Here is a 900,751-nt window from a genome sequence, read left to right on the forward strand (position 1 = left end):
GCCGGCTCGTGTCCGTGGCCGCCCGCGTGCCCGTACACGGCGTGGGAGCCGTAGGAGGCCCGGTGCTCCACGAGCTCGCGGATCCAGCCGTCGACGAGGGTGCCCCAGTCCCGCGCCGCGGCCCCCTCGTGCGGCACGGTGAAGCGGCTCAGGGCGTCGTGGCCGTCCCCGAGCAGCCCCCCGCGCTTGTCCGCCTCCAGGACCACCTCCAGGCCGCCGGGCGCGGCCAGGAAGGTCAGCTCGATCTCGTTGGCCTGGTGGGCGTACTGCGGCGCCGGGGTGAGCTCGATCTCCTGGTAGAAGGGCAGATGCTGCCCGGTGCCGCCGATGCGGCCGTACTCCAGGTCGGCCGAGCGGAAGCCGAAGCCGAGCTGCCCGAGGGCCTCCAGGACGGCCTCCTGCGCGGGCAGCGGTGCCACGGCCAGCGGGTCCAGGTCGCCCTTGTCCCGGGCACCGGCGACCGCCAGCTCGGTCCGCACGCCGAGGACGACGCCCAGCGGCTGCCCGTACAGCTCGGTGACCGGGGTCTCCCAGGGCAGCGTCACCGAGAAGGGCACGCCGTGCCGTTCCCCGGCGTCGAGCCGGAAGCCGCCGCCGACGGTGAACCGGCCGAAGGCGACGACGCCCTCGCTCTCCCCGTCCGCGTGCTCGGCCTCGACCCGGGCCACCAGCTCCAGCGCGATGTGCTCGACGTCGAATCCGGTGGTGCCGCCGACGAGGTCGACCCGGCCCGACAGCACGCCGCCCGGCCGGGCCGCGCCCGGGTCGAGGACCGTGTCCACCGTGGGCCCGCCCACGCCGAGGGAACCGAGCAGCCGCTTGAACACCATCGAGGCGTTCACTCCTTCACGTTCGTGCGGGGAGACATGTCGTGCGGGAACAACCCGAACCGTCCCGCCGTTCTCTACAGGCGAGTAGAAGCATAGGGGTCCACGGACTCCCGATCTTTTTGCTCGTCCTTTACCATGAGAGGGAAAACCTCGGGCGGCCGCCAGGCGGCGCCCACCGACCCCGTTAAAGGAGTCCCGTTCCGTAATGGAGCCTCCCAGTACCGGCCGTGCCACGGACGGCCCGCCAGTGCCCCTGCATGTGCGTGAGGGAAGCGGGGTGGCACGGTGACCGAGGTCCTGCTGCTCCTGCTGGCCCTCCTCCTCACCCTGGCCTGCGCGCTCTTCGTCGCGGCCGAGTTCTCTCTCACCACCGTCGAGCGCGGTGACCTGGAGCGTGCCGCCGAGTCCGGCGAGCGCGGCGCCGACGGCGCCCTGAAGGCCGTGCGCGGCCTGACCCTCCAGCTCTCCGGCGCCCAGCTCGGCATCACGGTGACCTCGCTGGTCATCGGCATGCTGGCCGAGCCGTCGCTCGCGGCGCTGCTGCGCGTCCCGCTTACGGCGATCGGCCTGGGCGGCGCCGCCCCCACGGTGGCGACCATTCTCGGCGTGGCCCTCTCCACCGTCGTCCTGATGGTCGTCGGCGAGCTGGTCCCCAAGAACTGGGCGATCTCCAGCCCGCTGGCGGTCGCCAAGGTCGTCGCCGGTCCGCAGCGCGGCTTCACCGCCGCCTTCGGCCCCTTCATCCGGCACCTGAACAACACGGCGAACCACTTCGTCCGCCGCTTCGGCCTGGAACCGGCCGAGGAGCTCGCCTCCGCCCGCAGCCCCGAGGAACTGGTCGCCCTCGCCCAGCACTCGGCCGCCGAGGGCGCCCTGGAGGCGGACTCCGCCGAGCTGTTCGTGCGCACCCTGCACCTGAGCGAGCTGACCGCGGAGAACGTCATGACCCCGCGCGTGGACGTCAAGGCCCTGGAGGCCCACGCCACCGCGGCCGACGCGGCCAACCTCAGCCACGCCACCGGCCTGTCCCGCTTCCCGGTCTACCGGGCCAGCCTGGACGAGGTCGTCGGCACCGTCCACATCCGCGACGTGCTGGCCCTGGAGCCGGAGCGGCGTGCGGCCACCCCGGTCACCGAGCTGGCCACCGCGCCGCTCCTGGTGCCGGACAGCCTGCCCGCCGACCGCCTTCTGGAGCGCATGCGCAGGGCCCGCACCATGGCCGTCGTCATCGACGAGTACGGCGGCACGGCGGGCGTGGCGACCGTCGAGGACATCGTCGAAGAGGTCGTCGGCGAGGTGCGCGACGAGCACGACCCCGTCGAGGTGCCCGACCTGCTGCCCGCCCCCACCGGGGCGGACGGTCGCACGGCCTGGGAGGCGGACGGATCGCTCCGCCTGGACCGGCTCGCCGGGATCGGCTTCACCGCCCCCGACGGCCCCTACGAGACCCTGGCCGGTCTCGTCGCCACCCATCTGACGCGCATCCCCGCCGAGGGCGACGTCGTCGACCTGGGCGGCTGGCGCCTGGAGGTCCTGGACATCGACCACCACCGTGCCGACCGCCTGCGCGTCGCCGCGCCCGCTCCGGCGGAGCCGGCCGGGGAGCCGGCCGAGCCGGTGGCCGCCGGCCGGTCGTCCCTGCGGGAGCCGGAGGTCGCCCGATGACCGCCGTACAGCTCCTCATCGGCGCCCTGACGCTGCTGACCAACGCGTTCTTCGTCGGCGGCGAGTTCGCCCTGATCTCCGTGCGCCGCAGCCAGATCGAGCCGCGCGCCAACGCGGGCGACAAGCGGGCCCGGATGACCCTGTGGGGCCTGGAACACCTGTCGGCCATGATGGCGACGGCCCAGCTCGGCATCACGGTGTCCTCCCTGGTGCTCGGCGCGGTCGCGGAACCGGCCATCGCGCACCTGATGGAGCCGGTCTTCGAGGCCGTCCACATGCCGGGCGCGCTGGTCCACCCCGTGGCCTTCGCCATCGCCCTGGCCCTGGCGACCTATCTGCACATGCTCATCGGCGAGATGATCCCGAAGAACATCGCGCTGGCCGCCCCGGCCGCCACCGCGTTGATCCTCGGCCCGCCGCTGGTCGCCCTCACCCGGGCCCTGAAGCCGGTCGTCTTCGGCATCAACGCCTTCGCCAACACGCTGCTCAGGCTGCTGCGGGTGGAGCCGAAGGACGAGGTCGGGGCCGTCTTCACCGACGACCAGCTGGCCCGCATGGTCGTGGACGCCAGCGAGGCCGGGCTGCTGACCCCGGCCGACGGCGAGCGCCTGCGCGACGCGCTGGAACTGGGCACCCGCCCGGTCGGCGAGATCCTCGTGCCCACCCCCAAGATGCGCACCGCCCCGCACACCGTCACCCCGGCCGAGCTGGAACGCCTCGCCGCCGAGGCGGGCTACTCCCGCTTCCCGGTCACCGGCCCCGGCGGCACCGTGCTCGGCTACCTGCACATCAAGGACACCCTGGGCATCACCGACCGTGACCGCCCCTTCCCCCGCACCGCCCTGCACCGGGTCACGCGGGTCCGCATCGACACCCCCCTCGACGACACCCTCACCGCCCTGCGCGCCGAGGACAGCCACCTGGCCGCGGTCACCGGCGAGACGGGCACCGTCCTGGGCTTCGTGACGATGGAGGACGTCCTGACGGAGCTGGTGGGGCCGGCGCCGGTGGCGTCGTGACCCGGCCCCGCGTCCCGTCCTCCGGGAGGTGACGGGACGCGACGGCACGGGGCGGGCGGACTTCGGTCCGCCCGCCCCTTCCGCGTCCGGCGTGGGTCCGCAAGGGGCCGGATGTGTGTTCGCCGCGGCAGGTATCCGACCGGCGCGACTAGAGTTCAGGTGTGGGGGAACCGGATTCCCCACGGCGGGCCGTGTCCTCTGCGGTCCGCGGGAAGGTATGCATGCCCTCGGAGAGCGGGCTGGACGCCGAAGGTCGGGCGCAGGCCGCCGACCGGCTCGACGACGATCATTACCCGGCGTACACCATGGGCAGGGCGGCCGCGCTAATCGGTGCCACGCCCGGATTTCTCCGCACGCTCGGCGAGGCGGAACCGATCAGCCCGATGCGGTCGGAAGGCGGCCACCGCCGGTATTCACGCCGACAGCTGCGCCGTGCCGCCCGGGCCCGCGAGCTGGCCGGCCAGGGAACGCCGGTCGAGGCCGCCTGCCGCATCGTCCGCCTCGAGGACGAGCTGGAGGAGGCGCTGCGCACCCACGAGGAACTGCGCCGCACCGCCGGGCGGCCCGGCGGTGGCGGACGCGGCGGCGGGTGAAAATCTGACCCCGGCGAAACAGATATTCGCGGGTGGGCGAGAAGATAACCGCATTCCCATTCTCGCGGTGATATCCGCCGTCATTTGTTGCCCGGGCGGGCGGTGCTTTCCGTGCTAGGCTCGACATCAGTTGCAGTTGTGGTTGCCATTTGCGTTACCGGGTATCCGGGCAGGTGATCATCGCAGCGATGAGAAGACCCGCGCGGTGCGGGTCTCCAGACACTGCCTAGGAGTAAAAATGGCTTCCGGTACCGTGAAGTGGTTCAACGCCGAAAAGGGCTTCGGTTTCATCGCGCAGGACGGCGGCGGCGCCGACGTCTTCGCCCACTACTCGAACATCGCCGCCCAGGGCTTCCGTGAGCTCCAGGAGGGCCAGCGGGTGAACTTCGACGTCACGCAGGGCCAGAAGGGCCCGCAGGCGGAGAACATCGTTCCCGCGTAACAACGCGCGAACCGCACAGGAGGGCCCGCACCGTACGGTGCGGGCCCTCCTGCGTGTGACCGGCGGCCCGCTCACCAGCCGGTCGCGAGCAGGTGGTTGAGGAGCAGCGCCAGTACGGCCTGCGCCGCCAGCCAGGCACTCGGGCGGCCGAGGAGGGCGCAGGCCGGCAGCAGCCACAGGGCGAAGGGCAGCCAGATGCGTTCCGTCTCCGCCTTGCTCATGCCGGACAGGTCGGCGGCCAGCAGGGCGAGGAGCGCCGCGGCCACGAGAACGGCCGCCCGGGTGTCCTCGGCGGCCGCGGTCCCGCCGCCCCGCCGGGCCAGGAGCACGCCCCCGGCCCGCCGCAGCCCCGCCACCGTCGCCAGGCCGGTGACGAGCACCGTGCAGGCGAGATTGGCCCACACCCAGTAGCCGTAGGGGCGCACGCCGGCCGCACCCTGGTAGTACCGCTCCACCAGCAGGCGGTACGCCTCCCACCAGTCGAACCCGGCCGCGGTGAACGCCACCGGCACGACCGCCGCGCCCGCGACCAGCGGCACGAACAGCACCGGGCGCTCCCGCACCCCGCGCCGGCCGAGCCACAGCACCGCCGCGCCGATCACCGCGAACAGCGTCAGTCCGTACGACAGATAACAGGCCAGGCCGAACAGCAGCCCCGAGCCCGCCGCCCACCACGGCGAGCGTCCGGTCACCGCGAGGGCCAGCAGAGCCACGGACCACGCCGCGACCGCCGCGAAGTACCCGTCGGCCGACGTGCCCATCCACACCGCGGCCGGCGCCGTCACCAGGAAGGGCGCCGCCCGCCGGGCGAGCCGCTCGCCGGCCAGCGCCCGCACCGCCACCAGCACCGCCACGCACGCCGTGGCACCCACGGTGATGCACCAGGCCCCGGCCCAGCCCCCGCCCCGCAGCCCGGCCCGGTCCAGCAGCACGAAGGTGAGCGTGGCCGCCGGAGGGTGACCGGCGACGTGGGCGGGCCAGTTGTCGGGGGAGCCGATCAGGATGTGCCGGGTGAAGTCGCGCAGGGTCGCCGGGATGTCGTTCCAGCGGCCGACGGCCTGGAGGTACTCGAAACGGGTGGTGAGCCGGACCGCGATGCCCCGGTGCCAGCCGTCGATCAGGGCGAGGGACCAGATCCAGGCCGTCGCCGTGCCCCAGGACGCGGCGAGCACGGCGCGCCACGGCAGCCGGCCGGCGAGGGACGGGCCGTACGCCACGGTCGCCACCGCCAGCAGGACGGCCGCGGGCGTGCCGGGGCCCGGGTGCGGGTCCCAGCGGCCGGTCAGCGGCGGCCAGCCGACCAGCAGGGAGTGGTCGGTGGCCTGGATGCGGCGGCCGACCAGTACGGCCGCCACCACGAGGAGCACGGCGGACACGACGGCGTACAGGTCGCGGAGGCCGGGGCGGTGGCGGGTCACACGGGCACCGTAGGCCGGAAGATCGTCCCGCGATGGTGCACGCGGCGGACGTCGGCGTTTCGCCACGGGTCGCGGCGCCTTCCCGGGGCCGGGCCCGTCCTACGGTCGGGACATGCGCGACCTCGCCTCACGGCTTCCGACCTCCCCCGGCTTCTGGCGCAGCCCGGTGCGGGGCCGCCGGTTCACGGCGGTGCTCGGCCTCGTCCTGCTCGCCGGCATCACCGTGCTGTTCGTGACGGGCCTGCTGTCGTACGCCGCCTACAACCCCGGTCTGGACCCGGTCAACGACAAGACCCCGGACAAGGGGATCCTCGGCTTCTACCTCTTCCCGTGGCCGGCCGGGCCGGACTGGCTGTACCGCCTCAGCCAGGGCGTCCACGTTACCCTCGGCCTCACCCTGATCCCGGTGCTGCTGGCCAAGCTGTGGTCGGTCGTGCCGAGGCTGTTCACGCTGCCGCCGGTCCGCTCGCTCGCCCACGGGCTGGAGCGGATCTCGCTGCTGCTGCTGGTCGGCGGCGGGCTCTTCCAGTTCGTGACCGGTGTGCTCAACGTCCAGCTGGACTACGTGTTCCCCGGCTCCTTCTACCCGCTGCACTTCTACGGTGCCTGGGTGTTCTTCGCCGCGTTCGTCACGCACGTCGTGCTCAAGGCGCCGATGGCGCTGCGCGCGCTCAGGGGGCCGCGCGACGAGCGCGGCGACGATCTGGCCGCACCCCGGCCCGACCCGCCCACCGTCTCGCGGCGCGGGGCGCTGTGGCTGGTCGGCGGCGGATCGCTGCTGATGTTCGCCACCAACGCCGGCCGCAGCTTCGACGCACCGCTGCGGGAGACGGCCGTGCTCTCGCCGCACGGCGGGCCCGAACCCGGCAACGGCCCCAACGGTTTCCAGATCAACAAGACGGCCGCCTACCTGGGCATCGACCCGGCCGGGACGCGCGACGACGTCTGGCGGCTCGTCGTCGTCGGGCGCACGGGAACCGTCCGGCTCGGCCGGGCCGAACTGCTGGACATGGAGCAGCACAGCGCCGCACTGCCGATCGCCTGCGTCGAGGGCTGGTCCACGTCCGACCAGTGGTGGCGCGGGGTGCGGCTGCGGGACCTCGCCGCGCGCGTGGGCTTCGGGGAGGACCCGCCGGACGTGTTCGTCGAGTCCCTCCAGCGGCACGGTGCCTTCCGCAGCGGGGCACTGCGCGCCAACCAGGTGGCCGAGGGCCGCTCCCTGCTCGCGCTGTCCGTCAACGGGGAGACGCTGAGCCTGGACCACGGGTATCCGGCGCGGATCATCGTGCCCGCCGCGCCCGGCGTGCTGAACACCAAGTGGGTGACGCGGATGACGTTCGGGGACCTGGGATGAGTGCCGTGACGAAGCGGGTGCGGGACCACGAGGGCGGGCTGCGGCCCGCGATCGGTGGTCCCTTCTCCCTCCTTCTGCTTCTCTGCTCGTTCGCGCTCGCCGGTTACGCGGGCGTACGGCTGCTCGCCGGCGACTGGCTCGGCGTGGCGCTGTGGTTCGTGGGGGCGGCGTTGGCGCACGACCTCGTGCTGCTGCCCCTGTACACGGTCGCCGACCGGGCTGTGGTACGGGGGCTGGGCGCGGCCGGACGGCGTGCGTGGGTCCTGTACGTGCGGGTGCCGGCCGCGTTCTCCGGGCTGCTGCTGCTCGTGTGGTTCCCGCTGATCAGTGGCCGGGTCGACCGGCGCTACCGGTCGGTCGCCGGGCTCTCGGCTGAGGGCTTCCTGTCCCGCTGGCTGCTGATCACGGCCGCGCTCTTCGGTGTCTCGGCTCTGCTCCTGGCGCTGCGGGCGCTGCGCAGCGCGACGAAGCGGCGCGCGCCGGACACCCACTGAGCGGCGGTCCGCCGGCCCGTTCACCGAGCCGTTCATCGGTCCGCCCGCCGGGCCGTGACCGCCGGGTACGCGGCCAGGCGGGCCGCGAAGCGGCCGTGCGGGGCCAGCGCGGCGACCGCCCGCGCGTCGGCGGCGGTGTCGACGTCGCGCAGGGGCGGCAGGTCGCGCACCCGCAGGCCGGCCGCGACGAGCCGCTCGCGCTGCACCACCCCCGTCACCGGCGTCGACATGGGCACGCCCCGCAGCAGGGCGGGGTCGGGGCGGGCCAGCCCCAGGGCCCAGAAACCGCCGTCGTCGGCCGGGCCGACGTACGCGTCACAACCGGCGAAGTCCACGGTGAGCAGCTCCGGCGTCACCTGCGGCGTGTCCATCCCGATGAGCAGGGCCGGCCCGGCGCACCCCGCGAAGGCCTGCGCGAGCCGTTCGTCGAGCCCGCCCGCGCACTGCGGTACGACGTCGAAGCCGGCCGGCAGCCAGGGCCCCGGGGAACCGTCGAGCACCAGCACCCGGCGCCGCGCGGGGGTCGCGGCGACGGCGTGCAGGGTGTCGGCGAGGGCCGCTTCGGCGAGCGCCGCCGCCTGGGCCGGGGTGAACGGCGGGGTGAGGCGGGTCTTGACCCGTCCGGGCCGCGGTTCCTTGGCGATGACGAGGAGGGTGGCCGCCATGCTCACCCCGACTTCCCCTCGCGGCCCGGGTCACACGGGACGGGGCGCACCGGTTCCTCGGACAGCACCCGGCGCATGTCCCGCACCGCGTGCCAGGTGCCGCGCCAGGTCCCCGTCACCTTCGAGGCGCCGGTGCGGGGCAGGTAGGGGACGTCGTGCTCGGTGATCCGCCAGCCCGCGTCGGCGGCGCGCACCACCATCTGGAGGGGGTAGCCGCTGCGCCGGTCGGTGAGACCGAGGGCGAGCAGCGGCTCGCGGCGGGCGGCACGCAGCGGGCCGAGGTCGTGCAGGCCCAGGCCGGTGCGGCGGCGCAGCATCCGGGCGAGGGCGAGGTTGCCCGCGCGGGCGTGCGCGGGCCACGCGCCCCGGCCCTGTGGGCGCCTGCGGCCGAGCACCAGGTCGGCCGTGCCGGAGCGCACCTCGTGCACGAAGGGCGTCAGCAGGGCCGGGTCGAGGGAGGCGTCGCAGTCGCAGAAGCAGACGACCTCGGCGGTGGCGGCGCCCAGTCCGGCGTGGCAGGCGGCACCGAAGCCGCGACGCGGTTCGGCCACGACGGTCGCGCCGAGGGCGCGGGCGAGGTCCGCCGAGCCGTCGGTGGAGCCGTTGTCGACGACGAGCGCGCGCCAGCCGTCGGGGATGCGGGCCAGGACCCAGGGGAGGGCCCCGGCCTCGTTCAGGCAGGGGAGTACGACGTCGACATCCGCGGGAGGCGAGGTGGTCACGGCCTTCACCCTACGAAGCCGAATCGGACACATCGCGGCGCTCCCCGCGCAGGTCCGCCCGCGCGAACTCCCGCATTCCCTCCGCGAACCCGACTCGGGGCCGCCAGCCCAGTTCCGCCCGCAGCCGTGCGGAGTCGGCGGTGATGTGGCGTACGTCGCCGAGGCGGTACTCGCCGGTGACGACGGGCTCGGGCCCGCCGTGGGCGACGGACAGGGCGGTCGCCATCTCGCCCACCGTGTGCGGGGTACCGCTGCCGGTGTTGTAGACCGTGAGCGTCCCGGACGGCGGATCGGCCTCCAGCGCCGAGACGTTCGCCGCCGCCACGTCCCGGACGTGCACGAAGTCACGGCGCTGGCGGCCGTCCTCGAAGACGCGCGGGGCCTCGCCGCGGGCGAGCGCGGAGCGGAAGAAGGACGCGACACCCGCGTAGGGGGTGTCGCGGGGCATCCTCGGCCCGTACACGTTGTGGTAGCGCAGCGACACCGCCGTCGCGCCGGTCGTCCGGGCCCACGCGACGGCCAGGTGTTCCTGGGCCAGCTTGGTGGTGGCGTACACGTTGCGCGGGTCGGCCGGGGTGTCCTCACCGACCAGTCCGGCGGAGAGGTCCGCGCCGCAGACCGGGCACGCGGGTTCGAACCGGCCCGCGTCCAGGTCGGCGACGGCGCGCGGCCCGGGCCGCACCGCACCGTGCCGGCCGCACGCGTACCGGCCCTCCCCGTACACGACCATGGACCCGGCGAGGACCAGCCGCCGTACGCCCGCCTCCGCCATGGCCGTGAGCAGGACGGCGGTGCCCAGGTCGTTGCGCGAGACGTACTCCGCCGCGTCGGCGAATCCGTCGCCCAGTCCCACCATCGCCGCCTGGTGGCACACGGCGTCCACCCCGGCCAGCGCCCGGGCGACGGCCTCCGGGTCGCGCACGTCGGCCCGGGGGTCCTCCCGGACGTCGTAGCCGACGGGTTCGTGCCCGTGGGCCCGCAGGGCCTCCACGACGTGGGACCCGATGAACCCGGCACCGCCGGTGACCAGTACGCGCATACGGCCACGCTAGGTCCGCGAGGCCGCCGGTGCCCGGTGCCGGGCCCCGGCACGTCACGAGTCCGCAAGGCGGGTGCGGGAACGGCGTCCCGGCGACTTTGCCATCTCTTTACAACCTACTCCGCCGCCGCCTCGTCTCTCCGCTCGATCCGCGACCACGCGACCACGCGTTCCCGCCCACCGACCACGGGCGGGCGGACCGACCGCAGAGAGAGAGAGAGCGACCCGATGCGCCGCACCATCCTCAGTGCCCTGGCACTCGCGTGCACCGCCGTCCTGGCGAGCACCGCCCCCGCGTTCGCCGACGGCCCGACCGCGACCCCCAGCAATCCCCCGGCGGCCGCCACCCCGAGCCAGGTGCCGACGCCCGTGCCGTCCGTCAGTTCCCCGGCGGAGGGTTCCGAGCCGAACCAGGGGTCGACGCCGGTGCCGACGCCGTCCGTCAGTTCCCCTGCCCCGGCCGCCGAGCCGAGCAGCCCGGCGGCCGGCGGTCAGGTCTCCGCCGTGCCCGCGGGCGCGCCCGACACCGGGGTGACGGCCTCCGAGTCCGCCGGGGGCGGCGGTGCCCTCGTCGGCGCGGGCGCCGGCACGCTCCTCGCCGCGGGCGGCGCGGTCGCATTCGTCGTGCGCCGCCGCCGGGCGACCGGGGCATGACCCCGTTCTCCAGGCGCGCCCTGGCCGGCCTCGCCCTGGCCTCGCTGCTGGTGGGCTGCGGCGGCGGGCCCGGGTCCGAGGGAGCCGGGACGACCGCGCCGCCCGCGCGTACGGCGCCGCCCGCGCGGTCCGACGCCGGGCCGGCGCGGCCCCTGGAGCGGTCGGTCCCGGTCGGCCTGCGCATCCCGGCCATCGGGGTCGACACCCCGGTGATGGCCCTGGGCCTGCAACCGGACGGCACCGTGCAGGTGCCGCCCGTCACGGACCACGACCGTGCGGGCTGGTACCGGCACTCGCCCACGCCGGGACAGGTGGGGCCGTCGGTCGTCCTCGGCCACGTCACGGTCGGCACCCACGGGGACGGCGTCTTCCGCCACCTGGAGCGGCTGCGCCGGGGCGACCGGATCGAGGCGCGCCTGGAGAACGGCACGGTCGCGGTGTTCACCGTCACGTCCCTGCGGACGGTGGCGAAGGCGGAGTTCCCCACGCAGGACGTGTACGGGGACGTGGACCGGCCGGAGTTGCGGCTCATCACGTGCGGCGGCCCGCACGACGGCGAGGGCTACCGGGACAACGTCATCGCCTTCGCCGAGCTGACCGCCACCGCGCCGACGGCCTCCGCGCCGTCGTGACCACGGGAACGCGGACGTCCGCTCCGGCGTCTTCCCCCTGCCCCCCACACGACCATGGAGAGCGTTGAAACGGTCCCGTGAGAGGGCGGCGTCCGAGCTGTTCGCCGCCCTCTACCCCCGCCTGGCCGGCTGGTGCCGCCGTCTCGTCGACGACGACGGGACGGCCCACGAGATCGCCTCCGAGGCCTTCACCCGGCTGTGGGCCCGCTGGACGTCCGTGGACGAGCCCCGCGGTTTCCTCTACGTCACCGCCGCCAACCTCGTCCGGGACCACTGGCGCAGGCTGGAGCGCGAGCGCCGGGCCGTGCGCCGGGTCACCGCGGAGGTCGCCGTCCGCCCGCACGACCAGCAGGCCGATCCGTCGGTACGCCTGCTCGTGCAGTCCCTGCCGGAGCGACTGCGCGTGCCGATCCTTCTCCACTACTACGCTGACATGCCGATCCGGGAGGTGTCCGTGCTGACCGGGCGCAAGGAAGGAACCGTCAAGGCCGACCTCCACGCGGCCCGCGAACTGCTCCGCGTCCATCTGAGGAGAAGCCTTGACCACACGCTTTGAGGGCGATCCGGACGGTCCGGAGTCCGTCTACGACGATCCGCACGATCCGCTGCTGGTCGTCCTGCGCCCGGGACCGGACTTCCTGGGCCCGCCGCCGGGCCGCTACGAGGCGATCCGCCGGGCGGCGTCCCGGCGCCGCCTGCTGCGCGCCGCCGCCGGGGCCGCCGCGACCTGTGCCGCCGCTGCCGCCCTGTTCACGCTGCCCCTCCAGTGGACGCAGCCGACACCGCCGGCCCGCCCGGCCGTTCCGCTGGCCCCGCCGCCCCCGGCCGTGCCCTCGCCGTCGTCGTCCCCGTCCCCGTCCCCGACGTCCCCGTCCCCGACGTCCGCGCCCACGCCGTCCCCGTCCGCGTCCGGCGCCCCGCCCCAGGGCCAGGGCCAGGCGGTCCTCAGTACGTCCGTCCCCGCCGCGCCGTTCGCCACTCCGAGCACGTCACCGGCCGTGGGCCGGCCGGCACCGGAGACCTCCTCCCCCGTCGGGGCGACGCCGACGGCCCGCCCGAGCACCGCCGCCACGCCCTCGGAGTGAGCCGTCGCGGGCGTGTCGCTGGGACAATCGGACGATGATCTATCACGTCGTACCGCTCGCCGACTGGGACGCCGATCCCGGCCGGCCGTACGCGCCCGCGTCCCTCGCCGCGGAGGGGTTCGTCCACTGCTCCCCTGACGAGGCGACGACCCTCGCCGTCGTCGACGCCTTCTACCGCACGGCTCCCCGGCCGCTGCTCGCCCTGGTCGTGGACGAGGAGCGGCTCACCGTGCCGTGCGTGTGGGAGGCGGCGGCTCCCGCTCCGCCGCCCGGGGTGGCCGAGGGCACCCTGTTCCCGCACGTGTTCGGCCCGGTCGACCGGGACGCCGTCGCGCGGATCCTGGAGGTCAGGTGGGACGACGAGGGCCGGGCGGCCGGTCTGGCCGCCGCCGGCTGACGCCGGGGCCCTCGTCGGTTCCGCGTGCCGGTGCCGCTCAGCCGTCCTGCTCGGAGGCGCCGCCGAGCAGTGCCGACGCGGTCTCCACCGCGGTGGCGGCGGGCGCGGGCGCGGGCACGGCCGCCGGGTCGGGGTGGCAGGTGAAGCCGAGCCGGGCCATGGCCCGGGTGACCTCGCCGCCGGTGAAGTCGCGGCGGTCCTGGCGGGTGATGACCGCACCCACCTGCTTGACGGGGTAGCGGCGGCGGGCGATGGTCACGGACTCACCCGTGATGGGCTCGGGGGTGATGCCCTTCATCGAGCTGATCACCCCGTCCTTGGTCAGGTCGAACGGGTACCGGGCGATGACGCAGCGCATGAGGCCTCACAGGGGAGCGGAGGGGATTCGGGGAGGGGGTGTGGCGTTCGTGGCGGCCGTGCGGCCGGACGGGGCGGGCCCCCGGGTGGGGGGAGCGCCGCGCGGCGGGGCCCGGTGCCGGGCCCCGGTCGCGCTGCCGGACTCAGGCCGCCGAGCCGCCGGTCGACTGCCGCCGCGGCCTGCGCCGGGGAGCGTCGCCGGCGGGCCGCCCCTGGCCTGAGCCGCCCTGCACGGACCGGCCCTGCCCCGCGCGGCCCTGGCCGGTGCCGCCCCCCTGCGCGCCGCGGCCCGCACCGCCGCCGCGGCCACGGCGGCCACGGGACGAGGAGCCCCCGGACGCGGCGCGCCGGGGACGCTCCACGACCGGCGCGGCGATGACCACGGGAACGCCGGACGGCGCCTGCGCGCCGGTGATGCGGGTCAGCTCCTCCTCGCCCGACCGGACGGGGGTGATCTGCGGGGTGATCCCGGCCGACACCATCAGCCGGCTGAAGTCGCGCCGCTGGTTGGGGGTGACCAGGGTGACGACGCTGCCGGACTCGCCCGCGCGGGCGGTACGGCCGCCCCGGTGCAGGTAGTCCTTGTGGTCGCTGGGCGGGTCGACGTTGACGACCAGATCCAGGTTGTCGACGTGGATGCCGCGGGCCGCCACGTTGGTCGCCACCAGCGCGGTGACCTGTCCGTCCTTGAACTGGGAGAGGGTCCGCGTGCGCTGCGGCTGGGACTTGCCGCCGTGCAGACCCGCCGCGCGGACGCCGCTGCTCAGCAGGTGCTTCACCAGCCGGTCCACGGCGTGCTTGGTGTCGAGGAACATGATGACCCGGCCTTCGCGCGCCGCGATCTCGGTGGTCGTGCGGTGCTTGTCCGCCTCGTGCACGTGCAGCACGTGGTGCTCCATCGTGGTGACCGCGCCGGCCGACGGGTCGACGGAGTGAACCACGGGGTCCGTCAGGTAGCGCTTCACCAGCCGGTCGACGTTGCGGTCGAGGGTGGCGGAGAAGAGCAGCCGCTGCCCGTCCGGGCGCACCTGGTCGAGCAGGGCGGTGACCTGGGGCATGAAGCCCATGTCGGTCATCTGGTCGGCCTCGTCCAGGACGGTGATGGCGACGTCGTCCAGCCGGCAGTCGCCCCGGTCGATGAGGTCCTTGAGGCGTCCGGGCGTCGCGACGAGGAGCTCGGCCCCCGCCCGCAGGGCGCCGGCCTGCTTGCCGATCGACATGCCGCCGACGACGGTCGCCGACCGCAGTCCCACGGCGCGGGCGTACGGGGTGAGCGCGTCGGTGACCTGCTGGGCGAGTTCACGGGTGGGGACGAGCACGAGGGCGAGCGGCTGCCGCGGCTCGGCACGGCGTCCCGCCGTACGGGCCAGCAGGGCGAGGCCGAAGGCGAGGGTCTTGCCCGACCCGGTACGGCCGCGGCCGAGCACGTCACGGCCGGCCAGCGAGTTGGGCAGGGTCGCCGCCTGGATCGGGAACGGCTCGGTCACGCCCTCGCGGCCGAGCGCGGCCAGCAGGGCCGGCGGCATGGCGAGGTCGGCGAAGGCCTCCACGGCCGGCAGCGCCGGGGTGATCGTCTTCGGCAGCGCGAACTCGCCCTGGGGAGCGGCCGGCCGGCGCCCGGACGAGCCCTGGGAGCGGCGCGGGCCGCCGGACCGCCCGGCCCCTTCGGAGTACCGGCCGCCGCCCTTGCCGGAGGCCGGGGCCCCGTTGCGCGTGCGGGTGGATCGGGTGTTCGTGCGTGTGCGGTTCATGCGGAACCTTCCTTGATACGGCACGTATCGAGGGAGTCCCGCAGCGGTGGAGCAGCGCAGGGAATCGCAAGAACGGGCCGGCCCCGGTCGGATTCGGCGCGAGTGGGCCGTGGGACCGGGAGAATCGGGTGAATCGAAAAGAATGGAATGGTCAGGGACGGAGGAAATCGCGGGAATTCGGATTCACGCCCTGAAACGCCGCGAGCTGGGGCCCGCACCCTTCAGGTGCGGGCCCCAGCTGCGAAGTGTGTGTGAGCGTCAGGCGGGAACGATGTTCTCGGCCGTCGGGCCCTTCTGGCCCTGCGCCACGTCGAACGTCACCTTCTGGCCTTCCAGCAGCTCGCGGAAGCCCTGGGCGTTGATGTTCGAGTAGTGGGCGAACACGTCGGGGCCGCCGCCGTCCTGCTCGATGAAGCCGAAGCCCTTTTCGGCGTTGAACCACTTCACGGTACCGGAAGCCATGTGAATCTCCTTCGGAAACGGTGCTCGGAGCCCGCCCTGTGCGCGCCCCGGTCGCCGCGATGATCACCCCGTCGGAAAAACCTTCAGGCAACCACTACTGCAACTTCCATCGACAGTAGCACGCCGTGATCGGCCGGGCGCCGGGGATAATCCCGCCCCGGAGGGCCGGGAGGGGAATATTCCTGGCGCATGACGCCGAATTCTCCAGTCATGGCCGCAGATATTGCTCCGCCCCGAACGCAGGGTCCACCGGCGTCCTCGTCCCTCGCGGCGCCCTGACCTCCGCCGACGGCGTCACGGGGCACCGGTGTCCGTCCCGGCACGGGAGACGCCGCGGGCGTCGTCGCCGTCCCGTGCCGAGACGAGGAGCACACCGGCCGCGAGAGGGACCGGAGCCCGTCAGCGGCGGGCCTTGGCCCGGTCGAGGGCGGCGACACCGAGCGCCGCGAGGACGATCTGGATGAGCCACTCGACCCAGTCGACGCCGTTGGTGTCGGCGACGCCGAAGGCCGCGGCGAGGGCCGATCCGACGAGGGCGGCGACGATGCCGACCGCGATGGTCCACAGGATGCCGATGCGCTGACGTCCGGGAACGACGAGCCGGCCCAGGACGCCGATGACGATGCCGATCACGACGGCGCTGATGATGCCTGATATCTCCATGCTTGCCCCTCGGGTGGATTTATCTCGTCCTTACGGATGCCCGTTCGAAGCGCGTGCAGTCCGGCGGGGAGCGGCGCCCGCCGTCAGACGTTGACGCCGAAGTCGGCGGCGATGCCGGCCAGCCCGGAGGCGTAGCCCTGGCCGACGGCGCGGAACTTCCACTCGGTGCCGTGGCGGTAGAGCTCGCCGAAGACCATCGCGGTCTCGGTGGAGGCGTCCTCGGAGAGGTCGTAGCGGGCGATCTCCTGGTTGCCGGCCTGGTTGACGACCCGGATGAAGGCGTTGCGGACCTGGCCGAAGCTCTGGCCGCGGTTCTCCGCGTCGTGGATGGAGACCGGGAAGACGATCCGCTCGATGCCGGCCGGGACGGCGGCGAGGTCCACCTTGACGCACTCGTCGTCGCCCTCGCCCTCGCCGGTGAGGTTGTCGCCGGTGTGCTCGACCGATCCGTCCGGGCTGGTGAGATTGTTGTAGAAGACGAAGTGCCCGTCCGTGGGCACCCGGCCCGAGGCGTCCAGGAGCAGCGCGGAGGCGTCGAGGTCGTAGTCGGTGCCGGTCGTGGTGCGCACGTCCCAGCCGAGGCCGACCAGGACGGCGGTCAGGCCCGGCGCCTCCTTGCTGAGCGAGACGTTGCCACCCTTGGCCAGGGAAACTCCCACTGCGTACTCCTTCTCGGTGAGTGCGGTCGTGGTCCACGGCGCGGACACGGTCTCGAATCTACAGCAATGTAGAAGATGTCCGGCGGGCGGTCCGCCCGGCCCGGGGCGTCTATACGATGTCCGCCCGGGAAACGGGCGGCGGCGGAGAGAAGGGAGTGCGGGCGTGGCGGATGACCGGCGTCCCCGGCGGCGGGGGCAGGGCGAGCTGGAGGCGCTGGTGCTCTCGGTGCTGCGTGGGGCGGAGGGTCCGGCGACGGCCGGCTGGGTGCAGGAGCGCCTGGGCGGGGACCTGGCCTACACGACGGTGGTCACGATCCTGACCCGCCTGCTGGACAAGGGCGCGGTGAGCCGGGAGCGCGCGGGCCGGTCCTTCGCCTGGACGCCTGCCGCGGACCAGGCCGGTCTGGCCGCGCGCCGGATGCGCGGGGTGCTGGACGCGGAGAGCGACCGCGGGGCGGTGCTGGCGAGCTTCGTGACGGGCCTCGACCCGGCCGACGAACGGCTGCTGCGCGACCTGCTGGGCGACGCGCGGGCCGCGGAGGAGGACTGACGTCGCCCGTCCGCCCGGGGCCGGGCGGACGGGCGGGGCGGGAGCGCCCCCGGCGCGGGCACTTCCAGCGGCCCCCGCACCCCGGATCCGCCCCGCCGCGTCCCGCCCGAGGGCAACGCCCGCCGCGCCGGCACTACTTGCTGACGGCGAAACGCATCAGGGCGTGCTCGTCCCCCTGCTTGATCTTCCCCGTCTCGTTGATCACTTCCAGCTTCCACGAACCGCCGACCCGCACGGCCTTGGCCACGGCGCAGCCGTTGTCCTGGCTGAGCATGCTGGGCCAGATGTCGGCGACCTGCTGGGTGCTGCCGCCGGTCGCGTCGTAGACCTTGAAGCTGACGTTGCGGGCCTTCTGGAAGGAGCTGCCCTTCTTGTAGGCGGCGGCGACGAACACGATCGACGTGATCACCGCCGGGAGCCGCGCGAACTCGACGGTCACCGTCTCGTCGTCCCCGTCCCCGTGCCCCGTCTGGTTGTCGCCGCTGTGGAGCAGCGAACCGTTGCCCATCGGGTCGAGCGAGTCGATCCCGGCGAGGCGCACCGGGTCGCCGCCCTGCATGGCGATGGCGATCAGGTCCAGGTCGGTGCCGGACTTGCGGCGCAGCTTGCCGAGCACTCCGCCGCTGCTTCCGGCGGTCGGGTCCCAGGAGACGCCGATGGACAGGTGGGTCACTCCGTCCAGGTCCGCCGGGCCGTCTTCCTTGGTGAGCGTGATCATGCGCGCGTCCTCCTCCGTCAGGTAACTACTACGCAAAGTCTGCCTGGCACCCGGTGATTCCGGGACGACGGGTCGGACTCGCGCGGTTCTGCCCGCCGTCGGGCGGGCCGGGCGGTCGTCGGCCGGGAGGTTCAGCGCACCGGGAAGCCGAAGGCGCGGTCCTGCTCCCTGAGCCAGGGCAGGACGCGGCGCAGGGCCTCGACGGTCTGGGAGCGGTCGCCGCCGGCGTCGTGGAAGAGCAGCGTCGGCCCGTTGGGCAGTTCCCGCTCCACGGTGGCGACGATGGCGTCCGTGCCCGGCCGCTCGAAGTCCTTGGTGTCCACGTTCCAGCCCAGCGGGCGCATGCCGTGGGAGGCGGCCAGCTTGCGGCTGTACGGGGTGAAGGCGCCGCCCGGTGCCCGGTAGTACACCGGACGAACGCCCCCGGACGCCTCGGTGATCATGCGCTCGGCGTCGAGGATCTCCTTCGCCTGGTACGCCTCGGACTTCTTGTCCATGGAGGTGTCGTGCGAGACGGAGTGGTTGCACAGCTTGTGCCCGGCCTCGACCACGTCCTTCACGAGGTCCGGGTGGGCCTGCGCCTGGATGCCCGTCATGCAGAACGTGGCCTTCACCTCGTACTCCCGCAGCACGTCGAGCACTTGGGGTGTCCAGGCGGGGTCGGGGCCGTCGTCGATGGTGATGTTGACGCCGCTCGCCCCCGCGTCCGAGGCGTGCGCGATGGTCACGGCGACGTGCCCGGCGTCCTCGCCCGGGGTGGCCGACGCGGTCGCCTCCGGCGAGGAGGCGCCCACGGAGTCCGCCTGCGCGGTCCACACCGAGGCACCGACGGCGAGCATCGTCACCCCGAGCGCCGCCCCGACGACCTTGCCGTACCAGCCCCGCCCGCCACTGTGCCGTGCCATGTCCGCCCCGCTTCCACGCCGTTGCCCGTCTCGGTCACCTCGAGTCCACCTGGCATGACGACGAACGGCGGCCGGGGGATGCGTCCGTTACCGATCACGGACAATTCCGGGGGGATTCGTGAACAACTCGACGGGCGGGGGCGGATCGTGGCCCCGGCATCACAGGTCGAGCTGGTACTCCAGGGCCCGGTGCGTGGGGACGTAGCCCAGGGCGTCGTTGACGGCCCGCATGTGGGTGTTGCTGTCCGCCGTGTCGGTGACCAGGCCGGCGAGTGCGGGGTGGTCGGCGCGGGCGAGGCGGATCGACTCGGCCTTCATCCAGTGGCCGAGGCCGTGGCCGCGGTGCTCGGGCAGCACGCCGGTGCCGTAGTGCAGCCCGTCGCCCTTGCCGTCGCCCGGCACGACGAGTTCGGAGAAGCCGACGACCGAGCCGTCCGACTCGTCGACGGCGGCCACCGTGGTGAGCAGGTCCCCGCGGTCGGCGACGGCCCGGGCGGCGGCCAGGACCCGCTCGACGTCCCAGGCGACGACGCCGTAGTCGGTGTCGTCCATGGGCATGTCGTCCATGGCGCGGCGCGACGCGGCGAAGCTCTCGGCCAGTTCCCCGGGGACGGTGCCGCGCCACGACACGAGACGGTAGCCGGGGTGCGGCCGCCGGGCCGCCGCGTCGATCCCGCCCGCCCTGTCGCTGTCCCACCCCCGCAGCGGGAGCCGCGCGTACGTCAGCGCCAGCACCCTGCGGAAGCCGTGTGCGGCGAGGAAGTGATCGCCGGGCGTCCCCGCGTCGGCCCGGGCCAGCACCGACCTCCGGCCGGCCTCCCGCGCGGCGGCCACCGCCGCCTCGAGCAGCCGCGAACCGACCCGACGGCGCCGCTCCGCGCTGTGCACGTTCACCTGGAGCTCCGCCAGGTGTTCCTGTCCCTCCCGGGTGAACACCCGCAGGAACGCGGACCCGAGGGGCTCGCCGTCGTCCCGGGCGGCCAGCCACGCGAGGCGGTGGCCGGACGAGGTGCGTTCGGGATCGGCGAGGGCGGTGACGCGGAGGGACAAGGGGTGCTCCGAGGGGACCGGCGGAACGAGGGCGGCCCCAGTCGACCACGCGGTGGGCGAGGGCGACAGCGGATTTCGGCGGGCGGGGCGCGACGCGACTCCTTTCCTCGCCCCACCGGATCCCGGGAGCGCCGGCCCTGGGCGTCCGCACCTGTGCGACTCGCGAAAAGGCTTATAAACTGGGCCAGTTGGTGCGGGGTGTGTGCGTGACGGGTGTCGAGTGCGGAGGGCCACGTGATGCGGATCGGGGAGATGCGGCTCGGTGACGGGACCGCGGTGCGGGTCGAGGTCGACGGACAGGACGAGAGCGGTGTCGACCGGGTGGGCCGGGGGTCGGCCGTCGTCCGGGACTCGGCGCACACCCTCCAGGAGGCGCTCGCGCACATCGGGCCCGCGGTCGAGGCGGTGGCCGCCAGCGTCCGGGGCCTGGCGAACCGGCCCGACACGGTGAGCGTGGAGTTCGGCATCAAACTGTCCGCGGAAGCGGGCGTCGTGGTGGCCAGGGCGGCGAGCGAGGCCAACTTCGCCGTACACCTGGAATGGGACACCCGGGACCCCGGATAATCGGGTACATGACAGCGTTCCGGGGGGAAGCGGCGCTGGAGTCGGGCCTCGCCCGCGTACAGTGCGCCGACGGGATCGCGGGGGCGGGATTCCTCGTGGCGGCCGACGTCGTCTGCACCTGCGCCCATGTCGTCGCGGACGCGCTGGGACTGCCGCGGGACACCGCGGCCCCGCCCTCCGGGACCGTACGGGTGGAGTTCCCGCTCGCGCGGGACGCGGGGGGAAGCGTCCCCGTCCGTCACGCCCGGGTCGTCTCCTGGCAGCCGCTGCTGGGCGACGACACCGGTGACGTGGCCCTGCTGCGCCTCGACGCACCCGTCTCCGGCGCCCGCCCGGTGCCCCTGGTGGACGGGACGTCCGTGTGGGGGCACACCTTCCGCGCGTACGGGTTCCCGGGTGGTGCCGACCACGGGGTGTGGGCGGCCGGCACGCTGCGGAGCGTCCAGGGCGCGGGCTGGGTGCAGATGGACACCGGCCCCGGTGGCCCGCGGGTGACCAACGGCTACAGCGGCGCGGCGGTGTGGGACGACGTGCAGGGCGGGGTCGTCGGGCTGGCCGTGGCGGCCGGTCGCGGCGATCTGGCGGGCACCGCGTTCCTCGTCCCGTCCGCCGCGCTCGTGGACGAGGCGGTGCTGCGCCCCACGTGTCCGTTCCGCGGCCTCGACGTGTTCGAGGAGGAGGACAGCGCGTTCTTCCACGGACGCGAGGACGACGTGGAGCGGCTCCTCGCGTCGATCACCGGGCGTCCCCTCACCGTGGTCGTCGGCCCCTCGGGATGCGGCAAGTCCTCGCTGATCCGCGCCGGCCTGCTGCCGCGGCTGCGCGCGGACGGCACGGGGGTGACCGTGCTGCGCCCCGTGCCCGGCAGCCCGCCCGGGGCACTGCTGGCGCACGCGCTCGCACCCGTCCTGGAGCCGGACCGCGGGGAGATCGACCGGATCGGCGCGGCGGAGAGACTGGCGCGCATGCTGGACGGCGAGTCCGGCGAGTCCGGCGGAACCTCCGGGCCCGCGGACCGGGCCGGAGCGGACGGCGAAGGCATCCCGCCCGCCGTCGCCGCCCTGCGCGCCTCGCTCCAGGAGCGGACCGGCCGAGCCGGTCACCTCATCGTCGTCGACCAGCTCGAGGAGTACGCGGGCGCCGAACCGGCGGCCGCGCGCACCCTGCTCCGTCTCCTCCTCGCGCTGACCGAGGACCCGGGCGCGGGGCGCGGGCCGCGCGTCGTGGCCACCGCACGTCAGGAGTCCCTCGACGTCCTGCTGACCTCCCACACGTCCCGCTCCCTGAGCGACGCCGTCCTCTTCCTCGCCCCGCTCGACGCGGAGAACCTGCACCGCGCGGTCACCGGCCCCGTCGACGCCGTACCGGGGCTGTGGCTGGAGCCCGGCCTCGCCGAGCGCGTCGTCGAGGACGCCGCGGACGAGCCCGGCCGGATGCCGCTGGTGGAGTTCACCCTCACCAGGCTCTGGGAGCGGCGCGAACGCTCCATGCTCACCCACGCCGCCTACGACGAACTCGGCGGCGTCACCGGGACCCTGGTGGGCTACGCGGACGACGCCTACCGGACGCACGTGCCCGAGGCCGACGAGGGCCTGGCCCGCAGGCTGTTCGTGCAGCTGGCCCGCCCCGACGACCGGGGCGGATACATCCGCCGCGCCGTACCCGCCGCCGGGCTCGACCCGGCCGCCGCGGCGCTCGCCCGCCGTCTCGCCCGGGGGAAACTGGTCGTCCTCGGCGAGACGGCCGACGGCACGGAGATCGTCGACCTCACGCACGAGGCCCTCACCCGGCTGTGGCCCCGGCTGCGCGCCTGGCTGGACGACAGCAGGAACTTCCGGCAGTGGCAGGAGCAGCTGCGCACGGACATGGCGCGCTGGGAGGAGAAGGGCCGCGAGACGGGCGCCCTCCAGCGCGGCCGGACCCTCGCCGAGGCCGAGGAATGGCTCCAGCGGCTGCCCGAGGACGTGACCGCGGACGAGCGCGCCTACATCGAGGCGGGCCGCCGTTACGCGCGGCGGACGGTCCGCAGGCTGCTGGCGGGAGGCGCGCTGCTGACGGCACTGCTGCTGGTGGCCGGCACGCTGGGCACGGTCGCCTGGAACACCGGCAGCGAGCTCCGGACCCAGTTGCGCACCCTCGCGGCCCGCGCGCTCGCGGAGGAGTCCGGCAGCGTGCAGGCCCGGCAGCCGGGCAGGGCGGTGCAGTGGGCGCTCGCCGCCTGGCACGCCGACCGGACGGTACCGCGGGCGCGGGAGGCCCTGCTCGCGCAGTACGCCCGCACCCGGTACGTCCGCGGCCTGCACACCGGCCTGTGGCGGGGCCGCGTCCAGGACCTGGTCGCCACCCCGGACGGCGGCACCCTCGCGGTGCGCTCCAAGCCCGACGGCAAGGACCCGTACGAGGTGTCCGTCGTCACCGGCGTACTCGACGGCACACCGCGGCACCACCTGCTCGACGGCGTCCCCGCCACCCAGCCGCGCGCCGCGCTCAGCCCCGACGGGCGCCACTACGCCGCGGCCATGCCCGACGGCACGGTGTGGCTGTGGCGGCTGGACGGACAGGGCGGCAGACCGGCGAAACTCGGCGGACGGCTCACGGCCGAGGGCGACACCGTCTCCGGCGGACTGGACTTCAGCGCGGACGGCACCCGGCTGCTGCGGTGGCTCGACATCCACACGCCCGCCGACGAACGGGTGCGACCGCGGGCCCTGCTCGCCGCCTGGGACCTCGCGGACCTGAAGCCGCTCCCGGTGGCGGACACCGTGGTGTCGACCGCCGGGAACCAGACCGTGCGTTTCGGCGAGGACACCGGCACCGTCGAGGTCACGACGGCCGACTCCGAGGACGCCGGAACCCCCGACGGCACCGTGCTGCGCGACCTGCGCACGGGCCGTGAGCTGCGGAGGATCCCGGCCGCCGGTGCCCCCGGCGAGTGGGTGAGCTCCGACTCCACGGGCGCCTACGGCTTCGACACGGCGGAGAACGGCGACGCCGGTTACGCCGACCTGACCCTCGGCCGACGCGGCACGGACGACACGTACGTCACCCGGCTGCCCCTGGACGACGAGCCGGGCTACGAGGACCCGAAGCTCACCGTCGCGCGGCGGGAGGAGGGCGGGCTGACCGTGCTCTCCCCGGTCGGGGACACCCTGGTGGTGGCCCACGCGCCCGCCGTGCCCCGGCCCGACTCCGCGGAGAGCGACGAGGCGTCGGTCCTGTCGCCGGACGGCGACCGGAGCGCGCGGCTGGCGAAGGACGAGGTGCGGGTGGTGGACCTCGTGCACGGGGGATCCACGGCCGGCGCACTGCCGGCCGGCTTCGACTCGTACGGGTCGAACCTCGTCTGGACCCAGGACGGCAGATACCTCGTACTCGCCGAGGAGGACGGTTCGCGCCTGCACGTGTACGACGCCGACGCGCCGTCCCACCGCACCGACGTGCCGGCGGGCGAGGGCCCGGCGACCGAGGAGGAGCGGACGTTCACCGGCACCGTCGAGCCCCTGCCCGACGGCGACGTGGTCGCCCTGACCCGGGCTGGCACCCTGCTCCGGGTGGACCCGGAGCGCGGCGTGCGGACGGGCGAACCGCTGACGGTGGACCCCTCGCCGCGCGACCGGGGCTTCCCCCCGTACCGGAGCCGGGTCGTGAGCCGCCCGGGCCACCCGGAGCAGGTGGCCGTGGTGACGCCCGACGACGCGGACGAGGGCACGATCCAGCTCTGGGACCTGCGCACCCGGACCCGGCTGGCGCCGCTGAAGGGCGACGAGGTCGGCTGGGCCTTCGAAGGAGGTGCCGACTCCGACGACCTGGTCTTCTCCCCGGACGGCCGGTACCTGGCCGTGGCCCACAACGACGGCAGGGTGCACCGCTGGGACCTGGAGAAGAAGGACCCCCTCGGCACACCCGTCCCCGTCACCGTGGCCGACGACGTCCTGGCGGTCACGGACGACGGAATGCTGATCACGTCCGAGGCGGGCGCCGGATACGAGCTGTGGGACCTCGCCGGCGTCCGCATCGGCATGATCCCGAGCCGGCCGTACTCCACGGCGGTCTTGCGGGGCACCGAGCTGGTCGTGGAGGACGAGGGCCGGCGCACGGCCTTCGCCCTGGACCCCGGCACGTGGTTCCGCGACCTCTGTGCCCGCGCGGACCGCGCCTTCACCGCCGAGGAACGCGAGCACCTCCCGCCCGGCACCCCGTCGGAACCACCGTGCGACGGTGCTTGACGGCTTCTACTTCGCGCCGGGGGCCCGGTAGGCGACCTGCCGGCGGGCGGCCTCGTCGACCTCGTCGGGGGTGAGCAGCGGTGTGGCCCGGGTGCGCAGGCCGCCGCTCGCCTTGACCGCGAGACTGACGGCGGCCATGGAGACCGCGTCGGGGAAGTCGACGACGATCACGGTGTCGTCCTCCCCGAAGGCGAAGTACATGGCCTCGACCGTCCCGCCGAGGCCGGTGACGACCTGCTCGACGGCGGCGCGGCGGCCGCTCGCGCCGTCCTTGAGGAGGCCCTTGGCGCCCTCGGACGTGTAGGTGGCCTGGATGAGGAACTTCGGCATAGGGACGCTCCGTGCCTTCGCGTGTGCTGGGTGGGGATGCCTTCCCGCCGCCGGGCCGCCCGCCCGTCGGCGGGCGGCCGGATTCACCCGTGGGGACCCGTCTCCGGGGCGGCGGCCGAGCCTGCTCAGTGGTGGAAGCCGACGCGGGCCTCGTCGTGGGGGCGCCCCTGCTCGAGGCGCTTGATCGCCCTGCGCATGTCCTCGGCGAGGAGTTCGATCGCGTCCCGGTCGACGCCGTGCCGGATGAGCACGCGCTGGATCACGGTCTCCTGGCGGTCGGGCGGCAGCGGATAGGACGGCACCTGCCAGCCGCGCATGCGGAGCAGGTCGGACAGGTCGTACAGGCTCCAGCCGACCGAGGCCGGGTCGGTCAGGGTCCAGGAGGCGGCCGGAAGTGCGTCGGTTCCGTCGTAGAGCAGCGTGAAGGGGCCCATTTCGGCGACCTGCCGGGCGAGGTGCTGCGCCGTGTCGGCGCACGCCTGGTAGACGCGCCGGTATCCCTCGGTGCCCAGCCGCAGGAACATGTAGTACTGCGCGACGACCTGGCCGCCGGGCCGGGAGAAGTTCAGCGCGAGGGTGGGCATGTCGCCGCCGAGGTAGTCGACGTGGAAGACCAGGGCCCCCGGCAGGGCCTCCTTGTCGCGCCACAGGGCCCAGCCCACCCCGAGCGGCGCCATGCCGTACTTGTGTCCGGAGGCGTTGACCGAGGCGACCCGCGGCAGGCGGAAGTCCCACTCCAGGTCGGGGTGGAGGAAGGGGGCGATGAACCCGCCGGACGCCGCGTCGACGTGCAGGGGGACGTCGACCCCGGTCTCCGACTGGATGCGGTCGAGTTCGGCCGCGATCTCCGCCACCGGCTCGTAGGTGCAGGTGTAGGTCACCCCGAGGATCGCCACTACGCCGATGGTGTTCTCGTCGACGTACTGCCGGAGCTGGTGCGGCTGGAGACCGGTCGCCCCCGGCTCCACCGGCACCTGGCGCAGCTCCACGTCGAAGTAGCGGGCGAACTTCTCCCAGCAGACCTGCACCGGCCCGCACACCAGGTTCGGCCGGTCGGTCGGCAGGCCGGCCGCGCGCCGCCGGTCGCGCCACCGCCACTTCAGCGCGAGGCCGCAGAGCATGGCGGCCTCGCTGGAGCCGGTGGTGGAGCACCCCACGGCCGGTGCCGTCCCGCCGCCGGGCGCGTGCCACAGGTGGGCGATGATGTTGACGCACCGGGACTCGATCTCCGCGGTCTGCGGGTACTCGTCCTTGTCCACGATGTTCTTGTCGAGGCACAGGTCCATCAGCCGGCGGACCTCGTCGTCCGTCCAGGTGGTGCAGAACGTGGCCAGGTTCTGGGCGGCGTTGCCGTCCAGGAGCAGTTCGTTGCGCAGCAGCTCGTAGACGACGTGCGGGGGCGCCGGCAGCTCCGGCATCAGCCGCTTGGAGAGGGGCTTCTCGCTGATCGGTGACGTGAAGATGTCGGCGGCCGGATCGGCGGCCGTCTCCTTGGCGTCGTGCAGAGCCACGGGTGCGCCTTTCGCGTCGTCCTGCCGTGTCTCTCGGAGGCTATGGGCGGCACCGCGCGCCCGACACCGGACGTACTCCACCCGGGCGTGACGTCGGAGGACGAGTGGCGCGTCCTGCTTCACCCTCGCCGGCCTCCTGCAACACGGGGAACGCCCTTGAACGCCCTGTCATCGGCCCGGAGGCCCGTGCGCGGAGACGGCGCTCGCCGGGCGAGCGGGCCGGGGACGACGGCCGGGACCGTCACGCAGGGACGTCACGGGGGGTTCCCCGTGCCGGAAGCCCTCCGCAGCAGTCCCCTCTCCATCGCCACCACCACCGCCCTGGTCCGGTCGTTCACGTCGAGTTTGGCGAACAGGCGGAGCAGGTGGGTCTTCACCGTCGCCTCGGCGATGACGAGCCGCCGCCCGATCTCGGCGTTGGTCAGACCGTCCGCCACCGCGCGCAGGACGTCCGCCTCGCGGGCCGTGAGCGGGACCTGGGCGGGCTGCCGCATCCGGGCGACCAGCCGCTCGGCCACCCGGGGCGCCAGTACCGTCTCACCCCGGGAGGCGGTGTGGATCGCGTCGACCAGCTGCTCACGGGTGGTGTCCTTGAGCAGGTAGCCGATGGCCCCGGCCTCCACTCCGCGCTCGATGTCCGCGTCGGTGTCGTACGTCGTCAGGATCAGCACACGGGTACGGGGAAAGCGGGCCACGATCTCGGTCGTGGTGGCCACTCCGTCGAGCACCGGCATGCGCAGGTCGACCAGGGCGACGTCGGGCTCGTACCGCTCGACGAGTTCGAGGGCCTCGAGGCCGTCGCCCGCCTCGCCGACGATCTCGATGCTCGTCTCGGACGAGAGGAGAGCCACCACTCCGGCCCGCATCACGGTGTGGTCGTCCACCACGACGATGCGAATCCCTCCGCCCGTCATGCCCCGGCCCCGCTCTCTCCCGGTGCCGGGGAAGCCAGGGGTATCGACGCCAGTACGCGCGTACCGTCACCCACCGAACTCGTCACCGTCAGCCTCCCGCCCAGCTCCGCCAGCCGCTTGCGCATCCCGTCCAGACCGAAACCCGCCGACTCCCCCACCACGAAACCGGTCCCGTCGTCGGTGATCTCCAGCTCCACCCCGTACGCCTGCCGGGTCAGGACCACACCGACCGTGGAGGCCCCCGCGTGCTTGCGTACGTTGGCCAGGGACTCCTGGGTGCAGCGCAGCAGCGCGATCCGGGTCTGCTGGTCGCACTCCAGGTCCTCCAGGTCGGCGTCCACGGTGAGCCCGGTGTCCTCCGCGAAGCGGTCCACGGTCCGGCGCAGCGTCCGCGCCACCGAACCGGCCGCCACCTGGCCCGGCCCCGGTCCCCGCGCCGAACCGACCAGCTCCCGCGCCTCCGCGAGGTTCTCCCGCGCGGTCGACTCGATCGACCGCAACTGCTGCGCGCTGCGCGCGGTGCCGGAGTCCAGCCCCGCGCGGGCCGCCTCCGCGAGCACGATGATCGAGGCGAAGCCCTGCGCGAGCGTGTCGTGGATGTCCCGCGCCATCCGCTCCCGTTCGTCCGCCGCCCCCTGCCGCTGATGGGCCTCGGACAGCTGCGCCTGCGTCCGCTCCAACTCGTCGATGAGCCGCGCCCGTTCCTCGCTCTGTGCGACCACCGAATGCGCCCAGAGCCCGATCAGCACCCCCACCGCGACGACGATCAGCGTGGACACGAGCGTCTCGCTGAAGAACTCCACCGTCCAGCCGTCCTGCCGCAGGACACTCCCGATCAGGGTGCCGGCCGTGGCCAGTCCCAGAAAGGCCATCGAGGCCCTCGGCGTCCGGCCGAACATCCAGTAGTGCGGCAGGGTCACCATGAACAGCGCCGCGTAGTTGCCGCGCAGGTACGCGAGCCCTCCCAGCGCGACCACCAGCACCGAGAGGTAGACGTGGGGCCGTACGACGGGGTGGTCCGGGAACCGGTGCAGGACCGCGTAGCACAGCACCACCCCGCCCAGCAGCGCGAGCGCGGCGTACTTGCTCCCGCCGGGCCGGTCCATGGCGACGAGTCCCACGGCCATCAGGGCGAACAGCGCCCAGCACACCGCGTTCCAGCGGCGCAGCGGGGTGGCCCAGAAGACGTCGGCGGCGGGCCCGGCGAGAGTGGTCATGCCGATCAACGTACGTCGACCGCCGACCGCACCGGCTCCCTTTTCCCCACACCGGCCGCCGCACCCCGCGCTCCCCGCCCGGGCCACCAACTGGCCTCACCGAGCAGGAGCATGGCCGACGGCAGCACCAGGACCCGGACGACGACGGCGTCGATCAGCACGGCCGCCGCCAGCACGAAGCCGATCTGCTTCATCTCGATGATGTGCAGGAACACGAAGCTGGCGAAGACGGTCGTCATCACGACCGCGGCGCTGGTCACCACGCTCGCCGAGGAGCGGATCCCGTCGAGCACCGCCTGCCGCGTCGGGACGCCGGCGAGCACGGCCTCCCTGATCCGGCTCACCACGAACACCTGGTAGTCCATCGACAGCCCGAAGAGGATCACGAAGAGGAAGAGCGGCACGCGGGACCCGATCGACCCCGTGGAGTCGAAGTCCAGCAGCCCCTCGGCCCAGGTCCCCTGGAAGACCAGGACGAGCAGCCCGAGCGCCGCCGCCGCGGACAGCAGGTTCAGCGCGACGCCGATCAGGCCGAGGACGACCGACCGGAAGGCGTACACGGTCATCGCGAACGTCACCAGCAGCAACGCCCCCAGCACCAGCGGGAGTTTGCCGTTCTGGTGGGCGGGATAGTCGGCGTAGCGGGCGACGTCACCGCTCACCCCGAACTCGGCGCCGTCGATCCGGCCCACCGTGGCGGGCAGGTAGTCGTCCCGCAGCCGGTCGAGGGAGTCGTACGCCTGGTCGGAGTTGCCCAGGTACGGCACCTTCAGCTCGAGGACACTGGTCCGGTGGTCGGCCGACGTCCGTATCTGCGAGGCGCCGGTGAACAGGGCGTCGTCCCCGGCCCGCCGGGCCACCTCGCGCAGGGCCGAGGCGACCTCCGCGGCGTGCGGGGCGTCGGCGCGCACCACGACCTGGTGGGTCACCCGCTGCTCGGGGAACGCCTCGTTGAGCCGGTCGTACACCCGCATCGCGGGGATGTCGCGGGAGTGCGTGTCCCGGCTCATCTCCGTGATCCTCAGTCCGGCCAGCGGAGCGACGAGCGCGAGGAGGCCGAGGACCGAACAGCACAGGGTGGCCAGGGGATGCCGGGCCGCGGGCCGCAGCAGTGCCGCCCACACCCGGCCGTCGCCTCCCCGGCCCCGCACCCGGCGGGCGGGCTTCCCGCCCCGTGCCCGCCGCAGTTCCCTGCGCTCGGCCCGCTGCCCGAGCTTGACCAGGAGCGCGGGCAGTGCCGTCAGCGAACTGGCCACCGCGACCAGGACGACGATGATGGTGCCGGTCGCCAGCGAGGAGAAGATCACGTCGGAGGCCAGGTACAGCGTCGCCGTGGAGGCGACGACCGCGAGCCCGGAGACCACGACCGCCCGGCCCGAGGTCGCGGCCGCCAGCTCCACCAGTGCCGCGGAGCCGAGACGGCCGCCGGAGCGGGCCCGCTCCTCGCGCTCGCGCTTGAGGTAGAAGAGCGTGTAGTCGACGCCGACCGCCAGGCCGATCATGAGGATGACGTTCGTGCCGACCCCGGCGTCGGGGGAGAGGTGCGAGGCGGCCATGGAGAGCCCGATCGCCGCCGCGATCGACGACAGCGCCAGCAGCAGCGGCACCCCGGCCATGGTGACCGAACCGAACACGACCAGCAGGGTGACGAGCGTGACCGGAAGCGTGATCGCCTCCGAGAGCGCCAGGTCGTCGCCGCGCTGCTGATCGACGCCCTTGCTGATGGACGGGCTCCCGGTCTCCTGGAGGAGAAGGCCCGGGTGGTCCCTCTGCACCGCCGCGGTCTGCTCCACGAGCGCGTCGACCTTGTCCTTGGCGTCCCGCTCCTCGCCCTTCAGCGCCACCTCGACCATGAGGACCGTACGGTCGCCGGAGAGCAGCGGGGCGGCCACGCCCGCGACGTCGGGCAGCCGCTTCATCCGGGCGGTGAGATCCGCGGCGGCGGCCTCGGCCGTGCGCCGGTCGAGAGCACCGGACCTCGCGGAGATCAGCACCTGCTCGGCGGACCTGCGCTCCAGATGCCCTTCGGCGGCAAGGGCCTCGGCGCGGCCCGCCTCGCCGACCCGGTAGTCCGCCGTCTTCGCGCTGTTCGTACCGACGGCACTGCCGGCGCCCAGACAGAGCGCCACGAACACCAGCCAGCCGGCGATCGCCCGCCAGGGGTGCCGGGCGCTCCACCGCGCCATGCGCACAGAGAATGACTTCATGCCCAAAAGCGTGGCTGAACAGGGCAGTTGCCGGACAGAGGTACTCGGTTGAACCTGCCGTCCACCGGTCGGTGGACACCCACCCTGGGGAAAACCCGAGTTCCCCGGTAAGCGCTACCTCGACTGGGAGCTTCCCGACCCGGCCGGGCAAGGGGTCGAGGCGGTCCGCCCGATCCGCGACGAGATCGAGAAGCGCATCCGCGGCCTGGTCGACGAGGCCGCCCCGGCGAGCTGAGCGTGAGCACCGCCGACGCGTACCGCATCACCGCGACGGCTGCCGGGCACGCCGGCCGGATCCTGGCGATGCGCCAGCACTTCGCCGCTCCGCAGCACACCTCCTACTCCTCCGGTTCCCACGCGCGGAGCAGGTCGAACAACCCCGCGTCTCCCTCGATGCGCAGGGAGTCCGCCGGGATACGGTCGTACACGAAGAGAACCAGCTCACTGGCCGTTCCGTGAACGGAGACGCCGGCCGCGTCCGGGCCCTCGTCGGCAGCGGCGACAGGCGTCGTGCCGGGCGCGGAGATACGGGTGGAGCGCGCGCCGTCGCCGTCGACCGTGAGGCGCCAGGAGTGGCCCTCGGTGGCGTGGAAGTCGAAGGCAGTGGGCTTGTGGGGCCAGGCACCCGTCGTAGCGACGCAGGTGAACAGGAAATCCTCGACACCGTCGAGTGCCACCTCGGCCGGCAGCGGCTCCGGGGCACCCACGGTGATCTGGGCGTCGTAGGTGTGCACCGCCATCTGCTGGAGCTGGTGCCGGGCGACGGCGCCACAGGTCTGCGGCGACTGGGACGCACCCCACCACGTCCAGCAACCGCGATCCGGGCCGGCTTCCCGCAGTGCGTCCAGCAGTTGCTCCGTGGACTCCGCCAGCCAGGCCGGCAATGCCTCGCGCTCCCGAGGCGCGGCCGGGGCGTCCTCCGGTACGGACTTGGCCGGAGCAGGCCCCGCGGCGACGGTGGCGGCCCAGGCGCGGCGCCCCTCGCCGATGTGCTCCGCCAGATCGAACAGCGTCCACTCCGGACAGGTCGGCACCTGCACGTCGAGGCTGGGCGCGGAGGCGACCGCGGCACGGAAGGCGCTCGACCGTTCGTCGATCAGTCGCAACAGAAGGGGGAACGTGAGTGTCGTTGTCACACGGACTCCCTATCACCGTGTCCCGACGATCGGACGGTGATTTTCACAGCCGAGACGGTGAGCGCCCGGCGGGGGCCGGGCGCACTCGGTGACGCCGTGTCCACCTGAGGCGGTCGGGGGTCTTGGCCAAGCCGTCTCGACCGAACAGGACGAGCCGCACCGTTGGGCGCGCGCAGGAGTACGCGGAGGAGGCCTCTCCCGTCAGCGCCTGCCCGGACCGGCATGACGTATGACCGCGCCCCCGATGCGGCGGTGAACCGGGGGCACGGAGCACGGCGTCCCAGGCGTGCAGCAGGAGGCTGAGTTCCTGTGGGAGCCCGAGGGACTCGCCTGGCTCCGGCTGCGCATACAGGGCTTCGTCCAGCTCGAGCCCGGCGGTCGGACGGCGCCTGGCCGAACGTCTTCGCCGCGAGCGCCGGCGGGGACCGGGCGGCGGCGGCCGCGCTGTTCCCGTCGACACCCTTGCGTGGTGCAGGCCTACGCGCGAGCCGTGGTTCGGATCAGAGCTGCGAGCCCCCTGTGGCGTCGATGACCTGCCCCGTCACCCAACGGGCGTCGTCCGAGGCCAGGAAGGCCACGACGTCGGCCACATCACCGGGGCGGCCCACGCGGCCGAGTGCCGAGAGCTGGGCGGCGGACCGTTCGGCGGCTTCGTCGCCCCGGAGCCAGGAGGCGTTCATGTCGGTGTCGATGATGCCGGGCGCGACCGAGTTGACGGTGATGCCGCGGTTTCCGAGGGCCTTGGCGAGCGTGAGGCTGAAGGTGTCGATGGCGCCCTTGGTCATGCCGTACGCGATGATGTCGGTCAGCGCGATACGCGTGGCCCCGGACGAGATGTTGATGATCCGGCCGCCGTCCCGCAGCCGCCTGAGCCCCTGCTGGGTCAGGAAGAACGGGGCCCGCACGTTGACGGCGAACACCTCGTCGAAGGACTCGGGCGTGGTCTCTTCGATATGGCCGCGGGGCGTGATGCCGGCGTTGTTCACCAGGATGTCGAGGCCGGTACTGTCGCCGTGCTCGAGGACCTGACGGTCGAACTCGGCCCAGAGGGCCTCCACGTCACCACCGGCGCCCAGCTCGGCCCGCACGGCGAACGCTGTGCCGCCCGCCGTGCGGATCGCGCCCACCACCTCTTCGGCGGCAGCGTCGTCGCGTCCGTAGTGCACGGCCACAAGGGCGCCTTCTCTGCCGAGCCGTTCGGCGGTGGCCCGCCCGATGCCGCGGCTGCCGCCGGTCACCAGAGCCGTCCTGCCCGTGAGTGAACGCATGACCTTCCAATCTGTAGCGGTCGTTATGTAAAAACCATATACGCGATACGTAGCGATCGCTGTAAAATTCTCGGGTGACGACGACGAGGCGGGGACGACCGCGAAGTTTCGACCGCGAGGCGGCGCTCGTACAGGCCACACGGCTGTTCTGGGAGCACGGTTACGAGGGCACGTCCATCGCCGATCTGACCCGGAGCATGGGTATCTCTCCGCCCAGCCTGTACGCGGCTTTCGGCGACAAGCGCACACTCTTCACCGAGGTCGTCGACCGCTACGGCGGTACCTTCGGAGCCTTCATGGGCAGGGCGCTGGAGGAGGAGAGCGACGCCCGCGCGGGGTTCGCCAGAATGCTGCGCGAGGCGGCGACCTCGTACACCGATCCCGGCCATCCGGCGGGCTGTCTGGTCATCACGGCGGCGACCAACTACTCGGCGCAGACAGCCGATGTCGAGCGGGACCTACGCGCACGCAGGGTGGCGAACGTCCGCGACTTCGAGGAGCGACTGGCCCACGCCGAGAAAGCCGGGGCGCTGCCGGACGGCGTCGAACCACGCGCCCTGGCCGTTTACTTCGCGGCGGTGGTTCAGGGCATGTCCCAACAGGCTCGGGACGGGGCGAGCGCGGCGGAACTGGAGCGGGTGGCCGAGCTGGCCATGTCGGTGTGGCCCGCAAAGAAGGGGGGATGAGCAGATCTGCTCATCCCCCCTTCCGTACGGGGCCGTCGGGTCCCGGGCACGGGACTGACGCATGGCGCCCTGCGGGCTCCCATGTCCGCTGACCTGCGCGGATGCAGGGTGCCAACCCTGTTGCGCGGACCGGGTCGCACCGCTGGCTGACCGTGGTCGACCCGTCGTACGGGCAGGCTATGGGCATGCCGCCGACTCGAAGGTGCGGGAAGTTCTTCCGCGGAGCACCGCCGAAGCGCTGTAAGCGACCCGCTCGGTTGCGTCGTGCGGGCGATGCGCTTTCCCGGCCGGTCCTACGGGCGGATCAGCGCAGACCGGCGAAGAGATCATTCTCGGGCAGGGCCGCGCCGGTGGTGTCCTGGACACGTACGAAGGTCTCCGTGCCCATCAACTCGCCGAACCGCTCCTTGCCCATCTTGAGGAAGAAGATGTTCTCGCCCTGACTGGCGTGCGCGGCCAGCGCGTCGAACTTCTGGCTGCTGAACGCGGTGGTGTCCACCCACGTGGTGACCTCATCGTCGGGCAGGCCGATCTCGGCCATCGCGGCGGCCTCGGCAGGGTCCGGCTCCGGCATGTCCGGATGGAACTCGCGCATGATCTCGCCGAACCGCCGCATCCCCGAGCGGGGCATCGTGGTCCAGTACACCTTCGGTGTCAGCGCGGTCATCTCCAGCGCCGCCATCGTGATGCGGTGGGCCTGGATGTGGTCGGGGTGGCCGTAGAAGCCGTTCTCGTCGTAGGTGACGACCACATCAGGCCGGTAGTGCCGCATGAGTTCCGCGAGTCGGGCCGCGCCCTCCTCCACAGGGGTCTGCCAGAAGGATCCGGGGGCGTCGTTGCTCGGCCAGCCCGCCATCCCGGAGTCGGCATAGTCCAGCATCTCCAGATCGCTGACCTTCAGGACGTCACAGCTCGCTTCGAGTTCCTGACGACGCATCAAGGCGACCGCCGCCGGGTCGTGCCCGGGATCGCCCGGCTTGACACCCCCCGGCCCGTCACCGCAACCACCGTCGGTACACGTCACGAGAACCGTGCGGATGCCTTCCGCCGCGTACCGCGCCAGGACACCTCCGGTTCCGGTGGCCTCGTCGTCGGGGTGGGCGTGTACTGCCATGAGCGTCAAGGGCCGGTCAGTCATGAAACAGTCCTCCTGCGGATACAAGTCCTGGCCCGAGTACGCGGCGGGTGTGCCGCGATCCCGGATCGTGGTGGGGCGGACCTTGCGGCCTCAAGTCTCCCGCCGTCTGGTGCCGGCCCCTCGGTCGGTGCAACCGCGCCGGACGCACCGGCTGTTCCCGGCGGGGCCACGGGACCTTCCAGGCGTGAAATTCCGAGCGGTGGGCGGGCCGCTTGGGGATGCGTAGAGCGGCTGAGCGCGGTGGGGGGTCACCCGTACGGACTTCGACCTCCATGAGAAGTGGTCCGGTGCAACGGGCGGCGAGCACGGTGCGGTGCCGCAGCTCGATGTCGCGCACCCGTGGCGGGCGCGGCCAGTTCTGTCGTCTGCGCTCGCGGCATCCGATGAGCCGAAGGACGAGGTACCTGCGTGTGTCAAACCGGTACATGGACTACCCTTGGTACATGTCCATGAAGCGCACAAACGTCTACGCCGACCCCGAGGACCTGGCGATCATCAAGGAGGCCGCGAAGCGCCGGGGGATAAGCGAGGCCGAGATCATCCGCCAGGGCATCCACCTCGCGGCCATGGCGAACAGGGTCTGGGACGAGCCGCTGTTCTCGCGCACTTTCGAGGGGACAGGTCGCACGTCCTCCAGGGCGGAGGTCCGTGACGCGGTGGCCCACGCTGTCCGCCGTGAGACCGACTCGGATCCCGGAACCGCCGCGTGATCATTGTCATCGCCGACACGTCTGGACTCCTGGCGGCCCTGGACTCGGCTCATCCGGAACACCGGGCGGCGAACGAAGCGATCATGGCGGCCGGCCTCCTGGTCATGTCCCCGCTGCTGCTGGCCGAGCTGGATCACGTAGCCACGCGCGAGCTCGGCAGGGTGGCGGCCCTCGGCGCGGTCGACGACCTCCGGCGCTGGATGAGCCGGGGGCGTGTCGTCATGCCGGAGATCACGGAGGACCACCTGGGTGCCGCCCAGTCCGTCCGTGTCCGCTACCGTGCGCTGGACCTCGACCTCGACCTCGCTGACGCGGTCAACGTGGCGCTCGCTGCCGACTACGACACGGATGCGATCCTCACCCTCGACCGACGTGACTTCCGGGCCGTACGGCCCTTGGGCCACCACAAGGCGTTCCGGGTACTCCCCGACGATCTCCCGCTCTGATACGACGAGAGTCGAACTCCCGCTCTCAGCTTGGGAAGCGACGGCGCTTGGGCGGCCGTATGGCTGCTGAGCTGCACAGATTCATATTGGTGGCTGCAGGCGGGAGTGCTTGGTGGCACCGCTGTCGACCGTGGTTGTCCGCCTTTACGGGCACGCTTTGGGCACGAACGTGCCCGGCAGCCGGGTCGCGTAGAGCGCGACGCCCGCACCGACCGGACCGAGGAGTCGTCGGGCTGACCTGGGGGGCCCGTCGCCACTGTGTACACCCGGAGCGACGTGTGGACCGGCGCATGTTGGTGACGTATTCTCCTATGTACATCACCAACATTGCCTGGTAGGTGCGGTATGTCCGTGACCCAGATCGACATCGATGACGACGCCCTGGAGCGCGCCATGGCTCTGGCCCGTGTCCGGACCAAGAAGGAGGCGGTCAACCTCGCTCTGAACTTCTACGCCGAGCAGCAGGAGCGTGCGGCGCGCATCAGCCGTCACTTCGAGCGTGCTCGTGAGTGGGGCGCAGTGGAGGACGCCGAGCGTCTGCACAGGGCGGAGAAGCGAAGCCTGTGATCTACCTGCTCGACACGTCCGGCCTGGTCAGGCTGCTCCGCGATCCGAAACTGCAATCGGCCTGGTATGACGCGATCGATGCCGGAGCCATCGCATCCTGCTACGTGCAACGCACCGAGTTCCTGTACAACGCCCGGAACCGCCGCGAGTACGACGAGATCGCGGAAATGTTCTCCGACCTCTATCCCGATGCGGCGGTGCCGAAGAACGCAGGGCGTTGGATCAGCGCGGTGCAACACCGTATGGCTCAGGCCGGGGAGCACCGCAGTGCCTCGGCAGTAGACCTTGTCATCGCAGCCACTGCCGCCCACCACGGCCTGACCGTCCTCCACGACGATGCCGACTACAGCACTGTCGCCCGGCACGCATCAGACCTGACCGAGCACAACATCCACGACGTCGTCTGACGTGCCTTTGCCGCCTGACAGGTGGTGAGGGGCTGTCGTAAGGGCGAGTGAATGCGCTGGTCAGCCCGGGTTCGGCAGGAGTGGGAGCCGTTCGAGGGCGGCGGTGGAGCGGCTGGTGAAGGGCCAGTGCCGCCAGGCGGAGGATCCGCCGGCGGCGCGACCCAGCAGGACGCCAACGGTGGTCTGACCCGCTGCGCGCGATGGTCAGGATGCTCGCCGACGCGCTGAGGCCGACGTCTTCCGCAACGCCGGACACGACAGGTCGGCGACGTCTGGTCGGGGCGAACGCGTTGACTGACGCCGTCGCCGCACCGAGCAGGCCCTGATCCCGGACATGCCCAGCGCACGTCTTCCCGGCGTCTTCACCCGCCGGGTCGAGAAGCCCGCCGAGCCCCTCGGCCCGAAGAGGAGCGGCAACGGGAGGTCGCCGGCATGCTCGACCGCAGTGTGCGGAAGGCCCGTGGTGCCGTGGCACGGAAACCGGATGATCAAGCATCTGGCACGCGACGACTGAGCGAATCCGCACAGCAAAAAAGCCCGGGTCGATGACCCGGGCCTTCTTCGTGGAGCGGGTGACGAGAATCGAACTCGCGCTCTCAGCTTGGGAAGCTGATGTTCTACCATTAAACTACACCCGCGTAATCCGCCGACCGGAGTCGGTGCTGGACGCTCGCTCACTCTACCTCATCGCAGGCCCCCGGTGTTCGCGCCGTGGGGCCTGACGCGGTTTCAGGGTTGGGAAGCGGCTGCGGGGTACTGGAGTTGCGGCGTACCGTGGGGCCCGTTCCCGAGGGCGTCCGGGAGGGCGGAGTGCCGCCTGGAGAGTCGTCTCTTTGATCCCGTAATGTGGCTTTCGTCGTCAGGGTAGTCCAGCCAGACGCGGCTTTTGGGGAAGGGACTTGAAGGACTTGATGGATCGCACCGTCCTCCGCTGTGCCGACGGGCACGTGTTCACCACCGCCACGTTCCCGATGCAGAAGGCCGAGCGACTCGGCCCCGGCCGGCTCGTCCGATGTCCGCGGTGTGCACGGCTGCGGAGCGCCGTGCCGGTCGTGTCGGCGAAGCGGTAGCCGGCCTCACGGAGACACCAGTAGTACCGGGCGCGCGGCGCGGCGGCGGTTGTCGCTGCTCCGCGCGCCTTGCGTATCCTCGGTGCGTGCTTCTCTCAGACAAGGACATCCGGGCCGAGATCGACTCCGGGCGGGTGCGTATCGATCCCTTCGACGACTCCATGGTGCAGCCGTCGAGCATCGACGTGCGCCTCGACCGCTACTTCCGGGTGTTCGAGAATCACCGGTACCCGCACATCGACCCCTCCGTCGAGCAGGTGGATCTGACCCGGCTCGTGGAGCCGGAGGGGGACGAGCCGTTCATCCTGCACCCGGGCGAGTTCGTGCTGGCCAGCACGTACGAGGTCGTCTCGCTGCCCGACGACCTCGCCTCGCGGCTGGAGGGCAAGAGCTCGCTCGGCCGGCTCGGGCTGGTCACGCACTCCACCGCCGGGTTCATCGACCCCGGGTTCTCCGGGCACGTGACGCTCGAGCTCAGCAATCTCGCGACCCTGCCGATCAAGCTGTGGCCCGGGATGAAGATCGGGCAGCTCTGCATGTTCCGGCTCACCTCGCCCGCCGATCATCCGTACGGCAGCGAGCGGTACGGATCGCGGTACCAGGGGCAGCGGGGGCCGACCGCCTCCCGGTCCTTCATCAACTTCCATCGGACCCAGGTATGAGCAGGACGCGCGCATGAGTGAAGTACGGGAGAACCTGACCTACGAGCAGTTCGGCGTCGCCGTCCGCGAGCTCGCGCAGACCGTCGCCGACGACGGGTACGAGCCGGACATAGTGCTCTCCATCGCCCGCGGCGGGGTCTTCGTGGCCGGCGGGCTGGCCTACGCGCTGGACTGCAAGAACATCCACCTGGTGAACGTCGAGTTCTACACCGGCGTGGGCACCACGCTCGAGATGCCGGTCATGCTCGCGCCCGTGCCCAACGTGATCGACTTCTCCCGGAAGAAGGTCCTCATCACCGACGACGTCGCCGACACCGGCAAGACGCTCAAGCTGGTGCGGGACTTCTGCCTCGACACGGTCGCCGAGGTGCGCAGCGCGGTGATCTATGAGAAGTCCCACTCGCTCGTCAAGTGCGAGTACGTGTGGAAGCGCACCGACGACTGGATCAACTTCCCGTGGAGTGTCCTGCCTCCGGTACATAAGTCGGGAGAGGCGGCGAAGCCGAACAAGGAGGCGCTGTGAGCCCGGTCCGCTGACGGTCGATCACAGGGACCCGGCCATGCCGGCCGGTCTCCCTGCCTCGGCCAGAATGCGCGGCATGAGCATCGAGATGCAGCTGCGGGCCATGCCGGAGTCCGACATCCGAGAGGACTGGGCATGGCTTGAGGAGTTCATGGGGGACGTTGGGGACGTCGACCGCTTCCAGGCCGAGTGCCGGGACGGAATCGCCGAAGTCGTGGAGTCCCACTTCCCCGCCCTCCATGAGGTCTACCGGGCGGCGTACGCTCCGCAGGGTTCTCCGGACTGGGAGCTCGCTGTCTTCGGGGGCAGTGCCGTGTACCACGCCACTCACCGCCGGCCGCCGTTTCTGATACTCAGCCCCGTCCAGGTGCGCGAGGTGGCTTCCTTCCTGGCGGCGGTCTCCTTCGACGACATCTGGGAGGCGGCCCGGCCAAAGGTGCTGACTCCCCTCTCCGCCTTCGACGAGGCCGAGGTCAAAGGCTGGTTCCTCGGCCATCACAACGACCTGCGGGCCTTCTACAACCGGACCGGCCCCACGGGGCACGCCGTCGTCAAGGCCTTCTGGTACTGAGCCGAAGTCGCCTCCTCGGCTCACAGCTACATCAGCTCACCACTTACCCAAGCTCCCCGCCCAGCGGGTGCGCCGAGCAGGCGTGTTGCAAGGACGGGTCTGATCGTCAGTGCCAGACCGGTTCGATCAAGCTGGGATCGAACTTGCGACGCCCCCGGCCGGCCGGGTGGATGAGCACGGCCGAGAGACTGTGCAGCACGATCTCCTGTTGGCGCTCGATCGGTAGCCCGAAGAAATCTTCGACCGTCAGGTTCGTCGTCTGGCCCTTCGCCTCCGCCTGCTTCTGCTCCTTGTAGAAGCGGGCTCTCTCCAACTTCAGCTCGTCCCGCGCCCGCTCCTTCGCCGGCAGGAGCTGCAAAAGGGTGGCCACGGTGATCTGCTTGGTCCGCTCGACACGGAAAGGGCCCCCGGCGCTTGGCGTCGGGGGCCCTTTCGGGTGTTCGGGTCAGAGCGTGCCGAGCTTGACGAGCGACAGCAGGGCGACCAGCTGGATCGCGGACGCGCCGAGCGCCTTCGGCCAGGGCAGGTCGTGGGAGCGGCCGACCATCGCGGTGAGCAGGGCGCCGCCCGCGACCCACGTCGCCCAGCCCAGGATCTGCACGAAGGGCGCGTCGCCGCCGGCGAACATCGCGACGATCAGGCGGGGCGCGTCGGTGATCGACATGATCAGCATGGACAGGCCGACGGTGGGCTGCCAGGCGCCGTCGCCGCCGAGCTGGCGGGCCAGGGTGTGGGTGACGACGCCCAGCACGAAGGCGCTCAGCACCATGGCGACGGCCGTGGTCAGGACGATCGGGACCGCGTTGGACAGGGTTGCGTTGATCGCGTCCTGGCGGGCGCCGTCGAAGCCGAAGACCGCCAGCATGCCGTAGAGGAAGGTGACGACGAGGGCGGGGCCCCACATCGTGTAGTCCCGCATCTGGAGGAAGGTCTGGCTGGGGGCGGTGACGATGCCCTTGAGCAGTGCCTTCCAGTGCAGGCGCGGGCCGACCGGGCCGGGGGGCGGGGCGGCCGAGCCGGCGCGGTAGGTCTCGCCCTGGGTGTAGGGGTCCTCGCCGATCGCGAACGCCTGGGTGTGGCCGGGGTTGTTGGCCGCGTACGGGTCGTACGGGGCCTGTGCGCCCTGCGGGTGGTGGGGGCCGCCCTGGTGGCCGCCGTCGCCGAAGTACTCCGGCTCCCCGTGGCCGCCGTGGCCGCCGTGGGCCTGCGGCCACTGGCCGCCGCCGGGGCCGCCGGGCCCGTACGGCTGCTGCGGGTACGGCTGCCGCGGCGTCGCGGGAGCGCCGTACGACGGTCCCTGCGGCGCCTGCTGCCCGTACGGAGGGTGTTGCGGTCGCGCGTGAGGAGCGCCGTTGTCCCGGCCGCGTCCTCTCCTGAATCCAGCCACGCCTTCGAACGTACCTGGTCCCGGAGAGTGACGTGCGGGGGCCGGGCTTTTGGGGGGTCCTTTGCGGCCGAGCTGTGACATCCCCTACGGGAGGCCCCCGAGGCGCTCCCGGGCGTTGCTCCGTCCGGGAGCCCGACCCCTACGGGCCCAGGAACCGCGACGTCGAGAACGTGACGGCGGGCCGTTCCGTCAGCAGCCCCTCGGCGGTGCCGCGGTGGACCTCGACGGAGTCGGCGGTGTCCCCCTGGGACGTCCGGATCACCAGGTCGGCGAGGTCGTCGCCGTCGAAGTCGCCGACGGCGAGGATCTGCGTGGTGCCGCGGGCGGCGGGCGTGACGGTGACGGCGCCGCGGGTGCTGGGGCCCGTCGCGCTGCCCGGGAGGACACGGACGCCGGTGCCGCCGGTGACCAGTTCGCTGAGGCCGTCGCCGTCGAAGTCGGCGGCGTCGAGCACCGGGCCGGGGACGTCCAGGGTGCCCCGGGTGGCGGTGGGGAGGTCGTAGCGCAGGGCCGTGCCGTTCCTGGTGGCGACGGCCGCGTCCAGGGCCTTGCCCCCGCCGAAGGCGCCGAGGGCCACGCCGGTGCCGGACGGCAGGGTGGTGCCGGCGCGGGTGGGGCCGGCCGGGCCGCCGAGGACGACGGACGCGGTGCCCGTGTCGGCGGAGGCGCGGACGATCAGGTCGTCGTAGCCGTCGCCGTTCACGTCGGCGGCGGGGCCGGTGGGGGCCTCGCCCGTCGAGGCGAGCGGGGCGCCGGCCGCCTTCGGGGCGCCCGCGCGGGTGAAGGGGCCGCGCAGGTAGCTGAGGTGGCCGGCGGAGGCGTGCAGGACCAGGTCCTCGGCGCCGTCGCCGTCGAAGTCGCCGCAGACCGGCCGGTCCGGCCAGTCGTCGCCGAGGCGGGCCCGGTCGGGAACGGTCAGGACCACTCCGCGGCCGGTCAGGCCGTCGGGGGAGCCGAAGAGGAGCTGGAGGGGGACCGGAGGGCTGCCCTGGCCGTCGTAGGGCGGGTCGGTGGTGACGACCAGGTCGGTGAAGCCGTCGCCGTCGAGGTCGCAGCGGGCCTCCGCCTCGAAGACGGCCGGCAGCTGGTCCTGGGTGCGGGCGGCGTGGGTGGCCGGGGAGAGCAGTTGCCGGGCGCCGGGCACGAGTCCGCGGGCCGAGCCGTAGACGATGCCGATGCCGGCGTCGTCGGCGTGGCTCTCGGCCGTGACGAGGTTGTTCAGGACGAGATCGCGGTGGCCGTCGCCGTTGAAGTCGTCGGGGGTCCTGCTGCCCTTGCCGTGCGGGACGGGCAGGGCCGGTGCCCGGGCGGCGCGGGCGGAGGCGTCCGGGGTGGCCTCGCCGGTGGCGGGTGACGGGCCGTGGCCGCAGGCGGCGAGCAGCAGCAGCAGGGAGCCGAGTGCCACCGCACCGCCGGTCGCTCGTCGCGCGTTTCTTCGCACCCGCACCGTTCACCTCGTCCGCATCACCGATCACCGAACAACGCCCCGGTCATGATGCACGTGTTCGAGTGACGGGGACAGTCCGGAAACGGCGACGCCCCCGGGTCCTGGCGGATCCGGGGGCGTCGGCCGGCTGTCGTGGCCGTGGGGCTACTTCACCGGCTCGGGCGTCGGCTCGGTCTCGGTCTCCGCCTCGCCGGCCGGGTCGGCCGGGGTCTTGACGGACTCCAGCAGGAGCTGGGCGACGTCGACGACCTGGATCGACTCCTTGGCCTTGCCGTCGTTCTTCTTGCCGTTGACCGAGTCGGTCAGCATGACGAGGCAGAACGGGCAGGCGGTGGACACGATGTCCGGGTTGACGCTGAGGGCCTCGTCGACGCGCTCGTTGTTGATGCGCTTGCCGATCCGCTCCTCCATCCACATCCGCGCGCCGCCGGCGCCGCAGCAGAAGCCGCGCTCCTTGTGGCGGTGCATCTCCTCGTTGCGGACGCCCGGGACGGCGGCGATGATCTCGCGCGGCGGCGTGTAGATCTTGTTGTGCCGGCCCAGGTAGCACGGGTCGTGGTAGGTGATGATGCCCTCGACCGGGGTGACCGGGATCAGCTTGCCCTCGTCCACCAGGTGCTGGAGCAGCTGGGTGTGGTGGATGACCTCGTAGTCGCCGCCGAGCTGCGGGTACTCGTTGCCGAGGGTGTTCAGGCAGTGCGGGCAGGTGGCGACGATCTTCTTGGCCGACTTCGGCTTCGCCGACTCGGGCACGACCTTGCCGTCGTCGTCCATCTCCTCGCCGAAGGCGGCGTTGAGGGACATGACGTTCTCCATGCCGAGCTCCTGGAACAGGGGCTCGTTGCCGAGGCGGCGGGCGGAGTCACCGGTGCACTTCTCGTCGCCGCCCATGATGGCGAACTTGACGCCCGCCATGTGCAGCAGCTCCGCGAAGGCCTTGGTGGTCTTCTTGGCGCGGTCCTCGAGGGCGCCGGCGCAGCCGACCCAGTACAGGTACTCGACGTCGGTGAGGTCCTCGATGTCCTTGCCGACGACCGGGACCTCGAAGTCGACCTCCTTGGTCCACTCCAGGCGCTGCTTCTTGGCGAGGCCCCAGGGGTTGCCCTTCTTCTCCAGGTTCTTGAGCATCGTGCCCGCCTCGGACGGGAACGCGGACTCGATCATCACCTGGTAGCGGCGCATGTCGACGATGTGGTCGACGTGCTCGATGTCGACGGGGCACTGCTCGACGCAGGCGCCGCAGGTGGTGCAGGACCACAGGACGTCCGGGTCGATGACGCCGTTCTCTTCCGCGGTGCCGATCAGCGGGCGCTCGGCCTCCGCGAGGGCGGCGGCGGGGACGTCCTTGAGCTGCTCCTGGGACGCCTTCTCCTCGCCCTCCATGGTCTTGCCGCCGCCGGCCAGCAGGTAGGGGGCCTTGGCGTGCGCGTGGTCGCGCAGAGACATGATGAGGAGCTTCGGGGAGAGCGGCTTGCCGGTGTTCCAGGCGGGGCACTGCGACTGGCAGCGGCCGCACTCGGTGCAGGTGGAGAAGTCCAGCAGGCCCTTCCAGGAGAACTGCTCGACCTGGGAGACGCCGAAGACGTCGTCGTCGCCGGGGTCGGTGAAGTCGATCGGCTCGCCGCCCGAGGTCATGGGCTGGAGTGCGCCGAGCGCGGTGCCGCCGTCCGCCTCGCGCTTGAACCAGATGTTCGGGAAGGCGAGGAAGCGGTGCCAGGCGACGCCCATGTCGGTCTTCAGGGCGACCGTGATCATCCAGATGAAGGAGGTGGCGATCTTCAGGCCGGCGAAGAAGTAGACGAGGTTCTGGAGCGCGGAGAGGTCCAGGTCCCGGAGCGCGGAGACGACCGGGTACGAGATGAAGAACGACGCCTCGTAGCCGTCCACGTGGTGGAGGGCGCCCTCGAGCGCGTGCAGCATGAAGATGCAGACGCCGACGACGAGGATGACGGCCTCGACGAAGTACGCCTGGCCGAAGTTGGAGCCCGCGAAGCGGGACTTGCGGCCCGGCTTCCTCGGGTGGCTGAGCTGCCGGATGACGATCAGGGCCAGGATGCCGAGCACCGTCATCGTGCCGATGAACTCGACGAAGACGTTGTACGGCGCCCAGTCGCCGATGACCGGCAGGATCCAGTCGGCCTGGAACAGCTGCCCGATGGCGTTGACGATCGTCAGCAGCAGGGAGAAGAAGCCCACCGCCACGAACCAGTGGGCCACGCCGACGATGCCCCAGCGGTTCATCCGGGTGTGGCCGAGGAACTCCTTGACCACGGTGAGGGTGCGCTGCCCGGGGGCGTCGGTGCGGGTGCCCTTGGGCACGCTCTGGCCGAGCCGCATGTAGTTGACGATCTGGAGGATGGCGCGGGCGAACAGGGCCACGCCGACCACCATCAGAACCAGCGACACGACGATCGCGGCGAGTTGCATTTGGGGGCTCCTCGGGCCTGCGAGGGGTGGGGCGGGTTCTTCACCTGCCCCGACATTACTAAGCGGTAACTTATGCAGTCCGTCTGAGACTACCCGTATCTCCTGTCGCACTGTAGTCAGCACCGCGGTGATCTGCGTCGCTGAGGCAACCCTGACCGCCCGGGAAGCCGTCGCCCGTCGCCGCCACGCCGGACTGGACAGGACATTCGTCGCACATCGTGATATTCGGCTTAGTTTAGGTCCGTGCTCTACGGGATCACTGCCGCCACCGTCTCCTTTCTCCTCGCCGCCGGGCTCACCGCGCTGCTGAGGGTGGCCGCCCTGCGTCTGGCCCTGGTGGACCGGCGCCGGGTGCGACCGGTGCCGCTGCTCGGCGGCGTGGCCGTCCTCCTCGTCACGGGGCTGGTCGCGGGGGCCTGCCAGTGGGCCGGCGTCGTCCACCTCGGCCCCGGTGTGGTGCGGCTGCTCGTCGCCGGCTGCGTCGTCGGGCTGCTGGGCCTCGCCGCCGACCTGTGGCGGCTGCGGCGGCGCTGGCTGCTGGCCGGCACGGCCGTCGCGGCGGCCTGCGTGGTGCCGTACGAGGGGACCGGGGCGCTGGCCGGGGCGCTGGCGGTGGCCTGGATCGCGCTGGTCGCCACGGCCTTCCGGGGGCTCGACCACGCCGACGGGCTTGCCGGTGCGGTCGGGGTCGTGACGGCCTTCGGTGCCGGCGTGTGCGCGGCGGCGGAGCTGATGGACGGGCTCGCGGTGCTGCTGAGCGCGCTGGCCGCCGCGCTGGCCGGGTTTCTGCTGCACAACTGGCACCCGGCCCGGATCGCGCTCGGGGCGTCCGGGTCGCTCTTCGCCGGCTTCCTGCTCGCCGGGGCGGCGGTGTTCACCCGGGCGGGGCAGGCGCCCGGTGCGAGCGCGGGGGTGCTGTTCGCGCTGACCGCGACGGCGAGCGCCGACGCCGTCCTCGTTCTGCTGTCCCGCCGGCTGGCCGGGCGGCCCCCGCTGCGCGGCGGGCCCGACCACCTCGCCCACCGGCTGCGGCGGCTGGGGGTCACTCCGCAGGGTGTGGTCGTGCTGCTCGGGGTGGGCACGTTCTGCGGGGTACTCACGGGGGTGCTCGTGCACGTCGGCCGGGTGGGGGAGACGGCCGCGCTGTGGGTGGCGGGCGCCTCGGCCGTCGTGGTGCTGGGTCTGCTACGGGTGCGGGTGTACGAGCCGCGGCGGACGGGGCCGCACACCGCTGTGCGCGGGACCGGCCGGGTGCCGCCGTCCCGTCCCGGGACGCCCGGTACCGGGGTCCACGGGCCCCACCGGTCGCCCCTTCGGCGAGCGGATTTCCCGGTCCGTCAGGCCGTCGGCCCGGAGAACACGCAGGTCAGAGCGTCGTTGCGTGTAAGGAACGGATAAGAGTTGAGTCTGCCCGACTCACCTCTGTTGACCGAGCGGTGGGCGTCATGCACACTTGAGCCTGTTGCACTCAAGTCAGCTGGAGGAAATCACCATGGCACGTGCGGTCGGCATCGACCTGGGCACGACTAACTCCGTCGTCAGCGTTCTGGAGGGCGGCGAGCCCACCGTCATCACCAACGCCGAGGGCGCCAGGACCACGCCGTCCGTCGTCGCCTTCGCCAAGAACGGTGAGGTGCTCGTCGGCGAGGTCGCCAAGCGCCAGGCGGTCACGAACGTCGACAGGACCATCCGGTCGGTCAAGCGCCACATGGGCACCGACTGGAAGATCAACCTGGACGGCAAGGACTTCAACCCGCAGCAGATCAGCGCCTTCGTGCTGCAGAAGCTGAAGCGGGACGCCGAGTCCTACCTGGGTGAGAAGGTGACCGACGCGGTCATCACCGTCCCGGCGTACTTCAACGACGCCGAGCGCCAGGCCACCAAGGAGGCCGGCGAGATCGCGGGCCTGAACGTCCTGCGCATCGTCAACGAGCCGACGGCCGCCGCGCTGGCGTACGGCCTCGACAAGGACGAGCAGATCATCCTCGTCTTCGACCTCGGTGGCGGCACCTTCGACGTCTCGCTGCTGGAGATCGGCGACGGCGTCGTCGAGGTGAAGGCCACGAACGGCGACAACCACCTCGGTGGTGACGACTGGGACCAGCGCGTCGTCGACTACCTGGTCAAGCAGTTCCAGTCCGGCCACGGCGTGGACCTGTCCAAGGACAAGATGGCCCTCCAGCGCCTCCGCGAGGCCGCCGAGAAGGCCAAGATCGAGCTGTCCTCGTCCACCGAGACCTCGATCAACCTGCCCTACATCACGGCGTCCGCCGAGGGCCCGCTGCACCTGGACGAGAAGCTCACCCGCGCCCAGTTCCAGCAGCTGACCGCGGACCTGCTGGAGCGCTGCAAGACGCCGTTCCACAACGTCATCAAGGACGCCGGCATCCAGCTGTCCGAGATCGACCACGTCGTCCTCGTCGGCGGTTCCACCCGCATGCCCGCCGTCGCCGAGCTCGTCAAGGAGCTGACCGGCGGCAAGGACGCCAACAAGGGCGTCAACCCGGACGAGGTCGTCGCCATCGGCGCCGCCCTGCAGGCCGGTGTCCTCAAGGGCGAGGTCAAGGACGTCCTGCTCCTCGACGTCACCCCGCTGTCCCTCGGCATCGAGACCAAGGGCGGCATCATGACCAAGCTCATCGAGCGGAACACGACGATCCCGACCAAGCGCTCGGAGATCTTCACCACCGCCGAGGACAACCAGCCCTCCGTGCAGATCCAGGTCTACCAGGGCGAGCGCGAGATCGCGGCGTACAACAAGAAGCTCGGGATGTTCGAGCTGACCGGTCTGCCGCCGGCGCCCCGCGGCGTCCCGCAGATCGAGGTCGCCTTCGACATCGACGCCAACGGCATCATGCACGTGACCGCGAAGGACCTGGGCACGGGCAAGGAGCAGAAGATGACCGTCACCGGCGGCTCCTCGCTGCCGAAGGACGAGGTCGACCGCATGCGCCAGGAGGCCGAGCAGTACGCGGAGGAGGACCACCGCCGCCGCGAGGCCGCCGAGACCCGCAACCAGGGCGAGCAGCTCGTCTACCAGACCGAGAAGTTCCTCAAGGACAACGAGGACAAGGTCCCGGGCGAGATCAGGACGGAGGTCGAGGAGTCCGTCGCCGAGCTGAAGGAGAAGCTCAAGGGCGAGGACTCCGCCGAGATCCGCACCGCCACGGAGAAGGTCGCCGCCGTCTCCCAGAAGCTGGGCCAGGCCATGTACGCCGACGCCCAGGGCGCGCAGGCCGCCGGCGGCGAGGCCCCGGGTGCCGGTGCCGGGGCCGGTGACAAGGGTGCCGACGACGACGTCGTCGACGCCGAGATCGTGGACGACGAGCGCAAGGACGGTGCGGCGTGACGGAGGAGACCCCGGGCTTCGACGAGAAGCCCGACGTCCCCTCTGGCGCCACGCCTGACGCCGCCGAACCGAAGGCCGCCTCCGAGGAGGAGGCGGCCCCGGCCGGGGACGCGAGTGAGAACGCGGGCCTGGTGGCCCAGCTGGATCAGGCACGCACGGCGCTCGGTGAGCGCACGGCGGACCTCCAGCGCCTCCAGGCCGAGTACCAGAACTACCGCCGTCGGGTCGAGCGGGACCGCATCGCGGTCAAGGAGGTCGCCATCGCGAACCTCCTGTCCGAGCTGCTCCCCGTGCTCGACGACGTCGGCCGCGCCCGGGAGCACGGCGAACTCGTCGGCGGATTCAAGTCCGTCGCGGAGTCGCTGGAGACCGTCGTGGCCAAGATGGGCCTCCAGCAGTTCGGCAAGGAGGGCGAGCCCTTCGACCCGACGATCCACGAGGCCCTGATGCACTCCTACGCACCGGACGTCACCGAGACGACCTGCGTGGCGATCCTGCAGCCCGGGTACCGGATCGGCGAGCGCACCATCCGCCCCGCGCGGGTGGCGGTGGCCGAACCGCAGCCGGGTGCGCAGACCGTCAAGGCCGAGGAGCCGGCCGAGGCGGCCGACGACAAGGAGAACGGTGGCCCGGAGGAGGGCTGACGTCACGACGAACGCGGACGCAGGAGAGGAGGGACGTCGGGGATGAGCACCAAGGACTTCATCGAGAAGGACTACTACAAGGTCCTCGGCGTCCCCAAGGACGCCACCGAGGCCGAGATCAAGAAGGCGTACCGGAAGCTCGCCCGCGAGTTCCATCCGGACGCCAACAAGGGCAACGCCCGGGCCGAGGAGCGCTTCAAGGAGATCTCCGAGGCGAACGACGTCCTCGGTGACCCCAAGAAGCGCAAGGAGTACGACGACGCCCGCGCGCTCTTCGGCAACGGCGGCTTCCGCCCGGGGCCGGGCGCGGGCGGCGGCGGAACCTTCAACTTCGACCTGGGCGACCTCTTCGGAGGCGGCGCCCAGGGCGGCGGGGCCGGCGGCTTCGGCGGCGGTCTCGGCGACGTCTTCGGGGGCCTGTTCAACCGCACCGGCACCGGTGGTCCCGGCGCCGGCACGCGGACCCAGCCGCGGCGCGGCCAGGACATCGAGTCCGAGGTCACCCTCAGCTTCACGGAGGCCATCGAGGGCGCGACGGTCCCGCTGCGGATGTCCAGCCAGCAGCCCTGCAAGGCCTGTTCGGGCACCGGCGACAAGAACGGCACGCCGCGCGTGTGCCCGACCTGCGTCGGCACCGGGCAGGTCGCCCGGGGCTCGGGCGGCGGCTTCTCGCTGACCGACCCCTGCCCGGACTGCAAGGGCCGCGGCCTGATCGCGGAGAATCCCTGCGAGGTCTGCAAGGGCTCCGGACGCGCCAAGTCCTCCCGGACGATGCAGGTCCGCATCCCGGCCGGGGTGTCGGACGGGCAGCGCATCCGGCTGCGCGGCAAGGGCGCACCGGGCGAGCGCGGCGGCCCCGCGGGCGACCTGTACGTGGTGGTGCACGTCAAGGAACACCGCGTCTTCGGCCGCAAGGGCGACAACCTCACCGTCACCGTCCCGGTCACCTACGCCGAGGCGGCGCTCGGCGGCGAGGTCCGCGTCCCGACCCTGGGCGGACCGCCCGTCACGCTGAAGCTGCCGGCGGGCACGCCCAACGGCCGCACCATGCGGGCCCGGGGCAAGGGCGCGGTCCGCAAGGACGGCACCCGCGGCGACCTCCTGGTCACCGTCGAGGTGAGTGTCCCGAAGGATCTGACGGGGAAGGCTCGTGACGCGCTCGAGGCGTATCGCGAGGCGACCGCGGACGAGGATCCGCGGGAGGAGCTGTTCCAGGCCGCGAAGGGAGCTTGACGGGAATGGACGGTCGTCGACGCAATCCGTATGAACTGACCGAGGACACCCCGGTCTACGTCATCTCGGTGGCGGCCCAGCTCTCCGGACTCCACCCGCAGACACTGCGCCAGTACGACCGCCTCGGCCTGGTCTCCCCCGACCGCACGGCCGGGCGCGGCCGGCGCTACTCGGCCCGCGACATCGAACTGCTCCGTCAGGTGCAGCAGTTGTCGCAGGACGAGGGCATCAACCTGGCCGGAATCAAGCGCATCATCGAACTGGAGAACCAGGTCGCCGCGCTCCAGTCCCGCATAGCGGAGCTGTCGGACGCGCTGGACGGCGCGGCCACGGCGATGCGCCAGCGGGAGGCGGCGGTGCACGCCTCGTACCGCCGTGACCTGGTGCCGTACCAGGAGGTCCAGCAGACCAGTGCGCTGGTGGTGTGGCGGCCCAAGCGGCAGCAGCAGTCCCCGGACTGACGACGCGTCGGATTTCCCGGAAGGGGCCCGGAGGTTCACCCGAACCTCCGGGCCCCTTCGCGTGCGCCTCGCGTGCCGGGTACGTGAAGGGATGCGGGAGGCGATTCCGCTCCGTCTCCACAGCGGCTGCGCAGCGTGGTGTTGTCATCTCGTTAAGTGGTTCCGCTTGACGCTGGGGGCGCCGACGCGTTGGCTTTTCAGTCACCTGGGTTGCAATGCGGCCCCCGCGTCCGGAAGGCACCAGAAGTGAGCTCCTGCATCCGTCGTATCGCCATATCCGTGGCAGCGTCCACGATGACCGTTTCGCTGGCCGGCTGCGGAGTGCTGGACGCCTCGGACGGCAGCGACGACGCGAGCCCCTCCAAGGGCAACGACATCACGGTGGGCCTGCTGCTTCCGGAGACGGACAACACCCGCTACGAGCAGTTCGACCACCCCTACTTCGTGAAGAAGCTCGCCTCCCTGACCCGGGACGAGGGCAAGGTCCAGTACGCCAACGCCGGGGCGGACGAGAACAAACAGGCCACGCAGATGCAGAAGATGATCGACGACAAGGTCGACGCGATCGTCCTGGACGCCGTGAACGCGCAGGCCATCGCGCCGAGCGTGCAGAAGGCCAAGGACGCCGGCATCCCGGTCTTCGCCTACGACCGGCTGGCCGAGGGACCGATCACCGCCTACATCTCCTTCGACAACGAGCTGGTCGGCGAGGTCCAGGGACGCTCCCTCGTCGAGGCGCTCGGCGGCCGTGACAACTCGGCCAGGATCGTCATGATGAACGGCTCGCCCACCGACCCGAACGCCAAGCAGTTCAAGGCCGGTGCGATGTCCGAGCTGAACGGCAAGGTGACGATCGCCCAGTCCTACGACACCAAGGACTGGAAGCCGGCGAACGCCGAGGCGAACATGGCCGAGGCGATCGAGGCGATCGGCAAGAAGAACATCGCCGGCGTCTACTCCGCCAACGACGGCATGGCGGGCGGCATCATCAAGGCCCTGGAGTCCGCGGGCGTCACCGAGCTGCCGCCGATCACCGGTCAGGACGCGGAGCTGCCGGCGGTCCAGCGGATCGTCGGCGGCGAGCAGTACATGAGCGTCTACAAGTCCTACCCGCAGGAGGCCGAGAACGCCGCGGAGATGGTCGTGGCGCACATCCAGGGCCGGGACATCCAGTTCGACGCGCTCACCCGCGACAAGGTCGACAGCCCCAGCCACCAGGGCATTCCGGCGCAGCTCGTCCCGGTCGTCGCCCTGACGAAGAACAACATCAAGGACACCGTCGTGGCGGACGGCTTCTACAAGGTCTCCGACATCTGCACGGCGAAGTTCGCGGCGGACTGCGCGGAGATCGGGCTGAAGTAGCTGTCGCCCACCGCCCGGTCATACCGGAGCGAACCGCCGTCTTCCGCCCGTCGCCCGGCGCCGAGCCGTGTTGCGGACCCGGTCCAGGCCGCGCATAGTTGCGCTGCGTAAAGAGCCGGAACCGGGGGTGGGATGGGCGATGGCCGGGCACGGGGCTGAGGAGCATCCGCACGGCGCCGACCGGCTGTGTGCCGCCGGGGACCGGGTGTACTCCCGGGCCGTACGGCGCGGCCGGGTGCCGCGCCGGGACGCGGAGCCGGTGCCCTGCCTGCTGGAGCTGGCCCTGCTGCACCCCGACCCGGACGACATGGACTGGCTCGTGCCGACCTCTCCGCAGGAGGTCATGACCCGGCTGCTGCGCGGGGTGTACGACGAGGTGAGGTCCAGCCAGCGGCGGGTGGGGTCGGCGGTGGAGGCCTTCGAGCGGTACGCGGGTCTCGGCCGGCGCATCCAGGCGTCGGCCGCCACGGAGGGCACGGCGATCCGCGTCCTGGACGGACTGGCCCGCATCCAGGCCGCGATGGACGAGGCGACGGAGGCGTGCACGACCGAGGTGCTCACCGTCCAGCCCGGCGGCATCCGGCGCGAGGCGGAGCTGTCGGAGGGCCTGCACCGGGCGCTGGCGCTGCGCGGGCGCGGGGTGCGGATGCGGGACCTTTACACGCACGTGGCGCGGCACGGGCAGGGGCTGCTCAACTACCTGGAGCTGATGGGCGGCACGGTGGAGGCCCGCACCCTGGACGAGGTCGTCGACCGTCTCATCCTGTTCGACCGCACGGTCGCGTTCATCCCCGCCAACACCGACCGCACGATGGCCCTGGAACTGCGTCACCCGGCGCTGGTCGGCTACCTGGTGACGGTCTTCGAGCGCCTGTGGCGCCTGGCGATCCCACTCACCGCGCCGCTTCCGGAGACCGGCTTCGAGGGCGTCTCGCACCGCGAGCAGTCCATCGCGGCGCTGCTGGCGGAGGGTCACCAGGACGCGGTGATCGCGGAGCGGCTGGGCATCAGCGTGCGGACGTGCCGGGCGCACATCGCCCGTCTGTCGGAGACCCTGGGGGCGGCCAGCCGGACCCAGCTGGGGGTGCGCATCGCCCAGGCGGGCCTGGTCGGTTCGCCGTCCCTCAGCGTTCCTGGTCGAGAATCCCCGACTGTCCGATGAGGTAGCCGAGCTGGGCGCGGCTCTCGCTGCGGAGGGTGGCGGCGAGTTTGGCGATGTGGACGCGGGCGGTGCGGACGTTCATGCCGAGGCGGTCGGCGATCGCCGCGTCCGTGTGCCCTTCGACGAGGAGGGCGGCGATGGCGCGCTGGCGCGGGGAGATGCCGTTGAGGGTGGGCTGACGGACCGCCCGGGGGTGCATGGGGGTGGCCAGGTGCCAGAGGCGGTCGAAGGTGGTGACGAAGTAGGCGACCAGGGCCGGGTGGCGGACTTCCAGGGCCAGTGAACGGTCGGGGCTGGCGGGGATGAAGGCCACGGTGCGGTCCACGATGACGAGGCGTTCGGTGACCTCGTTGAGGGTCCGTGCCTCCACGTCGCCCTTCAGGCGTTCGTACCGCCCGATGATCAGGGGGGCGTGGCGGACGGTGTGCTGGTAGAGAGCGCGCACACGGCCGCCGTTGTCGAGGAACGCCTGGTCGCGCTGCATGGCGGCTTCGTGGTTGTGGTACGACGCGGTGACGAGGCCGTCGTGCGGCTGCACGGTCAGGAGCTGGTCCCGGCCCTCGGCCATGGCCTCGGCGATGGCCCGGCCCGTCCGCTCCTTGCTGGTGAGGATCCGCAGGAACGGGGTGTCCTCGCCCGCGGCCGTCGGTCCCGCGTGCCGTATCAGGGGCTCGAAGGCGTCGGCGAGCCGCTGTTCGCGGCGGCGTTCGCCGGCGATCCGCTCCTCCGAGGAGCGCAGCAGGCGTTGCAGGGCGACGGCCGGTGCGACGGGCACCAGCCGGGTCAGGTCCTCGACCGACGGATACAGCAGGCCGGTGTCGACCAGGCAGGGCGCGCCGGCCGCCTCCTCGCCGGGGAGGTGGCCCTCGCGCAGGGCGCGGGCGTAGAGGCCGAGGCCCGCCTCGCACAGCTCCTCCCCCGCGTGCCGGTGCGCCGCATCGGTCACGAGGGGCTCCCGGCCCGGTCGCCCTGTTCCTGTTCGAGGATCCCCGACTGGGCGATGAGGTAGCCGAGCTGGGCGCGGCTGCCGCTGCCCAGGGCCGTCGCCAGCTTGGCTATGTGCGCGCGGCAGGTGCGCACGTTCATGCCGAGGCGGCGGGCGATGGCCTCGTCGACGTGGCCCTCCACCAGGAGCTTGGCGATGGAGTGCTGGATGTCGGTGATGCCGTCGGGGGCCGTCTCGTAGGGTGCGCCGGCGGTGAGCGGGACCGCTCGGTTCCAGATGAACTCGAAGACCCTCATCAGGTACCGGACGAGGCCGGGGTGGCGCAGCTCCAGTGCGACCTGCCGGTCCTCGCGGACGGGGATGAACGCGACGGTCTCGTCGCAGATGATGAGACGCTCCACCAGCTCGTCGATGGTGCGGTATTCGACCTTGCCGTCGGCGAACTGGTCGGTGTAGGCGAGTCTGTCCGGGCTGAACCGGGCGGTGTGCTGGTAGAGGGTCCGGATCCGCACGCCTCGCTCGATCAGGGGCCGGTCGCGTTCGAGTCCTTCCAGCAGCCGGTTCTCCGGACGGCGGTGGCCGCTGGGCTGGACCGTCAGCATCTCGGTCTGGCACTGGGCGGTCGCCAGGTCGAGCGCCGCGTTGATCCGGTCGAGGCCCTCCAGCACCGTGATGGAGTGGGCGGGGCTCGTCTCCTGGGTGCTGATGTCCATGAACGGCTCGAAGAGTTCGGCGAGCGCGATCGACTGCCGGCGCTGCTGGGTGATCTCCCGTTCGATGGGATTGAGCCGTTGGGCGAGGGCGACCGACGGCGGGACCGGACGCAGCCACTCGGCGTCGTCGGGATCGGGGTGGAGCAGGGCCAGATCCATCAGACACGGAGCGGCCTCGGCGTCGGTCCGCGGTATGCGCCCAGCCCTGAGGGCGTGCGCGTACAGACGGCTCCCTTCGGTGCACAACTCGGTTCCCGTATGGGGATGATCCCTCTTAGTCCATTTTGCTACCAAATCTCCACCCCCCAGGGTCCTGAACGTGCAGGAACATGATGCACCGATTGTGTGGCCATGACGTGCCCGAATGAGACATCGTCTTATCCGACGGGGGAATGAGGGGACCATCAAGTGAGGACGAAGCCGACTATGCGTATGAGAATGCTTCGCTCGGTGCTTGTTACCGCCTTCTCCGCCGTCGTGGCCTTCGGTGCGTTGGCCGGCCTCGATGCGAAGAGCGGTGAGCACGAGGCGGGTGGCGTTCACTCAGTGGCGATCGCGGGCCCCGGCGGTGAGCCGGCGGCTTTCCCGGGCGACAGCGTGTGGGACTGATCGCCGTGACCACTCCACCCGACGACCGATCCTTCCGCCGTGAGATGGCCACCGCCTACCGCTCCGGCTGGCACTTCATCGACCTGGTCACCGCGATCCCCCACTCCGGTGACTCCCTGATGGTGACCGTCTTCGGTGAGCCGGTCGTCGTCACGCTGGACGATGACGGTGACGTGCGGGCTTACCGGTGTCTGCGGCGGCCTCGGGGGGCGCCGCAGCCCGTCCGGTGCGCCGTCCGCTACGGAATGATCTTTGTGAACCTGGACCAGAGGGACCACCGGCTCGCGCAGCCGGAGGTCTCCGAAGTGAGGACCATCTCGGCCACCCCCCGCAGTGCCTGACGCGATTCCCCCGTCGTAACAAATCGCTCAGGTGCTTCCCCCCGGCAGCGGCGTCACCGTGACCTGAACACGGTGACGCCGCTGTCGTATGCGGGGACATTTCCGGGTACCGGCAGATTCCCGGCCTGGCCGAAACGCGCCCGCGGCACGACCCGGCGCCGCTTCTCCCTTGAGTGGAATAGACTCAACTTTGTGCCAGTTGGACGAGTCAGCACTGGGAGACATGGCCGGACCGTCGACGGCCGACGCTAGGAGGGAAGCCAGAACGTGGACGCCGAGCTGACCAACCGGAGCCGGGACGCGATCAACGCGGCCAGCAACCGGGCCCTGACCGAGGGAAACCCCGACCTCACCCCCGCGCACCTGCTCCTGGCGCTGCTCCAGGGCCAGGACAACGAGAACATCACCGACCTGCTCGCCGCCGTCGAGGCCGACCTCGCGGCCGTGCGCTCCGGCGCCGAGCGCATCATCGCCGGGCTGCCCAGCGTCGCCGGGTCCACGGTCGCGCCGCCGCAGCCCAACCGTGAGATGCTCGCCGTGGTCGCCGACGCCCAGGCCCGCGCCAAGGAGCTCGGGGACGAGTACCTCTCCACCGAGCACCTGCTCCTCGGCATCGCCGCGAAGGGCGGCGCGGCCGGTGAGGTACTGGAGGGGCAGGGAGCCAGTGCGAAGAAGCTGCAGGAGGCCTTCCGCAAGGCGAGGGGAGGGCGCCGCGTGACCACCGCGGACCCCGAGGGCCAGTACAAGGCACTGGAGAAGTTCGGCACCGACTTCACGGCCGCCGCCCGGGACGGGAAGCTCGACCCGGTCATCGGGCGGGACCAGGAGATCCGGCGGGTCGTGCAGGTGCTCAGCCGCCGCACCAAGAACAACCCCGTCCTCATCGGTGAGCCCGGCGTCGGCAAGACCGCCGTCGTCGAGGGACTCGCCCAGCGGATCGTCAAGGGGGACGTGCCCGAGTCGCTGAAGGGCAAGCGGCTGGTCGCGCTGGACCTGGGTGCGATGGTCGCCGGGGCCAAGTACCGCGGCGAGTTCGAGGAGCGGCTGAAGACCGTCCTGGCCGAGATCAAGGACTCCGAGGGCCAGATCATCACCTTCATCGACGAGCTGCACACCGTCGTGGGGGCCGGGGCCGGCGGCGACTCCGCCATGGACGCCGGGAACATGCTCAAGCCGATGCTCGCCCGCGGTGAGCTGCGCATGGTCGGCGCGACCACGCTGGACGAGTACCGGGAACGGATCGAGAAGGACGCCGCCCTGGAGCGGCGCTTCCAGCAGGTGCTGGTCGCCGAGCCGACCGTCGAGGACTCCATCGCGATCCTGCGCGGGCTCAAGGGCCGCTACGAGGCCCACCACAAGGTGCAGATCGCCGACAGCGCCCTGGTGGCCGCCGCCACCCTCTCCGACCGGTACATCACCTCCCGCTTCCTGCCCGACAAGGCCATCGACCTGGTCGACGAGGCCGCGTCCCGGCTGCGCATGGAGATCGACTCGTCCCCCGTCGAGATCGACGAGCTCCAGCGTGCCGTCGACCGGCTGAAGATGGAGGAGCTGGCGATCGGCAAGGAGACCGACGCGGCCTCCCTGGAGCGCCTGGAGCGGCTGCGCCGCGACCTCGCCGACAAGGAGGAGGAGCTGCGCGGCCTCACCGCCCGCTGGGAGAAGGAGAAGCAGTCCCTCAACCGGGTCGGTGAGCTGAAGGAGAAGCTCGACGAACTGCGCGGGCAGGCCGAACGCGCCCAGCGCGACGGCGACTTCGACACCGCCTCCAAGCTGCTGTACGGCGAGATCCCGGACCTGGAGCGCGACCTGGAGGCCGCCTCCGAGGCCGAGGAGGAGGTCGCCCGGGACACCATGGTCAAGGAGGAGGTCGGCGCCGACGACATCGCGGACGTCGTCGCCTCCTGGACCGGCATCCCCGCCGGGCGGCTGCTGGAGGGCGAGACGCAGAAGCTGCTGCGCATGGAGGACGAGCTCGGCAAGCGGCTCATCGGGCAGACCGAGGCCGTACGGGCCGTGTCCGACGCCGTGCGGCGCAGCCGCGCCGGGATCGCCGACCCGGACCGGCCCACCGGGTCGTTCCTCTTCCTCGGCCCGACCGGTGTCGGCAAGACCGAGCTGGCCAAGGCGCTCGCCGACTTCCTCTTCGACGACGAGCGGGCCATGGTCCGCATCGACATGTCGGAGTACAGCGAGAAGCACAGCGTCGCCCGGCTGGTCGGCGCCCCGCCCGGATACGTCGGGTACGAGGAGGGCGGCCAGCTCACCGAGGCCGTGCGGCGGCGGCCGTACACCGTCGTGCTGCTGGACGAGGTGGAGAAGGCGCACCCCGAGGTCTTCGACATCCTGCTCCAGGTGCTGGACGACGGCCGCCTCACCGACGGACAGGGCCGCACGGTCGACTTCCGCAACACCATCCTGGTGCTGACCTCCAACCTGGGCAGCCAGTACCTGGTCGACCCGCTGACCGGGGAGGAGGAGAAGAAGGAGCAGGTCCTGGAGGTGGTCCGGTCGTCGTTCAAGCCGGAGTTCCTCAACCGGCTCGACGACCTCGTGGTCTTCTCGGCCCTGAGCAAGGACGAGCTGAGCCGGATCGCGCGGCTCCAGATCGACGCGCTCGCCCGGCGGCTCGCCGAGCGCCGCCTCACCCTGGAGGTCACCGACGAGGCCCTGGCCTGGCTGGCCGACGAGGGCATGGACCCGGCCTACGGCGCCCGCCCGCTGCGCCGCCTCGTCCAGACCTCGATCGGGGACCGGCTCGCCCGCGAGATCCTCGCCGGCGAGATCAAGGACGGCGACACGGTCCGCGTGGACCGCTTCGGCGGCGGCGAGGGCGACGGCCTGATCGTGGGCCCGGCCACCGGCAAGACCCTCTGACGCGCCGGTCCACCGTGTGACACGGCCACCCCGTGTCACACGGTGAACGCCGAGAACCGCACCTGCGCGGTGCCCGCGCTCTCGTAGACCACGTCGACCGTCACGGCGTTCGCGCCGACGCCGGTGGGGGCGGGTGCGCCGCGCTGTCCAGGTTCAGGCAGACGTCGCCGCCCCCACTGCACAGGCTCGTCCCCGGCCGCTCGCCGTAGGTGTGCGTCAGCCAGTCCCCGACGCCGGACCGCGGCATCCGGAAGGCGGCGTAATAGCTCGTGTGCAGCCACGTCCGCACCGTGCACTCGGTGTCGTACGCCCCCGCGGGCGGCTCCGCCCCGCCGAAGGCCGGCGCCTCGGCGCACGGCACCTCCTCCGGGCCCCCGCCCAGCGGATAGTCGCTGGTCGAGAACCGCACCACCGCCACGACCAGCCATGCCAGCAACAGGACCGGCAGGGCGGCGACCGCCGCCACCGGTCCCCACCGGATCCGTCTCCGCCCCATGCCCGTCCCCCTCCGGCCCGCGCTGCTCCCGCCCGACCGGACGGATCGTGTCAGCCCACGGCTGACAGTGCCACGGCGGGCTTGCCACCCCCCTCCCCGCATGGGGGAGGATGGTGTGATCCGTACGAAGGGAAAATCACGGTGAGCATCGACCCGTCCTCGATTCCGAACTTCGGGGGCCAGCCCGAGCCGCAGCCCCAAGGACCGGCGGGCCCCGTCGTCCCGGATCAGGATCTCGTGAAGCAGCTCCTCGAACAGATGGAGCTCAAGTACGTCGTCGACGACGAGGGTGACCTCGCGGCGCCGTGGGAGCAGTTCCGTACGTACTTCATGTTCCGCGGTGAGGGGGATCAGCAGATCTTCTCGGTGCGGACGTTCTACGACCGCCCCCACCAGATCGACGACAAGCCGCAGCTGCTGGAGTCGCTCGACGACTGGAACCGGCGCACCCTGTGGCCCAAGGTGTACTCGCACACCCACGACGACGGCACCGTCCGCCTGATCGGCGAGGCGCAGATGCTGATCGGCATGGGCGTCAGCCTGGAGCACTTCGTCTCCTCGACGGTCAGCTGGGTGCGCGCCGCCATCGAGTTCGACCGCTGGCTGGTGGAGCAGCTCGGACTGGAGCAGGAGGTCAACGAGGCGGACAAGCCCGAGGACGAGGGCGGCGAGTAGTCCGCCCCCGCCACCGGGGAGCCCGGCCGGGCACCGACCGCCGAACGGGGTCGTGTGCCGGGGCCGGGCTCTCGCCGTTTTCAGCCCCCCAGCGTCTTCAGCCGCCGGACGGCCTCCTCCAGCACGCCAGTCCGCTTGCAGAACGCGAAGCGGACGAAGGGGGCGCCCGCCTCGCGGTGGTCGTAGAAGACGGCGTTGGGGATGGCGACGACCCCCGCGCGTTCCGGCAGGCCGCGGCAGAAAGCGAAGCCGTCGCTCTCGCCGAGGGGGCGGATGTCGGTGGTGACGAAGTAGGTCCCGGCGGGCCGGAAGACGCCGAAGCCCGCCTCCGCGAGGCCGGACGCGAGGACGTCTCGCTTGGCCTCCATGTCCGCGCGGAAGCCGGCGAAGAAGGAGTCGGGCAGCGCGAGGGCCTCGGCGACGGCGTACTGGAAGGGGCCCGACGTCACGAAGGTCAGGTACTGCTTGGCCGAGCGGACCGCGGTGACCAGGGCGGGCGGGGCGGTGATCCAGCCGACCTTCCAGCCGGTGAACGACAGCGTCTTGCCGGCCGAGCTGATGGTCACGGTGCGCTCGCGCATCCCGGGGAAGGACGCCAGGGGGACGTGCTCGGCCGTGCCGAAGACCAGGTGCTCGTAGACCTCGTCCGTCACCACCAGCAGGTCCCGCTCCACGGCCAGCTCGGCGATCGCCGCGAGTTCCGCGCGGGTCAGGACGGTGCCCGTCGGGTTGTGCGGGGTGTTGAGCAGCAGCAGCCGGGTGCGGTCGGTGACCGCGTCGCGCAGCTCGTCCAGGTCGAGGCGGAACGTGCCGTCGTGCGGGCGCAGGGTCACCGGCACCCGGGTACCGCCCGCCATGGCGATGCAGGCCGCGTAGGAGTCGTAGTACGGCTCCAGCGCGACCACCTCGTCGCCGGGTTCCAGCAGGGCCAGCAGTGAGGCGGCGATGGCCTCGGTGGCGCCGGCGGTGACGAGGACCTCGGTGTCCGGGTCCCAGGACAGGCCGTAGCGCCGCTGCTGGTGCGCGGCGACGGCGGTGCGCAGCTCGGGGACGCCCGGGCCCGGCGGGTACTGGTTGCCGCGCCCGTCGCGCAGGGCGCGTACGGCCGCCTCGCGGATCTCCTCGGGGCCGTCGGTGTCGGGGAAGCCCTGGCCCAGGTTGATCGCCCCGGTCCTGGCCGCGAGGGCGGACATCTCGGCGAAGACCGTGGTCCCGAACGCGGCGAGCCGGCGGTTGAGGAAGGGGCGTGCGCTGGAGGTCATGGCGGCCATCCTGCGCCGAAGCTCTGGAGTTCCTCAACTCTGCTTTGGGGCGTGGCGGGCGAGGGCATCCCCCGTTCACGCAACGAGCACCACGGAAAGCGAGGCGCCCACGGGGGGTTGCTTCGGGGGAACTTCCGGGCGTGAGTCCGGGGGGAATCGGAAGGAGGGTGACGCCATGGTCTTCGGCATCATCCTGATCGTGATCGTCGCTCTGGTCGTCGCGAAGGCCGCATCCGGTGGACGGCGGAGTTCCGCCGCCCGGGGGCGCGGCCGGGGCTCGCGGTCGTCGGGCGGAGGCCACAACAGCGGCAACAACAGCTGGTGGGCCGGCGGGGGTGACGGCGGCTCGTCCTCGGGCGGCACCTCCTGCGGGAGCAGTTCGTCCTGCGGTGGCGGCTCGTCCTGCGGAGGCGCGTCGTCCTGCGGGGGAGGGGGCGGCGGATGCGGTGGAGGCAGCTGACACGGGGCAGCTGAGCTCCTGCCGGAGACAACCGCATCCGTTCCGAGGGGCCCGCACCTGGGCCGGGCCCCCGCGGCCCCACCCAGGGCGCCCGCCGGGATTGACACCCGGTGGGCGCTCTCGCACACCGGCGCCCGTCGGGCGGTCCGGGCGCACGCCGTGGTTGAACAGTTGAGCTGTGGAGCCCCCCGAGGGATGGAAAGCCCACGAACTTGGGTAAAAACGCTGTGTTGCCGTAGCAGTTCATGATTCCCTCTCCCTCATCCACGCAGCCCCCGGACGACCTGTTGACCCCCCTCCTGACCGGCCGAACGGGCTGACCGGGCCGCCTCCCCGACAGTGACCGGGGGGTGCAGGCCCGCACCTTCCTCTCCTGTGTGCCTGCGGAGCCGATCCATGCTCACGACCCTGAACACCGCCTACACCGACACCCGCGCCGCCGACCTGGCCTGGGCGCTGGGGCGCGAGCCGCTGCCCGCGCTGGCCAGCCTGGACATCGAACTGACGGGGGCCAGACTCGAGTTGAGGCTTCTCGGCGCCTCCCACCAAGTGCTGCTGGAGGACGAGCGGGGCGGCTGCTCGGAGACGGTGGCGTGCATCCCGGGCGGCAGCACCCCGCTTCCACTGGGGGTGGCCAAGCGGGTGGGCGACTGGGAGTACGAGTTCGCCGCCCGCGTGGAGCTGCTCACGCCGGGCTCCTTCGCGGGCCGCGCCCAGGAACTGCTGGCCCTGGTCGCCGACCACCCGCACGGTCTGGCCGGGGTCTTCCCCGGCAGCCCGCACGCCTTCACCGCGCTGCTCGCGCACCGGCACGAGGGGCAGGTGCACTGGCGCACCTGGCACGCCTATCCGCAGGACGGCCAGCTCGTGGCGACCCGGACCCGGGTCGGCGTCCGGGTGCCGGCGGCGCGGCTCAGTCCCTCCGGGGCGTGAGACGCGCAAACCTGCGAGGCTTCACGGCGCGCGGCTTTCACACCTGCGGGTGACGATGCGCAGCGGGGGTGTGACGTAACGTCACTGCGTGATCGAAGCGCAGGCTCCCGCTCCACCCGCACCGCCGTCCTGGGAGGGCGCGGGAAGACCCGGACCGGCGGCGCCCGGCACGGCGGCCCCGCTGCCCGTGCCGCCCGGCACCGGCCGGTTCCTGGTCCTCGCGGGCGTCTTCGTCTGCGCGGCCTGCGGACTCGTGTACGAACTCGAACTGGTCGCCCTCGCCTCGTACCTGATCGGCGACTCGGTCACCCAGGCGTCCGTCGTCCTGTCCGTCATGGTGTTCGCCATGGGCATCGGCTCGCTCGCCGCCAAGCGGCTGCGCCGGTTCGCGGCGGCCGGGTTCGGCGCGATCGAGGCCGTCCTCGCCCTCGTCGGCGGGACCAGCGCCATGGCGTTGTACGCCGTCTTCGCCTGGACCGGCGGCTGGAGCGGCCCCTGGTCCGACGGCCCGCGCTTCCTGCTGGTCGCGTTCTCGCTCACCATCGGCCTGCTGATCGGCGCCGAGGTGCCGCTGCTGATGGAGCTGATCCAGCGCATCCGCCGGCAGGACGCGGGCGGTGCCGTCGCGGACCTGTTCGCCGCGGACTACGTCGGCGCCCTGGTGGGCGGCCTCGCCTTCCCCTTCGTGCTGCTGCCCTTCCTCGGCCAGCTGACCGGCGCCCTGCTCACCGGCGCGGTCAACGCGGCCGTCGGCGCCGCCCTGGTCCTCGGTCTGTTCCGGCGGGACCTGACCCGCCGGGCCCGCCGGCTGCTGGTCGTCGCCAACGCCGTCGTGCTCGCCGTCCTCACCTCGGCGGCCGCCCTCTCCGGCGACTTCGAACGCGCCGCCCGGCACGCGCTCTACGGGCAGGACGTCCGCGTGGCCGTCCGGACCGACGTGCAGGAGGTGGTCCTCACCGGAGGCACCGACGGCCGGTCCCTCCGCCTCTTCCTGGACGGCCGGCTGCGGGTCGGCGCCGGCGACGGGCGCCGGTACCACGAGGCCCTGGTGCGGCCGGCCATGACCGGGCCGCGGGCGCGCGTGCTGATCCTGGGCGGCGGCGACGGCCTCGCGGCGCGGGAGGTGCTGCGCCATCCGGACGTGCGCCGTGTCGACCTCGTGGAACCCGATCCGGATCTCGCCCGGCTGGCCCGGCACGACCCCGGCCTGTCCGCGCTGAACGAGCACGCCTACGGCGACCCGCGCGTCCACGTCACCGCCGCGGACGCCTTCCGCGGCCTGCGCTCGACGCCCACCGCCGCGTACGACGTGGTGGTCTGCGACCTGCCCGACCCGGGCATCACCGCCGCCACCAAGCTGTACTCGCAGGAGTTCTACGGCCTGCTGCGACGGGTGCTCGCGCCGGACGGGCGGCTGGTCGTGCACGCCGGCCCGGTCTCCGCGCGGCCCCGCACGTTCTGGACCGTCGACGCGACGCTGCGCGCGGCCGGTCTGCGGACCGTGGCCTACCGCGTCGGCGGCCGCGCCCCCGGTTTCACCGCGGACCCCGACCGGGCGGCCGGCACCTCCCGCGCCCTTGGGGACTGGGGCTTCCTGCTCGCCGCCCGCACATCCCCCGGCCTGCGACTCGACCCGGATGCCCCCCGTCCGCACACCCTCACCCGGCAGTCCCTCACCGCGGCCGCCCGGGCGGCGGCCCGCACGCGCGTGCCCGGCCTGCCGCCGTCCACGCTGGTGCATCCGCGGTACTGAGCCCGCGGTGCCGGGCCCGCCGCAGTGCCCCGCGCCCGGTACGCGTCCCCCTCTGCGCCGCCCCGGTGCGTGGGGTCGCCCCCGTACGACCCCGCGCGGCGGCCCGTCCCTCCCCCGGACCCGGACGGGCCGCCGCGCCCCCCTGTGGATCGCTCGCACCGAGAACCTACGGCCGCCCCGCCCGCCCCGGAATCCCGCAGCGGGTGGATACCGGGGCCGACCCGGCGCGGCAGACACGCGGTTCCTGCAACTTCCGCGGTACCGCGGAAGGATGACGCCGCCGCCCGGCGGGCGGGCCTACCCTGCGGCAATGCGCCTCCACCCCCTGGCGGCCGACGGCCTGACCGCCGCGGCGCTGACGACCGTGGCCGTCCTGCTCGGCACCGAGGCCGTCGCCCAGGGGTGGCCCGCGCTCGGCCCGCTCGCCTGGACGCTCGTCGCCCTGGTGAACCTGCCGCTTGCCCTGCGCACCCGCGCCCCCGTGACCGTCTGCCTCGTCTCGCACGGCTGCTGGGCGGTCTACATCGCCCTCGGGCAGTGGCCAGTGGCCGGCTCCTTCGGCCCCATGCTCGCCGTCTACACCGTGGCCTCCCTGCGCGCCACCCGCGTCGCCGCCGCCTCCGCCGGCCTGCTCGCCGGTGTCTGGATCTGGGCCGGCCTCGTCAGCGACGCCGACGCCATGGCCTCCGTCGTCGGCCAGGCCGTGGGCTTCCCGCTCGTCCTGTGGCGGTTCGGGTACGTCGCCCGCCGGACCGGCGAACTCACCCGGGAACTCCGCGCCGAGCAGGCCGAACGGGCCCGGCGCGAGGTGGCCGAGGAGCGGGTGCGGATCGCCCGCGAGCTGCACGACGTGGTGGCCCACCACATCGCCGTCATCAACGTCCAGGCCGGCCTCGCCCGCTTCGTCTTCCACTCCGACGCCCCCACCGCCCGCGACGCCCTCGACACCATCGAGGGCGCGAGCGGCGAGGCCCTGGCCGAACTGCGCCGCATGCTGGGCCTGTTGCGCGCCGACGGCGTGCAGGGCGCGGACGGCGCCCCGGCGCCGGGGCTCGACCAGCTGGACGAGATGGCCGCCAGGGTCCGCACCGGCGGCGTCGGCGTCGACCTGCGCGTCACGGGCGCACCGCGCCCCCTGCCGCCCGGCGTGCAGCTGTGCGTGTACCGGGTGGTCCAGGAGGCCCTGACCAACGTCCTCAAGCACGCGCCCGGCGCGCACGCCGCCGTCGAACTCGCCTACCGCGCGCACGAGGTGACGGTGTCGGTGACCGACGACGGCCCCGGGGACGGCCGGCGGGAGGGGGCGGATTCGGACACAATCCCCGAGCGCGGCGGCCACGGGTTGATCGGCATGCGGGAGCGGGCCAAGCTCTACGGCGGGGCGATCGCCGTCGGCCCGCGCAGCGAGGGGGGATTCGGCGTGCGCCTGACCCTGCCGACGCCGGTACACACCGCACGCCGGGGAGACACCGTCCGCGAATGACCGACGCAGACCGTCCGGCCCACCGCCCGCCCGACCGTCCGATCAGGCTGCTCGTCGTCGACGACCAGTTCCTCGTCCGCAGCGGGCTGGCCGCGCTGCTGCGGGCCGCCCCCGGCATGGAGGTCGTCGGCGAGGCGTCCGACGGGGCGGAGGCGGTGACGCTGGCCGCGGAGACCCGGCCCGACGTCGTCCTGATGGACATCCGCATGCCCGGCATGTCCGGTATCCAGGCCACCGAGCGGATCCTCGCCGAGGCGGTGGACCCCGCGCCCCGCGTCCTCGTCCTCACCACCTTCGACCTGGACGAGTACGTGTACGGCGCCCTGCGCGCCGGAGCCTCCGGGTTCCTGCTCAAGGACGCCGGCCCCGAACGGCTGCTGGCCGCGGTCGCCGCGGTGCACGGCGGTGACGCGCTGTTCGCCCCCGCGGTCACCCGGCGCCTGGTGGAGGCGTTCACGCGGATGTCGGACACGCGGTCCGCGAAGCCCTCCGACGCCGGGCCGCCGCCCGCGCTGACGTCGCTGACCGGCAGGGAGGCGGAGGTCCTCGGACTGGTGGCCCGCGGCCTGAGCAACGCCGAGGCCGCCGACCGCCTGTTCATCAGCGAGGCCACGGTGAAGACCCACCTCAACCGCACGATGTCCAAGCTCGGCCTGACCAGCCGGGCCCAGGCGGTGGTGCTGGCGTACGAGACGGGTCTCGTGACGCCGGGGGGAGCCGCGGGCGGCGGGTGAGTTTGCGCCGACGGGGGGTGCGCGGGGCGCCCGCTGGGTAGGCTGCGCTGACATGGAGCATGAGGTGTTCGTTCCGGTTCCGTCCGAGCGGCTCAGGGACGTGCTGGCCGACCCCGTCCGGGTCGCCCGGGCGATCCCGGGGCTCCAGCAGGACGCCGGTGCCGAGCCCGTCGCGGGACGGCTGAAGGTCCGCATCGGGAGTCACTCCATCACCTACCGGGGCTCACTGCGCCTGTCCGCGCGCGACGACGGGGCGTACGTCGTCGAGGGCGACGCCACGGAGTCGCGCGGCACCGGCGCGGTCACGCTCGCGCTCGTCCTGCGGGTGCGGGACGCCGAGGACGGCGCCACCCTCGCGTTCAACGGGACGGCCACCGCGGACGGGCGGGTGACGGAGCTGCCGGAGGAGACGGTGACGTCGGCCACCGGCCGCCTGCTGACGCGGTTCGCGGAGAACCTGGGCGCGGCGGCGGCGGAGAAGGCGCCGCCCGCCGCGGAGGCGGAGCCGCGGCCCACGTCGGTCTTCGACACGGAGGTCCCCCCGTCCTCCCTCGGCCCGGACGCCGACGCGGAGGAGGGCCCGGCCGGCGCCCACGAGGGTGCCGGGGAGGCTCCGGAGGTCCCCGCCGGCCCCGAGGCCGCCGGACCGCCCGCCGAGGCCGCGCACGCCCGCCGCACGATGATCGGCCGCAGTGCCGAGGAGGTGGACCACGCCCCGCCGCGCGGCCGGTACGCCCCCGTGCCGGCGCCGCAGGCGAACGCGTCCGCCACCCCCCTGCGCTGGGCCGCCCCGGCGGCGGCGCTGGTCGTGGCCTCGGCGATCGTGGCCGGCCGGGCCCTGCGCAACAAACGCCACTGAGCCGGCCCCGGCGCCCCCTTGATCGCCCCAGTAGGGTCGTGGCGTGAGCAACGAACCCATCACGCTGACCGCGGGTGACGCGGAGGCGACCGTGCTGCCGGGCAACGGCGGCCGGATCGGCGGGCTCCGCGTCGGGGGCACCGAGCTGCTCCGCCAGGGCGAACGCTACGGCTGCTTCCCGATGGTCCCCTGGTGCGGCCGGATCCGCGAGGGCCGCTTCCGGGACGGCGCCGCCGTCCACCGGATGCCGCTGAACTCCCCGCCGCACGCCATCCACGGCACCGCCCGCGACGGCGCCTGGCGCACCGCCCGCGTCTCGGACGACGAGGCCGTCATCACGTACGACCTCGTCGACCCCTGGCCCTACTCGGGCCGCGTCACGCAGGTGATCGCGCTCGCCGAGGACGCGCTGACGCTGACCATGTCCGTGGAGACGTACGAGTCGTCCTTCCCGGCGCAGATCGGCTGGCACCCGTGGTTCAACCGGACCCTCGACGGGTCGGACGTGGAGATCGCCTTCGACCCCGCCTGGCAGGAGGAGCGCGGCGACGACCACCTGCCCACCGGCAACCGGACCGACCCGAAGCCGGGCCCCTGGGACGACTGCTTCGGCATGCCGGACGGCGTCGACGTGACCCTGACCTGGCCCGGCCGGCTGGCGCTGAGGGTGACCAGCCGAGAGCAGTGGGCCGTGGTCTACGACGAGCAGGAGGCCGCCGTCTGCGTGGAGCCGCAGACCGGGCCGCCCAACGGCCTGAACACGCTCCCGCGCCTGGTCACGCCGCTGGAGCCGCTGGAGGCCACGACGGCCTGGAGCTGGACCCGGCTCTAAGCTGGTGCGCATGACGGACGTCAACGGAGTAATGCCGCCAGGCACACGCGCGGCGCTGCTGCAGCAGATCAAGGACAAGGCCGTGGTGCACGGCAAGGTGACCCTCTCCTCGGGGCTGGAGGCCGACTACTACGTCGACCTGCGCCGCGTGACCCTGGACGGCGAGGCCGCGCCGCTGGTCGGGCAGGTGCTGCTGGACCTGACCGACGACCTGGAGTTCGACGCGGTGGGCGGGCTGACCATGGGCGCCGACCCGGTCGCCGCGAGCATGCTGCACGCCGCCGCCGCGCGCGGGAAGCGCCTGGACGCGTTCGTCGTCCGCAAGGCCGCCAAGGCGCACGGGATGCAGCGGCGCGTCGAGGGCCCGGACATCCGGGGCCGCCGCGTCCTCGTCGTCGAGGACACCTCCACCACCGGCGGCTCCCCGCTCACCGCGGTCGAGGCCGTGCGCGAGGCCGGCGCCGAGGTCGTGGCCGTCGCGACGATCGTCGACCGGGCGACCGGCGCCGCCGAGAAGATCCAGGAGGGCGCGGGGGTGCCGTACCGGTACGCCTACTCCAAGGACGAGCTGGGCCTCGACTGAGGTCCACTCGGAGTATTCCGCCCCGTCTGGAAGGATGGGGCCGACGATGACGTCGCCCCCAAGGTCTAGGTCAGGGCCGTAAGCACCTGAGACGCCCACCCGCACATACAAGGAGCGGACATGCCCATCGCAACTCCCGAGGTCTACAACGAGATGCTGGACCGGGCGAAGGCAGGAAAGTTCGCCTACCCGGCCATCAACGTGACCTCTTCCCAGACGCTGCACGCGGCCCTGCGCGGTTTCGCGGAGGCGGAGAGCGACGGCATCGTCCAGATCTCCACCGGCGGCGCCGAGTTCCTGGGCGGCCAGCACAGCAAGGACATGGTGACCGGCGCCGTCGCGCTGGCCGAGTTCGCGCACATCGTCGCCGAGAAGTACGACGTGAACATCGCGCTGCACACGGACCACTGCCCCAAGGACAAGCTCGACGGGTACGTGCGCCCGCTGCTCGCCGTGTCCGAGGAGCGCGTCAAGGCCGGCCGCAACCCGCTGTTCCAGTCGCACATGTGGGACGGCTCCGCCGAGACCCTGGCCGACAACCTGGCCATCGCCGAGGAGCTGCTGGAGCGCGCCCGCGCCGCGAAGATCATCCTCGAGGTCGAGATCACCCCGACCGGCGGCGAGGAGGACGGCGTCTCGCACGAGATCAACGACTCCCTCTACACCACGGTCGACGACGCGCTGCGCACCGTCGAGGCGCTGGGCCTGGGCGAGAAGGGCCGCTACCTGCTCGCCGCCTCCTTCGGCAACGTGCACGGCGTGTACAAGCCGGGCAACGTGGTGCTCCGTCCCGAGCTGCTGAAGGAGCTGAACGAGGGCGTCGCCGCCAAGTACGGGCAGCCCGCCGGCAGCAAGCCGTTCGACTTCGTCTTCCACGGCGGCTCCGGCTCCACCGAGCAGGAGATCGCGACCGCGCTGGACAACGGCGTGATCAAGATGAACCTCGACACGGACACCCAGTACGCCTTCACGCGTCCGGTCGCCGGCCACATGTTCGCCAACTACGACGGCGTCCTGAAGATCGACGGCGAGGTCGGCAACAAGAAGACCTACGACCCGCGCACCTGGGGCAAGCTGGCCGAGGCCGGCATGGCCGCGCGCGTCCTCGAGGCCTGCGGCCACCTGCGCTCGTCGGGCCAGAAGATCAAGTAACCCGCGCGACGCACGACCGGCCCGGCACCGCGGGACACCGCGGTGCCGGGCCCTCGCACGTCCGCCCCCGGGCATGGCGCAGACTTGTCCCCATGGCCATTCACGAGAACCTCCTCGGGGGACCGCCCCCGACCCACCTCCCCGACGATCCCGGGCCGCGCGAGCTGCTGGCGGGCGGCACCCCGGCCGCCGACGTCGCCGCGAAGTACCCGACGTCCTCGCTGGCCTGGGCCCGCCTGGCCGACGAGGCGTACGAGCGCGGCGGCGTCGTGGAGTCCTACGCCTACGCCCGTACGGGCTACCACCGCGGTCTGGACGCCCTGCGCCGCAGCGGCTGGAAGGGCCACGGGCCGGTGCCGTGGGAGCACGAGCCCAACCGCGGCTTCCTGCGCGCCCTGCACGCCCTCGCCCGCGCCGCCCAGGCGATCGGCGAGAAGGAGGAGTACGAGCGCTGCGCCCAGTTCCTGAGGGACTCCTCGCCGGCGGCGGCCGAGGTGCTGGGCTGACACCGCGTCCCGCAGGGCCCGCGACGGGCGGGCCTTGCGGTTTCCTGGGAGCATTGCGGAGGATGCCGTTGGGGACCGGGGCCCCGTGCCGGTAACGGCAGGGCGGACCGCTACCCGTAGTGCCATCAGGAGACAGCGATGTCCCACGACGCCCCGAATCTCGACTTCGCGGGCAGCACGCCGTACGAGGACTACGTCAAGGCGGACGTGCTCACCCACCTCCAGCACACCCTCTCCGACGACCCCGGAGAGATGGTCTTCCTGGTCACCACCCAGGTCATGGAGCTGTGGTTCACCGTCATCGTCCACGAGTGGGAGACCGCGGCCGGTGCCCTGCGCGAGGACCGGGTCCGGCCGGCGACCGACGCGCTGAAGCGCTCGGTGCGCGAGCTGGAGGCCCTGAACGCCTCCTGGACGCCCCTGGCGGGCCTCACACCCGCCCAGTTCAACTCCTACCGGAGCGCCCTCGGCGAGGGCTCCGGGTTCCAGTCGGCGATGTACCGCCGCCTGGAGTTCCTGCTCGGCGACAAGTCCGCCTCCATGCTCGTCCCGCACCGCGGCGCCCCGCGCGTCCACGCCGAGCTGGAGAAGGCGCTGCACGAGCCGAGCCTGTACGACGAGGTGGTCCGGCTGCTCGCCCGGCGCGGGTACGACATCCCGGAGGCCGTGCTCCGGCGGGATGTCACCCGGAAGTACGAGCCGGCGCCCGAGGTGGAGGCCGCCTGGACGGCCGTGTACTCCGGTGACCAGAACGGCGAACTGGCCCGTCTCGGCGAGGCGCTCACGGACGTCGCCGAGCTGGTGTGGCGCTGGCGCAACGACCACCTGGTCGCCACCCGCCGCGCGATGGGCTCGAAGACCGGCACCGGCGGTTCCGCCGGGGTGGCCTGGCTGGAGAAGCGGGCCCGGGGCAACGTGTTCCCCGAGCTGTGGACGGCGCGGTCGTATGTCTGAGCTGATGAGCGAGGCGGAGAGGCTGGACGCCGCCGACGGGCTGGCCGGGGTGCGCGGTCGTTTCGTCCTCGACGACGTGACGTACCTGGACGGCAACTCGCTGGGCGCCCTGCCGGCGCACGTCCCCGACCGCGTCGCGGACGTCGTGCGGCGTCAGTGGGGCGAGCTGCGCATCCGGTCCTGGGACGAGAGCGGCTGGTGGACCGCGCCCGAGCGGATCGGCGACCGGATCGCCCCGCTGGTCGGGGCGGCGGCCGGGCAGATCGTGGTCGGCGACTCCACCAGCGTGAACGTCTTCAAGGCGGTCGTCGCGGCCGTCCGCATGGCGGGGGAGGGGCGGGACGAGATCCTCGTCGACGCCACCACCTTCCCCACGGACGGGTACGTCGCCGAGTCCGCGGCCCGGATGACCGGGTGCACGCTACGGGCCGTCGCCCCGGCCGAGGTGCCCGCGGCGCTGGGCGACCGCACCGCCGCGGTGCTCCTCAACCACGTCGACTACCGCACGGGCCGGCTGCACGACCTGCCCGCGCTCACGGCCGCCGTGCACGCGGCGGGGGCGTACGCCGTCTGGGACCTGTGCCACAGCGCGGGCGCCCTGCCGGTCGGACTGGACGAGCACGGCGTCGGCCTGGCGGTCGGCTGCACCTACAAGTACCTCAACGGCGGCCCGGGTTCGCCCGCGTTCCTGTACGTGCGCCACGACCTCCAGGACCGCTTCGACTCCCCGCTGCCCGGCTGGAACTCGCACGCCGAGCCCTTCGGCATGCGGCCCGGCTACGCCCCGGCCCCCGGTGCGGTGCGCGGCCGGGTCGGCACGCCGGACATCCTGTCCATGCTCGCCCTGGAGGCGTCCCTCGACGTGTGGGACGGGGTGACCGTCGAGGCGGTGCGCGCCAAGTCCCTCGCCCTGACGGACTTCTTCCTGCGCTGCGTCGGGGAGTACGTCCCCGGCGGGCGGGTCGAGTCCGTGACGCCGGCCGCGCACGCCGAGCGGGGCAGCCAGGTGGCGCTGCGCTGCGACGACGCCGGCGAGGTCATGCGGCGCCTGATCGGACGCGGCGTGGTCGGCGACTTCCGCGCCCCCGACGTGCTGCGCTTCGGATTCACCCCGCTGTACGTCGGGTTCGCGGACGTGGAGCGGGCGGCGCGGGTGCTCGCGGAGGTCCTGGCGGCGGACCCGGCGCGGACGGACTGAGGACGGTCCGCGGGTGAGCGCGGCGCCCGGGCGGTCCCGGCCGGCCCGGGCACCGCACTCACCCAGCGTGACATCCCCGTGTCCGCGCACGTCACCGGCCTGATAACGTCCCGCCGACGGCCGATTCCCCTCCCCGGTCCGCCAACATCGTTTCCACGCTGAGAGGTTGGAGCATGCCGGACGCCGCCGCAGGACCGGGCACCGCTGCCGCGCGGAGCGCCGCGGAGGAGAGGTCGGCCTTCTCGCATCCGGCGGTCGGCCCCGACAGCACCGCCGGGTACGGCGACCACCCCGACCAGGTGATCGACTTCTACCTGCCGCGCGGCGCGGGCGGCCCCGGCACGCCCGCGCCGGTCGTGGCCGTCCTGCACGGCGGCGCGTGGCGGGCGCCGTACGGCCGGCGCCATGTCAGCCCGTTCGCCGGTTTCCTGGCCGGCCGGGGCTTCGCCGTGGCCAACGTGGAGTACCGGCACGGAACGGACGACGACGCGGTCGCGGGGCGCTGGCCCGACACCTTCGACGACGTGGCCGCCGCGCTGGACGCGCTGCCCGCCCTGGCCGAGCGCCACCTGCCGGGGGCCGACGCGCGCCGCACGGTGCTCACCGGCCACTCGGCGGGCGGCCACCTCGCCCTGTGGGCGGCGGCCCGGCACGTGCTGCCCGCCGACGCGCCGTGGCGCCTCGACCACCCGCCGTCCCTGCGCGGTGTGGTCGCGCTCGCCCCGATCGCCGACTTCGAGGTCGCCGGGAAGCTGGACGTGTGCGGCCAGGCGGCGCGGCAGCTCCTGGGCGGCGAGGAGCACTACACCGGGCGCCGGCCGTACGCCGACCCGGCCCTGCTGCTGCCCACCGGCATCGCCACCACCGTCGTGCAGGGCCGCGCCGACGTGGACGTCCCGCAGGCGGTCGCCGAGGCATACGCCGACGCGGCGGCGAGGGCCGGTGAGATGGTGGGCGTCACGCTGCTGGAGGACGTCGGCCACTTCCCGCTGATCGACCCGGCGGCGGACGCGTGCGCGGTGGTGGCGGAGGAGATCGCCCAGCTCGCGTGGTGAGCGGCGGCGGCACCCGGACGGGGCGCCCCGTCACCCCCGTAGTACCTGAGAGCTACCCCGAGGGTGAGCTCTCCGGCGGGACGCCGGTTACCCGCTCCGATCCATAACTTCCTTTCCCAGGACGCCCGATGAGCGGGCGTGCGGGAGGGGAGCGGCCATGGGGCCCGGTACGGCGGTACGTTGGCGGCGGCGCGCGGGAAGAGCACGCAGGGCCGCACTGGCGGCACTCGTCGCCGGTGCCGTGGCGTTCCCCCTCTCCGCCGCCGCGCGGCCCGGGATCCCCGCCCCGCCGCCCGCCGTGCTGGCCGCCCCGACGGCGGACACGCTGGCGGACGTCTACGCCGCCAACCGGGCCAACGCGGCCGAGGCGGCCCGGATGGCCGGCGCCCACGGCGACCGTCACCGCGCGGCGGCGGACCGCTCGCTGGCCGGCCCGGCCCGGCAGCTGCTCGCCTTCGACGGCCGGGGCGCCGGTCTGGCCACGGAGGTCCTCGGCGACCTGGCCCACGCCGACCGCGTCGCCGTCCTGGTCCCCGGCTCCGACACCGGCCTCGACACCTACGGCCGGTTCCGCGCCGCCGCCCTCGCCCTGCACCGGCAGCTCGGCGCGAAGGCGCCGGACGGCACCCGCACGGCGGTCGTGGCCTGGCTCGGCTACCGGACACCCGGCACCGTCAGCACCGCGGTCGCCACGACCGGCCGCGCCGACGAAGCCGCCCCGGAGCTGCGCGGCCTGGTCGGCGACCTGCGCGGCGTCACCGGCCCCCGCGCCCGGGTGAGCCTCGTCTGCCACTCCTACGGCTCGGTCGTCTGCGCCCGTGCCGCCGCCGGCCTGGACGTCGCCGACATCGCCCTGGTCGGCAGCCCCGGCACGGGCGCCGGCTCCGCCGCGGGACTGGGCACGAGCGCCCGGATCTGGGCGGCGCGGGGCGCCGACGACTGGGTGGAGAACGTGCCGCACGTCAGCGCCGGACTGTTCGGCACGACCGTCGGCTTCGGCACCGACCCGGTCTCCCCGGCGTTCGGCGCCCGGGTCTTCGACGCCGGCGACGGCGGCCACAGCGACTACTTCGACCCCGGTTCCCGCTCCCTTGCCAACCTGGCCCGGATCGTCCTGGGCGAGACCACGGAGGCGACCCGTGACTGACCCGAGGCGACCGGCCGGGACCGGTGTCCGCGAGGCCGTGCGGCACACCGCCGCCCGGATCGACGCGGCGACGCCCGCGAGCAGGGACCGCGCGGTCGACGCCCTGCGCGCCCTCGCCGTCCTCGGCGTCGTCCTCGGCCACTGGCTGGTGACGGCCCTGGTCTCCGACGACGGCGGCCTGCACACCGCCAGCCCCCTCCAGCACATGCCCCGGCTGGCCCCGGTGTCCTGGGCCTTCCAGACCCTCGCCGTGTTCTTCCTGGTCGGCGGGCACGTGGCCACCCGCGGCTGGGCCGCGGCCCACGACCGGGGCACACCGTACCGGCGGTGGCTGGCCGCCCGGCTGGGCCGGCTGTTCCGGCCGGTCGTGGCCGTCCTCGCCCTGTGGACGGTGACGGCGGCCCTGCTGTTCGTGACCGGCGCCGACCACGGGACGGTCCGCACGCTGGTCAAACTGGCCCTGTCCCCGCTGTGGTTCCTGCTGGTCTTCGCCGCGCTGACCGCCGCGACGCCGCTGCTGGCCCGGCTGCACCCGCTGTGGCCGCTGGTCGTCGTCCTCCACGTCGACCTGCTGCGCTTCGGCCTCGGCGGCCCGTCCTGGCTCGGCTGGATCAATCTCGCCGCGGGCTGGGCGGTGCCCTACACGCTCGGCGCCGCCTGGACCCGCGGGGAGCTGGAGCACCGCAGGGCCGGCTGGATCCTGCTCGCCGGCGGGGCGGCGGCGACCGCGGCACTCGTCGCCGGGGCGGGCTACCCGGCGTCCATGGTCGGCGTCCCGGGCGCGGCCGTCTCGAACCTGAACCCGCCGACGCTGGCCGCCGTCACCTTCGGTCTGGCCCAGTGCGGCCTCGCCCTGCTGCTGCGCGGGCGGCTGCGCCGTGCGCTGCGGCGGCCGGTGGCCTGGGCGGCGGTGGCACTGGTCAACCTCTTCGCGATGACGGTCTTCCTGTGGCACCAGACGGCCATGATGGCGACCACCGCCACCGGTCTCCTCGCGGGCCGGCTGCCCGGGCTGCACACGCCGCCCGACGGACCGGGCTGGATCGCGGCCCGGCTCGGCTGGCTGCCGGTCTTCGCACTGGCCCTGGGCGTCTGCTGGGCGGCCTTCCACGCCTTCGAGCGCGGCGACGGCCGGCGCCGCTCGCGCGTCGTCCGCACCCACCGCCCGCGGACCCGGGTGACGACGAAGGGGGCCCGTCATGTCTAGGCTGGGCGGCGTGAGATCCGGGGGGAACGGGCGTGCGGCCGGCACGCGCCGGCTGAGGGTGCTGCGCGACGACCTGTGGACCTGGCGTACGGACCCGCTGCCGCCGTCGGTGTGGCTGCGCTGGGTCCCGCACGGGATCGTCTGCCTGGCCGCGTTCGGGGTGCTGCTCGGCGACGCGGCCCAGCTCGGCGGGGGCGGCGGGACCGACCCCTCCGCCCAGTCCGGGGCGGGCGGCGGTATCGATCCCCTGCTCGCCTTCCTGATAGCCGTCGCCGAGGCCGGCGCCATGGTCCTCGCGCTGTGGCGGCCGGTCGCGGCGTGGTGGCTGTCGACGGCGGCCATGCTGGTGGGGGCCTTCGCGGTGCGGGCGGAGATGACCGCGGGCGGACCGAAGTTCACCTGGCCCTGGACGGCCGCCGGACTGATCGCGCACCTGTTCGTCCTGTTGCTGCTCGCCCTGCGGGTCCGCACCCGGGTGCCCCTGGAGGCGCTCGCCCTGAGCGTGCTGGCCACCTACGTCGTGCAGGGCGTGGTGGGGGCGCCGGACTACCAGCCGACCGGCCTGCTCGCCGTCATCCTGTTCGCGGTCGCCACGGTGCTCGGCATCGCCCTGCGCGGCCGCCGCGAGGCCCGCACGCAGCTCGCGGAGCAGACCTCGCTCACCGCCGAGGAACGCGCCCGGCGCACCCTGCTGGAGGAGCGCAGCCGCATCGCCCGGGAGCTGCACGACGTCGTCGCCCACCACATGTCCGTCATCTCCATCCAGGCCCAGGTCGCCCCCCACCTCGTCGCGGACCCGCCGGACGAGCTGAAGGAGAACCTCGCCGGCATCCGGCAGAACGCCCTGGAGGCGCTGACCGAACTGCGCCGGGTCCTCGGCGTGCTGCGCTCCGAGGACCCCGACGCCCCCGGGACGGCGCCCGACCTGAGCGGTACCGCCCCGCACGCCCCGCAGCCCACGCTCGACCGGCTCGACGCGCTGGTGGAGAACACCCGGGCCGCCGGACTGACCGTGACCGCCGGGCAGGACGGCCGACGCCGGCCGCTGCCGCCCGGCGTGGAGCTGTCGGCGTACCGGATCGTGCAGGAGGCGCTCAGCAACGTCCTGCGGCACGCGCCGGGCGCGACCGCCCGGGTCCACCTCACGCATCTGCCGGCCGGGCTGCGCGTCGACGTCTCCAACACCCCGCCCACGCGGGCCCCGGCGCCGTCGCAGGGGGCGGGGCACGGGCTGCTCGGCATGCGGGAGCGGGTGGCGATGCTCGACGGCACCCTTGAGGCGCGGCGGCTGCCGGACGGCGGCTACCGGGTGACCGCGTTCCTGCCCGCCGACGGCCAGGACCTCTCCACCGGCCCTTCCACCGACCACTCCACCGAGGACGACACCCCATGACGACCGGCAGCCACGGCCGTGTGATCCGCGTACTGATCGCCGACGACCAGCAGATGGTCCGGCAGGGCTTCACCGTGCTGCTCAACACCCAGCCCGACATCGAGGTGATAGGGCAGGCGGTGGACGGCCTGGACGCCGTGGACAAGGTCGCCGGACTCGCCCCGGACGTCGTCCTGATGGACATCCGCATGCCCGAACTGGGCGGCATCGAGGCCACCCGCCGGATCACCGCGGCGACCCCCGAGATCAGGGTGCTCGTGCTGACCACCTTCGACCTGGACGAGTACGTGTACGAGGCGCTGCGGGCCGGCGCGTCCGGGTTCCTGCTGAAGGACGCGTCCGCCGACCAGCTCGCCGAGGCGGTCCGGGTGGTGGCGGCCGGGGACGCGCTGCTCGCGCCGGGCATCACCCGGCGGCTGCTCACCGAGTTCTCCCGGCTGCGCGACCGGCCCCGGGCCCCGCTGAAGGAACGGGTCGGCGGCCTGACGGAGCGGGAGACCGAGGTGCTGTCCCTGATCGCGCAGGGCCTGTCGAACGCGGAGATCGCCACGCGGCTGGTCGTCGCCGAGCAGACGGTGAAGACGCACGTGGGCCGGATCCTGGTGAAACTGGGGCTCAGGGACCGGACACAGGCGGCGGTGTTCGCGTACGAGTCGGGTCTGGTGCGGCCCTCCGGGTACTGAGCGGCCGGGCCCGTAGTACCTGAGACGGACGCCGGAGAACCCTTCTCACTGCTGACGACCGCGGCCCAAGCCGCGCCTACCGTTTACCGGGTGACCGAGACGACCCAGACACGGACCGTCCCCTCCGGGAGTGGCGGCGCGCGCAGCCCCGAGTACCGGCTGGCCATGGACGCCCTGAGCGGACTGCGCCAGGACCTGTTCCACGACGCCTTCGCCTGCCGTCCGCTGCCGCCGATGGCGACGGACGGCCCGCTGACCCGTCGGCTCACCGGCAGGTCGCGGGGGTACGCCGCCCGCCTGCCGCACTCGGTGGTGGCGGCCGTGGCCCTGATCGCGATGTTCGGCGGGTCCGTCGCCGACGGCTCCCTGACCGGGCCGGTGGCCCTGCTGAGCGGGCTGGTGTGCGCGGCACCGGTGCTGGCCACGCTGTTCCGGCCGGTCGGCGCCTTCTGGATGTCGATGGCGGCGACGCCGCTGGTCGCGCTGCTGGACGGCAGCCTGGGCGAATGGCCGTGGCAGCCCGGCGCGTTCATCTGCCACCTGGCGGTGCTGGTGATCGTGGCGATACGCACCCGGCCCCGCACCGCCGCGTGGATGTGGGTGCTCACCGCCGCCTACGCCTTCGTCGTGCAGACCCTGGTCGGCGACGGCAGGTTCAACACCTCCGCGCTCATGCTGGTGCTCTCCGCCCTGGCGCTGCTGCTGGTCGCCGTCCGGCACGTCCGCCGCGAGGCCCGGCAGGAGGTGACCGCGCAGCGGACGGTCACCGCGCACGAGCGGTCCCGGCGCACCCTGCTGGAGGAGCGCACCACCATCGCCCGGGAGCTGCACGACGTGGTCGCCCACCACATGTCGGTGGTCGCCATCCAGGCCGAGGCCGCGCCCTACCGGGTGGAGCATCCGCCCGAGGAGCTGGAGCGGGCCTTCGCCACCATCCGGGAGAACGCGGTGGCGGCCCTGACCGAGCTGCGCCGGGTCCTCGGTGTGGTCCGCGCCGAGGACTACGAGGCGCCGGACGCCCCGCAGCCCACGCTCGCCGACCTGGACGCACTGCTCGCCAACGTGCGCGACGCGGGCCTCGCCGTCGACCGGGCGGTGACCGGCGCGGTGCGCGAACTGCCGCCCGGCGTGGAGCTGTCGGCGTACCGGATCGTGCAGGAGGCGCTCAGCAACACCCTGCGGCACGCGCCCGGCGCCACCGCCCGCGTCGAGGTCTCCTACGTCCTGGGCGGCCTGGGCCTCAGGATCGTCAACGACCCGGTGCCCGAACCGTCCCTGGTCAAGCCCTCGCCCGGCGCCGGGCACGGCATCACCGGCATGCGGGAGCGGGTGTCGATGCTGAACGGCGAGATGACGGCCGGCCCGACCGGCGACGGCGGGTACGAGGTGGCGGTGTTCCTGCCGGTCACCGCCGTGAGCGAAGGTGACGCATGACCGACCGCACGATCCGGGTCCTGATCGCCGACGACCAGATGATGGTGCGCGAGGGCTTCTCGGTCCTGCTGAACGCGATGCCCGGCATCGAGGTCGCCGGCGAGGCGGTCAACGGCCGGGACGCGGTCGAGAAGGCCCGCGAACTCTCCCCGGACGTCGTCCTGATGGACATCCGCATGCCCGAGCTGAACGGCATCGACGCCACCCGGCGGATCATCGCCGCGGACGGCGCGGCGAAGGTGCTCGTGCTGACCACCTTCGACCTGGACGAGTACGTGTACCAGGCGCTGCGCGCGGGTGCCTCCGGCTTCCTCCTCAAGGACGCCTCGGCCCGCCAACTGGCCGACGGGGTCCGGGTGGTGGCGGCCGGCGAGGCGCTGCTCGCCCCGTCGGTCACCAAGCGCCTGATCACCGAGTTCTCCAAGCTGTCCGACGGTCCCCGCGCGCTGCCGTCGGCGCACGGGGCGTACGGCGACCTCACCGACCGGGAGACGGAGGTGCTGGTGCTGATCGCGCAGGGCCTGTCGAACGGGGAGATCGCCGAGAGCCTGGTGGTCGCCGAGTCGACGATCAAGACGCACGTCAGCCGGATCCTGGTGAAGCTCGGCCTGAGGGACCGCACCCAGGCGGCCGTCTTCGCCTACGAGGCCCGCCTGGTGACCCCGGGCTGAACGGCGGCCCTGGTCAGGGACGGTCCGGCCGCGCTAGCGTCCGGCCATGGCAGCCTTCGATCCGTGGAGTGCGGACTTCGTCGCCGACCCCTGCCCCGCCTTCGCCGAGCTGCGGGCCCGGGGCCGCGTGCACTACTACGAGCCCACCGACCAGTGGCTGGTCCCGCACCACGCGGACGTCTCGGCGCTGCTGCGCGACCGCCGGCTGGGCCGCACCTACCGGCACCGTTTCACCCACGAGGACTTCGGCCGCACCGCGCCCCCGCCGGAGCACGAGCCGTTCCACACGCTCAACGACCACGGCATGCTCGACCTTGAGCCGCCGGACCACACCCGCATCCGGCGCCTGGTGTCGAAGGCGTTCACCCCGCGCACGGTGGAGCGGCTGCGGCCCTACGTGCACGCGCTGGCGGACGGCCTGGTGGCCCGGCTGGTGGCGGCGGGCGGCGGCGACCTGCTGACCGACGTGGCGGAACCGCTGCCGGTCGCGGTGATCGCCGAGATGCTGGGCATCCCGGAGTCCGATCGGGCGCCGCTGCGCCCCTGGTCGGCGGACATCTGCGGGATGTACGAGCTGAACCCGTCCGGGGAGACGGCGGCGAAGGCGGTCCGCGCGTCGCTCGACTTCTCCGACTACCTGCGCGGACTGATCGCGGCCCGCCGCGAGGAGCCGGGCGACGACCTGATCTCGGGTCTGATCGCGGCGCACGACGGGGACGACGACCGCCTCACCGAGCAGGAGATGATCTCGACCTGCGTCCTGCTCCTGAACGCGGGCCACGAGGCCACGGTCAACGCGACGGTCAACGGCTGGCTGGCCCTGTTCCGCCACCCGGACCAGCTGGCGGCGCTGCGCGCGGACCACTCGCTGATCCCCTCCGCCGTGGAGGAGCTGATGCGCTACGACACCCCGCTCCAGCTCTTCGAACGCTGGGTGCTGGACGACATCGAGATCGACGGGACGACGATCCCGCGCGGCGCGGAGATCGCGATGCTGTTCGGCTCCGCCAACCACGACCCGGCCGTCTTCACCGCCCCGGACCGCCTCGACCTCACCCGCCGCGACAACCCCCACATCTCCTTCAGCGCGGGCATCCACTACTGCATCGGCGCCCCCCTGGCCCGCCTCGAACTGGCGGCCTCGATGACCGCCCTGCTGACCCGTGCCCCGGGCCTCTCCCTGGCCGAGGAACCACAACGCAGACCGAACTTCGTGATGCGAGGCCTGAAGGCACTGCAGGTGACCACATGAAGCCCTCGTAGCCGCGGGCAGTCGTGCCGCAGGGGCGGCAACGGCGGGCGTTGCGGCACCCGGCAAGCGCGGGAACCACCTGAGCCCCCCCAGCCGCGGGCAATCGTGCCTCCCCCAGTGCCTGAAGGGCCTGGGAGGTACCCCCAGGGCGGCACGGGTGGGCGGTGGGGGAGGCACCGGCAAGCGCCGGCCCGCGCACCCACCCCGCCGCGCACCGACGGACGGTCACCCCGCGACGTCCCGGCGCCGCAGCCCCGCGAGCCCCACACCCACCAGCACCCCCGCGAGCAGCGTCAGCACCAGCACCGGCGGCCAGCTCATCGCCCCGCCCGGCACCTTCGGCAGATGCCCGAACGGCGACAGACCGAGCACCCCCCGGGGCACGTCCAGCGCCGGCCCGACCCACCCGAGCAGCAGCACCGCTCCCGCGACCCCCCACGCGGCCACCGCGCCCCGCGGCAGCACCCCGTGGAGCAGCACCGCCACCCCGCCGACCACCCACACCGCGGGCACCTGCACCAGACACGCGCCCAGGATCGCCCCGGCGTCCCTGCCGTACCCGGCGGCGAAGCCGAGCCCCGCGAGCAGCATGAGGAGGGCCGCGCCGCCGAAGGCGATCACCAGGTGCCCGGCGGCCCACCGCAGCCGGCCCACGGCCCCGGCGAGCACCGGCTCCGCCCTCCCGGACGTCTCCTCACCGCTCAGCCGCAGCACCGACGCCACCACGTACAGCGCGGCGACCAGCCCGAGCATCCCGACCATCGCCGACACGAAAGCGTCCGCCGGCCCGGCCTGCCCGCCCATCCGCTCGACGACCGCGCGGGCCCGCTCGTTGTCCCCGACCAGATCGGCCGCGCCCTCCGTCAGCCCGCCGTAGACGACCCCGGCGAGGAGGAACCCGGTGCTCCAGCCGAGCACGCCGCCCCGCTGGAGCCGCCAGGCCAGCGCGCCGGCCGTGGCCAGGCGGCCGTGCGCCGGGCCGGGCCGGGCCGGCAGGAAGCTCATGCCGAGGTCCCGGCGCCCCGCCAGCCCGTAGGCCACCGCGCCCTGTGCCACGGCCGCGCCGCCGATCAGCATCAGCACCCACCACCGCTCGGCGGCGAACGCCCGCAGGTTCTCCAGCCAGCCCAGCGGCGACAGCCACGTCAGCACCGACGAACCGTCGTGCTCGGCCGCGTCGCCCGCCGCGCGCAGGACGAAGGCGCCGCCCAGCACGGACGCGGTCAGCCCCCGGGCGAGCCGCGCGCTCTCCGTGAGCTGTGCGACGACCGCCGCCGCCGTGGCGAAGACCATCCCGACGCCCGCGATCCCGAGGCCGAGGGCCACCGCGCCGGCCGCTCCCCGCCCGGCCAGCCCGGCGGCCACCAGGACCGCCAGGACGCCGTTCGCGACCGCCGCCGCCAGCAGGGCCGCGGTCAGCGGGCCACGGCGGCCGACCGCCCCGGACGCGACCAGCTCCTGCCGGCCGCTCTCCTCCTCGTCGCGGGTGTGGCGGACGACGACCAGCAGGCTCATGACGGCCGTGAGGGCGGCGGCGTAGACGCCGACGCGCCAGGCCGTGAGCGCGCCGAGCGAGTCGTCGAAGACGGGGCCGACCATCGCGCGCAGGGAGGCGGTGGCCTCCGTCTGCCGCACCAGGCCGGCGCGCTCGGCCGGGGTGCCGTACAGGCCCTGGAGGGTGCCCGGCATGGAGAGCACCATGAGCGCGTTCACCCCGGCCCAGACGGGGATCAGCACCCGGTCGCGACGCAGGGCGAACCGCAGCAGCGTCCCGGTGCCGGTCAGGTGGCGGGAGCCGCCGGACCGGGCGGCGAAGGCCGTGGTGACGGTCGTGGTGGTCATCGCGGTGCCACCTCCCCGGCCGCCCCGGCGCGGTAGTGCCGCAGGAACAGCTCCTCCAGCGTCGGCGGTGTCGACGTCAGCGACCGCACGCCGGACTCGGTCAGGGACCTGAGCACCGCGTCCAGCCGGTCGTTGTCGACCTGGAGCCGCACCCGGCGTCCCCGGACGTCGAGGCCGTGCACGCCCGGCAGCCGGGCCAGGCCGTCCGGGGCGCCGGCGAGTTCCGCGGTCACGCTGGTCCGGGTCAGGTGGCGCAGGGCGGCGAGCGAACCGCTCTCCACGGTCCGCCCCCTGCGGATGATGCTGACCCGGTCGCACAGCTCCTCGACCTCGCTCAGCAGGTGGGAGGAGAGCAGGACCGTGCGGCCCCGGTCCCGTTCCTCGGCCACGCACCGCTGGAAGACCTCCTCCATCAGCGGGTCGAGACCGCTGGTCGGCTCGTCGAGGATCAGCAGGTCCACGTCCGAGGCGAAGGCGGCGACCAGCGCGACCTTCTGCCGGTTGCCCTTGGAGTACGTACGGCCCTTCCTGGTCGGGTCGAGTTCGAACCGCTCGACCAGTTCCGCCCGGCGCCGGGTGTCGAGGCCGCCGCGCAGCCGCCCGTAGAGGTCGATGACCTCGCCGCCGGAGAGGTTGCGCCACAGCGTCACGTCGCCGGGTACGTACGCGATCCGGCGGTGGGCCTCAACGGCGTCGGCCCACGGGTCGCGACCGAGTACCTGTGCGGCGCCCGAGTCGGCGCGCAGCAGGCCGAGCAGGATGCGGATGGTGGTGGACTTCCCGGCCCCGTTCGGGCCGAGGAAGCCGTGGACCTCGCCGGCTTCGACATCCAGGTCGAGGCCGTCCAGCGCGTGCGTCCGGCCGAACGACTTGTGCAGTCCGGAGACGCTGATTGCCTTCGTCATGATTCGGAAAGTACGCTTCGTTCAGAAGTTTGTGAAGTTAAGAAACCGTCAGGGTCGTGAGGGATGATCGGACGATGACGGAAGAAGCGGATGCGAGGGAGCCGGGGCGCGACCCCGAGGCGGTGTCGAGGTTCGTGGAGGGCTTCGCCGCGCAGCTCGTCGAGGCCGGGATGCAGCGCATGCCGGCCCGGGTGTTCGCCGCGCTGCTCGCCTCCGACTCGGGCTCCCTGACCTCCGCCGAACTGGGCGAGCAGCTCCGGGTCAGCCCCGCTGCCGTCTCGGGGGCCGTCCGTTACCTCGCCCAGCAGCACATGGTGTCGCGGGAGCGGGAACCCGGCTCCCGGCGGGAGCGGTACCGGGTGCACAGCAACCAGTGGTACGAGGCGCTGACCAGCCGCGAGGCGGTCCTCAAGCGGTGGGAGAGCGCCCTGCGCGAGGGCGTCACCAGCCTCGGCGCCGGCACTCCGGCGGGCCGCCGCATGGCCGAGACGCTCGCCTTCTTCGAGTTCGTCGACGGCGAGATCGCGGCCATGATGGAACGCTGGCGCGAGCACCGCGAGAAGACCTTCGGCCCCGGCTAGGGCACCGGGCGCTCCGGCAGGGTCAGCCCCCACGCCCCCTCCCGCGCCACCCACGTCCGCGTCCGCACCGGGCCCGAGACCACCGCGTCGGCCCGGTACCGGTAGTGCGCCCCCGAGACCGTCACCGTCCGCCCCGTCGCCGTCAGCGGTGCCGTCTCCGCGCCCGCCGACAGCGGACGCACCTCCACCTCGGCCAGCCCCCCGGACCCCGGCAGGACCGACACCGCCTCGACCGGCCGGTCCAGATCCACCAGCGTGACCCCGTCGACCTCCACCCGCAGCCGGGCCGGGCCGGCCGTGCCGGGGCCGGCGGCGACCCGGGCCGGCCGCGCGGGGGCCAGCGTCCGGACCAGGGACTGGCAGGTCCGCAGCCAGGGGCGGGCCATGGCGTGCGCGCCGGCGTCGGCCTCCGCGTCCTCGCGCCCCGGGGCCGGCGGGATGCCCACCTCGCCCAGCACCACCCCGTCGCTGTCGTCGACGAGCAGGTCGAGCCGCCGCACCGCCCCGTCCAGCACTGCCCGCGCCGCCGCCACCGCGCCCGTCGGCAGCCCGAGCGACCGGGCGAGGCCGAGCACCGGCCCCACCGGCACCACCGACAGTGCGCACCCCGCCAGCTCCCGCTGCCGGTGCAGCAGCGTGACGGCCCGTAGCAGCGCCCGGTCGTCGCCGATCACGACGGGGTGCCGGGAACCCCGCCTCCGCAACGCCCGCGCGAACTCCTCCGGGTCCTGGGGCAGGCACACCTTGGTGTGCGCCACTCCCGCGCCGAGCACGTCCTTCGCGATCCGGACGGACTCGCCGTCCGTCCGCCGGGCGACCGGATCGACGACCACCAGAAGCTGATCGGGCGTCGCGGATGATCTCGCGGAAGTCGCCACCTCGGCCATGCCTCGCTTCCTCGGGTAGCATCTTTGTGCAAGAGCCCCTTGCGCTATTGCGCCAGGGGCTTCGTCTATTCCGGGGCATCCGGTCCGACGGTTGGCGGCCAACGACGGTCGCGGTGTACGCGGCGGAGACCTCCGCGTACGCCCTCGACCATGGACATGCCCCGCCCGGAAGGGGTGTACGCGCGTGCCCGCACTTGTGCTGCTCGGTGCTCAGTGGGGTGACGAAGGCAAGGGAAAGGCGACGGACCTGCTCGGTGGTTCCGTCGACTATGTGGTGCGCTACCAGGGCGGCAACAACGCCGGCCACACGGTAGTCGTGGGCGACCAGAAGTACGCCCTTCACCTGCTCCCTTCCGGAATCCTGTCTCCCGGCTGCACGCCGGTCATCGGTAACGGCGTCGTCGTCGACCCGTCGGTCCTGTTCTCCGAGCTGAGCGGGCTGAACGAGCGAGGCGTCGACACGTCCAAGCTCCTGATCAGCGGTAACGCGCACATCATCACGCCGTACAACGTCACCGTCGACAAGGTGACGGAACGCTTCCTCGGCAAGCGCAAGATCGGCACCACCGGACGCGGCATCGGCCCGACCTACGCCGACAAGATCAACCGCGTCGGCATCCGCGTCCAGGACCTCTACGACGAGTCGATCCTCACCCAGAAGGTCGAAGCGGCGCTCGACGTCAAGAACCAGATGCTCACCAAGCTCTACAACCGGCGCGCGATCGCCGTCGACCAGGTGGTCGGAGAGCTGCTGGGCTACGCGGAGAAGCTCCGTCCGTACGTCGCCGACACGGTCCTGGTCCTCAACCAGGCCCTGGAGCAGGACAAGGTGGTCCTCTTCGAGGGCGGCCAGGGCACGCTCCTCGACATCGACCACGGCACGTACCCCTTCGTGACCTCGTCGAACCCGACCGCGGGCGGCGCCTGCACCGGCGCCGGCGTGGGCCCGACGAAGATCAGCCGGGTCATCGGCATCCTCAAGGCGTACACGACCCGCGTCGGCGCCGGCCCGTTCCCGACGGAGCTGTTCGACGAGGACGGCGAGGCGCTGCGCCGCATCGGAGGCGAGCGCGGTGTCACCACCGGCCGTGACCGCCGCTGCGGCTGGTTCGACGCGGTGATCGCCCGCTACGCCACCCGCGTGAACGGCCTGACCGACTTCTTCCTCACCAAGCTCGACGTCCTCACCGGCTGGGAGCAGATCCCGGTCTGCGTGGCGTACGAGATCGACGGCAAGCGCGTCGAGGAGCTGCCCTACTCGCAGTCCGACTTCCACCACGCGAAGCCGGTCTACGAGATGCTGCCGGGCTGGAGCGAGGACATCAGCAAGGCGAAGTCCTTCTCCGACCTGCCGAAGAACGCGCAGGCCTACGTCAAGGCGCTCGAGGAGATGTCCGGCGCCCCGATCTCCGCGATCGGCGTGGGCCCGGGCCGGACCGAGACGATCGAGATCAACTCGTTCCTGTAGGCCCACCGGGTCCTCCCGGCTGCCGTTCGGCCCTCCCGGCCGGGCGGCAGCCCCCGGCACGGTGTGGGATCGGGGACATGACCGACCGCGACCGTGCCGCTTCCTGCCAGGGCCCGTACGGCGCCGAGGGCGACCCCGGGAGCTGCGGCGACCCCGTCCGCTTCGAGGTCGCCCGGCACCGCCGGGCACCGCTGAGGGTGTGCCCCGTGCATCTGGGACCGTCGCTGCTGCTGGCCGAAGGCGTGCTCTGGCCACCGGGGATCTCCCTGGTCCGCTGACCTCCGGCGCCGTGCCGGGCCGAGGGGCACGGGCCTCCCGGCGGGCATAGGCTGGCCGTACACGTCGCGTCGGCAGGAGAAGGTGAGTGCGATGCGCGTGATGCTCAAGGCGACGCTGGACACGGAGCGGGCCAACGAGCTCGTCCGCAGCGGCAGGATGTCCGACGTGATGCGGGAGACCCTCGAGCACATCAAGCCGGAGGCGGCGTACTTCGGCGCCCTGGACGGCCGGCGGACGGCGCTGCTCTTCTTCGACATGCAGGACAGCTCCGAACTCCCCGTGCTCAACGAGCGGTTCTTCACCGAGATGAGCGCCGAGGTCGAGGTCTGCCCGATCATGAACGGCGACGACCTGGCGAAGGGGCTCTCGCAGATGCGCTGATCCGCGCCGGCCGGTCCGGCCGGTCAACTGAAGACGATCATCGACCCCTGTGCCAGGCTCCGCGTGGCCGCCGCGTGCAGCCCCAGCCACACATGGCGCTCGCGGGCGAAGGGGCTGGGATCGTACGGCGCCGCCACGGCGGGCTCCTCCAGCTCCGTCGGAGCGAGCGGCGGCTGCGGCGTGGCCGGCGGGTTGGCCGGGTCGATGCCGAGGGCCGGGGCGACGGCCTCCAGTTCCCGCAGGAGGGTGTGCGACGACCCCAACGGGCCGCCGTTCTCCAGGAGTTCGTCGCTGGACAGCGGATGCGGGAAGTCGACCGGGACGTAGGCCCCCGCGTGGTCGTAGTGCCAGACCAGGTGCGACTGCTGGGCCGTCGCCTCGAACATCTCCAGCAACTGCTCGTAGTCCCCGCCGAGTTCGTCCACCGGAGTCACCGGCAGCCCGCACACCTGGAGCAGGTACGCCCGGCGCAGGAAGTGCAGCGCGTCGTAGTCGAAGCCGGCGACCGGGGCGACCTCGCCGGACAGGCCCGGCATGTACTGGTACACCGGCACCGGCGGCAGGCCCGCCTCGGCGAGCACCTTGTCGTATTGCGCGAGTTCCTCGGCGAACGGGTTGTCCGGCGTGTGGCACAGGATGTCGACGAGCGGTACCAGCCACAGGTCACAGGCCAAAAGAGTGCTCCTCACACAGCACAGTGGTCAAGGAAGCGTAGTCGGTGCGCGGTACGTGCGGGTCCCATACCCATCTGGGGCCGCGCCACGACACGTCGGCGCCGGTCGTCCCGCCGGATTCGCCGGCCGCTCATTCCCCGGTGATCCGCTCGATGAGGGCGAGGGAGTGGGCGTTGTAGGCGTCGACGACGGCGCGGGCGGCCGGGGCGTCGCGGCGGGCGAGGGCGTCGACCAGCTCGGTGTGCCCGGACCACAGGGCACCGCGCGGGTCGCCGAGCCGGCGCAGGTGCCGCACCGTGCACACCCAGCTCTGCAGGCGCAGCCGGTGCAGGAAGTCGGAGAGGTAGGGGTTGCCGAACAGAAGCGCCAGTTCCCGCCAGTAGCGCAGGTCGTAGCCGATGAGGACGGTGAGGTCCCCGGCCACGGCGGCGCGCTGGGCCTCCTCGCCGCGGCGGCGCACCCCCGAGAGGGCGGCGACGAGCCGCTGGCCCGAGGGGAAGCGCAGGCCCTGGTGGTCCTCGTCGAGGGCGACGAACATCCCGTCGGTGACGAGGCTGCGGGCCTCGATCATGCCGCGGAAGTCGGCGACGGAGTACTCGTGCACGCGGAAGCCGCGGTGGTGGTCGGTGTCGAGGAGCCCCTGTGCGGACAGGTCGACCAGGGCCTCGCGCACGGGCGTCGCGGACACCCCGTACTGCTCGGCGATCTCCTTGACGGTGAACTCCTGCCCGGGCAGGAGCCGTCCGGCCAGCACCTCGTCGCGGAGCGCGTCGGCGATCTGGCGCCGCAGGGTGCTGCGTGTCACGGCGCCGCTGGGGCCGGGCATGGTCGAACGTCTCCTCGTAGGGTGCGGGCGGCGTGCTCGTACACCTGTCCAGCGTGTACGAGCACGTCACCTTACGCGCCCCGGGGGCCCGCGAGGCCGGCCGTACGGCGGTGCTTACTCCGTGTACTCGTCCGCCACGGACAGTGCCCTGTCCAGCGCCGCCAGGCCCTCCTTGAGCTCCGCCTCGCCGATGTTGCACGGCGGCACCACGTGGGTCCGGTTCATGTTCACGAACGGCCACACGCCGTGGGCCTTGGCGGAGGCGGAGAACGCGGCCATCGGGGTGTTGTCCTGGCCGGTCGCGTTGTACGGCACCAGCGGCTCCCGGGTCTCCCGGTTCCTGACCAGCTCCAGCGCCCAGAACATGCCGGTGCCGCGCACGTCGCCGACGCTGGGGTGGCGCTCGGCCAGGTCCCGCAGCGCGGGCCCGACGACCTCGGCGCCGAGTCGTGCCGCGTGCTCGACTACGCCCTCCTCCGCCATCACGTTGATCGTGGCGACGGCGGCGGCGCAGGCCAGCGGGTGCCCGGAGTACGTCAGCCCGCCGGGGTACGGCCGCTCGGCGAACGTCTCGGCGATCCGCGCGGAGATCGCGACGCCGCCCAGTGGGACGTAGCCCGAGTTCACGCCCTTGGCGAAGGTCATCAGGTCCGGCACGACGTCGTAGAGGTCCGCGGCGAACCAGGTGCCGGTGCGCCCGAAGCCGGCCATGACCTCGTCCAGGACGAAGACGATCCCGTACTTGTCGCAGAGCTCGCGCACCCCGGCCAGGTAGCCCGCCGGCGGCATCATGATCCCCGCCGTGCCCGGGATCGTCTCCAGGATGATCGCCGCGATCGTCGCCGGGCCCTCGAAGACGATCGTCGACTCCAGGTGCTCCAGCGCCCGCTCGCACTCCTGCTCCTCGGTCTCGGCGTAGAAGCGCGAGCGGTACAGGAACGGCGCCCAGAAGCGCACGACACCGGCCGTGCCGCTGTCCGAGGCCCAGCGGCGCGGGTCGCCGGTGATGTTGATGGCCTGCTGGGTGCCGCCGTGGTACGAGCGGTACGCCGACAGCACCTTCGGCCGCCCGGTGTGCAGCCGCGCCATGCGCACGGCGTGCTCGACGGCGTCCGCGCCGCCGTTGGTGAAGAAGATCTTGTCCAGGTCGCCCGGCGTCCGCCCGGCGATCAGCCGCGCGGCCTCCGCGCGGGCCTCGACGGCGAACGCGGGCGCGAACGTCGTCATCCGCGCGGCCTGCTCCTGGATCGCGGCGACGACCTTGGGGTGCTGGTAGCCGATGTTGGTGTAGACGAGACCGCTGGCGAGGTCGAGGTAGCGCTTGCCGTCGTAGTCCCAGAAGTACGACCCCTCGGCGCCCGCGACGGCGAGCGGGTCGATCAGCTCCTGGGCGGACCAGGAGTGGAAGACGTGCGCGCGGTCCGCGGCCTTCACGGCGGCGCCGGCCTGGGGATTGGGCTGAAGGGTCATGCGGCCGAGGGTAGATGTCCGCGATGCGGAAAAGGAATCGGCGTCCTGTCTGCGGTCGGGGGCTTTCCACGACAGGTTGTCCACGCGGCGCGGACCGGGCCGCTGTCTCGCGCGCGCTTGTTACGGAACCGTAGACACAGCGTCCGCGCCCCGCGGTGCCGCCCCGCACTATCCTCGGGATGTTGCTCACGTGCGGGGGGAAGGCGGCGCAACATGCAAGAGCTCGGGGGCGGGGACCCGCAGCACATCGGGGCCTACCGGCTGCTGGGACGGCTCGGTGCGGGCGGCATGGGTCAGGTCTACCTCGCCCGGTCGGACCGCGGACGCACCGTCGCCGTCAAGCTGGTGCGCGAGGAACTGGCCGCACAGGAGGAGTTCCGCCAGCGGTTCCGCCAGGAGGTCGAGTCCGCGCGCCGGGTCGGCGGGTACTGGACGGCGCCCGTGCTGGACGCCGACACCGAGGCCGCCGTGCCGTGGGTCGCCACCGGATACGTCGCCGGGCCCAGCCTCCAGCAGGTCGTCGGGCACGACCACGGCGCCCTCCCGGAGCGCTCGGTACGGATCCTGGCGGCCGGGCTCGCGCACGCCCTCCAGGACATCCACGCCGCCGGGATCGTGCACCGCGACCTCAAGCCGTCCAACGTGCTCGTCACCATCGACGGCCCCCGCGTCATCGACTTCGGCATCGCGCGGGCCCTGGAGACGGTGACCGACGGCGGGCTCACCCGCACCGGCGCGCTCGTCGGCTCGCCCGGCTTCATGGCGCCCGAGCAGGTGCGCGGCGACCGGATCACGCCCGCCTGCGACGTCTTCTGCCTCGGCTCGGTCCTCGCCTACGCCGCCACCGGCGTCCTGCCCTTCGGCACCGCCAACAGCGGCGTGCACGCGCTGATGTTCCGCATCGCCCAGGAGGAACCCGGTCTGGAGGGCGTGCCCGAGGGCATCGCCGACCTGGTCCGCGACTGCCTGAGGAAGGACCCGGCGGCCCGTCCCTCCCTCGCCGCGGTGCTGGAACGCACGGGCGCGCAGGACACCGTCTCGCAGGGCCGGTCCACGGACCCGTGGCTGCCCGGTGCGCTGGTGGCCCAGCTCGGCCGGCACGCGGTACGGCTGCTGGACACGGAGAACCCGGAGAACCCGTCGGACGCGGGAGCCGCGGGAGCCGCGGGAGGCGCAGGAGGCGCGGGAGGCGCGGTCCCGCCGGTACCGGCGTCGCCGCCCGCCGTGGGATCCGCCGCGGCCGGGTCCGCCGCCGGGGCCGGGTCACCGGGGCAGACACCCGCGGCCGGCCCCGGCGACCCCGCCCAGGCGCCGCCGCCCCCGCGGCAGCCGGGCAGCGGCGCGCCGGCGAACCACCTCCCCACGCTCGTGGTGGGCGGCCCGGGCACCCCGGCGCCCCCGCCCGCTGGCCCCGCGCCCGCGTCCGGCCACCCGCAACCGCACCCCTCCCCGCCGCCCGCGCACGGCTACGCCCCCGCACCGCCCTGGATCCAGCCGCCCGGGGCGCAGGGTGTGCCGCCGCACCACCCGTACGGCGGCCTCGGCTCTACCCCGCCCTACGGGCCGGCGCCCGGCGGCACCACGCCGTACGGACCGGCGCCCTACCCGCCTCCGCGGGAACCGTCCCGGAGGGGCCGCTCCACCGCGCTGCTGGGCGTCGTCGCCCTCGTCGTCGCGCTCGGGGCGGGCGGCTCGGTCTACGCGCTGATGAGCGGCGGCAAGGACGACGACGGGGCCGGCGGCGATCCGACGACCGCGTCGACCGCCCCGGAGACCCCGGGCACCGACACGGCCGGACCGGCCCCGACCGACGGCACGCCGAGCCCGGCGGACACCCCGACGTCCCCGGACGGCACGGTCCCGGCCGCGTACCTGGGCACATGGGCCACGACCATCGACAACGCCTCCGGCGTGCACACCCGCCGGCTGACCATCCAGCAGGGCGAGGCCGGCGACACGGTCATGTCCCTCGTCGCCGACGGACCCGCCGGCAACGGCACCTACCACTGCGTCTTCGAGGCCGACCTGACCACCGACCCGGGCACCGACGGCCCCCTGCGCCTGGGCCCCTCCACGGTGACGACGGGCCCGGCCTCGTCCTGCACCCCGGGAGAACCCACCGAGGTCACCGTCCAGCCGAACGGCACCCTCACCCGCACCAACACCACAACAGGAGAATCCCTGACCTACACCCCGGAGTAGAGGCCCGCCACCCCGCCCCAGCTACGGTCGGTCGTGCCGCCCCAGCTGTGTCAGTCGCGCCGTCCCAGCTGCGGGCAGTCGTGCCTCCCCCAGTGCCTGAACGGCCTGGGAGGTACCCCCAGGGGCGGCACGGGTGGGCGGTGGGGGTCCCCCCGCTCGAGCGAAGCCGAGAGTGGGGGAGGCACCCCGCAACGCCGGGCAGAGCGACCCACCCCCGCCCCGCACCAGCACAGGGCACCCCCGAACACCGGCCCACCACAGGAACCCCCAGGCCCCCGCCCCTCACCTCGGCTCGGGCGGCCGCTGCCGAGGCATGTTCGGCCGAGCCCCGTTCGGCGCCACGGAAAACCTCCCCGGCACCCCCGCCCCCGCGTCCGGCCGCCCCCCGCCGTCCCCCACCACCTGCAACCCCAACGGCGCCGCCCCGCTCCGGAAACCCACCATCCAGTCGGCCGTCTCCGCCCGCACCAGCTCCGTCACGTCCTCCGTGAACCGCCGCAGCACCCCCAGGCACCGCTCGGCCGCCTCACTCGCCGTCCCGTCCGCCGGCCCCAGCACCTCCCGGACGCTCTCCGACGCCCAGTCGAACTGCAGCGCCTGCAACCGCCGCTGCACCGCCTGCGCCGTCGCCACGTCCCGCATCCACCCGGAGGTCACCCCGAAGTACCGGTCCCCGGCCACGCACGCCGCCCCGAGCAGCAGCGCGAGATACCCCCAGGGCGCGCCCCCGCCCGCGACCCCCGTCATGTCCAGCAGCGGCAGCACCGCCCCGGCGAGCGCCCCCACCGCGGTCCCGCCCCGCAACAGCCGTGCCCCCCGCCGCTTCCACACCCGGTCCGTGAGATACCAGGCCGCCGTCTCCAGCGCACCCCGCTCCACCCACCGGTACAGCTCGTCCAGCCGCTCCGCGGGCAGCGCCCAGTCGCCGAGCGGCAGCGCCCGTCCGGCCAGGTCGTCGCCCGGTGACGCCGCGGCCGCGGCAGGGCCCTCGCCGCGCGGCCCGTCCTGCGGCGGCCCCTCGGGCTGCATCTCCGGCTGACCCACCCGGCACTCCCTACTGCTCACCGTCCGTGACGACGCCGCCGCGCTCGGGCGGCACCCGAGGCTGACGCGCCGGATCCTTCCTACCGCCCAATGGGTGGCGCGGAACCGGTTTCGGCCGCTTCTCCGCCCGGAAGAGGGCCTTGATCAGGTAGAGGACGCGCGCCACAGTCACTCGAAAGAGTGCTTGGGCGAGGGCCGCCCGGACCACGTAGGCTCGTGCCGAACGGGAAACAACCCGCCGCGGCGGCGCGGCGACAGCGGTGACAGGAGCTGAACGTGATCCCCGGTGGTGGCCAGCCCAACATGCAGCAGCTGCTCCAGCAGGCCCAGAAGATGCAGCAGGACCTCGCGAAGGCGCAGGAGGAACTGGCGCAGACGGAGGTCGACGGACAGGCGGGCGGGGGCCTGGTGCAGGCCACCGTCACGGGCTCCGGCGAGCTGCGCGGTCTCCGGATCGACCCGAAGGCGGTGGACCCGGAGGACACCGAGACCCTCGCCGACCTGATCGTCGCCGCCGTGCAGGCGGCCAACGAGAACGCGCAGAGCCTCCAGCAGCAGAAGCTGGGCCCCCTCGCCCAGGGCCTGGGCGGCAGCGGCATCCCGGGCCTGCCTTTCTAAGACGGGCCGGGGACCTCTACCGTACGTAGTGCAGGAACCTCAGGAAGGACGGCAGTCCGTTGTACGAAGGCGTGGTCCAGGACCTCATCGACGAGCTGGGGCGGCTGCCCGGCGTCGGTCCCAAGAGCGCGCAGCGGATCGCCTTCCACATCCTTCAGGCGGAACCGACCGACGTCCGGCGCCTCGCCCAGGCGCTCATGGAGGTCAAGGCCAAGGTCCGCTTCTGCGCGACCTGCGGGAACGTCGCGCAGGAGGAGCGGTGCAACATCTGCCGCGACGCGCGCCGTGACCCCTCCGTCATCTGCGTGGTCGAGGAGCCGAAGGACGTCGTCGCCATCGAGCGCACCCGCGAGTTCCGCGGCCGTTACCACGTGCTCGGCGGCGCGATCAGCCCGATCGACGGAGTGGGCCCGGACGACCTGCGGATCCGTGAGCTGCTCGCGCGCCTGGCGGACGGCACGGTCACGGAACTGATCCTGGCCACGGACCCGAATCTGGAGGGCGAGGCCACGGCCACGTATCTCGCCCGCATGATCAAGCCCATGGGCCTCAAGGTCACCCGCCTGGCCAGCGGCCTCCCTGTGGGTGGCGACCTGGAGTACGCGGACGAGGTGACCCTCGGCCGCGCCTTCGAGGGGAGACGACTCCTAGATGTCTGACGCCACGCTGCACGCCACCGACCACAACCCCGACGACTTCGCGGTCCAGATCGCCGACCAGATCGAGAGCTTCCTGGTCGCGGTCACGGAAGTGGCCAAGGGTGACGAACCGGACTCGGCCGTCCCCTTCCTCCTCCTGGAGGTCTCCCAGCTCCTGCTGGCCGGCGGGCGCCTGGGCGCCCACGAGGACATCGTCCCCGACGAGCGGTACGAGCCCGACCTGGGCCCGGAGCTGGACGTGGACGAGCTCCGCGAGAACCTCGCCCGTCTCCTCGAACCGATCGACGTCTACTCCGAGGTCTTCGACCCCTACGAGCCGCGCAGGGCCCCCGTCCCGGCCCGCATCTCCGACGACCTCACCGACGTCATCACCGACCTCCGCCACGGCATGGCCCACTACAAGGCGGGCCGCACCACGGAGGCCCTGTGGTGGTGGCAGTTCTCCTACTTCTCCAACTGGGGCTCCACGGCCTCGGCGACCCTGCGGGCGCTCCAGTCGGTGGTCGCCCACGTCCGTCTGAACCAGCCCCTCGAGGAGCTGGACGGCCTCGACACCGACCAGGACGTCGGTGACGACGCCCTGGAGCGGGAGGCCGGCCGGGTCATGGTGCAGGAGATCGCGGGCCCCCTGGGCCTCCGTCCGGTCAAGTAGGGGCACCCGCCCGAGAGGGCGAAGCAGGCGTGCGGGACGTGCCGGTCGGGGCACACCATGGCTTTTGTGAACGTGTGACACAGGGCACTTTCCCGAGTGACCCGGGTCCTCCTGGGCATGAGCCAGCCTGAGCGAGTACCCGGTCTCACCATGCGATACCGCAAGGGGGGATTTCGGACGCTCGATAGAATGAACCGACCGCAGTACAGGTACGTACGTGCGGAAACAGACGGATGAGCGAGGAGCGCACGTGGGCCTTGTCGTGCAGAAGTACGGAGGCTCCTCCGTAGCCGATGCCGAGGGCATCAAGCGCGTCGCCAAGCGGATCGTGGAAGCGAAGAAGAACGGCAACCAGGTGGTCGCCGTCGTTTCCGCGATGGGCGACACGACGGACGAGCTGATCGATCTCGCGGAGCAGGTTTCCCCGATTCCCGCCGGGCGCGAGCTCGACATGCTGCTGACCGCCGGAGAGCGTATCTCCATGGCCCTGCTGGCCATGGCGATCAAAAACCTGGGGCACGAGGCCCAGTCGTTCACCGGCAGCCAGGCAGGAGTCATCACCGACTCGGTCCACAACAAGGCCCGGATCATCGACGTCACGCCGGGCCGCATCCGCACCTCGGTGGACGAGGGCAACATCGCCATCGTGGCCGGCTTCCAGGGTGTCAGCCAGGACAGCAAGGACATCACCACGCTGGGCCGGGGCGGCTCGGACACCACGGCCGTCGCGCTCGCCGCCGCGCTCGACGCGGACGTCTGCGAGATCTACACCGACGTCGACGGCGTGTTCACCGCCGACCCGCGCGTGGTGAAGAAGGCGAAGAAGATCGACTGGATCTCCTTCGAGGACATGCTGGAACTCGCCGCCTCCGGTTCCAAGGTGCTCCTCCACCGCTGCGTGGAGTACGCCCGCCGGTACGACATCCCGATCCACGTGCGGTCCAGCTTCAGTGGACTGCAGGGCACGTGGGTCAGCAGCGAGCCGATCAAGCAAGGGGAAAAGCAGGTGGAGCAGGCCCTCATCTCCGGAGTCGCGCACGACACGTCGGAGGCCAAGATCACGGTCGTCGGCGTGCCGGACAAGCCGGGTGAGGCGGCCGCGATCTTCCGGGCGATCGCCGACGCCCAGGTCAACATCGACATGGTCGTGCAGAACGTGTCCGCCGCGTCCACGGGCCTGACGGACATCTCCTTCACCCTGCCGAAGTCCGAGGGCCGCAAGGCCATCGACGCGCTCGAGCGCAACCGCCCCGGCATCGGCTTCGACTCCCTGCGCTACGACGACCAGATCGGGAAGATCTCGCTGGTGGGCGCCGGGATGAAGACCAACCCGGGCGTCACCGCCGACTTCTTCACCGCGCTGTCCCAGGCGGGCGTGAACATCGAGCTCATCTCGACCTCCGAGATCCGCATCTCGGTCGTCACCCGCAAGGACGACGTGAACGAGGCCGTGCGCGCCGTGCACACCGCCTTCGGGCTGGACTCCGACAGCGACGAGGCCGTCGTCTACGGAGGCACCGGGCGCTGATGTCCGACATCCCGGGCGCCGGGCGCTCCGGACGGCCGACCCTGGCCGTCGTCGGAGCGACCGGCGCCGTCGGTTCGGTGATGCTCCAGATCCTGTCCCAGCATGCGGACATCTGGGGTGACATCCGTCTGATCGCCTCGCCCCGCTCGGCCGGCCGCAAGCTCGCCGTGCGCGGTGAGGAGGTCGAGGTGACGGCCCTGACCGAGGAGGCCTTCGACGGGGTCGACGTCGCCATGTTCGACGTCCCCGACGAGGTGGCCGCCCGGTGGGCGCCGGTCGCCGCCGCCAAGGGCGTGGTGGTGGTCGACAACTCGGGCGCGTTCCGGATGGACCCGGACGTGCCCCTCGTCGTGCCCGAGGTCAATCCGCACGCGGTGCGGATGCGGCCGCGCGGCATCGTCGCCAACCCCAACTGCACGACGCTGTCCATGATCGTGGCGCTGGGCGCGCTGCACGCCGAGTTCGGGCTGCGCGAGCTGGTCGTCTCCTCGTACCAGGCGGTGAGCGGGGCCGGGCGGGACGGCGTGGACACGCTGCGCCGGCAGCTGTCCCTCGTGGCCGGCACCGAGCTGGGGGTCCACCCCGGCGACGTGCGGCGGGCCGTGGGCGACGACACCGGGCCGTTCCCGGAGCCGGTCGCCCTGAACGTCGTGCCGTGGGCCGGGGCGCTGCGCGAGGACGGCTGGTCGTCGGAGGAGATGAAGGTGCGGGACGAGTCCCGCAAGATCCTCGGACTGCCGCGGCTGCCGGTGGCGGTGACGTGCGTACGGGTCCCCGTGGTCACCACGCACTCCCTGACCGTGCACGCCCGCTTCGAGGGCGAGGTCACCGTCGACCGGGCCCGCGAGATCCTGGCCACCGCGCCCGGCGTCGTCCTCTTCGACAACCCGGCCGCCGGTGAGTTCCCCACCCCCGCCGACGTGGTCGGCACCGACCCGACCTGGGTGGGCCGGGTGCGGCGGGCCCTGGACGACCCGACGGCGCTCGAGCTCTTCGTGTGCGGGGACAACCTGCGCAAGGGGGCCGCGCTGAACACCGCGCAGATCGCCGAACTGGTCGCGGCCGAGTTCGGCTGACCGGGCGGCGCGCGAAAAGCCCTGGCCGCCGTGGGGTTGCTTTGTAGGATCCATGAGCGAGATGTGATCCGGAAGTCGGTCCGGACCACTTGTACCCGGCAGCCCTGACATCAGAGGATTTCCTCCCCGCCCTCCGCAACCGTGCGAAGGGCGGGGAGCGTCTTTGCGGTCACCCATCCAGGACGCGGGGGCGCGCGACCGGCGCGGGGGCGCCGGGAGCGGGCGTGGGGACGCTCGTTCACATGGGACATAAGGGAAGAGCGGGACGATGAGGGCCTATGACGCACCGTCAGTCGGACACCTGCCCGGCGGACACGGGAACGTGACGCCCGGCACGTACAACCCTCACGGGGTCGGACGTGTCCAACTGGCGTGGCAGAGGTACTCGAATTCACCGCAGCGCGTGGTCCCGCCGTGCGGGCCCCCGTCCGGCCGGTCCGTCCCCGTGCGGCCGGCGCGGCCGGTGGCATGCCGGTGATCGCGCCGATGCCCGCTGCGCGGCCGGCCCGCATACCGAATCAGCGTGACGGCGCCGAGGACGTCGTGGCGGCGGGCACCACCGTCGACCACCTCACCGAGACCTACCGCGCCCACTACCGGTCGCTGCTCGGTCTCGCCGCCCTCCTCCTCGACGACACCGCGTCCTGCGAGGACGTCGTCCAGGAGGCCTTCATCCGCGTCCACTCGGCGCGCAAGCGCGTGCGCGACCCCGAGAAGACGCTGGCCTACCTGCGGCAGACCGTCGTCAACCTCTCGCGCTCGGCACTGCGCCGCCGCATCCTCGGCCTCAAGCTGCTCTCGAAGCCCATGCCGGACATGGCGAGCGCGGAGGAGGGCGCCTACGACCAGCTGGAGCGCGACTCCCTGATCAAGGCGATGAAGGGACTCCAGCGCCGCCAGCGCGAGGTCCTGGTCCTGCGCTACTTCGCCGACATGACCGAGGCCCAGGTCGCCGAGACGCTCGGCGTATCGCTGGGCTCGGTGAAGGCGTACGGATCGCGCGGCATCGCGGCGCTCCGGGTGGCCATGGAGGCGCCGGCATGAGCGGCGACGGCAACGAGGCACGGAGCGAGGCCCCCGAGGGCCGTGACGCCGACGACGCCCGCGAGGGCCACGACGCCCACGAACCGGCCGAGCCGGCCGGGCACGAGCCGAAGCACACGCACGCTGGGAACGGAACTGTGAACGACGGCCCCGCCGACAAGGGCCCCGGCACGGAGGGCCCCGCCGGGCTCGCCGCCGACGAGCTGGCGCTGCGCAGGATGCTGCACAGCGCCGTGCGGGACATGGAGCCGAGCGACGGCACCCTGGACCTCCTCCGCCGGGCGGTACCGGCGCGGCGGGCCCGCAAGCGCCAGGCCGTGGTCGGCATGGCCGCCGCCGCCCTGTTCATCGGCACGGCGGTCCCCGCCCTGGTCCACGTGACCAAGTCCACCGGCCCCGGTGCCGACCCGTCCGTGGCCGGCAACGCCTCGCAGGCGCAGGGCGGCACCAGCCAGGGGAAGGACCCGGCGGGCGGCGAGAGCGGCATTGCCGGCTCCTCCGGGCGCACCGAGGACAAGGAGGAGTCCGGCCCGACGCAGCGGCCGAAGGACGAGGAGACCGGCGCCGCCACGGGTTCGGCCACCGGCGCCGGCCCCTCCGCGAGCAGTCCCGCGGACCTCCCGGCGTGCCTGGCGCAGCAGCTCGGCCCGGCCGTCGCGAGCAGCGCCGACCCCGACTCCGCGGGCGCCGTCTACGGCTCCTTCCGCGTCACCAACGTCTCCCCGGACGGCTGCACCGTCACCGGTCCCGGCAGCGTGGCCGTCACCCCGCAGGGCGCGGCGGACCCGGCCAGGATCGGCACGGCCCGGCACACGGCCGGCGACGCCGCGGCGGCGCTGCCCGACCCGTCGCTGGAGTCGGCCCCGCGGACGCTGGCGTCCGGGGCCTCCTACGAGGTGCGGTTCGCCTGGGTCCCCTCGGAGACCTGTCCGACCACCGGCGGCGGCACGGGAGGCGGCTCCGGCGATCCCACGCCCGACCCGACGCCCACCGGGGACCCGACCGCCACCGCCGGCACCTCCACCGGCGGGGACACCGGCACCACGACCCAGTTGGTCACCACGGAGGGGCCGGCCGAAGGCAGCGTGACGGTGTCCTACACCCCGGAGACGGGTTCGGGACCGGCCGCGGTCACGGTGCCCCACGCGTGCGCGGGGACCGTGTACTGGACGGGAGTGCTGGCCGGTACGTGACCGGCGGGCCGGGCGGTGCCCGGCGCGTCCGTGCTCAGACGCCGGACGGGCTGGGCCGGGGCTCCCGCTCGGCGTCGGCGGCGGTCCCGTCTGCGTTCCCGGCGTTCCCGGCGTTCCCGGCGTCCGGGACGATGCCCAGTTCCGCGTCCCGGGCGAGCTCCGCCTCCCGGCGCAGCAGCCGGAACCACATGAAGACGACGAAGCCCACGAAGGCGAACCACTCGGCGGTGTAACCGAGGTTCTGGAAGGCCTTCAGGTCCAGTCCGGTGTTCTGCGGCGCGCTCACCGGCACGGCCCGCATCCCGGAGTCGCCCGTGTTGAGCGTGACCCACCCGTCGTACACGTCGTACGGCACGAGGTTCACCAGCGACGCCGCGCTGATCACGCCCGTCTGGCCCTGCGGCCACCCGGAGCGGGAGCTGACGCCGTTGTTGCCGGGCGTCTCGGACGCCTGGAGCGCGCCGGTGACGGTGACCTCGCCGGCGGGCGGGGCCGGGGCCTTCGCCGGGTCGGGTTCGCCGGGCAGCCAGCCCCGCACGACGGGCAGTGCCCGGCCGGCGTCGGTGCGCAGCAGGGTGAGGACGTAGTACCCCTGCCGGTCGTCCAGCTTCCGGTCGGGCACGAGGAGCTGTTCGCCGTACCGGCCGCTCACGGTGGCCTGCTTGCCGACCGTCGCCTGGTCGACGGGCAGCAGCTCGGCCAGCGGGCGGGCCGCCTCCCGCCGGGCCGACTCCGCCTGGGTGGTGGCGCTGTTGTGGTCCTGCACCCGGTCCTCGAACCGGCCCAGCTGCCACGACCCCATGAAGATGCAGAAGGGGATGGCGAGCACGACGAAGACGTTGATTCCCCACCATCGGGGGGTCAGCAGAAACCGGTACACGCCCCCACGGTACGGGGCGCGCGCCGGTGATCCGCCCGCGGGGCCGTGGATGAACGAGGTTGTCCACAGGCTGGGGATCCGATCCGCGCGTTGTCGCCGCGACGAGGCACTATGGGGCCATGACTGAGAGCAACGGGCCGGTCTCACCGGATCGGCAGGACGCGCGGGACGTACGGGACGGCGTGCGGGGGCAGGGCGAGGGGATGCCGGACTGGGAGAAGCGGTTCCGGGCACCGCGCGTCTCGCTGCCCGACTGGGCCGAGGACGCGCCGGACCGCTCCCTGTTCGTGTCGAACGCGACGGGGACGTACGAGCTGTACGCCTGGGACCGCTCGACGGGTGAGCAGCGGCAGGTCACGGACCGGCCCAACGGCACGACGGACGGCGTGCTCTCCCCGGACGGCGCGTGGATCTGGTGGTTCGACGACAAGGACGGCGACGAGTTCGGCGTCTGGCGCCGCCAGTCCTTCGCGGGCGGCGAGGACGAGCTCGCGGTGCCGGGCCTCGACCCCTCCTACCCGGCGGGCCTCGCCCTCGGCCGGGACGGGCGCACGGCGGTGATCGGCCGCTCGACCGACGAGGACGGCACGACGATCCACCTCGCGCACACGGGCGGCGCCCCGTCGGAGATCTACCGCCACCGCGAGTCGGCGGGCGTCGGCGACCTCTCCCACGACGGCACGCTGATCGCGATCGAGCACACCGAGCACGGCGACGCCATGCACTCGGCGCTGCGCGTCCTGCGCCCGGACGGCACGACCGTCGCCGAGCTCGACGACACCGACGGCGGCGAGAAGGAGCTGGGCCTGGAGGTCCTGGGCTTCGCTCCAGTCGACGGCGACACCCGCCTGCTCATCGGGCACCAGCGCCGTGGCCGCTGGGAGCCCCTGGTGTGGGACGTGCTGAGCGGCGAGCAGACGGACCTGGCGCTGGAGCTGCCCGGCGACGTGAGCGCCGAGTGGTACCCGGACGGCAGCGGTCTGCTGATCGTGCACGGCTTCGAGGCCCGCAGCGAGCTGTTCCGCTACGACTTCGCCGAGCGGGAGCTGGTGGAGGTCGGGACCCCCGCGGGCACCGTCTCCGGGGCGACGGCCCGTCCCGACGGCAGCGTGGAGTACCTGTGGTCCTCGGCCGCCGAGCCGTCGGCGGTGCGCTCCACGACCGGCCGGGTGGTGCTCGACCCGCCCGGCATGAAGTCGCCCGGCTCGGTGCCGGTGGAGGACGTGTGGGTGGAGGGCCCCGGCGGCCGCGTCCACGCCCTGGTGCAGAAGCCCGCGGGCGCGACCGGGCCGCTCCCGACCGTCTTCGACATCCACGGCGGGCCGACCTGGCACGACAGCGACTCCTTCGCGGCGGGCCCGGCGGCCTGGGTCGACCACGGGTACGCGGTGGTCCGCGTCAACTACCGCGGCTCCACCGGATACGGCCGGGCCTGGACCGACGCCCTCAAGCACCGGGTCGGGCTCATCGAGCTGGAGGACATCGCGGCGGTGCGCGAGTGGGCGGTCGCCTCCGGCCTCGCCGACCCGTCCCGGCTGATCCTCACCGGCGGCTCCTGGGGCGGCTACCTCACCCTCCTCGGCCTGGGCACCCAGCCCGAGGCGTGGACCCTGGGCATCGCCGCCGTCCCGGTCGCCGACTACGTCACCGCGTACCACGACGAGATGGAGGGGCTGAAGGCCCTCGACCGCACGCTGCTCGGCGGCACCCCCGAGGAGGTCCCCGACCGCTTCGAGGCGTCCTCGCCCCTGACCTACGTGGACCGGGTCAAGGCCCCGGTGTACATCTCCGCGGGGGTCAACGACCCGCGCTGCCCGATCCGCCAGATCGAGAACTACGTGGAGCGGCTCGAGGCGAGGGGCGCGGTCCACGAGGTCTACCGCTACGACGCGGGCCACGGCTCCCTGGTGGTCGAGGAGCGCATCAAGCAGGTGGCCCTGGAGCTCGACTTCGCGAAGCGGCACCTCCCGCAGGGTTAGTCCCCGGCGCCGAGGCCGACCCGGGAAAGCGGCTTTCCGGCCACCCGGATCGGCCTCGGGTGTGGCCTCCCGGCCGCCCGGGCCGGCCCGGGGCCCGGCCTCTCGGCCGACCGAGTCGGGCGGTGGGTGGGCGCAGGCCGGGGGTCCAGGGGGCGGAGTCCCCTGGCCGGGGCTGTGGGGGCCGGCGTCCCTACAGCCCCGCCCGCTGTCGGGCCCGCCGTCCCAGCAGCTCGGCCAGGCCCGTCCGGGTCGCCGCCAGGACCACCCGGTCCTCGCCCCGCAGGACGTACGTGTCGGGCAGCTCCCACACCAGCCGGGACTCCCGGCCCCTCTCCGCGCCGGCACCGGCACCCGCACCGGCACCGTCCCGCCCCTCACCGGGCACCTCCAGCGCCAGCACCCGCCACGCCCCCGCCCGGAACGCCTCCCCGACCGTCCTCCCCTCGAGCTGCGGATGCCCCGCCACCCGCACCGCCGCGAACAGCAGCACCCGCCGCTCCACGGGGATCGCCCCCAGGATCTGGCGGCCCGTCATCGCCCCGGCGAACGCGGGCGCGGCCAGGTGGGTCACGCTGCGGCTGCGGGTCAGCGCCCCCGGGTGCGCGCCGCGCAGGGTGCGGTACACGGCGGTCGCGAAGTCGTCGTCGTACAGGCGCAGCACCACGCGCAGGTCGGGCCGCACGGACCGGCCGTACAGCACCGCCTCCAGGTTGGTGGTGTCCACGCTGGTCAGCGCGAGCAGGGAGTGCGCGCGGTGGATCTTGGCCGCCTCCAGGACGCCCTCCTGGGTGACGTCGCCGAGCACCACCGGCACCCGCAGCCGCCGTGCGGTCGCCATGCCGCGCGCCTCGGGGTCGCCCTCGACGCACACCACGGGGATGTCCATCTCCCGCAGCCGCGTCAGCACCCGTGTGCCGATCTTGCCGAGGCCGAGCAGGACGACGTGGCCGCCGAGCCCGCGCGGCGGCTTGCGCAGCGAGGAGGCGCTGCGGAAGGTGCCCAGGGCCTCCAGCACCGCCGCGAGCAGCACCGGCAGGAGCAGTAGCCCGACGAAGCCCGAGAGCAGTTGGAGGACCTGCTCCCCGGAGTCCTTGTTGTGCGCGGGCTCGTTGATGGCGAACAGGTCGAGCAGCGTCACGTACGTCGCGTGCAGGGGATGGTCGCCGGTGAGCACCATGAGCGCCACGGCGAGCGCGACCACGCAGGCCGCCAGGCCGAACAGCGACCACCGCAGCCGCCGCGAGAACAGCGAGGCGAACGGCGGCACCGCGGCCCGTCCGGCGGGCAGCGGCGGCCCCGAGTAGGACACCTGCTCCAGGACGACGGTGCCGCGTCCGGTGGCGGCCTCCACCGCCGCGGCGTCGGGCAGCAGTTGCGGCCCCTGCTCGCCGCTGCCCTCCGAACCGTCGGCGCCCGCGGGGTCGTTGCTCGTCGCGGACAGCAGGGCCAGGGTGCACAGCCCGGGGTCGGCGACCTCGCCGGCGCGCGGCGGCTGCCGTTCCACCGCGCGCAGCAGCAGCCCGTCCGTCTGGACGACCTTGCTGGTGCCGACGAGCGCGGTCGCCGCGAGGGCGGGTGCCGCCGTGTCGGCGTCGGAGAGCACGGTCGTGGAGGCCTCGACGCCGTCCGGTCCGGCGGGGCGCCCGTCGCCGGCCGCGAGCGCGGCGCTCTGGTCGAGGAGGGCCTCGATGTGCTGCCCGAGCCGCCGGTTGTACAGGCGCAGGACCAGCCGCAGCCGGGGGTTGAGCCGGCGGGCGGTCAGGGCGGCGCGGATGTTGGTCTCGTCGTCGTCGTAGACGAGGGCGAGGGCGGCGGCCCGGTCGACGCCGGCCTCGGCGAGGACGTCCTCGGTGGGCTCGGCGGCCTCCAGCTCCCGCCCGAGGCCGCCCGTGTCGCCGTTGCCGGTGCGGTTGACGGCCGCGTTGAAGCGGTCCAGCAGCGCCGCCGAGGCCGCGCGGGCCCTGCCCACCACGGGCTGGCGCACCCGGCCCACGGAGGGCGGGACGACGAGCGTGACCTGCTCGCCGTAGACCCCGCGCAGTTCGGCCGCCAGCCGGTGGGCCAGCCCGTCGTCGCCGCACACCACCATGTGCGCGGACGCGTCGCCGGGCGCCCCGCCCGGCGGTACCTGGTTCGGAAGGCTCACCACACCGGAGGAGACTGCCCGAGCGGCCCGGCCGGTTCCAGAGGGCGAGGCGGCACTGAACACGCGTGAAGATTGCCGGACTGCGGCAGTGACGTACCGTCAACTGCCGTGCCACGATGCGTTCATCGAAGCTCAGCGACGGGCGGGACGGGGGACGGCACGCAGGGGCCGGCTCATCGGGCCGGGCACCACGGGGGACGTGCCGCCCGCCCTGTCGCTGATCTTTGACGTTCAGATCTCCTGGGCGGGCCAGCCCAGGAGCCGGGCCCCGATGACCGCGGTCTGCAGGGTGTAGCGGTCGGCGGGGTCGGCCGGGTCGGCCCCGGTCAGCTGGTGGATGCGGTCCAGCCGGTAGGTCAGCGCCCGCGCGCTGAGCGCGAGGCGCCGCGCGGCCTCGGCCGCGGTGCACCCGGCGTCGAAGTACACCTCCAGGGTCCGCAGCAGCGGCTCGGCACCGCCCCGGGCGCCGCGCAGCGGGCCCAGCACGCTCAGGACGAGGTCGGCCATGGCCTGCCGGTCGCGGGTGAGCACCGGGTAGACCAGCAGGTCGGCGGCGCGCACCACGGGTTCGTCGAGTTCCAGGCGGTCGGCGAGTTCGAGGGTGCTCAGCGCCTCCTCGTAGCTGTGCACCACGCCGCCCGCGCCGGTCCGGGGCCGGCCGACGGCGACGCGGCTGCCTTCCGTGGCGGCGTAGGCCTGCTTGGCGAAGAAGGCGAGGATCTCCTCCTGGTCGCCGGGCGCGATGCAGATGAGCCGGCCGTTCTTGGTGGCGATCACGATGCGCCGGTCCCCGAAGCGGGCGATGAGCGCGGTCTCGACGAGCCGGGTGACGGGCGAGGTGTCGTCGTACGCCTCGGGCCCCTGCGCCACCGCCACGGCGTGGGCCCGGGACAGCACCAGGCCGAAACGTTCCGCCCGCTCCGCGAGGCGCCCCAGGTCGCTGCGTCCGTACAGCAGGTCGTCGATGAACTCCCGCCGCGCGGCCTCCTCCTGCCGTACGGCGAGGCGCTGGGCGCGCTCGTATCCCTCGGCGAAGGCGTCGACGGCCTGGCCGACGGCGCCGAGCACGCTGTCCGCCGTGCCCGCGCTGCCCGCCTCGCCGGGCCAGTGGGCGCGGGTGGCGTCCAGGTGCCCCCGGACGAGGGCGCGCAGGCTGTGGCCCTCCTCCGCGGCCTGTTCGCCGAGCCGCCGCCGCTCCTCCAGCTCGTCACGGTTCAGCCGGCGTCCGGTGGCGGCGGCCTGCGCGAGTATCTCGGCGTACCCGGTCAGATACGCCTCTTGCCGTTCCTCCACGCCCCGCCTCCCCCTGCCGGTCACGCCCGGTGCGCGAGTCCGGCAACGAGAGGGTATGCAACGCTGCCGGGAACCGGCAACGCGGGCGGGGGCCTAGGACTGGTACGGCTGCTGCTGCGGCTCTCCGTACACGGGTCCGCCCTGTCCGACGGCCGCCTGGGCCTGGAGCTGCTCGGCCTGTTCCCTGGTCACCCGCTGCTCGGCGCCGCAGAAGGTGCACTGGAGCGCGTACTTCGTGGAGAAGGGGAACAGCGGCACGAAGAACAGGGTGAACTTGACGACGCGCTTCCTGAGCGTGTGCGCGGAGGGGGTGCCGCAGGAGCGGCAGACCAGCGTCAGTATCGCGAGCTGGTAGAGGTATCCCTTGGTGCCGAAGATGATCACGGGGCGGGTCCTTCCCGGTTGGGTGCCTGTGGGTCAGGAGATCCTCTCCCAGAGTGCGCCCGGGCCGCCCCCGGGGACCACTCGGACCGCTCCGGTCCTCCCGCGCACGGCGAGGGGCCGGTCCGGCGCCTGTGCGCCGGACCGGCCCCTCGGCCGTGGATCGGGCGTCCGCGTCAGTCCGTGCCGGACTCCATCGCGGCCCGGTCCAGCAGCTCGTCCTCGCCGGAGACCTCGCCGCGGGAGGCGATGGCCTCGGCGCCGCCCTCGGGCATGGCGCCGATCAGCCCGGTCGCCGCCGCCTGCGCGGCACCGATGGCCGGGTTGGCGGTGCCGATCAGGCCGAGGCCGGCGTACTGCTCCAGCTTGGCGCGCGAGTCGGCGATGTCGAGGTTGCGCATGGTGAGCTGGCCGATGCGGTCCACCGGGCCGAACGCGGAGTCCTCGGTGCGCTCCATCGACAGCTTGTCCGGGTGGTAGCTGAACGCCGGGCCCGTGGTGTCGAGGATCGAGTAGTCCTCACCGCGCCGCAGCCGCAGCGTGACCTCGCCGGTGACGGCCGAGCCGACCCAGCGCTGGAGCGACTCGCGGATCATCAGCGACTGCGGGTCCAGCCAGCGGCCCTCGTACATCAGCCGGCCGAGCCGCCGGCCCTCGGCGTGGTACTGGGCGAGGGTGTCCTCGTTGTGGATCGCGTTGACGAGGCGCTCGTAGGCCGCGTGCAGCAGGGCCATGCCGGGCGCCTCGTAGATGCCGCGGCTCTTGGCCTCGATGATCCGGTTCTCGATCTGGTCCGACATGCCCATGCCGTGGCGGCCGCCGATGGCGTTGGCCTCCATCACCAGGTCGACGGGGGAGGCGAACTCCTTGCCGTTGACCGACACCGGGCGGCCCTGGTCGAAGCCGATGGTGACGTCCTCGGTGGCGATCTCGACCGACGGATCCCAGAACCGCACGCCCATGATGGGCTCCACGGTCTCCACGCCGGTGTCGAGGTGCTCCAGCGTCTTGGCCTCGTGGGTGGCGCCCCAGATGTTGGCGTCGGTGGAGTACGCCTTCTCCGTGCTGTCCCGGTAGGGCAGGTCGTGGGCGACCAGCCACTCCGACATCTCCTTGCGGCCGCCCAGCTCGGTCACGAAGTCCGCGTCCAGCCAGGGCTTGTAGATCCGCAGGTGCGGGTTGGCGAGCAGGCCGTAGCGGTAGAACCGCTCGATGTCGTTGCCCTTGAACGTCGAGCCGTCGCCCCAGATCTGGACGTCGTCCTCGAGCATGGCCCGCACCAGCAGCGTGCCGGTGACCGCGCGGCCGAGGGGCGTGGTGTTGAAGTACGCGCGCCCGCCCGAGCGGATGTGGAACGCCCCGCAGGTCAGTGCGGCCAGCCCCTCCTCGACCAGTGCCGCACGGCAGTCGACCAGGCGCGCGATCTCGGCGCCGTAGGTCTTCGCACGGCCGGGCACCGAGGCGATGTCGGGCTCGTCGTACTGACCGATGTCAGCGGTGTAGGTGCACGGCACGGCGCCCTTGTCGCGCATCCACGCGACCGCGACGGAGGTGTCGAGGCCGCCGGAGAAGGCGATACCGACGCGCTCACCGGTGGGCAGGGAGGTGAGGACTTTGGACATGGAAAAAGTATGCATCACGTCGCATGGTCATGCAAGCCGTGGATCGGAGCCGGGGCGCGGGGCTGCCTGTACTACGGTGCTGGACATGCGCGGGGCCTGGGTGGGGGAGAAGCGGTGAGCGCTCGGATTCTGGTGGCGGAGGACGACGAGAAGCAGTCCCGGCTGATCCGGATCTACCTGGAGCGGGAGGGCAACGCGGTCCAGGTGGCGGCGGACGGCCGCGCGGCGCTGGAACGGGCCCGGTCGTCCGCGCCCGACCTCATCGTCCTCGACGTGATGCTGCCGCTGGTCGACGGACTCGACGTGTGCCGGATCCTGCGCGCCGAGTCGGACGTGCCGATCCTGCTGCTCACCGCCCGCACGACCGAGGAGGACATGCTCCTCGGCCTCGACCTCGGTGCCGACGACTACCTCACCAAGCCCTACAGCCCCCGCGAACTCACGGCCCGGGTACGGGCGTTGCTGCGCCGGTCCGGGAAGAGGGCCGGGGCGGCGGAGCCCGCGGTGCTGCGCGTCGGCGACGTGGAGGTGGACACCGCGCGCTTCGAGGTCCGGGTGGCGGGGCGGCCGGTGACACTGACCGCCAAGGAGTTCTCCGTCCTGGAGGCCCTGGCCAGGGAGCCCGGCCGCGTCTTCACCCGGGCGCAGATCATCGAGCGCGTCTTCGGCTTCGACCGGGACGTGCAGGAGCGGACCGTCGACGCGCACGTCATGAACCTGCGCCGGAAGCTGGCGACCGAGCCCGGCATGCCCCACCGCCTGGAGACGGTCTACGGACGCGGCTACCGCCTCGCGGACGGCACCGGCCCGGCGCGCCCCTGACCCGCCGGGCCGGGTCGCGCGGCGGCGGCCGGTTCAGCGCGCCACCAACCCGTCCCCAGCGGTCGGCACGGCGAGCGTGAACACCGTCCCCACCCCGACCTCGCTGCGCACCTCGACACTCCCGCCGTGGTCGGTGACGATCTGCCGGGCGATGGACAGCCCCAGTCCGCTGCCCCCGGTCGCCCGTCCCCGGGAGGGGTCCGCCCGCCAGAAGCGGTCGAAGAGGTGCGGCAGGTCCTCGGCCGGTATGCCCGTGCCGGTGTCCCGCACCTCCACCGCGGCCCGTCCGCCGCTCACACCCAGGGCCAGGGTCACGGTGCCCCCGGGCCCCGTGGCGCGCAGCGCGTTGCCGAGGAGGTTCCCGACGGCCTGGCGCAGCCGGTCCGGGTCGGCGGTGACCCGCACCGGGTGCGGCGCCGCCAGTTCCAGCGTGACCCGTGCCGTCTCGGCCTGGGCGAGGTGTGCGGTGCGGCAGGTGTCGAGCAGCTCGCGCAGATCGACCTCGCACGGGTGGTACGTGAGGGCGCCGGCCTCCGCGAGGGCCAGGTCCTGGAGGTCGTCCACGATCCGCTGCTGCAGCAGCGCCTCCTCGTGCAGGGAGGCCAGCAGTTCCGGGGTCGGCTCGACGACACCGTCCCGCAGGGCCTCCAGGTAGCCGCGCAGATTGGCCAGCGGGGTGCGCAGCTCGTGCGCGATGTCACCGGTGAGGCGGCGCTGCCCCTCCTCGCCGGCCTGGAGGGAGTCGGCCATGCGGTTGAAGGCGCTGCCGAGCCGCGCGATCTCGTCCCGCCCGGAGACGGGGACGCGCCGGCTGAGGTCGCCCGCGCCGAGCCCTCCGGCGGCGAGCGTCATGGCCCGTACCGGGCGCAGCACCGCGCGGCTGAGCAGCAGCGCGCCGAGGACCGTGGCGAGGGCGACGCCGGCCGCGACGGCGACGGTGGGGGCGGCGGGCAGGGTGGGCGGCGACTCGTCCCGGACGCCGACGCGGACCTCCAGGCGCGGCGGGGCGGCGGACCGGACGCGCTCGTTGAACACCCGCCGTACGCAGGCGGCGAACCGCCCGTCGGCGGTGCACGGTCCGAGCGCGTCGAGGTCCTGCCGGGTCAGCGGGTCCGTCCCGCCGTCCCCCGGCTCGCGGCACCGCGCGGGCCGGTGGCCCGTGGCGACCCGGGGCACCCCGTTCCGGTCCGGCCGGGTCGTCACCTCGGCCCCGGCCCGGGTCAGGCAGGCCGCGTACGCGGCCGTCGCCCGGTAGTCGGCCATCGCGGCGGCGGCCTGTTTCAGCACCATCCGCGGCACCTGCCCGTCCGGCACGCGCAGCACCGGGCGCGGGTCCACGAGGACCGGGGGCCGGCCGGACGGCGGCCGGGGGGTCCGGCCCGCGAGGGCGTCCGAGTCGGCGAGCAGGACGCCGGTCTCGGTGGCGACGCGGACGCGCTGCCCGGTGGCCCGGGCCAGCCCGGCCACGGTCGGGGAGAGCCCGTCCCAGGTGCCGTGCGCGAGTCCGTACGCGCGCAGCTCGCCGGTGATCCGGGCGACGTCCTGCTGCCCGGCGCTGACGGTCTCCCGCACCTGGCGGTTGGCCTGGCGCAGGGTCAGCCAGGCGGTGGCCGCGGTGGCGGTCAGGGCGACCAGCATGAGCAGCCCCAGCACCCGGACACGGAAACTCATGACCGTCCTCCCCCCGCACCGCCCGCCGGAACGCGAACGCGTGCGCTCGACGAAAACCCCCTCGGCCGGACCTGCACGGTACGGGACACCCGGGCGCCGCCCGGAGCGCCGCCGCTCCCCGCCTCGGACGTGGCCCCGGCCCGGTCGTGGCCCCGGCCCGGACGTGGCCCCGGTCCGCACGGGGACCGCGTCCCGGCCGGGACGGTCCGGCTCAGCTCCCGGCCAGGGCCTCCGTCGGGGACAGCCTGCTGGCCCGTACCGCCGGATACAGGCCCGCGATCACGCCGATGGCGAGCGTGGCGGCGACCCCGGCCGCGCTCGCCCAGACCGGCACGACCGTCGGCCAGCCGCGGCTGAGGGCGTAGCCGGCCGTGATCAGCGTCCCGGCCGCGGTCCCGCCCAGCCCGCCGATCAGCGACAGCAGCAGCGACTCCGCGACGAACTGGGTGCGGATCTGGCCCCGGGTCGCGCCGAGGGACCGGCGCAGGCCGATCTCGGGGCGGCGTTCCAGGACCGAGATGACCATCGTGTTGCCCACCCCGACCCCGCCGACCAGCAGCGCCACCCCGCCGAGGCCGAGCAGCAGGCCGGTCAGCGCCGACTCCGTGGCCTCCCGCGCGGCGAGCGCGTCGGAGGGGCGGGAGATCTGCACCTCGCCGGGTCTCTCGGGGTGCGCCGTGGCCGGCAGGACCGCCCGTACGGCCGCGACGCGGCTGTCCTGGGCGCGGACGTAGACCGTCGAGGGGTGCCCGTCGAAGCGGAGCCAGGTCCGGGCCGCCGGCCAGCCGACCAGCGCCGCGCTGTCGATCTCCGGCGCGAGCGGCACGGGATCGAGCACCCCGACCAGCGAGAACCAGCGCTTGCCGAGCCAGAGCCGGGTGCCGGGCGCGTACACGTCGAGCCGCCGGGCCGCGGTGGACCCGAGCACGACGGCCGGGTAGTCCTGCGTCGCGGAGTCCAGCCACCGCCCCCTGCGGACGTGCCCGCCGACGGCCGGCAGCAGCTCGGCATCGGCGGCGAGGACGGTGAGCGAGCCGGTGCGGCCGACGGCGATGTGATCGTTGCGGTAGACGTCGACGCCGGTGGCACCGGTCGCCGCGGCCCGCTGCACGGGCGGGATGCGGCGGATCATCGCCACGGACTCCGGGGGCAGTTCGGCCGCCGCACCGGAGGCCGTCTCGCCCGGGGCGACCCGCAGCAGGTTCGTGCCGAGGGCGTCGAGCCGGCGGTCCACCTCCGCCTGCCCGGACCCGGAGATGCCGACCACCGCCAGCATCGCGGCCACGCCGATGGCGATGCCGAGCGCGGACAGGAAGACCCGCAGGGGCCGGGTCCGCAGCCCGGTGCCGCCGAGCCGTACGACGTCCGCCGGGCCGAGCCGCGCGGCACGCAGCGGAGAGCGCCCCCGTCCGGCCGACCGCGACCGCGGGGTGCCGGGGCCGGCGTCCGTACCGCTGTCCTTGCCGCGGTCCATGCCGTCGTCCGTCACCGCGGCACCCCGATCGCCGTGCCGCGGGCCGTGTCGCCGACCAGCCGTCCGTCGCGCATCTCGACCCGGCGCGGCAGCCCCGCGGCGATCCCGCGGTCGTGGGTGATGACCACGACGGTCGTCCCGGCCGCGTTCAGTTCCCGCAGCAGGGCGAGGACGGTGGCGCCCGACGCCGTGTCGAGGTTGCCGGTCGGTTCGTCCGCGAGCAGGACCGACGGGCCGCCGATCACCGCGCGGGCGACCGCGACGCGCTGGCGTTCGCCGCCGGAGAGCTGGTGCGGGAGGTGGTGCACGCGGTGGCCGAGTCCGACCCGGTCCAGTGCGGCCGCCGCCTCGGCCCGGCGGCGCCGCTGCGGGACGCCCGCGTAGAGCAGGCCGTCCGCGACCGAGTCGAGCACGGGGACGCCGACCGCGAGGTGGAACTGCTGGAAGACGAAGCCGATCCGGGTGGCCCGCAGGGCGGACACCTCCCGGTCGGACAGCCCCGCCACGTCGTGCCCGTCGACGAGCACGCGGCCCGCGGAGGGGCGGTCGAGGCTGCCCATGAGGTGCAGCATGCTCGACTTGCCGGAGCCCGACGGGCCGACGACGGCGACGAGTTCACCGCGCTCGATGCGCAGGCTCACGTCCCGGACCGCCGCCACACCGCCTGGGTAGGTCTTGGAGACCTCCTCGAACCGCACGACCGCCGTCACTCGGGGATCCTCACCTTCATGCCCTCGCGGACCGCGGGGCCGCTGACCTCCACCTTGCCGTCCGCGAAGAGCCCGGTCCGCACGGCGACGAACCGCCCGTCCACGGTCTCCAGGCCGTGGCCGCCCTCGGCCAGGGCGACCAGGGCGGACACCGGAACGGCCAGGACGTCCTTGACCTCGCGGCCCACGTACTCGACGGTGACCGGCCCGCTCTCCAGCCGTCCCAGGGCCTTCTGGTCCCGGAGGGTGACGGTCACCGGGACCGTGGCGGGCTGTCCCGCCCCGCCCTCCCCGCCGCCATCGCCGCCTTCGCCCTCGGCCGGGGACGCCTGCCTGCCGATCGCCGCCACGGTGCCCGGCACGGACGTACCGGTGGGCAGCCGGACGGTGACGGACGCGCCGCGTACCGCCCAGGCGGCGTCGGCGGCGGAGGCGTCGACGACGACCTTCCGTGCCGTGTCGGTGTAGGTGAGGGCGTTCTCGCCGACCGCCGCGCCGGGGCGGACGCCGGCCCGGCCGATGCGCACCCTCCCCGCGGAGTAGATGACGTCGCCCACCCCGACGGTGCCGGTCTCCTCCACGCCGAGGGACCTCTGCCAGCGCCGGACGGCGTCGGCGGTGCCGGCGGTGAACGTCTCGTCCACGGTGAACCCGGTGTAGCCCAGGGCGGCGAGGTTGGCCTCGAACTGCATGACGTCCATCCCCCGCATCTCGCGCGGCTCCGGCCGCACACCGGCACCCCCGCTCTCACCTGCCGGCTGCTCACCCCCGGAGCCCCGGCCCCCCTGATCCTGGTCCCGCCCACCGGCTTCGTCCTGACCGGCGCCCCGGTCGCCCGCCTCCTCCGTCTCCTCCGTGCCCAGTCCGAGGGACCGGTACATGGGGAGCGTCCCGTACAGGAGGACCACCGGCCGGTCGTCGACCCGGAGCAACTCCTCGCCGCGTCCGACCGTCGCGCCCTGCTGGGGCAGTTGAGTGACGGTCCCGTCCGCCTTGACCGGCAGCGGCAGCTCCGTCCCGTACCCCAACTCCCCTTCCACCTGCGTGCGTTCGGTGAGCGTCGTCCGGGCCACGGCGACGAGGGAGCCCGACCGGGGCGGTGCGCCCGGGCCCTCGTCCCCGCCGCCGCCCAGCCCGAGCGCGCCGACCACCGCGACCACCGCCACCACGACGGCGGCCGAGGCGATGAGCGCCGTGCGCCGTCCGCGCGGCGGACGCGCCGCGAGCCCCGTCACGTGCGCGTCGTCCGTCTGCGCCGTCATCGTCAGCCCTTGGCCGGCGGCCGGCCGGTCGGGTCGCCGCTGATCGGCGCGCAGACCCGCGCCGCGCGCTGGGCACCGGCCGAGCTCTGGTCCCACACGGAGACGCCCGAGTTGTCGTTCTCCGGATACCCGTCCGGGCCGGGGTCGGGGTAGTCGGGGGCGCCGTTCTTCTGCATGCACGCCGCGTAGTCGCGCGCGGCCTTGATCTGCTCGGCGCTGAGCCTGGGCCGGGGGTTGATGAGCTCCTCCAGGCCCTCGGGCAGAGGCGGATCGACCGAGGCGCACTTCTCGGTGGCCGTCAGGAACTTGGGGTTCTTCTTCATGGCCCGTACGGCGTCCCCGTTGCCGTAGTCGATCTGGCCCTTGTCGTCGGGGTCGTCGAGGTCGATGCCGTTCCGGCGCATGCACGCCACCCACGCGCGCTTGCCCTCCACGTACTCGGCCAGCACGTCTTTGCCCGCCTCCGGCTTCCCGGCCGGCGCGGAGGCGCCGCCCCCACCGGCCGACGGCACCTCGGCCCCACCGCCGTCGCCCCCGCAGCCGGCCAGCCCCCACACCGCGACCGACGCCACCGCACCCAGCAGCACCCGCTTCGCCCTCATCGGTTCTCCCGCCTCCTCACCCCACCCGGCCGCGACCGCGACGGGCAGCCCGAAGGTAGGCGGCGACCGATGAAGAACCTTTGAAGAACCTGTCACCCGACGATGCGGGCCGCTGTTCGCTCAGCCCGCCGCGCGGAGGTCGGGTGCGGGGCGGCAGTCGCGGCAGTGGCCGGGGGTCTGTGCGCGGAAGGCGCGTTCGCAGCCGTCGCAGGTCTGGAAGGGCAGGACGGCCGGGTGCTCCGCCGCCCGGGGGAGCGGGCGCGGCGGCGCGGGGAGGGGCGTCTCCCTCAGGCGGAACGCGAGGATGCCCGCCGGGCGGCTCAGGAGGCGGTCGGGGAGCCGTGCGGTGAGCGAGTCGGTGATCTCGTGGGCCGTGACACCGGCCGCGAGCCACCGGGTGACGTCCGGCGCGAGCCGCACGGCCTCCCGCTCCGACAGGACGAGGCGCGGATCGACCGGGCGGAGCGCCGCCAGCACGGCGACCGCCCGCGGATCGGCGTCGGCCGGCGGACCGGCGTCGGCCGGCGCTACGGGCTCCTGCGGAGCGGGTGCGGGCGTCGCGGGGGGTACGGCTTCCTCGGTGGCCGCCCGCGCAGGGGGCCGGGCCCGCTTCGGCCGCTCGGGCGGGGCGGACGGGGCGGGGCCGCCCGGTACGTCGGAGAAGTACGTCCGGGTGCGGATCCGCCCGCCGGCCACCCGCTCACGCCGCCGTTCCAGGTACCCGGCGGCCTCCAGCTCCCGCAGCGCCCGCGAGACGAGGATCTCGCCCTCGGTGAAATGCTCGCACAGCGCGGCGATGCTGACGGGAGCGCCGTCGGGCAGGGAGAGGATGTAGACCGCCACGCCGATCGTGACCGCGCTGCCGCGCCGCTGGGCGAGGGCGTTGGAGATCACCGTGAAGTCGGCCGTGAGCCGGGTGCGGAGGTGGATCACGCCGGAGGTCGGAGCTCCGGCGTCGGCGCGCAGGCGCGCGTTAGACTGCGAGTCAGCCATCGGGAAGGCGTTCACTTCCTGATCGGTCAGGCCCTCGATCGGGATTGCCGTCCCGGCCGGGGGCCGTCGTCCATCTGCGGTTGTCGCGGCGAACGTAACCGCCCGCATCCCGCCCCCGCAAGCCGGTCACTCGGACGGGTGACGAGGCCGGGAGGGCGGGTGGGCGGGTAGTTCTTTCCCCGGTTCTTTGAGGAGGTCAGTGGCCCACCGGCCCCTCGCGAACGAGGCACCGGCGGACCCGGAGGGCAGTCGGCGACCGATGCCCGGTTGACTCAGAGGCGGGGCGAGGCGGCCTTCAACTCACCTATGAACGCCGCCCACGCATCCGCCCGGAAGGCCACGACGGGCCCTTCGGAGCGCTTGCTGTCACGGACGGGGACGAGGGAGAGAACTCCGTCGGCCACCTCCACGCAGTTGCCGCCCTCCTGATTGCTGTAGCTGCTCTTGCGCCAGGCGGCGCCGTTCAGATCGGGACGGGACATTCGCACCACGGTTGTAGCCCTCCATCACGGATCGGATCATGTCGAGCGACATGAGTGGCGGCAGGGCATCCGCCCGTAGGCGATCGTAGGTCAGCGAGAAGCGCCTGACCTCGGCCGGATCCTCGATGAGTTGGCCGTAGTGTGCGCCCTCGGTGTAGGCGACCTCCGAGCCGTCCGGCAACGTCAGAACCGTCAGAGATCCCCCCATCGCATCGTGCTCTCCCTGGTCGAACGGCAGCACCTGCACCTTGATGTGGCGCTCCGTCGCCGCCTCCACCACCCGCTCCAACTGCTCCCGCATGACAGCGCGTCCACCGATCGGTCGCTTGAGGACCGCTTCGTCGAGGACCACCCACAACTCCGGCCGGTCGGGCGAGCCGAGCCGTTGTTGCCGACCCATGCGGGCACCGATCCGTTCCTCCAACTGCTCCGCACCGTTGAGCGTGAGCCCGACACTCAGTACGGCTCGCGCGTAGTCCTCGGTCTGCAAAAGACCGGGCACGAGATGCGACGCGTACTCGCGAATGGACACGGCCCGCTCAGCGTGTCCGATAAAGGAACGCGACCAGTCGGGAAACGCCTCCCGATACACGTACGGCCACAGCTCGACGAGCAAGTCGTCCGCGCCGAGGGCGGCGTCGAGGGCCCGCGCCAGCTCCAGCGTGGGCTTCGCGCCGGACGCCCGCTCGATCTGGGTGATCCGCGTGCCCACCACATGCGTCCTCGCGCCGAGCTCCGCCTGGGTCAGTCCGGCCGCCGTACGGAGCCTGCGTACGCGCGCGCCGAAGAGCGCGGCCATGGACGCGCTCGGGTCAATTGCGTTGGCCAAGGCGTCACTTCCGTTGCTTACGAGCCGAAAGGTAAGGCTGTGTCACCTTTCGAGCGTAGGCCGACGGGACGACTCTTGAACGCGGAACGTGACGACGCGTGCGCGCTGCGCGCCGTCGTCCAGATCGACGGACAAGGACGTGCCAGCCGTGCTGACAGGAACGACCACCTCGCCGGACGACCCCGGAGCCGCCGTCACCGGCGAACCCCTGACGTTCAGGCGGCAGTTCGCCTCCACCCCGCTCGGCGCCCGGCTGGCCCGGCACCTGGCCGTACGGTGCCTGGAGGAGTGGGGCCACCCGCCGGAGTCGGACGTGTCGGGTGCGGCGGCCGGGTCCCGGGCCACGACTTCGGCCTCCGGCTCGACCTGGACCGGACGGCGGGCACGCTCCGCATCGAGGTCGCGGACGCGGCCTCCACCAAGCGGCCGCCCGCGAGTCCGCCGACGTCACCGCCGGAAGGGGAGTCGGGCCGGGGCCTGTTCCTGGTGGACATGCTCGCCACCCGCTGGGGCGCCGAGCCCCGGGACCCGGTGGGCAAGACGGTCTGGGCGGAGGTGGACATGCCGGCCGGCGACAACCGGTGAGGTGGGCGGCGGCGGTCGCCTACTGCTGCCGGCGGCCGAGGACGCAGAACTCGTTGCCCTCGGGGTCGGCCAGGACGACCCACGACTGGTCACCCTGGCCGATGTCGACGCGCTGTGCGCCGAGGGCTTCGAGGCGGGCCACCTCGGCGTCCTGGTCGTCCGGCACGAAGTCGAGGTGCAGCCGGCTCTTGGCCTTCTTGGGCTCGTCGAGCAGGACGAACTCGAGCCCCGGTGCCTGGCCCGCCTCCGGACGGATCGCGAACTCCACGTCGGAGGTGTGGACCACCACCCACCCGAGAGCCTCGGCCCACCACTGTCCCAGGGCCGCCGGGTCCGCCGAGTGGACGATCACGTTCTGCCACTTCAAGGTCATGATCCGAGCTTAGGCTTGCCGGGGCCGGCGGAGCAGGCACTTTTTTCCGTCCCGAAGCGACTTGGCTCGAGGAGACTGCGCAGTGCGTATCTACATCAGTGCGGACATGGAAGGCATCACGGGGCTCGTGGATGCCGACGACGTCCAGCCAGGCGGCCGGGACTACGAGCGTGGGCGGCTGATGATGGCGGAGGACGTCAACGCCGCGATCCGTGGCGCCGTCACGGCGGGCGCCACGGAGATCACCGTCAACGACGCGCACGGCCCGATGCGCAACATCCTGCCCGAGGCGCTGCATCCGGCGGCCCGCCTCGTGCGCGGCAAGCCCAAGCAGATGGGGATGCTCGAAGGCCTCACCCCGGAGCGCGACGCCGTGGTCTGCGTCGGCTACCACGCGCGGGCCGGCGCGCTCGGCGTGCTGAGCCACAGCTTCATGGGGCACGAGATAGAGGACATGTGGCTGGACGGCCGGCCCGTGGGCGAGATCGGCCTCGCGCACGCCACCGCGGCCGCCATCGGCGTACCGGTGGTGGCCCTCACGGGTGACGACCGCGCGTGCGCGGAGATGGACGAGTGGGACGCGTCGGTGACGACCGTGCCGGTGAAGTACGCGCGGGACCGGTTCGCGGCGGAGCTGCGGCCGGCGGAGGAGGCACGGGCGGCCATCGAGAAGGCGGTCGCCGCCCGCCTCTCCACGGTGCCGGAGACGCCGGAGGCCCCTGCGGACCCGTCCGTCCTCACGGTCCGCTGGCAGTCGGCCTCGGTGGCCTCGACGCTCCTCGGGATACCGGGAGTCACGTCGGTGGACAGCCGGACCGTCCGGGCACGGGGCGCCCTGCCCGGCCTCTACCGGCTGTTCGGCGTGTGGATGCGGGTGGCGGCCTCCCTGACCAACCAGCCGCCGTACTGCTGACGTCGGCGCCCCGCTGTTAGCGTGCGCCGGATGGAAGATCTGGAATCCACGGCCTGGCCGCCCGAGTCGATCAGGACCGAGAGGCTCGTGCTCCGCGAGTCCGAGGCCCGGGACCGCGCGGCGTTCGTCGACCTGTACGCCTCGCCCGAGGTGCACACCTACCTCGGCGGCCCCCGCCCGCGGGCCGAGCTCGAACGCGAGATGCCGGAGGTGCCAGGGCGGCGCCCGGGGCACTTCGTCGTCGACCTCGACGGGGCGATGATCGGCCAGATCCTGCTCAGGCGGGCAACGGGACACGGCCGCCCGGCTGCCGAGGGGAAGCCCGATCTCGGCTACCTGTTCCTGCCGCGGGCGTGGGGCCACGGGTACGCCACCGAGGCGTGCGCGGCGGCACTCGGCTGGCTCTCCGGTGCCCTGCCCGGCGAGCCGGTGGTGCTCACCACCCAGACCGCCAACACCGGCTCGATGCGCCTGGCGGCGAAGCTGGGCTTCACCGAGGTGGAGCGCTTCGAGGCCTGGGACGCCGAGCAGTGGCTCGGCATACGGCCCCCGGCCGCGCCGGCAGCCGCGCTCGGGTAGGGCGGCCCCGGGACCCCGCCGCCTGCGCACGACCGCGCCGTCCGCCGCCTGGCGTCGGAGGCTGCCGCGCCGGCGCTGGCGCTGGAGGGGTGCGGGTCGGGTCACACCTTCTTGACGACGATCGTGTCCGGGAGCAGCTTCTCCAGGTCGTCGACGTCTGAGGTGAAGACGGTGACCTGTCCGCTCTGCTGTCGCGCGATGACGGCGAGCACGGCGTCGATCGCGTACTTGTGGCTGTGCAACTTGGCGTCGGCCAGGAGTCGACGCGCCTTACGGGCCTCGTCCTTCCCGATGTCGACGACCTGGAGCCGGGACAGCACCCAGTCCCAGCGCTGCTCGGTCGTTCTGCCGTCGTACGCCTCGACCAGTGTCAGCGGGGACGTCACCACCTCGGCTTCACCGCGTGCCGCGAGGTCGAGCCAGGCGATCATCTTCCGGTCGCCGCGCACCGCGAGGGACAGGGCTTCACAGTCCAGTACGAAGACGCGGAGGGGCCGCTGTCCGTGCTCACCGGCTCGCTTCTTCACGCAGCCTCTCCGGCGTCGTGCTGTCCGGTGGTTCGGCGCCGCTCGTGTTCGGCGTCGAGTTCCTCCAGTTCGCCGAGGGCTGCCGCATGCTCGTCCTCGGTGACGGGTCCGTGTTCTTCCTGCAGCCAGTCGACCAGTTCCGCGAGCCGGTCCCGGTCGCGTTTGAAGCGCAGTGCTTCGGTGACATACGCCGACAGGCCCCGCTCTGCCGCGTCCGCGCGGATCTCGTCCAGGAGATCCTCGGGGATCGTCACGGTTACCTTCTTCGTCGCCATACAAGAGACCATACTTCCGGTATCGCACTCCTTACCAGCGGGTCACGTGATCGACGCTCGGCGATCAGGCGGCCGGGACGGGGCGTGGGCTGCCGTGGAAGACCTGGCTGGTGTGCCAGGAGCGGTGGGCCGCCGCGACGGGACGGGCACCCGCTTGGGGTCCGATGAGCGGGCGGCCGACGAGCGCTATGACGTGCTCGCGGGCGGCGGGGCTGTGGCCGACGAAGCGCTGCGAGACCAGAATGCGGTGACTGTCACCGATGCCGAGGACGCCCTTGTCGAAGAGCTTGTGGTGCAGCGAGCACAGGCACAGGCCGTTGTCCGTCATGGCCACCCGTGTCCTCGTGTCCTCGGCCAGGGCTACGCCTACCTGCTCACTGCACGGTCTGGGACGGCTTCCACGCGCCCCGACTGACACAGGCGCGACGTCTCGCCGGGCTCACGAAGCGTGAGGTCGCGGACGGCATTGATGTGTCGGCAGCTGCTGTAGGTCAGTACGAGGCAGGCACCAGCCGCCCTCGCCCTGAACTGATCCCTCGGCTCGCTGAAGTGTTGGACGTGCCGATTCAGTTCTTCGTCGCAGGCCGGCCGATGGGCAAGGTCGATACCTCCATGGCGCACTTCCGGGCTTTGCGTTCCGCCTCTGGGGCCCAGCGCGAGCGAGCCCTCGGCTTCGTCGAACAGGTATGGGAGCTTACTCATGCCCTCGAGAAGCGGGTGCAGCTTCCAACCGTGAACCCTTCCGGGCTTCATGGGTGGCGAGGTGTGCCCCGGGATCGACCTACCTGACGACCCCGTGGGTGCTGCGCGAGCGCTCCGGCGCCACTGGAGACTGGGTGACGGACCGGTGCGCCATCTGGCGCGCCGGATGGAGTCACACGGCCTCATCGTGGTGGCACCTGTAGAGGCTGACGAGGCGGCATCCAAGGTTGACGCCTTCTCCAGCTCCGGCCTACTGCGTCCTGTCGTCGTGCTCACGCCCAATCGCGCTGATGATGTCTACCGATATCGCTTCAGCGCGGCCCATGAGCTTGGGCACCTGGTCCTCCACGCAGGTGCCACTGGTGACAACCGTTTGGAGCGCGAGGCAGATGCTTTCGCCGCCGAGTTCCTCGCCCGTCAGAAATCGATCCCTCCTCTGCTGTCGCGGCGGGTGGACCTGGCACAGCTGGCCGGCCTGTCCCAGACCTGGGGCGTGTCGGTGAGTTCGCTTATCTACCGGTACCGGGAACTCGGGCTCGTCTCAGACGCGACGATCAGCCGCGCGTACCAGCGACTTCGGGTTAGCGGGCAGCCGGGCAAGCTCCACCCGTTCGGGTGCGGCATCAGTCATAAGGTCAAACGCTAGCCACTGGCTCCGCTTCCTACGGGGCGTTTCAGAGGATCGCGCCACCTTGTGACGGTCTGCGCCGCCCTCGGCCACTCGGTTTGCCATGTCTTGCTCACCACTCACGGTCGAGCGGAACTGGCCCCATCGACGGTAGCGGCAGGCACTGACAGGCGGGTGGGTTGATAAGGGAGCCGGATTCTGCTTTGGGATCCCAAAGAGGCCGAATCCTCGGGGTCCGGCGCGAACAGCCAGCGCTCGATCTCATCGGCGCCGATGCGGCGTCCGAGCCGCTGACTTTCCTCCTGCGACCAGCGCTGCAGCAGCGCGCAGTACCGGGCGTAGGTGCTCGTCGGCCATTCGCTGTTGCCGAGCGAGCCCCACTGGCAGGCCCTTCTGAGCGTGTCGGCGACACGGGAGTCCAAGATCAAGCACGGGTGGTCCAGGGCGCCGCCGCCGACGAAATACAGGACCTTGGTCGAGAAGGCCGGGCCCAGATGTGCGATGGCGTTGCGGCCTCCTGGGCGCAGAGCTTCGTAAGCCTGCCCCGGATCCTCGCGGGCCGCCAGTAGGGCCTGGCGAAGAGCCGCCGTAGCCGATGGCAGGCCATCCGCCACAGCTCGGATGCGCTTGCGGTTGTGGCGGAGCTTCATGCCGCTGCCCCAGGCAAGGGTCCGCCACAGGAATCGCAGCAGCTCCTCTTCCGAATCCAAATCGAGGCTGGCTGCATGCGCGAAGAGGTCGCCCCGGCTGAGATGCGTGGTGCCTGGGCCAGTTACGGGAGCGCCAGGCAGGTGAGCGGCGGCTACCTTGGAGTTCCACCAGTGGGCAGGTATGGCAATGGTGTGATCGTCGATCCGCTCTGACCTCTGCTGGGCAAGAGCCTCACGGCACGCGTGTGGCAACTGCAGGCGAGACAGGTCGGTGGGTGTCATGCAGCCATCCTGCCCGGCTATGGGCGGGCAGGATGGCGACTCTGGTACCCCGCTTGCTGCGGGCTGCTCCTGCTGAATACAGCTGCGGGAAGCTCTGCGTAAGGCACTGCCGGACTGATTCGGCTGTTGTCACCGCGATCAGGAGGCGGCTCAGCTGCACCGACTCTCTTCGCCAGCGTATGGGCGGCTATGTGCACCTCCGCCCGGCAGGGCGCTGGCGCGGGTCTGGAGCTCTTACGGGCTTCAGGGTCACTCGTCCCGGAGGCGGATAGCCAGGACTGTCCCGTCGGCTCGGACCGACACCGTATTCCAGTACTTCGACGTGCTGCGCGGCGGCCACTGTCCTCGCAGGTCGTGTACCCGGCGACGGTACTCGTTGACGTGTCCGCGGTGGAGATGCGTGTAGAGGCTTTTCTCCAGGCCGGAGAAGGCTTCTACCCGGGTGCCGTTGAGGCGGTAGATGTGATCGGTGCCGACGAAGTCGATGTCGTGAATGTGGTGCTCCGCGTCTCGCAGCCTGGCCGTGCTGGCATGGGTGTCGTGCTGGAAGTGCCGTCGCCCTTGTTCCTTGGTCAGGTACTGGGCGGTGGGTTTGCCACCGCCGGTGAAGGCGGTGAGTGTGGCTGCTTCCGTCCGGGCCAGCACGATGCTGAACCATGCGAAGGACTCGGGCTGTACCTGGAACCCGGGAATGGTTGCCCTGTCGCCGTTGGTGGGCAGTACGACATCGGGCATGAACTCTTCCTGCGTGAGTGCGAGGTCGAGGTCGATTCCCGGTTTTCCGCCGGGCGGGCGGAGCAGAGTTGTGCCCGGTGCTTCCAGAACATGCAGGGCGAGACTCTCCTTGGCTGGGATCTCGGTACCTATGAGGAGGTAGGGGACAGTGCCGTAGGGGCCGATGTGGACTGACTCCACGTGGGCACTGGCGGTGCTGAGTTGTTTGTACACCTGGTGGACGCTGCTGTGCGTCCCCTTCGAGGACATCAGGAAGATCTTGGACGGCTGTCCGGGTTGCCAGGCTTCGACGAAGAAGTGGGGGCGTCGCTGCAACGGTTCCGGGCGAGGCCCGGTGCCGGAGCTGCGCAGTGTCCAGCCGGCTTTGAGGGCGATGTCCGCCGGTATCACGGAGACCGAGTGGTCGGGGTATCGGGATCTGACTATGTGCTCGGCCAGCAGCGAGGCGAAGCCGGTGCCGATCTCTCCGGACTGCGTGGCCTTGTAGAAGCGCAGGAGGTCGCGTCCCTCGGACGACAACTGCAGGAATCGCCCCCTGTTCGCCTCGAGTGCCTGGCTGTAGCGCAAGCTGCCCCAGTGCTCGGCGAGTCCTCGGCCGGCTCCCTGACGGGCCGCGGCAGCGCCAAGGCCGATGGCGTGCAGGACTTGCCAAGGGGTGAGTGACAGGGATCGCGGCGCTTTCTGGACGGCTCTGTAGTCGGTGCGCCTGCGCAGCGGGCCCCGCCCGTCCTCCGCACGCTTCTTGTCTTCGTCTGAAGCCGCCTTGTTGACCTCGGCAGCGAGTTCGTGAGACGAGCGGACCTGAATGCTGGAGGTGATGCTCAGTTCGTCCAAGATCTCGGTGACGGTTTTGGTTCCGTCATCGTTCACCGGCGCCCCCTCTGTCGATGCCGTGTGGTGTGAGCCGTTGGACGCTAGGAAAGTGCCGGGGAGCGCAACAAGTACGCACTAGGGGCGCACGAACGGATTCGGCCACGTCCTTCGGCTCAGTGCCATGCATCACCCGCAAGGCACAGGTGCGGTCGGCGCGTGAGGCCAGCGCCTGTCCCTTATCCAGATGTCCGAGCGAACGAAATCGGTCATTAGGTGAACGGCATCCCGCTCGTAGTGCGGCGTGGATAGGGTTGATCGCGCTAGGTAATCGATAGATCCTCGGACGGATGCCGAAGTGACAGTACCCAACCCTTTCGCGCCGCCGCCGGAGAACGCGAACCGGTCGGCGTGGTCCCCGCTGGACGAGTATCTGTGGCACACGTGCGACATCCTCGCCGACCTGCTCGAAGGCCGCCTGGCTGACCGCCCCCTGGTCGCCACAACCGCAAGACTGGACCAAGGGGACCGTGCGCTTGCCGTGGGCCCCGGTCAGCGCTCGACTTGGCGAGCCCTGGGAGACGGTCGTTACCAGCACAGCAGTGTGGTCGCCGTCGGCAGTCCCGCACTTGTCATCGGGAGTCTGGTGGGCTCAGCGTTGGGCAACTCCACGCGGCGCCGGCAGGCTGCGCGTGACGCGCAGCCACGGTGGGTGGTGGACGGATCAGGTGCGGTGACGCTCACGCCACGGAGGCTGCATTTCGCGAACTCGACGTGCGAACTCGACCTCGACTGGGAGGCGCTGAGCGCAATCGAACTCGTCGCTCCGGACACCTTCCAAACGAGCTTTATCAGCACGCGCGGCCAGCAGGTGATGACGCGCGTGCACACGCCATGGGCATCGCTCGCTTTCGTCGTTGCCGCGATCACGGCGTTTCCCGCACACCCGCGCTTGCTGAGCCGCGGCTGGCTACCGTCGGACTTCGAGCAGAGATGCGCCCTCTTGGGCCGGCCCTGTCGTCCGGCGGCTCAGCTCACTGCCGAGCGACGGGCTCACTGAGGCGGGACGGGGACCAATGCGACTGGCAGATGGCGGGGGAGGTAGGGGGCCATGGACGAAGAAATGGTGGGCTGGAGTAGGCGAGTCGCGGTGGCTGAACTCGGGAATGTGCTCCCACGACGGTGGGCGCACAGCTGTGGAGTCGCAGCCAGGGCGGCCGAGGTTGGCCTGATCTTGGGCGAGGGCGCTGACCTGCTGATCTCGGCCGCCATCCTGCATGACGTGGGATATGCGCCTCGCTTGGCGACCACCGGGTTCCATCCGCTCGATGGCGCACGCTTCCTACGGGACGAGCACGGTGTCGATGAGAGGCTGGCCCGTCTGGTGGCGAACCACTCGTTCGCGCTGCTGGAGGCGGAAGAACGAGGGCTGCGGGAAGAGTTGGCGAGGGAGTTCCCGTTGTTGGACGATTCGCTGTTGGTGGACGCCCTCGTGTACTGCGACATGACGACGACGCCCGACGGCGGCCGGACGATCGCGCGGGAACGGGTCGCGGAGATCGTCAACCGTTATGGCGCGGACAGCGTGGTCGGTCGGTTCATCCGGCGGGCGGCGCCGGAGATCTTCTTTTCCGTCGAGCGGACCGAGGCCGCCCTGGCAGCTCAGCCCAAGTGAGGGTAGGTGCCGGCGAGGTAGTCGCCGATCTGCTGGCGCATGCTCGGGTGGATGTCGTACTGGTCCAGGTCTGCGGGTTGGACGAAGCGGACGCCGTCGGCCTCGTCGTTGATTGTGGGCTCGCCGCCGACAGGGCGGCCGATGTAGGTGTTCTCGTACTGCTGGCGGATCTCGCCGTCGGTGTAGGCGACGATGTGGTTCGGGTTGGTGTAGACGCCGAGGAAGCCGGTGATCTCCGCGATGATGCCGGTCTCTTCCAGGCATTCGCGGACCGCGCACTGGGCCGCGGTCTCGCCGATGTCCTGGGCTCCGCCGGGGAGTGCCCACTGTCCGGTGTCGCGGCGGCGCTGGAGGAGGATGGCACCCGTCTCGTCGGCGACGAGCAGGTTGCTGGCCGGGATGAGGGTGTTCGCCTTCGGCGCGGCCGGGTCGTTGTAGTACTCAGTCCTGCCCATGGTCGGCGGTCCTCTCCTGGTCGGGTGCCCATGGCCGTGCGGCGGTCCAGACGGCGTCGAAGCTCTGAGCGTAGTTGTCGAACCACCCCATGCCGTCGGCTCTCCTGAGGTGGAGGAGGGGGTTGGCGCTGGCTGGCTGCCCCCAGATGTGGGGATTGACGAGGAGGTCGTCGTCGTAGCGGAACATGGACGTGTAGAGCGTGGTGTCGTGCAGACGCACCGTGCACCCGGCCTCGCCCAGCAGGGGGCGGTAGTACGTCAGCGAGGCGCGGATCTTGGCGGCGAGTGTGTCGCCGATTCCCTCTTCGCGGCCCCGGACGGCGACCGCCTGTCCGTCGGGGTCACCGAAGCACAGACGAGCCCGGACGCCCTCGGCGGCGCGTTCGGAGAGCATCTTGGCGACGTGCGGGTTGGACTGTGCGAAGAACGTGCCGGAGAAGACGAGGACGCTGATCTCCTGCCGGGCCTCCCGCAGCAGCGAGAGCCATACGTCCCGCGGCACGCTGGCTCGGTTCTGGTAGGTGCCGACCAGTTCGGTGCCTAATCCGTCGCGGGGTGGACCGGGCCGCTTGGAGGGCGTCGGCCAGAGGAAGGTCTCCTCCACGCGCAGATGACCGGCCACGCGAAAGCGATGCCGCGCGTGAGGAACCCGCCCTCCCAGCCACCGGCTCACTGTCTTGGGGTCGACCTCGCAGATCTCCGCGAGCGCATCGGGTGAGACCCCTCGTTGGGCGAGCACGGTATGCAGTCGGTCGTTCACAGAAACCATGCAAGCGGTGCGACGCGTGATCGCGCAAGGACGTTGTGGGACGTTGTCGCGGAATCACAGTGTCACCGGCTGCTGCTTACGCTGGCGTCATGGAGCTCATCGTCCTGTGGGACATCGACCACACCCTCATCGAGAACGCGGGGGTGAGCAAGGAGATCTACGCCGCCGCCTTCTCGGCGCTGACGGGGCGCGAGCCTACGGAGCCAGCACGCACCGAGGGCCGTACGGATCGACTGATCATGCGCGACATGTTCGTTCGGGAGGGGCTGTCCGTGCCCGACTGGCCCGGCATCGAGGCCGCCCTCGTACAGGCAGGGAGCGAACGCCGGGACGCGCTGCGCTCGCGCGGATGGGCCTTGCCAGGAGCCCATGAAGCATTGAAGGCCGCCTCGGCACGGAGCGGCTGGGTCTCCTCAGTCCTGACCGGCAACATCGAGGCCAACGCCCGTGTGAAGCTCTCCGCGTTCGGCCTCGACTCCCTGCTGGACCTGCCGGTGGGCGCCTACGGAGCGGACGCCGATCTCCGTCCCGACCTGGTCGCGGTCGCCCGCGAGCGAGTGCAGCGGCTGCGTGGCGTCCGGACCGACACGCCCATCGTCCTGGTCGGGGACACCCCTCGCGATGTGGAGGCTGCTCTGGCCACGGGGTGCGGGATCGTCGCCGTCGCCTCCGGTCTGCACGATCGCGCGGAACTCGCAGCGGCCGGCGCCCCAGAGGTCCTTCCGGATCTGGCAGACGCCAAGCGCCTTCTAAGCGTCCTGGAGTCGCTCGCAGGTGACGAAAAACGTCCCAGGACGTCCTCGGGCCGTCCCTGAACGCGGTGACGAGGTCCCCGGGTAGACAGCCACGATCGGGTTCCCGAAAGGCAGCCAGCCGAAGGAGCCCAAGTGATCAGGGAAATCACCGGGATCAGGAAGATCCGGATGCTGTACCTGCAGCTGCTCTACCGCTGCAACTTCACGTGCCTGCACTGCTTCCACGGCAAGCGGCTTCAGTACGCGGACGCCTTCACCGTCGACGAAGCCAGTCGCCTCCTCACTCTGATGCGAGACGAGTACGGCACGGAGGAAGTCACCCTGCTCGGCGGGGAGCCCTTCCTTCACCGGGACCTTCCAGAGGTCGTCCGCCACGCCAAGGAGAAACTGGGCCAGCGCGTCGAGATCTGCACCAACGGGTACCGGATCCAGCGACGCCTGACGGAGATCGCGCCGCACCTGGACCTCCTCCGGGTGTCCCTGGAGGGCGTCGGATCGACCAACGACGGCATCCGCAGGCATGGCAGCTACCAGAGCGCCCTCAACGCACTGAGCCTCGCGCGGGGCCTCGGAGTTCCGACCGGTGCGACCATGACCGTGACCTCACGGAACATCAGTGAGGTACTCCCCCTCGCCGGCATCCTGGCCCGACTCGGGGTCCAGCAACTCAAGCTCCACCACCTGCGGCCGGTAGGCAATGCCGCCGACCACCCCGAGCTGCTGGTCACCGAGCCTGCCGCCTACGGCCGGCTCCGCGAAGAGCTCGCGGCGGCCGACCTGCCCCTGGAGGTGATCGTCGACGAGGACCTCTCCGAGCACGGCGCCCCGCAGCTCTGCGCCCCGGCGGGGGGAGCCCGCGAGATCGACCGGATTGAGGCCGACCCGCGTGGTGCCCTGACCATGTCCTGCAAGGCCGTGGGCAAGGACTCCCACGCCTTCTGGTACGAGAAGAGCGCTGGCCGCATCGTCCACCAGCCCTCGGCCACGGACGAGCTCACGCTCGCGGTGCCGGACGTGGTGTACGCCCGTGCCTGACCACCCGCGATTCGAGAGCCTGGAAGGCTTACGGGGCACCGGCAAGTCGACCATCGCCCCGATGCTCGCCGCCGCCCGCCAAGCCGTCCTCGTCCCCACCGTGCCCGCCCTGTACCAGCCCCTTAGGGCAGCCGTGGACCAGCGGACCAACGTCGACGCGCGAATGTGCCTCTACCTCTCCGCGCTGTTCACCGCGGCCGAGGAAATCCAGAGCCACCTCGACGCCGGCGTCCCCGTGGTCGTCGAGAGCTACTTCGCCCGGTGCCTCGCCACCCACCAGGCCATGGGGGCTCGGCTCGGCGTCACGCTGCCGCACCGGCTCCCGACACCCGTCACGTACTACCTCGTCTGCGGCGACGACGAACGCCGCCGTCGCCTGGCCGCCCGGGACAAGCCAACGACGCAGTGGGACGCACTGATCGAAACCGTCCCGGACCAGGTCACCGACGCTTACGCCTCGTTCCCGATGCGTCGCGTCGACACCACGGGGCGCAGCCCCGAAGAGGTCCTCCGTGTGATCACAGAAACCGACAGGCAAGGAGCGAACTCCCATGCAGACCCAGAGCCTGTGGGAGCACACCCTCACCTTCTTCCCCCAGTTCCTCGGCACACTGCGCGAGCGAGTCGCCCCTGACGCCACCGTCGCGGTCGTCGGCGCGAGCGACGGCAAGTTCGTCCTGCCGCTGGCCGCCGCCGGCTACCACGTGGTCGCCATCGAACGCGACGCGCTCGCCCTGCACGGAGGCGAGGTACGCCTTCCGGGTGACAGCGAGGCCCACGCGATGGGCCTGATCGACCGGCTGAAGCTCGAAGAACTCCATTCCCGTGTCCACGTGGTTGAGGACGACTTCCTCGAGGGCAAGCCCCTGGGCGTGCAGTGCGAGGCAATCTGGACGAGCTGCTCGTGGCACTACAGTGCCAACCACCACCGCCCGCTCGCCGAGTTCGTCGACCGTATGCAACGCCTGGTCCGTCCGGGCGGTGTGTTCGGTGCGGAGTTCATGATGCCCGTCGAAAGACGCCACCACATGACCGAGCACTACACCTCCCCCGAGCGCCTGCTCCCTCACTTCATCGGTGACTGGGAAATCCTGCTCACCCTGCGCACGAACGAGTTCACGGAACGGGCCCACGTCGGCCAGCCTGTCGACCACACCCACCGCATGGGCCTGCTCATGGCAGCCCGAACGTCCCCCTTCACCGACCACTTCTGAGAGAAGGACCCCATGGATCACGAGTACGAGGCGAAGTTCCTGGCCGTCGACGCCGCCGGCCTCCAGGCCAAGCTGACCGCCCTCGGAGCCGTCCAGGCGTTCCCCCGCACCCTCCTCACCCGCAAGATCTTCGAGAACGACTCCCTCGACGGCGGGGCCTGGGTCCGCCTTCGGGACGAAGGCACCCGGTCGACCCTCACGCTCAAGCAGGTCACCGACGCCACCACGATCGACGGCACCAAGGAGATCGAGACCGAGGTGTCCGACCTGCACGCCATGGCCGACATCCTGCGCCGGGTCGGCCTCACCGAAGTGCGCTACCAGGAGAACTACCGTGAGGAGTGGCGCCTGGGCGAGGTCGCCTTCGACTTCGACACCTGGCCCGACCTCCCCACCTTCCTGGAGATCGAGGGGCCCGACGAGGCATCTGTCCGGCAGGCCGCCGCGCTGCTGGACCTCGACTACTCCGAAGCCCGATTCGGAAGCGTCGACGAGATCTACAAGAGCGAGGCCGGCCGCGACATCCTCGCCGAGCCCACCCTCCTGTTCTCCGACGCCGAGAAGCAGGAGGACGCTTCCGCGGCGGTCCGAAGCCACTGACCAGGGAAGCGGACGCACCATGCTCACGGAAGCCGCATTGCGGCACAGAGTGATCCCCAGTATCGCCGAGTTCGCACGCGGTGGACTGCCTGCCCCAGCGGCCACGGACGACGGCAACGAGTGGGTCGACGGGCCCTGCTGGCTCTACTGCGGACAGCGGTGGACTTGCGTTCTGTGGATCGGCCCCGCCCGTGTCGCGGGCGCCCAGGCGCCGATGTACGCGTGCGGACCCTGCATCCGAGCGCTTCAGGAGAGGATCTGGCAGTCTCTCCTCAGCCGGGACGAACCGACTAGCTCTGCGAGGCTGAGCGGTGCCTCCGCAGCCGGACCACCCGCCGCCCGGCGCGCTGGCAGGCACCGGAGCCAGCGCAGATTCCCCCGCCGCGGTTAAGTCCCCGCCCTGGTCATGGAAGTGCCTGCCGTCCCCCGCGGTATGAGCCCCGTGACCAGGGTGGGTCTCTGGGTATGCCTGCCACTGCTGAAGCGGGCTGCCGTGAGATGCCACGGCCCTTGGCAAGCTTCTGAGGATGGAACCGTCAACAGTTGCGGCGCGTCCACTGCGCGGCCCGAACTGTTCCCTCTTGGATGTCCTGCCGGGGCAGTTGGAGATCGAAGGCGTCCTCCAAGGCGTGAAAGTACAGCTCGAAGTCGCTGGTGAGTTCGGGGTGGTGCAATTCGGCGCGGCGTATGGCCTGGTTGAGAAAGTCGAGCTGACCGCCTCGGAAGTAGGGGGTGCAGCCTCGGTCGTACCAGATCAGCTCCAGGACGCCCCAGTCGTCGTCGATACGGTGGCCGTCGCGTATGTAGTCGAAGGTGTAGATGGCCTTCGCGGAGGTGGCGTTCAGGTGCACCGCCTCGGTGACACCGAGTCGGGCGAGGGCCTCAAGATCGGGCCCGCAGCCGGGTGTCTCGTGGTACATCAGGAACGCCCAGTCGCCGGCCTGCCCGTAGCAGCAGGTTTCCCAGACGATGTCCCAGTAGTCGAAGGTCCCGCCGTCCATGCTGCGTAGATCCGCAAGGCGGGTCCCGGCGGCGATCTGTGCGGGGTCGGCTCCGTGGAGCAGGGCGATCTGTTCGGCGCTGGTGCTTTCGCCGCGGAAGAAGGCAAGGTGGGTGTAGGGGTCCTGCTCGCGCCAGCTGCTAGCGATCCAGGCGAGGCGCTCCAGTGGATCGCGTCCGCATGCGGCGGAGGGCTGCGAACCGTCCATGCCGCCGTTGCGGAATCGGCTGCCCCAGGCGGGGTCGATTCGGTCCAGCAGCTCGGCCTGCCCGGAGACGAGATTGGCCACTGGGCCGCGGCCCGGGGACCGTGCCGCGATGTGCTCGGCGAGCTTGCGGACCGCGTCCTCGGCGGCGAAGTACAGCACCTGATCCAGATCCTGAGTGGCGAAGACCTCCCGGTAAGGGCCGATGTGGCCGCGCACCGTGCCGTCGTCGTCCAGGACCAGGAAGAGACGACCGTGCGACTCACCCATGTGCTGCTCGTACTGGGCGGGTGAGGTACCGATGGGCGGGAGCATCGCGTCGTCGAGCACGTCAGAGTCCGCGGACACCTGGTGCCAGGCCCGCTTGAGTGTGTACGCCGAAAGCTGCATGGGCGTCAGTATGCGACTGGACGCTGACATGGCTGGTTGATCTGCAACGACTCGGCTGGATGGCCAAGAGCAGCGCCGCCTGGGGTCGGTGTCGAACGCGTCTCAGTCGGATGTCAGAGCGACCGGCTTCGTTGTCCGAGGACAGTTCGTGACAGCGAAGTTAGTCGTACACAACGTGCTGACCTGGGGCGACTGACTTGGATGTCAACTGTGGAACGACAGCGGATGTCAGAGGTGTTGACGACAGCTGTGCCAGTAGGTGCCGCTGAGGCCAGTAGAGGAGGGTTGAGCTTGGGGATCCGGGGCGCCAAAGTGGCGTCCCGGCATGTGCGCGCAGCGCGACGGGTCACTCGGGCACGCTTGTTGTGAGGCCGGAGGCGGCGAGCGAAAGCGCCGGTAGTCCGCGGCTGCTGAACGATAGCCAGGCCACCGGTACAGCGGCCCGTCCAACCTGCCGTGACCCACACGAGTCACCACGATCTGGCGGGCGCTTCACTTCTCGGTCGGTCCCAGTCAACCGCATCTCCGACCTCAAGCAGCTGCGCCAGTCAGCCGGTGGAACCGCCGGCTCGATCTCCTTGGGCTGCTCTCCCGGCAACAGACGATCAATCATGGTCTCGGGCTTGGCGTCCATGCCCAACGCCTTGATCGCCGCTGCAGTGTTGAGAGCATCCTTTTGTTTCGAGTCCACGACGCGGTCGATGAAGTTAGTCGCGACTTCGAGCTTGTGATCGATATCGATCTTCCTTTCGTTGTCCTCGGCCGCCTTGGTGAGGTTGGCCATAGTGCGCTTCGAGTGCACCGCCAACGCGCCACCGCCGGTGGTAATCAGCGCACCGGTAAGGGCTGTCACGTATGGCAGGTAGCTGAGGTCGGGGTTCCCCGCGTGAACCAGGGCCAGCACGCCGCCCGCAAGAATGATCAGCGCGCCACCGGTCATGAACCACACGCTCAGTCGGAACGTCCACTCGGCTTGCTTCAGCGTGTGGTTCAGAAAGTCGAAGTGGAACTTCTGCCGCTGCTCAGGAAGGCTTACATCGCGTCCGGCCTGGTAGACACGACCGGCGGAGTGTGAGTCTCCGCTGATGATGACGTTGCTGACGCCGCCGTATTGCACGACACCGCTGTTCGCGATGCCACCCTCCGCAGGAACCGCATCCCCCGTTTCAGGGGGTCCGCCATCGCCAGATTTGTTCGCCACCCTCGGGCCCCCGTTCGCTGCACCTGACGCAACACCAACTGCATCCAGCATAAGAGCGAGTGCCCTCTCGGGCAGCGGGGAACTCGACAAGGGGGGTGGCCACTTCGGGCACGTTGTGGAAGCTGGCCAACCGCTTCAGACCATTGCGCTCGGCCGTACAGTCGCTGGCCGTGTCGACAATCACCAGCGTCGCTGACGAACGTGCCCAATCCCTGCTCGGTTCACTATGCGCCTACAGCCAGGAGATCGTCTGTTCTTCCTCGCACGGCGTGCCTGACTCAGTCCATCGGTGCACGATCGTCCCCTGACGAGAGGTCCCCATATCGAGAGCGAGGAGGAAATCAACGAAAGATTTGGACGGGATGCGGTCGGCTGTCAGTTCGTCGAATACGTGCGGGTTGTGGCCCTCGCCGACGGGCCTCATCTCCAAGACGACGTTCTCAGCAGCGATGTCACCCAGATTCTCCACGCGCAGTCGCTCCCTCACACGCCGCATCCTGACCCGCCCTTTGCTGTCCTGCTTGGGTTCTGTGTCCCACTGGAAGCTTGAGCGGAGGAGCGCCCCCGTCTGTGGGCTTTCTGATCTGTCACTCTCTGAGGTGCCAGCCGCATACGCATCGTGCTCCAGGCATGTCCGCACCTTTGCCTTGAGATCATCCGCAGATGCGTAGCTGCCAGTGAGGCCGTACTCCTGGAGCTCCTTGCGGAACGAGTTCAGAGCAGCGAGCTGTTCCGGATCGTGGTCGCGTGGGATCGGCGCGTCGGAGAAGAAGACGTGAACGGCCGCACCGCGATCACGGGCTCTGAGGATCTCTTCGGCCGTACCGGAGACCGCGCGCTTCGTCGCCTGGCCGAGCCGGCTGTTGAACACCGCGATGACGATGTCTGCCTCGTCGGCGAACTGTGCGTTGATCACCTCCTGCGCGTCGCCCTGCCCGACCAGCGGTACTGCCCCCAGTTCCCATCGAAGAGGAAGGAGGTGGACCTTGCGCCGCATTGTGTGGTCGCTGTTCCAACTGCGGATGGAGTCCTCCACCACATCGCGATCAGGAGCGGTGTCGCCCGGGGAAGCGATGAGGACGCTCAGCGTCAGGGTCTGGATGGCCATGGCAGCAGGCTAACCACAGCCACCGACAGGCCATCCCGGACAGCGAATCTCCATGGCTTGGGGAGCCGGATCACCGAGTCGGCTCCCAAACGGCTCCCAAGACAGCCCGGGAAGCCATTCAGGGGCCTGATCCGATGTCTCGGATCAGGCCCCTGACCTGGTACTTCACTGTCGGGGTGGCGGGATTTGAACCCACGACCTCTTCGTCCCGAACGAAGCGCGCTACCAAGCTGCGCCACACCCCGATTGTCGCTGCTCGTCGCGGCGACGTCGTTTACTTTAGCCCACCCGCGCCCGGACACGAAATCGGGTTTACCAGCGGCGGCGGAGCGGATCCGGGCGGATGTGGTCCAGGGCCACGAGGAGGGTGGCGAGGGCGAGAAGGGCGAGGCCCAGGAGGAGGGCGTTGCCCAGGATGCCCCGGTAGCCGTGCTGGTCGACGTCGAGGAAGGGGTAGAGGTAGCGGTCCTCCGTGCCGGGGATGAGGAGCTCGCCGCGGGCCAGGGAGAAGCCCAGGTAGCCCAGCGGGTAGAGGAGCCACCCGGCGGTCTGGCGCAGGTGCAGGCGCCCGGTGCCGGTGAGCAGGAGCCAGTCCAGGACCGCGGCGACCGGCGCCGCCGTGCACATGATCTGGACGGCGACCGCGTGCCGGCCCGACCCCGCGGCGTCGGCCATGGCGAAGGGGCTGGACGCGTTGGCCAGCAGCAGGTGGTGCACCAGGCCGGCGACGACGGCGTAGAGCAGTGCCGCGCCCGTCACGCCGCCGGACAGGGGGTGCCGGGCGGACCAGGCGCGGCGGGCCGAGGCGAGCATGACCAACGCCAGCAGGACGCTGCTCTGCACCGTGAAGTGGCTCAGGGCCCGCAGGGGCGGTCCGAGGGTCAGTTCGAGTGCCGCGCCGGTCAGCGCCAGCAGCGCGATGAGCAGCCGGAAGACGGCGGCCGGCAGGCGCCGGACCGGGGTCAGGACCGCCCTCGCCGGGACCGGTGAGGGCAGGAGCCTGGGCGGGCGAGGGATCGCGGGCAGGTCCGGGATGTCCCTGGGTATCGGAGCTGTCATGGCCTCACGCTAGAAAGGCCGGACATTCCGGACCATATGGAGTGGTCCGAGTGGGTTACCGCCGCTGCTCGCGCCCCACCAGCGTCAGCAGCGTCGCCTCCGGCGGGCAGGCGAAGCGGACGGGGGTGTAGCGGTTGGTGCCGCAGCCCGCCGACACGTGGAGGAACGCCGTCCGGCCCTCGGCCGTGTGGGTGGACAGGCCCTTCACGCGGTCCGTGTCCAGGTCGCAGTTGGTGACCAGGGCGCCGTAGAAGGGGATGCACAGCTGGCCGCCGTGGGTGTGGCCCGCGAGGATCAGGGGATAGTCGTCCGCCGTGAAGGAGTCGAGGACGCGCAGGTAGGGCGCGTGGACCACGCCCATCGAGAAGTCCGCCGCGCCGGACGGGCCGCCCGCCACCTCCGCGTACCGGTCCCGCTTGATGTGCGGGTCGTCCAGGCCGGTCAGCTCGACCGACACCCCCTCGACCTTGAGCGTGCCGCGCGTGTTCGTCAGGTTCTGCCAGCCCGCGGCGTCGAAACCGTCCCGCAGGTCCTCCCACGGGTTGTGGACGGCGCCGACGGCGGGCGCGTTGCCGTTCAGCCCGTGCCGGCCCTGGGCCTTCTCCAGCAGGTACCGGGCGGGGTTGCGCAGCTTGGGGCCGTAGTAGTCGTTGGAGCCGAAGACGTACGCGCCCGGGAACTCCATCAGCGGGCCCAGCGCGTCCAGCGTCTCCGGGACGCCCTCCGGGTCGGACAGGTTGTCGCCCGTGTTGATCACGAAGTCGGGGCGGAGCCCGGCCAGCGAGCGCAGCCAGCGCTGCTTCTTGCGCTGGCCACCGACCATGTGGATGTCGGAGACCTGGAGCACGCGCAGGGGACGCATCCCGGACGGCAGGACGGGGACGGTCACCCGTCGCAGGCGGAAGGAACGGGCCTCGAAGCCCGCCGCGTAGGCCAGACCGGCGGCGCCGACCGCCGTGATTCCCAGGGGTACTCCGTATCGCGCGCGCATACCTCCATCGTGTCAGAAACAGTGGACGGAGCCGACCGCACGGGGGCCCGCCGGGAGGTCCCCGAAATGAACGGGCGTCCTTCCCGCCGCACCTGCGACAATCGCACCCATGACCACGCTCAAGTCGAAGCTGCACGACGACCTCAACGTTGCGATCAAGGAGCGTGACGAGCTCCGCTCCTCGACGCTCCGGCTGACGCTCGCCGCGATCACCAAGGAGGAGGTCGCGGGGAAGGAGAAGCGGGAGCTCTCCGACGACGAGGTGCAGAAGGTGATCACCCGCGAGGCGAAGAAGCGCCGCGAGGCCGCCGACGCCTTCGCCCAGGGCGGCCGCCCCGAGCAGGCCGAGCGGGAGAAGGCGGAGGGCGAGGTGCTCGCCGCGTACCTGCCCAAGCAGCTCTCCGACGACGAGCTGAACGCGATCGTCGCCCAGGCCGTCGAGGAGGCGAAGGCGGCCGGTGCCGAGGGCCCGCGCGCCATGGGCGCCGTCATGAAGATCGTGAACCCGAAGGTGGCCGGTCAGGCCGAGGGCGGCCGGGTCGCCGCCGCGGTCAAGAAGCTGCTGGCCGGCTGAGCCGGCGCGGTACACACACCGACGGCCCCCTTCCGCACGGGAAGGGGGCCGTCGCCATGAGCGGGGGGCCGGGGTCTCAGTTCCGCCGGCCGCGGCCGTTTCCGCCGTTGCCCTGGCCCTGGAAGAGGTCGCCCCACACGCCACCCGGGAAGCCGGCGTCGCCGCCGCCCTGGTCGCCGTTGTTCCCGTCGTTGCGGCCGCCGCCGTCGCCGTCGCCCTTGTCCTTCTCCTTGTCCTTGTCCTTGCCCTTGTCGGCGTCGGGGATGTCGACCAGGCTGAACTCGGGAGCGGGCTTGCCGTCCAGCGCGCCCGACATCATGTCCCGCCAGATCGGGCCGGGGACCGCGCCGCCGAAGACCTTGTCGTACGGGACGCCGCCGATGGTGATGTCGACCATCTGCCGGTCGTGCTTCGGGTCGCCGACCCACACCGCGCCGGCGAGGTTGGGCGTGTAGCCCACGAACCAGGCCGCGTACCGCTCGTCGGTCGTACCGGTCTTGCCCGCGCTGGCCCGGCTGCCGAGGCCGGCCTGCGTACCCGTACCGTCCTCGACCACGCCCTTCAGCAGCGTGTTGACGGTGTCGGCCGTGGTCTCGGACATGGCGCGCGAGCAGGTGGACTTCGGCACCTCGAGCGACTTGTCCTTGTTGCCGATCCGCTGGGTGATCGACTCGATGGCGACCGGCGTGCAGTACATGCCGCGGGAGGCGAAGGTCGCGTACGCGCTCGCCATGGTCAGCGGGGACACCTCGGTGACGCCGAGGGCGATGGACGGGGTCTGCTCGAGCTTCTTGCCGTTGGCGCGCGCGACGCCCATCTTCTCGGCCATCTGCGTGACCGGGCAGACGCCGATGTCACTGATCATCTGCACGTAGTAGGTGTTGACCGACTTGGCGGTCGCTTCCTTCATGTCGTACGGGCCGACCTCGGTCTCGTTCTCGTTGGTCAGCTCGACGCCCGGCTCGTTCCACGACTTGCCGTCGCAGGCCGCGACCGGCGCTGGGTAGTCCATCTTGTACGGCGAGGAGTACGTCTTCGTCGCCGGCATCCCGCCCTCGAGGGCCGCCGCGGCCACGATCGGCTTGAACGTCGAACCCGGCTGGAAGCCCGCGCCGCCGCCCATGACCTGGTTCACCGAGAGGTTGAGCGTCGTCTCGTGCTGCTTGACGTCGACACCGTACGGACGGGACTGGCCCATCCCGACGATCTTGCCGGTGCCGGGCTCGACGATCGTCGCGGCGGTCGCCACCTCGTCGCCCGAGTTGACGTGGTCCTTGATCGACTGCTGGACCGACTTCTGGGCCTGCGGGTCGAGCGTCGTGCGGATCGTCAGACCGCCCTGGTTCCAGACCTTGGCCCGGGCCTCCTTCGTCTTGCCGAAGACCGGGTCGCTCAGGAACACGGAGCGCACGTAGTCGCAGAAGAAGCTCGCGCCCTTCACGGCCGTGATGCAGCCGTTCTTGGGGCGGCTCACCTTCAGCCCGAGCGGCGCCTTCTGCGCCTTGTCCGCCTCGGCCCGCGAGATGTCGCCGACCTCGGCCATGCGCGTCAGCACCACGTTGCGCCGCTTGACGGCCTCGGCCTCGTCGTTCACCGGGTCGTAGCGGGTGGGCGACTGGACGACGCCGGCCAGGAGGGCGGCCTCCTGGAGGTTGAGGTCCTTGGCGCTCTTGGAGAAGTACCGCTGCGCGGCCGCCTCGACGCCGTAGGCCTGCTGCCCGAAGAACGTGATGTTGAGGTAGTTCTCCAGGATCTTCTTCTTGCCCAGCTCCTCCTCGACCTGGATCGCGAACTTCAGCTCGCGGATCTTGCGGCCGATGGTCTGCTGGGTGGCCTGGGCGACCTTCGTCGGGTCGTCACCGGCCTCCTCGACGAAGACGTTCTTCACGTACTGCTGCGTGAGCGTGGACGCGCCCTCGGAGACCCCGCCGCTGCGGGCGTTGTTGTTGAGCGCGCGCAGCACGCCCTTCAGGTCCACCGCGCCGTGCTGGTAGAAGCGCGAGTCCTCGATGGCGACGATCGCCTTCTGCATGTACGGCGAGATGTCCTTCAGGCCGACCACCGTGCGGTCGCGCGAGTAGACGGACGCGATGGTGCCGCCCTGGGAGTCGAGGATGGTGGTGCGCTGGCTGAGCGGCGGCGTCTTCAGGTTGGCCGGGAGTTCGTCGAAACTCTCCACCGAACCTTTGGCGGCCAGCCCCAGCGCGCCCACGGCCGGCAACGCGATGCCGGCCAGGACGGCTCCCGCGAGCACACTGACACCGAGGAACTTGGCGGCCTGCTGCGTTGGCGACAGACCACCGCCCGAGCGCTTCTTTGGCATGGAGGCAGCCTACGTTCTCATTCGCCGGACACGCGTAAATGCCTTGGCCTAAGCTGCACCCAACTGTCACAGCGGTGAGGCCACGTATCAATACGTCCGGCGACCCCGAATCGTTCCGGACCCGCTCGGCTTTCTTCCGAGAGGCCCCACTGGGGGGCGCGTTGGTGCGGGAGAGCGCGTGCCACGGTGCGGGGGGTGCGTGCCCGGATCCACCTCGTGTGTCACGCGGTGTCCGTTGTGGCACACCGGAGATGACCCGAATGCCAGGGTTGTCACGCATGTCACCGGCTCACTCCCCCGGGTGATCTGCCGCTTACGCATAGTCCGTTCGGGCCATTCAAGATTGGGCCCGACGGGGGTGTTGCGCTGTCCCGACCTTCCGTAACGTCCTCAACTGGCGGCGGTGAATATGCCGCTGCCGCCGTGGGGGAGCCTCGATTCGGGAGAGGACGGCGCCGGTATGGGCTGGGTAACCGACTGGAGTGCGCAGGCCGCCTGCCGCACTACCGATCCGGACGAACTGTTCGTTCAGGGAGCAGCGCAGAACAGGGCCAAGGCGGTGTGCACCGGGTGTCCGGTGCGGACCGAGTGCCTGGCCGACGCGCTCGACAACCGCGTCGAGTTCGGCGTGTGGGGAGGCATGACGGAGCGGGAGCGCCGCGCACTGCTGCGCCGGCGGCCCACCGTGACCTCCTGGCGCCGCCTGCTGGAGACGGCGCGGACGGAGTACGAGCGAGGGGCCGGCATCGTGCCCCTCGACGACGACGAGGTCTACGAGAACTTCGCGGCCGTGGGCTGAGGCGGCAGGGGGCGCCCCTCGGCGGACGCCCCGGTCGGATCAGACACCGGGCTCGGGCAGCTCGGGCCGGCCCGTCGCGAGACGGTCCCCGATGTCCCGCAGCCCCGCCAGGTCGTGCACGTCGCCGGGCAGTGCGGCCACTTCGGTGACCGCCACCTCGGGGTGTCGCGCGGTGAAGCGGTCACGCGTGCGCTGCTCGCGGGAGAGCAGATGCATGCGCTCCGCGTGGAGCCTCAGCAGGCCCGCGGTGAGCTGGTCGGCGGATCGCTCCGGCGTGTCCGAAGCGTCCTCGGCGGCGGCTCCGGCGTGGGCCTCGGTCGGGCCTCCGGCGTGGGAGGAGGCGGCGGCCTCCGTGTCGGGAGCATCTGAACTGCCGTACGTGTCGGGAGAGTTACGAACTCCAGCTTTCCCGTCGTCCTGATCCACAATGCCGGGATCCTCAAGATTTTCCGCGGCGGCGAGCGCCCGCTCGGCCGACAGCCCGTCGGCGCCGCTGCCGTGGACGCGGTTGAGCACCAGACCGGCGAGCGGCATGTCCTCGGCCGCCAGCCGCTCCACGAAGTACGCGGCCTCGCGCAGCGCGTCCCGCTCCGGGGCCGCGACCACAAGGAACGCGGTCCCCGGCGCCTGGAGCAGCTTGTACGTGGCGTCCGCGCGGGTACGGAACCCGCCGAACATGGAGTCCATCGCGGCCACGAACGTCTGGACGTCCTTCAGGAACTGCCCGCCGAGCACCTTCCCGAGGACACCGGTCATCATCGACATGCCGACGTTCAGGAACTTCATGCCGGCCCGGCCGCCGACCTTCGCGGGGGCCAGCAGGACGCGGATCAGCCGGCCGTCCAGGAAGGACCCGAGACGCTTCGGCGCGTCCAGGAAGTCCAGCGCCGAGCGGGACGGCGGCGTGTCGACGACGATGAGGTCCCACTCGTCCCGCGCCCGCAGCTGCCCCAGCTTCTCCATCGCCATGTACTCCTGCGTGCCGGCGAAGCCCGCGGAGAGCGACTGGTAGAAGGGGTTGCCCAGGATCGCCGCCGCCCGGTCGGGATCCGCGTGCGCCTCGACGATCTCGTCGAAGGTGCGCTTCATGTCGAGCATCATGGCGTGCAGCTCACCGCCCGCCGAGTCGTCGACGCCCTTCACCCGGCGCGGGGTGTTGTCGAGCGAGTCGATGCCCATGGACTGGGCGAGCCGCTTGGCCGGGTCGATGGTCAGGACGACCACCTTGCGGCCCCGCTCGGCCGCGCGCAGGCCCAGGGCCGCCGCGGTGGTCGTCTTGCCGACCCCGCCCGAGCCGCAGCACACCACGATGCGTGTCCTCGGGTCCTCCAGCAGCGGATCGACGTCCAGCACACGCGCGGCGGCGAGACGGCGCCCGCTCTCCCCCCGCCGGTCCGGGTCCGGGCTCATGCGATCCCCTGCTTCCGCAGATCGGTGGCCAGCTCGTACAGGCCCGCCAGGTCCATTCCCTCGGCGAGCAGTGGCAGTTCGTGCAGCGGCAGGTCCAGTGCGCCCAGGACCGCCCGCTGCTCCTGCTCCAGCGCGTACCGCTCCGCGTACTCGTCGGCCTGCTCCAGCAGCGGGTCCACCAGCCGTTCGGCGTGCCCGCCCCGCCGCGCCCCGCCGAGCCCGGCCCCGGACAGGGACCGCGCGATCGCCGTGCGCGGGGTGCTCCGTACGAGGTCCAGGTCGGTGGCGTCCAGCAGCGAGGGCCGGACCATGTTGACGACGACGCGTCCCACCGGCAGCCGGGCCGCCCGCAGCTCGGCGATGCCGTCCGCGGTCTCCTGGACCGGCATCTCCTCCAGCAGGGTCACCAGGTGCACGGCGGTCTCCCGCGATTTCAGCACCCGCATCACGGCCTGCGCCTGATTGTGTATCGGGCCGACCTTGGCGAGCCCGGCGACCTCGTCGTTCACGTTCAGGAAGCGCGTGATGCGCCCGGTGGGCGGCGCGTCCATGACGACGTAGTCGTACGTGAACCGTCCGCTCCTGTCCTTGCGCCGCACCGCCTCGCAGGCCTTGCCGGTCAGCAGGACGTCCCTGACCCCCGGTGCGATGGTGGTCGCGAAGTCGATCGCGCCGAGCTTCTTCAGGGCCCGTCCGGCGCTGCCCAGTTTGTAGAACATCTGGAGGTAGTCCAGAAGGGCCAGTTCGGGGTCGATGGCGAGGGCGTACACCTCCCCGCCCCCGGGAGCGACGGCGATCTTCCGCTCCTCATAAGGCAGCGCCTCCGTTTCGAAGAGCTGCGCGATGCCCTGGCGACCCTCGACCTCGACGAGAAGCGCGCGCTTCCCCTCGGTGGCCAGGGCCAGCGCTAGGGCCGCGGCCACCGTGGTCTTGCCGGTTCCGCCCTTGCCACTGACGACCTGGAGCCTGCTCACGTATTCGAGCGTAACCAGTCCGCCCCCGGAGTACGCCGGTGGCCGTGGAGAACGTGGCATCGGTCGGCCGTCTGCCGGGTCCCGGGCAACGGCTAGAGTCGGCCACATGACCAAGTGGGAATACGCAACCGTGCCGCTGCTCGTCCACGCCACGAAGCAGATCCTGGACACCTGGGGCGAGGACGGCTGGGAGCTCGTCCAGGTCGTGCCCGGGCCGAACAACCCCGAGCAGCTCGTGGCCTACCTGAAGCGGGAGAAGCAGGCGTGAGCGCCGTCGAGGAGAAGCTGGCCGAGCTCGGCCTGACGCTGCCCGAGGTCGTCCCGCCGCTGGCCGCCTACCAGCCGGCCGTGCAGTCCGGCCCGTACGTCCACACCTCCGGCCAGCTGCCGATGGTGGACGGCAGGCTGCCCATGAGCGGCAAGGTGGGCGGCGAGGTGACGCCCGAGGAGGCCAAGGACCTGGCCCGCACGTGCGCGCTGAACGCCCTCGCCGCCGTGAAGTCCGTCGCCGGTGACCTCGACCGCGTCGCGCGCGTGGTCAAGGTCACCGGCTTCGTCGCCTCCGCGCCGGACTTCACCGGCCAGCCGGCCGTCCTCAACGGCGCCAGCGAGCTCCTCGGCGCGGTCCTCGGCGACAAGGGCGTGCACGCCCGCAGCGCCGTCGGCGTCGCGGTGCTGCCGCTGGACGCGCCGGTGGAGGTCGAGATCCAGGTGGAGCTCACCCAGGCGTGACCCGCCGGGCGGACGCACGGACGGCGCCGAGTACGCGGGACGGCGGGAAGGGGCCCGGGGCCGCAGGGCCTGGGGCCCGGCGCCGCCGGTACGGGCGGCCGGCCGGGTGACCCGGGCCGTTTTGCCGGACCGGCAACAAGCCTGGCCCCTGCCCGAGCCGCCCTCGCAGGATGGTCGCCGGCGCCGTACCGACCGAACCGCCCGGAGGAGCCATGCCGCAGTCGTCCGTCCCCGTCCAGCCCCCCGTCCACCGGGTCGTGCCCTCACCGGCGGGCCGGACGCACCTCGTGGAGCAGGGCAGCGGGCCCCTGGTCCTGCTCGTCCACGGTTTCCCCGAGTCCTGGTACTCCTGGCGCCGCCAGCTCCCCGCACTGGCCGCCGCGGGCTTCCGCGCCGCCGCGATCGACGTACGCGGCTACGGCCGGTCCTCCCGGCCCGGTGCGGTGGACGCGTACCGGATGCTCGACCTGGTGGCGGACAACGTCGCCGTGGTGGAGGCGCTGGGCGAGCGCTCCGCGGTGATCGTCGGCCACGACTGGGGCGCGACGATCGCCGCGCACTCCGCGCTGCTGCGGCCCGACGTGTTCCGCGCGGTCGGCCTGCTGAGCGTGCCGTACACCCCGCCGGGCGGGCCGAGGCCCAGCGAGGCGTTCGCCGCCATGAGCGACGCCTCCGGGCCCTTCGCCGGGCAGGAGTTCTACGTCTCCTACTTCCAGGAGCCCGGCCGCGCCGAGGCGGAGATCGAGCCCGACGTACGCGGCTGGCTCGCCGGCTTCTACGCCGCCCTGTCCGCCGAGACGATGCCGGGGCCGGAGGCGCCCGACCCGCACCTCGTCGCCCCCGGCGGCAGGCTGCGCGACCGCTTCCCGGCCGGCGGGCGGCTGCCGGCCTGGCTCACCGAGGAGGACCTGGACGTCTACGCGGGGGAGTTCGAGCGCACCGGCCTGACCGGCGCCCTCAACCGCTACCGCGCCATGGACCTCGACTGGGCGGACCTGGCCGGCCACGCGGGCGCCCCGGTCACCCAGCCGTCCCTGTTCCTCGGCGGCGCCCTGGACGCCTCCACCACCTGGCTGTCCGACGCGATCGCCGCCTACCCGGCCACCCTGCCCGGCCTGACCGCCTCGCATCTCCTCGACGGCTGCGGCCACTGGCTCCAGCAGGAACGCCCCGAGGAGACGAACCGGCTGCTCACCGACTGGCTGGCCGGCCTGCCCGGCTGACGCCCGCCCGGTCCCGCGGGCCACTCGAACATCCGCCCGTCACCGGATAGCCTCCGGCCATGGCGAATGGGCAGGCGAATGGTCAGTGGTACCCCCCGGAGTGGCCGGGCCGCATCCGCGCGCTGGCGGACGGCACGCTCACCCCGGTCACGCCGAGACGCGCGGCCACCGTCATGCTCCTCAGGGACACCGGCGACGGCACCGCCGTCCACATGCTGCGCCGGCGCACCTCCATGGCCTTCGCCGGTGGGGCGTACGCCTACCCGGGCGGCGGGGTCGACCCCCGCGACGACGACCGCGCCATCGGCTGGGCGGGCCCCACGCGCGCGTGGTGGGCGGACCGGCTCGGCGTGGACGAGGCGGGCGCCCAGGCCATCGTCTGCGCGGCCGTACGGGAGACCTACGAGGAGGCCGGCGTCCTGCTCGCCGGACCCACCCCCGGCTCGGTGGTCGGCGACACGACGGGCGAGGACTGGGAGAGCGACCGCGCGGCCCTGGTCGCCCGGGACCTGTCGTTCGCGGAGTTCCTGGACCGCAGGGGCCTCGTCCTGCGCTCCGACCTGCTGGGCGCCTGGGCCCGCTGGATCACCCCGGAGTTCGAGGCCCGCCGCTACGACACCTGGTTCTTCGTGGCCGCCCTGCCCGAGGGCCAGCGCACCCGCAACGCCTCCACGGAGGCCGACCGGACGGTGTGGATCACCCCGGCCGACGCGGCGGCGGGCTACGACAAGGGCGAGCTGCTGATGATGCCGCCGACGATCGCGACCCTGCGCGCGCTGGCGGAGCACGGCACGGCGGCCGAGGCGCTCGCGTCGGCGCCGGGCCGGGACATGACGCCCGTGCTGGCCCGGGCGCGGCTGGTCGAGGGCGAGATCGAGCTCTCCTGGCCGGGGCACGACGAGTTCACCAAGCACGTGCCGGCCACGACGCCGGCCACGCCCGCCGGCCCGGCGCCTTCCGGTACGAAGCCTTCCGGCCCGAACGGGGGAGCCCCCGCATGACGGACGCAGCAGCACTGCCCGGCCGGCCGCGCGGCGGGGTCCTCTCGGGGCCCGCCACCGCTCGCGCGGTGAACGTCCTCGCGCCGAACGCCTCCGCGATGACGCTGGACGGCACGAACACCTGGATCCTCGCCGAGCCCGACTCCGACCTGGCCGTCGTGGTCGACCCGGGTCCGCTGGACGACCGCCACCTGCGGAACGTCGTCGACACCGCCGAGCGGGCGGGCAAGCGCGTCGCGCTGACGCTGCTGACGCACGGTCACCCGGACCACGCGGAGGGCGCCGCGCGCTTCGCCGCGCTGACCCGCACGGAAGTGCGGGCCCTGGACCCGGCGTTGCGCCTGGGCGACGAGGGACTGGCGGCGGGCGAGGTCATCACGGTCGGCGGCCTGGAGCTGCGGGTCGTGCCGACCCCGGGACACACGGCCGACTCCCTGAGCTTCCATCTCCCGGCCGACCGGGCGGTCCTGACGGGCGACACCGTCCTGGGCCGCGGTACGACGATGGTGGCCCACCCCGACGGCCGGCTCGGCGACTACCTGGACTCCCTGCGCAGGCTCAGGTCGCTCACGGCCGACGACGGCGTGCACACGGTGCTGCCCGGCCACGGGCCGGTCCTGGAGGACGCCCAGGGCGCCGTCGAGTTCTACCTCGCCCACCGGGCCCACCGCCTCGCCCAGGTCGAGACGGCCGTGGAGGACGGCTACCGGACACCGGGCGAGGTCGTCGCGCAGGTGTACGCGGACGTCGACCGCTCACTGTGGCCGGCGGCGGAACTGTCGGTGCGGGCGCAGCTGGAGTACCTGGGCGAGCACGGGCTCATCCAGCGGCCCGACTGAGGTACGTCAGCGGGAGCGCTTGGCCAGCCGCTCCACGTCCAGCAGGATCACCGCACGGGCCTCCAGCCGGAGCCAGCCGCGCTGGGCGAAGTCGGCGAGGGCCTTGTTGACCGTCTCGCGGGACGCGCCGACCAGCTGGGCCAGCTCCTCCTGCGTCAGGTCGTGCACGACGTGGATGCCCTCCTCGGACTGCACGCCGAAGCGGCGGGAGAGGTCCAGCAGGGCGCGGGCGACGCGGCCGGGGACGTCCGAGAAGACCAGGTCCGACATGGCGTCGTTGGTCTTGCGCAGGCGGCGTGCGACGGCGCGCAGCAGCGCCGTGGCCACCTCCGGGCGCACGTTCAGCCAGGGCTGGAGGTCGCCGTGACCGAGGGCCAGCAGCTTGACCTCGGTGAGCGCGGTGGCGGTCGCCGTGCGCGGGCCCGGGTCGAAGAGCGACAGCTCGCCGATCAGCTCGCTCGGCCCGACCACGGCCAGCATGTTCTCGCGGCCGTCGGGGGACGTGCGGTGGAGCTTGACCTTGCCCTCCGTGACCACGTACAGGCGGTCTCCGGGGTCGCCTTCGTGGAACAGCGAGTCGCCGCGGGCGAGGGTCACCTCACTCATGGAGGCGCGGAGCTCCGCGGATTGCTCGTCGTCGAGCGCCGCGAAGAGCGGGTTGCGCCGCAGAACGTCGTCCACGAGTTCTCTCCTTGTCGACCGGCTCAGAGGATCTTGTTCCCCCGGTGTACCAGGGGTCCGTGGTGCCCATTTTGCCGGACAGTCCAAACAGTGTGATCTGTCACAAGGATGCCGCACACATGTCCTGGGGTACGCGGCAGGGGTCCAATTGGACGCCGATCTTCGGGGTCCGGGGCGGATGTCCGTGCCGGGTCGTAGGCTGGCCGGGTGTCCAAATCGCCGGTGAGAGCACAGGCCTAGGGGGCTGCGCGGGTGGTTGTACGTCGCGATTCCGCTGTGGGCGAACAGGCTCCCGATGGCGGTAGGAAAACGGCGAAAACGGCAAAGAAGGCGGCGCCTGCCAAGCGAGTGACCGCGGAGAAGGGTGCCTTGAAGAAGAACGCCGAGACCGACCCGGCCACGCCCGGGAAGACGCCGGGGCCGACCGGGAAGAAGGCTCCCGCGAAGAAGGCCGCGTCGGCCGGGAAGTCGGCTCCAGCGAAGAAGACCGCTTCCGCGAAGAAGCCCGCGTCCGCGAAGAAGTCTGCGTCCGTGAAGGGGACGGCCGCCGCGGCCAAGAAGGCGGCGCCGCTTAAGAGGCAGGCGCCGGCCAGGAAGCCCGCCGTCGTGCCCGCCAAGGCCGCCGCCCCGGTCGAGGGCGTGGCCCCGGCGAAGACCATCGCCCCGCACTCCCCGCGCGACGAGTCGCGCACCGCCCTGGTCCGCCGCGCCCGCCGCATCAACCGCGAGCTCGCCGAGGTGTACCCGTACGCCCACCCCGAGCTGGACTTCGAGAACCCCTTCCAGCTCCTGGTCGCCACGGTGCTCTCCGCCCAGACCACCGACCTGCGCGTCAATCAGACGACGCCCGCCCTCTTCGCGAGGTACCCGACCCCTGAGGACCTGGCCGCCGCCAACCCCGAGGAGGTCGAGGAGATCCTCCGCCCGTGCGGGTTCTTCCGGGCCAAGACCAGGTCGGTCATGGGGCTGTCCAAGGCCCTGACGGAGGACCACGGCGGCGAGGTCCCCGGGCGCCTCGACGACCTCGTCAAGCTGCCCGGCGTCGGCCGCAAGACCGCCTTCGTCGTCCTCGGCAACGCCTTCGGCCGCCCCGGCATCACCGTGGACACGCACTTCCAGCGCCTGGTGCGCCGCTGGCAGTGGACCGCGGAGACCGACCCGGACAAGATCGAGGCCGCCGTCGGCGCGCTGTTCCCCAGGAGCGACTGGACGGACCTGTCCCACCACGTGATCTGGCACGGGCGCCGCATCTGCCACGCCCGCAAGCCCGCCTGCGGCGCCTGCCCCATCGCCCCGCTCTGCCCGGCGTACGGCGAGGGCGAGACGGACCCGGAGAAGGCGCGGAAGCTGCTGAAGTACGAGAAGGGCGGCCTCCCCGGCCAGCGGCTCAAGCCCCCGCAGGCCTACCTGGACGCGGGCGGCACCCCGGCGCCGCCCCTCGGCGCCGGATGACGGAACGATCTCGGGTGCGTCGGGCGTTGGACACGGCAGAACGGGGGTGGCGATGACACGGGCGGGCAACACTGAGGGCGTCGCGCTCAGCGAGGTGGGCCTGCCCGGCTGGCTGGAGCCGGTCGCGCGGGCCGTGCGGACGGTGCGGCCGGGGCAGCTCAGCCGCTTCCTCCCCCCGGCCGACGGCGCCGGGCGGCAGTCCGCCGTACTGATCCTGTTCGGCGAGGGCAGACCCGAGGGCGGCCGCGGTCCGGAGCTGCTGCTCATGGAGCGGGCCAGTTCCCTGCGCTCGCACGCCGGCCAGCCCTCGTTCCCCGGCGGCTCCCTCGACCCGGAGGACGGCGACCCGCAGGGGGAGGGCCCGCTGCGGGCCGCCCTGCGCGAGGCGGAGGAGGAGACCGGGCTCGACCCGGCCGGTGTGCAGCTCTTCGGTGCCCTGCCCAAGCTGTACATCCCGGTCAGCAGCTTCGTCGTCACACCGGTGCTCGGCTGGTGGCGCGAGCCCAGCCCGGTCGGTGTCGTCGATCCGAACGAGACGGCCCGGGTCTTCACCGTCCCCGTGGCGGATCTCACGGACCCGGTCAACCGGGTCACCGCCGTCCACCCCCGCGGCCACCGGGGACCGGCATTCCTGGTCGAATCGACCCTGGTGTGGGGCTTCACCGCCGGGATCATCGACCGGCTGCTGCACTTCGCGGGCTGGGAGCGGCCCTGGGACAGGGACAAGCAGGTCCCGCTGGACTGGCGGTCATGACAGGGTGACCGGTGTGAGCGTAGGACGACGAGGCGAGGGCCTGAATCAGTGAACGTGCTGGACATCCTGCTGCTGCTGGCCGCCGTCTGGTTCGCGATCGTCGGATACCGCCAGGGCTTCGTGGTCGGCATCCTGTCCGTGACCGGCTTCCTCGGCGGCGGTCTCGTCGCCGTCTATCTGCTCCCGGTCGTCTGGGACGCCCTGACGGACAACGCGGAGGTGAGCACGACCGCCGCCGTCGTCGCGGTCGTCGTCGTCATCGTCTGCGCCTCCGTCGGCCAGGCCCTGACCACGCACCTGGGCAACAAGCTGCGCCGGTACATCACTTGGTCCCCGGCCCGCGCCCTGGACGCCACCGGCGGCGCCCTGGTCAACGTTGTCGCCATGCTCCTCGTCGCCTGGCTCATCGGCTCCGCCCTCGCCGGCACCACGCTGCCGACGCTCGGCAAGGAGGTCCGCAGCTCCAAGGTGCTGCTGGGCGTCTCCCGTGCGCTGCCCGCGCAGGCCGACACCTGGTTCGCGGACTTCTCCTCCGTCCTCGCGCAGAACGGCTTCCCGCAGGTCTTCAGCCCGTTCTCCAACGAGCCGATCACCGACGTCCAGCCGCCCGACCCGGCCCTCGTCAACAGCCCCGTCGCGACCCGCGCCAAGCGATCCATCGTCAAGGTGATGGGCACGGCCACCGGTTGCGGCAAGGTCCTGGAGGGCACCGGCTTCGTCTTCGCCGAGCGCCGCGTCATGACCAACGCCCATGTGGTGGGCGGCGTCGACGAGCCCACCGTGCAGATCGGCGGCGAGGGCCGCAAGTACGACGCGACGGTCGTCCTCTACGACTGGCAGCGCGACATCGCCGTACTCGACGTACCGGAACTGCGGGCCCCGGCCCTGCGGTTCACGGACGACGACGCGAACCGGGAGGACGACGCGATCGTCGCGGGCTTCCCGGAGAACGGGGCCTACGACGTGCGCGCCGCACGCGTGCGCGGACGCATTACGGCGAGCGGCCCGGACATCTACCACCGCGACACGGTCCGCCGCGACGTCTACTCGCTCTTCGCGACCGTCCGTCAGGGCAACTCCGGCGGCCCGCTGCTGACGCCCCAGGGCGAGGTCTACGGCGTGGTGTTCGCCAAGTCCCTCGACGACCCGGACACCGGCTACGCGCTCACCACGAAGGAGATCCGCGAGGACATCAGCGAGGGCCGCGCCGCCAACCAGCAGGTGGACAGCGACAGCTGCGCGCTCTGACGGAGTCAGGCTCCCAGGGGAGTCCGGCCGGGAGTCCGGCCGCGCGGAGGCGACCCGCGGGGTGCTCAGCCGCGCGGATGGCGCAGCCGTACGGAGACCCAGCGTGCCCTGCGGCGCAGAATGCGCGGAATTCCCACCACCCGTAGATCCGCCCCCGCCAGTTGCGGGGTGCCTCCGCGTCGGTGGGTGCTCGCGCCGCTCGTGGAGCGGCCGTCGCGTGCTACGTCACTGTAGTCGTGCGTCCAGCCCATACCGGGACGTGTGCCCCCGCCCGAAGGTCGATAACCGCTCCGGAGGGCCCCAATTGGCCTATGCGCCAGGCAAGTGGCCGTTCATCGGACAAGCGCACCGATTCGGATACCGGGCGCGCTCGTTCGGTCACCGATCGGGTTCGGGATCCTTCAGCCAGTTGATCAGTTCGGTGGAGAAAGTGACCGGATCCTCTTCGTGCGGGTAGTGCCCGAGCCCGTCGAACAACCGCCAGCGGTACGGCGCTTCGACGTACTGCCCGGATCCCGCCGCGCTCCGTGTCCGCATCACGGGGTCCAGCGAGCCGTGCAGATGCAGCGTCGGCACGCGCACCGGCCGCTTCATGCGGCGGTAGAACTGGATGCCGTCGGGGCGGGCCAGCGAGCGGACCATCCAGCGGTACGGCTCGACGGAGCAGTGCGCCGTGGACGGGACGCACATGGCCCGGCGGTAGATCTCCACCGCCTCGTCGTCCGGCAGCCGCGGCCCCGACCAGTCCCGGATCAGCCGGCCGACCAGCGCGCCGTCGTCCGCGGTGAGCTGCCGCTCCGGGATCCAAGGGCGCTGGAAGCCCCAGACGTACGAGCCCGCCCGCGTCTGCCGGACGTCCCCGAGCATGGCCGAGCGCCAGCGCCGGGGGTGCGGCATCGACGACACCGCGAGCCGCCGCACGAGCTTGGGCCGCATCGCCGCGGCCGTCCAGGCCAGGTATCCGCCCAGGTCGTGGCCGACCAGCGCGGCGTCCGGCTCGCCGAGCGAGCGGATCACGCCGGTGATGTCCAGGGCGAGGCCCGCGGGGTCGTAGCCGCGCGGCGTGCGGTCGCTGCCGCCGACGCCGCGCAGGTCCATGGCGACCGCGCGGAAACCGGCGTCGGCGAGCGCCGTGAGCTGGTGCCGCCAGGTCCACCAGAACTGCGGGAAGCCGTGCAGCAGCAGCACCAGCGGCCCGTCACCGAGCTCGGCGATGTGGAAGCGCGCGCCGTTGGCGGCGACGTCCCGGTGGGTCACTTCGCGCCCGCCGGGGATGCCGGGTCGTACGACCGAGGTGGGCTGCGCCGATGGAGTGGCGGGGTCCGTCATGAGGACGAGCGTGCCACAGCCTCGATGGCCTCGGGCGACCGGTCGGCGGGCAGCTCCGGGCGCGGGTGCGGCTTGGCGTTCTGCAGGACGCCCGCCGACTGCTTCACCGAGGCGGCGACCTTCTGCGGGCCGCGGCCCTTCTTGGCCTTCTTGGCGAAGGCGACGCCGATCAGCGCGAGGAGCCCGGCGACCAGGACATTCGCCGCGAAGGACAGCAGGAAGCAGACCGCGAGGTTCCAGCCGCTCCAGGTCCGGATGCCGTAGGCCAGGGCGAAGTTCAGCATCGGCAGCGAGAACACCAGGAGCAGTCCCGCCGCCGAGAAGGCGCCGCCGCTGGTCGCGCCGCGCTTCACGTCCTGCCTCAGCTGCGCCTTGGCCAACGCGATCTCGTCGTGCACCAGCGCCGACAATTCGGTGGTCGCCGAGGCGAACAGCTGGCCGATGCTGCGTTCGGTGCCGACCGGGCTGCCGTCGGGTGCGCTCATCGCGGTCTCCCTCTTCTGCTGGCTTGCTGCGTACGGTTCCGTGCGGTCGTCGTCTTCTGTCCGACTGCGAACGGTCCCGTCTTTTGTACCGTCTCGTCAGATCATGCCGGACCGTCGCCCTCCTCGCCTGCCCCGCCCGGCACTTCGGCAAGCCGCGCCGACTTCTTCTCCTCGGCGATCCGCCGGTGCTCGGCGGCCTTCCGCTCGTGGATGGCCGCCATGCGCAGGTGGTACGCCGGGTCGTCCTGCTCGTAGACGTCCGGCACGCCGTCGAGGTCGTCGTCGCGCTCCTCGTCCTCGATCATGCGGCGGTACTTGGCGTTCCGGATCTTCAGCAGCACGGTCGCCACGGTCGCCGCGATGAGCGACCCGGTCAGGACGGCGGCCTTCACCTCGTCGGTCAGGGCCGCGTCGCCGTCGAAGGCCAGCTCGCCGATGAGCAGCGAGACGGTGAACCCGATGCCGGCCAGCGTCGCCACGGCGAACACGTCGGCCCAGGCCAGGTCGTCGCTGAGCGAGGCCCTGGTGAAACGCGCGGTGAGCCAGGTGCCGCCGAAGATGCCGAGCGTCTTGCCGACGACGAGACCGAGGACGACGCCGAGGGTCTCCGGCCTGGTGAACACGTCGGCCAGCACGCCGCCCGACAGGGACACACCCGCGCTGAACAGCGCGAACAGCGGTACGGCGAGACCGGCCGACAGCGGGCGCACGAGGTGCTCGATGTGCTCGCCGGGGGAGTGCTCCTCGCCCTCCCGGGTGTGGCAGCGCAGCATCAGGCCCATCGCGACGCCGGCGATGGTGGCGTGGACGCCGCTGTTGTACATCAGGCCCCAGACGACGAGGCCGAGCGGGACGTACACGTACCAGCCGCGCACACCCTTGCGCAGCAGCAGCCAGAAGAGGGCAAGGCCGGCGGCGGCGCCACCGAGCGCGGCGAAGTTCAGGCCGTCGGTGAAGAAGACGGCGATGATCAGGATGGCGAAGAGGTCGTCGACGACGGCGAGCGTCAGCAGGAAGGCGCGCAGGGCGCTCGGCAGGGACGTGCCGATGACGGCGAGCACGGCGAGCGCGAAGGCGATGTCGGTGGCGGTGGGCACGGCCCAGCCGGCCAGGGAACCGCCGCCCGCGGTGTTGGTGAGCGTGTAGACGACCGCCGGTACGGCCATGCCGCACAGGGCCGCCACCACGGGCAGCACGGCGGCCTTCGGGTCCTTGAGGTCGCCCGCGACCAGCTCGCGCTTGAGCTCGATCCCGGCGACGAAGAAGAAGACGGCCAGCAGCCCGTCCGCCGCCCAGTGCGCGACCGACAGGTTCAGGCCGAGCGCGGCGGGGCCGAAGTGGAAGTGGCTGACGCTCTCGTAGCTGTCGTGGAGCGCCGGGATGTTCGTCCAGATCAGGGCGGCGACCGCGGCGACGAGCAGCAGGACCCCGCCGACGGTCTCGGTGCGCAGCGCGTCCGTGAGGTACGTCCGCTCCGGGAGCGACAGCCGGCCGAAGGCCTTGCGGGGGGTGCGGGGCGACGTCACGGGGGGACCTCCGGTCGATGGGCAGCACGAAACACGTGCCGACCAGACTTCCCGGCGCACCCTGACGATCTATTTGTGACTTTGACGCTTTCCTTAGCGTACCTAACGGGTCGCTCCGGCGCGAACGGGCTGGGTGCTCGCGCCGTGGGACGCCCATGCGGAGGGGCACCCGGCGGATCGCTCGCCGGGTGCCCCTCGGGCGGCCGATTCAGTCCCGCGGAAGGGTCCCGCGGATCGGCCCCGCGGATCAGTCGTCGCTGGACGACGCCGGGAGCTTGTCCTGGATCAGCTGCATGACGCTGCTGTCGGTCAGGGTGGTCACGTCGCCCAGGGCCCGGTTCTCCGCCACGTCGCGCAGCAGGCGGCGCATGATCTTGCCCGAGCGGGTCTTGGGCAGCTCGGCCACCGGCAGGATCCGCTTGGGCTTGGCGATCGGCCCGAGGGTGGCGCCGACGTGGTTGCGCAGATCGGCGACCAGGTCCTCGGTCTCCGCCGCCGTACCGCGCAGGATCACGAACGCCACGATGGCCTGGCCGGTCGTCTCGTCCGCCGCGCCGACCACGGCCGCCTCGGCGACCGACGGGTGGGAGACGAGGGCCGACTCGACCTCGGTGGTGGAGATGTTGTGCCCGGACACGAGCATCACGTCGTCCACGCGGCCGAGCAGCCAGATGTCGCCGTCGTCGTCCTTCTTGGCGCCGTCGCCGGCGAAGTACTTGCCCTCGAACCGCGACCAGTAGGTGTCGATGAACCGCTGGTCGTCGCCCCAGATGGTGCGCAGCATCGACGGCCACGGCTCGGTGAGGACCAGGTAGCCGCCACCGCCGTTCGGCACCTCGTTGGCGTCGTCGTCGACGACGGTGGCGGAGATGCCGGGCAGCGGGCGCTGGGCGGACCCGGGCTTGGCCTCGGTGACGCCGGGCAGCGGCGAGATCATCATCGCGCCCGTCTCGGTCTGCCACCAGGTGTCGACGACGGGCGTGGCGTCCGCGCCGATGGTCTTCCGGTACCAGATCCACGCCTCGGGGTTGATCGGCTCGCCGACCGAGCCGAGGACGCGCAGCGAGGTCAGGTCGAACTTCGCGGGGATGTCGTCGCCCCACTTCATGAACGTCCGGATCGCGGTGGGCGCGGTGTAGAGGATCGTCACGCCGTACTTCTGCACGATCTCCCAGAAGCGGCCCTGGTGCGGGGTGTCCGGGGTGCCCTCGTACATCACCTGGGTCGCGCCGTTGGCGAGCGGGCCGTAGACGATGTACGAGTGACCGGTGACCCAGCCGACGTCGGCGGTGCACCAGTACACGTCGGTCTCCGGCTTGAGGTCGAAGACCGCCCAGTGCGTGTACGCCGTCTGGGTGAGGTAGCCGCCGGACGTGTGCAGGATGCCCTTGGGCTTCCCCGTCGTGCCGGACGTGTACAGGATGAACAGCGGGTTCTCGGCGTCGAACGCCTCCGGCGTGTGCTCGGCGGACTGCCGGTCGACGGTCTCGTGCCACCACTTGTCGCGGGAGTCGTCCCAGGCGACGTCCTGGCCGGTGCGGCGGACGACGAGGACGTGCTCGACGGTGCCGGCGCGCTCGACCGCCTCGTCGACGGCGGGCTTGAGCGCGGACGGCTTGCCGCGCCGGTAGCCGCCGTCGGAGGTGATGACGACGCGGGCGTCGGCGTCCTGGATGCGGGTCGCGAGCGCGTCGGAGGAGAAGCCGCCGAAGACGACCGAGTGGGCGGCGCCGATGCGGGCGCAGGCCAGCATCGCGATCGCCGTCTCCGGGATCATCGGCATGTAGACGGCGACCCGGTCGCCCTTGCGCACACCCAGCTCCAGCAGGGCGTTGGCGGCCTTGGAGACCTCGTCCTTGAGCTGCGCGTAGGTGATGGCGCGGCTGTCGCCGGGCTCGCCCTCGAAGTGGATGGCGACGCGGTCGCCGTGGCCGGCCTCCACGTGCCGGTCGACGCAGTTGTACGCGACGTTGAGCGTGCCGTCCTTGAACCACTTGGCGAACGGCGGGTTCGACCAGTCCAGGGTCTCGGTCGGCTCCTGCGCCCAGGTCAGTCGGCGGGCCTGCTCGGCCCAGAAGCCGAGCCTGTCAGCCTTGGCCTGTTCGTACGCCTCTGCCGTGACGTTGGCGTTCGCGGCCAGGTCAGCGGGCGGCGCGAAGCGTCGCTCCTCCTTCAAGAGGTTGGCCAAGCTGTCATTGCTCACGACATCTCCCTTTCTCAGGGTTGTCCGTTGTGTCCCAGGCCACACCTCATCAGACCCGGGGGGCCGATGACAAGGGTCGACGGGCAATTGGTTTAGACCTGTTGGGGGTGGCGCCGTCTTCGTGACCAGTGGTCATCCGTACCCACGGGCGCCGACGGCGCGGGGTTCAGCGTGTGTAACGCCTCTCACACTCCCGCGCGCGCCGGCTGTCGTGACGCTCAGGCGGTCAGGTCGGCCTCCCGCACCAGCTCGAACCGTCCGGCTCCTTCCCCCTCGGCGAGCAGGTACGCCTGGGCCTCGCCCACGTGGAAGTACATGCCGTGCAGCTCCAGCTCCCCGTCGCCCAGTGCCCGGGACACCGATGCGTGGTCGCGCAGGTGCTCGAGCTGCTGGACCACGTTGGCCAGGCAGAGCTGCTCGGCCGCGTCGGCGGGCCGCCGCCCCGCCAGCCGGGTGCAGGAGTCCTCGTCTCCGGACAGGCGCCGCAGGCTCGGCGCCCCGTGCCGCAGCCACCGCTCGAGCGGCGTCCGCGCCTCCCCGGTCCCGGTGCCGAGCAACGCCTGCAAGGCCCCGCACCCGGAGTGGCCGCACACCGTGATGGACCGCACCTTCAGCACGTCCACCGCGTACTCGATCGCGGCGGCGACCGAGTCGTCCCCGCTCTCCTCGCCGGGCGGCGGCACGAGGTTGCCCACGTTCCGCACGACGAAGAGGTCGCCGGGGCCACTGGAAGTGATCATCGACGTGACCAGCCGTGAGTCGGCGCAGGCGAGGAACAGCTGGGAGGGCTGCTGTCCCTCGCGCGCCAGCCGGGCCAGCTCGCCGCGCACCAGCGGGGCGGTGTTGCGATGGAACGCGTCGATCCCGCGCACCAGTTCACGTCCGCCGGACCCGCTCGGTCCGCTCGGTCCGCCCGGCTCGCCGGACCGGCCGGCTCCGCCGGGCCCGATGGATCCCGCGGGTTCCCCGGTACTGCCGGCCAGGCGGGTGCCTCCGGTCTCCCACGTCCCCTCGGTGCGGGACTTCCGGTCGCTGCCGGGCGGGTGCGCGGGCGCCGTCCGCGGGCGTTCGCACTGATGGTTGCGCCAGGGCGTCCAGGGGCGGCAGCGGCAGCCGTCCGTCTCGGCCGGCTCGGAGATGCGGAGGCCGGGGCGGCGGCCGGTGATCTCGACGGAACCGCCCTGTGCGGTGTGCGTCTTCTGCCAGTCCTGCAGCGTCTCGTACGCCGCGTGGTCCATGAACGATCCGTCCAGCTCCACGACGGTTTCGGCGCCGGGCGGCACGTGGTGCAGGACCCGGCTGAGCCGTGGCACCGCCAGGAAGGTCAACTGGCCCCGGACGTGGACATGGTGGACTCCTTCCGTCTCGACGCGCGTGATGCGGGTGCGGGTCAGCCGGTGCAGGGCGACACCGACGGCCACGGCGATGCCCAGTGCGACGCCCTCCAGGACGCCGAAGAACACCACGCCGCAGGTGGTGACCGCGTAGACCAGTACTTCACGGTGGCGGGTCACCGTGCGGATGTGGTTGAGGGACACCATCTTGAGGCCGACGGCCATGACCAGGGCGGCGAGCGAGGCGAGCGGGATGAGCTCCAGGGCCGGGACCATCAGCAGTGCGGCGATCACTACGAGAACGCCGTGCAGCATCGTGGAGTTCCGGCTGACGGCGCCGGCTTGGACGTTCGCGGAACTGCGCACGGCCACACCGGCGATGGGCAGGCCGCCGAGTGACCCGGAGACGACGTTGGCGGCGCCCTGGCCGAGCAGTTCGCGGTCCAGGTCGGACCGTCCGACGCGTCCGGTCAGGCCCGGCCGGGCGGCGACGAGCTTGTCCACCGCGACCGCGCCGAGCAGGGACTGCACGCTGCACACCAGCGTGGTGGTGAGGACGGCGGCGACGAGGCCGAGCACCGGGCCGTCGGGCAGGGTGGCCAGGGCGTGGCTGCTCCAGGAGGGCAGGTCGACCTTGGGCAGCCGGAGCCCCGCGAGGACGGCGACCGCGGTGGCACCGGCGACGGCGATCAGAGCGGCGGGCACCTTGCCCAGAAACTGACCGGCCCGGCCGGGGAGGCGGGGCCAGAGCAGCAGCAGGGTCAGGGTCAGGGTGCTCGCCGCCAGGTCGGCGGGCTGCACGTCGGCCATCTGGGCGGGCAGGGCGCGCAGGTTGTCGGGGACGGCGCTCTGCGGGGTGCCGCCGAGGACGATGTGCAGCTGCGCGACGGCGATGGTGACGCCGATGCCGGCGAGCATGCCGTGCACGATGGCGGGACTGACGGCGAGGGCGGTGCGCGCCACGCGCAGACAGCCCAGGCCAAGCTGGGCGAGTCCGGCGAGGACGGTGATGGCGCACGTCGTACGCCATCCGTAGCGCTGGATGAGGTCGGCGGTGACCACGGTCAGTCCGGCCGCGGGCCCGCTGATCTGGAGCGGACAGCCGCCGAGTCGGCCGGCGACGATCCCGCCCACCGCGGCGGCGACCAGGCCGGCCTGGAGGGGGGCGCCGGTGGCGAGGGCGATTCCCAGGGACAGGGGGAGGGCGATCAGGAAGACCGCGATCGCGGCCGAGACGTCGGCGCCCGCGACGCGGAATCGCCGGGGGCGCTTGGGTGGTGGGCTGTGGGGTGGGTGGACGTGCTCGGTCCGGGCCGAATCGGCGTGGGCGGGGACGCAGGCTGACATGTTTCCCGTCTCCTCCGGGGCTGTGCGGTCGCGGTCAGGGGGGTCCCCCGCTCGGCGGGGCGGTTTCGCGGCAGTGGGGCACGGCGTACAGCGGCGGGACGCTTGAGCGCTTTTCGATTGCACTCAGTAAACGAATAGTAATTCAGAGTAAAAGGCGGGCATAGACTTTTCGCGCAAATGGAGTAATGCCCTGCTCCGGCGAGTGAATCGGTCTTTTCATCGGCTTGTCGTATTAATTCCTTCTCGGTCTCGTGCCACCTTGACGGCGCTGACGGCACGTCCCGGAACAGCACCCGACATCGCCCTCGTCGGCGTTGGCCCGAGAGAAGGAAGAAGGTGGGCGGAACATGGCCGCCACCCACAGGTTCGCCAAACGCACCGTGATCGCCGCGATCTGCACCGCGTCGTTGGCCGGCTGCGCGATCGGCTCCAACGGCAACCAGTCCGACCACGGGACGAACGGCCCGCAGAAGGAGAAGGGAAAGGCGGCTCCTGCGCCCAAGAACGCGGTACGGCTGATCGGTGACGGCTCCACGGCCTACACCGGTGCCCAGCCGCACCTGCCGCGGCCCCAGCGCCTGAAGCCCGGGCAGAGGCCTCCGCAGTTCGTGGTGTTCTCGTGGGACGGCGCGGGCGAGGACAGCCAGAGGCTGTTCTCCCACTTCCGTGAGGTGGCCAAGGCGAACGACGCCACCATGACGTACTTCCTGAGCGGCGTGTACATGCTGCCGAAGGAGAAGCAGGACCTGTACCAGCCGCCGCAGCACTCACCGGGCCGCTCCGACATCGGCTTCAACGACGAGGAGGGCATCACCGACACCGTCTCGCAGCTGCGCCAGGCGTGGCTGGAGGGCAACGAGGTCGGCACCCACTTCAACGGTCACTTCTGCGGTGCCGGGGGCGGCGTCGGCGAGTGGTCGGTCGAGGAGTGGCAGAGCGAGATCAGCCAGGCCAAGCAGTTCGTGAAGACCTGGAAGACCAACACCGGGCTGAGGGACGCCTCACCGCTCCCCTTCGACTACGACAAGGAGCTGATCGGCGCCCGCACCCCCTGCCTGGAGGGCCAGGAGAACTTCATGCGGGCCGCGAGCCGGATGGGCTTCCGGTACGACAGCAGCGGCGTGAACAACCAGGTCTGGCCGAAGAAGAAGTACGGACTGTGGGACCTGTCGATGCAGCTCGTGCCGTTCCCCGGGCACTCCTTCGAGCAGCTCACGATGGACTACAACTTCATGGTCAACCAGTCGGGCACCACCACCCAGGGTGACCCCGCCAAGCGCGAGTTCTGGGGCGACCAGATGCGCGACAGCCTGCTGCAGGGCTTCCAGCGGGCCTACGACGGCAACCGCGCGCCGCTGATCATCGGCAACCACTTCGAGTCGTGGAACGGCGGCACCTACATGCGGGCCGTCGAGGAGGTCATCGAGGAGGTGTGCACCAAGGAGGAGGTGCGCTGTGTCTCCTTCCGGCAGCTCGTGGACTGGCTGGACGCACAGGACCCGCAGACGCTGGAGAAGCTGCGCACCCTGGACGTCGGCAGGGCCCCCGAGAAGGGCTGGGCGACCTTCCTGTCGGCCGCCCCGGCGCCGGCGCCGAAGGGCGTGCCCGGCGCGCCGGCGACCAGGCGGTAGGCAGCCCGCCGGTGACGGCCGCCGCCGCCGTGCCGCGGTGGTCGTCACGCCGGGGCGACGGCCTCCTCGCCGAGGACGAAGGCGGGGTCGACCTGCGCGGCGAGGTCGGCCCCGGTCCTCTCGTCGCCCCAGCTCCGGGCGTTCTTCAGGTGGAAGTGCACCATCTGCCGCGTGTAGCGCTCCCGGTCGCGCAGTTCGTACGTCGCGTCCGCGGCCGTGCGCAGCGCCCGCAGCGCCCGGTGGTTGGCGTCCTCCAGGAGCTCGAACCGGGGCGGCCGTCCCTTCTCCATGGAGCGCACCCAGTCCGAGTGCCCGACGGTCGTCAGCAGGTCGTCCCCGACCTCGTCGCGCAGGAAGTCGAGGTCGTCCTGCCCCTGCACCTTGTTGCCGACGACCTTCAGGGCGATGCCGAAGTCGCGGGCGTACGCCTTGTACTGGCGGTAGACGGAGACCCCCTTCCGGGTGGGCTCGGCGACGAGGAACGTCATGTCGAAGCGGGTGAACATGCCGGAGGCGAACGAGTCCGAGCCCGCCGTCATGTCGACCACGACGTATTCGTCACGGCCGTCGACCAGGTGGTTCAGGCACAGCTCCACCGCCCCGGTCTTGGAGTGGTAGCAGGCGACCCCCAGGTCGGCCTCGGTGAAGGACCCGGTGACCATCAGGCGGACCGTGTCACCGTCGAGGTCCACCGGCCGGGCGCAGGCGTCGTAGACCGGGTTCTCCTCGCACACCCGCAGCAGCCGCGAGCCCTCGCCGGGCGGCGTCGTCTTGATCATCTCGTCGGCGGAGGCGATGCGCGGGTTGGTGCCGCGCAGGTGGTCCTTGATCAGCGGCAGGTGGTCGCCCATCGCGGGCAGCCCGGCCGCCTCCGCCTCGTCGAGGCCCAGCGCGGCCCCCAGGTGCTGGTTGATGTCGGCGTCGATCGCGACGACGGGTGCCCCGGTGGCGGCGAGATGGCGGATGAACAGGGAGGACAGGGTGGTCTTGCCGCTGCCGCCCTTCCCGACGAAAGCAATTTTCATGTTCACCAAGGGTAGTGGATCGATAGCTGTACGTGGCAGGGGGAAGCGGAGGTGCGTGAAGAAGACCACTCATTCGTGGGGCGCGGCGCCGGGGTGCGTAGTGTCGTACCCATGAGTACGACAGGCGCGACCGCCGATCCGCTCGCGGCCCTGGGATCGCTGCCCGGTGTGGCCGAGTCCGTGGAGTCCGTACGCAAGGCCGTGGACCGGGTCTACGGTCACCGGATCATGCGGCGGCGCAGCAACGAGATCACGTCCGAGGCGGCGCTGCGCGGCGCCCGGGGCTCGGCGGCGTTGTCCGGCGCGGACTGGGCCCTGGAGGAGGTGCGCCGGCGGACCGACTTCAGCGGCGACGACGAGGCGCGCACGGTGGGAGCGGCCCTGCGGCTGACCGCCGAGGCGGGACAGCTGCTGTCCATCTGGCGCCAGTCCCCTCTGCGGGTGCTGGCCCGGCTGCATCTGGTGGCGGCCGCGGACAAGTCCGGTCAGGTGGGACGGCCGCGCCAGGACGGCGAGCCGGTGGACGAGCCGCTCGTCCAACTGCCGATGCCGGATGCCGCGGAGGCGCACGGCCGCCTGGACGGCCTGGCCGAGCTGGTCGCCGCGGGGGGTTCCGCCCCGGCGCTGGTGACCGCCGCCGTCGTGCACGGCGAGCTGCTGGCCCTGCGCCCCTTCACCTCGCACAACGGCCTGGTCGCGCGTGCGGCCGAGCGGATCGTCCTGGTCGGCAGCGGGCTGGATCCGAAGTCGGTCTGCGCGGCCGAGGTCGGACACGCCGAGCTGGGGCGGGCGGCCTACCTGGCGGCCCTCGACGGCTACGTCTCCGGCACTCCCGAGGGCATGGCCGCCTGGATCGCGCACTGCGGCAGAGCGGTGGAGCTGGGCGCGCGCGAGTCGACTGCGGTGTGCGAGGCGCTCCAGCGCGGAGCGGCGTAAGCGGGCGCCGGTGCGGCCCAACCAAATGCGGCGGTACGAGAATTCGTACCGCCGCTGGCATGCTCACCCAGTTACCAAGCGTCCTCGATATATGCCCATCAGGTCGGGACTTTGCCCGTCACCTGGTGCGGCTGGCCCGTAATCGACGGGTCGACGTCGCGTGGGTGCCCGGTGTTCATGCTCGGTCCGTGGGGCCAAATGCGTTCTTAAGGTGATCCTTTCGGATGTCCTTGGTCTCGCGGGCCGTTGACTCCTTTGTACTCCCGGCCGGGAACAAGTGGAAGGCCTTGCCGCACTTCTTTACTTGCACGTTCAAACACAGTGAAGGGGTTGTATCAGGCCACGTCCGTCCGCCGCCGGCTCGCGTACCAGACGAGGCCCGCGGTGGCCGCCGCGGCGCCTATCGCGGCGGCGGCCACGAGGGCCGGACGCGGCGGTACGGCGAAGCCGGGGACCCGCTGCTTGAGCCGCACGGGCCGGTGGAAGTCCAGGATCGGCCACGCGCGCGCCAGGGCTTCGCGTCGCAGGGCGCGGTCCGGGTTGACGGCGTGGGGATGGCCGACGGACTCCAGCATCGGCAGATCGGTCGCCGAGTCGCTGTACGCGTAGCAGCGGGCGAGGTCGTACCCCTCGGACGCGGCCAGGTCGCGGATCGCCTCGGCCTTGGTCGGGCCGTAGGCGTAGTACTCCACCTCCCCGGTGAAGCAGCCGTCCTCGCCCACGATCATGCGGGTCGCCACCACCCGGTCCGCTCCCAGGAGCTCGCCGATCGGTTCGACGACCTCGGCGCCCGACGTGGAGACGATGACGACGTCACGGCCCGCCGTGTGGTGCTCCTCGATCAGGGAGGCGGCCTCGTCGTAGATGATCGGGTCGATCAGGTCGTGCAGCGTCTCGGCGACGAGCTCCTTGACCAGCTGGACGTTCCAGCCGCGACAGAGCGCGGACAGGTACTTGCGCATCCGCTCCATCTGGTCGTGGTCGGCGCCACCGGCGAGGAAGACGAACTGCGCATAGGCGGTACGCAGGGCGGCCCTGCGGTTGATCAGCCCGCCTTGGTAGAACGACTTGCTGAAGGTGAGTGTGCTCGACTTCGCAATGACCGTCTTGTCCAGGTCAAAGAAGGCCGCGGTACGGGGCCAGGAGTGGTTTTCCACGACCCCGAGCATAGGCGCAGCCCATTCGGCGTAAGGTGTGGCGTGTGGGTTTGCCTGAGAAGGCTCTCGGGTACACCATGGAAGTCACGGATCGTTCGCGACCGTGCTAACCCGGTCCGACTCCTCCCCCCCCCGAGTCGGCCGTGGAGACGACCCCCGCTCTCCCCCCCGGCGGGGGTCGTCGCATGTCCGGGTGGGTTTTCCCTTCTGCCGTCGGCGTGTTTCGCGCACGTGGGCGGTGAGTGGCGAGTGGTTTGTCATGCCCATGATTAATCACTGTGTGTAGCTGTCGGACTGCTCAGCGGGAGTCGCGCGGAGCGGGAGCGGGGTGCGGCTCCGGACCCGCCGGTATGGGTGACGGCGATATCCACAACCGCGGAGTTGTCCACAGTTATCGACCAAGATCCACACAGTTTCGCGGATCGCTGCACCGTGATTCCACGCGTTCGGGCCGCGCCCACTCACAGGGCCGGTCCGCTTTGCCGGACGCATATGGCCGGCTTCCGGTTCTTCACACGCTTCGCCGTTGCGCGGGACGCAACGAAGCGGTGAAGCGACGACGCAGGACATGACGAGAACGAAGGGGGACGCAGACATGACCGGGACCGTCACACACGATCCGCCGCCCGCCGCCGGTGGGCGGCAGAGCGGCCCGTTGATCGTCACCGAGGACACGGAACTCCTGGACGACCTGCTGCGCCTGTGCGCGGCGGCGGGCGCCACGCCCGAGGTGCACCACTCGGTGCCGGGGAGGCCGGCGGCATCCGGGCAGCGCGGCAGCTGGGAGGCGGCGCCGCTCGTCCTGGTGGGTGACGACGCCGCCCGGCGCGTACGCGGGGCCACACGCAGACGAGGCGTGGTGCTGGTGGGCCGCGACCAGGACGACCCGGGAGTCTGGCAGAGGGCCGTCGAGATCGGCGCCGACCACGTCCTGATGCTGCCCGACGGCGAACAGTGGCTGGTCGACCGCATCGCCGACGTCGCGGAGGGCGTCGGCAGGCCCGCCCTCACGGTTGGTGTCATCGGCGGCCGGGGCGGTGCCGGGGCGTCCACGCTGGCCTGCGCGCTCGCCGTCACCTCCGCGCGCCAGGGGCTGCGCAGCCTGCTCGTGGACGCCGATCCGCTGGGCGGCGGCCTCGACGTCCTGCTCGGCGGTGAGACGGCCGAGGGACTCAGGTGGCCGGCGTTCGCGGCCTCGCGCGGACGGGTCGGCGGGGGTGCCCTGGAGGAGTCGCTGCCCGAGCTGCACTCGCTGCGCGTGCTCAGCTGGGACCGCGGGGACTGCGTCACCGTGCCGGCCCAGGCCGTACGGGCGGTCCTCGCCGCTGCGCGGCGCAGGGGCGGCACGGTCGTCGTCGACCTGCCCCGCCGGATCGACGACGGGGTCGCCGAGGTCCTCGCCCAGATCGACGTCGGTCTCCTCGTCGTCCCGGGCGAACTACGTGCCGTCGCGGCGGCCGGGCGGGTGGCCTCCGCGGTCGGCATGGTCCTGCGCGACCTGAGGGTCGCGGTACGGGGCCCGTACGCGCCGGGGCTCGACGACCGGGAGGTGGCCCGGCTGCTCGGGCTTCCGCTGGTCGGTGACGTGCCCGTCGAGTCCGGGCTGTTGCGGGCGACCGAGGGCAAGCGGCCACCGGGCGCCGCCGGACGGGGGCCTCTGGCGCGCTTCTGCCGGGAGTTCTGGGAGCGGGCGCTGGCGGCGGAGACGGGCGGTGCGGCATGAGGACGGCGTGGGATGACGACGACGCCGTGGGCGAGGGTACGCCGACCGGTGCGGTGGCCGTGGGGGCGGGCCCTGAGCGTTCCACCGCCCGTGGGGTGGCGTCCGGACAACCTGCCGCGGGGGCGGGTCGTCGGCGGGCGTCCGGGCGGCCCGCGTGGGCGGCCACGGGGGCGGGGCTTCAGGAGTCGTCCCCTGGACCGGCCGTCGGGTTGTGTGCGAGGGCAGGCGTCGGCACGGGAGTTGTCTCGGTGCCGTCCGCTGGTGCCCGGGGGATCACTGCGTACGCCCGTCCGGGCTCCGCAGTGCCGCCGGAGAGCCGAGCGCCCGGGAGGACGACGGGTCCGGCTGCCGCGGTGGCCGTCGAGCGAGCATCTTCGATGGTCCCGGGCCGGGCTTCCGCGGTGAACCTTGGGCAGGCGTCTGCGGGAGCCCCGGGCCGCGCATCCGTCGTGGCTCCTGGGCGAGTGTCCGCGGTGGCCCCGGGCCGGGCTGCTGGGGTGGACCTTGGGCAGGCGTCTGCGGGAGCCCCGGGCCGCGCATCCGTCGTGGCTCCTGGGCGAGTGTCCGCGGTGGCCCCGGGTCGTGCTTCCGCGGTGGCTCCGGGCCGCGGTTCCCCGGCGGTCCCAGGGGCCGGTTCCGGGATGGCCGATGCGGGGTCGGTCTCCGGGCTGCTCGACGGTGTGCGGCGCCGGCTCGCCGAGAGCGGGGCCGAGCCGACCCCCGCGCGCGTGGCTCAGGCGCTGCGGGAGCAGGGACGGGTGCTGGGGGACGCGGAGATCCTCGGTGCCGCCGAGCAGTTGCGGTCGGAGCTCGTCGGCAGCGGACCGTTGGAACCGCTGCTCGCCGATCCGTCCGTGACCGACGTACTGGTGTCCGCCCCGGACCGGGTCTGGGTGGACCGTGGCGGCGGCCTGGAGCTCACGCCGGTCGCCTTCACGGACGCCGGAGCGGTGCGGCGGCTCGCGCAGCGTCTCGCCGCCGTCGCCGGGCGCCGGCTCGACGACGCCCGGCCGTGGGTGGACGCCCGGCTGCCCGACGGCACCCGGCTGCACGCCGTGCTACCCCCGGTCAACCAACCACCTGGGTAGCTTACCGGAGTGCCCCCGTGACCTGGGCGGACGTTGCCCAACTCCGTTGCGCGCGGGGCTAGTTGACCTTCGGCAGCGGATCGGCCACGAACGTCCCCAACCCGACTTCGCCGCGCGTCCAACCTTCCTCGCGCACGTGTCGCATGGCCTTCGCTGCCGTCGCATTCACGACGCCGAACTCTTGGGCAATCTCAAGCGTGGACGGCACACGGCTACCCGGCGGATAGGTCCCGTCTTCAATCCGCCGGATGATCACTGCGGCAATCTGTCGCCACAGCGGGCGCGTGCGGTCAAGCTCCATACCTTCAGCGTGGGTGTCCATGGGTCTCTGCGCATCCGTGGATAACCGTGGATAACTACGGGTACGGTGGTGCCGGTAACAGAAACGCCCCCAGGGTGGCCGGTAGGAGGGCCGCCCCAGGGGCTAACCGAAGAATGGAGCTTCGGCTATGCGAACCCTACTGGCCGCGATCCTCGCGCTCTTCCTGCCCGCCCAGGGCAAGCGCCGCGCTAAGCCTGCCCCCGCGCCGACCACACCCGCCCCCGTACGCCGTCCGCTGCCTGCCCCCAGGTCTCCCCGTCCGCTCGACGTGATCGAAGCTGACGGGCTTCCCCTTGTGCGCCCCTTCCTGATCGCGCACGAACGGGAACGGGAACGGGCGCTTCAGCGGGAACGGCGAATCGCATCAACGCTCGCAGCAATGGGAATTGACTACCCGTACGGTCCCCAGGGGCGTGCGGCATGACTGAGCCGTCCCGCTACCCCGAAAGCCCGGTCGTGCTGCCGCTTGATGATTGGCTGTACGAAGCTCACCCGGTCGCCGGTTGCTCGACGTGCGCTGAGGCACTGGCAGCACTGGCGGCAGCGAAGAAAAGCGGAGACGCGAACGCCCGATTCGAAGCGGCGCGCATTGTCCGGCAGCACCCGCACGAAACGGGAGTGTCCGAGTGAGCGAAATTCAGGGACTCCGCCGACTGGGGCACGACGCGGCGAGCGGAAAGACGGCTTACGCGCGCACAGCGCCCGGCGAGCTTCTCGAAGGCATGGCGGACATGACGGCGTTGGAGTCGGCGACGGTTTGGCTCACCCTTGCCGAAGCGATGACGAACGGCGCTCAACTCGACGCCGACGAAGCGAACTTCGTGTTGGCGCGCGTTGTTGAAGCCTTGGGCGAAGTCATCCCGATTGCCGCCCGTGTGGTCGAGGACAACGACGCCCTTGCCCTGTACGCCGAAGCCGGACGCGATATCGGCGCGGGCATGCGCGACATGACGCCGTAAGGACCCTCAGGAACGCACAGAAGCCCCCGACAGCGCCCAGGACTTCCCGGGTGGCCGTAGGGGGCTTCGTCGTACTCTCAGCGCGTCTCAGGGGGCGTCAGCCGGTCGCGCTGTGCGTCTTCCTCGCGGCAGGCTTCGGGGTGTCGTCCCATCGTCGTCAAGGGCGCGCATAGCAATCAACGCGAATTGATCAAGGGTGTCAGTCAGCAGGCGCACCGTAGCGAGTAGTTCATTTATGACGCCCTCGTATTCTCGCTGTGCAGCCTCGTGACGGTCTTCGTCGTCTTCGTCTACGCTCAGGAATCTATGTTCCTCGGCGATGACGACTTGCATTTGTTGCACCACGTCCAATGCGATATTGCGTACCTGAGAAGCGCCTACGACCACGGATTCCGGACCCAACAGGCTGACGTCAACCCATTGCGCATTGATCGATTTCCTAAGCGACTCTTGCGTATCAAGATCAGGGTGCTCATAGAATTCCATCAGCGTAAAACGTTCTTTCAGGTCCGTGATTGTGGCTATGAACGTCTTATACGTTTCACGTCGTGGTTCGTGCCGCTCCTGAACGTACTGCGACCTTGCCGATATTCGCGCCCCTTCGCGCTGTGCCCAGCCTGAAACGACGGCGGCGCCTATTGTCGCCAGTGATCCCAGGAAGGTTCCGAGTAGTGCCGCAACGACCGCATTCATGCGCTGAGTCTGAGGTGAGCACCGCCGGGTGTCCAGACCACCCCCGGGGCACGACAGAAGCCCCGTAGGCGCCCCCAGGATCGTTCCCAGGTGCCTACGGGGCTTCATGGTGGTGCGGGGCGCTCAGAAGACGTCCGGGGCATTCGCGCAGCGATACACGTCGTGCACGTCGCCCCAGGGAGTTTCATCAACGCCCGGTTCGGCGCCCGTATCGCGAAGGAACGCGAGCCGGAACAACGGGAATTGCGGGTGCGCCGTCGGCTCCATCCCGCTGCGAACGATCCGGTTAGCCAGTTCCGACGTAACGTCAGATACAGCGAAACTCATACGGCCTTCCCTTCGTCGTCGCTCACTCGAAGCGCCTTAGCAATCAGCGCGTCGAGATCATCACTGCCGGTTTCTGCCGGGTGCATCTCATGCTTCAGAAGCTGGGCGTCGATCTGAGCGACGAAGCGAAGCGCGGGATGCGCGACCGGTACCCCAGCCGAGCCGGGCACTAGAACGCCCTGAGTGGCGATAGAAGCGACGATTTGCGCCCATAGGTCTCTCAGGTCGTCATGACGGCTTGTATCGCGCTGTGCGTCGTCCTGGGGGCGCAGTGGCACCACAGCGGCAGACGCACGCTTCAGGCGGTTAGCACGCTTTCGGCAGGCTTCACCGCAGTAGATCATTCGCCGGTCGGCGTCAGCGGGAAGCGGCTTTCCGCACGCCCCGCAAAGTCGGTCGTTCATTGGTCACTTCCTTTGTGGTGAATTCCGCTGCGTGACACCCGGCGGGCCGGTCACTCACGGACGCGATTTCCGAGCTGGGACCGGGATCGCTGAGGACACTTCGTCTGAACTTCGAAGCCGCTACCGCCCCTATCGCGAAGCGGATTGCAAAGAAGACGACCCATCATGCATTGCCTTGACCTGGGCAAACACCCTTCGCCGGCGAATGCCTGATGGGTCGTCACTTCACTAAGGCGAAGCCATCAACCTACTCACGTGAGTAGCCTGATCAGCCGCGCCGTCTTGTCGCTCCGACCTGGGCAATGTGTCCGGCCGTAGTCCTGCCCGATGTGGCATTGAAGATCAGCGCCGCATTCTCGTAATCCGACTGAGCCGTGATCACGCCAATGGGCGACGGGGACGAAGCGCGCTTAGACCGAAGCTCAATGCCCAGCGCTGCCGCACGCTCGACACATTCACCCAGGGACAGAAAGCGGGCACCCCCCTCTATGGCGCACTGCCTATCCATGAGAGACACCCCCTTATCCGTCCGCGCTGCCACTGCCCCCAGGACAGGACCAAACCGGCCGCACTCAGCGCACCTAACAGGCATGGACTCATTGAGCACAGCGAAGCGCGCACCGCGCGTGATGAGTTCCCGATCCCGCTGGGTCCGGCGACGTTCCCGCTTATCGCGCATCCGCTCACGCCACGTCATAACTCCACCTTCGATAGTTCAGCTCAGACTCACACGTCAGACAGACATAACCGTCGACTGACGGAATGCGAGGTGCATCGCTCATCACGACGTCGAGCGGCAGCGGATGAAACTTGCGCCGCAGCGTGCGAATCGTGAACGCCGACGTATGGCCGTTCTGTATCTCGCCGCCGCTGCACTTGATTGCAACATCACATTTCATATGTCCCGCCACATCTCACGCTGATGAAACCATTGGGTGCACGCGCGGCAGGCAAGTGTGCGTTGCGCTTTCTTGGCCGACGCTATTCGCACGTTGGCCCGCTGTAGAACTTCGCTCAGCTCGACCACTTCCACAAAGGAGGGCTCATAGAACGGTGTGCCGACGTCGCTGAGCCCTTCAGCCCTGTCTCGCCCCCGGCAATCACTGAGCATTGCGCAGGGCAGAAGCCCCGGGAAACCAGCCGCTTCAGCGCGTACGGCAAGGGTTTCCCGGAGCCTCGCAATCTCGTTCAGGCTCACGCGGCAGGCGCCACAATCTGAACGTGAGCGGCATTGGCAACAACGACGTCGCCGATACGGGCGCGACCGGCGAGCGCAACCTGATCCTTGTAGAAAAGCTCAGGGTGATCGGTGGCCGAAGCAACGCCCAGGTTTTCCCGCATGGCAACAGCCGTGTTCCCCAGCGCTGCCACAATCGCCGTGTCGGCAGGCACGGACGGAATGGCCACGATCTCAGGAAGCTTCGCGAGAAGAGCGCCGTCAATGGCGCCCAGGAACGCCGCCTCAGTGTCCGGGTGCATCAGGAGCGTGTCAGGAATGGCACGCGCCGTCTTGACCCGCGCAATGGCGCCCAGGACACCCGCAGCGTCCACAGCGGCAGCGGTTACGGTGCCCAGTCCCATAAGACCGGGCACGGTTACGTCGCCGTCGGTGCCGCCGTTCACAATGACGTCGTCCACCCCGGCGCCCAGCGCGGACAGAAGCGCAGCGTCAATGCTCGATTCGAGCTGCGGGTAATCCTGAAGGTTGTCATGGTCGGCCTTGACCATGGCCATAACCTTCACGGTTTCGAAGGTGCCGATAGCGCCAGTCTCGATAGTGCCCGGCTGAAGCTCATCATTCCGGCCGGTAATGCTGGCCTGAAGCTGCGGAACGACGGGAACATATCCGCGAGTCGAGTTGTGCGTGAAGGTCTGCACACGGCCGATGAGCTGAGAACCGTTCGGCGCCTCAGCGAGCATGACCGGGGCCGCATTCCAGTTGCCCGTGTCGAGTGCGTCAAGGGCGTCGGCGGAGCGCTCAACGAAGCTGAAACTCTCGTTTCGCTCCACCGGCATACCGAGAATGCGCACGTCACTGAAAGAACGCTTCGTAACGTCGTCGGGAAGGTGATCCGCACCCGCAGAAACGACCGCATTCACATAGGCCGAGCGCTCATCCGTCTTGACGGCGTCGCCGACAAGGCCACGAAGGGCGCCGTCGTGCTCCGCAATCTCAGTGAGAAGACGCTCTTCGGTGTCCTTTGCTCCGGCGGGCATGTTGGCGCCGTACCTCGCCTGAAGCGCCGTCAGCTTCGCCGTGGCAGCGTCGCGCTTCGCAATGTGGTCGGCGGCAAGAGTGGCATCAAGGGCCATGGGTGTTTTTCCTTCGGGAGTTGTGTTGGTTGGTCGCTGTGAATCCTGGGAAGGGCGCGGAGCGGCAAAGCCCCGTGCCTAACCCACAACCCACAGCGGGTTAGCTACTCACGTGAGTAGGTTGTGTGCGCCCTTGTGGCGCTCAGTCCATTGCAGCAACCGGAATTGCGTCCGGCGGAACGAGACTGTGAGTTTTCAGCGGCTTACGGTCGTTCTTTATGGTGAGTCCCAGGATCACGACGGAGCCGGTATGCGTTACGGCGAGGTGGTATCCGGCAGCGCGTAGCCACGGGGTGGCCGTATTACGGTCGATATGCGGGCGTCCACGCCGTGCCGACCATCCGCCGAAGCAGCGACAGAACGAGTCGAGCCATGCGCATGCGTCGTCGTCGTGCACCGTTTCGGATCGCAGAAATTCCCATACCTGATCACGATTAGCGCTCATCGGGCACCCGCAATCCGGCGCATAGCTTCAGCGGCATCCGGATTCGGCACTTCAGTCTTCGGCCGTGTAAGCCCGACCCCCTTCGCGACCGGCGCCCAGCCGACCATGACGATTCGCACGTTGCGACGCTTCAGGGCATCTTCGAGCGCTCCCATTTCCGGGAACGGCGCATCGTGCTTACGTGCCCAGGTGGCGCACGCGTTGCGCAGCATTTCGAGCGGCACGGAACGACTCTTTCCGTGTGCTGTGCGCGCGTTCAGGAATGCTTCGATGGTGGGGGCCATTTGTTTTCCTTCGGGAATGGTGAAGGGCGCACATCGTTTATGACGTACGCCCTTCGGAGAAACATTTGAGGCCGAAGCCGGCTTGTGGCCTAAGTCACTAATAATTTCGCTCTTCGCCCGTGAACGTATTCGTGCGCTTGAACACAATGTCGACGGCGCCCGTAGTCCACATCAGATACGCCTTATACGACGACAGAAGACGTTCCCGATTCGCGGCGCGCGTTTCCTTGTCTACGGCTTTCCAAAGCCGATCACGGAGCTTTAGCACTTCGACGGGATCAGCGCCAAACCGGCTCACGTGCTTGTCGTATTCCTTGTGACACTTTCGGCACAGAGGCATATACCCGCTGGGATCAGGCGAGTAGGCACGCCACTTCTGATCTCGGATAATCTCCGGCGACTCCCAGTCAAGTGCCCAATCATGAGCGCTCAATCCGCAGAAGTCGCACGGGTAATACCGGGCCGGTCCGTGAAGCCGCTTCACACGGGCGTGCGCATTCTCGTACGCGTAGGCGGAAGTCACTTGCTCGACTCCTTCGCCACAGCGGCAGTACGCGACTGATAGACGCGCTTCCAACACTTGTCAGTGCAGTAGCGGCGACGCTTTCCGCGCAGTACCGGGAAAGTGGCTTCCCTGCCGCACATCGGATCGGCGCAAGTGATCGAGTACTGGCGGCGTCCGTACCCGTCAACGAATTCACGGTTGGCGACCATGCGGGCTTCGTCCTGGGCGGCCTTGTGCTCGGCCTCAGCGCGACAAACCGGCGACGCCGTCTCTCGCTTCGGGTTGCAGCTCCGCTGTGCCTCAGACTCGCGCACAACGCTTTCGCCGCACTTCCGGCACGTCAGCGTGAGCGGAAGCTTCAGGTTCGTCAGCTTCGTCTGAAGGCGAGTGAGCCGGGAAGTCCGCGCCCGGCAGGCATCGGAACAGAAACGCTTGTTGGCGTATGTGGCGCGCTCACCGATTTGGGGAATCGGGTTGCTGCAACCTATGTCGGCGCAAGTGCGCATGGCGGGGCATCCTTCGCTGTGGTGGAAACGAAAAACGCCCCTTCCCAGGGAATCAACGCAGCGCCACCACACGCTTACGTCGACTCAACCCAGGAAGGGGCGAGGTGTGTGCATTGGCCTGAGCACAAGGCCACCGGCACACGGCGGGTTCATGGGGCGGGAAAGCGTGGTGGTCCCGCAGCAAGGGCGCCGTAAAGCGCCTCTATCTATATGAAGGGAGTCGGCAACCTGCCCCAGTCAGCGCCACAGCGGGAAGGCGGGGCGAGTGACGTACTAAGACGAACAGAATGCATCTACTGATTGCCCTATGAGATCTCTTTAGTGAATGTGTAGATACATAATGTTCGTCTTAGTACGTCACTCAGGAGAGAGAAAGCCCAGGTCAGACGATGTTTCGGCGCTCTTCGCTGTGTGGTGCTGAAGTTGCCAAAGTGACGCCGACCGGCCGTTCCGACAGTAAGGCGCACAGAAGCGCTAAATCTTTTGCCCCATTTGGGGGGTCGCCCAGCGCATACGCCGTGACCGGCACCACACTCGCCCCGCCATGAAGCCCCGGTAATCCGCCCAGGGGTGACGTCCTGCGGGAATCCCTTCAGCTCCGCCACACTGCCGGATGACTACTCACGTGAGTAGTCACTTTCTCGGCTTCACCGTGCTGCCGCAGCGGAGCCACTGAGCGCCCGTCTCCGCCCCGCTGAGCGCTCCGCCGTCCGCCGGTAGCTCCGCGCCCCTCACAGCGCCGTACGCGGGCATAGAGAAGCCCCCGGCTCCGTAGTGGCAACCGGGGGCGTGTGTGGCGTTCTGAGGGGCGTACGGGTGGCTAGGCGCCCAGGGCTTCAGGGTGCCCCTGCAAGGCCGCTAGAAGCGCTTCCAGCCGCTCTACTTTCTGCCGGGTCAACACGCTGCGGTCGCCCTTGTGCTGACGCCGGTACAAGACGTCGAGCCGGAAGGACGTGTAACGGATCTCCGCAGCAAGGAACTTGCGCTCTTCGTCGCTCACGCTGCCGACTCCGCCCACTCGATACGAACGCGTTCCGCACCGTTGAACCGGGCGCCCTTGTAAGGCGCCTTCGTGACGGTCACCCGCTCGACGGCGAGCCGCACAAGGTCACGCCGCGTCGACTGTTCCGCGTTGTCGTACGCCTGCCGTGCGAAGCCTTCGAGAAGGAACGTGATATCGACGCGCGGGCTTTCCAGCGCCGACAACCGTTCTTCAGCTTCCGCCTTCCGCAAGTCGAGATCAGCGGCAAGGTTCGCGAAGTGGACGCGAAGGGCGCCATTGAACATTCCGGCCTTGTAGTCGGCGGCAAGTTGCTTTGCCTCTTGCTCGACGCCCCGCAGTGCCGCTTTCGCTTCGCTGATCGCTGCCGTTTCCTGGGGCGCGTTCAGTGCCGCATACCGGTCAGCGACGATTCCGAGAAGCGCGTCTTCCGCGTCGGATGCGCCCAGGCGTGCCGACCACGCGTCGACCACATAGCTTTCGATTGCGGTAATGCTCACTGAAGCGGGCGCCGGGCAGGCAATGCCGGAACGCTGCTGATTGCACAGCAATGAGCCGCCACTACGCGCCATGTTGTACCCGCACCCGGCGCACACGCAGAGTCCGACCATGGTTGTTTCAGCACGGCCACGACGGGGCGCTTCAGGATTGGCGGCAAGCTGGAATCCGGAGATCACCCGGCGTGCGCGCGCTGCCTTGTCGGCGGGAATGGTGGCTTCGTCCTTCGCTGCGCACCGCACCCGCTTGCCGTCGTTCAGGTAGGCGACCGGCGTTGTCTTCTTCACGCTGACAGTCAACCACCCTTCGTGAACCGGGTGGTGGACGATTTGACGCACGGTCGCGCTGTGCCACTTGCCGCCGCCCGGACCGGGAATCTTGTCAGCGTTCAGCCCCTTCGCGATTACGCGCGTGCTCGACCCAGCTTCAGCTTCCGCGTAGATGCGCTCGACAATGGGCCACGTCTTCGGCTTGTTGTGAAGCTTCCGGTTCTTGTCGACGGTCCACCCGTACGGCGGACGCGCAAGCCACTTGCCCTCTGTGCGCTGCCGCTCTTTCGTGGTGCGGACGTTGTACGAAAGTCGGTCGCTGTACTCGAAGGCGTCTTCCGCGCGCTGAATGATCCAACGCCGGTCACGCTTGCGGGACGTGTCAAGGTCTTCGTAATCGAAGACGACGCGCTTTCCGGAGTCGAGAAGATCAATGACGCTGCGCGCGCCCTTACGGCTGAAGCGGTCCATTGCGAAGCACCACAGTGCGGGTACTTCGTCGCTGAGAACGGCGGCAAGCGCCTTTTCGAATTCGGGACGCTCGACGGCGCGGAAGGCGGATTCGTTTTCCCGCCACACCTTCCGGACGCCGTAGCCGTTTTGGTCTGCCCAGCGTCGGCCCCGGTCTTCCTGGGCGCGGATGCTGAGGGCGTCGGTTCCTGCGCTGACGCGCTTCGACTTGCGTACGTACAGATCGACTTGCGGCTTCATAGCGGCACCCGCTTTCACCTGGGGGTTTCGCTAGCTACCAAGGTGGTCGGCAACCCCCGGTGGCCGTCGGCTGCACATGCCTCTCGCTGCGGGTGGTGCGGCCGCGCGCCTTCACGCTCGACGAGCTGACGGCGGCGGGCACCGTGCCCCCCGGCGGGGACCGGGTGCTGCGGGCGCTCCTGCGGGCTCGGCTCTCCTTCCTCGTCAGCGGCGGCACCGGCAGCGGCAAGACAACGCTGCTGAGCGCGCTGCTCGGGCTGGTCGGCCCCGGTGAGCGGATCGTGCTCGCCGAGGACTCGGCGGAGCTGCGGCCGGACCACCCGCACGTCGTCCGCCTGGAGACCAGATCCGCCAACCAGGAGGGCGCGGGCCTGGTCAGCCTGGAGGACCTGGTGCGGCAGGCCCTGCGGATGCGGCCGGACCGGCTGGTCGTCGGCGAGGTGCGCGGACCCGAAGTGGTGCATCTGCTCGCCGCCCTGAACACCGGCCACGCGGGCGGCTGCGGGACCGTGCACGCCAACGCCGCCGCCGACGTACCCGCCCGGCTGGAGGCACTCGGCACCGCCGCCGGACTGGACCGGGCAGCCCTGCACAGCCAGTTGGCGGCGGCCCTGTCGGTCGTCCTGCACCTGGTGCGGGACCGGGCGGGACGGCGTCGCATCGCCGAAGTGCACGTGCTGGAACGGGACCCGTCGGGCCTGGTGAGGACGGTCCCGGCACTGCGGTGGGGCGCGGAGGCGTTCGTTGCCGAGCGCGGGTGGGAGCGGCTGCGGGAACTGCTGCGCGGCGAAGGACTCGGAGCGCGGCATCTGGAAGGGAGGCCAACCGATGACGGGAACAGGTGAACTGACGACGGCCGCCGCCCTGGCGTGCCTGGTCGCGGGCGCCCGGCTGACGGTCGGGTGGCACACCGGGGCACGGCGCGCGCGCCTGCTGCTCCGGGGAGGCGGGACGGCCGGGACCGGGCCGCCCACGGTGAGGCGGGTGACGGACGGGCTGCGGCAGGTACGCGGTCGGCTGCGGGGCGAGTGGTGGTCCTTGGCGGCCGGGCTGGTGCTGGCGGTACTGGGCGCCTCGGTGCTTCCGGTCGTCGCGGGAGCGGCCGGAGTGCCGGTGCTGCGGCGCGTACGGCTGGCCGGCCGGGACCGACGGGACCGGGAACACCGGCAGGACGCGGTCATCGCACTGTGCGGCGTGCTCGCGGGCGAGGTGCGGGCGGGCCGGCAGCCGGGGGAGGCACTGCTGTGCGCAGCGCACGACCCCGGAGGACTCGGTGACGCGCAGGCGGCGGTACTGGCGGCGGCCAGGTTCGGCGGGGACGTCCCGGCCGCCCTCGCGGCGACGGCACACCGACCGGGCGCCGACGGACTGCGCGGCCTCGCGGCCTGCTGGCGGGTGGCCGTCGACCAGGGCGCCGGGCTCGCGGCGGGGCTCGAGCGGCTGGAGGCCGCACTGCGCGCCGAGCGGGACCAGCGGGCCGACCTGCGCGCCCAGTTGGCGGGCGCCCGCGCCACGGCGGTGATGCTGGCCGGCCTGCCGGTGCTGGGCCTCCTGCTCGGTGTCGCCCTCGGCTCCGACCCGTTGCACGTCCTGCTGCACACCGGAGGAGGACTGGGGTGCCTGCTGGCCGGCGCGGTGCTGGAGGGCCTCGGACTGTGGTGGGTGTCCCGGATCGTGCGAGGCGCGGAGGCGGCGGCGTGAACGGGGACGTCGCCCACAGGCTGGGGACGGTGTTGGGGGTGGTGTTGCTCGCCGGGTGGCTGGTGGGCCGGGCCGGCGCCGTGCGGCGGGAGCGTGCGGTGCGCAAGCGGCTCGCGGCGCTGATGGTCCCCGAGCGGGCCCGGGCCGGCCCACGGGGCGGCGAGGTACTGGACGCCGCGCGCAGGTGGCTGCCCCTGGTGGGGACGGTGGGCGCCGGATGGGCCCTGGTGGGCGGCGTGATCGGTGTCGTGGTGGGGCTGACCGCGGCGGCAGCGCTGTGGCGTTGGAATGCGAAACGACCGGCCGCCGGATCGGCCGCGGAGGAGACCACCGCCGTGGAGGCCGCCCGCCAACTGCCCTTGGCGGCCGATCTGCTGGCGGCGTGCGTGGCGGCAGGGGCCGGCCCGGTGGTCGCGGCCCAGGCCGTCGGCGACGCCCTCGGCGGACCGGTCGGGGACGCGCTGGCGCGTGGCGCCGCGGAAGTCCGGCTCGGTGGTGAGCCGGGCGGTGCCTGGCGCGGGCTGGCCGCGTTGCCGGACGCCGCGTCCTTGGCGCGGCTGCTGGAGCGCGCCGACGTGTCCGGCATGCCCGCCGCCGGACCGGTCGCCCGGCTCGCCGCCCAGGCCCGCGCCGACCGGGCACGGGCCACGACGGTCCGGGCCCGCCGGGCGGCCGTCATGGTCACCGCGCCGGTGGGGCTGTGCTTCCTGCCCGCCTTCGTCGCGGTGGGCGTGGCGCCGGTGGTGATCGGCCTCGCGGGCGGGGTGCTGGGCGGCGGAGGAGGTGGTGGGTGACGGGAGCGGAGGGCGACGGCGTGGCGCCGGCGAGCGAGTGAACCGACGGACGAGCGAGTGAACGACGGAACCGAACCTCACGGGGGTTGTGATGAATCGATCGGTACGGCCATGGCTGCGTGCCCTGGTGTGCGCAGTACGCGCGGCGCGGCGGCAGGCCGGGCCGCGGCGGGACGCGGGAATGGTCACTTCGGAGTACGCGATGGGCATCGTCGCGGCGGTGGCGTTCGCCGTGGTGCTCTACAAGGTGGTGACGAGCGGGGCGGTCAGCGCGGAGCTCCAGGGCATCGTGAAGCGGGCGCTCGATGCGCGGATGTGAGCGGTCGGCGGGGCGGGAAGCCCGTTGGAGAGCCGACGGGGGGTTCGTGACGGCCGAGACCGCCGTGGTGCTGCCGGTGCTGGTGGCGTTCGCGATGGCGCTGGTGTGGGGTCTGCTGGTCGTGGCCGCCCAGATCCAGTGCGTGGACGCCGCCCGCACGGGAGCTCGCGCGGCGGCCCGGCAGGACCCGGCCGACGCGGTCGTCCAGGTCGCCCGGGAAGCGGCGCCGCACGGTGCGCGGGTCACCGTCGCCCGGGAGGCGGACCGGGTCCGTGTGGTGGTCGTGGCCGCACCGCCGGTACTGCACGGCCTGCCCTTCGAGGTACGGGAGGAGGCCGTCGCCTCGGTCGAGCGAGCGGCCGGCCCGGCCGTGGCCCGCACGGGTGGGACGCCGGCCGATCCGGCAGGGGGCCCGGCAGCGGACGCGGTCCCGGGCCGGACGGCGGACGCGCCGACGGGGGCCAGGCCATGAGCGGTGGCTTCTCGTCCCGCCGGGCGGCCGTCCGGCACGCCCTGGAGGGTTCCGACCGGGGATCCGCCACCGTCTGGAGTGTCGGCGCGATCGCCGTCCTGTGCCTCGTGTTCGGCATCGTGCTGGCTCTGGGGCAGGCCGTCGCGGCCCGGCACCGTGCGGCCGGCGGGGCCGACCTCGCGGCGCTGGCGGCGGCCGACCACTGGTCGCTGGGCGGCCCGGCGGCGTGTGCCCACGCGGACCGGATCGCGCGGGCCCAAAACACGCGGCTGGTGCGGTGCGTCCTGACCGGCCAGGTCTCCGACGTGACCGCGGCGTCGGGCCGAGGCCCTTTCGGGGCGGAGGTCCGGGCCCGGGCCGGCCCTGCGGAACCGGACCCGGGGACTGGGCCGAGACCGGCCCCGTGACGCCGCGGTGGAGTGGCGAGGCGCCGCGACGGCGTGGCTGGGCGCCGCGCCTGACGCGCCTACCGACCCTCCGTCCCCGGCGCCGCCTCCGTTGCTCCTCGCAGCAGCACCGTGAGCAGCCGTACGGCCCCCCGCTTGTGCAGCGGATCGTTGCCGTTGCCGCACTTCGGGGACTGGATGCAGGACGGGCAGCCCGCGTCGCACTCGCAGGAGGCGATGGCCTCCCAGGTGGCCGTGAGCCACGCCCGGGCCGTGTGGAAGGCGCGCTCCGAAAAGCCAGCACCACCCGGATGGCCGTCGTACACGAAGACCGTCGGCAGCAGTGTGTCCGGGTGCAGCGGCACCGACACGCCACCGATGTCCCAGCGGTCGCACGTGGCGAACAGGGGCAGCATGCCGATCGACGCGTGCTCGGCGGCGTGCAGGGCGCCACCGAGGATCTCCGGGTTGATCCGGGCCTCGTCCAGCTGGTCCTCGGTCACGGTCCACCACACCGCACGCGTGCGCAGCGTCCGGGGAGGGAGGTCGAGCTTCGTCTCACCCAAGACCTCGCCGGTGATCAGCCGCCGGCGCAGGAAGGAGACCACTTGGTTGGTGACCTCGACGGAGCCGAGGCACAGGCGTCCGTCGCCCCACGGGACCTCGAGGTCGGTCCGGAGGACGGAGATCGACGTCGTGTCGCGGGCGACCGTGGAGTACGACGGCGTGGCCTGCTCCACCAGGGCGACGGAGTCCTCCAGGTCCAGCGAACGCACGAGATACGTGCGGCCCTGGTGGAGGTGGACGGCGCCCTCGTGGACGGACGTGTGGGCGGCGCCGGCGTCGACCGTGCCCAGCAGCCTGCCCGTCCCGGCCTCGACGACCTGGACCGGACGTCCGCCCTCCCCGCGGATGTCGGTCAGGTCGGCGGCCCGCTCACGGCGCGTCCAGTGCCAGGCCCGGGTCCGGCGGCGCAGCAGCTTCGCCGCCTCCAGCTGGGGGAGCAGCTCCTCGCAGGCGGGGCCGAAGAGCTTCAGGTCGTCCTCCGTCAGGGGCAGCTCGGCCGCGGCGGCGCACAGGTGGGGGGCGAGGACGTAGGGGTTGTCGGGGTCGAGGACCGTGGACTCCACGGGCTGGTCGAACAGGGCCTCCGGGTGGTGGACGAGGAAGGTGTCCAGCGGGTCGTCCCGGGCGACCAGCACCGCCAGCGCCCCCTGCCCCGACCGGCCCGCGCGTCCGGCCTGCTGCCACAGCGACGCCCGGGTGCCCGGGTAGCCGGCGATGACCACGGCGTCCAGGCCGGAGATGTCGACACCGAGCTCGAGGGCGTTCGTCGCCGCGAGCCCGAGGAGTTCGCCCGAGTGCAGGGCGCGTTCCAGGGCGCGGCGCTCCTCGGGGAGGTAGCCGCCGCGGTAGGCCGCGACCCGCCGGGTCAGTGAGCGGTCGACCTCGGCCAGGCGTTCCTGGGCGATCACCGAGATCAGCTCGGCGCCGCGCCGGGAGCGTACGAAGGTGATCGAGCGCATGCCCTGCACGGTGAGGTCGGTGAGCAGGTCGGCGGCCTCGGCGGTGGCGGTGCGGCGGACCGGCGCGCCCTTCTCGCCCTCCAGTTCGGTCAGGGGCGGTTCCCAGAGGGCGAACACCAGTTCACCGCGGGGCGAGGCGTCGTCGGCGACCTCGACCACCGGCAGCCCGGTGAGCCGGCGGGCCGCCACCGAGGGCTCGGCGGCGGTGGCGGAGGCCAGCAGGAACACGGGCGACGCGCCGTAGCGGGCGCACAGCCGGCGCAGTCTGCGCAGCACCTGGGCGACGTGCGAGCCGAAGACGCCGCGGTAGGTGTGGCACTCGTCGACGACGACGTACCTCAGCGACTTCAGGAAGGAGGACCAGCGGGGGTGGGACGGCAGGATCGCGCGGTGCAGCATGTCCGGATTGGTGAGGACGTAGGTGGCGTACTGGCGGATCCACTCGCGTTCCTCGAACGGCGTGTCGCCGTCGTACACGGCGGCTCGCACAGATGTGCCCAGTGGTTGTGCGAGTTCCTTCACGGACCGGCACTGATCGGCGGCCAGCGCCTTGGTCGGAGCCAGGTAGAGGGCGGTGGCGCCCCGCCCGTTCGGGGCCTCGGAGCCGTCCAGGAGCGTCGACAGGACCGGCACGAGGTAGGCCAGGGACTTGCCGGAGGCGGTGCCGGTGGCGACGACCACCGAATCGCCGTCCAGGGCGTGTTCCGCGGCCCGTGCCTGGTGGGCCCAGGGGTGCTCGATGCCCGCGTCCCGCACCGCCGCGACGACCTCCGGGCGAATCCGGTCCGGCCAGAGGGCATGACGGCCCGCACGCGGGGGCAAGTGCTCCGTATGAGTGATGCGCGCAGCCCGGTTCGGTCCCGCGGCGAGCCGGTCCAGGAGCGTGCCCGGATCCGGCCGGGAGCCGGGCCCCGCCGGGGTTCGATCGGATCGGTGATTCGTGGCCATCGGCACCGAGTGTGTCACTGGCGTGACGGACAATGGGACCAAGGCGTCGTGCACGCCTGCCGGTAAGTGATTGAATGCCATCGCGGCTGGCGAACCGTCCTGGGAGCTTCAAGCCGAGGTGTCCCGAGGGACGACCGCTCGATAGCAAGGTGCTGGAGGATCCGTGGACCTGTCCCTGTCGACCCGTACCGTCGGCGATCGTACGGTCGTCGAGGTCGGTGGCGAAATTGACGTATACACCGCGCCCAAGCTGCGCGAGCAGCTGGTCGAGCTGGTGAACGACGGGAGTTTCCACCTCGTCGTCGATATGGAGGGCGTGGACTTCCTCGACTCCACCGGGCTCGGCGTGCTGGTCGGCGGACTGAAGCGCGTGCGCGCCCATGAGGGCTCGCTGCGCCTGGTCTGCAACCAGGAGCGCATTCTCAAGATCTTCCGTATCACCGGCCTCACCAAGGTGTTCCCCATTCACACCTCGGTCGAGGAAGCGGTGGCGGCCACCGACTGACGACCGTCCCCCGGGCCAGCGCCCGGGGCGACCGAACCAAGGAGGGGCTGGGCTGTCGACAGCCCGGCCCCTCGACAGCACGCCCGTAGTACGAGGGGGATGCATGGCCACCGTCGAACTCCGCTTCAGCGCGCTGCCCGAGCATGTCCGCACCGCCCGTCTGGTGGCGGCAGCGGTGGCACGCAGGGCCGGAGTGGACGAGGCCGTCCTCGACGAGGTCAGGCTCGCCGTCGGCGAGGCCTGCACCCGGGCCGTGGGCCTGCATCAGCACGTCGGCATCACCGCGCCGGTCCACGTGTCGCTGATCGAGGAGGAGAAGCAGTTCTCCATCGAGGTCGGCGACAAGGCGCCGCACGCGGTGCCCGGGGCCGCGGGCCGGGGCGCCGGCGACGACGTGGAGGCCGAGGAGGACGAGATGGGCCTCGCGGTCATCAGCGGCCTCGTCGACGACGTGGAGGTCTCGGCCGGCGAGGACGGCGGACTGATCCGTATGACGTGGCCGACCGCGACCGTGGTGCTGCCGCCCGTCTGACACTCGCATCACCCGAAGGGCCCTACCTCGTAGGGCCCTTCGTCATGTGCGGAAGATGCGGGCCGTGCATACAGTGGTGCCGTGCGGGAGTCAGGTGAATTCATTCACGATCAATCGCGCGAAAAAGGATCAGGTGAAAGGATCACGGCGTTAATGCCGAAGGGGCATTACTACGTCCGGGGTCCTTCCGGTTGACAGGTCAATTCCATTTGTCGTGCACTGTTTTGATCAGGTTCCGGTACCTACAATCCCGTCCACATCTTGAGCTCAGCCCAAGCGTCAAGGAGGACGAATGGCGGAGCTTTCCACCCCTCATCAGTTGGGCGATGCCTCGACCGTCGCCGCCGCCGTACTGACCGACGGAAACCGCGCCCTGGTCGCGGTCATCGCGGTCGTCGCGCTGGCCGCGCTGGTGCTCGCGGGAATCCTGGTGCGCCAGGTGCTCGCGGCAGGCGAGGGAACCGAGAGCATGAAGAAGATCGCGGCTGCCGTCCAGGAAGGCGCGAACGCCTATCTGGCCCGGCAGTTGCGCACGCTCGGCGTATTCGCCGTCGTCGTGTTCTTCCTGCTCATGCTGCTGCCCGCGGACGACTGGAGTCAGCGTGCCGGACGATCGGTCTTCTTCCTGATCGGCGCGGCATTCTCGGCGGCCACCGGCTATATCGGCATGTGGCTCGCCGTGCGCAGCAATGTGCGCGTCGCCGCGGCGGCGCGGGAAGCGACACCGGGCCCGGGTGAACCGGAAAAGGATCTCACCCTCGTCTCGCACAAAGCGATGAAGATCGCATTTCGCACGGGCGGCGTCGTCGGCATGTTCACGGTGGGACTCGGCCTCCTGGGCGCCTCCTGCGTGGTGCTGGTGTACGCGGCCGACGCGCCGAAGGTGCTGGAGGGCTTCGGCCTCGGCGCCGCGCTGATCGCGATGTTCATGCGGGTCGGCGGCGGCATCTTCACCAAGGCCGCCGACGTCGGCGCCGACCTGGTCGGCAAGGTCGAGCAGGGCATCCCGGAGGACGATCCGCGCAACGCCGCCACCATCGCCGACAACGTGGGCGACAACGTCGGCGACTGCGCGGGCATGGCGGCCGACCTCTTCGAGTCGTACGCCGTGACACTGGTGGCCGCGCTGATCCTCGGCAAGGTGGCCTTCGGCGACGCGGGGCTGGCCTTCCCGCTGCTCGTGCCGGCCATCGGCGTGCTCACCGCCATGATCGGCATCTTCGCGGTGGCGCCCCGGCGGGCCGACCGCAGCGGCATGAGCGCGATCAACCGGGGCTTCTTCGTCTCCGCGGTGATCTCGCTGGTGCTGGTGGCGGTGGCCGTCTTCGTCTACCTCCCCGGCTCGTACGCCGACCTGGACGGCGTCACCGACGCCGCCATCGCCGGCAGGGGCGGCGACCCGCGGATCCTCGCGCTCGTCGCCGTGGCGATCGGCATCGTGCTGGCCGCCCTGATCCAGCAGCTCACCGGTTACTTCACCGAGACCACCCGGCGGCCCGTCAGGGACATCGGCAAGACCTCGCTCACCGGTCCCGCCACCGTCGTCCTCGCCGGCATCTCCATCGGCCTGGAATCCGCCGTCTACACCGCCCTGCTGATCGGCCTCGGCGTCTACGGGGCCTTCCTGCTCGGCGGCACGTCGATCATGCTGGCGCTGTTCGCGGTGGCGCTGGCCGGAACCGGCCTGCTCACCACGGTCGGCGTCATCGTCGCCATGGACACCTTCGGTCCGGTTTCCGACAACGCCCAGGGCATCGCCGAGATGTCCGGCGACGTCGAGGGCGCCGGCGCCCAGGTGCTCACCAACCTGGACGCCGTCGGCAACACCACCAAGGCCATCACCAAGGGCATCGCCATCGCCACGGCCGTCCTCGCGGCCTCGGCACTGTTCGGTTCGTACCGCGACGCCATCACCACCGGTGCGCGGGACGTGGGCGAGAGACTCAGCGGCGACGGTGCGCCGATGAGCCTGATGATGGACATCTCGCAGCCCAACAACCTGGTCGGGCTGATCGCGGGCGCGGCGGTCGTCTTCCTCTTCTCGGGGCTGGCGATCAACGCGGTGTCGCGGTCGGCGGGTTCGGTGGTCTTCGAGGTGCGGCGGCAGTTCCGGGAGAAGCCCGGCATCATGAACCACACCGAGACGCCGGAGTACGGCAAGGTCGTCGACATCTGCACCAGGGACGCCCTGCGCGAACTCGCCACGCCCGGGCTCCTCGCGGTGCTGGCGCCCATCTTCATCGGGTTCACGCTCGGCGTCGGCGCGCTCGGCGCGTTCCTGGCGGGCGCGATCGGCGCGGGCACGCTGATGGCGGTGTTCCTCGCCAACTCCGGTGGCGCCTGGGACAACGCCAAGAAACTCGTCGAGGACGGTCACCACGGGGGCAAGGGCAGCGACGCCCACGAGGCCACCGTCATCGGCGACACGGTCGGCGACCCCTTCAAGGACACCGCGGGTCCCGCCATCAACCCGCTGCTGAAGGTCATGAACCTGGTGGCGCTGCTCATCGCGCCGGCGGTCATCAAGTTCTCCTACGGCGCCGACCGGAGCGTAGGCGTGCGGGTGCTGGTCGCGGTCGTCGCCTTCGTCGTCATCGCGGCGGCGGTGTACGTGTCCAAGCGGCGCGGCATCGCGGTGGGTGACGAGGACAACGCCGGGCAGGAGCCCAAGTCGCCCGATCCGGCGGTGGTTTCGTAGCCGCCGGATCCGGCGGCGGCAGGCGGTCCCGCTCAACACACAGGCGGGCGGCGCGTACTGACGCGTCGCCCGCCCGTGCGGTGCGTCCGCGCGCTCTCGCGTGAGCCTTCTCTCTCTTGGTGCAAATGGCTTCAATACGGTCTTAACGGATGCTCGTCCTGCGAACGTCCCCCGTCCGGCGTGTATGTTCCGGGGCCGAGAGCCATGGAAGGGACCAATCCGGTGAACAAGAAGCTCGCGGCCGCACTGTCCGGCGGTGCGGTACTGGTACTGGCGCTGACGGGATGCAGCAGCGACGACGGCGACGACAAGCTGGACTCCTGGGCCAAGCAGGTCTGCGACGGGGTGCAGCCGCAGGCGAAGAAGATCGAGTCCGCCAATGCCGCCATCCAGAAGGAGACCTCGGACAACAGCACTCCGGAGCAGGTCCAGAAGACCGACGCGAAGGCCTTCCAGGACATGTCCGACGCCTACAAGGCGATGGCCGCCACGGTCCAGAAGGCCGGGGCGCCGGACGTCGAGAACGGCGAGAAGAAGCAGCAGGACGCGGTCAAGGAGCTCAACGGCCTCTCCGCCTCGTACGCCTCCCTGAAGACGCAGATGGAGAAGCTCGACACCAAGGACCAGGCGAAGTTCGCCGACGGCCTCAAGGACGTCGCCACCGAGCTGAACAAGCTCAGCAAGTCCGGCAGCGACGCGCTGAAGACCCTCGAGGAGGGCGACGTCGGCAAGGCGATGGCCCAGCAGCCCAGCTGCAAGTCGGCGACCCCGTCGGTACCGGTGGCCACGAGCTGACACCGGGGCACGGCGGGGACGGCGGCCCGGGTGCACCGGCCGCCGTCCGGCGGGCGCGCGGCGGAGCGCGGGCCACAATGGGGGAGTGAGTAACGCCAGCCTCTCCCCCCTGCCCTCCGCCGACCGCCCCGACGTCACCGCGCGGCTGCGGGACGCCCTGCTCGGGGCGTCCTTCACCGCCGACGGACTGCTGGAGCTGCTCGGCGCCCCCGCCTACGCGGCACTGTCGCGCAGCGAGGTCGTGCCCGCGCTCCGGGCCACCCGCGGCGACACCCCGCTGGAACTGCTCGTCCGGCTGTTCCTCCTCCAGCAGCCGGTGCCCCACGCGCGCGTGGCGGACGTCCTGCCCGTCGACGCGTGCCTGCGCAGCGGATGGCTCGTGTCCGTCGACGGCGAGCTGGCGGCCACCGTGGACGTGCGGCCGTACGGCGGGCCCGACGGCGAGGACTGGTTCATCGTGTCCGACCTGGGCTGCGCGGTCGGCGGCGCGGGCGGCATCGGCAACCGCGCCGAGGGTGTCGTCCTCGGCGTCGGCGGCGCCTCCACGACCCTCGCCGGCCTCACCGTCCGCACGCCCGTCTCCGCCGCCCTCGACCTCGGCACCGGCTCCGGCATCCAGGCGCTGCACGCCGCCCGGCACGCCACCCGGGTGACGGCCACGGACGTCAACCCGCGCGCCCTGCACATCACCGCGCTCACGCTCGCCCTGTCCGGGGCGCCGGCCGCCGACCTGCGCGAGGGCTCGCTGTACGAGCCGGTCGAGGAGGGGGCCACCTACGACCTGATCGTGTCGAACCCGCCGTTCGTGATCTCCCCGCGGGCCAGGCTGACCTACCGGGACGGCGGGATGGGCGGGGACGATCTGTGCCGCACGCTCGTTCAGCTCACCGGGGAGCGCCTGAACGAGGGCGGGTTCGCGCACTTCCTCGCCAACTGGCAGCACGTGGAGGGGGAGGAGTGGACGGACCGGCTGCGGTCCTGGGTGCCGCGCGGCTGCGACGCGTGGATCGTGCAGCGCGAGGTGCAGGACATCACGCAGTACGCCGAGCTGTGGCTCAGGGACGCGGGCGACCACCGCGGTGACGAGACCGAGTACCGGGCGCGCTACGACGCGTGGCTGGACGAGTTCGAGGCGCGCAAGGTCAAGGCCGTCGGCTTCGGCTGGATCACGCTGCGCAGGACGGCGGCCGCGGAGCCGTCGATCACGGCGGAGGAGTGGCCGCACCCGATCGAGCAGCCGCTCGGCGAGACCGTGCGGGCGCACTTCGCCCGTCTCGACTACCTGCGGGACCACGACGACGCGGCCCTGCTCGAGGCACACTTCGCGCTGGCCGCAGAGGTCGTCCAGGAGCAGGTCGGCCTGCCCGGCGCCGAGGACCCGGAGCACGTCGTCCTGCGCCAGAACCGGGGCATGCGCCGGGCCACCCGGGTCGACACCGTCGGCGCCGGCTTCGCGGGCGTCTGCGACGGCACCATGAGCGCCGGCCGCATCCTGGACGCCATCGCCCAGCTGGTGGGCGAGGACCCGGTGGCGCTGCGCGATCGCACGCCCGCGCAGATCCGGCTGCTGGTGGAGCAGGGCTTCCTGGAACCGGCGTAGCGGTTTTCCGCACCGGTGCGACGACGCGGAAAACCGCCCCGGTGCGCCCCGGCACCGGCGGCGGACCGGGGGGAACGAGCCACGGGCAGGCCCCCGCCGGTTCCCCGTTCACCTCGGGTTCGCCTCCCAGCCGTCCGCGCGTGCCAGCCTCGCGGAGGCTGGGCACTCGCGGACGGAGAAAAGGGGCACGGGGACCATGGAGAGCGGGCCGGCGATCTTCGCGGGAATGGTGTTCGCCCTGTTCGGGGGCGGCCTACTGGTGTGGACCGTGACACGGGTAGGGCACGGCCGGCCCGTCGCGCTGGGTGTGAGGCCCGTCGCATCGGCGACGATCGCGGGGGTCGCCGCGGTGACCGCGCTGGCCGTCGGGGCATGGTGCCTGACGCGCGTGTGAGCGGCCGGATCCGGCCGCCTGTCGCTTTTCTCCCCCGGTAATCGGGGGGCTGCGCTCCGGATACACGCATCCGGGCCGGTGGGCACTCCGGACGCAGGAACCGGGTTCGTCGGGTTACCGTTCGAGTGGCCGTTGCGGGCTTTTCCCGTTTGACACGGGGGCGGGAGGTACCGTCACACTCCGCAGCGTCACGACCGAAATGCAGCACGACCCGACCCCGGGAACACTGCCTGGGTCTGGCCCCCCAGCGTCGACCGGAGAGAAGAGCGAAGTTGTCCCCGACCAGCGAGACCGCGAACGGCGGCCGCCGACTCGTCATCGTCGAGTCGCCTGCCAAGGCGAAGACGATCAAGGGCTATCTCGGTCCTGGCTACGTCGTCGAGGCGAGCGTCGGGCACATTCGCGACCTTCCCAGCGGCGCCGCCGAGGTGCCCGAGAAGTACACCGGCGAGGTCCGCCGCCTCGGTGTCGACGTCGAACACGACTTCCAGCCGATCTATGTGGTCAACGCTGACAAGAAGGCGCAGGTCAAGAAGCTCAAGGATCTGCTGAAGGACTCGGACGAGCTCTTCCTCGCCACCGATGAGGACCGCGAGGGCGAGGCCATCGCCTGGCACCTCCAGGAAGTCCTCAAGCCGAAGATCCCGGTCAAGCGCATGGTGTTCCACGAGATCACCAAGGACGCGATCCGGGCCGCCGTCGCCAACCCGCGCCAGCTCAACCAGAAGCTCGTCGACGCCCAGGAGACCCGCCGCATCCTCGACCGCCTCTACGGCTACGAGGTCTCGCCGGTCCTGTGGAAGAAGGTCATGCCGCGCCTGTCGGCCGGCCGCGTCCAGTCCGTCGCGACGCGGCTCGTCGTCGAGCGGGAACGCGAGCGCATGGCCTTCCGCTCCGCCGAGTACTGGGACCTGACGGGCACCTTCGGCACGGGCCGCGCGGGCGACGCCTCCGACCCGTCGTCGCTGGTCGCCCGCCTCCAGACCGTGGACGGCAGGCGGATCGCGCAGGGCCGCGACTTCGACTCCCTGGGCCGGATCAAGAGCGCGAACACCCTCCACCTCGACGAGGCGAACGCCCGCGCGCTCGCCGCCGCGCTGGAGAACACCCGCTTCGCCGTCCGCTCCGTCGAGTCCAAGCCGTACCGCCGCTCGCCGTACGCCCCGTTCCGTACGACCACGCTTCAGCAGGAGGCCTCGCGCAAGCTCGGCTTCGGCGCGAAGGCGACCATGCAGGTCGCCCAGAAGCTGTACGAGAACGGCTACATCACCTACATGCGTACGGACTCGACGACCCTGAGCGACACGGCGGTCACCGCCGCCCGCGCCCAGGTCACGCAGCTGTACGGCGCCGAGTACCTGCCGGCGCAGCCGCGGACGTACGCCGGCAAGGTCAAGAACGCGCAGGAGGCGCACGAGGCGATCCGCCCCTCCGGCGACCGCTTCCGCACGCCCGCCGAGACCGGACTGACCGGCGACCAGTTCAAGCTCTACGAGCTGATCTGGAAGCGGACCGTCGCCTCCCAGATGAAGGACGCGACCGGCAACAGCGTCACCGTCAAGATCGGCGGCACGGCCTCCGACGGACGGGACGTCGAGTTCAGCGCCTCCGGCAAGACGATCACCTTCCACGGCTTCCTCAAGGCCTACGTCGAGGGCGCCGACGACCCGAACGCCGAGCTGGACGACCGCGAGCGCCGCCTGCCGCAGGTCGCCGAGGGCGACGCGCTGACGGCCGACGAGATCACGGTCGACGGCCACTCCACCAAGCCGCCGGCCCGCTACACCGAGGCGTCGCTGGTCAAGGAGCTGGAGGAGCGCGAGATCGGCCGCCCGTCGACGTACGCGTCGATCATCGGCACGATCCTGGACCGCGGCTACGTGTTCAAGAAGGGCACGGCCCTCGTCCCGTCCTTCCTGTCCTTCGCCGTGGTCAACCTCCTGGAGAAGCACTTCGGGCGGCTCGTCGACTACGACTTCACCGCCCGGATGGAGGACGACCTCGACGCCATCGCGCGCGGCGAGGCCCAGTCCGTGCCGTGGCTGAAGCGGTTCTACTTCGGCGAGGGCACCGGTGAGGGCGCCGTCGCCGCGGCCGACGCCGGCAACGGCGACGGGGACCACCTCGGCGGCCTGAAGGAACTGGTGACCGACCTCGGCGCGATCGACGCCCGCGAGGTGTCCTCCTTCCCCGTCGGCAACGACATCGTGCTGCGCGTCGGGCGCTTCGGTCCGTACGTCGAGCGCGGTGAGAAGGGCACCGAGGAGTACCAGTCCCACGACGTGCCGGACGACCTGGCGCCGGACGAGCTGACCGTCGAGCACGCCGAGGAGCTGCTCGCCAAGCCGAGCGGCGACTTCGAGCTGGGCACCGACCCGGCCACCGGCCACGCCATCGTCGCCAAGGACGGCCGCTACGGCCCGTACGTCACCGAGGTGCTCCCCGAGGGCACCCCGAAGACCGGCAAGAACGCCGTGAAGCCGCGGACGGCCTCGCTGTTCAAGTCGATGTCGCTGGACACGGTGACCCTGGACGACGCCCTGAAGCTCATGTCGCTGCCGCGTGTCGTCGGCACCGACGCCGAGGGCGTCGAGATCACCGCGCAGAACGGCCGCTACGGCCCGTACCTGAAGAAGGGCACGGACTCCCGGTCGCTGACGTCCGAGGAGCAGCTCTTCACGATCACGCTCGAAGAGGCGCTCGCGATCTACGCCCAGCCCAAGCAGCGCGGCCGGGCGGCGGCCAAGCCTCCGCTGAAGGAACTGGGCACCGACCCGGTCAGCGAGAAGCCGGTCGTGGTCAAGGACGGCCGTTTCGGCCCGTACGTCACCGACGGCGAGACCAACGCGACCCTGCGCTCGGGCGACAGCGTCGAGGACATCACGCCGGAGCGCGGCTACGAGCTGCTCGCCGAGAAGCGCGCCAAGGCACCCGCCAAGAAGACGGCGAAGAAGACCGCGGCCAAGAAGACCACCGCCAAGAAGGCCCCGGCCAAGAAGACGGCGGCCAAGAAGACCGCGGCCAAGACCACCGCCAAGAGCACGGCCGCCAAGACGACGGCGAAGAAGGCGACGACCAAGACGGCCACCAAGAAGACGGCCGCCTCCCGGACGTCGGAGGACTGAGCCGGTCCCAGGCCCACGCACGGCACGCTTTCGTTCGCTGAGCGAACGCCCCGGCATCGATTCGGTGTCGGGGCGTGCGTGTGTTCGGCCGGGTACCACGGCCTGTCGGTCGCGCCCGATAGGCTGAACGCATGACGCGAGCCGACCAGCCAACGGCCCCTCACCCCGCCCCGGACGACGCCCTGGTCGCGGACTCCCGCGAGCGCGCCGTCCGCGCCCTGCTGCGCCGGCCGCAGTTGAGGCGGTTGTGGGGCGCACAACTCCTGGGGGGTGTCGGCGACACCCTCGCCCTGCTGGTGCTGGTGCTCCTCGCCGTGCAGGCCGCCATAGGCGCGGGCTCGTTCGGCGGGGGCTACCGGGGCGTGGCGTTCGCAGTGGCGACCGTTTTCGGCGTGCGCATCCTGGCGACGCTGCTCTTCGGCGCGGTCCTGCTCGGCCCGCTCACCTCGCTCACCTCCCAGGACGGTCCGCTCGACCGGCGCTGGACCATGGTGGGCGCGGACGGGCTGCGGGCAGCGCTGCTGATCGTGGCGCCGCTGTGGATCGACTGGACCCCGGACGACGCCCTCGCCGTCCTCCTGGTGACCGGCTTCGTCACCGGCGTCGCCGAGCGCTTCTGGACCGTGTGCCGGGAGAGCGCGGCCCCCGCGCTGCTGCCCGCGCCGCCTCCGGAGGGCGCGACGGTACGGCCCCTGCCGGACCACATGGACGCCCTGCGCCGCCTGTCTCTGCGCACCACCTTCGCGGCGATCCCCCTCGCCGCCGCCGTGCTCGTCGTCGCCGGACTGCTGAACAACCTGCTGGGCACCGGTGTCGACTGGTTCGCCCAGCACCAGGCGGCCCTCGCCTCGTACGTGGCGGCCGGGCTGTTCGCCGCCTCCCTGTCCCTGGTGACCTTCCTCGAACTGCCCGGGACCCGCACGCCGCGCGCCCGGTCGCCGCTGGAGGGCCTGCGCCGCCCGAGGACGGCCGCCGGTGCCGACAAGGGCCGCACCGGCGCCGTGCCGCTGCTGGTGTTCGCCTGCGCGGCCGTCGCCGCCGTCGTGTCCGCCGTGGTCGCCGTGGCGGTGCTGCACGCCAAGGACCTGGGCGGCGGCCCGGTGCTGTACGGGCTGATGGTCGGCGTGCTGACCGGCGGCGTGGTCGTCGGCATCCGCACGGCCCCGGCCCTGCTGCCGTCCCTGTCGCGCCGGCGGCTGCTGTCCCTGGCGATCGCCTTCGTCGGCGTCGCCCTGCTGGCAGCCGGCCTTGTCCCGGACGTCACCACCGTGCTGCTGCTGCTCGCCCTGGCCGGCGGCGGCGCGGGCGTGGCCGCCAACACCGGGCACGCGCTGCTCGACCAGGAGACCGAGGACCAGCGCCGGGCGCGGACGACCGAGCACCTGCACGCCGTCGTCCGGGTCTGCGTGGCGCTCGGCGCGGTGATCGCGCCGGTCGTGGCGGCGGCGATCGGGCCGCACCGGCTGGAGAACGGCAGGTTCGTCTTCGCGCACGGGGGCGCCGCCTTCGTGCTGATGCTGGTCGGCGCGCTGCTGCTGCCGGTCGCCGCGCTGGTGCTGGCCAAGGTCGACGACCGTTCCGGGGTGCCGCTGCGGCACGACCTGCGCGACGCGCTGCTCGGCGGCGACGACCCGGCGCCGACCCCGGCGGCGAACGGTTTCTTCATCGCCCTGGAGGGCGGCGACGGCGCCGGGAAGTCCACCCAGGCGGAGGCTCTCGCCGAGTGGATCCGGGGCAAGGGGCACGAGGTCGTGCTGACCCGCGAGCCGGGCGCCACGCCGGTGGGCAAGCGCCTGCGGTCGATCCTGCTGGACGTGTCGAGCGCCGGTCTGTCGCACCGCGCGGAGGCGCTGCTGTACGCGGCCGACCGCGCGGAGCACGTGGACACCGTGGTCCGGCCCGCGCTGGAGCGCGGCGCCGTGGTCATCTCCGACCGGTACATCGACTCCTCGGTGGCCTACCAGGGTGCCGGGCGCGACCTGTCTCCGACCGAGATCGCCCGCATCAACCGCTGGGCGACCGACGGTCTCGTCCCGCACCTGACGGTCCTGCTGGACGTCCCGCCGGAGACCGCGCGCGAGCGGTTCACCGAGGCGCCGGACCGCCTGGAGTCGGAGCCCGCCGAGTTCCACGCGCGCGTGCGGGCCGGTTTCCTGACGCTGGCCGCCGCCGACCCCGGCCGCTACCTCGTCGTGGACGCGGGCCAGGAGCCCGAGGCCGTCACCACCGTCGTACGGCACCGTCTCGACCAAGTGCTGCCGTTGTCCGAGGCCGAGATCAAGGCTCGGGAGGAGGCGCGCCGCAAGGCCGAGGAGGAAGCCAGGCGGAAGGCCGAGGAGGAGGCCGCGCGCAAGGCCGAGGAGGAGCGCCTGGAGCGTGAGCGCCTCGAGCAGCTGGAGCGGCTGCGCGCCGAGGAGGAGGAGCGCAAGCGGCGCGAGCTGGAGGAGGCGCAGCGGCGCGAGGCCGAGCGGCAGGCCGAGGAGGCCCGGCAGCGGGCCGAGGAAGCCCGCCGGAAGGCGGAGGAGGAGCGGGCCCGGCTCCTCGCGGAGGAGAAGGCCCGCGCCGAGGAGGAGGCCCGCCGCCGCGCCGAGGAGGAGCGGCGCCGCAAGCAGGCCGAGGAGGAGGAGCGGCTGCGCGCCGAGGCCGAGGCCCGGCGCCTGGAGAAGCAGCGCAAGGCCGAGGAGGCCCTGATGCGGGCCGAGGAGGCACGCCGGGCGGCGGAGCGGGCGGCGGCCGCGGCCGCGGCGGGCCCCGGGCCGGCGGCCCCGCCCGCGGCGGACGGCCCCCGGCGCACTCCTGCCGCGCCGGACCCCTCGGACGCGCTGACCGTGCCGACGCCCGTCGTGACGCCGGCCGACGCGGCCGGCGGCTCGGCGGAGGACACGGCGGTACTGCGGCCGGTGCGGGACGCACGGGACGCACGGGACGTAGAGGACGACGACGCGGGCGAAGAGCGCGGCACGGCGGGGGACCGGGCCCGTGGACGCGGCGACGACGACCGGGCGTCCGGCGTGTCCGAGTCCGAGGTGACGGCCGAGCTGCCCGTCCCGCCGGTGCCGTCCGGCGCCGCGGACGAGACCGCGGTGCTGCCGGCGGTGGACCCCCGCGCCGCCGACGAGACGGCGGTCCTGCCGCCCGTGACGCCGGGCGCCGCGGACGAGACGGCGGTGCTGCCCCCCGTGCGCGGGGACGACCCGGCCGACCGGGTGCCGCCGGGCTACTTCCGGGAGGAGGGCCCCGCCGGCCCCGACCGGTCCGGGGAGCCGCAGGAGATCACGCGTGAACTGCCCCAGGTCGACCCCGACCAGGAGCCGCCCCGCCGGCGCCGCTCCGACTGGGCCGAGGAGACACCGCTGGACGACCTGCCCACCCTGGCGGACGAACTGCTCGGCCCGCGGGACGACGACCGCGACGACGACCGGGACAAGGGCCGCGACGGCGACGGCGGAGGCCGCAGGAGGGGCCGGGGGCGGCGCTGACGGCGTCCGCCGGCCGGCGCCCGTTGTCAGAGGCGCCCCCCACAATGGAGGGCGCGGCGCAGAGTGTGCGGCGGAGTGTGACGGAAGGACGGCGTGACCCATGACCGTGTGGGACGACCTCGTCGGGCAGAAGAAGGTGAGCGATCAGCTCGCCGCCGCCGCCCGGGACGCGGACGCCTTCGTCACCGCCGCCGCGACCGACGGTCCTCTTCCCGAGGCGTCGAGCATGACGCACGCCTGGCTGTTCACCGGCCCGCCCGGCGCGGGGGTGACGCGGACGGCACGGGCCTTCGCCGCCGCGTTGCAGTGCGTCAGTCCCGACCGGGCCCTCGGCGGCTCGCCCGGCTGCGGCTTCTGCGACGGCTGCCACACGGCACTCATCGGCACTCACGCCGATGTCAGCACGGTGGTCGCGGTGGGCGCAGAAATTCTCTACCGGGACATGAAGGAGACCGTCCGTAAGTCCTTCACCTCACCCGCGAACGGCCGTTGGCAGGTCATCCTCGTCGAGGAGGCCGAAAGGCTGAACGAGAAGTCCGGCAACGCCGTCTTGAAGGCGGTGGAGGAACCCGCCCCGCGCACTGTCTGGATGCTGTGCGCCCCGTCCGTCGAGGACGTCCTGCCCACGATCCGCTCCCGCTGCCGCCACCTGAATCTGCGCACGCCCCCGGTCGAGGCCGTCGCCGACATGCTCGTCCGGCGCGAGGGCGTCGAGCCGGACATCGCCGCCGCGGCGGCCCGCGCCACGCAGGGGCACATCGATCGGGCCCGCCGCCTCGCGACGGATGAGGCCGCCCGGGACCGCCGGGCCGCCGTGCTGAAGCTGCCGTTGCGAGTCGATGACGTCGGCAGCGCGCTGAGGGCGGCGCAGGAGCTGGTGGACGCGGCGGCGGCAGACGCCAAGGAACTCGCCGAGGAGATGGACAGCAAGGAGGCGGAAGAGCTCAAGGCAGCCCTGGGGGCGGCCCAGGGCGGCCGACTGCCGCGCGGTACGGCGGGGGTGATGAAAGATCTGGAGGAGAACCAGAAGCGCCGCAGAACGCGCACGCAACGCAACAGCCTCGACCTCGCCCTGAGTGATCTCACCACCTTCTACCGGGACATCCTGGCCCTCCAGCTCGGCTCCCGCGTGGCGATCGCCAACGCCGACTCGATGGACGTCCTGGAGCGCCTCGCCCGCGCCGGTTCGCCCGAGTCCACCCTGCGTCGTATCGAAGCGATCGCCGCCTGCGGAGAGGCCCTCGACCGCAATGTGCCGCCCCTGCTCGCGGTGGAGGCCATGACGATGGCGCTCAGAGCGGGCTGACGGGGCGCCGACGGCGGTTGACCGGGGTACTCGTTCGAGGCACGGTCGGCACGTAGGGCGTCCGCGTCGTCGCGGAGAGTTACGCTCGTTGGATGTACACGAGGCGTACCCACCGCAGGACCCGTTCCGGAACGACGCTGCTCGCCGCCGCGCTGCTCGCCACCGCCTGCTCGGCCGGGGGTGCGTCGACGTCGGCCGGCTCCCCTGCCGCGGAGAAGGCGGGCGGAGCGACCGGGACGGCGCGGACGACCCTGGCCCCGCTGCCCGGGGCCACGCCGTCGTCCCTGTCCCCGTACTACGGGCAGAGGCTGAGCTGGCGCGACTGCGGCGTCCCCGGCTTCCAGTGCGCCACGATGAAGGCGCCGCTCGACTACGAGAAGCCGGCCGAGGGGGACGTACGCCTCGCCGTGGCGCGCAAGAAGGCCACCGGCCCCGGCAAGCGGCTCGGCTCCCTGCTGGTCAACCCGGGCGGGCCGGGCGGCTCCGCGGTCGGCTACCTCCAGCAGTACGCCGGCATCGGCTACCCGGCGGAGGTCCGCGCCCGGTACGACATGGTGGCCGTCGACCCGCGGGGCGTGGCCCGCAGCGAGCCCGTGGAGTGCCTCGACGGGCGGAGGATGGACGCGTACACGCGGACGGACTTCACCCCGGACGACACGGGGGAGACCGAGGAGCTGGTCGGCGCCTACGAGGGGTTCGCCGAGGGCTGCGGAGCGCACGCGCCGAAGCTGCTGCGCCATGTCTCGACCGTCGAGGCGGCCCGGGACATGGACATCCTGCGGGCTGTGCTGGGCGACGAGAAGCTGACGTACGTGGGGGCCTCGTACGGCACCTTCCTGGGGGCGACGTACGCCGGGCTGTTCCCGGACCGGGCGGGGCGCCTGGTCCTGGACGGCGCGATGGACCCGTCGCTGTCCGCGCGCCGCCTGAACCTGGAGCAGACGGCGGGCTTCGAGACGGCGTTCCAGTCGTTCGTGAAGGACTGCGTCCGCCAGGCCGGCTGCCCCCTCGGCGGGCCGGGCACCACACCCGGCCAGGCGGGCAGGAAGCTGAAGGCTTTCTTCGACGACCTGGACGCCAGGCCCGTCCCCACCGGTGACCCCGACGGCCGCAGGCTCACCGAGTCCCTGGCAACCATCGGCGTGATCGCGGCGATGTACGACGAGGGCGCCTGGCAGCAGTTGCGCGAGTCGCTGGGCTCGGCGATGAAGCAGCACGACGGCGCCGGCCTGCTGGTGCTGTCCGACAGCTACTACGAGCGCGAGGCCGACGGCAGCTACAGCAACCTGATGTTCGCCAACGCGGCGGTGAACTGCCTCGACCTCCCGCCGTCCTTCTCCACGCCGGACCAGGTGCGCGAGGCCCTGCCCGACTTCGAAAAGGCGTCCCCCGTCTTCGGCGAGGGCCTGGCCTGGGCCTCGCTGAACTGCGCCTACTGGCCGGTGCAGCCCAGCGGCGAACCGCACCGCATCGAGGCCGCCGGCGCCGCCCCGATCGTCGTGGTCGGCACCACCCGCGACCCGGCCACCCCGTACCGCTGGGCCAAGGCCCTGGCCGGCCAGCTCTCCTCGGGCCGCCTCCTCACCTACGAGGGCGACGGCCACACCGCCTACGGCCGCGGCAGCACCTGCATCGACAGGGCGATCAACACCTACCTCCTGCGCGGCACCCCGCCGGCGGACGGCACACGCTGCTCGTGACCACCCCACCGGTCCCTCCCGCCCCGGACCCCCACCTCCGGGGCGGGTGCGAAGCACCCCCGGAAACTGTGTAGACTTACCGACGTTGCTGATCGCACCATGGTGTGCACAGCGCGCCGCCTTAGCTCAGATGGCCAGAGCAACGCACTCGTAATGCGTAGGTCTCGGGTTCGAATCCCGAAGGCGGCTCAGTTGAACCCCAGGTCACATTGCCCGTGACCTGGGGTTTTCTGTTGCTCAGGGCATGACGCGTCACACGGCCTGGGTGCCGAGACTTTGCTTGCGTGAGCGATGCGTGAGCGGAGCCGCTCGGTACCTACTTCTTGGGCTTGTGGCGGGTGGCCTTCTTGGTGGCCTTGGTCTTGGCTTTCGCCTTGTCCTTCTTCGGCTTGCCGCCCTTGCCGGCGCCGGCCCCCTTGGACGCAGCCTTCCTGGCCTTCTCCTTCTTCGCGGCCTTGCGCGCGGCCTTCTCGGCCTCGGCCTTGCGCTGGAGGGGGACGAGCTTCGCGGTCGCCTCGGCGGCACTCTTCCCGACGTGGGGGAGCACGCTCTGGTAGATGTCCCGCGTGATCCGGGTGTCGCTGTGCCCGAGTGTGTCCGACACGATCTTGATGTCGATGTCAGCGGCGAGCATGAGAGTGGCCGCGCCGTGGCGCAGGTCGTGTAGCCGGATCGGCGGGAGGCCGGAGGCGGCGACGAGGCGCTCGAAGAGGTCGGTGACCTTGCCCGGATGGAGCCAGGAGCCGTCTTCCTGCGTGAAGACGTGGCCGGTCTCGACCCAGGCAGTGCCCCACTTCTCGCGGGCTTTGCCCTGCCTCTCGCCGTGGCGCTTCAGGACGTCGACGGTGTCGTCGTCGAGGGCGACCACGCGGGAGCCGCTGTCGGTCTTGGGGTCGGACGCTTCCACTTCCCAGCCGTCCTGGACGAGTTGGGAGGAGACGGTGAGGAAGTGGGTTTCGAGGTTCGTCTCCGACCACGGCTGCCCGCATGCCTCGCCCCGGCGCAGGCCCCGGAAGGCGATCAGGTGCCACATCGCGTACAGCCGGTCCTCAGCGACGAAGTCGAGGAAGGCGCCGGTCTGTTCCGGCGTCCAGACCATCACAGGCGAGGGCTTCTCGCCCGTCTGCTCCCACTTGGCGACCCGCTCGTCGGTCCACACGAGCGCCTTCGGCTTGCGTACGGGGTCGATCTCCACGTGGGCGGCCGGGTTGAACGTGATGATCTGCTGCCCGATCGCGTCGTTCAGAGCCGCGCGAAGGGTCGCCTTCACATGCTGACGGGTGGCGGGGCCGGTGATGCGCCGGAAGGGTGGCATCTCGTCGATCGCGGCCTTCATCGCCTTACGGCGGGCACGGTGCTCTGCGCCCTTCCATGGGACGGTCGCCAACTCGTCAAGTGCGGCTCGGCGTTGGGCGTTGTCCTCCAGGATCTGGGCGTTGGCGTCGCGGATTTCGGTGAACATCTCGCTGAGGTGGCTGACACGTAGTCGGTCCAGGCGCCGGTCGCCGATGCGTGGCTTCAGGTGGACGCGGATGTCGGTCTCGTAGCGGTTGAGGCCGGACTTGCGTATGCGCTTGCCGGCCAGCCAACGGTCGAGCCATTCGGCGACGGTCAGGCTGCCGATGAGGTCCTGACCGGAGTTGAGGCGCCGCCGCGTCTCCTCGACCTCGGGCAGAGGAGACCGCTCGCGGCTGACCTCGGCCAGCATCTCGGCGATGAGTTCGGTGCCCTCGGGGTCGTCCGAGTCGGCGAGCCCGAGGAGCGCGCGTACGTGGTCGAGATCGGCCTGGGCCGTTTTGAGGCTGCCGTATCCGCCACGGGCGAAGGAACGGCGGGTGCCGCCTTCGCGGGGTGAGAGCTCCTGGCGTACGGAGTAGGTGCAGTGGTTCCTGCTGTTGCGCTTGGGGCAGGAGGTGCCGAGTTCCTTGCCGGTCTTCGGGTCCCGGCAGGAGCAGCGGCGGTAGGTGGAGCCCTTCAAAGATCATTCTCCTCGGTGGTGTCGGGGTCGGTGCCGGTCGATTCGATGGCGCTGATGACGTCGGGCCACAGGTATGGGGGCGTGACGCCCTCTTCCTCGATGAAGGCGCGGACCCGGTGCAGGCGTGTCTTGGCCTTCTCGGCGGCTACGGCGGCCTGCGCTTGAGCTCGCAGGGCCTCGGCCTTTCGATCCGCGTTGTTGGCGGTCTTGGCCTGGTAGCGGGCGTGTTCCTCGTCTTGCTGTGCGCGGCGCATCTGCTCCTGCGCGGTGTGGTGGGCGCGGAAATAGCGGAGCATGTCGTCGTCCGCGCCGAGGGCGGTCTCCTCCCCGGTGAACCAGCGCAGCGCGTTCAGCGATGTGGTCGGGTGCTGAAGAGGAAGGCGTTGAACGTCCTCGACGTAGCCCACGGGATAGAGCAGGCAGATGGGCGGGGTGTTCAGCGCCTCGGCCAGCACCATGACGTCGACCAAAGGCAGGTTGGAGCGGCGCCCGGACTCCATGTTGGCGATGACGTTGCGAGGGATCGGGTGGCCGATCTCCTCGCACTTGTCGGCCAAGTCCTGTGCGCTCCATCCCAGTTCCTTCCGTCGTCTGCGGACCTCGGCGGCCACGGTGGCCATGACCTGGTCCACCCACTCCGGGACGTCGTCCCCGTCGTCGGCCTGCTTCTCTCTAGGATGGCTACGGCGTTGTGTCATGGAGACACATTAGCTCGCTTAGCGTTGATTCCAAGACCTGGAGACGGACGCGAAGGTCGCGTTCGCTGTGGGCTCAGTCATGGATGGAGTGCGTATGCGCGAGAACGAAGATGCCGGATGGGCGAAGGGGATGAGTCGCGAGGAGCTTCTGAGGCTTCCGGCGGCCATTGACCTGGAGACGGGTAATAGGGCGCTGGGGCTCGGTCGGAGCAAGGGCTACGAGCTGGCCAAGCGCGGCCAGTACCCGTGCAGGGTGCTTCGACTCGGGAACGCCTACCGAGTAGTGACTGCAGACCTGTTGGCCTTGCTGGGGCTGGCTGCGTGAGGCGTCTGATGCGTCATAAGCCATTCTGCGCTGAGCTGACACAGGAAAGCTGGACTGTGGCATGGCGTGGACGTACTGTCCGTGGTCGCTCGCGGTACCGAAGCCCCCGCGAGCACGGGGAGAGCCTCCGGCGGTGCAACGCCGGAGGCCCCGAGACTCCCCAGCAATCCCGTGAGATCCGACCCGGCGGCAGGGGCGTGCAAGCCCGGCGCCGCCAGACGAGGAGCCGCCCAATGCAACCCGAGAACCCCGACCCCTATTCCGCCTCCGTCCGAGCGGCCTGGCCCGCCACAGCCATCCCCGGCCGGCCCGGCTCGCACCTGCGCCCCGACCAGGCCGACAGTGCCACAGCGGACGCCTACGACGGTCCGGCCGACGGCAGTAGCGAGGCGGACCCGGCGAGGGGCCTGGAGGTCATCCCCGACGGGGAGCCGACGCCGGGCTCGGAGCTATTGGATGAACTCCGCTCCCAGATAGCCCAGTTCGTGATCCCACCCTCTTCCGAGGCGCTGGACGCGATCACCCTGTGGGTGGCGGCGACGCAGCTCCAGCCCGCGTGGCAGCACGCCCCACGACTGGCAGTGGTGGGTCCTGCGAAGCGGTGCGGTAAGTCGCGGCTCCTGGACGTGCTGACCGAGACGGTCAACGAGCCGATGCTTACCATCAACACCACGCCAGCGGCCATCTTCCGCTCGATCAACGAAGAGGAGCCGCCGACCCTGCTGGTGGACGAGGCCGACACCATCTTCGGCCCCAAGGTCGCGGAGAAGAACGAGGAGACACGCGGCCTCCTCAACGCCGGCCACCAGCGCGGCCGGTATGTCACCCGGGTCGTTGGCAACGACCACACCCCGCACAAGTTCGCCACCTTCGCGATGGCGGCCATTGCGGGCATCGGTGACCTGCCGGACACGGTCATGGATCGATCGGTCGTCATCCGCATGCGCCGCCGGGCCGAGGGCGAGAAGGTCAAACCCTTCCGCTCGCGACGCGACATCCCCGCTCTGCACGAGCTACGCGACCGCATCCGCGCCTGGGCCCTCCCACTGCTGGAGGATGCCGCGATCCTGGAGCCGGAAATGCCGGTCGAGGATCGAGCCGCCGACACCTGGGAGCCCCTGGTGATCGTCGCCGACCTGGTCGGTGGTCGCTGGCCACGGCTCGCGCGGATCGCGTGCGCCCGAATGGTCGCCGCCGAGGTGGCGGCCGAGGAGGACCACCCGAGCGGGGCGCGCATCCTCGCCGATATCCGACGGGTCTTCTTCGCCCAGCGAGAGGCGGACAGCCTCTCAACCGAAGACCTTCTGCACCACCTGAACGCGGACGCAGAAGCACCGTGGGGAGAGCGTGGACGCTTCGGGCTGACCTCGCGGGAGCTCAGCGGGATGCTGCGGGACTACGACATCCGGCCCGGCAATGTACGCATGGCCGATCGGACGCAGCGCAAGGGCTACATGCGCAACAAGTTCCTCGACGCCTGGCGGCGGTACTGCCCGACCGTCCACCCCGTCGACGCTCGTCGCGGCGAAGCCTGACCCTCACCTCCCTGGTTGCCGTACTTGCCGTCCCTGCCGTGATCGTGCAGGTCAGGGCACACGCCAGCAAGACGGCAGCCGAGGGCAAGACGGCAGCGCACGCGCCTGAGAACGTGCAGCCCGCAGGGGACGGCGTCCAGATCCGTCTTGCCCCGTCCCAGGCGTCCTCGCCGTATCGCCGCAGGTCACAGTCCTGCTTGCCGGGACGGCTGCCATAACGCAACCGTCCCGGTGAGGGACAAGCCGTCCCAAGGCGGAGCCCGAACCGAAGCCGCCGCCTCCCTGTCCCGAATCGGGACAAGACGCTGGCGCTGCCCGCCAGGACGGCACGTCCGGAGCGCTGCCGTCCCGCGCTGACCTGCACCTGCAACGGCTGAGACGGCAAAGACGCCCCACACCACCACCCCCAGGAGTTTCCCGCTTGACCGCCCCGCACCTCACCACGCAAGCACCCCAGCCGCGAGCCGACGTCCGCAGCGAAAGGCAGCCGACGAAGCGGGTTGACGCCGAGCAACTCGTGCTCGGCGCGGCTGGCCTCGTCATCGTCGCCCTGACAGCCGGAGCGTTCTGGCTCTCCTACGCGCACCTCGCCGACGTCGCCGGCCAACACGGGCTCGGAGCAACCCCCATCCGCCGCTGGGCCTGGCCCGCCACCCTGGACGCGTTCATCGTCGCGGGCGAACTGCTCATGCTGCGCGCAGCGCTGCGCCGCATAACCGACCCCTGGGCAATCGCCGTGACCGTTGCCGGATCAGTCGGCTCCATCGCGTTGAACGTCGCCGGGGTCAGCGGAACGGACAACGCGCGCAGCGTCCCGCTCCTCGACTACGTGGTCGCAGCCGTTCCTCCGGCCGCCGCGATGGTCGCCTTCGGCGTCCTGATGCGACAGATCCACCAGCTCGTCGCACCGCCCGACGGCTCCTCGGACAGGGGTTCCGTAAAGGCGCAGGAACGATCGGTCGGCGACATCAACCACAGCCACCGGCCAGACGCCGCTCCTGATCTCTCGCCGGTCTCCGGTGACGAGCGGACGGAACCTGCGCCCCAGGTTCCGGAGAGCAAGTCGAGCGGTGGTCGTCCGCCGAAAGCGACCATCGCGGAGCTGGCGAACATCGGACGGACGACCGGTCATCAGCACGGCAAGCTCACGCGCGGCCTGCTTCGAGCGGCAGTGAAGGACCGAGACCTGACGATCGGCAGTGAGCGGCAGACCGAGGTGATGGAACTACTTCGGCCGGAACTCGAAGCAGCTGGCATAGAGGTCTCCAGGCGCTGACCCCGGCCTGCTCGGGTGACCGGAACCCCTCCGGTCACCCGAGCATCGGCCAACCGGCCCGCAGCTTTCCACACCTGTGGACAACGCGACGACCGCGCCGCGCAAGCATCGCCACCCCGCACGCCCAGCCGTACATGGAGCATCTCCCTTGACGCACAATCAGCGCCAGCCTGAGGACACCCACTCTGAGCCACCTGACTCGCCGCAGTCTCCTACGCTGCTGGCACGTCTGCGGCAGGCGTTCGGACGGACGGCCCCTGGCGGAGCCAGTAGTACCCCGAGTCCGACTCAAGGCCGGCCTTCGGGGGTCTCCGCCCCAGGGGTGGCGGAGACAGCCCAGCGCCAGGGGGCGCCGGACCGGGAGGTCGGAGCCGAGGGCGGCCCCGACCAAAACGAGCTCCATACCGTCCAGCAGCAGATCCTCCACCCCACACCCACCACCGAGCCGCCAACAGGCGAGCGAGAAGCGCAGAGCGTCCAACCGGCGATCCGTCGTTTCACCGGCACCAAGCGGACCGTCCGCGTCGGACCGCTGCGGTTCACCGGCGACGAGCATGCCAGCCTCCAGGAGGCCGCCGGTGAACACGGTTACAAGGGGGAATCGGGCTTCGCCGCCGACATCGTCCTCGCCTTCATCACCGGTCGGTTCACCGCGAACCTGCCGCTGTCCGAGGACCGTCGCCGCACCCACATGTTCCGCGCCCAGGTGCTGCGCGAACTCAACCGCATAGGCGTCAACGTCAACCAGATCGCCCGTGCCCTCAACAGCGACCTCACCCCACCCGACGTACGTCACCGCCTCGACGAGCTACACCACCTGCTGGAACTGATCGCCGAGGCCCTGCGCGAACCCGCCGACCCCAGGAAGGACCAAGCCGCGTGATAGCCGCCATCAAGCCGACCGGGGCCAACACTCGTGGCCTGCTCGCCTATCTCTACGGCCCCGGTCGGCACGATGAACATCTCGATCCGCACATCGTCGCGGGCTTCGCCATGCTCGGCATGCCCGATCCCGGCCGGAACCCCGACGCCACCCTCACCCAGCTCGCCCGCCACCTCGACGAGCCCGTACGGCTCCGCAACAGCGAGTTCGGAAAGAAGGTCACCGACCACGTCTGGCACTGCCCCGTCCGATCAGCCCCCGAGGACCGGCACCTCTCCGACACGGAGTGGGCCGACATCGCACAGCAGATCGTCGAAGCCGCAGGCATCGCCCCACCCGGAGACGACCTGGCCTGCCGGTGGATCGCAGTACGTCACGCGGACGACCACATCCACATCCTCGCCACCACCGTCCGCGAAGATGGCCGCCGTCCCAAACTCCACGACAGCGGCATCCGCGTAGGCGACGCCTGCCGCCAGGTCGAAAAGGACTACGGCCTACGCCAACTGAAGAAGGGCGACCGCACCGCCGGACGCCGCCCCACCCAGGCCGAGATGCACAAGGCCGAACGCCTCGGCTGGGAGCAGACCAGCCGCGCCTGGCTCCAGGACCGCATCCGCGCCGCCATCCCCCACGCCGGCAGCGCTGAAGAACTCCTCGCCTACCTCGAAGCCGACGGCATCGCGGTCAAGCCGCGCCGCGGACCGTCCGGAGACCTCCTCGGCTACGCCGTCGGCCGCCCCAGCGACCTCAACAAAGACGGCGAACAGATCTTCCACCCTGGCGGCAAGATCGCTCCCGACCTCACCCTCCCCAGGCTCAAGGCCCGCCTGGAAACCACCCCGCCAGAGGAACACCCCACCGCCCGCCGAGAGCGCCCCAGTACCCCCTGGCACCAGGCCACTGACGCCCTCGACATCCTCCATGCTGGCATGGCCGACGACTCCCACGCTCAGGCCCACATCACCGCGCTCGGCGAACTCATCGAAGCCACCGCCCAGAATGCCCCCGCCCACTTCCACGCCGAACTGCGAGCCGCTTCACGGGCGTTCGTCCGTGCTCAGCGCTCCCAGATCCGGGCCGAGAACCAGGTCGCCCACACCCTGCGCGCGGCGGCCCGCGACATCGCACACACCGCCACCGGCCCCGACGGCAGCGCCTTGGCGGCCCTGCTCGGCGCCCTCGTCTGGGCCACCGTCGTCGCCGCCCGTTGGCACGAAGCGAAGAACCACGCCCACCAGGCCGAAGCCGCCCGCCAGGCTCTCCACCACCTCCAGACCGTCACCGACCGAGCCCTCACGCCCATCATCGACAGCCTCGCCACTCGCCATCCGAACGACCAGGCCAGTCGCTCCCTCGTCCGCGATGTCCGCGCAGCCATACCCGACTACGCCGACCGCATCCTCACTGACCCTGCCTGGCCGGCCCTCGCCACCGTTCTCGCCGATGCCGAAGCCGGCGGCCACACACCCCACCAGCTCCTCAAGGAAGCAGTCGCCCAACGCGAACTACATACCGCCCGTCAGCCCGCCCGCGTCCTGATCACTCGCATCCAGCACACCAGCCGAAACCCTGTGCCCAACCGCCGGGCGCAGGCTGCTCGCCGGCGCTCGACCATGACGTCTTCGGTGTCGGCTCACCTGAATCCACAACCTGCAGCGGCACCCACGGCACCCGCCGAACGGCAGTTCGGACGGCGCCGATAGTCCCAGTCGGTCTGGCCGACGGCGACACGAACAGCCAGCCCTTCAGGCACCCAGCTCCTCCTCCATCGCCACGGCCACGGCTGGCCAAGGTGCCTTCAGCTCGCCGAACAGCCGCCAGTAGCGGTACGACGCGCGAACCAGGGAACTGACGCCCAACCTCGCCACACCAGGATCGACCGTTGCGATCACTCGACGAGTGATGCCGCCTGCTCCTCGCGAGGCGGGACGGATGCCGTGCCCGAGGAGGAGAGTGGCGGTGCGGACGGCATCCAGGGTCGGTGGTGGGGCCAGGGATGAGAACCTGCCGAATACGAGATCCCTCCACCCCAACCGAGTCCGTGCCCAGGCCAGTCGCTCAAGACCGGTACCGAGGTCCACGGCCAGACGGGCAGGGTTGTCGGCGTTCCACAGGAGGACGATGTCACCGACAGGCAGGTCCAAGTGCTTGAAGCGAAGTGTGATGCCCTCGACTTGGCGGCGCTTCCAAGTGGTCAGTGTGCCGTGGACGCTGATGTGGCGCGCGTGGAAACCGAGTCGTGACAGCACGCTGAACCAGCCGTCCAAGATTCCTCCGTACTCGTCCATGTGCTGGATCGGCTGGACACGGGAGACGTTGACGAACGAGGTCAGGAACCCTGGCCGAAGATCACCCGATGTGTCGCGCTGCCCGGTGAAGCGGACGACGGGCTGAGGCAGGAAGCCGCTGCGGTAGGTCACCGGACGCCCGTCCTTGAGATAGGGATCGAGGGCTTGGACTGCCGAGATCGTCAACTCGGTCTCGCGGCCCCACTGAAGCGGCAGGCAGGTGTCCTGCGGGACGCCTAGCGCCGCGAAACCCGTCGTGAGCCCCGCCAGTAGTTCCTCCCATGACGGCGCCTGACGTGGCGGACGGTATGGGGAGCCTCTGTGTGCGTGCTCGATCTTGACCTGTCTGTCGGAGACGGTGAACTCCCAGTGGGCCCCGAGGATGCGCTGAAGGACCTCAGGTATGAGGATGCCTGAAGGAGGTGATGGCACGAACGGGCGTTCTCTGGGATGACTCGACATCACGGCCGACTCGCCATCGCCCTGAAGTGGCGGGCCGGATCGAAGCGGTCCATCCCGATCTCCTGGACCTCCGCGTACTTCAGGTCCTCAGCCTTCTCGATCGCCCGCGCGAGGAGTTCCGCTGCCGTCTCGTCGTCCACGACAGGGTCGGCCACCGCAACCACGCCGGTCTGATCGCACAGAGCGGCTTGGGCGCATGTGCCCTCGCGCCAGGTGAGCGCGGCCATGGGGGTGCCGGCGCGGAGAGACTCGCCGAAGACCGCGGCGCCGGCCTCCACGTATGCACGGGCGTAGGTGTAGACGAAGACGGAGGCGTCGCGGATAGCAGCTGTCTTAGCGGGGCCGCCGAGTTCACCGACCCACTTCACGTGGTCCGCGCTGAAGAGGCGTTGGTGGCGTCGTACGTACGCGTCGTCGAAGACGGGTCCGACGATCTGGATCCAGCGTCCGAGGATCTGGGCGGCTCGGACGGCGATGTGCGGGGCCTTTTCCTCGTCTATTCGGCCGAGCCATACGAGGTCGCTACCGGCGACGGCGGGCGGCTCTTCCTCGTCCAGGCCGAGGTGGACAGCGAGTTCGGGGATCGGTCGGTGGGCTGCGTACCGCTCGATCATCTCGGGCGAGTAGCAGTAGAGCCGTGACCGCTTGCCGTCGAAGGCCGTGTCCGCGTGCTGGAAGACGGGCGAATGCTGGAACGTGGCCATGTCGCAGTCCAGCTTGTTCCAGGTACGCGTCCAGGCCGGCAGCGACGGGTATTCGTGCCCGACGACCAGGAGGTCGTATCCGGCGCTGCGGAGCTCGCGCTCGGCGAGCGATCCGGGAGTGAGGTCCTCCAGGCGGACCGGCTTGCGGACCCAGTCGTGTTCCAGGTCCGTGAGCCAGCCCGGCCCAAGGAGGTGTACGTCGGCGCCTGCGGTTCGGGCGCCTACGGCGACCGCCCACAGCCATCGTTCGATTCCGCCGTAACCGGCGGGTGGAAAGGCGTAGCTACCGGGGAAGTCGCAGACGCCGACGAGCACTTATGCCTCCGGTGTTCCGTCCGCCGAGATCCGGCGGAAGCCGAGGTACGGGAAGAGAGATTCGGGGAGGACGAGCGAGCCGTCCTGCTGCTGGCACTGTTCGAGGAGCGCGGCCAGGGTGCGGCCGACGGGCAGGCCGGAGCCGTTGAGGGTGGCGACGAGCTTGGGCTTGCCGTCCTCGCCGCGGGTGCGGATGTTGGCGCGGCGGGCCTGGAAGGTGCCGAAGTTGGAGATCGAGGAGATCTCCCGGTAGGTGTTCTGGCTCGGGATCCAGACCTCGATGTCGTACGTGAGCTGGGCGGAGAAGCCGGTGTCGCCGGCTGCCAGCTTGACAACGCGGTAGGCGAGGCCGAGCTCCTTCAGGCATGCCTCGGCGTGGCCGACCATCGTCTCCAGCTCGGCGTCCGCGGTCTCCGGGTCGACGATCTTGACCATCTCGACCTTGGAGAACTGGTGCTGGCGGATCAGGCCGCGGGTGTCGCGCCCGTATGAGCCCGCCTCGGAGCGGAAGCACGGGGTGTGCGCCGTGAGGGCCAGGGGCAGCTCGGCGGGCGGGATGATCTCGTCGGAGTAGAGATTGGTCAGCGGGACCTCGGCCGTCGGGATGAGGAACAGGTCGCGATCGGCGGCGCCGGTCTTGAACAGGTCCTCCTCGAACTTGGGCAGCTGACCGGTGCCGGTCATCGTCTTGCGGGTCACCAGGTACGGGACACCGTGCTCGACGTAGCCGTGGCGGCGCGTGTGGATGTCGAGGAAGAGCGTGGCCAGCGCGCGCTCCAGGGCGGCGCCAGCGCCGCGGGAGACCGCGAAGCGCGAGCCGGACAGCTTCGTGGCGCGGGCAAAGTCGAGGATGCCGGTGGCCTCGCCCAGGTCGACGTGGTCCTTCGGCTCGAACGAGAACGCCGGCGGGTTGCCGACGCGCCGGATCTCGACCGCGAACTCCTCGGAGTCGCCGTCCGGGGCCTCGTCGTCGGGGAGATTCGGGATGGTCAGGAGGAGCTCGGTGAGCTCCTCCTGGACTTTCTCCTGCGTGGCCTCGATGTCGCGGATCTGGTCCTTCAGCTCGCGGGCGCGCTCCTTCAGCTTGGAGATGTCCCCACCCTGCTTGGCCGTCTGCTGGACCTCGCTCGCCACCCGCTTGGACTCCGCCCGCAGCTCGTCGGCCGAGCGGATGCTCTGGTTGCGCCGGGACTGGAGGTCTTCCAGCCGGGACAGATCCAGGGAGTAACCGCGACGAGCGAGCCGACGTACCGCTTCGGCACCCATTTCAATCAGGGCGCGGGCATCATGCATGAGGAAGATCCTTCTTATCCGGCGAGTGGGATGGGGATACCGCATCGACGGTAGCAACCGCCGACCCCTCACCGATCCGCAATATCGACGCGTCACCATCGGCGGTGATCTCGCGCAGAGTGGCCGATTCAAGATCATCCAAGAGCTCCGTGACCAAGAGGGAAAGATCGTCGTCGCCGATGGCGAGCGGCTCGATGTAGGGAGCCTCGGGGAAGAACAGCGGCATGGCTTCGCCAGCCGCGCGATCTCCATGCCAGTGGAGGACGGAAACCAGCAGGCCGTGCCCGACCAGGACGCGGGGCGCTGGGTGCTCCAGAGCGGCGAGGACGCCGGTGAGCAGCCTGCGTATGCCCTCATGCTGCGACTCCGCGGCGCCCGGCGGGCGCTGACGAGGACCGTGCTCGTCGAGCCAGGCCGCGTAGTCGAGGAAGGGCTTGCCCTCGAACTCCCCGTAGTCGAGTTCGTTCAGCCGGGCGTCTACAACCAGCTCGGGCGAGGAGACGCCCATGAGTAGCGAGGCGGTCTGCCGAGCCCGTGGAAATCCGCTGGTCAGCCAGGTGGCCACGGAATGGAGTGGGAGGACGTTCCACGCACGGCCGAGCGACTGTCGGCCCTCGTCGGTCAGAAGAATCTGCCTGGTCGGGTCGCCGTTGACGAGGTACCGCTTGCTGTAGTCGGTCTGGCCATGGCGAAGGATGTACGTCGTCACGATCCACTCCGAGGGGTTGCCGTTGTCGCCAGAAGATCGCTGAGCACGGTGGCCATGAACGTGGCGCGTGGGTCGCCGGACTCCACGTAGAAGAGGAGGCCGTGGACCGCCAGGAGTCGGCACCAGGGTGCGAGCACGGGGACGGGGATCCGAGACGTACGTGAGGCGACGGCCAGCCGTGCGGTCGTCCCGCGTCCGAGCTCGTAGTAGACGGTCCAGAACGCCCAGTCGAACGCGGGATCGCCCACCATGGGGAGCGGATCGATCAGCCGGGGGTGTCCCCGCCAGTCGAACAGGACGTTCTCCCGGTACAGGTCGGCGTGCAGCACCGTCGCTCGGCGGGAGCCCTCCTCCAGATCGGCGACGGCAGCGAACCCTGCTTCGACGAGGGAACGCCAGCCACCAAGGTCGAGTTCGCGCATCCGCCGCTCGATCTGCGGACGCACTTCGTGGGCGAAGTAGTCGGTGAGGAGTGGAAGCTGCTCCGACCGGAGTCTGTGGCGCCCCAAGGTGTGGAGCCCGTGGACGGCCGCCGCCACCATGTGGAAGCTCCCGCCGCGGACGATCCGCGCCGCCGGCTTGCCCTCCGATGAGTTCGAGCGCGGCCACGGCCAGGTCGTCCGCGGCCTCCACGACCTCGACCGTGGGCCCGCGGGCCCAGAGCCGTAATGCTTCCACCTCGTGGCGAAAACGAGATGGATCAACCCATGCTTTGAGGAGCAGCGGACGCCCGTCGGGACGGGCCGCGGTCGCGATCACCGAGGCGTGGCCGGCGTCGTGGTACGCCACGAGCCTCAGCTTCCACCTCCCTGCCGCACGTGCCAGCAGCCCAGGGACGGTGTCGAGCCACGGCTTGACCGTAGGCCCGTAGTGCGCCAGCAACCGCTGCCCGCACCCCGCGGGGATCTCTCCGAGCGTCCACTTCGTCATCAGCTCAGCTCGATCCCGTCCGAGACGAGCTCATCCGTCAGGGCAGGGAACTCGCCCAGTACCTCCGCGACGAGGGCCTGCACCTTGTCGACCTCGGCGTCCGGGGCGGAGAGGCGGACGAGGATGCGCCAGGGTTCGTCCAGACGCTGGCCGGTAGTGCTGACCAGATGCACTTCCGCATGCCCGTCGGTGGTCTCGTGCAGGCGGTGGGCCAGGCGCTGCGCGGCGATGTTGTAGAGCTTGCCGACGTGGTAGACGGGGTTCTTGCCGTTGGCGCCCTCCAGGTTCATCGGCCGCAGCGGCGTGATCAGCCCGTTGACCCGGTTACCGCGCCCGACGACGCCCTCGTCTCCCGACTCGATCGAGCTCCCGGTGTAGGTCAGGTACAGCTCGTCCTTCTCCGGGACGTCGCGGGCGTTGAGCCGGAAGCGCGCCTGGGCGCCTGGCAGTCGGAGACCGGCCAGCCGGTGGCACTCGGCGAGGACGGTCTCCTTGTTGCGGATGTACTCGGCCCGGCTGGCGACGTGGCGCGACTTCTGCGGGACGCACAGGACGATGTCGGCCTCGTCGCCGTCCCAGAAACCCATGAGCTTGACGTCGGACCCGCACCACGCGTGGGAGAGGGTGAACTCGCTCTCGCCGGAGAAGTGGTTCACCAGGTCGCGGACGAACGACTCGAAGGCGTTCTCGGGGGCCCAGCCGGTCCCCAGCGACGTGTCGTTCGAGAGCCGCACCCGGCGCTCACGAAGGTCGTCGACGGAGCGGGGATTGAACCAGCGCGTGCGGTCGGGAGTCCCGTCGCCGGTGAGAACCGCCCCCGGGCTGGAGTTGCTGGTGATGTTGAAGACGATGTCGAGGTGGTCCGACACCTCGGGAAGCCGCTCGGCGAAGAACGCCCGCACCTCGGCCTCGACGATCTCCTCGACGGGGACCGTCTCGCCGCCACACATGGGTGCCGCGCGCCCGTTGACCAGGACGCGGACCGGGGCGGTCATCTCGCCTGCCCCGTAACGGACTTCGCTGGCACCGCCGAGGAGAGCGAGCTTGTCGAAGTTGTGGTGCAGCACGGCGCCGAAGCGCGCGACAGTGTGGTGGCTGTAGGCACGGGACAGCCGCTCGGCGAGGTGATCGGCGAGGGTGTCCGGGTGGCCGAGGCCCTTCCGCTCGACGATGGTCGTCGCGTCCGGTCTGGCCATGGAGGTGTCGATGACGAGGTGGCTGTTGCCGATGATCGTGCTCGTACGAGGCATCACGAACTCCCGTTCAAGGGTGGGAAGAAGGGGGTTAGCGCAGGCGTCAGCACGCCTGGACGAGCGGTGCGGTCGAGATTCAGCGAGGGACTCCGGCAGCGCGGAGATGCGCCACGATCACTGCGAGCGACTGGTATGCGGAAACGGCTTGTTCTTCAGCGGTGAGTCGGACGATGTCGTGGGTCGTGACGAGGTCGATGTCCTGGGTCCGGCGGCGATCGAGCCAGAGGAGCAGACGCCAGGCGAGCACCGGCCCACAGAACGGCAAGCGCTCCGCGAGATCGACTGGAATGCGCGCTGGCGCTACGTCCTCGTACAGCAGGTCCCGTACGAGGTGGAAGACAACATCGGTGTAGTCGAGAACGGCTGGGCCGCAGGCGCTCGCCTCCCAGTCGACGACGTGCAGGTGCTCTCCGTCGACGAGGAGGTGCTCGGGCTTGAGATCGCCATGTAGGTGAACGGTTGGGTGGGCGTCGGTCGTTTGGAGGGCCTCCCGCAATGCAACCCACCAGGGCATCCACCGGCAGCGGGCCGAGAACTGATCCAGTAGGAACTGGCTCGCGGAAACAGGGCTGCCAGTCCGTGCCGCCCAGCCGTGGGCAGGAGTAGCGCCGGCAATGGGCCGGTGAAGCATGCCGCTCACCGCCACGACGTGACCGATGTAGTCCTCCGTCGCCTTGCGGGTGGCCACCGAGCACGGCGTCCCGCGCACCGCCCGGAACACTGTCCAGGACCCGGCCTCGTCGCATCCCGTCGCCAGGACGGGCGGAACCGAGATGCCGCGCAGGGCAGCACGCTGGACCGTGGCGGCCTCCCGTCGACGTCGGCCCTCGGGGTCGATACCGACGTAGACCTTCAGTACAGCGCTGCCGTCCGTGGCGAACCGCGTCCTGGAGTACGGCTTGAGGACTGCCACGCCGAATGGCCCCAGCCCTCGTCCGACCCACGGCTCCGCGGACTTCGTGCTGCGCATCCTCCACACACCTCCATCCCGTTCGGTAAGCAGAGCCGATCTCCAAAGTCCGCTGGAATGAGGGGAGTTACGTCCATCGCCCTGCGACTTTCTCGGTCTGCTGCGACAGTAGGCGCGGCACCCCGCAGCACCCCGGAAAAACCTTCCGGGGTCGATTCCGGCCACGAGGTGATGCTCAGGACATGCGAGGGATGACAGAGAACCTGACCATCGGCGAACGCGTTGCCTGGTACCGGCGCCGACGCGGACTCTCCCAAGAGGTCCTGGCCGGCCTCGTCGGCCGCACCACGGACTGGCTGAGCAAAGCGGAGAACAACCGGATCGAGCTCGACCGCCTCTCGGTGATCACTTCACTCGCCGAGGCTCTCGACGTCTCGCTCGGGGATCTCCTCGCCGAGCCGACGCTCCTGGAGTGGTCGAGCGACAGCGGCCGCCGTACGGTGCCCGCTCTGCGTGACGCGCTCATGGACTACAAGCAGCTCACGCCCCTGCTGGGGCTCCCACCCGACGACGAACCGCCGACTCTGGCGGGCTTGCGGGACGCAGTGAAAAGAGTCCTCGATGCCTACCAGGTGTCTCAGTACGGCTTCGCGACCCGGCGGCTTCCCCTCGTCCTCGCCGACGCCCTCGCGGCCTCCCGCTCGTATTCAGGGCGTGAAGGGGAGGAGGCCCATGCCGAACTCGCCTTGGCCTATCACGGTGCGGCCATGGTGCTGGGCAAGGTCGGGGAGTCGGAACTGGCGTGGATCGCCGCCGACCGGGGCCTGGCGGCAGCGCAACAGAGCGGCCAGAGCACGGTGACGGGCTCGCTCTTCCGGGCGGTCACGCACTGCCTGATGGCCACTGGCCGATTCACCGCGGCGATCCAGCTGGTGAACGATGCGGCGGCCGTCATGCAGCCCGGCCTGGGCACCGCGAACGACGAATACCTCTCGGTCTACGGCACGCTCTTCCTCGCCGGCGCCATGGCGGCCGCCCGAGCGGAGGACCGTGCAACCACCCAGACCTTCCTCCGCGAAGCGGATGAGGTCGCACAACGACTGGGTGCCGACGCGAACCACCTCTGGACGGCCTTCGGCCCGACCAACGTGGCCATCCACTGCGTCGCCACCGCCGGAGAACTCGGCGACATCCAGATCGCCGCCGACCTCGGACAGCGCATCGACACCAGCGGCCTGCCGGTGGAGCGGCGCGTGAGGCACAGCCTGGAAGTCGCCAGAGCCCTCAGCGCCTGGAACCGGACCGACGAAGCCCTGGCCGCGCTGCTGGAAGCCGAGCGAGCCGCACCCGAGCAGGTGCGCCACCACTACCTGAGCCGCGAACTGGTCGTTGGCTGGATTCGCGGCACCCGAGGTCGCCCGTCCCAGCCGGTGGTCGACCTGGCTCGCAGGCTCGGCGTGGTCGGCGGTTAGAGTCCGTCCCGTGAGCGAGAACGAGCACGAAGCGAAGATGGCCCACCCGCGCATGGCCGCAGGCGCGCTCTTCTTCGACGACGCCCGCCGGGTCCTCCTCGTCGAGCCCTCGTACAAGGACTATCGGGATATCCCCGGTGGATACGTCGAGACGGGGGAGTCGCCCCTGCAAGCCTGCGTACGCGAGGTCCAGGAGGAGCTCGGCATCAAGCCCGCGATCGGCCGCCTGCTCGTCGTGGACTGGGCGCCCAACCCTGGGGAGGGCGACAAGGTGCTCTACCTATTCGACGGGGGCCGAGTCACCGCGGATGAGTGTCGACACATCGAGCTTCAGGCCGACGAGCTCCGTGGATACGCCTTCCACGACACCAGGGAGCTACCGGAGCTCACCATCCCTCGCCTCGTACGCCGCATCACTGCGGGTGTCGAGGCCCGAGCGAACGGCACGACTGTCTACCTGGAGCATGGGGTAGCGCCGGGAGCAGCGTGCTGAACCAGAGACGACAGCGTGGCCACGCCCAGCAAGGACTGTGCCGACACGCATCGCCTGCACGACAATGGCCGACGGGACCAGTTGTCCCGCCGCCGTTGCCCTATACACCTTGATGCTCTTGGAGCTCTCGCTGTGACGCTCTCCGTCCCTCCTTCTTCGCCTACCGCGCTTGAAGCCGTGTTCAAGCGGGTCATCGAGCGCAAGGCTGTCCGCGCCGAGGCGACACTGCAGGCTGACATCCGTCAGTTCCTGCTGGACGCGGACCTCAACCTCGGCGAGCACGATCTCCTGGATCCCGTGCTGGAAGCGCAGGTGGGAGACGGCACCGGACATCGCATCGACATCGAGATGGGCGCGACTGTCGTCGAGGTCAAGAAGGACATCAGCCGCCCGAAGCTCCGCAAGGACGCGGTCGGGCAACTGACGAAGTACGTCCGGGCCCGGACAGAGCAGCGAGAGCGGCGGCACGTCGGCATCCTCACCGACGGCGCCGACTGGCGGGCCTACACGCTGGTCAACAACGAGCTGAACGAGGTCAATCACTTCGATGCGCGGGAGCGCAACATCAAGTCGCTGGACCTGGTCCGGTGGCTCGAAGGCGTCCTGGCGACTTCGGAGGGCGCGGCCCCCACGCCGGATGCCATCGCAACCCGCCTTGGAGCAGACAGCGTCGCCCACTCCATCGACAAGACGGTCCTCGCCGCGTTGTACGCGGAGAACAAGAGTCTGCCGACCGTCCAACTGAAGCGCGACCTGTGGTCGCGGCTGCTGCGCAGTGCCCTCGGTGCCCAGTTCGAGGACAGCGACGATCTGTTCATCGAGCACACGCTTCTCGTGAACACCGCCTCGATCATCGCCCACGCGGTGATGGGCATCGACGTCAAGGACACCCCGCCCGCCTCGCTGGTCAACGGCCAGCTGTTCGCACAGGCGCGGATCTCGGGTGTGGTCGAATCGGACTTCTTCGGCTGGCCGCTGGAGGTCGAGGGCGGCGAAGGCTTTGTCCAAGATCTTTCTCGTCGCCTCGCTGGCTTCGACTGGTCGAGGGTCGAGGGTCGAGCATGACGTACTGAAGGTCCTGTACGAGTCGGTAATCGCCGCAGAGACCCGTAAGAAACAAGGTGAGTACTACACACCGGACTGGCTGGCGGAAGCGACGGTGACCGAGGCAGTCTCCGATCCTCTGAACCAGCGGATCATGGACCCGTCGTGTGGATCCGGCACTTTCCTCTTCCACGGCGTCCGCCGCTATCTGGCGGCCGCACGGGACAACGGGCTGCCCTTGCGAGAGGCGCTGGACGGGCTCCACGATCATGTTGCTGGCATCGATCTCCACCCAGTCGCCGTGGCGCTGGCCCGTGTCACGTACCTGCTCGCCATCGGCCGCGAGACGCTCACGTCCGAAGAGCGCGGCCCGATAAGTGTCCCCGTCTACCTGGGGGACAGCCTCCAGTGGGACCAACGAACCGACCTCATCGATCACGGCCACCTCGTCATCAAGACCGGCACTGGCAACCAGCTCTTCACCAACGAACTTCGCTTCTCCGAAGATCTGCTGCACGACGCCAGCCGATTCGACGCGATCGTCAACGAGCTCGCCGACAAGGCTGCCGACCCACACCGCGCTCAGGGCAAGCTGCCCTCCCTGGCTGCCCTCTTCAACCGGCACGGAGTCGCCAGCGCGGACGACCGGGAAGAACTGACAGACAACTTCCGTGTCCTGTGCGATCTCGTCGATGAGGGTCGCAACCACATCTGGGCTTACTACGTTCGAAACCTGGCCCGTCCCATGTGGCTGTCCCGCGCAGAGAACCGCGTTGACGTCCTCGTGGGCAACCCACCCTGGCTGTCCTACCGACACATGCCGAGCGATATGCAGGTGACCTTCAAGGAGATGATGCAGGCCCGCGGCCTTTGGAAGGGTTTTGAGGTCGCCACTCACCAGGACCTGTCTGGCCTGTTCATCGCTCGCGCTGTCCAGCAGTACCTACGCGAGGGCGGTTCCTTCGCCTTCGTCGTCCCCAACCCCGTGCTGGATCGCCCCTACTGGACCGGCTTCCGCAGCGGCGAATGGACCGACCCCGACCACCCCGTCAAGGTCAATTTCACCGGGTCCTGGGACCTGCGTCGGCTGCGACCGCACTTCTTCCCTCGCGCTGCTGCCGTCATCTTTGGCCGGCGCCGCTCGCTCGCCATCGGTCAGCAGGGCAACAGCGCCGTCCCGCTGCCCAGGCAGACCGAGATCTGGACAGGGAAGATTGCCAAGAGTGCGGCCCATTGGGAACGCGCAAAGGGGTGTGAGCTGCCCCGAGTTTCGTAGAGTCCGGTGATCGTGTTTCAGGCGGACTGGGGGGTGGCTTCCTGTTGTCGCCACCAGTCACGTTCGTACTCGGCGGGTGGTACGTAGTCGAGGGCGGAGTGGAGCCGTTCCTCGTTGTACCAGGTGACCCACTGGAAGATCGCACGCTCGACCTGGTCGACGTCCCGCCAAGGGCCTTGCATCTCTATCAGCTCAGCCTTGAAGGTGCCGTTCAGCGCCTCGGCCATCGCGTTGTCGTAGCTGTCCGCGACCGAGCCGACCGACGCTGAAGCCCCGATCTCGGACAGCCTCTCGGTATACCGGATTGATACGTATTGCGACCCGCGGTCGCTGTGATGAATGAGGCCGGAGTCCTTCTTGATCCGGCGTCTCCACAACGCCATCTCCAGTGCGTCCAGAGGCAGTTCGGTCCGCATGTGGTTCGCGACCTGCCAGCCGACAATCATCCGCGAGTACACGTCCAGGACGAACGCCACGTACGCCCAGCCGGACCAGGTGCGCACATACGTCATGTCCGCCACCCACAGCTGATCCGGGCGCGAGGCCGTGAAGTCGCGGTCGACCAGGTCCGGGGGCCTGGGTGCCGACGGCTCAGGCACGGTGGTCCGCCGCCGCTGACCGCGGATGACGCCCTCCATGCCCAGCTCAGCCATCAGCCGCTCGACGGTGCAGCGGGCCACCTGCACACCCTTGCGCCTGAGCGCGCGGGTGATCCGGCGGACACCATAGGTGCCGCCGGACTCGGCATGGACCTGTTCGATCAGCGGGATGAGCTGCTCGTCGCGCAGCCGGCGGGCCGACTTCGGCCGCTTCTTGCGCGCGTAGTACGCCGACTCCGAAAGCCCCAGCACCCGGCAGGCGAACCCGACCCCGAGGCCCTTGTCCCTGAGGTGCTCGATCACCTGGTCGGCCTCGTCCGGGGACGGTCGAGTTCCGCCGCAAAAAACGCGCTCGCGGCTTTGAGGATCTCGTTCGTCCGCCTCAACTCCGCTACTTCTTTGCGGAGTTGCTTCAGTTCCTCGTGCTCGGCGGTGGTCAGCCGGTCGTCGCGTTCGCCGGCGTCCGCCTCGGCCTGGCGGACCCAGCCGCGCAGGGCCTCCTTGTGGATGCCCAGGTCCTTCGCGACATGAGCGATCGGACGGCCCGTGGTGCGGACCTCGCGCACGGCCCGCTCGCGGAGCTCGTCCGGATATTTGCGTGGTGCTGGCACTGCTCGTGGTTCTCCTTCGGGCCAGGATCATAAGCCTGGCTTCAGGGACTCCACGAATCCGGGGTCAGCTCAGTGGATCACTCGGAAGGAGGGTGAGCTGCGTTACCCCAAGGAGGGGCTGATCAGCTCGCCCTACAGGGACCGATTCTTGAACGGAGCAACAATCTTCCCGAAGGTGTTCTTCTTCGTGCAGGAGCAGGCGGCAAGCCCTCTCGGCCTGGGCGGCGGCCGCATCTCGGTCCGCTCACAGCGCAGCACACTGGAGAAGAAGCCTTGGAAAGATCTCCCTGGCCTAGAAGGATCGGTCGAGAAGGAGTTCGTCCGGCCTGTTTTGCTCGGTGAACACGTTGTCCCCTACCGGATCTTGGGCGCGGACAAGGCCGTCCTGCCGGTTGAAGGGACAAACACCCTCATGGACGGCGAAAATGATCACATCGACCGTTACCCAGACCTGGCCAAGTGGTGGCGTAACGCAGAACGACTCTGGGATGACAACCGCTCCAGCGGACGTCTTTCATTGGCAGAGAGGCTCAACTTCCGCAGGGGGCTGACCGATCAACTTCCTGGTGCACCTCTGCGAGTGGTCTATGGAGCTTCCGGCATGTACGTCACTGCGGCGCTGGTGGACGACCCGAACGCGGTCATCGAGCACAAGTTGTACTGGGGAACCGTCGCCACCCGGCAGGAGGGCATGTACTTGCTGGCGATGCTCAACTCGCCCTACACCACCGAAGCCGTTCGCCCTCTTATGTCCTATGGTAAAGACGAGCGCGACATCGACAAGGCCGTGTGGGAGCTGCCCATCCCGGACTTCGATCCGACCGATGCCAAGCACGTACGAATCGCTGAACTCGGAGAGGCTGAGCATCAGCGGATCGCAGAGCTGAAGTTCGAGGACGGCAAGAGCTACATCCAGATCCGTCGCACCTTGCGCGACTTCCTTCTCAGCTCCCCCGACGCCGAGGAACTGGATCAACTGGTCACTGAACTACTCGGCTGAGAATCTCAGGCCCTTCGTTCCTTCGTCTCTTCTCCGCCTTGAGTGCGCAGAAGAGACGAAGGAACCACCCGTCTGGCCCCGAGCCAGGTAATTCCCATGACTGCCCCACGCGTCGCGCATGCGGCGGGAGGCGTCACACTCGTCTAATGTGGCCAGTAGGACGGCGGTGAAACGGACGGGTCCACACGCTCGAAGCGGTGCTTGCTCGCCGGGTTCAACCCTTTGATGTGAATCAGCTGCTGTGTGTGTGCTTCGTTGAGCTCGTCGACGATCAAGGGCATGGCTGCTACCACCGCGCCTAGAGACAGGCCCAGACCGGCCATGCCCTTGTGCGCCTGGCTGAAGCGGATGTGATGCATTCCCGACTTCTTGATTGCCTCTGTCTCTGACGGGTCTTCCAGCTGGCGGGCGTCCCTCGTCAGGAAGGCGTCGAAACCCTTTCTCGCAGCATCGGGGAGAAGCGCGAGATCCTTCTTGCCCGCCCATTTGATCTCGCTGACGTGCTTGACCTCATGTCCGGGCAGGATTCGTCTGAGTATCTCTAGCACCTGCACGGGGACGTTCTCGTCGATGAGGATCCGCATCAGGCAGCGCGCGCTCCCGTGCTGTAGCTGTCCACGTAGAGCGCGAAGGAAGCAGCGTCGCGTGCTGCTTCAGCGGTGACACCGGGGTAATAGTCGGCGATCTCCTCCGGCGGGATACCGTCCTCGATCAGCTCCGCGACGGTGTCGAAGGGGGTTCTCGTGCCCGTGATCACGGGCTGTCCCCCCTGGGTTTGAGGGTCGACAGTGACGTGCTGCTTCGGTTGGAGCAGGTGGGGGACGACGACGCCGGCTCTGGGAGCGAACTCCTGGAGAATGTCGGCCATGGTGGCGATTACCCGTTGGCCAGGGCGTTTGACCAGATCAGTGCCGTGGTCATCGTGGCCTGCGAGGACGATCGAGTCGCCCTCGGTCACCAGGGAGTAAGTGGACAGATGCTCGACCTCCCCGATCTTTTTCAGGGTGGCCAGGGCTACGCGAATCTTTTGGAGTGACACATCCTGGCGCAGGTGGGCGAACGCGCGCAGCGCGAGTACGTCGCGGAAGGAGTACAGGGCCGGCCTGGCTGCCAGCTCGGGCCGAAGGATCGGCCCGTTGCCACGGTCCTGCCTCCACGTGCGCAGTTGTCCGACCGTCGCTCCCGAGAGGGCGGCAGCCATGCGGGTCGAGTACGCCATCTCTGCCTCCCATCCTGGTCGCGTGCTGTGGGCTCACATCATCCCAGTTCCCAGATCAGGAACGCTACAGAACGACGAGAGCCTAGATGTTTCAGATCCTCTGCGGCGAAGCGGTGAAACGTCCAGCATGTGTGAGCGGACTGGGTGATACGAGGGAGGACCCGGCGTCACGGCGATCATGGCCGCAAGCATCTGATCAGCGAAAACACAATTCGGTGACACCGCGCAGCATCACCCGGGATGCCCTTGCGGGCCCTCGCCATCCCGCCGAGCAGCCGGAAGACCACTCGGCAACCTGGACCGCGGCCCGATAGAGCCGACCCAGACCAACCGCGCTCCCAGGCCGTGACCCTAGGTCATCGCCCAGGAGATCATGGAGGACCTCCAGGCTGCCCTAGCCGAGGCGCTGGGTGGCGAGGTTCAGCCGGACGTTGCTGCCGAGGAAGTCATCGCGGAGCGTATGGCCGGGGAGTTTCCGCCGGTGCCGCTCTCGCTCCAGGTGAGGGGCCGGCAGCCAGCTCGGGGCGGGCGCCTTGCGTGGGATTCCCGTTCCTTCTCAGCGGGCTCCCCAGCCGCGGTGCGCTTCGGGGCCGTGAGGACTCCAGCCGTTCAGGTGCGGTGCCAGCTCCTCGGGCTTCGGTTCGCGAGGGGTGGGCATGGCGGGTAGGCGGGTCAACGGGTCGAGGCTCTGAACGTATCGGCGTGCCCAGGTCACCCACTCGTGTGCCGAGGCCACCGTCGCCTCGCTCTCCCCTGCCGCCTCTTCCAGCCGGCGCTCCAAGGCGTTGCAGTACGCGCTCAGACTTGCAGCTTCCTGCCACTGGCTGGCTTGCGCACGGAGCACCTCGGCATATTGCTCCTGGGCGGCCAACTCCTTGGCCTTCTCCATGGCCGCCCGCCAGCGAACCTCGCGCTCGGCCTTGGCCCGTTCCTCGTCCGCCTTACGCTGCGCGTCCTCTACGGCGCGGGTCTCGATCTCTCGGAGAACGGCTCCCAGGATGTCCTCCAGCACCCAGCGCTTGCGATCGGCCCAGCGACACTGCCGGCTGGATCGGCTGTAGCCGAGTTCGATCACGAGGCTCTTCGAGCGCTCTGGGTCGGTGGACTGGGGAAACTCCTGATCGATCGTGACGGTGTAAGTGAAGCCGTTCACGGCCAAGTCCATTTCGCCCTCGCGGAGGGAGTAGCTGGACGGGTAGTGACGCCCGTTGTACGTGTAGGCATGGCTGCGCTGGCGGGAGGGGACTTCATGCCCCTTCACCTTGTGCCCTCGACGTACTGCCTCGGCGGCGAGGCCCTGGAGCAGCAGCAACGATCGGCGACGCAGCGGGGCGGGCATGACGAGTCGGCCCTCGTCGTCTCTCAGTGCGGCCACGACTGGATGCGGAGAGTGCAACTGCGTGGGTACATGGACGGGCGGCGCCTCATCCGGCCTCTGCCTCAGTGAGTTGGGGTGCGGACCCTCGGCCAGAGAGATCTGCAGGTCGCGATTCCACATGCGGAGGCTCTCGATGCGTTTGCCCTCAGGGACGAGGCTGTGGCGCTTCGCGTAGTCGATCACGCGTCGCCACTCCGTCACCGTCGCGTCGTCGGGCTCAGTGATGGTGACCCGCCTGTCCGTAACAAGTCGCTCGATGAGTTCCTTCGCTTTGGTCCGACGGGCGAGTGCGACTGGCCTGTCGGCGTAGGACGCGGAGCGGGCGCCGCCTGCCGCCTTCCTCTCGGCAATCTTCTTTTCCCCTACGTGCGCGGGGTCGTCCGGGTGGAAACCGTGCTGGATATAGAAGGTGCCTGCCTCGGTGACCTGGGCATCTACCTCGCCCCCGCTGCGCTTGATCGTCACCAGCCCGCGGTCGCGCAGCGCGTAGGCGGTGCGGGACTCACCGGATTCCCAGGGCTCCTTGCCGCTCGCGAGCCGGCCGAGCAGGGCGAGCTGTCGTTCGTTCAGGGGAGACCAGCGATGCATGGCAACAGCTCACCCCGGTGCCGGGCCTGGTGCAATGACTCGTACGGGTGGTCGCTTCTGGCAGCACCGGCGACCTGCGAGTTTGCGGTCGTTGGACGGCCTGCTTGCGTGAGCGCTGCGTGAGCGGACTGGGCGGCACTAGGGTGGATCCAGCGTCATGGTGATCACGGCCATACGTCTCTGACCTGGGGAAACGGGACTCTGTGGCATCGCCCGGCATCAGCCGGGATGATCTTGCAGGCCCTCGTAATGCGTAGGTCTCGGGTTCGAATCCCGAAGGCGGCTCAGACGAAGGCCAGGTCACTTCACGTGACCTGGCCTTCAGTTGTCGCCGCCCGGGTTCACTTGGCGTCCGCGTAGCACTCCACCACCGCCGTCGTGAACGGGAACCGTACCGGTGTCCGGCCGAAGGTGAGGTGTCCTGCCAGGTCGGCCGCCTCGCGGATCGCCGCGACGACGGTGTCGGCCTCCTCCCGTGGACAGTGCACGATCACCTCGTCGTGCTGGAAGAAGACCAGCTCGGCCGACAGGTCCGCACAGGCCCGGCGCAGCGCGGCGAGCATCAGCAGGGCCCAGTCGGCGGCGCTGCCCTGGACGACGAAGTTGCGGGCGAAGCGCCCGCGCGCGCGGGCGTTGGTGGAGGCGTAGCCCGGCACCCACTCCTGGGGGCCGGGGGCGTCGGACGGCGTGTCCTGGGGGATGCCCGCCTCCTCGGCGGGGTCGTCGCCGGCCGTCCCGGCCGCCGGCGGGCAGGTGCGCCCCAGCCAGGTCCGCACGAGCCGGCCCTCCTCGCCGGCGCGGGCCGCGTCGTCGACGTACGCCACCGCCCGGGGGAAGCGGCGTCTGAGCGCGGCGAGGTTCTTCAGGCCGTCGCCGGAGGTCTGGCCGTACACCGCGCCGAGCACGGCGAGCTTGGCCTGGGCGCGGTCGCCGGAGAAGGCCCGGTCGGACACCGACTGGTAGAGGTCGGTCTCCCGGCCGGCCACCTCCATCAGGCCGGGGTCGCGGGAGATCGCGGCGAGGACGCGCGGCTCCATCTGGTCGGCGTCGGCGACGACGAGTCGCCAGCCCGGGTCGGCCACGGCGGCCCGCCGGATCACCTTGGGGATCTGCAGCGCGCCCCCGCCGTTGGTCACCCAGCGCCCGGTGACCGTGCCGCCGGCGAGGAACTCGGGGCGGAAGCGTCCGTCGCGCACCCAGTCCTGGAGCCAGGACCAGCCGTGCGCGACCCAGATCCGGTACAGCTTCTTGTAGGCGAGCAGGGGCTCCACGGCCGGGTGGTCGACCGTCTCCAGCTCCCAGCGGCGGGTGGAGCCGACCTTGACGCCGGCCCGGGCGAACGCCTTGACGACGTCGGCGGGCAGGTCGGGCCGCACCCGGTGCCCGAACGCGGCGGACACCTCCTCGGCCAGCTCGGCCAGCCGGCGCGGCTCGCCTCTGCCCGCGTACCGCTCGCCGAGCAGGTCGTGGAGCACCTCGCGGTGCACGTCGGCCCGCCAGGGCAGTCCGGCGCGGTTCATCTCGGCGGCGACCAGCATCCCCGCCGACTCGGCCGCCGTCAGCAGCCGCAGCCGGTCGGGGTGCGCGGACCGGTCGTGGCGGCGCTGCTGCTCGGCGTAGACGGCGAGGAGGTCGTCCAGGGGCAGGTGCACGCCCTGCGGTTCGAACAGTGAGGACTGCGCGCCCGGCTCCGCCGACCGCTGGGGCGGGTCGGGCGGCACGGGGCCGCCGCGCAGGCGGGCGAGGGCGGCGGCGGCCGAGTGCGGCTGCCCGTACCGCCCCTCGTGGCCGAGCAGGAGCGTTTCGGCGGCCTCGATGTCGTAGCACCGCTCCACTCGCACCCCCGCCGCGAGCAGACGCGGACTGACCTCCGCGGTGGACCGCCACACCCACCGGGTGACGTCCGGCCGGCGGCGGACGGCCTCGGCGAGGTCGGGCTCCCGCCGCACCGGGCCGGCGGGCAGGCCGTCGGGACCGAGGGGGGCGACGTCCACGCCACCGTCCTCGGTCGCGGCGAGCGCCCACCGGTCGGCCATGCCGCGAGTGTGACAGGAGGGTCCGACAACGGCCCGCCGACGGCGGCACCGCGTCTCGGTACGCCGGCGGGCTGGGACGCCTTCGCACCGTCCCCCGCGGACGCCCGCCGGTCCCGGGGGCTCGCCCCGGAGCCCCCTCGCCTCAGTCGTCCTGGGCCCCGGGCGTCTCCTGACCCGGCTCCTCGGACGTCTCCAGGAACTGGGCCAGCGTCTCGGTGACGTACCGCTCGACCGCCTCCTTGCCGATGCCGAGGCCGCTCAGCACGCCCTCGCCGTTCTCGTGCTCCAGCAGGGCGAGCAGGATGTGCTCGGTGCCGACGTAGTTGTGGCCGAGGCGCAGGGCCTCGCGGAAGGTCAGTTCCAGGACCTTCTTGGCCGCCGGCCCGTAGGGCACCAGCTCCGGGACCGCCTCGGCGGCCGGGGGGAGCGCCGCCGTCGCCGCCTCGCGGACCGCGTCGAGGGGGACACCCTGCTGGGCGATCGCCTTGGCGGCGAGGCCCTCGCGCTCGGTGAGCACGCCGAGGAGCAGGTGCTCGGGCAGGCCCTCGGTGGCGCCCGCGGCCACCGACTCGTTGTGCGCGGCCATCACCGCGTTGCGGGCGCGGGGCGTGTAGCGGCTGAAGCCCTGGCTCGCGTCGAGGTCGGCCGACTCCTTGGGCACGAATCGCTTCTGCGCCGCCTGCCGGGTGACGCCCATGCGCCGGCCGATGTCGGTCCAGGACGCGCCCGACCGCCGGGCCTGGTCCACGAAGTGGCCGATGAGGTGGTCGGCCACCTCGCCGAGGTGCTCACCGGCGATGACGGCGTCCTGGAGCTGTTCGAGCGGCTCCGCGTGCGCCTTCTTGATGGCGTTGATGAGTTCGTCGAGACGTACGGATGACGTGATGCTGCTCGGATTCGTCGTCATGTGTCAACCGTAGGTTGCGCCCCGAGGGCTGTCAACCGATGGTTGACAGTCGCGCCGTGGCACCATCACCGGGTGAGCACGTCCAGCACCGTCGACCGCGCCTTCGGGACCGCCCTGTACGACACCGCCGACACCGCCCTCGACACCGCGGCCTCGCTGCTCGCGGCCGACCCGGCGGCCGACGCCGAACTGACGCGGCGGGGCGAGGAGTTCGTGGCCACGGCCTGGCGGCGCGGCTGGCAGCCCGCCGACGTCGTACGGATCGTGCGGCGCGAGCTGGACGACGCGCACGCGGCGCTGGTGGCGGAGCTGATCCGGGGCCGGGCGGCCCACGACCGCCCGCGCGGTCCCCGCTGGGCCGCGCAGCTCGAGGACCTGCCGGACCGGCCTGCGCCGCACCGCACCGACCGCTTCTCGCACGCCACCGCCGTACTGGAGCTCTACCGCCTGCTGCTGCGCCTGCCCGTGCTGGAGCCGCTGGAGGCCCGGCAGGCGGGGCCGTCCCGCGACGAGCCCCGGCCGGAGTCCCGCGCGCTCGCCCGCATCCGCGCACTGCTCGCCAAGGCCGAGGCGACCGGCTACCCGCAGGAGGCGGAGGCGCTCAGCGCCAAGGCGCAGGAACTGATGGCCCGGCACAGCGTCGACGAGGCGCTGCTGTCGGCCCACGCGCCCTCGCCCGACGCGCCGGGCGCCTGCCGCATCGGGGTCGAGCGGCCCTACGAGCAGGCCAAGGCGGTACTGCTGGACGCGGTGGCCGACGCCAATCACTGCCGGGCCGTGTGGAACGAGGCGCTCGGTTTCTCCACCGTGGTCGGCTTCGAGACCGACCTGGAGGCGGTCGAGCTCCTTTACACCTCTCTGCTGGTGCAGGCCGAGACGGCGATGACGAAGGCGGAGGCCGCCCAGCGCGCCGGCGGACGCAAGCGGACCAAGACCTTCCGTCAGTCCTTCCTCGCGGCCTACGCCCACCGCGCCGGCACCCGTCTGCGGGCCGTCGCCGAACGGGCGGCCACCGAGTCCGGGGCGGCGGACGCCGACCTGCTCCCCGTTCTCGCCTCCCGCGAGGTCGCGGTCACCGACCGCCTGGAGCGCATGTTCCCGGAGACGACCACGGCCAGGCTGCGGGGGGCCGACGACGCGGCGGGCTGGACGGAGGGCACCCGCGCGGCCGACCGGGCCCGGGTCGGCCACCGGCGCCCGCTGCCCGGGCAGTAGACCGGGCGCCCCCGCGCTCAGCTCCGGCGGTCAGTCCCCCGCGCTCAGCTCCGGCGGTCAGTCCCCGGCGCGCTGGAAGGCGCTCACCGCGGCGTCCGGTGCCCCGCCCTTCGTCGCCACTTCCCCGAACGACCAGGGGATGCGGTGGGTGGCGGCGTCGCCGGGCAGGGCGAACTCCGCCGACCGGACGGCGAGGCCGTCGGCGCCGCCCCGTACGTAGGTCAGGGTGAAGCCGGCCGTGCCGTCCGCGGCGAGGGTCAGCCGCTGCGCGGTCGCCGCCTCGTCCGCGGGGACCTTCGCGGGGGAGCCGCCGGTGGTGAGGGTGACGGCGGGGAAGCCGTCGAGCGTGCACGCCGGGCCGTGGTTGGCGAGGTTCACGGAGACGGTGCCCGTGTCCCCGGCGGCCGGGGCGGGACTGGGCGCGATCTCCACGCCCAGCTCCCCGATGCGGCAGGCGGCGGGGCCGCGGTCGTCCGTGCCGCTCTTTCCGGCGTCGCTGCCGCCGCCCCCGTCGCAGGCGGCGAGGAGGAGCGCCGCGGTGACGGCGGCCGTGACGGCGAGGGCGGACTGGGTGGTGCGCATGGGCGTGGTTCCTTCGTAGGTGCGGTTCAGGACCCCGGACCGGCGGTCGGCAGTCCGGGCGGCACGGTGCCGCCCTCGGACTTGGTGTACGTCTCCTCGCCCAGGGCGCCCTGCCACTTCACCTTCAGCGACGTGCCGTCGACCGACTCGACCGTCCCGTTCGCGCGGTCGGTGCTGCCGTCGGTGCACTTCAGGCGGATGGCGCGGGTGCCGGACTGCTCGGCCGCGGTGCCGCTGCACACGGACCCGCCCGTGGCGAAGAGGGCGGCCTTGTCGCCGGTGACCACCAGGGCGACGGCGTGGCCGTCGGTGGTCGCCAGCCAGCTTCCCTCCAGCTCGCCGGCCGCGGCGGACGGCGAGCCGCCGTCGGTACCGCCCGTGCCGGCGCTCGCCGAGGTGCTGGGCGCGGCCGAGGACGTGCCCTTGCCGGAATCGTCGTCGGCGTCGCCGCCGTCGCTGCACGCGGTGAGTGCCAGCGCGCCCACCAGGACGGCGGCCGCGGCAGCCGCCCGGACGGACCGCCGGGCGCCACCGGGGCCGGCCGCGCGGGCAGCCGCCCGCGCCGTGCCCGCGGTGCTCGTCGCGTTCGCCGTACTCGCCGTGCTCTCCGCAGTCACCAGTGTCACCGCAAGCTCCAAGCTGTAGCCGGACGGCCGGGTGGGCCCCACGTCAGCCGCAAGCTACCAGGGCGCCGCGGCAACTCCCCGCAGAAGCCCGGCGTGTGCATGGTCACGCGGGTCGACCTGGGACGGGCCGACGGCGCCCGTCCCTTCCGCACCGGGGCCCGGTCCGGTGGGCGGCCCGCCGTGTTGTTGCATGTTCTCCGAATTCGGGGGAAGGCGCGGGAACGACTCCCACGGAGCGGGCGTCAAAGAGAGCAAGGGCTTTCAGCGAGGCGGTCGTCGACGTTGTAACCGGAGGAACACCGCGCGTGCACGTGCATTTGCTCATGCATCGGCACGTGAACAGAGTTATGATCCGGATCAGTTGACCGCTGCATCAATGGCCATACCAGCCAGTGCACCACCGGGGAGCGACCTGTGGACCACGACGTGTACGACGTTGACGACGCGTCCGGCGTGTACAACGGCATGGCGGCCACGCAGCTGCACGACGTGGCCTGGCAGAAGAGCCGGCACAGCAATTCACAGGGGTCCTGCGTGGAGTTCGCGCGACTGCCCGGCGGCGGAGTCGCCATGCGCAACTCCCGCTTCCCCGAGGGCCCCGCGCTCGTCTACACGCGCGCGGAGATAGAGGCCATGCTGCTGGGGGTCAAGGACGGGGAGTTCGACCACCTGATCGCGATCTGAAGGCGCGCCCCGACCGCCGCTCGACGCGCCGCCCTCGCCCGACCGCGCGGCACGAGCGCCGCGGGCGGTCAGCCGGCGGGCTGCCGGAGCCGGAACAGCGCCCAGACGACCTTGCCCCCCAGCGTGCCGGCGAGCGGGTGCCAGCCCCAGCTGTCGCTGAAGGAGTCGACGAGGAACAGACCGCGGCCCGACTCCGCCGAGAAGTCGTCGGTGTCCCGGGCGACCGGGCTGTCGTGGCTGGGGTCGCGCACCGCGCACACCAGCCGCTCAGGCCAGCGCATCAGGTGCAGCCGTACGGGACCGTTCTGGTCGGCCAGGCGCGGGGCGTCGGCCGGCAGGGCGTGCCGCAGGGCGTTGGTGACGAGCTCGGACACGACGAGGCAGGCGTCGTCGAAACGGTCGCCCATCTCCCAGCCGTCGAGCGTTCTCCGGGTGAACCGCCGGGCCTCGCGCACCGCCTCGTAACGGGGCGGCAGGGCGCACGACGCGGCATTGGAGACGGCCGCGGGGTCGAGTGGCGGAAGGCCCTGCCGTAACGGCTCGAGCATGGTCGATCCATTCGTCCCCATGCGAGGCACTCCCGGGAGTTCGCGGTCGTAGCGATGCGGCGCGGTGGTGCGGGACCATGGTTTCGGATGCGTACCGTGGATGCAAGGGCAGATGCACGTGCACGTGACCGAAATGGACCTGCCCGTACCGCTTGTTATGCAATTTTTCCGTCGTATTCGCGCCGTCTTCATCCCGCATCACTAACGGAAGCTGTCAACTCCCCGCCCGATCGCGCGCGTTCTCCTTGGCTCGATTCCGTTTCCGTAACCGGGCGAGTACTGCTCGGAGTGTTTTAGTGGCAGACTTCGGCCCCTGAAGACGGTTGGGGAGGCTGGCGAACGTGAGCGCGGGAGAGCCCGGATCGGTGGTGCGGCGCATGCTGCTCGGATCACAACTCAGGCGACTGCGTGAGACGCGGGGGATCACGCGCGAGGCGGCGGGCTACTCGATCCGCGCCTCGGAATCGAAGATCAGCCGGATGGAGCTGGGCCGGGTGAGCTTCAAGACGAGGGACGTCGAGGACCTGCTGACGCTGTACGGCATCACGGACGAGCAGGAGCGCGCCTCCCTGCTCTCCCTTGCCAGGGAGGCCAATGTCGCGGGCTGGTGGCACAGTTACTCCGACGTGCTGCCCAGTTGGTTCCCCACCTACGTGGGCCTCGAGGGCGCGGCGTCGCTGATCCGCGTGTACGAGGTGCAGTTCGTCCACGGCCTCCTCCAGACCGAGGAGTACGCCCACGCGGTCGTCCGGCGCGGCATGAAGGGCGCGAGCGAGGCGGACGTCGAGCGGCGGGTGGCGCTGCGCCTCGAGCGGCAGAAGCACCTCGTCGCCGAGAACGCCCCCGAGTTCCACATCGTGCTGGACGAGGCCGCGCTGCGCCGTCCGTACGGCGGGCGTGAAGTGATGCGCGGACAGCTCCAGCACCTGATCGACATGTCGGAACGCCCCAATGTGCGGCTTCAGGTCATGCCGTTCGGCTTCGGCGGGCACTCCGGCGAAAGTGGCGCGTTCACGCTCCTCAGCTTCCCCGAGTCCGACCTCTCGGACGTCGTGTACCTGGAGCAGCTCACCAGCGCCCTGTACCTGGACAAGCGCGAGGACGTCACCCAGTACGAGACGGCGCTCAAGGAGCTCCAGCAGGACAGCCCGGGGCCGGACGAGAGCCGGGACCTGCTTCGGGGCCTTCTCCAACTCTCCTGAAACGTAAGTACGATGACGCCCAGTCAGGCGACTCGCTCGCGGCAGCTAGGGGATTGAGGGATCACATGTCGTCGTACTTCACCGACCTCGCCCAGCAGTACATCGACGGCGCGTGGCGTCCGGGGACCGGTTCCTGGGACATCATCGACTTCAACCCGTACGACAACGAGAAGCTGGCCTCGATCACGATAGCCACCGTCGACGAGGTCGACGCCGCGTACCGGGCGGCCGAGCGGGCGCAGAAGCAGTGGGCGGCGACGAACCCGTACGCGCGCCGCGCGGTGTTCGAGAAGGCGCTGCGGCTCGTGGAGGAGCGCGAGGCGGAGATCAGCGAGGCGATCATCGCCGAGCTCGGCGGTACCCGTCTGAAGGCCGCCTTTGAACTGCACCTCGCCAAGGAGTTCCTGCGCGAGGCCGTCCACCTGGCGCTGCGCCCCGAGGGCCGGATCATCCCCTCGCCGGTCGACGGCAAGGAGAACCGCGTCTACCGGGTCCCGGTCGGCGTGGTGGGCGTGATCAGCCCCTTCAACTTCCCCTTCCTGCTCTCCCTGAAGTCGGTCGCCCCGGCCCTCGCCCTCGGCAACGGCGTCGTCCTCAAGCCGCACCAGAACACGCCGATCGTCGGCGGCACCCTGGTCGCGAAGCTCTTCGAGGACGCCGGCCTGCCGGGCGGTCTGCTCAACGTCGTGGTCACCGACATCGCGGAGATCGGCGACGCCTTCCTGGAGCACCCGGTCCCGAAGGTGATCTCCTTCACCGGCTCGGACACGGTGGGCCGCCACGTGGCCACGGTCTGCGCCGCGAACTTCAAGCGCTCGGTGCTCGAACTGGGCGGCAACAGCGCCCTGGTGGTCCTCGACGACGCCGACCTCGACTACGCGGTCGACGCCGCCGTCTTCAGCCGCTTCGTCCACCAGGGCCAGGTCTGCATGGCCGCCAACCGCGTGCTGGTCGACCGCGCGGTCGCCGACGAGTTCACCGAGAAGTTCGTCGCCAAGGTGAAGAGCCTCAAGGCCGGCGACCCGAGCGACCCGGCGACCGTCATCGGCCCCGTGATCAACTCCTCGCAGGCGGACGCGCTCACCGGTGTGGTCGAGCAGGCCCTCGCCGAGGGCGCCACCGCCCTGGTGCGCGGCACGGCCACCGACAACCTCGTCACGCCGTCGGTCCTGACCGGCCTGCCCGCCGAATCCGCCCTGCTGAAGCAGGAGGTCTTCGGCCCGGTCGCCTTCCTGGTCACCTTCGACGGCGAGGAGGAGGCCGTCCGCCTGGTCAACGACACGCCCTACGGTCTGAGCGGCGCCGTGCACACGGCGGACGTCGAGCGGGGCGTCGCGTTCGCCAAGCGGATCGACACCGGCATGTTCCACGTGAACGACGGCACCGTGCACGACGAGCCGATCGTGCCCTTCGGCGGCGAGAAGCACTCCGGGATCGGCCGGCTGAACGGCGACACGATGCTGGACGCCTTCACCACGCAGAAGTGGATCTCGGTGCAGCACGGCCGGAGCGGCTTCCCGTTCTGACCGGCGCGGGCCGGACCGGCGTCCGGTCCGGCCCCGTCCCCGCCTAACCTGGACCGCATGTCAGTGATCCGTCTCCTGGTGCTCGGCGCGGTGCGCCAGCACGGGCGGGCCCACGGCTACCAGGTGCGCAACGACCTGGAGTACTGGGGCGCGCACGAGTGGTCCAACGCCAAGCCCGGCTCGATCTACCACGCGCTCAAGCAGATGGCCAAGCAGGGACTGCTGCACGCGCACGAGATCGCCCCGTCCACCGCGGGCGGCCCGCCGCGCACGGAGTACGAGATCACGGGGAAGGGCACCGAGGAGTACTTCGCCCTGCTGCGGGAGTCCCTCACCGCCTACGACCAGAAGCCGGACGTGCTCTCCGCCGGCCTCGGCTTCATGGTCGACCTCGGCCGCGAGGAGGTGCTGGCCCTCCTGGAGGAGCGGATCCGGGCCATCCGGGAGTGGCGCGAGTCCGTCACGACGTACTACACGCCCGGGGACGGCCCCGGACAGCTCGGTCATATCGGCGAGATCATGAACCTCTGGGTGCACTCCGCCGACACGGGCGCCGAGTGGACCCGCGCTCTCGTGGAGCGCATCCGCGGCGGCGCGTACACCTTCGCCGGGGAGGGCGAGCCGTTCGTCGGCGTCCTGGCGGAGGGCGAGGAGAACCCGTACGCGACGGGGGAGCGGCATCGCGGGGACGTCGGCTGAGCAGCCTAATCAAGTTTGACTAAGGCCGGGTGCGGGCACTACCTTCGCCAGTCAAGTAGTCAACTTTGACTAGCAGGGGAGGCGCAGTGGCCGATGCGGCGATCACCGTCGAAGGGGCACGCAAGAGGTACGGCAGCAGGAACGCGCTGGACGGGCTCGGCCTGACGGTCACGCGCGGCACGGTGCACGGGGTGCTCGGACCCAACGGCGCCGGCAAGACCACCCTGGTCCGGGTCCTGTCCACCCTGCTCCGGCCGGACGCCGGCCGGATCGAGGTGGCCGGGCACGACGTCGTCACCGAGGCGTACGCCGTACGGCTGCGCATCGGCCTGCTCGGCCAGCACGCGGCGCTCGACGAGGAACTGGGAGGCCGGCAGAACCTGGAGATGTTCGGCCGCCTGCACCACCTGGGCGCCCGGCGGGCCCGCGCGCGTGCCGGGGAACTGCTGGCACGCTTCGGCCTCACCGACACCGGACGCAAGCCGGTCGCCGCGTACAGCGGCGGCATGCGGCGCCGCCTGGACCTCGCGGCGTCCCTGATCACCGAGCCGGAGGTGCTCTTCCTGGACGAACCGACCACCGGACTCGACCCGCGGGGCCGCGCCGAGGTGTGGGACTCGGTCCGCTCCCTGGTCGATGGCGGTACGACGGTCCTGCTCACCACCCAGTACCTGGAGGAGGCCGACCAGCTCGCCGACCGCGTCTCCGTGGTCGACGCCGGCCGGGTCGTCGCCGACGGCACGCCGGACGAACTGAAGGCCGCCACCGGCGGCGACCGCATCGACGTCGTCCTGCGCGACGCCGGACAGCTGGGCGCCACGGCCGGCCTGCTGCCCCTCACCGGCGTCCGCGTCGACCCCGACCGGCGGCTGCTCAGCGCGCCGGTCACCGACCGGATGGCGGCGCTCTCCGACGTCGTCCGGGCGCTGCGCGAGGCCGGGATCGAGGCCGAGGACGTGGCGCTGCGCCGGCCGACCCTGGACGAGGTGTTCCTGCACCTCACCGACCACGCCGAGGAGGCCGTGTGACCACGTACGCCCTGACCGACTGCTGGACCATGACCCGCCGCGAGCTGGCCCGCTGGGCGCGGCAGCCGGTCCCCGTCGTCGTCGGCCTGGTCTTCCCCGTCATGCTGCTGCTGATGTTCGGCTACCTGGTCGGCGGCGGCCGGGGCGTGAGCGGCGACTACGTCGACTACCTGGTCCCCGGGATGCTCGCCCTCACCATGGCCTTCGGCCTGGAGGGCACCATGATCGCCGTCACCCGGGACCTCGACAGGGGCGTCATCGACCGGTTCCGCTCGCTGCCGATGGCGAACGGCGCGGTGCTGGTGGGCCGATCGGCCGCCGACATGCTCCAGTCGACGGCCGGCCTCGCGGTGATGATCGCGGTCGGGTACGCGCTCGGCTGGCGCGCCCACGGCGGCCCCGGCGCGTTCCTGGGCGCGGTGGGCCTGCTGCTGTTCTTCCGGTTCGCCATGCTGTGGGCCGGCATCTTCCTGGCCCTGGTGGCGGGGAAGCCGGAGCTCGTGCAGGCGGTGCAGATCCTGGTCTGGCCGGTCGGCTTCCTCTCCAACGCCTTCGCCGCACCGGACTCCATGCCCGGCTGGCTGGGCACGGTCGTCCAGTGGAACCCGATGTCGCAGACCACCACCGCCGTGCGGGACCTGTTCGGCGGCCCCGGCGGCGAGTCGGGACACGTCTGGGCGGCCGTCGTCTGGCCGCTGGTGCTGCTCGCGGTGTTCTTCCCGCTGGCGGTGCGCAGGTTCGCCCGCCTCAGCCGGTAGACCGGTCCTCCGCCCGGTCCGCCGGCGGCGGCCGGGCTTGCACCTCACGTGGCGTGAGGAGGCAGCGTGGACGGCGTCACAGAAGGGAGCGGAAGTGAGCTACTCCGTGGGACAGGTGGCCGGCTTCGCCGGAGTGACGGTGCGCACCCTGCACCACTACGACGACATCGGCCTGCTCGCCCCCGGCGGGCGCAGCCGCGCGGGCCACCGGCGCTACAGCGACGCCGACCTCGACCGGCTGCAGCAGATCCTGTTCTACCGCGAGCTCGGCTTCCCGCTCGACGAGGTCGCCGCCCTGCTCGACGATCCGGCCGCGGACCCGCGCGCGCACCTGCGCCGCCAGCACGAGCTGCTGACCGCCCGGATCGAGAAGCTGCAGAAGATGGCGGCGGCCGTGGAGCACGCCATGGAGGCACGCAGCATGGGCATCAACCTCACGCCCGAGGAGAAGTTCGAGGTCTTCGGTGACTTCGACCCCGACGAGCACCAGGAGGAGGTGCGGGAACGCTGGGGCGACACCGACGCCTACCGCCAGTCGCAGCAGCGTACGGCCTCGTACACCAAGGAGGACTGGCAGCGCATCCAGGACGAGGCCGACGAGCTCACCCGGCGCTTCGTCGCTCTGATGGACGCCGGTGAGCCCGCCGGCTCCGAGGCGGCCATGGACGCCGCCGAGGACCACCGGCAGGGGATCGTCCGCAACCACTACGACTGCGGGTACGAGATGCACGCCTGCCTGGGCGAGATGTACGTCTCGGACGAGCGTTTCACGCGAAACCTCGACCAGGCCCGGCCGGGCTTCGCCGTCTACCTGCGGGATGCGATCCTCGCCAACGCCGCCCGGCACACCTCCTGAGCGTCGTGGCCCGGGTCACTCCCGGGCCACGACGACCGCCGTCCCGTACGCGCACACCTCGGTGCCCACGTCCGCCGCCTCGGTCACGTCGAAGCGGAACGCCAGCACCGCGTTGGCGCCCCGCGCGCGTGCCTGCTCCACGAGCCGCTCCATGGCCTGGTTGCGGGTCTCGACGAGGGTCTTGGTGAGCCCGCGCAGCTCACCGCCGACCAGTGACTTCAGCCCGGCGCCGATCTGGCTCCCCAGGTGCCGGGAGCGTACGGTCAGTCCGAAGACCTCCCCGAGCACCTCCTGCACCCGGTGGCCGGGCAGGTCGTTCGTGGTCACGACGAGTACGTCGGGCTGAGGGCCCTGTCCGCCGCCGTATTCTTCAATGCCCATGGTTCACAGGGTTCCCCGGCCGGGCGCACGGCGCACCTCCGGCGCACAGGTGGAACCCGGACCCACGCGGCTGCGTTGATACGTTGAGGCAGCCAAGCCCCAGCCCGCCCCCCAGTGCAGGAGCCACATCCCGTGACCACGCTTGCGCTCGGCCCCGAGTGGCTGAGCCCGGACTATCTGATCGAGACCTTCAGCCTGGCCGGCATCCTGCTGATCGTCTTCGCCGAGTCCGGTCTCTTCGCGTTCCTGCCCGGCGACTCGCTGCTGTTCACCGCCGGCCTGTTCGTCGCCCAAGGGCAGTACATCAGCCAGCCGCTGTGGCTGGTGTGCACCCTGATCGTGGCAGCCGCCGTCCTCGGTGACCAAGTCGGCTACATGATCGGCAAGTTCTTCGGCCCCAAGCTCTTCAGCCGGCCGAACTCCAGACTCTTCAAGCAGGAGAACCTGGAGAAGGCCCACGAGTTCATGGAGAAGTACGGCCCCAAGGCGATCGTCCTGGCCCGCTTCGTGCCGATCGTGCGCACCTTCGCCCCCATCGTGGCGGGCGCCGGCCGTATGAAGTACCGCACGTTCCTCACGTACAACGTGATCGGTGGCGTGGCCTGGGGCACGGGTGTCACCCTCGCCGGCTACTGGCTCGGCCAGATCGAGTTCATCCGCACCAATGTCGAGGCCATCCTCGTCCTGATCGTCCTGGTCTCGGTCGTCCCGATCGGCATCGAGTTCCTGCGGGAGCGCGCGAAGAAGAAGCGCGCCGCCGCGGCCGAGTCCCCGGCGGCCCAGCAGCCGCAGCAGCCCCAGCAGCCGCAGTACCCGGTGATGGACGACGCGACGACCCAGCTCCGCCGCGTGGATGCCTACCAGCAGCCGCAGCAGCCCCAGCAGCAGTACGACCAGGGCTACGGCCGGCAGGGCTACGCCGACGAGAACTACGGCAACCAGGGGTACGCCGACCAGGGATACGGCAACCAGGGCTATGGCAACCAGGGCCACGGCAATCAGGACTACGGCAACCAGGGCCACGGCGATCAGCAGCAGCAGCAGTACCCGCGCGACCACGGGCAGCAGGGCGGGCAGGGCCCGTACAACCAGGGCTACTGAACGGCCCGAGGGCCGCGGGGAGCCCGCGGGCATCCGGCGCCGGGGCCACCGAACCCGGCGCTAGAAACCCCGCGTCCGCTTCGCGGCCCGCCTGCCGGCGGCGCTCGCCGCCCCCGGCACCTTCAGGAACAGCCGGGAGATCTCCCCACCGAGGTTCACCCCGATGGCGATGGCCATGGCGAGCGCCACCGCCTTCGACAGCGACAGCAGCCCCGCGTCCACCTTGCTCTGGGCGATCGCCAGCAGCCCGAAGTACGTAGCGGAACCGGGCAGCAGCGGCCCGATCGCCGCGGTCGTGTACGGCAGCGCCGACGCGAAGCGGTACCGGGACATCAGCTGCCCGAACAGTCCCACCAGCCCTGCCGCGGCGGCCGTGGAGGCCACCGGGGAGATGCCGCCGGTGTTGTGCATGGCGCCGTAGACGCACCAGGCGACGCCGCCGTTCAGGGTCACCGCCAGCACGGTCGTCCGTTCCTGCTGGAGCAGGATCGCGAAGGCCAGCGACAGCAGCATCGACGCGAAGATCTGCACGATCGGCTCGTCGCCCGTGCCCAGCGCGGCGTCCGGGTTGAGGTTGGCGCCCAGCTGGACGCCGAAGTACAGCACCACCAGCACCCCGGCGACGATGCTGACGAAGAAGTACATGACCTCCAGCAGACGCGCGGCGGCCGTGATGTAGAAGCCGGTCAGACCGTCCTGCACGCCCGCGACCAGCGCCCGCCCCGGCAGCAGGGCGAACAGGCCACCGGTGATGACCGCGGACGACTTCACGTCGACGTGCGTCAGCGTCAGCGCGATGCCGATCGCGGCGGGCGGCATCGCGGCCACCGCGAACTGGTAGAACTCCGGCAGTCCACGCCCCGCGCACAGCCACGCCAGCCGGTCGCCGAGCATCGCGCCGAACATCGCCGCGAAGAACACGATCACGTCACCGCCGACCAGCAGCGAGGCCGCGCCGGCCAGCGCTCCGCTCGCCGCGGTCAGGACCCAGGTCGGGTACGGGTGCCGGTTGCGGCGGATCTCCGCGAGGCGCCGGTAGGCCTCCTCCAGCGAGATGTGCGTGTCCGCGTCGCTGAGGTCGTCCACGAGCTGGAACACGGCCGCGAGCCGCGTGTAGTCGGTGCCCCGGCGGCGCACCGTCCGGGACGCCGTCACCGGGTCCTCGACCAGGGACGGCTGGTGGGAGACCGACAGCAGCGTGAAGGTGACGTTCGGCTCGCAGCGGTCCAGGCCGTAGGAGCGGCAGACCGCGAACATCGCCGCCTCGACGTCCTCGGCGCCCTCACCGCCCGCCAGCAGCAGCTCCCCGATACGCAGCGTCAGGTCGAGCACGCGCGGCACGGCGGGGCCCGTCTCGTCCTCGTGCCGGTGGGCCGTCTCCGGCGCGGGCCGCTCGGCCACCGGCATGCGCAGCATCGCGCGCATCCGGTCCTGCCACGGCACGTCCTTCGTCAGGCCCAGGGCCGGGAAACCACCCGCCGGAGTGAACGCGGCCGGCGTGTTCCACGCGCTGTAGGTGCTCGGCGTGGTGAACGCCGACCCCTCCGCCTCGGCGGAGGGCGCCGCGGGCACGTCCAGACCCTCCGGCAGCGAGAACTCCGAGGTCGTCTCGGACTCCGATCCGGTGGCCCGGGCGACGGCCAGCCCTTGCGGGACCTCGAACTCGGACGTCGACGACTCGCCGTCGGCCGCCGCGACCCCTTGGGGCGGCCGGAAGGCGCTGTGCGCCTCGTCCGACTGCGGCTTGCGGTCCTCCGCCTCCGTCACCTGCGCAACGCTCCCTGAGCCTCCGTACGACACCCCCTCCTCTAACCCTCAGTATGCGGGCCCAAACGTGAACGGGCCGCACGCGCTCGCGTGCGGCCCGTTACGGGAGGGGCTCCTGTGTCAGTGGCCGCCCTGGTCCTTGAAGCGCTTGTAGGACCGCTCGATCTCGGCCTCGGCGTCGGTGCGGCCCACCCAGTCGGCGCCCTCGACCGACTTGCCCGGCTCCAGGTCCTTGTAGACCTCGAAGAAGTGCTGGATCTCCAGGCGGTCGAACTCCGACACGTGGTGGATGTCACGCAGGTGCTCCACACGCGGGTCCGTCGAGGGCACGCACAGCAGCTTGTCGTCGCCGCCGGCCTCGTCGGTCATGCGGAACATGCCGATCGCGCGGCAGCGGATCAGGCAGCCCGGGAAGGTCGGCTCGTCGAGGATGACCAGCGCGTCCAGCGGGTCGCCGTCCTCGCCGAGGGTGTTCTCGACGAAGCCGTAGTCGGTCGGGTAGGCGGTCGAGGTGAAGAGGCGGCGGTCCAGGCGGATACGACCGGTCTCGTGGTCCACCTCGTACTTGTTCCGCGAACCCTTCGGGATCTCGATCGTGACGTCGAACTCCACCGGACGCTCCTCCATGATCAGCACATAGTTCTGGTGGTTAAGTGTCCCTCACGCAGGTGTGTGATCGCGAAAGGGGCTGGTGGTCGTGCCAGAGCTGAGGCCTTGGCGGGCCGCGAGACCGCACGTGGTGCGGGTCGCGGGCGCCGTACGTCCGCGTCTCGCACGCGCCGCCCGGGCCGCCGGACCGCGTCTGACGCGGCTCGCGCGGGCCACGGCGCCGCAGCCCACCCGCGGGCCGAAGACCTGGCAGTACACCGCCGGCGCCGCCACCGCCGGACTGGCACTGGCCGCCGGTGTGGTGACCGCCGCCGGCCCCTGGGACTCCACGGGTCAGCGTACGGCCGAGCGGGACCGGGCAGTCGCCCTGGAGCACACGGGTGGCGCAGATCACGGCCGCGGGTCCGCCGGCCCCGGCGCGGCCGCCGGGAAGCCCCGGCCCGCCCCCAGCGCCGCGTCCGTCCTCACCGCCCTCGCCGGCGCCTCCGGCACCGCCCCCGGCGGCGTCCGGGCGGCACCACGCGGCGAGGCCCTCGCCGGCCTCTTGGGCCCCCTCCTCGACGACCCCGCGCTCGGCGCCCGGCGCGGCACGGCGGTCGTCGACCTCACCACCGGCAAGCGCCTGTACGGCCGCGGCGCCGGCACCGCCCTGACCCCCGCCTCCACCACCAAGATCGCCACCGCGGTCGCCGCGCTCTCCGCCCTCGGCCCCGACCACCGCCTCACCACCCGCACCGCCCTGGAGAGCGACACGGGCGAACTCGTCCTGGTCGGCGGCGGCGACCCCACCCTCACCGCCCGCCCGGACGCCGCGGGCCTCGCCAGCCTGCGCACCCTCGCCGAGCGGACCGCCACGGCCCTGAGGAAGCGCGGTGTGACCAAGGTGACGCTGTCGTACGACACCACGCTCTACGCCGGTGCGGAAATGCACCCGATCGGGGTCAACGAGAACCTCGCCCCCGTCACCGCCCTGATGGCCGACGAGGGCCGCACGGACGACTCCACCAGCGGACCGGCCCCGCGCGCCGCGGACCCGGCGGCGGACGCCGCCCGTGCCTTCGCGGGCTTCCTGGGCGACCACGGCGTCACGGCGTCCGCCCCGGGCCCCTCCAAGGCCACGGACCGCGCCGCCACCCTCGCCACCGTCTCCTCGCCCCCGCTGTCCGCCCTGGTCGAGCGAATGCTGACCAACAGCGACAACGACCTCGCCGAGGCCCTGGCCCGGCACACGGCCGTGGCGACCGGGCAGCGCGCCGACTTCGACGGCGTCTCCGCCGCGGTCACCGCCCGGCTGAAGGGGCTCGGACTGCCCGTGCGGGGCGCGGTGTTCCACGACGGCAGCGGCCTGGACCGCACCGACCGGATCACCGCCGACCTCCTCACGGCGCTGCTCGCCGAGGCGGCCGACCCCGCCCGGCCCGAGCTCCGGCCGGTCCTCACCGGTCTCCCCGTCGCCGGCTTCACCGGCACGCTGAGCGGCCGGTACGCGGACGGCGCGGCCGGTCTCGTCCGCGCCAAGACCGGCACCCTGACGGGGGTGAACACCCTCGCCGGCACCGTGGTCACCCCCGACGGCCGTCTGCTGGCCTTCGCCTTCCTGACCAGCGACACGACGGACGCGCAGGCCGCCCAGACCGCCCTGGACCACGCGGCGACCGTCCTCGTGTCGTAGCGGCGGGCAGCCGTGGCCCCCACTCCACCGCCCCGCACAGCCTGCCTTCGACGGCGGCGCTCACGTACCGTTGAGGGATGACGAGCATCGGCGCATCTTCCGGCATGGTCGACTGGAATCTCGCGGTGGCGACCGCGACCCGGCTCGTGCGGCCGGGCCCCGAGGTGAGTCGCGACGAGGCCCGGGCCGTCGTCGCGGAACTCCGCCGCCACGCCAAAGCCTCGGAGGAACACGTCCGGGGCTTCACTCGTCTGGCGACCGACGAGGTCCACGACACCCCGGTCCTCGTCGTTGACCGCCCCGGCTGGGTCCGGGCGAACGTCGCCGGATTCCGGGAGATCCTCAAGCCCCTGCTCGAGAAGATGGAGGAGCGCCGCGGCGGCTCCCCCGGCAGCGCGGTCCTCGGCGCCGTCGGCGGCAAGGTCACCGGCGTGGAGCTGGGCATGCTCCTGTCGTTCCTGTCGTCCCGAGTCCTCGGCCAGTACGAGACCTTCGCCCCGGCCACCCGTGAGCTCCCCGCCGGTGCCGATGGAGGCGGCCGGCTGCTGCTCGTCGCGCCGAACATCGTCCACGTCGAGCGCGAACTCGACGTCGAACCCCACGACTTCCGCCTGTGGGTGTGCCTGCACGAGGAGACGCACCGCACCCAGTTCACCGCCGTGCCGTGGCTGCGCGACCACCTTGAGGGCGAAATCCAGTCGTTCCTCGCCGAGACCGACGTCGACCCCATGACCGTGCTGGAGCGCGTCCGCGAGGCCGCCCAGACGCTCGCCGGGGGACGCCCCGAGGGCGAGGAGGACGACGGCGGCCGGTCGCTTGTCGAGCTGGTGCAGACACCCGCCCAGCGGGAGGTCCTCGGCCGTCTCACCGCCGTGATGTCGCTGCTGGAGGGCCACGCGGACTTCGTGATGGACGGGGTCGGCCCGGCGGTCGTGCCGAGCGTCGCGGAGATCCGCGAGAAGTTCCAGCAGCGCCGCGCCAAGGGCGCCTCCCGCCTCGACATGGCCCTGCGCAAGCTGCTCGGCCTGGACGCCAAGCTCCGCCAGTACCGGGACGGCGAACGCTTCGTACGGGCCGTCGTCGACGAGTGCGGCGTGGACGGCTTCAACCGCGTGTGGACCTCGCCCAACACGCTCCCCACCAAGGCGGAGATCGCCAAACCGGCGGACTGGATCGCGCGGGTGCACCGCACGCCGGAGTCGTGAGCCCCGCGGGCGGATCGTGAACGAATCCGGCCGACGGCAGGCGAACGCCCCTTCAATCACCCGTCCGAGGGACCGTGAGCCTTCGGCAGGCGTGCGATGCTCGGGGAACGGCCCGTTTCTGTCACCATCTACACACTCTGCGTGACCGAACCTCGGGCTCACCCCCGAAAACTTCATGAAGGGCACCGGACATGGGTCCCCATCCTGCGGTCGCGGCGATACGCCTGGCGGTCCGCCGCGTCCTCCACGACATCCTGACCGAACTGAACACCACGGCAGGCGTCCCCGCCGGGACGGCCGCCGAGCGCGCGCCCGACCGTCCGCCGGCGCCGCTCGTGCTCGTGGCGTGCTCCGGCGGCGCCGACTCGATGGCGCTCGCCTCCGCCCTGGCCTTCGAGGCCCCCCGGCTCGGCATCCGCGCCGGCGGCGTCACCGTCGACCACGGCCTGCAGACCGGCTCCGACCTGCGCGCCGAGGAAGTCGTCCTGCGCCTGCGCGAGCTCGGCCTCGACCCGGTCGAGGCGACCGCCGTGACCGTCGGCCGGGAGGGAGGGCCCGAGGCCGCCGCCCGCGACGCCCGCTACGCCGCCCTGGACGCCGCGGCCGCCCGTCACGGGGCCGCCGCCGTCCTGCTCGGCCACACCCGCGACGACCAGGCCGAGACCGTCCTGCTGGGCCTCGCCCGCGGCTCCGGCATCCGCTCCCTGTCGGGCATGGCCGCGGTCTCGGGGGCCGGCGGCCGTTACCGGCGCCCCTTCCTCCAGGTCGACCGGCAGACCGCCCGCAAGGCCTGCATGGTCCAGTCCCTGCCCGTCTGGGACGACCCGCACAACGCCGACCCCGCGTACACCCGCTCCCGGCTGCGCCACGAAGGCCTGCCCGCCCTGGAGAAGGCCCTCGGCAAGGGCGTTGTGGAGGCCCTCGCCCGTACGGCCCAGCTCTCCCGGGACGACGCCGACGCCCTCGACACCTGGGCCCGCCAGGCCGAGGCCGGCGTCCGCGACGCAACCGGCGTCCTGGAGTGCGCCAAGCTCTACGCCCTGCCGCCCGCCGTGCGCCGCAGAATCCTGCGCCGGGCCGCCATCGAGGCCGGCGCCCCGGCCGGTGCGCTGTTCGCCCGCCACATCGAGGAAGTCGACCGGCTGATCACCGGCTGGCGCGGTCAGGGAGCCATCAACCTCCCCGGCAAAGTCGTCGCCCGGCGGCAGGGTGGCAGACTGGTGATTCGGCAAGGCTGAATCCGGAAGCTCCCACCGACCCGTCCGGGGTCACCGGGGTGATCCGGAGTGGCCGGTGGGACGACCGAAAGTGATGCGGGTGGACGCGAACGACATGGGTGCCGACCTCGAGAAGGTACTCATCACCAAGGAAGAGATCGACGCGAAGCTGGCCGAGCTGGCCGCGAAGATCGACGCGGAGTACGAGGGCAAGGACCTGCTGATCGTCGGTGTCCTCAAGGGCGCCGTGATGGTCATGGCCGACCTCGCCCGGTCGCTGTCCACCCCCGTCACCATGGACTGGATGGCGGTGTCCTCGTACGGCGCGGGCACCCAGTCCTCCGGCGTGGTGCGGATCCTCAAGGACCTCGACACCGACATCAAGGGCAGGCACGTCCTGATCGTCGAGGACATCATCGACTCCGGCCTGACACTGTCCTGGCTGATCTCCAACCTCGGCTCGCGCGAGCCCGCCTCCCTCAAGGTGTGCACGCTGCTGCGCAAGCCCGACGCCGCCAAGGTCGCCATCGACGTGCAGTGGGTCGGTTTCGACATCCCCAACGAGTTCGTCGTCGGCTACGGGCTGGACTACGCCGAGAAGTACCGGAATCTGCCGTTCGTCGGTACGCTCGCGCCTCACGTCTACGGTGGCTAGCACAGCCTCGTAGGGCGGAACGGGAACCCCGGCGGCCCCCGCGGCGTTGGAGCATGCAGACGGGACGTCGACCGTCCTGTGCGGCTTCGGGCCACCAGGCTGGGGTACCGTCAGAAGAACTGTCTTATCAGACTCACTATGGCAGGAGGGACGGGGCGGCACCGCTCCGTGTGGATGGACGTGAAGCGATACTTCCGTGGGCCGGTCATGTGGATCGTGCTGGCCGTCCTTGCCGTGGTCGTGTTGATGCAGGTCGTCGGCTCGTCCGGCGGCTACAAGACGGTGGACACCGGCCAGGTCGTCCAGGCGATCAACAACAACAAGGTCGAGTCGGCCAAGCTCACCACCGGTGACGAGCAGACCATCAAGGTCCAGCTCAAGGACGGCGAAAAGATCAAGGGCAGCTCGAAGATCCAGGCGAGCTACATCGGCGATCAGGGCGTGACCATCGCCGGCACCCTGCAGAACAAGTACCAGGACAAGCAGATCCCCGACGGCTACACCGTGTCGCCGTCCAAGCAGAACGCCTTCGTCGGCATCCTGCTCTCCCTGCTGCCGTTCGTCCTGATCGTGGTCGTCTTCCTGTTCCTGATGAATCAGATGCAGGGCGGCGGCTCCCGGGTCATGAACTTCGGCAAGTCCAAGGCGAAGCTCATCACCAAGGACACCCCGAAGACGACGTTCTCCGACGTCGCCGGGTCGGACGAGGCCGTCGAGGAGCTCCACGAGATCAAGGAGTTCCTCCAGGAGCCGGCGAAGTTCCAGGCCGTCGGCGCCAAGATCCCCAAGGGCGTGCTGCTGTACGGCCCGCCCGGTACCGGCAAGACCCTGCTCGCGCGTGCCGTCGCGGGCGAGGCGGGCGTGCCGTTCTACTCGATCTCCGGTTCCGACTTCGTCGAGATGTTCGTCGGTGTCGGTGCCTCCCGGGTCCGTGACCTGTTCGAGCAGGCCAAGGCGAACGCGCCGGCCATCGTCTTCGTCGACGAGATCGACGCGGTCGGCCGCCACCGCGGCGCCGGCCTGGGCGGCGGTCACGACGAGCGCGAGCAGACGCTGAACCAGCTGCTCGTCGAGATGGACGGCTTCGACGTCAAGGGCGGCGTGATCCTCATCGCCGCGACGAACCGGCCCGACATCCTCGACCCGGCGCTGCTGCGCCCGGGCCGTTTCGACCGGCAGATCGCCGTCGACCGGCCGGACATGCAGGGCCGTCTGGAGATCCTCAAGGTCCACCAGAAGGGCAAGCCGGTCGCGCCGGACGTCGACCTGTCGGCCGTCGCCCGCCGCACCCCCGGCATGACCGGTGCCGATCTGGCCAACGTGCTGAACGAGGCCGCCCTGCTGACGGCCCGCAGCGACCAGAAGCTGATCGACAACCACATGCTGGACGAGGCGATCGACCGTGTGGTCGCGGGCCCGCAGAAGCGGACCCGGATCATGTCGGACAAGGAGAAGAAGATCACCGCGTACCACGAGGGCGGTCACGCCCTGGTCGCGGCGGCCTCACCGAACTCCGACCCGGTCCACAAGATCACGATCCTCTCCCGCGGCCGCGCCCTCGGCTACACGATGGTGCTCCCGGACGAGGACAAGTACTCGACCACGCGCAACGAGATGCTCGACCAGCTCGCCTACATGCTGGGCGGCCGCGCGGCCGAGGAACTGGTCTTCCACGACCCGACGACCGGTGCCGCGAACGACATCGAGAAGGCCACCAGTGTGGCCCGCGCGATGGTCACGCAGTACGGCATGACCGAGCGTCTGGGCGCGATCAAGTTCGGCGGCGACAACACCGAGCCCTTCCTCGGCCGTGAGATGGCGCACCAGCGCGACTACTCGGAAGAGGTCGCCGCGCTGGTCGACGAAGAGGTCAAGAAGCTCATCGAGACGGCGCACAACGAGGCCTGGGAGATCCTGGTCGAGAACCGCGACGTCCTCGACAACCTCGTCCTCGCCCTGCTCGAGAAGGAGACGCTCGGCAAGGAGGAGATCGCCGAGATCTTCGCGACGATCGTCAAGCGCCCGCCCCGGCCCGCCTGGACCGGTTCCTCCCGCCGCACCCCCTCGACCCGCCCGCCGGTGCTCTCCCCCAAGGAGCTCGCACTGACCAACGGGGCGAACGGTGCGACGGCGGCGATCTCCACCGCCAAGAGCACCACGGCGGAGCCCGCCCCGGCACCCGAGAGGGCCCCGGAGGACCGCCCGGAGAGCTGATCACGGCCTCCCCGCGACCGATCAGGGTCGGAATGTAAGCCGCGCCCCCCAGGTTCTAGCCTTGGGGGGCGCGGCATTTCCGTATGCCGGCATGCGAGAAGACAGGAACGAGGCACCAGATGACCGACCCCGTGACGCTGGACGGCCAGGACCCGATCGGTGAGTTCGACGAGAAGCGGGCCGAGAACGCCGTGCGCGAACTGCTGATCGCGGTCGGCGAGGACCCGGACCGGGAGGGCCTGCGGGAGACGCCGGCGCGGGTGGCGCGGGCGTACAGGGAGATATTCGCGGGATTGTGGCAGGAGCCCGGGGACGTCCTGACGACCACCTTCGACCTCGGTCACGACGAGATGGTCCTGGTGAAGGACATCGAGGTGTTCAGCACGTGTGAGCACCACCTGGTGCCGTTCCGGGGTGTCGCCCACGTCGGGTACATCCCGTCCACCAGCGGGAAGATCACCGGACTGTCCAAGCTCGCCCGTCTCGTGGACGTCTACGCCCGCCGGCCGCAGGTGCAGGAACGTCTCACCACGCAGGTCGCGGACTCCCTCATGGACATCCTGGAGCCGCGCGGCGTGATCGTCGTCATCGAGTGCGAGCACATGTGCATGTCGATGCGCGGCATCCGCAAGCCCGGCGCGAAGACCATCACCTCGGCGGTGCGCGGTCAGCTGAGGGACTCCGCCACCCGCAACGAGGCGATGAGCCTGATCATGGCGCGCTGACACGGCGCGCCGGTCCGGCCGGGGACGCGGCGGGTCAGGTCGTCGGGGCCGCGCCCGAGTTGTCGTCGTCGTCCTCCGGGAGCTTGCAGACCCGCTCGAGGAACATGGCGGACGCTATGACGCCGATGCCGGTGAGGACCGAGAAGCCGGCGTAGATGGCCTGGTCGCGGCGGGCGGGGATGTCGAGGTATTCCAGGAGGAAGACGCCCGTGCCGCCGTACATGCCGGCGACCAGGGCGGCCACGAGGGCGCTGGCCTGGCCGAAGACGACCGCGCGGGCCGCCATCAGCGGGTCGACGCCCTTGGCGCCGGGGACGCGGTCGCGCTGGGCCTTCAGCCGGGCGCGGATCGAGAGCGCCGTGGCCAGCAGGATCACGGCGATCACCGCGAGCACGATGGGGGCGGCGAGGGGGACGCTCGGGAGGGTCCCGACCGAGTTCCACAGGCGGGCGCCCGCCCAGGACAGGACTCCGGCGACGACGAACACGCCGGCCAGCATCCTGATGCGCAACTCTTTCACGGTGCCCCTTCGCTCCCCCGGATGTCCGGCTCATGCGCCGGCCGCCGCCCGCCCGGACGTCGGGCGTCCGGCGGCGGACTTCGGTCGTCTCGACCTTAACGACTACTCGGGCAGGTGGAGTTCCAGGTCGGCGCGGGGCGCGACGCCCTCGCGCGTCACCGCGTCCAGCAGGCCGGCGACCGGGCCGTGGCCGGGCAGCTGGGCCTCGGGGTCCACGTCGTGCCACGGGGCGAGGACGAAGGCGCGCTGGTGGGCGCGCGGGTGGGGCAGGGTCAGGTGCGGGTCGTCGGAGACGACGTCGGCGTAGGCGACGATGTCGACGTCGAGGGTGCGCGGGCCCCAGCGCTCGTCCCGCACGCGGTGGAAGGCCTCCTCGACGGCGTGCGCCCGCTCCAGGAGCGAGGACGGCGGCAGGGTGGTCTTCAGGACCACGACCGCGTTGAAGTACGAAGGCTGGGTGCCGGGCTCGACGCCCCACGGCTCGGTCTCGTACACCGGCGAGACGCCCTTGATGCGCACGCCCGGGGTCTCCTCCAGGGCGTCGATGGCGCCCTGGAGGGTCTCCAGGCGGTTGCCGAGGTTGGCGCCGAGCGCGATCACGGCGCGCTTGGGGTTGGACAGCGTGCTGTCGGCGGCGTCCACCCTCTCGACGACGGAGGCGGGCACCGGCTGGACGGTCGGGTCGCTGGGACCGTCGGTGAAGGGGACACTCATACACGGCTCCGGATGATGGTGACGGTCACGTCGTCGAAGGGCACCGTGATCGGGGCGTCCGGCTTGTGGACGCAGACCTCGACCTCCTCGACCCGTTCGTGCTTCAGGCAGACCTGGGCGATGCGCTCGGCGAGCGTCTCGACCAGGTCGACGGGCTCGCCCTCGACGACGGCCACGACCTCCTCGGCCACGATGCCGTAGTGCACGGTCTTCGCCAGGTCGTCGTCGGCCGCGGCCGGCCGGGTGTCCAGGCCCAGGACGATGTCCACGAGGAAGGTCTGGCCCTCCTCGCGCTCCTTGGGGAACACACCGTGGTGCCCGCGGGCCTTCAGGCCGCGCAGCGCGACACGATCCACACGAATCACTCCTGCAGTCGTCGGTCAGGGCCGGTGCGCACCACGTGCGGGCGGTGCGCCGGCCACAGTCGAATCTACCCGCGGGCACCGACAGTGCCGGGCCGCGGGTGGCGCGGGTCCGGGCGGACGCGCGGAGCCTTCACCGTGCGTTTGCCCTGGCGGACCCGGTGGATCACGGGTTGGTAGCCGCCCATACCCGGCGGTCCGTGATTCCAACCACTTCTTGCTCCCGGCGGCTCAGGGGGCCGTGTCCTCGGTGTCCGTGCCGCCCTCGTCCTCGCTCTCCGCGAGGACGGGCGAGGCGTGGTGCGACCAGAGCTTCCAGCCCGAGGGCGTGCGCCGGTAGGCGTTGGTGGCGACCACGAGCTGGCCGACGAGCGGTCCGAGCTCGTCGTCGCCCTGGGGGGCGGGGCCGCCGCTGAGGATGTTCTCGGTGCAGGTCACCAGGGCGGTGTCGCCGGTGACGGAAACGTGCACGTCGGTGAGGAAGAACTGGATGTAGTCGGTGTTCGCCATGATCAGCGCGTACGAGCGCAGGACCTCGCCGCGGCCGGTGAGCACCGGCCAGCCGGGGTGCACGCAGGAGACCACACCGGCGTCGGCCGGGTCGTGGTAGGTCTCGTCGATGCCGAGGTCGGACGGGGTGAGCCAGAGCTCGGACACCTTCTCGAAGTCGCCCTGCTCGAGGGCCTCGTAGAAGGCGGTGTTGGTGGCCTCGACCTGTTCGACGTCGAGGTGCGGGGCGTTCACCGCGCTCCTTCGACCGCGCGTGCGACGCGTACCGCGTCCGCCGTCGCGCGCACCTCGTGGACGCGCACGGCCCACGCTCCGGCGTGCGCCGCGAGCGCGGAGACGGCGGCGGTGGCGGCGTCGCGCTCGCGCGCGGGCGGCGGGGCGGCCTGCGGGCCGGCGAGGACGCGGCCGAGGAAGCGCTTGCGGGAGGCGGCGACGAGCAGCGGGTGGCCGAGGGCGAGCAGGCGGTCCAGGTGGGCGAGGAGGACGAGGTCGTGCTCGGCGTCCTTGGAGAACCCGAGGCCGGGGTCGACGACGACGCGGTCGGCGGCGATGCCGCCCTCCAGGACGGCCTCCACACGCGCGTGCAACTCGTCGGCCACCTCCGTGACGACGTCGGCGTAGGTGCCGCGGACGTTGCCGCCCTCCAGGAAGCCGCGCCAGTGCATGACGACGAAGGGGGCGTCGGCGTCGGCCACGACGGGGATCATGCGGGGGTCGGCGAGGCCGCCGCTGACGTCGTTGACGAGGGCGGCGCCGGCGGCGAGGGCCTGCTCGGCGACCGAGGCGCGCATCGTGTCGACGGAGATCGTGACGCCCTCGGAGGCCAGGTCGCGCACGACCGGGACGACCCGGCGGAGTTCCTCGTCCTCGTCGACGCGGGTCGCCCCGGGGCGGGTGGACTCGCCGCCCACGTCCACGAGGTCGGCGCCCTCGGCGACGAGGTCGAGGCCGTGCTTGATGGCGGCCGTGGTGTCGAAGAAGCGGCCGCCGTCGGAGAAGGAGTCGGGGGTCACGTTGACGACCCCCATGACCGCACAGCGGTCCCATGCGGTCAGTCCCGCCAGGTGGCGGCGGCCGGTCTGCTTGCTCATGTGTTCAGCGTAGGCCCCGCGAGCGGATGCCTCCGGCGGCGGTGGGGGGCCTGCGGCGGCCGTGCGGCTTCGTGGCCGTGCCGCCGCGGGCAGTCGTGCCGCCGGGCCCCGGCGGCACGGCGTCACGCCGTCCGGGCCTCCCGGTCCGGGAGGCCGTGCACGCACGGACGCCGTGCGCCCGCGCGGCGGCGCAGGAAGCGGGGGAGCGGTGGCGTGAGGGTGACGAAGCCCTCCGCCTGCATGGCGGCGAAGCCGATGCGGGGCAGGTCGGCGGAAGCGCGGTAGACGACGAAGCGGGGCTCCCAGCGCGGCTTGAACTTCGCGTTGAACTTGTACAGCGACTCGATCTGGAACCAGCGCGAGAGGAACACCAGCAGTCCGCGCCACGCCCGCAGCACCGGCCCCGCGCCGATCTTCTCGCCGCGCGCGAGCGCCGCGCGGAACATGGCGAAGTTCAGGGAGACCCGCGCGATGCCCAGCTTCGGGGCGGCCTGGAGCGCGGCCACGATCAGCAGTTCGTTCATGCCCGGGTCGGCCGAGCGGTCGCGGCGCATCAGGTCCAGGGAGACCCCGTCGGTGCCCCACGGCACGAAGTGCAGGATCGCCTTGAGATCGCCGTACTCGCCGGGCTCCGTGTCCTGCTTGTGCGCGGTGGCTATCAGGCAGTCCCCGTCGGCGGGGTCGCCGATGCGGCCCAGAGCCATGGAGAAGCCGCGCTCGGTGTCGGTGCCCCGCCAGTCGTCGGCGGCGCGGCGCACCCGGTCCAGCTCGGCCTCGCCGAGGTCAGCCACGCGCCGTACCCGGGTCTCGTAACCGGCGCGCTCGATGCGCTTGACCATCTGGCGCACGTTGCGCATCGCGCGGCCGGTGAGGGCGAAATCCGCGACGTCCACCACCGCCTCGTCGCCCAGTTCGAGGGCGTCGAGCCCCGTCTCGCGGGTCCACACCTCGCCGCCGGTCTCGGAGCAGCCCATGACGGCGGGCGTCCAGGAGTGGGCACGCGCCTCGTCCATGAAGCGCTCGATGGCGCCCGGCCAGGCCTCGACGTCGCCGATCGGGTCGCCGCTCGCGAGCATCACGCCGGAGACCACGCGGTAGGTCACGGCGGCCTTGCCGCTGGGGGAGAAGACGACGGCCTTGTCGCGGCGCAGGGCGAAGTGACCGAGGGAGTCGCGGCTGCCGTGCTTGGCCAGCAGGGCGCGCAGGCGCGTCTCGTCGTCCTCCGTCAGTCGCGCGGCCGGGTGTTCGGGGCGGAAGGCCAGGTAGATGGTGGTGACGGCGGTGAGCAGGCCGAGCGCGCCGAGGGAGAAGGCCACCGTCCAGGAGGTGTTGCCCCGGTAGTCGACCGGCCCCTCGAAGCCGAACAGCCCGTACAGCACGTGGGCGATGCGGTCGGCCAGGCTCGGGTCGCCGACCATGCGGTGCGGGTGGACACTGACGATGACCAGGCCGAGGGCGAGGGAACCGGCGCCCATGAGGACGAAGTTGGCGAGCGCCTTCCAGCGGCTGCGCGGGTCGGGCAGTGCCGCGAACTGGTCGCGGTGGCGCAGCAGCGGAGCGAGCAGGACCAGGGAGATGAGCACGCCGACGAGGGAATGACGGTAGGTGAACTGCGCGGCGGCGCCCAGCGGCAGCAGGGCCACGGCGGCCCGCCAGGCCCGGCGCTTGCGGCGCTTCAGCCCGTGCGCGAGAAGCAGGAGCAGGACGCCCGCGCTGAGCGAGAGCGCGGCGGCGAACGGGCCGAACGCGCCGGGCAGCACCTCGGCGAACGCGTGCATGCGGCTGTGCCGGAATCGGGGGAAGACGCCCGCGGCGATGTTCAGCAGGCCGACCAGCGTGCAGGCCCTGCCGACGAGGACGGGCGCGGCCTCCGGGCGCGGACCGCGCAGCACCCGGCCCACGCGCGTGGGGACGGCGGTCTTGGGCGCGATCCTCGGAACCGCACCCGACATTTCCTCATCTGTGCTGACAGACATCGCACCCGTAGTTCTGCGAGAGACCGTGGATCCGGGCCCGTTTCGGGCATCCGGCGACATTGCGCCCTCTAGGACGGTGTCTTGAGGGGAGAGGTTCACTCCCCTTCTCAAAGCCCCTTCAAAGGCCGGGGAAAGTTGCGGGACAACCCCTCGCGAACCCGACGGGGGGCCGGGCAACCCGTGGGAAAGCGTAGGCAGGTAGCGAGGCATGGGTCTGACAAGCAACAAGTTGCTGGCACTGGCGGTTGTGTCCGGCGTGCTGCTGTTCGCCGGCACGGTGTGGCTGTGGCCGCGCCTGGCACGGCGGGGCTGGCGTGCCGTCCTGGGCCGGATAGGCCTGCTGTTCGCCACCCAGCTGGCGGTCTTCGCCGCGGTCGGCCTCGCCGCCAACCAGTCCTTCGGTTTCTACGCGAGCTGGGCCGACCTGTTCGGGCGGGAGACCGGCCAGGGCGTGGTGGTCGACCACTCGGCAGGCGCGCGCGGCCCGCTCCAGGTGGTCGGCACGGGGCGGGTGACACGGGCGGGCGGGGCCCGGCCGGAGATCGGCGGCCAGATCCAGCACGTCCGGATCGTCGGCCGTACGACGCACATCGCGACGCCCGCCGAGGTGTACCTGCCCCCCGAGTACTTTCAGCCGCGGTACCGCACCCGTACGTTCCCCGCGACCGTCGTCCTGACCGGCTACCCGGGGACGACCGAGGCGCTGGTGAGCAAGCTCCACTACCCGCGCACGGCGCGGGACCTGGCCGAGGAGGGCCGCATGCAGCCGATGGTGCTGGTGATGCTGCGGCCCACGGTGGCACCGCCGCGCGACACGGAGTGCGTGGACGTGCCGGGCGGCCCGCAGACGGAGTCGTTCTTCGCCAGGGACCTTCCCGAGGCCGTCCTCGCCCACTACCGGGTGGGCCGGGACCCGGGCAGCTGGGGCATCGTCGGCAATTCGACCGGGGGGTACTGCGCGCTGAAGCTCGCCCTGCACCATCCCCGCGTCTACGCCGCCGGAGTCGGCCTGTCGGCGTACTACGACGCCCCGAGCGACCCGACGACCGGCGATCTGTTCCAGGGCGACAAGGAACTGCGGAACCGGGCCGACCTCTGGTGGTACGTCAAGCACATGCCCGCGCCGGCCACTTCGCTGCTCGTCACCAGCAGCAAGTCCGGCGAGACGAACTACAAGGACACGCTGAAGTTCATAGAGCGGGTGAAGGAGAAGAAGCCGACCCGGATCTCGTCGATCATCCTCGAAAGGGGCGGGCACAACTTCAATACCTGGCGGCGCGAGATCCCGGCGGCGCTGCAGTGGATCGGCGGGCGGCTGGACGCCCGCTGACGCGGGGCCGCCGGGCTCCGCGCGGATTTTCCTCGAAATGATCTTGAGTTAATTCGGCGACGGCGGGCAAGTGGAATCCTGATGCCGTGTGAACGCGTCGGAGACGGCCGTGTTTTTACGGGGCGGGGCGCCAAGATTCGCCTACGCGCGGTAAGTTTCTGGCCATGCCACGTGGACGTCACCGTCATTCCCCGCCTCTGCACAGACTGCTTCCTCCGTCGGCGATCGCAGGCGTCTCGGTCGTCTGCGCACTCGGCCCCTGGGTGTTCGGCGAGGCGGTGGTCCTCCGCGCGCTCGCGGCGGCCGCCGCGGTGACGGCGGTCGCCGGTGCGGTCGTCATGCGTCACTGGGACGCCCAGGCCGGCAAGCGCGTCGCCGACCTCACGCGCGCGCGTGCGAGCGACGAATGGCGCTACGAGGAACGGGTCGCCGAACTGGAGTCCGACCTCGAGGAGTCGCGCGAGCTGCGCATGAAGCTGGAGCACCGGCTGCGCGCCAAGCGCACCGAGCTGGCGGGCCTGCGCAACGAGCACGCCTCCCTGCTGCGCCGGTACGCCACCGCGGAGACCGAGCGCGCCAGCGCGCTGGAGGGCCGCCGCCTGCTGGAGATCGAGGCCGCGCCGACGACACGCGCGCTGCCCGCGGCCCGGCCGGCCCCGGTGGAGGAGACGCGCCCGGCGGAGACCGGGGACCCGCGGGCCGCCGCGTCCGCGGAGGCCGCCGGGGAGACGCCCGGGGCGCCTGCCGTCTTCTCGCCGGCGGGCTCCCCGCTGTTCCTCCGGGCGAGCGCCGCGCTGGCACGGTTCGAGGACGACGAAGCGCCCGCCGGAGAGGACCGTGAGCCCGCCGGCGGCGGTGACGACGACGGCGGCGATGACGGTGACGGCGGCGGCAACGGCGGCGGCGAGAGCGCCGCGGCGGCCGAGCCCGTGCCGGAGGACGAGGCGCAGGGACAGCCCGAGGGGGCCGACGGGCACGAGGCCGCGCCCACCACCGCGCCGGGCCGGTCGGACGACCTGCCCGGTCGGCCGGGGCAGGCCGACCAGTCCGCCGACCAGTCCGCCGAGCAGCCGTCCGCGCGGCAGCCCGGCCGGCACTACACGGTGCCGACCGCGGTGGCCGTCGTGCCGGCCGCTCCCGCGCGGCGCCCGGTGGTCGAGGGCGGTTTCGACTTCTTCGGCACCAAGGACGCGACGGCGTCGCCCGCCGCCCTGGAGGCCGTGCAGAACGAGGACCTCGCCGACGTCGTCGGCCAGGAGGCCCTCGCCCTGCACAAGGCCGAGACGGAGGCCGCCTTCAAGCCGGCCGGCGAGGAGTCCCGGGGGGTGGGCCAGGTGATCGACCTGACGGCCCACGACGAGACCGAGCAGATCGACGTACAGGGGCTGCGCAGCGCGGCCTCCTGACCGGAGCGGACCCGGCGGCGGACGCCGTCACCGGTCCGGGTCACGCCATCCACCGGTCCGGCAGCGCGTCCCGCCGCCCCGTGCGGGAGCGCTCCGCCTGCCCGCGCAGCAGTTCCGCCGCCTCGCCGGCGTCCCGCAGCCGCGCGGTCACGGTCTTGTTCGCCCCCGTGTCCACCCGTACGTCGGCGACCCGCCGGGCCCGCTGCCACGGGCCCTGCGTCAGGCGGACGCTCTGCACCTTGGCGTGCGGGACCAGTGCCAGGCTCCGCCGCAGCAGCCCGCGGCGGGCGGCGAACACCGCGTCGGTGACGGCCAGGCCCTGGCCGCGCCACCACAGCGGCAGGCACCACCGGGACCGCCGCGGCGGACGCGACAGCGCCGACGGCGCCGGCACCGTCGCGCCGGGCAGCACGCGTGCCACCACCGACTCGGCGATGTCGCGCGGGGCGACCGGCACCAGCACGGAGTTCGACGACCCGGCCACGTCCAGCTCCACCCGGACCCATCCCCGCCGGCGCCACAGCAGCGGCTCCACGATCCGCACCGTCTGCACCCGGCCCGGCGGCACCGTCTCGTGGGCCCGGTCCAGCAGCCCGTGGTCGAGGCGCAGCCCGTCCGGCGACTCGGCCACCGTCCAGTCGTACTCCCCGACGAACCGCCCCACGCTGCTCGCTCCGGCCGCGCCCAGCAGCGGCAGGGCGGTCGCCAGGACCGTCCACAGGCTGTGGGTGGCCGACCAGAGCAGCGTCGGCACGATCACGGCGGCGGCCAGCGTGCCCCAGGTCGCGCCGGTCAGCAGCAGGGAGACGGCCAGCACACCGGGCGGCACCCGCAGCAGGTGCCGGGACGGGGCCTCGCCGACCTCGTGCGCCGTCTCCGGCGCGAATCCCGCCGCGCGCGCGAGCAGCTCGGCCCGCAGCGCCCGCGCCTCGGCGGCGCCCAGGAAGGCCAGCTCGTCCTTCTTGGCGGTGCCGATGACGTCGAGTTTCAGCTTGGCGACCCCGGCGACGCGGGCCAGCAGCGGCTGGGTGACGTCGATCGCCTGGATGCGTTCGAGCCGGATGTGCGCCGTGCGCCGGAACAGCAGGCCGGTACGGATGCGCAGCTCGGCGTCCGTCACGGCGAAGTGGGTGAACCACCAGGTCAGGAAGCCGTACAGGGCGGCGGCCGGGATCAGCACGGCGAGGCCGATCAGCAGCGTGGTCGTGGTCAGCCGCGCCAGTTGGCGCTGTGCCTGGTCGGGGTCGTGGACGGCCCACCCGACGATCACGGCGACCGGCGCCCAGGCCCGCCGCAGCGGGGTGACCGGGTGCAGCCGGCGCTCGGCCACCGCCTCCCCGGCGCCCGCGGTCACAGCCCCGCCGATCGGGCCTCGCCCAGCTCGGTGAGCCGGTCGCGCAGGCGTTCCGCCTCGGCCGGGTCCAGGCCGGGGATGGTCGCGTCGGTCGCGGCGGCGGCCGTGTGCAGCTGCACGCTGGCCAGCCCGAAGTACCGTTCGACGGGCCCGGAGGTCACCTCGACCAGCTGCATCCGGCCGTACGGCACGACGGTCTCCTCCCGCCACAGCACGCCCCGGGTGATCAGCAGGTCGTCGGCGCGCTCGGCGTACCGCCACGAGCGCCAGTTGCGCTCCAGCATCACCCAGCCGCAGGCCAGCACCGCCAGCGGCAGCAGCGCGAAGGCCGCCCAGCCGGGGCCCGCGAGGAGGCCGGGCAGGAGACCCGCGGCGAGGGCGAGCAGCCCCAGCCACACCACCAGCAACAGCCGCCGCATCCGCAGCAGTCCCGGGGGCAGCCCGGTCCACACCGGTCCGTCCGCCGCCGCGCCTGCCCCGGCCCCCGTCGCCCCTGCCCCGCCCGCCGTGCCCGTGTGATCAGGGCTCCCCGTCTCCATGGACCCAGCGTACGTAGGGGACACTGGGCGCATGACTCCTACGACGGAGACCATGGTCGGTATCGGCGGCGCCGCGGAGAGCACCGACATGGTGCTCAACATCGGCCCCCAGCACCCCTCCACGCACGGCGTGCTGCGGCTGCGGCTCGTCCTGGACGGAGAGCGCATCACGAGCGCGGAGCCGGTGATCGGCTACATGCACCGCGGCGCGGAGAAGCTGTTCGAGGCGCGTGACTACCGTCAGATCATCGTGCTGGCCAACCGGCACGACTGGCTCTCCGCGTTCTCCAACGAACTGGGCGTCGTCCTCGCCGTGGAGCGCATGCTCGGCATGGAGGTCCCCCCGCGCGCGGTGTGGACGCGGACGCTGCTCGCGGAGCTGAACCGGGTGCTCAACCACCTGATGTTCCTCGGCTCGTATCCGCTGGAGCTCGGCGGGATCACCCCGGTCTTCTACGCGTTCCGGGAGCGCGAGGTCCTCCAGAACGTCATGGAGGAGGTCTCCGGCGGGCGCATGCACTACATGTTCAACCGCGTCGGCGGCCTCAAGGAGGACCTGCCGTCCGGCTGGACCGCACGCGCGCGTGCCGCCGTCGCCGCCGTGCGCTCCCGCATGGGCGTCTTCGACGACCTGGTACTCGGCAACGAGATCTTCCGGGGGCGGACGCGCGGGGTGGGCGTCCTGAGCGCCGAGGCCGTGCACGCGTACGGCGTCAGCGGGCCGATCGCGCGCGCCTCCGGCGTCGACTTCGACCTGCGCCGCGACGAGCCGTACCTCGCCTACGGCGAGCTCCAGGACACCCTGAAGGTCGTCACCCGCACCGAGGGCGACTGCCTCGCCCGCTTCGAATGCCTCCTGGAGCAGACGCACAACGCCCTCGACCTCGCGGACGCCTGCCTGGACCGGCTGGCGGGGCTGGCGCCCGGGCCGGTCAACCAGCGGCTCCCGAAGGTGCTGAAGGCGCCCGAGGGGCACACGTACGCGTGGACCGAGAACCCGCTCGGCATCAACGGCTACTACCTGGTCAGCAAGGGCGAGAAGACCCCGTACCGGCTGAAGCTGCGCTCGGCCTCGTACAACAACATCCAGGCCCTGACGGAGCTGCTGCCCGGGACGCTGGTCGCGGACATGGTGGCGATCCTGGGGTCACTGTTCTTCGTCGTCGGGGACATCGACAAGTAGCCGCGCGGCGTCGACGGGCCCGACCGGCCGGAGCAGCCACACGAAGTCGCCGAGCCCGCCGGACGCCGTCAGCTCGGCGGCCTCGGAGGCCCGCGCGAGGGCGCGCACGTACGCCGCCGGGTCGGTGGCGGCCAGCGCGAGCGGGGGGCGCGCGCCCGCGACCCCGAGGACGCGCAGGGCGTCGCGCTGGGGGAGCAGCCGCGCGCCGGGGGGCGCGTACACCGGCTCGCACCCCACGGCGTCCGTCCGGTGCCCCGCGCCGCCCGCACGGTCGGCGCCGCCCGCCGTGCCTCCCGTGCCGTACGCCGCCGCGCAGGCGTCCAGGGCGACGTGGGCCGTGATGTCGCACGACCCGTCCGGTACCGGCGTCGTCCCGCGGCCCTCCCGGAAGCCGGTGAGCGTCCCGAAGGGCGGGCGGGTGTCCAGCGTGTGGGCGTAGTCGGCGGCCACCGCCAGCCCTCGTTCGAGCGTGGAGACGGCGGACGCCCACGCGGTGTCCCGGGGGAGCCCGATCTCGGCCCGCAGCCCCTCCTCGCGCGGCAGCGGCCACCAGCGTGCCAGCCACTCGGCGTCCGGCCCGTCCACCGGATCCCCGAGCCGCTCCGTCCCGTCGCCCCGGACCAGCACCCGCCGTGCCACGCCGGCGGCGTCCACCTCCGCGACGTCCACCGGCACGTTGTCCAGCCACTCGTTCGCGAACAGCAGCCCCGTCACCCCCCGCGGCGGCCCGGGCAGCCACTCGATGCGCCGGTCGAGCCCGTCCGGGCGCCCGGCGACCTCCACGGCGTACGCGCGCGTGCGGGCGGCCACGTCCGCGGGCAGCGCGGCCAGCACACCGGTGACCAGCTCGCCCCGCCCGGCGGCCATGTCCACGAAAGCGAGCGACGCGGGCCGGCCCAGCGCCTCGTCGACCCGGCACAGCAGCCGCGCCACGGCGCCTGCGAACAACGGCGACGCGTGCACGGAGGTGCGGAAATGCCCGGCGGGACCCTCGGGCCCGCGGTAGAACCCCGCCGGCCCGTACAGGGCGTCCTCCGTGGCCTCCCGCCAGCCGCGCCAGCCGCCGCCGGCCCAGCTCCCTCCGCCCGTCCCGTCCGTCCCGTCGGTCTCCGCTGTCCTCGCCGTCACGGACCCAGGCTAGGCGCACAGGCGAGCGGAGCCTCCACCTTGCGGAGTATGCGCGGCGGACGCGGATCGGTCCTCCGGTTGACCCCTGCACCTATCGCACTTCCCTACGCTGGGTTACGTGCAGCGCCTCTACGATTTCCTCCGCAGACACCCGATCGGTGTCGACTGTTTCTGGGCCCTCGCCCTGCTCGGGATCTCCGCGATCTCCGTGACCACGCAGCAGGAGGCCCAGGGGAAGGACGTCACGGCGCTGGTCGTCCCGCTCATCGTGCTGCTGTGCCTGGTGGTCGCGCTGCGCCGGCGCATGCCGGAGAAGATGCTGCTGCTGGCCGTCGGACTCGGGGCGTGCCAGCTCGCGCTGGACGTCCCGGCGATGTCCGCGGACTTCGCGCTGCTGGTGATCGTCTACACCGTCGCCGCGACCGGCGTCCGCTGGGCCTCCCGGGTCGCGCTCACCACGGGCCTGTGCGCCGCGCCCCTCGCCCAGCTGCGCTGGCCCAGCGAGAACACCGGCATAGCGGGCAACATCGCCATAACGGTCTTCCAGGCGGTGCCGTTCGCCCTGGCCTGGGTGCTCGGCGACTCCATCCGCACCCGCCGCGCCTACTTCGCCCAGCTGGAGGAGCGCAACGCCCGGCTGGAGAAGGAGCGCGAGGCGCAGGCCAAGGTCGCGGTCGCCGCCGAGCGGGCGCGGATCGCCCGGGAGCTGCACGACGTCGTCGCGCACAACGTGTCGGTGATGGTGGTGCAGGCCGACGGTGCCGCCTACGTCCTGGACGCGGCCCCCGACCAGGCGAAGAAGGCCCTGGAGACCATCTCCTCCACCGGCCGGCAGGCCCTCGCCGAGATGCGCCGCCTGCTCGGCGTGCTGCGCACCGGCGAGCACCAGGAGGCCGGCGAGTACGTTCCGCAGCCCGACGTCCAGCAGATCGGGGACCTCGTCGAGCAGTGCCGCACCTCCGGGCTGCCGGTCGACTTCAAGGTGGAGGGCACCCCGCGCCCGCTGCCCAGCGGCGTCGAGCTGACCGCGTACCGCATCGTGCAGGAGGCACTCACCAACACCCGCAAGCACGGCGGTCCCAACGCGGGCGCGAGCGTGCGGCTCGTCTACTTCGACGACGGGCTCGGCCTGCTCGTCGAGGACGACGGCAAGGGCGCCCCCCACGAGCTGTACGAGGAGGGCGGCTTCGACGGACAGGGCCACGGGCTGATCGGCATGCGGGAACGGATCGGCATGGTCGGTGGCACCCTGGACGCGGGCCCGCGGCCCGGCGGAGGGTTCCGCATCAGCGCTCTGCTGCCGCTGAAACCCGCACACTGACCTCCGCGCCCGTACGCACGTACGGCGTTGACACCTGTCACACACCCCGGCCGGTCACCGGCCGGAGAACGGAAGAGGCCCCGATGACGATCCGCGTGATGCTCGTCGACGACCAGGTGCTGCTGCGCACCGGGTTCCGGATGGTGCTCGCGGCCCAGCCGGACATGGAGGTCGTCGCGGAGGCGGGCGACGGCGTCGAGGCCCTGGAGGTGCTGCGCTCCACCGCCGTGGACGTCGTCCTGATGGACGTCCGCATGCCCAAGCTCGACGGGGTGGAGACCACCAGCCGGATCTGCGTGGACCCGGCCGCGCCGAAGGTGCTGATCCTGACCACCTTCGACCTGGACGAGTACGCCTTCTCGGCGCTGAAGGCCGGCGCCTCCGGTTTCATGCTCAAGGACGTGCCGCCCGGTGAGCTGCTCGCCGCGATCCGCTCCGTGCACAGCGGTGACGCGGTCGTCGCCCCCTCCACCACCCGCCGGCTCCTCGACCGGTTCGCGCCGATGCTGCCGGCCACCGGGCAGGAGCCCCGGCACGCGGAGCTACGGCGGCTCACCGGGCGCGAGCGCGAGGTGATGGTGCTGGTCGCGCAGGGCCTGTCCAACGGCGAGATCGCGGCCCGCCTCGTGCTGTCCGAGGCGACCGTCAAGACCCACGTGGGCCGCATCCTCACCAAGCTGGGACTGCGGGACCGGGTGCAGGTCGTGGTCCTGGCCTACGAGACCGGGCTGGTGCGGGCCGGCGGCGGACACGGCTGAGCACGCCCCGGCGCGGGCCCGGCGTCGGTAGGGTGCCGCGCATGCTCCTGTGGATCAACGGGCCCTTCGGGGGCGGCAAGACACAGACCGCGCACGAGATACGCCGCCGGCTGCCCGGCAGTGTCGTCTGCGACCCCGAGTTCGCCGGCTTCGGGCTGCACCGCATGCTGCCGCCCGGGCTGCGGGGCGACTTCCAGGACCTGGTGTCCTGGCGGCAGGGGGTGGTGGAGGTCCTCGACCTGGCCCTGACCCGGCACGACGGCGTGGTGATCGCCCCCATGACGGTGACCGAGCCGGCGTACTTCGCCGAGACCGTGGGGCGACTGCGCGAACTGGGACACGACGTCCGCCACTTCACCCTCCTCGCCGGACGGGAGACCGTCCTGCGGCGGCTGCGCGAGAGGGGCTTCGGGCACCTCCTGAAGTACGTCACCGGGAAGAACTCCGGTCTGCGCCGCGAGAGCTGGGCCGTGGAGCGGCTCGACCACTGTCTGGAGCGGCTGCGCGAGCCGGAGTTCGCCGAGCACCTGTGGACGGACCGCACGACCGTCCCGAGGACCGCCGACCGGATCGCCGTCCTGGCCGGGCTCACCCTGGAGCCCAACGACGAGGGCGCGCTGCGGACGCGCCTGCGGCAGACGGGGGTGGGGCTGCGGCACATCCGCCTCGACTGACCGCTCGCGCGGGCGGCGCCGGGCTACCGCAGGATGCCCTCCAGGAAGTCGCTGCCCAGCCGGGCCACCACCGTCACGTCCAGCTGGTGCAGGACGTACCGGCCGCGGCGGCGGGTGGTGATCAGGCCCGCCTTCTTCAGCGCCCCCAGGTGCCGGGATATCTCCGGGGCCGTCACGCCGTGCGCCTGCGCCAGCTCGCTCGTGGTGTACGCGCTGCGGGCCAGGTGGCGGCAGATCCGCATCCGCACCGGGTGGGACAGCGCCGACATCCGCAGCGTGAGCTGCTCGACGGACGGCGGGGAGACCGGCTCGGCGGCACCGACGGGGTAGTGCAGGACGGGCTGCCAGCCGTACCGGTGCAGGACCGACAGGTGCGGCCAGCCGAAGCTGGTGGGCAGGAGCATCAGGCCGCCGTCCCCGGTGGCCGTGCGGCCGTCGCCGAGCTTGTCGACCGTGATCACGCCCGCCGCCTCGTCCAGCGCCACCGCCGGGGACACCGCGGCCAGCGCCTCGGCCAGACCCCGGTGCCGCAGCAGCTCGGTCTTGTGCCGGGCGTCGGCCGCGAGCTGGTGGCGCAGCCGGGCCCACGCGTCCGAGAAGAACGCCTCGTCGCAGTCGTGCAGGAACTGGCGCAGCCAGGCCCGGATCCGGGGCGGGTCGGCCAGCAGCCGCTCACTGAACCGCAGTTGCCGCGGCCCGCGCGCGGCGGCCAGGTCGAGGGCGCGCCGGCGCACCGCGGCGTCCGAGAGCGCTGAGGCGCCCCGGGTGCCGTACGGCAGGGCGCAGGTGAACTCCAGGGCCGCGTCCACGAACTGCTCGTCCGACAGCTTGTCCAGCAGGTCCAGGTCCTCGGCGAGGGTGGCGCCGGGCAGCGTGGTGCGGCCGGGTATGCCGGCGAACGGCATGAACAGGTCCGAGAACGTCGTCCGCCACAGGAAGTCGGCCTCGCACATCCGGTCGGCCAGGTGCGGGTCGAGCCGGGCGGAGGCCCCGGTCACCCAGCCCTGGAGACCCGGGTGGTGGGCCGGCTCGGAGAGCGCGTGCAGCGCCATGCACAGCTCGCCCAGCGGCGAGGGCACGACGGCGACCCTCTCCGGCCGCAGCCCCGCGATGTCGATGCGCACGCTCATGCCCCCATGGTGCACGCCGCCACCGACAACGCCGCCGCCGATTGACCAGCGCCGTCAATCGGCGCGACGCCGCCGGCCCGGCCGGAGCAGCCCGGGACCGGCGGGACGCCGCGGAGCCCGCACACCGACCCCTTGTCCCCGTGCCCGGAGAGGGCGATCCGCCATGAGGGCGGGCGGGTCAGCGGGGCAGCCGCGCGGCGAAGTCCGCGACCGCGGCCTTCACGTCGTCCGCCGTCCACTCCAGGCCGTCCGCCTCGATCCCGACCTCGGTGACGGCGATGCCCGGCCCGGTCGCGTCCCAGGGCCGGCCGAAGAGCAGGGTGCCCGTCTCCTCGCCCTGCCGGATCGCGACCTCGCCGGCGACGTCGGCGTCGTACGGCAGCCAGACCTGGAACTCGTGGGTGTGCGGCACCTCCGGGTGCACCCGCGCCCACGGCAGCCCGGCCGCCGCGAAGCCCTCGCGCAGCGCGGCGGCCACCACGCGCGCGTGCTTCGCGTACTCCGGCAGCCGGGGCAGCTCGCGCTCCAGGCCGGCCAGCGCCGACAGGGCCGTGGGGAACTGCTGGAACACGTTGCCGCCGTAGCGGTGCCGCCAGGCCCTGGCCTCCTCCACCAGGGTGCGCGGACCGGCCAGGGCGGCGCCGCCGTAGCCCTTGAGGGACTTGTAGAACGAGACGTACACGCTGTCGGCGAGGCCCGCGATCTCGTCCAGCGGGCGGCCGAGGTGCACGGTTGACTCCCACAGACGGGCGCCGTCGAAGTGCACCACCGCGTCGCGCTCCCGGGCCGCCCCGACCACCTCGGTCAGCTCCTCCCAGGTGGGCAGCAGGTAGCCGGCCTCACGGAGCGGCAGCTCCAGCATGAGCGCGCCGAACGGCTCCCCGAAGTCGCGCACCTCGTCGGCGGTGGGCTGCCGGGGCTCGTCGGTCAGCCGTACCGGGCGCAGGCCGCTGACCCTGCTGAAGGCGTTCCGTTCGTGCACCTCGGGATGGCCGAGCCCGTGCAGGGCCACCACCGGGTTGCCGGTGCGGCCGGCCCAGCAGCGCAGCGCCACCTGCTGGGCCATGGTCCCGGTCGGGAAGAAGGCGGCGTCCTCATGGCCGAGCAGGGCGGCCGTCCGCCGCTCCAGCGCCTCCACGACGCCGTTGCCGTACAGGTCCGACGCCTCGTCGAGGTCGTAGAGCTCCCCCGGCCCCGTCGAGCAGGGCGAGCCGCTCCCGCAGGGTGGCGCCGTAGCCCGGGCGGGCGAGCAGGCGCCCGGCGCTGCGGTGGACGGCCACGCGCCGCTCGCGCATGCGCCGGTAGTGCTCCTCCCGCCCCTCCGTCGCGTCCGTCCGTTCCGCGTTTTCCCCAGTGCCAGTCATGCCGGGATCATGCCGTGCGGGAAGCGGCGCCGGCACCGGGGTTTCCGCTTCCGGCGGGCACGGGCCCGGAGCGGGCGGGCGTATGGGCCGTGCGGGCCCGGGCCGGACGGGTCCCCTGAGACGGGTGCGAAAACCCACAGCCTGTGGACAACCGGACGCCCCGGGACCGATAGCGTTAACATGACGAGAAATCGTCCGGTACCCCGAGCGGACTGGAACGGGAAGGCCGCAGTCGCGTGAACACAACCCCACAGCCAGACCCCAAGGACCGCCCCGCGCGGCTCACCGTAGGCGTCGTCGGCGCCGGCCGGGTGGGCCCCGCGCTGGCCGCGTCCCTCCAGCTCGCCGGACACCGTCCGGTGGCCGTCTCAGGGGTCTCCGACGCCTCCAGGCGGCGCGCCGCCGCCCTGCTCCCCGACGTGCCGCTCATGACGCCCGCCGAGGTCCTCCAGCACGCCGAACTGGTGCTGCTGACCGTCCCCGACGACGCGCTGCCCGGCCTGGTGACGGGGCTCGCCGAGACCGGCGCCGTGCGCCCCGGCCAGCTGATCGCGCACACCTCGGGGCGGTACGGCGCAAAGGTCCTGGACCCCGCCCTGCGCGCCGGCGCCCTGCCGCTCGCCCTGCACCCGGCGATGACCTTCACCGGCACCCCGGTGGACGTCCAGCGCCTGGCCGGCTGCTCCTTCGGCGTCACCGCGCCCGAGGAACTGCGGCTGGCCGCGGAGGCCCTGGTCATCGAGATGGGCGGCGAGCCCGAGTGGATCGCCGAGGACAAGCGCCCCCTGTACCACGCGGCGCTCGCGCTCGGAGCGAACCACCTGGTCACCCTGGTCGCCCAGTCCCTTGAGCTGCTGCGCACCGCCGGCGTCGAGGCCCCCGACCGGATGCTCGGCCCGCTGCTGGGCGCCGCCCTCGACAACGCCCTGCGGTCCGGCGACGCGGCCCTGACCGGCCCCGTCGCACGCGGGGACGCGGGCACGGTCGCCGCGCACATCGTGGAACTGCGCACCCACGCCCCGCAGGCCGTCGCCGGCTACGTGGCGATGGCCCGCGCGACGGCCGACCGCGCCCTGGACCACGGCCTGCTCAAGCCCGAACTCGCCGAGGACCTCCTCGGGGTACTCGCCGACGGGAACCGCCCGGCCGACGGCACCGACGGCACCGAGGGAGACGCCCGATGACCACCACCCTGCTGCGCACCGCGGACGAGCTGCACGCGCGCGTACGGCACGGTCGCCGGGCCGTCGTGATGACCATGGGCGCCCTGCACGAGGGCCACGCCACCCTGATCCGTACGGCCCGGCGCACCGTCGGCCCGGACGGCGAGGTGGTCGTCACCGTCTTCGTCAACCCGCTCCAGTTCGGCGCCGGGGAGGACCTGGACCGCTACCCGCGCACCCTGGACGCCGACCTGAGGATCGCCGAGCGGGCCGGCGCGGACGTCGTCTTCGCCCCGTCCGTCGAGGAGGTCTACCCCGGCGGCGAGCCGCAGGTCCGGGTCACGGCGGGCCCCATGGGCGAACGCCTGGAGGGCGCCTCCCGCCCCGGCCACTTCGACGGCATGCTCACCGTCGTCGCCAAGCTGCTCCACCTCACCCGCCCCGACCTGGCCCTGTACGGCCAGAAGGACGCCCAGCAGCTCGCCCTGATCCGCCGCATGGTCCACGACCTGAACTTCGGCCTGGAGATCGTCGGCGTGCCCACCGTGCGCGAGGAGGACGGCCTGGCCCTCTCCAGCCGCAACCGCTTCCTCTCGCCCCAGGAGCGCCGCACTGCCCTGGCCCTTTCCCAGGCCCTGTTCGCCGGCCGCGACCGGCACGCGGCCCAGGAGGCGCTGCGCGCGCGGGCCCGCGAAGTGCCCGCCACGCGCGCGCGTGCCGAGGCCCTCGGCGCACTCGGCGAGTCCCGCGCGGCGGCCGACGCCCACGCCGTCGCCACCTCCGCCCCGGGCGGCGCCACGGCCGTCCGCGCCGCCGCCCGCCTGGTCCTGGACGACGCCGCCCGCTTCGACCCGCCGCTGCGGCTGGACTACCTCGCCCTGGTCGACCCGTCCGACTTCACCGAGATCGGCGACGACCACACGGGCGAGGCCGTCCTCGCGGTCGCCGCCCGGGTCGGCGCCACCCGGCTGATCGACAACGTCCCCCTCACCTTCGGAGCCGCCTCGTGACCAGCACAGGCATACGACTGCACGCCCCCGCGCCCGGCTGGGACATCACGGCGGACGTGGTGGTCGTCGGCTCCGGCGTCGCCGGCCTCACCGCCGCGCTGCGCTGCGAGGCCGCGGGACTGGCCACGGTCGTCGTCACCAAGGCCCGCCTCGACGACGGCTCCACCCGCTGGGCCCAGGGCGGCATCGCCGCCGCCCTCGGCGAGGGCGACACCCCCGAGCAGCACCTCGACGACACCCTGGTGGCCGGCGCCGGCCTGTGCGACCCGGAGGCCGTCCGCATCCTCGTCACCGAGGGCCCCGACGCCGTACGCCGGCTCATCGCGGCCGGCGCGCACTTCGACGAGTCGTCCGGGGGCGGACTCGCCCTCACCCGCGAGGGCGGCCACCACCGCCGGCGCATCGCCCACGCGGGCGGCGACGCCACGGGCGCGGAGATCTCCCGCGCCCTGGTCGAGGCGGTCCGAGCGCGGGGGATCCGGACGGTCGAGAACGCCCTCGTCCTCGACCTCCTCACGGACGCCGCGGGCCGCACCGCCGGTGTCACCCTGCACGTCATGGGCGAGGGCCAGCACGACGGCGTCGGCGCCGTGCACGCGCCCGCCGTGGTCCTGGCGACCGGCGGCATGGGCCAGGTCTACTCGGCGACGACCAACCCGTCCGTCTCCACGGGGGACGGCGTCGCGCTCGCCCTGCGCGCGGGCGCCGAGGTGAGCGACCTCGAATTCGTCCAGTTCCACCCCACGGTCCTCTTCCTCGGCCCGGACGCGGAGGGCCAGCAGCCCCTGGTCTCCGAGGCGGTGCGCGGCGAGGGCGCCCACCTGGTGGACGCCGACGGCGTGCGCTTCATGCTGGGTCGGCACGAACTGGCCGAGCTGGCGCCCCGGGACATCGTCGCCAAGGGCATCATGCGCCGCATGCAGGAGCGCGGCGCCGAGCACATGTACCTCGACGCGCGCCACTTCGGCGCGGAGATGTGGGAGCACCGCTTCCCGACGATCCTCGCCGCCTGCCGCGCCCACGGCATCGACCCGGTCACCGAGCCGATCCCGGTCGCCCCGGCCGCCCACTACGCCTCAGGGGGCGTCCGCACCGACGCCTCGGGCCGCACCACGGTCCCCGGCCTGTACGCGTGCGGCGAGGTCGCCTGCACGGGCGTGCACGGCGCCAACCGCCTCGCGTCGAACTCCCTCCTCGAGGGCCTGGTCTACGCCGAGCGCATCGCCGCCGACGTCGCGGCGAGCCACGCGGACGGCACCCTCCACGCGCGCGTGCCGGCACCGCTCCCGCACGCGGACCGCCCGGCGCACCCCCTCCTCCCGCCGGAGGCCCGCTTCGCCATCCAGCGGATCATGACCGAGGGCGCCGGCGTCCTGCGCTCCGACGACTCCCTCACCCGCGCCGCCGAGCAGCTTCACCAGCTGCACACCGAGGCCCGCGACGCCCTGCACGAGAACGGGAAGACGGCCGAGCCGGGCGTCGACACGTGGGAGGCGACGAACCTCCTGTGCGTGGCCCGCGTCCTGGTGGCCGCGGCGGCCCGGCGCGAGGAGACGCGGGGCTGCCACTGGCGCGAGGACCACGCGGACCGCGACGACACGAGGTGGCACCGCCACATCGTCGTACGGCTGAACCCGGACTGCTCCCTCGCCGCGCACACCACGGACACGCCAGAATTCCCCCCGACCACCTCCGGCCCCCGGCCGGCGCAGCGCCCCCAGGAGCAGTGACGACAGTGAACACCCCCGACCTTCCCCTCGCCTCCGGCGGAGGCTGCGGCGACGGCTGCGGCTGCGGCGCGGACGCCGACGCGGAGACCTACCTCGAGTGCGGCCTCGACCCCGCGCTCGCCGCGCTCCTGCTGGACTCCGGCCTCGACCCCGTGGAGGTCGAGGACATCGCGAACGTCGCCCTTCAGGAGGACCTGGCCCACGGCGTGGACGTGACGACGGTCGCGACCATCCCCGAGGACGCGGTGGCCACCGCCGACTTCACCGCCCGCGAGGCCGGCGTCGTGGCGGGCCTCAGGGTCGCCGAGGCGGTCCTGTCGATCGTCGCCACGGACGAGTTCGAAGTGGAACGGCACGTGGCGGACGGCGACCGGGTGGAGCCCGGCCAGAAGCTCCTGTCGGTCACCACCCGCACCCGCGACCTGCTCACCGCCGAGCGCAGCGCGCTCAACCTCCTGTGCCGCCTGTCGGGCATCGCGACCGCCACGCGCGCGTGGGAGGACGCCCTCGAGGGCACCGGGACCCGCGTCCGGGACACCCGCAAGACGACCCCGGGCCTGCGCTCGCTGGAGAAGTTCGCGGTCCGCTGCGGCGGCGGCGTCAACCACCGCATGTCCCTGTCGGACGCGGCCCTGGTCAAGGACAACCACGTGGTCGCCGCGGGCGGCGTGGCGGCGGCCTTCCAGGCGGTCCGGGAGCGCTTCCCGGACGTCCCCATCGAGGTCGAGGTCGACACGCTGCACCAGCTGCGCGAGGTCCTGGACGCCGGCGCCGACCTGATCCTGCTGGACAACTTCACGCCGGGCGAGTGCGAGGAGGCGGTGGCGCTGGTCGACGGCCGGGCCGCCCTGGAGGCCTCGGGCCGCCTGACCCTCGGCAACGCCAAGGAGTACGCCGCCACCGGCGTCGACTACCTGGCCGTGGGAGCCCTCACCCACAGCTCCCCCATCCTGGACATCGGCCTCGACCTGCGGGAAGCGGAGTAGAGGCATGCTGCTGACCATCGACGTGGGCAACACCCACACCGTCCTGGGCCTGTTCGACGGCGAGGACATCGTCGAGCACTGGCGCATCTCCACGGACTCGCGCCGCACCGCCGACGAGCTGGCGGTCCTCCTCCAGGGCCTGATGGGCATGCACCCGCTCCTCGGCGACGAACTGGGCGACGGCATCGACGGCATCGCCATCTGCGCGACCGTCCCCTCGGTCCTGCACGAACTGCGCGAGGTCACCCGCCGCTACTACGGCGACGTCCCCGCGGTCCTGGTCGAACCGGGCGTCAAGACCGGCGTCCCGATCCTCACCGACCACCCCAAGGAGGTCGGCGCCGACCGCATCATCAACGCGGTCGCCGCGGTCGAGCTCTACGGCGGCCCGGCGATCGTCGTGGACTTCGGCACGGCGACGACGTTCGACGCGGTGAGCGCGCGCGGGGAGTACATCGGCGGGGTCATCGCCCCCGGCATCGAGATCTCCGTCGAGGCGCTCGGCGTCAAGGGCGCGCAGCTCCGCAAGATCGAGGTGGCGCGTCCGCGCAGCGTGATCGGCAAGAACACGGTCGAGGCGATGCAGTCCGGCATCGTCTACGGCTTCGCGGGCCAGGTCGACGGGGTCGTCAACCGCATGGCCCGCGAGCTGGCCACGGACCCCGACGACGTGACGGTCATCGCCACGGGGGGTCTGGCGCCGATGGTCCTGGGCGAGTCGTCGGTCATCGACGAACACGAGCCGTGGCTGACGCTGATGGGCCTCCGGCTGGTCTACGAACGCAACGTGTCCCGGATGTAGGGGCCCGCCCCCGTGGTGGTCCGGGGGTGGGTCGCGTGTCCCGGCGCTACGGGTTGCCGCTGCGCCCACCCGTGCCGCCCCAGCGGCACGACTGCCCGCAGTTGCGGCGAGCGGCGCGGCGGCCCCGCAGCCGGGGGCGAGCGGCGCGGCGGCCCGCAGCCCGGGACGGCGTAGCGGGGCGGCCGATAGCCGCGTACGGCGGGAAGGGGACGGGTCGGGGGGTGTCCGCCCGCAGCGGTTGGCGCGTCCGCGCCGCGTACTTCTGTGGCCGACCGATTCCGCGCCGTTCCGAGGACGGACACCCCCCGGCCCGGCCCCGACCCACAGACCGCACCGCGCTACGCGCACCCCCACCCAACTCGCCACGGGCCGCCGCAGGCATTCCGCACCCCCACCCAACCCGCACAGGCCGTCGCAGGCACCGCCCGCCCCCACCGCCGGAGGCCCACGCATACGAGTGGCCCACCACGCCACACCCACCCCCTATGTAAAATTTGTCCGATTAGCGCGTATCGTCGCCGCATGCCCACGCCATACGGATCCCGAGGCGGCATGGCGTTCGGCGCCCAGGAGCTGCGTGTGCTCCGGCGCGCCCTCGCCCTCGCCCTGAACCCCAGCCCCGCCTCGGGCGAGGACGTCCAGGACTGTCTCCGCCTCGCGAAGTCGCTCGACGAGGCGATGGGAGAGAGCGCCCGGCTGCGCGACTTCCTGCTGGCCGACCTCGCCCGGTACCGCGCCGCCCTCCCCGGCAGCGTCACCGGCTACCTCACCCTCCTGGACGAGGCCCTCAGTGCCGGCCACCACCCCGTCGCGGACGACCTCGCCGCGCTCAGGGCGCTCCGCGGCAACCCCGCCGCCGCCGGCCTGCTGGCCCGCTGCGCGCCCCCGGCCGCCGCCACCGTCATCGCCGCCGCCACCCCCACCGTCCCCGCCGCGCGCACCCGCCTCCTCGCCCTCCCCGGCGGCCGCCGCGCGGGCCAGGACCAGGCCGCCCGGCCCGGCGCGAAGCCCGCGCAGAAGCCGGCCCCCGGTCCCGCCCCGGCCACCCCGAAACGCCCCGTCCCCACCCCCGGCGAGGTCTTCCCCCGCCGCAAGCCGACCACGCCCCCCGCCGGCTCCCGGCACCACCTCGCCGCCGGCTGACGGGCCCTGGCTACTCTGGATCCATGGACTACGTCTCCGCGCTTCTGCCCCCGGTCGTCATGGCGGCCCTGTTCATCGGCGTCGTCAGGGTGATCGTGAAGACCCAGGGCGGAGCCAGCAAGACCAAGGAGGACGCGGCCGTCGACGCCGCCCTCGCACGGGCGGAGGGCGCCCGCCGGGCGACGGCGAACCCGGAAGCCTGACCTCCCCGCACCACCTCCACCGCCGCCCGCACCACCACCCCCGGCGAAGGCCCCGTACGGCTCCTCCGTGCCCGCGCACCGAGGAGCCGTACGCCCTTTTCGCCCCCACTCGCCCATGAAAGCGTGTGAACACGCACGTCCCGCACGCGATCGACCGGTTTCCCCACTATTGTCGTGAGCGTGCCTCGACCCTTGGGAGAACTCGAAGACGCGGTCATGACGCGGGTGTGGAAGTGGAACCGCCCGGTGACCGTTCGAGAAGTCCTGGAAGATCTCCAACAGGAACGGTCGATCGCGTACACCACCGTCATGACCGTCCTGGACAATCTCCATCAGAAGGGCTGGGTGCGCCGCGAGGCGGAAGGCCGGGCCTATCGATATGAGGCGGTCTCCACCCGCGCCGCCTACGCCGCCGCGCTGATGAACGACGCGTGGTCGCAGAGCGACAACCCCGCCGCCGCTCTCATCGCCTTCTTCGGCATGATGAGCGAGGAACAGCGCCAGGCACTCAGGGACGCCATCCGCATCGTGCAGGGGCCGGAAACACCCGCTCCGGGACCCGGCTCGGTGGCGGACACCGGCGAGCGATAGCGTCCACACATGTCAAATGCCATCACCGTCCGGCGGGCCCGCACCAGCGATGTCCCGGCCGTACGCCGGCTCCTCGACGAGTACGTCCGTGACCGCATCCTGCTCGACAAAGCGATGGTGACGCTTTACGAGAGCATCCAGGAGTTCTGGGTCGCGGAACGGGACGACAACGCCGAGGTGGTCGGCTGTGGCGCCCTGCACGTGATGTGGGAAGACCTCGCGGAAGTGCGGACTCTCGCGGTGAAGCCGGGCCTCAAGGGCGCCGGTGTCGGACATCGGTTGCTGGAGAAGTTGGTGGAGACGGCACGCCGGCTGGGTGTTCGCCGCGTTTTCTGTCTCACCTTCGAAGTGGACTTCTTCGTCAAGCACGGCTTCGTGGAGATCGGAGAGACACCCGTCGACACGGATGTCTACGCCGAGCTGCTGCGTTCCTATGACGAGGGCGTCGCGGAGTTCCTCGGTCTCGAACGGGTGAAACCGAACACCTTGGGCAACAGCCGGATGCTTCTGCATCTGTGAACGGCGGCATCTGTGAACGGCGGCCGAGAGCCGACCCGCGGCGATCCGGAACGGCAACCGTCATCCCATCCGCATCCGCGACCCTCCGCCAGGTTTATTGCGCCGGCGGACCGTACGCCGGTTCCCTATGTCCGAAACGCGCACCTTTCCGGACCGTGGCGCCTACGGGTTCCCACCGGGGGTTTGTGTTTTTCCGGCAAAAGCGGTTTGCTTTCCGGCGTACTGCAGTACTGCATATAACAAGGGACGGCGATACGGCGGACGCCGGCGGACCCCCGCCCCTCAAGTTATCGATGAAAGGAAATCCGGTGGCACAGAAGGTTCAGGTCCTTCTTGTCGATGACCTCGACGGCGGCGAGGCGGACGAGACTGTGACGTTCGCGCTGGACGGCAAGACCTACGAGATCGATCTCACCACCGCCAATGCGGACAAGCTCCGTGGCCTTCTCGACCCTTACGTGAAGGGCGGACGTCGGACCGGCGGCCGCGCTTCGGGCGGCCGCGGCAAGGCGCGCGCTTCCTCGGGCGGCAGCCAGGACACCGCGGCGATCCGCGCCTGGGCGAAGGCGAACGGTCACGACGTCAACGACCGCGGCCGCGTCCCCGCGGCGATTCGGCAGGCGTACGAAGAGGCCAACGGCTGATCGCCCGGCCCGCGCCACCGACCGGGCCCGCGCGTTCCGGCCCGTCCGCCAGGGGCCCGCTCGCCCTCAGCGTGACGGCCGGGAGAGCCGGAGCCGGTGGACTTGCGTCGCCAGCGTGTGCACCAGCCGTGCGAGATCGGGGGCCGTCCCTGCGCCCCCCGGGGCCGACAGAGTCGGCAGCGAGGCCTCGACCTCGCTCCCCGTCCCAGGGGGCCGCAGCCACACGGCGGCCCCCTGCGAAGCGTCGGGGCCCGGCGGCGACGACGGTCCGGCCGGTCCGGGTTCCGGGGGCAGGGGCGCCTCCACGAGACCGCCCGTGCCGACCGCCCGCAGGTCGAGTGCCAGGGAGCCCCACTCCAGCCACTCCAGCAGCCCGGGCAGTTCGTCCGCGCCGCCCACGGCCACCAGCAGCAGTATCCGCTCGCCCCGGAGGGCCACCGGAAAGCCGTGTTCCCGGCGCCGCAGTGCCGCGTGACCGGCCTCGGCCGGCACGTCGAGGACGTCGAAACGGACGCCCGTGCGAAGCCGTACGGGGGTTCCGGGAGCCGTCGGCCAGCCCAGCCCGCCCTCGTACCAGGACCGCACCCGCTCCCACGCCCCGCTCCCGGCGGGCGGCCGACGGGGGGACGGCACCGCGGGGGTCGTGGACCGGACGCCAGCCATGCCACGTGCAACCGTCGAAAAGGCACTCGGGTTACGCTGGGTGTCCGTACGGACGCGCCGGGTTCCGGACGAAGGGGCGCGCGGGGGCGTGGGGAGGCGCAAGGTTGTTCGCCCGTAGCGGAGGGAACCGGTGCGCGCGGCATGGAGTGTCAGTCCCAGCGGGTAAGACATCCCTAGTGGGAGGGGGCGACACGCAGATTGGGCCGTCTCACGTTCGCCATGGGCGTACTGGCGAGCGGGGTAAGTGCCTGGCCTGCGGGAACATCGTCTCGCACCATCGGGTTGTGGCAGATGTCGGCGTCAGGGGTCAGGAGGCCATCGACGGTGTCGGCAGTTGGAATGAGCGGTCCCCGCTCGCGGGACTAAGCTGCGGAAGGACAGGGAGGGGAAGTTCCCCCCACTGCCTGACCGCTCTGAGGAGCGATTAACGATGTTCGAGAGGTTCACCGACCGCGCGCGGCGGGTTGTCGTCCTGGCTCAGGAAGAAGCCCGGATGCTCAACCACAACTACATCGGCACCGAGCACATCCTCCTGGGCCTGATCCACGAGGGTGAGGGTGTCGCCGCCAAGGCCCTTGAGAGCCTCGGGATTTCGCTCGAGGCGGTCCGCCAGCAGGTGGAGGAGATCATCGGGCAGGGCCAGCAGGCCCCGTCGGGTCACATCCCCTTCACCCCCCGTGCCAAGAAGGTGCTGGAGCTGTCGCTCCGCGAGGCGCTTCAGCTGGGCCACAACTACATCGGCACGGAGCACATCCTGCTCGGCCTGATCCGCGAGGGCGAGGGCGTCGCCGCCCAGGTCCTGGTCAAGCTGGGCGCAGATCTGAACCGGGTGCGGCAGCAGGTCATCCAGTTGCTCTCCGGTTACCAGGGCAAGGAGACCGCCACCGCCGGCGGGCCTGCCGAGGGCACCCCCTCGACGTCCCTGGTCCTCGACCAGTTCGGCCGGAACCTCACCCAGGCCGCTCGTGAGTCCAAGCTCGACCCGGTCATCGGGCGCGAGAAGGAGATCGAGCGGGTCATGCAGGTGCTGTCCCGCCGCACCAAGAACAACCCGGTGCTGATCGGTGAGCCCGGCGTCGGCAAGACCGCCGTCGTCGAGGGCCTCGCGCAGGCCATCGTCAAGGGCGAGGTGCCCGAGACCCTCAAGGACAAGCACCTCTACACCCTGGACCTGGGCGCGCTGGTTGCCGGCTCCCGCTACCGCGGTGACTTCGAGGAGCGCCTGAAGAAGGTGCTCAAGGAGATCCGCACCCGCGGCGACATCATCCTGTTCATCGACGAGCTGCACACGCTGGTCGGTGCGGGTGCCGCCGAGGGCGCCATCGACGCCGCCTCGATCCTGAAGCCGATGCTGGCCCGCGGTGAGCTCCAGACCATCGGTGCGACCACGCTGGACGAGTACCGCAAGCACCTGGAGAAGGACGCGGCCCTCGAGCGCCGCTTCCAGCCGATCCAGGTCGCGGAGCCGTCGCTGCCGCACACGATCGAGATCCTCAAGGGTCTGCGTGACCGGTACGAGGCGCACCACCGCGTCTCCATCACGGACGAGGCCCTCGTCCAGGCCGCGACGCTGGCCGACCGCTACATCTCGGACCGCTTCCTGCCGGACAAGGCGATCGACCTGATCGACGAGGCCGGTTCCCGGATGCGCATCCGCCGGATGACCGCGCCGCCGGACCTCCGCGAGTTCGACGAGAAGATCGCCGGCGTCCGCCGCGACAAGGAGTCCGCGATCGACTCGCAGGACTTCGAGAAGGCCGCTTCCCTGCGCGACAAGGAGAAGCAGCTCCTGGCCGCCAAGGCCAAGCGGGAGAAGGAGTGGAAGGCCGGCGACATGGACGTCGTCGCCGAGGTCGACGGCGAGCTGATCGCCGAGGTCCTCGCGACCGCCACCGGCATCCCGGTCTTCAAGCTCACGGAGGAGGAGTCGTCCCGCCTGCTGCGCATGGAGGACGAGCTCCACAAGCGGGTCATCGGCCAGAAGGACGCCGTCAAGGCGCTCTCGAAGGCGATCCGCCGTACGCGCGCCGGTCTGAAGGACCCGAAGCGTCCGGGTGGCTCGTTCATCTTCGCCGGTCCGTCCGGTGTCGGTAAGACCGAGCTGTCCAAGGCGCTCGCCGAGTTCCTCTTCGGTGACGAGGACGCGCTGATCTCCCTCGACATGTCGGAGTTCAGCGAGAAGCACACGGTCTCCCGTCTCTTCGGTTCGCCCCCCGGTTACGTGGGCTACGAGGAGGGCGGTCAGCTGACGGAGAAGGTGCGCCGCAAGCCGTTCTCGGTCGTCCTCTTCGACGAGGTCGAGAAGGCTCACCCGGACATCTTCAACTCGCTGCTGCAGATCCTGGAGGACGGTCGCCTGACCGACTCCCAGGGCCGGGTCGTGGACTTCAAGAACACGGTCATCATCATGACGACCAACCTCGGCACCCGGGACATCTCCAAGGGCTTCAACCTGGGCTTCGCCGCCGCGGGCGACACGAAGACCAACTACGAGCGCATGAAGAACAAGGTGTCGGACGAGCTCAAGCAGCACTTCCGCCCCGAGTTCCTCAACCGCGTCGACGACGTGGTCGTCTTCCCGCAGCTGACCCAGGAGGACATCCTGCAGATCGTCGATCTGATGATCGGCAAGGTGGACGAGCGCCTGAAGGACCGGGACATGGGCATCGAGCTCTCCCAGTCCGCCAAGGAGCTGCTGTCCAGGAAGGGCTACGACCCCGTGCTGGGCGCCCGGCCGCTGCGCCGGACCATCCAGCGCGAGATCGAGGACTCGCTGTCGGAGAAGATCCTCTTCGGCGAGCTGCGCCCCGGTCACATCGTGGTCGTGGACACCGAGGGCGAGGGCGAGACCAAGACCTTCACCTTCCGGGGTGAGGAGAAGGCGGCCCTCCCCGACGTCCCGCCGATCGAGCAGGCGGCCGGCGGCGCCGGGCCGAACCTGAGCAAGGAGGCGTAGCCCTCCGCGGGTGAGCCGAGAAAGGGGCTGCCCCGGGACTCCGGTCCCGGGGCAGCCCCTTTCGCATGCCCGGTCAGCGTTCGCTCAGGACCACTTCGGCGCCGGGGAAGAGCGGACGGAAGCCGGACATGGGGAAGGAGTGACCGAGGCGGTTCGCGAGGGTCACCCGGTGCAGGTCCGGCAGCCGGGCCGCGAGCGCCGCGAGGTGTTCGGTGCCCTCCATGTCGTGGACCATCAGTACCTCGACGCCCGGCAGCTCGGGCATACGGCCGATGGAGGCCGGCACCTCCCGGAGGATCGCCGCGTTCAGGTACAGGTGGGTGAGCGCGGGCAGGGAGGCGACCTCCCGCCAGTCGTCCTCCGTCAGCTCCGAGGTCAGTGCGCCGAGACTGAGGGTCTGCAGCGTCCTCCAGTGGCCGAGCCCCAGCAGCCCGCCCGGCTCCGTGCACGTGTCGCCCAGGTAGAGGAAGCTCAGCGGGGCGTCGGCGGGCAGTGACTCGGTGAGACCGGCGCCCGGCAGCTCCGGAGTCAGCGAGAGCAGGGTCAAGGACGTGAGGGACCGGATCCCCGAGGGGTCGGTGTCGGCGCCGAGGACGAGTTCGGTCAGGCCGAGCCCCGCCAGCCGGTCCAGGCCGCGTGCGTTCGGGCACTTGTAGTACGCCAGCCGCGTCAGCGACGTGAAGCGGCCCAGGGCGTCCAGGTCCGTCAGCAGCGGGAGCACACGGGGTTCCTTGTCGAGCGCCGCGTCGGCGGGAATCCGTCCGGCGCGGGCCGGTGCGTTGTCACCGGGCACGGTGTCCCGGCCGGGTTCCCCGTCGGTGGCCGCCTCCAGGCTCAGGTACGCGACTTCGAGGGGCCAGCGGTCGGGGGAGTCGCGGAGGTCGAGGCCGTAGATGGCGAGGTGGTTGTGGCGCGCGGCGACGTAGGGGAGGTAGCGGCGCTCGAACGCGGTGTCGCGGGCGTCGGGGCGGGGCGTGCGGGCGATCAGCTCGTTCACCTTGGCGATCAGTTCCGCCTGGGCACGGGTCTGCTCCACCAGCGTCCGCGCGACGAAGGTCGAGCGCCGGGTGAAGAACTCCAGGATGTGCAGGCAGGCCCACTCCGTCGCGGAGTCGAGGAAGTGGCCGGCGTCGGCCGGCAGCCCGTCACCCGCTCCCGGAGCGTGTCGCCGCAGCCGGGCGGTCAGCTCCCGGTGGCCCAGCCGGACCGCCTGGACCGTCGTCCATGTCGAGCTCGCCGAGGGCGAGCAGACGGGCCGTCAGGGCCTCGGTGACGGCGTCCGCCTCGTCGCGGGGGAAGGGCGGCTCGCCGGGGGAGTCCAGGGCCGCCCCGACCAGCCGCCCGGCGAGCCCCCGCACCTCCGCCTCGCCGAGGCGGCGGCGCTCGCCCCGGGAGGAGACGAGGCGGTCCAGCCGGACCGGCCTGTCGGTCAGTCCGGCGCCGGGGCCGCCCGTGACGAACAGCTTCTTCACCAGCGGGGCGACCAGGCCGGACGCCAACTTGCCGCCGAGTACCGCCGGTTCCATGCGCCACCCCCGTGGTCGGTCGTCGAGGGGAGCCTATCCGGGGGTCAGGACAACTGGCCGTCGTAGTCCGGCAGTTTGAAGGCCCTCTCGGCGTGGCCGCCCGACAGGTCGGTGGGCGTGTTGCCGATGTTGGCGATGATCGTGTAGCCCTTCGACTCGATGTCGGCGCGCTGCGCGGTCTTGTACTCGGCGACGTCGCGGAACAGGTCGAGGAAGCCGCGGACGTAGAGGCCGGAGGACTCGTAGCCGGCGTGGTCGAGGTTCCACTCGGTGGGCGCCCCGACGATGCCCGGGCGGGCGGTCACGAAGAACAGGGCGACACCGTGCTCCTGGGCGTACCGGGCGGCCTCCAGCACCGGGCGGTTGGCGGGCTGCGGGTAGCGGAAGCCGAAGTCGGTCTCCAGGGAGGTGTTGTCGATGTCGAGGACGATCGCCTGCTTCTCGCCGGGGGCGGCGTCGGCGATGCGCTCCTTCAGGTACGGCAGGGCCTGGTCCATCACGGCCCGGCAGTCCCGCTGCCAGGTGGCGTAGTCGACGGCCGTGGCAGCGGCCGCGGACGTCGTGGCGGCCGCGGCGGGGGCCGCCTCGGCCGGTGTGACGGCCATCGCGAGTGCGGCACCGGTGACCGTGGCGGCGCCGAGGGCCCGCTTCCAGGTGTGCCCGGTCCGTCTCGCCCGCCCGGCCTGTCCGGTCCGTCCGTTCTGTTCGGTCATGGGGGGTGGGGTCCTCTCATGCCTGCGCGGATGCCTGACGGCACAAAATTGACGCGTGCATGTTTGCCCAGACAAGTGGCGGGACGGCAACGATTGGGTTACTGGCGAGTAGTGGCACGTGAAGGGCCCGATCGGTGTGGCCTCGGCCACGATTCGGGGTGCTCCAACGCCCTTGCGTGAGGGGCGTGTCGGGCCGGAGCGGAGTAGCCCGGGTCACATTCACCACCCCCTCCACCGGGGCCGCCGGTGACATGCCGCACAGGCGATTTGCCCGGTACTACGAGGAATAGTGGAGAGCGCAAGAAATACGAAAACGGACACATTGCCCCGAAGGGGTGGCCTGTTTGCAGGGCTCTGAGCTGGTTCTGTCCGTTATGGAAGCTCTGTCATGGGTCGGTAAGTTTCATGCTGAAGTACTAGATGTGGTAGTAGATCACACCTTTGTGCTGGTACGGCCCGGCGGGTTACCAAGGTGGAGCCCGCCCGGTGAGTGCCTGTGCATCCGCCGAGGGGCGTTCCTGTGTTCCCGTCCCCATGAGGTTCGAATGTTCTCGCGTGTCACGTCCCGCTCTTCCCGTACGACCACCGTCCGCACCCGCGCCGCCGTGATGGCCGCCGGTCTCGGAGCCTCGGTCGCGCTGGGAGCAGGGGTCGCGGCCGCCAGTGGCACCACGGCGGCTTCCGGTACCTCCACCGTCGCGAACGCCGTCGAGGCCCAGGCCGCGGCGCAGGCCAAGGCGGCGAAGGCCGAGAAGGCCGCCGCGAGCGCCAAGAAGGCCGTCGCCAAGAAGAAGGCGGCCTCCTGGGTGGACCCGGTGAAGAAGTACGCGCTCAGCGCCAAGTTCGCCCAGAACGGTGGCATGTGGGCGCACAAGCACAGCGGCCAGGACTTCGCCGTGCCGATCGGCACCAACGTCATGGCCGCCCACGGCGGCACCGTCGTCAAGGCCGGCGGCAACGGCGCCGGTGACGGCCCCGCCTACGGCAACGCCATCGTCATCAAGCACGGCAACGGCACGTACTCCCAGTACGCCCACCTGTCGCGGATCGACGTGAAGATCGGCCAGGTCGTCAAGACCGGCCAGCACATCGCCAAGTCCGGCAACACCGGTAACTCCAGCGGTCCGCACCTGCACTTCGAGATCCGCACGACCCCGAACTACGGCTCCGCCGTCGACCCGGTCGCCTTCCTGCGCGGCCACGGCGTGACCGTCTGAGCATGACGTGACCGGCCGGCCGGGACCATCGGGTCCCGGCCGGCCGAACGCGGCCGGTCAGGAGCTCCCCGGCTCCCCGGTGCGCCTGGACCACCAGGTCGGTGGCGACCTCGAGCACGGCCTCGCGCCTCTTCTCGGGGTCGCTCTCCATGTCCTGGAGGACGAACATCCCGGCGTGCAGCGTGAACATCGCACTGACACAGCGGACCTGGTCGACCAGGTCCGCTTCCGGGTCTATGAGGATGTCCCGCAGGCCCAGCATGCGGGTCTTGAACATCTCCCCGATGCGCAGCTCCCGGATCGCGGCCTGGTTCTCCTGCATGAAGCGGAAGAGCGGTGCCGCGCCCGAGAGCACCTCGCTGTAGCGGCGGACGATCTCCTGCTTGGTCTCCAGCGTGTGCGGCTGGAGCCGGCCCCACTCGATCAGGTCCTCGATCGGCCGCGTGAGGTCCTCGAAGATGCTGACGAGGATCTCTTCCTTGGTCTTGAAGTGGTAGTACAGCGCCGCCTTGGTGACGTCGAGGCGCTCGGCGATCTCACGGAGCGAGGTCTTCTCGTAGCCCTGCTCGGCGAAGAGCCCGAGTGCCACGTCCTGGATGCGCTGGCGGGTGTCCCCGCGGCGTCGCTGCTGCTTGGTGCTGTCCATCGTGCCGCCCATCCTCCTACGCACCTCCCGCTCCGCGCACGTTCCGGAAAACTTACTTGACGCCCGGCTAGTTACGCGTCTACCTTCCTCAGTGTAGTCAACTTGCCGGTCGGCAAGTAAGTAGCTGAAGTGCAGCGGTAGCTGGGGGAGTGGCAGCGATGTCGGACACACCGACGGGCAGGGCCGTCGACACCGAGGGCGGGAAACAGCCGAGGAGCGTGCGGGTGGTCCTGCTCGCACTCATGATCGCGATGATGCTCGCGATGCTCGACAACATGATCATCGGCACGGCGATGCCGACGATCGTCGGTGAGCTGGGCGGTCTGGAACACCTGTCGTGGGTGGTGACCTCCTATACCCTCGCCACCGCCGCGTCCACCCCGCTGTGGGGCAAGATCGGCGACATGTACGGGCGCAAGGGCTCGTTCATGACCTCCATCGTGATCTTCCTGGCCGGCTCGGCGCTCAGCGGCATGGCCCAGGACATGGGCCAGCTCATCGGCTTCCGCGCCGTCCAGGGCCTCGGTGCCGGCGGTCTGATGGTCGGCGTCATGGCGATCATCGGCGACCTGATCCCGCCGCGGGAGCGCGGCAAGTACCAGGGCATGATGGCCGGCGTCATGGCGCTGGCGATGATCGGCGGACCGCTGGTCGGCGGCACCATCACCGACCACTGGGGCTGGCGCTGGGCCTTCTACATCAACCTGCCGCTCGGCGCGGTCGCGCTGGTCGCCATCAGCGCCGTACTGCACCTGCCGAAGAAGCGCAGCGACGCGCGCATCGACTATCTGGGCGCCGCGCTGCTGACCGTCGGCATCACCGCGATCGTGCTGGTGACCACCTGGGGCGGCACGGAGTACGCCTGGACCTCCGCGCGCATCATGGAGCTGATCGGCATCGGGGTCGCCGCGCTGGTCGGATTCGTGTTCTGGCAGACCAGGGCCACCGAGCCGATCGTGCCGCCGCACATCTTCCGCAGCCGCAACTTCACGCTGATGTCCCTCATCGGCTTCGTCACCGGCTTCGTGATGTTCGGCGCCACCCTCTTCCTGCCGCTGTACCAGCAGGCGGTGCAGGGCGCCTCGGCCACCAACTCCGGGCTGCTGCTGCTGCCGATGCTGGGCGCGATGCTCGTCACCTCGATGGTCGCCGGGCGGGTGACCACGAGCACCGGCCGCTACAAGGTCTTCCCCGTGGCCGGCAGCGCGCTGATGACCGTCGGGCTGTTCCTGCTGTCGCTGATGGACACCGGCACCAGCCGCTTCACCTCCGGCCTCTACATGGCCGTGGTCGGTCTCGGCATGGGCTGCCTGATGCAGATCACCATGCTGGTGGCGCAGAACAGCGTGGAGATGAAGGACATGGGCGTGGCGTCCTCGTCCACCACGCTCCTGCGCACCCTCGGCTCGTCCTTCGGCGTCGCCATCATGGGCGCCCTGTTCAACCACCGTGTCCAGGACGTCATGGCCGAGCGGGCCGGGGCGCTGGGCTCCAAGGTGACCGAGCAGTCGGCGCAGCTGGACGCGGCGAGGCTGGCCAAGCTGCCGGACGCGGCGCGCGAGGCCTACCAGCACGCGGTGTCGTCCGGTACGCACGGAGCGTTCCTGCTGGGCTCGGCGGTGGCCGTGTTCGCGCTGGTCGCGGCGGTCTTCGTCAAGGAGGTCCCGCTCAAGGGCGCGGGCCCGAAGGCGGCCGACGCCCCGGCCGACGGTGACGGCCCGGCCACGGCGAAGGCATCGGTGCCCGAGACGGTCTGACCTCGCGGCGGTCCGCCTGCCCCCTCACGAGGCCCCCGGACGGCTTCGGCCGCCCGGGGGCCTTCCTCGTCCGCTGTGCCGACGCACTCGGACCACACCGTCCTGCCCCGCCCGTCCGGATACGGCGCGACGCCCCACCGGTCGGTCATCGTGCGGGACAGCAGGAACCCGGCCGGCCGGTCGTCACCGTCGGGGCGGGTGCCTGGCAGGCTTCGTCGACGGCCTGCGCCGGCCGCTGTGCCCCTCACTCCTCCAGGGCCGCCTGCCGGGCGAGGAACTCCTCGAACGCCGCCTTCTGCTTCGGGTCCATGAAGCCCTGGCGGACGTTGCGGGCCTGCTCCTCGAGCCAGTGCGCCTCGCCCGGGTCCAGCAGCTCGGCGACCACCACGCCGCCGCGGACGACCGCCGTGCGGCCTCCCACGCGACGGCGGAAGAGTGTGAAAGCGCCGTACTCCGCCGGGTGAGCCAGCTCCGGCTCCTCCGCCACGGCCTGGTCGGCGGCGGCCCTCGGCGGGTAGGCGGCAGGGGCCCAGTGCTCCCAGAGGGCCAGCGTGGCCGCGGGCACGAGCACCGCGCACTCCGTCCCCCGACCGCCTTCCCACACGAACGTGACCGTGACGGGCTCGCCGACGGCCTCGGCCAGGCCGAGCACCCTCTCCACCTCGTCGTTGACCGGGTAGCTCACCTCTGCGTCGATCCGTATCCCCATGGCGCCCAAGGCTAGGGTCCGCCTCTGACACCCCCTGCGTCTCCTGGGCCCCCGATCGGTGAGCCGGGCCGCCGGTCGCCCCGTCCGTCAGGACACGCCCTGCGACGACCGGTCCGGCAGCATCGGATAGCTCCCGGTGTTCGTCGGCGCGTGCTCCGGCAGCCACAGCACCGCCACCGCACCCTCGGCCGGTATGTGCGCGGGCGCCCCGGCGGGCCGGATGTTGCGGAAGGTGAGCCGGGCGCCGAGCACCCGGGCCTGCCCGGCCGCGATGGTCAGTCCCAGTCCGTGCCCCCGGCCGGCCCGGTCGGCGCTGCCGGTGCGGAAGCGGCTGGGGCCGTCGGCGAGCAGGCCCTCGGGGAAGCCGGGGCCGTGGTCGCGGACCCGGATCACCCGGCCCTCGACGCTGACCTCGATGGGCGGCCTGCCGTGCCGGGCGGCGTTGGCGAGGAGATTGAACAGCACGCGCTCCAGGCGCCGCGGGTCGGTGGTGACCGCCGACTCGTGCACCACGAGCACCCGGGCGTCCGGGTCCTTGGCCGCCACCCGCCGGCTCACGAAGTCGCCCAGCATGATGTCCTGCAGCTCGGCGCGCTCCGAGGCGCCGTCCAGCCGGGCCACCTCCAGGACGTCCTCCACCAGCGTGCGCATGGCCTTCGCGCGGTCCAGCACCAGCTCCGTGGGCCGGCCCGGCGGCAGCAGCTCGGCGGCGGTCAGCAGCCCGGTCACCGGGGTGCGCAGCTCGTGCGCGATGTCCGCGGTGACCCGGCGTTCGGCCTCCAGCCGCTGCTGCAGGGCGTCCGCCATCGCGTCCACCGCGCTCGCGAGGTCGTCGGTCTCGTCCCGGACGACGCCGCCGATGGCGTCCCGGACGCGGACGTCCGGCTCGCCCTTGGCCACCTGGTTCGCCGCGGCCGCGGCCTTGCGCAGCCGGCGCGACAGGTGCCCGCCGATGAGCACGCCGAGCGCGCTGCCGCCGAGGACGACCGCGATGGAGCCGATGACCAGGGCCTGGTCGAGGTCCTTCAGGATGTCGGCGCTGCGGTCGGTGAACCCGGAGTGCAGGGACATCACGTGCCCGTCCTTGAGCGGCACGGCGGCCCAGATGTCCGTCACCCCGTTCGCCCGCTCGGAGACGTAGGTCGCTCTCCGCCCGGCATCGACCTTCTTCCGCAGCCCGGCCGGGAGCCGCGGGTCGTCGATCTGGGCGTTCGGGAAGTTCAGGCGGCCGGAGAGCTCGTAGTTGCGCTGGGCGATCAGGACCCGGTCGTCCGCCAGGTCACGCGCGTTGTCCAGCATCGAGACCCGGGCCGCGTTGTGCACGACCAGGCTCAGCGCGACCGCCACCAGTGCGCCGACCAGCGCGATGGCCGCGCTGAGCTTCCACCGCAGTCCCGTACGGATGCCCGCGCGCCTCAGGGGTGAGGCGGTCAGGCGTCGGATGAACCCCCGCATGTCCCTGCTCAGGCCTTCAACTTGTAGCCGAAACCGCGGACCGTCTCGATGCGGTCCTGGCCGATCTTCGTGCGCAGCCGCTGCACATGGACGTCGACGACACGGGTGTCACCGCCCCAGCCGTAGTCCCAGACGCGCTCCAGGAGCTTGTCGCGCGAGAGCACCGTGCCCGGCGCGGAGGAGAACTCCAGCAGCAGCCGCATCTCGGTCGGGGTGAGCGCCACCGGGTGCCCGGCCCGGCGCACCTCCATGCCGTCGGTGTCGACCACCAGCTCGCCGAAGGTGAGCACGCCCCCGGTGTCCACGGCGGCCCCCGCGTAGGCCCGGTCGCCGCCGCCGGCGTGGCCGAAGCGGCGCAGCACGGCACGGATGCGGGCCACCAGGACGGCCCCGTCGAACGGCTTGGTGACGTAGTCGTCGGCGCCCGCCTCCAGGCCCAGCACGACGTCGATGGAGTCCGCCCGCGCCGACAGCATGATCACGGGGACGGTGGACTCGTCCCGGATCCGGCGGCACAGGCTGACGCCGTCGAGGCCGGGGAGCATGACGTCCAGCAGCGCGATGTCCGGGCGGTCGGCGCGGAACGCCTCCAGGCCCGACAGCCCGTCGGGCATCGCGGTGACCGCGAAGCCGTCCCGCTCCAGGGCGAGCTGCGTGGCCTCGCGGATGACGTCGTCGTCCTCGACGAACAGGACGTGGGTCTGGTCTGCCATCCCGGTGCTCTCAGTCCTCGTTGTCATGGTCGGTTGCGGGCGCGGTCACGGTCGCCGGACGCATGTGCGGTCACTTGGCAGACGCGGGGATCGCGCACCGCGTTCATTTCTCCATCGGTCCCAGCGGCCCGATCGGTTCACAACCCGATCGGTTCACCCGCCGTGCGCCTCAGCTGTCCGGAGCGGGGGTCGGCGCGGCCCCGACGGCGTTGCTGTAGTCGTTGTGCGTGCGGAAGGCCTCGGTGAATCGGCCCGCGGACCAGCGGTACGTGATCACGTTGTCGCCGGACGGGCTCGACACCGGGTCGCCCTTCTCGTACACCTGCTTGGTCACCACCAGGTCGCCGCGGTCGATCTCCGCGTAGACCGGAGGCTCCTCCGCCTGGAACACGTTCTGGTACCCGCCGTCCTTCTCGCGGTACACGTAGCTCCCCACACCCACGGCGTCACCGCAGGTCAGCACGTTGACGAGGACGTCCTCGGCCGAGCCCGCGGTCAGCTTCCCGTACGACACGTCGACGGGGTATTCGTCGGCGACGCACGGCTTCAGCTCGCGCTTGACCTCCGCGGAGACCTTGGGGTCGGCCTTGACGAGCCGGACCGCGTCGACCCGGTCGGGGACGCGGGAGGGGGCGCTGACCGCGGGCGTCGATGAAGCGGAGGAGGCGGCACCGCCGACCGCGTCCGCGTGGGCCGGCCCCTCGTCGCGGGCGCCCGTCCCTCCGGCGCCGCAGCCGGAGAGGGAAACGCCGACGGCGACGAACACGGCCACCGCCGTGCTCGTCGCCTGCACGCTCTTCCGGGTCTCCCCGGGTGTCCGACCGTCGGTCAGGCCGCGCAACGCTCCCGCTCCTCACGCTCCAGCGCCCGTGCGTCCAGATCGCGGGCGACCAGCTCCTCGCGGAGCCGGGCGAGCGCTCGGTGCAGCGTGCTCTTGACCGTACCGGCCGACATGCCGAGGGCGGCGGCCGTCTCCTCCGTTGACATCTGCTCCCAGTGTCGCAGCACCACGACACTGCGCTGCTTCGGGGCGAGCACCTTCATGACGTCCATCAGCAGGGCGCGGTCCGCGTGCTGCTCGGTGGCGTCGTCCACGCAGGACTCGGGGAGCTGTTCGGTCGGCACCTCCTCCAGCTTCCGGGCCCGCCACCACTCGGTCCGCGTGTTGATCATGACCCGGCGCAGGTAGGCGTCCGCCAGCCGCTTGTCCTCGATGGTCTCCCAGCGGCGGTACGTCCGCGCCAGCGCGGTCTGGAGCAGGTCCTGGGCGTCGACGGGGTCGGGGACCAGGCGTCGGGCGCTGCGCAGCAGCGCGTCCTGCCGGGTGCGGACGTACTCCTCGAATTCGAGCACCTCGCCCTGCGCCATGGTCATCCGCCTTCCGATCCCCGTTTACCGGCGGTTGGTCACCCGCCGGTCTCCTGCCTGTGGTCCGTCGTCCCGTGCCCTCGGGCACGCAAACGAAGGTAGGAAAGCGTTGTCACGGCGCTGTGCGAAGCAGCCTGCGGCTAACCCTCGGCTGTCCGTCGGTTGTGTAACGAACCCGGGAACGGGGTACGGGCGCAGGGCACTTGGCTGCGGTATGGGGCGATGTGTCCGGTGGTGGCGTTGTGACGGAAGCCCGTACGACGGCGACTTCCGTCACCTGTCCGCTGTGACCGTGCTGTGCGTCAGCTCAGCGGCAGCCGGTACATCCCGTCCGCCAGCGGTTCCACCAGGCCGTCGGAGACCAGGCCGTCCAGGGCGCGGGCGCGCTGGACCGGTTCGTGCCACACCCGGTCCAGCGCCGCCTGCGGCACCGCCCCGTGCGCCTCGCGCAGCACCGCGAGCAGCCGGCCGCGCACCTGCCGGTCGGTGCCCGCGTACGTCTGGCCGCGGCGCGGCGGTCCGTCGTGCGCGGGCTTGCCGGCGAGCCGCCAGGCGCACTGGCCCGCGATGGGGCAGCGGTGGCACGACTCGTTCTTCGCCGTGCACACCAGCGCGCCCAGCTCCATGGACGCGGCGGCCCAGCGGGCGGCCGTCGCCTCGTCCTCCGGCAGCAGCGCGCGCGCCAGCTTCCGCTCGGCGGCGGTGGTGGCGTTCGGCGGGTACTGCACACCCGTGACCGCCCGGGCGAAGACCCGGCGGACGTTGGTGTCCAGCACGGCGTGTCGCCGGCCGTGGGCGAAGGAGGCGACCGCCGCGGCCGTGTACTCGCCGATGCCGGGCAGCGCCAGCAGCTGGGCGTGGTCCGCCGGTACGTCCCCGCCGTGCCGCTCCGTTATGGCGGCGGCGGCGCCGTGCAGGCGCAGGGCGCGGCGCGGGTAGCCGAGCCGGCCCCAGGCGCGGACGGCCTCGCCGGGGGCCTCCGCGGCGAGGTCCGCGGGGCGTGGCCAGCGGGCCATCCACTGCTCGTACACGGGCAGGACCCGGCTCACCGGCGTCTGCTGGAGCATGAACTCGCTGACCATCACGCCCCACGCGCCGGCCTCCGGGCGCCGCCACGGCAGGTCACGGGCGTGCTCGTCGAACCAGTCGATGACGGGGGAGTGCAGCGGCTCGCCGGACACGGCCGGCTCGGCGGACGGTGCGGCGGACGGGGCGGCGGGGACCGAGGGTGCCGCGGAGTCGGTCGGGCCGTTGTGCGAGGGCTTCGTGGGCGCAGTCATGACCCTCCGATCCTGCCACGGGAGGAGCGCCGCACGGGCGCACCGCCACCGGGGGAGGCCGGGGCACCTGACGATCGGCAGGGGCGCCGGCCCGGCCGCCGCTTGTAGCGTCGGACGCATGGAGCACCCCCGCCGGCCCCCTCGCACCGAGCCCGACAGCCGCACGCGGACCGGCCGCGGCACGGACGCCGGACGCCGAAACGGCACCGGCACGGACGTCGACGCAGGCACCGACACCCCGGCGGGCACCGGCATCGGTGCGGACGCCGTCCCCGACGCCGGCACCGCCACCCCGGCGGGCACCGGCACCGGTAGGGACGCCGTCCCCGACGCAGGCACCGCCACCCCGGCGGGCACCGGCATGGGTGCGGACGCCCACGCCGACGCCGGCACCGCCACCAGCACGGACGCCGGCACCCACACCGACGTCCCGGCCGGCGCCGCCCCCGGCACCCGTACCGCCCCCCGCGTCCGGGCCGGGGCGGCGACCCGGCGCGGGCTCCCGTGGGCGCGGCCTTTGGGGCGAGGTGTCCTGTTCTGGGCGGTCCTCGCCGTCCCGGCGGTCACGGCGGACCGGATCGGCCTGAACGAGCCCCGCCCCGCGTGGCAGCAGGCGGCCGGCCTCGGAGTACTCGCCGCGGCCGTCGCCCTGTCCCGGCGCAGCCCCCTCTCCGCGTTCGCCCTGACCGCGGGCCTGGGCCTCGCCGCCGCGCCCGCCCTGTTCAGCGTCTCCTACGGCCCCGCGCTCGGCGTCCTCGCCCTGCTTCTCGGCCTGCGCGCGGCCCGGGCGCGCCCGGCGACGGCCACCTTCGCCGCGGTGGGCGTCGCCGGCACGGTGAGGATCGCGCTGACCGGCGCCGACCCGGCCCCGGAGTGGCTCGTCATGACCGGCACCCTGCTCTTCGGCTGCGTCTTCCCCTGGCTCGCCGGCCGCTACTGGCGCCAGAGCCGCGCGCTCGCCGAGGCCGGCTGGCTCAGGGCCGCCCGGCTGGAGGACGAGCAGCGGCACGCCGAGGAGCGGGCCCGGCTGCGGGAGCGGGCCAGGATCGCCCAGGACATGCACGACTCCCTCGGCCACGAACTGAGCCTGATCGCCCTGCGCGCCGGCGCGCTCCAGGTCGCCCCCGGGCTCGCCGCCGACCACCGTGCCGCCGCGGCCGACCTGCGGATGGCCGCCGCCGACGCGACCGACCGGCTGCACCGGATCATCGGCGTGCTGCGCGAGGCCGACGAGCCGGCCCCGCTGACCCCGGCGGGAGAGAGCGTCGAGGAACTCGTCGCCCGCGCGGCCGAGTCGGGTCTCCCGGTGCGCTGGGAGCCCTCGGGCGCCGCCCCGGTCCCGGACCCCGCCGGGATCGCCGGGCGGCTGCTGCACCGCGTGGTGCGCGAGGCACTGACCAACGCGGCCCGGCACGCCCCCGGCGCCGCCGTCGTCGTCGCGGTCACCGGGCAGCCGCGCGGCACGACGGTCACCGTCACCAACGGCCCGGCCACCGAACCGGCTCCACCTTCCTCGGGCGGCTCGGGCCTGGCCGGGCTGCGCGCCGCCGTGGCGTCGGTCGGCGGCGACCTCGGCACGGGCCCGCACGGCGAGGGGTTCCGGGTGCGCGCGTACCTCCCCGCGCAGGACACCGTCGCCCCGTCAGCCCCACGTGTCCCCGCGACTCCGGCCGCTCCCTTCGCCCGGGCCCGCCGCCGCGTCGCCCTCGGTCTGGGTGCGGCCGCCGGCGCCGGAGTCGTCCTGGTGGCCGCCGCGTTCGGCTGGTACGCGTACACGGAGACGCACTCCGTGCTCAGCCCCGGCGCGTACGCCGGGTTGTCGCTCGGCACGCCGTTCACCCAGGCCGCGGCGGTGCTGCCGGACCACGCGGTGCACGACCCGCCCACCGACCGGGCGCCCGCGCCGCCGGCGGGCGCCGACTGCCGCTACTACCGGGCGAGCGGCGAACTCCTGGTCTCCGTCGACCACTTCCGGCTCTGCTTCGACGACGGAGGCCGCCTGGTCGCCAAGGACGTCGTCCCCCGCGTCGGGCTGTCCGGCGAGGGACGCGAGGAATACGAGGAGTACGTACGGTGATCCGGGTCCTGCTGGCCGACGACGAGGCGATGGTGAGGGCCGGGGTGCGCGCCATCCTGGCGAGCGGCGGGGAGAGCGAGGTCGTCGCCGAGGCGGGTGACGGGCGGCAGGCGGCCGAACTGGCCCGCGCCCACCGCCCCGACGTCGCCCTGCTGGACATCCGCATGCCCAATCTGGACGGCCTCGCGGCGGCCGAGGAGATCGTGCGCACCGTTCCCGGCACCGCCGTCGCCATGCTGACCACCTTCTCCGAACAGGCCTACGTGGCCCGCGCGCTGGCCGCCGGCGCCACCGGCTTCCTGCTCAAGTCAGGTGACCCGTACGAACTGATGGCGGGGGTGCGGGCCGTGGCGGACGGCGCCGCCTTCCTCTCGCCGAAGGTGGCCCGGTACGTCATCGAGGACCTCGGCAGGGGCGGCGGGCGCCTCGCCCGACGCGAACACGCACGCACGCGCGTGGCGCGGCTCAGCCCCCGCGAACGCGAGGTGCTCGGCCTGGTGGGCGCCGGCCTGTCCAACCCGGAGATCGCCGCCCGGCTGCACCTCGTCGAGGGCACGGTGAAGGCGTACGTGAGCGCGGTCCTGGACCGGCTGGAGGTGCGCAACCGGGTGCAGGCGGCGATCGTGGCGTACGAGGCGGGGCTCGTCGGGCCGGACGCGTGACACCTCACCGCCGGTGCGCGGCGGCGTACGGCGACGCGGGTGCGGCGGCCGCCCCCGGCCCGGCGAGCCACCGGGCGGCGGGCGCCGGCGAGGTGCGCAGGGCGTCGGCCAGGCGGATCGCCGTGCGGGTGCCCAGGCGCACGGCGACGACGGCGACGACGGCGCCCAGCAGGAGCCCGGCGGCGACGTCGTGCGGGTAGTGGACGCCGACGAAGACCCGGGAGAAGGCCATCAGCAGGGCGAGGGGCACCGTCAGCAGGACGAGCACGCGCCGGACGAGGGCCAGCGCGACGGCCGCGGCACCCGCGATGGTGGCGTGGTTGCTGGGGAAGGACCAGTCACCACTCGCCGGGCACGCGGCCAGTGAGGCGACGGCCCCGGTGACCGCCCGGCACGGACGCTCCTCGGTGACACCGGACTTGAGCAGTTCGCTGCACACGTACGCCACAGCCGTGGCCACGGGTGCAAGGACCGCGATCGCGAACGCCCGGGAACTGCCACGCCGCGAACGCCACCATCCGGTGACGAACAGCGCGGCGAACAGCAGGAGTCCGGCCTCCGTCCACACCTCCGCGGTGTGCTGTACCCATGTCGGGGTGTCGTGCGCGAAACCGGTGATGTCACGGTAGAGCCCGTCGTCCTGGAAGGTCATGGTCACGGACCGTAGGCGATCGGGAGATACGGTCACACCCCGCGATCGACACGTGTGTCACCTGACGATCGGCAGGGGTGCCGGGCGCTCTCCGGAATGATGATCCGTAAAAGTTGCGGGCTCGAGCGGCGGGTGGGACCGGGGAACGCGCCGATCTCTCGTACAGTTTGCGCCGTGGGATCTCTGCGCAATCCGGTCGGGCCGCTTCCCTCCTCCATCTACTGGCGTCGGAGGGCCGTACTGCTGTCCGTGTTCGCCCTGTTGGCCTTCCTGGTCACGTGGATCGTGGTCGTCGGCGGCGGGGGCGGCGGCAAGGGGCACGGCGACGGTGCCGACGGCAAGCACCCCGCGCCGTCGATCACGCCGGGCCCCTCGGGCTCCGGGCCGGCGATCAGTCAGGCGCCGGGTGGGCGCGACGAGTCGGGCGGCGGGGACTCCGGCGGGTCGGGCTCGGGCTCGGGCTCCGGCGAGGGCGACGGTTCGGGAGACGGCTCCGGGGACGGTTCCGGCGAAGCCGGCGGCGACGGTTCCGGCGGATCGGGCGGCTCCGGTGGCGGTGGACCGGCGACCGCGGTGGGTGCGGGCGACGCGCTGCCGGCGGGATCGAGCCTGCCCGACTGCACCGCGAACGCGGTCAGACTGAGCCTGCGCAGCGTCCGCAACTCCTACTCGCCCGGGCAGACGCCGACCTTCGAACTGACCGCCCGCAACACCTCCGGCAGCGACTGCAAGATCGACCTCGGCCCGAAGCACGCGGTGCTGACGATCACCCCGGCGAGCGGCGACGACGCGTACTGGTCCTCCGACGACTGCCCCAAGGGCTCGGGGAGCCTCGCGTACCGGGTGACCGCCGACGGCGGCATCACCTCGACCGTGAAGTGGGACCGCAAGCCGAGCGCCCCCGAGTGCGGGACGCCCCCGGCGGGTTCGGCCGGGGCGGGGACGTACCTGGTGGAGGCGAAGGCCGCGGGATTCGGGAAGGTGCAGACGTCCTTCGTGCTGAAGAACGACTGACGCGTCAGACGTAGCGCTCCAGGATCGACGACTCCGCGAGGCGCGACAGCCCTTCCCGCACGCTGCGCGCCCGGGCCTCGCCGACGCCGTCGACGGTCTGGAGGTCGTCGACGCTGGCGGCGAGCAGCTTCTGCAGCCCGCCGAAGTGCTCCACCAGCCGGTCGATGATCGCGCCGGGCAGCCGCGGCACCTTCGCCAGCAGCCGGAAGCCGCGCGGCGACACGGCCGAGTCCAGCGTCTCGGGAGACCCGGTGTAGCCCAGGGCCCGGGCCACCGTGGAGAGTTCGAGTAGCTCCGCGTGGCTGAGCTTGTCCAGCTCGGCCAGCGCCTCGTCGACCGTGCGGGACCGCTTGGCGGTCGGCTCGGGCACGTAGTCCCGTACGACCAGCTCGCGCTCCGGCTCCACGCCGGCGATCAACTCGTCGAGCTGGAGCGCCAGCAGCCGCCCGTCGGTGCCCAGCTCCACCACGTACTCGGCGATCTCGGTGGCGATCCGGCGCACCATCTCCAGGCGCTGGGAGACCGCCGAGACGTCCCGGACGGTGACCAGGTCCTCGATCTCCAGCGCCGACAGCGTGCCCGCGACCTCGTCGAGCCGCAGCTTGTAGCGCTCCAGGGTCGCCAGGGCCTGGTTGGCGCGGGACAGGATGGCGGCGGAGTCCTCGAGAACCCGGCGCTGCCCGTCGACGTACAGCGCGATCAGCCGCATGGACTGCGAGACGGAGACGACGGGGAAGCCCACCTGCTTGCTGACCCGGTCCGCCGTACGGTGCCGGGTGCCGGTCTCCTCCGTGGGGATCGTCGGGTCCGGAAGGAGCTGCACCCCGGCCCGCAGGATCTTCGACAGGTCCGAGGACAGCACGATGCCGCCGTCGAGCTTGCACAGCTCCCGCAGCCGGGTCGCGGTGAACTCCACGTCCAGCACGAAGCCGCCGGTGCACATCGACTCGACGGTCTTGTCGGAGCCGAGCACGATGAGACCGCCGGTGTTGCCGCGGAGGACCCGTTCGAGCCCGTCGCGCAGGGGCGTGCCGGGCGCCACGGCGCTCAGGGAGGCGCGCATCAGGCCATCGGCACCGGCACTCCCACCGGACTTTCCGGGAGCTGCTGCCCGGTCGTTGGCTGCCACTGCACTCCTCCGGTCGCAGGTTCTTCTGGCGCTGCCGTGTCGCACACTCGGACGTACGGACGGGCGAGACCAGGGCAAAGTCTACCGGCGGTCCTCCTCCTCCCGTGGGGCCTCTCGCCGACGGGAGCGCGGAAGGACCCGCAGGGCGTCCCCCATGTCCGCGACTTCCAGGACCTTCATGCCGTCGGGGACCCTGCCCGGATCCACCGGTACCAGGGCGTGCGTGAAGCCCAGCCGGTGCGCCTCGGCGAGCCGGCGCTGCACCCCCGTGACCCGTCTCACCTCGCCGGCGAGACCCACTTCGCCGATCGCGACGAGGTTCTTGGGCAGCGGGGTGTCGCTGGCGGCCGACGCGAGGGCGAGCGCGACGGCGAGGTCGGCGGCCGGCTCGGTGAGCCTCACCCCGCCGACCGTCGCGCTGTAGATGTCCCTCTTGCCCAACGCGACGATCCGCCCCCGCTGCTCGAGCACGGCCAGCATCATCGACACCCGGGACGTCTCCAGACCGGACGTGGTGCGCCGCGGGGACGGGATCTGCGAGTCGACGGTCAGCGCCTGCACCTCGGCCACCAGCGGCCGGCGCCCCTCAAGGGTGACGGTCAGACAGGTGCCGGGCACGGGCTCGGCACGCCGGGTGAGGAACAGCCCGCTGGGGTCGGCGAGGCCGGTGATGCCCTCGTCGTGCAGCTCGAAGCAGCCGACCTCGTCGGTCGTGCCGTACCGGTTCTTGACGCCCCGTACCAGCCGAAGCCGCGCGTGCCGGTCGCCCTCGAAGTGCAGGACGACGTCCACGAGGTGCTCCAGCAGCCGGGGTCCGGCGATGGCGCCGTCCTTGGTGACGTGGCCCACCAGCAGGGTGGACATGCCGCGATCCTTGGAGGCCCGGATGAGGGCGCCCGCGACCTCCCGCACCTGCGCCATGCCGCCGGGGGCGCCGTCGATCTCGGGGGAGGCCACCGTCTGCACGGAGTCGAGGATCAGCAGCGACGGCTTGACGGCGTCCAGGTGCCCCAGCACCGCCGCGAGGTCGGTCTCGGCGGCGAGGTACAGATGGTCGTCGATGGCCTTGATCCGGTCGGCCCGCAGCCGCACCTGGCTCGCCGACTCCTCACCGGTGACGTAGAGGGTCTTGTGCTCCTCGCTGGCCGACTTGGCCGCGACGTCGAGCAGCAGCGTGGACTTGCCGACGCCGGGCTCGCCCGCGACGAGCACCACCGCACCGGGCACCAGTCCGCCGCCGAGCACGCGGTCCAGCTCGGGCACGCCGGTCGGGCGGGCGGTCGCCTGACGGCCGTCGACCTGGCCGATCGGCAGCGCGGACGTGGTGACGCGCCCCGGCGACGTCGTACGGACCGCGGGTGCGCCGTACTCCTCGACCGTGCCCCAGGCCTGGCACTCGGGGCAGCGGCCGAGCCACTTGGCCGTCTGCCAGCCGCACTCGGTGCAGCGGTAGGACGGCCGTTCCTTGGTGGTCTTCGCACGAGCAGCCATGCCCGAACGGTAACCGCCCCCACTGACAACACCCCGCGGCGCCCGGCGACACCGGGGTGCCCGGCGCTGTGGTGGGCCGGGGGTGGGTCCGCGCGGCCCGGCGCTGCCGTGGTGCCTCCCCCACTCTCGGCTTCGCTCGAGCGGGGGGACCCCCACCGCCCACCCGTGCCGCCCTGGGGGTACCTCCCAGGCCGTTCAGGCACTGGGGGAGGCACGACTGCCCGCAGCTGGGGCGAGCGGCGCGGCGGCCCGCAGCCGGGACGGCGTGGCGGGAGGGCGTAGCGGGACGGCGGTCCGCCGCAGGCGCGGGTCGCATCAGCACCCCTGTCCCCTTATGAGGGATCGTTTCACCCGTACGGATTAAAAGTGGCCAACGCGCCAGTTCGCGCCACCCATGGCCCCCTACGGTCACCGGGTGATGAGGAGCAGTCCGGAGACCACGATCCGCACGACCGGTACCCACCGAGCACCCCGGGACCCCCGGGACCATCGGGCACACCGGGAGCAGCGGGAAGCGCGTGACCGTGCGGCCGCGCGCACGCTGGCGCAGCGGTCGCCCACGCGTTACGAGGCGTACCTGGACGGCCTGTTCACCTACTGCCTGTCCGTCCTGTGCGACCACGACACCGCCACCGCCGCCCTGGGCGACGTCCTCGCGCTCGCCGAGCGCCGCGACCACCGGGGCACCCGCGGCACCCGCGGCCCCGACCCCGCGGACCGCAGGGCCTGGCTGTACGCGCTGGCCCGCTGGGCCTGCCTGCGCAAGCTCGCCGAGGCCAAGCAGAAACGTCCGAGCAGCCACGCCGCGGGCCGCCCCACGGCGCCCCGCACGGGCCCCGACCGGCAGCGCCCGGCGCAGCAGCCCGCGACCCCGCCGCCGTCCGGTGAGGACGAGGAGCGCCGCCGCCGCGAACTGTCCCTGCTGGCCTGGCCGGAGGCCGCCGGCACCACCCCGGAGCAGCGCGAGGCCCTCGAACTCGCCGTGCGCCACCACCTCGCCGCCCCCGAGGTCGCCGCCGTGCTCGGCATGGACCTCGCCGCCGCCAGGGAACTGCTCGCCGCGGCCGCCTGCGAGGTCGAGCGCACCCGCGCCGCCCTCGCCGTCGTCGAGACCGGCGCCTGCCAGGGCGTGTCCCGCCTCACCGGTGACAACCGCTACGTGCTCAGCGCCGCCCTCCGCCGCGAACTGGTCCGGCACGTCGACGACTGCCCGCGCTGCCGCCGCGCGGCCGAACGCGCGATTCCCGGCCGCTGGCCCGGCACCACCGTCACCCCCGCCGAACTGCCGGTCCTGGAGGCCCCGCGCGCGGCGCTGCACGCCGCCATGGCGCACGGCCCCCGCGCCCGCGGCGCCGCTCCCCGCTTCGACCGGCGCGGCTTCCCGATGGACCCGAAGGACCGCGCGGCCCGCCGGGACCGCCTGCGGGCGCGTGCCGTCACCACCACCGTCGTCGCGACCGTCGTCGCGGCCCCCGTGCTGGCCCTGTGGGCGGCCTACCGCGGCACCCCGGTCGGTGAGGGCGAGGGCGGCCGCTCGGCCAGCGCCAGCGAGGCGCAGGGCCCCGACGGCGCGAGCGGCGATGCGGGCGGCTACGGCTACGAGAACGCCGGCAACGCGAGCAGCACCCCCGGCCCCCGTTTCGGCAAGGACGGGAAGGCCGACGTCTCCGTGGAGGTCGTCAGCGTCTCCGGCACGGGTGCGAAGGGCACCGGCCACCTCGACGTGACGGCGGGCAACCGCGGCGACACCACGCTGATCACCCTCACCGCGTCCGGCGACGCCCCCGTGCGCTGGTCCGCCTCGATCGGCGCCCCCTGGCTCTACCCGAGCCAGTCGTCGGGGACCCTCCGCCCCGGCGAGTCGACGACGATCAGGGTGCACGTCGACCATCTGCGCGAGCCGTCCGGCTCCTGGAGCGCCACGGTGGCCGTCTCACCGGCAGGCGCCGTCGTCACCATCCGGGGCTACGGAACCGCGCCGAGCCCGTCCCGCCCGACCCCGCGCCCCAGCACGCCCGACGACTCGTCGTCCCCGTCCGATCCGGGTCCGGACCCCTCGCCGTCGACCCCGGCGCCGCCCGACCCCACGCCGACCGACGACCCGCCGCCCACGTCACCCGACCCGGACCCCACGCCCACCGAGCCGTCCCCGACCGACGGCACGGACGGCTCGTCCCCCCCGCCCGGCGACGACATCCCGAGCCCGGCCGTGCCCTAGGACACGGCCCGCCCGCCGAGGGCGTCCCTCAGCGGGCCGGGTCCGCCGGATGCGGTGCCAGCAGCGGAAGCTGCGACGCCAGCCGCGCCTCGCACAGCTCCACCAGCCGGTCGTAGCCCGCCTTGCCCATCAGCTCGATCAGCTCCGGCCGGTAGGAGACGTACACCGGGTCGCCCGCGCCGTGCGCCGAGGTCGCCGACGTGCACCACCAGTGCAGGTCGTGCCCGCCCGGCCCCCAGCCGCGACGGTCGTACTCACCGATCGACACCTGGAGGACCCGGGTGTCGTCGGGCCGGTCGATCCACTCGTACGTCCGCCGCACCGGAAGCTGCCAGCACACGTCCGGCTTGGTCTCCAGCGGCTCCCGGCGCTCCTTCAGCGCCAGGATGTGCAGCGAACAGCCCGCGCCCCCGGCGAATCCCGGCCGGTTCTGGAAGATGCACGAGCCCTGGAAGGGACGCGTCTGCCGGGAGCCCTCGTCGTCCTCGGAGACCCAGCCGTTCCGGGTGCCCTCGGCGTGGTGCTGCCAGATGTCCGGCGTGAGCCTCGCCACGTGCTCGGCGACGCGCTGCTCGTCGTCCTCGTCGGAGAAGTGGGCGCCCAGCGAGCAGCACCCGTCGTCCGCCCGGCCCGCCTGGATCCCCTGGCAGCCGCTGCCGAAGATGCAGTTCCAGCGGGAGGTCAGCCAGGTCAGGTCGCACCGGAAGACCTGCTCGTCGTCCGCCGGATCCGGGAACTCCACCCACGCGCGCGCGAAGTCGAGCCCCTTCTCGTCGCCCGGCACGGAACCCGGCGCGGGACTCGGCGCGGAACCCGACGCGGGGCCCGTCGACACACCCTCGGCCATCCCGCTCAGCCCGCCCTTCTTACCGCGCTTGTCCTGCTTGTCCTTCTTGGGCGACTTTCCGTCCTTCGCCTTGTTCGTCTTTGGCACGGCTCCAGGGTAAGTCGCCGAAGCCGCAGGACGGCACCGCAGCGCTCCCCGTCGGCAGTAGCGTGCCGTACATGAGACTCGGTGTCCTCGACGTGGGTTCGAACACGGTGCATCTGCTGGTGGTGGACGCACACCCCGGCGCGCGCCCGCTGCCCGCGCACTCGCACAAGGCGGAGCTGCGCCTCGCCCAACTCCTCGACGACGACGGCGCGATCGGCCCCGAGGGCGTGGACCGGCTGGTCGCGGTCGTCCACGAGGCGCTCCAGGCCGCCGAGGACAAGGGCGTCGAGGAGCTGCTGCCCTTCGCCACCTCCGCCGTGCGGGACGCGCGCAACGCCGACGACGTCCTCGCGCGCGTCCGCGAGGAGACCGGCGTCGAGCTCGCCGTGCTCAGCGGCGCCGAGGAGGCCCGGCTCACCTTCCTCGCCGTCCGCCGCTGGTACGGCTGGTCGGCGGGCAAGCTGCTGGTCCTCGACATCGGCGGCGGCTCCCTGGAGGTCGCCTACGGCATGGACGAGGAGCCGGACACCGCCGTGTCGCTGCCGCTCGGCGCGGGCCGGCTGACCGCGGCCTGGCTGCCCGGGGACCCGCCCGCCCCGGACGACGTCCGGGCGCTGCGCCGCCACGTCCGTACGGAGATCGCCCGCACGGTGGGAGAGTTCAGCCGCTTCGGCGCCCCCGACCACGTGGTGGCCACCTCCAAGACCTTCAAGCAGCTGGCCCGCATCACCGGCGCGGCCCGTTCCACCGAGGGCCTCTACGTGCAGCGGGAACTGAAGCGGGCGTCCCTGGAGCCCTGGGTCCCCCGCCTGGGTGCCATGACGACCAGCGAGCGCGCCGAGCTTCCCGGGCGTCTCCGAGGGCCGCGCGGCCCAGCTCCTGGCCGGTGCCCTGGTCGCCGAGGCGGCGATGGACCTCTTCCGCGTGGAGAACCTGGAGGTCTGCCCGTGGGCCCTCAGGGAGGGCGTGATCCTCCGCCGCCTGGACCACATGGGCCAGGGCTGACGTGCCCGGAAGGGGCGCGGGGGAGCGGGGCGCACCGCCGTCACGCGCCCCGCCCCCGCCCTATGGCAATCACCACAACGGCCATCGCGCACCCCGCACCCCGCGACCCGTACCCCGTAACCTGGCCCCCGTGGCAGAACCAAGGGACGTAGTCCGCATCCCGGACGCGAAGGTCGCCCTGTCGACGGCTTCCGTCTACCCGGAGTCGACGGCGACGGCCTTCGAGATCGCCGCACGCCTCGGGTACGACGGCGTCGAGGTCATGGTGTGGACCGATCCGGTCAGCCAGGACATCGAGGCCCTGCGCCGGCTCAGCGACTACCACCGGATGCCGATCCTGGCCGTGCACGCGCCCTGCCTGCTGATCACCCAGCGGGTTTGGTCGACCGACCCCTGGACCAAGCTCCGGCGCGCCCAGGCCGCCGCCGAGAAGCTGGGCGCGAGCACCGTCGTCGTGCACCCGCCGTTCCGCTGGCAGCGCCAGTACGCCCGGGACTTCGTCGACGGCATCTGGCGGATGGCGAACGAGACGGACGTGCGGTTCGCCGTGGAGAACATGTACCCGTGGCGCTACCGGGACCGCGAGATGCTCGCCTACGCGCCCGACTGGGACGTGACGAAGGAGGACTACCGCCACTTCACGATCGATCTCAGCCACACCGCCACGGCCCGCACCGACACCCTCGACATGGTCGGCCGCATGGGCGACCGCCTCGGTCACGTCCACCTCGCCGATGGCAAGGGCTCCGCGAAGGACGAGCACCTGGTCCCGGGCCGCGGCGACCAGCCCTGCGCCGAGGTACTGGAAAGCCTCGCGCACACCGGTTTCGACGGCCATGTCGTCATCGAGGTCAACACCCGTCGCGCGATGTCCAGCGCCGAACGTGAGGCCGATCTCGCCGAGGCCCTGGCCTTCACGCGCCTGCACCTGGCGTCGGCCTCCCCGGCGGCGAGGGCGCCCCGGCCGTGAGCGACGCCACCGAGGGGACCCCCGGCGCCTCCGACACCCCCGCTCCGGCCCGCCGCCGCGGCCGCCCCCCGCGCACCGAGTCGGCCGGGACCCGCGACCGCATCCTCGACGCGGCCCGCGAGGAGTTCTCCGAGCGCGGCTACGACAAGACCTCCGTACGCGGCATCGCCAAGACGGCGGGCGTGGACTCCGCGCTCGTGCACCACTACTTCGGCACCAAGGAACAGGTCTTCGAGGCGGCGATCGAGGTCGTCTTCGCGCCCGCCCTCGAGGCCCCCGAGGCGATCGGCGACGGCCCGCTCGACACGGTCGGCGAGCGCCTGACCCGCTTCGTCCTGGGCCTCTGGGAGAACCCCGGCACCCGTGCGCCGCTGCTGGCCGTCGTCCGTTCCGCCGTGAACAACGAGACCGCCGCCGCCGTCTTCCGCCGCATGATCGCCGCCCAGCTGCTGCGGCGCATCGCCGCCCAGCTCGACCTGCCGGACGCGGAGCTGCGCGCCGAGCTGGCGGCGGCGCAGCTGGTGGGATGCGCGATGCTCCGGTACGTGATCAAGGTGGAGCCGCTGGCGTCGGCGGACCCCGAGCGGATCGTCGCGCGGCTGGCGCCGGTCGTCCAGGGCCATCTCACCGGCTCCTGAAGCCTTCCGCGGCCGAGACGGGCATCCCGCATCCCGGACAGCCTGTCCCGGCCCCTGGATGACGGGCGTACGCTCGTCGACAGTCAGAAAACTGTCAGCGCTTCCTGGCAGAACTCTCCGAAGGAGCGAGCGACGATGCCCGAGCTGAGGTCCCGCACAGTCACCCACGGCCGCAACATGGCGGGCGCCCGCGCCCTTATGCGTGCCTCCGGTGTACCCGGCGCGGACATCGGGCGGAAGCCGGTCATCGCCGTCGCGAACAGCTTCACGGAGTTCGTGCCGGGCCACACGCACCTGGCGCCGGTCGGCCGGATCGTCAGCGAGGCGGTCGTCGCGGCCGGCGGCATCCCGCGCGAGTTCAACACGATCGCCGTCGACGACGGCATCGCGATGGGCCACGGCGGCATGCTCTACTCCCTGCCCTCCCGCGACCTGATCGCGGACAGCGTGGAGTACATGGTCGAGGCCCACTGCGCCGACGCCCTGATCTGCATCTCCAACTGCGACAAGATCACCCCGGGCATGCTCAACGCGGCCCTGCGGCTGAACATCCCGACGGTCTTCGTCTCCGGCGGCCCGATGGAGTCCGGCCGCGCCACCCTGGTCGACGGCACGGTCCGCACCCTCGACCTGGTCGACGCGATCTCCGACGCCGTGAACGACAAGATCTCGGACGAGGACATCCTCCGCATCGAGGAGAACGCCTGTCCGACCTGCGGCTCCTGCTCCGGCATGTTCACCGCCAACTCGATGAACTGCCTGACCGAGGCCATCGGCCTCTCCCTCCCGGGCAACGGCTCGGTCCTCGCCACGCACACGGCCCGCAAGCGGCTGTACGTCGACGCGGCCGACACGGTCATGGACATCACCCGCCGCTACTACGAGCAGGACGACGAGAGCGTCCTGCCGCGCAGCGTGGCGTCCTTCGCCGCCTTCGAGAACGCCATGGCCCTCGACATCGCCATGGGCGGCTCCACCAACACGATCCTGCACCTGCTGGCCGCGGCCCAGGAGGCGGGCGTCCCCTTCGGCCTGGACGAGATCAACGCGGTCTCGCGCCGCGTGCCGTGCCTCGCCAAGGTCGCCCCGAACGTCGCCAAGGACCGCACGTACTACATGGAGGACGTGCACCGCGCCGGCGGCATCCCCGCCCTCCTCGGCGAACTGCACCGCGCGGGCCTGCTCAACGAGGACGTGCACTCGGTGCACAGCCCCTCCCTGGCCGACTGGCTGAAGACCTGGGACGTGCGCGGCGGCTCCCCGTCCGCCGAGGCCGTCGAGCTGTGGCACGCGGCCCCCGGCTGCGTCCGCTCCGCCGAGGCCTTCTCCCAGTCCGAGCGCTGGGAGGCCCTGGACGAGGACGCGGAGGGCGGCTGCATCCGCTCCGCCGAGCACGCCTACTCCGAGGACGGCGGCCTCGCGGTCCTCAGGGGCAACCTGGCCGTGGACGGCTGCGTCGTGAAGACGGCCGGCGTCGACGAGTCGATCTGGACCTTCGAGGGCCCGGCGGTCGTCTGCGAGTCGCAGGAGGAGGCCGTCGAGAAGATCCTCACCCAGCAGGTCAAGGACGGCGACGTCGTCGTCATCCGCTACGAGGGCCCCAAGGGCGGCCCCGGCATGCAGGAGATGCTCTACCCGACCTCCTACCTGAAGGGCCGCGGCCTCGGCAAGACCTGCGCGCTGGTCACGGACGGCCGGTTCTCCGGCGGCACCTCCGGCCTCTCCATCGGCCACGCCTCGCCCGAGGCGGCCGCGGGCGGCACCATCGCCCTCGTCGAGGACGGCGACCGCATCCGCATCGACATCCCGAACCGCTCCATCGAGCTGCTGGTCGACGACGCCGAGCTGGCCCGCCGCGAGCAGGCCCTGAACGGCGTGTACGCCCCGAGGAACCGCGAGCGCAAGGTCTCCGCGGCGCTGAGGGCGTACGCCGCGATGGCGACGAGCGCCGACAAGGGCGCCGTGCGGGACGTCAGCAAGCTGGGCTGACCCGCCCCGCGGGGGCCCGGCTACCAGGCGGCCGGGTTCCGCCCGTCCACGCCGAACACGGTGCCGTCCGGCGCACCGGCGTAGACGTGCCCGCCCGCGAGCACCGGCGTGGGCAGCGAGGCGGGCACACGGTCGGACTCGGCGCCGAACCGAGGCCGGGTCTGCCCGAGCAGCCTGCCCGTGCGGGCGTCGACCGCGAGGAGCCGCCCGTCGGGGACGGTGACGTACACGTGCCGTCCGTCGGAGACGGGCGTCGAGCCCCGGCTCACCCCGGACTCCAGCCGCCACCGCTGCCTGCCCGCGGCCATGTCGACGGCCACCAGCGAACCGCCCGCGCCCATGAGGTGCACGGTGTCCCCGTGCACGCCGGCCTGCGCCTGGGCGACGGGGACGGGCAGCCGGACCCGGCGGGTCGCCCCGGTGCCGGGCGTGTAGCGCACCACGGCGACCGCGTCCCCGTAGACCTCGCCGCCGGCGAGGAAGTACACGGACCCGTCCGCGGCACCCACCGCGGTCAGCGCCCCCTCGAGGCCGGCCTCCCACCGCACGTTCCCCGTCGCCGGGTCCACCGCGGTCACCCGGGTCCGGGACCCGTCGTCCGACGCGCTCGTCGCGTAGGCCGTCGCGTCGTCGGCGAAGGAGGTGAAGTACGGCACGGACTGCCCGGCGATCCGGTGCGTCCAGGCGGTCTCGCCCGAGGCGCTGTCCACGCCGGTGACCTGCCCGTCGGCGGCGGTGAGCAGGAGCATGCCGCCCGCGCTCCGCACTCCGGCGTACTCGGGCGGCTCCGTGTGCCAGGTCACCTCGCCCGTGGCGGGGTCGAGGGCCTCAAGGTCGCCGATCAGATCGAGCGAGGGCTGGACCAGTCCGCCCGACACGACCGGCGGTTCGCTGCGCGTCGTCCCCGCGACGCCGTGCCGCCACAGCGTGCGGCCGTCGGCCGGATCGAGGGCGAAGACCGTCCCCGGCCGGCCGCACACCAGCCGGCCCGCCCCGTACGAGCACTGGGGCGTTCCGCCCCGCGGGGCCGCCTCCGTCTCCCACGCGCCGAAGCCGCCCGTCGCCTCCTGCGCGGCGGCGGGCTCCCGCGCCGCCTCGGAACCGCCGGCCCACTGGAGCGCGGCGAGTCCGCCGAGCACGGCGAGGCAGAGCACCCCGGCCAACAGCGCCGTCCGCCGGCCCAGGCGGCGTGCGGGCCGCGCCGCGGGCCCGGCCGGCCGGGGCTCCGGCGTCTCCGCCTCCTCGGCCGGGGGCGCCGGCACGAAGGTCTGCGTGTCGTACGCCGCCGCCTCCGACCGCAGCTCCCGCATCAGCTCGTCCGGCGTGGGCCGCTCGTCCGGCTCCTTGGCCAGGCACCGCAGCACCAGCGGCGCGAGCGTCTCCGGCACACCCGTCAGGTCGGGCTCGTCGTGCACGACCTGGTAGGCGACGACGTACGGGCTGTCCGAGTCGAAGGGACCGCGCCCGGTCGCCGCGTGCACCATCAGCGACCCGAGGGCGAAGACGTCGGCCGCCGGGCCCACCTCCCGGGGCCGCCGGAACTGCTCGGGCGCCATGAACGGCGGCGTACCGATCAACTTGCCGGTCTCGGTGCGCAGTTCGCTGTCCTTCGGCCGGGAGATGCCGAAGTCGATGACCTTCGGTCCGTCCTCGGCGAGCAGCACGTTGCTGGGTTTAAGGTCCCGGTGAACGACCCCGACCCGGTGGATGTCCCGCAGCGCCTCCGCGAGTCCGGCCATCAGCCGGCGCAACTGGGAGGGATCCATGGGGCCGTTCCGCTTCACCTGCTCCGAGAGGGTCGGGCCGGGGATGAACAGGGTGGCCATCCAGGGCCGTTCGGCCTCCGGGTCGGCATCCACGACCGGCGCGGTGAAGGCGCCGCTCACCCGCCGCGCCGCGGCCACCTCCTGCCGGAACCTTCCCCGGAACTCGGGGTCCGTGGCGTACCGGGCGTGGACGACCTTCACCGCGAGCTTCATCCCGGAGGTGCTGCGGGCCACGTGCACGACGCCCATGCCGCCCGAGCCCAGACAGGAATCCAGACGGTAGTGACCGGCATATTCCGGAAGTTCCGCTTCCGCGCCCGCTCCGTCGTTCACCCGTGGCGCCATGGGACCACCCCCGTGCTGTTCCTGTGCGCGCGCGACGCTCGGAGCCTAGTCGATGACTCGTTGCGGGCCGAGGCGGCTTGCTAGCCTCCGCGTGCGAGTCGCGAACTCGTGTGTGGCGGCTTGTTCCGGACGGTCGTCACGGCGGAAACGGACCGGACCCCGCGGCACGCGCGGGTCCGACGGGGGAGGACATCATGACTGCCGGTCACGCCGACCACCTGGAAGAGACCGACGGCGGCACGGACGCCGTCATCACGACGGTGGCGGTGACCGCGGCGGCCGTCACGTACTACCCGGTCGCCCCGGGCGTCCGTCTCAACGTCCGCAGCGGGCCCGGCACCGGCTACGGCATCGTGCGGGTCCTGGCGGAGGGGGCGCGCGTCCCGATCCACTGCCAGCGGCCGGGCACGACGGTGACGGGCCCGTACGGCACCAGCGCCATCTGGGACAACATCGGCAACGGATACGTGTCCGACACGTACGTGCGCACCGGCAGCGACGGCTACGTCGCGTCCCGCTGCTCCTGAGCCCACCCGGAGCCCGCGGCCACGTCCGGCGCCATAATCGTTCCGTGAGCGCAGAGAACGGCACGAACGGCATCCCGGACACCCCCGCGGGCTCCACGCCCCCCGCCGGTCCCCGCCCCGAACCTCTCCGGTTCTTCGGCACGACCTGGGTGAACCACGACAACGGCTACGCCGCCCGCCGGGCCGGCCTGGCCGTCGGCTCCCTCGTCGTGGCCGCCGCCGCCTGCTTCGTCCTCCGCGTCGCCTACGACGGCCTCCGGATCGCGGACGTCGGCGGTTTCGTGTCGCTGCTGATGGTCGTGATGTTCGCGGTCTGCAGTGCCCTGGCGTTCCGGCACACCTGGTCCGGCTTCTCCGGCCGCCCCGACCCCGACCGCCAGGCGTCCCTGCGCGGCCTGCTGGCCATCGGCTTCGTCGGCACGCTCCTGGCCTACTTCTTCCGTACCCTCACCGAGGCCCCCGGCGAGCGGCTCCACCGCGCCGAGTACGACAGGGCCCGCGAGGAGTACGAGAAGCGCAGCACCCGCCGTTCGCGGAACCCGTCGAAGAAGCGCCGCTCCTAGCCCGTCCCGGCGGGCCGCGCGCTCCCCTCTCCCGGCTCGTCCGCCGTCTCTCGACGGGCTTCCCCCGCGGAAAAGACCCCCGCGCCCGGCGGTCACCGGCCGACCATGGCCGTATGACGTCACCCAGGGTCGACCCGCCGGCCGGCCACGCCGCCCGCGCCCACTCCTTCAACGCCGCCGCGGCCCAGTACGCCGCCGCCCGTCCCTCCTACCCGCCCGCCCTCTTCGAGGCGATCGAGGAGTTGTCCGGCCGCCGCCTGGCCGGCTCCCGCGTCGCGGACGTCGGCGCCGGTACGGGCATCGCCACCGCCCGCCTGCGCGAACACGGCGCCGACGTGCTCGCCGTCGAGCCCGGCGGGGGCATGGCGGCCGAGTTCCGCCGCGGCCTCCCCGAGGTGCCGGTGGTCCGCGGCAACGGCAACGCCCTTCCCCTCGCCGACCACCGCTTCGACCTGCTCACCTACGCCCAGGCCTGGCACTGGATCGACCCCGCCCGGTCCGTCCCGGAGGCGCTGCGCGTGCTGCGTCCCGGCGGGGCGCTGGCGCTGTGGTGGAACACCGACGCCCCCGACGTGCCGTGGATCGCCGCGGCGAACGAGCGCACGCGGCGGCGGTTCGGCCTGGACGTCTCCGCCGAGCAACGGAACGTCGACGCCCGCGTCGCCGACCCCTCCGGCCGGCTGGCCTTCACCCGCCGCGAGGTCCGCTGGAGCCGCAGCGTCCCGCTGGACACGCACCTGGCCAACATCGCCAGCCACTCGGTCTTCCTGACCCACGGCGAGGACCGCAGCGCGGCGTTCCTGGCCGAGGAGCGGGAGCACCTCCTGGCCGTCTTCCCGGACGGGATCGTCGAGGAGACGTACGTCGTCGTGCTGCTGCTCGCCAGGACGCCCGCGGCCGCTTGACGCGACAGGAGGGCGGGAGCACTATTCATCACATGATGAATTACTCGTCCCGCCCTCCCGACGACCGGACGGCCACCTACGACGCCGGCGCCTCCCCGGACGCCGGTGCCATCCCCGGCCACGGGGCCACCCCCGGCGGGGCGACGGACCCCGGCCACGAGACCGCGCCCGCCGCCCCCCGGACCACCCCCGCCGCCCCCGCCGTCCACGCCGAGGACCTCACCGTCGTCCGCGGCACCCGCACCGTCCTGCGCGGCCTCGGCTTCACCGTCCCGCGCGGCCGGATCACCGGCCTCCTCGGCCCCTCCGGCTGCGGCAAGTCCACCCTCATGCGGGCGATCGCCGGCACCCAGGCCAAGGTCACCGGCACCCTCGACGTCCTCGGCCGCCCCGACGGCCACCCCGGCCTGCGCACCCGCATCGGCTACGTCACCCAGGCCCCGTCCGTCTTCGACGACCTCACCGTCCGCCAGAACCTCGACTACTTCGCCGCGATACTCGACCCCGGCCGCGCCTCCTCGGGCCGCCGCCGCGAGAACGTCACCCGGGCCGTCGCCGACGTCGACCTCACCACCCACGCCGACGCCCTGGCCGGCAACCTCTCCGGCGGCCAGCGCAGCCGCGTCTCCCTGGCCGTCGCCCTCCTCGGCGCCCCCGAGCTCCTGGTCCTCGACGAACCCACCGTCGGCCTCGACCCCGTACTCCGCCGCGACCTGTGGACCCTCTTCCACTCCCTCGCCGCCGAGCGCGGCACCACCCTCCTCGTCTCCTCCCACGTCATGGACGAGGCCGAGCGCTGCCACCGCCTTCTGCTGATGCGCGACGGCACGCTCCTCGCCGACGACACCCCCGACGCCCTGCGCGCCCGCACGGACACGGAGACCGTCGAGGAGGCCTTCCTGCACCTGGTGGACGAGGCGACGGCGGCAGCCCGCACGAAGGAGACCACGCGATGACCACCACCACGCCCACCGCGCGGACCACGCCGCCCCCGGCCCCCACCCGCCCCCTGAAGCTCTCCCGCACCACCGCCACCGCGGCCCGCGTCCTGCGCCAGCTGGCCCACGACCCCCGCACGATCGCGCTGCTCCTGGTGATCCCCTGCCTGATGCTGTTCCTGCTCCGCTACGTCTTCGACGGCAGCCCGCGCACCTTCGACAACATCGGCGCCTCCCTGCTGGGGATCTTCCCGCTGATCACGATGTTCCTGGTCACGTCCATCGCGACGCTGCGCGAGCGCACCTCCGGCACCCTCGAACGCCTCCTCGCCATGCCCCTGGGCAAGGGCGACCTCATCGCCGGCTACGCCCTCGCCTTCGGCGCCCTCGCGATCGTCCAGTCGGCCCTGGCGACGGGCCTGGCGGTCTGGTTCCTCGGCCTCGACGTGACCGGCAGCCCCTGGCTCCTGCTCCTGGTCGCCCTCCTCGACGCCCTCCTGGGCACCGCACTCGGCCTCTTCGTCTCGGCCTTCGCGGCCTCCGAATTCCAGGCGGTCCAGTTCATGCCGGCGGTGATCTTCCCCCAGCTCCTCCTCTGCGGCCTGTTCACCCCGCGCGACCGCATGCACCCGGCCCTCGAGGCCGTCTCCGACGTCCTGCCGATGTCCTACGCCGTCGACGGCATGAACGAGGTCCTGCGCCACACCGACATGACGGCCACCTTCGTCCGGGACGTCCTGATCGTGGCCGGCTGCGCCCTCCTGGTCCTGGCCCTGGGCGCGGCGACCCTGAAGCGCCGCACGGCATAGCGCGGCCCGTCCGGCGTCCGAGGACGAGGCCCTCCGGGCCGAGCGGGGACGGGAAGGGCGGCGGAGGCGAAACCAACCCCCACCCACGTCCCGCGGACTGGACGCCGCCCCCTCCCCGGCCACCCTGAATGCGAGGATGACCGAGGCCAACGCGCACCCTCCGGAGGGCACCACCGCCATGACCCAGAAAGTCGCAGTCCTCGGCACCGGCAAGATCGGCGAAGCCCTGCTCAGCGGGATGATCGGCTCCGGCTGGTCCCCGGCCGACCTCCTGGTCACCGCCCGCCGCCCGGAACGGGCCGACGAACTCCGCGCCCGCTACGGAGTCACCCCGGTCACCAACGCCGAGGCCGCCAAGAACGCCGACACCCTGATCCTCACGGTCAAGCCGCAGGACATGGGCACCCTCCTCGACGAACTGGCCCCGCACATCCCCACCGACCGCCTGGTCATCAGCGGCGCCGCGGGCATCCCGACCTCCTTCCTCGAGGAGCGCCTCGCCGCCGGCACCCCGGTCGTCCGCGTCATGACGAACACCCCCGCCCTCGTGGACGAGGCCATGTCCGTCATCTCCGCCGGCACCCACGCCACCGCGGCCCACCTGGCCCACGCCGAGGAGATCTTCGGCGCCGTCGGCAAGACCCTCCGCGTCCCCGAGAACCAGCAGGACGCCTGCACCGCCCTCTCCGGCTCCGGCCCGGCCTACTTCTTCTACCTGGTCGAAGCCATGACCGACGCCGGCATCCTCCTGGGCCTGCCCCGCGACAAGGCCCACGACCTGATCGTCCAGTCCGCGATCGGCGCCGCGAAGATGCTCCGCGACAGCGGCGAACACCCGGTCAAGCTGCGGGAGAACGTCACGTCCCCCGCCGGCACCACCATCAACGCCATCCGCGAACTCGAGAACCACGGCGTCCGAGCGGCCCTCATCGCCGCCCTGGAAGCCGCCCGCGACCGCAGCCGAGAACTCGCCTCCGGCACCAAGGACTGACCCGGACGAAGTCGGAGAGCTGGCACCGCGGCTGCCCCCCACTATGGTGGCAGCCGCGCTCACTCCGTCGCGGCCACCACGTCCCCCGTCGTCACCACCCGCGCGAACCCGCCTCCGTGCAGCGAGACCGCCGACGCCCGCGCCAGCTCGTCCGCGCTCTGCCGCCAGCCGAAGGGCCCCTCCAGGTCGAAGGTGTACGTCGCGTCGAACGCGACCAGCACGTCGTAGCCGAGGTTCCCGCCCATCCGTGCCGTCGTCTCGACGCACATGTTCGTCTGGATCCCGGCCAGCACGACCTGGCCGATCCCTTGTTCCCGGAGCCACGCCCCCAGGTCCGGCGTCCCGAGGAAGGCCGAGTTCACGGTCTTCGTGACCAGCAGCTCGGCTCCGCTCCCCTTGCCGCGCCGCTGCTCCACGTACTCCTTGAAGCCGTTGCCCTCGTACCCGGTCCGCAACGGCGACCCCTCCTTGACCGAGTCGTGCCGCACGAAGACGACCGGCCGCCCGGTCGCCTGCCACACGTCGAGGAGGGCGGCGATGTTGTCGTCCGCCGCAGGGTGGTTGCGCGTCCCCCAGAAGGCGAGCTCCTCGAAGCCCTTCTGCACGTCCACAACCACCAGCGCCGCGTTCTCTGCGATGTCCATGCCCACGATCGTGCCGCCGGACGGCCACGCTCCCCAGAGGTACAGAAGTCGGCGATCGATGGTTTACTGCCACTCATGGCAGCCCAGGCCACCGTCCAGGCCCCCTACCGCGTCGCCCTCGTCGCCTTCCCCGGCATCCGGGCCTTCGACGTCTCCGTCATCACCGAGGTCTGGGGCACCGACCGCACCGACCGCGGCGCCCCCGCCTTCGACCTGCGCCGGGTCGCCGCCGACGGCACCACAGCCGTCCCGATGCGCGGCGGCCTCGCCCTCCACCCCGACCGCCCCCTCGACTGGCTGGACGACGCCGACCTCGTCGTGGTCCCCGGCCTCGACGACCACCTCACCCCGGCCCCCGCCCCGGTCCTCACCGCCCTCCGCCGCGCGCACACCCGCGGCACCACCGTCGCGGCCCTGTGCGGCGGCGCGTTCACCCTCGCCCAGGCGGGCCTCCTCGACGGCCGTCGCGCCATCACCCACTGGCGACTGATCGACCTCCTGCGCACCCACCACCCCCGCGTCACCGTCGTCCCCGACGCCCTCTTCATCGAGGACGACAACCTCTGGACCGCGGCCGGCACCGCGGCCGGAATCGACCTCTGCCTGCACCTGGTCCGCCTGGCCCACGGCGCCGAGGCCGCGGCCACCATCGCCCGCTCGATGGTCACCGCCCCCTTCCGGACCGGCACCCAGGCCCAGTTCATCGAGCACCCCACCCCGCGCACCGACCGTGACGCCGACGCCCTGGCCGCCGTCCGCGAGCACGCCCTGCGCCATCTCCACGAGCCCCTGACCGTCGCCGGACTGGCCGCCCGCGCCGGCATGTCCCCGCGCTCCTTCGCCCGCCACTTCACGGCGGCCACCGGCACCACCCCGCTGCGCTGGCTCCTCGACCAGCGCATCGCCGCCGCCCAGAAACTCCTGGAGCGCACCGACCTGCCCATGCCCGATATCGCCCGCAGGGCAGGCTTCGGCAGCGAGGTCACGATGCGCCAGCACTTCGCATCGCGCCTCGCCACCAGCCCCCGCGCCTACCGCGCCGCGTTCACCACGGTGTCCGACACCGGCGGCAGCAGGCCGATCGCCCGGTAGGCCGCGTCCACGGTCGGCCGGGCCATCGCCCGCGCCTTCTCCGCACCCTCCCGCAGCACCCCCTCGACGTACCCGGGATCCGCGCACAGCTCCCGGTGCCGCGTTCGCAACGGCCGCAGCACCTCGACCACGGCCTCCGCGACGTCCTTCTTCAGCGCGCCGTACGAGTCGTACCCCCCGGCCAGTACCTCCGGCTCCGCACCCGTGCACGCGGCGAGGATCTCCAGCAGGTTCGCGAGCCCCGGCCGCCCCTCCCGGTCGTACACGACCTCGCGCCCGCTGTCGGTCACTGCCCGCATGACCTTCTTCCGCACCACGTCCGGCTCGTCCAGCAGATAGACGATCCCCGGCCCGACGTCATCGCTCTTGCCCATCTTCGAGTCCGGCTCCTGAAGGTTCATCACCCGGGCCGCCACCGCCGGATTCGTGGCCCGCGGCACCACGAACGTGTGCCCGTACCGCTGGTTGAACCGCACCGCCAGATCCCGGGCCAGCTCCACGTGCTGCGTCTGGTCGTGCCCCACCGGCACCTCGTCCGTCCCGTACGCCAGGATGTCGGCCGCCATCAGCACGGGATACGTCAGCAACGACAGCCGCACGCTCCCGCCCCGCTCTCTCTCCCGCGCGGCCTTCTCCTTGTACTGGATCATCCGGCGCATCTCACCGTCCGTGGCCACGCACTCCAGCAGGTACGACAGCCGCGCGTGTTCGTCCACGTGACTCTGGACGAACACGGTGCACAACTCCGGATCCAGCCCAGCCGCCAGCAGCAGCGAGGCCGCCTGCCGGCTGAGCCGGCGCACCCGTGCCGGATCGTGGCCCACGGTCAGCGCGTGCAGGTCGACGACGCAGAACAGCGCGTCCGACCGGTGCTGGTCCTCCGCGGCCCACCGCCGCAGGGCGCCCAGGTAGTTCCCCAGCGTCAGGTTTCCGGTCGGCTTGACCCCACTGAACACTCGTGTCATCTCTCCACCTCCTGGTCAGGGCCGCCGCCACCCGCCGGCCGCCCCTCCTGGAGGGAGATACGAGAACGGCCGCCGAAGCGGCGGCCGTCACATGCCTACGTGAGTACGGGCCGCCGTCAGGCGGCCCACCAGAACTGGTTGCACGTACGCGTCATCACGCCCCCAAGCTACGCCTCTGGCAGGCACTTCGCCTCCGAGTTGACACGACCTGCCCGCATCCGTAGTGTGCTCCGAGTTGTCCGACGTGAGCGCCGACTCCGGTCGGTCCCCGGACAGCGATTCCGCAAGTACCAACCACTCCTCGACGATCAGTCGCGCTGTCGGCGTCGTCGTGTTATTGGCGCGCGTATTTACGGAATGAGGAATCCACGTTCGAAAGGACGCGGCCCCCGATTAGCTCGGGAGTCGGGAATCCGCTAGAGTCTCACCTCGTCGGAACGGCCCAACAGCCGGGAAGTCAACCCCCTCTGACTGGGAATCAGGCCCGAAAGGATCTGATAGAGTCGGAACCGCCGGAAAGGGAAACGCGAAAGCGGGAACCTGGAAAGCACCGAGGAAATCGGATCGGAAAAGGATCTGATAGAGTCGGAAACGCAAGACCGAAGGGAAGCGCCCGGAGGAAAGCCCGAGAGGGTGAGTACAAAGGAAGCGTCCGTTCCTTGAGAACTCAACAGCGTGCCAAAAGTCAACGCCAGATATGTTGATACCCCGTCTCCGGCCGTCAGGCTGGGACGAGGTTCCTTTGAAAAAACACAGCGAGGACGCTGTGAACGGTCGGATCATTCCTCCGACTGTTCCGCTCCCGTGTGTGTCGCACCGGCGGTGTTAATTCACTGGCCGAGTAAACATTCACGGAGAGTTTGATCCTGGCTCAGGACGAACGCTGGCGGCGTGCTTAACACATGCAAGTCGAACGATGAACCACTTCGGTGGGGATTAGTGGCGAACGGGTGAGTAACACGTGGGCAATCTGCCCTGCACTCTGGGACAAGCCCTGGAAACGGGGTCTAATACCGGATACTGACCGTCACAGGCATCTGTGACGTTCGAAAGCTCCGGCGGTGCAGGATGAGCCCGCGGCCTATCAGCTTGTTGGTGAGGTAATGGCTCACCAAGGCGACGACGGGTAGCCGGCCTGAGAGGGCGACCGGCCACACTGGGACTGAGACACGGCCCAGACTCCTACGGGAGGCAGCAGTGGGGAATATTGCACAATGGGCGAAAGCCTGATGCAGCGACGCCGCGTGAGGGATGACGGCCTTCGGGTTGTAAACCTCTTTCAGCAGGGAAGAAGCGAAAGTGACGGTACCTGCAGAAGAAGCGCCGGCTAACTACGTGCCAGCAGCCGCGGTAATACGTAGGGCGCAAGCGTTGTCCGGAATTATTGGGCGTAAAGAGCTCGTAGGCGGCTTGTCACGTCGGTTGTGAAAGCCCGGGGCTTAACCCCGGGTCTGCAGTCGATACGGGCAGGCTAGAGTTCGGTAGGGGAGATCGGAATTCCTGGTGTAGCGGTGAAATGCGCAGATATCAGGAGGAACACCGGTGGCGAAGGCGGATCTCTGGGCCGATACTGACGCTGAGGAGCGAAAGCGTGGGGAGCGAACAGGATTAGATACCCTGGTAGTCCACGCCGTAAACGGTGGGCACTAGGTGTGGGCAACATTCCACGTTGTCCGTGCCGCAGCTAACGCATTAAGTGCCCCGCCTGGGGAGTACGGCCGCAAGGCTAAAACTCAAAGGAATTGACGGGGGCCCGCACAAGCGGCGGAGCATGTGGCTTAATTCGACGCAACGCGAAGAACCTTACCAAGGCTTGACATACACCGGAAAGCATTAGAGATAGTGCCCCCCTTGTGGTCGGTGTACAGGTGGTGCATGGCTGTCGTCAGCTCGTGTCGTGAGATGTTGGGTTAAGTCCCGCAACGAGCGCAACCCTTGTCCCGTGTTGCCAGCAGGCCCTTGTGGTGCTGGGGACTCACGGGAGACCGCCGGGGTCAACTCGGAGGAAGGTGGGGACGACGTCAAGTCATCATGCCCCTTATGTCTTGGGCTGCACACGTGCTACAATGGCCGGTACAATGAGCTGCGATACCGCGAGGTGGAGCGAATCTCAAAAAGCCGGTCTCAGTTCGGATTGGGGTCTGCAACTCGACCCCATGAAGTCGGAGTCGCTAGTAATCGCAGATCAGCATTGCTGCGGTGAATACGTTCCCGGGCCTTGTACACACCGCCCGTCACGTCACGAAAGTCGGTAACACCCGAAGCCGGTGGCCCAACCCCTTGTGGGAGGGAGCTGTCGAAGGTGGGACTGGCGATTGGGACGAAGTCGTAACAAGGTAGCCGTACCGGAAGGTGCGGCTGGATCACCTCCTTTCTAAGGAGCACTTCTTAACCGGGCTTGCCTGGTTCAGAGGCCAGTACATCAGCGAATGTCTGATGCTGGTTGCTCATGGGTGGAACGTTGACTACTCGGCACGATCGACTTGATGGATCACTAGTACTGCTTCGGCGTGGAACGTGAATCCGGAGAGGGATTGTGTCGGGCACGCTGTTGGGTGTCTGAGGGAACGAACCCTCAGTTGCCGGCCCCAGTGCACTCGGGATGTTGTCCCGGGGTGATGGGTGGTTGGTCGTTGTTTGAGAACTGCACAGTGGACGCGAGCATCTGTGGCCAAGTTTTTAAGGGCGCACGGTGGATGCCTTGGCACCAGGAACCGATGAAGGACGTGGGAGGCCACGATAGTCCCCGGGGAGTCGTCAACCAGGCTTTGATCCGGGGGTTTCCGAATGGGGAAACCCGGCAGTCGTCATGGGCTGTCACCCGCTGCTGAACACATAGGCAGTGTGGAGGGAACGCGGGGAAGTGAAACATCTCAGTACCCGCAGGAAGAGAAAACAACCGTGATTCCGGGAGTAGTGGCGAGCGAAACCGGATGAGGCCAAACCTACGACGTGTGAGACCCGGCAGGGGTTGCGTCGTGGGGGTTGTGGGATCTCTCTTCTGTCGTCTGCCGGCGACAGGACGAGTCAGAAACCGTTGATGTAGGCGAAGGACATGCGAAAGGTCCGGCGTAGAGGGTAAGACCCCCGTAGTCGAAACATCAGCGGCTCGTTTGAGAGACACCCAAGTAGCACGGGGCCCGAGAAATCCCGTGTGAATCTGGCGGGACCACCCGCTAAGCCTAAATATTCCCTGGTGACCGATAGCGGATAGTACCGTGAGGGAATGGTGAAAAGTACCGCGGGAGCGGAGTGAAATAGTACCTGAAACCGTGTGCCTACAAGCCGTGGGAGCGTCGCGCAAGGACTTGTCCTTGCGTCGTGACTGCGTGCCTTTTGAAGAATGAGCCTGCGAGTTTGCGGTGTGTTGCGAGGTTAACCCGAGTGGGGAAGCCGTAGCGAAAGCGAGTCCGAACAGGGCGTTTCAGTAGCACGCTCAAGACCCGAAGCGGAGTGATCTAGCCATGGGCAGGTTGAAGCGGAGGTAAGACTTCGTGGAGGACCGAACCCACCAGGGTTGAAAACCTGGGGGATGACCTGTGGTTAGGGGTGAAAGGCCAATCAAACTCCGTGATAGCTGGTTCTCCCCGAAATGCATTTAGGTGCAGCGTCGTGTGTTTCTTGCCGGAGGTAGAGCACTGGATAGGCGATGGGCCCTACCGGGTTACTGACCTTAGCCAAACTCCGAATGCCGGTAAGTGAGAGCACGGCAGTGAGACTGTGGGGGATAAGCTCCATGGTCGAGAGGGAAACAGCCCAGAGCATCGACTAAGGCCCCTAAGCGTACGCTAAGTGGGAAAGGATGTGGAGTCGCACAGACAACCAGGAGGTTGGCTTAGAAGCAGCCACCCTTGAAAGAGTGCGTAATAGCTCACTGGTCTAGTGATTCCGCGCCGACAATGTAGCGGGGCTCAAGCGTACCGCCGAAGTCGTGTCATTGCAGCATGTAGCCCCAACGGGCGCTGTGATGGGTAGGGGAGCGTCGTCTGCCGGGTGAAGCAGCACCGGAAGGTAGTTGTGGACGGTTGACGAGTGAGAATGCAGGCATGAGTAGCGATACAAACGTGAGAAACGTTTGCGCCGATTGACTAAGGGTTCCTGGGTCAAGCTGATCTGCCCAGGGTAAGTCGGGACCTAAGGCGAGGCCGACAGGCGTAGTCGATGGATAACCGGTTGATATTCCGGTACCCGCTGTGAAGCGTCAAACATCGAGCATCGTGATGCTAAGGCCGTGAAGCCGCCCTGATCTCTTCGGAGTTGAGGGGAGTGGTGGAGCCGCTGAACCAAGCGGTTAGTAGGTGAGTGATGGGGTGACGCAGGAAGGTAGTCCATCCCGGGCGGTGGTTGTCCCGGGGTAAGGGTGTAGGCCGTGCGATAGGCAAATCCGTCGCACTTGTGGCTGAGACCTGATGCCGAGCCGATTGTGGTGAAGTGGATGATCCTATGCTGTCGAGAAAAGCCTCTAGCGAGTTTCATGGCGGCCCGTACCCTAAACCGACTCAGGTGGTCAGGTAGAGAATACCGAGGCGTTCGGGTGAACTATGGTTAAGGAACTCGGCAAAATGCCCCCGTAACTTCGGGAGAAGGGGGGCCACGTCTGGTGACGAGTCTTGCACTCTGAGCTGGGTGTGGCCGCAGAGACCAGCGAGAAGCGACTGTTTACTAAAAACACAGGTCCGTGCGAAGCCGTAAGGCGATGTATACGGACTGACGCCTGCCCGGTGCTGGAACGTTAAGGGGACCGGTTAGCTCCATTTCGGTGGGGCGAAGCTGAGAACTTAAGCGCCAGTAAACGGCGGTGGTAACTATAACCATCCTAAGGTAGCGAAATTCCTTGTCGGGTAAGTTCCGACCTGCACGAATGGCGTAACGACTTCTCGACTGTCTCAACCATAGGCCCGGTGAAATTGCACTACGAGTAAAGATGCTCGTTTCGCGCAGCAGGACGGAAAGACCCCGGGACCTTTACTACAGTTTGATATTGGTGTTCGGTTCGGCTTGTGTAGGATAGCTGGGAGACTTTGAAGTCCATACGCCAGTATGGGTGGAGTCGTCGTTGAAATACCAGTCTGGTCGTGCTGGATGTCTAACCTGGGTCCGTGATCCGGATCAGGGACAGTGTCTGATGGGTAGTTTAACTGGGGCGGTTGCCTCCTAAAGAGTAACGGAGGCGCCCAAAGGTTCCCTCAGCCTGGTTGGCAATCAGGTGTTGAGTGTAAGTGCACAAGGGAGCTTGACTGTGAGACCGACGGGTCGAGCAGGGACGAAAGTCGGGACTAGTGATCCGGCGGTGGCTTGTGGAAGCGCCGTCGCTCAACGGATAAAAGGTACCCCGGGGATAACAGGCTGATCTTCCCCAAGAGTCCATATCGACGGGATGGTTTGGCACCTCGATGTCGGCTCGTCGCATCCTGGGGCTGGAGTCGGTCCCAAGGGTTGGGCTGTTCGCCCATTAAAGCGGTACGCGAGCTGGGTTTAGAACGTCGTGAGACAGTTCGGTCCCTATCCGCTGTGCGCGTAGGAGTCTTGAGAAGGGCTGTCCCTAGTACGAGAGGACCGGGACGGACGAACCTCTGGTGTGCCAGTTGTCCTGCCAAGGGCATGGCTGGTTGGCTACGTTCGGGAGGGATAACCGCTGAAAGCATCTAAGCGGGAAGCCTGCTTCGAGATGAGGACTCCCACCCACTTGATGGGGTAAGGCTCCCAGTAGACGACTGGGTTGATAGGCCGGATCTGGAAGCACCGTGAGGTGTGGAGGTGACCGGTACTAATAGGCCGAGGGCTTGTCCTCAGTTGCTCGCGTCCACTGTGTTGGTTCTGAAACCACGAACAACCCGTCCCCGGTCACAGGGGCGGCTGGTTGTCTGTTTCATAGTGTTTCGGTGGTCATAGCGTTAGGGAAACGCCCGGTTACATTCCGAACCCGGAAGCTAAGCCTTTCAGCGCCGATGGTACTGCAGGGGGGACCCTGTGGGAGAGTAGGACGCCGCCGAACAAATATTGGGAAAACCCCGCACCTCACGGTGCGGGGTTTTCTGCGTTTAGGGTCGTCGTATGCGCTACGAACTGATCCTCTTCGACAACGACGGTGTCCTCGTCGACAGCGAACCGGTCTCCAACCGCCTGCTGGCCGCCCATCTGACCGAGCTGGGGCACCCGACGTCGTACGAGGACTCGCTGCGCGACTACATGGGGTCCGCGATGCACCGGGTCCACGACCTGGTCCTGGAGCGGTCCGGCCGGCCGCTTCCGGAGGACTTCGACGATGTCTTCCACAGGCGGGTGTTCGCGGCCTTCGAGCGGGACCTGGAGCCCGTCCCCGGCGTCGTCGGTGTGCTGGAGAAGCTGGCGGCCGACGAGGTGCCGTACTGCGTGGCCTCCTCCGGGAGCCATGAGCGGATCCGCGTGGGGCATCGGAAGACCGGGCTGGACCGGTGGTTCGACGACGCGCGGATCTTCAGCGCCGAGGACGTGGGCCGGGGCAAGCCGGCGCCCGATCTGTTCCTGCACGCGGCCGAGCGGATGGGCGTCGCACCCCAGCGATGCCTGGTGATCGAGGACAGCGCGCTGGGAGTGCGGGCGGCCGTGGCGGCCGGGATGGACGTGTACGGGTTCACCGGGATGACGCCGGCCGAGAGGCTCACCGGGTCCACTCGACTCTTCGGCGACATGGGGGAGTTGGCTGACCTGCTCGTATGACGGCGGGCAGCCGGCCCGTGCTGACATTTGTCATGCGGACCTCCGGACGGATGTTTCTACTGCGGGACCGGGCCCGACCGCGAAGCTGTGTGCATGACGACGAACACGGGCACGGGCATCCAGCAGCGCAAGAGTCGTACCTTCGTCTCCCTGCTCCTGGAGGTGGGGGTACCTGTCGGCTCGTACTACGTCCTGAAGGGCGCCTTCGGGATGAGCTCCGTCGCGGCGCTCGGCTGGAGCACCGTCGTGCCGGTGCTGCGGACCGGGTGGGGGCTGTCCAGGCACCGCGAGGTGAACGGCCTGCCCGTCCTCATCCTCCTGGTGAACCTCGTCGGGCTGCTGCTCAGCTTCGGGACGGGGGACGCCCGGCTGCTGCTCATGAAGGACAGCGCGATCGGCAGTGTGGTGGGGATCGTGCTGCTGGTGTCCGTGCTGACGGGGCGGCCGATGATGACCGCCACCCTCAAGCCGTGGCTGATCAAGGGGGACGCCCGGCGGGAAGCCGCGTGGGAGCGGCTGCGGCGGGAGTCGCCGGCGTTCCGGCGGGCGGAGCTGCGGTTCACCGGTGTGTGGGGCACGGCGTTCCTCGTCGAGTGCGCGGCCCGGGCCGCCGGCGCCTGGACGGTCCCCGTCGACACGATGGTCTGGCTGGGGACGGTCATCATGGTCGCCGCGATGGTGCTGGCCTTCGTGATCAGCGGTGCCCTGGGCGCCGGCCCGATGGTGCACATGCTCGGCACGTCCGTGGCCGCGGCCTCCGGTCCCGACGCCGCACCGGCCCAGGCTCCCGTCCTCGCCGAGCCCGGCGAAGTTGAGGCGGATTCACCTTTGGCGGGATCTACCCACCGGTAAGCCGGGGCCCTACGCTCGCCGCCATGACAGATGTGCTGCGGCGCGGCAGGGCCTCGTTGGCGTTCGGCTTCTTCGCGCAGGGGGTCGCCTTCGCCCTGCTCGTGACGCGCATCCCGGCCATCCAGGACCGGTACGGCGTCTCCGACGCGCTGCTGCCGGTCTTCCTGGCCGCCGTCCCCGTCCTCGCCGGTGCGGGGAGCGTGGCGACGGAGCGGCTGGTGCGGCGGATACGCCCAAGTCGGGTGCTGCGCTGGTCCCAGCCCGTGGTGCTGCTGGCGCTGCTGGGCGTCGGCGCGGGAGACCGGATGGTGGCCCTGGCCGTGGCGCTGGGGGCGTTCGGGCTGGCGGTGGGGGCGCTGGACGCCTCGATGAACATGCTCGGGGTGAGCCTGCAGCGGGCGTACGGGCGCAGCATCATGCTCGGGTTCCACGCGGTCTACAGTCTGGGCGGGATCCTGGGGGCCTCGCTGGCGTGGGCGGGGGCGCACTGGGACCTGGCGCTGTGGGTGTCGTACCTCCCGGCCGTGGCGGTGCTGTTGCCGGCCGCGCTGGTGGGGAGCCGGTGGTACGTCGACGGGGAGCGGACGGGCGCCGTGGCGGAGACGCCGGCGGGCGGGGGCGCCGCGGCGGGGGTCGGCTTCAAGGTGCTGCTGCCGCTGTGCCTGGTCATGACGTTCGCGTACATCGGGGACTCGACGGTCTCCAACTGGAGCGCGAAGTACCTCCAGGACGTACTGGGGAGTTCGGAGCAACTGGCGACCGTCCCGTACAACGTGTACATGGTGACGACGCTGGTGGGGCGGGCGGTCGGGGACTTCGGCGTGCGGCGGCTGGGGGCCGTCGCGGTGGTGCGGGGCGGGGCGGTCGTCGCGGCGGGCGGGTTCGCGGTGGTGGCCGCCGCGCCGGGGGCGTGGGCCGGGATGCTCGGGTTCACCCTGCTGGGGCTGGGATTGTGCGTGCTGGTGCCGCAGACCTTCGCGGCGGCGGGGCGTCTGTTCCCCGGGGCGTCCGACGCCGCGGTGGCGCGGCTCAACGTCTTCAACTACGTGGGTTTCCTCATCGGTTCGCCGTTGGTGGGCGCGCTCGGGGACGCCTGGAGCTACCGCGGTGCCATGCTCGTGCCGATGGTCCTGGTGCTGGTGACGCTGGTGTACGCCAGGTCGTTCGAGGCTCAACCGGACCGATACGGTGGCGGGCATGAGCGGCCGCGCACAGCTGATGTGGGACGAGGCAGTAACGGGCTATGACTTCGGTCCGGACCATCCGATGGATCCGGTCCGGCTCGCCCTGACGCGAGGACTGGTCGGCGCCCTCGGGCTGGATCGCGAGGTGGAGGTCGTCGCGGCGAAGGCCGCGGGGGAGTCGACGCTGCGGCTCGTCCACCGGGAGGACTACATCGACGCCGTGAAGGCGGCCTCCGCGGATCCGGATGCGGCGGACCCGGCGTACGGGCTGGGGACGGTCGACGATCCGGCGTTCCCGGGGATGCACGAGGTGTCCGCGCTGATCGCCGGGCAGTCGGTGGGTGCGGCGGAGGCGGTGTGGCGCGGGGACGCGCTGCACGCGGTGAACTTCGCGGGCGGACTGCACCATGCGATGCCGGGGGCGGCGTCGGGGTTCTGCGTCTACAACGACGCGGCGCTGGCCATCGCGCGGCTGCTGGAGCTGGGGGCGGAGCGGGTCGCGTACGTGGACGTCGACGTGCACCACGGGGACGGGGTGCAGGCGGCGTTCTGGGAGGACCCGCGGGTCCTGACGATCTCGCTGCACGAGCATCCGCGGTCGCTGTTCCCGCAGACGGGGTGGCCGGAGGAGACCGGGGCCGACAACGCCGAGGGCTCGGCCGTGAACGTCGCGCTGCCGGCCGGGACCGGGGACGCGGGGTGGGTGCGGGCGTTCCACGCGGTGGTGCCGGAGCTGATCGCGGACTTCCGGCCGCAGGTGCTGGTGACGCAGCACGGGGCCGACACGCACTTCGAGGATCCGCTGGCGCATCTGGCGGTGTCCCTGGACGCGCAGCGGGCCGTGCAGGTGGCGTGTCACGACCTGGCGCACGAACACGCCGACGGGCGGTGGGTGGCGCTGGGCGGGGGCGGCTACGCGGTGGTGGAGGTGGTGCCGCGGTCGTGGACGCACCTGGTGGGGATCGCGGCGGGGCGGCCGGTGGAGCCGGAGACGGTGATTCCCGAGGGGTGGCGGCAGGAGGTGTTCGCGCGGACGCGGCAGCTCGGGCCGATGCGGATGACCGATGGGCGGTGGCCGGTGGGGTGGGCCTCGTGGGAGGCGGGGTACGACCCCGCGGATCGGTTGGATCAGGCGGTGGTGGCTACTCGGCGGGCGGTGTTTCCCCTGCGGGGGTTGTTGGCGTGACGGTGGGGTGAGGTGAGGGCCTCGGCCGCCTGTGGGGTGCCCGGCGTGGGCGGCGGCTGGGGTTGGGGTTGGGGTTGGGGTTGGGCCGATTGTGGGGTGTTCGGGGGGTTCGGGGGGCGGGGGTGGGTGGGGGCGGAAGGATGGGGGTGTGCTGAGCCGTGGAGCTCTTCGGGCTCATCTTCTGGACGCTCGTCTTGCCGGAGTCGTGGCCACCTCTCGCGAGGTGAGTCTGCGGAGCTACCGGCTGTTCGCCGCACGGGACCCGCGGGTGCTGCTCGGGATCGACCCGCAGGGCGACTGGGGGCAGCGGGAGCTGCTCGGGTTGATGGCGCGCAGGTGTGGCGTTTCGGCCGACCCGCGGCATACTTCGGGCCAGGATGTGATCGACCCCGAGCGGACGCTGACCGCTCTGGACGCCTTCGCCGGGCGGCTCGCCGCGGTCGCCGAGCGTCGCGCTCCGGTCCTCCTGGGCACCGGGCACCCGCATCGGCTGCTTGGTTTCTACGTCGCCCTGGCCGACGCCCTGTCGGCGGCGGGATGTGCTGTCCTCACCCCGGCGCAGGGTCGCCGTGTCGACATAACGACCCGGTTCGGTCTACGCATCTGCAACCTCGAGTACGTCCGCGGAGTCGGGTTGGTGCGGGAGGAGGACGCGGAACGCTCCGGGCGTGAGCCCGGCGCACACACGCACTCGCCGCTCCCGGTTCGGACCGCGCTGGCGGTGGCGGCCGAGGCCGGCGGGCCGCTTCCCGAGTTGGTGATCGGGGACCACGGCTGGGTCTGCGGAGCAGGTCAGCTGGGGTTCGAGGCCATCGGGCCGGGCGATACGAACGATCCCGCGCTCTTCGTGGGGGAGGCCGAGGGGCTGGTGTCCGTCGCCGTTCCACTTGATGACGGCGTGCGGCCCGAGTACTACCTGCCGCTCACCCGCTACGTACTCAATCGGGCGTGTCTGTCCCAGTAGCATGCTGATGGATGCACCTCTTCCCCATTCGCATCACCCGCACCTACATTGGGGAGTGAGCACGCAACGACGAAGAGTCACCGGAAGGGGAAGCCGGTGGCCGTCGAGTGCGGAAGGTTCAGGTGTGTCATGGCTGCAGCTGGCGAAAGGCCTCTGAACGAGGTTCAGTTCCTTACCGTGGCGGAGGTCGCCGCGGTGATGCGCGTGTCCAAGATGACCGTGTACCGGTTGGTGCACAGCGGTCATCTGCCCGCGATCCGGGTGGGACGGTCGTTCCGTGTCCCGGAGCAAGCGGTTCACGAGTACCTCCGCGAGAGCTATGTGGGGGTGGAAACGGCCTGACGACCTCGATTACGACCTCAGCGCTCGGGCGGGTAGGCTGGCCCCTCGTAGGTCGTGTGGGCCCATGGCGCCCAAACAACCGAGTGATGAGAAGTGAGCGAGGGTAGTCGTGGGCTCTGTTATCAAGAAGCGGCGCAAGCGGATGGCCAAGAAGAAGCACCGCAAGCTGCTCAAGCGCACGCGCGTTCAGCGTCGCAACAAGAAGTAAGCGACGCTGCGCCGTCAGCGTGGTCTGTGGCCCCCCACCGCATCCGGTGGGGGGCCGCAGTCGTCTTCCGGGCTCGTGGCGTTCGGGTGGGCGTGAATTCCCGTCACGTGCTGCATCCGGCGGTCATCACAGCGCAACACCGACCGGCTAAGTTGGCCCGCAGGCGGGAACGCGGCAGGGTACGCAGTAGGGCGAGAGGAAGGCGCTGATCTTGAGCAAGGTCGTGCTCGTGACCGGGGTGGCCCGTCCGCTGGGAGGCCGGTTCGTCCGGCGGATCCAGCGTGATCCCGACGTGGACCGGGTCGTGGCCGTGGACGCCGTCGCGCCCGAGCACCACCTGGGCGGTGCCGACTTCGTGCTGGCGGACATCAGGCAGTCGGCCATCGGGCGGGTGCTGGCGGAGACGGGCGCCGACACGGTCGTCCACATGGACGTCACGGGCACCCCGCTGGGCAGCGGCAGCCGCACGTCGGTCAAGGAGACCAACGTCATCGGCACGATGCAGCTGCTCGGCGCCTGCCAGAAGTCCCCGACCGTGAAGCGGCTCGTGGTCAAGTCCAGTACGAACGTCTACGGTTCCGCGCCCCGCGACCCGGCCGTCTGCACCGAAACCACCCCGCCTAAGTCGCTGCCCAGCGGCGGTTTCGCCAAGGACGCCGTGGAGGTCGAGGGGTACGTGCGGGGCTTCGCGCGCCGCCGGCCGGACGTCGCGGTGTGCGTGCTGCGGTTCGCCAACATCCTGGGCCGGAGCGCGGACACGCCCCTCGCGTCGTACTTCGGGCTGCCGGTGCTGCCGACGGTGTTCGGCTACGACCCGCGGCTGCAGTTCGTGCACGAGGACGACGTGATCGAGGTGCTGCGCGTCGCCTCGCACGAACCGCGGCGCGGCACGCTGAACAGCGGCACGTTCAACATCGCCGGTTCAGGTGTCCTGCTGCTCTCCCAGTGCTCGCGGCGGCTGGGCCGCCCCACGGTGCCGCTGCTGCTTCCGGCGGTCACCTGGGCGGGCTCCCTCGTGCGTACGCTGGGGATGACGGACTTCTCCCCGGAGCAGATCCGGCTGCTCACCCACGGACGGGTCGTGGACACCACGCAGATGCGCGAGACCCTCGGATTCCGGCCGAAGTACACGACGGCCGAGACGTTCGCGGACTTCGTGCGCGGCCGCGGCCCGGGGCTGCTGCCGCCGGAGGCCCTCGCGGGGGCCGTCGACCGGATCGCGGAGCTGTCCCTGCGGGGCGGCGGCCCCCTTCCGACCCAGAGCGCCAACTGAGGAGCGCGGCAACGATGGCGGACGCCAAGGTCATTCCGTTCGACGACGACCGGTCCCGGGGGAGCGGCGGGAGTGCGGGACAGCGCCCGGCGCGGCGCCGCGGTGGGGGGAGCCGGCTCAAGGGCGGCGCGGCGGAGTCCGTGCCGGTGCGCGAGGTGGAGCCGCTGCCCGTCCGCGGGGCGACGGGGGACGACGCGCGCGTGTCCGGCGGGTCGTCGCCGGGGTCCCGCGGTGACGACGGCGCGGTGCGGGCACAGGACCCGGACGGCGGCCTCGAGCGGCGGGTCGCGGCCGGCCTGTCCTTCCTGCGGCGCCGTCTCACCGGCGACTACGAGGTCGACGACTTCGGCTACGACGCCGAACTCACCGACCAGGTCCTGATGTCGCTGCTCCGCCCGATGTACGAGAAGTACTTCCGGGTCGACGTGAAGGGCGTGGAGAACATCCCCGCGGAGGGGGGCGCGCTGATCGTCGCCAACCACTCCGGGACATTGCCGCTGGACGGCCTGATGATGCAGGTCGCGGTGCACGACCGTCACCCGGCCGACCGGCATCTGCGGCTGCTGGCGGCGGACCTGGTGTTCGTGCTGCCGGTGGTCAACGAGCTGGCCCGCAAGCTCGGCCACACGCTGGCGTGCGCGGAGGACGCGGAACGGCTGCTGGCCCAGGGGGAGCTGGTCGGGGTGATGCCGGAGGGGTTCAAGGGCATCGGCAAGCCGTTCAGCGAGCGCTACAAGCTGCAGCGCTTCGGGCGCGGCGGTTTCGTGTCGACGGCGCTGCGGCAGGGCGCACCGATCATTCCGTGCTCGATCGTCGGGGCGGAGGAGATCTATCCGATGATCGGCAACTCGAAGACCCTGGCACGGCTGCTGGGCTTCCCGTACTTCCCGCTGACGCCGACCTTCCCGTGGCTCGGTCCGCTGGGTGCGGTGCCGCTGCCGACGAAGTGGACGATCCAGTTCGGTGAGCCGATTCCGACGGACGGATATCCGCCGGAGGCGGCCGAGGACCCGATGCTGATGTTCAACCTGACGGACCAGGTCAGGGAGCAGATCCAGCACACGCTCTACAAGTTGCTGGTGCAACGGCGGTCGGTGTTCTTCTGAGGCGAGGCGAGGCGGGGCGTGACGGCGGGGTGCGGTGAGTCGGCGGACGGAGTCCGGCGCAGCCGGGCGAAGCCCGCGCAGCGGCGCGAGGCCGGCGGTGTGGGTGGGCTCCAGCACACGCTCTACAAGTTGCTGGTGCAACGGCGGTCGGTGTTCTTCTGAGAGCGACGGGGTGCCCCTGATGCAGGGGCACCCCACGGTGTCAGTCCGCGTCCTCGCCGTGGATCCCCAGCCCGGGAAGCAGGCCGGGGAGGAGGGGCGGGAGGGTGACGTCCGGCTTGGGGAACGCCGCGCTGTCCCGGGGCGACGGGGTGGCGCTGCCGCTCGCCTCGGGCGGGTCGAGCAGGCCGCCGGTGTTGCCGCCGAGCAGGCCGTCGTCGGTGCTGCCGGAGGCGGCCGACTCGCTGGGGCCGCCGCTGCCGGTGCCCGGGCCGTCGGACGGCCCGCTGCTGCCGGTGCCGGGGGACGCGGAGCGCCCGGTGCCGGGTGCCTCGGTGGCCGCCGGGCCGGAACCGCCCGGTCGTCCGTCGTCGCCGGGAGTGCCGTCCTGGGCCGGTGCTTTCGGCAGCAGGGACTGCAGCGGGGCGACGTCGTCCTCTATGGCGTCGAGCACCGACGACACCTCTTCACTGACGTCCCCGAGCTGCACGGGCAGCCGCTCGCGCAGGGCGCCCCAGGTCTCCCGGTGTGAGCGGGAGAAGGCGGAGAGCGCCTGCATGGGGGCCAGGGATTCGGGGTCGCGGGCGTAGGCGGCGCTGAGCAGGCGGTGGCCCTCGGACGCGTCGTGCCGCATGCCGGACAGGGCTCGGCGGATCTCGCCGAGGTCCTCGTGGTCGAGGGGGCCGCTGCGGCCGCGCTCCATGAGGCGTCGTGCCTCGTTGAGCCGGGTCGACGCCAGGTCGAGGTAGGCCCGGCCGCGCTCGTCGTCGCCGTCGGCGAAGCCGAGCTTGAAGTCCTCTATGCCGCGCTTGAGGCCGTAGAGCGAGTCACCGGGCAGCGCGTCCGAACTGGCAGCGGCGACTCCGCCGAGGGCTCCGGCGGCGACACTCACGCTCAGTCCGCCCGCGGTGAGGCCCTTGGCCAGCCGCGAGCGCGGCCGGAGCTTTCCCAGCGGGGTCGCCCGATGGGCGCCGCGGGCCCGGCGCTGCTCGGGCACCGAAGGGTCCGTCGCCCCGCCGCCCGCGGTGCCCTCCTGCATCATGGCCTCGAACGCGGCCACCAGCTGGGCCCGTTGGACGACCTTGACCTCGGGGTCCAGCTCCGGCCGGGGCAGCGATTCCAGGCCGGCGGCGAGGGACAGCAGACGTCCCTGCCCGGTCTGGTCCGCGGCGGTCCCGGCGGGTGCCGGGCCTTCGGACTGCTCGGCCGCCGCCCCGGGATCGGACTGGTCCTCCAGAGCCTGGGCGAAGGCGTTCGCCCGCCGGTGCGCCGATACGTTCGCGATCACTGGCGGCACCTCCTCTCGTCATCACGGTCGACTCCCCAGGGGGTCCTGAGGGTTGCACGCCCCTTCCGAAACCATACGAACGTGTGATCGGAGCCGGTCGGGGGTGACCACAGGGAGCCTGCATCCCGCACAACGAGCGGCGCGGTACTTGGGTTACGGACGACGGATGACCGGACCGAGGTCTCAACCGACTTCGACAGACGGTGACTTGGGGGATGCGTAGGGTGGTGGCGCCTCAGGGGCGCCGGGGACTCAGCGGGCGTCGTCCGGCAGCAGTCGGGCGAGGGTGCGGACGGCCCGGTACTGGAGGGTCTTGATGGCGCCCTCGTTCTTGCCCATGACACGGGCGGTCTCGGCGACCGAGAGGCCCTGGAGGAAGCGGAGGGTGACGCACTCCTGCTGTTGTGGGTTGAGCCGCCGGACGGCGTCGAGCAGGGCGGCGTTGGAGAGGGACTCGAGGACGGAGTCCTCGGGGGAGCGCTCGACCTCGTTGGCGTCGAGCATCTCGCCGGTGGTGACCTCGAGCCGGAAGCGGCTGGACTTGAAGTGGTCGGCGACGAGGTTGCGGGCGATGGTCACGAGCCAGGCGCCGAAGTCGCGCCCCTGCCAGGTGAAGGTGCCGATGCGCCTGAGGGCCCGCAGGAACGTCTCGCTGGTCAGGTCCTCGGCGGTCGCCTTGCCGCCCACGCGGTAGTAGATGTAGCGGTAGACGGTGTCGCTGTACTGGTCGTAGAGCCGCCCGAACGCGTCGGCCTCGCCGGCCTGGGCGCGTTCGACCAGGTCCATCATGCGGGCGCTGTCGCTGTCCGCGGCGGGGCGGCGGTGGGTGGCGGCGGCCCCCGACGAGGACGACCGCGCCCGTCTGCCGACGGCGGCGCTGCCCTCGGCCAGTGCATAGCACGGGCCCGCGGGGGCGGCGGCCGCGGCGAGGGCGGGGACGGCGTACGCGGTGGGGACGAAGACGCGCAGCAGGTCCTGGGCTGATTTGACCGTTGCGCGCAGCGTAGCCAGGCCCGAGGCGTCAACCCCGACGTGTGGGTACACGGGACTCCCAGAGGCAGAGCTTCCATCACGTGCAGTACGGAACCATTCACCCGTCGTAGCGAAGGTGGGGTACCGGATTGCGTCTGAGGAGAATAACGCTTCGTACAGGTGCTGCTACGCCCAGTTGCTCAAATCATCGATTACGTCGCTTCCGTGGCCGATTGACGCCCGGTCGAGTGCCGCAGATTGATCGCTTGACGACCGAAACGGTTCGGCTTCCTTGTGACTACAGTGCGTGTTGTGCCCGATGTGGGAGAAGGGGACTGAAGAGAGCCCTCCGCGGGTATGCCGGACCGATTGACCGAGCGGCGCCCGCACGTGCGGTGCCGTGCCGGTCGGGGGTCAGCGGCGGCGACGGTGCAGCGCGATGGCCGCCACCGTGCCGCCCGCCACCGCGCCGACGCCGGCCGCGGCCGGGATGCCGACCTTCGCGGCCTTGCGGCCCGTGCGGTAGTCGCGCAGCCGCCATTCCAGCTCGCGAGCGTGCTTGCGCAGTTTCGAGTCGGGATTGATCGCGTACGGATGGCCGACCAGCGACAGCATCGGGATGTCGTTGTGGGAGTCGCTGTAGGCGGCGCAGCGGGAGAGGTCCAGGCCCTCGGCCGCCGCCAGCGCCCGTACCGCCTCCGCCTTGGCGGGGCCGTGCAGCGGTTCGCCGACCAGCTTGCCCGTGTAGACGCCGCCGATGGACTCGGCGACCGTGCCGAGCGCGCCCGTCAGGCCCAGCCGGCGGGCGATCACCTGGGCGATCTCCACCGGGGCGGCCGTGACCAGCCAGACCTTCTGCCCGGCGTCGAGGTGGGCCTGGGCCAGGGCCCGGGTGCCCGGCCAGATCCGCTCGGCCATGTACTCGTCGTAGATCTCCTCGCCGATCGACCTCAGCTCGGAGACGCGGTGGCCCTTGACGATGGAGAGCGCCGAGTCGCGGGCGTCCTGCATGTGCTCCGGGTCCTCGATGCCGGCGAGCCGGAACCACGCCTGCTGCCAGGCGAACCGGGCGAGGTCGCGGGTCTCGAAGAACTTCCGCTTGTACAGGCCCCGGCCGAAGTGGAAGAGGGCGGCGCCCTGCATCACGGTGTTGTCGAGGTCGAAGAAGGCGGCGGCGCGGTCGTCGCCGTGGACGGGGAACTCGGGTTCCACGCCGGGGGCGGCGTCGGGAAGGTCCTGGGTGGACTTGCGGGCGGCCTCCGCCGAGGCCTCGCCTGCCAACACGCTCCGCGCCGTGGCGGAGCGCCTACGGGGGGTGAGCCATCCGAGAGCGGCCATGTCCGTGAGCATAGCCAGTTTGTTCGGAGGCTTCGGACCCGAGAGGTTGGGGGGCCGTGAACTCTGGGCGGCCGGTGCGTTGCGGGGCCGGGCCCGCGGGTGTGTCGGGCCGCCGGTCCCACGGGCGGTCCGGTCGGCGGCTCCGCGCGGGGGCCGGTCGTCGGCGGAGGCGTTCCCTCCGGTCGGGTCCGCGCGAGAATGGCCGGCATGAGTCCCCTCTTCCGCCGCAGGGCCCCGCAGGCGCCCGGGGCCCCCGAGACCGCCGAGCACCCGCCAAGCCCTCCGCACTCCGAGAACCATCTCGTCACCCTCATCCGCAAACCCGGCTGTCATCTGTGTGATGACGCACAGCTCGTCGTCGAGAAGGTGTGTGCCGAACTCGGTGTCCCCTGGGAGGGGAAGGACATCACCGAGGACAGCCGGCTCCACGACCAGTACTGGGAGCAGATCCCGGTCGTCCTGGTCGACGGCAGGCAGCACACCTTCTGGCGTGTGAACGAGGAGCGCCTGCGCAGGGCACTGACCGAGCAGTACAAGTAGTCCGGATGGTCGCTTAGGATCGATGGCGACATGGTCTCGGGGGCGTTGATCGTGAGGAGCGTGAGCGGCTTTGCCCCCGATGGGACAGGAACGCGGGTGCGAGTGCGCCGGTTCCCCGTTCGGGCGCCGGGGGTGCGTGACCCCGGTCACGTTGGCCGGGCAAATCGGACACCATCTTTGTGCACGCGTTCACAAAGACATAGCCTGCATTCGACGGGGCGGTCATGTAGGGACGTATGACCGCCTACAGCCCCGCTCTACCCGCAGGAGCATCGTGGCAACTGGCCGAACACACCGACCGGCGACCCGCAGCCGAGGAATCCCCGAGGCCACCGTCGCCAGGCTTCCGCTGTACCTCCGAGCCCTCACCGCTCTGTCGGAGCGCTCGGTCCCCACGGTCTCCTCCGAGGAGCTGGCGGCCGCGGCGGGAGTCAACTCCGCGAAGCTCCGCAAGGACTTCTCCTACCTCGGCTCCTACGGGACCCGGGGTGTCGGCTACGACGTCGAGTATCTCGTGTACCAGATCTCGCGTGAACTCGGGCTGACCCAGGACTGGCCGGTCGTGATCGTCGGTATCGGCAACCTCGGCGCCGCGCTCGCCAACTACGGCGGGTTCGCGTCCCGTGGTTTCCGCGTCGCCGCGCTCATCGACGCCGACCCGCAGATGGCCGGAAAGCCCGTCGCCGGGATCCCCGTGCAGCACACCGACGAGCTGGAGAAGATCATCCAGGACGACGGTGTCTCGATCGGCGTGATCGCGACCCCCGCCGGTGCCGCCCAGCAGGTCTGCGACCGGCTCGTGGCCGCCGGTGTCACGTCCATCCTGAACTTCGCGCCGACCGTGCTGAGCGTCCCCGAGGGCGTCGACGTGCGCAAGGTCGACCTCTCCATCGAGCTGCAGATCCTCGCGTTCCACGAGCAGCGCAAGGCCGGCGAGGAGGCCGCGGCCGACGCCGGCGCGGTCCCGCCCGCCGTCGCCCGCAAGCAGCCGTCCGCCGACCAGGGACCCGACGGGGACGTGCCCGCCGTGATGCCGGCATGAGTCTCCTCGTCGTCGGGCTGAGTCACCGCAGTGCCCCCGTCAGCGTCCTGGAGCGGGTGTCGCTGAACGCGGAGGCGCAGTCCAAGCTGCTGCAGGACACCGTCGCCGCCGAGCCGGCCGCCGAGGCCGCGCTGCTGGCCACCTGCAACCGCGTGGAGCTGTACGCCGACGTGGACAAGTTCCACGCCGGTGTCGCCGAGCTGTCCACGCTGCTCGCCCAGCACAGCGGGGTCGGCCTGGACCAGCTCACTCCTTATCTTTATGTGCACTACGAGGACCGGGCCGTCCACCACCTGTTCTCGGTGGCCTGCGGGCTCGACTCGATGGTGGTCGGCGAGGGCCAGATCCTCGGTCAGATAAAGAACTCCCTGGCCCGCGCCCAGGACCTGCACACCGCCGGCCGGCTCCTCAACGACCTGTTCCAGCAGGCGCTCCGGGTCGGCAAGCGCGCCCACTCCGAGACCGGCATCGACCGCGCCGGACAGTCCCTGGTCACCTTCGGCCTGGAGCAGCTCGCCGCCGGGGCCGACGTCCGGACCTGGGCGCGGGGCAAGAAGGCGCTGGTGATCGGCGCCGGGTCGATGTCCTCGCTGGCCGCCGCCACGCTGGCGCGTTCCGGGATCGCCGAGATCGTGGTCGCCAACCGCACCTTCGAGCGGGCCGAGCGGCTCGCCCGGATCCTGGCCGAGGGCGACGACACGGACGTGCTGGCCCGCGCGGTACCGATGGACGCGGTGCCGGCCGAGCTGACACGTGCCGACGTGGCCGTCTCCTGCACCGGGGCGACCGGGCTGGTCCTCACGGCGGACGCCGTGGTGGCGACGGTGGAGGGCCGTACCGGCGCGCCCACGGCCGTGACCCCGTCCGCCGTTGCCCGCCCGGCCGCCGGCGCCGGTCCCGCCGACGGACGGCAGAGTGCCGAAACGCCTCTGCCGGGTGCCGGCGCCGACGAGAACTGCCCGCTGGACCTGTCCTCCGTGCCGACCGGCTTCTCCGTGATGGGGGAGGCCGCGGTGGCCGGCATGGACGCGGCGACGCTGGAGCAGCACGGGGCCTGGGCCGCGGGCGGTACGGCCGTGGACCGGCCGCGCGAGGCGGTGCGGACCGTCCCCGAGGCGGAGACCGATCTGATCGGCGCGCTGGCCGCGACGGCCGCGAGCGTCGGCCGGATCCCCGAGCGCCGCCGCCCCGAGCCCGTCGCCGACGTGCCGCGTCCGCAGCCCGTGCTGTTCCTGCTCGACCTCGCCATGCCGCGCGACATCGACGCCGCCGTGCACCGGCTGGCCGGGGTGCGCCTGGTGGACATCGAGTCGCTCGCCGAGGCGTCGGCCGACGCACCGATGGCCGCCGACGTCGACATGGTCCGCCGGATCGTCGCCGACGAGGTCGCGGCCTTCGGCGCCGCCCAGCGGGCCGCGCACATCACGCCCACGGTCGTCGCGCTGCGCAGCATGGCCGCCGACGTCGTCGCCGGTGAGATCGCCAGGCTGGAGGGGCGGCTGCCGGGTCTCGACGACAAGCACCGCGCCGAGATCACCCAGACCGTCAAGCGTGTGGTCGACAAGCTGCTGCACGCGCCGACGGTCCGGGTCAAGCAGCTCGCCGCCGAGCCCGGCGGCGCCGGGTACGCGGACGCGCTGCGCACCCTGTTCGACCTCGACCAGGAGACGGTGGCCTCCGTCTCGCGGACCGAGAACAGCACTGAGAAGAACCGAGGGCCGGCATGACTGAGAAGGCACTGAGACTGGGGACGAGGCGCAGCAAGCTCGCCATGGCCCAGTCCGGGCAGGTGGCGGATGCCGTGAGCCAGGTGACCGGACGGCCTGTGGAGCTCGTCGAGATCACCACGTACGGCGACACGTCCCGCGAGCACCTGGCCCAGATCGGCGGCACGGGCGTGTTCGTCGCCGCGCTGCGCGAGGCCCTGCTGCGGGGTGACGTGGACTTCGCGGTTCATTCGCTCAAGGACCTCCCCACCGCGCAGCACGAGGGCCTGGTCCTGGCGGCCACCCCCGTGCGCGAGGACCCGAGGGACGTCATCGTCGCCCGGGACGCGCGGAAGTTCACCGACCTGCCGAGCGGGGCCCGCATAGGCACGGGCGCGCCGCGTCGCATGGCACAGCTGAACGCGTACGCCCGCGCCCACGGAATGGAGATCGAGACGGTCCCGATCCGGGGCAACGTCGACACCCGCATCGGATACGTCCACAGCGGTGAGCTCGACGCCGTCGTGCTGGCCGCCGCCGGACTGAACCGGGTCGGACGCATCGACGAGGTGACCGACTTCCTGTCGGTCGACACGGTTCTGCCCGCCCCCGGCCAGGGGGCCCTGGCGATCGAGTGCGCCGCGGACAACGCTGCGCTGATCGCCGCGCTCGCCGAGCTCGACGACCCGTTCACGCGGGTCGCCGTCACGGCCGAGCGGTCACTGCTCGCCGCTCTGGAAGCCGGCTGCAGCGCCCCCGTGGGCGCCTTGGCCGACTTGCTGACCGACGGGCAGACTGTCAAGGAAATGCGCCTGCGCGGCGTCGTCGGTACGACCGACGGCTCGACGCTGGTGCAGCTGTCCACCACCGGTCCCGTGCCCCAGACGCACGATGCGGCGCTGGCACTCGGTCGCGAACTCGCCACCGAGATGCTCGCCCAGGGCGCGGCCGGTCTGATGGGGGAGCGAGCACATTGAGCCCCACCGCCTTTCCCGCCTGTCCCGAACACGGGCACGTCACCTTCCTCGGTGCCGGACCCGGAGATCCGGGACTGCTGACCCTGCGCGCCGTGGAGGCGCTGGCGAACGCGGACGTCCTCGTCGCCGAGCACGAGGTGCTCGACGTCGTACGGACGCACGCGAGGCAGGGCGTGTCCGAGGTGCTCACGGATGCCGATCCGTCGGATCCGGGCACGGGCACGCCCCAGCTGACGGTAGTTGACGGTGCGTCAACGAGCGTCGGCGTCCCCGCTGTGCGGGATGCCGCACATCTTGTCATGGAGGCCGCGCGGGGCGGCAGGCGGGTCGTGCGTGCGGTGACCGGGGACCCCGGGCTCGACACGTACGCCGCCGAGGAGATGCTCGCGTGCGCCGCGGCCGGGGTGCCCTTCGAGGTCGTCCCCGGCATCGCGAACGCCGTCGGCGTGCCCGCGTACGCCGGTGTGCCGCTGCGGGACGCCGAGGGTGCCGACGTGCGGTTCGTGGACGCCCGTACGGCGTCGGACCGCTGCTGGACCGAGGTGGGCGCCTCCGACGGGACGGTCGTGGTGTCGACGACGCTGGACTCGGTGGCCGCGGCCGCCGGGGAGCTGGTGTCGGCCGGCCGCAAGCCGGACACCCCGCTGACGGTGACCATCGCCGGTACGACGACGCGGCAGCGCACCTGGACGGCGACGCTCGGCACGGTCGCGCAGACGCTGAAGCAGGCCAAGGTGCTGCCGTCCCCGGACGGCGGCCGCCCGGTGATAGCCGTGGTCGGCGAGCGCGGCGCCTCCGCCCGGCGTGACCAGCTGTCGTGGTTCGAGTCCAAGCCGCTGTTCGGCTGGAAGGTCCTCGTGCCGCGCACGAAGGAGCAGGCGGCGTCGCTCTCCGACCAGCTGAGGTCGTACGGGGCCGTGCCGCACGAGGTGCCGACCATCGCGGTGGAGCCCCCGCGCACCCCGCAGCAGATGGAGCGGGCGGTCAAGGGCCTGGTGACGGGCCGCTACGAGTGGATCGCGTTCACGTCGGTCAACGCGGTGAAGGCGGTCCGGGAGAAGTTCGAGGAGTACGGCCTCGACGCCCGTGCCTTCGCGGGCATCAAGGTCGCCGCGGTGGGCGAGCAGACCGCCAAGGCGCTGATCGCCTTCGGCGTGAAGCCGGACCTGGTGCCGAGCGGCGAGCAGTCGGCCGCGGGCCTGCTGGAGGACTGGCCGCCGTACGACCCGGTCTTCGACCCGATCGACCGGGTGTTCCTCCCCCGTGCCGACATCGCCACCGAGACCCTGGTGGCCGGGCTGATCGAGCTGGGCTGGGAGGTCGACGACGTCACCGCCTACCGCACGGTGCGCGCCTCGCCGCCGCCGGCCACGACCCGCGAGGCGATCAAGGGCGGCGGTTTCGACGCGGTGCTGTTCACGTCGTCGTCCACGGTGCGGAACCTGGTCGGCATCGCGGGCAAGCCGCACAACGTGACGGTGATCGCCTGCATCGGCCCGGCGACGGCCAAGACCGCGGAGGAGCACGGGCTGCGTGTGGACGTCATGGCTCCCGAGCCGTCCGTCCACAAGCTGGCGGAGGCGCTCGCCGACTTCGGCCTGCGCCGCCGCGCGGCGGCCCTGGACGCCGGCGACCCGGTGACGCGTCCGAGTGAGCGCCGGCCGGGGGCGCGCAGGCGGCGGTCGACGACGTGAGGATCCCGGCCGGGGATCCGAGGTGAGGCGCCCTTTCTGGGGCGCCTCTCCTCGTGGTGGGTCGGGGCGGTCGGGGTGCCCGCGTTCAACGCAGGTCCCGCTGCACCGCTGCACCGCTGCACCCGGTCCGGCCTCCGGCCCGACGGCGGGCCCGACCGGCTCCGCGCGGGGACTCGGTCATGGCGGCCCAGTGCTGGGGCAGGGCTACGCCTGGCTGCCGACCGCGATGAACCTGTCGCTGTGGCAGCCCATCCCGGAGCCCAGGCTTACGGAATTCCGCTGGGCGGTCCCGTCGGCGGCCGGTACGGTGCGATGCGGAGCCAAAGGGGGTGAGCTGGTGCGCCGCCCAGTGCTGTTGGTGGATGTGGACGGACCGCTGAATCCGTATGCCGCCAAGCCACACCGGCGGCCGGAGGGATATGAGACGCACCGGTTGCTGACGCCTCGGTGGCAAACCGCCGAGCGGCGTCGGCTGACTGAGCGGGGGCTGCCGAACAGGCCCGTGAAGTCGCTGCGGGTGTGGCTCAACCCGAACCACGGCCCAGCGCTGCACGCACTGCCCTTCGACCTGGTGTGGGCGACCACATGGGAGGAAGAAGCCAACGCCTTCATCGCGCCGATCCTGAGGTTGCCTGAACTGCCCTACATTTCCTGGCCGTCGCCGCGGGCCGAGCTTGGGGGCGGTTTGTTCTGGAAGACGCCTGAGATCGTCGCGTGGGCGGAAGGCCGTGCGTTCGCATGGTCGACGACGAGATCGCAGAGACGGATCGCGCCTGGGTGAAGGACCATCACGTCGGTCCCGCCCTACTGCACCGGATCGACCCCCGATGCGGCCTTACCGACGACGACTTCGGCGCGCTGGCGGCATGGGCAACCCGCCTGGCCTGACTCCGCAACTGGTCGTCAACCGGCTGCGACGCCGTCCTGTGTGATCGTTACGGGAGAAGCTCCAGCACGACGAAAGCGTGAGCACTTCTCGCCGGAGTGCTCACGCTTCAGGGGGTGTTGTGTGGGCGACCGGTTCGCTCGGGCGCGTCAGTGCTCGGATGCGTACGGGAGGAAGGTCGCCCAGGTGGTGGGGGTGAGGGCGAGGCAGGGGCCGTTGGGGTTCTTGGAGTCGCGGACGAAGACGTGGCTCTCGTCCGGGGTGGCCACCTCAACGCAGTCGGGGCCGCTGGACGTGCTGTAACTGCTCTTTATCCACTCCAGCTTCATGTCTCTCCCAGCACTTTCTCGATGAGGGCCGTCGACTCCCGTGGGCTGAGAGCCTGTGCCCGGATGATTCCATACTGGATGTCCAGGAGCTGCACCTCTTTCGGCTCCGCGATCACGCGACTGAGGTGCGCCACCTCGACATGACCGACCGTGGTGCCATCCCCGAGCCTGAGCAACCTGAACGAGCCGTCGAGCCCTGAGTTGTCCTCACGGCTCAGAGGCAGTACCTGAAGGTCGACGTTGCGGAACGCGCAGACTTCCAACAGCCGTTCGAGTTGCGCGCGCATCACCATCTTGCCCCCGATGGGCCGACGAAGCGTCGACTCGCATTGGACAAAACCGAAGACGGACTGGACTGCCGTGTCGCTGACGATCTCTTGTCGCGCCACGCGGGCCGACACCTGCTGTTCCAACTGGTCGGCGGTGAAGGGCGGGCGGCGGGCGCTGAGTACTGCCCGTGCGTACTCCTCGGTCTGCAGCAATCCATGGACGACAGAGTTGTTGTAGGCGCACAGCTCCGTGGCCGCCGCCTCCAGGTTCTTCAAGTCCCGTACCTTCTTCGGGTACCGGACCTCCGCCACGTCCCTCTTCATCGCGGCGATCTTGCCGCCCGCGCCCAGGACCTCGTCCGCCGCGTCCAAATACTCCGGCCGGGGAATTCGCCGCCCCCGCTCAACGCAGGAGACCGTCTCCTCCCCGTACTTGATTGCCGCCCCGAACTCCGCCTGGGTGAGGCCGGCTGCCTCCCGCCACAGCTTCAGCTGCCGTGCGACCGTGCGCATCACGGCCCCGGCCTCTTCGTCGTCCAGCCCCGCTTCCCACCCGCTCTTGCTCGCTGTCCTCCCGTCGCGCGCCCTTCCCCGGACCAACTCCGGCCGCCCGCTTCCGGTCACCCCGGGCAGCCCGGACGGAAACCGGACATCTCACGTACAGACACCGGCCGTACGAATCATCCGCATTCACACATTAGGTACACGCGAACACACTGAGTGAGGAAAATTCGAGGAACACCACACCATCGAGAAGGGCCGTTCATGACACCGCCCGTCGACCTCGAGACCGATGCCGCGCGGCTGCGCGCGGTCATGGCGGAGGACCTTGCCGTACGCGGGGCGCTGGACGATCCGGCCTGGCGGGCGGCGGTGGAGGCGGTGCCCCGGCACCGGTTCGTACCCGGCTTCCACCTTCCCGCCGACGAGCGCGACGGGCAGGGGCTGACCGTGTGGCAGCCGGTCACCGCCGCGCTCGATCCCGGTCGCTGGCTGGCTGCCGCGTACTCCGACACCACGCTCATCACGCAGTTCGACGGTGACGAACCCGACTGGGAGCACCCGGCCGAGCGCCACGGAGGGGCGCCGACCTCGTCCTCCACCCTGCCGTCGCTCGTGGTGCGGATGTGGGCCGACGCCGACGTGCGGGAAGGGCACTCGGTGCTGGAGATCGGCACCGGGACGGGCTACTCGACCGCGCTGGCCTGCGAACGCCTCGGATCGGCCGCCGTGACGAGCGTCGAGGTGGACCCGCACCGGCTGGAGCGGGCCGCGAGCGCGCTGCACGGCTGCGGTTACGCACCCACCCTCGCGGTCGCGGACGGACTGTACGGGTACTGGCCCGAGGCCCCGTTCGACCGGATCGTCGCCGCCTGCTCCTTCCGGGCCGTGCCCCCGGCCCTGGTCGCCCAGGCCCGGCCGGGCGGCAAGATCCTGCTGACGCTGTCCGGCTGGCTCTACGGCTACGCCCGCGTTCTGCTCACGGTCGCCGGTGACGGCACCGCCGAGGGGTGCCTGATGGGCGGCACGGTCTCCTTCATGCCGGCGCGTACGCACGCGGCGCCGGCCTTCGGCAACCCCGCCCACTGGGCGGCGGAGCCGCCGGGGGCGGCGCGGATCGCCCGGCACGGGCCCGAGCGGATCACCGCCGCGACCGAGGAGGCCTTCCACCTGCGGTTCCTCGCGCAGAGCGCCGTACCCGACGCGCAACTGACCACCGTCGGCGACGTCGTGCATCTGATCGACGTGGTCAGCGGGTCGGTCGCCACGCTGGCCCCGGACGGTGACGGCGGTTGGCGGGTGCGGGAGGGCGGGTCGATGAGGCTGTGGGAGAGCGTCGAGCGGGTCGTCGACGTCCACGACGCGGCCGGACGGCCGGGGCCGGAGACCTTCACCCTGTGCGTCCACGGCGGCGGGCAGCACGTGCGGCACCCGCGGATGCCCTGCCTTCCGCTGCCGACGCCCTGAGGGGAGGCCTGCCGCACCGGGCAGCCCGGACGGGACCGGACACCTCACGGACAGCCGTCGGTCGCACGGGCCGCCCGCCTTCATGAAAGGTGCGCGAATCGCGACTCTGGGTGACGTGAACCAGAAATCCGTCGTATCGCGCTCCCCGCTCCATCAGTACTCCGTGCCGCTCTCCGCCACCCGCCGGGGCGCACGGCTCGCCCGTCTGCTGGCAGCCGAGCAACTGGATGCCTGGGGCATGCCGTTGGACCCGGCCCGGGGGATCGTCGCTGAACTCGCGGCCAACGCCGTGCTGCACGGGCGTGTGGCAGGGCGCGGCTTCCGGCTCGGTCTCACCGTCACGGAGCCCGGCACCCTCCGCATCGAGGTCACCGACCCCCGGGGCGATCAGCTGCCGCCGCAGGAGCGGGCGGTCGGCGGGGCGGAGCCCGGCGAATCCGGATACGGCCTGCTCCTGGTCCGTGAACTGGCCGACCGCTGGGGCGTACGAACGGGCCCGGTGCCGTGCAAGACCGTGTGGGCGGAACTGGACCTCGGCCGGTGACCGGGGCCGCTCAGCCGCGCGGGCCTGAAGGGATGCGCTCCACCACGCGCCGGAAGGCGCCCGGACCGTTCAGCCGCCCTGGCCCGCACTGCCGATCGGGCCGACCTTCACCGGGGTGCCGGAGCCGTCCGTGACCGGGAGGGAGGAGCCGCCCGGCCAGTCGAGCGGGACCGACTTCGTCTCGTCCGGCGGAGTCACCACCAGGCCCGTGACGCGGACGCCGGAGCCGCCGGAGTCGTTGACCGGGTAGACGACGGCGAAGGACACCTTCTCGCCGTCCTTCAGGACGACCGAGGGGGCCTTCTCTCCGGTGCGCTCGGCGGAGAGCGAGCCCGCGCTGGTCTTCAGGTCGACGCCCGCGTAACCCGAGATCGCGCAGTCCCGGCCGCCGCCGTTGGTGAACGTCACCGCGACGGTGCCGTCGGTGTCGCCGTCGATGGTGGCGTCCGTCGCCGTGACGTCCAGTTCGTCGGTGCGACACTTGTCGGTCTTGCCGTTCTCGTTGTTCCCGGTTCCGGCGACCGTGCCGCCCTCCTGACCCTGCTCCTGGCCCGCGTCGCCGTTCGCGGTGGGGGCCGAGGTGGCCGGCTTGGGGTCCGCGGCGATGTCGTCGCTGTTCTCGCAGGCGGTGAGCGAGAGGCCCGCGACAACGGCCAGGGCGGCGACGGTGAGCTTGGTGACGCGCATGGTGTCTTCCTCGGTGTCGGTGGGGGTGTGTGTGGCGGCCCGTCAGTAGGCCGTCGCGCATCACAAGAGCTGTCCCGCCCGCTCGCCGTTTCGCCCGACGACACGTCCGGACACGCCTGTTACAGGCGCAGGCATGCTCGGTGACATCCGTGCCGTGCCCGGCACGCACGCCGGTGTGCCGAAGTCGGGTCGGGCGGGCTCCGGTGGGTCGGCCGACGGGGCTGCGGGCCGTAAAAGACTTAAGTACCTAGGGTAAAAACCAACCAACCCGACCAAACCTCGCGTTGATCACTCGGCCGGGTGAAACGCGTCGAACTGGCTGGCGCGGCGGCGGTGCGGGCGGGCACTCTCGGCTCAGAGGGCCGGGACAACTCGGCGCTCACACAAGCCCGTACAGACGTCGGCCCCCGCCGGGACTTGCACTCCCGGGCGAGGGCCTGACCAAAGAGGAAGACAAGCCCCTTCCCCATGGCTGAGCAGAAGCTTAGTGGCGCCCCGCGCCCGATTCTGGGTGTTCGACGATCCGCCACCCCGTCCGGTGTCACTCACGTACGTACGTGCCAGTCCGGGCAGTACGTGGTCGTCGGCAACCATCTCGCCCAGCACCGCGAGTTGTCGCTGACCGCGATCGGTCTGGCGACCCACATCTTCTCGGTGCCCGAGGGCACCCCGGTCGACATCCGCAGCCTCGCCGAACGCTTCCCCGAGGGGCGGGACCGGATCGCCTTCGCCCTGCGGGAGCTGGAGGCCCACGGGTATCTGAGGCGGGTCCGTGAGCACACGGAGGACGGGCGGCTGGTGACGCGGACGTACGCCCACCACACGCCGGCGGATGTGGCGTCCGCTGCCGCCGCGGATCCCGTGCGGTCGGTGGGGCGGCGTCCCGGGGCGGGTCGCGCCCGTCATGCGGTGGAGGGCGTGGGCGGCGGGGAGGCATCCCAGGAGGACGATCAAGCCGTTGGCCAGCCGGTGGTCCCGGCCGGTCCGTCTCCTGCTCCCCCGGCCCCGGACGCGCCGACGAGGGTGCCTGAGGCGTTCGTGTCCGCCGCTCCCGTGGACCCGCCGCACGAGCCCGTTCGCCCAGGACCGCTGCATGAGAAGGCGGTGGCGCTTCTCGCGGGTCTGCGCCGAGCCGACGAGCGCCTCACGCTGTCGCTGCGGGAGGTGTACCGACTGGCCCCGGCTGTCGTCGACTGGTTCGAACGGGGGGTCGGCCCGGTCGCCGTGCGCCACACCCTGTCCGCCGACCTGCCCGTCACCATGAAGCATCCGGCGGGTGTGCTCGCCTACCGCTTGCGTGAACTGTTGCCCCCGCCGCTTCCTGCGGCTCCGGAACCTCCGCCGGCCACGGTCGGCGCCCACCGCCCTCCCGCCTTCCAGGACTGCGACGGTTGCGACCGGGTCTTCCGTGCCCCGGAACCAGGCCGCTGCCGCGACTGCCGCCTCGGACAGGCGACAGCGAGCGGGACGGCGTACGCGGCCTGAACCGCCGTCTGTGAGGGGTGGTGCGGCGGTTTCGAGGCCCGGTGACCCGGCCATCCGACCGCGGGAGCGGTGGCCGGGGCAGGGAGGCATCGGTCGGCGGCCCGAGCCGGTCGATCGCACGAGGCGGAGCGGCTCTCGGGGTGCTCCGCCGCGTCGTCGGCCGCTGACGGCTCCGTGCCTCGGGGTCGCGTCCTACTTGGACTTCGGCTTGGGCATGAAGACCAGCAGGCGGTCCAGGATCAGGACCACGGCCTCGTCCTCGCGCAGCCGCCAGGTCACGGGCCTCAGGGCACCCGGCGGGCGGTGCCGCGGGGCGGTTCAGCCGAGGCGGCGGATTGGGCTGCCGGTGAGGTAGGCCTCGATGGCTTCCACCGCCTGGCCGTAGTACGTGCGGTAGTTGAGGTGGGAGACGTAGCCCAGGTGCGGGGTGAGTCGTCGAGCACGGCGCAGCGCAGGCGCATGTCAGCCCTCTCCTGGGAGCCCGGTGCCTCCGCCGCGGCATGGGCGGGGGCCTTCGGATTGTCCCTCACGATCATGTGGCCGCGCCCGTGCCCGTGCCCTCCGCAGGGGCGAGGCGACGGCGGCAGCGAGGGCGAGCACGAAGACCGTCAGGCCGGTGACGACGACCGGGTTCACCCAGCCGGGCACCAGCTCGGTGCCCACGCCGTCCGGCGTGACGCACTGCGCGCTGACCGGCAGCGTCATCCGGGTCACCACGTGATCGCCCGGCGCTCCGGCGGCGGCGCACATCTGGTCGGGGTCCAGGATGTAGAACCCCTGGTTCACGCCGTACGCGTAGGCGCCCAGGGCCGCCGATCCGGCCAGCACGGCCAGCAGACCGCACGACACGGCGCCGGGCATGCGCGGACCGTCCTCCGGTTCCCGGTGCCACGCCCGCACGGCGAGCACCCCCGCGGTGCCCAGGACGACGAACGGCGTCAGGAACGGCGCGAGGGCCAGGGTCAGGAAGAGGGAGGCCGCCACATCTGTTCGGACATCCCGCGCCGGTGACCGGTTCCACCGTCCGCGCCCGGAACAAGGGCCCCGGGACGAAGGGCGGCTCAGTGGTGCCAGGCCCGGCCGCCCGTGTTGTGGATGAGGCGCTGGAGGACCTTCATGGTGGTCAGGTACTCCGCGTCGGAGATTCCCGCGTGGCGTTCCGTCCACAGGTCGCTCTGGAGGGCGGCCGCCTTCTCGTGGAAGGCGCTGCCCTCGGGCGTGAGGGTCAGGCGGCCGTCGGGGTGCTCGGTGATCCAGCCGGCGGTGACGGTCGCGTCGATCTCCGCCTCCATCGTGTCCGCGCCCGTGTCTAGGTAGCTGCGCAGGATGCGGGAGACCTCGGCGCGGGTCTTCGGGGTGTCCGCGCGGGCCACCTGGGCGAGGGTCCACCACTGGGGCTGGGTCGTGCCGATCCCGGCGAGGGCCGCCCGGGTGCGGGTGACGACGGCCTTGTAGGCCGCCCAGGTCCAGTAACCGACGGGCTGCTGGATGAGTTCGGCGTCGCTGTGCGAGTAGTCCATGGCGTCGACCGTAGAAGCTCAAGTTTGGTCGAGGTCAAGCGTCCCAGGGCCGACTCCGCGTCGGCAAAGGCATGGCGGGGGCGGGCGTAGCGTAGGTGGTATGACGACGTACGGATCCTTTCCCGGCACCCGGCCCCGGCGGCTTCGGACCACTCCCGTCATGCGTCGGATGGTCGCCGAGACGCGGCTGCATCCCGCCGACCTGATCCTGCCCGCCTTCGTGCGCGAGGGCGTGAGCGAGCCGGTGCCGATCGCGGCGATGCCCGGGGTCGTGCAGCACACCCGGGACAGCCTGAAGAAGGCCGCCGCCGAGGCGGTCGAGGCCGGGATCTCCGGGATCATGCTGTTCGGCGTGCCGGAGGAGGCCAAGAAGGACGCCGCCGGGACGGCGGGGACCGACCCGGACGGCATTCTGCAGGTCGCCCTGCGGGACGTGCGGGCCGAGGTCGGGGACGAGCTGCTCGTCATGTCCGACCTGTGCCTCGACGAGTTCACCGACCACGGGCACTGCGGGGTGCTCGACGACCAGGGCCGGGTCGACAACGACGCCACGCTCGAGCGGTACGCCGAGATGGGGCAGGTCCAGGCCGACGCCGGCGCCCACGTGGTCGCGCCCAGCGGGATGATGGACGGGCAGATCGGGGTCATCCGCGACGCCCTCGACCAGATCGGGCGGGAGGACGTCGCCATCCTCGCCTACACCGCGAAGTACGCCTCCGCCTTCTACGGGCCCTTCCGCGAGGCCGTCGGATCCTCGCTCAAGGGCGACCGCAAGACCTACCAGCAGGACGGGGCCAACGCGCGCGAGTCGCTGCGGGAGCTGGCGCTCGACCTGGAGGAGGGCGCCGACATGGTGATGGTCAAGCCGGCCGGCCCCTACCTCGACATCCTGGCCAAGGTCGCAGAGGCCGTCGACGTGCCCGTCGCCGCCTACCAGATCTCCGGCGAGTACTCGATGATCGAGGCCGCCGCGGAGAAGGGCTGGATCGACCGCGACCGGGCCATCCTGGAGACGCTCACCGGCATCAAGCGGGCCGGTGCGCGCAACATCCTGACCTACTGGGCCACCGAGGTCGCTCGCACGCTGCGCTGAACGGCCTCCCCCGGTGCGGCACACAGGGGGTGCGGGGACCTCTTCAGAAGCCGAGCGCCGCGTCCACGTCGGTCTGCCAGTAGGTGACCGTCAGCGCGGTGTCGACGTGCACGCCGCCGGCGGGCAGGGCGACCGTGGCGATGGAGCCGTCCTCGAAGGGGACGGTGAGGGTGCTCGTCTCGTAGCCGTTCTCGCCGCTGCCGTCGCCGGCCGACAGCAGCACCCCGGCGTAGCCGGCCTCGCCGGGCGCGACGCCGGTCAGCGACTGCGGCTTGGTCGCCTCCGCGACCGGCGGCACCGCCTGGGCCTCGCCGAAGCGGGCCGCCGGGTACGGCGGCAGCATGCACGTCTTCGAGCCGGTGTTGGTGGCGGTCAGCAGCAGGTGGTTGAGCGGGCGGGACAGCTTCTGCGCGGTGATCTTCACGTCGGCCGCGGAGCACTTGCCGGGCATGTCGTCCTGGCTGCCGGTGTCGCCGCCGTTCGTCGAACCGGCGGAGGAGCCCTTGCCCTTCTGGCCGGAGCCCGAGGTGCCGGCCTCGTCGGAGGAGCCCGCCGAGCCGTGGGAGTCCGTGCCCGAGCCGGCCGAGCCGGACGGCGCCTTGTCCCCGCCCGTGGAGGCGGAGGCGCCGGCGGACGGGGTGCTCGGGCCCGTGGCCGCCGCGGAGGAGGACGGGACGCTCTCGGCGCCCGTGTCCGAATCGCCCTCACAGGCCGTCAGGGCGAGCGCGGCCAGTGCGACGGTGGTGGCGGCGAAGAGGCGGGTGCGGGTGGTGCGTGCGGACATGAAGGGGCCCCGTTTCGGTGGAAGTTGGGTGAGCCGCTCGACCGTTGGCCGGGAGCGGCTGCTTGGATGACCACAGCTTGGGGTCCGAGTCGTCCCGCGCGCCAGCAGCGCCGCCGCATGCGGGACGCTGGGACGCCGAAGGGGGCTCTGACCTGTGGAAACGGTGTCCGTCTGGGATGCGGTACGGGGATGTTGGGAGAGGGAGGAACGGTGGCGGGGGACGACTTCGCGGAACTGCTGCGGGAGCTCAAGGAGCGGTCCGGGCTCAGTTACGGGGCATTGGGCAAGCGGCTGCACATGAGCGCGTCCACGGTGCACCGCTACGTCAGCGGGGAGGTCGTGCCCGTCGAGTTCGCGCCCGTCGAGCGGCTGGCCCGGGCGTGCCGGGCGACCCCCGGGGAACTGCTCGAACTCCACCGCCGCTGGATCAGGGCGGATGCGCTGCGCGGCGTGAAGAAGGCGGAGGAGAGGACCGGGGAGGGGCCGGAGACGCCGGGAGAGGCGGACACCGGGGCGCCCGGAGGGACGGCCGGGGACGCGCGCCCTCGGCAGCCGGAGTCCGGGGCACGGGACGCGGCCGGGGCTGCCGGGGCAACTGAGGTTGCCGAGGCCGGCGGGGTTGCTGACACAGCCGGGGTGGACGGAGCCGCCCGAGCCGGGGCTGCCGGGGCTGCCGATGCCGGCGGGGTCGGCCGGACCGAGACGGTCGGAACCGCTGGGTCAGGCAGGCCGATTGGGGCTGCCGGGGCCGGTGGGGTCACCGGCACTGCGGGGGTGGATGAAGCCGCCCGGGCGGGGACCGCCGGTGCCGCCGGGGCCGGGCGGGGCGCTGAGTCCGCCGGAGCCGCTCCGACAGGGCCGGCCGGAGCCGCGGAGGCATCCGAAGTCGCCGGGGCGGTCGGAGAGGTCGGGGGTGGGCCTGCGGGGGGACGCGGTGGCTCCGTCGCCTCCCCGTCGGCCGCGGCGTTCCGGCCGGCCGGTCGGCCGGTGGGGGAGCGGGCGGGCGGGCCGCGTCGGCGGGTGCCGCGTGCCGCCCTGTACGCCGCGACCGGCGTCGTCGCCATCGCCGGTGCCGTGGCGCTCGTGGCGAACCTCGTGCAGGGCGACGGCGACACCGGGCGGCGCGGTCCGGCCGGGGCCGCCGGGGCCGCCGTGTCGTCGTCCGCGCCGGTGTCCGGGACCGCCACCCGCCCGGCGTCCCCGCGTGCGAGCGCCTCGGCCTCGGCGTCCGCCACCCCGTCGCCGTCCGCCTCCGTGTCCGCCGAGGCGCCGGCGACGCGCCCCGGCACGGCCGCACCGAGCCGCCGCGCCCCCGCCTCGGGCCCGGCGCTCACCGTGTCGACCACCCCGTACTTCTGGGACTCCCCCTGCGACCACGCCTTCCTCGTCGACCGCAGCCCGCAGAACGTGCTGCCCCCGCCCCCGCAGCAGGACTCGGTCGGCTGGGCCACCGCCTACGGCGCGGTCTCCGCGAACCGGCAGACGGTCGTCCTCACCGTGCAGGGCACCGGCGAGGAGACCGTGGTCCTCAAGGACCTGCATGTCCGCGTGGTGGACAGCGGGCCGGCGCTGGACTGGAACCAGTACGTGATGGGCAACGGCTGCGGCGGCGGCGTGGACACCGCGTCGTTCGACGTCTCGCTCGACCTGGGCACCCCGCTGGCGATGCCGGTCGCCGGACAGCGGGACTTCCCGTACAGCGTCACCGAGTCCGACCCCGAGGTGTTCCACGTCAAGGCGCACACCAGCGGCCACGACGTGAGCTGGTACCTGGAGCTGGAATGGTCGAGCGGCGGCCGGGAGGGCACCCTGCGCGTCGACGACCACGGCCGGCCGTTCCGCACCAGCGCCTCCAAGGACGCGTCCTACTACGCGTACCCCCTCGGCAGCCACGCCTGGGAGTTCGTCGAGGGGACCTGACCGGCGGGGTGTCCGCATCACGGAAACGTCCTTGTAGACGGCACGTACTTCCCTAGGCTGCGGGCATGACAGTGACTCAGGACGCCGCCCCCACCGCCACCGCACCCCTGCCGCCGCTCGCCGCGCGGGCCCGGTCGATCGGCGGTTCGCCGGTACGGGACATCCTCGCCGTCACCGCCCGCCCCGAGGTGATCAACTTCGCGGGCGGGCTGCCGGCGCCCTCGCTGTTCGACGTGGAGGGCATCGCCGCCGCGTACCGGGCCGTCCTCGCCGAGGCACCGGCGCGGGCCCTCCAGTACTCCACCACCGAGGGCGAACCCGCCCTGCGGGCCGCGCTCGCCGCCCGGACCTCGGCGCGCGGACTGGACACCGGCGCCGACGACATCCTCGTCACCACCGGCTCGCAGCAGGCACTGTCCCTGCTCGCGACCGCCCTGATCGAGCCGGGCGACACGGTCCTCGTCGAGAGCCCCTGCTACCTGGCCGCCCTCCAGGCCTTCGGCTTCGCGGGCGCCCGCGTGATCGCCGTGCCGGGGGACGAGGACGGGCCGGACCCCGTGGCGCTGGAGGAGCTGGTGGTGCGCGAGCGGCCCAAGCTGCTCTACACCGTGCCCACCTTCTCCAACCCGACGGGCCGCACCATGCCCGCCGCCCGCCGTGCCGCCGTCGCCGAGGTCGCCGGCCGGTGCGGGCTGTGGATCGTCGAGGACGACCCGTACGGGGAGCTGCGCTTCGAGGGCGACCGCGTGCCGTGGATCGCCTCCCTGGACGGCGCCCGGGACCGCACCGTGCTGCTGGGCTCCTTCTCCAAGGTGATGGCGCCGGGCCTGCGCCTGGGCTGGCTGCGGGCCCCCGCCGAGCTGCGCCGGGCCTGCGCGGTCGCCAAGCAGGCCGCCGACCTGCACACCCCGACCGTCAACCAGCTCGCCGCCGCCCGGTACCTGGCCGACCGCGACCTGGACGCCCACGTCGCCCGCGTCGCCGCCGCCTACCGGGAGCGCCGGGACGCCATGCTGGCGGGCCTGGCGGACGCGCTCCCGGCGGGGTCGGTGTGGAACCGCCCCGAGGGCGGCATGTTCCTGTGGGCGCGGCTGCCGGAGGGCCACGACACCACCGCCCTGCTCTCCGAGGTGGTCCGGCACGACGTGGCGTACGTGCCCGGCGCCCCCTTCTACGCCGGTGAGCCCGACCGCGCCACGCTGCGGCTGTGCTTCGTCACGCAGACGCCGGACGAGATCGCGGAGGGCCTGCGGCGGCTGGGTGCGGCGCTGTCCGCACAGGGGCTGCCGGCCTAGGACGAAAGACCGGGTGCCGGTCCGGCCGGGGACGGCGGACGGGCCGGGCGGTGCGTCCCTAGGCTGGCGGTATGGCTGACAGCGCACGGACCGCACCGTTCGACCTCGACGCGTACCTCGGGCGGATCGGCTGGGAGGGGCACCGGGAGCCCGACGCGGCCACGCTGCGGGGCGTCCACCTCGCCCACATGAGGGCCGTCCCGTTCGAGAACCTCGACGCCCTGGGCGGGACGGCACCTTCCCTCGACCCGGCCCGCCTGATGGCCAAGCTGGTCCACGGGCGGCGGCGCGGCGGGTACTGCTACGAGCACAACACGCTGCTCGCGCTCGCCCTGGAGGCGCTCGGCTTCCGGGTGACCCGGCTGACCGCGCGGGTCGTCGTCGGCGCCGGCCGGGTCGAGGACCGGCCGCGCACCCACATGGCCCTGCTGGCCGAGGTCCCCGGCGAGCCGCGGCCGTACCTGGCCGACGTCGGCTTCGGGGCCGTCGGATCGCTGCTGGAGCCGGTGCCGCTGGTCGCGGACACCGAGTTCAACGACGCCGGGCGCCGCCACCGGCTGGTGCACGTGCCGCACCGGGGGCCGCTGGAGATGTGGGTGCTCCAGGCGCACGGGGCGTCCGCCGGGGCCGGCTGGCAGGCGCAGTACGCCTTCACCGTGGAGCCGTTCGAGCAGCTCGACTACGAGGTCGTCAACTGGCACATCGCCACGCACCCGCGTTCGCCGTTCTCCCGGCGGCCCTACGCGCAGCGTCTGCTGCCGGACGGTCACCTGCTCCTCGACGGGCGGGTCCTCACCAGGACCGGGACCGACGGCACGGTCACCGAGCGGAAGCTGGAGGACGACGCGGAGGTCCGCCGGGTGCTGGCGGCGGAGTTCGGCATCGACGCGCCCGAGGGGCTGCGGCTGCTCCGCTGACACGACGCGTCGGCGGCCGGTTCTGGCAGAACGCGTGGGGTTCCGGTGGTTTATGTGAAGCATTCCGGGACAGTCAACTGGGCGTTGTGCAACACGAGTTCGGGCGCCCGGGTGGTGCCCGCCACACACAGGGGGAGGCATCCGTGCGTACTCGCACCGGATGGCGGCGTGCCCTGCTCGGCACGCTGGCGAGCCTGACGGCGACGATCGGCCTGACGGCCGGACTGTCCGCGCCCGCCCACGCGGCGACCGGGACACCGGTGGCCGTCACCAAGTACAGCCACACCAGCGCACCCGGTGACTGGGTCGGTCAGGGCGGGAGCGTCGCCTACACGCCCAGGACGGCGGACATCACCGTGTCCGGGGAGAGGGAGGCGCTGACCGTCCGGATCGAGAACGAGAACGACTGGTGGACCGTCGAACTCGCCGCTCCGGCGGGTGAGAGGCTCCACCCCGGGGTCTACCGCGACGCGGAACGGGCGTCCTCGCGCACCGGGCGGGCCCCGGGCCTCGACGTCAGCGGCGACTCACGCGGCTGCAACCGGGTCTACGGGCAGTTCTCGGTCAACCAGATCGAGGCGGACGCGACCGGTGCGATCACGGTGCTGGACGCGACCTACACGCAGCGCTGCGAGGCGGCCGACGCCCCGGTCCTCAAGGGCGTCGTCAAATACCGCGCCCACCCGCTTTCCTTCACCTACGTCAGCGAGCCCGGTGACTACCCCGGCCAGGGCAGGAGCGGTACCCACACCGGCGCCACCAGCCTCTTCTCGCTCCAGGAGTGGGGCATCGGCGGACTCCAGTACGACGTGTCCGGCAAGCGCGAGACCTGGTCGGCCCTGCTCGTCCCGCCGGCCGGCGAGAGCTTCGAGGCCGGAGGCGTCTACCGGACGGAACGCGGCAGCGGACCGGGTGTGGCCGGCCTCGACGTGTCGGGCTTCGGCGGCTGCAACGCCAGTAACGGGACCCTGACGATCACCAAGCTGGCCCGTGGCGAGGACGGCGCGGTCACCGCCTTCGCCGCCACGTTCGTCCAGCACTGCGAGGGCGCCGAGCCGGCGCTGCGCGGGACGATCCACTACTACGCCTGACGCCCGACGGGCGGGCCGGGTGCGTCCCGGCCCGCCGCTCAGAGGCGCTCGGGCGTCCTGATGCCCAGCAGGGCCATGCCCCGGTGCAGCGTGCGGGCCGTGAGGTCGCACAGGAACAGGCGGTTCTCCACCTGCTCGGGCGTCTCGGCCTTCAGCACCGGGCACTTGTCGTAGAAGGACGTGTACAGCGAGGCGAGCTGGTAGAGGTACGCGGCCAGCTTGTGCGGGGCGTACTCGGCGGCCGCCTCGAAGACCGTGTCACCGAACGCGTCCAGGTGCAGGCCCAGCGCGCGCTCCGCCTCGTGCAGCCCCAGCTCCGGGTGAGCGGCCGGGCGGACCTCGCCGGCCTTGCGGAGGATGGACTGGATACGGGCGTAGGCGTACTGGAGGTACACGCTGGTGTCGCCGTTGAGCGAGACCATCTGGTCCAGGTCGAACTTGTAGTCGCGGCTCGGAGACGTCGACAGGTCCGCGTACTTCACGGCGCCGATGCCGACCTGCGCGGCCCGCTCCCGGATCTCGTCCTCGGTGAGGTCCCGCGCCTTCTCCCGGACGACCTCGGCGGCCCGCTGCACCGCCTCGTCCAGCAGGTCCTCGAGGCGCACGGTCTCACCCGCACGCGTCTTGAAGGGCTTGCCGTCCGCGCCGAGCACCGTGCCGTAGCCCATGTTGTGCGCGGTGACGTCGTCGTTCAGCCAGCCGGCCCGGCGGGCGGTCTCGAAGACCATCCGGAAGTGGAGCGACTGGCGCACGTCGACGACGTACAGCAGCGTGGTCGCGTGCAGGTCCTGGACGCGGTTGCGGATCGCGGTCAGGTCGGAGGCCGCGTAGCCGAAGCCGCCGTCGGCCTTCTGCACGATCAGCGGGACCGGCTGGTCGTCCTTGCCGCGGATCTCGTCGAAGAACACCACCAGCGCGCCCTCGGAGCGCACCGCGACACCCGTCTCCTCCAGGAGTCGGGCGGTCTCGGGCATGCCCTCGTTGTACGCGGACTCGCCGACGATCTCGTCGTCGCGGATCTCCATGTCGAGCTTCTCGAAGACGGAGTAGAAGTACACCTTCGACTCGTCCACGAACTGCTGCCACAGCTCCAGCGTCTCCTTGTCGCCGGACTGCAGGGCGACGACCCGCTTGCGGGCCCGCTCCTTGAACTCCTCGTCCGAGTCGAAGACCGCGCGCGACGCCTTGTACACCCGGTTCAGGTTCGACATGGCCTGCTCGCCGTCGACGTCCCCGGCCGGGGCCAGCTCGCCGGGGTGCTCGAACAGGTACTGGATGAGCATGCCGAACTGGGTGCCCCAGTCGCCGATGTGGTGCCGGCCGATCGTCTTCTCGCCGGTGAAGTCGAGCATGCCGCGCAGGGCGTCGCCGATGACCGCCGACCGCAGGTGGCCGACGTGCATCTCCTTCGCCACGTTCGGCTGGGCGTAGTCGACGACCGTGACGCCCGCGTCCTCCTTCAGCGGCACGCCGAGGCGCTCACCGTCCGCGAGCCGCGCGGCGAGGTTCCGGGTGATAGCCCGGTCGCCGATCGTGATGTTCAGGAAGCCGGGTCCGGAGACCTCGACGTCCGCGATCACGTCACCGGTGGTGAGGTGCGAGACGACCTCGGCCGCGAGCTCCCGCGGGTTCGCCTTGGACTTCTTGGCCAGGGCGAGGATGCCGTTGGCCTGGTAGTCCGCCCGGTCGCTTCGTCGCAGCAGCGGGTCGACGCCGGCGGCCTCGGGCCGGACGGCCGAGAGGGCGGACGCGAGGTGCTGCTGGACGGAGTCGCTGAGGGACGTGACCGAGGCCATGGAGGGATTCGCCGTTCTGCTCGGGTTCCTGGAGTACTACGGAAACCGAGTATCCCACGCGGTGAAAAGCGGTTTTCGCGGATGCGGGCCGGGCTGGGAGAATGGAGCGGTCAGCCGTACGGGCTGCCCTAGCTGTACTTCAGGAACACCAGGAAAAGAGGACGTGCCGATCGTGGCTCAGAGCACAGAGACCACCGACTGGGTCTCCCGTTTCGCGGACGAGGTCATCGCCGAGTCGGAGCGTCGTGCCCCGGGCAAACCGGTCGTCGTCGCGTCCGGCCTGTCGCCCTCCGGTCCCATCCACCTGGGCAACCTGCGCGAGGTCATGACCCCGCACCTGGTCGCCGACGAGGTGCGCCGCCGGGGCCACGAGGTCCGGCACCTGATCTCCTGGGACGACTACGACCGGTACCGCAAGGTGCCGGCGGGCGTCGCCGGGGTCGACGAGAGCTGGGCCGAGCACATCGGCAAGCCCCTGACCTCCGTCCCGGCCCCACGGGGCTCGGCGTACCCGAACTGGGCGGAGCACTTCAAGGCCGCGATGGTCGACGCCCTCACCGAACTGGGCGTGGAGTTCGACGGGATCAGCCAGACCGCGCAGTACACCTCCGGCGTCTACCGCGAGCAGGTCCTGCACGCCATGAGGCACCGGCAGGACATCGACGCGATCCTCGCCCAGTACCGGACGAAGAAGGCCCCGGCGAAGAAGCAGCAGCAGAAGCCGGTCGACGAGGCCGAGCTCGAGGCCGCCGAGGGCTCCGGTGCCGCCGCCGAGGACGACGGCAGCTCCGGCTCCGCCGGGTACTTCCCGTACAAGCCGTACTGCGGCAACTGCGAGAAGGACCTGACGACGGTCACCGCCTACGACGACGAATCGACCGAGCTGACGTACGCGTGCACCGCGTGCGGCTTCTCCGAGACGGTCCGGCTGAGCGAGTTCAACCGCGGCAAGCTGGTCTGGAAGGTCGACTGGCCGATGCGGTGGGCGTACGAGGGCGTGATCTTCGAGCCGAGCGGTGTCGACCACTCGTCCCCCGGTTCGTCGTTCCAGGTCGGCGGGCAGATCGTCGGGATCTTCGGCGGCGAGCAGCCGATCGGCCCGATGTACGCCTTCGTCGGCATCAGCGGCATGGCGAAGATGTCCTCGTCCAAGGGCGGCGTGCCCACCCCGGGCGACGCCCTGCGGATCATGGAGCCGCAGCTGCTGCGCTGGCTGTACGCCCGCCGCCGGCCCAACCAGTCCTTCAAGATCGCCTTCGACCAGGAGATCCAGCGGCTCTACGACGAGTGGGACCGCCTGGACGCCAAGGTGGCCGACGGCGGCGCGCTGCCCGCCGACGTCGCCGCGCACGCGCGTGCCGTGCGCACGGCGGCCGGTGAGCTGCCGAGGACGCCCCGCCCGCTGCCGTACCGGACGCTCGCGTCCGTGGCCGACATCACCGCCGGGCACGAGGACCAGGCGCTGCGCATCCTCAGCGAGCTCGACCCGTCCGACCCGCTGGGCTCGCTGGCCGAGGCCCGGCCGCGCTACGACAAGGCCGTGGCGTGGATCAACACCCACGTCCCCGCCGACCAGCGCACCATCGTCCGCGACGCGCCCGACGCCGAGCTGCTGAAGGGCCTCGACGAGCCGGCCCGGCAGTCACTGCGGCTGCTGCTCGACGGGCTCGCCGAGCACTGGTCGCTGGACGGGCTGACCCACCTGGTCTACGGCGTGCCCAAGGTCCAGGCCGGGTTCTCCGCCGACGCCACGCCGAAGGAACTGCCGCCGGAGATCAAGACCGCCCAGCGGACCTTCTTCGCGCTGCTGTACCACCTGCTCGTCGGCCGCGACACCGGCCCGCGCCTGCCCACGCTGCTGCTGGCGGTCGGGCAGGAGCGGGTGCGGACCCTGCTCGGGGAGTAGAAGGCCCGGTACGACGACGAGGGGGCGCCCGGTGCACACCGGGCGCCCCCTTCCGTCGTACCGCCACGCCGTCAGGCGATGTGGTTCTCCTCCAGCTCCGCGTTGAAGCGGTTGGAGAAGCGGACGACCAGGCGCTTGGCCTCCGCGTCCGCGAGGGACGTGCCGTACGTCGCCTCGATGTTCTCGCCGAATTCCCGCGGGGTCGGGAAGCTGTCGTCGATCGACTGCTTGAAGACCTGGTAGTACCCGTCCTCGTCCGGCTCCGCGGCGGGGGTGCCGCCGCCGTCGCCCAGTTCACGGGTGCGGCCCGGGACGACCGGGATGGGGAAGCTTCCGGTCTCCTCCGGGGAGGGCTCCTCGACGGGCGGCTCCTCCTCGTACTGGTCCCGGTACTCGTCGGCCTGCTGCTGCTCCTCGTACCACTGGGCGTACTGCTCGGCGGGGTCGTACGTCGGGTCGTAGCCGCCCTGGTACGCCACCTGGCGGGGGGTGTTGAACCAGGGACTCTGCTCCGGCCCCTCCGCCTCCGCCCGCGCCTCGGCGTCCGCCTCCGGCCCGTGCTGCGGCCGGCCGGCCGCGCCGGCCCGGACCAGCTCGGGGCGCTTCTCCATCGAGGGGGCCGCCGGCGCGGCGGGTGCCTCGGCCCGTGGCTGCGGCTCCGGCTGCGGCGCGGGCGGCAGCAGCGCCGGCTCGATGCCCGCCGCCGCCAGGCCCGCCGGGGCGGTCTGCCCGAGGGGGACGCCGTAGCGGGCCAGCCGCAGCGGCATCAGGGACTCCACCGGGGCCTTGCGCCGCCAGGCGCGGCCGAAGCGGGAGCGCAGCCGGGCCTGGTAGACCAGGCGCTCCTGCTCCAGCTTGATCACCTGGTCGTAGGAGCGCAGCTCCCACAGTTTCATCCGGCGCCAGAGGAGGAAGGTCGGCAGCGGGGAGAGCAGCCAGCGGGTGAGGCGGACACCCTCCATGTGCTTGTCGGCCGTGATGTCGGCTATTCGGCCGACCGCGTGCCGGGCCGCCTCGACGGACACCACGAACAGGACCGGGATCACCGCGTGCATGCCCACGCCCAGCGGGTCCGGCCAGGCCGCCGCGCCGTTGAACGCGATCGTCGCCGCCGTCAGCAGCCACGCCGTCTGACGCAGCAGCGGGAACGGGATGCGGATCCAGGTGAGCAGCAGGTCGAGGGCGAGCAGCACGCAGATGCCCGCGTCGATGCCGATCGGGAACACGTAACTGAAGTTCCCGAAGCCCTTCTTGAGGGCCAGCTCGCGGACCGCCGCGTACGAACCGGCGAAGCCGATCCCGGCGATGACGACGGCACCGAAGACGACCATGCCGATCAGCACGCGATGCGTCCGTGTCAGCTGAAGTGGCGCGGCCACCCGTACTCCCCTCCGTGTGCCTGTTGTTGCGCGCAACAGGGTGGCACATGTGTCCGGGGAACGGGTGGCCGGTGGGTCCTCCGGCGCCTGGGACCCCGAGCGGCGGACGTCAGCTCTTGCCCGGCGTGGACGACGACTTGGGCGACGCGGACGTGGAACCCGACGCCGACGGTGCCCCGGACGGCGACGACGAGCCGCCCGCCGCGCTGCCGTTGGCGGCCGCGACCGCGGCCACCGCCTCCTGGGCGGCCTTCTGGGCGGCCTTGGCCAGGTCGTCCGCGTCCGGCGTCTTGTCCCCGGCCAGGCCCGCGCCGTTGTAGTCGACGGTCACGACGACGTTCTCGACGCGCGCCACGACCGTCTGCTGCTTGAAGGTGCCTTCCTTCTTCTTCAGGTCGTAGCGCACGATCGCGGCCTCTTCGCCCGTGCCGCTCACCGGCGTCGTCTTCACGGCCTGCGCGCCCTCGGCGGTCTGCGCGTCCCGGAGCTGCTTGGTGTACTGGGCGCTCGCCAGCTTGTCGCCCGCGCCGCGCGCCACGTCCGACTCGAAGCGCAGCATGGACACGCTCAGCCAGCGGAACTGCGAGCCCTTGACGCCGTTGTCGGCCAGGCTGTCCCAGGAGCAACTGCCGCGGTTCGCCGTGTCGTTCGAGGCGCCTTCCTTGCCGGAGCCGGCCTTCGGCACCATCTTGTCCAGCGTCTTCTTCGACAGGGCCGCACACGGCTCGGGAAGCTTCCCGAACTTCGCCGCCTGCACCGTCGGGGACGGGCTGGCCGACGCCGACGCGGTCGTCCTGTCCGCGGCCTTGTCCTTGCCGTCGTCCGAGCCGGAGTCCGAGGAGCAGCCGGCTGCCACCAGCATCACGGGTATGGCGGCCGCGCCGGCAAGGACACGGGTGAGTCGCTTCGCTCGCTGATCACGCTGGGCTCGTCGCTGCATGGTTCCTTCACTCATGGCACTCGTGGTTCCTGCGTTCGGATCGGGTCCGAGAGGTCACCGTACGCGTTGGGCACCGTGCGCGGTCCGGCTTCGCGCGCCTCACGGGCGGCCGGCACGGGGCCTCGAACGGGGTCAGCCGCCCAGCGAATCCGCCAGCTGGGAAGCCAGTTTCCGCGCCCTGTCCTGCATTTCCTTGCTGTCGGGCACGACTCCGACCGTCGCCGGCTGCTCCGCGTACTCGATGGTCACCATCACGTTCGACGTGCGGAACGCCACAGTCACCGTGCGTCGTTCCGCCGTCGAGCCGGAGCTGCTCAGCTCGTCGTTCAGGAACGCCTCGTCGCCCAGGTCGTCCAGGAGACGGGGCTGGAGGTCGGTGGGGGTGCCGTCGGAGGCGGACGGGCCCGAAGAGGGTGCGGTGGCCGACGCCGAGCCCGAGGCGGACGCGGACGGCGAGGTGCTCGGACCGGCGGACGGCGCCCCGGACGACGGGGCGCCGGACGGGGTCCCGGAGGCCGGGTCCGACGACTCCGGTGCGACCGGCTCGGGCAGGTCGGCCGCCGCCACCTGCCGGGCGAAGAGCTGCTCGGCCTGGCTGTCGTCGCTCACGGAGTTGTCGTAGGACACGACCCGCTCGAAGTCCACGAAGAGATGGTCGGTGGCGTCCGCGGACTCGACCTTCCAACGGCAGCCGACCTTGCGGTCGGTGTTGTACGCGAGCGTCGGCTCGCCCTGGTAGGCCTTCTCGCGCTGGACCTCGTCCGCGATCTCCCGGACGCCGGGCAGCAGCGAGTCGAGCGTCTTGTGGCCGACCACGCGGCACGGCTCCGGGAGCGTGCGGTACCTGCCGGGCTGGGCCGCCTCGCTGGCGACACCGGGCCGGCCGGGCTGGGAGTTGTCCGTCGTGACGCCGTCGTCCGAGCCGCCGGTGCAGCCGGCCAGCAGCACCGCCAGAAGGGCGGCGACGCCGGATACGTAGGCCTTCCGCTGCACGGTGCGGCTCCTCTCGCCGGTGTGGCTGTGGTCGGTACTCCAGTGTCCCCGCTGGTTATTCGCTTGCCGCGCGGGGGCGACCCCTGGAGACAATGTGTATCGCACGCGCCGCCGTGAACGCCGGTCAGCTGTCTCTTTGGCTGCCCTTGGCGCCGGTTCTGCGCTTTGAGACTTCTGTTGTACTTCCGGGGGAATGAGGGCGATATGCCGTACGTGGAGATGCCGGGCGCGAAGGTGCCGATCCGCATGTGGACCGATCCGGCGACGGTCGAGGACGTGGCGCTGCAGCAGCTCCGCAACGTCGTGACCCTGCCGTGGATCAAGGGCCTGGCGGTCATGCCGGACGTGCACTACGGCAAGGGCGCGACGGTCGGGTCCGTGATCGCGATGCAGGGCGCGGTGTGCCCGGCGGCGGTGGGCGTGGACATCGGCTGCGGCATGTCGGCGGTGCGGACGTCCCTGACGGCGAACGACCTCCCGGGCGACCTGTCCCGACTGCGCTCGAAGATCGAGCAGGCGATCCCGGTGGGCCGCGGGATGCACGACGACCCCGTCGACCCGGGCCGTTTCCACGGGCTGGCGACCGCCGGGTGGGACGACTTCTGGGGACGGTTCGACGGGGTGGCGGAGGCGGTTCGTTTCCGTAGGGACCGGGCGGCTACTCAGATGGGAACCCTTGGCCAAGGCAACCATTTTGTGGAATTTTGCATTGATACGTTCGATTCGGTGTGGCTCATGCTCCACTCCGGCTCTCGGAACATCGGCAAGGAACTGGCCGAGCACCACATCGGCGTGGCACAGAAACTTCCGCACAACCAGGGTCTGATCGACCGCGACCTCGCCGTCTTCGTCGCCGACACCCCGCAGATGGCGGCATACCGCAACGACCTGTTCTGGGCGCAGGAGTACGCGAAGTACAACCGCACGCTCATGATGGCGCTCTTCAAGGACGTGGTCCGCAAGGAGTTCAAGAAGGCCAAGCCGGTCTTCGAGCGGGAGATCTCCTGCCACCACAACTACGTGGCGGAGGAGCGGTACGACGGCATGGACCTGCTGGTGACCCGCAAGGGCGCGATCCGCGCGGGTTCCGGGGACTACGGGATCATCCCCGGTTCCATGGGCACGGGTTCGTACATCGTGAAGGGCCTCGGCAACGACAAGTCCTTCAACTCCGCCTCCCACGGCGCGGGCCGGCGCATGAGCCGGAACGCGGCCAAGCGGCGCTTCTCCACGCAGGACCTGGAGGAGCAGACGCGGGGGGTGGAGTGCCGCAAGGACTCCGGCGTCGTGGACGAGATCCCGGGCGCCTACAAGCCGATCGAGCAGGTCATCGACCAGCAGCGCGACCTCGTGGAGGTCGTGGCGAAGCTGAAGCAGGTCGTCTGCGTGAAGGGCTGACGCCCGGGGCGCCGTCCGGCGTCAGCCCTCCCGGTGCACCTTGGTGTTCGACGCCTGGGCGCGGGGGCGGACGACCAGGAGGTCGATGTTGACGTGGGCGGGGCGGGTGACCGCCCACGTGATGGTGTCGGCGACGTCGTCGGCGGTGAGGGGGGCGGCGACGCCCTGGTAGACCTTGGCGGCCTTCTCCGTGTCGCCGGCGAAGCGGGTCAGGGCGAACTCGTCGGTCTTGACCATGCCGGGCGCGATCTCGACGACCCGGACGGGGCGGCCGACGATCTCCAGGCGCAGCGTCTCGGCGAGGACATGCTCGGCGTGCTTGGCGGCGACGTAGCCCGCGCCGCCCTCGTAGGTGGCGAAGCCGGCGGTCGAGGAGACGACCACGACCGTGCCGTCGCCGCTCGCCTCCAGCTTGGGCAGCAGGGCCTGGGTGAGGTTGAGGGTGCCGATGACGTTCGTCTCGTACATGCGGCGCCAGTGCTCCGGGTCGCCGGTGGCCACCGGGTCGGCGCCGAGCGCTCCGCCCGCGTTGTTGACCAGGACGCCGACCGTCCTGAACGCGGACGCGAACTCGTCGACCGCCGCGCGGTCGGTGACGTCCAGGGGGTAGGCCGTCGCCTGGTGGCCCGCGGCCTGGATCTCCTCCGCCAGCGCCTCGATCCGGTCCTTGCGGCGGGCGGTGAGGACGACGCGGTAGCCGGCGGCGGCGAGCTGCCGGGCCGTGGCGGCGCCGATGCCGCTGCTCGCACCCGTGACGACGGCGATGCGGGAGGCGGCGGACGGGGCGGCTGCGGGGGCCATGGGCTGCTCCTTGGTTCGTACGACCGGTCGCGCCCAGGGTAGTCAGCCGCCGTTGCGCGGCGCCCACATGATCACGGCCATCCCCGCCAGGCAGATCAGGGCGCCCGTGACGTCCCAGCGGTCGGGGCGGTAGCCGTCGGCGGCCATGCCCCACAGGATCGAGCCGGCGACGAAGATCCCGCCGTACGCGGCGAGGATACGGCCGAAGTGGGCGTCGGGCTGGAAGGTCGCGACGAAGCCGTACGCACCCAGGGCGAGGACGCCGCCGGTCGCCCACAGCCAGCCGCGCTGCTCGCGCACGCCCTGCCAGACCAGCCAGGCGCCGCCGATCTCGAAGAGGGCCGCGACGACGAAGAGGGAGGCGGAGCGCAGGACGAGCATGCGGGCCAGCTTCGCACGGCTGGGGTGGGGCACGGAGCGGGGGAACGGGGCCGGAATAACGTCCGGGGGCAGGTCGTTTCGACGGTATAGTTGAAGCGTAAACAACTTGGAGGTTGAGCGACCATGCAGTTCGGCATCTTCACCGTCGGCGACGTCACTCCGGACCCGACCACCGGGCGTACGCCGACCGAGCGCGAGCGCATCAAGGCCATGGTCGCCATCGCCCTGAAGGCGGAGGAGGTCGGGCTCGACGTCTTCGCGACCGGTGAGCACCACAACCCGCCCTTCGTGCCCTCGTCGCCGACCACCATGCTCGGCTACATCGCGGCGCGCACCGAGCGGCTGATCCTGTCCACCTCCACCACCCTGATCACCACGAACGACCCGGTGAAGATCGCCGAGGACTTCGCGATGCTCCAGCACCTGGCCGACGGCCGGATGGACCTGATGATGGGGCGCGGCAACACCGGCCCCGTCTACCCCTGGTTCGGCAAGGACATCCGCGAGGGCATCAACCTGGCCGTCGAGAACTACGCCCTGCTGCACCGGCTGTGGCGCGAGGACATCGTGAACTGGGAGGGCAAGTTCCGTACGCCGCTCCAGGGCTTCACATCCACGCCCCGCCCGCTGGACGGCGTCGCGCCGTTCGTCTGGCACGGCTCGATCCGCTCCCCGGAGATCGCCGAGCAGGCCGCGTACTACGGCGACGGCTTCTTCCACAACAACATCTTCTGGCCCGCCGACCACACCAAGCGCATGGTCGAGCTGTACCGGGCCCGGTACGCCCACTACGGGCACGGCACGCCCGAGCAGGCGATCGTCGGCCTCGGCGGCCAGGTGTTCATGCGGAAGAACTCGCAGGACGCGGTGCGCGAGTTCCGCCCGTACTTCGACGTCGCGCCGGTCTACGGACACGGCCCGTCGCTGGAGGAGTTCACCGAGCAGACGCCGCTGACCGTCGGATCGCCGCAGCAGGTGATCGAGAAGACCCTCGCGTTCCGCGAGTACGCCGGCGACTACCAGCGCCAGCTCTTCCTGATGGACCACGCCGGACTGCCGCTGAAGACCGTGCTGGAGCAGCTCGACCTGCTCGGCGAGGAGGTCGTGCCGGTGCTGCGCGAGGAGTTCGCGAAGAACCGCCCGGCGAACGTGCCGGACGCCCCGACCCACGCCTCGCTGCTGAGCGCGAAGAACACCGAGAAGGAAGGAGCACGCGCATGAAGCTCGTCGCCGTCTCCGCGGGACTGAGCGTCCCGTCCTCCACCCGGCTGCTGGCCGACCGGCTGGCCGCCGCGACCGCCGGGCGCACCTCGGCCGAGGTGCGGGTCGTGGAGCTGCGCGACCTCGCGGTGGAGATCGCGCACACCTTCACCAACGGCTTTCCCGGACGGGAGCTGTCCGCCGCCTTCGACGCCGTGCGGGCGGCCGACGGCCTGATCGTCGTCACGCCGGTGTTCTCCGCGTCGTACAGCGGGCTGTTCAAGTCGTTCTTCGACGCGCTGGGCGCCACGGAACCGGACGCCCTCGCCGGGAAGCCGGTGCTGATCGCGGCGACCGGCGGCACGGCCCGGCACTCGCTCGTCCTCGAGCACGCGCTGCGTCCGCTCTTCGCCTACCTGAAGGCCGTCGTCGTCCCGACCGGCGTCTACGCCGCCTCCGAGGACTGGGGCGCCGAGGGGCTGGACGGGCGGATCGGGCGGGCTGCGGAGGAGCTGGCCGCGCTGATGACCGGGCTGTCGACGGCCCGGAAGCCGGCCGGGGACACCGTCGAGGTCGTGCCCTTCGAGGAGCGGCTCGCGGCGCTGCGGCCCGCCGGGTGAGATCTCGGTAAGAAGCCCGGCCGTCCGGTCGCGGGGCTCCCGGCCTTGGCAGACTGGACGGGTGCCCCGGACTGTTCTGCTCGCCGAAGACGACCGCGCCATCCGGCACGCCCTGGAGCGCGCCCTCACCCTGGAGGGCTACCGGGTCACCGCGGTCGCCGACGGCGTCGAGGCGCTGGCGCAGGCGCACCGCGGACGCCCGGACGTGCTGGTCCTCGACGTGATGATGCCGGGCATCGACGGCCTCCAGGTGTGCCGGGTGCTGCGCGCCGAGGGCGACAGCACCCCGATCCTGATGCTGACGGCGCTCGTGGAGACCGCGGACCGCATCGCGGGACTGGACGCGGGCGCCGACGACTACGTGGTCAAGCCGTTCGACGTCGAGGAGGTCTTCGCCCGGCTCCGCGCGCTGCTGCGTCGCACCGACCGGACGGAGCCGGACACCGCCGGGGTGGCCACCGCCGGGGACGCCCCGGTCCCGGCGGCGGGTGAGGACGCGCCCGGGCAGGCCGCGGAGGCCGATCGCCGGTATTTGGAGGCGGCCGGGCTGCGCATGGACCCGCAGGCCCGCCGCGCCTGGCGGGGCGGGCGGGAGCTGGAGCTGACCCGCACCGAGTTCGAGCTGCTGGAACTGCTGGTCCGCAACGCGGGCATCGTCCTCGACCACTCCACGATCTACGACCGCATCTGGGGCTACGACTTCGGCCCCGGCTCGAAGAACCTGGCCGTCTACGTCGGCTACCTGCGCCGCAAGCTCGACCAGCCGGACGCCCCGCAGCTGATCCAGACCGTGCGCGGGGTGGGTTACGTGCTGCGGGAGGGCTGAGTGGGCACCTCGCCCGGACCGGGCGGCCGGGGGCGGCGGCCCCGGCTGCTGTCGTTGCGGACCACGTTCGCGGTGTCGTTCGCGACGGTCGCGGCCGTGGTCACGGTCCTCGTCGGCGTGCTGTCGTACAACGCCGCCGCACGCCTGGTGCGGGTGGACCAGGAGACCGTCTTCGACCAGGTCGTCCAGGACCTGCGGGCCGAGGTGCGCCAGCGGCCGATGTCACCCGGCGACTTCTCCTCCTCCGCGCCCGGCCACGACATCGTGCGCCCGGCCCGTACCGACGTGCAGGTGCTCGGGCCGGACGGCGAGGTCTCCGACCCGGCCGGCCGCCGGCTGCCGGTGACCGGCGGCGACCGGCGGACCGCGGGTGCGGCGGCGGCCGGGCGGATGGTGCAGCACAAGGACGTGGACGTCGGCCACGACGTCTACCGGATCGCGACCGTCTCGCTCGGGGACGGCCGGGGTGCCGTCCAGGTGGCGCAGGAGTTCAGCGACACCGAGGACCTGCTGCGGGCGCTCCAGCGCCGGACGCTGGTGCTGATGGCCGCCGTGGTGACCGCCGCGGGCCTGTTCGGCTGGTGGCTGGCCCGGCGCATCACCCGGCGCCTGATCGCCCTCACCTCCGCCGCCGAGGACGTCGCCCGCACCCGGCGGCTCGGTATCCAGGTCCCGGTCACCGGCCACGACGAGGTGGGGCGGCTGGGCCGCGCCTTCGACCGCATGCTGGGGCGGCTCGCCCAGTCGGAGGAGGACCAGCGGCGCCTGGTCCAGGACGCGGGCCACGAGCTGCGCACCCCGCTGACCTCGCTGCGCACCAACATCTCGCTGCTCCGCCGGATCGACGAGCTGCCGCCCGCCGCCCGCGAGGAGCTGGTCGCCGACCTGGGGCAGGAGGCCCGGGAGCTGACCGACCTGGTCAACGAACTGGTCGAGCTGGCGGCCGGCCAGTCCGAGACGGAGCCGGTGCGGCCGGTCGACCTGGGCGAGATCGCGTACGAGGTGGCGACCCACGCGCGACGCCGCACCGGGCGCGAGATCAGCGTGCGGGCCTGCGGCGACACGACGACGGACGGCCGGCCCGTCATGCTGACCCGGGCGATCTCCAACCTGGTCGAGAACGCCGCGAAGTTCGACCGGGCGGGCACGGGCCCCATCGAGGTCACCGTCGCGGGACCCGCCCGCCCCGGCACGATCCGCGTAGAGGTCCGCGACCGGGGCCCCGGCATCACCGACGCCGACCTGGCCCGGGTCTTCGACCGCTTCTACCGCGCCGCCGACGCCCGCTCCCAGCCCGGCTCGGGCCTCGGCCTGTCCATCGTGCGGGAGGTGGCGCTGGCGCACGGCGGCACGCCGTTCGCCTCCCGGCGGGACGGGGGCGGGTCGGTGATCGGCTTCACGGTCGGCGAGCACCCGGCACCGGACGACCCGCCGGGCACCGGGCCGGGCTGACGGGGCGGGCCGGCGGCGGCGGGTGTCCTTCGGGGCAGGGGGCGCGTCGGGTCAGGCCGGGCCGGCCAGTTCGTATCCCGCCTCGTCGACGGCGGCGCGGACGGCCTCCTCGTCGAGCGGGGCGGTGGAGGTGACGGTCACCTCGCCGGTGGCGGCGACGGCCTCGACCGCGGTGACGCCCGCCAGCGCGGAGATCTCCTGGGATACCGCGCCCTCGCAGTGACCGCAGGTCATGCCGGTCACCCGGTAGACGGTGGTGACGCCGGCGCCCTGGCCGCCCTCCGCCGCGGCACCGCCGTGGCAGGAGCCGTCGGTGGTGCAGCAGGAGCCGGAGGTGTTCTGGTCGGCGGTCATGGCGTCTCCCTGGGGTTCGTCGGCAGATGGGCAGCACGGGAAGCGCGCCTCTCACTGCGCTCCCGCACCGCTCACTGTATACCCCTGGGGGGTACCTGGGAAGGCGGAGCCGGCGCTCAGACCGACGACGTGTGGCCGCGGTCGGTGCACAGCGACCAGATGACGAAGACGCCGACGCCGATGGAGATGATCGCCCAGAGCGGGGTGTAGGGCAGCCACATGAACTGGAGGATCACGAAGAGCGCGGTGAGCCCGACGCCCAGGCCCCGCGCCCACGGGGCGCCCCTGAGCACGCCCAGGCCGGTGAGGGCGAGGAGGATGCCGACGATCAGGTGGATCCAGCCCCAGGACGTGAGGCTGAACTTGAAGACGTAGTCGCCGACGGACGCGTAGACGTCGTCCTTCGCGATGGCGGCGATGCCGTTGAAGATGCCGAAGATGCCTTCGATCAGCATCAGCACCCCGGCGAAGACGACGCCGCCGGAGGCCCAGGCACTCCTGCTGCCGCCGGCCCGGCCGCCGGTGCTGTGGGTCGCGTTGGCCATGGTCTTCTCCGTCCCTCGGAAATGCCCGGTGTTCGGGGGATTTCGAGTGTTGGCCCGCGGCCGGGAGGCGGCGAGCCGGTGTGGGCCGTTCGGGTGAGGGCGCCGACGGAGTCCGGCATGAAGACGCGGGGCAAGACTGCCGGAAGTCGGCAATGCGGCGAGACGTGCCGGTCGGCAGGATGGGGGCGAGGGGAGCGTGTGAGACGGCTCCGGTGCCGGGCACCGGCAGGTGAGCCGTCGGAGCCCGGACGTGCCGTTGCCGTCCCGGGCGGGATACGGGCAGGACACGGGGGGTAGGACATGCGGACATTCGACGAAGCCGCCGGGGCGGTCCCCGCCGTCCCCCGCACCGCCGCGCCGCGCACTGCCACCGGCCTCCGCCGCGCCGTCGGGTCCGTGGGCGCCGGCGCCCGGAGTGCCGGCCGAGTACCGGCCGCGGCCCCGCACCCGCTGCCGACGGCACTCGCCGGACCCCGCGCCCTGGGTGCCGGCGCCCGTCCCGGTCCCGTCGCCCCGGCACCCGCGCCGGGCGGCCTCGTGGACCTCGCCGCCGCGCCCGTCACCGCACGGCGCGCGCTCCGGCCCGCCGTACGGCCGTGGCGCCGGCCCTCCCCCGACGAACCCGGGCCGTCCCGGACGGCCGCCTGAACTCCGCGGTGCCGTGCCGTGCGATCCGCACCGGCCGCCGCTGTGACACCTCCGGGCCCTGCTCGGGCTCGCCCTTCCCAGTCGCCAAGGACGTGCTGATGAATGCCATGACCGTGGGCGCGTGCGCGCTCGTCGTCCTCTGTGTGCTCGCCCTACTCGTCGTCTCCCGGCTGTTCCGCAAGGTGGAGCAGGGCAAGGCGCTCATCGTCTCCAAGATGCGCAAGGTCGACGTGACCTTCACCGGGCAGGTCGTCCTGCCGGTGCTGCACCGGGCCGAGGTGATGGACATCTCGGTGAAGACCATCGAGATCACCCGGGCCGGCAAGGAGGGCCTGATCTGCCGGGACAACATCCGCGCGGACATCCGCATCTCGTTCTTCGTCAAGGTCAACAAGACCGTCGAGGACGTCGTCAAGGTCGCGCAGGCGGTCGGTACGGCGCGCGCGAGCGACCGCGACACGCTGCAGGAGCTGTTCCACGCGAAGTTCTCCGAGGCGCTGAAGACCGTCGGCAAGCAGCTGGACTTCACCGACCTCTACACCAAGCGCGAGGAACTGCGGTACCGGATCATCGAGGTCATCGGCGTCGACCTCAACGGCTACCACCTGGAGGACGCGGCGATCGACTACCTGGAGCAGACGCCGCTGTCCCAGCTCGACCCGGCCAACGTCCTCGACGCGCAGGGCATCCGCAAGATCACGGAACTGACGGCCGTGGAGCACGTGCGCACCAACGAGGCCCAGCGGACCGAGGAGAAGGAGATCACCCGGCAGAACGTCGACGCCCGGGAGGCGATCCTGGAGCTGGAGCGCCGCCAGACCGACGCCGAGATCAAGCAGCGGCGGGAGATCGAGACCGTGCGCGCCCGCGAGGAGGCCGAGACCGCGCGAGTGGTGGAGGAGGAGCGGCTGCGCGCGCAGGGCGCCTTCCTGCGCACCGAGGAGCAGCTCGGCGTCCAGCGCGAGAACCAGGCCCGTGAGGTCGCCGTCGCCGCGAAGAACCGGGAACGGGTCATCGCCATCGAGAACGAGCGCATCGAGAAGGACCGGCTGCTGGAGGTCATCGCGCGGGAGCGGGAGACCGAGCTGACCCGGATCGCGGCCGAGAAGGAGGTCGAGGCGGAGAAGCGGGAGATCGCCGAGGTCATCCGCGAGCGGGTCGCCGTGGACCGCACGGTCGCCGAGCAGGAGGAGTCCATCAAGAAGCTCCGCGCGGTGGAGGAGGCGGAGCGGCAGCGGCAGACCGTGATCATCGCCGCCGAGGCGGAGGCGCAGGAGAAGCTGGTCAAGGACATCAAGGCGGCGGAGGCCGCGGAGCAGGCCGCCACCCACCGCGCCGCCGAGGAACTGACCCTGGCCGAGGCCCGGCTGAAGAGCGCCGACCTCGACGCCCAGGCCAAGCTGCGGCTCGCCGAGGCCGTCCGCGCGGAGAGCGCCGCGGAGGGGCTGGCCGCCGTCCAGGTCCGCGACAAGGAGGCCGAGGTCATCGAGAAGGCCGGCCGCGCGGAGGCCGAGGCGGCCGAGGCCCGGATGCGTGCCGAGGCCGAGGGCGTCCGGGCGAAGGCTCTCGCCGAGGCCGAGGGCATCGGCGAGAAGCTCAAGGCCGAGGCGGCCGGCCTGACCGAGAAGGCGGCGGCGATGGCCGCGCTCGACGAGGCGTCCCGCACCCACGAGGAGTACCGGCTGCGCCTGGAGGCGGAGAAGGAGATCCGGCTCGCCGGACTGGACGTGCAGCGGCAGGTCGCCGAGGCGCAGGCCACCGTGCTCGCCACCGGTCTGGAGAACGCCGACATCGACATCGTCGGCGGCGAGTCGGTGTTCTTCGACCGCCTGATGTCCTCCATCGCGCTCGGCAAGAGCGTCGACGGCTTCGTCGAGAACTCCGCGACCGCCCAGGCGCTGGCCGGGCCGTGGCTGGACGGCACGTCGAACATCGCCGACGACCTCGGCCGGATCCTCGGCTCGGTCTCCACGGCCGACGTGCAGAACCTGACCGTCTCCGCCCTGCTGATGAAGCTGATGAAGACCGGTGACCCGCACGCCGGCCAGCTGCAGAAGCTGCTCGACAGGGCGGGGGAGCTGGGGCTCGCGGACGCCCCGCTGACCTCCCTCAACGGCAGCTCCAGGGGCTGACGGCCGCCCGACCACGTAGTCCCCCCGGCCGCCGCCGCACAGCGGCGGCGGCCGGGGAGCCCACTCGCGGAAAGGAGCCCCATGGCAACCGGGGCGGACACCAGCGCGCACGCGACACCGGACAGCGGCCTCCACGACGGGCCGCAGGAAGCGCTGGACACCGGCACCTACGAGGTGCTCCGGGACCGGCTCACCGCGCAGGCCGCCGAACTGGCCCGGCGGGCCGAGGCGCTGAACCTCCGCCGGATCCAGGAGTTCGGCTCGGCCGGACTGGAACTCGCCGGCACCGAGCGGCTGCGGACCGAGCGGCCCTGCGTCCCCCGGGACGTCGTCGCCGTCGGCGGGACGCTGCTGTTCGGGTACAACACGGCCTTCGCGACCCGGACCGAGACCGCCGTGGGCGACGTCCTCGCGCTGCACGACCGGGATCTGAACCGGCTGCCCGAGGACGCCGTGCCGGGCCTGCTCGACGACCCGGCCTTCGTCCGGGAGTTCGCGGCCCTGTACCGCTACTACCGCGAGGCCACCCTGCTGCGGCTGCGCCGCGTCGACGGCAGGCTGCTCGCCGTGTTCCGCACCGGCGAGAAGGCCGACGACATCCGCGTCCTGCGCTGGGCCCTCACCGACGACGGACGGGCGTCGTTCCTGGACGCGCGCGGCGACCGCGACCACGTCCTGCCGCCCGCCCACGACTTCACCTGGACCCGGACGACCCGCGAGGACCACGTCCTCGGCCGCCACCCGCACGTCTCCGTCGGGGGCGAGGTCTTCGTCTCGGCCGTCGGCGGCACGCTCACCGTCAAGGTGGAGAACGACACCGGGACCGAGCGGGGCATCCACGGCGAGCCGGTCGCCGAACCGCTCCAGGCCCTCGCCGACGCGGACATCGCCCACGCGCGCGTCGGCGCGCTGATCCTGCTGCGCGTACGCCCCTACAAGGAGGAGACCGACCGGTACCTGGTGTTCAACACCCTCACCAGGACGGTGGTCCGCCTCGACGGCATCGGGCAGGCCTGCCGGCGCCTCCCCGACGACCAGGGCATCATCTTCCCCGGCGGCCACTACCTGGCCGCCGGCACCCACCGCACGTACGAACTCGACACGGCCGGGCTCGAGTTCGAGCGCGAGCTGCGCGCGCCCAACGGCGAGGACGTGCTGTACGCCTTCCACGCCCCCGCGCACGGCCGCAGCCTGCTGCTGCCGTACAACCTGATCCGCAAGGAGGCGGCGACCCCGCTGTCCTGCCGCGGCTGGGCGCTGTTCGACGACGGCACGCTCACCCTGCTGCGCACCGAGGACGGCGGCGAGCCGGCCCGGGTGCACCCGGTGCAGCGGTGGACCTCCCCGTACGTCTCCGACACGTACGCGGCGGCCCGGCCGGCGGGCAGCGGTCCGCTGGCCCGCATCGGCAACGCCGACCTCGTCCGGGGCCTCTCCGACTGCCTGTCCGTGGTCCGTGCCGCCACCGGCACCACGCCGACCGGCGAGGTGTACGCCGAGCTCGCCGCCGCCTGCGTCCGGGCGGCCGACGCCCACCACTGGCTGGGCGACCCCGAGGCCGGCGACCTGGCCGGCCCGTTGGAGCAGGTGCGGGACACCGCGCGGCAGGTGCTCGCCGAGTTCGAGAACGTGCGGGCCCTGACCGCGCGGGCGGACGACGCGCTGGAGGAGGCCGCCGACCGGCTCGCCGCCGTCGTGCGCCGGCTGCGCGGCGAGGCACCGCGCGGGGCCGCCGCCTGGGTGACCGGGCTGGCCGAACTGCGCCGCGCCCAGGGGCACCTGCTGACCCTGAAGGACATGCGGTACGCGGACACCGCCCGCATCGACGACCTCGCCGCCGGCGCCGAAGCCGACCTGGCCGCCTTCGGCCAGCGGGCCGTCACCCACCTGGCCCGCGAGGACGCCTTCGCCGAGCACCACGCGGACGTCGAGCGGCTCGTCGCGGACGCCGGAGGGATCGGCACCGCCGCCGAGGCCGAGCCGCTCGCCGGCCGCCTCGACGAGCTCGCCGGGCAGCTCGGCACGGTGACCGAGATCGTCGCCGGGCTCGACATCGGCGACGCCACCGTCCGTACCGCCATCCTGGAGCGCGTCGCCGAGGCGCTCGCCGGGGTCAACCGCGCCCGCGCCGTCCTGGGCGCCCGCCGCCGCGCCCTGCTCGACCAGGAGGGCCGCGCGGGATTCGCCGCCGAGTTCGCGCTGCTCGGCCAGACGGTCACCGGTGCGCTGGCGGTGGCCGACAGCCCCGAGCGTTGCGACGAGCAGCTCGCCCGCCTGCTGGTCCAGGTGGAGAACCTGGAGTCCCGGTTCGCCGAGTTCGACGACTTCCTCGGCGAACTGGCGGACAAGCGCGACGAGATCCACGAGGCGCTCTCCGCCCGCAAGCAGTCCCTCGCCGACGCCCGCGCCCGCCGCGCCGAACGCCTGGCGGACTCGGCCGCCCGCGTGCTGCGGACGGTCGTGCGCCGGGCCGCGGCGCTCGCCGACGCGGACGCCGTCACCACGTACTTCGCCTCCGACCCGATGCCCGCCAAGGTCCGCCGCACCGCCGCGGAACTGCGCGAACTGGGCGACCCGGTGCGCGCGGAGGAACTCGACGGCCGCCTGGAGGCCGCCCGCCAGGAGGCGTCCCGCGCCCTGCGCGACCGCACCGACCTCTATGCCGACGGCGGACGCACCCTGCGCCTGGGCAACCACCGCTTCGCCGTCGGCACCCAGTCCCTCGACCTGACCCTGGTCCCGCACGGCGACGGCCTGGCCCTCGCCGTGACCGGCACCGACTACCGCTCACCGGTCACCGACCCGGACTTCGCGGCCACCCGCCCCTACTGGGACCGGCTGCTGCCGTCCGAGTCGCCCGGGGTCTACCGCGCCGAACACCTCGCCGCCCGCCTGCTCGACGCACACGGCCCGGCCGCCCTCGCCGAGACCGGCGACCTGCCGGCCCTGGTGCGGGGCGCGGCCCAGGAGGCGTACGACGAGGGCTACGAGCGGGGCGTCCACGACCACGACGCCACCCTCATCCTCACCGCCCTGCTGCGCCTGCACGACGGCGCGGGCCCGCTGCGCCACGAGCCCGCCGCGCGGGCCGCCGCCCAGCTGTTCTGGGCGCACGGCACGACGGACGGGGCCCGGCAGGACTGGCGGCGGCGCGCGGTCTCGCTGGCCCGCGCCCGGGACACCTTCGGGCTCGCACCCGCCATCGCCGAGCTGCGGCAGGAGCTGGCGCGGGCCGTCACCGCCCGGTCCGGGGAGACGGAGGAGACGGCGGAGGCCGCCGCGGCGTACCTCTTCGAGGAGCTGACGAGCGGTCCCGAGGGCTTCGTCCTGGGCGCGGGCACCCGCACGCTGCTGGACAAGTTCCGCCGCACGGTGGGCGGTCCGGCCTACGACGAGGACATCGCCGCCCTCGATGACCTGGCCGCGCGCCGCCAGCTGGTCGAGGCCTGGCTCACCGCGTACACGGAGTCCACGGGCACCGAGACCACGCCGGGCGACCTGGCCGAGGCGGTGGCCGCCGAGCTCTGCCCGGACCTGCCGCGCTACCCGTACGACGCCCCGCTCACCGAGACCGTGCGCGGCCTGCTCGGCACGCACCCGCGCGTCACCGACGGCACCCTCACCGTGCGCGTCGACGAACTCCTCGCCCGCACCCGCGCGTTCCGCGCCCACGACGTGCCCGGCCACCGCGCCTACCAGCACCACCGCGGCACCCTGCTGGCCGCCGAGCGCGCCCGGCTGCGCCTGGACGAGTACCGTCCGCGCGTGCTGCCGGCCTTCGTCCGCAACCGGCTCATCGACGAGGTGTACCTCCCGCTGATCGGCGACAGCCTCGCCAAGCAGCTCGGCACCGCCGACTCCGCGCACCGCACCACCGGCGGCGGGCTCCTCCTGCTCGTCTCCCCGCCCGGCTACGGCAAGACCACGCTCGTGGAGTACGTCGCCGAGCGCCTCGGCCTGATGCTGGTGAAGATCAGCGGTCCGGCGCTGGGCCACGCGGTGACCTCGCTCGACCCCGCCGAGGCGCCCGACGCCACCGCCCGCCAGGAGATCGAGAAGATCAACTTCGCGCTGGAGGCGGGCAGCAACACCCTGCTGTACCTGGACGACATCCAGCACACCTCGCCCGAGCTCCTCCAGAGGTTCATCCCGCTGTGCGACGCCACCCGCCGTGTCGACGGCGTGCGGAACGGCGAACCGCACACCTACGACCTGCGCGGCAAGCGCTTCGCCGTGTGCATGGCCGGCAACCCGTACACCGAGTCCGGCAGCCGCTTCCGGGTCCCCGACATGCTCGCCAACCGCGCCGACGTCTGGAACCTCGGCGACGTCCTCACCGGCAAGGAGCACGTCTTCGCGCTGAGCTTCGTCGAGAACGCCCTGACGGCCAACCCGGTCCTCGCCCCGCTCGCCGGCCGCGACCGCGCCGACCTCGACCTGCTGATCCGCCTGGCCGAGGGCGACGGCACGGCCCGCGTGGACCGGCTCCTCCACCCCTACGCGCCGGCCGAACTGGAACGCGTCCTGGCCGTGCTGCGCCACCTGCTCACGGCACGCGACACGGTCCTCGCCGTGAACGCCGCGTACATCGCCTCCGCCGCCCGGACGGACGAGGCCCGGACGGAGCCGCCCTTCCGGCTTCAGGGTTCGTACCGCAACATGCGCAAGATCGCCCAGCGCATCCAGCCGGTCATGAACGACGAGGAGCTGTCGGCGCTGATCGAGGACCACTACCGGGCCGAGGCGCAGACCCTCACCACGGGAGCCGAGGCGAACCTCCTCAAGCTGGCCGAACTGCGCGGGACGCTCGACGCCGCGCGGGCGGAGCGCTGGGCCGAGGTGAAGGCCGCACACGTGCGCGGTCGGGCACTCGGCGGCCCGGAGGACGACCCGCTGACCCGGGCCGTGGCCGCCCTCGGCCTGCTCGCCGACCGGATCGGCGCCGTCGAGTCGGCGATCGACCGCGCCCGTCAGGCGGGCCGGGGGCTGTAGTAACCCAGGAACATGTCGACGCCACTGACGATCAGACGGTCGGTGAGGGCGTCGTCGATGTGCGTGCCGTACGAGCCGAAGACGATGTGGGGGAAGATCAGCAGCGCGTAGAGCTGGAGGACGGCCGTGTCCAGGTCGGGGACGACCAGGCGGCCCCGGTCGGCGAGGGTGCGCAGGGCCTGGGCGACGGCCGGGTGGTGGCCCTCGGGCCCGTGGCGCTGCCAGGCGCGGCCCAGCTCGGGGAAGCGGTGCGCCTCCGCGGCGACGAGGTTGCGCAGCGCCGTCACGTCGTCGTCGGCGCGGACCGACCGGACCCAGCCGCGGGCGGCGTCCAGCAGGGTCGGGCGGAGATCGTCGGCCTCGGCCAGGTGCGTGAGAGCGGCCGCCGGCTCTCCGGTGAGGGATTCGTCCACGGCACCGGCGATCACGGCGGTGAAGAGGGCTTCCTTGCTGCCGAAGTGGTTGTAGACGGTCACCTTGGACACGCCCGCCGCGGCGGCGATGGCGTCCATGCCGACGCCGAAGCCCTCCCGCAGGAAGAGCTCACGGGCGGCTCGCACGATGGCCTGCCGCTTGAGCGCCGCACGCGCCCCGCTCGGTGGCCGTCTGGTCCCTTCCGTGTCCATGTGCCGAGCCTAGCACCCGTCTGTACTGAACAGTTGAGTTCAGTTGAACTGTTCCGTACAGTTCAGTTCAGGTGTCCGGCGTCGCGTGGACCGTTGCTCCCGGCGCTCGCCGCCCTGCCGCATGACCGCCGCCCCGGAAGGACACGCCATGGCCCACTCGCCGCCCGACATGTCACCCGCGCCCGTCCGCACCGACCCGGCCGCCGACCCCCGCCGCTGGGCCGCGCTGGCCCTGGTCTGCCTGGCCCAGTTCATGCTGATCCTCGACGTCACCGTCGTGAACGTCGCGCTGCCCGGCATGGCGGCCGACCTCCACCTCGGCCGCTCGGCGCTGACCTGGGTCGTCACCTCCTACACCCTCTGCTTCGGCGGTCTCATGCTGCTGGGCGGACGTCTCGCCGACGCCCTGGGCGCGCGCCGGACCCTGCTCACCGGGCTCGCGCTCTTCACGGCGGCCTCGCTGGTCTGCGGTCTGGCCGGCGGTGCCGCGACGCTGCTGGCCGGCCGCGTCGCCCAGGGGGTCGGCGCGGCCCTGCTCTCACCGGCCGCGCTCTCCGTCGTCACGACCACCTTCCACGGCCGGGAACGCCACAAGGCCCTCGGCGTGTGGGCGGCCCTGGGCGGGTCGGGTGCCGCGGCCGGGGTCCTCGTCGGCGGGGCGCTGACCGGCGGGCCCGGCTGGCAGTGGGTCTTCTACGTCAACGTGCCCGTGGGCCTGGCCGTGCTCGCCGCCGTCCCCTTCGCCGTGGCGGCCCGCGCCCCGCGGCCGACCGGGCTCGACGTGCCCGGGGCGCTGCTGGTCACCACGGGCACCGGGGCGCTGATCCACGGGCTCGTGGAGGCGGGCGACTCGGGATGGGGGAGTCCTTCGGCCCTGCTGCCGCTGGCGGGCGCCGCGGTGCTCTACGCGTCGTTCGCCGCCGTCGAGCGGGCGAGCCGGACCCCGCTGATGGACCTCGGCACGTTCGCCCGCCGTCCCGTCCTCGCCGGGGCTTTCCTGATGCTCGTGGCCACCGGCCTGCTGATCTCCTACTTCTTCCTCGGCTCGGCCCACCTTCAGCACGTGCGCGGCTTCGGCCCGTTGCGGACCGGCCTGGTCTTCCTGCCGGTGGCCGTCGCCACCGGCGTCGGCGCGCACCTCGGCTCCCGCCTGGTCGGCGTCGTCGGCAGCCGGGCCGTCGCCGTCGGCGGGCTGGCGGTCGCCGCCGCGGGGACCGTGCCGCTGGCCCGGCTGTCGGAGACGGGCGGCGTGTACGCCGCGCTGCTGCCCGGCTTCGCCGTAGCCGCCCTCGGCCTCGGCGCGGTCTTCGTCACCGCGACCACCACGGCGCTCGCCATGGTCGACCACCGGGAGGCGGGGCTGGCGTCGGGTGTCGTCAACACCTTCCACGAGGTGGGCGGCTCGGTCGGCGTGGCGGTCGTCTCCACGGTCGCGGCCGCCGGCCTCGAACGGGGGTCCGCCGGCGGATTCGCCGACGCGTTCGCGCTGTGCGCGGTCGTGGCGGCCGTCGGTGCGGTGGTGGCCCTGTCCCTCGTGCCCCGGGGCAGGCCCCGGACGACGGCCGGACCGCACGGCCACTGACCCGGCGGCCGTGCGGCGCGGACGGCCGTACGACGCGGACGCCGGGCGGCCCCTCGGCGATCGAGGGGCCGCCCGGGCCGGAGACGGTGCGGTCAGTGGTAGGCGTGGACGACGGCGTGGCCCTTGCCGCGGCCGATCATCCACTTGTTGACCGGCGTGGTGAGGACGAACGCGATGGCGAGTCCGCCGAGCAGCGCGTACCAGAACAGCCCGTCCGACAGGTGTGCGTCCATCGCACCCGGCACGAGGGCGATGATCCCGTTGTCGACCAGCTCCATCACCGCGATGGACACCGTGTCGGCGGCCAGGGCGACCTTGATCGCGGCCCTGAGGTCCAGTCCGGCCCGGCGTACCGCGAAGAGCGTGAACGAGTAGCCGAAGAGGAACGCGAGCGCGATGGCGAGGATCATCGTCGGGACGTTGCCCCACATCAGGGCGGTACCGATCACCATCCCGAGGATCTCGCCGATGGCGCACCCGGTCAGGCAGTGCAGCGTCGCCTTTGCGGCCATCGCCCACGAGGCCGGCCCGTGCCCGTGCCCGTCGTGGTGCTCGCCGTGGCCGCCCGCGGGAGCGGTGTGGTCGTGCGCGGCGCCGGAGTGGTGCGTGCTGTGGTCCATGACTGCGTCCCCAATCGAAGTCGTGACGGGCCGGCCGACGACCCCTCACGACTCAGGAGCATATACCCCCTGGGGGTATATGCCCAACAGTCCGGGGGAGTCGGGAGGAGTCAGGGGAACCGTCCACCCGGCCGGCCGGGTGGAGGAAGAGGGGACGGGGCGGGCGCCGACGGCACCCGCCCCGCGGTGAGGAAGGGCGGTCAGTCCTTGCCGAGCAGGCTGTTCATCCGCTCGATCTCCGCGCTCTGCGAGGTGATGATCTCTCCGGCCATCGCCCGGGCGGGCCCGTGGGCGCCGTCGGCCTGCTCGGTCCTGGCCATCTCGACCGCGCCCTCGTGGTGCTCGACCATCATCTCCAGGAAGGCGGTGTCGAACGCCTTCCCCGAGGCGTTCTCCAACTCGGTCATGTCCTGGGCGGTCATCATGCCGCCCATGCCTCCCGTGCCGTCCATGCCGTGCATGGAGTGGTCCGTGGCGCCCTCGGCGGGCACCTCCTCGCCCCAGGAGGTGAGCCAGCCGGACAGGGTCCTGATCTCCGGGTCCTGGGCCTTCCTGATGTCCTCGGCGAGCTGCTTCACCTCGGCGGACCGAGCCCGGTCCGGCGCGAGGCCGGCCATCGCGACGGCCTGGCGGTGGTGGGGGATCATGCCCTTCGCGAACGCCACGTCGGCGGCGTTGTGCTGCCCCTGCGGGGCGGAGGCGGAGGACGGCGCGGAGGGCGAGGCGGCGTTGTGGCCGCCGTGTCCGGCCGGGGTGCCGTCGTCACCGGCACCGCCGCAGGCGGCCAGGACGAGCGTCGCCGCACCGGCGGCGGCGAGGGCGGCACAGCGGCGGACGAGGGAACGTGTGCGGATCATGGTGGTGCGACTCCTTCCCGCGCGCGGGTCAGCGGCGCGCGGTGGAACGGATGAGGGCGTGCGAAGGCACGGCACTCCCCACCGGGATCGCGGGGGATCACCGGGAGCGTGGTGCCGGGCGGGCCGCTCTATATCCGCAGGAGCTGGAGCTCGGAGAGGTCGGGCGGTGCGCGTCCGTCCCGGGACGATCCCTTGGGGACCGTCGCCGGCGCGGCAGCCGGGGCCCCGTCCAGCGGGGCGCCGGTCAGCGCGGGCGGCGCGTAGGCCGATCCGATGCCGGCGGCCGCGCACGTCCCGTCGGCGTGGTCGAGGTGACTCGATCCACCGTCCGTGTGTGCGCAGGCCCCGCCCGCGTGGGGCATGCCCTCCGCCGCGGCCGGCATCGTCGCGTGGGCGGCGTCCGCGTGCGCGGCGGGGGTCGCTCCGGGGGCCAGGCCGTGCATGCCGAGCACACCGGCCAGCACCGCCATCACCAGCAGCACGAACAGCCGCCCGGCCGGGCGGCTGCGTGTTCGGGCGCTACTGGTCACCCGCCCATCGTAGGGACGCTGCACCGCGGCGGCACGCCGACCCGTGCGGCGGTGGCGCGAAGACAGGAACCGGGGCGGGGGAACCGAAGCGGCCGTCAGGCGCCGTGCCCGTGCAGTCGCTTCTCCTCCGCGCGCGCCGGCGCCCCGTCCGCCTCGGTGCCGGCCGGTGTCCGGTCCGGATCGCGGAGGCTGATCTCCACGTGTCCGTCGACGACGCGCGTGTCGAAGGCGGGCTGGGGGGCGGTGGCGGGGCCGCGTACGTTCCAGCCGTCCGAGAGCCGGAAGACGCTGCCGTGCCAGGGGCACTCGACACAGCCGTCGGCGACCTTGCCCTCGGACAGCGGCCCAGCCAGATGGCTGCACCGCTCGGCCAGCGCGTGGACGGTGCCGCCGTCCTCGCGCACCACCAGGACCGGCACATCGTCCACGGTCCGCCGCACGGCTCGGCCGGCGGGGAACTCGTCCACGCCGCCGATCCGGTGCCAGCCCTCCCTGACGACGTGCGGGACCTCCTCGGCGTGGTTGGCGCCGGCGGCCTGGTGGTAGGCCAGGTGGCCGCCGAGCATGCCTCCCACGCCGACCGCCGTCAGCCCGAGGAAGCCGTACGTCCGCCCCGCACCGGCCCGTCCGGTGAGGCGGCAGAAGAGCGAGGCGCCGTACAGGCCCACGGCCGTCACGTTGGCCACGGCGTGCACCAGCCCCACCCGGGTCTGCTCACGACGGAGTTCGGCCCAGTCGACCGCGCCCGCCAGCGCGGCCGGAGCGGCCGCCGCCAGTCCGACGCCCACCAGGGCCCCGGCCTCCCGGGAACGGCCGGGCCACAGGTCCATGACCGCGGCCGACATCCAGCTGCCGATCGGCACCTGCACCATCAGCGGGTGCGCGGGATGGCCGAGCGGCTTGCCGTGCAGCGCGTCCCGCGCCCGGCCGAGCGGCAGGGCCCGCACGCGTCTGGTCAGCACGTCGATCACCCCGTCCGCCCTGGAATCGCGCTCCAGGGCTTCCAGCAGCGACAACATGCGGTTCTGTCCGGTGATGGGGTGGTCTGACCTTTTCCTCATGGGCGCAGGGTCCCCCCGGACGCGAAGGACAAACGGCGGACCCGGACACGGGGCGGTGTCCTCACCCGTGCGGCTGGAATACGGGGCCGTTCGGCCCGGGCCCCGCCGCCTGCGGGCGCGGACGTTCGCGGAGGACGGCTATTTTCCACGAGGGCTGCGATATCACCCGATTCATTACCGCCGGGACGTGAATCGTCGCTCCTGTGCCTGTCCGTGCCGCTGCCGAGTGAGGAACCTAATGGCGACCCACACCGAGCCGGTGGCTCCCGTCCCCACGCCCGAGCGGCAGGGGCGGGGCCACGTCGTGGTCACCTGGCTGACCACGACCGACCACAAGAAGATCGGCCACCTCTACCTGATCACGTCGTTCGGCTTCTTCCTGATCGGCGGAGCGCTGGCGATGGTGATGCGGGCGGAGCTGGCCCGGCCGGGTCTGCAGATCGTGTCGCCGGAGCAGTACAACCAGTCCTTCACGATGCACGGCACGATCATGCTGCTGCTCTTCGCCACCCCGACCTTCGCCGGGTTCGCCAACGCGATCATGCCGTTGCAGATCGGCTCCCCCGACGTCGCGTTCCCGCGGCTGAACATGTTCTCGTACTGGCTGTTCCTCTTCGGCGGGCTCATCGTGCTGAGCGGCTTCCTCACTCCCCAGGGCGCCGCCGACTTCGGCTGGACCGCCTATCCGCCGCTCAGCGGGGCGGAGCGCGCCCCCTACCTCGGCGCCAACCTGTGGATCCTGGGGCTGGCGCTGGCCGGTTTCGGCACCATCCTCGGGGCGGTCAACTTCATCACCACCATCATCGGGATGCGGGCCCCCGGCATGACCATGTTCCGGATGCCGATCTTCACGTGGAACATCCTGCTCACCTCGGTGCTCGTGCTGCTGGCCTTCCCCGTGCTGGCGGCCGCCCTGCTGGTGCTGGCGGCGGACCGGCTGTTCGGGGCGCAGGTGTTCGACGCGGCGAACGGCGGGCCGATCCTGTGGCAGCACCTGTTCTGGTTCTTCGGCCATCCCGAGGTCTACATCCTCGCCCTGCCGTTCTTCGGGGTGGTGACGGAGATCCTCCCGGTCTTCTCGCGCAAGCCGATCTTCGGCTACACGAGCCTGATCGGCGCCACCATCGCCATCACCGGCCTGTCCGTGACCGTCTGGGCGCACCACATGTTCGCCACCGGTGCCGTGCTGCTGCCGTTCTTCTCCTTCATGAGCTTCCTGATCGCCGTGCCGACCGGAGTGAAGTTCTTCAACTGGACCGGCACGATGTGGCGGGGGTCCCTGTCCTTCGAACCGCCGATGCTGTGGGCGGTCGGCTTCCTGGTCACCTTCCTCTTCGGCGGGCTGACCGGCGTCCTGCTCGCCTCTCCGCCCCTGGACTGGGAGGTCCACGACAGCTACTTTGTCGTGGCGCACTTCCACTACGTGCTCTTCGGCACGATCGTGTTCGCGATGTTCGGCGGCTTCAGCTTCTGGTGGCCCAAGATGACCGGCACCATGCTGAACCACCGGCTGGAGAAGATCCACTTCTGGACGCTGTTCGTCGGCTTCCACACCACTTTCCTGATCCAGCACTGGCTGGGCGCCGAGGGCATGCCCCGCCGGTACGCCGACTACCTCGCCGCCGACGGCTTCACCGCCCTCAACACGGTCTCCTCCATCGGCGCCTTCCTCCTCGGGCTGTCCACGCTGCCCTTCCTCTACAACGTCTGGAGGACGGCCCAGTACGGCACACGGATCGAGGTCGACGACCCCTGGGGGTACGGGCGTTCGCTGGAGTGGGCCACCTCGTGCCCGCCACCCCGCCACAACTTCGTCACCCTGCCGAGGATCCGGTCCGAGTCCCCCGCCTTCGACCTGCACCACCCCGCGCTCGCGAGCCTCGACCAGGCGGAGAACACCGGCCAGCGCGACGTCCTGGACACCGGAGGCCACAAGGGCGACCGGACGTGACGAGCGGTCACGCCCGCCGTCCGGACGCCGACGCCGCCACGGCCGTCGGGGACGAGGCGGAGGGTTTCCTGCTGGCGCGGTGGCACTGGACGGAAGCACGCCGTGAGGCGCGTGCCCTGTGCGACAGCCTCCCGTGGCTGACCAGCGCGCAGGCGGAGGACCTCACGCGCCACTACGTCGGCCACCGCGTCGCCCTGACCCGCCGGATGCTCGTCGCGACGGTCCAGCGGGCCGACGAGCTGCGCCGGGAGTACGAAGCCCGGTACCTCGAACTGCGGCGCAGCCTGCTCAGGCGCCACGCCGCCTGGGCGTCGGGCATGCTGGCGTGCACGGCCGGCGTCGGCGGCGCGCTCTGCACGTTGCTGCGCTAGAACGAGGGGGTGCCTGCCCCCAGGGCAGCAGGAACGGGAGACGGCGGCCGCGTCTCCGCGGCCGCCGGAACGAAACGGCGGCGCGCCCGGCCCGGCCGGGCGCCACGGAGTCAGTCCTTGCCCATGGCCTTGCGGACGGCGTCCTTGGTGCGGGCCATGAGCGCGGCGACCGGCCCGAGCACCATGTTCGCGGCCCCGGACTCGACGCCCGGGTGAGGGCGGGTGGGTGCCATGGCCTCGGCGGCCTTGATCGCCGCGGCCATCGAGGCGAGGCCGGCCGCGTCGGCGCTGCGCCGGATGTGCGTGAACTCGTAGCGTTCCTCGGCCCGGGCGTGCTCCTGCACGTCCTTGCGCAGCTTCAGCAGCTGGGGCATGAACTTCGGGTCGTCGGTGTCGGTGTCGTCGAGCGCGGCGAGGGTCTCCTTGGCCGCCTTCTCCTCGGCGAGCCGTTCCTCCACGACCTGCTCCCCGCCGGGGAGCGCGCGTCGGGCGAAGGGGTGGACGACCTCCTCCTCGGCGGTCTCGTGCACGGCCAGCAGCCGCACCAGGCGGCGGAACGCGTCGCGGCGCTCCTCGCCCCCGGCGGCCTCGACCTCGTCGAAGAGGTTGCGGATGTCGCCGTGCTGGCGCATCAGCAGAGCGACGACGTCGTCGTCCTGCGCCTTGTCGTCCCCGGCGTGCGGGGTGTGCAGCTCGGACATGTCGTTCCCTACTTCTCGCGCTGCGCGGGGTCGGGGTGCTCGCCCTCCGTCTGGACGCGGTACTCGCGGCCGAACATCGCGTCATGCTCGGTCATGACCTGGTCGCTCGGGGGAGCTTCGCCGCCGTGGATGTCCTCCTGCATCTTCGCGAACCGCTCGTGCGCCTCGCGTACGTAGCCGGCGCCGAGCGTCGTGAGGTCCATCTGCGTGTCCAACAGCTCCCGCAGGTAGGCCTTGTTCGGTTCGAAGGTCAGCACGTTGGGCAGCTCGGGGGCCAGCACCGAGGCGGGGTCGCGGCCGTCGTGCCTGCGCATGAGGTCGCAGGCGGCGTGCAGGTGCTCCAGCTCCACTCATCGGCCGGCCGGAAACCGGTGGCGGACCCGGCGGGCCCGTGGCGAGGATCGCGGCATGTCCCACTTCCTGGAGACCGGCCGGCTCGTCCTGCGCGCGTTCACGACGGCCGACATCGACCACCTGCTCGCCCTGGACAACGACCCCGAGGTCGTGCGCTTCATCAACGGAGGCCGCCCCACCAGCCGTGAGGCGATCGGGACGCGGGTCCTGCCGCGCCTCCTGCACGACTACCCGTGCTGGGAGACCCGCGGCTACTGGGCCGCGCAAGGGAGGACCACCGGCACCTTCCTGGGCTGGTTCGAGTTCCGGCCGTGGGACGAGCGCAGCCCCGCCGTCGTCGAACTCGGCTACCGCCTGCACCGGTCGGCATGGGGGCACGGCTACGCCACCGAGGGGTCCCGGGCCCTGATCCACAAGGGGTTCACGGACCTGGGGGTCGAGCGGGTCACGGCGAACACGATGGCCGTCAACACCCGTTCCCGCCGCGTCATGGAGAAGTCCGGCCTGTCCTTCGTCCGCGACTTCACCGGTGACTGGCCGGAACCGATCGAGGGCTCCGAACACGGCGAGGTCGAGTACGCACTCACCCGGAGCGAGTGGGAACAGCGATAGGCGCCGAGGACCCGGTCCGTTCGGACAGTGCCCGCGGGCCCGGCCGGGTGTGTGCGGGGCCTCCCCTGGGATACCTGGCTGCCGAACTGACCCACGTCCTCAGGAGGTTCCGGAACATGCAGGACCACGGCAGGGCCGAAAGCACCCGCCCGCAGAACGGCGTCGAGCCGAAACCGCCCTACCCCAGGCAGCGGCAGCAGCCCCCGGGGCTGGAGCGGGACATGCGCCCGCGGCCGCGCTACGAGGCGAAGCGCTATCGGGCGGCGGACAAGCTCCGCGGCAAGGTCGCGCTCATCACCGGCGGTGACTCGGGCATCGGCCGCGCCGTCGCGCTGCTGTACGCGCGTGAGGGCGCGGACGTGGCCATCGTCTACCTGCCCGAGGAGCAGCCGGACGCCGAGGAGACCCGCGACGCGGTGCGGGCCGCGGGGCAACGGTGCCTGCTCCTGCCCGGCGACCTGGCCGACGGCTCCTTCTGCCGGGAGGCGGTCGAGCGGACGGTGCGGGAGCTGGGCGGCCTGAACATCCTGGTGAACAACGCGGCCCACCTGAACAGCCAGACCGACCTCTCGCAGCTCCGCTTCGAGGACTGGGACAGGTCCTTCAAGGTCAACGTGTACGCCTACTACCACCTGGTGCAGGCCGCGCGCCCGCACCTCCGGGCGGGCGACGCGATCATCGCCACCGCCTCGGAGGAGGCCCTCAGGGGCAGCGACACCATGATCGACTACGGGGCGTCCAAGGCAGCGCTGGTCAACTTCACCAAGTCCATCGCCGAGCACCTCGCCAAGGACGGCATCCGCGCGAACGTGGTCGCGCCCGGTCCCACCTGGACGGTGCTGAACGTCGCCGACCCGAACATGCCGCAGGAGGGTCTGGCCCACCTGGGCAGCGAGGGTCCGCTCGGGCGGGTCGCACAGCCGGAGGAGATCGCGCCGGTGTACGTGTACCTGGCCTCCGAGGCCGACTCCAGCTTCACCGTCGGCGAGGTCATCGCCGTCACCGGCGGCATCAACACCACCGACTGACCCGGGCAGTACGGCTGATGCCCCGCCTCGTGCGGCCGGTGGCTCTGACGTCACGGGCGGTGGTACATCCGGCAGGGCCGGAGCCGATGATGACGACGTCGCGTATCCCGCTCACGCCGTCGCCTCCGGCTTCGCCGGGGCGATCTCGGCGATCAGGCCCTCGACCAGGTTCCTGATCTCGTCGCGGATCAGGCGCACGGCCTCGACGCCCTGGCCGGCCGGGTCGTCGAGCTTCCAGTCGAGGTAGCGCTTGCCGGGGAAGACGGGGCAGGTGTCGCCGCAGCCCATGGTGACGCAGACGTCCGACTCGCGGACCGCGTCGACGGTGAGGATCTTCGGCGTCTCCTCGGAGATGTCGATGCCGACCTCGGCCATCGCCTCGACGGCGGCCGGGTTGACCTGATCGCCGGGGGCGGAGCCGGCGGAGCGGACCTCGACGCGGTCGCCGGCCAGGTGGGTCAGCCAGGCGGCGGCCATCTGGGAGCGACCGGCGTTGTGGACGCAGACGAACAGGACGGACGGCTTGTCGGCCATGGTGGTCGTTCTCTCTCGTCGCACGGCGGGATCCAGCCGCCAATGACTTCAGCCCCTGCTGATGTCGGCAAGTGGTGATGTGAGAATATCAGTGCATGCTGACTTCAGTCGATCCTGATGTGATCCGGGTGCTGGGTGATCCGCTCCGTCTTCGGATCGTGACTCTGCTGGCGCGCGAGACCCTCTGCACGACGCACCTGGTCGAGGAGACCGGAGCCAAGCAGACCAACCTCTCCAACCACATGAAGGTGCTGCGCGAGGCCGGGATCGTGGAGACCGAGCCCTGCGGCCGCTACACCTACTACAAGCTCAGGCCCGAGGTCCTGGCCGGCCTGTCGGAGCAGTTCGCCGAACTCGCCGCCTCCGCCCGTACCGCCGCCGAGAACAAGAGGGCCTGCCCGTGACCTCCGCCGAGCCCACCACCTCCGTGCGGACCGAGGGCGGCGACGACTCGATCGTCAGGAAGCTCTCCACCTTCGACCGCTACCTGGCGGTCTGGATCCTCATCGCCATGGCCGTCGGCCTCGGGCTCGGACGGGCCGTCCCCGGGCTGAACGACGCGCTGGCGAAGGTGGAGCTCGGCGGTGTCTCCCTGCCGATCGCGCTCGGCCTGCTGATCATGATGTACCCGGTCCTTGCCAAGGTCCGCTACGACCGGCTGGACGCCGTCACCGGCGACCGGAAGCTGATGATCTCCTCCCTGGTCATCAACTGGCTCCTCGGGCCCGCGGTGATGTTCGCCCTGGCATGGATCTTCCTGCCGGACCTGCCCGAATACCGCACCGGCCTGATCATCGTGGGCCTGGCCCGCTGCATCGCCATGGTGATCATCTGGAACGACCTCGCCTGCGGCGACCGCGAGGCCGCGGCCGTGCTCGTCGCGCTGAACTCGGTCTTCCAGGTCCTGGCGTTCGGTCTGCTGGGCTGGTTCTACCTCGACCTGCTGCCCGGCTGGCTCGGCCTCGGCGACGGCGAGCACCTGGACATCTCGATGTGGGAGATCGCCCTGAACGTGGTCATCTTCCTCGGCGTCCCGCTGCTGGCCGGCTTCCTGACCCGCCGGGTCGGTGAGCGGAAGATGGGCCGTGAGGGCTACGAACAGCGTTTCCTGCCGAAGATCGGGCCGTGGGCGCTGTACGGGCTGCTGTTCACGATCGTCATCCTCTTCGCCCTGCAGGGCAGGACCATCACCTCCCAGCCCCTGGACGTCGCCCGGATCGCCCTGCCGCTGCTCGTCTACTTCGCGGTCATGTTCTTCGGCACCTTCCTGCTCGGCAAGGGCCTGGGGCTCGCCTACGACCGCACCGCCACGCTGGCGTTCACCGCGGCGGGCAACAACTTCGAGCTGGCCATCGCGGTCGCCATCGCCACCTTCGGTGTCACCTCCGGCCAGGCACTGTCCGGAGTCGTAGGCCCGCTCATAGAAGTCCCGGTGCTGATCGGTCTGGTCCACGTCGCGCTGGCCTGGCGAAGGAAGTTCGCCGCCGGCACGGTGACGACGGCGCCGTGACGCAGCACACGGATGGGGTGGTGGTCGGCGGCGGCCAGGCCGGGCTCGCCCTGAGGCTGCCGCTCACACCGCGGCGGCCACCCGGGGAATGCCCGGCTTCGTCCGTCGGCAGGCGCTGCCGCCCGTCCGGCTGCGACGCCTGACCGGACCCGGCTCGGGCGCCGGTCAGGCGCGCAGGTCGAGCATGGCGGCCATGGCCGCCACCACGGACGGGGCGACCTGGTAGTAGACCCAGGTGCCGCGCCGTTCGGAGGTCAGCAGGCCGGCCTCGCGCAGCTTCTTGAGGTGGTGGGAGACGGTCGGCTGGGAGACGCCGACGTCCGCGATGTCGCACACGCACGCCTCTCCGCCCGGGTGTGAGGCGATCTTGGAGAACAGCCGCAGGCGCACCGGGTCCGAGAGTGCCTTGAACATGGCGGCCATCTTCTCCGCGTCGGCCTGTGACAGCTCCCCGGCGGTGATCGGCGGACAGCACGGCACCGCGTCTCCGTCCTGCAGGACGGGCAGTTCCGCGACCTCTGAATTCGACATGCGTCTATGTTGACACTCGTCGATACGGGTGGCAAGCTCCGAGGCGAGGAGAGACATCGACAGGCATCGAATCAGGGAGTCGTCGTGACCACCACCCTCCGTACCGTGCTCACCGCGGCCCGGGCCCGCCGTGCCACCCGCCACCTGGCCGGTGTCAGCTTCTGCGACGGCTGCGCCCAGGTCAGCGACAGCGCGTCCCGCGCGACAGACCGCCGGCGGCAGGCTCGGACGACCGCCATCACCCACGCGCGCTGACCCCTTCACCCCAGAGGAGACCGAGCATCATGAGCATCCAGCAGCTCCCCGTCGTCGTCATCGGGGCCGGCCCCGCCGGACTGGCCGCAGCCGCCCACCTCATCGAGCGCGGCATCGAGCCCCTCGTTCTCGAAGCGGGCGACAAGGCCGGCGCGGCCGTGCGTGAGTGGAGCCACGTGCGTCTGTTCTCCACCTGGGGTGAGGTCGTCGACCCGGCCGCCGAGAAGTTCCTGGCCCCTACCGGCTGGACCCGGCCCGACCCGGCGACGTATCCGTCCGGCGGCGACTGGGCCGAGCAGTACCTGCAGCCGCTCGCCGATGCCCTCGGGGACAAGGTCCGCACCGGCGCCACCGTCACGGGTGTCTCCCGGGAGGGCCGTGACCGGATCGTCGACGCCGACCGGGAACAGCAGCCCTTCGTCGTGCACGTCGAGTACACCGACGGCCGAGAGGAGCGCATCCTCGCCCGCACGGTGATCGACGCCTCCGGCACCTGGGCCACGGCCGGCCCGGCCGGTGGCAGCGGCCTGCCCGCGCTCGGTGAGAAGGCGGCGGCCGACCGGATCACCTACCGTGTGCCGGACCTGAGGAACCCGGCCGTCCGTGCCCGGTACGCGGGCAAGCGCACGGCCGTCATCGGTTCGGGCGCGTCCGCGTTCACCGCGCTCGCATACCTCGACGAACTGGCCGAGTCCGAGGACGGTACGGGGACGCACGCGGTGTGGGTCCTGCGCCGAGGCATCTCCGGCTCCACCTTCGGCGGCGGTACCGCCGACCAGCTCCCCGCCCGCGGGGCCCTCGGGCTCGCCGCGAAGGCCGCCGTCGACAAGGGGCACGCGGACGCGGTGACCGGCTTCCGCACCGAGGCGTTCGAACGCGACAACGACGGACGCCTCGTCCTCCTCGGCGAGGACGGACGCCGTCTGGACGCGGTGGACGAGGTGATCGTGCTGACCGGGTTCCGCCCCGATCTGACGTTCCTGGACGAGCTGCGCCTCGGCCTGGACGAGCGCCTCCAGGCACCGGTGGCACTCGCCCCGCTGATCGACCCCAACCAGCACTCCTGCGGCACCGTCTACCCCCACGGGCACCGCGAGCTCTCCCACCCCGAGCAGGGGATCTACCTGGTCGGCATGAAGTCCTACGGCCGCGCCCCCACCTTCCTGGCCATGACCGGGTACGAGCAGGTCCGCTCCGTCGCCGCGGCCATCGCCGGCGATCTCGACTCCGCCGACCGCGTCGAACTCACGCTTCCGGAGACCGGCGTCTGCGGCGGCGCGGGCCTGTTCGACACCCCCGACGCCCAACAGACCGACGGCGGCGGCTGCTGCGCCGCACCGGAACCCCGGCTCGTCCAGCTCGCCGCGCCCGCGACCGTGGGCGTCACCGCCGAGGGCGCTTCGGCGGGCGGTTGCTGCGGCTCGTGACCGGCCTCGACACCCGCGGCAGCGGGGCCGCGACCGGAACAGGGGACCGGTCGCGGCCCCGCGCCGCTCTACCTGCCCTCTGTCTGACGCGGCACCTTCTGCCGTCCAGCGGGACCCGCATCCGCAAGGCGGTCGACGACGCCTTCCCGGGAGCGGAGCCCCCAGGACGCCGGTGAGTCCCAGGGCGCATCACCAGCCCCAGCAGAACCAATGTGCCCCGGCCGCCTGACGGCCCCTCCCCGGCACGCAGAAGGGCGAGGCCCGAAGACCCCGCCCAACACCAGTGAAATCGCGGCTCAGGGCCACACCAGGCAGTACGGCTGATGCCCCGCCTCATGCAGCCGGTGTGAGAAGTCCTGCCACTCGTGCAGCAGCTGGTACACGTTGAACGCGTCCCGCGGGCCGCCCCGGTCCGGGACCGTCGACCAGATGAAGGCCGCCGCGCCGACCGCCTCCTCGCCGATGCCGCGCAGCGGGTCGACGACGGTCATCGGCAGCTTCACCACCGCGTAGTCGGGGTGCAGGACGACCAGTTCCAGCGGGGGCACCTTGTGCAGGGGCACGCCCTCGATGCCGGTGAGGACCATCGCCGCCATGGTCTCCGGCTTGATCTTGGTGAACATGCCGTTCATTCCGAGCTCGTCGCCGCCGAGTTCCTCGGGGCGCATCGAGATCGGGACGCGGGCCGCGGTCGCGCCGTCGGGCGCGCCGAAATACTTGTACGTCACCCCCACCCGACCACCATTCCCGCTCCCCGCCCCGAGCCGGCCGCCCCGTCGGTCGGTCCGGTCGGGCTCGCTCGGCGCACCGTGTGCCTGACGTGTCTCGCGTGCTTCGGCCGTACCCTCCGCGTCGCGTCGGTGCCTTCCCCGCCGGGCACGTCGAGGACCCAGGTCGTCGGTCCCCTCGCCCAGTCCGCCACCGCGATGCATATCTCCACCCGACTGCTTTTCTAGGACGCGTGACCCCCGCCGCGCAACCCGATCATCGTGTCAGTGACCTCCCCCACGGCCGCGCGCCGAAACGTGCGGTGAACATATGGGCGTCATCCGGCCGTCATATGCCCGCGGGAGCCCGGCCGCCCCTGTCCGCGCCGCCCGCATGAACTGCGTGGACGGGCTCCAGTCTGGCAGACGGCGCGGCGTTCGGGCGGGTTGTCTACCCTGAATGAGGTCACCCTGGGCAACCAGAGCCGGAGCAGGGTCCGAGAAGTCGGAGAAGGTCGAGAAGGTCGGAGAAGTCGCAGGTCATGAGCGAACTGGCATATCCATATGAAGCACCGGCCTCGCAGGCTCTGTTCGACCGCGCGGCGGTCGTCACGCCCGGTGGTGTGAACTCGCCGGTCCGGGCGTTCGGCGCCGTCGGCGGCACCCCCCGGTTCATGGTGTCCGGCACCGGGCCGTACCTGACGGACGCGGACGGGCGGGAGTACGTCGACCTCGTCTGCTCCTGGGGTCCGATGATCCTCGGGCACGCGCACCCCGAGGTGGTCGCCGCCGTGCGGGAGGCGGTCGCGCGCGGGACGTCCTTCGGCACGCCCGCCGAGGGCGAGGTCGCCCTCGCGGAGGCGATGGTCGAGCGGGTCGCGCCGCTCGAGCAGGTGCGGCTCGTGTCCAGCGGGACCGAGGCCACCATGTCGGCCATCCGGCTCGCCCGCGGGTTCACACGGCGCACCAAGGTGATCAAGTTCGCCGGGTGCTACCACGGCCACGTCGACTCGCTGCTCGCCGCGGCGGGCTCCGGCGTCGCCACGTTCGCGCTGCCCGACACCCCGGGCGTCACCGGCGCGCAGGCGAGCGACACGATCGTCCTGCCGTACAACGACCTCGACGCCGTGCACGCCGCCTTCGCCGCCCACCCCGGTGAGATCGCCTGCGTGATCACCGAGGCGTCGCCCGGCAACATGGGCGTCGTGCCGCCGCTGCCCGGCTTCAACCAGGGGCTCAAGGACGCCTGCGCCGCGAACGGCGCGCTGTTCGTCTCCGACGAGGTGATGACCGGCTTCCGCACCAGCAGGGCCGGCTGGTACGGCGTCGAGGGCGTCGTCCCCGACCTGATGACCTTCGGCAAGGTCATGGGCGGTGGGTTCCCCGCCGCCGCGTTCGGCGGGCGCGCCGACGTCATGGCGCACCTCGCCCCGGCCGGGCCCGTCTACCAGGCCGGCACCCTGTCCGGGAACCCGGTCGCCACCGCCGCCGGCCTCGCCCAGCTGCGGCTCCTCGACGACGCGGCGTACACCAAGGTCGACGCGGTGTCGGAGCAGATCCAGGGCCTCGTCACCGAGGCGCTGGCCAAGGAGGGCGTCGCGCACACGGTGCAGACCGCCTCCAACATGTTCTCCGTCTTCTTCACCGACGGCCCCGTGCGGAACTACGAGGACGCCAAGGCGCAGGAGTCCTTCCGCTTCACCGCGTTCTTCCACTCGCTGCTCGCGAACGGCGTCTACCTGCCGCCGTCCTCCTTCGAGTCCTGGTTCGTGTCCACGGCCCACGACGAGCGGGCCGTCCAGCGCATCGCCGACGCCCTCCCGGCGGCGGCCCGCGCGGCCGCGGAGGCGACCGCGTGAGCGCCGGGGACCGGAACGACGAGCTGACCGTCGTCCACGTGATGCGGCACGGCGAGGTCGAGAACCCGACCGGCGTGCTCTACGGCCGGCTGCCCGGCTACCACCTCTCCGAGCTGGGCCGGCGCATGGCCGACCGGGTCGCCGAGCACCTCGCCCCCCGCGACGTCACCTACGTCGTGGCCTCCCCGCTGGAGCGGGCGCAGGAGACGGCGACGCCGATCGCCAAGGCGCACGGTCTGGACCTCGGCACCGACGAGCGGCTCATCGAGGCCGAGAACGTCTTCCAGGGCAAGACCTTCGGCATCGGCGACGGCGCGCTGCGCCGGCCCGCCAACTGGAAGCACGTCGTCAACCCGTTCAAGCCGTCCTGGGGCGAGCCGTACGTCGACCAGGTGGTGCGGATGATGGGCGCGCTGAACGCCGCCAAGGACCAGGCGCGCGGCCACGAGGCCGTCGTCGTCAGCCACCAGCTGCCGATCTGGATCCTGCGGTCGTACGTCGAGCGGCGGCGGCTGTGGCACGACCCGCGCAAGCGGCAGTGCACGCTGGCCTCCCTGACGACGTTCACGTTCCGGGGCGACCGGATCGTGTCCGTGGGCTACACCGAGCCCGCCCGTGACCTCGTCCCGGCCCACCTCCTCGCGGGGGCCAAGCCGGTGAAGGGGCAGGGCAAGGCCTTCGGGGCCTGAGGGACACACAAGCCCGCGCCGCGCGAACCTCGTTACGGAATCCGCACACATATCCGGAACCGGCCCGTTCGTCGCATCCTCTGACCGAGTGACCACCAGAGGACGTGACGAACGAGGTTGCGATGCGCACTTCCACCCGCACTCTCACCCGCAGGGGGATGCTCGGACTCGGCGCGGGCGCCGCGGCGGCCGCCGGGCTCGCGGGCTGCGGCTCCCACCCATCGACGGACGGCTCGCACCAGGCCGGCGGTTCCGGCGGGCGCCCCTCGCCGTCCCGGAGCAGCGCGCCCCCGGCGCGCCCCATCGGCGACGGCTCCACGTCGTACACCGGGAAGCAGCCGCATCAGCCCGACGCGCCCGTGCCGCTGGAGCCCGGTGAGACCCCGCCGCAGTTCGTCGTCTTCTCCTGGGACGGCGCGGGCGAGGTCGGCAACGGGCTCTTCCCGCGCTTCCTCGACCTCGCCCGGAAGCACGGCGCGCACATGACCTTCTTCCTCTCGGGGCTGTACCTGCTGCCCGAGTCGAAGAAGCGCCTCTACGACCCGCCCAACAACCCGCGCGGCGCCTCGGACATCGGCTACCTCACCGACGCCCACATCAAGGAGACGCTGAAGAACGTCCGCCGGGCCTGGCTGGACGGCCACGAGATAGGCACCCACTTCAACGGCCACTTCTGCGGCGGCAGCGGCACGGTCGGCAACTGGACCCCGGCGCAGTGGCGCAGCGAGATCGACCAGGCCAAGTCCTTCGTGAAGGAGTGGCGGACCAACAGCGGCTGGACCGACCTGCCGTCGCTCCCCTTCGACTACGACAAGGAACTCGTCGGCGGCCGCACGCCCTGCCTGCTCGGCCAGGACAGCCTGCTGCCCACCGTCCGCGAGCTCGGCTGGCGTTACGACGCCTCCTCGCCCGGCGGCCGGCAGGTGTGGCCGGCGAAGAAGGACGGCATCTGGGACCTGCCGTTGCAGCAGATACCCTTCCCCGGCCACTCCTTCGAGGTGCTCTCGATGGACTACAACATCCTCGCCAACCAGTCGGTCAACTCGACCAAGGCCCCGCCCCACAACTACCCGGGCTGGCGCGACCAGGCCACCCAGTCGTACATATCGGGCTTCAGGCGGGCATACGAGTCGAACCGGGCACCGTTCTTCGTCGGCAACCACTTCGAGGAGTGGAACGGCGGCATCTACATGGACGCCGTCGAGAACGCACTCGAGCACATCGCGCGGGAGAAGGAGAAGGGCGGGGACATCCGGCTCGTCTCCTTCCGCCAGTTCACCGACTGGCTGGACGTGCAGAAGCCCGAGGTGCTCGCCAGGCTTCGTACGGTCGAGGTGGGGCAGCGGCCCGCCGGCGGCTGGAACGCCTTCCTCAAGGACACGTCCACCGGAGGCTCGACACCCACCGGAAACGCCGCCTGAAATGCGGGTTTCCGCCCGTGAGGGGGGTGCGCAAGATCCCCGGAACGGACATGCGAAACTTTTCACATGAGTGCCGCCAGCCGCGCCTTCCCGCGCTCGAACCGCACCGCCGCCCGCGTCCGCCGTCGCGCCGCCCTGACCACCGGTGCGGCCGTGGCCGCGCTGCTCGTGTCCGCGTGCGGCTCGGGAGGGACGTCCGGCGGTGGCGGCCAGACCGGCTTCATCACCGGCTCGGACGGCATCTCCACCGCCAAGGAAGGTGAGCGGGCGGACGCCCCCGAGCTGTCCGGCAAGACTGTCGACGGCGGGCAGGTCGACGTCGCCGACTACAAGGGCAAGATCGTCGTCATCAACGTGTGGGGCTCGTGGTGCGGGCCCTGCCGCGCCGAGGCCAAGAACCTGGAGACGGTCTACCGGGACACCAAGGACCAGGGCGTCCAGTTCGTCGGCATCAACACCCGGGACCCCTCCGTCGGTCCGGCCCGCGCCTTCGAGAAGGACTACGGGATCAGCTACCCGAGCCTGTACGACCCCACCGGCAAGATGATGCTCCGGTTCGAGAAGGGCACCCTCAACCCGCAGGCCATCCCGTCGACGCTCGTCATCGACCGGAACGGGAAGGTCGCCGCGCGCAGCCTCCAGGGGCTCAGCGAGGAGAAGCTGCGCAAGATGCTCGCGCCGTTCCTCGCGGAGAAGCCGGGGAAGTGACGTGACCGTGATGTCCACGCTCGCTGCGGACGGCTACAACGGCACGGTGCTCAACGGCGCCCTGCTGGTCGCCCTCCCCGTCGCGCTCCTCGGCGGTCTCGTCTCGTTCTTCTCGCCCTGCGTCCTGCCGCTCGTCCCCGGTTACCTCTCCTACGTGACCGGGGTCACCGGCACCGACCTCGGCGAGGCCCGGCGCGGCCGGATGGTCGCCGGCGCCTCCCTGTTCGTCCTCGGCTTCACCGCGGTGTTCGTCTCCGGCGGTGCGCTGTTCGGCTACTTCGGCGACACGCTCCAGGCCAACCGGGGCGTCCTGACCAAGGTCCTGGGCACCTTCATGGTGCTCATGGGCGTCTTCTTCATGGGCCTGATGCCCTGGCTGACCCAGCGCGAGTTCCGCTTCCATCGCAAGCCCGTGAGCGGCCTGGTCGGCGCGCCCGTGCTCGGTGCCCTGTTCGGCATCGGCTGGACGCCCTGCATCGGCCCGACCCTCTCCTCGGTGCTGGTGCTCTCCTCCCAGCAGGGCACCGCCGGCCGCGGCGCCATACTGACCGTGGCCTACTGCCTCGGCCTCGGCGTGCCGTTCGTCCTCGCCGCGGTCGCCTTCCGCAAGGCGCTCGGCGCCTTCGGCTGGGTCAAGCGTCACTACGTATGGGTGATGCGTGTCGGCGGCGTCATGATGATCGCGACCGGTCTGCTGCTGTTGACCGGCGTGTGGGACAGCATGGTGCAGGACATGCAGACCTGGTCCACCGGCTTCGACGTGGGAATCTGAATCGATGAGCAGCACTGAGAAAACGGTGCCGGGGGAAACTCCCGTGGCCGGCGACGACCAGGACCTCGGCGCCGCCGGCTCCCAGCTCTCCACCGCCCCCCAGGAGGAGGCACCGAACCTTCCCGCCCTCGGCGTCGTCGGCTGGGTCCGCTGGTTCTGGCGGCAGCTCACGTCGATGCGGGTGGCGCTGCTGCTGCTCCTGCTGCTGTCGCTGGGCGCGATCCCCGGGTCGCTGATCCCCCAGGAGGGCGTCGACGCCACCAAGGTCGACGACTTTCGCGAGCGGCATGACCTCCTGGCGCCGCTCTACGACAAGCTCGGCCTCTTCCACGTCTACGGCTCGGTGTGGTTCTCCGCGATCTACATCCTGCTGTTCGTCTCCCTCATCGGGTGCATCGTCCCGCGCACCTGGCAGTTCGTGGGCCAGCTCCGCGGCCGCCCGCCCGGTGCCCCCCGGCGCCTGAACCGGCTGCCCGCCCACACCACGTGGCGCACCGGCGCCGAGCCCGACGAGGTCCGCGAGGCCGCGCTCGCGCTGCTGAAGAAGCGCCGCTTCCGCGCCCACGTCGTCGGCGACGCGGTGGCCGCCGAGAAGGGATACGTGCGCGAGGCCGGCAACCTGGCCTTCCACATCGCGCTGATCGTGATGCTGATCGCCTTCGCCTGGGGCCAGCTGTTCAAGTACGAGGGCAACAAGCTGATCCTGGAGGGCGACGGCTTCTCCAACACCCTCACGCAGTACGACGACTTCAAGTCCGGCAACCTGTTCGACGCGGACCACGACCTGGCGCCCTTCAGCTTCACCCTGAAGGACTTCCACGGCACCTACGAGGCGACCGGCCCCAACCGCGGCACCCCCCGCGTCTACGAGGCCAAGGTCACCTACAGCGAGGGCGCCTACGGCAAGGACAGGCCGACCACCATCAAGGTCAACGAGCCCCTGGAGATCGACGGCTCGAAGGTCTACCTCACCGCCCACGGCTACGCGCCCGTCCTCACCGTCAAGGACGCCGAGGGCAACGTCGTCATGGACCGCGAGGCGACCGCGCTGCTGCCGCTGGACTCCAACGTCACCTCCTCCGGCGCCGTCATGGTCCGCGACGGCTACCGCAACACCGAGGGCGTCAAGGAGCAGCTCGGCTTCAACGCGTTCTTCCTGCCGACGTACGGCGGCAAGGGGAGCGCGATGTACTCCACCTTCCCGGCGCTGCTCAACCCGATGCTCGCGCTGTCCGCCTACCACGGCGACCTCGGTGTCGACGCGGGCTTCCCGAAGAGCATCTACCAGCTCGACAAGACCAAGCTGAAGGAGTTCAAGGACTCCGACGGTGAGCTGTTCAAGAAGCAACTCAAGGTCGGCGACACCATGGCCCTGCCGAACGGCGCCGGCACCGTGACCTTCGACGGCGTCCAGGAATGGGCCAACTTCCAGGTCACCCGGCAGCCCGCCAGCGGCTGGGCGCTCGGCGGTGCCGTCGTCGCCATCCTCGGACTCGCCGGCTCCCTGTTCATCCAGCGCCGCCGCGTCTGGGTGCGGGCCGTCCGCGGCGCCGACGGCGTCACGGTCGTCGAGATGGCCGGCCTCGGCCGCAGCGAGTCCGCGAAGGTGCCCGAGGAACTCGGCGAGCTGGCCGGGATCCTTTACGAGCAGGCGCCCGGTGCCCCGGACGCCGAAGCCGGTCCCGAAACCCCCGATCCCCGAGTCGTACCTGCCGAAGGGGCTGAGAAGTGACTCTCGCCGCCGCAACAGAGTTGGCCGTCGCGGCCAACGAGCATCTCGCGAACCTGAGCAACACGCTGATCTACTCCGCGATGGCCGTCTACACCCTGGCCTTCTTCGCCCACATCGCCGAGTGGCTCTTCGGCAGCCGCAGCAAGGTCGGCCGCACGGCCGCCGCGCTCACCGCCACGGCCGAGGCGAAGGACGCACCGGCCGTCACGGTGAAGAGGGCCGGCGGCACCGCCGTCCTGGAGCGCCCGAAGGTCGTCGTGCGGGCCGCCTCCGGCTCCCGCGACGTGCCCGACGGGCCGGGTGCCCACGGCGGCACGGAGAAGGGCGACCTCTACGGCCGCATCGCCGTCTCGCTCACCGTGCTCGCCTTCGCCATCGAGGCCGGCGGCGTGCTCGCGCGGGCCCTGTCGGTGAAGCGGGCGCCGTGGGGCAACATGTACGAGTTCAACATCACGTTCACGACGGTCGCCGTCGGCGTGTACCTCGTGCTGCTCGCGCTGAAGAAGAACATCCGCTGGCTCGGCCTGCCGCTGGCCACCACGGTCCTGCTGGACCTCGGTCTGGCCGTCACCGTCCTGTACACCGCGAGCGACCAGCTCGTCCCGGCACTGCACTCGTACTGGCTGTACATCCACGTCTCGACGGCGATCTTCTGCGGTGCGGTCTTCTACGTCGGTGCCGTCGCCACGATCCTGTACCTGTTCAAGGACTCGTTCGAGAACAAGCTCGCGACCGGCGGCACTCCCGGCCGCTTCGCCAACTCCGTCCTGGACCGGCTGCCCGCCGCCGCGTCCCTCGACAAGTTCGCGTACCGCGTCAACGCCGCCGTCTTCCCGCTGTGGACGTTCACGATCATCGCGGGCGCCATCTGGGCGGGCGACGCCTGGGGCCGCTACTGGGGCTGGGACCCCAAGGAGGTCTGGTCCTTCATCACCTGGGTCGCCTACGCCTGCTACCTGCACGCCCGCGCGACGGCCGGCTGGAAGGGCCGCAAGGCCGCCTACCTGGCCCTGGCGGCGTTCGCCTGCTGGCTGTTCAACTACTACGGCGTGAACATCTTCGTCTCCGGCAAGCACTCCTACGCCGACGTCGGCCTCGGCATGCTCCAGTCGGCCGGCTTCTGACCCCACCCGCCGAAGGCCGGCCCCCGCGACGTGGATCGCAGGAGCCGGCCTTCGTCACACCCGCCCGCGAACCCGCCCCGGGCCCCCACGAGGAGGCCGTGACAAGGGGCGTCGCGGCCGCCCGCCGGTCACGACCCGTCCGCGCTCACCGAGCGCCAGATGCGGTCCGGCAGGACGCGTGCGGCCTCGTCCAGGTCGATGTCGCCGAGGGTCAGCCAGCGGCGGGCCGCGCCGATGACGGGGCCGAGGACGAGGGTCTCGATCAGCGCGGGGGTGAGGGGCGCGAGTTCACCCTTGTCGACGTACCGCCGGAGCCACTCGGCCAGCGGCGTCAGCCTGGCCTCCTGGGCGTCGCGGAGCTGCTTGGCCTGGGCCATGCCGAGGTGGTCGGCACGGGAGGAGTGCAGGAGCCGGCCCGCCTCCGGGTGCTCCCGGACGAAGGACAGGTAGGCGCGCACGAGGGCACGGACACCGGTCCGGGCGGTGCGTGAACGTTCCAGCGCGGTGACCATCTCGCCCAGCAACCGCTCCAGCCACCGCATCAGCAGCGCGTCGACGAGGCCGTCGACGCTGCCGAAGTGGTGGTAGAGGCTGCCCAGGCTCACGCCGCTGGCCTTGGTGACGGCGCTGACGGTCAGGCCCTGCTCGCCCGCCTCGCCGTAGACCCGCAGTGCGGCGTCCAGTAGCAGTTCGACAGTGGCCTCACCACGTTGTTGCTTGGGGCTCATGAGGCGACCGTTCTCTGCTGGGACCGTGGACGACCAGGGTAAAGCAACGTTCCGGCTGGTCCTCCGTCTGTGAAATTCTAGAGCACCTTTCTAGAAAAGCGCTCCGGTTGGACGGTGTCGGCGAGCACACTGGGCGCATGTCTGGATCAGAGATCCCCACCGTGTTCAGGCCGGGCGGCGCCACCCGGGTGAGGGGGGCCGCGGTCGCCGCCGTGGCCGTGCTGCTCGCCCTGTCGGCCACCGGGTGCGACGGCGGCGGTTCGTCCGCCGGGTCGGCCGGCTCCTCCTACGGGACCGACGCCGAGGACCCGTACAGCGAGGATCCGTACGAGGACCCGTACGCCGACGACCCCGAGACCGAGGACCCGTACACCGAGGAACCGGCCGACGACGAACCGGCCGACGACGAACCGGTGGACGAGGAGCCGGCCGACGAGAACCCGTTCACCGAGGAACCCTACGCGCCCGAGACCGAGGCCCCCGACCCCTACGTCTCCGGCACCTGCCTCAACGGAACGCTGCCCGACTCCACCACCGCGCAGGAGGTGGACGACGTGGAGGAGGTCGACTGCTCGGCGTCCGACGCCCACTACCAGGTGATCCAGACCTTCCCCATGACGTCCGACCTGAACGAGTGCAACGCCAACTCCCGTACGGAGTACGCCTTCTCCTACCGCTATACCCTGAACGGCACAGCGATCAACGAGTACGTGTACTGCCTCGTCGGGCTCGGCTCGTATGCGCGGAGATGAAATTAGTTTCTAGAAGCACCTTTCAATTCGGGGCCGCAGTGGTACAGACTGGCCCCTCGACCGGACCCGTGTCCGTCCGTACGACCCGGGGGGGAACGTACGGCCACGGGTCCGGTCCGGTCGGTCGGTGAACGGGGAGAGAGTGAACGGGGAAGCCGGATTCCGCCTCAAGGGCAGCGGAGCCGAGCCACTGGAGGACGAGGACCCGCGGCGGATCGGACCGATCCCCCTGCTCGGGCGGCTGGGAGCCGGCGGCATGGGCCGGGTCTACCTCGGATTCCACGAGGGGCGGTACGCCGCCGTCAAGCAGCTCCTGCCGTCGATCGTCGCCGAGGACCGGGACTTCCTGCGCCGCTTCGGACACGAACTCGACAACCTCGCGCGCCTGCCCGAGAAGGCCACCGCCCCGCTGCTGGCGGGCGACCGCGACGCCCGGCCCCCGTGGTTCGCCACCGCCTACGTCCCGGGCCTCACGCTGACCGAGGCCCTCGACGCGCACGACGGCCCGCTGCCGGCCGAGGCGCTGTGGCTGCTGCTGCGCGAGGCCGCCGCCGGGCTGGCCGCGGTGCACGCGCTGGACATGGTGCACCGGGACCTCAAGCCGTCCAACGTGATGCTCACCCTCGACGGCCTCACCCTCATCGACTTCGGCGTGGCCCGCGCCGCCGAGCAGAGTCAGGTCACTCGGACCGGCATGGTGGTGGGCACCCCCGCCTACATGTCACCCGAACAGGCCTCCGGTGTGCGGCGGTCGACCGGCGCCGTCGACGTCTTCGCGCTCGGCTCGGTGCTCGCGTACGCGGCGAGCGGCCGGCCGCCCTTCGGCGACGAGTCCGGGCACGCGGTGCTCTACCGCATCGTGCACGAGGAACCCGACCTCGGCGCCCTGCGCGAACTGGACCCCGACCTCGCCGACGTCGTCGCGGCCTGCCTCGACAAGGACTTCGAGGGCCGCCCGAGCGCCGCCGAACTGGTCGAACTCGCCGAACGGCACGGGCCGTTCACGCCGCCCCTGTGGCCGGAGGCCATCACCGGGCGGCTGTCCGAACGGGCCGCCTTCGCGGCGCGCACACCGGAGCCGGAGGACCTTCCGGCGGCCGGACCCGCGACGGAACCGGACCTGGAGGCGGAGGGCCGGAAGCCCGCGGCGGTGCCGGAGCCGAAGCCCGTGGCGTCCCGGAAGGAGCGCCGCCGCCGGATCCTGCCCGTGTTCGTCCCCGTCGTGGTCGTCGCGACCGGCACGACCCTCGCCTTCCAGCTCCTGCCCCACGTCACCGACGCCGGCGACGCGGCGGGATCCGCCCCGTCCGTCTCGGTCACGGCCTCCGCCGTCGTCGCGCCGTCGGGGACGGCCGGCCCCTCCGCGAAGGCGTCGCCGTCCACCGGCGCCTCCGGCTCGAAGACGCCGGAGGCCGGAACGAAGGAATCGGCGACCGCGCCCGGGGCGGCGGGCGCGGACCGGGCCGCGGACGAGGCAGGGGCGAAGGGCGACGGCGGCCCGGCCGCGCACGACGACGCGGGCGACGGCACCAGCGGCGACGGCGGAGGCGGCAGTGGCGGTGGCGGTGGCGGCGCGAACGACCCCGCCCCGGACACGGCGACCGAGGCCCCCTCGACGGGCGGCGGCACCCTGCGCAACGGGTCGAGCGGGCGGTGCCTCACCGCTTCGACGCAGGCCGGTTACGGCACCGTCTCCATGGGCGACTGCACCACCGGGGCGGCCGACTGGAGCCTGCGCGGCGCCTCGTCCGGCACCTACCGGATCGTGCACGGGGCGTCCGGCAACTGCCTGTCCGCCTACGGCTCGATGCACAGCGGCACCTGTGGCACGGACGACGCCCAGGAGTGGCGCCTCGGCCCGGGTGGCACCGTGGTCCTCGCGAAGACCGGCAGGTGCCTGGAGCACTCCCGCCCGAGCGGCCTGGTCATGGTGCGGGTGTGCGAGGGGACGGCGAGCCAGAGCTGGACCAGGAGCTGACGCGCGCGGGGGAGGGTCAGCCGGCGCCGCCGCGGTCGCCGTCCCCCGGCCTGTCGTCCTTGTCCTGGTCGTCGTCCAGCGACTTCAGGAACTCGGGGTTGTCGTCCGGGGCCACCCACCGCTGCCGGCCGCCGCTCCCGCCCCACGCGGAGCCGCCCGCGCCCGCGGGATGCCGCTTCTTGCCGGCGATCAGCCACGAGATCGACCCGACCATCGGGAACAGCAGCACGAGGATCGCCCACAACGGCTTGGGCATGTGACGGATGTCCTCGTCCTTCGTGCTGATGCAGTCGATGAACGCGTAGACGCTCAACGCCAGTGGCACGAGGAACATCAGCACCCGGAGCATGGGGCCTCTCCAGCGGAAGCGGTGGGCGGGGACGCGTCACGGCCCCCAGGTACAGGGCCAGCGTAGCCGCTCGGGGATACTGGACCGCATGGCTTACGACGATCTTCGCTCCCTGCTCAGGGCGCTTGAGCGCGAGGGCGACCTCAAGCGCATCAAGGCCGAGGTGGATCCCTACCTGGAGGTCGGGGAGATCGTCGACCGGGTGAACAAGGCCGGCGGCCCCGCCCTGCTCTTCGAGAACGTGAAGGGCTCGGCGATGCCGCTGGCCATGAACGTCTTCGGGACCGACCGGCGCCTGCTCAAGGCCCTCGGCCTGAAGTCGTACGGCGACATCTCCGACAAGATCGGGGGGCTGCTGCGCCCCGAGCTGCCGCAGGGCTTCGTCGGGATGCGCGAGGCGTTCGGGAAGCTCGGGGCGATGGCCCACGTGCCGCCGAAGAAGGTGAAGTCCGACAGCGCGCCGGTGCAGGAGGTCGTCCTGCACGGCGACGACGTGGACCTGGAGCGGCTGCCCGCCCTGTTCACGTGGCCCGACGACGGCGGCTCCTTCTTCAACCTGGGCCTCACCCACACCAAGGACCCGGAGACGGGCATCCGCAACCTGGGCCTGTACCGGCTCCAGCGCCACGACAAGCGCACCATCGGCATGCACTGGCAGATCCACAAGGACAGCCGCAACCACTACCAGGTGGCGGCCCGGCGCGGCGAGCGCCTGCCCGTGGCCATCGCCTTCGGCTGCCCGCCCGCCGTGACCTACGCCTCCACCGCGCCGCTGCCCGGTGACATCGACGAGTACCTCTTCGCCGGCTTCGTGCAGGGCAAGCGGATCGAGATGGTCGACTGCAAGACCGTGCCGCTCCAGGTCCCGGCCAACGCCGAGGTGGTGCTGGAGGGCTGGCTGGAGCCCGGCGAGATGCTGCCCGAGGGCCCCTTCGGCGACCACACCGGCTTCTACACGCCGCAGGAGCCCTTCCCGGCCCTGACGATCGACTGCGTGACGATGCGCCGGCGCCCGCTGCTCCAGTCGATCGTCGTCGGGCGGCCCCCGACGGAGGACGGTCCGCTGGGCCGCGCGACCGAGCGGTTCTTCCTCCCGCTGCTGAAGATCATCGTCCCGGACATCGTGGACTACCACCTCCCGGAGGCGGGCGGCTTCCACAACTGTGCGATCGTGTCGATCGACAAGAAGTACCCCAAACACGCCCAGAAGGTGATGCACGCCATCTGGGGCGCGCACATGATGTCCCTGACCAAGCTGATCGTGGTCGTCGACTCCGACTGCGACGTCCACGACCTGCACGAGGTCGCCTGGCGCGCGCTCGGCAACACCGACTACGCCCGTGACCTCACCGTCGTCGAGGGCCCCGTCGACCATCTCGACCACGCCTCCTACCAGCAGTTCTGGGGCGGCAAGGCGGGCATCGACGCGACGAGGAAGCTGCCCGAGGAGGGGTACACGCGCGACGGGGGCTGGCCGGACATGGTGCTGTCCGACCCGGATACGGCGGCGAAGGTCGACCGCCGCTGGAAGGAGTACGGACTGTGACGTCGGCTTCCGCCGCGCTACCGCAGCAGCCGGGGCGCACCAAGGCGTTCCTGCGCCTGGTGATGATCGAGCACTCGGTGTTCGCGCTGCCCTTCGCCTACATCGCCGCCCTGACGGCGATGTACGAGTGGGACGAGAACATCCACTGGGGCCGGCTGCTCCTGGTCACCGTCGCCATGGTCGGCCTGCGCACCTTCGCGATGGCCGTCAACCGGATCATCGACCGCGAGATCGACGCCCGCAACCCGCGCACCGCGCACCGCGAGCTGGTCACCGGCGCGATGTCCGTCCGGCACGCCTGGACCGGCGCGTTCGTCGCCCTCGTCGTCTTCCTCGGCGCGGCGGCCCTGCTCAACCCGCTCTGCCTGGCCCTCGCGCCCGTCGCGGTGATCCCGATGGTGGTGTACCCGTACGGCAAGCGGTTCACGAACTTCCCGCAGGCCATCCTCGGACTCGCCCAGGCCATGGGCCCGGTCGGCGGCTGGCTGGCCATCAGCGGCAGCTGGTCCTGGGAGGCCGTGATCCTCGGCCTCGCGGTGGGCATCTGGATCGGCGGCTTCGACCTGATCTACGCCTGCCAGGACGTCGAGACCGACCGGAGGGTCGGCGTAAGGTCGGTCCCGGCCCGCTTCGGCATCCCCGCTGCCATCCGGGGCGCCCGCGCCTGCCACACCGTCACCACGGCCCTGTTCGCCTGGTACGCCGTCGCCACCGGCGCCGGTGCCTTCTTCTGGCTGGGCCTGCTGATCGTCGCCGGTGCCTTCGTCTACGAGCACACGATCGTCAAGCCGCACGACCTGTCCCGCCTGAACAGGGCGTTCTTCAGCGTCAACGGCTTCATCGGCATCGCCCTGTTCGTGTGCGCCCTGCTGGATCTGCTGGTTCGGGGCCTCACGGTCTGAATACTCGGAGCCTACGGCTAGGCTCGACATCATGAAGCCAGGACAGACGCAGCGCGTGCCTTGGATCGTGGGGGTGTCGGGGGCATCCGGTACGCCGTACGCGGCGGCCGTCCTGCGGGCACTGCTCGCGGCCGGCGAGAGCGTCGACCTGGTGGTCAGCCGGGCCTCGCGGCTCACCCTGCTCGACGAGACCGGCATCTCCTTCCGCGACGCCCACTGGCAGCAGGACCTGCGCGAGTGGCTGGCCCGCGGAGCCGACGGCAAGCCGGACACCTTCGACGTCGGCCTCGACGGCGACCGGGTACGGCACTGGAGCGCCGGCGACCTCGCGGCCGGGCCGTCCTCGGGCTCGTATCCCACCAGGGGCATGCTGATCGTGCCCGCGTCCACGGCCTGCGTGGCCGGGGTCGCGCTGGGGCTGTCGAAGGACCTGCTCCAGCGGGCGGCGAGCGTGACCCTGAAGGAGGGGCGCAAGCTGGTCGTGGCCGTACGGGAGACCCCGCTGGACGGCCGGACGCTGCGTCACATGGTGAGCCTGGACGACGCGGGGGCGACCGTGGTGCCCGCGTCCCCGGCCTTCTACGCGGGCGCGACGCACATCCAGGACCTGGTGGACTTCGTCGCCGGACGCGTCCTCGACGCGGCGGGCGTCGGACACGGCCTGTACCGCCGCTGGCGCGGCGAGCTCGGCGGAGGGTCGCGCCCCACCGCCTGAGCACGAGCACCACCTCCCCCCACACGTATCTTCAGACCTCTTCAGCGGAAGGCTTCGATCGCATGGACGCGGTGGACAGGCAGCTCATCCAGGCCCTGAGGGAGAACGGCCGGGCCTCCTACGCGGAGCTGGGGCGCCTCGTCGGACTGTCGGGACCCAGCGTCACCGACCGCATCAACCGGCTGGAGGCGGCCGGAGTCATCACCGGCTACCGGGCCACCGTCGACTCCGCGTCGCTCGGTCTCGGCGTCACCGCACTGATCGGCGTCTCGCTCTCCGACGCCGCCGACCACGAGGACGTCGCGCAGCGGCTGAGGGACCTGCGGGAGATCGAGGACTGCTGGTTCATCGCCGGCGACGACTCCTACATGCTCAAGGTGCGCGCGGCCGACGTGGACGGCCTGGAGAGCATCATCCGCCGGCTGTCCGGGACGAAGGGCGTCTCCCGGACCCGCACCACCATCGTGCTCTCCACCAAGTGGGAGAACCGGGTGGGCGAGCTGCCCGAAGAGGTCTGAGGCGCTGGGCGTACGGTTTACGGAGTCTGCCGGAGAAAGAGGTAACGCATGGACGCCGGGCTCAAGCGCGAGCTGGAGGAGAAGGTACGGGCGGGCGTCCGCCTGACCCGCGAGGACGGCATCGCGCTGTACGAGTCGGACGACCTGGCCTGGCTCGGCGGCCTCGCGCACGAGGTGCGGACGCGGAAGAACGGCGACGTCGTCCACTTCAACGTCAACCGGCACCTCAACATGACCAACGTGTGCACGGCGTCCTGCGCTTACTGCTCCTTCCAGCGCAAGCCGGGGGAGAAGGACGCGTACACGATGCGCATCGAGGAGGCCGTGAAGCTCGCCAAGGCGATGGAGGGCGAGAACCTCACCGAGCTGCACATCGTCAACGGGCTGCACCCGAACCTGCCGTGGCGCTACTACCCGCGCTCGCTCAGGGAACTGAAGGCCGCGCTGCCGAACGTGTCGCTGAAGGCGTTCACGGCCACCGAGATCCACCACTTCGAGACCATCTCCGGGATGTCCGCCTCCGACATCCTCGACGAGCTGATCGACGCCGGCCTGGAGTCCCTGACCGGCGGCGGCGCCGAGATCTTCGACTGGGAGGTGCGGCAGCACATCGTCGACCACCGCACCCACTGGGAGGACTGGTCGCGCATCCACCGCCTGGCGCACGAGAAGGGGCTCAAGACCCCGTGCACCATGCTCTACGGCCACATCGAGGAGCCCCGCCACCGCGTGGACCACGTGCTGCGGCTGCGCGAGCTCCAGGACGAGACGGGCGGCTTCCAGGTCTTCATCCCGCTGCGCTACCAGCACGACTTCGTGGACATGAAGGACGGGAAGGTCAGGAACCGGCTCCAGGCACGGACGCAGATGGCGACCGGCGCGGAGGCCCTGAAGACCTTCGCGGTGTCGCGGCTGCTGTTCGACAACGTCCCGCACGTGAAGGTGTTCTGGGTCATGCACGGCGTCCAGACCGCGCAGCTGGCGCTCCAGCACGGTGCGGACGACATGGACGGGTCGGTCGTCGAGTACAAGATCACGCACGACGCGGACGACTTCGGCACGCCGAACAAGCTGACCCGCGAGGACCTGCTCGACCTGATCCGCGACGCCGGGTTCCGGCCGGTGGAGCGGAACACCCGCTACGAGATCCTCCGGGAGTACGAGGGCCCCGACCCGGCGCGGCGGGAGTCGCCGCAGCCGATGCGGGTGTGAAGGTGCGGTCGTCCGTCGGCGGCGGGTGAGTGGGGGCTGGTCGCGCAGTTCCCCGCGCCCCTTCGGGGCACGTTCACGGAGCGCCCCTGAGAAGGGCACGGGGAACTGCGCGACCAGCCACGGACCATCCCACCCGACCGGATCCGAACCGGCCACGGCGGGTACCCGCACCCCATGGCCACCGAGGACGACTACACCGCCGAACCCTTCGTCCCGGAGGACGGCGGCAGTCTGACCGCCCTCCGCGAAGCCGCCGCCGGCTGCCGCGGCTGCCCCCTGCACCGGGACGCCACGCAGACCGTCTTCGGCGCCGGCAGGGCGGACGCCCGCGTCATGCTCGTCGGCGAGCAGCCCGGTGACCAGGAGGACCGGGAGGGCAGGCCCTTCGTCGGCCCCGCCGGGAGACTCCTCGACCGGGCGCTGGCCGACGCCGGCCTGGACCCGGCGGACGCCTACGTCACCAACGCCGTCAAGCACTTCAAGTTCACCCGGGCCGAACCGCGCAAGCGCCGTATCCACAAGTCGCCCACGCTGCGCGAGACGACGGCCTGCGGACCGTGGCTCGCCGCCGAACTGGCCCGGGTCGAACCCGAGCTGATCGTGGTGCTCGGCGCCACGGCCGGCAAGGCGCTGCTCGGCTCCTCGTTCCGGGTCACGCAGGTGCGCGGCACCGTGCTGGAGGAGGAGATCCACGGACGGCCCGAGACACTGGTGCCCACCGTCCACCCCTCGGCGGTGCTGCGGGCGGACGACCGGGAGGGCGCCTACCGGGGCCTGGTCGCCGACCTGGAGGTGGCGGCGCGGGCCCTGTCCTGACGCACGTCCCGCCACCGGGAGGGTAATAGCTAGTATGGGCCCGTGTCCCTTACTTTCACGCCAGACCCCGCCCTCACCACCGAGCTGCGCGACGGCGTCCTCGACCTGTGGACCGACGTGTCCAACGCCGGCGGCTCCGTCGGCTTCGTCCCGCCGGTGACCCGGGAAGACATCCGCCCCGAGCTGGTCAAGCACATGGTGGCCATGGCCGAGGGCCGCACCCGGCTCCTCGTCGGCCACGACAAGGACGGGCGCGTGGCCGCGACCGCGTTCCTCACCCTCAACACCCATCGGCTGATGACCCACTGGCTGTGGCTTCACACGGTGATGATCCACCCCCGCCACCAGGGCCGGGGCTTCGGCCGGGACCTGATGGCCGCCGCCGCCGACGCGGCCCGCGCCCGCGACGGCATCGAGGCGATCCGCCTCACCTGCCGGGGCGGCCTCGGCCTGGAACGGTTCTACGAGTCCTGCGGCTACAAGGAGGTCGGCCGGGTGCCCGGCGCGATCCGGGTCGCACCGGGCGACGACCGCGACGACATCACGATGCTGCTGCCCCTGACCTGAGCGCGGCACCCCGGCTGTGGCGCCCCGGCCCCGGCGTGCTTCACTGGGCGGTGCCCCTTTGGGTACGTTCTGGCCTCCCCCAAACGGAAGAGTGGATAGAGATGCTCCGCTACACGCTGATGCGCCTCGGAATCTTCGTGGGCTGCCTCGTGGCCGTCTGGGGCCTCGTCTACGCCGGCGTGTTCCCGCGCGGCCTCGGTGACTCCAACGGCATGTGGATCGTCCTGCTGTCCCTGCTGCTCTCGGCCCCCATCAGCTTCGTCGTCCTGCGCAAGGAGCGCGACCGCGCCTCCGAGCAGGTCGTCCAGCGGGTCGACCGCATGAAGGCCAACCTGGAGGCCAACCGCGGCCAGGAGGACCTCGCCGACGACGCCGCCCGCGCGCAGGGCCAGGCTTCGTAACACCCGTCACACACCCGAAGCGCCCCGGTTCCCGAATCACAGGAAACCGGGGCGATTTTCGTTTTACGGGCAGTAGCCGTCTCCAGCCTCTCAAAGCGAGGCTTTGGGGGTCCCAAAGCATGGGTGTTAAAGTCGTACGCATGAAGCCAGCAGCCGCGCCCGCCACACCGCCGAGCCTCGGGCTCGTCGCGCGCCTGCACGTGGACCTCTGTCGGTGCGCCTCCGCGAACTGTCGCCCCTGACGTCCCTTCTCGACCCGTCGTTCCCCACGTCAGCACGTGCGCGTCCGTCCCCGCGTCCCGTCCCCCTACGGAGCATGTCCGTGTCCTCCCTCACGAAGTCCTTCAAGGTGCCCTTCTGGGCCCAGATAATCGCCGGCCTCGTCCTCGGCGTCCTGCTGGGCTGGGTGGCCCGCAGCCAGGACGTCTCCTGGCTCGTCACCACCCTGGACAAGATCGGCGGCACCTTCATCGGCCTGCTGAAGCTGGCCGTCGCCCCGCTCGTCTTCTTCGCGATCCTGGTCTCGATCACCAACCTGCGGAAGGTCAACAACGCCGCACGCCTGGCGTCCCGCACCCTCCTCTGGTTCATGATCACCTCGCTGATCGCCGTGGCCATCGGCCTCGTCATCGGCCTGGTCACCAACCCCGGCGCGGGCACCGGCCTCACCCCGGCCGACGGCGCCAAGCCCGAGCACACCGGCTCCTGGATCGACTTCCTCACCGGCATCGTGCCGACGGACGTCATCACCCCGTTCACCGAGCTGAACGTCCTCCAGATCGTCTTCATGGCAGCCGTCGCCGGCATCGCCGCCCTCCAGCTCGGCGAGAAGGCCCAGCCCATCCTCAACCTGAGCGAGTCCGTCCTCGAACTCCTCCAGAAGGCCCTGTGGTGGGTCATCCGCCTGGCCCCGCTCGGCACCGTCGGCCTCATCGGCCGCGCCATCGCCACCTACGGCTGGGACCTGATCGGCAAGTACGCGACCTTCACCGCCGACATCTACGTCGGCTGCGCCCTCGTGCTGTTCGTGGTCTACCCGACGCTGCTCGCCACCGTCGCCAAGGCCAGCCCGATCCAGTTCTTCAAGGGCGCCTGGCCCGCCATCCAGCTGGCCTTCGTCTCCCGCTCGTCCGTGGGCACCATGCCGCTGACCCAGAAGGTCACCGAGCGCCTCGGCGTGCCGAAGGAGTACGCGTCCTTCGCCGTCCCGTTCGGCGCCACGACCAAGATGGACGGCTGTGCCGCGATCTACCCGGCGATCGCCGCGATCTTCGTCGCGCAGATCTTCGGCATCGACCTCGGCGTCGGTGACTACCTGCTGATCGCCTTCGTGTCGGTGGTCGGATCCGCCGCCACGGCCGGCCTCACCGGTGCCACGGTCATGCTGACCCTGACCCTGTCCACCCTGGGCCTGCCCATGGAGGGCGTCGGCCTCCTCCTCGCCATCGACCCGATCCTGGACATGATGCGCACCGCGACCAACGTCGCCGGCCAAGCGCTGATCCCGGTCATCGTCGCCGCCCGCGAGGGCCTGCTCGACCGCAAGGCCTACGACCAGGCGCACAGCTCGCCGCTGGACGAGCCGGAGCCGGAGCCGCAGGACGCGGCGCCCGTCCCGGTCGCGGCCTGACCGCACGACCGCCCTACCGTGACAGGGCGTCCGGACGTGCCGACGTCCGGGCGCCCTGTTTCACGGTCGCACGGACCGTACGCTGATTCGCATGGGTGTTGGAAAGACCAGGCGGATGCCGCGTGCGGTCCGTGAGCAGCAGATGCTGGACGCCGCCGTGCGTACCTTCGGGCGGCGTGGCTACGTGGCGGCGTCGATGGACGAGATCGCCGAACTCGCGGGTGTCTCCAAGCCGCTGGTGTACCTCTACCTGAACTCGAAGGAAGACCTCTTCACCGCCTGCATCCGCCGGGAGGCGCGGGCGCTGACCGAGGCCGTGCGGGCCGGGGTGCATCCCGGGTTGCCGGCCGACGGCCAACTCTGGTCCGGTCTGCGGGCCTTCTTCGCCCACACCGCCCGCAACCCGGACGCCTGGACGGTGCTGCACCTCCAGGCCCGTACCCACGGTGAGCCGTTCGCCGCCGAGGTGGCGGTGATGCGCGAGGAGATCGTCGCGTTCGTGACGCAGCTCATCGTCGCCGCCGCGCGCGACGCCCATCGTGATCCGCATCTGCCCGAGCGGGAGGTCGCCGGGCTCGCCGAGGCGCTGGTCGGGGCCGCCGAGTCGCTCGCCGACTGGGCCAACGCGACCGAGGGCGTCAGCGCGAAGCAGGCGGCGGCGACGCTGATGAACTTCGCCTGGGCCGGCCTGGGCGATCTGATGGCGGACCGGCCCTGGTCCGCGCCGGAGGAGTCCGGGGCCGAGGCGGTGGCTCAGGTCGCCGGATAGGGCCGGGCCTCGCCGGACAGGTGGAGTCGGCCGTCGGCGCCGCGCAGTTCGAACCGTCCGTCCGCCGCCGCGTACGTCACCGTCCCCGGCAGCGGTACCGGCGCCCGGAAGGCGGCCCGCACCGTGACCGCCTCCGGTGTGCCCTGCTCGGCGAGGCAGCGGGCCACGGTCCACATGCCGTGGGCGATGGCCCGGGGGAAGCCGAACGGGCGGGCGGTGAGCGGGTGGAGGTGGATCGGGTTGCGGTCGCCGGAGGCGGCCCCGTAGCGCCGTCCGAGGTCACCGGCGAGGCGCCACTCGGCGCGCACGGGCAGCGGTGTGTCCGCCTCCTGCCGCGGGGCGCCGGGGGAGGGCCGGCCCTCGGTGCGGTGCCGCGCCAGGTAGGTGCTGCGCGACTCCCACACCGGGGCGCCGCCGGTCCGCAGCTCCGTGACGACCACGGCCTCGGTGCCGCGCCGGTGCGGCAGCAGGGCGTCGACGTGGACGGCGAGTTCGTAGGTTCCGGTCGCCCGCAGCGGGGCGCGCCGGGTGAGGTCGATCGACGTGTGGACGAGCCCGAGCAGGGGCAGCGGGAAGTCCCGGCCGCTCATCAGCCGCATGGCCAGCGGGAAGCCCAGCACGTGGGGATACGCGGGCGGAAGCGCGTCCTCCCCGGTCGGGAAGCCGCACACCCGCTCGTAGGCGGCCAGCCGCGCGAGGTCCACGCGCAGGGCGGGGACCACCAGGCGGGTGCGGGGGAAGCGGGCGTCGGGCCGGGGTCGTTTGAGAGGGGACAGGAGGGCGCCGCGGGCGAGGAGCGGCGGGAGGGCGGGGACACCGGTCAGGGTGTTCGTGCTCCGGGAGGCGGCGGTGGTCATCAGGCCCCCAGCAGGCTCTGGCCGCAGACGCGCACGATCTGGCCGTTGACGGTTCCCGACGCCGGGTGGGCGAGCCAGGCGGTCGTCTCGGCGACGTCGGCCGGGAGGCCGCCCTGGGCCAGGGAGTTCATGCGGCGGCCGGCCTCGCGGATGAGGAGGGGGACGGCCGCGGTCATCCTCGTCTCGATGAAGCCCGGTGCCACCGCGTTGACCGTCACGCCGTGCTCGGCGAGCGCGCGCGGGGCGAGGGAGCGGACCAGGCCGATGATGCCGGCCTTGCTCGCGGCGTAGTTGGTCTGGCCCGCGTTGCCGGCGATCCCGGCGATGGAGGCCGTCGCCACGATCCGGCCGCCGCGGTTCACCGTGCCCGCGGCCAGCAGCGCGTCGGTGGTGCGCAGTACGCCGGCGAGGTTGACGTCCAGGACGGAACTCCAGCGGTCGGCGGGCATGTTGGCCAGGCGTCGGTCGCGGGTGATGCCGGCGTTGTGGATCAGGAGGTCGAGTCCGTCGGGGAGGGCGCCGGCGAGGTGCTCGCCGGCGTCGGCGGCCGTGATGTCGAGGGCGAGGGCGCTGCCGCCGAGGCGTTCGGCGAGTTCGCGTGCGTCCTGCTCGGCCTGCGGCACGTCGAGGACGACGACGCGGGCGCCCTGTCCGGCCAGGGTCTCGGCGACCGCGGCGCCGATGCCGCGTGCGGCGCCGGTGACCAGGGCGGTGCGTCCGGTCAGCGGGCTGTCCCAGTCGGCGGGGGCGGTGACCTCGCCCGGTCCGACCTCGATCACCTGGCCGTCGAGGTAGGCGGAGCCGGGGGAGAGGAGGAAGCGGAGGGTGGATTCGGCGGCTTCGGCGTCGGTGAGCCGGACCAGGTTGACGGTCCTGCCGCGGCCGATCTCCTTGCCGAGTGAGCGTGTGAAGCCCTCCAGGGCCTGCTGTGCGGCGGCCTGGTGGTGGTCGGCGGCGTCGAGCGGGGCGCCCAGGACGACCACGCGGCCGCTCGGGGCGACCGACCGTACGACGGGGTGGAGCGCGGCGTGCACCTCGGCGAGCGTGTCGACGTCCCGGACGCCGGTCGCGTCGAGGACGACGGCGGCGGGGTGGCCCGTCTCGTCCGCGCCGAGTCCCGTGCGGGCGAGGACCGGGGCGAGGCCGAGGTCCGTCCGTCCGGCCGTCAGGTGCAGCAGGCCGCCGGTGAGGCGGGGGTGCCGGTCGGAGCGGCGGATCAGCTCCGCGGGCTGCGGCAGCCCGATGCGGCGGGTCAGGAAGCGGCCGGGCGCGGTGCTGGTGAGGCTCAGATAGCGGTCGGCCATGGGTGACTCCCAGCTCCGTGACGGTCCAAGTCGCTTACTCTAGAGTAAGGTTACCGCAGGTAAGTCGCGGTCGGGCGGAGTCGCCGGTGAGGAGCGGCACGAGATGGGCGCCCCTGAAGCCGCCGCGGACGCGCGGAGTGTGACGGGCATTCCGGAACCAATGTGACCTACCCGCAGGTAACCCCCAGTGCTGCACAGCCCCGGCGCCGGACCATCCCCGAACCCGCACCAACTCCCCACGCGAGCCCCGTACGATCCCGACACTGACCGCCGGTAACCCCCGGCAGGACCTCGCGCCCACCGGGCCCGGCGATGAACGCTGCGGCACGCGAGGCACGTACGTCATGCAGCCGAGCAGTGCCGCCGCTGCACGTCCCAGGAGCCGCCCGTGTCCACCCCGCTTCCCTCCTTCGCCCCCTCCGCCGCGTTCGCCGACTCGCCCGGCCCCACCCTGGTGGAGCCCGAGACGCGGCGCCTGGACGGGGCCGTGCGGGAGGCGTACGTGCCGCCGCTCGCCCCGCCGGTGCGGCACGGCTCCCTCGCCGACCTGCCCTTCGACAACGCGGCCGCCGTCCCGGACTCGGTGGTCCTCAGCCGCAGGTCCGGGGACGGGCGCTGGAGCGACGTGACGGCGGCCGAGTTCGCCGGACAGGTGCTGGCGGTGGCGAAGGGCATGATCTCCGAGGGCCTGATGCCGGGCGACCGGATAGCCATCATGGCCCGGACGACGTACGAGTGGACGCTGCTGGACTTCGCAGCGTGGGCCGCGGGCCTGGTCACGGTCCCCGTCTACCCGACCTCCTCGCTCTACCAGGTCCGCTGGATCCTCCAGGACTCGGGCGCGGTCACCCTGGTCACCGAGACGGCCGCGCAGGCGGCGGCCCTCGGCCCCGAGCTGGACCGCCTCCCCGACCTGCGGCACCTGTGGGTCATGGAGAAGGGACACGTGGAGCAGCTCGCCGAGCTGGGCGCCGCGGTGCCGGACGCTGAGGTGGACGTACGCCGGGGCATGCTCAGCCCCAGCACCCTCGCCACCCTGATCTACACCTCGGGCACCACCGGCCGCCCCAAGGGCTGCGTGCTGACCCACGGCAACTTCTTCGCCGAGGTGGACAACGCGATCGAGCTGCTCTACCCCGTGTTCAAGGCGCAGACGGACGAGCCGTCGATCCTGCTCTTCCTCCCCATGTCCCACGTCTTCGGCCGCATGGTCGCCGTGGCCTGCGTGCGCGCCCGGGTGCGCCTCGGACACGCGCCGAGCCTCCGGGCGGAGGACCTGCTGCCGGACCTGGCGGCCTTCCGGCCGACCTGTCTGCTGACCATTCCGTACATGCTGGAGAAGGTCTTCAACGGGGCGCGCGCCAAGGCCGAGTCGGGCGGCCGGGCCACGGTGTTCGACCGCGCGGTGTCGGTGGCGGTGCGCTACGGCGAGGCCATGGAGGCCCGCCAGACCGGTTCGGGCGGCGGTCCGGGCCGCGCCCTGAAGACCGCCCGCTCCTTCTACGACCCCCTCGTCTACCGCAAGATCCGGGGCGCCATGGGCGGCCGGGTCCGGCACGTGATCTGCGGCGGCTCCCCGCTCGGCCGGCGCCTGGCCGCCTTCTACGCCGGCGCCGGCATCGAGATCTACGAGGGCTACGGGCTCACCGAGACGACGGCCGCGGCGACTGTGACGCCGCCGCTGAAGCCACGCCTCGGCACGGTGGGCTGGCCGCTGCCCGGCACCCGGATCCGGATCGCCGCCGACGGCGAGATCCTGGTCGCCGGCGACCAGGTCCTGCACGGCTACTGGGACCCCCAGGCGGGCGGTGTCGTCCCGGCCGCCCCCGACGGCTGGTTCCCCACCGGCGACCTCGGCAGCCTGGACGACGAGGGCTACCTGACGATCACCGGCCGCAAGAAGGAGCTGCTGATCACGGCGGGCGGCAAGAGCGTGGCTCCGGCCCCGCTGGAGGACTGGCTGCGCTCCCACCCCCTGATCTCCCAGTGCATCGTGCTCGGCGACCGCCGCCCCTACGTCTCCGCCCTGTTCACCCTCGATGCCGACGGCATCACCCACTGGCGCCGCATGAACGGCAAGCACCCGGTGCCGCCGGAGCTGCTGACCGACGACGAGGAGGTCCGCGCGGTGCTCCAGCGCGCGGTCGACGAGGCGAACAAGATGGTCTCCCGCCCGGAGTCCATCCGCCGCTTCGCGGTCCTGCCGAGGGACTTCACGGAGTGGGAGGGCCATCTGACGCCCTCCCTGAAGCTCCGGCGCGACGCGATCGTGCGGGACTTCGCGGAGGCCGTCGAGGCGCTGTACAGGGGGTAGGCGGCGCCCGGCGTCAGCGGCGGGCGACGAGGCACGCCTGCGGGACCTTCGCGGAGGTGTCCTCCTCCTGCACCCGCACCGTCCGCGACAGCACGGTGAAGCCGGCCGCCTCGAGCAGCTCCGCCATCGGTTCCGGTCGCCGCCGCTCGAAGTCCAGGGCGACCGGGTGGCCGAAGGGGCGGTCGGGGCGGAAGGGCTCGTCGCCGACCTGGAAGGCGAGGAGGAAGTGCCCGCCCGGGGCCAGCACGCGCCGCACCTCGCCGAAGAGGTCCGGAAGCCGCTCCCACGGCGTGTGGATCGACGAGTACCAGGAGACCGCGCCCGCGAGAGCGCCGTCGGGCAGGTCCAGGTCCAGCATGGAGCCCTGCTCGAACCGCAGGCCCGGGTTCTCGCGGCGCGCGATCGCGAGCATGGCGGCGGACAGGTCGAGGCCGAAGACGCGCAGGCCCAGGGAGGCGAGGTGCGCGGTGACCCGGCCGGGCCCGCAGCCGAGGTCGGCCACCTCCCCCTCGGGCCCCACCAGTTCGGCGAAGGCGCCCATCAGCGCCCGGTCCAGCGCGGTGCCGGCGGCGACGGGGCGGAAGAAGTCGGCGTAGTCCTCGGCGACGGTGTCGTAGAAGGTCCGGGTGGTGTCCAGGAAGCCGGTGTCGTGGGTCATGGCGGGACCCTAGGGCCTGCCACCGACAGCCACCGGCGGCCGCCGGAATTCACCGTGAATTCATGACGGCGCCGGAAAGGGCAGGAGCCCCGTCGCCGAAACCGGCGCGGGGCTCCTTGGGTACTGCTGTCAATCAGACAGGAGTGACGTTCTCCGCCTGCGGACCCTTCGGGCCCTGCGTGACGTCGAAGGACACCTGCTGGTTCTCCTCGAGGGAACGGAATCCCTGAGCGTTGATCGCGGAGTAGTGGACGAAGACGTCCGGGCCGCCGCCTTCCTGGGCGATGAAACCAAAGCCCTTTTCGGCGTTGAACCACTTCACGGTTCCGGTAGCCATAAGCCCTCCTTGGGCCCAAAGGGTTGCCCTGCTCCAGAACCAGCAAGTGTGAAGACCGATCCGCACAACTGCATATGTCTGAGAATGACGAGAGCCCGCGGTCACATGCTCCGCAGGCTCTGTACTGCAAGGGAAACCAAACTGCAACTTGCTGTGAGCGTAGCACGCAGGCACCCGAGCGCAACAGAGGCCAAGATCACTTCACCCGAATGTTTGAACGCACGTGTCATTCGGCTGACAGCGGGGGGTGGCGCCGGGGGGCCGCCGGGGGAGGGCTAGCCTCGCGATGTGGACAATTCTCGCACCCGGCCGCGCGTCGGCCACATCCAGTTCCTGAACTGCATGCCTCTGTACTGGGGGCTCGCGAGAACGGGAACGCTCCTCGATTTCGAGCTGACGAAGGACACCCCGGAGAAGCTCAGCGAGCAGCTGGTGCAGGGCGATCTCGACATCGGGCCGGTCACCCTGGTCGAGTTCCTCAAGCACGCGGACCAACTGGTCGCCTTCCCCGACATCGCCGTCGGCTGCGACGGCCCGGTGATGTCCTGCGTGATCGTCTCGCAGGTCCCGCTGGACCGGCTGGACGGCGCCCGCGTCGCCCTCGGGTCGACCTCGCGGACCTCGGTCCGGCTCGCCCAGCTGCTGCTGGCCGAGCGCTTCGGCGTCCAGCCGGACTACTACAGCTGCCCGCCGGACCTGAGCGTGATGATGCAGGAGGCCGACGCGGCCGTCCTCATCGGCGACGCCGCGCTGCGCGCCAACATGATCGACGGGCCGCGCTACGGCCTCGACGTGCACGACCTGGGCGCGCTCTGGAAGGAGTGGACGGGCCTGCCGTTCGTCTTCGCGGTCTGGGCGGCCCGGCGCGACTACGTGGAGCGCGAGCCGGTCATCGCCCGCAAGGTGCACGAGGCCTTCCTCGCCTCCCGCAACCTCTCCCTGGAGGAGGTCGGCAAGGTCGCCGAGCAGGCGGCCCGCTGGGAGTCCTTCGACGAGGAGACCCTGGAGCGGTACTTCACGACCCTCGACTTCCGCTTCGGCGCCCCGCAGCTGGAGGCGGTCGCGGAGTTCGCCCGCCGGGTCGGCCCGACGACGGGTTTCCCGGCGGACGTGAAGGTGGAGCTGCTCGAGCCCTGAGCGTCGCGCCGTCGGCCCACTACCCTGCTGGAAGGTTCCGGCGCACGGGGGAGGGGTGGACCGATGAGGCCGCTCGATGTCGACGAACCCACCGTCGTGGGGCCCTACCGGCTGCTCGGCCGGCTGGGCTCCGGCGGCATGGGCCGGGTGTACCTGGGCCGCAGTGCCGGCGGCCGGACGGTCGCCGTGAAGATCGTGCACCCGCACTTCGCGCTGGACGAGGAGTTCCGGGCCCGGTTCCGCCGCGAGGTGGAGGCCGCCCGCCGGGTGGGCGGCGCCTGGACGGCGCCCGTGCTCGACGCCGACCCCGGCGCGCGCGTGCCCTGGGTCGCCACCGCGTACGCGGCCGGACCGTCCCTGACGGCGGCGGTCGCGGACGGCGGCCCGCTGCCGGCCCACTCCGTACGGGCGCTGGGCGCGGGCCTCGGTGAGGCGCTGGCCGCGGTGCACGAGCTGGGCCTGGTGCACCGGGACGTGAAGCCGTCCAACGTGCTGCTCACCCTCGACGGGCCCCTCCTGATCGACTTCGGCATCGCCCGTGCCACGGAGGGCACCGCCTCCCTGACCTCGACCGGCGTCTCGATCGGCTCGCCCGGTTACATGGCGCCGGAGCAGATACTCGGCAAGGGCGTCTCCGGCGCCGCCGACGTCTTCTCCCTCGGCGCGGTCCTCGCCTTCGCGGCTACCGGCTCGCCGCCCTTCCCCGGGGACTCCTCGGCCGCGCTGCTCTACAAGGTCGTCCACGAGGAGCCGGAGCTCGGCGCCCTGGACGGCGAGATGCGGGAACTGGTCGGCCGGTGCCTGGCCAAGGAGCCCGGCGCCCGCCCCGCCCCCGGTGAGGTGGCCCGGCGGCTCGCCCCGGACGGCGCCGCCCGGCTGGTCGCCGTCGGGTGGCTGCCGGGGGCGCTGGTGGAGCAGGTCAGCCGGAGCGCCGTGCAGCTGCTCAACCTGGAGGCCGCGGGGGAGGGCGGGCCGGGGTCGGGGCCGGTGGGCTTCAGCCGGCCGTCGGTGACGCCGGGGGCGGAGCCGCCGTCGGACGGGAGCTCAGCCGGCGCGGCGGCGGACCGCGAGGCACCGGCCACCCCCGTCACCGGCGCCTTCGGCCCGCCGCCGGTGATGCCCGGGCCTCCGGCGCCTTCCGGGACGCCCGCGCCGTTCGGGGCTCCCGCCTCCTCCGGGGCTCCCGCACCGGCCGGGGCGTCCGCGTCTTCCGGGACGCCCACGCCGTTCGGTACGCCCGCACCCGCCGGGGCGTCCGGGTCCTCCGGGGCCGCCGCATTCGCCGGGAGGCCCGCGCCTTTCGGGCCGCCCGACTCTTCCGGCGCTCCGTCCGGGGCTCCCGTGCCCTTCGGGGGGCCGGCCACTTCCGGGGAGCCCGCGTCCGCCGGGACGTCCGCGCCTCCCGGGGCTTCCGGGCCTCATCTGTCCACGGGTGCTCCGCCGCCTCCCGTCACCGTGCCGGGGGCGCGCAGCGGCGACCGGGGCCCCGGCAAGCTGTCGGTGCACGTGGCGGCGACCTCGACCCGGGGCGGTGACGGCCGCGGGCGCAGGCTCAGCTGCACGGTGGCCCTCGCCGTGGCGGGGGCGCTGGCCGCGGTGACGGTCGGCTCGGTGTTCCTGTTCGACCTGCTGCCGGGCGGCCACCGGGACACCGCGGGGGGCGGCGACGCCGACCGCACCAGCCGGGCGCCCTCCTCACCGGCTCCCTCGTCCTCCTCGTCCGGTGAGAATCCGGGGGCCGGCGAAGGCGACGGGGGCGGCACCCCCTCCACGCCCGCCCCCGGCGGCACCGCGGGCACCGTCCCGGCCGCCTACCTCGGCACCTGGGAGGGCCAGGGCAGCGCCCTCGGCGGCACGCTGCCGGCGGGCACCTTCCGCATCACCATCGGCCGGGCCGGCGTCGGCGAGGAGCTGGGGCGGCTGCGCCAGACCGACCAGCTGGGCGGCGTGTGCGTCGACGTCCTGACCCTCAAACAGGTGACGGGGCGGCAGATCGTCGCCGACTCCGTCGGTGCCGAGGACAACCACGGCGGCTGCAACCAGGCGCCCACGACCGTCCGTTTCACCCCGGTCGGCGACGACCTCGCCTACGCGTCCGAGAGCGCCGGGTCGGGGAAACCGGAGGCCCGGCTGTCGAAGGTCGGGTAGCCCACAAGGGCCACCGGCCGTGCGGCCCGCCCCCATAGGGTGTCCGCGTGCCGATGGTCGATGTGCTGGTCCTCCTCGTCGCCGTGCTCTGGGGCGCGGTGACGGGCGCGCTGCTGCCGCGGGCGGCCTACCGCTTCTCCGCGCCCTCCGGCGAGGCGTGGCGCGACGCGTGCCCGGCCGCGCACCCGGTCCGGGGATGGCTCGGGCCGGCCCGCTGCCGGCGGTGCGCGGACGCGGCGGTGCCCGCCCCGGCGCCGTACGGGCCCGGTGCCGTCGTCCCCGCCGCCGTCACCGCGCTGGTCTGCGCCGCCCTGGCCGCCGCCACCGGGACCCGGCCCGAGCTGGCCGTCTGGCTGCTGCTCGCGCCGGGCGGCGTGCTGCTGGCCGTCGTCGACCTCCGGGTGCGGCGGCTGCCCGACCCGCTGACCCTCCCGCTCGCGGGCACCGCGCTCGCCCTGCTCGGGGTCACCGCGCTCGTGCCCGAGCACGCCGGGGAGTGGACCACCGCCCTGCTGGGCGCCCTCGCGCTCGGCGCCGGCTACTTCCTGCTGTTCCTGATCAATCCCGCCGGCATGGCCTTCGGCGACGTCAAGCTCGCGCTGGGGGCCGGTGCCGTCCTCGGCTGGTACGGCTGGCCGACGGTGATGCTGGGCACCTTCGCCGGGTTCCTGCTCGGCGCGGTGTACGGGGGCGCCCTCGTCGTCGCGGGGCGGGCCGGACGCGGCACGGCCATCGCCTTCGGGCCGTTCCTGCTCACGGGTGCCCTCCTCGGCGTCCTCGCGGGCGCGTACGCGGCCTGAACGCGGCCGTTGAAAACGGCTCGCGTACGCTGGTCGGGTCCGTCCACAACCCTTACGAACCTTGCGAAAGGGACGCCGGTGACCGAGAAGGCCGACCTTCAGACCGTCCTCGACCGTGCCGCCGCCGGTGGGCGGATCACCCCCGAAGAGGCCCTCGTCCTCTACCGCGACGCCCCCCTGCACGCACTGGGCGCGGCCGCCGACGCCGTCCGCCGGCGCCGCTACGCGGGCACCGAGCACATCGCGACGTACATCATCGAGCGCAACATCAACTACACGAACGTGTGCGTCACCGCGTGCAGGTTCTGCGCCTTCTACGCCGCGCCCAAGGACACCGCCAAGGGCTGGACCCGCGACCTCGACGACATCCTGCGCCGCTGCGCGGAGACCGTCGAACTGGGCGGCACGCAGATCATGTTCCAGGGCGGCCACCACCCGGACTACGGCGTCGAGTACTACGAGAAGCACTTCGCCGCCATCAAGAAGGAGTTCCCCGAACTCGTCATCCACAGCCTGGGGGCGAGCGAGGTCGAGCACATGGCCCGGATCTCCGGGGTGTCGGTCGAGGAGGCCATCACCCGGATCCACGCGGCCGGACTCGACTCCTTCGCCGGCGCCGGTGCCGAACTGCTGCCCGAGCGCCCGCGCAAGGCCATCGCGCCGCTGAAGGAGTCCGGCGAGCGCTGGCTGGAGATCATGGAGATCGCGCACGGGCTGGGCGTCGAGTCGACGTCCACCATGCTGATGGGCACCGGCGAGACCAACGCCGAGCGCATCGAGCACCTGCGCATGATCCGGGACGTGCAGGACCGCACCGGCGGCTTCCGCGCCTTCATCCCGTACACCTACCAGCCCGAGAACAACCACCTGAAGGGCCGCACCCAGGCCACGCTCTTCGAGTACCTGCGGATGATCGCCATCGCCCGCGTCTTCCTCGACAACGTCGCCCACATCCAGGGCTCGTGGCTGACCACCGGCAAGGAGGTCGGCCAGCTCTCCCTGCACTACGGGGCCGACGACCTCGGCTCGATCATGCTGGAGGAGAACGTGGTGTCGTCGGCCGGCGCCAAGCACCGCTCCAACCGGCTCGAGATCATCGACCTGATCCGCAAGGCGGGGCGCGTCCCGGCGCAGCGTTCCACGACGTACGAGCACCTCGTCGTGCACGACGACCCGGCGAACGACCCCGTCGACGAGCGGGTCGTCTCCCACATCTCGTCCACGGCCATCGAGGGCGGCACGGCTCACCCCGAGCTGAAGCTGCTGGCCTCCAACTGACGCGGCCGTGCTGACGATCCACGTCGCCGAGGCCTCGCCCGAGGCGGCCGTCGTGGTCGACGGCGCGCATCTCGCCGCCGTCGGCCCGTACGAGGCACTGGCCGCCGACCACCCGCGGGCACGGGTGCGCCGGTGGCCCGGGCTCCTGACGCCCGGACTGCTCAACCCCTACGGTCCGGAACTGCTGGAGCAGGCCTACCACCCCGACCCGCGCGAAGCGGACCGGCTCGGTACCGAGCCGGTCTTCGGGGAGCGCGCGCTCGCCCTTCTCGCCGCCGACCCGTCCGCGCGGGGCGCCAGCGCGCGCCGCGGAGTACAGCGCATGCTGGCGCACGGAACGGTCGCCGTCGCCGGTGAGCTGCGGGGTCGCGCGGCCCTGGACGCGGTGCGGGGAGCGGGGCTCGCCATGGCGGGGCGTCCGGCCACCCTGCCCGGTCCCGCGTCGTTCTCACCGGTGCCGCTCGTGCTGCTTCCTGGGCTCGCTCCCGGGAAACCCGCACGGTTCGCGGTGTTCGACGTGCCCGACCGGGCCGCGCTCGTGCGGGACGGCGCGTCCACGTGCGTGGCGACCGTCGTGGCGGGCCGGATCGTCTACCGGCGCCGCTGAGCGCGCCGGCCGGTGCGGCGAGAGCGCGTGCCGGGCGTCGCGACGGGGCGAACGTTGCCTGTTGCGGCACTAGCTGTTCCGGCGCCTCGGCCGGCTGGTGACCGTCTTCAGCGCCCGCGCGGTGACGATCTGCCTCTGGCACGAGCTCGCCCTCGTCCCGGCGGTGCCGCTGATCGACCGCCTCTGGGACGTGCCGGCCTTCGAGGCGCAGCTGCCGCTGGACAGCCAGTGGTTCCTGCTGGGCGTCGGCTGGATCCTGATCGCGGTGTTCGTCGTCCTCTTCGGCCGGGTGGAGGATGTCGCCGCGCGGAAGAGGCCGAGGCTCGTGCCGTGACCCGGCCCTGCAAGAATGGTCCCGTGACCCGCGCTTCCCTGAACAAGCAGCCGCACGAAGTCGCCTCGATGTTCGACCACGTCGCGGAACGGTACGACCTGACGAACACCGTGCTCTCGCTCGGGCAGGACCGGGCGTGGCGCAAGGAGGTCGCCAGAGCCGTCGACGCCCGGCCCGCGCAGAAGGTCCTCGACCTGGCCGCCGGCACGGCGACCTCGTCCCAGCCCTTCGCCCGCGCCGGCGCCTACGTCGTCCCCTGCGACTTCTCCCTGGGCATGCTCCAGGTGGGCAAGCAGCGGCACTCCTGGATGCCGTTCACCGCGGGCGACGCGACGCGGCTGCCGTTCCGGGACGACGTGTTCGACGCGGTCACCATCTCCTTCGGGCTGCGCAACGTGCAGGACACCGACGCGGCGCTGCGCGAGATGTACCGGGTGACGCGGCCCGGCGGCCGGGTCGTCATCTGCGAGTTCTCGCACCCGACCTGGGCGCCGTTCCGCACCGTGTACACCGAGTACCTGATGCGTGCCCTGCCGCCGGCGGCCCGCGCGGTGTCGTCCAACCCGGACGCCTACGTCTACCTCGCCGAGTCCATCCGCGCCTGGCCCGACCAGGCGGCGCTGGCCCAGCGGCTGCGGAAGGCCGGCTGGTCGAGGGTGGCGCACCGGAACCTGACGGGCGGCGTCGTGGCGCTGCACCGGGGCTTCAAGGAGAGCTGAGCGGCATCCGCCCCGGCTGCGGCCGCGCCGGCCCGTTCCCCGGTGTCACAGCTCGAGCCGGTAGCAGTGGCCCCGCTGCTGTGTCGCCGGGGTCGTGAAGACCTCGGCGAGCCGCATGCCCAGCCGCTCCGTGACCGCGATGGAGCGCGCGTTGCGGGCGTCGACCATCGCCACCACCTGCGCCACACCCGCCGAGCGCACCCGCTGGAGCGTCTCCCGGGCCGCCGCCGTGACGTAGCCCTTGCCCCAGTGCTCGCGCCCGAGCCGCCAGCCGATCTCGATCTCGCCCCTGGGGCCCCAGTCGCCCGGCCACGGCTGGGCGCCGGTGAAGCCGACGACCCGTCCGGACTCGTCCACCATGGTCCACAGGCAGAAGCCGCGCTCGGCGTCGTGCCGGCGCTGGCGGGCGGTGAGTTCCTCGTAGACGGACAGCTCCGCGGACCTCCCGCCGTGGAACTCCATGACGTCCGGGTCGTCGAAGATCCGGTGCCAGGCCACGGCGTCCTCGTCGGTGGGGACGCGCAGCCGTACGACAGGCAGAGCTCGTTTCACGGGGCAGCCCTTCAGCCGGGTGATCGGTGACGCTGAATAGACTGCCCATGTCCAGTGCCCGTCGGCACGCACATTTCCGAAACTCTGGGGAGATCCCGCCGTGACCGAGCCCCTCTCCGACAACACCGCCGATGTGATCGTCGTGGGCGCGGGGCCAGCCGGCTCCACGACCGCGTACCACCTGGCCAAGGCCGGGCTCGACGTCCTCCTGCTGGAGAAGACCGCGTTTCCCCGGGAGAAGGTCTGCGGCGACGGCCTCACCCCGCGCGCGGTGAAGCAGCTCGTGGCCATGGGCATCGACATCTCCGAGGAGGCCGGCTGGCTGCGCAACAAGGGCCTGCGCATCATCGGCGGCGGCTCGCGCCTCCAGCTGGACTGGCCGGATCTGGCCTCCTTCCCCGACTACGGACTCGTGCGCAGGCGCGACGACTTCGACGAGCAGCTGGCCCGGCAGGCGCAGAAGGCGGGCGCCCGCCTCTACGAGCGCTGCAACGTCGGCGCCCCCGTCGTCGACGACCGCACCGGCCGCATCACCGGCGTGCACGCGAAGCTGGGGGAGGACAAGCGCGAGGTCACCTTCCGCGCGCCGCTGGTCGTCGCCGCCGACGGCAACTCCACGCGGCTGTCCCTGGCGATGGGCCTGCACCGCCGCGAGGACCGCCCGATGGGCGTCGCGGTCCGCACGTACTTCACCTCGCCGCGCCACGACGACGACTACCTGGAGTCCTGGCTGGAGCTGTGGGACCGCCGCGGAGCGCAGGACCGACTCCTGCCGGGCTACGGCTGGATCTTCGGCATGGGCGACGGCACCTCGAACGTGGGCCTGGGCGTGCTGAACACCTCCGCCTCCTTCAAGGAGCTGGACTGGCGCGAGGTGCTGAAGGCGTGGTGCGCGTCCATGCCCGAGGACTGGGGCTACACCCCGGACAACATGACCGGCCCGATCCGCGGTGCCGCGCTGCCCATGGCCTTCAACCGCCAGCCCCACTACACCAAGGGCCTGCTCCTCGTCGGCGACGCCGGCGGCCTGGTGAACCCCTTCAACGGCGAGGGCATCGCCTACGCCATGGAGTCCGGCCAGATCGCCGCCGACGTCGTCGTGCAGGCCCACGCGCGGGCCACGCCGGCCCAGCGCGAGATCGCCCTCCAGCGCTACCCGCGCGTCCTGAAGGACACCTACGGCGGCTACTACACGCTGGGCCGCGCCTTCGTGAAGCTCATCGGCAACCCGAAGGTCATGCAGATCGCGACCCAGCGCGGCCTCACCCACCCCGTCCTGATGAAGTTCACCCTCAAGATGCTCGCCAACCTGACGGATCCGACGGGCGGCGACGCGATGGACCGCATCATCAACGGACTGAGCAAGGTGGCCCCGAAGGCCTGATCACGCCCCGTCGAGGGCGGCGGCGTTGGCGGCCCGGCGCGCGAACACCTCGTCGCGCCGGTCCGCGGACTGCCGCAGCGCCCGCTTCCGGTCGCGCGCGGAGAGCCGGTCCAGGTAGACGTGGCCGTCCACGTGGTCGGTCTCGTGGGCGAGGCAGCGGGCGAAGTAGCCGGTGCCCTCGACGCGGAGCGGTGCGCCGCTCCGGTCCAGGCCCCGTACGACGGCCCGGTCGGGGCGCGGCACCGCCATGACGGCGCCCGGCACCGACAGGCACCCCTCGCCCTCGTCCAGCAGCCGCCGCGCGGCCGGGTCGAGCGCATCCAGGACCGGGTTGACGATGTGCCCGACATGTCGGACACCTTCGTCGTCGAAGCAGTCGTACACGAACAGGCGCAGACCGACGCCGACCTGATTGGCCGCCAGCCCCGCCCCCTCCGCGACGTACATCGTCCGGAACATGTCGTCGATGAGCGCGGCCAGGTCGGGCCCGAACTCGGTGATGTCCCGGCACGGCTTGTGCAGCACCTCCTCGCCGAACTCGGTGACGCGCCGCAGCGACCCGCGCCGGGCCTCGGGCGCGAGCGGTGGGCAGGAGGCGGTGCGCCGCCCCTGCAGGAACACGCTGGGCATGCTGTTCTCCCCTTCGGTCTCGTGACCGGCCGGTGCGGTACCGGCCCGTCCCGAGCCTGTCAGGGGAAGCCCGCGTCCGCCGGGAGAGCGCGAAAAGCCGCAGCCCCGAAGTGGCTGCGGCCTTTCGTGCGGATGTGTCCGTGGTGTCCGGACGCGAGCGTCAGAGCACGCGCACGGCTCCGCTCGGCGGGTCGTACGACAGGGGCTTCATCACGACGCCCGTCGACGAGTTCTGCGCGCCGACGAACATGCCGTCGCCGACGTAGACGCCCACGTGGTACGCGCTGCCCGCGCCACCCCAGTACAGGATGTCGCCCGGCTGGAGGTTGCTCAGCGACACCTGGGTGCCGGCCACCGACTGGTCCTGGGAGACGCGCGGCAGGTCGATGTTGACCTGCTTGAAGGCGGCCTGCACGAGACCGGAGCAGTCCCACGAGTTGGGGCCGGTGCCGCCGGAGACGTAGGCGTCGCCGACCTGGGCCTGGACGAAGGAGACGACGGCCGCGGCGGAACCCGTGGCCGACGAGCTGACGCTGACCGAGGACCCGCCGGACGAGGACGACGAGGACGACGACGAGCCGGTGTCCGCGGAGGCGCTCAGGGTGGCGCGCTCGGCGGCACGGGAAGCGCGCTCGGCGGCCTCCTTGCGGGCGTCCTCCTCGGCCTTCTTCTTGGCCTCCGCGGCCTTCTTCTTGGCCTCGGCGAGGTCCGCCTTGGCCTCCTTGGCCGCGGCGGCGGCGGCCGCGTCGCGCTCGGCGCGCAGCTCGTAGTTGGCCGCGGCCTGCTGCGTGGCGTCCGCGGACTGGGCGACCTGGGCGGCCAGGTCGGCCGTCAGGGTGGGCAGCTCGAGGGTCTGCGTCACCGGCTCGGCCGCGTTCGCCGAGCCCGACGCCCCGGCCACTGCCAGGGTGCTGAGGACGCCACCGGCAACTCCGGCCCGCATCGCGATGGTCGACGCGCTGCGGCGGGGCTTCCGGTGGCTGCGTATGTGAGCGGTGTGGGACATGGGTACAACCGGTATCAGGAGCTCCTCCATACCTTCAAGAAACGTGTGCTGCGCCACAGTTGTTCAACCGAGCCCCTGAATCCCGGGCGTGTCGCCCTTTTTTGACACCCTGGCGAACATTGTGAGCCCTCCGTAACCCACCTGTGATCACGGACTTTGATCGTTTCGCCCGAATTGCCCCTCGCTTACCACTGGTTGAGGCAGTTGGCCAAGCCCGGTTCTCAGACGCCTCTCATGGATGTGGCGGACGTCACGGAACGGCCGCCCCGGCGGCCGCGTCCCCCGCGCGGATCGCCGTCCGTGCCGCTCGTGAACGCGTGCACGCGTCCACATCGCACCCCGCTCTCCCTCCGAGGTGTGAACGGAGGCCACTATCAAGAGATCAGGTCCAGCACCAATTTGCATGCACGCGAAGCATCTTGATATTGAGACGCCCGCCGCGCGACCCCTCTGGCCAGCGGCGACGAGCGAAATTGTCACCTCTGGTGATCAGCTGAACGCTTCTTGTGTGAAGATCACCGCTCATCCGACTTCATGATCCTTCGTCAGGTGGTGGAGATCACAAAGCTTGTGCAATACCCCGTGTCGCAGATCACAGAGCCACGGGCATAGGATGCGAGGCAGTTGGGCTTGTGACCTGCTTCACATGTTCGCGATCTTCGCCGGGACCAGCGGGGCTCGTGGGACTGCGGGGGCGGTTGTGAGTCCAGGCCAACCGCCAGCAGTCAGTGCCGACTGAGAGGAGCGAGGAGCGGTGAACGCGTATGCGCCCATCCTCGTACTGGGAGCCCTCGGGGCAGGCTTCGCGATCTTTTCCGTGGTCATGGCCACGCTGATCGGCCCGAAGCGGTACAACCGGGCCAAGCTCGAGGCCTACGAGTGCGGCATCGAGCCGACCCCCACGCCGGCCGGCGGCGGGCGCTTCCCCATCAAGTACTACCTGACGGCGATGCTCTTCATCGTCTTCGACATCGAGATCGTCTTCCTCTACCCCTGGGCCGTCACCTTCGACGCCCTGGGGATCTTCGGGCTCGTGGAGATGCTGCTCTTCGTGCTCACCGTCTTCGTCGCGTACGCGTACGTATGGCGGCGCGGCGGCCTGGAATGGGACTGAGGGGCCTTTAGTCATGGGACTCGAAGAAAAGCTGCCGAGCGGCTTCCTGCTGACCACCGTCGAGCAGGCCGCGGGCTGGGTGCGCAAGTCGTCCGTCTTCCCCGCCACCTTCGGCCTCGCGTGCTGCGCCATCGAGATGATGACCACCGGCGCCGGCCGCTACGACCTGGCGCGCTTCGGCATGGAGGTCTTCCGCGGCTCGCCGCGGCAGGCGGACCTGATGATCGTCGCGGGCCGGGTCAGCCAGAAGATGGCGCCGGTGCTGCGGCAGGTCTACGACCAGATGCCGAACCCCAAGTGGGTGATCTCCATGGGGGTCTGCGCCTCCTCGGGCGGCATGTTCAACAACTACGCGATCGTCCAGGGCGTCGACCACGTCGTCCCGGTCGACATCTACCTCCCCGGCTGTCCGCCGCGGCCCGAGATGCTGATGGACGCCATCCTCAAGCTCCATCACAAGATCCAGAACTCCAAGCTCGGGGTGAACGCCGAGGAGGCGGCCCGCGAGGCGGAGGAGGCGGCGCTCAAGGCCCTGCCCACCATCGAGATGAAGGGGCTGCTGCGGTGAGCGACGCGAACGGCACCACGGGTGACGCGAACGGGGTGAACCCCGAGAAGGACCTCTCCGCGGAGAACCTCCCGGGCCGGCGCGGGCAGGGCGGCGAGGAGATCCGCGTCCAGCGCGGCATGTTCGGCGCCAACAACGGCGGCGACACCTCCGGGTACGGCGGGCTGGTCCGCTCGGTCCGCCTCCCGGGACCGGCGAGCAGGCCCTACGGCGGCTGGTTCGACGAGGTCGCAGACGAGCTCGAGGGCGCCCTGGAGGAACAGGGACTCGTGCCGGAGAACGCGATCGGGAAGACGGTCGTCGACCGCGACGAACTGACCTTCCACATCGAACGCGAGCACCTGGTCCGCGTCGCCAGGACCCTGCGCGACGACCCGGCCCTGCGCTTCGAGCTGTGCACCGGCGTCAGCGGCGTCCACTACCCGGACGACAAGGGCCGCGAGCTGCACGCCGTCTACCACCTGCGCTCGATCACCCACAACAGGCTGATCCGCCTGGAGGTCAGCGCCCCCGACGGCGACCCGCACATCCCGTCGCTGTTCTCGGTGTATCCGACGAACGACTGGCACGAGCGCGAGACGTACGACTTCTTCGGCATCGTCTTCGACGGTCACCCGGCCCTGACGCGGATCATGATGCCGGACGACTGGCAGGGCCACCCGCAGCGCAAGGACTACCCCCTCGGCGGCATCCCCGTCGAGTACAAGGGCGCCCAGATCCCGGCTCCGGACCAGCGGAGGTCGTACTCATGAGCACTTCGCACGCCTCCCCCCGGGAGACCACCGAAGGCACCGTCTACACCGTCACCGGCGGCGACTGGGACGAGGTCGTCCAGACCGCGGCCCGCGCCGACGACGAGCGCATCGTCGTCAACATGGGTCCGCAGCACCCGTCCACCCACGGGGTGCTCCGCCTGATCCTGGAGATCGACGGCGAGACCGTCACCGAGGCCCGCTGCGGCATCGGCTACCTGCACACCGGCATCGAGAAGAACCTCGAGTACCGGACCTGGACGCAGGGCACGACGTTCGTGACGCGCATGGACTACCTGACGCCCTTCTTCAACGAGACGGCGTACTGCCTCGGCGTCGAGAAGCTCCTCGGCATCGAGGACCAGATCCCGGACCGGGCCTCGATCATCCGGGTCCTGCTGATGGAGCTGAACCGGCTCTCCTCGCACCTGGTGTGCATCGCCACCGGCGGCATGGAGCTCGGCGCCACCACGATCATGATCTACGGCTTCCGCGATCGTGAACTGATTCTCGACATCTACGAGCTGATCACCGGCCTGCGGATGAACCACGCGTACATCCGCCCCGGCGGACTCGCCCAGGACCTGCCGCCGGGCGCGGTGGACCAGATCCGCGAGTTCGTGAAGAAGATGAAGAAGAACCTCCCGGAGTACGACAAGCTCGCCACCGGGAACCCCATCTTCAAGGCCCGCATGCAGGACGTCGGCTACCTCGACCTGGCCGGCTGCATGGCCCTCGGCGCAACCGGCCCGATCCTGCGCTCCACCGGCCTGCCCCACGACCTGCGCAAGACCCAGCCGTACTGCGGTTACGAGACGTACGACTTCGACATCCCGACCGCCGACACCTGCGACTCCTACGGCCGGTTCCTGATCCGGCTGGAGGAGATGCGCCAGTCGCTGCGGATCGTCGAGCAGTGCCTGGACCGGCTCCAGCCCGGCCCGGTCATGGTCGCCGACAAGAAGATCGCCTGGCCCGCCCAGCTCGCGCTCGGACCGGACGGACTGGGCAACTCGCTGGACCACATCAAGAAGATCATGGGCACCTCCATGGAGGCCCTGATCCACCACTTCAAGCTGGTCACCGAGGGCTTCCGCGTGCCGCCGGGCCAGACCTACGCGGCGGTCGAGTCGCCCAAGGGCGAGCTCGGGGTGCACGTCGTCTCCGACGGCGGCACCCGCCCCTACCGGGTCCACTTCCGCGACCCGTCCTTCACCAACCTTCAGGCCATGGCGGCGATGTGCGAGGGCGGCCAGGTCGCCGACGTCATCGTCGCGGTGGCGTCCATCGACCCCGTGATGGGAGGCGTCGACCGGTGACCACCTCTTCTTCGGAGCGGGGCGTCAGCCTGGGCATGCCGGAACTGCCCGCGCCCGCGTACCCGGACGACGTCCGGGCCCGGCTGGAGGCCGACGGGCGCGAGATCATCGCCCGCTACCCGGACTCCCGCTCCGCCCTCCTGCCCCTGCTGCACCTCGTGCAGTCGGAGGAAGGCCACGTCACGCGCACCGGCATGCAGTTCTGCGCGGACCTGCTCGGCCTGACCACGGCCGAGGTCACGGCGGTCGCGACCTTCTACACCATGTACCGGCGCGGGCCGAGCGGCGACTACCAGGTCGGCGTCTGCACCAACACGCTGTGCGCGGTCATGGGCGGCGACGCGATCTTCGAGTCCCTCCAGGAGCACCTGGGCGTCGGCAACGGCGGGACCACCGACGACGGCAAGGTCACGCTGGAGCACATCGAGTGCAACGCGGCCTGCGACTTCGCCCCGGTCGTGATGGTCAACTGGGAGTTCTTCGACAACCAGACCCCCCAGAGCGTCCGGCACCTCGTCGACGACCTGCGTGCGGGACGGCCCGTGACCCCCACCCGCGGGGCGCCGCTGTGCACCTTCAAGGAGACCGCCCGGATCCTGGCGGGCTTCCCCGACGAGCGCGCCGGCGCCGTCGCGGCCGGCGGCAGCGCGGGCCCCGCCTCCCTGGCCGGGCTGAAGCTGGCCAAGGGCGAGACGTCCGGCGCGCGCGTGGTGCACCCGCGGGACGGCGGACCGCACGACGCGGCGCAGGACCGGGCCGTGCACGACCCGTCGCCGCAGGAGCACCTCAGCTCGCACGACGCGCCGCAGGACACATCGGCCTCCGACCCGGCGCACCCGGCCGGGCCCGCAGCCGAGGAGGGGGAGTGATGACCTTGGCAGCAGAAATCAAGGACCACAGCCCGGAGAAGCTGCTCGCACCCGTGCTGTCGTCCTTCTGGGACGAGGACGAGTCCTGGACCCTGGACGTCTACCGCAGGCACGAGGGGTACGAGGGGCTCCGCAAGGCGCTGGCGATGTCGCCGGACGACCTGATCGCGTACGTCAAGGACTCCGGTCTGCGCGGCCGCGGCGGCGCCGGGTTCCCGACGGGGATGAAGTGGCAGTTCATCCCCCAGGGGGACGGCAAGCCGCACTACCTCGTCGTCAACGCCGACGAGTCGGAGCCGGGGACCTGCAAGGACATCCCGCTCCTCTTCGCGAACCCGCACAGCCTCATCGAGGGCATCGTCATCGCGTGCTACGCCATCCGGTCGTCGCACGCCTTCATCTACCTGCGCGGCGAGGTCGTCCCCGTGCTGCGGCGGCTGCACGAGGCCGTGCGCGAGGCCTACGCGGCGGGCTTCCTCGGCGAGAACGTCCTGGGCAGCGGACTCGACCTGGAACTCACCGTGCACGCGGGCGCGGGCGCGTACATCTGCGGTGAGGAGACCGCGCTGCTCGACTCGCTCGAGGGCCGCCGCGGCCAGCCGAGGCTCCGGCCCCCCTTCCCCGCCGTCGCGGGCCTCTACGCGTGCCCCACCGTGGTGAACAACGTCGAGTCGATCGCGTCGGTTCCCGCCATCCTGAACAAGGGCAAGGACTGGTTCAGGTCGATGGGCAGCGAGAAGTCCCCGGGCTTCACGCTCTACTCGCTCAGCGGCCACGTCGCGACCCCCGGCCAGTACGAGGCCCCGCTCGGCATCACCCTGCGCCAGCTCCTCGACATGAGCGGCGGGATGCGCCCCGGCCACCGGCTGAAGTTCTGGACGCCGGGCGGCTCCTCGACCCCGATGTTCACCGACGAGCACCTCGACGTCCCCCTCGACTACGAAGGAGTGGGCGCCGCCGGCTCCATGCTCGGCACCAAGGCGCTCCAGTGCTTCGACGAGACGACCTGCGTGGTGCGCGCCGTCACCCGCTGGACCGAGTTCTACGCCCACGAGTCCTGCGGCAAGTGCACGCCCTGCCGTGAAGGCACCTACTGGCTCGTGCAGTTGCTGCGCGACATCGAGGCCGGCAAGGGCGCGATGAGCGACCTCGACAAGCTGAACGACATCGCCGACAACATCAACGGCAAGTCCTTCTGCGCCCTCGGCGACGGTGCCGCCTCGCCGATCTTCTCCTCGCTGAAGTACTTCCGCGAGGAGTACGAGCAGCACATCACGGGCCGCGGCTGCCCCTTCGACCCGGCCAGGTCCACGGCCTGGGCCGACCACCGTACGGAGGTGAACGCATGACCGTGACCACGAGCGCACCCTCCGGCGGTGGGGACGCGGCGGTCCCGCCCGAGGACCTCGTGTCGCTGACGATCGACGGCGTCGAGATCAGCGTGCCCAAGGGCACCCTGGTCATCCGGGCCGCCGAGCAGCTCGGCATCGAGATCCCCCGGTTCTGCGACCACCCGCTCCTCGACCCGGCCGGCGCCTGCCGCCAGTGCATCGTCGAGGTCGAGGGCCAGCGCAAGCCCATGGCGTCCTGCACCATCACCTGCACCGACGGGATGGTGGTCAAGACCCAGCTCACCTCGCCCGTCGCCGAGAAGGCCCAGCACGGGGTGATGGAGCTGCTGCTCATCAACCACCCGCTGGACTGCCCGGTCTGCGACAAGGGCGGCGAATGCCCCCTGCAGAACCAGGCCATGTCGCACGGCCAGGCCGACTCCCGCTTCGAGGGCAGGAAGCGGACCTACGAGAAGCCGGTGCCGATCTCGACGCAGGTGCTGCTCGACCGCGAGCGGTGCGTGCTCTGCGCCCGCTGCACCCGGTTCTCCAACCAGGTCGCCGGCGACCCGATGATCGAGCTGATCGAGCGGGGCGCGCTCCAGCAGGTCGGCACCGGCGAGGGCGACCCCTTCGAGTCGTACTTCTCCGGCAACACCATCCAGATCTGCCCGGTCGGCGCGCTCACCTCGGCGGCGTACCGGTTCCGCTCCCGCCCGTTCGACCTGATCTCCTCGCCGTCCGTGTGCGAGCACTGCTCCGGCGGCTGCGCGACCCGCACCGACCACCGGCGCGGCAAGGTCATGCGACGCCTCGCGGCCGACGACCCCGAGGTCAACGAGGAGTGGATCTGCGACAAGGGGCGGTTCGCCTTCCGGTACGCGCAGCAGCGCGACCGGCTGGAGACGCCCCTGGTGCGCAACGCCGAGGGCGACCTGGAACCGGCCTCCTGGCCGGAGGCCCTGCAGATCGCCGCGCAGGGACTGCTCGCCTCACGGGGCCGGACCGGTGTGCTGACCGGCGGCCGGCTCACCGTCGAGGACGCCTACGCGTACAGCAAGTTCGCGCGCGTGGCGCTCGACACCAACGACATCGACTTCCGCGCGCGCGTGCACAGCTCCGAGGAGGCCGACTTCCTGGCCGCCCGGATCGCCGGACGCGGCCGAGACCTGGACGGCACGGGCGTCACGTACACCGCGCTGGAGAAGGCGCCGGCCGTGCTGCTGGTCGGGTTCGAGGCCGAGGAGGAGGCGCCCGGCGTCTTCCTGCGGCTGCGCAAGGCCTGGCGCAAGCACGGGCTGAGGGTCTACTCCCTGGCCACCCACGCCACCCGGGGCCTGGAGAAGGCCGGCGGCACGCTGCTGCCCGCCGCTCCCGGCACCGAGACCGAGTGGCTGGACGCGCTCGCGAGCGGCGTCGGCCTGGAGGACGGCGGCGCCCAGGCCGCCGAGGCGCTGCGCGCCGAGGGCGCCGTGATCCTCGTCGGCGAGCGGCTGGCGTCCGTGGCCGGCGGCCTCACCTCCGCCGTACGGACCGCCACCGCGACCGGCGCCCGGCTGGTGTGGATCCCGCGCCGGGCCGGGGAGCGCGGCGCGATCGAGGCGGGCGCACTGCCGTCGCTGCTGCCGGGCGGGCGCCCCGCGACCGACCCGCGTGCCCGCGCCGAGGTCGCCGCGGCCTGGGGCCTGGCCGACCTTCCGCACGGCCACGGCCGCGACACCGGCGAGATCGTCGAGGCCGCCGCCCGCGGTGAACTCCAGGCGCTGCTGGTGGCGGGCGTCGAGATCGCCGACCTGCCCGACCCGGCACGCGCGCGTGCGGCACTCGCCGAGGCGGGCTTCGTGGTGTCGCTGGAGCTGCGGCCCAGCGAGGTCACCGCGCACGCCGACGTGGTCCTGCCCGTCGCCGCGGTCGCCGAGAAGGCGGGGACCTTCCTCAACTGGGAGGGCAGGGGACGCTCCTTCGAGGCCGCCCTCAAGCCCGACCAGATGACCCGCCGCGTCGCACCCACCGACGGGCGAGTGCTCCAGATGCTCGCCGACGCCATGGACGTCCACCTGGGCCTGCCGGATCTGCGCACCACGCGCGCGGAGATCGACCGGCTCGGCGCCTGGGACGGCCCGCGGGCCGGCGAGCCGCTGCGCACCGCGAGCGCGCTGCCCCGGCCGGCCGCCGGGGAGGCCGTGCTCGCCGGGCACCGGCTGCTGCTCGACCGGGGCCTCCTCCAGCAGGGCGACGAGGCGCTCGCCGGCACCCGGCACGCCGCACGCGCGCGCGTGTCGGCCGCCACGGCCGCCGAGGCGGGCGTCAAGGACGGCGACCTCCTCGCCGTCACCGGACCCGCCGGGGCCGTCACCCTCCCGCTCCAGGTCACCGAGATGCCCGACCGGGTGGTCTGGCTCCCGCTGAACTCGGCCGGCGACGGCGTCGCCTCCGACGCCGGGGTGCTGCCCGGAACCCTCGTCCGCATCGGCCCGGCCACGCTCGCGGGCGAGGCCCCCAAGGAGGTGGAGGCATGAGCCCGTACCTCGCCGCTGAAGACCTCTCCATGTTCGGCACCGACCCCTGGTGGCTGGTGGCGGTCAAGGCGGTCTTCTGCTTCGCCTTCCTGATGGTGACCGTGCTGTTCTCCATCGTGTGGGAGCGCAAGGTCGTCGCCTGGATGCAGCTGCGCATCGGCCCCAACCGGCACGGCCCCTGGGGCATGCTCCAGTCCCTCGCCGACGGCATCAAGCTGATGCTGAAGGAAGACGTCGTCGTCAAGCGCGCCGACAAGGCGGTGTACGTCCTGGCGCCGATCGTCGCGGCCATCCCGGCCTTCATGGCGATCGCGGTGATCCCCTTCGGGCCCGCCGGCAACGAGGTCTCGATCTTCGGCCACCGCACCGCCATGCAGCTCACGGACCTGCCGATCGCGATGCTGTTCATCCTCGCGGTCGCCTCCGTCGGCATCTACGGCATCGTGCTCGCCGGATGGAGCTCCGGATCGACGTACCCGCTGCTCGGCGGCCTGCGGTCCTGCGCGCAGATGATCTCCTACGAGATCGCGATGGGCGCCGCGTTCGCCTCGGTGTTCCTCTACTCCGGTTCGATGTCGACCTCGGAGATCGTCGCCCAGCAGAGCGACCGCTGGTACATCGTGCTGCTGCCGGTCTCCTTCATCCTCTACATCGTCACGATGGTCGGCGAGACCAACCGCGCCCCCTTCGACATGCCGGAGTCCGAGGGCGACCTGGTGGGCGGCTTCAACACCGAGTACTCGTCGATCAAGTTCGCGATGTTCATGCTCGCCGAGTACGTGAACATGGTGACGGTCTCGGCGGTCGCCACCACGCTGTTCCTCGGCGGCTGGCGGGCCCCGTGGCCGGTCAGCACCTTCTGGGAGGGTGCCAACCACGGCTGGTGGCCGCTGCTCTGGTTCGTCGTCAAGGTCCAGCTGCTGCTGTTCTTCTTCATCTGGCTGCGCGGCACGCTCCCGCGCGTGCGCTACGACCAGCTGATGAAGCTCGGCTGGAAGGTCCTCATCCCCGTCTCCCTGGTCTGGCTGATGCTGGTCGCGACCGTGCGGGCCATGCGGAACGAGAACTACGGCTTCACCGACATCGCCCTCTACATCGGCGGCGCCGTCCTGGCCCTGCTGCTGCTGTCCTTCGTCGCCGACATCTACCGCGACAAGGGCAAGGGCGCCGAGGAGCCCGCCGGGGAACCGGCCGCCTTCGACCCGATGGCCGGCGGGTTCCCCGTGCCGCCGATGCCCGGGCAGGAGCTGCCCCCGGTACCGCGGCGCCGCCCGCGCCGGGACCGGGAGCTGATTGTCAGTGGCGGACCCGATACTCAGAGTGACGGACCTGTGGGCGGATCCACGGATGGAAAGGAGGCGTCCGATGGCTGAGGAACCGAAGGAGACCGACCCCGGTTTCCTGAACCCCGTGGCCGGCTTCGGCGTGACCTTCAAGGCCATGTTCAAGAAGCGGCTCACCGAGCAGTACCCGGAGCAGCGCAAGACCACCGCTCCGCGCTTCCACGGACGGCACCAGCTCAACCGCCATCCGGACGGCCTGGAGAAGTGCGTCGGCTGCGAGCTGTGCGCCTGGGCGTGCCCCGCCGACGCGATCTACGTGGAGGGCGCCGACAACACGGACGAGGAGCGCTACTCCCCGGGCGAGCGGTACGGCCGCGTCTACCAGATCAACTACGCCCGCTGCATCCTGTGCGGCCTGTGCATCGAGGCGTGCCCCACGCGCGCGCTGACGATGACCAACGAGTTCGAGCTGGCCGACTCCACCCGTGCCGACCTCATCTTCACCAAGGAACAGCTGCTCGCCGGCCTGGAGGAGGGCATGGTCGACTCGCCCCACGCCATCTACCCGGGGACGGACGAGCAGGACTACTACCGCGGCCTGGTCACCGAGGCCGCGCCCGGTACCGAGCAGCAGGTCGCCCACTCCAAGGGCGAGGTCGTCCAGGAGGCGGCCTCGACCTTCGGCGCGGAGGAGCCGGCGTCGGAGAAGGTGATCCGCCGATGAGCGCGCAGCTCGCCGCCGCGGCGACTCTCTCCGCCGGCACCTCCACCGGCGAGGCCGTCCAGTTCTGGATCCTCGGCACGGTCGCGGTGATCGGCGCCCTGTGCACCGTCTTCATGAAGAAGGCCGTGCACAGCGCGCTCTGCCTCGCCGGGACCATGATCGTCCTGGCGGTGTTCTACCTCGCCAACGGCGCCTACTTCCTCGGCATCGTGCAGATCGTCGTCTACACCGGCGCGGTCATGATGCTGTTCCTGTTCGTGGTGATGCTCGTCGGCGTCACCGCGGCGGACTCCCTGAAGGAGACCATCAAGGGCCAGCGCTGGCTGGCCCTGGCCTGCGGGCTCGGCTTCGGCGTCCTGCTGTTCGCCGGCATCGGCAACGCGTCCCTCAAGGAGTTCGACGGCCTCGGCCGGGCCAACGCGGGCGGCAACGTGGAGGGCATCGCGTCCCTCATCTTCACCAGGTACGTCTTCGCCTTCGAGATCACCGGCGCCCTGCTCATCACGGCCGCCGTCGGTGCCATGGTGCTCACCCACCGCGAGCGCACCGAGCGGGCCAGGACGCAGCGCGAGCTGTCCGAGCAGCGCGTCCGCGACGGCAAGTACCTGCCGCCGCTGCCGGCGCCCGGCGTCTACGCCCGGCACAACGCGGTCGACATCGCGGGCCTGCTGCCCGACGGCACCCCGTCCGAGCTGACCGTCAGCAAGACGCTGCGCGACCGCGGCCAGGTCCGCGACGTCTCGATGGAGGCGCTCAACGACCTCAAGGCCCTGGAGCAGCGCGCCGAGGAGCGCCTGGAGCGCGGGGCGGTCGGGCCGGCCACCTTCAAGCGGTCCGAGGAGGCGTCGAAGTGAACCCCGTCAACTACCTCTACCTCGCAGCCCTGTTGTTCACGATCGGCGCCACCGGCGTGCTGATCCGGCGCAACGCGATCGTGGTCTTCATGTGCGTCGAGCTGATGCTCAACGCCTGCAACCTCGCGTTCGTCGCCTTCTCCCGGATGCACGGCAACCTCGACGGCCAGATCATCGCCTTCTTCACGATGGTCGTCGCCGCCGCCGAGGTCGTGGTCGGGCTCGCGATCATCGTGTCCCTGTTCCGTTCCCGCCACTCGGCCTCGGTCGACGACGCCAGCCTGATGAAGTTGTGAGGGGCTGAACCGTGACAAACCTGATTGCGCTGCTGGTGGCGGCGCCCCTGCTCGGAGCCGCGGTCCTCTTGTGCGGCGGCCGGCGGCTGGACGCCGTCGGCCACTGGATCGGCACGCTGCTGGCCGCGGCGTCGTTCGTGATCGGCGTCGTCCTCTTCACCGACATGCTCGGCAGCGGCGCCGAGGACCGCACCCTGACGCAGCACCTGTTCAGCTGGATCCCGGTGGAGGGCTTCCAGGCGGACGTCGCCTTCCGGCTCGACCAGCTGTCGATGACGTTCGTCCTGCTGATCACCGGCGTCGGCTCGCTGATCCACCTGTACTCGGTCGCGTACATGGAGCACGACGAGCGGCGCCGCCGCTTCTTCGGCTACCTGAACCTGTTCCTCGCGGCGATGCTGATCCTCGTCCTCGCCGACAACTACCTGCTGCTGTACGTCGGCTGGGAGGGTGTCGGTCTGGCCTCCTACCTGCTGATCGGTTTCTGGCAGCACAAGCCCAGCGCGGCCACGGCCGCGAAGAAGGCCTTCCTGGTCAACCGCGTCGGCGACATGGGGCTGTCGATCGCGATCATGCTGATGTTCCTCTGGTTCGGCACCTTCGCCTTCGGGCCGGTGCTCGGCTCGCTGGAGGAGCCCGGCCTCGCGGGGCAGGCCGGCGAGGGCAAGCTCACCGCGATCGCGCTGATGCTGCTGCTCGCCGCCTGCGGCAAGTCGGCCCAGGTGCCGCTGCAGTCCTGGCTCGGTGACGCGATGGAGGGCCCGACCCCGGTCTCCGCCCTCATCCACGCCGCGACCATGGTGACCGCGGGCGTGTACCTGATCGTCCGCTCGGCGGCCGTCTTCAACGGCGCTCCGGACGCCCAACTGGTCGTCACGATCGTGGGCGCGGTCACGCTCCTGTTCGGTGCGATCGTCGGTTGCGCGAAGGACGACATCAAGAAGGCGCTGGCCGGTTCCACCATGTCGCAGATCGGCTACATGGTGCTGGCCGCGGGCCTCGGCCCCATCGGCTACGTCTTCGCGATCATGCACCTGGTGACGCACGGCTTCTTCAAGGCCGGGCTGTTCCTCGGCGCCGGTTCCGTCATGCACGGCATGAACGACGAGGTCGACATGCGGCGCTACGGCGGCCTGCGGAAGTACATGCCGGTCACCTTCGTCACCTTCGGCCTCGGCTACCTCGCCATCATCGGCTTCCCGGGCCTGTCCGGCTTCTTCTCCAAGGACAAGATCATCGAGGCGGCGTTCGCCAAGGGCGGCACCGATGGCTGGATCCTCGGCGCCTGCGCCCTGCTGGGCGCGGCCATCACCGCGTTCTACATGACGCGCGTGATGCTGATGACGTTCTTCGGCGAGGAGCGCTGGCGTCAGGCTCCGACGCCGTCCCCGGCCGCGCCCGATGTCGAGCCGGCCGCCGAGACACGCGGCGAGTACGAACCACCCCACCCGCACGAGTCCCCGAAGATCATGACGATCCCGATGATCGTGCTGGCCGTCGGGTCGGTGGCCGGCGGCGCCTTCTTCAGCATCGGCGACCGCTTCCTGCACTGGCTGGAGCCCGTCACCGGGCACAGCCACGGCGACGCGCCGATCGGCGCCGGGACGATCACCGGAGCGACCGTCGCCTGCATGGTCATCGGCGTCGCGATCGCCTGGGCGCAGTACGGGCGCCGTCCGGTCCCGGCCGTCGCCCCGCGCGGGTCGCTGCTCACCCGGGCCGCCCGGCGCGACCTGCTCCAGGACGACTTCAACCACGTGGTCCTGGTGCGCGGCGGCGAGCACCTCACCCGCTCGCTGGTCTACGTCGACCACACCCTGGTCGACGGGGTCGTCAACGGCACGGCGGCCTCGGTCGGCGGCCTGTCCGGGCGGATGCGCAAGCTGCAGAACGGCTTCGCGCGCTCGTACGCGGTCTCGATGTTCGGCGGTGCGGCGGTCCTCGTCGCCGCGACCCTGCTGATGAGGGCGGTCTGATACCGATGTCCTTTCCCCTGCTGACAGCGACGGCGGTGGTCCCGGCCGTCGGGGCGATCGCCACGGCGGCCGTGCCGGCCGCCAAGCGCGGCTTCGCCAAGTGGCTGGCGCTGGCCTTCTCGATCGCCACGTTCGTCCTCGCGGAGCTGGTGGTCGTCCGCTTCGATCCCGGCGGCGCCCGCTACCAGCTCACCGAGTCGCACTCCTGGATCGCGGAGTTCGGGGTGCGGTACGAGCTGGGCGTGGACGGCATCGCCGTGGCGCTCATCGCGCTGACCACCCTGCTCGTCCCCTTCATCATCCTCGCGGGCTGGCACGACGCGGACCCGCTGGAGACCGGCAGCAAGCGGTGGCGGCCGACGCAGGGCTTCTTCGCCCTGATCCTGGCCGTCGAGGCGATGGTGATCATCTCCTTCGAGGCCACCGACGTCTTCCTCTTCTACATCTTCTTCGAAGCCATGCTGATCCCGCTGTACTTCCTGATCGGCGGCTTCGGGGACCGGGCGCACGAGCACGGCGAGAAGGCGGCCGCCACCCAGCGGTCGTACGCGGCGGTGAAGTTCCTCCTCTACAACCTGGCCGGCGGTCTGATCATGCTGGCCGCGGTGATCGGGCTCTACGTGGTCGCCGGGAACTTCTCCCTCACGGAGATCGCCGAGGCGCGGGCCAACGGCTCGCTGGACATGGCGACCAACACCGAGCGCTGGCTGTTCCTGGGCTTCTTCTTCGCCTTCGCGGTGAAGGCGCCGATGTGGCCCCTGCACACCTGGCTGCCCAACGCGATGGGGGAGGCCACCGCGCCGGTCGCGGTGCTCATCACCGCGGTGGTCGACAAGGTGGGCACCTTCGCGATGCTCCGCTTCTGCCTCCAGCTGTTCCCGGAGGCGAGCAAGTGGGCGACGCCGGTGATCCTCGTCCTGGCGTTGGTCAGCATCATCTACGGGGCGCTGCTCGCGGTCGGCCAGCGTGACATCAAGCGCCTGATCGCCTACGCGTCGATCTCGCACTTCGGCTTCATCATCATGGGCATCTTCGCGATGACCAGCCAGGGCCAGTCCGGCGCGACGCTGTACATGCTCAACCACGGGATCTCGACCGCCGTGCTGATGCTGATCGCCGGCTTCCTGATCTCCCGGCGCGGCTCGCGGCTCATCTCCGACTACGGCGGTGTGCAGAAGGTCGCCCCGGTGCTCGCCGGCACGTTCCTGATCGGCGGTCTGGCCACGTTGTCCCTGCCGGGTCTCGCGCCGTTCGTCAGCGAGTTCCTGGTGCTGGTGGGCACGTTCACGCGCTATCCGGTGATCGGCATCATCGCCACCTTCGGCATCGTGCTCGCCGCGCTCTACACCCTCGTCCTCTACCAGCGGACGATGACCGGGCCGGTGAAACCCGAGGTGAGGGCCATGCCCGACCTGCGGGTGCGTGAGCTGGTGGTCGTGGCTCCGCTGGTGGCGCTGCTGATCTTCCTCGGCGTCTACCCGAAGCCCGTCACGGACATCGTCAACCCGGCGGTGCAGCAGACCATGTCCGACGTACACAAGAAGGACCCCCAGCCCGAGGTGGAGGCGGCCAAGTGAGCGCATCAGCCGTCCACAGCCTGTGGACAACGGCGGCAACGGCGGCCGACCCGATCGCGAAGATCGACGCACCGAAGATCGAGTACGGGCAGCTCGCGCCCACGCTCATCGTCATCGGCGCGGCGGTCGTCGGAATCCTGATCGAGGCCTTCGTGCCGCGCAGGTCCCGCTATTACGCACAGGTATTCGTATCCGTCGTCGCGCTCGTCGCCGCCTTCGCCGCGGTCGTCGCGCTCGCGGCGCGCGGGTACGGCACGACCAAGGCGGGCATCGCGGCGATGGGCGCCATTGCCGTCGACGGACCGGCCCTCTTCCTCCAGGGCACGATCCTGCTGGCGGCGCTGGTCGGCCTGTTCACCTTCGCCGAGCGCCGGCTCGACCCGGAGACGCACGGCAACCGTGTCGACTCCTTCGCCGCGCAGGCCGCGGCCGTGCCGGGCAGCGAGAGCGAGCAGAAGGCGGTGAAGGCCGGGTTCACCACCACCGAGGTGTTCCCGCTGCTGCTCTTCGCCGTCGCCGGCATGCTGGTCTTCCCGGCGGCCAACGACCTGCTGACGCTCTTCGTCGCCCTGGAGGTCCTCTCCCTCCCGCTGTACCTGCTGTGTGCCCTGGCCCGGCGCAAGCGGCTGTTGTCGCAGGAGGCGGCGGTCAAGTACTTCCTGCTCGGCGCGTTCGCCTCCGCGTTCACCCTCTTCGGCATCGCCCTGCTCTACGGCTACGCGGGCTCGATGTCGTACGGCAGGATCGCGCAGGTCGTCGACGGCACCGTGCAGGGCGTCACCCCGGCGCTCGCCGGGACCATGGGCAACGACGCGCTGCTGCTCGTCGGGTCCGCGCTGATCGTCATGGGCCTGCTGTTCAAGGTGGGCGCGGTGCCGTTCCACATGTGGACGCCGGACGTGTACCAGGGTGCGCCGACGCCGGTGACCGGCTTCATGGCGGCGGCGACCAAGGTCGCGGCCTTCGGCGCCCTGCTCCGCATCCTCTACGTCGTCCTGCCCGGCCTGCGCTGGGACTGGCGGCCGGTGATGTGGGCGGTGGCGATCGTCACCATGCTGGGCGGCGCGATCGTGGCGATCACCCAGACGGACATCAAGCGGCTGCTGGCGTACTCGTCGATCGCGCACGCGGGCTTCATCCTCGCGGGTGTCATCGCGACCACGCCGGACGGCGTCTCGTCCGTCCTCTTCTACCTGGCCGCGTACTCCTTCGTGACGATCGGCGCCTTCGCGGTGGTCACGCTGGTGCGCGACGCGGGCGGTGAGGCGACGCACCTGTCGAAGTGGGCCGGGCTCGGGCGCAGGTCGCCGCTGGTGGCGGCCGTGTTCGCGGTGTTCCTGCTCGCCTTCGCGGGCATCCCGCTGACCTCCGGGTTCGCGGGGAAGTTCGCCGTCTTCAAGGCGGCGGCGGAGGGCGGCGCGGCCCCGCTGGTCGTGGTCGGTGTGATCTCGTCGGCGATCGCGGCGTTCTTCTACATCCGCGTGATCGTGCTGATGTTCTTCAGCGAGCCGCGGCCCGAGGGCCCGACGGTCGCGGTGCCGTCCCCGCTGACCATGACGGCGATCGGCGTCGGGGTGGCGGTCACGGTGGTGCTCGGCGTGGCCCCGCAGTACTTCCTGGACCTCGCGGGCCAGGCGGGGGTGTTCGTCCGCTGACGCGGGCGTCCCCCGGCACGGACACGACGGCGACCCGGCACCCTGGTGGGGGTACCGGGCCGCCGTCGTGTGTGCGGCTATTCGCCGCGGCGGGGCCGGGCCCGGATGGCTGTCAGGTCCAGCGTCACGGGGAAGGGTGCGTCCAGTTTCATCTGCTCACGGAAGATGCCGACGCTCGTGTAGGCGCCCGTGGTCGGCTCCAGCTCGAAGGCGTGGACGACGGCGAGCCCCTTCTCGCTCTCGACACGCCAGTAGTGCGGAATCTTGGCCCTGGCGTACTTCAAGGGCTTGGTCTCGCGGTCTCGTGAGACCGAGTCGGTGGAGACGACCTCGACTGCCAGCAGGACAGCGGCTGCGGGAAACCGGGTCTGCGCCGTCTCCGTCCAGGCGTCGGCCTGCAGGACGATGACGTCCGGTTCCGGTCTGTTCTGTGCGTCGATGTCGATCGTGAACTCACGGAAGACCTCGAACTCGACAGGTGCCAGCGACTGCAACTGCCATTTGAAGAAGTCGACAGCTCGTTCATGAAAGGCGGTCTGCGGACTCACGAAGACCAGGCTCCCGTCGATCAGCTCCGTGTGCGGAGGCAGGTTCGGAAGCCGGTCCAGGTCGTCCGCCGTCCAGCCGCCCTCCGGCGGGATCGGCCAGGCGGGTGCGGACGCCTTCGGTGCGACGCTCATCAGTGCTCCCATGGGACGGAGTCTCGCGGGTGCAATCAGACTATCCGCCGGAAACGGACGGGTCTCCCGCGAACGTGTGAACGAGAACCGTGTCCTTGACGCCCCGGCCCGAGGGCGGCCTGTGGACGGAGCCCGGGCTGTCGGCGCGGGCCCCTATCGTTGGGGCAGTGGTCGGGACAGGACGGGCGCGGCAGGACGTACGGGGGACGGGACGATGGGCGTGATCGGCGAGATGACGGATACGGCAGGGACGACACGGCTGGACAGCGAGACGCTGGCCACGCTGCACCGGGTCTTCGGGTACGAGGCCTTCCGCGGTGAGCAGGAGGCGGTCGTCGACCACGTGGTGGCGGGCGGCGACGCCGTCGTGCTCATGCCCACCGGCGGCGGCAAGTCGCTGTGCTACCAGATCCCGGCCCTGGTCAGGCCCGGCACCGGCATCGTGGTCTCGCCGCTCATCGCCCTCATGCAGGACCAGGTGGACGCGCTGCGGGCCCTCGGCGTGCGGGCCGGGTTCATGAACTCCACGCAGGACTTCGACGAGCGGCGCGTGGTGGAGGCCGAGTTTCTCGCCGGGGAGCTGGACCTGCTGTACCTGGCGCCCGAGCGGCTGCGGCTGCAGAGCACCCTCGACCTGCTCTCCCGCGGCAAGATCTCCCTCTTCGCGATCGACGAGGCGCACTGCGTCTCCCAGTGGGGCCACGACTTCCGGCCCGACTACCTGTCCCTGTCCCTGCTCGGCGAGCGCTGGCCGGACGTGCCCCGGCTCGCGCTCACGGCGACGGCCACCCACGCCACCCACCGCGAGATCACCGAGCGGCTGGACATGCCGGCCGCGCGGCACTTCGTGGCCAGCTTCGACCGGCCCAACATCCAGTACCGGATCGTGCCGAAGACCGACCCCCGGAAGCAGCTGCTGAACTTCCTGCGCGAGGAGCACGCCGGGGACGCGGGCATCGTCTACTGCCTCTCGCGCAATTCCGTCGACAAGACCGCCGAGTTCCTGTCGCGCAACGGCGTCGAGGCCGTGCCGTACCACGCGGGCCTGGACGCGGGCACCCGCGCGGCGCACCAGTCGCGGTTCCTGCGCGAGGAGGGCCTGGTGGTCGTGGCGACCATCGCCTTCGGCATGGGCATCGACAAGCCGGACGTCCGCTTCGTCGCCCACCTGGACCTGCCCAAGTCGGTCGAGGGGTACTACCAGGAGACCGGCCGCGCGGGACGCGACGGACTGCCGTCGACCGCCTGGATGGCGTACGGACTCAACGACGTCGTCCAGCAGCGCAAGCTGATCCAGTCCGGCGAGGGCGACGAGGCGTTCCGCCGCCGGGCGCAGTCCCACCTGGACGCGATGCTGGCCCTGTGCGAGACCGTGCGGTGCCGTCGCGGCCAGCTCCTCGCCTACTTCGGGCAGGACCCGGACCCGGCCGGCTGCGGCAACTGCGACACCTGCATCGCCCCGCCCGAGACCTGGGACGGCACGGTGGCGGCGCAGAAGGTGCTGTCGACCGTGGTGCGGCTGAAGCGGGAGCGCGGGCAGAAGTTCGGCGCCGGGCAGATCATCGACATCCTGCTGGGCAAGCGCACGGCCAAGGTGATCCAGTTCGACCACGACCAGCTCTCCGTGTTCGGCATCGGCGAGGAGCTGACCGAGGGCGAGTGGCGGGGCGTCACCCGGCAGCTGCTGGCCCAGGGACTGCTCGCGGTCGAGGGCGAGTACGGCACGCTGGTGCTGACCGACGCCAGCGGGGCGGTGCTGCGGCGGGAGCGGGAGGTGCCGCTGCGCAAGGAGCCCAAGAAGGAGGCGACGGCCCGGGGGACGGGCGGTTCACGGGGGGACCGCAAGTCCAGGGCCGCCGCGGCCGAGCTGCCCGAGGAACTGCAGCCCGCCTTCGAGGCGCTGCGTGCCTGGCGGGCGGAGCAGGCCCGCGAGCAGGGCGTCCCGGCGTACGTCATCTTCCACGACGCCACGCTGCGGGAGATCGTCACCGCCCGGCCCACCTCGGTCGCGGAGCTCGGCGGGATCAGCGGTGTCGGTGAGAAGAAGCTGGTGACGTACGGGGAGGGCGTGCTGGCGGTGCTCGCCGGGACGGCCGGCGACGCCTCGCCGGCCCCGTCCCCCGCGACCGGCGCCGAGCCCGGCCCGCACGACTGGCCCGAGGACGAGCCGGAGCCGGAGCCCGACGACTGGATGTGAGCACACCCGGGGACTCCGCGGTGCCGCAGCGGCCCGGCACCGGAAAGCCGCGCGGGGATCCGGCTGCGAGGCCGGGTCCGTCTACGTCAGCGCCGTCAGGCCTGGGGCGAAGGTGATCAGCAGGGGGATGAGGGGGACCAGGGCGGCCGTCGCCGTGGTCAGGGCCCGGTGACGGGGGGCCAGGCGGGGCCGGGGCTCCAGGAGGCGGTCGACCCGTTCGCCGAGGAGGCGGTGGCTGGAGGCGCAGGACAGGACGCCCCGGTGCTGGTTGAGCTCGATCAGCGCCAGTGCCGTGGTCAGGTGGCCGCAGCGGCGGGAGGCGGTGTCGTCGGCGGCGAGTTCGACCAGGCGGTGGGTCTGGTCGCAGAAGTGGGAGAAGAGCGGGACCCGCGGGAAGCCGGTCGCCAGCGCGGTGGACAGGTGCAGCAGCCAGTCGTGACGGGCCCGGGCGTGCCCGCGTTCATGGGTGAGCACGGCGTCGAGCTGGTGGTCGGTCAGGCGGTGCAGCGCGCCGGTGGTGACGACCAGCTGGGACGGGCTGCCGGGCATCCACCAGGCGTCCGGGTACTCGTCCTCGAGGACCAGGAGGGGACCGCGGGCCCGGGGGAGCCCGGCCGGCAGGTCGGGGGCGCGTTCGCGCAGATGCGCGCGGGACCGGGCGCGGCGCCGGCGGGCCTCGACGAGCTCGCGGGCCAGCATCGCGGTCGTCCAGGCGGCGCCGCCGGCCAGCAGCAGGGTGAGGGTGGCCGCCCAGGGCGGGCCGGCGGAGAGGTTGTAGGCGGCGGTCACCGCGGGCGGCGCCGGTGCGAACACCTGGGCGCGCACGGTGCCGAAGACGGCGGCGGCACCGAGGACGAGGGACGTCAGGCAGCACAGCAGGACGGTGGCGACCAGGCACTGCCACACCCACAGCGCGACGACGGGGTCCCGCTCGGGCCACGCGGACCGGGTCAGCGCGCGCGGCACCGGCACGGCGGCGGTCGCGGCGACGACGAACAGCAGGAGCAGGCAGACGGTCATGCCACGGGCTCCGGATCCTGGTCGGAAAGGCGGCTCTGGCTGTGGTGCTGTGGTGCTGTGGTGCTGTGCGATGGTGCGTGACGGTGCTGTGGTGCGTGACGGTGCGGTGGTGCTGCGCGACGGTGCGGTGGTGGCCGCGCGGCGGTGCTGTCGTGCTGCGGGCGGTGGTGCTGCCGAGCGGTGCCGTCCGGGCCCGCGCCCCGGGCCGGGCGTACCGCGGCTCCGGCCGTCCCGGCGGGCGGACGTGCCGCGCACACCGCCCGACGCCAGTATGACGGGGACGGGCGGTGCGAGTCAGGTGCCGGCGGACATCGGATGCCCGCGCGGGGCATCCGGGGGCGGTTACCGTCCGACCACGCGCCCGGTCACCTCGCCGAGCCCCACCCGCAGGCCGCCCGGACCCGGTGCCCAGGCCGACAGGGTCACCTCGTCCCCGTCCTCCAGGAAGGTCCGCTTGCCGTCCGGGAGGTCGAGGGGGTCACGGCCGTTCCAGGTCAGTTCGAGCAGCGAACCGCGCTCGCGCTCGGTGGGCCCGCTGACCGTGCCCGATCCGTAGAGGTCGCCGGTGCGCAGGGAGGCACCGTTGACGGTCATGTGGGCCAGCTGCTGGGCGGCGGTCCAGTACATGGTGGAGAACGGCGGCTCGGAGACCACGTGCCCGTTGACCGCGACGGAGATCCGCAGGTCGTAACCGCCCGGCTCCTCCCCGGCGTCGTCCAGGTAGGGCAGCAGCGCGTGGGTGCGCTCCGGCGGGGCCGTCCGGGCCTCGTCCAGGGCGTCCAGCGGTGTGATCCAGGCCGACACCGACGTGGTGAAGGACTTGCCGAGGAACGGGCCGAGGGGGACGTACTCCCAGGCCTGGACGTCCCGCGCGGACCAGTCGTTGAGCAGGCACAGCCCGAAGACGTGCTCGCGGAAGTCGCCGAGCGCCACCGGGCGGCCCAGTTCGGACGGCGTGCCCACCACGAAGCCGACCTCGGCCTCGATGTCGAGGCGGACGGACGGGCCGAAGACGGGGGCGGCGTCGGCCGGGGCCTTGCGCTGCCCGGAGGGCCGTACGACGTCCGTGCCGGAGACGACGACCGTGCCGGCGCGGCCGTGGTAACCGATCGGCAGGTGCTTCCAGTTCGGGGTGAGGGAGTCCTCGGCGTCGGGGCGGAAGATCCGGCCGACGTTCCGGGCGTGGTTCTCGGAGGCGTAGAAGTCGACGTAGTCCGCCACCTCGAAGGGCAGGTGGAGGGTCACCGACGACAGGGGGTGGAACAGGGGCTCCAGGGCCTCCCGGTGGGAGGGCACCGTCACCCAGGCCGTCAGCGCGCGCCGCACGTCCGACCAGGCGGTGCGGCCGGCCGCCAGCAGCGGGTTCAGGGTGGGCCGCGCCAGCAGGGAGGCGTACGGCGATCCGAGCGCGTGGGCCGCCGCGCCCGCGTCCAGGACGTGGTCGCCGAGCCGGACGCCCACCGTCCGCTCCTGCGCGCCGCGGATCGAGAACACGCCGTACGGAAGGTTGTGCGGGCCGAAGGGATCGCCCTCGGGGACATCGAAGGGGGGCATCGGGTGCTGCCTCGCTCTCGTGCTCGCCGTGCGCCACGTGATCCGTGGCCGCGCCACACGTTACGGGTGGCGGACGGGTCTTGGGCAGTGCCGAAAGAGGTGGCGGAGCCGACAGGGGCCGGCGGGCCGGCCGAGGGACGGTGGCGCTCCGCCACCGGACGTGTGCGGGAAGTTGTCCACAGGCCGGGAGGCAATCTTGACGCAGTGGTGCGAACGGGGCGACTCTGGGCGGGTGCCGGAAGGCCTCGGGGAGGGGGCGTTCCGACGGCACATCAGGGGGAGCGGATGGCCACAGGGGAGGCCGGTCCGGGTCCGGCGCGGTCGGGTTCGCAGCCGAGAGAGCGGCTCGAAGCGACCATGCGCGGCCGACTCGGCCGGGAATGCGTGTACGTACCGTCGTGCCGTCTCGGGCTGTACGCGGCACTGCGTCACTGGTGCCCGCCGGGCGGCCGGGTGCTGATGTCGCCGGTCAACGACGACGTCATCTTCTTCGTCGTCCTGGCCGCCGGACTGCGGCCGGTGCAGGCGCCGCTGGATCCGCTGGACGCGTCCATCGACGTCGACGCCGTGCCCGCGGAGGTGTGGGGCTCGCTGTCCGCCGTGCTCACGACCAATCTGTACGGCAACCCGGACCCGGCGCCCCGGCTGCGCGAGCGCTGCGACGCGCTCGGCATCCCGCTGTTCGAGGACGCGGCGCACGCCATCGGCAGCGAGGTGGGCGGGCGGCCCGTCGGCACCTGGGGCGACGCGTCCGTGTTCAGCCTGTCCAAGCACGTGGGCGCCAAGGCCGGCGGGATCCTCGCGGTCGCCGACCCGGGGCTGCGGGAGGCGCTGGAGAAGTCCTGCGACGACCTGCTGCTGCCGGGCCGGGCCACGGCCGAGGCCGCCTACGCCGTCCGGCCGTACGCGGAGGCCGCCGTACGCGGACTGCGGCTGCGCCGGGCGGCCTGGGCCACGCTGCGGCTGCTGGGGCGGACGGAGCGCGAGGGGATCCGGATGCCGCTGCGGCCCGGGGAGCTGGCCCGGGCGGTCGCGGCGGCCCCGGACCTGGAGGCGCACGACCCGTGGGTCCGCGTCGACATGCACGACTACCGCCTGCGGTCCGGCCGCTTCCGGCTCGGGCGCGTCCGGCGCGGACTCGACCGGCTGGACGAGGTGCTCGCGGGCTGCCGGGCAGGCACGGAACTGCTGCTGTCGACCCGCTGGGCCCACCCGGCGGGCGGCCGGCGGCCGGCCGTGCCGCAGCCGCTGTTCCGGGTGCCGCTGCTCGTGGCGGACCGGGACGCGGCGATCGCGGCGCTGGCCCGGCGGGGCATCGTCGTCGGATACCTCTACGATCCGCCGCTGGACGACTACGCGGGCGCGGAGTTCACCGACCTCTCGCCCAGCCCCGAGGGGGCGCGCTGGTTCGCCCGGCACGCGCTGCCCGTGGACCCGCTGCGTGCCCGTACGGTCGTCCGGGCGCTGGAGGAGTCCGGGGCGCGGCCCGCCGAGGCGCCGGAGGGGGCGGGACCGTCCCGTGGCTGAGACGCGGGTGCAGGAGGCCGCCGCGGCGCCCGCGGGCGGTGACCCGGAGCCGTCCGGGAGCGGGCCGGGCTCCGACTCGCTGTTCAAGAACGCCTACTTCCTCATGCTCAGCACCGGCGTCTCCGCCGTGCTCGGCCTGGGCTTCTGGCTCGTGGCCGCCCGCTACTACTCGGAGGAGGCCGTCGGCCAGGGCTCGGCCGCCATCGCCGCGATGCGGCTGCTCGCCAGCATCACGGCGACCACGATGATCGGCGCCGTGGTCCGCTTCGTGCCCCGCGCCGGGCGGGCGACCGGCCCGCTGGTGCGGCGTGCGTACGTGGCCAGTTCGGTGGTCGTGGTCGTGGCCGCCGTGGTCTTCCTGCTCACCCTCGACCTGTGGGGCGCCTCGTACGCGCCGCTCGGCACTCCCGCGGCGGGGGCGCTGTTCGTCGCCGCGTGCGTGGCCTGGGCGCTGCTCACCCTCCAGGACGGGGTGCTGACCGGGCTGCGCAAGGCCGAGTGGGTGCCCGCCGGGAACGCGGTGTTCTCGGTCGGGAAGCTGATCCTCCTGGCCGTCCTCGCCTCCGCGCTGCCGGTGCTCGGCATCTTCGTGTCCTGGGCCGTGGCCATCGCCTTCTCCACCCTGCCGCTCGGCTGGCTGATCTTCCGCAGGCTCATCCCGCGCCAGGCCGCCGCCGACCACGACGTGGAGCCGCCGAAGGCCCGCGAGATGGGCCGCTTCCTGGCCGGGGACTCGCTGGGCGCGCTGTTCAGCATGGCGATGATCAATCTGCTGCCGGTGATGGTCGCGGTCCGCTTCAGCGCCGCGGAGAACGGCTTCTTCTACGTGGCGTACACGGTCGGCGGCACCATGGAGTTCATGGCCATCAACATGGCCTCCTCGCTCACCGCCCACGCCTCGCACGACCCCCGCCACCTCGCCGACGGCGTGCGCGGGGCGCTGCGCCGCATGACGCTGCTGCTGGTGCCGGTCGTCCTGGTGCTGGTCGTCCTCGCCCCGCAGATCCTCGCCCCGTTCGACGCGGACTACGCCGAGCACGGCTCCACGGTGCTGCGGCTGCTGGCCGTCGGCGCGCTGCCGAGGATCGTCGTCGAGCTGTACATCGGCGTGCTCCGCGTCCAGGGGCGCACCGGCGTGCTCGCCGCCGTGCAGGGCACGATGTGCGTCCTCGTCCTGGGCAGCGCTGCCGTGCTGTTCACCCCGGCCGGGATCGCGGGTGCCGGCTGGGCCGTGGTGCTGAGCATGACGCTGGTCGCCCTGGGCTGCGCGCCGGGCCTGCGGTCCACGCTGCGCGGCGGCGGCACCGGCGGCGGGCGGCGGCGCGGCGGCCGGGAGGCCGAGGGCCCCGACTACGGCACCAGCTGGGCCCGGCTCAACGCCACCGCCGGGTACGGCACCGGCTGGGCGCGACGGGCCGCGTACGAACAGCGGGACGCCGACGGGGACACGGCCACCTTGTTCATCGGCCGTCCCGGCTACGAACGCGAGGCGCTTCAGGCGGACACGCTGGCCCTGATCGTGCGGCCGTCCGGTTCCGGTCCCGGCGCGGAGACCGGCGGGCCCGACGGCCCGGCGCCGCCCGCGGGGGCCGGGCCGGCCGAGCGCGGGGAGCGGTGGCTGAGGGGAGCCCTGTGGTCCCTGCTCGCCGTCGCCACCGTGGCCTTCTGGGCGGCGCTGCGCGGTCTGCCCCGGCCGGGCGGCGCGTCCGCGGCCGACGGGGGCGGGCTGACCGGGCGCCGGCTGCTGGAGGGGCTACCGCCGCTCGCGCTCGTCGCGGTGGGCCTGTTGCTGGTGGTGTTCGCGGCGGCGGTGACGCTGTGCGCCGGGCACGACGCGTGGCTGCCCGGGGCCGCCCTGGGGTCGGCGCTGCTCGCGCTGCACGCCGCGCCCGCGGCCGTCGGCCGGGAGCCCCGTCCGGCCGACGGGGCGTGGACCTCGGGGACGGCCCGTTTCCTGGCGGAGGCGGTGGGCCTCGACGGGCCCGGGGCGCTGCTGCGGTGGGGGCCGCCGGTGCTTCAGCTGCTGTGTCTCGTACCGCTGTGGCTGCTGCTCGCCCAGGTGGGCGGACGGCTGCCCCGGGCGGTGCGCTGGGGCGTGCTGTACCTCGTCGCGATGGGCGGCTGGGTGTGGCGGGAGACGATCGCCCCGGCCGCCCTGCCGGTGTTCGTGGTGCTCACCGTGCTCGTCCTGCTGGTGCCGCTCGGCCGTGCCGCGTCGGCGAGAGGGCTCCCGCGCCCCGGCGGCACGGCCGGCCGGCCGGGGTGCTGATCCGGGGCGCTGATCCGCGTCCCCGGACCGGCCGGCCGGTGCCCGGTCAGCGGGTCGGCACCGGCTGGTGGAAGTACCGGTTCTTCCCGGCCTCCCGGTAACCGTCCAGCCCCGGGCCGGCGTTGACGGTCAGGTCGCACGCGGGGTTCTCCGAGGGGGCCCGGTTCCAGTGGACCAGCGCCTTCACCCGGGGGAGCTCCTTCACGGCCGCGGGGATCTCCGTGTACCAGTCGCGCTGGCGGTCCGGGTCTCCGGCGTCGGGCGCGGTGGCGAACTCGGCGAGCATCACCGGCTTGTCGTCGGTGACGTTCTCGCGCAGCCAGGCGTAGCTGGGCTGCTGGCTGCGCAGGAAGTCCTTCCAGTCGGTCGTGTTGTGGCACCGGTAGTAGTTGTACTGGTCCATGGCGATCCAGTCGACGTACGCGTCCCCGGGGTACAGCGCCTTCATCTCGTCCGCGCTGCCGAGGTAGCCGGAGACGGTCCACACCCACACCACGTTGTCGGCTCCCAGTTCGCGGAAGCGGTCGTGGAGATGGCGGTAGGCCGCGACGAACTCCGCGGGGGTGCCGGCGCCTTCCTTGATGCGGGCGTCGGTCTCCTGGTCGAAGGAGAGGAGGACGCGCTTGCCGTAGGCCTTGATGCGCCGGATCTGCGGGTCGAGGATCTCCTCGTCGTACTTCCCCGAGGCGATGTTCTTCCAGCCGAGCTGCGTCTCCGTCCAGTTCTCGTGGTGCGGTTCGGTCCAGACGGTGGACTCCCAGGCCAGCATCAGCAGCCTGTCCCTGCCGAGTTCCTGCTCGTCCGGCGTGAGCAGTTGTCCGTCGAGCTCGGTGTCCGACATGTCGTGGTAGTTGTAGACGAGGTCGAGCCTGCGGCCGATCCGCTTCTCGAAGCCGAGCACGGCGTCCTTGAGCGAGCCGTTGCCGGCGTACGGCACGTAGGCGCCCCACCAGGCTCCGCAGGGCGGGACCAGTGTGCCGGTGGGCGCGCAGGGCCCGGTGGGCAGCTCGCCCGAGGCCGCGTTGCCGGGCAGGGCGTCACCGGCGGGCGCCCTCCGGTCCTCGGAGCGGCCGGCCCAGACGCCGAGCCCGGCGAGCAGCGCGGCCACCACCACCAGGACGACGGCCGTCCAGGTGCGCTTCCCGGTGCCCTCCGTGCCGGTCTCCTCGTGTGTTCCGGACGGTGTGTGCGGTCCGCCCGGCCGGTGCCGGCCCGTCATGTGCCGCCACCGCCGGCCGGCCCGCGTGCGGCGCGTTCGACCGCGCCGCGCCGGGCGGCGGGCAGCGGCAGCCCCGGCAGGGCCGCGGTGACCGTGGTGAAGACGGCGAGCGGGACGAGGAAGGCGGTGGCCGAGAAGCCCTCCACCAGGAACAGCGAGGTGGCGGTCAGGACGCCGAGCGAGAGGCTGACGGGCGCGACCAGCGCGACGGCCTCCAGCCGGGCGCCGGCGGCCAGCCCGGCGGGCTGCGGGTACAGCGCCGCGCAGCCCGGTCCGAACAGGGTGAAGAGCAGCACCGGTATCCAGCGCAGCGGCGAGGGGCCCGGCAGGGCGGTGGCGGCCAGGGCGAGCCAGCCCGAGGCGGCGACGAGGACTCTGAGGTGCGTCGGGGTGACCACGGGGCCCCTCGCCGCCTCGGTGCTGTGTTCGATGTCCGGGGTGCTGTTCATGGCCTGACCTGACTGCCCTTCGTCGTCACTGCGCTCACGTGGTGGTCGTTCAGCGGGTGGCCGGGCGGTACTCCAGCACGACGCCGTACGGGTGTGCCTCGACGGTCCGGAAGAGCGGCGACGCGGTCAGCTCCGTACGGAGCGTCTCGAAGCCGCCGGCCGGCAACAGGCCCTCTCCGGCGGTGTAGACGTCCTGGGTGCGGGTGAGGACGACGTACGTCCTGGTGCCCGGCGGGATCCCCGCGGCGAGGTAGCCGGCCGGGTCCTTCAGCATCCGCTCGTTCTCGGGCAGTTCCTGCTCGGCGAAGTACCAGTGCTCCAGCCGGTCGTAGCGGTGGAGTGCCTGTGGGAAGGAGCCGGTGGTGGCGAGGATCAGCGAGCCGTCGGGGGCGCTGTCGAGGGCGCGGGTGACCAGCGCGGTCTCCTCGGGCGGGGTGTAGTACATCTTCTCCTTGCCGTAGTACGACGGCAGGAAGCCGGCCGACAGCAGCACCAGCACGGCGGGCAGCGCGACGGCCGCGGTCCTGTCGCGCAGGACCTTCCTCCGGCCGGGGCGCGGTCCCGCGGCGGCCGGCACGAGTGCGGCGGCGGCGAAGAAGGCGGCGCCGGGCAGGCCGAACAGGTAGACGCGGAACAGCATCTCGCCGCCGTAGTCGTTGACGGCGAACAGCGGCACGGGGGCGAGGGAGACCAGCAGCAGCGGCAGGGCGCTGCGGGTCAGCCGGCGCCGCAGCACGACGGCCGCGCCGGCCAGGACGACGATCGCGAGGACCATCAGCACGCCGGCCCGGCCCGCGAGCTCGGGTCCGGGCCCGGTGAGCTGTCCCGCGTAGCCCGCGCGGGAGTTCTGGGTCAGCTCGCCGATCGACTCCTTGAGCGTGGAGAGCGTCTCCGTGAACAGGGGACGCCCCATGGTGAGGTCCCAGGTCAGCATCAGCAGTGCGGCCACGGCCAGCAGTCCGGCGTTGCGGTAGCGGCGGGTCAGGTTGAGCGCGAGCAGGCAGACGCACAGCATCACCGGCGTGAGCTGGTGCGTCGCGTTGACGGCGGCGATCAGCGGGGCGAGGACCAGGACGCAGACGGCGCGCTGGCGGAGGTTCGTGGGCGGCGGTACGGCGGCGGCCGCCGGGTCGAGGAGGGTGCGGTCGCGCAGCCGCCCGGCGGACCCGGGACGCACGAAGTGCCGCAGCACCACCGCGAGGATCGTCAGGTGCAGCAGGTAGGCGAGCCCCTGGGGGGCGAAGTAGTCCTGGCCCACCCAGTTGGCGAGCTGGAAGATCCAGACGGCGGTCCACACCAGCCGCCAGTCCCGGCAGAAGGTGCGGTAGATCAGGACCAGCACCGGGATCGTCAGCAGGCCGAGGACGATCGGCGCCCAGTTCGCGTACGCGGCGGCGCTCTCCGTGCCCAGGGCGCGGGTCAGGCCCGCGTTGAGCGTGAAGAAGCCGGGCCACTGGTCGTACGCCGACATGTTGCCCGACAGCGCCGCCTCCGGACGCAGCTCGCCGTTGGCCAGCAGTGTGTTGACGACGGCGTCGTGCTTCGAGGCCCACGGGTAGCGCACCGCGTCGTACAGCACCGCCGGGGGTGCCTTGAGGGCGAACAGCAGCGCGGCGCAGTGCGCGGCCGGCCACCAGGGCGCGGTGGCCGCGCGCCGCAGACCGACGACGAAGCCGGCGGTGAGGACGAGCAGCGAGAAGTAGTAGGTGACGGGCAGCCGGTCCAGCAGGCCGTAGTCGTCCATCTCCCGGAAGCCGATGCGGGGCAGGGAGTACGTCCACAGTCCGGCCGCGAGCAGCAGGGTCAGCAGACCGGCGCCGGGCGTACCGCGCGGGATCCACCGCGATCTCCGGGCGCCGCCGCCGTCCCCGCCCGGGCGTTTCCGCCCGGTGGCGGCGTCGGGGGCGGGCAGCGTGCTGCTTTCGGCGGTCGGTACGGGCACGTGGTGCTGCACGTCGAGACTCCCCTCCCCGGGCCAAGTATAGGAACTTTTCCGGTTTTTCACGCCGAATTCGTCGGACTCGGACCTCCTGGCGAGGCCGCCCGCCCCCGCCGTTCAGCCGGCGAAGACGGGACCGCGCAGGGCGGCGCGGGTCCGGCGGTACCAGCGCCAGCCGACCGTCCGCGGCCCGTCGCGGTACGGCGCGACCCGGGCGCCGCGGCCGGCCAGCCAGGTCCGCACGTCGTCGGCGGTGTGGCCGCGGCGCACGATGAGGCGGGCGATGCGGTACCGCTCGTCGCGGCCGGAGCTGAGCGCGTGCCGGACGGCGGTGGCCGTCTCGTAGCCGGCGCGGGCCGACATGGCCCTCACCCGCGGGCTGTTGTAGCCGTGCGGGTAGGCGAGGTGGCGGACCGGGTGGCCGAGGGCGTCCTCCAGCACGTTCTTCGAGGTGCGCAGTTCGTACGCGAGGGCCGTGCCGGACAGGGTGTCGAGCTGGGCGTGGGTGACGGTGTGGCTGCCGATCTCCATGCCGGAGCGCTCCAGTTCCGCGGCCTCGCCCAGGGTCATCATCGGGGCGGGCGGCAGCAGGCTGCGGCCGCCCGGGGTGATGGCGCCGGTGGTGAGGTAGGCGGTGGCGGGCAGCGCGCGCTCGGCCAGCGCCTCGGCGGTCGGGCCCGGCAGGTCGGCGAAGCCGTCGTCGAAGGTCAGCAGCACGGGCCGGGGCGGCAGGGGCGCCCGCCCGGCGAAGTGGTCGGCGACCGCGCCGATGGTGACGGGGGTCCGGCCGCTGTCGACGACCGCGTCGAGGTGAGCGGCGAACTCCCGCGGGCCAACGGTGAATTCGGCGATCCAGCCGGGCGGGTCCGCCATCACGGCGTGGTAGAGGAGGACGGGGACGCAGTCGCCGTCCGCCCGTTCTCTGCCGTCCGGCGTGTCCTCGCCGCGACGGCCCGTCGTCGTCATCGCGTCCTCCCGGGAGCGGACCGGAGGGCGTACCGGGCGCGCAGGTAGCCCACCGGCCCGTAGGCCATGCCCCGTCGCTGCAGCCGCGACAGCCGTCGTGGCCACGGGTGGGTCCGTTCGTCGTGTCCGCCCGGTGCGCCGCCGCCGTCCGTGTCGCGGACGGCGGTCAGCACGCGCGCGTGGGCCAGCCCGCGCGGCAGCCGGGCGAGGAACGCCGGCAGCAGCGCCGGCCGGTTCACCAGGATCGCCGTGAGGTACGCGGTGAGTCCCGCGCCGTAGCCGTACGCCTGGGTCTCCAGGTCCCGCCAGCTCTCCCGGTGGTGGTGCCACACCAGGGCCGTCGGGGTGTAGTGCAGCCGTGCGCCCTGGGCGAGGACGCGCACGAAGCCGTACAGGTCGTCGCCGCCCCGCGCGTGCGTGCCCGCGCCGGTCGCCGGGTCGAATCCGCCGACCGCGCGCAGGGTCGCCGTGCGGAAGGCCATGTTGGCGCCGGAGCCGAAGCGCCCCGCGGTGAAGGGGAACAGCGGTTCGTCCGCGGGCGGGTGCTCCGGGTCGTACGTGCGCGGGACGAAGCCCTTCGCGAAGCCGCCGTGGCTCTCCAGGAGCACCTGGGCGGGGGTGCGCAGCCGCGCGGGCAGGATCAGCCCCGTGGCACAGCCCAGGCGCGGGTCGGCGGCGAAGGGGGTGGTCAGTTCGGTGAGCCAGCGCGGGTCGGCGACCACGTCGTCGTCGGTGAAGGCGACCACCTCGCCCCGTACGGCGGCCAGCCCTCGGTTGTGGGCGACGGCGAGTCCGGGCACCGGCTCGCACACGTACCGCACCCGCTCGGCGTACTTGCGCTCGACCAGCTCCCGCGTCTCGTGGGTCACCGGGGCGTTGTCGACGACGACGATCTCGGCGTCCGGGTGGTCCTGCGCGAGCAGGGAGTCGAGCGCGCGGGCGAGCCGGCCGGCGCGCTCCCGGGTGGCGACGACGACACTGGCGGACGGCGGGGTGGGCGGTGGGGTGGGCGCGGGCCCGGGATGCGGTCCGGGTGGCGGGGCGGGGTGCAGGCGCCGGGCGAGCGCCGCCAGCGTCCGCGTCGGGTCCGCCCCCTCCGGCACCCGCCCGAGCAGGGTGCCCACGGGCCGGCCCCCGCGGCGGACCAGGACGAACACCGCGCCGGCCGTCACCGGCGGACCGCCCGGCCCCGCTCCGAGGCCGGCCTCCCCCTCGTCCCCGAGGTCCAGCTCGGCGACCTGCGCCGGCTCGGTGCCGAGGAACCTCTCGATCTCCTGCCGTGTCTCCTGCCGCGCACGCCGTGCTCCGGCCATGCGCCCCACCCCCCTCGTGGTTGCCCCTCGGTCACGGCCGGCGCAGCCGGGCCGCCCCCCTCAGCGTGCGTGCCGCCAGTGACGCCAGCCGCGGCCGGTCGCGCACGAAGCCGTGCGCGCGCCGGGCGGGTTCGCGGCCGAGCCACTGCAGCGCGGCGCCCGCCCCCGGGCGCGTGGCCGTCCCCTCGTACACGGGCAGTTCGCCGGTCCGCAGCGAGTCCTTGTACTCCGCCGCGCCCCGCCCCATGTCGAGCAGGCCGATGCCCTCGGCGGCGGCGGCCTCGGCCATCCGCAGATGCAGTACCAGCCCCGGCGAGTACTTCGCGGCCTCCGGGTCGTACGCCGGGAACCAGCAGGCCAGGACCGAGGCCGAGCGCAGCCCGAAGTGGGCGGCGACGGGCCGGCCGCCGGCGTAGAGGACGGACAGCGTGCCCGTGCACTGGGGCGCCCGGGTCCCGGCGAGCCGCCCGACGAGCCGGGTGATCCACTCCTGCGCGAACCGGTCCCGCCGCCCGGTCCTGCGGTACTGCGCCGACTTCCATTCCATGAGCGTGCGCAGCGCGGCCGGTTCGCGCTCGTCGAAGACGAACCGCACGTCGCCGACCTGCCGGCCCAGCCTGCGCTCCTTGGCGAGGGTGGTCTTCAGGAACTTCGGCGACTGGGCGCGCAGCACGTTCTCGTACGCCTCGTAGCCCTTCTCCACGTCGATGACGTAGGTGGTGTGCTCCTCGGCGGCGTACGGCACGAACAGGCCCTGCTCGGCCTCCAGGTTGTCGAAGGCGAGGCTCGACAGGGAGCAGGCCCGCAGCAGTCGGCGGGTGTCCGGGACGAGACCGGGCCGCAGCACCGCGCCCTGGCAGTCCGAGACCCCGAGTCCGATCGCCCGGCCCTGACCCAGCGGCCCGCGCTCGTGCGGCAGGAAACCGGCGGCCTCACCGCCGTCGTACAGCACCGCGACCCGCGCCCCGGGCCGGACCCGGCCCACGGCGTCGGTGAACTCCGGCTCCATGAACGGATTGCGCGGCGCCCTCGAGGCAGCGCGCAGCGCGCGCCAGCGCTCCCGTTCCCCCTCGCCCAGCTCCTCCGGCCTCAGTACACGTACACGTCCGCCGTTCAACCCGACCCCCCGATCAAGTCCCCCCTGGACAGAAGGAAGGTACCCCCGGGGCCGCCGGGAGGGTAGAAGGCGGAGCATGTTGTTGCCAACTGGTGCACAGGCCTTTAACCGCCTTTAGACGGTGTTGCGTCAGGTTTCGGACACCTGCGAACGTCCTCGTGCGCAACCGGTCGTGGGTGAGTCGGGCAGGTTCGGTGTCCGTATTCTCTGATCATGGACCGCACCGCATATGCCCTCGTCGCCACCGACCTCGACGGAACGCTGCTGCGCGGCGACGACACCGTCTCCGACCGGTCGCTGGCCGCGCTGGAGCGGGTGGCCCGGGCCGGCGCGCGGCACCTGGTGGTCACGGGGCGCCCGGCACCGAGGGTGCGCCCGCTGCTCGACGGCCTGGGCTGCACGGGGCTCGCGGTGTGCGGACAGGGCGCGCAGGTGTACGACTCCGGCGCGCACCGGATGCTTTGGTCGGTCACCCTGGACCGGGAACTGGCGGAGACCGCGCTCGGCAAGATCGAGGCGGAGGTGGGTGAGGTCTACGCCGCGGTCGACCAGGACGGGGTCGACGGACTGACGCTGATCGAGCCGGGCTACCTGATGCCCCACCCGACCCTGCCCGCGGTGCGGGTGGAGCGGCGCGACGAGCTGTGGAGCGCGCCGATCAGCAAGGTGCTGCTGCGCCACCCCGACCTGTCCGACGACGAGCTGGCGGCGACGGCGCGCGCGGTGGTCGGTTCCCTCGCGACGGTCACGATGTCGGGGCCGGGGACGGTGGAGCTCCAGCCGTGCGGTGTCACCAAGGCGACCGGCCTGGCGCTCGCCGCCGAGCACCTGGGCCTGAGCCGGCGCCGGACGATCGCCTTCGGGGACATGCCCAACGACATCCCCATGTTCCACTGGGCGGCCCGCGGGGTCGCCATGGCCGGCGCGCACCCCGAACTGAAGGCGGTCGCGGACGAGGTCACCACGACGAACGAGGACGACGGCGTGGCCGTCGTCCTCGAGCGGATCTTCGGAGCCGGCTAGGTCCCGGTCCCGTCGGAGGCCGACGGGACCGGATCACGGCCGGGTGCGGGGTACGGCTCAGTACGCGCTGAAGACGTTGTCGATCGAGCCGTACCGGTCGGCCGCGTAGTTGCAGGCGGCGGTGATGTTGGCGACCGGGTCGTACGAGTCCCAGGAGGTGCCGGCGACGTGGTACGCCTGGAAGGTCGGGTCGATCACCTGGAGCAGGCCCTTGGACGGGGTGCCGTTGACGGCGTTGATGTCCCAGTTGTTGATGGCGAGCGGGTTGCCGGACGACTCCCGCATGATGTTGCGGTGGATGCCGTCGTACGTCCCGGGGATTCCGTGCCGGGCCATGATGTCCAGCGACTCGCGGATCCAGCCGTCGAGGTTGTCCGGGTAGGCCGTGGTCGCCGCGGTGGCGGCGGTGGTCGTGGTGGCCGGCGTGGCGGCGGACGCGGTGGCGGCCCCGACGAGCGGCATGGCGAAGACGGCGGCGCCGGCGCCGGCGAGGGCGAGCTTGCGGCCGAGGCGGGCGGTGCGGGCGTGACGGTTCTGACCGTTGGCAGGCATGTGTGTGTCCCTCTCCTACGCCTGCGAGGTGAGCTGTCGGGTTCGGGCGGGGAGGTGCCCGGCCGTGCCCTGACGGGTACGGCTTCACCCCGAGCCGCTCCGGTGGTGTCCGGCGCGACGACTTACCTGGGTCCCCCGCTCCTGCCTGCGAGTGTGTCGAGTGGATGACTGTGCGTCGGGGCGGTGGCAGGATTCGGCGTCCGCCCGACAGGCCGGGAACGTATGCGAGAGCACATGTCCGGAACAAGTGCAGGAATCACTCGACGCGCCTCTTGACCTTGATCAGGGCGTTTTGAGCTGCTTGATCCTTTGCGACTGCCAAGGGCCAACTCCCCTACGGGGCAAAGGGGTGGCGGGGTTCGCGGCGCGGGTGCGGGGGGTCGCCGGGGCGTGAGCCAACTCACGGGCCTCAACAAGATCGGCAAAACGGGCATTAGGGCCAACTAGTGGCCAACCGGCCGCCGATGGGGGTCGCTTCGCCGGCGGGCGCGGGACGGGCGGCCGGGCCGGGGCTCCGTACCCTCGATCGCGCCTCGCCGCCGGTGGTCCGTCCCGGTGTCCCCGCGCGCTGTGCGGGCATCCGTTCGGAGAGGGGAGGGGGGAGAGGAGGGCGGGAGGGTGCCGAATGGGTGACGTTCCCGGGGTGCGGCCCGTTGGGAGGAATGGTGGGATCTTCGGTGGCGGTTTCCGGCGTGCCGTGTCCCGGTTCGCGCCGTTCTGGTGGCATCGGGCGGTATCTGCTCATATCGCCCGATCAAAAACATATCGCGCATGATCCAATACCGACCGGCCTGTAACGGTGGGCGCTAGCGGTGATCGAAACGTGACCGGATACGCTGACTCGAGTGGTGGCAGCGACCTATCGACAAACCAGGTAATCGCCAGTAGACACCAGCAGACAGGAGACCCCTCGTGACCGTCGTCGGGCCGTTCGGGCTGAGCGTGCGGGACCAGGCTCTGGAAGCCGATGTCCAGACCGGATTGGCGGCCGTCGAGGAAGGGTTGCTTGAGGCAACCAAAAGTGAGGTGCCGTTCATCACGGAGGCCGCCCAGCACCTGGTGCGGGCCGGCGGCAAGCGGTTCCGGCCGCTGCTGGTGATGCTCGCCTCCCGGTTCGGCGACCCCTACGCGCCCGGCATCGTGCCCTCGGCCGTGGTCGTGGAGCTGACCCACCTCGCCACGCTGTACCACGACGACGTGATGGACGAGGCCGCCGTGCGCCGCGGCGTCCCCAGCGCGAACACCCGCTGGGACAACTCGGTGGCGGTCCTCACCGGCGACTTCCTGTTCGCCCGCGCCTCCCAGATCCTCGCCGACCTCGGGCCCGAGGCGGTCCGGGTGCAGGCCCTGGCCTTCGAGCGGCTCGTCACCGGCCAGATCCTGGAGACGGCCGGCCCGCAGGACGGACGGGACCCGGTCGACCACTACCTGGACGTGCTGGGCGGCAAGACGGGGTCGCTGGTGGCGGTCTCCTGCCGGTTCGGCGCGATGATGTCCGGCGCCGACGAGACGGTCGTCGACGTGCTGACCCAGTACGGCGAGCGGCTCGGCGTCGCCTTCCAGCTCGCGGACGACGTCCTGGACATCGCCTCCGACTCCCACGAGTCGGGCAAGACGCCCGGCACGGACCTGCGCGAGGGCATCCCGACCCTCCCGGTGCTGCGGCTGCGCGAGCGGGCGGCCCGGCTGGGGCTGGCCGAGGACGTCGCCCTGTGCGAGCTGCTCGACTCCGACCTGAGCGACGACGCACGGCACGCCGAGGCGCTGCGCCTGCTGCGCGCCCACCCCGCGCTCGAACAGGCGCGGCGGGACACCGTCCGGTACGCGAAGGACGCCCGGGCGGCGCTGGCCCCGCTGCGGGAGTGCGACGCGAAGGCCGCGCTGATCGAGCTGTGCGACGCGGTGGTGCACCGGGCCGGCTGACCCCGCCCGGCCGTTCCCCGCGCCCTCCCGGCGTGGCGCCCCTGCCCCCTACGGGCCGGGGGAGATGCCGCTCCTCCGTGTCATCCCGCAGGAGTACGCGGAGTTGAGCCCGAGGTCTGACGCTTCTTCCTGACCGATTTGGTCAGATGGACACCACGGAAAAACACCACTCCTCACCGATTCGGGTGAGAATGGCGGCTCACGGGTGAACAGTGCGAGGTCGCGAGACAGCCGCCGCCGACGACGGAGGTAGGGCACACATGGCACCGATCGATTCCGACGACAGCACGACCGCCGGGGAGCGCGAGGAACCGCGCACCGGACGGCGCAGGGCAGCGCGGTACGTCGTCCCGGTCGCGGTGATGGGCGTGGCGGCCGCCACGATCGGGCTCGTCCCCGCGCTCGCCGACTCCGGCGACCCGGACCTGCCGGAGGTGACGGCCCAGCAGCTCATCGAGAGGATCGCCCAGTCGGACGTCCAGCAGCTGTCCGGCACGGTGAGGATCAGCACCGACCTGGGCCTGCCGGACCTCGGCGGCCTGGAGAGCGGCCTGATGTCCGGCATGTCCGGCGGCCCGGGCGAGGGCGAGGGCGACGACGGCTCCGCCGCCGACCCGTCCGCCAAGCTCACCGGGCTGGTGACCGGCACCCACACGCTGCGCGTCGCGGCCGACGGACCCGACCGGCAGAAGCTGTCCCTGCTGGAGAACGCCGCCGAGTACAGCCTGATCCACGACGGCAAGGACGTCTGGGGCTACGACAGCAGGTCCAACGAGGTCTACCACTCCACCGCCGCGGCGGGCGCCGAGCGGCCCGCCGAGAAGGCGCCGGCCACCCCGAAGGACTTCACCGAGCAGGCACTGAAGGCGGTCGACGACACCACCTCCGTGACCGTGGACGGCACCGCGCAGGTGGCCGGCCGGGACGCCTACCGGCTGGTGATCAAGCCCAGGCAGTCCGGTTCCACGGTCGGCGCGATCAGCGTGGCCGTGGACGCGAGGACCGGCATGCCGCTGAAGTTCACGCTCACCCCGTCCAGTGGCGGCGCCGCCGTCGTGGACGCCGGCTTCACCCAGGTCAGCTTCGCGAAGCCGGACGCGTCGGCCTTCGACTTCACCCCGCCCAAGGGCGCGAAGGTCACCGAGGGCGACGCGGCGCCCCAGGCGCCCGAGCGGGGCCGGGGGCCCGGCGGCGACCTCGCCGGGGGCCTGGACGGCCTGAAGGTCATCGGCGAGGGCTGGAACTCGATCGCCGCCTTCGACACCGGTGGCCAGGGTCTGCCCAAGGACTCCGCGGGCGGGGACCTGGGCGGCTTCCTGGGCTCCTTCGGCGACCAGGTCAAGGGCGACTTCGGTTCGGGCACGGTCTTCGAGACCCGCCTGGTCAACGCCCTGATCACGGACGACGGCAAGGTCTACGCCGGCGCGGTCACCAAGGACGCGCTGGTGAAGGCGGCCGACGCCGCGAAGTAGGACCGGACGCCACGGTCCGTACCCGTACGACGAGGAGAGGGAGCCGATGGGTGAGCCGTCCGCCGCGGAGCCGGAGCGTCCGGACCGGGGGAGCGCGGGTGACGCCGTGATCGCCACCCGGGCGCTCACCAAGCGCTACCGCGGCGGGCAACTCGCCGTCGACGGCCTGGACCTGACCGTCCCGGCGGGCAGCGTCTTCGGCTTCCTCGGCCCCAACGGCTCCGGCAAGACCACTACCATCCGCATGCTGATGGGCCTGATCGAGCCGACCTCGGGCACGGCACGGGTGCTGGGCCGGCCGGTGCCGCGCGCCGCCCGTGCCGTACTGCCCCAGGTCGGCGCCCTCATCGAAGGCCCCGCCCTGTACGGCTTCCTCTCCGGCCGCGACAACCTCCTGCGCTACGACGCCGCCGACCCCACCGCCGACCCGCGCACCCGGCGCGAGCGCGTCGGGGCGGCGCTGGACCGGGTGGGCCTCGCGGCCGCCGCGGGCAAGAAGGCGAAGGCGTACTCGCTCGGCATGAAGCAGCGCCTCGGCCTGGCGGCGGCGCTGCTCCAGCCGCGCCGCCTGCTGGTGCTGGACGAGCCCACCAACGGGCTCGACCCCCAGGGCATGCGCGAGATCCGCACCCTCGTGCGCGAGCTGGCCTCCGACGGCACGACCGTCTTCCTCTCCTCCCACCTGCTGGACGAGATCGAGCAGGTGTGCACGCACGCCGCGGTGATGGCGCGGGGCCGGCTGATCACGCAGGGCGCGGTGGCCGACCTGGCGGCCGGGGCGCGTGGCCGGCTGGTGGTGACCACGCCGGACACGGGAGAGGCGGCACGGGTGCTGAAGGAGCGGGGCGCCGGGGACGTAACCGTCGCCGAGGACCGGGTGACGGCGGAGCCACCGGGCGGCGACCTCGCCGATCTGAACGCCGCGCTGGTCGCGGCCGGCGTGCGCGTCCGCGGGTTCGGGGTGGAACGGGCCTCCCTGGAGGACGCGTTCGTGGCGCTGACGGGGGAGGGCTTCGATGTCGCGGGCTGAGGCGTCACCGGCAGGGGCGGCACGGTCCGACGGAGCTGTGGGCGGGAGCACGGACGTGGACGTGGACGCGGGCGTCGGGCGCGCGCCGCGCCGCCTGTGGTCCCTCGGGCTGCTGCGCAGCGAGCTGCTGACCACCTTCCGGCGCTGGCGCACCCTCGCCCTGCTGGGCGTGCTGGCCGCGGTGCCGGTCCTGGTGGGGGTCGCCGTGAGGATCGAGACGGGCGACGGCTCGTCGTTCGGCGGGGGAGGCCGGGGCGGCGGGGGCGACGGACCGGCGTTCATCTCGCAGATCAGCAACAACGGACTGTTCCTGGTCTTCACCGCGCTGGCCGCGACGCTCCCGTTCTTCCTGCCCATGGCCGTCGGAGTCGTCGCCGGTGACGCGATCGCGGGCGAGGCGAGCGCGGGCACGCTGCGCTACCTCCTGGTCGCCCCGGCCGGGCGCACCCGCCTGCTGCTCACCAAGTACGCGACGGTGATCGCCTTCTGCCTCGCGGCCACCCTCGTGGTCGCCGTCTCGGCGCTCGCGGTCGGGGCCCTGCTGTTCCCGCTCGGTGACCTGACCACCATCTCCGGCACCCACATCACGTATGCCGAGGGACTCTGGCGGGCCCTGCTGATCGTCGTGGTCGTGGCCGCCTCGCTCGTCGGCGTGGCGGCGCTCGGCCTGTTCGTCTCCACGCTGACCACGAGCGGCATCGCGGCGATGGCGACCACGGTCGGGCTGCTGATCACCGTCCAGATCCTCGACCAGATCCCCCAGCTCCACGCGCTCCAGCCGTACTTCTTCTCGCACTACTGGCTGTCCTTCGCCGACCTGATGCGCGAGCCGGTCTACTGGGACGACCTGGTGAAGAACCTCGGCCTCCAGGCCCTGTACGCGGCGGTGTTCGGCTCGGCCGCCTGGGCCCGGTTCACGGCGAAGGACATCACCTCGTAGCCGGCGCGTCCGTCCGCTCGTAGGGGAAACGGGCGAGCGGCGGCTCCTCGGCGAAGAAGGTCTTGGCGCGGGACAGCGCGTCGGTGTCGCGCAGGACGTCGCCGGGCCTGCTGCCGTTGCCGAGCAGGACCCCGCCGAACCGCATGCCCATGTACGCCGCCGAGTTGTTCAGGCTGCCGATCAGCGGGTCGGCGACCTCCGGCTCCTCGTGCGCCAGCGCGGTGACGCCCCACAGGGTGCGGCCGGCCAGGGTCGCCTTGAAGTCGAGGCCGGGGGTGCGCAGCCAGCCGGACCAGTGGTCGAGGTAGCGCTTGACCGGGGCGGACAGCGAGTACCAGTACAGCGGCGAGGCGATCACCAGGTCGGTCGCGGTGAGCGTGGCGTCGAGCAGCAGGCCCGCGTTCCCCGCGGTGGGCCGGGTGTGGTCGCTGTCGTGCCGCAGGTCCTCGAACTCGGGCAACGGGTGCTCGGCCAGGCTGATCCAGCGCTGCTCGGTGTCCGCGGGCAGCTGCTCGGCGGCACGGCGGGCCAGCAGCTCGGTGTTGCCGTCGGGGCGGCTGCTGCCCAGCAGGAAGAGGAAGCGGCGGCTCATGGGTCCTCCCAGGTGATCGGCGTGCGCGAATTACCAGCACGTGCAGTATATGCGCGTGCATGGGATTGTCCAGGGTGGTGCCGGGCGGTGCGCGGGACGCCCGCTCGGGCGGCGCCGCCGGCGGTGGCCGACGCGGCCCACCGCACCTTCGTGACCTCCTGGAACGAGCCTGTGACACCGCGGTGACGCCAGAATCGCGGGTGAGCGGAGAGACTCGACGGCAGATGAACGACAGGCATGACAGGCTCTGGACGGCAGGGAAGCGAAACCGCCGACGGAAGCCGCCTAGGAGTGGGGGGAAGATGTCTCGACTCGGCCGCGACGAGCGGCGGGCCCAGCTACGCGCCGAGCGCCCGCCCGCTCCCGTGGAGACGCCGATCGACGTCCGCGTACCGGAGGCCGGCGGTGACGCGCGCGGCGCTTCGGTCGACGGTGTCCTGGTCGTCGCCGCGCCCGGCGAGGAGATCCGGCACGCCGTCCTGAACCGCCTCCACCGTTTCGCGCTGGCCGGGGGCAGGCCCGTCCTCGCCACGATCCACGACGAGCGCATCGGCTGCGTCGTCCGGCTCCGGGTCGACCCCGACGGCTCCAGCCACCTCGCCGGCAAGCCGGTGCCGACCCCGCGCACGCCGGTGACCCCGGAGGCGGTGGCAGTCGCCCCGGCGGTGCCCGAAGCGCCGCCGTCCCCGGGGGTGCCGGCGTCCGAGCCGGCCTCGGCGGGGCCCGCGGTCCGGCAGGCCCCGGCGGTCCCCACCGGCGAAGTCCCCGCGGGCGCCCCGGCCCCGGTCGCCCCGGTCGCCTCGGTTGCCGACAGGCCGGCGGCCGCGGAGCCGCAGCGGACGGCGTCCCGTGCGTCCGTGCCCACGTTCGTGCTGCGCGCCCTGCCCGAACCCGCCCTGCCCACGGCGCCGGGCACGGTGGCGCCGCCGACGGGGGTGTTCGGTCCACCGCCCCGGATGGACGCGGCGCCCGCGGCCGGCGGTACGGCGGCGGACGCAGCCGCTCCCGCCGGTCCCGTGTCCGCGGCCCGTCGGGCCGGTCCGTATGCGCCCGGCGCCCCGACACCGCCCAGCGCTCCCGGCCCCTACAGTCCGGCCCCCGTTGCTCCTGCCGGTCCGGCGCCGGCCGACCGCGCATCCGCCGCTCCCGCGCCCACCGCTCCCGCGCCCACCGGTCCGACGCCCACCGGTCCGACGCCCACCGGTCCGACGCCCTCCGGTCCGACGCCCTCCGGTCCGACGCCCTCCGGCCCGGTGCCCGCCCCCGTCTCCGTCGCTCGTCCCAAGCCGGTCCCGGGCCTCGTCCTGGACCCCGACCCCGGCCCCAGGCCCACGCCCACCCCCGCCCGCGGCTTCGACGCCGTGGCCGAGGCCGTGCTCGGCGACGCGCCGCTCACCGCACCCGGCGACGCCACCGCTCCCGCCCTCCTCGCCGAGCCCACGGCGCGGATCAACGAGGCGGTCAAGGAGGGACGTACGCAGGACGCGGCGCGACTCGCGGAGCGCTCCGTGGCCGAGGCCACGGACACGCTGGGGCCGGAGCACCCCGAGATACTCCGGCTCCGTGAACTCACCGCCTACATCGCCTACCTGTCGGGCGACCCGGAACGCGCCTTCCGGCTCTCGCTGGACCTGGCCCGGATCCACCGCACGGCCGGCGACGCGGAGGCCGCCTACGGCAACGTCCAGAGCGCGGCCACCGCCTGGCGTGCCGTGCGCGACCCCGAACGGGGGCTGGAGCTGGGGCACGACCTGGTCGGCCTGTGGAGCGAACTCGCCGCCGGGGCGGGACCGGCCGCCGACGACGTCGAGGAACTCGAGACGGCCCGGACCCGCATGGGCCGCCTCGCCGACCGGGCCCGCGCCCACGCCCGGGCCGACTGACCGGCCGGCCCGGACGCGCCGGGCGCTACCGCGAGAGCGCCCAGACCGCGTACGCGACGGCGTCGCTGTTGCGGTTCAGCGCCGTGTCGTTGATGTTGGCGGTCGTGTCGCAGGACGAGTGGTAGCACCGGTCGAACCGCTGGCCCGCGGTGCCGCCCCACTTGGCCGCCTGCGCGGACGTCTTGACGTAGTCGGCGCCGCTGAACAGGCCGCCGACGGGGATGCCCGCGTTCTTGAAGGGCGCGTGGTCGGAACGGCCGTCGCCCTCGGTCTCGATCTCGGTGGAGACGCCGAGGCCGGCGTAGAAGTCCTTGAAGGTCTTCTCGATCGCGGGATCGTCGTCGTAGACGAAGTAGCCGGGGTTGGGTGAACCGATCATGTCGAAGTTCAGGTAGCCGCTGATCTTCGCGCGTCCGGTGGTCCCGAGGCTGTTGACGTAGTAGCGGGAGCCGACCATCCCCAGCTCCTCCGCGCCCCACCAGGCGAAGCGCAGGTGCTTGGTGGGCTGGTAGCCGGAGCGCGCCACGGCGAGCGCGGTCTCCAGGACGGCGGCCGAGCCGGAGCCGTTGTCGTTGATGCCGGCACCCGCGGTGACGCTGTCCAGGTGTGACCCGGACATGACAACCTGATTGGTGTCGCCGCCGGGCCAGTCCGCGATGAGGTTGTACCCGGTGCGGCCGGAGGACGTGAACTGCTGGACCGTGGTGGTGAAGCCGGCGGCGTCCAGCTTGCCCTTCACATAGGTGAGCGACGCCTGGTAGCCGGGGCGGCCGTGGGCGCGGTTGCCGCCGTTCGCCGTGGCGATCGACTGGAGCTGCGTCAGGTGGGCCTTGACGTTGGCCACCGGTATGTCGGGTGCGGCGGCCGCGGCGGCGGTCCCGGTGGCGGGTGCCGCACCGGCCGCGGAACCGCCGGTGACGAGGGTGGCGACGGCGACGGCACCGGCCGCCAGCGCACGCCCGGAAACGGAAACCTTCATAGTGGGGGGCTCCGGATTCCTGGGGAGTCCCTGGGGAGGACTCCCGGGTGAATGGGGTGCCTGGATGGTGGGGCCGTCACTGACGCCGCGTCAAGACCGCTATCCGGCCACCGCGTCGCGCATATCGGTCTACGGCTTCACGGTCGGGGTGTCGAGCCGCGCGGACGCGGAAGGCGCGGAAGCGGAATCCGGGGCCGGTCCTCCCGAGGCCACGATGTCCGAGTCCCGCGCGGAGTCCTCCTTGACCGCCGGCACGCCGCCGCCGGCGCGGTCCAGCTGTGCCCGCAGGGCCCGGGAGGTCCGGTGGGCGGTGCGCAGCGCGTCCCAGGTGAGCAGCGTGAGCGCCAGCCAGACGAGCGCGAAGCCGGCCCAGCGCTCGGGCGGCATGGCCTCGCCGAAGTACAGGATGCCGAGCAGGAACTGGAAGACCGGCGCCAGGTACTGGAGCAGTCCCAGAGTGGACAGCGGCACGCGGATCGCCGCCGCGCCGAAGCAGACCAGGGGGATCGCGGTGACCACGCCGGTCGCGGCGAGCAGGGCGCCGTGCCCCGCACCCTCGGTGGTGAAAGTGGAGTCGCCGTGCGCGCCCAGCCACAGCAGGAAGCCGAGCGCGGGCAGGAACTGGATCGCCGTCTCGGCGGCCAGCGACTCGACGCCCCCGAGGTTGACCTTCTTCTTGACCAGCCCGTAGGTGGCGAAGGAGAAGGCGAGGCAGAGGGAGATCCACGGCGGCCGGCCGTAGCCGATGGTGAGGACGAGGACGGCCGCGAAGCCGGTGCCGACCGCCGCCCACTGCACGGGCCGCAGCCGTTCCTTCAGCAGCAGCACGCCCATCGCGATGGTGACCAGCGGGTTGATGAAGTACCCGAGCGAGGCCTCGACCACGTGGCCGCTGTTCACGGCCCAGATGTAGACGCCCCAGTTCACGGTGATGACCGCCGCGGCCACCGTGATCAGGCCCAGCTTGCGCGGTTGCCGCAGCAACTCGCCGGCCCAGGCCCAGCGCCGTACGAAGAGCAGGGCGACGGCGACGAAGACGAGGGACCACACCATCCGGTGGGCGAGGATCTCACCGGCCCCGGCCGGCTTGAGCAGCGGCCAGAACAGTGGGACGAGCCCCCACATCCCGTACGCCGCGAAGCCGTTCAGCAGGCCTATGCGCTGTTCACTCCTGGACGACCCGGCCACGGGCACCTCCTTCTCGCCTACGGCGCGCCGAACACGGAGGCGTGCCAGGTCGAAAATAGCGCCGCACCCGGCCCCCTGTCATGCCCGTATCGCCATACGGTCATGACAGGGGGCCGGGTGGGCCGGGTGGTGCGGGCTCAGTCCTTCAGCGCGGCCCGGATCGCCTCGGCGAGCGGCGTCGCCGGACGGCCGGTCAGCCGGGACAGGTCGCCGGTGGAGACGACCAGCTCGCCCTTGGCGATGGCGGCGTCCACGCCCGCGAAGACGGCGGCCAGCGGCTCGGGCAGCCCGGCGCCGGTGAGGATGCCGACGTAGTCCTCGACGGAGACGGGCCGGTAGGCGATCTCCTTGCCGGTCTGCCGGCTCAGCTCGGCGGCGTACTCGGCGAAGCTCCAGGCCTCGTCGCCGCCCAGCTCGTACGACGTGTTCTCGTGGCCCTCGCCGGTCAGCACGGCGACGGCGGCGGCCGCGTAGTCGGCGCGGGCGGCCGAGGAGACGCGGCCCTCGCCCGCCGCCTGCACCACGGCGCCGTGCTCCAGGACCGGAGCGAGCTGCTCGGTGTAGTTCTCGTGGTACCAGCCGTTGCGCAGCAGCACGTACGGCACGCCCGAGCCCACCAGTACCTCCTCGGTGGCGCGGTGGTCGTCGGCGAGCGCGGCCGTCAGGCTGCTGGGGGCGCTGGTGTAGGCGAGCAGGGCCACCCCGGCCGCCTTCGCCGCGTCGATCACGACCCGGTGCTGCTGGACGCGTCCCTTGTCGAACTCGTTGCCGGAGATCAGCAGGACCCGGTCGCCGGCCGCGAACAGGCCGTCGAAGGTGGCGGGGGAGTTGTAGTCGGCGACCGCGAGCCGCACTCCGCGGGCGGCGAGGTCGGCGGCCCTGTCGCGGTCCCGGACGACCGCGGTGACCTGGTCGGCCGGCACCTTCTCCAGCAGCTGCGCCACGACGTGGCGGCCGAGGTGTCCGGTGGCTCCGGTGACGACGATGCTCATGGTGCGGAACTCCTTGTGGGGGATGAGGTGCGATGCCACCGACGTTAGGCGAAGCGCTAACCAAAAGAAAGTACCCACTTTGAAGTAAGGTACCCATATGGCGGTAAGTGATCCCCGGGCCGGCGAGGCGATGTGCCCCTACCGGCTCGTCCTCGAGCATGTGACCAGCCGCTGGGGCGTCCTCGTCCTGATCGAGCTCCTGGACCGGCCGCACCGGTTCAGCGAGCTGCGCCGGGCGGTCGGCCGGGTCGGCCGGAGCGTCAGCGAGAAGATGCTCACCCAGACCCTCCAGACCCTCGAACGCGACGGCCTGGTCCACCGCGACGCCAAGCCCGTCATCCCGCCCCGCGTCGACTACTCCCTGACACCCCTCGGCCGTGAGGCTGCGGAGCGGGTCCGGGGCCTGGCCGAGTGGACGCGCGAGCGGATGACGGACGTCGAGCGGGCCCGCCTGGCGTACGACGAGACCCGGGCGCAACGGCAGGAGACCGAGGCGGCACGGCAGGAGGCCGAGGCGGTACGGGATGGAGCGGCACGACAAGAGGCCCGGGCACCTGCGTCCCGGGCCTCGTGATGCGGTACGGCGCTCAGCCGACGACCGTCCAGGTGTCGCCGCCCGCCAGCAGCGCCGCCAGGTCGCCCTTGCCGTTCTGCTCGACGGCGGTGTCGAGCTGGTCCGACATCAGCGTGTCGTAGACCGGCCGGTCGACGGAGCGCAGCACACCGATCGGGGTGTGGTGCAGCGTGTCGGGGTCGGCCAGGCGGGACAGCGCGAACGCGGTGGTCGGCGACGCGGCGTGGGCGTCGTGGACCAGGATGTCCGCCTCGTTCTCCGCGGTGACCGTGACGACCTCGAGGTCACCGGTCCGCGGATCGCGGACGACGCCCTTGGAGCCGTCGGCACCGAAACGGATCGGCTGCCCGTGCTCCAGCCGGATCACCGCCTCCTCCGCCTGCTGCCGGTCCTTGAGGACGTCGAAGGCGCCGTCGTTGAAGATGTTGCAGTTCTGGTAGATCTCGACGAGCGCCGTGCCCGGGTGGTCGGCGGCCTGGCGCAGGACCTCGGTGAGGTGCTTGCGGTCGGAGTCGACGGTCCGGGCGACGAAGGACGCCTCCGCGCCCAGCGCCAGCGACACCGGGTTGAAGGGCGCGTCCAGCGAGCCCATCGGCGTCGACTTGGTGATCTTGCCGACCTCGGAGGTCGGGGAGTACTGGCCCTTGGTGAGACCGTAGATCCGGTTGTTGAACAGCAGGATCTTGAGGTTCACATTGCGGCGCAGCGCGTGGATGAGGTGGTTGCCGCCGATGGACAGCGCGTCGCCGTCGCCGGTGACGACCCACACCGACAGGTCGCGGCGTGAGGCGGCCAGGCCGGTGGCGATGGCGGGGGCGCGGCCGTGGATGGAGTGCATCCCGTAGGTGTTCATGTAGTACGGGAAGCGGGAGGAGCAGCCGATGCCGGAGACGAAGACGATGTTCTCCTTCGCCAGGCCCAGCTGGGGCATGAAGCCCTGCACGGCGGCGAGGATGGCGTAGTCGCCGCAGCCGGGGCACCAGCGCACTTCCTGGTCGGACTTGAAGTCCTTCATGGACTGCTTGCCCCCGGCCTTCGGCACGAGCTGGAGCAGCGCGTTGGCGTCAGTCATCGATGGCCTCCTTCAGCGCCGTGGCGAGCTGCTCCGCCTTGAACGGCATGCCGTTGACCTGGTTGTACGAGCGTGCGTCGACCAGGTACTTCGCCCGGATGAGCGTGGCGAGCTGCCCGAGGTTCATCTCGGGGACCACCACCTTGTCGTAGCTCTTCAGGACCGGGCCGAGATTGTGCGGGAAGGGGTTGAGGTGGCGCAGGTGGGCCTGCGCGATCGACTCCCCGGCCCGCCGCAGCCGCCGGACGGCCGCCGTGATCGGCCCGTACGTCGAGCCCCAGCCGAGCACGAGGGTGCGCGCGCCGTCCGGGTCGTCGACCTCCAGGTCGGGGACGTCGATGCCGTCGATTTTGGCCTGGCGGGTGCGGACCATGAAGTCGTGGTTGGCCGGGTCGTAGGAGATGTTGCCCGTGCCGTCCTGCTTCTCGATGCCGCCGATCCGGTGCTCCAGACCCGGGGTGCCCGGCACCGCCCACGGGCGGGCGAGGGTCTGCGGGTCGCGCTTGTACGGCCAGAACACCTCGGTGCCGTCGTCCAGGGTGTGGTTCGGCCCCTGCGCGAACCGCACGGCCAGGTCGGGGAGCTGGTCGAGCTCCGGGATCCGCCATGGTTCGGAGCCGTTGGCCAGGTAGCCGTCGGAGAGCAGGAAGACCGGGGTGCGGTAGGCCAGCGCGATCCGCGCCGCCTCCAGGGCCGCGTCGAAGCAGTCCGCCGGGGTGCGCGGGGCGACGACGGGCACCGGGGCCTCGCCGTTGCGGCCGTACATGGCCTGGAGCAGGTCCGCCTGCTCGGTCTTGGTCGGCAGACCGGTGGAGGGCCCGCCGCGCTGGATGTCCACGATCAGCAGTGGCAGCTCCAGGGAGACCGCGAGACCGATCGTCTCGGACTTCAGCGCCACCCCCGGGCCGCTCGTCGTCGTCACGGCCAGCGACCCGCCGAACGCGGCACCGAGCGCCGCGCCGATGCCGGCGATCTCGTCCTCGGCCTGGAAGGTGCGCACACCGAAGTTCTTGTGCCGGCTGAGCTCGTGCAGGATGTCCGAGGCCGGGGTGATCGGGTACGAGCCGAGGAACAGCGGCAGGTCGGCCTGGCGGGACGCGGCGATCAGGCCGTAGGCCAGGGACAGGTTCCCGGAGATGTTGCGGTACACGCCCGGCGGGAACGCCTTGGCCGCCGGCGCGATCTCGTAGGAGACCGCGAAGTCCTCCGTCGTCTCGCCGAAGTTCCAGCCCGCCCGGTAGGCCGCGATGTTGGCCTCCGCGATCTCGGGCTTCTTCGCGAACTTCGACCGCAGGAACCGCTCGGTGCCCTCGGTCGGACGGTGGTACATCCAGCTCAGCAGGCCCAGCGCGAACATGTTCTTGCTGCGCTCGGCCTCCTTGCGGCTGAGGTCGAACTCCTTGAGCGCCTCCACCGTCAGGGTGGTCAGCGGCACCGGGTGCAGGTGGTACCCGTCGAGGGAGCCGTCCTCCAGCGGAGACGTCTCGTAGCCGACCTTCTGCATGGCGCGCCGGGTGAACTCGTCGGTGTTGACGATGATCTCCGCGCCGCGCGGCAGGTCGCCGACGTTCGCCTTGAGTGCGGCCGGGTTCATCGCCACCAGCACGTTCGGCGCGTCGCCGGGGGTGAGGATGTCGTGGTCGGCGAAATGGAGCTGGAACGACGACACGCCCGGCAGGGTGCCGGCGGGCGCCCGGATCTCGGCCGGGAAGTTCGGCAGCGTCGACAGGTCGTTGCCGAAGGACGCCGTCTCGGACGTGAAGCGGTCACCGGTTAGCTGCATGCCGTCACCGGAGTCCCCGGCGAACCTGATGATCACCCGGTCCAGCCGGCGGACGTCCTTCGCCCCTACCGGTTCGCGCTGCTCTCCTACGACGGTTCCGTCGGCCTGCTCCGCTGGGCTGCTGACCTGGCTGGTCACTGAACTGGACCTCCCTCGAGGCGGCTGTCCGGGGACTGGTCTCCCATCGACCGTCCCGGATCAACCCTACGTCCGCGGGTGTTGACTTCCGGTGGACATTCGCATGATGGGCGCGACCCCGAGCCGGACCGGCATCCTGCCGGTCCACGTCTCCCCGCCCCCCGTGCGCCGGTGAAGACGCCCCCTCTCCGTGCCGCGGTTTCGCCGTCGTCCGGATGTCCTCCGGTGGCGCGGTGCTCAGGAATTGAGATAGGTGAGCACGGCGAGCACGCGGCGGTGGTCGCCGTCGCTCGGGGACAGTCCGAGCTTCGGGAAGATGTTGCTGACGTGCTTCTCGACGGCCCCGTCGCTGACGACGAGCTGCCGGGCGATCGCGGAGTTCGTCCGGCCCTCGGCCATCAGCCCCAGGACCTCCCGCTCCCGCGGGGTGAGCCCGGCGAGCACGTCCTGCTTGCGGCTGCGTCCGAGCAGCTGCGCGACCACCTCGGGGTCGAGCGCCGTACCGCCCTGCGCCACGCGCACCACCGCGTCCACGAACTCCCGCACCTCGGCCACCCGGTCCTTGAGCAGATAGCCCACGCCCCGGCTGGAACCGGCCAGCAGCTCGGTGGCGTACCGCTCCTCCACGTACTGGGACAGCACCAGCACGCCGAGCCCGGGGTGCGCCTTGCGCAGCTGCACCGACGCCCGCACGCCCTCGTCGGTGTGCGTCGGCGGCATCCGTACGTCCGCCACGACGACGTCCGGCAGCTCCCCCCGCGCGTCCAGCTCCGTGATGGTCTTGATCAGCGCCTGGGCGTCGCCGACGCCGGCGACCACCTCGTGCCCCCGGTCGGTCAGCAACCGGGTCAGCCCCTCCCTGAGCAGCACTGAATCCTCGGCGATGACCACCCGCACCCTGTCCTCCACGTTCTTCGGCCCCCCAGCCAGACTCACCCGCACGGCCCGCGCGGCCCGCGCCGCGTCCACGGACCGCCCGTGCGACAGGCCCAGCATTCCAGCATCGGAGGCCGGATGCGTTCGTACGACCGGAAGTACCGGGAAGAAAAGCGGAGGCCGGGCCGGGATTCGGACACTCGGTGGCCGAAAATCGATTACGCCGGCCGGAGCCCGGGGGGTACGGGGCTCCGGCCGGCGGTGTCTCCGGTGGCGGCGGCAGCCGCTCAGCGGCGTACCGGCTCCGTGCGCCACGGAAGTTCCGCCGTCACCCGGGTGGGGCCGCCGGCCGGCGAGTCCACCACGAGGATCCCGTCCACCGCGTCGAGCCGCTCGGCCAGCCCCGCGAGACCGGAACCGGTGGACGCCCGCGCGCCGCCCACGCCGTTGTCCACGACCTGGATCATCAGCCGGTTCTCCACCCGCCACACCTCCACGGCGGCCGCCGTGGCCCGCGCGTGCTTGCTGATGTTCTGCAGCAGCTCCGACACCGTGAAGTACGCGATGCCCTCGATCGCCGACGCCGGCCGCTCCGCCAGGTCCACCTCCACCCGCACCGGCACCGCGCAGCGCGAGGCGACCGAGGACAGGGCCGCGTCCAGGCCGCGGTCGGTCAGCACGGCCGGGTGGATGCCGCGCGCCAGGTCCCGCAGTTCCTGCAGGGCCGTCTTCACCTCGCCGTGCGCCTCGCCCACCATGCGCGCCGCCTCCTGCGGGTCCTCCCGCAGCTTCTCCTTGGCCAGGCCCAGGTCCATGGCCAGGTTGACCAGGCGGGCCTGCGCCCCGTCGTGCAGGTCGCGTTCGATGCGCCGCAGATCGGCCGCGGCCGTGTCGACCACGACCCCCCGGTCCGACTCCAGCTCCACCACCCGCGTCGCCAGCCGCGACGGTCCGAGCAGCCCGTGCACCAGCAGCCGGTCCACCGTCGTCAGGGCCCGGACGATCCACGGCGTCACCAGGGTGACCAGCAGCCCGACCAGCGCGGTCACGGTGATCTCGAAGGGGTTGTCCAGGTAGATCCGGTGCGTCCCGTCGCCGTACAGCTGGAGCCCGTCCTGGCCGGCGTACGCCGGGAACACCCAGAACCACACGGGGTACGTCAGCATCGTCCAGCCGACCGACCAGAAGGTCACGGAGACCACGAACGAGAACACCGACCACGGGAACTGCACCAGCGCGTACAGCAGGCTCCGCCAGGAGGAGCCGCTCTTGAGGACGGCCCCGATCCACGCCATCGCGCCCGGCTTGCCCGCCCGCAGCGGTTCCGGCGCGGCCACGTCGAGCCCCAGCAGGCCGCGCGCCCGGGCCCGCTCCAGCGCCCCGATGCCCCGGCACCCGGCGAGCGCGGCGGCCAGCACCGGGACGCCCAGGAACGTCACCAGCAGCCCGGCGCCGAGCGACATCATCGTGACGGCGTACGTGAAGAGCGCGATCCCGATCGGCAGGCTCAGCAGCACGAAGGCGAACTCCCGCCAGTGGCGGCCCTCGAACGGCGCCCGCAGTCCCGCCGGCAGCCGGTGCCGTCGCGCACCCGTGTCCGCGGAGAGGCCGGATCCTCCCCCGAGCCCGTAACCCTGTCCGTACTCCGTGGCCATCGGTGCCGTCCTTCTCCTCGACCTGTGGCTGTGCTCTTCCGACTCCACCCTCCCGGACCGCGCGGCCGCGGGCCATGCGGCCCGTCGGCGTCCTGGAAGGGGGGTTTTCCCCACCCCCGGCCGACATGGACACGCCCCGACGCGTACGCGTCGGGGCGTGTCCCGGGACCGGACCGGCCGGTTACCTCGCGCCGGAGGCGGCGGCCCCGTCGGTGTCCGAACGGTCGCGCCACGGCAGCTCCGCCGTGACCGTCGTCGGGCCGCCCGGCGGCGAATGGACCGCGAACAGGCCGTCGACGGCACTGAGCCGCTCGGCGAGCCCCTTCATCCCCGTACCGCCGTCCAGCCGCGCACCCCCGCGCCCGTCGTCGCCCACCTGCATCAGCAGCCGGTCGGCCGTCCGCCACACCTCCACCGAGGCGGACCTCGCCCCGCTGTGCTTGCTGACGTTCTGCAGCAGCTCCGAGACGGTGAAGTAGGCGATGCCCTCGATCGCCGCCGCCGGCCGCTCCACCAGGTCGACGGTCACCTTCACCGGCACCGTGCAGCGCGAGGCGACCGAGGACAGGGCCGCGTCCAGGCCGCGGTCGGTCAGCACGGCCGGGTGGATGCCGCGCGCCAGGTCCCGCAGCTCCTGGAGCGCCAGCTTCACCTCTCCGTGCGCCTCGTCGACCATCGCCGCCGCCGCGTCCGGGTCCTCCAGCAGCTTCTCCTTGGCCAGGCCGAGCCCCATCGCCAGGTTGACCAGGCGGGCCTGCGCCCCGTCGTGCAGGTCGCGTTCGATGCGCCGCAGGTCCGCCGCCGCCGTGTCCACCACCACGCCCCGGTCCGACTCCAGCTCGGCGATCCGCCGCTCCAGCTCGTCGGACGGGCACAGCAGCCCCCGCACCAGCGCCCGGTCCACGTTGGCCAGGCCCCGCGCGACGAACGGCAGCACCGGCCACAGCACGAACAGCGACACCAGCGTGACGGCGAAGGTGAAGACGCCCCAGGGCAGCCGTATGAACTCGTACAGGACCGTGCGCCAGCCCACCGGGTCCTTCAGCGCCAGCCACATCCGGGAGAAGAACCCGCCCCGCCCCCGCCACGGCAGCCGGCTCGGCTCCTCCACCCGCACCCCGAGCAGCGAACGGGCCCGCGCCCGCTCCAGCCTGCCCAGCAGCCGGGCCCCCGACAGACCGGCCGCGAGCAGCGGCAGCCCGATCACCGTGACCGTCAGGCCGGCACCGGCGAACAGCATCGTCACGACGTACGTGAAGCCGAGCACGGACACCGGGAGGTTCGCCAGCAGGTGGGCGATCTCCTTCCAGGTGTGCCGGTCGAGGGCGAAACGGGCCGGTGGGAGGCGGTCGCTGTCCGCTTCGCCGGGGTACCCGGCATGCGTCGAGGACGAGAGGCTTTCGGTCATACGGGTCAGCGTGCCGTGCGGCACGGCCCCGCGCCATGAGGCGGACCGCCGGGCGTCCCCTGAGGAAAACCCCACCCGGGCGTCCCAACGTACGACGGGCTGCTTACCGTCTCTTTATCAGGCCCTAGACTCCCGTGCGTACAGATCGTCGAACAGCAGCGTTCGGGGTTCGGACAGGGAGTGAGGAACGGACGTGCCGGAACCGGGTGTCGGCATCGCGGCCGACTACTTCCAGTCCTACTCGGTCGTCGGACTGCTCGCCGTCGTCGGCGTGCTCTTCGTGGCCGTCGCCTTCGGCGCCGGGCGGCTGCTGCGGCCCGTGGTCCCGACGCCCGAGAAGCTCCTGACGTACGAGTGCGGAGTCGACCCCGTCGGCGAGGGCTGGGCACACACCCAGGTCCGCTACTACGTCTACGCCTTCCTGTACGTGATCTTCGCGGTCGACTCGATCTTCCTCTTCCCGTGGGCGACGGTCTTCGCCGACCCCGGGTACGGCGCCACGACACTCGTGGAGATGTTCGTCTTCCTCGGCTTCCTCGCCGTGGGCCTGCTCTACGCATACAAGAAGGGCGTCCTGTCATGGACGTGAACCCCGCGGCCTCCTCCGCCTCTTCCTCCGCCTCCTCCGCGTCCGCCGCTTCCGAGCCCGTCCTGCTGCCGGAGCCGAAGCGGCTCGGCGCGCTGGCCCGGCTCGCCCCCGAGCCGATGAAGGTCGTCCTCAACTGGGGCCGCCGCTACTCGCTCTGGGTCTTCAACTTCGGCCTCGCCTGCTGCGCCATCGAGTTCATCGCCGCGTCGATGGCCCGCCACGACTTCATCCGCCTCGGCGTCATCCCGTTCGCGCCGGGGCCCCGTCAGGCCGACCTGATGGTGGTGTCGGGCACGGTCACGGACAAGATGGCCCCCGCCGTCAAGCGCCTCTACGAGCAGATGCCCGAGCCGAAGTACGTCATCTCCTTCGGCGCCTGCTCCAACTGCGGCGGCCCGTACTGGGACTCGTACTCCGTGACGAAGGGCGTCGACCAGATCATCCCCGTCGACGTCTACGTCCCCGGCTGCCCGCCCCGCCCCGAGGCGCTGCTCCAGGGCATCCTGAAGCTCCAGGAGAAGATCGCGCGGGAGTCGCTGGGGGAGCGGTACGGCACCGCGCCGCGCCCGTCGACGGCCGCGCTGCAGAGCGGTCTGGTGCAGCCGCCCGCCCCCACCTCCGCTCCCGAGGAGGACCGATGACCGCGGTCGGCTGGCTGCCCGCCGATACCGGGGAACTCTTCGGGGCCGAGGCCACCGCCGAGGAGTCCTACGACCTCCTGACCGTGGACGTGCCGCCGGCCGCCTGGATCTCCGCCCTGGAGACCGCCCGCGACCGGCTGGGCTGTACGTACTTCGACTGGCTGAACGCGGTCGACGAACCGGGCACGGGCTTCCGCGTCGCCGCCCACGTGGCCGCCCTCGCGCCGGTCCGCCGGCTGCTGCTGCGGACGACGGTCCCGCACGAGTCCCCGGTCCTGCCCACCGCCGTCGAGGTGTACGCGGGCGCGGCCTGGCACGAACGCGAGACGCACGAGATGTTCGGCGTGGTCTTCGAGGACCATCCCGGGCTGGACCACCTGCTGCTGCCCGAGGGCTTCGAGGGCCACCCGTTGCGCAAGGACTTCGTCCTCGCCGCCCGCGTCGCCAAGGCCTGGCCGGGCGCGAAGGAACCCGGCGAGTCCGACCACGGCGGCCCCCGGCGCCGGCAGATGCTGCCCCCGGGCGTCCCCGACCCCAACGAGTGGGGCCCGCAGAAGGGCCAGCTCCCGCCCGCCCCGGCCCGCCCGGCCCGGGGCGCCGCCCGCGCGGTGGGCGACCGTCCGGCCCGGACGGCGGCCGGGGAGCGCCCGGCGCGCCGTATGCGGACGGCCGCCCAGGGCTCCGTCGGCCAGAAGACCCCGGCCACCGAGACCCCGGTCACCGAGACTCCGGCCGCCGGGACTCCCGGTGCCGAGTCCTCGTCGCCGCCGTCCGCGCCCCGTCGGGCGCGGAGCGCGAGCGGGGGGTCGGCGTCGCAACGGCCGGGACCGGCAGCCCCCGAGGACTCCGTGGGCGCACCCGGCGCGGAGAGCCGGGACACCACCGGACCGCGCACCCCGACCGCCCGCCGCGCCCGGAGCGCGAGCGAGGGCTCGGCCTCCCAGCGGCCCGACCCCACGACGGTGCGGCCCGACACGGCCGGTCCGTCCGACACGGCCGGTCCGTCCGACACGGCCGGTCCGTCCGACACGGTCGGTCAGTCCGAGGCGGCCGCTCCCTCCGAGGCGGCAGGGGAGACGCCCGCTGCGCCGAAGTCCGCTACGGCGCCGCCGCGCAGCTCCGACGCGCCCTGGCACCACGCCCGCCCGGCCTTCGACGAGCCCACGGAACCCTCCGGGAAGCCCGAGGACCGGGGGAGCGCGGAGGCCGAGGAGGAGGGGCCGGGGAGCCCGGAGACTCCCGAGGACCCGGAGACTCCCGAGGACCCGGGGACACCCGAGGACCCGGAGACAGGGGAGGCGTCGCGGCCCCCCGCCCGCTCCGAAACCCCCGACGACCGCCCAGGAGGCCCGCAGTGAACGACGCTCTCGACGTCACCTTGCGCCTCCTGGTCGTCTTCGTCGTCTTCCTCACCTTCCCCCTGATCGTCGGCCAGACCGAGCACAAGGTGATGGCCCACATGCAGGGCCGCCTGGGCCCGATGTACGCCGGCGGCTTCCACGGCTGGGCCCAGCTCGTCGCGGACGGTGTGAAGTTCGCGCAGAAGGAGGACGTCGTCCCGGCGGACGCGGACCGCCGCGTCTTCCAGCTCGCCCCCGCCGTCGCGCTGCTGCCGTACCTCCTCGTCCTCCTCGCCATCCCCATCGGCCCCGGCGAGGGCGCGGTGGGCCAGGTCGTCGACGCGGGGATCTTCTTCGTGCTCGCCGTCATGGGCGTGGGCGTACTCGGCTCGCTCATGGCCGGCTGGGCCTCCGCCAACAAGTTCTCCCTCCTCGGCGGCCTGCGCACCGCCGCCCAGCTCCTCGCGTACGAACTGCCGATGCTGCTGACCGCCGCCTCCGTCGCCATGGCGGCCGGCACCGTCTCGCTCGTCGGCATCCTGGACGCCTTCGAGTGGTGGTGGCTGCCCTGGCAGATCGTCGGCGCCGTCGTCTTCTTCGTCGCCGGGCTGGCCGAGCTGCAGCGTCCCCCGTTCGACATGCCGGTCGCCGACTCGGAGATCATCTTCGGCGCCTACACCGAGTACACCGGCCTGCGGTTCGCCCTGTTCCTCCTCGCCGAGTACGCCGGCATCGTCGTGCTGTGCGGCCTGACCACCGTCCTCTTCCTGGGCGGCTGGCACGGCCCCTGGGGTGCCGACGGCCTCGGCTGGGTCTGGACGCTGCTGAAGACCGCCGTCCTCGCCTTCGTCGTGATCTGGCTCCGCGTGACCTACCCCCGCCTGCGCGAGGACCAGCTCCAGAAGTTCTCCTGGACCCTTCTCGTGCCCCTCTCCCTCGCCCAGATCGCCCTCACCGGCATCGTCAAGGTGGTGATCCAGTAACCATGTCCCCCGTCCCCGGCTCCGGCCTGGCCAAGGGCCTGGCCGTCACCCTCCGCACGATGACGAGGAAGACCGTCACCCAGCAGTACCCGGACACCCAGCCCGACCTCCCGCCCCGCACCCGCGGCGTGATCGGCCTGTTCGAGGAGAACTGCACGGTCTGCATGCTGTGCGCCCGCGAGTGCCCCGACTGGTGCATCTACATCGACTCCCACAAGGAGACGGTGCCCGCGGCCACCCCCGGCGGCCGCGAACGCAGCCGCAACGTCCTCGACCGCTTCGCCATCGACTTCGCCCTGTGCATGTACTGCGGTATCTGCATCGAGGTCTGTCCTTTCGACGCGCTGTTCTGGTCCCCCGAGTTCGAGTACTCCGAGACGGACATCCGCGACCTCACCCACGAGCGCGACAAGCTCCGCGAGTGGATGTGGACGGTCCCGGCCCCGCCCGCCCTCGATCCCGGCGGGGAGGAACCGAAGGAACTCGCCGCGGCCCGCAAGACCGCCGACAAGCTGGCCGCCCAGCAGGAGGCCGCCCGGCAGGAAGCCGCCGAGCCGGGGGCCGCGGCGCCCGGGGCCGCCCAGGAGGGCACCCCGCAGGGTGCGCCCGGGGCGGGCAGGCCGACCGAACCGCACGCCGACGAGCAGGCCCGCGCCGCCGAGGGGCCCACCCGCCCGGCGGGCGACTCCAAGCAGCAGACGGACCAGCCGGGGCCGGACCGGCCGGGGCCGGACCAGCAGGGTCCCGGGCAGCCCGGGCCGGGACAGGAGGGCCGGGAATGACGCCCGCAGCGACCGTCCTCAGCCTCGCGGCCACGGACTCCACGACCACGGCCGCCGGCTCCCACGGCTTCCTGTCCCCGACCGGCGTGGAGATCGCCTTCCTCCTCGTCGGCCTCGTCACCTTCGGCGCCGCCGTCGTCACCGTCACGACCCGGCAGCTCGTCCACGCCGCCCTGTGGCTGGTGGTGGCCCTCGGCGGCCTCGCCGTCGAGTACCTCCTGCTCACCGCCGAGTTCATCGCCTGGGTGCAGGTCCTCATCTACGTCGGTTCCGTCGTCGTCCTCCTCCTGTTCGGCCTGATGCTCACCAGAGCCCCGATCGGCCGTTCCCCCGACGCCGACTCCGGCAACCGCTGGGCCGCCCTCACCGTGGCCGTCGCCGCCGCGGCGGCCCTCGTGTGGGTGGTCGTCGACGCCTTCCGGACCACGTGGATCGACCTGAACGGCCCGGCCGCCGGCTCCACCGCCGTGACGGGAGCGAGCCTCTTCCAGAACTGGGTCCTCCCCTTCGAGGCCCTCTCCGTCCTCCTCCTCGCCGCCCTGGTCGGCGCGATCGTCCTGTCCCGCAAGGCAAAGGCGGAGCAGGCGTCCGGCGCCGCCCCGGCAACCGCCCCGAACGGTGCCGGCAAGGACGGTGTCCGCTGATGCACCTCGCCTATCCCGCCGTTCTCTCCGCCCTCCTGTTCTGCACGGGCCTGTACGGAGTCCTCGCCCGCCGCAACGCGATCCTGGTCCTGATGTCGGTCGAGCTGATGCTCAACGCCGTCAACCTCAACCTGGTCGCCTTCGACGTCTGGCTCAGCAGGGCCGCCGAGGAGACCCTGCACTCCGGGCAGGCCCTGACCCTGTTCACCATCGCCATCGCCGCCGCCGAGATCGGCATCGGCCTGGCGATCGTGCTCGCCGTCCACCGCAACCGCGGCACCGCGGACATCGACCGGCTCCGCGACACCGCCGAGGGCCACGAACCGGACGGCCCCGACACCGACGCCCCCGCGACCGGGACGGCCGAGAAGGCTGAGGCCACCGCGTGACCACGACCACCCTCGCCGTCCTCGTCCCCCTCCTTCCCTTGCTGGGAGCGGTCGCCGGCCTGCTCCTCGGGCGCACCGCCCCCGGCTTCGTCCGCCCGCTCGCCGTCCTGCCCACCCTGGCGGCCCTCGTCCTCGCGCTGCTGGTCGCCGCGCGCCAGGGCGGTGACCAGGCCGTCGACGCCGTCACCGAACTGACGCCCACCGGCTCCGTCCCCATCGAGCTGGCCCTGCACATCGACGGCTTCGCCGCCCTCGTCGCCGTCCTGGTCGGCTGCGTCGCCACCTGCGTGCAGCTCTACTCGACGGGCTACCTGCGCGACGACCCGCGCTACCCCTCGTACGCCGCGCTCGTCTCCCTGTTCACCTCCGCCATGTTCCTCGTCGTCTACTCCGGCGACCTCATGGTGCTGCTGGTCGGCTGGGAGATCATGGGCATCTGCTCCTACTTCCTGGTCGGCCACTACTGGGAGACTCCCGAGGCGCGTGCCGCCTCCCTCAAGGCCTTCCTGGTGACCAAGCTCGGCGACGTCCCCTTCCTCATCGGCCTGCTCGCCCTGGCCACCGAGACCGGCTCCTTCCGCATCACCCGGATCCTCGGCGCGGTGGCGAACGGCTCGATCGGCCATCCGACAGTGATCGCCCTGCTGCTCCTGGCCGGCGTGGCGGGCAAGTCGGCGCAGTTCCCGCTGCACACCTGGCTCCCCGACGCGATGGCGGGCCCGACACCGGTCTCCGCGCTCATCCACGCCGCGACCATGGTCGCCGCCGGTGTCTACTTCGTCGCCCGGCTCCTTCCACTCTTCGAGGCCTCACGGGCCGCGATGGTCGTCCTCGCCGTCATGGCCGCCGTCACGATGGTCGGCTCGGCGCTCGCCGCGCTCGCCCAGGACGACATCAAGCGCGTCCTCGCCTACTCGACCATCGGCCAGCTCGGCTACATGACCGGTGCCCTCGCCACCGGCGACCGCGGTGCCGCCGTCTTCCACCTCCTCACGCACGGCGCCTTCAAGGCGGTGCTGTTCCTCGCCGCGGGCGTGGTCATCCACGCCGCCGGCACCAACTCGCTGGCCGCCATGTCCCGCATGCACGGCCTGCGCACCCGCGTACCGGACGCCTACTGGACGACGACCGTGGCGCTGCTCGCGCTCGCCGCGATCCCCCCGTTCAGCGGCTTCTTCTCCAAGGAGTCGGTCCTCGGCTCCGCCGAGCACGTCGCCACCGGCCACACCGAGCACGCACCCGGCGCCGCCGGCTGGACCGTCCTGGTCGCCGGCCTGATCGCGGCCCTGCTCACCGCCGCCTACGCGACGCGCCTGTGGCTGCTGGCCTTCCACGGGCGGGGCGCCGAGGCCCCCGACCACGGCAGGCAGCCCCTGGTCATGAACGCCGTGCTCTGGGTGCTCGCCATCCCCTCCCTCGCCCTGGGTGGACTCGCGTTCCGCCTGCTGCCCGACTGGTTCGACGGCACCGACCTGACCCCGACCCTCACCACGTCCGTGCTCGGCACCGGCGTGGCCCTGGTCGGCGGCATCGTCACCTACGCGGCCTGGCGGCACACCACCGCGCTCGCGGCCCGCGTCCCGCTGGGCGCGGTCGCGGCCCACCCCGAGGCCGACGCCGGCCAGGTCGAGGCCGAGGCCATCGCCAGCCACACACCCGCCTACGGAAACGTGGCCTCGGCGCCCGACCCGGCCGACCCCGGACGGCTGCTGCTCGGTCCGCTGCACCGCCACGCGGCCGTCGGCTTCCACCTGGACGCCGTGTACTCGGCCCTCTTCGTCCGCCCGGTCCAGGCCGGCGCGAGCCTCGTCCGGTTCCTCGACCGCGAGGTCGTCGACACGTACGTCAGCGCGGCGGGCGCCCTGCCCCGCTGGCTGGGGGCCGCCGTACGCCGTGCCCAGACCGGCAATGTGCAGACCTATGTGAGCGCGCTGCTCGCCGGCACCGTCGTCCTCGCGGTCGCCGCCGTCCTCGTCGCCACGGGAGCGTGAGCAGGCGTGATCGATATCAACGAGTCCGTGATGCAGTTCCTTCTGGCGTTCGTCGTCGTCGGCCCGCTCCTCGGCGCCGCCGCGGCCCTGCTGCCGGCCCCGCCCGGGCTGAAGGGGAAGTCACCCGAACAGGCGGTGCTGCGGCACGGCGTCACCGTGACCGGCGTCGTCCTGCTCGCCGCGATCGTCCTGGTGCTCGGCTTCGACCACGACCATCCGTCGAAGATGCAGGCCAGTACGGACATCAGCTGGATCCCGGCACTCGACGTGCGCATCCACCTCGGCATCGACGGCATCTCCCTCCCCCTGCTGGTCCTGACCGCGCTGCTGACCTTCCTGTGCGCGCTCTACTCGTACTTCAAGACGCCCGCGGGCCCGAGCCCCAAGGCCTTCGTCGCCCTGCTGCTCGTCCTCGAGGCCGGCACCCTCGCCACCTTCGCCGTCCTCGACCTGATCCTGTTCTTCCTCGCCTTCGAGACGGTCCTCGTCCCGATGTACTTCCTCATCGCCCGCTGGGGCGGCGAGGGACGGGCCCGGGCCGCCTGGAAGTTCATCCTCTACACGCTGCTCGGCTCCGTCGTCATGCTGCTCGGCCTGCTCCTGATCGGAATCACGGCGGGCACGTTCGACATGGTGGCACTCGCCACTGACAACGGCCGGTCACTGGCCACATCAGTGCAGGTCATCGCCGTACTGGCGATCGGCGTCGGCCTCGCCGTGAAGACGCCGATGTGGCCGCTGCACAGCTGGCTGCCCGACGCCCACACCGCCGCGCCGACCGTCGGCTCGGTGCTGCTGGCCGGCGTCCTGCTGAAGATGGGCACGTACGGCTTCGTCCGCGTCCTCCTGCCCGTCGCACCGGACGGCTTCCGGACCTTCGCGCCCTACCTCGCCGCCTTCGCCGTCGTCGGGATCATCTACGGCTCCCTGGCCTGCCTGGCCCTCGCCAAGCGGGGCGCCAAGGGCGACCTCAAGCGCCTCATCGCCTACTCCTCCGTCGGCCACATGGGCTTCGTGCTGCTCGGCATCGCGTCCATGACCCCGACCGGCGTCAACGGCGCCCTGTTCGCCAACATCGCCCACGGCCTCATCACCGGCCTGCTCTTCTTCGTGGTCGGCGCCCTGAAGGACCGCACCGGCACCACCGACCTGGACACCCTGGCCGACGGGACGGGCGCCGCCCTCTACGGCAGGGCGCCCCGTCTGGGCGGCCTGCTCGCCTTCGCCGCGGTCGCCTCGCTCGGCCTGCCGGGCCTCGCCGGGTTCTGGGGCGAGATGCTGGCCCTGTTCGGCGCCTTCGACCCCGCCGCCGGGCTCAGCCGCCCCGCCTTCCTCACCTTCATGGCGATCGCCGCGTTCGGCACCCTGCTCACTGCCGCGTACATGCTGATCGTGGTCCGCCGCGTCTGCATGGGCGCCGTACCGCGGGAATCCGCGCGCCTCGCCGACGTGCGCACGCACGAGTTCGCCGCCTGGACCCCGCTCGTCGCCCTCACCGTCGTCGCCGGGCTGTGGCCCAAGACCCTGCTCGGGCTGACCGACCCGGCCGTGCAGCAGCTCCTCTCAGGAGGCACCCGATGAGCTCCCTGGCCCAGCCCCTGGCCGAGCCCCTGGCCCAGAGCCTCGTCCAGTCCGTGGACTGGCTCGCCATCGCGCCACCCACCGTCGCGGCGCTCGTCGGGCTCGTCGTCCTCGTCGCCGACCTGTTCGTCGCGGACGCCCGCAAGGCGCTGCTCGGCTGGGTCGCGGTCGCCGGACTGGCCGCCTCCGCGCTCCTGCTGCTGCCCCTCGTGGGCGACCACCGCTCCACGTTCTGCCTCACCGGCGACGCCGCCGTGTGCAGCTACACCGCGGACACCTTCACCCTCGCCATCCAGCTCCTGGTGCTCGGCGGCGCCCTGCTGGCCGCCCTGCTCTCGGTCACCGCCCTGAAGGACGCCGACCGGGGACTGCCCGAGGGCGAGTTCTGGTTCCTGCTGCTCTCCTCGGCGGCCGGCGCCGCTCTCCTGCCCGCCTCCCGCGACCTCGCGACCCTCGTCGTCGCCCTGGAGGTCGCCTCCCTGCCCGCCTTCGCCCTCGTCGGCCTCCGGCAGGGCGACCGGCGCTCCTCCGAGGCCGCGCTGAAGTTCTTCCTGTCCTCGGTCACCGCGACCGCGGTCAGCCTCATGGGCATCAGCTTCCTGTACGCCTCCACCGGCACCCTGTACCTCACCCAGGTCGCCGACCGCGTCCAGCACGTCGACGGGCAGCTCACCACGCTCACCCAGACGGGCGTCGTCCTCACCCTGGTCGGCTTCGCCTTCAAGACGGCCGCCGTGCCCTTCCACTTCTGGGTGCCCGACACCTACGTGGGCGCGCCGCTCCCGATCGCCGCCTACCTGTCCGTGGTCGGCAAGGCCGTCGGCTTCTCCGGACTGATCCTCGTCACGGTCGTCGCCCTGCCGTCCTACGCCGACGCCTGGGGGCCGGCGCTCGCGGTGCTGGCCGCGCTCACCATGACCGTCGGCAACGTCGGAGCACTGCGCCAGCGGGCCACGCGCGCGTACAGCGCGGTACGCCTGCTCGCCTGGTCGTCCGTCGGCCAGGCCGGCTACCTCCTGGTGCCGATCGCCGCCGCAGGCTACTCCGACGACCCCGAGCGGTCGATCGGCTCCACCGTCGCCTACGCCCTCATGTACGCCGCCGTGAACCTCGGCGCCTTCGCGGTGGCCGCACTGGTGGGCCGTACGAGGGCCCTCAACCGCGTCGCCGACTACCGCGGCCTGTACGCGTCCAACCCGCTGACCGCGCTGCTCCTGGCGTTCTTCCTGCTCTGCCTCGCCGGCCTGCCGCCCGGCATCATCGGCCTCTTCGCCAAGGTCACCGTCTTCTCCGCGGCCGTCGACGCGGGCCTCGGCTGGCTGGCCGTCGTCATGGCCGTCAACGTCGTCATCGCCCTCTTCTACTACCTCCAGTGGACGGCCCTGCTGTTCCGCGCACCCGAGGGCGAGACCGTGCGTCACCGCCTCCCCGCGCCGCTCACGGCCGCGCTCGGCGCGACCGCCGTCCTGGCCGTGGCGCTGTCCGGAGCGCCCCAGCTGATCCTCCGCTTCGCCGACTCGGGGCTCTTCTGAGCGACAGCCGCGTATCGGCACGCGCGCGTGGGGCACTCGGTCCCCACGCGCGCGTGCCGCCTACCGGGCCGTTCACCCGGACGGACCACGCGCGCAGCCGTGCCCGGCGGGGAACTGGAGGCCCCCGCCTGGCGTTGACCAGTACGGAAGGGTCCACTGGACGTGACACCACGACCCCAGCGGCATCGGAGACGGGAAGCAACCACAGCGAGCGAGACCAGCAAGCAAAGGGTTCCCCTGCTGCACGACTTGGAGGGCGTACCGTGCACCGCCGGCACAACGGGCTCAGGACCGCAGTACTCCTCGGGGGATTGTCCGCGCTCATCATCGTCATCGGCAGTTTCTTCGGCCGAGCGGGCCTCGTCGTCGCCGTCCTGGTAGCCCTGGCCACGAACGCGTACGCCTACTGGAACAGCGACAAGCTGGCCCTGCGCGCGATGCGGGCCCGCCCGGTGAGCGAGTTCGAGGTCCCGGCTCTGTACCGCATGGTCCGGGACCTCTCCACCCAGGCCCGCCAGCCGATGCCCCGCCTCTACATCTCTCCGACGGAGGCCCCGAACGCCTTCGCGACCGGCCGCAATCCGCGCAATGCCGCCGTGTGCTGCACCGAGGGCATCCTGCGCCTGCTCGACGAGCGCGAGCTGCGCGGCGTCATCGGACACGAGCTCAGTCACGTCTACAACCGCGACATCCTGATCTCGTCGGTCGCCGGCGCCCTGGCTTCCGTGATCATGTTCCTGGTCAACTTCGCCTGGCTGATCCCGATCGGGCGGTCGGACGACGACGAGGGCCCCGGCCTGCTGGGCATGCTGCTCATCATGCTGCTCGGCCCGCTCGCCGCCGGCTTCATCCAACTGGCGATCAGCCGTTCGAGGGAGTACCAGGCCGACGCGTCGGGTGCCCAGCTCACCGGCGACCCGATGGCCCTCGCCGGGGCACTGCGCAAGCTCGACGCCGGCACCAAGCAGCTGCCGCTGCCGCCGGAGCCCCGGATCGAGACCGCGAGCCACATGATGATCGCGAACCCGTTCCGCCCGGGGCAGGGGCTGTCGAAGATGTTCTCCACCCACCCGCCGATGGCGGAGCGAATCGCCCGCCTCGAGAAGATGGCAGGTCGTCAGCCATGAAGACCATCCTCAACGTCATATGGCTCGTCCTCAGCGGCTTCTGGCTGTTCCTCGGCTACCTGGTCGCGGGGGCGCTGCTCTGCATCACCATCATCGGCATCCCGTTCGGCATCGCGGCGTTCCGCATCGGCGTCTACGCCCTGTGGCCCTTCGGGTACGCGGCCGTCGAGCGCCGGGACGCGGGAGCGGCCTCCTGCATCGGCAACGTGCTCTGGCTCGTCCTCGCCGGCTGGTGGCTGGCCATCGGCCACATCGTCACCGGCATCGCGCTGTGCGTCACGATCATCGGCATCCCGCTCGGCATCGCCAACTTCAAGCTGATCCCGGTCTCGCTGCTGCCGATGGGACGCGAGATCGTACGCACCGACCAGCCGTTCACGGCCACCGCCGGCACCCGGACGACCGGCTGGTAGGGGGCCGGAAAGGGCCGAGCAGGGTCCCTGTCTGTCCACAACCGCGAGGTTGTCCACAGGTCCGGGCGGCGGCCGGCGCCGGCTCGCATGATGAACCCATGACCGAGATCGCGCAGTTGCCGGCCCGGACGACCGTCCAGGCGTCCAACGCTCACCCACGCAACCGGACTTCCCACCCCGAGCCCGCCGCAGACCGGGCGCGCCCACCCCGCCCCTCACCGGCCCGCCGGAGGCCCGCGGCGGGCGGCACGGGCGGGCGTGCGGAGCCGGCGGCACGGGTGGGGCCGCAAAGGCGAACGAGGGGCCGGCGAGGGCCCGTGGGCCCACTGCCCCGGCGGCCTACCGGCGCTCCGGCCGCCCCCGCACCGCGTACGCCACCACTCCCACGGCCAGCACCCCCACACCCATGATCACCGAGACGACGGGAAGGGAGAACGCCAGCATGGCGCATCCGGCCAGCCCCAGAGCCGGCACGGCCCGCGCAGCCGGAGCCGGGTCCAGCGTCCAGGCCGACGCGTTGGCCACCGCGTAGTACGCCAGGACGCCGAAGGACGAGAACCCGATCGCGCCCCGCACGTCCACCGTGGCGGCCAGGACCGCGATCGTCGCGCCCACGGCCAGCTCGGCCCGGTGCGGTACCCGGTACCGCGGATGCACCGCGGCCAGCGCCGCCGGCAGATGACGGTCCCGCGCCATGGCCAGGGCCGTCCGGGACACCCCCAGGATCAGGGCGAGCAGCGAGCCCAGGGCGGCGACGGCGGCACCCGCCCGCACGACCGGCGCCAGCTCCGGCACGCCGGCCGCCCGGACCGCGTCGGCGAGCGGCGCGGTCGCCCGGCCGAGCCCCGTCGGCCCCAGCACGGAAAGGACGGCCACCGCGACACACCCGTACACGGCCAGCGTGATCCCGAGCGCCAGCGGAATCGCCCGGGGGATGGTGCGCGCCGGATCCCGTACCTCCTCACCGAGGGTGGCGATCCGCGCGTACCCCGCGAAGGCGAAGAACAGCAGCCCGGCCGCCTGCAACAGCCCGCCGGCACCGCCCGACAACCCGACGTCCAGTCGTCCGGCGCCGGACCGCCCCGACGACAGGCACACCACCACCACGGAAGCGAGGACGGCCAGGACCACCGCCACGATCGCCCGCGTCACCCAGGCCGACTTCTGCAGGCCCCCGTAGCTCACCGCGGTCAGCGCCACCACGGCCGCCACCGCCACCGTGTGCTCCTGCCCCGGCCAGACGTACGCGCCCACGGTGAGCGCCATGGCGGCACAGGAGGCCGTCTTGCCGACGACGAACGACCAGCCGGCCAGGTACCCCCAGAATTCCCCGAGCCGCTCGCGCCCGTAGACGTACGTGCCGCCCGAGGCCGGATACCGGGCCGCGAGCCGGGCCGAGGACGTGGCGTTGCAGTAGGCCACCACGGCGGCCACGGCGAGGGCGGGCAGCAGCCCCGATCCGGCGGCGTGCGCGGCGGGCGCCAGGGCGGCGAAGATCCCGGCACCGATCATCGAACCGAGCCCCACGACCACCGCGTCACCGACGCCCAGAGTGCGCCGCAGTTCCGAACCCGCAGGTGTCATGGGCCGCACCCTACTGACCGACGCAACCACCGGGAGCTGCCGGAACGTCCTCCTCACCAAGAGGACATGAACACACGCGGAGGTACGAGCCCACAGCGCTCGCACAGCGCGGGCACAGCGAGGAAAGGCAGGGTCACGGCATGACCGTCGTCGGCTGGATCATCCTGGGACTGTTGGCCGGAGCCATAGCCAAGTTGCTGCTGCCGGGCCGCGACCCGGGCGGCTTCATCGGAACCACCCTCATCGGCATCGCGGGAGCGTTCATCGGCGGCTGGATATCGGCCCGTTGGCTGGACCACCCGATCAGCAGGGACTTCTACGACGGCGCCACCTGGGCGGCGGCCATCGGTGGCTCGCTGGTCCTCCTGATCGCCTACCGCATCCTGTTCGGCAACTCGCGCGACTGAGCCGGCCGGACCCGCCGGGCGGTGAGAAGGGCGGGCACCCCGGAATCCGGGGGCGCCCACCCTTCGTCGTACGCGGCCGGCCTAGCGGAACGCCGGTGGCGTCCGGCAGATCACCGGTAGTTGACGAACTGCAGTGCGAAGTCGAAGTCCTTGCCCTTGAGCAGCGAGATCACGGTCTGCAGGTCGTCGCGGCTCTTGGAGGAGACCCGCAGCTCTTCGCCCTGCACCTGGGCCTTCACGCCCTTGGGGCCCTCGTCGCGGATGATCTTCGCCACCTTCTTCGCGTTGTCCTGGGAGATGCCCTCCTCGATCGACGCGAAGATCTTGTACTCCTTGCCGGAGAGCTGGGGCTCACCCGCGTCCAGTGCCTTCAGCGAGATGCCGCGCTTGATCAGCTTGGACTGGAAGACGTCGAGGACAGCGCTCACCCGGTCCTCGGAGTTGGCCTCCATGAGGATCTTGTCCCCGGACCACGAGATCGAGGCGCCCACGCCCTTGAAGTCGTAGCGCTGGGAGATCTCCTTGGCGGCCTGGTTGAGGGCGTTGTCGACCTCCTGCCGCTCGACCTTCGAGACGATGTCGAAACTGGAGTCGGCCATGTCCTGTGGCTCCTTGTATCTGGGTGCGTGTCGGGCCGCGTGCCGGGTCCGAACCGGCATACGTGGGCGGCCGCCGGGCCCGCCAGGGGTTCTCGGCCGCATCCGGACAAGCCTAGCCACCCCCCGCGCCCGGGGTGGAGATCAATCGGGTGGCGAAGCACCCCTCCCTATCGGGTATTGTTTACGTCGTTGCCACGGAGCACCGCCGCAAGACGGTGCGAAGGGCAGCGAACCCCGGCGGTGTGCCCGAGCGGCCAAAGGGAGCAGACTGTAAATCTGCCGGCTCAGCCTTCCCAGGTTCGAATCCTGGCGCCGCCACACGACCGAAAGGGTCTGTGACCAGCAGCAATGCTGATCACAGACCCTTTCGTCGTTGACGGGCCCGACCTGATCCTTATGGGTGCTGTTTCCCAGTGTGTCTCACCCTGATTCGGGTGCTGACCAGTCCGTGTGGGGCAGGCGTGGGGCAGTTTCCGGCCGTTCTAGCCGCCGTTCTTCAGTGCCCGTTCGACCCGGGCGTTCGCCGTGGCGGCGCCGCCGTCCAGGCACTTCGCGTACGCCCGGAACAGCACGGCCACGCTGTGGCCGGCACGTGCGGTCACCTCCTGCGGCTCCACACCGGAGCTGAGCCACGTGGACACGGCTGCGTGGCGAAGATGCCGATCTGCTGGAAAACGCCGTTGGCGACGGCGGGCCGTCAGAGGTTGCCGGGGCCGGCCGCTGCTATGGCCTCGGTCGCCACCCGCCGCAGCGCACGTTGCGTGAGCCAGCTGTTTTTCCCGCCGGTCAGGCAGGCCACGGCGCGGCCCACCCATTCCGGGTCGCCGAGGAGGTGTAGCTTCCCCTCGTCGATGAGCTGCCGCAGCAGACTCTCCAGCCGGAGGGCATCCACCGCCCGGTACGAGCGCGCGTGCTGGTCGAAACGCAGCTGGTGGTCCTCGTACGGGTGGCGAAGCGTCATGTGCATCCAGCCTCCGTCGCGCCCAGCAACCATTCCCTTGAGTGTGTACATGCCCCTGCGGTTCGTGTTCCGGGAGTGCTTGCCCCAAGTGAGCCAGATGCCGGTCATGATCCTTGACCACGGGATCAACCGCCCCTCGGAGTCCGGCTCGTGCTGGTGGAGCCCGTCCGGGCGGAACTCCACCCAGTGGGTGTCCGGGCGTGTGGCGTCTCCGACTGCCCAGTGCCCGCTGACCAGTTCCAACGGTCCCAAGTGTGTACCGTTCGCCTCCATGCGTGGCATTGAATCACGCGTTCTGCAAGCTGTTGTGCTCTCCCCGCCAGTACCTTCGGGCCGTGCCGTAACGCCTTGTCGAGGCCTCCTTCGAGCAGCCTCACATCGGCGGGCTGCCGGGCGGTTACTCCATGTCCTCCTTCCGCTTGGCACGTCGCCCGCTCCGTCACTCCGGCCGTGTCCGGTGTGCTGACGACCTTCGCCTTGAGCCCAGGCCGTGGCCGCACCGGCCGGAGAGCGGGTGGCAAGCCGGAGCGGCGGCTCTGCGGGGTGGGCGTGGGGCGTGTTGCCGTTCCGATTCCCACTGGTCACGCTGGTTGAGCCGCGCGGTGGGCGAGGGGCGGGGGAATCACCCGTCGGACTTCTCGCCGGCACCCCGCCCCGCCCGTCCTACGCTGACACCATGTCGTCGCGTCGCAGGACCTGCCCCGAGTGCCGTCGGGAGATCGCCGTCGTCGCCGGGCGCTTCGCACGGCACGATCCGCCCGGGGCGCGGGCGGCCGGGGAGCTCGTGTCCTGCCCCGGCTCCCGGCGGTTCGCCGAGTCGGACGCCGCCCAGCCCACGCTCGACGGCTACACCGTCCCGGAGTTCCCCGGGCAACTGCCTCTGTTCTGAGAGGCGTTCAGTTGCCGGCCACCGACTTCACCGCCACCGACACCGGCGCCGAGCCGCTGATCAGCTCCAGGGTCAGGCCGGTCGTCGCCGGGGTGTCGACGAGCTCCGCCAGGACGGCGGCCACGTCGTCCCGCGGGACCGGGCCCCGGCCGGTGTGTGCCTCCAGGCGCACGAGGCCGGTGCCGGCGTCGTCCGTCAGCTGACCGGGCCGCAGGACCGTCCAGTCCAGCGCGTCCTGAGCGCGCACGTACGCGTCCGCCTCGCCCTTGGCACGCAGGTACACGTCGAAGATCTCGTCCCCCGCGTGCCCCGGGTCGGCGCCCATGGACGACACGATCACGAAGCGCCGCACGCCCGCGCGGACGGCCGCGTCCGCGAAGAGGACCGCCGCCGCCTTGTCCACCGTGTCCTTGCGGGCCGCCCCGCTGCCCGGGCCCGCGCCCGCCGCGAAGACCGCCGCGTCCGCGCCCCGCAGCCGCTCCGCGACCTCCTCGACCGAGGCCGACTCCAGGTCGAGCACGACCGGTTCGGCACCGGCCGCGCGCAGGTCGTCGGCCTGCTCGGCCTTGCGGATGATGCCCGCCACCTCGTCACCACGCGCGGCGAGCAGGCGCTCCAGCCGCAACGCGATCTGACCATGACCACCAGCGATGACAATGCGCATGTCTCCGACCGTACGCCCCGACGGCCGCCCGCGCCGCATGACTTCGGCCGTGTCCGGCGGCCCCCACGGGCATCACCCCGGCGCCCGTCCGCTCCCGTCCGGACGGCCCGTGCGACGCCCGCACGTCGAGATCGCGCATCGCGCGGTCACGCCCCTCAGGCCGGCCCCCACCCCTCGGGTCGCTCCCCGCGTCCCTGCCGCGGCAGTCCCAGCTCCGCCGAGGCCGTCGAGTCGCCGTACTCCCGCACCGCGCTCGTGCGGGCCACCACCCGCCCCCGGTGCACCACGATCCGCCCGTAGGCCAGCGACAGCGCGCCCGCGAGCCGGTCCCCGCGCACCGCGAGCAGCTCGGCGGGGAAGCCCGCCTCCACCCGCACCTCGGGCAGGCCCAGCGTCGTCCGCGCCGCGCCGCTCACCGCGTCGTAGGCCTCCTCGGGACGCAGCCCGTGGCGCGAGGCCAGCAGGTACGCCGCCTCCAGCGGGTCGCCCCGTCCGACCGGGTTGGACACGTCCCGCAGCGCCCCGCTGCCGGCGGCGACCCGCACCCCCGCGGCCCGCAGCAGCCGTACCGGTGCGGTGCCCTCGCGGTGATCGGCGCCCCCGTCACCGCCCGGGCCGCAGGGCCCCTGGGGCAGGCACAGCACGGCGACCCCGGCCGCCGCCAGCTGGTCCGCGGCCCGCGAGGCCACGTCCGCGGGCAGCCGCCCCAGCGCGTCGCAGGGCCCGACGGTCACCCCGGGACGCAGTCCGCCCGCCATCGCCGCCAGCCGGGCCAGCCGCGCCGGGTCGGCGGCGTCCGTGTGCAGGTCCACCGGGCAGCCGTGCTCGGCGGCGACCTCCAGGACCGCCTCCACGTACCCCGCCGGGTCGGGGTCCAGGTCCGGGCACCCGCCCACCACGTCCGCGCCCATCTTGACCGCGTCCCGCAGCATCGCCAGCCCGTCGGCCCCGGCCACCCCGGTCAGCACCCTCGGCATGGCCACCGTCGTCAGCTCGGCCAGCCCGCGCAGCGCCCGCCGCGCCCGCAGGACGGCGAGCAGCGCGCCCAGCCCCGGCACGTCACCCACCCGCACATGGGCCCGCAGCGCGGTCGCCCCGTGCCCCAGCTGGAGCAGGACGGCCTCGGTGACCCGGCGCTGGACGTCCTCGGGTTCGTGGGAGACCGGGCCGGGGACGTCGGCCGTGAGCGCCGTGTCGCCGTGGGCGTGCGGTTCGGCGGGGGCGGGCAGGAGGAGGTAGCCGGTGAGGTCCACCCGTGTGCCGGGGCCGGGCGGGCGGGCCGTGGCCAGGCTGCCGGCCGTGCCGACCGCCTCGATGCGCCCGCCGTACAGCCGCACGTCCACGGTCCGGCCGTCGGTGAGCCGGGCCCCCGCCAGCAGCAGTGAGCCGTGGCCGGCCGGGCCCGAGGGGAACGGCGACCGGGGCGGCTGCGGCTGGCTGTCGGGCATCGCACTCCTCTGGGCTCGGGACTGCGCAGGGGGAGCGCAAGATCACGCGGAGTGAGGTCGAGCCTAGGACGGCGACCCGCCCGTGGCGCGGAGGAGCGCAATAGTCGTACCGGTGCGGGCCGCGCCCCCGAGGGCCGCCGGCGTTCGCGTCCGTGGGCCCGTCGGTACCGCGTCCGCGGGCTCTTCGGGGTGGTGCGCATGGGGCGTCCGGGTGCCCGGGGGACGGGACGGGGCAGGGTCGGCGAAACGGATTTGGGCGAACGGCGGGCGACCGTGTAATGTCTTCATCGCTCGCCCCAATAGCTCAGTCGGCAGAGCGTCTCCATGGTAAGGAGAAGGTCAACGGTTCGATTCCGTTTTGGGGCTCTGGTGTGAGAGGTTCCCGCCGCGAGGCGGGGCCCGATCACATCACAGCGGTGTAGCTCAGTCGGTAGAGCAAGCGGCTCATAATCGCTGTGTCACCGGTTCAAGTCCGGTCACCGCTACTTCTGGTAGCCGATTGCGGGGTCGGTCCTTCAATCGGCTACTCTTTCCTGCGTTAATACCATCAATCCGTCCGTCAAGGAGCACTCACGTGGCTGCCACCGACGTCCGCCCGAAGATCACGCTGGCCTGCGTGGAGTGCAAGGAGCGGAACTACATCACCAAGAAGAACCGGCGTAACAACCCGGACCGTCTTGAGATGAAGAAGCACTGCCCGCGTTGCAATGCGCACACCGCGCACCGCGAAACGCGATAAATCAGGCTCGTACGCGAGGCCGTCCCCGTAGTTTGGGGACGGCCTCGCGTCGTTGTGTCCGGCGGTAGCCGCAGAGACAGCAGTAGTCGCAGACAGCAGCAGGAGGTTGCGAGCCCATGGCGCTCGACCAGTCGTTCGTGGGGCGGACCTACCCGCCCACCGCGCCCTACGAGGTGGGGCGGGAGAAGATCCGCGAGTTCGCGGAGGCGGTGGGGGACGCCAATCCGGCGTACACGGACGCGGAGGCGGCGAAGGCGCTCGGCCATCCGGATGTGATCGCTCCGCCGACCTTCGTGTTCTCGATCACGTTCAAGGCGGCGGGTCAGGTCATAGAGGACCCGCAGCTCGGCCTGGACTACAGCCGGGTGGTGCACGGCGACCAGAAGTTCGCCTACGCCCGCCCGGTGCGGGCCGGTGACCGGCTCACGGTCACCTCCACCATCGAGGCGATCAAGTCGATGGCCGGCAACGACATACTGGACATCCGCGGCGAGGTCCACGACGAGGCCGGCGAGCACGTCGTGACCGCCTGGACCAAGCTCGTGGCCCGCGCGGCCGAGGAGGCGTGAGCACCCCATGCACCCCGTGACGCAGCCCCCCGCGCACCCCGCGACGGCGAGGATCGCGTACAGCGACGTCGAGGTCGGCACCGAGCTGCCGGCGCAGAGCTTCCCCGTGACCCGCGCCACGCTCGTGCGCTACGCGGGCGCCTCCGGCGACTTCAACCCGATCCACTGGAACGAGAGGTTCGCCAAGGAGGTCGGCCTCCCGGACGTCATCGCGCACGGCATGTTCACCATGGCCGAGGCCATCCGCGTGGTGACCGACTGGACCGGCGACCCGGGCTCGGTCGTCGAGTACGGCGTCCGCTTCACCCGCCCCGTCGTCGTCCCGAACGACGACGAGGGCGCCCTGATCGAGGTCAGCGGCAAGGTCGCGGCCAAGCTCGACGACAACACCGTCCGTGTCGACCTGCTGGCCACCAGCGCCGGCCAGAAGGTCCTCGGCATGTCCCGCGCGGTCGTACGGCTCGCCTGACGATCCCGGCACCCGTGCCCCGGACAGGGGGCGTCCTCCACGGAGGCGCCCCCTGTTCCACGAGCGGCCCCGGACCACCGCTTGACTTGGTTAGTGATTGAGTACTAACTTACGGGCATGGTCAGGATGAGCGCGGAAGAGCGGCGTGAGAGTGTCATCCGGGCGGCGATGAGCGAGTTCGCGCGGGGCGGCTACTACGGCACCTCCACGGAAGCCATCGCCAAACGGGTGGGCGTCTCCCAGCCGTACCTGTTCCGGCTCTTCCCGAGCAAGAAGGCGATGTTCCTGGCGGTGGCGGAGCGCTGCCTTCAGGACGTGCGCCGGGTCTTCGAGGAGTCGTCCGACGGGCTGCACGGCGACGAGGCACTGCACGCCATGGCCGAGGCGTACATGCGGCTGATCGCCGAGCGGCCCGAGCGGCTCCAGATGCAGTTGCAGGTCTACGTCACCGTCTCGGCGGCGGAGGCGGCAGGGGATCACGAGTTCGGCGAGATGGTCCGCAAGGGCTGGCTCGAACTCTGGGATGCCGTGCACGTGCCCCTCGGCGGCGACATCGGCGGGACGACGTCCTTCATGGCGGTCGGCATGCTGGTCAACGCCCTGGCCGCCATGGGCTTCCCGCCCGGGCACCGCGTCTGGGAGGGCCTCTACCTCTCGGCCCGGCCCCAGCAGGGGCCGGAAGAAGGGTAGGGCGCGGGCGGACGCCCGTGGCACGCCCGGGGCGAGCGCTCCGGTCTGCCCGCAGTAGTTAGTCATCGATTACTAATCACTTCGGCCGTGAAGTTCATCAGCACCGACCACCACATCCGCAGGCAGTGAACACCCTCTGGGGGAGAGATGTCACAGCAGAACGCACGCCGCGGGGGAGCAGGCTGGGCCCTCGTCATCACCAGCGTCGCCGGTTTCATGGCGGCCCTGGACAATCTCGTGGTCACCACCGCCCTGCCCTCCATCCGGGAGGACCTGGGCGGAGCGCTGCACGACCTGGAATGGACCGTCAGCGCCTACACGCTCACCTTCGCGGTGCTGCTCATGTTCGGCGCCGCCCTCGGCGACCGCTTCGGCCGCCGCAAGCTCTTCCTGGTCGGACTCGCCGTCTTCACCGGCGCCTCCGCCGCCGCGGCCATGGCGCCCGGCATCGACTCCCTCATCGCCGCCCGGGCGGTCCAGGGCGTCGGCGCGGCGATCATGATGCCGTTGACCCTGACCCTGCTGACGGCCGCCGTGCCCGCGGAACGGCGCGGGATGGCGTACGGCATCTGGGGCGCCGTCAACGGGCTCGCCGTGGCCTCCGGGCCGCTGATCGGCGGCACCCTCACCGAGCACATCTCGTGGCAGTGGATCTTCTGGCTGAACGTTCCCCTGGGGCTGGCCCTGCTGCCGCTCGCCCGCCTCCGCCTCGCCGAGTCGCACGGCACCGGCGCACCGCTCGACCTCCCCGGCACGCTCCTCGCCAGCGGCGGGCTCTTCGGCGTCGTCTACGGCCTGGTCCGTGGGCCGGTGGACGGCTGGACCGGAGCCGTGGTGCTGACCGCGCTGGTCGCCGGCGGCGCGCTGCTGACCGGGTTCGTCCTCTACAGCACCCGCGCCAAGAACCCGATGCTCCCGATGCGGCTGTTCCGCTCCCGGGCCTTCTCCGGCATCAACGCGGCGAGCCTGCTGATGTTCCTGGGCATGTTCGGCTCGATCTTCCTGCTCAGCCAGTACATGCAGGGCGTGCTCGGCTACTCGCCCACCGAGGCGGGCCTGCGCATGCTGCCCTGGACCGGCATGCCCATGCTGGTCGCGCCGATCGCCGGCATCCTCTCGGACCGGATCGGGGGGCGCCCGGTCGTCGCCACCGGGCTCTTCCTCCAGGCGGCCGGCCTCGGCTACCTCGCCTCCGTGATCACGGCCGACACCTCCTACGCGGCCCAGCTGCCGGGCCTGGTCGTCAGCGGCATCGGCATGGCCCTCTTCTTCGCCCCCGCCTCCGCCCTGGTGATGTCCAGCGTCGCCCCGAAGGAGCAGGGCATCGCCTCCGGCGCCAACAACGCCCTGCGCGAGGTGGGCGGCGCGCTCGGCATCGCGGTCATGGCCTCGATCTTCGCGGCGCAGGGCGGCTACGAGTCCGCGCAGTCCTTCGTCGACGGGCTGCGGCCCGCGGTCGCGGTGGGCGCCGCGGTGGTGGCCCTCGGCGGCGTCGCGGCCCTGCTGATCCCGGGCCGCCGTCGGGACGACAGCACGCCCGCCGACGGCCCCGCGCCGGCCTCCGCCGGAACGGCACCCGCGCCGAAGGAGGAACTGGTCGCGCGCTGACCCGCGCACACCCTGAGGCGAGCGCCCCGGCCGACCGGTCGGGGCGCTTCCCGTTGCCCCGGGCCGCCGCCGCCGTCTCGTAGTCTTGGGCGCGTGCAGGAAATCCACGACGCCCCCCTCGCCCCGCTGACCACCTTCCGGCTGGGCGGCCCCGCGACCCGGCTGATCACGGCCACCACCGACGCCGAGGTGATCGCCGCCGTCCGCGAGGCCGACGACACCGGCACCCCTCTGCTGCTCATCGGCGGCGGATCCAACCTCGTCATCGGCGACAAGGGCTTCGACGGCACCGCCCTGCACATCGCCACGCGCGGTCTCTCGCTCGACGGCACGACGCTGGAGCTCGCGGCCGGCGAGGTGTGGACCGACGCCGTCGCCCGCACCGTCGAGGTCGGGCTCGCCGGCATCGAGTGCCTGGCCGGCATCCCCGGCTCGGCGGGCGCCACCCCCATCCAGAACGTGGGGGCCTACGGCCAGGAGGTCTCCTCCACGATCACCGAAGTGATCGCCTACGACCGCCGGAACCGCGACACGGTCACCCTCGCCAACGCCGACTGCGCCTTCGCCTACCGCCACAGCCGCTTCAAGGCCGAACCGGACCGGTACGTCGTCCTGCGCGTCCGCTTCGCCCTGGAGGACGCGGGCGGACTCTCCGCCCAGCTGCGCTACGCCGAGACGGCCCGCGCCCTCGGCGTCGAGCCCGGCGGCCGGGTGCCGCTGGCCGCCGCCCGCGAGACCGTGCTGAGACTGCGCGCCGGCAAGGGCATGGTCCTGGACCCCGAGGACCACGACACCTGGTCGGCCGGGTCGTTCTTCACCAACCCGATCCTCACCGACACGGAGTTCGCGGCCTTCCGCGCCCGGGTGGACGAGCGGCTCGGCGCCGGCGTCGAGCCCCCCGCCTTCCCGGCGGGGGAGGGCCGCGTCAAGACCTCCGCGGCCTGGCTGATCGACAAGGCCGGCTTCACCAAGGGCTACGGCACCGGTCCCGCCCGGATCTCCACCAAGCACACCCTCGCCCTCACCAACCGCGGCGAGGCGACCACGGAGGACCTCCTCGCGCTGGCCCGCGAGGTCGTCGCCGGCGTCCACGAGGCCTTCGGCGTCACCCTGGTCAACGAGCCGGTGACGGTCGGCGTCAGCCTCTAGCGGACCGTCCGCCCGGCCGGGACGGCGCCGTCGGGCGGAATCCCCGTTGCCGGCCGGCCCTCCCGACCGGCACGCTCGGACCATGAGGCGTCCCCCATGCGGCTGAGACTCACCGAGTACCGCCCCCGCACCGGCCCGCACACCCACCGGGTGGTCCAGCCGCGCACACCCCTGCGCCACACCTCGCTGCGCGACCCGGAGAACGCCTACGGCATGCTCATGGGCGACCACGACGGGCTGAACCGGCTCGCCGGCCTGTTCTCCTTCGCCGCCTGCTCACGCCACACGGTCGTGCACGTCCCCCTGCGCGACGGCGTACCGCCCGACGAGGGACAGGGCGAGCTGGTCGACCTGGTCCTGGCGCACCCCGAGGCGGGACTGCGCCCCACCAAGTGGCCCGAGCTGCGCCGCGGGCTGGGCCGCGGCACACCGCTCACCGTCCGGACCGACGAGGCGCGCACGGCCCGCCACGCCCGGGCCTGGTTCGACCGGCCCCACGCCCGCGAGCCGCTGCGCCACACCACGCACGCCCGCACGTACTTCCTCATCGGCGAGCGGACCGCCTTCGCCTCCGCGGCGACCGCCCTGGCCGAGGCGGCCGGCCGGGGGACCCCGGCAGGAGGGCGTCGCCAAGGGGCGCGCGGCGTTCGTCACCCGCCTGCACGGCGAACTGGCCCCGGACCCCGACCCGTGGCGGCACCCGGAGATCGTGCTCGCCTTCAAGCCGTACCCGCCGTACGCCCACTTCAGACGGCCGGGGCGCTGAGCCAGGCGTCGACGCCGGCCAGCAGCTTGTCCTTCACCCCGTCGGGCGCCGCCGAGCCCCGCACGGACTGCCGGGCCAGTTCCGCCAGCTCCGCGTCGGTGAACCCGTGGTGCTGCCGGGCGATCTCGTACTGCGCCGCCAGCCGCGAGCCGAACAGCAGCGGGTCGTCCGCGCCCAGCGCCATCGGCACCCCCGCCTCGAACAGGGTCCGCAGCGGCACGTCCTCGGGCTTCTCGTACACGCCCAGGGCCACGTTCGACGCCGGACACACCTCGCAGGTCACCTGCCGGTCCGCGAGGCGCTTCAGCAGCCGCGGATCCTCCGCCGCCCGCACGCCGTGCCCGATCCGGTCCGCCTCCAGGTCGTCCAGGCAGTCCCGCACCGACGCCGGCCCGGTCAGCTCGCCCCCGTGCGGCGCCGACAGCAGCCCGCCCTCGCGCGCGATCGCGAACGCCCGGTCGAAGTCCCGCGCCATGCCGCGCCGTTCGTCGTTCGACAGCCCGAAGCCGACCACCCCGCGGTCCGCGTACCGCACCGCCAGCCGGGCCAGGGTGCGCGCGTCCAGGGGATGCTTCATCCGGTTCGCGGCGACCAGCACCCGCATCCCGATCCCGGTGTCCCGCACGGTCGTCTCCACCGCGTCCAGGATGATCTCCAGCGCCGGGATCAGCCCGCCCAGCCGCGGCGCGTACGACGTCGGGTCCACCTGGATCTCCAGCCAGCCCGAGCCGTCCCGCACGTCCTCCTCCGCCGCCTCCTGGACCAGCCGCCGGATGTCCTCCGGCTCCTGCAGACACGACCGCGCCGCGTCGTACAGCCGCTGGAAGCGGAACCAGCCCCGCTCGTCGGTGGCCCGCAGGCGCGGCGGCTCCCCGCTGGTCAGCGCCTCGGTCAGGGACTCGGGCAGCCGCACGCCGTGCTTGTCGGCCAGTTCCAGCAGGGTGGCGGGCCGCATCGACCCGGTGAAGTGCAGGTGCAGATGGGCCTTCGGCAGTTCAGAGAGATCACGTACGCGCTCCATTCAGTGATCCTGCCGCACGACACGCCCGGCCGGACAGCACTTTCCCCGTACGTGGTCTTGCTCGCACAAACAAACAGGGCGCCCCGTGACATCACGGGGCGCCCTGCGGGGAAGCGGAGGTCAGTCCCGCGCCTCCGCCAGCAGCTTCTGGATCCGGCTCACGCCCTCGACGAGGTCCTCGTCGCCGAGCGCGTACGACAGCCGCAGGTAGCCGGGCGTGCCGAAGGCCTCGCCGGGCACCACCGCGACCTCGGCCTCCTCCAGGATCAGCGCGGCCAGCTCCACGCTGTCCTGGGGACGCTTGCCGCGGATCTCCTTGCCGAGCAGCTCCTTCACCGACGGGTAGGCGTAGAACGCGCCCTCCGGCTCCGGGCACAGCACGCCGTCGATCTCGTTGAGCATCCGCACGATGGTCCTGCGGCGCCGGTCGAAGGCCTCCCGCATCTTCGCCACGGCGTCCAGGTCGCCGGAGACCGCGGCCAGCGCCGCCGCCTGGGCGACGTTGGACACGTTGGACGTGGCGTGCGACTGGAGGTTCGTCGCGGCCTTGACGACGTCCTTCGGGCCGATGACCCACCCGACGCGCCAGCCGGTCATCGCGTACGTCTTCGCTACGCCGTTGACCACGATGCACTTGTCGCGCAGCTCGGGCAGCAGCGCCGGCATGGAGACGGAGACGGCGTCGCCGTAGACGAGGTGCTCGTAGATCTCGTCGGTCAGCACCCACAGGCCGTGCTCGACGGCCCAGCGGCCGATCGCCTCGGTCTCCGCCTCGCCGTACACGGCACCCGTCGGGTTCGAGGGCGACACGAAGAGGACGACCTTGGTCTTCTCCGTGCGCGCGGCCTCCAGCTGCTCCACGCTCACCCGGTAGCCGGTCGTCTCGTCGGCGACGACCTCGACCGGCACACCGCCGGCCAGCCGGATCGACTCGGGGTACGTCGTCCAGTACGGCGCCGGGACGATGACCTCGTCGCCCGGGTCGAGGATCGCGGCGAACGCCTCGTAGATGGCCTGCTTGCCGCCGTTGGTGACCAGGATCTGCGAGGGGTCGACCTCGTAGCCCGAGTCGCGCAGCGTCTTCGCGGCGATCGCGGCCTTCAGCTCGGGCAGTCCGCCGGCCGGCGTGTAGCGGTGGAACTTCGGGTTCTTGCAGGCCTCGATCGCGGCCTCGACGATGTAGCCGGGCGTCGGGAAGTCGGGTTCACCGGCGCCGAAGCCGATCACCGGTCGCCCGGCGGCCTTGAGGGCCTTGGCCTTGGCGTCCACGGCGAGGGTGGCGGACTCGGAGATCGCGCCGACTCGGGCGGAGACCCGGCGCTCGGTGGGAGGGGTTGCAGCGCTCATGGACCCATCGTTCCAGACCGGTAACCCGCGCGGCACAGCGGTTTCACGTACTGAACAACACCGGGCAAACCCTTGAACACCAGTCCGGATCGGCGTCGCGGCCAGGACGATCTTTCGTCGGGGTGGTGCTCCCCGGGTGCTTTCTGTTCGACGCCCGGCCCGGGAACACGTACACTCTCCACTCGTTGGCCTTCAGCGGCCCGCACTCAAGCCGGTGCACACCAAGCATCCGGTCGGATGCGGTACGTTGGGGGACACGCAAAGGGTCGTAGCTCAATTGGTAGAGCACTGGTCTCCAAAACCAGCGGTTGGGGGTTCAAGTCCCTCCGGCCCTGCTACACACACCTTCGCCAGGATGTGTGCGCATGTACGTACAGCAATGCAACGCCGTGCGGCTCAGACCGGGCGCGGCACGGCCACGACCCGGAATCAGGTGAGGACGAGTGACGGACGCCGTGGGCTCCATCGACATGCCTGATGCCCAGGACGAGGCGCCGGACTCCAAGAAGAAGACCCGCAAGGGCGGCAAGCGGGCCAAGAAGGGTCCGCTGAAGCGCCTCGCGCTCTTCTACCGCCAGATCGTCGCGGAGCTCCGCAAGGTCGTCTGGCCCAGTCGCAACCAGCTGACGACGTACACCACGGTCGTGATCATCTTCGTGGTCATCATGATCGGCCTGGTGACTCTGATTGACTATGGCTTCAGCCACGCCGCCAAGTACGTCTTCGGCTGAGTCGAGAGCGAAGGGCGCCGAGGTACCCGGCGCCCCTTTCGCGTGTTCCACCCCTATGTATCCAGGAAGAAGCAGCCACCGTGTCTGACCCGAACGTGAACGACGCCGTTGAGCCTCGCGGGGAGGCTGTCGAGTCCGTCGAGGACGAGCTCGGCATTGTCGAGGGCGCGGACAACGAGGACACCGAGACCTCCGCCGAGGTCGAGGCTGCCGACGCCGTCGTCGCCGAGGACGAGGCCGAGCAGGTCCAGGACGAGGACGAGGTCGAGGCCACGGAGGGCGAGTCCGCCGACGCGGACGCCGAGGACGCCGAGGCCGAGGACGCGGAGACCGCGGAGCCCGAGCCCGAGCTGGACCCGATCGAGAAGCTCCGCCAGGAGCTGCGCGTCCTGCCCGGCGAGTGGTACGTGATCCACACCTACGCCGGTTACGAGAACCGCGTGAAGACCAACCTCGAGCAGCGCGCCGTCTCGCTCAACGTCGAGGACTACATCTTCCAGGCCGAGGTGCCGCAGGAAGAGGTCGTCCAGATCAAGAACGGCGACCGCAAGACGATCCGCCAGAACAAGCTGCCGGGATACGTCCTGGTCCGCATGGACCTGACCAACGAGTCCTGGGGCGTCGTCCGCAACACCCCCGGCGTCACCGGCTTCGTGGGCAACGCCTACGACCCGTACCCGCTGACGCTGGACGAGATCGTCAAGATGCTCGCCCCCGAGGCCGAGGAGAAGGCCGCCCGCGAGGCCGCCGAGGCCGAGGGCAGGCCGGCTCCGCAGCGCAAGGTCGAGGTCCAGGTCCTGGACTTCGAGGTCGGCGACTCGGTCACCGTCACCGACGGCCCGTTCGCCACGCTGCAGGCCACGATCAACGAGATCAACGCCGACTCGAAGAAGGTCAAGGGCCTCGTCGAGATCTTCGGCCGCGAGACCCCGGTCGAGCTGAGCTTCGACCAGATCCAGAAGAACTAGCACTTCTTCGGACGTACCGCTTCCGGGCAGGTCAGGCGACGCTCGCGCGTCGTCTGACCTGCCCGGTTTTTGGCCGCGCATCCATACCCGTTATCGTTGTGCGGTATGCCTGTGTCCGGGTGGTTCCCCGGATGCGGGCAGGACCCGAATCGAAAGGACCCGGAGAGCTATGCCTCCCAAGAAGAAGAAGGTCACGGGGCTCATCAAGCTCCAGATCCAGGCCGGTGCCGCCAACCCGGCTCCGCCGGTCGGCCCCGCGCTGGGTCAGCACGGCGTCAACATCATGGAGTTCTGCAAGGCCTACAACGCCGCGACCGAGTCGCAGCGTGGCTGGGTCATCCCGGTGGAGATCACGGTCTACGAGGACCGCTCCTTCACCTTCATCACCAAGACGCCGCCGGCCGCCAAGATGATCCTCAAGGCCGCGGGCGTGGAGAAGGGCTCCGGCGAGCCGCACAAGACCAAGGTCGCGAAGATCACGCGTGACCAGGTCCGCGAGATCGCCACCACCAAGATGCCCGACCTCAACGCCAACGACCTGGACGCCGCCGAGAAGATCATCGCCGGCACCGCGCGTTCCATGGGCGTCACGGTCGAGGGCTGACCTCCACCCCCGTAAGCAAGCAGAAGTGGCGGGGCCTGCTCGGCCCGGACCACGACTCCTAAGAAGCCAACAGGAGCAGTAGTGAGCAAGCGCAGCAAGTCTCTCCGCGCTGCGGACGCCAAGATCGACCGGGACAAGCTCTACGCCCCGCTCGAGGCCGTCCGTCTCGCCAAGGAGACCTCCACGACCAAGTTCGACGGCACCGTCGAGGTCGCCTTCCGCCTGGGTGTCGACCCGCGCAAGGCCGACCAGATGGTCCGTGGCACCGTGAACCTCCCGCACGGCACCGGCAAGACCGCCCGGGTCCTGGTCTTCGCGACCGGTGACCGTGCCGAGGCCGCGCGTGCCGCGGGCGCCGACATCGTCGGCGCCGACGAGCTGATCGACGAGGTGTCGAAGGGCCGTCTGGACTTCGACGCCGTCGTCGCCACCCCGGACCTCATGGGCAAGGTCGGCCGCCTCGGCCGCGTGCTCGGTCCCCGTGGTCTCATGCCGAACCCCAAGACCGGCACCGTGACCCCGGACACCGCCAAGGCGGTCACCGAGATCAAGGGCGGCAAGATCGAGTTCCGCGTCGACAAGCACTCGAACCTGCACTTCATCATCGGCAAGACGTCGTTCGACGACACCAAGCTGGTGGAGAACTACGGTGCGGCGCTGGAGGAGATCCTCCGTCTGAAGCCGTCCGCCGCCAAGGGCCGCTACATCAAGAAGGCCGCCATCAGCACCACGATGGGCCCCGGCATCCCGCTCGACTCCAACCGCACCCGCAACCTCCTCGTCGAGGAGGACCCGGCCGCGGTCTGAGCCAACGGCTCGCCCCACCGGTTCACGGGCCCCGCACCTTCCGAGGTGCGGGGCCCGTCCCCGTTTCCGGACGCGGGTTTTCCGGTACGGGAGCGGGAAGCCTGGGCTAGCGTGCGGGCAGGTGACGCGGCAGGGGTGGGACATGACGAGCACGAGGGTGGGCCGTACGGCCTTCTCGATCGCGTCGACGGCGGTACTGGCGTGCGTGACCGCGTGCATCCCCTCCGACGGCCGGCCGGGTCCGGCGGCGGAGCCGCTGCGGGCCGTGGAGCGCGCCACCGGCCGGGCCGGCTCGGCGTGGGTCGAGTCCACGACCGTCGTGGGCGACGAGCTGTCCCTGAAGTCCTCCGGCGCCCTCGGCTGGGGCGACGGCCTCACCGGCACCCTGACGATCACGTACACCGGGGGGACGACCGCCGCGGCCATGCGCCGGCTCGGCACCACCTCCATGGAGGCCCGCTACCTGCCCGACGCCTACTACGCGAGGATGGGCGACGCCTTCGCCGCCCGCGCGGGCGGCCGGCACTGGATCAAGTACGCGTACGCAGACCTGGAGAACCTCGCAGGCGGCGCGGGCGCCGGTTTCGCGGACCGGATGCGCGACATCGCCCCGGACGAGGCGGTGCGGCTGCTGCTCGCCTCCGACGACGTGCATGAGGTCGGCGAGGAGACGACCCGTGGACGGCGCACCACGCACTGGTCAGGCACGGTGGACGGCGACGGCGCGCGGACCGTGGACATCTGGGTCGACGGGCAGGACCTGCTGGTGAAGAAGACCGAGCGGGGACGGGCGGAGACGGGGCAGCTGGCCCAGACCGCCTACTACAGCGACTACGGCTTCGACGTACCCGTCGAGAAGCCCCCGGCGGCCGACACGGCGGACTTCACGGAGCTGGTGAAGCCGCCGGGCGACGGCTCCTGAGCCGGAAATTCCGGGATCACCCGAACCTTCTCGGCTACTCTCGCGTCCTGGCTGTGTGACGGCCGTTCATTTCCTGTGTCCCGTGGGGGGAACCATGACGAAGACTTCCGTGCGCGTGCCCGTGGGAGCCGGGCTGGCCGCACTGCTGCTCGCCGCCGGCGCGGTGGGCTGTTCGAAGGACGAGGGGGCGGACACGTCCCCCGGGATGACGCCGGCCGCGGCCGTGGCCAAGGCGGCGAAGAACACGGAGGACATCAGCTCCCTCCGCTACCGCCTGACCGGCCGGGCCCCCGAGGAGGGCCGCGTCGAGGCCGAGGCCCAGATGCAGCTCAAGCCGGTGGTCGCGATGGCCATGAAGATGAAGGCGCCCGACCAGGGGGCCGACGCCAGCGCGGAGATCCGGCTCGTCGACAAGGCCCTCTACCTCAACGGGGGTGCCGAGGCGGCCAAGGAGATGGACGGCAAGAGCTGGATCAAGTTCGACCTGGCCGCGATGGGCGCCGACAAGGAGCTCAACCAGCTCGGCAGCGCCTCCCAGGCCGACAAGAACCCGGCGGCCGAGTCCACCTTCCTCACCGGCGCCAAGGACGTGGAGAAGGTCGGCACCGAGACCGTCGACGGCGTCGAAACCACGCACTACAAGGGCACCGTCACCCTCGACACCCTGGAGAAGTCCCTCGGGGACGAGGACAAGGCGACCCGGGACCAGCTCCGCAAGAGCATCGAGCAGTACCAGAAGATGGGCGTCGACAAGCTCACGATGGACATGTGGATCGACGGCGACGACCAGGCCAAGCAGTTCCGCATGCGGGGCGACGCGGCCAAGGGCCCGCTGGACATGACCGTCACCTTCCTCGGCTTCAACGAGCCCGTGAAGGTCACCGCCCCGCCGGCGGGGGAGACGGTCGACCTGGCCGAGATGATGCAGGAGGGCCAGGAGGGCTGAGCCCGCCCGGTCGCCGTAGGGGCGGATTTGCTTGCCGCTGCCCCGTTCACGTACGCTCCTACCGAAGCCAAAGACCGCTGGTCGTTGCCGTGTGCTCGTGAGAGGGCACGGTGGCCGAAGGATCCGCTGAACTGCGGACGACCCGCGCAGGTGACAGTGGATGAGCTCCCGGAGTCCGCGCCCCGAGCGCGTATGACCGGTCGAGTCACGCCCCGTGCGCCTGCGCCGGGGCGTTTCGTTTTCCCCAGTCCTCCTTCGGGTCCGCGCGGTCCGAATCACCCGGAAGGAGGCCGAGGCTCTATGGCGACGCCCGAAAAGGCTGCCGCGGTTGCCGAGCTGACGGACAAGTTCCGCAGCTCCAACGCCGCCGTGCTGACCGAGTACCGCGGTCTCACCGTGGCGCAGCTCAAGACGCTGCGCCGGTCGCTCGGTGAGAACGCCCAGTACGCCGTGGTGAAGAACACGCTGACCAAGATTGCGGCCAATGAGGCCGGGATCACGCTCGACGACCAGCTCTTCGCTGGTCCGACGGCCGTCGCCTTCGTCACCGGTGACCCGGTGGAGTCGGCGAAGGGTCTGCGCGACTTCGCCAAGGACAACCCGAATCTCGTCATCAAGGGCGGTGTCCTTGACGGCAAGGCGATGTCCGCCGACGAGATCAAGAAGCTTGCGGACCTCGAGTCCCGCGAGGTTCTGCTCTCCAAGCTGGCGGGTGCCTTCAAGGGCAAGCAGACGCAGACTGCTCAGCTCTTCCAGGCGCTCCCCTCGAAGCTCGTCCGCACCGTGGACGCGCTCCGTGCCAAGCAGGACGAGCAGGGCGGTGCCGAGTAACTCGGCTCGCTTTCCGGCTCTCGCCGCCTGAGGCGAGGGCCGACGCGGGCCCGACGTACGCCCGCCTCACCCCGTACATCCGGCACCTGCCGAATTAGTGGAAGGACCGCCATCATGGCGAAGCTCAGCCAGGAAGACCTGCTCGCCCAGTTCGAGGAGATGACCCTCATCGAGCTCTCCGAGTTCGTGAAGGCCTTCGAGGAGAAGTTCGACGTCACCGCCGCCGCCGCCGTGGCCGTCGCGGGCCCGGCCCAGGGTGGCCCGGCCGCCCCGGTCGAGGAGGAGAAGGACGAGTTCGACGTCATCCTCACCGGTGCCGGCGACAAGAAGATCCAGGTCATCAAGGTCGTGCGTGAGCTGACCTCCCTGGGTCTGAAGGAGGCCAAGGACCTCGTCGACGGCACCCCGAAGCCGGTCCTCGAGAAGGTCAACAAGGAGCAGGCCGAGAAGGCCGCCGAGTCCCTCAAGGGCGCCGGCGCCTCGGTCGAGGTCAAGTAAGACCTCACAGGTCCCTCAGGGCCTGTAACGCGCAAGCACCGAAGAGCGATCATCCATCCGGGTGGTCGCTCTTCGGCGTTCAGGGGGTCCGGCGGCGGCTGCCTTGCACGGCCGTCGGCGGAGAGTAGGGTGATCTTCGTCGTGCCGTCTCCGGGACCCTGAGAGTCCCTGGACGGCAGCCGGTTTGGACAAGGGGGGCCTTGACGAACCGCACGCGGCGCGCAATTCTCAGGACGCGTCGTCACAGGATCCGAATCCGAGGCATGGATCGACGGCGAAGAGGGCAGTATCACCGTGCGTTGAGGGCGAGGCCTTGCCGCAGGTGGTGAGTACAACGAGGAGCGGACACGGTTCGGGAAGCCTTCACTGGACATCAGTGTGCCAAGTGGCTACACTGACCCTTTGCGCTGCCTGTTAGCTGCCCCCTGCCCGTCACCAGGGGTCCGCCCTCGCCCGAGCACTGACGACCAGAGCACGCCTGAGCTGGCTTTAGGCCACATCAGGCACCCCCTGTCTCCGTGCGAGGAAGAGGGGCCGGTACGCGCGTAGTGAGTCCGAGCCCTCGGAAGGACCCCCTCTTGGCCGCCTCGCGCAATGCCTCGACCGCGAATACGAACAACGCTGCCAGCACCGCCCCGCTGCGCATCTCCTTTGCAAAGATCAAGGAGCCCCTCGAGGTTCCGAACCTTCTCGCGCTGCAGACCGAGAGCTTCGACTGGCTGCTCGGCAACGACGCGTGGAAGGCTCGCGTCGAGTCGGCTCTGGAGTCCGGTCACGACGTCCCCACCAAGTCCGGTCTGGAAGAGATCTTCGAGGAGATCTCCCCGATCGAGGACTTCTCCGGGTCGATGTCGCTGACGTTCCGCGACCACCGCTTCGAGCCCCCCAAGAACAGCATCGACGAGTGCAAGGAGCGCGACTTCACGTACGCGGCCCCGCTCTTCGTCACCGCCGAGTTCACCAACAACGAGACCGGCGAGATCAAGTCCCAGACCGTCTTCATGGGCGACTTCCCGCTCATGACGAACAAGGGCACCTTCGTCATCAACGGCACCGAGCGTGTCGTGGTGTCGCAGCTGGTCCGCTCGCCGGGTGTCTACTTCGACTCCTCCATCGACAAGACCTCCGACAAGGACATCTTCTCCGCGAAGATCATCCCGTCCCGGGGTGCCTGGCTGGAGATGGAGATCGACAAGCGCGACATGGTCGGTGTGCGCATCGACCGCAAGCGCAAGCAGTCCGTGACCGTCCTCCTCAAGGCCCTCGGCTGGACCACCGAGCAGATCCTCGAGGAGTTCGGCGAGTACGAGTCCATGCGCGCCACCCTGGAGAAGGACCACACCCAGGGCCAGGACGACGCGCTGCTCGACATCTACCGCAAGCTGCGTCCGGGCGAGCCGCCGACCCGTGAGGCCGCGCAGACGCTGCTCGAGAACCTCTACTTCAACCCGAAGCGCTACGACCTCGCGAAGGTCGGCCGCTACAAGGTGAACAAGAAGCTCGGCGCGGACGAGCCGCTGGACGCCGGCGTGCTCACCACCGACGACGTCATCGCCACCATCAAGTACCTGGTGAAGCTGCACGCCGGTGAGACCGAGACGGTCGGCGAGTCGGGCCGGTCGATCATCGTCGAGACCGACGACATCGACCACTTCGGCAACCGCCGCATCCGCAACGTCGGCGAGCTGATCCAGAACCAGGTCCGTACGGGTCTCGCCCGTATGGAGCGCGTCGTGCGCGAGCGCATGACGACCCAGGACGTCGAGGCGATCACGCCGCAGACCCTGATCAACATCCGGCCGGTCGTCGCCTCCATCAAGGAGTTCTTCGGCACCAGCCAGCTGTCCCAGTTCATGGACCAGAACAACCCGCTGTCGGGTCTGACGCACAAGCGTCGTCTCAACGCGCTCGGCCCGGGTGGTCTCTCCCGTGAGCGGGCCGGCTTCGAGGTCCGCGACGTGCACCCGTCGCACTACGGCCGCATGTGCCCGATCGAGACGCCGGAAGGCCCGAACATCGGTCTGATCGGCTCGCTCGCCTCGTACGGCCGGATCAACCCGTTCGGCTTCATCGAGACGCCGTACCGCAAGGTCGTCGACGGCCAGGTCACCGACGAGGTCGACTACCTGACCGCCGACGAGGAGGACCGCTTCGTCATCGCGCAGGCCAACGCGCCGCTGACCGACGAGTTCCACTTCGCCGAGAACCGCGTGCTGGTCCGCCGCCGTGGCGGCGAGGTCGACTACGTCCCCGGGGACGACGTCGACTACATGGACGTCTCGCCGCGCCAGATGGTGTCGGTCGCGACGGCCATGATCCCGTTCCTCGAGCACGACGACGCCAACCGTGCCCTCATGGGCGCGAACATGATGCGTCAGGCCGTGCCGCTCATCAAGAGCGAGTCGCCGCTCGTCGGCACCGGCATGGAGTACCGCTCCGCGGTCGACGCCGGCGACGTGGTCAAGGCCGAGAAGGCGGGTGTGGTCCAGGAGGTCTCCGCGGACTACATCACCACCACCAACGACGACGGCACGTACATCACGTACCGCCTGGCCAAGTTCTCCCGGTCCAACCAGGGAACCTCGGTCAACCAGAAGGTCATCGTCAGCGAGGGCGACCGGATCATCGAGGGCCAGGTCCTGGCCGACGGTCCGGCCACCGAGAACGGCGAGATGGCGCTCGGCAAGAACCTGCTGGTCGCCTTCATGCCGTGGGAGGGTCACAACTACGAGGACGCGATCATCCTGTCGCAGCGCCTCGTGCAGGACGACGTCCTCTCCTCGATCCACATCGAGGAGCACGAGGTCGACGCCCGTGACACCAAGCTCGGCCCCGAGGAGATCACCCGGGACATCCCGAACGTCTCCGAGGAGGTCCTCGCCGACCTCGACGAGCGCGGCATCATCCGCATCGGTGCCGACGTCGTCGCCGGCGACATCCTCGTCGGCAAGGTCACGCCCAAGGGCGAGACCGAGCTGACGCCCGAGGAGCGCCTGCTGCGCGCGATCTTCGGTGAGAAGGCCCGTGAGGTCCGCGACACCTCGCTGAAGGTCCCGCACGGCGAGATCGGCAAGGTCATCGGCGTCCGCGTCTTCGACCGCGAGGAGGGCGACGAGCTTCCCCCCGGTGTCAACCAGCTGGTGCGCGTCTACGTCGCGCAGAAGCGCAAGATCACCGACGGTGACAAGCTCGCCGGCCGTCACGGCAACAAGGGCGTCATCTCGAAGATCCTGCCGATCGAGGACATGCCGTTCCTGGAGGACGGCACCCCGGTCGACATCATCCTCAACCCGCTCGGTGTCCCGTCCCGAATGAACCCGGGACAGGTCCTGGAGATCCACCTCGGCTGGCTCGCCAGCCGCGGCTGGGACGTCTCCGGCCTCGCGGAGGAGTGGGCCCAGCGCCTGCAGGTCATCGGCGCCGACCAGGTCGAGCCCGGCACCAACGTCGCCACCCCGGTGTTCGACGGTGCGCGCGAGGACGAGCTGGCGGGTCTGCTGCAGCACACCATCCCGAACCGCGACGGCGAGCGCATGGTGCTCCCGTCCGGCAAGGCGCGGCTGTACGACGGCCGCAGCGGTGAGCCGTTCCCGGAGCCGATCTCGGTCGGTTACATGTACATCCTCAAGCTGCACCACCTGGTCGACGACAAGCTGCACGCCCGCTCGACCGGTCCGTACTCGATGATCACCCAGCAGCCGCTGGGTGGTAAGGCCCAGTTCGGTGGCCAGCGCTTCGGTGAGATGGAGGTGTGGGCGCTGGAGGCGTACGGCGCCGCTTACGCCCTCCAGGAGCTGCTGACTATCAAGTCCGACGACGTCACCGGCCGCGTGAAGGTCTACGAGGCCATCGTCAAGGGCGAGAACATCCCTGAGCCCGGCATCCCCGAGTCCTTCAAGGTGCTCATCAAGGAGATGCAGTCCCTGTGCCTCAACGTGGAGGTGCTGTCCTCGGACGGCATGTCCATCGAGATGCGCGACACCGACGAGGACGTCTTCCGCGCTGCGGAGGAGCTCGGCATCGACCTGTCCCGGCGCGAGCCGAGCAGCGTCGAAGAGGTCTGACGGGAGTCCGGCGGGCCTTGAGCGATCAAGGCCCGCCGGCCCCAGGACCCCCGTATCAGACCCCAAGACTTACAACCCTGAGAGGGATTGACGCATAGTGCTCGACGTCAACTTCTTCGACGAGCTCCGGATCGGTCTGGCCACCGCTGACGACATCCGTCAGTGGAGCCACGGCGAGGTCAAGAAGCCCGAGACCATCAACTACCGCACCCTCAAGCCCGAAAAGGACGGACTCTTCTGCGAGAAGATCTTCGGTCCGACCCGGGACTGGGAGTGCTACTGCGGCAAGTACAAGCGCGTCCGCTTCAAGGGCATCATCTGTGAGCGCTGTGGCGTCGAGGTCACGCGCGCCAAGGTGCGCCGTGAGCGGATGGGCCACATCGAGCTCGCCGCCCCCGTCACCCACATCTGGTACTTCAAGGGCGTCCCGTCGCGCCTGGGCTACCTGCTGGACCTGGCGCCGAAGGACCTCGAGAAGGTCATCTACTTCGCCGCGTACATGATCACGTTCGTGGACGAGGAGCGCCGCACCCGCGACCTGCCGTCGCTGGAGGCCCACGTCTCCGTCGAGCGTCAGCAGATCGAGAACCGCCGCGACTCCGACCTCGAGGCCCGCGCCAAGAAGCTCGAGACCGACCTGGCCGAGCTGGAGGCCGAGGGCGCCAAGGCCGACGTGCGCCGCAAGGTGCGCGAGGGTGCCGAGCGTGAGATGAAGCAGCTGCGCGACCGTGCGCAGCGCGAGATCGACCGCCTCGACGAGGTGTGGAACCGGTTCAAGAACCTCAAGGTCCAGGACCTCGAGGGCGACGAGCTGCTCTACCGCGAGCTGCGTGACCGCTTCGGCACGTACTTCGACGGCTCGATGGGTGCCGCGGCGCTGCAGAAGCGCCTGGAGTCCTTCGACCTCAACGAGGAGGCCGAGCGCCTCCGCGAGATCATCCGCACCGGCAAGGGCCAGAAGAAGACCCGTGCGCTCAAGCGCCTGAAGGTCGTCTCCGCGTTCCTGCAGACCAGCAACAGCCCCAAGGGCATGGTGCTCGACTGCGTGCCGGTCATCCCGCCGGACCTGCGTCCGATGGTGCAGCTGGACGGCGGCCGCTTCGCGACCTCCGACCTGAACGACCTGTACCGCCGTGTCATCAACCGCAACAACCGCCTGAAGCGGCTTCTCGACCTCGGTGCGCCCGAGATCATCGTGAACAACGAGAAGCGCATGCTCCAGGAGGCCGTCGACGCGCTCTTCGACAACGGCCGCCGCGGCCGCCCGGTCACGGGCCCCGGCAACCGTCCGCTGAAGTCGCTGTCCGACATGCTCAAGGGCAAGCAGGGCCGCTTCCGTCAGAACCTGCTCGGCAAGCGAGTCGACTACTCGGCGCGTTCCGTCATCGTCGTCGGCCCGCAGCTGAAGCTGCACCAGTGCGGTCTGCCCAAGGCCATGGCGCTGGAGCTCTTCAAGCCGTTCGTGATGAAGCGTCTGGTCGACCTGAACCACGCGCAGAACATCAAGAGCGCCAAGCGCATGGTCGAGCGCGGCCGCACGGTCGTGTACGACGTGCTGGAAGAGGTCATCGCGGAGCACCCGGTTCTGCTGAACCGTGCGCCCACGCTGCACCGCCTCGGCATCCAGGCCTTCGAGCCGCAGCTGGTCGAGGGCAAGGCCATCCAGATCCACCCGCTCGTCTGCACCGCGTTCAACGCGGACTTCGACGGTGACCAGATGGCCGTCCACCTGCCGCTCTCCGCGGAGGCGCAGGCCGAGGCCCGCATCCTGATGCTGTCCTCGAACAACATCCTCAAGCCGGCCGACGGCCGTCCGGTGACGATGCCGACCCAGGACATGGTCCTCGGTCTGTTCTTCCTCACCACCGACGGCGAGGGCCGCGACCTCAAGGGCGAGGGCCGTGCGTTCGGTTCCGCCGCCGAGGCGATCATGGCGTTCGACGCGGGCGACCTGTCGCTCCAGTCGAAGGTCGACATCCGTTTCCCGGTGGGCACCATCCCGCCCCGCGGCTGGCAGCCCCCGGCCCGCGAGGAGGGTGAGCCGGAGTGGCAGCAGGGTGACACCTTCACCCTGAAGACCACGCTGGGCCGCGCGCTCTTCAACGAGCTGCTGCCCGAGGACTACCCCTTCGTCGACTACGAGGTCGGCAAGAAGCAGCTCTCCGAGATCGTCAACGACCTCGCCGAGCGCTACCCGAAGGTCATCGTGGCGGCGACGCTCGACAACCTGAAGGCGGCCGGCTTCTTCTGGGCGACCCGTTCCGGCGTCACCGTGGCCATCTCCGACGTCGTCGTTCCCGAGGCGAAGAAGGAGATCGTCAAGGGCTACGAGGCGCAGGACGAGAAGGTCCAGAAGCAGTACGAGCGCGGTCTGATCACCAAGGACGAGCGCACGCAGGAGCTCATCGCGATCTGGACCAAGGCGACCAACGAGGTCGCCGAGGCGATGAACGACAACTTCCCGAAGACCAACCCGATCTTCATGATGGTGAACTCGGGTGCACGAGGCAACATGATGCAGATGCGTCAGATCGCCGGTATGCGTGGTCTGGTGTCGAACGCGAAGAACGAGACGATCCCGCGTCCGATCAAGGCGTCGTTCCGTGAGGGCCTGTCCGTGCTGGAGTACTTCATCTCCACGCACGGTGCCCGTAAGGGTCTGGCGGACACCGCTCTGCGTACCGCCGACTCGGGTTACCTCACCCGTCGTCTGGTCGACGTCTCCCAGGACGTCATCATCCGCGAGGAGGACTGCGGCACCGAGCGCGGTCTGAAGCTGCGGATCGCCGAGCGCGGCGAGGACGGCGTGCTGCGCAAGGCCGAGGACGTCGAGACCAGCGTGTACGCCCGCATGCTCGCCGAGGACGTCGTCATCGACGGCAAGGTGATCGCGCCGGCCAACGTCGACCTCGGTGACGTGCTCATCGACCAGCTGGTGCGCCACGGTGTCGAGGAGGTCAAGACCCGCTCGATCCTGACCTGCGAGTCCCAGGTCGGCACCTGCGCCATGTGCTACGGCCGCTCCCTGGCCACCGGTAAGCTGGTCGACATCGGTGAGGCGGTCGGCATCATCGCCGCCCAGTCCATCGGTGAGCCCGGTACCCAGCTGACGATGCGTACCTTCCACACCGGTGGTGTGGCCGGTGACGACATCACCCAGGGTCTGCCCCGTGTCGTCGAGCTCTTCGAGGCCCGTACCCCGAAGGGTGTCGCCCCGATCTCCGAGGCCTCCGGCCGCGTGCGGATCGAGGAGACCGAGAAGACCAAGAAGCTCGTCGTCACCCCGGACGACGGCAGCGACGAGACGGCCTACCCGATCTCGAAGCGTGCCCGTCTGCTCGTGGGCGAGGGCGACCACGTCGAGGTGGGCCAGAAGCTCACCGTGGGTGCCACCAACCCGCACGACGTGCTGCGCATCCTGGGTCAGCGTGCCGTCCAGGTCCACCTGGTCGGCGAGGTCCAGAAGGTCTACAACTCGCAGGGCGTGTCGATCCACGACAAGCACATCGAGATCATCATCCGGCAGATGCTTCGCCGCGTGACGATCATCGAGTCCGGCGACGCCGAGCTGCTGCCCGGCGAGCTGGTCGAGCGGTCGAAGTTCGAGACCGAGAACCGTCGTGTGGTCCAGGAGGGCGGTCACCCGGCCTCCGGTCGTCCGCAGCTGATGGGTATCACCAAGGCCTCGCTGGCGACGGAATCCTGGCTGTCGGCCGCCTCCTTCCAGGAGACGACCCGAGTCCTGACGGACGCGGCGATCAACGCCAAGTCCGACAGCCTCATCGGCCTCAAGGAGAACGTCATCATCGGTAAGCTCATCCCGGCCGGTACGGGTCTGTCCCGCTACCGCAACATCCGGGTCGAGCCGACCGAGGAGGCCAAGGCCGCGATGTACTCGGCCGTCGGCTACGACGACATCGACTACTCGCCGTTCGGCACGGGCTCCGGCCAGGCCGTTCCGCTGGAGGACTACGACTACGGTCCGTACAACCAGTAAGCGAGCAGCTTGATACGACCGAAGGGCGGTCACCCCGTGCGGGGTGGCCGCCCTTCGGCGTGTCCGGACGCGGGCGTCAGAGCGCGCGCCGGAGGTGGGGTTCCAGGGCGCGCATGCGGGTGTGGTTGTCCGGATGCGAGGAGAGCAGCCTGGCGAGCCCGGAGGGCTGCTTCAGCCGCTTGCCGTGGGCCGCGGCGAAGGTCTTCGCGGCGTCCTCCTCGGCCTGGAAGTGGTGCAGGACCTCGGTGAGCTGCGGGGCGAAGCCGAGGGAGGCCGCGGCCCGGTCGGCGCGCAGCTCGCCCTGGCGGCCGGCGTAGGCGAGCAGGTACGGCGCCGCCACGAGGGGGACGGTGAGGTACCAGGCCATCAGGAAGCCGGTGACCAGGACGGCCCCCAGGAAGAGGTACAGGGCCCCGGTCGCCGCCACCGAGAACACGCGGGAGACGGCGAGCGCGGCCCGGGCGAACCCGCGGGCGACGGCCCAGGCGATCCGGCCGGGCAGCGAGTACCAGTACCCGAGCAGACCGGCCCAGGCGTGACCGCCGGTGTGGTGGCCGAGCTCGTGGGCGAGCACCGCGGCGAGGTTGCTGCTCGGGATCCGGTTGAGGGCATAGGTGGTGACACCGACGACGTGGCCGGCGGCGGCGCTCGCGTTCAGGTCGGTGCTGTTCTGGATCATCAGCTCGTAGGTGTCGCCCTCGATGCCGGCGCGGGCGGTGACCTCGCGCCAGACCGGTTCCAGGCGGGCCCTCTCCTCGGCGAGCGGGGCGCGCAGTTTGAGCACCCGCCGGGCGAAGAGCAGTTCGGTGGGCCGGTGGAAGACGAGGGCGCCGGAGGCCAGCCAGGCCAGCAGGAGCACCGTTCCCAGGACCGGACCGAACGCCGTGAGGGAGAACACCGCGACCACGACGAGGCTCACCAGGAACCCCGGGATCTGGGTCGCGAGCTGTCCGACGGCGGTGGCGTCGGCGCCCCGCTGACGCGCGGCCACGTGGACGCGGGATCCCTGGTGGCGGTAGTCGAGGTCGTCGGGGGCGGTCACCGGGTGCGGCATGAAGGGCACGGGACCCGGCTGCGCGGGCGCGGCCCCGGGCGCCGGGTGGGGGAGCCCGCCCGGCGCCGGGTACTGCGGGGCGGGGGACTGGGGCGCCTGGTACGGGGATGTCGGGTACGGGTGGCCGGCCGGGGCCGAGGGGCGGGGCGGTGGTGGCGCGTAGGCGGGCGGTGTGAGGCCGGGGTGGACGGGAGCGGTCCCGTACGGGTGGGCTGTCGGCGCCGAGGGGTACGGCGGCGGTGTCGCGGAGCTGCCCGGGTACGGGGGCGGGGGCGGGGGCGCGGAGGCTGCCGGGTACGCGGGGGGCCCGGGATACTGCGGGTGCGCGGTGTGCCCGGGGGGCGCCGGTGCGGGGGTGGCGGGGTGGGCGGGCTGCTGGGGGTGCGGGGCGTGCGGGGAGGAGGGCCCGGGGTACGGCGGGCCCGGCGGATGGGACATGACGGGACTCCTTGTGGTGCGGGGACGTCAGCCGGTGAGCAGCGCGGCGGGCAGGAGAGCGGTGCCGGCGCAGAAGGCGACCAGCCCGGTGCGGATCCACTGGTGCTTGCGCGCCGCGATGCGGCTGGTCTCGGTGAGGGCCGCCATGAGGGCGGCGGCGGGGTCGTGGTCGGTGGCGGCGAGCGCGTCGGCCAGCCGGCCCGCGCGGACCGCCTGCTGGATGTCGCCGAAGTAGCACAGCGGCCGGCCGGGGGCCCAGGAGCCGCCCCCGAACCGGGGGAGCACGGCGAGGAGCAGGGCGAACAGGGAGAACGCCAGGGCCGCGGTGCCCGCCCACCACAGGGCGGCGGCGGCGTCGGACAGCGCCCGTGGCGTCCAGTCCCGTCCGGCCAGCAGACCGCTGAACACGCCGGCCGTCATGCCGAGCGTCGCCACCAGCACGGCCGCCTTGCTGTCGGCTCGGGCGATCTCGCTCCGCAGCTCGCCCAGCAGTCGCTCCGCGGCCGGCGCGGCGGGCGATCCACCGGGGGCGGGGGGTGGCGCGGCGGGCGGGGGGACGCCCGGGGCGGTCACGCCGGCCCGCCGTCGGGACCGGCCTGCGCCGGGGTGACGGGCGGCGGCGGGGGCAGGGCGGGGTCCGGGCCCGGCACCGGCCGGGGCTGCGGGGGCAGCGGCTGCGGCGCGGCGGGAGTCCGTGCGCCGGCCGGGTGACCGGGCGGACCGTACGCCGCCGCGCCGGGGTGGGAGGGCCCGGGCCCGTACGGGGGCGCGGCCGGCTGCGGGTGCTGAGGTGCGAACGGCTGTCCGGTGCCCGGCGCCTGCTGAGGTACGTAGGGCTGTCCGGCGCCTGGCGGCTGCTGAGGTGCGGGCGGGTGCTGTCCGGCGTCCGGCGGCTGCTGAGGTACGTAGGGCTGGCCGCCGCCCGGTGCCTGCGGTGGTGCGTAGGGCCGGCCGGTGCCCGGGGGCAGGGCCGCGGGGGGCGGCGTCTGCTGCTGGAGGAGGTCGTCGACCGCGCGGAGCGTCGTGCGGGCCGACTCCGCCCGCTGGTAGTCCTCCAGGGTGTCCCCGGCGATCAGCTCCAGCTCGCTCCTGATCGCCGTGAGCTGGTCCTTCTGGAGCGAGCCGACGGCCAGCCGGGTGTCCTCGGGGTGCTGGGCGAGGTGCAGCGCCCAGGCGCCGGCGCCGCCGTGCTGGAGCCAGTACTGGTAGAAGTGGATCTTCTCGGCGACCAGGGCGTGCGACTGCTGCTGGCGCAGCGCCTCCAGCTCGTGCTGCTGCCGGGCCTGCCGGAGCCGGAACTCGTGCTCGGGGTCGAGCATCTCCGACTCGTAGCGCAGGTTGCGCAGCCGCCGCCGGTGGGCGATCGCCTCGTCGTCGAGCCGCAGCCGGACGGTGCAGGTGACGGCGAGACCGGCCCCGGCGGCGAAGCCTTCCGACTCGACGGCCTGCTGGACCGCCCGCTCGGCGGCCGGGCTGTCCTCGATGGCGAAGAGGCGGCTGACCGGCCTGGCGGCCTGGTGGAGCTCACGGGTCAGCCGCGTCGGCACGTCCCGCTCGCCGCTCGCCACGTACGCGATCGGGTCGGCGACCCGCCAGGTGAGGTCCGCCGAGGCGCCGAAGGAGAACGCGTCGTCGTCACTGGGCAGCGTCAGCTCCAGCCGGACGGGATGGCTGCCCATGTCCACCTCGTAGACCGAGACGTAGCGGCGGGTGGCGGCGTCGGTGCGGCTCGGGCGGTGCGGCGGCAGGAACGCGTCGTACGTGCCGCGGGCGGTGGCGAAGACGAGGGCGTGGTCGATCGCGGACACCGACCGGCGGCCGGTGTGGTCGAAGCGGGAGATGGGCCGCACCGTCAGGACCGGGTCGATCAGCGTGCTGTGCCGGTGGGCGTCCTGCTGCCACTCCGGCTGACGGCGGAAGTCCGCCATGGGTCAACTCCTCGAAGGTTGCGTGGGAAGGGCGCCGCCGCCGTGGGCGAGCACGTCGAGCAGCCGGTCGGCGACCGGTGGGCGCGGGCCGCCGTCGGGGGCGCGCAGCGTGTGCAGTTCGTGGCGCAGCCGCTTGTGGTCGTCGGCGGTCACGACCAGGGCGGGCAGCAGCAGCCGCAGGGCGTGCTCGGTGTCCGCGCGCAGGGCGGCGAGGTGCACCCAGGTGTGCAGCGCGTCGAGGGCCCCGCGGGTGTGGGCGCGGTCGCCGAGGGCGGTGCGCCAGAGGGCGGCGAGGTCGCGGGCCGTGTCGGCCTCGTACATGCCGTGCTCGGCGTACCACTCGACGAGCGCGCCCTCCTCCGCGTTGTCGCAGGCCCGGACGAACGCGTCCAGGGCGAGTGCCCGGACCGTCGCCGTGTCGTGGTGGAGCAGCCGCACGAGTTCCGCGAGCATCTCGCCGCGGCGGACGCCGACGGACAGCAGCAGGGCGGTGGACTGGATCAGGTTGTCGGCCTCGGCCGCGCTGCTGTTCCCGGCGCGGGCCCGGGCGGCGAGCGCGCTCAGTGCCGGAGCCGCCAGGGCGGGGCGCAGGGGCGCGAGCAGGCCGAAGGCGCGGATCGCGGTCCAGCGGCGGGCCCAGTGGGTGTCCGTGCACCACTGGGTGAGCAGCCGCAGCACGGCGGGCGCGTCGAGGAGCTGCGCGAGGGTGAGGGCGTTGGCGGCGGTGACGCGGGGGCCGAACGACTTGGAGACGGCCCAGCCGTCGATCAGCAGGGCCACCGCGGAGGACAGGTCGGCCCGGGCGAGCAGCGCGGTGGCCGCCGCGGCCCGGGTCCGCACGACCGGGCGCCCGTCCCGGGCCAGTTCCCGGAGCCAGGCGACCAGCGCGGGACGGGTGGACGGATGCCCCGTCCACACCTCGGTGAGCAGCACGCGGGGTGTGCCCTCCTTGCGGAAGTACGCGGTGAGCTGCGGCACCGGCCCCCACTCGGTCTCCACGTCGCACAGCTCGCCGGCGGCCCGCGCCCGGTCCAGCCGGACGTCGGCGGCGGGCCCGAAGAGGGGGATGTCCGGCGGTTCCTCGGGGTGCTGAAGCCGCTGGAAGTGCACGAAGAGCCGGTCGGCCAGCTCGGCGGCCAGCGCGTACGGTGCCCGGTCGAAGACGGCGAGGGAGACCAGGAAGGCCTTGTCGCGCAGGGCGGTGTCGGGATCGCCGAGCCATTCCCGGCACTGCTGCTCGACCGCGGCCTGCCCGAAGTCCGCGAGCCGGGACACGGCGTCCGCGCCGCCGTCGTACGCGGCCAGTACCGTCGCGAACCCGGCCGCCTCGGCGGGCCGGTGGGCGCCGCGGGCCAGGAAGTCCCGCACCGGGGAGAGGGCGAGGAGCTCCTCGGTGTCCGTGCCGCGCAGCCGGGTCAGGTGGGCGCGCAGCACGTCGGCCGGGTCCGGCGGCACCCACGCGCACGGAGCCGTCCCGAGCTGGAACGGCGAGTTCTCGACGGTCACCACCAGGTAGCCGTCGGCCTTGCGGAGCTGGTCGCGCGCCGCGTAGAGGTGGGTGTCCCGCAGGGGCCGGTTGCGGCTGAGCGGCAGGTCGCGCAGGACGTGACCGCCCGGCGCGGTGAGGCGGGCGCCGAGTTCGGCCGGGTTGGTCTCCGTGGCGAGGGCGTACACGGCGGGGAGGCCCAGGCGGTGCAGGAGCATCAGCGCGGCGGCGTGCCGGCCGGTCGCGTGCGCGCCGGAGAGGACCAGGACACGCTCCTCGCGCAGCCGCTCCAGCGCGGTGGCGAAGACGGGGCCGTCGACGAACACCGCCGCCAGGGTCTCCAGCAGGGTGCCGGGGATCCGGCCGGAGGCGGGCGCGGCCGGGGACGACGGGCCGTGGTGGTGGATCTCCGTCCTGCCCATGAACACATCACGGGCGGTCCCGCCGGAGACGCCGTGCTGGGCGCCGCCCACCAGGCTGCCGCCGACGGCGGCGGACCCGTCGAGGATGAAACCGGGCGTGTGCGCGACGAGTTCGCGCTGAGCGGCCCGGGCCTCCCGGCTCTGCTCCCGTTCGTCGTCGGGGCCGGTGGCGTCGGCGTCCGGCCGCGGATCGTGCGGCGGTGCCGGGTCGGGGGCGGGCGCCTGCGCCGGGGGGACCGTCATGCCGGCCCACCTCCCGACCGGCCCAGGTGGACGTCTCCGGCGACGTGGCCGCCGGAGACGCCGTGCTGGTCACCGCCGACGAGGCTGCCGCCGATCGAGGGGGTGCCGCCGTCGAACCGGAACACCACCCCGCCGGACGGAGCCGTTCCCCCTTCGGCCGCGGGCGCCGGCGCCGCTTCCGGTCCCGGTGCCGGGTGCTCCCCCGAGTCGGCACCCGGCACCGGGACCTCTTCCCCCCGCTCACTGTGGCTTGGTGCGCCCGGCACCGGCCCGTGCAGCCAGGCCTTCAGCGGGCCGTTCTTGCTCCCGACCGTCACGGCGTGGAACGCGTCCGCCGGGATGCCGGGGTGGTCGTGCCGGACGACCCCGGCGTGCAGCGCGTCCGAGACGCACAGCGCGAAGTCGTCGGGGCGCTCCACGAGGGCCGCGCGCAGCAGGGCCGTGTCCAGCAGCCGGCAGGCGTGGTTCAGGTCCGAGCCCACCCAGCCGTCCCGCTCGTCCACGGCGACCCAGCCGGAGGCGAGGACGCCCCGCAGCCGGATCTGCGCCGAGCGGGACGCCATCCGGTTGACCGCCCGCAGCTGCGCGGGCACCTCCGTGAGCAGGGCCCGCAGCAGCGCCGTGACCGGGGCGTTCGCGTCGATCAGCTCCATGACGGAGTCGCCGCGGTCGGCCCGCAGCCGCAGCGTCTCGTCGATGCCCGCGCTCTCCAGGGCCCGGTCGGCGATGTCGTAGAGCATCCGGCGCAGATACGCCTGCTCCACGTCGTCCCGGTCGCTGAACCTCTCGATGTCCAGCAGCAGGATCGTGCGGTTCACGGGGTTGGTCATGGTCGCCCTTCGACGGTGTGTGCGTCGTGCAGGGCAGCAGAGTGGCCGGAGAGGCGGGGGAGCCGTGAGGGCGGATGACGCAGTCGGAGTGTGACGGCGTGCACAGAGCGCGCCGCGGGCCCGTCCGGGGCCGGGGGAGGCGTTGCGTCAGACGCCGCGCGCGGGGGGCCGCTCGCCGGCCGGTTCCCGCGTCGGGGAGGGGATCGCCGGGGCCGGCTGGTCCGTCGCGGCGATGCGGCGCAGTACGTCCGGGCGGAGGATGAGCAGCGTGCGGCGCCCGGTGGCCACCGCCTCCTTCTCCCGCAGTTCGCGCAGCAGGCGCTGCACCATCTCCCGGGAGGCGCCCACGGAGCCGGCCAGTTCCTGCTTGCTGAGCGGGACGGCGAGCGCGATGCCCTCGTCCGTGCGGCGGCCGTGGGTGCGCGCCAGGTCGAGCAGCAGCACCGCGAAACGCTGGCGCACGTTCATCGACGCGAACTCCAGGCGGCGCCGGTCGGCGGCCCGGGTGCGGTCCGCGGTGAGGCCGAGCAGGGCGAAGGAGACCGCGGGCGAACGGTTCAGGAAGTCCTTGAAGCGCTCGTGCTCCACGGCCACCGCCCGCACCGGCTCCAGGGCGGTCACCGTCGCCGAGCGCGGCCGGCCGGTCAGCGCGGCCGACTCGCCGATGACGTCACCGGGGCCGCGCAGGGCCAGCAGGGCCTCGTACCCGTTGGCGGCGGAGGCGGTGACCTTGGTCCAGCCCTGCACCAGGAAGAGGACGTGCGAGGACGGTTCGCGCTGGTGCAGCAGGATGACGCGCGCGGCGAAGGCGAGTTCCCGGCCGAGTGACAGCAGCGCCGTGCGGTCCTCCTTCTCCAGCCGCGCCAGGAACGGCACCCGGTCGTCCAGGCCTCCGTCGTCCGGTGCGTGCGGCGCCGTCCTCATCAGCGAACCCCCCGATCGTCTCAGCGGACGGACCAAGGTACTGAAAGGGAGCGGCGCCCCACGCGCGACGGGCGCGATCCGGCCGAATCGGCTCGTCTACGGCACGCCCAGCTCGAAGATGACGTAGTGCGCGTACCAGCCCGACGCGATCGCGGCCGTCGAGAAGAACACCACCAGGCTCGGTGTCCTCAGCCGGCTCAGGGCCGCCGCCGGGGCGAGGAGGAGGGGGAAGACGGGGAGCAGGTAGCGCATGGTGTTGCCGAACATCTGCTGCGTGCCCAGGACCGTGATGACCGACGCCAGGGTGTAGGCGACGAGCACCAGCGGAGGCCTTTTGCGCAGCATCAGGGCGATCAGGAAGGGCAGCGCCAGGACCAGCTGGAGGGAGAGCAGGTCGGGGGTGGAGAAGGCGAAGACGTAGTCGTTGCGGCCCACCGCCAGGTTCCGCAGCACCTCCAGCGTGTAGGCACCGTAGTCGAAGAAGTGCGCCCACCCCTCGCGCTGGAGGATGAAGTACGCCGACGGCTCGCCGGTGCTGTAGCCGACCCAGGCGATGTAGGACAGCAGGCCCAGCGGGGCGACGATCATGGCGTACAGCGGGCCCCGCACCCCGTGCTCGCGTCGGCTCGCGGGGCGCGCGAGGGTCACCAGCGCGGCGAGTCCCACGGCGCCTATGAGGACGGCGGACGTGGGCCGGTTCAGGCCCGCGGTGAAGGCCAGCAGGCCGGCCGCCACCCAGCGCCGGGTCATCACGGCGTAGCAGGCCCAGGCGGCGATGGCGACGAACACGGACTCCGAGTACACCGCCCACTCGACGCCCGCGCCGGGCGCCACGGCCCACAGCCCCGCGGCGATGGTGCCCGCCCGTACCCCGGCGAGCAGGCGGACCACGGCGTAGATGCCCGCGGCGGCGACGAATGAGGCCAGGACGGAGACCAGGATCCCCGAGCCGTACAGGCCGATCCCGGTGATCTCCGAGACCATGCGGATCAGGGCCGGGTAGAGCGGGAAGAACGCCACCGAGTTCTGCTGGACGGTGAACAGGCCGTCGGAGTCCAGCCGTACCAGGGAGGGGTGGTAGCCGTGCTCGGCGACCTGGAGGTACCACCAGCCGTCCCAGGTGGCGAGGACGTCCCACCAGTGGGCACCGCCGCCGAAGCGCGGGTTCTTGCCGCGGTAGTCCCCGGCGTACTCCAGCAGCGAGGCGAAGACCGTGAGACCGACGAGCTTGGTGACGCCGTACAGGGCGAGCGCGGGCAGGTACGGGCGCGCGCCGGCCGGCAGACGCAGGCGCCGGGTCCACGCGGGCAGCCGGTCCTGCCAGGCCGCCCCGGACCGTCCCGGGACACCGCTCCCCGGCCGCCCTCCCGCCGTCCCCCGGCGTTCGCCGGACAGTCCGTCCCGCGCGCCGTCCCCCGCGCCGGCCGACGCGTCGGTCGCCGTGCCGTCGGCAGCCGTGTCCATGGCTGTGGTCCCCTCGGTCCGCCCTCAACGAGCAATTGCTGCCATAAGATCGCACAAGAGTCGCACATCTGTGCTCCGTGCCAGGGGACGAGGGGAGGGGAGCGACGGTGCCCGAGGAACGGGACGAGCCGGTCGTGCTGTCGGTCGTCATCCCCATGTACAACGAGGAAGAGGCCCTGCCCGCGCTGGTCAGCAGGCTGCGGCCGGTCCTCGCGGAGCTGGGCGTCGCGCACGAGGTCGTCGCGGTGGACGACGGCAGCGTCGACCGCACCGCGGAGCTGCTCGCCGCCTTCCGGCTCGGCTGGCCCGAACTGCGGGTGATCGCGCTGCGGCGCAACTCCGGCCACCAGGCCGCCCTGACCGCCGGCCTGGACCGGGCAGTCGGGGCCTACGTGGTGAGTCTGGACGCCGACCTCCAGGACCCGCCGGAGAAGATCCCCGACATGCTGGCGCTGGCCCGCGCCGAGAGCCTCGACATCGTCTACGGCGTCCGGGCCGACCGCAGCAGCGACACCGGGTTCAAGCGCTGGACCGCGGGCGTCTACTACCGGCTCATGCGCCGTCTGGCCGGCCCCTCGGTCACCGCGCAGGCGGGCGACTTCCGGCTGCTCAGCCGGGCCGCGGTGGACGCCTTGAAGGCCCTGCCGGACCAGCAGCGGGTCTACCGTCTCCTGGTGCCGTGGCTGGGTTTCCCGAGCGGCCAGGTCACCTACCAGCGCGCGCCGCGCACCGCGGGCCGGACGAAGTACCCGCTGGGCCGGATGATCCGCCTCGCGGTCGACAGCGTCACCGGCTTCTCCGCGGCCCCGCTGCGCATCGCCACCTGGCTGGGCGCCGGCGCCTTCCTGGTCTGCCTGGGGCTGCTGGTCTACACGCTGACCGCCTTCGCCCTGGGCCGCACGGTGCCCGGCTGGACCTCGCTCTTCACCGGGATCGTGTTCATCGGGGCCGTCCAGCTCGTCTGCGTGGGCCTGCTCGGCGAGTACGTCGGCCGGATCTACACGGCGGTGCAGAACAGACCGACCTACTTCGTCCGGCACGACACGGCGGCCGGGCCGGACGGGTCCGGTGCCCCCGTCGGGGAGGGCGAGCCGCGGATTCCGGTGCCGCGGTCCTGAGCGGGTGCGCGGCCGCGGTGCCGAGCCGCCGCACGGCCGTCGGGCGCCCGGGCGGGGGCCGGACGCGGATCGGGAGAAACCGGGACGAGCCGGGTTCCGGTGCCGGTCTCGCCCATTTGTTTTGACCGCAGCGAATGCGATAGGTACGCTCAGACCTTGTGCCTGGGGTGTGCCCTGGCCTTCGTGCGTGCCTTCAACCGCACCGGAGGCCGTGAGCGGCCACCGCAATCCGCGCCCCTTTCCGTCCTCGCGGCAAGGGTCCGCGGCTTCGACACACCCGACCGCGTGGGTCGGTGACGTCCCAGGTTAGCTTCACCATTCGGCACACAGAAACCGGAGAAGTAGTGCCTACGATCCAGCAGCTGGTCCGTAAGGGCCGGCAGGACAAGGTCGAGAAGAACAAGACGCCCGCACTCGAGGGTTCCCCTCAGCGTCGCGGCGTTTGCACGCGTGTGTTCACGACCACCCCGAAGAAGCCGAACTCGGCCCTGCGTAAGGTCGCGCGTGTGCGTCTGACCAGCGGTATCGAGGTCACTGCTTACATTCCGGGTGAGGGACACAACCTGCAGGAGCACTCCATCGTGCTCGTGCGCGGCGGCCGTGTGAAGGACCTGCCGGGTGTTCGCTACAAGATCATCCGCGGCTCGCTCGACACCCAGGGTGTCAAGAACCGCAAGCAGGCCCGCAGCCGCTACGGCGCCAAGAAGGAGAAGTAAGAATGCCTCGTAAGGGCCCCGCCCCGAAGCGCCCGGTCATCATCGACCCGGTCTACGGTTCTCCTCTGGTGACCTCCCTGATCAACAAGGTGCTGCTGAACGGCAAGCGCTCCACCGCCGAGCGCATCGTCTACGGTGCCATGGAGGGTCTGCGTGAGAAGACGGGCAACGACCCGATCATCACGCTGAAGCGCGCGCTCGAGAACATCAAGCCGACCCTCGAGGTCAAGTCCCGCCGTGTCGGTGGCGCCACCTACCAGGTGCCGATCGAGGTCAAGCCCGGTCGCGCCAACACCCTCGCGCTGCGCTGGCTCGTCGGTTACTCCCGCGCCCGTCGCGAGAAGACCATGACCGAGCGTCTGCTCAACGAGCTTCTCGACGCCTCCAACGGCCTGGGTGCCGCTGTGAAGAAGCGCGAGGACACGCACAAGATGGCCGAGTCCAACAAGGCCTTCGCGCACTACCGCTGGTAGTCGCTACCCACATCGAGACCGAGAGAAGACTGAAGCCTTATGGCTACCACTTCACTTGACCTGGCCAAGGTCCGCAACATCGGGATCATGGCCCACATCGACGCGGGCAAGACGACCACCACCGAGCGGATCCTGTTCTACACCGGTGTGTCGTACAAGATCGGTGAGGTCCACGACGGCGCTGCCACCATGGACTGGATGGAGCAGGAGCAGGAGCGTGGCATCACGATCACGTCTGCTGCGACCACCTGTCACTGGCCGCTCGAGGACAACGACTACACGATCAACATCATCGACACCCCGGGCCACGTCGACTTCACCGTCGAGGTGGAGCGTTCCCTGCGTGTGCTCGACGGTGCCGTGACCGTGTTCGACGGTGTCGCCGGTGTCGAGCCCCAGTCCGAGACGGTGTGGCGTCAGGCCGACCGTTACGGCGTGCCCCGCATCTGCTTCGTGAACAAGCTGGACCGCACCGGCGCCGAGTTCCACCGCTGCGTGGACATGATCTCGGACCGCCTGGGCGCCCAGCCGCTCGTCATGCAGCTCCCGATCGGTGCCGAGGCCGACTTCAAGGGCGTCGTGGACCTGGTCCGCATGAAGGCGCTCGTGTGGTCCGCCGAGGCCGCCAAGGGCGAGATGTACGACGTCGTCGACATCCCCGACACGCACACCGAGGCCGCCGAGGAGTGGCGCGGCAAGCTGGTCGAGGCCGTCGCCGAGAACGACGAAGAGATCATGGAGCTGTTCCTGGAGGGCCAGGAGCCCACCGAGGAGCAGCTGTACGCCGCGATCCGTCGCATCACCATCGCCTCCGGCAAGTCCAGCGACACCACGGTCACCCCGGTGTTCTGCGGCACCGCGTTCAAGAACAAGGGCGTCCAGCCCCTGCTCGACGCGGTCGTGCGCTACCTGCCGACCCCGCTCGACGTCGAGGCCATCGAGGGCCACGACGTCAAGGACCCCGAGGTCGTCGTCACGCGCAAGCCGTCGGAGGAGGAGCCGCTCGCCGCGCTCGCCTTCAAGATCATGAGCGACCCGCACCTCGGCAAGCTCACCTTCGTCCGGGTCTACTCGGGCCGCCTCCAGTCCGGCACCGCGGTGCTGAACTCGGTCAAGGGCAAGAAGGAGCGCATCGGCAAGATCTACCGCATGCACGCCAACAAGCGTGAGGAGATCGAGTCGGTGGGCGCCGGCGACATCGTCGCCGTCATGGGCCTGAAGCAGACCACCACCGGTGAGACGCTGTCCGACGACAAGAGCCCGGTGATCCTGGAGTCCATGGACTTCCCGGCGCCGGTCATCCAGGTCGCCATCGAGCCCAAGTCGAAGGGTGACCAGGAGAAGCTGGGCGTCGCGATCCAGCGCCTGGCCGAGGAGGACCCCTCCTTCCAGGTTCACACCAACGAGGAGACCGGCCAGACCATCATCGGTGGTATGGGCGAGCTGCACCTCGAGGTGCTGGTCGACCGCATGCGCCGTGAGTTCAAGGTCGAGGCCAACGTCGGCAAGCCGCAGGTCGCCTACCGTGAGACGATCCGCAAGGCCGTCGAGCGCGTGGACTACACCCACAAGAAGCAGACCGGTGGTACCGGTCAGTTCGCCAAGGTGCAGATCGCGATCGAGCCGATCGAGGGCGGCGACGCCTCGTACGAGTTCGTGAACAAGGTCACCGGTGGCCGCATCCCGAAGGAGTACATCCCTTCGGTGGACGCCGGTGCGCAGGAGGCCATGCAGTTCGGCATCCTGGCCGGCTACGAGATGACGGGCGTCCGCGTCACGCTCATCGACGGTGGCTACCACGAGGTCGACTCCTCCGAGCTCGCGTTCAAGATCGCCGGTTCGCAGGCCTTCAAGGAGGCCGCGCGCAAGGCTTCGCCCGTGCTCCTGGAGCCGATGATGGCCGTCGAGGTCACCACGCCCGAGGACTACATGGGTGAGGTCATCGGCGACATCAACTCCCGCCGTGGCCAGATCCAGGCCATGGAGGAGCGGGCGGGTGCCCGCGTCGTGAAGGGTCTCGTGCCCCTGTCGGAGATGTTCGGCTACGTCGGCGACCTCCGCAGCAAGACGTCGGGTCGCGCAAGCTACTCGATGCAGTTCGACTCCTACGCCGAGGTTCCCCGGAACGTCGCCGAGGAGATCATCGCGAAGGCCAAGGGCGAGTAACACGGTCCGCGTTTAACGGACCGCGTTCACACGCCTTAGGCTTGACCCCGGAGCCTGCAAGGGTCATTCCGTCGCCAACCCGGCGGAATGACCCGGGTCCGGGTTTCCCAGCAAAGATCACCTGGCGCCGATGAGTAAGGCGTACCAGAACCACTCTCAGGAGGACCCCCGTGGCGAAGGCGAAGTTCGAGCGGACTAAGCCGCACGTCAACATCGGCACCATCGGTCACATCGACCACGGTAAGACGACCCTCACGGCCGCCATTACCAAGGTGCTGCACGACGCGTACCCGGACCTGAACGAGGCCTCGGCCTTCGACCAGATCGACAAGGCTCCCGAGGAGCGCCAGCGCGGTATCACCATCTCCATCGCGCACGTCGAGTACCAGACCGAGACGCGTCACTACGCCCACGTCGACTGCCCCGGTCACGCGGACTACATCAAGAACATGATCACGGGTGCGGCGCAGATGGACGGCGCCATCCTCGTGGTCGCCGCCACCGACGGCCCGATGCCGCAGACCAAGGAGCACGTGCTCCTGGCCCGCCAGGTCGGCGTTCCGTACATCGTCGTCGCCCTGAACAAGGCCGACATGGTGGACGACGAGGAGATCCTGGAGCTTGTCGAGCTCGAGGTGCGTGAGCTCCTCTCCGAGTACGAGTTCCCGGGCGACGACGTTCCCGTCGTCAAGGTCTCCGCTCTGAAGGCCCTCGAGGGCGACAAGGAGTGGGGCAACTCGGTCCTCGAGCTCATGAAGGCCGTGGACGAGGCCATCCCGGAGCCCGAGCGCGACGTCGACAAGCCGTTCCTGATGCCGATCGAGGACGTCTTCACCATCACCGGTCGCGGTACGGTCGTCACCGGCCGCATCGAGCGTGGTGTCCTCAAGGTCAACGAGACCGTCGACATCATCGGCATCAAGACCGAGAAGACCACCACCACGGTCACCGGCATCGAGATGTTCCGGAAGCTCCTCGACGAGGGCCAGGCCGGTGAGAACGTCGGTCTGCTGCTTCGCGGCATCAAGCGCGAGGACGTCGAGCGCGGCCAGGTCATCATCAAGCCGGGCTCGGTCACCCCGCACACCGAGTTCGAGGCGCAGGCCTACATCCTGTCCAAGGACGAGGGTGGCCGCCACACGCCGTTCTTCAACAACTACCGTCCGCAGTTCTACTTCCGTACGACGGACGTGACCGGCGTCGTGACCCTCCCCGAGGGCACCGAGATGGTCATGCCGGGTGACAACACCGAGATGAAGGTGGAGCTCATCCAGCCCGTCGCCATGGAAGAGGGCCTGAAGTTCGCCATCCGTGAGGGTGGCCGGACCGTGGGCGCCGGCCAGGTCACCAAGATCAACAAGTAAGTTCCGCTTACTTGTTGGGTCGATGACCTGACCTGGGCTTGATGCCTGAGAGGACCCGCACGACTTCGGTCGTGCGGGTCCTTTCGCGTGGGCGCCCGGTACCGGCGCGGTCCGCGTGATCAGTCGGTCCGCGCCTCGCCCGGTGGCCGTTCCGCGGCTCGGGCCAGCCGGGCGGCCAGCTCCCCGAGCGCCTGCCGCAGTTCGTCGGGACGGTGGATGGTGAAGGGCCATTCCAGGGAGGCCAGCAGGTGTGCCATGCCGCCCAGATGCTCGGCCCGCGCCCGCATGAGGACGCCGGTGGGCCGGGCGGTGAGCGTCACCGCCGAGCCGGGCAGCCGGCGGGCGATCTCGCCGAGGGGGCCGTGGATCGTCACCTCGACCTGCCAGCGGTAGAGCCCCTTGGCCAGGTTCGCGGTCAGGTGGGCGACGGGATCGAAGCCGTCGGGTGCGGTGAAGCGGCCGGCCCGGGAGGTGACGGAGGCGATGCGGTCGATGCGGAAGGTGCGCAGGCCCTCGCGGAGGTGGTCGTGGCCCACGACGTACCAGCGGCCGGTGTGGAAGACCACGCCGTAGGGGTCGATGTCGCGTTCGGTGTCTTCGTGGCGCGAGGACCGGTGGTGGATGCCGACGGTCGTGCGGGCGCGGGAGGCCTGGGCCAGGGCCAGCAGGACGCCCGTCCCGGGTGCCTGCCCGGTCACGGCGCCCGCGGTGAACGAGAGGGTCTCCCGCATCGCGGCGAGCGGTTCGCGCAGGGAGTCCGGCAGCACCCGTTCGATCTTGGCCAGGGCGCCGGCACTGGCCGGTGCGGCCGTGCCCATGCCCAGGCGTTCCGCCGCGAGCAGGCCGAGGACGACGGCGAGGGCCTCGTCGTTGGTGAGCACCAGGGGCGGCATGCGGTAGCCGCGGGCCAGCCGGTAGCCGCCGTAGCGGCCGCGCTCGGCCTCCACCGGGATGCCCAGTTCCCGCAGGTGGGCGGTGTAGCGGCGGACGGTGCGGACATCGGTGCCCAGCCGGCCCGCCAGCTCCGTCCCGGTGAGCCCGGCGTTCGACTGGAGGAGCTCCAGCAGGGTCAGCACACGGGTCAGGGGATGCGACATGGATCCCTCGACGTTTCAGGGCGGATTCTGTCCTGTATCGACTCTACGCTCCCCGCAGGACCTACTTCTGGGAGATCACATGGCCACCTTCGTACTCGTTCCCGGCGCCTGGCTCGGGGCGTGGGTCTGGGAGGACACCGCCGGTGCCCTGCGGGAGCGCGGCCACACGGCGCTGCCGCTGACCCTGACCGGCCTGGCCGAGCGCGGCGACCAGGGCGGGCCCGGGACGGACCTGGAGACCCACATCGCGGACATCACCGGCTTCGTCGAGCGGAACGCGCTGCGTGACGTCACGCTGGTCGCCCACAGCTACGCGGCCGCGCCGGTCACCGGGGCGGCCGCGCGTCTCGGCGGACGGCTGGAGCGCGTCGTCTACGTGGACAGCGCCCCGTTCGCCGAGGGCATGTGCATGCTCGACCTCATGCCCCCGCAGGCGGCGGACCAGCTCCGGCAGGAGGTCGCCGCGTCCGGTGACGGGTGGCGGCTGCCGATGCCGCCCTTCGAGGTCGTCGGCCTGTCCAGCAGCCTCGACGGACTCGACGAGGACCGGCGGGACGTGCTGCGCGCACGGGCCACCCCGCAGCCGTTCGGCACCTACACCCAGCCCCTGGCCGGCCCGGCCGAGCCCGGCGCCGGGGTGGACCGCGTCCTGGTCGCCTGCCACGACTTCACGCGGTTGCTGGACGCCGGCGTGCCGATGCCGGCCCACCTGAACCAGCCGCCGTGGCGGCGCTTCGACCTGCCCACCGGCCACTGGCCGATGCTGTCCGCGCCCGTCGAGCTGGCCGGCGTCCTCGACGAGTGCTGCACCGTCACCCGGACCTGAGCACGGACGGGCCCGGGCGCTCTCCCGCTTCGCACCCGGGCCCTGCCCCCCTGTCCCCCGTGGGGCGGTCAGTGGATCACACGCGCTGCCACAGCGCCGGGACGTTCGACGGCTCCCAGCCCGGCTGGGCCTGGTGGCCCTGGAGGCAGCGGTACGTGGCGCCGCCGTACGTCACGGTGTCGCCCGGCTGGTAGACCGTGCCGGCCGCCCAGGTGCCGCCGCCCGGCGGGGGCTCTTCGGGGCCGCCGCCACCGGACGTCTTCAGGATGAGCCCGTAGTTCGTCAGCAGCGGGTTGATCGGCTGGAAGAAGGTCTCGCCGCCGCTGCCGCAGTTGCCCGAGCCGCCCGAGGTGACGCCCTGGGCCCGGCTGCCGGACTCGGCGCCCCGCACCCAGGCGCCCGCGAAGTCCGCGCCGAGCGCCGCCCGCAGCCGGCCCGCCACGGCGCCCGCCTCGCCCTCGTTCACCAGGCGCCGTTCGGCCTGGTGCCGGTCCAGGCCGAGGTCGCGCCGCATGGCGTTCAGCAGGGCGGGCGGGGCGGCGTCGGTGCGGAGGGTCCGTGCCGCGGAGGGCGCCGACGGCCGCGCGGCCTCGGCCGCCCCGGCGCTCGCGGAGCCGCTGAAGCCCGGCCACGAGCAGGGCGGCCGCGGCCGCGAGGGCGGCGCCCGCGGCTCCGGCCCGGGTGTGCCGCTGGGACACGGAGGACAGGGAGGGCATGGGGACTCCTCGGTCTCGGTGGGGAGGTGCCGAAACCGTAGGGAGGGCCGGGCGGCGGGCATAAGACACCGGCCGGCCCCCTCCCCGGCGTTATGGAACACGCGCGGGCGTCCCCGAGGGCCCGTCGCTCAGCCCACGGCGGCCGCGTCGCCGTGGGCCGCGAGCCACGCGGTGTAGCTGTCGCTGCCCGCGGCGACGCCCGCGTGGGCGACGCGGGCCTGGGCGAGGACCGTGGCGGCGGTGTCCTGCCGCTGGGTCCCGGCGTGCCAGCCGAGCAGGTGCCGCCAGGCCAGGGGCGTGCCGGTGAGCGGCCGGGTGACGATGCCGGGCGTGGTCGGGAACGTGGCCCGGCACAGCCCGACCGCCCGGCCCACCTGCACGAGGTGCACCAGGGAGGCGGTGTCGGTCTCGTACATGCGGTGCGGGGTGAACCCGGCGCGGGCGCAGGACGCGGTGAAGCAGTCCCCGAAGCAGCCGTCACCGGGCACGCAGGCCCACTCCTCGCCCGCCAGCTCGGTCAGGTCCACCTCGGGGCGGTGGGCGAGCGGGTGGCCGTCGGGCACCATGACGAACACCGGGTCGACGGCGACCTCCCGCCAGACCAGGCCCTCCGCGCCGGGCGGGGACGCCGACCCGCAGGTCCCGGCGAGGGCGAAGTCCAGGCGCCCCTCGGCGAGCTGCTCGGCCAGCTCCCGTTCCGACCAGGACGTGCAGGTCGTCATCCGGGCGTCCGGTGCCACGCCCGCCAGCCGGTCCACCAGCGCGCCCAGGAGGGGGCCGTGGGTGCCGCCCAGCCGGAGCCGCTCCGCGGTGCGCGGGGCCGCACGGGCGAACCGGGCCGCCTCCTGCTGGAGGTCGGTGACCGCGGGCAGCACGATCCGGCTTCGCTCCAGCACCAGTTCCCCCAGCGCGGTGGCCCGCACGCCGTGTCGTCCGCGCTCGAACAGGGCGCCGCCCAGGGCGCGTTCGATCCGCTTGAGCTGTGCGCTCAACGCGGGCTGCGCGAGCCCCAGCGCCGTCGCCGCCCTGGTGAGGCTGCCGGCGTCGGCGATGGCCCGGACCGTCCTGAGATGCCGCAACTCCAGCTCCATGAGGGGAGCTTGCGACGAAGGCGGGGCCGGGGCAAGACGCTGGTACAGACCAGTGCCGCCGAAGGGGCGCCGGGCGGTACGGCGGCACCGGGCCGGGTGCCGCCGTACGGGCGTGGCGGGTGCCTCAGATCCGGTGGACCGTGTGCAGGGTCTTCGCGTAGGTCCCGGTGCCGTCGAGGACCGACCTGCCGCCCAGATCGGACATGGTCGGGCCGTTGACCGTCTTGCGGCTGGACAGGAAGCGGCGCAGGCCCTCGGCGTCCGGGCCGAGGTAGATGCCGACGTGGTCCACGGTGGCCGCCGGGCCGTCGTCGCCGGAGTCGGCGTTGAACAGGACGAGGTCGCCGGGCTGGAGCCGCGCGGCGGCGGGCGGGTTCGTGCCGTCGGTGCGGTCGACGCGGACGCCGGGCGCGTACTCGGCCATGTCCCGGGACTTGCGCGGCAGCCGGGTACCCGAGGTGTCCGCGCCCGCGGCCATCGGTACGCCCAGGTGGTAGCCGTAGACCATGCGGGTGTAGCCCGAGCAGTCGAGGTTGCCGGCCTGCTTGGCGGACGGGCCGGTGTAGGCGCCGTCGGGGAAGGTCCAGCCGGTGTTCATGTACTCGTGGAAGTCGGCGCCCTCGTAGCGGTAGCCCCGCGGGTCCAGGTAGCCGTACCCGGCCTCGCCCAGGACCTGCCTGCCCTCGGCCGGGCCGGCACCGGCGACGACGGCCGGCGCCCCGGCGAGGAACATCGCGGCGTGGGCGAGGACGTCCGGGGCGGTGGAGCCGTACCAGCCGCGGACGGTGGTCTCCAGCTCCGGGGTCCAGACGCCGTCGAAGGGCTCGGGCAGCACCCGCACCCAGTCGGAGTGGGTGACGGCGGGCGGTGCCGCCCAGTTCGCCGCGTCCACCTGGAAGCGGCTGACCAGGAGCCGGACGGGCAGGTTCGTGGTGCCCTGGTTGGCGAGCGCGCGCAGGCCGACGCGGCCCTTGCCGAAGGTGGCGTCGGTGACGTCGGCGGTCCATGCGGACGGCTCGGTGTCGGCGGAGCGCCAGGCCTTGGCCCGGATCCGGGTGCCCTCGCGGCGGACCCGTATCGTCCAGTCGGTGCCCGCGGGCACGCCGGTGGCCAGGGTCACCGCCGTGGCGAGCTGGGTGACGGTGTCGGCGACCTCCTTCTCCACCCGGAGCTGGACGGAGCCGGACGTGGTGAAGGACAGCCGGGCCCGGTAGCTGTTGTGCGTGTCCTGGTAGCCGAAGGACAGGGCGTACGAGCAGGCGTCGCCGGCCGGGACCTTGTCGAACCGCGCGACGGAGCTGACGTCCAGGTCGGTGATCTCGCCGTCACGGAGGGTGGCATGGCGGCTGGCGTAGTCGGTGGTGAGGGCGATGATCCCGGTGCCCGGTACCACCGAGTAGTCGGAGTCCGCCGGTCCGAGGGTGGACCAGCTTCCGCCGCCCGGTGAGGTGCCCCAGTACGCGCGGTCGTCCGCGGGCAGCGAGGGGTCGGGCAGCGTGCGCTCGAAGTCGTCCGCGAAGGGTCTCTTGTTCTCGGTGAAGGTCCGCTCCGGTCCGGGCAGCAGGACGGTGCGCGCCCCGTGGGTCAGGAGCGCGACCCGTCTGCCGCCGGAGGTGACCTCGGTGCGGGCCGGGGTGCCCGGCAGCACGCCGGCGGTGAGCCGGGAGGCCAGGGTGAGACCGCCGAAGTAGGCGGGGCCCAGGGGCGGCAGCGTCACGGCGGAGCGTGCCGCGGCGAGAGAGGCGGGCTGGGTGGGAGCGGCCACCGGCGAGGCCGCCGGGGCCGCGGCGGGGGCGGGCGAGGCGGAGGCCCTGGCGCCGAGCGGGAGCGTGGCGGCAGAGGCCGCGAGAGCGGCGAGCACGCCGCGCCGTGAGGTGTTGGTCATGACCGACATCATCGGGCCGCGCGGTGGCACGCCCGGCACCGGCTCGACCACGAGTGATCGTCAAGGGCCGGAACCGGCCTGGTCGTTCGTGTTGCCGTCGAGGAGTTCCCGGGTGCGCCGCACCAGCGCCTCCCGTACGGAGTCGGGCGCCAGGACGCGCAGGGGTGTGCCCAGGCCGAGCAGGTACGTGGCGAGCCTCTCGGCGTCGGGGCCGCCGACCTCGACGACCGTGGCGCCGGGGCCGTCGGCGCGGTGGGTGCCGACGGTGGACGGGACGAGCCGCAGCGCCTGGTCCGGTGGCATCGGGAGGCGCACCGTCGCCCGCAGCGGGTAGGGGCCGGTGGCGACGGAGCGGGAGACGAGCAGCGCCGGGTCGGGCGGGTCGGTGATCTCCACCGGGCGTCCGGTGGGCCGCAGCCGCTGGACGCGGTCGGCCCGGAAGGTCCGCCACCGGTCCCGTTCCACGTCGCGGGCCACGAAGTACCAGCGGTGCCCCGTGTGGACCAGGCGGTACGGGTCGACGTCCCGGACCGTGGCCCGCCCCTCCCAGTCGCGGTACGACAGCCGGGCGCGCTCGGCCCGGCGGCAGGCGGCGGCCAGCTCCAGCAGCATGCCGGGCGGGATCTGCGGCCCGCCGGCCCTGGGGGTGTGGACGAAGGCGGCGTCCATGTCGCCCAGCCGGTCCGCGACCCGCCGGGGCAGCACCTGGCGCAGCTTCAGCAGCGCCGACAGGGCGGCCTGGTCACCGCCGAGCGCCCCGCTCAGCGCGGCCTCCCGCAGCCCGACGGCCACGGCCAGCGCCTCCTCGTCGTCCAGGATCAGCGGGGGCGTCCGCGTGCCGGGGCGCAGGCGGTAGCCGCCCCAGGGGCCGGGGTCGGACTCGACGGCGTAGCCGAGTTCCCGCAGCCGGGCGATGTCCCGGCGCACGGTCCGCTCGGTGACCTCGATGCGCGCGGCCAGCTCACCGCAGGTCCAGGAGGGCCGGACGGCCAGCAGGGAGACCAGCCGCAGCAGCCGGGCTGACGTACTCAGCATGTCGGCGAAGTTTTCCACACGCCGGCCCGTGACCCGGACCGAACGCGTCCTGGTCGCGTCCTACCGTTCCCGCCATGACGAACACCACGGAAAACACTTCGGCGCCCGCGCTCCGCTACTCGGCGGTCACCTTCGACTGCCCCGACCCGGCCGAGATGGCCCGCTTCTACGGCCAGGCCCTCGGCCTGTCCGTCGTCTTCTCCACCGACGACTTCGTCCTGCTCGGGCAGCAGGACGGAGCGGCCGGCCTCGGCTTCAACCGCCTGGCCGACTACCGCCGTCCCACCTGGCCGGACCCCGCGCGGGAGAAGCAGGCCCACATCGACCTCGGCGCCGACGACCTGGACGCGGCCGAGGCCCGGCTGCTGGCCCTGGGGGCGACGAAGCCCGATTTCCAGCCGGACCCGGACCGGTGGCGGGTGCTCCTGGACCCGGCCGGCCACCCGTTCTGCGTGTCGGCGGTGGCGTGAGCGGTCCGGTACCGCCTGGGATTCAGAAGCCGGGTTCCGGTGGGCCGAGGCGCAGTTCGGCCCACACGGTCTTGCGGGGAGAGCGGCCCTCCGTCACTCCCCAGCGGTGCGCGAACGCCTCCACGAGCAGCAGCCCGCGGCCCGACTCCGCTTCGGGGTCGGGCGTTCGGGGCTCGGGGAGCCGTTCGCCCCGGGTGTCCGTGACCTCGACGCGCAGGGTGTCGCCGACGACGTACAGGGTGAGCCGGAAATCACGGCCGGGGACGCGTCCGTGGGCCGCCGCGTTCGCGGCCAGCTCGGCGACGACGTGCCGTGCCGGGTCCAGGGGCAGTTCCCAGGAACGGAGTTGCTCGGTCGCCAGCAGGCGGGCCAGACGGGCACCGCGGGGCGTCGGGGAGAGCTGCACGCTGAAGTTGCGGACGGACGCCTGGAGTTCGGCGGATTTCTGATTCACGTCACTCAGCGTGGCGGTGTCTGCGTACCGTGAGAAGTGACTCAGCGGGTACGTATGGTCACTGTCCGGAGCTTGTCCGGTGCTGTCGGGGCTGTCGGAGGCGGACGTACGGGTAGGGCGCTGGGAGCCACAGCCAGGACGACGAAGGGGCGCGGAATGACGGTCGAGGCGGAGGCGGGCCCGCTCAGGGGCGAGGCCGACGAGCCGGGCTGGGAGGTGGACCCGGACGACGAGTGGGGCGTCGCCGTCATCGCCACCGTCGGACGGCAGTTGAAGCTCCGGCGCGAGGCGGTGGGGATGCGGGCCGCCGACTTCGGGGCCGCCGTGGGGTACGGGGAGGACCTCGTCTACAAGGTCGAGGGCGGCAAGCGGATCCCCCGGCAGGAGTACCTGGACAGGGCCGACGACGTCCTGAACGCGGGCGGGCTCATCGCGGCGACGTGGGAGGACGTGAAGAAGGTCCGGTACCCGAAGAAGGTTCGGGAGCTGGGGCAGTTGGAAGGTAAGGCCGTTGAGATCGGCATCTACGAGTGCAACAGCGTGCATGGGCTGTTGCAGACACCGGACCACGCCCGCGCACTGATGGAGGCTGCGCAGCCGTCGTACTCGCCGGACGACGTGGAGCGCATGGTGGCCGCTCGGATGGCCCGCCAGACTGTGTTCGAACGGGACCCGGCGCCGTCGATCCACTTCGTCTTGGAGGAGGCACCGTTGCGGCGGCCGATTGGCGGCACAATGGTGTGGCAGCGCCAGCTCGAACACCTTCTGGAGGTGGGGAGGTTGAATCCCGTCACGCTTCAGGTGATGCCGACGGACACTGACGCCCACCCGGGCGTGGACGGCAAGATCGAGCTGCTGAAGTTCCCGGACGGTACGGCCGTGGGGCGTTCCGACGGCGCGTTCAACGGCCGGCCGATCGCCGACCCGAAAGACCTGCGCATTCTTGAGCTGCGGTATGGCACCATCCGGGCGCAGGCTCTCCCGCCGAGGGAGTCGCTGGCCTTCATCGAACGATTGCTGGGAGAGACATGATCCGTAAGGCATCCGCCAGGGACGCCTCCGAGCTGGCGTGGTTCAAGAGCAGTTACAGCAGCGGCACTGACGGCAACTCCTGCGTCGAGCTGGCCATCACCCCCGGCACCGTCCACGTCCGCGACTCCAAGCACACCGCAGGCCCCCGCCTGACCCTCACGCCCGCCGCCTGGACGGAGTTCCTGACGTACGCGTCGGAGCGCTGACGACCTCCTGGGTCCCGACGACCGCGAGCAGCTCCAGCAACCCCGCGCTGTCCGTCCCGACGGCCGGGGTGAACCAGAGCAGCCGCTGCCGCCCGTCCTCGCTGAACAGGTTGAGGCAGTTGACCTCGATCACGCCGAGCGTGGGGTGGACGATGCGCTTGCGGTCGTCGCGGCGGAAGGCCACGTCGTGGTCGGCCCACAGCGCGGCGAACTCGGGGGAGACGTCGAGCAGCGTGCGGATCATCGAGCCGGCTTCCGGGTCCTTGGCGTCCCTGCGCGCCGCCGCGGCCCGCAGGTCGGCGACGAAGGCGCGGGACTGCCTCTCGTGGTCGGCCTCGGGATGCAGGCGCCTGGCGTCGGGCTCGGTGAACCACCGGTGGACGAAGCTGGCCCGGGGCCCCCGGAACGCGGACTGGTCCCCGACCAGCGCCACGGCCAGCGGGTTCTGCACGAGGGTGACGTGCAGGTCGGTGATCACCTGCGCCGGGGTCGAGGACAGCCGGCCGAGCAGGTCGAGCATGCCGGGATGCACGTGCGGGACGGTCCCGCCCCGCACCGGCACCGGCCGGTCCGCGAGCCGGAACAGATAGTCGCGTTCGTCGGCGGACAGCCGCAGCGCCCGCGCCAGCGCGGCGATCATCTGCTCGGACGGCTGGGAGCCGGCGCCGCGCTCCAGCTCGTTGTAGTAGTCCACCGACGCCCCGGCGAGCTGGGCGACCTCCTCGCGGCGCAGCCCCGGCACCCGGCGCCGCGGCCCGGCCGGGAGCCCCACGTCGGCCGGACGGATCCGCTCCCGCCGCGACCGCAGGAACGCTCCCAGCTCGGCGTACTTCACAGCGCTCATGCCGTCCATTCTGCGCCGGGCGGGGACGGTGACCCAGGGGATGACATCCCCTGGCTGCGCCGGCCGCGGCGGCGCATCGTGGAGCCATGACCACGCACACGAACCAGAACGACACCGCACGGAACGGGCGCGTCGCCGTCGTCACCGGCGCATCCCGCGGCATCGGCCGGGCGGTCGCGCGGAGGCTCGCACAGGACGGCCTCGCCGTCGTAGTGAACTACGCCCGCGGCGCGGCGGCCGCCGAGGAGAACGTGGCCGCGATCACCGAGGCCGGCGGGCGGGCGATCGCCGTACAGGCCGACGTGGCGGAGGAGAAGGAGGTCGCCGCGCTCTTCGACCGGGCGGAGGAGGAGTTCGGCGCCGTCGACGTGGTCGTGAACTCGGCCGGCCGGATGACCCTGTCGACCATCGCCGACCTGGACCTCGCGGCCATGGACGCCATGCACCGCACCAACATCCGCGGCACCTTCGTGGTCGCCCGGCAGGCGGCCCGGCGACTGCGGGCGGGCGGCTCCTTCGTGGGGTTCTCGACGTCCGTCGTCGGCGCGCAGTTCCCGACCTACGGCGCGTACTCGGCGAGCAAGGGCGCCGTGGAGGCGATGGTGCTGATCATGGCGCGTGAGCTGCGCGGCCGCGACATCACGGTGAACGCCGTCGCCCCCGGGCCCACGGCCACGGACATGTTCCTCGCGGACAAGACGCCCGAGCGGATCGAGCAGCTCGCCAAGACCCCGCCCCTGGAGCGGCTGGGCACCCCGGAGGACATCGCCGCCGTGGTCGCCTTCCTGAGCAGCCCCGCCGGCCACTGGGTGAACGGCCAGACCCTGCGCGCCAACGGAGGCCTGGTCTGACACCCCGCGCCCACGGAACGGCGGCGGTGCGCACGGGCCGTGAGCACCGTCGCCGTTCCGGCCTACGTCGGCGCGCACCCCAGGTCGGCCATCGCCTTGGGGGAGTAGGCGCGGAGGAGGTCGGTCAACGCGGATCTGCGCTGCTCGGTGTCCTCCGGCGTACTCCGTTCGAGCTGGAGCAGGGTGACGAACTTCTTATCGCCGCCGTCACGGGTGCACCCCGTGACCGCCGTCGCCCCGCGGTCCGCCACCCGGGCGGCCTCGCCCACGTCCACCGGGGCGGGGTCGCCGAGTCGCAGGAGCGCACGGTCCTGCACCTTCAGCGGGTCGGTGTCCGGCGGCACCAGGTCGTCGGCGACGTACAGGATCAGCCGGTCGTCGACGGTGACGCGGCAGCGGGGGCTCGTGTTCCCGGCGTCGTAGGCGCGCTGGGTGAGCTTCTCGCCGTCCGGCAGGAACGGCGCGAGCAGGTCGGAGCCGACCCTCACGCCGCACAGGTCCTCGGGGACCGCGTAGTCCCGGCCCCCGTCCGAGCAGCCGGTGGCGACGGACAGCAGGACGGCCACGGCCGCGCCCAGACGGACACCGGGCCGGCGCGGCCGCGACTTCCCGGTGGTGGCTGTACGGCTGCTCACTGATCCCCCGCCAGTCCCTGCGCGCGGGCGTTCCCGTCGAACGCGGCTCCGTTGATCTCCGACGTGAGGGTGTAGCGGTTGTTGCCCTTGTGGTCGGGGTTCGCGTCCATCCAGATGTCGGCGAGCTTCTGCAGCTGGTTCTCGCGGGCGGTGAAGACCTCTCCGTTCTGGCGCGCGTTCTCCTGGTCGATGCGGGCCTGCTCGTCGAGCTGCCACTGGTAGGCGAGCGCGTCGACGCCGCGCTGCACGGCGTCGCCGGCGACGGGGATGAAGTTCGCGGCGCCGCCGAAGCCGTGATAGAGCCACTTCGCGTCCCAGGACGGGTCGTCCTTGTCCGTGTCCAGGGCCTGGTAGCGGGCCTCCTCCAGGAATCCGGTGGTGTGCCCGGCCCGGAGCAGCGTCTCCTTCGGATCGCTGGGGTGGTCGTTGTAGATGTCGCGGACCATCTCCTGGTTGAGACCGTCGTTGAGGACGCCGTAGGCGTTCTGGTCGCGGGAGACCTGCTTGGTCACCTCCATGAGCTGGTGCCGGTCGAGCTGACGCGGGTCGCCCTTGTCGTCAGCGAGCGAACTGGCCGTGTGGTGGACCTCGTCGCCGTAGTTGACCAGCACGGTCGCCATGTCGTCCCGGAACTCGCCGGGCATGTCGTCGCCCGCCTCCGAGAGGTACTTCAGCGACCGGTCGAGCACCCGGCGGTTCTCCGCGGTGTGCTCCACCGGGACGGCGTGGGAGTCGTTGGGGTTGACGCCGGTGGCCGCGGCCACCAGTGCCTTGCCGGTCGCCTCACGGGACGAGTTGCCGTCGCCGTCGTCCAGAGGGGTGTCGTCGAAGACGGGGCGGTCCTTCAGCACCCACTGGGCATTGTCCTGCGGTTTCGTGGTGTTGAAGAACTCCGTCGCCGCCTCGGGGCTGTCGGACAGCGCGGTCATGTAGCCGGTCATCGGGTCGCGGCCGAAGTCGTCGCCGATGAAGTTCATCTTGGGCATCGGCGGCAGACCGCCGTTCCAGGTGTTGCCCGGGATCTTCATCTTCTTCTCGGTCTCGACCAGGGCGTTGCCGTACTTGTTCAGGAACGAGTCGTCGTAGTCCCCGACGCGCATGAGGTTGCTCATGAGCTGGAAGCCGTAGACCTGCGTTCCGCGGGTCTGGATGCGGTCGTCGCCGAGCTGGACCATCCGGTCCTCCCACTGGCGCATGGCGGGGGAGTCGGAGCGGGTGGCACCGGCGAGGGTGAGACCGATGTTCTTCTGCAGGTCGCCCAGCTGGTCGTGGCGTGAACGCTGCAGGCCACCGCCATCGGAGGGGTCCGCGAGGTCGGCCCAGAAGTCGAGGGTCCCCTTCGGGCCGAGGGTGGTGGCGAACTTCTCCTGGAAGAGCGGGTCGTTCCGGTGGGCGGCGAGCGTGCGATTGAGCTGGTCGAACTCCTCGGGGGACATGTCGTCCCCCTTCTTCTTGATCAGGTCCGCGTACTTCTCGGCCTCGTCCAGGGCCTCGGCGGCGGAGTCCCGGTCCGCGTAGGAGGCGCCGGAGAAGCCGTACGTCGTCTGGTCCACCAGGACGCGCAGGGCCTCGGCGGCCGAGTCGTCGCTCTTGGTGGCCGCCTTCAGGATGCGTTCCACCTCGTCGCGCAGGTTGTCCACGTCCTGCTGGCTGTGGTCGGGAAGCGACGTGCCCGCCGCCGCCCGGTCCGGGTGGATGTTCATGGTCACGGTGAACGATCCGTTCCCGGTGTCCGCCACCGTGAGGTTCTTCTTCAGCCCCCGCTCGATCGCCTCGTTGAGCTGCTGGCGGTAACCGACCAGTTCTCCGTGCGTGTCCAGCAGGATGTTGTGGATGCTGGACGCCTCGGTGTGCGCGTCGGCGAACTCGCCGGCGGTCCTCGTGATGAAGTCGCGGGAGACCGTGGCGTTCACACCCGCCCAGTTGGCCTTCGTGGCGGCCGCCTGGAGGCCTTCGCGGGCGTCCTTCTCGAGCGTCTCCAGGTGCTTGACGACCTTCGCCCAGTCGTCGGTGGCCGTCTTCAGCTTGGCGAAGTTCCCGAAGCGGAGGGTTTCCAGGTCCATCAGCCGCCCGCCTCCTCACGGAAACCCTTGTCCAGGGTGGCGATGCTGCTCAACTGGCCGCTGATGAAGTGTTCGTTCCCCCGGTGCACCTTCTTCGTGAACTCCAGGTGGTTGGAGATGTGGGCGCAGGCGTCGAGGAGCGACGTCAGCTGCTTCTCCCACCGCTCCTGCACGTGGTCCAGCGCGCCGCCCACGCTGAAGCCCTGCGTCTTGAGGTCGGACGCGGCGGACTGGCTGCTCGACCAGGCGTCCCGGCCGTGGTTCCCCAGGGAGTCCCACAGGTCGAAGGCCTTGTTGCCGATGGCCGCCAGATCCTGCTGGTCGACGGTCAGCACGCCCTGTGGCGTGCCCCCACCGCCCCCACCGTCCGCCGGCAGCTGATTGAGCCGCATATGCGTGGCATCACGCTGCGCCACCTCCTGCTTCAGCTGCTCCCATTCTGCCCACGCCACGCCTGCGCCCCCTTCTTCGCCCGTCCGGTCCTCGGTTCGGTTCAAGTCGATCTTGTCTGGCCGGGGTGGCAGGGGCAAGGTCGCCGGTTCGGGCGCGGTCGTATACGAGTCGCAGGACCGGCTGGCGTGCCGGCTGGCGCCGGCTGTGCGAATTTCGGGACGGAGAACCCGGAGGTATCGGAACATTACTTCCAAAATATGGCGATGGTGTCTCACATGGTGGAAGTCCGGAGGGCGCATGGTGGCCAGGGAGTTTACGTAAGAGTCACACTGGAGCGTCCCTGCGCGCGGCAACGGCGCCGAGCGCCCCTCACCGGACGGGACAGGAGCCACGCCGGCCGCCCCTCCCGGCCCCCCTCCCGGACCCGGTGTCAGCCGTGCCAGAAAGGGCTTCCGTGACGACGCGATCCGAATCGAAGACCACGCTCGACCACCTGCTCGCCGAGATCGAACACCGCAACCCGGCCCAGCCCGAGTTCCACCAGGCCGTCCACGAGGTGCTGGAGACGCTCGCCCCCGTGGTCGCGGCGCGCCCCGAGTACGCGGAGCCGGGCCTCATCGAGCGGCTGGTCGAGCCCGAGCGGCAGGTCATCTTCCGCGTGCCGTGGCAGGACGACCAGGGGCGGGTCCACGTCAACCGCGGCTTCCGGGTGGAGTTCAACAGCGCGCTCGGCCCGTACAAGGGCGGCCTGCGCTTCCACCCGTCCGTGAACCTGGGCGTCATCAAGTTCCTGGGCTTCGAGCAGATCTTCAAGAACGCCCTGACCGGCCTCGGCATCGGCGGCGGCAAGGGCGGCAGCGACTTCGACCCGCACGGCCGTAGCGACGCGGAGGTCATGCGGTTCTGCCAGTCCTTCATGACGGAGCTCCACCGGCACATCGGCGAGCACACGGACGTCCCGGCCGGTGACATCGGCGTCGGCGGCCGCGAGATCGGCTACCTGTTCGGCCAGTACCGCCGCATCACCAACCGCTGGGAGGCGGGCGTCCTCACCGGCAAGGGCGCGGGCTGGGGCGGCTCGCTGATCCGCCCCGAGGCGACCGGCTACGGCAACGTCCTCTTCGCCGCGGCCATGCTGCGCGAGCGCGGGGAGGACCTGGAGGGCCAGACGGCGGTCGTGTCCGGCTCCGGCAACGTCGCGATCTACACCATCGAGAAGCTGGCCGCCCTCGGCGCCAACGCCATCACCTGCTCCGACTCCTCCGGCTACGTGGTCGACGAGAAGGGCATCGACCTGGAACTGCTCAAGCAGATCAAGGAGGTCGAGCGCGGCCGCGTCGACACGTACGCCGAGCGGCGGGGCGCCTCGGCGCGCTTCGTGCCCGGCGGGCGGGTCTGGGAGGTCCCTGCCGACATCGCGCTGCCGTCGGCCACCCAGAACGAGCTGGACGAGAACGACGCCGCCGCGCTGATCCGCAACGGCGTCAAGGCGGTCTCCGAGGGCGCCAACATGCCGACCACCCCCGAGGCCGTCCACCTCCTCCAGCGCTCCGGCGTCGCCTTCGGCCCCGGCAAGGCGGCGAACGCGGGCGGGGTCGCGGTCAGCGCCCTGGAAATGGCCCAGAACCACGCGCGTACGTCGTGGACGGCGGAGCGCGTCGAGGACGAGCTGACGCACATCATGAACGACATCCACACCACCTGCCACGAGACCGCCGAGCGTTACGGTGCCCCCGGCGACTACGTGACCGGTGCCAACATCGCCGGCTTCGAGCGCGTCGCCGACTCGATGCTCGCCCAGGGCGTCATCTGACGCACGGGTGAACACGCCGCCAACGCCGAACGGGGTGTTGGCGGCGAGTCGACGAAAGCACTACCGCCGTCGTGAACGGTGTTCTTGGCTGGGCGGATGGTGCGTGCGGCGGACAGTGGAACACGGATACCCGAGCGGGTCGCGGGACGGCTGACGGGACGGGCGGCAGGACGGTTCAAGCAACCGCTCCCGCCACTCGCCGTGACCGTCCCGGCCGGCCCGACGGCGCCCACCGGCCGGCCGGCGCCGGGCGGGCGCCTCTACGTCATCGACGGCATCCGGCTGCTCGCCGCCCTGATGGTGGCCGTGCACCACTACGCCGGTACCTACCGGGCCGACCGCCCCGGCAACCTGATCTGGGACCGGCCGGTGTCCGAGATCATGCCGACGGTCTTCCGGTTCGCCTCCTACGGCTGGATCGGCGTCGAGATCTTCTTCGTGATCAGCGGCTTCGTGATCTGCATGTCGTGCTGGGGCCGCACCCCGCGCCAGTTCTTCGTCTCCCGGGTGATCCGGCTCTACCCGGCGTACTGGTTCGCCGTCGCCTTCACCACCGCCGTGCTGATCGCCGTACCGGGCGTGTGGGAGCGCCTGCGCCTGCGCGAGATACTGCTCAACCTGACCATGCTCCAGTCCGGCTCGGCCGTGCCCAACGTCGACGGCGTCTACTGGACCCTCTGGTCGGAACTGCGCTTCTACCTGCTCTTCCTCGTCGTGGTCGCCATGGGGCTGACGTACCGCAGAGTGGTCCTGTTCTGCTGCCTGTGGGGCGCGGCGGCGATGCTCGCCCCCATATCCCACCTGCCCCTGCTGGAGCTGATCGCCAACCCGGACGGCGCCTGGTACTTCATCGCGGGCCTGGCCCTCTACCTCATGCACCGCTTCGGCCAGGACCTCCTGCTGTGGGGCATCCTCGCCATGGCCTGGCTCATGGGCCAGCTCGAGCTCGGCAACCGCATCGAGCGGATCGAGCACGTCTCCGGCTGGCGGGGGAGTGTGCTGATCTACACCGTGTTCCTGCTCTTCATGGTCGCCGTTGCGCTCGGTCACACCGACCGCGTCCGCTGGAAGTGGCTGGTCACGGCGGGCGCCATGACGTACCCCCTCTACCTGATCCACTACGCCGCCGGCACGGCCCTCATCAACCGCCTCCACGACACCATGGACCCCCGCCTCCTGGTGGCCGCGATCATCACCGGCTTCATGGTCCTTAGCTACCTGATCCACCGCTGCGTGGAGCGCCCGTTGTCCCGCCTCCTGAAGAAGGGCCTGAACACGTCCTTCACCCGCATGCGGAACGCGGGGAACGGGGCCTGAGGCCGCAACGGAGGACCCCCTTCGAGTGATCAGCTCGTCACGCTTCGTGATGAGTGCGGTATCGTCACCCTCGGTGATGATCGGTGCCGGGAGCACCTGTCTGTCTCTGGGGGAGGCGATGCGTCGTGAGCGGTGCCGTGGTGCCGGGGCCGGTGGGCGGTGGGCGGAAGGTTCTGGCCTCCTCGCCCGCCGAGAAGGCGGCTGCCGTGCGGGCGATCGAGGAGCACATCCAGCCCGACACCGCCAAGGCCGGGGCGTGGGCGGACGAGGACACCGGGAACGCGGTCAAGGCGTTCGCCGCCAAGGACGGCGACGGCTGGGACACCTCCGCGGCGCTGAGGAAGGCCCACGAGACCTGGGGCGGTCAGGTGAAGAACCTGATGGACCGGCTCGACACGGAGAAGGGCGCGCTGCGCGGCGCCGGGACGGTCCTGACGGGCACGGACCAGGGAGTGGGCGCCCAGGCGCTGAGGATCCGGCAGCCGTCGGCGCTGGACCGGTTCTGAGGACGCGGGGCAGGGGGAGCGGGCGCATGCCGACGTACCACGAGATCATGACCACCGACTTCGGCGCGCTCACCACCGCCGCCGACCGGTGGGACGGCATGGCGGGCGAGTTCGCCGAGCAGGAGAAGGCCTACCGGCGTGACGTCCACGGCATCTCCATGGGCACCGGCTGGGTGGGCCTGAGCGCCGACGCGGCGAACCGGCGGTTCGACATCACGCTCCGGGAGTTCGGGTCCGCGCAGACGGAGGCGAGGGCGGTGGCGGGGCTGCTGAGGGACGCGCACGCGCAGTTCGTGGAGCTGCGGGGGCGGCTGAGGGCCGCTCGGCGGGAGGCTGTCGACGCGGGCATAAGGGTCTCCGAGCAGGGCCGGGTGAGCCTGGACACCGAGCGTCTGCCGGACGCGGAACGGCGGACACTGCACGTCGACCCCGCCGGGTGGCAGGAGGCAGTCCGGTCCTGGCAGGACCGCATCGACAAGGCGGTACGGGACGTCACGGACGCGGACGCGGGCGTGCGGATCGCCCTCCACGCCGTCGTGGTCGACTCCGGCGTCGCCGCCGGGGGCAAGGGCTTCAACGGCGAGGCGAAGGACGACGTCGAGACGTACGAGGGCGAGGCGGCCGAGAAGGCGCTGGAGAAGCTCCGCGACGGCGGACGCCTGTCCGGCCGGGAGATCGCCGAGCTCGAGCGGACGTTCCGCGACAACAGCGACGATCCGGCGTTCTCACGGGCCCTCCTGGACGGTCTGGGCGCCGAGGGCACCCTCACGCTGACGAACGAGCTGAATGACCTGATCCACGTCCAAGGCGGCGACCGAGCGGTCCGCTACTCGACGATTGAGACCGGCTTGGCCAACGCCCTGGCCTCGGCGACGAAGGACACGAAGTCGTCGTGGTACCAGGGCTGGCGCGAGGACATGCGCGAAGCCGGCGTGGAGCGGCACGGCACCGACGCGCAGGGCGCCCGCCTGGACAAGGCCGTCGGCTACCAGTCGCTCGTCACGCTGATGCAGAAGGGGCACGGGTACTCGCCGGACATGCTCGGCGACCTCACCGACGACATGATCGCGGCGGAGAAGAAGGACCCGGGCCTCTGGCAGCTGAAGGGCGAGTACGCCGGTAAGCGGGACGGCTGGTTCGCCAACGATCCGGTGGACGGCATGCTCGGGATCATGAGCCACGACCCCGACGCGGCGGCGGCGTATCTCGCCTCTGACGAGAAGATGACGTACCTGATGAAGGACCGGGACTGGAACGTCATGCTGCATGAGCGCGAGGGCGCGAAGGTCGGCACGTACACGCCGGGCGTGGACGGCGACGACCGCGCGGGCCTCGGCGCGGCACTCCAGGCCGCGGCGACGGGCATCGACCCGGCGGACGAGAACGCGCGGTACGTGGAACACACGCGTCAGAACGACGCGGTATTCCAGTCGGCGATCACGACCCTGTCCGCCAGAGGCGACGACTTCCCCCCGTCCCTGCGTGAACCGATGGCCAACATCCTGGTCAACCACGGGGGCACGGTGCACACGGCGATGAGCGAGATTGACGTCGCAGAGTCACCCCTGGCACAGACCGACCTTTTCGAGGTCGCCAAGCAAATTTCAAAGGACCAGGCCGCCTACAGCACCCTGAATGGTGGGCTGAATCAGGCGATGGTGGCTGACATCCACGAGCACAGTCAGTCTGGCTCGACCGAGTCGCTCACTCGGGCGGGACGGACAGTGGGATTTCTTGAAGAAGCGCGTGTGCAGGCGCAAGGTGCCCCTGAGGTCGCGGAGTTCGCCGCGAAACCACTCATCGACGAAGCGATCAGTTACATTCCGGTTGCTAGTGACAAGGTGCAGCAGGGGGTCGACCATGTCACGGACATGTGGTTGGAAGATGAGCAGAAGAGGCTTGACGGTCAGCGTGCCGAGAACAACATCAAGACCGCTGAATTGAGAAACAGGCAACTCATGGCCCTTGCCGACGAATGGCAGGCAGCGCATGCAGGTGAAGTCGACGCCACATATGACGCGCAGGATGCCATTGATACGGCGGCTGGTCGCGGTGGCGTGAAAGGCAGGGATATGTCGGGAAGTGATCCGCGCTGATGGGAAGGGCCCTGACGAGACTGAGCGCGACCATTCTCACGCTGAGTTTTTCCCTTTTGGCAACATCCTGCGGGAGCGGTAATGATTTCAAGCCGCCAAAGAGGATTTGTGGCACGCTCGTCGACTGGAAGCTTGTCGATCCTTTAGTCGGTTCCATCGATGACCTTCACGAGTACAGTCGGGTGGATCGATCGGAACTCATCTCAGCCCCATGCACGATATTCTCTAGCGGTAACCGACTCATGGAGTTCCACTTTTACTGGACTTCGGATGCACCCGGATTCGCTCAGCGGTCTGAGTTCGATCCGATCTTTGTTGACGTTTCGCAGTGGCGCAAAGCAAGCATTGGCGATGAGTCGGTTGTAGGTAGGAACGGCGCAATTGCGAGCACCTCGTGCCTCACCGCCCGCGGGCAACATTTCACGCTCAAGTTGCACCTGCCCCAGGCGAGCATCCTCGACGAGGAAAATCGTACGAAGGTTGAGGCGTTCATGCGTGCCTACTTCCCCGCCACCGTCAAGACTCTGCGTTGCGGGTGAGGGGTGTGTCGGTCAGGCGGGACAGGAGCTTCGCGTAGACCGTTGTCGCCGCTGCCACGGTCGTCGCGATCGTCGACAGGGCGAGGATGCCCAGCAGCGCCGGCCACTGGCGGAGCTCGCTGTCGCAGACGCCGTCCACCCGCTGGAACGGGTCGATCAGCGGCCCCTTGCAGCGCTGCTCACCCGCACCGGAGCCGTAGGAGTGGGACTCGGGGCCGTACGAGGAGAGCAGCAGGATCGCGAAGCAGCCCCACAGGGCCAGCGCCAGCAGGATCCACGCGATCGACCACTTGTCCGCACGCCCCGCCGCCAGGGCCCCCGCCCGTTCCGCCTCCGTCGCCCCGTCCGTGCCGGCTGCCGCCACGCGCGTCCCCTCCCGAATGTCCGGTCATATCCCGCCGCACCCGCCCGCCCGGCGGGGCACGGTTTGACCTACGTCACGTCCGGGGTATTCTCTCCGGCTCGATTGGCCAGGCCCCCGTCGTGTATGGCAGACTAGCCGAGTTGCTCGGTCGAGTGCCGATGCTGCGCGCCTCCCGCCGGGAGGACCGGAAGCGAGTCCCACAGTACTCGTCGCCCCTGATCAGGGGCGGAAGTACGGGAATCTTCCGGGAAGTGTCAGCGGGGTGCAGACCAGGCGCCCGGTGGGCCTCTCGCCCCCGCCCGCGGTTCCGGAAGGGCCCGCACTCCCCAGCAGGGAAGTCCCGAAGAGGGACATCTGTGTCAGCGGGAGCGCGACACGCCCGACCGCGTGGGTCGGAGGTGAGGGTAGGGAACACCGGGTTCCAGAGCGTTTTCGAGAGACAGGACTACGAAGTAGCCATGGCGGGACAGAAGATCCGCATCCGGCTCAAGGCCTACGACCACGAGGTCATCGACTCCTCGGCGAAGAAGATCGTCGAGACGGTGACGCGTACTGGTGCGTCGGTCGCGGGCCCGGTGCCGCTGCCCACTGAGAAGAACGTGTACTGCGTCATCAAGTCGCCGCACAAGTACAAGGACTCGCGCGAGCACTTCGAGATGCGCACGCACAAGCGCCTGATCGACATCCTCGACCCGACCCCCAAGACCGTTGACTCTCTGATGCGACTCGACCTCCCGGCCGGTGTCGACATCGAGATCAAGCTCTGAAGGCCGGTGATCTGAGAATGGCTAAGCAGATCAAGGGCATCCTGGGCGAGAAGCTCGGCATGACGCAGGTGTGGGACGAGAACAACCGCGTTGTTCCGGTCACCGTCGTCAAGGCCAGCCCCAACGTCGTCACCCAGGTCCGTACGAACGACGTCGACGGCTACGAGTCGGTCCAGATCGCCTTCGGCGAGATCGACCCGCGCAAGGTGAACAAGCCCCTCAAGGGCCACTTCGCCAAGGCCGACGTCACCCCCCGCCGTCACCTCGTTGAGATCCGCACGTCGGACGCCTCCGAGTACACGCTGGGCCAGGAAGTCACCGCCGAGGTCTTCGAGTCCGGCGTGAAGGTCGACGTGACCGGCAAGAGCAAGGGCAAGGGCTTCGCCGGTGTCATGAAGCGTCACAACTTCAAGGGCCTCGGCGCCGGTCACGGCACCCAGCGCAAGCACCGCTCTCCCGGTTCCATCGGTGGCTGCGCCACCCCGGGCCGCGTGTTCAAGGGCCTCCGCATGGCGGGTCGCATGGGCAACGAGCGGGTCACCACCCAGAACCTGACCGTCCACGCCGTTGACGCGGAGAAGGGTCTGCTGCTCATCAAGGGCGCGGTTCCCGGTCCGAACGGCGGCCTCGTCCTGGTCCGCACCGCGGCCAAGGGGGCCTGAGGTAACCGATGAGCACTGTTGACATCCTTTCGCCTGCCGGCGAGAAGACCGGTAGCGTCGAGCTCCCCGCGGAGATCTTCGGCGTGGAGAAGATCAGCATCCCGCTGATCCACCAGGTCGTCGTCGCGCAGAACGCCGCTGCCCGCCAGGGCACGCACAAGACCAAGCGTCGCGGCGAGGTCCGTGGTGGCGGCAAGAAGCCGTACCGCCAGAAGGGCACCGGCCGCGCGCGCCAGGGTTCGACCCGTGCGCCGCAGTTCGCCGGTGGTGGCGTCGTGCACGGTCCCGTGCCGCGCGACTACTCGCAGCGGACCCCGAAGAAGATGAAGGCCGCGGCCCTGCGCCACGCCCTCACCGACCGGGCCCGCCACAACCGCATCCACGTCGTCACCGGCGTGATCGAGGGCGACAACCCCTCCACCAAGGCCGCCCGGAGCCTGTTCGGCAAGATCAGCGAGCGTAAGAACCTGCTGCTCGTCGCCGACCGCTCCGACGAGGCCGCGTGGCTGTCCGCCCGCAACCTGCCCCAGATCCACATCCTGGAGCCGGGCCAGCTGAACACGTACGACGTTCTCGTCTCGGACGACGTGGTCTTCACCCAGGCCGCTTTCGAGTCCTTCGTGTCTGGCCCCAAGGCCGCTGACACCGAAGGGAGCGAGGCCTGATGGCTACGCGTCACCCGAGCATCGCCTCGAAGGCCGCCAAGGCGGCCAAGGCCGCGCGCGTCGCCAAGGCGCGTCGCCACGAGGCCGAGGGCAAGAACACCGTCGTGACCCCGGCGAGCAAGGCGTTCACGGACCCCCGTGACGTGCTGCTCAAGCCGGTCGTGTCCGAGAAGAGCTACGCGCTGCTCGACGAGAACAAGTACACGTTCGTCGTCGCGCCGGGCTCCAACAAGACCCAGATCAAGGAGGCCGTCCAGGCGGTCTTCTCGGTCAAGGTCACCGGGGTCAACACGATCAACCGCCAGGGCAAGCGCAAGCGGACCCGCACGGGCTTCGGCAAGCGTGCCGACAGCAAGCGCGCGATCGTGACCCTCGCCGAGGGCGACCGTATCGACATCTTCGGCGGTCCGACCTCCTGACGGAGGTCCGGATCGTCCGATATCGGACGAGGACTGAGAAATGGGTATCCGCAAGTACAAGCCGACGACTCCGGGCCGTCGTGGCTCCAGCGTCGCCGACTTCGTCGAGGTCACGCGGTCCACGCCGGAGAAGTCGCTGGTCCGCCCGCTGCACAGCAAGGGCGGCCGTAACAACGCCGGTCGTGTGACCGTTCGCCACCAGGGTGGCGGACACAAGCGCGCCTACCGCGTGATCGACTTCCGTCGTCACGACAAGGACGGCGTGCCGGCGAAGGTCGCGCACATCGAGTACGACCCCAACCGCACCGCGCGCATCGCGCTGCTGCACTACGCCGACGGCGAGAAGCGCTACATCCTCGCCCCGCGCAACCTGCAGCAGGGCGACCGCGTCGAGAACGGTCCCGGGGCCGACATCAAGCCGGGCAACAACCTGGCCCTCCGCAACATCCCGGTCGGTACCACGATCCACGCGATCGAGCTCCGTCCCGGTGGCGGTGCCAAGTTCGCCCGCTCCGCCGGCGCCTCCGTGCAGCTGCTCGCGAAGGAGGGCACCATGGCCCACCTCCGCATGCCGTCCGGAGAGATCCGCCTGGTCGACCAGCGCTGCCGCGCCACGGTCGGCGAGGTCGGCAACGCCGAGCAGAGCAACATCAACTGGGGCAAGGCGGGCCGCAAGCGGTGGCTGGGCGTTCGCCCGACCGTCCGTGGTGTGGTCATGAACCCGGTGGACCACCCGCACGGTGGTGGTGAGGGCCGGACCTCCGGTGGTCGTCACCCCGTGTCCCCGTGGGGCAAGAAGGAAGGCCGTACTCGTTCGCCCAAGAAGGCGTCGAACAAGTACATCGTCCGCCGCCGCAAGACGAACAAGAAGCGCTAAGGACGGGTTGAGATGCCTCGTAGCTTGAAGAAGGGACCCTTCGTCGACGACCACCTGATCAAGAAGGTGGACGTCCAGAACGAAGCCGGTACCAAGAACGTCATCAAGACCTGGTCCCGTCGCTCGATGATCGTCCCGGCGATGCTCGGCCACACGATCGCGGTGCACAACGGCAAGACCCACATCCCGGTGTTTGTCACCGAGTCCATGGTCGGCCACAAGCTCGGCGAGTTCTCGCCGACGCGCACCTTCCGGGGTCACGTCAAGGACGACCGGAAGTCGAAGCGCCGCTAGTCAGCGGGGTGTGAAAGACCATGACAAACACTGAAGGGACAACCATGGAAGCCAGGGCCCAGGCGCGGTACATCCGCGTCACGCCCATGAAGGCCCGCCGCGTGGTGGACCTCATCCGTGGCATGGATGCCACGGAGGCTCAGGCGGTCCTGCGTTTCGCCCCGCAGGCCGCGAGCGTGCCGGTTGGCAAGGTGCTGGACAGCGCCATTGCCAACGCCGCGCACAACTACGACCACACCGACGCCGACAGCCTCTTCATTTCCGAGGCGTACGTCGACGAGGGCCCGACCCTGAAGCGGTTCCGTCCGCGCGCCCAGGGCCGCGCCTACCGGATCCGCAAGCGGACCAGCCACATCACCGTGGTCGTCAGCAGCAAGGAAGGAACCCGGTAATGGGCCAGAAGGTTAACCCGCATGGGTTCCGGCTCGGCATCACCACGGACTTCAAGTCCCGCTGGTACGCCGACAAGCTGTACAAGGACTACGTCAAGGAAGACGTCGCCATCCGTCGGATGATGACGTCCGGCATGGAGCGCGCCGGTATCTCGAAGGTGGAGATCGAGCGCACCCGTGACCGCGTGCGTGTGGACATCCACACCGCTCGTCCCGGCATCGTCATCGGCCGCCGCGGCGCCGAGGCCGACCGCATCCGCGGTGACCTGGAGAAGCTGACCGGCAAGCAGGTCCAGCTGAACATCCTCGAGGTCAAGAGCCCGGAGACGGACGCTCAGCTGGTGGCCCAGGCCGTCGCCGAGCAGCTGTCCTCCCGCGTCTCCTTCCGCCGTGCCATGCGCAAGAGCATGCAGGGCACGATGAAGGCCGGCGCCAAGGGCATCAAGATCCAGTGCGGTGGCCGTCTCGGCGGCGCCGAGATGTCCCGCTCGGAGTTCTACCGCGAGGGCCGTGTGCCCCTGCACACGCTCCGCGCGAACGTGGACTACGGCTTCTTCGAGGCCAAGACGACCTTCGGCCGCATCGGTGTGAAGGTCTGGATCTACAAGGGCGACGTCAAGAACATCGCCGAGGTCCGCGCCGAGAACGCTGCCGCCCGTGCGGGTAACCGCCCGGCCCGCGGTGGCGCCGACCGCCCGGCCCGTGGTGGCCGCGGTGGAGAGCGGCGCGGTCGCAAGCCGCAGCAGCAGTCGGCTCCGGCCGCCGAGGCCCCCAAGGCCGAGGCGCCCGCCGCTGCCGCTCCGGCTGAGAGCACCGGAACGGAGGCCTGACCGAAATGCTGATCCCCCGTAGGGTCAAGCACCGCAAGCAGCACCACCCGAAGCGCAACGGTATGTCCAAGGGTGGAACGCAGGTTGCGTTCGGCGAGTACGGCATCCAGGCGCTGACCCCGGCCTACGTCACGAACCGCCAGATCGAGGCGGCTCGTATCGCGATGACCCGTCACATCAAGCGTGGCGGCAAGGTCTGGATCAACATCTACCCGGACCGTCCGCTCACGAAGAAGCCGGCCGAGACCCGCATGGGTTCCGGTAAGGGTTCGCCGGAGTGGTGGATCGCCAACGTCAAGCCCGGACGCGTCATGTTCGAGCTGTCGTACCCCAACGAGAAGATCGCCCGTGAGGCGCTGACTCGTGCGGCCCACAAGCTGCCGATGAAGTGCCGGATCGTCAAGCGCGAGGCAGGTGAAGCGTGATGTCGGCCGGTACCAAGGCGTCCGAGCTGCGCGAACTGGGTGACGAGGAGCTTCTGGCGAAGCTCCGCGAAGCCAAGGAAGAGCTGTTCAACCTCCGCTTCCAGGCGGCGACCGGTCAGCTCGAGAACCACGGTCGGCTCAAGGCCGTCCGTAAGGACATCGCGCGGATCTACACCCTGATGCGTGAGCGCGAGCTGGGCATCGAGACGGTGGAGAGCGCCTGATGAGCGAGAGCAACGTGACTGAGAACACCGAGGCACGCGGATTCCGCAAGACCCGCGAGGGTCTGGTCGTCAGCGACAAGATGGACAAGACCGTCGTCGTCGCCGTCGAGGACCGCGTCAAGCACGCGCTGTACGGCAAGGTCATCCGCCGTACGAACAAGCTCAAGGCCCACGACGAGCAGAACGCCGCGGGTGTCGGCGACCGCGTCCTCCTCATGGAGACCCGGCCGCTGTCATCGACGAAGCGCTGGCGCGTCGTGGAGATCCTCGAGAAGGCGAAGTAGTCGGCAGGGGCTCCGGCCCCGCTGACCCCGCCGGGGGCCCCGGCCCCCGGCGGTGGTTCGCCTCCCAGAGGCACAAGTAATTCCTGCGGAGTTCCCGCAGGACGGTTCCGCCAGGCTCTCCGGACCAACACCCGGAGGGAACCGGCAGACAATCAGGAGATAGACGTGATCCAGCAGGAGTCGCGACTGCGTGTCGCCGACAACACGGGTGCGAAGGAGATCCTCTGCATCCGTGTGCTCGGTGGCTCCGGTCGCCGCTACGCGGGTATCGGTGACGTCATCGTCGCCACCGTCAAGGACGCGATCCCCGGTGGCAACGTGAAGAAGGGTGACGTCGTCAAGGCGGTCATCGTTCGCACCGTCAAGGAGCGCCGCCGTCCGGACGGCTCGTACATCCGCTTCGACGAGAACGCCGCCGTCATTCTGAAGAACGACGGCGACCCTCGCGGCACCCGTATCTTCGGCCCGGTCGGCCGTGAGCTGCGCGAGAAGAAGTTCATGAAGATCATCTCCCTCGCGCCGGAGGTGCTGTGAGCATGAAGATCAAGAAGGGCGACCTGGTTCAGGTCATCACCGGTAAGGACAAGGGCAAGCAGGGCAAGGTCATCGCGGCCTTCCCCCGTGAGGACCGTGTCCTGGTCGAGGGTGTCAACCGGGTCAAGAAGCACACCAAGGCCGGTCCGACCGCTCGCGGTTCGCAGGCCGGCGGCATCGTGACCACCGAGGCCCCGATCCACGTCTCCAACGTCCAGCTGGTCGTGGAGAAGGACGGCAACAAGGTCGTCACGCGCGTCGGTTACCGCTTCGACGACGAGGGCAACAAGATCCGCGTTGCCAAGCGGACGGGTGAGGACATCTGATGGCGACCACCACCACTCCGCGTCTGAAGACGAAGTACCGCGAGGAGATCGCGGGCAAGCTGCGTGAGGAGTTCTCCTACGAGAACGTCATGCAGATTCCCGGCCTCGTCAAGATCGTGGTCAACATGGGTGTGGGCGACGCCGCCCGCGACTCCAAGCTGATCGAGGGCGCCATCCGCGACCTCACCACGATCACCGGTCAGAAGCCGGCCGTCACCAAGGCCCGCAAGTCCATCGCGCAGTTCAAGCTGCGTGAGGGTCAGCCGATCGGTGCCCACGTCACGCTTCGTGGCGACCGCATGTGGGAGTTCCTGGACCGCACCCTGTCGCTCGCGCTCCCGCGCATCCGCGACTTCCGCGGCCTGTCCCCCAAGCAGTTCGACGGCCGTGGCAACTACACCTTCGGTCTCACGGAGCAGGTCATGTTCCACGAGATCGACCAGGACAAGATCGACCGCACCCGGGGTATGGACATCACCGTGGTGACCACGGCGACCAACGACGCTGAGGGCCGCGCGCTCCTCCGTCACCTCGGCTTCCCCTTCAAGGAGGCGTGAGCGAGATGGCGAAGAAGGCTCTGATTGCCAAGGCTGCTCGCAAGCCCAAGTTCGGTGTCCGCGGCTACACGCGCTGCCAGCGCTGCGGCCGTCCGCACTCCGTGTACCGCAAGTTCGGCCTGTGCCGCGTGTGCCTTCGTGAGATGGCTCACCGTGGCGAGCTGCCGGGCGTGACCAAGAGTTCCTGGTAATCCGGTAATTCCGGGTTATTCAGACTCTCGGTAAGCATCTGGGTCGGCAGGGGCCCGTCTCCGCATGCCTTAGGCTTGTGGGGTTGGGCGTCTGCCGCCCGTACGACTTACTACGCCGTAGGTCCACCGCGCCGCACCCGTCCCGTCTCGGATCGGGGAGAGGGATGGCGCACCAGGAAACCCCGGCGAGAGAGGCCGAAGGCCAATTCATGACCATGACTGATCCGATCGCAGACATGCTTACGCGTCTGCGGAACGCGAACTCGGCGTACCACGACTCCGTGACGATGCCGGCGTCCAAGATCAAGTCTCACATCGCGGAGATCCTCCAGCAGGAGGGCTTCATCACGGGCTGGAAGGTCGAGGACGCCGAGGTCGGCAAGAACCTCGTTCTCGAGCTGAAGTTCGGCCCGAACCGTGAGCGCTCCATCGCGGGCATCAAGCGGATCTCCAAGCCCGGTCTCCGGGTGTACGCGAAGTCCACCAACCTGCCGAAGGTGCTGGGCGGCCTCGGCGTGGCGATCATCTCCACGTCGCACGGGCTCCTCACCGACAAGCAGGCCGGCAAGAAGGGCGTGGGTGGGGAAGTCCTCGCCTACGTCTGGTAGCGGAAGGGAACGGAGGAAACAGCTATGTCGCGCATCGGCAAGCTCCCCATCGCGGTTCCCGCCGGCGTGGACGTCACCATCGACGGCCGTACGGTCGCGGTCAAGGGCCCCAAGGGCACGCTGACCCACACCGTCGTCGCGCCGATCGACATCGCCAAGGGTGAGGACGGCGTTCTGAACGTCACCCGCCCCAACGACGAGCGTCAGAGCAAGGCCCTGCACGGCCTGTCCCGCACGCTGGTGGCGAACATGATCACCGGCGTGACCCAGGGTTACGTGAAGAAGCTCGAGATCAGCGGTGTCGGTTACCGCGTCGTCGCCAAGGGTTCGAACCTGGAGTTCTCCCTCGGTTACAGCCACCCGATCACCGTCGAGGCCCCCGAGGGCATCACCTTCAAGGTGGAGTCCCCGACCCGCTTCTCGGTCGAGGGCATCGACAAGCAGAAGGTCGGCGAGGTTGCGGCCAACATCCGCAAGCTGCGCAAGCCCGACCCGTACAAGGCCAAGGGCGTCAAGTACGAGGGCGAAGTCATCCGCCGCAAGGTCGGAAAGGCGGGTAAGTAAGCCATGGCATACGGACAGAAGATCCTCAAGGGCGACGCCTACAAGCGCGCCGCGATCAAGCGCCGCCACATCCGGATTCGCAAGAATCTCTCCGGTACGGCGGAGCGTCCGCGTCTGGTCGTGACCCGCTCCAACCGTCACATCGTGGCGCAGGTGATCGACGACCTCAAGGGCCACACCCTGGCGTCGGCGTCCACCCTGGACACCTCGATCCGTGGTGGCGAGGGCGACAAGTCCGCGCAGGCCAAGCAGGTCGGGGCCCTGGTCGCCGAGCGCGCCAAGGCCGCCGGTGTCGAGGCCGTCGTGTTCGACCGTGGTGGCAACCAGTACGCCGGGCGCATCGCCGCTCTGGCGGACGCCGCCCGCGAAGCCGGACTGAAGTTCTGAGCCGGTTCCGTAGCTAGCGGAAAAAGAGAGAGGTAATTCCAATGGCTGGACCCCAGCGCCGCGGAAGCGGTGCCGGTGGCGGCGAGCGGCGGGACCGGAAGGGCCGTGACGGCGGCGCAGCTGCCGCCGAGAAGACCGCTTACGTTGAGCGCGTCGTCGCGATCAACCGCGTCGCCAAGGTTGTGAAGGGTGGTCGTCGCTTCAGCTTCACCGCGCTGGTCGTGGTGGGCGACGGTGACGGCACCGTGGGTGTCGGATACGGCAAGGCCAAGGAGGTGCCGGCCGCCATCGCCAAGGGCGTTGAGGAGGCCAAGAAGCACTTCTTCAAGGTCCCCCGCATCCAGGGCACCATCCCGCACCCCATCCAGGGTGAGAAGGCTGCCGGCGTCGTGCTGCTCAAGCCCGCGTCCCCGGGTACCGGTGTGATCGCCGGTGGTCCGGTGCGCGCCGTGCTCGAGTGCGCCGGTATCCACGACGTGCTGTCGAAGTCGCTCGGCTCCGACAACGCCATCAACATCGTGCACGCGACCGTGGAGGCCCTCAAGGGCCTGCAGCGTCCCGAGGAGATCGCGGCCCGCCGTGGTCTGCCGCTCGAGGACGTCGCCCCCGCGGCTCTTCTCCGTGCGCGTGCCGGGGCGGGTGCGTAATCATGGCGCAGCTCAAGATTACGCAGGTCAAGTCCTACATCGGCAGCAAGCAGAACCACCGTGACACCCTGCGCTCCCTTGGTCTCAAGGGCATCAACACGCAGGTCGTCAAGGAGGACCGCCCCGAGTTCCGCGGCATGGTGCACACCGTCCGCCACCTCGTGACGGTCGAGGAGGTCGACTGATCATGGCGGAGCAGAACCCGCTCAAGATCCACAACCTCCGTCCCGCCCCGGGCGCCAAGACCGCCAAGACCCGTGTGGGTCGTGGTGAGGCGTCGAAGGGTAAGACGGCCGGTCGTGGTACCAAGGGCACGAAGGCCCGTTACCAGGTTCCGGAGCGCTTCGAGGGTGGCCAGATGCCCCTCCACATGCGTCTCCCGAAGCTGAAGGGCTTCAAGAACCCGTTCAAGACCGAGTTCCAGGTCGTGAACCTCGACAAGCTGGCCGCGCTGTACCCCGAGGGTGGCGAGGTCACCGTCGAGGGTCTCGTGGCCAAGGGTGCCGTTCGCAAGAACAGCCTCGTCAAGGTCCTCGGCCAGGGCGAGATCTCCGTGGCGCTGCAGGTGACGGTCGACGCCGTCTCCGGCTCCGCCAAGGAGAAGATCACCGCCGCGGGCGGTACCGTCACCGAGCTCGTCTGAGCCATTCGGGCGTCTCGATGACCTGAACGATCCCGACCGGGGATACTCCACAAAAGGGGTATCCCCGGTTGGTCGTTCCAAGGGCAGTGGTCCCGCCGGTAAGGTGGCCTGCGCTGCCCTCTTTCACGGGTGCCACACATGGGGCACCCTGAACGGCAGTTGGCCGTTATCCCCTAAGTCGTCAGTCGAACCTCAAGACCGTCACCCTTGACGCAGAAGCGCGGGGGTCGCAGGAGGCACCGTGCTCACCGCGTTCGCCCGGGCGTTCAAGACGCCCGACCTGCGCAAGAAGCTGCTCTTCACGCTCGGCATCATCGTGGTGTACCGGCTCGGTACCCACATCCCGATCCCCGGCGTCGACTACAAGAGCGTCCAGGAGTGTGTGGACCAGGCGTCCGGCAACCAGGGCCTCTTCGGTCTGGTCAACATGTTCAGCGGTGGCGCCCTGCTGCAGATCACGGTCTTCGCGCTCGGCATCATGCCGTACATCACGGCGAGCATCATTCTGCAGCTGCTGACCGTGGTGATCCCGCGCCTGGAGGCCCTGAAGAAGGAGGGCCAGGCGGGTACGGCGAAGATCACGCAGTACACCCGCTACCTGACCATGGCGCTCGCCATCCTGCAGGGCACCGGCCTGGTGGCCACCGCCCGCAGCGGCGCCCTCTTCTCCGGCTGCACCGTCGCCGGCCAGATCGTGCCCGACCGCTCGATCTTCAGCACCGTCGTGATGGTGGTCTGCATGACCGCCGGTACGGCCGTCGTCATGTGGCTCGGTGAGCTTCGTCACCGACCGCGGCATCGGCAACGGCATGTCGATCCTGATGTTCATCTCGATCGCCGCGACCTTCCCGTCCGCCCTGTGGGCCATCAAGAAGCAGGGCGACCTGGCGGGCGGCTGGATCGAGTTCGGCACGGTGATCCTGGTCGGCCTGGTGATGGTCGGTCTCGTGGTCTTCGTGGAGCAGGCCCAGCGCCGCATTCCGGTCCAGTACGCGAAGCGCATGATCGGACGCCGTTCCTACGGCGGCACGTCCACGTACATCCCGCTGAAGGTGAACCAGGCGGGTGTGATCCCCGTCATCTTCGCCTCGTCGCTGCTCTACATCCCGGCGCTGATCGTCCAGTTCTCCAACTCGCAGGCGGGCTGGGCCACCTGGATCACGAAGAATCTCGCGGACACGGGGGCGACCCCGCACATCATCCTGTACTTCTTCCTGATCGTGTTCTTCGCCTTCTTCTACGTGGCTATCTCGTTCAACCCCGAGGAAGTCGCCGACAACATGAAGAAGTATGGTGGCTTCATCCCGGGCATCCGGGCTGGCCGACCGACCGCTGAGTACCTGAGCTACGTACTCAACCGGATCACCTGGCCGGGTTCGCTGTACCTGGGTCTGATCGCTCTCGTCCCGACAATGGCGTTGGCTGGTTTCGGGGCAAACCAGAACTTCCCGTTCGGCGGTACCAGCATCCTGATCATCGTGGGTGTGGGTCTCGAGACGGTGAAGCAGATCGAGAGCCAGCTCCAGCAGCGCAATTACGAAGGGTTCCTCCGCTGATGCGAATCGTCCTCGTCGGGCCGCCGGGTGCCGGAAAGGGAACGCAGGCCACCCGCCTTGCCGAGACGCTGCACATTCCGCACATCTCCACGGGAGACCTGTTCCGCGCGAACATCAGCCGGCAGACCGAGCTGGGCAAGCTCGCCAAGTCCTACATGGACGCCGGCAACCTCGTACCGGACGAGGTCACCATCGCCATGGCGAAGGACCGGATGGAGCAGCCCGACGCCGAGGGCGGCTTCCTGCTCGACGGTTTCCCGCGCAACGTGTCGCAGGCCGAGTCGCTGGACGAGCTCCTCCAGACCGAGAACATGAAGCTCGACGCGGTGCTGGACCTGGAGGCCCCCGAGGACGAGGTCGTCAAGCGGATCGCCGGCCGGCGCGTCTGCCGCAACGACTCGGCGCACGTCTTCCACGTGACGTACACCCCGCCGAAGAAGGAAGGCGTCTGCGACGTCTGCGGCGGCGAGCTGTACCAGCGGGACGACGACACCGAGGAGACGGTCCGCACGCGGCTCGAGGTCTACCACACGCAGACCGAGCCGATCATCGACTACTACAAGGCGCAGGGGCTGGTCGTCACCATCTCCGCGATGGGACCGGTGGGCGAGGTCACGACGCGGGCGCTGGAGGCGCTGAAGCGCGACAAGTAGTTCTCGCGTGGCTGCAGCCGCGGTTCCCTCTCGGGGCCGCGGCTGTGGTGTGCCCGGGGTGGGTCGCGCCCGTGGCACGACCGCCCGCGACCTGCCGCGGGGCCCGGCCCCGTATCGTTGAGTGCGTCCGTCTCTCCTCCGGTCCAGAAAGGCCGCAGCCCCCATGGTGCAGATCAAGAGCCCCGAGCAGATCGCCAAGATGCGTGAGGCGGGGCTGGTCGTGGCCGCCATCCACGCGGCGACGCGGGAGGCCGCCGTTCCCGGCGCCACCACCAAGGACCTGGACCAGGTCGCCCGCAAGGTGCTCGCGGAGCACGACGCCAAGCCGAACTTCCTCGGGTACGGCGGATTCCCGGCGACGATCTGCACGTCCGTGAACGAGGTCGTCGTCCACGGCATCCCGTCCGACGACGTCGTCCTCAAGGACGGCGACATCATCTCCATCGACTGCGGCGCGATCATCGACGGCTGGCACGGCGACGCCGCCTACACGGCTTTCGTGGGCTCCGGACACGCCCCGGAGCTGGTCGAGCTCTCCCGGGTGACCGAGGAGTCGATGTGGGCCGGGATCGCGGCGATGAAGCAGGGCAACCGGCTCGTCGACATCTCGCGGGCCGTCGAAACCTACATCCGCCGCCAGCCCAAGCCCGGCGGCGGCAAGTACGGGATCATCGAGGACTACGGCGGCCACGGCATCGGCACCGAGATGCACATGGACCCGCACCTGCTGAACTACGTCGACCGGCGCCGCGGCAAGGGCCCGAAGCTGGTGCCCGGCTTCTGCCTCGCCATCGAGCCGATGGTGTCGCTCGGCACCCCGAGGACCGAGGTCCTGGGGGACGACTGGACGGTCATCACGACCGACGGCACGTGGTCGTCGCACTGGGAGCACTCCGTGGCCCTGACGGAAGAGGGCCCCCTGGTCCTCACGGCGCCCGACGGTGGCAAGGCCAAGCTGGCGGAGCTGGGCGTCACGGCGGCACCGGACCCGCTGGCCTGACGCGGACCCGAGGCGCGTCCGGCGGCCGGGGGCGAAGCCGGCGATGGTGCCCCGCGGGCATGACGATCTCCCTCTTGGGGCAGACTTCCTCGTTTCGCCTTTCCGGGGGTGCTGACGTAGACTGACTCGTCGGCTCCAGTGCACCCCTATGCCTGCGTCTGCTCGCAGGGTGTAGCGGAGTCGATCAAGGTAGTCGATTCGAAGGGCGAAGCGTGGCCAAGAAGCAAGGTGCCATCGAGATCGAGGGCACTGTCGTCGAGTCTCTTCCGAACGCCATGTTCAGGGTCGAGCTCCAGAACGGCCACCAGGTCCTGGCACACATCAGCGGCAAGATGCGCATGCACTACATCCGCATCCTCCCTGACGACCGGGTCGTGGTGGAGCTGTCTCCGTACGACCTGACGCGTGGCCGGATCGTCTACCGGTACAAGTAGATCTTGCCCACGTCCCGCGGCAACGTGCCGGGGGACCGCCGGCAACTGACCCGGAGAACCTCACCCCATGAAGGTCAAGCCGAGCGTCAAGAAGATCTGCGACAAGTGCAGGGTGATCCGCCGTCACGGTCGGGTCATGGTCATCTGCGACAACCCGCGCCACAAGCAGCGCCAGGGCTGACGCACGACCGTTCCCTCCGCGATTCGCAGGACTTCGCGCGACGCGAGCTGAACATGTTCATACGCAGGACCCGGGCACCCAGGTGCCCGACACCCCCGGTTCGGAGGCCGGGGACCCGGTTCGTACCTGATACGGCGACCGGGGACCGGTTCTGTGGAAGACCTCCGACAATCAACTGGAGCCATTGAATGGCACGCGTTTCCGGTGTTGACATCCCGCGCGAAAAGCGCGTGGAGATCGCCCTCACCTACGTGTTCGGCATCGGCCGGACCCTTTCGCAGCAGACGCTGGCCGCCACCGGCGTCGACCCGAACACCCGCGTTCGCGACCTCTCCGAGGAGCAGCTCGTCGCGATCCGCGAGTACGTCGACAGCAACATCAAGACCGAGGGTGACCTCCGTCGCGAGATCCAGGCCGACATCCGCCGCAAGGTCGAGATCGGCACGTACCAGGGTCTGCGGCACCGCCGTGGCCTGCCCGTCCGCGGCCAGCGCACCAGCACCAACGCCCGCACCCGCAAGGGCCCGCGTCGCGCCATCGCCGGTAAGAAGAAGCCGGGCAAGAAGTAGTCCGCAGCGGACTCGCCGTCCAGCGGTCTTCGCTGTAGGACCGACCACCTCCCGTAGGAGAACGACATGCCCCCCAAGGGACGTCAGGGCGCCGCCAAGAAGGTGCGCCGCAAGGAAAAGAAGAACGTCGCTCACGGCCACGCGCACATCAAGAGCACGTTCAACAACACCATCGTGTCGATCACGGACCCGTCCGGCAACGTGATCTCCTGGGCCTCCGCCGGCCACGTCGGCTTCAAGGGCTCCCGGAAGTCCACGCCGTTCGCCGCGCAGATGGCCGCCGAGTCGGCTGCCCGCCGCGCTCAGGAGCACGGCATGCGCAAGGTCGACGTGTTCGTCAAGGGCCCGGGTTCCGGTCGTGAGACCGCCATCCGCTCCCTGCAGGCGACCGGCCTCGAGGTCGGTTCCATCCAGGACGTCACGCCCACCCCGCACAACGGCTGCCGTCCGCCGAAGCGTCGTCGCGTCTGACGCTCGGCACGCGGCGGACGGGCCTCCGGCTGGGGGTGTGGGGGTCGTCCCCCACATGTCGCAGCACGGCTGCCGTCCGCCGAAGCGTCGTCGCGTCTGACGCTCGGCACGCGGCGGACGGGCCTCCGGCTGGGGGTGTGGGGGTCGTCCCCCACATGTCGCAGCACGGCTGCCGTCCGCCGAAGCGTCGTCGCGTCTGATCTCGCTTCGTCAGGGATTTCCGGGCGGTACGGCTCTTTCGGGTCGTACCGCCCGTACCCTTGCAGTACAGAGTCGGGCGTCAAATAGCGGGCGCCCCTGACTGAAGGATTCACTCCATGCTGATCGCTCAGCGTCCCTCGTTGACCGAAGAGGTCGTCGACGAGTTCCGCTCCCGGTTCGTCATCGAGCCGCTGGAGCCGGGCTTCGGCTACACCCTCGGCAACTCCCTCCGCCGCACCCTCCTCTCGTCGATCCCCGGCGCTGCTGTCACCAGCATCCGCATCGACGGTGTCCTGCACGAGTTCACCACCGTGCCGGGCGTCAAGGAGGACGTCACCGACCTGATCCTCAACATCAAGCAGCTGGTCGTCTCCTCGGAGCACGACGAGCCGGTCGTGATGTACCTGCGCAAGCAGGGCCCGGGTCTGGTCACCGCCGCCGACATCGCGCCCCCGGCCGGTGTCGAGGTGCACAACCCCGACCTCGTCCTCGCCACGCTCAACGGCAAGGGCAAGCTGGAGATGGAGCTGACCGTCGAGCGCGGTCGCGGCTACGTCTCCGCCGTGCAGAACAAGCAGGTGGGCCAGGAGATCGGCCGTATCCCGGTCGACTCCATCTACTCGCCGGTTCTCAAGGTCACGTACAAGGTCGAGGCCACGCGTGTCGAGCAGCGCACCGACTTCGACAAGCTGATCGTCGACGTCGAGACGAAGCAGGCCATGCGTCCCCGTGACGCCATGGCGTCGGCCGGCAAGACCCTGGTCGAGCTGTTCGGTCTCGCCCGCGAGCTGAACATCGACGCCGAGGGCATCGACATGGGTCCGTCCCCGACGGACGCCGCGCTCGCCGCCGACCTCGCGCTGCCGATCGAGGAGCTCGAGCTCACCGTCCGGTCGTACAACTGCCTCAAGCGCGAGGGCATCCACTCCGTGGGTGAGCTCGTCGCCCGCTCCGAGGCCGACCTGCTGGACATCCGCAACTTCGGTGCGAAGTCCATCGACGAGGTCAAGGCGAAGCTGGCCGGCATGGGCCTGGCCCTCAAGGACAGCCCGCCCGGATTCGACCCGACCGCCGCTGCCGACGCGTTCGGTGCCGATGACGATGCTGACGCCGGTTTCGTGGAGACCGAGCAGTACTGATTCGGCTGCCGGTCCGCTGTGGCCGGTCGCGCAGTGCCCCGCGCCCCTTCGGGGTGCGGATCCTCCGGGGCGTCTGAAAAGTCGCCCCGGATCTCCGACAGGCGACCGCCTGCTCGGATACTGACTTCGGTACCTGATACGGCCGGGGCAGACACCTAGGAGAAACACCATGCCGAAGCCCACCAAGGGTGCCCGTCTGGGCGGCAGCGCCGCGCACGAGAAGCTGCTCCTCGCGAACCTCGCGAAGTCGCTGTTCGAGCACGGCCGCATCACCACGACCGAGGCGAAGGCGCGCAAGCTGCGTCCGTACGCCGAGCGTCTGGTCACCAAGGCGAAGAAGGGCGACCTTCACAACCGCCGTCAGGTGCTCCAGGTCATCACGGACAAGAGCATCGTCCACACGCTCTTCACCGAGATCGGCCCCCGGTACGAGAACCGTCCCGGTGGTTACACCCGGATCACCAAGATCGGCAACCGCCGTGGCGACAACGCGCCCATGGCCGTCATCGAGCTGGTCGAGGCGCTGACCGTGGCGCAGCAGGCCACCGGCGAGGCCGAGGCCGCGACGAAGCGCGCCGCCAAGGACGCCGACGCCAAGGTCGACACGACCAAGGCCGAGGAGACCACCGAGGCCAAGGCCGACGAGGCCGCCGAGGAGTCGAAGGACGCGTAAGCGTCCTGCCGGGGGCTGTGCGGTCGCGGGTGCGGCTTCGTCGTAGCCGGTCGCGCCCACGCGGCGGAGCCGCAGATCGAGCACAGCCCCGCGCCCCTTGAGGGTGTTGGCGGGTCCGTTCCTTTCGAGGGGCGGGCCCGCCTTCGTGTTGCTGAGAGGATCTCTGGGTGAGTGACGAAGTAGAGGCCGGGTTCGTACGGGTGCGGCTGGACCTTTCCTACGACGGGTCCGAGTTCTCCGGCTGGGCCAAGCAGGCCGGGGGACGGCGCACGGTGCAGGGGGAGATCGAGGACGCCCTGCGGACGGTCACGCGGTCCCGCGAGACGTACGAGCTGACCGTGGCGGGACGGACCGACGCCGGGGTGCACGCCCGGGGTCAGGTCGCCCACGTCGACCTGCCGCGCGAGGTCTGGGCCGAGCACCACGAGAAGCTGCTCAAGCGGCTCGCCGGGCGGCTGTCCCGGGACGTGCGGGTGTGGGCCCTCAGGGAGGCGCCCAGCGGCTTCAACGCCCGGTTCTCGGCGATCTATCGGCGCTACGCCTACCGGGTCACCGACAACCCCGGCGGCGTCGACCCGCTGCTGCGCGGCCACGTCCTGTGGCACGACTGGCCCCTCGACGTGGACGCCATGAACGAGGCGGCCCGCGGGCTGCTGGGGGAGCACGACTTCGCCGCCTACTGCAAGAAGCGGGAGGGGGCCACGACCATCCGGACGCTCCAGGAGCTGAGCCTGGTGCGCGGCGACGACGGCATCGTCACCGCCACGGTCCGGGCCGACGCCTTCTGCCACAACATGGTCCGCTCCCTGATCGGGGCGCTGCTGTTCGTCGGCGACGGCCACCGCGCGCCCGACTGGCCCGCCAAGGTGCTCGCCGCCGGGGTACGGGACTCCGCCGTGCACGTCGTACGGCCGCACGGGCTCACCCTCGAAGAGGTCGGCTACCCGGCGGACGAGCTGCTGGCGGCGCGGAACAAGGAGGCGCGCAACCGGCGGTCCCTGCCGGGGGCCGGCTGCTGCTGAGCCGCTACCCGGCCGTCGCCGCCTCCGACGCCTGGGCCTCGCCGCGCCGGCGTATCTGCCGGAACGCGAACTCGCCCAGGTCGTCGCCGGTGCGGAACACGCCCGTGTCCTTCTGCGTCACGTTCTTGCCGTTCATGAAGCCGGCGATCGTGAAGTAGGCGTAGCGGCCGTAGGAGTTGGTGGTGGAGCGGCAGACCGCGCCCGTGCAGAACGACTTCACGCCGCCGCCGGACAGCGAGCGCACGATGCTCTTCTTGTCGGTCTGGCCCTTGGCCTTCAGCGCCTGCGCCTCGTTGTCGAAGACGGCCACGCCGACCGTCACGGCCATGTCGCCCTTGGTGTAGGTGACGCGGAGCAGCCGGGTGCAGCCGCCCGCGGTGAGGGCCTTCGGCAGGGTGCCCTGCGCGGCGGAGGCACAGGTGCGGGTGTCCGCCGTCGGCCCCTTCTTGTACACGATGTCGCCCATGGTCAGCTGCGTGCCCGGGAAGAGCAGGTCCGGGCTCAGCGGAGCCTTGTCCTTCTTGCTGCTGGACACGAAGTCCTTGGGGTCCAGCGGCGGCGGGGCACTGGTCGGCGCGAACGACGGGGCCGCGGCCGACTGGCTGGGGATGTCCGCGGTCGACGGCAGCTGGGAGGGCGTGTTCGACGCCCGGTCGGAGCCGTTCGCGGACATCACCGCCACGGCGACGGCACTCGCGATCGCCACGGTGGCCAGCGCGCCGCCCCCGATGAACAGCAGGCGGCGCCGCTTGTTACGGGCCTCGGAGGCCTCGGCGAGAGCGGCCCAGTCCGGGGAGTCGCCGCCGCCGCTGTTCCAGGACTGCTGCTGGGATTGCGGTTTCCAGGGATCCCACTGCGACTGAGGTCCCCCCTGCCCAAAGCTCATGGGCGGCATCTTAGACGGGCCGAGAGGCGTGCTGGTGCGCCTCCGGAAGGGCCGCAGCGCCTAGCGTGCCCTTCATGCGGACGGGCAAAAACGACATCTCCGGGTGGTTGGTGCGGCCTGCGGGCGGGCACGCGTGGGCGGCGCTCGGGGCGGTGCTGGTGGCGTCCGCGCTGAGTGCGGCCCGGGTCGCTCCGGACGGCGGGATGGACAACGCGATCGTCGTGCGGGCCGCCCGGACCTGGCTGGCCGGCGGCTCCCCCTACGACGATCCGCACTTCCTCTATCTGCCGAGCGCGGTCCTGGCCGCCGTCCCGCAGGCGCTGCTGCCCACGGCCGTGCTGCGGGTGCTGGCGCCGCTCGCGGTGACGGCGCTGCTGGTCCTGGCCTGGGGTTGCGCGCTGCGCCTGCACCGGGTGCCGTTCGGCAGCCGGCTCGGCGTCCTCGGGCCGATCGGGCTCGCGGCGGGCTTCGCGCCGTTCGGGCACCTGGTGCGGCTCGGCAACTGGACGGTGACGGCGGCGGTGGGCCTGCCGCTGTGCCTGCTGCTGGCCAGCCGGGGGCGGTGGACGGCGGCGGGGGCCGTCATCGGCGCGGCCGTCGCGCTCAAGCCGCTGCTCGCCCCCGTGGTGCTGCTCCTCGTGTTCGCCGGACGGTGGCGGGCCCTGGCGGCGGCCGTCCTGGTGCCCGCGCTGGCCTCCGGAGCGGCGGCGCTGCTGATGCCCGACCCGGCCGGCTTCCTCACCCGCACCCTGCCGTTCCTGGCCCACGGCGACGACGGGTTCCTGCGGCTCTACGAGGCATCCCCGGCGGCCGTCCTGCCCCGGCTGGGAGTCGCCGGGCCGCTCGCACAGGGGGTCGCGGTGGCGGCGGCGCTGGCCGGGGTGCTGTGCGCGTACCTGCGCTGGCGCCGCGCGGACGCCGGGCCGCTGCGGTACGCGGAGACCGGCGCGGGCCTGATGCTGTCGGCCTTCCTGGTCTCCAGGCCGTCGTACGACCACTACCTCCTGGTCGTGGTGCCGCTGCTGCTCGCCGGGCTGCCGTACGCCGGGGCGGTGGCCCGGGGGCCCTGGTTCTGGATCGCGCTGGTGCCCCAGGCGTCGGGGCTGACCTGGCCCTGGCTGGAGGCGGTGCGGCAGCGGGCCTTCAAGGACGCGTTCACGCTGTGCGTGCTGGCGTGGGCGGTGGCGCGACGGGCCCGGGGTGGCACGGCGCCCGCCGCCGGGCACGGCGGCGCCGGGCGCGCGCCGGACACCGCGCGGGTGCCCGCCGCTCCGTTTTGACCCGGCTAGGGCACCCCGGGTACTCTGCACAGTCGTATGTGTATTGGCTTGCTCATTCTCACGTGAGGGGCCCTTACACCGGTCCACCGGGACCGATGACCAGCGACCAGCACGCGGTTTGCGTCACCGCTGTGCGGTCAGGGCTGTCGTGATCGTCTTCGGTGACCTTGTCAGGACCATTCACTGAAGAAGCGAAGGCTACGAACCGTGCGTACGTACAGCCCCAAGCCCGGCGATGTGACGCGCCAGTGGCACGTCATCGACGCTCAGGACGTCGTCCTGGGTCGTCTGGCCTCCACCGCCGCCTCCATCCTGCGTGGCAAGCACAAGCCGATCTACGCGCCCCACGTCGACACCGGTGACTTCGTCATCATCATCAACGCCGACAAGGTGCACCTCTCCGGCAACAAGCGGACCCAGAAGATGGCGTACCGCCACTCCGGTTACCCGGGCGGTCTGCGCTCCGTGCGCTACGACGAGCTGCTGGACAAGAACCCCGAGAAGGCCATCGAGAAGGCCGTCAAGGGCATGCTCCCCAAGAACACGCTGGGCCGTCAGATGCTCTCGAAGCTGAAGGTCTACAAGGGTGACCAGCACCCGCACGGCGCGCAGCAGCCGCAGCCGTTCGAGATCACCCAGGTCGCGCAGTAAGTCCGGCCACCCCCTAAGACTGAAGAGAATCTGAGGAGCATCGTGGCCGAGACCACTGCCGAGCAGCCGCTCGAAGAGATCGACATCGACAGCTACACCACCGAGTCCGAGGTCCCCGTCGAGGGCGAGTACACCTCGGAGTCCATGGCGTCCCGCTTCGGCGAGCCCCAGCCGGCCGCCGGCCTGGGCCGTCGCAAGAACGCCATCGCCCGTGTCCGGATCGTCCCGGGCACCGGCAAGTGGAAGATCAACGGTCGCACCCTCGAGGACTACTTCCCGAACAAGGTGCACCAGCAGGAAGTCAACGAGCCCTTCAAGGTGCTCGAGCTCGAGGGCCGTTACGACGTCATCGCCCGCATCGCGGGTGGCGGTGTCTCCGGTCAGGCCGGTGCGCTCCGTCTCGGTGTCGCCCGTGCGCTGAACGAGGCCGACGTCGACAACAACCGCGGCCCGCTGAAGAAGGCCGGCTTCCTCAAGCGCGACGACCGTGCGGTCGAGCGCAAGAAGGCCGGTCTGAAGAAGGCCCGCAAGGCTCCGCAGTACAGCAAGCGCTAAGCCTCGCTGCCTGTACTCCGAACGCCCCGGCGGCACGCCACTGTGCCGCCGGGGCGTTCGTTTATCTCCGTCGTTGGGCGTATAACGGCACAAGACGTTGAGATGCTCAGACATTCAGACGCTCAGACGCTCAGACGTTCAAAGGCTTGTGTGATCGGATGGCCGAGCCGCGCGGTGCGACGCGTGACCGGTACGACGGGAGCCGGCTGCGCGGGCCGCACCAGCAGCCGCTCCCGGAATGACGTTTCCTCAGGAGGACAAGTGGGACGACTCTTCGGCACGGACGGCGTGCGCGGTGTCGCCAACGCGGATCTGACGGCCGAGCTGGCGCTCGGTCTCTCCGTCGCCGCGGCGCACGTACTGGCCGAGGCGGGCACCTTCGCCGGACACCGCCCGACCGCGGTGGTCGGGCGGGACCCGCGCGCCTCCGGGGAGTTCCTGGAGGCCGCCGTGGTCGCGGGCCTGGCCAGCGCCGGCGTGGACGTGCTGCGGGTCGGCGTGCTGCCGACGCCCGCGGTGGCCCACCTCACCGGCGCGCTCGGCGCCGACCTCGGCGTGATGCTCTCCGCGAGCCACAACGCCATGCCCGACAACGGCATCAAGTTCTTCGCCCGCGGCGGCCACAAGCTCGCCGACGAGCTGGAGGACCGCATCGAGTCCGTGTACGCGGAGCACCGCACCGACGCCTCCTGGGAGCGCCCGACCGGCGCCGGCGTCGGCCGCGTCCGCGACTACGACGAGGGGCTCGACCAGTACGTCGCCCACCTCGTCGGCGTCCTCCCGAACCGCCTCGACGGGCTGAAGATCGTCCTGGACGAGGCGCACGGCGCCGCCTCCCGGGTCTCGCCGGAGGCGTTCGCGCGGGCCGGCGCGGAGCTCGTCACCATCGGCGCGGTGCCGGACGGCCTCAACATCAACGACGGCTGCGGCTCCACCCACCTGGACCTGCTCAAGGCCGCCGTCGTCGAGCACGGCGCCGACCTCGGCATCGCCCACGACGGCGACGCCGACCGCTGCCTGGCCGTGGACCACACCGGCGCCGAGGTCGACGGCGACCAGATCCTCGCCGTGCTCGCGCTGGCGATGCGGGAGCGGGACGCGCTGCGCTCCGACACCGTCGTCGCCACCGTCATGTCCAACCTGGGCTTCAAGCTGGCCATGGAGCGCGAGGGCATCCGGTTCGTGCAGACCGGCGTCGGCGACCGGTACGTGCTGGAGGAGATGAAGGCCCACGGATACGCCCTCGGCGGCGAGCAGTCCGGCCACGTCATCATCCTCGACCACGCCACCACCGGCGACGGCACGCTGACCGGCCTGATGCTGGCGGCGCGGGTCGCCCAGACCGGCCGTACGCTCCAGGACCTCGCGTCCGTGATGGAGCGGCTGCCGCAGGTGCTGATCAACGTGCCCGACGTGGACAGGGCGCGGGTGAAGACGTCCGCGGAGCTGGCGACCGCCGTCACGGAGGCCGAGCGCGAGCTGGGCAGCACCGGGCGCGTCCTGCTGCGTCCCTCGGGGACCGAGCCGCTGGTGCGGGTCATGGTCGAGGCGGCGGACATCGAGCAGGCGCGGTCCGTCGCGGGGCGGCTGGCCGACGCGGTGAAGTCGGCGCTCGGGTAGTTCCGCGGTGCCGGGTCCGGGGCGGGGGCCTCTGTGCGGTGCGGGCCGCGACGCCGTCGCGGCCGGTCGCGCCCACGCGGCGGAGCCGCGGATCAGCGGCTCCCCGCGTCCCCGGGGTGATCTCCCCGCCCGGCAGCGGCACCTGACCGCCCGTCAGCGTGCCTCCGGCTTGGTGAGGCGGCCGCGCTGGGTCGCCCACAGGGCCTTCTGGACCAGCAGCGTCAGCGTGCCGGCCACGACGATGCCGGCCAGGTTCAGCACGAGCTGCTCGCTGGAGCCCACCGTCTGCCCCATGTCGCCGAAGCTCAGGGCCACGGCCGCGTTCGCGGCGGCCGGGACCGTGGTGACGGAGATGGCGACGCCGACCAGCGCGCCGGACTTCGCCGAGGTCAGCGACAGCGTGCCCGCGATCCCGGCGAGGACCGCCACCACGAACGAGAAGGCGTCGGGGGCGTAGACGAAGCCGGTGTTGGGCCGGTCGCCCTCCAGCTTGCCCTCGCTGAACAGGTCGAACGCGGCCATGATCCAGCTGAAGCCGACCGTCACCGCCATCGCCGCCGCGAAGCCCACCAGCAGGGCGGTCAGCGAGCGCAGGGCCAGGCGCGGCGCGCGCTGGACGATCGCGGTGCAGATGCCCGCCAGCGGCCCGAACTCCGGGCCGACCGCCATCGCGCCCACGATCAGGACGGCGTTGTCGAGCACCACGCCGCAGGCCGCGATCATCGTGGCGAGCGTGATGAAGGCGACGTAGGTGACGGAGAGGGTCGACTCCTCGTGCGTCGCCTCCTCGAGCTGCTCCCACAGCACGGCGTCCGCGGGTTCGCCCGGGGCGTCCTTCTCCGCCTCGTCGGCGTGCCGGGAGAGCGACAGGTCGATGTTCTCGGCGGTGATGGCGCCGAGGTCGTCGACGCCCAGCGCCCGGAGCCCGCCCACGAGCTCGTCGCCCGCCTCGCGGGCCACGTCGCACAGCACGACGTCGCCCTCCGGGACCCGGGCGGCGCCGGGCAGGACGACGAGGTGGGTGGTGCCGACCGTCCGGTCGATCAGCCGGACCACCTCGTCGGTCAGGTCGGCCGGAGTGATCAGACGCAGATGCAGCATCCGGTATTTCTACCGGCAAGCGGGGGCCGCCGTCACAGCTTCCGCAGGCGCAGGCGCTGCACCTTGTGGTCCGGCCCCTTGCGCAGGATCAGGGTGGCCCGGCCCCGGGTGGGGGCCACGTTCTCCACCAGGTTCGGCTTGTTGATGGTGCGCCAGGTGGTGCGGGCGTAGTCGAGGGCCTCCTCCTCCGACACCTGGGTGTACTTGCGGAAGTACGAGGACGGGTTCTGGAAGGCGGTCGCGCGCAGCTTGCGAAAGCGGCTGAGGTACCAGTGCTCGATGTCCTCGGTGCGGGCGTCGACGTACACGCTGAAGTCGAAGTAGTCGGCGAGGCCGACCCTGGTGCGGCCGTCCTTGCCGGGCAGGGCCGGCTGGAGCACGTTGAGGCCCTCGACGATCAGGATGTCGGGGCGGCGCACCACGAGCTTCTCGTCCGGGACGATGTCGTAGATGAGGTGCGAGTAGACGGGGGCGGTCACCTCGGCCTTGCCCGCCTTGATGTCGGCGACGAACCGGGTGAGCGCCCGGCGGTCGTACGACTCGGGGAAACCTTTCCGCGACATCAGGCCGCGGGCCTCCAGCTCCTTCGTGGGCAGCAGGAAGCCGTCGGTCGTGACCAGTTCGACGCGTGGGTGCTCGGGCCAGCGGGACAGCAGCGCCTGGAGGAGCCGGGCGACGGTGGACTTGCCGACCGCGACCGAGCCGGCGACCCCTATGACGAAGGGCGTGCCGGACTGCGAGCCCTGCTCTCCGAGGAAGGTGTTCAGCGCGCCGCGCAGTCCGTCGGTGGCGCCGACGTAGAGGTTGAGGAGCCGGGACAGCGGGAGGTAGATGTCCCGCACCTCGTCGAGGTCGATGACGTCGCCGAGGCCGCGCAGCTTCTCCACCTCCTCGGCGGTCAGTGGCAGCGGCGTCTTGTCGCGCAGCGCGCTCCACTCGGGGCGGGTGAGGTCGACGTAGGGAGTCGCCTCCGGCCTGGACCGGTGGGCGCTCCGGGGCATCGAGGGGACCGGAGAGATCACAGTCCATTGTTAACGCTGTACGAACGGGGCGGCAGGTGGGCTGCGTCACGCCGGACGGTGCGCCGGCGGTTCAAGATCACGCGGGCGTCACGTTCGGATACCGGGTGATCGAGGAGCGGTCGTCTGTGTGCTTCCTGTGCGTACAGTGCGCGCGAAGCATGCGGAGCTCCTCCGCTGCACTGGCAGAAAGAGTCACACCACGTGAGATCGACCGCTGTTCGCCGTTCCGCCCTGGCTGCCGGCACCGCGGCCCTGGCCCTCCTCGTCACCGCCTGCGGCGGGTCCTCCGACGACGGCGACAAGGCCGGTGACGGCAAGACCGGCGGCGGCAAGGACGCCTCCGCCGCCCCGGCCGCCAAGGCCCTGACGGCCGCCGAGCTGGAGAAGGTCGCCCTCGCGCAGGCGGACGTCAAGAACGGCAAGGTCACCAAGGCCGCCCCGACGGACGACATCCCGCAGGACCAGGTGAAGGCCGAGAAGACCGAGTGCCAGCCGCTCGTCTTCGCGCAGACCGGCGTGGCGGCGGGCAAGCCCGCGGCCACGGTGAAGCGGTCCTGGACCGAGGAGCCGAAGAAGCCGGCCGGGGACGACGTGTCCGAGGAGGCGCTCAACGCCGCGTTCGACCTGGACAAGGTGCTGGTGACGCTGGCCTCCTACGAGGACGGCGGCGCCGAGACGGTCCTGGGGGACCTGAAGGCGGCCGTGGGCCGTTGCGCCGGCGGCCTCTCCTACACCGCGGCCGGTGAGAAGGCCAAGGTCGCCAAGGTGACCGAGGACAAGGCGCCCGGCGGTGCCGACGAGGCGGTCGCGGTGACGCTGACCATGGTCGGTGACGAGGGCGACGCCTTCCCGGTCAAGGCCGTCGTCGCCCGCAAGGGCTCCACGGTGGCGTCGTTCACCGTGCTGAACCTGGCCGCCGCCGCCACGGGCAAGGACTTCCCCTTCCCCACGGAGATCAGCGACGCCCAGCTCGCCAAGCTGGGCTGACCGCGCCGCGGAGGCCTCGGCCCTCGCGGTTCAGCCCGTCGAGACCGCGCCGGCCGGGGCAACTCGCTGCCAGTCGGTCGTGTAGACGCCGCTGCCGGGACCGGTCTCCGCGGCGCTGGCCACGCCTCCGTTGCTCTGCACCACCAGGGCGTCGACGCGGCCGTCGCCGAGGAGAACCGTGTTCACGGAGACCGCCGCCTGGGCGGGGGCGAGGGACCGCCACGTCTCGCTCCAGGGGCCGTTCGGTGACGTCTCGACGCGGCTCATCACGCCGCCGCTGGACTGTACGACGACGAGGCTCAGACGACCGTCCCGGAGGTCTTGACCGCGTCGGCCGAGGCGAAGCCCTTCCAGCCGGAGAGCGAGCCACCCGGGCTGGTCTCGTAGTTGCGGGAGATGCCACCGTTGGTCTGGGTGACGAAGATGTCGAAGCGGCCGTCGGAGTGAATGGTGGCCTCGACCGATGCGGCACCGCCGGCGTCCAGGAGTCCGTTCCAGCCGCTCCAGGAGCCGCCGGGGCTGGTCTCAGAGTTCCGCGAGACGCCGCCGTTGGACTGGAGGATCACTACGCCGAGACGTCCGTCGGCGTGGGTTCCGACCGAGATGTTGGTCCCGCTGACGGGAGTGACACCGGCCCGCGGGGCCCCGGTCAGTGCGGCCCCGGAGTCGGCGAAGCTTCCCCACCCGCTCCACGGACCGTTGGGACGGGTCTCGTGGTTGCGTGCCACGCCGCCGTTGGACTGCACGATGAAGACGTTCAGGCTGCCGTCCTTCTGATTGGCCACGGCGATGTTGCTTCCGTCCCCGGCCGACAGCGCCGTGCTGGCGGCGCCGGCTTCCGCGAGGCCGGACCAGTCGTTCCAGCCCCCGGAGGCGTTGGTCTCGGAGACGTGGGAGACGCCGCCGTTGGTCTGGATCGCGAAGACGTCCATGCGCCCGTCCGCGTGGGTGCCGACCGTGAAGGAGGCGGCCGCGCCGGCCGGGGCGAACGACTTCCAGCCTCTCCACGAGCCGCCCGCGCTGGTCTCGTAGTTGCGCGCGATGCCACCGTTGCTCTGCAGCATGAACAGGCTCAGCCGGCCGTCGGAGTGCCGGGCGACCTTGAGCTGAGTGCCGGAACCGGCCGGGGCGAAGTTCTCCCAGTCGCTCCAGGCTCCGTAGGCGCTCGTCTGGTACCGGCGCGTCACGCCACCGTTCGTCTGGAGGGTGAACACTTCCACCCGGCCGTCGGGGTGAACCCCGGTGACCACGCTGCTGGCAGCGTCGGCCGGGGCGAAGCCCGGGGCCCATCCGCTCCAGCCGCCGGAGGGCGAGGTCTCGATGTTGCGTGCGACGGCACCGTTCGACTGTGTGATGAAGGTGTCCAGCCGCCCGTCGCGGGTGTGGGCGACGGACAAGGTCCCCTGGCCGTCAGCGAAACCCGAGGCAACGGGCTGTGCGGCGTCGTCGACCACGTTGTCGTAGCGAATGGCCTGGTAGACGCTAGTGGGCCAGCCGGCCAGCGAGCTGGCGTTGATGTTGCCCGTGTACTTGTTCGTCAGTACCGAGGGGTTGTTCTCGGCGAAGTAGGTGAACGTGCCGGCCGACTTGTCCTGCCAACCGCCGAACAGGAGACCGCCGCCTGGGCGGGGGCGAGGGACCGCCACGGAGCCCCGTTCTTCCGTCTCGGCTGCTGGTGTTCGACCGTACCGTCGCGGTCGTGCCCATCGATCCGGCCAACTCCCGCGCGGGCGCGCTCTGCACCCGGTCACCCGGGATCATCGCATCGCTGATCAGTCTCTTCGAGCAGACCTGGCGCTCGGCCGTGCCGCTCGGCGCGGACCGGCCGCAGCCGGACGAAAGCGGTCTTTCCGGGAACGAGCGGGAGCTGCTCAAGCTGCTCGCCTCCGGCCTCACGGACGAGGCGGCCGGGAAGCGACTCGGTGTGTCCCTGCGTACGGTGCGTCGCCAGATGGCCGCCCTCATGGAGCGCCTCAACGCTTCGAGCCGGTTCGAGGCGGGACTCAAGGCCGCACAGCGCGGCTGGCTCTGACCCGGACGGGCTGTTAGGCAGGTCCACCGACACACCCGTCCCGAGCGGACCCGGTGAGTCGGTTATCGTTCCCCGGTGCGGCGCCTGTGGCCGGAGAGGACTGCTCTCTGTTCGAGCCAAGGGGCTTCCACGGAGCCGGCGCAACCTCCGGGTTCGTCCGCCGGTTCCCGGAACGAGGGCCTCGGAGCCCTGCCAGTGGAGCTACACCGGATGGTGAAGGATGACCCAAACGGACCACAGGAGTCTCGGTGACGCGGCCACGGGGCCGTCAGGGAGAGCGTCGGGCTCGTCGGAGGCAGTGCTGCCGGAGGCGACCCACCTGCCCGTCGAGGCCGGGCCGGTCGTCCGTGGGGACCGGCTCGCCGCGCTGGACGGGTTGCGCTTCCTGGCAGCACTGTCGGTGGTGCTCTTCCACTTCGTCGGTCAGACTCCTGGCGGGATGAGGTTCGTATGGGGCCGTCCCTACGAGGAGATGTTCCCCGACGCACACGGCTACTTCGCCTTCGGTCGGCTGGGCGTGGAGCTCTTCTTCCTGATCAGCGGTTTCGTGATCTGCATGAGCGCGTGGGGCCGGACTCCGCGCGACTTCTTCATTTCCCGCGTCACTCGCCTGTACCCGATGTACTGGGTGGCGATCGCGGTGTCGGCGTCCGTCATCTACCTGTTCGACACACCCTTCGGGCGCCCCAACCCGCGGATGCTCTTCGCCAACCTGACCATGCTCCAGACCCCGCTGGGTGTGGACAACCTCGACGCGGTGTACTGGACGCTCTGGCCGGAGCTCTGCTTCTACCTGACCTTCTCGGTCGTGGTCTGGAAGGGCCTCACCTACCAGCGAGTGGTCGTCTTCTGCGGCCTGTGGACGGTCGCCGCGGTGCTGACCCCTGCGGCCGACATGCCGCTGCTCGACCTGCTGGTCAACCCGACGTCCGCTCCGTTCTTCATCGGCGGCATGGCCTTCTACCTCATGTACCGCTTTCGTCCGACGCCCCTGCTGTGGGGCATCGTCGGTATGTCGTGGCTGCTCGCCCAGCACTTCATGCTGGCTCCTCACGGAGGCCGCAACAACTGGGAGACCTGGGCGCCCTGGCGCGGCTGGTTGATCCTGGTGACCACGGTCTTCTTCCTCCTGATCGCCGCCATCGCGCTCGGCTGGACCCGCTGGCTCCGCTGGCGCTGGCTGACCGTCGGAGGGACGCTCACTTTCCCGCTGTACCTTCTGCACGACGTGATCGGCATGTCCATCGCCCACCACTACGGGGGCCGCGTCGATCCGCGCGTGCTGGTCGTCGTCACGGTGGTGGGACTGGTGGCCCTGTCGTACGTCGTACAGCGGTTCGTGGAGCGTCCGATCGCGCTTGCCTCAAGGCGGTGGCTGAAGAGCGCCGAATTCGGTTGGAAGCAGCCGGCCCGGCGTCACTGAGTGGGTGCGCGGCTTGCCGAGCCGGGCTGATCACCCCCACGGGGCCTCGGAGCTCGCTCCGGAGCGAACCGTTGCGTCGGCTATGGTTCCGCAGTGTGGCGCCTGTGACCGGTGTGTCTGCGCAGCGGGCCGAGCAGTCTGCGGGACCAGGGCGGCCAGGGGTCCGCCGGTCGCCGGACCGAGTGGAGCGCCGCCCCTCAACGAGGACGAAACCGGAACGGTGGAGATGACCCAGACGGATCGAATATCTGCTGTCGGCGAGGCCCAGGGGGGATTCGAGCCGGGACCGGCGGACGCGCCGCTGCCGGAAGCGGCGCGCGTTCCCGTCGCGGCCGGTGCGCCCGTCCGCGGCAGCAACCGGCTCGCCGCGCTGGACGGGCTGCGGTTCCTGGCGGCGCTGGCGGTGGTGCTCTTCCATTTCGGCGGCCAGAAGCCCCACACGATGGAGGTCTTCTGGGGGCGGCCGTACCAGGAGGTCTTCCCCCGGGCGCACGGGTACTTCGCGTACGGCCAGTTCGGGGTCGACCTGTTCTTCCTGATCAGCGGCTTCGTGATCTGCATGAGCGCGTGGGGCCGGACTCCGCGTGACTTCTTCATCTCGCGCGTCACCCGTCTGTACCCGATGTACTGGGTGGCGATCCTGGTCTCCGCGTGCGTGCTGTACTTCGCCGACACCCCGTTCGCGCACCGCGACCCGCGGGTGCTCTTCGCGAACCTCACGATGCTGCAGACACCCCTGGGCGTCAACAATTTCGACGCGGTGTACTGGACGCTATGGCCGGAGCTCTGCTTCTACCTGACCTTCTCGGTCGTGGTCTGGAAGGGCCTCACCTACCAGCGTGTGGTGATCTTCGCCGGGCTGTGGACCGTGGCCGCGGTGCTCGCCCCCGCCGCCGACATGCCGCTGCTCACGCTCCTGGTCAACCCGCAGTCGGCCCCGTACTTCATCGCCGGCATGGCCTTCTACCTCATGTACCGCTTCCGGCCGACGCCGTTGCTGTGGGGTGTCGTGGCGATGTCGTGGCTGCTGGCGCTGCACTTCCTGCTGGCTCCCCGCGGTGGCCGCATCAGGTGGGACACCTGGTCGCCGTCGTACGGCTGGCTGATCCTCGTGACCACGGTCTTCTTCGCGCTGATCGCCGCCATCGCGCTCGGCTGGTCCAGCTGGATCCGCTGGCGCTGGCTGACCGTCGCGGGAACCCTGACCTTCCCGCTCTACCTGCTGCACGACATCATCGGCATCACCGTCCTGCACCGCTACGCGGACCGTGTGGACCCGTGGGTGCTGGTCGGGGTGACCACGGCGGGCCTGATCGTCCTGTCGTACGTGGTCCAGCGCTTCGTCGAGCGACCCGTGGCGGTGGCCACGCGACGGTGGCTCAAGAGCGCCGACTTCGGGTGGAAGCAGCCGGCGCGACGCCGCTGACAGCGGCCGGGCGGACGCGCGAGCGAGACCGTCGGGGTGTTCGTACCCCGGTGGGAATTTCCGATTTCGGGCACGTGACAACAGGTTCGTGATCGAAGCTGACCGTAGGCTGCCGGTCATGTGCGGAATCGTGGGATACGTGGGGTCGCAGTCGGCGCTCGATGTCGTGATGGCCGGACTCAAGCGGCTGGAGTACCGGGGATACGACTCGGCGGGCGTCGCCGTGCTCGCCGACGGCGGGCTGGCCACCGCCAAACGCGCCGGCAAGCTCGTCAACCTCGACAAGGAACTGTCCGAACACCCGCTGCCGGCCGCCGCGACCGGCATCGGACACACCCGCTGGGCCACGCACGGCGGACCCACCGACGTCAACGCGCACCCGCACCTCGACGACGCCGGCCGGGTGGCCGTCGTCCACAACGGCATCATCGAGAACTTCGCGCAGCTCACGACCGAGCTGGAAAAGCGCGGCCACGTGCCGGCCTCCGAGACGGACACCGAGGTCGTCGCCCACCTGCTCGCCGAGGAGTACTCCGCCTGCGCCGACCTGGCGGAGGCCATGCGGCTGGTGTGCCGGCGGCTGGAGGGCGCGTTCACGCTGGTCGCGGTGCACGCGGACGAGCCGGACGTGGTCGTCGGCGCCCGGCGCAACTCGCCGCTCGTGGTGGGCGTCGGGCAGGGCGAGTACTTCCTCGCCTCCGACGTCGCCGCGTTCATCGCCCACACCCGGGACGCGCTCGAGCTCGGCCAGGACCAGGTCGTGGAGCTGCGCCGGGACGGCGTGACGGTCACCGGCTTCGACGGCGACCCCGCGGACGTGCGCTCGTACCACGTCGACTGGGACACCTCGGCCGCCGAGAAGGGCGGCCACGACTACTTCATGCTCAAGGAGATCGCCGAGCAGCCCAAGGCGGTCGCCGACACCCTCCTCGGCCGCATCGACGGCTCCGGCTCCCTCACCCTGGACGAGCTGCGGATCCCGCCGGAGGTGCTGCGCGAGGCCGACAAGGTCGTCATCGTCGCCTGCGGCACGGCCTTCCACGCCGGGCTGATCGCCAAGTACGCCATCGAGCACTGGACGCGCATCCCCTGCGAGGTGGAGCTGGCCAGCGAGTTCCGCTACCGCGACCCCATCCTCGACCAGCGGACCCTGGTCATCGCCATCTCCCAGTCCGGCGAGACCATGGACACCCTCATGGCGCTGCGCCACGCCCGCGAGCAGGGCTCCAGGGTGCTGGCCATCTGCAACACCAACGGCTCGACCATCCCGCGCGAGTCCGACGCGGTGCTCTACACGCACGCCGGTCCCGAGGTCGCCGTGGCCTCGACGAAGGCGTTCCTGACCCAGCTGGTGGCCTGCTACCTGGTCGCCCTCTACCTCGGCCAGGTCCGCGGCACGAAGTACGCCGACGAGATCCGCGGCGTCGTCCGCGACCTCTCCCGGATCTCCGGCGCGGTCGACCAGGTCCTGGAGACCATGCAGCCGGTACGGGAACTGGCGCGCTCGCTCGCCCACAAGGACACCGTGCTGTTCCTGGGCCGGCACGTGGGGTACCCGGTCGCACTGGAAGGCGCCCTGAAACTCAAGGAGTTGGCGTACATGCACGCCGAGGGCTTCGCGGCGGGCGAGCTGAAGCACGGGCCGATCGCGCTGATCGAGGAGGACCTGCCGGTCGTCGTGGTCGTACCGTCCCCGCGCGGCCGGTCCGTGCTCCACGACAAGATCGTGTCCAACATCCAGGAGATCCGGGCCCGGGGCGCGCGGACCGTCGTCATCGCCGAGGAGGGCGACGAGGCGGTCGTCCCCTACGCCGACCACCTCGTCCGGATCCCCGCCACCCCGACCCTGCTCCAGCCGCTGGTGGCGACGGTGCCGTTGCAGGTCTTCGCCTGCGAGCTGGCCACGGCCCGGGGCAACGAGGTGGACCAGCCGCGGAACCTGGCGAAGTCGGTGACGGTGGAGTGACGGCCCGGGCGTCGGCCTAGGCTGCTCGGCATGAGCATCATCGGGGTCGGGATCGACGTGGCCGAGATCGACCGCTTCGGGGCGTCGCTGGAGCGCACGCCGGCCTTGGCGCGGCGGCTCTTCCTGGAGAGCGAGCTGCGGCTGCCGAGCGGGGAGCGCCGGGGCGTCGCCTCGCTCGCCGCCCGGTTCGCGGCGAAGGAGGCGTTGGCCAAGGCGCTAGGGGCGCCGGCGGGGCTGCACTGGCGGGACGCCGAGGTGTACGTCGAGGACAGCGGCCGGCCGCGGCTGCGGGTCACCGGGACGGTGGCGGCGCGGGCGGCGGAGCTGGGCGTGACGTCGTGGCACGTGTCGCTGAGCCACGACGCGGGGGTGGCGTCGGCGGTCGTGGTCGCGGAGGGGTAGGGCCCGCCCTCCGCACCGGAGCGGGCCCGCGGGACCCCCTCCACGCGGTCCGGGCCGGTGCCGGGCCCGGGCGAACCGGGCCGGCGCGGCCCGTGACGTTCGCGGCGGACCGGGAAGACTCGACGACATGCGGACTGCGTACAGCGTGGAGACGGTCAGGACGGCCGAACGGGAGTTGATGGCGAGGCTGCCGGACGGGGCCTTGATGCAACGGGCGGCGGCCGGGCTCGCCGCCGCCTGCGCGGAGCTGCTCGGCCGCGTGGCCGGCCGGGTCTACGGCAGCCGGGTCGTGCTGCTGGTCGGCAGCGGCGACAACGGCGGCGACGCCCTGTACGCCGGGGCGCGGCTCGCCCGGCGCGGGGCCGGTGTGACGGCCGTACCGCTCACGCCCGGGCGCGCGCACGCCGGCGGGCTAGCGGCGCTGCGGCGGGCGGGCGGACGCGTCGCCGCCGAGGGTGACGGACAGCGGCTGATCGAGCGGGCCGACCTGGTCGTGGACGGCATCGTCGGGATCGGCGGCCGGGGCGGGCTGCGGGCGGAGGCGGTGCCGCTGGCCGCCGCGGCCGGGCGGGCACGGGCCGCCGTCGTCGCGGTCGACCTGCCGAGCGGCGTCGACGCCGACACCGGGGAGGTGCGCGGTGAGGCGGTCCGGGCCGACCTGACGGTGACCTTCGGTACGCACAAGCCGGCGCTGCTGGTCGACCCGGCGCGGGAGTACGCGGGGTCGGTGCGGCTGGTGGACATCGGGTTGCCGCTCCCCGGGGACGCGGCGGAACTGGAGGCCCTCCAGCACGCGGACGTGGCCCGGCTGCTGCCGGTGCCGGGCACGGAGAGCGACAAGTACCGGCGCGGGGTCGTCGGCATCGCCGCCGGGTCGGCGCGCTACCCGGGGGCCGCCGTGCTCGCCGTCTCCGGGGCACTGCGGGGCGGGGCCGGGGCGGTGCGCTACGTCGGACCGGCGGGGGACGCGGTGATCGCGCGCTTCCCGGAGACCCTCGTGTCCGACCGGGGACCCGAGCGGGCGGGCCGGGTGCAGGCGTGGGTCGTCGGACCCGGGGCCGGGGACGACGCCGCGACCGTGGCGGAGGTGCTGGGGGCGCAGGTGCCGGTGCTGATCGACGCGGACGGGTTGCGGCTGGCCGACCCGGAGGCGGTGCGGGGCCGCGCGGCGCCGACGCTGATGACGCCGCATGCCGGGGAGGCGGCGGCGCTGCTCGGCGTGAGCCGGGAGGAGGTCGAGGGGGCTCGGCTGTCCTCGGCGCGGGAGCTGGCGGGGCGGTACGGGGCGACGGTGCTGCTGAAGGGTTCGACCACGGTGGTGGCCGCGGCGGGCGGGAAGGGGCCCGTGCGGGTCAACGCGACGGGGACGTCGTGGCTGGCCACGGCGGGGAGCGGGGACGTGCTCTCGGGGCTGGCGGGGTCGCTGCTGGCGGCGGGGCTCTCGGCGGTGGACGCGGGGAGTGCGGGGGCGTATCTGCACGGGCTCGCGGGGCGGATGGCGGCGGTGGGGGCGCCGGTGGGGGCGCACGACGTGGCGGAGGCGGTGCCGCGGGCGTGGCGGGACGTGCGGGGGATGTGAGCGGGCGAGGGTGACGCCGGGCGCCGTGAGGCTGTGGGTGCGGCCGTCGCAGCGGGGAGTGGATCGCGCGGCCCGGCGCCGCGGGGTGCCTCCCCCACTCTCGGCTTCGCTCGAGAGTGGGGGAGGCACCGCCCGCCCGTGCCGCCCCTGGGGCACCTCCCGGGCCGTACGGGCACCGGGGGAGGCACGACTGCCCGCGGCTGGGGCAGCGGCTGCCGTGGGGGTGGCCGGGGGCTCTGAGAGACTGGGGGCACGATGAGTGAGACTTCCGTCCAGTGGGCCGCGTCCCTGCGGGGCCGTGCAGAGATCGATCTGGCCGCACTGCGGGCCAACGTGCGCGCACTGCGTGAACGGGCGCCCGGTGCGGCCCTCATGGCCGTCGTCAAGGCCGATGCGTACGGCCACGGCGCCGTCCCGTGCGCCCGCGCGGCCGTCGCGGCCGGTGCGACCTGGCTCGGCACCGCCACGCCGCAGGAGGCGCTCACGCTCCGCGCGGAGGCGGGACTGCCGGACGACGTGCGGATCATGTGCTGGCTGTGGACGCCGGGCGGCCCCTGGCGGGAGGCCGTCGAGGCCGGTCTCGACGTCTCCGTCAGCGGCATGTGGGCCCTCGACGAGGTCACCGCGGCGGCGCGCGCGGCCGGCCGGACCGCTCAGGTGCAGCTCAAGGCCGACACCGGGCTCGGCCGCGGCGGCTGCCAGCCCGGCCACGACTGGGAGGAACTCGTCCGGGAGGCCCTGCGGGCCGAGGCCGAGGGGCTGGTCCGCGTCACCGGGCTCTGGTCGCACTTCGCCTGCGCCGACGAGCCCGGGCACCCCTCCATCGCCGCCCAGCTCCTCCGCTTCCGGGAGATGACGGCGTACGCCGAGCGGCAGGGCGTGCGTCCCGACGTGCGGCACATCGCCAACTCGCCGGCCACGCTCACGCTCCCCGACGCCCACTTCGACCTCGTACGCCCCGGCATCGCGATGTACGGCATCTCGCCCAGCCCCGAGATCGGCACCCCCGCCGACTTCGGACTGCGCCCCGTGATGACGCTGTCCGCCGCCTTGGCCCTGGTCAAGCGGGTCCCCGGCGGCCACGGCGTCAGCTACGGCCACCACTACACCACCCCCGGCGACACCACCCTCGGTCTCGTCCCACTCGGCTACGCGGACGGCATCCCGCGCCACGCCTCCTCCACCGGCCCCGTCCTGGTCGAGGGCAAGTGGCGCACGATCGCGGGTCGGGTCGCGATGGACCAGTTCGTCGTCGACCTCGGCGGGGACCGGCCCCCGGCCGGCACCGAGGCCGTGCTGTTCGGACCCGGCGACCGCGGCGAGCCCACCGCCGAGGACTGGGCGCAGGCCGCGGGCACCATCGCGTACGAGATCGTCACCCGGATCGGCGCGCGCGTGCCCCGTGTCCACGTGAACGAGTGAGCGTTTCGGGCCCGCGTGACCAGTGACACGTGACGCGCGCCCGGCCCGGCGTGTATGACGGGCATGCCGCACGCGTTCGGGTGAATGAGGAACCAGAGGGGAATCCGCCCCGCGGCCCGGTGAAGAGGAGCGGTACGTGAGCGAGAGCAGCGCGGAGGGTGTCGCGGACGTCGCCGCGGCGGCCGTCGCCTCCGCCGCGGAGGCCGCCACCGACGTGGCCGCCGGGGGCTGGCGCCGGGCGACCGGGATCGCCGGTGCCGCGATAGGCGTGGTCGCCGCGGGCGCGGCGGCCGGCGTGGCGATAGAGCGGCTCACCGTCGGCCGCGGCATACGGCAGAAGGCGCGGCTCGCCCTCGACTCCGCGGGACCGTACGGCGGGCTGCGCGGCACCCCCGGCAAGGCGTACGCCGAGGACGGCACCGAGCTGTACTACGAGGTCGACGACGTCGACCCGGAGACCGAGTCCGCGCTCCCCCGCCGCCGCCGGCGGCTCTTCGGCCGCAGGACGCCCGCTCCCGTCACCGTCGTCTTCTGCCACGGCTACTGCCTCAACCAGGACTCCTGGCACTTCCAGCGGGCGGCGCTCAGGGGCGTCGTGCGCACCGTGCACTGGGACCAGCGCAGCCACGGACGGTCGGGGCGGGGCGTGGCCCAGATACGCGACGGCGAACCGGTCACCATCGACGAGCTGGGCCGGGACCTGAAGGCCGTCATCGACGCGGCCGTGCCCGACGGCCCGGTCGTGCTGGTCGGCCACTCCATGGGCGGCATGACGGTGATGGCCCTGGCCGACCGCTTCCCCGCCCTGATCCGCGAGCGCGTCGTCGGCATCGCCCTCGTCGGCACGTCGTCCGGGCGGCTCGGCGAGGTGAACTTCGGACTGCCGGTGGCCGGCGTCAACGCGGTGCGACGGGTGCTGCCGGGGGTGCTGAAGGCGCTGGGGCAGCGGGCCGAGCTGGTGGAGAAGGGGCGGCGGGCGACGGCGGACCTGTTCGCCGGGATCATCAAGCGGTACTCGTTCGCCTCCCGGGACGTCGACCCGGCCGTGGCCCGGTTCGCCGAGCGGATGATCGAGTCCACGCCGATCGACGTGGTCGCCGAGTACTACCCGGCGTTCAACGACCACGACAAGACCGAGGCCCTCGCCCGCTTCCGCGACCTGCCGGTGCTGGTGCTGGCCGGGGTGCGGGACCTGGTGACGCCCAGCGAGCACAGCGAGGCGATCGCCGGCCTGCTGCCGGACGCCGAGCTGGTGCTCGTGCCCGACGCGGGGCACCTGGTGATGCTGGAGCACCCGGAACTGGTCACCGACCGCCTCGCCGACCTGCTCGCCCGCGCGAACGAGAAGGCGCGCGGCGCGGCGGTGTGAGCGCGGCGGCGGCACGGGCGGCCGCGCCGGCAGCGGCTACCGTTGAGGGCTATGGAAGCACCAGCAGCACCGCAGGGCCCGGCCGGACCCGCCCCCGCCGTCGAGATCACCGTCACCTCACCGGAGCAGATGCGGGAACTGGGCCGCAGGCTCGCCAAACTGCTGCGCGCCGGTGACCTGGTAATGCTGAGCGGGGAGCTGGGCGCGGGCAAGACGACACTGACCCGCGGGCTCGGCGAGGGCCTCGGCGTCCGCGGCGCCGTCACCTCCCCGACCTTCGTGATCGCCCGCGTACACCCCTCGCTCGGCGACGGTCCGCCACTCGTCCACGTCGACGCCTACCGGCTGTCCGGCGGGCTCGACGAGATGGAGGACCTCGACCTGGACGTCTCCCTGTCCGACTCGGTGATCGTGGTCGAGTGGGGCGAGGGCAAGGTGGAGGAGCTCACCGAGGACCGGTTGCAGCTCCTGATCCACCGGGCCGTGGGCGACACCACCGACGAGGTCCGCCACGTGACGCTGACGGGTGTCGGCGAGCGCTGGGCGGCGGCCGACCTGAGCGTCCTCGCTTCCTAATGCTGTTGTCAAGCGGCGGCCGTGGCCGGGGGCGCCACTTCGTAGCACCGTCGGTCACGGATCAGAGCCCAGATGACGTTGACGCGTCGGCGGGCGAGGGCGAGCACGGCCTGGACATGCTTCTTGCCCTCGGCGCGTTTGCGGTCGTAGAACTTCCGCGAGTTCGGGTCGTAGCGGACGCTGACGAGCGCGGAGGTGTAGAAGACGCGCTGGAGTCTTCGGTGGTAGGCGATCGGCCGGTGGAGGTTGCCGCTGACCTTGCCCGAGTCGCGAGGTGCTGGGGCGACGCCGGCGAAGGCTGCCAGGGCGTCCGGGGAGTCGAACTCGTCGAGGCTGCCGCGGACGGCGGCGAGGAACTCCGCTCCCAGAACCGTGCCGATGCCGGGGACGCTCAGGATGATGTTGGCGAGCTCGTGCTCGCGAAACCGGCCCTCGATGAGCTTGTCCAGCTCACGGATCTGCTCGTTGAGGGCCATCACCTCCTCGGCCAGGGTGTGGACCAGCTTGGCGATGGTCTTCTCACCGGGGACGGCGGTGTGCTGGCGTTCGGCGGCCTCGACCGCAGCCTCGGCCAGGGCTCTGGCATTGCGGACCTTGCGGTTGGCCAGCCACCTCGCGAGCCGTGTGATGCCGGCCCGGCGGATCGCGGCCGGGGTCTGGTAGCCCGTCAGCAGCCTGAGCGGTCCCGTGCTGGTGACATCCAGGGCCCGTTCCAGGGCCGGGAACATGCTCAGCAGGGTGCCGCGCAGGCGGTTCACCACGCGGGTGCGGTCCTCGACCAGGTCGGCCCGGCGTCCGGTCAGCAGTTTGAGTTCGATGGCGGCTTCGTCGCCGGGACGGATGGGCCGCAGGTCGCGGCGCATTCTGGCCTGGTCGGCGATGACATAGGCGTGGCGGGCGTCGGTCTTGCCCTCGCCGCGGTAGCCGTCGGATGCCCGGTTGACCAGCCGGCCGGGCATGTAGAGGACCTCCTGGCCGTGGTTGACCAGCAGGGCCAGCAGCAGTGCCGGCTCTCCGCCGGTCATGTCGATGGCCCAGGTGACCTCACGGCCGTCGGCCAGGTCCAGGACGTCACCGATCAGCTTCAACAGCTCGGGCTCGTCGTTGGCCACCCGCCGCGACAACAGGGTCTTGCCGTCCGCGTCCAGAACAAGGCCGTGGTGATGGCCCTTGCCGCTGTCGATCCCCGCCCATATCCGGCTCATTGCGCTCCTGACATGCGTGTGCGTACTGCTCGTGCCACGGACGACTTCGCCGGCATTGCTCTACACAGCGACTTGTTCGCACTTCCTAATCGGCGGCCGAGTCGTCGTGGGGCGCTGGGCGGCGAAGCAAGGGAAGCCACGAGACGGCAGCCGCCTGATAGCCACACCCAGCACCCCTGGGCGACCCAACCCTACGAATGGCTCGATCAACCCGATCAAGAAGGTAGAGCCGCCTGAGGCGGTTGCCGGCCCGGATTCCGACAACACGTCGGCAAGATGTTGCCAACGGGGTCCCGCCCGTGGTCACATGGTGGTCAGCTCGTAGTTAGGCATGCCTAACTACGCCCGCCCCCGACCTTCAGGAGGCGTCCGTGCCGCAGCCCGTGACCCAGCCGCCCGCGCCCGCCGGGGTGTCCATGCACGACCTGCTCGCGGCCTGCGCCGCGGCGGCCGCGGTGTCCACGCCGCCGCGCGCGCCCGAACCGGAGCGGTGCCGCCCCGTCCGGGAGCACCGCGAGGCCGCCTGACCCGGCGGATGTCAGGGGATGACGACGACGGGCTGGCCGATCGTCGCGAACCGCCACATCGCGTCGCCGTCCGCGCGGGACTCCCGGATGCCGCCGGTCCGCAGGCCCGGAGCCGGCTTCGGCGGCGAGGCGTCCACCGCCGCGCTGAAGCCGACGACCACGCCCGCGACGCTGGTGAAGCGCACGACGTGCTCGACCGGGACGCCGTCCGAACCGGTGATCCGCTTCGAGCGCGACGTGACGGCGTAGGTGCCCGGCATCGGGTCGACCCTGCCGGGAGTGACCGTGAAGGTGTTCTGGACCCGGTTGTCCGGGCCGACCAGCCACACCCGGTCGTCGTCCAGCGAATACACCACCCGCTCGCCCCGTCCCGAACCGAGGGGCAGGGCGTCCGGGTGCCGCGCGTCGCGGGGTGCCTTGGAGGCGCCGGGGGCGGGCTTGCCGGTCGCGTGCGCCCTGTCCGGCTCGGCCGGCAGGCGGGCCGACGCCTGGTAGGTGAGGAAACCGACCGTGCCGAGGGCCGCCGCGGTGAGCGCGGCCACCCAACCGGCGCTGCTGCTTGCCACTGGGACCACCTGGGCCTCGTACGTCGTACTCGGGAAGCGGGGCGTCACGAGCGGTGCGGTTGTCGTCACGCTGCGTGCTTCCCGCGACCGTAGCAGCAGGCGGCCGTCCGACCCGGCCGTCCGACACGGGCCCGCGGGCGCCGTAGGCTGTTTGCGTGCTCTTGCTCGCTCTGGATACCGCCACGCCCGCCGTGACCGTCGCGCTGCACGACGGTACGGACGTCATCGCCTCGTCGAGCCAGGTGGACGCACGCCGGCACGGTGAGCTGCTGCTCCCCGCCGTCGACCGGGTCCTCGCCGAGGCCGGACTGCGACTCGACGCCGTCACCGGCGTCGTCGCGGGCACCGGCCCCGGCCCCTACACGGGGCTGCGCGTCGGCCTGATGACCGCGGACACCTTCGGGCTCGCACTCGGCGTCCCCGTGCACGGCGTGTGCACGCTGGACGGACTGGCGTACGCGGCCGACCTGGAGGGCCCCTTCGTGGTGGCGACGGACGCCCGCCGCAAGGAGGTCTACTGGGCCCGCTACGCCGACTCCCGCACCCGTCTCACCGATCCGGCGGTCGACCGTCCCGCCGACATCGCCGAGCAGGTGGCCGGGCTCCCCGCCGTCGGCGCCGGCGCCCTGCTGTACCCGGACACCTTCCCGCGGGCGCACGAGCCCGAGCACGTGTCCGCCGCCGCCCTGGCCTGCCTGGCCGCCGAGAAGCTCGCGGCGGGCGGGGAACTGCCCGCGCCCCGGCCGATGTACCTGCGCCGGCCGGACGCCCAGGTCCCCAAGAACTACAAGGTGGTCACCCCCAAGTGACCGGGCCCGTGACCTCGACCGTGGACGCCGTGCTGCGCGAGATGCGCTGGTGGGACATCGACCCGGTGCTCCGGCTTGAGCGGGAGCTGTTCCCGGAGGACGCCTGGTCGCGGGGGATGTTCTGGTCCGAGCTGGCCCACGCGCGCGGGCCGGGCGCGACCCGGAAGTACGTCGTCGCGGTGCTGCCGGACGAGGCCGGCGCGAACGGCGACCGCATCGTGGGCTACGCGGGCCTCGTCGCCTCCGGCGAGCAGTCCGACGTGCAGACCGTCGCCGTCGCCCGCGACCACTGGGGCACCGGACTCGGCGCGCGGCTGCTGACCGAACTGCTGCGGGCGGCCACCGCCTTCGAGAGCACGGAAGTGCTGCTGGAGTGCCGGGTGGACAACACCCGTGCGCAGCGGCTGTACGAGCGCTTCGGTTTTGAACCCATCGGCTTCCGGCGCGGCTACTACCAGCCGGGCAACGTGGACGCCCTGGTGATGCGCCTGACCACAGCGCCCGGCGGCGGCCCCGCCGCGGGCGCCGACCCCGTACAAGGAACCGACAACCATGGCTGACTCACGCGACGAACCTCTCGTACTGGGGATCGAGACCTCCTGCGACGAGACCGGTGTCGGTGTCGTGCGCGGCACCACCCTGCTGGCCGACGCCGTCGCCTCCAGCGTCGACGAGCACGCCCGGTTCGGCGGCGTCGTCCCCGAGGTGGCGAGCCGCGCTCACCTGGAGGCGATGGTCCCCACCATCGACCGCGCGCTGAAGGAGGCGGGCGTCAGCGCCCGCGACCTCGACGGCATCGCCGTCACCGCCGGCCCCGGCCTGGCCGGCGCCTTGCTGGTCGGCGTCTCGGCGGCCAAGGCGTACGCCTACGCGCTCGGCAAGCCCCTGTACGGCGTCAACCACCTCGCCTCCCACATCTGCGTCGACCAGCTCGAGCACGGGCCGCTGCCCGAGCCGACCATGGCGCTGCTGGTCTCCGGCGGGCACTCCTCGCTGCTGCTGTCGACGGACATCACCTCCGACGTCCGGCCGATGGGCGCCACCATCGACGACGCGGCCGGCGAGGCCTTCGACAAGATCGCCCGCGTGCTGAACCTGGGCTTCCCCGGCGGCCCGGTCATCGACCGGTACGCGCGCGAGGGCGACCCGCAGGCGATCGCGTTCCCGCGCGGACTCACCGGGCCGCGCGACCCGCGGTACGACTTCTCCTTCTCCGGGCTGAAGACGGCCGTGGCCCGCTGGATCGAGGCCAAGCGGGCGGCGGGCGAGGACGTGCCGGTGCGGGACGTGGCGGCCTCCTTCCAGGAGGCGGTCGTGGACGTGCTGACCCGCAAGGCGGTGCGGGCCTGCAAGGACCAGGGCGTCGACCACCTGATGATCGGCGGCGGCGTGGCCGCCAACTCGCGGCTGCGGTTCCTGGCGCAGGAGCGCTGCGAGGCGGCCGGCATCCGGCTGCGCGTGCCGCGGCCCAAGCTGTGCACGGACAACGGCGCCATGGTCGCCGCCCTCGGCGCCGAGATGGTCGCCCGTAACCGGGCCGCCTCCGACTGGGACCTGTCGGCGGACTCCTCGCTGCCGGTGACGGACCCGCACGTGCCGGGGCAGGGCCACACGCACGACCACGTCCACGAGACGGCCAAGGAGAACCTGTACCCGTGACCGTCGCGCTGATGTGGGAGGCGCGGGCCGTGCCCGGCCGGGGCGAGGACCTGCTGGCCTGGGTACGGGCGCAGCCCTTGGACGGCCGGCCGCTGCGCCGGGAGACGCTGCGCGCCCCGCAGGACCGGGTCCTCGTCGTCACCTGGTGGGACGCCGCCTACGACGCCGACCTGCCCGAACTGCCGGAGCCGGACGGGAGCCTGGTCACGCGGGCGGTGCACCGGTGGCGGTTCGAGTCGGTGGCCGCGGACTGACCCGGAGCGCCCGCGCCGGCGCCGGCGGCGTCAGAGCGCCGGTGACACCTCCGCGTCGCAGCGCAGCCGCCGGTCCGGTCCGAGCACCCGTGCCGGGCCGGTGAGCGTCAGCCGCGCCGTGTGGCGGACGTCCGCGCTGGACGCCGCCAACCTCAGTTCCAGGGCGCCGGGTTCGACGGTCCGGCGGCCCGAGCGGTCGGTGAACGCCGAGAGGTCGGCGTGGAACCGGAACGTCACCCGGCGGGCCTCGCCGGGCGCCAGCTCCAGCCGCCGGTAGCCGATCAGGCGGACGTCCGGGCGGGTCACCGACGCCACGGGGTCGTGCAGGTAGAGCTGCACCACCTCGGCGCCGGACCGGTCACCGGTGTTGCGCACGGTCACCGACACGTCGTACGAGCCGTCCGTGCCGATCTCCACGCCGTCCTCCGGGCCGTCCTGCGGGCCGCCGGTGGGGCCCTCCCACGCGAACGTCGTGTACGAGCGGCCGTGGCCGAAGGGGTACAGCGGGGTCGGGTCGAGGTTGCTGACCTCGCCGGCCAGGCCCAGCGGAGGCTGGAGATAGGTCCACGGCTGGCCGCCGGGCAGGTGCGGCACGCTGACCGGGAGGCGGCCGGAGGGGGAGACACGGCCCGACAGCACGCCCGCCACCGCCGGGCCGCCCTCCTCGCCGGGGAAGAACGCCTGCACGGCGGCGCCGAGCCGCCCGTGCCAGCGGCCGAGCGCGTAGGGGCGCCCGGTCAGCAGCACCAGGACCACCGGCACGCCCGTCGCGACGAGCGCGTCCAGCAGCGCGCCCTGGACCCCGGGCAGCCTGAGGTCGCTGACGTCGCAGCCCTCGCCGGAGGTGCCCCGCCCGAACAGTCCGGCCCGGTCGCCCAGGACCGCGACGCACACGTCGGCCTCGGCGGTCCGCGCCACCGCCTCCTCGAAGCCCGACGTGTCCGGCCCGGAGGTGTCGCAGCCCTCGGTGAACGTCACCTTGGCGTCGGGCAGTTCGGCCCGCAGGGCGTCCAGCACGGTCGGGATGTCGATGCCCGCCGGCACCCCGGGGTGGTGGGGGAGGACGTGGGACGGGAAGGAGTAGCAGCCCAGCATGGCCAGGGCGTCGGCGGCCCGCGGGCCGACCACCGCGATCCGGGCGTCGGGAGCGAGCGGCAGGACGCCGTCGGGATTGTCCAGGAGCACCACCGACTCCTCGGCCAGCCGGCGGGCCAGGGCGCGGTTGGCGGGGGAGTCCAGGTCGACCGGGCCGGGGCCGCCGGCCGGCTCGGGCGTCCAGTCCTCGTCCAGCAGGCCCAGTTCGCATTTCTGGAGCAGCACGCGGCGGGCCGACACGTCGATCAGTTCCTCGGGGACCTCGCCCGCCCGGACCGCCTCCAGCAGGGGCCTGCCGTAGCAGTGCACCGTCGGCAGCTCCACGTCGATGCCGGCCGCGAGGGCCAGGTGGGCCGCCTCGGCGGGGGTGCCGGCGACCCGGTGCAGGGACTCCAGGAAGCCGATGCCGAAGTAGTCGGCGACCACCGTGCCGGTGAAGCCCCACTCGTCCCTCAGCAGCCCGGTCAGCAGTGCCGGGTCGGCCGAGGCGGGGACGCCGTCCGTCTCCGTGTAAGCCGCCATCACCGACCGGGCGCCGCCCTCGCGCAGCGCCAGCTCGAACGGCGGGAGCGTCACGTCGGCGAACTCCCGCACGCCCGCCCGCACCGGGGCCAGGTTGCGGGCGCCGGCCGAGGAGGCGTACCCGGCGAAGTGCTTGAGCGTGGCGACGACCCCGGCCGACTCCAGGCCCCGGACGTAGGCGCTGCCGATCGTGCCGACCAGGTACGGGTCCTCGCCGATCGTCTCCTCCACCCGGCCCCAGCGCGGGTCCCGCACGACGTCCAGGACGGGGGCGAGGCCCTGGTGGACGCCGACCGAGCGCAGGTCGTGGCCGATGCGCCGGGCCATCTCCTCGACCAGGTCGGGGTCGAAGGCGGCGCCCCAGGCCAGCGGCACCGGGTAGGCGGTGGCCCGCCAGGCGGTGAAGCCGGCCAGGCACTCCTCGTGGGCGAGCGCCGGGATGCCGAAGCGGCCGGCCTCGCGGATGCGGTGCTGGGCGCGGGCGAGGGCCCGCGCGCCGAGGGCCGGGTCGACGGGGGCGGTGCCGAACGGGCGGGTGAGCTGGCCGAGGCCGTGGGTGATCAGCTCGTCCCAGTCGTGGTCGGCGGTCATCTCGTGCTGGAGCGGGGCGACGCCGTCGCCGTCCGTGGCGGCGCCCACCCACACGCCGTAGAGCTGTGCGGTCTTCTCCTCCAGGGTCATCCGGGCCAGGAGGTCGTCGACGCGGGCGGCGGCGGGCAGGGCGGGGTCACGCCAGGGCGCGGTGGTCATGGAACTCCTGTCGGGGTGGACGGGACGGCTGCCCTCTCACGAACGCTTGGCCACGAACGGCTGCGAATGTTTCGACACAATCAGCGAATGTTCCGGAAACCTATGGCCGGGGGAAGTCTTCGTCAAGAGGGGCAGCGGGGTTACGATCGCCGCCATGACATCCCCGCAGCCCGCCGAAACACGGCCGCAGAGGCGGTCCGCGCAGACCGCGACCCTCGCCGAGATCGCCCGCGAGGCCGGTGTGTCGGCACCGACTGTTTCGAAGGTCCTCAACGGCCGCGCCGACGTCGCCCCCGCGACCCGGGCCCGCGTGGAGGACCTGCTGCGGGCCCACGGCTACCGTCGCAGGCGGGCCGAAGCGACCCGCTCGCCCCTGATCGACCTGGTCTTCCACGAGCTGGAGAGCGCCTGGGCGATGGAGGTCATCCGGGGCGTGGAGAACGTGGCGCGGGACGCGGGGCTCAGCGTCGTGCTCTCCGAGAGCGCCGGCCGCCTCACACCCGGCAGGACCTGGGCCGACCAGGTCGCCGCCCGCCGCCCGCACGGCGTCGTCCTCGTGCTGTCCGGGCTGGACGAGTCCCAGCGGGCCCTGCTGACCAGCCGCTCCATCCCGTTCGTGGTCATGGACCCGGCCGGCGACCCCGGTGCCGACGTGCCGTCCATCGGCGCCACCAACTGGCAGGGCGGCCTCGCCGCCACCCGCCACCTGATCGACCTGGGGCACACCCGCATCGGCGCGATCAGCGGCCCCACCCGGATGATGTGCAGCCGCGCCCGCGTCGACGGTTACCGGGCCGCCCTGGAGACGGCCGGACTGCCGGTCGACCCGGAGCTGATCGTGACCGGCGACTTCCACCACGAGGCCGGCTACCGCCAGGGCCTGGAACTGCTGCGCCGCGCCGACCGGCCGACCGCGGTCTTCGCCGGCAACGACCTCCAGGCGCTCGGGCTCTACGAGGCCGCGCGCGAACTGGGGCTGCGCATCCCGCAGGACCTGAGCGTGGTCGGGTTCGACGACCTGCCGGTGGCCCGCTGGGTGGGGCCGCCGCTGACGACCGTGCGGCAGCCGCTCACGGAGATGGCCGAGGCGGCGGCCCGTCTCGTGCTGGACCTCGGCCGCGACGACGGCCCGGCCGCGGCCACCCGGGTGGAGCTGGCCACCAGCCTGGAGGTGCGCAGCAGTACGGCACGGCCGCCGGCCGCCTGAGGCGGCCGGCCGACCGCCGGACCGAAACATTCGCGAAAGGTTTCGGCGCCCGTCGGCCCCGGTCTGCTCACCGACCCGGCCCGGCTGTACCGGGTCGCCGACGCGGTCACCGGCAGCCTGACCACCGACACCGGGCTGGACTCGCTGGGCGAGCAGACGGACCTCGGCCGCGGCCTCGCGGGCCTGTCGGAGGACGCCGTGCGGACGGTGACGATGCCGGTCGATCCGGCCCCGTGGGACGGCAACCGGGTGGTGGCCCGGGAACCGGACGCCCGGAAGCTGTGGGAGTCGCTCCGCTGAACCACCTCTGACCCGCGAGGATGCCGGTGCGGATGCGGCCGGGACGGGAGCCGGAAAAAATTCTCGGGAAAAATCCGGGGCGCTGTCGATCCACGGCCCTCCCGTTCGACGTACGGGTGGAAGGCCGGGAGCGACCCGGTCCCCAACCACCGAGGAGTCACCATGCCCCGCTACCTGTCGCTCGTGCGCATCGACGAGAACAACGCCCCCGCCGGCGGCCCCAGCCCGGAGCTGATGCAGCGCATGGGGGAGCTGATGGAGGAGATGACGAAGGCCGGCGTCCTGCTGGACACCGCCGGGCTGACCCCCACCGCCCAGGGCACCCGCGTCCACTACGAGGCCGGGCAGCTGTCCGTCACCGACGGTCCCTTCACCGAGACCAAGGAGGTCATCGGCGGCTACGCGCTGATGCAGGCCAAGGACATGGCCGAGGCGATCGAGTGGACCAAGCGCTTCCTGAAGGTCCACGAGGAGCACTGGACGGTGACCTGCGAGGTGCGGGAGATCATGGAGGGCTGACGTCCGCTTCGTTCCGGGCGCGCGAGGGTGTTGCATGTGGGCTGTGAAGCCACAGCCCACCACCGCCTCCGACCGGACCACGGAGGCGATCGAGACGGTCTTCCGGCTGGAGTACCCGCGCGTGGTCGCCGGCGTCGCCCGCGTCGTCCGGGACGTCGGCATCGCCGAGGAGATCGCGCAGGACGCGCTGGTCGCGGCCCTGGAGCAGTGGCCCCGCGACGGGGTGCCCGACCGTCCGGGCGCCTGGCTGACGACCACCGCCCGGCGCCGCGCCGTCGACCTGGTCCGGCGCCGGGAGACCTACGCCCGCAAGCTGGCGGAGATCGGCCGGGACCTGCCCGTCGCCGCCCCGCCCGAGGAGCCCGCCGACCCGGACGGCATCGACGACGACCTGCTGCGGCTCGTCTTCACGGCCTGCCACCCGGTGCTGTCCGCCGAGGCGCGGATCGCGCTGACGCTGCGCCTGCTGGGCGGCCTGACGACCGCCGAGATCGCCCGCGCCGTCCTGGCACCGGAACCGACGGTCGCGCAGCGCGTCGTGCGCGCCAAGCGGACGCTGGCGGCACGGAACGTCGCCTTCGAGGTCCCGTACGGACCGGAGCGGACGGCTCGGCTCGGCTCGGTCCTGGAGGTCATCTACCTGATCTTCAACGAGGGCTACGCGGCCACCGCCGGCGAGGACTGGCTGCGGCCCGGCCTGTGCGAGGACGCGCTGCGCCTGGCCCGTGTGCTGTCCGCCCTCATGCCGAAGGAACCCGAGGTCCACGGCCTGACCGCGCTGCTCGAGTTCCAGGCGTCCCGCACCGCCGCCCGCACCGGCCCCGACGGCGCCCCCGTCCTGCTCAGGGACCAGAACCGCCGCCGCTGGAACCGCATGCTCATCGCCCGCGGCATCACCGCCCTCGACCGCGCGAACGCCCACGCCGCCGGTGCCCCCGGCCCGTACGCGCTCCAGGCCGCCATCGCCGCCTGCCACGCCATGGCGTTCACCTACGAGGAGACCGACTGGCCGCGCATCGCCACGCTGTACGGCCTGCTCGCGGCCCGCGCCCCGTCCCCGGTCGTCGAACTCAACCGCGCGGTCGCCGTGTCGATGGCCGAGGGCCCCGCCCCGGCGCTCGCCCTCGTCGACGCCCTCGCGGCCGAACCCGCCCTGCGCGGCTACCACCTGCTGCCCAGCGTCCGCGCCGACCTGCTGCTGCGCCTGGGCCGTACGGCGGAGGCCCGCTCGGAGTTCGAACGCGCCGCGTCCCTGACCCGCAACGAACGCGAACGCGACCTGCTGGCCCGCCGCGCACGGGAGTGCGGCTGAGACGCCGTCAGCGCACCGGGTGCCCGATCAGCATCGTCGGCGCCCCCGCGACCCGGGTCATGAACACCGTGGCCGCGTTCGGCCCCTGGGGCCTGACCTTGCGGCGCAGCTCCTCCGGCTCGACCGCCGAGCCGCGCTTCTTCACGGTGAGCGTGCCGACCCGGCGCTCCCGCAGCAGCGCCTTCAGCTTCTTGACGTTGAAGGGCATCCGGTCGGTGATCTCGTACGCCGTGGCGTACGCCGTCGGCACCAGGTCGTCCGCGGTGACGTAGGCGATGGTCGCGTCGAGCAGCCCGCCGCCCACCTGTGCGGCGACCTCGGCGACCAGATGGGCCCGGATGACGGCACCGTCGGGCTCGTACAGGTACCGGCCGGGCGTGCGGACCTCCGGGTCGGGCAGGCCGGTGCCGAGCAGGGTGCGCGGCCCCGGCAGCAGCGTCGCCCGGACCGCCCCCGGCGCGGTGCCGAACCACAGCACCGCCTCCTTCACGTCCCCGCCGTCGGAGATCCACTCGGCCTCGGCGTCGTCCGGCACCGCCTCGTGCGGAATGCCGGGTGCCACCTTCAGCGCGGCGGCGCGCGGCGCCTTACGGGCGGCCTCCACGGCCCAGGACAGCGGCGGCGAGTACGCCTCGGGATCGAAGATCCGGCCCCGTCCGCCGCGCCGCGCCGGGTCGACGAAGACGGCGTCGTACCCGCTCGTGTCCACCTCGGTGACGTCCGCCTCGCGCACCTCGACCAGGTCGGCCAGCCCGAGCGCCTCGGCGTTGGCGCGGGCGGCCCCCGCCGTCGCCGGGTCGCGGTCGACGGCCAGGACCCGGATGCCCGCGCGGGCCAGCGCGATCGCGTCGCCGCCGATCCCGCAGCACAGGTCGGCGACCGAGGCGATGCCCAGGTCCTTGAGGCGTTCTGCCCGGTACGCCGCCACGCTCGCCCGGGTCGACTGCTCCACCCCGTTCGGCGTGAAGAACATCCGCCCGGCGTCCTCGGCCCCGAACTTCGCCACCGCCCGCTGCCGCAGCCGCGCCTGCCCGAGCGCCGCCGACACCAGCCCGGCCGGGTGGTCGCGGCGCAGCCGGGTGGCGACGGCCAGCTCCCGCGCGGGGTCGGTGTCGCGGACCTCGTCGAGCAGGGCGCGGCCGTCGGGGGTGAGCAGGGCGTGGAGGGCGTCGAGGTCGTTCACCGGCCCATTGTGGGCCAGTCGGTGGATGGTGTGCCCGCGGCGCGGTGTCGGGGGCCGGCCCGGAGCCCGGGGCTGCGAAGATCCGGCACCATGCGACTAGTCGTACAAAATGACAAATGCCGGGCGTCCGGGATGCCCCGGGCGGCTTCCGGGACGTCTCCGGGGGCCCGGGTGCGCGGCGGCCTCGCCGTGCTCCTCGTCGCCGCCCTCGCCTCCGCCTGTGCGCAGCACACGCCCGAGGTCCGGGGCGCCCCCGGGCAGCAGCCCCTCGAGGCACCCCCGGCCCGCGCGCTCGACACCTACGCGTCCCGGCTGCGCGCGGCGCAGACCGCCCGGGTCGCCGCCGCCGAACGCTGGAACCTGCGGCAGGTCCCGCTGACGGCCCCGCCGCCCCCCGCCGAGAAGCCGCGGATCACGGCGCGGGAGGGCTTCGAGGTGGACGGGCAGGAGGACCTCCCGCCGGTCTTCACCACCGTCCCCACCGAGGAGCGGATCGTCTTCCTCACCATCGACGACGGCGCCGAGAAGGACCCGGCCTTCCTGCGCATGATGAGCGAGCTGCGGATCCCGTACACGGTCTTCCTCACCGACGACGAGATCAAGGACGACTACGGCTACTTCGAGGAGATGCAGACCCGCGGGGTCACCCTCAACAGCCACACCCTGAGCCATCCCTACCTCCCGGCGCTCTCCTACGCGCAGCAGAGACGCGAGATCTGCGGCATGCAGGAGGTGATCGAGAAGCGCTACGGCAAGCGCCCCGCCCTCTTCCGCCCGCCCTTCGGCAACTACAACCGGGACACCCTGCGCGCCGCCAGGTCCTGCGGCGTCAGGTACGCGCCGATCTGGAACGAGGAGGTCTACGTCGACCACTGGGAGTACCGCGAGTGGGACCGGGACCTCCACCCGGGCGACATCGTCCTCACCCACTTCCGGGGCCGCGACGACTGGGACGGCACGATGACGGACATGGTCCGCCGCTTCCTGGACCGGATCACCGCCGCCGGATACGCGGTGGCCCGGCTGGAGGACTACCTGTGAGGCGCGGGCGGTTCCGGCCGGCCGGGGCCGCCCTGGCAGCCGTACTGCTCACCGGCTGCGCCCCGTTCGCCGGCCCCGCCGGCCACCCCACGGCCGGCAAGGCGGCCCGGGCGGGCGGCGGGGGCCACGCACCGCCGCCCGTCCTGGACCACGTGCGCACCGCCGACCGGGTCGTCTTCCTCACCTACGACGACGGCGCCGACCGGGACCCCCGCCTCGCGGGCCTCGTCCGCGAACGGCGGCTCCCGGTCACCCTGTTCCTCTCCGACACCGTGGCCGGGCCGGCGTACGGCCGCTTCGCCCGGCTGCGTTCCGTCGGCGCGAGCCTGCAGAACCACACCCTGGACCACCGCGCCCTGCGCGGCCTGCCCTACGCCGGCCAGCGCGCCGAGATCTGCGGCCAGCAGACCAAGCTCCACTCCCGCTTCGGCGTCCGCCCCCGCCTCCTGCGCCCGCCCCACGGCCGGTACGACCCGACGACCCTGCGGGCCGCCGCCGACTGCGGCATCACGGCCGTCGTCCTGTGGCGGGCCGAGCTGGGCGCCGACGGCGACCTGACCTGGACCCGCGGCGACCACCGCCTCCACCCCGGCGACATCGTCTCGGTCACCGCTCCGTCCCGCACGGAGCACCTGCTGCGCCGGATCGAGCAACAGGACCTCCGGGTGGGCCGCCTGGAGGACTACCTGGGTCGAAACAGCCCGTCCGGCGCTTGAGGACGAGGCCGTCCAGGCCGAAGCGGGGGTCCGGGGGCGGCAGCCCCTGGCGACGCCCACACCCACGCCGGGTGCGCCCGAAAACCGGCACCGGCACCAGAAAATCCCACGACGCGCCGCAGGCATTGGCACTCCGCTTGACCGAGTGCTAATCGCGGTCATAGTCTCAGGTCTGGCACTCCCCCCTGGAGAGTGCCAACTACGCGACGGGCAGGTCCGGCACCCGCGACGACGGATCCACCTGGTCGCCACCTCAGACAGTTAACCCCGTGAGATCTCCGAAGGGGGAGGTCGGATCGTGACGACCACCAGCTCCAAGGTTGCCATCAAGCCGCTCGAGGACCGCATCGTGGTCCAGCCGCTCGACGCCGAGCAGACCACGGCTTCGGGCCTGGTCATTCCGGACACCGCCAAGGAGAAGCCCCAGGAGGGCGTCGTCCTGGCCGTGGGCCCGGGCCGCTTCGAGGACGGCAACCGTCTTCCGCTCGACGTCTCCGTCGGTGACGTCGTGCTCTACAGCAAGTACGGCGGCACCGAGGTGAAGTACAACGGCGAGGAGTACCTCGTCCTCTCGGCCCGCGACGTGCTCGCGATCATCGAGAAGTAAGCCGTAGGTCGACTCACCTCGACTCTGCTCGACAGCTGCGCCCCTGGCCCCCGCGACCGATAAGAAGCCGGGCGCGAGGGGCGCAGTCTGTTTTCCGTTAGATCAGATTTCCGAGAGGGCTCACGCTCCCATGGCGAAGATCCTGAAGTTCGACGAGGACGCCCGTCGCGCCCTCGAGCGCGGCGTCAACAAGCTTGCCGACACGGTGAAGGTGACGATCGGCCCCAAGGGCCGCAACGTCGTCATCGACAAGAAGTTCGGCGCCCCCACCATCACCAACGACGGTGTCACGATCGCCCGCGAGGTCGAGATCGAGGACCCGTACGAGAACCTCGGCGCCCAGCTGGTGAAGGAGGTGGCGACCAAGACCAACGACATCGCGGGTGACGGCACCACCACCGCCACCGTCCTGGCCCAGGCCCTGGTCCGCGAGGGTCTGAAGAACGTCGCCGCCGGTGCCTCCCCGGCGCTGCTGAAGAAGGGCATCGACGCGGCCGTCGCCGCCGTGTCCGAGGACCTCCTCGCCACCGCGCGCCCGATCGACGAGAAGTCCGACATCGCCGCCGTGGCCGCGCTGTCCGCCCAGGACCAGCAGGTCGGCGAGCTCATCGCCGAGGCCATGGACAAGGTCGGCAAGGACGGTGTCATCACCGTCGAGGAGTCCAACACCTTCGGTCTGGAGCTGGACTTCACCGAGGGCATGGCCTTCGACAAGGGCTACCTGTCGCCGTACTTCGTGACGGACCAGGAGCGCATGGAGGCCGTCCTGGAGGACCCCTACATCCTCATCAACCAGGGCAAGATCTCCTCCATCGCGGACCTGCTGCCGCTGCTGGAGAAGGTCATCCAGGCGGGTGCCTCCAAGCCGCTGCTGATCATCGCCGAGGACCTCGAGGGCGAGGCGCTCTCCACCCTCGTCGTGAACAAGATCCGCGGCACCTTCAACGCCGTCGCGGTGAAGGCCCCGGGCTTCGGCGACCGCCGCAAGGCGATGCTGCAGGACATGGCCGTCCTCACCGGCGCCACGGTCATCTCCGAGGAGGTCGGCCTCAAGCTCGACCAGGTCGGCCTGGACGTGCTCGGCACCGCCCGCCGCATCACCGTCACCAAGGACGACACCACGATCGTCGACGGTGCCGGCAAGCGCGACGAGGTCGAGGGCCGCATCGCCCAGATCAAGGCCGAGATCGAGAACACGGACTCCGACTGGGACCGCGAGAAGCTCCAGGAGCGCCTCGCGAAGCTGGCCGGCGGCGTGTGCGTGATCAAGGTCGGCGCCGCCACCGAGGTGGAGCTGAAGGAGCGCAAGCACCGTCTGGAGGACGCCATCTCCGCGACCCGCGCCGCGGTCGAGGAGGGCATCGTCTCCGGTGGTGGCTCCGCCCTGGTCCACGCCGTCAAGGTCCTCGAGGGCAACCTCGGCAAGACCGGCGACGAGGCCACCGGTGTGTCGGTCGTCCGCAAGGCCGCCGTCGAGCCGCTGCGCTGGATCGCCGAGAACGCCGGCCTCGAGGGCTACGTCATCGTCTCCAAGGTGGCGGAGCTCGAGAAGGGCAACGGCTACAACGCCGCCACCGGCGAGTACGGCGACCTGGTCAAGGCCGGCGTCATCGACCCGGTCAAGGTCACCCGTTCCGCCCTGGAGAACGCCGCCTCCATCGCCTCCCTCCTCCTGACGACCGAGACCCTGGTCGTCGAGAAGAAGGAAGAGGAAGAGCCGGCCGCCGGGGGCCACGGCCACTCCCACTCCCACTGAGCGACCCCGCTCGAAGCACCCCGAGGGCCCGGCACCGCTGTTCACCAGCGGCGCCGGGCCCTCGCCCCGTGGGGCCGGGGCCCTCACCGGTGCGCCCCGCCGGAGCTCTCATGGACGCACGACGTGCCCGTCGGGGCCGGTGCCGCCGGCGGATGGACGACCAGCCGACCGGAACTCGACGTCGGCTGTGCGCCTGGGAGCCGGTCAGCCGTCCTGCCGCACCAGGAACCGCACCGGTTCCGCCAGTGCCGCCCGTGCTCCGTCGGCGTCCCCCAGCCGTGCGGCGAGGGTGGCCTCCGCGAGCCGTGCGGGCAGCGCCTCCGCGAACTTCAGGCCCCGCACGGCGTGCGGGTCCACGTCCGGCAGGGTCACGCCCGTACCGGTGTCCGCCACCGCCGCCCGCCACGCCTGCGGGGTGACGTCGTCCCGCAGCCGGACGAAGCGGCCGTCGACGGTCCGATGCCGCAGGACGACGGAGGGGAGCGACGCGGCCAGGGTCGCGTTCGCCCGGTGCCCGGCCCAGGTCCACCAGCGCACGTCGCCGTCGCCCCGGCGGGTGACGACGGTCCCGGCCGGATGGACCACGTCCAGGTACTTCTCCCGGGCCGCCGCGAGCCTCGCCTCCGCACGGCGGGTCAGGGACACGGGCGGGTCCCCGCCGAGCAGCACGTCACGTACGGCACGGGCCAGGACGAAGGACCGCACGCGATGCGCCCCGAAGCCGCTCCACTTGGCGCGTCCGCCCTCGTCCACGGGTTCCACGAAGCAGCGCCTGCGCCGCCAGTCGATGTACGTCACCAGCCAGCTGCGGCCCGCCAGTAGTAGTTTGCGCGGACCCTCGGTCTCCTCGGTGAGCAGGTCCGGGTCGGTGCGGCCGATTTCCGTCCGCCCGCTGAGCACGGTGAACTCGGGCGGCGCGGTGAACGAGGCCGTCAGGTTCATGAAGTGACGCTGCCCGAAGCGGCGTTCGGCCTCCGGGCCGATGAACAGGGTGCCCGAGTCCCGCTCCAGATAGCCCCGTTCCACCAAATGCCGTACGACGGGTTCGGCGGCGGCGCCGAACACCCCGAGCCCGCCCCACCACTCCTGCCACAGGTTTTCCCCGACCCGGTGCTCCTGGAGGCACAGGGCGAGCAGTTGCTGGGCCACCAGGTGCCGCGGCTCGGGAGGCGGTGTCACCGGTTCCACCCAGCCGCGCGACCAGGCAAGGAGCAGGGCCGCGGCGGCCAGGAAGCCCTCGTCGCCCAACGCGAGGAAGAGGCAGTTGCGTCGGCTGCCGGGGCGGCGTCCGGTGCGGCCGATGCGTTGCAGGAACGAGGCGACCGTAGCCGGTGCGTCGAGCTGGATCACCCGGTCCAGGTCGCCGACGTCGATGCCGAGTTCGAGGGTGCTGGTGGACACGATGACGCAGTCCCGGGCCTCGGCGAACGCCTCCTCCGCACGGCGCCGTTCGTCGGTGGACAGGGAGGCGTGCGAGAGGAAGGCCGTCACGCCGCGCAGCCGGAGCTGCTCGCCCAGTTCCTCGACGGCGCGCCGGCTCTCGCAGAAGACCAGGCGTTTCTCGCCCTGGTGCAGGGCCGCGATCACGGTGGCGGCGTTCGCGACGGAGCCGACGTAGTCCAGTTCGACGTCGCCCGGCGGCGGCGCGACCGCGGCGCCGGTGCCCGGCAGGGACACCCCCGGCGCCACGATCCGCCCCGGACGCGAGCCCCGTCCCGACCCCTGCAGCCAGTCGAGCAACTCCCGCGGGTTGCCCACGGTGGCCGAAAGACCGATCCGCTGCACCGGCCGCCCGACGACGTGCTGGAGGCGTTCCAGCACGGCGAGCAGGTGCCAGCCCCGGTCGTCGCCGGCGAAGGCGTGCACCTCGTCGACGACCACACCGCGCAGCCCGGAGAAGAACGCCCGGTGGTCCACGTGCGTGCTGACCAGCATCGCCTCCAGCGACTCGGGGGTGGTGAGCAGGATGTCGGGGCGGTTCGCCAGGATGCGGCGGCGCCGGGTGGAGGCGATGTCGCCGTGCCACAGCTCGGCGGTGCGCCCCACCCAAGCGGCGTAGGTCTCCAGCCTCGGGTGCAGGTTGTTCAGCAGCGCCTTCAGCGGGGTGACGTACAGGACGCCGGTGCCCTTCCAGCCCTGCCGCTGCGCGCGCGTGAGCAGGGGGAACACGGCGGCCTCGGTCTTCCCGCCGGCGGTCGGCGCCAGCAGGACGGCGTCATGCCCGGCGAGCACCGGCTCGATCGCCTGCTGCTGCAACGGCCGCAGCGAGCGCCAGCCGAGCGAGTTGACGATGTGGTGGGTGAGGATCGGGTCGAGCAGGTCCAGTGCGTCGGCGCTCACGGCAGCTCCAGCTCCACGTCCCCGGCGCTCGCGGCCGCGTTGCGTTCCACCTCGTCGAGTTCCGCGCCGTCCACCGTGAGCGTGTAGTGCCGCCGGGGGTCGAAGTCGTCGAAGGCGTCGACCCGGTCGAGGACGTCGGCCACCAGCTTGCGCAGGTAGAGCCGGGGTGCGACACCGGCCTTGCCGCCCAGCGAGCCGGTCACCGCCCGCGCCAGTTCGTCGAGGTAGGCGTCGTCGGCGCGCAGGGCGACGCGTCCGGGGTTCCTGGCCGTCGCCGCGTACACCTGACGCACCTTGCGGCCGAGCTCACCCAGGGACGCGAGGTCGAAGCCGCTCAGCCGGAGCTGTACCGCGCGCGGGGAGTCGAAGCGGGGGTCGGTCGTGAAGTCCGTCGCCAGCCGCTGCGCGAGCGGCGCGAGGCGCTGCACACCCTGCTGCCCGTCGTAGAAGGCCGGGGTGCCGGTGATGACGAGGAACAGCCCGGGGAACCGGCCCGCGTCGATCTCGTCGAGGAACTGCCGCAGCGCGTTGAGGGACTTCTCCCGCACGTCGCCGCGCACCCGCTGCAGGGTCTCCACCTCGTCGAGCACGAGCAGGAGCCCGGGGTGACCGCAGTCCCGCAGCACCGTCAGCAGCCCCTGAAGGAAGCCGAGGGCGCCGAAGTGGTCCAGGTCGCCGCGCACCCCGGCCGCGCGCTTGGCCGCGGCGGCGACGGACCTCTGCCCGCCGAGCCAGGCGATCAGCGCCTCGGCGCGTGCCCCGTCACCGGCCGCCACGGCGTCGCGGTAGCCGCGCAGCGCGGCGGAGAACGCCGGTGTCGTGCGGGCGACGTCGGCGAGCCGGCGTTCCAGCAGCTCGTCCACCGCCCGGCCGAGTCCGGCCTCGTCGTCCTCCTCGGCCTCTCCCGCGTCGAGGACCTCCTCCTCCAGCGCGTAGAACCACGAGTCGACGACGGCGCGCAGCGCGGACGGCGGGTGGGTGGCGGTGGTGAGGCGTTCGGTGAGCCGCCGGTAGACCGTCTCCAGGCGGTGCAGCGGGGTCTCCGTCTCGGAGATCTGCACCTCGCTGACGGCCAGCCCGCGCCGCTTCACCCGCTCGGCGAGCCAGCGGGCGAAGAAAGTCTTGCCGGAGCCGTACTCGCCGCGCAGCGCGTGGAAGGCGGAGCCGCCGCGGGCGACGGTGGCCAGGTCGTCGTCGAGAGCTTCCGCGAAGCGGTCCAGCCCGACGGCGAAAAGGCCGAGTCCCTGGTGCGGCACGGTACCGCGACGCAGTGCGTCGACGACGTCACGGGCGCGTGCGGCACTGATGCCGGGCCGCTCGTCGGGGGTGTCCACGGCGGTGGTGCTCATGCGGGGGTGCCTCCGGTGAACTGCTGCCGCAGCAGCTCCTTGTCCAGGTGGACGGTGCGGCCGGACTCGACGAGCTGGAGCACGGGATAGCCGTCGATGTTCAGCAGCCGCTCCAGCACGGTGACGAACCGCTCCGGATTGCGCTGCGACTTGCCGGTGGCGGCCTGGGCCGCCGCCGCGACCGCGGCCGGGGACAGCTTGCCCCCGGCGGTCAGCAGCGCGTCGAGGGCGGCGGCCACGGCGGTGTCGGCGGGCGGCAGCCGGACGAAGTCGCGCTGCGACCGGTACGCCGCGCTGCGCACCGTCTCCTCGCCGGGGGTGCCCCGGCCGGGCTGCGGGAAGAGGCTCTCCTCCTGCGGGGCGGCCTGCTTGCGCCCGCGCCCCGGCGCCTTCGCTTCGGGTGCGGGTTCGGCCACCGGCCCGTTGCCGCCCCGCCACCAGTCCGGCACGGTGTCCTCGGCCGGCAGGGCCGTCCATCCGGCGGGGATGCGGCTGTCGGACGGGACGAAGGCGAGGACGGGCACGGTGACCTCGGCGAGGGAGGCGCCGCCGTGGTAGCCGGCCTGGCGGGCGGTGTAGCGCAGGTCGTCGCGCCATGCCGCGGTGATCCGCCCGTCGGCCGCCCGCACCCGGGGCCCGGCGAGCGCGACCTCGCCCGGCCCGGCGGGGCCGGTACGCCAGCGGGCGCCCTGCACGCCGTCGGCGGGGGTGGGGCCCGCGCCCCGGGGGCCCCGGTCGAGTACGTGCCCGTGGTCGGAGACGAGCAGGACGGGCCGGCCGCTGCCGCGGGCCGCGTCGAGGAGGTCGGCGAGTTTCGCGATGTCCCCGGTGCGCCAGCGGGCCCGTCCGCTCTCCCGTCCGTCGGCGAGGGCGTCGTCGATGGTGTTGACGACCACCCCGACGATCCGCTCCTCGTGGGCGAGCTCCTCCAGCAGGGCGGGCGCGAGCCGGTGTCCGGCCGTGCCCTCGTAGCCGCCCTTATGGAAGAGCACCGAGCTGCGCCTGCGCTTCTTCCAGAAGGCGGTGAACCCGGTGCGTTCCACGTCCTGTCCGCCGTCGGCGGCGGTGCCGCAGAGCAGGGAGGCGCGGCTGACGCGTGTCACGGTGGGCAGCATCGCGACGGCGGCGAGCCGGCCGGGCCGGCGTCCGGCGGCCGCGGCCGGGCAGATCTCCGTCCACGCGCGCGGGTCGAGTCCCGCCGCGAGGTCCACGGCGACGTCGGCGCTCATCCCGTCGAGGACGAGGACCAGGGGGCGTCCGCCGTCGCGGGCGAGGGGCGCGGCGGCCTCCGCGAGCACGTCCTCGATCAACAGGGCCCCGTTCGGCGCCTGCTGGGACGCGGCCTCGGTCCAGGTGGCCAGGTCCCGCGCGAACCGTTCGTCGAGCTCCCGCCGCCGGTCCCGTACCCGGCCGATGAGCCGGTGGTACGCCTCCCCGAGCATCCCGTCCCGGGAGGCGTCGCCCTCGGCGAGGATGCCGACGGCCAGGTCGACCCGGCCGGTCGACCGCAGGTGCTGCCGTACGGCCTGGCCCACCGAGGACACGTCGGACGCCTGCGTGTCGAGCCACCGGACCAGGCGTACGGCGGTCCGCGCGCGTTCGGTGGACTCGCCGTACAGCGTGGCGAGCTGGTGGTCGGCGAGCCGGCGCAGCGCGTCCTGCGCGGCCCCCGGCCGTCCGTCGAGGGTGGCGGCGAGGGCGCGCAGCCGGGCCCGGTAGCCGGAGGGCAGCAGCCGGTCCTCGGCGAGCAGCGGGGTCAGCCGCGCGGTGTCGGCGAGCTGGTCGGCGCGCTCCAGTACGGCGACGACGCGGGCCCGTGCGTCCGCACCGGCGGCGCCGCCCGCCTCGGCCTGGGCGATCCACCGGGTGAGCACTCCGGTGGTGGCGGCGGCGTAGGGCGTGAGCGCGTCGAACGATCCGAGCGCGCTGCCGAAGAGCGTGCCGAGGGCGAAGCCCGCGTCGGCCGCGGCAGGGGAGCCGAGGGCTGCCGCGGCGAGCGCGCCGAGCGGCAGCGCGTCGGCTCCGCGGCCGTCGGCGGCCAGGGCGAGCAGGGTGGGCGCGGCGGGTCCGGTGACCTGGGTCAGCCACGCGGTGAGCCCGGCGCGTTCCGGTTCGGTCAGTTCGGCGAAGCGGCGGGGCCCGGCCGGGCCGCGGCTCCAGCCGAAGAGGGTGTCGGCGTCCAGGTCGAGGGAGTCGGCGCCGGTGTCCCCGAGGCCGGTCCGGGCGGCCAGGAGGGCGCGCAGGGCCCGGTCGCGGGTGAGGACGCCGCCGACGCGCGGCCAGCCGCCGGAGGGTTCGGCGTCGAGGAGGGCGTCCAGCAGCCACTCCTCCCGGACCATCCGGGTGTCCAGGCTCTCCGCGCCGAAGAGCTGGGTGACGATGCCGGCCCGGTCCACGGCCAGCGGGCGGCGCCGCACCGCGTGTCCGCGCAGGTCCCAGCCGAGCTGGTCGGCGGGCACCCTGCCGGTGACCACGAGGACGCCGTCCCCGTCGGGGCCGGTGTCGGCGAGGTGCCTCTGCCAGGCCTCGGTGATGCCGAGTGGCGAGTCCTGGTCGGTGACGTGCACGCGGCGCGCGCTGCCGTCGATCTGGACGGTGAAGTCACGTTCCCCGTCGCCGTCCGCCCAGACGGCGTCGACCAGCACCAGCCGCCGTCCTGCGGCGCGTGGCAGTTCCGCCTCCAGCAGGACCTCGATGGCGCGCCGCCCCGCGGCGGGCCGCGTCGGCATCAGCGTGCCTCCCCGGCGTCGTCGGCCGCCTGGGTGCCGCCGGCCCGCCCCGGGCCCTCAGCCGTCCGGGTGCCGTAGGCCGCCCTGGGGTCCGCGAGGGGCCCCGGAAGTTCGGCCGCTCCGGATCCCCCGGGGCTCCGGTCGGCTCCCGAGGTGTCGGCCGCCCCGGAGTTTCCGGCTGCCCGGCCGTCGTGGGCCGTCCCTGAGCCGTCGGCGCTCCGGTCGACTCCCGAGGTGTCGGCCGCCCCGGAGTTTCCGGCTGCCCGGCCGTCGTGGGCCGTCCCTGAGCCGTCGGCGCTCCGGTCGACTCCCGGGTCCCCGACCGGCTGCCAGACGATCTCGACGCCGGCGTCCGGGTGCGCGGCGCGGAAGGCGCGGATCTCCTCCTGCACGGCCGCCAGCTGCACCGCGAGGCGCTGCTCCAGCGCGGTCGCGTCGCCTCCGGCCGGGATCAGCCGGCGCCCGGAGCGACGCGGCGGGGCGCCGTCCCCGGCCGTGTCCCCGGCCGTGTCCGCGGACGAGCCGGACGCAGTGCCCGGGAGCACCTCCGGCCGCGGCGGTACGACGGGGTGCGTGGTGGCCACCTCGGGATCGCTGATCCGCACGTCCTGGACCACGGGACGCGGCGTCGGGTCGGTGACGACGCTCTCCACCTTCAGCGCCGCGTTGATGATCGCGTTGGCCTGTTCCCGGACCCCCGAGAGCACCTCGACCAGGGACCGTTCGAACTCGGAGGCCCGCGCGGTCCGCGCGATCTCGGTGAACAGCCGCCGGGCCCGGTCGCCGACGCCGTCCTCACGTCCGGTCAGCCCGTGCACGTTCCGCAGCGCGGGCCAGTCCGTGCCGTCCAGCGCCGCCAGTACCTCGCCCGCGCTGCCCATCGCGGTGTTCAGGTCCCGCTCGCCGGCGGCCGGGGAGAAGGCGGCCAGCTCCCGCACCAGCGCGGTGGCGTCGCCGCCGTGCCGGGAGAGCCGGGCCAGCAGCCCGGCCGCCTCGCGCAGGATCACGGTGCGGGGAGCACCCGGCTCGTCGAGGCCGAGCAGCGCGGCGTGCCGGTCCAGCGAGGCCCGTACCCCGGCGACGTTCCGCTCCCACGCCTCGGCGCGGGCGCGCAGGTCCTCGGCGAGCCGGTTGACGTTGCGCGCGTACAGGGCGGGCTTGGCGGTCACGCCGAACAGCCGGGCCGCCCGGTCCCGGGCCGCCGCGTACTCCTCGTCGCTCGGCAGCGGCTGGGCCCGCAGCGACCAGCCGGCCCCGATCTCCTGGAGCGCGGGCGCCTCCCGCTCCGGACCGCCCCGCAGCACCCAGGCGCGGTCGTCGAGCAGTGCGTACGCGGCGATGAGGAGATTGCCGGTGAGCCTGTCGAGTCCGGCGTACCCGAGGTCCTTGGTGATCCAGGTGCGGATGTCCTCGACGTCGAGGTCGCCGCGCTGCTGGTGCGCTGCCGCGGCCTGGTTGATCCGGGTGCGCCAGTCGCTGCGCATCACCAGCGGCCCGTCGTGGACGGTGCCGAGCTCCAGCGGCTCCACGATCCGCTTGACGGTCTTCAGGTGGTGGCTGTCGACGTTGTTGGCCCGTCCGCCCTCGTCCATCGCGCGGGTGATCCACTCCAGCGCGGTCCGCAGCTCGCCCGGGGTCACCGCCTTGCGCTGCCCGGTGCGGTCGGCCCCGAAGTCGGGGTGCTTCGGGTACAGCGCGGAGAACATGCCGTCGGCGAGGTGCAGCACGTTGGCCTCGAAGCCCTTGCCGCCCTCCTCCCTGGGCTGCGCGAACTCCGGCTGGAGCGACAGCACGTGGCGCCCGTCCGGCACCTCGGGCCCGGGGTTGGCGTCGGTCGGCCGGGCCAGCCCGTACACCTCGGCGAGCGCGCCGGTGAGCTGGTCGGTGAGGGTGTCGCGGGCCACCTCCAGCTGCCGCCGCACCTTGGCCCGGTCGTCGGGCGGGAAGGTGCCGGTGTAGTCGGCGAGCCGGTCCCTCTCCAGCAGGAAGGTGATCCGCATCAGCCGGCCGAGCTGGGCGCGGCGCTGGTCGGAGAAGAAGTCGGTGAGCCACACCAGTGCCGGCGCGGTGACGCCGGACTTCCGCAGTTCCTCGACGCGGTGGTAGTCGTCGCTGGGGTAGTGGTCGCCGTCGTCGAAGGGGTAGTCGACGACGAACCGCACGTTGCCCGCGGTCGCCGGGGTGAACTGCTCGTCGGGCAGGTCGGACCGGTCGCGCACGTTGCCGAAGACGAACTCGGCGATGCGCCGGGTACCCCGCCAGACGATCTCCTTCTCGGCGACGAACTGCCCGTCGCGCACCCCGATCGCCTCCCACAGCCGGTCCCGCAGCCACACCCGGCGCACGCCGGCCTTGTCCTCCTCGGCGACGGCGTCGAGCAGCGGCTCGATGTCGAGGTCGGACAGGTGCAGCGAGAACACCGGGTCGGCCTCGCCGTCCGAGCGGATCTCGGAGGGGAAGGCGGCCTGGAGGTCCCGCATGCGCCGCACGACGACGTCCCCGGCGGGCACGGTCCGGGAGCGCACCGATCCGTGGTTGAGGGCGGCGAGCCGCGCCCCGGTGAGTCGCCGCAGCGCGGGCACGTCGGGGGCGAGCGCGCCGAGCAGCATCGTCTTCACGAACCGCTCGTCGGCCTGGAAGTCGGCGTGCGTGTCCGAGCTGTACTTCTCCAGCAGGTGGGCGCGCGCCTTCGCGGCGAACTTCACCGCGGCCTCCGACTCGCGCTTCAGCCTGTCGGTGAAGGCGGCCCCGGTGCCGTCCACGAGGACGTCCCATAGGTCGCCGAGCGGGATGAGCCGGCCGACGGCGGCGTCGGCGTTCCGCTCCAGGAGCTGCTGCACCAGCTTCAGGCCGGTCCGCTCCCGCTGGAGCGCGCCGGACAGCGCGACCAGCACGTTCAGCAGTGCCGGGGACAGCGGGTACACGGCCCGGAAGTCCGTCCAGTCGGCCTGGGTGGCGCCGCTGCCGTCGAGCAGGATGTCCTTGACCTGCTGCCCGGTCCGGTCGATCTTCGCGAACTCGGCCTCCAGGACCGCGTCCTTGCCGGGCAGCGGCTTCAGCACCCGCTCCTTGATGATCTCCGGCAGGTTGCGGTCCTCCAGGTCGACCGTGTCGAACCGCTCGTTGAGGTATTCGAGGGCCTGCTCCATCGCCTTGACGTCGGCGCCGAGCACGTCGGAGCCGACGAGCTGGGACAGGTCGCGCTGACGGGAGATGAACGACACGATCGGCACCGGCCGGTCCGCGTCGCCGGACTCGATCAGCTTCACCAGTTTCTGGATCTCGCTGTTGACGAAGGTCCGGTCCCGCATGTGCGCCTGGAGCCACAGCACCAGCTCGTCCAGGAACAGCACCACACCGTCGTACTCCAGCGAGCGGGCGTGCCGGCTGATCGCCGCCAGACCGTTCTCCAGAGGCACGTACTTCGCCGCGTCACCGCGCGCGCTCTCCGCGTACGACCGCATCGGCCCGGTGAGCAGCGCGGACTCCAGCCGCTCCCGACGCGGGTCCCCGGCGGGCGCGCTGAACGCCTCGTCCAGCTCGGCCGCGGTCCAGGCGCCGCCCGCGCCGATGACCTGGAGCTCGTCGTCGTCCTCGTCCGCCCCGCCGTCACCGCCGTCGGCGGGCAGCAGCCGCACGAAGGCGTCGTCGCCGAGCTGCTCCCGCATCCGCCGGGCGTCGGCCAGCATGGCGTCGGAGCGGAACACGGTCGGTGTCGGAGCGTCCGGGTGCTGCTCCCGCACCGCCCGCACGTACCCGCCGAGCAGCGCCTCGTCGAGGTTAGCCGCGCCCACCAGGTGGTACGGCACCATGAGGAAGCGTCGCCCGCGCAGCCACTCGTCGTGCTCGGCGATGACCTCCCGCAGGCGCGGCTTGGCGCGGGCGGCGGGTTCGCCGTTGAGTACGGCGTGCAGCACGGTCAGGAAGTGCGACTTACCGGCGCCGAAGGATCCGTGCAGGTAGGCGGCGTACGAGGCGTTCTTGCGGACGGCGCCGCGGATCAGTTTCAGCGCCTTGTCGAACTGCTCCTGGAGCTGTGGCGTGACCACGTACTCCTCGACCCGCCCCGCAGACCGGCCGCTGAACCCCTGGGACAGCTCGACCTTGAAGTCGCCGGCGTAGACGTCCTCCTTGATGTCGAGTACGTCCCTCAGTACGACCGTCTCGCCGCCTCCCCTGGCCATCAGCGTCCCGCTCCCCACCGCATCCGTCCGGCCGCTCCTTGCGGGGGGCCGGGCCACCCGACGAGGCTCACACGGCTCGGCCGTGCCCCTCGCACATTCCTCCCCAATCCTGCCAGCTCCGGCCCGGGCGCGGGACCGGGCGGTCACGGACCGTTCACACTCCGGGGGCGGCGGCCTTCAGGGCACCGGACAGGTCCGACACGAACGCCTGCCACGACGGCACCTCGGCGACCGGCCCGTCACGGTCGAGCAGGTCGAGCAGCCGGTGCCGGTTCCGGGGGAAGCGCTGCTGCAGTTCCGCGAGGCGCCGCCCCTTGCAGCCGCCGGCCTTCGCGAGGGTGTCCTTGAGCCGCTGCTTCGGATCGGCGACGCGTTCCACGGCCGTCGCCTTCGGCAGGTCGAGCGGGATGCGTCCGCGGGGGTTGCCGGCGACCTCCCGGATGGCCTGTTCGTCGAGGAGGAGCCATGCCTCGAGCATGCGCACCGGCACGACGGGAACGTGCGCCAGCTCGGGCCAGGCCTCGTCGACGGCTTCCGCGATCTCCGTCCTGCGGAGGTCGGGCGACCCGCGGTCCGCGTCGCGTTGGACGACCGCGAGGTCGTACGTGCCTCCCGACTCCCGGGTGGTGCGGAGCTTGTCCGGGACGGACTGTCCGACGTGGGACCGCAGCCAGCGCAGGTCCGGCGCGCTCACCGTGACCGCCACCCCCAGGTCGGCCGCGATCCCCTCCACGTGGCTCACCAGACCCTGGTCGCTGGTGCCCTCGCTCAGGAACAGGACGCGCACGGTCATGCGGCACGTCCGTCCAGGTCGAAGGTGAGCTGGGCGTCCGGCGGCGCCTCCAGGTAGGGGAGGATGTCGAGCTTGGTGACGAAGTCCCCGTCCCGGTCGGCCGCCCGCCAGGTCCCGGCCAGGGGGCGCAGCCTCAGCCGCCGGGTCACCTGGCCGCTTTGGGTCCGGTGGGCGGAGGTGTCGGCGAACAGCAGGTCCTGCGAGTCCACGAGCTGGACGACTCCCGGCGAGTGGGTGTTGATGAGCACCTGACGGAACGGGTTGTCGTCGCCGGGGGTCTCCTGGGGGTCGACCGCGAGGTCCCGCACGAGGTCCACCATCGCCGAGAGGTTGGCCGGGTGGATGCCGTTCTCCGGTTCCTCCATGCACACCAGCCCGCGGATCTCGGGGTCCTCCAGCAGCACGCACAGCGCGAGGAAGCGCAGGGTCCCCTCGGACAGACTGCGGGCGGGCAGCACCATGCCGCTGATCTCGTGCAGCCGGATGGTCAGCAGCTCCCGTACGTCGTCCTCCTGCACGTCGAGCGTGCGCACCTGGAGGCCGGACAGGTCCGACAGCCGGCCGGCCACCCGTGAGTAGACCTGGTCGGGATCGTCCGGCGAGCCGTGCAGCGCGATGCGGAACAGCGTGCCCGGCAGGTGCAGCCCGTTCGGTCCCATCGACCGGGAATCGGTGTAACCGTCGGAGCTGCGCAGCGCCGACGGCTCCAGGGCGAGCCGTCGCCATGACTGCATCTCCCGGCGAACCGCGAGGATGGTCGGGTCGTCGCTGGTGTTGACGGTCGACACGACGGTGGCCCGGGCCCGGGACGCCGCCGCGGGCCGCGGCTGGCCGCGGCTGCCTCCGTCCTGGTGGATGCGGATCACGGATTCGGTGCCCTCCACCGTGGTGGAGATGTAGGAGACGCCTGAGCGCCGACCGGTGACCACCGCGTCCCGGAATCGCGCTTTGGAGTGGGGGAAGCGCAGCCGGGCCCGCGCGTCGCCCTGCTTGATGTGCCGCAGGCTCTCGTGCAGCAGCGACAGCCTGCCGATCTTCTCCGCGCCCTGGGGCGGGTGGTAGCCGAGCTCCAGTTCGTAGCGCAGGAAGGACGTCGTCGGTGTGGCCGGCCGTCCGAAGTCGTCCTCCACGGGCTCCGCCGGAACCAGCATCTCCGCCGCGAACCGCATCCGGTGCATCCCGCGGTCGTAGCCGTTCCAGAAGAGGTCCCGCGCGTCGCCGTGCCGCTCGCCGTGGGTGCCGCGGACCTCCTGGGCGGCCTCCATCAGCGACCGGTCGGCGAGCAGGCTGAGGAACTGGATGGCGTCGAACACGTTGGACTTGCCCGTGCCGTTCTCCCCCGCGATACAGGTGAACGGGCCCAGTTCGACCGTCAGTCCCAGCAGGTTCTTGAATCCGTCGACCTCGAGCCGTGTGAGCATCCGTCCTCCCAGGCGGTCCGCCCGGTCTCCGTTCCGGCCGGGTCGGCCTCGTCAGCAGCATATGTCCCGCGCGGGTCCCCCGATGGGGCCGCGGGCAGGCCGTCCAGGGGTGTGGTGCCCGTCGGGACGCCGACCACGGCCCACACCGTCTTGCCGGGCCCGCCGGTCCGTCCGCCGACTCCCCAGGCGTCGGCGAGGGCGGCCACCAGCAGCAGGCCCCGGCCCCCTTCCGCCCCGGGATCGCCGACGCCCACGCGCGGTCCGTGCTCCCCGCGGGTGTCGCTCACCTCCACCCGTACGAGCCCGTTGTCGCGGTCGGCCGTCAGCCGCAGTTCGGCGTCCCGGCCGGGCACCCGCCCGTGGGTCACGGCGTTGTTGGCCAGTTCGGCCGTGATCAGCTCGACGGCGTCGTGCGCCGGGGTGCCGTGGTGCCGGCCCCAGGCGTCCATCTGGCAGCAGGCGAGCCGGCGGGCCAGACGGGCGCCGCGCGGGGACGGGGTGAAGCGGAACGAGAGCACCGTCTGATCGGCGAGCGGGAGCGGCAGCGCGGACCGCCGCTCCTGGCGGGGGGAAGTGGTCATGCACCGACGATCCCGCGCCCACAGTCTTGTTCACCAGGAGCGCCGCCCCCACGGCGGTGCTCTGTCGGGGCGGCGGGCAACGGTGTCGGGCCTGTCGGGGCGAGGCCGCTCACGCGGGCAGCGGGCGCACCCCGTTGTCGTCCGTCACTTCGTACACGTCGATCCGCAGCAGCTCGCGGATGTGCGCCGGAACACGCTCGACGGCTTTGACGGACGAGGACGGCACGGCGAGTACGTACCGTATGCGGGTGTCCTGGCTCGTCATGCGGCGGAGCAGCTGGCCGTAGGCGATGTCCGCGTCGATGCCCTTTTCCTTGGTGCGGCCCTTGGCCTCGCAGATCAGCCGCTCCTCGCCGCGCACCGCTTCCAGGTCGGTCCAGCGGTCCGTGGGCTCGACCGGCGTCCAGCCCTCGGCGAGCAGCCAGGTGCGGAAGACGTCGGTGACCCGGTCCTCGTCGCTCTTCCGGGCCAGGATCTTCCGCAGCGCCGCCAGGTCGGCCTGCTCGCTGCGCCGCAGCCGCCCGCGCCCGTCCGCGTCCAGGTCGGCCGGACGGACCACGACCAGCCGCAGTCCGTGGGCGGGGATCTCGGTGTCGCGGCGGGCGTCGTACAGGGCCCGCTGCTCGCCCCGGTGGACGCCGCTCACGGTGAGCCGGTCCGGCTTGTCGAAGTGGGGCACCGGCTGGTCGTGCTGGAGCTCCCGGTACTCGACCACCAGCCGGTGTCCGGGCCAGTACGCGTCGACCGGCAGCCTGACCTGACGGCCCCCTGCCCCCGGGTCGCCCAGCAGCCAGTCGAACTTGTGCTGCGTCAGGGCCTCTTCGCCGAGGACCCGATTGCACAGGCCGACCACGTACGCCTCGTCGCTGTCCTCTCGCGATGCCATGGCGCGCATCCTGCCAGGCGCGGCGTCACCGCGGGCTCCCCGTGGCAACCGGACTTGGGCGAACCTGATTTCGCGGCGCGTTTCCTGTAACCGTCCGTGTCCGCTCCAGGCCCCGTCAGACCCGTTGACCGGTGGGTGAGCTGAGGCAGCGGCCGCACTGGGTTTCGTCGCCGGACGGGCGGAAGAGGGTTGCCTGGACGTGGGAGCCCTCGCATTCGCGGAGGGCGGAGAGGCGGCTGGACGGGCGTGCGGGGGCGGGGTGTTCGGCGGCCGGGGTGGTGTCGGGGTCCGGCGCGGGTGGCACGTCGCGGAGCAGGTGGCGCAGGAGGCCGCCGGGGCGGTGGACGGGGGTGCCGTCGTCGGGGAGGCCGCGCAGGATGTGGGTGCGGACGGCGGCGGGGGTGTGGCCTGCCGCGAGCCAGCGGGAGACGAGGCGGGCCAACTCGTCGTACATGCCCCGGGGAATGCGGCGGAGGTCGGGGGAGAGGTGGGGGAGGGCGGCGACGAGGGCGCGGGCGGCTTCGGGGGCCTCGGCTGCCTCCGAGGCGGGTTCCGGGTCCGGCCTCCGCTCCGGCTCGGCGGGATGGTGGGAGGTGTTTTCCCCAGCGTCTTTTCTTGGATGACCGTCGGTTGGCGGAGGGGTCGGGTCACCGACGGCCGGAACGCGGGCACTCGGTGCGAGCTGGGACGACGCGGAGGCGTCGGGTACGCGTACGGGCATCCGGGCGAGGATCTTGGCGGCCTCGGCGGCGCTCAACGGCACGTTGGAGACGAGCTGTTGGGTGATCCAGTGACCGCCGGGCCCCTGGAGCCGCCGTTCGTGGACGAACCCCTCCTCCTTGAGCTGCCGCTTGGCCCGCGTGAAGGCGCACGCGCCGATACGGGCACGCTCGGCGGTGCGCGACAGGGGCTCGCGCGCTCCGTCGGGGAGGGAGAGCTGCCAGGTCAGGAGGCGTACGGCGTCGGAGGACAGCCTGGGGTGCCGAATGAGGTCGTGCGAGAACTGCGTGAAGGCGCGCGGGGGCGGGGTATGGTGCCGGTAAATCACGGTGGAGTCGCTTTCCACTGGTGGTTCAAGGCCCTCGCGGACGGGTGCAACCGGCCGCGGGGGTCGCCTTCGTTCCGTGCCCGGAATGGCACGTGGAAGACGTGATGTCGAGGCGACGCTACCGCACGCAGTGTGCGCGGATGAACGCATTGAGTGAAGAAGGCTTTAGCGTGAAGGCGATCGCCCTGCTGATGCGGCCCGTCACCCGCCCGTGTCGATCACCGCGTACGGGCGACGAGCAGGAGGCGGCCGTGGTGCGGAGCACGGCGTCTACGGGCTTTCTGGAAGGACCGGCGGGGAGCGGAGCCGGGTTCTCCGCGTCGGGCCGTCACATGCCGTTCGGTCCCCGTCTCACCGAGGGACGTCCTTGACTTTCCCGATCAGAAGGCCGGACGCTCGGGCCTTCTCCCGCAACCCGGAGCTCAGGTCTACGGCATCCTCGAGTACCACTACTCGCTGGACCTGGCCGTGCCGGGCAACAGACGGGGCCGACCTGCCGACGTACTCGACGGCCTCTGCGAGGCGCTTCGCCTCTTCGGCGCCTGATTGCTCGGGAGTGGCGACCCACGCGCCGTACGCGGTCCGTTCGCTGACCCAGCCGAGGTCGAACTGTGGTCCCCGTCGCGTTGGAGACCGAACGTCGAGCGCTGCTCGGCCGGTGACCCGCTCGACGAGGCGTGACAGCAGCTTCTCGTGCCGTGGCGTGCCCCGACCCAGCACGCCGGCCTCCAGCCGGTTGATGCCCCGAGTGCGCAGACGGAGCCTGTCGAACGGGCCGCCGAGGAACCCTTCCCCGATCTCGGGCATAACGGTCACGTGCTCGCCCTGCATCTTGAGGTCTCGGCACCGGGCCGGAGCTCCGAACAGAAGGTCCGAGTAGCCGGCGTTGTCGACCACGTGTATGTGCCGACCTGCTCGTCGCGATTCGATGACTGTCAGCAGTTTTCTGCTCAGCTCCCGCTCCGCATCCTTGACGTTGCCTGTTAACTCTCCATGGACGACGAGGGTCACCTTCCTGGAGAAACTGTTCTGGCAGACAGCTCCTAATGTCTGCACACGAGAGAAGCAGTTCTTACGGACAACCCATTCACCGTCCACCCGGGTTTTGCCGGTGAACATGACGGTCTGTCCTCGGAGTTCGTGTATCCAGCCAGTGCACCGCGCGGACACTCTCGTCAACCTCCCGACGGGTCAGAACATCCCCTGTTATGCACAGTACTTCGGGTGGTGCGGAGGAGGGGGGAAAGTCCCGAGGAATCACCTCCGCCCCCATCTCCGAGTGCCCGGGTCAAGAGCGGCGTAGTCGGCCTATTGCTGCGCACCGGCGTCATGTACGCCCCGCTCGGCCACGGGACCCGGCTGGCGCGCGACGACGCGAGCGGGATGACCTGCTCTTTCACTCTTCCGGCGCAACTTGTTTCGGTCTCACCATGGTTGACGCAGGGGGCGTCCTACGGTGCGAGCACGGGTGACCGGTGGACGGGTGTGCTGAGGGGGCGGGTGCGATGGAGTCGGGCGCGGACTCGGGTGCGGGCGTGGAGGGCGGCGCGGGTGCCGATTCCAACGGGGAGTTCCTGCGCTGCTTCGGCCGCCAGATGAAGCTGCTGCGGGAGGCCGCGGGGCTGACGCAGGCGCAGTTGGGGGAGCGGGTCGGGTACGGCGAGGCGCAGATCGCAGCGGTGGAGCAGGGGCGGCGGATTCCTCGTCCGGAGCTGGTGGACGCGGTGGACCGGGAGGTGGGCGGGCGGGGGCTGTTGGTGGCCATGAAGGGGGAGGCGGCGAAGGCTCGGTATCCGTCGTTCTTCCGCGAGTTCGCGGCCTTGGAGGCCGATGCTGCCGAGCTGCATGCCTACGACGCCCATGTCGTAAATGGCTTGTTGCAATGTGAGGAGTACGCACGTGCGGTTTTCAGCATGTGGCGGCCGCTGTTGGACACGGAGACCATCGAGCAACGGGTGTCGGCACGTTTGGACCGGCACAAGTTGCTGGCGCGGCGCCCCAAGCCGCTGCTGAGCTTCGTGATCGAGGAGACCGTCCTGCGTAGGCCCCTTGGGGGCGCTGAGGTTATGCGAGCCCAGTTGGAGCACCTGTTGCTCGTGGGACACGAACGCAACGTAGAACTACAGGTGATGCCGACCGGACGCGACGAACACGCTGGAGTCGCTGGGCCCTTCACGTTGATCCTCACGCGGCAACAACGGAGGATGGCCTATACGGAGGTGCAGAGCAACAGCGCCCTGCATACGGCGCCAGCGAAGGTCCAGGGGTTCGAGTCCACGTACGGAGTCCTGCGGGCGCAAGCGATGACCCCCAGGGAGTCGCTGGCCTGGATCGAGAAGCTCTTGGGAGAGTTGTGAACGCCAACGACGATCAGGCAGCACAGTTGACCTGGGTGAAGAGCAGTTACAGCGCTGGTGATGGTGGGCAGTGTGTCGAGGTCGCGGACGCCGGTACGGCCGTACTGATCCGCGACTCCAAGTGCCCGGACGTGGCGGTCCTCAATGTGCCGTCTGACCAGTGGACGGCGTTCGTACGGATGGCCGCAGGCGTCTGATACGAACGAGGGGCGGTGGGGGACCTTTTGTGCTCCCCACCGCCCCTTACTCATGCCCGAAGGGCACTGCTCTGCTCACTCGCTCTTCTTCGGCCGCCCGCGCGTCTTCTTCTCGGGACGCCAGTTGACGAGATCGGCCTCGGACAGCTCGCGCTCCGCACGGCCGGTGTCGAGGGCGGCCTGGAACTCCTCGGCGGGGTTGCCCTCCCACTCCTCGTCGTACTCGCCGTACCACTGGTGCACCCAGGGCAGCACCTCGCGCAGACCGGCGAGGAGCGGTACGAAACGGGGGTCGTCCTTGGTCCAGCCGCCGGTCTCGACGCGGCTGCGGATCAGCCCGACGAGGGCGTCGGCCTGGTCACGGTGGTTCCAGCCGGCCCAGCCGAGGAGCAGGGAGCCGTCGGCCTCGGGGGAGGCCCCGGGGTAGGAGATGAACCGCTCCTTGGGCACGTCGAGCTTGCCGCGGTTCGACCAGTAGGAGTGCTTGAGGAAGTCCGCGCTCGTGTACTTCGGCGGCACCTTGATGTCGAGCCGCTGCCCGGTCCGGTCCTCCTCCCGCTGCTGCTCCCAGACCTGCTCCCACTGCGCCCGCTTGCGCAGCCCGGAGTCCTTGTAACGGAGGGCGGCGAGGTAGGGCACGTGCTCGGCCTCGATAACGGCGGCGAGCACGGTGGCGAGGGAAGCGTCCCTCTTACCGAGGTGATCGGCGGCGTAGAGCGCGGCAACGTCCTGCACGTCCTGGTCGTGCCGCAGCTCATCGGCAAGCTGGTTGACGGTGTGCGGCCGAGGCACGGTGAACCCGTCCCGCTCCTCGAACCACAGGTCCTCCCGCTCGGCAGCATCAAGCAGCCAGCTGCGCAGGGCAGCGGCTTCGCGCTTCTCCCAGGGCTCGGTGGACCAGCGCCGCTTGTACTCCGGTCGCTCGATGAGCCGGATGTCCTTGTTCGCCTTGATGAGATCGATCCGCGCCTGCACAACCTTGCGGTACGCCTCGGGCCAGTCGGCGGGGATCTCGGTGTAAGGGGTGGACCCGTGCCGCTCGAACCAGGCCGTCTTGGCGTCGCCTCGCGCAAGCACGATCTCGAAGGCGCGCTGCCCAAGGACAACTTCGGGCACGCCGCCCTCGCCGGTGGTGGTCCGGGCGACCTCGTCAGCGGCAAGGAGTCCGTAGGCCCCGTAGACAGTCCAGTCCAGCTCCTCCTGCAAAAGGATCATCCGCGCCCGGACGCGCTCCTGGGCCTTGCGTGCCTCGTCAAGCGCTTCCCGGGTAGGAACGGCGTCGCGAGCCAAAACAGAGGGCTCGTGCCGTGCCATCTCCTGCGCGAGTGCGTCCAGCTCCCGGCCAAGGGCAAGGGGGAGGTGTTGGGTGAGCGGAAACTCTTGGAGCTTGGTACCGGTGAACTCGTACCGCTCCTCCCACGCCTCATCCTGTAGGCCACGCCCGAGGCCGCTCCCGCCCTTGCCCTGGCTCACCTGCTTGAGCCAGAAACACGCAGCGGAGGAGTTCAACACCCCCAACAACTCCAGATGCCGCTCCTCGCTGGCCCCCTCCGGCAGCTTAATCACGGGTGCCGAGCGGTTGAAAACCTTCCCGCCCCGATCCAACACGAAATGGTTGTGCGTGGCTACGAATGCAAAGGCGATAGCTGCTCGTCCGGCTTCCTCGTCCTTGGGGTGTTGATGCCACTCCCACCACTTGCGCCCGTCTGCCCGATATGTTGAGCCACCGAAAGTCCCTCGCATCCAAAGCTCGGTGCGCCAGGGCCAGAAATGTTTGACGAAAACGTCCCCGAGGGTTTCCTCTGACAGGAGATCACCCTTATCGTCATATGGGTGTACGGCAAGATCGTATTCAGAGAATGCCCAGTCGCGAGTTTGGTCGCCTCGATGGCTTACCTCTGCTTTAAGGTTTTCGGCTCGGCGAGCCAGCGGCCCAGAAGTTGGAAGAGTGAAGGCCTCGTCAGCGTGACTGTCCCCATAGAACCCAATCCGGAAGACATGGTCCTTGACGGTGTTTGTGGCGGTGGCCAGCTTCAGCATAACGTCAGAAGCGCCGCCGCCGCTGAGTGACCAAGGATGCTTCGAGAAGCGTGTCCGGGTGATGTTCTCGACAGATACCCAGTCAGACTCTGTTCCTGGGGCGTTGACTTGGGTGACGGTAGCCTGCCATACCAAGCCCTTCTCCGGTTCGTCGGGCTGACTAGGCTCCCCTCTCACACCCAGAACAGCCCGCACGGGTTCACTTTGCCGGGGCATTTGATTACGCCCCGCCAGAATCACCGTCGGCGTCCCATGTCCCGGAATATAGGCCCCGGACGTATCAATCACATGCGTCAGCTGAACCTTCGGGAAGAACCACTCGATCAGCTTCTTCCCGAACTCCCGCTTCATGAAGGAGTTTGCCGTAATCTGCCCGGTGAACCCTCCATCTCGATGGTCACCTCCCGCCCGAACCGCCAATTCAAAGATCCGCTGAGCAAACGGCACCGACAACGCATACTGCCGATAGCAAGCGTCATACGCGGCCTTGTAGTTCTTGTTCTCGTTCGCGTCTTTGACGGTGATGTACGGCGGATTTCCCACCACCACGTGATACGACCCCCGCCCGAGCAGATCCACCTCCCGGGCGAACCCCTCCACATCCTCCGTGCGGTAATAGAACTGCTCGTTTTCCGCAAACAGCGTGTCGAGCGCCTCAGTGACCGTCTCCGCACCCCGCCCATGCAGCAACGAGTCCGCCACAGCCACCCGAATAGGCAGCTCAGGAGCCGCACTCAACTCCCGCACCCCACACGCCTTCAGCGCAGCCACCAGCAACCGGAACCGCGCGATCGCCACAGCGAACGGGTTCTTGTCGGCCCCGTGGACGGACTCCAGCGCCCGCCGCACCAGTACCCACGCCTCGGTCCCCGGCTCGGCCTCCCGCCACTTGCCCAGCAGCCGCTCGAACATCCCCAGCAGGAAGTGCCCGGACCCGCACGCGGGGTCGATGCACCGCAGCCCCCGCACGACCTCCTCCCCACCGGGACCATCCGCGAAGACCTCCCCGTCCCACCCACTGGGCCGGTGCTTCCACGCCGGCGTGAGGCCGAACTCCTCCACCGCCGGTTCCAGCGTCAGGTCGAGGATGAACTCCTCCACGAACACCGGCGTCTGGAGCAGCGCGTACGTCTTCCGGGCGTGCTCCGACAGGTCCTGGTACAGATCGCCGAGGAAACGGGTGTTCAGCTGACCGTCGGTGAAGTCGTGCACGACCTCGCCGTCTGCGCCCCGCTGCCGCCAGAACGCCAGCAGAGCCGTGGCCGCCTCGTACGACGGCAGGACCTCGAACAACGGGTTGTGGGCCGGGTCGAACAGCCCCGCCACCGTCCGGTGGGACTTCGCCAGCGCCTCGAAGGACGCCAGCAGCCAGTCACGGTCGTTCAGTGACGGGTTCCGCCGGAAGAAGTCGTCGTGCCCGGTCCTGCGCCTCCGCCAGCCGGTCACCGGGGCCGGACAGCCACGCGTCCGGGATCAGCCCGTTGTCCTCGCTGAACCGCACGAACACGCACGCCAGCACCCACGCGGCGGCGATCTGCACGACCCGCTCGTCCCGCCACGTCTCGTACATGGCGGCCGTACGCTCCGCCGCGACGGCCTTCTCGTACTCCCGGCGCAGGGCGTCCCGGAACTCGGGCTCGCTGTCGGTCCGCGCCCGGAGATCGTCCTCCAGGACGCGCGCCTGCGCCTGGAGATCCTTCAGCAGCCGTGCCCGGTCCAGCGAGGCCCCCGCCCCCTGCCGCTCCTCAGCCGTCTCCGTCACAGCCGCACCTCACATCCCGCTAGCCGGCCCCGCGATCACCGCGGACGCACTCATTTCCCGGCGAACCCCCCAAGGCCCGCCGTCCCATCCTGCCAGCCCGGCCGCACCGGCCTCAGGCAGATCGGTGCACAGTGAACCGTTCACCGGCGCGATCCGGCATCCACGCTGCTCACAGGGTTGATCGCGCAAGGCGGAGGATCGGAGACCCCCGAAAGGGGCGAGGTCGGTCCTGGTCAATCCCGCGTGACCGCCGTTGCCCCGAATGGGGGCGGCGGACTCCCGCGCCGCAGGAACGATGCATCCGCGCGCTACCAGTGAGGACGGCCGCCGCGGCGTCACCCACCGGCTGTGGCGTGCGCGTCGGCCGGGAGTGTCGATATGTACCTTCTGACCGACACCGTCACAGATCACGGGAGTCGGTGACTCCCGGGGAGGACACCATGCTCAAGAAGACGCTGGGTACCGTCACGGCGGCCGTGGCCCTGACCGCGCTGCTGCCCATGGGGACGGCACAGGCCGCCAGCTGCAAGGGCTCCGGCTGCACGGGCAAGAACCCGCAGGCGACGGGCTGCGGCGCCGACGCCTACACGCTCAAGGGCAGCACGGTTTCGCCGGCCGGCGGCGGCCCGGCGGTCGAGCTGCGGGTCTCACCGTCCTGCAGCGCCGCCTGGGCCCGTATCCAGAAGGCCAACAGCAACTGGCGCTTCAAGCTCGAGATCAAGAACCGCTCCCCGTACACGGAGCACGCCTCGCCCAACTATCCGGCGTACACCGCCATGGTGTGGAACAGCCACGCCTACCGGGCCTGTGTCGAGCAGTACGACGGCGCCGGCGGTTCCTGGACCTGCACGAAGTGGTTCTGACGGCGGAACCGGCCACGGACGGCGCCGAAGCTTCCGCGCCGGGCTGACCCGACGGGCCGGGGCACGGCTCCCGGCCCGCCACGACGTGCCACGCGGGCCGGACGCGCCGGCCCCGGGAACGTCCGGGGGACACCACGGACGCGCGGCGCCCGGCCGGACGACGCAAGGCCGGACTACGGAAGAACGGATGACAGGACGACGGAAGGCCGTCAGTCCTCGTCCGGGACGGCCTCGGCGCCGTTCCGCCCGCGCATTCCCGTGAAGAACGGGTTGGCCGCGGCGGTGCCGGTCTCCAGGGCGGCGGCCTCCTCGGACCGGCCCTCCGCCCGCAGGGCACGGACGACGTCGTGGACCACCGCCGCCTCGTTCCACGCGTAGTCCCCCGACCGGTAGACCTCGAGGGCGGCGTCGAAGTCGGCGTGCGCCTCCGCGTGGTGGCCGAGCTCGCGGTGGGCGACCCCGCGCAGATGACGGGCCATGGCGTTGGCGTAGGCGTCACCGGCGCGTTCGGTCACCTCGACGGCATGAGTGAGCGGTCCCAGAGCCTCCGCGGGCCTGCCTGCCCTCAGGTGCAGCCAGCCGACGTCCCGCTGGGTGTGGGCCACCCACATCTCGTCGCCGACCTGCTCGAAGATCCCGATCGCCGTCCCGGCCGTCCCGCGGGCCGCGTCCAGGTCGCCCAGGCCCGCCAGGACGCGGATCCTGGCGTTGGCGACCCGCCCGACCCAGTGCCGTTCGCCCATCGGCCCGAAGATCGCCTCCGCCCGCCGGTAGCAGTCGAGCGCCTCGTCGCGGCGGCCGAGGAGACGGTAGATCTTCCCGAGGGCGTAGAGGGAGGCGCCCTCCCAGTTGCGGTCGTTCAGCACACGGAAGTCGTGGATCGCCGCCTCCAGCAGCGGCGCCGCCTCCTCCGGCCGGCGCAGGTAGCCGAGGGTCTCCGCGAGCGTCCGCCGCAGCCGGGCGCACGCCCGGAGGTCACCGGCCCGCTCGGCCAGCCGCAGCGCCTCCCGCTGGCTCCGCTCCGCGAGCTTCCGGCTTCCCCCGCCACCTCTGGAACTCACCCAGCCTCTCGAGGGAGTTCAGCACGTGCCAGGCGTCACCGGCCGTCCGCAACCGGTCCACCGCCGCGGTCATGTGCCGCAGGGCGTCCCGGAAGTCGTGCTTCGCCGCGTATGCGGCGGCGACGACCATCTCGTCCCTGGCCCTCTCCACCGCGTCCGGCGCGTCCCCGTCCTCCGTGCCGTCGGCCGCCAGCAGCGCCAGTGCCGTGTCCGGCGAGCCCTCGGTCAGCGCTGCCGTCGCGCGGGCCCGCCGCAGACTGCGCCGCACCCGCGGCCTGGTCCCGGGCGGCGCGCTGAACAGCCAGTCCGCGGCACCGGACCGCAGGGTGACGTCGTTGAGGAAGTACGACAGGGCCTCGCCGATCTCGGCCGCCTCCGCCTCCATGCCGAGACTCCGCCCCTGGCCGATGGCCCACTCCAGACGCTCCTGTTCGCCCGAGACCCAGGCGGCGGCCGACGACCGGTCCAGGCCGCCGACCCGCTCCGCGGACACCTCCGTCGCGAGCTCCGGAGCGCGCTGTGCGGCGAGGTGGACGACGGCGTCCCGGAACGCCCGCACCAGGCGGGCCTCCAGCCGCCGCCGGTCGTCCGGCGGCAGCCGGTCGTACTGCTCGGCCGCGTAGACCCGGATCAGGTCGTGGACGCGGTAACCGGGGTCCGCCTCCCCGTCGCCCCGGGCCTCCATCAGACTGACCTCGACCAGCTCGTCGCAGGCCGCGACCGCCGATCCCCGGCTCTGGAGGACGGACGCGAAGTGCCAGTCGGTGAGCCGCCCTGCCGGTAACGAGGCGATCGCACCGAAGGCCGCCCGCGTGGGCTCCGCCAGCTCCCGGTGGCTGAAACCCAGACAGGCCTCCAGGCCGCTGTCGTCACGGGAGAAGCTCCCGCAGGCGCTCCCGCTCGTCCTCAAGGCGCTCCTGCATCCGGGCCAGACTCAGGTCCGGCCGGTTCCTGAGCTTCGAGCCGACGATGTGCAGGGCCAGCGGGAGCCTGCCGCAGAACCGCGTGATCCGGAGGGCGGTGGCGAGATCGGCGGCGACGCGCTCCTCACCGGCCCAGTGCGCGAGGACACTCAACGCGTCGTCCTCGTTCGGCAGGGAGACATGCACGGGGGGACGGGCCACGTCCCCGACGGACAGCGCCCTGCGGGTCGTGATCAGCACCGCGCACCCCGCCCCCACCGGCAGCAGGGGGCGCACCTGTGTGGCGTTGTGCGCGTTGTCGAGCACGATCAGCAGGCGCAGGTCGTTGGTCAGCGTCCGCAGACGCGCGGCCCGGTCCGCGACGCGGGCGGGAATGTCCTCACGTGCGACACCGAGCCTCCGCAGCAGCTCCTCCAGGGCGTCCGCACTCGTCGTGGGCTCGTCGCCGTCACCCCGCAGCGCGAGGTACAACTGGCCGTCGGGGTAGTCGCCCTTCACCCGGTGGGCCGCGTTGAGGGCGAGCGTCGTCTTCCCCGTGCCGGGCGCACCGTGGACGGCGACGATCTTCGACTGACTGTGCGAGGGATCGACGGACAGGGTCCCGCCCCTCGGCGCAGGGACGTCCCGGAGCGTGGCGAGCAGGCCGTCGAGCAGCGTCCGGCGGCCCACCCACGGCGCGGTCGACGGCAGTTCATGCCGTATCACGCCGCGTGCTGCCGGCTGTGCGACCGCCCCGGGCCGGGAGCGCGCCGAGTGGTACCAGGCGAGGGCCCCGATCAGCACCGCCGTCCCGCCTCCCACGGCGATGGCGGTCGGCCTGTCGAAGACGCCGAAGATGATGTCACCGGTCGCACTCAACGCGGCCACGGAGCCGCAGAGGGCGCCGGTGGCCCAGTACGACGGGCGACGCGAACTGACCTGATCCGCCATGGATTTCCCCCGAGAAGCCAACGTGGCGCGAGCCGATGATGCCACGATCACGAGCCCGCGTATGCCGGTTCTCCGTTACTGGCCCCGCACACCACCAGGATCGTCGGTAGCGCGTCCCGGTAAGCAGGCCTGCGGCGCAGACTGGACTCACGCCGTGGATTCCTCCGGCCGTCCTGCTTCGGATCCCTCGCCACCCGTCTCCCCCCGCCTGGCGATCGCCAGAGTGAACGTGTCGTCGACCATGGGCACCGCGCCGTAGCTTCCGTTCGGATAGCGCCGTTCCCGGTTCTCGTCCTGGCGCGGCCGGAAGTCGGACAGCGGATACAGCGAGCTTCTCCCCGAACTCGTTCTTCGCCATGAACCAGATCTGGCTCCGCTTCAGGATGTCCTCGCCGGCTCTGCGGCCCAGCAGGCTCACGTCATGGCTGGTGAACAGCAACTGGGCCCCATGCGGGTTGCGTTCGGGGTCCTCGAAGAGGCCGAAGAGGAAGGCGCTGGGCCGCGGGTGCAGGCTGCTGCCCAACTCGTCCACGACCAGGGTGCCACCGCGGCGGGCCATCCCTTCCCGCGTGAACGCGTATTCCACCAGCGCCTGCGTACCGGCGGACTCCGCGTTCAGCGGCACCTCGAACGGGCCGTTCCTGCCGACGCCGCCGGGGTCAGGGCCGCGCCGAAGCCGACCGGAGGTCCTTGAGGAACAGCCCGTCCAGCACCTCCCACTCGGTGGCCCGGTCCACCACCTCCACCGTCCGCCCGTCCAGCGCGGGCGTCGCGCGCGGGTCCTCCGTCGGCAGCAGCAGCCACAGGCCGTGCGGGACGTCCGCCGGGCGGCGGGCCGCCTGCTGGAGACCGGCCAGCAGCTCACGGCCGCCGGCGTCCCAGTAGCGGGCGATCAGACCGGCCTCGTGCAGCAGCACCACCGAGCGCGGGCCCGCACCCTCCGCGGCCTCCACCACCCGCTGCCGTACCCGCTCCGCCGCCAGCCGCGTGTACGAGGCGAGCGCCGCGCCCAGCGTGCCCGTCGCCGTGAACTTCGCGTCCGCCTTCAGCAGCGCCTGCCAGCGCACCGACTGCTCCTCGGCCAGCTTCCGCAGCGCCTCCAGGAACACCGCGCCCAGCGACACCGCCGCCGTGTCGTACCGGGCGGTCAGCGCTTCGGCGACGCCCGGCAGATCGGGGCCCTTGAGAGTGAGCGCGAGGAAGCCGCCGAGGCGACGGGACTCCGCGAGCCGTGCGGACAGCACCTCACGGGGATCGCGGCCCTCGGCGATGCGTCCCTGGGCGGCCGCGTAGAGGGAGCCGGTGCTGGTCAGCACAGAGGACGACAGGGCCGACCGGCCGGCGCGGCCCTCCTCGGCCCTCGGGAGGAAGCGCCGCCGCTCCGGATCCCAGTCCAGCGGGAAACCCGCCTCGGCCAGTGCCTCGGACAGCTCGACGTACGTCGTCTCGTCCAGCACGGTCAGACCGGGGAATCGTGCCCGCACCCGGGACAGCAGGTCCTCGAGCGGGATGCCGCTCTCCGGCCGGACCCCTGCCGCGGCCTGCGAGATGCGCAGAGCACGGGAAAGCCCCAGATCCAGCGGAAACAGCTCCAGACGCGGCGAGAACGCCACCCCGCCCGCCATCGCCGCGGCCAGCTCCACCAGCCGGGTGTCGGCGAGCGGCGCCATGCCGTCCGGAGCCGCGACGGCGCGCAGCTCACGCAGCACCGTGGCCCGGCCCGGCAGCGGCTCCCGGCGGGCCAGATCGGCGGCCGTCTCGCCCAACGCCGCCGCGTAGTCGGCGAGTTCGGCGGGGGTCGGATCGTCGGAGCCCGGCTGGTCCTCCAGCGCGACGACGACCCGGCCACCACGCCGCTGCACGGCCAGCCGCGCGGGCGCCTCGGCCGGCTCACCGGAGGCGGACCCCGCCGGGTCGTCGTCCCGCTTGCGGATCTCCGCCTCGACCGCCGCACGCACCACGGCCAGCGCCCTGGCCAGGGACACGGCGGGAGCACCGGCCCCCGAACCGTGCCGCGCCCGCAGCTCTGCCGCCAGCTCCTCCGCCGTGGACGCCCGGTCCCGCTCGGTGAGTATGGCCACCACTTCGTCGCGCACCCTGCCGAGCCACGGCATCGCCGCCCACTGATCGACGGCCACCTGCTGGTTCTGCGAGACCGTCGGCTGGCTGATGCCCAGCGCCTTCGCGATCAGGCTCTGCGCCGGCCACGGCTCCAGCGCCTCACCGGCCTCCAGTACGCCGGGCAGCTGGAGCGTCGCCCGGACCACGTCGGGACGCGGCCGGGTCCGGCGCTTGCCCTCCGGCGGCGTGAGCCGGGCGGCCAGGGTGTCGACCGACTCCAGCGCCTCCTCGGGAGCGTCCGGCTCCAGGGCGGCCGGCCGCTTCGGCGCGGGCCGGCGGCGCAATGCCTGTGTCCACTGGCGGTGACGGCGGTTCAGCTCCTTGCGGATCGCGTTGCCCGCGCCCCGGGCCCGGGAGATGAGGTGCGGTGGGATGTCGAGGAGCTGCTCGACCGTGTGCGCCTTCAACCCCTCGGCGACCGAGACGGCACGCGGGGACAGCCCGGCCGCCGCGAGCGGGGTCCTCAGCGTCGCGGCCTCCGCGGCCTGCTCGCGGACGTCCTCCAGGTCCTCCGCGCTCAGCCCGACGGTGGCCGGAGTGGTCGCCGGGTGGGCGGCGTCGGCGGTCCGGAAGACCTGGCGCCACGCCTCCTGCAACTGCCGCAACGAGTCGAAACGCTGCTCCACGTCCCGGTGCAGGGCCCGCTCGAAGAATCCCTTCAGTCCCTCGCTGAGCGCCTGCGGGAACAGCTCGGCGGCGACATGCGGAGCGGCGTCGGCGGCCATGCGGGGGTCGCTCTGGCCGTCACCCCACACCGGGCGCTCACCCGACGCCATCTCGTGCAGCGTGACGGCCGCGGCGTACCACTCGGCGTGATCGTCGTACCGGGACCGGCCGGCTCCGCCGAGGAACGGATCGAGATAACCGCGGGTGCCGGCGTGCACGTCCTGGTCCGGGGCGTCGGCCAGGGAGAAGTCGAACAGCATCAACTGCCAGGAGCCGTCACTGCGCTTGAACAGGCCGAGGTTGTCCGGCTTGACGTCCCGGTGGCGCACCCCGCGGGCCGCCAGCGCGTCCAGCGCCTGGAACAGGTCGTTGCCGAACCGCTCCAACTGGTCGTAACCCAAAGGGCCCTGGTCGCGGAGGCGCGCCCCCAGGCTCACCGGCGTCCGGTCGTCCGCGCCGCGGTAGCCGCCCGCGTACTCGATCTCCAGGACCGTGTGGCCCGCCAGCTCCCTCGGCTCGGCGAGCAGCTTCACGATCCGGCCGCCGCCGACCTCCTTGAGCGCCTTCGCCTCCGCGTACAGGTGGGCGTCCTTCTCCCGGTCCAGGGCGACCTTGAAGACGCGGAGCTCCTCCTCACCCTCCGGCAGAGACCGGCGCACCAGCAGGGCGCGGGCGGTGGCGCCCGTACCGAGGACCCGGGCCACGGCCCAGCCGTCACCCAGCGGCTGCTCCGGCTGCACGGTCAGCGGATCGGCCGGCCATCCCGCGGACGGCTGCGGTGCCGCCGCGTCGGCCTCCGCGGCGGCCAGCAGCTCCAGGAACTCGTCGACGGAGGCGAGCCGGTCCCGTACGTCCGCCGTCGTCGCGCGGAAGACGAGCGCGTCCAGGGCCGACGAGACGGAGTCGGTGACCGCGTAGGGATGCAGCCCGCCGTCGCTCTGCAGCCGTTCCAGCAGTGCGCTGCGCCGGTCCGCGGGCGGGCGGCCCGTGAGGAGGAGGTAGGCGAGGGAGCCCAGGCCGAACACGTCCAGATCGCCGGGGTCGGCGAACTCCTGGTCCGTCTCCGGTGCCAGATACACCTGTGCCGTGTCGGCGATCAGGCCGGCGTCGAGCGGGGTGTCGCCCAGTGAGCGGTGCAGCGTCGTCTCGAAGTCGCGGGCGGCGGTCTGCCAGTCGGCGATGCGCAGCACCGGCTCGCTGCCGTCCTCCCGGGCCGACACGTAGACGGAACGAGCGGCGAGCGCCCGGTGGTACAGGGAGCGGTGGTGCGCGTAGCGGACCGCTTCGGCGAGCTGGCGCACCAGGTCGAGCCGCACCGCCGGAGTGAGCCGGCCGCCGTACGCGTCGAGATAGGCGTCGAGCCGCAGATCGGACTCGCGGTGCCGGAAGAGGATCGCCGGACCGCCCTGGTGCTCGCGGATCTGCGCCGCCTGCACGATGCCCCGGTGGTTGATCCCCTGGAGCACCTGGTACTCACGGCGGGCCGCGCGGTCCACCTTCGCCCGCTGCTCCGCGGAGGCGGCCTGACCGGCCAGGTATATACGGACCCGGCCGCTCTCCTGCACCAGCCCGTCGTCCCGTACCGCCAGCCGGTCCTCCCAGCCGGGGCCGGCGTCGAGCGCGCGCGGCTGGAGCTTCCAGTCGCCGCCGAACCGCAGGTGGGCGGTGGAGTGGCTGATGCCGATCCGCTGCATCAGCTGTTCGAGGCGCTGGCCGATCACCGGCGTGATGCGCCAGCTCTCCCGCTCCGGGGGGCGGCCGAGCAGGTCGTCCCAGACCTTCGGCAGTCCGCTCGCACCGTCGTTGCGGCCGTAGACGGAGGTGCGCTGGAACTCGTCGAGGCCGCTCACCAGACCCGGGTCGTGCAGAAAGACGGCCGGCTTGATGAAGGGGATCTGACGGGGGTCCATCCCCAGCGTGCGTGCGGCCCGCTCCAGCTGTCCCTTCAGTTCCTTCGCCTTGAGGTCGGTCAGATGCAGCGGATTGCGCAGCGTACGCACCCGGTCGTCACCGTGGAACTGCCAGGTGTCGCCGTGGTTCACGACCCGGCCCGGGTGCCCCTTGAGCTCCAGGAGGTAGATGCCGCCGGGGACCGCGATCAGCACGTCGCATTCGTTGATCCGCCCGGATGCCCCGGTGAACTGGAACGTCGCCCATGCCCGGTAGGGCTCGGTCCCCGGCATCAGCCCACGGAGGTGGTCCAGCCCCTCCTGCTCCCACCGGAAGCCCGACCGCCGTGGCTGGAACCAGCGCTCGCGGGGTGCGGGAGCGGTCGGCTTCGGGGCAGCGGACACCGAGCACCTCCGGTGGACAACGGGCGGGAGGGCCCGTACACGCTGCGGCGTGGTGATCCTCCCCTGACTGACAGGTGCAGAATCCTAGTCGTCCACTCCGACACCGAGGCCCGCCCGGCGACCACCGGACGCGGTGGCCGCCGACAGGCGCAGGGCGGTCCGCCTCGTCAGCGGGGCCCGCTGCCTCCGGCCCCTGTCGGTCACCGCACCACCGCGCGCTTCGGTGAGGCCCCCGGGGGGCGCGCACTGGTCAACGGGCCGCCCGGCCTTCGCCGCACCCGTGGCGAGGCGCCGGCCGGCGGCCGAGGACGGTGCCCGAACCGTGATCAAGGAAGGGGCGACCTCTCCCGAGGCACCGTGAATACTGATCCGCACCGTCGACACACGAGGTAGGGCATGACCGTCACCAAGGGCCTGCGGCCCGCACTCGTCGCCGTGCTCCTGGGCTCGGTCACCGCCTGCGGCGCCTCCGCCACGCCGGACGATCCGGCGCCCGCGCCGACCGGCTCCGCATCGGCCGGGACCCCCGGACCGGCGAACGCCGCGCCGGTGGCCGCCGTCATGCCCGACGTCATCGGCGGCAACGCGGGGCGCGCGCAGGAGCAGATGGGCGCCGGGACCGACATGACCTTCGAGGACGCCAGCGGCCGTGGCCGCCAGGTGGACGACCCGGCCGAGTGGAGGATCTGCGCCTCCCGGCCCGGACCCAACCAGCGGATCACCGACTACCCGGTGGTGTTCGACGTGGTGATGACCTCGGAGAACTGCGAGGACACCGCGGCGGAGTGAGACGCCCGGCGCCCCGGGCGGCCCCCCTCCCGCGACCGCGTCCCCGGCCGGGCGGACCCTACCGCGGCCCGTACTTCCGCCCCGTCCGGGACGAGATCCCGCCCAGCATCCCCCGCGGCACCAGCTTCGCCGCGCCCATCAGGGCCTTGTAGCGCGGGTCGGGGATCGACAGGCACTTGCCGCGGGACAGGTCGGCGAGGGCCGCCGCGACCAGTTTGTCGGCGTCCAGCCACATCCAGTTCGGGATGTTGTCCGTGCCCATGCCGGCCCGCTCGTGGAACTCGGTGCGCACGAAGCCCGGGCACAGGGCCATCAGGCGCACGCCGCTGCCGGCCAGGTCCTTCGCCACGCCCTGCGTGAACTGCACGACCCACGCCTTGGACGCGCCGTACGTGCCGCGCGGGACGAAGGCCGCGACCGAGGCCACGTTGACGACGCCGCCGCGGCCCCGCGCCCGCATCGCCCCGGTCGCCGCCGCGGTGAGCCGAAGCACCGCCTCGCAGTGCACCTTGAGCATCGTCAGCTCGTCGGCCATCGAGACCTCGAGGAAACGGCCCTTGTTGCCGAAGCCGGCGTTGTTGATCAGCAGGTCGACGGTATTCCTGCGGTCGTCCAGCCGGGCGGCCACCGCCTCGATGCCCGCGTCCGTGGCCAGGTCGGCCGTCAGCACCTCGGCCTCGATGCCGTGCCGGTCGTGCAGCTCGGTCGCCTGCTCGCGCAGCCGCTTGGTGTCGCGCGCCACCAGCACCAGGTCGTGCCCGTCGGCCGCCAGCCGCCGCGCGAACGCGGCGCCGATGCCCGCCGTCGATCCCGTAATCAATGCCGTTGTCATGCCGCAAGGTTATGGGGCCGGGGCGGGCATCGCCCCGGTCGCCCACCGGGACCACCCCCTGTGAAAGGGGTGTGAAGAAAAGCCTGGTGAAGGGCGGTCAGGCGCCGTGCGTCGCGACGTACTTCCGCGCCTTCGCCAGCGCCTCGGGGTGCAGCGCGTCGCCCGCCGCGAGCAGCCGGGGGAGCAGCTCCCGCTCGGTCGTCACCGCCCGGAACTGCAGCGCCACCGTCACGTCGTGGCCGGGCCGGTGCACGACCCGCACCGGATCCCCCGCCTGTATCTCCCCGGGCCGGATCACCCGGAAGTAGGCGCCCGGCGCGGCCCTGTCCATGAAGCGCCTCATCCACCGCTCCTCGCCCAGATGGCCCTGGAAGGTGCGGCACGGAATGCGTCCGGACGTCACCTCCAGCAGCAGCTCCGGGCCGACCAGCCAGCGCTCGCCGATCAGCGCGCCGGAGACGTCCACGCCCGTCGTGGTGAGGTTCTCGCCGAACACGCCGTGCGGCAGCGGCCTGCCCAGCTCGCGCTCCCAGTCGTCCATGTCCTCGCGCGCCATGGCGTACACGGCCTGGTCCACGCCGCCGTGATGGCGCGCGTCGCACACCGCGTCCCCGGCCAGCCCGCTCGCGCCGGTCCCCTCCGGACCGGGCGCCGTCACCCGGACGGGCCCGTCGGCCGGCTGCTTGTCGATGCCGGTGACGCCGTCCGGCTGGTCGGTGTACGGCACGGCCTTCGGGCGGCCCAGATTGACTGACAGAAGCTTCATGCCCGAACGCTAGGACAATCCCCTTCAAAGCGTCGACGCAATATTCGTCGTCCGGTCAAAGAGTCGCTTATCCTCGGCGGTGTGATCGAGGCCCGTCATCTCCGTGTCCTGCGCGCCGTGGCATCCACCGGTTCCTTCTCCGCCGCGGGGCGGGAGCTGGGCTGCACGCAGCCCGCCGTCAGCCAGCAGATGAAGGCCCTGGAGGCCTCCGTCGGCACGCCCCTGCTCGTGCGCACCGGCCGTGAGATGCGCCTGACCCAGGCCGGTGAGGCGCTGGTGCGGCACGCCGCGGGCATCCTCGCCGGTCTGACCGCGGCCGAGGAGGAGGTCGCCGCCATCGCGGGTCTGCGGGCCGGGCGGGTCCGTCTGGTCTCCTTCCCGAGCGGCAGCTCCACCCTCGTCCCCACCGCCCTGGCCGCGCTGCGCGCCGCCCACCCCGGCACCCGCGTCTCCCTGGAGGAGGCCGAGCCGCCCCGGTCCGTGGAGCTGCTGCGCGAGGGCGACTGCGACGTGGCGCTCGCCTTCCGCTACGAGGGCGCAGCGGGTGCCGAGGAGTGGGACGACCTGGTGGTGCGGCCGCTGCTGACCGACCGCCTCGTGGCCCTGGTGCCCGAGCGGCACCGGCTGGCGGCCACCGGGGCCGAGGGCTCCGTGGCCATCGGGGAGCTGGCCCGCGAGCCGTGGATCGCCGGCTGTCCGCGCTGTCGCGGCCAGCTCGTCGAGGTCTGCGAGGACGCCGGCTTCACCCCCCGCATCGACTTCGCGACCGACGACTATCCGGCGGTGGTCGGTCTGGTCGGGGCCGGGCTGGGCGTGGCCGTCCTGCCCCAGCTCGCCGTCGAGTCCGTACGGCCCCGGGGCGTGCGCACGGTGTCCCTGGAACCCGCGGTGCGGCGGGAGATCGTCGCGCTGACGCTGCCCGACCTCGCGCAGGTACCCGCGGTGACGGCGACGCTGGACGAGCTGGCGCGGGCCGCCTCGGGTCAGGCCGCCGTGCGCTGAGCGGCACGCCGGGCACGGCACGGCACGGTGCGGCACCGGGAACGGCGCGGGGCGGAGCGCGTACGCGCGTGCCCTGGTCCCCGCCGGTCGCCGGCGAGAAAACGGAGAAACGTTCCTTCAGTGATGTGCGGCGTTGGTGTCGCCCCCGACCGACGCCGACGAGGGCGCGGACGCCGTCATCAGACGGTTGCGCGCCCGTCCCATGAGCTCCTCCCGCTCGTCCTCGGTCAGTCCGCCCCACACGCCGTACGGCTCACGCACCGCCAGTGCGTGCGCCGCGCACTCCGCGCGGACCGGACACCTCATGCAGACCTCCTTGGCCGAGTTCTCACGAGCGCTTCGGGCCGCGCCGCGCTCGCCCTCCGGATGGAAGAAGAGCGAGCTGTCCACCCCGCGGCAGGCAGCCAGGAGCTGCCAGTCCCACAGGTCCGCGTTCGGTCCGGGAAGGCGGGAGAAATCTGCCATTGCGTGACCCCTTGTAACCGATCTGGGTGGACCCGGTGTCCACGACCGTACAACTACGATCTAAGGAGATGAAAATATGACTCATTGCGAATCTAGTCGCAGACACCAGTGAAGTGGAAGAAAAGCGGCTAAATGGGGCACCGCATGTGAGGAAACGGGGCGGGTAACGGCGCGTGTCGGCGCTGTGAACGTCCCCTCACGTAGAGTGCCGAAGACGACACACAGCCCCGTAACTCTTTCGAGTGACCGTCGTTGAGAGTGCGGAGGCGGTTGAAGGAACAGGTGCTCGGGCGGTGTCCGGGACGGTCGACCGCACAGGTGAGATTTCGTACCAGCCTGGAGGCTCAACGTGACGCGCATCAGCTGCGGAGGACGGCCATGACTTCCGTCCTCGTCTGCGACGACTCCCCGCTTGCCCGAGAGGCGCTCCGCCGCGCGGTCGCGACCGTGCCCGGCGTCGAGCGCGTGACGACGGCCGCCAACGGCGAGGAAGTCCTCCGCCGCTGGGGCGCCGACCGCTCGGACCTGATCTTGATGGACGTGCGCATGCCCGGCCTGGGCGGCGTCGAGACCGTCCGGCGGCTGCTGTCCGCCGACCCCGGTGCCCGCATCATCATGCTCACCGTCGCCGAGGACCTCGACGGCGTGGCCCTCGCGGTCGCCGCCGGCGCCCGCGGGTACCTGCACAAGGACGCCTCGCGCGCCGAGCTGCGCGCCACGGTCACGCAGGCCCTCGCCGACCCGACCTGGCGGCTCGCCCCGCGCCGGCTGCGCTCGGCCGAGATGGGCGCCGCGCCCACGCTCACCGCGCGTGAGATCCAGGTCCTGGAGGGCATGAGCCACGGCCGTTCCAACGCGGAGATCGGACGTGAGCTGTTCCTCTCCGAGGACACCGTCAAGACGCACGCCCGGCGGCTCTTCAAGAAGCTCGGCGCCTCGGACCGGGCGCACGCGGTGGCGCTCGGCTTCCGATGGGGCCTCGTCCGATAGGGAAACCCCGTGTGGTGGAGGCCCACAGGGCCCGACGGGGGCGCCCGGTTCCCCGCTTACCGCGAGGTGGGCGGGGGTGACAAGCCGACCCGCCGGGTGCCCGCTGCTCGTTTCGCCGCGGATGACGCATCCTTGAGGTGTGGAGTTCCTCGGGGACGAGTCGGTCGAGCGGGAGGGGAGGGCGCAGGGGATGAGTTCCGGCGCACCTGCTCATAACGCTTCGGTGCACAACAACGGGCACGGAGCCACGGATCGGACGGCCGCAAGGCACCATGGACCGATGCGTGACGACGAGGCGGCCCCTGACCAAGGGACGGTCGGCGGGCTCGTGCACCGCGCCGTCGACGGGGACGAGCAGGCCACGCACGATCTGCTCGCCCATGTCCACCCCCTGGCGCTGCGCTACTGCCGCACACGGCTGTCGCGGCTGCCCGGCGACGCCCGGCACTTCGTCGAGGACCTCGCCCAGGAGGTCTGCGTCGCGGTGCTCCTCGCGCTGCCGCGCTACAAGGACACCGGGCGCCCCTTCGAGGCGTTCGTCTTCGCCATCGCCGCCCACAAGGTCGCCGACCTCCAGCGCGCGGCGATGCGGCACGGTTCGACGGCCGTCCCGTCCGACGAGATGCCCGAGCGGCCGGACGACTCGCTCGGCCCCGAGGAGCGGGCGCTGCTCAACAGCGACGCCGCCTGGGCCAAGAAACTGCTGGCCAACCTGCCCGAGAACCAGCGCGAGCTGCTCCTGCTGCGCATCGCCGTGGGGCTCACGGCCGAGGAGACCGGGCAGATGTTGGGAATGTCACCCGGGGCCGTGCGCGTCGCCCAGCACCGGGCGCTGAGCCGGCTGCGGGCGCTGGCGGAGCAGTAGGACACCGCGCCGAGGGGCGACGCCGCGACTTCGTACAAAAGCACGAACGTCGCAGGGGTCCTTGATCGTGGAATGAGCCACGTCCACTTCCCGTTAGCATGGACATCCGCACCGATCAAGGCCATTTGGGGAAGGTGTCATGACTGCCAACGTCGACGGAGTGCCCGAGAAATTCGCGACACTCGGGCTGACCTACGACGACGTGCTGCTGCTGCCGGGTGCATCCGAGGTGCTCCCCAACGCGGTCGACACCTCGTCCCGCATCTCCCGCAACGTCCGGGTGAACATCCCCCTGCTCTCGGCCGCCATGGACAAGGTGACCGAGTCCCGCATGGCGATCGCCATGGCCCGCCAGGGCGGTGTCGGTGTGCTGCACCGCAACCTCTCCATCGAGGACCAGGTGAACCAGGTCGACCTCGTCAAGAGGTCCGAGTCGGGCATGGTCACCGACCCGATCACGGTGCACCCGGAGGCCACGCTGGCCGAGGCGGACGCCCTGTGTGCCAAGTTCCGCATCAGCGGCGTCCCGGTCACCGACCCGGCCGGCAAGCTGCTCGGCATCGTCACCAACCGCGACATGGCCTTCGAGTCCGACCGCGCGCGTCAGGTGCGCGAGGTCATGACGCCGATGCCGCTGGTCACCGGCAAGGTCGGCATCTCCGGTGTGGACGCCATGGAGCTGCTGCGCCGCCACAAGATCGAGAAGCTCCCGCTGGTCGACGACGAGGGCCTCCTCAAGGGCCTCATCACGGTCAAGGACTTCGTCAAGGCCGAGCAGTACCCCCACGCCGCCAAGGACTCCGAGGGCCGGCTGCTGGTCGGCGCCGCCGTCGGCGCCAGCCCCGAGGCCCTGGAGCGCGCCCAGGCCCTGGCCGCCGCGGGCGTGGACTTCCTGGTCGTCGACACCTCCCACGGCCACAACAGCAACGCCCTGAGCTGGATGTCGAAGATCAAGTCCAGCGTCGGCGTGGACGTGATCGGCGGCAACGTCGCCACCCGTGACGGCGCCCAGGCCCTGATCGACGCCGGTGTCGACGGCATCAAGGTCGGCGTCGGCCCCGGCTCCATCTGCACCACCCGCGTCGTCGCCGGCATCGGCGTCCCGCAGGTCACCGCCATCTACGAGGCCTCCCTCGCGGCCCGCCGGGCCGGCGTCCCGCTGATCGGGGACGGCGGCCTGCAGTACTCCGGCGACATCGGCAAGGCCCTGGCCGCCGGTGCCGACACGGTGATGCTGGGCAGCCTGCTCGCGGGCTGCGAGGAGTCGCCGGGCGAGCTGCAGTTCATCAACGGCAAGCAGTTCAAGTCGTACCGGGGCATGGGCTCGCTCGGTGCCATGCAGTCCCGCGGCCAGGGCAGGTCGTACTCGAAGGACCGCTACTTTCAGGCCGAGGTGGCGTCCGACGACAAGCTCGTGCCCGAGGGCATCGAGGGCCAGGTGCCCTACCGCGGCCCGCTGGCCAACGTGCTGCACCAGCTCGTCGGCGGCCTGCGCCAGACCATGGGGTACGTGGGCGCCGCCACGATCGAGGAGATGGAGTCGAAGGGGCGCTTCGTGCGGATCACCTCCGCCGGCCTCAAGGAGAGCCACCCGCACGACATCCAGATGACGGTCGAGGCACCGAACTACAGCCGCAGCAAGTAGACAGCGGGCCTTCCAGGGCGGCCCCGGGAGCGTCCGGGGCCGCCCTCGGCGTGTCCGTCGGGGATACTGGAAGGCGCTGCAACGCATCAGGGAAAGGCCACAGACGTGACTGAGATCGAGATCGGGCGCGGCAAGCGCGGCCGCCGGGCGTACGCCTTCGACGACATCGCCGTCGTCCCCAGCCGCCGTACCCGGGACCCGAAGGAGGTCTCGATCGCCTGGCAGATCGACGCCTACCGTTTCGAGCTGCCGTTCCTGGCCGCTCCCATGGACTCGGTCGTCTCCCCGGCCACCGCCATCCGCATCGGCGAGCTGGGCGGCCTCGGCGTCCTGAACCTCGAGGGCCTGTGGACGCGCTACGAGGACCCGCAGCCGCTCCTCGACGAGATCGCCGGGCTGGACGCGGAGACCGCGACCCGGCGCCTCCAGGAGATCTACGCGGCTCCCATCAAGGAGGAGCTGATCGGGCAGCGCATCAAGGAGGTGCGCGACTCCGGCGTGGTCACCGCCGCCGCGCTCTCCCCGCAGCGCACCGCCCAGTTCTCCAAGGCGGTCGTGGACGCGGGCGTCGACATCTTCGTCATCCGCGGCACCACGGTCTCGGCGGAGCACGTCTCCGGTTCGCACGAGCCGCTGAACCTGAAGCAGTTCATCTACGAGCTCGACGTCCCGGTGATCGTCGGCGGCTGCGCCACCTACACCGCCGCCCTGCACCTGATGCGCACCGGCGCGGCGGGTGTCCTCGTCGGCTTCGGCGGCGGCGCCGCGCACACCACGCGCAACGTGCTGGGCATCCAGGTGCCCATGGCGACGGCCGTGGCGGACGTGGCGGCGGCCCGCCGCGACTACATGGACGAGTCCGGCGGCCGGTACGTGCACGTGATCGCCGACGGCGGTGTCGGCTGGTCCGGCGACCTGCCCAAGGCCATCGCCTGCGGCGCCGACTCGGTGATGATGGGCTCGCCGCTGGCCCGCGCGACGGACGCGCCGGGCAAGGGCAACCACTGGGGCATGGAGGCCGTCAACGAGGAGCTGCCGCGCGGCAAGAAGGTCGACCTCGGCACGGTCGGCACCATCGAGGAGGTCCTCACCGGCCCGTCCCGCATTCCGGACGGTTCGATGAACTTCTTCGGCGCCCTGCGCCGCGCGATGGCCACGACGGGCTACAGCGAGCTGAAGGAGTTCCAGCGCGTCGAGGTCACGGTCGCCGACTCGCAGCACCGGCGGTAATCACCCGGACGGCTTACCGAAAGGGGCCCGGAGCTGCCAGCTCCGGGCCCCTTCGCGTGTCCGGGCGCCGCTCAGAGGCGGTGCGCCGCACCCGTCGGCGTCGCCCCCCGGGTGTCCAGCAGCAGCTGGGCCTTCACCGACAGGCCCTGGAGGTCGTACGTGCGGTGCTGCTGGAGGAGGATCGTCAGGTCGGCGTCGGCGGCGGCCTCGTAGAGGGAGTCGACGCGGGGGACGGGGCGGTCCAGGACGTTCCAGGACGGGATGTGCGGGTCGTGGTAGCTGACCGCGGCGCCCATCGACATCAGGCGGGTCGCGACCTCCTCGGCCGGGGTGGCCTGCTGGTCGGCCAGGTCGGCCTTGTAGGTGACGCCGAGGAGCAGGACGCGGGCGCCGCGCGCGGACTTGCCGTGCTCGTTGAGCAGGGCGGCGGCGCGCTGGACCACGTAGCGGGGCATCTGCTCGTTGACCTGCTGGGCCAGCTCCACCAGGCGCAGGCCGCGGGGGGCCCGGCCGGTCAGGTCCTGGGGCACGGAATGGCCGCCGACGCCCGGGCCGGGGCGGAAGGCCTGGAAGCCGAACGGTTTGCTCTCCGCGCAGCGCAGGACGTCCCACAGGTCGACGCCCAGGTCGTTGCAGAGGACGGCCATCTCGTTGACGAGGGCGATGTTGACGTGCCGGAAATTGGTCTCCAGGAGCTGGACCGTCTCGGCCTCGCGGGGACCGCGCGCGCGGACCACCTTGTCGGTGAGGCGGCCGTAGAAGGCAGCTGCCGACTCGGTACAGGCGGAGGTGAGGCCGCCGATCACCTTCGGGGTGTTGGCCGGCGTGAAGTCGCGGTTGCCCGGGTCGACGCGGCTGGGGGAGTAGGCGAGGTGGAAGTCGCGGCCGGCGCGCAGCCCGGAGCCCTCCTCGAGCAGGGGACGCAGGAACTCCTCCGTCGTCCCCGGCTGCACGGGCGACTCCAGGATCACCGTGGTGTGGGGGCGCATGTGGGCGGCCAGGGTGCGGGCCGCGGCCTCCACCTGGCCGAGGTCGAGGCCGCCGTCCGGGCCGGGCGGGGTCGGCGCGCAGATGACCGCGGTGCGGACCCGGCCGAGCTCGGCGGGGCCCGCGGGAGTCCGGAAGCCCCCGGCGAGCATCCGGCGCAGTTCGGCGGGGCTGAGGGGCCCGGGCTCGGGGCCGGTCTTGTAGCCGAGCGTGGGGATGCCGGCGGCGACGGCGGCCTGGGCCAGGGGCAGGCCGTACGGTCCGAGTCCGACGACGGCGAGATCTGCGGGCATGGCGTGGGCCGTCCTTCCCAATATCCGAAGCGGGACAGGCGCGCAAGCCCGGTGGACAGGATGGGCGAGCACAACGTCAGACTAGGAGTAAATATGACCGATTTGCGGGATTGGTCGGCCGAGTTTCGGTGAGTGTCGACGGTGACCCGTGGGGAAGTTGTCCACAGGCTGGGGGCGTGGTGGCCGAAGTCGGGCAACACGGTCAGAATCTGGGCAGGGGGTACCCGGAACCGGGCTTCGCCCGACGGGTGCGGCCGACGCGACCGACAGCGGGAGGCAGCAGTGAGGACAGCGACACTGGGGCCGGCGCAGCGCGCCGAGGCACTCGCGGCCATGGCCGAGCGTGAACTGGACGTGCTGGTGGTCGGCGCGGGCGTGGTCGGCGCGGGCACCGCGCTCGACGCCGTGACGCGCGGCCTGTCCACCGGCCTGGTCGAGGCACGCGACTGGGCGTCGGGTACCTCCAGCAGGTCCAGCAAGCTGATCCACGGCGGCCTGCGCTATCTGGAGATGCTCGACTTCGCGCTGGTGCGGGAGGCCCTGAAGGAGCGCGGGCTGCTGCTGGAGCGGCTCGCCCCGCACCTGGTGAAGCCGGTGCCGTTCCTGTACCCGTTGCAGCACAAGGGCTGGGAGCGCCTGTACGCCGGGTCGGGCGTGGCGCTGTACGACGCGATGTCGATGGCCCGCGGCCACGGCCGGGGACTGCCCCTGCACCGGCACCTGAGCCGCCGTCACGCGCTGCGCGTCGCCCCCGCCCTGAAGAAGGACGCGCTGGTCGGCGCCCTCCAGTACTACGACGCTCAGGTGGACGACGCCCGGTTCGTGGCCGCGCTGGTGCGCACGGCCGCGGCGTACGGCGCCCCGGTCGCCAACCGGGCGCGGGTCACCGGTTTCCTGCGCGAGGGCGAACGCGTGGTCGGCGCGCGCGTGCGGGACGTCGAAGGGGGCGGCGAGTACGAGATCCGCGCCAAGCAGGTGGTGAACGCGTCCGGCGTGTGGACCGACGACACCCAGTCGATGGTCGGCGAGCGCGGCCAGTTCCACGTCCGGGCGTCCAAGGGCATCCACCTCGTCGTGCCCAAGGACCGCATCCACTCCACCACCGGCCTGATCCTGCGCACCGAGAAGTCCGTGCTGTTCGTCATCCCCTGGGGGCGGCACTGGATCATCGGGACCACGGACACCGACTGGGACCTCGACAAGGCGCACCCGGCCGCCTCCAGCGCGGACATCGACTACCTGCTGGAACACGTCAACTCGGTGCTGTCCGTGCCGCTCACCCGCGACGACGTCGAAGGGGTGTACGCCGGACTGCGCCCGCTGCTGGCCGGTGAGTCGGACGCCACCAGCAAGCTGTCGCGCGAGCACACCGTCGCCCACCCGGTGCCGGGACTGGTCGTCGTGGCGGGCGGCAAGTACACGACGTACCGGGTGATGGCCAAGGACGCCGTGGACGAGGCCGTGCACGGACTCGACATGCGGGTCGCCGACTGCGTCACCGAGGAGACGCCGCTGCTCGGCGCCGAGGGCTACCACGCGCTGTGGAACGCGCGGGCGCGGATCGCCGCGCGCACCGGCCTGCACGTGGTGCGCGTCGAGCACCTGCTCAACCGGTACGGGGCCCTGACGGAGGAGCTGCTGGAGCTCATCGCCGCCGACTCCTCGCTGGGCGAGCCGCTGGGAGCCGCCGACGACTACCTGCGCGCCGAGGTCGTCTACGCCGCCTCGCACGAGGGCGCGCGGCACCTGGACGACGTGCTGACCCGGCGCACCCGCATCTCCATCGAGACCTTCGACCGGGGCACCCGCAGCGCCCGCGAGGCCGCCGAGCTGATGGCACCGGTCCTGGGCTGGGACCAGGGCCAGATCGACCGCGAGGTCCAGCACTACGAGAAGCGGGTCGAGGCCGAGCGGGAGTCGCAGCGCCAGCCGGACGACCTGACGGCGGACGCGGCCCGGCTCGGCGCGCCCGACATCGTTTCGCGGTAGGCGGGCACCCGAGAGGGTGACGCGGGGTCAGCACGCCCCGCGAAGCGTCCCCGTGCCCCTCGCGCGACCCCGCGGAACGCGCCGTTCCCCGGGCCCCGGCCCGTGCCGGGCCCGGGCGCGGCCCGAGAGGCACCCTGGGCGTCGAGCACTTGTCGGGTGAGAGACAATGAAGGCTCTGTCAGGGCGGGTTGCATGAGGGGACGCATGTCGGAGGCGGAGCGGGCGGGGACATCCCGTACGGACAAGAGCGCACGTCTCCTCGCCGGGCGGTACCGGCTGGGAGACGTGCTCGGCCGCGGCGGCATGGGGACGGTGTGGCGCGCCGAGGACGAGACCCTGGGGCGCACGGTCGCCGTCAAGGAGCTGCGGTTCCCGGGGAACATCGACGAGGAGGAGAAGCGGCGCCTGATCACGCGCACGCTGCGCGAGGCCAAGGCCATCGCGCGGATCCGCAACAACAGCGCCGTGACGGTCTACGACGTCGTCGAGGAGGACGACCGGCCGTGGATCGTGATGGAACTCGTCGAGGGCAAGTCGCTCGCCGAGGTCATCCGGGAGGACGGCCTGCTGGAGCCGAAGCGCGCCGCCGAGGTGGGCCTCGCCGTCCTCGACGTCCTGCGCTCCGCGCACCGCGAGGGCATCCTGCACCGTGACGTGAAACCGTCCAACGTCCTGATCGCCGAGGACGGCCGGGTCGTGCTCACCGACTTCGGCATCGCCCAGGTCGAGGGCGACCCGTCCATCACCTCCACCGGCATGCTCGTCGGCGCCCCCTCGTACATCTCCCCGGAGCGTGCCCGCGGCCACAAGCCCGGCCCGGCCGCCGACCTGTGGTCCCTCGGCGGCCTGCTGTACGCGGCGGTGGAGGGCACCCCGCCCTACGACAAGGGCTCCGCCATCGCCACGCTCACCGCGGTGATGACGGAGAACCTGGAGGAGCCGCAGAACGCCGGACCGCTGCGGGACGTCATCTACGGGCTGCTCACCAAGGACCCCGCCCAGCGGCTCGACGACGCGGGCGCCCGCGCGATGCTCACCAAGGTCATCCACGCGCCCGCCGTCCGCGCGGGCGAGGCGGAGCCGCTGGACGCCACCAAGGTCGTACCCCTGCCGGCGCAGCCGGACGACCGCACGCGGCGGGGCGGCACCGGCAAGCGGGAGGAGGCCGGGGAGCGGCTGCGCGGGGCACTGCGCTCCGTGCGCAAGGCCGCCGCCGGCGCCGGCGCGGCGGGTGCCGCGGCCACGTCCGGCACCGGGACGGGCGGCGACCGGACCCGGCCGGGCACAGCGGGTGCCGCCGCCGCGCCGGGCCCCGCCGGGGCGGCGGTCCCGCCGGCCCACCCGACGGCCTCCGGCAACCGGACCGGCCGGGGCGTCGGCGCGCCGAACGCCGCCGCGGGCGGCCGCAGTTCCGGCTGGCCCGTCATGCCGCCGCCGGACCTGCCGCAGCGGCCCGCGCCCCGCGCCCCGCTCACCGACGTGGTGCCGAAGCGGACCCTCGTGATCATCGCGGTGGTCGTCGCCCTGGCCGTCGTCGGCGCCGTGCTCGCCCTCACCCTCGGCGGCGGCGACGACGACACGGCCAAGGGCGGAGCGGGCGGCGACACGACCTCCGCCACCGTCTCCGCGAGCGGCGACACCGGGCAGGACGGATCCGACGGGCCGCGCACGGACGGCTCCGCCTCCGCGCCCGCCACGGGCACCTCGTCGGACGCCGCCGGCCCCGCCCCGAGCGCCTCGGGCGGCACCGGGGACGACGGCAAGGACGATGACGGCAAGGACGGCGCGGCCGCCACCCACCGGGGCGGCCAGGGGTACTCCATCGGGCTCCCCGAGGGATGGAAGTTCCGGTCCTCCGGTGCCGCCGGCGACCGGTTCACCGGGCCCGACGGGCAGAAGCTGCTGGTCGCCTGGACGACCACGCCCAAGGACGACCCGGTCGCGGACTGGAAGAACCAGGAGCGCTCCATGGTGCGCTCGCAGTACCGGAAGATCCGCATCGAGAAGGTGGACTACCGCGGCTGGAACACCGCCGACTGGGAGTTCACCTACAAGGACGGCGGCACCGCCTACCGGACCGTCGACCGGGGCTTCGTCGTCGACGAGCACCAGGGGTACGCCCTCATGTACACGGCGAAGGCCGCCGACTGGGACGGTGACCAGCGCCGGGACAGCTGGCGCACGCTGACGAAGACCTTCACGCCCAAGTCCTGATTTCCGCGGCCCCGGGTTTGAGCGGTCCGAGATCTGGCATCCCCTCATTGCGGGTTGCCTCCGGCACGTATCGTGAATGCCTGCGGACCGTACGCAGCCGGAACGGCCCGCCGGACGAACGGAATTGACCGGCGGGTACCGAAGCGCCGGACTGCCGGGGGAGGCAACGTGGACGACTATGCGGGACGGGTACTCGCCGACCGCTACCGCCTGCCGCTGCCGCCGTCCGACGAGTACGAGCTGACCGAGAGCCGGGCCTTCGACACCTACAGCGGCCAGGAGGTCCTCGTCCGGCAGGTGCCGCTGCCGGAGGTCGTCGAGGCGGAGGTCCTCGACGCGGACGGCCTGCCCGACGGCTTCACCACCCGCGGCGGTGGCGCCCGGCGCCCCGGCGCGCGGCCCCGGGCGCCCCGGGGCGGACCGGGGCGGCCGGCCGACCCGGTGGTGCGGCGGGCCGTCGAGGCCGCGCAGGCCGCGGCCGCCGTGCCCGACCACCCGCGTCTGGACCAGGTCTTCGACGTCTTCGCCGAGGGCGGCTCGCTGTGGATCGTCAGCGAGCTGGTGGCCGCCAGGCCCCTGGCCGCCCTGCTGGCCGAGCAGCCGCTGACCCCGTACCGGGCGGCAGAGGTCGCCTCCGACGTCCTCATGGCGCTGCGGGTGCTGCACGGCTACGGCTGGATCCACCGGAACATCACCGCCCGCACGGTCCTGGTCTGCGACGACGGGCGCGTGATGCTGACCGGCCTGGCGGTCGGGGCGGCGGAGGAGGCGCTGTGCGGCTACGACCCGGTCCCCGCCCCTGAGGCCGAGGCGGAAGGCGACGACCCCGCCGGGAGCGGCACGCCGGGCTACGGCGGGCCCTCCGGCGGGCCGGGCTTCGACGGGCCGGGAGCGCCCGACGCCGGTCCGACGGGGCGTACGGCCGGGGCGCCGGGCCCTCGCGGGGCCCTGGGACCGGCCGGGGCGGACGCCGAGGCCGGTGCGGCGGGCATCGGCCTGCCCGGTCCCACCACCGGCGTGTACGGCCCCGGCGGTGCCGATCCCGAGGCCGCCCGGCGGGCCGCCATCGAGGCGCGCAGCGAGCGCGGGCTGCCGGCGACCGGCCCCGAGGGCCCCCGCGGGCTCCCCGCGGGCTTCACCCCCGCGCCCCTCGACACCGGCGACGTCCGCGCCGCCCGCGCCGGGGCCATCGCCGCCTACCGCGCCGGCGCCCGCGCCGCGGCCCGCGTCCAGGAGGCGCAGAGCGGACGCGCGGCCCTGCCCGGCGCTCGCCCCGCCCCCGACGACGACACCGACGGGCACGGCGGCGCGTCCGCACCGCCCGGGCAGATCGCCGACCCCTACGGCGTCCGTGCGGCCCCCTGGCACGGCGCCACGCCGCGTCCGGCCGGCGACCCGGCGGACGCCCTCGCCCCCGATCCGGCCGGCGACCCGGCGGACGCCCTCGCCCCCGATCCGGCCGGCGACCGGGCCGCCCTGCCCCCGGCCCCGCGCCAGGAGACCGCCCCGGCCGCCGGCGGCTGGGACGCCCCCGACGCCCGCACCCCCGCGCGGCGCGGACCGGGCACGGCGCTCGCCGCCGAACGCGCGCGGCAGGCCCGGATGGCCGTGGTCGGGCCCGTGACCGAGCGCTGGGCCCCGGAACAGGCCGGGCCGGTGCACGAGAACTGGCAGCTCGCCGCGCCCATCGGCCCCGCCACCGACCTCTGGGCGCTGGGCGCGCTGCTCTTCCGCGCCGTGCAGGGGCACGCGCCCTACCCGGAGGAGTCGACCGCCGAGCTGGTGCAGATCGTGTGCGCGGAGCCGCCGGCGTTCGCCGAGGAATGCGGACCGCTGCGGCCGGTCGTGGAGTCGCTGCTGCGTCAGGACCCCACCGAGCGCATCGACTTCGAGGAACTGGGCGGCTGGCTGCGCTCCCTGGTGCGTTCGGCACCCGAGCCGGACGCCGGGCTGCACGTCGTCCCCGCCCCGCCCGCCGACGCCAGCCGGCTGCCCATCGTGCGCCGCCGGGGCGAGCTGGTGCGCAGGCGGCGCGCCGGGCTGCCCGCCCACCACGGACGGCACAAGAGGGCCCGGCAGGACCCCGACCGTTCACCGCGCAGCCTCGGCCGGACCCTGCTCCTGCTGATACTGCTCGCGCTGGCCGGAGCGGTCGCGTACGCCATGTTCCTCATGCCGAGGAGCGACAGCGACGGGGACGGCGCCACCGGCCGGACGGGCGCCGCCGGGGAGGCGAGCCGGGCACCGTCCGGGCAGTCGCCCGAGGTCAGCAGCGAGCCCCGGCCGGAGCAGTCGTCCCCGGAGGGCGGCGCATCGGAGTCGTCGGGCTCGGCCGAGACGCAGACCACCGGGCCCGACGTCGCCGACGGGTTCGCGCTGCGCGAGGACCCGGAGGGATTCCGGGTCGCCGTCGCCGAGGGCTGGAGCCGCGCCCCGCGCAACGGCATCGGCCAGGTCGTCTACAGCAAGGGCGACTTCGAGCTCATCGTCGTGCCGGGCCGGGACCCCGCGAGCCGGTTCGGCACCGACCCGATGGCCTACCAGCGCGACAGGGAGAGCGAGTTGGAGCCGTACCGCGCCTCCAGCTGGGCCACGTCCGGCGGGCTGAAGACCATCGAGGTGGGCGGACGGACCATGGCCGAGGGGCAGTTCACCTGGAAGGGCACCGACGGGGGCGAGCTGTACGTGCGCAACGTCGCGATGCTGATCGACGGGCGATACCACGTGGTGCAGGTGCGCGGCCCCGAGGCGGAGCGCGACGAGGTCTCCCGGCTGTACGAGCAGGCGTCGGCGACCTACCGGTACACGGGCTGACGGCACTTGGGGCGGACGGGCCCGTGCACGCGGGTCCGCCGTCCGGCGCGGCGGCCGACTCGCGGACCGCCCCGATGGTTGCCTCGCGGCACGGGAAGCGACAACCGTCACAGAGCGGTCTTCGTACCACCCCACCCGTTCCCCGAACGGGGCCCGGTCCCTAGTCTGGCCCCTGACAAGACCATTGCGGGGCAACGTGAATCAGATGCAGGGCCGGCTCGTGGCGGGCCGTTACCGGCTCGGCGAGACCGTCGGCAGCGGCGGCATGGGCCGGGTGTGGCGCGCACACGACGAGGTACTCCACCGGGCCGTCGCCATCAAGGAGTTGACCGCAGCGCACTACGTCTCCGAGAGCGACCAGGCCATTCTGCTGGCGCGCACCCGGGGCGAGGCGCGTGCGGCCGCGCGGATCAACCACTCGGCCGTCGTCACCGTGCACGACGTCCTCGAGCACGACGGCCGGCCGTGGATCGTGATGGAGCTGGTCGAGGGCCGCTCGCTGGCCGACGCGGTCAAGGCGGACGAACGCGTCGCACCGCGGGAGGCGGCCCGGGTCGGCCTGTGGGTGCTGCGCGCCCTGCGCGCCGCCCACACCGCCGGCGTCCTGCACCGCGACGTCAAGCCCGGCAACGTCCTGCTCGCCGACGACGGACGGGTGCTGCTCACCGACTTCGGCATCGCGCAGATCGAGGGCGACAGCACCATCACCCGCACCGGCGAGGTCGTCGGCTCCGTGGACTACCTGGCGCCCGAGCGGGTGCGCGGCCACGATCCCGGCCCCTCCTCCGACCTGTGGGCGCTCGGCGCGACGCTGTACACCGCGGTGGAGGGCAGGTCGCCCTTCCGCCGCACCTCGCCGCTGTCCACGATGCAGGCCGTCGTCGAGGAGGAGGCCACCGAGCCCCTGCACGCCGGCCCGCTCGCGCCCGTCATCAGCGCCCTGCTGCGCAAGGACCCGGCCGACCGGCCCGACGTCACCCTGGCCGAGCAGCTGCTCGCCGAGGCGGCGGAGGGACGGCGCCCCGACGCGGCGCAGGCGTACGTCCCGACGCGGTACTCCGGCACCGGGCACGCGCCCCCTCCCGGCCACCCGGTGCCGCCGGGCGCGGCCGGGCAGACGCCGTACGCACCGGTGACCGGCCCGACGGCCGTGGGGCACGCGGCCATGGGCCCCGCGTCCGGCGTCACGGCGAGCGGCGGTACGCCGGCCATGGGGTATCCGCCCGCCGGTCACACCGGCGGCGCTCCCGCCCGGCCCCGGCGCCGCCTGCGGACGCTCGCCCTGGTGGTCGCCGTCGCGGCCCTGGTCGGCGTCGGCACCGCCGTGCTGCTCCAGGCGTGGGACAGGGGCGGGGAGACGGACCGCGGTACGGCCGTCGGCCAGTCGCCCTCCCCGTCCGCCTCCGGCTCACCCTCCGCGTCACCCTCCGCCTCCGCGGACGGAAAGCCCACGGGCTCCGTCCCGGCCGACTGGGTCCGCCACGACGACCCACTGGGTTTCAGCCTCTCCCTGCCCCCGGGCTGGGAGCGCACGGAACTCAAGGCCAGTGGTGCTCTGCGGCAGGTCGACTACAGCCCCGACGGCGGCGACCACTTCGTGCGCGTCGCCGTCGACACCGCGCCCGACTTCAACGACCCCTACGCCCACCAGATCGACCTGGAGCAGCAGCTCCACCGGCTCGTCGACTACCGGCGCCTGACGCTGGAGCACTCCACGTACCGCGACCGCGACAGCGCCCGGTGGGAGTACACCTGGACGGCACTGGCGAAGGACACGCCCTTCCCCGGTCGGCGGCGCGCGATCGAGGAGATGTACATGTCCCGGGACGGAGTGGAGTACGCCCTCTACATGACCGGTCCCGCGCAGGACTGGGCGGACACGAGCGACCGGTTCGCGTACCTGCTGCGGAGCTGGCAGGAGACGTCGGCCTGACGGGCGCACCGTGCCGGGCCTCACCCCCACGGCGCGTCCGTCGGTTGTCGGCCACCCGGTGTTCCGGGGCCCGGAGTCGGTGCGTCCGGGTGGGGCATGATGGGTCGCATGGTGACCCAGGGGTCGGGCGGGCGTGTCGTCGCTGGCCGTTACCGTCTCCATGAGCGGCTCGGCCGCGGCGGCATGGGCATCGTGTGGCGGGCGACCGACCAACTGCTCGCCCGTCAGGTGGCCGTCAAGGCGCTCCCGCGCGACGAGACCCTCTCCGCGGCGAAGGCCCGGCGGCGCCGCGAACGCACCCTGCGGGAGGCCCGCGCGGTCGCACAGCTGAGGCACCCGCACGTCATCGTCGTCCATGACGTCGTCGAGGACGACGAACGCGCCTACATGGTCATGGAGTTCGTCGACGGGGGCTCGCTCGCCGACCGCGTCACCGGCCACGGCCCGGTCGACGCCCCCGAGGCCGCCCGGATCGGCGTGGCCCTGCTCGGTGCCCTGCGCACCGCGCACGCGGCCGGGATCCTGCACCGGGACGTGAAACCGTCCAACGTGCTGGTCGCCGAGGACGGCCGGGTCGTCCTCACCGACTTCGGCGTCGCCCAGGTCGCGGGCGCCACCACGCTCACCGAGACCGGCTCCTTCGTCGGCTCGCCCGAGTACACCGCCCCCGAGCGGATGTCCGGCGCCGGGACCGGACCGGAGTCCGACCTGTGGTCGCTGGGCGTGCTGCTGTGCGCCGTCCTCAGCGGCGCGTCGCCCTTCCACCGCGACTCGCTCGGCGGCGTCCTGCACGCCGTGGTCTCCGAGGAGATCCGCCCGCCCGCGCAGGCCGCGCCGATCCTGCCCGTCGTCCGGGGGCTGCTGGAACGCGACCCGGCCCGCCGTCTGGACGCCGCCGAGGCGGAACGGATGCTGAGCGCCTTCCTGGCCACGGGCCGCACCCCCGCACCCTCCCGCGAGAACGAGCCGCGGTACTCCACGCGCGGCGTGCTGCTGGCGGTCCTCCTGGTCGCGGCGGCGGCCGGCGCGGGCATCTCCGCGGCGGCGCTGCTCGCGGACGGCGGCGACGGCGGCGGCGGTGCGCCGGCGACGTCCGTGCCCGGGACCCCGACGACCGCCTCCCCGCCCGTCTCGACGCCCGGGCTCGGGCCCGTGCCCTCCGACGTGCCCCCCGGGGTGCCGACCGCCACGGTCACCGTGACCCGCCGGGCGACCGGGCCGGCGTCGGAGAACACGCCCAAATAGGAGATAAGCGCCGGCCCGCGTCACGGGTCTGTGACCGCGGTCCGCGGGCGGTGGATATCGGCGCGCCGGGCGCGATATGGATGGTCCATGAGCAACAACGGGGGAACCGGAAGCGGGCCGGACGAGCCGACGAGTTTTGCCCTGCGGCCGCCGAATCCACCCGCCGCCGTACCGCATCCCGGCAACCCGTACGCGGCGCCCGCGCAGGCCGGGCCGCCGCGGTCGCCGGCACCCTCCGGGCCGGCGCCGGAGCCCGCGCGGGCGCCCGCGCCGGAGCCGGGTACGGGCCGGCTGATCGCGGGCCGCTACCGGCTGGTCGCCAAGCTCGGGCACGGCGGCATGGGCACCGTCTGGCGGGCGCAGGACGAGACCGTGGACCGCGAGGTCGCCGTCAAGGAGCCCCGCGTCCCCGACCACCTCCCCGAGCGCGAACGGGCCAACGCCTTCGAGCGGATGCGCCGCGAGGCGCGCGCCGCGGCCAGGCTCGACCACCCGGCCGTGGTCGACGTGCACGACGTGGCGGTGGTGGACGGCCGGCCGTGGATCGTGATGGAGCTGGTGCGGGGCCGTTCGCTGGGCGACGCGTTGCAGGAGGGCACGCTGGGCGCGCGCGAGGCGGCCCGGATCGGCCTGGAGGTCCTCGGCGCGCTGGAGGCCGCTCACGCGGCGGGCATCCTGCACCGGGACGTGAAGCCCGACAACGTCCTGCTCGGCCGGTACGACCGGGTCGTCCTCACCGACTTCGGCATCGCCCAGATCGAGGGCGAGACCAACCTGACCGACACCGGCGGCTTCGTCGGCTCGCCCGAGTACATCGCCCCCGAGCGGGTGCTGGGCCAGCGTCCCGGCCCGGCGAGCGACCTGTGGTCGCTGGGCGTGGTGCTGTACGCGGCGACGGAGGGCGTCTCGCCGTTCCGCCGCAGCAACACCCCCGCCACGCTCCAGTCGGTGCTCAACGCCGTGCCGGCGCCGCCCGCCTCCGCGCGGGGCCCGCTGGCCGAGGTGATCACGGGGCTGCTGGACAAGGACCCGGCACGCCGTCCGGACGCCGCCCGGGTGCGGGCCCTGCTGGAGGCCGCCGCGAACCCGCCCGCGCCGCAGCCCACGCAGATCGTGCGGGCGCCCGCGCCGGGCGGACGCGGCATCCGGCTCGGCCGCAAGGCGTGGGCCGGCCTGGCCGCGACCGTCGTCGCCGCGGCGGTGGCGGGATACCTCGTGATCGCGGACCCGTTCGCGGGGCCGATGCCCGACGGCTGGACGACCCCGCACGAGAAGCAGCTCGCCGCCACCCTGGCGGTGCCCGACGGCTACCAGCGGACCGTGTCCGACGACGCCGCCGAGCACGGGGTCACCTACACCGACTGGAGCGGCAGCATCTGGATCGGCCTGACCCTGGACAGGAAGGCGGAGGACACCGGCGGCAACATAGCGGCCTCCGCCGCGGCCGAGATGTACGAGGACGACGGGACATTCGAGAAGAGCGGGGAGTACCGGCTCTCCATGCCCGAGAACCCGAAGACCGACCCCCGGGAGACCACGTACAAGGGGCAGAAGTCCGCCGAGAACACGGTCGTCTACACCACCACCGACAGCCAGAACCCCCGCCCGCGCGAGCTGCGGATCTTCTACTACCGGACGACCGCCGGCGACATGTACAAGCTCACCGTCGCCTATCCGGGCAAGGGCGACTTCACCGAGCGGGGACGCGAGGTGGCGAGGACGGCCGTCGCTCATCTGGACATCGACGGAGCCTGAGCGCTCCGCCCGCCCAACGCCCTGATCAGCGCGTTTGTTGCCAGTGATCGCTGGCGCCGTGTGAGCACTCGGTGAATCCCCGTTACCGACGGGTACACAAAGCCCGCGCGGCGGCATACCCTGCCGCTCATGACGGACGCGCAGGCCCCGGAGACCACCGGCACCAACCCCCTCGCCCCCGCCCCGGCGGGTGCCCGCACCGCGGCCGACGTGGTGACCCCCGAGCTGGTGGCCCAGCTCACCAAGGGCGTCGCCGGCTCCGGCCGTACCGCCAACCACACGCCGTTCACCGGCGAGAAGCTGGCCGACCTGCCCGAGTCGACGCCCGAGGACGTGGCCGGGGCCTTCGAGCGGGCCCGCGCCGCGCAGGCCGTGTGGGCCAGGACACCGGTGCGGCAGCGCGCCGCCGTCCTGCTGCGCTTCCACGACCTGGTCCTGGAGCGGCAGGCCGAGGTACTCGACCTCATCCAGCTGGAGACCGGCAAGGCCCGCCTGCACGCCCACGAGGAGGTCCAGGCCGTCGCCGTCGCCGCCCGGCACTACGGCCGCCGCGCCGCCGCGTACCTGAAGGCCAAGCGGCACACCGGCGCCATCCCGACCCTGACGAAGGTCACCGAACTGCGCCACCCGCGCGGGGTCGTCGGCCAGATCGCCCCCTGGAACTACCCCCTGGAGCTGTCCGTCGGCGACGCGCTCCCCGCTTTCGCCGCGGGCAACGCGGTCGTCATGAAGCCCGACACCGAGACCTGCCTGACCGCCCTGTGGGCCCGTGACCTCCTCATCGAGGCCGGGCTGCCGGCGGAGGTCTTCCAGGTCGTCCTCGGCGACGGCCCGGTCGTCGGCCCCGAGGTCGTCAAGCACGCCGACTACGTCTCCTTCACCGGCTCCACCCGCACCGGCCGCGAGGTCGCCCAGGGCGCCGCCGCCCGCCTGGTCGGCGTCTCCCTCGAACTCGGCGGCAAGAACGCCATGCTGGTGCTCGAGGACGCCGACGTCGAGAAGGCCGCCGCGGGCGCCGTCCGCGCCTGCTTCTCCTCCGCCGGCCAGCTCTGCATCTCCATCGAGCGGCTCTACGTCCACGAGTCGGTCGCCGACGCATTCCTGGAGCGCTTCGCCGCCCGCACGCGGGCGATGCGGCTCGGCACCTCCCTCGCCTACGGCGCCGACATGGGCTCGCTGGTGGGCGAGCGGCAGCTCGAGACCGTCGAACGGCACGTGAAGGACGCCGTCGCGAACGGCGCGAAGCTGGTCGCCGGCGGCGTCGCCCGCCCGGACATCGGCCCGTACTTCTACGAGCCGACCATCCTCGACGGGGTCGCCGCCCCCATGGCCGTGTGCACCGAGGAGACCTTCGGCCCGGTCGTCTCCGTCTACCGCTTCACGACCGAGGACGAGGCGGTCGAGCACGCCAACTCCACGCCGTACGGCCTGAACTCCTCGGTGTGGACGAAGGACGCCCGGCGCGGCCGGGACGTCGCCGCGCGGCTGCGCACCGGCACCGTCAACATCAACGAGGGGTACGCGCCCGCCTACGGCAGCGTCCAGTCGCCGATGGGCGGCATGAAGGACTCCGGCCTCGGCCGCCGGCACGGCTCCGAGGGCATCCTCAAGTACACCGAGGCCCAGACCGTCGCCCACCAGCGGCTGCTGCCGATGGCGCCGTCGCTCGGCATGGACGACGAGTCGTACGCCCGGTTCATGAGCCGCAGTCTCCGGCTCATGAAGGCGTTCCGCTTCCGCTAGCCCCCAGTCCACCCCGTTCTCGACGAGGAGAGCACGTGTCGCAGGAGAAGTCCGTCCAGACCCGGGACGAGAACGGGTACGACTACGACGTCGTCGTGGTGGGTTCCGGCTTCGGCGGATCGGTGTCCGCCCTCCGCCTGACGGAGAAGGGCTACCGGGTCGGCGTCCTGGAGGCGGGCCGCCGCTTCGTGCCGGCGTCGCTGCCCAGGAACTCCTGGGACCTCAAGAACTACCTGTGGGCGCCGAAGCTCGGCATGTACGGCATCCAGCGCATCCACCTGCTCGGCAACGTCATGGTGCTGGCGGGCGCCGGGGTCGGCGGCGGCTCCCTCAACTACGCCAACACCCTCTACGTGCCGCCGAAGCCCTTCTTCGAAGACCCCCAGTGGCGTGACATCACCGACTGGCACGAGGAACTGACGCCGTACTACGACCAGGCCCGCCGCATGCTCGGCGTCCGCCTCAACCCGACGATGACCCCCTCCGACGTGCACCTGAAGGCCGCCGCCGAACGGATGGGCGTCGGCGACACCTTCCACATGGCACCGGTCGGCGTCTTCTTCGGCGACGGCCAGGACGCCGACGGGACGGTGAAGGCCGAGCCGGGCGAGCGGGTGCCCGACCCCTACTTCGGCGGCGTGGGCCCGGACCGCAAGGCCTGCCACGAGTGCGGCGAGTGCATGACCGGCTGCCGGCACGGGGCGAAGAACACCCTCAACGAGAACTACCTGTACCTCGCCGAGAAGGCGGGCGCGGTCGTCCACCCGATGACCACGGTCGTGTCGGTCACCGACGACTCACGCGGCGGCTTCGCCGTCGCCACGCTTCCCACCGACCGGAAGAGGAAGGGCGCCGGCCGCACCTTCACGGCCCGCCGCGTCGTCATCGCCGCCGGCACCTACGGCACCCAGACGCTGCTGCACCGCATGAAGGCGAACCGTCAGCTGCCTCACCTCTCCGACAGGCTCGGCGAGCTGACCCGCACCAACTCCGAGGCCCTGGTCGGCGCCCAGACCGACGACCGGCGCTACCGCAGGGCCACCGGGGAGCCACGGGCCGACTTCACGCGCGGCGTCGCCATCACGTCGTCCGTCCACCCGGACGCCAACACCCACATCGAGCCGGTGCGTTACGGCAAGGGCTCCAACTCCATGGGCGGCCTGTCCATCCTCCAGGTCCCGTACGCCGGTGAGACCGCCTCGGGTGCCACGCGCGTTCTGGGCTTCCTGGGCCGGGCCGCCCGGCACCCGGTGCACGTCCTGCGCTCCCTGTCCAACCGCAAGTGGTCGGAGCGGACCATCATCGGCCTGGTGATGCAGTCGCTGGACAACTCCCTGACGACGCACCTGAAGCCGACGGGGGTCGGCAAGGGCCTGCTCACCGCCCGCCAGGGCCACGGCTCGCCCAACCCCAAGCAGATCAAGGCGGCGACGGACGGCGCCTCCGCCCTGGCGGCGGAGATCAACGGCTTCGCCGGCTCCAACGTCGGCGAGCTGATGGGCACCCCGCTCACCGCGCACTTCCTCGGCGGCTGCCCGATCGGCGACTCCCGGGAGACCGGCGTCATCGACCCCTACCACCGCCTCTACGGCCACCCCGGGATCTCCGTCGTCGACGGCGCCGCGGTCTCCGCCAACCTGGGCGTCAACCCGTCCCTGACCATCACGGCCCAGGCCGAGCGGGCGATGGCGTTCTGGCCCAACAAGGGCGAGGAGGACCCGCGTCCGGCGCAGGGCGCGGCGTACGAGCGCCTGGCTCCCGTCGAGCCCAGGTCCCCCGCGGTCCCGGCGGAGGCCTTCGGCGCGCTGCGGCTGCCGTTCCTCGGGATGCCGGCGGTGCCGCCGAAGAAGTAGCGCCCGCCGCGAACGAGAAGGACCTGCGCCCCCCTCCGAGCGCAGGTCCTTCCTGTCTTGCGTCAAGCCGTGTGCGTCAGCCCTTACGCCTCGGCACCGGTCTTGCGGCGCCGGACGACGAACACGGCACCGCCGCCGACGAGGACGGCGAGACCGCCGGCCAGACCGATCATCGGCAGCGCGGAGCTGGAACCGGTCTCGGCGAGGCTGCCGGTGACCTCCGGCGTGGTGGTCGCCGGCTTCTGGTCGGTGACGGGCGCCTTGCCGCCTTCCTGCGGCTTGGTGCCGTCCGTGTCCGTGCCGGAGGCGACGATCTGGAACTTGTACGCCACGTCGCCGTAGCCGGTGCACTCGCCGTCGGCGTCGCCGTAGATGGTCGCGCCGAGCGTGAAGCCGGCGCCGACCGGGGCGCTCGCCTTCACGTTGACGCGCATCGGGATGTCGACCTCGTAGTCGGGCTCGAGGACGTTGGTGAAGCCGACGTACCCGGCCGCGTAGTCGGTCTCGTCCAGGTCTTCCCAGACCTTGTCGTCCGGGTTCCAGGCCTGGAGGCTGACCTGCTTGTTCTTGAACAGGTTCTCGCCGTCGGCGTCGGAGGAGGCGCCGGCGAAGTAGTCCAGGTCCTCGAGCGTGGAGTCGGAGTTGTTGGCCACGTTCAGCGAGAACTTGTGCCAGCCGCTGCCCGCCGCGATCTTGCCGGGCAGGCCCGAGATGCTGACGTCGACCTTGGTGTCCTCGCACAGGGACGGCTCGGGCTCTGGGGTCTCCGTCTCCTCGGGAGCGGAGGTGGTCGGCGCCGGCGTCGTGGGAGTGGAGGTGCTGGTCTCCGACGCGCCGGGGGTGGGAGCGGTCTCGGTGGCCGTCTGGCTGGGCTGGGTGGTGACGGGGTCGCTCGGCGCGGGCGGGGTCGCCGTCTCGGACTCCGTGGTGGTCGGGGCCGGGGACTCGGTGTCCTCGCCCGCGGGAGTGCTGGAGGAGGCGGACGGCGCCGGCGACTCGGTCGCGTAGGCGGCGGGTGCCGCGAGCAGCGCCAAGGGGGCTATCACTGCCGTGGCAGCCGCTGCGGCCATGGCGCGACGAAGCTTCATGAAGACCTCGGGATGTCCGGCGTGCCGCGTGGCGCGGCACGGGGGGCGAGTCAGGAGAGGCCTCCGCGAGTGGGGCGCGGGTCGGCCCTTGGTTCATCTGTTCGACGTGTTTGATCAACGACCGCCGTGAATGGTTGTCCCCGGACTCACGGAATTCTTATGTGGCCTGCGTCACTCCCTCGAAAGATCGTCCGCACCCCCGCTTTTCGGTTGAATGTGCCGGTCCACGAGGGACGACAGGGTGGGGAGATCGTGCGAAGAGTGTCAGCGGACGGGACGGGTGGCGGCAGAGCCGGTGGTGCGGGACCGGTGGTGTGGTGTGCGGCGGCCGCGCTGACCGTCCTGTGCGTCACCGGGTGTTCGGCCGGCGGTGCCACGGATTCCGGGCGTCCGTCCGGCGGCGGGAGGACACCGGCGAGCGCGGCGCCGTCGGTGAGCGCCCCGGGAGCGGACCGTTCGCCGGAGCCCGGCCCGTCCTCCGCGTCGCCCGGCCCGGCGCGGTCGACGCCCGCCGCGGCGCCGGAGAAGACCGCGGCCGCGCGGCCGGCGCCGTCCTCGGGGGCGCGCGGGACGGGTTCCACCGGCTCGGGAGCGACCGGCGGCACGACGGACCGCGGCGGTTCGTCCGGTACGGGCGGCACACGCGCCACGACCGGCTCGACCGGCTCGGGCGGTACGTCCGGCGGCGGTGCCGGAGGGGCGGAGCAGCAGGAGGACGTGCCGCAGAACCCCAACCGCGGGACCAACCCCCCGCCCGCGCCCCCGCGCCCGACCCCCACGCCCGACTGGACGTCGGCGGAGTGGCAGCCCGGCGACCCGGTCGAGTCGGTCCCCGGGGCCATGGGGCAGTAGGGCGCGGCGGCAGGCGGAGGGCCCCGCGGGACGTGTCCGCGGGGCCCTTTCACGACCGGCACCGACGTCAGGGAAGCGCCGGTGCCCGGGTGGCGGCGCCGGGGGGTCGCGCGGCCGGTCCTCCGTCCCGCGGCCCCGGCGGTGCGCCGGTGCGGGGCGATGCGGTGGGGGCACGTACGGGGGACTCGGGTCCGTACGGATTCGTGCTCGACGGGGGGTGGGCGCCGCGACCGTCCGGCCCAGGAATCGGGCCTTTCCCGCCGGCCGGCCCCGGGCGTCCCCGGAGCCGGCCGTTCTCATGGGTGACCGGGCTGCTGTCCCCTGCCGTCCGGTCACTTCCTGGAGCGAGGTCCCACGGCGTACGGCGATCCGTACGCCTCATCGCCCCAGCGAGCCACGCGTGGTTCTCATCGGGCCCGCCCCTGGCTGGCACGGACACCGGGACCAACGAAGCGTTCCGCGCGGCGGTCACGCACCGTACGGGTGAGAGCGTGCCCGAACTCAGATGCGACCCCGGCACAGCTCCAGCAGCGTCATCGCCAGCGCCGTGCCCGGCTTGCCCAGCGCCTCGCGGTAGTGGCCGAGGACGTCCATCTCGCGGGAGAGGTTCACCCGCCGGCCGCCGGACGTGATCCGCGCCTCCTGGATGACCGCGGAGACGGCCATCCGTTCCTGGATCAGCCCGATGATCCGGTCGTCGAGCGCGTCGATGCGCTCACGGGCGCCGGTGATCACACCGGCCGCCTCGGTCGTGCGGGCGCCGGTCTTGTCTGCGGTGGTGACGGTCATCTCGGGGGCTCCTCGCCGGGGTGGGCGGTGCCCCGGGGCCGGCAGGGCCCGGAAACGGCAGGCGCCCCGGACCTTGTCGGCCCGGGGCGCCTGGGAAGTCGCTTGTCAGTTGCTCAAGCAGCACGACCATGGCAGCCGGCGGGCCGGTTGCCATAGGTAAAGACGAAGGTCTGGTGCGTGAGCATGGGCCCAGTATGCCCCGGGAACGGACCGTGTCCAAGCAGGTTCGCATGGTGAGACGCGGAGCCGGGTGCGGCGGGGGCACCGCGGCGGGACGCCCCACCTGCCCGTCTCGGTAGACTCGGAGGCACAAGACCCCCGCCCGACCGCCGGAAGGCACCCCGTGTCATCAGCGACTCCCGCTGCCGCCGCCCCCGACACCGTCCTGGTCGTCGACTTCGGTGCGCAGTACGCCCAGCTCATCGCCCGTCGCGTCCGCGAGGCGCGGGTCTACAGCGAGATCGTGCCGAGCTCCATGCCGGTCGAGGAGATGCTCGCCAGGAACCCGGCGGCCATCATCCTCTCCGGTGGCCCGTCGTCCGTGTACGAGCCGGGTGCCCCGACCGTCGACCGCTCCCTGTTCGAGGCGGGCGTCCCCGTCTTCGGCATGTGCTACGGCTTCCAGCTCATGGCGCAGACCCTCGGCGGTACCGTCGACAACTCCGGCGCCCGCGAGTACGGCCGCACCGAGCTGTCGGTCTCCAAGCCGTCCTCCACCCTCTTCGAGGGCACCCCGGCCGAGCAGCCGGTGTGGATGTCGCACGGCGACGCCTGCTCCGCCGCCCCCGAGGGCTTCACCGTCACCGGCTCCACCTCCGTGGTCCCGGTCGCCGCCTTCGAGAACGACGAGAAGAAGCTCTACGGCGTGCAGTACCACCCCGAGGTGATGCACTCCACGCACGGGCAGCAGGTGCTGGAGCACTTCCTGTACCGGGGCGCCGGCCTGGCCCCCGACTGGACCACGGGCAACGTGATCGAGGAGCAGGTCGCGGCCATCCGCGAGCAGGTCGGCGACCGGCGCGCCATCTGCGGCCTGTCCGGCGGCGTGGACTCCGCCGTCGCCGCCGCCCTCGTCCAGAAGGCCATCGGCTCCCAGCTCACCTGCGTCTACGTCGACCACGGCCTGATGCGCAAGGGCGAGACCGAGCAGGTCGAGAAGGACTTCGTCGCCGCGACCGGCGTCCAGCTGAAGGTCGTGGACGCCGAGGAGCGGTTCCTGAAGGCGCTCGCCGGGGTCTCCGACCCCGAGGAGAAGCGGAAGATCATCGGCCGCGAGTTCATCCGCGTCTTCGAGCAGGCCCAGGCGGAGATCATCGCCGACGAGGGCCCGGCCGTGGAGTTCCTGGTCCAGGGCACCCTGTACCCGGACGTGGTCGAGTCCGGCGGCGGCACCGGTGCCGCGAACATCAAGTCCCACCACAACGTGGGCGGCCTGCCCGAGGACCTCGAGTTCAAGCTGATCGAGCCGCTGCGCAAGCTGTTCAAGGACGAGGTCCGCATGGTCGGCCAGGAGCTCGGCCTTCCCGAGGAGATCGTCCAGCGCCAGCCGTTCCCCGGCCCGGGCCTCGGCATCCGCATCGTCGGCGAGGTCACCAAGGAGCGGCTCGACCTGCTCCGCGAGGCCGACGCCATCGCCCGCGAGGAGCTGACGGCGGCCGGTCTCGACCGCGACATCTGGCAGTGCCCCGTGGTGCTGCTCGCCGACGTCCGCTCGGTCGGCGTCCAGGGTGACGGCCGCACCTACGGCCACCCGATCGTGCTGCGCCCCGTGTCCTCCGAGGACGCGATGACGGCCGACTGGTCGCGCCTGCCGTACGAGGTCCTCGGCAAGATCTCCACCCGCATCACCAACGAGGTCAAGGACGTCAATCGCGTGGTCCTCGACGTCACCTCGAAGCCGCCGGGCACCATCGAGTGGGAGTAGTCCCGGCGGTCAGGTCCGTCTGAGCGCGCGCACCGGCTCACCGGGCCTCCAGACCTGGGCGACGAGGTAGGTGTCGTCCTCGACGAAGGTCCGTACGACCTCCGTCAGCTCGGTGCGGAAGAGGTGGAACGGCTGCGGCGGTTCCACCTCTTTCACGTATCCGCCCTTGGTCGCGGGGTCCTCGACCTCGACGGCCCGCCCGCAGATCCGGACGTCGCCGCCGTCCATGCCGGTGCCCTCCCCGGGGTTCGCCTGGAGCGCGAAGCGCGGGTCGCGGCGCAGGTCGAGCGCCTTGAGCGAGCCGTGCATCATGCCGAGCCACAGCTCGCCGCCGAGGAAGCGCACCTCCAGGCCCGAGGTGCGGGGCGAGCCGTCCCGGCGCAGGGTCGCGAGCGTGTGGTGCCGGTGCGCGCCGAAGCGGGCCTCGACGAGGGCGGCGAGTTCGGGTTCGGCGGCCGTGAAGAAAGCCCAGTCCGCGGTGTTCGGTGTCATACGAGGAGTGTGGCGCCCGTCCCCGACGTCCTCTGTCGGGTATTCCGCCCGGCGTGCCCGCGCCGCGGGGCTCCCGGCGGGCGTCAGGCGCCGCCCCGGAAACCCCGGAGCACGGCCGCCTTCGTCGCCGCGAACTCGTGGTCCGTGAGGACGCCGCCGCGGTGCAGCTCGCCCAGCTCGCGCAGCCGGCGCAGCAGCGCGTCGTGATGTCCGGCGGGGGCCGCGCCCCGCACGGTCTCCCCGGACTCCCCGTCACCGGGGCCCGGGCGGGTCGACGGGTGCGGGAGGCGGGCCGTGACCGCGGCGGCGATCAGCGCGGTGAGCAGGTCACGACGGGCGTTGCCCCACAGGTCCAGGGCGTGCGGGTCCTTCTCCGGCGGCAGCCCGGAGATCCCCCCGTCCCGCGTCACGAACCGCAGGAAGCCGTCCGCGCGGCCCGAGCCGGGCAGCCACTCGACGCGGACCAGGTCGCCGACGCCGATGATCCGCGGGCCGGCGGCGCGCTTGACCCGGTCCGAGGTGTCGGCCCAGTCGATGCGCACCTCGCCGCCGTCGAAGGAGACGGTGCCGTCCGAGGAACGGACCGAGACCGGCACCGGCGGCCCCGGCAGCAGGTAGGCCCGGACGGGCTCCTCGGGGACGCGGTCGAGCAGCAGCGCGCGGCGGACCTCCTCGGCGACGTACTCGGCCACCCCGCAGCGGTCGGCGTCCACCACCAGCCGGTACGGTTCCGCCGCGTCGGGCAGCCGCCCGCCGGTCGCCTGGAGCAGGGGATCGGCGCCCTCGCGCAGCCGCAGGCGCAGCCGGCCGCCTCCGCGCCCGGGTGCGAAGACGACGCCCGCGACCGCCTCCAGCGGGACGGAGACCTCCCCGTACGTCTGCCGGAACAGCGGCACCGAGCGGTGGAGGCCCGGTGTGATCCGGACCGTGCTGCCGTCGAACGCCCAGGTCCCGTCGCGCTGGATGATCTCGGCCATGACGGGATTCTCGCAGCCGGGTCAACACGGCGGTTCGCGCGTCACCCGCGCTGAGCAGAGGGGACCGGGGCCGCCGGGCGCACGAGGCGTCGCGTACGGCACAATTCGCTTTCGTCACAGGGGACTTAAGGGTGCCGGCGCATGCGTGTGCCGCGGGTGTTTCGGCAGGTTTCGGGAAGGCGGGCGTCGGGCGTGGCGGTGCAGGAGACGAGACGCGGGAGCGGCTCGGGCAGGGGCGCGTACGAGGGGCCGCACGGCGGCGGCTGCACGTGCGGGGACTGCCCGCACGGAGCCCGCGAGGGACACCGCAGGGCGGTCGCCGCGTTCCTGCTCAGACGGGACGAGTTCGCCGCCGGGCAGGGGCTGCCGGCCGCGGTGGCCCACTCGGCCTCGGCCTCCCGGCAGTGGGTCTCCGAGGAGCTGACCCAGTCCGCGGAGGCCGTCGCCGAGCGCGGCCGGGCCGAGGGCGAGGCGTGGCTCGCGGGCCTGGGGCGCCGCACGTCCGTCGCCGTGTGGGCCGCGGTCGTGGTGCTGCTGCTCGCCCAGGCGCTCACCGCGGTCGGCGCCGGCTGGTCGGCGGCCCGCACCGCCGGGCTGGCCGCGGCCGTGGTCGTGGCCGGGGCGCTGACGGCGGCGTCCTGGTTCCACCGGGCGCGGGGCGGGGCACTGGCCCCGGTGATCGGCGAGGACAACCGCCTCTCCACGTCCCGTGCCGTGGCGGCGGCCTGGGTGCTCCTCGTCGCCTACGCGGTGCTCGTCCTGGCCGGTCAGTTGGCGGTGGCCTCGGGACACGGGAGGCGGGACGCGCTGATCTCCGGGCTCGAACTCGCGCGCGGCGCCGGTGTGGTGACCGTGCTCGCGGTGGTGTGCGGGATCGCGGTGCTGGTGCGGCGGGTGGTCGGGCTGCGGGTGCTGGGGCAGCGGCTCCAGAAGGTGCGCGCCGACCGGCCGCGCGCGGCCGACCTGCTGACGGACGACGCCGGCCGCGGGACGTTCGCCGACATCCAGTACGTCGTGATCAGCGCGGTCGCCCTGGTGTTCGCGGCGGTCCGGCTGGCCCGGCGGCCGGAGCAGCTGCCCGACCTGCCGTGGGGGCTCGCCGTGGTGGTGCTGGTGTCGGCGGCGACCTACGTGGCCGGCAAGTACGCGGAGGGCGGCCGGCCGGTCGTCCTGTCCGTGGTCCGGGCGCGCGAGGCCGGTGACCTGGACGCCCCGATCCGCACCGGCGACGACATCGAGATCCGCGGCGCCGGCTTCGTGCCGCCGGGCGCCGATCGCGCGGACCGCCTGTCGCGCATGGTCGTCCGCATCGGTGCCGTCAACGTGCACGTGCCCCTGGTCCCGGTGACCGGCGGCTTCAGCAACCCGACGGACGCCCTGCTGACCGTGCCGGTGCCGGCGGACGTGGAACCGGGCCGGGTGGAGGTCCAGGTGATCACGGGCGCCGGCGTGGAGACGAACCGGTACGCGATCGACGTGACGGACTGACCGCCCGTCCGGACCCCGGCTTACGACCACCTGTCGGAACCGACAGGAAGAAAACCCACCAGGATCGAGCGCGGCCCGTCCTCCGTACGTATGGTCTGTCGGGAGTTCGGCGCGCGTGGCGAGAGGCGGCTGGCACTGATGACTCACGGCATGCGGACGGATCCGCACATGTCCGGCCTCGACGGCGGCCGGGACTGGCGCGACGTCGCCGGCCGGTACGCCCTCCTGCCCCTGCGGATCTTCCTGGGCGTCACGTTCGTCTACGCGGGCCTGGACAAGCTCACCGACAGCGCGTTCCTGAAGGACTCGGGCGCCGGGTCCATCGGCGACATGATGCGCACCGTCCGCGACTCCTCGGCCATCCCGGCCCTGGTCGACCTGGCCCTGAAGAACCCGGCCGGCTTCGGCTACGCCATCGCCCTGGGCGAGCTGGCCGTCGGCATCGGCACGCTGCTCGGGCTGCTGGGCCGCCTGGCGGCGCTCGGCGGCGCGCTGATCTCGCTCAGCCTGTGGCTGACCGTGAGCTGGGCCTCCGACCCGTACTACTACGGCAACGACCTCCCGTACATGTTTTGCTGGGTCCCCCTCGTGCTGGCTGGAGCGCCCTACTGGTCGCTGGATGCCCTGGTCAGGCGTCGACGCCGCAGGCGGATTTACTAGGCCGTGACCAGGGATGACGTGACATGAGGAAGGCCCCCCAGCATGACGCTAGGGGGCCTCTCAGGGACTCTCAGGCTCAGTCGCTCAGGTGTCGGTACAGGGTCGCCCTGGAGACCCCCAGGGCCTTGGCTATGGCACTGACACTCTCCCCCTTGGCCTTCCTCGCCTTGGCCACGGTCAGGAGGTCATCCGTGATGACAGTGGGCCTTCCTCCGGTACGCCCCTGCGCCTTGGCAGCTTCCAGCCCTGCCCTTGTCCTCTCAACGATCATGTCTCTCTCAAGCTCAGCAAAGGCGACCATCATCGTGAAGAAGAACTTCCCCTCTCCCTTGGGGGAGTAGCTACCAGCGAGAGTCCCGGTGAGGATGCGGAGAGCGATCCCCTTGCTGTGCAGCTCCTCAGCGATCGTGAGCACGTCCTTAGTGGACCTCCCAAGCCTGTCCAGCTTCCAGACACAGAGGGTGTCCCCCTCCCTCATGTAGTCCAGTGCTGCCAGCAGTCCCGGACGCTCCGTGTTCTTGCCGGAGAGCTTGTCCTCAAAGACCTTGGCGCACCCTGCCTCTGACAGCGCATCAGCCTGTAGCTGTGCATCCTGAGCCTTGGTGCTGACTCGCTTGTACCCGATCAGGTGGCCGCTGCTGCTCTGCTTCGTCGCCATGTCTACAGCGTCTCAAAACTCATCTCAGAATGTCAAGCGATCTAGAGGGATTGTGAGACGGGTTTTGAACACCCTCAGAGGGTGTCCGGCTGGCCTCTGCATCCTGTCTCGTAAACCATCGATTCTGAGACGGCGTGAGACACCCTCTGCACCCTCATGTCATGCACCCCCGGGGGTAATGCATGTGCGTGCACGTCATGAGGACCGCAGGGGCACTGCCCTTCCATCCTGTACGGGTTTGAAAGCTCTGTGAGGCTCTCTGAGAGCCTCTGAGGGTCCTAGATGGACTAGGGAGACTTAGGGAGACTAAGGAAGGGGTGTAAGGCCGTTAGAACGGCGTACAGGGGCCTTCCTGGCCTTGCTGAGCCTCTAGGTGGTGCCATCAGAGACGCTCTTAGTCTTGGCTGCGCTCATTCCGTGTGGTCTACGTCTCATTCTGAGGCTTTGATGTCCGATCAGACCACGGGGGACAGGTACATACAGGGTGAGATTTATTCTCGGGGACCATGCACACTCGGCGGTGTGCCTCTGGTGTGGCCAATGTGCCAGGCAGTTCCCAAGTCGTTATGGGCTCTATACGGATTCCTCCCTGTGAGAAGACAGCGTAGAGATGAACGCTTCCTCCCTACCCCTTGCTTTGCTAGTTCTACTGTGGGGGGTAGGGGGGCAGTGTCTTCTCTAGCCGTTGTCCTCTTGTGAGTTACTTAAGACTGTCTCTTAGAGAAGTATTCCTCTACAGGCATCCCCGAAGAAGGATGCCTCTTAGTTCTCTCTACTGGGTAGGTGGGTCTAGACCTCCCATGAGAGAAGAGATAGGGCCCGGTTTCACGACCGGGCCCTTTTCTTGTCTCTACTGTCACCTATCAAGGAGTACAACCATGTTTAATCGCTATGACACTAACTTTGCAACCGAACCTCCGGCAGACCTTCCCCTGAGCCCTAAGGTTAAGAACCTTCGTAAGGCATATCAGGACGCCGAGGCAGCTTACGAGAAGTACATTCAGGAAAACTCCCGATACTGCACCAGAGACGTACGAAGGATCGGGGAGCCTAAGCCTCGGCACAGTTGCACTGCTCTGGAAGAGGCTAAGAGGGAACTCAGGAAACTTGAGATTGCTGCCGTAGAGGCTGGTAAGCCTCTCCCTGATAAGGAAGCATTCTTTGCCCCGGTCAAGGTTAAGATGGATGATTACGGCCGAACGGTGTCAGCTCATAAGGTCCTAATTCAGAAGGCTAAGCAGGAGTATTCGGATGCTTTGTTTGGTGAGCTGAAGGCTATGGGTCTCAAGGAAGCTGAGAAGGCAGCCAAGGCACGTGACGAGTGGGAAAAGGCTTACAAGGCTATGGCTGCTGCCAAGACCACTCTGGATCTCCATGCCGGTCTGTTCACGTGGTGTGTCTCCGCCGGTGAAATGGATTCTGCCCCACGGGCCGGGCATAGTCAGGGTGAGAATCTTGAGTATTGGGAGTTGACCGAGGATGGACGCCTTACATATCAGGCGTCCCTTGCATTGGATTTCCAGTACACCGAGGCACACCTTGATTCTCTGGTGAAGGTTGACGGCCTAGTGGAACCGAACCCGAATCCTCCGACCCCGGTTCCTGTTGCTGAATCGAAGCGCATTCCGGCACAGCACTACAGTAAGCCTGCATGGGATGAGGATTGCAGTTACGTTGGAGAAATCTACTGAGCCCATGAGAAAGCCCCCCGGTATTGAGCCGGGGGGCTTTCTTTGTTTCTAGGAAAGATTCTATGAGAGGGAAGAGAGCCAAGGCTGATCACCTGGCCTTGGCCGTACCCCTGCACAGATCCTCTGCAAGCAGATACCCTGTGGGCTGTACCCAACCGAAGAAGGGAGGGGGAAGCGCGATGACCGGCACCCCCGAACAGAACGGCTTAAGTCTCACGTTCACCGAAGCTGAACAAGGCTTAGGCTACCCGCCAGGCGCACTCAGGAAAGCGGCAGACGAAGCAGGCTGGACGGAGCTTCAGACGCTGGATTCCTGGACGCTCTGTGCTGTGCTCTGCCTCCTCTGGCCTTACCCAGAGGAGTAAATAGAGTCACCGCAATGGGACCGGTTGGGTACGCCTAGCCGGTCCTTTTGCATGTCTGGAGAATGTCAGTGTCAGAGACTCGGGTATGTCCAAGGTGTGAGCGGACACTGCCTGTCTCGATGTTCAGGAAAGATCCTCGCCGCAAGGGTGGCAGGGCGGGCAACTGTCAGGATTGCCGTTGGGAGCAGAAGACTGGAGAGCTGGCTCCCTGGAGATCAGAGAGCCAGAGCGGCGAGTGATTCATTCCTTAATGAATAGTGAATGGCTGATGCAGACTCTTCCCTAGGTCGACCTCTGCGCCAAAGTCAACCGTATTTGATACGCCCTTAACGAGGGGATTAAGGCGGATGCTGACTCCCGCTTTCAATAGGTGACGCGTCCTTTCGTCCTTGTTTTCTTTGTTCCTCTCCCACATGTGACGGAAGGTCTCTCCGGTAGATCGGTACTCGTAACGGTCTGGCTTATCGCCCTCGGCGGAAAGGGAGTCGTGCTCCTCGTACAGGGCTGCAATCTCTTCCTCGGTGGACTTCTTGGCAAATCCTGAAGAGTTCTTCCCGCCGGGGCGGATAGACCTCTGAAGTTCCGTCACGTACTCCTCGATTTCGTGAAGCCTCTGAGTGTTATTCGATCCCTTGACGTAGTAGCGCTCATGCATGGGGACATCTCCGATGACTCCCAGCACCATTTTCTCTACAATCTCTTCGACTTTCTCGGCACGGAAGGCGTATCCCTTACCGCAGGATTCACGGTTAGCCGCCCTATTGCAGCGGTACACCGGCCTACCCTGTTGCCTCTCAGGGTTGAAGAGATACAGGTTCCTTCCACATCCGCCACACATGACAACTCCACGATAGGCAGTCGTGTTTTTTGTGGAGCGACGGGCAGAGCTAGGACGACTGTTCATCTCTTCTTGGAGCTTGGCCCATTCGTCGTTTGTGAGGATTGGATCAGCCATCCTGATCTTTCCTTCAGAAGTCACGATAGGCTGGGATACCCCGTACTTCTTTCCGGGTACCTTCACTTCCTCACACTTCCAGCCGAGGATGGTTTCCGACCTCAGAATGGTTGTGATGGTGCGGCTACGCCATATCGGGGGGGAGTCGCCGTTATTCTTTCGGCGATTCGACATCCTCTCTGCCCCAGGTGACATAATTCCTCTAGCGTTGAGGTCATCACAGATAGTCGAGTAGGGTTCTCCGTCCTCGACAACCCGCTTATAAATCTCCCGAATGACATCCTTCTGTGTTTCGCGCACCCGGAGCCTCATGGCTCCGTCAATGTCACGGAATGATTCATAACCGTAGGGAGGATTTCCCTTGGCCCATACGTTCTTGGATTTCGCGTAGTTCTGGAACGACTTAACTCGCATGGAGATGTTCTGTGCTTCAGTCTCAGCGATAGCCGCAAAGAGATCGATGATGACGTGCCGAAAAGGACCGACCATGTCGAGCACCGGTTCTTTGGCGGAAACCAGCGACTTTCCGCCATGCGCAGTCGCCCATTTGATCATGTCCTGCATGTCGACGACTTTGCGGACGAACCTGTCCATCTTCCAGAAAAGCAGGAGATCAAACTCGGGCGCTCTGTTATTCAGCCACTCTCCGAGTTTCGGTCTCTCAAATGGATGAGATTTGGTAGCGGAGATGTGAGCGTCCTTGGCTACTCCCACCACCTGCCATCCCAGGTGCCGCCTCTCCTCGACGTAGGCCATGCAGTCCTGTAGTTGCCGCTCCAGTGAGGTGGAGGCGTCGGTCTCGTTGCTGATCCGCAGGGCGATCAGTACCCGCACAGTCTTCACAGTGAGCGACCCTACAACAGCAGTACGCCAGTGACCTCGCCTATTTGATGGCCTGGCTCCCCCTCGTCCTCGCGGGCACTCCGCTGCTGTCGCTGGACGCGGCGCTGCGCACCCGTCGCCGCCGGCCTACCGGCGGGTACCGGTAGGCGCCGTCGGTCCTTCGCCGCGTCGGTCCGGCCGTCGGCCCGTCGGGCCGGCCGTCAGCCCGTCGGGTCCGCCCGGGGCCCGTCCGCGTCCGGGGCCGTGCGCAGCGCGCGCCGGCGCCGGCGGGCCTCCCGGGCCAGCACCCCGACCGCGCCGGCCAGGCCGAGGCCGCCGGAGACGACGGGGACGATCACGAACCACGGGGTCTCCCACAGGCCCCCGGCGTCTCCGGCGTAGATCACGCCCGCCAGGGTCAGGAAGGCGCCGGCGACCAGCCGGCCGGGCTGGAAGTCATGACGCAGCACGGGACACCTCCGCCTGTCCGAGGCCGACCTCGAGGTCGAGGTCGAGCGTGCCGGCACCGTCGGCGCCCTCGGCGGGGGCCAGCGTGACCTCCTTGTGCTTGCCCGGCGCCACGTCCACGTCCTTCGAGTCGTCGCCGGGCAACTGGATGTCGCCCACGCCCACGTCGACGCTGAGCCGCACGGTCACGTCCCGCGGCACGATCACCCGGATGCGCCCCACTCCCACGTCGGCCCGGGTGGTCACCGTCTGCCCCTCTGCCAGGTCCAGGCGGGACAGGTCGAGGGTGCCGGTGCCCGTGCCCACGTCGTACTGTCCGCGGAGGCCCGCGGCCGTCGTCGGCGTCCAGGTGCTCCGCGTCCACTCGGTGCCGGCGTCCTCCGGCAGCGCGGCCGACCCGGCGAGCAGGCCCGCCGTGACGATCGCCAGGAAGACCGAGCCGGCTCCCGTACGGCCCAGGAAGGCGCTGACCGCGATCCCCACCCCGAAGACCGCCAGCGCGCAGGCGAGCCCCGTCTGCAGACTGGTGCCGAGCGGGCGTTCGTCCCAGGTCAGGCGGGTGCCGAGGAAGCCCGCCAGCAGGGCGAGCAGGAAGATCCAGCCGCCGATGCCGTGCGCGCCGCGCGGCTGCGGGCGCCGGCAGGACCGGCCGGCCGGGGTCTCCCGGTCGCGAGGGGCACCGCGCCCCGTGGAGACGGCCGCCGCGACGTCCCGGTCGCGGGAGTCCCGGGGGCCCCACAGGTAGCCCGTGCCGCCGACGTGGGTGCCGTCCTTGACGATGGGGTCGCGCCACCAGGACGGGTAGCCGGCGGCGGCCGGCGGCGCCTTGGCCTCGGGCGGGGCGTCGGCGACGGCCTGGGCGGCGAGCGGGTCGGGGCCGGGAGTGCCGCGCTGCCGCGACCAGTAGCCCGCCCCCGCGAGGAGGAGGGAGAGGATCACGGCGAAGGTGAGCACCCCGCCGTTGTTCAGCATGGTCAGGAACACCCCGCAGCCGACCAGGGCGAACAGCACGGCCGCCAGGGCCTGGCCGTCCACCCGGCCGGTCAGCAGCTTGCGCACCTCGTTCTCGTCCTCGTCGTCGTACGGGACGAAGAGCCAGGCGAAGCCGTAGAAGATGAGGCCGATGCCCCCGGTCGCGGCCAGCACCACGAGCGTGATGCGGAAGATCACCGGGTCCATGTCGCACTGCCGCCCGAGCCCGGCGCACACCCCGGCGAGCGTCCTGTGCGGCCGGTCGCGCCGGAACCTGGGGACGGGCCCCGGACCGTCCGCACCGCCGCCCGCGGACCCCAGGGCGTCCCCGGCATCCGCGGCGGGCGCGGCGTCCCGCGGGCCGGTGCCCCGCGGCGGGCGGGGCCCGGAGCCGGGTCCCGGGCCCGTCGCGGCGTGCTCGTGATCTGTCATGGGTCCATGGTGACGGGCGCGACGGCGTGCCGGCAGCCGGTACGACCCTGGTCGGACCCTGATATCGGCCCCCACCCGGCGCCCGGGAAGAGCTCGCGGGGGCCGCGCGCCGAAGATCAGGGGCGTCTGGGGGACCGACCCTGATGCTGCCCCTCGGCCGGCCGTGTGACCATCGTTGACATGCCGGACGCCGCAGCACCTCCCCTCCTCGACACGCGGCCGCCGCGCAAGCTCTACCGCAGCAGCGACGGACGCTGGCTCGGTGGTGTGGCGCGGGGGCTCGCCGGGCATCTCGGGCTGCCCGTCATCTGGGTCCGGCTCGTCTTCGTCGGCCTGTTCATGGCCGACGGCCTCGGTGCGCTGCTCTACGCGGCCTTCTGGTTCTTCGTCCCGCTCGGCGTCGGCGGCGTCGACGCCCAGCGGCCGCCGTCCCTGGTCACGGCCGAGACCTCGCCGGACGGCCGCCGCAGACTCATCGCGCGCAAGCCGGACCGGGGGCAGATCGTCGCCCTGCTGCTCATGGTCGTCGTGGCCATGGTCTTCGTGGGCAACGTGAACCTCGGCAACGGCGCCAAGGCCTACCTGTGGCCGGTGGTGCTCGTCGGCGCGGGCGTCGCCCTCGTCTGGCGCCAGGCGGACAACGCCCGCAGGGCCCGCTGGGCCGAGGTCGGCCGGGACCGGCGCACGGTCACCCTGCTGCGCTCGGTCGCCGGTGTCCTGCTGGTGACGGCCGGCGTCTCCGGCATCTTCGTCCTCCAGGGGTCGGCCGCCCACCTGGGCTCCGTCCTCCAGGCCGCGCTCGCCGTCCTCGTCGGCATCACCCTCCTCGCCGGTCCCTACCTGGTGCGCATGACGCAGGACCTCTCCGAGGAGCGGCTGATGCGCATCCGCGCCCAGGAACGGGCGGAGGTCGCCGCCCACGTGCACGACTCCGTGCTGCACACCCTCACCCTGATCCAGCGCAACGCGGAGAACGCCGGCGAGGTGCGCCGCCTCGCCCGCGCCCAGGAACGCGACCTGCGCGCCTGGCTCTACAAGCCCGAGGGCAACGGCAAGGACGAGGACGACGAGCCCACTACCCTCGCCGAGGCGGTCAGGCGCAACGCCGCCGAGGTCGAGGACAAGCACGGTGTGCCCATCGAGGTCGTGGTCGTCGGCGACTGCCCGCTCGACGAGAGGATCGGCGCACAGATGCAGGCGGCACGCGAAGCCATGGTGAACGCCGCCAAGTACGGTGGCGAGGGCGGCGCGGTTCAGGTCTACGCCGAGGTCGAGGGCAGGACGGTCTTCGTGTCCGTGCGGGACCGCGGCCCCGGCTTCGACCTCGACTCGATACCCGCCGACCGCATGGGCGTCAGGGAATCGATCATCGGCCGCATGGAGCGCAACGGCGGCACGGCGCGGCTGCGCGCGGTGCCGGACGGCGGCACGGAGGTCGAACTGGAGATGGAGAGGGCGGAGAAGACGTCATGAGCTACCCGACCGAGGGCAACGGAACGGCGGGACCGGCGGACGGCGGCGCGGGGGAGCGCCGGGTGCGCGTGGTCCTCGTCGACGACCACCGCATGTTCCGCACCGGCGTCCAGGCAGAGATCGGCCAGACCGCGCAGACCGGCGTCGAGGTCGTCGGGGAGGCCGCCGACGTGGACCAGGCCGTCACCGTCATCACCGCGACCCGGCCCGAGGTGGTCCTCCTCGACGTCCACCTCCCGGGCGGCGGCGGCGTCGAGGTGCTGCGCCGGTGCGCCCCGCTGATGGCCGACGCCGAGCGGCCCGTCCGCTTCCTGGCGCTGTCCGTCTCGGACGCGGCGGAGGACGTGATCGGCGTGATCCGCGGCGGTGCGCGCGGCTACGTCACCAAGACGATCACCGGCGCGGACCTGGTCGACTCGGTCTTCCGGGTCCAGGAGGGCGACGCGGTCTTCTCCCCACGGCTGGCCGGCTTCGTGCTGGACGCCTTCGCCTCCACCGACGCCCCGCCGGTCGACGAGGACCTCGACCGCCTCACCCAGCGCGAGCGCGAGGTCCTGCGTCTGATCGCCCGCGGCTACGCGTACAAGGAGATCGCCAAGCAGCTGTACATCTCCGTCAAGACGGTCGAGTCCCACGTCTCCGCGGTGCTCCGCAAGCTCCAGCTCTCCAACCGCCACGAGCTGACCCGCTGGGCGACCGCCCGCCGGCTGGTGTGACGGCCGGCGGACGGTCGAGGGGGCGGTCCGGCTATCCGGCGTAGGTCTCGAACTCGGCGACCTTCGGGGTGCCCGACGCGCTGGTGATGGTGAAGGTGACCTTCTTCAGCGAGGTCGCCGGGAAGCCGATGACCCCCGCGCCGCTGCCCGAGGCCAGGGTGGCGCCGGTGTCACCGTTGACGACCTTCCAGGAGCCGATGGTTCCCGAGCTGCCCGCCGCCTCCCGGATGTTGACCTTCGACACCGTGGTCGCGGCGCCCCACTTCACGGAGACGGAGCCCGTCGTGCCGGCCGGCGACCAGTAGGTGCCCAGGTCGCCGTCGCGCACGTTGCCGTAGCTGGTGCCGCTCGCCTTGGAGGAGCCGTCGGCGCCGGCCCCGAGGCTGAGGTTGGTGCCGCTGGGCTGGCTCGGGCCGGGGGTGGGGTCGGTCGGGTCCGGTCCCGGGTCGGTGGGGCCCGGGGACTGGACGGAGCAGCTGCCGTCCGACACCGCGAGACCCTTGTTCGCGCCCGCCGTCCGGCTCACGATGCCCGGCACGCAGGACGCGTCGTCCAGGCTGTACGCGTACGGGATGGAGACGCTGGTGTTGGACTGCGGGTTCGGTCCAGCCGGGTTGTTGTCCCCGCCGGGCGAGGACCAGGTCACGTTGTCGAAGATGTTGCCGCTGACCTGCCAGTAGCCGGCCGCGTCGGTGTAGAAGGTGCCGAGGACGTCCTTGGAGTCCTCGAAGTAGTTGCTGTCGACCCTGGCCTTCGCCCCGGCCCGCGAGTTGATGCCGGACTCGTTGAGGTGCACGTAGTGGTTGTTGTAGATGTGGGCGATGCCGCCGCGCAGGAGGGGCGCGCGGGAGTCGAGGTTCTCGTACAGGTTGTGGTGGAACGTCACGTACCCGTTGGAACGGTCGCTCTCGCTGGAGCCGATGAGGCCGCCGCGGCCGGAGTTGCGCAGGACGCTGTAGGACAGGGTCACGTACTGGGTGTTGTCCTTCATGTCGAAGAGGCCGTCGAAGCCCTCCGACTCGCCGCCGGACGCCTCCAGGGTGGTGTGGTCGACCCACACGTTGCGGACGTCGCTCTCCATGCCGATCGCGTCACCGCCGTTGGAGGTGGGCGACCCGGACTTCTTGACGTTCCGGACGGTCACGTTCTGGATGACGATGTTGCTGGATTCCCGGATGTGGATGCCCAGCTGGTCGAAGACGGCACCGCTGCCGACCCCGACGATCGTGACGTTGCTGATCTGCTTGAGCTCGATCTTGTCGGCCGCGGTGCTGCAGCTGTCGCCCGACACCTTGGTGGTGTTGCCGTGGTTGATGGTGCCCTCGACCTGGATGACGATCGGGGTGCTGCTGGAGGCCCGGTTGCACAGGGCCGCGTGGATCGCGGTGCCCGTGGTGGCGCGGACGGTCTGCCCGCCCGCGCCGCCGGTGGTCCCGCCGTTCTGGGTCGCGTAGCCGGTGGCGCCGCCGGCCGCGGCCGACGCCTCGGGCGCCGACAGGACCGCGCCGGTCGCGGCCGCCAGGGCCAGGGTGCCCACTGCGGCTGAGAGCCGTATGGCGACTGGTCGTCTCATTCTCGCCTCGCCTTTCGTCTTCGCACAGCGGCGGTCGCCGCTCGCTGTAGAGGTGGTCCGGCGGGCCCGGGAGGTTGCCGCCCATGACGCATGAAGCGGTTTCTCCCGGATCCGGGTACCGAGTTCCTTGGTGCGGTGACGTGCGGGGGTGCAGGTGCTCGTACGGGTGCTCAGCTCGGGAAAGGGCGCATGGTGGTCCTTTGAGCTGATCATGACAATCGAGAAAGCGCTTTCACCGGTCGTGAGAGTAGGCCTGGACCTGAGGGGTGGCAAGGGTCCGCGCACGCATCGGTTCGCGCCCGCCGGGTCTCACACCACCCGGGCGGCCCCCGCGAACGGCATCGAGTCGACGGGGGCCAGGCGGACCGGCGCCGAGGGGTTCGGGGCGTGGATCATCCGCCCGTCGCCGACGTAGATGCCGACGTGACTGATGCCGGAGTAGAAGAAGACCAGGTCGCCCGGGCGGAGCGCCGAGCGCGGAACGCTGCGGCCCGCGCCGATCTGGGCGTAGGTGGTGCGGGGGAGGGAGACGCCCGCGGCGCGGTAGGCGGCCTGGGTGAGGCCCGAGCAGTCGAAGGCGTCCGGGCCGGTCGCGCCCCACACGTAGGGGCTGCCGAGCTTCTGGTAGGCGTACGCGACGGCCGCCGCGGCCCGGGTGCTGGGTGCCTCGGCGGAGGCCGACAGGCCCTCGCGGGCGCCCGGGGCGCGGGTGGCGCGGTCCGGGCCGGGGTCGAGGCGGGCGCGTTCCTCCGCCGTCAGCCGGGACAGCAGGCGGCGCGCCGCCTCCAGCTTGCCGGTGACGGTGGCCCGGTGCCGCTCCAGCTCCGCCCGCCGCGACGTCAGGGAGGCCAGCTCGACCCGGGCGGCCCCGCGCAGCCGCGCGACCTCCCGCAGTTCCGCGCGTGCCCGGCCGACGGCGGCCGTCTGCCGGCTGCCCACCCGCTCGACGAACGCGGCGCCCTCCAGATACCGGTCGGGGTCGGCGGAGAGCACGAGCTGCAGGGCCGGATCGAGGCCACCGCCGCGGTACTGCGCCGCCGCGACCGAGCCCAGCGTCTCCCGGGTCGCGTTCAGCCGGTCCTCCTTGCGGGCCATCTCGTCCCGCAGCTCCTCCAGACGCCGCTCGGTCGCGTCGGCCTTCTCCTTCGCGCCGTTGTACTTCTCGGTGGCGACCTCCGCCTCCCGGTACAGCCTGTCGACCGTGGCCCCGACCTGCGCCGGCGTCGGCTCCGGAGCGGCGTTCCCGGTCCCGCCCAGCCCGGCCGCGGTGGCCGCCCCCGCGAGGGTGAGCGTGACGGCGGTGCGAGCGGTCGTCCCGCCGCTGCCGAGGCGCCGGAGCGGCCTGCGATGCGCTGCCACCTGGGATCCACGTCCTTTCCGTACCGGGCGCCGTCCGCCGCTCGGACCGGTCGCCTGCGGGAGGACGCTAGGCCGGTCCGTAACGGGCCGGTGACGGGTTGCCCGGAACTGGCGGTACCGGACCGGCGGCGACCGCACGTGACCGGGAGGCGGGCAGGACACCGCCGCCTTCACGCAGGGTGATGACCGAAAACCCGGATCGGGACCCACGGGGCCGATGGGCTGCTACGGGGCGCATGTGCGCGCCGCTGCCCCCGCGGGCCGGACGGGCCGGTGTCGGAGCGTGTCCGGCCGCTGATTAGGCTCCGGACCCATGGACGTACTCATCCACCTCTTCGTCGGTCTGCACATCGTCGGCATCGCGGCCCTGCTCGGCGGCTTCCTGACCCAGATGAAGGCGATGGGCCGGGGCACCGCCCGCTTCACCCCGGCCATGCTGCACGGCGCGCTGACGATGCTGGTCACCGGAGCGGTCCTGGTCGGCCTCAACCAGGCCCAGGACTACTCCGTCGACAACGTCAAGATCGGCGTGAAGCTGGCCGTGCTGATCGTGATCCTCGGCCTCGTCTACGTGAAGCGCGACGACGAGAAGGTGGACAAGCCGCTGTTCGGCCTCGTCGGCCTGCTGACCCTGGTGAACATCTTCATCGCCGTGTTGTGGACCTGAGGGCCGCCGCCCCCGCGGCGGCGGACCTCAGCCCGGCCCGGGCAGCGGCGACCGCACCCGCGGCGACCGCCAGCCACGCGGCCACCGCGATCCACACCATGGCCCGCCCCGGCCCCTCCAGCCACGGAACGTTTACGACGGCGGCGACGGACAGCGCGGCCGCCGCCGTCATGCCGAGGGGGAAGACCGTCGACCAGCGGCGCACGTCGTACCGGAGCCGCGGCCACACGATCTCGCAGACGAGCAGCACGACGTACCAGGCGAGGTCGAGCGCCAGCAGGGCGACGGTCGCGTCGTGGAGCACGGCGTCGTCGTCGCCGTTCCACAGGTACGGCCCGCTGTCGGCCGCGGCGAGCAGCTTGGCCCCGGCGAGCGCCGAGATGGCGAGCGCGCCGCCCGCGACCCAGTGGTCCCCGGCGCCGCGGGCCACCTGCCGCGGGTCGAAGCGGAACAGCGCGACGACGTAGAGCACGAGCCCCAGCCAGAACGGCACCAGCGCCAGGTGCGCGAGCCAGGCCGTCGAGGTGGCCTCGGCCAGCGAGGCGCCGAGCACCGCCAGGCCCTCCGTCGCCACACATCCCAGGAAGACCGCCCCGGGCATCCGCCGCTCCCAGTGCTGCATGACCAGCAGCAGCGCCGGCCACAGCAGCGCGGCCAGTGCCAGCAGCGCCGCCGCCGGCGCCGTCCAGCCGAGCAGCGTGAAACGGGTGCCGATCACGGTCGTCGCGGCGATCGCGGTGAGCGCGCCCGGCGTCGCCGCCCACCGCTCCCACTTCGCACGGTCGGACAGCAGCAGGTGGACGAAGCCCGCGGCGAGGGTCAGCCAGGCGGCACAGGCCAGGGCCAGCGCGACGCGGGACAGCAGCTCGTGGTGCGTCAGGTGCAGGGCGACGGACAGGATGCCGGTCGCCATCACCGCGGCCCCGGCCGCCGGCGGACGCCGCGCCCACCAGGCGCGCAGGGGGTGACTGGTGCCGGATGACATGGACCGATGCTAGAGAGCCCGGCGCGTCAGGCCGGACGCACCACGCTGTGGATCGCCGACTCGCCGTCGTAGAAGACCGACTCCTCGCGGACGTACGCGCCCGGCTTCGGGGCGTGGACCATCATGCCGTTGCCGATGTAGAGGCCGACGTGGCTGATGTCGTCGTAGAAGAAGACCAGGTCACCGGGTTGCGCCTGGGAGACGGAGACCGTCGTGCCCGCCTCGACCTGGTCGTAGGTGGTGCGCGGCAGGGTCACGCCCGCCGCCTTCCAGGCGGCCTGGGTGAGCCCGGAGCAGTCGTAGGAGCCGGGGCCCGTGGCGCCCCAGACGTACGGCTTTCCGATCTGGGCGCGGGCGAAGGCGAGCGCCTTCTCGGCCTTGGTGCCGTACGAGGGGTCCGGCGCGGACGAGCCGGTGTCCGTGCCGCCGGTGTCCGCACCGGACGAGCCGGTGGAACCCGAAGAGGCGCCGCTCTCCTGCTGGGCGGCCCGCTCCCGCTCCCGCGCCTGCTGCTCCTGCTGCCGGGCGAGCTCGGCGGCCTTGCGCGTGGCCTCCTGCTTCTTCTTCTTCTTCTCGATCGCCGCGAGCCGGGCTTTCTCCTCGGCGGTCAGCGTCGACAGCAGCTCGCGCGCGTCGCTGAGCTTCCCCTGGACCGTGGCCTTGGCCTGCTTCAGGTCGTTCTGCGAGTCGGTGAGCGTCTCGAGGCTCTCGGTGGCCTCCCGGCGCTTCTTCATCGTGTCGGACTGCTGGGTGACGAAGTCGTCGACCGCGTCCTTCTGACGGCCGGTGAGCCGGGTCATCAGCTGGCTCCGGTCGACGTAGTCCTGCGGCGAGTCCGCGAGCAGGAAGGTCGCGGTCGACGGGACCAGGCCGCCCGTGCGGTACTGCGCGGAGGCGTAGGAGCCCAGCTCCTCGCGGGCCTCGTTGAGCTTCTGGGTGCGCTTGGCCACGTCGTCGAGGAGGGTGTCGACGCGCTGCCGCTGCTTCGCGGTCCGCTCCTTCGCCGCGTTGTACTTCTCGGTCGCCGACCCGGCCTGGCGGTAGAGGTCGTCGACCTTCTTCTCGACCTCTTCGAGGGTGGGCCTGTCGTCCGACGGCGCGGCCTCGGCCGTCTGGGAGAGCAGGGCGACGGAGGTGAGGGCCGCCGTGGCGAGGGCGGGGGTCCGTATGCCTGCCATGCGCGTGCCGGTGGGGCGCGACTTGCGGTGCGACGCCAAGGGAGGCGACTCCTTCCGTGCTCCGCCTACCGGGGTAGCGGTGGGGGCACCTCCCAGGCCGTTCAGGCTCTGGGGGAGGGGTCGGGCGGTGTGGCTCGGAAGGTGTGCCCTACGGCACCGCCCCTCGTGGGCGGGTGGCCGATTCACCCCAGGAATTCGGTGGGTCCCCGGCTCCGGGCGCCGTACGGCACGCCGGACTCGGCGGAGGCAGCACGTCCCGGCGACGTTCGCCGGAGGGGGCGTGCGACCTGCCCCGCACCGTAGCCAACTCGTGTGGCGCCTGGGAAGGTTGCCGGGTGATATGCCCGATACATTTTCGTGACCTTCCGTGCGGGCGTCACGGTGTGTGATAACCCCTGTCCCGAGAGTCCCCGGGCGTGAGGGAGCGGCCATTTTCCGGGGTGGCGGCCGGTTGTCGGTGGGGCGCCCTAGACTCGGAGAGCGATGAGCAGCCTCTTTGACGAAAGCTTCCTGGCGAGCCTCCAGACCCCGCGCGGTCACGAGGAGGAACCCCCGCCGCCGCCCGAGGACGAGCACGGGGCGGAGCCGGTTCCGCACGATCTGTTCGGCGGGAAGTTCGACGTGCCGCCGGACCGGGACCCGTACTACCGGGACGGTGCCCCGCGCCCGGTCCTGGACCCCGCCGCACTCCTGGACGGGCTGAACGACAACCAGCGCGCCGCCGTGGTGCACTCCGGCTCCCCGCTGCTCATCGTGGCCGGCGCCGGTTCCGGCAAGACCCGGGTGCTCACCCACCGCATCGCCCACCTGCTGGCCGAGCGGGGCGTCCACCCGGGCCAGATCCTCGCGATCACCTTCACCAACAAGGCCGCCGGGGAGATGAAGGAGCGCGTCGAGCACCTCGTCGGACCCCGGGCGAACGCCATGTGGGTCATGACGTTCCACAGCGCGTGCGTGCGCATCCTGCGCCGCGAGAGCAAGCGGCTGGGCTTCACGTCGTCCTTCTCGATCTACGACGCCGCCGACTCCAAGCGCCTGATGGCCCTGGTCTGCCGTGATCTCGACCTGGACCCCAAGCGCTTCCCGCCGAAGTCCTTCAGCGCCAAGATCAGCAACCTCAAGAACGAGCTGATCGACGAGGAGGACTTCGCCGCGCAGGCCGCCGACGGCTTCGAGAAGACCCTCGCCCAGGCCTACGCCCTCTACCAGTCGCGGCTGCGCGAGGCCAACGCCCTCGACTTCGACGACCTGATCATGACGACGGTCAACCTGCTCCGCGCCTTCCCGGACGTGGCCGAGCACTACCGCCGCCGCTTCCGGCACGTCCTGGTCGACGAGTACCAGGACACCAACCACGCCCAGTACGCCCTCGTCCGCGAGCTGGTCGGCACCTCGGAGCACCCCGTCGACGTGCCGCCCGAGGCCGAGGTCCCGCCCGCCGAGCTGTGCGTCGTCGGTGACGCCGACCAGTCGATCTACGCCTTCCGCGGCGCCACCATCCGCAACATCCTCCAGTTCGAGGAGGACTACCCGGACGCGACGACGATCCTCCTGGAGCAGAACTACCGCTCCACCCAGACGATCCTCAGCGCCGCCAACGCGGTCATCGAGCGCAACGAGTCCCGCCGCCCCAAGAACCTGTGGACCAACCAGGGCGCGGGCTCGCAGATCACCGGGTACGTCGCCGACACCGAGCACGACGAGGCCCAGTTCGTCGCCGACGAGATAGACCGGCTCACGGACGCGGGCAGCGCCCGGGCCGGCGACGTCGCCGTCTTCTACCGCACCAACGCCCAGTCCCGTGTCTTCGAGGAGGTGTTCATCCGCGTCGGCCTGCCCTACAAGGTCGTCGGCGGTGTCCGCTTCTACGAGCGCAAGGAGGTCCGGGACGTCCTGGCCTACCTGCGCGTCCTGGCCAATCCCGAGGACTCGGTGCCGCTGCGCCGCATCCTCAACGTCCCCAAGCGGGGCATCGGCGACCGCGCCGAGGCGATGATCGACGCGCTCGCCCAGCGGGAGAGGATCAGCTTCCCGCAGGCCCTGCGCCGCGTGGACGAGGCGTACGGCATGGCCGCGCGCTCCGCGAACGCCGTCAAGCGGTTCAACGCGCTCATGGAGGACCTCCGCACGATCGTCGAGTCCGGCGCCGGACCGGCGACGGTGCTGGAGGCCATCCTCGAACGCACCGGCTACCTCGCCGAGTTGCAGTCGTCCACCGACCCGCAGGACGAGACCCGCATCGAGAACCTCCAGGAACTCGCCGCCGTCGCGCTGGAGTTCGAGCAGGAGCGGGCCGAGGCCGAGGGCGAGAGCACCGGGACCCTGGCCGACTTCCTGGAGCGGGTTGCACTGGTCGCCGACTCCGACCAGATCCCCGACGAGGGGGACGGCGACGGCGTCGTCACCCTGATGACCCTGCACACCGCCAAGGGCCTGGAGTTCCCGGTCGTCTTCCTCACCGGCATGGAGGACGGCGTCTTCCCGCACATGCGCGCCCTCGGCCAGGCCAAGGAGCTGGAGGAGGAGCGGCGTCTGGCCTATGTCGGCATCACGCGCGCGCGGGAGCGGCTGTACCTGACCCGGTCCACGCTGCGCAGCGCCTGGGGGCAGCCGTCGTACAACCCGCCCTCGCGCTTCCTCGAGGAGATCCCGGCGCCGCACCTGGAGTGGAAGCGCACCGGTGCGAACGGGCCCGCGCCCTCCGCGCCGGTCTCCGGTGTGGCGGCCTCGCTGTCGTCGTCCCGTTCCCGCTCCTCGGCGTCGGGCGCGTCCGGCTTCGCCACGCGCCGGACCGCCGCCGAGAAGCCGACGGTCTCGCTCGCGGTCGGCGACCGGGTGACGCACGACCAGTTCGGGCTCGGCACGGTGGTCGGGGTCAAGGGCACGGGGTCGAACGCGGAGGCGACGATCGACTTCGGCGAGCCCAAGCCCAAGCGGCTGCTGCTGCGGTACGCGCCGGTGGAGAAGCTCTGAGGGACGCGTTCCGGCCGGGTCGGCCCGGCCGGGCCCGTCCGGAACGCGTGGTCCGGCCCGGCTCGCCGGGAGGCTACGGCGTCAGGTCGGGTCGATGCCGTGGCTGCGCAGCCACGGGAGCGGGTCGATCGCCCCTCCGCCGGCGGGCCGCACCTCGAAGTGCAGGTGCGGTCCGGTCGAGTTGCCCGTGTCGCCGGAGAGCGCGATCGGATCGCCGGCCTTGACCTGCGCACCGTAGGGAACCTGGTAACTGGAGAGGTGGCAGTACCACGTCTCCGTGCCGTCCTTCGCGGTCAGGATCAGCATGTTCCCGTAGGCGACGTTGAACTGTGTGCGCACCGTGCCGTCGGTCGCCGCCATCACCTTGGTGCCGTACGTCACGGGGAAGTCGATGCCGGTGTGGGCGGACATCCAGTTGATGCCGGCCTGGCCGTAGTAGGCGCTGAGCCCGTGCTCCTCGACCGGGAGCGCGAACTTGGGGCGCAGCCGCTCCTTGCGGGCCGCCTCCTGCGCCGCCCTCTTCTTCTCCGCCTCCTGCTGGGCCTCGAGGTCGATGCGCTCCTGCGTCCGGCTGGCCCGGTCGGCGAAGTCGTCGGCGCCGGCGGAGAGGCTCGCGAGCTGCGTGTCCAGCTTGTTGTTGGCGGCGGACGGCTTCACCGGGGCGGCGTCCGTGTCGGCCGCCGACGCCGTGGTCTCCTTGCCGTCCTCGCCGCTCAGACCGCCGACGGAGGCCGCGGCGATACCGGCGACGCTCATCACGCAGGCCGAGGGCACGGCGATGGTCAGCAGCGCCGAGCGCTTGGCCGGCTGGCGCCGACGGGAACGCGATCCGCTGCGGGACGCGGTGCGCGAGGCCGGGATCCGGGGGGCCGGGACGACCTCTTCCTGGTCCTCGAGCAGCGTTCCCACGGCGGGCAGTTCACCGGTGGCGGTCGCCGGGTCGTCGTGCGGGGCGGGCTCCTCGACGGCGGCCGGAGCGGTGTCCGTCGCGGTGTCCTGCTCCGCGCCGTCCGAGTTCCACTGCGTGGCGTCGTAGGCGCCCGTGTCGAAGGTGCCGGTGCCGAACGCCACCGCTTCGAAGGCGCCCGTCTCGAAGGCCCCTGTCCCGAACGTCCCCGTCTCGAAGGTCTGGGTGCCCCAGTCCCACTGCTGGGTCCGGTCCGCGGGGGTGCCGGACTGGTCGGGCTGGGCCCACGCGCCCGTGTCCCACTGGCCCGTCGACTCGACGCTCGTCGCCTGCGCCGGTACCGGGACGGCGTGCTGCCCCTCGGCCGTCCACGTGAGTGTGTCGTAGGCGCCGGTGTCGTAGGCGGCATGGTGCTGGGCCGCGTAGGCGTCGTGGTACGGCGTCTGGTGACTGCCGGTGGCCCACTGGGTGGTGTCGTACGTGCCGGTGGTGGCGTAGGCACCCGTGGTGTCGTACGAGCCGGTGGTGTCGTAGCCGCCCGTGTTCTGCTCGGGGAGGCTGCCGAAGAGCGGATCCGCGGCGAAGGTCGCCGTGGTGTGGGCGCCGGTGGCAAAACCGGTGGCGTCGTAGCCGCCGTACGTGGTGAGGTCGTCGTACTGGGCTTCCCCGGTGCCGTACGACGCGCAGTGCGCCGGGTCGGCGTCGGAAGCCGAGGCCGGGGTGGTCATGTCCCCCGACGGGTGACGGTCGTTCACCAACTTCTCTTTCGCCTCGACAACAGGGCTGGCAGAGCAGTGCGGCGACTGTACCCGGCGGTATGCGGGCGCGACAATCTTCTGCAGGTTTCGCCCACGCAGGAAACGGGCAATCGGACGTGTTTTGGGGGACGACGGGCGCGAGTTTGGCTTTGTGTTCGACGTTTGTTCGACGCCGACCGGGACATTGTGCGCTGATTGCGCCGCGGTGTTCTCTCCGCGGCGACCTCGGTGCCGGCCGCCTGGCGGGGTGCTTCGGGGGGCGTTCCGGCGGCCGATCGGGTGAGACTTCCGGTCTCAGGCGACGGTCAGTCCGCCGGATGCGCCACCGGCCGCCGTGCCCGGTACGGGGCCGGGCGTGTCGAGCGCCTGCCGGATGCCGGTGGCCACGGCGGGGTGGACGGGCAGGGCCAGGTGGCCGATGCCGCTCACCCGGACGTTGCGCACGGTCAGGTCGGGGTGTTCGAGGCAGGCCGTCTCCAGCGGGTCCATCACCCGGTCCAGATCGCTCCAGAAACTGACGAACTGCGTGCGGCAGCCGGGCGCCGGCCGGGCCAGCTCCTCGATCACCGCCGAACCGGGCCGCATCTGGCGGACGATCGGGTGGGCGTTCGCCAGCGGTATCACCCGGGTGCCCGCGTGGGGGGTGCCCAGGGTCACGAGCGTCCGGACGCGAAGGTCGCCGCCGAGGCGCTGCACGTAGTACCGGGCGATCAGTCCGCCCAGGCTGTGCCCGACGACGTCGACACGCTCACTGCCCGTGCGCTCGCAGATCTCCTCGATGTGCCTGCCGAGCAGCTCGGCCGCACAGCGTATGTCGCAGGTCAGCGGTGAGTAGTTCAGCGATTCGACCTGCTGCCTGCCGTGCTGGGCCAGGCTGCGGCGCAGCAGGAGGAAGACCGAGCGGTTGTCGATGAAGCCGTGCAGCAGGACGACCGGGGGGCGGGGGTGGGCCGGCAGCTGCGCGGTGGACGCGGAGGAGGCTTCGGGGTCCCGGGAGATCGCCCGGGACGGATCGGGGACGCAGCGGCGCTCCTGCACGATGCCGGAGGGGTAGAGGAGGACGTGCCCGGCGAGGATCGCGGCCTCCAGGGCCGTCGCCTTGAGAAGGGTCATGGAGAGCCCCGTCACCCTGCCGGGCAGGCCGGGGAGACCGGTGAGGGCCGATAAACCGGTCAGGGCCGACAGGCCCGGAAGCGCCGGGAGAGCAGGCAGGGCGGGCAGGAAACGCTGACACAGCGGGAGAAGGGGCAGTGCTGCCGTCGTGACCTTCATGGGCCGACCTCCTGTCGGCACGCGGAGGAACGCCTGTGTCTCCGAGTGCCCTCGTGGAGAGCCGTGACACCAGTGAAATGTGGTGTTTACGAGGGGCTACCCGATTCAGTGTGCCAGTGCGGGGGGCTCTGCGCCCTCCGGTGCCGTGGATACGGCGGCGTGGCCCGCGGCTGCCCTGCCCTGTCCTGCCCTCGCTGCGGCTCTCCGTACGCGTGTTCACTCCGCGGTCCCTGCGACGGTGCGCGGCGAACATGTCCCACCGTGTGATTTCCCCCTCTGTCTCCACCGCGAAACTGCCGGTTGCGGGATGCTGGCGATAACGTTCGTTCACTTCCCCCGGACGGTGTCGTGCGCGGTGTCTGTACCGCGGGGCGTGCACTCGCGCACTCGGTGCGGAACGTGTGGCCCGTGTGCACCGTGCCCGTGTGTACGGGCACGGGTGATGTGTGCGGTACTTGTCGGTACGGATGGATGTAGTCGCTTCATGGAGGCAGTGATGGGTGTGGCAGCCGGTCCGATCCGCGTGGTGGTGGCCAAGCCGGGGCTCGACGGCCACGATCGCGGGGCCAAGGTGATCGCGCGGGCCCTGCGCGACGCCGGTATGGAGGTCATCTACACCGGCCTCCACCAGACACCCGAGCAGATCGTGGACACCGCGATCCAGGAGGACGCCGACGCGATCGGGCTGTCCATCCTCTCCGGTGCGCACAACACGCTCTTCGCCGCCGTGATCGACCTGCTCCGGGAGCGGGACGCGGCGGACATCCTGGTCTTCGGCGGCGGGATCATCCCCGAGGCGGACATCGCCCCGCTGAAGGAGAAGGGCGTCGCGGAGATCTTCACCCCCGGCGCGACGACGGCGTCGATCGTGGACTGGGTCCGGGCGAACGTGCGGGAACCGGCGGGGGCGTAACCGCTCCGGCCCGCCGGCGGGCGGCCGCGGCGTCGACCGCGGGTGCCCGCCGGCGCCGATGCCCGTCGCACGCTGCCGAGGCGGACCTCCGGGGAGGCGTACGCGGGAGCGTGCGACGTCGGGGTGACTGCGGAGGCGTACGCGGGTGCGTGCGCGATGTCGGGGTGACGCGGCTCAGTGCCTGCGGCACCACTCCCTTCCGCTATCCGCGCTGTCGGGTCGTGGGCCGGAGTGTCTTCGGTCTGCCGCACCGCCTCCCGTGCCGTGGGCCCGGGGTGCCTTCGGCGTGCCGGGTCGCGTCCCGCCCCGCCGGCCGCGGCAGCGAGGGGTGCGCCGGGTCCCGCGTTCCTGCCCCCTACACCGCCCCCAGCTCCTCGGTCATCGTCGCGCGCAGTCGCAGGGTCGTGACCAGGCGCTGGAACGCCTCCGCCCAGTACCCGCCCGCCCCGGGCGACGCGTCCTCCCGTTCGTCAGGTACCGCCAGCAGCCCGTCCAGGCGGCCCGCCTCGGAGGGGTCCAGGCAGCGCTCGGCCAGGCCCATGACGCCGCTGAAGCTCCACGGGTAACTCCCCGCGTCCCGAGCGATGTCGAGCGCGTCGACCACCGCCCGCCCGAGCGGCGCTGCCCACGGCACCCCGCACATGCCGAGCAGCTGGAACGCCTCGGACAGACCGTGCGTCGCGATGAACCCGGCGACCCACTCGGCCCGTTCGTCGCCACCGAGCGTGCCCAGCAGCTTGGCCCGCTCGGACAGGGACACCGCACCGGGACCGCCGGCCTCCGGCGCCGTCGGTGCTCCCAGCAGCGCCCTCGCCCACGCGGCGTCCCGCTGCCGTACCGCCGCCCGGCACCACGCGGCGTGCAGCTCGCCCTCCCAGTCGTCCGTCACGGGCAGCGCGACGATCTCCTCCGGTGTGCGCCCGCCCAGCCGGGCCGGCCAGGCCCCGAGCGGCGCCGCCTCCACCAACTGGCCGAACCACCAGGACCGCTCGCCCCGCCCCGTCGGCGGCTTGGGCACGACCCCGTCCCGCTCCATGCCCGCGTCGCACTCGTGCGGCGCCTCCACGGCGATCGCCGGCCGGCCCGGAGCGAGGTCCAGCGACACGCACGTCAGGGCGCGCGCCGCCATCCGCGCGGCCAGCGCCGAGCCCGGCAGCGCCGACAGCAGTTCCGCCGCCGTCGCCCGTACGTTGCGGCTGCGGTCGGCCAGGGCCTGTTCCAGGAACGGCTCGTCCGCCGGAGTCAGCCCCTCCCGCAGGGAGTCGAGGAACATCAGCCGGTCCTCGGCCCGCTCCGTCACCCAGGTCGAGGCGAGCAGCCCGCGCGCCGCGGCCGGATCGCGGGAACGCAGGAACGCGAGCAGGGCGACACGCTCGGCGAACAGCCCCTCCTGCCACAGCTCCCTGATCCGCTCCGCCGCCTCGGGGCCGGGCAGTCCCGTGCCGCCGCCCGGTGTCGCACGCAGGGCGAACCGCCAGTCCGGGTTCAGCCGGGCCAGCCACAGGGCGCGCGGCCCCGCGAAGGCCAGTGCCGCCGGACGCAGGTCCGTGCGCCCCCGGGCCGCGTCCAGCAGGGCCGGCAGCGTCTGTGGCGGTGCCGCGAAACCCCGGGCGTTCGCCGCGGCCAGCCACTGGGGCAGCAGCTCCATGAGGTCGGGTGCCGTGCCCCTGCGCCCGCCGCCCGCCGTCCCGGGACGGTCGGTGAGGAGCATCGTGAGCCGGCGGGCGGCCGCGGCCGGCAGCGGCGGACGGTCGTCGTCGGGAGCCGGCTGCGGACGCCGGGCCGCACGGGCCGGGGACAGCCCGGCGCGTCTGCGGACGGTCTCCACGGCCGCGGCGTCCAGCAGCGCCGCCGGTGCGTCCCGGCCGGGCTCCAGGCCCCGGGGAGTGCGCCGCTGCGTGCCGAGCAGAGCCGAGGTGACGAGTTCCTCCCACGCTCCCTGCCGGGGCGCGTCCGCCGGGGCGGGCGTCCTGGTCATGCGGTTCCCTTCCGTGGGGTGGGTCAGCACAGCGGCACCGCCGGGCCCGGTCCGCTCGGCCAGGCCGTCAGCGGGGTGAAGCCCCGGTGACCGCACTCACCGAAGACCGTGAGGGGCCTGCCGCCCGCGAGGGCGACCAGGCGCCACAGGCCGGAACGGCCCCGGGCCGCCGGGGTGAGGGGCAGCGCCGTGTCCTCGTCGGCGTCCGCGAGCTGCCAGGACCCGCCGTCCGGTACGGGCACGACCCGCTCCAGCACCACCGGGACCGACTCCAGCCACGGGTCGTCGACGAGGGCCTCGCCGTAACGGACGACCGCACGGGACGTCGTCACCCCCGGCGGCCGTGCCCCCGTCCCCTCGGGCGGCGCGAACTGCCTGCCGAGGGCGACCCGCCGCTGCCCGGCGCCCGGGTAGGCGGACACCTCCGCCTCCAGTGCCAGACCCACCGGGAGCGTGAGCTCCGGGGCCCGGCCGGCGGCCCCGTAGGAAAGGAGCAGCACGGTGCGCTCCGACTCGGTGCCGTACAGCCAGACGCGCCGGGTCGTCAGCCGCGCGTCGGCCGTGTCGTACTGGGCGAGGACCAGCCACCGGTCCCGCACCGGCGGGCCGTCCGCCGACGCCGGCAGGCCGACGCGTGAACGGACCGTCGCCGCCAGTGCGTCCGGCAGCCGCTCCCGGCGCAGCCAGCCCTGGTCCAGGAGGTGGAGCAGGGCGCACTCCTCCAGCAGCCGGACCGGCCAGCCGGGACCCGAGGACGGCAGGGCACCCAACTCCCTCGCCCGGGCGGCCAGTCCCGGCGCCTGGGCGTCGACCATGCGGGCCGCCGCCTCCTCCCACAGCGCGTACCCGGTCCGCTCCGCACCGGCCAGACCGTCTCGGAGCAGGTCCGCCAGGCGCTGCTCCAGCTCCGTCGCACCCGCGGTGACGCGCTCGGCCCTGCGTTCCGCCCGCCGCCGCGCCGCCTCGGGGTCGGCGGCCCCGCCCGCGGAATCGGCCGGTTCCCTCGCCTTCCTCTCCCTCTCCTTCGCCCGCTCCCGTCTGCCCGTGAGCCACGGCTCCGCCCAGTCCGGCTCCTCGGCCCGCGGCACGGCGCTCTCGTCGCCCGCCCACAGGAGCAGCAGCCCGAGCGCGTGCTTGCACGGGAACTTCCGGCTCGGGCAACTGCACGTGCAGGCCGGGCCGGACGCGTCCGCGAGGTCGACGACCGTCCGGTACGGCGTGCTGCCGCTGCCCTTGCACAGCCCCCATACCGCCCCCTCGCCGGAGCCCCCTGTCCCGGACCACGGACCGGCCGCGCCGAGTTTGCTGCCCGCTTTGCGCGACGCGGCGTCAGGTGCCAGTGCCAGCACCTGGTCCGCGGTCCAGCGCACCCCCTGCTGAGTCATGCTCCCGAAGGTAGATCGTGCCACTGACAATCGGCCCAACGAGAGCGCCGGCCGGGGCGTTTGCGCAGGTGGGAGCGATTGTCAGTGGGGTGGTGCACGGTTGGTTCCAGACCGAACCGGCCGAGCTGGAGGGGGACTCGCCATGTCCGTGTCCGTGGAACCGACGCCCGTCGATCCGACCCGCGACGGGGGAGCGGCGGAGGCGTTGCGGCCGCACGCCGAGCACGCCTTCGCGGCCGAACTCGCCGCGCTGGCCGCGCAGGACGACCGTCCGCGCCCGGCCCGCTGGAAGCTGTCGCCGTGGGCCGTCGCCACCTACCTGCTCGGCGGCACGCTGCCCGACGGCACGGTGATCACCCCCAAGTACGTGGGACCGCGCCGCATCGTCGAGGTCGCCGTCACCACCCTGGCCACCGACCGCGCGCTGCTCCTTCTCGGCGTGCCCGGGACGGCGAAGACATGGGTGTCCGAACACCTCGCGGCCGCCGTCAGCGGCGACTCGACGCTGCTGGTGCAGGGCACGGCCGGCACCCCCGAGGAGGCCATCCGCTACGGCTGGAACTACGCGCGGCTGCTCGCCCACGGCCCCAGCCGCGACGCCCTGGTGCCCAGCCCGGTCATGCGGGCCATGGCGGAGGGGACGACCGCCCGGGTGGAGGAGCTGACCCGCATCCCGGCCGATGTGCAGGACACACTCATCACCATCCTGTCGGAGAAGACCCTGCCGATACCGGAGCTGGGCCAGGAGGTGCAGGCGGTCCGCGGCTTCAATCTGATCGCCACCGCGAACGACCGCGACCGGGGGGTGAACGACCTGTCCAGCGCCCTGCGCCGCCGCTTCAACACGGTGGTGCTGCCGCTGCCGGAGAGCGCCGAGGCGGAGGTCGACATCGTCACGCGCCGGGTCGACCAGATCGGCCGGTCCCTCGACCTGCCGGCCGCGCCCGACGGCGTCGACGAGATCCGGCGGGTCGTCACCGTCTTCCGCGAGCTGCGCGACGGGGTGACGGCCGACGGGCGCACCAGACTGAAGTCGCCCAGCGGCACGCTGTCGACGGCCGAGGCCATCTCCGTCGTCACCGGCGGCCTCGCGCTGGCCGCCCACTTCGGCGACGGAGTGCTGCGCTCCGGCGACGTCGCCGCCGGCATCCTCGGCGCCGTCGTCCGCGACCCGGCGGCCGACCGCGTCGTCTGGCAGGAGTACCTGGAGACCGTCGTCCGCGAGCGCGACGGCTGGAAGGACTTCTACCGGGCCTGCCGGGAGGTGAGCGCGTGAGCGGCGAGCGGACGCGGTCGCGGGCGGCCCTCCCGGTCGCCGTACCGGCGGGGGACGACGGGGACTCGACCTGGTCCCGGAGGCGAGGGGGACGGTGTGACGGGCACTGAGGGGGCAGTCGGGTGGCAGCCGGGGGACGGTCCGCTGCTGCTGGGCGTGCGCCACCACGGGCCGGGGTCGGCGCGGGCCGTCCGCGCGGCGCTCGAGGCGGCCCGGCCGGGGGTCGTGCTGATCGAGGGCCCGCCCGAGGCCGACGCCCTCGTTCCGCTGGCCGCCGACGAGGACATGCGACCGCCGGTCGCCCTGCTCGCCCACGCCGTGGACGAACCCGGCCGCTCGGTGTTCTGGCCGCTGGCCGAGTTCTCCCCGGAGTGGGTGGCCGTCCGCTGGGCCCTGGAACACGACGTGCCGGCCCGCTTCATCGACCTCCCGGCCGCCCACACGCTGGCGTGGGACACCCCCGGGAGCGGGACGCCGGCCGTGAGTCCGGAAGAGGGGAAGCCGAGTCCGGCAGAGGGGGAGCCGGGCCCGGAGGCGGAGCCCGCGGGCGAGACCGGCCCGGGGGAGGGGCGCGCGCCGGACGCCTGCTCCGGCGTGCGGGCCGATCCGCTGGCCGCCCTCGCCGAGGCCGCCGGCCACGACGACCCGGAGCGGTGGTGGGAGGACGTCGTCGAGCACCGGGGCTCGGGAGACGGGGACGTGTTCGCGCCGTTCACCGCGCTGGAGGAGGCCATGGGGGCGCTGCGCGAGACGGAGCCGGACGGCGGGCGCGACCGCGACCTCGTCCGGGAGGCGTACATGCGGCTCCAGGTGCGGGCGGCGCAGCGCGAGTTCGAGGCGGGCGTGGCCGTGGTGTGCGGGGCCTGGCACGTGCCCGCGCTGCGCCGCAGGGCCACCGTCGCGGCCGACCGGGCCCTGCTCAAGGGGCTGCCCAGGACCAAGGTGGACATGACCTGGGTCCCCTGGACCCACCGCAGGCTGTCCCGGGCCGGCGGGTACGGGGCGGGCATCGACTCGCCCGGCTGGTACGGGCATCTGTTCGGCGCCCCGGACCGGCCCGTCGAACGCTGGCTGACCAAGGTGGCCGGACTGCTGCGGGAGGAGGACCGCACCGTCTCCCCGGCGCACGTCATCGAGGCGGTACGGCTGGCCGAGACCCTCGCGGTGGTGCGCGGCCGCCCGCTGCCCGGGCTGAGCGAGACCACGGACGCCGTACGGGCGGTGATGTGCGAGGGCTCGGACGTACCGCTGGCCCTGGTGCACGACCGGATGGTCGTCGGGGACGCCCTGGGGGAGGTGCCGGCGGGGGCACCCGCCGTGCCGTTGCAGCGCGACCTCGCACGGCTCCAGCGGCGGCTGCGGCTCAAACCGGAGGCGCGGGAGCGGGAACTGGAGCTCGATTTGCGCAAGGAGACCGACGCGGGCCGCAGCAGACTGCTGCACCGGCTGCGGCTGCTCGGCATCGGATGGGGCGAGCCGGCCGGCTCGCGGAGCAGCACGGGCACGTTCCGGGAGACCTGGCGGCTGCGGTGGGAGCCCGAGCTGTCCGTGCGGGTGGCCGAGGCCGGGGTGTGGGGCACCACCGTGCTCGCCGCCGCGACCGCCAGGGCAGAGGCGGACGCCCTCGCCGCCCAAGGGCTCGCCGAGGTCACCTCCCTCGCCGAGCGCTGCCTGCCGGCCGGACTGCCGGACGCGCTCCCCACGGTCATGCGGGTCCTCACCGACCGCGCGGCGCTCGACACGGATGTCGGCCACCTCGCCCAGGCCCTGCCCGCCCTGGTCCGCGCGCTGCGCTACGGCGACGTGCGCGGTACCGACACCGGCGCGCTGGCCGAGGTCGCCGCGGGACTCGCGGAGCGCGTCTTCGTCGGCCTCCCCGCGGCCTGTGCCGCCCTGGACGCCGACGCCGCCGAGGAGATGCGGCGTCACGTGGACGCCGTGCACGGGGCGGTCGGCCTGCTCGGAGAGGGCCCCGGCCCCGGCCACGGCGGCCTGCGGCCCCGCTGGCAGGCGGTGCTGCGGGTGCTGTCCACGCGGGACACCGTGGCCGGCGTCGTCCGGGGCCGCGCCGTGCGGCTCCTGCTGGACGACGGCGCGCTGGCGCCGGAGGAGACGGCACGGCTCATGGCGCTCGTGCTGTCACCGGGGACACCTCCGGCGGACGCGGCGGCCTGGATCGAGGGCTTCGTCGGAGGCGGCTCCGGGGGCGGGATGCTCCTCGTCCACGACGAGCGGCTGCTCGCCCTGGTCGACGCCTGGCTGACCGGCGTACCGGCGGGCGCGTTCACGGACGTGCTGCCGCTGCTGCGCCGCACCTTCTCGGCCTACGAACCGGGGGTGCGCCGCACCCTCGGTGAGCTGGTCCGGCGCGGACCGGAGGGACGCGGCGCCGTGACGACGGCCGGATCGGCCGTACCCGGTTTCGCCGCCGGGCCCGACACCGGGCGCGCGGACGCCGTGCTGCCGGTGGTGCGCCTGCTGCTCGGCCTGGACGCGGACAAGGACGACCTCGTGGGGGTGGACGCATGACGAGCGGGACCGGGGAGACGGACGCGGCGCGGGAGCGGCTGCGGCGGTGGCGGCTCGTGCTCGGCGGGGACACGGCCGACGGCACCGAATGCGCGCTGTCCGGACGGGACGCCGCGATGGACGGGGCCCTCACCGCGCTCTACGGCGGGAGCGGCAGGCCGCGGACGCGGGGGGACCGGGCGGCCGGGCTCGGCGCCTCCGCGCCGTCCGTGGCGCGCTGGCTGGGGGACGTACGGACGTACTTCCCGTCCTCCGTCGTGCAGGTCATGCAGCGGGACGCCATCGACCGGCTGGGCCTCGCCTCCCTGCTGCTGGAGCCGGAGATGCTCGAGGCCGTGGAGGCCGACGTGCACCTCGTCGGCACGCTGCTGTCCCTCGGCAAGGCGATGCCGGAGACGACGAAGGAGACGGCACGGGCCGTCGTCCGCAAGGTCGTCGAGGACCTGGAGAAGCGGCTCGCCACCCGCACCCGGGCCGCTCTCACCGGCGCCCTCGACCGCAGCGCACGAGTCGGCCGGCCCCGGCACCGCGACATCGACTGGAACCGCACGATCGCGGCGAACCTCAAGCACTACCTGCCCGAGCACCGGACCGTGGTGCCGGAGCGGCTCATCGGCTACGGGCGGGCGGCGCGGTCGGTGAAGAAGGAGGTCGTCCTCTGCATCGACCAGTCGGGGTCGATGGCGGCGTCCGTCGTCCACGCCTCCGTGTTCGGGGCGGTACTGGCCTCCATGCGGTCGATCGACACCCGGCTGGTCGTCTTCGACACGGCGGTCGTCGACCTCACCGACCAGCTCGACGATCCGGTGGACGTGCTCTTCGGCGTGCAGCTGGGCGGCGGTACGGACATCAACCGGGCGCTGGCCTACTGCCAGTCGCGCATCACCCGGCCGTCGGAGACGGTGGTCGTGCTGATCAGCGACCTGTACGAGGGAGGCATCCGGGACGAGATGCTGAAGCGGGTCGCGGCGATGAAGGCGGCGGGGGTGCAGTTCGTGACGCTGCTGGCCCTGTCCGACGAGGGGGCGCCCGCGTACGACCGGGAGCACGCGGCGGCGCTCGCCGCGCTGGACACGCCGGCCTTCGCCTGCACGCCCGACCACTTCCCGGAGGTGATGGCGGCGGCACTCGAGAAGCGGCCGCTGCCGATACCCGACGCCGGGTGACGATGCGATGTCCGGGGGCGTGTATCCGGGCACCAAAACGGACATGACTACCCATCGGTAACGGAGAGCTTGCGCAACCTCCGGAGTCCCGTGTAAGGATCGCGCGTCCGTCCTGCCGCACGGGAGGAAGCTCCCCCTTGATGTCGTCAGCAGCCCTGCCCGGTGCCGCTCTGCGCGTGATGCGCACGGCGGCCGGGTGGCGTGCGCTGCGCCTGGCGCTGCTGGTGGGCGGACTCCTCGTGCTCGGTGTGCTCTGCGGGGAGCGGGCGCAGGCGGCCGAGGGCGCGCCGTCGGTGCCGGGCACCGTAGGCCGGGTGCTGGGCGCCGTGCCGCCGGACCTCGCGCGGACGGCCCGCACCGCCGGGGCACCACCCGCCGCACCGGACGCCCGGCCCGGCCGGGTCGCCGGACCGGCGGTCCTGGACGGTCTGCGCCCGGTCACCGGGCATGCCGTCCGCACCGTGACGGACCAGGTCGTGCGGCCGGTCGGTGACGTGGTGGCCGCGGTGACCGAGGAGCTCGGGACGGCCGTGCGGGTGGAAGTGCCGCCGCTGGAGGCGTTGCCGCAGCCGGCGCCCTTGCTGCCCACGGCCCCCTCGCTGCCCGCCACCCCGTCGCCGCCCTCCGCGCCGACGCTGCCGGACCTCTCCACCCTGCCGGACCGGTCCGGCCCGCCCGTCCGGCCGGCCCCGGGTGCGCGGGAGCCGGGGCCCGCGACCGTGCCGGACGCCGGCCTCGCCGAGTCCGGTACCTCCGACGCCCGGCCCGCCCCCGGAACCCGGCCCGCCTCCGGCGCCCCGGCCGCCTCCGGCGGTCTCGCGTTCGGGCCGGGCCTCGACAGGGACGGCGAGGCGGGCGTCGCCGCCCACGACGACGCCCGTGGTGTCCCGGCCGGGCCCCCCGCCCACGCCCCCGCGCACCGGGCACCCACCGGGGACGCCGACGGTGCCCTGGGGACCGGCGCGGACGCCGACGCCGGCCCGCCGCGCCACGCCGACGCCCACGCGATCGCCCCGCACCACCGGGTACCGGTCCGGCTCGTGCCCGGCGCCGTCGTGCACACCGAGGCGCCCGACACCCGGGAGCGGTACCGGGACATCCCCGTCTCCCCGGCCTAGCGCCGGCGCCCCCGCCCCGCCGCGGACCTGCCGCGCGGGCGTGGCGAGGTCTCCCCGCCGTCGGAGACGCCTTCCCCATTCCGGTTGCCCTTTCCGGGCGCCGGAGCCGTACCCGGAGCCGGTGCCCGGCGCGGCGACCGCGGGGGAGCGCCACCGCCCCGGCACGAGACCGGCCGCCACCCGCCCCGCCCGACCCGCCGCGACCGCGCCCGCACCACCGGCGGCGCGGGGGACCGCGAGGGGCGGCGGGGCAGACGAGAGACTCCGCGGGGCTCCAGACACCGGACGGAGGGCCGAAAGCCGTCGGCCCCGTCCGGCCGAGACCCCGCGGACGGTGCCGGCGATCCCCATTGGGGTGGGGAACGACCGGCCCGCACTCCGGGGGACCGCACCCGTGCGGCCCTCCGGAGGAGCGCCACGGACCTCACCGGGTCAACCCCAACCCGGTGAGGTCCTCCACCCCGCCGCAGGCCCCGGCCCTCCCGGCCGCCGTCACGCCTCCGCCCGGGCTCCTCCCAGCCCCCGTCGCACCCCCGCCCGCCCCCTCACGCCAGGCACCCCGTGCCAGTGAGCGTGGCATCATGTGACAGGTATCACCGCTCAGGTGTGACCCGCGATTTAGAGACCCCCGGGGAGCGGCGATAACCTGCGAGACGGACATGCCGCGCGCTCGGTCACCGTGTGCGCCCCCCTTGTGACACAGCGGACGTCACGTTGCCCTTCGCGGCACGCCCACGCATCCAACGAACCGCGAGATCACTGATAGGGACGGAAGCGCGTGGACCTGTTCGAGTACCAGGCGAGGGACCTCTTCGCCAAGCACGATGTACCGGTGCTGGCCGGTGAAGTCATCGACACGCCTGAGGCGGCGCGCGAGATCACCGAGCGTCTGGGCGGCAAGTCCGTCGTCAAGGCTCAGGTGAAGGTCGGTGGCCGCGGCAAGGCCGGTGGCGTGAAGCTCGCCGCCACCCCGGACGAGGCCGTCGCCCGCGCGACGGACATCCTCGGAATGGACATCAAGGGCCACACGGTCCACAAGGTGATGATCGCCGAGACCGCCCCGGAGATCGTCGAGGAGTACTACGTCTCCTTCCTCCTCGACCGTGCCAACCGCACGTTCCTCTCCATCGCGTCCGTCGAGGGCGGCATGGAGATCGAGGAGGTGGCCGCCACCCGTCCGGAGGCCGTCGCCAAGACCCCGATCGACGCCATCGACGGTGTGACGCCGGAGAAGGCGCGCGAGATCGTCGAGGCCGCGAACTTCCCGGCCGAGGTCGCCGACAAGGTCGTCAACGTCCTGGTCCGGCTGTGGGACACCTTCATCAAGGAGGACGCCCTCCTGGTCGAGGTCAACCCGCTGGCCAAGGTCGCCTCGGGCGAGGTCATCGCCCTGGACGGCAAGGTGTCGCTCGACGACAACGCCGAGTTCCGTCACCCCGACTTCGAGGCCCTCCACGACAAGGCCGCGGCCAACCCGCTCGAGGCCGCCGCCAAGGAGAAGAACCTCAACTACGTCAAGCTCGACGGTGAGGTCGGCATCATCGGCAACGGCGCGGGTCTCGTCATGAGCACCCTGGACGTCGTCGCGTACGCCGGTGAGAAGCACGGCGACGTGAAGCCCGCCAACTTCCTGGACATCGGTGGCGGTGCCTCCGCCCAGGTCATGGCGAACGGCCTGGAGATCATCCTCGGCGACCCGGACGTCAAGTCCGTCTTCGTCAACGTCTTCGGCGGCATCACCGCCTGCGACGAGGTCGCCAACGGCATCGTCCAGGCGCTGAAGCTCCTGGAGGACCGCGGCGAGAAGGTCGAGAAGCCGCTCGTCGTCCGCCTCGACGGCAACAACGCCGAGCTGGGCCGCAAGATCCTCACCGACGCCAACCACCCGCTGGTCCAGCGCGTCGACACCATGGACGGCGCGGCCGACAAGGCCGCCGAGCTGGCCCACGCCGCCAAGTAAGCACTCAGGACGAGGACACCAACACACCATGGCTATCTGGCTCAACAAGGACAGCAAGGTCATCGTCCAGGGCATGACCGGCGCCACCGGCATGAAGCACACCAAGCTCATGCTCGGCGACGGCACCAACGTCGTGGGCGGCGTCAACCCGCGCAAGGCGGGTCAGTCCGTGGACTTCGACGGCAACGAGGTACCGGTCTTCGGCACCGTCAAGGAGGCCATCGAGAAGACCGGCGCCAACGTCTCCGTCATCTTCGTGCCGGAGAAGTTCACCAAGGACGCGGTCGTCGAGGCCATCGACGCCGAGATCCCGCTGGCCGTCGTGATCACCGAGGGCATCGCCGTGCACGACTCGGCCGCCTTCTGGGCGTACGCCGGCAAGAAGGGCAACAAGACCCGGATCATCGGCCCGAACTGCCCCGGCATCATCACCCCGGGCCAGTCGAACGTCGGCATCATCCCGGGCGACATCACCAAGCCGGGCCGCATCGGCCTGGTCTCGAAGTCCGGCACGCTGACGTACCAGATGATGTACGAGCTGCGTGACATCGGCTTCTCGACCGCCGTCGGCATCGGTGGCGACCCGATCATCGGCACCACGCACATCGACGCGCTCGCCGCGTTCGAGGCCGACCCCGAGACCGACCTGATCGTCATGATCGGCGAGATCGGTGGCGACGCCGAGGAGCGGGCCGCGGACTTCATCGCGAAGAACGTGACCAAGCCGGTCGTCGGCTACGTCGCGGGCTTCACCGCGCCCGAGGGCAAGACCATGGGCCACGCCGGCGCCATCGTCTCCGGTTCGTCCGGCACCGCCCAGGCGAAGAAGGAGGCCCTCGAGGCCGCCGGCGTCAAGGTCGGCAAGACGCCGACCGAGACGGCGAAGCTCGCCCGCGAGATCCTCGCCGGCTGAGCCGGTCGCACCACACGAGTGGGCCCGCTTCCCGTACGGGGGGCGGGCCCACTCGGCGTTCCGGGGGGCCGTCCCGCTCACCCGGGGGCGGGCATCAGCCGCTCCGGCCCGTCCTGGAGCTGGTCGCGCAGTCTCTGGCGCAGCTCCAGCTCCCTGTCCGACAGCGCGCCCGGCGCCACCCTGGCCGGCACGCCGCGCACCGCCTGCCCGGGGGGCACCGGCGGCTCGTACTGCGTCGGGGCCGTGCGCAGCGTCAGGGCCGTGGTGCCGATCAGGGCGGCCGTGAAGGCGATCGCGGCCCGGGTCCGGAACCGCGCCCGGCGTTCGCCGCCCGCCCGCACCGTCGGTGGCCGGGACGCCCGCAGACGCCCGGTGGAGGCCACCTCGGCCAGCCGCCGGTGCAGCACCGCCGGATCGGCCAGCTCGGGCAGCCGCACGGCGACGGCCTCACGCGCGCGCAGCAGCCGTCCGGCCGCCGCCGGGGTGCTCGCCTCCGTCTCCGCGGCCGTCTCGGGCAGGTCGAGGCCGACGCCGTCGTACAGCAGGAGCGTGCGGCGGTACGGAGAGGGGAGTCCGAGCAGGGCGCCGAGCAGGGTGCGGTCGCCGGGGTCGGCGGGCGGCGGCTCCGGCTGCCGGTGGCGCGGCCGGAACCGGTGCCAGGGCGAGAGCGCGTACTCGTACGCCGTCGCCCGGACCCACCCCACCGGATCCCGGTCGCGGGCCACCTCGGGCCAGTGCTCCCAGGCGAGTTGGAAGGCCCGTTCCACCGACTCGCGCGCCAGCTCGCGGCGGCCCGTCAGCAGGTAGGTCTGGCGTACGAGCGCGGGGGCGCCGAACTCGTACAGGGCGTCGAAGGCCTGAGCGGGCGTCAGTGAGGGCAGCGGCTCGGCCTTCGCCGGTTCGGCGCCGGCAGCCGCGGTCACCGGCGCCGCGGACTCCGGGGCCGGCTCCGGCTCGGACTCCGGCTGCCGGGCCGCCGCTTCGCCGGACAGGGTGTCCAGCAGCTTCGCGTACGCCGCCCGTGTGTGGCCGCGTGGGATCCCGCGGCCGCTCTCCCACGCGTCGACCGTCTCGCGAGTGACCCCCACCCGCTCGGCGAGCTGAGCTTGCGTCAGCGTGGCGGCCTCGCGCAGGCGTCGGCGGGTCTCGGGAGGAGGGAGCGGGGTTGCGTGGCTCCGCTTCACAGGACACCCCTTCGGACGAAAAGGTACATAAACGTATATTGAGCGACACAGCGGTGCTTCGCGCGTTACGCCGCGAAAGCGCGTGTCGTTGGGAGCATGGCGGGCGTGATCCAGACGACCGTTCGCCGAGCCCCGTTGTCCCTGCTCCGCACCCGGTGGCACGAGCGGGCGCCCGGCATGGCCGCCGGCCTCCTGGGAGGCGCGTTCGCGGCGGCCCTGGGAGTGGCCGGGGTGGCCGTGCTCGTGACGCTGCTGTGGATCAGCTCGCCGTACCCCGTCCGCGGGCCCGGCGACGCCCTGCACGTCGCCGCGGCGCTCTGGGTGCTGGCGCACGGCGCCGAGCTGATCCGCACCGACACGCTCTCCGGCGTTCCCGCGCCCGTCGGTGTCACTCCGCTGCTGCTGCTCGTGCCGCCCGTGTGGCTGGTGCACCGGGCGGCCCGGGACGCCACGGACCCCGGGGACGGGGTCGGGGTGGCCGTCGGCGCGGGCGCGAGGGCGGGTGTCGGTGTGCGCCGGGACGACGGCCCGCACCCCCTCTCCGCGCGCCTCGCCTGGGCCGGCGTCGTGGTCGGCTACCTCGCGGTCGCCACCCCGGTCGTGCTGTACGCGGCGGGCGGCGAGCTGCGGCCCTCCCCGAGCCGGACCGCGGTGTGCCTGCCGCTGGTCGTCATGGCGGCGGCCGGCGCGGGCGCGTGGACGGCGTTCGGCCGCCCCGGCGGGCCGGTGGGGCGGGCGCTGCGCGTGCTGCCCCGGAGCCTGCGGGAGCTGCTGGTGGAGCCGGACGCGCGGCTGGGCGCCGCGACGCGCGCCGCGGCCGCGGGGGCGGCGGTGTTCGTCGGGGGCGGGGCGCTGCTGCTCGCCGTCTCGCTGGTGTGGCACGGCGACTCCGTGCGCGGGGCCTTCCTGCGGCTGAGCGAGGGGTGGTCGGGGCAGTTCGCCGTGCTGCTGCTCTGCGTGACCCTGGTGCCGAACGCGGCCGTCTGGGCGGCGGCGTACGGCCTCGGGCCGGGCTTCGTGCTCGGTGCCGGGAACGTGGTGGGACCGATGGCGTCCGCCCCCGCTCCGCTGCTGCCGCCCTTCCCGCTGCTCGCGGCGGTGCCGGAGGCGGGGCCCGGTACGCCGCTGCACTGGGCGGCCGGGGTGGTGCCGCTGGCGGCGGGGGCGACGGTGGGGTGGTTCACGGCGCGGGTCGCCGCCGTGGGTGGTGGGGCGGTGGGGTTCGCCACGACGCAGTTCGTCACGGCGGGGTTCGCCACGACGGGGACGCGGAAGGAGGCGGCCCCGGAGCGGGACGAGGGTGCCGTCGAGCCGTGGGACGTGCGGCGGACCGTCGTCGCGGCCTGGGTCGCCGCGCTGTTGTCCGGGGTGCTGGTCGCCCTGCTGGCGGCGTGGGCGGGCGGACCGCTCGGCGGCGCGGGGCTGGCGCGGTTCGGGCCGGTGTGGTGGCAGGCCGGGGGCGCGGCGGCGGCGTGGGTGGCGGTGGCGGGGGTTCCGGTCGCGGTGGTGGGGCGGTGGTGGCTGTGCCGGCGGGCCGGAAAGGCGGCCGGTGCCGGGGCCGGTGCTGCCCCTGACGGTGCCCCTGCCGGTGACGGTTCGGGTCAGGGGCGGTGGGACTGGGCCCGGGTGCGGGTGCGGGTGCGGGTGCGGGTGCGGGTGCGGGTGCCCTCGGTTTCGGTGGGGGGATGGTGGCGGCGCGGCCCGGTGCCGTCGTCCGGGGGCGGGGAGGCGTACGACCTGCTGCCCGCCGACGCGCCGGGGGAGCCGCCCCGGGCGCCCCGAGGGCGGTGACCCGCGCCGGCCGGACCCCCGGATCCCCGCCGCGGCGGCTGAAGGCCCCCGTCCTCGAACGCCGGACGGGTGGGTGACCTGCGGGCGGGTCAGTCGTCCGTCGAGAGGACGTCCCGCAGGTGTTCCGGCAGGAGCTTGCTGCAGTTCTGCTGAGCCTGGCTGGTCAGGGCGTCGTTCTGACAGGTGTAGTAGTCGCTGTAGACGAGCTGCGCGGTGAAGGACGCGGCGACGATGAGGACGGCCAGGGACGACGTGACCAGGCCACTGATCGCGGCGGTCCGCTGCGGGCGGGCGTCCTGCGGCGCGGCCGGGGCCGGGTGGTCCGGGTCGGTGGCGGCACGGGGCTTGGCGCGCAGGGCGCTGATGCCCCAGTACAGGGCGAGGGCGCCGAGGAGCAGGGCCACGTACGGCCAGGAGAAGAGCGCGAAGAACAGGGCCCACATGCCGCACAGCAGGGCGTAGCGGGCGCGCCGCTGGGCCGGGTCCGTCGGGTCCCAGCGCGGGCCCCCGCCGCCGCCCGGACCCTCGGGGCCGGAGCCGCCGCCGGGCCGCTCGCCGAAGCCGCCGGAGGAGCGGCCCGGCTGGCGGTCGCTCCACTGACGGCCCCACGGCGAGCGCCCGCCCTCGCCCTGCGGGCTCTGCGAGCCGTCGTCGTCCGACGGGTGCCGCGGCTGCCAGGGGCGGTCCGGCGAGCCCTCCGGCGGCGGGGCGAACGGGTTGTCGTCCTGGGGGGTGCCGCCGCCCTGCTCGTCGCCGTTCTTCCGGTCCGGGGAGGCGTCGGACGGCGTGGAGGGACGTTCCCGCAGCAACACGGCGCTGCGCTGGTCTGGCTGCGCCGACTGCTGGGGGAGCGTGAGCAGTCGCAGGCTGCGGTCCGGCATCAAGTGAGCGTCTTCCCCTTGGCGATAGCGAACTGGCGACAACGATCGTGGCGGGCACGAACCGGGCGCCACGACTGGTGAACGCGTGACACGCAGGTCCCGTTCCCCGTCCGGTCCCCCGCAGACGCTACCTGCCGGCGCCGCCCCCGTCCCGAGGGGGCCGTCCGGTGTGCCGGTATCGTTGCTGACGGTCGGCCGCTTCGTAGACTTCCCCGTATCCCGGGGCGCGAAGCATTCGTAGGACCCTACGAACCGGCGTATGCGGGGGCCGACCGCACGCACCCGCTCCCCCGAGAAAGGCCCCCACCGTGGCCGCCAAGCCCGTGGCCCAGCGAGCCAAGCGCCTCGTCGTGCTGGTCTCCGGATCCGGCACCAACCTCCAGGCGCTCCTCGACGAGATCGCCGCCACCGGCGTCGAGGCCTACGGAGCCGGGGTCGTGGCCGTCGGCGCCGACCGCGACGGCATCGAGGGCCTCGCGCGCGCCGAGCGCGCCGGGCTGCCGACCTTCGTGCGGAAGGTCGGGGACTACGGGACGCGGGAGGAGTGGGACGCGGCGCTCGCCGAGGCCGTCGCCGCCCACGAACCGGACCTCGTCGTCTCGGCCGGGTTCATGAAGATCGTGGGGAAGGAGTTCCTCGCGCGGTTCGGCGGGCGGTTCGTCAACACCCACCCCGCACTCCTCCCCAGCTTCCCGGGAGCCCACGGTGTGCGGGACGCGCTCGCGTACGGCGCCAGGGTCACCGGCTGCACCGTCCACTTCGTCGACGACGGCGTCGACACCGGGCCGATCATCGCGCAGGGCGTGGTGGAGATCCGGGACGAGGACGACGAGAGCGCTCTGCACGAGCGCATCAAGGAAGTCGAGCGAAGGCTGCTCGTCGATGTCGTGGGGCGGCTCGCCCGCAACGGCTATCGCATTGAGGGACGAAAGGTAGTTATCCAGTGACCGCCACCGCCGAGAGCAACAAGCGGGCCATCCGTCGCGCGCTCGTCAGCGTCTACGACAAGACCGGGCTCGAGGAACTCGCCCGCGGGCTCCACGAGGCCGGCGTCGAACTCGTCTCCACCGGGTCCACCGCCGGCCGCATCTCCGCCGCCGGCGTCCCCGTCACCAAGGTCGAGGAGCTGACCGGCTTCCCCGAGTGCCTGGACGGCCGGGTCAAGACGCTGCACCCGAAGGTGCACGCCGGCATCCTCGCCGACCTGCGCCTGGAGAGCCACCGGCAGCAGCTCGGCGAGCTGGGCGTGGAGCCGTTCGACCTGGTCGTGGTGAACCTCTACCCGTTCCGCGAGACCGTCGCCTCGGGCGCCACCCCCGACGAGTGCGTCGAGCAGATCGACATCGGCGGCCCGTCGATGGTGCGCGCCGCCGCCAAGAACCACCCGTCCGTCGCGGTCGTCACCAGCCCCGCCCGGTACGGCGACGTCCTCGCCGCCGTGCGGGACGGCGGCTTCGACCTCGCCGCCCGCAAGCGGCTGGCCGCCGAGGCCTTCCGGCACACGGCCGAGTACGACATCGCGGTCTCCTCCTGGTTCGCCTCCGCCTACGCGCCGGCCGACGACTCCCCGTTCCCGGAGTTCCTCGCCACCAGCCTGGAGCGCGCCCACACCCTGCGCTACGGCGAGAACCCGCACCAGCCCGCCGCCCTCTACACCGCGGGCACGGGCGGCCTGGCCGAGGCCGAGCAGCTGCACGGCAAGGAGATGTCGTACAACAACTACGCCGACACGGACGCCGCCCGCCGTGCCGCGTACGACCACGACGAGCCCTGCGTCGCGATCATCAAGCACGCCAACCCGTGCGGCATCGCCGTCGGCACGGACGTCGCCGAGGCCCACCGCAAGGCGCACGCCTGCGACCCGGTCTCCGCCTACGGCGGCGTGATCGCCGTGAACCGGCCGGTCAGCAAGGAGATGGCCGAGCAGGTCGCGGAGATCTTCACCGAGGTCGTCGTGGCCCCCGGCTACGAGGAGGGCGCGCTGGAGGCCCTCACCAAGAAGAAGAACATCCGCGTGCTGCGCTGCCCGGACGGCCCGTCCCACCCGGTCGACGTCAAGCCGATCGACGGCGGCGCCCTCCTCCAGGTCGCCGACCGCCTCCAGGCCGAGGGCGACGACCCGGCGACCTGGACGCTGGCCAGCGGCGAGGCCCTGTCCGAGGCGGAGCTGGCCGAGCTGGCCTTCGCCTGGAAGGCGAGCCGGGCCGTGAAGTCCAACGCGATCCTGCTCGCCAAGGACGGCGCCTCGGTCGGCGTCGGCATGGGCCAGGTCAACCGCGTCGACTCGTGCCGACTCGCGGTGGAGCGGGCCGGCGAGGAGCGGGCACGCGGCTCCTTCGCCGCGTCGGACGCGTTCTTCCCGTTCCCCGACGGGCCGCAGATCCTGATCGACGCCGGCGTGCGGGCCATCGTGCAGCCCGGCGGCTCGATCCGTGACGAGCAGGTCGTGGAGGCCGCGAAGGAGGCCGGCGTCACGATGTACTTCACCGGGACGCGGCACTTCTTCCACTGACGCACGCGCCGCCCCGACGCACCAGGGCCGTGTCCCCCCCTCGTACGGGTGGGACACGGCCCTGTGCGGTGTTCGGCGCGGACCGTGCGGCCGCGCCGGGGGCTTCAGTAGCGCGGGCGCCTGAACCACTCGGCGCTGGCCCGCTTGGAGACGAAGACGATCAGCAGGATGGCGGCGGCCATGTCGAGCAGGCCCAGGCCGTACATGGCGAGGGTGAAGATGCCCGTGATGATCGCGAACGACCCGTAGACGATCGAGCAGACCCGGACCCCGTTGCCGCCCTTCGCGTACTGCACCAGCAGGGCGAGACCGAGAAGTGCGAAGACGGAGGCAAGGGCGATGAGGAAGACGACGACGCCCTTGCCCAGGTCGGCGTACCGCTCCGCCTCGGCGTCCCCGGAGATGCCCGCCTCGAGCATCATCTCGTCCCAGCGCGACAGCTGGTAGCCGTAGACACCGGCGACGATCAGGTGGGCGACGGCGACCACGCCGAGCATGATCTGCGCCGCGCGTGTGAGGCCCGGCATCTCCACCGGCCCCGGCGGGTAACCGCCGTACGGCTGCTGCACCGGCGGGGCGGCCGGGTAGCCGTAGCCCTGCGGCGGGACGTTCGGCTGCTGCGGGTAGCCGTAACCGGGAGCGCCCGGCGGCTGCTGGGGCGGGGGCCCGTAGGGGTTGTTCGGGTCGCCGAAACTCATGGCGGTCCTTCCTCCGATGTGCTCCTGTGCGGGGACGCGCGGCATGGAGCGGAGGAAGTTCTACAGATGCGGTTCGTCCCCCCGGTACAGTCCGCGACACTGTGCCGCTCCATCGTTCTTGACCCGGTCGTTACTTGTCCAGCCGCGGCCACCAGGTGTTGTGCAAGTGCAACATCCGTGATCATGGCCGGATACGGCCGGACCCGTCCCCGCGTGCCCGGGACTCCCCGGCCGGTGCCCGCATGGTGACCGGATTGGAACAGGGGGCCGGTCATCCGCGAGGATGGGGGCATGACCGCCCAGATTCTCGATGGCAAGGCCACCGCAGCCGCGATCAAGTCCGAACTGGCCGCCCGCGTGGCGGCGCTGAAGGAGAAGGGCGTCACGCCCGGCCTCGGCACCGTCCTGGTCGGGGACGACCCCGGCAGCCAGAAGTACGTCGCGGGCAAGCACCGCGACTGCGCCCAGGTCGGCATCGCCTCCATCCAGCGTGAACTGCCCGGCACCGCGACGCAGGAGGAGATCGAGGCGGTCGTCCGCGAGCTGAACGAGGACCCGGCCTGCACCGGCTACATCGTCCAGCTGCCGCTGCCCAAGGGCATCGACGAGAACCGCATCCTCGAACTGATGGACCCGGACAAGGACGCCGACGGCCTCCACCCGATGAACCTCGGCCGCCTCGTCCTGAACGAGCCGGCGCCGCTGCCCTGCACCCCCAACGGCATCCTCACCCTCCTGCGCCGCTACGGCGTGGAGATCAAGGGCGCCGAGGTCGTGGTCGTCGGCCGCGGCGTCACCATCGGCCGCCCGATGCCGCTGCTGCTCACCCGCCGCAGCGAGAACGCCACCGTGACCCAGTGCCACACCGGCACCCGCGACCTGTCCGCCCACCTCAAGCGCGCGGACATCGTCGTCGCCGCGGCCGGCTCCCCGCACCTGGTGCGCCCCGAGGACGTCAAGCCCGGCGCGGCCGTCCTCGACGTCGGCGTCTCGCGCAACGCCGACGGCAGGATCGTCGGCGACGTCCACCCGGACGTGGCCGAGGTGGCCGCCTGGATCTCCCCGAACCCCGGCGGTGTCGGCCCGATGACCCGGGCCCAGCTGCTCGTCAACGTGGTCGAGGCGGCGGAGCGCAGTGCCGGCTGAGGGGCGGAGCACGGTGCCGGCCGAGGGCAGTAAGGGGACCGGGGGCGACGACGAACGCCCGGAGGAGGAACTCCCGCGGGAGGAACTCACCGTCCGGGACCCCGTCAGCGCGCCCGACGCCTCCGGCAGACCGCGGCGCGCCACCCGGCGGTTCCCCCTCTTCACGCGCGACACCGCGCGCCCCGAGGGCGGCGGCCGGGCCGCACCCCGTGACGCGCCCGCGCCCGCCCGGCAGTGGCCGGTGCTCACGGTGGTGGGCCTCGTCGGGATCGGTCTGCTGCTGACCGCACTGGACGTCTTCCGCTGGGGCACGCTGCTGATCGGCGTCGCGCTGCTGGTCGGCGCCGCGCTGCGCTGGACCGTGCCCGACGTCGGCATGCTCGCCGTACGCTCGCGCTTCACGGACATCAGCACGTACCTGGTCCTGGGGCTCTGCATCGCGCTGCTGGCGCTGATGGCCCAGCCGCACCCGGTGCTGCAGATCCCGTTCCTGAAGGACACCCTGCACTTCACGGTCAGTCAGTAACCGGTCCCGCGTACGGCGGCCCGTCCTCCACCCCCGTGGGAGAACGGGCCGCCGCCGCGACCAACCCTCCTGCACGCGGAACGCCCTGTTCAACGCCTGGCGGGGCGCTGTGGCACGGAAGTGACCGTTCCGCTACGGAGTCCGTGAATGACGGGGGCCTTGCGCCGGGCGTGACCGCACATGTGCGTTCCGTGTGCCGAAGTGCCGACAAGTTCGGGGATGTGCCCCCAAGTCGCCCGGCGGCGGGGCTACCGTGGCCGACCGGGACGGCCCGGGGCGTTCCGTACAAGCGGTGGGGGCCGTTCCGGACGACGGCAGGGGTTCCGTACGGTGCACGGGAACGCCGATGGGACACTGGTCCGCGGATCGGCGAGCGTGCGACGGTGCGTGCCCGCGGGTCCCTGTGCTCCCGTGCGCCCCCACCCCGGGAACGGGGAGCCCGACCGGGCGCATCCCTGTGGGTAGCCAGAACGGGGACTCGGCGCGGGACGCCGCGCGCGAGGACCGCGGGGGACCGAACGGGGAACGAAACAGCACGTCACCGGGGGGAAGAGGGGGAAGCAATGCCTCGCTGGAAGGCCTTGCCCGAGGAACTCGATCCGCAGCTCGAGGAGTTCGTCGGCCAGTTGCGCCGGCTCGTGGACCGCAGCGAGCTGAGCATCGCGTCGCTGGCCGACGCCACGGGCTACAGCAAGACGTCCTGGGAGCGCTATCTGAACGGGCGGCTGCTCGCGCCGAAGGGCGCGATCGTGGCCCTCGCCGAGGTGACGGGCACCAACCCCGTCCACCTGACCACCCTGTGGGAACTGGCCGAGCGCGCCTGGAGCCGCTCGGAGATGCGCCACGACATGACCATGGAGGCCATCCGCATCTCGCAGGCGCGGGCCGCCCTCGGCGAACTGGGCACGCCCGACGCCGGTTCCGGCAGCGGGCGCGGCGGCAGGCCGGACCGGCACGGCGGCGGTACGGCGGCCAGGACGGGGGTCGCCGGGCCGGGCGGTGTGGCGCCCACGCTGCCGCCGACGACGGTCCCGGCACAGCCGACGGCCGTCGACAGCCCCGACTCGGCCGTGGGTCCGGGGCGCGGCGCCGGTCCCGGGGGACCCTCCGCCCCGTTCGCCGGCGGGCCGTCCGACGGCAACTCGTGGGGCCTCGCGGGATACCGGGGGCCGTCGCCGACGGGCGAACGCCGGCCGCGGGTCACCGGGGCGTACCCGGCCGGTCCCGCCGCCACCGCGCCGGTGCCCGCGGCCCACGGGACCGCGGACGCGCACGGCACGCCCCCGCCGGACGGCTCCCGGGCGCGAGGCGGTGCCCCGGGCGGCGGAGGACGGACGGGGACGTTCGTCGCGGGTGTCGTCGGCGTGCTCGTCGTGGCCGCCCTCGCCTTCTTCCTCGTGCACGACGGCGGCGACGAGAAGGACGAGCGCGCCGAGCCGTCCCCGTCGCCCACCGCGAGCACCGCGCCCAAGCTCCCGCCCGGGGTGAAGTGCAGCGGCGACCAGTGCACCGGCAAGGACCCCGAGACCATGGGCTGCGGCGGAGACCTGGTGACCACCGCCGCCGCGGCCACCATCGGCACGGCCTCCGTCGAGGTCCGCTACAGCAGGATCTGCGGCGCCGCGTGGGCCCGCGTCACCCAGGCCGGCCAGGGCGACGAGGTCCGCGTCAGCGCCGGCGGCAGGAATGAGCAGACCGGCAGCATCACCGCCGCCGGTGACACGGTCGCGTACACCCCGATGGTGGCGGTGAGGAACGCCGCCGACGCCAAGGCGTGCGTGACGCTGGCCGCGGGCGGCCAGGGCTGCACGAACTGAGGCCGGCGGTCCGCCGGACCGGGTGCGGGAGGCGCCGGGACGCGGCCCGCGGGACGAGGCGCCGTCGGCCGTTCGGGTGACATAGGAAGGGAAGAAAGAAAATCTTCCTGTCGTAGGCATGGCCGGCGGAGGCGCGGGCACGCGACAGGTATCCCCCCACGGGAGTCCGGCAACGGTCCCCGAACGGCGGTCGCCTCAGTCCCTCCCTCTCCCGGACCCGGGCGACCGCCTCTCCCTTTCCGTGACCGGCGCACCGGATGCCCCCACCGGGTGACAGCAGGCGGCGCTGTGGGACTGGCCACACGGGCCCCGACGCCCCGGGCGCCGCGGGCGCGATAGCCTGACCGCTGGATCTCTCTTGACGCCAAGAGATCGATCATCCGTCGGTGATCCGTCCGCACCGATGATCGATCATCACGGCGGGCCGGTCACGAGCCGGTGCGGGATCCCGCACCCCGGGGCAGGGACGCCCCACCGCCAGCTGTCATACGGAGAACGCCATGACCCGCACTCCCGTGAACGTCACCGTCACCGGCGCGGCCGGCCAGATCGGTTACGCCCTGCTCTTCCGCATCGCCTCCGGCCAGCTGCTCGGCGCGGACGTGCCGGTCAAGCTGCGCCTTCTGGAGATCACTCCGGCGCTCAAGGCCGCCGAGGGCACCGCGATGGAGCTGGACGACTGCGCGTTCCCGCTCCTGCAGGGCATCGAGATCACCGACGACCCGAACGTCGCCTTCGACGGCGCCAACGTCGCCCTCCTCGTCGGCGCCCGCCCCCGCACCAAGGGCATGGAGCGCGGTGACCTCCTCGAGGCCAACGGCGGCATCTTCAAGCCGCAGGGCAAGGCCATCAACGACCACGCCGCGGACGACATCAAGGTCCTCGTCGTCGGCAACCCGGCCAACACCAACGCCCTGATCGCCCAGGCCGCCGCCCCGGACGTACCGGCCGAGCGCTTCACCGCGATGACCCGCCTGGATCACAACCGCGCGCTGACCCAGCTCGCGAAGAAGACGGGATCGACGGTCGCCGACATCAAGCGCCTGACCATCTGGGGCAACCACTCCGCCACCCAGTACCCGGACATCTTCCACGCCACGATCGCCGGCAAGAACGCCGCCGAGGTCGTGAACGACGAGAAGTGGCTGTCCGACGACTTCATCCCGACCGTCGCCAAGCGCGGCGCGGCGATCATCGAGGCCCGCGGCGCGTCCTCGGCCGCCTCCGCCGCCAACGCCGCCATCGACCACGTGTACACGTGGGTCAACGGCACGGCCGAGGGCGACTGGACCTCCATGGGCATCCCGTCCGACGGTTCCTACGGCGTCCCGGAGGGCCTGATCTCCTCCTTCCCGGTCACCACCAAGAACGGCTCGTACGAGATCGTCCAGGGCCTGGACATCAACGAGTTCTCCCGCGCCCGCATCGACGCCTCCGTGCAGGAGCTGTCGGACGAGCGCGAGGCGGTCCGCGGTCTCGGCCTCCTCTGAGTCCGTCCGCTCCGCGGGCCGTACGTCACGGCCCCGCACGGGCCCCGTTCCGGTTTCGGCCGGAACGGGGCCCGTCGCCGTTTTCGCCGCTACCTTCGGAACACCGGTTTCGACGGGTTCGGGGGGTACGGATGAACGGCTGGCAGGACGACGGTTCGCGGTCCGGGGCGGAGCCGGAAGCGCCGGCGGGTGCGCGGGCGGAGCCGGAAGCGGGCTCCGGTCACGGTCCGGGTGAGGAGAGCGGCCGAGCGGCCCGGACCCCGGACGCCGCGGAAGCCGCGGGCGGCACGGACGGGCCGTTCGAACCGCCCGCCTGGGCCACGGCCCAGACCCGCACGAGCCTCACGCCCCCGCCCCCGGCGCCCTCCGGGCCCGCCGCCCCGCCGGCCCCGGTACCGTCCGCGCCCGCCGCCCCGCCGTCTCCGTGGACGCCCGCTCCGACGCCGCCGCCCGGCCCGCCCGCCGCCGCGAGCCCGCCGGCCGCGGCCCCCCGGGCCCCGGACCCCGCCGCTCCCGCGCCCGCCGTCCCGGCCCCGCCGGCATCGTGGACGTACGGGCCCCCGGACGCGCCCGCCGGACCCCCGCCCCGGCCGGCACCGCCCGGATCGGGCCCCGGCTCCGGTCCCGGGCTGCGCCGGGTGCTGATCGCCCTGACCGCGACGGCCGTCCTCGGCGCGGGAGTCGGCGCCGGGATCTGGGCGTTCACCCGCGACGACGGCACCGACCCGGCCGGCGACGCCCCCGCCACGGGCGTCACCGTCACGAACGCCCCGACGGCGCCGGCCTCGGACACCGCGCCGGCGCCCAGCGCACCGGCGGCCCCACCGGCCACCACCCCCGCCACCCCGTCCGCCGCCCCCGGCTACCGCCACGCCCAGGACCCCGTCGGCTACGCGATCACCGTCCCGCAGGGCTGGCGACGCCACCAGAAGCAGGGCGAGTCCGCCCCCGTCGTGACCTACGACTCCCCGGACGACGGACGCCAGTTGCAGATCTTCGCGCTGGTGGAGGAGAGCCCGGCCGCCTCCCTGGACCTGGCCGAGAACGCACCCGCCTACGGATTCGCGCGGCAGCCCGGCTACCGCGCCCTCACCCGCGACGCGGACGGCGACGCGTTCTCCGAGCTCACCTACCGCTACGACGACGAGGACCGCGGCCCGCGCCAGGTCATCGACCACCGTTTCCGGGCCGCCGGCGGCACCCTGTACGCCATCCGTTCCAGCGGCCCCGAGACGCTCGGCGGCACACTGCTGCGCGACCCGCTCACCGCGGCGGTGGACTCCTTCCGCCCGTCCGGCGGGCCGTGCGTCTGACGGCGACGTGCCCCTGTCCGCATTTCCGCCCCTTTCACGTCCCTTGCCCGTGAGGCGAAGCACTTTCGGTCACCGATTCCGCATGCAACAGGGGGAAGAGGGCAGGGGCTCCCGGTCCCGAGAGTGACATGCGTGTGACGCAGGGACACGGAACAGGAACGGAAGGCAGTACCGGATCATGGCGAACAGAACGGAAACCCGGGCGGAACGGGCGCACCGGACCATTCACGCGGGCGGTGAGTGGCGGGAGGCGTCCTCCGGCGCGACGCGCGAGATCGTCGACCCCGCGGACGCCCTGCCCTTCGCCGTGGTCGCGGAGGGCGACGAGAAGGACGCCGACCTCGCGGTGGCCGCCGCCCGGCGCGCCTTCGACACCGGCGACTGGCCGCGCACCCCGGTCGCCGAACGCGCCGCCCTGCTGCGCCGCGTCGCCGGCCTGCTCACGCGCGACCGCGAGGAACTCGGCCTGCTGGAGAGCCGCGACGCGGGCAAGACCGTCGAGGAGGGCCGGGTCGACATCGACTGCGTCGCCGACGCCTTCCGCTACTTCGCGGACCTGGTCGCCGGCGAGGCCCCCGGCCGGGTCGTCGACGCGGGCTCGCCCGACGTCCACAGCGTCGTCGTGCACGAGCCGATCGGCGTCTGCGCCATGATCACGCCCTGGAACTACCCGCTGCTCCAGGCCAGCTGGAAGATCGCGCCCGCGCTCGCCGCCGGCAACACGTTCGTGATCAAGCCCAGCGAGATCACCCCGCTCACCACCGTCGCCCTGATCGACCTGCTGGTCGAGGCCGGGCTCCCCGCCGGCGTCGCCAACATCGTCACCGGCCCCGGCCACTCGGTCGGCGCCCGGCTCGCCGAACACCCCGACGTCGACCTGGTCTCCTTCACCGGCGGCCTGGTCAGCGGCACCAAGGTCGCGCAGGCCGCCGCCGCCACCGTCAAGAAGGTCGCCCTCGAACTCGGCGGCAAGAACCCCAACGTCGTCTTCGCCGACGCCTGCGACACCGAGGAGGGCTTCGACACCGCCGTCGACCAGGCCCTCAACGCCGCCTTCATCCACAGTGGCCAGGTCTGCTCCGCGGGCGGCCGGCTCATCGTCGAGGAGTCGGTCCGCGAACGCTTCGTCGCCGAACTCGCCCGCCGCGCCGGGAGGATCCGCCTCGGCCGCGGCACCGAGGACGGCGTCGAGTGCGGCCCGCTCGTCTCCGAGCAGCAGCGCGCCAGGACGGAGGACCACGTCGCCTCCGCCCTCGCCGAGGGCGCCGTGCTGCGCTGCGGCGGCAAGCGTCCCGAGCCGTCCCCCGAGCGGCCCGATGGCGGCTACTTCTACGAGCCGACCGTCCTCGACCAGTGCCACCGCGGGATGCGCGTCGTGCGGGAGGAGGTCTTCGGGCCGGTCCTCAGCGTGGAGACCTTCCGCACCGAGGACGAGGCCGTCGCCCTCGCCAACGACACCGAGTACGGACTCGCCGGCGCCGTCTGGACCGCCGACGCGGGCCGCGCCCGCCGGGTCGCCGGCCGGCTGCGCCACGGCACCGTCTGGATCAACGACTTCCACCCCTACCTGCCGCAGGCGGAATGGGGCGGCTTCGGCAAGAGCGGCGTCGGCCGCGAGCTGGGCCCCGCCGGCCTGGCCGAGTACCGCGAGACCAAGCACGTCTATCAGAACCTCGCGCCGCGGCCCGTCCGCTGGTTCGCCGGCTGACCTCCCCGCGCGTCCCCTCCCGTCCCCCACGCCCTCCTGGAGTACCCCCATGCCCGAGACCTCCCAGGTCTACGACTACGTCGTCGTCGGCGGCGGCACCGCAGGCTCCGTCATCGCCTCCCGTCTCACCGAGAACCCGGACGTCACCGTCGCCGTCATCGAGGGCGGCCCGAGCGACGTCGGCCGCGACGACGTGCTGACGCTGCGCCGCTGGATGGGCCTGCTCGGCGGCGAGCTCGACTACGACTACCCGACCACCGAGCAGCCACGCGGCAACAGCCACATCCGGCACAGCCGCGCCCGCGTGCTCGGCGGCTGCTCCTCCCACAACACCCTCATCGCCTTCAAGCCGCTGCCGTCCGACTGGGACGAGTGGGAGGCCGCGGGGGCCAAGGGCTGGGGCGCGGTGCAGATGGAGGCGTACTTCGCCCGGCTGCAGAACAACATCGTCCCGGTCGACGAGAAGGACCGGAACGCCATCGCCCGCGACTTCGTCGACGCCGCGCAGAAGGCCCTCGAGGTACCCCGCGTGGAGGGCTTCAACAAGAAGCCGTTCACCGAGGGCGTCGGCTTCTTCGACCTCGCCTACCACCCGGAGGACAACAAGCGCTCCTCGGCGTCGGTGGCCTACCTGCACCCGGTGATGGACGAGCGCCCCAACCTGACGATCATGCTGGAGACCTGGGCCCACCGGCTGGAGCTCGACGGCACCCGCGCCAGGGGCGTCCACGTCCGCACCAAGGAGGGCGAGGAGATCCTGGTCCAGGCGCGCGACGAGGTCGTGCTCTGCGCCGGCGCGGTCGACTCGCCGCGCCTGCTGCTGCACTCGGGCATCGGCCCCCGCGCGGACCTGGAGGCGCTCGGCATACCCGTGGTGCTCGACCTGCCCGGCGTCGGCGAGAACCTGCTCGACCACCCCGAGTCGGTGATCGTCTGGGAGACCGACGGCCCCATCCCGGACAACTCCGCGATGGACTCCGACGCGGGTCTCTTCGTGCGCCGCGACCCCGAACACGCGGGCCCCGACCTGATGTTCCACTTCTACCAGATCCCGTTCACGGACAACCCGGAGCGACTGGGCTACGAGCGGCCCGAGTTCGGCGTCTCCATGACCCCGAACATCCCCAAGCCGAGGAGCCGCGGCCGCCTGTACCTCACCAGCGCCGACCCGCGGGAGAAGCCCGCCCTCGACTTCCGCTACTTCACCGACGAGGACGACTACGACGGCCGCACCCTCGTCGACGGCATCCGCATCGCCCGTGAGATCGCCCGGACCGAGCCGCTCGCGACCTGGCTCAAGCGCGAGGTCTGCCCCGGCCCGGACGTCACCGGTGACGAGGAGCTGAGCGAGTACGCCCGCAAGGCCGCCCACACCGTCTACCACCCGGCGGGCACCTGCAGGATGGGCGCCGTCACCGACGAACTCGCCGTCGTGGACCCGGAGCTGCGCATCCGCGGACTCGAGGGCATCCGCATCGCCGACGCCTCCGTCTTCCCGGCCATGCCCGCCGTGAACCCGATGATCTGCGTCCTCATGGTCGGGGAACGCGCCGTCGAGCTGATCGGAGGTGACGCCCGATGACCGCCACCGTCAACGGCACCACGCGGGAGCGGCCGCCGGTCTTCTCGGTGGACGGCCTGTGGAAGGTCTTCGGCCCGAAGGCCGCCCGCGTCCCCGCCGACCCCGAGCTGACCGCCCTGCCCCCGGCCGAGCTGCGCTCCCGCACCGGCTGCACGGCCGCCGTCCGCGACGTCTCCTTCGACGTGCGCAAGGGCGAGGTCTTCGTCGTCATGGGCCTGTCCGGCTCCGGCAAGTCCACGCTGGTGCGCTGCCTGACCCGGCTGATCGAGCCGACCGCCGGCACCATCGCCATCGACGGCGAGGACGTGCGCGCCATGGACCGGGGGCGCCTGCGCGAACTGCGCCGCCACCGCGCCGCGATGGTCTTCCAGCACTTCGGCCTGCTCCCGCACCGCACGGTCCTCGACAACGTGGCGTACGGCCTGGAGGTCCAGGGCATGCGCCGCGCCGAGCGCCGCGAGCGCGCCGCCGCGATCGTCGCGAAGGTCGGCCTGGAGGGGCTGGAGCACCGCCGCCCCGGCCAGCTCTCCGGCGGCCAGCGCCAGCGTGTCGGTCTCGCCCGCGCCCTCGCCGTCGATCCCGAGGTGCTGCTTTTCGACGAGCCGTTCAGCGCGCTCGACCCGCTGATCCGGCGGGACATGCAGGAGGAGGTCGTCCGGCTGCACCGCGAGGAGGGCCGCACGATGGTCTTCATCACCCACGACCTCCAGGAGGCCCTGAAGCTGGGCGACCGCATCGCCCTGATGCGCGACGGCCGCGTCGTGCAGCTCGGCACCCCCGAGGAGATCGTCGGCTCGCCCGCCGACGACTACGTCCGTGAGTTCGTCCGGGACGTGCCGCGGGAGCAGGTCCTGACGGTCCGTACGGCCATGCGCCCCGCCGCCTCCGCCGACGAGGCCGGCGCCGGCCCCGCGCTGCGCCCCGAGGCCACCGTCACGGAGGCCATCGAGGCCGTCGCCCGCGCCGGCTCCCCGGCCCGCGTCATGTCCGACGGCCGCTGCCTGGGCGTCATCGACGCCGGCACCCTCCTCTCGGTAGTAGCCGGAACCCCCACCCCGGCGCACCAGGCCGCCCCCGCCGCCGACGCGGCTGCGGGCAGTCGTGCCGCCGGGGCGGCACGGGTGGGCGATGGGGGTCCCCCCGCGCGAGCGAATCCGAGCGTGGGGGAGGCGCCCGCGAAGCGCCGTGAGCGGAACGTCCCCGGCCCCGGCGACGACGCACCCGCACCCGCCCAGCGCCCCGAGCCGGCCGCCCCCTCCACCCGCGAGGAGCCGGTGTGATGGCGACGATCACCGCAACCCCCCGTGAGGCGTCGCCCCCGGGCCTCCTCACCCGCCCCGCCGCCCGCAAGCTCCTCGCCCTCGCCGTGGCCGCCGCCGTCCTCGTCCCCCTCGTCATCACCCAGTGGCCCGGCGCCACCTGGCCGTCCGCCCTCACCGTCGACGTCTCCGCCCCGCTCGGCGACGCCAGCGACTGGATCATCGACAACCGCGACGGCCACCCCCTGTTCCTCTACTTCCTCGGCCACGTCAGCAACGCCGTCGTCATCGCCGTACGCGCCGTCTACCTCGCCCTCCTCGCCGTCGGCTGGGCCGGGGTCACCGCGATCGGCGCGCTCGTCGCCTGGCGCGTGGCCGGCGTGAAGCTAGCCCTCGGCACCGCCGCCGCCTTCCTGGCCTGCGGCCTGCTCGGCATGTGGGTGCCGACCATGCAGACCCTCGCCCTGATGGTCGTCGCCGTCCTCGCCTCGGTCGCCGTGGGCGCCCTGCTGGGCCTGGCCGCCGGTCTGTCCGGCCGGATGGACCGCCTCCTGCGCCCGGTGCTCGACACCATGCAGGTGCTGCCCGCCTTCGCCTACCTCCTCCCCGTCGTCCTGGTCTTCGGCATCGGCGTCCCCGCCGCCGTCCTGGCCACCGTCGTCTACGCCGCCCCGCCCATGGCCCGGCTCACCGCCCTCGGTCTGCGCGGCGCCGACAAGGAGGTGCTGGAGGCCGTCGAGTCCCTCGGCACCACCGCCCGCCAGCGGCTGCTGACCGCCCGCCTCCCGCTGGCCCGCAAGGAACTCCTCCTCGGCGTCAACCAGACGATCATGATGGCCCTCTCCATGGCCGTCATCGCCTCCGTCATCGGCGCCGGCGGCCTCGGCGACCGCGTCTACCAGGCGCTCGCCTCCGTAGACGTCGGCGCGGCCCTCGCCGCCGGCATCCCGATCGTGCTGCTCGCCGTCGTCCTGGACCGCGTCACCGGCGCGGCGGGGGAGCGGCTCGGGGAGTCCGGGAAGTCCCCGGTGACCTGGCTGTACGCCCTGGCCGCCGCCGTCGCGGTGGCCCTCGCCGGACGCCTCGGGGGCCTCCTCGACTGGCCCGGGGCGTGGGAGGTCCGCATCGCCGAGCCCGTCAACCGGGCCGTCGACTGGATGACCGCCCACCTCTACTCCGGCGTCCCCGTCGTCGGCGGCACCGCCGACTGGGCCGCCCACTTCACCAGCTGGGTCCTCAACCCCCTGCGGGACGGCCTCCAGTGGCTGCCCTGGTGGTCCGTGCTGCTGATCGTCGCCGCCCTGGCCTGGCTGATCGGCACCTGGCGCACCGCGCTCACCGCCGTCCTCGCGATGGCCGCGACCGGCGTGCTCGGGGTCTGGAACCCGTCGCTGGACACCCTGTCCCAGGTGCTGGCCGCCGTCGCCGTGACCCTGGTCATCGGCTTCGCCACCGGCATCGCCGCCGCCCGCAGCGACCGCTTCGAACGCCTGCTGCGGCCCGTCCTGGACGTCTTCCAGACGATGCCGCAGTTCGTGTACCTGATCCCGGTCGTCGCCCTCTTCGGCGTCGGCCGCGCGCCCGCCGTCGCCGCGGCCGTCGTCTACGCCCTCCCGGCGGTCGTCCGCATCACCGCCCAGGGGCTGCGCCAGGTCGACCCGGCCGCGATGGAGTCGGCCCGCTCGCTCGGCGCGACCAGCGGACAGCAGCTGCGCCAGGTCCAGCTCCCGCTGGCCCGCCGGTCCCTGCTGCTCGCCGTCAACCAGGGCGTCGTCCTCGTCCTCGCCGTCGTCATCATCGGCGGCCTGGTCGGTGGTGGCGCGCTGGGCTACCAGGTCGTCTTCGGCCTGGCCCAGGGCGACCTGGCGACCGGCCTGGTGGCCGGCGCGGCGATCGTCTGCCTCGGGCTGACCCTCGACCGGGTCACCCAGCCCACCGAACGCCGTACCGGGAAGGGAGCCTGAGATGTCCCACAGGCGGATCACGGCGGCCGCCGCCGTGCTGGTGCTGGCCACCGGCTGCGGCGCCGCCGACATGACCGAGCAGGCGTCCCCGTTCGCGAACGCCCAGGGCTCCAGGACCGTCACCCTGTCGGTGCAGTCCTGGGTCGGTGCCCAGGCCAACGTGGCCGTCGCCCAGTACCTGCTGGAACACGAGCTCGGGTACCGCGTCGACACCGTCCAGGTCGACGAGGTCCCCGCCTGGGACGCCCTCAGCCAGGGCCGGGTCGACGCCATCCTGGAGGACTGGGGCCACCCCGAGCAGGAACAGCGCTACGTCACGGACAAGGGGACCATCGCCGCCGGCGGCGACCTCGGCGTCACCGGGCACATCGGCTGGTTCGTCCCGGCGTACTTCGCGAAGAAGCACCCGGACGTCACCGACTGGAAGAACCTGGACAAGTACAGCGAGCTGCTGCGCACCGCCGAGAGCGGCGGCAAGGGCCAGCTGATGGACGGCTCCCCCTCCTACGTCACCAACGACAAGGCCCTGGTCAAGAACCTGGGTCTGGACTACCAGGTCGTCTTCGCCGGCTCCGAGGCCGCGCAGATCACCCAGATGAAGCAGTTCGCCAAGGAGAAGAAGCCCTTCCTGACCTACTGGTACACGCCCCAGTGGCTGTTCGAGAAGGTCCCCATGACGGAGGTGAAGCTGCCGCCGTACAAGGAGGGCTGCGACGCCGACCCGGAGAAGGTCGACTGCGCCTACCCGGTCACGCCGCTGCAGAAGTACCTCAACGCGGGTTTCGCCCGGCACGGCGGCAGGGCGGCGGAGTTCCTCAGGAACTTCCGGTGGACGACCGAGGACCAGAACCAGGTCTCCCTGATGATCGCCGAGCAGAAGATGCGGCCCGAGGAGGCGGCGAAGAAGTGGGTGGACAGCCACGAGTCCGTCTGGCGGGCGTGGCTGCCCTGACCCTCACCCCGTCAGCCCGGCCGCGATCTCCCGCAGCGCCCGTTCCGTGCGCCGCTGCAGACCCGGTCCGAACGTGACCCGGGTGGCCCCGAGCTCGCCGAGACCGGCGGGCGAGGGGCCCTCCCCGGGCCGTGCGACGACGTTCAGCGGCCCCTCGATGCCGGCCCGCAGCAGCGGCAGCACGTCCACGGGGGCGCCGATCGGGTACACGCAGTCGGCGCCCGCGGCGACGTACAGCGCGGCCCGCTCGACGGTCCGGTCCGGGTCGGTGACGCCCCTCAGGAAGGTGTCGATCCGGGCGTTGACGAACAGCCGGTCCCCGGCCGCCGCCCGCACCCCGGCCAGCCACTCGGCGTGCTCGCGCGGGTCCTTGAGCACCCCGCCGGTGGAGTCCTCCAGATTGCAGCCGACGGCACCCGCCGCCAGCAGCCGCTCCACCAGCTCCCCGGGTGCCAGCCCGTACCCGTCCTCCACGTCCGCCGAGACCGGCACGTCGACGGACCGGGCGATCCGCGCGACCGCCGCGAACATCTCACCGGCCGGGGTCCGCCCGTCCTCGTACCCGAGGGAGGCGGCGACCCCGGCACTGGGCGTTGCCAGCGCCGGGAACCCGGCGTCGGCGAGGACCCGGGCGCTCGCCGCATCCCAGGGGCCGGGCAGGACGAGCGGGTCGCCCGGAAGCCGGCCGTGGTGCAGGGCGCGGAAGGTGCCGGCCATCATGGTGTGTAACCCCCCGGCGGGATGCGGCGGGCGACCATCAGCCGGTTCCAGCTATTGATGGCGGCGACCAGCCCGACGAGGTGGGCCAGCTCGCCGTCCGCGAAGTGCGCGGCGGCCCGCTCGTACACGGCGTCGGGCACGAAGCCGTCGGTCAGGACCGTCACCGCCTCGGTCAGCGCGAGCGCGGCCCGTTCCCGCTCGCTGTAGAGCTCCTCGGCCTCCTCCCAGGCGTCGAGCAGACCGAGCCGCTGCTCGCTCTCCCCGTTCTCGCGGGCGAGGGCGAGGTGCATGTCCAGGCAGAACGCGCAGTGGTTGAGCTGCGAGGCCCGGATCATCACCAGCTCGGCGAGCACGGGATCGCCGAGGCCCTTCTTCGCCGCCGCGGCGAGCGCGGACAGGGTCTGCCCGACCTGCCGGTCCAGGAGCCGCGTCCGGGCCGTCATCCGTGCTGCCCCGGCCGGTAGTGCCCCGGGGTCATGCGGCAGGTCACGCCGAAGCGGTTCCAGGCGTTGATCACCGTGATGACGGCGATGAGCTGCGCCAGCTCCGGCTCGTCGAAGACCTTCGCGGCCCGCTCGTAGACCTCGTCGGGGACGAAACCGTCCGTCAGCACGGTCACGGCCTCCGTCAGCTCCAGCGCCGCCAGCTCCTTCCCGGTGTAGAAGTGCCGCGACTCCTCCCAGGCGCTGAGCTGGATGATCCGCTCCACGCTCTCGCCGGCCGCGAGGGCGTCCTTGCTGTGCATGTCGATGCACAGCGCGCAGCGGTTGATCTGGGAGGCGCGGATCTTCACCAGCTCGTAGAGCGTCGGGTCCACACCCCGCCGGGCGGCCGCGTCGAGCCGGACCATGGCCTTGTACACCTCGGGCGCGTGCCCGGCCCAGTCGAGCCGTACGGGCAGTTCCGGGGCGTGGCGCGCGGTCGTCGTGTCATCGGTGTGCGTCGTCATGCCTCGACCCTAGGAACGAAGCAGCCCAGGGGTATGGTCCATTTCCATGGCGAAACCCTGGGCCACTCTCGGCGTCGACCTGCACCTGGAACCGGCCGGGCCGGGACTGCGACGCGGGCTGACCGACGCCCTGCGCGAGGCCGTCCGCACCGGCCGCCTGGCCGCCGGCACCCGGCTGCCCTCCTCCCGCGCCCTCGCCGCCGACCTCGGCATCGCCCGCAACACCGTCGCCGACGCCTACGCCGACCTCGTCGCCGAGGGCTGGCTCACCGCGCGCCAGGGCTCCGGCACCCGCGTCGCGGACCGCGCCGTCGTACCGCCCGCCGGCTCGGCCCCGCGCCCCCGCGTCAGCACCCGCCCCGCCTACGATCTCCGCCCGGGCACGCCCGACCTGGCCTCCTTCCCGCGCGCGGAGTGGCTCCGGGCGGCCCGCCGCGCCCTCAACGCCGCCCCCCACGACGCCCTCGGCTACGGCGACCCGCGCGGGCGCCCGGAGCTGCGCACCGCGCTGGCCGGCTACCTCGCCCGTGCCCGCGGCGTGCGCACCGACCCCGAACGCCTCCTGGTCCTCGGCGGGTTCGCCCACGGCCTGACCCTGCTCGCCGCCGTGCTGAAGGCGCGCGGCGTGCACACCGTCGCCGTCGAGTCGTACGGCCTCCACGTCCACCGCGACCTGCTGACCGCCGCCGGACTGCGCACCGTCCCGCTGCCCTTCGACGCCCGCGGCACCGACCCCGTCGCCCCGGCCGGCGCGGGCGCGGTGCTGCTCACCCCCGCCCACCAGTTCCCGATGGGCGTGCCCCTGCACCCCGACCGGCGGGCCGCCGTCGTGGACTGGGCGCGGCGCACCGGCGGCCTGGTCCTGGAGGACGACTACGACGGCGAGTTCCGCTACGACCGCCAGCCCGTCGGCGCCCTCCAGGGCCTGGACCCCGACCGCGTCGTCCATCTCGGCACCGCGAGCAAGTCCCTCGCCCCCGGCCTGCGGCTGGCCTGGGCCGCGCTCCCGCCGGGCCTCGCCGACGACCTCACGGCGACCCGCGGGGGCCTCGACACCAGCGGCGTGCTGGACCAGCTGACCCTGGCCGAGTTCCTCACCTCCGGCGCCTACGACCGCCACGTCCGCTCGACCCGCCTGCGCTACCGGCGCCGCCGGGACGCCCTGGTCGCGGCGCTCGCCGGCCGCGCCCCCGAGGTGCGGGTCACCGGGATCGCGGCCGGCCTGCACGCCGTCCTCCGCCTGCCGCCCGGCACCGAACAGCAGACGGTCCGGGCGGCGGCCTGGCAGGGCCTCGGCCTGTACGGCCTGTCCCTGTTCCGCCATCCGGAGGCCGTCACCGAACCCCTGGACGCCGTGGTCGTCGGCTACGGCACCCCGCCCGACCATGCCTGGTCAGGGGCCCTGGACGCGCTGTGCCGGGCGCTGCCGTAGAGTCCACCCGCGGTGCGGGCCGTACACGCGTCCGGCTCAACCGTCGTACAGGTCGTGGAGAACGAGTCGGCGGGCCTGGCATCCGGGAGTCCTCGGGCCTGATCACGGACGAGTACGCGAGGTTCCTGCCCCACGTGATCCTCCGAGGGGGCGACGCTCCCGCATCGCGGACACTCCCCGCACCCCTCCACCGGCCCGGGTACGCTGACCGTGGGCCGTGACTGGCGCGCTGGGATGGGACCAACCATCGGGGAGCGGCCCGGGCAGGGAGAGCCGTGCGCCTGGGCCGAGCCGAACGCCGACCACTACGCCCGGAGGTCCCCATGTCCGCGGAGCAGCAGCTCACCCCCGCTTCCACCGCCTACCGCGCCGCCCTCGACGTGATCCGCACCGTCGAGCCGCGCGTCGCCGACGCCATCGGCCAGGAGGTCGCCGACCAGCGCGAGATGCTCAAGCTGATCGCCTCCGAGAACTACGCCTCCCCGGCCACCCTGCTGACCATGGGCAACTGGTTCAGCGACAAGTACGCCGAGGGCACCGTCGGCCGCCGCTTCTACGCCGGCTGCCGCAACGTCGACACCGTCGAGTCGCTGGCCGCCGAGCACGCCCGGGAACTCTTCGGCGCCCGCCACGCCTACGTCCAGCCGCACTCCGGCATCGACGCCAACCTCGTCGCCTTCTGGGCCGTGCTCGCCGACCGCGTCGAGGTGCCGTTCCTGGAGAAGACCGGCGTCCGCCAGGTCAACGACCTCTCCGAGGCGGACTGGGCCGAGCTGCGCCAGGCCTTCGGCAACCAGCGCATGCTCGGCATGTCCCTCGACGCGGGCGGCCACCTCACCCACGGCTTCCGCCCGAACATCTCCGGCAAGATGTTCGACCAGCGCTCCTACGGCACGGACCCCGCCACCGGCCTCATCGACTACGAGGCCCTGCGCGCCCAGGCCCGCGAGTTCAAGCCGCTGATCATCGTCGCCGGCTACTCCGCCTACCCCCGCCTGGTGAACTTCCGGATCATGCGCGAGATCGCCGACGAGGTCGGCGCCACCCTCATGGTCGACATGGCGCACTTCGCCGGTCTGGTCGCGGGCAAGGTGCTCACCGGCGACTTCGACCCGGTCCCGCACGCCCAGATCGTCACGACGACCACCCACAAGTCGCTGCGCGGCCCGCGCGGCGGCATGGTGCTGTGCGACGACTCCCTCAAGGACCAGGTCGACCGCGGCTGCCCGATGGTCCTCGGCGGCCCGCTCCCGCACGTCATGGCCGCCAAGGCCGTCGCCCTCGCCGAGGCCCGGCAGCCCGCGTTCCAGGACTACGCCCGGCGCATCGTCGACAACTCCCGCGCCCTCGCCGAGGGCCTGACGCGCCGCGGCGCCACCCTGGTGACGGGCGGCACGGACAACCACCTCAACCTGATCGACGTGGCGTCCTCCTACGGCCTCACCGGCCGGCAGGCCGAGCAGGCCCTGCTGGACTCCGGCATCGTCACCAACCGCAACGCCATCCCGGCCGACCCGAACGGCGCCTGGTACACCTCCGGCATCCGCGTCGGCACCCCGGCGCTGACCACGCGGGGCCTCGGCACCGCCGAGATGGACGAGGTCGCGGGCCTGATGGACCGCGTCCTGACGGCCACCGAGCCGGGCACCACCAAGTCGGGCGCCCCCTCCAAGGCGTCGCACGTCCTGGACGGGAAGATCTCCGACGAGATCTCCCGCCGGGCCACGGACCTGGTGGCGGGCTTCCCGCTCTACCCGGAGATCGACCTGGGCTGAGGCGCCTCGGAAGGGGTGCGGGGGATCGCGCCGGGCCTCGGACGGCCCGCGGTTCCCCACCCCGGGAGCCACCCTCCGGGCTCTGAGAGAATGGCGCCATGGCCTCTGAACGCCCGCCCGTCTCCCACCACCACCCTCAGGGGAATGGCTCCGCCATGCAGCATCGTCCCCGCGTGCTCTCCGGTATCCAGCCGACCTCCGGCTCGTTCCACCTCGGCAACTACCTCGGCGCCGTCCGCCAGTGGGTCGACATGCAGAACACCCACGACGCGTTCTACATGGTCGTCGACCTGCACGCGATCACGGTCCCGCAGGACCCGAAGGTGCTCCGGGAGAACACCCGTGTCGCCGCCGCCCAGCTCCTCGCGGCCGGCCTCGACCCGGAGCACTGCACGCTGTTCGTGCAGAGCCACGTGCCCGAGCACGCCCAGCTCGGCTGGCTGATGAACTGCATCACGGGCTTCGGCGAGGCCTCCCGGATGACCCAGTTCAAGGACAAGTCCGCCAAGCAGGGCAGCGACCGCACCACCGTCGGCCTGTTCACGTACCCGATGCTGATGGTCGCCGACATCCTGCTCTACCAGGCCGACCAGGTCCCCGTCGGCGAGGACCAGCGCCAGCACCTGGAGCTGACCCGCGACCTCGCCGACCGGTTCAACCAGACCTACGGCGACACCTTCACCATGCCGAGCGCGTACATCCTCAAGGAGACCGCGAAGATCTACGACCTTCAGGACCCGACCGCCAAGATGAGCAAGTCGGCGGCCACCCCGAAGGGCCTGATCAACCTGCTCGACGAGCCGAAGGCCACCGCGAAGAAGGTCAAGAGCGCGGTCACGGACACCGACACGGTGATCCGCTTCGACCGTGAGCACAAGCCTGGCGTCAGCAACCTGCTGACGATCTACTCCACCCTCACCGGCACCACCGTCCCCGAGTTGGAGCAGCAGTACGAGGGCAAGGGCTACGGCGCGCTGAAGACGGACCTCGCCGAGATCATGGTCGAGTTCGTGTCGCCCTTCCGGGAGCGCACCCAGCAGTACCTCGACGACCCGGAGACCCTCGACGCGGTGCTGGCCAAGGGTGCGGAGAAGGCGCGCGCCGTCGCCGCCGAGACCCTCGCCCGGGCGTACGACGGCATGGGCTTCCTGCCCGCCAAGCACTGACCGGCGGTACCGCACCGAGCGCCCGGCACGCCACCGTAGCGCTGCACATCACGCCGGTTGCGCCTGCCCGGGACAGGGTCGTGGCCGTACAGTCGATAACCGGGTGGCCGTATCGGCGGCCACCGCCGCACGCCGGTGGGCGGGCGGCACCGACAGAACGACAGGGAGACGACGTGGGGACCGTAACGATCGGCGTGTCGATCGCGGTCCCGGAGCCTCACGGCAGCCGGCTTCAGCAGCTGCGCGCGGGCTTCGGCGACGCCGCGGCGCACGGCATCCCCACGCACGTCACGCTGCTGCCGCCGACCGAGATCGACGGCGCGGCGCTGCCCGCGGTCGAGTCGCACCTGGCGGAGGTGGCGGCCCGCGGCCGGCCCTTCCCGATGCGGCTGTCCGGCACCGGGACCTTCCGCCCGCTGTCGCCCGTGGTCTTCGTCCAGGTCGTCGAGGGCGCCGCGGCCTGCTCCTGGCTCCAGAAGCGGGTCCGCGACTCCTCCGGGCCGATGGCGCGCGAACTGCAGTTCCCGTACCACCCGCACGTCACGGTCGCGCACGGCATCGACGAGGCCGCCATGGACCGCGCCTACGAGGAGCTGGCCGACTACGAGGCCCAGTGGCCCTGCACCGGCTTCGCGCTCTACGAGCAGGGTGCCGACGGGGTGTGGCGCAAGCTGCGCGAGTTCCCCTTCGGCAGCGCGGTCGTGCCCCCGCAGTCGGGACGCCTGGAGACCGGCTCCCTGCCGGCCCGCTAGGCCCGCCCTTCGGGCGAACGACGGGAGTTCGACGACAGGACCCGGCCCTACACCGGAAGCCGCCGGAACACCCCCCGCGGCAGGTGCCGCAGCGCCGACATCACCACCCGCAGCGCGCCCGGCACCCACACCGTCTCCGAGCGGCGCCGCAGCCCCAGCTCGATGGCCGTGGCGACCGCCTCCGGCGTCGTGGCGAGCAGCGACTCCTCCATCCCGGCCGTCATCCGCGACCGCACGAACCCGGGGCGCACGACCATGACGTGCACGCCCGTGCCGTGCAGCGCGTCGCCGAGACCCTGCGCGAAGGCGTCCAGGCCGGCCTTGCTGGAGCCGTAGATGAAGTTGGCCCGGCGGGCCCGCTCCCCGGCCACGGACGACAGCACCACCAGGGAGCCGTGCCCCTGCGCCTGGAGCGCGCGGGCGCTCACCAGGCCGGCCGAGACCGCGCCGGTGTAGTTGGTCTGCGCGACCCGCACGGCGTTCAGCGGCTCGCGCTCGTCGTGCGCCTGGTCCCCGAGGACCCCGAACGCCAGGAGCACCAGGTCGATGTCGCCCTCGGCGAACACCTTGCCCAGCGCCTCCTCGTGGGACCCGGGATCCAGCGCGTCGAAGGCGACGGTGCGCACCTCGGCGCCCAGCCCGCGCACCTGCTCCGCCGCCGCGTCCAGGGCGGGGGAGGGACGGCCGGCCAGCCAGACCGTGCGGGTGCGGCGGGCGACCAGGCGGCGCACGGTGGCCAGCGCGATCTCGGACGTACCGCCGAGGACGAGAAGGGACTGGGGGAGGCCGAAGGCGTCCTTCACGACAGCTCCAGAAAGGGTCAGAGGGCGAGGCGCCGGGACAGGTCGGACCTGAACACCCCGCGGGGGTCCAGCTCCGCGCGCAGCGCGCGGAAGTCGTCCAGGCGCGGGTACATCGCGGCGAGCAGCTCGGGCCGCAGCCGGGAGTCCTTGGCGAGGTAGACGCGGCCGCCGGCCCCGGCGACCTCCTCGTCGAGCTCGTCGAGGAAGGCACCGAGCCCCGGCAGCCCGGCCGGGACGTCCAGCGCCAGGGTCCAGCCGGGCACCGGGAACGACAGCCAGCCGGGGTCGGCCTGCCCGAAGCGCTTGAGGACGGCCAGGAAGGACGGGCAGCGGTGCGCGGAGATGCGCCGCACGATCCGGCGCAGGGTCTCCTCCCGGCCGTGCCCGACGACGAACTGGTACTGCACGAAGCCGCCGCGGCCGTAGACGCGGTTCCAGTGGGGCACCCCGTCCAGGGGGTGGAAGAAGGTGGAGATCCGCTGGAGCTGCCCGCGGCGCGCACGGGGGGCCCTGCGGTACCAGAGCTCGTTGAACAGGCCCACGCTCGTCCGGTTGAGGAGCCCTTCCGGCAGGAAGGCGGGGGCGGCCGGCAGGCGGGAGGTGCGGAACGCCGTCGGATCGCGCCGGGCGCGGGCGTCCAGCGCGTCCGGCGGGGCGTGGTCCCCGCGGGTGAGCACCGCCCGCCCGGTCGCCGCGCCGCGCGCGAGGAGGTCGATCCAGGCGACCGAGTAGCGGTAGCGGTGGTCGGTGGCCGTCAGACGGGCCATGAGGTCGTCGAGGTCGGTGGCGCGCTCGGTGTCGACCGACATCAGCGCGGTCCCGACCGGCTGGAGCCGCACGGTCGCGGCGAGGATCACCCCGGTCAGGCCCATGCCGCCGGCGGTGGCGTCGAACAGCGGTGTGCCGCGGTCCACGGTGCGGACCCCGCCGTCGGCGGTGAGCAGCTCCAGGGACGGCACGTGCCGGGCGAACGACCCGGACACGTGGTGGTTCTTGCCGTGGATGTCGGCGCCGATCGCCCCGCCGACCGTCACGTAGCGGGTGCCGGGCGTCACCGGCACGAACCAGCCGAGCGGCAGCAGGACCTCCATCAGCCGGTGCAGGGAGACCCCCGCGTCGCACACCACGGTGCCGCCGTCGGCGTCGATGGCGTGGATCCGGTCCAGGCCCGTCATGTCGAGCACGGCGCCGCCCGCGTTCTGCGCCGCGTCGCCGTACGCCCGGCCCAGGCCCCGGGGGATGCCGCCGCGGGCCCCGCAGTCCCGGACGGCCGCCGCGGCCTCCTCGTACGTCCGCGGACGGACCAGACGGGCCGCGGTGGGCGCCGTGCGGCCCCAGCCGGTGACGGTGCCCCACTCGGTGTCGGGAACGGTGTCGGCAGACATGCCGGTGACCGTATCCCCCTTGTGCGAGCGATCAGTTACGAAACATCCCGTCCCTCCCCGAAACGGGTGATTAATGGTATGTCGCCCGATCATGCCGGACTTCACGCCCCGTCGGCGTGAACAGTGAGTCCACATGGACGACCTCGACGACATGGACCACCGGATCGTGACGGCGCTCAGAGCCTGCGGCACGGACCCGCGCGTGGCCGCCGCCGCGCGCACCCTGTCCCGGGCCGGGGAGCACGGTGCGCTGTGGCTCGCGACGGGCCTCGCCGGAGCCGCCGTGGACCGCGGGCGGCGCACGGCGTGGCTGCGCGGCACGGCGCTCACCGCGGGCGCGCACCTGGCCAGCATGGGGGTGAAGCGGATCGTGCGCCGTCCCCGCCCCGCGCACGTCCAGCCGCTGGTGCGCACCGCGGGCCGGCACTCCTTCCCCAGCTCCCACGCCACCTCCGCCGCGGCCGCCGCCGTCGTCTTCGGCGCGCTCGGCGTGCGCGCGGCCTGGCCGCTGGCCGCCGCCGTGTGCGTGTCCCGGCTGGTCGTCGGCGTCCACTACCCGTCCGACGTGGTGGCGGGCGCGGCCCTGGGCGCGCTCACCGCCCGGCTGGGGGCCGACTGGATGCGGGAGGGGACCCGGTGACCGACACGGCCGTCCTGCGGCAGCGCGCCACCGAACAGCCCCCGCGGCCCGCCCCGCCCGGCCGCGGCGGCCTCGCGGGCGGCCTGCTCAGGACCGCGCGGCCGCGCCAGTGGATCAAGAACGTGCTGGTCGTCGCCGCCCCGGCCGCCGCCGGCGAGCTGTTCTCCCGGCACGCCCTGGGCCGGCTCGCCCTGGTCTTCGTCCTGTTCACCGCCTGCGCCGCCGCCGTCTACCTCGTCAACGACGCCCGCGACGCCGAGGCCGACCGCGCCCACCCGGTCAAACGCCACCGCCCGGTCGCCGCCGGGCAGGTCCCCGTCCCGGTCGCCTACGCCGTCGGCGGCGCCCTGGGCGTCCTCGCGCCCGTCCTCGCGGCCCGGCTGTGTCCACCGGCCGTCACCGCCCTGCTGGTCGCCTACCTGGCGATGCAACTGGCGTACTGCGTCAGCCTCAAGCACGTGCTGGTCGTCGATCTCGCCGTCGTCACCACCGGGTTCCTGATGCGGGCCATGGTCGGCGGGCTCGCGCTGGACATCCCGCTGTCGCGCTGGTTCCTCATCACCACCGGTTTCGGCGCCCTGTTCATGGTCTCCGCCAAGCGCTACAGCGAGGCCGTGCAGATGGCCGGCGAGGCGGGCGCCACCCGTGCGCTGCTCACCGAGTACACCACCGGCTACCTGCGTTTCGTCTGGCAGCTCGCGGCCGGCGTCGCCGTCCTCGGCTACTGCCTGTGGGCCATGGAGGAGGGCGGTGTCCCGCACACCAGCGTGCTGCCCTGGCGGCAGCTGTCCATGGTCGCCTTCATCCTCGCCGTGCTGCGCTACGCCGTCTTCGCCGACCGCGGCACGGCCGGCGAGCCCGAGGACGTCGTCCTGCGCGACCGGGCCCTGGCACTGATCGGCCTGGTGTGGCTGGCGATGTACGGCCTGGCGGTGGCCAATTGGTAGCCGGCCGGCGCGAACTGGTGGGCTTCGCCCTGGCCGGGCTCCTCGCCTACGCCGTCGACCTCGGGCTCTTCACCGTCCTGCGCGGCCCCGCCGGCCTCGGCCCGCTCACCGCCAAGTCCCTGTCCTTCGTCGCCGGCTGCTCCGTGGCCTACGCGGGCAACGCCCTGGGCACCTACCGGCACGCCCGCCCGCGCGGACTGCGTCCGTACCTCGTGTTCTTCGCCGTGAACGCCGCCGGGGCCGCCGTGCAGCTGCTGTGCCTGGCCGTCAGCCACTACGGCCTCGGTCTCACCTCGCAGCGCGCCGACACGGTCTCCGGCGCGGGAATCGGCATGGCGCTGGCCACCATCCTGCGTTTCTGGGGCACACGGACACTGGTCTTCCGCTCCGGGAAGACACCCGGCCGCCGGCCGGGATCATGGACCGGGACGACCGGGGGCAGCGTCGGATCATGGACTGGCTGAAGAAGCTCCCCGTGGTGGGGCCGTGGATCGCCCGGCTGATGACCACGCACGCGTGGCGGTCGTACGAGCGGCTGGACCGGGTCAAGTGGACGCGGCTGGCCGCCGCGATGACGTTCACCAGCTTCGTCGCGCTCTTCCCGCTGCTCAGCCTCGCCGCCGCCGTCGCGGCCGCCACGCTCAGCCAGAAGCAGCAGGACCGGCTCCAGGACAAGATCGCCGAGCAGGTGCCGGGCATCTCCGGCCAGCTCGACATCCAGGGCCTGGTCGACAACGCCGGCACGGTCGGCCTCATCGCCGGCCTCCTGCTGCTCTTCACCGGCATAGGCTGGGTCGACGCCACCCGGGGCTGTCTGCGCGCCGTCTGGGAGGTGCCGGACGAGGAGGAGAACCCGCTCCTGCACCGGGCCAAGGACGCGGGTGTCCTCGTCGGCCTGGGCGGCGCGCTCCTGGTCACCGTCGGCATCTCCACCGTCGCCTCGGCGCTGGTCGGCTGGATCATCCGCCAGCTCGGCATCGCCGAGGGCGGCTTCGGCAGCGTCCTGCTGCACATCGCCGCCGTCGCCGTCGCCGTCCTCGCCGACTTCCTCCTGCTGCTGTACGTGCTGACCCTGCTCCCCGGCGTCCAGCCGGGCCGCCGCCGCCTGGTGGTGGCCGCCCTGATCGGCGCGGTCGGCTTCGAACTGCTCAAGCTGCTGCTGAGCGGCTACATGCAGGGCGTCGCCACGAAGAGCATGTACGGCGCCTTCGGCGTCCCGGTCGCCCTGCTGCTGTGGATCAACTTCACCTCGAAGCTGGTGCTGTTCTGCGCCGCCTGGACGGCGACGGGCAGCAAGGCCGAGGAGCTCACGGACGGGACCGGCGGCGCACCAGCTCCGGCAGCGGCCAGCGACGATTGACCAGGAACGCCCCGCCGGTCAGCAGCACCAGCACCCCGGCGGCGATGCCGGCCGCGATCCCGACGCCGGTGGAGCCGTCCGCGGCCGGGGCGCCCGCCACGGGCTTCGTCCCCATGACGGCCTTCCCGCCCGCGCCCCCGGCCTGACCCGAGTCGTCGGGTTCCGCGCTCGCCGCCACCGCGCTCCTCGGCGGCACCAGCTCACCGACCGGCCTCACCTTGCCGGCCGCCTGGAAACCCCAGTCGAACAGCCGGGCGGTCTCCTTGTAGACCTCGTTGTGCTCCTTCTTCGCCGGGTTCATCACGGTGACCAGCAGCACCCTGCCGTCGCGCTCGGCGACCCCGGTGAAGGTGGCGCCCGCGTTCGTGGTGTTGCCGTTCTTCACCCCGGCGATGCCGGGGTAGACGGCTATGTCCGGGTCGCCCCGCAGCAGCCGGTTGGTGTTCTGGATCTCGAAGGACTTGCGGTACGCCTTGCCCTTCTTGTCCTTGGCCGTCTCGCCCGGGAACTTCGCGCGGACCGTCGAGGCGTACTCGCGGAAGTCCTTCTTCTGCAGCCCCGAGCGGGCGAACAGCGTCAGGTCGTACGCGGAGGAGACCTGGTGCGGCGCGTCGTAGCCGTCGGGGCTGACCACGGTCGTGTCGAGGGCCTGGAGCTCCGCGGCGTGCTCGTTCATCTCCGCCACGGTCCTGTCGACCCCGCCGTTCATCGCCGACAGCACGTGCACGGCGTCGTTGCCCGACATCAGGAAGACGCCGCGCCAGAGATCCTCGACGGTGTAGGTCTCCTCCTCCTTGACGCCGACCAGGCTGGACCCGGCGCCGACGCCGGCCAGGTCGGACACCGCCACCCTGTGCCGCGTGGTCTTCGGCCACTTCGGCAGCAGCGTGTCGGCGAACAGCATCTTCAGGGTGCTCGCCGGGGCCAGGCGCCAGTGCGCGTTGTGCGAGGCGAGCACGTCGCCGGTCTCGGCGTCGGCCACGATCCAGGACCGGGCGGTGAGGTCCTTGGGCAGGACGGGGGCCCCGCCCGCGAGATCGACCTGCGTCCCGGGCCGCCCGAGCCGCGTGCCGCCCACGGAGGACATCGACGCCGGGGGAGTGGCCGTGGGACTCGCCGTGGGGCTCGGGGCGGCGAGCGCGGCGGGCGCGAGGAGGGTGAGCGCGGTCAGGGCGGCGGCGGTGACCGGCAGGGAACGCCGGACTGTCTTCATGGATGCGGGCACGAGCGGCAACGTACCGCCCGCCACCGGCGTCCTCCCACCCCGCTCCCCACCCCGCGAACGGAACCGGACATCCGGCGGCGATACTGGGTTCATGAAGCTCAGCCGCCCCGTCTCCTGGTTCCTGCTCGCCTTCGGGGTGTGGAGCTGGATCATCTGGATCACTTTCGTCAAAAACCTGGTCAAGGACGGCAGCGGGCTGGCCTTCGAGGACGGCGACCCCACGGCGTACTTCTGGGTGCACCTGCTGCTCGCGGTCGTCTCCTTCGTATTGGGGACGGTCGTCGGGGCCATCGGGTTGCGCGGCGTGCGCGCACTGCGCCGAACGTCATAACGTCACCGACGTCACAACTGAGGGGATCCGACGGCATGGTGGTCGTCATCGCGCTGGTCGCAGTGGTCGTGCTGGGCGTGGTCGTGCTGGCGAACCGGTACGTGTGGCTGCGCCTGTTCCGCGACACCACCCGGGGCCCCGGCCCCGTCCGCCGCGCGGGTGCGGTGGTGATCACCGGGGGCTGGGTGCTGGCCGTCGGCGCGCTGGTCGCCGAGCGCACGGGCGCCCCCTTCTGGCTCCAGCGCGTCCTGGCCTGGCCCGGCTTCCTGTGGCTGGCCCTGTCGATATACCTGCTGCTGGCGGTGCTCGCGGGCGAGGCCGTACGGCCGCTGCTGCGCAGGTTCCTGGAGCGTCGGGCAGCCGCGAAGCCGGCGGAGCCGGACGAGCTGCCGGTGCCGGCCCCGGCCGCGGACCCGGAGCGCATGCCGGCGGGCTCCGTGCCGCCCGGCACACCCTCCGCGGAGTCCGAGCCGCCCGCCGCCGCGCCCGCGCCCACGCCGCCGGGCTCCCTCGCCGTCCCCTCGCGCCGCCTGTTCGTCTCCCGCGTCGTCGCCGGCGCCGCCGCCGCGGCGGCCGTCGGGACGGTCGCCGGCGGCACCTACGGCGTGCTGCGCGGCCCGAAGGTGAAGCGGGTCACCGTGCCGCTGGCCAAACTGCCGCGCGCGGCGCACGGTTTCCGCATCGCCGTGGTCAGCGACATCCACCTCGGCCCGGTGCTGGGCCGGGGCTTCGCGCAGACGGTCGTCGACACGATCAACTCCACGCAGCCCGACCTCGTCGCCGTCGTCGGCGACCTGGTGGACGGCAGCGTGAAGGACCTCGGCCCCGCGGCCGCCCCGCTCGCGCAGCTCCGGGCCCGGCACGGCGCGTACTTCGTCACCGGCAACCACGAGTACTTCTCCGGCGCCGAGCAGTGGGTCGCCGAGGTACGGCGGCTCGGCCTCATCCCGCTGGAGAACGCCCGCACCGAACTGCCCCACTTCGACCTGGCCGGCGTCAACGACGTGGCGGGCGAGGACGAGGGCCAGGGCCCCGACTACGCCCGCGCCCTCGGCGACCGCGACCGGGCCCGCGCCTGCGTGCTGCTCGCCCACCAGCCGGTGCAGATCCACGACGCCGTCGACCACGGCGTCGACCTCCAGCTCTCCGGCCACACCCACGGCGGCCAGCTCTGGCCCGGCAACCTGATCGCGGGCGTCGCCAACCCGACCCTGGCGGGCCTGGAGCGCTACGGCGACACCCAGCTCTACGTCAGCCGGGGCGCGGGCGCCTGGGGCCCGCCCACGCGGGTGGGCGCGCCGTCGGACATCACGGTGATCGAGCTGGCGTCCCGTCAGGCCTGACGGGAGGGCTTCCCGGCCGCGGGGTCGGGAAGCGCCTTCGTCATGCCGGGCAGGAAGTCCGTGAACAGCTCGTGCACCTCGCGCACCAGCGGGCGCAGCACCCGGAACCGGGCCAGCGCGACGCCCCGGGCGGTGATCCGGGCGCCGCGCTCGGCGAGCCGGTAGCTGCGCTCGCGGCCCTCGGTGCGGTCGAAGATCCAGTACAGGACGAGGCCCATTTGGGAGAGCCACATCAGCTCCGGCAGGATGTCCCGCAGTTCCTCCGGCACCTTGGTCTTCGTGCCGGCCAGCACCGAGCGGTGGACGCTGATGGCCTCCACGCGCGCGTGCTCCGACTCCGGGGAGAAGGGGCTGAGCGGGCTGTCCGGGTCGGCGGCGTTCTTGAAGAACTGCACCGCGAACTCGTGGTACGGCGTCGCGATGTCCAGCCACACCTTCAGCACGCCGGCGAGCCGCGCCTCCAGGTCGGTCTCCCGCGCCAGGACCTCCCGGACCGCCGCCTGGTGCTCGGCGGCGATCCGGTCGTAGAAGCCCTGGATCAGGTGCTCCTTGCCCGCGAAGTAGTAGTAGGCGTTGCCGACGGAGACGCCGGCCTCCTGGGCGATGGCCCGCATGGTCGTCCGGTCGTAGCCGCGTTCCTGGAACAGCCGCATGGCCGTCTCCAGGATCAGCGCGCGGGTCTGCTCGGACTTGCTGAGGGGGGCACCGTCGTCGGGGCCGTCGTTCTTCGCAGGCACAGGAAGAGAGCCTAACGAGTGGCGCAGGCGCCGTCGTCGCAGCCCGGTCCGGTGTACAGCCAGCCGAGCCCCGGCTCGTACACCCAGCCGTCCGCGCGCCGGTAGCCGTTGCCGCCCCAGCGCTGCCGGGTGTCGCGCCACCTGGCGGCGGCCAGGACGGCGCCGCGGGCCAGCCGGGCCCCGGCGGGGGTGCTGAGCCGGTGGGCGAGCGGGCGGTGTGCGCGCAGGGCCCACAGGACGACGATCCAGGCCGCGGCGCCCAGGTACACCTGCCCGGCGTCGCCGACGACGGTGACCTCGTCGAGGGAGGTGCCGTGGTCCAGGCCGGGGAACCGTCGCCGGGCCTCCTCCGACCCCGCCGGGACCGGCTCCAGCGGCACCAGCCGCGGCTGCCGCAGCAGCCAGTCCCGTACATGGGTGCACAGGGAGCACTCGGCGTCGTAGAGGACGGTGAGCCGGCGCACGGGGGCGCCGGCCGTCCCGGGGGCGGGAGCCATCGGCTCAGGCCCCGGCCGTCGGGGCCACCCAGCCCTGCGGCGGGACCGGCGGCACCTGCTCCCGCTCCATCACCCCGCGCCGCCGGATGCGGTTGAGCACGTACACGTTGCCGAGGTGCATCACGCCGAGCACCAGCAGCACCACGCCCACCTTGGTCGACAGCGCCTCGAAGATGCCCCGGGTGTCGGTGATCGTCCCGTCGCCGCTGAGGTACAGGGCGACGAAACCGAGGTTGACGAGGTAGAAGCCGACCACCAGCAGGTGGTTCACGGCGTCGGCGAGCTTCTCGTTGCCGTGCAGGACGTCGGCGAGGAAGACCCGGCCGTTGCGGCTGAGCGTGCGGGCCACCCAGACGGTCAGACCGATGCTGACGACCAGGTAGATGACGTAGGCGATGACGGTGCGGTCCATGCCCCACCCCTTCTTGAACGCGTTCAAAACGCTGACGGGACTGACTGTAGACCCGCTTTTGAACGTGTTCAACTCAAGGGTGGAGTGGCCCGCGTCACGGGGCGGCGGTCACGGCCGGCGGCCGAGCTCCGGGCGCTTGGAGTAGTCGGTGAGGCCCACGACGTTGCCCCAGGGGTCGGCGAACTCGACGGTCCAGCCGGTGGCGACGGGGAACGGCTCGTCCAGCGGTGCGATGCCCGCGTCGCGCAGCGCCCGGGCCGCCGTGCGCGCGTCGGGCACCTCCAGCCACACCCGCGCGGAGGGCCACGGCGGCGGGCGCCGCCCGAACTCCTCCTCCGCCCGCAGCAGGACGCCCGGCGTCTCGCCGCCGACCTTCAGCAGCGCGATCCCGGCCTCGTCGAGCCGGAAGGCCACCGGGAAACCGGCCCGCTCGTAGAAGCCGACGGCCTCACCGAGGTCGCCGACGGGCAGCAGCACGTTGTCGAACCCGAGCAGTTCGTACGACTCGTCATCTGACATGGCGTCAGGCTAGGACGGTCATCGTCCGGAACGGCTGATTGTCATTCCTCGTGGGGCGCGCTCTTCGCCCGTCCGGCGGCAAGGACCCCCGGCGGCGTTCACCTCATGGGGTGGCACATGCCAAAGGGCCCCGCTTCCGGGGGAAGCGGGGCCCTCACCGGCCTACGGCGGCGAACCGGCGGACGTCAGAAGCGGCGCGTGATCAGCGCCCGCTTCACCTCCGCGATCGCCTTCGTGACCTCGATGCCGCGCGGGCAGGCGTCCGTGCAGTTGAAGGTCGTGCGGCAGCGCCAGACGCCGTCACGGTCGTTGAGGATCTCCAGCCGCTGCTCGCCGGCCTCGTCACGCGAGTCGAAGATGAAGCGGTGGGCGTTGACGATGGCCGCCGGGCCGAAGTACTGCCCGTCGTTCCAGAACACCGGGCACGAGGACGTGCACGCGGCGCACAGGATGCACTTCGTCGTGTCGTCGAAGCGCTCGCGGTCCTCGGCGGACTGCAGGCGCTCGCGCGTCGGCTCGTTGGTGTCCTTCGTGATCAGGAAGGGCATCACGTCCCGGTACGCCTGGAAGAACGGCTCCATGTCGACGACCAGGTCCTTGAGGACCGTCAGGCCCTTGATGGCCTCGACCGTGATCGGCTTCTCGGGGCTGATGTCCTTGATCAGCGTCTTGCAGGCCAGCCGGTTCTTGCCGTTGATCCGCATGGCGTCCGACCCGCAGATGCCGTGGGCGCAGGAACGGCGGAAGGTCAGCGTGCCGTCCAGCTCCCACTTGATCTTGTGAAGGGCGTCGAGGACGCGCTCCTTCGGGTCGATCTCCAGCTGGAAGTCCTGCCAGGTCGCCTCCGCCGAGACCTCCGGGTTGAACCGGCGGACGCGCAGGGTGACCGTGATGTACGGGGAGTCGGCGAAGCCGGCCTCGGGGGCCTTGTCGCTCTTCTCCATGACAGGGGTAGCCATCAGTACTTACGCTCCATCGGCTGGTAGCGGGTCTGGACGACCGGCTTGTAGTCCAGACGGATGGACTCGGTGCCGTCGTCGCCCACCTCGCGGTACGCCATGGTGTGGCGCATGAAGTTGACGTCGTCGCGGTTGGGGTAGTCCTCGCGGTAGTGACCGCCGCGGGACTCCTTGCGGGCGAGCGCGGACACCGCCATGACCTCGGCCAGGTCGAGCAGGTTGCCCAGCTCGACGGCCTCCAGCAGGTCGGTGTTGAACCGGCGGCCCTTGTCCTGGATCGCCACGTTCTTGTACCGCTTGCGCAGCTCGGCGATCTTCTCGACGGCCGTCTTGATCGTCTGCTCGGTGCGGAACACCATGACGTTGGCGTCCATGGTCTCCTGCAGCTCGCGGCGCAGTTCGGCCACCCGCTCGGAGCCGGTGGAGGTGCGCAGCCGCTCGATCTGCTCGACGACCAGGGACTCCGGGTTCTCCGGCAGCTCGACGAAGTCCGCCTTCTGGGAGTACTCCGCGGCGGCGATGCCCGCGCGGCGGCCGAAGACGTTGATGTCGAGCAGCGAGTTGGTGCCCAGGCGGTTGGCGCCGTGCACGGACACGCAGGCGACCTCGCCGGCCGCGTACAGACCCGGCACGACGGTGGTGTTGTCCGCGAGGACCTCACCCTCGACGTTGGTCGGGATGCCGCCCATGGCGTAGTGCGCGGTGGGCTGGATCGGGATCGGGTCCGTGTAGGGCTCGATGCCGAGGTAGGTCCGCGCGAACTCCGTGATGTCGGGCAGCTTGGCGTCCAGCTGCTCCGGCGGGAGGTGGGTGAGGTCCAGGTAGACGTGGTCGCCCTCGGGACCGCAGCCGCGGCCCTCGCGGATCTCCGTGTAGATGGAGCGGGAGACGACGTCACGGGACGCGAGGTCCTTCATGACCGGCGCGTACTTCTCCATGAAGCGCTCGCCGTCCTTGTTGCGGAGGATGCCGCCCTCACCGCGGGCGCCCTCCGTCAGCAGGATGCCCATGCGCCAGATGCCGGTCGGGTGGAACTGGAAGAACTCCATGTCCTCCAGCGGCAGCCCGCGCCGGTACACGGCGGCCTGGCCGTCACCGGTCAGCGTGTGCGCGTTGGACGTCACCTTGAAGAACTTGCCGGTGCCGCCGGACGCGTAGATCACGGCCTTCGCCTGGAAGACGTGGATCTCGCCGGTCGCCAGCTCGTACGCGACGACGCCGGCCGACCGCTTGACGCCGTCGACCTCGGTGATCAGCTGGTCCAGGACGTAGAACTCGTTGAAGAACTCCACGCCCTCCTTGACGCAGTTCTGGTACAGCGTCTGGAGGATCATGTGGCCGGTGCGGTCGGCCGCGTAGCAGGACCGGCGGACCGGGGCCTCGCCGTGGTTGCGGCTGTGACCGCCGAAGCGGCGCTGGTCGATGGTGCCGTCCGGGGTCCGGTTGAACGGCAGGCCCATCTTCTCCAGGTCGAGGACCGAGTCGATGGCCTCCTTCGCCAGGATCTCGGCGGCGTCCTGGTCGACCAGGTAGTCACCGCCCTTGACCGTGTCGAAGGTGTGCCACTCCCAGTTGTCCTCCTCCACGTTGGCCAGCGCGGCGGCCATGCCGCCCTGCGCGGCGCCCGTGTGGGAGCGGGTGGGGTAGAGCTTCGTCAGGACGGCGGTGCGGCTGCGCTTGGTCGACTCGATGGCCGCGCGCATGCCGGCGCCACCGGCGCCGACGATGACGGTGTCGTACTTGTGGATCTTCATGATTCTCGCAGCCCCGTGCCTAGCGGATGTTCGGGTCGAAGGTGAAGATCACCAGCGTGCCCAGCAGGATGGTGAACACCGTGGCGGTGTAGAGCAGGCCCTTGAGCCACAGCCGGGTGTTCGCGCGCTCCGCGTAGTCGTTGATGACCGTGCGCAGGCCGTTGCCGCCGTGCAGCATGGCGAGCCAGAGCATCAGCAGGTCCCAGACCTGCCAGAACGGCGAGGCCCAGCGGCCGGCCACGAAGGCGAAGCCGATCTTCGACACGCCGCCGTCCAGCACGAGCTGGATGAGCAGGTGCCCGATGACCAGGACGACCAGCACGACGCCGGACAGGCGCATGAAGAGCCAGGCGGCCATCTCGAAGTTGCCGCGCGTGGACTTCGGGGACTTCTTGGTCCGCTTGCGGGGCGGCTCGATCAGCGGCGCCGGGTTGTCCACGGTGTAGACGGAGGCGCCCGCGCCCTCGACGGGGCCGATGCCGGAGGGGGTGGTTTCAGTGGTCGACATGTGCGTCAGCTCCCGAAGAGTTCACGAGCGGCGTGCCCGAGGACGGGGTAGATCGCCCCGGCCATCAGCACGACCCACAGGGCGACGACGGTCCACAGCATCTGCTTCTGGTAGCGAGCGCCCTTGACCCAGAAGTCGACGGCGATGACACGCAGGCCGTTGAGCGCGTGGAACAGGATGGCGGCGACGAGGCCGTACTCCAGCAGCGCGACGATCGGCGTCTTGTACGTGGCCACGACGGTGTCGTAGGCCTCGGGGGACACGCGGACGAGAGCGGTGTCCAGCACGTGAACGAACAGGAAGAAGAAAATGAGGACGCCGGTGACTCGGTGAGCCACCCAGGACCACATTCCTTCCCGGCCGCGGTACAGCGTTCCAGCCGGCACGGAAGTTTCCTCCGGGAGCGGGGATTGGGGCCGCGCCGGCTTTCCTTGTCGGTCGGGCCCGGCCGGGTACGGTCCACCGGCCCCCAGCATCGTAGCGACGGTTGCCTGTGGTGCTTACGGGGGGCCTGCCTATGTGATCAAAGTTGCACTCAAAGGAGCAGTCGGCCGGCCGCGGGCGGTCACCGGGGCGGCGGTTCGCCCGGATTGCCGGCTGCGGGCCGCCCGAGGCCGCCGGTGGCCCGCTGTGGAGCCGCCGAGGTCACCGCCCCGTGCCCCCGAGGGTGCCGGTCAGCCGGGCCCTGGCCAGGCGCCGGAGCTCCTCGGCCGCCACCAGGCGCTCCTCGTCCGGATCGTTCGCCAATCGTGACCGGATGGCCGCCAGCACGTGGTTCAGCGCCTCGTCGGCGGTCAGGCCGTCCACGCAGATGACGAACGCGTGTCCGAAGCGGGCCTCGTAGGCCGCGGTCGCCGCGCTCAGGGCCGTGTGGGCCGCCGCGTACGTGTCCTCCGGCAGGGCGGGCAGCGCCTCCGACGCCAGGGCCTGCCCCAGCTCCCCCGGGGTCAGGTCGTACGCGGCCTCGTCGGCCGCCGCGAGGAGGGCGGGGAGGTCCGGGTAGGGCCGGTGGGCGGTGAGACGGTGCGCCCAGTCGCGGCTGTTCAGGCAGGTGAGCAGGGTGCGGGCGGCCTCCTCGGCGGGGGCCGTGTTGAAAAGTTCCAGCGAGGCGGGTGGTGCCGGTGCGGCGCGGGTTTGCACCGGCACCGGTATGGCGACTCGGCCGGAGAGATCTGGAAGACGGTGCACAGGCAGCGTGGGTCCTTGTGGGCGTCACGTGTGTGTCGGCAGTGGATTGTGCGAAATATGTGACGACACGTTATCGAGAGAGGGCATCGCATGTCCGTACGCTGCCCGAATTTCACCCGAACGGGAGAGTTTCGGAACATGTGGTGGACGCATGGTGGAGCAGTCGGCCTTAGGTTGGCGCTGTGAGCCAGCACGGACGCCGGGCACCGGCGCGCAAGGTGAGACAGCGGGCCGTGATCGCCGGAGCGGCGGTCGCGGCGCTCGGCGTGGGAGCCGGCCTGTGGGCCGCCGGCGGCGACGGGGACGGCGGGCCCGCGGGTTCGGCGGCGCGCTCCTCCGGCGAGGCGGCCGCCCCCTCCGCCTCGCCCAGCCCCAGTCGCTCGTACGCCCTGTCCAAGGAGCCGCGGACCATACCGGCCGTACGGCAGCACACCGCTGCCCGCGGCCCCGGCTGGCAGCCCGGCCCCGGTCACCGGGTCGTCGTCGCCGACCCGTCCCTCGCCGACGAGGGGCGTCTCGTGGCCGGCGAGCTCGGCATGACGTACGCCGGCGAGCAGGACGACGCGCGCGCCGGGGACCTGCGGCTGGAGGTGAAGGCCGAGAAGGGCGCCGACCCGGAGTCGTACACCATGACGGTGCGCGACGGCCGCGTCGTCGTCAGCGGGCCGGCCGAGGCGGGCGTCTTCTACGGCACCCGCACCCTCAAGCAGGAGGTGGACGGCGGCGGCACCGCGCCCGAGGGCGTCGTGCGGGACGAGCCGGCCAAGCCCAAGCGCGGCTTCATGCTCGACATCGCACGCAAGCACTACGACGCCGCCTGGATCAAGGACCGGGTGCGCGAGCTGGGCGACCTGAAGTACAACGAGCTGGGCCTGCACTTCTCCGACGACCAGGCCTTCCGCATCGAGTCCGACTCGCACCCGGAGATCGTCTCCGAGGACCACCTGACCAAGGCCGAGATCAAGGAGATCACCGACCTCGCCGCCTCCCGGCACATCACCGTCGTCCCCGAGATCGACTCGCCGGGCCACCTCGGCGCGGTGATCGCCGCGCACCCCGACCTGCAACTGCGCAACGTCCGGGGCACGGCCACGCGCGGCGCGATCGACATCTCCAAGCCGGAGGCCGCGCAGATCGTCGACGACCTGCTGGACGAGTACGCCGATCTCTTCCCGGGCTCCCAGTTCCACCTGGGCGCCGACGAGTACCAGGCGCTCGTGGTGCCGGACCCCGAGGCGTCCTACCCGACGCTGGCCGCCGCCGCCCGCGAGGCCTACGGTTCCGGCGGCACCGTCGCCGACCTCACCACCGGATGGCTCAACGGCCGCGCCAGGACCGTGATGGCCCACGACCGCACCCCGCGCGCCTGGAACGACGGCTTCTTCAAGGACACGTCCGTCGAACCCCTGAAGGACATCAAGGCCGCCTACTGGACCGGCAAGGAGATCGGCGCCCGGCCGCCCACGGCCTACCTGAGCGCGGGGCGCCAGGTCCTCAACTACAACGACGAGTTCCTCTACTACGTCCTCGGTGAGCCGCAGACCTTCGTCTACCCGACCGGCGAGCGCATCTACGAGCAGTGGACCCCGCGCGTCCTGCGGGGCACGACGGCCGTCGACGCCAAGTACGACGACCAGATCCTCGGCGGCAGCTTCGCGGTCTGGGGCGACATCCCGGGCGCCCAGACCCAGGCCCAGGTCGCGGCAGGCATCCGGCTGCCGCTGGCGGCGACCGTCCAGAAGCTGTGGGACCCGGACAGGCCCGAGCTGTCCTGGGCGGACTTCAAGGCGCTGGCGGGCCGGCTCGACTGACCCGGTCCGTGCCGGATCGCCCCATACGGCTGCGGACCCCCGGGGGCCTGTGGTGATGTGTGGGCGAGCCGACCGACACGCCGGGGGGAGCCGGGACATGGGCTACTGGGGGTATTTCGTCGTGGGCCGCGCCGAGCGGCCGCTCGCGGAGCTGGACGCCCTGGCGGGCGCCCCGGACATGACGCTGCGGGTGTCCGCGCCGGAGCCTGGCAGGTCTGGGAGTACCCGGGCGGCGACGGCGACGTCGGCAACATGCACGACCTGGCCGCGCAGACCGGCGCGCCCGCGCTGTTCGGCTACGTCATGGACAGCGACTGCGTGGTCGTGGAGGCGGCGGCGCCCGTCGGCGGGGCGTGGACGACCTGTCTGGTGCGGGCCGCGATGGCCGCGTACCTCGGCGCCGGGAACGAGGGGCTCACGCTGGAGGACTACTTCCTCGATCCCCCGGACGCCGTCGGGCGGGCCGTCGCCTGGGCCGCCGAGGCCGGACGCACGGCGGACGCCGGTGGGCTGGCCGACGTGCTGACCTCCGGACCGGGGGACGGCGCGGCCCTCCGCCCGGGCTCCGCGTCCGGCAGGGCGCCGGTGGCCGAGGACCTCTTCTTCCGGTTCCTCGACCGGCTCGGCGTGGTGCCGCTGTGACACGCGGGGCCCGACGCACGCAGTAAGGGGAAATGCGGACTCCGTGGCGGACAGCGGGCCGGAGCGGCAGGGTCGAGGAGGCGCCGGATGAGTCTGGTGGAACTGATCGCGCAGGCCGACGCACGCGGGCTCGCCGCGAGCGGACTGGCCTGTCTGGACCGCTGCCTGCCCCTGCTGGACGGAGACGACGACGTGTTGCGGCCGCTGTGGGCGACCCTCGCCGACGCGGACGTGACCGGCAGCGGGCCCGCCTGGGCCGGGGCCTGGGACCAGGCACGCGGCAGGCTCGCCGGGCCCGGCGCGGCCGGCGAGGACGAGGCCGTCCTGCTGGCCCGGCGGATGCTGGACGCCGCCCCGCCGGGGCGCTCGGCCGCCGAGGTACGGGCCTGGGCCGACGCCTGCTCCGTGGCCTCGCTGCGGATCCACCGGCTCCTCGACCCCGCCACGGAGGACACCGGCGGTGCCGGCGCCGGCCGTGAGGAGCCCACGCAGGGCGAGGCGCCGCTGGTCGCCGCCGAGCTGCGCCGCCAGGTCAGCGTCCTCGAACTGCTCGCGGGCCACGGCCCGGCCGGACTCCGCGGCGCCCTGGACGTGTCCACGGAGGGACGGCGGGTGCTGCGGGCGGTGGTCTCCCGCCGGGCGCGCGGCCGGGGCTGACGGCCCGCCGGGCTGTGACCGTCCTGCGTGGACGGCGCGGCGGTCGTGCGGCGGACGTGGTGACGGTGGGGCGGTCCTGCGCCGGTTGCGGAACCACCGCCGTGACCCTGTGACGGAACGCCGCCGGACGACGCTCTAGCGGATGTGACGACTGTGACGAGCGAAACGACGGTGACCAGCGAGACCACTGCCCCGGCCGCCCCGGCACCCAGTGCCGGTCCGGCGGCGGCGCACCGGCCCTCGGCCGCCACCAGGCCCGTGCGGTGGGCGTCCGACACGGTGGCCGTGCTGCGCGAGGGCGCGCGGCTGCGCCTCGACTACTCGCCCCGGAGCCTGTGGCGCGTCGACCGCATGATCGACGGCATCCGCGGCGAGGGGGCGCCCTACGCCGCGGTGGAGACCGTCCTGCGCGGCCTCGGCGCCTACGCCGGTGAGGTGATCGTGCGACAGGGCGGCGCCGAGTGGTGGGCGACCGGCGGCGACCACTGGATCCGCACCGGCGACGGCCGCCTGTGGGACCCGATCGACGAGGCCCGCCGGTGCTTCGCCGGCGACGGGTCGCTGCGCCTGCTGTGCCGGGAGGCGACGGCGGGCCGGTGACGCCGTCCGCTGTGACACTTCCGTGCGGCCCGACGCTGATGACCTTGGGGGCGGGCTCGACGAGCACGCCGGGAATCCGGTACGGACGAGGACGCTTCTTGGGCCGAGGAGGGGAACCCCGCCGCGTACAGGCGCACGACGGGGAACTGGGCGCGGCCGTCGCGCTGGCCCAGGAGGGCGACGAGACCGCCTTCGCGGTCGCCTACCGCCTCGTGCAGCCAGGCCTGCTCGGCTATCTGCGCGGGCTGGTCGGGGAGGACGCCGAGGACGTGGCGTCCGACGCCTGGCTGGAGATCGCCCGCGACCTGGGGCGCTTCCGGGGCGACGGGGCCGGTTTCCGGGGCTGGACGGCGACCATCGCCCGGCACCGGGCACTGGACCACCTGCGCCGCCAGAAGGTGCGGCCCCGAGGGTCGGCGCTGGAGCAGGACGTGCTGGAGCTGCCCGGCCCGTACTCCACCCACGACCAGGCGCTGGAGACGCTGTCCACCCGGGCCGCCCTGGCACTGGTGAGCGGGCTGCCCCGCGACCAGGCGGAGGCGGTGCTGCTGCGCGTCGTCGTCGGTCTCGACGGCCCGGCGGCGGCGCGCGTCCTCGGCAAGCGGCCGGGCGCGGTGCGCACGGCGACGTACCGGGGGCTGAAGCGGCTGGCCCGGCAGCTGGGCACGGACGGTGTGACGGATGAGAGGCCCAGGACGCTGGGGGAGTCGACATGACGGGCGCCGACGGCGGCCTGGCGGACCGAGCGGGAACGGAAGCGGACATGGGTGCACACCGGAGCGCCGACGGCCCCCACGCCCCCCGGCCGGCCCACCCCGACGCCCGGGCCGCGCGAGGCGCCCGGGAGACCCCCGATGTCCGCGGGGCCGGTGACGGCGTTCCCCGCGGACATCGGCCGGCCCGCTCCGTGCGGGCCCGCCCGGCCACGGAGGAGGTGCTCGCCGGGGCTCTGCGCGGTGGCCGTGACCCGGGTGCGGGGGAGCGGCGGGCGGTGGACGCCTTCCGGGCCGCCCGGGACGCCGGGACGCACCGTGCGGCGCGCACCGCGCGCATCCGCCGCCGGGACGACTGGCGGCCACGGGAACCGCGGCGCGCGCGGCGCTCCCTGAGGGTGACCCTCTCCATCCTGCTGGCGAGCCTCACGCTCGGCGGCGTCGCGTACGCGGCGATCGGGGCGGGCGAGACGGGCGGCTCCCCGGCCACGGGCACGCCGTCCGCCGGCGACCGTGGACCGACGTCCACCGCCGCCCCCGCCCCCGCCGCCGCGGGCGACGCCGGACGCCCCGCCGGGCCTGGACGCTCCGCCCCGTCCTCCTCCGCCACCGCCGGGTCCGGCGCCCGGAACGCCGGCCGCGTCGCCGCGGCCCACTGCCGTGCCTACGAGCGGGTCGCGGGGCACGGCCGCGCACTGGACGCGACGGCCTGGCAGCGGCTCGTCGCGGCGGCGGGCGGTGAGCGGCACGTCGCGGCGTACTGCGCCCGGCAGACGGGACCCGCGGGCGCGGGGAACGCCGGGAACCCCCGGGCCGCCGGCACCGTTCCGAGCGGTCCCGCCCCGGCGAGCGGCGGCCCCGGCAGGACCGCGGGCTCCGGCAACGGCAACGGCAGCGACGGCGGCAACTCCGGCGGCAACAACGCCGGGGCGAACACCGGTCACGGGGAGAAGACGGGCCAGGACCGCGGCAGGGGCGAGTAGCGCGCGAAGGCGAGCGCGGTGGCCAAGGCAACGGCCGGGGCCGCCACCCCCCACAGGAGAGGCCCCGGCCGTCGCGCGGCACGGGCCGCGCGGCGACCCGTACTTGCTACAGCGCCGGCACTGCGTTTTCTGTCACACCTCACCGCGTCACGGCTTAGTTGCATCTTGTACGGCAATGCGATGAGGACATGGACGAGCGGCGGTTTCAAGACGTAACGTGCCTTTCGCGCCGATCAGCGGGGGACCTTTCCGCATCACAGCAGCGGGGGACCACCGCGACCACGCATTGAGGAACCACGACGGCGAGCACCCGGTCCGCGAGAGCGGCGCCGGCTGAGGTGCAAAGAGAGGCGCGTTCGGTGCTGGGGGACGACGCGGAGCTGACCGCCGCGGTGCGTGCGGCACAGGACGGGGACGAGACCGCGTTCCGGACTGTGTACCGCTCGGTGCACCCGCGGCTGCTCACGTACGTACGGACGCTGGTCGGTGAGCCGGACGCCGAGGACGTCGCGTCCGAGGCGTGGCTGCAGATCGCCCGCGACCTCGACCGCTTCGACGGCGACGCGGACCGGTTCCGCGGCTGGGCCGCCCGGATCGCCCGCAACCGCGCGCTCGACCACATCCGCATGCGCGGACGTCGGCCGGCGATCGGCGGCGACGAGACGGAGCTGACCGGCAGGGCCGCCGAGTCCGACACCGCCGGCGAGGCCATCGAGGCCCTGGCGACCGGCAGCACCCTCTCCCTCATCGCGCGGCTGCCCCAGGACCAGGCCGAGGCGGTCGTCCTGCGGGTGGTCGTCGGCCTCGACGCCAAGAGCGCGGCCGAGACGCTGGGCAAGCGCCCCGGAGCCGTCCGCACGGCGGCGCACCGGGGACTGAAGCGCCTGGCCGAACTGCTCGGCGGCGATCCGGAATCCACCGGGGCGCTCGACGCCCTGCCGCCCCAGCGAGAACCGCGCCACCGTGCGGTGACGTCCGCGACTGTGACGCATACGCGTCCGCGGACGCAGAAGGACATGTGATGGCCGACGAGCAGGACGGGTGGCTGGACCGCGAAACGGCGGAGATCCTGCTGCGCGGAGAGTCACTGAAAGCTGTCGACCCCGCGGCGCTGGACCGGGCCGGACGGCTCGCCGAGACCCTGGACGCGCTGGCGGCGCACCCCGCGCCGACCAGCGGAGAACTGCCCGGTGAGGCCGCCGCGCTGGCCGCCTTCCGCAAGGCGCGCGCCGACCGGGCGGGGGAGTGGGCCGACGCGCCTGCCGCCCTCGGCCACGACGCCCCGGTGCGGCACTCCGACGCCGGGCTGGTCCGTGTCGGAGCGCGCCGCGACGGCGTCCGGCGCTCCCGCTGGGGCCGTCCGCTGCGGTTCGGTCTGGCCGCCGCGCTGACCGCCGGCATGGTCGGCGGGGTGGCGGTCGCGGCCGGAACCGGAGTCCTGCCGACCCCGTTCGGCGGTGCCGAACCGGACCCCGCCGCCAGCGTCTCGGCGGCGACGACCCCCGACCGCCCGCTCGGCCCGCCCGCGCCGCTGGACGGCCCGCGGGGCGGATCCACGCCCGACGGAGTCACGCCCGGCCCCTCCGGCAGCGGGACCACGCGCGACGAGGAGGCCGGCGAGCCCGGCCCGGGCACCCGCGACCAGGGGACCGGCGGCGCGGGCGTCCGCCGGCGGGAACTCGCCGCGTCGTGCCGCGAGGTGGGCGCCGGCAGGACGCTGGACGGCGCCCGCGGGCGCGCGCTGACGGAGGCGGCCGGCGGCACCTCACGGGTGGACGCGTACTGCCGGAGCGTCCTCGCCGGCACCGATGCCGCGACCCGGGACCGGACCGGTGACGGCGCCGGGGAGGCCGCGGAGGGACTGGTGGGCGGCACGGCGGGCAACGGCACGCCCGGCAAGAGCACCGGCGGCAAGGCCGGCAACGGCAACGGCAACGGCAACGGCAACGGCAAGCAGGGCGACAACGGCGGCCAGGGCGACCAGGGCGACCAGGGCGGAAACGGCGACAAGGGCGGCGGCCAGGGCGAGGACTCAGGGGACGAGGACGACGACGGCCCGGGCCGCAGCGCCGGAAACCCCCACGCCCAGGGCTCCGCGGCGCTGCGGCCCGCCCACGCCACGGGCGCGCCCGCGGCCTTCGTGCCCCTGCCGGACCGACGCCCGAAGCACGCCCAGCAGGAGTCTCCGGGGCTTGGCAACACCGCCTGACCTGCGTTTTCGCTCACGCGCGCAACTTTCTCCGCCGCAGGTGTGACACTTTCGGCCGCCGGGGCGCAGTACTGAGTGAGCCGACTGGTCATCGGCTTCCGCACCGAGCCGGGGTTCCCCCCGTACCTGCGGCTCGTGCACCTCGGCGCGGGCGGGACACGTTCCCCCGGTCCCGCCCGCGCCCCATCCGCTCCCGGACCGCCTCAGCGGTACACGACGACCTTGTCGCCGTCGCGCACCCGCGCGTAGAGGTCCGCGATCGCCCCCTCGTCCCGCACGTTGACGCATCCGTGCGAGGCGCCCGCGTAGCCGCGGGCGGCGAAGTCGTACGAGTAGTGCACGGCCTGGCCGCCGCTGAAGAACATCGCGTACGGCATCGGCGAGCGGTAGAGCGTCGACCAGTGGTGCCGCGACTTCCAGTAGACGTGGAAGACGCCCTCCCGGGTCGGCGTGTACTGGGAGCCGAACCGCACCGCCATCGTCGACACCGTCCGCCCGTCCACCATCCAGCGCAGCGTCCGGCTCGACTTGCTGATGCACAGCACCCGCCCGGTCAGGCAGCGCGCGTCGGGCGCGGCGGCCGGCTGCCCGCCCATCCGGTACAGCTCCCACCTCCCCGGCTCGCGCGTCATCGCCAGCAGCCGCTGCCAGGTGACCGTGTCCGTCCGGCCGGTCCGGGGCAGTCCGCGCTTGCGCTGGAAGCCGTTCACCGCACGCTCGGTCAGGTCGTCGTACGTCCCCGTGGGCCCGTCGACCAGCCAGCCGATCTGGTGCAGCCGTGCCTGGAGTTCGCGCACGTCCCGGCCCGTGGAGCCCCGCGACCACAGCACCCGCGCGGGCCGGGCGGGCGGAGCGGGGGCCGGCCGGCGGACGGACGGGGCGCGCTTCGACGGCGCACCGGCGGCGGCGCCGGGTGCGGACGGACGCCCCGCGCCGCGGGCGCCGGGGGCCGGCGAGCGCGCCGTGCCGCCGGCGCCGGGCGCCTGCCGGGCCGTGCCGTCGGCACCCGGCGCCGGCGGGCCCGCGCCGTCGATGCCGGGACCCTGCACCGTGCAGCCGCCCGCCGCCAGCACGGCGCCCAGGGCGCAGGCGACCGCGCCCCGCCCGTACCGCGCATTGCTCATGCCCCTCATACGCATCACTGTCCCCGTCGTCCCACGGTTCGCCACGGATGTCCCCCAGAGATGCTCCCCGCGGATGACGCGCCGCGAACGGCGCGGCATCGTTGTGACCGGGACCGCAAGGCGGCTGTGAGCAAGGTCCCAGCGTGTGCCCCTGCACCGGGGCGCGCGAGCGCCGATACAGTCCCTCGGAGGGTCGGTCTGTACTGGCGAGTAACTGACGGGTAGTTCGAGCAGCTCGAACACATGCTCAGCGGGAGGCAACACACCATGACGCGCGAGTCGGAGTCCGGACTGCCCATCGAACCGGTCTACGGGCCCGACAGCCAGGCGGGCTGGGACCCGGCCGAGAAGCTGGGCGAGCCGGGGGCCTACCCCTTCACCCGCGGCGTGTACCCGACGATGTACACCGGCCGCCCCTGGACCATGCGCCAGTACGCCGGTTTCGGCACGGCGACGGAGTCCAACGCCCGCTACAAGCAGCTGATCGCCAACGGCACGATGGGCCTGTCGGTCGCCTTCGACCTGCCTACCCAGATGGGCCACGACTCCGACGCCCCGATCGCCTCGGGCGAGGTCGGCAAGGTCGGCGTGGCCATCGACTCCATCGACGACATGCGGGTGCTGTTCGGCGGGATCCCGCTGGACAAGGTCTCCACGTCGATGACGATCAACGCGCCCGCCTCACTGCTGCTCCTGCTCTACCAACTCGTCGCCGAGGAGCAGGGCGTCAGCGCGGACAGGCTGACCGGCACGATCCAGAACGACGTGCTGAAGGAGTACATCGCGCGCGGGACGTACATCTTCCCGCCCAAGCCCTCGCTGCGGCTGATCGCGGACATCTTCAAGTACTGCAGGGCCGAGATCCCGAAGTGGAACACCATCTCCATCTCCGGCTACCACATGGCCGAGGCGGGCGCGTCGCCCGCGCAGGAGATCGCGTTCACCCTCGCGGACGGCATCGAGTACGTGCGCACGGCGGTCGCGGCCGGCATGGACGTCGACGACTTCGCGCCCCGTCTCTCCTTCTTCTTCGTGGCCCGCACGACGATCCTGGAGGAGGTCGCCAAGTTCCGCGCGGCCCGCCGGATCTGGGCGCGGGTGATGAAGGAGGAGTTCGGCGCCAGGAACCCCAAGTCGCTGATGCTGCGCTTCCACACCCAGACCGCGGGCGTGCAGCTGACGGCCCAGCAGCCCGAGGTGAACCTGGTCCGCGTCGCCGTCCAGGGCCTGGCGGCCGTCCTCGGCGGCACCCAGTCGCTGCACACCAACTCCTTCGACGAGGCCATCGCGCTGCCGACCGACAAGTCGGCCCGCCTGGCCCTGCGCACCCAGCAGGTCCTCGCCTACGAGACGGACGTGACGGCCACGGTCGACCCCTTCGCCGGGTCCTACGTCGTCGAGAAGATGACCGACGACGTGGAGGCCGCGGCCCTCGAGCTGATGCGGAAGGTCGAGGACCTCGGCGGCGCGGTCAACGCCATCGAGCACGGCTTCCAGAAGAGCGAGATCGAACGCAGCGCCTACCGCATCGCCCAGGAGACCGACTCCGGCGAACGGGTCGTGGTCGGCGTCAACCGCTACCAGCTCGACGCCGAGGAGCCGTACGAGCCCCTCCGGGTCGACCCGGCCATCGAGGCCCAGCAGGCCGAACGCCTCGCCCGGCTGCGCGCCGAGCGCGACCAGCAGGCGGTGGACACGGCCCTGGCCGCCCTGAAGAAGGCCGCCGAGGGCGAGGACAACGTCCTCTACCCGATGAAGGACGCGCTGCGGGCCCGGGCGACGGTGGGCGAGGTGTGCAACGCGCTGCGCGAGGTGTGGGGGACGTACGTGCCCTCGGACGCCTTCTGAGCACGTTTCTGATCACCCGTCGGACGCGCTGCGTGGGCGTCCGTACCGACGGCTGAAATGCCGGAGCGGAGTGCCGCACCCCCGTGCGACACTCCCTCCATGTTCGGCGTCATAGACCTCCCCACCTACCTGGCGGGCCTCGTCCTCATCGTCCTGCTGCCCGGCCCCAACTCCCTCTACGTCCTCTCCGTGGCCGCCCGCCGCGGCGTGCGCGCCGGGTACACGGCCGCCGCAGGGGTCTGGTGCGGGGACACGGTGCTGATGACGCTGTCGGCCGCCGGGGTGGCCTCGCTGCTCCAGGCCAACGCCGTGCTCTTCGCGATCGTCAAGTACGCCGGCGCCGGGTACCTCACGTGGCTCGCGGTCGGCATGATGCGGGCCGCGTGGAGCATGTGGCGGACGCGGCGCGAGCAGGAGGCGCCGGACACCACCGCCCCCGTGGCCGGGGACGAACGGCCCTTCCGCCGGGCGCTGGTCGTCAGCCTCTTCAACCCGAAGGCGATCCTCTTCTTCGTCGCCTTCTTCGTGCAGTTCGTCGACCCGGGCTACGCCTACCCGGCCCTGTCCTTCGTCGTCCTCGGCGCCTTCGCCCAGTTCTTCAGCTTCCTCTACCTCAGCGCGCTGATCTTCAGCGGCACCAGGCTGGCCGCCGCCTTCCGCCGCCGCAGGCGGCTGTCGGCGGGAGCCACCTCGGCGGCGGGGGCGCTGTTCCTGGGCTTCGCGGTGAAGCTGTCGGTGGCCGGCGCCTAGACCCGGCGTCGGGCAGCGCCCGGACCGTCTTCAGGCCAGGCCGAAGCGGGCCAGGTACCCGCCGAGGCCGGCCGGGTCCGCGCCCGCCCAGCCGACGTGGCCGTCCGGCCGGACCAGGAACAGCCCCGTTCCGTACGCCCCGTGTCCGGGCCCCCGGACCACGGGCACCGACTCCGGCACCGGCGGCGCGTCGGTGCCCAGCGCCAGCAGCGTCCAGTGCGGTCCGCGGAACGCGTCGAAGAGCCGGACGCCGTCCACCGTGCCGTCGGGCGCGCGGTCGCCGGCCCGCAGGGCACCGTCCGGGACGGTACGGGTCTCCGCCGTCAGGGACGAATCCCGGTAGCCGATCCCCAGTTGCCGGGTCGCGCCCCCGCGCCGCACCTCGCCGCGGTGGACGCCGGTCGACAGGCCGAGCACCCCGGCGGCGACCGGGCGCCGCTCCTCCTCGTAGCTGTCCAGGAGCCCGTCCGGGGCGTCGCCCGCGAGCACCGCGCCCAGCTTCCAGCCCAGGTTGTAGGCGTCCTGCACGCTGGTGTTCAGGCCCTGCCCGCCGGCCGGCGAGTGCACGTGGGCGGCGTCCCCGGCGAGGAGGACGCGGCCCGCGCGGAAGCGGTCGGCCAGCGCCGCCCGGGGCCGGAAGTCGGAGGCCCAGCGGACCTCGGTGACGTCCTCGGGGGCCAGGTGGGTGCGGTCGGCGACGACCTTGCGCACGCCGTCCGCCGTGAGGTCCACGTCGGTGCCCTCCGGGAACTGCGCGACCACCTGGAAGTCCTCGGTGCCGGCCAGCGGGCACACGGAGAGGAACCCGGTGTCCCCGCGGGGCGGGAAGATGTGCCAGTTGTCGCGGTCCAGGCCGCCGATCCGGACGTCCGCCACCAGCATCGGACCCGGATCGACCGTCTCGCCCGTCATGCCGATGCCGAGCGCGCGCCGCACGGCCGACCGGCCGCCGTCGGCGGCGACGAGGTACCGGGCGCGCACGGGCTCCCCGGCCGCGAGCTGCGCGGTCACGCCGTCCGCGTCCTGGGCGAGGCCGACGACCTCCCGGCCGAAGGCCACCGTGCCGCCCAGTTCCTCGAGCCGGGCCAGCAGGATTTCCTGGGTCCGCCACTGCGGCACCATCCAGGGCGCGTTGTACGGCGAGTCCTCGCTCGCCTCGGCCGGGTCGAAGAGGGAGTGCTCGCCGAGCCGCTCGCCGTCCTGCCAGACCATGCCGACCGGGTAGCCGCCGCCGGCCGCGTGGATCGCGTCGAGGACGCCGAGGTCGTCGAAGACCTCCATGGTGCGGGGCTGGAGGCCCTTGCCGCGCGAGCCGGGGAACAGCGTCCCGCCGCGCTCCACCACCAGCGCGTCCACCCCGCGCCGGGCCAGGTCTATGCCGAGCGCGAGTCCGGTCGGGCCCGCGCCGGTGATCAGAACGTCCGTCTGCATGCCGCATCTCCTTAACGCTGTTAAGTGCTGCCTGCCCCCGAGGATCTCCTTAACAGCGTTAAGGTGTCAAGCTGTGCGCGTGGGAACGGAACGACGCGCCCCCCTCGACCGCCGACGGGTCGCGGACACGGCGCTGAAGCTGCTGAACGAGGTGGGCCTCGACGGCCTGACCCTGCGCACCATCGCCCGGGAACTGGACGTCAAGGCGCCCGCCCTGTACTGGCACTTCAAGGACAAGCAGGCCCTGCTCGACGAGATGGCCACCGAGATGTACCGCCGGATGATCGCCGAGGGCTCGCTCGACCCGGGCGACACCTGGCGCGAACGGCTGCTCAAGACCAACCGGGGCCTGCGCGCGTCGCTGCTCGGCTACCGAGACGGCGCCAAGGTCTTCAGCGGCTCACGCTTCACCGGCCTGGAGCACGCCGAACAGATGGAGGACGGCCTGCGCCTGTTCACCGCCGCCGGCTTCACCCTCCCCCAGGCGGTGCGGGCGACCTCGACGACGTACGTCTACACGCTCGGCTTCGTCACCGAGGAACAGGGCGTCGCCCCCCTGCCCGACCAGCGGCGCGAGGGCTACGACATGAACGAACGCGCCCGCCGGTTGGCCGACTTCCCCCTGTCGGCCGCGGCGGGCGCGGAGATCTTCGAGGACTACGATCGGCACTTCGAGGAAGGGCTGGCGCTGGTGATCGACGGAATCGCCGCGCGTTACGGCCTCGACTGAGACCCGAAGGCCTGCCGGGTGAGCGTCGCGTACGACTTCGCCGCCTCGGCCCGGTTCGCCTCGTCCGGGGCGTCCGCCTCGAACAGGTCGCAGACGGTGAGCTTCTCGCCGTCCCGCAGGCGGTGGCCCAGGAGGATCGCGCTCCTGCCCAGGTAGGCGCCCAGTTCGAGGAGGTCGCCGCGGGTTCCGGCGGCCTCCTGCCGTTCGAGGAACCAGGAGAACAGCACCTGGTCGAGCGGCCAGAACCAGCCGGGGACGTCGTTCAGCTCAGCGGGATGCGTGTGCTTTGCCTGCGCGGTCGCCATGAAGGGAGGATGCCTCCTCGGGCCCGGAGTGACAGCGGGCGTGCTCGATTCGGTGGGCGGAATATCGCGCGAATCGCTCAGTGTGATCGGCTGAGCACCGTACGAAGCCACGGTGTCAGCGGCTTCTCGACGTACCGGTGCAGGAGCCAGGCCAGGCCCAGCATCCCGGCCGCGGTGAGCACGAAGGTCGCCGCCGACGGCACGTGCAGTCCGCGGTGCAGGAAGCGGATCGCCACCCAGCCCAGGTGCTCGTGGACCAGGTAGAACGGGTAGGTCAGCGCACCGGCCACCGTCAGCCAGCGCCAGTTCGCCCGGTTCAGCCAACCCAGCGCGACCGCCGCGACCGCGACGAAGCCGAAGGCGACGACCAGGACGATGCCGAACGTGGTCCGGTGCGCGAAGGCGTTCGGGTCGGTGGCGTTCCACAGGTCGCGCACCGCGAAGTGCTGGCCGATCAGGAAGCCGGCGCCCACCAGGCCCCACGCGTGCGCGTCACGCCGGTCGCGGTGGACGAGGTACAGGCCCACGCCCCCCACGAAGAACGGCGCGTACTCCGGCATCAGCACCAGCTCGAGCAGCGGCTCGTGCGCGGCCTGCGCGATCGCCGCGGCCAGCAGCCAGCCGGCGCAGAACATCAGGACGCGCCGGCGGTTCGCGCCGGGCAGCACCACGCACAGCGCGAACAGCGCGTAGAAGCGGACCTCCACCCACAGCGTCCAGCACACGCCCAGCACCCGGTCGGCGCCCAGCGGCTGCTGGAGCATCGTCAGGTTGACCAGCGCGTCACTCGGTGACACCGCCTCGTACACGACGACCGGCAGCGCGAACACCGCCGTCACGAGGATCACCGCCGCCCAGTAGGCGGGCAGCAGCCGGGACGCGCGGGAGGCGACGAACGACGTCAGGGACCGGCCCCAGCCGCTCATGCAGATCACGAAGCCGCTGATCACGAAGAAGACCTGGACGCCGAGACAGCCGTAGGCGAAGAAGGTGTGCAGCGTCGGGAACTGGAACTTGGGCGAGCTGCCCCACGCGTCGGCGACGGAACCGCCGCGTCCGCCGTAGTGGTACGCCGCCACCATCAGCGCGGCCACCAGCCGCAGCCCGTCCAGGGCACGCAGCCGGGCCGGGGCCGCCTTCGCCCGCGGCGCCTGAGGTATCGCCGCGCCGGGCGCCGGAGCGGGGGCACCGGCCGCGCCGGGCCCCGCTGTCGACGTGCTCACGACCGTCTCGGTCACTGCTGGTCTCCTTCGGCCGTTCCCCCACTCGTCGTCGGTCGGGACGCCCGGAGAGGGGCCGAGTGTGAACGGCAGTACGAGGAACGCGTGTGTGGTGGGTGGGGCAAGGCTAGGCACGCCTCCGGCCGGCAGGGCGCCGCCGGGCCGGCCACCGGGGGAAATCCTGCGGAACGCCGGATGACGGAACGGCGACGACGGCCGGTGCTCCCGCCCGCTTCACCCTCCCGTCATTCGGCGTCACCTCAGCGTTTGATCGAGCGCCGAATGGCCCGCGCCCGCCGCGCCACCTTCCGTGCCGTGGAATTGTGCGGCAGAAAGGCCAGCCGGCCGGGAATTCCGCCGGGCAGTCCGAGGGAAGTGAGCCGCCGCTTCTTGAAATACCTCCAGGTGTGCGCATCCAGATTCCCGCGCAGGTATTCCTCCGCGTCCGGCCGCAGATCGGTGAGTATCTTCGGCTGCATGGCGAAACCCACGGCCCGCACCAGGGCGCCGAGTGCCTCCGGCTCCAGGCCCTGGCGCCGCTCGGTGACGGCCGGCGCGTCGTCCGGCTCGGGCAGCAGCGCGTCGACGATGGTGACGGGCACCCGGTTGCTGTTCTCGTACGGCGTCAGCCGGTCCAGCAGCGTCCCGGTGCCGACCCGGGCGACCGGCAGGCCGTACAGCGCGGACGCGGTCAGCAGGGCCGTGGAGAAGCAGCCGACCACCAGCGCCGGCCGCATCCGCTGGTACAGCACCTCGGCGAGCACGGGGGTGTCCACCACGGTGAGGGCGACGCCGAGCCGCTCCGCCTCCTCCTCCAGGGTGCGTGTGAAGCGGGCCGGGGCCGTGGGGTGCGGTTTGAACACCACCCGGCGGTGCCCGAGGCCGACGGCGCCGGTGAGCATCCGCACGTGCAGGTCCTCCTCCTCCTCGGCGGAGAGGATGCCCAGCGCGGACAGGTACTGGCCGAGCAGCAGCGCGGGCTCCTCGACGTCCGGCAGACCGGCACCGGTGTCCGCCAGCTCGGCCAGCACCTTGGTGAACGCCGGGGCCGGCACCAGCTCCGCACCCACCTCGAACTCGGTCAGCAGCAGCGGGGTGAGCCCCGGCACCAGGTCGAGGTGGAGCAGCCGCTCCACCCGGGTGCCGACCAGCGGGTCGAGCTTGTTGCGGGTCGGCCCGTAGCTCATCAGACCGTCCGCGTACACGGTCAGGGGCGCGTCCGGGAACATCTGCGCCACCCCCAGCGCCGGCTGCACCTGGAGGGACTCCACGACCAGTTCGACGTCGTCGTCCCCGAGCCCCCAGGCCAGCCGCAGATACCGCTCCCACATCGGGGCGTCGTCCACGCGCGGCGCCCAGCCGCCCGGGTGGAACGGGAAGACCGCCTCGTTCCACGACACCACGTCGTCGAACCGGTCCCGCAGCCGCTCGAACCCCGGCATCACGTCCAGGGACGGGGTCGTCTCGGGCGTCGCCGCGTTGTTGGAGACCAGCAGGATCCGCCGGTCGGCCGCCGCGAAGCAGCCCGCGTCCAGGGCGGCGGCGAGCGTGGCCGTGCCGTACAGCGTCGATGCCAGGAAGATCTGCGTGCTCACGCCGCCACCTCCGCGGCCGGCACCGGACGGCGGCGCAGCCGGCGCAGCCGCGTCGCCCGCTCGGCGTCCATCGAGGCGAGCACCCCGTCGAGCGCGTCCTGCGGCATCCGCCGCAGCGCGGCGGCGCTCATCGCCTTCAGTTTCCGTGCCACGGCAGGCTCGAACCTCTCGATGGAACCCAGATGGTGGGAGATGATCGCGCAGTACGTGCGCACCGCCTTCGGCAGCAGCCGCGCGGCGTCGGCGTCCGCGGCCGTCTCGGCGACGACCTGGTCGAAGGCGCGGATGAAGTCCAGCTGGCGGACGTCCCCGATCTGGGTGAGCGAGGACGCCACCCCGCGCCGGTAGAAGACGCCGAGCAGCCCGGTCACCGCGAAGGACTCCGCCTCCCGGTGCAGCTTCCAGATCCACGGCCGGTCCTCCGCCGTGCGCAGCCCGTCGGTGAAGTGCAGCAGGCCCCGGTCGGCCAGCCGGCGGTGGTAGATCCCGGCCCAGGCGTAGGCGTAGTCGACCGAGGTGGAGCGGTGGGCGGGCAGGATCGCGTCGCGCGGCCGCAGGGAGACGTTCCTGCGCCCGTGCGGCACCCGGAACACGGTCCGCGCCCGCGCCGTGCACTGCACGTGGTCGGTGCGCACGAAGTCGCAGCCCAGGTCCTCGATCGCGGTGACCAGCCGGCCGTAATGGCCGGGGGCCAGCCAGTCGTCCCCGTCCAGGAAGGTCAGGTACTCGCCGCGCGCCCGGTCGATGCCGGTGTTGCGGGCGGTCGCCAGGCCGCCGTTGCGCTCGTGGCGGACCAGCACCGCCCCCGGCAGTTCCTCCTCGGCACGCGCGAGAAGGTCCACGGTGCCGTCGGACGAGCAGTCGTCGACGAGAATGAATTCGAAGTCCTCCCGCGCGTTCGCGCGCAGACTCCGCAGGGTGTCGGGTGCGTATTGCCGCACGTTGTAGAACGGCACGATGACGGAGAGCTTGGGCACGTGGCGACGTTATGCGCCGGCCCGGCATGCGGCTTTACCTGAACCTTGATGCGAAGTGAACGAGGCGTGGCGAAGCCGTGAAGTGGACGGGATTTCCGGCGTCCGGCGACCCGATTCGCCATTCGGCGACATGCTGTTCACCGTTTGTTGCATTCCGGTTGGGCGGTTACTAGAAATGGCTTCCTAGCGTCCTCGGTGTGCCAGCAAGTGCAACGAAGGCCCGGCGAGTCGCCGTTCTCGCGGATTCCGACACCCGGTGGAAATGGGGCGCGCTCACCGCGGCCCGCATCTCCCCCGAGGGTGCGGACGTCCACCTGGACGGCTACCTCCTGCGGGGCCGAGCCACCCCCACCGCCCGCCAGCTGACGGAGGTCGGCGCCGCCGCGGACTCGCTCCGCGAGGTGACCGCCGCCGAGTTCCTGCGCGCCATGGCCGAGGAGCCGTACGACGTGCTCGTCCTCGCCCTGGTCGGCGGCGGCGTCCAGGCGATGCTGCACGGACTGGGACACGTGTGGGAAGGCCGCACCGAGCGCCCCGTCGTCGTCACCGGCTACGTCGGCGTCGTCTACGAGAAGCTCACCGACGGCCTGCTGCTGCGCCACGGCGCCGATCTGGTCCTCGCCAACTCCCGCCAGGACGCGGACCGTTTCCGGACCGTGTACGAGGGGGTCGGCGCCGACGCCTCGGCGGTGACCGAGGTCGCGCTGCCCTTCCTGGGCGGGGCGGAGCACACCGGTGAGCACGGCCACCCGTACACGGTGGTCTTCGCCGCCCAGCCCTCCGTCCCGGACAGCCGGCAAGGCCGTACGTACCTGCTCGACCGGCTCGTCCGGCACGCCCGCCGGCACCCCGACCGCGAGGTGCTGCTCAAACTCCGCTCCAAGCCCGGCGAACACACCACGCACATCGAGGAGCTGCCCTACCAGAAGCTGGTGCAGAAGGCCGACCCGCCGCCCAACTTCCGCCTGGTCTACGGGCACATGGGCGAGGTCCTCGACCGCACCGACCTGCTGGTCACCGTCAGCTCCACGGCCGCCCTGGAGTCCCTGCACCGCCGCATCCCGACGGCCGTGCTGACCGACCTGGGCGTACGCGAGACCCTCGGCAACCACCACTTCGTCGGCTCCGGCTGCCTCGCCTCCTGGGACCAGCTCGACGCCGGCCACCGCCCGGTGGCCGACCCGGCGTGGGTGGCCCGGCAGGGGGTCGCCCAGGACGGCACGTACGGCACCGCCTTCGACTCGGCCCGCGCACGCATCACCGCGCTGCTCGGCCGGCCCGGCGGCCTGCCGCCGCTCCGCCCCTACTACACGCCCGTCACCGCCCCCGGCTACCTGCCCGGCATCCTCGCCCGCCACCACCTCGGCCCGGACGGCACCCCGCTGCCCGGCGCACCCGCCGCCGACAAGGCACCCGGACCGGTCCGGCAGGTCGTGCGCCGTGCCGCCCGCGGCGCCTACCGGCACGGCGTCCAGCGCGTCGCCCCGGTGATCCGCCGGATGGGGGAGCTGTGACCGGCCGCCCCGCCCGACCCCAGACCCCCGTACCCGCCCAAGGAGCCCCTGCCATGACCCAGCCGGACGACCCGGAAGCGGGCCGAGGCGCCTCGGTGCGCCGTGTGCTCGCCGTGATCCCCGCGCGCGGCGGCTCCAAGGGCGTACCCGCGAAGAACCTCGCCCCGGTCGGCGGCGTCCCCCTCGTCACCCGCGCCGTCCGCGAGTGCCGGGCCACCCGCCTGGTGACGGACGTCGTGGTCTCCACCGACGACCGGGCCATCGCCGCGGCGGCCCGGGAGGCCGGCGCCGAGGTGGTGCTGCGCCCCGCCGCCATCGCCGGGGACACGGCCACCTCCGAGGCCGCGGTGCTGCACGCCCTGGACACCCACGAGGCCCTGCACGGCGCCGCCGTCGACGTGGTGCTGCTCGTGCAGTGCACCAGCCCCTTCCTCGTCCGCGAGGACGTCGACGCGGTGGCCGGCGCGGTGGCCGGCGGCGCCGACACCGCGGTGACCGTCGCCCCCTTCCACGGCTTCGTCTGGCGTGACGGCCCCTCCGACGGCGGCGACGGCGGCCACGGCGTCAACCACGACAAGGCCCACCGCCCCCGACGCCAGGACCGCCCCCAGGACCTGCTGGAGACCGGCGCCGCCTACGCCATGGACGCGGCGGGCTTCCGCGCACACCGGCACCGCTTCTTCGGCCGCACCGAACTGGTCCGCACCGACCCCGCCCGCGTCCTGGAGATCGACGACCCGCACGACCTGGCCCGTGCCCGCGCCCTGGCGCCCCTCCTCGACGCCGCCCGGCCCGGCGCCCTGCCGACCGCCGCCGACATCGACGCCGTCGTCCTCGACTTCGACGGCACCCAGACCGACGACCGGGTGCTGATCGACTCCGACGGGCGGGAGTTCGTCTCCGTGCACCGCGGCGACGGGCTCGGCATCGCCGCCCTGCGCCGCAGCGGCCTGACGATGCTGATCCTGTCCACGGAGGTGAACCCGGTCGTCGCCGCCCGCGCCCGGAAGCTCCAGCTCCCGGTGCTGCACGGCATCGACCGCAAGGACCTCGCGCTCAAGCAGTGGTGCGAGGACCAGGGCATCGCCCCCGAGCGCGTGCTCTACGTCGGCAACGACGTCAACGACCTGCCGTGCTTCGCCCTCGTCGGCTGGCCGGTCGCGGTCGCCTCCGCCCACGACGTGGTGCGGGGCGCCGCCCGCGCCGTCACCAGCGTCCCCGGCGGCGACGGCGCGATCCGCGAGATCGCCGGCTGGCTCCTCGGCCCCTCCCTCGACCCTTCCGCGACCCCCGCTCCGCTCACCCAGTCCACGTAAGGAACCCCCTGCCATGAGCACCAACTCCCGCATCCGCACCTTCGGCACGCGCGAGGCCGGCCCCGGCCGCCCCGTCTACATCACCGGCGAGATCGGCATCAACCACAACGGTGACATCGAGAACGCCTTCAAGCTGATCGACGCCGCCGCCGAGGCCGGCTGCGACGCCGTCAAGTTCCAGAAGCGCACCCCCGAGATCTGCACCCCGCGCGACCAGTGGGACATCGAGCGCGACACCCCCTGGGGCCGGATGACGTACATCGACTACCGCCACCGCGTCGAGTTCGGCGAGGACGAGTACCGCCAGATCGACGACTACTGCAAGAGCAGGAACATCGACTGGTTCGCCTCCCCGTGGGACACCGAGGCCGTCGCCTTCCTGGAGAAGTTCGACGTCCCCGCCCACAAGGTCGCCTCCGCCTCCCTCACCGACGACGAGCTGCTGCGCGCCCTGCGCGCCACCGGCCGCACGGTCATCCTGTCCACGGGCATGTCCACCTCCAAGCAGATCCGCCACGCGGTCGAGGTGCTGGGCAGCGACAACATCCTGCTGTGCCACGCGACGTCCACCTACCCGGCGAAGGCCGAGGAGCTGAACCTCCGCGTGATCAACACCCTCCAGCAGGAGTACCCGAACGTCCCGATCGGCTACTCCGGCCACGAGACGGGCCTGCAGACCACCCTCGCCGCGGTCGCCCTCGGCGCCACCTTCGTCGAGCGCCACATCACCCTCGACCGCGCCATGTGGGGCTCCGACCAGGCCGCCTCCGTCGAGCCGCAGGGCCTGACCCGCCTGGTCCGCGACATCCGCACCATCGAGGCCTCCCTCGGCGACGGCGTCAAGAAGGTCTACGACTCCGAGCTCGGCCCGATGAAGAAGCTGCGCCGTGTCACCGGTGTCGTCGCCGAGGCGGAGATCGCCACGGCGGCCGGCGAGCCGGTCACGGTCTGACCCACTCCCACCCCCACCACGCCCTACGACGGGACGGTCGTACGCCGATGAGCCCCCGCGCCGGGAACGCCGGCCCCCGCACTCTCGCCTTCGTCGAGAGCCCGGTGCAACTGCTGAACGTGCTGGAGTGGGCGCACACCCGTGCGCCCGGCGCGGAACTCACCCTCGTCGTCCTGTCCCCGGTGGACCCGATGACCCGCGGCCAGCTCCGCCGCATGGCGGAACTGGCCCGGCACGAGGGCCACGAGGTCCGCTGGGAGGAGGCGCGGGGCGGCGCCACGGCACCCTTCCGCACGGTGGGGAGCCTGGCCACGCCCCTGCGCCGCGCGGACCGCGTCGTCATGGGCGACCCCTTCTCCCGCTACGTCCAACTCCTGCTGACCATCACCCGGGCCCGCGACCTGGTCGTCGTCGACGACGGCACGGCCACGATGGAGTTCGTCACCCAGCTCGCCCGCGGCGAACGCCTGGTCCGCTGGCACCGCAAGGGCAGCCGCCCCGGACCCCGCGACCTGCTCTTCGCCCCGGTGTCGCGGTCCGCCCGGCGCCGCCTGACCCCGGCCGGGGGCCGCGCCGTGGAGGTCTTCTCCGCCATGCCGGTGGAGGAGGTCCCGGACGGCGTGACCGTCACCGCCAACGCCTTCGCCTGGACCCGCGCCCGCTTCGGCCCGCCCCGCATCACCAAGGGCGCCGACATGGTCGGCACCTCCCTGGTGGAGACGGGCGTCGTGGACACCGACCGCTACCTGGACGCCGTCCGCACCCTGGCGAAGACCCACGGGGCGGCCCGCTACTTCGCCCACCGCCGCGAGAGCACCGAGAAACTCCACCGCCTGGCCGTGGAGACGGGACTGGAGATCGTCCGCCCCGACCTCCCGCTGGAACTCATAGCCCGCCGTGGCCCGATCGGCCGCACCGTCCTCAGTTTTCCGTCCACGGTCGTCCACACGCTCCCCCTCGCCCTCACCGGCACCGAGGTCCGCGTCGCCGTCTGCGACATCGACCCCGCCTGGCTCACCCGGTCCGCCTCCCCCCGGGCGACCGGCTTCCTCTCCGGCGTCACCACCACGGCCCGCGCGGCCCACCGGCTGCCGGCGGTGGCGGGCTGACCGACGCGACCGCGAAACGCACCCCCCCCAGCCGGACCGGGGCCGGTCCCGACCTGAGTACGCGTACTCAGACGCACTGGTGACCGAAACGGGTGGGGCTCCTGGTGACGGGACGTTAGATTCGTCCCGGCCACACAGCGATGCCGGCATGGGACACGTGTCCGTGCGGCGACGTACGTCAGGAAACCGGGGAGGGCACGCATGGCGTGGGACGAGTGGGAGCAGCTGAAGGCCGCGGCAGCCGAGCGGCAGTCCGCGCACATGCGGCTGAACCAGTTACCGGACGGCCAGGGGGGTGCCGGTGGTACCTACGGCCCCCCGTCCGGCAGGTTGCGGTCGGACAAGTCCGCGTGGTCCAAGGCGGGGGAGGGCCTGGGGGAGCTGCGCACCAACCTGGGCAAGGCGTTGACGAAACTGGAGGAGTCCCAGACCGGCCTCGGCAAGGCGTCGGCGTTTCTGACCGCCGCGGCGCAGAAGGGGGTCTTCGACTCGTGGCAGCGCCGGGTGGAGGACATCGACGAGTTGTGCGACGGACTCGCCGGAGTCCTGGAGAAGACGGGCAATGACCAGCTGAGGACGGATCAGGCGATCGAGGCCGAGATCGCCGCGCTGAGCGTCGGTTCCAAGGACGCGTCCGCCGGCCACGGCGGAGGTCGGTGACCGGTCGTGGACATCAAGACCCTCAAGGCACTCGTGCCGACCGAGTACGCGGAAGCCGCGGACGGATACCGCGCGGTGAGCGATGCGGCCGACGCCTCCCGGGAGCGCATCGACAAGCAGATCACCAAGGCCATGGACGCGGCCAACGAGGGCAAGGCCGCGGACGCCGCGCAGAAACAGCTGAAGAAGCTCTCGGAGAACCTCCACTACACCCAGGTCGAGTGCGGCCTGGTCAGCGGGTCGCTCAACGGCTTCTCGACCGAGATCGCCTCCCCCCGACGCCGGCTGACCGAGGCTCTGGACGACGCGGCGGCACTGGGCTACCCGGTGAGCGCGACCGGAGACGTCACCTTTCCCGCCGGCGGTGAGAACAAGGCGACCGGAGCCCCGGTCCCCGGCGGCACGGCCGTGGGCAACAACGGCATGCTGGGCCCCAGCAACAGGTCCCTGTACGGCCCCGGACCCAATGGTCTGTACTCGCCGGACGGCAAGACCGGCGGTATCGACATCCACCACGGCAACCCGCACTTCGCGAAGGCCCAGGACATAGCCGACCGCATAGCCCACGCCCTGCGGGAAGCCACCGAGATAGACGAGCGCTACAGCGAGGCGCTGGGGAAGCTCAAGGCGGCGCCGGGACTGAGCGTCAGCACGAAGACGTGGGCGGACGTGGCGTCCGACGTCGGCGTCGTCAGCACGGCCGCAGACGAATACCTCCGCGACGCCATCCCGCTCGACAAGTCTCCCGCCGACCGCAAGGAGTGGTGGGACAGCCTCACCGACGAGGAGCGCGAGGAATTCAGAATCGCGTTCCCCGAGGTCATCGGAAACCTGGACGGTATTCCCTCCGCGGTACGCGACGAGGCGAACCGCGAGAACCTGCCTCTGCTCATCGCATCCCTCGAAGGCCACCACGACGAGGCGTCGCAGGCCAAGCTGGGAGGTCTCCAGGGCATCCAGGAGAAGCTCGGTAAACCCAGCGTGCCGCCGATGTACCTCCTGGGCATCGGGCTCGAAGGAAACGGCAGGGCAATCGTGGCCTACGGGAATCCGGACACCTCGAAGAATGTTTCGGCTTATGTTCCGGGCCTGGGTACCAAGCTCGACTCCGAATTTGCCGACGGCACGGTCAAGCGCGCCTACTATACGGCCGTGGGTGCTCAGAAGTATGATTCCTCCTCGTCCGCGATCGTCTGGCTCGGCTACGATGCGCCTCAATCGATCGATGTGATGACCGCCACCGATGCTAAACGCGGGGCACCCGATTACAACGGTTTCATGGACGGGATATCGGCAACCAACGAGACGCCCGACCCTCATGTCACTGCTATCGGACATTCCTATGGTTCTCGACTGGTAGGGGCCGCCACGCAGGAAGCGGGAGGAATCCCGGGCGCTGACGACATCATTCTCGTGGGAAGCCCCGGCGTCGGCGTCGACAAGGCTGAGGAGCTGGGCGTGGGAAAGAACCACGTCTGGGTGGGCGCAGCGGAGAACGACGTCGTCACCAAGCTCCCTTCGTCGAAGGAAGCCACGGCGGGAGTGATGGGATTCTTCGGAGGCGGGCCGCTCGGTGCCTATCTCGGAGGAGAGATCGCCGACCAGGGTGACGACGACGTCTGGTTCGGCAAGGATCCGGCGAGCAAGGCGTTCGGCGCCAACAGGTTTGAGGTCATGCCCGGACCGGAGCTGGTTCAGCCCTCCGTCCCCAATCTGTTGGATTCGAAGTTGGATCTCGAAGCGCACAGCAACTACTTCAACCCGGAAGAGGGGAAGGACAAAGTATCCGCACAGAACATCGCTGCCATTGTCGCAGGGCATCCGGAATACGTCGTAAGGGAGACGCCGCGATGAGGAAAGGGGCGGCCGCGGTCACAACGCTGGCGCTGCTTCTCGCTGGGTGTGGCATGACGGATTCGGCGCCCTCGAGCAAAGAAAGTCAATCGAAGATGAACCTGCAAGAAGCCGCGGACAGGGCGGACCAGATTCTGGACGAGACATTTGCGGCCATCAAGCCTCCCGTTCAGTGGACGCATCGGTACTCCATGCCGGGTGACTGCTACGTGGATCGTGACCGTGCCGTGATGACGATCATCTCCGCCGAACGGCGCGGCAGTTTCCTCGGCGTTCTGGAACGTCACTGGAAGAGCGAGGGCTACACCCTCGTCGCCACGGGTGGGAACGGACTCGTCGCCCATTTCAGGACTCCGGACGACTTCCAGCTCGAGGTCCTGATCGCCCCCAATGGCCAAGCCCATCTGAGCGTCACCACCCCGTGTGTGGAGAAGTCCGAGGTCGCTCAACCGACCAGCAGGCCGAGCGGCCCGGACTACTCGCAGCAGGAGCTTCCCGCCCCGAACGTCCGTTCGAGCTTCTGGTCGTCCACCGAGTCCCTCCCCACTCAGGCCTGACGACACGTGCAGGCGGGCAGGAGCAACCGCGGCCGTCGCCAGGGCCCGTCCGGCCGTGGCCGGGGACGCGTGGGGCGCACGGAGCGTGGTATCCGTGAAGGAGCAAGGAAACGGAGGCGGGCGCGGCGGCCAAAAGCGGGCGAGCTTACCCACCTCCGTCGGCACCTATGCGCCGTACGGCCAACTTTTCTTCCCCTAACGGGTTGAACTTTTGTTGATCGAGGGACAGTTGACTGCCTCGGCGTCCTACCCTTCAGAGGGTGAAGCAATTGATGTCCCGAGAGTCCGAGGCCGATCCGTCAGGGGAAGCGCTGCTTCCCGGCACCCTGCCCGAGGCGCTGCGCGCCGAGCTCGTGGCCTTCCGTCGCGACCTGCACATGCACCCCGAGCTGGGCAACCAGGAGTTCCGCACCACCGCGGCGATCAAGGAGCGGCTCGAGCGGGCCGGTCTCAAGCCGCGCGTGCTCCCCGTGGGCACCGGGCTCGTCTGCGACATCGGCACCGACTCGGGACAGTGGGCCGGCGGGCCGCGCATGCTGGCGCTGCGCGCCGACATCGACGCGCTGCCCATCCCGGACACCAAGAACGACTGCCCGTACCGCTCGATCGTCCCGGACCGCGCCCACGCCTGCGGGCACGACGTGCACACCACCGTCGTCCTCGGGACCGGCCTCGTGCTCGCCGCCCTGCACGAGCAGGGTCTGCTGCCCCGGCCCGTGCGGCTGGTCTTCCAGCCCGCGGAGGAGGTGCTGCCCGGCGGTGCCGCCGACGCCATCGAGGGCGGCGCGCTGGAGGGCGTGCGCCGCATCCTGGCCGTGCACTGCGACCCCCGGGTGGACGCCGGGAAGGTCGGGCTGCGGGTGGGCCCCATCACCTCCGCCTGCGACCGGCTGGAGATCTCGCTGAACGGGCCCGGCGGCCACACCGCCCGGCCGCACCTGACGACCGACCTCGTCACCGCCGCCGCCCGCGTCGTCGTCGACGTGCCCGCGGTCGTCGCCCGGCGCGTGGACAGCCGCAGCGGCCTCGCCCTGACCTGGGGCCGGATCGACTGCGGCCACGCCCCGAACGTCATCCCGCAGCACGCCGAGCTCGCCGGCACCGTGCGCTGCCTCGACCTCGACGCGTGGCGGCAGGCGCCCGACCTCGTGGTCGGCGCCATCGACGAGATCGCCAACCTGCACCGCGCCAAGTCCGAGATCACCTACGTCCGGGGCGTGCCCCCCGTCGTCAACGAGGTGACGAGCACCGAACTGCTCCAGGCCGCCATGGTCGCCCGGCGCGGCACGGACTCCGTCGAGGGCACCGAGCAGAGCCTCGGCGGCGAGGACTTCTCCTGGTACCTGGAGCACGTGCCCGGCGCGATGGCCCGGCTCGGCGTGCGTCCGCCCGGCGAGCGCACGGTGCGGGACCTGCACCAGGGCGACTTCGACGTGGACGAGCACGCCATCACCGTCGGCGTGGAGATGTTCACCGCCGCCGCGCTCATCGACGCCGTGCAGTAGCCCGCTTCGACCCCCTTCCGCCGCGTTCGGCCCGGTGGTTCACCGGGCCGTAACCGGCCAGCGGCACGAATGGGTAACGGCCCTGCGGAACCCCGTTCCCAGGAGTTTCTACGCGCGTTAATGTGCGCCGAACCGAGCGCCCGCTGCGGGGCTTTGGAGAATGGGGAACTTCAGATGCGTCGGATATCCAGACTGACCCGCGTCGCGGTGGGCGTCGCCTCGCTCGCACTCGCCGCCACGGCCTGCGGAGGCACCAGCAGCGAGAGCGGCAGCGGCGACGACGGCAAGGACGCCAAGGGCCTCGCCATCGCCTACGACATCGGCGGCAAGGGCGACCAGTCCTTCAACGACGCCGCGTACGCCGGTCTGCAGAGGGCTCAGAAGGAGTTCGGCTACAAGACCGCCGACATCGAGCCCACCGAGGGCGAGACGGACGCGGACAAGGAGCAGCGTCTGGCCTCGCTGGCGAAGCAGGGCTACAACCCGGTCATCGGCGTCGGCTTCGCCTACGGCCCGGCGATGAAGGCCGTGGCCGAGAAGTACCCGGACACCACCTTCGGCATCGTGGACTCCGTGGTCGAGGGCAAGAACGTGGCGTCCCTCGTCTTCGCCGAGAACGAGGCCTCCTACCTCGCCGGCGTCGCCGCCGCCAAGGCCACCAAGACCAACACGGTCGGCTTCGTGGGCGGCGTGGACGTTCCGCTGATCCACAAGTTCGAGGCGGGCTTCAAGCAGGGCGTCACGGACACCAACCCCAAGGTCAAGGTGCTGTCGCAGTACCTGACGCAGACCGCGGAGGAGGGCGGCTTCTCCAGCCCCGACAAGGGCCGTGCCGCCGCCGAGGGCCAGATCGAGAAGAAGGCCGACGTCGTCTACCAGGCGGCCGGCCTGTCCGGCCAGGGCGTGATCGAGGCCGCCGCGAAGGCGAAGGTCTGGGCGATCGGCGTCGACTCGGACCAGTACAAGCAGGAAGCCCTCGCCGCGTACAAGGACCACATCCTCACCTCCGCCCTGAAGGACATCAACGGCGCGGTGTTCGCCCTGGCCAAGTCGGTCAAGGACGGCAAGCCGCTCACCGGCACCCAGACCTTCGACCTGAAGTCCGACGGTGTGGGCCTGTCCGACAGCAACCCGAAGTTCGCCGAGGTCGCGGGCGCGAAGGACGCCGTGGCCAAGGCCAAGGAAGGCATCGTCGGCGGCTCGATCAAGGTCAAGACCGAGTAGACGGCCGGCACGGAGTCCCGGAAGCGGGCGGGCGCCCCCGGCGCCCGCCCGCTTCGGCGTTCCCACCCCCCGCCCGCCCGCCCGCTACCCGCCCGCTTCGTCCGGGCGCCCCCCGCCGGACCGCCCGCATCCGCGCAGCCACCCGCCGGACCGCTCCGGACCCCTCGGCGTCACCCTCCGCCACCCCGCGTTCGCGCCCGGCAAGCCCCGGACCGTCGTCCGCGTCACCTTGCTCACGGGCGGATAACAAGGTGGACAGAAGGGGTTTTCAGGCAGGTCTACGCGCGTTAATCTGCGGCGAAGCCAGCGCCGAAGCCGAACCGTACGGCGCTTGTACGACAGGAGCTCCACAATGCGCCGGATTTCCCGGATCACGGTCGCAGGCGCAGCGACCGCCTCCCTGGCCCTCGCCCTCGCCGCCTGCGGCGGTACCTCGACCTCCTCCGGGTCGTCGGACTCGAAGGGCGACAAGGGTCTCGCCATCGCCTACGACGTCGGCGGCAAGGGCGACCAGTCCTTCAACGACGCCGCCTACTCGGGCCTGGAGCAGGCGAAGAAGGAGTTCGGCTACGCCACGGCCGACATCGAGCCCACCGAGGGCGAGACCGACGCCGACAAGGAGCAGCGCCTCGCGTCGCTGGCGAAGCAGGGCTACAACCCGGTCATCGGCGTCGGCTACGCGTACGCCACCGCCATGAAGAACGCGGCCGAGAAGTACCCGGACACCACCTTCGGCATCGTGGACGACTCCCAGATCCAGGCCAAGAACGTGGCCGACCTGGTCTTCAGCGAGGAGGAGGCCTCCTACCTCGCCGGTGTCGCCGCCGCCAAGAGCACCAAGACCAACACGGTCGGCTTCGTGGGCGGCGTGGACGTTCCGCTGATCCACAAGTTCCAGGCCGGCTTCGAGCAGGGTGTCACCGACACCAACCCGAAGGTCAAGGTGCTGTCGCAGTACCTGACGCAGACGGCGGAGGAGGGCGGCTTCTCCAGCCCCGACAAGGGCAAGACCGCCGCCGAGGGCCAGATCGAGAAGAAGGCCGACGTCGTCTACGCCGCCGCCGGCCTGTCCGGCCAGGGCGTCATCGAGGCCGCCTCCGCCCACAAGATCTGGGCGATCGGCGTCGACTCCGACCAGTACAAGCAGGAAGCCCTCGCCAAGTACAAGGACTCCATCCTGACGTCGGCCACCAAGGACGTCGCCAAGGCCGTGTACAACCTTGCGAAGTCGGTCGAGGACGGCAAGCCCGTGACCGGTATCGTCAAGGGCGATCTGAAGTCCGGCGAGGTCGGTCTGTCGGTCTCCAACCCGAAGTTCGCGGGCAACGCCGACCTCCAGGCGGCCGTCAAGGCGGCCCAGGAGAAGATCGTCAGCGGTGAGATCAAGGTCAAGAGCAGCTGAACTGAGCTGAGCACCACCTCGAACAGTGTGTAACCGCGGGGTTGCGCCGCTCGGCGGGGTACGGGGAGTCGGCCTCCTCGTACCCCGTCGTGCCGATGTGCCGCCGCTTCAGATGCCGTAGGGGCGCTACGCGCGTAGACGACCCCCGTCCCCAGGAGAGTGCGCCATCAACGCGTCCAGCAGCCCTCCGGCCGGAGCGGCGGTCAACGAATCGGTGACCGCCGTCGAACTCGCCGGGATCACCAAGCGTTTCCCCGGTGTCGTGGCCAACCACGACATCCACCTCACCGTCCGCAAGGGCACCGTCCACGCCCTCGTCGGCGAGAACGGGGCCGGCAAGTCGACGCTGATGAAGATCCTCTACGGCATGCAGAAGCCGGACGAGGGGACCATCGCGATCGACGGCGAGCAGGTCTCCTTCTCGTCGCCCGCCGACGCGATCGTCCGCGGCATCGGCATGGTGCACCAGCACTTCATGCTCGCCGACAACCTCACGGTCCTCGAGAACGTGGTGCTCGGCAGCGAGAAGCTCCACGGCATCGGCGGCAGGGCCCGCCGCAGGATCAAGGAGATCTCCGAGCGGTACGGCCTCGGCGTGCGCCCCGACGTCCTGGTCGAGGAGCTCGGTGTCGCCGCGCGCCAGCGCGTGGAGATCCTCAAGGTCCTCTACCGCGGCGCCCGCACGCTGATCCTCGACGAGCCGACGGCCGTCCTGGTGCCGCAGGAGGTGGACGCCCTCTTCGACAACCTGCGCGAGCTCAAGGCCGAGGGGCTGTCCGTCATCTTCATCTCCCACAAGCTGGGCGAGGTCCTCTCCGTCGCGGACGACATCACCGTCATACGCCGCGGCACGACGGTCGGCACGGCCGTGCCCGCCGAGACCACCCCGCGCCAGCTCGCCGAGCTGATGGTCGGCAGCGAGCTGCCGACGCCGGAGACGGCGGAGTCGACGGTCACCGACCGCCCGGTCCTCGCCGTCGACACGCTGCGCCTGGTGGCGCCGGGCGGCAAGGCCCTGCTCGACGACGTCACCTTCACCATCCACGCCGGTGAGGTGCTCGGCGTCGCCGGCGTCGAGGGCAACGGCCAGACCGAGCTGGTCGACGCGCTGATCGGCCTCAAGCACGCCGACTCCGGTTCCATACGCTTCCTCGGCGAGGACATCACCTCCCTGCCGACCCGCAAGCGCCGCGAGCAGGGCGTCGGCTACATCCCCGAGGACCGCCACCGCCACGGCCTGCTCCTCGAGGCCCCCCTGTGGGAGAACCGCATCCTCGGCCACGTCACCGAGAAGCCCAACAGCAAGGGCTTCTGGCTGGACCCGAAGGGCTCCCAGGAGGACACCCGCCGCATCGTCGAGGCGTACGACGTCCGCACCCCCGGCATCGAGGTCACCGCCGCCTCCCTGTCCGGCGGCAACCAGCAGAAGCTGATCGTCGGCCGCGAGATGAGCCACAAGCCGCGCTTCCTGATCGCCGCCCACCCGACCCGCGGTGTGGACGTCGGCGCACAGGCCGCGATCTGGGACCACATCCGCGAGGCCCGCCGCGAGGGCCTGGCCGTACTGCTGATATCCGCCGACCTGGACGAGCTGATCGGCCTGTCCGACACCCTCCGGGTGATCTACGACGGCAAGCTGGTCGCGGACGCCGACCCGGCCACCATCACCCCCGAGGAGCTCGGCTCGGCGATGACCGGTGCCGCCTCCGGACACCTGGAACACGACGAGACCCCCGAGATCCGCAAGTCTCCCGAGTCTCCGGAAGACGAGGCCCGCTGATGAAGAAGTTCGACAAGGAGCGCGTGCTCCTCGCGGTGGCCGGGCCGGTCATCGCGCTCGCCGTGGCCTTCGTGCTCAGCGCGATCGTCCTGGTCGCCTCGGGCAAGAACCCCGTCGAACCGTTCGCCCTGATGTTCGAGCAGGCCGGTTTCTCCGACATCCAGGTCCTGATCGTCAACCAGGCGTCGATGTACTACATCGCGGCCCTCGCGGTCGCCATCGGCTTCCGGATGAACCTGTTCAACATCGGCGTCGACGGCCAGTACCAGCTCGCCGCGATGACGGCCGCCATCGTCGGCGCCCACGCCGACCTGCCGGCGTTCCTCCAGGTGCCGCTGCTGCTCCTGACCGCCGTGTGCACCGGTGCCTTCTGGTCCGGCATCGCCGGTGTCCTCAAGATCACCCGCGGCGTCAGCGAGGTCGTCGCGACGATCATGCTCAACGCGATCGCCACCGCCGTCATCGGCTACCTGTGGCTGCCGGACGTCTTCGGCGTCAAGATCGGCAACAACAACACCACCGGCGAGATGCACGACTCCGGCTGGATCCCCGGCATCGACACGGGCGCGGCCGGCGAGATCTACGGCCTGGTCCTCCTCGCGGTGCTGCTCGGCATCGGCTACTGGGTCGTCCTCAACCGCACCCGCTTCGGCTTCGACCTGCGCGCCTCCGGCGCCTCCGAGTCAGCCGCCGCGGCCAGCGGTGTCGACCCCAAGCGCATGGTGCTCACCGCCATGCTCATCTCCGGCGGCCTCGCCGGACTCGCGGGCCTGCCGATCCTGCTCGGCGCCACCCACACCTACAGCCTCAACTTCCCCACCGGCATCGGCTTCCTCGGCATCGGCATCGCCCTGCTCGGCCGCAACAGCCCGGTCGGCATCGCCTTCGCCGCCCTGCTGTGGGCCTGGCTCGACAAGGCCTCGCCCGAGCTGGACTTCCACGGCTACGACAAGGAGATCGCGGTCATCATGCAGGGCCTGATCGTCCTCTCCGTGGTCGTCTCCTACGAGGCCGTCCGCGAGTGGGGCCTGCGCCGCCAGCAGCGCCGAGTCGGCGCGGAGCTGGCCGCCGGCCACGTCCTGGGCGCCACCGACAACTCGAAGAAGGAGGTGGCCGGCCGATGACCGCTCCGACCACAGCGACCGACGTCAACCAGCCCTCGCTGCAGCCCGGGGCGCCGACCGGCCGCCGCATGTCGTGGCCCGTGCTGCTCCTGGTCATCGCCGGAGCCCTGGCGCTGACCTCGCTCGTCCGCATCATCACCGGCGCCGACGGCATCACCAACGTCAGCCAGATGTCCACCGCGCTCCAGCTCGCCGTGCCGATCGGCCTGGCCGGCCTCGGCGGCCTGTGGGCCGAGCGCGCGGGCGTCGTCAACATCGGCCTCGAGGGCATGATGATCCTCGGCACCTGGTTCGGTGCCTGGGCCGGCTTCCAGTGGGGCCCGTGGACCGGTGTCCTCGTCGGCATCGTCGGCGGCGCGATCGGCGGCCTGCTGCACGCGATCGTCACCGTCACCTTCAACGTCAACCACATCGTCTCCGGTGTGGCCATCAACATCCTCGCGCTGGGCGCCACCCGCTACCTGGCCCCGCTCGCCTTCGAGGGCCACCAGGGCGGTTCGGCCAAGCAGTCCCCGCCGGTCGACTCCCTCGGCCACTTCACGGTGCCGGGTCTGTCCGACGGTCTCCAGACCCTCAACGACAAGGGCTGGTTCCTGGTCTCGGACGTCGCCGGCCTGCTCGGCGGCCTGGTCACCAACGTGTCCTGGCTGACCCTGATCGCCGTCGCCCTGGTCCCCGCCACCTGGTGGATCCTGTGGCGCACGCCGTTCGGCCTCCGCCTGCGCTCCTGCGGCGAGAACCCGGTCGCCGCCGAGTCCCTCGGCGTCAACGTCTACAAGTACAAGTACCTCGCCGTGATCATCTCCGGCGGTCTGGCCGGCCTCGGCGGTGTCTTCCTCTCCATCGTGGCCAACCCCTTCTACCTGGAGGGCCAGACCAGCGGCCGCGGTTACATCGGCCTCGCGGCGATGATCTTCGGCAACTGGATGCCGGGCGGCCTCGCCATCGGCGCCGGCCTCTTCGGCTACACCGACAGCCTCAACCTGCGCGGCGGTTCCGCCAACGTGCACGCCCTGCTGCTGCTCGGCGCGCTCCTGCTGGTCGCCGGCGCCATCTGGCTGGTGATCCGCAAGAAGTACGTCAAGGCCGCGATCACCTTCGTCGTCGGCGCCCTGGTCTTCGCCTGGTACGCGGGCACCAACGAGGTCCCGAACCAGGTCGTCTCCGCCACCCCGTACGTCGTCACCCTGGTCGTCCTCGCCCTGTCCGCGCAGCGGCTGCGGATGCCGAAGGCGGACGGCATGCAGTACCGGAAGGGGCAGGGCAAGTGACCGGCACCGACTGGGAGGCCCTGCGCACGGCGGCCCGGGACGCGATGTCCCGGGCGTACGCCCCCTACTCGGGCTACGCCGTCGGTGCCGCCGCCCTGGTCGACGACGGCCGCACCGTCACCGGCTGCAACGTGGAGAACGCCAGCTACGGCATCGGCCTGTGCGCCGAGTGCGGTCTGGTCTCCCAGCTCCAGCTGACCGGCGGCGGCCGGCTGACGCACTTCGTCTGCGTCGACGGCCACGGCGAGATCCTGGTGCCGTGCGGGCGCTGCCGTCAGCTGCTGTTCGAGTTCGGCGGCCCGGAGCTGCTGCTGGAGACCCCCGCCGGGGTGCTCCCGCTCGCGAAGATGCTCCCGCAGGCCTTCGGCCCCGACCACCTCACCAAGTAAGGAAAGCCAGACATGGCCATGGACGTCATCTCCGTCATCCGCACCAAGCGGGACCGCGGTGAACTCAGCGGCGAGCAGATCGACTGGGTCATCGACGCGTACACCCGCGGCGAGGTGGCCGACGAGCAGATGTCGGCCCTCGCGATGGCGATCCTGCTCAACGGCATGAACCGCGGCGAGATCGCCCGCTGGACGGCCGCGATGATCGCCTCCGGCGAGCGCATGGACTTCTCGTCCCTGTCCCGCCCGACCGCCGACAAGCACTCCACCGGTGGCGTCGGCGACAAGATCACCCTTCCGCTCGCGCCCCTGGTGGCGGCGTGCGGCGCGGCCGTCCCGCAGCTCTCCGGACGGGGCCTCGGCCACACCGGCGGCACCCTGGACAAGCTGGAGTCGATCCCCGGCTGGCGCGCGCTGCTGTCCAACGACGAGATGCTGAACGTCCTGGACGGCGTCGGCGCGGTGATCTGCGCGGCCGGCGACGGCCTCGCGCCCGCCGACAAGAAGCTGTACGCCCTGCGCGACGTGACCGGCACGGTGGAGGCGATCCCGCTGATCGCGTCCTCCATCATGTCGAAGAAGATCGCCGAGGGCACCGGCTCGCTGGTCCTGGACGTGAAGGTGGGCAGTGGCGCCTTCATGAAGACGATCGAGGACGCCCGCGAGCTGGCCTCCACGATGGTCGGCCTCGGCACCGACCACGGCGTGCGGACGGTCGCCCTGCTGACGGACATGGCCACCCCGCTCGGCCTCACCGCGGGCAACGCCCTGGAGGTCCGCGAGTCCGTCGAGGTCCTGGCCGGCGGCGGCCCCTCCGACGTCGTCGAGCTGACCCTCGCCCTGGCCCGCGAGATGCTCGACGCGGCGGGCCTGCCGGACGCCGACCCGGCGAAGGCCCTGGCCGACGGCTCCGCGATGGACGTCTGGCGCCGCATGATCGCGGCCCAGGGCGGCGACCCGGACGCGGCCCTGCCCACGTCGAAGGAGCAGCACGTGGTGAAGGCCGCCTCCTCGGGCGTCCTGACCCGCCTCGACGCCTACGACGTCGGCGTCGCCGCCTGGCGCCTCGGCGCGGGCCGGGCTCGCAAGGAGGACCCGGTGCAGGCCGCCGCGGGCGTCGAACTCCACGCCAAGCCCGGCGACACGGTCACCGAGGGCCAGCCCCTGCTGACCCTCCACACGGACACCCCGGACCGCTTCGCGTACGCGCTCGCGGCCGTGGAGGGCTCGTACGACATCGCGCCGGCGGGCACGGACTTCACCGCCTCGCCGGTGGTGCGGGAACGTATCGCCTGACCAGGGGTTTCCTCGATCGGGTGAACGGGACCGGTAGACCACTGCCGGTCCCGTTCGGCATGCTGGGATCGGTGACGCACCGATAGGAGAACCGCCATGAGCGCACTCACCGTGAGCCAGGAGCCCGAGCAGAACTGGGACGACCTCGTCCGGTTCTGGGAGGAGATGGATTGGCCCGAGGGCAGCAAGGTGGAGATCATCGAGGGGATCATCACCGTGTCACCAGCTCCGGGACTGCCTCACAACGTGATCGCTGCACGCATCCAGCGGCGTTTGTATCCGTCCATCCCGGAGGACTGGGAGATCTTCCAGACACTGGCGATCGCCGTCCCGTCCCGCCTTGGAATGCTCATCCCGGACCTCGTGGTCGCGCCGTTGCCGGACCGCACCGAGTCCGACACCCACATCCCCGCCGCTCTCGCCGAACTCGTCGTCGAAGTCACCTCCAAGTCCAACGCCCGGCACGACCGCATCAGCAAGCCCGCCGCCTACGCCACCGCCGGAATCCCCCTCTACCTCCTCATCGACCGCTGGGCCCCCGGCGGACCCACGGCGACGCTCTACGGTGAACCGAAGGGTGATGTCTACCGGGTACTGAGCGCCGCCAAGTTCGGCGATCCCCTGACGCTCCCCGCCCCCTTCGACCTGACCATCGACACCGGCGAGTTCCCCGAGGCCTGAGTCAGCCCAGCACCGTCGCCACCCCCACCAGCACCGGCACGGACACCACCGTCGACACCAGGATCGCGTCCCGGGCCAGGCGCTCGCCCACGCCGTACGTCGACGCGTACGTGTAGAGGTTCTGCGCGGCCGGCAGCGCCGACGTCACCACCACGTCGAGGAGCTGGGCGCCCCGCAGCCCGAAGACCCCCGACGCCAGCGCCCAGGCCACGGCCGGCTGACCCACCGTCTTCAGCGCCACCGCCAGCAGCACCGGCGGCCGGTCCGTGCCGCGCAGCGGCATCGTGGAGCCGCACAGGGAGATGCCGAAGGCCAGCAGCACCGCCGGGACCGACATGTTGCCGATCAGGGTGATGGGGTCCAGGACCGCGGCCGGCACCCGCAGCCCGGTCGCGGCGACCGCGACCCCGGCCAGCGAGCCGAGCGCGATCGGATTGCGCAGCGGTGTCAGCAGCCGGCGTAGCGGCGAGCCCTTGGCGCCCCCGCCCGACAGGTCCAGGATCGTCACCGCCACCGGCGTCACCAGCACCAGCTGGAACAGCAGCACCGGCGCCACCAGCGAGGCGTCGCCCAGCACGTACACGGCGATCGGGATGCCGAGATTGCCGGAGTTCACGTAGCCGGAGCAGAGCGCGCCGATCGTCGTACGGCCCACGCCCCAGCCCCGTACGACGCCCACCGCGGCGAACGCGCCGGCCACCGCCAGCGTCGACAGGGCCGTCACCAGCAGCCGGGTGGAGAAGACCACCGACAGGTCGGCCGTCGCCAGCGTCGTGAACAGCAGGGCGGGTGAGGCCACGTGGAAGGCGAGCTTCGTCAGGACCTCGCGCCCCTGCGGCCCGAGGTGCCCGCGCAGCCCCAGCACATAGCCGACGCCGATCACCACCGCGATCACCGCGAAGCCGGTCAGCACCCCCTGCACGGCGACGCCTCCTCGACCGGGAGGCGGACGGCGTCGGGCAGCGCGGCGGGCGGCGGTATGTGGGGCACATGCCAACCCTCAGGGGCGGGCCGTCCCGAGGTCAACGTGATCTTCGCCGTGCCGGCACCGATGAGTTCCGCCCGGACGCCCGGTCTACCGCACGTGGACGCCGTGACACCCGCCGTACTCGTGCTGCCGGGGCCCGTCTCCCGAGGGGAGACGCCCCGGCTCTGCGACGAGGTGCGCGCGCTGCTGGAAACCACCCGCGCCGGCGTGGTCGTCTGCGACGTCGGCGGGCTGGGGCCGCCCGGACTCGCCGTCGTCGACCTGCTGGCCCGGCTGGAGCTCACCGCCCGGCGGACCGGGGGCCGGATACGCCTGCGCGACCCCGACCCCGCCCTGCACGCCCTACTCGACCTGGTCGGACTCCGCTTCGAGGCGGAGCGGCAGGTCGAACAGCGGGAACCACCGCTTGGTGTCCAGGAAGCAGTGGAACCCGGTGATGCGGCCCTCTGAGATCTCCAGCACCTGGACCGCCCACGGCGCGAAGCCGCCCGCCTCCGGGTCCGGCTTGTAGTGCGCGAAGGCCGGCAGTCCGTTCGCCTCGACCGGCACGAGGCGCGAGCCCGCGCACGCGGAGCCGAGCGTCTCCATGAAGCCGGTGATGTCCGCCGGACCGGCCAGCCACAGGTCGAACGGCGGCATCGTCATGACCGCGTCCTCGTGCAGCAGCGCCGTCAGCGCCGTCATGTCGTACCCCTCGAAGGCCGCGACATAGCGCTCCAGGAGCTTCTGCTGCTCCTCGTCCAGCGGATCGGACACCGCCGCGCCCGCCCCCCGGTCCTGCCGCTCGGCGAGCGTCGTCCGGGCCCGCTGGAGGGCGCTGTTGACCGACGCGACCGTCGTGCCGAGCAGCTCGGCGACCTCGCTCGCCCGCCACGCCAGCACCTCGCGCAGGATCAGCACCGCCCGCTGCTTGGGCGGCAACTGCTGGAGCGCGGCCATGAAGGCGAGCCGCACCGACTCCTTGGCGACCGCGGCCTCCGCCGGATCGGCCGTCGTCGGCAGCACGCGGGCGTCCGGCACCGGCTCCAGCCAGGTGTTGTCCGGGCGCGGCGCCAGGGCCGCCCGCGCGAGCGGCGTCGAGTCCGTCAGGTCCATCGGACGGGCCCGCTTGTTGCCCGCGGTCAGCATGTCCAGGCAGACGTTGGTCGCGATGCGGTACAGCCAGGAGCGGAGACTGGAGCGGCCCTCGAACTTGTCGTAGCTCCGCCAGGCGCGGACCAGGGTGTCCTGCACCGCGTCCTCGGCCTCGAAGGAGGAACCGAGCATCCGGTAGCAGTACCCCGTCAGCTCGACCCGGTGCTTCTCCAGCGCGGAGTCCAGCTCCGGCGCCACGGTGCCGTTGGTCATCGTCCACCCACCCCTGGGCCGCATCCCGTCGTGCGCGTTGTCGCGCCTCGCACTTCGGAAGCTACCGCAGGGGACCGACAATGGCCCGCGGAGTCGGGAAAGGCGCACGCCGGCGCCGTGGCGGGCAGGACCGGCACGCCGGCGCGCGGCGGCCCCGCCCGGCCGTCAGCGCGTCGCGGGCAGGCCGCGCACCGGCGCGCCGGAGCGCACGCCCGCGCTCCGGCGGCGCGCCGCCAGCGACCCGAGGGCGGTGATCCCCACGACGCCCAGCACCGCCAGCAGCCCGACGCCGACCGTCCCGGCCCAGCCGCCGGAGTGGAAGGCCACCGCGCCCACCGTGCTGCCCGCGCTGGAGCCGATGTAGTAGGCGGACTGGTACAGCGCCGACGCCTGGGCCCGGCCGTGCGTGGCCGTCTTGCCCACCGCCGAAGAGGCCACCGCGTGCCCCGCGAAGAAGCCCGCCGTGATCAGCACCAGCCCCAGCAGGACCAGCGGCAGCCAGGGCGCGAGGGACAGCAGCAGGCCCGCCGCCGTCGTGCCGCCGCCCAGGTAGAGCGCCCCGCGGCGGCCGAGCCGGCCCACCAGCCGGCCCGCCGTCGACGCCGAGACCGTACCGACCAGGTACACCAGGAAGATCGAGCCGATGACGCCCTGCGGCAGGGAGAACGGGGCCTCGGTCAGGCGGTAGCCGATCACCGTGTAGACGCCGCCGAACACCGTCATGAACAGCGCGCCGATCGCGTACAGGCGGCGCAGCAGCGGGTCGGCGAGGTGGTCGCGGACCGTGCGGACCAGGACCCGCGGGCGCAGCGAGCCCGCCGTGAAGTGCCGCGGCGCCGGCAGCAGCAGCCGGAAGGCCACCGCGCACGCCACCGCGACCAGGCCGATCACCCCGACGGCGACCCGCCAGCCCCACTCCTGCGCGACCCAGCCGGTGATGACCCGGCCGCTCATGCCGCCGACGCTGTTGCCCGCGACGAACAGGCCGATCGCGGTGACCAGCGCCCGCGGCCGCACCTCCTCCGCCAGGTACGCCGTCGCCGAGGCCGGCAGCCCGGCCAGCGCCGCGCCCTGCACCGCTCGCAGCGCGACGAGCGCCGTCAGCGACGGGGCGAAGGGCACCAGCAGCCCGACGGACACCGCGACGGCCAGCGAAGCCGTCATGACCGTACGCCGCCCGAAGCGCTCCGACAGGGCGCTCATCGGCAGTACGAAGAGGGCCAGGCCGCCCGTCGCGGCGGCCACCGTCCAGCTCGCGTCGCCCGCGCTCACCCCGAGGTCGCCGGAGATCAGCGGCAGCAGGGCCTGGGTGGAGTAGAGGAGCGCGAAGGTCGCGACGCCCGCCAGGAACAGGGCGAGACTCATCCGGCGGTAACCGGGGCCGCCCGGGGTCATGCGTGAGTCGGCGGGATCGGGGGCGGAGGGGACGGAGACGGCGGTCGCGGCGCCCACGGTGGTGGACGCCCCGGTATCGGCGGGAGTCATGCTGCGAAGGTACGAAGCCCTGGACTCATCCGTCCAATGCATGGAATCGTCATAATCGTTCCCATGGTGCATCAGCAGAGCTCACAGGCCCGCCTGTCACCGTCCGGTGACACAGAAGACATCGTCACGCTGCTCGCGCCGCGCCTCGCGCACTTCGCCGGCGTCGCCCGCACCGAGCACGTCACCCGGGCCGCGCAGGAGATGAACGTCCCTCAGTCCACCCTCTCCCGCGCCCTCGTACGCCTCGAGGCGGACCTCGGCGTCGACCTGTTCGTCCGCCGGGGCCGCACCCTCGCGCTGACCCCCGCCGGGCACACCTTCCTCGGCTCGGTCGAACGCGCCCTCGCCGAGATCGGGCGCGCCGCGGAGGAGGTGCGCGCGGACGCCGACCCGGCCACCGGCAAGGTCGCCTTCGGCTTCCTGCACACCATGGGCGCCGAGACCGTACCCGGCCTGCTGCACGCCTTCCGCGCCGACCACCCCCGCGTCCGCTTCAGCCTCGTCCAGAACTACGGCGAGGCCATGCTGGAGCGGCTGCGCGCCGGCGACCTCGACCTCTGCCTGACCTCCCCGGTCCCGGACGCCCCCGACCTGGTCGCCCGCCGCCTGGACGAGCAGAAGCTGCGCCTCGTCGTCCCGGCCGACCATCCGCTGGCCGCCCGCCGGCGCATCCGCCTCGCCGAGGCGGCCGACGAGAACTTCGTGACCCTGGAGCCCGGTTACGGGCTGCGCCGCATCACCGACGACCTCTGCGGGGAGGCCGGCTTCCGGCCGCGGGTGGCCTTCGAGGGGGAGGAGGCGGAGACGCTGCGCGGCCTGGTCGCCGCGGGCCTCGGCGTCGCACTCCTGCCGCCGCCCGCCGTGCCCCGCCCCGGCGTGGTCGAACTGACGGTCACGGCACCGCGCGCGGCCCGCGAGATCGGCGTCGCCTGGCTCGCGGGCCGCACGGACACGCCCCCGGTGGCGGCCTTCAAGAAGTTCCTGCTGTCCAGAAGGGGCCATCTCCTGCCCGGCTGACCGGGCCCTACCGGCGCAGCGACCTGCCGAACCCCGCCGCCAGCGGCATCCGCAGCCCCAGGGGCGGGGGCGCGGCCAGCGCGTCCTCCACCGGCCGCGAGAAGGACTGCCCGAACAGCGCGCCCATCACGAAGTCCTCCGCCAGCGCGACGACCTCGTTCCGGTATTGCCGCAGCCCGTGCCCGTCGGAGTGCACCTCGAACCGGCACACGTCGCGGTTGGCCTTCTTCGCCCGGGACGCCAGCCGGAACGACAGCTCGGGGTCGCAGCGTCCGTCGTTGGTGCCGTGCACGATCAGCACCTGGCGCCCGGCGAGCTGCTTCACCGGTTCGGGGGCCGCCGCCACGTCCTCGTCGGGCAGCCAGGGGGCGATCGCCAGCACGGAGTTGACGGCCTCGTGCCCGCCCGCGCGCAGCGCGGCCCGTCCGCCCATGCCGATGCCGGCGAGGCAGACCGGGACGTCGCCGTAGCGCCGCACGGCCTCGGCGGCGGCCCACTCGGCGTCGCGGGCGAGGTGCGCCTCGGTGCCGTTCCAGCCCCGGTAGCGGTAGTGCACGACGTGCGTGGCCAGGCCCTCGTCCCGGCCCGCCCGGGCCAGCCCGCGCCCCAGCGCGCGTACCGACGCGGACGCCAGCAGCCCGGACGGCCTGCGGTCGGACACCTCGTCGCCACCGGGGAGCAGGAGCACCACACCGCTGACCGCCGTCCGCTCCGGACCGAGCGTTCGCCCCAGCCGGGCCCGACGGGCCGGCGTCGCTTGCTGTCCCATGACAGAACATTCTCAGAAGACGGGGTGCGGCGACCCGTCCCTCGCAGTCACCGTTACATATCGGCGGTTCCGTACACCGATTCGTCGGGAAGTGTCCCCGCCCGCCGGTACTCCCGTCCCCGCCCGGCCGTGGTCCTGCCGCTCTACGCGCGTAGGAGCTAGAGTGCGGAAATGACGAGCCAGAACACCGCGAAGGCCGGCGCGCAGACCGCCGGGAGGACTCCGACACCGGACCAGATCCGCCGGGCGCCGAAGGTTCTGCTGCACGATCACCTCGACGGCGGGCTGCGCCCCGGCACGGTCGTCGAACTCGCCCGCGCCGCCGGATACGAGGATCTCCCCGAGACCGATCCCGGCCGGCTCGGCGCCTGGTTCCGGGAGGCCGCCGACTCCGGATCGCTCGAGCGGTACCTGGAGACCTTCTCCCACACCGTCGGCGTCATGCAGACCCGCGCCGCCCTCGTCCGGGTCGCCGCCGAGTGCGCCGAGGACCTCGCCGAGGACGGCGTCGTCTACGCCGAGGTGCGGTACGCCCCCGAGCAGCACCTGGAGGGCGGGCTGAGCCTCGAAGAGGTCGTCGAGGCCGTCAACGAGGGCTTCCGCGAGGGCGAGCGCCGGGCCCGGGAGAACGGCCACCGCATCCGCGTCGGCGCCCTGCTCACCGCCATGCGGCACGCCGCCCGCTCCCTGGAGATCGCCGAACTCGCCAACCGCTACCGCGACCTCGGTGTCGTCGGCTTCGACATCGCGGGCGCCGAGGCCGGCCACCCGCCCACCCGGCACCTCGACGCCTTCGAGTACCTCAAGCGGGAGAACAACCACTTCACCATCCACGCCGGCGAGGCCTTCGGCCTGCCGTCCATCTGGCAGGCCCTCCAGTGGTGCGGCGCCGACCGGCTCGGACACGGCGTGCGGATCATCGACGACATCACGGTCCACGGGGACGGCACGGTCGAGCTCGGCCGGCTCGCCTCCTACGTACGGGACAAGCGGATCCCGCTGGAGCTGTGCCCCAGTTCCAACCTCCAGACCGGGGCGGCCGACTCGTACGCCGAGCACCCGATCGGCCTGCTGCGCCGGCTGCACTTCCGCGTCACCGTCAACACGGACAACAGGCTGATGTCCCACACGGGTATGAGCCGGGAATTCGAGCACCTTGTCGACGCGTTCGGCTACACGCTCGACGACCTTCAGTGGTTCTCCGTCAATGCGATGAAATCAGCGTTCATTCCTTTCGATGAACGACTGGCCATGATCAATGACGTGATCAAGCCGGGATACGCGGAACTGAAATCCGAATGGCTGTTCCAGCAGGCGGCCTCCACCAGCGGTTCTTCGGAAGAATAGAGGCCGCTCGGCGTCCGGGGAAAACCGGGATGTGGACGGGCGTTCACGACTCGTACGCATTTCGATGTTTGCGGCGGGCGGCCCCGCCTGTTTACGGTCGAGCACCGCTCACATCCCCCGTCATCCATATTCGAGGACGCATTTCATGAAGCAGTCTGCTGTCAAGACCCTCGGCGTCGCCGCCCTCGGTGCCGCCTTCGCCGCCGCCGGGGCGGGGGCGGCCTCGGCCGCCCCGCAGCTCCCGGACGCCGCCGGGACCGTGGACTCCGTCGCCCGCACGCTCCCCACGGAGGCCGTCTCCACCGTGGCACCGGGCACCGGCACCAGGCTGGAGCAGGGACGCCGGATGGCCGGCACGGGTCTGGCCGCCACCCAGCCGGTCGTCGAGCAGACGCTCGGCGGGAAGCCCGCCGACGGCCCGGCCGGCCCGGCCGCGGGCCTCCTCGGCGGACTGCCGACCGCCCGGACCCTGCCCGCCCCGGCCCTGCCCCCGCAGGGCCTGTCCACCCAGGGCGTGCCGGTGAACGGCCTGACGCTGGGCGACTGAGCCCTCCCGCGCCACGCGCCGACGGGGGCGCACCCGCACCGGGTGCGCCCCCGTCGGCATGCCGCGGAGAGGACGGACGAGTCGGCCGGGTGGGCCCGTCACCAGGCCGTCCGGGCCGCCTTCTCCTCCGACGGCAGGAGGATCCACAGGGCGAGGTACAGCAGGAACTGCGGGCCGGGCAGCAGGCAGGACAGGACGAAGATCACCCGCATCGTGGTGGTGGAGGTGCCGAAGCGCCGTGCCAGCGCGGCGCACACTCCGCCGATCATGCGGCCGTGGGTGGGGCGGGCGAGGCGGGACATCGCGGCTCCTTCGTCAGCGTGTCGCGAGGCGGCCGGCCGGCCACCCCTCATCTGCCCTCCACGCTACGGAGACGAACGGAACAAAGCGTCGCTCTACGGGGCGATACCGACCCTGGGAATCGTCGGGGTCCGACCCTGAGCCGGCTCCCCCTGAGGGACGTCCTCCCGATCCCCCGGCTCGGACCTGCGGCGGAGCCGCGCCCGGCCCGCGGGTACGACGGCGAGGTGGGCAAGGGCCACGCCCAGGGTGTTCAGCAGCAGCGAGTCGACGTCCACGACCTGACCGGGCACCCCGGTCTGCAGCAGCTCGATCCCCAACGACAGCAGGGCGCCCGCGGCCACCGTGCGCAGCAGGGACGCCGTGGGCGACACGGTCAGCCGCCCGTTCACCGCGGGCAGCAGCACCCCCAGCGGCGCCAGCAGGGCCAGCGCGCCGCCGAGGGAGCGGGCCGCCGCCGGCCAGCCCAGTGCCAGGTCGGCGCGGATACCGTCGAGCGGGTGCACGTTGGGCGGCAGGACCCACGGCACGTCCAGGGGCCGCAGGGTGTACCAGGCGACGAACGCGAGGTGCGCGACGAGGAGGACACCTCCTGTCGCACGGATGCGGTGCGCGGCGCTGCCGCCGATGAACCCTTGACGCTGCACGCCCCCCTAGACGCGGCCTCCGGCTCGGTCGGTTCCGGCGCCCTCCGCGCGAGGATGAGTCCTGCGCCACACGGGCCCCGGGCCCGGCGTCACCCGCCGGAGACCGCCCGGGACGGCGGCTCGTTGCTGCCCGGCCGGGCGCGGACCTCGTCCGTGCAGGTGTAGCGGCGCGGGGCCCGGTCGTCGGGCCCGGCCAGGATCACGGAACCGTCGCCCTCGGCCGCGGCCGAGTCGGAGAAGGTGCAGACCACCTGGGCGAGGGCGTACGAGGCGAGGTCGCCGGGCGCGATGCCGAGCCGCAGGGTGTCCTCCGGGTCGCCGGGGCGGGGCCCCTTCACGGTGACGCCGGCGCGTATGTCCGTGGTGTACCCGGCCTCCTTCTCCGCGGCCGACGGCGGCGCGGCGAGCTGGTCCAGCAGCCCCTGGGCGATCAGGACCCGGCGCGCGGAGTCCGCGGCGCCGTCCGGGACCCGCACCGTCCGGTCCACGCTCACCAGCGAGGAGCCGCACAGCAGGGAGACCCGCACGGGCAGGCCCGGCGTGGCCCCGGCCGGCCCGTCCGGCTCGGCGAGCGAGCAGCGCACCCGCGACGGCGCGGGGCCGTAGTCCGTCGGCACCTCCGTGGCGCGTATCCCGCACCCGGTGAGCAGCACGGCCAGCACGGCCAGCAGGGGAAGCGCCGGCAGGCGGCGTACGGTCATCAGGCCTGTCCCTTCGCGTCCTTGCCGGGCTCCCGGCCCGCGTCCCCGGTCCCGTCGCCCGCCGGGGCCTCCCCGGCGTCCTCCTCCGCGGGCACCGACGCGTCCTGCGGCAGCCGCAGCGTGAACACCGCGCCGCCCTCGGGGGAGTTCTCGGCGGTGATCCCGCCGCCGTGGATGTGGGCGTTCTCCAGGGCGATGGACAGGCCGAGCCCGCTGCCCTCGGAGCGGGGCCGGGAGGCGCTGGCCTTGTAGAAGCGGTCGAAGACGTGCGGCAGCACGTCCTCGGGGATGCCGGGGCCGTGGTCCCGCACCCGGATGACGATCTCGTCGTCCGCCCGCGTCACCGACACCCGCACCGGCGACCCGCCGTGCTTGAGCGCGTTGCCGACGAGGTTGGCCAGGATGACGTCCAGCCGGCGCGGGTCGAGTCGGGCGTGGATGCCGCGCTCGGCGTCCAGGTCGACGGCGTCCAGCCAGGCGCGGGCGTCCATGCAGGCGGTGATCTGGTCGGCCACGTCGACGTCGTCCAGGACCAGCCGGGCGGTGCCCGCGTCGAAGCGGGTGACCTCCATCAGGTTCTCCACGAGGTCGTTCAGGCGCCGGGTCTCGCTGACCACCAGCCGTACGGCCGGTTCGACCATCGGGTCGATGCCGCCGCCCTCGAACTCCAGCTCGTCCTCCAGCACCTCCGTGACGGCGGTGATGGCCGTCAGCGGCGTCCGCAGCTCGTGGCTCATGTCCGCCACGAAGCGCCGTGAGGCCTGCTCCCGGTCCGCCATGTCCGCGACCCGCTTCTCCAGCGCCTCCGCCGCGCTGTTGAACGTCCGCGAAAGATCCGCCAGTTCGTCGGTGCCCGAGACGCGCAGCCGGGTGTCCAGCCTGCCCTCGCCGAGCCGTCGCGCCGCGACCCCGAGCCGGTGCACCGGCTTCAGCACGGTCGTGGCCAGGGCCTGGGCGAGCAGCGCGGACCCGAGCAGCGCGAGCCCGGTCGCGATGCCCAGCGACCAGGCCAGCGAGTTCAGGTCCTTGGCCTCGGGCTCCAGCGACTTGAACATGTAACCGGTCGGTCCGCCGCCGATCACCTTCGAACCGGCCACGAGATAGGGCGTGCCGTCCTCCACGACCCGCTGCCAGTACAGGTGGTACGGGTACTTGTTGGCCGACGAGACCTTCTGCTCCTTGTTCACCGCGGTGCGCAGCGACTCGGGCACGTCGGACAGCGAGAACCCGCCGAGCCCGCCGGAACTGCCGTACACGGCCTCGCCGTCGGCGTTCAGGGCGACGAGCAGCACCCCGAAGCGCTGACTGCTGCTGGCCATCTGCCCGGCGGTGCGCTGCACCTCGTCCTGCGTGGGGCGCGCGGGCAGCGCACCCGCCCGGTTCCGCATCTCCTGCTCGAAGTCGCGCAGCACGGCGTCCTGGGTACGGGTGAGCACCGCCTCGCGGTTCAGCCAGTACGCGATGCCGGACGCCGACACGGCGGCGGTGAGCGCGACCAGACCGAAGACGAGGACCAGCCGCAGGCGCAGGCTGGTGAGGCGCAGCCGCGAGCGGACTCCCTTGCGCGTCGCGGTCCAGCCGCGCGAGCCCCCCCGGTGTTCCTGTGTCACTGAGGCGGATCCAGCCGGTAGCCGACACCCCGCACGGTACGGATCAGGGTCGGCGACGACGGCACGTCCTCGACCTTGGCGCGCAGCCGCTGCACGCAGGCGTCCACGAGCCGCGAGTCACCGAGGTAGTCGTGCTCCCACACCAGCCGCAGCAGCTGCTGCCGCGACAGCGCCTGCCCCGGCCGCCGGCTCAGCTCGAGCAGCAGCCGCAGCTCGGTCGGGGTGAGCTGGAGGTCCTCGCCGTTCTTCGTCACGGTCATCGCGGACCGGTCGATGACGAGGCTGCCGAAGCTCGCCGAGTCGTTCGACTCCCGCTCCCCGCGCCGCAGCACGGCCCGGATGCGGGCGTCCAGCACGCGGCCCTGCACGGGTTTGACGACGTAGTCGTCGGCGCCCGACTCCAGGCCGACGACCACGTCGATGTCGTCGTTGCGCGCGGTCAGCAGGATGATCGGCAGCTGGTCGGTGCGCCGGATGCGCCGGCACACCTCGAAACCGTCGATGCCGGGCAGCATCACGTCCAGCACGATCAGATCCGGCCGCTGCTCGCGCAGCAGCTTCAGACCGTCCTCACCACTGGCAGCGGTCGCCACGCGGTGACCCTGGCGCGTCAGAGAGAGCTCCAGGGCCGTCCGGATGGCGTCGTCGTCCTCGATCAGCAACAGGGAAGGCACGGGCTCATTCTGGCCCATGGAGGGGCCGGGGTTCGACCCGCGGGCCCGGATGGGGTCCCCACCTGCCGACGGGGCCTGTGAAGGATCCGTGACGCAACCGTGGCCGGCCCCTGTGACAGGTCTGTGACAGTCGGCGGACACGGCCATGAAGTCGGCCCGGCAGGCTTCTCGGCACAGGCAACACAGCAGTCCGAACACCGGAAGTCCACGACGGGGGGCGCGAGATGAACACGCTGAAGGGCACCAGCACCAGCGCAGTGGTCACGCGTCTGCACGACGTGCACGCACACCGGGGTTCCGAGAAGTCCGGTGCTGATGGGGGCCCATCCCGCGTGAGCGGATTCGAGCGTGGGGGAGGGCGGGGGTGCGCTCGCGGCACCGGGCGTCAGCACACCGCCTGCATGACGGTGGTCGACGCACGCACGGGGGACACGGGGGACACGGGGAACCGGGCGGAGACGCACGGGGGACCGGCGTACGGGGAGGTTCCGGGGGAGAGGGGTTCGGTGTCGGAGGCGGAGTTCACCGCCTACGTCCAGGAGCGCCGCGCCTCCCTGTACGCCACCGCCTACCACCTGACCGGCGACCGCTTCGAGGCCGAGGACCTGCTGCAGAGCGCGCTGTTCTCGACCTACCGGGCGTGGGACCGGATCAGTGACAAGGCGGCGGTCGGCGGATACCTCCGCCGCACCATGACCAACCTGCACATCAGCGCCTGGCGGCGCCGCAAGCTCAACGAGTACCCGACCGAGGAACTGCCGGAGACGCCCGGCGACACGGACGCGATGCGCGGCACCGAACTGCGCACGGTCCTGTGGCAGGCGCTGGCCCGGCTCCCCGAACTCCAGCGCACCATGCTGGTCCTGCGCTACTACGAGGGCCGCACGGACCCGGAGATCGCGGACATCCTCGGCATCAGTGTCGGCACGGTGAAGTCGAGCATCTGGCGCTCCCTGCGCCGGCTGCGCGAGGACGAGGTCCTCAGCTTCGGCCGTGACCGGGAGGACGCCTTCGGCGAACTGGTCGCCTGAAGGTCCGGGGGGACCCGGGGGGGGATCCCCGAAAAAAAGTCGGAGCCCGGGTGTATCACGGGGGAAGTACCGGGCTCTTACTCACGGGGAAGCACCACGGGGGAACACGGGGGGACACGGGGGAGCACAAGGAAGCGGGACTGGAGGGCCGGGGGGTCCGTCCAGTCCCGTTCTCTTTTGCGTACGCGCCCCGCGTACGTCCGTCACACCGCCGTACGCGTCGTACGGGCCGTGGGGCGACGGCCCGCCGCCGCGGCGGCCAGGCGGCCCATCGCCTCGTCCCGGTCGCAGGCGTGGGCGCCCAGGGCCGTCTGCCGGGCGATGATCGACCGTTCCCGGCGCATCAGCCGCCAGCCGCGGCGCAGCAGGAACGGCACGGACTTGCGGCCCTCCCGCAGATCCCGCAGGAAGCGTCGGCGGAACGTCGTCAGAGGCCCCCGGCTCAGGCACAACGCGTCGGCCAGGACGCCCAGTTCGCGGCAGCGCGACACGATCTCGGCGGCGAAGATGCCCTCCGCCAGGAACAGCGGGGTGCGTCCGATGCCGACCGCCTCCTCGCCGGTGCGGGCGCTGAGCGCGATGTCGTAGACGGGCACCTGGGTGCGGCCCGACCGGCACAGCTCGGTGATCGCGGCGACGGCCGCGTCCGCGTCCCACGAGCCGGGGTGGTCCCAGTCGATGTCGGAACTTCCCTCCACCAGCGGCAGCGTCGGGTCGGTGCCCTCCTTGTAGAAGTCGTCGAGCCGCAGCACCGGGAGACCGGAGTGGGCGGCGAGGAGGGACTTGCCGGAGCCGGAGGGGCCGCAGAGCAGCACGACTCGCGTCGGTATGGGCGGATGGGAGGTCACGGGACACCAGTGTGAGGCATCGGCGGGCCGCCGTACGAGCCCGCCGGCCGGCTTTGCAGCGCGCGTCACACTCCCACCACGCCACGCGGTGACCTGATCACCCTCCGCGGTGTTGTCACCGTAGTCCGAAGCAACCCGCGGCACCCCGCGGCGACATGAGGTGGCAGCAGCGATGGCCCGACACGTCTCCCTCCACATCCCGAACGCCCGGCGCGCCCTGGGCGTCCTCGCGACCACCGCAGCGGCCCTGGCGGCAGGCGCGGCGACGGCGTCCGCGGACGGCGGTGGGCCGGCCGCCGGCCCGGCGCGGCCCCGGGTCGCCTCGTCGGACCCCGTCGACCCGCAGGCGGGTGTGCGGGCGCTGACCGGCAGTGTCGGCTTCGCCACCGGCCCGGTCGCCGATCTCAGGCCCAACCCGCCGGCCGGCACCGGCGTGGACCCGCTCGACAACGGCGTCGGCACGCAGGTGGCCGACTTCCGGCCGGTGTCCTCGACGGAGCTGACCCGGCCGGTGGCCCAGGCGCGGTCCGTCGGCGCCGTGCCGGCGGTGGGGCGGGTGACCGGGGCGCTGCGCTGAGGGCCGCCGCCCCTGGGACGCGCGGAGCCGCGCCGTCCCCGGACGGGGGGAGGGCGCGGCTCGCTCGCGGGTGCCCGGGAGGTGGGCGCCCCGGTGCCTCAGTGCCTCAGTGCCTCAGTACGAGGAACCCGAGGCGCCCAGCGAACCCGTGGGGTGCCAGACCGTCTTGGTCTCCAGGAAGGCCGTCATGCGGTCGATACCGGGCGTCGCCGACCAGTCGTCCACAGGCTGTGGACGCAGGACGCGCTTCAGGTTGTCCGCCGCCGCGATCTCCAGTTCCTTCGCCAGCGCCTCGTCGGCGCCCGCGAGGTCGATCGCGTTGACGTCCTGGTGGGCGGCCAGCGGCGCCGCGATCTCCGCCGTACGGCCGGACAGGACGTTGACCACGCCGCCGGGGAGGTCGGAGGTCGCCAGGACCTCGCCGAGGGAGAGGGCCGGGAGCGGGGCCTTCTCGCTCGCGATCACCACCGCCGTGTTGCCGGTGGCGACGACCGGGGCGACGACCGAGACCAGGCCCAGGAAGGAGGACTCCTGCGGGGCGAGGACGGCGACGACGCCGGTCGGCTCCGGGGAGGAGAGGTTGAAGAACGGGCCCGCGACCGGGTTCCCGCCGCCGACCACCTGGGCGATCTTGTCGGTCCAGCCCGCGTACCAGACCCAGCGGTCGATCGCGGCGTCGACCTGCGCCGCCGCCTTCGACTTCGACAGGCCCTCGGCGCCGGCGACCTCGGCGACGTACTGGTCGCGCCGCCCCTCCAGCATCTCGGCGATCCGGTACAGGATCTGGCCGCGGTTGTACGCCGTCGCGCCGGACCAGCCGCCGAACGCCTTGCGCGCGGCGACCACCGCGTCCCGAGCGTCCTTGCGGGAGGAGAGCGGGGCGTTCGCCAGCCACGTGCCCTTCGCGTCTGTCACCTCGTACACCCGGCCGCTCTCGGAACGCGGGAACTTCCCGCCCACGTACAGCTTGTAGGTCTTGAACACCGACAGTCGTGCGTCAGACATCGAGGTACGCCTCCAGGCCGTGGCGGCCGCCCTCGCGGCCGAAGCCCGACTCCTTGTAGCCGCCGAACGGCGAGGTCGGGTCGAACTTGTTGAACGTGTTGGACCAGACGACGCCCGCGCGCAGCTTGTTCGCGACGGCCAGGATCCGGGAGCCCTTCTCGGTCCAGATGCCCGCCGACAGCCCGTACTGCGTGTTGTTCGCCTTGGCGACCGCCTCGTCCGGGGTGCGGAAGGTGAGGACCGACAGCACCGGACCGAAGATCTCGTCGCGGGCGATGGTGTGCGCCTGGGTGACGTGGGTGAAGAGGGTCGGCGCGAACCAGTAGCCGGCCGAGGGCAGTTCGCAGGACGGCGACCAGCGCTCGGCGCCCTCCGCCTCGCCCTGGTCGGCGAGCGCGGTGATCCGGGCGAGCTGCTCGGCGGAGTTGATCGCGCCGATGTCGGTGTTCTTGTCCAGCGGGTCGCCAAGGCGCAGCGTGGACAGGCGGCGCTTGAGGGAGTCCAGCAGCTCGTCGTGGATCGACTCCTGGACGAGGAGGCGCGAGCCCGCGCAGCAGACCTGGCCCTGGTTGAAGAAGATGCCGGTGACGATGCCCTCGACGGCCTGGTCGATCGGGGCGTCGTCGAAGACGATGTTGGCGCCCTTGCCGCCCAGTTCGAGCGTGAGCTTCTTGCGGGTGCCCGCGACCGTGCGCGCGATCTCCTTGCCGACGGCCGTGGAGCCGGTGAAGGCGACCTTGTTCACGTCGGGGTGCGCGGTCAGCGCGGCACCGGCGCGGCCGTCACCGGTGACGATGTTGACGACACCCCTGGGGAGCCCGGCCTGACGGCAGATGTCCGCGAAGAACAGGGCCGACAGGGGGGTCGTCTCGGCGGGCTTCAGGACGACCGTGTTGCCCGTCGCGAGCGCCGGGGCGATCTTCCACGCCAGCATCAGGAGCGGGAAGTTCCACGGGATGACCTGGCCGGCCACGCCCAGCGGCCTCGGGTCGGCACCGAAGCCGGCGTGGTCGAGCTTGTCGGCCCAGCCCGCGTAGTAGAAGAAGTGCGCGGCGACCAGGGGCAGGTCCGCGTCGCGGGTCTCCCGGATCGGCTTGCCGTTGTCCAGGGTCTCCAGGACGGCCAGCTCACGGCTGCGCTCCTGGATGATCCGGGCGATGCGGAACAGGTACTTGGCGCGCTCGGAGCCGGGCAGCGCCGACCACTTCTCGAAGGCCCTGCGGGCGGCCTTCACCGCACGGTCGACGTCCGCCTCGCCGGCCTCGGCGACCTCGGAGAGGACCTCCTCGCTGGAGGGGGACACGGTCTTGAAGACCTTGCCGTCGGCCGCCTCGGTGAACTCGCCGTCGATGAACAGGCCGTACGACGGGGCGATGTCGACGACCGCGCGCGACTCGGGCGCCGGCGCGTACTCGAATGCAGAGGTCTGCTTTTCCATGGTCATGGGGTCTCAGTCCACCGTCACGTAGTCGGGTCCGGAGTAGCGGCCGGTGGCCAGCTTCTGGCGCTGCATCAGCAGGTCGTTCAGCAGCGAGGAGGCGCCGAAGCGGAACCAGTGGTTGTCCAGCCAGTCCTCGCCCGCCGTCTCGTTGACCAGGACCAGGAACTTGATCGCGTCCTTCGCGGTGCGGATGCCGCCGGCCGGCTTGACGCCGACCTGGACGCCCGTCTGCGCGCGGAAGTCGCGGACCGCCTCCAGCATCAGGAGGGTGTTGGACGGGGTGGCGTTGACGGCGACCTTGCCGGTGGACGTCTTGATGAAGTCGGCGCCCGCCAGCATGCCGAGCCAGCTCGCGCGGCGGATGTTGTCGTACGTCGACAGCTCGCCGGTCTCGAAGATGACCTTCAGGCGGGCGGACGTCCCGCAGGCCTCCTTCACGGCGACGATCTCGTCGTACACCTTCAGGTAGTTCCCCGCGAGGAAGGCCCCGCGGTCGATGACCATGTCGACCTCGTCGGCACCCGCCGCGACGGCCTCGCGGACGTCGGCCAGCTTGACGGCCAGCGAGGCGCGGCCCGCCGGGAACGCCGTGGCGACCGAGGCGACCTTGACGCCCGAACCGGCGACGGCCTCCTTGGCGACGGGCACCATGTCGGGATAGACGCAGACGGCCGCCGTGGCGGGGCTCGTCCGGTCCGTCGGATCGGGGCGGACCGCCTTGGCGCCGAGCGCCCGGACCTTGCCCGGGGTGTCCGCGCCTTCCAGCGTCGTCAGGTCGACCATGGAGATGGCCAGGTCGAGCGCGTACGCCTTCGCGGTGGTCTTGATGGAACGGGTGCCGAGCGAGGCGGCGCGCGCCTCCAGGCCGACCGCGTCGACGCCGGGCAGCCCGTGGAGGAAGCGGCGCAGCGTGCTGTCGGACGCGGTGACGTCCGTGAGTCCGTGAGAGGACGCAGCGGATGCAACGGGTGCAGCGGATGCAGTGGTGGGCATGGTCACCAGACGAGCATATCTACGCGCGTAGCGGCTGTACAGTCCCCGGCGCCCGTCCCGTCGGCCCGCACCGCGGCCGGGGGTCGCCCGGGCCGCCGACCGGCACCGCGGCCGAGGGGCGCACGGGACGTCGGGCACAATCTGCACCATGACGACCCCGGAGCCCCAGTCACCCGCGCCCCAGCCACCGGAACCCGCGTCCAAGGACCGGGTCTACCGCTCGCTCGGGGGCATCGCCGGCGGCGTCCTGCTGCTCGCCCTCGTCTTCTGGCTCGGCATCGACGCGGTGGTCTCGGGGGAGGGGAACACCCCGTGGACGGCGCTCGCCCTCATGCTGCTCGTCGTGCCGCTCGGCGCCGCCTTCACGGTGCGGCCGGCCGTCTTCGCCAACGAGGAGCGGCTGCGCGTCCGCAACCCGCTCCGCGTCGTCGTACTGCCCTGGGACCAGGTCGCCACGCTGCGGTCGGGCTACTCCAACGAGGTCGTGGCCCGGTCCGGCACCAAGTACCAGCTGTGGGCCATCCCCGTCTCGCTGCGGGCACGCAAGAAGGCGGCCCAGCGGGAGGACCGGCGCCAGGCCGGGGACACCCGCGGGCGCGGCGGCCTCGGCGGGCTGACCGGCGGCCGCGGCGGCCCCGGGGCCCTGCCGGACGGGCCGGTACGGTCGGAGGGCGACCAGGCGATGGACGAGTTGCGCGCACTGCTCGAGGCGCGTGAGGCGCGGGCCTCGGAGCCGGCCGGCGCCGCCCGGGAGGAGGCCGGCGCAGCCCGGGACGAGGACGGTGCCGCGCAGGGCGGGGTCGGCGTCCGCTGGGCCTACGAGATCATCGCGCCGACGGTGGCCGGGGCCGTGCTGCTGGCGGTGCTGCTGGCCGTGGGGTGAGGCCGGTCGGCCACGGGGCGGCCGCGGTACCGGCCTGAACGCCAGAACCCGGCCTTCCTGCCGCGCCTGCGCCTCCACCGGCCTCGGTCTCGGTCTCGGTTAAGCACCCGACGGGGTGCCCCCGGGTGGGGGCACCCCGTCGGGTGCGCGGTGCGCGGGGAGACTTCGTCAGATGCCCGCCGCTGCCGAGAGGTCCCGCTTCAGTGCCGTCAGCAGCTCCGTCGCCTTCGCGCGGGCCGCGGGGAGGCCGGCGTGCCCGGCGACCGGGACGACGACCTCCAGGTAGCACTTCAGCTTGGGCTCCGTGCCGCTCGGGCGGACGATCACCCGGGCGCCGTCGAGCGTGTAGCGCAGGCCGTCCGTGGGCGGGAGCGTGCCCGTGCCCCGGGTGAGGTCCTCGGCCTTCGTGACCGCCAGACCGGCGAGCCGGGCGGGCGGCTGCTCCCGCAGGCGCCGCATCGCAGCGGCGATCAGGGAGAGGTCCTCGACGCGGACCGAGAGCTGGTCGGTGGCGTGCAGGCCGTGCTCGACGGCGAGGTCGTCGAGGAGGTCGAGGAGGGTGCGGCCCGCGGCGGAGCCGCTGTCGGACGCGGTCGCCTTGAGGACGGAGGCCAGTTCCGTGATCAGCAGCGCCGCGGTGATGCCGTCCTTGTCTCGGACGCCGTCGGGGTCGACGCAGTAGCCGAGGGCCTCCTCGTAGCCGTAGCGGATGTTCTCCACGCGGGCGATCCACTTGAAGCCGGTGAGGGTCTCCTCGTACGGCAGGCCCGCCTTCTCCGCGATACGGCCGAGGAGGGAGGAGGAGACGATCGACTCGGCGAACGTGCCGTGCGCTCCGCGGGAGACCAGGTGGGCGGCGAGGAGCGCGCCGACCTCGTCGCCGCGGAGCATGCGCCAGTCGGTGCCGTCGTGGACCGCGACGGCGCAGCGGTCGGCGTCCGGGTCGTTGGCGATGACCAGGTCGGGTCCGGTCTCGCGGGCCTTGGCGAAGGCCAGGTCCATCGCGCCGGGCTCTTCCGGGTTGGGGAAGGCGACGGTCGGGAAGTCCGGGTCGGGCTCGGCCTGCTCGGCGACGAGGTCGGGGGCGGGGAAGCCGGCGCGGGCGAAGGCCGCGAGGAGGGTTTCCGTGCCGACGCCGTGCATCGCCGTGTAGACGGTGCGGGCGGTGCGCGGGGAGCCGGGGGCCAGGACGGCGTCCGTGCGGGCGAGGTAGGCGTCCAGGACGGAGTCGTCCAGGGTCTGCCAGCCGGACTCGGGGCGGGGGACGTCGTGCAGGGAGCGCACCGCGTCGATCTCCGCGGCGATGCCGGCGTCGGCGGGGGGCACGATCTGGGAGCCGTCGCCGAGGTAGACCTTGTAGCCGTTGTCACGGGGCGGGTTGTGGCTGGCGGTGACCTCGACGCCGGCGACCGCGCCCAGGTGCCGGATGGCGAAGGCGAGGACGGGGGTGGGGAGGGGGCGGGGGAGGACGGCGGCGCGCAGGCCGGCGCCGGTCATGACGGCGGCGGTGTCGCGGGCGAAGTCGGCGGACTTGTGGCGGGCGTCGTAGCCGATGACGACGAGGCCGGCCGTGTCGTCCCCGTGGGGGGTGCCCTGCTTCTTGAGGTACGCGGCGAGGCCGGCGGCGGCCCGGATGACGACGGCGCGGTTCATGCGCATCGGGCCGGCGCCCAGTTCGCCCCGCAGGCCCGCGGTGCCGAACTGGAGGGTGCCGGCGAAGCGCGCGGTGAGCTCGGCGTGGTCCTCGGCGTCGATGAGCCCGGCGAGCTCCGCGCGGGTGTCCGGGTCGGGGTCCTCGGCCAGCCATGCCCTGGCCCGTGCGAGGAGGTCGTCGTGCACGTCGGTCAGCCCTTCGTGTCGTGTGGTCGGTGGGTCGTGCGTCGTGCCTGCGGCGGCCTGTGGCGGTTCGGTGGGGGTGCGGGATGCCTGCGGCGGCCTGTGGCGGGTTGGGTGGGGGTGCCGGGGCCTCCGGCGGTGGGGGCGGGCGGTGCCTGCGGCGGCCTGTGCGGGTTCGGTGGGGTGCGCGTAGCGCGGTGCGTGGTCTGTGGGTCGGGGCGGGGCCGGGAGGTGTCCGTCCTCGGAACGGCGCGGAATCGGTCGGCCACGGAAGTGGTCGGCGTTGACGCGCCAACCGCTGCGGGCGGACACCCCCCGACCCGTCCCCTTCCCGCCGTACGCGGCCATCGGCCGTCCCGCTGCGCCCTCCCGGCTGCGGGCCGTCGCGCCGCTCGCCCCGGCTGCGGGCCGTCGCGCCGCTCGCCCCGGCTGCGGGCAGTCGTGCCGCCGGGGCGGGCACCCCGTAGCGCCGGGCTACGCGACCCACCCCCGGTCAGCCATCGCGCCGGGTGAGTCGAGGGCGCCGCGCCACGAGACCGGGCGCGGCGCCCCGTACCCCGGGTTACAGCCGGCCCAGCACCCGCGTCAGCAGCGCACCCATCCGCGTCGCCGAGTCGCGGCCCGCCTGGAGGACCTCCTCGTGGTTGAGGGGCTCGCCCGTCATGCCCGCCGCCAGGTTGGTCACCAGCGAGATGCCCAGCACCTCCGCGCCGGCCTCGCGGGCGGCGATCGCCTCCAGGACCGTCGACATGCCGACCAGGTCGGCGCCGATGACGCGCGCCATGCGGATCTCCGCCGGCGTCTCGTAGTGCGGGCCGGGGAACTGGGCGTAGACGCCCTCCTCCAGCGTGGGGTCGACCTCCTTGCACAGGGCGCGCAGGCGCGGCGAGTAGAGGTCGGTCAGGTCCACGAAGTTCGCGCCGACGATCGGGGAGGTCGCGGTGAGGTTGATGTGGTCGCTGATCAGGACCGGCTGGCCGGGGCGCATGCCCTCGCGGAGGCCGCCGCAGCCGTTGGTCAGGATGATCGTCTTGGCGCCGGCGGCGACGGCCGTGCGGACGCCGTGGGAGACGGCGGCGACGCCGTGGCCCTCGTAGTAGTGGGTGCGGCCCAGGAAGACCAGCGCGCGCTTGTCGCCGATGGAGTACGAGCGGATCCTGCCGCCGTGCCCCTCCACTGCGGGCTTGGGAAAGCCCGGCAGGTCGGTGACCTGGAGATCCGCCTCGGGGTCGCCCAGGGCGTCCACGGCCGGTGCCCAGCCGGAGCCCATCACGAGGGCTACGTCGTGGGTCTCGGCGCCGGTGAGTTCGCGCAGGCGGGCCGCGGCGGCGTCGGCGGCGGCGTAGGGGTCGCCCTGGATGTCGTCCGGAAGAAGAGATGCGTTCACGCCGATGAGGGTAGCCGCTTTACGCCTACGCGCGTAGATGACGGAGCTCACGGGATCGGGATTGTTGTTTTGTTATTTCTGACGAAGCCGTCGCTCAGCAGGGGCGCTTGCGCAGCTCCATGACGTAGTCGTGGGGCGCGCCCGCCGATTCCGCCGCGTCGGCCACCTCGCCCAGGTACCGGGCGGAGGGCAGGCCGCCCTCGTAGGCGTTCAGGACGTACGTCCAGGCGCCCTCCTCGCCGTCCAGGGTGTGGACGCGGACGCGCATGCGGCGGTATATGTCCAGGCCCACGCCCTCCCAGCGGTCGAGCGAGTCCTCGTCCATCGGGGCGACGTCGTACAGGGCCACGAAGACCTGGGAGACCGGGTCCTCGACCAGGGTCGCCAGCGCGCCCTCCCAGCCCATGTGCTCGCCCCCGAAGGTCAGCCGCCACCCGTTCAGCCAGCCGGTGGCGCGCAGCGGCGAGTGAGGGGCGCGGCGGGTCATCAACCGCGCGTCGAGGTTGCCCGCGTATGCGGCGTAGAGCGACATGGGGAGAGCGTACGGCAGGCGTCCCGCGAGTCGCTCTCGTCACAGACGTGCCCCCGGGCGGCCCCTCGTCGAGCGGTACGGGACAATGGAGTACGTGACTCGGATCGTGATCATCGGTGGCGGACCCGGCGGATACGAAGCGGCGCTCGTGGCCGCACAGCTCGGCGCGGAGGTGACCGTCGTCGACTGCGACGGCCTGGGCGGGGCGTCGGTGCTGACCGACTGCGTGCCGTCCAAGACCCTCATCGCCACGGCCGAGGTGATGACCACCTTCGACTCCTCGTACGAGGAGCTGGGGATCATCGTCGCCGACGACACCCCGCCCATGGAGCAGGCCGCCCGCGTGGTCGGCGTGGACCTGGGCAAGGTCAACCGGCGCGTGAAGCGGCTCGCGCTCGCCCAGTCGCACGACATCACCGCCTCCGTGACGCGCGCCGGTGCGCGGGTGATGCGCGGGCGCGGCCGGCTGGAGGGCATGCAGGCGCTCGACGGGTCGCGCAAGGTCGTGGTGCGGGCCGCCGACGGGAGCGAGGAGACGCTGACCGCGGACGCGGTGCTCATCGCGACCGGCGGGCACCCGCGGGAGCTGCCCGACGCGCGCCCCGACGGTGAGCGGATCCTCAACTGGACCCAGGTCTACGACCTGGAGGAGCTGCCGGAAGAGCTCATCGTCGTCGGATCCGGTGTCACCGGTGCCGAGTTCGCCGGTGCCTACCAGGCGCTGGGGTCCAAGGTGACCCTCGTGTCGTCGCGCGACCGCGTGCTGCCCGGCGAGGACCCGGACGCCGCCGCCGTCCTGGAGGACGTGTTCCGGCGCCGCGGCATGAACGTCATGGCGCGGTCGCGGGCCCAGTCCGCCAAGCGGGTCGGGGACCGGGTGGAGGTGACGCTGGCCGACGGGCGCGTCATCACCGGGTCGCACTGCCTGATGGCCGTCGGCGCCATCCCCAACACCGAGGGCATGGGTCTGGAGGAGGCCGGGGTCAAGCTCAAGGACTCCGGGCACATCCGCACCGACCGGGTCTCGCGCACCTCGGCTCCCGGCGTCTACGCCGCCGGCGACGTCACCGGCGTGTTCGCCCTCGCCTCGGTGGCCGCGATGCAGGGCCGCATCGCCATGTACCACTTCCTCGGCGACGCGGTCACCCCGCTCAACCTCAAGACCGTCTCCGCCAACGTCTTCACCGACCCCGAGATCGCCACGGTCGGGTACTCGCAGGCCGAAGTCGACGCCGGCAAGATCGACGCCCGCGTGGTGAAGCTGCCGCTGCTGCGCAACCCGCGCGCCAAGATGCAGGGCATCCGGGACGGCTTCGTCAAGATCTTCTGCCGGCCGGGCACCGAGATCGTGGTCGGCGGCGTGGTCGTGGCACCGCGCGCCTCGGAGCTCATCCATCCCATCTCCATCGCGGTCGACAACAACCTGACGGTCGAGCAGATCGCCAACGCCTTCACCGTCTACCCCTCGCTCTCGGGATCGATCGCCGAGGTCGCGCGGCAACTGCACACCCGGAAGACCAACGGAGAGGGCTAGGCGGCCGGAATCCACTCCCCGCCGGTCACGGGGAGTCGCGGATCCTGCGGGTGGCATAGGCGGCCGGAGTAGGCGTGTATACCACTCCTGTCCCTACGGTGCGAACAACTTCTGTTATTCGGCGCATACTGCTGAAAGCAGACGGTCGTTGGGGTTACTGTCAGTTTCGTGTTCGCTGCAGAACGTCGCCAATTGATCCTCGAAATGGTGCGAGCGAACGGGGCCGTGTCGCTCCGTGAGCTCGCCCGCGTCGTCCAGACCTCCGAAGTGACCGTACGGCGGGACGTGCGCGCGCTGGAGGCAGAAGGACTCCTCGACCGCCGGCACGGCGGTGCGGTACTGCCGGGCGGATTCACGCGAGAATCCGGCTTTCCGCAGAAGTCCCATCTCGCGACCGCCGAGAAGACGGCCATCGCCGACCTCGCCGCGGGCCTCGTCGAAGAGGGCGAGGCCATCGTGGTGGGGGCGGGGACCACGACCCAGGAGCTGGCGCGCCGGCTCGCGCGGGTGCCCGGGCTGACCGTCGTCACCAACTCGCTCCTGGTCGCCCAGGTCCTCGCCCACGCCAACCGGGTCGAGGTCGTGATGACCGGCGGCACCCTGCGGGGATCCAACTACGCCCTGGTCGGCAGCGGTGCCGAGCAGTCCCTCCAGGGGCTGCGGGTGTCCAGGGCCTTCCTGTCCGGGAGCGGCCTGACCGCGGAGCGGGGCCTGTCCACGTCCAACATGCTGTCCGCGTCCGTCGACCGCGCGCTGGTGCAGGCCGCGGGCGAGGTCGTCGTCCTCGCCGACCACTCCAAGCTGGGCACGGACACCATGTTCCAGACCGTGCCGACGGAGCTCATCACCCGCCTGGTGACGGACGAGCCGCCCGGCCACGACGACCGTGCGGCCACCGAGCTCCAGGCCCTGGCCGACCAGGGCGTGCAGATCGCCGTGGCCGGGGCGTCGGGGGGTGCGGGCGGCGCGGGAAACCCCCAGACCGCCGGGGCTGACACCGCCCCGGCGCGTCCGCAGCGCCGGGACGTGCCGCTGCCCGGGCCGCGCCGTCAGGTCCCCGGCGCGGGGCCGGCGCTGCGCACGGCCGCGGCACTCGGCGAGCAGAGCGCCGGGACCGAACGGGCCCGGGTCGCGGACCTGCGCCGGCGCTGAGGGCCCCCACGGTCCGTCGCGTCCCCCGTGAACGGCGGGGCGCCCGGCGGACCGTGCGAGACGGTCCGCCGGGCGCCCCGGTCGTCCTGCTGTCGTGCGGGTGTCAGTCCTTGATCTCGCAGATCACGGCGCCGGACGTGACGGACGCGCCGACCTCGGCGCCCAGGCCCTTGACGGTGCCGGACCTGTGGGCGTTGAGGGGCTGCTCCATCTTCATGGCCTCCAGGACGACGATCAGGTCGCCCTCCTTGACCTCCTGGCCCTCCTCCACCGCGATCTTCACGATGGTGCCCTGCATCGGCGAGGCGAGGGTGTCGCCGGAGGCCGCGGGGCCGGACTTCTTCGCCGCGCGGCGCTTGGGCTTGGCGCCGGCCGCCAGACCCGTGCGGGCCAGGGACATGCCCAGCGACGAGGGGAGGGAGACCTCCAGGCGCTTGCCGCCGACCTCGACGACGACCGTCTCGCGGCCCGCGTCCTCGTCCGCCTCGGTGTCCGCCGGGGTGGCGAACGGCTTGATCTCGTTGACGAACTCGGTCTCGATCCAGCGGGTGTGGACCGTGAACGGGTCGGCCGAGCCGGTCAGCTCCGGGGCGAACGCCGGGTCACGCACGACCGCGCGGTGGAACGGGATCGCGGTGGCCATGCCCTCGACCTGGAACTCCTCCAGGGCACGGGCGGCCCGCTGCAGGGCCTCCTTGCGGGTCCGGCCGGTGACGATCAGCTTGGCCAGCAGGGAGTCCCAGGCCGGGCCGATGACGCTGCCCGACTCCACGCCCGCGTCCAGGCGGACGCCGGGACCGGTGGGCGGGGCGAAGGTGGTGACGGTGCCGGGGGCGGGCAGGAAGTTGCGGCCCGGGTCCTCGCCGTTGATGCGGAACTCGAACGAGTGGCCGCGCAGCTCCGGGTCGCCGTAGCCGAGCTCCTCGCCGTCGGCGATGCGGAACATCTCGCGGACCAGGTCGATGCCGGCGACCTCCTCGGTGACCGGGTGCTCCACCTGGAGGCGCGTGTTGACCTCCAGGAAGGAAATCGTGCCGTCCATGCCGACGAGGAACTCGACGGTGCCGGCGCCGACGTAGCCGGCCTCCTTCAGGATCGCCTTGGAGGAGGAGTACAGCTCCTCCATCTGGGCGTCCGACAGGAAGGGCGCGGGAGCCTCCTCCACCAGCTTCTGGTGGCGGCGCTGCAGCGAGCAGTCACGGGTGGACACGACGACCACGTTGCCGTGCTGGTCGGCCAGGCACTGGGTCTCCACGTGCCGGGGCTTGTCGAGGTAGCGCTCGACGAAGCACTCGCCGCGGCCGAACGCGGCCACCGCCTCACGGACGGCGGAGTCGTAGAGCTCCGGCACCTCCTCGAGGGTGCGGGCGACCTTCAGGCCGCGTCCGCCGCCGCCGAAGGCCGCCTTGATGGCGATCGGCAGGCCGTGCTCCTCGGCGAAGGCCACGACCTCCTCCGCGCCGGACACGGGGTCCGGGGTACCGGCGACCAGCGGGGCGCCGGCGCGCTGCGCGATGTGCCGGGCGGCGACCTTGTCGCCCAGGTCGCGGATGGCCTGCGGCGGCGGGCCGATCCAGATGAGACCCGCGTCCAGGACCGCCTGCGCGAACTCGGCGTTCTCCGAGAGGAAGCCGTAGCCGGGATGGATGGCGTCCGCGCCGGACTCGCTCGCGGCCTTCAGTACCTTGGCGATGTCCAGGTAGCTGGTGGCGGGGGTGTCACCACCCAGGGCGAACGCCTCATCAGCGGCGCGGACATGCAGAGCGTCCCGGTCCGGGTCCGCGTAGACGGCCACGCTCGCGATCCCGGCGTCCCGGCAGGCCCGGGCCACGCGGACAGCGATTTCGCCACGGTTGGCGATGAGCACCTTGCGCACGATTGAGGCTCCCTCCTTGAAACAAGCCGAGTTTAGGGACTGCCGACACGGCACTTCGACCCGTCCCCAATGGTGAGCTTGCCCACACGGAGCGTGATTCGAGGCTCGCTCGACCCGCGAAATCCCTCGCAGTACCGCGATACGCAGGACTCCTCGGGCAAACCCTAGCTCCCCGTTGTGGTCAAGGTCTCTGTAAGGGCGTGCTGCGGGCCACTCCGTTTCTTTGTGGAGTCCCTACGAATGGCCCAATGATTCTTTGCCCGCGGCAGACCCCTTGTCGCGAGGTTTACCCGTTAGTAGCGTTCAGGTCGTCTCGAACGTACTTGGGGTAACAGCTGTCCGTGCGGCAGCGGTCGAAAGTGGGTGGGGGCCGGTGGCGGTGCGCAGGCCGGTGGCGTGGATCGTGGCGGTCGTGCTCTTCGTGGAGGCGCTCGGCGTCGCCGCGCTGAACTGGTTCCTGGGCATCGTGGTGGACCGGCAGGACATGTCCCTGGCCGGTCTCGACCCGGACACCATGTCCGTGTCCTCGAAGATCGGCGGCGTTGTCTTCGGTCTCTACTTCGCGCTGTGCGGACTGGTGGCCCTGCTCGTGGCGCTGCGCGACCGGCGCCCCGCCGGCCTGGGCCGCGTCCTGCTGATCAGCGCGGCCGTCGTGCACGGGCTCCTGGGCGCCTTCACCTGGGGTCTGGTGGGCTGGAGCGCCTTCCTGTTCATGCTCCTCGTGCTCGGCCTCATCGTGCTGCTGCTGATGACCTACGACGGCCGGGAGGAACCGGCCGCCGCCGGGCCGGCCGGGGACGGCAGGGGCGACGACGGCTCGCCGGTCAGTCCTCCGCCGGCGCCCACAGCTCCGTGATGCCGACCCCGAGATCGGCCAGCAGGCGCCGGACGAGGGGCAGGCTGATGCCGATCACGTTCCCGTGGTCGCCCTCGATGCCGTCGATGAACGGCGCCGAGCGGCCGTCCAGGGTGAACGCCCCGGCGACGTACAGCGGCTCGCCCGAGGCGACGTAGGCGGCGATCTCGTCGTCGGTCGGCTCGCCGAAGCGGACGACGGTGGAGGCGGTGGCCGAGACGTGGCGGCCGGTGGCCGTGTCCCAGACGCAGTGGCCGGTCTGCAGCGTGCCCGCCCGGCCGCGCATCGCCTTCCAGCGGGCGGTGGCCTCCTCGGCGTCGGCGGGCTTGCCGAGGGCCTGTCCGTCCAGGTCCAGCACCGAGTCGCAGCCGATCACCAGCGCGCCCCGCACCTCGGGCCGGGCGGCCACCACGGAGGCCTTGGCCTCGGCGAGGGCGAGCGCCAGCTCGGCGGGGGTGGGAGCGGTCACGGCGTCCTCGTCGACGCCGCTCACGAGCACCTCGGGGGCGAGTCCGGCCTGGCGCAGCAGGCCGAGCCGGGCGGGGGACTGGGACGCGAGGACGAGCCGCCTGCGGCGCTGAGCAGTCATGGGGCCCAGCGTAGCCACCCGGGCGGGGCCGGCTCACCTCAGACCGATCACGATCATCGCCAGCACCATGGCCATGGCCAGGAGAACGCTCAGCCGCCGCAGCATGTGCTGCATGTCGCGCAGCTCTTGGGGCGGCTCGTTCTCGGGGTCGGACCACAGCATGGCACCAGCGTGCGGCCGGGCGGTCGCGGTGTGCCTGAGTACGGGTACTCAAGTTGGGGCGCGGGGTTCCGCTTCCGTGCGCGCCGAGGCGGCACGGTCCCCGCGCCCCTGAGGGGGTTCCCGTCAGCCCGGCCAGTAGGTGCGGCCCCAGGACGCCGGGCCCGGCTGGGGGAGGCGGCGGGCCGCGATGCGGGACGGGTCGGCCCACGCGTCGCGCGGGCCGTCGGCGCCGGACGGCTCGGGTTCCGCCGTCGCGGCGCGGGCGCGGACCACCGCCAGGGCGGCGGCCAGCTCCTCGGGGGTCGGGTTGCCCCGTACGACCTTGATCGTCACAGCGGCTCCTTACAGGGGGATGTTGCCGTGCTTCTTCGGAGGCAGGGATTCCCGCTTGGTGCGCAGCTGACGCAGGCCGCGGACGACGTGGCGGCGGGTGTCGGACGGCATGATCACCGCGTCGACGTAGCCGCGCTCGGCCGCCGTGTAGGGGTTGAGAAGGGTGTCCTCGTACTCCTGGATCAGCCGGGCCCGGACCGCCTCGAGGTCCTCGCCGGCCGCCTCCGCCTCGGCGAGGGTGCGCCGGTGCAGGATGTTGACGGCGCCCTGGGCGCCCATGACGGCGATCTGGGCGGTGGGCCAGGCCAGGTTGAGGTCGGCGCCCAGGTGCTTGGAGCCCATGACGTCGTAGGCGCCGCCGAAGGCCTTGCGGGTGATGACCGTGATCAGCGGGACCGTGGCCTCCGCGTAGGCGTAGATCAGTTTGGCGCCGCGGCGGATGATGCCGTCGTGCTCCTGGTCCACGCCGGGCAGGAAGCCGGGGACGTCCACGAAGGTCAGCACCGGCACGTTGAAGGCGTCGCAGGTGCGCACGAAGCGGGCGGCCTTCTCGGACGCGGTGATGTCCAGGCACCCGGCGAACTGCATCGGCTGGTTGGCGACGATGCCGACGGGGCGGCCCTCGACGCGGCCGAAGCCGGTGAGGATGTTCGGCGCGAACAGCGGCTGCGTCTCGAAGAACTCGGCGTCGTCGAGGACGTGCTCGATCACCGTGTGCATGTCGTAGGGCTGGTTCGCCGAGTCCGGGACGATCACGTCCAGCTCGCGGTCCTCGTCGGTGACCGCGAGGTCCGCCTCCTCGGGGAAGGCGGGGGGCTCGGAGAGGTTGTTGGACGGCAGGTACGACAGCAGCTGCTTGACGTACTCGATGGCGTCCTTCTCGTCGCCGGCCATGTGATGGGCGACGCCGGAGGTGGAGTTGTGGGTACGGGCGCCCCCCAGCTCCTCGAAGCCGACGTCCTCGCCGGTGACGGTCTTGATGACGTCGGGGCCGGTGATGAACATGTGCGAGGTCTGGTCGACCATCACCGTGAAGTCGGTGATGGCGGGGGAGTAGACCGCGCCGCCCGCGCACGGGCCGACGACCAGGCTGATCTGCGGGATCACGCCGGAGGCGTGGGTGTTGCGGCGGAAGATCTCGCCGTAGGCGCCGAGGGAGGCCACCCCCTCCTGGATGCGGGCGCCGCCGGAGTCGTTGATGCCGATGACCGGGCAGCCGGTCTTCAGCGCGAAGTCCATGACCTTGACGATCTTCTGGCCGTAGACCTCGCCGAGTGCTCCGCCGAAGACGGTGAAGTCCTGGGAGAACACGGCGACCGGGCGGCCGTCGACCGTGCCGTAGCCGGTGACGACGCCGTCGCCGTAGGGGCGGTTCTTGTCCAGGCCGAAGTTGGTGGACCGGTGCTGCGCGAACTCGTCCAGCTCGACGAAGGAACCCTCGTCGAGGAGGAGGTCGATCCGCTCACGCGCCGTCAGCTTGCCCTTGGCGTGCTGCTTCTCGACGGCGCGTTCCGAACCGGCGTGCGTAGCCTCCTGGATACGGCGCTGGAGATCCGCGAGCTTGCCCGCGGTCGTGTGAATGTCAGGCTGCTGCTCTTCCGGCTCGGACATCGGGATGCGGCTCCCTGCCTGCTCAAAAGGGGGGACGGTTACTCATCCGTAGAGTAGTAGGGGGTCCTCCGATCGGCAGTGCGGTGTTTCCCACACCTAGTGTGGGTTGCATGACACCCCGAGATGCCTCCGGCCCCTCCCACAGCCGCTGGTCCGACCTGGACCGGCCGCCCCTCAATGTCATGGCACTGCGCCGGGGGCTGGTGCGGGAGGGAGGGCTGTGGCGTCAGGTGGACGTGGTGCAGCGCACCGGTTCCACCAACTCCGACCTGGTGGCCCGTGCGGCCGAGGGGAAGGCGGACGAGGGCGCCGTGCTCGTCGCCGAGGAGCAGACGGCCGCGCGGGGGCGTCTCGACCGGCAGTGGACGGCGCCGGCCCGCTCGGGCCTCTTCTTCTCCGTGCTGCTGCGGCCCGCCGGCGTGGCGGTGGCCCGCTGGGGCTGGCTGCCGCTGCTCACGGGTGTCGCGGTGGCCACGGGGCTGTCCCGGGCCGCGGGGGTGGACACGGCCCTGAAGTGGCCCAACGACCTGCTCGTCACGGTGGGCGGCGAGGAGCGCAAGGCCGGCGGGATCCTGGCGGAGCGTGCCGGGGACGACGGGGTGGTCGTCGGCGTCGGGATCAACGTCACCCTGCGGACGGAGGAGCTGCCCGTCCCGCGTGCCGGGTCGCTGGCGCTGGCCGGGGCCGTGAGCACGGACCGGGATCCGCTGCTGCGGGGGGTGCTGCGGTCGCTGGAGGACTGGTACGGGCGGTGGCGGTCGGCCGGGGGCGACCCGGCGGTGAGCGGGCTGCAGGAGGCGTACGCGGCGGGGTGCGCGACGCTCGGCCGGGTGGTGCGGGCGGAGCTGCCGGGGGACCGGTCGCTGGTGGGGGAGGCGGTGGCCGTGGACGGGGACGGGCGGCTGGTACTGGCGACGGAGGCGGGTGTGCAGGAGCCGGTGGGGGCGGGGGACATCGTGCACCTGCGGTTGGCGTGAGGGGGCGCTTGCCGTCGGCGGGCGGAGGCGCCGGCCGGCGGGCGCGCTCGCCGTCGGCGTGACGTGGCCCCCTGCCGGGGCCCTGGGGTGGATGCGGTCCCCGCAGGGCGCACGGGGGCGCCGGGTTCGGTGGGTGGGCCGCGCTGCCCGGCGGTACGGAGTGCCGCCCCGCGTCCACCCGTGCCGCCCCCGGGTACCTCCAGGGCTGTTCAGGCGCCGGGGGAGGCACGACTGCCCGCAGGCCGGGCGGGCGGTGACCGTCGGCCGTGCGGGAGTGAGCTGGGGCACACCTGACGTAAAGTTGGGGCCGGTCGAACCTGACCGCGGCAGATCGGAAGGGCAGCAGGCGTGACCGTCGACGACACGGGCTCCGGCGCGGACGGGGACGGCCGGGTGGACCCCGAGCCGGGCCCGGATTCCGGCGATTCCGGCGAGGACCCGCTCGCGCTGCGCCTCGAGGGACTGATCCTGGGCGCCGAGCGCCGCTACACGCCCTTCCAGGCCGCCCGCAGCGCGGGCGTCTCCATGGAGCTGGCCTCCCGCTTCTGGCGGGCCATGGGCTTCGCCGACATAGGACAGGCCAAGGCGCTCACCGAGGCCGACGTCCTCGCCCTGCGGCGCCTGGCCGGCCTGGTGGAGGCGGGGCTGCTCAGCGAGGCGATGGCCGTGCAGGTGGCCCGGTCCACCGGGCAGACCACCGCCCGGTTGGCCGAATGGCAGATCGACTCCTTCCTGGAGGGCCTGACCGAGCCGCCGGAGCCGGGGATGACCCGCACCGAGGTGACGTATCCGCTGGTCGAGCTGCTGCTGCCGGAGCTGGAGGAGTTCCTCGTCTACGTCTGGCGCCGTCAGCTCGCCGCCGCTACCGGCCGGGTCGTGCAGGCCGGTGACGACGAGGAGATGGTGGACCGGCGGCTCGCGGTCGGCTTCGCGGACCTGGTGGGCTTCACCCGGCTGACCCGCCGGATGGAGGAGGAGGAGCTCGGCGAGCTCGTCGAGGCCTTCGAGACCACCGCCGCCGACCTGGTGGCCGCCCGCGGCGGACGCCTGATCAAGACCCTCGGCGACGAGGTGCTGTACGCCGCCGACGACGCGGGCACCGCCGCCGAGATCGCGCTGCGCCTCATCGAGACGATGGCGAACGACGAGACCATGCCGGAGCTGCGCGTCGGCCTCGCCTTCGGCACGGTCACCACCCGGATGGGCGACGTCTTCGGCACGACCGTGAACCTGGCCTCCCGGCTCACCTCCATAGCCCCCAAGGACGCCGTGCTCATCGACGCCGCCTTCGCCGAGGAGCTGATCCGCACCCAGGACGCCCCGGCCTCCGAGGCGGAGGCGGCCGAGGAGGCCGCCGCGGCGGAGAAGGAGGGCGAGGAGCCCCCGGCGTACCGCTTCGCGCTCCAGCCGATGTGGCAGCGGCCGGTGCGCGGTCTCGGAGTCATCGAGCCGTGGCTGCTGACCCGGCGGGGCGACGGCGGGGAGTAGGCGGCGGGAGCCGTCCCGGCCGGGGGTCAGCCGTCGCCGGCCAGCAGGTCCACGCACAGCCCGATCAGCGGTACGCACAGCCCGGGCGGCTCCGGCTCCGCGGCGGGCGGTGCGGTGCGGCTCGGCGAGGGGGTGGGCGCGGGGCGAGGGGCGGAAGTGCCCGTCCCCGGCGGCTGCGGGGGCCGCGGCGCGGGCGGCACCGGGTCCCCGGCTCCGGTGCCCGGCGCGTGCGGGGTGCCGGGCTGGTTCGGGAGGCTCGGAAGGGTGGTCGCGCCCGCCGCCGGGTCCGGCGCGGACGACGGAACCGGGGCCGAAGGGCCCGGCGTCGAGGGGCCGCTCGCGGACGGGCCCGGTATCGGGCCGCCCGCCCGGGGGGACGCGCTCAGGCCGCCCATGACCGACGTCGCCGACGGGCTCGCGCCGGGCGTGGCGCCGGTGTCCGGGGCGGCGCCGGCCTCCCGGCCCGTCCCCGCGTCGCCCGTGCCGGTCCCGCCCGTCTCCACGCGCGGTGCGGCCTCGGCGCCGAAGCCGTCGAGCCCGCCGCCGGGCTCGGGCACCAGGCGGACCAGGCTCAGGGCGCCGGCCGCCAGGGCCAGGCCGCCGGCCGCGAGGAGGGCCTTGCGGGGACGCGGGCGGCGGTGGCGGCCCCGGAACCGGGGGAAGCGCGGTCGCGGTGTGGTCGGCGTGTCCGTCGTCGTCATGGTCCCCTCCCGGTGCGCAGGTGCCCCCCGCCGCTGCGCTTGGCGAGCGACCATAGGCGCTGCCGGATGCCGGGTCGGCGGCATCGCCGGGTTGTCACTCGAACGGGTGGACGGCGGCGTGGTGCCGCGGCGGCACGCGCCCGGTCTTTCCCCGCGCCCCCGCGCCTGCGATGATCGGGCGGTCGTTGTTAACCCGCGTTAACCGGAGGGTGTCATGAGCGAGGAGCGGTTCGGAGAGTTCGTCCTGGTCCGGCGGCACGGGGAGGGGCATGTCGCGGAGCTCGCGCTCGACCGGCCGAAGGCCATGAACGCCGTCTCCACCGCGATGGCCCGGTCCATCGGCGCGGCCTGCGCGGCGCTGGGCGACGACCGGAGCGTGCGGGTGGTGGTGCTGACCTCGACGCACGAGCGGGCCTTCTGCGTCGGCGCCGACCTCAAGGAGCGCAACTCCTTCTCCGACGCCGACCTGCTGCGCCAGCGGCCGGTGGCGCGGGGCGCGTACACCGCGGTGCTGGAACTGCCGGTGCCGACGGTCGCGGCCGTGCACGGATTCGCGCTGGGCGGCGGCTTCGAGCTGGCGCTGTCGTGCGACGTGATCGTGGCCGACCCCACGGCCGTGGTGGGGCTGCCCGAGGTGTCCGTCGGGGTGATCCCGGGCGGCGGCGGTACGCAGCTGCTGCCCCGCCGGGTGGGGGCGGCCCGCGCCGCCGAGCTGGTGTTCACCGCGCGGCGGGTGCCGGCGGCGGAGGCGCGCGAGCTGGGCCTCGTCGACCAGCTGGTGGACGAGGGGCGGGACCGGGAGGAGGCGCTGGAGCTGGCCTCCCGGATGGCCGCCAACTCGCCCGTGGGCCTGCGGGCGGCCAAGCGGGCGCTGCGGCTCGGTCACGGGCTGGACCTGCGGGCCGGCCTCGAGGTCGAGGACGCGGCGTGGCGGTCGGTGGCGTTCTCCGGTGACCGGGCGGAGGGTGTCGCGGCGTTCAACGAGAAGCGGGCGCCGCGCTGGCCCGGGGAGTGACGGCGGACGACGCGGACCGGTCCCCGTTCGCGTCGTTCATGTCCACTTTTGGGTAAAACGTCCCTAGCCTGGAGTGATGGGCGAGGACAGGCGGCTCGCGGCCGTCGTGGCGTTGGCGCAGGGCATGGCCGCCGCGCACAGTGCGCGGGAGGCGTGGCGGGCGGCGGCCGCCGGCGCCTGCCGGGCGCTGGGCGGCAGCTTCGCGGCCCTGTCGGTGTGGGAGCGCGACCTCGGCCGGCTCCGTGTCCTGGTGAACGTGGGCGAGCGGGCCGAGGGCGAGGAGGAGTTCCCCGAGGACGAGTCCTACCCGGTGCACCAGTTCGCGGAGATCACCGAGTTCCTGCACGAGCGCTGGGCCGGCGGCGGCGAACCGGACGCCTGGGTCGAGACGGCCACGGGGGCCGCCGAGGGCAGCCCCGGGTACGTCCACCAGCGCGTCGCGGCCCTGCGCCGCCGCGGGCGCGGCTGCTGCGTGGTCGCGCCGATCGTGCTGCACGGCCGCGCCTGGGGCGAGCTGTACGTGGCCCGTCCGGTGGGCGAGGACGTCTTCGCGCGGGGCGACGCCGACTTCGCCACCGTCCTGGCCTCGGTCGTGGCCGCCGGGATCGCGCAGACCGAGCGGCTGGAGGAGGTCCGGCGTCTGGCGTACACCGACGCGCTGACCGGTCTGGCCAACCGCAGGGCGGTCGACTCCCGCCTGGACGAGGCGGTGGAGCGGCACCGTGCGGAGGGTGTCGCCGTCAGCCTCGTCGTGTGCGATCTCAACGGGCTCAAGCGGGTGAACGACACCCACGGGCACGCCGCCGGCGACCGGCTCCTGGAGCGCTTCGGGTCGGTGCTGTCGCTGTGCGGGGCCATGCTGCCGGGCGCGCTCGCGGCCCGGCTCGGCGGTGACGAGTTCTGCCTGCTGGCCGTCGGTCCGTCCGCCGACGCGGTCGTCAAGGCGGCCGAGGAGCTGTGCCGCCGGGCGGCCGAGCTGGACCTCGGCGACGGCGTGGCCTGCGGGGTCGCGTCCACGGAGGATCCGGTGGGGCCGGTCCGCTCCGCCCGCCGGCTGTTCCGGCTGGCCGACGCCGCCCAGTACCGGGCCAAGGCCGGCCGGGCGGGCCGGCCGGTGGTGGCCGGCCGCGAGGGGCCCGACGACCCCGTGGTCCGGCTGGCGGACGAGCCGTCCCGGGAGGAGGACGGGGAGCGGCGGCGTTTCCGCGGGCGGCATTCGCCCTAGGCCACCGCGCCGGAGGGGTAAGGGGTGCCCTCGGCGACCGGGGGTGACATCATCGAATTCACTGCGTACGCTCCTGAATATGAATATGCACACTGTGGTGGTGGGGACGTCCGGGGTCACCGCGTCCGACGTCCTCGCCGTGGCGCGCGCCGGCGCCCGGGTCGAGCTCTCCGAGGAAGCGGTGGCGGCGCTGGCGGCGGCCCGCGGCATCGTGGACGCGCTGGCCGCCGAGCCGGACCCCGTCTACGGCGTCAGCACCGGCTTCGGTGCCCTGGCGACCCGGCACATCAGCCCGGACCTGCGCGCCCAGCTGCAGCGCAACATCGTCCGCTCGCACGCCGCGGGCATGGGGCCGCGCGTCGAGCGCGAGGTCGTGCGCGCCCTGATGTTCCTGCGCCTGAAGACCGTCTGCTCCGGGCACACCGGCGTCCGTCCCGAGGTCGCGCGGACCATGGCCGACGTCCTCAACGCCGGCATCACCCCGGTCGTGCACGAGTACGGCTCGCTGGGCTGCTCCGGCGACCTCGCGCCGCTCTCCCACTGCGCCCTCACGCTCATGGGCGAGGGGGACGCCGAGGGCCCCGACGGCACCGTGCGGCCGGCCGGTGAGCTGCTCGCGGAGCACGGGATCGCCCCGGTCGAGCTGCGCGAGAAGGAGGGCCTCGCCCTCCTCAACGGCACCGACGGCATGCTCGGCATGCTGGTCATGGCCCTCGCCGACCTCGACACCCTCTACAAGTCCGCCGACGTCACGGCCGCGCTGACCATGGAGGCGCTGCTCGGCACCGACCGGGTGCTCGCCCCCGAGCTGCACGCCATCCGCCCGCACCCCGGGCAGGCCGCCAGCGCCGCCAACATGCTCGCCGTCCTCGAGGGCTCCGGCCTCACCGGTCACCACCAGGACGACGCCCCCCGCGTCCAGGACGCCTACTCGGTGCGCTGTGCCCCGCAGGTCGCCGGCGCCGGGCGCGACACCATGGCGCACGCCCGCCTCGTCGCCGAGCGGGAACTCGCGGCGGCCGTGGACAACCCCGTCGTCCTGCCCGACGGCCGGGTGGAGTCCAACGGCAACTTCCACGGCGCCCCGGTCGCCTACGTGCTGGACTTCCTCGCCGTGGCCGTCGCCGACCTCGGCTCCATCGCCGAGCGGCGCACCGACCGGCTGCTGGACAAGAACCGCAGCCACGGCCTGCCGCCGTTCCTCGCGGACGACGCCGGCGTGGACTCCGGCCTGATGATCGCCCAGTACACGCAGGCCGCCCTGGTCGGCGAGCTGAAGCGGCTCGCCGTACCGGCCTCCGCGGACTCCATCCCGTCCTCCGCCATGCAGGAGGACCACGTGTCCATGGGCTGGTCGGCGGCGCGCAAGCTGCGCACGGCCGTCGACAACCTCACCCGGGTGATCGCCGTCGAGCTGTACGCCGCCACGCGGGCGATCCAGCTCCGCGAGGGCCTCACCCCGGCCCCGGCCTCGCGGGCGGTCATCGACGCCGCGCGGGCGGCCGGTGTCGAGGGCCCCGGGCCGGACCGGTTCCTGGCCCCCGACCTGGCCGCGGCGGAGGCCTTCGTGCGCGCGGGGGGCCTGGTCGCCGCGGCGGAGACGGTCACCGGGCCGCTGCGCTAGCCGGGCTCACGGGGTCCGCCGCGCGGTGGCGCGGCGGACCCAGTGGCGCGACCGGCACGCGGGCCGCCTCCGTGGGGCGGCGCCCAGCAGGGTCAAAACTTCCAAAAGAACGTCAAGTGATGTCAAAAATCGAGGCGTTCCCGGCGTACCGAGTACACGACGAACCCGGCACCGAGGCCGAGGCAGGCGGTGCCCCCGATGACGTACGGGGTGCTGTCGAAGCTTCCCGTGTCGGCCAGCCGGACGCTCTCCCCACCGGCGGCCGCCGTGTCGGTCGACACGACTCTGGCCTGCTCGGTGACCTGCGGAGACGGGCTGGTGGAGGCGGTGCCCGCGGCCGGGGTCCCGGGTGTCGCGTTCGCGGACGGGACGAACCACAGGGCGCACAGCAGGCCCCCCGCGGCGGCGGCGGTCAGCAACGGACGGCGAGCGGATGACACGGAATATCGATCCCCTTGTGGCGCTGGCGAATTGGCCGTGTGGGCAGATGTTAGTGAAAGCCGCGGGTCACAGGAAAGTCACGGGAGCGTTCGGTCGTACTCTCCGGGCATGAGCGCTCCGGAGACATCATGTTTTGTGCGGCTTCGTGTGGACCTCGTCCTGGCGATCGACGACGAGGAGGCGGTCACCGGCGCCGCACTGCAGGCCCTGGCCGCCGACTCCGCGCTGCCCGACGCGGAACGGGCGCACGCCGAGCAGGCTGTGATGGAGGACACCGCCGAGGCCCTGGCCTGTCTCGTCGACCCGTTCGACCTGGTCAGTGCGGTGCCCGGGGTCGAGCTCCAGCAGGCCTCCTGGAGCAGTGAGCAGATCGACCACGACCCCGGCTCGCCCGACTGGGATCTGGACGAGGATGATGGCGGCGAGGATGATCCGGAAGACGGTGAACCGGCGGCCGGCTGACGCACCGTGGGGAAAATCGTGCCCCCCGGCGGCAACCGCCGTCCGGTGTTTCACCGTCTCAAGGGGCGCACCGACCGACCCCCGCACCACCCCGCCCCACGGCGGACGTGGTATGTCCCACACCTGCTGACGATGTGGAACGGGACGAACCGGTCGTAGCGTTGACGCCTTGACGGGGGATCTCGGGGTTTCGTGGGAATCGGCGACGATGGAGAAGCGTGTGATGACGGACGGTAAGCGGCGCAAGGGCCTGGCGGCCGCGTCCGCACTGCTCGGCGGTGTGCTGGTGCTCTCGGCATGTTCCAGCAATGACGCCGGCGCCTCCGGAGGTGGGGACGACAAGACCTCGCAGGCGCAGGTCGACGAGGCGGCGGCCAAGAAGACCTCCGAGGCCCAGATCAAGATCACGCCTGCCAACGGCTCGGACAACGCCTCCATCAACAACGCGGCCGCCGTCACCGTGAGCAAGGGCACGCTCACCGAGGTCAAGATGACCACGACGGACGGCACCGAGGTCAAGGGCGAGATATCCGCCGACAGGACGAGCTGGAAGCCCAGCGTCCAGCTCGAGCGGGCCACCACCTACAAGCTGACGGCCACCGCGCAGGACTCCGAGGGCCGCGCGGCCCACGAGAACTCCTCGTTCACCACGGTCTCCAAGAGCAACAGCTTCATCGGCACCTTCACCCCCGACGACGGCACCACCGTCGGTGTCGGCATGCCCGTGTCGATCAACTTCGACAAGGAGATCACCGACAAGGCCGCCGTCCAGAAGGCGATCACCGTCAACACCACCAGCGGCCAGGAAGTCGCCTGCCACTGGTTCAGCACCCAGCGCATGGACTGCCGCCCCGAGAACTACTGGCAGGAGGGTTCCACCGTCACCCTCAAGCTGGCGCTCGACGGTGTCGAGGGTGCCGACGGCGTGTACGGCGTCCAGCAGAAGACGGTCACCTTCAAGATCGGCCGCAACCAGGTCTCTTACGTCGACGCGAAGACCAAGCAGATGAAGGTCACGCAGGACGGCAAGACCGTCCGGACCATCCCGATCTCCGCGGGCTCGCCCGACAACAAGACCTACGAGGGCCAGATGGTGATCTCCGAGAAGTACAAGGAGACCCGGATGGACGGCTCGACCGTCGGCTTCACCGACGACGACGGCAAGGGCGAGTACGACATCAAGGACGTGCCGCACGCCATGCGGCTGAGCACCTCCGGCACCTTCATCCACGGCAACTACTGGGGCAAGGGCATCTTCGGCAGCGCCAACACCAGCCACGGCTGCGTGGGCCTGGAGGACGCCAAGGGCGCCGACGACCCGAACACGCCGGGTGCCTGGTTCTACAACAACTCCATCGTCGGTGACGTGGTCGTCGTCCAGAACACCGGCGACAAGACCGTCGCCCCGGACAACGGCCTCAACGGCTGGAACATGGACTGGGCCCAGTGGAAGGCGGGTTCGGCCGCCTGACGCCGAACAGCCGGTCAAGCACGGCTACTTCACGACGGACGCCCGTCGCCCCGTACCGGGGGCGGCGGGCGTCCGCCGTTCCCCCGCGCCTGGCGACGATCCGCGAGGGCCGGATCACCGTCCGGGAGAACGCGCCGGCTCAAGGCCCCGGTCGCGGACCCGCCTGCCGCGCCGTCGAAGGCCCCCGCCGCCGCGGCCAGCACGGCCGTGGCGGCGGCCTGGTCGGGCAGGTGGGGATCGGGGGCGCTCCGCAGCAGCACGAGCTGGTGGTAGAGCGGCGCGGTCGCGGCGATCAGCAGCCGGCGGGCGTCGGTGCCCGGCGGCAGTTCGCCGCGGCCCACGGCGCGCTCCACGACGGCTTCGCACCGGGTGTACCGGTCCTCCCACAGCCGCTCCTGGGCGCGGGCGGCCTGCTCGGAGCGGAACGAGGCGGCGATCAGCGCCGAGGCGACCGACGGCCGCGCGACCAGGGACTCCTGGATCTCGGCGTTCAGCGCCGCCAGGTCGCCCCGCAGGGAGCCGGTGTCCGGGGGCTGCCAGCCGTCCTCGCCCGCGGCGTCCAGGACGTCGGCGAGCAGGCCGCCGACGTCCCGCCAGCGCCGGTAGACCGTGGTGCGGTGCACGCCGGCCCGGGCCGCCACGCCCTCCGGCGTCAGGCCCTCGAAGCCGTGGTCGGCGAGCTCGTCGCACACCGCGGCGATCACCCGGGCCCGGACCCGGGCGGTACGGCCCCCGGGCCGCCGCGCGCCCGGCGCGGAAGGCGCGTCGGCGGTGGAGCGGTCACCGGTGGAGCGGTCACCGGTCGTGCGGCCGTGGCCCGGCGGGTCCTCCGGCGGGTGGGCCGGCGCGTCGGTCATGGGACATTCCGATTGCTCGGGGACGGGGAGGCGTGCAAGCATCCTAATGCATCAGTCGTCGCATTAAGGGAGCCGAAACCGCGATGCCACTCGCCCCCGCCGATCCGACCGTGCTCCACCCGATGCCCGGGCAGCCGCGCGTCGTACAGCTCAAGCCGCTGGTGAAGTCGCCGCTCATCGAGGTGGGGGAGTACTCCTACTACGACGACCCGGACGACCCCACCGCCTTCGAGACCCGCAACGTGCTCCACCACTACGGCCCCGAGAAGCTGGTCATCGGCAGGTTCTGCGCCCTGGGCACCGGCGTGCGCTTCCTCATGAACGGCGCCAACCACCGCATGGACGGCCCGTCCACCTTCCCCTTCCCCACCCTGGGCGGCTCCTGGGCCGACCATTTCGACCTGCTCACCGGCCTGCCGAACCGGGGGGACACCGTCGTCGGACACGACGTCTGGTTCGGTCACGGCGCGACCGTGCTGCCCGGGGTGCGGATCGGCCACGGCGCGATCGTCGCCGCCGGCGCGGTGGTCACCTCGGACGTGCCCGACTACGGGATCGTCGGCGGCAACCCGGCCCGACTGATCCGCACCCGCTACGACGCGGCCGACACCGCCCGGCTGCTGGCCGTGGCCTGGTGGGACTGGCCCGTCGAGCACCTCACCGAGCACATCCGGACGGTCATGTCCGGCACCGTCGACGAGCTGGAGGCCGCGGCCCCGTGACACCGGCCGCCGCCCGGGGCACCGGCCGGGCGCACGCCGCGGCCCGGCCGCCGGGTCAGGCCGTCAGCGAGGCCGCCGCGTCCGTCCCCCAGCTCGCCAGCAGCCGCAGCGCCTCCGTCGACGGCGAGCCCGGCTCGGCGTGGTACGTGACGAACGCCTGCTCGGCGTCGTCGACCATACGGAACGTCTCGAAGGACAGGGTCAGGTCGCCGACCAGCGGGTGCCGCATCCGCTTGACGCCGTAGCTCTTCTCCTTGACGTCGTGCGTGGCCCACAGCCGCCGGAACTCCTCGCTCTTCACTGACAGCTCGCCGACCAGGGCGGACAGCCGCGGGTCGTCCGGGTGCCGGCCCGCGTCCATGCGCAGGAAGCTGACCATGTCGTACGCCTTCTGGTCCCAGTCGACGAAGAGCTCCCGGTACTCCGGGTTCAGGAAGACGAGCCGCGCCCAGTTCCGCTCCTGGGCCGGCAGTTCGCCCCAGTCGCCGAAGAGGGCGGCGGCCATGCGGTTCCAGGCCAGGATGTCCGACCGGCGCCCCGTCACGTAGGCGGGCACCGTGTCGATCTGCTCCAGGAGCTGGAGCAGCGCCATTCGCACCGGCTGCTGCGCCCGCGCCGGGGTCCGCCTGCGCTGCTGCTTCGGCTTGGCGAGGTGCGTCAGGTGGGCGTGCTCGGCGTCGGTCAGCCGGAGCGCGCGGGCGATCGAGTCCAGCACCTCGGCGGACACGTTCTGCCCGTTGCCCTGCTCCAGCCGGGTGTAGTACGCCACGGACACCCCGGCGAGCTGCGCCAGCTCCTCCCGGCGCAGTCCGGGCACCCGGCGGTGCCGCCCGAACTCCGGCAGTCCCACGTCCTCCGGCTTCAGCCTGGCCCGCCGGGTCCGCAGGAACTCGCTCAGTTCGGCACGCCGGTCCAGCTGTCCATCCATGCTCTCCAGTATTCCCGGTCGTACGCACAGAAGGCTGTCCCCGCTGGTGGTAGGAACACTGGACGTAGGCAGAACCGTGGTCTGGGTGGCGTCCGGCGGGCACGGCAGGGTGGAAGAACGAACACCCCTCCACGAGAATCCCGGAGACACCGGCATGACCACTGTCGCCGCATACGCAGCCCCCGCCGCCAAGGCTCCGCTGGAGCGCACCACCATCGAGCGGCGCGAGGTGGGCGAGCACGACGTCCTGATCGACATCAAGTTCGCCGGCATCTGCCACTCCGACATCCACCAGGCCCGCGAGGGCTGGGGCGAGGCCATCTTCCCGATGGTCCCCGGCCACGAGATCGCGGGCGTCGTCGAGGCGGTCGGCTCCGGCGTCACCAAGTTCGAGGTCGGCGACCGCGTCGGCGTCGGCTGCCTCGTCGACTCCTGCCGCGAGTGCGAGAACTGCAAGGCCGGAATGGAGCAGCACTGCCTCAAGGGCAGCGTCGGCACCTACAACGCCGTCGGCTACGACGGTGAGCCCACCTACGGCGGCTACGCGCAGAAGGTCGTCGTCGCCGAGGCGTTCACCGTCCGCATCCCCGACGCACTGCCGCTCGACGTGGCCGCGCCGCTGCTGTGCGCGGGCATCACCACGTACTCCCCGCTCAAGCACTGGGGCGCCGCCCCGGGCAAGAAGGTCGCCGTGGTCGGCCTGGGCGGCCTCGGGCACATGGGCGTCAAGATCGCCCACGCGATGGGCGCCGAGGTCACCGTCCTCTCGCAGTCCCTGCGCAAGAAGGACGACGGCCTGAAGCTGGGCGCGGACCACTACTACGCGACCAGTGACGAGAAGACCTTCCAGGACCTGGCGGGCACCTTCGACGTCATCCTGTCCACGGTCTCCGCGCCCCTGGACTTCGGCGCCTACCTGGGCCTGCTGAAGACGGGCGGCGCCCTCGTGAACGTCGGCGCCCCCGAGGAGCCGATCTCGCTGAACCTCTTCTCCCTCATCGGCGGCAACAAGACCCTCGCCGGCTCGATGATCGGCGGCATCGCCGAGACCCAGGAGATGCTGGACTTCTGCGCCGAGCACGGCATCGGCGCCGAGATCGAGCTGATCGCCGCCGCCGAGATCAACGACGCCTACGAGCGCGTGCTGGCCAGCGACGTCCGCTACCGCTTCGTGATCGACACGGCCACCATCTGACGCGGGGCGCGTACCGCCCGGTCCCGGGGGCGTTCCGGTGGCTCAGGCCGCCGGGACGCCCCCGGTCCGCGTGGCCGGGGCCGGGCCGGACAGGTGCGCGCGCCGGGGCAGCAGCAACGGGGTGGCGAGCAGCAGGACGCCGGCGACCGTGATCGCGGCGAGAGGGCCGACGAGGCCGGCGAGGACGCCCCAGACCAGCATCAGGGCGGCCTGTACGAGCCTGCTGCCGACGGTCCACGTGCCGAGGACCCGGGCCGCCCGGTCCAGAGGGATCCGCTGGAGGCGTTCGGTGGCGTTGACCGGGTTGAAGACGCCCATGCAGGTGATTAGCAGGCCCTCGACGACGATCACGGTGAGGAGTCCGGGTACACCCGGCCCCACGAACGCGAGACCGAGGGGGAAGAGGGACCGCAGCCATCCGAAGACGGCCATCACCCGGTACCGGCCGTGACGCTTCACCAGACGGGCCGAGAGGCGGGCGCCCACGAAGCCGCCGAGCGCCGGGACGCCGAAGGCGAGTCCGTACTGCCAGGCCGGGAAGTGGTACCGGCCCAGCAGGAGGACGGCCAGGAGCGGGGTGGTGGCCATGATCAGGCCGCCGACCAGGACCGAGTTGAGGAACAGCCGGCGCAGGACGGTGTCGTGGAGGATGAACCGCCCGCCCTCGAGGAGACCGGCCGCGCCCGGCCGGGTCGCCGGGTCGCGCGGCGTGGCGGTGTCGCCCCCGCGGATGCGCAGGACGCCGAGCGCGGACAGCAGATAGCTGAGGGAGTCGGCCAGGACCGTGACGACCGGGCCGAGCAGCCCGACGAGCGCGCCGCCGAGGGGCGGCCCGGCCGCGGTCGCCGCCCACGCGGTGGCCTCGAACCTCCCGTTGGCGGCGAGGAGGCGGTCGCCGCGGACGAGGTGTTTAAGGTAGGCGCCGGACGCGGCGGTGAAGGCGATGCCCGCGGTCCCGGAGACGACCGAGACGACCAGCAGCTGGACGTAGGACAGCAGGCCGAGGAAGTACGCGACCGGGACGCTCGCCATCGCGGCGAACCGGACCAGGTCCGTCGCGACCATCACCGGACGCTTGGCCCGGTGCTCGACCCACGGCCCGAGCGGGAACGCGACGACCGCCGCGACCGCGAGCCCGGCCGCCTCCAGCAGCGAGACCGCGAACGGCGACGCGTGCAGCACGCGCACCGCGATGAGCTGGAACGCCCCGAACGCCGTCCACGAGCCGTACGTACTGACGGCGTAGGCCGACCACAGCCGGCGGAGATCGGACTCCGTACTCACGCGCGCACTACTCCTCCGGAACAACCGATGTTTGGGCCCGGTCATCACATCGGACGCCGGAGCGCCGGATCAAACAACCGCCCTCCGGGCAGCCACAACCGCCGGTTGTGCGCACATAGGCTGCCTCCATGGACACCGAAGCAGTGCGATCGTTCGTCCGGGCGGCCGAGCTCGGACAGCTCCAGCACGCGGCCGACGAGCTGGGCGTGACCCAGCAGGCCGTCTCCAAGCGGATCGCCGCGCTGGAGCGCGAGCTGGGCGCCCGCCTGTTCACCCGGACCGCCCGCGGGGTCGAACCGACGCTGGACGGCCAGGCGCTCCTCCCGCACGCGCGGACCATCGTCGCGGGCGCCGACCGTGCCGTCGCCGCGGTCCGGCCGGGCTCGCGGGCCCTGCGGATCGACGTGCTGGGCCTGCGCAGCGCGCAGGCCGTCGTCCTGCACGACTACTGGCGTTCGCACCCCGGGACCGACCTCGACGTGGTGACCCTCAGGGTCAACGACCCCCAGGTGGCTGCCGCCGCCGTCCGGGCGGGCGAGATCGACGCCGCCTTCCGCAGCGTCACCGACCCGGCCACGCTGCCGCCCGACGTGCGGATGATCCACGCCTTCGACTCCCCGCTGGAACTCCTCGTCGGCCCCCGGCACCCGCTCGCCTCCGCGCGCACCCTCACCCCGTCCCAGCTGCGCTCACTGCGGATTTGGGTGCCCGGGATCGCGCCCCGGAGCGAGTGGTCGGACTTCTACGACCAGCTCTCCGAGGTCTTCGGCCTCCGCATCGACGCGGCGGGCCCCAACTTCGGCAACGAGGTCCTCCTCGACACGCTCGCGGACTCCGCCGACGTCGCCACCCTCGTCGGCGCGCGCGACCGGTACCTCTGGCCGGCCCAGCACGACCTGCGGCGCATCCCGATCGCCGGCCCGGCGCTCGTCTACCCGCTCGCCCTCATGCTCCCCGCGACGAATCCGCACCCCGGCCTCCGGGCGGTCGTCGACCACCTCGCCACGCTGCCCCCGGTCACCGGGCCGTCCTGGCGCCCGTCCTGGGCGCCGGCCCGGTGAGCGGGCGGGGAGCGGGTCCGGCGGGGGAGACCGGGCACTACCGGCCGGGCATGGAATCGGCGGGAACCCTCACGCGTTGAGGGAGGCGGGCAACAAATGCCGGTGGTGTGCGAGCCGAGCAGCCCGACCTACCGGACTGACGATTTTGGAGGGCCGCAATGGCTGCGCAGACGCAGAGGGCCGTGCTGGCGGGCGGATGCTTCTGGGGGATGGAGGAGCTGATCCGCCGCCTGCCGGGGGTGACGGCGACCCGGGTCGGCTACACCGGGGGTGACGTGCCGAACGCGACGTACCGCGACCACGGCACTCACGCGGAGGCCATCGAGATCCTCTACGACCCCGAGCAGACCGACTACCGGGCGCTCCTGGAGTTCTTCTTCCAGATCCACGACCCGAGCACCAGGAACCGCCAGGGCAACGACATCGGCATGAGCTACCGCTCGGCGATCTACTACGTCGACGACGAGCAGAAGCGGATCGCCGAGGACACGATCGCCGATGTGGACGCCTCCGGGCTGTGGCCCGGCAAGGTCGTCACCGAGGTGGAGCCGGTCGGCCCCTTCTGGGAGGCCGAGCCCGAGCACCAGGACTACCTGCAGCGTTACCCCGACGGCTACACCTGCCACTTCCCGCGCCCCGGCTGGCGGCTCCCCGCCCGCACGGAGGGCTGAGCACGCGACGGCCCGGCCGGAAGCCCGGCCGGGCCGTCCTCACGGGCACCGCTCAGTGGGGCAGCGTCGCCGGGCTGCCGCCGTTCGCCTCGTAGCCCGCCACCGCCAGGGCACGGTAGACCGCGAACTCCGCCGCCGGGTCGGGCGACAGGGTCCAGGGCAGCGCGCCGACGTGGCCGTCGATCACCATCAGCTGGTTCATGGCCTCCGCCCAGCGCTCGCCGCGCACCAGGAAGAACACCAGCAGATGGCGGACGTGCGCCTGCGTCGGATCGTCCGGGCGCGCCGAGTGGACCGCGTGCAGGGCGCCGTGGACCGCCCTGGTGACGACCTCGCTCCGGTAGAAGCCGCTGACCAGATTGACCTCGGGCAGGTGCTCGAAGACCGCGAAGAGCGGCATCGCGGCCAGCATCGACCCCTGCGGCGCGCGGGCCGCCGCGGCCTCCGCGAACGAGTACGCCAGCTCGCGCGAACCGTGCCACTTCTCGCACCAGTAGGGCAGGGCCGCCAGGTGCGCCCCCATGTGGGCCGGGGCGCGGTCCAGGATCTTCAGCCACAGCTGCTCGAACTCCTCGCGCGGATAGGCCAGACCGCGCGCCACCGACAGCTCCACGATGTACGGAACCGGGTCACCGGGGGCCAGCAGCGCCGCCTCACCGCACGCCGCCTTCGCCTCCTCCATGATGATCCGGAACTCGTCCGTGCCAGGCGTCGCCGTCCGCCACGCCTGCTGCACCAGGAACTCGGCGTGCACGGCCGCACCGCCCGCGTCCTTGGGGGCCTCCGCCCGCCACACCCGCAGCCACTGCCCGCCCGGCACCGCGTCGACCCCGCCGGGCCGCTGCTGGAGCTCCAGCGACGCGGCGCCCGCGAAGGCCTGCACGCGCTGCCAGCGGCGCTCGCCCTCGGCCTCGGTGCCGGCGAGCAACTGCTGTGCGGCGCGGTAGTCCTGGGTGCGCTGGACCAGGTCCAGCACGTCCAGCAGGTCCTGGTCGGGACCCGGCATGCGGACGTCCAGCTCCTCCTCGCGGGCGAAGCCGTAGTTCGCGGGGTCCGCGGCGTCCGGGTGGCCGGGCGGGACCAGCCCGACCGCGCTCCGCCGGCGCCGCAGCACGGGAAGCAGCACGAAGCCCAGCATGACCAGGGCGATCAGGACCCAGAGAATCTCCATGCCACCAGCGAACCAGACGCCCCCGGCACTTGGCCAACCTGCACCGGGTGCCGATGAGAAGCGCACGGAGCCGTCCGCGGCACTACTCTCGGTGCCCATGAGCGACAGGCACATCAGTCAGCACTTCGAGACGCTCGCGATTCACGCGGGCAACACCGCCGATCCCCTCACCGGAGCGGTGGTTCCGCCGATCTACCAGGTGTCGACCTACAAGCAGGACGGCGTCGGCGGCCTGCGCGGCGGCTACGAGTACAGCCGCAGCGCCAACCCGACCCGGACGGCGCTGGAGGAGAACCTCGCCGCCCTGGAGGGCGGCCGCCGCGGCCTCGCGTTCGCGTCCGGACTGGCGGCCGAGGACTGCCTGTTGCGTACGCTGCTGCGCCCCGGCGACCACGTCGTCATCCCCAACGACGCCTACGGCGGCACCTTCCGGCTCTTCGCCAAGGTCGCCACCCGGTGGGGCGTGGAGTGGTCGGTGGCCGACAGCGGCGACCCCGCCGCCGTGCGGGCCGCCCTCACGCCGAAGACCAAGGCGGTGTGGGTGGAGACGCCGTCCAACCCGCTGCTCGGCATCACCGACGTCGCGGCCGTCGCGCAGGTCGCCCGGGAGGCCGGGGCCCGGCTCGTCGTCGACAACACCTTCGCCACGCCGTACCTCCAGCAGCCGCTGGCGCTCGGCGCGGACGTCGTCGTGCACTCCCTGACCAAGTACATGGGCGGCCACTCGGACGTCGTCGGCGGCGCGCTGATCGTGAACGACCAGGAGCTCGGCGAGGAGCTGGCCTTCCACCAGAACGCGATGGGCGCCGTCGCCGGCCCCTTCGACTCCTGGCTGGTGCTGCGCGGCACCAAGACGCTCGCGGTCCGCATGGACCGGCACAGCGAGAACGCCGGCCGGGTCGCCGAGATGCTCACCCGGCACCCGCGGGTGACGAGCGTGCTGTACCCGGGGCTGCCGGACCACCCCGGGCACGAGGTCGCCGCCAAGCAGATGAAGGCGTTCGGCGGCATGGTCTCCTTCCGCGTCGAGGGCGGCGAGGAGGCGGCCGTCGAGGTCTGCAACCGCGCGCAGGTGTTCACGCTGGGCGAGTCCCTGGGCGGCGTCGAGTCGCTGATCGAGCACCCCGGCCGGATGACGCACGCCTCCGCGGCCGGTTCGGCCCTCGAGGTGCCCGCCGACCTGGTGCGCCTCTCGGTCGGCATCGAGAACGCCGACGACCTGCTGGAGGACCTCCAGCAGGCGCTCGGCTAGGTCCTGTCGTCGAACTCCCGTCGTTCGCCCGGAGGGCGGGCGACGGGAGTTCGACGACAGGGCCTGGGACGCCGGGCTCACCAGCCCTCCCAGCCGGTCACCGGTGGAGTCGTCCGCGACGGCGGCTCCACCCACGGCCGGGCGGTCAGCGCCCACACCGTGAACGCCACGGCCGCGGCGCACAGCACCAGCCACATCAGCCGGCGGGCGGCGGTCCTGCGCCGCAGCATCCGGCTCCCGCGGCGCACGACGTCCGCGTACAGCTCCGGCGGTACCCGCGGCGGCGACTGCTCCATGATCCGCCGTGCGGTGGCCTCCCGTTCGAGCCGGTTCACCGCCGCCCCCCGGTGTCCCGCGCGCCCGTGCCGGTCACGGTGCCGCCGCCCTCGCCACCCGGCGGGCGGGCTCCGGCCGCGGGTGCAGCAGGGCGGCCATCGCCCGGTCGTGCACCGTCCGCACCCGTTCCACCGGCAGGGCCAGCAGCGCCGCCACCTGTTCCGCGGCGACCCCCTCGGACAGCCCGAGCACCAGCACCAGGCGCTCCTGCGGGGTCAGCCCGCCGAGGGCGCCGGCGGGGCGATGGCGGGCCGGGCCGAGGACACCGCCGTGGCGGTGCCAGGCCTCGCGGGCGAAGCGCGTGGCCAGGTGCCGGCGGGCGTGGTCGTAGGGGTCCTCGCCACGCAGCCCGTCCCAGCACGCGTACGTGTGGGCCAGGGACAGCGTCAGCAGGCGCCGCGCGCGCGGACTGCCGTCCGGCGGCTCCGCCGTGAGCAGGGTGGCGACGTGCAGCAGCCGGCCCGCCGCGCCCGCGACGAACGCCTCGAACTCCCGGGCCCGCCGGGCGTCCCGCACCGCATGCCGTTCCCGCACCGCGCCTCCCGACCGATGGGCGACACCCCGTGGCCTCCGTGAGGAGGGGGACCCCGCCGCGCACGCCGAGGGCCCGGTCTCATATCAGGCCAGGGCCGGCCCGGCGGTCAAGAGTGCGGCGCCCTCGGGCCGGGAAAGCCGGGTAGAGCCCGGGGGAGCCCCCGGGGATCCCGGCGAGCCGGGACGGGCGGCTCAGGAGGCCGGCGACGACTCCTGGCCCCCGGCGCTCTGCGGCGACGTACGGGCGGACAGGGCGGTGTTGAAACGGGTGAGGAGCGTGCAGAACGCCTCGCGCTCCCCCGGCGCCCAGTCGTGGGTCAGCTCGGCCATCAGCTGACGCCGCGAGGTCCGCACCTCATCCAGCCGCGCGACGCCGCGCGGGGAGAGCTGGAGCACCACCGCGCGTCCGTCCTCGGGGTGCGAGGTCCGCTTGACGAGTCCGTTGTCGACGAGCGGGGCCACCTGCCGGGTGACCGTCGAGGAGTCGATCCCCATGCTCGCGGCGAGGGCCTTGACCCCCATCGGGCCCTCTTTGTCGAGGCGGTTGAGGAGCAGGTAGGCGGCGCGGTCCATCGAATTGCGGATCTGCCCGACCCCGCCGAGCCGGGTCTGTTCCGCGCGGCGGGCGAAGAGCGCCACCTCGTGCTGGAGCGTCTCGAGAAGACCGGTGTCACCGGCGGTCGTCATGTCCATCGACATTTCAGGTGTTGTGGGCATGGCCGGGGGCTCACTTCGTGGAGGGCTGCTAATTGGGGGACAGGGTACGCGGCCGGGTGGCGAGACGTACCGGCGCTGCGCAAAGCGGGTCTCGGAGGTTGGTCACAACGGTCGCGCCGGCCGGCGAACTGCGATGCTGGGGGCATGAGCTACCGCACGGCCGCCGCTGTCCGCTCCGTCACCCTCGACGACGTGCGCGGAGCCCAGAAGATGCTCTCGGGCGTGGCGCGGGTGACGGCGATGGAGGGCAGCCGGTACCTGTCGCAGCTGGTCGGGGCGCCGGTGCACCTCAAGTGCGAGAACCTCCAGCGGACGGGTTCGTTCAAGCTGCGCGGCGCCTACGTCAGGATCGCCGGGCTGCTGCCCGAGGAGCGGGCCGCCGGAGTCGTCGCGGCCAGCGCGGGCAACCACGCGCAGGGCGTCGCCCTGGCGTCGGCGCTGCTCGGCGTGCGGTCGACGGTGTTCATGCCCAAGGGCGCCCCGCTGCCGAAGATCAGCGCCACCCGCGACTACGGCGCCGAGGTGCGCCTGCACGGGCAGGTGGTCGACGAGACGCTGGCCGCCGCCCAGGAGTACGCGGAGCGCACCGGCGCGGTGTTCATCCACCCCTTCGACCACCCCGACGTCATCGCGGGTCAGGGGACGGTCGGGCTGGAGATCCTGGAGCAGTGCCCCGAGGTGCGGACCGTGGTGGTCGGCATCGGCGGGGGCGGGCTGGTGGCCGGGACGGCGGTCGCGGTGAAGGGGATCCGGCCGGACGTGCGGATCGTGGGCGTGCAGGCGGAGGGCGCGGCGGCGTATCCGCCGTCGCTGGCCGCGGGGCGGCCGGTGGCCGTCGAGAACCCGGTGACGATGGCCGACGGCATCAAGGTGGGGCGGCCAGGTGACGTGCCGTTCGGGATCGTCGGCGACCTGGTGGACGAGGTCCGCACGGTCTCCGAGGACGAGCTGTCGGCCGCGCTGCTGCTGTGCCTGGAGCGGGCCAAGCTGGTCGTGGAGCCGGCCGGGGCGAGCCCGGTGGCGGCCCTGATGAGCGACCCCGGTGCCTTCGAGGGGCCGGTGGTGGCGGTGCTGTCCGGGGGCAACGTGGACCCGGTGCTGATGCAGGGCGTGCTGCGGCACGGCATGGCCGCGCAGGGCCGCTACCTGGCGGTCCGGCTGCGGCTGACGGACCGGCCGGGTGCCCTCGCGACGCTTCTCGGGGTGCTGTCGGCGGCGGACGCCAACGTGCTGGACGTGAGCCACGTCCGGACCGACCCGCGGCTCGGGCTGACGGAGGCGGAGGTCGAGCTGCACCTGGAGACCAAGGGTCCCGAGCACTGCGCCGAGGTCGGCCGGGCGCTCCGGGACGCGGGTTACCCGGTCATCGGCTGACCGGCGGCCGGCTCGCTTTCCGGCCGCCCCCCGGTCACTCGTTCGGGGAATCCCGTGGTGCGACGCGATACATCGCGTTAGTGTGTGTCCGTGTCGCTCGACCACGCCTGCCGAGGAATCGGAAACCGGCGGAGAGCGAGCGGAAGAAGCAGAAGAACAAGCAGAAGAAATCGCACGATCCTAGGCTTTCCGAAGAATCCCCGACGACGTGGAGACTCATATGCCAGGCGCCATCCATGCCGAAGGCCTGGTGAAGACCTTCGGTGACGTAAAGGCTCTGGACGGCGTCGACCTCGAGGTCCCCGAGGGCACGGTCCTGGGCCTGCTCGGGCCGAACGGCGCGGGCAAGACCACCACCGTCCGCTGCCTGACCACCCTGCTGCGGCCCGACAGCGGCAAGGCCGTGGTCGCCGGCCTCGACGTGCTCAGGCAGCCCGACGCGGTACGCCGCTCGATCGGCCTCTCCGGCCAGTTCGCCGCGGTCGACGAATACCTGACCGGCCGGGAGAACCTGCAGATGGTCGGTCAGCTCTACCAGATGCGGTCCAGGGAGGCGAAGCGCCGGGCGACCGAGCTGCTGGAGCAGTTCCACCTCGCGGACGCCGCCGACCGGCCCACGAAGACCTACTCGGGAGGCATGCGCCGCCGCCTCGACCTCGCGGCGGCCCTGGTCGTCTCGCCGCCCGTGATGTTCATGGACGAGCCGACGACGGGCCTGGACCCGCGCAACCGCCAGCAGCTCTGGGACGTCATCAAGCAGCTCGTCTCCGGCGGCACCACCCTGCTGCTGACCACCCAGTACCTGGAGGAGGCCGACCACCTCGCGCACGAGATCGCGGTGGTCGACCGCGGCCGGGTCATCGCCAAGGGCACCTCCGACCAGCTCAAGGCCCGCACCGGCGGCGAGCGCGTCGAACTGGTCGTGCACGAGCGCGAGCACATCCCGGTCGCGTCGGAGGTGCTGCGCGGCTTCGGCAAGGGCGACACCACGGTCGAGGAACACATGCGCAAGCTCACCGTCCCCGTGACCGGCGGCGCCAAGCTGCTCGCCGAGGTCATCCGAGAACTCGACTCCCGCGGCATCGAGATCGACGACATCGGCCTGCGCCGCCCCACCCTCGACGACGTCTTCCTCTCCCTCACCGGCCACGCGGCCGAAGCGGACGACGAGACGGACGACCCGGCGGAGGGGGCCGGTCGCCGGCCGGAGGACACCGGTCACCCGCAGGAGAAGGAGGTCACCAAGTGAGCATGATGGCCGACTCCCTGGTCATTGCCCGCAGAAACCTGATCCGGATGACCCGGATCCCCGAGATGGTCCTGTTCGGGGTCATCCAGCCGGTGATGTTCGTGATCCTCTTCACGTACGTCTTCGGCGGTTCGATGCAGATCGGGAACACCACCGACCCGGATGTCTACAAGGACTTCCTGATGGCGGGCATCTTCGCGCAGACCGTCACCTTCGCCACCGCCGGCTCGGCCGCGGGCATCGCCGACGACATGCAGAAGGGGCTGGTCGACCGCTTCCGCTCCCTGCCGATGGCCCGCGGCGCGGTGCTGACCGGCCGCACGGTCGCCGACCTGGTGCAGACGGCGATCACGCTGCTCGTCCTCGCGATCGTCGCGCTGATCGTGGGGTGGCGCACCGGATCCGCGGCGCCGACCAGTGCCGGGGAGATCCTGGCCGGCTTCGGCCTGCTGCTTCTCCTCGGATACGCCTTCACCTGGATCGGAGCGCTGATCGGCCTGTCCGTGCGGACTCCCGAGGCGGCGACCTCCGGAGGGATCATCTGGCTGTTCCCCGTGACGTTCGTGTCGAACGCCTTCGTGGACTCCGGTCAGATGACCCCCTGGCTGCGGCACATCGCCGAATGGAACCCGTTCAGCGCCACGGTGCAGGCCTGCCGGGAGCTGTTCGGCAATCCGGGCGTCGTGCAGTCCGACGCCTGGCCCATGCAGCATCCCGTCTGGGCCTCGGTCATCTGGTCGGTCCTGATCGTCGCGGTCTTCCGGTCGCTGGCGGTGCGCAAGTACCGCTCGGCCGACGGCTGACCCCCCGGGACGACGCGGCCCCCGGCGTCACGAGGACGCCGGGGGCTCGTCAGGACGGGGGCGGCGGGCCGGAGGCACCGGCCTGCCGCCGGGGTCAGCCGTTGTAGGGCTCGGCCTTGAGGATCTTCACGGAGGCCGACTTGCCGTTGGGCAGTTCGTACTCCGCGTCCTCGCCGACCTTGTGGCCGTTGACGCCGGAGCCCAGGGGGGACTGCGGCGAATAGGTCTCGATGTCCGAGCTCGCGTACTCGCGCGAGGCGAGCAGGAAGGTCAGCGTGTCGTCCTCGTCGCCGTCGAAGGCGATCGTGACGACCATGCCGGGGGCCACCACGCCGTCCGCGGCGGGGGCCTCGCCCACCTTGGCGCTCTCGAGGAGCTGGGTCAGCTGGCGCACGCGGAGCTCCTGCTTGCCCTGCTCCTCCTTGGCCGCGTGGTACCCGCCGTTCTCGCGCAGGTCCCCCTCCTCGCGCGCCGCGGCGATCTTGGCAGAGATCTCGGTGCGCGCGGGACCAGTAAGGTACGCAAGCTCCTCCTTGAGCTTGTTGTACGCCTCCTGGGTCAGCCAGGTGACGTTCTCGCTGGTCTGGGTCACAGGTGCTCCTCGTCGGTACTGGGAAATACAAAGAACCGCCCTACCCAGAAGGATGTTCCTCCACGGAAGGGCGAAACCACGAGCCTAACAATTCAGCGGGCAAAGGGGGAGGACATAAGCCACCAGATTCCCGTCGGCGCAGGTCAGCGCGGAGGGAATCCCGGCGGGGTCACTCCGCGTGGCAGCCGAGGAGCTCGGCCGACGTACCGCGGGCCTTCGTACGCAGCGTGACGACCTCGTCGATGCGCGTGGCGTCCCCGTCGAAGCGGAAGTCGGCCCGGCCGACCTCGTCGCCGTTCTCCGCCTGCGAGCGCAGCGTGCAGTAACCCGCGGCCCCGGCGTCCTTGCGGACCTCGAGGTGCACCTGTACGGCCTTGTCGGTGATGTCGAAGCTGATCACCTCGGCGCTGATCTTGTTCTGGCCGACGTAGTGGTAGCCGAACCAGCCGATCACCACGAGCAGCACGCCGCCGAGCACGGCGCCGACGATCCTGAGGGTGCGGTCGGACCGTTCGTCCGAGGAGCGGCCGTATCGGCCCTCGGGCGCTTTCGTGGTCGCCGTGCTCATGATCGTCCTCTCGGCAGGAGCGGGAGAATGTGGTCCCGAAAGGGGCCCCGGACCGCGTTGTTCCCGGGCCACGGAATTATTCGCCCCCCGATTCGGTCACTATAGAAGCCTTCCACCCGCCACCCGACCGCCGCCCCTGAACGACGACGCCCCCACGGGGCGGCACTCATTGGATCGCGCCACCGCACATCGGGCGCCGACTGACCGAGGAACGAGTCTTGACTGACCAGCTGCGACTGATGGCCGTCCACGCCCACCCCGACGACGAGTCGAGCAAGGGCGCGGCCACCATGGCGAAGTACGTGTCCGAAGGGGTGGACGTGCTGGTGGTGACCTGCACGGGCGGAGAGCGCGGCTCCATCCTCAACCCCAAGCTGCAGGGCGATCCGTACATCGAGGAGAACATCCACGAGGTGCGCAAGAAGGAGATGGACCGGGCGCGGGAGATCCTGGGCGTCAAGCAGGAGTGGCTCGGCTTCGTCGACTCCGGCCTGCCCGAGGGCGACCCGCTGCCGCCGCTGCCGGAGGGCTGCTTCGCCCTGGAGGACGTCGACAAGGCGGCCGGCGAGCTGGTGCGGAAGATCCGCTCCTTCCGCCCCCAGGTGATCACCACCTACGACGAGAACGGCGGCTACCCGCACCCCGACCACATCATGACCCACAAGATCACGATGGTGGCCTTCGAGGGCGCGGCCGACACCGAGAAGTACCCGGAGAGCGAGTACGGGACGGCGTACCGGCCGCTGAAGGTGTACTACAACCAGGGCTTCAACCGCCCCCGCACCGAGGCGCTGCACAACGCGCTGCTGGAGCGCGGCCTGGAATCGCCGTACGGGGACTGGCTCAAGCGCTGGTCGGAGTTCGAGCGCAAGGAGCGCACGCTCACCACGCACGTGCCCTGCGCCGACTTCTTCGAGATCCGCGACCGGGCGCTGATCGCCCACGCCACGCAGATCGACCCGGACGGCGGCTGGTTCCGGGTGCCGATGGAGATCCAGAAGGAGGTCTGGCCCACCGAGGAGTACGAGCTCGCGAAGTCCCTCGTGGACACTTCCCTCCCCGAGGACGACCTCTTCGCGGGCATCCGGGACAATGCCTGACATGAGCGCAAGCGCAAGCCTGGCAATGACGCACCTCGTCACTCTCGCCGAGATCGACGAGGACAAGGTCACCCCCGGCGTCCTCGGCTTCATCGTCTTCGCGGTGATGGCCCTGGCGGTGTGGGGTCTGATGAAGTCCATGAACCGGCACATGGGCAGGGTCGACTTCAAGGAGTCCCAGGACCCGGAAGCCGATGCCTCCGGCGGGACGGGCACGTCCTCCGGCCGGGCCGAGCCGCAGCAGGGCTGACCCCGGACACGGACCGGCCCCGCGCCTCCGCGCGCCGGGCCGGGCGGCAGCCCTGCCGCCCCGGCCCGGTGACCTGCGGGGGCCGCTGCCCCACGGGTCAGCTGCCCGCGGTCACCGCCACGCCCATCACCTCGCGCGCGTGCCGGTCCGGGACCATGCCGAGGCCCCAGGCCTGCCAGCCCGCCTCCAGCCGCACCCCCCGCTCCAGCAGCAGCTGGTACGCCTCCATGTAGTCGTCCAGCTTCGAGTCGCGTGCCGGGTGCCGGGCGCGGGACAGCTGCGCCAGCTCCTCCTGCGCCACCGCCGTACCGACCTCCACCCCGCCGGGGGCGGCGTACGGCAGCAGCGTGCAGCGCAGGAAGCGGGCCCAGTCCTCCCCGCGCCGGTCGCCGTACGCCGCGAACAGCGCCGCCGCCTCGTCGCACAGGGCCAGCGCCTGCGGCGTACGGGCGTTGCCGGCGTCCACGACGGCCAGCTCCAGGCACGTCCACGCCTCCCCGTGGCCGACCCCGATGCGCTGGAAGTCGGCGCGCGCGTCGACCAGGAGCTGCCGGGCGAAGCCGGAGTTGCGCAGCGAGCCGGTCTGGGCGGCCCGCTGGTCGCGGGTCACCCGCGCCGAATGGTGCCGGGCGCAGGCCAGGCCGTACACGTCCCGCATCCGCGAGAACATCGTGCGGGAGCGCTCCAGCTCACGGACCGCCCGGTCGAGGGCGCCCGTCTCCTCGAGGGCCTGCCCCAGGTAGTAGACGCTCCACGCCTCGCCGCGCGCGTCCTCGTTCTCGCGGTGGCGGGCCGCCGCCCGCCTCAGCTCCTCGGCCGCCTCCGAGGCGTCGCCGTCCATCAGCCGGGTCCGCGCGAGCTGGGTCAGCGCCCAGGCCTCGCCGCGGGCGTCCTGGGTGCGGCCGTACAGCTCCAGGGCCGCCCGCAGCTCCGACTCCGCCCGCACCGGATCGCCCATCCGCAGCCGCAGCTGGCCGAGCTGGAAGTGGGCCCACGCCTGGCCGTGCACCGACTCGCCCGCACGGTGCAGCACCAGCGACTCGGTGAGCAGGTCCATGGCCTCCGCCAGCCGCGCCCGGTCCCGCTGCACGGCCGCCAGCGCGTGCAGGGTCCACGCCCGGTCCGTGGCCAGCTCCGGTGAGGCCTGGAGGTCCAGCGCCTCCCGCAGCTTCGCAGCCGCCTCGGTCAGACTGCCCTGGTGGTGCAGCGTGATCCCGAGCGAGCACAGGGCGCGCGCCGCCCCCGCGTCGTGGTGGGCCTCCAGGTACAGGTCGACGACCGAGGTGAGCGTGGTCCGCGCCTTGTCCAGCTCGCCGAGCTGCCGGGCCGCGATACCGGTGCGCCACTGCACGGAGCGCACCAGCAGCCCCTGGTCCACGGACTGCGCCAGCTCGCTGATCTCGCCCAGCCGGTACAGGTCGCCGCGCAGCAGGCAGTAGTCGCACAGCGCGCCCAGCAGGTTCAGCACCGTGCCCTGGTCGACGCCCTCCGCGTGCCGCAGGGCCGCCGTGATGAAGCTCGACTCGTCGTCCAGCCAGCGCAGCGCCTCGTCCAGGGACGTGAAGCCGTGCTGCCCGAACCGGTCCGAGCGGGTCGACATGTTGCCGTCCACCAGGCGCAGCACCGAGTCGGCCAGCTCGGCGTAGTTGGCGATCAGCCGTTCCTGAGCGGCCGCGATCTCCGCCGGCTCCTCCTCGTCGCGCAGGCGGGCCCCGGCGAAGGCCCGCACCACGTCGTGCAGCCGGTAGCGGCTGCCCCGGACGTGGTCGAGCAGCCCCGCGTCCGACAGGGCCGCCAGCTGCCGCGCCGCCTCCGTCTCGTCGGTGGCCAGCAGCGCGGCGGCAGCGGCGGTACCCAGCGAGGTCCGCCCGGCCAGCGCCAGCCGCCGCAGCAGCCGCCGGGCCGGCTCCCGCTGGTCGGTGTAGCGCAGCCACAGGGCCCGCTCGACCGGCTCGACCGGGCCGTACGCGCCCAGGTCGGCGGCCAGCCGGCGCAGCGAGCGCGGGCCCAGCGACGAGCCCGCGACGCGCAGCGCCAGCGGCAGCCCGCCGCACAGCTGCCGGATCCGCTCGGCGGACTCGGCGTCGTACGGCCCCGAAGCGTCCTCGGCGGCGGCGCCGAGCAGCTCCTCCGCGCCGGCCGCGTCCAGCGGTTCCACCGGCAGGTCGAACACCCGCGCGGGCAGGTCCGGCGGCAGCGTCAGCGCCTCGCGCGCGGTGACCAGCACCAGGCTGTCCGACCGCTCGGGCACCAGCGCGCGCACCTGCTCGGGGTCCGAGGCGTCGTCCAGGACGACGGTGACCGGCACGCCCGCCAGATGCTGGTGGTACAGCTCGCTCAGCCGCTTGACCTGCTGGTCGGCCGAGGACCGTTCCCGGAAGAGCAGTTGCTCGCGTGGCGCCCCGAGCCGGTTCAGCAGATGCAGCAGGGCGTCCCGGGTGGTCACCGGCGACTCGCCCCCCGGCGAGGTGCCGTCCCCGCGCAGGTCGACCACGCACGCCCCGCGGAAATGGTCCCGCAGCTCGTGCGCGGCCCGCACCGCGAGCGTCGTACGGCCGCTGCCGGGCGCCCCGTGCAGCACCACGACCGTCGGCATCGTCTCCGTGCCGGCGCGGGCCGCCCGTACCCACTGCCGCAGCCGCGCCATCTCCTCCCGCCGCCCGGCGAACGCGCCCTCGGGCCGCGGCAGCTGGGCGAACGACTGCTCCAGCACACTGCGTCCCCGGGCCGCCGCGCTCTTGTCGGCGCCCCGCAGCTTCGGCCCCGCCTTCTTCGGGCCGGTGGACGCGGAGGTCACCCGCTGCTGGTCCAGGAAGGGCCGGATGCCGCGCACCTCCAGCGCGGTGAGCCACTGGAGCCGGAGCTGCTCGGGTCCGCCCGGCTGGCTCACCGCACCAGCGCGGTGATGGGCGGCCGGCACATGGGACCCGGCCACCTTGACCACGGTCGCCGCCGCGCCGACGACGCCCACGGTCACGCCCGCGCCGACCGCGGTGCCCGTGCCGGTGCCGAGCGCCACGTCGGCGACGACCGCGGCGACCGCCGCCACGGCGGCCACCAGCAGCGGAGTGCCGCCGCCGTCCCGGGCGTAGCGCTGCCGGAAGGTGAGCTGCCCGGCCGATGCCTCGTCCAGGGCGCGGGTGTAGGCCCCGTACTCCTCGGCGGCCTTCTCCGCCATCGCGTCCAGGGCCCCGCGGGCCCGCGACAGCAGCACGTTCCCGTCGGTGCGCCCGCCCGAGCGCCGCACCTCCTCCTCCACGGCCCGCGTCAGCAGCCGCTCGGCCTCCACCCGATGACCGTCCCGCATCCCGTCCCCCTCCGGCGGCAATGGCGTCCCGCTGGTGTGTCCCGCTGGTGTCCCCAGGCATCGCCGGGACCCTCCCGGCCCGCCCCCGGGTCCTTCCCCGGTTGCCCGCCGGTCAAATGTGCCGCGGTGCGGGGATGCCGGGGAGGGACCGGCCGGGCGCGGCGGTGTGCTGCCCGGCGGGACGCGGGTACTGGGGCAGGATGGACACCATGCCGAACCGACTGGCGCACGAGACGTCCCCCTACCTGCTTCAGCACGCCGACAACCCCGTCGACTGGTGGCCCTGGTCGGACGAGGCTTTCGCCGAGGCGCGGAGGCGGGACGTGCCGGTGCTGCTGAGCGTCGGGTACAGCAGCTGCCACTGGTGCCACGTGATGGCGCACGAGTCGTTCGAGGACGGGCCCACCGCCGAGTTCCTCAACTCGCACTTCGTCAGCGTCAAGGTCGACCGCGAGGAGCGCCCCGACGTCGACGCCGTCTACATGGAGGCGGTGCAGGCGGCGACCGGGCACGGCGGCTGGCCCATGACCGTCTTCCTCACCCCGGACGCCGAGCCCTTCTACTTCGGCACGTACTACCCGCCCGAGCCCCGCCACGGCATGCCGTCCTTCCGGCAGGTGCTCCAGGGCGTCCAGCAGGCCTGGACGGACCGGCGCGGCGAGGTCACCGAGGTCGCCGGCAAGATCGTGCGCGACCTCGCCGGGCGGGAGATCTCCTACGGCGACGCGCAGGCGCCCGGCGACGCCGAACTCGGCCAGGCGCTGCTCGGGCTGACCCGCGAGTACGACGCACAGCGCGGCGGATTCGGCGGGGCGCCGAAGTTCCCGCCGTCCATGGTGATCGAGTTCCTGCTGAGGCACCACGCCCGCACCGGCGCCGAGGGCGCGCTGCAGATGGCGCAGGACACCTGCGAGCGCATGGCACGCGGCGGGATCTACGACCAGCTCGGCGGCGGTTTCGCCCGGTACTCCGTGGACCGGGACTGGGTGGTGCCGCACTTCGAGAAGATGCTGTACGACAACGCCCTGCTCTGCCGGGCCTACGCCCACCTGTGGCGGGCCACGGGGTCGGCGCTCGCCCGGCGGGTCGCGCTGGAGACCGCCGACTTCATGGTCCGCGAACTGCGCACGGCCGAGGGCGGGTTCGCCTCCGCGCTGGACGCGGACAGCGACGACGGGATGGGCCGGCACGTCGAGGGCGCGTACTACGTGTGGACGCCCGCACAGCTCGCCGAGGTCCTCGGGCCCGAGGACGCCGCGCTCGCCGCCCAGTACTTCGGCGTCACCGAGGAGGGCACCTTCGAGCACGGCGCCTCCGTGCTGCAACTTCCCCAGCAGGAAGGCGTGTTCGACGCGGAGCGGATCGCGTCCGTGCGGGAACGGCTGCTGTCCGCCCGCGCCGAGCGTCCCGCCCCCGGCCGCGACGACAAGGTGGTCGCCGCCTGGAACGGCCTGGCGATCGCCGCGCTCGCCGAGACCGGGGCCTACTTCGAGCGCCCGGACCTGGTCGAGGCCGCCGTGGCCGCCGCCGACCTGCTGGTGCGGCTGCACCTCGACGAGCACGCCCGTCTCTTCCGCACCAGCAAGGACGGCCGGGCGGGCGCCAACGCCGGGGTGCTGGAGGACTACGCCGACGTCGCGGAGGGCTTCCTCGCGCTGGCCTCCGTCACCGGCGAGGGCGTCTGGCTGGACTTCGCCGGGCTGCTGCTCGACCACGTCCTCACCCGCTTCACCGACGACTCCGGCTCCCTCTACGACACCGCCGCCGACGCCGAGCGGCTGATCCGCCGCCCTCAGGACCCCACCGACAACGCCACGCCGTCCGGCTGGACCGCCGCCGCGGCCGCCCTGCTGTCCTACGCCGCCCACACCGGCTCCGAACCCCACCGCACCGCGGCCGAGCACGCCCTCGGGGTGGTGAAGGCGCTCGGCCCGCGCGTCCCGCGCTTCGTCGGCTGGGGCCTCGCCGCCGCCGAGGCCCTGCTCGACGGGCCGCGCGAGGTCGCCGTCGTCGGGCCGGACCCGGGCGACGGCGCCACCCAGGGGCTGCACCGCACGGCGCTCCTGGGGACGGCGCCGGGCGCGGTGGTCGCCGTCGGCACCGAGGGCAGCGACGAGTTCCCGCTGCTCGCCGGCCGCCCGCTGGTGGGCGGCGCGCCGGCCGCGTACGTCTGCCGCGACTTCACCTGCGACGCGCCGACGACCGATCCGGAACGCCTGCGGACCGCACTGAACAGCTGAAACGACAGACACGGAACCAACCATGACGGGACCGGTGGACGAATTGTTCACAACCGGTTCCTGTGGTGAGGAAACACGCTCTTCACCGAAACACCCGATGTGTTTCACAGAAGACCCCTAGCCTCTTCACCGTGACGCGACGCCGCCCGGTCCGGGCGGCGTCGCGGCAGGGGGATTCACGGAGATCTGGGGGGATCTTTCTTGCTGACGTCTGTCCTGGTAGCCGCCGTCTCGCTTGCGCTCTTCTGGATGGCGGCCTTCACCCTGTGGTGGCAGATGCACGCCTGGCGCACGCCCGAGGTGCTCGCGTCCACCCGCTTCAGCAGACCCGACGGCGACGAGCACGTGTCGTTCTCGCTGCTGCTGCCCGCACGGCACGAACAGGCCGTGCTCGACCACACCGTCCAGCGGCTGCTGACCTCGACGCACGCCGACTTCGAGATCATCGTGATCGTGGGCCACGACGACCCGGAGACCACCGCGGTCGCCGAGCGGGCCGCCGCCCGCGACCCACGCGTCCGCGTCGTCGTCGACACCCACGAGAAGAAGAACAAGCCGAAGGCCATGAACACGGCGCTGCCGCACTGCCGCGGCGACGTCGTCGGGGTCTTCGACGCGGAGGACCAGGTCCATCCGGAGCTGCTCGCCCACGTCGACCACGCCTTCCGCACCACCGGCGCCGACGTCGTCCAGGGCGGCGTCCAGCTGATCAACTTCCACTCCAGCTGGTACAGCCTGCGCAACTGCCTGGAGTACTTCTTCTGGTTCCGCTCCCGGCTGCACCTGCACGCGCAGAAGGGCTTCATCCCGCTCGGCGGCAACACCGTCTTCGTGCGCACGGACGTGCTGCGCGGGGCGGGCGGCTGGGACCCGGACTGCCTGGCCGAGGACTGCGACCTCGGCGTCCGGCTCTCCAGCACCGGCAAGAAGGTCGTCGTCGCCTACGACTCCGACATGGTCACCCGCGAGGAGACCCCGGACACGCTGATGTCACTGCTCAAGCAGCGCACCCGCTGGAACCAGGGGTTCCTCCAGGTGTACCGGAAGAAGGACTGGAAGCAGCTGCCCACCTTCACCCAGCGGCTGCTGGCCCGCTACACCCTGATGACGCCGTTCCTCCAGGCCTTCACCGGTGTGATCATCCCGTTGAACGTGGCCGTCGCGCTCTTCCTGGACGTGCCCGTCGGCATCGCCTTCATCACCTTCCTGCCGGCCGTGACGGCCCTGGTCACGTTCGTCTTCGAGGTCGTCGGCCTGCACGACTTCGGCAAGCAGTACGGGCTCCGCGTCCGCCTCGGCCACTACCTGAAGCTGATCGCCGGCGGCCCCTTCTACCAGGTCCTCCTCGCCGGGGCCGCCGTACGCGCCGTGTGGCGCGAGCAACGCGGCCGCGACGACTGGGAGCTGACCAGCCATGTCGGCGCCCACCTCGCGCCCGTGGACCGAGAGGACGTCCCCGCGTGACCTCCATCCTTCCCGCGGCGGCCGGCACCCCGGTCCCCGCGCAACGCCGGCCTGCCCACGACACCGGCACGGCCCCGCACCGCGCGGCTCCGCCGGGCCGCCTGCGCTCCTCCCGGCCCGACCTGCTGCTGTGCGGCACGCTGCTCCTGGCGATCATGGTCGTGCAGGGCTGGAACATCTCCGACTACCCGGCCCTCAGCGACGACGAGGGCACCTACCTCGCCCAGGCCTGGTCCGTCCAGCAGGGCGAGGGCCTCGCCCACTACACCTACTGGTACGACCACCCGCCGCTCGGCTGGATCCAGCTGGCCGTGCTGACCTGGATACCCGCGCTGATCAGCCCCGAGTCGATGACCGTCGGCACCATGCGCGCGGTGATGCTGCTGGTCGCGGCCGTCTCCGCGGTCCTCGTCCACGTCATCGCCCGCCGGCTCTCCCTGCCCCGCTGGGCCGCCGGACTCGCCATGGCCCTGTTCGGGCTCTCCCCGCTGTCGGTCGTGCTCCAGCGGGAGATCTTCCTCGACAACCTCGCGGTGATGTGGACCCTGCTGGCGTTCGCGCTGGCCGCCTCCCCGAGCCGCCACCTGTGGCACCACTTCGGCGCGGGCGTCGCCGCCGCCACCGCGGTGCTCACCAAGGAGACGATGCTCGTCGTCCTGCCCGCCCTGCTGGTCACCATGTGGCGCCACAGCCACCGGGACACCCGCAAGTTCGCCCTGACCGGCGGGATCACGGCCTGCGCGCTCATCGGGTTCGCCTACCCCCTGTTCGCCCTGCTGAAGGGCGAGCTGCTGCCGGGCGGCGGCCACGTCTCCCTTTGGGACGGCGTCGTCTACCAGATGACCCGGCCCGGTTCGGGCTTCATCCTCGACCAGGGCTCCGGCTCCTGGGGCGTCCTGCAGTCCTGGCTGTACTACGACCGCGTGCTGCCCCTCGGCGGCCTCGCCGGGGCACTGCTCCTGCTGGCCACCTGGCGCTGGTCGGTCACCGCGCGGGCCCTGGCCGGACCGGCCCTGACGGTGGCGATCCTCGCCGCCCTCGCCCTGCGCCCGAACGGCTACCTGCCCGCCATGTACGTCATCCAGGCCCTGCCCTTCCTCGCCCTGGTCCTGGCCGGCGGCGCGGCGAGCACCGCCCACGCCGTGCTGCGCAGAGGGCGGGCCGAGGCCGGGAGCCGGGCCCTGAGCGGCGGCCGGTACGCGCTCGCCGCCGTCCTGGTCCTCGCCGCCGGCGCCTACGTCGTGCCGCGCTGGTACGACGGCGACCGCACCGCCGTCACCGCCGACGCCAACGCCCCCTACGAGGCCGCCGCCGACTGGCTGGCCGACGAGGTGGCGGACCCCGCCGGCACCCGGGTGCTCGTCGACGACGCGCTGTGGCTGGACCTGGTGCACGCCGGGTACCGGCCCGGACTCGGGGTCATCTGGTTCTACAAGGCCGACCTCGACCCGGCGGTGACCAGGACGATGCCGGGCGGCTGGCGCGACATCGACTACGTGGTCGCCTCCCCGACGGTACGGCGCGACTCGGCCGACCTGCCCAATGTCCTGGCCGCCATGAACCACTCCACCCCGGTCGCCGTCTTCGGCACCGGTGCGGACCGCATCGAGATCCGCCGAATCCAGCCCTCCGGAGCCGCCCGATGAGCCACGAGTCCACCGTCCCCGGCGAGCTCGGCCGTCCGGCCGTGCGCCCCGCGGCCACGGAGGTGCCCGAGCCGGGCGCCGTCACCATCGTCGTACCGACCTTCAACGAGTCCGGCAACGTACGGCAGTTGCTGCGGCGGATCACCGAGTCGGTGCCGGCCCGGCTGCCCTGCGAGGTCGTCTTCGTGGACGACTCCACCGACGACACCCCGGACGTCATCCGGGAGGCGGCCCTGGACTGCCCGTTCCCGGTCACCGTCCTGCACCGGGACGAACCGGCCGGCGGGCTCGGCGGCGCGGTCGTCGAGGGTCTGAAGGCGGCCACGTCGGACTGGATCGTCGTCATGGACGGCGACTGCCAGCATCCGCCGTCCCTGGTCCCCGAACTGGTCGCCACCGGCGAACGGGCGGGCGCCGGGCTCGTCGTCGCCTCCCGGTACGTCGAGGGCGGCAGCCGCGCCGGACTCGCGGGCGGCTACCGGGTGGCCGTCTCGCGCGCGGCGACCTGGCTGACCAAGGCCCTCTTCCCGCGCCGGCTGCGCGGCATCAGCGACCCGATGAGCGGCTTCTTCGCCATCCGCCGCAGCGAGGTCACCGCGGACGTGCTCAAGCCGCTCGGCTACAAGATCCTCCTCGAACTCGCCGTCCGCAGCCGCCCGCACGCCGTCACCGAGGTGCCGTTCGTGTTCGAGGAGCGGTTCGCGGGCGAGTCCAAGTCCACCGCGCGGGAGGGGATGCGCTTCCTGCGCCACCTGGCCGGGCTGCGCACCGCCTCGGCACCGGCCCGCATGATCGCCTTCGGGCTGATCGGGCTGAGCGGCTTCGTGCCCAACCTGGCCGCCCTGTGGGCGCTGACCGCGGCGGGGCTGCACTACCTGCCCGCCGAGATCCTCGCCAACCAGTTCGGGGTGGCCTGGAACCTCCTCCTCCTGGACCGGCTGCTCTTCCGCGACCGGCGCCGGCACCGGCACTGGGCCGACCGGACGGTGCGGTTCGCGCTGATCGCCAACGCCGACCTGGTGCTGCGCATCCCGTTGATCGCCCTGCTCGTCGGGCAGGCGGGGCTGGCCGTGCTGCCCGCCACCGCGCTGGCCCTGGTCATCACCTTCGTCCTGCGCTTCGCGGGGACCGAGGCGCTCGTGTACCTCCCGCGCCCGCGCCGCAGGAGCGCGCCGGAGCGGAAGGCCGGCCGTACCGCCCGCACAGCAGGGAGCGACGCATGAGAAGACCCCGGAGGAGAACCTCCGCCCTCCTGGCGGTGTCCGCCCTCACCGGCGGCCTGCTGCTCACCTCCCCCCAGCCCGCCTCGGCCGCCAACCTGATCAGGAACCCCGGCTTCGAGACCGCCGGCACCGGCGACATGCCGTACTGCTGGGAGAAGTCCGGCTGGGGCGACAACGACTTCGCCTTCACCACCACCGCCGACGCGCACACCGGCGCGAAGGCCATGAAGGTCGAGCTGACCCGCCGGGTGGACGGCGACCGCAAGGCGCTGATCACCGAGTCCGCCGAGTGCGCGCCCGTGGTGACGGCGGGCCGGCAGTACGACCTGTCCCTCTGGTACAAGACCACCACCCCGGACGCCGCGCTCACCCTCTTCCGGCACGACGCCACCGCGGGCTGGCAGTACTGGACCGACCTCAAGACCCTGGACATGGCCGCCGACTGGACCGAGGCGGGTGTCCGCACGCCCGAGGTCCCGGCCGGCACCGACCGCATCAGCTGGGGCGTGTCCGTCTACGGCACCGGCTCCGCGACCACCGACGACTACACGATGGAGCAGGTCGCCGTCCCGGTCCCGGACCCGGAGTGCACCGGCACCGCGAAGGAGTGCGCCGACGGCCGCTGGGACGTGCTGCCCACCGGGAACCCGGTCCGCTCGATGCACTCCGTCGTCCTGCACAACGGCAAGGTGCTGCTGATCGCCGGCTCCGGCAACGACCCGGAGATGTTCGAGGCCGGCACCTTCACCTCGGCCGTGTACGACCCGGCGACCGGCGAGTACCGGACGATCCCGACGCCCAAGGACATGTTCTGCGCCGGGCACGTCCAGCTCCAGGACGGCCGCGTCCTCGTCATGAGCGGCAACGCCGGCTACCCCTCGGCGGACGGCACGGTCGGCTACCAGGGCTTCAGGGACTCGTACGTCTTCGACCCGGAGACCGAGACGTACACCAGGACCAACGACATGAACGACGGCCACTGGTACCCGTCGGCGACGGTCCTCGGCAACGGCGACGTCATCTCCTTCGGCGGGCTGCGCGAGGACTCCACCGGGTCCGTCACGGCCGAGCGGTGGTCGGACGCGCAGCAGAAGTGGCTGCCCACCTGGCAGGTCAACCAGACCTGGTCGTACTGGGGTCTGTACCCGTCGATGATCCTCATGCAGGACGGGCGGCTCTTCTACTCCGGCAGCCACGTCTTCGGCGACAACATCCCCGGCACCGGTTCGGCGATCTACGACTACGACGCCAACACCGTCACCCAGGTGCCGGGCCTCCAGTCCAAGGACGTGCGCGACCAGTCGGCCAGCGTGCTGCTGCCGCCGGCGCAGGACCAGAGGGTGCTGACCATCGGCGGCGGCAACATCGACTCCAACCCGGACGCGAACCGACTGACCGACATCATCGACCTCAAGCAGCCGAACCCCGCCTACGTCGCCGGGCCCCCGCTGCCGCAGGGCACGGTCGACCTCGGGGCCGGGCCGGTGCCGCAGACCGGGAACCAGGGCAAGATGTACGTCTCCGCCGTGCTGCTGCCCGACGGCAAGGTGCTCGAGACCGGCGGCGCGCTGCACAACCGGGCGAACCCGGTCTTCGAGTCCTCGGTCTTCGACCCGGCCTCGGAGACCTTCGACCCGGTGGCCGCCGACCCGGAGGCCCGCGGCTACCACTCGTCGTCGTTCCTGCTGCCCGACGGCCGGGTGATGTCCACCGGCGACAACCCGGGCAACGGCTCCTGGAACCACGACGTGTCGGTCTACACGCCCCCGTACCTGTTCAGGGGCGAGCGGCCCGTGATCACCTCGGTGATCGACACCGAGTGGACCTACGGCGACACCCAGCGGATCACCGTCGACCGGCCCGTCGCCAAGGCCGAGCTGATCCGCCCGGCCGCCGTCACCCACTCCTCCGACCCGAACCAGCGGTTCGTGGACCTGCCGCTGTCCGTGGACGGGAACAACATCGACCTGAACGTGACGAGCAATCCCGATCTCGCCCCTCCCGGCTGGTACATGCTCTTCGCGGTCGACGCCGGCGGCGTGCCCTCGGTGGCGAAGTGGGTGCACCTCCAGGGTCCGGCGGCCCTCGCCGCGAAGGACGCCTCGGCGCACGTGCACTCCTTCGCCGGAGCCCCCCGGGGCAGGGTCACGGGCCCCGGCGGGAAGCGCGCCTCCCAGCCGGTCGCCCCCACCGTCTCCGGCTGCGACCGGCACTACGGCTCCGCCGACGTCTGCGTGCCGACCGTCTTCCCGGCCGAGGTGAAGAGGACGACGGCAGCCCGCTGCACCTGGCTGGCGCGCAACGATTACGGCCGCCTGGAGCTCAACGGCACGGACGACCCGCTGCGCCTGGACCCCGACCGCGACCGCGTGGCCTGCGGGAAGGGGGACGTGCGGCAGCGGCGCTAGCGGTCCTGCCCGGACTCGGCGAGGGCGCGCTCCACGATGGCCACGAGCTGTTCGTGGTGCGCGCCCTTCCAGTACGCCCTGCCGCACGCCGTGCACTGCGCGAACACGTCGTACGACCGCTCCGTGCCGCCCTTGAGCTGGTCCGCCACCTCGTCCTTGGTGGCCCGGCGCAGCAGCCCGTTGCACGCGGTGCACCGGGTCCAGGGCCGCAGCTCGGGCCGGAAGCGGTCCAGGACGTCCCTCAGCTGCTCCTCGGGGCGGGTGCTGTAGACGTAGGCGCCGGCCCACAGCTCGCGGCGGCGCAGCAGGCCCCGGTCGCGGCTGAGCATGACCCGTCTCTCGGACGCCGACAGCGCGGCGAGCGCCGGGTCGCCGAGGTCCGTCGACTCGTACGCCGTGTCCACGCCGAGCAGGCGCAGGCGGCGGGCGAGGGTGCCGAGGTGCACGTCGAGGAGGAAGCGCAGGGGAGCGCCCGGGACCCGCTGGGGGTGCGCGACGGCGCGGACGGTCACCGACTCGCCGCCGGCGGGGACGTGCCCGGGCGGCACCTCGCGGCCGTCCACGAGGAGCGCGCCGACCTCGGTCAGCGGGACGCCGAGGGACTCGACGACGTGGCCGAGGGTGGAGACGCCGTCGGTGACGGCGCGGGCGGTGCCGGTGGGGCGGGCCCGGGGGACGAACAGGCGCAGCGCGGGGGCGAATTCGACGTGGATCTCGGGACCGTTCACCTGGTCAGGATGCCACGCGGGAGCCCGGCGGCCGCGGGCTTTTCCGGGCCCGCGACCCGCCGGTGAGGGGTTACGCCTGCTGGTACGCCACCAGCGAGATGCCCACGTAGTGCGCGATGAAGGCCGCCAGGGTGAAGGCGTGGAAGACCTCGTGGAAGCCGAACCAGCGCGGTGAGGGGTTGGGGCGCTTGAGGCCGTAGATCACGCCGCCCGCGCTGTAGAGCACGCCGCCCGCGATCACCAGGACGAGTACGGCGATGCCGCCGGCCCGCATGAACTCCGGGAGGTAGAAGACGGCCGCCCAGCCCATGGCGAGGTAGCAGGGGGTGTAGAGCCAGCGCGGGGCGCCGACCCAGAACACCCGGAAGACTATGCCGGCCGCCGCGGCGGCCCAGATGCCCCACAGCAGCCACCGCCCCTGGGCGCCCGGCAGCAGGAGCATCGTGAGCGGGGTGTAGGTGCCCGCGATGATCAGGAAGATGTTGGCGTGGTCGAGCCGTCGCAGGACGCCGTCCATGCGGGGGCTCCAGTTGCCCCGGTGGTACAGCGCGCTCACACCGAACAGCAGGCAGGCCGTGACGGCGTAGATCCCGCAGGCGATGCGCCCTCTGGACGTGTCGGCGAGAGCGGTGAGTGTCAGACCCGCGACGAGGACGGCCGGGAACATTCCGAGGTGCAGCCAGCCGCGCAGCTTGGGCTTGACCGGATGCGGCAGGGAGAGCGCCACGGGACCGCGGCCGGCGGCCTGCGTGTCCCCGGGCGCGTCGGAGGCGGACGCAGTCATGAGTCGTATCGTACCTACGCCACCCTAAGTTACGCATCAGTAACAGGCGCGAGGCGGATGGCGGATGACCATCGTCTCACGGGTGCCCGTGCCGGCGAAGTAAAGGGAGTTTCAGGCGAACTCCAGGCGCACGCAAAGAATCCCGGAGGCAACCACTGGTACGTGGCGATCCTCACTCCGCTCAGGTGTGAGGCCCTCTGGACATATGGGCACTCGCGTCGGATGATCAAATGAGTGCGGTCGGCACCGGATGAGCAGCGTGAGCTCCTCGCGTGACGCATCCGGGTCGCAGCCCCCACGGGGCCTCCAACAAAAAACCCCTCATTTAGGAGCAATCGTGGCGCGCGACATCGCGGCTCCCCCCGTCGTCCCCACCCAGCACCAGGAGCTGATCTCGTGGGTGAACGAGATCGCCGAACTGACGCAGCCGGACAACGTGGTCTGGTGTGACGGATCCGAGGCCGAGTACGAGCGACTGTGCGAGGAGCTCGTGGCCAAGGGCACCTTCCGCAAGCTCGACCCGATCAAGCGCCCCAACTCCTACTACGCGGCCTCCGACCCGTCCGACGTCGCCCGCGTCGAGGACCGGACCTTCATCTGCTCCGCCAAGGAGGAGGACGCCGGCCCGACCAACCACTGGAAGGACCCCGCCGAGATGCGGGAGATCTTCCGGGGCACCGGCGGCGAGGGCGGTCTGTTCCGCGGTTCCATGCGCGGCCGGACCATGTACGTCGTGCCCTTCTGCATGGGCCCGCTCGGCTCGCCGCTGTCCGCGCTCGGCGTGGAGATCACCGACTCCGCCTACGTCGCCGTCTCCATGCGCACCATGACCCGCATGGGACAGCCGGTCCTGGACGAGCTCGGTGACGACGGCTTCTTCGTCAAGGCCGTGCACACCCTCGGCGCCCCGCTGGCCGAGGGCCAGGAGGACGTCCCCTGGCCGTGCAACAGCACCAAGTACATCTCGCACTTCCCCGAGGACCGCGAGATCTGGTCCTACGGCTCCGGCTACGGCGGCAACGCCCTGCTGGGCAAGAAGTGCTACGCCCTGCGCATCGCCTCCGTCATGGCCCGCGACGCGGGCTGGCTCGCCGAGCACATGCTCGTGCTGAAGCTGACCCCGCCCACCGGCGAGCCCAAGTACGTCGCCGCCGCCTTCCCGTCGGCCTGCGGCAAGACCAACCTCGCCATGCTCGAGCCCACGATCTCCGGCTGGACCGTGGAGACCATCGGCGACGACATCGCCTGGATGCGCTTCGGCGAGGACGGCCGCCTGTACGCCATCAACCCCGAGGCCGGCTTCTTCGGCGTCGCGCCCGGCACCGGTGAGCACACCAACGCCAACGCGATGAAGACCCTGTGGGGCAACTCCGTCTTCACCAACGTCGCCCTCACCGACGACGGTGACGTGTGGTGGGAGGGCATGACGGAGGAGACCCCGGCCCACCTCACCGACTGGAAGGGCAACGACTGGACGCCGGAGTCGGGGACCCCGGCGGCCCACCCCAACGCCCGCTTCACCACGCCCGCCGCGCAGTGCCCGATCATCGCGCCGGAGTGGGAGGACCCCAAGGGCGTGCCGATCTCGGCGATCCTCTTCGGCGGGCGCCGCGCCACCGCGGTCCCGCTGGTGACGGAGTCCTTCGACTGGAACCACGGCGTCTTCCTCGGCGCCAACGTGGCCTCCGAGAAGACCGCCGCCGCCGAGGGCAAGGTCGGCGAGCTGCGCCGCGACCCGTTCGCCATGCTGCCCTTCTGCGGCTACAACATGGGCGACTACATGGGTCACTGGATCAATGTGGCCAAGGACAAGGACCAGTCCAAGCTGCCCAAGATCTACTACGTCAACTGGTTCCGCAAGGACGACGACGGCCGGTTCGTCTGGCCCGGCTTCGGCGAGAACGGCCGCGTCCTGAAGTGGATCGTGGAGCGCCTCGAGGGCAAGGCGGACGGCGTGGAGACCCCGATCGGCGTCCTGCCGACCAGGGAGTCCCTCGACACCGACGGCCTCGACCTGGCCGACGCCGACCTCGACTTCCTGCTCAGCGTCGACAAGGAGGTGTGGCGCGAGGAGGCGGCGCTCGTCCCCGAGCACCTGAACACCTTCGGCGACCACACGCCCACCGAGCTGTGGGACCAGTACCGGGCGCTGGTGCAGCGCCTGGGCTGATCCCCCCTGGTTCCGCGGCCGGTCCGGCTAGCCCTGACCCGCGAAGTCGTCACGAAGGCCGGCCGCGAGGGTCCTCCTCACGCTCCAGTAGCTCGATGTCCCGGAGCACGAGGAGGCCCCGCTCGGGCCGGGTCCCCGCACAACGGCGTGCGACGGACCCGGCCCTTCGACATGTCCACGCTGCCGAGGGGATGCGCCCCGAAGGGGGGCGGGGAACCGCGCGAGCAACCACACACGACCGGAAGTCGCCGAAGCGGCAGACGGCCCCGCGGCGCCGTCGCGGAACGGCCCGAGCCATGCGGTGAAGGGCGCCCGGTCCGCGCGTCGCTGCGGGTGCGCGCGGACCGGGGCCGTCGGGGAGAGCCCGGTGAGGGCTCAGCGGGACGCCAGCTCGCGCGGCTCCAGGGCCGCGGAGTGGGCGTCCATGCGCTCGGCGGTCAGGATCGCGACCGCCGTGTCGGCACGGGACGCGGCCACCACCAGGGCGCGGCTCGCCAGGGTGTGCGCGCGGCGGTGCAGTGCCGCCGGGTGCGCCGCGGACGGCACGGCCGTCAGCGGCACGCGGGCCGGTGCGTGACCTCCCCGCAGCCGGGCGACCTGCCCGGCGAGCCGGTCGGCCGCGGTGTCCAGCTCCTGGGAGGGCGCCAGCGCGCGCAGCTCGTCCGTGGCGGCGAGCAGGGCGGAGAGGTGACCCGCGAGCTGGATGTCCAGCTCCTCCTCACGGGACCGGTGGGGGAAGTCCGAGATGCCGTCGGCCACCGTGCTGTGGACCGACTTGCCGCGGATCGGTTCGTACATGGGACGGCCTCCTGAACGCTTACAGGATGCCATCCTACATTGGATTCATTCTAAAGTTGAGCCGACCGCAACATCGGACCCCGTGCATACGGAGGGTGAGGGTCAGGGCTGGCCGTAGCCGTCCAGGAAGTTCCCGATCCGGCCCACCGCCTCGCGCAGGTCGCCGGCCGTCGGCAGGGTCACCACGCGGAAGTGGTCCGGCTCGGGCCAGTTGAAGCCGGTGCCCTGGACGACCATGATCTTCTCCTGGCGCAGCAGGTCCAGGACCATCCGCCGGTCGTCCTTGATCTTGAATACCTTGGGGTCGAGGCGGGGGAAGAGGTACAGCGCCCCCTTGGGCTTCACGCAGGTCACGCCCGGGATGCTGGTCAGCGCCTCGTGCGCGGCGTCCCGCTGCTCGCGCAGCCGCCCGCCCGGCAGCACCAGGTCCTTGATGGTCTGCCGCCCGCTGAGCGCCGCGACCACGCCGTGCTGGCCCGGCATGTTGGCGCACAGCCGCATGTTCGCCAGGACCGTCAGGCCCTCGATGTAGGACTCGGCGTGCGCCCGCGGGCCCGAGACCGACATCCAGCCGACCCGGTAGCCGGCCACCCGGTACGCCTTGGACATGCCGTTGAAGGTGAGGGTGAGCAGGTCGGGGGCGACCGCGGCCGTCGGGACGTGCACCGCGTCGTCGTAGAGGATCTTGTCGTAGATCTCGTCCGAGCAGACCAGCAGGTTGTGCCGGCGCGCGATGTCGGTGAGCCCGCGCAGCACCTCCCGGTCGTACACGGCGCCCGTCGGGTTGTTCGGGTTGATGACGACGATCGCCTTGGTGCGGTCGGTGACCTTGCGCTCCACGTCCGCGAGGTCCGGCATCCAGTCGGACTGCTCGTCGCACCGGTAGTGCACCGCCGTACCGCCGGACAGGGACACGGCGGCCGTCCACAGGGGGTAGTCCGGCGCCGGGACGAGGACCTCGTCGCCGTCGTCCAGCAGGCCCTGCATGGCCATCACGATCAGCTCGGAGACGCCGTTGCCGATGAAGACGTGCTCGACGTCCGTCTCGATGCCGAGGGTCTGGTTGTGCATGACGACCGCCCGGCGCGCGGCCAGCAGGCCCTTCGCGTCGCCGTAGCCGTGCGCCGTCGAGACGTTGCGGAGGATGTCCTCCAGGATCTCCGGCGGGCATTCGAACCCGAAGGCCGCCGGGTTGCCCGTGTTCAGCTTCAGGATGCGGTGGCCGGCCGCCTCCAGCCGCATCGCCTCCTCGAGTACCGGGCCCCGGATCTCGTAACAGACGTTGGCGAGCTTGGTCGACTGGATCACCTGCATGTCCGTGAGCTTACGACCCGGTTACGACCCTTGGGCCGTGTTTTCCACCACGTGAGACGTGCCGGTTCCGGCCGCCGCCGTCCCCTCCGGCCGTGCCCGGGGGGTCGGATCGCGCCAACGACCGGCCGGATAGCGCTCCTTGTCCCCGCCCCTCTCGGCGCTAACAATGCGCATGACAATTCAGGTGCCGTCCGGAAGATCTCCGCCCGGCACCCTCCGAAGAGGGGACCCCACATGTACAAGCCTCTCCTTGCCGCGTTCGCCACCCTGGCCGTCACCGGGGTGGGCGTGGCACCGGCGGTCGCGTCACCCGCGTCACCCGCCGCTCCCGCCGTCCGCGCCGTCACCTTCGCCGGCGCCGTCTCGCTCAGCAACTGCTCCGGCTCCGTCGTCCGCCTGCCCGCCTCCGAGGACGACGACCCGGCGCTGGTCATGTCCAACGGCCACTGTCTGGAGACCGGCTTCCCGGCGGCCGGCGAGGTCGTCGTGAACCAGCCCTCCAGCCGGTCCTTCGGGCTGCTCAACGCCTCCGGCACCCGCGTCGGCACCCTGCGCGCCAGCAAGATCGCCTACGCGACGATGACCGACACCGACGTCTCGCTGTACCAGCTCACCAGCACGTACGCCCAGATCCGCAGCAGCTACGGGATCAGCCCGCTCACGCTCAACAACACCCGCCCCACGCCCGGCAGCGCGATCACCGTGGTCTCCGGCTACTGGAAGCGGACCTACGCCTGCAACATCGACGGGTTCGCCTACCGCCTCAAGGAGGGGGAGTGGACCTGGAAGGACTCGGTCCGCTACACCTCCGCCTGCCAGACCATCGGCGGCACCTCCGGCTCGCCCGTCGTCGACAACGCCACGGGCAAGGTCGTGGCCGTCAACAACACGGGCAACGAGGACGGCGGGCGCTGCACCGACAACAACCCCTGCGAGGTCTCCGAGAACGGCACGGTGACGGTCCGCAAGGGCATCAACTACGCCCAGCAGACCTACCAGATCCCCGCCTGCTTCGGCGCCGACAACAAGCTCGACCTCGCCCGCAGCGGCTGCGTGCTGCCCAAGCCGTAGCCGTCGGCGGTCGGTCAGCGCGGGCTCCGGCGGACCGACCGCCCGGCCAGGACGTCCGTACGGCGCCCGTCCTCCATCACGAACCGCCCGTCGACCAGCACGTACGGGATGCCCGTCGGAAGCCGGCGCGGCTCCTCGTACGTGCTGCCGGCCGCGACGGTCGCCGGGTCGAAGAGGACCAGGTCGGCCCGGTACCCCTCGCGGATCCTGCCCCGGTCGGGCAGCCGGAGCCGGGCCGCCGGGCGGGCGGTGAGGTGGGCCACGCACTCCTCCAGCGACAGCACGCCCAGCTCGCGCACGTAGTGGCCGAGGTAGTGCGGGAAGGTGCCGTAGGCCCGCGGGTGCGGCTTGCTGCCCTGGAGGATGCCGTCCGAGCCGCCGGTGTGGACGCGGTGCCGCATGATCGCCCGGACGTTCTCCTCGTGTCCGACGTGCTGGAGGATCGTCGGGGCCAGCCGGTCGGCCAGCAGCAGGCGCCGGGCGACCGTCCACGGCGTCTCGCCGCGCAGCCCGGCCGACTCCAGTACCGTGCGGCCGACGTACTCCGCCAGGGCCGGGTCGGTCACGCCGGAGATCTCGATGGTCTCCCACTCCACGGGCACGCCGTGGCAGCCGTCGGAGCCGGTCACCTCCAGGTGGTGGCGGATGCGCTCGGCCGTGTCGTCGTCGGACAGCCGCTTCAGGATCTGCTCCGGGCCGCCCTCGCCCGCCCAGCTCGGCAGCAGCGCCACCAGCGTCGTGCAGCCGGGGGTGTACGGGTAGGTGTCGAGGGTGATGTCGGCGCCGGCCGCCAGCGCGCCGTCCAGCAGCGTCAGCAGCTCGGGGGCCCGGCCCTCGTTCACGCCGAAGTTCATGGTGGCGTGCGCCAGGTGCAGCGGGCAGCCCGCCTCCCGGGTCAGCTCCACCATCTCCGCGTACGCCTCGAGGGCGCCCGCCCCGTAGGAGCGGTGGTGCGGGCAGTAGTAGCCGTCGTACGACGCCACCACGCGGCACAGCTCGGTCAGCTCGGCGTCCTGGGCGTACATGCCGGGCGTGTAGGTCAGCCCGGACGACAGGCCGACCGCGCCCTGTTCCATGCCCTCGGCGACCAGCCGGCGCATCCGCTCCAGCTCGGCCGGGGTCGCCTCCCGGTCCTCCCAGCCGACCACGAGGGCGCGGACCGTGCCCTGGGGGATCAGATAGGCGGCGTTGACGGCGATGCCCCGGTCCAGGCGGTCCAGGTACTCGCCGACCGACCGCCAGTCGAAGTCGATGTCGTCCCCGGGGCCGTTCCACCCGGCGATGGCGCGGCGCACCTCGCCGAGGGTGCGGTCGTCGACCGGCGCGTAGGAGAGCCCGTCCTGCCCGAGGACCTCCAGGGTGACGCCCTGGGCCGCCTTCGCGCTGTGGTCGGGGTCGCGCAGCAGGGCCAGGTCGCTGTGCGCGTGCATGTCGATGAAGCCGGGGGCCAGCACCAGGTCCTCGGCGTCCAGCTCGCGCCGGGCCCGGGGGCGCTGGCAGCCGGCGGCCGCCGCCTCCTTGACGATCGACACGACGCGCCCTCCGTCGACGACCACGTCGGCGCGGTACGAGGGCTCGCCGGTGCCGTCGACGACGTCGGCGTCCCGGATGACCAGCTCTTCCACCAGGGCCTCCTCTAGAAGAACGTGCGGATGTAGTCGACGACCGTCCCGTCCGCCTCCGCGACCGGGATGAGCTGCCACTTGTCGAAGGACGTGCACGGGTGGGACAGGCCCATGCCGACCCAGTCGCCGACCTCCAGCTCCGCCTCCGGGGCGGTGCGCAGCCAGGCGTGCTGGTCGGACAGGGCGGTCACCGTGACGCCGGCCGCCGGCCGCTCCGGGCCGCCGGACGCGGGGCGGACCACCTGGGCCAGGGGCAGGTGGAGGTCGTAGGCCGCGTCCCGCTTGCCGGCGTTGGTGAAGGCCTGTCCGGGGCCGGGGCGGGAGACGACCTGGCTCCACAGGCGGAAGGCGGGCTCCAGGGCGCCCTCGGCGGGGACGCGGTTGAAGGGGGTCAGCTCGCGGTAGTGCCCGTCGTCGTGCGAGACGTACGCGCCCGAGCGCAGCAGCTTCAGCACGGGCAGGGACAGCTCCGGGACCTCGGCGAACACCTCGGCCACCGCGTCGAACCAGGCGCTGCCGCCCGCGCTGAGCACGATCTCGTCCAGCCCGGTGAACCGCCCGGCCTTGTCGAAGTCCACGGCCAGGGCGACCAGCCGCCGCAGCCACGCGCGCACCCGCTCCGGGTCGGCGTCCGGCACCTCGCCCTCGTACCCGGCGACACCTGCCAGCCGCAGCGTCGGCGCGGCGGCCACCGCGTCGGCGATCTCCGCGCACTCCGCCTCCGTGCGCACCCCGGTCCGGGCGCCCTCACCGGCGGCCAGTTCCACCACGACGTCCACCGGGCGGGAGGCTCCGGCGGCGCTCAGCGCAGCGTCCATCAGTGCGACGCCGCGGACGGAGTCGGCGTAGCAGACGAAGCGGAAGTCCGGGTCGGCGTCCAGCTCCGCGGCGATCCGGCGCAGGGCGGACGCGTCGACCAGCTCGTTGGCCAGGAAGATCCGCCCGATGCCGAAGGCCCGGGCCACCCACACCTGGTGCGGCACCGCGAGGGTGATGCCCCAGGCGCCGTGCTCGATCTGCCGGTGGAAGAGCTGGGGGGCCATGGAGGTCTTGCCGTGCGGCGCGAACGCGAGGCCGTGCCGGGCCGCGTACGTCTCCATGAGTTCCAGGTTGTGCTCCAGGCGTTCGGCGGAGAGGGCCAGCACGGGAGTGGTGAAGCCGCCGGTGAAGAGGTTGCGGCGCTGGGCGGCCAGCTCGGCGACGGTCAGGCCGGCGGCGTCCGGCGGGAGGCCCTTGAAACGGTGGTCGATGGGCGCGCCGGCCAGACGGGCGAGGGCTTCGGTGCCGGTGTCGAGGGCCATGGAGCCTCCCTGAAGTGGGTCGTTGCGTTCTGTGCAACGACCGTTGCGTATATCGCTCAGTGCTGTCTAACATCTCGGCCAACGCGGGGTCAACGGAGCCTGGGCCCGCGACAGGACAAGGAGCCCCACCATCGTGACCGCCGACGGACCCACCAGCACCACCCCCGACGTCGTGGACGTCGTCACGCTCGGCGAGTCCATGGTCACCTTCCTGCCCTCCCGTCCCGGGCGCCTCGCCGACGTCCCCTCCTTCGACCGCGCCATCGGCGGTGCCGAGTCCAACGTGGCCTGTGTGCTGGCCGCGGCCGGGCACACCGTCCGCTGGGTCAGCGGGGTCGGCGCCGACGGCTTCGGCGACCACCTGGTCGAGGCGATCGGCGCGTACGGCGTCGACGTCTCCGCCGTCCACCGCGACCCGGACCGGCCGACCGGCATCTACTTCCGCACCGCCGGGGACCGGGCCACCGACGCGCACGAGGTGGCGTACTACCGGGCCGGCTCGGCGGCCTCCGCGATGTCGGCCGCCGCCCTGGACCTCGACGCCGTCCGCTCCGGACGCGTCCTGCACCTGTCCGGCATCACCGCCGCGCTCTCCGCCGACTGCCTGGACCTGATGCGCGAACTGACCGCCCGCCGCCCCGGCCGGCCCCTGGTCTCCTTCGACGTCAACCACCGCCCCGGGCTGTGGCGCGACGGCGACGGCCCGGCGGTGCTGCTGGAGCTGGCCCGCGGCGCCGACCTCGTCTTCGTCGGCGAGGACGAGGCCTGGGGACTCGGCTCCCCCGAAGCCGTGCGCGCCGCGCTGCCCGAGCCGGAGCTGCTCGTCGTCAAGCAGGGCGCCACCGGCGCCACCGCCTTCCACGGGCCCCACGTGACCTCCGTCCCCGCCCTGCACGTCGACGTCGTGGCCGCCGTCGGCGCGGGCGACGCCTTCGCCGCCGGGTTCCTCTCCGCCACCCTGCGCGGACTGCCCGTGCGCGAGCGTCTGCGCCACGGCCACCTGATGGCCGCCGCCGCGCTCACCGTCCCCGGCGACCTCGCCGCGCCCCCCGCCCGCCACCACGCCGACCGCCTGGCCGCCCTCGGCGACGCCGCGTGGGGGAGACTGCGACTCGGCCCCGGCTGGACACAGGCCGACGAAGGGGCCGACGAGGAGGTACGCACACCATGAGCCAGACCGTCGACCGCGCGCTCGGCATCCTGCCGCTGCTCGCCGAGGGCCCCGCCGACCTGGGCCGGGTCGCCGACCGGCTCGGCGTGCACAAGTCCACGGCCCTGCGCCTGCTGCGCACCCTGCACGAGCACGGCTTCGTCTACCGCCAGTCCGACCAGCGCTACCGCCTCGGCGCCCGGCTCATCGCCCTGGCCCAGGAGGCGATGGAGAACCTGGACGTCCGCGAGATCGCCCACAGCCACCTCGTACGCCTCAACGAGCAGTGCGGACACACCGTCCACCTCGCCGTCTACGAGGAGAACGAGGTCCTCTACATCGACAAGGTCGAGAGCCGCTACCCGGTGCGGATGTACTCCCGGATCGGCAAGCCCGTCGCCATCACCGTCGCGGCCGTGGCCAAGCTGCTGCTCGCCGACCTCCCCGAGAGCGAGCGCCGCGCCGTCGCGGAGAAGCTCGACTACCCCCTCTACACGGCCCGTTCGACGCCGAACGCCGACGCCTTCCTCACGGAGCTGGCCACGGTGCGCGAACAGGGCTGGGCCACCGACCTCGGCGGCCACGAGGAGTCCATCAACTGCGTCGCCGCGCCCATCCGGGGCGCCGACGGCCGGGTGGCCGCCGCGATGTCGGTCTCCGCGCCGAACGTCGTCGTCACCGCCGACGAACTCCTCACCCTGCTCCCGCTGGTGCGCCGTACGGCGGACGCCATCAGCGGCGAGTACTCCGGCAGGACCCCCGTGCAGCACCCCGAGCACCACCCCGAGAAGGACACCGTATGACCGACAAGACCGCCCTCACGCCCGCGACCCACACCGCCCCGCCGGCGAAGTTCTCGCACGGCGTCCGCAAGGGCAACATCCTCCAGGTCGCCGGCCAGGTCGGCTTCCTGCCCCACGAGGAGGGCAAGGCCCCCACCCCGGCCGGCCCCACCCTGCGCGAGCAGACCCTCCAGACCCTCGCCAACGTCAAGGCCATCCTCGAGGAGGGCGGCGCGAGCTGGGACGACGCGATGATGATCCGCGTCTACCTCACGGACGTCGACCACTTCGCCGAGATGAACGAGATCTACAACGCGTACTTCGCGGAGCAGGGCCTCACCCAGCCGCCCGCCGCGCGCACGACGGTCTACGTCGGTCTGCCCGCGGGACTCCTCATCGAGATCGACGCGCTCGCCGTCCTCGGCTAACCCGCTCCACCCCCGCCTGTCTGTGAACGGCACGGCGCCCCCACCCACGGGGCGCCGTGCCGCGCTCCTCCCTGCCCGAAAGTCACATGTGTTTACGCAGAGGACCCCCGAATGTCCCACTTCTCCCTCCAGCTCGCCGCCTCCGAGACCCCACCGCACACCGGTGGCCTGCTCACCCTGATCGACGGCACGGCGGGCCTGCTGACCGTCGCCGCGATCGGCATCGCGCTGCTGCTCCTCCTCATCATCAAGGTGCGGCTCCAGCCGTTCGTCGCGCTGCTCGCCGTCTCCATAGCCGTCGGCCTGCTCGCCGGCCTGTCGGTCACCGAACTCTTCGGCACCGTCCAGAGGTCCGACGCCGTCTCCACCATCGAGTCCGGCATGGGCGGCATCCTCGGCCACGTCGCCATCATCATCGGCCTGGGCACCATGCTCGGCGCGATCCTCGAGGTCAGCGGCGGAGCGGAGGTCCTGGCCTCCCGCCTCCTCGGCCTGTTCGGCGAGAAGCGCGCCCCGCTCGCCATGGGCCTGACCGGCCTGATCTTCGGCATCCCCGTCTTCTTCGACGTGGGCATCTTCGTCCTCGCGCCCATCGTCTACGCCGCCGCCAAGCGGTCCGGCAAGTCGATCCTGCTCTACTGCCTCCCGCTGCTCGCCGGCCTGTCGATGACCCACGCCTTCCTGCCGCCGCACCCCGGCCCGGTGGCCGCCGCCGGACTGCTGCACGTGGACCTCGGCTGGGTGATCCTCATGGGCGTCGTCTGCGGCATCCCGGCCGTGCTCGCCGCCTGGGCCTACTCCGCCTGGATCGGCCGCCGCATCTTCGTCCCCGTGCCGCAGGACATGGTCGAGGCCGCCGAGGAGGCCCGGCAGGCCGTCATCGACGAGCAGCGCAAGGCCGGCGTCGCGCCGCGCGAGACGCCGGTGCCGCTCGGCACGGTCCTCGGCATCATCGGCACCCCGCTGGTCCTCATCCTCGCCGCGACCTTCTCCTCCATCGCCCTGGACCCCTCCACCACCCGCTCGGTGATCGAGTTCTTCGGCCACCCCTTCGTGGCCCTGACCATCGCCCTGTTCCTCGCCTACTACCTGCTCGGCATCCGGCGCGGCTGGTCCCGCAAGTCGCTGGAGACCGTCTCGACGTCCTCGCTCAAGCCGGTCGGCAACATCCTGCTGGTGGTCGGCGCGGGCGGGGTGTTCGGCGCGGTCCTCAAGGCCAGCGGCGTCGCCCAGGCCCTCTCCGACACCTTCAACGGCGTCGGCCTGCCGGTGATCGTCCTGTCCTACCTGATCTCCCTCGTGCTGCGGGTCGCCCAGGGCTCGGCGACGGTCGCGATCGTGACGACCGCGGGTATCGTGGCGCCCCTGCTCGCCGGGGGAGACCACTCCCAGGCGTTCGTCGCGCTGGTCATCATGGCCATCTCGGCGGGCTCCATCTTCGCCTCGCACGTCAACGACGGCGGCTTCTGGATGGTGGCCAAGTACTTCGGCATCACCGAACGGGACACCCTGAAGACGTGGACCGTGCTGGAGAGCGTGCTGTCGCTGGGCGGCTTCGTGACGGCCGCGGTGCTCAGCCTGTTCGTCTAGGGCCCGCCCGGCTCGTCCGGGGCCCCCGGCAACTCCCGCCCGTCCGACCCGGATCCGCCCGGAAAGAGCCCCGGGCCCGACCGGCCCGTGCGGTGCAATGGATGCACGGGGGGAGCACCGGATCGGGCTTGTGAGGGCGGAGGCGGCAATGGGAGTCTTGATGCCATGCCGCATCCCCCTCACAGGCTCGATCACGCCGCGGTGCTCGCCGAGGTGAGAGCGGTGCGGCGGGCCGGAGTCGTCAGGCTCCGCGGGCTGGACGTCCCGGAGCTCTCCCGCATCGCCCGCGAACGGCTGGGAGCACCGGGGGAGTTACCCGGCCTCGCGGTCGAGCGGCTGCTCCGGGACGCCGTCGCCGGCATCGGCGGCGGCACCCTCCAGACCGCCGCCGAGTACACCCTCGGCCTCGCCCAGGGCACCCGCGACTGGCCGCCGGCCGACCGGCGCCGCCGGGCCGCCGAGGTCTACGGCGTCAGCGTCGAACGGTTCCGCAAACACCACGAGTTGATGGTGCTCGGGCAAATCACCGAGCAGATCCTCGGTCTCACGGCCACGACCGCCACGACCGGCACCGTCACCGCCGCCGGTGACGCCGCCCCGGCCCCCGACCCGGCCGGCGGCCGGGACACGGCGGAGCCCGGGCGGCACCTGCTCGCCCCCGCCCACCGCGTGATCAAGCCACGCGTCCACGACCGCGTCGTCCCCGTCACCCTGCACGTCCACTCCGTGGACCTCCTGCGCGGCGTCGACGTCGTCGTCTCCCCGTCCAACACCTACTTCGCGCTCCCCGCGCCCTACAAGGCCTCGGTCGCCGCGAACCTGCGCCGGGCCGCCGCCCGCACCGACGCCACCGGGGGAGTCGTCGAGGACCTCGTCCACGACGAACTGCGCGACTGGGCCGCGCGCCACGGCATCCCCGGCCGCGCTGCCCTGCCCGGCACGGTGGCCGCCACCTCCGCCGGCGCCCTCGCCGCCCAGGGCGTCCGCCGCATCTACCACCTCGCCGTGGCCGTGCCCCGCCCCGGCACCAACGACTACGACGTCCAGCCCGCCGACATCACCCGCGCCGTCGACCGGGCCTTCACGCTGCTCGCCGCCGAGTCCGCACGCCACGACCCGCCGCTCACCTCCGTCTGCCTGCCCCTGCTCGGTGCCGGCCGCGGCGGCCTGCCCGCCCTGGAGAGCTTCGGCGCGCTGTGGACGGCGGTGGAGGCCGAACTGGCCCGCGGCGCCCGGTGGGACATCCACCTGGTGATGCGCCGCCAGGCCCGCGCCGACCTGGTGGAACGGCTACTCACCGGGCGCCGCCCGTAGCCCACCGAACAGGCCGGGAGCGGCGCCCGACCCGACGACCGGCAGACGACGACAAGGGGGAGCAGTGAATCCGTACGCCGTGCTGGCCGCGGCGGCAGCCGAGTGGCACCGGCTGGCCGACCGCCTGACCGGACCCACCCGCGAGCGCCTCGCCGCCCTGCTGACCGTCGTACGGCACCGCGAGGTCGGCGAACCCGCCCGGCGCGGTGCCGCCGAGGAGGCCGTCGGGCTGCTCCGCCGGGCCCTGCCCGACGAGTTCGGCACCGCCGGACAGGCCCGGCTCGCCACCGGCACGGACAGCTCCACCGGCACCGACCCGTCCTACCTGGGCTTCCGCGCCGACGACCTCGCCGTGCTGCTCCTCGACGGGCACCGCATGGTGGGCCCCGTGCTCGGCCCGGTGCGCGACCGGCTGCTCGCCGAACCCGCCCTGGACCCGGCCACCGTGCTGCGCGACGGCGGCGACCCGTACGCCCGCGACCTGATCCGGTTGCCCGGACCCGGCGGACTGGCCCGGCTGCCCCGCTTCCAGTTCTCCGAGGGCTGCCTGCCCTGGCTGGTGGTCCTGGAGGTCAATGCCCTCCTCGACGCCGCCCGCGACCCCTGGGGCGCCGCCGACTGGTGGCTGGCGGGCAACGCCTGGCTCGGCACCGCCCCCGCCGCCCTCCTCGGCACCGGACAGGAGCGCCGGCTCGCCGACACCGCGCGCCTGCTGATGGAGGACGTGTGACCGTACCGACCGCGCAGCACGAGGAGGCAGACCCGCCGTGCCCAACTACCGGCCGCCCGAGCACCTGACGGGCACCCCGGCCAAGGCGACGCTCGCGCAGGGCACCCTGCTGCACCGCGTCCACGCCCTGCACCGCAACGCCACCGCCTTCAACCCGCAGCCGGCGCACTGCCTCTACGGCGGCGGGCGCTTCGACGCCACGCCCTGCGACCGCTACGGCTACCTCTACGCCGGCACCACCCCGGCCGCCGCCGTGTGCGAGACGCTGCTGCGCTCCCTGCCCTTCGACCCGGCGGGCGGCCCGCGCCTGGTGCCCGGCGTCGCCGTCGCCCGGCGCGGCCTGAGCACCCTGCGGCTGGCCGCCGACCTCACCGTCGTGTCCCTGATGACCGCCCAGGACCTCGCCGGAGTACGGCAGGACGGCTGGCTGACGCAGACCGAGGCACAGGACTACGCCTACACCCGGGACTGGGCGCACTGGATCCGCCGCCACACCGACCCCTGGGCGCAGGGCTTCGTCTGGGCCTCCAAGCGCGAGCCCGGCGACCGGACGGTGGTCCTCTTCGGCGACCGCTGCCCGCCCGGCGCCCTCGAGGCGCTCCCCGGCCACACCGTCGACTTCGCCACGTCCGACGGGCGGCGCCACCTCGACTCCGTGCTCCAGCCCTACCACGCGCAGCTCGCCCCCCAGTAGAAGGCCCGCACCGTGCCCGACACCCCCGTCTCCCCCGAGGAACTCGCCGCCGAACGCGAGCGGACCCTCGACGCGCTCGGCCGGCTGCCCGCCGACGACCCCGACGTGCCCGGCATGTGCGCGTACGTCGGCGAACTCGGCTACCGGCTGCACCACCTGGACGCCGCCGACCCGGAGGGCGAGAACCTCGACCTGGCCCTGGAAGGCTTTGAACGCGCCTTCCGCAGGCCCGGCCCGGAGCCCGTCTGGCACGCCTGGCGAATCCTGTACGGGCACCTGCTGGCCGTCGCGTACGACGAGTCCCGGGACCTCGGACTCCTGGACCGCGTACGGGAACTGCTCCGGGAGGGCGTCGACGGCCTCGCCCCCGACGACCGTGAGCACGAGGACGTCCGCCTCCTCGGCCGCCGCCTCCTCGCCAACTGCGCCAAGGAGCGCTACGTGCGGCGCGGCGAGGGGGACGACCCGGGGGCACTGCTCGACGACGCGGTGCTCCGCCACGCCGATGCCCTGGACGACGCGACACCCGGCGACGACGACGAGGCCGAACTGCACGTCTCCCTCGGCTTCCTGCACCTGGAGCGGGCCGAGCTGTGCGCCGACCCCGGCGCCGCCGCCGAGTCGGCACGCCACTACGCGGCGGTCCTCGCCGCCCGTCCGCCGGACGCCGATCTGCCACACGTCCGGCACAGCATGGGCCTGGCCCTGATGCTGCGCGGCCGGCTGGCCGTCGAGCGGGAGACGCTGGAGAAGGCCCGGGACGCCTTCCACTCGGCCCGCGAGGAGCTGCGCCGGGCGGGCGGCGAGGAGCCGGACTGGGCGTTCACGGCCGAGGCCAACGCCGTCTGCGTCCGGACGCTGATCTGGTCGACGTGGCAGGACAACGGCCAGTGCGCCGCCGCGGAGGCGGAACTGCGGGACCTGCTGGCCCGGCCCGGCGCCGAGGACCTGCTCCCGCCCCCGTACCTCGACGTGTTCGGCCGGCTGCTCTACGAACGGGCGGCGGGCCGCGACGACGACACCGGCCGCGACCGGGGGATCGCGCTGATCCGGCGGGCGCTGGAGCGGTGGGAGCCGGCCCGCGACGGGGACCCGACCGTGAGCGCCTTCTTCCTCGCCGCGTTCCAGCAGGCCCGCTACCGCGACGACCGCGACCCCCGGCGCCTCCGGGACGTCCTGGACGCCACCGGGCGGATGACGCAAGGCCCCTCCGGCGCCGAGTCGCTCGTCCACATGGCTCGGCTGCTGGACGGCTGGGCGCGTTTCACGCTCGCGGAGCGCGGGATCCTACCGGAGGTCGACGGCCTGCCGGAGGGCCTCGACCTCGACGCCGTCCGGCAGGCCACCAACGGCATACTCGGCGACCTCCGCGAGGGCCGTTCCTTCATCGACTTCGGTGAGGACGAGTTCCTGCGCGGCATCGGCCGGGACCTGACGTCCGCGCGTGCGCGCGCCGGGAGCATCGCCCTGGGGATGGACCAACTGCGCGCCACCGAGCGGGGCAGCGCCTTCCGTGCCGAGCTCGCCGCGATGATCCTCTCCAACCTGCCCATGATCGACCCTCACGGCGACCACCTCGACCTCGACGCCCGGCGAGAGCTGACCGAGGCCGTGCTCCAGCGCGCCGAGACCGACCCGGAGTGGGCCGGCCGGGCGCACGCCGTCCTCGGGATGGCGCGGCTCCACGAGGAGACCAGCTCCGGCTCCGGGGCCGGTCTGGACGAGGTTCTCGCCCACTTCGACCGGGCCGAGGAGGCCGGCGGGCGCGACGACTACGGGCTGGACCTGGCCCGGTTCCTGGCACGCACCCAGCGGGGCCAGACAGGCGGCGGAGCGGACGACATGGAGGAGGGCGCGGCCGTCTGGCGGCGGCTGCGGGACGACCCCACCATGCCCGCGCACGTGCGCCGCACCCTGGATCTCCAGCAGGCGGGCTTCGACGCGCACACCGCCGTCCGGCGCGGGGACCTGGCCGCGGCGGACCGGCACATCGCGGCCCTGACCGAGGGGCACGCCGCGATGCCGGCCGAGGACCCCTCGCGGATCGAGGTCCTCACCGCCCTGGAGAACGTGCGCGACGCCCGCGACGTCCTCGCGGACAACCTGGGCGCCGCGCCGCTGCCCCCGCTCGCCGGCCGTCCCGGCGCGGCCGAACTGCGGCGGGAGGCCAAGCGCCTGCCGCGCGACCACCGTGCCTGGGTGCTCGGCGACAACGGCATGCGGCGCTTCATCCGGGCCACGCGGGTGCACGACGGACCGGGTCTGCTGGAAGCCATCGGCCTGCTCCAGGAGGCCCACGACCTGTCCACGGAGGGCGGCGACGACCGCCTGCGCTACGCCTACGCCCTCGGCGTCGCCCACTGCGCCCTGTCCACGCTCCAGTTCGACCGGCTGCACAGCCGCGAGCGGCTGGCCAAGGGCATCACGTTCCTGGAAGGCGCCCTGGAGGAGGCGGGTGGACCGGAGCACCGTCTGTACGCCGAGATCGGCCTCGCCCTGGCCCGCGCCTACCGCACCCGCGACGACCTCCACCGGCGCGACCGCGCCACCGCCCGGCGCGTCGGCCTGTCCTGCCTGCGCGGCCACGCCTGGGCGGCGCTGCTCCAGTCCGGCACCGACCACGCCGCGCTGGCCGCGGCGCAGGCGACCGGGGCGGCGCTGGAGGTCGCCGGCTGGTGCCTGCGGGACGGCAGGCCCGAGGAGGCCCTCCAGGCGCTCGACGCCTGCCGCGGACTCGTCCTGCACGCGGCCGTCACCTCGACGACCGTGCCCGCCCTGCTGGCCGCGGCCGGCCAGGACGACCTCGTCGAGGAGTGGCACTCCAGCGGCGCCGGTGCCGCCGAGCACCCCGAGGACCCCCTCGCGGCCGCCCAGCCGCCGCCGAGCGTGCCCAGTTCCCTGCGGCGGCGGGTGTTCGCCGCGCTCACCGCCGGCGACGCCCCGAGCGCGGCCCAGCTCCTCGACCCGCCCACACCGGAGGAGATCGGCCGGGCCCTGCGCGCCGTGGACAAGGACGCCCTGGTCTACCTGGTCCCGGCCGGCGACGACGTCCCCGGCACCGCCCTGGTCGTCACCTCATCAGGACAGGTGCACGCCGTACCGCTGCCCACGCTCAGCCAGGAGGCGGCCCCGCTCACGGCGTACACCCCGGCGTCCCAGGGCCCGGCCCGCGCCGAGGAGGCCGGCCCCGTCCCTGCCTCCGGCCGCGTGCTCGGTCCGGTGCCGGACCACCTCGGCGCAGACGGCCGGCCCCAGGACGCGCAGGCCCGGCTGCGGGAGCAGCTCGACCGGCTGTGCGGCTGGGCCTGGCACGCCGCGATGCGGCCGCTGCTGGAGGCGTTCCAGATGCCGGGCGGACGGCCGCCGCGCCTGGTGCTGGTGCCGATGGGCACGCTCGGGCTCGTACCGTGGCACGCCGCCTGGGAGCCCGGCGGGCCCCGCGGCCGCCGCTACGCCCTCCAGGCCGCCGAGATCTCCTACGCCGCCTCGGCCCGCCTGCTGTGCCAGGTCGCGGCCCGTCCGGCCGTACCGCACACCGGCCCCGCGCTCGTCGTCGGCAACCCCACCGGCGACCTGCTCTACGCGGGTGAGGAGGCCGACGCCGTGCAGCGCGTCTTCTACCCGCACGGCCGCTTCCTCGGCCGCCGCGCCACCGCTGCCGTGAACACGACGGACGGCGCGGGCACGCCGCGGGAGGTACTGGACTGGCTGCGCGGTGCCGCGGCGGACGGGGGCGGCGTGCTGCACCTCGCCTGCCATGCCGCCGTCGCCGCCAACGCCCGCCGCAGTGCCTATCTCGCCCTGAACGGCGGCAGGCTGGCGGCGGAGGAACTGACCGACACGGCCGGCGGGCGGAACCGCCGGCTGTCACTGGTGCTGCTCGCGGCCTGCAGCAGCCATGTGTCGGGGCGTGGCCTCAACGAGGCGTTCAGTCTCTCCACCGCGTTCCTCGTGGCCGGCGCGGACTCGGTCGTCGGCTCGCTGTGGCCGGTCCCGGACGAGGCGACCTCGGTGCTGATGTTCCTCACCCACCACTTCCTGCGCACCCACGGCGAGCCCCCGGCGAAGGCGCTGCGCCGCGCCCAGCTGTGGATGCTGGACCCCGGCCGGGAGCTCCCCGACGACCTCCCCCCGGCCCTGGCGGCCCGCTCCCGCCGCATCGACCCGCACGACCTGACCGCCTGGGCCGGCTTCACCCACCTGGGCCGGTGACCGGCTCCGCCGCCCCGTCCGGGACGAGTGTGCGCAGCGGCACGGTGAGCGTCGTCCACAGCCCGGCGGCGGGCCCGAGCGCCGGGCCCAGGATGCGGGAGGTCGGCACGGTGCGCGGACCCCACGCGGGCAGTTGGAAGGGGAGCGTGTTCAGCTCCCGCTCGGCGACGATCAGCTTGAGCCAGTCCCGGGCCTGGGCGCCGGGCGACACCGGCCGATCGGGCGGCAGGGACAGGCATACGGCCTTGCCGTCCAGGACATGGCCCGTGCGGCCCGGGCCGATGAAGTGCCCCGGGTACAGCAGGGAGTGGCAGGCGTAGTCGTCCGACAGGTCCAGCAGCAGGCACCACAGGGTGCGGTCGGGGGAGCGGTTGTGCAGCCGGATCGACACCCGGGGCTCCTGAGGCCCGTCCGGACCGGACGTGTACCGGCAGACGATCTCCCCGCTGCCGTCCGGCAGCAGCACCTCGCCCGGCGCCGCGTTCCACGGTGCGATCTCCACGCGGACCAGGCCGTCCAGCGGAGAGGGCCGGGGGATGAGGTCCCGGATCTCGTGCCAGCGCGCCAAATGCTCCAGGCAGCGGGCCACCCGCGTGGCGTCGCCGCGGTCCTCGTACGGCAGTGGCGCGGTGAACGGCGTCCCGTCCCGCCGCTCCACGTGCGCGGCCCCCTCGGCCACCCGCACCCGGAGATCCACGACGGCCGCCTGCCCGGGCCCGTCGAGCAGCCGCAGCAACGGCGACGGCGCCACCGCCTCGGCCAGCTCCCGCACCGCCCCGGCGGGCCCCTCCAGCCGCACACCGCCCGGCGCCAGCGCGAGCGCCGAGACCGCGACGGGGTAGACCCGGCTCCGATCGGGCACCCACCCCACCGGATCGACGAGCGTCCGCTCCGTCCGCACCTCCCGGGCCCGCACCACGAGCCCGCCCCCGCCCGGCGCGGGCGTCACGTCCGTCCCGGCCCCGCCCGGCCCGGTGTCCTCCGCCGTCGGGGCCGGCACCGCGAACTCCGTCCCGTCGGTTCCCTCCCGCAGTCCGTGGGCCGTGCCGCAGTCGACCTCCCAGCCGTCCGGTCCGTACCGCAGCAGGTGCGCCGCCGCCGGCGCCGGACGGGGGCCGACCGGGCCCAGGAACGGCTGGTCCGCCGGGCCGCCCGGCGCGTCCGGCAGGAGCACCGGCTGCTGCTCCCGCCCGGCGCGCGCGACCCGCGCGGCGGCGGCCGCCAGCAGCTGCCGACAGGTGGCGTCGGGACCCGCGGCGCGCGCCGCGCCGATCAGGGCGTGGGTGAAGACACCGTGCTGCCGTCCGTCGAACCAGTCCTCGTACGACGGCTGGTTCAGCCGGCTCGCCGCCATCAGCAGATGCCCCCCGGGCGCCTCCGCCACCGCCTGACGCGTGGCGGTACCCTCCGCGGGCAGCTTCCACGCGGGGCTGGGCGGGGCGTAGCGCAGTCCCGGCCGCCGGGTGGCGCCGCCCGAGTGGCAGCAGTCCAGCACCGCCGTGACCTGGGCGCCGCCCGCCGCGACGCGGTTCAGCAGGGCACCGAGCCGCTTGTCGAGCAGCGGGCCGTCCACGCACAGCACCGCCTGGTTCAGGCCGGTCGCCTCGACGAGCAGGTCCGCCCCCGTGGCGGGCACCTGCGTGCCGTGCCCGGAGAACCACAGCAGCGCCGTGTCCCCGGGACCCGCCTCCCCCAGCCGGCGTGACACCGCGTCCTCCACCGCGGCCACGGTCGCCGCACCGTCCAGCAGCACGGTGAACTCGGCCCGCCCGCCCGCGAGGTCCGCGACCAGCCGGCGTGCCTCGGCGATGTCGTTGCCGCAGCCGGTCAGCGCCGGCGCCACCTCCGCCGGATAGGCGTCGACTCCCACCAGGAGCGCATGGATCTTCCCCATGCCGGAGAGTCTGTCAGTGCGCTCCGCCCCGCGCCGCGCGAACGCGATGACCGAACCGGGTCCATTCCGGGCGTGTTCCGGTCACCGTCAGGTCATTCGGTGATTGGAGTCGCGCTCTTGACGGAACGTCATTACGCTTCACATCCCGTGCATCACGCAACCGGTCCTCCGGTGCGCGCCACCCATGACTCTCGGGGGACACCATGGGGTACGCAGAACACCCACGTCGCATCGTCCGGCCCGGACAGCAGGGGCCGCAGGGACAGTCCGCCCGGCCCCTGTCGTCACCGGGCGCGGGCCGCCGCCTCGTCGGCGACCTGGGCACGCCCCGGCGCCAGGCATCCGGCACGCCCGGCCCGGACGTGACCCGCCTCGAGCTGTACCGGCCGCGCCCGCGGGAACTGCGCGACGCCCTGCACCGGCTGGACGCGGGACTGGACGAACAGGCCTGCCGTTCACTGGCCGAGTGGATCCGCGAGGAGTACACGACCACGTACGGCGCGGTCCCGCTCGGCTTCGTCGCCCGTTGCCACCTCGGCCCGCCCTACGTGGACCACCAGCTCAACCTCTTCGGCGTCATCGTGCGGCACTTCGCCCCCGCCGAGCCCATGCCCGACCCGTACTCCTCGGCCCGGATGCTGGCCCGCTCCGGCGGCTACGCCTACGTCGAGGTCTATAGCGACGGGCTGATCCTGCCGGTCCTCGAGGACGGCACGGTCGTACGGCCCTGACCCGCCCCGAGAAGGACGCAGGCCCCCGAAAGCCCCGCACGTGAACGGAGTTCGCGCATGTCCGAGGTCGACTACGCACTGCACCGCAAGGTGCAGGAGGTCAGCAACCTCGTCGTCAGACTCACCGAACAGGTCGGCTCGGTGTCCGGCCAGGTCTCCACGGTCGAGGCCGCCCAGCAGCAGGCCCGCACCGAACTCCAGGAACTGCGCGACGAGTTCCTCGCGTTCGTGCGGCAGGCCGAGACGACGGCCAACGTGCAGCGCGCCGAGACCCGCATCGGCGTCATCGAGGACAAGATCGACCACCAGTTCGGCCACCACAAGACGGTCCGGCGCACCGCCGTCGGCATGCTCCAGGCCTTCGACGTGGGCCTCGTCTCCGAGGACAACGTCCGCATGGTCAGCGACCAGCTGATGATCCAGACGCCCCGCTACTGGCTGGCGCCCGCCCTCGTCGCCCTCGCCTCCTGGTCGGCCGACGACCCGGGGCTGTGCGAGCGCGCCGTCGACGAGGCGTTCCGCCGCTCACCCGACCGCACCGCGCTGTTCTTCGCCCTCGTCCTGCGCCGCCAGGGACGCCGCGAGGGCGCGGTGCGCTGGCTGCGGCACTACCTGCTGGCCCAGGACCCGACGTCGCTCGGCCGCGAGTTCGCCGTCATCCTGGAGGCCATCGCCCAGGGCGCCTTCGGCGTCGTCGGCCGCGACCTGCTGGACCGCACCCTCGCCGAATGGCGCGCCCACCTGGCGGGCAGCGCCGACGCGCAGGCCCGGCAGGTCAAGCGCTGGCGCGACGAGATCGCGGCCCTGCGCGGCCCGTCCGCACAGCAGGAGTTCCCGCGGCTCGCGGCCGTCTCGCCCCAGTGGGGACAGCTCGACGGGGTGCTCTCCGGCGCCCGCGGCCAGCAGCTCCTGCTGGACAAGTACCGGGCCGTCCTCGACCGGGAGTTCGCGCCCTCCGACCGCATCGAGGACGCCGTCGACGACATCCTCGACCGCCTGGTCTCCGAGTACGACAACGAGGAGCTGCCGCTGCGCCGCGACCTCGCCTTCAACCAGGCGGTCGTCGACCACGACGGCGACCTCGACTCCGCCCGCCGGACCGCCGACGCGGACGCCGCCTCGTACGAGGAGACCCTCGACTACCTGACCGTGCAGACCACGGCCGCCCTCAACCCGGAGGCCATCGGCACCTCGCCGGCCACGCAGCGCCTGGCGGTCGCCGCCTGCCACGAGTGGTTCAAGCAGGCCCACGCCGGGCACACCCGCGACTACCGGGCGGCCATGCCGCAGGACGTCCAGGCGCACTTCGACACCGCGTATACCGTCGCCGCCCAGTCCTTCCGGCTGCCGCCCTGGACCGGCTCCTTCACACAGCCCCTGGCCGTCCTGGAGAAGTCCCTCGCCGACCACTGGGACCGGCACATGACCCCCTTCATCGACGCGCTCGGCTACCCGTGGGTGAAGAAGGCTGTGCCCCTGGCCGCGGTGGTGATCGGCATCCTGCTGATCGTCACCCAGGCGAGCGTCGGCTTCGGGCTGGGCGCCGCCGCGGTCGTCGGCGCCGTGTGGGGCCTGGTCTTGTACAACGGCGCCCAGGCCGCCCGGCGCAACCAGGACACCGCCCGCCAGGCCCTGGAAGCGGCCAGGACCGAGTCCCTGCACGCCCTGCGCGGCGCCTCCGCCGAACTCACCGACTGGTACGAGAAGTTCCGCGCCGCCGACCAGGTGGAGGCCAGGGTCCGCGAACTGATCGCGTCCCTGCGGACCACGGACGGACCGGCCTCACCGTTCGAGGGCCGCACCGTACGCCAGGAGGACGAAACCCGATGAGCACCCCGAACACCCCGCCGGCCGGCTCCCCGGCCCCGCCCCCGCCCCGCACGTCCCCGGACGCGTCCCCGTGGGCGGGCTCCGCCGACGCCGGGCGGACCCAGTCCTCCCCGTGGGGCGCCGTGCGCCGGCCGCGGCAGGAGCGCGTCACCAGCAGGCTCCGCAAGCTCGTCGAGGGCCTGCCCGACTGGGAACCGCTGCCGCCCGGCGAGACCCTCGTGCGCCGCCCCGGGAGCAACGCCCCGTGAGCGGCCTGTGGGGCGACGGCGGCGCCTACCAGGCCTGGGCCGACTTCCTTCGCCGCTGGGCGGCCCGCGAGCCCGTCGACCCGGCCGCCCTGCCCGCCCTCACCGACGAGCACTACGACGCGGCCACCTGGGTACGGCTCGGCACCCACCTCACCAGCTCGATCAACACCCGCCTCGGCTCCTGGGCCGACGCGCTGGTGCGGGCCCTGGACCAGGCGCGCGACGAGTTCAGCTACGGCCGCGAGCTCACCCAGGCCCGCGCCGGACTGCGCGAGGTGCGCGCCCTGGCCGCCCACCCCGGGCTGCCCGAGTCCCTGCGGACCGAGCTGCTCCGGCTCGTCGACCAGCAGATCCCGCACGTGCAGGAGCAGCTGGAGCACCAGCTCGCCGAGGAGGAGCGCCGCGGTGCCGACCGGCGCCTGCTGGAACGCCGCCGCCGCACCCTGCGCGACAACGCCCTCACCGGTGTCCTCGCCGCGCCGCCGCCGGCCACGCCGACCGTGCCCGACCCGTGGGCCGCCGACGTCCCCGGCAGCCCGCCCCGGCGCCGGATCGTGCCCGGCTGAGTCCCCCCGGGGCCCGCCCGCACGCACGGGCCCCGCCCGCTCCGGAACGCGCACCCCGCCCACCCTCGCCCCGAAGGCCGTACCCCGTATGTCGAACTACGCCGAAAGCCTCACCCACCTCGACAGTTACATCTCCGCCCGCGTCCCGGTCATCGCCATGCGGACCATCGAGCAGCAGCGCGCCCTGCGGCTGCTGAGGGAGGCGGCCACGCAGTCCCGGCGCAGCAACATGCCGTTCTGGATCTACACCCGCGCCACCGGCCTGCGCGACCTGCGGACCAACGCCTCGGTCCAGGACGACCGTTCGCTCACCGGCGCCATGGACTTCGCCGCCACCCAGTTCGGCAGCCGCGCCAACGCCACCGTCGTCTTCGTCGACCCGGACGAGCTCGAGTCCGACACCCCGGTCACCCGGCACTTCGCCGAGCTGGCCCGGCTCGCCGACAGCAACATGGGCAGCATCGTGATCATCACCGACACGCCCGTCTGGAGCGGCCTACAGCGGCTCGGCATGAGCCTCAGGCTCGACCTGCCGGACTCCGAGGAGATGTACGCCATCCTCAGCGGCTTCCTCGGCGACCACCACGGGCACATCCCGATCGAGTGGACCGAGGAGGACGCCCGCCGCGCCGCCGAGTTCCTCAGCGGCGTCACCGAGGCGGAGTGCGTCAACCTGATGGCGACCATCGCCGCCAAGGGCGCCATCCTCAAGGAGGACGTCCTCGGCCTCGCCCAGGCCAAGGACCGCATCTTCAGCGACCTGACCGGCCTCGAACGCGTCCAGCTCCGCGACAGCGACTACGCCGTCGGCGGCCTCGTCGGCCTGCGCACCTGGCTGCGCCGCAAGAACGACATGATCTCCCGCGACCTGCGGCAGACCGCGCTGCGCCCGCCCCGCGGCGTCCTGCTGGTCGGCGTCCCGGGCTGCGGCAAGTCCCTGTCCGCCAAGGCCATCGCCCACGAGTGGCGGCTGCCGCTGTACCGCCTCGACATGGCCAGCATCCACGGCAAGTACCTCGGCGAGTCCGAGGGCCGCTTCCGCGAGGCGCTCGCCATGGCCGACCGGGTGGCGCCCTGCATCCTGTGGATCGACGAGATCGAGAAGGGCCTCGCCGGCCGCGACGACATGTCGGGCGTGCCGCAGCGCATCATCGGCCAGTTCCTGTACTGGCTCCAGGAGTCCCAGTCCCGCGCCTTCGTCGTCGCCACCGCCAACGACATCCGTAGCCTGCCGCCCGAACTGCTGCGCAAGGGCCGCTTCGACGAGCTGTTCTTCGTCGACCTGCCCGACGCCGAGGACCGCCGGGAGATCCTCGGCATCTACTACCGCCGCTATCTGGAGACCGAGCCGGAGCCCGAGCTGATCAACCGGCTCGTCGACCTCTCGGAGGGCTTCGCGGGCTCCGACATCGAGGCCGCGCTGCACGACGTGGGGGAGGAGGCGCTGATCCGCGGCGGGGTCGGGGCGCTCAAGGACTCCTTCGTCCTCGACACGTTCGCCGACGTACGGCCGCTGAGCGTGAGCAACCCCGAGCAGATCGAGGAGATCCGCGCCTGGGGCCGCGAGCGGGCGGTGCCGGCCGGCCGCGGCGCGGTGACTCCGGTGCCGGGCGACGGCGCGCGGACGCGGCGGATCGTCTTCATGGACGAGTGACGGGTGCGGGGCCGGCCGACGCACAACTGTGACGTGCGGGAACGCGGGTGACCGGTGGACCGGCTGTTCCCGGCACAGGAATGTCGTCCATACTTCCGCCGTGGAGCAGCGCATAGGTTCGAGCAGCAAGCCCCTGGAAGGCGCCGGTTTCGACCCGGCCTTCATCCCCGGGCTCACCTCGCCCGCGTCCGGTGAGCCGGAGGAAGCGCAGCCGGAGGAGGTGGAGGAGAAGCCACCGGCGTCCGCGGAGCCCGCCGACGCCCCGGCCACCGCCGAGGAGTCCGGCACCGGCGACGCGGCGGCGGCGCCCGGAACCGGGGAGGCCCCCGACGGCCCGGTCTTCGAGGCGTCCGACCGCCGCGCCCGCATCGTCGCCGACCACAGGGGCGTACGCCTGGCCCTGGACGACCAGGCGTGCGAGTTCCGCTGGGACGAGATCGGCGCCGTGGAGACGGAGACCGGCCGCTTCGGCAAGCGGTTCACCGTCACGGTGCACACGCCGGACCGGCGTTGGTACCCGATCGAGATCGAGGCCACGTCCCGCGGCCGCTTCAAGGAGTGGGAGTCGGCGCTGGACGAGGTCCTCGACGCGTACTTCGAGGACGGCGAGCCGGAGCCCGCGGCGAAGGACGAGCCGGGGAACGGCCCCGAGGACGAGCCGGAGGGCGAGCCGGAGAACGGCCCGGAGAGCGACGCGGACGGCGAGGGGCGCAGGGCCGGGGCCTCCGCAGAGTAAGCGCATCGCGTGAAGATCCCCGCACGCCCTCTTGCCCCACCGTCCGCTTTCCGCTTCCTTGACTCGCATGGCGGACACCACGGGCAACACTCGGGACACCGGTGCACCACTCGCGGCGGGGGCAGGACCGGCTCCGCACAGGTCCACCTGGCGGCACATCGGGCCAGGCATCGTCGTCGCCGCGACCGGTGTCGGCGCCGGCGACCTCGTGGCCACCCTCATCGCGGGCAGCAACTTCGGCTACACGCTGCTGTGGGCCGCGATCGTCGGCTGCCTGGTGAAGATCTCCCTCGCGGAGGCGTGCGGCCGGTGGCATCTGGCCACCGGCCGCACGCTCTTCGACGGCTGGGCCAGCCTCGGCCGCTGGACCATGTGGTTCTTCGCGGTCTACGCCGTGATCTGGGGCTTCGTCTACGGCGCGGCGGCGATGTCGTCCAGCGCCCTGCCGCTCCAGGCCCTGTTCCCCGACGTGATGGACCTCGAGTGGTGGGGTGTGGCCTGCGGAGTGACCGGCCTGGTCTTCGTCTGGTTCAACAAGTACGCCGTCTTCGAGAAGGTCATGACGGTTTTGGTGGGTGTCATGTTCGTGGTGACGGTCTATCTGGCCGTCCGGGTCACCCCCCACCTGGGCGACGCCTTCGCCGGCCTCCTCCCCGTCCTCCCGGACGAGAAGGACTCCGTCCTCAACACCCTCGGCCTGATCGGCGGTGTCGGCGGCACGATCACGCTGGCCGCCTACGGCTACTGGGTCAACGCCAAGGGCTGGACCGGCACCGGCTGGATGAAGGTCATGCGCCTCGACAACCGGGTCGCCTACGCCACCACCGGCATCTTCGTCGTCGCGATGCTGTTCGTCGGCGCCGAGCTGCTGCACTCGGCGAACATCGCCATCGCGAGCGGCGACAAGGGCCTGGTCCAGCTCGGGGACGTCCTGGAGGACGAGTACGGCACCGCGACCGGCAAGCTCTTCCTGATCGGCTTCTTCGCCACCTCCTTCACCTCGCTGATCGGCGTCTGGCACGGCGTGAGCCTGATGTTCGCCGACTTCCTGGCCCGGCAGCGGGGCGAGCGGGAGGCGCGCGGCGACGAGCTGGCCTCGGGGCGCCGCGAACGCTCCTGGGCCTTCCGCGCCTACCTGCTCTGGCTCACCTTCCCGCCCGTCGTCCTGCTCTTCCAGGGCCAGCCCTTCCGCTTGATCATCATCTACGGCGTCCTGGGCGCCGCCTTCATGCCCTTCCTCGCACTCACCCTGATCTGGCTCCTCAACTCCTCCCGCACGCCCCGCGCGTGGCGCAACGGCGCACTGAGCAACGGCATGCTCGCCGTCGCCGGCCTGCTGTTCCTGGCGCTGTGCGTGAAGCAGGTCTGGGACCAGCCGTGGTCGGAGTTCTTCTGATCCGGGCGGGCGGGATCAGCGCACCTGGTCCCACTTCGGGCTGAGCGCGATCCGCTCGAGCTGCTCCATGGTCAGCGCGGGCGCGTCACGGGTGGCGTCCTCGTGCTGGGCACCGGTGTTGAAGGCGCTGACCACGACGCGGAGGCCGCCGGGCCGCATGGTGTCGACGGTCCACATCACGACCCCGGCGCCGCCCTTCTCGCCGGGCCCCTGCGAGGTGGCGACCAGGGTGCCGTCGGGTCGGGTCTCGGCGGAGCCGTAGAGCTGGTCGGCGACGTCCCGCATGTCGGGCTGCACGTTGATCTGGACGAGGCTACGGCCCTCGCCGTCGTCGAGGACGAGATAGCCGTACCCCGTCTCCTGGTCGCCGCGCGAGACGACGTCCGCCCCGTCGGGCAGCAGCGATTCCAGCGTCTTCCCGATCACCGCGCCCGACGCCTCGGGCTCGCGGGCCGGTGCCGCGGACGCCGCCGCCTTCTTCCTGGCCTCCGCCTTCGGGTCCTCGGGGATCGCGTCCACGACGCGGCGCCACACGTCGGCGGTGACGATCTCCCGCAACTGTGCGGGCGTCAGCGGCGGCCGGTCCCGGGTGATCGCGGCGTCCTTCTCCGCCGGCGCGTTCCACTCGCTCAGCGACACGTGCTGTCCCCGGGCCGTGACCAGCTCCGCCGACCACCACTTGGTGTCCACGCGCCGGTCGGGGTACTCGTAGCCCTGGTAGACCATGAGCACCGAGCCGTCGGGCAGCCGGTCGGTGGTGCAGGCGTCGTACGGGACCAGGGCCTTGTCCGGGCAGGTCGTCCGCTCCCGGACGTCCCGGCTGCCGGGCTCCAGCCGGTCGAGGCTGATGCCGACGGCCGCCGCGCCCCGGCCGTCGTCGAACACGAGGTGGGCGTAAGGGGGCAGCCCCGGGCCGGTGCCCTGGGCCTGCTCCCCGCTGACCTCGCCCTCGGGCAGCAGCTCCGTGAGGGCCCGGACGAGATCGTCGCCGGAGAAGGAGGCGGTGGGCGCGGGGCTCGCGGCGGTGGCCTTCGGCGCGGCCGCCGGGGTCGCCCCCCGCGCCCCGGCGGGGTCACCGCCGTCCGGCAGGAGCAGCGCCCCGCCGACGCCGATCAGGGCGATGCCGGCCGCCCCGCCGAGCACGCCGGCCCGCCGCCGCAGCCGGGCGCGGCGCCCGCGGGCCCGGCCACCGGCGGCCAGCGCCGTCCGGTCGGTGTCGAAGCCGTCGCCGGCCTCGCGCAGGGCGGCGCTGAGCCGGTCCTCGAAGGGATCCTGGTGCTGGGTTCCGGGCATGGCGAACCACCCTTTCGGCAAGGTGAGATGAGAGGTGCGGGGCGGAAGGGGCGCGTCAGGGTCTGGCGTACTCCGCGAGGTCCTCGCCCAGCAGCTCCCGCAGCCGGCCGAGCGCGCGCGAGCACCGGGTCCGCACGGCCGCCGAGCTGACGTTGAGCACGTCGGCGGTCTGTTCCACGGAGCGGTCCTCCCAGTACCGCAGGACGATGACGGCCCGGTCCTTGGCGGGCAGCCGGGCGAGCGCGGCCAGCAGGGTCAGCCGCAGCGGCGCGTCCCCGTCGGCGGTGCCGGGCAGGTCGGGGAACACGTCCGTGACCCGCTCGCCGCTGCTGCGCCGCCGCTGGTGGGCGAGGAACGCCCGGGTGAGCACGGTCTGCGCGTACGCGGCGGGGTTCTCGGCCCGGGACACGCGTCCCCAGCGGACGTACAGCCGGCCGAGGGCCTCCTGCACGAGGTCCTCGGCCAGATGCGTGTCCCCGGCGGTGAGCAGACACGCGGTCCGGTACAGATGCCCGGCCCGCGCCCCCGCGAACTCGGCGTAGTCGTCCGCCCGCCCCTGCCCCATGCGACACGTCCCCCTGCGCTCGTCCGGTGCTGCCTTCACCTCATTGATGCGGTGGGGCACGGGAAATGTTTCATGCGGCACCCGGGGCGCCCCGGCGGCGGAGACGACGCCGCCCCCGCCCACGTCACCGTGGGCAGGGGCGGGCGCGGATCCGTACGGGCTACGGCAGCGTGTGCACGTGCGCTCCCACCGCGTTCGACCAGGCGTTGCCGGACGTCGCGTCCCAGTTCGTGGACCAGGTCATGGCACCCCGCAGCGACGGGTACGTCCTGGGCGGCTTGAAGGTGCCGCAGTTCGTGCCCTTGGTCAGGCAGTCGAGGGCGTTGTTCACGACGCTCGGCGCCACGTAGCCGCCGCCGGCGGCGCGGGTGGAGGCCGGCAGGCCCAGCCCGACCTGGGACGGGTCGAGGCCGCCCTCCAGCTGGATGCAGGCCAGGGCGGTGAGGAAGTCGACGGTGCCCTGGGAGTACACCTTGCCGTCGCAGCCCAGCATGGAACCACTGTTGTAGTACTGCATGTTGACGACGGTGAGGATGTCCTTCACGTTCAGCGCCGTCCTGAAGTACCCGCCGGACGTCGACTGCATGTCGATGGTCTGCGGCGCCATGGTGAGGACCATGTCCGGACCGGCCTTGGCCGACAGGGCGCGCAGGGCCTGCGTCATGTACGTCGGGTTGAGCCCGTTCTCCAGGTCGATGTCGACGCCGTCGAAGCCGTACGTCTGCATCAGGGAGTACACGGAGTTCGCGAAGTTGGTCGCGGAGGCGGAGTCGTTCACCGAGACGGTGCCCTTCTCGCCGCCGATCGAGATGATGACCTTCTTCCCGGCCGCCTGCTTGGCGCGGATGTCCGCCTTGAACTGGTCGGCGGTGTAGCCGTTCAGCCCGGCCGAGTCGAGGTTGAAGGTCACGGCGCCCGGCGTCGCCGTCGCGTCCGCGAAGGACACGGCGATGATGTCGTACTGCGCGGAGACGTCCGAGATCTTCTGGACGGCGGCACCGTTGTTGAAGTTCTGCCAGTACCCGGTGACGGCGTGCTTGGGCACGTCACCGCCGCCACCGCCGTTGCCGGGGTCCGCCGTACGGGCCGTCACGGCCGCCGACCGGGCGGACTCGCCGGCCGCGTTCGTCGCCGTGACCTGGAAGGAGTACGACGTCGAGGCCGCGAGGCCGGTCACGGTGGCCGAGGTGCCGGTCACGGCCGTCACCTTGGTGCCGTCGCGGTAGACGCTGTAGCCGGTGGCGCCGGACACCGCGTTCCAGGCCAGCGAGGCGGAGGAGGAGGTCGTGCCGGAGACGCCCAGCCCGGCCGGGGCGGCCGGAACGGTCGGCTCGGGCTCCTGGCCGCCGCCGCCCCCGTCGGGGCCGTACACGGACACGTCGTCGACGTAGTACGCCGCCTGCCCGTACCAGCCGTGCGTGTACACGGACACCGAGGTCGTCGAGGCGCCGGTCCGGAAGCTCGTCGAGAGCTGCTTCCAGGAGGCCGAGTCCGGGGTCCAGGTCGACACGTCCGTCGTCCCGGTGCCGGTCACGCCCAGGTAGGAGTAGCCGCCCTGGACCCACGCGCTCAGCGTGTACGTGGAGTTGGGCCGCACCTTGACCGTCTGCGCGCAGCGGGCGTTGTCCTGCCCGCCGGGCGTCGCCCTGAGCGCGGCGGTGCCGGAGTGCGCGGGGGAGGCGACGGTCGTACCGCTGTTCGCGGAGCAGGTCCAGTTGCCGAGGCCGGCCTCGAAACCGGCGTTCCTGGCGTTGTTGACGTCCGCGGCGGACGCCTGGCCGACGGCGCCGACGGTGAGCGCGAGAGCGGCGGTCACGGCGCCGACCACGGACCCGACCCGCATCCGTCGATGTCCGCGCCGTCTGTGTACGGGCTCCACTGGGGCCTCCGGTGGGGAGTGGGGAGGAAGGGGGAGGAACGCACGGTGGCCACCGCTGACGTACAAGGTGGTCCAGACCAATTGAGGGTGTCAAGGGGTAGGTACGGACCAACTGGCGCGGCGGGCGCGGAAGACGGCCGCGGCGCCGGCGGTCGGCCGGCCGACCCGCCCCCGGAGGCCCGTGCCGGTGGCGGATTGCCCGGCCTGTCCCGGTTTGCCGTCTCTTGTGCCCCGTAAGTTCCCCCATGAGGTACAGAAACGCTGTTCTCCGGTCACAGACGCGTGGTTACAGTGCTCACGTAGTCACGCAGTGAAGTCGTCCGGGTGGGCCGAAGCGATGCCGGCCGACCCGGGGGCATGGGGAGACGGGGAGCCGCGCGTGCCAACTGCCATTGCCGTGACCAGTGCCGACATGGCACTGCCGCCGCAGGACGAACGGACCGTGCCCGCGGCCGTGCTCCAGGACGTCGGCCGGCGGCCGCTGGAGCAGGTGCTGGGCGAGATGCAGGCGCTGGTCGAGCAGCACGGGCACGTGATCGTGGTCGGCTCGCAGGGCGTCTCCCCGGAGGTGGAGCGGCGGCTGCACACCGTCCGGTCCCTGCTGGAGACCGACCGGATCGCCCTGTTCCGCCCGGCCCTGCCGCCGCTCGGAATCGCCGTACTGGCCCGCCAGTTACGGCAGCTCGCCTCCTGCGACCTCGGCCCCGGCGTCCTCGCCTCGGCCGGCCGGCTCCTCACCCACTACCTCCACTCCGGCGCGCTGCTCGGCTCCGTCGCCCGGCTCGACCGCGTCCCCGTGACGCTGAAGTCGCACGCCAAGTCGTGGGTGCCGGGCAGCCAGTTCGGCGTCGTGGCGCACCCCGAGCCGCAGCTGGTGCGGATCGGCCCGGACGCGGCCCTCGCCGGACCCGAGTTCGGGACCTGGCTGCTGCACGCCAAGGGACAGCTCGCGTCCGACTGGGTCACCGGCACCCTGGCCCCGTCCTGGAAGGTCCAGGGGCTGCACGAGGCCCCGCTCCCCGCGGAGTCCTCCGCCTGGTGGGGGACCGGCAGGCTCACCGAGTTCTGCGCCTACCTGCCCGACCTGTCGGTGCTCTACCAGCTCGTCACCTCGGTGCGGCGCAGCAGCTGCCACTGGTGCGGTATCGACGTCATCGGCGACCGCTGCGTCTTCTGCTCCGCGACCCCGCCCGCCGACGACGCCTGCCCCGCCCCCGCCCCCGGACCTCGCCGTGAGCTCCGACGCGGCAGACGCGCGCTCACCGGGTAGGCCCGCCCCGTTCAGCTCGTCCCGTCCTCCGTTCCGGCTCGACCGATTCCCCCAATGAGGTTGCACGGCCCATGAACTCCCGCCAGCGCCGCGGCATCATCCTGCTGATCCTGTCGGTCCTCTGCGCCCTCGGCGCCTTCGCCGGCGTGCTGTCCGTCATCGACGACGCGAAGTCCAAGGTCGGCCCCGAGGTCACCGCCTACCAGGTCAAGGACGACGTGGCGCCCTACACGTCCCTCAGCGCGGACCAGTTCGAGAAGATCGAGATGCCCGAGCGCTGGCTGTCGGACAACGCGGTCACGGACCTCTCCCGGATCCGCGGCAAGATCGCCGTGACGACCCTCAAGAAGGGCTCACTGCTCCAGAGCGACATGATCGTCGACCAGCCCGCCCTCCAGCCGGGGCAGCAGGAGGTCGCCATCATGATCGACGCCGCGACCGGAGTCGCCGGCAAGATCACGCCGGGCGCCACCGTGAACGTCTACGCCACCTTCGAGGGGGAACGCGAGGGCGCCCCCGACCTCTCCAGGATCATCGTGACGAACGCCAGGGTCATCGACGTCGGCGAACTCACCTCGCTCCAGCCCGGCGACAAGAGCGGCGACCGCCGGCCCACCGACGCGGTCCCCATCACCTTCGCCCTGTCCACCATCGACGCCCAGCGCATCACCTACGCCGAGTCGTTCGCCCAGCGGGTCCGGCTCGCGCTCGTGGCGCCGGGCAGCGGCACCACGGTCCCGGACAAGGACCGTACGTACGAACTCGCGAAGGACAAGTGAGAGGCCCGCATGCCCACGAGGATCCTGCCGGCAGGCGGCGACGCGGACGCCGTACGGTCCATCACGACCCTGCTAAGCCAGCTCCCGGACGCCGAACCCGTGGCCCCCGTGGCCGACTCCACCCAGCTCGTCGACACCCTCGCCCGGCTGGCCGCCGAGTCGGTCGACGAACTGCCCGAGGTCGTCGTGGTCCACGAGCGCATCGGCCCCGTCCCGGCGCTGGAGCTGATCCGCGAGGTGGCGCTGCGCTTCCCTGCCGTCGGCGTCATCCTCGTCACCTCCGACGCGAGCCCCGGCCTCTTCCAGGCCGCCATGGACTACGGCGCCCGCGGCCTGGTCGCCCTGCCGCTCGGCTACGAGGAACTCGCCAGCCGCGTCCAGGCCGTGGCCCAGTGGTCGGTGGGCGTCCGCCGGCACCTCGGCAGCGGCGGCGACGTGTTCACCGGCGCCGGCGGCACCGTCGTCACGGTCAGCGGAGCCAAGGGCGGGGTCGGGGCGACCCTGACCGCCGTCCACCTGGCGCTCGCCGCCCAGGCGTCGGGCCGCGCCACAGCCCTGGTCGACATGGACCTCCAGTCCGGCGACGTCGCCTCCTACCTGGACGTCCAGTTCCGCCGCTCCGTGGTCGACCTGGCCGCCATCAACGACATCTCGCCGCGCGTCCTGGCCGACGCCGTCTTCCGCCACGACACCGGCCTCGCCCTGCTGCTCGCCCCCGGCGAGGGCGAACGCGGCGAGGAGGTCACCGACCGAGCCGCCCGCCAGGTCGTCAGCGCCCTGCGCTCCCGCTACGAGGTCGTCGTCATCGACTGCGGCGCCCAGCTCGGCGGGGCGGGCGCCGCCGCCGTGGAGATGGCCGACACGGCACTGCTGGTCACCACCCCGGACGTGATCGCCGTCCGGGGCGCCAAGCGGGCCGTGCGGATGTGGGACCGGCTCCAGATCCGCAAGGCGGAGGAGACGACCGTGGTCGTCAACCGGCACACTCGCGGCACCGAGATCCAGCCCCCGCTGATCCGCAGGATCACCGGCACGGCGGTCGCCGCCACCACCGTCCCCGCGGCCTTCAAGGAACTCCAGGGCGCCGTGGACTCCGGGCGCCTCCACGAACTCGACGGCAAGAGCACCGTGAAGCAGGCCCTGTGGGCCCTCGCGGGCGAGCTGGAGCTGGTCGGGACGGCCGGGGGCGACCGCAAGGGCGGCCGGTTCCGCAGCGACCGCGGGTCGGTGAGCTTCCGGCGCCGGAAGGACGGTGGGGGATGAGGACGCACGGCTTACTCGGCCCCGGCGGCCGCCACCGCGACCGCGACCGCGGGCAGGTCACCATCGAGTTCCTCGGCATGTTGCCGACGATCATCGTCACGCTGGTGGTGCTGTGGCAGCTCGTCCTCGTGGGATACACGTTCACCCTCGCGGGTAATGCTGCGGACGAGGCGGTACGCGCGGCGACGGCGGCCGGCCCGGGGGAGCGGCAGGGAGCCTGCCAGGACGCCGGCCGGGACAAGCTGCCGGGGGCCTGGGAGGGGGGCGCCGGAGTGGACTGCGGCACCGCGAACGGATACGTCACGGCCGACGTGCGGCTCGAGGTCCCCATCCTCTTCCCGGGCACCGTCGGCTTCCCCTTCACCGTGCACGGGCACGCGGGGGCGGTCGAGGAGGAGGACGACTGACATGCCGTACCCCCACCGGAAGCGACGGGCCGGCGACCGCGGCCAGGTCGCCATCGAGTACCTCGGCTTCCTCCCGATCCTGGTCGTCGTCGCCCTGGCCGCAGTACAGCTGGGCCTCATCGCCTACACCGCCCAGCAGGCCGGCACGGCGGCCCGCGCCGGCGCGCGGGGGGCCTCGCTCCAGGAGAACGCCCAGGAGGCCTGCACCACGGCGGTCAGCGACTGGCTGGCCGACGGCACCGACTGCCCGCCCTCGTACGGCGGCGACGAGGTGACGGTCACCGCCTCCGTCGCCATCCCCTCCGTCGTGCCGGGCTGGGACTTCGGCGACGCGACCAGGACGGCGACCATGCCGCTCGACCACCGAGCGGACGAGTGACCGCGTGAACGAGGAGCAAGGAGCACCGGACGCATGAGCCTGCGCGCACGCATCCACGCACCCGAGGAGCACGGCGGCCGGGGCGAGGACGGACACCTCGTCGCCTCCTACCGGGCCAAGCTCCTGGAGGAGATCGACCTCGCGGAGATGAGCTCGCTCGCCATGGCCGAGCGCCGGGCCCGGCTGGAGCGCGTCCTCGGGCACATCATCAGCCGCGAGGGCCCGGTCCTGTCCACGGTCGAGCGCTCCCAGCTGATCCGCCGGGTCGTGGACGAGGCCCTCGGTCTCGGCATCCTCGAACCCCTGCTGGAGGACGCCTCGATCACCGAGATCATGGTCAACGGGCCGGACTCGATCTTCGTCGAGCGTGGTGGCCGCGTGGAACAGCTCCCGCTGCGCTTCGCCTCCGAGGACCAGCTGATGCAGACCATCGAGCGGATCGTCTCCACCGTCAACCGCCGCGTGGACGAGTCCAATCCGATGGTCGACGCCCGCCTCCCCTCCGGCGAGCGCGTCAACGTCATCATCCCGCCGCTGTCCCTGACCGGCGCCACGCTCACCATCCGCCGCTTCCCGCGCTCCTTCACCCTGCAGGAACTGATCGGCCTCGGCTCGCTCGACGAGCACATGCTGTACCTGCTGGCCGGACTGGTGCAGGCCCGCTTCAACATCATCGTCTCGGGCGCGACGGGCACCGGGAAGACGACCCTGCTCAACGCCCTCTCCGGCCTGATCCCCGAGACCGAACGCATCATCACCATCGAGGACTCCGCCGAACTCCAGCTCCAGCAGGCCCACGTGATCCGCCTGGAGTCCCGCCCGCCCAACGTCGAGGGCAAGGGCCGGGTCACCATCCGCGACCTGGTCCGCAACTCGCTGCGCATGCGCCCCGACCGCATCGTCGTCGGCGAGGTCCGCGGCGGCGAGTCCCTGGACATGCTCCAGGCCATGTCCACCGGCCACGACGGATCGCTCGCCACCGTCCACGCCAACAGCGCCGAGGACGCCCTGATGCGGCTCCAGACCCTGGCCTCCATGTCGGACGTCGAGATCCCCTTCGTCGCCCTGCACGACCAGATCAACAGCTCCGTCGACGTCATCGTGCAGCTCACCCGGTTCGCCGACGGAGCCCGCCGCATCACCGAGGTCGCCCTGCTGGCCAGCCACGGCGGCGAGCCCTACCGCCTGGCCACGGTCGCCCGCTTCAACGCCCAGCCGATGACCGCCGACGGCCGGATCTACGGCGCCTTCGAGTACTACCCCCTGCCGCGCCGCACCGCCGAACGCCTGTACATGGCGAGCCAGCCCATCCCGCAGGCCTTCGGCGTGGCCCACTCCGCGGAACAGCTCGCCACCCGAGAAGCCAGGTAGGACCGCCCGATGGAACTGCACACGCTCGTCACGCTCACCACCGGCATCACGCTGCTGACCTGCGTCCTGGCGGTCGTCGGCCTGCACTCCTACGCCGCGGGCAAGGCCCAGCGCGAGGCCCTGGTCGACCGTCTCTCCGCCACCGGGCAGCTCCCCTCCGCCGGGCGCAGGCGCCGCTTCCGCACCCTGGACCGCCGCCTGCGCCGCACGAAAGCGGGCCGGAGACTGGAACTGCGCCTGGCGGCGACCGGGCTGGACATCACCCCCGGTGAGTTCTTCGCCTGCATGGTCGCCGCGGTCGCGGGCCTGTGGCTGGTCGGGCAGGCCGCCCTGGCGCCGTTCTTCGGCCCGCTCGCGGGCCTGCTGGGCATCTGGGCGGCGCTCCAGTTCCTCACCTGGCAACGCCAGAAGCGCATCGAGAAGTTCATCAACCAGCTTCCCGAACTCGCCCGCATCCTCGCCAACGCCACCCAGGCCGGTCTCGCCCTGCGCACCGCCATCGGCATGGCGGCGGAGGAGCTGGAGGCCCCGGCCGGCGAGGAACTCGGCAAGGTGGCCGACCAGCTGGCCATCGGCTCCTCGATGGACGACGCGCTCGGTGAACTCGCCGAACGCCTCCCCTCCCGCGAGCTCGTCGTCCTGGTCACCACCCTCGTCCTGTCCAACCGGGCGGGCGGCCAGGTGGTCAGCGCGCTGCGCAACCTGACGGAGACGCTGGAGGAACGCAAGGAGACCCGGCGCGAGGTCCGCACCCAGCTCTCCCAGGTCAGCATGACGTCGTACGCCGTGCCGGTGCTGGGCGTCGGCTCGTTGTTCCTGATGAACGGGGTGAAGGACGGCGCCCTGGAGCGCATGACGGGCTCCCCGGTCGGCCAGGGCGCGGTGATCGTCGCCTTCGGCCTCTACGCCGTCGGCTTCGTCCTCATCCGCCGCCTGTCCCGCATCGACGTCTGAGGAAGGAGGAGCCATGGGACTGCTGCTCGCACTGGTCATGGGCCTGAGCGTCTGGGGCGCCTTCGCCGGCATCCGCATGTACCGGGCCGACGCCAAGCTCCCCGGCGACCTCGCCCTCGCGCTGGAGGTCGGCTCCACCCGCACCGGCGCCGTCGACTCCCTGGTCGACCGCCTGGGCATGCGCTACGCCCCCGCCGTCCAGCGCCTGATGGGCCCGGCCCTGGTCGCCAGGTACCGCCGCCGCATCGACCTGGCCGGCAACCCCGGCGGCCTGACCATCGACCGCTACGCCGCCCGGCGCGCCGTCTACGGCTTCCTGGGCGCCGTCGGCTTCCTGGTCTTCCTCCTGCGCGGCCAGCTCCTCGTCGCGCTGCTGCTGCTGGCCTTCGGGGCGTTCTGGACCGAGGTGGGCATCTGGTCGGCGATCCGCATCCGCAAGGACGTCATCGAGCGCACGCTCCCCGACTTCCTCGACGTCCTGGCCGTCGTGGTCAGCGCCGGCCTCGGCTTCCGCCAGGCCATGGACCGCGTCTCGATGCGCTACGAGGGCCCCTGGGCCGACGAACTGCGCATCACCCTCCGGCAGATGGACCTCGGCATGAGCCGCCGCCAGGCCTTCGCGGAACTGCGCCGGCGCAACGACTCCGAACAGGTGGCGATGTTCGTGACGGCACTCCAGCAGGGCGAGGAACTGGGCGCCCCCATCGTGGACACCCTGGTGTCCCTGGCCAAGGACATGCGCCGCACGGACGCCCAGAACGCCCGTCGCAAGGCCGCCCGGGCCGTCCCCAAGGCCACCATGATGATCACGACGTTCATGGTCCCGGCCACGATGATCCTGCTCGGCGCCGGGCTGATCCTCGGCTCCGGCACGGACTTCGGAACGATCACGGGTGAGTAGGGGAGGACGGACGGCATGGCCACGACCAACCCACCGGCGAGGGACCTGACGGCACGGCAGCCGGACGACCGGCCCGCCCGCACGCCGCGCCGCCGCCGTCCGCCGCGGCCGGCTCCGCTGCTCGCCGCCCTGCCCGCGCCTCCGCCCGCCCGCACCGCCCACGGCCCCGCACCGGACGCCCCGGCGACGCCCCTGCTGCCGCCGGGCCGAACACCCTCGGGGCCACAGCCGGGAACTCCGGGGAGCCCGGTCCGGCCGGTCGTCGACAGCGCCGTACGCCCGGACGCCCCGCCGGCCGCGGAGGGGCCGTCCCCCGGCCCCGGGGAGGCGACGGCGGCACCCGCGCTCACCCTCCAGGTCAACGCGTTGCAGGCCCTGTGCCGCCAGGTCTTCGGCTTCCGCCTGGCCATGATCGCGCTGGCCGCCCCCGCCGCCCTCCTCAACGCCAGCCCGGGCCTGGGCGCCCGCCTGGTCGGCGCCGCCGTGGTCGTCACCTTCATGGCCTCGTACGTCCTCGTCCGCGACTGGGAGCGCTTCGGCCCCCTCCTGCTGTGCCACCCCACGCTCCTGGCGGTGGACACGCTGTTCGGCTCCCTGCTCCTGATCTCGGCGGGCCCCGACACGACCCTCGCCTACGTCAGCGTCTGCACCCCGCTCCTCGCCGGGCTCGTCTACGGCTGGCGCGGAGCGGCCGTCTTCGCCTCCCTCCAGTCGCTGATCCTGCTGCTGGTCCACGCGACGCTGGACCCGCACCCGGGCGTGGCGGAGGCGTCGCTCCTGCCGGGCCTGTGCGTGATCTCCGGGGCGGCGGGTTCCAGCCTGCGCGGGCTGCTGCTGCGCTTCGGCTCGGCCACCGAGGCCCTGACGGCGGTCCGGGCCCGGCTGGCGGTCACCGAGGCGGTGAGCGCCGAACGCGCCCGCCTCGCCCGTGAACTGCACGACTCCGTCGCCAAGACCCTGCACGGCGTGGCCCTGGCGGCCGAGGGCCTGGCCGCCACGGCGGGCAGCGGGCGCATGGACCCGGCCCTGGCCAGGCGCCAGGCGGAACTGGTGGCCCGTTCGGCCCGCAGAGCCGCGGCCGAGTCCCGCGAACTCCTGACCGACCTGCGCCGGGAGACGGATCCGGCACAGGGCACGGACATCGCGGCCGAACTGAATCAAAGGGTCCGGGAGTTCACCGCCCGCACCGGGGTGCCCGCCAGCTGCCATCCGCCCGCGGCGGACGCGCCGGTCCCCCCGGTGCCCCCGGCGGTCGCCCGGCAGCTCCTCACCATCGTCTCCGAGGCCCTGGAGAACGCCCACCGTCACGCCGCACCGGCCCACGTCCACGTGTGCGCGGCCGTGCGGGACGACTGCCTGCGCATCAGCGTCCACGACGACGGCACCGGCCTCCCCGCGGACACCGACCTCGAACGCCTGAGCGGCTCGGGCCACTTCGGCCTGGTCGGCATGGTCGAGCGGGCGGCCTCGGTGGGTGCCCGCATCCGCATCGGCCGGGGCGGCCACGCCCGGGGGACCGAGGTTCGCGTGGACCTGCCGCTGTCCGCCCTGACACCTGCTCCCGGCGCGAGCACGCGGGCATGAGCACGGCGTACCCGTCGACCCCACGACAGGAGAGGACACACCCGATGCCGGACGACGACACGAACGGGAACGGCCACCCGCTCCACCCCTTCCCGCCGCCCGCGCCGGCCGCCGCCCTACGGGTCGTCGTGGCCGACGACAACCCGGTCGTCCGCGCCGGTCTCACCGCGCTGCTCTCCGGCCGGCCGGACATCACGGTCGTCGCCGAGGCCGCCGACGGCCGCCAGGCCTGCGAGGCCGCGCAGCGTCACCACCCCGACGTGGTCCTCCTGGACGTCCGCATGCCCGGCGTGGACGGCATCTCCGCCCTTCCGTACCTGGTGGGCATCGCCTCGGTCATGATGCTGACGTACAGCGGGGAGTCGGAGACCGTCCGGGAAGCCCTGCGACGCGGTGCGGGGGGGTACCTGGTCCACGGCGAGTTCACCGCCGACCAGTTGGTGGCGGCGGTACGGGACGTCCGGCGCGGCCGGGCCCACTTCACACCGACGGCGGCGGACGCGCTGCTGTCCCAGCTGCGCGAAGAAGGGCGTGGAAGTGCGAGTGCACACGAAGAAAGAAGTCCGAGCTCCGCCGTACTGCGCTCAAGTAGGCCGATTTCCGCACAAGGACTTTCGCAACTGCAACCGCATATGGGACAGTCGTCGTCGAGTACTCCCGACAGGTCGCGGTTCCAGCTGAGCACGAGGGAGGTGGAGATCATGGACCACATCGCATCCGGCATGAACAACCAGCAGATCGCCGCCACGTGCTTCATCAGCGAGAAGACGGTCAAGAACCACATCAACCGCATCTTCGCCAAGCTCCACAGCACCAGCCGCTCCGAAGCCACCGCCAAGTGGCTGGGCCTGGGGTGAGCGCGATGGACCGTCCCACGGTGCGCGATTGGGCCCGCATTTGGGCCCTGGGGCCCTCGGCGGGCCGGGCGAACCCGCCTTACGTTCCCGACGTCGAGCGCGGCACCGGCCACCCTGGAGGGCAACACCATGAGCAACTGGCTGCACACGACCGTCGCACACCTCACCTCCCGCGCCGCGCGGAACGACAAGGGCCAGACGGCGGTGGAGTACCTGGGGATCATCGCGGTGGTGGTGGCGATCGTACTGGCGATCACGGGGACGGACATCGGGCAGACGATCTACAACGCGATCACAGACAAGATCACCGAAGTCACCGGTGGCTGAAGCCCGGACACTTTCGCGGCGATGGAGGGCAGGCTTTCCCCATCTACATCACGGTGGTGGGAGGCCTGCTCTTTCTCGCACTTGCGTACTTCGCGGTCGGCCAGGCCGCAGCGACTCGTAGTGAGGCTCAGACAGCAGCGGACGCTGCGGCACTCGCAGCGGCGTTGGAAACGCGCGATGCCCTCGCGGACCAGTGGCTCGAGAACGTGACCAAGCCGGACACCTGGCAGGACATTTTCGACGGCAAGGCAGCAGTCCCCAGCGCGTGTTGGCGCGCTCAGCAACTGGCGGCAAGCAACGATGCAACTGTGGACTGCAGCGTGATCGACCCCTTGTCCTACAGAGTTGTGGCCGAGACCAATAAGGCTGTCGGTGACACCATCGTGTCGGGCACAGAAGACCAGCGAGCCACGGAGTCCGCCACTGCCGTCATCGAGCCCCGTTGCTCGTTCGATCTGCCCAGTGGGGACGTCGGGGACGACGTGTTGCCCCGGCTCTCGTGCAAGGGCGAGGAGTGGGATCTGGATCCGGACGACCTCCTGGACCTGCCGAAGCCCGAGGATCTGTTCGACGTCCATCTGGCCGACTGACATGCGAACGACGAGGACGAAGGAAGCGGAGTCATGAGTATTCGGTTCACCCCCGGGGTCGGTAGGGGAGCGGTCGCAGTGACCGTTGCGCTCGGGCTGGCCTTCGGCGTGGTCGGTTGCGGTGGCGACAGCGACAACGACAAGCCTCGGGCCTCGGCGTCCTCGCCCGGGACCGACGGGTCGCAGCCGAGTCCGCAGGAGGGGCAGTCGGACGAGGTTCTGGCCGAACTGAAAGGCCCTTCCGGCCTGCTGCTGGCGATCACCGCTGCGCAGCGTGACTCCGGCGGTTTCGTCACAGTGAGCGGTGACCTCAAGAATGAGGGCAGCAAAACCACCACCGTCCCGGCTCAGTTGAGCGGGAACGAGACCGAGATCATCCGTAACGGCAGGTCCCTCGGCGGAGCAACGTTGGTGGATTCCAACGGCAAGAAACGGTATTACGTGCTGCGCGACACCGAAGGCCGACCGTTGACCACAACCAACTTCTCCGCTCTGAAGTCGGGGGAAACGCTCCCCGTCTTCATGCAGTTCCCCGCCCCTCCGGCGGACGCGACCGAGGTGACGTTCCAGCTGCCCATGTTCTCGGCTGCCAGCATCGAGATCTCCGGGTGAGGCCCACCATGACCCCGACCCCCCGCCTCACCCTGGCTCTCACCACCGTCACCCTTCTGCTCGCCACGAACCTCTACGGCGCCGCCACCGCACACGCCGACGACGACCCCGTCGACCCGCCAGGCACCGAGGCTTCCGCCTCCGCTCCCGTCGACGTCGATCCCAACGACCCCGACCTGAA

817 protein-coding genes, 7 tRNA genes, 3 rRNA genes, 26 pseudogenes and 2 riboswitches (2 of these 855 cut by a window edge) are annotated in these 900,751 nt (G+C 72.1%); of the genes and pseudogenes, 523 read left to right on the plus strand and 330 right to left on the minus strand.

The features are described from left to right. Positions 1–830, minus strand: the 5' portion of a protein-coding gene (locus AC0VYN_RS00510; RefSeq protein ID WP_475534298.1) for a sporulation protein. It extends 160 nt beyond the left edge of the window; the window shows 830 of its 990 coding nt (coding positions 1–830); the start codon lies at positions 828–830; its stop codon lies off the left edge, out of view. A gap of 285 nt (positions 831–1,115) precedes the next feature. Here AC0VYN_RS00510 and AC0VYN_RS00515 point away from each other — a divergent pair, with 285 nt between their 5' ends. The 4 genes from AC0VYN_RS00515 (at position 1,116) to AC0VYN_RS00530 (ending at position 4,549) form a co-directional block, all read left to right on the plus strand. Continuing rightward, entirely contained in the window at positions 1,116–2,495 is a 1,380-nt protein-coding gene (locus AC0VYN_RS00515) for a hemolysin family protein (protein ID WP_475534299.1), read from the plus strand. Next, entirely contained in the window at positions 2,492–3,514 is a 1,023-nt protein-coding gene (locus AC0VYN_RS00520; RefSeq protein WP_475534300.1) for a hemolysin family protein, read from the plus strand. The genes AC0VYN_RS00515 and AC0VYN_RS00520 overlap by 4 nt, the downstream gene beginning before the upstream one ends. Before the next feature lie 221 nt (positions 3,515–3,735). Next, positions 3,736–4,107 (plus strand): MerR family transcriptional regulator, encoded by a 372-nt coding sequence (locus AC0VYN_RS00525; RefSeq protein WP_475534301.1) that lies wholly within the window; start codon positions 3,736–3,738, stop codon positions 4,105–4,107. Positions 4,108–4,345: 238 nt separating this feature from the next. Further along, the gene (locus AC0VYN_RS00530; RefSeq protein ID WP_393803661.1) at positions 4,346–4,549 is read left to right on the plus strand and encodes a cold-shock protein; all 204 of its coding nucleotides are present in this window, start codon (positions 4,346–4,348) and stop codon (positions 4,547–4,549) included. Between the two features lie 71 nt (positions 4,550–4,620). Here the strand turns inward: AC0VYN_RS00530 and AC0VYN_RS00535 are convergent, their stop codons facing one another. Then, complete coding sequence (locus tag AC0VYN_RS00535; RefSeq protein ID WP_475534302.1) at positions 4,621–5,967, minus strand: hypothetical protein; 1,347 nt, start codon at positions 5,965–5,967, stop codon at positions 4,621–4,623. A gap of 112 nt (positions 5,968–6,079) precedes the next feature. Here AC0VYN_RS00535 and AC0VYN_RS00540 point away from each other — a divergent pair, with 112 nt between their 5' ends. Both AC0VYN_RS00540 and AC0VYN_RS00545 read left to right on the plus strand, forming a co-directional pair. After that, complete coding sequence (locus tag AC0VYN_RS00540; protein ID WP_475534303.1) at positions 6,080–7,321, plus strand: molybdopterin-dependent oxidoreductase; 1,242 nt, start codon at positions 6,080–6,082, stop codon at positions 7,319–7,321. After that, positions 7,318–7,815, plus strand: a complete 498-nt coding sequence (locus AC0VYN_RS00545) for a hypothetical protein (RefSeq protein ID WP_475534304.1) — start codon at positions 7,318–7,320, stop codon at positions 7,813–7,815. Before AC0VYN_RS00540 ends, AC0VYN_RS00545 begins: the two co-directional genes overlap by 4 nt. A 32-nt stretch (positions 7,816–7,847) precedes the next feature. On the opposite strand, the gene AC0VYN_RS00550 is transcribed toward AC0VYN_RS00545, so the two are convergent. From AC0VYN_RS00550 to AC0VYN_RS00560, 3 genes are read right to left on the minus strand one after another with little or no spacing between them, the layout of a single operon-like run. After that, positions 7,848–8,480 (minus strand): TIGR04282 family arsenosugar biosynthesis glycosyltransferase, encoded by a 633-nt coding sequence (locus AC0VYN_RS00550; protein ID WP_475534305.1) that lies wholly within the window; start codon positions 8,478–8,480, stop codon positions 7,848–7,850. Between the two features lie 2 nt (positions 8,481–8,482). Beyond that, positions 8,483–9,211, minus strand: a complete 729-nt coding sequence (locus tag AC0VYN_RS00555) for a glycosyltransferase family 2 protein (RefSeq protein WP_475534306.1) — start codon at positions 9,209–9,211, stop codon at positions 8,483–8,485. A gap of 1 nt (position 9,212) precedes the next feature. Then, on the minus strand, positions 9,213–10,241 hold the full coding sequence (locus tag AC0VYN_RS00560) for an NAD-dependent epimerase/dehydratase family protein (protein ID WP_475534307.1): 1,029 nt from the start codon (positions 10,239–10,241) through the stop codon (positions 9,213–9,215). Between the two features lie 228 nt (positions 10,242–10,469). On the opposite strand from AC0VYN_RS00560, the gene AC0VYN_RS00565 reads away from it, so the two are divergent. The 5 genes from AC0VYN_RS00565 to AC0VYN_RS00585 all read left to right on the plus strand — a co-directional run bounded on the left by AC0VYN_RS00565 (position 10,470) and on the right by AC0VYN_RS00585 (position 13,009). Continuing rightward, a complete protein-coding gene (locus AC0VYN_RS00565) occupies positions 10,470–10,895 on the plus strand; it encodes a sortase-dependent protein (protein WP_475534308.1) in 426 nt (141 codons plus the stop codon). Continuing rightward, positions 10,892–11,527 (plus strand): class F sortase, encoded by a 636-nt coding sequence (locus AC0VYN_RS00570; protein ID WP_475534309.1) that lies wholly within the window; start codon positions 10,892–10,894, stop codon positions 11,525–11,527. The genes AC0VYN_RS00565 and AC0VYN_RS00570 overlap by 4 nt, the downstream gene beginning before the upstream one ends. 64 nt (positions 11,528–11,591) lie before the next feature. After that, complete coding sequence (locus AC0VYN_RS00575) at positions 11,592–12,083, plus strand: RNA polymerase sigma factor (RefSeq protein WP_385459901.1); 492 nt, start codon at positions 11,592–11,594, stop codon at positions 12,081–12,083. After that, positions 12,067–12,612 carry a hypothetical protein gene (locus AC0VYN_RS00580; RefSeq protein WP_475534310.1) on the plus strand — a complete coding sequence of 182 codons (546 nt, stop codon included), beginning with the start codon at positions 12,067–12,069 and terminating at the stop codon, positions 12,610–12,612. The genes AC0VYN_RS00575 and AC0VYN_RS00580 overlap by 17 nt, the downstream gene beginning before the upstream one ends. A 34-nt stretch (positions 12,613–12,646) precedes the next feature. Then, positions 12,647–13,009: a DUF952 domain-containing protein gene (locus tag AC0VYN_RS00585; RefSeq protein WP_475534311.1), complete on the plus strand. Its 363-nt coding sequence runs from the start codon at positions 12,647–12,649 to the stop codon at positions 13,007–13,009. Between the two features lie 37 nt (positions 13,010–13,046). Here the strand turns inward: AC0VYN_RS00585 and AC0VYN_RS00590 are convergent, their stop codons facing one another. From AC0VYN_RS00590 to AC0VYN_RS00610, 5 genes are all read right to left on the minus strand, one after another. Continuing rightward, positions 13,047–13,367, minus strand: coding sequence for an SCO5918 family protein (locus tag AC0VYN_RS00590; RefSeq protein WP_475534312.1), 321 nt, complete (start codon positions 13,365–13,367; stop codon positions 13,047–13,049). A 142-nt stretch (positions 13,368–13,509) separates the two neighbouring features. Beyond that, positions 13,510–15,117, minus strand: coding sequence for a DEAD/DEAH box helicase (locus AC0VYN_RS00595; RefSeq protein WP_475534313.1), 1,608 nt, complete (start codon positions 15,115–15,117; stop codon positions 13,510–13,512). Positions 15,118–15,375: 258 nt separating this feature from the next. After that, positions 15,376–15,579 carry a cold-shock protein gene (locus tag AC0VYN_RS00600; RefSeq protein ID WP_475534314.1) on the minus strand — a complete coding sequence of 68 codons (204 nt, stop codon included), beginning with the start codon at positions 15,577–15,579 and terminating at the stop codon, positions 15,376–15,378. A gap of 399 nt (positions 15,580–15,978) precedes the next feature. Further along, positions 15,979–16,242 (minus strand): GlsB/YeaQ/YmgE family stress response membrane protein, encoded by a 264-nt coding sequence (locus AC0VYN_RS00605; protein WP_475534315.1) that lies wholly within the window; start codon positions 16,240–16,242, stop codon positions 15,979–15,981. An 83-nt stretch (positions 16,243–16,325) separates the two neighbouring features. Continuing rightward, on the minus strand, positions 16,326–16,901 hold the full coding sequence (locus AC0VYN_RS00610) for a TerD family protein (RefSeq protein WP_475537049.1): 576 nt from the start codon (positions 16,899–16,901) through the stop codon (positions 16,326–16,328). A gap of 163 nt (positions 16,902–17,064) precedes the next feature. Between AC0VYN_RS00610 and AC0VYN_RS00615 the strand changes: the two genes are divergently transcribed. Further along, entirely contained in the window at positions 17,065–17,451 is a 387-nt protein-coding gene (locus tag AC0VYN_RS00615) for a BlaI/MecI/CopY family transcriptional regulator (protein WP_386919522.1), read from the plus strand. A 133-nt stretch (positions 17,452–17,584) separates the two neighbouring features. Here the strand turns inward: AC0VYN_RS00615 and AC0VYN_RS00620 are convergent, their stop codons facing one another. From AC0VYN_RS00620 to AC0VYN_RS00630, 3 genes are all read right to left on the minus strand, one after another. Next, entirely contained in the window at positions 17,585–18,169 is a 585-nt protein-coding gene (locus tag AC0VYN_RS00620) for a TerD family protein (protein WP_385459916.1), read from the minus strand. Between the two features lie 131 nt (positions 18,170–18,300). Beyond that, positions 18,301–19,074, minus strand: coding sequence for a polysaccharide deacetylase family protein (locus AC0VYN_RS00625; protein WP_475534316.1), 774 nt, complete (start codon positions 19,072–19,074; stop codon positions 18,301–18,303). A 159-nt stretch (positions 19,075–19,233) separates the two neighbouring features. Continuing rightward, positions 19,234–20,124: an N-acetyltransferase family protein gene (locus tag AC0VYN_RS00630; RefSeq protein WP_475534317.1), complete on the minus strand. Its 891-nt coding sequence runs from the start codon at positions 20,122–20,124 to the stop codon at positions 19,234–19,236. A 237-nt stretch (positions 20,125–20,361) separates the two neighbouring features. Here AC0VYN_RS00630 and AC0VYN_RS00635 point away from each other — a divergent pair, with 237 nt between their 5' ends. After that, the gene (locus AC0VYN_RS00635) at positions 20,362–20,688 is read left to right on the plus strand and encodes a CU044_2847 family protein (RefSeq protein WP_475537050.1); all 327 of its coding nucleotides are present in this window, start codon (positions 20,362–20,364) and stop codon (positions 20,686–20,688) included. Positions 20,689–20,696: 8 nt separating this feature from the next. Continuing rightward, positions 20,697–24,914, plus strand: coding sequence for an nSTAND1 domain-containing NTPase (locus AC0VYN_RS00640; RefSeq protein ID WP_475534318.1), 4,218 nt, complete (start codon positions 20,697–20,699; stop codon positions 24,912–24,914). A gap of 6 nt (positions 24,915–24,920) precedes the next feature. Here AC0VYN_RS00640 and AC0VYN_RS00645 read toward each other — a convergent pair whose 3' ends face one another. The 5 genes from AC0VYN_RS00645 to AC0VYN_RS00665 form a co-directional block, all read right to left on the minus strand. Then, a complete protein-coding gene (locus tag AC0VYN_RS00645) occupies positions 24,921–25,244 on the minus strand; it encodes a GYD domain-containing protein (RefSeq protein WP_475534319.1) in 324 nt (107 codons plus the stop codon). Between the two features lie 125 nt (positions 25,245–25,369). Further along, a complete protein-coding gene (gene gad, locus AC0VYN_RS00650) occupies positions 25,370–26,755 on the minus strand; it encodes a glutamate decarboxylase (protein ID WP_475534320.1) in 1,386 nt (461 codons plus the stop codon). 254 nt (positions 26,756–27,009) lie between these two features. Next, positions 27,010–27,669, minus strand: coding sequence for a response regulator (locus AC0VYN_RS00655; RefSeq protein ID WP_475534321.1), 660 nt, complete (start codon positions 27,667–27,669; stop codon positions 27,010–27,012). After that, a complete protein-coding gene (locus tag AC0VYN_RS00660; RefSeq protein WP_475534322.1) occupies positions 27,666–28,886 on the minus strand; it encodes a sensor histidine kinase in 1,221 nt (406 codons plus the stop codon). Before AC0VYN_RS00660 ends, AC0VYN_RS00655 begins: the two co-directional genes overlap by 4 nt. Positions 28,887–28,891: 5 nt before the next feature. Further along, positions 28,892–31,093, minus strand: coding sequence for an MMPL family transporter (locus tag AC0VYN_RS00665; RefSeq protein ID WP_475534323.1), 2,202 nt, complete (start codon positions 31,091–31,093; stop codon positions 28,892–28,894). A gap of 94 nt (positions 31,094–31,187) precedes the next feature. On the opposite strand from AC0VYN_RS00665, the pseudogene AC0VYN_RS00670 reads away from it, so the two are divergent. Further along, a pseudogene (locus AC0VYN_RS00670) lies at positions 31,188–31,328 on the plus strand (phosphotyrosine protein phosphatase); the annotation flags it as partial. A 103-nt stretch (positions 31,329–31,431) separates the two neighbouring features. Here the strand turns inward: AC0VYN_RS00670 and AC0VYN_RS00675 are convergent. Continuing rightward, positions 31,432–32,229, minus strand: a complete 798-nt coding sequence (locus AC0VYN_RS00675) for a maleylpyruvate isomerase family mycothiol-dependent enzyme (protein WP_475534324.1) — start codon at positions 32,227–32,229, stop codon at positions 31,432–31,434. A 500-nt stretch (positions 32,230–32,729) separates the two neighbouring features. Then, positions 32,730–33,497 carry an SDR family oxidoreductase gene (locus AC0VYN_RS00680; protein ID WP_475534325.1) on the minus strand — a complete coding sequence of 256 codons (768 nt, stop codon included), beginning with the start codon at positions 33,495–33,497 and terminating at the stop codon, positions 32,730–32,732. A 74-nt stretch (positions 33,498–33,571) separates the two neighbouring features. On the opposite strand from AC0VYN_RS00680, the gene AC0VYN_RS00685 reads away from it, so the two are divergent. Continuing rightward, positions 33,572–34,183, plus strand: a complete 612-nt coding sequence (locus AC0VYN_RS00685) for a TetR/AcrR family transcriptional regulator (protein WP_475534326.1) — start codon at positions 33,572–33,574, stop codon at positions 34,181–34,183. 304 nt (positions 34,184–34,487) lie between these two features. On the opposite strand, the gene AC0VYN_RS00690 is transcribed toward AC0VYN_RS00685, so the two are convergent. After that, positions 34,488–35,321, minus strand: coding sequence for a PIG-L family deacetylase (locus AC0VYN_RS00690; protein ID WP_475534327.1), 834 nt, complete (start codon positions 35,319–35,321; stop codon positions 34,488–34,490). Positions 35,322–35,764: 443 nt separating this feature from the next. Between AC0VYN_RS00690 and AC0VYN_RS00695 the strand changes: the two genes are divergently transcribed. From AC0VYN_RS00695 to AC0VYN_RS00710, 4 genes are all read left to right on the plus strand, one after another. Further along, positions 35,765–36,031: a ribbon-helix-helix domain-containing protein gene (locus tag AC0VYN_RS00695; protein ID WP_475534328.1), complete on the plus strand. Its 267-nt coding sequence runs from the start codon at positions 35,765–35,767 to the stop codon at positions 36,029–36,031. Further along, on the plus strand, positions 36,028–36,477 hold the full coding sequence (locus AC0VYN_RS00700; RefSeq protein WP_475534329.1) for a PIN domain-containing protein: 450 nt from the start codon (positions 36,028–36,030) through the stop codon (positions 36,475–36,477). The genes AC0VYN_RS00695 and AC0VYN_RS00700 overlap by 4 nt, the downstream gene beginning before the upstream one ends. Before the next feature lie 345 nt (positions 36,478–36,822). After that, positions 36,823–37,044, plus strand: a complete 222-nt coding sequence (locus tag AC0VYN_RS00705) for a type II toxin-antitoxin system VapB family antitoxin (protein ID WP_451688583.1) — start codon at positions 36,823–36,825, stop codon at positions 37,042–37,044. After that, positions 37,041–37,451 carry a PIN domain-containing protein gene (locus AC0VYN_RS00710; protein ID WP_475534330.1) on the plus strand — a complete coding sequence of 137 codons (411 nt, stop codon included), beginning with the start codon at positions 37,041–37,043 and terminating at the stop codon, positions 37,449–37,451. Before AC0VYN_RS00705 ends, AC0VYN_RS00710 begins: the two co-directional genes overlap by 4 nt. 564 nt (positions 37,452–38,015) lie before the next feature. Here the strand turns inward: AC0VYN_RS00710 and AC0VYN_RS00715 are convergent. Further along, positions 38,016–38,089, minus strand: a tRNA-Gly gene (locus AC0VYN_RS00715). A gap of 273 nt (positions 38,090–38,362) precedes the next feature. Between AC0VYN_RS00715 and AC0VYN_RS00720 the strand changes: the two genes are divergently transcribed. From AC0VYN_RS00720 to AC0VYN_RS00735, 4 genes are all read left to right on the plus strand, one after another. Further along, the gene (locus tag AC0VYN_RS00720) at positions 38,363–38,521 is read left to right on the plus strand and encodes a hypothetical protein (RefSeq protein WP_385459948.1); all 159 of its coding nucleotides are present in this window, start codon (positions 38,363–38,365) and stop codon (positions 38,519–38,521) included. Positions 38,522–38,607: 86 nt separating this feature from the next. Then, a complete protein-coding gene (dcd, locus tag AC0VYN_RS00725; RefSeq protein WP_385459950.1) occupies positions 38,608–39,183 on the plus strand; it encodes a dCTP deaminase in 576 nt (191 codons plus the stop codon). A gap of 13 nt (positions 39,184–39,196) precedes the next feature. Further along, positions 39,197–39,706 (plus strand): phosphoribosyltransferase, encoded by a 510-nt coding sequence (locus AC0VYN_RS00730; protein WP_385459952.1) that lies wholly within the window; start codon positions 39,197–39,199, stop codon positions 39,704–39,706. A 76-nt stretch (positions 39,707–39,782) separates the two neighbouring features. Next, on the plus strand, positions 39,783–40,277 hold the full coding sequence (locus AC0VYN_RS00735) for a DUF1877 family protein (RefSeq protein ID WP_475534331.1): 495 nt from the start codon (positions 39,783–39,785) through the stop codon (positions 40,275–40,277). Positions 40,278–40,383: 106 nt separating this feature from the next. On the opposite strand, the gene AC0VYN_RS00740 is transcribed toward AC0VYN_RS00735, so the two are convergent. From AC0VYN_RS00740 to AC0VYN_RS00755, 4 genes are all read right to left on the minus strand, one after another. Further along, the gene (locus tag AC0VYN_RS00740; RefSeq protein ID WP_475534332.1) at positions 40,384–40,647 is read right to left on the minus strand and encodes a hypothetical protein; all 264 of its coding nucleotides are present in this window, start codon (positions 40,645–40,647) and stop codon (positions 40,384–40,386) included. Between the two features lie 75 nt (positions 40,648–40,722). Further along, positions 40,723–41,745 (minus strand): Yip1 family protein, encoded by a 1,023-nt coding sequence (locus tag AC0VYN_RS00745; protein ID WP_475534333.1) that lies wholly within the window; start codon positions 41,743–41,745, stop codon positions 40,723–40,725. A gap of 58 nt (positions 41,746–41,803) precedes the next feature. Further along, a complete protein-coding gene (locus tag AC0VYN_RS00750; RefSeq protein WP_475534334.1) occupies positions 41,804–43,069 on the minus strand; it encodes an FG-GAP repeat domain-containing protein in 1,266 nt (421 codons plus the stop codon). A gap of 186 nt (positions 43,070–43,255) precedes the next feature. Continuing rightward, the gene (locus AC0VYN_RS00755) at positions 43,256–45,538 is read right to left on the minus strand and encodes a (Fe-S)-binding protein (protein WP_475534335.1); all 2,283 of its coding nucleotides are present in this window, start codon (positions 45,536–45,538) and stop codon (positions 43,256–43,258) included. A 243-nt stretch (positions 45,539–45,781) separates the two neighbouring features. Here AC0VYN_RS00755 and AC0VYN_RS00760 point away from each other — a divergent pair, with 243 nt between their 5' ends. The 7 genes from AC0VYN_RS00760 (at position 45,782) to AC0VYN_RS00790 (ending at position 53,749) form a co-directional block, all read left to right on the plus strand. Then, positions 45,782–46,936 carry an MraY family glycosyltransferase gene (locus tag AC0VYN_RS00760; protein ID WP_475534336.1) on the plus strand — a complete coding sequence of 385 codons (1,155 nt, stop codon included), beginning with the start codon at positions 45,782–45,784 and terminating at the stop codon, positions 46,934–46,936. Between the two features lie 94 nt (positions 46,937–47,030). Further along, a complete protein-coding gene (gene dnaK, locus AC0VYN_RS00765) occupies positions 47,031–48,887 on the plus strand; it encodes a molecular chaperone DnaK (protein WP_475534337.1) in 1,857 nt (618 codons plus the stop codon). Further along, the gene (gene grpE, locus AC0VYN_RS00770; RefSeq protein WP_385459968.1) at positions 48,884–49,531 is read left to right on the plus strand and encodes a nucleotide exchange factor GrpE; all 648 of its coding nucleotides are present in this window, start codon (positions 48,884–48,886) and stop codon (positions 49,529–49,531) included. The genes dnaK and grpE overlap by 4 nt, the downstream gene beginning before the upstream one ends. 42 nt (positions 49,532–49,573) lie before the next feature. After that, complete coding sequence (gene dnaJ / locus AC0VYN_RS00775; RefSeq protein WP_451688603.1) at positions 49,574–50,764, plus strand: molecular chaperone DnaJ; 1,191 nt, start codon at positions 49,574–49,576, stop codon at positions 50,762–50,764. Between the two features lie 5 nt (positions 50,765–50,769). Next, entirely contained in the window at positions 50,770–51,225 is a 456-nt protein-coding gene (locus AC0VYN_RS00780; protein WP_386919486.1) for a heat shock protein transcriptional repressor HspR, read from the plus strand. A gap of 246 nt (positions 51,226–51,471) precedes the next feature. Then, a complete protein-coding gene (locus AC0VYN_RS00785) occupies positions 51,472–52,587 on the plus strand; it encodes a sugar ABC transporter substrate-binding protein (RefSeq protein WP_475534338.1) in 1,116 nt (371 codons plus the stop codon). A 139-nt stretch (positions 52,588–52,726) separates the two neighbouring features. After that, a complete protein-coding gene (locus AC0VYN_RS00790; protein ID WP_475534339.1) occupies positions 52,727–53,749 on the plus strand; it encodes a helix-turn-helix transcriptional regulator in 1,023 nt (340 codons plus the stop codon). On the opposite strand, the gene AC0VYN_RS00795 is transcribed toward AC0VYN_RS00790, so the two are convergent. After that, positions 53,712–54,695, minus strand: coding sequence for a helix-turn-helix transcriptional regulator (locus tag AC0VYN_RS00795; RefSeq protein WP_475534340.1), 984 nt, complete (start codon positions 54,693–54,695; stop codon positions 53,712–53,714). The genes AC0VYN_RS00790 and AC0VYN_RS00795 overlap by 38 nt on opposite strands. After that, on the minus strand, positions 54,692–55,717 hold the full coding sequence (locus tag AC0VYN_RS00800; protein ID WP_475537051.1) for a helix-turn-helix transcriptional regulator: 1,026 nt from the start codon (positions 55,715–55,717) through the stop codon (positions 54,692–54,694). The genes AC0VYN_RS00795 and AC0VYN_RS00800 overlap by 4 nt, the downstream gene beginning before the upstream one ends. A 305-nt stretch (positions 55,718–56,022) precedes the next feature. On the opposite strand from AC0VYN_RS00800, the gene AC0VYN_RS00805 reads away from it, so the two are divergent. Both AC0VYN_RS00805 and clpB read left to right on the plus strand, forming a co-directional pair. After that, positions 56,023–56,358 carry a hypothetical protein gene (locus tag AC0VYN_RS00805; protein ID WP_385459980.1) on the plus strand — a complete coding sequence of 112 codons (336 nt, stop codon included), beginning with the start codon at positions 56,023–56,025 and terminating at the stop codon, positions 56,356–56,358. Between the two features lie 267 nt (positions 56,359–56,625). Then, on the plus strand, positions 56,626–59,235 hold the full coding sequence (gene clpB, locus AC0VYN_RS00810) for an ATP-dependent chaperone ClpB (RefSeq protein WP_475534341.1): 2,610 nt from the start codon (positions 56,626–56,628) through the stop codon (positions 59,233–59,235). Between the two features lie 100 nt (positions 59,236–59,335). On the opposite strand, the gene AC0VYN_RS00815 is transcribed toward clpB, so the two are convergent. Then, complete coding sequence (locus AC0VYN_RS00815) at positions 59,336–59,731, minus strand: hypothetical protein (RefSeq protein WP_475534342.1); 396 nt, start codon at positions 59,729–59,731, stop codon at positions 59,336–59,338. 141 nt (positions 59,732–59,872) lie between these two features. Here AC0VYN_RS00815 and AC0VYN_RS00820 point away from each other — a divergent pair, with 141 nt between their 5' ends. Next, positions 59,873–60,406, plus strand: a complete 534-nt coding sequence (locus AC0VYN_RS00820; protein WP_475534343.1) for a YbjN domain-containing protein — start codon at positions 59,873–59,875, stop codon at positions 60,404–60,406. A gap of 80 nt (positions 60,407–60,486) precedes the next feature. On the opposite strand, the gene AC0VYN_RS00825 is transcribed toward AC0VYN_RS00820, so the two are convergent. Continuing rightward, positions 60,487–61,677, minus strand: a complete 1,191-nt coding sequence (locus AC0VYN_RS00825; protein WP_475534344.1) for a pyridoxal phosphate-dependent aminotransferase — start codon at positions 61,675–61,677, stop codon at positions 60,487–60,489. An 847-nt stretch (positions 61,678–62,524) separates the two neighbouring features. Here AC0VYN_RS00825 and AC0VYN_RS00830 point away from each other — a divergent pair. From AC0VYN_RS00830 to AC0VYN_RS00920, 19 genes are all read left to right on the plus strand, one after another. Continuing rightward, a complete protein-coding gene (locus tag AC0VYN_RS00830) occupies positions 62,525–63,061 on the plus strand; it encodes a DUF2617 family protein (protein WP_475534345.1) in 537 nt (178 codons plus the stop codon). Between the two features lie 88 nt (positions 63,062–63,149). After that, entirely contained in the window at positions 63,150–64,814 is a 1,665-nt protein-coding gene (locus tag AC0VYN_RS00835; RefSeq protein WP_475534346.1) for a polyamine aminopropyltransferase, read from the plus strand. A gap of 310 nt (positions 64,815–65,124) precedes the next feature. Beyond that, complete coding sequence (locus AC0VYN_RS00840; protein ID WP_475534347.1) at positions 65,125–66,297, plus strand: sensor histidine kinase; 1,173 nt, start codon at positions 65,125–65,127, stop codon at positions 66,295–66,297. Further along, positions 66,294–67,031: a response regulator gene (locus tag AC0VYN_RS00845; protein ID WP_475534348.1), complete on the plus strand. Its 738-nt coding sequence runs from the start codon at positions 66,294–66,296 to the stop codon at positions 67,029–67,031. The genes AC0VYN_RS00840 and AC0VYN_RS00845 overlap by 4 nt, the downstream gene beginning before the upstream one ends. 52 nt (positions 67,032–67,083) lie before the next feature. After that, positions 67,084–67,890 (plus strand): SRPBCC domain-containing protein, encoded by an 807-nt coding sequence (locus AC0VYN_RS00850; RefSeq protein ID WP_475534349.1) that lies wholly within the window; start codon positions 67,084–67,086, stop codon positions 67,888–67,890. A 43-nt stretch (positions 67,891–67,933) separates the two neighbouring features. Then, positions 67,934–68,722 (plus strand): aldose epimerase family protein, encoded by a 789-nt coding sequence (locus tag AC0VYN_RS00855; RefSeq protein WP_475534350.1) that lies wholly within the window; start codon positions 67,934–67,936, stop codon positions 68,720–68,722. Positions 68,723–68,732: 10 nt separating this feature from the next. Continuing rightward, on the plus strand, positions 68,733–69,305 hold the full coding sequence (gene pyrE / locus AC0VYN_RS00860; RefSeq protein WP_385460001.1) for an orotate phosphoribosyltransferase: 573 nt from the start codon (positions 68,733–68,735) through the stop codon (positions 69,303–69,305). A 120-nt stretch (positions 69,306–69,425) separates the two neighbouring features. Continuing rightward, the gene (gene fbaA / locus AC0VYN_RS00865) at positions 69,426–70,457 is read left to right on the plus strand and encodes a class II fructose-bisphosphate aldolase (protein WP_386919465.1); all 1,032 of its coding nucleotides are present in this window, start codon (positions 69,426–69,428) and stop codon (positions 70,455–70,457) included. A gap of 92 nt (positions 70,458–70,549) precedes the next feature. Beyond that, positions 70,550–70,963, plus strand: coding sequence for a DUF3151 domain-containing protein (locus tag AC0VYN_RS00870; protein ID WP_475534351.1), 414 nt, complete (start codon positions 70,550–70,552; stop codon positions 70,961–70,963). A 138-nt stretch (positions 70,964–71,101) separates the two neighbouring features. Continuing rightward, positions 71,102–71,917, plus strand: coding sequence for a tryptophan 2,3-dioxygenase family protein (locus AC0VYN_RS00875; RefSeq protein WP_475534352.1), 816 nt, complete (start codon positions 71,102–71,104; stop codon positions 71,915–71,917). Beyond that, the gene (kynU, locus tag AC0VYN_RS00880; RefSeq protein ID WP_475534353.1) at positions 71,910–73,115 is read left to right on the plus strand and encodes a kynureninase; all 1,206 of its coding nucleotides are present in this window, start codon (positions 71,910–71,912) and stop codon (positions 73,113–73,115) included. The genes AC0VYN_RS00875 and kynU overlap by 8 nt, the downstream gene beginning before the upstream one ends. Before the next feature lie 173 nt (positions 73,116–73,288). Continuing rightward, complete coding sequence (locus AC0VYN_RS00885; RefSeq protein WP_475534354.1) at positions 73,289–74,170, plus strand: alpha/beta hydrolase; 882 nt, start codon at positions 73,289–73,291, stop codon at positions 74,168–74,170. A gap of 157 nt (positions 74,171–74,327) precedes the next feature. Beyond that, complete coding sequence (locus AC0VYN_RS00890; protein WP_475534355.1) at positions 74,328–75,317, plus strand: alpha/beta hydrolase; 990 nt, start codon at positions 74,328–74,330, stop codon at positions 75,315–75,317. Continuing rightward, positions 75,310–76,524, plus strand: coding sequence for an acyltransferase family protein (locus AC0VYN_RS00895; protein ID WP_475534356.1), 1,215 nt, complete (start codon positions 75,310–75,312; stop codon positions 76,522–76,524). Before AC0VYN_RS00890 ends, AC0VYN_RS00895 begins: the two co-directional genes overlap by 8 nt. Next, entirely contained in the window at positions 76,517–77,917 is a 1,401-nt protein-coding gene (locus tag AC0VYN_RS00900) for a sensor histidine kinase (protein WP_475534357.1), read from the plus strand. Before AC0VYN_RS00895 ends, AC0VYN_RS00900 begins: the two co-directional genes overlap by 8 nt. Continuing rightward, positions 77,914–78,600: a response regulator gene (locus AC0VYN_RS00905; RefSeq protein ID WP_475534358.1), complete on the plus strand. Its 687-nt coding sequence runs from the start codon at positions 77,914–77,916 to the stop codon at positions 78,598–78,600. The genes AC0VYN_RS00900 and AC0VYN_RS00905 overlap by 4 nt, the downstream gene beginning before the upstream one ends. 51 nt (positions 78,601–78,651) lie before the next feature. Then, entirely contained in the window at positions 78,652–80,034 is a 1,383-nt protein-coding gene (locus AC0VYN_RS00910) for a sensor histidine kinase (RefSeq protein ID WP_475537052.1), read from the plus strand. Further along, entirely contained in the window at positions 80,031–80,705 is a 675-nt protein-coding gene (locus tag AC0VYN_RS00915) for a response regulator (protein WP_475534359.1), read from the plus strand. The genes AC0VYN_RS00910 and AC0VYN_RS00915 overlap by 4 nt, the downstream gene beginning before the upstream one ends. Positions 80,706–80,751: 46 nt before the next feature. Continuing rightward, complete coding sequence (locus AC0VYN_RS00920; RefSeq protein ID WP_475534360.1) at positions 80,752–81,957, plus strand: cytochrome P450; 1,206 nt, start codon at positions 80,752–80,754, stop codon at positions 81,955–81,957. Between the two features lie 225 nt (positions 81,958–82,182). Here AC0VYN_RS00920 and AC0VYN_RS00925 read toward each other — a convergent pair whose 3' ends face one another. Together AC0VYN_RS00925 and AC0VYN_RS00930 are read right to left on the minus strand one after the other, a co-directional pair. Further along, entirely contained in the window at positions 82,183–83,799 is a 1,617-nt protein-coding gene (locus AC0VYN_RS00925) for an ABC transporter permease (RefSeq protein ID WP_475534361.1), read from the minus strand. Then, complete coding sequence (locus AC0VYN_RS00930; protein ID WP_475534362.1) at positions 83,796–84,704, minus strand: ABC transporter ATP-binding protein; 909 nt, start codon at positions 84,702–84,704, stop codon at positions 83,796–83,798. Before AC0VYN_RS00930 ends, AC0VYN_RS00925 begins: the two co-directional genes overlap by 4 nt. A gap of 74 nt (positions 84,705–84,778) precedes the next feature. Between AC0VYN_RS00930 and AC0VYN_RS00935 the strand changes: the two genes are divergently transcribed. Next, positions 84,779–85,285: a GbsR/MarR family transcriptional regulator gene (locus AC0VYN_RS00935; RefSeq protein WP_475534363.1), complete on the plus strand. Its 507-nt coding sequence runs from the start codon at positions 84,779–84,781 to the stop codon at positions 85,283–85,285. On the opposite strand, the gene AC0VYN_RS00940 is transcribed toward AC0VYN_RS00935, so the two are convergent. Further along, the gene (locus AC0VYN_RS00940) at positions 85,282–86,172 is read right to left on the minus strand and encodes a diacylglycerol kinase family protein (protein ID WP_475534364.1); all 891 of its coding nucleotides are present in this window, start codon (positions 86,170–86,172) and stop codon (positions 85,282–85,284) included. The two genes, AC0VYN_RS00935 and AC0VYN_RS00940, sit on opposite strands and share 4 nt — an antisense overlap. Positions 86,173–86,356: 184 nt before the next feature. Between AC0VYN_RS00940 and AC0VYN_RS00945 the strand changes: the two genes are divergently transcribed. From AC0VYN_RS00945 to AC0VYN_RS00955, 3 genes are all read left to right on the plus strand, one after another. Further along, the gene (locus tag AC0VYN_RS00945) at positions 86,357–87,640 is read left to right on the plus strand and encodes an adenylosuccinate synthase (protein ID WP_475534365.1); all 1,284 of its coding nucleotides are present in this window, start codon (positions 86,357–86,359) and stop codon (positions 87,638–87,640) included. 77 nt (positions 87,641–87,717) lie between these two features. Continuing rightward, positions 87,718–87,918 carry a hypothetical protein gene (locus AC0VYN_RS00950; RefSeq protein WP_385468408.1) on the plus strand — a complete coding sequence of 67 codons (201 nt, stop codon included), beginning with the start codon at positions 87,718–87,720 and terminating at the stop codon, positions 87,916–87,918. 91 nt (positions 87,919–88,009) lie between these two features. Continuing rightward, complete coding sequence (locus AC0VYN_RS00955; RefSeq protein ID WP_475534366.1) at positions 88,010–88,300, plus strand: hypothetical protein; 291 nt, start codon at positions 88,010–88,012, stop codon at positions 88,298–88,300. A gap of 23 nt (positions 88,301–88,323) precedes the next feature. On the opposite strand, the gene AC0VYN_RS00960 is transcribed toward AC0VYN_RS00955, so the two are convergent. The 3 genes from AC0VYN_RS00960 to AC0VYN_RS00970 all read right to left on the minus strand — a co-directional run bounded on the left by AC0VYN_RS00960 (position 88,324) and on the right by AC0VYN_RS00970 (position 91,270). Beyond that, positions 88,324–88,974, minus strand: a complete 651-nt coding sequence (locus tag AC0VYN_RS00960; RefSeq protein ID WP_385468414.1) for a hypothetical protein — start codon at positions 88,972–88,974, stop codon at positions 88,324–88,326. A 130-nt stretch (positions 88,975–89,104) separates the two neighbouring features. Continuing rightward, positions 89,105–89,800 carry a GntR family transcriptional regulator gene (locus AC0VYN_RS00965; RefSeq protein WP_475534367.1) on the minus strand — a complete coding sequence of 232 codons (696 nt, stop codon included), beginning with the start codon at positions 89,798–89,800 and terminating at the stop codon, positions 89,105–89,107. Positions 89,801–89,914: 114 nt separating this feature from the next. Beyond that, entirely contained in the window at positions 89,915–91,270 is a 1,356-nt protein-coding gene (locus AC0VYN_RS00970; RefSeq protein ID WP_475534368.1) for an aminotransferase class III-fold pyridoxal phosphate-dependent enzyme, read from the minus strand. Positions 91,271–91,483: 213 nt separating this feature from the next. Between AC0VYN_RS00970 and AC0VYN_RS00975 the strand changes: the two genes are divergently transcribed. Continuing rightward, positions 91,484–93,472, plus strand: coding sequence for a serine/threonine-protein kinase (locus AC0VYN_RS00975; protein WP_475534369.1), 1,989 nt, complete (start codon positions 91,484–91,486; stop codon positions 93,470–93,472). A 282-nt stretch (positions 93,473–93,754) separates the two neighbouring features. On the opposite strand, the gene AC0VYN_RS00980 is transcribed toward AC0VYN_RS00975, so the two are convergent. Then, the gene (locus AC0VYN_RS00980; protein WP_475534370.1) at positions 93,755–94,516 is read right to left on the minus strand and encodes an SLATT domain-containing protein; all 762 of its coding nucleotides are present in this window, start codon (positions 94,514–94,516) and stop codon (positions 93,755–93,757) included. A gap of 276 nt (positions 94,517–94,792) precedes the next feature. Between AC0VYN_RS00980 and AC0VYN_RS00985 the strand changes: the two genes are divergently transcribed. The 7 genes from AC0VYN_RS00985 (at position 94,793) to AC0VYN_RS01015 (ending at position 101,286) form a co-directional block, all read left to right on the plus strand. Beyond that, positions 94,793–95,134 (plus strand): YbaB/EbfC family nucleoid-associated protein, encoded by a 342-nt coding sequence (locus AC0VYN_RS00985; protein WP_451688663.1) that lies wholly within the window; start codon positions 94,793–94,795, stop codon positions 95,132–95,134. 59 nt (positions 95,135–95,193) lie between these two features. Then, positions 95,194–95,793, plus strand: a complete 600-nt coding sequence (gene recR, locus AC0VYN_RS00990) for a recombination mediator RecR (protein ID WP_385468432.1) — start codon at positions 95,194–95,196, stop codon at positions 95,791–95,793. After that, positions 95,786–96,445, plus strand: coding sequence for a DUF5063 domain-containing protein (locus tag AC0VYN_RS00995; RefSeq protein WP_475534371.1), 660 nt, complete (start codon positions 95,786–95,788; stop codon positions 96,443–96,445). The genes recR and AC0VYN_RS00995 overlap by 8 nt, the downstream gene beginning before the upstream one ends. Positions 96,446–96,695: 250 nt before the next feature. Further along, the gene (locus AC0VYN_RS01000) at positions 96,696–97,973 is read left to right on the plus strand and encodes an aspartate kinase (protein WP_385468438.1); all 1,278 of its coding nucleotides are present in this window, start codon (positions 96,696–96,698) and stop codon (positions 97,971–97,973) included. After that, positions 97,973–99,049 (plus strand): aspartate-semialdehyde dehydrogenase, encoded by a 1,077-nt coding sequence (locus tag AC0VYN_RS01005; protein ID WP_475534372.1) that lies wholly within the window; start codon positions 97,973–97,975, stop codon positions 99,047–99,049. The genes AC0VYN_RS01000 and AC0VYN_RS01005 overlap by 1 nt, the downstream gene beginning before the upstream one ends. A 468-nt stretch (positions 99,050–99,517) precedes the next feature. Next, positions 99,518–100,093 (plus strand): SigE family RNA polymerase sigma factor, encoded by a 576-nt coding sequence (locus tag AC0VYN_RS01010; RefSeq protein ID WP_475534373.1) that lies wholly within the window; start codon positions 99,518–99,520, stop codon positions 100,091–100,093. Beyond that, positions 100,090–101,286: a hypothetical protein gene (locus AC0VYN_RS01015; RefSeq protein WP_475534374.1), complete on the plus strand. Its 1,197-nt coding sequence runs from the start codon at positions 100,090–100,092 to the stop codon at positions 101,284–101,286. The genes AC0VYN_RS01010 and AC0VYN_RS01015 overlap by 4 nt, the downstream gene beginning before the upstream one ends. A 34-nt stretch (positions 101,287–101,320) precedes the next feature. Here AC0VYN_RS01015 and AC0VYN_RS01020 read toward each other — a convergent pair whose 3' ends face one another. Beyond that, on the minus strand, positions 101,321–102,166 hold the full coding sequence (locus AC0VYN_RS01020; RefSeq protein ID WP_475534375.1) for an SURF1 family protein: 846 nt from the start codon (positions 102,164–102,166) through the stop codon (positions 101,321–101,323). Between the two features lie 119 nt (positions 102,167–102,285). Here AC0VYN_RS01020 and AC0VYN_RS01025 point away from each other — a divergent pair, with 119 nt between their 5' ends. Then, entirely contained in the window at positions 102,286–104,145 is a 1,860-nt protein-coding gene (locus tag AC0VYN_RS01025; protein ID WP_475534376.1) for a S9 family peptidase, read from the plus strand. 190 nt (positions 104,146–104,335) lie between these two features. Here the strand turns inward: AC0VYN_RS01025 and AC0VYN_RS01030 are convergent, their stop codons facing one another. The 4 genes from AC0VYN_RS01030 to argG all read right to left on the minus strand — a co-directional run bounded on the left by AC0VYN_RS01030 (position 104,336) and on the right by argG (position 109,587). After that, the gene (locus AC0VYN_RS01030; RefSeq protein WP_475537053.1) at positions 104,336–106,234 is read right to left on the minus strand and encodes an NAD-binding protein; all 1,899 of its coding nucleotides are present in this window, start codon (positions 106,232–106,234) and stop codon (positions 104,336–104,338) included. A 288-nt stretch (positions 106,235–106,522) separates the two neighbouring features. Further along, positions 106,523–107,584 carry a PucR family transcriptional regulator gene (locus tag AC0VYN_RS01035; protein ID WP_475534377.1) on the minus strand — a complete coding sequence of 354 codons (1,062 nt, stop codon included), beginning with the start codon at positions 107,582–107,584 and terminating at the stop codon, positions 106,523–106,525. Positions 107,585–107,677: 93 nt separating this feature from the next. Next, on the minus strand, positions 107,678–107,968 hold the full coding sequence (locus tag AC0VYN_RS01040) for a zinc-ribbon domain-containing protein (protein ID WP_475534378.1): 291 nt from the start codon (positions 107,966–107,968) through the stop codon (positions 107,678–107,680). Positions 107,969–108,141: 173 nt separating this feature from the next. Continuing rightward, positions 108,142–109,587 carry an argininosuccinate synthase gene (gene argG, locus AC0VYN_RS01045; protein ID WP_385467098.1) on the minus strand — a complete coding sequence of 482 codons (1,446 nt, stop codon included), beginning with the start codon at positions 109,585–109,587 and terminating at the stop codon, positions 108,142–108,144. 114 nt (positions 109,588–109,701) lie between these two features. On the opposite strand from argG, the gene AC0VYN_RS01050 reads away from it, so the two are divergent. Then, complete coding sequence (locus tag AC0VYN_RS01050) at positions 109,702–110,409, plus strand: response regulator transcription factor (protein WP_475534379.1); 708 nt, start codon at positions 109,702–109,704, stop codon at positions 110,407–110,409. A 33-nt stretch (positions 110,410–110,442) separates the two neighbouring features. On the opposite strand, the gene AC0VYN_RS01055 is transcribed toward AC0VYN_RS01050, so the two are convergent. The 8 genes from AC0VYN_RS01055 to AC0VYN_RS01090 form a co-directional block, all read right to left on the minus strand. After that, positions 110,443–112,080 (minus strand): sensor histidine kinase, encoded by a 1,638-nt coding sequence (locus AC0VYN_RS01055; RefSeq protein WP_475534380.1) that lies wholly within the window; start codon positions 112,078–112,080, stop codon positions 110,443–110,445. Positions 112,081–112,291: 211 nt separating this feature from the next. Next, complete coding sequence (locus AC0VYN_RS01060) at positions 112,292–113,554, minus strand: ABC transporter permease (RefSeq protein WP_475537054.1); 1,263 nt, start codon at positions 113,552–113,554, stop codon at positions 112,292–112,294. Between the two features lie 11 nt (positions 113,555–113,565). Beyond that, positions 113,566–114,264 (minus strand): ABC transporter ATP-binding protein, encoded by a 699-nt coding sequence (locus AC0VYN_RS01065; RefSeq protein ID WP_475534381.1) that lies wholly within the window; start codon positions 114,262–114,264, stop codon positions 113,566–113,568. Beyond that, the gene (locus AC0VYN_RS01070) at positions 114,261–115,526 is read right to left on the minus strand and encodes a peptidoglycan-binding protein (RefSeq protein WP_475534382.1); all 1,266 of its coding nucleotides are present in this window, start codon (positions 115,524–115,526) and stop codon (positions 114,261–114,263) included. The genes AC0VYN_RS01065 and AC0VYN_RS01070 overlap by 4 nt, the downstream gene beginning before the upstream one ends. Positions 115,527–115,528: 2 nt before the next feature. Then, positions 115,529–116,128 carry a hypothetical protein gene (locus AC0VYN_RS01075; RefSeq protein ID WP_475534383.1) on the minus strand — a complete coding sequence of 200 codons (600 nt, stop codon included), beginning with the start codon at positions 116,126–116,128 and terminating at the stop codon, positions 115,529–115,531. A 120-nt stretch (positions 116,129–116,248) separates the two neighbouring features. Then, positions 116,249–117,121: a hypothetical protein gene (locus AC0VYN_RS01080; protein ID WP_475534384.1), complete on the minus strand. Its 873-nt coding sequence runs from the start codon at positions 117,119–117,121 to the stop codon at positions 116,249–116,251. 272 nt (positions 117,122–117,393) lie between these two features. After that, complete coding sequence (locus tag AC0VYN_RS01085; RefSeq protein WP_475534385.1) at positions 117,394–117,531, minus strand: DUF397 domain-containing protein; 138 nt, start codon at positions 117,529–117,531, stop codon at positions 117,394–117,396. Further along, the gene (locus tag AC0VYN_RS01090) at positions 117,488–118,402 is read right to left on the minus strand and encodes a helix-turn-helix domain-containing protein (RefSeq protein WP_475537055.1); all 915 of its coding nucleotides are present in this window, start codon (positions 118,400–118,402) and stop codon (positions 117,488–117,490) included. The genes AC0VYN_RS01085 and AC0VYN_RS01090 overlap by 44 nt, the downstream gene beginning before the upstream one ends. Positions 118,403–118,580: 178 nt before the next feature. Here AC0VYN_RS01090 and AC0VYN_RS01095 point away from each other — a divergent pair. Then, a pseudogene (locus tag AC0VYN_RS01095) lies at positions 118,581–119,017 on the plus strand (ATP-binding protein). A 19-nt stretch (positions 119,018–119,036) separates the two neighbouring features. Here the strand turns inward: AC0VYN_RS01095 and AC0VYN_RS01100 are convergent. Continuing rightward, the gene (locus tag AC0VYN_RS01100) at positions 119,037–119,390 is read right to left on the minus strand and encodes a VOC family protein (protein ID WP_386919396.1); all 354 of its coding nucleotides are present in this window, start codon (positions 119,388–119,390) and stop codon (positions 119,037–119,039) included. A gap of 82 nt (positions 119,391–119,472) precedes the next feature. On the opposite strand from AC0VYN_RS01100, the gene AC0VYN_RS01105 reads away from it, so the two are divergent. Together AC0VYN_RS01105 and AC0VYN_RS01110 are read left to right on the plus strand one after the other, a co-directional pair. Next, entirely contained in the window at positions 119,473–120,303 is an 831-nt protein-coding gene (locus tag AC0VYN_RS01105) for a M55 family metallopeptidase (protein ID WP_475534386.1), read from the plus strand. 30 nt (positions 120,304–120,333) lie between these two features. Continuing rightward, entirely contained in the window at positions 120,334–120,882 is a 549-nt protein-coding gene (locus AC0VYN_RS01110; RefSeq protein WP_475534387.1) for a GNAT family N-acetyltransferase, read from the plus strand. Between the two features lie 101 nt (positions 120,883–120,983). Here AC0VYN_RS01110 and AC0VYN_RS01115 read toward each other — a convergent pair whose 3' ends face one another. From AC0VYN_RS01115 to AC0VYN_RS01125, 3 genes are all read right to left on the minus strand, one after another. Then, positions 120,984–121,409, minus strand: coding sequence for a PIN domain-containing protein (locus AC0VYN_RS01115; RefSeq protein ID WP_475534388.1), 426 nt, complete (start codon positions 121,407–121,409; stop codon positions 120,984–120,986). After that, positions 121,406–121,684 (minus strand): ribbon-helix-helix domain-containing protein, encoded by a 279-nt coding sequence (locus tag AC0VYN_RS01120; RefSeq protein ID WP_475534389.1) that lies wholly within the window; start codon positions 121,682–121,684, stop codon positions 121,406–121,408. The genes AC0VYN_RS01115 and AC0VYN_RS01120 overlap by 4 nt, the downstream gene beginning before the upstream one ends. 64 nt (positions 121,685–121,748) lie before the next feature. After that, positions 121,749–122,102 (minus strand): HNH endonuclease, encoded by a 354-nt coding sequence (locus AC0VYN_RS01125; RefSeq protein ID WP_475534390.1) that lies wholly within the window; start codon positions 122,100–122,102, stop codon positions 121,749–121,751. Here AC0VYN_RS01125 and AC0VYN_RS01130 point away from each other — a divergent pair. After that, entirely contained in the window at positions 122,021–122,473 is a 453-nt protein-coding gene (locus tag AC0VYN_RS01130) for a helix-turn-helix domain-containing protein (protein WP_475534391.1), read from the plus strand. The two genes, AC0VYN_RS01125 and AC0VYN_RS01130, sit on opposite strands and share 82 nt — an antisense overlap. 58 nt (positions 122,474–122,531) lie before the next feature. Beyond that, positions 122,532–123,032: an ImmA/IrrE family metallo-endopeptidase gene (locus AC0VYN_RS01135; RefSeq protein ID WP_475534392.1), complete on the plus strand. Its 501-nt coding sequence runs from the start codon at positions 122,532–122,534 to the stop codon at positions 123,030–123,032. A 101-nt stretch (positions 123,033–123,133) separates the two neighbouring features. Here AC0VYN_RS01135 and AC0VYN_RS01140 read toward each other — a convergent pair whose 3' ends face one another. Beyond that, entirely contained in the window at positions 123,134–123,946 is an 813-nt protein-coding gene (locus tag AC0VYN_RS01140; RefSeq protein ID WP_475534393.1) for an 8-oxoguanine DNA glycosylase OGG fold protein, read from the minus strand. 249 nt (positions 123,947–124,195) lie between these two features. Beyond that, positions 124,196–125,551 carry a hypothetical protein gene (locus AC0VYN_RS01145; RefSeq protein WP_475534394.1) on the minus strand — a complete coding sequence of 452 codons (1,356 nt, stop codon included), beginning with the start codon at positions 125,549–125,551 and terminating at the stop codon, positions 124,196–124,198. 298 nt (positions 125,552–125,849) lie between these two features. On the opposite strand from AC0VYN_RS01145, the gene AC0VYN_RS01150 reads away from it, so the two are divergent. Further along, positions 125,850–126,551: a hypothetical protein gene (locus AC0VYN_RS01150; RefSeq protein WP_475534395.1), complete on the plus strand. Its 702-nt coding sequence runs from the start codon at positions 125,850–125,852 to the stop codon at positions 126,549–126,551. A gap of 51 nt (positions 126,552–126,602) precedes the next feature. Next, positions 126,603–127,166: an HD domain-containing protein gene (locus AC0VYN_RS01155; protein WP_475534396.1), complete on the plus strand. Its 564-nt coding sequence runs from the start codon at positions 126,603–126,605 to the stop codon at positions 127,164–127,166. Here the strand turns inward: AC0VYN_RS01155 and AC0VYN_RS01160 are convergent. Together AC0VYN_RS01160 and AC0VYN_RS01165 are read right to left on the minus strand one after the other, a co-directional pair. Continuing rightward, on the minus strand, positions 127,154–127,621 hold the full coding sequence (locus AC0VYN_RS01160) for an NUDIX hydrolase (RefSeq protein WP_475534397.1): 468 nt from the start codon (positions 127,619–127,621) through the stop codon (positions 127,154–127,156). The two genes, AC0VYN_RS01155 and AC0VYN_RS01160, sit on opposite strands and share 13 nt — an antisense overlap. Continuing rightward, complete coding sequence (locus AC0VYN_RS01165; protein WP_475534398.1) at positions 127,608–128,381, minus strand: XRE family transcriptional regulator; 774 nt, start codon at positions 128,379–128,381, stop codon at positions 127,608–127,610. Before AC0VYN_RS01165 ends, AC0VYN_RS01160 begins: the two co-directional genes overlap by 14 nt. A 98-nt stretch (positions 128,382–128,479) precedes the next feature. Between AC0VYN_RS01165 and AC0VYN_RS01170 the strand changes: the two genes are divergently transcribed. The 5 genes from AC0VYN_RS01170 to AC0VYN_RS01190 all read left to right on the plus strand — a co-directional run bounded on the left by AC0VYN_RS01170 (position 128,480) and on the right by AC0VYN_RS01190 (position 131,994). After that, complete coding sequence (locus AC0VYN_RS01170; RefSeq protein ID WP_475534399.1) at positions 128,480–129,205, plus strand: HAD family hydrolase; 726 nt, start codon at positions 128,480–128,482, stop codon at positions 129,203–129,205. Between the two features lie 72 nt (positions 129,206–129,277). Beyond that, entirely contained in the window at positions 129,278–130,180 is a 903-nt protein-coding gene (locus tag AC0VYN_RS01175; RefSeq protein ID WP_475534400.1) for a radical SAM protein, read from the plus strand. Positions 130,181–130,241: 61 nt separating this feature from the next. Beyond that, positions 130,242–130,814: a hypothetical protein gene (locus tag AC0VYN_RS01180; RefSeq protein ID WP_475534401.1), complete on the plus strand. Its 573-nt coding sequence runs from the start codon at positions 130,242–130,244 to the stop codon at positions 130,812–130,814. Next, positions 130,732–131,394 carry a class I SAM-dependent methyltransferase gene (locus AC0VYN_RS01185; RefSeq protein WP_475534402.1) on the plus strand — a complete coding sequence of 221 codons (663 nt, stop codon included), beginning with the start codon at positions 130,732–130,734 and terminating at the stop codon, positions 131,392–131,394. The genes AC0VYN_RS01180 and AC0VYN_RS01185 overlap by 83 nt, the downstream gene beginning before the upstream one ends. A gap of 12 nt (positions 131,395–131,406) precedes the next feature. Further along, positions 131,407–131,994: a class IV adenylate cyclase gene (locus AC0VYN_RS01190; RefSeq protein WP_475534403.1), complete on the plus strand. Its 588-nt coding sequence runs from the start codon at positions 131,407–131,409 to the stop codon at positions 131,992–131,994. 536 nt (positions 131,995–132,530) lie between these two features. Here AC0VYN_RS01190 and AC0VYN_RS01195 read toward each other — a convergent pair. The 6 genes from AC0VYN_RS01195 to AC0VYN_RS01220 all read right to left on the minus strand — a co-directional run bounded on the left by AC0VYN_RS01195 (position 132,531) and on the right by AC0VYN_RS01220 (position 137,948). Beyond that, positions 132,531–133,589, minus strand: coding sequence for a hypothetical protein (locus AC0VYN_RS01195; RefSeq protein ID WP_475534404.1), 1,059 nt, complete (start codon positions 133,587–133,589; stop codon positions 132,531–132,533). A 346-nt stretch (positions 133,590–133,935) separates the two neighbouring features. After that, entirely contained in the window at positions 133,936–134,790 is an 855-nt protein-coding gene (locus AC0VYN_RS01200; RefSeq protein WP_475534405.1) for a TRADD-N-associated membrane domain-containing protein, read from the minus strand. A 232-nt stretch (positions 134,791–135,022) separates the two neighbouring features. After that, on the minus strand, positions 135,023–135,898 hold the full coding sequence (locus tag AC0VYN_RS01205) for a hypothetical protein (protein ID WP_475534406.1): 876 nt from the start codon (positions 135,896–135,898) through the stop codon (positions 135,023–135,025). Positions 135,899–136,069: 171 nt separating this feature from the next. Continuing rightward, positions 136,070–136,143 (minus strand) — tRNA-Pro (locus AC0VYN_RS01210). 67 nt (positions 136,144–136,210) lie between these two features. Continuing rightward, positions 136,211–136,957 carry a Pr6Pr family membrane protein gene (locus AC0VYN_RS01215; protein ID WP_475534407.1) on the minus strand — a complete coding sequence of 249 codons (747 nt, stop codon included), beginning with the start codon at positions 136,955–136,957 and terminating at the stop codon, positions 136,211–136,213. A 55-nt stretch (positions 136,958–137,012) separates the two neighbouring features. After that, complete coding sequence (locus AC0VYN_RS01220; RefSeq protein ID WP_385461495.1) at positions 137,013–137,948, minus strand: metallophosphoesterase; 936 nt, start codon at positions 137,946–137,948, stop codon at positions 137,013–137,015. A gap of 109 nt (positions 137,949–138,057) precedes the next feature. On the opposite strand from AC0VYN_RS01220, the gene AC0VYN_RS01225 reads away from it, so the two are divergent. After that, positions 138,058–138,522 carry a GatB/YqeY domain-containing protein gene (locus AC0VYN_RS01225; RefSeq protein WP_475534408.1) on the plus strand — a complete coding sequence of 155 codons (465 nt, stop codon included), beginning with the start codon at positions 138,058–138,060 and terminating at the stop codon, positions 138,520–138,522. Positions 138,523–138,598: 76 nt separating this feature from the next. Here AC0VYN_RS01225 and AC0VYN_RS01230 read toward each other — a convergent pair whose 3' ends face one another. Further along, positions 138,599–140,845, minus strand: a complete 2,247-nt coding sequence (locus AC0VYN_RS01230; RefSeq protein WP_475534409.1) for a transglycosylase domain-containing protein — start codon at positions 140,843–140,845, stop codon at positions 138,599–138,601. 460 nt (positions 140,846–141,305) lie between these two features. Here AC0VYN_RS01230 and wblA point away from each other — a divergent pair, with 460 nt between their 5' ends. Beyond that, positions 141,306–141,644, plus strand: a complete 339-nt coding sequence (gene wblA, locus AC0VYN_RS01235) for a transcriptional regulator WblA (RefSeq protein WP_385461502.1) — start codon at positions 141,306–141,308, stop codon at positions 141,642–141,644. 39 nt (positions 141,645–141,683) lie between these two features. Here wblA and bagB read toward each other — a convergent pair whose 3' ends face one another. After that, positions 141,684–143,054 (minus strand): ATPase BagB, encoded by a 1,371-nt coding sequence (gene bagB, locus AC0VYN_RS01240; RefSeq protein ID WP_475534410.1) that lies wholly within the window; start codon positions 143,052–143,054, stop codon positions 141,684–141,686. Next, positions 143,051–144,028, minus strand: coding sequence for an ATPase BagA (gene bagA, locus AC0VYN_RS01245; RefSeq protein WP_475534411.1), 978 nt, complete (start codon positions 144,026–144,028; stop codon positions 143,051–143,053). Before bagA ends, bagB begins: the two co-directional genes overlap by 4 nt. Before the next feature lie 106 nt (positions 144,029–144,134). Between bagA and AC0VYN_RS01250 the strand changes: the two genes are divergently transcribed. From AC0VYN_RS01250 to AC0VYN_RS01270, 5 genes are all read left to right on the plus strand, one after another. Then, a complete protein-coding gene (locus AC0VYN_RS01250) occupies positions 144,135–144,296 on the plus strand; it encodes a DUF4177 domain-containing protein (RefSeq protein ID WP_003975360.1) in 162 nt (53 codons plus the stop codon). Beyond that, the gene (locus AC0VYN_RS01255; RefSeq protein WP_475534412.1) at positions 144,293–144,760 is read left to right on the plus strand and encodes a RidA family protein; all 468 of its coding nucleotides are present in this window, start codon (positions 144,293–144,295) and stop codon (positions 144,758–144,760) included. Before AC0VYN_RS01250 ends, AC0VYN_RS01255 begins: the two co-directional genes overlap by 4 nt. A gap of 212 nt (positions 144,761–144,972) precedes the next feature. Continuing rightward, the gene (locus tag AC0VYN_RS01260; protein ID WP_475534413.1) at positions 144,973–145,983 is read left to right on the plus strand and encodes an alpha/beta fold hydrolase; all 1,011 of its coding nucleotides are present in this window, start codon (positions 144,973–144,975) and stop codon (positions 145,981–145,983) included. 59 nt (positions 145,984–146,042) lie between these two features. Beyond that, the gene (locus AC0VYN_RS01265; protein WP_475534414.1) at positions 146,043–146,984 is read left to right on the plus strand and encodes an NUDIX hydrolase; all 942 of its coding nucleotides are present in this window, start codon (positions 146,043–146,045) and stop codon (positions 146,982–146,984) included. Then, on the plus strand, positions 146,981–147,823 hold the full coding sequence (locus tag AC0VYN_RS01270) for an MBL fold metallo-hydrolase (RefSeq protein WP_475534415.1): 843 nt from the start codon (positions 146,981–146,983) through the stop codon (positions 147,821–147,823). Before AC0VYN_RS01265 ends, AC0VYN_RS01270 begins: the two co-directional genes overlap by 4 nt. Before the next feature lie 6 nt (positions 147,824–147,829). On the opposite strand, the gene AC0VYN_RS01275 is transcribed toward AC0VYN_RS01270, so the two are convergent. After that, positions 147,830–148,504 carry a Crp/Fnr family transcriptional regulator gene (locus AC0VYN_RS01275; protein WP_019329813.1) on the minus strand — a complete coding sequence of 225 codons (675 nt, stop codon included), beginning with the start codon at positions 148,502–148,504 and terminating at the stop codon, positions 147,830–147,832. 369 nt (positions 148,505–148,873) lie between these two features. Between AC0VYN_RS01275 and nth the strand changes: the two genes are divergently transcribed. Genes nth through AC0VYN_RS01290 form a run of 3 tightly spaced genes read left to right on the plus strand, consistent with a single transcriptional unit; the run spans position 148,874 to position 151,958 of the window. Beyond that, positions 148,874–149,956: an endonuclease III gene (nth, locus tag AC0VYN_RS01280; RefSeq protein WP_475534416.1), complete on the plus strand. Its 1,083-nt coding sequence runs from the start codon at positions 148,874–148,876 to the stop codon at positions 149,954–149,956. A 52-nt stretch (positions 149,957–150,008) separates the two neighbouring features. Beyond that, positions 150,009–150,710 (plus strand): NUDIX hydrolase, encoded by a 702-nt coding sequence (locus tag AC0VYN_RS01285; protein WP_475534417.1) that lies wholly within the window; start codon positions 150,009–150,011, stop codon positions 150,708–150,710. 48 nt (positions 150,711–150,758) lie between these two features. Further along, positions 150,759–151,958 (plus strand): MarP family serine protease, encoded by a 1,200-nt coding sequence (locus AC0VYN_RS01290; RefSeq protein ID WP_475534418.1) that lies wholly within the window; start codon positions 150,759–150,761, stop codon positions 151,956–151,958. A 65-nt stretch (positions 151,959–152,023) separates the two neighbouring features. Here the strand turns inward: AC0VYN_RS01290 and AC0VYN_RS01295 are convergent, their stop codons facing one another. The 6 genes from AC0VYN_RS01295 to AC0VYN_RS01320 all read right to left on the minus strand — a co-directional run bounded on the left by AC0VYN_RS01295 (position 152,024) and on the right by AC0VYN_RS01320 (position 160,182). Beyond that, entirely contained in the window at positions 152,024–152,209 is a 186-nt protein-coding gene (locus AC0VYN_RS01295; protein WP_475534419.1) for a hypothetical protein, read from the minus strand. Positions 152,210–152,336: 127 nt separating this feature from the next. Beyond that, positions 152,337–153,287, minus strand: coding sequence for an alpha/beta fold hydrolase (locus AC0VYN_RS01300; protein WP_385461533.1), 951 nt, complete (start codon positions 153,285–153,287; stop codon positions 152,337–152,339). Then, positions 153,284–153,772: a phage holin family protein gene (locus tag AC0VYN_RS01305; protein WP_475534420.1), complete on the minus strand. Its 489-nt coding sequence runs from the start codon at positions 153,770–153,772 to the stop codon at positions 153,284–153,286. The genes AC0VYN_RS01300 and AC0VYN_RS01305 overlap by 4 nt, the downstream gene beginning before the upstream one ends. Positions 153,773–153,873: 101 nt before the next feature. After that, positions 153,874–155,298 (minus strand): Na+/H+ antiporter NhaA, encoded by a 1,425-nt coding sequence (gene nhaA, locus AC0VYN_RS01310; protein ID WP_475534421.1) that lies wholly within the window; start codon positions 155,296–155,298, stop codon positions 153,874–153,876. Positions 155,299–155,545: 247 nt separating this feature from the next. Beyond that, entirely contained in the window at positions 155,546–157,501 is a 1,956-nt protein-coding gene (acs, locus tag AC0VYN_RS01315; RefSeq protein WP_475534422.1) for an acetate--CoA ligase, read from the minus strand. Between the two features lie 218 nt (positions 157,502–157,719). Next, positions 157,720–160,182: a SulP family inorganic anion transporter gene (locus tag AC0VYN_RS01320; protein ID WP_475534423.1), complete on the minus strand. Its 2,463-nt coding sequence runs from the start codon at positions 160,180–160,182 to the stop codon at positions 157,720–157,722. A 347-nt stretch (positions 160,183–160,529) separates the two neighbouring features. Here AC0VYN_RS01320 and AC0VYN_RS01325 point away from each other — a divergent pair, with 347 nt between their 5' ends. Beyond that, positions 160,530–161,813, plus strand: coding sequence for a polysaccharide deacetylase family protein (locus tag AC0VYN_RS01325; RefSeq protein WP_475534424.1), 1,284 nt, complete (start codon positions 160,530–160,532; stop codon positions 161,811–161,813). Positions 161,814–161,857: 44 nt separating this feature from the next. Here the strand turns inward: AC0VYN_RS01325 and AC0VYN_RS01330 are convergent, their stop codons facing one another. Continuing rightward, positions 161,858–162,838 carry an ATP-binding protein gene (locus AC0VYN_RS01330; RefSeq protein ID WP_475534425.1) on the minus strand — a complete coding sequence of 327 codons (981 nt, stop codon included), beginning with the start codon at positions 162,836–162,838 and terminating at the stop codon, positions 161,858–161,860. A gap of 111 nt (positions 162,839–162,949) precedes the next feature. Between AC0VYN_RS01330 and AC0VYN_RS01335 the strand changes: the two genes are divergently transcribed. Continuing rightward, positions 162,950–163,774 carry a Fic family protein gene (locus AC0VYN_RS01335; protein ID WP_475534426.1) on the plus strand — a complete coding sequence of 275 codons (825 nt, stop codon included), beginning with the start codon at positions 162,950–162,952 and terminating at the stop codon, positions 163,772–163,774. 335 nt (positions 163,775–164,109) lie between these two features. On the opposite strand, the gene AC0VYN_RS01340 is transcribed toward AC0VYN_RS01335, so the two are convergent. Beyond that, positions 164,110–164,943 carry an HAD family hydrolase gene (locus AC0VYN_RS01340; RefSeq protein ID WP_475534427.1) on the minus strand — a complete coding sequence of 278 codons (834 nt, stop codon included), beginning with the start codon at positions 164,941–164,943 and terminating at the stop codon, positions 164,110–164,112. Between the two features lie 583 nt (positions 164,944–165,526). On the opposite strand from AC0VYN_RS01340, the gene ssd reads away from it, so the two are divergent. Then, positions 165,527–166,654 carry a septum site-determining protein Ssd gene (gene ssd / locus AC0VYN_RS01345; RefSeq protein ID WP_451688744.1) on the plus strand — a complete coding sequence of 376 codons (1,128 nt, stop codon included), beginning with the start codon at positions 165,527–165,529 and terminating at the stop codon, positions 166,652–166,654. 377 nt (positions 166,655–167,031) lie between these two features. After that, positions 167,032–167,724 (plus strand): annotated as a pseudogene (locus AC0VYN_RS01350) (ATPase, T2SS/T4P/T4SS family); the annotation flags it as partial. A 76-nt stretch (positions 167,725–167,800) separates the two neighbouring features. Here the strand turns inward: AC0VYN_RS01350 and AC0VYN_RS01355 are convergent. Beyond that, positions 167,801–168,043, minus strand: a complete 243-nt coding sequence (locus AC0VYN_RS01355; protein ID WP_475534428.1) for a GntR family transcriptional regulator — start codon at positions 168,041–168,043, stop codon at positions 167,801–167,803. Positions 168,044–168,484: 441 nt separating this feature from the next. On the opposite strand from AC0VYN_RS01355, the gene AC0VYN_RS01360 reads away from it, so the two are divergent. Then, entirely contained in the window at positions 168,485–168,694 is a 210-nt protein-coding gene (locus AC0VYN_RS01360) for a hypothetical protein (protein ID WP_475534429.1), read from the plus strand. Beyond that, positions 168,691–169,023 carry a hypothetical protein gene (locus tag AC0VYN_RS01365; protein WP_475534430.1) on the plus strand — a complete coding sequence of 111 codons (333 nt, stop codon included), beginning with the start codon at positions 168,691–168,693 and terminating at the stop codon, positions 169,021–169,023. Before AC0VYN_RS01360 ends, AC0VYN_RS01365 begins: the two co-directional genes overlap by 4 nt. 87 nt (positions 169,024–169,110) lie before the next feature. Here the strand turns inward: AC0VYN_RS01365 and AC0VYN_RS01370 are convergent, their stop codons facing one another. The 8 genes from AC0VYN_RS01370 to AC0VYN_RS01405 form a co-directional block, all read right to left on the minus strand. Continuing rightward, positions 169,111–169,716, minus strand: a complete 606-nt coding sequence (locus tag AC0VYN_RS01370) for a hypothetical protein (protein WP_475534431.1) — start codon at positions 169,714–169,716, stop codon at positions 169,111–169,113. Positions 169,717–169,839: 123 nt separating this feature from the next. Then, complete coding sequence (locus tag AC0VYN_RS01375) at positions 169,840–170,043, minus strand: hypothetical protein (protein WP_475534432.1); 204 nt, start codon at positions 170,041–170,043, stop codon at positions 169,840–169,842. After that, positions 170,040–170,447, minus strand: coding sequence for a hypothetical protein (locus tag AC0VYN_RS01380; RefSeq protein ID WP_475534433.1), 408 nt, complete (start codon positions 170,445–170,447; stop codon positions 170,040–170,042). The genes AC0VYN_RS01375 and AC0VYN_RS01380 overlap by 4 nt, the downstream gene beginning before the upstream one ends. 1,194 nt (positions 170,448–171,641) lie before the next feature. After that, positions 171,642–172,760, minus strand: coding sequence for a phage major capsid family protein (locus AC0VYN_RS01385; RefSeq protein WP_475534434.1), 1,119 nt, complete (start codon positions 172,758–172,760; stop codon positions 171,642–171,644). Positions 172,761–173,201: 441 nt separating this feature from the next. Then, the gene (locus AC0VYN_RS01390; RefSeq protein WP_475534435.1) at positions 173,202–173,489 is read right to left on the minus strand and encodes a hypothetical protein; all 288 of its coding nucleotides are present in this window, start codon (positions 173,487–173,489) and stop codon (positions 173,202–173,204) included. A gap of 519 nt (positions 173,490–174,008) precedes the next feature. After that, positions 174,009–174,500, minus strand: coding sequence for a hypothetical protein (locus AC0VYN_RS01395; protein WP_475534436.1), 492 nt, complete (start codon positions 174,498–174,500; stop codon positions 174,009–174,011). A gap of 820 nt (positions 174,501–175,320) precedes the next feature. Then, positions 175,321–175,500, minus strand: a complete 180-nt coding sequence (locus AC0VYN_RS01400; protein WP_475534437.1) for a hypothetical protein — start codon at positions 175,498–175,500, stop codon at positions 175,321–175,323. Further along, a complete protein-coding gene (locus AC0VYN_RS01405; protein ID WP_475534438.1) occupies positions 175,497–176,978 on the minus strand; it encodes a recombinase family protein in 1,482 nt (493 codons plus the stop codon). Before AC0VYN_RS01405 ends, AC0VYN_RS01400 begins: the two co-directional genes overlap by 4 nt. A gap of 53 nt (positions 176,979–177,031) precedes the next feature. On the opposite strand from AC0VYN_RS01405, the pseudogene AC0VYN_RS01410 reads away from it, so the two are divergent. From AC0VYN_RS01410 to AC0VYN_RS01435, 6 genes and pseudogenes are all read left to right on the plus strand, one after another. Continuing rightward, positions 177,032–177,823: pseudogene (locus AC0VYN_RS01410) on the plus strand (ATPase, T2SS/T4P/T4SS family); the annotation flags it as partial. Beyond that, positions 177,807–178,679, plus strand: coding sequence for a type II secretion system F family protein (locus AC0VYN_RS01415; protein ID WP_475534439.1), 873 nt, complete (start codon positions 177,807–177,809; stop codon positions 178,677–178,679). The pseudogene AC0VYN_RS01410 and the gene AC0VYN_RS01415, both read left to right, overlap by 17 nt. Further along, on the plus strand, positions 178,676–179,473 hold the full coding sequence (locus tag AC0VYN_RS01420) for a type II secretion system F family protein (RefSeq protein WP_475534440.1): 798 nt from the start codon (positions 178,676–178,678) through the stop codon (positions 179,471–179,473). The genes AC0VYN_RS01415 and AC0VYN_RS01420 overlap by 4 nt, the downstream gene beginning before the upstream one ends. Before the next feature lie 91 nt (positions 179,474–179,564). Next, positions 179,565–179,792 carry a DUF4244 domain-containing protein gene (locus AC0VYN_RS01425; protein ID WP_475534441.1) on the plus strand — a complete coding sequence of 76 codons (228 nt, stop codon included), beginning with the start codon at positions 179,565–179,567 and terminating at the stop codon, positions 179,790–179,792. Next, on the plus strand, positions 179,779–180,264 hold the full coding sequence (locus AC0VYN_RS01430; protein WP_475534442.1) for a TadE family type IV pilus minor pilin: 486 nt from the start codon (positions 179,779–179,781) through the stop codon (positions 180,262–180,264). Before AC0VYN_RS01425 ends, AC0VYN_RS01430 begins: the two co-directional genes overlap by 14 nt. Then, on the plus strand, positions 180,261–180,671 hold the full coding sequence (locus tag AC0VYN_RS01435) for an Rv3654c family TadE-like protein (protein ID WP_475534443.1): 411 nt from the start codon (positions 180,261–180,263) through the stop codon (positions 180,669–180,671). Before AC0VYN_RS01430 ends, AC0VYN_RS01435 begins: the two co-directional genes overlap by 4 nt. Positions 180,672–180,730: 59 nt before the next feature. Here AC0VYN_RS01435 and AC0VYN_RS01440 read toward each other — a convergent pair whose 3' ends face one another. Further along, positions 180,731–183,205: a DEAD/DEAH box helicase gene (locus tag AC0VYN_RS01440; RefSeq protein ID WP_475534444.1), complete on the minus strand. Its 2,475-nt coding sequence runs from the start codon at positions 183,203–183,205 to the stop codon at positions 180,731–180,733. An 82-nt stretch (positions 183,206–183,287) separates the two neighbouring features. Here AC0VYN_RS01440 and bldG point away from each other — a divergent pair, with 82 nt between their 5' ends. From bldG to AC0VYN_RS01495, 11 genes are all read left to right on the plus strand, one after another. After that, complete coding sequence (gene bldG / locus AC0VYN_RS01445) at positions 183,288–183,629, plus strand: anti-sigma factor antagonist BldG (RefSeq protein ID WP_003975386.1); 342 nt, start codon at positions 183,288–183,290, stop codon at positions 183,627–183,629. A 103-nt stretch (positions 183,630–183,732) separates the two neighbouring features. Further along, positions 183,733–184,161, plus strand: coding sequence for an ATP-binding protein (locus tag AC0VYN_RS01450; RefSeq protein WP_385461584.1), 429 nt, complete (start codon positions 183,733–183,735; stop codon positions 184,159–184,161). A gap of 292 nt (positions 184,162–184,453) precedes the next feature. Then, on the plus strand, positions 184,454–186,859 hold the full coding sequence (locus AC0VYN_RS01455) for a sodium-translocating pyrophosphatase (protein ID WP_475534445.1): 2,406 nt from the start codon (positions 184,454–184,456) through the stop codon (positions 186,857–186,859). 204 nt (positions 186,860–187,063) lie between these two features. After that, positions 187,064–187,654: a small secreted protein gene (locus tag AC0VYN_RS01460; RefSeq protein WP_475534446.1), complete on the plus strand. Its 591-nt coding sequence runs from the start codon at positions 187,064–187,066 to the stop codon at positions 187,652–187,654. A gap of 85 nt (positions 187,655–187,739) precedes the next feature. After that, a complete protein-coding gene (locus AC0VYN_RS01465; protein ID WP_475534447.1) occupies positions 187,740–189,254 on the plus strand; it encodes a DUF7059 domain-containing protein in 1,515 nt (504 codons plus the stop codon). A 196-nt stretch (positions 189,255–189,450) separates the two neighbouring features. Then, on the plus strand, positions 189,451–189,648 hold the full coding sequence (locus AC0VYN_RS01470) for a hypothetical protein (RefSeq protein ID WP_475534448.1): 198 nt from the start codon (positions 189,451–189,453) through the stop codon (positions 189,646–189,648). Positions 189,649–189,920: 272 nt separating this feature from the next. Beyond that, positions 189,921–192,773: a type I DNA topoisomerase gene (gene topA / locus AC0VYN_RS01475; protein WP_475534449.1), complete on the plus strand. Its 2,853-nt coding sequence runs from the start codon at positions 189,921–189,923 to the stop codon at positions 192,771–192,773. A gap of 131 nt (positions 192,774–192,904) precedes the next feature. Further along, positions 192,905–196,252 (plus strand): dTMP kinase, encoded by a 3,348-nt coding sequence (gene tmk / locus AC0VYN_RS01480; RefSeq protein ID WP_475534450.1) that lies wholly within the window; start codon positions 192,905–192,907, stop codon positions 196,250–196,252. Positions 196,253–196,352: 100 nt separating this feature from the next. Next, positions 196,353–197,558, plus strand: coding sequence for a DNA polymerase III subunit delta' (locus AC0VYN_RS01485; RefSeq protein ID WP_475534451.1), 1,206 nt, complete (start codon positions 196,353–196,355; stop codon positions 197,556–197,558). A 92-nt stretch (positions 197,559–197,650) separates the two neighbouring features. Further along, on the plus strand, positions 197,651–199,258 hold the full coding sequence (locus AC0VYN_RS01490; RefSeq protein WP_475534452.1) for an alpha/beta hydrolase: 1,608 nt from the start codon (positions 197,651–197,653) through the stop codon (positions 199,256–199,258). 115 nt (positions 199,259–199,373) lie between these two features. Further along, positions 199,374–199,447 (plus strand) — tRNA-Thr (locus AC0VYN_RS01495). Positions 199,448–199,574: 127 nt separating this feature from the next. On the opposite strand, the gene AC0VYN_RS01500 is transcribed toward AC0VYN_RS01495, so the two are convergent. Together AC0VYN_RS01500 and AC0VYN_RS01505 are read right to left on the minus strand one after the other, a co-directional pair. Beyond that, a complete protein-coding gene (locus AC0VYN_RS01500; protein ID WP_475534453.1) occupies positions 199,575–201,236 on the minus strand; it encodes a tyrosine-type recombinase/integrase in 1,662 nt (553 codons plus the stop codon). After that, positions 201,233–201,934: a helix-turn-helix domain-containing protein gene (locus AC0VYN_RS01505; protein WP_470593576.1), complete on the minus strand. Its 702-nt coding sequence runs from the start codon at positions 201,932–201,934 to the stop codon at positions 201,233–201,235. Before AC0VYN_RS01505 ends, AC0VYN_RS01500 begins: the two co-directional genes overlap by 4 nt. A gap of 94 nt (positions 201,935–202,028) precedes the next feature. Here AC0VYN_RS01505 and AC0VYN_RS01510 point away from each other — a divergent pair, with 94 nt between their 5' ends. The 5 genes from AC0VYN_RS01510 to AC0VYN_RS01530 all read left to right on the plus strand — a co-directional run bounded on the left by AC0VYN_RS01510 (position 202,029) and on the right by AC0VYN_RS01530 (position 207,659). After that, complete coding sequence (locus tag AC0VYN_RS01510) at positions 202,029–202,259, plus strand: hypothetical protein (protein ID WP_408061007.1); 231 nt, start codon at positions 202,029–202,031, stop codon at positions 202,257–202,259. Between the two features lie 233 nt (positions 202,260–202,492). Beyond that, positions 202,493–203,794, plus strand: coding sequence for a DUF3631 domain-containing protein (locus AC0VYN_RS01515; RefSeq protein WP_408061008.1), 1,302 nt, complete (start codon positions 202,493–202,495; stop codon positions 203,792–203,794). A gap of 421 nt (positions 203,795–204,215) precedes the next feature. Then, entirely contained in the window at positions 204,216–205,070 is an 855-nt protein-coding gene (locus AC0VYN_RS01520) for a DUF2637 domain-containing protein (RefSeq protein ID WP_475534454.1), read from the plus strand. A 322-nt stretch (positions 205,071–205,392) separates the two neighbouring features. Then, positions 205,393–205,953 carry a MobC family plasmid mobilization relaxosome protein gene (locus tag AC0VYN_RS01525; protein ID WP_014046745.1) on the plus strand — a complete coding sequence of 187 codons (561 nt, stop codon included), beginning with the start codon at positions 205,393–205,395 and terminating at the stop codon, positions 205,951–205,953. Then, complete coding sequence (locus AC0VYN_RS01530; RefSeq protein ID WP_475534455.1) at positions 205,950–207,659, plus strand: relaxase/mobilization nuclease domain-containing protein; 1,710 nt, start codon at positions 205,950–205,952, stop codon at positions 207,657–207,659. Before AC0VYN_RS01525 ends, AC0VYN_RS01530 begins: the two co-directional genes overlap by 4 nt. 42 nt (positions 207,660–207,701) lie before the next feature. Here AC0VYN_RS01530 and AC0VYN_RS01535 read toward each other — a convergent pair whose 3' ends face one another. The 7 genes from AC0VYN_RS01535 to AC0VYN_RS01565 all read right to left on the minus strand — a co-directional run bounded on the left by AC0VYN_RS01535 (position 207,702) and on the right by AC0VYN_RS01565 (position 214,880). Beyond that, positions 207,702–208,676 (minus strand): hypothetical protein, encoded by a 975-nt coding sequence (locus AC0VYN_RS01535; RefSeq protein WP_475534456.1) that lies wholly within the window; start codon positions 208,674–208,676, stop codon positions 207,702–207,704. A 29-nt stretch (positions 208,677–208,705) separates the two neighbouring features. Further along, entirely contained in the window at positions 208,706–209,725 is a 1,020-nt protein-coding gene (locus AC0VYN_RS01540; RefSeq protein ID WP_475534457.1) for a glycosyltransferase family protein, read from the minus strand. Then, positions 209,726–211,018: a serine--tRNA ligase gene (serS, locus tag AC0VYN_RS01545; RefSeq protein ID WP_475534458.1), complete on the minus strand. Its 1,293-nt coding sequence runs from the start codon at positions 211,016–211,018 to the stop codon at positions 209,726–209,728. Next, a complete protein-coding gene (locus AC0VYN_RS01550; RefSeq protein ID WP_475534459.1) occupies positions 211,011–211,727 on the minus strand; it encodes a histidine phosphatase family protein in 717 nt (238 codons plus the stop codon). Before AC0VYN_RS01550 ends, serS begins: the two co-directional genes overlap by 8 nt. After that, complete coding sequence (locus AC0VYN_RS01555; RefSeq protein WP_475534460.1) at positions 211,724–212,269, minus strand: hypothetical protein; 546 nt, start codon at positions 212,267–212,269, stop codon at positions 211,724–211,726. The genes AC0VYN_RS01550 and AC0VYN_RS01555 overlap by 4 nt, the downstream gene beginning before the upstream one ends. Before the next feature lie 387 nt (positions 212,270–212,656). After that, on the minus strand, positions 212,657–213,907 hold the full coding sequence (locus AC0VYN_RS01560) for a methionine adenosyltransferase (RefSeq protein WP_475534461.1): 1,251 nt from the start codon (positions 213,905–213,907) through the stop codon (positions 212,657–212,659). A gap of 79 nt (positions 213,908–213,986) precedes the next feature. Next, the gene (locus tag AC0VYN_RS01565; RefSeq protein ID WP_475534462.1) at positions 213,987–214,880 is read right to left on the minus strand and encodes an aminoglycoside phosphotransferase family protein; all 894 of its coding nucleotides are present in this window, start codon (positions 214,878–214,880) and stop codon (positions 213,987–213,989) included. Positions 214,881–215,071: 191 nt separating this feature from the next. Here AC0VYN_RS01565 and AC0VYN_RS01570 point away from each other — a divergent pair, with 191 nt between their 5' ends. The 4 genes from AC0VYN_RS01570 to AC0VYN_RS01585 all read left to right on the plus strand — a co-directional run bounded on the left by AC0VYN_RS01570 (position 215,072) and on the right by AC0VYN_RS01585 (position 219,105). Continuing rightward, positions 215,072–216,292 carry a helix-turn-helix domain-containing protein gene (locus tag AC0VYN_RS01570; RefSeq protein ID WP_475534463.1) on the plus strand — a complete coding sequence of 407 codons (1,221 nt, stop codon included), beginning with the start codon at positions 215,072–215,074 and terminating at the stop codon, positions 216,290–216,292. Between the two features lie 10 nt (positions 216,293–216,302). After that, entirely contained in the window at positions 216,303–216,785 is a 483-nt protein-coding gene (locus AC0VYN_RS01575; protein ID WP_475534464.1) for an NUDIX domain-containing protein, read from the plus strand. Between the two features lie 132 nt (positions 216,786–216,917). Continuing rightward, positions 216,918–217,850, plus strand: coding sequence for a PDDEXK family nuclease (locus AC0VYN_RS01580; RefSeq protein WP_475534465.1), 933 nt, complete (start codon positions 216,918–216,920; stop codon positions 217,848–217,850). Further along, positions 217,786–219,105: an N-6 DNA methylase gene (locus AC0VYN_RS01585; RefSeq protein ID WP_475534466.1), complete on the plus strand. Its 1,320-nt coding sequence runs from the start codon at positions 217,786–217,788 to the stop codon at positions 219,103–219,105. The genes AC0VYN_RS01580 and AC0VYN_RS01585 overlap by 65 nt, the downstream gene beginning before the upstream one ends. A gap of 17 nt (positions 219,106–219,122) precedes the next feature. Here the strand turns inward: AC0VYN_RS01585 and AC0VYN_RS01590 are convergent. Continuing rightward, positions 219,123–220,315, minus strand: a pseudogene (locus AC0VYN_RS01590) (IS3 family transposase). A 175-nt stretch (positions 220,316–220,490) separates the two neighbouring features. Between AC0VYN_RS01590 and AC0VYN_RS01595 the strand changes: the two are divergent. Then, positions 220,491–221,315 carry a hypothetical protein gene (locus tag AC0VYN_RS01595; protein WP_475534467.1) on the plus strand — a complete coding sequence of 275 codons (825 nt, stop codon included), beginning with the start codon at positions 220,491–220,493 and terminating at the stop codon, positions 221,313–221,315. A 143-nt stretch (positions 221,316–221,458) separates the two neighbouring features. Here the strand turns inward: AC0VYN_RS01595 and AC0VYN_RS01600 are convergent, their stop codons facing one another. From AC0VYN_RS01600 to AC0VYN_RS01620, 5 genes are all read right to left on the minus strand, one after another. Continuing rightward, a complete protein-coding gene (locus tag AC0VYN_RS01600; RefSeq protein WP_475534468.1) occupies positions 221,459–221,899 on the minus strand; it encodes a DUF5615 family PIN-like protein in 441 nt (146 codons plus the stop codon). Continuing rightward, complete coding sequence (locus AC0VYN_RS01605) at positions 221,899–222,534, minus strand: DUF433 domain-containing protein (protein ID WP_475534469.1); 636 nt, start codon at positions 222,532–222,534, stop codon at positions 221,899–221,901. The genes AC0VYN_RS01600 and AC0VYN_RS01605 overlap by 1 nt, the downstream gene beginning before the upstream one ends. Before the next feature lie 556 nt (positions 222,535–223,090). Beyond that, entirely contained in the window at positions 223,091–224,500 is a 1,410-nt protein-coding gene (locus AC0VYN_RS01610) for a hypothetical protein (protein ID WP_475534470.1), read from the minus strand. 341 nt (positions 224,501–224,841) lie between these two features. Beyond that, positions 224,842–226,536, minus strand: a complete 1,695-nt coding sequence (locus AC0VYN_RS01615; RefSeq protein ID WP_475534471.1) for a bifunctional 3'-5' exonuclease/DNA polymerase — start codon at positions 226,534–226,536, stop codon at positions 224,842–224,844. A gap of 142 nt (positions 226,537–226,678) precedes the next feature. Continuing rightward, the gene (locus AC0VYN_RS01620; protein WP_475534472.1) at positions 226,679–227,443 is read right to left on the minus strand and encodes a Clp protease N-terminal domain-containing protein; all 765 of its coding nucleotides are present in this window, start codon (positions 227,441–227,443) and stop codon (positions 226,679–226,681) included. 72 nt (positions 227,444–227,515) lie between these two features. On the opposite strand from AC0VYN_RS01620, the gene AC0VYN_RS01625 reads away from it, so the two are divergent. Then, positions 227,516–228,658 (plus strand): DUF2786 domain-containing protein, encoded by a 1,143-nt coding sequence (locus AC0VYN_RS01625; RefSeq protein WP_475534473.1) that lies wholly within the window; start codon positions 227,516–227,518, stop codon positions 228,656–228,658. A 57-nt stretch (positions 228,659–228,715) separates the two neighbouring features. On the opposite strand, the gene AC0VYN_RS01630 is transcribed toward AC0VYN_RS01625, so the two are convergent. Together AC0VYN_RS01630 and AC0VYN_RS01635 are read right to left on the minus strand one after the other, a co-directional pair. Further along, positions 228,716–229,240 (minus strand): DUF4232 domain-containing protein, encoded by a 525-nt coding sequence (locus AC0VYN_RS01630; RefSeq protein ID WP_475534474.1) that lies wholly within the window; start codon positions 229,238–229,240, stop codon positions 228,716–228,718. Between the two features lie 26 nt (positions 229,241–229,266). Then, complete coding sequence (locus tag AC0VYN_RS01635; protein ID WP_475534475.1) at positions 229,267–229,866, minus strand: hypothetical protein; 600 nt, start codon at positions 229,864–229,866, stop codon at positions 229,267–229,269. 414 nt (positions 229,867–230,280) lie between these two features. On the opposite strand from AC0VYN_RS01635, the gene AC0VYN_RS01640 reads away from it, so the two are divergent. Further along, complete coding sequence (locus AC0VYN_RS01640) at positions 230,281–230,550, plus strand: DUF397 domain-containing protein (protein ID WP_475534476.1); 270 nt, start codon at positions 230,281–230,283, stop codon at positions 230,548–230,550. 68 nt (positions 230,551–230,618) lie between these two features. On the opposite strand, the gene AC0VYN_RS01645 is transcribed toward AC0VYN_RS01640, so the two are convergent. Then, positions 230,619–231,098 (minus strand): ATP-binding protein, encoded by a 480-nt coding sequence (locus tag AC0VYN_RS01645; RefSeq protein WP_385458856.1) that lies wholly within the window; start codon positions 231,096–231,098, stop codon positions 230,619–230,621. A gap of 377 nt (positions 231,099–231,475) precedes the next feature. On the opposite strand from AC0VYN_RS01645, the gene AC0VYN_RS01650 reads away from it, so the two are divergent. The 6 genes from AC0VYN_RS01650 (at position 231,476) to AC0VYN_RS01675 (ending at position 237,167) form a co-directional block, all read left to right on the plus strand. Further along, on the plus strand, positions 231,476–232,300 hold the full coding sequence (locus AC0VYN_RS01650; protein WP_385458930.1) for a helix-turn-helix domain-containing protein: 825 nt from the start codon (positions 231,476–231,478) through the stop codon (positions 232,298–232,300). Positions 232,301–232,365: 65 nt separating this feature from the next. Continuing rightward, a complete protein-coding gene (locus AC0VYN_RS01655; protein ID WP_475534477.1) occupies positions 232,366–233,826 on the plus strand; it encodes an aldehyde dehydrogenase family protein in 1,461 nt (486 codons plus the stop codon). Between the two features lie 57 nt (positions 233,827–233,883). After that, positions 233,884–234,525 carry a PadR family transcriptional regulator gene (locus AC0VYN_RS01660; RefSeq protein WP_475534478.1) on the plus strand — a complete coding sequence of 214 codons (642 nt, stop codon included), beginning with the start codon at positions 233,884–233,886 and terminating at the stop codon, positions 234,523–234,525. Positions 234,526–234,611: 86 nt separating this feature from the next. Then, positions 234,612–235,553 carry an ATP-binding cassette domain-containing protein gene (locus tag AC0VYN_RS01665; protein WP_475534479.1) on the plus strand — a complete coding sequence of 314 codons (942 nt, stop codon included), beginning with the start codon at positions 234,612–234,614 and terminating at the stop codon, positions 235,551–235,553. Next, positions 235,550–236,311: an ABC transporter permease gene (locus tag AC0VYN_RS01670; protein ID WP_475534480.1), complete on the plus strand. Its 762-nt coding sequence runs from the start codon at positions 235,550–235,552 to the stop codon at positions 236,309–236,311. Before AC0VYN_RS01665 ends, AC0VYN_RS01670 begins: the two co-directional genes overlap by 4 nt. 94 nt (positions 236,312–236,405) lie before the next feature. Then, on the plus strand, positions 236,406–237,167 hold the full coding sequence (locus AC0VYN_RS01675; RefSeq protein WP_475534481.1) for a MerR family transcriptional regulator: 762 nt from the start codon (positions 236,406–236,408) through the stop codon (positions 237,165–237,167). Positions 237,168–237,182: 15 nt separating this feature from the next. Here the strand turns inward: AC0VYN_RS01675 and AC0VYN_RS01680 are convergent, their stop codons facing one another. Next, positions 237,183–237,548 carry a YbjQ family protein gene (locus AC0VYN_RS01680; RefSeq protein WP_030184065.1) on the minus strand — a complete coding sequence of 122 codons (366 nt, stop codon included), beginning with the start codon at positions 237,546–237,548 and terminating at the stop codon, positions 237,183–237,185. A 132-nt stretch (positions 237,549–237,680) separates the two neighbouring features. Between AC0VYN_RS01680 and AC0VYN_RS01685 the strand changes: the two genes are divergently transcribed. Further along, a complete protein-coding gene (locus AC0VYN_RS01685; RefSeq protein WP_475534482.1) occupies positions 237,681–238,649 on the plus strand; it encodes a DedA family protein in 969 nt (322 codons plus the stop codon). 60 nt (positions 238,650–238,709) lie between these two features. On the opposite strand, the gene AC0VYN_RS01690 is transcribed toward AC0VYN_RS01685, so the two are convergent. Both AC0VYN_RS01690 and AC0VYN_RS01695 read right to left on the minus strand, forming a co-directional pair. After that, entirely contained in the window at positions 238,710–240,416 is a 1,707-nt protein-coding gene (locus tag AC0VYN_RS01690) for a threonine/serine exporter family protein (RefSeq protein ID WP_475534483.1), read from the minus strand. Between the two features lie 120 nt (positions 240,417–240,536). Beyond that, positions 240,537–241,028 carry an inorganic diphosphatase gene (locus AC0VYN_RS01695; RefSeq protein WP_007452023.1) on the minus strand — a complete coding sequence of 164 codons (492 nt, stop codon included), beginning with the start codon at positions 241,026–241,028 and terminating at the stop codon, positions 240,537–240,539. Between the two features lie 79 nt (positions 241,029–241,107). On the opposite strand from AC0VYN_RS01695, the gene dacB reads away from it, so the two are divergent. The 6 genes from dacB (at position 241,108) to folE (ending at position 248,713) form a co-directional block, all read left to right on the plus strand. Beyond that, positions 241,108–242,697: a D-alanyl-D-alanine carboxypeptidase/D-alanyl-D-alanine endopeptidase gene (dacB, locus tag AC0VYN_RS01700; RefSeq protein ID WP_475534484.1), complete on the plus strand. Its 1,590-nt coding sequence runs from the start codon at positions 241,108–241,110 to the stop codon at positions 242,695–242,697. Between the two features lie 77 nt (positions 242,698–242,774). Then, positions 242,775–243,902: a zinc-dependent metalloprotease gene (locus AC0VYN_RS01705; protein ID WP_385458838.1), complete on the plus strand. Its 1,128-nt coding sequence runs from the start codon at positions 242,775–242,777 to the stop codon at positions 243,900–243,902. A 191-nt stretch (positions 243,903–244,093) separates the two neighbouring features. Next, positions 244,094–245,140, plus strand: a complete 1,047-nt coding sequence (gene tilS / locus AC0VYN_RS01710) for a tRNA lysidine(34) synthetase TilS (RefSeq protein WP_385458836.1) — start codon at positions 244,094–244,096, stop codon at positions 245,138–245,140. Between the two features lie 73 nt (positions 245,141–245,213). Next, positions 245,214–245,774, plus strand: a complete 561-nt coding sequence (gene hpt / locus AC0VYN_RS01715; RefSeq protein ID WP_385458927.1) for a hypoxanthine phosphoribosyltransferase — start codon at positions 245,214–245,216, stop codon at positions 245,772–245,774. A 174-nt stretch (positions 245,775–245,948) separates the two neighbouring features. Next, complete coding sequence (gene ftsH / locus AC0VYN_RS01720; RefSeq protein ID WP_385458925.1) at positions 245,949–247,988, plus strand: ATP-dependent zinc metalloprotease FtsH; 2,040 nt, start codon at positions 245,949–245,951, stop codon at positions 247,986–247,988. A 119-nt stretch (positions 247,989–248,107) separates the two neighbouring features. Further along, the gene (folE, locus tag AC0VYN_RS01725) at positions 248,108–248,713 is read left to right on the plus strand and encodes a GTP cyclohydrolase I FolE (RefSeq protein ID WP_475534485.1); all 606 of its coding nucleotides are present in this window, start codon (positions 248,108–248,110) and stop codon (positions 248,711–248,713) included. Between the two features lie 34 nt (positions 248,714–248,747). Here folE and AC0VYN_RS01730 read toward each other — a convergent pair whose 3' ends face one another. The 6 genes from AC0VYN_RS01730 to AC0VYN_RS01755 form a co-directional block, all read right to left on the minus strand. Further along, entirely contained in the window at positions 248,748–249,233 is a 486-nt protein-coding gene (locus tag AC0VYN_RS01730) for a DUF3180 domain-containing protein (RefSeq protein ID WP_475534486.1), read from the minus strand. Positions 249,234–249,335: 102 nt separating this feature from the next. Continuing rightward, positions 249,336–249,947, minus strand: a complete 612-nt coding sequence (folK, locus tag AC0VYN_RS01735) for a 2-amino-4-hydroxy-6-hydroxymethyldihydropteridine diphosphokinase (RefSeq protein ID WP_385458830.1) — start codon at positions 249,945–249,947, stop codon at positions 249,336–249,338. After that, the gene (gene folB / locus AC0VYN_RS01740; protein WP_385458828.1) at positions 249,944–250,303 is read right to left on the minus strand and encodes a dihydroneopterin aldolase; all 360 of its coding nucleotides are present in this window, start codon (positions 250,301–250,303) and stop codon (positions 249,944–249,946) included. Before folB ends, folK begins: the two co-directional genes overlap by 4 nt. Positions 250,304–250,540: 237 nt before the next feature. Next, positions 250,541–251,053, minus strand: a complete 513-nt coding sequence (locus tag AC0VYN_RS01745) for a nuclear transport factor 2 family protein (RefSeq protein ID WP_451693296.1) — start codon at positions 251,051–251,053, stop codon at positions 250,541–250,543. Then, positions 251,050–251,910: a dihydropteroate synthase gene (folP, locus tag AC0VYN_RS01750; protein ID WP_475534487.1), complete on the minus strand. Its 861-nt coding sequence runs from the start codon at positions 251,908–251,910 to the stop codon at positions 251,050–251,052. Before folP ends, AC0VYN_RS01745 begins: the two co-directional genes overlap by 4 nt. A gap of 122 nt (positions 251,911–252,032) precedes the next feature. Further along, the gene (locus AC0VYN_RS01755; protein ID WP_475534488.1) at positions 252,033–253,862 is read right to left on the minus strand and encodes a phosphatidylglycerol lysyltransferase domain-containing protein; all 1,830 of its coding nucleotides are present in this window, start codon (positions 253,860–253,862) and stop codon (positions 252,033–252,035) included. Positions 253,863–254,094: 232 nt separating this feature from the next. On the opposite strand from AC0VYN_RS01755, the gene AC0VYN_RS01760 reads away from it, so the two are divergent. After that, positions 254,095–255,216, plus strand: coding sequence for an alpha/beta hydrolase (locus AC0VYN_RS01760; RefSeq protein WP_475534489.1), 1,122 nt, complete (start codon positions 254,095–254,097; stop codon positions 255,214–255,216). Between the two features lie 164 nt (positions 255,217–255,380). Next, positions 255,381–256,622 carry a hypothetical protein gene (locus AC0VYN_RS01765; protein WP_475534490.1) on the plus strand — a complete coding sequence of 414 codons (1,242 nt, stop codon included), beginning with the start codon at positions 255,381–255,383 and terminating at the stop codon, positions 256,620–256,622. 40 nt (positions 256,623–256,662) lie between these two features. Here AC0VYN_RS01765 and AC0VYN_RS01770 read toward each other — a convergent pair whose 3' ends face one another. Together AC0VYN_RS01770 and AC0VYN_RS01775 are read right to left on the minus strand one after the other, a co-directional pair. Continuing rightward, a complete protein-coding gene (locus tag AC0VYN_RS01770) occupies positions 256,663–257,988 on the minus strand; it encodes a PH domain-containing protein (RefSeq protein ID WP_475537056.1) in 1,326 nt (441 codons plus the stop codon). After that, a complete protein-coding gene (locus AC0VYN_RS01775; RefSeq protein WP_475534491.1) occupies positions 257,973–258,515 on the minus strand; it encodes a PH domain-containing protein in 543 nt (180 codons plus the stop codon). The genes AC0VYN_RS01770 and AC0VYN_RS01775 overlap by 16 nt, the downstream gene beginning before the upstream one ends. A gap of 31 nt (positions 258,516–258,546) precedes the next feature. Here AC0VYN_RS01775 and AC0VYN_RS01780 point away from each other — a divergent pair, with 31 nt between their 5' ends. Beyond that, positions 258,547–259,698 (plus strand): NADH-quinone oxidoreductase subunit D, encoded by a 1,152-nt coding sequence (locus AC0VYN_RS01780; protein WP_475534492.1) that lies wholly within the window; start codon positions 258,547–258,549, stop codon positions 259,696–259,698. On the opposite strand, the gene AC0VYN_RS01785 is transcribed toward AC0VYN_RS01780, so the two are convergent. Then, positions 259,663–260,826, minus strand: a complete 1,164-nt coding sequence (locus AC0VYN_RS01785; RefSeq protein ID WP_475534493.1) for an SAM-dependent methyltransferase — start codon at positions 260,824–260,826, stop codon at positions 259,663–259,665. The two genes, AC0VYN_RS01780 and AC0VYN_RS01785, sit on opposite strands and share 36 nt — an antisense overlap. A 118-nt stretch (positions 260,827–260,944) precedes the next feature. Between AC0VYN_RS01785 and AC0VYN_RS01790 the strand changes: the two genes are divergently transcribed. From AC0VYN_RS01790 to AC0VYN_RS01800, 3 genes are all read left to right on the plus strand, one after another. Continuing rightward, complete coding sequence (locus AC0VYN_RS01790) at positions 260,945–262,147, plus strand: sensor histidine kinase (RefSeq protein WP_475534494.1); 1,203 nt, start codon at positions 260,945–260,947, stop codon at positions 262,145–262,147. Positions 262,148–262,230: 83 nt separating this feature from the next. Then, positions 262,231–262,905: a response regulator gene (locus AC0VYN_RS01795; RefSeq protein WP_475534495.1), complete on the plus strand. Its 675-nt coding sequence runs from the start codon at positions 262,231–262,233 to the stop codon at positions 262,903–262,905. A gap of 41 nt (positions 262,906–262,946) precedes the next feature. Beyond that, positions 262,947–263,579, plus strand: a complete 633-nt coding sequence (locus AC0VYN_RS01800; protein ID WP_475534496.1) for an AAA family ATPase — start codon at positions 262,947–262,949, stop codon at positions 263,577–263,579. Between the two features lie 23 nt (positions 263,580–263,602). Here the strand turns inward: AC0VYN_RS01800 and AC0VYN_RS01805 are convergent, their stop codons facing one another. Beyond that, positions 263,603–264,709 carry a DUF5937 family protein gene (locus tag AC0VYN_RS01805; protein ID WP_475534497.1) on the minus strand — a complete coding sequence of 369 codons (1,107 nt, stop codon included), beginning with the start codon at positions 264,707–264,709 and terminating at the stop codon, positions 263,603–263,605. Positions 264,710–264,887: 178 nt separating this feature from the next. After that, positions 264,888–266,073, minus strand: a pseudogene (locus AC0VYN_RS01810) (threonine aldolase family protein). Positions 266,074–266,309: 236 nt separating this feature from the next. Between AC0VYN_RS01810 and AC0VYN_RS01815 the strand changes: the two are divergent. The 10 genes from AC0VYN_RS01815 (at position 266,310) to AC0VYN_RS01860 (ending at position 274,864) form a co-directional block, all read left to right on the plus strand. Further along, complete coding sequence (locus AC0VYN_RS01815) at positions 266,310–267,257, plus strand: Rossmann-like and DUF2520 domain-containing protein (RefSeq protein ID WP_475534498.1); 948 nt, start codon at positions 266,310–266,312, stop codon at positions 267,255–267,257. Continuing rightward, a complete protein-coding gene (panC, locus tag AC0VYN_RS01820) occupies positions 267,254–268,246 on the plus strand; it encodes a pantoate--beta-alanine ligase (protein WP_475534499.1) in 993 nt (330 codons plus the stop codon). Before AC0VYN_RS01815 ends, panC begins: the two co-directional genes overlap by 4 nt. Beyond that, positions 268,243–269,976, plus strand: coding sequence for an L-aspartate oxidase (locus tag AC0VYN_RS01825; RefSeq protein ID WP_475534500.1), 1,734 nt, complete (start codon positions 268,243–268,245; stop codon positions 269,974–269,976). The genes panC and AC0VYN_RS01825 overlap by 4 nt, the downstream gene beginning before the upstream one ends. A 5-nt stretch (positions 269,977–269,981) precedes the next feature. Next, entirely contained in the window at positions 269,982–270,962 is a 981-nt protein-coding gene (gene nadC / locus AC0VYN_RS01830) for a carboxylating nicotinate-nucleotide diphosphorylase (RefSeq protein ID WP_475537057.1), read from the plus strand. Between the two features lie 4 nt (positions 270,963–270,966). Continuing rightward, entirely contained in the window at positions 270,967–271,764 is a 798-nt protein-coding gene (locus AC0VYN_RS01835) for a type III pantothenate kinase (RefSeq protein ID WP_384690252.1), read from the plus strand. A 552-nt stretch (positions 271,765–272,316) separates the two neighbouring features. Continuing rightward, positions 272,317–272,907 carry a hypothetical protein gene (locus AC0VYN_RS01840; RefSeq protein WP_475537058.1) on the plus strand — a complete coding sequence of 197 codons (591 nt, stop codon included), beginning with the start codon at positions 272,317–272,319 and terminating at the stop codon, positions 272,905–272,907. Between the two features lie 23 nt (positions 272,908–272,930). Beyond that, the gene (locus tag AC0VYN_RS01845) at positions 272,931–273,110 is read left to right on the plus strand and encodes a hypothetical protein (protein ID WP_385472345.1); all 180 of its coding nucleotides are present in this window, start codon (positions 272,931–272,933) and stop codon (positions 273,108–273,110) included. A 192-nt stretch (positions 273,111–273,302) separates the two neighbouring features. Next, positions 273,303–273,701, plus strand: a complete 399-nt coding sequence (locus tag AC0VYN_RS01850; RefSeq protein ID WP_385472356.1) for a BlaI/MecI/CopY family transcriptional regulator — start codon at positions 273,303–273,305, stop codon at positions 273,699–273,701. A 9-nt stretch (positions 273,702–273,710) separates the two neighbouring features. Further along, positions 273,711–274,220, plus strand: coding sequence for an amino-acid N-acetyltransferase (locus tag AC0VYN_RS01855; protein WP_475534501.1), 510 nt, complete (start codon positions 273,711–273,713; stop codon positions 274,218–274,220). Positions 274,221–274,528: 308 nt separating this feature from the next. After that, positions 274,529–274,864, plus strand: a complete 336-nt coding sequence (locus AC0VYN_RS01860; RefSeq protein WP_385472339.1) for a histone-like nucleoid-structuring protein Lsr2 — start codon at positions 274,529–274,531, stop codon at positions 274,862–274,864. A gap of 66 nt (positions 274,865–274,930) precedes the next feature. Here the strand turns inward: AC0VYN_RS01860 and AC0VYN_RS01865 are convergent, their stop codons facing one another. Beyond that, on the minus strand, positions 274,931–275,527 hold the full coding sequence (locus AC0VYN_RS01865; protein WP_475534502.1) for an SCO3374 family protein: 597 nt from the start codon (positions 275,525–275,527) through the stop codon (positions 274,931–274,933). 430 nt (positions 275,528–275,957) lie between these two features. Between AC0VYN_RS01865 and AC0VYN_RS01870 the strand changes: the two genes are divergently transcribed. Continuing rightward, positions 275,958–278,483, plus strand: a complete 2,526-nt coding sequence (locus AC0VYN_RS01870; RefSeq protein ID WP_475534503.1) for an ATP-dependent Clp protease ATP-binding subunit — start codon at positions 275,958–275,960, stop codon at positions 278,481–278,483. Positions 278,484–279,198: 715 nt separating this feature from the next. On the opposite strand, the pseudogene AC0VYN_RS01875 reads toward AC0VYN_RS01870, so the two are convergent. Next, positions 279,199–280,009 (minus strand): annotated as a pseudogene (locus AC0VYN_RS01875) (NACHT N-terminal Helical domain 1-containing protein); the annotation flags it as partial. Positions 280,010–280,053: 44 nt separating this feature from the next. Next, on the minus strand, positions 280,054–280,722 hold the full coding sequence (locus AC0VYN_RS01880; RefSeq protein ID WP_475534504.1) for an HAD family acid phosphatase: 669 nt from the start codon (positions 280,720–280,722) through the stop codon (positions 280,054–280,056). Positions 280,723–281,267: 545 nt separating this feature from the next. Between AC0VYN_RS01880 and AC0VYN_RS01885 the strand changes: the two genes are divergently transcribed. Further along, positions 281,268–281,939, plus strand: coding sequence for a M23 family metallopeptidase (locus tag AC0VYN_RS01885; protein ID WP_475534505.1), 672 nt, complete (start codon positions 281,268–281,270; stop codon positions 281,937–281,939). Positions 281,940–282,009: 70 nt separating this feature from the next. On the opposite strand, the pseudogene AC0VYN_RS01890 reads toward AC0VYN_RS01885, so the two are convergent. Continuing rightward, positions 282,010–282,597 (minus strand): annotated as a pseudogene (locus AC0VYN_RS01890) (TetR/AcrR family transcriptional regulator); the annotation flags it as partial. A 146-nt stretch (positions 282,598–282,743) separates the two neighbouring features. On the opposite strand from AC0VYN_RS01890, the gene AC0VYN_RS01895 reads away from it, so the two are divergent. Further along, entirely contained in the window at positions 282,744–284,342 is a 1,599-nt protein-coding gene (locus AC0VYN_RS01895; protein WP_475534506.1) for an MDR family MFS transporter, read from the plus strand. Between the two features lie 244 nt (positions 284,343–284,586). On the opposite strand, the gene AC0VYN_RS01900 is transcribed toward AC0VYN_RS01895, so the two are convergent. The 6 genes from AC0VYN_RS01900 to AC0VYN_RS01925 form a co-directional block, all read right to left on the minus strand. Beyond that, positions 284,587–285,051, minus strand: a complete 465-nt coding sequence (locus AC0VYN_RS01900; protein WP_475534507.1) for a hypothetical protein — start codon at positions 285,049–285,051, stop codon at positions 284,587–284,589. 87 nt (positions 285,052–285,138) lie between these two features. Further along, a complete protein-coding gene (gene cseC / locus AC0VYN_RS01905; RefSeq protein ID WP_385465786.1) occupies positions 285,139–286,506 on the minus strand; it encodes a two-component system sensor histidine kinase CseC in 1,368 nt (455 codons plus the stop codon). 8 nt (positions 286,507–286,514) lie between these two features. After that, complete coding sequence (gene cseB / locus AC0VYN_RS01910; RefSeq protein WP_475534508.1) at positions 286,515–287,219, minus strand: two-component system response regulator CseB; 705 nt, start codon at positions 287,217–287,219, stop codon at positions 286,515–286,517. Between the two features lie 169 nt (positions 287,220–287,388). Then, positions 287,389–288,060 carry a hypothetical protein gene (locus AC0VYN_RS01915; RefSeq protein WP_385465780.1) on the minus strand — a complete coding sequence of 224 codons (672 nt, stop codon included), beginning with the start codon at positions 288,058–288,060 and terminating at the stop codon, positions 287,389–287,391. Continuing rightward, positions 288,048–288,587 carry a SigE family RNA polymerase sigma factor gene (locus AC0VYN_RS01920; protein ID WP_475537059.1) on the minus strand — a complete coding sequence of 180 codons (540 nt, stop codon included), beginning with the start codon at positions 288,585–288,587 and terminating at the stop codon, positions 288,048–288,050. Before AC0VYN_RS01920 ends, AC0VYN_RS01915 begins: the two co-directional genes overlap by 13 nt. A gap of 302 nt (positions 288,588–288,889) precedes the next feature. Continuing rightward, positions 288,890–289,867 (minus strand): HhH-GPD family protein, encoded by a 978-nt coding sequence (locus tag AC0VYN_RS01925; RefSeq protein WP_386919229.1) that lies wholly within the window; start codon positions 289,865–289,867, stop codon positions 288,890–288,892. 118 nt (positions 289,868–289,985) lie between these two features. Between AC0VYN_RS01925 and AC0VYN_RS01930 the strand changes: the two genes are divergently transcribed. Together AC0VYN_RS01930 and AC0VYN_RS01935 are read left to right on the plus strand one after the other, a co-directional pair. Continuing rightward, positions 289,986–291,944, plus strand: a complete 1,959-nt coding sequence (locus AC0VYN_RS01930; protein WP_475534509.1) for a sensor histidine kinase — start codon at positions 289,986–289,988, stop codon at positions 291,942–291,944. Further along, complete coding sequence (locus AC0VYN_RS01935; RefSeq protein ID WP_475534510.1) at positions 291,941–292,606, plus strand: response regulator transcription factor; 666 nt, start codon at positions 291,941–291,943, stop codon at positions 292,604–292,606. Before AC0VYN_RS01930 ends, AC0VYN_RS01935 begins: the two co-directional genes overlap by 4 nt. 4 nt (positions 292,607–292,610) lie before the next feature. Here AC0VYN_RS01935 and AC0VYN_RS01940 read toward each other — a convergent pair whose 3' ends face one another. Further along, positions 292,611–293,258, minus strand: coding sequence for a phosphatase PAP2 family protein (locus tag AC0VYN_RS01940; protein ID WP_475534511.1), 648 nt, complete (start codon positions 293,256–293,258; stop codon positions 292,611–292,613). A 174-nt stretch (positions 293,259–293,432) separates the two neighbouring features. Between AC0VYN_RS01940 and AC0VYN_RS01945 the strand changes: the two genes are divergently transcribed. Beyond that, complete coding sequence (locus AC0VYN_RS01945) at positions 293,433–294,272, plus strand: hypothetical protein (RefSeq protein ID WP_475534512.1); 840 nt, start codon at positions 293,433–293,435, stop codon at positions 294,270–294,272. A gap of 4 nt (positions 294,273–294,276) precedes the next feature. Here the strand turns inward: AC0VYN_RS01945 and disA are convergent, their stop codons facing one another. Then, complete coding sequence (disA, locus tag AC0VYN_RS01950; protein ID WP_356551239.1) at positions 294,277–295,401, minus strand: DNA integrity scanning diadenylate cyclase DisA; 1,125 nt, start codon at positions 295,399–295,401, stop codon at positions 294,277–294,279. An 81-nt stretch (positions 295,402–295,482) separates the two neighbouring features. Beyond that, a complete protein-coding gene (radA, locus tag AC0VYN_RS01955; protein ID WP_475534513.1) occupies positions 295,483–296,892 on the minus strand; it encodes a DNA repair protein RadA in 1,410 nt (469 codons plus the stop codon). 415 nt (positions 296,893–297,307) lie between these two features. Between radA and AC0VYN_RS01960 the strand changes: the two genes are divergently transcribed. After that, entirely contained in the window at positions 297,308–299,110 is a 1,803-nt protein-coding gene (locus AC0VYN_RS01960) for a BACON domain-containing protein (protein WP_475534514.1), read from the plus strand. Positions 299,111–299,138: 28 nt separating this feature from the next. Here the strand turns inward: AC0VYN_RS01960 and AC0VYN_RS01965 are convergent, their stop codons facing one another. Further along, on the minus strand, positions 299,139–300,044 hold the full coding sequence (locus tag AC0VYN_RS01965; RefSeq protein WP_475534515.1) for a DUF3109 family protein: 906 nt from the start codon (positions 300,042–300,044) through the stop codon (positions 299,139–299,141). Positions 300,045–300,115: 71 nt separating this feature from the next. Between AC0VYN_RS01965 and AC0VYN_RS01970 the strand changes: the two are divergent. The 4 genes and pseudogenes from AC0VYN_RS01970 to ilvD all read left to right on the plus strand — a co-directional run bounded on the left by AC0VYN_RS01970 (position 300,116) and on the right by ilvD (position 304,646). Further along, positions 300,116–301,049: pseudogene (locus tag AC0VYN_RS01970) on the plus strand (Ppx/GppA family phosphatase). 130 nt (positions 301,050–301,179) lie between these two features. Beyond that, positions 301,180–302,019 (plus strand): sugar phosphate isomerase/epimerase family protein, encoded by an 840-nt coding sequence (locus AC0VYN_RS01975; protein ID WP_475534516.1) that lies wholly within the window; start codon positions 301,180–301,182, stop codon positions 302,017–302,019. Further along, positions 302,016–302,657 (plus strand): TetR/AcrR family transcriptional regulator, encoded by a 642-nt coding sequence (locus tag AC0VYN_RS01980; RefSeq protein WP_475534517.1) that lies wholly within the window; start codon positions 302,016–302,018, stop codon positions 302,655–302,657. Before AC0VYN_RS01975 ends, AC0VYN_RS01980 begins: the two co-directional genes overlap by 4 nt. Positions 302,658–302,792: 135 nt before the next feature. Then, on the plus strand, positions 302,793–304,646 hold the full coding sequence (gene ilvD, locus AC0VYN_RS01985) for a dihydroxy-acid dehydratase (RefSeq protein ID WP_451627542.1): 1,854 nt from the start codon (positions 302,793–302,795) through the stop codon (positions 304,644–304,646). Between the two features lie 20 nt (positions 304,647–304,666). Here the strand turns inward: ilvD and AC0VYN_RS01990 are convergent, their stop codons facing one another. Further along, the gene (locus AC0VYN_RS01990) at positions 304,667–306,757 is read right to left on the minus strand and encodes a serine/threonine-protein kinase (RefSeq protein WP_475534518.1); all 2,091 of its coding nucleotides are present in this window, start codon (positions 306,755–306,757) and stop codon (positions 304,667–304,669) included. A gap of 194 nt (positions 306,758–306,951) precedes the next feature. Here AC0VYN_RS01990 and AC0VYN_RS01995 point away from each other — a divergent pair, with 194 nt between their 5' ends. From AC0VYN_RS01995 to proC, 6 genes are all read left to right on the plus strand, one after another. Beyond that, positions 306,952–307,284 carry an SH3 domain-containing protein gene (locus AC0VYN_RS01995; RefSeq protein ID WP_475534519.1) on the plus strand — a complete coding sequence of 111 codons (333 nt, stop codon included), beginning with the start codon at positions 306,952–306,954 and terminating at the stop codon, positions 307,282–307,284. 44 nt (positions 307,285–307,328) lie between these two features. Next, positions 307,329–307,847, plus strand: a complete 519-nt coding sequence (locus tag AC0VYN_RS02000; protein ID WP_475534520.1) for an EamA/RhaT family transporter — start codon at positions 307,329–307,331, stop codon at positions 307,845–307,847. Positions 307,848–307,960: 113 nt separating this feature from the next. After that, positions 307,961–308,752 (plus strand): class I SAM-dependent methyltransferase, encoded by a 792-nt coding sequence (locus AC0VYN_RS02005; protein WP_475534521.1) that lies wholly within the window; start codon positions 307,961–307,963, stop codon positions 308,750–308,752. Positions 308,753–308,784: 32 nt separating this feature from the next. Next, entirely contained in the window at positions 308,785–309,708 is a 924-nt protein-coding gene (locus AC0VYN_RS02010) for an ABC transporter ATP-binding protein (protein ID WP_475534522.1), read from the plus strand. Beyond that, a complete protein-coding gene (locus tag AC0VYN_RS02015; RefSeq protein ID WP_475534523.1) occupies positions 309,705–310,499 on the plus strand; it encodes an ABC transporter permease in 795 nt (264 codons plus the stop codon). Before AC0VYN_RS02010 ends, AC0VYN_RS02015 begins: the two co-directional genes overlap by 4 nt. 178 nt (positions 310,500–310,677) lie before the next feature. Beyond that, positions 310,678–311,490 carry a pyrroline-5-carboxylate reductase gene (gene proC, locus AC0VYN_RS02020; RefSeq protein ID WP_475537060.1) on the plus strand — a complete coding sequence of 271 codons (813 nt, stop codon included), beginning with the start codon at positions 310,678–310,680 and terminating at the stop codon, positions 311,488–311,490. Positions 311,491–311,549: 59 nt separating this feature from the next. On the opposite strand, the gene AC0VYN_RS02025 is transcribed toward proC, so the two are convergent. Further along, on the minus strand, positions 311,550–312,134 hold the full coding sequence (locus AC0VYN_RS02025; RefSeq protein WP_475534524.1) for a cysteine hydrolase family protein: 585 nt from the start codon (positions 312,132–312,134) through the stop codon (positions 311,550–311,552). A gap of 75 nt (positions 312,135–312,209) precedes the next feature. Between AC0VYN_RS02025 and AC0VYN_RS02030 the strand changes: the two genes are divergently transcribed. Further along, positions 312,210–313,226, plus strand: coding sequence for a GlxA family transcriptional regulator (locus tag AC0VYN_RS02030; RefSeq protein WP_475534525.1), 1,017 nt, complete (start codon positions 312,210–312,212; stop codon positions 313,224–313,226). Here the strand turns inward: AC0VYN_RS02030 and trpS (AC0VYN_RS02035) are convergent. Then, on the minus strand, positions 313,166–314,191 hold the full coding sequence (trpS, locus tag AC0VYN_RS02035) for a tryptophan--tRNA ligase (RefSeq protein ID WP_475534526.1): 1,026 nt from the start codon (positions 314,189–314,191) through the stop codon (positions 313,166–313,168). The genes AC0VYN_RS02030 and trpS (AC0VYN_RS02035) overlap by 61 nt on opposite strands. Before the next feature lie 848 nt (positions 314,192–315,039). On the opposite strand from trpS (AC0VYN_RS02035), the gene AC0VYN_RS02040 reads away from it, so the two are divergent. From AC0VYN_RS02040 to AC0VYN_RS02100, 13 genes and pseudogenes are all read left to right on the plus strand, one after another. Beyond that, a 16S ribosomal RNA gene (locus AC0VYN_RS02040) occupies positions 315,040–316,565 on the plus strand. 295 nt (positions 316,566–316,860) lie between these two features. Beyond that, positions 316,861–319,982: ribosomal RNA gene (locus AC0VYN_RS02045) — 23S ribosomal RNA — on the plus strand. A gap of 87 nt (positions 319,983–320,069) precedes the next feature. Next, positions 320,070–320,186, plus strand: a 5S ribosomal RNA gene (rrf, locus tag AC0VYN_RS02050). The 16S, 23S and 5S rRNA genes sit together here, the layout of an rRNA operon. Positions 320,187–320,245: 59 nt before the next feature. Continuing rightward, complete coding sequence (locus AC0VYN_RS02055) at positions 320,246–320,890, plus strand: HAD family hydrolase (protein WP_475534527.1); 645 nt, start codon at positions 320,246–320,248, stop codon at positions 320,888–320,890. A gap of 93 nt (positions 320,891–320,983) precedes the next feature. After that, a complete protein-coding gene (locus AC0VYN_RS02060) occupies positions 320,984–321,742 on the plus strand; it encodes a VC0807 family protein (protein WP_475534528.1) in 759 nt (252 codons plus the stop codon). A 23-nt stretch (positions 321,743–321,765) separates the two neighbouring features. Beyond that, the gene (locus AC0VYN_RS02065) at positions 321,766–322,989 is read left to right on the plus strand and encodes an MFS transporter (protein ID WP_475534529.1); all 1,224 of its coding nucleotides are present in this window, start codon (positions 321,766–321,768) and stop codon (positions 322,987–322,989) included. Continuing rightward, a complete protein-coding gene (locus AC0VYN_RS02070) occupies positions 322,940–324,112 on the plus strand; it encodes an acetoin utilization protein AcuC (protein WP_475534530.1) in 1,173 nt (390 codons plus the stop codon). Before AC0VYN_RS02065 ends, AC0VYN_RS02070 begins: the two co-directional genes overlap by 50 nt. Before the next feature lie 148 nt (positions 324,113–324,260). Continuing rightward, on the plus strand, positions 324,261–325,076 hold the full coding sequence (locus tag AC0VYN_RS02075) for a phosphatase (RefSeq protein WP_475534531.1): 816 nt from the start codon (positions 324,261–324,263) through the stop codon (positions 325,074–325,076). 129 nt (positions 325,077–325,205) lie between these two features. Continuing rightward, on the plus strand, positions 325,206–325,418 hold the full coding sequence (locus tag AC0VYN_RS02080) for a helix-turn-helix domain-containing protein (RefSeq protein ID WP_007443703.1): 213 nt from the start codon (positions 325,206–325,208) through the stop codon (positions 325,416–325,418). A gap of 109 nt (positions 325,419–325,527) precedes the next feature. Further along, positions 325,528–325,626 carry a 30S ribosomal protein bS22 gene (locus AC0VYN_RS02085; protein WP_003948845.1) on the plus strand — a complete coding sequence of 33 codons (99 nt, stop codon included), beginning with the start codon at positions 325,528–325,530 and terminating at the stop codon, positions 325,624–325,626. A 211-nt stretch (positions 325,627–325,837) separates the two neighbouring features. Next, positions 325,838–326,899 (plus strand): NAD-dependent epimerase/dehydratase family protein, encoded by a 1,062-nt coding sequence (locus tag AC0VYN_RS02090; RefSeq protein WP_475534532.1) that lies wholly within the window; start codon positions 325,838–325,840, stop codon positions 326,897–326,899. Between the two features lie 14 nt (positions 326,900–326,913). Further along, positions 326,914–327,076: pseudogene (locus AC0VYN_RS02095) on the plus strand (glycerol acyltransferase); the annotation flags it as partial. An 89-nt stretch (positions 327,077–327,165) separates the two neighbouring features. Next, positions 327,166–328,005 (plus strand): annotated as a pseudogene (locus AC0VYN_RS02100) (lysophospholipid acyltransferase family protein); the annotation flags it as partial. A gap of 202 nt (positions 328,006–328,207) precedes the next feature. On the opposite strand, the gene AC0VYN_RS02105 reads toward AC0VYN_RS02100, so the two are convergent. The 3 genes from AC0VYN_RS02105 to AC0VYN_RS02115 form a co-directional block, all read right to left on the minus strand. After that, on the minus strand, positions 328,208–329,452 hold the full coding sequence (locus AC0VYN_RS02105; protein ID WP_475534533.1) for a DUF5667 domain-containing protein: 1,245 nt from the start codon (positions 329,450–329,452) through the stop codon (positions 328,208–328,210). A 252-nt stretch (positions 329,453–329,704) separates the two neighbouring features. Then, positions 329,705–330,496, minus strand: coding sequence for an ECF subfamily RNA polymerase sigma factor, BldN family (locus AC0VYN_RS02110; protein ID WP_475534534.1), 792 nt, complete (start codon positions 330,494–330,496; stop codon positions 329,705–329,707). Positions 330,497–330,838: 342 nt separating this feature from the next. Further along, positions 330,839–331,762 (minus strand): HAD family hydrolase, encoded by a 924-nt coding sequence (locus AC0VYN_RS02115; protein WP_475534535.1) that lies wholly within the window; start codon positions 331,760–331,762, stop codon positions 330,839–330,841. A 198-nt stretch (positions 331,763–331,960) separates the two neighbouring features. Here AC0VYN_RS02115 and AC0VYN_RS02120 point away from each other — a divergent pair, with 198 nt between their 5' ends. From AC0VYN_RS02120 to AC0VYN_RS02145, 6 genes and pseudogenes are all read left to right on the plus strand, one after another. Next, a complete protein-coding gene (locus tag AC0VYN_RS02120) occupies positions 331,961–332,302 on the plus strand; it encodes a glutaredoxin family protein (protein WP_386926341.1) in 342 nt (113 codons plus the stop codon). A gap of 274 nt (positions 332,303–332,576) precedes the next feature. Then, positions 332,577–333,344, plus strand: coding sequence for a redox-sensing transcriptional repressor Rex (locus AC0VYN_RS02125; protein ID WP_475534536.1), 768 nt, complete (start codon positions 332,577–332,579; stop codon positions 333,342–333,344). Further along, positions 333,341–335,071 carry a glutamyl-tRNA reductase gene (locus AC0VYN_RS02130; protein WP_475534537.1) on the plus strand — a complete coding sequence of 577 codons (1,731 nt, stop codon included), beginning with the start codon at positions 333,341–333,343 and terminating at the stop codon, positions 335,069–335,071. The genes AC0VYN_RS02125 and AC0VYN_RS02130 overlap by 4 nt, the downstream gene beginning before the upstream one ends. Beyond that, positions 335,068–336,027 carry a hydroxymethylbilane synthase gene (hemC, locus tag AC0VYN_RS02135; protein ID WP_385462831.1) on the plus strand — a complete coding sequence of 320 codons (960 nt, stop codon included), beginning with the start codon at positions 335,068–335,070 and terminating at the stop codon, positions 336,025–336,027. Before AC0VYN_RS02130 ends, hemC begins: the two co-directional genes overlap by 4 nt. Further along, positions 336,024–337,721: a bifunctional uroporphyrinogen-III C-methyltransferase/uroporphyrinogen-III synthase gene (locus AC0VYN_RS02140; RefSeq protein ID WP_475534538.1), complete on the plus strand. Its 1,698-nt coding sequence runs from the start codon at positions 336,024–336,026 to the stop codon at positions 337,719–337,721. The genes hemC and AC0VYN_RS02140 overlap by 4 nt, the downstream gene beginning before the upstream one ends. Before the next feature lie 337 nt (positions 337,722–338,058). Further along, positions 338,059–338,609 (plus strand): annotated as a pseudogene (locus tag AC0VYN_RS02145) (hypothetical protein). 147 nt (positions 338,610–338,756) lie between these two features. Here the strand turns inward: AC0VYN_RS02145 and AC0VYN_RS02150 are convergent. Then, positions 338,757–338,936: a DUF397 domain-containing protein gene (locus tag AC0VYN_RS02150; protein ID WP_475534539.1), complete on the minus strand. Its 180-nt coding sequence runs from the start codon at positions 338,934–338,936 to the stop codon at positions 338,757–338,759. Beyond that, positions 338,933–339,718 (minus strand): helix-turn-helix domain-containing protein, encoded by a 786-nt coding sequence (locus AC0VYN_RS02155; RefSeq protein WP_475536799.1) that lies wholly within the window; start codon positions 339,716–339,718, stop codon positions 338,933–338,935. Before AC0VYN_RS02155 ends, AC0VYN_RS02150 begins: the two co-directional genes overlap by 4 nt. A gap of 252 nt (positions 339,719–339,970) precedes the next feature. On the opposite strand from AC0VYN_RS02155, the gene tgmC reads away from it, so the two are divergent. After that, entirely contained in the window at positions 339,971–341,173 is a 1,203-nt protein-coding gene (gene tgmC, locus AC0VYN_RS02160; protein WP_475534540.1) for an ATP-grasp peptide maturase system methyltransferase, read from the plus strand. An 82-nt stretch (positions 341,174–341,255) separates the two neighbouring features. Further along, the gene (locus tag AC0VYN_RS02165; protein ID WP_475534541.1) at positions 341,256–341,717 is read left to right on the plus strand and encodes an ATP-binding protein; all 462 of its coding nucleotides are present in this window, start codon (positions 341,256–341,258) and stop codon (positions 341,715–341,717) included. Between the two features lie 69 nt (positions 341,718–341,786). Here the strand turns inward: AC0VYN_RS02165 and AC0VYN_RS02170 are convergent, their stop codons facing one another. After that, positions 341,787–342,404 (minus strand): DUF4232 domain-containing protein, encoded by a 618-nt coding sequence (locus AC0VYN_RS02170; RefSeq protein ID WP_475534542.1) that lies wholly within the window; start codon positions 342,402–342,404, stop codon positions 341,787–341,789. Between the two features lie 576 nt (positions 342,405–342,980). On the opposite strand from AC0VYN_RS02170, the gene AC0VYN_RS02175 reads away from it, so the two are divergent. Next, positions 342,981–343,889, plus strand: coding sequence for a helix-turn-helix domain-containing protein (locus AC0VYN_RS02175; protein ID WP_475534543.1), 909 nt, complete (start codon positions 342,981–342,983; stop codon positions 343,887–343,889). 318 nt (positions 343,890–344,207) lie between these two features. Here AC0VYN_RS02175 and AC0VYN_RS02180 read toward each other — a convergent pair. The 3 genes and pseudogenes from AC0VYN_RS02180 to AC0VYN_RS02190 form a co-directional block, all read right to left on the minus strand. Continuing rightward, positions 344,208–344,339: pseudogene (locus tag AC0VYN_RS02180) on the minus strand (D-2-hydroxyacid dehydrogenase family protein); the annotation flags it as partial. A gap of 12 nt (positions 344,340–344,351) precedes the next feature. Further along, positions 344,352–344,873, minus strand: a complete 522-nt coding sequence (locus AC0VYN_RS02185; RefSeq protein ID WP_475534544.1) for a hypothetical protein — start codon at positions 344,871–344,873, stop codon at positions 344,352–344,354. Positions 344,874–344,950: 77 nt separating this feature from the next. Further along, positions 344,951–345,409, minus strand: a complete 459-nt coding sequence (locus AC0VYN_RS02190) for a MarR family winged helix-turn-helix transcriptional regulator (protein WP_475534545.1) — start codon at positions 345,407–345,409, stop codon at positions 344,951–344,953. A 100-nt stretch (positions 345,410–345,509) separates the two neighbouring features. On the opposite strand from AC0VYN_RS02190, the gene hemB reads away from it, so the two are divergent. Beyond that, on the plus strand, positions 345,510–346,502 hold the full coding sequence (gene hemB / locus AC0VYN_RS02195; RefSeq protein WP_475534546.1) for a porphobilinogen synthase: 993 nt from the start codon (positions 345,510–345,512) through the stop codon (positions 346,500–346,502). A gap of 43 nt (positions 346,503–346,545) precedes the next feature. Here hemB and AC0VYN_RS02200 read toward each other — a convergent pair whose 3' ends face one another. Beyond that, complete coding sequence (locus AC0VYN_RS02200) at positions 346,546–347,286, minus strand: DUF4232 domain-containing protein (RefSeq protein WP_475534547.1); 741 nt, start codon at positions 347,284–347,286, stop codon at positions 346,546–346,548. A gap of 189 nt (positions 347,287–347,475) precedes the next feature. On the opposite strand from AC0VYN_RS02200, the pseudogene AC0VYN_RS02205 reads away from it, so the two are divergent. From AC0VYN_RS02205 to AC0VYN_RS02225, 5 genes and pseudogenes are all read left to right on the plus strand, one after another. Continuing rightward, positions 347,476–347,640, plus strand: a pseudogene (locus AC0VYN_RS02205) (helix-turn-helix domain-containing protein); the annotation flags it as partial. 666 nt (positions 347,641–348,306) lie between these two features. After that, a complete protein-coding gene (locus AC0VYN_RS02210) occupies positions 348,307–349,206 on the plus strand; it encodes a hypothetical protein (protein ID WP_475537070.1) in 900 nt (299 codons plus the stop codon). Between the two features lie 65 nt (positions 349,207–349,271). Further along, positions 349,272–350,501 carry an aminotransferase-like domain-containing protein gene (locus AC0VYN_RS02215; RefSeq protein WP_475534548.1) on the plus strand — a complete coding sequence of 410 codons (1,230 nt, stop codon included), beginning with the start codon at positions 349,272–349,274 and terminating at the stop codon, positions 350,499–350,501. Between the two features lie 71 nt (positions 350,502–350,572). After that, positions 350,573–351,418 (plus strand): arylamine N-acetyltransferase family protein, encoded by an 846-nt coding sequence (locus tag AC0VYN_RS02220; protein WP_475534549.1) that lies wholly within the window; start codon positions 350,573–350,575, stop codon positions 351,416–351,418. A gap of 143 nt (positions 351,419–351,561) precedes the next feature. Beyond that, entirely contained in the window at positions 351,562–352,509 is a 948-nt protein-coding gene (locus tag AC0VYN_RS02225) for a hypothetical protein (RefSeq protein ID WP_475534550.1), read from the plus strand. 38 nt (positions 352,510–352,547) lie between these two features. Here the strand turns inward: AC0VYN_RS02225 and argS are convergent, their stop codons facing one another. Then, positions 352,548–354,305 carry an arginine--tRNA ligase gene (gene argS / locus AC0VYN_RS02230; protein WP_475534551.1) on the minus strand — a complete coding sequence of 586 codons (1,758 nt, stop codon included), beginning with the start codon at positions 354,303–354,305 and terminating at the stop codon, positions 352,548–352,550. Between the two features lie 163 nt (positions 354,306–354,468). Here argS and lysS point away from each other — a divergent pair, with 163 nt between their 5' ends. Further along, positions 354,469–356,211 (plus strand): lysine--tRNA ligase, encoded by a 1,743-nt coding sequence (gene lysS, locus AC0VYN_RS02235; RefSeq protein ID WP_475534552.1) that lies wholly within the window; start codon positions 354,469–354,471, stop codon positions 356,209–356,211. Between the two features lie 71 nt (positions 356,212–356,282). On the opposite strand, the gene AC0VYN_RS02240 is transcribed toward lysS, so the two are convergent. The 3 genes from AC0VYN_RS02240 to AC0VYN_RS02250 all read right to left on the minus strand — a co-directional run bounded on the left by AC0VYN_RS02240 (position 356,283) and on the right by AC0VYN_RS02250 (position 359,523). Next, positions 356,283–357,590, minus strand: a complete 1,308-nt coding sequence (locus AC0VYN_RS02240) for a DUF2637 domain-containing protein (protein WP_475534553.1) — start codon at positions 357,588–357,590, stop codon at positions 356,283–356,285. A 109-nt stretch (positions 357,591–357,699) separates the two neighbouring features. Continuing rightward, positions 357,700–358,545 (minus strand): DUF3558 family protein, encoded by an 846-nt coding sequence (locus AC0VYN_RS02245; protein ID WP_475534554.1) that lies wholly within the window; start codon positions 358,543–358,545, stop codon positions 357,700–357,702. 117 nt (positions 358,546–358,662) lie between these two features. Next, positions 358,663–359,523: a DUF3558 domain-containing protein gene (locus tag AC0VYN_RS02250; RefSeq protein ID WP_475534555.1), complete on the minus strand. Its 861-nt coding sequence runs from the start codon at positions 359,521–359,523 to the stop codon at positions 358,663–358,665. Positions 359,524–359,727: 204 nt separating this feature from the next. Between AC0VYN_RS02250 and AC0VYN_RS02255 the strand changes: the two genes are divergently transcribed. Further along, positions 359,728–360,921: an RtcB family protein gene (locus AC0VYN_RS02255; protein ID WP_475534556.1), complete on the plus strand. Its 1,194-nt coding sequence runs from the start codon at positions 359,728–359,730 to the stop codon at positions 360,919–360,921. A gap of 21 nt (positions 360,922–360,942) precedes the next feature. Here AC0VYN_RS02255 and AC0VYN_RS02260 read toward each other — a convergent pair whose 3' ends face one another. Further along, positions 360,943–361,722, minus strand: coding sequence for an SDR family NAD(P)-dependent oxidoreductase (locus tag AC0VYN_RS02260; protein WP_385462775.1), 780 nt, complete (start codon positions 361,720–361,722; stop codon positions 360,943–360,945). Between the two features lie 42 nt (positions 361,723–361,764). Further along, the gene (locus AC0VYN_RS02265; protein ID WP_475536800.1) at positions 361,765–362,103 is read right to left on the minus strand and encodes a YnfA family protein; all 339 of its coding nucleotides are present in this window, start codon (positions 362,101–362,103) and stop codon (positions 361,765–361,767) included. A gap of 123 nt (positions 362,104–362,226) precedes the next feature. Between AC0VYN_RS02265 and AC0VYN_RS02270 the strand changes: the two genes are divergently transcribed. The 4 genes from AC0VYN_RS02270 (at position 362,227) to AC0VYN_RS02285 (ending at position 366,201) form a co-directional block, all read left to right on the plus strand. Continuing rightward, on the plus strand, positions 362,227–363,324 hold the full coding sequence (locus AC0VYN_RS02270) for an LLM class flavin-dependent oxidoreductase (RefSeq protein WP_475534557.1): 1,098 nt from the start codon (positions 362,227–362,229) through the stop codon (positions 363,322–363,324). Continuing rightward, the gene (locus tag AC0VYN_RS02275) at positions 363,321–363,923 is read left to right on the plus strand and encodes an FMN reductase (protein ID WP_385462766.1); all 603 of its coding nucleotides are present in this window, start codon (positions 363,321–363,323) and stop codon (positions 363,921–363,923) included. Before AC0VYN_RS02270 ends, AC0VYN_RS02275 begins: the two co-directional genes overlap by 4 nt. A 61-nt stretch (positions 363,924–363,984) precedes the next feature. Further along, positions 363,985–364,749, plus strand: coding sequence for a response regulator transcription factor (locus tag AC0VYN_RS02280; RefSeq protein ID WP_475534558.1), 765 nt, complete (start codon positions 363,985–363,987; stop codon positions 364,747–364,749). Continuing rightward, on the plus strand, positions 364,750–366,201 hold the full coding sequence (locus AC0VYN_RS02285; protein ID WP_475534559.1) for a HAMP domain-containing sensor histidine kinase: 1,452 nt from the start codon (positions 364,750–364,752) through the stop codon (positions 366,199–366,201). It begins immediately after the preceding gene. Between the two features lie 51 nt (positions 366,202–366,252). Here AC0VYN_RS02285 and AC0VYN_RS02290 read toward each other — a convergent pair whose 3' ends face one another. Both AC0VYN_RS02290 and AC0VYN_RS02295 read right to left on the minus strand, forming a co-directional pair. Continuing rightward, entirely contained in the window at positions 366,253–366,555 is a 303-nt protein-coding gene (locus tag AC0VYN_RS02290; RefSeq protein WP_475534560.1) for a heavy-metal-associated domain-containing protein, read from the minus strand. 116 nt (positions 366,556–366,671) lie between these two features. Continuing rightward, on the minus strand, positions 366,672–367,100 hold the full coding sequence (locus tag AC0VYN_RS02295; protein ID WP_475534561.1) for a DUF7144 family membrane protein: 429 nt from the start codon (positions 367,098–367,100) through the stop codon (positions 366,672–366,674). A gap of 300 nt (positions 367,101–367,400) precedes the next feature. Here AC0VYN_RS02295 and AC0VYN_RS02300 point away from each other — a divergent pair, with 300 nt between their 5' ends. The 3 genes from AC0VYN_RS02300 to AC0VYN_RS02310 all read left to right on the plus strand — a co-directional run bounded on the left by AC0VYN_RS02300 (position 367,401) and on the right by AC0VYN_RS02310 (position 374,872). Next, entirely contained in the window at positions 367,401–367,748 is a 348-nt protein-coding gene (locus AC0VYN_RS02300) for a hypothetical protein (RefSeq protein WP_475534562.1), read from the plus strand. Positions 367,749–367,846: 98 nt separating this feature from the next. After that, complete coding sequence (locus AC0VYN_RS02305) at positions 367,847–369,880, plus strand: flotillin family protein (protein WP_475534563.1); 2,034 nt, start codon at positions 367,847–367,849, stop codon at positions 369,878–369,880. A gap of 81 nt (positions 369,881–369,961) precedes the next feature. Beyond that, positions 369,962–374,872, plus strand: coding sequence for a DNA repair ATPase (locus AC0VYN_RS02310; protein WP_475534564.1), 4,911 nt, complete (start codon positions 369,962–369,964; stop codon positions 374,870–374,872). Here AC0VYN_RS02310 and AC0VYN_RS02315 read toward each other — a convergent pair. Next, positions 374,851–375,498, minus strand: a complete 648-nt coding sequence (locus AC0VYN_RS02315; RefSeq protein ID WP_475534565.1) for a TetR/AcrR family transcriptional regulator — start codon at positions 375,496–375,498, stop codon at positions 374,851–374,853. The genes AC0VYN_RS02310 and AC0VYN_RS02315 overlap by 22 nt on opposite strands. Positions 375,499–375,646: 148 nt before the next feature. Here AC0VYN_RS02315 and AC0VYN_RS02320 point away from each other — a divergent pair, with 148 nt between their 5' ends. Further along, on the plus strand, positions 375,647–377,080 hold the full coding sequence (locus AC0VYN_RS02320; protein WP_475534566.1) for an MFS transporter: 1,434 nt from the start codon (positions 375,647–375,649) through the stop codon (positions 377,078–377,080). 92 nt (positions 377,081–377,172) lie between these two features. Here AC0VYN_RS02320 and AC0VYN_RS02325 read toward each other — a convergent pair whose 3' ends face one another. The 4 genes from AC0VYN_RS02325 to AC0VYN_RS02340 form a co-directional block, all read right to left on the minus strand. After that, complete coding sequence (locus AC0VYN_RS02325; RefSeq protein ID WP_475534567.1) at positions 377,173–377,700, minus strand: DUF4396 domain-containing protein; 528 nt, start codon at positions 377,698–377,700, stop codon at positions 377,173–377,175. Positions 377,701–377,900: 200 nt separating this feature from the next. Further along, complete coding sequence (locus tag AC0VYN_RS02330; protein ID WP_475534568.1) at positions 377,901–378,557, minus strand: DUF305 domain-containing protein; 657 nt, start codon at positions 378,555–378,557, stop codon at positions 377,901–377,903. A 128-nt stretch (positions 378,558–378,685) separates the two neighbouring features. Further along, the gene (locus AC0VYN_RS02335) at positions 378,686–379,087 is read right to left on the minus strand and encodes a DUF6153 family protein (protein ID WP_475534569.1); all 402 of its coding nucleotides are present in this window, start codon (positions 379,085–379,087) and stop codon (positions 378,686–378,688) included. A gap of 95 nt (positions 379,088–379,182) precedes the next feature. Continuing rightward, the gene (locus AC0VYN_RS02340) at positions 379,183–380,148 is read right to left on the minus strand and encodes a Rieske (2Fe-2S) protein (RefSeq protein WP_475534570.1); all 966 of its coding nucleotides are present in this window, start codon (positions 380,146–380,148) and stop codon (positions 379,183–379,185) included. 238 nt (positions 380,149–380,386) lie between these two features. Here AC0VYN_RS02340 and ctaD point away from each other — a divergent pair, with 238 nt between their 5' ends. Both ctaD and AC0VYN_RS02350 read left to right on the plus strand, forming a co-directional pair. Beyond that, positions 380,387–382,099: an aa3-type cytochrome oxidase subunit I gene (gene ctaD / locus AC0VYN_RS02345; RefSeq protein ID WP_475534571.1), complete on the plus strand. Its 1,713-nt coding sequence runs from the start codon at positions 380,387–380,389 to the stop codon at positions 382,097–382,099. Continuing rightward, positions 382,096–382,470: a hypothetical protein gene (locus AC0VYN_RS02350; protein ID WP_475534572.1), complete on the plus strand. Its 375-nt coding sequence runs from the start codon at positions 382,096–382,098 to the stop codon at positions 382,468–382,470. The genes ctaD and AC0VYN_RS02350 overlap by 4 nt, the downstream gene beginning before the upstream one ends. Before the next feature lie 110 nt (positions 382,471–382,580). Here the strand turns inward: AC0VYN_RS02350 and AC0VYN_RS02355 are convergent, their stop codons facing one another. After that, positions 382,581–383,171 (minus strand): hemerythrin domain-containing protein, encoded by a 591-nt coding sequence (locus AC0VYN_RS02355; RefSeq protein WP_475534573.1) that lies wholly within the window; start codon positions 383,169–383,171, stop codon positions 382,581–382,583. A gap of 8 nt (positions 383,172–383,179) precedes the next feature. Further along, positions 383,180–383,521: pseudogene (locus tag AC0VYN_RS02360) on the minus strand (hypothetical protein); the annotation flags it as partial. A gap of 58 nt (positions 383,522–383,579) precedes the next feature. On the opposite strand from AC0VYN_RS02360, the gene AC0VYN_RS02365 reads away from it, so the two are divergent. Continuing rightward, positions 383,580–384,137, plus strand: coding sequence for a GNAT family N-acetyltransferase (locus tag AC0VYN_RS02365; RefSeq protein ID WP_475534574.1), 558 nt, complete (start codon positions 383,580–383,582; stop codon positions 384,135–384,137). 116 nt (positions 384,138–384,253) lie between these two features. Further along, positions 384,254–385,165 carry an SDR family oxidoreductase gene (locus AC0VYN_RS02370; RefSeq protein WP_475534575.1) on the plus strand — a complete coding sequence of 304 codons (912 nt, stop codon included), beginning with the start codon at positions 384,254–384,256 and terminating at the stop codon, positions 385,163–385,165. Between the two features lie 111 nt (positions 385,166–385,276). Here AC0VYN_RS02370 and AC0VYN_RS02375 read toward each other — a convergent pair whose 3' ends face one another. After that, the gene (locus AC0VYN_RS02375) at positions 385,277–385,699 is read right to left on the minus strand and encodes an arsenate reductase ArsC (RefSeq protein ID WP_475534576.1); all 423 of its coding nucleotides are present in this window, start codon (positions 385,697–385,699) and stop codon (positions 385,277–385,279) included. 95 nt (positions 385,700–385,794) lie between these two features. On the opposite strand from AC0VYN_RS02375, the gene AC0VYN_RS02380 reads away from it, so the two are divergent. Together AC0VYN_RS02380 and arsB are read left to right on the plus strand one after the other, a co-directional pair. Next, entirely contained in the window at positions 385,795–386,103 is a 309-nt protein-coding gene (locus tag AC0VYN_RS02380) for an ArsR/SmtB family transcription factor (RefSeq protein ID WP_475534577.1), read from the plus strand. Further along, a complete protein-coding gene (arsB, locus tag AC0VYN_RS02385) occupies positions 386,100–387,209 on the plus strand; it encodes an ACR3 family arsenite efflux transporter (RefSeq protein ID WP_475534578.1) in 1,110 nt (369 codons plus the stop codon). The genes AC0VYN_RS02380 and arsB overlap by 4 nt, the downstream gene beginning before the upstream one ends. Positions 387,210–387,374: 165 nt before the next feature. Here the strand turns inward: arsB and AC0VYN_RS02390 are convergent, their stop codons facing one another. After that, positions 387,375–387,740 (minus strand): ArsR/SmtB family transcription factor, encoded by a 366-nt coding sequence (locus AC0VYN_RS02390; RefSeq protein ID WP_475534579.1) that lies wholly within the window; start codon positions 387,738–387,740, stop codon positions 387,375–387,377. A gap of 84 nt (positions 387,741–387,824) precedes the next feature. On the opposite strand from AC0VYN_RS02390, the gene AC0VYN_RS02395 reads away from it, so the two are divergent. Both AC0VYN_RS02395 and AC0VYN_RS02400 read left to right on the plus strand, forming a co-directional pair. Next, positions 387,825–387,995, plus strand: coding sequence for a hypothetical protein (locus AC0VYN_RS02395; protein ID WP_475534580.1), 171 nt, complete (start codon positions 387,825–387,827; stop codon positions 387,993–387,995). A 29-nt stretch (positions 387,996–388,024) separates the two neighbouring features. Further along, positions 388,025–389,422: an NAD(P)-binding domain-containing protein gene (locus AC0VYN_RS02400; RefSeq protein ID WP_475534581.1), complete on the plus strand. Its 1,398-nt coding sequence runs from the start codon at positions 388,025–388,027 to the stop codon at positions 389,420–389,422. 296 nt (positions 389,423–389,718) lie between these two features. On the opposite strand, the gene AC0VYN_RS02405 is transcribed toward AC0VYN_RS02400, so the two are convergent. Then, positions 389,719–390,354, minus strand: a complete 636-nt coding sequence (locus AC0VYN_RS02405; RefSeq protein ID WP_385468585.1) for a hypothetical protein — start codon at positions 390,352–390,354, stop codon at positions 389,719–389,721. Positions 390,355–390,671: 317 nt separating this feature from the next. Here AC0VYN_RS02405 and hemL point away from each other — a divergent pair, with 317 nt between their 5' ends. The 7 genes from hemL to ccsB all read left to right on the plus strand — a co-directional run bounded on the left by hemL (position 390,672) and on the right by ccsB (position 398,434). Beyond that, positions 390,672–391,988: a glutamate-1-semialdehyde 2,1-aminomutase gene (gene hemL, locus AC0VYN_RS02410; protein WP_475534582.1), complete on the plus strand. Its 1,317-nt coding sequence runs from the start codon at positions 390,672–390,674 to the stop codon at positions 391,986–391,988. Positions 391,989–392,029: 41 nt separating this feature from the next. Beyond that, positions 392,030–392,677, plus strand: a complete 648-nt coding sequence (locus AC0VYN_RS02415; protein WP_385468637.1) for a histidine phosphatase family protein — start codon at positions 392,030–392,032, stop codon at positions 392,675–392,677. Positions 392,678–392,799: 122 nt separating this feature from the next. Next, positions 392,800–394,098, plus strand: a complete 1,299-nt coding sequence (locus AC0VYN_RS02420) for a polysaccharide deacetylase family protein (protein WP_475534583.1) — start codon at positions 392,800–392,802, stop codon at positions 394,096–394,098. Positions 394,099–394,164: 66 nt separating this feature from the next. Next, positions 394,165–394,806: a TlpA family protein disulfide reductase gene (locus AC0VYN_RS02425; protein ID WP_475534584.1), complete on the plus strand. Its 642-nt coding sequence runs from the start codon at positions 394,165–394,167 to the stop codon at positions 394,804–394,806. A gap of 10 nt (positions 394,807–394,816) precedes the next feature. After that, positions 394,817–395,578, plus strand: a complete 762-nt coding sequence (locus AC0VYN_RS02430; RefSeq protein WP_475536801.1) for a cytochrome c biogenesis CcdA family protein — start codon at positions 394,817–394,819, stop codon at positions 395,576–395,578. A gap of 4 nt (positions 395,579–395,582) precedes the next feature. Next, on the plus strand, positions 395,583–397,310 hold the full coding sequence (gene resB, locus AC0VYN_RS02435; RefSeq protein WP_475534585.1) for a cytochrome c biogenesis protein ResB: 1,728 nt from the start codon (positions 395,583–395,585) through the stop codon (positions 397,308–397,310). Next, complete coding sequence (gene ccsB, locus AC0VYN_RS02440; RefSeq protein WP_475534586.1) at positions 397,307–398,434, plus strand: c-type cytochrome biogenesis protein CcsB; 1,128 nt, start codon at positions 397,307–397,309, stop codon at positions 398,432–398,434. The genes resB and ccsB overlap by 4 nt, the downstream gene beginning before the upstream one ends. 128 nt (positions 398,435–398,562) lie before the next feature. Here ccsB and AC0VYN_RS02445 read toward each other — a convergent pair whose 3' ends face one another. Further along, the gene (locus tag AC0VYN_RS02445) at positions 398,563–399,162 is read right to left on the minus strand and encodes a TetR/AcrR family transcriptional regulator (protein WP_475534587.1); all 600 of its coding nucleotides are present in this window, start codon (positions 399,160–399,162) and stop codon (positions 398,563–398,565) included. A gap of 137 nt (positions 399,163–399,299) precedes the next feature. Here AC0VYN_RS02445 and AC0VYN_RS02450 point away from each other — a divergent pair, with 137 nt between their 5' ends. Next, positions 399,300–399,914: an LppU/SCO3897 family protein gene (locus AC0VYN_RS02450; RefSeq protein WP_475534588.1), complete on the plus strand. Its 615-nt coding sequence runs from the start codon at positions 399,300–399,302 to the stop codon at positions 399,912–399,914. Positions 399,915–400,056: 142 nt separating this feature from the next. After that, on the plus strand, positions 400,057–401,892 hold the full coding sequence (locus AC0VYN_RS02455; protein ID WP_475534589.1) for a protein kinase domain-containing protein: 1,836 nt from the start codon (positions 400,057–400,059) through the stop codon (positions 401,890–401,892). Between the two features lie 16 nt (positions 401,893–401,908). On the opposite strand, the gene AC0VYN_RS02460 is transcribed toward AC0VYN_RS02455, so the two are convergent. Further along, on the minus strand, positions 401,909–402,241 hold the full coding sequence (locus AC0VYN_RS02460) for a PLD nuclease N-terminal domain-containing protein (protein ID WP_475534590.1): 333 nt from the start codon (positions 402,239–402,241) through the stop codon (positions 401,909–401,911). 88 nt (positions 402,242–402,329) lie between these two features. Between AC0VYN_RS02460 and AC0VYN_RS02465 the strand changes: the two genes are divergently transcribed. The 11 genes from AC0VYN_RS02465 to AC0VYN_RS02515 all read left to right on the plus strand — a co-directional run bounded on the left by AC0VYN_RS02465 (position 402,330) and on the right by AC0VYN_RS02515 (position 411,317). Next, positions 402,330–403,787 carry a menaquinone biosynthesis decarboxylase gene (locus tag AC0VYN_RS02465; RefSeq protein WP_385472705.1) on the plus strand — a complete coding sequence of 486 codons (1,458 nt, stop codon included), beginning with the start codon at positions 402,330–402,332 and terminating at the stop codon, positions 403,785–403,787. Beyond that, complete coding sequence (gene mqnP / locus AC0VYN_RS02470; protein WP_475534591.1) at positions 403,784–404,689, plus strand: menaquinone biosynthesis prenyltransferase MqnP; 906 nt, start codon at positions 403,784–403,786, stop codon at positions 404,687–404,689. The genes AC0VYN_RS02465 and mqnP overlap by 4 nt, the downstream gene beginning before the upstream one ends. 55 nt (positions 404,690–404,744) lie before the next feature. Beyond that, positions 404,745–405,404 (plus strand): UbiX family flavin prenyltransferase, encoded by a 660-nt coding sequence (locus tag AC0VYN_RS02475; protein ID WP_475536802.1) that lies wholly within the window; start codon positions 404,745–404,747, stop codon positions 405,402–405,404. A 62-nt stretch (positions 405,405–405,466) separates the two neighbouring features. Continuing rightward, entirely contained in the window at positions 405,467–405,922 is a 456-nt protein-coding gene (locus AC0VYN_RS02480; RefSeq protein WP_385472710.1) for an Lrp/AsnC family transcriptional regulator, read from the plus strand. Between the two features lie 48 nt (positions 405,923–405,970). Further along, the gene (gene mqnE, locus AC0VYN_RS02485) at positions 405,971–407,134 is read left to right on the plus strand and encodes an aminofutalosine synthase MqnE (protein ID WP_385472713.1); all 1,164 of its coding nucleotides are present in this window, start codon (positions 405,971–405,973) and stop codon (positions 407,132–407,134) included. Between the two features lie 174 nt (positions 407,135–407,308). Next, on the plus strand, positions 407,309–407,950 hold the full coding sequence (locus tag AC0VYN_RS02490; protein ID WP_475534592.1) for a UdgX family uracil-DNA binding protein: 642 nt from the start codon (positions 407,309–407,311) through the stop codon (positions 407,948–407,950). Positions 407,951–407,992: 42 nt separating this feature from the next. After that, entirely contained in the window at positions 407,993–408,517 is a 525-nt protein-coding gene (locus AC0VYN_RS02495; RefSeq protein WP_475534593.1) for an N-acetyltransferase family protein, read from the plus strand. A gap of 101 nt (positions 408,518–408,618) precedes the next feature. Continuing rightward, positions 408,619–408,918, plus strand: a complete 300-nt coding sequence (locus AC0VYN_RS02500) for a DUF4229 domain-containing protein (RefSeq protein WP_385457892.1) — start codon at positions 408,619–408,621, stop codon at positions 408,916–408,918. A 140-nt stretch (positions 408,919–409,058) separates the two neighbouring features. Next, on the plus strand, positions 409,059–409,160 hold the full coding sequence (locus AC0VYN_RS02505) for a putative leader peptide (protein ID WP_318213912.1): 102 nt from the start codon (positions 409,059–409,061) through the stop codon (positions 409,158–409,160). A gap of 74 nt (positions 409,161–409,234) precedes the next feature. Then, positions 409,235–410,548, plus strand: a complete 1,314-nt coding sequence (locus AC0VYN_RS02510) for a dicarboxylate/amino acid:cation symporter (RefSeq protein ID WP_475534594.1) — start codon at positions 409,235–409,237, stop codon at positions 410,546–410,548. A gap of 91 nt (positions 410,549–410,639) precedes the next feature. Then, positions 410,640–411,317 (plus strand): TetR/AcrR family transcriptional regulator, encoded by a 678-nt coding sequence (locus AC0VYN_RS02515; RefSeq protein WP_475534595.1) that lies wholly within the window; start codon positions 410,640–410,642, stop codon positions 411,315–411,317. Here AC0VYN_RS02515 and AC0VYN_RS02520 read toward each other — a convergent pair. Both AC0VYN_RS02520 and AC0VYN_RS02525 read right to left on the minus strand, forming a co-directional pair. After that, positions 411,302–412,174: a MaoC family dehydratase gene (locus AC0VYN_RS02520; RefSeq protein WP_475534596.1), complete on the minus strand. Its 873-nt coding sequence runs from the start codon at positions 412,172–412,174 to the stop codon at positions 411,302–411,304. The genes AC0VYN_RS02515 and AC0VYN_RS02520 overlap by 16 nt on opposite strands. After that, the gene (locus AC0VYN_RS02525; RefSeq protein ID WP_475534597.1) at positions 412,174–413,478 is read right to left on the minus strand and encodes a 3-oxoacyl-ACP reductase; all 1,305 of its coding nucleotides are present in this window, start codon (positions 413,476–413,478) and stop codon (positions 412,174–412,176) included. The genes AC0VYN_RS02520 and AC0VYN_RS02525 overlap by 1 nt, the downstream gene beginning before the upstream one ends. Positions 413,479–413,866: 388 nt before the next feature. Between AC0VYN_RS02525 and AC0VYN_RS02530 the strand changes: the two genes are divergently transcribed. Next, entirely contained in the window at positions 413,867–415,792 is a 1,926-nt protein-coding gene (locus AC0VYN_RS02530) for an AMP-dependent synthetase/ligase (protein WP_475534598.1), read from the plus strand. A 13-nt stretch (positions 415,793–415,805) separates the two neighbouring features. Here the strand turns inward: AC0VYN_RS02530 and AC0VYN_RS02535 are convergent, their stop codons facing one another. Both AC0VYN_RS02535 and AC0VYN_RS02540 read right to left on the minus strand, forming a co-directional pair. After that, the gene (locus AC0VYN_RS02535; RefSeq protein ID WP_475534599.1) at positions 415,806–416,450 is read right to left on the minus strand and encodes a class I SAM-dependent methyltransferase; all 645 of its coding nucleotides are present in this window, start codon (positions 416,448–416,450) and stop codon (positions 415,806–415,808) included. Between the two features lie 133 nt (positions 416,451–416,583). Next, entirely contained in the window at positions 416,584–416,787 is a 204-nt protein-coding gene (locus AC0VYN_RS02540) for a cold-shock protein (protein ID WP_003974443.1), read from the minus strand. Positions 416,788–417,075: 288 nt separating this feature from the next. Between AC0VYN_RS02540 and AC0VYN_RS02545 the strand changes: the two genes are divergently transcribed. From AC0VYN_RS02545 to AC0VYN_RS02575, 7 genes and pseudogenes are all read left to right on the plus strand, one after another. Continuing rightward, positions 417,076–417,924, plus strand: coding sequence for a menaquinone biosynthetic enzyme MqnA/MqnD family protein (locus AC0VYN_RS02545; protein ID WP_475534600.1), 849 nt, complete (start codon positions 417,076–417,078; stop codon positions 417,922–417,924). A 63-nt stretch (positions 417,925–417,987) separates the two neighbouring features. Next, positions 417,988–420,072: a serine/threonine-protein kinase gene (locus tag AC0VYN_RS02550; protein WP_475534601.1), complete on the plus strand. Its 2,085-nt coding sequence runs from the start codon at positions 417,988–417,990 to the stop codon at positions 420,070–420,072. 53 nt (positions 420,073–420,125) lie between these two features. Then, the gene (locus AC0VYN_RS02555) at positions 420,126–420,872 is read left to right on the plus strand and encodes a prepilin peptidase (RefSeq protein ID WP_475536803.1); all 747 of its coding nucleotides are present in this window, start codon (positions 420,126–420,128) and stop codon (positions 420,870–420,872) included. 78 nt (positions 420,873–420,950) lie between these two features. Then, the gene (mqnC, locus tag AC0VYN_RS02560; RefSeq protein ID WP_385457910.1) at positions 420,951–422,150 is read left to right on the plus strand and encodes a cyclic dehypoxanthinyl futalosine synthase; all 1,200 of its coding nucleotides are present in this window, start codon (positions 420,951–420,953) and stop codon (positions 422,148–422,150) included. 7 nt (positions 422,151–422,157) lie between these two features. Then, complete coding sequence (locus tag AC0VYN_RS02565) at positions 422,158–422,757, plus strand: hypothetical protein (RefSeq protein ID WP_475534602.1); 600 nt, start codon at positions 422,158–422,160, stop codon at positions 422,755–422,757. Between the two features lie 76 nt (positions 422,758–422,833). Then, a pseudogene (locus AC0VYN_RS02570) lies at positions 422,834–423,091 on the plus strand (acyltransferase family protein); the annotation flags it as partial. A gap of 23 nt (positions 423,092–423,114) precedes the next feature. Beyond that, on the plus strand, positions 423,115–423,810 hold the full coding sequence (locus AC0VYN_RS02575; protein WP_475534603.1) for a demethylmenaquinone methyltransferase: 696 nt from the start codon (positions 423,115–423,117) through the stop codon (positions 423,808–423,810). Positions 423,811–423,855: 45 nt separating this feature from the next. Here the strand turns inward: AC0VYN_RS02575 and AC0VYN_RS02580 are convergent, their stop codons facing one another. Beyond that, positions 423,856–424,362, minus strand: coding sequence for a GNAT family N-acetyltransferase (locus AC0VYN_RS02580; protein WP_475534604.1), 507 nt, complete (start codon positions 424,360–424,362; stop codon positions 423,856–423,858). A 100-nt stretch (positions 424,363–424,462) separates the two neighbouring features. Between AC0VYN_RS02580 and AC0VYN_RS02585 the strand changes: the two genes are divergently transcribed. Continuing rightward, positions 424,463–425,746 carry a geranylgeranyl reductase family protein gene (locus AC0VYN_RS02585; protein WP_475534605.1) on the plus strand — a complete coding sequence of 428 codons (1,284 nt, stop codon included), beginning with the start codon at positions 424,463–424,465 and terminating at the stop codon, positions 425,744–425,746. Here AC0VYN_RS02585 and def read toward each other — a convergent pair whose 3' ends face one another. Both def and AC0VYN_RS02595 read right to left on the minus strand, forming a co-directional pair. Further along, a complete protein-coding gene (gene def / locus AC0VYN_RS02590) occupies positions 425,747–426,376 on the minus strand; it encodes a peptide deformylase (protein WP_475534606.1) in 630 nt (209 codons plus the stop codon). A 160-nt stretch (positions 426,377–426,536) separates the two neighbouring features. Continuing rightward, positions 426,537–427,382: a C40 family peptidase gene (locus AC0VYN_RS02595; protein ID WP_475534607.1), complete on the minus strand. Its 846-nt coding sequence runs from the start codon at positions 427,380–427,382 to the stop codon at positions 426,537–426,539. A gap of 754 nt (positions 427,383–428,136) precedes the next feature. Between AC0VYN_RS02595 and AC0VYN_RS02600 the strand changes: the two genes are divergently transcribed. From AC0VYN_RS02600 to nuoN, 14 genes are read left to right on the plus strand one after another with little or no spacing between them, the layout of a single operon-like run. Continuing rightward, a complete protein-coding gene (locus AC0VYN_RS02600) occupies positions 428,137–428,496 on the plus strand; it encodes an NADH-quinone oxidoreductase subunit A (protein WP_003992243.1) in 360 nt (119 codons plus the stop codon). Between the two features lie 13 nt (positions 428,497–428,509). Continuing rightward, positions 428,510–429,064 (plus strand): NuoB/complex I 20 kDa subunit family protein, encoded by a 555-nt coding sequence (locus AC0VYN_RS02605; protein ID WP_161166212.1) that lies wholly within the window; start codon positions 428,510–428,512, stop codon positions 429,062–429,064. Further along, entirely contained in the window at positions 429,061–429,816 is a 756-nt protein-coding gene (locus tag AC0VYN_RS02610; protein ID WP_475534608.1) for an NADH-quinone oxidoreductase subunit C, read from the plus strand. The genes AC0VYN_RS02605 and AC0VYN_RS02610 overlap by 4 nt, the downstream gene beginning before the upstream one ends. Further along, positions 429,813–431,135 carry an NADH-quinone oxidoreductase subunit D gene (locus AC0VYN_RS02615; protein ID WP_385457932.1) on the plus strand — a complete coding sequence of 441 codons (1,323 nt, stop codon included), beginning with the start codon at positions 429,813–429,815 and terminating at the stop codon, positions 431,133–431,135. Before AC0VYN_RS02610 ends, AC0VYN_RS02615 begins: the two co-directional genes overlap by 4 nt. Then, on the plus strand, positions 431,132–432,004 hold the full coding sequence (gene nuoE / locus AC0VYN_RS02620) for an NADH-quinone oxidoreductase subunit NuoE (RefSeq protein ID WP_475534609.1): 873 nt from the start codon (positions 431,132–431,134) through the stop codon (positions 432,002–432,004). Before AC0VYN_RS02615 ends, nuoE begins: the two co-directional genes overlap by 4 nt. Beyond that, complete coding sequence (nuoF, locus tag AC0VYN_RS02625) at positions 432,001–433,353, plus strand: NADH-quinone oxidoreductase subunit NuoF (protein ID WP_385457936.1); 1,353 nt, start codon at positions 432,001–432,003, stop codon at positions 433,351–433,353. Before nuoE ends, nuoF begins: the two co-directional genes overlap by 4 nt. Continuing rightward, on the plus strand, positions 433,350–435,854 hold the full coding sequence (locus tag AC0VYN_RS02630) for an NADH-quinone oxidoreductase subunit G (RefSeq protein ID WP_475534610.1): 2,505 nt from the start codon (positions 433,350–433,352) through the stop codon (positions 435,852–435,854). Before nuoF ends, AC0VYN_RS02630 begins: the two co-directional genes overlap by 4 nt. Further along, on the plus strand, positions 435,851–437,227 hold the full coding sequence (gene nuoH / locus AC0VYN_RS02635; protein ID WP_475534611.1) for an NADH-quinone oxidoreductase subunit NuoH: 1,377 nt from the start codon (positions 435,851–435,853) through the stop codon (positions 437,225–437,227). Before AC0VYN_RS02630 ends, nuoH begins: the two co-directional genes overlap by 4 nt. After that, complete coding sequence (nuoI, locus tag AC0VYN_RS02640) at positions 437,220–437,861, plus strand: NADH-quinone oxidoreductase subunit NuoI (protein WP_451689305.1); 642 nt, start codon at positions 437,220–437,222, stop codon at positions 437,859–437,861. The genes nuoH and nuoI overlap by 8 nt, the downstream gene beginning before the upstream one ends. Continuing rightward, entirely contained in the window at positions 437,858–438,715 is an 858-nt protein-coding gene (locus AC0VYN_RS02645; protein WP_475534612.1) for an NADH-quinone oxidoreductase subunit J, read from the plus strand. The genes nuoI and AC0VYN_RS02645 overlap by 4 nt, the downstream gene beginning before the upstream one ends. Then, positions 438,712–439,011 (plus strand): NADH-quinone oxidoreductase subunit NuoK, encoded by a 300-nt coding sequence (gene nuoK, locus AC0VYN_RS02650; RefSeq protein ID WP_004927567.1) that lies wholly within the window; start codon positions 438,712–438,714, stop codon positions 439,009–439,011. Before AC0VYN_RS02645 ends, nuoK (AC0VYN_RS02650) begins: the two co-directional genes overlap by 4 nt. 11 nt (positions 439,012–439,022) lie before the next feature. Beyond that, the gene (gene nuoL, locus AC0VYN_RS02655) at positions 439,023–440,987 is read left to right on the plus strand and encodes an NADH-quinone oxidoreductase subunit L (protein WP_475534613.1); all 1,965 of its coding nucleotides are present in this window, start codon (positions 439,023–439,025) and stop codon (positions 440,985–440,987) included. A gap of 5 nt (positions 440,988–440,992) precedes the next feature. Further along, positions 440,993–442,564, plus strand: a complete 1,572-nt coding sequence (locus AC0VYN_RS02660; protein WP_475534614.1) for an NADH-quinone oxidoreductase subunit M — start codon at positions 440,993–440,995, stop codon at positions 442,562–442,564. Beyond that, a complete protein-coding gene (gene nuoN / locus AC0VYN_RS02665; protein ID WP_475534615.1) occupies positions 442,561–444,219 on the plus strand; it encodes an NADH-quinone oxidoreductase subunit NuoN in 1,659 nt (552 codons plus the stop codon). Before AC0VYN_RS02660 ends, nuoN begins: the two co-directional genes overlap by 4 nt. A 77-nt stretch (positions 444,220–444,296) precedes the next feature. Here the strand turns inward: nuoN and AC0VYN_RS02670 are convergent, their stop codons facing one another. Continuing rightward, entirely contained in the window at positions 444,297–444,899 is a 603-nt protein-coding gene (locus AC0VYN_RS02670) for a Uma2 family endonuclease (protein WP_451689309.1), read from the minus strand. Positions 444,900–445,113: 214 nt separating this feature from the next. On the opposite strand from AC0VYN_RS02670, the gene recQ reads away from it, so the two are divergent. Beyond that, complete coding sequence (gene recQ / locus AC0VYN_RS02675; protein ID WP_475534616.1) at positions 445,114–447,096, plus strand: DNA helicase RecQ; 1,983 nt, start codon at positions 445,114–445,116, stop codon at positions 447,094–447,096. A gap of 81 nt (positions 447,097–447,177) precedes the next feature. On the opposite strand, the gene AC0VYN_RS02680 is transcribed toward recQ, so the two are convergent. Together AC0VYN_RS02680 and fahA are read right to left on the minus strand one after the other, a co-directional pair. Continuing rightward, on the minus strand, positions 447,178–448,116 hold the full coding sequence (locus AC0VYN_RS02680) for a M56 family metallopeptidase (protein ID WP_475534617.1): 939 nt from the start codon (positions 448,114–448,116) through the stop codon (positions 447,178–447,180). Between the two features lie 342 nt (positions 448,117–448,458). Further along, on the minus strand, positions 448,459–449,670 hold the full coding sequence (fahA, locus tag AC0VYN_RS02685) for a fumarylacetoacetase (protein WP_385457968.1): 1,212 nt from the start codon (positions 449,668–449,670) through the stop codon (positions 448,459–448,461). A gap of 357 nt (positions 449,671–450,027) precedes the next feature. Here fahA and AC0VYN_RS02690 point away from each other — a divergent pair, with 357 nt between their 5' ends. Together AC0VYN_RS02690 and AC0VYN_RS02695 are read left to right on the plus strand one after the other, a co-directional pair. Next, complete coding sequence (locus tag AC0VYN_RS02690) at positions 450,028–451,197, plus strand: DegT/DnrJ/EryC1/StrS family aminotransferase (RefSeq protein ID WP_475534618.1); 1,170 nt, start codon at positions 450,028–450,030, stop codon at positions 451,195–451,197. Next, the gene (locus AC0VYN_RS02695; protein ID WP_475534619.1) at positions 451,190–453,466 is read left to right on the plus strand and encodes a lipopolysaccharide biosynthesis protein; all 2,277 of its coding nucleotides are present in this window, start codon (positions 451,190–451,192) and stop codon (positions 453,464–453,466) included. The genes AC0VYN_RS02690 and AC0VYN_RS02695 overlap by 8 nt, the downstream gene beginning before the upstream one ends. 46 nt (positions 453,467–453,512) lie before the next feature. Here AC0VYN_RS02695 and AC0VYN_RS02700 read toward each other — a convergent pair whose 3' ends face one another. From AC0VYN_RS02700 to AC0VYN_RS02725, 6 genes are all read right to left on the minus strand, one after another. After that, a complete protein-coding gene (locus AC0VYN_RS02700) occupies positions 453,513–454,685 on the minus strand; it encodes a glycoside hydrolase family 26 protein (RefSeq protein WP_475534620.1) in 1,173 nt (390 codons plus the stop codon). After that, positions 454,682–455,134, minus strand: coding sequence for a hypothetical protein (locus AC0VYN_RS02705; RefSeq protein ID WP_475534621.1), 453 nt, complete (start codon positions 455,132–455,134; stop codon positions 454,682–454,684). The genes AC0VYN_RS02700 and AC0VYN_RS02705 overlap by 4 nt, the downstream gene beginning before the upstream one ends. Positions 455,135–455,183: 49 nt before the next feature. Next, the gene (locus AC0VYN_RS02710) at positions 455,184–457,088 is read right to left on the minus strand and encodes a hypothetical protein (protein WP_475534622.1); all 1,905 of its coding nucleotides are present in this window, start codon (positions 457,086–457,088) and stop codon (positions 455,184–455,186) included. A gap of 102 nt (positions 457,089–457,190) precedes the next feature. Further along, complete coding sequence (locus AC0VYN_RS02715) at positions 457,191–457,946, minus strand: polysaccharide deacetylase family protein (protein ID WP_475536804.1); 756 nt, start codon at positions 457,944–457,946, stop codon at positions 457,191–457,193. Between the two features lie 89 nt (positions 457,947–458,035). Continuing rightward, positions 458,036–459,352, minus strand: coding sequence for a glycosyltransferase family 2 protein (locus tag AC0VYN_RS02720; RefSeq protein WP_475534623.1), 1,317 nt, complete (start codon positions 459,350–459,352; stop codon positions 458,036–458,038). Between the two features lie 31 nt (positions 459,353–459,383). Further along, entirely contained in the window at positions 459,384–460,469 is a 1,086-nt protein-coding gene (locus AC0VYN_RS02725; RefSeq protein WP_475534624.1) for a GNAT family N-acetyltransferase, read from the minus strand. A gap of 213 nt (positions 460,470–460,682) precedes the next feature. On the opposite strand from AC0VYN_RS02725, the gene AC0VYN_RS02730 reads away from it, so the two are divergent. After that, positions 460,683–461,492, plus strand: coding sequence for an HAD family hydrolase (locus tag AC0VYN_RS02730; protein ID WP_475534625.1), 810 nt, complete (start codon positions 460,683–460,685; stop codon positions 461,490–461,492). A 57-nt stretch (positions 461,493–461,549) separates the two neighbouring features. On the opposite strand, the gene AC0VYN_RS02735 is transcribed toward AC0VYN_RS02730, so the two are convergent. Continuing rightward, on the minus strand, positions 461,550–462,044 hold the full coding sequence (locus tag AC0VYN_RS02735) for a transglycosylase SLT domain-containing protein (RefSeq protein WP_475534626.1): 495 nt from the start codon (positions 462,042–462,044) through the stop codon (positions 461,550–461,552). Between the two features lie 3 nt (positions 462,045–462,047). After that, positions 462,048–462,213: riboswitch (cyclic di-AMP (ydaO/yuaA leader) on the minus strand. A 743-nt stretch (positions 462,214–462,956) separates the two neighbouring features. On the opposite strand from AC0VYN_RS02735, the gene AC0VYN_RS02740 reads away from it, so the two are divergent. The 4 genes from AC0VYN_RS02740 (at position 462,957) to AC0VYN_RS02755 (ending at position 467,409) form a co-directional block, all read left to right on the plus strand. Further along, complete coding sequence (locus AC0VYN_RS02740) at positions 462,957–463,967, plus strand: polyprenyl synthetase family protein (protein WP_386920348.1); 1,011 nt, start codon at positions 462,957–462,959, stop codon at positions 463,965–463,967. Between the two features lie 260 nt (positions 463,968–464,227). Further along, a complete protein-coding gene (locus AC0VYN_RS02745; RefSeq protein WP_475534627.1) occupies positions 464,228–465,439 on the plus strand; it encodes a LolA family protein in 1,212 nt (403 codons plus the stop codon). A gap of 46 nt (positions 465,440–465,485) precedes the next feature. Then, complete coding sequence (locus tag AC0VYN_RS02750; RefSeq protein WP_475534628.1) at positions 465,486–466,469, plus strand: ABC transporter ATP-binding protein; 984 nt, start codon at positions 465,486–465,488, stop codon at positions 466,467–466,469. Next, positions 466,456–467,409 (plus strand): ABC transporter permease, encoded by a 954-nt coding sequence (locus AC0VYN_RS02755; protein ID WP_475534629.1) that lies wholly within the window; start codon positions 466,456–466,458, stop codon positions 467,407–467,409. Before AC0VYN_RS02750 ends, AC0VYN_RS02755 begins: the two co-directional genes overlap by 14 nt. On the opposite strand, the gene AC0VYN_RS02760 is transcribed toward AC0VYN_RS02755, so the two are convergent. Then, complete coding sequence (locus AC0VYN_RS02760; RefSeq protein ID WP_475534630.1) at positions 467,399–468,001, minus strand: flavodoxin family protein; 603 nt, start codon at positions 467,999–468,001, stop codon at positions 467,399–467,401. The two genes, AC0VYN_RS02755 and AC0VYN_RS02760, sit on opposite strands and share 11 nt — an antisense overlap. A 302-nt stretch (positions 468,002–468,303) precedes the next feature. Between AC0VYN_RS02760 and AC0VYN_RS02765 the strand changes: the two genes are divergently transcribed. Next, positions 468,304–469,884 carry a tetratricopeptide repeat protein gene (locus AC0VYN_RS02765; RefSeq protein WP_475534631.1) on the plus strand — a complete coding sequence of 527 codons (1,581 nt, stop codon included), beginning with the start codon at positions 468,304–468,306 and terminating at the stop codon, positions 469,882–469,884. Between the two features lie 25 nt (positions 469,885–469,909). Here AC0VYN_RS02765 and AC0VYN_RS02770 read toward each other — a convergent pair whose 3' ends face one another. From AC0VYN_RS02770 to AC0VYN_RS02780, 3 genes are all read right to left on the minus strand, one after another. Continuing rightward, a complete protein-coding gene (locus tag AC0VYN_RS02770; RefSeq protein ID WP_475534632.1) occupies positions 469,910–470,863 on the minus strand; it encodes a M28 family metallopeptidase in 954 nt (317 codons plus the stop codon). Between the two features lie 129 nt (positions 470,864–470,992). Next, positions 470,993–472,051: an EamA family transporter RarD gene (rarD, locus tag AC0VYN_RS02775; RefSeq protein ID WP_475534633.1), complete on the minus strand. Its 1,059-nt coding sequence runs from the start codon at positions 472,049–472,051 to the stop codon at positions 470,993–470,995. A 137-nt stretch (positions 472,052–472,188) separates the two neighbouring features. Continuing rightward, positions 472,189–473,043, minus strand: coding sequence for an SDR family oxidoreductase (locus AC0VYN_RS02780; protein ID WP_475534634.1), 855 nt, complete (start codon positions 473,041–473,043; stop codon positions 472,189–472,191). A gap of 97 nt (positions 473,044–473,140) precedes the next feature. Here AC0VYN_RS02780 and AC0VYN_RS02785 point away from each other — a divergent pair, with 97 nt between their 5' ends. Beyond that, on the plus strand, positions 473,141–473,617 hold the full coding sequence (locus tag AC0VYN_RS02785; protein WP_475534635.1) for a winged helix-turn-helix transcriptional regulator: 477 nt from the start codon (positions 473,141–473,143) through the stop codon (positions 473,615–473,617). 13 nt (positions 473,618–473,630) lie between these two features. Here the strand turns inward: AC0VYN_RS02785 and AC0VYN_RS02790 are convergent, their stop codons facing one another. From AC0VYN_RS02790 to AC0VYN_RS02810, 5 genes are all read right to left on the minus strand, one after another. After that, positions 473,631–474,689, minus strand: coding sequence for a 2-oxoacid:ferredoxin oxidoreductase subunit beta (locus AC0VYN_RS02790; RefSeq protein WP_475534636.1), 1,059 nt, complete (start codon positions 474,687–474,689; stop codon positions 473,631–473,633). Continuing rightward, positions 474,682–476,610 carry a 2-oxoacid:acceptor oxidoreductase subunit alpha gene (locus AC0VYN_RS02795; RefSeq protein ID WP_475534637.1) on the minus strand — a complete coding sequence of 643 codons (1,929 nt, stop codon included), beginning with the start codon at positions 476,608–476,610 and terminating at the stop codon, positions 474,682–474,684. The genes AC0VYN_RS02790 and AC0VYN_RS02795 overlap by 8 nt, the downstream gene beginning before the upstream one ends. Positions 476,611–476,847: 237 nt before the next feature. Continuing rightward, positions 476,848–477,507 carry a LuxR C-terminal-related transcriptional regulator gene (locus AC0VYN_RS02800; RefSeq protein WP_475536805.1) on the minus strand — a complete coding sequence of 220 codons (660 nt, stop codon included), beginning with the start codon at positions 477,505–477,507 and terminating at the stop codon, positions 476,848–476,850. Positions 477,508–477,773: 266 nt separating this feature from the next. Then, the gene (locus tag AC0VYN_RS02805) at positions 477,774–479,141 is read right to left on the minus strand and encodes a sensor histidine kinase (RefSeq protein ID WP_475534638.1); all 1,368 of its coding nucleotides are present in this window, start codon (positions 479,139–479,141) and stop codon (positions 477,774–477,776) included. A 181-nt stretch (positions 479,142–479,322) separates the two neighbouring features. Next, positions 479,323–480,549: a sensor histidine kinase gene (locus tag AC0VYN_RS02810; protein ID WP_475534639.1), complete on the minus strand. Its 1,227-nt coding sequence runs from the start codon at positions 480,547–480,549 to the stop codon at positions 479,323–479,325. Between the two features lie 193 nt (positions 480,550–480,742). Between AC0VYN_RS02810 and AC0VYN_RS02815 the strand changes: the two genes are divergently transcribed. The 12 genes from AC0VYN_RS02815 to AC0VYN_RS02870 all read left to right on the plus strand — a co-directional run bounded on the left by AC0VYN_RS02815 (position 480,743) and on the right by AC0VYN_RS02870 (position 492,561). After that, positions 480,743–481,138 (plus strand): NADH-quinone oxidoreductase subunit A, encoded by a 396-nt coding sequence (locus AC0VYN_RS02815; RefSeq protein WP_475534640.1) that lies wholly within the window; start codon positions 480,743–480,745, stop codon positions 481,136–481,138. Continuing rightward, positions 481,129–481,779, plus strand: coding sequence for an NADH-quinone oxidoreductase subunit B (locus tag AC0VYN_RS02820; protein ID WP_475534641.1), 651 nt, complete (start codon positions 481,129–481,131; stop codon positions 481,777–481,779). The genes AC0VYN_RS02815 and AC0VYN_RS02820 overlap by 10 nt, the downstream gene beginning before the upstream one ends. Beyond that, on the plus strand, positions 481,776–483,137 hold the full coding sequence (locus tag AC0VYN_RS02825; RefSeq protein ID WP_475534642.1) for an NADH-quinone oxidoreductase subunit C: 1,362 nt from the start codon (positions 481,776–481,778) through the stop codon (positions 483,135–483,137). Before AC0VYN_RS02820 ends, AC0VYN_RS02825 begins: the two co-directional genes overlap by 4 nt. Next, the gene (locus AC0VYN_RS02830; protein WP_385458021.1) at positions 483,134–484,102 is read left to right on the plus strand and encodes a complex I subunit 1/NuoH family protein; all 969 of its coding nucleotides are present in this window, start codon (positions 483,134–483,136) and stop codon (positions 484,100–484,102) included. The genes AC0VYN_RS02825 and AC0VYN_RS02830 overlap by 4 nt, the downstream gene beginning before the upstream one ends. Before the next feature lie 2 nt (positions 484,103–484,104). Then, entirely contained in the window at positions 484,105–484,884 is a 780-nt protein-coding gene (locus AC0VYN_RS02835; protein ID WP_475534643.1) for a NuoI/complex I 23 kDa subunit family protein, read from the plus strand. Then, a complete protein-coding gene (locus AC0VYN_RS02840; RefSeq protein WP_475534644.1) occupies positions 484,881–485,528 on the plus strand; it encodes an NADH-quinone oxidoreductase subunit J family protein in 648 nt (215 codons plus the stop codon). Before AC0VYN_RS02835 ends, AC0VYN_RS02840 begins: the two co-directional genes overlap by 4 nt. Further along, positions 485,528–485,917 (plus strand): NADH-quinone oxidoreductase subunit NuoK, encoded by a 390-nt coding sequence (gene nuoK, locus AC0VYN_RS02845; RefSeq protein WP_475534645.1) that lies wholly within the window; start codon positions 485,528–485,530, stop codon positions 485,915–485,917. Before AC0VYN_RS02840 ends, nuoK (AC0VYN_RS02845) begins: the two co-directional genes overlap by 1 nt. Further along, entirely contained in the window at positions 485,914–487,908 is a 1,995-nt protein-coding gene (locus AC0VYN_RS02850; protein ID WP_475534646.1) for an NADH-quinone oxidoreductase subunit 5 family protein, read from the plus strand. The genes nuoK (AC0VYN_RS02845) and AC0VYN_RS02850 overlap by 4 nt, the downstream gene beginning before the upstream one ends. Before the next feature lie 6 nt (positions 487,909–487,914). Next, entirely contained in the window at positions 487,915–489,489 is a 1,575-nt protein-coding gene (locus tag AC0VYN_RS02855) for a complex I subunit 4 family protein (RefSeq protein WP_475534647.1), read from the plus strand. After that, positions 489,486–491,021, plus strand: a complete 1,536-nt coding sequence (locus tag AC0VYN_RS02860) for an NADH-quinone oxidoreductase subunit N (protein WP_475534648.1) — start codon at positions 489,486–489,488, stop codon at positions 491,019–491,021. The genes AC0VYN_RS02855 and AC0VYN_RS02860 overlap by 4 nt, the downstream gene beginning before the upstream one ends. Before the next feature lie 263 nt (positions 491,022–491,284). Next, a complete protein-coding gene (gene htpX, locus AC0VYN_RS02865; RefSeq protein ID WP_475534649.1) occupies positions 491,285–492,148 on the plus strand; it encodes a zinc metalloprotease HtpX in 864 nt (287 codons plus the stop codon). Beyond that, a complete protein-coding gene (locus AC0VYN_RS02870; RefSeq protein ID WP_475534650.1) occupies positions 492,145–492,561 on the plus strand; it encodes a YccF domain-containing protein in 417 nt (138 codons plus the stop codon). Before htpX ends, AC0VYN_RS02870 begins: the two co-directional genes overlap by 4 nt. Before the next feature lie 339 nt (positions 492,562–492,900). Here AC0VYN_RS02870 and AC0VYN_RS02875 read toward each other — a convergent pair whose 3' ends face one another. Beyond that, positions 492,901–494,145: an APC family permease gene (locus AC0VYN_RS02875; RefSeq protein WP_475534651.1), complete on the minus strand. Its 1,245-nt coding sequence runs from the start codon at positions 494,143–494,145 to the stop codon at positions 492,901–492,903. A 140-nt stretch (positions 494,146–494,285) separates the two neighbouring features. Between AC0VYN_RS02875 and AC0VYN_RS02880 the strand changes: the two genes are divergently transcribed. Continuing rightward, positions 494,286–494,552 (plus strand): GlsB/YeaQ/YmgE family stress response membrane protein, encoded by a 267-nt coding sequence (locus tag AC0VYN_RS02880; RefSeq protein WP_475534652.1) that lies wholly within the window; start codon positions 494,286–494,288, stop codon positions 494,550–494,552. 110 nt (positions 494,553–494,662) lie between these two features. Here AC0VYN_RS02880 and AC0VYN_RS02885 read toward each other — a convergent pair whose 3' ends face one another. Next, entirely contained in the window at positions 494,663–495,151 is a 489-nt protein-coding gene (locus AC0VYN_RS02885; protein WP_385458041.1) for a YajQ family cyclic di-GMP-binding protein, read from the minus strand. A gap of 236 nt (positions 495,152–495,387) precedes the next feature. On the opposite strand from AC0VYN_RS02885, the gene AC0VYN_RS02890 reads away from it, so the two are divergent. Beyond that, positions 495,388–495,469: transfer RNA gene (locus AC0VYN_RS02890), tRNA-Tyr, on the plus strand. Positions 495,470–495,633: 164 nt separating this feature from the next. Here the strand turns inward: AC0VYN_RS02890 and AC0VYN_RS02895 are convergent. Continuing rightward, positions 495,634–495,807: pseudogene (locus tag AC0VYN_RS02895) on the minus strand (site-specific integrase); the annotation flags it as partial. 41 nt (positions 495,808–495,848) lie between these two features. Then, positions 495,849–496,394, minus strand: coding sequence for a hypothetical protein (locus tag AC0VYN_RS02900; protein WP_475534653.1), 546 nt, complete (start codon positions 496,392–496,394; stop codon positions 495,849–495,851). Positions 496,395–496,788: 394 nt separating this feature from the next. On the opposite strand from AC0VYN_RS02900, the gene AC0VYN_RS02905 reads away from it, so the two are divergent. After that, a complete protein-coding gene (locus tag AC0VYN_RS02905; RefSeq protein WP_385471680.1) occupies positions 496,789–497,001 on the plus strand; it encodes a hypothetical protein in 213 nt (70 codons plus the stop codon). Positions 497,002–497,008: 7 nt separating this feature from the next. Here the strand turns inward: AC0VYN_RS02905 and AC0VYN_RS02910 are convergent, their stop codons facing one another. After that, positions 497,009–497,665, minus strand: a complete 657-nt coding sequence (locus tag AC0VYN_RS02910) for an NAD(P)H-binding protein (RefSeq protein ID WP_475534654.1) — start codon at positions 497,663–497,665, stop codon at positions 497,009–497,011. A gap of 155 nt (positions 497,666–497,820) precedes the next feature. Continuing rightward, positions 497,821–499,113 (minus strand): amidohydrolase family protein, encoded by a 1,293-nt coding sequence (locus AC0VYN_RS02915; RefSeq protein WP_475534655.1) that lies wholly within the window; start codon positions 499,111–499,113, stop codon positions 497,821–497,823. A gap of 293 nt (positions 499,114–499,406) precedes the next feature. On the opposite strand from AC0VYN_RS02915, the gene AC0VYN_RS02920 reads away from it, so the two are divergent. The 9 genes and pseudogenes from AC0VYN_RS02920 (at position 499,407) to AC0VYN_RS02960 (ending at position 505,103) form a co-directional block, all read left to right on the plus strand. Beyond that, positions 499,407–499,479: transfer RNA gene (locus tag AC0VYN_RS02920), tRNA-Thr, on the plus strand. A gap of 46 nt (positions 499,480–499,525) precedes the next feature. Continuing rightward, positions 499,526–499,598: transfer RNA gene (locus tag AC0VYN_RS02925), tRNA-Met, on the plus strand. Positions 499,599–499,687: 89 nt separating this feature from the next. Then, entirely contained in the window at positions 499,688–499,852 is a 165-nt protein-coding gene (gene rpmG / locus AC0VYN_RS02930; protein WP_003948671.1) for a 50S ribosomal protein L33, read from the plus strand. 116 nt (positions 499,853–499,968) lie between these two features. Next, a complete protein-coding gene (locus tag AC0VYN_RS02935) occupies positions 499,969–500,421 on the plus strand; it encodes an FAS1-like dehydratase domain-containing protein (protein ID WP_385471687.1) in 453 nt (150 codons plus the stop codon). A gap of 7 nt (positions 500,422–500,428) precedes the next feature. Further along, the gene (locus AC0VYN_RS02940) at positions 500,429–500,890 is read left to right on the plus strand and encodes a MaoC family dehydratase (RefSeq protein WP_451689352.1); all 462 of its coding nucleotides are present in this window, start codon (positions 500,429–500,431) and stop codon (positions 500,888–500,890) included. 117 nt (positions 500,891–501,007) lie between these two features. Beyond that, entirely contained in the window at positions 501,008–501,580 is a 573-nt protein-coding gene (locus AC0VYN_RS02945; protein ID WP_475534656.1) for a TetR/AcrR family transcriptional regulator, read from the plus strand. A gap of 147 nt (positions 501,581–501,727) precedes the next feature. Next, entirely contained in the window at positions 501,728–503,188 is a 1,461-nt protein-coding gene (locus AC0VYN_RS02950) for an MFS transporter (protein ID WP_475534657.1), read from the plus strand. 93 nt (positions 503,189–503,281) lie between these two features. Next, positions 503,282–504,337 carry a UDP-N-acetylmuramate dehydrogenase gene (locus AC0VYN_RS02955; protein ID WP_475534658.1) on the plus strand — a complete coding sequence of 352 codons (1,056 nt, stop codon included), beginning with the start codon at positions 503,282–503,284 and terminating at the stop codon, positions 504,335–504,337. 96 nt (positions 504,338–504,433) lie between these two features. Next, a pseudogene (locus AC0VYN_RS02960) lies at positions 504,434–505,103 on the plus strand (hypothetical protein). On the opposite strand, the gene AC0VYN_RS02965 reads toward AC0VYN_RS02960, so the two are convergent. Both AC0VYN_RS02965 and AC0VYN_RS02970 read right to left on the minus strand, forming a co-directional pair. Continuing rightward, the gene (locus tag AC0VYN_RS02965; protein WP_475534659.1) at positions 505,084–506,124 is read right to left on the minus strand and encodes an adenosine deaminase; all 1,041 of its coding nucleotides are present in this window, start codon (positions 506,122–506,124) and stop codon (positions 505,084–505,086) included. The pseudogene AC0VYN_RS02960 and the gene AC0VYN_RS02965 sit on opposite strands and share 20 nt — an antisense overlap. A 120-nt stretch (positions 506,125–506,244) precedes the next feature. Then, positions 506,245–507,471: a pyridoxal phosphate-dependent aminotransferase gene (locus tag AC0VYN_RS02970; protein WP_451689356.1), complete on the minus strand. Its 1,227-nt coding sequence runs from the start codon at positions 507,469–507,471 to the stop codon at positions 506,245–506,247. 262 nt (positions 507,472–507,733) lie between these two features. Between AC0VYN_RS02970 and AC0VYN_RS02975 the strand changes: the two genes are divergently transcribed. The 11 genes from AC0VYN_RS02975 to AC0VYN_RS03025 all read left to right on the plus strand — a co-directional run bounded on the left by AC0VYN_RS02975 (position 507,734) and on the right by AC0VYN_RS03025 (position 521,839). Then, positions 507,734–507,806, plus strand: a tRNA-Trp gene (locus tag AC0VYN_RS02975). A gap of 108 nt (positions 507,807–507,914) precedes the next feature. Next, positions 507,915–508,202 carry a preprotein translocase subunit SecE gene (gene secE, locus AC0VYN_RS02980; RefSeq protein ID WP_385471708.1) on the plus strand — a complete coding sequence of 96 codons (288 nt, stop codon included), beginning with the start codon at positions 507,915–507,917 and terminating at the stop codon, positions 508,200–508,202. A gap of 80 nt (positions 508,203–508,282) precedes the next feature. Further along, positions 508,283–509,170 (plus strand): transcription termination/antitermination protein NusG, encoded by an 888-nt coding sequence (gene nusG / locus AC0VYN_RS02985; RefSeq protein ID WP_475534660.1) that lies wholly within the window; start codon positions 508,283–508,285, stop codon positions 509,168–509,170. A 169-nt stretch (positions 509,171–509,339) separates the two neighbouring features. Further along, entirely contained in the window at positions 509,340–509,774 is a 435-nt protein-coding gene (gene rplK, locus AC0VYN_RS02990) for a 50S ribosomal protein L11 (protein ID WP_006130605.1), read from the plus strand. Between the two features lie 81 nt (positions 509,775–509,855). After that, positions 509,856–510,581, plus strand: a complete 726-nt coding sequence (gene rplA / locus AC0VYN_RS02995) for a 50S ribosomal protein L1 (protein WP_475534661.1) — start codon at positions 509,856–509,858, stop codon at positions 510,579–510,581. 142 nt (positions 510,582–510,723) lie between these two features. Further along, positions 510,724–511,503, plus strand: coding sequence for an SCO4651 family lipoprotein (locus AC0VYN_RS03000; RefSeq protein WP_475534662.1), 780 nt, complete (start codon positions 510,724–510,726; stop codon positions 511,501–511,503). Between the two features lie 94 nt (positions 511,504–511,597). After that, positions 511,598–512,449, plus strand: coding sequence for an SCO4651 family lipoprotein (locus AC0VYN_RS03005; protein WP_475534663.1), 852 nt, complete (start codon positions 511,598–511,600; stop codon positions 512,447–512,449). Positions 512,450–512,749: 300 nt separating this feature from the next. Continuing rightward, positions 512,750–513,280 (plus strand): 50S ribosomal protein L10, encoded by a 531-nt coding sequence (rplJ, locus tag AC0VYN_RS03010; protein WP_385471529.1) that lies wholly within the window; start codon positions 512,750–512,752, stop codon positions 513,278–513,280. Between the two features lie 114 nt (positions 513,281–513,394). Beyond that, positions 513,395–513,778, plus strand: coding sequence for a 50S ribosomal protein L7/L12 (gene rplL, locus AC0VYN_RS03015; RefSeq protein ID WP_161166427.1), 384 nt, complete (start codon positions 513,395–513,397; stop codon positions 513,776–513,778). 578 nt (positions 513,779–514,356) lie between these two features. Further along, on the plus strand, positions 514,357–517,842 hold the full coding sequence (rpoB, locus tag AC0VYN_RS03020; RefSeq protein WP_475534664.1) for a DNA-directed RNA polymerase subunit beta: 3,486 nt from the start codon (positions 514,357–514,359) through the stop codon (positions 517,840–517,842). Between the two features lie 97 nt (positions 517,843–517,939). Beyond that, on the plus strand, positions 517,940–521,839 hold the full coding sequence (locus AC0VYN_RS03025) for a DNA-directed RNA polymerase subunit beta' (protein WP_475534665.1): 3,900 nt from the start codon (positions 517,940–517,942) through the stop codon (positions 521,837–521,839). A 76-nt stretch (positions 521,840–521,915) separates the two neighbouring features. Here the strand turns inward: AC0VYN_RS03025 and AC0VYN_RS03030 are convergent, their stop codons facing one another. The 7 genes from AC0VYN_RS03030 to AC0VYN_RS03060 form a co-directional block, all read right to left on the minus strand. Then, entirely contained in the window at positions 521,916–522,893 is a 978-nt protein-coding gene (locus AC0VYN_RS03030; protein WP_475534666.1) for a M48 family metalloprotease, read from the minus strand. Positions 522,894–523,358: 465 nt separating this feature from the next. After that, a complete protein-coding gene (locus AC0VYN_RS03035; RefSeq protein ID WP_475534667.1) occupies positions 523,359–523,904 on the minus strand; it encodes a Pycsar system effector family protein in 546 nt (181 codons plus the stop codon). Further along, the gene (locus AC0VYN_RS03040; RefSeq protein WP_475534668.1) at positions 523,901–525,259 is read right to left on the minus strand and encodes a PE-PGRS family protein; all 1,359 of its coding nucleotides are present in this window, start codon (positions 525,257–525,259) and stop codon (positions 523,901–523,903) included. The genes AC0VYN_RS03035 and AC0VYN_RS03040 overlap by 4 nt, the downstream gene beginning before the upstream one ends. Before the next feature lie 3 nt (positions 525,260–525,262). Next, on the minus strand, positions 525,263–527,410 hold the full coding sequence (locus AC0VYN_RS03045; RefSeq protein WP_475534669.1) for a hypothetical protein: 2,148 nt from the start codon (positions 527,408–527,410) through the stop codon (positions 525,263–525,265). Then, positions 527,407–528,240: a hypothetical protein gene (locus AC0VYN_RS03050; protein ID WP_475534670.1), complete on the minus strand. Its 834-nt coding sequence runs from the start codon at positions 528,238–528,240 to the stop codon at positions 527,407–527,409. The genes AC0VYN_RS03045 and AC0VYN_RS03050 overlap by 4 nt, the downstream gene beginning before the upstream one ends. 147 nt (positions 528,241–528,387) lie before the next feature. After that, positions 528,388–529,164, minus strand: a complete 777-nt coding sequence (locus AC0VYN_RS03055; RefSeq protein WP_385459685.1) for a Crp/Fnr family transcriptional regulator — start codon at positions 529,162–529,164, stop codon at positions 528,388–528,390. 96 nt (positions 529,165–529,260) lie between these two features. Continuing rightward, complete coding sequence (locus AC0VYN_RS03060) at positions 529,261–530,628, minus strand: hypothetical protein (RefSeq protein ID WP_475534671.1); 1,368 nt, start codon at positions 530,626–530,628, stop codon at positions 529,261–529,263. 107 nt (positions 530,629–530,735) lie between these two features. On the opposite strand from AC0VYN_RS03060, the gene AC0VYN_RS03065 reads away from it, so the two are divergent. The 5 genes from AC0VYN_RS03065 (at position 530,736) to tuf (ending at position 536,465) form a co-directional block, all read left to right on the plus strand. Next, positions 530,736–531,746: a glycosyltransferase family 2 protein gene (locus tag AC0VYN_RS03065; protein ID WP_475534672.1), complete on the plus strand. Its 1,011-nt coding sequence runs from the start codon at positions 530,736–530,738 to the stop codon at positions 531,744–531,746. A gap of 344 nt (positions 531,747–532,090) precedes the next feature. Next, complete coding sequence (gene rpsL / locus AC0VYN_RS03070; protein WP_003948652.1) at positions 532,091–532,462, plus strand: 30S ribosomal protein S12; 372 nt, start codon at positions 532,091–532,093, stop codon at positions 532,460–532,462. 2 nt (positions 532,463–532,464) lie between these two features. Beyond that, positions 532,465–532,935, plus strand: coding sequence for a 30S ribosomal protein S7 (gene rpsG, locus AC0VYN_RS03075; protein WP_003992340.1), 471 nt, complete (start codon positions 532,465–532,467; stop codon positions 532,933–532,935). A gap of 39 nt (positions 532,936–532,974) precedes the next feature. Next, positions 532,975–535,101 carry an elongation factor G gene (fusA, locus tag AC0VYN_RS03080; protein WP_475534673.1) on the plus strand — a complete coding sequence of 709 codons (2,127 nt, stop codon included), beginning with the start codon at positions 532,975–532,977 and terminating at the stop codon, positions 535,099–535,101. A 170-nt stretch (positions 535,102–535,271) separates the two neighbouring features. Further along, positions 535,272–536,465, plus strand: coding sequence for an elongation factor Tu (tuf, locus tag AC0VYN_RS03085; protein ID WP_161166423.1), 1,194 nt, complete (start codon positions 535,272–535,274; stop codon positions 536,463–536,465). 119 nt (positions 536,466–536,584) lie between these two features. Here tuf and AC0VYN_RS03090 read toward each other — a convergent pair whose 3' ends face one another. Further along, entirely contained in the window at positions 536,585–537,562 is a 978-nt protein-coding gene (locus AC0VYN_RS03090; protein WP_475534674.1) for a helix-turn-helix transcriptional regulator, read from the minus strand. 79 nt (positions 537,563–537,641) lie between these two features. Here AC0VYN_RS03090 and AC0VYN_RS03095 point away from each other — a divergent pair, with 79 nt between their 5' ends. After that, positions 537,642–538,388, plus strand: coding sequence for an alpha/beta fold hydrolase (locus AC0VYN_RS03095; protein ID WP_475534675.1), 747 nt, complete (start codon positions 537,642–537,644; stop codon positions 538,386–538,388). 76 nt (positions 538,389–538,464) lie between these two features. Here AC0VYN_RS03095 and AC0VYN_RS03100 read toward each other — a convergent pair. From AC0VYN_RS03100 to AC0VYN_RS03115, 4 genes and pseudogenes are all read right to left on the minus strand, one after another. Beyond that, positions 538,465–538,764, minus strand: a pseudogene (locus AC0VYN_RS03100) (carbohydrate-binding protein); the annotation flags it as partial. A 468-nt stretch (positions 538,765–539,232) separates the two neighbouring features. Next, positions 539,233–540,195 carry a LysR family transcriptional regulator gene (locus AC0VYN_RS03105; RefSeq protein WP_475534676.1) on the minus strand — a complete coding sequence of 321 codons (963 nt, stop codon included), beginning with the start codon at positions 540,193–540,195 and terminating at the stop codon, positions 539,233–539,235. 124 nt (positions 540,196–540,319) lie between these two features. Beyond that, entirely contained in the window at positions 540,320–542,080 is a 1,761-nt protein-coding gene (locus AC0VYN_RS03110) for an NlpC/P60 family protein (RefSeq protein ID WP_475534677.1), read from the minus strand. A gap of 60 nt (positions 542,081–542,140) precedes the next feature. Continuing rightward, positions 542,141–543,115, minus strand: a complete 975-nt coding sequence (locus AC0VYN_RS03115) for a helix-turn-helix transcriptional regulator (RefSeq protein WP_475534678.1) — start codon at positions 543,113–543,115, stop codon at positions 542,141–542,143. Between the two features lie 74 nt (positions 543,116–543,189). Here AC0VYN_RS03115 and AC0VYN_RS03120 point away from each other — a divergent pair, with 74 nt between their 5' ends. After that, entirely contained in the window at positions 543,190–543,585 is a 396-nt protein-coding gene (locus AC0VYN_RS03120; protein ID WP_475534679.1) for a VOC family protein, read from the plus strand. Positions 543,586–543,607: 22 nt separating this feature from the next. On the opposite strand, the gene AC0VYN_RS03125 is transcribed toward AC0VYN_RS03120, so the two are convergent. Next, complete coding sequence (locus tag AC0VYN_RS03125; protein WP_475534680.1) at positions 543,608–544,039, minus strand: ATP-binding protein; 432 nt, start codon at positions 544,037–544,039, stop codon at positions 543,608–543,610. A 156-nt stretch (positions 544,040–544,195) separates the two neighbouring features. Between AC0VYN_RS03125 and AC0VYN_RS03130 the strand changes: the two genes are divergently transcribed. Further along, the gene (locus AC0VYN_RS03130; RefSeq protein WP_475534681.1) at positions 544,196–545,071 is read left to right on the plus strand and encodes a helix-turn-helix domain-containing protein; all 876 of its coding nucleotides are present in this window, start codon (positions 544,196–544,198) and stop codon (positions 545,069–545,071) included. Beyond that, positions 545,068–545,277, plus strand: coding sequence for a DUF397 domain-containing protein (locus tag AC0VYN_RS03135; protein WP_475534682.1), 210 nt, complete (start codon positions 545,068–545,070; stop codon positions 545,275–545,277). Before AC0VYN_RS03130 ends, AC0VYN_RS03135 begins: the two co-directional genes overlap by 4 nt. Here AC0VYN_RS03135 and AC0VYN_RS03140 read toward each other — a convergent pair. Then, complete coding sequence (locus tag AC0VYN_RS03140; RefSeq protein WP_475534683.1) at positions 545,228–546,130, minus strand: helix-turn-helix transcriptional regulator; 903 nt, start codon at positions 546,128–546,130, stop codon at positions 545,228–545,230. The two genes, AC0VYN_RS03135 and AC0VYN_RS03140, sit on opposite strands and share 50 nt — an antisense overlap. Positions 546,131–546,207: 77 nt before the next feature. Here AC0VYN_RS03140 and AC0VYN_RS03145 point away from each other — a divergent pair, with 77 nt between their 5' ends. Continuing rightward, positions 546,208–546,972 (plus strand): SDR family oxidoreductase, encoded by a 765-nt coding sequence (locus AC0VYN_RS03145; protein ID WP_475534684.1) that lies wholly within the window; start codon positions 546,208–546,210, stop codon positions 546,970–546,972. Between the two features lie 62 nt (positions 546,973–547,034). Here the strand turns inward: AC0VYN_RS03145 and AC0VYN_RS03150 are convergent, their stop codons facing one another. From AC0VYN_RS03150 to AC0VYN_RS03160, 3 genes are read right to left on the minus strand one after another with little or no spacing between them, the layout of a single operon-like run. Continuing rightward, entirely contained in the window at positions 547,035–547,607 is a 573-nt protein-coding gene (locus tag AC0VYN_RS03150; protein ID WP_475534685.1) for a hypothetical protein, read from the minus strand. Further along, entirely contained in the window at positions 547,604–549,670 is a 2,067-nt protein-coding gene (locus AC0VYN_RS03155; RefSeq protein ID WP_475534686.1) for a hypothetical protein, read from the minus strand. The genes AC0VYN_RS03150 and AC0VYN_RS03155 overlap by 4 nt, the downstream gene beginning before the upstream one ends. Further along, complete coding sequence (locus AC0VYN_RS03160; protein WP_385459722.1) at positions 549,670–550,122, minus strand: hypothetical protein; 453 nt, start codon at positions 550,120–550,122, stop codon at positions 549,670–549,672. Before AC0VYN_RS03160 ends, AC0VYN_RS03155 begins: the two co-directional genes overlap by 1 nt. A gap of 395 nt (positions 550,123–550,517) precedes the next feature. Here AC0VYN_RS03160 and gdhA point away from each other — a divergent pair, with 395 nt between their 5' ends. The 4 genes from gdhA to AC0VYN_RS03180 all read left to right on the plus strand — a co-directional run bounded on the left by gdhA (position 550,518) and on the right by AC0VYN_RS03180 (position 555,795). Next, positions 550,518–551,876: an NADP-specific glutamate dehydrogenase gene (gene gdhA, locus AC0VYN_RS03165; protein ID WP_475534687.1), complete on the plus strand. Its 1,359-nt coding sequence runs from the start codon at positions 550,518–550,520 to the stop codon at positions 551,874–551,876. 96 nt (positions 551,877–551,972) lie between these two features. Next, positions 551,973–553,193: an acyltransferase family protein gene (locus AC0VYN_RS03170; RefSeq protein WP_475534688.1), complete on the plus strand. Its 1,221-nt coding sequence runs from the start codon at positions 551,973–551,975 to the stop codon at positions 553,191–553,193. 125 nt (positions 553,194–553,318) lie between these two features. Next, positions 553,319–553,699: a hypothetical protein gene (locus AC0VYN_RS03175; RefSeq protein WP_475534689.1), complete on the plus strand. Its 381-nt coding sequence runs from the start codon at positions 553,319–553,321 to the stop codon at positions 553,697–553,699. 47 nt (positions 553,700–553,746) lie between these two features. Continuing rightward, positions 553,747–555,795, plus strand: a complete 2,049-nt coding sequence (locus AC0VYN_RS03180; RefSeq protein ID WP_475534690.1) for a hypothetical protein — start codon at positions 553,747–553,749, stop codon at positions 555,793–555,795. Between the two features lie 516 nt (positions 555,796–556,311). Here AC0VYN_RS03180 and AC0VYN_RS03185 read toward each other — a convergent pair. Continuing rightward, positions 556,312–556,698: a hypothetical protein gene (locus AC0VYN_RS03185; protein ID WP_475534691.1), complete on the minus strand. Its 387-nt coding sequence runs from the start codon at positions 556,696–556,698 to the stop codon at positions 556,312–556,314. A 458-nt stretch (positions 556,699–557,156) separates the two neighbouring features. Between AC0VYN_RS03185 and rpsJ the strand changes: the two genes are divergently transcribed. The 31 genes and pseudogenes from rpsJ (at position 557,157) to truA (ending at position 574,893) form a co-directional block, all read left to right on the plus strand. Then, complete coding sequence (gene rpsJ / locus AC0VYN_RS03190) at positions 557,157–557,465, plus strand: 30S ribosomal protein S10 (protein WP_003948644.1); 309 nt, start codon at positions 557,157–557,159, stop codon at positions 557,463–557,465. 17 nt (positions 557,466–557,482) lie between these two features. Continuing rightward, complete coding sequence (rplC, locus tag AC0VYN_RS03195) at positions 557,483–558,127, plus strand: 50S ribosomal protein L3 (protein ID WP_475534692.1); 645 nt, start codon at positions 557,483–557,485, stop codon at positions 558,125–558,127. An 8-nt stretch (positions 558,128–558,135) separates the two neighbouring features. Next, positions 558,136–558,792: a 50S ribosomal protein L4 gene (gene rplD, locus AC0VYN_RS03200; protein WP_385459736.1), complete on the plus strand. Its 657-nt coding sequence runs from the start codon at positions 558,136–558,138 to the stop codon at positions 558,790–558,792. Further along, positions 558,792–559,211, plus strand: coding sequence for a 50S ribosomal protein L23 (gene rplW, locus AC0VYN_RS03205; RefSeq protein ID WP_003974265.1), 420 nt, complete (start codon positions 558,792–558,794; stop codon positions 559,209–559,211). The genes rplD and rplW overlap by 1 nt, the downstream gene beginning before the upstream one ends. 40 nt (positions 559,212–559,251) lie before the next feature. Continuing rightward, positions 559,252–560,088, plus strand: a complete 837-nt coding sequence (gene rplB, locus AC0VYN_RS03210; protein ID WP_003974264.1) for a 50S ribosomal protein L2 — start codon at positions 559,252–559,254, stop codon at positions 560,086–560,088. A 12-nt stretch (positions 560,089–560,100) separates the two neighbouring features. After that, a complete protein-coding gene (gene rpsS, locus AC0VYN_RS03215) occupies positions 560,101–560,382 on the plus strand; it encodes a 30S ribosomal protein S19 (protein WP_003948639.1) in 282 nt (93 codons plus the stop codon). A gap of 44 nt (positions 560,383–560,426) precedes the next feature. Then, positions 560,427–560,774 (plus strand): 50S ribosomal protein L22, encoded by a 348-nt coding sequence (gene rplV, locus AC0VYN_RS03220; protein ID WP_003974262.1) that lies wholly within the window; start codon positions 560,427–560,429, stop codon positions 560,772–560,774. Further along, complete coding sequence (rpsC, locus tag AC0VYN_RS03225; RefSeq protein WP_164587866.1) at positions 560,774–561,604, plus strand: 30S ribosomal protein S3; 831 nt, start codon at positions 560,774–560,776, stop codon at positions 561,602–561,604. Before rplV ends, rpsC begins: the two co-directional genes overlap by 1 nt. Before the next feature lie 5 nt (positions 561,605–561,609). Beyond that, on the plus strand, positions 561,610–562,029 hold the full coding sequence (gene rplP / locus AC0VYN_RS03230; protein ID WP_009190136.1) for a 50S ribosomal protein L16: 420 nt from the start codon (positions 561,610–561,612) through the stop codon (positions 562,027–562,029). After that, positions 562,029–562,253 (plus strand): 50S ribosomal protein L29, encoded by a 225-nt coding sequence (gene rpmC, locus AC0VYN_RS03235; protein WP_003998824.1) that lies wholly within the window; start codon positions 562,029–562,031, stop codon positions 562,251–562,253. Before rplP ends, rpmC begins: the two co-directional genes overlap by 1 nt. Further along, complete coding sequence (gene rpsQ / locus AC0VYN_RS03240) at positions 562,253–562,537, plus strand: 30S ribosomal protein S17 (protein ID WP_469497458.1); 285 nt, start codon at positions 562,253–562,255, stop codon at positions 562,535–562,537. Before rpmC ends, rpsQ begins: the two co-directional genes overlap by 1 nt. Before the next feature lie 165 nt (positions 562,538–562,702). Further along, positions 562,703–563,071: a 50S ribosomal protein L14 gene (gene rplN / locus AC0VYN_RS03245; protein WP_003998823.1), complete on the plus strand. Its 369-nt coding sequence runs from the start codon at positions 562,703–562,705 to the stop codon at positions 563,069–563,071. A 2-nt stretch (positions 563,072–563,073) separates the two neighbouring features. Next, entirely contained in the window at positions 563,074–563,397 is a 324-nt protein-coding gene (gene rplX, locus AC0VYN_RS03250) for a 50S ribosomal protein L24 (RefSeq protein WP_003992365.1), read from the plus strand. After that, positions 563,397–563,954, plus strand: coding sequence for a 50S ribosomal protein L5 (rplE, locus tag AC0VYN_RS03255; RefSeq protein ID WP_003974255.1), 558 nt, complete (start codon positions 563,397–563,399; stop codon positions 563,952–563,954). The genes rplX and rplE overlap by 1 nt, the downstream gene beginning before the upstream one ends. Before the next feature lie 5 nt (positions 563,955–563,959). Further along, complete coding sequence (locus AC0VYN_RS03260; protein WP_003948630.1) at positions 563,960–564,145, plus strand: type Z 30S ribosomal protein S14; 186 nt, start codon at positions 563,960–563,962, stop codon at positions 564,143–564,145. Between the two features lie 209 nt (positions 564,146–564,354). Beyond that, positions 564,355–564,753, plus strand: coding sequence for a 30S ribosomal protein S8 (rpsH, locus tag AC0VYN_RS03265; protein ID WP_007384075.1), 399 nt, complete (start codon positions 564,355–564,357; stop codon positions 564,751–564,753). 24 nt (positions 564,754–564,777) lie between these two features. Further along, positions 564,778–565,317 carry a 50S ribosomal protein L6 gene (gene rplF / locus AC0VYN_RS03270; protein WP_217143310.1) on the plus strand — a complete coding sequence of 180 codons (540 nt, stop codon included), beginning with the start codon at positions 564,778–564,780 and terminating at the stop codon, positions 565,315–565,317. A gap of 3 nt (positions 565,318–565,320) precedes the next feature. Further along, positions 565,321–565,704: a 50S ribosomal protein L18 gene (gene rplR / locus AC0VYN_RS03275; RefSeq protein ID WP_071373345.1), complete on the plus strand. Its 384-nt coding sequence runs from the start codon at positions 565,321–565,323 to the stop codon at positions 565,702–565,704. A gap of 41 nt (positions 565,705–565,745) precedes the next feature. After that, a complete protein-coding gene (rpsE, locus tag AC0VYN_RS03280) occupies positions 565,746–566,351 on the plus strand; it encodes a 30S ribosomal protein S5 (protein WP_019753099.1) in 606 nt (201 codons plus the stop codon). Between the two features lie 2 nt (positions 566,352–566,353). Further along, on the plus strand, positions 566,354–566,536 hold the full coding sequence (rpmD, locus tag AC0VYN_RS03285; protein ID WP_003974250.1) for a 50S ribosomal protein L30: 183 nt from the start codon (positions 566,354–566,356) through the stop codon (positions 566,534–566,536). A 2-nt stretch (positions 566,537–566,538) separates the two neighbouring features. Then, a complete protein-coding gene (gene rplO, locus AC0VYN_RS03290) occupies positions 566,539–566,994 on the plus strand; it encodes a 50S ribosomal protein L15 (RefSeq protein ID WP_023547373.1) in 456 nt (151 codons plus the stop codon). A 241-nt stretch (positions 566,995–567,235) separates the two neighbouring features. Beyond that, positions 567,236–568,550 (plus strand): annotated as a pseudogene (gene secY / locus AC0VYN_RS03295) (preprotein translocase subunit SecY). Then, on the plus strand, positions 568,550–569,203 hold the full coding sequence (locus tag AC0VYN_RS03300) for an adenylate kinase (RefSeq protein WP_475534693.1): 654 nt from the start codon (positions 568,550–568,552) through the stop codon (positions 569,201–569,203). The pseudogene secY and the gene AC0VYN_RS03300 overlap by 1 nt, the downstream one beginning before the upstream one ends. 163 nt (positions 569,204–569,366) lie before the next feature. Further along, a complete protein-coding gene (gene map, locus AC0VYN_RS03305) occupies positions 569,367–570,203 on the plus strand; it encodes a type I methionyl aminopeptidase (RefSeq protein WP_385459746.1) in 837 nt (278 codons plus the stop codon). A gap of 212 nt (positions 570,204–570,415) precedes the next feature. Further along, positions 570,416–570,637: a translation initiation factor IF-1 gene (infA, locus tag AC0VYN_RS03310; RefSeq protein WP_004927214.1), complete on the plus strand. Its 222-nt coding sequence runs from the start codon at positions 570,416–570,418 to the stop codon at positions 570,635–570,637. 67 nt (positions 570,638–570,704) lie between these two features. Further along, positions 570,705–570,818 carry a 50S ribosomal protein L36 gene (rpmJ, locus tag AC0VYN_RS03315; RefSeq protein WP_003974245.1) on the plus strand — a complete coding sequence of 38 codons (114 nt, stop codon included), beginning with the start codon at positions 570,705–570,707 and terminating at the stop codon, positions 570,816–570,818. 188 nt (positions 570,819–571,006) lie between these two features. After that, positions 571,007–571,387: a 30S ribosomal protein S13 gene (rpsM, locus tag AC0VYN_RS03320; protein WP_024883210.1), complete on the plus strand. Its 381-nt coding sequence runs from the start codon at positions 571,007–571,009 to the stop codon at positions 571,385–571,387. A gap of 66 nt (positions 571,388–571,453) precedes the next feature. Continuing rightward, positions 571,454–571,858, plus strand: a complete 405-nt coding sequence (gene rpsK, locus AC0VYN_RS03325; protein ID WP_003956432.1) for a 30S ribosomal protein S11 — start codon at positions 571,454–571,456, stop codon at positions 571,856–571,858. A gap of 317 nt (positions 571,859–572,175) precedes the next feature. Next, complete coding sequence (locus AC0VYN_RS03330) at positions 572,176–573,198, plus strand: DNA-directed RNA polymerase subunit alpha (protein WP_003966937.1); 1,023 nt, start codon at positions 572,176–572,178, stop codon at positions 573,196–573,198. A gap of 169 nt (positions 573,199–573,367) precedes the next feature. Continuing rightward, entirely contained in the window at positions 573,368–573,871 is a 504-nt protein-coding gene (rplQ, locus tag AC0VYN_RS03335) for a 50S ribosomal protein L17 (RefSeq protein WP_386920442.1), read from the plus strand. A 167-nt stretch (positions 573,872–574,038) separates the two neighbouring features. Beyond that, positions 574,039–574,893 carry a tRNA pseudouridine(38-40) synthase TruA gene (truA, locus tag AC0VYN_RS03340; RefSeq protein WP_475534694.1) on the plus strand — a complete coding sequence of 285 codons (855 nt, stop codon included), beginning with the start codon at positions 574,039–574,041 and terminating at the stop codon, positions 574,891–574,893. Positions 574,894–574,897: 4 nt separating this feature from the next. On the opposite strand, the gene AC0VYN_RS03345 is transcribed toward truA, so the two are convergent. Beyond that, complete coding sequence (locus AC0VYN_RS03345) at positions 574,898–575,779, minus strand: hypothetical protein (protein ID WP_475534695.1); 882 nt, start codon at positions 575,777–575,779, stop codon at positions 574,898–574,900. A gap of 74 nt (positions 575,780–575,853) precedes the next feature. Here AC0VYN_RS03345 and AC0VYN_RS03350 point away from each other — a divergent pair, with 74 nt between their 5' ends. The 4 genes from AC0VYN_RS03350 (at position 575,854) to glmM (ending at position 579,885) form a co-directional block, all read left to right on the plus strand. After that, positions 575,854–577,059 carry a glycosyltransferase 87 family protein gene (locus AC0VYN_RS03350; RefSeq protein ID WP_475534696.1) on the plus strand — a complete coding sequence of 402 codons (1,206 nt, stop codon included), beginning with the start codon at positions 575,854–575,856 and terminating at the stop codon, positions 577,057–577,059. 207 nt (positions 577,060–577,266) lie between these two features. After that, positions 577,267–577,710 (plus strand): 50S ribosomal protein L13, encoded by a 444-nt coding sequence (rplM, locus tag AC0VYN_RS03355; protein WP_055632362.1) that lies wholly within the window; start codon positions 577,267–577,269, stop codon positions 577,708–577,710. Positions 577,711–577,752: 42 nt separating this feature from the next. Continuing rightward, positions 577,753–578,265, plus strand: a complete 513-nt coding sequence (gene rpsI, locus AC0VYN_RS03360) for a 30S ribosomal protein S9 (RefSeq protein WP_077796742.1) — start codon at positions 577,753–577,755, stop codon at positions 578,263–578,265. Positions 578,266–578,526: 261 nt separating this feature from the next. Continuing rightward, positions 578,527–579,885 carry a phosphoglucosamine mutase gene (gene glmM, locus AC0VYN_RS03365; RefSeq protein ID WP_475534697.1) on the plus strand — a complete coding sequence of 453 codons (1,359 nt, stop codon included), beginning with the start codon at positions 578,527–578,529 and terminating at the stop codon, positions 579,883–579,885. Positions 579,886–580,038: 153 nt separating this feature from the next. Here the strand turns inward: glmM and AC0VYN_RS03370 are convergent, their stop codons facing one another. Further along, complete coding sequence (locus AC0VYN_RS03370; RefSeq protein ID WP_475534698.1) at positions 580,039–580,986, minus strand: DUF389 domain-containing protein; 948 nt, start codon at positions 580,984–580,986, stop codon at positions 580,039–580,041. 32 nt (positions 580,987–581,018) lie between these two features. Beyond that, positions 581,019–581,987, minus strand: coding sequence for a type I pantothenate kinase (coaA, locus tag AC0VYN_RS03375; protein WP_385459787.1), 969 nt, complete (start codon positions 581,985–581,987; stop codon positions 581,019–581,021). A 222-nt stretch (positions 581,988–582,209) separates the two neighbouring features. Here coaA and AC0VYN_RS03380 point away from each other — a divergent pair, with 222 nt between their 5' ends. Next, positions 582,210–582,995, plus strand: a complete 786-nt coding sequence (locus tag AC0VYN_RS03380; protein WP_475534699.1) for a hypothetical protein — start codon at positions 582,210–582,212, stop codon at positions 582,993–582,995. Positions 582,996–583,025: 30 nt separating this feature from the next. Here AC0VYN_RS03380 and AC0VYN_RS03385 read toward each other — a convergent pair whose 3' ends face one another. Then, positions 583,026–583,262, minus strand: a complete 237-nt coding sequence (locus AC0VYN_RS03385) for a hypothetical protein (protein ID WP_475534700.1) — start codon at positions 583,260–583,262, stop codon at positions 583,026–583,028. Positions 583,263–583,294: 32 nt separating this feature from the next. Continuing rightward, positions 583,295–584,641: a DUF8189 domain-containing protein gene (locus tag AC0VYN_RS03390; RefSeq protein ID WP_475534701.1), complete on the minus strand. Its 1,347-nt coding sequence runs from the start codon at positions 584,639–584,641 to the stop codon at positions 583,295–583,297. Positions 584,642–584,694: 53 nt separating this feature from the next. Between AC0VYN_RS03390 and AC0VYN_RS03395 the strand changes: the two genes are divergently transcribed. The 9 genes and pseudogenes from AC0VYN_RS03395 (at position 584,695) to tsaE (ending at position 595,190) form a co-directional block, all read left to right on the plus strand. Then, a complete protein-coding gene (locus AC0VYN_RS03395; RefSeq protein WP_475534702.1) occupies positions 584,695–585,027 on the plus strand; it encodes a response regulator transcription factor in 333 nt (110 codons plus the stop codon). Positions 585,028–585,325: 298 nt separating this feature from the next. Then, positions 585,326–586,450, plus strand: coding sequence for an acyltransferase family protein (locus AC0VYN_RS03400; protein WP_475534703.1), 1,125 nt, complete (start codon positions 585,326–585,328; stop codon positions 586,448–586,450). Positions 586,451–586,676: 226 nt separating this feature from the next. Next, positions 586,677–587,876, plus strand: a complete 1,200-nt coding sequence (locus AC0VYN_RS03405) for an acyltransferase family protein (protein WP_475534704.1) — start codon at positions 586,677–586,679, stop codon at positions 587,874–587,876. Positions 587,877–587,994: 118 nt separating this feature from the next. Further along, entirely contained in the window at positions 587,995–589,842 is a 1,848-nt protein-coding gene (glmS, locus tag AC0VYN_RS03410) for a glutamine--fructose-6-phosphate transaminase (isomerizing) (protein WP_475534705.1), read from the plus strand. 30 nt (positions 589,843–589,872) lie between these two features. Further along, a complete protein-coding gene (locus tag AC0VYN_RS03415; protein WP_451689397.1) occupies positions 589,873–590,244 on the plus strand; it encodes a holo-ACP synthase in 372 nt (123 codons plus the stop codon). Between the two features lie 127 nt (positions 590,245–590,371). Then, positions 590,372–591,823, plus strand: coding sequence for an NAD(P)H-hydrate dehydratase (locus AC0VYN_RS03420; RefSeq protein ID WP_475534706.1), 1,452 nt, complete (start codon positions 590,372–590,374; stop codon positions 591,821–591,823). 255 nt (positions 591,824–592,078) lie between these two features. Further along, positions 592,079–593,245, plus strand: a complete 1,167-nt coding sequence (alr, locus tag AC0VYN_RS03425) for an alanine racemase (protein ID WP_475534707.1) — start codon at positions 592,079–592,081, stop codon at positions 593,243–593,245. 136 nt (positions 593,246–593,381) lie between these two features. Then, positions 593,382–594,697: pseudogene (locus tag AC0VYN_RS03430) on the plus strand (alpha/beta fold hydrolase); the annotation flags it as partial. Then, positions 594,666–595,190 (plus strand): tRNA (adenosine(37)-N6)-threonylcarbamoyltransferase complex ATPase subunit type 1 TsaE, encoded by a 525-nt coding sequence (tsaE, locus tag AC0VYN_RS03435; protein ID WP_475534708.1) that lies wholly within the window; start codon positions 594,666–594,668, stop codon positions 595,188–595,190. The pseudogene AC0VYN_RS03430 and the gene tsaE, both read left to right, overlap by 32 nt. 8 nt (positions 595,191–595,198) lie before the next feature. On the opposite strand, the gene AC0VYN_RS03440 is transcribed toward tsaE, so the two are convergent. Next, positions 595,199–596,395, minus strand: coding sequence for an IS110 family RNA-guided transposase (locus AC0VYN_RS03440; protein WP_475534709.1), 1,197 nt, complete (start codon positions 596,393–596,395; stop codon positions 595,199–595,201). Between the two features lie 371 nt (positions 596,396–596,766). Here AC0VYN_RS03440 and AC0VYN_RS03445 point away from each other — a divergent pair, with 371 nt between their 5' ends. Beyond that, positions 596,767–596,922 carry a hypothetical protein gene (locus tag AC0VYN_RS03445; protein ID WP_475534710.1) on the plus strand — a complete coding sequence of 52 codons (156 nt, stop codon included), beginning with the start codon at positions 596,767–596,769 and terminating at the stop codon, positions 596,920–596,922. A gap of 11 nt (positions 596,923–596,933) precedes the next feature. Here the strand turns inward: AC0VYN_RS03445 and AC0VYN_RS03450 are convergent, their stop codons facing one another. Further along, on the minus strand, positions 596,934–597,488 hold the full coding sequence (locus tag AC0VYN_RS03450; protein ID WP_475534711.1) for a hypothetical protein: 555 nt from the start codon (positions 597,486–597,488) through the stop codon (positions 596,934–596,936). A 155-nt stretch (positions 597,489–597,643) separates the two neighbouring features. Between AC0VYN_RS03450 and tsaB the strand changes: the two genes are divergently transcribed. Genes tsaB through AC0VYN_RS03470 form a run of 4 tightly spaced genes read left to right on the plus strand, consistent with a single transcriptional unit; the run spans position 597,644 to position 600,210 of the window. Beyond that, positions 597,644–598,297, plus strand: coding sequence for a tRNA (adenosine(37)-N6)-threonylcarbamoyltransferase complex dimerization subunit type 1 TsaB (tsaB, locus tag AC0VYN_RS03455; RefSeq protein ID WP_475534712.1), 654 nt, complete (start codon positions 597,644–597,646; stop codon positions 598,295–598,297). A 41-nt stretch (positions 598,298–598,338) separates the two neighbouring features. After that, a complete protein-coding gene (gene rimI / locus AC0VYN_RS03460) occupies positions 598,339–598,857 on the plus strand; it encodes a ribosomal protein S18-alanine N-acetyltransferase (protein ID WP_475536806.1) in 519 nt (172 codons plus the stop codon). Continuing rightward, positions 598,850–599,956 carry a tRNA (adenosine(37)-N6)-threonylcarbamoyltransferase complex transferase subunit TsaD gene (gene tsaD, locus AC0VYN_RS03465; RefSeq protein WP_475534713.1) on the plus strand — a complete coding sequence of 369 codons (1,107 nt, stop codon included), beginning with the start codon at positions 598,850–598,852 and terminating at the stop codon, positions 599,954–599,956. Before rimI ends, tsaD begins: the two co-directional genes overlap by 8 nt. Next, on the plus strand, positions 599,953–600,210 hold the full coding sequence (locus tag AC0VYN_RS03470) for a hypothetical protein (RefSeq protein WP_475534714.1): 258 nt from the start codon (positions 599,953–599,955) through the stop codon (positions 600,208–600,210). The genes tsaD and AC0VYN_RS03470 overlap by 4 nt, the downstream gene beginning before the upstream one ends. Positions 600,211–600,240: 30 nt before the next feature. On the opposite strand, the gene AC0VYN_RS03475 is transcribed toward AC0VYN_RS03470, so the two are convergent. Beyond that, positions 600,241–602,577 carry a beta-xylosidase/alpha-l-arabinosidase gene (locus AC0VYN_RS03475; protein WP_475534715.1) on the minus strand — a complete coding sequence of 779 codons (2,337 nt, stop codon included), beginning with the start codon at positions 602,575–602,577 and terminating at the stop codon, positions 600,241–600,243. 154 nt (positions 602,578–602,731) lie between these two features. Between AC0VYN_RS03475 and AC0VYN_RS03480 the strand changes: the two genes are divergently transcribed. From AC0VYN_RS03480 to AC0VYN_RS03495, 4 genes and pseudogenes are all read left to right on the plus strand, one after another. Further along, positions 602,732–603,784: a LacI family DNA-binding transcriptional regulator gene (locus tag AC0VYN_RS03480; RefSeq protein WP_385459173.1), complete on the plus strand. Its 1,053-nt coding sequence runs from the start codon at positions 602,732–602,734 to the stop codon at positions 603,782–603,784. 63 nt (positions 603,785–603,847) lie between these two features. Then, a pseudogene (locus AC0VYN_RS03485) lies at positions 603,848–604,084 on the plus strand (LCP family protein); the annotation flags it as partial. Between the two features lie 162 nt (positions 604,085–604,246). Continuing rightward, the gene (locus tag AC0VYN_RS03490) at positions 604,247–604,603 is read left to right on the plus strand and encodes a YciI family protein (protein WP_451689405.1); all 357 of its coding nucleotides are present in this window, start codon (positions 604,247–604,249) and stop codon (positions 604,601–604,603) included. A 34-nt stretch (positions 604,604–604,637) separates the two neighbouring features. Continuing rightward, positions 604,638–605,915 (plus strand): RNA polymerase sigma factor, encoded by a 1,278-nt coding sequence (locus AC0VYN_RS03495; RefSeq protein ID WP_475534716.1) that lies wholly within the window; start codon positions 604,638–604,640, stop codon positions 605,913–605,915. 7 nt (positions 605,916–605,922) lie between these two features. Here the strand turns inward: AC0VYN_RS03495 and AC0VYN_RS03500 are convergent, their stop codons facing one another. Then, positions 605,923–607,098 (minus strand): class I SAM-dependent methyltransferase, encoded by a 1,176-nt coding sequence (locus tag AC0VYN_RS03500; protein WP_475534717.1) that lies wholly within the window; start codon positions 607,096–607,098, stop codon positions 605,923–605,925. Positions 607,099–607,230: 132 nt separating this feature from the next. Between AC0VYN_RS03500 and AC0VYN_RS03505 the strand changes: the two genes are divergently transcribed. From AC0VYN_RS03505 to groL, 4 genes are all read left to right on the plus strand, one after another. Further along, a complete protein-coding gene (locus AC0VYN_RS03505; protein ID WP_475534718.1) occupies positions 607,231–608,139 on the plus strand; it encodes a polysaccharide deacetylase family protein in 909 nt (302 codons plus the stop codon). Continuing rightward, complete coding sequence (locus AC0VYN_RS03510) at positions 608,136–608,855, plus strand: polysaccharide deacetylase family protein (RefSeq protein WP_475534719.1); 720 nt, start codon at positions 608,136–608,138, stop codon at positions 608,853–608,855. The genes AC0VYN_RS03505 and AC0VYN_RS03510 overlap by 4 nt, the downstream gene beginning before the upstream one ends. A 298-nt stretch (positions 608,856–609,153) precedes the next feature. Beyond that, positions 609,154–609,462, plus strand: coding sequence for a co-chaperone GroES (gene groES, locus AC0VYN_RS03515; RefSeq protein WP_053135717.1), 309 nt, complete (start codon positions 609,154–609,156; stop codon positions 609,460–609,462). Positions 609,463–609,592: 130 nt separating this feature from the next. After that, positions 609,593–611,218, plus strand: a complete 1,626-nt coding sequence (gene groL / locus AC0VYN_RS03520) for a chaperonin GroEL (protein WP_475534720.1) — start codon at positions 609,593–609,595, stop codon at positions 611,216–611,218. 204 nt (positions 611,219–611,422) lie between these two features. Here groL and AC0VYN_RS03525 read toward each other — a convergent pair whose 3' ends face one another. The 10 genes from AC0VYN_RS03525 to AC0VYN_RS03570 all read right to left on the minus strand — a co-directional run bounded on the left by AC0VYN_RS03525 (position 611,423) and on the right by AC0VYN_RS03570 (position 627,668). After that, complete coding sequence (locus AC0VYN_RS03525) at positions 611,423–613,558, minus strand: DEAD/DEAH box helicase (protein WP_475534721.1); 2,136 nt, start codon at positions 613,556–613,558, stop codon at positions 611,423–611,425. Further along, positions 613,555–614,907: a BREX system ATP-binding protein BrxD gene (gene brxD, locus AC0VYN_RS03530; protein WP_475534722.1), complete on the minus strand. Its 1,353-nt coding sequence runs from the start codon at positions 614,905–614,907 to the stop codon at positions 613,555–613,557. The genes AC0VYN_RS03525 and brxD overlap by 4 nt, the downstream gene beginning before the upstream one ends. Beyond that, positions 614,904–617,636, minus strand: coding sequence for a BREX-2 system phosphatase PglZ (gene pglZ / locus AC0VYN_RS03535; RefSeq protein WP_475534723.1), 2,733 nt, complete (start codon positions 617,634–617,636; stop codon positions 614,904–614,906). The genes brxD and pglZ overlap by 4 nt, the downstream gene beginning before the upstream one ends. Next, on the minus strand, positions 617,636–621,820 hold the full coding sequence (locus AC0VYN_RS03540) for a BREX-2 system ATPase PglY family protein (RefSeq protein ID WP_475534724.1): 4,185 nt from the start codon (positions 621,818–621,820) through the stop codon (positions 617,636–617,638). Before AC0VYN_RS03540 ends, pglZ begins: the two co-directional genes overlap by 1 nt. A gap of 154 nt (positions 621,821–621,974) precedes the next feature. Then, complete coding sequence (locus tag AC0VYN_RS03545; protein ID WP_475534725.1) at positions 621,975–622,613, minus strand: hypothetical protein; 639 nt, start codon at positions 622,611–622,613, stop codon at positions 621,975–621,977. Then, positions 622,610–624,034, minus strand: coding sequence for an AAA family ATPase (locus AC0VYN_RS03550; protein WP_475534726.1), 1,425 nt, complete (start codon positions 624,032–624,034; stop codon positions 622,610–622,612). Before AC0VYN_RS03550 ends, AC0VYN_RS03545 begins: the two co-directional genes overlap by 4 nt. Continuing rightward, positions 623,986–624,615, minus strand: a complete 630-nt coding sequence (locus tag AC0VYN_RS03555) for an ATP-binding protein (protein ID WP_475534727.1) — start codon at positions 624,613–624,615, stop codon at positions 623,986–623,988. Before AC0VYN_RS03555 ends, AC0VYN_RS03550 begins: the two co-directional genes overlap by 49 nt. Before the next feature lie 109 nt (positions 624,616–624,724). Then, on the minus strand, positions 624,725–625,501 hold the full coding sequence (locus AC0VYN_RS03560; RefSeq protein ID WP_475534728.1) for a hypothetical protein: 777 nt from the start codon (positions 625,499–625,501) through the stop codon (positions 624,725–624,727). 115 nt (positions 625,502–625,616) lie between these two features. After that, positions 625,617–626,549, minus strand: coding sequence for a hypothetical protein (locus AC0VYN_RS03565; protein ID WP_475534729.1), 933 nt, complete (start codon positions 626,547–626,549; stop codon positions 625,617–625,619). Between the two features lie 351 nt (positions 626,550–626,900). Beyond that, positions 626,901–627,668, minus strand: a complete 768-nt coding sequence (locus tag AC0VYN_RS03570) for a BRCT domain-containing protein (protein WP_475534730.1) — start codon at positions 627,666–627,668, stop codon at positions 626,901–626,903. Between the two features lie 386 nt (positions 627,669–628,054). On the opposite strand from AC0VYN_RS03570, the gene AC0VYN_RS03575 reads away from it, so the two are divergent. Next, positions 628,055–628,906, plus strand: a complete 852-nt coding sequence (locus AC0VYN_RS03575) for a helix-turn-helix domain-containing protein (protein ID WP_475534731.1) — start codon at positions 628,055–628,057, stop codon at positions 628,904–628,906. After that, positions 628,903–629,103 carry a DUF397 domain-containing protein gene (locus tag AC0VYN_RS03580; RefSeq protein ID WP_475534732.1) on the plus strand — a complete coding sequence of 67 codons (201 nt, stop codon included), beginning with the start codon at positions 628,903–628,905 and terminating at the stop codon, positions 629,101–629,103. The genes AC0VYN_RS03575 and AC0VYN_RS03580 overlap by 4 nt, the downstream gene beginning before the upstream one ends. A 75-nt stretch (positions 629,104–629,178) precedes the next feature. Here the strand turns inward: AC0VYN_RS03580 and pglX are convergent, their stop codons facing one another. Next, positions 629,179–632,589, minus strand: coding sequence for a BREX-2 system adenine-specific DNA-methyltransferase PglX (pglX, locus tag AC0VYN_RS03585; protein WP_475534733.1), 3,411 nt, complete (start codon positions 632,587–632,589; stop codon positions 629,179–629,181). Continuing rightward, entirely contained in the window at positions 632,516–632,905 is a 390-nt protein-coding gene (locus tag AC0VYN_RS03590; protein WP_475534734.1) for a hypothetical protein, read from the minus strand. Before AC0VYN_RS03590 ends, pglX begins: the two co-directional genes overlap by 74 nt. Before the next feature lie 440 nt (positions 632,906–633,345). Here AC0VYN_RS03590 and AC0VYN_RS03595 point away from each other — a divergent pair, with 440 nt between their 5' ends. After that, entirely contained in the window at positions 633,346–633,768 is a 423-nt protein-coding gene (locus tag AC0VYN_RS03595; RefSeq protein WP_475534735.1) for a DUF2690 domain-containing protein, read from the plus strand. 209 nt (positions 633,769–633,977) lie between these two features. Here AC0VYN_RS03595 and AC0VYN_RS03600 read toward each other — a convergent pair whose 3' ends face one another. From AC0VYN_RS03600 to pglW, 5 genes are read right to left on the minus strand one after another with little or no spacing between them, the layout of a single operon-like run. Further along, entirely contained in the window at positions 633,978–634,829 is an 852-nt protein-coding gene (locus AC0VYN_RS03600) for a tetratricopeptide repeat protein (RefSeq protein ID WP_475534736.1), read from the minus strand. Continuing rightward, a complete protein-coding gene (locus AC0VYN_RS03605; RefSeq protein WP_475534737.1) occupies positions 634,744–635,739 on the minus strand; it encodes a hypothetical protein in 996 nt (331 codons plus the stop codon). Before AC0VYN_RS03605 ends, AC0VYN_RS03600 begins: the two co-directional genes overlap by 86 nt. After that, positions 635,699–636,682, minus strand: coding sequence for an NB-ARC domain-containing protein (locus tag AC0VYN_RS03610; protein WP_475534738.1), 984 nt, complete (start codon positions 636,680–636,682; stop codon positions 635,699–635,701). The genes AC0VYN_RS03605 and AC0VYN_RS03610 overlap by 41 nt, the downstream gene beginning before the upstream one ends. Then, on the minus strand, positions 636,594–637,307 hold the full coding sequence (locus AC0VYN_RS03615; protein WP_475534739.1) for an AAA family ATPase: 714 nt from the start codon (positions 637,305–637,307) through the stop codon (positions 636,594–636,596). Before AC0VYN_RS03615 ends, AC0VYN_RS03610 begins: the two co-directional genes overlap by 89 nt. Positions 637,308–637,341: 34 nt before the next feature. Next, positions 637,342–641,763 (minus strand): BREX system serine/threonine kinase PglW, encoded by a 4,422-nt coding sequence (gene pglW / locus AC0VYN_RS03620; protein ID WP_475534740.1) that lies wholly within the window; start codon positions 641,761–641,763, stop codon positions 637,342–637,344. A gap of 396 nt (positions 641,764–642,159) precedes the next feature. Here pglW and AC0VYN_RS03625 point away from each other — a divergent pair, with 396 nt between their 5' ends. Next, positions 642,160–642,552, plus strand: a complete 393-nt coding sequence (locus AC0VYN_RS03625; RefSeq protein ID WP_475534741.1) for a hypothetical protein — start codon at positions 642,160–642,162, stop codon at positions 642,550–642,552. A gap of 58 nt (positions 642,553–642,610) precedes the next feature. Here AC0VYN_RS03625 and AC0VYN_RS03630 read toward each other — a convergent pair whose 3' ends face one another. After that, on the minus strand, positions 642,611–643,384 hold the full coding sequence (locus AC0VYN_RS03630; protein WP_475534742.1) for an SDR family NAD(P)-dependent oxidoreductase: 774 nt from the start codon (positions 643,382–643,384) through the stop codon (positions 642,611–642,613). A 97-nt stretch (positions 643,385–643,481) separates the two neighbouring features. Next, positions 643,482–644,150, minus strand: a complete 669-nt coding sequence (locus AC0VYN_RS03635) for an MOSC domain-containing protein (RefSeq protein ID WP_475534743.1) — start codon at positions 644,148–644,150, stop codon at positions 643,482–643,484. Between the two features lie 81 nt (positions 644,151–644,231). Between AC0VYN_RS03635 and AC0VYN_RS03640 the strand changes: the two genes are divergently transcribed. Next, the gene (locus AC0VYN_RS03640; protein WP_385459142.1) at positions 644,232–645,152 is read left to right on the plus strand and encodes a LysR family transcriptional regulator; all 921 of its coding nucleotides are present in this window, start codon (positions 644,232–644,234) and stop codon (positions 645,150–645,152) included. A gap of 117 nt (positions 645,153–645,269) precedes the next feature. Here the strand turns inward: AC0VYN_RS03640 and AC0VYN_RS03645 are convergent, their stop codons facing one another. Further along, complete coding sequence (locus tag AC0VYN_RS03645) at positions 645,270–645,617, minus strand: WhiB family transcriptional regulator (protein ID WP_475534744.1); 348 nt, start codon at positions 645,615–645,617, stop codon at positions 645,270–645,272. Positions 645,618–645,995: 378 nt separating this feature from the next. On the opposite strand from AC0VYN_RS03645, the gene AC0VYN_RS03650 reads away from it, so the two are divergent. From AC0VYN_RS03650 to AC0VYN_RS03665, 4 genes are all read left to right on the plus strand, one after another. Beyond that, entirely contained in the window at positions 645,996–646,607 is a 612-nt protein-coding gene (locus AC0VYN_RS03650) for a response regulator transcription factor (RefSeq protein ID WP_003948568.1), read from the plus strand. A gap of 280 nt (positions 646,608–646,887) precedes the next feature. After that, a complete protein-coding gene (locus AC0VYN_RS03655; RefSeq protein WP_385459138.1) occupies positions 646,888–647,472 on the plus strand; it encodes a sigma-70 family RNA polymerase sigma factor in 585 nt (194 codons plus the stop codon). 139 nt (positions 647,473–647,611) lie between these two features. Then, positions 647,612–649,117, plus strand: a complete 1,506-nt coding sequence (guaB, locus tag AC0VYN_RS03660; protein WP_385459136.1) for an IMP dehydrogenase — start codon at positions 647,612–647,614, stop codon at positions 649,115–649,117. Between the two features lie 105 nt (positions 649,118–649,222). Further along, the gene (locus tag AC0VYN_RS03665) at positions 649,223–650,347 is read left to right on the plus strand and encodes a GuaB3 family IMP dehydrogenase-related protein (RefSeq protein ID WP_475534745.1); all 1,125 of its coding nucleotides are present in this window, start codon (positions 649,223–649,225) and stop codon (positions 650,345–650,347) included. A gap of 71 nt (positions 650,348–650,418) precedes the next feature. On the opposite strand, the gene AC0VYN_RS03670 is transcribed toward AC0VYN_RS03665, so the two are convergent. Next, on the minus strand, positions 650,419–651,627 hold the full coding sequence (locus tag AC0VYN_RS03670) for a nucleotide sugar dehydrogenase (RefSeq protein ID WP_475534746.1): 1,209 nt from the start codon (positions 651,625–651,627) through the stop codon (positions 650,419–650,421). 282 nt (positions 651,628–651,909) lie between these two features. Between AC0VYN_RS03670 and AC0VYN_RS03675 the strand changes: the two genes are divergently transcribed. From AC0VYN_RS03675 to AC0VYN_RS03710, 8 genes are all read left to right on the plus strand, one after another. Beyond that, the gene (locus AC0VYN_RS03675; RefSeq protein WP_475534747.1) at positions 651,910–653,616 is read left to right on the plus strand and encodes a glycerol-3-phosphate dehydrogenase/oxidase; all 1,707 of its coding nucleotides are present in this window, start codon (positions 651,910–651,912) and stop codon (positions 653,614–653,616) included. A 204-nt stretch (positions 653,617–653,820) separates the two neighbouring features. Continuing rightward, the gene (locus AC0VYN_RS03680; protein ID WP_475534748.1) at positions 653,821–655,830 is read left to right on the plus strand and encodes a serine/threonine-protein kinase; all 2,010 of its coding nucleotides are present in this window, start codon (positions 653,821–653,823) and stop codon (positions 655,828–655,830) included. Positions 655,831–655,998: 168 nt separating this feature from the next. Beyond that, a complete protein-coding gene (locus tag AC0VYN_RS03685) occupies positions 655,999–658,644 on the plus strand; it encodes a protein kinase (RefSeq protein WP_475534749.1) in 2,646 nt (881 codons plus the stop codon). 205 nt (positions 658,645–658,849) lie between these two features. Continuing rightward, positions 658,850–660,577 carry a serine/threonine-protein kinase gene (locus AC0VYN_RS03690; RefSeq protein ID WP_475534750.1) on the plus strand — a complete coding sequence of 576 codons (1,728 nt, stop codon included), beginning with the start codon at positions 658,850–658,852 and terminating at the stop codon, positions 660,575–660,577. Positions 660,578–660,676: 99 nt separating this feature from the next. Beyond that, positions 660,677–661,822, plus strand: a complete 1,146-nt coding sequence (locus AC0VYN_RS03695) for a serine/threonine-protein kinase (protein WP_475536807.1) — start codon at positions 660,677–660,679, stop codon at positions 661,820–661,822. Positions 661,823–661,909: 87 nt separating this feature from the next. Next, the gene (locus tag AC0VYN_RS03700; protein WP_475534751.1) at positions 661,910–663,577 is read left to right on the plus strand and encodes a serine/threonine-protein kinase; all 1,668 of its coding nucleotides are present in this window, start codon (positions 661,910–661,912) and stop codon (positions 663,575–663,577) included. Positions 663,578–663,706: 129 nt separating this feature from the next. Next, positions 663,707–665,320: a succinic semialdehyde dehydrogenase gene (locus AC0VYN_RS03705; protein WP_475534752.1), complete on the plus strand. Its 1,614-nt coding sequence runs from the start codon at positions 663,707–663,709 to the stop codon at positions 665,318–665,320. A gap of 35 nt (positions 665,321–665,355) precedes the next feature. After that, positions 665,356–667,173, plus strand: coding sequence for a GMC family oxidoreductase N-terminal domain-containing protein (locus tag AC0VYN_RS03710; RefSeq protein WP_475534753.1), 1,818 nt, complete (start codon positions 665,356–665,358; stop codon positions 667,171–667,173). An 83-nt stretch (positions 667,174–667,256) separates the two neighbouring features. On the opposite strand, the gene AC0VYN_RS03715 is transcribed toward AC0VYN_RS03710, so the two are convergent. Continuing rightward, positions 667,257–668,243 carry an LAETG motif-containing sortase-dependent surface protein gene (locus AC0VYN_RS03715; RefSeq protein WP_475534754.1) on the minus strand — a complete coding sequence of 329 codons (987 nt, stop codon included), beginning with the start codon at positions 668,241–668,243 and terminating at the stop codon, positions 667,257–667,259. A gap of 450 nt (positions 668,244–668,693) precedes the next feature. On the opposite strand from AC0VYN_RS03715, the gene AC0VYN_RS03720 reads away from it, so the two are divergent. Further along, positions 668,694–669,113 (plus strand): hypothetical protein, encoded by a 420-nt coding sequence (locus tag AC0VYN_RS03720; protein WP_475534755.1) that lies wholly within the window; start codon positions 668,694–668,696, stop codon positions 669,111–669,113. Positions 669,114–669,614: 501 nt separating this feature from the next. Here the strand turns inward: AC0VYN_RS03720 and AC0VYN_RS03725 are convergent. Next, positions 669,615–669,902 carry a chorismate mutase gene (locus AC0VYN_RS03725; protein WP_385459112.1) on the minus strand — a complete coding sequence of 96 codons (288 nt, stop codon included), beginning with the start codon at positions 669,900–669,902 and terminating at the stop codon, positions 669,615–669,617. 343 nt (positions 669,903–670,245) lie between these two features. Here AC0VYN_RS03725 and guaA point away from each other — a divergent pair, with 343 nt between their 5' ends. Continuing rightward, positions 670,246–671,826, plus strand: a complete 1,581-nt coding sequence (gene guaA / locus AC0VYN_RS03730; protein WP_475534756.1) for a glutamine-hydrolyzing GMP synthase — start codon at positions 670,246–670,248, stop codon at positions 671,824–671,826. 9 nt (positions 671,827–671,835) lie between these two features. On the opposite strand, the gene AC0VYN_RS03735 is transcribed toward guaA, so the two are convergent. Both AC0VYN_RS03735 and AC0VYN_RS03740 read right to left on the minus strand, forming a co-directional pair. Next, positions 671,836–672,318, minus strand: a complete 483-nt coding sequence (locus tag AC0VYN_RS03735) for a pyridoxamine 5'-phosphate oxidase family protein (protein WP_475534757.1) — start codon at positions 672,316–672,318, stop codon at positions 671,836–671,838. A gap of 83 nt (positions 672,319–672,401) precedes the next feature. Next, positions 672,402–673,295 carry a DUF4429 domain-containing protein gene (locus AC0VYN_RS03740; RefSeq protein ID WP_475534758.1) on the minus strand — a complete coding sequence of 298 codons (894 nt, stop codon included), beginning with the start codon at positions 673,293–673,295 and terminating at the stop codon, positions 672,402–672,404. Between the two features lie 192 nt (positions 673,296–673,487). Between AC0VYN_RS03740 and AC0VYN_RS03745 the strand changes: the two genes are divergently transcribed. Both AC0VYN_RS03745 and AC0VYN_RS03750 read left to right on the plus strand, forming a co-directional pair. Further along, entirely contained in the window at positions 673,488–674,783 is a 1,296-nt protein-coding gene (locus tag AC0VYN_RS03745) for a hypothetical protein (protein WP_475534759.1), read from the plus strand. Between the two features lie 138 nt (positions 674,784–674,921). After that, complete coding sequence (locus AC0VYN_RS03750) at positions 674,922–675,443, plus strand: DoxX family membrane protein (protein WP_475534760.1); 522 nt, start codon at positions 674,922–674,924, stop codon at positions 675,441–675,443. Positions 675,444–675,519: 76 nt separating this feature from the next. Here the strand turns inward: AC0VYN_RS03750 and AC0VYN_RS03755 are convergent, their stop codons facing one another. Continuing rightward, positions 675,520–676,101, minus strand: coding sequence for a recombinase family protein (locus AC0VYN_RS03755; protein WP_475534761.1), 582 nt, complete (start codon positions 676,099–676,101; stop codon positions 675,520–675,522). A gap of 878 nt (positions 676,102–676,979) precedes the next feature. On the opposite strand from AC0VYN_RS03755, the gene AC0VYN_RS03760 reads away from it, so the two are divergent. Further along, on the plus strand, positions 676,980–677,792 hold the full coding sequence (locus AC0VYN_RS03760) for a hypothetical protein (RefSeq protein ID WP_475534762.1): 813 nt from the start codon (positions 676,980–676,982) through the stop codon (positions 677,790–677,792). Positions 677,793–678,404: 612 nt separating this feature from the next. Here AC0VYN_RS03760 and AC0VYN_RS03765 read toward each other — a convergent pair. The 3 genes from AC0VYN_RS03765 to AC0VYN_RS03775 all read right to left on the minus strand — a co-directional run bounded on the left by AC0VYN_RS03765 (position 678,405) and on the right by AC0VYN_RS03775 (position 681,806). After that, positions 678,405–679,955, minus strand: a complete 1,551-nt coding sequence (locus AC0VYN_RS03765) for a recombinase family protein (protein WP_475534763.1) — start codon at positions 679,953–679,955, stop codon at positions 678,405–678,407. Positions 679,956–680,155: 200 nt separating this feature from the next. Continuing rightward, complete coding sequence (locus tag AC0VYN_RS03770; RefSeq protein WP_475534764.1) at positions 680,156–680,404, minus strand: hypothetical protein; 249 nt, start codon at positions 680,402–680,404, stop codon at positions 680,156–680,158. Then, complete coding sequence (locus AC0VYN_RS03775) at positions 680,391–681,806, minus strand: PspC domain-containing protein (protein WP_475534765.1); 1,416 nt, start codon at positions 681,804–681,806, stop codon at positions 680,391–680,393. Before AC0VYN_RS03775 ends, AC0VYN_RS03770 begins: the two co-directional genes overlap by 14 nt. A gap of 180 nt (positions 681,807–681,986) precedes the next feature. On the opposite strand from AC0VYN_RS03775, the gene AC0VYN_RS03780 reads away from it, so the two are divergent. Next, a complete protein-coding gene (locus AC0VYN_RS03780; RefSeq protein ID WP_475534766.1) occupies positions 681,987–683,279 on the plus strand; it encodes a PspC domain-containing protein in 1,293 nt (430 codons plus the stop codon). Further along, complete coding sequence (locus AC0VYN_RS03785) at positions 683,276–683,995, plus strand: LuxR C-terminal-related transcriptional regulator (protein WP_385459094.1); 720 nt, start codon at positions 683,276–683,278, stop codon at positions 683,993–683,995. Before AC0VYN_RS03780 ends, AC0VYN_RS03785 begins: the two co-directional genes overlap by 4 nt. Positions 683,996–684,026: 31 nt before the next feature. Here the strand turns inward: AC0VYN_RS03785 and AC0VYN_RS03790 are convergent, their stop codons facing one another. Together AC0VYN_RS03790 and AC0VYN_RS03795 are read right to left on the minus strand one after the other, a co-directional pair. Continuing rightward, entirely contained in the window at positions 684,027–685,568 is a 1,542-nt protein-coding gene (locus AC0VYN_RS03790; RefSeq protein ID WP_475534767.1) for a pectate lyase family protein, read from the minus strand. Between the two features lie 309 nt (positions 685,569–685,877). Further along, the gene (locus AC0VYN_RS03795; protein ID WP_475534768.1) at positions 685,878–686,927 is read right to left on the minus strand and encodes a C40 family peptidase; all 1,050 of its coding nucleotides are present in this window, start codon (positions 686,925–686,927) and stop codon (positions 685,878–685,880) included. Between the two features lie 313 nt (positions 686,928–687,240). On the opposite strand from AC0VYN_RS03795, the gene AC0VYN_RS03800 reads away from it, so the two are divergent. Further along, complete coding sequence (locus tag AC0VYN_RS03800) at positions 687,241–687,594, plus strand: hypothetical protein (RefSeq protein WP_386920506.1); 354 nt, start codon at positions 687,241–687,243, stop codon at positions 687,592–687,594. Here AC0VYN_RS03800 and AC0VYN_RS03805 read toward each other — a convergent pair. After that, entirely contained in the window at positions 687,572–688,579 is a 1,008-nt protein-coding gene (locus AC0VYN_RS03805; protein ID WP_475534769.1) for a tellurite resistance/C4-dicarboxylate transporter family protein, read from the minus strand. The two genes, AC0VYN_RS03800 and AC0VYN_RS03805, sit on opposite strands and share 23 nt — an antisense overlap. Positions 688,580–688,605: 26 nt before the next feature. After that, positions 688,606–689,796: a C40 family peptidase gene (locus AC0VYN_RS03810; RefSeq protein WP_475534770.1), complete on the minus strand. Its 1,191-nt coding sequence runs from the start codon at positions 689,794–689,796 to the stop codon at positions 688,606–688,608. Positions 689,797–690,240: 444 nt separating this feature from the next. Here AC0VYN_RS03810 and pcrA point away from each other — a divergent pair, with 444 nt between their 5' ends. Continuing rightward, positions 690,241–692,730 (plus strand): DNA helicase PcrA, encoded by a 2,490-nt coding sequence (gene pcrA, locus AC0VYN_RS03815; RefSeq protein WP_475534771.1) that lies wholly within the window; start codon positions 690,241–690,243, stop codon positions 692,728–692,730. Positions 692,731–692,811: 81 nt separating this feature from the next. Here the strand turns inward: pcrA and AC0VYN_RS03820 are convergent, their stop codons facing one another. Further along, positions 692,812–694,392, minus strand: coding sequence for a M23 family metallopeptidase (locus AC0VYN_RS03820; protein ID WP_475534772.1), 1,581 nt, complete (start codon positions 694,390–694,392; stop codon positions 692,812–692,814). 297 nt (positions 694,393–694,689) lie between these two features. Then, entirely contained in the window at positions 694,690–695,667 is a 978-nt protein-coding gene (locus tag AC0VYN_RS03825) for an esterase/lipase family protein (protein WP_475534773.1), read from the minus strand. Positions 695,668–696,163: 496 nt separating this feature from the next. Between AC0VYN_RS03825 and AC0VYN_RS03830 the strand changes: the two genes are divergently transcribed. Beyond that, entirely contained in the window at positions 696,164–696,580 is a 417-nt protein-coding gene (locus AC0VYN_RS03830) for a cobalamin B12-binding domain-containing protein (RefSeq protein WP_385459078.1), read from the plus strand. A 355-nt stretch (positions 696,581–696,935) separates the two neighbouring features. Here AC0VYN_RS03830 and AC0VYN_RS03835 read toward each other — a convergent pair whose 3' ends face one another. After that, a complete protein-coding gene (locus AC0VYN_RS03835; protein ID WP_475534774.1) occupies positions 696,936–698,558 on the minus strand; it encodes a DUF5691 domain-containing protein in 1,623 nt (540 codons plus the stop codon). 23 nt (positions 698,559–698,581) lie between these two features. Further along, positions 698,582–699,943: an SWIM zinc finger family protein gene (locus tag AC0VYN_RS03840; protein ID WP_475534775.1), complete on the minus strand. Its 1,362-nt coding sequence runs from the start codon at positions 699,941–699,943 to the stop codon at positions 698,582–698,584. A gap of 142 nt (positions 699,944–700,085) precedes the next feature. Here AC0VYN_RS03840 and AC0VYN_RS03845 point away from each other — a divergent pair, with 142 nt between their 5' ends. From AC0VYN_RS03845 to sucD, 6 genes are all read left to right on the plus strand, one after another. After that, a complete protein-coding gene (locus AC0VYN_RS03845) occupies positions 700,086–701,219 on the plus strand; it encodes an ATP-binding protein (protein WP_475534776.1) in 1,134 nt (377 codons plus the stop codon). Between the two features lie 96 nt (positions 701,220–701,315). Continuing rightward, positions 701,316–703,748, plus strand: coding sequence for a DUF5682 family protein (locus AC0VYN_RS03850; protein WP_475534777.1), 2,433 nt, complete (start codon positions 701,316–701,318; stop codon positions 703,746–703,748). After that, entirely contained in the window at positions 703,745–704,914 is a 1,170-nt protein-coding gene (locus AC0VYN_RS03855; RefSeq protein WP_475534778.1) for a vWA domain-containing protein, read from the plus strand. The genes AC0VYN_RS03850 and AC0VYN_RS03855 overlap by 4 nt, the downstream gene beginning before the upstream one ends. Before the next feature lie 140 nt (positions 704,915–705,054). Further along, positions 705,055–706,032 (plus strand): hypothetical protein, encoded by a 978-nt coding sequence (locus tag AC0VYN_RS03860; protein WP_475534779.1) that lies wholly within the window; start codon positions 705,055–705,057, stop codon positions 706,030–706,032. Between the two features lie 778 nt (positions 706,033–706,810). Then, complete coding sequence (gene sucC, locus AC0VYN_RS03865) at positions 706,811–707,992, plus strand: ADP-forming succinate--CoA ligase subunit beta (protein ID WP_451691055.1); 1,182 nt, start codon at positions 706,811–706,813, stop codon at positions 707,990–707,992. Between the two features lie 28 nt (positions 707,993–708,020). After that, complete coding sequence (gene sucD, locus AC0VYN_RS03870) at positions 708,021–708,905, plus strand: succinate--CoA ligase subunit alpha (protein ID WP_386920533.1); 885 nt, start codon at positions 708,021–708,023, stop codon at positions 708,903–708,905. A gap of 77 nt (positions 708,906–708,982) precedes the next feature. Here the strand turns inward: sucD and AC0VYN_RS03875 are convergent, their stop codons facing one another. Continuing rightward, entirely contained in the window at positions 708,983–710,089 is a 1,107-nt protein-coding gene (locus AC0VYN_RS03875; RefSeq protein ID WP_475534780.1) for a helix-turn-helix domain-containing protein, read from the minus strand. 96 nt (positions 710,090–710,185) lie between these two features. On the opposite strand from AC0VYN_RS03875, the gene AC0VYN_RS03880 reads away from it, so the two are divergent. After that, complete coding sequence (locus AC0VYN_RS03880) at positions 710,186–711,880, plus strand: cell division protein PerM (protein WP_475534781.1); 1,695 nt, start codon at positions 710,186–710,188, stop codon at positions 711,878–711,880. 89 nt (positions 711,881–711,969) lie between these two features. Here the strand turns inward: AC0VYN_RS03880 and AC0VYN_RS03885 are convergent, their stop codons facing one another. Next, positions 711,970–712,761 carry a hypothetical protein gene (locus tag AC0VYN_RS03885; protein WP_475534782.1) on the minus strand — a complete coding sequence of 264 codons (792 nt, stop codon included), beginning with the start codon at positions 712,759–712,761 and terminating at the stop codon, positions 711,970–711,972. Positions 712,762–713,069: 308 nt separating this feature from the next. On the opposite strand from AC0VYN_RS03885, the gene purN reads away from it, so the two are divergent. Both purN and purH read left to right on the plus strand, forming a co-directional pair. After that, positions 713,070–713,708 carry a phosphoribosylglycinamide formyltransferase gene (gene purN, locus AC0VYN_RS03890; RefSeq protein WP_385463008.1) on the plus strand — a complete coding sequence of 213 codons (639 nt, stop codon included), beginning with the start codon at positions 713,070–713,072 and terminating at the stop codon, positions 713,706–713,708. Further along, positions 713,705–715,273, plus strand: a complete 1,569-nt coding sequence (purH, locus tag AC0VYN_RS03895) for a bifunctional phosphoribosylaminoimidazolecarboxamide formyltransferase/IMP cyclohydrolase (RefSeq protein WP_475534783.1) — start codon at positions 713,705–713,707, stop codon at positions 715,271–715,273. Before purN ends, purH begins: the two co-directional genes overlap by 4 nt. A gap of 104 nt (positions 715,274–715,377) precedes the next feature. Here the strand turns inward: purH and AC0VYN_RS03900 are convergent, their stop codons facing one another. Then, entirely contained in the window at positions 715,378–715,971 is a 594-nt protein-coding gene (locus AC0VYN_RS03900) for a hypothetical protein (protein WP_475534784.1), read from the minus strand. Positions 715,972–716,262: 291 nt separating this feature from the next. Here AC0VYN_RS03900 and AC0VYN_RS03905 point away from each other — a divergent pair, with 291 nt between their 5' ends. The 10 genes from AC0VYN_RS03905 (at position 716,263) to AC0VYN_RS03950 (ending at position 729,728) form a co-directional block, all read left to right on the plus strand. Beyond that, positions 716,263–717,117 carry a bifunctional methylenetetrahydrofolate dehydrogenase/methenyltetrahydrofolate cyclohydrolase gene (locus AC0VYN_RS03905; RefSeq protein WP_475534785.1) on the plus strand — a complete coding sequence of 285 codons (855 nt, stop codon included), beginning with the start codon at positions 716,263–716,265 and terminating at the stop codon, positions 717,115–717,117. Between the two features lie 13 nt (positions 717,118–717,130). Continuing rightward, the gene (locus AC0VYN_RS03910; protein ID WP_475536808.1) at positions 717,131–717,643 is read left to right on the plus strand and encodes a DUF3017 domain-containing protein; all 513 of its coding nucleotides are present in this window, start codon (positions 717,131–717,133) and stop codon (positions 717,641–717,643) included. A 563-nt stretch (positions 717,644–718,206) separates the two neighbouring features. Beyond that, a complete protein-coding gene (locus tag AC0VYN_RS03915; RefSeq protein WP_475534786.1) occupies positions 718,207–719,460 on the plus strand; it encodes a helix-turn-helix domain-containing protein in 1,254 nt (417 codons plus the stop codon). A 500-nt stretch (positions 719,461–719,960) separates the two neighbouring features. Beyond that, entirely contained in the window at positions 719,961–720,950 is a 990-nt protein-coding gene (locus AC0VYN_RS03920) for a malate dehydrogenase (RefSeq protein WP_475534787.1), read from the plus strand. A gap of 638 nt (positions 720,951–721,588) precedes the next feature. Next, positions 721,589–722,263: a hypothetical protein gene (locus tag AC0VYN_RS03925; protein WP_475534788.1), complete on the plus strand. Its 675-nt coding sequence runs from the start codon at positions 721,589–721,591 to the stop codon at positions 722,261–722,263. Between the two features lie 178 nt (positions 722,264–722,441). Then, a complete protein-coding gene (locus AC0VYN_RS03930; protein WP_475534789.1) occupies positions 722,442–723,971 on the plus strand; it encodes an aldehyde dehydrogenase family protein in 1,530 nt (509 codons plus the stop codon). A gap of 49 nt (positions 723,972–724,020) precedes the next feature. Then, on the plus strand, positions 724,021–725,553 hold the full coding sequence (locus AC0VYN_RS03935; protein ID WP_475534790.1) for a GMC family oxidoreductase: 1,533 nt from the start codon (positions 724,021–724,023) through the stop codon (positions 725,551–725,553). Further along, complete coding sequence (locus tag AC0VYN_RS03940; protein ID WP_475534791.1) at positions 725,550–726,833, plus strand: quaternary amine ABC transporter ATP-binding protein; 1,284 nt, start codon at positions 725,550–725,552, stop codon at positions 726,831–726,833. The genes AC0VYN_RS03935 and AC0VYN_RS03940 overlap by 4 nt, the downstream gene beginning before the upstream one ends. Beyond that, positions 726,833–728,776: an ABC transporter permease gene (locus AC0VYN_RS03945; protein ID WP_475534792.1), complete on the plus strand. Its 1,944-nt coding sequence runs from the start codon at positions 726,833–726,835 to the stop codon at positions 728,774–728,776. Before AC0VYN_RS03940 ends, AC0VYN_RS03945 begins: the two co-directional genes overlap by 1 nt. A gap of 1 nt (position 728,777) precedes the next feature. Beyond that, positions 728,778–729,728 carry an ABC transporter substrate-binding protein gene (locus AC0VYN_RS03950; RefSeq protein WP_475534793.1) on the plus strand — a complete coding sequence of 317 codons (951 nt, stop codon included), beginning with the start codon at positions 728,778–728,780 and terminating at the stop codon, positions 729,726–729,728. 3 nt (positions 729,729–729,731) lie between these two features. On the opposite strand, the gene AC0VYN_RS03955 is transcribed toward AC0VYN_RS03950, so the two are convergent. Genes AC0VYN_RS03955 through AC0VYN_RS03965 form a run of 3 tightly spaced genes read right to left on the minus strand, consistent with a single transcriptional unit; the run spans position 729,732 to position 731,397 of the window. Next, a complete protein-coding gene (locus AC0VYN_RS03955) occupies positions 729,732–730,448 on the minus strand; it encodes an isocitrate lyase/PEP mutase family protein (RefSeq protein WP_475534794.1) in 717 nt (238 codons plus the stop codon). Continuing rightward, positions 730,445–730,891, minus strand: coding sequence for a carboxymuconolactone decarboxylase family protein (locus tag AC0VYN_RS03960; RefSeq protein WP_475534795.1), 447 nt, complete (start codon positions 730,889–730,891; stop codon positions 730,445–730,447). Before AC0VYN_RS03960 ends, AC0VYN_RS03955 begins: the two co-directional genes overlap by 4 nt. Next, entirely contained in the window at positions 730,888–731,397 is a 510-nt protein-coding gene (locus tag AC0VYN_RS03965; RefSeq protein WP_385463051.1) for a carboxymuconolactone decarboxylase family protein, read from the minus strand. The genes AC0VYN_RS03960 and AC0VYN_RS03965 overlap by 4 nt, the downstream gene beginning before the upstream one ends. A 46-nt stretch (positions 731,398–731,443) precedes the next feature. Here AC0VYN_RS03965 and pdxR point away from each other — a divergent pair, with 46 nt between their 5' ends. The 4 genes from pdxR to AC0VYN_RS03985 all read left to right on the plus strand — a co-directional run bounded on the left by pdxR (position 731,444) and on the right by AC0VYN_RS03985 (position 736,522). Beyond that, entirely contained in the window at positions 731,444–732,829 is a 1,386-nt protein-coding gene (pdxR, locus tag AC0VYN_RS03970; protein WP_475534796.1) for a MocR-like pyridoxine biosynthesis transcription factor PdxR, read from the plus strand. Between the two features lie 207 nt (positions 732,830–733,036). Further along, positions 733,037–733,123: riboswitch (ZMP/ZTP riboswitch) on the plus strand. 29 nt (positions 733,124–733,152) lie between these two features. Continuing rightward, positions 733,153–734,604 (plus strand): glycine hydroxymethyltransferase, encoded by a 1,452-nt coding sequence (locus AC0VYN_RS03975; RefSeq protein WP_475534797.1) that lies wholly within the window; start codon positions 733,153–733,155, stop codon positions 734,602–734,604. A 155-nt stretch (positions 734,605–734,759) separates the two neighbouring features. Continuing rightward, complete coding sequence (gene trpS / locus AC0VYN_RS03980; protein WP_475534798.1) at positions 734,760–735,770, plus strand: tryptophan--tRNA ligase; 1,011 nt, start codon at positions 734,760–734,762, stop codon at positions 735,768–735,770. Between the two features lie 173 nt (positions 735,771–735,943). Next, complete coding sequence (locus AC0VYN_RS03985) at positions 735,944–736,522, plus strand: 2'-5' RNA ligase family protein (RefSeq protein WP_385463063.1); 579 nt, start codon at positions 735,944–735,946, stop codon at positions 736,520–736,522. 47 nt (positions 736,523–736,569) lie between these two features. On the opposite strand, the gene AC0VYN_RS03990 is transcribed toward AC0VYN_RS03985, so the two are convergent. Further along, positions 736,570–737,325, minus strand: a complete 756-nt coding sequence (locus AC0VYN_RS03990; protein ID WP_451691082.1) for a decaprenylphospho-beta-D-erythro-pentofuranosid-2-ulose 2-reductase — start codon at positions 737,323–737,325, stop codon at positions 736,570–736,572. 17 nt (positions 737,326–737,342) lie between these two features. Next, positions 737,343–738,710, minus strand: a complete 1,368-nt coding sequence (locus tag AC0VYN_RS03995) for an FAD-binding oxidoreductase (RefSeq protein WP_475534799.1) — start codon at positions 738,708–738,710, stop codon at positions 737,343–737,345. A 133-nt stretch (positions 738,711–738,843) separates the two neighbouring features. Between AC0VYN_RS03995 and AC0VYN_RS04000 the strand changes: the two genes are divergently transcribed. Genes AC0VYN_RS04000 through AC0VYN_RS04015 form a run of 4 tightly spaced genes read left to right on the plus strand, consistent with a single transcriptional unit; the run spans position 738,844 to position 741,657 of the window. Continuing rightward, on the plus strand, positions 738,844–739,350 hold the full coding sequence (locus tag AC0VYN_RS04000) for a phosphatase PAP2 family protein (RefSeq protein ID WP_475534800.1): 507 nt from the start codon (positions 738,844–738,846) through the stop codon (positions 739,348–739,350). Then, complete coding sequence (locus tag AC0VYN_RS04005) at positions 739,347–740,297, plus strand: decaprenyl-phosphate phosphoribosyltransferase (RefSeq protein WP_475534801.1); 951 nt, start codon at positions 739,347–739,349, stop codon at positions 740,295–740,297. Before AC0VYN_RS04000 ends, AC0VYN_RS04005 begins: the two co-directional genes overlap by 4 nt. Then, positions 740,291–740,761 carry a GtrA family protein gene (locus tag AC0VYN_RS04010; RefSeq protein ID WP_475534802.1) on the plus strand — a complete coding sequence of 157 codons (471 nt, stop codon included), beginning with the start codon at positions 740,291–740,293 and terminating at the stop codon, positions 740,759–740,761. Before AC0VYN_RS04005 ends, AC0VYN_RS04010 begins: the two co-directional genes overlap by 7 nt. Further along, positions 740,749–741,657, plus strand: a complete 909-nt coding sequence (locus tag AC0VYN_RS04015; protein ID WP_475534803.1) for a YihY/virulence factor BrkB family protein — start codon at positions 740,749–740,751, stop codon at positions 741,655–741,657. Before AC0VYN_RS04010 ends, AC0VYN_RS04015 begins: the two co-directional genes overlap by 13 nt. Here AC0VYN_RS04015 and AC0VYN_RS04020 read toward each other — a convergent pair. After that, the gene (locus AC0VYN_RS04020; protein ID WP_475534804.1) at positions 741,605–742,882 is read right to left on the minus strand and encodes a D-alanyl-D-alanine carboxypeptidase family protein; all 1,278 of its coding nucleotides are present in this window, start codon (positions 742,880–742,882) and stop codon (positions 741,605–741,607) included. The genes AC0VYN_RS04015 and AC0VYN_RS04020 overlap by 53 nt on opposite strands. Positions 742,883–742,973: 91 nt before the next feature. On the opposite strand from AC0VYN_RS04020, the gene AC0VYN_RS04025 reads away from it, so the two are divergent. Further along, on the plus strand, positions 742,974–743,213 hold the full coding sequence (locus AC0VYN_RS04025) for an SCO4848 family membrane protein (protein WP_451691092.1): 240 nt from the start codon (positions 742,974–742,976) through the stop codon (positions 743,211–743,213). 35 nt (positions 743,214–743,248) lie between these two features. Further along, positions 743,249–744,556, plus strand: a complete 1,308-nt coding sequence (locus AC0VYN_RS04030) for a metallophosphoesterase (RefSeq protein ID WP_475534805.1) — start codon at positions 743,249–743,251, stop codon at positions 744,554–744,556. Here the strand turns inward: AC0VYN_RS04030 and AC0VYN_RS04035 are convergent. The 9 genes from AC0VYN_RS04035 to AC0VYN_RS04075 form a co-directional block, all read right to left on the minus strand. Continuing rightward, positions 744,547–745,293, minus strand: coding sequence for a TetR/AcrR family transcriptional regulator (locus AC0VYN_RS04035; RefSeq protein ID WP_386920578.1), 747 nt, complete (start codon positions 745,291–745,293; stop codon positions 744,547–744,549). The genes AC0VYN_RS04030 and AC0VYN_RS04035 overlap by 10 nt on opposite strands. 11 nt (positions 745,294–745,304) lie before the next feature. Beyond that, the gene (locus AC0VYN_RS04040) at positions 745,305–745,790 is read right to left on the minus strand and encodes a thiol-disulfide oxidoreductase DCC family protein (protein WP_475534806.1); all 486 of its coding nucleotides are present in this window, start codon (positions 745,788–745,790) and stop codon (positions 745,305–745,307) included. 4 nt (positions 745,791–745,794) lie between these two features. Next, positions 745,795–746,202, minus strand: coding sequence for a hypothetical protein (locus AC0VYN_RS04045; protein ID WP_475534807.1), 408 nt, complete (start codon positions 746,200–746,202; stop codon positions 745,795–745,797). 108 nt (positions 746,203–746,310) lie between these two features. Further along, complete coding sequence (locus tag AC0VYN_RS04050; RefSeq protein WP_451629279.1) at positions 746,311–746,721, minus strand: VOC family protein; 411 nt, start codon at positions 746,719–746,721, stop codon at positions 746,311–746,313. A gap of 185 nt (positions 746,722–746,906) precedes the next feature. Next, entirely contained in the window at positions 746,907–747,680 is a 774-nt protein-coding gene (locus AC0VYN_RS04055) for a succinate dehydrogenase iron-sulfur subunit (RefSeq protein ID WP_385463104.1), read from the minus strand. Further along, entirely contained in the window at positions 747,680–749,434 is a 1,755-nt protein-coding gene (sdhA, locus tag AC0VYN_RS04060) for a succinate dehydrogenase flavoprotein subunit (RefSeq protein ID WP_475534808.1), read from the minus strand. Before sdhA ends, AC0VYN_RS04055 begins: the two co-directional genes overlap by 1 nt. 19 nt (positions 749,435–749,453) lie before the next feature. Then, complete coding sequence (locus AC0VYN_RS04065; protein WP_385463110.1) at positions 749,454–749,942, minus strand: succinate dehydrogenase hydrophobic membrane anchor subunit; 489 nt, start codon at positions 749,940–749,942, stop codon at positions 749,454–749,456. A 5-nt stretch (positions 749,943–749,947) separates the two neighbouring features. Further along, a complete protein-coding gene (gene sdhC, locus AC0VYN_RS04070) occupies positions 749,948–750,328 on the minus strand; it encodes a succinate dehydrogenase, cytochrome b556 subunit (protein WP_385463113.1) in 381 nt (126 codons plus the stop codon). Between the two features lie 259 nt (positions 750,329–750,587). Beyond that, on the minus strand, positions 750,588–751,082 hold the full coding sequence (locus tag AC0VYN_RS04075) for a 2-oxo-4-hydroxy-4-carboxy-5-ureidoimidazoline decarboxylase (protein ID WP_475534809.1): 495 nt from the start codon (positions 751,080–751,082) through the stop codon (positions 750,588–750,590). Positions 751,083–751,312: 230 nt separating this feature from the next. Here AC0VYN_RS04075 and AC0VYN_RS04080 point away from each other — a divergent pair, with 230 nt between their 5' ends. The 8 genes and pseudogenes from AC0VYN_RS04080 (at position 751,313) to AC0VYN_RS04115 (ending at position 758,745) form a co-directional block, all read left to right on the plus strand. After that, the gene (locus AC0VYN_RS04080; protein ID WP_475534810.1) at positions 751,313–752,941 is read left to right on the plus strand and encodes a beta-N-acetylhexosaminidase; all 1,629 of its coding nucleotides are present in this window, start codon (positions 751,313–751,315) and stop codon (positions 752,939–752,941) included. Positions 752,942–753,038: 97 nt separating this feature from the next. Next, positions 753,039–753,583 (plus strand): annotated as a pseudogene (locus AC0VYN_RS04085) (hypothetical protein). A gap of 87 nt (positions 753,584–753,670) precedes the next feature. Further along, complete coding sequence (locus tag AC0VYN_RS04090) at positions 753,671–754,240, plus strand: hypothetical protein (protein ID WP_475534811.1); 570 nt, start codon at positions 753,671–753,673, stop codon at positions 754,238–754,240. Positions 754,241–754,393: 153 nt separating this feature from the next. Further along, positions 754,394–754,840 (plus strand): hypothetical protein, encoded by a 447-nt coding sequence (locus tag AC0VYN_RS04095; RefSeq protein WP_475534812.1) that lies wholly within the window; start codon positions 754,394–754,396, stop codon positions 754,838–754,840. Positions 754,841–754,938: 98 nt separating this feature from the next. Then, positions 754,939–755,556, plus strand: coding sequence for an RNA polymerase sigma factor (locus AC0VYN_RS04100; protein WP_475534813.1), 618 nt, complete (start codon positions 754,939–754,941; stop codon positions 755,554–755,556). Between the two features lie 47 nt (positions 755,557–755,603). Next, complete coding sequence (locus AC0VYN_RS04105; protein ID WP_475534814.1) at positions 755,604–756,536, plus strand: hypothetical protein; 933 nt, start codon at positions 755,604–755,606, stop codon at positions 756,534–756,536. Positions 756,537–756,895: 359 nt separating this feature from the next. Next, positions 756,896–757,558: an RNA polymerase sigma factor gene (locus tag AC0VYN_RS04110; protein ID WP_385463130.1), complete on the plus strand. Its 663-nt coding sequence runs from the start codon at positions 756,896–756,898 to the stop codon at positions 757,556–757,558. Continuing rightward, positions 757,558–758,745, plus strand: a complete 1,188-nt coding sequence (locus AC0VYN_RS04115; protein WP_475534815.1) for a hypothetical protein — start codon at positions 757,558–757,560, stop codon at positions 758,743–758,745. The genes AC0VYN_RS04110 and AC0VYN_RS04115 overlap by 1 nt, the downstream gene beginning before the upstream one ends. A 203-nt stretch (positions 758,746–758,948) precedes the next feature. Here AC0VYN_RS04115 and AC0VYN_RS04120 read toward each other — a convergent pair whose 3' ends face one another. Beyond that, entirely contained in the window at positions 758,949–759,869 is a 921-nt protein-coding gene (locus tag AC0VYN_RS04120; RefSeq protein WP_475534816.1) for a L,D-transpeptidase family protein, read from the minus strand. A gap of 267 nt (positions 759,870–760,136) precedes the next feature. On the opposite strand from AC0VYN_RS04120, the gene AC0VYN_RS04125 reads away from it, so the two are divergent. Together AC0VYN_RS04125 and leuE are read left to right on the plus strand one after the other, a co-directional pair. Beyond that, entirely contained in the window at positions 760,137–761,717 is a 1,581-nt protein-coding gene (locus AC0VYN_RS04125) for an acyl-CoA mutase large subunit family protein (protein WP_475534817.1), read from the plus strand. 99 nt (positions 761,718–761,816) lie between these two features. Beyond that, positions 761,817–762,467 carry a leucine efflux protein LeuE gene (gene leuE / locus AC0VYN_RS04130; protein ID WP_475534818.1) on the plus strand — a complete coding sequence of 217 codons (651 nt, stop codon included), beginning with the start codon at positions 761,817–761,819 and terminating at the stop codon, positions 762,465–762,467. A 30-nt stretch (positions 762,468–762,497) separates the two neighbouring features. On the opposite strand, the gene AC0VYN_RS04135 is transcribed toward leuE, so the two are convergent. Then, positions 762,498–763,898: an FAD-dependent oxidoreductase gene (locus AC0VYN_RS04135; RefSeq protein ID WP_475534819.1), complete on the minus strand. Its 1,401-nt coding sequence runs from the start codon at positions 763,896–763,898 to the stop codon at positions 762,498–762,500. A gap of 79 nt (positions 763,899–763,977) precedes the next feature. Between AC0VYN_RS04135 and AC0VYN_RS04140 the strand changes: the two genes are divergently transcribed. After that, positions 763,978–764,628 carry a TetR/AcrR family transcriptional regulator gene (locus tag AC0VYN_RS04140; RefSeq protein WP_475534820.1) on the plus strand — a complete coding sequence of 217 codons (651 nt, stop codon included), beginning with the start codon at positions 763,978–763,980 and terminating at the stop codon, positions 764,626–764,628. A 5-nt stretch (positions 764,629–764,633) separates the two neighbouring features. Here AC0VYN_RS04140 and AC0VYN_RS04145 read toward each other — a convergent pair. From AC0VYN_RS04145 to AC0VYN_RS04160, 4 genes and pseudogenes are all read right to left on the minus strand, one after another. Then, positions 764,634–764,933: pseudogene (locus AC0VYN_RS04145) on the minus strand (class I SAM-dependent methyltransferase); the annotation flags it as partial. Between the two features lie 77 nt (positions 764,934–765,010). Next, positions 765,011–766,171 carry an acyltransferase family protein gene (locus tag AC0VYN_RS04150; RefSeq protein ID WP_475534821.1) on the minus strand — a complete coding sequence of 387 codons (1,161 nt, stop codon included), beginning with the start codon at positions 766,169–766,171 and terminating at the stop codon, positions 765,011–765,013. A 242-nt stretch (positions 766,172–766,413) separates the two neighbouring features. Further along, positions 766,414–767,748, minus strand: coding sequence for a polysialyltransferase family glycosyltransferase (locus tag AC0VYN_RS04155; RefSeq protein WP_475534822.1), 1,335 nt, complete (start codon positions 767,746–767,748; stop codon positions 766,414–766,416). Further along, entirely contained in the window at positions 767,745–768,725 is a 981-nt protein-coding gene (locus AC0VYN_RS04160; protein WP_475534823.1) for a glycosyltransferase family 2 protein, read from the minus strand. Before AC0VYN_RS04160 ends, AC0VYN_RS04155 begins: the two co-directional genes overlap by 4 nt. Positions 768,726–768,922: 197 nt before the next feature. Between AC0VYN_RS04160 and AC0VYN_RS04165 the strand changes: the two genes are divergently transcribed. From AC0VYN_RS04165 to AC0VYN_RS04240, 16 genes are all read left to right on the plus strand, one after another. Continuing rightward, positions 768,923–770,239 (plus strand): DUF6716 putative glycosyltransferase, encoded by a 1,317-nt coding sequence (locus AC0VYN_RS04165; protein WP_475534824.1) that lies wholly within the window; start codon positions 768,923–768,925, stop codon positions 770,237–770,239. 53 nt (positions 770,240–770,292) lie between these two features. Next, positions 770,293–771,555, plus strand: coding sequence for a cytidylyltransferase domain-containing protein (locus AC0VYN_RS04170; protein WP_475534825.1), 1,263 nt, complete (start codon positions 770,293–770,295; stop codon positions 771,553–771,555). Between the two features lie 13 nt (positions 771,556–771,568). Beyond that, complete coding sequence (locus AC0VYN_RS04175) at positions 771,569–772,507, plus strand: N-acetylneuraminate synthase family protein (protein ID WP_475534826.1); 939 nt, start codon at positions 771,569–771,571, stop codon at positions 772,505–772,507. A 47-nt stretch (positions 772,508–772,554) separates the two neighbouring features. Further along, a complete protein-coding gene (locus AC0VYN_RS04180) occupies positions 772,555–773,616 on the plus strand; it encodes a hypothetical protein (protein WP_475534827.1) in 1,062 nt (353 codons plus the stop codon). Positions 773,617–773,817: 201 nt separating this feature from the next. After that, positions 773,818–774,276 carry a hypothetical protein gene (locus AC0VYN_RS04185; protein WP_475534828.1) on the plus strand — a complete coding sequence of 153 codons (459 nt, stop codon included), beginning with the start codon at positions 773,818–773,820 and terminating at the stop codon, positions 774,274–774,276. Positions 774,277–774,282: 6 nt separating this feature from the next. Continuing rightward, entirely contained in the window at positions 774,283–776,130 is a 1,848-nt protein-coding gene (locus tag AC0VYN_RS04190) for an alpha/beta hydrolase (protein WP_475534829.1), read from the plus strand. A gap of 230 nt (positions 776,131–776,360) precedes the next feature. Further along, complete coding sequence (locus AC0VYN_RS04195; protein ID WP_475534830.1) at positions 776,361–776,687, plus strand: hypothetical protein; 327 nt, start codon at positions 776,361–776,363, stop codon at positions 776,685–776,687. 272 nt (positions 776,688–776,959) lie between these two features. Continuing rightward, positions 776,960–778,192, plus strand: a complete 1,233-nt coding sequence (locus tag AC0VYN_RS04200; RefSeq protein WP_475534831.1) for a M20 family metallopeptidase — start codon at positions 776,960–776,962, stop codon at positions 778,190–778,192. Between the two features lie 174 nt (positions 778,193–778,366). Beyond that, positions 778,367–779,416 carry a BMP family lipoprotein gene (locus tag AC0VYN_RS04205; protein ID WP_475534832.1) on the plus strand — a complete coding sequence of 350 codons (1,050 nt, stop codon included), beginning with the start codon at positions 778,367–778,369 and terminating at the stop codon, positions 779,414–779,416. A gap of 352 nt (positions 779,417–779,768) precedes the next feature. After that, a complete protein-coding gene (locus AC0VYN_RS04210) occupies positions 779,769–780,818 on the plus strand; it encodes a BMP family lipoprotein (RefSeq protein ID WP_475534833.1) in 1,050 nt (349 codons plus the stop codon). A gap of 214 nt (positions 780,819–781,032) precedes the next feature. Continuing rightward, positions 781,033–782,598 carry an ABC transporter ATP-binding protein gene (locus tag AC0VYN_RS04215; RefSeq protein ID WP_475534834.1) on the plus strand — a complete coding sequence of 522 codons (1,566 nt, stop codon included), beginning with the start codon at positions 781,033–781,035 and terminating at the stop codon, positions 782,596–782,598. Continuing rightward, positions 782,598–783,722, plus strand: a complete 1,125-nt coding sequence (locus AC0VYN_RS04220; RefSeq protein ID WP_385471007.1) for an ABC transporter permease — start codon at positions 782,598–782,600, stop codon at positions 783,720–783,722. Before AC0VYN_RS04215 ends, AC0VYN_RS04220 begins: the two co-directional genes overlap by 1 nt. Then, entirely contained in the window at positions 783,719–784,993 is a 1,275-nt protein-coding gene (locus tag AC0VYN_RS04225) for an ABC transporter permease (protein WP_475534835.1), read from the plus strand. The genes AC0VYN_RS04220 and AC0VYN_RS04225 overlap by 4 nt, the downstream gene beginning before the upstream one ends. Continuing rightward, positions 784,990–785,382 (plus strand): cytidine deaminase, encoded by a 393-nt coding sequence (locus AC0VYN_RS04230; RefSeq protein ID WP_475534836.1) that lies wholly within the window; start codon positions 784,990–784,992, stop codon positions 785,380–785,382. The genes AC0VYN_RS04225 and AC0VYN_RS04230 overlap by 4 nt, the downstream gene beginning before the upstream one ends. A gap of 18 nt (positions 785,383–785,400) precedes the next feature. Then, positions 785,401–786,678 (plus strand): thymidine phosphorylase, encoded by a 1,278-nt coding sequence (locus tag AC0VYN_RS04235; RefSeq protein ID WP_475536809.1) that lies wholly within the window; start codon positions 785,401–785,403, stop codon positions 786,676–786,678. A 96-nt stretch (positions 786,679–786,774) separates the two neighbouring features. Beyond that, positions 786,775–787,359 carry a Uma2 family endonuclease gene (locus AC0VYN_RS04240; protein ID WP_475534837.1) on the plus strand — a complete coding sequence of 195 codons (585 nt, stop codon included), beginning with the start codon at positions 786,775–786,777 and terminating at the stop codon, positions 787,357–787,359. Position 787,360: 1 nt separating this feature from the next. Here the strand turns inward: AC0VYN_RS04240 and AC0VYN_RS04245 are convergent, their stop codons facing one another. After that, positions 787,361–788,281 (minus strand): AEC family transporter, encoded by a 921-nt coding sequence (locus tag AC0VYN_RS04245; RefSeq protein WP_475534838.1) that lies wholly within the window; start codon positions 788,279–788,281, stop codon positions 787,361–787,363. A gap of 129 nt (positions 788,282–788,410) precedes the next feature. Between AC0VYN_RS04245 and AC0VYN_RS04250 the strand changes: the two genes are divergently transcribed. Continuing rightward, on the plus strand, positions 788,411–788,797 hold the full coding sequence (locus AC0VYN_RS04250) for an STAS domain-containing protein (RefSeq protein ID WP_475536810.1): 387 nt from the start codon (positions 788,411–788,413) through the stop codon (positions 788,795–788,797). On the opposite strand, the gene AC0VYN_RS04255 is transcribed toward AC0VYN_RS04250, so the two are convergent. Then, on the minus strand, positions 788,690–789,694 hold the full coding sequence (locus AC0VYN_RS04255; protein ID WP_475534839.1) for a sigma-70 family RNA polymerase sigma factor: 1,005 nt from the start codon (positions 789,692–789,694) through the stop codon (positions 788,690–788,692). The genes AC0VYN_RS04250 and AC0VYN_RS04255 overlap by 108 nt on opposite strands. 165 nt (positions 789,695–789,859) lie before the next feature. Then, positions 789,860–791,179 carry an MFS transporter gene (locus AC0VYN_RS04260; protein WP_475534840.1) on the minus strand — a complete coding sequence of 440 codons (1,320 nt, stop codon included), beginning with the start codon at positions 791,177–791,179 and terminating at the stop codon, positions 789,860–789,862. 63 nt (positions 791,180–791,242) lie between these two features. Between AC0VYN_RS04260 and AC0VYN_RS04265 the strand changes: the two genes are divergently transcribed. Further along, complete coding sequence (locus AC0VYN_RS04265; RefSeq protein ID WP_475534841.1) at positions 791,243–792,196, plus strand: LysR family transcriptional regulator; 954 nt, start codon at positions 791,243–791,245, stop codon at positions 792,194–792,196. 7 nt (positions 792,197–792,203) lie between these two features. Here the strand turns inward: AC0VYN_RS04265 and AC0VYN_RS04270 are convergent, their stop codons facing one another. Next, on the minus strand, positions 792,204–792,965 hold the full coding sequence (locus tag AC0VYN_RS04270) for a prolyl oligopeptidase family serine peptidase (protein WP_475534842.1): 762 nt from the start codon (positions 792,963–792,965) through the stop codon (positions 792,204–792,206). Between the two features lie 171 nt (positions 792,966–793,136). Here AC0VYN_RS04270 and AC0VYN_RS04275 point away from each other — a divergent pair, with 171 nt between their 5' ends. Then, complete coding sequence (locus tag AC0VYN_RS04275) at positions 793,137–794,312, plus strand: adenosine deaminase (protein WP_475534843.1); 1,176 nt, start codon at positions 793,137–793,139, stop codon at positions 794,310–794,312. 145 nt (positions 794,313–794,457) lie between these two features. After that, positions 794,458–794,859, plus strand: coding sequence for an ATP-binding protein (locus AC0VYN_RS04280; RefSeq protein WP_475534844.1), 402 nt, complete (start codon positions 794,458–794,460; stop codon positions 794,857–794,859). Between the two features lie 98 nt (positions 794,860–794,957). Here AC0VYN_RS04280 and AC0VYN_RS04285 read toward each other — a convergent pair whose 3' ends face one another. The 5 genes from AC0VYN_RS04285 to afsQ1 all read right to left on the minus strand — a co-directional run bounded on the left by AC0VYN_RS04285 (position 794,958) and on the right by afsQ1 (position 798,791). Then, positions 794,958–795,161, minus strand: coding sequence for a PspC domain-containing protein (locus AC0VYN_RS04285; protein ID WP_077796964.1), 204 nt, complete (start codon positions 795,159–795,161; stop codon positions 794,958–794,960). Between the two features lie 93 nt (positions 795,162–795,254). Next, positions 795,255–795,806, minus strand: coding sequence for a VanZ family protein (locus AC0VYN_RS04290; protein WP_475534845.1), 552 nt, complete (start codon positions 795,804–795,806; stop codon positions 795,255–795,257). A gap of 89 nt (positions 795,807–795,895) precedes the next feature. Continuing rightward, entirely contained in the window at positions 795,896–796,507 is a 612-nt protein-coding gene (locus AC0VYN_RS04295; RefSeq protein ID WP_475534846.1) for a hypothetical protein, read from the minus strand. Then, positions 796,507–798,117 carry an ATP-binding protein gene (locus AC0VYN_RS04300; RefSeq protein WP_475534847.1) on the minus strand — a complete coding sequence of 537 codons (1,611 nt, stop codon included), beginning with the start codon at positions 798,115–798,117 and terminating at the stop codon, positions 796,507–796,509. The genes AC0VYN_RS04295 and AC0VYN_RS04300 overlap by 1 nt, the downstream gene beginning before the upstream one ends. Continuing rightward, positions 798,114–798,791 carry a two-component system response regulator AfsQ1 gene (gene afsQ1 / locus AC0VYN_RS04305; protein WP_385471655.1) on the minus strand — a complete coding sequence of 226 codons (678 nt, stop codon included), beginning with the start codon at positions 798,789–798,791 and terminating at the stop codon, positions 798,114–798,116. Before afsQ1 ends, AC0VYN_RS04300 begins: the two co-directional genes overlap by 4 nt. Before the next feature lie 224 nt (positions 798,792–799,015). Here afsQ1 and AC0VYN_RS04310 point away from each other — a divergent pair, with 224 nt between their 5' ends. Continuing rightward, positions 799,016–799,822, plus strand: coding sequence for a SigE family RNA polymerase sigma factor (locus AC0VYN_RS04310; RefSeq protein WP_475534848.1), 807 nt, complete (start codon positions 799,016–799,018; stop codon positions 799,820–799,822). A 203-nt stretch (positions 799,823–800,025) separates the two neighbouring features. Here the strand turns inward: AC0VYN_RS04310 and AC0VYN_RS04315 are convergent, their stop codons facing one another. Then, positions 800,026–800,739, minus strand: a complete 714-nt coding sequence (locus AC0VYN_RS04315) for a uridine kinase (RefSeq protein ID WP_475534849.1) — start codon at positions 800,737–800,739, stop codon at positions 800,026–800,028. Between the two features lie 103 nt (positions 800,740–800,842). Here AC0VYN_RS04315 and AC0VYN_RS04320 point away from each other — a divergent pair, with 103 nt between their 5' ends. Then, positions 800,843–801,247 carry a hypothetical protein gene (locus AC0VYN_RS04320; RefSeq protein WP_475534850.1) on the plus strand — a complete coding sequence of 135 codons (405 nt, stop codon included), beginning with the start codon at positions 800,843–800,845 and terminating at the stop codon, positions 801,245–801,247. Positions 801,248–801,361: 114 nt separating this feature from the next. Here the strand turns inward: AC0VYN_RS04320 and AC0VYN_RS04325 are convergent, their stop codons facing one another. The 3 genes from AC0VYN_RS04325 to deoC are packed head-to-tail and all read right to left on the minus strand — an operon-like array spanning position 801,362 to position 804,686. Continuing rightward, complete coding sequence (locus tag AC0VYN_RS04325) at positions 801,362–802,252, minus strand: aldehyde dehydrogenase family protein (protein ID WP_475534851.1); 891 nt, start codon at positions 802,250–802,252, stop codon at positions 801,362–801,364. After that, the gene (locus tag AC0VYN_RS04330) at positions 802,245–803,690 is read right to left on the minus strand and encodes an aldehyde dehydrogenase family protein (RefSeq protein WP_475536811.1); all 1,446 of its coding nucleotides are present in this window, start codon (positions 803,688–803,690) and stop codon (positions 802,245–802,247) included. Before AC0VYN_RS04330 ends, AC0VYN_RS04325 begins: the two co-directional genes overlap by 8 nt. Before the next feature lie 12 nt (positions 803,691–803,702). After that, entirely contained in the window at positions 803,703–804,686 is a 984-nt protein-coding gene (gene deoC, locus AC0VYN_RS04335; protein WP_385471677.1) for a deoxyribose-phosphate aldolase, read from the minus strand. A 148-nt stretch (positions 804,687–804,834) separates the two neighbouring features. Here deoC and AC0VYN_RS04340 point away from each other — a divergent pair, with 148 nt between their 5' ends. Then, on the plus strand, positions 804,835–805,569 hold the full coding sequence (locus AC0VYN_RS04340; RefSeq protein WP_475534852.1) for a PH domain-containing protein: 735 nt from the start codon (positions 804,835–804,837) through the stop codon (positions 805,567–805,569). 168 nt (positions 805,570–805,737) lie between these two features. Here the strand turns inward: AC0VYN_RS04340 and AC0VYN_RS04345 are convergent, their stop codons facing one another. From AC0VYN_RS04345 to AC0VYN_RS04355, 3 genes are all read right to left on the minus strand, one after another. Next, entirely contained in the window at positions 805,738–807,408 is a 1,671-nt protein-coding gene (locus AC0VYN_RS04345) for a phospho-sugar mutase (protein WP_475534853.1), read from the minus strand. A 559-nt stretch (positions 807,409–807,967) separates the two neighbouring features. Continuing rightward, positions 807,968–808,792 carry a purine-nucleoside phosphorylase gene (locus AC0VYN_RS04350; protein ID WP_385472347.1) on the minus strand — a complete coding sequence of 275 codons (825 nt, stop codon included), beginning with the start codon at positions 808,790–808,792 and terminating at the stop codon, positions 807,968–807,970. Positions 808,793–808,886: 94 nt separating this feature from the next. Further along, on the minus strand, positions 808,887–809,324 hold the full coding sequence (locus AC0VYN_RS04355; protein WP_385472350.1) for a gamma-glutamylcyclotransferase family protein: 438 nt from the start codon (positions 809,322–809,324) through the stop codon (positions 808,887–808,889). 85 nt (positions 809,325–809,409) lie between these two features. Between AC0VYN_RS04355 and AC0VYN_RS04360 the strand changes: the two genes are divergently transcribed. Next, complete coding sequence (locus tag AC0VYN_RS04360) at positions 809,410–810,858, plus strand: NAD(P)H-quinone dehydrogenase (RefSeq protein WP_475534854.1); 1,449 nt, start codon at positions 809,410–809,412, stop codon at positions 810,856–810,858. A 168-nt stretch (positions 810,859–811,026) separates the two neighbouring features. Further along, positions 811,027–812,010, plus strand: coding sequence for a DeoR/GlpR family DNA-binding transcription regulator (locus AC0VYN_RS04365; protein ID WP_475534855.1), 984 nt, complete (start codon positions 811,027–811,029; stop codon positions 812,008–812,010). A gap of 103 nt (positions 812,011–812,113) precedes the next feature. On the opposite strand, the gene AC0VYN_RS04370 is transcribed toward AC0VYN_RS04365, so the two are convergent. Continuing rightward, a complete protein-coding gene (locus AC0VYN_RS04370; protein ID WP_385471041.1) occupies positions 812,114–813,886 on the minus strand; it encodes an acetyl/propionyl/methylcrotonyl-CoA carboxylase subunit alpha in 1,773 nt (590 codons plus the stop codon). A gap of 373 nt (positions 813,887–814,259) precedes the next feature. On the opposite strand from AC0VYN_RS04370, the gene AC0VYN_RS04375 reads away from it, so the two are divergent. Continuing rightward, positions 814,260–814,742 carry a hypothetical protein gene (locus tag AC0VYN_RS04375; protein WP_475534856.1) on the plus strand — a complete coding sequence of 161 codons (483 nt, stop codon included), beginning with the start codon at positions 814,260–814,262 and terminating at the stop codon, positions 814,740–814,742. On the opposite strand, the gene AC0VYN_RS04380 is transcribed toward AC0VYN_RS04375, so the two are convergent. The 4 genes from AC0VYN_RS04380 to AC0VYN_RS04395 form a co-directional block, all read right to left on the minus strand. Continuing rightward, the gene (locus tag AC0VYN_RS04380; protein ID WP_385471045.1) at positions 814,711–815,331 is read right to left on the minus strand and encodes a Maf family protein; all 621 of its coding nucleotides are present in this window, start codon (positions 815,329–815,331) and stop codon (positions 814,711–814,713) included. The genes AC0VYN_RS04375 and AC0VYN_RS04380 overlap by 32 nt on opposite strands. A gap of 33 nt (positions 815,332–815,364) precedes the next feature. Further along, positions 815,365–815,493 (minus strand): morphogenic membrane protein MmpB, encoded by a 129-nt coding sequence (gene mmpB / locus AC0VYN_RS04385; RefSeq protein ID WP_475534857.1) that lies wholly within the window; start codon positions 815,491–815,493, stop codon positions 815,365–815,367. A gap of 123 nt (positions 815,494–815,616) precedes the next feature. Further along, the gene (locus AC0VYN_RS04390) at positions 815,617–815,826 is read right to left on the minus strand and encodes an acyl-CoA carboxylase epsilon subunit (RefSeq protein WP_385471047.1); all 210 of its coding nucleotides are present in this window, start codon (positions 815,824–815,826) and stop codon (positions 815,617–815,619) included. 9 nt (positions 815,827–815,835) lie between these two features. Further along, on the minus strand, positions 815,836–817,437 hold the full coding sequence (locus AC0VYN_RS04395) for an acyl-CoA carboxylase subunit beta (protein ID WP_475534858.1): 1,602 nt from the start codon (positions 817,435–817,437) through the stop codon (positions 815,836–815,838). Positions 817,438–817,547: 110 nt separating this feature from the next. On the opposite strand from AC0VYN_RS04395, the gene AC0VYN_RS04400 reads away from it, so the two are divergent. Continuing rightward, complete coding sequence (locus AC0VYN_RS04400; RefSeq protein WP_475534859.1) at positions 817,548–818,414, plus strand: biotin--[acetyl-CoA-carboxylase] ligase; 867 nt, start codon at positions 817,548–817,550, stop codon at positions 818,412–818,414. Positions 818,415–818,762: 348 nt separating this feature from the next. Further along, on the plus strand, positions 818,763–819,902 hold the full coding sequence (locus AC0VYN_RS04405) for an adenylate/guanylate cyclase domain-containing protein (protein ID WP_385471053.1): 1,140 nt from the start codon (positions 818,763–818,765) through the stop codon (positions 819,900–819,902). Between the two features lie 26 nt (positions 819,903–819,928). On the opposite strand, the gene AC0VYN_RS04410 is transcribed toward AC0VYN_RS04405, so the two are convergent. Continuing rightward, a complete protein-coding gene (locus tag AC0VYN_RS04410; protein ID WP_475534860.1) occupies positions 819,929–820,603 on the minus strand; it encodes a hypothetical protein in 675 nt (224 codons plus the stop codon). 214 nt (positions 820,604–820,817) lie between these two features. Between AC0VYN_RS04410 and AC0VYN_RS04415 the strand changes: the two genes are divergently transcribed. The 3 genes from AC0VYN_RS04415 to hutH all read left to right on the plus strand — a co-directional run bounded on the left by AC0VYN_RS04415 (position 820,818) and on the right by hutH (position 824,467). Continuing rightward, entirely contained in the window at positions 820,818–821,618 is an 801-nt protein-coding gene (locus AC0VYN_RS04415) for an enoyl-CoA hydratase/isomerase family protein (protein ID WP_475534861.1), read from the plus strand. A gap of 76 nt (positions 821,619–821,694) precedes the next feature. Beyond that, the gene (locus AC0VYN_RS04420) at positions 821,695–822,843 is read left to right on the plus strand and encodes a GGDEF domain-containing protein (RefSeq protein ID WP_475534862.1); all 1,149 of its coding nucleotides are present in this window, start codon (positions 821,695–821,697) and stop codon (positions 822,841–822,843) included. A gap of 85 nt (positions 822,844–822,928) precedes the next feature. Next, positions 822,929–824,467, plus strand: a complete 1,539-nt coding sequence (gene hutH, locus AC0VYN_RS04425) for a histidine ammonia-lyase (protein ID WP_475536812.1) — start codon at positions 822,929–822,931, stop codon at positions 824,465–824,467. A 122-nt stretch (positions 824,468–824,589) separates the two neighbouring features. On the opposite strand, the gene AC0VYN_RS04430 is transcribed toward hutH, so the two are convergent. Beyond that, a complete protein-coding gene (locus tag AC0VYN_RS04430) occupies positions 824,590–824,907 on the minus strand; it encodes a hypothetical protein (protein WP_385471063.1) in 318 nt (105 codons plus the stop codon). A gap of 109 nt (positions 824,908–825,016) precedes the next feature. Here AC0VYN_RS04430 and AC0VYN_RS04435 point away from each other — a divergent pair, with 109 nt between their 5' ends. Together AC0VYN_RS04435 and AC0VYN_RS04440 are read left to right on the plus strand one after the other, a co-directional pair. Continuing rightward, a complete protein-coding gene (locus AC0VYN_RS04435; protein ID WP_475534863.1) occupies positions 825,017–825,370 on the plus strand; it encodes a hypothetical protein in 354 nt (117 codons plus the stop codon). A 223-nt stretch (positions 825,371–825,593) separates the two neighbouring features. Next, entirely contained in the window at positions 825,594–826,841 is a 1,248-nt protein-coding gene (locus AC0VYN_RS04440) for a L,D-transpeptidase (RefSeq protein ID WP_385471073.1), read from the plus strand. A gap of 176 nt (positions 826,842–827,017) precedes the next feature. On the opposite strand, the pseudogene AC0VYN_RS04445 reads toward AC0VYN_RS04440, so the two are convergent. Continuing rightward, positions 827,018–827,698: pseudogene (locus tag AC0VYN_RS04445) on the minus strand (TetR/AcrR family transcriptional regulator); the annotation flags it as partial. A gap of 83 nt (positions 827,699–827,781) precedes the next feature. Between AC0VYN_RS04445 and AC0VYN_RS04450 the strand changes: the two are divergent. Beyond that, entirely contained in the window at positions 827,782–828,420 is a 639-nt protein-coding gene (locus tag AC0VYN_RS04450; protein ID WP_475534864.1) for a CatB-related O-acetyltransferase, read from the plus strand. Between the two features lie 55 nt (positions 828,421–828,475). Here the strand turns inward: AC0VYN_RS04450 and AC0VYN_RS04455 are convergent, their stop codons facing one another. Next, positions 828,476–829,348, minus strand: a complete 873-nt coding sequence (locus AC0VYN_RS04455; protein WP_475534865.1) for a helix-turn-helix transcriptional regulator — start codon at positions 829,346–829,348, stop codon at positions 828,476–828,478. 154 nt (positions 829,349–829,502) lie between these two features. Here AC0VYN_RS04455 and AC0VYN_RS04460 point away from each other — a divergent pair. After that, a pseudogene (locus tag AC0VYN_RS04460) lies at positions 829,503–830,411 on the plus strand (NAD(P)-dependent alcohol dehydrogenase); the annotation flags it as partial. A 174-nt stretch (positions 830,412–830,585) separates the two neighbouring features. Here the strand turns inward: AC0VYN_RS04460 and AC0VYN_RS04465 are convergent. Then, a complete protein-coding gene (locus tag AC0VYN_RS04465) occupies positions 830,586–831,872 on the minus strand; it encodes an MFS transporter (protein WP_475534866.1) in 1,287 nt (428 codons plus the stop codon). A gap of 83 nt (positions 831,873–831,955) precedes the next feature. Between AC0VYN_RS04465 and AC0VYN_RS04470 the strand changes: the two genes are divergently transcribed. Next, entirely contained in the window at positions 831,956–832,888 is a 933-nt protein-coding gene (locus tag AC0VYN_RS04470) for a LysR family transcriptional regulator (RefSeq protein ID WP_475534867.1), read from the plus strand. 158 nt (positions 832,889–833,046) lie between these two features. Then, the gene (msrA, locus tag AC0VYN_RS04475; protein WP_385469658.1) at positions 833,047–833,559 is read left to right on the plus strand and encodes a peptide-methionine (S)-S-oxide reductase MsrA; all 513 of its coding nucleotides are present in this window, start codon (positions 833,047–833,049) and stop codon (positions 833,557–833,559) included. A 52-nt stretch (positions 833,560–833,611) separates the two neighbouring features. Here the strand turns inward: msrA and AC0VYN_RS04480 are convergent, their stop codons facing one another. After that, positions 833,612–834,730, minus strand: a complete 1,119-nt coding sequence (locus AC0VYN_RS04480; protein ID WP_475534868.1) for a hypothetical protein — start codon at positions 834,728–834,730, stop codon at positions 833,612–833,614. Positions 834,731–834,827: 97 nt separating this feature from the next. On the opposite strand from AC0VYN_RS04480, the gene AC0VYN_RS04485 reads away from it, so the two are divergent. Beyond that, positions 834,828–835,982 carry a cystathionine gamma-synthase gene (locus AC0VYN_RS04485; protein ID WP_475534869.1) on the plus strand — a complete coding sequence of 385 codons (1,155 nt, stop codon included), beginning with the start codon at positions 834,828–834,830 and terminating at the stop codon, positions 835,980–835,982. Positions 835,983–836,059: 77 nt separating this feature from the next. Here the strand turns inward: AC0VYN_RS04485 and AC0VYN_RS04490 are convergent, their stop codons facing one another. From AC0VYN_RS04490 to AC0VYN_RS04500, 3 genes are all read right to left on the minus strand, one after another. Then, positions 836,060–836,317, minus strand: coding sequence for a hypothetical protein (locus AC0VYN_RS04490; RefSeq protein ID WP_385469652.1), 258 nt, complete (start codon positions 836,315–836,317; stop codon positions 836,060–836,062). Between the two features lie 34 nt (positions 836,318–836,351). After that, positions 836,352–836,852, minus strand: a complete 501-nt coding sequence (locus AC0VYN_RS04495) for a sigma factor-like helix-turn-helix DNA-binding protein (protein WP_475534870.1) — start codon at positions 836,850–836,852, stop codon at positions 836,352–836,354. 192 nt (positions 836,853–837,044) lie between these two features. Continuing rightward, positions 837,045–837,551, minus strand: coding sequence for a MarR family winged helix-turn-helix transcriptional regulator (locus AC0VYN_RS04500; protein ID WP_475534871.1), 507 nt, complete (start codon positions 837,549–837,551; stop codon positions 837,045–837,047). 162 nt (positions 837,552–837,713) lie between these two features. Between AC0VYN_RS04500 and ilvA the strand changes: the two genes are divergently transcribed. The 3 genes from ilvA (at position 837,714) to AC0VYN_RS04515 (ending at position 840,995) form a co-directional block, all read left to right on the plus strand. Then, positions 837,714–838,943 (plus strand): threonine ammonia-lyase, encoded by a 1,230-nt coding sequence (gene ilvA / locus AC0VYN_RS04505; protein WP_475534872.1) that lies wholly within the window; start codon positions 837,714–837,716, stop codon positions 838,941–838,943. 220 nt (positions 838,944–839,163) lie between these two features. After that, entirely contained in the window at positions 839,164–840,192 is a 1,029-nt protein-coding gene (locus AC0VYN_RS04510; protein ID WP_475534873.1) for an ATP-binding cassette domain-containing protein, read from the plus strand. A 5-nt stretch (positions 840,193–840,197) separates the two neighbouring features. Beyond that, on the plus strand, positions 840,198–840,995 hold the full coding sequence (locus AC0VYN_RS04515; protein WP_385469669.1) for an ABC transporter permease: 798 nt from the start codon (positions 840,198–840,200) through the stop codon (positions 840,993–840,995). Positions 840,996–841,089: 94 nt separating this feature from the next. Here AC0VYN_RS04515 and greA read toward each other — a convergent pair whose 3' ends face one another. Together greA and AC0VYN_RS04525 are read right to left on the minus strand one after the other, a co-directional pair. Continuing rightward, positions 841,090–841,587: a transcription elongation factor GreA gene (greA, locus tag AC0VYN_RS04520; RefSeq protein WP_161167970.1), complete on the minus strand. Its 498-nt coding sequence runs from the start codon at positions 841,585–841,587 to the stop codon at positions 841,090–841,092. 169 nt (positions 841,588–841,756) lie between these two features. Next, positions 841,757–842,155, minus strand: a complete 399-nt coding sequence (locus tag AC0VYN_RS04525) for a DUF4307 domain-containing protein (protein ID WP_475534874.1) — start codon at positions 842,153–842,155, stop codon at positions 841,757–841,759. Between the two features lie 218 nt (positions 842,156–842,373). Here AC0VYN_RS04525 and mca point away from each other — a divergent pair, with 218 nt between their 5' ends. Beyond that, complete coding sequence (mca, locus tag AC0VYN_RS04530) at positions 842,374–843,255, plus strand: mycothiol conjugate amidase Mca (protein WP_475534875.1); 882 nt, start codon at positions 842,374–842,376, stop codon at positions 843,253–843,255. Next, entirely contained in the window at positions 843,248–843,505 is a 258-nt protein-coding gene (locus AC0VYN_RS04535; RefSeq protein WP_475534876.1) for a hypothetical protein, read from the plus strand. The genes mca and AC0VYN_RS04535 overlap by 8 nt, the downstream gene beginning before the upstream one ends. A gap of 97 nt (positions 843,506–843,602) precedes the next feature. On the opposite strand, the gene AC0VYN_RS04540 is transcribed toward AC0VYN_RS04535, so the two are convergent. Further along, entirely contained in the window at positions 843,603–846,812 is a 3,210-nt protein-coding gene (locus AC0VYN_RS04540; RefSeq protein WP_475534877.1) for an AAA family ATPase, read from the minus strand. Between the two features lie 209 nt (positions 846,813–847,021). Here AC0VYN_RS04540 and AC0VYN_RS04545 point away from each other — a divergent pair, with 209 nt between their 5' ends. The 5 genes from AC0VYN_RS04545 to AC0VYN_RS04565 all read left to right on the plus strand — a co-directional run bounded on the left by AC0VYN_RS04545 (position 847,022) and on the right by AC0VYN_RS04565 (position 855,793). Then, positions 847,022–849,052 (plus strand): thioredoxin domain-containing protein, encoded by a 2,031-nt coding sequence (locus AC0VYN_RS04545; RefSeq protein ID WP_475534878.1) that lies wholly within the window; start codon positions 847,022–847,024, stop codon positions 849,050–849,052. 201 nt (positions 849,053–849,253) lie between these two features. Next, the gene (locus tag AC0VYN_RS04550) at positions 849,254–850,516 is read left to right on the plus strand and encodes a glycosyltransferase (protein ID WP_475534879.1); all 1,263 of its coding nucleotides are present in this window, start codon (positions 849,254–849,256) and stop codon (positions 850,514–850,516) included. After that, positions 850,513–852,162: an ArnT family glycosyltransferase gene (locus AC0VYN_RS04555; protein WP_475534880.1), complete on the plus strand. Its 1,650-nt coding sequence runs from the start codon at positions 850,513–850,515 to the stop codon at positions 852,160–852,162. Before AC0VYN_RS04550 ends, AC0VYN_RS04555 begins: the two co-directional genes overlap by 4 nt. Beyond that, entirely contained in the window at positions 852,159–853,385 is a 1,227-nt protein-coding gene (locus AC0VYN_RS04560; protein WP_475534881.1) for a polyprenol monophosphomannose synthase, read from the plus strand. The genes AC0VYN_RS04555 and AC0VYN_RS04560 overlap by 4 nt, the downstream gene beginning before the upstream one ends. Continuing rightward, positions 853,382–855,793, plus strand: a complete 2,412-nt coding sequence (locus tag AC0VYN_RS04565; RefSeq protein WP_475534882.1) for a galactose oxidase-like domain-containing protein — start codon at positions 853,382–853,384, stop codon at positions 855,791–855,793. The genes AC0VYN_RS04560 and AC0VYN_RS04565 overlap by 4 nt, the downstream gene beginning before the upstream one ends. Here the strand turns inward: AC0VYN_RS04565 and AC0VYN_RS04570 are convergent. Both AC0VYN_RS04570 and trhA read right to left on the minus strand, forming a co-directional pair. Beyond that, positions 855,790–856,521, minus strand: coding sequence for a Mut7-C RNAse domain-containing protein (locus AC0VYN_RS04570; protein WP_475534883.1), 732 nt, complete (start codon positions 856,519–856,521; stop codon positions 855,790–855,792). The genes AC0VYN_RS04565 and AC0VYN_RS04570 overlap by 4 nt on opposite strands. A 70-nt stretch (positions 856,522–856,591) precedes the next feature. Next, positions 856,592–857,305: a PAQR family membrane homeostasis protein TrhA gene (gene trhA / locus AC0VYN_RS04575; RefSeq protein WP_475534884.1), complete on the minus strand. Its 714-nt coding sequence runs from the start codon at positions 857,303–857,305 to the stop codon at positions 856,592–856,594. Positions 857,306–857,642: 337 nt separating this feature from the next. Between trhA and AC0VYN_RS04580 the strand changes: the two genes are divergently transcribed. Then, complete coding sequence (locus AC0VYN_RS04580) at positions 857,643–859,475, plus strand: phosphoenolpyruvate carboxykinase (GTP) (RefSeq protein ID WP_475534885.1); 1,833 nt, start codon at positions 857,643–857,645, stop codon at positions 859,473–859,475. A gap of 375 nt (positions 859,476–859,850) precedes the next feature. Here AC0VYN_RS04580 and AC0VYN_RS04585 read toward each other — a convergent pair whose 3' ends face one another. Both AC0VYN_RS04585 and AC0VYN_RS04590 read right to left on the minus strand, forming a co-directional pair. Continuing rightward, complete coding sequence (locus tag AC0VYN_RS04585) at positions 859,851–860,273, minus strand: SCO4983 family protein (RefSeq protein WP_475534886.1); 423 nt, start codon at positions 860,271–860,273, stop codon at positions 859,851–859,853. Positions 860,274–860,375: 102 nt separating this feature from the next. Beyond that, complete coding sequence (locus AC0VYN_RS04590; protein WP_475534887.1) at positions 860,376–861,587, minus strand: pyridoxal phosphate-dependent aminotransferase; 1,212 nt, start codon at positions 861,585–861,587, stop codon at positions 860,376–860,378. 234 nt (positions 861,588–861,821) lie between these two features. Here AC0VYN_RS04590 and AC0VYN_RS04595 point away from each other — a divergent pair, with 234 nt between their 5' ends. After that, on the plus strand, positions 861,822–862,658 hold the full coding sequence (locus AC0VYN_RS04595; protein WP_475534888.1) for a S1 family peptidase: 837 nt from the start codon (positions 861,822–861,824) through the stop codon (positions 862,656–862,658). Positions 862,659–862,672: 14 nt separating this feature from the next. Here the strand turns inward: AC0VYN_RS04595 and AC0VYN_RS04600 are convergent, their stop codons facing one another. Next, entirely contained in the window at positions 862,673–864,283 is a 1,611-nt protein-coding gene (locus tag AC0VYN_RS04600) for an N-acyl-D-amino-acid deacylase family protein (protein ID WP_475534889.1), read from the minus strand. An 11-nt stretch (positions 864,284–864,294) separates the two neighbouring features. Further along, positions 864,295–865,584: an amino acid deaminase gene (locus tag AC0VYN_RS04605; protein ID WP_475534890.1), complete on the minus strand. Its 1,290-nt coding sequence runs from the start codon at positions 865,582–865,584 to the stop codon at positions 864,295–864,297. Between the two features lie 133 nt (positions 865,585–865,717). Between AC0VYN_RS04605 and AC0VYN_RS04610 the strand changes: the two genes are divergently transcribed. The 8 genes from AC0VYN_RS04610 (at position 865,718) to AC0VYN_RS04645 (ending at position 876,484) form a co-directional block, all read left to right on the plus strand. After that, positions 865,718–866,755, plus strand: a complete 1,038-nt coding sequence (locus tag AC0VYN_RS04610; RefSeq protein ID WP_475534891.1) for a sugar kinase — start codon at positions 865,718–865,720, stop codon at positions 866,753–866,755. Continuing rightward, positions 866,752–867,537, plus strand: coding sequence for an IclR family transcriptional regulator (locus tag AC0VYN_RS04615; protein ID WP_475534892.1), 786 nt, complete (start codon positions 866,752–866,754; stop codon positions 867,535–867,537). The genes AC0VYN_RS04610 and AC0VYN_RS04615 overlap by 4 nt, the downstream gene beginning before the upstream one ends. Then, the gene (locus tag AC0VYN_RS04620) at positions 867,534–867,944 is read left to right on the plus strand and encodes a RidA family protein (RefSeq protein WP_475534893.1); all 411 of its coding nucleotides are present in this window, start codon (positions 867,534–867,536) and stop codon (positions 867,942–867,944) included. Before AC0VYN_RS04615 ends, AC0VYN_RS04620 begins: the two co-directional genes overlap by 4 nt. A gap of 111 nt (positions 867,945–868,055) precedes the next feature. Beyond that, the gene (locus AC0VYN_RS04625; protein ID WP_475534894.1) at positions 868,056–869,534 is read left to right on the plus strand and encodes a GntP family permease; all 1,479 of its coding nucleotides are present in this window, start codon (positions 868,056–868,058) and stop codon (positions 869,532–869,534) included. Between the two features lie 165 nt (positions 869,535–869,699). After that, positions 869,700–870,848, plus strand: a complete 1,149-nt coding sequence (locus AC0VYN_RS04630) for a hypothetical protein (RefSeq protein WP_475534895.1) — start codon at positions 869,700–869,702, stop codon at positions 870,846–870,848. Positions 870,849–870,912: 64 nt separating this feature from the next. Next, positions 870,913–871,578: a hypothetical protein gene (locus tag AC0VYN_RS04635; protein ID WP_385466444.1), complete on the plus strand. Its 666-nt coding sequence runs from the start codon at positions 870,913–870,915 to the stop codon at positions 871,576–871,578. A 37-nt stretch (positions 871,579–871,615) separates the two neighbouring features. Next, a complete protein-coding gene (locus AC0VYN_RS04640; protein WP_451690619.1) occupies positions 871,616–872,272 on the plus strand; it encodes an RES family NAD+ phosphorylase in 657 nt (218 codons plus the stop codon). Between the two features lie 12 nt (positions 872,273–872,284). Beyond that, positions 872,285–876,484: a CHAT domain-containing protein gene (locus AC0VYN_RS04645; RefSeq protein WP_475534896.1), complete on the plus strand. Its 4,200-nt coding sequence runs from the start codon at positions 872,285–872,287 to the stop codon at positions 876,482–876,484. Here AC0VYN_RS04645 and AC0VYN_RS04650 read toward each other — a convergent pair. Next, positions 876,465–878,378 (minus strand): caspase family protein, encoded by a 1,914-nt coding sequence (locus AC0VYN_RS04650; RefSeq protein ID WP_475534897.1) that lies wholly within the window; start codon positions 878,376–878,378, stop codon positions 876,465–876,467. The genes AC0VYN_RS04645 and AC0VYN_RS04650 overlap by 20 nt on opposite strands. A gap of 203 nt (positions 878,379–878,581) precedes the next feature. Between AC0VYN_RS04650 and AC0VYN_RS04655 the strand changes: the two genes are divergently transcribed. The 7 genes from AC0VYN_RS04655 to AC0VYN_RS04685 all read left to right on the plus strand — a co-directional run bounded on the left by AC0VYN_RS04655 (position 878,582) and on the right by AC0VYN_RS04685 (position 885,539). Then, positions 878,582–879,109 (plus strand): hypothetical protein, encoded by a 528-nt coding sequence (locus AC0VYN_RS04655; protein ID WP_475534898.1) that lies wholly within the window; start codon positions 878,582–878,584, stop codon positions 879,107–879,109. A gap of 57 nt (positions 879,110–879,166) precedes the next feature. Next, positions 879,167–880,939 carry a hypothetical protein gene (locus AC0VYN_RS04660; protein WP_475534899.1) on the plus strand — a complete coding sequence of 591 codons (1,773 nt, stop codon included), beginning with the start codon at positions 879,167–879,169 and terminating at the stop codon, positions 880,937–880,939. Continuing rightward, positions 880,936–881,187: a hypothetical protein gene (locus AC0VYN_RS04665; RefSeq protein WP_475534900.1), complete on the plus strand. Its 252-nt coding sequence runs from the start codon at positions 880,936–880,938 to the stop codon at positions 881,185–881,187. Before AC0VYN_RS04660 ends, AC0VYN_RS04665 begins: the two co-directional genes overlap by 4 nt. Next, positions 881,184–881,753: a hypothetical protein gene (locus AC0VYN_RS04670; RefSeq protein WP_386925306.1), complete on the plus strand. Its 570-nt coding sequence runs from the start codon at positions 881,184–881,186 to the stop codon at positions 881,751–881,753. The genes AC0VYN_RS04665 and AC0VYN_RS04670 overlap by 4 nt, the downstream gene beginning before the upstream one ends. Positions 881,754–881,841: 88 nt before the next feature. Further along, positions 881,842–883,407, plus strand: a complete 1,566-nt coding sequence (locus tag AC0VYN_RS04675; protein WP_475534901.1) for an AAA family ATPase — start codon at positions 881,842–881,844, stop codon at positions 883,405–883,407. A 100-nt stretch (positions 883,408–883,507) separates the two neighbouring features. Then, positions 883,508–884,143: a hypothetical protein gene (locus AC0VYN_RS04680; protein WP_475534902.1), complete on the plus strand. Its 636-nt coding sequence runs from the start codon at positions 883,508–883,510 to the stop codon at positions 884,141–884,143. Between the two features lie 67 nt (positions 884,144–884,210). Beyond that, positions 884,211–885,539, plus strand: a complete 1,329-nt coding sequence (locus tag AC0VYN_RS04685; RefSeq protein WP_475534903.1) for an Nramp family divalent metal transporter — start codon at positions 884,211–884,213, stop codon at positions 885,537–885,539. A 15-nt stretch (positions 885,540–885,554) separates the two neighbouring features. Here AC0VYN_RS04685 and AC0VYN_RS04690 read toward each other — a convergent pair whose 3' ends face one another. The 3 genes from AC0VYN_RS04690 to AC0VYN_RS04700 all read right to left on the minus strand — a co-directional run bounded on the left by AC0VYN_RS04690 (position 885,555) and on the right by AC0VYN_RS04700 (position 889,240). Further along, a complete protein-coding gene (locus tag AC0VYN_RS04690) occupies positions 885,555–886,832 on the minus strand; it encodes a hypothetical protein (RefSeq protein WP_475534904.1) in 1,278 nt (425 codons plus the stop codon). 55 nt (positions 886,833–886,887) lie between these two features. Then, positions 886,888–887,397, minus strand: a complete 510-nt coding sequence (locus AC0VYN_RS04695) for a SigE family RNA polymerase sigma factor (RefSeq protein WP_475534905.1) — start codon at positions 887,395–887,397, stop codon at positions 886,888–886,890. A gap of 160 nt (positions 887,398–887,557) precedes the next feature. Next, positions 887,558–889,240, minus strand: coding sequence for a chitinase (locus AC0VYN_RS04700; RefSeq protein WP_475534906.1), 1,683 nt, complete (start codon positions 889,238–889,240; stop codon positions 887,558–887,560). A gap of 373 nt (positions 889,241–889,613) precedes the next feature. On the opposite strand from AC0VYN_RS04700, the gene AC0VYN_RS04705 reads away from it, so the two are divergent. The 14 genes from AC0VYN_RS04705 to AC0VYN_RS04770 form a co-directional block, all read left to right on the plus strand. Then, positions 889,614–890,546 carry a hypothetical protein gene (locus tag AC0VYN_RS04705; RefSeq protein ID WP_475534907.1) on the plus strand — a complete coding sequence of 311 codons (933 nt, stop codon included), beginning with the start codon at positions 889,614–889,616 and terminating at the stop codon, positions 890,544–890,546. Between the two features lie 71 nt (positions 890,547–890,617). Next, on the plus strand, positions 890,618–891,325 hold the full coding sequence (gene cpaB / locus AC0VYN_RS04710; protein ID WP_475534908.1) for a Flp pilus assembly protein CpaB: 708 nt from the start codon (positions 890,618–890,620) through the stop codon (positions 891,323–891,325). Positions 891,326–891,334: 9 nt separating this feature from the next. Then, positions 891,335–892,588, plus strand: coding sequence for a CpaE/TadZ family protein (locus tag AC0VYN_RS04715; protein WP_475534909.1), 1,254 nt, complete (start codon positions 891,335–891,337; stop codon positions 892,586–892,588). Next, entirely contained in the window at positions 892,585–892,995 is a 411-nt protein-coding gene (locus tag AC0VYN_RS04720) for a pilus assembly protein (protein WP_475534910.1), read from the plus strand. The genes AC0VYN_RS04715 and AC0VYN_RS04720 overlap by 4 nt, the downstream gene beginning before the upstream one ends. Position 892,996: 1 nt before the next feature. After that, a complete protein-coding gene (locus AC0VYN_RS04725) occupies positions 892,997–893,374 on the plus strand; it encodes a TadE/TadG family type IV pilus assembly protein (protein WP_475534911.1) in 378 nt (125 codons plus the stop codon). A gap of 33 nt (positions 893,375–893,407) precedes the next feature. Beyond that, positions 893,408–894,745 (plus strand): TadA family conjugal transfer-associated ATPase, encoded by a 1,338-nt coding sequence (locus tag AC0VYN_RS04730; RefSeq protein ID WP_451690650.1) that lies wholly within the window; start codon positions 893,408–893,410, stop codon positions 894,743–894,745. A 9-nt stretch (positions 894,746–894,754) separates the two neighbouring features. After that, positions 894,755–895,699, plus strand: coding sequence for a type II secretion system F family protein (locus AC0VYN_RS04735; protein WP_385471834.1), 945 nt, complete (start codon positions 894,755–894,757; stop codon positions 895,697–895,699). A gap of 13 nt (positions 895,700–895,712) precedes the next feature. Continuing rightward, the gene (locus AC0VYN_RS04740; RefSeq protein ID WP_475534912.1) at positions 895,713–896,600 is read left to right on the plus strand and encodes a DUF5936 domain-containing protein; all 888 of its coding nucleotides are present in this window, start codon (positions 895,713–895,715) and stop codon (positions 896,598–896,600) included. A 15-nt stretch (positions 896,601–896,615) separates the two neighbouring features. After that, on the plus strand, positions 896,616–898,184 hold the full coding sequence (locus AC0VYN_RS04745; protein ID WP_475534913.1) for a sensor histidine kinase: 1,569 nt from the start codon (positions 896,616–896,618) through the stop codon (positions 898,182–898,184). 44 nt (positions 898,185–898,228) lie between these two features. Next, the gene (locus AC0VYN_RS04750; RefSeq protein ID WP_475534914.1) at positions 898,229–899,041 is read left to right on the plus strand and encodes a response regulator; all 813 of its coding nucleotides are present in this window, start codon (positions 898,229–898,231) and stop codon (positions 899,039–899,041) included. A gap of 129 nt (positions 899,042–899,170) precedes the next feature. Next, a complete protein-coding gene (locus tag AC0VYN_RS04755; protein WP_451690657.1) occupies positions 899,171–899,368 on the plus strand; it encodes a Flp family type IVb pilin in 198 nt (65 codons plus the stop codon). Then, positions 899,365–899,958: a pilus assembly protein TadG-related protein gene (locus AC0VYN_RS04760; protein ID WP_475536813.1), complete on the plus strand. Its 594-nt coding sequence runs from the start codon at positions 899,365–899,367 to the stop codon at positions 899,956–899,958. Before AC0VYN_RS04755 ends, AC0VYN_RS04760 begins: the two co-directional genes overlap by 4 nt. Before the next feature lie 33 nt (positions 899,959–899,991). After that, complete coding sequence (locus AC0VYN_RS04765) at positions 899,992–900,570, plus strand: hypothetical protein (RefSeq protein ID WP_475534915.1); 579 nt, start codon at positions 899,992–899,994, stop codon at positions 900,568–900,570. Between the two features lie 8 nt (positions 900,571–900,578). Continuing rightward, positions 900,579–900,751, plus strand: the 5' portion of a protein-coding gene (locus AC0VYN_RS04770) for an OmpA family protein (RefSeq protein ID WP_475534916.1). It continues 454 nt past the right edge of the window; only the first 173 of its 627 coding nucleotides appear in the window; the start codon lies at positions 900,579–900,581; its stop codon lies beyond the right edge, outside the window.

Source organism: Streptomyces sp. 63XJN7_1_ISO-PGPR-S23-121 (assembly GCF_056173025.1).

What these genes read in the sequence shown, in the direction of transcription:
- AC0VYN_RS00605 (WP_475534315.1), bottom strand. Translation starts at nt 16,242, where the DNA reads ATGGAGATATCAGGCATCATCAGCGCCGTCGTGATCGGCATCGTCATC.
- AC0VYN_RS03900 (WP_475534784.1), bottom strand. Translation starts at nt 715,971, where the DNA reads ATGAGTTTCGGCGACCCGAACAACCCCTACGGGCCCCCGCCCCAGCAG.
- AC0VYN_RS02745 (WP_475534627.1), top strand. Translation starts at nt 464,228, where the DNA reads ATGGCACCGATCGATTCCGACGACAGCACGACCGCCGGGGAGCGCGAG.
- hemL (WP_475534582.1), top strand. Translation starts at nt 390,672, where the DNA reads ATGAGCGAACTGGCATATCCATATGAAGCACCGGCCTCGCAGGCTCTG.
- rplX (WP_003992365.1), top strand. Translation starts at nt 563,074, where the DNA reads ATGAAGATCAAGAAGGGCGACCTGGTTCAGGTCATCACCGGTAAGGAC.
- AC0VYN_RS01435 (WP_475534443.1), top strand. Translation starts at nt 180,261, where the DNA reads ATGAGCGGTGGCTTCTCGTCCCGCCGGGCGGCCGTCCGGCACGCCCTG.
- argG (WP_385467098.1), bottom strand. Translation starts at nt 109,587, where the DNA reads ATGTCCAAAGTCCTCACCTCCCTGCCCACCGGTGAGCGCGTCGGTATC.
- AC0VYN_RS01430 (WP_475534442.1), top strand. Translation starts at nt 179,779, where the DNA reads ATGCGCGGATGTGAGCGGTCGGCGGGGCGGGAAGCCCGTTGGAGAGCC.
- AC0VYN_RS04690 (WP_475534904.1), bottom strand. Translation starts at nt 886,832, where the DNA reads ATGCCCGGAACCCAGCACCAGGATCCCTTCGAGGACCGGCTCAGCGCC.
- AC0VYN_RS02315 (WP_475534565.1), bottom strand. Translation starts at nt 375,498, where the DNA reads ATGGACACGGAAGGGACCAGACGGCCACCGAGCGGGGCGCGTGCGGCG.
- AC0VYN_RS04420 (WP_475534862.1), top strand. Translation starts at nt 821,695, where the DNA reads ATGGGCGAGGACAGGCGGCTCGCGGCCGTCGTGGCGTTGGCGCAGGGC.
- AC0VYN_RS02425 (WP_475534584.1), top strand. Translation starts at nt 394,165, where the DNA reads ATGAGTGCCGCCAGCCGCGCCTTCCCGCGCTCGAACCGCACCGCCGCC.
- AC0VYN_RS02785 (WP_475534635.1), top strand. Translation starts at nt 473,141, where the DNA reads ATGGCGGTAAGTGATCCCCGGGCCGGCGAGGCGATGTGCCCCTACCGG.
- rpsH (WP_007384075.1), top strand. Translation starts at nt 564,355, where the DNA reads ATGACCATGACTGATCCGATCGCAGACATGCTTACGCGTCTGCGGAAC.
- AC0VYN_RS04450 (WP_475534864.1), top strand. Translation starts at nt 827,782, where the DNA reads ATGCCACTCGCCCCCGCCGATCCGACCGTGCTCCACCCGATGCCCGGG.
- pglZ (WP_475534723.1), bottom strand. Translation starts at nt 617,636, where the DNA reads ATGCCGACGCGGCCCGCCGCGGGGCGGCGCGCCATCGAGGTCCTGCTG.
- AC0VYN_RS03495 (WP_475534716.1), top strand. Translation starts at nt 604,638, where the DNA reads ATGTGGGCTGTGAAGCCACAGCCCACCACCGCCTCCGACCGGACCACG.
- AC0VYN_RS01940 (WP_475534511.1), bottom strand. Translation starts at nt 293,258, where the DNA reads ATGACCTTCCAGGACGACGGGCTCTACCGTGACATCACCGGTTTCGCG.
- AC0VYN_RS01925 (WP_386919229.1), bottom strand. Translation starts at nt 289,867, where the DNA reads ATGACTGCGCCCACGAAGCCCTCGCACAACGGCCCGACCGACTCCGCG.
- AC0VYN_RS04400 (WP_475534859.1), top strand. Translation starts at nt 817,548, where the DNA reads ATGACACCCCGAGATGCCTCCGGCCCCTCCCACAGCCGCTGGTCCGAC.
- rpsG (WP_003992340.1), top strand. Translation starts at nt 532,465, where the DNA reads ATGCCTCGTAAGGGCCCCGCCCCGAAGCGCCCGGTCATCATCGACCCG.
- AC0VYN_RS04740 (WP_475534912.1), top strand. Translation starts at nt 895,713, where the DNA reads ATGGGACTGCTGCTCGCACTGGTCATGGGCCTGAGCGTCTGGGGCGCC.
- AC0VYN_RS00655 (WP_475534321.1), bottom strand. Translation starts at nt 27,669, where the DNA reads ATGACGGGCGGAGGGATTCGCATCGTCGTGGTGGACGACCACACCGTG.
- AC0VYN_RS03780 (WP_475534766.1), top strand. Translation starts at nt 681,987, where the DNA reads ATGCCGGACGCCGCAGCACCTCCCCTCCTCGACACGCGGCCGCCGCGC.
- AC0VYN_RS02300 (WP_475534562.1), top strand. Translation starts at nt 367,401, where the DNA reads ATGCGGACATTCGACGAAGCCGCCGGGGCGGTCCCCGCCGTCCCCCGC.
- deoC (WP_385471677.1), bottom strand. Translation starts at nt 804,686, where the DNA reads ATGCCCACCACTGCATCCGCTGCACCCGTTGCATCCGCTGCGTCCTCT.
- rplE (WP_003974255.1), top strand. Translation starts at nt 563,397, where the DNA reads ATGGCGACCACCACCACTCCGCGTCTGAAGACGAAGTACCGCGAGGAG.
- AC0VYN_RS02170 (WP_475534542.1), bottom strand. Translation starts at nt 342,404, where the DNA reads ATGCGCGTCACCAAGCTCACCGTCGCCGCCCTGGCCGTTGTCGCGGGC.
- AC0VYN_RS01555 (WP_475534460.1), bottom strand. Translation starts at nt 212,269, where the DNA reads ATGGTGGCGGCGGCCGTCCACGGGCTCCACACCTTGGGGCGCCACAGA.
- AC0VYN_RS02265 (WP_475536800.1), bottom strand. Translation starts at nt 362,103, where the DNA reads ATGCTCGTCCTGCGCTCCGCCTCCCTCTTCGTCGTCGCGGCCCTCTTC.
- AC0VYN_RS01120 (WP_475534389.1), bottom strand. Translation starts at nt 121,684, where the DNA reads ATGGCGACGAAGAAGGTAACCGTGACGATCCCCGAGGATCTCCTGGAC.
- AC0VYN_RS00935 (WP_475534363.1), top strand. Translation starts at nt 84,779, where the DNA reads ATGACGGAAGAAGCGGATGCGAGGGAGCCGGGGCGCGACCCCGAGGCG.
- AC0VYN_RS03650 (WP_003948568.1), top strand. Translation starts at nt 645,996, where the DNA reads ATGACTTCCGTCCTCGTCTGCGACGACTCCCCGCTTGCCCGAGAGGCG.
- AC0VYN_RS01855 (WP_475534501.1), top strand. Translation starts at nt 273,711, where the DNA reads ATGTCAAATGCCATCACCGTCCGGCGGGCCCGCACCAGCGATGTCCCG.
- AC0VYN_RS00920 (WP_475534360.1), top strand. Translation starts at nt 80,752, where the DNA reads ATGGCAGCCTTCGATCCGTGGAGTGCGGACTTCGTCGCCGACCCCTGC.
- AC0VYN_RS01030 (WP_475537053.1), bottom strand. Translation starts at nt 106,234, where the DNA reads ATGGTGGTGTGCGGCGACGACGGGCTGGCCCACCGGCTGGCGGCCGAA.
- rplW (WP_003974265.1), top strand. Translation starts at nt 558,792, where the DNA reads ATGGCTACGCGTCACCCGAGCATCGCCTCGAAGGCCGCCAAGGCGGCC.
- rplB (WP_003974264.1), top strand. Translation starts at nt 559,252, where the DNA reads ATGGGTATCCGCAAGTACAAGCCGACGACTCCGGGCCGTCGTGGCTCC.
- AC0VYN_RS02340 (WP_475534570.1), bottom strand. Translation starts at nt 380,148, where the DNA reads ATGAGGAAAAGGTCAGACCACCCCATCACCGGACAGAACCGCATGTTG.
- sucD (WP_386920533.1), top strand. Translation starts at nt 708,021, where the DNA reads ATGGCTATCTGGCTCAACAAGGACAGCAAGGTCATCGTCCAGGGCATG.
- AC0VYN_RS03155 (WP_475534686.1), bottom strand. Translation starts at nt 549,670, where the DNA reads ATGGACCTGGAAACCCTCCGCTTCGGGAACTTCGCCAAGCTGAAGACG.
- AC0VYN_RS03950 (WP_475534793.1), top strand. Translation starts at nt 728,778, where the DNA reads ATGTCCCACAGGCGGATCACGGCGGCCGCCGCCGTGCTGGTGCTGGCC.
- AC0VYN_RS03475 (WP_475534715.1), bottom strand. Translation starts at nt 602,577, where the DNA reads ATGACCACCGCGCCCTGGCGTGACCCCGCCCTGCCCGCCGCCGCCCGC.
- AC0VYN_RS03965 (WP_385463051.1), bottom strand. Translation starts at nt 731,397, where the DNA reads ATGACGACGCACACCGATGACACGACGACCGCGCGCCACGCCCCGGAA.
- AC0VYN_RS03915 (WP_475534786.1), top strand. Translation starts at nt 718,207, where the DNA reads ATGCCTCGCTGGAAGGCCTTGCCCGAGGAACTCGATCCGCAGCTCGAG.
- AC0VYN_RS04270 (WP_475534842.1), bottom strand. Translation starts at nt 792,965, where the DNA reads ATGGGACAGCAAGCGACGCCGGCCCGTCGGGCCCGGCTGGGGCGAACG.
- AC0VYN_RS01885 (WP_475534505.1), top strand. Translation starts at nt 281,268, where the DNA reads ATGTTCTCGCGTGTCACGTCCCGCTCTTCCCGTACGACCACCGTCCGC.
- AC0VYN_RS02450 (WP_475534588.1), top strand. Translation starts at nt 399,300, where the DNA reads ATGTCTGGATCAGAGATCCCCACCGTGTTCAGGCCGGGCGGCGCCACC.
- AC0VYN_RS04720 (WP_475534910.1), top strand. Translation starts at nt 892,585, where the DNA reads ATGAGGACGCACGGCTTACTCGGCCCCGGCGGCCGCCACCGCGACCGC.
- AC0VYN_RS04455 (WP_475534865.1), bottom strand. Translation starts at nt 829,348, where the DNA reads ATGGATGGACAGCTGGACCGGCGTGCCGAACTGAGCGAGTTCCTGCGG.
- AC0VYN_RS02515 (WP_475534595.1), top strand. Translation starts at nt 410,640, where the DNA reads ATGGGTGTTGGAAAGACCAGGCGGATGCCGCGTGCGGTCCGTGAGCAG.
- AC0VYN_RS04750 (WP_475534914.1), top strand. Translation starts at nt 898,229, where the DNA reads ATGCCGGACGACGACACGAACGGGAACGGCCACCCGCTCCACCCCTTC.
- AC0VYN_RS00560 (WP_475534307.1), bottom strand. Translation starts at nt 10,241, where the DNA reads ATGCGCGTACTGGTCACCGGCGGTGCCGGGTTCATCGGGTCCCACGTC.
- AC0VYN_RS00680 (WP_475534325.1), bottom strand. Translation starts at nt 33,497, where the DNA reads ATGCGTTCACTCACGGGCAGGACGGCTCTGGTGACCGGCGGCAGCCGC.
- ilvD (WP_451627542.1), top strand. Translation starts at nt 302,793, where the DNA reads ATGCCCGAGCTGAGGTCCCGCACAGTCACCCACGGCCGCAACATGGCG.
- AC0VYN_RS00900 (WP_475534357.1), top strand. Translation starts at nt 76,517, where the DNA reads ATGTCTAGGCTGGGCGGCGTGAGATCCGGGGGGAACGGGCGTGCGGCC.
- cseC (WP_385465786.1), bottom strand. Translation starts at nt 286,506, where the DNA reads ATGCGGGGGTTCATCCGACGCCTGACCGCCTCACCCCTGAGGCGCGCG.
- AC0VYN_RS02375 (WP_475534576.1), bottom strand. Translation starts at nt 385,699, where the DNA reads ATGGCCGACAAGCCGTCCGTCCTGTTCGTCTGCGTCCACAACGCCGGT.
- ssd (WP_451688744.1), top strand. Translation starts at nt 165,527, where the DNA reads ATGACCGGGACCGTCACACACGATCCGCCGCCCGCCGCCGGTGGGCGG.
- AC0VYN_RS03905 (WP_475534785.1), top strand. Translation starts at nt 716,263, where the DNA reads ATGACCGCCCAGATTCTCGATGGCAAGGCCACCGCAGCCGCGATCAAG.
- AC0VYN_RS02730 (WP_475534625.1), top strand. Translation starts at nt 460,683, where the DNA reads ATGGACCGCACCGCATATGCCCTCGTCGCCACCGACCTCGACGGAACG.
- AC0VYN_RS01900 (WP_475534507.1), bottom strand. Translation starts at nt 285,051, where the DNA reads ATGGGGATACGGATCGACGCAGAGGTGAGCTACCCGGTCAACGACGAG.
- wblA (WP_385461502.1), top strand. Translation starts at nt 141,306, where the DNA reads ATGGGCTGGGTAACCGACTGGAGTGCGCAGGCCGCCTGCCGCACTACC.
- AC0VYN_RS00540 (WP_475534303.1), top strand. Translation starts at nt 6,080, where the DNA reads ATGCGCGACCTCGCCTCACGGCTTCCGACCTCCCCCGGCTTCTGGCGC.
- AC0VYN_RS03760 (WP_475534762.1), top strand. Translation starts at nt 676,980, where the DNA reads ATGTTTAATCGCTATGACACTAACTTTGCAACCGAACCTCCGGCAGAC.
- AC0VYN_RS04590 (WP_475534887.1), bottom strand. Translation starts at nt 861,587, where the DNA reads ATGCAGGTGATCCAGTCGACCAAGCTCGCCAACGTCTGTTACGAGATC.
- AC0VYN_RS00830 (WP_475534345.1), top strand. Translation starts at nt 62,525, where the DNA reads ATGCTCACGACCCTGAACACCGCCTACACCGACACCCGCGCCGCCGAC.
- AC0VYN_RS02070 (WP_475534530.1), top strand. Translation starts at nt 322,940, where the DNA reads ATGAGCGGCCGCGCACAGCTGATGTGGGACGAGGCAGTAACGGGCTAT.
- AC0VYN_RS04200 (WP_475534831.1), top strand. Translation starts at nt 776,960, where the DNA reads ATGTCCCGAGAGTCCGAGGCCGATCCGTCAGGGGAAGCGCTGCTTCCC.
- AC0VYN_RS00690 (WP_475534327.1), bottom strand. Translation starts at nt 35,321, where the DNA reads ATGACTGACCGGCCCTTGACGCTCATGGCAGTACACGCCCACCCCGAC.
- AC0VYN_RS01380 (WP_475534433.1), bottom strand. Translation starts at nt 170,447, where the DNA reads ATGAACGACCGACTTTGCGGGGCGTGCGGAAAGCCGCTTCCCGCTGAC.
- nuoI (WP_451689305.1), top strand. Translation starts at nt 437,220, where the DNA reads ATGGCTGAGGAACCGAAGGAGACCGACCCCGGTTTCCTGAACCCCGTG.
- AC0VYN_RS04205 (WP_475534832.1), top strand. Translation starts at nt 778,367, where the DNA reads ATGCGTCGGATATCCAGACTGACCCGCGTCGCGGTGGGCGTCGCCTCG.
- resB (WP_475534585.1), top strand. Translation starts at nt 395,583, where the DNA reads ATGAGCAGCACTGAGAAAACGGTGCCGGGGGAAACTCCCGTGGCCGGC.
- rpsQ (WP_469497458.1), top strand. Translation starts at nt 562,253, where the DNA reads ATGAGCGAGAGCAACGTGACTGAGAACACCGAGGCACGCGGATTCCGC.
- AC0VYN_RS03105 (WP_475534676.1), bottom strand. Translation starts at nt 540,195, where the DNA reads ATGGAGCTGGAGTTGCGGCATCTCAGGACGGTCCGGGCCATCGCCGAC.
- AC0VYN_RS04000 (WP_475534800.1), top strand. Translation starts at nt 738,844, where the DNA reads ATGGACGACCTCGACGACATGGACCACCGGATCGTGACGGCGCTCAGA.
- AC0VYN_RS01230 (WP_475534409.1), bottom strand. Translation starts at nt 140,845, where the DNA reads ATGCCAAAGAAGCGCTCGGGCGGTGGTCTGTCGCCAACGCAGCAGGCC.
- AC0VYN_RS02010 (WP_475534522.1), top strand. Translation starts at nt 308,785, where the DNA reads ATGATGAATTACTCGTCCCGCCCTCCCGACGACCGGACGGCCACCTAC.
- AC0VYN_RS03695 (WP_475536807.1), top strand. Translation starts at nt 660,677, where the DNA reads ATGGGTCGCATGGTGACCCAGGGGTCGGGCGGGCGTGTCGTCGCTGGC.
- rpmC (WP_003998824.1), top strand. Translation starts at nt 562,029, where the DNA reads ATGTCGGCCGGTACCAAGGCGTCCGAGCTGCGCGAACTGGGTGACGAG.
- AC0VYN_RS02355 (WP_475534573.1), bottom strand. Translation starts at nt 383,171, where the DNA reads ATGTCCGAGCTGCACACCCCGCACGCCGGGGACGACAAGGCGCAGGAC.
- AC0VYN_RS01870 (WP_475534503.1), top strand. Translation starts at nt 275,958, where the DNA reads ATGTTCGAGAGGTTCACCGACCGCGCGCGGCGGGTTGTCGTCCTGGCT.
- folP (WP_475534487.1), bottom strand. Translation starts at nt 251,910, where the DNA reads ATGAGCAAGCAGACCGGCCGCCGCCACCTGGCGGGACTGACCGCATGG.
- AC0VYN_RS01075 (WP_475534383.1), bottom strand. Translation starts at nt 116,128, where the DNA reads ATGAGGGCGAAGCGGGTGCTGCTGGGTGCGGTGGCGTCGGTCGCGGTG.
- AC0VYN_RS03680 (WP_475534748.1), top strand. Translation starts at nt 653,821, where the DNA reads ATGTCGGAGGCGGAGCGGGCGGGGACATCCCGTACGGACAAGAGCGCA.
- AC0VYN_RS03420 (WP_475534706.1), top strand. Translation starts at nt 590,372, where the DNA reads ATGCGGACTGCGTACAGCGTGGAGACGGTCAGGACGGCCGAACGGGAG.
- AC0VYN_RS00780 (WP_386919486.1), top strand. Translation starts at nt 50,770, where the DNA reads ATGGACGGTCGTCGACGCAATCCGTATGAACTGACCGAGGACACCCCG.
- AC0VYN_RS04255 (WP_475534839.1), bottom strand. Translation starts at nt 789,694, where the DNA reads ATGACCAACGGCACCGTGGCGCCGGAGCTGGACTCCGCGCTGGAGAAG.
- AC0VYN_RS01515 (WP_408061008.1), top strand. Translation starts at nt 202,493, where the DNA reads ATGCAACCCGAGAACCCCGACCCCTATTCCGCCTCCGTCCGAGCGGCC.
- AC0VYN_RS03055 (WP_385459685.1), bottom strand. Translation starts at nt 529,164, where the DNA reads ATGAGGACGGCGCCGCACGCACCGGACGACGGAGGCCTGGACGACCGG.
- AC0VYN_RS03630 (WP_475534742.1), bottom strand. Translation starts at nt 643,384, where the DNA reads ATGACAACGGCATTGATTACGGGATCGACGGCGGGCATCGGCGCCGCG.
- guaB (WP_385459136.1), top strand. Translation starts at nt 647,612, where the DNA reads ATGACTGCCAACGTCGACGGAGTGCCCGAGAAATTCGCGACACTCGGG.
- AC0VYN_RS02255 (WP_475534556.1), top strand. Translation starts at nt 359,728, where the DNA reads ATGCCGTACGTGGAGATGCCGGGCGCGAAGGTGCCGATCCGCATGTGG.
- radA (WP_475534513.1), bottom strand. Translation starts at nt 296,892, where the DNA reads ATGGCTGCTCGTGCGAAGACCACCAAGGAACGGCCGTCCTACCGCTGC.
- AC0VYN_RS03555 (WP_475534727.1), bottom strand. Translation starts at nt 624,615, where the DNA reads ATGACCACTTCCCCCCGCCAGGAGCGGCGGTCCGCGCTGCCGCTCCCG.
- AC0VYN_RS01845 (WP_385472345.1), top strand. Translation starts at nt 272,931, where the DNA reads ATGGACTACGTCTCCGCGCTTCTGCCCCCGGTCGTCATGGCGGCCCTG.
- AC0VYN_RS04225 (WP_475534835.1), top strand. Translation starts at nt 783,719, where the DNA reads ATGACCGCTCCGACCACAGCGACCGACGTCAACCAGCCCTCGCTGCAG.
- AC0VYN_RS02720 (WP_475534623.1), bottom strand. Translation starts at nt 459,352, where the DNA reads ATGGCCGGAGCACGGCGTGCGCGGCAGGAGACACGGCAGGAGATCGAG.
- hutH (WP_475536812.1), top strand. Translation starts at nt 822,929, where the DNA reads ATGCACACTGTGGTGGTGGGGACGTCCGGGGTCACCGCGTCCGACGTC.
- AC0VYN_RS03040 (WP_475534668.1), bottom strand. Translation starts at nt 525,259, where the DNA reads ATGGCGGACTTCCGCCGTCAGCCGGAGTGGCAGCAGGACGCCCACCGG.
- AC0VYN_RS04620 (WP_475534893.1), top strand. Translation starts at nt 867,534, where the DNA reads ATGACCGACAAGACCGCCCTCACGCCCGCGACCCACACCGCCCCGCCG.
- AC0VYN_RS04660 (WP_475534899.1), top strand. Translation starts at nt 879,167, where the DNA reads ATGTCCGAGGTCGACTACGCACTGCACCGCAAGGTGCAGGAGGTCAGC.
- AC0VYN_RS02700 (WP_475534620.1), bottom strand. Translation starts at nt 454,685, where the DNA reads ATGACGGGCCGGCACCGGCCGGGCGGACCGCACACACCGTCCGGAACA.
- AC0VYN_RS04470 (WP_475534867.1), top strand. Translation starts at nt 831,956, where the DNA reads ATGGACACCGAAGCAGTGCGATCGTTCGTCCGGGCGGCCGAGCTCGGA.
- AC0VYN_RS01895 (WP_475534506.1), top strand. Translation starts at nt 282,744, where the DNA reads ATGTCGGACACACCGACGGGCAGGGCCGTCGACACCGAGGGCGGGAAA.
- AC0VYN_RS04730 (WP_451690650.1), top strand. Translation starts at nt 893,408, where the DNA reads ATGAGCCTGCGCGCACGCATCCACGCACCCGAGGAGCACGGCGGCCGG.
- AC0VYN_RS00755 (WP_475534335.1), bottom strand. Translation starts at nt 45,538, where the DNA reads ATGCAACTCGCCGCGATCGTCGTGTCGCTGGTTCTGATGGTGGTCGGC.
- AC0VYN_RS02735 (WP_475534626.1), bottom strand. Translation starts at nt 462,044, where the DNA reads ATGCCTGCCAACGGTCAGAACCGTCACGCCCGCACCGCCCGCCTCGGC.
- AC0VYN_RS03935 (WP_475534790.1), top strand. Translation starts at nt 724,021, where the DNA reads ATGCCCGAGACCTCCCAGGTCTACGACTACGTCGTCGTCGGCGGCGGC.
- proC (WP_475537060.1), top strand. Translation starts at nt 310,678, where the DNA reads ATGACCCAGAAAGTCGCAGTCCTCGGCACCGGCAAGATCGGCGAAGCC.
- rplQ (WP_386920442.1), top strand. Translation starts at nt 573,368, where the DNA reads ATGCCGAAGCCCACCAAGGGTGCCCGTCTGGGCGGCAGCGCCGCGCAC.
- AC0VYN_RS03505 (WP_475534718.1), top strand. Translation starts at nt 607,231, where the DNA reads ATGCCCCGGGCGGCTTCCGGGACGTCTCCGGGGGCCCGGGTGCGCGGC.
- AC0VYN_RS02645 (WP_475534612.1), top strand. Translation starts at nt 437,858, where the DNA reads ATGAGCGCGCAGCTCGCCGCCGCGGCGACTCTCTCCGCCGGCACCTCC.
- AC0VYN_RS03955 (WP_475534794.1), bottom strand. Translation starts at nt 730,448, where the DNA reads ATGATGGCCGGCACCTTCCGCGCCCTGCACCACGGCCGGCTTCCGGGC.
- AC0VYN_RS02520 (WP_475534596.1), bottom strand. Translation starts at nt 412,174, where the DNA reads ATGACCACCGCCGCCTCCCGGAGCACGAACACCCTGACCGGTGTCCCC.
- AC0VYN_RS00525 (WP_475534301.1), top strand. Translation starts at nt 3,736, where the DNA reads ATGCCCTCGGAGAGCGGGCTGGACGCCGAAGGTCGGGCGCAGGCCGCC.
- rpsJ (WP_003948644.1), top strand. Translation starts at nt 557,157, where the DNA reads ATGGCGGGACAGAAGATCCGCATCCGGCTCAAGGCCTACGACCACGAG.
- cpaB (WP_475534908.1), top strand. Translation starts at nt 890,618, where the DNA reads ATGAACTCCCGCCAGCGCCGCGGCATCATCCTGCTGATCCTGTCGGTC.
- AC0VYN_RS02025 (WP_475534524.1), bottom strand. Translation starts at nt 312,134, where the DNA reads ATGGACATCGCAGAGAACGCGGCGCTGGTGGTTGTGGACGTGCAGAAG.
- AC0VYN_RS01375 (WP_475534432.1), bottom strand. Translation starts at nt 170,043, where the DNA reads ATGAGTTTCGCTGTATCTGACGTTACGTCGGAACTGGCTAACCGGATC.
- AC0VYN_RS04235 (WP_475536809.1), top strand. Translation starts at nt 785,401, where the DNA reads ATGGACGTCATCTCCGTCATCCGCACCAAGCGGGACCGCGGTGAACTC.
- AC0VYN_RS02525 (WP_475534597.1), bottom strand. Translation starts at nt 413,478, where the DNA reads ATGGCCGACCGCTATCTGAGCCTCACCAGCACCGCGCCCGGCCGCTTC.
- fusA (WP_475534673.1), top strand. Translation starts at nt 532,975, where the DNA reads ATGGCTACCACTTCACTTGACCTGGCCAAGGTCCGCAACATCGGGATC.
- AC0VYN_RS01170 (WP_475534399.1), top strand. Translation starts at nt 128,480, where the DNA reads ATGGAGCTCATCGTCCTGTGGGACATCGACCACACCCTCATCGAGAAC.
- AC0VYN_RS02770 (WP_475534632.1), bottom strand. Translation starts at nt 470,863, where the DNA reads ATGAAGGTTTCCGTTTCCGGGCGTGCGCTGGCGGCCGGTGCCGTCGCC.
- tilS (WP_385458836.1), top strand. Translation starts at nt 244,094, where the DNA reads ATGGGTCCCCATCCTGCGGTCGCGGCGATACGCCTGGCGGTCCGCCGC.
- AC0VYN_RS02670 (WP_451689309.1), bottom strand. Translation starts at nt 444,899, where the DNA reads ATGAGCGTCGCACCGAAGGCGTCCGCACCCGCCTGGCCGATCCCGCCG.
- AC0VYN_RS04105 (WP_475534814.1), top strand. Translation starts at nt 755,604, where the DNA reads ATGGGTGCACACCGGAGCGCCGACGGCCCCCACGCCCCCCGGCCGGCC.
- AC0VYN_RS03115 (WP_475534678.1), bottom strand. Translation starts at nt 543,115, where the DNA reads ATGCTGAGTACGTCAGCCCGGCTGCTGCGGCTGGTCTCCCTGCTGGCC.
- AC0VYN_RS02310 (WP_475534564.1), top strand. Translation starts at nt 369,962, where the DNA reads ATGGCAACCGGGGCGGACACCAGCGCGCACGCGACACCGGACAGCGGC.
- AC0VYN_RS04250 (WP_475536810.1), top strand. Translation starts at nt 788,411, where the DNA reads ATGAGTTCCGCCCGGACGCCCGGTCTACCGCACGTGGACGCCGTGACA.
- AC0VYN_RS02260 (WP_385462775.1), bottom strand. Translation starts at nt 361,722, where the DNA reads ATGGCCCCCGCAGCCGCCCCGTCCGCCGCCTCCCGCATCGCCGTCGTC.
- AC0VYN_RS02905 (WP_385471680.1), top strand. Translation starts at nt 496,789, where the DNA reads ATGTCGTCGCGTCGCAGGACCTGCCCCGAGTGCCGTCGGGAGATCGCC.
- AC0VYN_RS02380 (WP_475534577.1), top strand. Translation starts at nt 385,795, where the DNA reads ATGCTGACTTCAGTCGATCCTGATGTGATCCGGGTGCTGGGTGATCCG.
- AC0VYN_RS02165 (WP_475534541.1), top strand. Translation starts at nt 341,256, where the DNA reads ATGAAAGGTGCGCGAATCGCGACTCTGGGTGACGTGAACCAGAAATCC.
- AC0VYN_RS03170 (WP_475534688.1), top strand. Translation starts at nt 551,973, where the DNA reads ATGGTGCGTGCGGCGGACAGTGGAACACGGATACCCGAGCGGGTCGCG.
- AC0VYN_RS03995 (WP_475534799.1), bottom strand. Translation starts at nt 738,710, where the DNA reads ATGTCTGCCGACACCGTTCCCGACACCGAGTGGGGCACCGTCACCGGC.
- AC0VYN_RS03960 (WP_475534795.1), bottom strand. Translation starts at nt 730,891, where the DNA reads ATGACGGCCCGGACGCGGCTCCTGGACCGGCAGGTCGGGCAGACCCTG.
- AC0VYN_RS02245 (WP_475534554.1), bottom strand. Translation starts at nt 358,545, where the DNA reads ATGAGTGAAGGAACCATGCAGCGACGAGCCCAGCGTGATCAGCGAGCG.
- AC0VYN_RS03415 (WP_451689397.1), top strand. Translation starts at nt 589,873, where the DNA reads ATGAGCATCATCGGGGTCGGGATCGACGTGGCCGAGATCGACCGCTTC.
- AC0VYN_RS03345 (WP_475534695.1), bottom strand. Translation starts at nt 575,779, where the DNA reads ATGAGCTTTGGGCAGGGGGGACCTCAGTCGCAGTGGGATCCCTGGAAA.
- AC0VYN_RS03625 (WP_475534741.1), top strand. Translation starts at nt 642,160, where the DNA reads ATGACCGTCACCAAGGGCCTGCGGCCCGCACTCGTCGCCGTGCTCCTG.
- kynU (WP_475534353.1), top strand. Translation starts at nt 71,910, where the DNA reads ATGTCTGAGCTGATGAGCGAGGCGGAGAGGCTGGACGCCGCCGACGGG.
- AC0VYN_RS04395 (WP_475534858.1), bottom strand. Translation starts at nt 817,437, where the DNA reads ATGTCCGAGCCGGAAGAGCAGCAGCCTGACATTCACACGACCGCGGGC.
- AC0VYN_RS03725 (WP_385459112.1), bottom strand. Translation starts at nt 669,902, where the DNA reads ATGACCGTCACCACCGCAGACAAGACCGGCGCCCGCACGACCGAGGCG.
- AC0VYN_RS04030 (WP_475534805.1), top strand. Translation starts at nt 743,249, where the DNA reads ATGGTGGTCGTCATCGCGCTGGTCGCAGTGGTCGTGCTGGGCGTGGTC.
- AC0VYN_RS02760 (WP_475534630.1), bottom strand. Translation starts at nt 468,001, where the DNA reads ATGAGCCGCCGCTTCCTCTTCCTGCTGGGCAGCAGCCGCCCCGACGGC.
- AC0VYN_RS03920 (WP_475534787.1), top strand. Translation starts at nt 719,961, where the DNA reads ATGACCCGCACTCCCGTGAACGTCACCGTCACCGGCGCGGCCGGCCAG.
- rpsK (WP_003956432.1), top strand. Translation starts at nt 571,454, where the DNA reads ATGCCCCCCAAGGGACGTCAGGGCGCCGCCAAGAAGGTGCGCCGCAAG.
- AC0VYN_RS00585 (WP_475534311.1), top strand. Translation starts at nt 12,647, where the DNA reads ATGATCTATCACGTCGTACCGCTCGCCGACTGGGACGCCGATCCCGGC.
- AC0VYN_RS01360 (WP_475534429.1), top strand. Translation starts at nt 168,485, where the DNA reads ATGACTGAGCCGTCCCGCTACCCCGAAAGCCCGGTCGTGCTGCCGCTT.
- AC0VYN_RS04535 (WP_475534876.1), top strand. Translation starts at nt 843,248, where the DNA reads ATGCCTGACATGAGCGCAAGCGCAAGCCTGGCAATGACGCACCTCGTC.
- AC0VYN_RS02150 (WP_475534539.1), bottom strand. Translation starts at nt 338,936, where the DNA reads ATGAAGCTGGAGTGGATAAAGAGCAGTTACAGCACGTCCAGCGGCCCC.
- AC0VYN_RS00950 (WP_385468408.1), top strand. Translation starts at nt 87,718, where the DNA reads ATGACCGACCGCGACCGTGCCGCTTCCTGCCAGGGCCCGTACGGCGCC.
- AC0VYN_RS03840 (WP_475534775.1), bottom strand. Translation starts at nt 699,943, where the DNA reads ATGACTCAGCAGGGGGTGCGCTGGACCGCGGACCAGGTGCTGGCACTG.
- AC0VYN_RS04440 (WP_385471073.1), top strand. Translation starts at nt 825,594, where the DNA reads ATGACGGACGGTAAGCGGCGCAAGGGCCTGGCGGCCGCGTCCGCACTG.
- AC0VYN_RS04040 (WP_475534806.1), bottom strand. Translation starts at nt 745,790, where the DNA reads ATGGCTCCCGCCCCCGGGACGGCCGGCGCCCCCGTGCGCCGGCTCACC.
- AC0VYN_RS03645 (WP_475534744.1), bottom strand. Translation starts at nt 645,617, where the DNA reads ATGGCAGATTTCTCCCGCCTTCCCGGACCGAACGCGGACCTGTGGGAC.
- AC0VYN_RS03700 (WP_475534751.1), top strand. Translation starts at nt 661,910, where the DNA reads ATGAGCAACAACGGGGGAACCGGAAGCGGGCCGGACGAGCCGACGAGT.
- AC0VYN_RS03690 (WP_475534750.1), top strand. Translation starts at nt 658,850, where the DNA reads ATGCAGGGCCGGCTCGTGGCGGGCCGTTACCGGCTCGGCGAGACCGTC.
- AC0VYN_RS03385 (WP_475534700.1), bottom strand. Translation starts at nt 583,262, where the DNA reads ATGAGCCGCGTCGAGACGTCACCGAACGGCCCCTGGAGCGAGACGTGG.
- AC0VYN_RS01660 (WP_475534478.1), top strand. Translation starts at nt 233,884, where the DNA reads ATGTCAGTGATCCGTCTCCTGGTGCTCGGCGCGGTGCGCCAGCACGGG.
- AC0VYN_RS04675 (WP_475534901.1), top strand. Translation starts at nt 881,842, where the DNA reads ATGTCGAACTACGCCGAAAGCCTCACCCACCTCGACAGTTACATCTCC.
- AC0VYN_RS04700 (WP_475534906.1), bottom strand. Translation starts at nt 889,240, where the DNA reads ATGCGGGTCGGGTCCGTGGTCGGCGCCGTGACCGCCGCTCTCGCGCTC.
- AC0VYN_RS04295 (WP_475534846.1), bottom strand. Translation starts at nt 796,507, where the DNA reads ATGACCGTACGCCGCCTGCCGGCGCTTCCCCTGCTGGCCGTGCTGGCC.
- AC0VYN_RS03940 (WP_475534791.1), top strand. Translation starts at nt 725,550, where the DNA reads ATGACCGCCACCGTCAACGGCACCACGCGGGAGCGGCCGCCGGTCTTC.
- AC0VYN_RS02880 (WP_475534652.1), top strand. Translation starts at nt 494,286, where the DNA reads ATGACCGTCGTCGGCTGGATCATCCTGGGACTGTTGGCCGGAGCCATA.
- AC0VYN_RS03750 (WP_475534760.1), top strand. Translation starts at nt 674,922, where the DNA reads ATGACTCACGGCATGCGGACGGATCCGCACATGTCCGGCCTCGACGGC.
- AC0VYN_RS04015 (WP_475534803.1), top strand. Translation starts at nt 740,749, where the DNA reads ATGGACTGGCTGAAGAAGCTCCCCGTGGTGGGGCCGTGGATCGCCCGG.
- AC0VYN_RS04170 (WP_475534825.1), top strand. Translation starts at nt 770,293, where the DNA reads ATGACCCAGCCGGACGACCCGGAAGCGGGCCGAGGCGCCTCGGTGCGC.
- AC0VYN_RS02835 (WP_475534643.1), top strand. Translation starts at nt 484,105, where the DNA reads ATGTCCCCCGTCCCCGGCTCCGGCCTGGCCAAGGGCCTGGCCGTCACC.
- AC0VYN_RS04715 (WP_475534909.1), top strand. Translation starts at nt 891,335, where the DNA reads ATGCCCACGAGGATCCTGCCGGCAGGCGGCGACGCGGACGCCGTACGG.
- AC0VYN_RS04330 (WP_475536811.1), bottom strand. Translation starts at nt 803,690, where the DNA reads ATGGAAAAGCAGACCTCTGCATTCGAGTACGCGCCGGCGCCCGAGTCG.
- rplC (WP_475534692.1), top strand. Translation starts at nt 557,483, where the DNA reads ATGGCTAAGCAGATCAAGGGCATCCTGGGCGAGAAGCTCGGCATGACG.
- AC0VYN_RS03610 (WP_475534738.1), bottom strand. Translation starts at nt 636,682, where the DNA reads ATGGCGGATCAGGTCAGTTCGCGTCGCCCGTCGTACTGGGCCACCGGC.
- AC0VYN_RS02055 (WP_475534527.1), top strand. Translation starts at nt 320,246, where the DNA reads ATGCGCTACGAACTGATCCTCTTCGACAACGACGGTGTCCTCGTCGAC.
- AC0VYN_RS02445 (WP_475534587.1), bottom strand. Translation starts at nt 399,162, where the DNA reads ATGAGCCCCAAGCAACAACGTGGTGAGGCCACTGTCGAACTGCTACTG.
- AC0VYN_RS02365 (WP_475534574.1), top strand. Translation starts at nt 383,580, where the DNA reads ATGTCCCACTTCCTGGAGACCGGCCGGCTCGTCCTGCGCGCGTTCACG.
- AC0VYN_RS03845 (WP_475534776.1), top strand. Translation starts at nt 700,086, where the DNA reads ATGTCCGTGTCCGTGGAACCGACGCCCGTCGATCCGACCCGCGACGGG.
- AC0VYN_RS04485 (WP_475534869.1), top strand. Translation starts at nt 834,828, where the DNA reads ATGAGCGACAGGCACATCAGTCAGCACTTCGAGACGCTCGCGATTCAC.
- AC0VYN_RS03060 (WP_475534671.1), bottom strand. Translation starts at nt 530,628, where the DNA reads ATGGACACGGCTGCCGACGGCACGGCGACCGACGCGTCGGCCGGCGCG.
- AC0VYN_RS01835 (WP_384690252.1), top strand. Translation starts at nt 270,967, where the DNA reads ATGCTGCTGACCATCGACGTGGGCAACACCCACACCGTCCTGGGCCTG.
- AC0VYN_RS00915 (WP_475534359.1), top strand. Translation starts at nt 80,031, where the DNA reads ATGACCGACCGCACGATCCGGGTCCTGATCGCCGACGACCAGATGATG.
- AC0VYN_RS02480 (WP_385472710.1), top strand. Translation starts at nt 405,467, where the DNA reads ATGGACGCGGTGGACAGGCAGCTCATCCAGGCCCTGAGGGAGAACGGC.
- AC0VYN_RS02015 (WP_475534523.1), top strand. Translation starts at nt 309,705, where the DNA reads ATGACCACCACCACGCCCACCGCGCGGACCACGCCGCCCCCGGCCCCC.
- AC0VYN_RS03790 (WP_475534767.1), bottom strand. Translation starts at nt 685,568, where the DNA reads ATGAGACGACCAGTCGCCATACGGCTCTCAGCCGCAGTGGGCACCCTG.
- AC0VYN_RS01795 (WP_475534495.1), top strand. Translation starts at nt 262,231, where the DNA reads ATGACGATCCGCGTGATGCTCGTCGACGACCAGGTGCTGCTGCGCACC.
- AC0VYN_RS03090 (WP_475534674.1), bottom strand. Translation starts at nt 537,562, where the DNA reads ATGTCGCATCCCCTGACCCGTGTGCTGACCCTGCTGGAGCTCCTCCAG.
- hemC (WP_385462831.1), top strand. Translation starts at nt 335,068, where the DNA reads ATGACTGAGAAGGCACTGAGACTGGGGACGAGGCGCAGCAAGCTCGCC.
- trpS (WP_475534526.1), bottom strand. Translation starts at nt 314,191, where the DNA reads ATGACACGAGTGTTCAGTGGGGTCAAGCCGACCGGAAACCTGACGCTG.
- AC0VYN_RS01630 (WP_475534474.1), bottom strand. Translation starts at nt 229,240, where the DNA reads ATGCGCACCACCCAGTCCGCCCTCGCCGTCACGGCCGCCGTCACCGCG.
- AC0VYN_RS01160 (WP_475534397.1), bottom strand. Translation starts at nt 127,621, where the DNA reads ATGGGCAGGACTGAGTACTACAACGACCCGGCCGCGCCGAAGGCGAAC.
- rplF (WP_217143310.1), top strand. Translation starts at nt 564,778, where the DNA reads ATGTCGCGCATCGGCAAGCTCCCCATCGCGGTTCCCGCCGGCGTGGAC.
- AC0VYN_RS01220 (WP_385461495.1), bottom strand. Translation starts at nt 137,948, where the DNA reads ATGCGCGCGCGATACGGAGTACCCCTGGGAATCACGGCGGTCGGCGCC.
- AC0VYN_RS04565 (WP_475534882.1), top strand. Translation starts at nt 853,382, where the DNA reads ATGAGAAGACCCCGGAGGAGAACCTCCGCCCTCCTGGCGGTGTCCGCC.
- AC0VYN_RS02200 (WP_475534547.1), bottom strand. Translation starts at nt 347,286, where the DNA reads ATGTCCGCACGCACCACCCGCACCCGCCTCTTCGCCGCCACCACCGTC.
- AC0VYN_RS02550 (WP_475534601.1), top strand. Translation starts at nt 417,988, where the DNA reads ATGAGGCCGCTCGATGTCGACGAACCCACCGTCGTGGGGCCCTACCGG.
- AC0VYN_RS04585 (WP_475534886.1), bottom strand. Translation starts at nt 860,273, where the DNA reads ATGTACGAACCGATCCGCGGCAAGTCGGTCCACAGCACGGTGGCCGAC.
- AC0VYN_RS03595 (WP_475534735.1), top strand. Translation starts at nt 633,346, where the DNA reads ATGCTCAAGAAGACGCTGGGTACCGTCACGGCGGCCGTGGCCCTGACC.
- AC0VYN_RS03330 (WP_003966937.1), top strand. Translation starts at nt 572,176, where the DNA reads ATGCTGATCGCTCAGCGTCCCTCGTTGACCGAAGAGGTCGTCGACGAG.
- AC0VYN_RS04415 (WP_475534861.1), top strand. Translation starts at nt 820,818, where the DNA reads ATGAGCGAGGAGCGGTTCGGAGAGTTCGTCCTGGTCCGGCGGCACGGG.
- AC0VYN_RS04320 (WP_475534850.1), top strand. Translation starts at nt 800,843, where the DNA reads ATGGCCCGACACGTCTCCCTCCACATCCCGAACGCCCGGCGCGCCCTG.
- tsaD (WP_475534713.1), top strand. Translation starts at nt 598,850, where the DNA reads ATGGCTGACTCACGCGACGAACCTCTCGTACTGGGGATCGAGACCTCC.
- AC0VYN_RS02155 (WP_475536799.1), bottom strand. Translation starts at nt 339,718, where the DNA reads ATGCGCACGGTCGCACGGCAGCTGAAGCTGTGGCGGGAGGCAGCCGGC.
- map (WP_385459746.1), top strand. Translation starts at nt 569,367, where the DNA reads ATGGTGCAGATCAAGAGCCCCGAGCAGATCGCCAAGATGCGTGAGGCG.
- AC0VYN_RS04090 (WP_475534811.1), top strand. Translation starts at nt 753,671, where the DNA reads ATGAGTCTGGTGGAACTGATCGCGCAGGCCGACGCACGCGGGCTCGCC.
- pyrE (WP_385460001.1), top strand. Translation starts at nt 68,733, where the DNA reads ATGACGGACGTCAACGGAGTAATGCCGCCAGGCACACGCGCGGCGCTG.
- AC0VYN_RS04665 (WP_475534900.1), top strand. Translation starts at nt 880,936, where the DNA reads ATGAGCACCCCGAACACCCCGCCGGCCGGCTCCCCGGCCCCGCCCCCG.
- AC0VYN_RS02540 (WP_003974443.1), bottom strand. Translation starts at nt 416,787, where the DNA reads ATGGCTACCGGAACCGTGAAGTGGTTCAACGCCGAAAAGGGCTTTGGT.
- AC0VYN_RS04625 (WP_475534894.1), top strand. Translation starts at nt 868,056, where the DNA reads ATGTCCCACTTCTCCCTCCAGCTCGCCGCCTCCGAGACCCCACCGCAC.
- rpsC (WP_164587866.1), top strand. Translation starts at nt 560,774, where the DNA reads ATGGGCCAGAAGGTTAACCCGCATGGGTTCCGGCTCGGCATCACCACG.
- AC0VYN_RS02270 (WP_475534557.1), top strand. Translation starts at nt 362,227, where the DNA reads ATGCAGTTCGGCATCTTCACCGTCGGCGACGTCACTCCGGACCCGACC.
- AC0VYN_RS04185 (WP_475534828.1), top strand. Translation starts at nt 773,818, where the DNA reads ATGGCGTGGGACGAGTGGGAGCAGCTGAAGGCCGCGGCAGCCGAGCGG.
- AC0VYN_RS02505 (WP_318213912.1), top strand. Translation starts at nt 409,059, where the DNA reads ATGAAGCCAGCAGCCGCGCCCGCCACACCGCCGAGCCTCGGGCTCGTC.
- AC0VYN_RS04650 (WP_475534897.1), bottom strand. Translation starts at nt 878,378, where the DNA reads ATGGGGAAGATCCATGCGCTCCTGGTGGGAGTCGACGCCTATCCGGCG.
- AC0VYN_RS00815 (WP_475534342.1), bottom strand. Translation starts at nt 59,731, where the DNA reads ATGGGGCGGAGACGGATCCGGTGGGGACCGGTGGCGGCGGTCGCCGCC.
- hemB (WP_475534546.1), top strand. Translation starts at nt 345,510, where the DNA reads ATGACGACGTACGGATCCTTTCCCGGCACCCGGCCCCGGCGGCTTCGG.
- AC0VYN_RS04050 (WP_451629279.1), bottom strand. Translation starts at nt 746,721, where the DNA reads ATGTCAGATGACGAGTCGTACGAACTGCTCGGGTTCGACAACGTGCTG.
- rplV (WP_003974262.1), top strand. Translation starts at nt 560,427, where the DNA reads ATGGAAGCCAGGGCCCAGGCGCGGTACATCCGCGTCACGCCCATGAAG.
- AC0VYN_RS03260 (WP_003948630.1), top strand. Translation starts at nt 563,960, where the DNA reads ATGGCGAAGAAGGCTCTGATTGCCAAGGCTGCTCGCAAGCCCAAGTTC.
- AC0VYN_RS03030 (WP_475534666.1), bottom strand. Translation starts at nt 522,893, where the DNA reads ATGCCGCACCCGGTGACCGCCCCCGACGACCTCGACTACCGCCACCAG.
- ilvA (WP_475534872.1), top strand. Translation starts at nt 837,714, where the DNA reads ATGAGCTACCGCACGGCCGCCGCTGTCCGCTCCGTCACCCTCGACGAC.
- rpsE (WP_019753099.1), top strand. Translation starts at nt 565,746, where the DNA reads ATGGCTGGACCCCAGCGCCGCGGAAGCGGTGCCGGTGGCGGCGAGCGG.
- AC0VYN_RS04045 (WP_475534807.1), bottom strand. Translation starts at nt 746,202, where the DNA reads ATGGACCGCACCGTCATCGCCTACGTCATCTACCTGGTCGTCAGCATC.
- AC0VYN_RS01385 (WP_475534434.1), bottom strand. Translation starts at nt 172,760, where the DNA reads ATGGCCCTTGATGCCACTCTTGCCGCCGACCACATTGCGAAGCGCGAC.
- AC0VYN_RS01840 (WP_475537058.1), top strand. Translation starts at nt 272,317, where the DNA reads ATGGCGTTCGGCGCCCAGGAGCTGCGTGTGCTCCGGCGCGCCCTCGCC.
- AC0VYN_RS00550 (WP_475534305.1), bottom strand. Translation starts at nt 8,480, where the DNA reads ATGGCGGCCACCCTCCTCGTCATCGCCAAGGAACCGCGGCCCGGACGG.
- AC0VYN_RS04605 (WP_475534890.1), bottom strand. Translation starts at nt 865,584, where the DNA reads ATGGCCCTCGACACCGGCACCGAAGCCCTCGCCCGTCTGGCCGGCGCG.
- folK (WP_385458830.1), bottom strand. Translation starts at nt 249,947, where the DNA reads ATGAGTGTCCCCTTCACCGACGGTCCCAGCGACCCGACCGTCCAGCCG.
- AC0VYN_RS01650 (WP_385458930.1), top strand. Translation starts at nt 231,476, where the DNA reads ATGCTGCTCGGATCACAACTCAGGCGACTGCGTGAGACGCGGGGGATC.
- fahA (WP_385457968.1), bottom strand. Translation starts at nt 449,670, where the DNA reads ATGCCCCCCTTCGATGTCCCCGAGGGCGATCCCTTCGGCCCGCACAAC.
- AC0VYN_RS01140 (WP_475534393.1), bottom strand. Translation starts at nt 123,946, where the DNA reads ATGACACCCACCGACCTGTCTCGCCTGCAGTTGCCACACGCGTGCCGT.
- AC0VYN_RS02120 (WP_386926341.1), top strand. Translation starts at nt 331,961, where the DNA reads ATGGCCGGCATGAGTCCCCTCTTCCGCCGCAGGGCCCCGCAGGCGCCC.
- AC0VYN_RS02290 (WP_475534560.1), bottom strand. Translation starts at nt 366,555, where the DNA reads ATGACCGCCGACCAGAACACCTCCGGCTCCTGCTGCACCACCGACGGC.
- AC0VYN_RS01025 (WP_475534376.1), top strand. Translation starts at nt 102,286, where the DNA reads ATGACTGAGAGCAACGGGCCGGTCTCACCGGATCGGCAGGACGCGCGG.
- AC0VYN_RS02935 (WP_385471687.1), top strand. Translation starts at nt 499,969, where the DNA reads ATGGCGCTCGACCAGTCGTTCGTGGGGCGGACCTACCCGCCCACCGCG.
- AC0VYN_RS02490 (WP_475534592.1), top strand. Translation starts at nt 407,309, where the DNA reads ATGGCCACCGAGGACGACTACACCGCCGAACCCTTCGTCCCGGAGGAC.
- AC0VYN_RS01930 (WP_475534509.1), top strand. Translation starts at nt 289,986, where the DNA reads ATGGAGCACCCCCGCCGGCCCCCTCGCACCGAGCCCGACAGCCGCACG.
- AC0VYN_RS04195 (WP_475534830.1), top strand. Translation starts at nt 776,361, where the DNA reads ATGACGATCATCTCCGCCGAACGGCGCGGCAGTTTCCTCGGCGTTCTG.
- AC0VYN_RS04220 (WP_385471007.1), top strand. Translation starts at nt 782,598, where the DNA reads ATGAAGAAGTTCGACAAGGAGCGCGTGCTCCTCGCGGTGGCCGGGCCG.
- AC0VYN_RS04745 (WP_475534913.1), top strand. Translation starts at nt 896,616, where the DNA reads ATGGCCACGACCAACCCACCGGCGAGGGACCTGACGGCACGGCAGCCG.
- tgmC (WP_475534540.1), top strand. Translation starts at nt 339,971, where the DNA reads ATGACACCGCCCGTCGACCTCGAGACCGATGCCGCGCGGCTGCGCGCG.
- AC0VYN_RS01300 (WP_385461533.1), bottom strand. Translation starts at nt 153,287, where the DNA reads ATGACGGACCCCGCCACTCCATCGGCGCAGCCCACCTCGGTCGTACGA.
- AC0VYN_RS00970 (WP_475534368.1), bottom strand. Translation starts at nt 91,270, where the DNA reads ATGACCCTTCAGCCCAATCCCCAGGCCGGCGCCGCCGTGAAGGCCGCG.
- AC0VYN_RS00625 (WP_475534316.1), bottom strand. Translation starts at nt 19,074, where the DNA reads ATGGCACGGCACAGTGGCGGGCGGGGCTGGTACGGCAAGGTCGTCGGG.
- AC0VYN_RS04705 (WP_475534907.1), top strand. Translation starts at nt 889,614, where the DNA reads ATGCCGGCCGACCCGGGGGCATGGGGAGACGGGGAGCCGCGCGTGCCA.
- AC0VYN_RS03655 (WP_385459138.1), top strand. Translation starts at nt 646,888, where the DNA reads ATGCGTGACGACGAGGCGGCCCCTGACCAAGGGACGGTCGGCGGGCTC.
- rpmD (WP_003974250.1), top strand. Translation starts at nt 566,354, where the DNA reads ATGGCGCAGCTCAAGATTACGCAGGTCAAGTCCTACATCGGCAGCAAG.
- AC0VYN_RS01100 (WP_386919396.1), bottom strand. Translation starts at nt 119,390, where the DNA reads ATGACCTTGAAGTGGCAGAACGTGATCGTCCACTCGGCGGACCCGGCG.
- alr (WP_475534707.1), top strand. Translation starts at nt 592,079, where the DNA reads ATGAGTGAGACTTCCGTCCAGTGGGCCGCGTCCCTGCGGGGCCGTGCA.
- AC0VYN_RS02065 (WP_475534529.1), top strand. Translation starts at nt 321,766, where the DNA reads ATGACAGATGTGCTGCGGCGCGGCAGGGCCTCGTTGGCGTTCGGCTTC.
- AC0VYN_RS00885 (WP_475534354.1), top strand. Translation starts at nt 73,289, where the DNA reads ATGCCGGACGCCGCCGCAGGACCGGGCACCGCTGCCGCGCGGAGCGCC.
- AC0VYN_RS02820 (WP_475534641.1), top strand. Translation starts at nt 481,129, where the DNA reads ATGGACGTGAACCCCGCGGCCTCCTCCGCCTCTTCCTCCGCCTCCTCC.
- AC0VYN_RS02330 (WP_475534568.1), bottom strand. Translation starts at nt 378,557, where the DNA reads ATGATCCGCACACGTTCCCTCGTCCGCCGCTGTGCCGCCCTCGCCGCC.
- AC0VYN_RS02790 (WP_475534636.1), bottom strand. Translation starts at nt 474,689, where the DNA reads ATGACTGACGCCAACGCGCTGCTCCAGCTCGTGCCGAAGGCCGGGGGC.
- AC0VYN_RS03120 (WP_475534679.1), top strand. Translation starts at nt 543,190, where the DNA reads ATGACGAACACCACGGAAAACACTTCGGCGCCCGCGCTCCGCTACTCG.
- AC0VYN_RS00730 (WP_385459952.1), top strand. Translation starts at nt 39,197, where the DNA reads ATGAGTGAAGTACGGGAGAACCTGACCTACGAGCAGTTCGGCGTCGCC.
- AC0VYN_RS03855 (WP_475534778.1), top strand. Translation starts at nt 703,745, where the DNA reads ATGACGAGCGGGACCGGGGAGACGGACGCGGCGCGGGAGCGGCTGCGG.
- AC0VYN_RS01330 (WP_475534425.1), bottom strand. Translation starts at nt 162,838, where the DNA reads ATGAAAATTGCTTTCGTCGGGAAGGGCGGCAGCGGCAAGACCACCCTG.
- AC0VYN_RS02875 (WP_475534651.1), bottom strand. Translation starts at nt 494,145, where the DNA reads ATGACACCTGCGGGTTCGGAACTGCGGCGCACTCTGGGCGTCGGTGAC.
- sdhA (WP_475534808.1), bottom strand. Translation starts at nt 749,434, where the DNA reads ATGAAGATCCACAAGTACGACACCGTCATCGTCGGCGCCGGTGGCGCC.
- AC0VYN_RS02630 (WP_475534610.1), top strand. Translation starts at nt 433,350, where the DNA reads ATGACCGTGACCACGAGCGCACCCTCCGGCGGTGGGGACGCGGCGGTC.
- folE (WP_475534485.1), top strand. Translation starts at nt 248,108, where the DNA reads ATGACCGACCCCGTGACGCTGGACGGCCAGGACCCGATCGGTGAGTTC.
- AC0VYN_RS01325 (WP_475534424.1), top strand. Translation starts at nt 160,530, where the DNA reads ATGGCCGCCACCCACAGGTTCGCCAAACGCACCGTGATCGCCGCGATC.
- groL (WP_475534720.1), top strand. Translation starts at nt 609,593, where the DNA reads ATGGCGAAGATCCTGAAGTTCGACGAGGACGCCCGTCGCGCCCTCGAG.
- AC0VYN_RS02130 (WP_475534537.1), top strand. Translation starts at nt 333,341, where the DNA reads ATGAGTCTCCTCGTCGTCGGGCTGAGTCACCGCAGTGCCCCCGTCAGC.
- AC0VYN_RS03110 (WP_475534677.1), bottom strand. Translation starts at nt 542,080, where the DNA reads ATGACCAACACCTCACGGCGCGGCGTGCTCGCCGCTCTCGCGGCCTCT.
- AC0VYN_RS04210 (WP_475534833.1), top strand. Translation starts at nt 779,769, where the DNA reads ATGCGCCGGATTTCCCGGATCACGGTCGCAGGCGCAGCGACCGCCTCC.
- AC0VYN_RS01800 (WP_475534496.1), top strand. Translation starts at nt 262,947, where the DNA reads ATGCTCCTGTGGATCAACGGGCCCTTCGGGGGCGGCAAGACACAGACC.
- AC0VYN_RS00705 (WP_451688583.1), top strand. Translation starts at nt 36,823, where the DNA reads ATGTCCGTGACCCAGATCGACATCGATGACGACGCCCTGGAGCGCGCC.
- AC0VYN_RS01780 (WP_475534492.1), top strand. Translation starts at nt 258,547, where the DNA reads ATGACTCCTACGACGGAGACCATGGTCGGTATCGGCGGCGCCGCGGAG.
- tmk (WP_475534450.1), top strand. Translation starts at nt 192,905, where the DNA reads ATGACGCGAGCCGACCAGCCAACGGCCCCTCACCCCGCCCCGGACGAC.
- AC0VYN_RS04265 (WP_475534841.1), top strand. Translation starts at nt 791,243, where the DNA reads ATGGTGCATCAGCAGAGCTCACAGGCCCGCCTGTCACCGTCCGGTGAC.
- AC0VYN_RS01010 (WP_475534373.1), top strand. Translation starts at nt 99,518, where the DNA reads ATGCCGGTGATCGCGCCGATGCCCGCTGCGCGGCCGGCCCGCATACCG.
- AC0VYN_RS02805 (WP_475534638.1), bottom strand. Translation starts at nt 479,141, where the DNA reads ATGGCCACGGAGTACGGACAGGGTTACGGGCTCGGGGGAGGATCCGGC.
- AC0VYN_RS01285 (WP_475534417.1), top strand. Translation starts at nt 150,009, where the DNA reads ATGACACGGGCGGGCAACACTGAGGGCGTCGCGCTCAGCGAGGTGGGC.
- AC0VYN_RS03825 (WP_475534773.1), bottom strand. Translation starts at nt 695,667, where the DNA reads ATGAAGGTCACGACGGCAGCACTGCCCCTTCTCCCGCTGTGTCAGCGT.
- AC0VYN_RS01270 (WP_475534415.1), top strand. Translation starts at nt 146,981, where the DNA reads ATGACGGACGCAGCAGCACTGCCCGGCCGGCCGCGCGGCGGGGTCCTC.
- AC0VYN_RS02705 (WP_475534621.1), bottom strand. Translation starts at nt 455,134, where the DNA reads ATGAACAGCACCCCGGACATCGAACACAGCACCGAGGCGGCGAGGGGC.
- AC0VYN_RS02215 (WP_475534548.1), top strand. Translation starts at nt 349,272, where the DNA reads ATGACAGTGACTCAGGACGCCGCCCCCACCGCCACCGCACCCCTGCCG.
- AC0VYN_RS01620 (WP_475534472.1), bottom strand. Translation starts at nt 227,443, where the DNA reads ATGACGACGAATCCGAGCAGCATCACGTCATCCGTACGTCTCGACGAA.
- rplP (WP_009190136.1), top strand. Translation starts at nt 561,610, where the DNA reads ATGCTGATCCCCCGTAGGGTCAAGCACCGCAAGCAGCACCACCCGAAG.
- AC0VYN_RS02190 (WP_475534545.1), bottom strand. Translation starts at nt 345,409, where the DNA reads ATGGACTACTCGCACAGCGACGCCGAACTCATCCAGCAGCCCGTCGGT.
- AC0VYN_RS02275 (WP_385462766.1), top strand. Translation starts at nt 363,321, where the DNA reads ATGAAGCTCGTCGCCGTCTCCGCGGGACTGAGCGTCCCGTCCTCCACC.
- rpmJ (WP_003974245.1), top strand. Translation starts at nt 570,705, where the DNA reads ATGAAGGTCAAGCCGAGCGTCAAGAAGATCTGCGACAAGTGCAGGGTG.
- AC0VYN_RS04435 (WP_475534863.1), top strand. Translation starts at nt 825,017, where the DNA reads ATGAGCGCTCCGGAGACATCATGTTTTGTGCGGCTTCGTGTGGACCTC.
- rplD (WP_385459736.1), top strand. Translation starts at nt 558,136, where the DNA reads ATGAGCACTGTTGACATCCTTTCGCCTGCCGGCGAGAAGACCGGTAGC.
- nuoK (WP_475534645.1), top strand. Translation starts at nt 485,528, where the DNA reads ATGCACCTCGCCTATCCCGCCGTTCTCTCCGCCCTCCTGTTCTGCACG.
- AC0VYN_RS02305 (WP_475534563.1), top strand. Translation starts at nt 367,847, where the DNA reads ATGAATGCCATGACCGTGGGCGCGTGCGCGCTCGTCGTCCTCTGTGTG.
- AC0VYN_RS01090 (WP_475537055.1), bottom strand. Translation starts at nt 118,402, where the DNA reads ATGGCCGCGCTCTTCGGCGCGCGCGTACGCAGGCTCCGTACGGCGGCC.
- AC0VYN_RS02885 (WP_385458041.1), bottom strand. Translation starts at nt 495,151, where the DNA reads ATGGCCGACTCCAGTTTCGACATCGTCTCGAAGGTCGAGCGGCAGGAG.
- AC0VYN_RS03830 (WP_385459078.1), top strand. Translation starts at nt 696,164, where the DNA reads ATGGGTGTGGCAGCCGGTCCGATCCGCGTGGTGGTGGCCAAGCCGGGG.
- AC0VYN_RS03800 (WP_386920506.1), top strand. Translation starts at nt 687,241, where the DNA reads ATGGACGTACTCATCCACCTCTTCGTCGGTCTGCACATCGTCGGCATC.
- AC0VYN_RS02970 (WP_451689356.1), bottom strand. Translation starts at nt 507,471, where the DNA reads ATGAGCGCTGCAACCCCTCCCACCGAGCGCCGGGTCTCCGCCCGAGTC.
- AC0VYN_RS00570 (WP_475534309.1), top strand. Translation starts at nt 10,892, where the DNA reads ATGACCCCGTTCTCCAGGCGCGCCCTGGCCGGCCTCGCCCTGGCCTCG.
- coaA (WP_385459787.1), bottom strand. Translation starts at nt 581,987, where the DNA reads ATGCCCCGGAGCGCCCACCGGTCCAGGCCGGAGGCGACTCCCTACGTC.
- AC0VYN_RS03140 (WP_475534683.1), bottom strand. Translation starts at nt 546,130, where the DNA reads ATGGACGGCATGAGCGCTGTGAAGTACGCCGAGCTGGGAGCGTTCCTG.
- AC0VYN_RS04755 (WP_451690657.1), top strand. Translation starts at nt 899,171, where the DNA reads ATGAGCAACTGGCTGCACACGACCGTCGCACACCTCACCTCCCGCGCC.
- AC0VYN_RS03930 (WP_475534789.1), top strand. Translation starts at nt 722,442, where the DNA reads ATGGCGAACAGAACGGAAACCCGGGCGGAACGGGCGCACCGGACCATT.
- AC0VYN_RS00530 (WP_393803661.1), top strand. Translation starts at nt 4,346, where the DNA reads ATGGCTTCCGGTACCGTGAAGTGGTTCAACGCCGAAAAGGGCTTCGGT.
- AC0VYN_RS01645 (WP_385458856.1), bottom strand. Translation starts at nt 231,098, where the DNA reads ATGCTCGAGCCGTTACGGCAGGGCCTTCCGCCACTCGACCCCGCGGCC.
- pdxR (WP_475534796.1), top strand. Translation starts at nt 731,444, where the DNA reads ATGGCGAAACCCTGGGCCACTCTCGGCGTCGACCTGCACCTGGAACCG.
- AC0VYN_RS02390 (WP_475534579.1), bottom strand. Translation starts at nt 387,740, where the DNA reads ATGTCGAATTCAGAGGTCGCGGAACTGCCCGTCCTGCAGGACGGAGAC.
- AC0VYN_RS02840 (WP_475534644.1), top strand. Translation starts at nt 484,881, where the DNA reads ATGACGCCCGCAGCGACCGTCCTCAGCCTCGCGGCCACGGACTCCACG.
- glmS (WP_475534705.1), top strand. Translation starts at nt 587,995, where the DNA reads ATGTGCGGAATCGTGGGATACGTGGGGTCGCAGTCGGCGCTCGATGTC.
- AC0VYN_RS01250 (WP_003975360.1), top strand. Translation starts at nt 144,135, where the DNA reads ATGACCAAGTGGGAATACGCAACCGTGCCGCTGCTCGTCCACGCCACG.
- AC0VYN_RS01485 (WP_475534451.1), top strand. Translation starts at nt 196,353, where the DNA reads ATGACCGTGTGGGACGACCTCGTCGGGCAGAAGAAGGTGAGCGATCAG.
- AC0VYN_RS03130 (WP_475534681.1), top strand. Translation starts at nt 544,196, where the DNA reads ATGACGGTCGAGGCGGAGGCGGGCCCGCTCAGGGGCGAGGCCGACGAG.
- leuE (WP_475534818.1), top strand. Translation starts at nt 761,817, where the DNA reads ATGTTCGGCGTCATAGACCTCCCCACCTACCTGGCGGGCCTCGTCCTC.
- dnaK (WP_475534337.1), top strand. Translation starts at nt 47,031, where the DNA reads ATGGCACGTGCGGTCGGCATCGACCTGGGCACGACTAACTCCGTCGTC.
- AC0VYN_RS04115 (WP_475534815.1), top strand. Translation starts at nt 757,558, where the DNA reads ATGGCCGACGAGCAGGACGGGTGGCTGGACCGCGAAACGGCGGAGATC.
- AC0VYN_RS02780 (WP_475534634.1), bottom strand. Translation starts at nt 473,043, where the DNA reads ATGAGCATCGTCGTCACCGGAGCCACCGGACACCTCGGCCGCCACGTC.
- AC0VYN_RS01460 (WP_475534446.1), top strand. Translation starts at nt 187,064, where the DNA reads ATGGAAGGGACCAATCCGGTGAACAAGAAGCTCGCGGCCGCACTGTCC.
- AC0VYN_RS01405 (WP_475534438.1), bottom strand. Translation starts at nt 176,978, where the DNA reads ATGAAGCCGCAAGTCGATCTGTACGTACGCAAGTCGAAGCGCGTCAGC.
- AC0VYN_RS03560 (WP_475534728.1), bottom strand. Translation starts at nt 625,501, where the DNA reads ATGGCATCGCGAGAGGACAGCGACGAGGCGTACGTGGTCGGCCTGTGC.
- AC0VYN_RS00875 (WP_475534352.1), top strand. Translation starts at nt 71,102, where the DNA reads ATGTCCCACGACGCCCCGAATCTCGACTTCGCGGGCAGCACGCCGTAC.
- AC0VYN_RS01195 (WP_475534404.1), bottom strand. Translation starts at nt 133,589, where the DNA reads ATGCAGCTTTCGGCGTACACACTCAAGCGGGCCTGGCACCAGGTGTCC.
- AC0VYN_RS03145 (WP_475534684.1), top strand. Translation starts at nt 546,208, where the DNA reads ATGACCACGCACACGAACCAGAACGACACCGCACGGAACGGGCGCGTC.
- AC0VYN_RS03180 (WP_475534690.1), top strand. Translation starts at nt 553,747, where the DNA reads ATGACCACCGACTTCGGCGCGCTCACCACCGCCGCCGACCGGTGGGAC.
- AC0VYN_RS03550 (WP_475534726.1), bottom strand. Translation starts at nt 624,034, where the DNA reads ATGCTCACACGGCTCGAGGTCGACGGATTCAAGAACCTGCTGGGACTG.
- AC0VYN_RS03300 (WP_475534693.1), top strand. Translation starts at nt 568,550, where the DNA reads ATGCGAATCGTCCTCGTCGGGCCGCCGGGTGCCGGAAAGGGAACGCAG.
- AC0VYN_RS02860 (WP_475534648.1), top strand. Translation starts at nt 489,486, where the DNA reads ATGAGCTCCCTGGCCCAGCCCCTGGCCGAGCCCCTGGCCCAGAGCCTC.
- AC0VYN_RS01680 (WP_030184065.1), bottom strand. Translation starts at nt 237,548, where the DNA reads ATGGGCATTGAAGAATACGGCGGCGGACAGGGCCCTCAGCCCGACGTA.
- AC0VYN_RS04260 (WP_475534840.1), bottom strand. Translation starts at nt 791,179, where the DNA reads ATGACTCCCGCCGATACCGGGGCGTCCACCACCGTGGGCGCCGCGACC.
- AC0VYN_RS03045 (WP_475534669.1), bottom strand. Translation starts at nt 527,410, where the DNA reads ATGACGGTCCCCCCGGCGCAGGCGCCCGCCCCCGACCCGGCACCGCCG.
- AC0VYN_RS02295 (WP_475534561.1), bottom strand. Translation starts at nt 367,100, where the DNA reads ATGGCCAACGCGACCCACAGCACCGGCGGCCGGGCCGGCGGCAGCAGG.
- AC0VYN_RS03545 (WP_475534725.1), bottom strand. Translation starts at nt 622,613, where the DNA reads ATGACCGTGCGCGTCCTGTTCCTGAGCGAGGGCACCAGCGACCAGGGT.
- AC0VYN_RS00720 (WP_385459948.1), top strand. Translation starts at nt 38,363, where the DNA reads ATGGATCGCACCGTCCTCCGCTGTGCCGACGGGCACGTGTTCACCACC.
- msrA (WP_385469658.1), top strand. Translation starts at nt 833,047, where the DNA reads ATGGCTGCGCAGACGCAGAGGGCCGTGCTGGCGGGCGGATGCTTCTGG.
- AC0VYN_RS04510 (WP_475534873.1), top strand. Translation starts at nt 839,164, where the DNA reads ATGCCAGGCGCCATCCATGCCGAAGGCCTGGTGAAGACCTTCGGTGAC.
- AC0VYN_RS04325 (WP_475534851.1), bottom strand. Translation starts at nt 802,252, where the DNA reads ATGTCTGACGCACGACTGTCGGTGTTCAAGACCTACAAGCTGTACGTG.
- AC0VYN_RS02320 (WP_475534566.1), top strand. Translation starts at nt 375,647, where the DNA reads ATGGCCCACTCGCCGCCCGACATGTCACCCGCGCCCGTCCGCACCGAC.
- AC0VYN_RS03095 (WP_475534675.1), top strand. Translation starts at nt 537,642, where the DNA reads ATGGCCACCTTCGTACTCGTTCCCGGCGCCTGGCTCGGGGCGTGGGTC.
- AC0VYN_RS01355 (WP_475534428.1), bottom strand. Translation starts at nt 168,043, where the DNA reads ATGGAGCTTGACCGCACGCGCCCGCTGTGGCGACAGATTGCCGCAGTG.
- AC0VYN_RS00925 (WP_475534361.1), bottom strand. Translation starts at nt 83,799, where the DNA reads ATGACCACCACGACCGTCACCACGGCCTTCGCCGCCCGGTCCGGCGGC.
- AC0VYN_RS03635 (WP_475534743.1), bottom strand. Translation starts at nt 644,150, where the DNA reads ATGAAGCTTCTGTCAGTCAATCTGGGCCGCCCGAAGGCCGTGCCGTAC.
- AC0VYN_RS00640 (WP_475534318.1), top strand. Translation starts at nt 20,697, where the DNA reads ATGACAGCGTTCCGGGGGGAAGCGGCGCTGGAGTCGGGCCTCGCCCGC.
- AC0VYN_RS03860 (WP_475534779.1), top strand. Translation starts at nt 705,055, where the DNA reads ATGTCGTCAGCAGCCCTGCCCGGTGCCGCTCTGCGCGTGATGCGCACG.
- AC0VYN_RS01425 (WP_475534441.1), top strand. Translation starts at nt 179,565, where the DNA reads ATGAATCGATCGGTACGGCCATGGCTGCGTGCCCTGGTGTGCGCAGTA.
- def (WP_475534606.1), bottom strand. Translation starts at nt 426,376, where the DNA reads ATGCCCAGCGTGTTCCTGCAGGGGCGGCGCACCGCCTCCTGCCCACCG.
- AC0VYN_RS01295 (WP_475534419.1), bottom strand. Translation starts at nt 152,209, where the DNA reads ATGGGCTGGACGCACGACTACAGTGACGTAGCACGCGACGGCCGCTCC.
- AC0VYN_RS01395 (WP_475534436.1), bottom strand. Translation starts at nt 174,500, where the DNA reads ATGCGCACTTGCGCCGACATAGGTTGCAGCAACCCGATTCCCCAAATC.
- AC0VYN_RS02965 (WP_475534659.1), bottom strand. Translation starts at nt 506,124, where the DNA reads ATGGAGCGCGTACGTGATCTCTCTGAACTGCCGAAGGCCCATCTGCAC.
- cseB (WP_475534508.1), bottom strand. Translation starts at nt 287,219, where the DNA reads ATGGCAGACCAGACCCACGTCCTGTTCGTCGAGGACGACGACGTCATC.
- AC0VYN_RS04595 (WP_475534888.1), top strand. Translation starts at nt 861,822, where the DNA reads ATGTACAAGCCTCTCCTTGCCGCGTTCGCCACCCTGGCCGTCACCGGG.
- AC0VYN_RS03670 (WP_475534746.1), bottom strand. Translation starts at nt 651,627, where the DNA reads ATGCCCGCAGATCTCGCCGTCGTCGGACTCGGACCGTACGGCCTGCCC.
- AC0VYN_RS01335 (WP_475534426.1), top strand. Translation starts at nt 162,950, where the DNA reads ATGAGTACGACAGGCGCGACCGCCGATCCGCTCGCGGCCCTGGGATCG.
- AC0VYN_RS01880 (WP_475534504.1), bottom strand. Translation starts at nt 280,722, where the DNA reads ATGACCGAACAGAACGGACGGACCGGACAGGCCGGGCGGGCGAGACGG.
- AC0VYN_RS02870 (WP_475534650.1), top strand. Translation starts at nt 492,145, where the DNA reads ATGAAGACCATCCTCAACGTCATATGGCTCGTCCTCAGCGGCTTCTGG.
- AC0VYN_RS04765 (WP_475534915.1), top strand. Translation starts at nt 899,992, where the DNA reads ATGAGTATTCGGTTCACCCCCGGGGTCGGTAGGGGAGCGGTCGCAGTG.
- AC0VYN_RS04515 (WP_385469669.1), top strand. Translation starts at nt 840,198, where the DNA reads ATGGCCGACTCCCTGGTCATTGCCCGCAGAAACCTGATCCGGATGACC.
- AC0VYN_RS01440 (WP_475534444.1), bottom strand. Translation starts at nt 183,205, where the DNA reads ATGGCATTCAATCACTTACCGGCAGGCGTGCACGACGCCTTGGTCCCA.
- ftsH (WP_385458925.1), top strand. Translation starts at nt 245,949, where the DNA reads ATGGACGTGAAGCGATACTTCCGTGGGCCGGTCATGTGGATCGTGCTG.
- pcrA (WP_475534771.1), top strand. Translation starts at nt 690,241, where the DNA reads ATGAGCAGCCTCTTTGACGAAAGCTTCCTGGCGAGCCTCCAGACCCCG.
- AC0VYN_RS01415 (WP_475534439.1), top strand. Translation starts at nt 177,807, where the DNA reads ATGACGGGAACAGGTGAACTGACGACGGCCGCCGCCCTGGCGTGCCTG.
- AC0VYN_RS00695 (WP_475534328.1), top strand. Translation starts at nt 35,765, where the DNA reads ATGTCCATGAAGCGCACAAACGTCTACGCCGACCCCGAGGACCTGGCG.
- AC0VYN_RS01080 (WP_475534384.1), bottom strand. Translation starts at nt 117,121, where the DNA reads ATGGCTGACTCGCAGTCTAACGCGCGCCTGCGCGCCGACGCCGGAGCT.
- AC0VYN_RS02950 (WP_475534657.1), top strand. Translation starts at nt 501,728, where the DNA reads ATGTCACAGCAGAACGCACGCCGCGGGGGAGCAGGCTGGGCCCTCGTC.
- AC0VYN_RS01705 (WP_385458838.1), top strand. Translation starts at nt 242,775, where the DNA reads ATGACGAGCATCGGCGCATCTTCCGGCATGGTCGACTGGAATCTCGCG.
- AC0VYN_RS01015 (WP_475534374.1), top strand. Translation starts at nt 100,090, where the DNA reads ATGAGCGGCGACGGCAACGAGGCACGGAGCGAGGCCCCCGAGGGCCGT.
- AC0VYN_RS04725 (WP_475534911.1), top strand. Translation starts at nt 892,997, where the DNA reads ATGCCGTACCCCCACCGGAAGCGACGGGCCGGCGACCGCGGCCAGGTC.
- AC0VYN_RS01225 (WP_475534408.1), top strand. Translation starts at nt 138,058, where the DNA reads ATGACCACGCTCAAGTCGAAGCTGCACGACGACCTCAACGTTGCGATC.
- AC0VYN_RS01920 (WP_475537059.1), bottom strand. Translation starts at nt 288,587, where the DNA reads ATGGCGCAGGGCGAGGTGCTCGAATTCGAGGAGTACGTCCGCACCCGG.
- AC0VYN_RS01450 (WP_385461584.1), top strand. Translation starts at nt 183,733, where the DNA reads ATGGCCACCGTCGAACTCCGCTTCAGCGCGCTGCCCGAGCATGTCCGC.
- AC0VYN_RS01490 (WP_475534452.1), top strand. Translation starts at nt 197,651, where the DNA reads ATGTACACGAGGCGTACCCACCGCAGGACCCGTTCCGGAACGACGCTG.
- rplK (WP_006130605.1), top strand. Translation starts at nt 509,340, where the DNA reads ATGCCTCCCAAGAAGAAGAAGGTCACGGGGCTCATCAAGCTCCAGATC.
- AC0VYN_RS04310 (WP_475534848.1), top strand. Translation starts at nt 799,016, where the DNA reads ATGAACACGCTGAAGGGCACCAGCACCAGCGCAGTGGTCACGCGTCTG.
- AC0VYN_RS04525 (WP_475534874.1), bottom strand. Translation starts at nt 842,155, where the DNA reads ATGAGCACGGCGACCACGAAAGCGCCCGAGGGCCGATACGGCCGCTCC.
- fbaA (WP_386919465.1), top strand. Translation starts at nt 69,426, where the DNA reads ATGCCCATCGCAACTCCCGAGGTCTACAACGAGATGCTGGACCGGGCG.
- AC0VYN_RS01320 (WP_475534423.1), bottom strand. Translation starts at nt 160,182, where the DNA reads ATGTCAGCCTGCGTCCCCGCCCACGCCGATTCGGCCCGGACCGAGCAC.
- AC0VYN_RS00595 (WP_475534313.1), bottom strand. Translation starts at nt 15,117, where the DNA reads ATGAACCGCACACGCACGAACACCCGATCCACCCGCACGCGCAACGGG.
- nuoH (WP_475534611.1), top strand. Translation starts at nt 435,851, where the DNA reads ATGAGCCCGTACCTCGCCGCTGAAGACCTCTCCATGTTCGGCACCGAC.
- AC0VYN_RS00870 (WP_475534351.1), top strand. Translation starts at nt 70,550, where the DNA reads ATGGCCATTCACGAGAACCTCCTCGGGGGACCGCCCCCGACCCACCTC.
- AC0VYN_RS01505 (WP_470593576.1), bottom strand. Translation starts at nt 201,934, where the DNA reads ATGACACAACGCCGTAGCCATCCTAGAGAGAAGCAGGCCGACGACGGG.
- AC0VYN_RS01615 (WP_475534471.1), bottom strand. Translation starts at nt 226,536, where the DNA reads ATGGCCGACCGGTGGGCGCTCGCCGCGACCGAGGACGGTGGCGTGGAC.
- AC0VYN_RS02810 (WP_475534639.1), bottom strand. Translation starts at nt 480,549, where the DNA reads ATGACCGAAAGCCTCTCGTCCTCGACGCATGCCGGGTACCCCGGCGAA.
- AC0VYN_RS01340 (WP_475534427.1), bottom strand. Translation starts at nt 164,943, where the DNA reads ATGCTCGGGGTCGTGGAAAACCACTCCTGGCCCCGTACCGCGGCCTTC.
- rplR (WP_071373345.1), top strand. Translation starts at nt 565,321, where the DNA reads ATGGCATACGGACAGAAGATCCTCAAGGGCGACGCCTACAAGCGCGCC.
- AC0VYN_RS01110 (WP_475534387.1), top strand. Translation starts at nt 120,334, where the DNA reads ATGGAAGATCTGGAATCCACGGCCTGGCCGCCCGAGTCGATCAGGACC.
- AC0VYN_RS02945 (WP_475534656.1), top strand. Translation starts at nt 501,008, where the DNA reads ATGGTCAGGATGAGCGCGGAAGAGCGGCGTGAGAGTGTCATCCGGGCG.
- AC0VYN_RS04275 (WP_475534843.1), top strand. Translation starts at nt 793,137, where the DNA reads ATGACGAGCCAGAACACCGCGAAGGCCGGCGCGCAGACCGCCGGGAGG.
- AC0VYN_RS02900 (WP_475534653.1), bottom strand. Translation starts at nt 496,394, where the DNA reads ATGCCACGCATGGAGGCGAACGGTACACACTTGGGACCGTTGGAACTG.
- AC0VYN_RS04175 (WP_475534826.1), top strand. Translation starts at nt 771,569, where the DNA reads ATGAGCACCAACTCCCGCATCCGCACCTTCGGCACGCGCGAGGCCGGC.
- trpS (WP_475534798.1), top strand. Translation starts at nt 734,760, where the DNA reads ATGCAGCATCGTCCCCGCGTGCTCTCCGGTATCCAGCCGACCTCCGGC.
- AC0VYN_RS02755 (WP_475534629.1), top strand. Translation starts at nt 466,456, where the DNA reads ATGTCGCGGGCTGAGGCGTCACCGGCAGGGGCGGCACGGTCCGACGGA.
- rpsM (WP_024883210.1), top strand. Translation starts at nt 571,007, where the DNA reads ATGGCACGCGTTTCCGGTGTTGACATCCCGCGCGAAAAGCGCGTGGAG.
- brxD (WP_475534722.1), bottom strand. Translation starts at nt 614,907, where the DNA reads ATGAGCACCACCGCCGTGGACACCCCCGACGAGCGGCCCGGCATCAGT.
- AC0VYN_RS00545 (WP_475534304.1), top strand. Translation starts at nt 7,318, where the DNA reads ATGAGTGCCGTGACGAAGCGGGTGCGGGACCACGAGGGCGGGCTGCGG.
- AC0VYN_RS01305 (WP_475534420.1), bottom strand. Translation starts at nt 153,772, where the DNA reads ATGAGCGCACCCGACGGCAGCCCGGTCGGCACCGAACGCAGCATCGGC.
- AC0VYN_RS04735 (WP_385471834.1), top strand. Translation starts at nt 894,755, where the DNA reads ATGGAACTGCACACGCTCGTCACGCTCACCACCGGCATCACGCTGCTG.
- AC0VYN_RS02370 (WP_475534575.1), top strand. Translation starts at nt 384,254, where the DNA reads ATGCAGGACCACGGCAGGGCCGAAAGCACCCGCCCGCAGAACGGCGTC.
- AC0VYN_RS04355 (WP_385472350.1), bottom strand. Translation starts at nt 809,324, where the DNA reads ATGTCGCTCTACGCCGCATACGCGGGCAACCTCGACGCGCGGTTGATG.
- AC0VYN_RS02715 (WP_475536804.1), bottom strand. Translation starts at nt 457,946, where the DNA reads ATGGCGGACCCGCCCGGCTGGATCGCCGAATTCACCGTTGGCCCGCGG.
- tsaE (WP_475534708.1), top strand. Translation starts at nt 594,666, where the DNA reads ATGGAAGCACCAGCAGCACCGCAGGGCCCGGCCGGACCCGCCCCCGCC.
- AC0VYN_RS01005 (WP_475534372.1), top strand. Translation starts at nt 97,973, where the DNA reads ATGTCCGACATCCCGGGCGCCGGGCGCTCCGGACGGCCGACCCTGGCC.
- AC0VYN_RS01205 (WP_475534406.1), bottom strand. Translation starts at nt 135,898, where the DNA reads ATGGCCATCCAGACCCTGACGCTGAGCGTCCTCATCGCTTCCCCGGGC.
- AC0VYN_RS02115 (WP_475534535.1), bottom strand. Translation starts at nt 331,762, where the DNA reads ATGGCCGCTCTCGGATGGCTCACCCCCCGTAGGCGCTCCGCCACGGCG.
- AC0VYN_RS04240 (WP_475534837.1), top strand. Translation starts at nt 786,775, where the DNA reads ATGAGCGCACTCACCGTGAGCCAGGAGCCCGAGCAGAACTGGGACGAC.
- rpsS (WP_003948639.1), top strand. Translation starts at nt 560,101, where the DNA reads ATGCCTCGTAGCTTGAAGAAGGGACCCTTCGTCGACGACCACCTGATC.
- AC0VYN_RS03050 (WP_475534670.1), bottom strand. Translation starts at nt 528,240, where the DNA reads ATGACCAACCCCGTGAACCGCACGATCCTGCTGCTGGACATCGAGAGG.
- AC0VYN_RS03490 (WP_451689405.1), top strand. Translation starts at nt 604,247, where the DNA reads ATGCCCCGCTACCTGTCGCTCGTGCGCATCGACGAGAACAACGCCCCC.
- AC0VYN_RS00955 (WP_475534366.1), top strand. Translation starts at nt 88,010, where the DNA reads ATGCGCGTGATGCTCAAGGCGACGCTGGACACGGAGCGGGCCAACGAG.
- AC0VYN_RS02500 (WP_385457892.1), top strand. Translation starts at nt 408,619, where the DNA reads ATGCTCCGCTACACGCTGATGCGCCTCGGAATCTTCGTGGGCTGCCTC.
- AC0VYN_RS04285 (WP_077796964.1), bottom strand. Translation starts at nt 795,161, where the DNA reads ATGTCCCGCCTCGCCCGCCCCACCCACGGCCGCATGATCGGCGGAGTG.
- AC0VYN_RS04380 (WP_385471045.1), bottom strand. Translation starts at nt 815,331, where the DNA reads ATGACTGCTCAGCGCCGCAGGCGGCTCGTCCTCGCGTCCCAGTCCCCC.
- AC0VYN_RS02595 (WP_475534607.1), bottom strand. Translation starts at nt 427,382, where the DNA reads ATGTCCCACACCGCTCACATACGCAGCCACCGGAAGCCCCGCCGCAGC.
- dnaJ (WP_451688603.1), top strand. Translation starts at nt 49,574, where the DNA reads ATGAGCACCAAGGACTTCATCGAGAAGGACTACTACAAGGTCCTCGGC.
- AC0VYN_RS03540 (WP_475534724.1), bottom strand. Translation starts at nt 621,820, where the DNA reads ATGGCCAGGGGAGGCGGCGAGACGGTCGTACTGAGGGACGTACTCGAC.
- AC0VYN_RS02535 (WP_475534599.1), bottom strand. Translation starts at nt 416,450, where the DNA reads ATGACCCACGACACCGGCTTCCTGGACACCACCCGGACCTTCTACGAC.
- AC0VYN_RS03405 (WP_475534704.1), top strand. Translation starts at nt 586,677, where the DNA reads ATGACCCAGACGGATCGAATATCTGCTGTCGGCGAGGCCCAGGGGGGA.
- AC0VYN_RS01060 (WP_475537054.1), bottom strand. Translation starts at nt 113,554, where the DNA reads ATGGACCGCGGCAAGGACAGCGGTACGGACGCCGGCCCCGGCACCCCG.
- AC0VYN_RS00930 (WP_475534362.1), bottom strand. Translation starts at nt 84,704, where the DNA reads ATGACGAAGGCAATCAGCGTCTCCGGACTGCACAAGTCGTTCGGCCGG.
- AC0VYN_RS04340 (WP_475534852.1), top strand. Translation starts at nt 804,835, where the DNA reads ATGACGACCCCGGAGCCCCAGTCACCCGCGCCCCAGCCACCGGAACCC.
- rplL (WP_161166427.1), top strand. Translation starts at nt 513,395, where the DNA reads ATGGCGAAGCTCAGCCAGGAAGACCTGCTCGCCCAGTTCGAGGAGATG.
- AC0VYN_RS02910 (WP_475534654.1), bottom strand. Translation starts at nt 497,665, where the DNA reads ATGCGCATTGTCATCGCTGGTGGTCATGGTCAGATCGCGTTGCGGCTG.
- AC0VYN_RS01055 (WP_475534380.1), bottom strand. Translation starts at nt 112,080, where the DNA reads ATGAGTTTCCGTGTCCGGGTGCTGGGGCTGCTCATGCTGGTCGCCCTG.
- mmpB (WP_475534857.1), bottom strand. Translation starts at nt 815,493, where the DNA reads ATGCTGTGGTCCGACCCCGAGAACGAGCCGCCCCAAGAGCTGCGCGAC.
- AC0VYN_RS02005 (WP_475534521.1), top strand. Translation starts at nt 307,961, where the DNA reads ATGACGTCACCCAGGGTCGACCCGCCGGCCGGCCACGCCGCCCGCGCC.
- rplJ (WP_385471529.1), top strand. Translation starts at nt 512,750, where the DNA reads ATGGCGACGCCCGAAAAGGCTGCCGCGGTTGCCGAGCTGACGGACAAG.
- AC0VYN_RS04120 (WP_475534816.1), bottom strand. Translation starts at nt 759,869, where the DNA reads ATGAGCAATGCGCGGTACGGGCGGGGCGCGGTCGCCTGCGCCCTGGGC.
- AC0VYN_RS02420 (WP_475534583.1), top strand. Translation starts at nt 392,800, where the DNA reads ATGCGCACTTCCACCCGCACTCTCACCCGCAGGGGGATGCTCGGACTC.
- AC0VYN_RS01260 (WP_475534413.1), top strand. Translation starts at nt 144,973, where the DNA reads ATGCCGCAGTCGTCCGTCCCCGTCCAGCCCCCCGTCCACCGGGTCGTG.
- AC0VYN_RS02555 (WP_475536803.1), top strand. Translation starts at nt 420,126, where the DNA reads ATGGTCGATGTGCTGGTCCTCCTCGTCGCCGTGCTCTGGGGCGCGGTG.
- AC0VYN_RS03945 (WP_475534792.1), top strand. Translation starts at nt 726,833, where the DNA reads ATGGCGACGATCACCGCAACCCCCCGTGAGGCGTCGCCCCCGGGCCTC.
- AC0VYN_RS03880 (WP_475534781.1), top strand. Translation starts at nt 710,186, where the DNA reads ATGGCGGGCGTGATCCAGACGACCGTTCGCCGAGCCCCGTTGTCCCTG.
- AC0VYN_RS03135 (WP_475534682.1), top strand. Translation starts at nt 545,068, where the DNA reads ATGATCCGTAAGGCATCCGCCAGGGACGCCTCCGAGCTGGCGTGGTTC.
- AC0VYN_RS01865 (WP_475534502.1), bottom strand. Translation starts at nt 275,527, where the DNA reads ATGGCTGGCGTCCGGTCCACGACCCCCGCGGTGCCGTCCCCCCGTCGG.
- AC0VYN_RS00840 (WP_475534347.1), top strand. Translation starts at nt 65,125, where the DNA reads ATGCGCCTCCACCCCCTGGCGGCCGACGGCCTGACCGCCGCGGCGCTG.
- AC0VYN_RS04410 (WP_475534860.1), bottom strand. Translation starts at nt 820,603, where the DNA reads ATGACGACGACGGACACGCCGACCACACCGCGACCGCGCTTCCCCCGG.
- AC0VYN_RS01370 (WP_475534431.1), bottom strand. Translation starts at nt 169,716, where the DNA reads ATGAATGCGGTCGTTGCGGCACTACTCGGAACCTTCCTGGGATCACTG.
- AC0VYN_RS02750 (WP_475534628.1), top strand. Translation starts at nt 465,486, where the DNA reads ATGGGTGAGCCGTCCGCCGCGGAGCCGGAGCGTCCGGACCGGGGGAGC.
- AC0VYN_RS04055 (WP_385463104.1), bottom strand. Translation starts at nt 747,680, where the DNA reads ATGGCTACCCCTGTCATGGAGAAGAGCGACAAGGCCCCCGAGGCCGGC.
- AC0VYN_RS04065 (WP_385463110.1), bottom strand. Translation starts at nt 749,942, where the DNA reads ATGTCGACCACTGAAACCACCCCCTCCGGCATCGGCCCCGTCGAGGGC.
- AC0VYN_RS00735 (WP_475534331.1), top strand. Translation starts at nt 39,783, where the DNA reads ATGAGCATCGAGATGCAGCTGCGGGCCATGCCGGAGTCCGACATCCGA.
- AC0VYN_RS00965 (WP_475534367.1), bottom strand. Translation starts at nt 89,800, where the DNA reads ATGCCCGGCCCCAGCGGCGCCGTGACACGCAGCACCCTGCGGCGCCAG.
- AC0VYN_RS00620 (WP_385459916.1), bottom strand. Translation starts at nt 18,169, where the DNA reads ATGATCACGCTCACCAAGGAAGACGGCCCGGCGGACCTGGACGGAGTG.
- AC0VYN_RS04655 (WP_475534898.1), top strand. Translation starts at nt 878,582, where the DNA reads ATGGGGTACGCAGAACACCCACGTCGCATCGTCCGGCCCGGACAGCAG.
- AC0VYN_RS04025 (WP_451691092.1), top strand. Translation starts at nt 742,974, where the DNA reads ATGAAGCTCAGCCGCCCCGTCTCCTGGTTCCTGCTCGCCTTCGGGGTG.
- AC0VYN_RS01655 (WP_475534477.1), top strand. Translation starts at nt 232,366, where the DNA reads ATGTCGTCGTACTTCACCGACCTCGCCCAGCAGTACATCGACGGCGCG.
- AC0VYN_RS04180 (WP_475534827.1), top strand. Translation starts at nt 772,555, where the DNA reads ATGAGCCCCCGCGCCGGGAACGCCGGCCCCCGCACTCTCGCCTTCGTC.
- AC0VYN_RS03715 (WP_475534754.1), bottom strand. Translation starts at nt 668,243, where the DNA reads ATGGCCGCAGCGGCTGCCACGGCAGTGATAGCCCCCTTGGCGCTGCTC.
- AC0VYN_RS04360 (WP_475534854.1), top strand. Translation starts at nt 809,410, where the DNA reads ATGGAGTACGTGACTCGGATCGTGATCATCGGTGGCGGACCCGGCGGA.
- AC0VYN_RS04280 (WP_475534844.1), top strand. Translation starts at nt 794,458, where the DNA reads ATGAAGCAGTCTGCTGTCAAGACCCTCGGCGTCGCCGCCCTCGGTGCC.
- AC0VYN_RS04125 (WP_475534817.1), top strand. Translation starts at nt 760,137, where the DNA reads ATGACGCGCGAGTCGGAGTCCGGACTGCCCATCGAACCGGTCTACGGG.
- AC0VYN_RS03835 (WP_475534774.1), bottom strand. Translation starts at nt 698,558, where the DNA reads ATGACCAGGACGCCCGCCCCGGCGGACGCGCCCCGGCAGGGAGCGTGG.
- AC0VYN_RS03480 (WP_385459173.1), top strand. Translation starts at nt 602,732, where the DNA reads ATGACATCCCCGCAGCCCGCCGAAACACGGCCGCAGAGGCGGTCCGCG.
- AC0VYN_RS04615 (WP_475534892.1), top strand. Translation starts at nt 866,752, where the DNA reads ATGAGCCAGACCGTCGACCGCGCGCTCGGCATCCTGCCGCTGCTCGCC.
- AC0VYN_RS03975 (WP_475534797.1), top strand. Translation starts at nt 733,153, where the DNA reads ATGTCCGCGGAGCAGCAGCTCACCCCCGCTTCCACCGCCTACCGCGCC.
- AC0VYN_RS01760 (WP_475534489.1), top strand. Translation starts at nt 254,095, where the DNA reads ATGGGTCTGACAAGCAACAAGTTGCTGGCACTGGCGGTTGTGTCCGGC.
- AC0VYN_RS02080 (WP_007443703.1), top strand. Translation starts at nt 325,206, where the DNA reads ATGGCTGCAGCTGGCGAAAGGCCTCTGAACGAGGTTCAGTTCCTTACC.
- AC0VYN_RS00645 (WP_475534319.1), bottom strand. Translation starts at nt 25,244, where the DNA reads ATGCCGAAGTTCCTCATCCAGGCCACCTACACGTCCGAGGGCGCCAAG.
- mqnE (WP_385472713.1), top strand. Translation starts at nt 405,971, where the DNA reads ATGGACGCCGGGCTCAAGCGCGAGCTGGAGGAGAAGGTACGGGCGGGC.
- AC0VYN_RS01605 (WP_475534469.1), bottom strand. Translation starts at nt 222,534, where the DNA reads ATGGCGTACTCGACCCGCATGGCTGCCGCCCTCTCGGGAGCGACGGTC.
- AC0VYN_RS01070 (WP_475534382.1), bottom strand. Translation starts at nt 115,526, where the DNA reads ATGACGGCGCAGACGGACGACGCGCACGTGACGGGGCTCGCGGCGCGT.
- AC0VYN_RS01265 (WP_475534414.1), top strand. Translation starts at nt 146,043, where the DNA reads ATGGCGAATGGGCAGGCGAATGGTCAGTGGTACCCCCCGGAGTGGCCG.
- AC0VYN_RS00975 (WP_475534369.1), top strand. Translation starts at nt 91,484, where the DNA reads ATGCAAGAGCTCGGGGGCGGGGACCCGCAGCACATCGGGGCCTACCGG.
- AC0VYN_RS04545 (WP_475534878.1), top strand. Translation starts at nt 847,022, where the DNA reads ATGCCGAACCGACTGGCGCACGAGACGTCCCCCTACCTGCTTCAGCAC.
- AC0VYN_RS02415 (WP_385468637.1), top strand. Translation starts at nt 392,030, where the DNA reads ATGCGGCACGGCGAGGTCGAGAACCCGACCGGCGTGCTCTACGGCCGG.
- AC0VYN_RS04630 (WP_475534895.1), top strand. Translation starts at nt 869,700, where the DNA reads ATGCCGCATCCCCCTCACAGGCTCGATCACGCCGCGGTGCTCGCCGAG.
- bagB (WP_475534410.1), bottom strand. Translation starts at nt 143,054, where the DNA reads ATGAGCCCGGACCCGGACCGGCGGGGGGAGAGCGGGCGCCGTCTCGCC.
- AC0VYN_RS02605 (WP_161166212.1), top strand. Translation starts at nt 428,510, where the DNA reads ATGGGACTCGAAGAAAAGCTGCCGAGCGGCTTCCTGCTGACCACCGTC.
- AC0VYN_RS00565 (WP_475534308.1), top strand. Translation starts at nt 10,470, where the DNA reads ATGCGCCGCACCATCCTCAGTGCCCTGGCACTCGCGTGCACCGCCGTC.
- serS (WP_475534458.1), bottom strand. Translation starts at nt 211,018, where the DNA reads ATGCATGATGCCCGCGCCCTGATTGAAATGGGTGCCGAAGCGGTACGT.
- rplO (WP_023547373.1), top strand. Translation starts at nt 566,539, where the DNA reads ATGGCGGAGCAGAACCCGCTCAAGATCCACAACCTCCGTCCCGCCCCG.
- AC0VYN_RS00905 (WP_475534358.1), top strand. Translation starts at nt 77,914, where the DNA reads ATGACGACCGGCAGCCACGGCCGTGTGATCCGCGTACTGATCGCCGAC.
- AC0VYN_RS01570 (WP_475534463.1), top strand. Translation starts at nt 215,072, where the DNA reads ATGACAGAGAACCTGACCATCGGCGAACGCGTTGCCTGGTACCGGCGC.
- trhA (WP_475534884.1), bottom strand. Translation starts at nt 857,305, where the DNA reads ATGACTGCGTCCGCCTCCGACGCGCCCGGGGACACGCAGGCCGCCGGC.
- AC0VYN_RS03005 (WP_475534663.1), top strand. Translation starts at nt 511,598, where the DNA reads ATGACGAAGACTTCCGTGCGCGTGCCCGTGGGAGCCGGGCTGGCCGCA.
- AC0VYN_RS01190 (WP_475534403.1), top strand. Translation starts at nt 131,407, where the DNA reads ATGGATCACGAGTACGAGGCGAAGTTCCTGGCCGTCGACGCCGCCGGC.
- AC0VYN_RS03775 (WP_475534765.1), bottom strand. Translation starts at nt 681,806, where the DNA reads ATGACAGATCACGAGCACGCCGCGACGGGCCCGGGACCCGGCTCCGGG.
- AC0VYN_RS01510 (WP_408061007.1), top strand. Translation starts at nt 202,029, where the DNA reads ATGCGCGAGAACGAAGATGCCGGATGGGCGAAGGGGATGAGTCGCGAG.
- AC0VYN_RS00665 (WP_475534323.1), bottom strand. Translation starts at nt 31,093, where the DNA reads ATGAAGTCATTCTCTGTGCGCATGGCGCGGTGGAGCGCCCGGCACCCC.
- AC0VYN_RS01775 (WP_475534491.1), bottom strand. Translation starts at nt 258,515, where the DNA reads ATGGAGACGGGGAGCCCTGATCACACGGGCACGGCGGGCGGGGCAGGG.
- AC0VYN_RS01180 (WP_475534401.1), top strand. Translation starts at nt 130,242, where the DNA reads ATGCTCGCCGCCGCCCGCCAAGCCGTCCTCGTCCCCACCGTGCCCGCC.
- AC0VYN_RS01215 (WP_475534407.1), bottom strand. Translation starts at nt 136,957, where the DNA reads ATGACAGCTCCGATACCCAGGGACATCCCGGACCTGCCCGCGATCCCT.
- AC0VYN_RS01470 (WP_475534448.1), top strand. Translation starts at nt 189,451, where the DNA reads ATGGAGAGCGGGCCGGCGATCTTCGCGGGAATGGTGTTCGCCCTGTTC.
- AC0VYN_RS04540 (WP_475534877.1), bottom strand. Translation starts at nt 846,812, where the DNA reads ATGCGGGACGGTCATCGGGTGGAGGCCGAGCGGCTGCTGACGCGGGCC.
- panC (WP_475534499.1), top strand. Translation starts at nt 267,254, where the DNA reads ATGACCACCACCCTGCTGCGCACCGCGGACGAGCTGCACGCGCGCGTA.
- AC0VYN_RS03735 (WP_475534757.1), bottom strand. Translation starts at nt 672,318, where the DNA reads ATGACACCGAACACCGCGGACTGGGCTTTCTTCACGGCCGCCGAACCC.
- AC0VYN_RS01565 (WP_475534462.1), bottom strand. Translation starts at nt 214,880, where the DNA reads ATGCGCAGCACGAAGTCCGCGGAGCCGTGGGTCGGACGAGGGCTGGGG.
- AC0VYN_RS03350 (WP_475534696.1), top strand. Translation starts at nt 575,854, where the DNA reads ATGCGGACGGGCAAAAACGACATCTCCGGGTGGTTGGTGCGGCCTGCG.
- AC0VYN_RS04465 (WP_475534866.1), bottom strand. Translation starts at nt 831,872, where the DNA reads ATGACCGGGCCCAAACATCGGTTGTTCCGGAGGAGTAGTGCGCGCGTG.
- AC0VYN_RS03370 (WP_475534698.1), bottom strand. Translation starts at nt 580,986, where the DNA reads ATGCTGCATCTGCGTCTGATCACTCCGGCCGACCTGACCGACGAGGTG.
- AC0VYN_RS03440 (WP_475534709.1), bottom strand. Translation starts at nt 596,395, where the DNA reads ATGAGCCGGATATGGGCGGGGATCGACAGCGGCAAGGGCCATCACCAC.
- AC0VYN_RS01185 (WP_475534402.1), top strand. Translation starts at nt 130,732, where the DNA reads ATGCAGACCCAGAGCCTGTGGGAGCACACCCTCACCTTCTTCCCCCAG.
- AC0VYN_RS02940 (WP_451689352.1), top strand. Translation starts at nt 500,429, where the DNA reads ATGCACCCCGTGACGCAGCCCCCCGCGCACCCCGCGACGGCGAGGATC.
- AC0VYN_RS03570 (WP_475534730.1), bottom strand. Translation starts at nt 627,668, where the DNA reads ATGTTCACCGGCAAAACCCGGGTGGACGGTGAATGGGTTGTCCGTAAG.
- AC0VYN_RS04480 (WP_475534868.1), bottom strand. Translation starts at nt 834,730, where the DNA reads ATGGAGATTCTCTGGGTCCTGATCGCCCTGGTCATGCTGGGCTTCGTG.
- AC0VYN_RS02615 (WP_385457932.1), top strand. Translation starts at nt 429,813, where the DNA reads ATGAGCACTTCGCACGCCTCCCCCCGGGAGACCACCGAAGGCACCGTC.
- AC0VYN_RS01560 (WP_475534461.1), bottom strand. Translation starts at nt 213,907, where the DNA reads ATGCCTCGTACGAGCACGATCATCGGCAACAGCCACCTCGTCATCGAC.
- AC0VYN_RS02030 (WP_475534525.1), top strand. Translation starts at nt 312,210, where the DNA reads ATGGCAGCCCAGGCCACCGTCCAGGCCCCCTACCGCGTCGCCCTCGTC.
- AC0VYN_RS00825 (WP_475534344.1), bottom strand. Translation starts at nt 61,677, where the DNA reads ATGGCCGCCATGACCTCCAGCGCACGCCCCTTCCTCAACCGCCGGCTC.
- AC0VYN_RS02400 (WP_475534581.1), top strand. Translation starts at nt 388,025, where the DNA reads ATGAGCATCCAGCAGCTCCCCGTCGTCGTCATCGGGGCCGGCCCCGCC.
- AC0VYN_RS02220 (WP_475534549.1), top strand. Translation starts at nt 350,573, where the DNA reads ATGGCTGACAGCGCACGGACCGCACCGTTCGACCTCGACGCGTACCTC.
- hpt (WP_385458927.1), top strand. Translation starts at nt 245,214, where the DNA reads ATGCGGGTGGACGCGAACGACATGGGTGCCGACCTCGAGAAGGTACTC.
- AC0VYN_RS00850 (WP_475534349.1), top strand. Translation starts at nt 67,084, where the DNA reads ATGGAGCATGAGGTGTTCGTTCCGGTTCCGTCCGAGCGGCTCAGGGAC.
- AC0VYN_RS01995 (WP_475534519.1), top strand. Translation starts at nt 306,952, where the DNA reads ATGACTGCCGGTCACGCCGACCACCTGGAAGAGACCGACGGCGGCACG.
- AC0VYN_RS02430 (WP_475536801.1), top strand. Translation starts at nt 394,817, where the DNA reads ATGTCCACGCTCGCTGCGGACGGCTACAACGGCACGGTGCTCAACGGC.
- AC0VYN_RS04685 (WP_475534903.1), top strand. Translation starts at nt 884,211, where the DNA reads ATGGCGGACACCACGGGCAACACTCGGGACACCGGTGCACCACTCGCG.
- argS (WP_475534551.1), bottom strand. Translation starts at nt 354,305, where the DNA reads ATGGCCTCGGTCACGTCCCTCAGCGACTCCGTCCAGCAGCACCTCGCG.
- AC0VYN_RS01390 (WP_475534435.1), bottom strand. Translation starts at nt 173,489, where the DNA reads ATGGCCCCCACCATCGAAGCATTCCTGAACGCGCGCACAGCACACGGA.
- AC0VYN_RS02465 (WP_385472705.1), top strand. Translation starts at nt 402,330, where the DNA reads ATGGCTTACGACGATCTTCGCTCCCTGCTCAGGGCGCTTGAGCGCGAG.
- AC0VYN_RS04135 (WP_475534819.1), bottom strand. Translation starts at nt 763,898, where the DNA reads ATGCAGACGGACGTTCTGATCACCGGCGCGGGCCCGACCGGACTCGCG.
- AC0VYN_RS00995 (WP_475534371.1), top strand. Translation starts at nt 95,786, where the DNA reads ATGTCTGACGCCACGCTGCACGCCACCGACCACAACCCCGACGACTTC.
- AC0VYN_RS00520 (WP_475534300.1), top strand. Translation starts at nt 2,492, where the DNA reads ATGACCGCCGTACAGCTCCTCATCGGCGCCCTGACGCTGCTGACCAAC.
- AC0VYN_RS03740 (WP_475534758.1), bottom strand. Translation starts at nt 673,295, where the DNA reads ATGGCCGAGATCATCCAGCGCGACGGGACCTGGGCGTTCGACGGCAGC.
- AC0VYN_RS01805 (WP_475534497.1), bottom strand. Translation starts at nt 264,709, where the DNA reads ATGAGCGTGCGCATCGACATCGCGGGGCTGCGGCCGGAGAGGGTCGCC.
- AC0VYN_RS04695 (WP_475534905.1), bottom strand. Translation starts at nt 887,397, where the DNA reads ATGGGGCAGGGGCGGGCGGACGACTACGCCGAGTTCGCGGGGGCGCGG.
- AC0VYN_RS03755 (WP_475534761.1), bottom strand. Translation starts at nt 676,101, where the DNA reads ATGGCGACGAAGCAGAGCAGCAGCGGCCACCTGATCGGGTACAAGCGA.
- AC0VYN_RS00745 (WP_475534333.1), bottom strand. Translation starts at nt 41,745, where the DNA reads ATGTCACAGCTCGGCCGCAAAGGACCCCCCAAAAGCCCGGCCCCCGCA.
- AC0VYN_RS02680 (WP_475534617.1), bottom strand. Translation starts at nt 448,116, where the DNA reads ATGACCGTCTGCCTGCTCCTGCTGTTCGTCGTCGCCGCGACCGCCGCC.
- AC0VYN_RS03575 (WP_475534731.1), top strand. Translation starts at nt 628,055, where the DNA reads ATGGAGTCGGGCGCGGACTCGGGTGCGGGCGTGGAGGGCGGCGCGGGT.
- AC0VYN_RS03000 (WP_475534662.1), top strand. Translation starts at nt 510,724, where the DNA reads ATGACGAGCACGAGGGTGGGCCGTACGGCCTTCTCGATCGCGTCGACG.
- AC0VYN_RS02405 (WP_385468585.1), bottom strand. Translation starts at nt 390,354, where the DNA reads ATGCATCGCGGTGGCGGACTGGGCGAGGGGACCGACGACCTGGGTCCT.
- AC0VYN_RS02510 (WP_475534594.1), top strand. Translation starts at nt 409,235, where the DNA reads ATGTCCGTGTCCTCCCTCACGAAGTCCTTCAAGGTGCCCTTCTGGGCC.
- AC0VYN_RS02915 (WP_475534655.1), bottom strand. Translation starts at nt 499,113, where the DNA reads ATGCCCGACAGCCAGCCGCAGCCGCCCCGGTCGCCGTTCCCCTCGGGC.
- AC0VYN_RS02060 (WP_475534528.1), top strand. Translation starts at nt 320,984, where the DNA reads ATGACGACGAACACGGGCACGGGCATCCAGCAGCGCAAGAGTCGTACC.
- AC0VYN_RS02825 (WP_475534642.1), top strand. Translation starts at nt 481,776, where the DNA reads ATGACCGCGGTCGGCTGGCTGCCCGCCGATACCGGGGAACTCTTCGGG.
- AC0VYN_RS01600 (WP_475534468.1), bottom strand. Translation starts at nt 221,899, where the DNA reads ATGCGGATCCTCATCGACGAGAACGTCCCCGTGCAGGTGCTAGAGATA.
- AC0VYN_RS01755 (WP_475534488.1), bottom strand. Translation starts at nt 253,862, where the DNA reads ATGTCGGGTGCGGTTCCGAGGATCGCGCCCAAGACCGCCGTCCCCACG.
- AC0VYN_RS01155 (WP_475534396.1), top strand. Translation starts at nt 126,603, where the DNA reads ATGGACGAAGAAATGGTGGGCTGGAGTAGGCGAGTCGCGGTGGCTGAA.
- AC0VYN_RS01455 (WP_475534445.1), top strand. Translation starts at nt 184,454, where the DNA reads ATGGCGGAGCTTTCCACCCCTCATCAGTTGGGCGATGCCTCGACCGTC.
- AC0VYN_RS04500 (WP_475534871.1), bottom strand. Translation starts at nt 837,551, where the DNA reads ATGTCGATGGACATGACGACCGCCGGTGACACCGGTCTTCTCGAGACG.
- AC0VYN_RS01765 (WP_475534490.1), top strand. Translation starts at nt 255,381, where the DNA reads ATGCCACGTGGACGTCACCGTCATTCCCCGCCTCTGCACAGACTGCTT.
- AC0VYN_RS02325 (WP_475534567.1), bottom strand. Translation starts at nt 377,700, where the DNA reads ATGGACCACAGCACGCACCACTCCGGCGCCGCGCACGACCACACCGCT.
- AC0VYN_RS02765 (WP_475534631.1), top strand. Translation starts at nt 468,304, where the DNA reads ATGTCTCGACTCGGCCGCGACGAGCGGCGGGCCCAGCTACGCGCCGAG.
- AC0VYN_RS00940 (WP_475534364.1), bottom strand. Translation starts at nt 86,172, where the DNA reads ATGGCCGAGGTGGCGACTTCCGCGAGATCATCCGCGACGCCCGATCAG.
- recQ (WP_475534616.1), top strand. Translation starts at nt 445,114, where the DNA reads ATGGGCGTGATCGGCGAGATGACGGATACGGCAGGGACGACACGGCTG.
- AC0VYN_RS00790 (WP_475534339.1), top strand. Translation starts at nt 52,727, where the DNA reads ATGGCCGGGCACGGGGCTGAGGAGCATCCGCACGGCGCCGACCGGCTG.
- AC0VYN_RS01990 (WP_475534518.1), bottom strand. Translation starts at nt 306,757, where the DNA reads ATGGCGCCACGGGTGAACGACGGAGCGGGCGCGGAAGCGGAACTTCCG.
- rimI (WP_475536806.1), top strand. Translation starts at nt 598,339, where the DNA reads ATGCGCTGGTGGGACATCGACCCGGTGCTCCGGCTTGAGCGGGAGCTG.
- AC0VYN_RS01610 (WP_475534470.1), bottom strand. Translation starts at nt 224,500, where the DNA reads ATGCATCGCTGGTCTCCCCTGAACGAACGACAGCTCGCCCTGCTCGGC.
- AC0VYN_RS03785 (WP_385459094.1), top strand. Translation starts at nt 683,276, where the DNA reads ATGAGCTACCCGACCGAGGGCAACGGAACGGCGGGACCGGCGGACGGC.
- AC0VYN_RS00660 (WP_475534322.1), bottom strand. Translation starts at nt 28,886, where the DNA reads ATGACCACTCTCGCCGGGCCCGCCGCCGACGTCTTCTGGGCCACCCCG.
- AC0VYN_RS00845 (WP_475534348.1), top strand. Translation starts at nt 66,294, where the DNA reads ATGACCGACGCAGACCGTCCGGCCCACCGCCCGCCCGACCGTCCGATC.
- AC0VYN_RS04560 (WP_475534881.1), top strand. Translation starts at nt 852,159, where the DNA reads ATGAGCCACGAGTCCACCGTCCCCGGCGAGCTCGGCCGTCCGGCCGTG.
- AC0VYN_RS02660 (WP_475534614.1), top strand. Translation starts at nt 440,993, where the DNA reads ATGTCCTTTCCCCTGCTGACAGCGACGGCGGTGGTCCCGGCCGTCGGG.
- AC0VYN_RS00890 (WP_475534355.1), top strand. Translation starts at nt 74,328, where the DNA reads ATGGGGCCCGGTACGGCGGTACGTTGGCGGCGGCGCGCGGGAAGAGCA.
- AC0VYN_RS02690 (WP_475534618.1), top strand. Translation starts at nt 450,028, where the DNA reads ATGCGCGGCCGACTCGGCCGGGAATGCGTGTACGTACCGTCGTGCCGT.
- AC0VYN_RS00590 (WP_475534312.1), bottom strand. Translation starts at nt 13,367, where the DNA reads ATGCGCTGCGTCATCGCCCGGTACCCGTTCGACCTGACCAAGGACGGG.
- AC0VYN_RS03885 (WP_475534782.1), bottom strand. Translation starts at nt 712,761, where the DNA reads ATGCCGGACCGCAGCCTGCGACTGCTCACGCTCCCCCAGCAGTCGGCG.
- AC0VYN_RS00635 (WP_475537050.1), top strand. Translation starts at nt 20,362, where the DNA reads ATGCGGATCGGGGAGATGCGGCTCGGTGACGGGACCGCGGTGCGGGTC.
- AC0VYN_RS02460 (WP_475534590.1), bottom strand. Translation starts at nt 402,241, where the DNA reads ATGCTCCGGGTGCTGATGTTCCTCGTGCCACTGGCGTTGAGCGTCTAC.
- AC0VYN_RS03705 (WP_475534752.1), top strand. Translation starts at nt 663,707, where the DNA reads ATGACGGACGCGCAGGCCCCGGAGACCACCGGCACCAACCCCCTCGCC.
- ctaD (WP_475534571.1), top strand. Translation starts at nt 380,387, where the DNA reads ATGGCGACCCACACCGAGCCGGTGGCTCCCGTCCCCACGCCCGAGCGG.
- AC0VYN_RS03805 (WP_475534769.1), bottom strand. Translation starts at nt 688,579, where the DNA reads ATGTCATCCGGCACCAGTCACCCCCTGCGCGCCTGGTGGGCGCGGCGT.
- AC0VYN_RS00600 (WP_475534314.1), bottom strand. Translation starts at nt 15,579, where the DNA reads ATGGCTTCCGGTACCGTGAAGTGGTTCAACGCCGAAAAGGGCTTCGGC.